The sequence below is a fragment of the Streptomyces diastaticus subsp. diastaticus genome, assembly GCF_011170125.1.
GTDB classification, from domain to species: Bacteria; Actinomycetota; Actinomycetes; order Streptomycetales; family Streptomycetaceae; genus Streptomyces; species Streptomyces diastaticus.
The window spans coordinates 571,503-1,310,000 of the sequence record NZ_BLLN01000003.1; the positions used below are offsets into that span (position 1 = coordinate 571,503).

A 738,498-nucleotide genomic window follows, 5' to 3' on the forward strand; every position below is an offset into this window, starting at 1 on the left:
TTCCGTGACGGTCTGGCCCACCCGGACGTGGAAGAGCCGCTGGTAGTTGGGGAGGGCGTCCAGGAAGAGGATGCGCTCGGTGAGCCTGTCCGCGTGCTTCATCTCGTCCATGGACTCGGCACGCGTGTACTTGGCCAGCTTGTACCAGCCGTTGTTGTCCTGGATCCGGTAGTGCAGCCAGTACTGGTTGATCGCCGTCAGCTCGGCGGTCAGCTGCTCGTTGAGAAACTCGATGACCTCGGGATCGCCCTGCATGGCAAGGGCTCCTTCCAGGGGGCGGACGGGCGGGAATGCGCGCATCCTCGCAAAGCCGTGCCCCCTGGTCCAGTAAGTGCAGGCTTAGTGGCAGATGCCCGAATCGGCCCCGCCCTGGTCATTTCCGGCCGCCCGGGTCTGTCAGGATGGAAGGCATGGGACAGCCGGAAAGCCGCGAGGCGCAGCAGCCACAGCTCCCTCCCGGCCAGCGGCTCCAGCGCGGCTGGCCGGTCACCCACTACGGGCCCGTGCCGCGCTTCCGCCCCGACCGCTGGGAGTTCCGGGTCTTCGGGGCCACCGCCGAGGAGGGCAAGCACACCTGGACGCACGAGGAGTTCACGGCCCTGCCGTACGCCACCGTCGTCGCCGACCTGCACTGCGTCACCAAGTTCAGCATGCTCGACGCCGAGTGGGGCGGGGTGCCGGCCCGTACGGTCGCCGAGGCCGCGCCCCCCGCCGACCACGTCACCCACGTCATGGTCTGGGCGGAGTACGGCTTCAGCTCCAACCTGCGGCTCGGCGACTTCCTCGACGAGCGGACCGTCTTCGCCACCCACAAGGACGGTGAACTCCTCACCGCCGAACACGGCTTCCCGCTCCGCCTGATCGTCCCCCACCTGTACGCCTGGAAAGGCCCCAAGTGGGTGCGGGGCATCGAGTACATGACCGCCGACCGGCGCGGCTTCTGGGAGGAGCGCGGCTACCACAACATCGGCGACCCCTGGCGCGAGCAGCGCTACTCCTACCAGGAGGAACCCGGGGACGGGCCGCAGTTCTGAGCACCGGGGGCGTCCGGCCGGTCGCGGGCGTCGCCCGGCGAGCGCCGCCAGGCTCTCCGCCCCGTCCGGGCGGGGGAGGCCCCGGCCGAGGCCCCCGGCGCGCCGGGAGCACCCACCGGCCACCGCGGGTGCCGCCCGGGAGATGTCAGAGCGACCGGGGGCCGCTCTGCGCCCCGTCCCGCAGCTCCTTGAGCCGGGCCACGTCGGCGGTGTGGCCCTCCTTGCCGCCCGGCGTCTCGATGACCAGCGGCACCCCGGCCACCGCCGGGTGGGCCAGCAGTTCGCCGAAGGGGTCCGCGCCGATCGAGCCCGCGCCGATGGAGGCGTGCCGGTCCTTGTGGGCGCCCGCGACGTCCTGGGAGTCGTTGGCGTGGATGAGTCGCAGCCGGCCCTCGCCGACCGTCGCCACCAGCGCGTCCAGGGTCTCCTTCACCCCGCCCGGCGCCGCCAGGTCGTGGCCGGCGGCGTGGATGTGGCAGGTGTCCAGGCAGACGCCGAGCTTCGGGTGGCGCTCCAGCACGTCGAAGTACGGGCCGAAGTCCTCGACCTCGGCGCAGAGCGAGGCGCCCTGCCCCGCCGTCGACTCCAGCAGCAGGTACGGGTCCTCGTCGTCCAGCTCGTCCAGGAGCGGCAGCATCAGCTCGCGAGCCTGCGCCAGCGCCGTCCGACGGGAGCGCCCGCCGGTCGCCGAGCCGGTGTGCACGACGACGCCGAGCGCGCCGATCTCCCGGCCCCGGCGCAGCGAGTGCCGCAGCGAGGCCACCGACTTCTCGGCGGTCGCCTCGGTGTGCGAGCCGAAGTTGATCAGATAGGGGGCGTGCACGTACGCCGGTACCGACCGCTCGGCGCACAGGCGGCGGAACTCCTCGTCCTGCCGCGGGTCGCCGACGGGTGTCGCCCAGCCGCGCGGATTGGCGACGAAGACCTGCACCGCCTCCGCGGCGAGTTCCTGGGCGTAGGCGAGGCCGGTCTTCGCGAGGCCGCCCGCCACGGGGACGTGGGCACCGATGCTGCTCCTGTTCACGGTGTCCAGGGTCGCACGGTCGCGCGCGGCCTCCGTGGCCCGGTCCGCCCCGGCCGCGGGCGCCGCGTGGGGTCAGCGGACGCGGATGCTGATCTCGGAGCCGCGCGGAGCGGTGTCGCCGCCGTCGACCGACTGGTACCAGACCGTGTCGCCGAAGAACCAGCGGGAGACGTCGACGCGGAACCCGGCGTCCTCCAGCGTCTTGCGGGCCGCCTCCTCGCTCTCGCCGGTCACGTCCGGGACCTCCACCAGGTCGGGGCCCTTGGAGAGGGTCAGCTCCACCTCGGCGCCCTCTGCCAGCTCCGCCCCGGGCTTCGGCGACTGGGCCGCCACGGCCCCCTTCTCGTGCTCGGAGAAGATCCGCTCGTCGGCGGTGCGCACCTTCAGCCCGGCCTCCTTCAGCTCCTCGGTGGCCTCCTCGACCGAGGAACCGGCCAGGTCCGGCACCTCCACCGGTGCGCCCTTGCTGACCACCAGCGCCACCGCCGAACCGCCGCGCCGCTCGGTCCCCGCGGCCGGGTCGGTGCGGATCACCTCGCCCTTGGCGACGGATTCGCTGAAGGCGCGGGTCACCATCCCCGGCGCCAGCCCGGCGTCCCGCAGCCGTGCCCGGGCCTTGTCCAGGGCCGTCCCCTCGACCCGGGGGACGGTCACCTTGCGCGGACCGAGCGACACCGTCAGCCGCACCGAGTCGTTCCCGCGCACCCGCTCGCCGGTGGCCGGGTCGGTCTTCGTCACCGTGCCCCGGTCGGCCGTGTCGCTGTAGGCCTTGTCGACGCCGCCCACCCTCAGCCCGGCGTCCGCCAGCCGCTGCCGCGCCTCGTCCTCGGTCTTGGCCAGCAGCGGCGGCACCCGCGTGAACTGCCCCGAGCTGATGTACCAGACCCCCGCGCCCACGCAGAGCACCAGCAGGACCGCGACCAGTGCCGCCAGTCCGCGCCGGTTCACGCCCCGGCGCCGGGGCGGGGCGGGAGGCTCCGGCGGGGGAGCGGTGAGCACGCTGGTGCGCTGCACCCCGTCGTCCTCGGCCGGCCCGGCCGGGGTGGCGAGGCGGGGGATGACGCTGGTGCGGTCCTCGGCGATGCTGCGGTCGCCCTCCAGCGCCGCCGGGGGCACCGCGTCCAGCGCCGCGTCGTCCAGCGCCGCCCGGGCGCCCTGGGCCAGCGCCAGCAGGGCCACCGCGTCCGCGGGCCGGTCGCCGGCGGCCCGCGCCGTCGCCGTCGCCACCAGGCGGTCCAGCTCCGGCCCCAGGTGCGGCACGGCCTCGGACGGCGGCGGCACGTCCTCGTTCAGGTGCCGGTACAGGACCTGCGCGGGGGAGTCCCCCGAGTGCGGGCGGCCACCGGTCAGCATCTCGTAGAGCACGACCCCGCAGGCGTACACGTCCACGCGGGCGTCGGCCTCGTCGTCCCGCTCGATCTGCTCGGGAGCCAGGTACGAGACGGTGCCCAGCACCGCGCCCGTGGTGTCGGTCACCGTGTCCACGGCCTTCACCAGGCCGAAGTCGGCGACCTTGACCCGCCCGTCGTCGCCTATGAGGACGTTCTCCGGCTTCATGTCCCGGTGCACGAACCCCGCCCGGTGGGCCGCGCCGAGCGCCGCGAGCACCGGCTCCAGCACGTCCAGCGCCGCCCTCGGCGTCAGTGCGCCGCGCTCGCGCAGCACGTCCCGCAGAGTGCAGCCCGGCACGTACTCCATCGCGAGATAGACGTACGCCCCCTCGGCGCCCTGGTCGAAGACGCCGACCACGTTGGGGTGCGAGAGGCGGGCGACCGAGCGGGCCTCACGGATGAAGCGCTCCACGAAGGAGGCGTCGGCGGCCAGCTCCGGGTGCATCACCTTGAGGGCCACCACCCGGTCCAGGCGGGTGTCCAGGGCCCGGTAGACCGTGGCCATGCCGCCGACGGCGATGAGCGCGTCGACGCGGTAGCGGCCGTCGAGCACCAGCCCCAGCGGGTCGGTGCCCGCGGGCCGGGGCGAAGTGTCGGGAAGCGGCGTATCCACGCCCCGGAGTCTACGAGCCACGCGGTCCCCACCGGGACTCCGGAACCCACCGCAGCCAAGCTGTGACGCCCTGGTCGCCGCCGCGTGGCCGCCCGGGGCCGGGCCCGGGCCGGTCAGAACGCGGGCCGCTCCGGATCGAGCCGTGCCACGCCCTCGACCGGCGAGGACGCCCGCGCGAAGTGCCGGCGCGGGATGCGCCCCGCCCGGTACGCCAGGCGGCCCGCCGCCACCGCGTGCCGCATCGCCGAGGCCATCAGCTCCGGCTCCTGCGCCCGGGTCACCGCCGAGGCGAGCATCACACCCGCGCACCCCAACTCCATCGCCAGCGCCGCGTCCGAGGCCGTCCCCGCGCCCGCGTCGAGGATCACCGGGACGCCGGCCCGCTCCACGATCAGCTCGAAGTTGTGCGGGTTGCGGATGCCGAGCCCCGAACCGATCGGCGAGCCCAGCGGCATCACCGCCGCACACCCCGCCTCCTCCAGGCGTCGCGCCACCACCGGGTCGTCGTTGGTGTACGGCAGCACGGTGAAGCCGTCGTCGACCAGCACCTCCGCCGCCTCCAGCGTCGCCACCGGGTCGGGCAGCAGGGTCCGCTCGTCGGCGACGACCTCCAGCTTCACCAGGTCCGTGCCGAGCGCCTCCCGGGCCAGCCGCGCGGTGAGTACCGCCTCACCGGCCGTGTAGCACCCGGCGGTGTTCGGCAGCACCTGGATCGCCAGGCGCTCCAGCACCGAGAGGACCGAACCGGCCACCCCCGGGTCCAGCCGCCGCATCGCCACCGTCGTCAGCACGGTGCCCGAGGCGGTCAGCGCCCGCTCCAGCACCTCCAGGCTCGGCGCCCCGCCGGTACCCATGATCAGCCGGGAGCCGAACTCGGTCCCTCCGATCGTGAACGTGTCGTCCGCCACGGTCAGCCTCCCTGCACCGCGGTGAGCACCTCGACGCGGTCCCCCTCGCCGAGTACGGTCGCGGCCCACGCGCCGCGCGGCACCACGGCCTCGTTGACGGCCGCCGCCACGCCGCGCGGCGCGGAGGTCAGCGTCGCCACCAGGGCCTCCAGCGTCGTCCCGGCGGCCAGCGCCCGCCGCTCGCCGTTGACGCGGACGGCGCACCCGGCCGCCTCGCTCCTCGTGTCCTCGGCCGTCATCGGGCCCCCTCCTGGACAGGCGCGGCCTCGAACCGCCGCGCGGTGAAGGCGTCCGCCGACCCGGGCAGTGCGCCCGTGGTCAGCACGTCCGCCATGACGTCTCCGGTCACCGGGGTGAGCAGCACCCCGTTCCGGTGGTGGCCGGTGGCCAGGTGCAGCCCCGGCAGCGCGGTCGGCCCCAGCAGGGGCGCGTTGTCCGGCGAACCGGGCCGCAGCCCCGCCCGGACCTCGGTGAACGGCAGCTCGGTCAGGCCCGGAACCAGCTCGTGGGCGTCCCGCAGCAGCTCGTAGACGCCGCCCGCGGTCACCGTGGTGTCCCAGCCCAGTTCCTCCGTGGTCGCCCCGACCACCAGCTCGCCGTTCTCCCTCGGCACCAGGTACACGTGGCTGCCCCGCACCACCGCCCGCACCGTCCGGCCCAGGAACGGCCCGCCGCGCCGGTACGCCTCGGGCACCGCCAGCCGGACCACCTGGCCCTTCACCGGCCGCACCGGCACCGCCACCTCCGGCGGCAGCCCGGCGAGCAGACCACTGCGGCTCCCCGCCGCCAGGACGGTCTGCCCGCCCGCCACCAGGGTGCTGTCGGCCAGCTCCACGCCCACCGCACGGTCACCACGCACCACCAGGCGCTCCGCGGTGCCCCGGCACCACGCCACCCCGGCCCGCTCGCAGGCCGTCACCAGCGCCGAGGCCAGGCGCCGCGGGTCGATCTGGTGGTCGCCGTCGACCCGCAGGCCACCCCGCACCCCGGGGGCCAGCATCGGCTCCAGCCGCCGGCACTCCCGGCCGGACAGCCACGCCGAGTCCAGCCCCGAACGGAGCTGAAGGGCGTGCAGTTCCCGCAGGTAGGCCCGGTCGTCGGCGTCCAGCGCCACCGCGAGCGTGCCGCAGCGCCGGTAGCCCAGCTCCTGGCCGCTCGCCTCGGACAGCTCCGCCGCGAACTCCGGGTACCGCTCGGCCGACGCCAGGTTCAGCGCGAGCAGACGCTCCTCGCCGAAGTGCAGCTCGGTGACGGCCGCCAGCATCCCCGCCGCGACGCTCGCCGCGCCGCCGCCCGGAGCCGGGTCGACCACGGTCACCGTCAGGCCGCGCCGGGCCGCCCGCCACGCCGTGACCAGCCCGATGATCCCGCCACCGGCCACCACGACGTCCCGCGCGCCGCCTGCCGCGAACGCCGCCGTCCGCACCTCCCCGGCAGCGGGTGCGGGCCCCACCGGAGCACCGGACGTGGCCGCGCCCGGCTCCTCGTGACTCCTGCTCCCCATGGGCGTCCAGCCCCTCCCTTCGCCGGCATGACCCGGATCAGGTTCGTACGGTCGGAGGCCGCAGCCTCCCTCTCAGCCCGGTCCGCCGGGCTCCCGCGATTGGTCCACGGCCACCCTAGACCCCTGCCCGTCCCGCCCCGCCGCCCGCCCGGAGATCCGATCTACAGTGGCCCGGTGAGCGAGACGCATCAGGAAGAGCCCGGCGTGGTGATCGCCGGCGCGGGCATGGCCGGAGTGCAGACGGCGGTGGCGCTGCGCGAACAGGGGTACGCGGGGCCGGTGACGCTGCTCGGCGCCGAACCCCACCCGCCGTACGACCGGCCGCCGCTCTCCAAGGCCGTCCTGCTCGGCACCGCCGAGGGGTCCGCCTTCGACGTGGACTTCCCCGAGCTCGGCGTCGAGTTGCGGCTCGGCGTCGCCGTCACCGGGGTCCGCCCCGCCGCGCACCTGGTCGACACCGACGCCGGCCCCGTCCCGTACACCGCCCTCGTCCTCGCCACCGGTGCCGAACCCCTCGCCCTCCCCGGCACCCGGGACCATCCCGCCGTCCACCTCCTGCGCACCCTCGACGACGCGACCCGGCTGCGGCCCGTCCTCGACGACCGGCGCACCGTCGTCGTGGTCGGCGCGGGCTGGATCGGCGCCGAGTTCGCCACCGCCGCGCGACAGGCCGGGTGCCACGTCACCGTCGTGGAGGCCGCCGGCCGGCCGCTCGCCGGAGCGCTGCCCGCCGAGGCCGCCGAGCCGATGGCCGCCTGGTACGCCGAAGCGGGCGTCGAACTGCGCACCGGAGTGGCCGTCTCCCGAGTCGAGGACCCCGGGGTGCGGCTCGCCGACGGCACCCTGCTGCCCGCCGACGCCGTGGTCGTCGGCATCGGGGCCCGGCCCGCCACCGGCTTCCTGGCGGGCTCCGGGATCGCCCTCGACGCGCACGGGGCCGTCCTGGCGGACGGCCTGCTGCGGGCCTCCGTCCCCGACGTGCACGCCGTCGGCGACTGCGTCTCCTTCCCCTCCGCCCGCTACGGGCGGCGCCTGCTCGTCCACCACTGGGACAACGCCCTCCAGGGCCCGCGCACCGTCGCCGCCTCCCTCACCGGGGAGGAGCCCGCGGTCTACGACCCCGTGCCCTACTTCTGGTCCGAGCAGTTCGGGCGGTTCGTCCAGTACGCCGGGCACCACGAGGCCGAGGACCGCCTCGTCCACCGCGGCGACCCCCACGGCCCCGCCTGGTCGATCTGCTGGGTCTCCCCCGGCGGGGTGCTGCGGGCCGTCCTCACCGTCGGGCGGCCCCGGGACCTCACCCAGGGCCGCAGACTCATCGCCTCCGGCGCGCCGGTCAGCCCCGGCCTCGTCGCCGACCCCGCCGTCCCCCTGAAGTCCGCCACGGCCTGACGGGGCCCCCTCGGGCCGGCACGCTCGGACGGAGGCCGGCCGCCACGGACGCCCCTGCGGAAGGAGACGGCCCCACGGCCGTCATGGCACTCTTGGGAGCGTGACCGAGATTGACGCAAAGATCGATGCTCTCGTCCCCGAGTGGCTCACCCTCCCCGACATCGCCGAACAGCTGGACGTAGAGGTGACCCGGGTCCGCCAGCTGGTGAAGGACGGCCAGCTGCTGGCCGTCCGCCGGGGCGAGAACCGCGTGCTGATGGTTCCCGCCGCCTTCATCGACGGCGACAAGGTGGTCAAGGGCCTCAGCGGACTGCTGACCCTGCTCAGGGACGACGGCTTCGCCGACGAGGAGATGCTGGAGTGGCTGTTCACTCCGGACGAGAGCCTGCCGGGCACCCCCGCCCAGGCGCTGAGTGAGAACCGCGGGACGGAGGTGAAGCGCCGCGCACAGGCGCTCGCCGTCTGACCCGGCCGCGCGCACCGGGCACACCGCGCGCACCGAGCACCGCTCACGACTCGTCCCGGGTGCGGGCCGCGCCGATCGCGGCCCGCACACCGCTGTCAGGGGGGACCCATGTCCGACACCGCCCGCGCCCGCCTCGCCGACGCCCGCCTCTACCTCTGCGTGGACGCCCGCAAGCGCCAGGGCGACCTTCCGGAGTTCCTGGACGCCGTGCTGGCCGGTGGCGTCGACATCGTGCAGCTCCGCGACAAGTCGCTGGAGGCGGCCGAGGAGCTGGAGCTGCTGGAGGTCTTCGCCGATGCCTGCCGCCGCCACGGCAGGCTGCTGGCGGTCAACGACCGCGCCGACGTGGCGCACGCCGCGAAGGCCGACGTGCTCCACCTCGGCCAGGGCGATCTGCCGGTCCCGGCGGCCCGGGCCGTGATCGGCGGTGCCCCGCTGGTGGGCCGTTCCACGCACAGCGAGGCGGAGGCCGAGGCGGCGGCCGCCCAGCCGGGCGTCGACTACTTCTGCACCGGCCCCTGCTGGCCCACCCCCACCAAGCCCGGCCGCCACGCCCCCGGCCTCGGCCTCGTCCGCCACACGGCGGCCCTCACCACCGACCGCCCCTGGTTCGCCATCGGCGGTATCGACGCCGACAACCTCGACCAGGTGACGGAGGCGGGTGCCCGCCGGGTCGTCGTGGTCCGCGCCCTGACCGAGGCCGACGACCCGAAGGCGGCCGCGGCCGCCTTCGCCCGCCGTCTGCGGTCCCTCCCAGGACCCGGAGCCCCGTAGCGTGTCCACGTCTGTCCAAGGCGTGGACAAGAATCGGTAGAAGCGGGCGAAACGACCGGGTTCGGCCCGCTCGCCCCCCGGCGCTGGTTAACCTGCCCGTATGGCCCTAGGTACCGCTTCCACCAGGACTGACCACGCCCCGACCGTGCGTGACCTGCTCGCCTCCGGCAAGACCTCGTACTCGTTCGAGTTCTGGGCGCCGAAGACCCCGAAGGGCGAGCGCAACCTCTGGGACGCCCTGCGCCGGGTGGAGGCGGTCGCGCCGAGCTTCGTCTCGGTGACGTACGGTGCGGGCGGCTCGACGAGGTCGGGCACCGTTCGCGCCACCCGGCAGATCGCCGACGACACCACGCTGACCCCGGTCGCCCACCTCACCGCGGTCAACCAGTCGGTCGCCGAGCTGCGCAACATCATCGGCCAGTACGCGGACGCCGGCATCCGCAACATGCTGGCCGTGCGCGGCGACCCGCCCGGCGACCCGATGGGGGAGTGGGTCCGCCACCCCGAGGGCGTGACGTACGCGGCCGAGCTGGTCCGGCTGATCAAGGAGTCCGGCGACTTCTGCGTGGGCGTCGCCGCCTTTCCCGAACGGCACCCCAGGTCCGAGGACTGGGACACGGACATCCGGTACTTCGTCGACAAGTGCCGTGCGGGCGCCGACTACGCCATCACCCAGATGTTCTTCGATCCCGAGGACTATCTGCGCCTGCGGGACAGGGTGGCCGCCGCCGGTTGCGCGACGCCGATCATCCCGGAGATCATGCCGGTCACCAGTCTCCGCCAGATCGAGCGGTTCGCCCAGCTGAGCAACGCGGTCTTCCCCCGGAAGCTGGAGGAGCGTATGCGCGCGTCGGCCGACGACCCGGCGGCGGTACGCTCCATGGGGATCGAGTTCGCCACGGAGTTCTGTGCGAGGCTGCTGGCCGAAGGTGTGCCGGGACTCCACTTCATCACCCTGAACAACTCCACGGCGACACTGGAGATCCACGAGAATCTGGGCCTGCAGGACGACAAGGGCTGATCCGCGGCCGCCGGTGAGGGCGACCGCGGGAGAGGGGCGTACATGGGCTGGACGGTCCTCTACCTCGCGTTCGGGATAGTGGCGCTGTGGCTCCTCGGCGAGGTACTGCTCCAGTACAAGGCGCGGCTGCGCTGGCGGCTGCTGGCCTTCGGCGGCTTCTCCCTCGTCGTCCTCGGCGTGCTGACCTCGCTGGTCGTGGTGATCGCGCTCGGTGCCATCGCCTTCGCGGTCGGGCAGACCTTCGTCACGCTCTCCTTCCGCCGGGGCTTCTCCACCGGCTGGGCGGTCGGCGGGCGTCCAGGCGAGTCCCGCCGCCGCCGCACCAAGCAGCGGGCGCGGCAGGAACCCACCCTGGAGGTCTCGGGCCTCCAGGAGGAGACCCCGGTCCCGGACACGCCGCCCGCCTCCGCGGAGCCGCCGCCGCTCTACGCGCCCCTCGAGCCGATGCCGGACGACACCGGGCAGTACGGCGTCCACGGCGACGACCCGGCCAGGCCCGCCCCCCACGCCTCCGGCTACGAAACCCCGTACGCCGCCCAGGAGTCGGGGTACGCCCCGCAGGACCCGTACGCCGCCGCCCAGTCCGGGTACGACTACGACTACGCGTCCCAGCAGCAGTACGGCTACGACACCGGCCACGGACAGGGCCAGTACACCGGCCACGCCGAGCCGTACGCGGCCGACGCCGGGTACCCGGCCCCCCGGAACGGCTACGACGACTGGAACGGGCAGCAGGCGCAGGACGCCTACGGCTACCCGCAGGACAACGCCTCCACCGGCGCCGGTTACACCGACACCCCGCCCGGCGGCGTCTGGGTCCCGCAGCAGCGCGACGGCGGCAACGGCTACGACGGGTACGGCGGCGGGCACGACGCCTCCGGCCACTCGCAGCAGCAGCCGGACGGCGCCTACGGGCAGCGGCAGGGCCACGCGCAGTGGCAGGGGTACGAGGGGCAGGAGCAGGAGCAGCCCCCGGCGCCGGAGCAGGGCACGCCCGACCACGGCGGCCGGCACCACCGCTACTGAGGCGCGGGGGCCGGCCCGTCCGGCTCAGGTCGACCCGGTGAACTCCGGCCCCTCGACGATGAGTCCGGCCACCAGGGCCCCCGACATGCCCGCGTGCGGCAGCCCGCCGCCCGGATGGGACCAGCCGCCGACCGTGAACAGGCCGGGCACACGCGTGGAGTTGGCCGGGTGGAGGAGTCCGCCTCCGCCGGCCGGCAGCGCGGGGGCGGGGACGGCGCCGCCCTGGGCGCCGGTGGCGCGGGCGATGTCCGCCGGGGAGACCGTGTGGCGCCAGCGCAGCCGCCCGGCGAGGCCGGGCACGGCCGCCTCGGCGCGAGCGGTGATCCGGTCCAGGTCCGCCTCGGCCGGCTCGGTGCCGGGTGCGACGGTCAGCCGTACCGTGACGGCCTCGTGGGCCGGGTCCGGGACCAGGCCGGGGTCGTCCGGGCGGTCCACCGTGAGGGTCGGGTCGGCCGCTACTCCGGGCGCGCCGCCGAAGACATGAGCGGCCTCGGCCTCCGGGGCGCGGCTGTGCACCACGGTGCGGTGGACGGTGCCCGGCGGCCGGGCACCGTCCAGGGCGAGCAGCACCAGCAGCCGTGAGGCGGTCGTCCCGCCCTCCCGCTGGGCCTGGACCTCCCCCGCGGCGCGGACGGGCGCGCCGAGCAGGGCGTCCAGCACGGCCGGCGGGACGCCCGCCACCACGTGGTCGGCGTCGACGCGGGTGCCGTCGGCGGTCACCAGGCCGGCGGCGCGCCCCTCCCGCGTTCGGATCGCGGTGACCTCGGAGCCGAAGACGAACCGCACCTTGCGCTCCAGGCACCGCTCATGGAGCGCGGCCGCCAGGGAGCGCAGCCCGCCGCGCACCGACCAGAGCCCGAAGGTCTGTTCCAGGTACGGCAGCACGGCCGCGCCCGCCGGGGCGGTCCGCGGGTCGAGCCCGGCCGCCAGCGCGTAGTGGCCGAGGAGCGCGGCGAGCCGGGGGTCGCGCAGCTCCCAGGCGCCGATCTCGGCGAGGGTGGTGGCGCGGCGCTCGCGCCGCAGCGGGCGGCGCCAGGGCTCCGCCGGATAGGGCTCGCGGTCGGCGAGGACCTGCCAGTTCGGCCAGAGGGTCTCCTCCAGCAGCGGGCGGCGGGCACGGTCCCAGGTGTCCCTGGCCCGGTTGAGGAAGGCCCCCCAGCGTTGCCCCGCGCCACCGCCGAGGGCCTCGTCCAGCGCGGCCGCCACCTGGGCCCGGGAGGTGTGCGGGAGGTCGGCGCGGACCCCGTCGGCGAAGAGGTGGCGCACGGCCGGGTCGGTCTCGGTGAGACCGACCCGGTCCTCCAGGGCCGCACGGCCGGTCTTCAGGAACAGGTCGCGCGGGACCGCCGGGAGGGTCAGCAGGCCGGGCCCGGTGTCGAAGGCGAAGCCGTCCCGCCGGTACTGGCCGAGGGAGCCGCCGTACGTGTCCGAGCGCTCGTGGACCTCCACCTCGTGCCCCGCCACGGCCAGCCGGGCCGCCGCCGCCATGGCCCCCACACCGGCGCCGATCACCGCGATTCTTGCCATGGGCCGAATTCTATGGGCCCTGGCCGCGCCCCCGGCCGGGCGGGCCGGGGTGGCCGCTGAGTACCCGTACTCAGGGGATCTGGGTGCGGGAGCGGAGGGAAACGGCGGTGGGCGGACGGAAGAGTGGGCCCCGCCGGGCGGGGCCGCGCGGCGACGTGTCCGTACCGCCGGCACGGGGCGGCGGAACGGGCGGGGCCGAACAGCCTCCCGAGGCCCCGCCCGGTGTCCGCGGGGCGGTCAGGCGCAGGAGGGGCCCAGCCCCGCGCCGCGCCCGCTGACCCGCCCCTGGAGCAGCAGCGAGAGCGCGCCGTGGACCTCGTCGATGGAGCGTTCGCGCTGGAAGGACTGCCAGTCCAGCGCGGCCACCAGCACCATCCCGACCAGCGCCGCCGCGGTGAGCGGGATGTCCACCTCGGGGCTCAGCTCGCCGGTCTCCACCGCCTCCCGCAGCACCTCCTCGACCACCGCGACGGCCTCCTGCCGGACCACCAGCAGGGTGTCCTGCCAGGCCCGGTTGGTGCGCCACAGCTCGGCGACGTACAGCTGGGTGAAGGCCGGGTAGCGGTCGATGAAGAGCAGACCGGCGCGGATCATCGCGTCCAGCGCGTCGACCCGGCTGCTGCCGCGCGCCGCGGTCTCCTCCGCCGCCGTGCGCAGCGAGGCCGTGAGCAGGCCCACGCCGTGCCGCAGCAACTCCTCGAACAGCACCGTCTTGCTGGCGAAGTTGTAGTACACCGTGCCCTTGGCGACCCCCGCCCGCTCGGCGATCTCGTCGACCGTGGTCGCGGAGAAGCCCTGCTCGGCGATGAGGGTGACGGCCGCCTCGTAGAGCTTCTGACGGGTCGCCCGGCGCCGTGTGCTGCTGTCCATGGCCCCGATTTTCGCAGGTGCGGCGGGTACCGCGCGCCCGGCGCTCACAGCGTGAGTTCCGGATGGAGGCGGTCCACGGTCCACACCTGCTTGCCGCGCGCCGCCAGCGCCGTGAGCGCCAGGGCGCCCGCGGTGAACGCGGCCAGCACCGCGCACGCCTGCCACACCGGACCGAGCGGGCCGCCGGTGATGAGCAGCCGCAGCGCCTCGACCACGTAGGTCATCGGCAGGAACGGGTGGATGGCGTTGAAGAAGCCGGGGCTCGTCTGCACCGGGTAGGTGCCGCCCGCCGAGGTGAGCTGGAGCATCAGCACGGCCAGCACGAGGATGCGGCCGGCCGCGCCGAAGCGGGCGTTGAGCCACTGCACGATCGCCGTGAAGCAGGCGCTGACCAGCACCAGGAAGCCGATCGTGCCGGCCGCCCTGGCCATCTCCAGCCCCAGTCCCCAGTGCAGCACCGACATCAGCGCGGCGACCTGGAGCACCCCGAGCCCGGCCACCGGCAGCCAGCCGGAGAGCGCGGTGCGCCAGGCGGAGGTGCCGACGGCGAGGGCCCGGCGGCTGAGCGGCGGGATGACCATGTACGCGACCATCGCGCCGACCCAGAGCGAGAGCGGGATGAAGTACGGGGCGAAGCCGGTGCCGTAGTTGGGCGCGGCGTGCATCGACTGGGAGGCGAGGCGGACCGGGTCGGCCATCACCTCGGTGCGGTCGTCGCGGTCCTTCTTGTCGTAGTCGGGGATCTTCTCGACGCCGTCGTGCAGTCCGCCCGCGAGTTCGCCCGAGCCGTCGGCGAGCCGGAACATGCCGCCGTTCAGGTTCCTGGCGCCGGTCTGGACGCGGCCGATGCCGGAGTCGAGGTCGAAGGCGCCGGTACGGGCGGTGCCGAGGCCGGTGTGGAGCGTCTTGGCGCCCGCCGCGACCTGCTGGGCGCCCTTGTCGAGCGCGTTGACCTTGGTGACGGCCTCCTTCAGGTCGTCGCCGAGGGTCGGGGCGCTCTCGGCGAGGGCGTCCGCCTGCTTCTGGAGGGTGGCGAGGTGGCCGTCGAGGGTGGCGAGGTCCGCGTCGCCGATCACCTTCTCCAGGTCGTCGGCGACCTTGGCGACGTCGGCCGCGGAGTCCTTCGCCTTCTGCAGGTCCGGGCAGGCGGGGTCGCCCGGCTCGCCGAGCGCCCCCTCGCAGCGGGCGGCGTGGACCTTGTCGAGCGCCTCGGAGGCCGCGTGCGCGCCGCGGGCGGCGACCGGGGCCGCCTTGACGAGTTCGGCCAGGTTGTCGCGGACCACCTTCGTGGAGTCGGCGACCAGCCGCGCGGTGTCCCCGATGAACTTGCCGTCCTCCTTCAGGTAGGGCTGGACCTTCTCGGAGGTGGAGTTGACCTTCGCGGCGAGGAGCCTGGTCCCCGCGGCGACCTGCGCGGAGCCCTTCTCCAGGTCGCCGGCGCCCTTGTCGAGCCGCTTGACGCCGGAGGCCAGCTTGGCGCTGCCGGTACGGGTGTCCTTCAGGCCGTCCACCAGGTCCTTGGAGCCGTCCTTGGCCTTGCCGATGCCCTTCTTCAACTCGTCGGCGCCGTCGGCCGCCTCGGCGGTGGCACCGTGGATGTCGGAGAAGGAGAGGAAGATCCGGTCCAGGAAGGAGCGGGACGCCTTGGCCGAGGCGGAGGTGCGGACCTCGGTGAAGACGGTCCGGGAGATCTGCCCGACGATGTAGTTGTTGGCGTCGTTGGTCTCCACCTCCAGCGCGCTGGTCCGCGGCCGGTCACCGGAGCTGGAGGCGATCCGCTCGCTGAAGTCCTCCGGCATGGTCAGCGACAGGTAGTACGTGCCGTCCTCGACACCGCGCCGCGCCTGCTCGGCACCGACCTCGTGCCACTGGAAGACCTCGCTCTCGTGCAGGCCCTCGGTGATGTCGTCCCCGGCCCGCAGCTCCTCCCCACCGGTCCTCGCGCCCCGGTCCTCGTTGACGAGGGCGACCGGTATGCGGTCGAGGCGGCCGTAGGGGTCCCAGAACGACCACAGGTACAGCGCGCCGTAGAGCAGCGGCAGCAGCAGGAGGGCCACCAGGGCGGCGGCGGGCAGGCGGCCCCTGCCGAAGCGCTTCAGCTCAAGCGCGGCCAGTTTCGGCGAGCGCATCCGCCGTCTCCTTCTCGTTCTCGTCGGTCGTGCCGGTCGTTGCGCCCCCCGGGGCGGGGGTGTCCTCGGCGGTACGGGCGGCGGTGGCGCGGCCGGTGCCGACGACGGCCAGCGGGACACCGCCGGGCAGCTCCCCGGGCGCCTCGCCGCAGACCGCCAGTACGGTCACCCCGCCGGCGGCCACGCTCGCCAGCAGCGCCCACATCTCCTCGCGCAGCGGCGCCGACAGCTTCAGGTCGGCGTCGTCCACGGCGAGCAGCCGGGGCCGCCCGATCAGCGCCAGCGCCACGCAGAGCCGTAGCCTCTCCAGCCTCTCCAGGTCGCGGACGGCCGTCCGCGACCCTTTCGGCAGGGCCGCCAGGTCGAGTCCGGCCGCCGCCAGCGCCTCGTCGTGGAGCCGGCGGGCGTCGGCGCGCCGCTGCCGGGGCGAGCGCAGGGCCGCCTTGAGGGCGGCGAGCGGCGCGATGCCGTAGCGGCGCTGGAGCAGCACCCGCTCGCGCAGGTGCTCGCCGACGGTCAGCGAGGGTTCGAGGTCGTCGACGCCGGGTACGTGGGCGAGCGCCGCCGTGCGCCGGACCGCCGAGGCCTTCTTGCGCAACCGGAGCCCGCCGACCTGGGCCTCGCCCTCGGTGAGCCTCATCCGGCCGGTGAGCGCCAGCAGCAGGCAGGTGCGGCCGGTACCGGAGGCACCGGTGAGGGCCACCACCGAACCGGCGGCGGCCTCGACGCGTACGTCCCGGAAGACCCAGCCGCGGGGCCCCTTCAGGCCGATCCCGTCGGCCTCGACGGAGGCGCCCTCACGGGATTCCGCCGGGGCCGGGGCACGGCCGGCCGGGGAGGCGTCCTTCGGCCGGGGGTCATCGGGGGTGCCGTCGGGCGCGGCGACCTCCGGCCCGTGTCCGGCGGGCGCCTGGGAGGCGGGGCCTCCGCCGGCGGCGGGTTCCGGGTGGTGCTCGGGTTCCGGTTCCGGCTGGTGGCGGGTCACGGACCGTCCCTCCTCCGTAGCTTTTGAACTGACTGGTCAGTTCAAAAGCTATGCCGGGCCACCGCCGCGCCGCAATCCGCCCCCGCTCCGCCACGGGCGGCGGCGGGCGGCCGTCGCCTGAAGTGTCCGCTCCCGAGGCGGTTTGCCCGTGGCGTACCTCACGGCCGCGCGCCCCCGCCCGCCCGGCGCGGCAGCCGGGGCGCCAGTCCCTCCCCGCCCGGCCGCGCGCGGCGCGTCCCGCACCCGCTGACCGGCCGCGCGAGGGCGTCCGCGCCCCGGGCCGGGCGGGGGCGCCGAGGCAATAGGGTGGGAGTTCACCGCACCCGATAGACGCCCGCCGCCTCCGAGCGGCGGTGCCGTGCCGAGGAGTCAATTGCCGTGTCGGACCCGATGCGCCCCCGCGCTTCTCTCCGTACCGCCGTGGTCTGGGAGGTCCTGAGGGACGCCCTCGACCGCCAGGTGAAGACCACGGGGAGGCGCTCGCTGGACGTCCTGGACTCCGGTGGTGGCAGTGGCAACTTCGCCGTGCCGGTGGCCCGCCTCGGCCACCGGGTCACCGTCGTCGACCCCAGCCCCGACGCCCTCTTCGCCCTGGAGCGCCGCGCCGCGGAGGCGGGCGTCGCCGACCTCGTCACCGGCGTGCAGGGCGACGCCCTCGGCCTCTTCGACGTGGTCGACCGCGGGGCCTACGACGCGGTCCTGCTGCACGGCGTGCTGGAGCACATGGACGACCCCGCCGAGGGCGTCACCAGCGTCGCCGCCGCGCTGCGCCCCGCCGGCACCCTCAGCCTGCTCGCCGCCGGGCTCGGCGGGGCCGTCCTCGCCCGCGCCCTGGCCGGCCACTTCACCGAGGCGCGCACCGCGCTCGGCGACCCGGCGGGCCGCTGGGGCGAGGCCGACCCGGTGCCGCACCGCTTCACCCCCGACCAGCTCACCGGCCTGGTCGAGGCGGCCGGGGTGCGGGTCGGCGCGGTCCACGGCGTCCGGGTCTTCGCCGACCTGGTTCCCGGCGTCCTGGTCGACACCGAGCCGGGCGCCCTCGACGCCCTGCTGAAGCTGGAGGCCGCCGCCGCCGAGGAACCCGCCTTCCACGCCGTCGCCACCCAGCTCCACGTCCTCGGGGAGAAGACGGCCCCCGCGGAGAGCGCCACCCAGGAGGACCAGTCCCTCCGCCCCGCCCGTACACCCCTGTGATCAGGGCACCCGGTCCGGACGGAGTACGGCACGGGAACCCGTTCGGGCGGTCGGCGCCGTATGATCGAGGGAGTCCGGCAAGGCATGGCAGACCGCTTCCTGGGGAATGGACGCTTCAGCGCATCGGTGTGTCGGCTCGAACCGGATGGCGAATTGGCGCAGAGGGGCGGGTTTCACGGGGGCGATTCCCTGCCTATCCTGAAAGGACCCCCCTGTCGCCTCGGCGACTGCACGATGAGGAGGACTCCGTGCCGCTCTCAGAGCACGAGCAGCGCATGCTCGAGCAGATGGAGCGAGCGTTGTACGCCGAAGATCCCAAGTTCGCGACAGCGCTTGAGGGAAGCAAGCTGCGTACGTACACCCGTCGCCGGGTGTACCAGGCAGTCGTGGGCTTCCTCGTGGGAATCGTGCTCCTCATGGCCGGGATGGTCGCGCAGCAGATCTGGATCAGCGTGGTGGGATTCCTCGTCATGCTGGGCTGCGCGGTACTCGCGGTCACCGGCTGGCGCAAGGCGCCGAAGCCGGGCGAGCAGCCGGCCCCTGGCTCCGCGGACCCCGCGGGCGCCGGCGCCAAGCGACGTCAGGGCAAGCAGGGCAGACAGCGCCGCTCCGTGATGAACCGCATCGAACAGCGCTGGCAGCAGCGCCGGGACGGACAAGGACAGTAGACGTGCGGGACCGGCCGTCCGGCCGGTCCTGAACAGTGACGGTGTGGGGCCCGCCTCCGGGAGGCGGGCCCCACACCGTTGTGTCGTACACGCACTCCGGCGGTGGCCGGGAGCACCGGGTCGGCGGGCGGGCCCGTCGGTACGGGACGGACCGGACCGCCCGGGCCCGGACGCACCCGGTCACGCACGGTCGGGCCGCAGGTGACGGGGGGCGGGCCCGTCGTGCGGACCCGCCCCCCTCGGCCCTGGCGCTCAGCCGCCCTGCGCGCCCCGACCCCTGAGCCGCGGCGGCCGGGGCAGTCGTGCCGACGCCCCACGGCCCCGTTCCCGCAGCCGCCCCCAGTGGTCGGCCGCGGCCCACCTCACCCGGACGGCGGAACGCGGCAGCAGCAGAGCGCGCAGCCGGGTACGGCGGGAGGCCCGCAGGCGCAGGGCGGCCCTGACCCGGCCGACGTCCTCGGCCAGCCCGGCCACCGGCGCCGGACGCGGCGCGTACAGCTCCTGCTCCACCGCTCCCGCCAGCCGGTGCACGGCCTCGGCGGCCTCCGCGCCCGGCTCGGCGAGCCGGACGAGGCGTTCGGCCGCCCGGCGCGGGGTCAGCGCCTCGTCCGGCCGGATGCCGTGGTCCCAGGCGGTGTCCGTCATCTCCCGCCAGGCCGCGAGCGCGGGGACCCCGCGGCCGTCCGTACCGCCGCCGGCCGGGGTGAGCCGCAGCGCACGGGCCCGTCGCCGCCACAGCATCGGGCCGAGCAGCGCGGCCGCCGGCAGCAGGACGCCGGCGGCCGCGCCGAGCAGGGTGCCCCACGGCGGACCGCCACCGCCCGCGGCCGCTCCCGCGTCCGGGGCGTCGGAGCCGCACTCGCCGAGTGCCCGCTCCGCGCGAGGGCAGTCCGGGTCGTCGCTCGGCCGGGCGGAGGGCGTGGCCGGCTCCGACTCCTCGGGCTGCTCCGGGTCGTCCACCTCGCTGTCGGGGACCTCGGGCCGGGTGTAGTCGGGCACCGAGCCCCGGTTCGGGGTCGGCTCGAACCGGGTCCAGCCGATGCCCTCGAAGAACAGCTCCGGCCAGGCGTGCGCGTCCCGCAGCCCCACCGACATCTCCCCGGAGCTCTTCGCCGTGCCCGGTGTGAAGCCCACCGCCACCCGCGAGGGCATGCCGAGGGTGCGGGCCATCGAGGCCATCGCGAAGGAGAAGTGCACGCAGAACCCCTCCTTGTCGCGGAGGAACCGCGCGACGGCCTGCGAGCCGCTGCCCGCCCGCACCTGGGTGTCGTACGTGAAGCCGCCCTCCTGGGCGAACCAGTCCTGGAGCCGCACCGCCCGCTCGTAGTCGTTCTCGGCGCCCCGCGTCACCTGGCGGGCGGTCTGCTCCACCACGGCCGGAAGGGAGTCGGGAACGGCGGAGAACTCGTCGGGGAGCGTCTGCGCGGCCGCCGAGGAGTCGGCGACGGAGAGCTGGGCGGCGCTGGGCCGCACCAGCAGGCTGTCCACCGAGTACTGGGCGCCCCGCGTGGTCTGGTCGCCGTCGCCGACCAGGGTGCGGCCGACCGGCTCGAACCGCCAGTCGCCCGGCACCTCGACCCGGGTCGCCGGGTACGGCATCGGCAGCCAGTCCTGGACGTACCAGTCGGCCGCCGAGACGTTGGTGGCGATCTCGGTGACCGGGACGGCGCCCGCCAGACCGGGCGGGGGCGGCAGCCGGCCGGGCACGTCGGTCACCCGGCGGCCGGCCGGCTTCCAGGAGGTCCCGTCGAACTGGTCCAGGGAGACGATCCGCAGGTACAGGTCGTCGGTCTCCGTGGCGTTGGTGCGGTACTTCAGCACCTCGCGGTTCTCCGGCTGGTTCAGGCTGTTCTGGAGCGAGACCAGCGGGTTCACGGCCGAGATCGTGCCCCCGCCGCCCCCTCCGCCACCGCGACCGGGGCCACCGCCGAGCAGCCCCGTGCCCAGTGAGGGCAGCGCCAGCGGCACCACCAGGGCCAGCCCCAGTGCCACCGCGCCGATCCGGCGGCCCGAACGCGCCGGCGCCCCCGGCGTGCCCGTGCTCCCGGCGGGGGAGGCGCCACCGTGCGCCGGGCCGCCGAAGACCCGGCCCCAGCGGGCCAGCCGCTCCCGGCTCTCCGCCAGGAGCAGCACCAGGTACCCGGCGCCGGCCAGCCCGAACCACAGCGCGCCCGCACCGCCCTCCGACAGCCCGGCCGCCACCGAGTACAGCGCCAGCAGCGGCAGCCCCGCCGGGGCGGCGAGCCGGTAGGTCACGGCGAACGCGTCGACCAGCAGGCCGACCGCCAGCACCCCGCCCACCAGCAGCAGGGCGATGCCGTCGGTCAGCGGCGCGGGGCTGGTGAACCGGCCCACGTCCTGCACCCCGCCGCTGATCAGCGTCGCCAGTTCGCGTATCGACCCGGGGGTCGGCAGGAAGCCGAGCAACGCCTCCTCACGGGCGAAGAGCAGGGTCAGCAGCAGCGTCCCGACGATGAACTGGGCGCCCACCGTCAGCGGCCGGGCGAGCGGCACCCGGCGCGCCGCCACGCCCGTGCCCGCCATCAGCCCCAGCAGCACCGCGGCCTGCACCAGCCAGGCAGAGCGGTCCACCAGCGGCAGCAGCGAGGCCGAGGCGAGCAGCGGCGCCGCCCACGCGGCCAGGACGATTCCGTTCCGTCCGCTCACGCGGCACCCCCCGAGGACGACGAAGTGGTACGCGGCCGGGCCGGCCCCGCCGGCCACGGCGCCCCGGCCCCGCCCCACAGGGGCGCCAGCGCGACCCCGGGCGGCACCGGGACCACGGTCCAGCCCGCCTCCCGCAGCAGCCGGGCCCGCGCGTCGAGGGCCTCCGTGCCGCCCTCGCCCGCCCAGACCCGGGAGTCCAGCAGGAAGGCCACCGCGGTCGAGCCGGGGCGCCTGACGCGGGCGGCCAGAGCGGTCTGCTCCTCGTCGAGGTCGCCGAGGAAGGCCACCAGCAGGGCCTCCCCGCTCTCCCCGATCACCTCGTGGGCCCGCGAGAGGCCGGCGCCGTCGGAGTGCCCGACCACCGCGAGCAGGTCCATCAGCAGGGCGGCCGTCTGCCCCGACCGGCCGCCCGACGCCGGCGGGGAGCCCTCCGCGGGGACCGCGTCGCCGGTGTCGGTCACCAGCCGGACGGTCACGTTCTGCTCCAGCAGGTGGAGCAGGGCCGAGGCCGCGCCCGACACCGCCCACTCGAAGGCGGAGCCGGGGCCGGAGCCGGCGTAACCGGCGGCCCGGGTGTCGAGCAGGACCGTGCAGCCCGCCCGGTGCGGCTGCTCCTCGCGGCGGACCATCAGCTCGCCGAGGCGGGCCGTGGAGCGCCAGTGCACCCGGCGCAGGTCGTCGCCGTGCCGGTAGCCGCGCGGGATCAGGTCGTCCTCACCGGCCAGCGCCAGCGTGTGCTGCCGCCCCTCACCGAAGCCGCGCGCCTCGCCCCCGGGCCGCAGCGGAGGGAGCCGTTCGACGCGCGGCACGACGGTCAGCGTGGACTGCCCGGAGAAGGCGCGGTTCAGCTCGCACATGCCGAACGGGTCGGTCAGCCGCAACTGGAGCGGGCCCAGCGGGTAGCGGCCCCGCAGGTCGGAGCGGACCCGGTAGGAGACCTCGCGACGGCCGCCCGGCTCCACCCGGTCCAGCAGGAAGCGCGGGCGCGGCCCGAGCACGTACGGCACCCGGTCCTGGAGCATCAGCAGGCCGGTCGGCAGGCGGGAGACGCTGTCGACCCGGAGCGTCACGCGGGCCTCGGAACCGGCCGGGACCTGCGCCGGGACGAGCTGCCGGCTGCCCTCGACCCGGTGCCGGGTCCGGTACAGGAACACGGCGCAGAGCAACGGCAGCAGGGCCAGCAGCAGACCGACCCGGAGCAGGTCGCCCTGGCCGAGCAGGTAGGCGCACAGGGCCGCGGCCAGCCCGGCGGCCAGGAACGAGCGGCCCCGGGTGGTGAGTCCGCCCAGTGCCCCGCGCAGCCCGCCCCGCTCCTGGTCCTGGCCCGCGTCGGGGTCGGGGCCGGGCATCACATGCCCCGTGGTGCGGAGAACGGGCGCCTGCCGTGCGGCACTGAACCGTTGGACGAGCCGGGCACCGGGGTGCCCTGGACGATCTCGTGGACCAGTTGTTCGGAGGTCCGGCGGGCCAGCTGGGCCTGGGCCGTCGGCAGCAGCCGGTGTGCGAGGACCGGCCCCGCCAGCGCCTGCACGTCGTCGGGGAGGGCGAACTCCCGGCCGGCCAGCGCGGCGGCGGCCTTGGCGGCGCGCACCAGGTGCAGGGTGGCGCGCGGCGAGGCGCCCAGCCGCAGCTCGGGGTGGCCGCGGGTGGCGCCGACCAGCGCGACGGCGTAGCGGCGTACGGCGTCCGAGACGTGGACGGCGCGGACCGTGTCGATCAGCTTGAGGATGTCGTGGGCGTGGGCGACCGGCTGGAGGTCGTCCAGCGGGGAGGTGGCGCCGTGCACGTCGAGCATGCGCAGTTCGGCGTCGGGGGAGGGGTAGCCGATGGAGACCCGGGCCATGAAGCGGTCGCGCTGCGCCTCGGGGAGAGGGTAGGTGCCCTCCATCTCGACCGGGTTCTGCGTGGCGACCACCATGAACGGGCCGGGCAGGGGGTAACTGTGGCCGTCGACCGTGACCTGGCGCTCCTCCATCGACTCCAGCAGCGCGGACTGGGTCTTGGGGGAGGCGCGGTTGATCTCATCGCCGATGACGATCTGCGCGAAGATCGCCCCGGGCTTGAACTCGAACTCCGCGTGCTGCTGGTCGTAGACGCTCACGCCGGTGATGTCCGAGGGCAGCAGGTCGGGGGTGAACTGGATGCGGCGGACCGAACAGTCCACCGATCTCGCCAGCGCCTTGGCCAGCATCGTCTTGCCGACGCCGGGCACGTCCTCGATGAGGAGGTGGCCCTCGGCCAGCAGGACGGTCAGGGAGAGCCGCACCACCTCCGGCTTGCCCTCGATCACCTCCTCGATGGACCTGCGCACCCGTTCCGCGGTCGCGGTCAGATCTGTGAGGCTCGCTCGCCCGTCATAGGTCGTCACCCGGCCCTCCTCGGCCCCTTGTCGGGCCGGTGCGCGACGGCGCGGCCGGACCCTCCCCGATCAGCGGGCAGTGCGTACGGCCGGGGGGCCGTCGCACGATGCCTCCTGCGCATTCTTGTTGCCGCCGAGGGCGTGTGTCACTCGCGCCGGGCGACCGGTGGCGGTTTGTGGCGGATTGCCGTGTTCGGCGAGGAGGGTACGGGCCGACGCGCCGTCAGGCCGGGTCGATCTCCGTGAGCGCGCCCGTCTTCACGTCGAAGACGAAACCGCGCACGTCGTCGGTGTGCAGGAGGAACGGCGAGGTCCGCACCCGCTGCATCGACTGGCGCACGTCCTGCTCGACGTCGCGGAAGGACTCCACCGCCCACGTCGGCCGCTGACCGACCTCCGCCTCCAGATCCTGGCGGAACTCCTCGGTCAGGCTCTCCAGGCCGCAGTTGGTGTGGTGGATGAGGACCACGCCGCGGGTCTCCAGCGCGCGCTGGCTGATGGTGAGCGAGCGGATCACGTCGTCGGTGACCACGCCGCCCGCGTTGCGGATGGTGTGACAGTCGCCGAGCTCCAGGCCGAGTGCGGCGTGCAGGTCGAGGCGGGCGTCCATGCACGCCACCACCGCCACCTTCAGCACCGGACGCGCGTCCATGCCCGGATCGGTGAACTTGGCCGCGTACCGGCCGTTGGCCTCGACGAGGCGGTCGGTGACATGGGGGCCGGCCTGGGAGGGGCGGCCTTCGGTGTGTGCGGGAGTCGACATGGATACGAAGGTAATGCGCACGGCCCCGCGCGAGGGGCGCGGAAGGGGGACAAGAGCCCCCACAGCCCCTCTTGTGAGGTAATCCACACGGCGCGGCCCGGCCGCTCCCACCGCCCCGGGTGACGCACGGAGCGGCTGATTGACCGCCGGGAACAGTGGACTAAAGTGACGCGAAGTGGCAGGGGCGACACGCCCTCGCCGCGCCGGGGAACCATCGAACGGCCCCCGCGAGAACCCACGCGTGCGGTGCGCGTACGGCGGCTCCCGGCCGCTCGCCGATGGGCGGCACCCGGGACCGGGGACGGAAACACCGGGCGGCGCCGCCCCCGGCGGACACCCGGTCCGGCCGTGCGGCCCCGCACCGGACCGAGAGGGCGCCATGCCGGTGCGCGACGCAGACGAGACGGACGGCGTGCCGAGCGCCGTCGGCCACCAGGCCCCGGCCCCCGAGGACGGCAACACCCGCCACGTCCCGGTGATGCTCCGCCGCTGCCTGGACCTCCTCGCCCCGGCCCTCGCCGAACCGGGCGCCGTCGTCGTCGACTGCACCCTCGGTCTCGGCGGCCACAGCGAGGCCCTGCTCGCCACCTTCCCGGCCGCCCGCCTCGTCGCCCTCGACCGCGACAAGGAGGCCCTGCGCCTCTCCGGGGAGCGCCTGGCGCCGTACGGCGACCGCGCCACCCTCGTCCACGCCGTCTACGACGAGCTGCCCGAGGTGCTGGAGCGGCTCGGCATCCCGCGCGTCCAGGGCATCCTCTTCGACCTCGGCGTCTCCTCCATGCAGCTGGACGAGGCCGACCGCGGCTTCGCCTACGCCCAGGACGCCCCGCTCGACATGCGGATGGACCAGACGACCGGCATCAGCGCCGCCGAGGTCCTCAACACCTACGCCCCCGGCGACCTGGTCCGCGTGCTGCGCGCCTACGGCGAGGAGAAGCAGGCCCGCCGCATCGTCTCCGCCGTCGTCGACGAGCGCGCCAAGGAGCCCTTCACCACCAGCGCCCGCCTGGTCGAGGTCATCCGCGAGGCCCTGCCGCAGGCCGCCAAGCGCACCGGCGGCAACCCGGCCAAGCGCACCTTCCAGGCGCTGCGCATCGAGGTCAACGGCGAACTCGCCGTGCTGGAACGGGCGATCCCCGCCGCCGTCGCCTCCCTCGCCGTCGGCGGGCGCCTCGCCGTCCTGTCGTACCACTCGCTGGAGGACCGACTGGTCAAGCAGGTGCTCGCGGCCGGGGCCGCCTCCACGGCGCCGCCCGGGCTGCCGGTGGTACCCGAGCGCTACCAGCCACGTCTCAAGCTCCTCACCCGTGGCGCGGAACTCCCCACCGAGGAGGAGGTCGCCGAGAACCGGCGCGCCGCCCCCGCCCGGCTGCGCGGCGCCCAGCGCATCCGCGAGGAGCACCAGGGGTGAGCCGCCAGGTGGGCGGGCCCGAACTGCGCGGCCGTGCCGCCCGGCTGGCGCGGCTGCTGCCCGCCGGCCCGGCGAACGCCGCCCGGGCCCCGTTCGTGCTGCTGGTCGTGGTCCTGCTCGGCGGCGGCCTGATCACCCTGCTGATGCTCAACTCCGCGCTCAACGAGGGCTCCTTCACCCTCAGCGAGCTCAAGCGGGAGACCACCGAGCTGACCGACGAGCAGCAGGCCCTCCAACACGACGTCGACGCCCACGCCCGGCCGGACGCGCTGCGCCGCCGGGCGGAGGCCCTCGGTATGGTTCCGGGCGGCATCCCGGTCTTCGTCGACCCGGACGGCACCGTCCGCGGCGTCCCGAGCCCCGCTCCCACCCCGGCCGTCGCCAAGCCGCCCCCGCCGGCCTCCCCGCCTTCGCCCTCACCGTCCGCCGAGGCACCCCCCTCACCCGGCGCGGCCCCGGCCCCCGGCTCCGGCGGCACCCCGGCGCCCGCGCCGAGCCCGGCCCCCTCGGACCGCCCCGCCCCCGCCTCCCCGACCCCCGGCAGGTGACGCCGTGTCCGACAGGCAACCCCCGCGCCGCCGCGTCCCCGGCCCCGCCCGCCCCTCCGGCGCCTCCGGCCGGTCAGGTTCCGGCTCGGGCCGCCCCGGCGGTCCGGCCCGTTCCGGCACCGGGAAGGGCACGGCCCGCAAGCCCGCCGCGCGCCGCGCGCCGCGCGCCGGTCAGGGCTCCGGCAGGCCCGCGCCCCGGCCCCGGACGCCCCGCCCCCCGGCCAGGGCCGCCAGGCTGCGGCTCGGCAGGCCCCGGCCGCGGCTGCGGCTGGTCGGGTTCGCGCTGACCCTGGTGATGGCCGTCTTCGTCGGACGGCTCCTGCAACTCCAGGCCGTCGACCCGCAGGCGTACGGCGCGGCCGCCGCCGCCAGCCGCTCCTACAGCGGGGTGCTGACCGCCGAACGCGGGCCGATCACCGACCGCAACGGCGTCGAACTCGCCTCCAGCGTCGACGCGTACGACGTCACCGCCGACCCCTCGATGTTCACCCCGGAGAGGACCGGCGAGAAGGACGCGCCCCTCCAGGCCGCACAGATCCTCGCGCCGATCCTCGGCGCCCAGGCCGAGGAGCTGACCGCCAAGCTCCGGCGCGACGACACCAGGTACGTCGTGCTGGCCAGGCGTCAGACGCCGCAGGTGTGGAAGCAGATCAGGGATCTCAAGAACAGCTTCGCCGAGGAGTTCCAGAGGAGCGGGCGCCGGGCCGGCGACCCGGACAGGAACAGCGTCCTCGCCGGGATCTTCCCCGGCGCCACCAGCAAGCGCGTCTACCCGGGCGGCGACCTCGCCGCCGGGATACTGGGCTGGGTCAACGCCGACGGCAAGGGCGCCGGCGGCATCGAGGCGCAGTGGGACAAGAAGCTGGCCGGCGAGGACGGCCGGATCAGCTACGCCCAGGCGGGCGGCCGCCAGGTGCCCACCGCCGGCAGCGAGGAGGACCCCGCGGTCCCCGGCTCCGGCCTGGAACTCACCATCGACCGCGACATCCAGTGGGCGGCCCAGAACGCCATCTCCGAACAGGTCGCCAAGTCCAAGGCCGCCCGCGGCTACGTCATCGTCCAGGACACCGCCAGCGGCGAGATCCTGGCGCTGGCCAACGCCCCCGGCTTCGACCCCAACGACCTCACCCGCGCCGCCGCGACCTCGATGGGCAACGCCGCCGTCCAGGACGCCTACGAGCCCGGCTCCACCGCCAAGGTCATGTCGATGGCGGCGGTGCTGGAGGAGAACGCCGCCACCCCCGGCACCCACGTCACCGTCCCCAACCGGCTGCACCGCGGCGACCGCCTCTTCCAGGACGACGTCGACCACCCGACCTGGTACCTCACGCTCAACGGCGTGCTCGCCAAGTCCAGCAACATCGGCACCATCCTCGCCGTCGAACAGCTCGGCAGGACCCAGCCGGAGGCCAACAAGGTGCTCCACTCCTACCTCAGGAAGTTCGGCATCGGCCGCCCCACCGGCCTGGGCTTCCCCGGCGAGACCCCCGGCATCCTCGCCCCGCCCCAGGACTGGTCGACCTCGCAGCAGTACACGATCCCCTTCGGCCAGGGCGTCTCCGTCAACGCCCTCCAGGCCGCCTCGGTCTACTCGACCATCGCCAACGGCGGGGTCCGCGTCGCCCCCACCCTGGTCCGCGGTACCCACGACGGCGAGGCGTTCACCCCCGCGCCCGAACCGGAGAAGACGCGGGTGGTCAGCGAGAAGACCGCCAAGACCCTCGCCCTCATGCTGGAGTCGGTCGTCGACGACGAGGAGGGCACCGGCATCAAGGCCCGCATCCCCGGCTACCGCGTCGCCGGCAAGACCGGCACCGCCAACCGCGTCGACCCCGAGACCGGCCGCTACAAGGGCTACACCTCGTCGTTCGCCGGCTTCGCCCCGTCCGACAAGCCCCGTGTCACCGTCTACTGCGCCATCCAGGACGCCACGAAGGGCAGCTACTTCGGCGGCCAGATCTGCGGCCCCGTCTACAAGCAGGTCATGGAATTCGCCCTCAAGAGCCTCCAGGTGCCGCCCAGCGGCGCCAAGCAGGCCCGACTGCCCGTCACGTTCACCCCCGAGGACTGATCAGGAACCCCGTGGATACGATCACCCCCGAACCGGGGAACCACCGCCCGGCAGGCGACGACGCCACCGGACCCGCCGCCCCCTCATTTCGCGACCGGAGGGGTGCGCCCGGTACGCTCACCGCCGTGCCACTCGCTGATCACTCCGAAACACCGCAGGCCGCACTGAAGGGTGCTCCCGTGACCTACCCGGGGCCTCCGCGCCCGCTCCAGGTTCCCACCACCACGCTGGAGGAACTGGCCGGTCAGCTCGGCGTCGACGCCCGTGCGGCGGAGGACCCCGCCGCCGTCACGCTCAGCGGCATCACCCACGACTCGCGCGCCGTGCGCCCAGGTGACGTCTACGCCGCCCTGCCCGGCGCCCGCGTCCACGGCGCCGACTTCGCCGCCCAGGCCGCGAGCCTCGGCGCCGCCGCCGTCCTCACCGACCCGGCCGGCGCGGGCCCGGCCCTCGCCACCGGCCTGCCGGTGCTCGTCGTCGGCGACCCGCGCGGCCGGATGGGCGAAGTCGCCGCCACGCTCTACGGGCACCCCGGCCGCGACCTGCTCCAGATCGGCATCACCGGCACCTCCGGCAAGACCACCACCGCCTACCTCATCGAGGGCGGCCTGCGCGCCGCCCAGGAGGCCGAGGCGAAGGAGACCGGCGAGGAGATCCCGCCGACCGGGCTCATCGGCACCGTGGAGATGCGCATCGGCGACGAGCGCATCAAGTCCGAGCGGACCACTCCCGAGGCCACCGACCTCCAGGCGCTCTTCGGCGTCATGCGCGAACGCGGCGTCCGCGCCGTCGCCATGGAGGTCTCCAGCCACGCCCTGGTCCTCGGCCGCGTCGACGCCTGCGTCTTCGACATCGCCGTCTTCAACAACCTCAGCCCGGAGCACATGGAGTTCCACTCCGACATGGAGGACTACTTCCGGGCCAAGGCGCAGCTCTTCACGGCGGCCCGCTCCAGGCAGGGCGTCGTCAACTACGACGACGAGTACGGCCGCCGCCTGCTCACCGAGTCCGAGGTGCCCGTCATCTCCTTCTCCGCCGAGGGCCACCCCGACGCCGACTGGCGCGCCGAGGACGTGGTGGTCGGCAGCCTCGACTCGACCTTCACGGCGGTCGGCCCGAGCGGTGAGCGGATCAGCGCCCGTTCGCCGCTGGCCGGGCCGTTCAACGTCGCCAACACCCTGGCCGCCGTGGTCTCCCTGGCCGCCGCGGGCATCGACCCGCAGACGGCCGCCGACGGCGTCGCCGCCGTCCCCGGCGTCCCCGGCCGCCTGGAGCGCGTCGACGCCGGACAGCCGTACCTCGCGGTCGTCGACTACGCCCACAAGACCGACGCCGTCGAATCGGTGCTGCGCGCCCTGCGCAAGGTCACCGAGGGACGGCTGTACATCGTGCTCGGCTGCGGCGGCGACCGCGACATCACCAAGCGCGGCCCGATGGGCGCCGCCGCCGCCCGCCTCGCCGACCTCGCCGTCCTCACCTCGGACAACCCGCGCTCCGAGGACCCCCTCGCGATCCTCTCCACCATGCTCGCCGGTGCCGCCGAGGTACCCATCCACGAGCGGGGCGACGTCATCATCGACGCCGACCGGGCCGGAGCCATCGCCGAGGCCGTCGTCCGCGCCGAGGCCGGGGACACCGTCCTGGTCGCCGGCAAGGGCCACGAACAGGGCCAGGACATCAACGGCGTGGTCCGCCCCTTCGACGACCGGCTGGTGCTGCGTGCCGCCATCGAGCGGGCCGAGGCCCGCCGGGCCGCCGCGGACCGGCCGGGTACCACCCAGCAGGCCGCCGCGGCGGCCGCTGACACACAGGCAGCCCCCCAGAAGAACGCGGGATGAACTTGTGATCGCCCTCTCCCTTGCCGAGATCAACAGCATCGTCGGCGGGCAACCCGCCGACATACCGGACCTGGACGCCCAGGTCACCGGACCGGTCGTGATCGACTCCCGGCTCGCCGCCCCAGGCAGCCTCTTCGCCGCGTTCGCCGGTGAAAGGGCCGACGGCCACGACTACGCGGCCACCGCCGTGGAGACCGGAGCCGTCGCCGTCCTCGCGACCCGGCCCGTCGGCGTGCCCGCCCTCGTCGTGGACGACGTGGAGCGCGCCCTCGGGGCGCTCGCGCGCGCCGTCGTGGAGCGCCTGGGCACGGCCGTCGTCGCCCTCACCGGCTCCGCCGGCAAGACGTCCACCAAGGACCTCGTCGCGCAACTGCTCCAGCGGATCGCGCCGACCGTGTGGACGCCCGGCTCCCTCAACAACGAGATCGGGCTGCCGCTCACCGCGCTGCGCGCCGACGCGGACACCCGTCACCTCGTCCTGGAGATGGGGGCCCGCGGCGTCGGGCACATCCGGTACCTCACCGGGCTGACCCCGCCGCGGATCGGTGTCGTCCTCAACGTCGGCAGCGCCCACATCGGCGAGTTCGGAGGCCGCGAGCAGATCGCCCTGGCCAAGGGCGAACTGGTCGAGTCGCTCCCCGAGGACGGCGTCGCGGTCCTCAACGCCGACGACTCCTACGTCCGTGACATGGCCTCACGTACGAAGGCACGGGTCGTCACCTTCGGCGAAGCGCCCGAAGCGGACATCCGCGCCGAGAATGTCCGTCTCACGGAGAACGGCCGCCCCGCCTTCACGCTGCACACACCCTCCGGGTGCGGCGACGTGACCATGCGCCTGTACGGTGAGCACCACGTGTCGAACGCGCTCGCCGCCGCCGCCGTCGCATCGGAACTGGGCATGCCCGTGGACGAGATCGCCCAAGCGCTCTCCGAGGCGGAGTCCCTGTCCCGCTGGCGGATGGAGGTCACCGAGCGCCCGGACGGTGTGACGATCGTCAACGACGCCTACAACGCGAACCCCGAATCCATGCGGGCCGCCCTGCGCGCGCTCGTGGCGATGGGCGGCGCCCGCCGCGGCGAGGGGGGCCGCACCTGGGCGGTGCTCGGACAGATGGCCGAGCTGGGGGACGAGGCGCTCACCGAACACGATGCCGTCGGGCGGCTCGCCGTCCGGCTGAACGTGAGCAAGCTCGTGGCAGTCGGCGGCACGGAAGCGGCCTGGCTGCGGATGGGCGCATACAACGAGGGTTCGTGGGGTGAGGAGTCGGTGCACGTGTCCGACGCACAGGCGGCGGTCGACCTGTTGCGCAGCGAGCTGCGCCCGGGAGACGTCGTACTCGTGAAGGCTTCCCGGTCCGTGGGACTGGAGAAGGTCGCCGCCGCTCTGCTGGCGGACGGTACGGGCGAGGGTGAGGTCGCCGCCCGATGATGAAGCAGATCCTGCTCTCCGGCGTCATTGGACTGTTCCTGACGCTGATCGGCACACCACTGCTGATCAAGCTGCTGGCCAAGAAAGGCTACGGCCAGTACATCCGCGACGACGGTCCGCGCGAGCACCACTCCAAGCGCGGGACGCCGACGATGGGCGGTATCGCCTTCATCCTCGCGACGATCATCGCGTACTTCCTGTCCAAGCTGATCACCGGTTACCAGGTGACCTTCTCGGGTCTCCTGGTCCTCGGGCTCATGGCCGGCATGGGCCTCGTCGGGTTCCTCGACGACTACATCAAGATCGTGAAGCGGCGTTCGCTGGGCCTGCGGGCCAAGGCGAAGATGGCCGGACAGCTCCTCGTCGGCATCGCCTTCGCCGTGCTGGCGCTGCAGTTCCCCGACAACCGGGACCAGACGCCGGCCTCCACCCGCCTGTCGTTCATCACCGACTTCGGCTGGAAGATCGGCCCGGTGCTCTTCGTCATCTGGGCGCTGTTCATGATCCTCGCCATGTCGAACGGCGTGAACCTCACCGACGGCCTCGACGGCCTCGCCACCGGCGCCTCCGTCATGGTCTTCGGCGCGTACACCTTCATCGGCGTCTGGCAGTTCCAGGAGTCCTGCGCCAACGCGGAGTTCCTCACCAACCCGGCGGCCTGCTTCGAGGTACGAGATCCACTCGACCTCGCCGTGGTGGCCTCCGCGCTGATGGGCGCCTGCTTCGGCTTCCTGTGGTGGAACACCTCGCCGGCCAAGATCTTCATGGGCGACACCGGCTCGCTCGCCCTCGGCGGCGCCCTCGCCGGCCTCGCCATCTGCTCCCGCACCGAGCTGCTGCTCGCCGTCCTCGGCGGCCTCTTCGTCCTCATCACCATGTCCGTGGTGATCCAGGTCGGCTCGTTCCGCCTCACCGGCAAGCGGGTGTTCCGGATGGCGCCACTGCAGCACCACTTCGAACTCAAGGGGTGGTCCGAAGTCCTTGTGGTGGTCCGCTTCTGGATCATCCAGGGCATGTGCGTCATCGTCGGCCTCGGCATCTTCTACGCGGGATGGGCAGCCACCAAGTGACCTGGAAGGACCAGCACATCACCGTGGCCGGCCTCGGGGTGAGCGGCATCAGCGCCGCTCGCGCCCTGGCCGGCCTCGGCGCGCACGTCACCGTCGTGGACGGTGGCGAGGGCGAGCAGCACATGGCGCGTGCCGCCCAACTCGCCGCCGCCTTCGACGCGGCGGACACCCCCGGCACCGTCGCGGTCCGCCTCGGCGACGCCGACACCCTCCCCGAGCCGACCGACCTGGTCGTCACCTCGCCCGGGTGGAAGCCCGACTCGCCGCTCTTCGCGGCCGCCGCGGAGGCGGGTGTCGAGGTCGTCGGCGACGTGGAGATCGCCTGGCGGCTGCGGCCCGAGGGCGCCGCGGAGTGGCTCTGCGTCACCGGCACCAACGGCAAGACCACCACCACCCGGATGCTGGCCGCCATCCTCACCGCCGCCGGGCTGCGCACCGCCGCCGTCGGCAACATCGGCACCCCGCTGATCGACGTGGTCCTCGCCGACGAGCCCTACGACGTCCTCGCCGTCGAACTCTCCAGCTACCAGCTGCACTGGGCCCCCTCCCCGCGCGCCCACTCCGCGGCCGTCCTCAACCTCGCCCCCGACCACCTCGACTGGCACGGCTCCATGGAGGCGTACGCCGCCGACAAGGGCCGCGTCTACGAGGGCAACCGGGTCGCCTGCGTCTACAACACCGCCGACCCCGCCACGGAGGCCCTGGTCCGCGCCGCCGACGTAGAGGAGGGCGCCCGGGCCGTCGGCTTCACCCTCGGCGCCCCCGGCCCCTCCGAACTGGGCGTCGTCGAAGGGCTCCTGGTGGACCGGGCCTTCGTCCCCGACCGGCACCGGCAGGCCCAGGAACTGGCCGAGGTGGCCGACGTCACCCCGCCGGCCCCCCACAACGTCGCCAACGCCCTCGCCGCCGCGGCGCTCGCCCGCGCCTACGGGGTGGACGCCACCGCGGTCCGCGACGGCCTGCGGGCCTTCGCCCCGGACCCGCACCGGATCGAGCGGGTCGCCGAGATCGACGGCGTCACCTACGTCGACGACTCCAAGGCCACCAACACCCACGCCGCCGAGGCCTCCCTCAACGCCTACCGGCCGATCGTCTGGATCGCCGGCGGCCTCGCCAAGGGAGCCACCTTCGACGACCTGGTCGCCTCCGCCGCCGGCCGGCTGCGCGGCGCCGTCCTCCTCGGGCGGGACCGCGCCCTGATCCGCGAGGCCCTCGCCCGACACGCCCCCGACGTCCCGGTCGTCGACCTGGACCGGACCGACACTGGGGCGATGTCCGCGGCGGTCGGCGCCGCCCGGGGCCTCGCCGAGGCGGGCGACACCGTGCTGCTGGCCCCGGCCTGTGCCTCGATGGACATGTTCACCAACTACAACCGGCGCGGCGAGGCGTTCGCCGAGGCCGTCCGGGCCCTGGCCGCGGACGCCTGAGGGACCGCACCCCGCCCCCGGCCCACCGCCGCCCGCCGGGCGCGGCGGGCCGGGGGCGGACGGCCGCCGTGCCGGGGAGGACTGGAGGGGACAGCGACCATGCCGGCCGACACCGACCGGAGCCGGCGCACCGCGCCGCGCCCGCGCACCACCGCGCCCCCCGCCGGGCGCCCCCTCGGCGCCCGCCTGCGCGACAACCCGGTCACCCGCTTCCGGCGCCGGGTGCAACGGGCCTGGGACCGTCCGCTGACCGCGTACTACGTCATCGCCGGCTCCAGCGTGCTCCTCATCGTGCTCGGCCTGATCATGGTGTACTCCTCCTCGATGGTGTACGCCATCAACAAGGGCCTGGGCAGCTCCTACTTCTTCTCCAAACAGCTCGTCGCCGCCCTCGTCGGCGGGGTGCTGCTGGTGATCGCGGCCCGGATGCCGGTCAAGCTCCACCGGGCGCTGGCCTACCCGATCATCGTCGGCTCGGTGGCGCTGATGGCCCTGGTCCAGGTGCCCGGCGTCGGCCAGGAGATCAACGGCAACACCAACTGGATCTCCCTCGGCGGCCCCTTCCAGATCCAGCCCAGCGAGTTCGGCAAGCTCGCCCTGGTGCTGTGGGGCGCCGACCTCCTCGCCCGCAAGCAGGAGCGGCGGCTGCTGACCCAGTGGAAGCACCTGCTGGTCCCGCTGGTGCCGGCCGCCTTCATGCTGCTCGGCCTCATCATGCTCGGCGGTGACATGGGGACCGCGGTGATCCTCACCGCGATCCTCTTCGGGCTGCTGTGGATCGCGGGCGCCCCCACCCGGCTGTTCGCCTCGGTCCTCGCCGTCGCCGCGGCCATCGGGGCCCTGCTGATCTGGACCAGTCCCAACCGGATGGCGCGGCTGAGCTGCCTGGGGGCCACCGACGCCGGGCCCGCCGACATCTGCCTCCAGCCCCTGCACGGCAGTTACGCCCTGGCGTCCGGCGGACTCTTCGGTTCCGGTCTCGGTGCGGGTGTGGAAAAATGGGGTCAACTGCCGGAAGCGCACACCGACTTCATCTTCGCCGTCACCGGGGAGGAACTCGGCCTCGCGGGGACACTGTCGGTACTCGCGCTCTTCGCGGCTCTAGGCTATGCGGGTATCCGCGTGGCCGGACGCACGGAGGACCCCTTCGTGAGGTACGCCGCGGGAGGTGTGATCACCTGGATCATGGCGCAGGCCGTGATCAACGTCGGTGCGGTGCTCGGCCTGCTGCCGATCGCCGGGGTCCCGCTCCCGCTGTTCTCCTACGGAGGGTCCGCCCTGCTGCCGGCCATGGCCGCCATCGGGCTGCTCATCGCGTTCGCGCGGGCGGACCCGGCCGCACGGGCGGCACTGGACACGAGGCTGCCCGGCAGGAAGCGGGCAGCGGTGAGATGGAACACGATGCGACGGCGCGCCCGCGGGCGCTCGTCCGGAGAGCGGTGAATTTCGGTGCATGTCGTACTCGCCGGTGGGGGGACCGCCGGTCATATCGAGCCGGCGCTCGCCCTCGCGGACGCCCTGCGCAGGCAGGACCCGACCGTGGGGATCACGGCGCTGGGCACGGAACGCGGCCTGGAGACCAGGCTCGTGCCGGAGCGCGGCTATGAACTGGCGCTGATCCCCGCCGTCCCCCTGCCCCGCAAGCCCACCCCCGAGCTGATCACCGTCCCGGGGCGGCTGCGCGGCACGATCAAGGCGGCCGAGCAGATCCTGGAGCGCACCAGGGCCGACGCGGTCGTCGGCTTCGGCGGCTACGTGGCCCTGCCCGGCTACCTGGCGGCCAAGCGCCTCGGGGTCCCGATCGTCGTCCACGAGGCCAACGCCCGCCCGGGCCTGGCCAACAAGATCGGCTCGCGGTACGCCCACGGCGTCGCCGTCTCCACCCCGGACAGCAAGCTGCGGGACGCCCGCTACATCGGCATCCCGCTGCGCCGCGCCATCGCCACCCTGGACCGCGCCCGGGTCCGCCCCGAGGCGCGTGCCGCCTTCGGCCTCGACCCGAACCTGCCGACGCTGCTGGTCTCCGGCGGCTCGCAGGGCGCCCGCCGCCTCAACGAGGTCGTCCAGCAGGCCGCCCCCTCGCTCCAGCGGGCGGGCATCCAGATCCTGCACGCGGTCGGCCCGAAGAACGAACTGCCGCACGTCGACAACATGCCCGGGATGCCGCCCTACATCCCGGTACCGTACGTGGACCGCATGGACCTCGCCTACGCGGCGGCGGACATGATGCTCTGCCGCGCCGGCGCGATGACCGTCGCCGAACTCTCCGCCGTCGGACTCCCGGCCGCCTACGTCCCGCTGCCCATCGGCAACGGCGAACAGCGGCTCAACGCCCAGCCGGTGGTCAAGGCCGGCGGCGGACTCCTCGTGGACGACGCGGAGCTGACGCCGGAGTGGGTCCAGCAGCATGTGCTGCCGGTCCTCGCGGACCCGCACCGGCTGTACGAGATGTCCCGCGCGGCCTCCGAGTTCGGCCGCCGGGACGCCGACGACCTGCTCGTCGGCATGGTGTACGAGGCGATCGCCGCACGGCGCGCCAACCACTGAGGGGGCGGCCCACGCCCCCCTATGACGCAGGAGGCGACAGGGAGCGTGGCCGCAACGACGACCGCCCGGCGCGGGCGGAACTCCGGGACCGAGGAGCCGCCCGCGCGGTCCGCGAAGGCGCAGGGGCCCGGCCCGCGCCGCGGACGCCTCCTCCTGCTTCTCGCGGCCGCCGCCGCCCTGTTGGGCGGGGCGGCCATCTGGGCTCTCTACGGCTCCTCGTGGCTGCGGGTCGAGTCCGTGACCGCCGAGGGGACCCGGGTGCTGACCCCGGCACAGGTCGAGAAGGCCGCAGCCGTGCCGAAGGGCGTCCCGCTGGCCTCCGTCGACACCGACGCCGTCGCCGCCCGGCTCCTCGCCGCACTGCCCCGCCTGCGCACGGCCGAGGTGGAACGCTCCTGGCCCCACGGAGTCGAGCTGCGGGTGAGCGAGCGACGGCCCGTTCTGATCATCGCGAAGAACGGACAATATGGTGAAGTGGACCGGGAAGGCGTGCGGTTCGCGACCGTGGGTACGCGGCCGAAGGGCGTGCCCCTGCTGAAGCTGGACGCCGCCCGCTCCCCGAGCCTGAAGCGCTTTCCCGCCGGCAGGCTCCGGGCCGAGGCGGTCACCGCGGCCGCCGACGTCCCCGCGGCGGTGCGGGGGGAGCTGAGGGCCGTACGGGTGCGTTCCTTCGACGCCATCTCGCTGGAGTTGAGCGGAAGGCGCACGGTTGTCTGGGGAAGCGGTGAGAAGGGTGATACGAAGGCGAAGGCGCTCGCCGCGCTCCTCAAGGCGGCGCCGAAGGCGCGTCACTTCGACGTGAGTGTGCCCACGGCCCCCGCCGCTTCAGGTGGTTGACGGGAGATCCGCAGGCCAGCACCCTGGTTGGCCCGTGCTACGGGTGATCACATAGGGTGAAAAGAAAAACGGGAGGTTCGGCGTGTTCGTTGAACGCGCGCCGCTTGTCGACTTAGTGTCCTGTCCGGAACAGTCCAGGAAACAGGCACACTGGTAACCCTGAACTTCAACGTTAGGGTTCGGGTCGGCGTTCGGACCGTCCCCATTCGACATCAGTCGTCCGCCGAGCGGCAGCGCCCGGCGGCGACACGTAATCGAGGCGAGAGGCCTTCGACGTGGCAGCACCGCAGAACTACCTCGCAGTCATCAAAGTCATCGGTGTCGGCGGCGGTGGTGTCAATGCCATCAACCGGATGATCGAGGTCGGTCTCAAGGGCGTCGAGTTCATCGCCATCAACACCGACGCCCAGGCGCTGTTGATGAGCGACGCCGACGTCAAGCTCGACGTCGGCCGGGAACTCACCCGCGGACTCGGCGCCGGAGCCAACCCGGCCGTCGGCCGCAAGGCGGCAGAGGACCACCGCGAGGAGATCGAAGAGGTCCTCAAGGGGGCCGACATGGTCTTCGTCACCGCCGGTGAAGGCGGCGGCACCGGCACCGGCGGCGCCCCCGTCGTGGCCAACATCGCGCGCTCGCTCGGCGCCCTCACGATCGGCGTGGTCACCCGCCCGTTCACCTTCGAGGGACGCCGTCGCGCCAATCAGGCGGAGGACGGCATCGCCGAACTCCGCGAAGAGGTCGACACCCTCATCGTGATCCCCAACGACCGCCTGCTGTCCATCTCGGACCGTCAGGTGAGCGTTCTCGACGCTTTCAAGTCCGCGGACCAGGTACTCCTCTCCGGTGTCCAGGGCATCACCGACCTCATCACCACCCCCGGCCTGATCAACCTCGACTTCGCCGACGTCAAGTCGGTCATGTCCGAGGCGGGTTCGGCCCTGATGGGGATCGGCTCGGCCCGCGGCGACGACCGGGCCGTGGCCGCCGCCGAGATGGCCATCTCCTCCCCGCTGCTGGAGGCGTCGATCGACGGCGCCCGCGGGGTCCTGCTCTCCATCTCGGGCGGTTCCGACCTCGGTCTCTTCGAGATCAACGAGGCCGCCCAACTGGTCAGTGAGGCCGCCCACCCGGAGGCCAACATCATCTTCGGCGCCGTCATCGACGACGCCCTCGGCGACGAGGTGCGGGTCACCGTCATCGCCGCGGGCTTCGACGGCGGTCAGCCGCCGGCCAAGCGGGACAACGTCCTCGGCTCCTCCTCCGCCAAGCGCGAGGAGCCGGCGCCCGCCGCCCGCCCGGCGAACGCCGAGCCTGCCCGCCCCGCCTTCGGCGGCCTGGGCAGCGTGACCCCGCGCGAGGAGGCGGCCCCGCAGCCGGCCGTCTCCGCCGAGCCCGAGCCCGCCCCGTCGACCGAGCTGCCCACCGCACCGGTGGCGCCGCCGCAGGTCCCCCCGGCCCGGTACGACAGCCAGGCCGAGGAACTGGACGTGCCGGACTTCCTCAAGTGATATCGCCGGTGCCCGGGTCCGCGCCCGGGGAGCACGGCACCGCGGGCGGCGCCCACTTCGCCTTCACCGACCGGTGGGGCGGAGTGAGCGCCGTTCCGTACGAGCAGCTGAACCTCGGCGGGGCCGTCGGTGACGACCCCGCCGCGGTGCGTGCCAACCGCGCCCGCGCGGCCGAGGCACTCGGCCTGGAGGCGGCCGGTGTCGTCTGGATGAACCAGGTGCACGGCCGGGACGTCGCCGTGGTCGACGGGGTCTGGGGTGAGCGGCCGGTCCCCGAGGTGGACGCCGTGGTCACCGCCCGGCGCGGCCTCGCCCTCGCCGTCCTCACCGCCGACTGCGTCCCCGTCCTGCTCGCCGACCCGGCCGCCGGGGTCTGCGCCGCCGCGCACGCCGGACGCCCCGGGATGGCCGCCGGCGTGGTGCCGGCCGCTGTCGAGGCCATGGTGCGGCTCGGCGCCGATCCCGCCCGGATCACCGCCCGCACCGGCCCCGCCGTCTGCGGCCGGTGCTACGAGGTGCCCGAGGCGCTGCGTGCCGAGGTGGCCGAGGCGGAACCGGCGGCGTACGCCGAGACGAACTGGGGAACGCCGGCGGTCGACGTGGTCGCCGGGGTGCACGCCCAGCTGGAGCGGCTCGGGGTGACGGACCGGCAGGCGTCGGACGTCTGCACCCTGGAGTCGCCGGACCACTTCTCGTACCGGCGCGAGGGGACCACGGGACGGCTCGCCGGTTATGTGTGGCTGGACCGATGAGCGTGGCGGGACTGGAAGAGATGACCGACCGTAAGACCGAACTCGCCGCCGGCCTGGAGCGGGTGGAGCAGCGGATCGCCGGGGCCTGCGCCGCGGCCGGCCGCGACCGCGACGAGGTGGCCCTCATCGTGGTCACCAAGACCTACCCGGCCTCCGACGTGCGGCTGCTGGCCGAACTCGGCGTCCGGCAGGTCGCCGAGAACCGGGACCAGGAGGCCGCGCCGAAGGCGGCCGCCTGCGCGGATCTCGACCTCACCTGGCACTTCGTGGGTCAGTTGCAGACCAACAAAGCACGGTCCGTGGCGGATTACGCCGATTTCGTGCACTCCGTCGACCGCGCGAGACTGGTGACCTCCCTCTCCTCGGCGGCCGGGCGCACCGGGCGTGAACTGGGCTGCCTGGTGCAGGTCGCCCTCGACGCGGAGGCCGGCGGCCGGGGTGACCGGGGTGGCGTGGCGCCGGACGGGGTCGAGGAGTTGGCCGGGCTGATCGACGCGGCGCCCGGGCTCAGGCTCGGAGGTGTGATGACCGTCGCACCTCTGTCCGGCGAGTACGCCGGGCGCCCGGCCGCGGCCTTCGCGCGACTGAGGGAAATCTCAACCTCCCTGCGGGCGGCCGGGCCTGCTGCCACCATGGTTTCCGCGGGGATGAGCGGGGACCTCGAACACGCCGTGGCCGCCGGGGCGACACATGTACGCGTCGGCAGTGCGGTACTCGGAGTCCGACCCGCGCTCGGGTAACGTCGCGATGCAAGTCGGACCACAGCAGAAAATATGGTCATTCCCGCAGTTCGGCGGGGTGACTTCGTGGATCGCGGGCACGTTTGGCGTCAGTTGATCCACCACAGAGCGGAGGACTCAGAGCATGGCCGGCGCGATGCGCAAGATGGCGGTCTACCTCGGCCTCGTGGAGGACGATGGGTACGACGGCCCGGGGTTCGACCCCGACGACGAGTTCGAGCCCGAGCCGGAGCCCGAGCGTGACCGGCGCCGGCACGCTCCGGCGCACCAGGAGCCTGCCGAGGAGCCGGTGCGCGCCCCCCAGCCGCCGGCGCAGCGCGAGCGCGAACCCGTTCCGCTGCCGGCGGAATCCGGACGACCCGCCCGAATCGCCCCCGTGGCATCCATCACACCTGAACGCCAGAGCCTGGAGAAGAACGCCCCGGTGATCATGCCCAAGGTTGTCTCCGAGCGTGAGCCCTACCGCATCACGACTCTGCACCCCCGGACCTACAACGAGGCCCGTACCATCGGGGAACACTTCCGCGAGGGCACTCCGGTGATCATGAATCTCACGGAGATGGACGACACCGACGCGAAGCGACTTGTCGACTTTGCTGCGGGTTTGGTCTTCGGTCTTCATGGAAGCATTGAGCGGGTGACGCAGAAGGTGTTCCTGTTGTCGCCTGCTAACGTCGATGTCACGGCGGAGGACAAGGCTCGCATCGCAGAGGGCGGGTTCTTCAACCAGAGCTGAGACGCCGGCGAGAAGACGGACGACATGAGTCAGGGGAGAGGGCAGCGCGACAATGGGCGTTTTCGGGGATGTGCTCTACATCGCGCTGATGTGTTTCCTCATCGTGCTGATCTTCCGGTTGGTCATGGACTACGTGTTCCAGTTCGCCCGCTCGTGGCAACCGGGCAAGGCGATGGTCGTGCTTCTGGAGGCGACCTACACTGTCACCGATCCACCGCTCAAGCTTCTGCGGCGGTTCATCCCGCCGCTCCGTCTCGGGGGCGTGGCGCTCGACCTGTCCTTCTTCGTACTGATGATCATCGTCTACATCCTGATCTCCGTCGTGAGCCGGCTGTGAGCGTGATGTCAGCTACGTTCTTGCCGAATGCCGACGACTACGTTGAGGTGAAGAGATGCCGTTGACCCCCGAGGACGTGCGGAACAAGCAGTTCACGACCGTCCGCCTCCGAGAAGGCTATGACGAGGACGAGGTCGATGCCTTCCTCGACGAGGTCGAGTCCGAACTGACGCGCCTGCTCCGTGAGAACGAGGACCTGCGCGCCAAACTCGCCGCCGCCACCCGGGCGGCCGCGCAGAACCAGCAGCAACAGGGGATGCGCAAGCAGCAGGAGCAGCAGGATCGTCCCGGCGCTCCGGTGCCCGCCGCCATATCGGGACCGCAGCCGGTGCCGCCCCAGCAGCAGCAACAGCAGCAGCACATGGGTGGCCCGCCGCAGCTCCCGGGCGGTGCCCCGCAGCTTCCGGCAGGCCCCGGCGGCCACGGCCACGGTCCCGGCCCGCAGGGCCAGCACGGCCCGGGCCCCCAGGGTCAGCACGGCCCCGGCCCGATGGGCCAGCAGGGTCCCGGCCCCATGGGCCAGCAGGGCCCCGGCGGCCCGATGGGTCAGCAGGGTCCCGGCGGTCCGATGGGCCAGGGCGGTCCGATGGGCGGCCCCATGGGCGGCCACGGCGGTCCGCAGCTGCCCCAGCCCGGACAGGGCCCCGGTGGCGACAGCGCCGCCCGGGTGCTCTCGCTCGCCCAGCAGACGGCCGACCAGGCCATCGCCGAGGCGCGTTCCGAGGCCAACAAGATCGTCGGTGAGGCGCGCAGCCGTGCCGAGGGTCTGGAGCGGGACGCCCGCGCCAAGGCCGACGCCCTGGAGCGGGACGCGCAGGAGAAGCACCGTGTCGCGATGGGCTCCCTGGAGTCCGCACGCGCCACGCTGGAGCGCAAGGTCGAGGACCTGCGCGGCTTCGAGCGCGAGTACCGCACCCGCCTGAAGTCGTACCTGGAGAGCCAGCTGCGTCAGCTGGAGACCCAGTCCGACGACTCGCTGGCGCCGCCGCGTACCCCCGCGGCCGCCTCGCTGCCGCCGGCCCCGCAGATGAGCGGGTCCATGGCGGGAGCCGGCGCGAACGGCATGGGCGGCCACCCGAACCAGTCGATGGGCGGCAACCAGCAGTCCGGCGGCCCCTCGTACGGCGGTGGGCAGCAGCAGATGTCCCCGGCCATGACCCAGCCGATGGCTCCGGTCCGGCCGCAGGCGCCCGCCCCGATGCAGCAGGCGCCGGCCCCGATGCGCGGCTTCCTCATCGACGAGGACGACAACTGACGGCGCCTTAGGGTGTCCTAGGCATTCAGACGCGGGCCCGGCCCCCTCGACGGGGGCCGGGCCCGCGTCGTCGTACCCGCTCCGGTGCGGGGGCCGAGCAGAACGAAGGAGCCGGGCGGTCCTCCGAGGAGGTCCGCCCGGCTCCAAGTCCGCGGGGCGTCCGTCAGACGCGCCGCAGCCGGAAGGTGAGGGTGAGCGTCTCGTCGGTGAACGGCTCGCCGTACGCCTCGTCACCCGTGCCGGTGGCGAAGTCGGTCGCGAGGACCTCGTCGGCGATGAGCCCGGCGTGCTCACCGAGGGCCTCCGCCACCGCCGGGTCGGTGGCGGACCAGCGCAGCGCGATCCGGTCGGCGACGTCCAGGCCGCTGTTCTTGCGGGCCTCCTGGATCAGCCGGATCGCGTCGCGGGCCAGGCCCGCCCTGCGCAGCTCCTCGGTGATCTCCAGATCGAGGGCGACGGTGGCGCCGGCGTCGGAGGCGACCGACCAGCCCTCACGTGGCGTCTCGGTGACGATGACCTCCTCCGGGGACAGCTCGATCACCTCCCCGTCGACGGTGACCGAGGCGGTCCCCTCGCGGAGCGCCAGCGAGAGCGCCGCGGCGTCCGCCTGGGCGACCGCCTTGGCGACCTCCTGGACACGCTTGCCGAACCGCTTGCCCAGCGCCCGGAAGTTGGCCTTGGCCGTGGTGTCGACCAGCGAGCCGCCGACCTCCGAGAGGGACTCGACCGAGGAGACGTTCAGCTCCTCGGTGATCTGCGCACGCAGCTCGGCGGGCAGTTCGGTGAAGCCGGTGGCGCCGACCAGCGCGCGGGAGAGCGGCTGACGGGTCTTCACGCCCGACTCGGCGCGGGTGGCCCGGCCCAGCTCCACGAGCCGGCGCACCAGCGCCATGTGGCGGGACAGCTCCGGGTCGACGGCGGCCGGGTCGGCCTCGGGCCAGGCGGCGAGGTGGACCGACTCGGGGGCGTCCGGGCTGACCGGCACCACCAGGTCCTGCCAGACCCGCTCGGTGATGAACGGCACCAGCGGCGCCATCAGCCGCGTCACCGTGTCCACCACGTCGTGCAGGGTGCGCAGCGCGGCCGGGTCGCCCTGCCAGAAGCGGCGGCGCGAACGGCGGACGTACCAGTTGGAGAGGTCGTCGACGAAGGCGGAGAGGAGCTTGCCGGCGCGCTGGGTGTCGTAGCCGTCCAGCGCCTCGGTGACGCCCTCCACCAGGGTGTTCAACTCGCCCAGCAGCCAGCGGTCCAGGACGCTGCGGCCGTCCGGGGCCGGGTCGGCGGCGGACGGTGCCCAGCCGGCCGTACGGGCGTAAAGGGCCTGGAAGGCGACGGTGTTCCAGTAGGTCAGCAGGGTCTTGCGGACGACCTCCTGGATGGTGCCGTGGCCGACCCGGCGGGCCGCCCACGGCGAGCCGCCGGCCGCCATGAACCAGCGGACGGCGTCGGCGCCGTGCTGGTCCATCAGCGGGATGGGCTGGAGGATGTTGCCCAGGTGCTTGGACATCTTCCGGCCGTCCTCGGCCAGGATGTGACCCAGGCAGACGACGTTCTCGTAGCTCGACCTGTCGAAGACCAGGGTGCCGACGGCCATCAGCGTGTAGAACCAGCCGCGGGTCTGGTCGATCGCCTCGGAGATGAACTGCGCCGGGTAGCGCTGCTCGAACAGCTCCTTGTTCCGGTGCGGGTACCCCCACTGCGCGAACGGCATCGAACCCGAGTCGTACCAGGCGTCGATGACCTCCGGGACGCGGTGCGCCTCCAGTTGGCAGTCGGCGTGGGTGCAGGTGAAGGTGATCTCGTCGATGTACGGGCGGTGCGGGTCCAGCTCCGACTGGTCGGTGCCGGTCAGCTCGCTCAGCTCGGCCAGCGAGCCGACGCAGGTCAGGTGGTTCTCCTCGCAGCGCCAGACGGGCAGCGGGGTGCCCCAGTAGCGGTTGCGGGAGAGCGCCCAGTCGATGTTGTTCTCGAGCCAGTCGCCGAAGCGGCCGTGCTTGACCGAGTCCGGGAACCAGTTGGTCCGCTCGTTCTCCGCGAGCAGCCGGTCCTTGACCGCGGTGGTGCGGATGTACCAGGACGGCTGCGCGTAGTAGAGCAGCGCGGTGTGGCAGCGCCAGCAGTGCGGGTAGCTGTGCTCGTACGGCACGTGGCGGAAGAGGAGGCCGCGGGCGTCCAGGTCGGAGGTGAGCGCCTCGTCGGCCTTCTTGAAGAAGACCCCGCCGACCAGCGGCAGCTCTTCCTCGAAGGTGCCGTCGGGGCGGACCGGGTTGACCACCGGCAGGCCGTAGGAGCGGCAGACCAGGAGGTCGTCCTCACCGAAGGCGGGGGACTGGTGGACCAGACCGGTGCCGTCCTCGGTGGTGACGTACTCGGCGTTGACGACGTAGTGCGCCTCGGCCGGGAACTCCACCAGCCCGAAGGGGCGCTGGTAGCTCCAGCGTTCCATCTCGCGGCCGGTGAACGACTCGCCGGTGGTCTCCCACCCCTCGCCGAGCGCCTTCTCCAGCAGCGGTTCGGCGACGACCAGCTTCTCGGTGCCGTCGGTGGCCACCACGTACCGGACGTCCGGGTGCGAGGCCACGGCGGTGTTGGAGACCAGGGTCCACGGCGTGGTCGTCCAGACCAGCAGGGAGGCTTGGCCGGCCAGCGGGCCGGAGGTGAGCGGGAAGCGCACGAAGACCGACGGGTCGACGACCGTCTCGTACCCCTGGGCCAGCTCGTGGTCGGAGAGGCCGGTGCCGCAGCGCGGGCACCACGGGGCGACGCGGTGGTCCTGGACCAGCAGGTCCTTCTCGAAGATCTGCTTCAGCGACCACCACACCGACTGGACGTACGAGGAGTCCATGGTGCGGTAGGCGTCGTCCATGTCGACCCAGTAGCCCATGCGCGTGGTCAGCTCGGCGAAGGCGTCGGTGTGCCGGGTCACCGACTCACGGCACTTGGCGTTGAACTCGGCGATGCCGAACGCCTCGATGTCCTTCTTGCCGTTGAAACCCAGCTCCTTCTCCACCGCCAGTTCGACGGGGAGGCCGTGGCAGTCCCAGCCGGCCTTGCGGCCCACGTGGTAGCCGCGCATGGTGCGGAAGCGGGGGAAGACGTCCTTGAAGACACGGGCCTCGATGTGGTGGGCGCCGGGCATGCCGTTGGCGGTCGGCGGGCCCTCGTAGAAGACCCACTCCGGGCGGCCCTCGGACTGCTCCAGGGTCTTGGCGAAGATCTTGTTCTCGCGCCAGAAGTCGAGCACGGCGTGCTCGAGGGCGGGGAGATCCACCTGGGCGGGTACCTGGCGGTACTGGGGCGGGTTCACCGGGGGTGTCATCGACGCGCTCCTCCAACGGACTGCTGCATTCCGTCGGAGGGACGACGCCCTTGCGGACCGCCGCGGTACCACCCTCCTTGGCCTGCGCCGTCACCGGGACGGCGCCGCCCACTCATTGGGGGCGCGATGCCGGTTCTACTCACCCAGCCCGGGCTTTCCTCCGGCGGCTCCGGGGTGATCTTCACGTCGGGCGGGCCCCCGGGCTTCCACCGTCCCCGGGTCGCTCACGGCCGCTGACGACGCTACTCGTCCCCATCGTCGCTTCTCGCTCCGGCCAGTGTACGGCGCCCGGACGGCCCGGCCGACCGGGTTTCGCCGGGGGCCACGGGGAGCCGTACGGGTCTCCGGGGGCATATTCGGCCGGTGCCGGGGGCACAAAGGAGTGCGGGCGCCGAACGGCGTCCGATGGGACGGGTGCAGGGCGGCGTGCCCCGTTGCCGTCCGCCGGAAGTCGATTTATCGTCCCAGCACGACGTGCGAGCAGGTCACACCGGGTGAAGGGGCCGTCTGGATGGCGACGGAGACGACGGTGCCGGAACGCGGCGCCGACCCGGCGCACGCCGGTGCGAACGCGGGCGAGGGCGCCGCGGGCAGGACCCCGGAGAGGACGGCCGTGTCCCCGGGCAGGAGGGCCGCCGCCCCGGCGTCGGCCGACGAGACGCAGGAGGCCGGCTCCGTGGTGGCGAAGAAGACGGGTACGGCACAGGAGGCCGGGCCGGGGGCGCAGGCGCACGCCGGGGCCGAGGCTCTGGCGGTCCGGCCCGGGGAGGACCCCTGGACCGAGGCCGAGGCCGAGGAGGCCCGCGCGGGCCTGCGCGCCGACGCCGAGCGCATCCGCGCCGAGATCGACGCGTCCGGTCAGGCTCTGGCCGGGCTGATGCGGGACAGTGGCGGCGGGGCCGGGGACGACGAGGCCGACACCGGTACCAAGAACATCACCCGCGAGCACGAGCTGTCGCTGGCCGCCAACGCCCGCGAGATGCTCCGCCAGACCGAGCAGGCCCTGGTCCGGCTCGACGAGGGCACCTACGGAAGCTGTGAGAACTGCGGCAATCCGATCGGCAAGGCCCGCCTCCAGGCGTTCCCGCGGGCCACGCTCTGCGTCGACTGCAAGCAGAAGCAGGAGCGCCGGGGCTGAGACGCCCCGGCCCGGCCCCGCCGCCGGGGGCGCACTCCGGCGGCGTACGCGCCCGGGCGCTGCTCCGGGGGCGTACACGCGTCCGGACGGGAGCCTCGGTGTCGTACCCTCGGGGCATCCATCCCATCGTCGAGGGACACACGTGGCAGAGGCGGAGCGCATCATCGGTATGCCCAGCACCCCTGAAGCGCGCGAGCCGGAGCCCGCCGAACCGCCGGAGCCGGCCGAGGACGGGCAGAGCGGGGCCACCCCCGCCGTCGCGCGCGGGCCGCGCCGGATCGCCGTGCTCTTCGCCGTCGCCGTCGTCGCCTACCTGCTGGACCTCGGCAGCAAGCTGCTGGTGGTGGCGGAGCTGGAGCACCACGCGCCGATCCAGGTGCTCGGCGACTGGTTCGAACTGCGGGTCATCCGCAACGCCGGCGCCGCCTTCGGCTTCGGGGAGGCGTTCACCGTCATCTTCACGGTGATCGCCGCCTCCGTGATCGTCGTCATCGCCCGGCTGGCCCGCAAGCTGTACAGCCTGCCCTGGGCCATCGCGCTCGGACTGCTGCTCGGCGGCGCCCTCGGCAACCTCACCGACCGCGTCTTCCGCGCCCCCGGCGTCTTCGAGGGTGCCGTCGTGGACTTCCTCGCGCCGAAGAACTTCGCGGTCTTCAACCTCGCCGACTCCGCCATCGTCTGCGGCGGCATCCTGATCGTGATCCTCTCCTTCCGCGGCCTCGACCCGGACGGCACCGTCCACAAGGACTGAGGGGACCCGGTCCGTCCCGCCGCCGTCGCGCCCTGTCCGACGGCGGCGTCCGGCGCGCCGCCGCCGTCCGGCATACTCGACGGGTGAGCACGATTCCCGAGATCCGCACCCTGCCCGTGCCGGACGGCCTGGAGGGCGAGCGCGTCGACGCCGCCATCTCCCGGATGTTCGGCTTCTCCCGCACCAAGGCCGCCGAGCTGGCCGCAGCAGGCAAGGTGCTGGTCGACGGCGCCGCGGTGGGGAAGTCGGAGCGCGTGCACGGCGGCGCCTGGCTGGAGGTCGAGATGCCGGCCGCCCCCGCCCCCGTGCAGGTCGTCGCCGAGCCCGTCCAGGGCATGGAGATCGTCCACGACGACGACGACATCGTCGTCATCGTCAAGCCGGTCGGCGTCGCCGCGCACCCCAGCCCCGGCTGGACCGGCACCACCGTCATCGGCGGCCTCGCCGCCGCCGGCTACCGCATCTCCACCTCCGGCGCCGCCGAGCGCCAGGGCATCGTCCACCGCCTCGACGTCGGCACCTCGGGGCTGATGGTGGTCGCCAAGTCCGAGCGGGCCTACACGCTGCTGAAGCAGCAGTTCCGCGAGCGGACCGTCGACAAGCGCTACCACGCGCTCGTCCAGGGCCACCCCGACCCGATGAGCGGCACCATCGACGCCCCCATCGGCCGCCACCCCCAGCACGACTACAAGTGGGCCGTCACCGCCGAGGGCAAGCCCTCGGTGACCCACTACGACCTGATCGAGGCGTACCGCGCCGCCTCCCTGCTCGACATCAAGCTGGAGACCGGCCGCACCCACCAGATCCGCGTCCACATGTCGGCCCACCGCCACCCCTGCGCCGGCGACCTCACCTACGGCGCCGACCCCACCCTCGCCAAGCGGCTCGGCCTGACCCGGCAGTGGCTGCACGCGGTACGGCTCGGCTTCGAGCACCCCGCCGACGGCGGCTGGGTGGAGTACGCCAGTGAGTACCCGGCCGACCTCCGGCACGCACTGGACACGGTGCGCGCGGAGAGCGGTGCCTGACCGCCCCCGCCTTGCGTCCGAAGGAGGTCCGCGCATGAGCCGGCCCGCCCCCTCCGGCGTGCGCGTCCGCACCGCCGAGGGCCCCGCCGACCGCGAGGCGTGCTTCGCGGTCCGCAAGGAGGTCTTCGTCGCCGAGCAGGGCGTCGACGAGGCCATCGAGTACGACACCTTCGACGCCACGGACAGCGACACCGTGCACGTCCTCGCCGAGGGCCCCGACGGACCGCTCGGCACCGGCCGGCTGCTGCACGGACCCGCGGCGGCCGGGGTGACCGGCGGCGACCCGGGCACGGGTTCCCTCGGGCGGCTCGCCGTCCGCCGGGCCGCGCGGGGACTCGGCGTCGGCGTGGCCCTGGTGCGGGGACTGGAGCGGGCGGCGGCGGGGCTCGGGCTGCGCGCGGTCGACCTGCACGCCCAGACCCACGCCCTCGGCTTCTACGAGCGGCTGGGATACCAGGCGTACGGACCGGAGTTCGAGGACGCGGGTATCCCGCACCGGGCGATGCGCCGGGAGCTGGAGGCGCCCGCTCCGCGGCTCTGACCAGCGGCGGACCCTCTCCGGGCAGGGGGTCGCGCGGTGCGGCGGGGCGGCGGCGTGGCAGAGTGGGGTCGTTTTCCTGACGTACCGACCTTGCCGGAGGCCACCCTGTGGACCAGTTGGCGCTGCTGCTCCTGCTCCTGCTCGGCGCCGTGATCACGGTGCCGCTGGGGGATCGGCTGGGGCTGCCCGCCCCCGTGCTGATGACCCTCGGCGGGATCGTCCTCGCGCTGCTGCCGTTCGTCCCCAACGTCAACGTGCCACCGCAGTACATCCTCCCGCTGGTCCTGCCACCCCTGCTGTACGCGGCGGTGCAACGGACCTCCTGGCGGCAGTTCACCGCCAACTACCGGCCCATCCTGCTGCTGGCCGTCGCGCTGGTCTTCGTCACCACCGCCGCCGTGGCGGGCGTCGCCAACGCCATTGTCCCGGGGCTGCCGCTGGCCGCCGCCGTGGCGCTCGGCGCGCTGGTCGCGCCGCCCGACCCGGTCGCCGCGACCGCCGTCGCCGGACAGCTCGGGCTGCCCCGGCGCCTGGTCTCCGTGCTGGAGGGCGAGGGGCTGTTCAACGACGTCACCGCCATCGTGCTCTACCACGTGGCCATCGCCGCGGCGATCACCGGGAGCTTCTCCTGGGGCGGGGCCGTCGCCCAGTTCTTCCTGTCGGCGGCCGTCGCCGTCGCGGTCGGCCTGGCACTCGGCTGGATCAGCAAGAAGGCCATGTCGATGCTGGGCGACGCCACGCTCCAGACCGGGCTCACCCTGCTCGTGCCGTTCGCCAGCTACATCCTCGCCGAGGAGCTGCACGGCTCCGGCGTCCTCGCCGTCCTCACCACCGCGCTCCTGCTGGCGGGGACCGCCCTCGACGCCGACGACGTGCTGGGGCGCATCACCGGGCAGACCTTCTGGCACGTGGTCGACACCCTCGTCACCGGCATCGCCTTCGGCCTCATCGGCCTGGAGCTGCACACGGTCATCCGGGCCGCCGAGGGCCGCGAGGGGCAGATGATCGGCTGGGGCGTGGTCATCGTCGCCGTCGTCGTCGGCGTGCGGCTGCTCTGGCTGCTGCCGACCACCTGGCTCGCCCAGAAGATGCACGGCCTGCGCGACGAGAACGAGGAGATCCCCACCTCCTGGCGCGAGACCGTCGTCATGTGGTGGTCGGGGATGCGCGGGGTGGCCTCCGTCGCGCTGGCCCTCGCCATCCCGCTCACCACCGACGACGGGAAGCCGTTCCCGGCCCGCGACGAGATCATCTTCATCGCCTTCTGCGTGATCATGGCGACCCTGCTGGTGCAGGGGCTGACCCTGCCGTGGCTGGTGCGCAGGCTCGGGGTCAAGGCCGACACCGACGCCGAGCACAAGCTGGAGCACGACCTGGCGGTCCGGGCCGCCAAGGCCGCCCGACGGCGGCTCAAGGAGATCGAGGCCACCGAGGAACTGCCCGAGGACATCAGCGAGCGGCTGCAACGCGGCGCCCTGGACATCGGGGTCCGGATCAGCCCGGACCTGCTCGACGAGGAGCGGCGCGAGTGGTGGGTGCAGCGCGCCGAGCGGGTGGCCGCGATGTCGCGGGTCCAGCGGGAGATGATGTCCGCCGCGCGGCACGAGGTGTTGTCGGCGCGCAACGAGCCCGGGGCCGACCCCGAGGTGGTCGACCGGGTGCTGCGGCAGCTCGACGTACGGAGCCTTCGCTGAGCCGGGCGGCCGGGCCGGGCCCGGCCCGGGCCTCGCGCCGGGTACGGCCCTGACCGGGCTGCCGTTGGGGGCCTCCAGCGCCGGCCGGGCGGGGCACGGCGGGCTGACGCGGGGACTCCGGCCTGCCGCTGACGGCTCGGCGTGCCCTGCCGGGGCGCGAGTCGCCGGCCGGGAGGGGGCGACCGGCCGTCGGGCGGGGCGCCGCCCGGTGGGGTCGGGGCCGGCGGGGTGGGAGGATGACGGGTATGGAGATTTTGCTGATCCACTCCGTGTACGGGGTGCGGCCTGCGCTGGAGCAGGCGGCTGAGCGGCTGCGGGAAGCCGGGCACCAGGTGCATGTGCCCGACCTGTTCGAGGGCCTGAGCCCCGCGGACATGGAGGAGGGGCTGGCGCTGCGGGACGAGATCGGTACGGACGAGCTGCTGAAGCGGGCCGTGCGGGCCGCGGCACCGCACTCGGACAAGGGCCTGGTCTACGCCGGGTTCTCGCTGGGCGGCGCCATCGCGCAGAACCTCGCCCTCGCCGACGAGAAGGCGCGCGGCCTGGTCCTGTTCTCCGGCACCTCCGACCTGGCGGACGACGCCGACGCCGAGGACCTGCCCGTCCAGTTGCACGTCACCGAGAACGACCCCTTCGAGCCGCACGACTGGCTCAACGCGTGGTACCTGCGGATGCGGCGGGCCGGAGCCGACGTGGAGGTCTACCGCTATCCGGGCGCCGGGCACCTGTACACCGACCCGGACCTTCCGGACCACGACCCCGAGGCGGCCGAGGCCACCTGGCGGACGGTCCAGGGGTTCCTCGACTCGCTCTGACCCCAGCCGGTCACGACCGTGTGCACCGTCCCTTCGCAGAGCCCGCCGGAGGATGGCAGATGGCGTCGGCGTCGCCCCGGTCGTCGCTGAGGTAGCGGCCCACGCACTCGTTCCCGCTGGTCCGGCCCTTCTCGGCGCAGAACCGCAGGGCCGCGCGGCCGTCCTCGAACGGGCCGGGGACGTAGAAGACCCAGTAGCCGGGGCGGAGCGAGGCGTAGTCGTCGCTGCGCAGGTAGCGCGCCTCGGGCACCTCGGCGCGTACGGCGGCCAGGCGGCGGTCGCGGGTGGCGGTGCCGGTGGAGACCGGTTCGGAGAAGAGCTGGGCGATCCACGAGCCGGCGGACGGGGGCCGGGAGGCGGCCGAGGGCGACGGGCCGGCTCCGGGGTCCTCGTCGGTCCCGCCGGTGCCGTCCTCCCCGTCGTCGTCGGGGTCCGTGCCGGTGCTGCGGCCCGCGTCGGGGGAGGGCTTGCCGGCTCCGTCGCCGGCCGGGTCCCCGGTGGCGGTCGGTGCGGGGCCCGGGCCGGGCTCGGCCAGGTCGTCGTTGCGCCAGGGGCCGAGGAGCAGGGCGGTGGCGGCGACCGCCACCGCGACCAGCGCCGCGGCGGCCGCGACCAGAGCCCCCGTGGGGCGGCGGGGCGGAACGACCGCGGTGGTGGGCGTGGGGTGCGGCGGCCGGTACGGCGCGGGCGCCGGGGCGCCCGGCGGGGGAGTGCCCGGGGCGCCGGCGGGTGCGGGCGGGGCCGGACGCGCACCGGAGACGGTCGGCTCGGCCCAGGAGGGCGCGTTGCCCGAGGCGGCCTCGGCGAGGAGGCGGTCCAGGGTGGCGGCGTCGGGGCGGGCCTCGGGGTCGCGGACCAGCAGAGCGCCGAGGACGGCGGCCAGCGGGCCGGAGCGGACCGGGGGCGGCACCGGCTCGTCGAGCACGGCGGCCAGGGTGGCGAGCGTGGTGGCCCGGCGCAGCGGGCTGTGCCCCTCCACGGCGACGTAGAGGACCAGGCCCAGGGACCACAGGTCGGAGGCGGGGGCGTCGCGGCCGCGGACGCGTTCGGGGGCGATGTACTCGGGTGAGCCGATGAGGTCGCCGGTGGCGGTCAGCGCGGTGGAGCCCTGGAGCGCGGCGATGCCGAAGTCGGTGAGGACGGCGCTGGGCGGCCCGGGCACGCCGGGGTCGGCGCGGAGCAGGATGTTGGCGGGCTTCACGTCCCGGTGCTGGATGCCCGCGGCGTGCGCGGCCCGCAGCGCGGCCAGGATCTGCCGGCCGAGCACGGCCGCCTCCCGGGGGAGGAGCGGGCCGCGCTGGAGCCGGTCGGCGAGGCTCTCGCCGGGGACCAGCTCCATCACGATCCACGGGTGCGTCCCCGCCCCGGCGTCCACGGTCTGGTGGACGGTGACGACGTGCGGGTGGCTGAGCCGGGCCAGCGCGCGGGCCTCGCGCAGCACGCGCTCGCGCAGGGTGGCGGCGGCCTCGGGTCCGGTGAGCGCCGGGTCGGGCGGCCGGACCTCCTTGAGGGCCACCTCGCGGTGGAGCACCTCGTCCCGGGCCCGCCAGACCGTCCCCATGCCGCCGCTGCCGAGCGGGCCCAGCAAGGTGAAACGGCCGCCGATCATCTCCCCCGGTGCACTCATGGGCACAGCGTATAGAGCACGGGGAACGGCGGTACCGGCCCCCTTACGGAACGTCACATTCCGTAAGGGGGCGGGAACCGGCGGGCCCGCCGGTCAGGCGACCGGTGCGTCCGCCCGCTCCACCCGCTGGGTGCCGCGCCGGGTGCGGTACGAGCGGAGCCAGGAGACGGTGGCGTCCTGGTCGGACCGGTCGGAGAGCAGGTAGTAGTCCATCTGGGAGCGTTCGGCCGTCACGTCGAGGACGCCGAACCCGTGCCCGTCCATGTCGAGCCACCTCACGTGCCGGTTGGCGGCCTTCACCGCGCCCTCCGCCACCGTGGAGAGGGTGCCCGGAGCGACGTGGAGCAGGTCGTCGAGGTTGTCGGAGGTGACCGAGGTGACGACGAACTCGGTGGCCGCCGACTCCGAGAGCGGGTACGTCGCCGCGGTCACCGGCACGTCGTTGGCCCACGCCATGTGGATGTCGCCGGTGAGGAAGACGGTGTCGCGGATGCCGGCGGCGCGCAGGTGCCGGATCAGTTCGGTGCGGTCGGCGGTGTAGCCGTCCCACTGGTCGACGTTGACGGCCAGGCCCTGGGAGGGCAGGCCGAGGAGTTCGGCGAGCGGCTTCAGCAGATGGGCCGGGACGGAGCCGAAGGCGACCGGCGAGATCATCACCGAGGTGCCGACCAGCTGCCAGGCGGCCCGCGAACCGGAGAGCCCTGCCTTCAGCCAGTCGAGCTGGGCGCGCCCGGTGATGGTGCGGTCCGGCGAGTCGACCGCGCCGTCGCCGAGGGAGACCTGCTCGGAACGGAAGGAACGCAGGTCCAGCAGGTGCAGGTCGGCGAGGTCGCCGAAGCGCAGCCGCCGGAAGACGGTGCCCTCGGTGGAGGCGCGGACCGGCATCCACTCGAAGTACGCCTGCCGGGCGGCCGCCGCCCGCGCACTCCACGCGCCCTCGGCGCCGGGCGTGTGGTTCTCCGCCCCGCCCGACCACGCGTCGTTGGCGAACTCGTGGTCGTCCCAGATGGCGATGACCGGGTGCCGGGCGTGCAGCGCGGCCAGGTCGGGGTCGGTCTTGTAGGTGGCGTGGCGCAGCCGGTAGTCGGCGAGGGTGGTGATCTCGTGCGCCGGGCGGTGCGGGCGGACGGGGCGCGCCGGGTAGACGCCGGTCGCGTACTCGTAGAGGTAGTCGCCCAGGTGCAGGACGGCGTCCAGGTCGCCGCGGGCCGCGAGGTGGCGGTAGGCGGAGAACCAGCCCGCCTCCCAGTTGGCGCAGGAGACGACACCGAACCGCAGCCCGGCGGGGGTGGCGCCGGCGGCGGGGGCGGTGCGGGTGCGGCCGGCCGGGGAGACGGCCGGGCCGGCGGTGAAGCGGAACCAGTAACCGGTGGCGGGGGCCAGGCCGCGCACGTCGGCCTTGACCGTGTGGTCGGTGGCGGCGCGGGCCGTGACGGTGCCGCGCGCCACGACCGAGGAGAAGGCGGCGTCGGCGGCGACCTCCCAGCCGACCTCGGTGTCCGGGCCCGCGCCGGAGCCGGGCCGCGCCTCCTCGGTCGGGGTGACCCGGGTCCACAGCAGGACGCCGTCGGGCAGCGGGTCGCCGGAGGCCACGCCGTGCAGGAACCGCGGGGTCGCCGCCGCGGTGGCGGTGGTGGCCGCGGCCAGCGGCAGCAGGGCGCCCGTGGCCGCCGCGGCCTTGACGACGGTGCGGCGGCTGGGGGCGCCGGGGGTCTGGTGGTGCTCGCTTCGACTGGTCACGGCTGAGTACCGTAGACGTGCTTCGCTGTCCCGTACACGCCAAGACCAGCCGCGTGGGGAGAGTTCGCCCGCTCGTCGGCCGGAAGTCGCCTGCGCGCCGGGGGCGGGCCCCGCCCCCGGCGCGCAGGCGGCCGGATCAGCCCTTCAGCGCCTTGTCGACGGCGGCGTTGAACTGCTCGGGGGTCTGCGGCGCGTTGTCGCTGCCCTCGGCGGTGATCTTCTTTCCGTCCATGACCAGCGACGGGGTGCCCTTGACGTCGTCCTTGTTGTCGTCGAAGACCTTCGACATCTCCAGCGCCCACTTGTCGTAGGTGCCGTCCTCCACGTCCTTCTTGAAGGCGCTGTTGCCCTTCAGCTCCGGCACCTGGTTGGCGATCTCCAGCAGCCGGCTGTCCTTGGCGAACTCGTCCTTCGACTCCTCGGGGTGGTTCTCCACCGAGAAGAGCGCGGCCTTGTACGCCATGAACGCCTCGTCGCTGACGTTCAGCGCGGCGCCCAGCGCGCTCAGGGCGTTCTTGGACCCCTCCCCGCCGAGACCCCGGTCGAGGAAGGAGGCGCCCACGAACTGGAGCTTGTACTTGCCGTCCTTGAGGTCCTGGTCGATGGTCTCGCCGATGTTCTGCTCGAAGGAGGCGCAGACGGGGCAGCGCGGGTCCTCGTAGATCTTCAGCGTCTTGGGGGCGTCGTCCTTGCCGATGACGACGGTGGTGCCCCGGGCGCCGGCGGTGTTGGCGGGCTTGACCAGCTTCTGGTCGGCCGCCTTCTCCCAGGGGCCCGGCTCGTTGGCCTTGACCACGGCGAAACCGACGCCGCCGGCTATCGCCAGGACACCGACGACCGAACCGGCGACGATCAACTGGCGCCGCATCTTGTCCCTCTTGGCCTGCTTCTCGCGCTCGATCCGCAGCCGCTCGCGCGCCGCGCTCTTCGCCGCCTGGCTGTTCCGCTTGCTCATGGGTGTGCTCTCCGTGTGGGACGTGGCTATGGGGGTGACCGGATCATGGCCGGTGGGAGCCCCGTCGCGCCATGGCCCGGAAGGGCCGGCGTCAGACGGGGAGGGGACCGGCCGGAGGGCCCCGGCGGCCCACGCAGTGCGCGATGAGCAGCGCCGGGCGTCCGGCCGGGCCCGTCTCGGGCCCCACCCGGCCGGAACCGGGCGCCGGCGGCGCCGGGACCCGCGCCACGGCCAGCCCGAGCGGGCGGAACGCCTGCGCGGCGGCGGCCCGCAGCACCTGGGCCAGGGCCCGCTCGCCGTACCGCAGCCAGGCGGCGGCCAGCAGGCCGACGCCGACGTGTGCCCCGAGCAGCAGCCAGGCCAGCTCGGGCCGGGGGTGTGCGGAGGGCGCCTCGGCGGGCGCTCCCAGCAGCCTGGCCAAGGGCGCGCCGAGGGCGCCGCCACCGCAGAGCAGGTCGACGCCGACGGTGCGCAGGGGGCCCGCGACCGGGCCGCCCGTCGTGCCGTAGCAGACGTGCTGGCCCGCGGTGAAGACGGTGTCGGCGGCCAGCTCCAGGGGCACCAGCAGGGCCGCGATCCGGCCGAACCCGCGCTCGCGGGACGCCAGGGACCAGGCCAGGGCGAAGACGGTCGCCCCCACCAGGGCCACGGTGACCAGCGGGAGCGGGGCTCCGGAGAGAAGGACGTGGGAGGTGGTGGACAGGGTGACCGCGAGCACGGTGAACAGCGCCGCGCGCACGAGGCGCGGCGCTGTCTGGGCTATCGGGGTGTCCACCTGGGGGTCGTTTCCGTCCGGAGGGGGCGCGCCGGGGCGCGCGGGTACTCAGGCCATTGTGCCGTCGAGTGTGCCACGGCCGCCGGTAAGGGGCGCCTAAACGTCCCTCGTTCCGGGGGCCGGGCCGGTTCCCGGCGGGGCTCTCCCCGGCCGTCCCTCCCGGGGGCCGTGCCGTACCCGGTGGCCTCGGGCGCCGGCCCGGCGGCCGTTCGGCCGCGGTCCCTCCCGACCGTGCGGCCGCCGATGGCCCCGGACGCCGGCCGGGCCGGGGTGTGGCTGGGCCGCGTCCCGGTCCGGCCGACCCTGACCGCGCCGGTCAGAGTCGGCCCAGCGCCTGCCGGGCGGCGGGGTCCCGGTGTCCGAGGCCGGCCGGGTCAGGCCGGGTTCCGCGGGCAAGGCGGCGAGGCCGCGGCCGGGGGCGGCGAGGGGGTGGACGGGGCCCCGGGGTGTCGGCGGCCCCACGTAGACTCCGGAGCCGAACCCGTATCCCGCCGACGCCCCGGAGGCCACGTGTCCGCCACGTCCAAGCCGCCCTTCACGCACCTGCACGTCCACACCCAGTACTCGCTGCTGGACGGTGCCGCGCGGCTCAAGGACATGTTCGACGCGTGCAACGAGATGGGCATGACGCACATCGCCATGTCCGACCACGGCAACCTCCACGGCGCCTACGACTTCTTCCACAGCGCCCAGAAGGCCGGGGTCATCCCGATCATCGGCATCGAGGCGTACGTGGCGCCCGAGTCGCGGCGGACCAAGCGGAAGATCCAGTGGGGCCAGCCGCACCAGAAGCGGGACGACGTCTCGGGTTCCGGTGGTTACACCCACAAGACGATCTGGGCGGCCGACTCCACCGGTCTGCACAACCTCTTCAGGCTCTCCTCCGACGCGTACTCCGAGGGCTGGCTCCAGAAGTGGCCCCGGATGGACAAGGAGTCGATCTCGCAGTGGTCGCAGGGGCTGATCGCCTCCACCGGCTGCCCCTCCGGCGAGGTGCAGACCCGGCTGCGGCTGGGGCAGGAGGAGGAGGCGCTGCGGGCCGCCGCCGAGTACCAGGAGATCTTCGGCAAGGACCGGTACTTCCTGGAGCTGATGGACCACGGCATCGAGATCGAGCGCCGGGTCCGCCAGGGCCTGCTGGACATCGGCAAGAAGCTCGGCATCCCCCCGCTGGTCACCAACGACTCGCACTACACGTACTCCCACGAGTCGGTCGCCCACGACGCCCTGCTCTGCATCCAGACCGGCAAGAACCTCTCCGACCCGGACCGCTTCCGCTTCGACGGCACGGGCTACTACCTGAAGTCGACGGAGGAGATGTACGCCATCGACTCCTCCGACGCCTGGCAGGAGGGGTGCCGCAACACGCTGCTGGTCGCCGAGCAGATCGACACCACCGGCATGTTCGAGAAGCGCGACCTGATGCCGAGGTTCGACATCCCGGACGGCTTCACCGAGGTCACCTGGTTCCAGGAGGAGGTCCGTCGCGGCATGGCGCGCCGCTTCCCGGCCGGCGTCCCCGAGGACCGCCAGCGGCAGGCCGAGTACGAGATGGACGTCATCATCCAGATGGGGTTCCCGGGGTACTTCCTCGTCGTCGCCGACTTCATCATGTGGGCCAAGAACAACGGCATCGCGGTCGGCCCCGGCCGAGGCTCCGCCGCAGGTTCGATCGTCGCGTACGCCATGGGCATCACCGACCTCGACCCGATCGAGCACGGCCTGATCTTCGAGCGCTTCCTCAACCCGGAGCGCGTCTCCATGCCCGACGTCGACATCGACTTCGACGAGCGCAGGCGCGTCGAGGTCATCCGGTACGTCACGGAGAAGTACGGCGCCGACAAGGTCGCCATGATCGGCACGTACGGCAAGATCAAGGCGAAGAACGCCATCAAGGACTCGGCCCGCGTCCTCGGGTACCCGTACGCGATGGGCGACCGGCTCACCAAGGCGATGCCCGCCGACGTCCTCGGCAAGGGCATCGACCTCGACGGCATCACCAACCCGAAGCACCCGCGCTACAGCGAGGCGGGCGAGATCCGGGGGATGTACGAGAACGAGCCGGACGTGAAGAAGGTCATCGACACCGCCAAGGGCGTCGAGGGCCTGGTCCGGCAGATGGGTGTGCACGCGGCCGGCGTGATCATGTCCAGCGAGCCGATCGTCGACCACGCCCCGCTGTGGACCCGGCACACCGACGGCGTCACCATCACGCAGTGGGACTACCCGCAGTGCGAGTCGCTCGGCCTGCTGAAGATGGACTTCCTCGGCCTGCGCAACCTCACCATCATGGACGACGCGCGGAAGATGGTGGAGGCCAACAAGGGCATCGACCTCGACCTGCTCGCCCTGCCGCTGGACGACCCGAAGACCTTCGAACTCCTCTGCCGCGGTGACACCCTGGGCGTCTTCCAGTTCGACGGCGGACCCATGCGGTCCCTGCTGCGGCTGATGAAGCCCGACAACTTCGAGGACATTTCCGCCGTCTCGGCCCTGTACCGGCCGGGCCCGATGGGCATGAACTCGCACACCAACTACGCCCTGCGCAAGAACGGCCAGCAGGAGATCACCCCGATCCACCCGGAGCTGGAGGAGCCTCTCAAGGAGGTCCTGGGGCTCACCTACGGCCTCATCGTGTACCAGGAGCAGGTGCAGAAGGCCGCGCAGATCGTCGCCGGGTACTCGCTCGGCGAGGCCGACATCCTGCGCCGCGTGATGGGCAAGAAGAAGCCCGAGGAGCTGGAGAAGAACTTCGTCCTCTTCCAGGCCGGCGCCCGCAAGAACGGCTTCTCCGACGAGGCGATCCAGGCCCTCTGGGACGTGCTGGTGCCCTTCGCCGGCTACGCCTTCAACAAGGCGCACTCCTCCGCGTACGGCCTGGTCACCTACTGGACCGCCTACCTCAAGGCCAACTACCCGGCCGAGTACATGGCGGCGCTGCTCACCTCGGTCAAGGACGACAAGGACAAGTCGGCCGTCTACCTGAACGAGTGCCGGCGCATGAAGATCAAGGTGCTGCCGCCGGACGTCAACGAGTCGGTGCACAACTTCGCCGCCCAGAGCGACGACGTGATCCTCTTCGGCCTCGAAGCGGTCCGCAACGTCGGCACCAACGTGGTCGAGTCGATCATCCGCGCCCGCAAGGCGAAGGGGAAGTTCTCCTCCTTCCCCGACTACCTCGACAAGATCGAGGCCCAGGCGTGCAACAAGCGGACCACCGAGTCGCTGATCAAGGCCGGCGCCTTCGACGCGCTCGGCCACACCCGCAAGGGCCTCACCGCGCACTACGAGCCGATGATCGACAACGTGGTCCAGGTCAAGCGCAAGGAGGCCGAGGGGCAGTTCGACCTCTTCGGCGGCATGGGTGACGAGAGCGCCGACGAACCCGGTTTCGGGCTCGACGTCGAGTTCACCGAAGAGGAGTGGGACAAGACCTACCTCCTCGCCCAGGAGCGCGAGATGCTCGGCCTCTACGTCTCCGACCACCCGCTCTTCGGTCTGGAGCACGTCCTCTCCGACAAGGCCGACGCCGGGATCGGGCAGCTCACCGGCGGCGACTTCGGGGACGGCGCGGTCGTCACGGTCGGCGGCATCATCTCCGGCCTCCAGCGCAAGATGACCAAGCAGGGCAACGCCTGGGCCATCGCCACCGTCGAGGACCTCGCCGGTTCCATCGAGTGCATGTTCTTCCCCGCCACCTACCAGCTCGTCTCCACCCAACTCGTCGAGGACGCCGTCGTCTTCGTCAAGGGGCGGCTGGACAAGCGGGAGGACATCCCGCGGCTGGTCGCGATGGAGCTCCAGGTCCCCGACCTGTCCAACGCGGGCACCAACGCCCCGGTGGTCATCACCATCCCCGCCGTCAAGGTGACCCCGCCGATGGTCAGCCGCCTCGGCGAGGTGCTCGACTCCCACCGCGGCAACTCCGAGGTGCGGATCAAGCTCCAGGGTCCGCGCAAGACCACCGTCCTCCGGCTCGACCGGCACCGGGTCCAGCCCGACCCCTCGCTCTTCGGTGACCTGAAGGTGCTCCTCGGCGCCTCCTGCCTGGCCGGCTGAGTCCGGGCGGCCAGGAGCCGCGGCACCACGAGAGGGGCACACCCGCCCGGCGGGTGTGCCCCTCTCCTGTGTCGTGCTCGTCAGCTCGGCCCCAGGGGCCGTGGCCGCCGGATCAGTTGTGGCCGAACTTGCGCTGGTGCTTGCGCGCCACGTCCGCAGGGCTGCCCTGCGCCGAGGACTGGATCGAGGAGATCGCCTCGGACGACTTCTCCTTCGTCTGCTGCGAAGCGGTGTCCGCCGCCTCGCGGGTCCTACTGCCGCCCTGCTTGCGATTCTTGTTCTTGGCCATGGGGATCTGCCTCCCGAAAAGGTGTGGGTCCGGGGCCGACTCCAGATTCACACGGCGCGACACTCTGCGCATCTCGGGCAATTACCGTCCGTGAGTGGGGCGGTGCTCCCACCCGGTCCCGATGCGCCACGCCGAAGATCGAGTTCGGGCCGTTAACGCTCACCGGGTCGGGCAGACTCGAAGGAAACCCGGCACCGGGCCCCCGCCCGCCCCGGGACCGACGGAATGAGGTGGTACGCGTGGACCGCTGCGTCGTCCTGGTGGACGCCGGATACTTGCTTGGCGCCGCCGCCAGCCTGCTCGCCGGGGACCCCTCCCGCTCCCGTATCGCCGTCGACCACGCCACCCTCGTCCGGCAACTGCGCGAGCGCGCCGAGGTCGAGACGGCCCAGCCGCTGCTGCGCATCTACTGGTTCGACGGCGCCCCCGACCGCGTCCCCCAGCCCGAGCACCGCCGGCTGCGCGTCATGCCCCGCGTCACCGTCCGCCTCGGCGCCCTGACCCGCAGTGACGGGCGGTGGGCCCAGAAGGGCGTGGACGCCGCCATGCACGCCGAACTCACCGAACTCGCCCGCAACAAGGCCTGCTCCGACATCGTCCTGGTCACCGGCGACGGCGACCTGCTGCCCGGTATGACCGCCGCGAAGGAGCACGGCGTCGCCGTCCACCTCTGGGCCGTGCAGGCGGCCGGTGGCGACTACAACCAGTCCGAGGACCTGGTGGCCGAGGCCGACGAGCGCCGCCTGCTCGACCGCGCCTGGATCACCCGCGCCATCCGCGCCCGCGACACCGCCGGGAGCTGCGCCCCCCAGCCCGCCCCCGGCCCCGAGATCGCCGCCATCCTCTCCGCGCCGCTGCCCGACACCGCCACCCGCCCCGCCCGCGACTCCGAGCCCGAGCAGCCCCCGGCCCCCGCCGGGACCAACGGCACCGCGCCGGCGAGCGCACCTCACCCCCGGGCCGTCCCCACCCCCAAGGACCTGGCCGCCCTGCGCGCCGCCGACCGGGCCGTCCCCGCCAGGGAGCAGCCCGCCACCGCCACCCTGCGCTGGTCCTCCGACAAGGGCCTCGTCGAACGCCCCGGTGCCGCCGACTCGCCCGACGACACCGTACTGCCCACCCTCGCCCAGCTCACCACCGCCGAGCAGCGGTGGGCCGACCGCGAGGAGGACATCACCACCGTCGGCGGCGACCCCTTCGAGGTCGGCCAGGTCTTCGCCCGCCGCTGGCTCGGCCGCCTCGGCGACCGTTCCCTGCTGCCGCGCCTCGCCGCCCTCTACCCGCGCATCCCGCACCGCGTCGACGGCGAGCTGCTGCGCTACGCGGCCCGGTTCGGGCTCCTCGCCCACAAGGACGACCAGATCGACGAACACGACCGGTACGCGATCCGGGCCGGGTTCTGGCGCGAGATCGACCTTCCCGCCAACGGCGAACCGGCCGCCCAGCAGCCCCTCGACCACGCCCGCCCGCCGACCTGACGGCACCGCCGCGCCGGTCAGCGCCGCGCACCGCCGCCGAGCCCCGTCCGGGGCCGCCGGACAGCGCTCGCCGCCCGACACGGCAGCCCGGACCCGGGCACAAAGCAGGCAACGCGACCCCGTAGGCTCGTCCCTCGTGAGCATGGACCGCACGGACTCCGCACCCGCCCCCGAGGGGGAAGCCGTCTGCGTCGTGCGGGACCTCGTGAAGACGTATCCGGCGACCCGGGGCAGACGCGGCGCCCCCGCGAACCCGGAGGTGCGCGCCACCGACCACATCGACCTCGACGTGCGGGGCGGTGAGATCTTCGGCCTGCTCGGGCCCAACGGCGCGGGCAAGTCCACCCTCGTCCGGCAGCTCACCGGGCTCATGCGCCCCGACTCCGGCACGGTCCGCATCCTCGGCCACGACGTCGTCCGCCACCCCGAGCGGGCCGCCCGGCTCCTCGCCTACCTCGGCCAGGAGTCCACCGCCCTGGACGAGCTGACCGTCGCCCTCGCCGCCGAGACCACCGCCCGGCTGCGCGGCCTCGACGCCGCCTCCGCCCGCGCCCAGCGTGACGCCGTCCTCGACGAACTCGGCCTCGGCCCGCTCGCCTCCCGGCCGCTGAAGAAGCTCTCCGGCGGACAGCGCCGGCTCGCCTGCTTCGCCACCGCCCTGGTCGGCAGCAGGCCCCTGCTGGTCCTGGACGAGCCCACCACCGGCATGGACCCGGTCGCCCGCCGCGCCGTCTGGGCCGCCGTCGACCGGCGCCGGGCCGAGGAGGGCACCACGGTGCTGCTCGTCACCCACAACGTCATCGAGGCCGAGACGGTCCTCGACCGGGTCGCCGTCCTCGAACAGGGCCGCGTCATCGCCTGCGACACCCCTTCCGGGCTCAAGAGCCGGGTCGCCCACGAGGTCCGGCTCGACCTGTTGTGGCGCGAGCGGCCGCCGCTCGACGTCCCCGAGGTGGCCGCCCTGCGGGACTCGGCCGCCGAGTCCGGCCGCCGCTGGGTGCTGCGCCTGGCGCCCGACGAGGCACGCGCCGCCGTGGCCGCTGTGACCGGCGGCTCGGCCTTCGCGGCACTGGACGACTTCACCCTGGCCACGCCGAGCCTGGAAGACGTCTACCTGGCACTCGGCGGCAGCGGAACGGGACTGGTGAAGACATGACAGGCGGCCCCGCGACCCCCACGACCGACCGCCGGGCCGCCGCGCCCGGCCGCGCCGCCCACGGAACGGGACCCGGCATGAGCACCACCGCCCCCACGGCCGCCCCCCGGGCCGTCGCCGCCCCCGCCACGCTCGCCCCCCGGGCCCGGCTGCTGCCCTCCCTCTCCGCCGTCTACCGGGCGCAGCTCTCCCGGGCCCGGGTCGCCCGCATTCCGCTGCTCTTCGTCGCGACCTTCCAGTCCGTCGGCATCATGATCCTCATGCGCGGCGTCGTCGACGGCGGCACCGAGGCGCACGCCGTCGTGGCCGGTTCCAGTGTCCTCGTCGTCGCCTTCGTCGCCCTCAACCTGCTCGCCCAGTACTTCGGGCAGCTGCGCGCCGGCGGCGGCCTCGACCACTACGCGACGCTGCCGGTGCCGCCCGCCGCCGTCGTCCTCGGAGCCGCCGGGGCGTATGCCTCCTTCACCGTGCCCGGGACCCTGGTCACCGCGCTGGTCGGCTGCGTCCTCTTCCAGTTGCCGCTGGCCCAGCTGTGGGTGCTGATCGCGGTCATCCCGCTCGCCGGCGCCGCCCTCTCCGGCCTCGGCGCCGCCCTCGGCCTGCTCGCCCCGCGCCCGGAGCTGGCCACCCTCCTCGGCCAGCTCGGCATGTCCGCCGCGCTGCTGCTCGGCGTGCTCCCGCCCGAGCGGCTGCCCGCCCTGCTGGTCCTCGCCCGCGACCTGCTGCCCTCCACCTACGGCGTGGAGGCCTTCGCGCGGACGTTCGCGCCGCACCCCGACTGGGCGGCGGTCCTCGTCGACCTCGGGGTCTGCGCGGGCGTCGGCGCGGTCTCGCTGACCCTCGCCACGTGGGCGTACCGCCGGGCCGCCGTCCGCTGAGCGCCCGCCGCCCCACGATCGGACCTCCCGGCCCGCGCCCGCCCGGCCGGGCCTGGCACGATGTCCGGGTGACCGCACCGCTGAACCAGCCCCCGCCGCCGCACGGACGCCCCGGGTACGACCCGTGGCAGCTCCCCGAGGGGGCGTACCCGGCCCACCCCGGTCCGGTCCGGGACGAACCGCTGAGCCATGAGATCCGCCGGGCCGCGCTGACCGCCCTCGCCGTGGCCCTCCTCGGTCTGCTGCTCGGCTTCCTCTGGTCCCGGCTGGCCCCGCACGTCCCGCTGGTCTCCGACGGCGAGGCCGTCTACCTCAGGGACACCGAGGGCGAGCAGGCCATCGGCGCCGACGGCACCTTCGCCCTCCTCGCACTCGCCTTCGGCGCGGTCAGCGGCGTCGCCGCCTTCCTCGTCCACCGCGCGGGCGGCATCCTCCTGGTCTGCGGCCTCGCCCTCGGCTCCCTCGGTGGTGCCGCCGTGGCCTGGCGGTTCGGCATGGCGCTCGGCCCGGACGGCGACGTCGCCGGCCACGCCCGGGACGCCGGGCAGGGAGTCCCCTTCGACGCCCCACTGGAACTGGGGGCCCTCGGCGTACTGGTCGCCTGGCCCCTCGCGGCCCTCCTGGTGCACCTGGGACTGACCGCGCTGTTCGGTCCCCGGGAGGAGCAGAAGGACGTCCACTGGCAGCAGGCCGAGGGCTGACCGGCTTCGCGCCCCTTGCCTCCGCCCGCCGCGGGCTGCCTGTCGCGATCACCGGTACCGGCGCCGGGGGCTCGGCGCACCCGGGCCGCCCGGTACGCCCACCGTCGTCTCGGCCGGGTGCCGCCGCGGGCGCACGGAGCGCCCCGGTCAGGCCGGCCGGGCGATCCGTGCCGTGACCGCGCCGGTCAGGCCGGCCAGGGTCCCCGGTGCCAGTTCCACCTCCAGGCCCCGGCGGCCCGCCGACACGCAGATCGTGGTGTGGTCGGTGGCTGAGGCGTCCAGCACGGTCGGCAGGGATCTGCGCTGGCCGAGGGGGGAGATGCCGCCGCGCACGTAGCCCGTGGCGCGTTCGGCGGCGGCCGGGTCGGCCATGGTGGCGCGTTTGCCGCCGGCGGCGGCGGCGAGGGCCTTCAGGTCGAGGGTGCCGGCGACGGGGACCACGGCGACGGTGAGGCGCCCGTCGACCTCGGCGAGGAGGGTCTTGAAGACGCGGTCGGGGGAGACGCCCAGGGCCTCGGCGGCCTCCTCTCCGTAGGAGGGGTGCGCCGGGTCGTGGGCGTAGGCGTGCGTGGTGTACGCGGCGCCGGCGGCCTTCAGGGCGACGGTGGCGGGGGTGCCACCGGACTGCTTCTTCTGCTTCCTGGCCATGAGGTGCCTGCTCCGGGCAATCAGTTGAGGCTGGTGGGCGAGCGGGTCAGCTCGGCGGCCGGGAGCGAGGGGAGATGCCGTATCACCGCGGTCTCGCGGCGCAGCAGCGCCAGTTCGTCGCGGAGCCGGGACGCCGTGTCGGGGGCCTGGAGCAGGCGCTGGCGGGTGGGGACGTCCAGGACCGTGGCGGCGGCGACCAGGTAGGAGACGACGGCGGGCTCGTCGGGCAGGTCGGCGTCGGCGGTGAGGGTCAGTTCGCGGGCTCCGGCCAGGCGTTTCTGGTACGACCGGAAGGCGCGCAGGACCCCCTCGGCGAGGGCGCCCGCCTCGTCGCCCGGGTCCTCGGGCAACGGCTCCGCCTCGGCGGTCAGGTAGGGCCCGGAGGTGTCGATGGAGTGGAGGCGGACGCGGGTGGTGCCGGTGGCGAGGACCTCGTAGCCGCCGTCCTCGCGTTCGCGGATGGTGGCGGCGTCGGCGATGCAGCCGACGGCGTGCAGGGAGCGGGCCGGGTCGTCCCCGAAGCCCGTCATGGGCCCGGCGTCCGGGCGCCCGGCGTCGTCGGGCATGCCCGGCTCGCTCGGCGCCACCTCGTGGCCGTCGCGGATGGCGACGACCACGAACTGGCAGGGCTCATCGGCCTCGGGGTCCTCCGGGAGGGAGTCCAGAAGGTCCCGCATCAGGGCGCGGTAGCGCGCCTCGAAGACATTGAGGGGCAGCACGAGCCCCGGGAAGAGGACCGTGTTCAACGGGAAGAGCGGCAGCCGGACGGTGGTCACGACGCGCAAGCCTAATGGTCCCCGGGCCCCTCGCGCCGCCGCGTCCCCCGCAACGGCAATGTCGCGGCCACTTCGATGCGGACCCCGTCGCGCGCCTGGAGGAACTGGCCGAGCGGATCGTCGCTGATCCGGTCCCACGGGAAGGAGGTGGCGCGGGTGCCGATCAGCCGGGCCTGTTCCAGCGCCTCGCCCCACCGTTCCAGGCGGATCAGCACGTAGAAGAGGACGTTGCGGACCTCGGCGGGCCACGGGTCGCCCGCCGGGTACTCGGCGGAGAGGCCGATGGCCGTGTCGGCGGCCGCGTCCAGCCGCTCGCGCAGAACGGGACCGCCCCGCCCGGGCGCGTCGGGGCCCGCGTGCAGCGCGCCGAACGCGGCCCGCACCGGCAGTCCCCGCACCAGGGAGCCGGGCAGCGCGTCCTCGGCGGCGCGCTCGGCGAAGGCGAACGACTCGCGGTGCGAGCCGAACCAGGCGGCCGACAGGTACTGGAGCGCCGCCACATGGCAGCCGTAGTGGTACGAGGAGCGGCGCACCGCCTGCTCCCAGCGCGCCTCGAACTCGGTGTGCGGGGCGCCGGTGCCGCGGGCGTGGTCGAGCGCGATCCGCCAGGGGACCGGGTCCGCGGGCTCGGCGCGGGCGGCGGCGGCGATGAGCGGGGTGACGTCGTGCAGGAGTTCGGCGCGGGCGGGCGACTCCCAGCCGCGCCGGACGGCGAGTTCGGCGCGGATCAGCGCCACGTCGGGGTCGTGCGGCGCCGCGTACTGCCAGGCGTCGAACCACTCGGGCCGGTTGCGGGCGAAGGCGGCGAGACGCTGCACCTGCCGGTCGCGGGTCTCCCAGGCGGCGGCCTCGCGGCTGGCGGCGAGGGCGGCGGCGGCCGGACGGTGGTCGCCGAGCCCGGCCGCCGCCAGCGCCGGAGTGAGCCGGTCGTCGGGCAGGTCGAGGTAGACCTCCTCGTCGGGAGGCAGCCCGGCGGCGAGGCGGGGCGTGTGGGTCACCATCCGGGCCGTCCGGATCAGCGCTTGCAGCAGGGCCATCGTGCCGACCATTGAAAACCGCAGGTCGGGCCTGGGCCAGAGAGTCCGGGTGACGCTTTCGTATCGGTCGAAGGGTTGCCTCGGCGATGGTCAAGAGAAGGTAAAGAAGGGTGGTGTGTGGCACGTCGGGGCGCGTCCGGCGCGCGCCGGACGCGCCGTGCCCCGCTTCCGGGCGTCAGCTCCGGCGCAGCAGCCGCGTCGCGCCCGCCGCCACCGTCGTGGCGAGGACCCAGCCCAGCAGGATCAGCAGGGCGGTGACCCACTGCCAGGGGCCGTCCAGTTGCCAGTAGCCGGTCTGGCCCAGGTCGATGACGGGCAGCAGCAGGTCGAGGGTGAAGAGGGAGGCGCTCCACGGCGGATGCTCGTCGTCCTTGATCGGAGCGGGGTCGACCTGGGCGAAGGCCAGCGCGCTGACCGCCCAGAGCACCGCCATCCACAGCGCCGCCCGTCCCGGCCGGTAGCCGTAGGCCACCGTCCAGTCCTGGAGGTATCCCCACGCCGTCCCCGTCAGCCCCAGCGTCTCGCGGCGCCGGCGCTGCTTGGCGAGGAGCACCTCGCGGGCGTCCGCGTCCTCCCCGCCGGCCCGCAGCACCGTCGCCAGCAGCTCGTACGGCTCCGGGTTGTACTCCGGGGTGGCCGCCTCCACCCAGGTCAGCCGCTCGGCGAGGGTGAAGCGGCCGCGCGGCACCAGGTTGTCGTAGGTGAAGCCGCCCATCGCCAGGCCGCCCAGCCCGGGCCAGCTCTGCGTCTGGTCCATCAGGTTGCCGACGCGGGCCCCCGAGAGCACCACCCGGCCCTGCGCCGGGCGCTCGCAGAGGAACCGCAGCTCCGGCGTCTGCATCCGGCGCATCGACAGCTCCTGGTACTCCTCCATCACGAACCGCGCCTGGTCGAGGTCGACGGCGTCGCCCACCCGCCCGTCGTCCAGCCGCACCCCGCCCCGGCACTCGAAGCGCTGCACCCGCGTGCCGCGCGCCGGGGTCGTCCCGCTGGTCAGCGCCGGGTTCCCGACGCCCGCCGGGGTCAGGTAGAGGGTGCGGCCCACGGTCAGCTGCGGGGCGTTGAGCGCGCGGCGGCCGTACGGGTTGGACAGGCGGCTGCCGCGCAGGCTCAGCGACACCCCGATCTGGGCGCCGCGCAGGCTCACCTCGCCGTGCGCCTCCATCATCTCGGCCTGGAAGTCCTGGCCGACCGAGAGTCCGTCGCCCAGCAGTGAGGTGCCGCGCCGGTCCCGGTGCACCACCGCCTGGTTCAGCAGCAGGTCGGTGCCGATCTGGGCGTCGGTCAGCCGCACCCCGCGGTGCACCCGGCAGCGGGGCAGGTGCAGGTCGCCCTCGGTGTGCAGGCGGGCCGCCTCCAGGCGGGGCAGCGAGCAGTCGACCATCCGCAGCGTGGTGAACCGCGTCTCCGGCAGCAGCACCTCCTTCTCGAACCGGCAGTCGATCAGCTCGACGTACGGCTCGACGGTGCCGCCCGCCAGGTCCAGCACGTCGGTGATCTGCACCCCGGCCAGCTTCAGCGAGGAGACCCGGCCGGGCAGCGGGTCGGGGCCGTGCAGCAGCAGCAGGCTGATCACGCGGGCGCGGACCGTGCGCTCCTCGCCCCACGGCAGCCCGCCGTGCGGATCGTCCAGCGCGGCCTCACCGGCCCGCAGGTCGTAGGTGCTGCCGTTGCGGAACGCCTGCCACATCCCGTACTCGGCGGCCGTCAGGCCCTGTGGCGGCTCACCGCCCTGTTCGGTGGACACGCGCCTGCCTCCCCGTGCTGTGCCGCGTACTCCTCGACGGGGCGGGCCCGCCCCGAGCGCGGCGCCGACGGGGACGGGGCCCGTGTGCCCACCGGGGCGGGCTCCCACCCCGGTGATGCCCGCTGAGTGACGAATTGAACGCCCATCGTCACGGAATGTGTCCGGCGGGCGTATCACACGGTGATACGGGGCGCCGGTGACCTGAGGCGGTCTGAGAGAATTGCCGTGTGATCTCTCGTATCGACCTGCGCGGCGAGGCCCTTCCCGAGGGCCCGGCCCTGCGCGCTCTGCTGCCCCGTGCCGACTTCGACGTGACGGCCGCCCTGGAGAAGGTGCGGCCGATCTGCGAGGACGTGCACCATCGCGGCGACGCGGCGCTGATCGAGTACGCCCAGCGGTTCGACCAGGTCACCCTGGAGCACGTCCGGGTCCCCGCCGAAGCCCTCACCGAGGCGCTCGCCGGGCTCACCGAGGAGGTCCGCGCGGCCCTGGAGGAGTCGATCCGGCGGGCCCGCACCGTCCACCGCGCCCAGCGCCGCACCCCGCACACCACCCAGGTCGTCCCCGGCGGCACCGTCACCGAGAAGTGGGTCCCCGTCGACCGCGTCGGGCTGTACGCTCCCGGCGGCCGCTCGGTCTACCCCTCGTCCGTGATCATGAACGCGGTCCCGGCGCAGGAGGCCGGCGTCCCCTCCGTCGCGCTCGCCTCGCCGCCGCAGGCCGAGTTCGGCGGCCTGCCGCACCCGACGATCCTCGCCGCCTGCGCCCTGCTCGGCATCGACGAGGTCTACGCCGCGGGCGGCGCCACCGCCGTCGCGATGTTCGCGTACGGCACCGAGTCCTGCCCCCCGGCCCGCATGGTCACCGGGCCGGGCAACATCTGGGTGGCCGCCGCCAAGCGCTACTTCACCGGCCTCATCGGCATCGACACCGAGGCCGGGCCGACCGAGATCGCCGTCCTCGCCGACGACACCGCCGACCCGGCGCACGTCGCCGCCGACCTGATCAGCCAGGCCGAGCACGACCCGCTGGCCGCCGCCGTCCTCGTCACCGACTCCGAGGCCCTCGCGGACGCCGTGGAGAAGGAACTGGCCGTCCAGGTCCCCGCGACCCGGCACGTCGAGGACCGCATCGCGCCCGCCCTCGCCGGACGCCAGTCCGCGCTGGTCCTCGTCGACGGCCTGGAGGACGGCCTCAAGGTGGTCGACGCCTACGGGGCCGAGCACCTCGAGGTCCAGACCGCCGACGCCGCCGCCGTCGCCGACCGGGTCCGCAACGCCGGCGCGGTCTTCGTCGGCCCCTGGGCGCCGGTCTCCCTCGGTGACTACTGCGCCGGCTCCAACCACGTGCTGCCCACCGGCGGCTGCGCCTGCCACTCCTCGGGCCTGTCCGTGCAGTCCTTCCTGCGCGGCATCCACGTCGTGGACTACAGCCGCGAGGCGCTGGCCGACGTCGCCCGGCACGTCGTCACCCTCGCCGAGGCCGAGGACCTGCCCGCGCACGGCGCGGCGGTGAAGGCCCGGTTCGACTGGAAGGTCCCCCAGCAGTGAGCACCGCCCTGACCCTGGACCAGCTCCCCGTCCGCGAGGAGCTGCGCGGCAAGTCCCCGTACGGCGCCCCCCAGCTCGACGTGCCGGTCCGGCTCAACACCAACGAGAACCCCTACCCGCTGCCCGAGCCGCTGGTGGCGCGGATCGCCGAGCGGGTCGCCGAGGCCGCCCGCGCCCTCAACCGCTACCCGGACCGCGACGCCGTCGAGCTGCGCACCGAGCTGGCCCGCTACCTCACCCGTACCGGCGGCCACCCGGTCGCCTTCGAGCAGGTCTGGGCGGCCAACGGCTCCAACGAGGTGCTCCAGCAGCTCCTCCAGGCGTTCGGCGGGCCCGGCCGCACCGCGCTGGGCTTCGAGCCCTCGTACTCGATGCACAGCCTCATCGCGCGCGGGACCAACACCGGCTGGGTCTCCGGGCCGCGTCGTGAGGACTTCACCATCGACGTGGAGGCGGCCCGGCGGGCCATCGCCGAGCACCGGCCCGACGTGGTCTTCATCACCTCGCCCAACAACCCGACCGGCACCGCCGTCGACCGCGAGACCGTCCTCGCGCTGCACGACGCGGCGCAGGCCGTGAAGCCGGCCATGGTCGTGGTGGACGAGGCGTACGTCGAGTTCAGCCACGGCGCCTCGCTGCTGCCGCTGCTGGCGGGCCGGCCGCACCTGGTGGTCTCCCGCACCATGTCGAAGGCGTTCGGCGCCGCCGGACTGCGCCTCGGCTACCTCGCCGCCGACCCGGCCGTGGTCGACGCCCTCCAGCTGGTCCGTCTGCCGTACCACCTCTCGGCCGTCAACCAGGCCACCGCGCTCGCCGCCCTGGAGTACACCGACACGCTGCTCGGCTACGTCGACCGGCTCAAGGCCGAACGCGACCGCGTCGTCGACGGGCTGCGCGCGCTGGGCCTCGAGGTCACCGACTCCGACGCCAACTTCGTCCAGTTCGGCCGTTTCGAGGGCCCCGGCGGCCAGCACGCCGTCTGGCAGGGCCTCCTCGACCACGGCGTCCTGGTCCGCGACAACGGCGTGCCCGGCCGGCTGCGTGTCAGTACCGGAACCCCCGAAGAGAACACCGCTTTCCTCGAAGCGGTGCGCGAGGTGGTCGCCGACCACCCCAAGAGCAAGGAGCAGTTGTCATGAGCCGCGTCGGGCGCGTGGAGCGCACCACCAAGGAGACCTCGGTCCTGGTCGAGATCGACCTCGACGGCACCGGGCAGGTCGATGTCGCCACCGGCGTCGGCTTCTACGACCACATGCTCGACCAAATCGGCCGCCACGGCCTCTTCGACCTGCGGGTCAAGACCGACGGCGACCTGCACATCGACACCCACCACACCATCGAGGACACCGCGCTGGCCCTCGGTGCCGCCTTCAGGCAGGCCCTCGGCGACAAGGTCGGCATCTACCGCTTCGGCAACTGCACCGTGCCGCTGGACGAATCCCTCGCCCAGGTCACCGTGGACCTCTCCGGCCGCCCGTACCTGGTGCACACCGAGCCGGAGAACATGGCGCCGATGATCGGCAGCTACGACACCACGATGACCCGGCACATCCTGGAGTCGTTCGTCGCCCAGGCGCAGATCGCCCTGCACGTCCACGTCCCGTACGGCCGCAACGCGCACCACATCGTGGAGTGCCAGTTCAAGGCGCTCGCCCGCGCCCTGCGGTACGCCTGCGAGCGCGACACCCGGGCGGCCGGAATCATTCCCTCCACGAAGGGTGCCCTGTAACCGTGAACGGTGTCTCCACCGCGCTGATCGTGCTCGGCCTGTTCTTCCTCGGCGGCGTCTACTCCTTCTACAAGCAGAAGCTGCCCACCGGCATCCTCGTGGTGCTCGGCATCGGCGCGGCCATGTCCCTCACCGCGGGCGTGCTGCGCCTGGACGTCTGGGGGTGATGTGATGACCGGCAAGAACGTCGTCGTCCTCGACTACGGCTTCGGCAACGTCCGCTCCGCCGAGCGGGCCCTCGCCCGGGCCGGCGCCGAGGTCGAGATCACCCGCGACTACGACCGAGCCATGAACGCCGACGGCCTCCTGGTCCCCGGCGTCGGTGCCTTCGCCTCCTGCATGGCGGGACTCAAGGAGGCCCGCGGCGACTGGATCATCGGCCGCCGGCTCTCCGGCGGCCGCCCCGTCATGGGCATCTGCGTGGGCATGCAGGTCCTCTTCGAGCGCGGCATCGAGCACGGCACCGAGGCCGAGGGCCTGGACGAGTGGCCCGGCACGGTCGGCCCGCTCAAGGCCGAGGTCGTCCCCCACATGGGGTGGAACACCGTACGGGCGCCCGCCGGCTCCCGCCTCTTCCAGGGCGTGGACCCCGACGAGCGCTTCTACTTCGTCCACTCCTACGCGGTGCACGACTGGAGCCTGGAGGTCACCAACCCGGCGATGCGCGCTCCGCACGTCACCTGGTCCACCTACGGCGAGCCGTTCGTCGCAGCCGTGGAGAACGGCGCCCTGTGGGCCACCCAGTTCCACCCCGAGAAGTCCGGCGACGCCGGAGCCCAGCTCCTCACCAACTGGATCGAGACCCTCTGATCATGGCCAAGCAGCTCGAACTCCTCCCCGCCGTCGACGTCCGCGACGGCCAGGCCGTCCGCCTGGTCCACGGTGAGTCCGGCACGGAGACCTCCTACGGCTCGCCGCTGGAGGCCGCCCTCGCCTGGCAGCGTTCCGGTGCCGAGTGGCTGCACCTCGTCGACCTCGACGCGGCCTTCGGCACCGGCGACAACCGGCAGCTCATCGCCGAGGTCGCCGGCGCCATGGACATCAAGGTGGAACTCTCCGGCGGCATCCGCGACGACGACACCCTCGCCGCCGCCCTCGCCACCGGCTGCACCCGGGTCAACCTCGGCACCGCCGCCCTGGAGACCCCCGAGTGGGTCGCCAAGGTCATCGCCGACCACGGCGACCGCGTCGCCGTCGGCCTCGACGTGCGCGGCACCACCCTGCGCGGCCGCGGCTGGACCCGCGACGGCGGCGACCTCTACGAGACGCTGGCCCGCCTCGACTCCGAGGGCTGCGCCCGGTACGTCGTCACCGACATCGCCAAGGACGGCACCCTCCAGGGCCCCAACCTGGAGCTGCTGAGGAACGTCTGCGCCGTTACCGACCGGCCCGTCGTCGCCTCCGGCGGCGTCTCCTCCCTGGACGACCTGCGCGCACTCGCCTCCCTGGTGGACGAGGGCGTCGAGGGCGCCATCGTCGGCAAGGCCCTCTACGCCGAGGCGTTCACCCTCGAAGAGGCCCTCAAGGCCGTGGCATGACCTTTGCGGAAGGCGGCCGGGAACCGATCCGCGAGACCGCCTCCGGCGACCCGTGCGAGCAGATCCCGACCGCCTTCCGCGCCGCCCTCGCCGCCCGAGGGGGTGCCCGGACGTACCTCTGGCGCGCCCGCGGCACCGAGACGGCGGGGCGTGCCCGTCACGCACTGTCCGACGCGGTCCGACCGACCGCGCCCATGATCACCGTCCCCGGCATCACCGGCCCCCGACCGGTCGTGGTGGCCGGGGCGTACCGAGGAGCTGCCCGATGACCCTCGCGGTCCGAGTCATCCCCTGCCTGGACGTGGACAGCGGCCGCGTCGTCAAGGGGGTCAACTTCCAGAACCTGCGGGACGCCGGCGACCCCGTCGAGATGGCCAAGGTCTACGACGCCGAAGGCGCCGACGAACTGACCTTCCTCGACATCACCGCCTCCTCCGGCAACCGCGAGACCACCTACGACGTGGTCCGCCGCACCGCCGAGCAGGTCTTCATCCCGCTCACCGTCGGCGGCGGCGTCCGCACCGCCGAGGACGTGGACAAGCTGCTGCGCGCCGGGGCCGACAAGGTGGGCGTCAACACCGCGGCCATCGCCCGCCCGGAGCTGATCCGCGAGATCGCCGAGCGCTTCGGCCGCCAGGTCCTCGTCCTGTCCGTCGACGCCCGCCGGGCAGAGGGCGGCGGTTTCGAGGTCACCACCCACGGCGGCCGCCGTGGCACCGGCGTCGACGCCGTCGAGTGGGCCCACCGGGCCGCCGAACTGGGGGCCGGGGAGATCCTGCTCAACTCCATGGACGCCGACGGCACCAAGGACGGCTACGACCTGGAGATGATCACCCAGGTCCGCCGCCACGTCACCGTGCCCGTCATCGCCTCGGGCGGCGCCGGCCGCGTCAGCGACTTCGCCCCCGCCGTCGAGGCCGGCGCCGACGCGGTCCTCGCCGCCTCGGTCTTCCACTTCGGCGAACTGCGCATCGGTGAGGTCAAGAGCGCCCTGAAGGACGCGGGCCGCCCGGTGCGCTGAGCACGCCCCACCCCCGGTTCTGGCGGAACGGGGGAGCGGGGGCCCTTGTGGGAGCGCTCCCAGCCGGCCGAGAATCACGTATGGCCACTGCGGCAGCGCCACGTCCGTACCGCCCGGCGGACCGGGAGGCGCTCATCGACATCTGCGTACGCACCGGCCACGAAGGCGGTGACGCGCGCCCCTACTACCCCGACCACGAACTGCTCCCCAGCATCTTCGCCGAGCCCTACGCCGTCCTCGAACCGGAGCTGGCCTTCGTGGTGGAGAACGGCGGCCGGGCCGTCGGCTACGTGCTGGGGACGGCGGACACGGCGGCCTTCGCCCGGCGCTTCCGCCAGGAGTGGCTGCCCCGGGTGGCCGCCCGCCACCCGGCGCCCGCCGGGCCCCCGGCGACCCCCGCCGAGGTGATGCGCGACCTGCTCCACCGCCCCGAGCGGATGGTCCTGGGGGAGCTGGACGCGTACCCCGCCCACCTCCACATCGACCTGCTCCCCGGCCACCAGCGCCAGGGCCACGGGCGGCGGCTGATGGCGGCGTACCTCGACGCCCTGCGGGCCCGCAGGGTGAGCGGTGTCCACCTGGGTATGGTCACCGCCAACACCCCGGCCCGCGCCTTCCACGACCGCCTGGGCTTCCACGAGATCCCGGTGGCGGACCCCGGGCCGCTCACCTACCTGGGCCTGCGGCTGGACCGACCCGGCCCGTCCGTCCGGTAGAAGGACGGGCCCGGGCCGGGTTCAGGAGGCGCCGTGCGCCTTCGCCACCGAGGTCACCAGCGCGGTCAGCGCCGGTACCGGGGTGCCCGAGCGGTCGGCCTGGCGGAGCAGGGCGCGGCCGATGGCCTCGATCTCCACCGGGCGGCCGGCGGCGGCGTCCCGCTGCATGGAGGAGCGCATCCCCTCCGGAGCGTTGTCGAACCTGTCCAGCAGCGCGGAGGCCTCCGTCGGCACGTCGACGGTGACTGCGAGCCGGGCCAACTCGTCCAGCACGGAGATGAGTTCCTCGCGGTGCTCGCTGCGTACGGTGCCGACCGGGGCGGCGTGCCGGGTGGTCAGCAGGGCGAACGGGGCGAGGAAGGTGAGCTTGCCCCAGAGCAGGGCCGTCTCGTCCTCGCGGACCAGGCCGCCCATGCCGGCGTCCTCCAGGAGCGCGCCGAGCGCCGCGACCCGGGCGGCCGGGGCGGCGGCACTGGCCAGCTCGATCCGGCAGAACGGGGTGGTGTGCTCGATGACGCCGGGCGCGGTCCGCGTCGACTCCGCCCAGATCACGGCGGGGACGACCTGCCCGGCCGGGTAGGTCTCCCGCAACAGGGCGACGTGCTCGAAGCCGTTGAGCAGCGGCAGGACCAGGCCGGAGCCGAGCGCCGCGGCCGGAACCCGCCGGAGCGCCTCGGCGAGGCCCGTCTCCTTGGTGGCGACCACACACAGGTCGACCGGCTCCGTCAGCTCCGTGACCGCCTCGACGGGCAGGGTGCCGTCCCCGAACTGGCCGCTGCGCAGGGTCAGCCCCTGCTCGTTCAGCGTCCGGGCGGTCTGCTCGCCCGCCACCACGATCACCCGGTGTCCCCGACGGGCCAGCAGTGAGGCCACCAGGCCGCCGATGCCGCCGGGGCCGAGGACGGCCACGGTCCACGGGGCGGGGTTCTGTTCCGTCGTCGCTCGCGTGTTCATGGGAGCAGGGTGCCAGAGGCCCCGCCCGCGCCCCTGCCGGGTCTCAGAAACCGAGCTCCTTGGTGGCCCGGGCCTTGGCGACGGCGTCCTCCTCGCCGTCCAGCGCCACCTCGGCGTGGGCCTGGCGGCCCATCGCGAAGAGGGTCAGCTCGCCCGGCTCACCGGTGACCGTGACCACCGGCGTCCCCCGGTGCGCCACCGCCGTCCGGCCGTCGGGGCGGCGCAGCACCAGCCCCACCGGCGCCTTGCGGCCCAGCCCCCGGGCCATCTTCTCCAGCCGGGACCAGAGCACGTCGGAGAAGACCGGGTCCAGCTCGCGGCCGGACCACTCGGGCTGGGCCCGGCGGACGTCCTCCGCGTGCACGTAGAACTCGACGGTGTTGGCCGCCTCGTCGACCTGCTTGAGACCGAAGGGCGAGAAGCGCGGCGGGCCGGTGCGGATGAGCTGGACCAGTTCGTCGTACGGCTTGGCGGTGAACTCGGCCTGGACCCGCTCCAGGCGGCCCGCCAGCGGCTTGACGAGCATGCCGCCCGCCGCGTCGGGGCGGCGCTCGCGGAGCACCACGTGGGCGGCGAGGTCCTTGGTCCGCCACCCCTCGCAGAGCGTCGGGGCGTCCGGGCCCGCGGACTCCAACAGATCGGCCAGGAGCAGGCGTTCACGCTTCGCATGAGTCGACATGGGCCAAGCCTACGGCCGCCCCCGCCGCCTGACCACGGCAGCCGCGCCCGCTCACCCGCATGGGCCCGGCACAATGGACGCCATGAGCAGCAGCACGCCCGGTCCCTCGGCCGGACTCGACCCGGCCCTCGCCTCCCGCCTGAAGCGCACCGCCGACGGCCTGGTCCCCGCCATCGCCCAGCAGTACGACACCGGGGAGGTGCTGATGATGGGCTGGATGGACGACGAGGCCCTGCACCGGACCCTCACCACCGGCCGTTGCACCTACTGGTCGCGCAGCCGGGGCGAGTACTGGGTCAAGGGGGACACCTCGGGCCACGTGCAGCACGTGAAGTCCGTGGCGCTCGACTGCGACGGGGACACCCTGCTGGTCAAGGTCGACCAGGTCGGCGCCGCCTGCCACACCGGGGCCCGGACCTGTTTCGACGAGGACGTGCTGCTCTGACCCCGGGCGGCAGGGCCCGGCGGGGCGGTCAGCGTGAGGTGTAGCGCAGCGTGATCGTCTCCCCGTCGCGCAGGACGAGGTCGTCGGCCTCGCCCGCCCACAGCCGCCCGTCCACCCAGGCCAGCGGCGCCCCGAAACGGGTGTCCTCGCGGGGGGCGCCCCACTCGGTGAGGAACTGGCCGAGAGTGAAGTCACGCCACTCGGCCGACTCCACGTGGACGGTGCCGGTCTCGTCGTGGGTGTGCAGCGGGCTGTAGAGCGGCTCGGGCCCGGAACGGTCGATGCCGATGTCGGCGGGGACCGTCACCTGCTCGCCGTCGGCGAACACCTCCAGGGTGGTGTGGATGTGCATGGCCAGCTGCTCCGTGTCGAGCATCGTCAGGCCGGCCTTCTCCACCTGGGCCGCCGTGTCCCTCGCCGCCGGCCACTCCACACCGCCCGCCGCGGCGGCGGCCGGACCCGCGGCCAGCGCCAGCGCCAGCGAGGCCGCGCAGAGCGTACGGCGTACCCCCGGCAGTGTGCGGCGGGCACGGGCGGCGGACGGGGTGGCCGGGCGGAGGGAGGAGCGCTGTGCGGTCATGGGTCATGTCCTAGCGGTCCGCGGGCCCGGAGGCGGTCCGCGACACGGAACGCGCCGTGACCGCTCGCCGTCTGCCCCTATCCTTCCGCGCATGGACCTCGACACGTTCCGCAAGCTCGCCCAGGACCGCCGGGTAGTCCCCGTCAGCCGCAAGCTCCTGGTGGACGGTGACACCCCGGTCGGCCTCTACCGCAAGCTCGCCGCCGAACGCCCCGGCACCTTCCTCCTGGAATCCGCCGAGAACGGCCGGAGCTGGTCGCGGTACTCCTTCGTCGGGGTCCGCAGCGCCGCCACCCTCACCACCCACGACGGACAGGCGCACTGGCTGGGCACCCCGCCCACCGGCGTGCCCACCGACGGTGACCCGCTGGCCGCGCTGCGCGCCACCGTCGAGACCCTGCACACCCCCGGCGAACTCGACGGGGACATGCCGCCGTTCACCGGCGGCATGGTGGGCTACCTCGGCTACGACGTCGTCCGCCGCCTGGAGAAGGTCGGCGACGGGGGCCGCGACGACCTGCGGCTGCCGGAGCTGACCATGCTCCTCACCTCCGACCTCGCCGTCCTCGACCACTGGGACGGCTCCGTCCTGCTGATCGCCAACGCCATCAACCACAACGACCTCGACACCGGCGTCGACGAGGCGTACGCCGACGCCGTCGCCCGGCTCGACGCGATGGAGGCCGACCTCACCCGGCCCGTGACGGCCCCGCCGCTGGCGCTGCCCGAGTCCGAGCTCCCCGTGTTCACCGGCGAGTGGGGCGGTGCGGCGTACCGGGCGGCCGTCGAGGACATCAAGGAGCGCATCCGCGCCGGGGACGCCTTCCAGGTCGTCCCCTCGCAGCGGTTCGAGACGCCCTGCACCGCCTCCGCGCTCGACGTGTACCGGGTGCTGCGCGCCACCAACCCCTCGCCGTACATGTACCTGTTCCGCCTCGACGGCTTCGACGTCGTCGGCTCCAGCCCGGAGGCGCTGGTCAAGGTCGAGGACGGCCGGGCGATGCTCCACCCCATCGCCGGGACCCGGCCGCGCGGCGCCACCCCGCAGGCGGACCAGGCACTCGCCGAGGAACTCCTCGCCGACCCCAAGGAGCGCGCCGAACACCTGATGCTGGTCGACCTCGGCCGCAACGACCTCGGCCGGGTCTGCACGCCCGGCAGCGTCGAGGTGGTCGACTTCATGTCCGTCGAGAAGTACTCGCACGTCATGCACATCGTCTCGACCGTCACCGGCGACGTCGCCCCCGGCCGCACCGCCTTCGACGTGCTCACCGCCTGCTTCCCCGCGGGCACCCTCTCCGGCGCGCCCAAGCCGCGCGCCCTCCAGATCATCGACGAGCTGGAGCCCACCCGGCGCGGCCTGTACGGCGGCTGCGTCGGCTACCTCGACTTCGCGGGGAACTCCGACACCGCCATCGCCATCCGCACCGCCCTGCTCCGCGACGGCACCGCCCACGTCCAGGCCGGGGCCGGGGTCGTCGCCGACTCCGACCCGGCCGCCGAGGACACCGAGTGCCGCAACAAGGCCGCCGCGGTGCTGCGCGCCGTGCACACCGCCAACCGGCTCGGCGGATGACGCCCCGCCCCCGCCCGGCCCGCCGGGAGCAGCCGTGAGGGATAGTGGAGGGGTGACTTCAGCCGTACCCCAGCCCCGAACCGAAGCCGCACCGTCCGGCGGGCCCGGCGGAGCCCGCCGCGGCGCCCGGCGCAGCCTCGCCCTGGCGCTGCTGCTCGGCGCCGTCGGCGCTGCGGTCTCCCTGCTCGCCACCCGCCAGACCTGGGCGCGCGGCAGCGTCGCGGTGGCCGGCGGCGAATTCCCGCTCACCGCCACCGGCAGCGACGTCACCGGCGTACCCGCCGCCCTCGCCGTCGTCGGCCTGGCCGCGCTCGTCGCCGTCTTCGCGGTCCGCCGCACCGGCCGCCACCTGGTCTCCGGCCTGCTCGCCCTCAGCGGCGCCGGCACCGTCGCCGCCGCGCTGCTGGGCGTCGGCGACAGCGCCGCCCTGGACGAGAAGGCCGCCGAGACCAGCGGCGACACCGCCGCCACCGTCACCGGCCTCACTCACACCGGCTGGCCCTACGCGGCCGTCCTCGGCGGTGCCCTGCTGCTCGCCGCGGGGCTGCTCGCCCTCTGGTTCGGCCGCCGCTGGCCCGCCATGTCCGGCCGCTACGAACGCGACGGCACCCCCCGCGCCCGCAAGGCCGGCCCGGCCGTCGACCCCGACCGGCCCGAGGACCTGTGGAAGGCCCTGGACCGCGGCGAGGACCCGACCCGGGAGAGTTGACCGGGCCGCGCCGTACCCCGAGCGCGCCCCACCCGCCGCCGTACGGAACAATGTGCGCCAGGACGGCGTCGTCACGAGGCGGCGCCGGGACCACCCCGTAACCCTTTACAGCAACCGAGGAGCAAGACATGTCGGGCAGCAGCCACGGCCACACTCTGGCCGCATGGACCGGCGTCATCATCTCCTTCATCGGCTTCTGCGTGGCCGGTGTCTTCATGGTGATGGCCAACACCGTCGGTTTCTGGGTCGGCATCGCCGTCGTCCTGGCCGGCGGCGCCGTCGGCGGCATCATGCACCTGATGGGCCTCGGGCAGAAGCGGATGAGCCGCGCCGCCGTCGAGCAGAAGACCGCCAACGCCGCCTGACCGGCCGCCGCACCCGACGCGGGGCCCCGCCGGTACGTCCGGCCGGGGCCCCGCGCGCGTTGTGGCCCGTAGGGCCTGTCCGGCGGATCTTCGTGGCACAGCCCGCGGCGTCCGGTGCGTGCTCTCGGCGTGCGCCCGGAGCTCCCTCGTACTGGACGTACTCGGGTGATGGGGGCGTGCGGCGGAAGTGCGCGCCAGGCGTCGCCGGCCCACGAAGATCCGCCGGACGGGTACTGGCCGGGCGCGGCCCGGCGGGCGTCCGGGCCGGCGCCGGGCGACAATGCCCCCGTGAGCGCTCCCGCCGACCCCTCCGCCCCGCCGACCACCGCCGAGGCCCCGCGGCGCCGCGGCCCCGCCCGCCGGCTCGCCGTACCCGCAGGCGTGCTGGCCGCCACCGTCGCGGCCTTCGCCTACGTCGGCACGGTCGACCCCAACGAACCCGGCCACTACCCGGCCTGCCCGCTGCTGGCCCACGCCGGGATCTGGTGCCCCGGCTGCGGCGGTCTGCGCAGCGCCCACGCGGTCTGGCACGGGGAGCTGGCCACGGCGCTCCATGCCAACGCGCTCGCCGTCGCGGGCTACGCGCTGTTCGCCGTCGGCTGGCTGGTGTGGGTGGTCTGCGCGGCCCGCGGGCGGCCCGTCCGCTTCTCGCCCTCGCGGGCCCACGCCTGGGCCGCCGGGGTGGTCCTCGCCTGCTTCAGCGTGGCCCGAAACATGCCTCAGGGCGGCTGGCTGCACCCCTGAACGCCGCTGTCCACCCCCGCTGAGCTGCGGCGGAGCCCGCCCGCGGGAAAGCGGCACTGTCCACGGGGTGGGACCGCCCCCCACCGGATGCGCCTCCACCGGCTCCCGGCCGCTACCATCGCAAGTGCCTCCCCCTCCGCGGCGTCATGACCGGACGCGTCCGGATCGGGGCGGGGGGTCACCGAGACCACCAGCACTACCGTCCGGGAAAGGGGGCCGCTCGCGTGAGTGTGCTCGACGAGATCATCGACGGAGTCCGTGCCGACCTCGCGGAGCGGCAGGCGCGCGTCAGCCTCGACGAGCTCAAGGAGCGCGCGGCCGCCGCCCCGCAGGTCCGCGACGGCTACGCCGCGCTGCGCGGCGACGGCGTCGGCGTCATCTGCGAGGTCAAGCGGTCCAGCCCCTCCAAGGGCGCGCTGGCCGCCATCGCCGACCCGGCCGGCCTCGCCGCCGACTACGAGGCGGGCGGCGCCTCCGTCATCTCCGTCCTCACCGAGCAGCGCCGTTTCGGCGGCTCGCTCGCCGACCTGGAGGCGGTCCGCGCCAAGGTCGACATCCCGGTCCTGCGCAAGGACTTCATCGTCACCGCCTACCAGCTCTGGGAGGCCCGCGCGTACGGCGCCGACCTCGCCCTGCTGATCGTCGCCGCCCTCGACCAGCCCGCGCTGGTCTCCCTCATCGAGCGCGCCGAGTCCATCGGGCTCACCCCGCTCGTCGAGGTGCACGACGAGGAGGAGGCCGAGCGCGCCCTGGAGGCCGGGGCCCGCGTCATCGGCGTCAACGCCCGCAACCTCAAGACGCTCAAGGTCGACCGCGACACCTTCGAGCGGGTCGCCCCGGAGATCCCGGCCGACCGGGTGCGGATCGCCGAGTCCGGCGTCCGCGGCCCGCACGACCTCATCGCCTACGCCAACGCCGGCGCCGACGCCGTGCTGGTCGGCGAGTCCCTGGTCACCGGCCGCGACCCGAAGGCCGCGGTGGCCGACCTGGTCGCCGCCGGCGCCCACCCGGCGCTGCGGCACGGACGGAGCTGACCCACCCATGCCCCTGGCCCGACCCCGGCGCGCGACGCCGGCCGCCTGCGGACCGCCGCGCCTGATGCGCGGCTGCCGTCCGAGAGGCTGCCGCGCGCCCGCCCGCCGGGTCCACGGGCGCCGGGTGCGGTACGTCATCGGGGACGAGCCCGGTCAGGTCAACGGCATGCGATGGTGCCGCTGAGCGACAGCTCAGCGACCGCCTCCCCCTCCCCGGCCCCGGCGCACCCGCGCGCCCCGGCCGCCGGCGCGCCCCGGCGCGTCCGGAGGCGGCCCCACGCATCCCACCGATCCGTCCGCCTCGCTCAGGAGTTCCGTCATGCCCAGCGAGTTCTTCCTTCCCGACCCCGAGGGGCTCAGCCCCGACGCCCGGGGCTACTTCGGCCCCTTCGGCGGCAAGTTCATCCCGGAGGCCCTGGTCGCCGCCGTGGACGAGGTCGCCGTCGAGTACGACAAGGCCAAGTCCGACCCGGCCTTCGCCGCCGAGCTGGACGGCCTGCTCGCCCACTACACCGGCCGCCCCAGCGCCCTCACCGAGGTGCGCCGCTTCGCCGAGCACGCCGGGGGCGCCCGGGTCTTCCTCAAGCGGGAGGACCTCAACCACACCGGCTCGCACAAGATCAACAACGTGCTGGGGCAGGCGCTGCTGACCCGGCGCATGGGCAAGACCCGGGTGATCGCCGAGACCGGCGCCGGACAGCACGGCGTGGCCACCGCCACCGCCTGCGCCCTCTTCGGCCTGGACTGCACCATCTACATGGGCGAGATCGACACCGAGCGCCAGGCCCTCAACGTCGCCCGGATGCGGATGCTCGGCGCCGAGGTCGTCGCCGTGAAGTCCGGCAGCCGCACCCTCAAGGACGCCATCAACGAGGCGTTCCGCGACTGGGTCGCCAACGTCGACTCCACCCACTACCTCTTCGGCACCGTCGCCGGCCCGCACCCCTTCCCCGCCATGGTCCGCGACTTCCACCGGGTCATCGGTGTCGAGGCCCGGCGCCAGGTCCTGGAGCGCGCCGGGCGGCTGCCCGACGCCGCCGTCGCCTGCGTCGGCGGCGGCTCCAACGCCATCGGCCTCTTCCACGCCTTCCTGCCCGACACCGGCGTCCGCCTGATCGGCTGCGAGCCCGCCGGGCACGGCGTGGAGAGCGGCGAGCACGCCGCCACCCTCACCGCCGGCGAGCCCGGCATCCTGCACGGCTCCCGCTCCTACGTCCTCCAGGACGAGGAGGGCCAGATCACCGAGCCCTACTCGATCTCGGCCGGGCTCGACTACCCGGGCATCGGCCCCGAGCACGCCCACCTCAAGGACACCGGGCGCGGCGAGTACCGGGCCGTCACCGACGCCGACGCCATGGCTGCGCTGCGGCTGCTGTCACGCACCGAGGGCATCATCCCGGCCATCGAGAGCGCCCACGCCCTCGCCGGGGCGCTCGACGTGGGCCGCGAGCTGGGCCCCGACGGTGTGATCGTCGTCAACCTCTCCGGACGCGGGGACAAGGACATGGACACCGCGGCCCGCTACTTCGGGCTGTACGACGTGGACGCCGAGGTCGCGGCCGACGAGGAGGGCACCAAGTGAGCGGGAACATCGAGCTGCTGGAAGACACCCTGGCCCGGACGCGCGAGGAGGGCCGCGCCGCCCTCATCGCCTACCTGCCCGCCGGGTTCCCCACCGTCGACGGCTCCATCGAGGCGATCAAGGCCGTCCTCGACGCGGGCGCCGACATCGTGGAGGTCGGGCTGCCGCACAGCGACCCGGTCCTCGACGGGCCCGTCATCCAGACCGCCGACGACATCGCCCTGCGCGGCGGCCTGAAGATCGCCGACGTGCTGCGCACCGTCCGCGAGGCCCACCAGGCCACCGGCAAGCCCGTCCTCGTCATGACGTACTGGAACCCGGTCGACCGCTACGGCGTCGACCGGTTCGCCCAGGAGCTGGCCGACGCGGGCGGCGCCGGGTGCATCCTGCCCGACCTGCCGGTGCAGGAGGCGGACCCGTGGCGCGAGCACGCCGCCAAGCACGGCCTCGCCACCGTCTTCGTCGTCGCCCCCAGCAGCCGCGACGCCCGGCTGGCCGAGATCACCGCCGCGGGCTCCGGTTTCGTCTACGCGGCCTCCCTGATGGGTGTCACCGGCACCCGCGACTCCGTCGGCGAGCAGGCCCGCGCCCTGGTGGAGCGGACCCGCGCCGCCGGGCCGCTGCCGGTCTGCGTCGGCATCGGCGTCTCCGACGCGGCCCAGGCCGCAGAGGTCGCCGAGTTCGCCGACGGCGTCATCGTCGGCTCCGCCTTCGTCAAGCGGCTGCTCGACGCCCCCGACGCGGCCGCCGGCCTCGACGCCGTCCGCGCCCTCACCGCCGAGCTGGCCGGAGGCGTCCGCCGCCGCACCGGCTGAACCGGGCATCCCGGGGGCGCGCCGGACCGTACGGCGTTCGCACGCCCGGCGCGTTCCCTCACCCGAAGGGGTGGACCTCGACCCGGACCGGCGCATACGCGCCGGTCCGGGTCGTTTGTCCGGACGTGAGTGAGAAGAACCGTGAGGGAAAGCGTGCCGCCCGCGAGCGGCTGAAGGCCGAGCGCGCCAAGGAAGAGGCGCGGAACAAGCGCCGCCGGGGGCTGGTGGTCGGCGGCGCGGTGGTGGGTGTGCTCGCCCTGGCCGCCGCCGTCGGCGTCATCGCGGCCAACGCGGGCAGGACCGAGAAGCAGGCGGGACCGGTCGTCGCCCCGAAGGGCGCCGCCGGCGAGGACGGCCTCGCCATCCCCGTCGGTGACGCCTCTGCCAAGTCCACCCTGGTCATCTGGGAGGACTTCCGCTGCCCGGCCTGCGCCAACTTCGAGAACACCTACCGTTCGACCATCCACGAGCTGACCGAGAAGGGGCTGCTGAAGGTCGAGTACCACCTCGCCACCCTGATCGACGGCAACATGCGCGGCGAGGGCTCGCACCGCGCCGCCAACGCCGCGGTCTGCGCGCAGGACGCCGGGAAGTTCCCCGAGTACCACGACGTCCTCTTCGCCAACCAGCCGCTGGAGACCGAGGACGACTTCGGCAGCAACGACCGGCTGCTGGAGCTGGCCGGGAAGGTCGACGGCCTGGTCACCCCCGCCTTCCGCTCCTGCGTCGAGGACGGTGAGCACGACGCGTGGGTGGCCGAGTCGGACAAGGCCTTCCAGAAGGGCAACTTCCCCGGCACCCCGACCGTGCTGCTCAACGGCGAGAGCGTCTTCGGAGACCAGAAGAACCCCCTCACCCCCGCCAAGCTCAGGCAACTGGTGGAGGAGGAGGCCGGGGCCTGACCCGGGGCCGGCAGCCGCCCCCGGCGCCGCACGGGGGAAGCGCCGGCCCCGTTATGGAGCCGTTGCCCGGCCGGGGACCCCGTCCCCGCGCCGGGCACGGTAGCGTCGGGTCTGCCATGGACCTTGCCTATATCCCCAGCCCCTCGCACGGTGTGCTCTACCTGGGCCCCGTACCGTTGCGCGGCTACGCGTTCTGCATCATCATCGGCGTCTTCGTGGCCGTCTGGTACGGCAACCGGAGGTGGGTCGCGCGGGGCGGCCGCTCCGGCACCGTCGCCGACATCGCCGTGTGGGCGGTGCCCTTCGGCCTCGTCGGCGGACGGCTCTACCACGTCATCACCGACTACCAGCTCTACTTCGGTGAGGGCCGCGACTGGGTGGACGCCTTCAAGATCTGGGAGGGCGGCCTCGGCATCTGGGGCGCCATCGCGCTCGGTGCCGTCGGCGCCTGGATCGGCTGCCGCCGCCGCGGCATCCCGCTCCCGGCCTACGCCGACGCCCTCGCCCCCGGCATCGCCCTCGCCCAGGCCATCGGCCGTTGGGGCAACTGGTTCAACCAGGAGCTCTACGGCCGCGCCACCGACCTGCCCTGGGCGGTGAAGATCACCAGCGTCGACGGCGGCCGGGTCCCCGGCACCTACCACCCGACCTTCCTCTACGAGTCGCTGTGGTGCGTCGGCGTCGCCCTCCTGGTGATCTGGGCCGACCGCCGCTTCAAGCTCGGCCACGGCCGAGCCTTCGCCCTGTACGTCGCCTCCTACTGCGCCGGGCGCGCCTGGATCGAGTACATGCGGGTCGACGAGGCCCACCACATCCTCGGCCTGCGGCTCAACGTCTGGACGGCGCTCATCGTCCTCGTCCTGGCCATCGCCTACATCGTGGTCTCGGCGCGGCTGCGCCCCGGCCGCGAGGAGATCGTCGAGCCGGCCGCGGCCGAGGACGACGGGATCACCGGCTCCGGCGACCAGGACGCCGACTCCGCCGGCACCGAGTCCGCCGACACCGCCGCGGCAGGCGCGGGCAGCGGCAAGGGCCCCCGCAAGAGTCCGGGGAAGACCGGCAAGGACTGACCCGGACCGACCTGCCGAAGGCCGCCGCCTCCCCCGAGGAAGCGGCGGCCTTCGCCGTCGCAGGGGCCCGCGCGGCTCAGCCCCGGCGCGCCCCCAGCGCCAGCGTGCGCCGGGCCGCCGCGACCACCGCCGCGTCCACGAACCGGCCGTCGGGGAGGGCCTGCGCCCCCGCCTCGGCGGCGGCCGCCGCGACGATCTCCTCGGCCGCGGCCACCTCGGCCGGCCGCGGCAGGTAGGCCCGTTCGATCACCGGGAGCTGGCGCGGGTGGATCGCCGCCCGCCCCAGGAAGCCCAGCGCCCGCCCCCGCGCGCAGGAGGCCGCGAGCCCCGCCTCGTCCCGGACGTCCGGGTGGACCGACTGCACCGGCGCGTCCAGTCCCGCCGCCCGGCACGCCACCACCACCCGGCCGCGCGCCCAGTCCAGCCCCGCCTCCTCCCGCATCCCGAGGTCGGCCCGCAGGTCGGCCTCGCCCAGCGCCAGCCCCCGCACCGCCGGATGGGACCGGGCCACCGCGTAGGCCCGCTCGACGCCGAGCGCCGACTCCAGGAGCGCCCACAGCGGCGGCACCCGGAGACCGGCGCCCGACCCGTCGGCCTCCCGGGGCAGCGCCGCCAGCTCCGCGTACGCCACCACGTCCTGCGGCGAGGCGACCTTCGGCAGCCGGAGCCCGCCCAGCCCCGGCAGCCCGGCCAGCGCCCGTGCGTCCGCCTGGCCCCAGGCGCCGGCCAGCGGGTTGACGCGGACGTGGACCGGCACCGGCTGCGGCGCCGAGAGCAGTTCGGCCGTGGCCCGGCGGGCGTACTCCTTGCGGCCGGGCGCGACGGCGTCCTCCAGGTCGACGAGGACCACGTCCGCGCCCGAGCAGAGCGCCTTCGCGACGGTGTCGGGCCGGTCCCCGGGCGCGTAGAGCCAGGTCAGCCAAGGTCCGGCCGGGCCGGCGCTCATACCGCGCCCGCCGCCCGCAGTGCCGCCACCTCGGCCGGGGCGTACCCGGCCTCGGTGAGCACCGCGTCGGTGTCGGCGCCGTGGGCCCGGCCGCTCCAGCGGATCGCGCCGGGGGTGCCGGTCAGCCGGAACAGCACGTTCTGCATCCGCAGCGGCCCGAGGTCGGGGTCGTCGACCTCGGCGAGGGTGCCGAGCGCCGCGTACTGCGGATCGGTCATCACCTCCCGCACGTCCTGCACGGGCGCCGCCGCCGCCTCCGCCTTGTCGAAGGCGGCCAGCACGTCCTCCCGGGGGTGCCGGGCGATCCAGGAGCCGACCGCCTCGTCCAGCTCGTCGGCGTGGGCCGCCCGGCCCGCGCCGTCCGCGAACCACGCCTCCTCGGCCAGCTCGGGCCGCCCGACCAGCGTCATCACCCGCTCGGCGACGGACTGGGCGGAGGTGGAGACGGCCACCCAGGAACCGTCGGCGGTCCGGTAGGTGTTGCGGGGCGCGTTGTTGACCGAGCGGTTGCCGGTGCGCGGCTGGACGTGGCCGAGCTGGTCGTACCAGAGAGGGTGCGGGCCGAGCGCGGTCAGGATCGGCTCGATGAGGGCGAGATCCACCACCTGGCCCTCACCGGTGCGGTCCCGGCCGGCGAGGGCCGCCATGACCGCGTAGGCGGTCGCGATGCCCGCGATCGAGTCGGCGAGGCCGAACGGCGGCAGCGTCGGCGGCCCGCCCGGCTCCCCGGTGATCGCCGCGAAACCGCTCATCGCCTCCGCCAGCGTCCCGAACCCCGGCCGGTGCGCGTACGGCCCGAACTGGCCGAAGGCCGTCACCCGGGCCAGCACCAGCCGCGGGTTGGCCGCGCTCAGCTCCTGCCAGCCCAGTCCCCAGCGCTCCAGGGTGCCCGGCCGGAAGTTCTCCACCACCACGTCGGCGCCGGACACCAGCCGCAGCAGCGCCTCGCGGCCGCCGCCGGTCGACAGGTCCAGGGTGAGGGTGCGCTTGTTGCGGCCGAGAAGCTTCCACCACAGGCCGTGGCCGTCCCTGGCGGGCCCGTGGCCCCGGGACGGGTCGGGACGGCGCGGATGCTCCACCTTCACCACGTCCGCCCCGAAGTCGCCGAGCAGGGTGGCGGCCAGCGGACCGGCGAAGAGCGTGGCGAGGTCCAGCACCCGCAGCCCGGTCAGCGGACCGTACGCCGTGCCGCCCGCCGGCCGTCCGTCCGCGTCCGGCGCGGTCGTCACGAGGCCACCGCCGCGCAGCGGGCGTCGATCTCGGCCCGGTACGGCGACGAGGCGCCCGCGCCGGGCCGCCCCGCCGACAGAGCGGCCGCCGCCGTGGCCCACTCCAGGGCCGGCGCCATCGGCCGGCCCTCGCCCACGGCCACCGTCAGCGCGGCCGCGAAGACGTCGTCTGCGCCCGCCGCGTCCACCACCCTCACCTCGGGCCCCGGCACCACCGTCGGCTCCCCGCCGCGCACCGCCCACAGGCAGCCCGCCGTCCCCAGCGTCACGACCGCCTCGGGGACCAGCTCCAGCAGCGCGCGCACCGACCGGTACGGCTCGGCGCGCCCGGACAGCGACGCCGCCCCGTCCTCGTCCACGACCAGCAGGCCGGTCGCCGCGAGCAGTTCGTCCGGCGGCGGGCACACCGGTGACGGCGCCAGCACCGTCCGCACCCCCCGCCCGCCCGCGGCCCGGGCGGCCGCGGCCACCCCGGGCAGCGGGGTGTCCGCCGACAGGAGCAGCACGTCGGCGGTGCCGATCAGCGCCGCGTCGGCCGGATGGGTGCCGGTCGGCGCCGCGTCCGCGCCCGGCACCACCACGGCGCGGGAGCCCGCCCGGTCCTGGGCGACCCGGGCGGTGCCGCTCGGCCCCGGAACCGTCCGCAGCAGCTCCACGCCGACGCCCTCACGCACCAGCCCGGCCCGCAGCCGCTCGCCGTACGCACCGGTGCCCACCGCCCCCACCAGCGACACCGCCGCTCCGGCCCGGGCCGCCGCCACCGCCTGCCGCGCGCCCCGGCCGCCCGGCGACCCGTCGGCGCGGGCGCCGGGCTCCTCCTGCACACTGCCGAACACCACGATGTGGGTCATACGGTTCTGGCCTCCTGGAGGGTGAGTGCCGCGAGGGTGTCGAAGCCGACGCCGTCGAACCCGGCGACGGCCGTGCTGAGCCGGTTCTTCAGGGGCGCCGTCCACCGTTCGCCCAGCGCGTCGGGGTGTCCGGCGAGCAGCCCGGCCACCGAACCGGCGGTGGCGCCGTTGGAATCGGTGTCCCAGCCGCCGGAGACCGCCCGGGTCACCGCCCCGGCGAACGCGCCGCCGGAGTGGGTGAGGGCCGCCGCGACCAGCGCCGCGTTCGGCACCACGTGCACCCAGTGGTACCTCCCGTACTCCTCGTGCAGCCGGTCCACCACCGTTGCGAAACCGGCCTCCGCGGAGGCCAGTTCGCGCCCGCGTCGCACCGCCCGGGCCAGCCGCGAGTCGGGCGGGACCACGCCGAGGCCCGCGTCGAGGCACCCGTGCACGTCGCTGCGGCCACCCGCCGCCTCGGCGATCACCGCCGCCGCGAACATCGCCCCGTAGACGCCGTTGCCCGTGTGGGTGAGGACCGCGTCGCGGTGCGCCTGCTCGGCCGCGGCCGCCGGGTCCCCCGGCCGGGTCCAGCCGTGCACGTCGGCCCGGATCAGCGCGCCGATCCACTCCCGGAAGGGGTTGCGCCGCCGGGCGGTCTCCGGCGGCTCCACCCCCGACAGCAGGTTGCGGTAGGCGACCCGCTCGGCGGTGAAGGTCCGCCCGGCCGGCAGCTCGTCCAGCCAGAGCCGCGCCAGGTCGCCGGTGGTGAACTCCCGTCCGTGGCGCCGGATCAGTTCCAGGGCCAGCAGGGAGTGGTCGAGGTCGTCGTCGGGCGGCATCCCGTCGATGTTCTCGGCCAGGGAGTTCTCCGCGCTGCGCCGGTTCCACGGGTGGGCGCGGGCCAGCTCGGACGGCAGCCCGCGCGCGGTGAAGTACCCGGTGAGCGGCCAGTTCCCGGTCGCCCGGGCCAGTTCCCGGATCGCCGCCAGCTCCAGCTTCTCCACCGGCTTGCCGAGCAGACACCCCGCGGCCCGGCCCAGCCACGCCGCGTGCAGCCGGTCGCCGAGGCCGGGAGCGAGGCGGTCAGGGCCCGGCGGCGCGGGCCAGAGCGGACAGGCCGCCCGGATCGCGGTGAAGCCGGTCGGCTCCCGGGTCTCGGTCGAGCGGGGCAACGCGTCGAGCTGGTCGAGGAGTTCCTCCGCGAGTTCCCGCAGCCTGGGCGAGGCGGGCACCGGCGAGGCGCCGCCGCGCCCGGGGGTCTCGGGCCCGCCGGCCGCCAGCCAGCGGGCCCGTGCCTCCGTGGTGTCGCGGCCCTCCTCGTCGCACTGGCGCAGCTCGTGCCCGATCAGGTCCTCCGGCTGCGTCCAGGTGACGCGCAGCGGCGCGTTCACGCGCCCGGCCCCGGGTCCGCGACCGGCCCGCCGGTCAGCGCGGCGAACGCCTCGGCGTGGGACCGGTGCCGGGCCCGGTCCCGGGCGAAGACCTCCCGCGCCACCTCGGCCAGCCGCAGGGCCGGGCCCTGAAGGTCGAGCCTGCTCGCCTGGGCGACCTGCTCGGCCCACTGCCCGGGCACCGATCCCGCGCCGCCGAGCGCGCCCGCCACGGCGCCGCCCATGGTGGCGATCGAGTCGCAGTCCCGCCCGTAGTTGACCGCGCCCAGCACGGTCCGCCGGTAGTCACCCTCGCCCACCACCAGCATCCCGAGCGCCACCGGCAGTTCCTCGATGGCGTGCAGCCGGGAGGGCCGGCGGGCGCCGAGGGAGGGGGCGCGGTAGTCGGGGCCGACCGTGTCGAAGGGGGCGACGGCTCGCCGCAGCGGTTCCAGCGCCGTCTCGAAGTCCCGGTGCTCCGCGGCCACTTCGCAGACCGCCTCGATCGCGGCGCGGGTGCCGTCCTTGGCCAGCGCAAGGCAGGTGCCGACCACCGAGGAGACGGTGGCGCCGGGCGCGCAGGCCGCCGCCACCGCCGCCGCGAACACCCCGGCCGCCTCCCGCCCGTACGAGGACTGGTGCGGTGCCGCCACCTCCAGCGCCTCCGCGTACGCGGCCTCGGGGCGGGCGGCGTTGACCAGGCCGACCGGCGCCATGTACATCGCGGCCCCGCAGTTGACGATGTTCCCCGCGCCCGCCTCGCGCGGGTCGACGTGCCCGTAGTGCACCCGGGCCACCAGCCACTTCTCGGCCAGGAAGACCCGCTGGAGCGGCAGCGCGGACGCCTCCAGCTCCGGGATCCACCGGGGCTCGCCGATCATCCGGGGCACCAGGTGCGTGGCGACGGCGTACGCGTCGAGGTGGTCGCGGACCTCCTCGTACACCTCGATCAGCAGACGGGTCATCAAGGTGTCGTCGGTGACGTGCCCGTCGCCCTTGTGGTACGGCGCGATGGGACGGGCGGTGCGCCACTGATCGTGCCAGGGTCCGACGATGCCGCCGACCCGGCCGCCGTGCCGCCGGCTGATCTGCTCGGGCGTCCAGCCTTCGACGGGGCCGCCCAGCGCGTCGCCGACGGCCGCGCCGACGAGGCTGCCCGTGATCCGGTCGTCCAGGGTCGATGTGAGCGTCATGCCCGAATCATCCCCCCGGAGTGCCTCCGTCCCCCGGTACGAGCCGCCCGGCGAGTTCCACCAGATCGGTCCCGGCCAGCCAGGGCAGCGCACACCCCGACAACGTCCGGCACGCCTGCCGCCAGCTCTCCGGCAGGGCCGAGGGGCCCGCGAGCGCGCCGGTGAGCGCGCCGGTCAGCGCGGGCGCCGAGTCGGCCACCCGGGACAGGCAGGCGGCCGCCGGGACCGCGACCGCCGGGGAGCCGTCCGCCGCCACCGCGAGGGCGAGCGCCACGGGCACCGTCTCGGCGGCGGCGATCCCGTAGCTGTAGACGTGGTCGACGATCCGGTGCTCCAGCAGCGGCACCAGCCCGAACGCGCCGCCGGTGTCGCGGGCCCGCCGGGCGAGGCCGAGCGCCTGCCGGGCATTGCGCCCGATCTCGGTGGCGGCGGGCAACTGGGCGAGGGCGAGCCGGGCCGCCTCCTGGGGCCCGGCGCCTGCGAGCGCACCCGCCAGCGCCGCCGCCATCGCCCGTGCCCCGTGCACGCCGTCACCGTCCTGGGTGTAGCGGGCGTCGAACTCGGCGAGGTCGGCGGCGGCCGCCGGATCACCCGGACGGGCCAGTGCGAGCACACAGGCCCGGACGCAGGCGGCGTCGTCGAAGTAGTGCGGGTTGTCGTGGCCGGTGGCGGGCGGGCCGAGGCCCGCCGCGAGGTTGCCGAGCCCCGCGCGGACCGAGATGCGGGCCCGCAGCGGCAGCACCGCCGACTCGACCTCGGGGGCGTCGGCGGACGCCTCGGCCACCTCGGCGGCCAGCCGCCGCCAGGCGGCGTCGACGGCGGCCCGCACCCCGCCGGCGAGGGCCGCCCCGGCCACCAGGTTCAGCGCGGTGAAGGCGGCCCACTCGGCGTCGTCGGAGGGGCCGAGCCGCAGCGGTTCGGGCGGCTGGTTGAGGGCGATCGGCACCGGCAGGGTCGTGGTCGCGTTCTCCTCGGCGAAGGTGTCCAGCTCCCGGGTGAGCCGCCGGGTCCAGCGTGGCATCCGGGCCGCCCGGTGCCGGGCGGCGGGCCAGCCCGCGGCGTCCCCCGCGGCGAGGCCCAGCAGCGTCGCCTCGACGCGGGCGGCCAGGTCGGGACCGGCGGCGGCAGGAGCCGGCAGGGGAGCGGCGGTGACGGCGGGCAGGGCTTCGCCGGGCTCGGGGGCGGGCCCCTCCAGCGGGCTCACGGCCGGGCTCCGGCCGGGGTGCGGCCGGCCGCCGGCTCTGGGGCGGGCCCGGTCGAAGCGCGCGCGCCGAGCCGCCGCAGCGCCCGGTCGGCGCGGCCCGCGAGCGCCTCCTCGGGCAGGTCGGGGCAGTGTCCGACGGGGGAGTGGCGGGCCGGTTCCTCCGGGTCGGGGGTGAGGAGGTCGGCGACGTCCAGGACGTGCAGGCCCGCCATGGACGGCAGGCAGGAGCCCCGTACCGGCCCGATCCGCGCGGCCCACTCGGCGGGGACCGCCGCCGCCCCGCCCAGCGCCCCGGCGAGTGCCCCGGCCACGGCGGCGGTGGTGTCGGCGTCACGGCCCATGTTGACGGCGGTCAGCACGGCGGCCGGGAAGACCCCGCGGGCGGCGGCCAGCGCCCCGAAGGCGAGGCCGACCGCCTCGGGGGCGAGGTCGGTCCACGGGTAGCCGCCGATCACCACGGCCGAGCGGACCGCCCGCTCGCCCCGGTCGGCGGCGGCCACCGCCCGCCTGAGCGAACGGGCCGTCCACGAGTCGTCGGGGACCACCGACAGGGCGGCGGTCACCACGCCGTCGGTGCTCGCGCCGCCCATCGCCGCCGCGACCCCGGCGGCGACGGCCTGGCCGCCGTAGATGCCCTCGCCCTCGTGGCTGACGCCGCCGTCGACGGCGACCAGCCGGGCCGCCTCCTCGGGCCGGCCCGCCGCGAAGACGCCGAACGGGGCCGCGCGCATCGCCAGGCCGTCGCTCCAGGCGTGCCGGTGCTGGGCGGTGATCGGGGCGGTCAGGCCGCGCCGCAGGTTCTCCAGGGTGCCGCGCTCGCTGAACCCGGCGCCCCGGAACGGCCCCTCGTCGAGGTCGGCGATCCACCGGTGCCAGGCCGCCTCCACCCGGGCGGTGGTCAGCCCCGAGCCGTACCGGGCGAGGAGCAGCCCGGAGAAGATCGCGTACTCGGTGTCGTCGGTCCCGGCCGGGTGCTCGGCGACGTATCCGGTGATGCGGCCCCAGCGGCGGCGGATCTCGGAGGGCTTCAGGTTCTCTGCCGGGGCGCCCAGCGCGTCGCCGACGGCCAGGCCGAGCAGGGCGCCCCGGCCCCGCTCGCGCAGGGCGGCGGGGAGCGGGAGGGTCGGGCGGGTCGGTGCCACCATCGCGGGCCTCTCTGGGACGGGCCGCGCGGACCGGGGACCGGGCCGGCGGGCATCGCGGGCTTCGTGGCCTGTCAGGGACGGCCGCCGCGCCCCGGGTCCTCGCCGGGAGGGCGGGCGTGGCGGCGGGTCCTGGGCGATGTGTGCCACGCGGGCCGCACCCCTGCCGCGCACGGCGCCTGTTTCTCACTCCTTCGGCACCTTCCCGGGGTGCGTACGGCCGCCCGCCGCCAGGTGGCCGGCTGGTCACCGTGCGTACGGAAGCGCAGGTAAGTACGGCCTTCCTTGCTGGCAGGCGGCGATTTTCGAGCGTACTTTCGATCATGTGAGGGCCGGGTGGCACCAGGGACGCCCGGCCGGCGAGAGAGGGGCTCACGGCAGTGGCGTTCATCGACAACGAGGCGGCGCTCCACGGGGCGCACCGGGACAACCACACCCATCGCGACGTCAACGGCGGCTGGCTGCGGCCCGCGGTGTTCGGCGCGATGGACGGCCTGGTCTCCAACCTCGCGCTGATCACGGGCGTGGCCGGCGGCTCGGTGGCGCAGCAGACGATCGTGCTGACCGGCCTGGCGGGGCTCGCCGCCGGCGCGTTCTCGATGGCCGCGGGGGAGTACACCTCGGTCGCCTCCCAGCGGGAGCTGGTCGAGGCGGAGGTCGCCGTGGAGCGCCGTGAGCTGCGCCGGCACCCCCGCGACGAGGAGGCGGAGCTGGCCGGGCTGTACGTCTCGCGCGGCGTCGAGCCGAAGCTCGCCCGCGAGGTGGCGCGGCAGCTCTCGGCCGACCCGGAGCAGGCGCTGGAGATCCACGCCCGCGAGGAACTGGGCGTCGACCCGGGTGACCTGCCCTCGCCGACGGTGGCCGCCGTCTCGTCGTTCGGGGCGTTCGCGGTGGGCGCGCTGCTGCCGGTGCTGCCGTACCTGCTGGGGACGGACGCGCTGTGGCCGTCCGTGGCGCTGGCGCTGGCCGGGCTGTTCGGCTGCGGGGCGCTGGTGGCCCGGGTGACGGCGCGCCCCTGGTGGTTCAGCGGGCTGCGCCAGCTGGCTCTCGGTGCCGCCGCCGCCGGTGTGACGTACCTCCTGGGCAGCCTTTTCGGCGCGAGCCTGGGGTGAGCCGGTATGCGGGAGCCCGCATAGTATTTCGTTACCCGGCGGTTTCAATTGTTTGACGACGGGGCATGAGCCGTACGCGCCGCGGGCAAGGAAGCCCCTCGCGTCCGGACCCGAGGTGTCGAACCGCCGCGCAGGTCCCTCCTGGTCACCCAGCTCCGCGGTGTCCGCATGATGGAACGGGTCATCCGTTTACCGAGATGCGTCTCATCATGTAACTTGCTGAAAATTTCGCAGAGGGCCAACGTCGTCCCTCGGCACCTTGCATATGCCACTGACGACGACGGGAGAGCCGATGCGTACGCCGCGCCAGCCGTCCCAGGCTTCCGTGAGCTCGGCCACCACCGAGTCCGCCTGGTCCCACATGGACGCCCGCCCTGCCCGGCAGGGCCTCTACGACCCGCGCCACGAGCACGACGCCTGCGGTGTCGGATTCGTGGCCACCCTCACGGGCGAGCCGAGCCACACGCTGGTCGACCAGGCACTCACCGTTCTGCGGAACCTGGAACACCGCGGTGCCACCGGCTCCGAGCCCGACTCCGGCGACGGCGCGGGCATCCTCACCCAGGTGCCCGACGCCTTCCTCCGCGAGACCGCCGGCTTCGCCCTCCCCGGGGCGGGCGCCTACGCCGTCGGCATCGCCTTCCTCCCCGAGGAGGGCGCCGAGGAGGCCGCCGCCCGCATCGACACCCTCGCCGCCGAGGAGGGCCTGACCGTCCTCGGCTGGCGCGAGGTCCCGGTCGCCCCCGCCCTGCTCGGCGCCACCGCCCGCGCCACCATGCCCGCCTTCCGGCAGCTCTTCGTCACCGCCGAGGACACCACGGGCCTCGCCCTGGACCGGCTCGCCTTCGTGCTGCGCAAGCGCGCCGAGCGCGAGGCCGGCGTCTACTTCCCCTCGCTCTCCTCGCGGACCCTCGTCTACAAGGGCATGCTGACCACCGGCCAGCTCGAGCCGTTCTTCCCCGACCTCTCCGACCACCGCTTCGCCAGCGCCATCGCCCTGGTCCACTCCCGCTTCTCCACCAACACCTTCCCGAGCTGGCCGCTGGCCCACCCGTACCGGTTCGTGGCCCACAACGGCGAGATCAACACCGTCAAGGGCAACCGCAACTGGATGCGCGCCCGCGAGTCCCAGCTCGCCTCGGAGCTGTTCGGCGGCGGCGACAAGGACCTCTCCCGGATCTTCCCCGTCTGCACCCCCGACGCCTCCGACTCCGCCTCCTTCGACGAGGTCCTCGAACTCCTCCACCTCGGCGGCCGCTCGCTCCCGCACAGCGTGCTGATGATGATTCCGGAAGCGTGGGAGAACCACGCCTCCATGGACGCCTCCCGGCGGGCGTTCTACCAGTACCACGCGGCCATGATGGAACCCTGGGACGGCCCGGCGTGCGTCACCTTCACCGACGGCACCCAGGTCGGCGCGGTCCTCGACCGCAACGGCCTGCGCCCGGGCCGCTACTGGGTCACCGACGACGGCCTCGTCGTCCTCGGCTCCGAGGTCGGCGTGCTCGACGTCGACCCCGCCAAGGTCGTCCGCAAGGGCCGCCTCCAGCCGGGCCGGATGTTCCTCGTCGACACCGCCGAGCACCGCATCATCGAGGACGACGAGATCAAGGGCTCCCTCGCCACCGAGCAGCCCTACCGGGAATGGGTCGAGACCGGCACCATCGAGCTGCACGACCTGCCCGAGCGCGAGCACATCGTCCACACCCACGCCTCGGTCACCCGCCGCCAGCAGACCTTCGGCTACACCGAGGAGGAGCTGCGCGTCATCCTCGCCCCGATGGCCAAGGCCGGCGCCGAGCCGATCGGCTCCATGGGCACCGACACGCCCATCGCCGCGCTCTCCAAGCGCCCCCGGCTCCTCTTCGACTACTTCACCCAGCTCTTCGCGCAGGTCACCAACCCGCCGCTGGACGCCATCCGCGAAGAGCTGGTCACCTCGCTGTACTCGACGCTCGGCCCGCAGGGCAACCTCCTGGAGCCCACCGCGGCCTCCTGCCGGGCCGTCACCCTGCCCTTCCCGGTCATCGACAACGACGAACTCGCCAAGCTCGTCCACATCAACGCCGACGGCGACATGCCCGGCATGAAGGCCGTCACCCTCTCCGGGCTCTACCGCGTCTCCGGCGGCGGCGAGGCCCTCGCCGAGCGCATCGAGGAGATCCGCGCCGAGGCCGACGCCGCCATCGAGGCCGGCGCCCGCCTCATCGTCCTGTCCGACCGGCATTCCGACGCCGAGCACGCGCCGATCCCCTCGCTGCTGCTCACCGCCGCCGTCCACCACCACCTCATCGGCACCAAGCAGCGCACCCAGGTCGGGCTGCTGGTGGAGGCCGGGGACGTCCGCGAGGTCCACCACGTCGCCCTGCTCATCGGCTACGGCGCCGCCGCCGTCAACCCGTACCTCGCCATGGAGTCCGTCGAGGACCTCGTCCGCGCGGGCACCTTCCTGCCCGGCGTCGAGGCCGGGACCGCCATCCGCAACCTCATCCACGCCCTCGGCAAGGGCGTGCTGAAGGTGATGTCCAAGATGGGCATCTCCACCGTCGCCTCCTACCGAGGCGCCCAGGTCTTCGAGGCGGTCGGCCTCCAGGAGGACTTCGTCCGCACCTACTTCTCCGGCACCACCTCCAAGATCGGCGGCGTCGGCATCGACGTCGTCGCCCGTGAGGTCGCCGCCCGCCACGCCAAGGCGTACCCCGCCACCGGCGTCGCCCGCGCCCACCGCGCGCTGGAGATCGGCGGCGAGTACCAGTGGCGCCGCGAGGGCGAACCGCACCTCTTCGACCCGGACACCGTCTTCCGCCTCCAGCACGCCACCCGCAACCGGCGCTACGACGTCTTCAAGCAGTACACCGACCGGGTGAACGAGCAGTCCGAGCGGCTCATGACGCTCCGCGGCCTCTTCGGCATCAAGAGCGACCGGCCCGCCGTCCCCGTCGAGGAGGTCGAGCCGGTCCCGGAGATCGTCAAGCGCTTCTCCACCGGCGCCATGTCGTACGGCTCCATCTCCCAGGAGGCGCACGAGACCCTCGCCATCGCCATGAACCAGCTCGGCGGCAAGTCCAACACCGGCGAGGGCGGCGAGGACGCCGAGCGGCTCCACGACCCGGCCCGCCGCTCCGCCATCAAGCAGGTCGCCTCCGGCCGCTTCGGCGTCACCAGCGAGTACCTGGTCAACGCCGACGACATCCAGATCAAGATGGCCCAGGGCGCCAAGCCCGGCGAGGGCGGCCAGCTCCCCGGCCACAAGGTCTACCCGTGGGTCGCCAGGACCCGGCACTCCACGCCCGGCGTCGGCCTCATCTCGCCGCCCCCGCACCACGACATCTACTCCATCGAGGACCTCGCCCAGCTCATCCACGACCTGAAGAACGCCAACCCGCAGGCCCGGATCCACGTGAAGCTGGTCTCCGAGGTCGGCGTCGGCACCGTCGCCGCCGGTGTCTCCAAGGCCCACGCCGACGTCGTCCTGGTCTCGGGCCACGACGGCGGCACCGGCGCCTCCCCGCTGACCTCCCTCAAGCACGCGGGCGGCCCCTGGGAACTGGGCCTGGCCGAGACGCAGCAGACGCTGCTCCTCAACGGCCTGCGCGACCGCATCGTCGTGCAGACCGACGGCCAGCTCAAGACCGGCCGGGACGTGGTCGTCGCCGCGCTGCTCGGCGCCGAGGAGTTCGGCTTCGCCACCGCGCCGCTGGTCGTCTCCGGCTGCGTCATGATGCGCGTCTGCCACCTGGACACGTGCCCGGTCGGCATCGCCACCCAGAACCCGGTGCTGCGCGAGCGGTTCTCCGGCAAGGCCGAGTTCATCGTCAACTTCTTCGAGTTCATCGCCGAAGAGGTCCGCGAACTCCTCGCCGGGCTGGGCTTCCGCTCCGTGGAGGAGGCCGTCGGCCACGCCGAACTCCTCGACACCGAGCGGGCCGTCGCCCACTGGAAGGCCGAGGGACTCGACCTGGCGCCGCTCTTCCACGTCCCCGACCTGCCCGACGGCGCCGTCCGCCACCGGATCACCGCCCAGGACCACGGCCTGGCGAAGGCGCTCGACAACGAGCTGATCAAGCTCGCCGCCGACGCCCTGTCCGCGCACACCGCCGAGGACGCCCGGCCGGTCCGCGCACGGGTCGCCATCCGCAACATCAACCGCACCGTCGGCACCATGCTCGGCCACGAGGTGACGAAGAAGTTCGGCGGCGCCGGCCTGCCCGACGACACCATCGACCTCACCTTCACCGGCTCCGCCGGCCAGTCCTTCGGCGCCTTCGTCCCGCGCGGCGTCACCCTGCGCCTGGAGGGCGACGCCAACGACTACGTCGGCAAGGGCCTCTCCGGCGGCCGCCTCGTGGTCCGCCCCGACCGCGCCGCCGACCACCTCGCCGAGTACTCGACCATCGCGGGCAACACCATCGGATACGGCGCCACCGGCGGCGAGATCTACCTGCGCGGCCGGACCGGCGAGCGGTTCTGTGTCCGCAACTCCGGCGCCACCGTCGTCTCCGAGGGAGTCGGCGACCACGGCTGCGAGTACATGACCGGCGGCCACGCCGTGATCCTCGGTGAGACCGGCCGCAACTTCGCGGCCGGCATGTCCGGCGGCATCGCCTACGTCATCGACCTCGACCCCGACCGGGTCAACGCCGGCAACGCCGCGGCCGTCGAGGCGCTAGACGACACCGACCGCCGGTGGCTGCACGACGTGGTGCGCCGCCACCGGGAGGAGACCGGCTCCACCGTCGCCGGGAAGCTCCTCGCCGACTGGGAGAACGCGCTGACCCGCTTCAGCAAGATCATCCCGACCACGTACAAGGCAGTGCTCGCCGCCAAGGACGCCGCCGAGCGGGCCGGTCTGACCGAGACCGAGACCACCGAGAAGATGATGGAGGCGGCGACCCATGGCTGACCCGAAGGGCTTTCTCACCACCGGCCGCGAGGTCGCGCGGTCCCGCCCCGTCGAGGAGCGGGTCCGCGACTTCAAGGAGGTTCACGTCCCCGGCTCCCTGCTGCCGATCATCTCCCAGCAGGCGTCCCGGTGCATGGACTGCGGCATCCCGTTCTGCCACAACGGCTGCCCGCTCGGGAACCTCATCCCCGAGTGGAACGACTACGCCTACCGCGAGGACTGGCAGGCCGCCGGCGAGCGGCTGCACGCGACCAACAACTTCCCGGAGTTCACCGGCCGCCTCTGCCCGGCCCCCTGCGAGTCGGCCTGCGTGCTCGGCATCAACCAGCCGCCCGTCACCATCAAGAACGTCGAAGTCTCGATCATCGACAAGGCGTGGGAGAGCGGCACCGTCCTCCCGCAGGCCCCCGAGCGCCTCTCCGGCAAGACCGTCGCCGTGATCGGCTCGGGCCCGGCCGGGCTCGCCGCCGCCCAGCAGCTCACCCGCGCCGGGCACACCGTCGCCGTCTACGAGCGCGCCGACCGTGTCGGAGGCCTCCTGCGGTACGGCATCCCCGAGTTCAAGATGGAGAAGCGGCACATCAACCGCCGCATAGAGCAGATGCGCGCGGAGGGCACCAAGTTCCGCACCGGCGTGGAGATCGGCCGCGACATGCCCGCCGACGCGCTGCGCCGCCGCTACGACGCCGTGGTCGTCGCCGCCGGCGCCACCACCGCCCGCGACCTGCCCGTCCCCGGCCGCGAACTGAACGGCATCCACCAGGCGATGGAGTACCTGCCGCTCTCCAACAAGGTGCAGGAGGGCGACTACGTCTCCCCTCCGATCACCGCCGAGGGCAAGCACGTCGTCGTCATCGGCGGCGGCGACACCGGTGCCGACTGCGTGGGCACCGCCCACCGCCAGGGCGCGGCCTCCGTCACCCAGCTGGAGATCATGCCCCGCCCGGGCGAGGAGCGGAACCCGAACCAGCCCTGGCCGACCTTCCCCATGCTCTACAAGGTCACCTCCGCCCACGAGGAGGGCGGCGAGCGGGTCTACTCCGTCTCCACCACCCACTTCGAGGGCGACGAGAAGGGCGACGTCCAGTGGCTCCACCTCGCCGAGGTCGAGTTCAAGGACGGCAAGCCGGCGCGGAAGCCCGGCACCGAGCGGAAGATCCCGGCCCAGCTGGTCACCCTCGCGATGGGCTTCACCGGCACCGACCAGGAGAACGGCCTCGTCTCCCAGTTCGGTCTGGAACTGGACGCGCGCGGCAACATCGCCCGCGACGACCACTACGAGACCAACGTCCCCGGGGTCTTCGTCGCCGGTGACGCCGGGCGCGGCCAGTCGCTGATCGTCTGGGCCATCGCCGAGGGCCGCTCCGCCGCCCGCGGCGTGGACCGTTTCCTCACCGGCGCCAGCACCTTGCACGCCCCCATCCGGCCGACCGACCGGTCCCTGACCGTCTGACCGGACCGGCCCCCCCCCGCCGCCGACCCGGCGAGGAGGGGCCGGTAGCCTCACCAGGCACCCTCAGCGGTGCCCCCACCTGTTCCGTACAAAGGCGTGCGGATCTGAACGCGGCGCCCGCCCGTCCCCGACCGGACACCTGGCGGGCGCCGCGTGTCTCCCCGGGCCCGGTTCATCCGGCGACGTGGAACCGCTCCCCGTAGATCTCCCAGCTCAGCGGCGTCGAGAGCGTCAGGTTGCCGTTCCGCAGGAAGACCCGCTGGGCGGTGTCGATGCGGGAGGTGTCCCGCTGGAACCGCTTGCCCTCGCGGATCACCGCACGCCGCGCGTCGAGGAACGCCTCCAGGTACGCCCGCTCGTCGCCGCCCGCCGCCTTCGTCTCCGCCTTCTTCAGAGCCGCCGCACGGACGCCGTAGAAACTGTCGGCGCCCTTGCCGGGACCGTGCAGCAGCATCGCGTCGTAGTAGACGAACTGGCCCAGCGTCCCCAGGCCGTCGATCTTCGCCATCCGCACCGCCGGCGCGAAGTACCGCTCGTCGCGCTCCCGCTCCTGTGCCGTCCGGAACGCCGGGACCTCCGCCTCCGCCTCCCACGCCTCGGTGAAGCCCTCCAGCCCCGCCAGGGAGTCCGAGCCGTCCACCTCGCGCAGCGCCGGCAGGTAGCGGGCGAGGCCGTTGTCCGGGTGGTCCTTCGTGTACCGCTCGACCAGGCCCAGCAGATCGTGGGTGCCGGTGCAGAAACCGGCGATGCCCGCCGTGTAGCCGCGCCCGTCCTCCAGGTCCTCGATGTAGCCGTAGAGGGTGCGCCACTTCAGCGTCGAGTTGTCGGCGCTCGCCACCAGCTGGAGGGCCAGCTCCTTCTTGCCGGGCGCGGCGAGGCCGGCGGGCATGGCGGCGATCCGCTCCTCCGTCTCACGGTCCGCCTCGTCGGCGTCGCCGTCCCCGGCCGCGCCGTCGTCCGCACCGCGCGCCGCGGCCGGCGCCGAGGGGCCCGACTCGCCGGGTACGCGGCCCGCGTCGGGGTCCGGGCTGAGGAGGAAGACCGCCGCCGTCGCCAGCGGGGCGAGAGCGAGCACCACACAACCAACACGCTTCATCCGCCCAAGCGTACGGACCCTCACCCGTCCGGCCGACCGCTCCCGGTGATCTTGACCGATCCGGTACGGCGCCCGCGGGCGCCCCGGCCGCGCCGGGCGCCGCTCGCGGCGTCCCGCCGGGAACGGGGCGCACCGTGTTAGGCTGGGAGACGTTGCAGTTGTGGTACCCATGATCCTTATGTGCGCCTGACGAGAACTCGCTCAGGCGCATTATTGTTTCCCGGCCCTCCGGCCTTGCCGGCTCTCCGGTGTGGGGCTCTTTTGTGACACTTCTTCCCGCGGACCCGCGGAAGGAACACCGGCCCCTCAACACCCCAGGGAGTGCATATGGCCACCGGAACCGTGAAGTGGTTCAACGCCGAAAAGGGCTTCGGCTTCATCGAGCAGGACGGCGGCGGCCCCGACGTCTTCGCCCACTACTCCAACATCGCCGGCCGGGGCTTCCGTGAGCTCCTGGAAGGCCAGAAGGTCACCTTCGACGTCACGCAGGGCCAGAAGGGCCTGCAGGCGGAGAACATCGTCGCCGGCTGATTCCAGCCCCGACGCGTACCTCCTGACCGGGGCCCGCACCACGCTCGGTGCGGGCCCCGGTTTGTGCTGTCCCCAGGAAGGCAGAGACCGCCCCATGACTCGATCCGAACGCCCCGACCGCCAGGCAGCGGGGAACCGCGCGGCCCAGGGGAACCCCCAGGCCCGCACCGGCCGCCGGCCCGGCCAGGACTCCGGCGGCAGCCGCCCCGGACGCTCCCGAGGGGGCCGACGGACCGGGCGCCCCGCCACCTCCCGCACCCCCGCCGCCCCGCAGGGCGGCGACTTCGCGCTGCCCGAGACGCGCACCCCGGCCCTCCCGGCCGTGGCCGCCTTCGCCGAGCTCGACCTGCCGCAGCCCCTGCTGGCCGCGCTGGCCGCCGAGGGCATGGCCGAACCGTTCCCCATCCAGGCCGCGACGCTCCCCAACTCGCTGGCCGGACGCGACATCCTCGGCCGGGGCCGCACCGGCTCCGGCAAGACCCTCGCCTTCGGCCTCGCCCTGCTCGCCCGCACCGCCGGACGCCGCGCCGAGGCGGGGGCGCCGCTCGCCCTGGTCCTCGTCCCCACCCGCGAACTGGCCCAGCAGGTCACCGACGCCCTCACGCCGTACGCCAAGGCCCTCGGCCTGCGCATGGCCACCGTCGTCGGCGGGCTCTCGCTCAACAAGCAGGCGAACGCGCTGCGCCGGGGCACCGAGGTCGTCGTCGCCACGCCGGGACGGCTCAAGGACCTCCTGGACCGCGGCGACTGCCGCCTCGACCAGGTCACCGTCAGCGTCCTCGACGAGGCCGACCAGATGACCGACATGGGCTTCATGCCGCAGGTCACCGCGCTCCTGGACCGCACCGACCCCGACGGGCAGCGGATGCTCTTCTCCGCCACCCTGGACCGCAACATCGACCGGCTGGTGCGCGGCTACCTCACCGACCCGGTGGTGCACTCCGTCGACCCCTCGGCGGGCGCCGTCACGACGATGGAGCACCACCTGCTCTACGTCGCCGACGACACCGACAAGAAGGCGGTCGCCCTGCGCATCGCCGCCCGCGACGGCCGCGTGATCATGTTCGTGGACACCAAGCGCTCCGCCGACCGGTTCGCCAAGCGGCTCCTCGCCAACGGAGTGCGCGCCTCCGCGCTGCACGGCGGGCGCTCCCAGCCGCAGCGCAACCGCACCCTGGAGCAGTTCAAGAACGGCCAGGTCACCGCTCTGGTCGCGACCAACGTGGCGGCCCGCGGCATCCACGTCGACGACCTCGACCTGGTCGTCAACGTCGACCCGCCCACCGACCACAAGGACTACCTGCACCGTGGCGGCCGCACCGCCCGCGCGGGGGAGTCCGGCAGCGTCGTCACGCTCGTCCTCCCCGAGGAGAAGCGCGAGATGACCCGCCTGATGTCGGCGGCCCGGATCACGCCGCAGACCGCCCGGGTCAAGTCCAGCGACGAGGAACTCGCCCGCCTCACCGGCGCCCGTGAGCCCTCCGGCGTGCCCGTGACCGTCGAGATCCCGCAGCAGCCCACCGGGCCCAAGGCCAAGTCCGGCGGCCGCTCCCGGCGAGGCCGCTCCGGCGGCCCCCGCTCGGCCACGGCCACCACGACCCGGGGTGCCCAGCCCGGCACGGCCGCCCGCACCGCGAGCACCGGCCGTACCGGCGGCGGCACCGCCCGTGCCGGGGGCGCGGCCCGGGGCGCGGGGCGCGCCGGCGGCGGCTCCGGGCGCGGCAACCCCGCCACCAGGGGCGCGGCCACCGGCGGGGGCGCCCGCCGGGCCAGGGGCGGCGGCCGAGGCTCCGGGGCCGCGGCCTGACCTGACGGGGGAGTGCCGCCGACGCCGCCGGGAGAACCGCCCGGCGGCCGGTCGGAGGCCACTTGCCGCGGCAGCGGCGGGGCCGGTGATCCGGCGCCGCTCGCCCTGCCGCGTGGGGCGTCGCCCGTGGCAGGGCGGCGCTCCGCGCGAGCGGTCAGGGCCTCGTACGGCGAAGTGGGCGCGCACGGGAACGCGCCCGGGGCGCGTGCGCGCGCCGGGCGGGCGCGGGACGGCACCGCCTCGCCCAGCCTCGCGCCGCCGCGCTGCCCCCGGGCCGAGGGGCACGGTGACACCCGCTGCTCCCGCTCGTCATCACCGGTTCGTCGCTCGCCGGGCGGGCCGTCCGCGGGTGCGGGGAACGTCCAGGTCCGCGAGCCGTGGCGGAGCGCCCCGTACCCGTGCTCGTACCCGTGCGCCGACCCTCCGGCAGCCGGGCCGCGCCCGGTCAGGTCAGCGGCAGCACCCCCTCCAGCCGTCGCCGTACCGCCGGGTCGGTGAGCTGCTCCACGGTTTCCTCGGCCCGCTCGCGGACCGCCGAGCCCTCCGGCTCGGTCGTCAGGAGCAGGGCCAGCGCCTCCTCCGCCCGGGTGCCGGCGCCCCGCCGGACCAGGCCCGCCGCCGCCTCGGCGACCGTCGCCGGATCCTCGTCGGCCAGCCGGGCCGCCAGCGCCTCGCGTACCTCGGTGGTGTCCGAGGCCAGGGCCGCCAGCGCGGTCACCGCCCACTCCCGCACCCGCGGCCACGCGTCCGCCGACAGTGCCGCGAGGACGCCCGTGCCGCGCGCGTCGCCGGCGGGGACCAGCCCGAACAAGGCCCTGGCCGCCGCCTCGCGCACCTCCGCGGCGGGATGTCCGGCCGCGGCGTACAGCTCGGGCAGCGCCCCGGGGTCACCGTGGTGGCCGAGGCCGGACACCACCGCCGCCAGCAACTGGGCGTCGACCGGCTCGCGCGCCAGCTCCCGCAGCAGCGGCACCACCCGGGGCGTCAGCCGGCCCACGCCGAGCCGCCCCAGCACCTCCACCGCGAACAGCGCCTCCGGCGAGCCGGGCGCCTCGCCGAGCCGTGCGGCCGCCGCCGAGAAGGTCTCCTCGTCGCCCCGCCCGCTCAGCACGCGCGCCGGCTCCCGCCAGTCGTCGTGCCACGGCTCCCCGCGCCCGAGCGCGCGGGCACTCAGCTCCTCGTAGGAGGCCGCCCGGCCCAGCTCCTCCTCCAGCACCGTGGCGACGGCCGCGTGCGAGGTGAACCGCTCCAGGCCCGCCCCCGGGTCGCCGTCCCGCAGCAGTACCACCGCCAGCAGCGTCGTCGAGCCGCGCCGCACCTCCCGGACGACCACCTCCACCTCGCCCGCCGGCTCCTCGTCCCCGCCGGCCGCCACCAGTTCCTCCCGCAGCCGGTCCGCGAGCCGCGCCGACCACCGCAGCGCCTCCTCCAGCGCCTGTTCCCGGCCCTGCGCCCCGTGCTCCAGCAGCACCCGGACCGTCTCCAGCGACCCCTGCCGGGCCGCCCGCACCAGCGGCGGATCGCCCCGGCCGGCCACCGGGCCGGCCCCCGCCTCCAGCAGCGCGGCCGCCGTGGCGGCGTGCCCGCCCTCGGCCGCCCGTACCAGCGCGGTGGGACCGGGCTCGTCGGCGCCGCCCGGGTCGGCACCCGCCGTGATCAGTGCCCGCACCACCTCGGTGCGGCCCCAGCAGGCGGCCCCGCACAGGGGCAGTTCGCCCTCGGCCGTGCGCCGGTCCGGGTCCGCGCCCGCCGCCAGCAGCAGTCGCACGAGCGGGGCGCGTCCGGCCACCGCCGCGCTGTGCAGCGCCGTACCGCCCCCGCCGTCGTCGGCCTCCGGGCTCACCCCGGCGCCGAGCAGCGCGGCCACCAGGTCCTCGTCGGCCTCGTACAGCGCCGAGAAGAGTTCCTCGGCGGCGCTGTTCGCCGTGTCCGTGCCGTGTTCCGCGTACGTCTCGCCCATGAGCCGACGATCCCCGCAGCGGGCTCGCGCCGCAACGCCAGTTCCGCGGTCGCGGCCGGTGCGGGCGGGGTGCCGTCCCACTCCTCGGGCAGCCCCTCCGGAGCGGCCCGGCCCGCGTAGGCTGATGGACCATGACCCCCAGCAACACCGGAACGGGCCGCTCCGGCGCGGGCGGCACGGCTGTCCTCGCCGAACTCCAGCGGCTTCGCGAGAGCATCGACAACATCGACGCCGCCGTCGTGCACATGCTCGCCGAGCGGTTCAAGTGCACCCAGCAGGTCGGCCACCTCAAGGCCGAGCACCAGCTCCCCCCGGCCGACCCGGAACGCGAGGCGCAGCAGATCGCCCGGCTGCGCACCCTCGCCGGGAGCGCCCACCTGGACCCGGCGTTCGCCGAGAAGCTGCTCAACTTCATCGTCGCCGAGGTCATCCGCCACCACGAGCGCATCGCGGACGAGGTGGTGGGCGGCGAGGAGGGCCCGGCCGAAGCGGCTCCGACGGCCGGCTGACCCACCCGGCCCCGGACACCGGCGAGGCCGGTCCCTGCAACGGGGACCGGCCTCGCCTCGGACGCGCCAGGGACGTCAGTGGCGGTCGTCGCCCTTCATGGAGTCACCGATGCCCTTGGCACGCTCGCGGAGCTGGTCCGCGGTGTCCTTGGCGTCGCCCTTGGCCTGGTCCGTCTTGCCCTCGGACTCGGAGCGGCGGTCGCCGGTGACCTTGCCGACGGCCTCCTTGGCCTTGCCCTTCATCTTGTCCATAGCGGACTCGCCCATGGCGGACTTCCTCTCGTCAAGCGGGACATTCCACCTCCAGGGTGCGGCCGCCCGGCCCGTGCCGCACGGCGAGCGGGCCGCCCGTGGGGCACCGCGGCTCCCGCCCGCACCGGGCGCGGCTCCCGGCGGCCCGCCACGCGGCGCCTATGCTCGGCCGCATGATGCGCGCGGTCGTCCTCGACGTCGGTGAGTGCCTGGTGGACGAGACCCGCCGGTGCGCGGCGTGGGCCGACCGGCTGGGCGTCCCCCCGCACACCTTCTCGGCCGTCCTCGGCGCCGTGCGCGCCGCCGGTGGCGGGTTCGAGGACGCCTGCGCGGTGGTCCGCCCCGGCTTCGACGCCTCGGCCGGCCGGGCGGCCCGCGCCGAGGCGGGCGCACCGCAGGACACGTACACCGAGGCGGACCTGTACGCCGACGTGCGCCCCGCGCTGGCCGCGCTGCGCGCCGACGGGCTGATGGTGGGCGTCGCGGACAACCTGACGGCGCACGGCGCGGACATGCTGCGCGGACTGCTCGCCGAGGAGATCGAGCTGGTCGCCGCGTCGGAGGAGTGGGGCGCGGCCAAGCCCGACCCGGCCTTCTTCCGGCGGCTGGCGGGAAGCCTGCCGTTCGCGCCGGGGGAGATCCTGTACGTCGGCGACCGGTGGCCGTACGACATCCGGCCCGCCGCCGAGGCCGGGCTGCGCACCGCGCTGGTGCGGCGCGGTCCGTGGGCGGTGCTCGACTGGGAGTCCGAGGAGGCCCGTACGCTGCCCGACTTCCGGATCGGCGGCCTGCTGGAGCTCTCCGGCCTGATCCTCAACGCCAACGCTGGGGGCGCCGGGACCTCCGCCCAGTCGTCAACCGAAGGTTGACGATTCCCTGCGCGTCAACTTAAGGTTGACGCATGTCGGAATTCAGCAGGCCCCCGCAGTCCGCACGCCTCGACGACCTCATCGAGGCCATCAAGAGCAGCCACACCGACCCCCTCGACCGGCTCTCCGGAGCCGTCGTCGTCGCCGAACACCTCGGCGACGTCGCCGACCACCTCATCGGCCACTTCGTCGACCAGGCCCGCCGCTCCGGCGCCTCCTGGACCGAGATCGGCACCGGACTCGGCGTCACCAAACAGGCCGCCCAGAAGCGATTCGTCCCCAAGGGCAGCGGCGACCTCGACCCCAAGGACGGCTTCAGCCGCTTCACCCCCCGCGCCCGCAACGCCGTCGTCGCCGCCCAGGAAGCCGCCCGCACCGCCGGCCAGCCCCACATCGGCCCCGGCCACCTCGCCCTCGGCCTCCTCGCCGACCCCGACTCCGTCGCCGCCCACCTCCTCGCCGGACAGGGCATCACCACCGAGGCCCTGCGCACCGCCGTCACCGCCGGCGAACAGCCGCCCGCCGACACCCTCCCCGACCTCATCCCCTACGACGCCGCCGCCCGCAAAGCCCTTGAACTCACCTTCCGCGTCGCCCTGCGCCTCGGCCACAACTACATCGGCACCGAACACCTCCTCCTCGCCCTCCTCGAACACGAGAACCTCACGGGAGGCGGCCCCCTCACCACCCTCGGCGCCGACCCCGAAGCCGCCGAGACCGAGATCGTCCGCGCCATCAGCGCCCTGCTCGACACCCCGGCCGACCAGCCCGGCTGACCCACGCCCCACCCACCGCACCACCCCACGCTCCCGGCGGAGCCACCCACCGGGGGCGCACCCCCGTCCCGGGCCGAACCCCCCTGTGCCCGCCCACCGCCATCGGGCAGCATGGCCCGCATGTCCCTCCTGACGCGCGACGAAGCGCAGACCCGATCCCAGCTCCTCGACGTCCACCGCTACGCCGTCGACCTGGACCTCACCACCGGCGACACCACCTTCGCCTCCCGCACCCGCGTCCACTTCACCGCGCGCGCCGCCGGGGACACCTTCATCGACCTGAACCCCCACCGCCTGCACACCGCCACGCTCGACGGGACCCCCCTCGACCCCGCCGCCCTCGACGGCACCCGCCTCCCCCTCACCGGCCTCACCCCCGGCCCCCACGAACTCACCGTCGAGGCCGACATGGCCTACTCCCGCACCGGCGAAGGCATGCACCGCTTCACCGACCCCGCCGACGGCGAGACGTACCTCTACACCCAGCTCTTCCTCGACGACGCCCGCCGCGTCTTCGCCGCCTTCGACCAGCCCGACCTCAAAGCCCACTTCGACCTCACCGTCACCGCCCCGCCCCACTGGACCGTCCTCGCCAACGGCACCACCACCGACCACGGCGACGGCCGCTGGAGCGCCGCCACCACCCCCCTCATCTCCCCCTACCTCGTCGCCGTCGCCGCCGGGCCCTGGCACACCGTCCGCACCGAACACCGCGGCCTGCCCTTCGGCCTCCACTGCCGCCGCTCCCTCGCCCCCCACCTCGACACCGACGCCACCGAACTCCTCGACACCACCACCGCCCTCTTCGACCGCTACCACGAGAAGTTCGACGAGCCCTACCCCTTCGACTCCTACGACCAGGCGTTCGTCCCCGAGTTCAACGCCGGCGCCATGGAGAACCCCGGCCTCGTCACCTTCCGCGACTCCTACGTCTTCCGCTCCGCCGTCACCGACGCTGAACGCTGCTCACGCGCCGTCACCATCGCCCACGAGATGGCCCACATGTGGTTCGGCGACCTCGTCACCCTCACCTGGTGGGACGACATCTGGCTCAACGAGTCCTTCGCCGAGTACATGGGCTACCAGACCGTCGCCGAAGCCACCCGCTGGACGCACGTCTGGACCGACTTCGCCGCCGGCCGCAAGGACTGGGGCTACGACGCCGACCAGCGCCCCACCACCCACCCCGTCGCCCCCGACCCCGAAGCCGTCCCCGACACCGCCTCCGCCCTCCTCAACTTCGACGGCATCTCCTACGCCAAGGGCGCCGCCGCCCTGCGCCAGCTCACCGCCTGGCTCGGCGAGAAGGACTTCCTCGCCGGCATCAACCGGCACTTCACCCGGCACCGCTTCGCCAACGCCACCCTCGCCGACTTCCTCGACAACCTCGCCTGGGCCACCGACCGCGACGTCCACACCTGGGCCGCCGCCTGGCTGCGCACCAGCGGCGTCGACACCCTCACCGCCCACGCCACCGACACCGAACACCCCACCGCCGACCCCGCCTGGCAGCTCACCGTCGACCGCGACGGCACCCGCCCCCACCGCATCACCGTCACCACCTGGGACCACACCCCCGAGACCGGCCCGCCCACCCGCCGCGACCACCTCGACCTCGACCTCCCCCAGCAACAGCCCCGCACCCTCCCCGGCCACCGCCCCGACCTCGTCGTCCTCAACGACCAGGACCTCACCTACGCCAAACTCCGCCTCGACCCCACCTCCTGGACCACCGCCCTCGCCACCCTCTCCACCCTCCCCGACCCCCTCACCCGCGCCGTCCTGTGGAACACCGCCCGCGACCTCGTCCGCGACGGCCGACTCGCCCCCGCCACCTACCTGGACGCCGCCCGCACCCACCTTCCGCACGAGAACGACCTCGCCCTCGTCACCGGCGTCCTCAACTTCGCCTCCCGCCACGTCGCCGGCCCCTACACCCACCCCGACGACCGGCCCGCCGCCCTCGCCACCCTCACCGCCCTCTGCCGCGACCTGCTGCGCCGCACCGAAGGACTCAGCACCGAGGACTGGACCCGGGGCCGGGGCGGCGCCCACCGCACCGACGCCCACCCCGGCCTGCGCCTCGTCGCCGTCCGCCACTTCATCGACAGCGCCACCCAGCCCGCCTCCCTCAGCGACTGGCTCGACGACGGCCTCGTCCCCGGCGGCCCCACCCTCGACCCCGCCCTGCGCTGGCGCATCCTGGGCCGCCTCGCCGTCCTCGGCGCCGTCGACGAAGCCGCCATCGCCGCCGAACTCGCCGCCGACCCCAGCGCAACCGGCCGGGAAGGCGCCGCCCGCTGCCGCGCCGCCCTCCCCGACCTCGACGCCAAACGCCGCGCCTGGGACGCCATGTTCGAGGACGACACCCTCTCCAACTACCTCTTCACCGCCACCGCCCAAGGCTTCTGGCAACCCGAACAGACCGCCCTCGTCCGCCCCTACGTCCACCGCTACTACCAGCAAGCCCCCGCCTTCGCCCGCCGCCGCGGCCCCGCCCTCGCCACCGCCGCCGGCGCCGCCGCCTTCCCCGCCTACGCCGTCGACGAGGAAGCCCTCGCCCTCGGCCGCGCCGCCCTCGCCACGGGCGACCTCGTCCCCGCCCTCCGCCGCCGCCTCGCCGACCAGATCGACGACCTCGCCCGCGCCCTGCGCGTACGCGACCGCCGGACCACGACCACCGGCTGAGCCCGCACCGGCCGGACCGGACACAGCACCACCCAGGAGGGCGGCGGGGGAGCGGACCCCGCCGCCCTCCTCCGTACCGCCACCCGCCCGTACCAGACCCGCCCCGCCGCCCGCCCGCCAACCCCGCCGGAATCCCCCTTTCGGACCCACTTCCCCGCCACCCCGCCCCCGGCCCCACACCCCCGCAACAAGCTGGAACTCCCTGCCCGCGCGCGCCTGAAGGACCCAGCAGAAACCATGAACACCCCGCCCCTCGCCGGAGGCACCGCCGGACCCGACGCGCTCGCGCCCCTCCTCGCCGCCGTCCTCGACGCCCTGCGCACCGGCGCCCTCGACCGCGGCGGCCCCCTCCCCGCAGGCGGCCCCACCACCACCGCCCGCCGCGTCCACACCGCCACCCGACCCCTCCTCCCCGACCACGGCACCGGCCCCGAAGCCGCCCTCGGCCCCCTCGTCCACGCCCTCACCCAGGGCGCCGCCGACCCCGCCGACCCTCTCTGCGCCGCCCACCTCCACGCCCCGCCCCTCGCCCTCGCCGCCGCCGCCGACCTCGCCGCCTCCGTCCTCAACCCCTCCCTCGACTCCTGGGACCAGGCCCCCGCCGCCTCCGCCCTCGAAGCCGAACTCACCCGCACCCTCGCCCGCGAGACCTACCCCGCCGCCGACCACCCCGACGCCCTCCTCACCACCGGCGGCACCGAGGCCAACCAACTCGCCCTCCTCCTCGCCCGCGAACGCCACCCCGCCGCCCCCCTCCACGTCGTCCACGGCGCCAACGCCCACCACAGCGTCCCCCGCGCCGCCTGGCTCCTCGGCCTGCCACCCACCCACACCGTCCCCACCCCCACCGGCACCCTCGACCCCGCCGCACTCCACCACACCCTCACCACCCTCACCGGCCACCCCGTCCTCGTCGCCGCCACCGCCGGAACCACCGACGCCGGACACATCGACCCCCTCCCCGCCCTCGCCGACGTCTGCGCCGCCCACGGAGCCGAACTCCACGTCGACGCCGCCTACGGCGGCCCCCTCCTCTTCAGCGACCGTCGCAAACACGCCCTCCACGGCCTCGACCGCGCCCACTCCGTCACCCTCGACCTGCACAAACTCGGCTGGCAGCCCGTCGCCGCCGGCATCCTCGCCGTCCACCGCACCGGACGCCTCGGCCCCCTCCAGCACACCGCCGACTACCTCAACTCCCACGACGACACCGAAGCCGGCCTCCCCGACCTCCTCGGCCGCAGCCTGCGCACCACCCGCCGCCCCGACGCCTTCAAAATGGCCGTCACCCTCCGCGCCCTCGGCCGCGACGGACTCGGCGCCCTCGTCGACCAGGTCTGCGACCTCGCCACCACCCTCGCCGACAAGATCCACGACCACCCCGACCTCACCCTGTACACACGGCCCGCCCTCAGCACCGTGCTGTTCCGCCCCACCGACGCCGACGACGACCAGGTCGCCGCCGTCCGCCGCGGCCTCCTCGACGACGGCCACGCCGTCCTCGGCCGCGCCCGCGCCAAGGGCCGCCTCTGGCTCAAAGCCACCCTCCTCAACCCGCACACCCGTCCCGGCGACCTCGACCGGATGCTGAAACTGGTGGAAGGACACACCCCCCGATGACCGCCCAGCACACCCCCGACCACGACCAGCCCCACGACCTGGTCGGGATCGGCATCGGCCCCTTCAACCTCTCCCTCGCCGCCCTCGCCCACGGCATCCCCGACACCCCCCGCACCGCCTTCTTCGAACAACGCCCCGCCTTCCACTGGCACCCCGGCATGCTCATCGACGGCGCCACCCTCCAGGTCCCCTTCCTCGCCGACCTCGTCACCCTCGCCGACCCGGCCAGCCCCTGGAGCTTCCTCAACTACCTCCGCCACCGCCGGCGCCTCTTCCCCTTCTACTTCGCCGAGCGCTTTCACATCCACCGCGCCGAGTACGACGCCTACTGCCGCTGGGTCGCCGACAACCTCCCCGGACTCCACTTCGGACACCAGGCCGACGCCGTCCGCTGGAACCCCGAACGCTCCCTCTTCGAAATCGACTACACCCAGACCGGAGCCGACGGCGAAGCCGAAGCCCTCGGCCGCGTCCACACCCGCAACCTCGTCCTCGGCGTAGGCACCGCCCCCCACATCCCCGAACCCCTCAAACCCCTCGCCGACGCACCCGCCACCCCCGTCCTCCACTCCGCCGACTACCTCCAGCACCGCGAAAGACTCCTCGCCGCCGACCACATCACCGTCATCGGCTCCGGCCAGTCCGGCGCCGAGATCTTCCTCGACCTCCTCCGCCACCGCCCCGAAGGCCACGAGAAGATCCACTGGCTCACCCGTACCGAGGCATTCACCCCCATGGAGTACTCCAAACTCGGCCTCGAACACTTCACCCCCGACTACACCCGCTACTTCCACTCCCTCCCCCAGACCACCCGAGACCAACTCCTGCCCCGCCAGTGGCAACTCCACAAAGGCATCGACACCGACACCATCGCCGCCATCCACGACGAGCTCTACCGCCGCACCCTCCACGTCGGCTGGCCCGACGCCACCCTCACCCCCGCCGTCGCCGTCCGCACCGCCGGACGCGTCGGCTCCACCCAGCTCGAACTCCACCTCGAACACCTCGCCCAGGGCACCCGCACCCGCCTCACCACCAGCGCCGTCGTCCTCGCCACCGGCTACCGCGAACGCCCCCTCGACCGCCTCCTCACCGCCCTCGAACCCCACCTCCGCCGCGACCAGGCCGGCCGCCTGAGCATCGACGACCGCTACCGCCTCCACCTCGACCCCGCCATCAGCCACACCGGCAGCGCCGTCTACGTCCAGAACGCCGAACGCCACACCCACGGCGTCGGCGCCCCCGACCTCGGCCTCGCCGCCTGGCGCTCCGCCACCATCCTCAACACCCTCACCGGCACCCAGCCCTACCCCCTCCCCGACCGCACCGCCTTCACCACCTTCGGCCTCACCCACCCCGCCCCCGCCCCCGACCACCACCCCCTCACCCCCCTCGCCGAACCCCGCTGAACCAGCACGGCGAAGAAACGCCAGGGCCGGGAGACACACCGCTCCCGGCCCCACGCCGACCCGACCCCGGATCAGAACACCGGCTCACCCTCCCGCGTCAGCCGCCACCCCACCGACGCGAACCGGGCCGGGTCCACCGTCCCCGTCTCCCGCACCCACTCGATGATCGTGTTCCGGATCTCCTCCGGGTCCGCCCACACCTGCTCCGCCGACGCCACGTGCGGGAACGCCCCGCCCCCACTCGCCCGGTAGTTGTTCACCGCCAGAACGAACCGCGCGTCCCCCGCCACCGGCTCCCCCTCGTAACTGAGCCCCACGATCCGCGACCCCACCGGCCGCGCCACATCCACCTCGTACGTCACCCCGGACAACGCGTCGTAGTTGTAGTCCGGAATTCCGTCCGCGTTGGTCAGCGCCGCCGGATCGACCGGAGCCCCCGGCGCCGTCCGCACGTAGTACCGCGCCGAGAACTCCAGATACTCCTTGAGCTGCGCGCCCGTCAGCACCCGCGCCTCCAGCGTGTTCTCGAACGGGTACAGCCCCGCCGCGTCCTTGATCGTCACCTCACCCGCCGGCATCCGCGCCGTCCGCGAGAAACACGAGGCCTGCGAGACCACCGGCAGCTCCGCGTACGCACCGCCCGCAAGACCCGCCCGCACCGTCTCCGTCTGCACATGGTTGATCAGATCGATGATCGGCACGTCCTTCACCGGACCCTCGGCCGCCGACATCTCCTCCACCGACGTCCCGATCACCTGGTTCACATAGGCGACCACCTTCTTGTGCTCCCCGGCCAGCAGCCGCACGATCCCCGGGTCCTCCTCCGCCGTGTTCGAGTTCCGCACCTCGGACGCCACCCGCTCCACCACCCAGCGGCCCCGCTCCCACACCACCTCGATGTCGAACAGCGTCAGCCGCTGCCCCCACTTCAACGGCTCCGAGAGCACCACCGGCCGCCCCGACTCCTTGTTCTCCACCACGTACTCGGCGATCTCCTGGTGCGCGTGACCCACCAGGATCGCGTCGATCCCCGGCACCTCCTCGGCCACCCGCGCCGCCGCGTTCTCCACGTACGGCAGCTGGTCACCCCACGAGGACGTACCACTCGTCCCCGAGTGCGCCGACACCAGCACCACGTCCGCGCCCATCGACCGCAGCTTCGGCACCCACTTCGCCGCCTGCTCCACCAGCCCCGGGAAGACCATCCGGCCCTGCACGTTCACCTTGTCCCAGATCGCCACCCCGGGGTTGGTCAGCCCCAGCACCGCCACCCGCACATCCCGCCCGAACGGCGTCCGCATCCGCTTGATCACGTACGGCGCGAACGCGGGCCGCAGCGACTTCGCGTCCAGCGCGTTGGCCCCCAGCAGCGGGAAACGGCACTGCTCCTCGAACTTCCGCAGCACCTCGATCCCGTAGTTGAACTCGTGGTTGCCGAGCGCCGCCGCGTCGTAGCCGATCGCGTTCATCGCCCGCGCCATCGGATGCACCGGGCCCCGGCGCTCCGTGATCGGGTCGACCTTCGCGTAGTAGTACGACAACTGGGTGCCCTGGATCGTGTCACCCGCGTCGATCAGCAGCGTGTTGCGGTGGCCGCGCTCCTCGCGGATCTCCTTGACCATCGTGGAGATCTTGGCCAGGCCGACATCGTTGTGGTCCGCGTCGTCGAACTCCGCGTCGGTGAAGTAGTCCCAGTTCAAAACGTTGCCGTGCAGGTCGGTCGTCCCCAGCACGGTGAACGCGTACCGCCGCTCACGACCGTGCCCCCCGTGGCCACGGCCCGGCCCCGGCCCGCCCGCCGCCGAGGCCGTACCCGCCCCCGCGCCGAGTGCCAGCCCCGCGCCCACCGCCGCCGAACCACCCACGAAACCCCTGCGGTTGACCGCCATCATCCACTCCTCCATCGCTGAGACAACGCGCGTAGATTCTGGCGCAGAGGCCCCCTCCGCAACACCCCTCCCAGGTTTCCGTCCGGTGACGCGGAGCCCATTCGTCCACACCTTCGCCCTTTCGCTCGAAAGGGGGTGCGGAACGTTCCGGGAACGCTCATCGGAGCGAGCCCGCGCACAATTCAACAGTTGTCAATACCCTTTCGCCGAAAGGTCGTTGGCCAGTCATGCGCGGCCAATCGTCTACCCGCCGGTAGGCCCTAGGGTCGAACCATGCGCCGAGCAAAAATCGTCTGCACCCTAGGACCGGCCACCGACTCGTACGGGCAGATCAAAGCCCTCGTCGAAGCCGGAATGGACATCGCCCGCCTCAACCTCAGCCACGGCCTCCACGCCGAACACGAAGAACGCTACGCACGCGTCCGCAAGGCCTCCGACGAGACCGGCCGCAGCGTCGGCGTCCTCGCCGACCTTCAAGGACCGAAGATCCGCCTCGGCCGCTTCACCGAAGGCCCTGTACTCCTCGAACGCGGCGACGACTTCACCATCACCGTCGAACCCGGCGCCGAAGGCGACCGCCACAGCTGCGGCACCACCTACCCCGGTCTCGCCGCCGACGTCACCCCCGGCGAACGCGTCCTCGTCGACGACGGCAAGGTCACCCTCGAGGTGACCGCCGTCGACGGCCCCCGCGTCCGCACCACCGTCGTCGAGGGCGGCATGGTCTCCGACCACAAGGGGCTCAACCTCCCCGGCGTCGCCGTCTCCGTCCCCGCCCTCTCCGACAAGGACATCGAGGACCTCCGCTGGGCCCTGCGCGCCGGTGTCGACGTCATCGCCCTCTCCTTCGTCCGCGGCGGAAGCGACATCGAGGACGTCCACCGCGTCATGGACGAGGAGGGCCGCCGCCTCCCCGTCATCGCCAAGATCGAGAAGCCCCAGGCCGTCGACAACATCGAATCCATCGTCGCCGCCTTCGACGGCATCATGGTCGCCCGCGGCGACCTCGGCGTGGAGATGCCCCTGGAGCAGGTGCCGATCGTCCAGAAGCGCGCGGTCAAACTCGCCAAGCGCAACGCCAAGCCGGTCATCGTCGCCACCCAGATGCTCGACTCGATGATCGACAACTCCCGGCCCACCCGGGCCGAGGCGTCCGACGTCGCCAACGCCGTCATCGACGGCACCGACGCCGTGATGCTCTCCGGCGAGACCAGCGTCGGCAAGCACCCGGTCGAGACCGTCCGCACCATGGGCCGCATCGTCGAGGCCGCCGAGAGCGACATCCTCGCCAAGGGCCTGCCGCCGCTCACCGAGCTCAACAAGCCACGCACCCAGGGCGGCGCCGTGGCCCGGGCCGCCGCCGAGATGGGCGACTTCCTCGGCGCCAAGTTCCTCGTCGCCTTCACCCAGAGCGGCGACACCGTCCGCCGTCTCTCCCGCTACCGCTCGCCGATCCCCCTCCTCGCCTTCACGCCGGACCCGGCCACCCGCTCCCAGCTCAACCTCACCTGGGGCGTCGAGACCTTCCTCGGGCCGCACGTCGACTCCACCGACGCGATGGTCGACCAGGTCGACGAGTACCTGCTGAAGGTGGGCCGCTGCCAGCGCGGTGACACGGTCGTCATCACCGCCGGCTCGCCCCCGGGCGTCTCCGGCTCCACCAACCTGGTCCGCGTCCACCACATCGGCGAGGACGACACCGCCCCGGCCGCCCGCCCCTGACCGGCCGGACCGCCACCGCACGGGCCGGGGTGCTGCGGACAGGTCAGTACTTCGGCCCCACGTGCGCGTCCATGAGGGCGACGGAGGGTCTGCGGGCCACGGAGATGTTGTACGGAACACCCCCGCGCGGACAGGACGTCCACGTGACGCCCACCTTGTCCAAGGTGTCCGTGAACAGTCCGCGGATGTCGCCCGAGGTGTTGGTGAACCAGTATCTCGGGTATTCGTAGCGCTTCCTCTCGCCGCCCACGGTACGGACGGTCCAGTTGGTGAGGCGGCAGCCGTCGGAGTGGATGAGTCCGCGAATGAGCTGCCACGGGTGGGCGTCGACCAACTCCCGCTGCCATGGCGCGAGAGCGATACTCCTCGAGTTCTTCGGGCCGGGCCCGTGCTGCGGAAAGAGACAGGGCAGATGGTTCGAATAGACCTTGACGTCCTGGCAGCCGGTCCTTCTGACCCGGTGCACGCTGTTGTCGGGGAGCACGGCGCGCATGACTGCCTCGCACTCGTCCTGGACGCCGGGCCAGGTGTCGTCGAGCGTGACCGACAGACTCGGGGAGCTGTGGGCGGTGGGGCGGACGATGTGTCCGTCGCCCAGATAGAGGCCGAGGAGCTGGACGTACGCGGGCGCGTCGAGCTCCCGCACGTCGCAGCGCGGGCAGAGCGGGGACCTCCGGCCCGGGCACTCGCCACGCTCGGCGCGCTCCTTGTGCTTCCAGTAGCCGACGGTTCCCTTCGCCACGCCGAGGCGGCGCGCGACTTCACTGTTGGGTATGCCCTCCCGCAGCAGCGACAGCGCTTTCTGACGGACTTCGAGGGAATGGAAGATCACGACTCCGACATTGGGGAAGGGATCTTCGAAAGAGAACAAAAAAATGGAACTCCACCCGAAGGTGAAATTCCATTCCTGTGTGCCGGGTGCGGGACTCGAACCCGCATGTCCTTTCGGACAGATGTGTTTGAGACATCCGCGTATACCTGTTCCGCCAACCCGGCGAGCGCACTACACGGACTATACCCGCCGTTGGTTCCCCTGCGCAGCTAGGTACCCTGAATCCAGCAGCACGCCCCCGCCCTGAGCCAAGGAGCACCCCCGTGAGCGTCCCCGAGCCCGAGTCCCAGCCCGTCTCAGACGGTGACGTGTCGCACGTCCCTCCGCTGACGACCCGCGTGGTGATCGCCGAGGACGAGGCGCTGATCCGGCTCGACCTGAAGGAGATGCTGGAGGAGGAGGGGTACTCCGTCGTCGGCGAGGCCGGTGACGGGGCCAAAGCGGTCGAGCTGGCCCGGGAGCACCGCCCCGACCTGGTCATCCTCGACGTGAAGATGCCGGTGCTGGACGGGATCTCGGCGGCCGAGAAGATCGCCGAGGAGTCCATCGCCCCGGTGCTGATGCTCACCGCCTTCTCCCAGCGCGACCTGGTCGAGCGGGCCCGGGACGCCGGAGCCATGGCGTACCTGGTGAAGCCGTTCAGCAAGAGCGACGTGGTGCCGGCGATCGAGATGGCCGTTTCGCGCTTCACCGAGCTGCGGACGCTGGAGAAAGAGGTCGCGGACCTCTCCCAGCGCCTGGAGACCCGCAAGCTGGTCGACCGCGCCAAGTCGATCCTCCAGACCCAGTACGGGCTGACGGAGCCGGCCGCGTTCCGCTGGATCCAGAAGACCTCGATGGACCGCCGCATGTCGATGCGGCAGGTCGCCGAGGCGGTCATCGAGGACGACGAGGAGAAGCGCGCCGCCAAGGGCTGAGCCCCGCGGCGGTTCGTACGCGAAGCGGGCCCGCGCCCCCCGAGGGTGCGGGCCCGCTTCGCGTGGGGCGGGGTCAGTCCTCGCCGAGGTAGGCCTTGCGGACCGACTCGTCGTGGAGGAGGTCGGCGCCCGTCCCGGAGAGGACGATCTTGCCGATCTCCATGACGTGGCCCTGGTCCGCCAGCGAGAGCGCCGCCTGGGCGTTCTGCTCGACCAGCAGGATGGTGGTGCCCTGGGCCTTCAGCTCCGCGATGGTCTCCATGATCTTCTGCATCATGATCGGGGAGAGGCCCATCGAGGGCTCGTCCAGCATCAGCAGCTTGGGCTGCGACATCAGGGCGCGGCCCATGGCGAGCATCTGCTGCTCACCGCCGGAGAGGGTGCCGGCGGCCTGCCGACGCCGTTCTCCGAGGATGGGGAAGCGCTCGTAGGAGCTCTGGATGTCGCGTTCGATGCCGTCGGCGTCCTTGCGGAGGAAGGCGCCGAGCTTCAGGTTCTCCTCGATCGTGAGGTTGGGGAAGATCCTGCGGCCCTCGGGGGAGTGGGCGAGGCCCTTGGCGACCACCTTGTGGGCGCCGGTGCCGGCGATCTCCTCGCCGTCGAAGACGATGGAGCCGGAGACCGGCTTGAGGAGCCCGGAGAGGGTGCGCAGGGTGGTGGTCTTCCCGGCGCCGTTGGTGCCGATCAGGGTGACGATCTCCCCGGCGTGGACGGAGAAGGAGATGCCCTTGACGGCCTCGATCTTGCCGTAGGCGACCTTGAGGTCCTTGACCTCCAGCAGGGCGGTCATGCGGTGTCCCCTTCTTCTTCCGTGCGGGGCGTGCTGGTGGTGCTGGTGGCGCCGTCGGCCGCCGGGGTGTCGGCGGCCTTGGCCTCGGCCGCGCGGACCTCGGCCACCTTCTCGTCGCCGGGGGCGCCTTCGAAGGGCGTACCGAGGTAGGCGGCGACGACGCGCTCGTCGGCCTGGACCACGTCGGGGGTGCCTTCGACGAGCTTCTCGCCGCGGACGAGGACGGCGACGCGGTCGCAGAGGTTGAAGATGAACCGCATGTCGTGCTCGATGACGAGGACGGCGATGCCCTGGTCGCGGATGGCGAAGACCAGTTCCTGGCAGGCCTGGGTCTCCTGGGGGTTCATGCCCGCGGTGGGCTCGTCCAGGAGGAGCAGGCCCGGCTTGCTGGCCAGGGCTCGGGCGATCTCCAGCTTGCGCTGTTCGCCGTAGGGGAGGTTGCGGGCGAGGTGGTCGCGCTTGTGGGCGAGGCCGGTGAACTCGAGGAGTTCCATCGCCGCTTCGTGGGACTCGCGTTCGGCCTTCTTGAAGCCGGGGCCGCGCAGGAGGGCCGACCAGAGGCCTTCCTTGGTGCGGGTGTGGCGGCCGACGAGGACGTTCTCCAGGACGGTCATGTTGGCGAAGAGCCGGATGTTCTGGAAGGTCCGCGCGATGCCGGCCTGGGTGACCAGGTGGGAGCGGGGCGGGAGGACCTTGTCCTTGTAGGAGACGGTGCCTTCGGTGGGGATGTAGAGCCCGGTGAGGCAGTTGAAGAAGGTGGTCTTGCCGGCGCCGTTGGGGCCGATGAGGCCGACGATCTCGCCCGCGTTCACCTGGAGGGAGACGTCGTTGACGGCGGTGAGGCCGCCGAATCGCATGATGACGCCGCTGGCGTCGAGGACCGGGGTGGTGACCGGTGCCGGGTCGGTGCTGGTGGTCATGGTGGGTTACCCCCCCGCCTTGCTGAGGCCGGTATCGACCTTGGGTGTGTCCAGTTGGCCGGTTTCCTTGAACTCGAGCTGCTTGCGCCGGTCGGCGACGAGGCCCTCGGGGCGGAAGCGCATCAGGAGGACGAGTGCGATACCGAAGAGCAGCAGCTGGTAGTCGGCCATGAACTGGAGCTTGGCCGGGATGAGGTAGAGGAGGGCGGCGCCGATGAGGGGGCCGCTGACCGTTCCCATGCCGCCGAGGATGACGGCGGCGAGGAGGAAGGCGGAGTTGGGCGGCACGGACTCGACGAACTTGTACTGGGCGGGGGTCACGGTGTAGGTGACGTGGGCCTGTACGGTGCCGGCGAGGCCGGCCAGGGTGGCGCCGAGGGCGAAGGCGAGGAGCTTGAGCCGGAAGGCGTTGATGCCCATGGCGCGGGCGGCGGTCTCGTCCTCGCGGATGGCGACCCAGGCGCGGCCGATGCGGGACTGGTCGCTGCGGCGGAAGACGAGGACGACGACGATGGTGAACAGGAGCATCAGCAGGTAGTAGTTGGAGAACCTGCCGAGTTCGATGCCGAGGACGGTGTGGCTCTCGCCGAAGTTGAAGCCGAACATCTCCAGGTCGGGGATGTTGGGGATGCCGTTGGGGCCGTTGGTGATGTCGGGTCCGCTGGTCCCGTCGAGGTTCTGCATGCCGATGCGGAAGATCTCGCCGAAGCCGAGGGTGACGATGGCGAGGTAGTCGCCGTGCAGCCGCAGGGTCGGGGCGCCGATGATGACGCCGAAGATCAGGGAGGCGAGGGCGCCGAGGAGGACGGCGGCCCAGAACGGCACGTGGATGTCGAAGGGGGAGCTGGGGGAGCCGGAGACCAGGGCCGCGGTGTAGGCACCGACGCCGAGGAAGGCGACGTAGCCGAGGTCGAGGAGGCCGGCGAGGCCGACGACGATGTTGAGGCCGAGGGCGACGGTGGCGAAGATGAGGATGTTGGTGCCGACGCTGGTGTAGGCGTCGCTGCTCTGGGTGAACGGGAAGGCGAAGGCCGACACGAAGGCGGCGGTGACCGTCACGTTCTTGTGCTTGACGGTGAGGTTGGTGAGGCGGCGGCTGAGGCCGGACTTGCCGAGGGCGGCGACGCCGAAGCCGATGAGGAGGAGGAAGCCGATGAAGTCCTCGGCGCCCTCGGTCCCGATGCCGTAGGTGAAGAGGAAGAGGCCGGCGCCGAAGGCGACGGCGATGAGGAGGATCTCGGCCCAGCCCGGGAGTTCCTTCGCCGGCCCGGGGGCCGGGGCCTTGTAGGGGGCGGTGAGCCGTGTCCAGAGGCCGGTCTCGTCGGTGACCGCCTCGTTGGGGAGGCGGAAGGCGGCGGACACGGTGAGGGAGGTGGCGACGGCGGCGATCCAGGCGCCGGGTTCGAGGTTGACCAGGCCGCCGAGTTCGACGCTGATGGCGGCGACGGTGAACCAGGTGGTGGCGAAGGTGCCGTACGCCATGAGGCGGACGGGGGCGTACTTGCCGCCGGGGGTGGCCCAGCGCAGGCCGGGGGTGCCGAGTCCGCCGAGGACGAGGACGGCGGTGAGCAGGGCGCCGGTGAGTGTGAGGAGCTGGAGGCCGCCGGGGTAGCCGGTGACGGTGAGGTTGCCGGGGAATTCGGCGGTCCAGGTCCAGGGCAGGAAGGTGCTGGCGAAGGAGAGGACGGCGCCGGCGAGGGTGGCGTAGCCCATGACCTTGGGGGCCTTGGGGGCGGGTGCCTGGGTTTCGGTGGTGGTGTGGGTGGTCATCTGTATCACGCCCGATCCGCGCCGCGGCTGCCGAGGATGCCCTGGGGCCTCAGGAGGAGGACCAGGATCAGCAGGACGAAGGCCCAGACGTCCTTCCAGGCTCCGCCGCCGAACATGCTCATGCCGGGCACGTTCTCCATGTAGGCGGTGGCGAGGGTTTCGGTGACGCCGAGGACGAGGCCGCCGATCATGGCGCCGTAGATGTTGCCGATGCCGCCGAGGACGGCGGCGGTGAAGGCCTTGAGGCCGGCGATGAAGCCCATGCGGAACTGGACTTCGCCGTACTTGAGGCCGTGGGCGACCGCGGCGATGGCGGCGAAGGAGGCGCCGATGCCGAAGGCGGTGACGATGATGCGGTCGGTGTTGATGCCCATGAGCTTGGCGGTGTCGGGGTCCTGCGAGGTGGCCTGCATGGCGCGGCCGGTGCGGGTCTTGGAGACGAAGATCCCGAGGGCGATCATGCAGGCGGGTGCGGCGATGAGGAGGAAGAGGTCGCCGCGGCTGATGGAGAAGGCGCCGAGGTCGATGCGTCCGCCCTCGAAGTGGGGGAAGCTGAGGGCGCCGTCCCTGGCCTTCGGGTAGAAGGACCAGACGAGCTGCTGGAGGACGAGCGAGAGGCCGATCGCGGTGATGAGCGGGGCGAGGCGGGGTCCGCCGCGCAGGGGCCGGTAGGCGAACCGTTCGGCGCCGATGGCGACGGTGACGGAGAAGACCATGCCGAGCAGGATCATGACGGGGAGGGCGACGAGGACGCCGGTGCCGTCGGGGAGCCAGAGCCAGGCGGTGAGGGCTCCGAAGCCTCCGATCATGAATATCTCGCCGTGGGCGAAGTTGATGAGCTGAACGATGCCATAGACCATCGTGTAACCGATTGCGATGAGTCCGTACAGCGCGCCGAGTAGCAGGCCGTTGGCAAGTTGCTGCGGCAGATCGTGCACCGCGGGGCCTCCGAGTGAGTGTGGTCAGATACGGCCGCGCGGGGGCGCTGGTGGCGCCCCCGCGCGGTTCAGGGATGTTCGTTCCGGGGCGGTGGGAAGGGGATCAGCCCTCGTACTCGCCGCTGTTGACCGGCTTGTGGGCCCCGTCGGTCACCTGGTAGAGCGAAAGCTGCTTGTTGGTGGTGTCGCCGTACTCGTCGAAGCCGACCTCGCCGGTGACGCCGCTGAACTTGACGGACTGCAGGGCCTCGGTGACCTGCTTGCGGGCGTCCTTGGCGTCGGTGGGGAGCTTGCCGTCGTTCTTCTCGGCGACGGCCTTGACGGCCTGGATGATGGACCAGGCGGAGTCGTAGGCGTAGCCGCCGTAGGCCTCCCAGGTGTTCTCGTATCCCTCGGCCTTGTAGTTCTTCATGAACTCCTTGGCGGTGTCGAGGGTGTCGAGGGGGGCGCCGACGGAGCTGGCGAAGTCGCCTTCGGCGTTCTTCTTGGCGAGCTTGATGTACTCGCCGCTGAAGAGGGCGTCGCCGCCGACGGTCGGGATCTTGGCGCCGGCGTTCTTGATCTGGCTGGCCAGGGGGGCGCCGGCGGGGTACTCGCCGCCGTAGTAGACGAAGTCGGCCTTGGACTTGGCGACCTTGCTGGCGACGGAGGAGAAGTCGCGGTCCTCGGGGTTGATGTGGTCGGAGCCGACCACCTTGCCGCCGAGCTTCTTGAACTCCGTGGTGAAGGTGCCGGCGAGGCCGGCGCCGTAGGTCTTCTTGTCGTCGATGACGAAGACCGTCTTGAGCTTCTCCTGCTCGTACATGTACTTCGCCGCGTACGGGCCCTGGATGGCGTCCGTGGTGGAGGTGCGGAAGTACGTGTCGTACATCCGGGTCTTCTTGCCGTCCTGCCAGTCCTTGCCCTGGGTGAGCTCGGGGTTGGTGTTGGCCGGGGAGACCTGCACCATGCCGGCGTCGGCGAAGACCTTCTGCATGGACTGGCCGACGTCGGAGTTGAGCGGGCCGACGGCGCCGATGACCTTGTCGTCGGCGATGAACTTGGTGGCGTTCTGCTGGCCGGTGGCGGCCTGGGCGGCGTCGTCGAGCGCCTGGAGCTTGAAGGTGACGCCTTCGACTTCGTTGTTCTTGTTGGCCGTCTTCACGGCGAGCTCGGCGGAGTTCTTGATGCCCTGGCCGAGCGCGGACAGATCGCCGGTCAGCGGCGCGTCGAGGCCGATGACGACGGTCTGCTTGCCACCGCCCCCGCCTCCTCCTCCGGCGCTGTCGTCGCGGGACCCGCAGGCGGACAGGGTCAGAGCCCCGGCGGTGACGGCGGTGGTGATGACGAGCAAGGAACGGTGGCGCACGATCAGTCCTCTCCCCTAACACGGCGTTTCCGTCGTGGAACGCCGGTCCTGCGCAGACCGAAGTGAATGGAAATCCGGTGGCGCGGTGACTGGCCGTGACTCTAAGCGCGCTGGTGGGCATGGTGGAGAGGTCAGGCCAATGATGTGACTCTCTTGTTATGACGAAGCCCGAATGCGGACTGGTCCGGGGCGGGCGGTAAAGGGAAAAAATACCCCGTTCTGTTTGTCCGGATGGTGAGAACGGGCTGAGTGGGCCGGGTGACGGGCTTGCAGGGGTGGGGAGTTGGGGCGGGAGGGCCGGTGGTGCTCCGCGAAAGGGGCGTTTCGGTGCCGTCCGGGCGGCCGGATTTCCGGGGCTTGTATTGCATGGAGGTTACCCAGTGTTACACCGGGGAAATGGATGCTCGCATTCCGGGTGGCTGTGTCGCAATTGCGCTCTTGCGCACCGATGGGAGCGCGCGGGGCTTTTCCGGTGGCGGAGAAATAGGGCAGGGGGGTGGAGAGGGGTCGATTGAGGTTTGCGGGAGCGGCGGGGCGGAGTGTCCGCCATCCGGAGAGGTGTAGTCGGAATCCGGTGTTCCGCGGGGCGGGGCCGGTCGGCGAGGTGTCCGGACGGGCGCCCCGCCGGTCTCGGGCGGAGCCCCGCTGCCGTGTTACGGGCAGCCCCCGCCCGGTGTGGCCGACGGCGGCGAGCAGGGAGGGAAGGGCCGCGCCCCGGCCTCGCCCGCGGTGCCGTGCTGTACCGGGTACGTCCGCACGGAGCCGGCCCCCGGCTCCGTGACCCCCTCGTCGCTGACCGAGGTGTCGGTCACGGTCGTCCAGCGAGGCCCCGAGGGGGCGCGGACGGCGAAGGAATTCCGGACGGACGGCCCGGCGATCCGGGATCCGGCCAGGTGCAAGGCGGTGCGGCTGCCGTACCCCGTGCCCGGCGCAGGACTCGTGCTCCGGCCTCCGACAGGCGGGCGAGCGGAATGTGTTCGCCGAGACGGCACTCGGGCGTGTGCCCTCGGCGACGGCGCGGGTGCCCGGCCGAGGGTGGCGAAGGAGGTCAGCGGACGGGCGCTGCGCAGGGCGCCGGGCCAGGTGCGGACGACGGTCTCCGGGACGGCGCCGACGCCCCGGCTCGGGGCGGTGTGCGGGTCGTACGGCGGCGTGGTCGCGCGGATGGCGGGCCACCGGGACTCGGGGCCGGGCGGGTCGCCCCAGCCCGACGGGTCGGAGTTGTCGCCGGAATGCGTGGGGACGGCCGGGGTGCCGTCCTCGCCGATCGCGTCGAGCAGGGCCTGGGCGAGGGTGACGGCGCCGCCGCACACCCAGCCGGGGCGGCTGGGGGAGGTGTGAGCGAGGAGGGTCTCGCCCGGCCGCACGCCCAGGTCGCGCAGGGCGGCGGCGAGGGTGTCGAGGGAGCCCGTGAGCGTGGGCCGGGAGTGTGCCCGGCGGCCGGGCGGGGGCCACCGGGCAGGGCGGCCCCCGCCGGGCGGCGGTTGTGGCTCAGCTCTGCGGGGCGGCCCCGCCCGCGTCGCGGAGCATGCAGGTCAGTCGGGCGGAGCAGAGGCGCTTGCCCTGGTCGTCGGTGATGGCGATCTCGTACGTGGCGGAGGAGCGGCCGCGGTGCACGGGGGTGGCGACGCCCGTGACCAGGCCGGAGCGGGCGCCGCGGTGGTGGGTGCAGTTCAGGTCGACGCCGACGGCGAGCTTGTGCGGACCGCCGTGGAGCATGGCGCCCACCGAGCCGAGGGTCTCGGCGAGGACGGCGGAGGCGCCGCCGTGGAGCAGGCCGTACGGCTGGGTGTTGCCCTCGACGGGCATGGTGCCGACGACGCGGTCGGCGCTCGCCTCCAGGATCTGGACGCCCATCCGGGTGCCGAGGTGTCCGGCGGAGAAGAGGGCGGCGAGGTCGACGCCGAGCGACGCGTACTCGTCGAGAACCTCCTGCGGGAACTTGACGGTCTGCTGTTCACCCATGGTCCGGCTCCGTTCACGAAAGCTGCTCTGAGCAAGCGCTCATTCACAGCTACCGTAGCCCGGGGAAGGCCGCCGCGGCAGGGGGTCCCGCCGAGCGGCCCGCCGGGGTGGGGCCGTCAGCTCGCGGCGGGCTCCAGCCGGATCACCACCGACTTGCTGGCCGGGGTGTTCGAGGTGTCCGCCGTGGAGTCGAGAGGCACCAGGACGTTGGTCTCCGGGTAGTAGGCGGCGGCGCAGCCGCGCGCCGTCGGGTAGTGCACGACCCGGAACCCGGGCGCGCGCCGTTCCACGCCGTCCTTCCACTCCCCGACCAGATCGGCGTACGCGCCGTCGGCGAAGCCCAGCTCGCGGGCGTCGTCCGGGTGCACCAGGACGACCCGGCGGCCACCCCGGATGCCGCGGTAGCGGTCGTCGAGTCCGTAGATCGTGGTGTTGTACTGGTCGTGCGAGCGCAGGGTCTGGAGCAGCAGGCGGCCCTCGGGGCGGTGCGGGTGCTCGACCGGGGCGGCGGTGAAGTGGGCCTTGCCGCTCGGGGTGGGGAAGCGGCGCTCGTCGCGCGGGGCGTGCGGCAGGGCGAAGCCGGCCGGGTCGGCGACCTTGGCGTTGAAATCCTCGAAGCCGGGGACGACACGGGCGATCCGGTCGCGGATCAGTGCGTAGTCCCCCTCGAACTCCTCCCACGGGGTGGCCGACTTCCCGCCGAGGACGGCGCGGGCGACACGGCAGACGATCGCGGTCTCGGAGAGCAGCGCGGGACCGGCCGGCTCCAGGCGGCCGCGCGAGGCGTGCACCATGCCCATCGAGTCCTCGACGGTGACGAACTGCTCGCCGCCGGCCTGGACGTCCCGCTCGGTGCGGCCGAGGGTCGGCAGGATCAGCGCGTGGGCGCCGGTGACCGCGTGCGACCTGTTGAGCTTGGTGGAGACGTGCACGGTCAGGCGGGCCTTGCGCATCGCCGCCTCGGTGACCTCCGTGTCGGGGGAGGCGGCGACGAAGTTGCCGCCCATCGCGAGGAAGACCTTGGCCTCGCCGTCGCGCAGCGCGCGGATCGCCCGGACCACGTCGAGGCCGTGGTGGCGGGGCGGAGTGAAGCCGAACTCGCGCTCCAGCGCGTCCAGGAAGGCCGGGGCGGGGCGCTCGAAGATGCCCATGGTCCGGTCGCCCTGGACGTTGGAGTGGCCGCGGACGGGGCACACCCCGGCGCCGGGGCGCCCTATGTTGCCGCGCAGCAGGAGGAAGTTGACCACTTCGCGGATGGTGGGGACGGAGTGCTTGTGCTGGGTGAGGCCCATCGCCCAGCAGACGACGGTCCGCTCGGAGGCCAGCACCATCCGCAGCGCCTCCTCGACCTCGGCACGCTCCAGCCCCGTCGCGGCGAGCGCCTCCTCCCAGTCGGCCTTCCCGGCCGCGGCGGCGAACTCCTCGTACCCCTGGGTGTGGGCGGCGACGAACTCCTCGTCGACGGCGCCCGGGGTGCCGAGGATGAGCGAGTTGAGCAGGCGGAACAGGGCCTGGTCGCCGCCGATGCGGATCTGGAGGAAGAGGTCGGTCAGCGCGGTGCCGCGGGCCATGCCCTTGACGGTCTGCGGGTTCTTGAACCGCTCCAGCCCCGCCTCGGGCAGCGGGTTGACCGTGATGATCTTCGCACCGCCCTGCTTGGCCTTCTCCAGCGCCGAGAGCATCCGGGGGTGGTTGGTGCCCGGGTTCTGCCCGGCGACGATGATCAGGTCGGCCCGGTACAGGTCCTCCAGCAGCACGCTGCCCTTGCCGACGCCGATCGTCTCGGTCAGCGCGGAGCCGGACGACTCGTGGCACATGTTCGAGCAGTCGGGGAGGTTGTTGGTGCCGAACTCGCGGGCGAAGAGCTGGTAGAGGAAGGCGGCCTCGTTGCTGGTGCGGCCCGAGGTGTAGAAGAGGGCCTCGTCGGGGGAGGAGAGGGCGGTCAGCTCGCCCGCGATCAGCTCGAAGGCCCGCTCCCAGCTGACCGGCGTGTAGTGGTCGGCGCCCTCGGCCAGGTGCATCGGCTCGGTGAGGCGGCCCTGCTGGCCGAGCCAGTAGCCGCTGCGCTCCGCGAGGTCGGCCACGGAGTGCTCGGCGAAGAAGGCGGGCGTGACCCGGCGCAGCGTCGCCTCCTCGGCGACGGCCTTCGCGCCGTTCTCGCAGAACTCCGCCGCGTGCCGCTTGTCCGGCTCGGGCCAGGCGCAGCCCGGGCAGTCGAAGCCGTCCTTCTGGTTGACCCGGAGCAGGGTCAGGGCGGTGCGGCGCACCCCCATCTGCCGGGCGGACATCCGCAGGGAGTGGGCGACCGCGGGCAGGCCGGCCGCGGCGTGCTGGACCTCCCCGACCTCGGGGGCGTCCTGGACGGGGTCACCGGTGGGCGGCTTGGCTGCCATGCTGCGCTCCCCTTCGAGTCTGGAACCGGGCCGGCGCGGGCCGGACCGGGCACGTTCTGTGCTGGACCGCCCCCGATCCTCCCACGCCGGTACGGCTGTCGGGAGGGCCGTGCCGTGGCGTTCCCGGGAGAGCGCCGGGCGGCGGCGCGGGGCCGGCTGTCACAGCGGCGTGGCAGGATCGAGGCGTGGCAGAGACAGCATCGAAGAAGAAGTCCGCAGTGGTCGCCGACCCGGCAGCCGACCGCCCCCGCCTCATGCTCATGGACGGGCACTCTTTGGCGTACCGGGCGTTCTTCGCGCTGCCCGCGGAGAACTTCACGACCGTGACCGGCCAGCCGACCAACGCGATCTACGGCTTCGCGTCCATGCTGGCGAACACCCTGCGTGACGAGCGGCCGACGCATTTCGCCGTCGCCTTCGACGTCTCCCGCAAGACCTGGCGGTCGCAGGAGTTCACCGACTACAAGGCGAACCGCTCCAAGACCCCCGACGAGTTCAAGGGGCAGGTCGAGCTGATCGGCGAGCTGCTCGACGCGATGCACGCCGAGCGCTTCGCGGTCGACGGCTTCGAGGCCGACGACGTCATCGCGACCCTCGCCACGCAGGCCGAGGCGGCCGGTTTCGAGGTCCTCATCGTCACCGGCGACCGTGACTCCTTCCAGCTGATCAGCGACCACACCACGGTGCTCTACCCGACCAAGGGCGTCTCCGAGCTGACCCGCTTCACGCCGGAGAAGGTCCAGGAGAAGTACGGGCTGACCCCCGCCCAGTACCCGGACTTCGCCGCCCTGCGCGGCGACCCCTCGGACAACCTGCCCGGCATCCCCGGCGTGGGCGAGAAGACCGCCGCGAAGTGGATCAACCAGTTCGGTTCCTTCGCCGAGCTGGTCGAGCGAGCCGACGAGGTCAAGGGCAAGGCCGGGCAGAACTTCCGCGACCACCTGGAGGCGGTCAAGCTCAACCGCCGCCTCACCGAGATGGTCCGCGACGTCGAGCTGGACCGCACCGTCACCGACCTGGAGCGGGTCCCCTACGACCGCAAGGCGCTCACCCTGGTCCTGGACACCCTGGAGATCCGCAACCCCTCGCTGCGTGAGCGGTTGCTCGCCGTCGATCCCGGCGCGGCCGAGGAGGAGCCCGTCACCGAGCCCGCCGTCGAGATCGACGGCACGGTCCTCGACGCGGGGGGGCTGGAGCCGTGGCTCGGCGAGCACGCCGCGGCGCTGACCGGCATGGCCACGGTCGACACGTGGAAGCTCGGCGAGGGCTCGGTCACCGAGATCGCGCTGGCCGCCCCGGGCGGGGCCGCCGCCTGGTTCGACCCGGCGCGGCTGGACGAGGCCGACGAGCGGGCCTTCGCCCAGTGGCTGGCCGCCGCCGACCGGCCGAAGGTCCTGCACAACGCCAAGGGCGTCATGCGGGTCTTCGCCGAGCACGGCTGGCGCGTCGAGGGCGTCACGATGGACACCGCCCTCGCCGCCTACCTGGTCAAGCCCGGCCGCCGCTCCTTCGCGCTGGACGCCCTCTCGCTGGAGTACCTGGGCCGCGAACTGGCCCCGGCCACCGCGGACGGGCAGCTGACCCTCGGCGCCGACGACGAGGCGGAGGCGCACGCCCTGATGGTGCAGGCCCGCACCGTCCTCGACCTGGGCGCCGCCTTCGGTGAGCGGCTGGAGCAGGTCGGCGCGACGGAGCTGCTGGCCGACATCGAGCTGCCCACCTCGATCCTGCTGGCCACCCTGGAGCGCTCCGGCATCGCCGCCGACCGCGCCCATCTGGAGGCGATGGAGCAGCAGTTCGCCGCCGCGGTCCAGCAGGCGGTGAAGGAGGCGCACGACGCGGTGGGCCGCGAGTTCAACCTCGGCTCGCCCAAGCAGCTCCAGGAAGTCCTCTTCGGCGAGCTGAACCTCCCCAAGACCAAGAAGACCAAGACCGGCTACACCACCGACGCCGACGCCCTCGCCTGGCTCGCCGCGCAGACCGACCACGAGCTGCCGGTGATCATGCTGCGCCACCGCGAGCAGGCCAAGCTCCGCGTCACCGTCGAGGGGCTGATCAAGTCGATCGCCGCCGACGGCCGGATCCACACCACGTTCAACCAGACCGTCGCGGCCACCGGCCGGCTCTCCTCCACCGACCCGAACCTCCAGAACATCCCCGTCCGCACCGACGAGGGGCGCGCCATCCGCCGCGGCTTCGTCGTCGGCGAGGGGTACGAGTCGCTGATGACGGCCGACTACAGCCAGATCGAGCTGCGCGTGATGGCCCACCTCTCCCAGGACGAGGGCCTCATCGAGGCGTTCACCTCCGGTGAGGACCTGCACACCACGGTCGCCTCGCAGGTCTTCGGCGTCGGGCGGGACGCGGTCGACGCCGAGATGCGCCGCAAGATCAAGGCCATGTCGTACGGCCTGGCGTACGGGCTCTCCGCCTTCGGCCTCTCCCAGCAGCTGAACATCGACGCGGGCGAGGCGCGCGCGCTGATGGACACCTACTTCGAGCGGTTCGGCGGCGTCCGCGACTACCTGCGGCACGCCGTCGACGAGGCCCGCGCCACCGGGTACACCGAGACGATGCTCGGTCGCCGCCGGTACCTCCCGGACCTCAACAGCGACAACCGCCAGCGCCGCGAGACCGCCGAGCGGATGGCGCTCAACGCCCCCATCCAGGGCACCGCCGCCGACATCGTCAAGATCGCCATGCTGCGGGTCCACCGCGCCCTCACCGAGGCGGAACTGAGCAGCCGTATGCTGCTCCAGGTGCACGACGAGATCGTCCTGGAGATCGCCCCCGGCGAGCGGGAGCGGGTCGAGGGGATCGTCCGCCGCGAGATGGCGGACGCGGTGCGCTTGCGCGCCCCGCTGGACGTCTCGGTCGGCGTGGGCCAGAACTGGGAGGCGGCCGCGCACTGACACCGGGCCGCCCGCCGGAAGGGTCTCGGGCGGTGGCCCGTCGGCGGTCGCCGGACGGACGGCGCGGGGCAACAGGGCGACGCGCAGGGGAAGTCAGGGGGCGCGGCCCGTCGGCGCGGGGAGCGTGGACGGGGGCGCCTGCCCCGAGGGCCGCGCCGAGGCTCCGTCCGCGTGGAGGATTCGTGCCGGTCCGCCCTCCGCGTACAACCCTCCTGTGTGCTGCTGTGTCGAACGGGTCGGCCGGTGCGTGAGCGACGCGCCGGCCACGCGCATGTGGCCAAGTGGTGAATACCGGTCAGCGACGGGTGCCCGTGCGCGGCAGGGTCCCGTAGGGTCGCCAGAGCCGTCCGACCGGGCGCCGGCGCTCACGGGGGACGGCTCGTCGACGCGGGAGGGGTTCCACACAATGGCGGCACTGTTCGGACGGCGGATGCGGCAGGGAGCGGCCAGTACGGCCGTCGCGGCGGCGGCGATGGCGGCACTCTCCGCCTCCGGAGCCCCCTCGGCCGGGAACGAGCGGCCGGCGGCCGCGGCCTCCGACCGGCCCGCGGCGGGCGCGCCCGGCTCCGAGGACCCGTCGGTCAGCGGCGACTCCCCGTACTACACCGAACTGCCGCCGCTGAAGGGGCCGGGGCGGAACGATCCGCCGGACGAGACGCCGGCCACCGGCTCCGCCGAGTCCGGGATACCCGCGACCGTCCTCGACGCCTACCGCAAGGCGGAGGCGTCCCTCGCCGCCAGCAACCCCCGCTGCCGCGTGCCGTGGGAACTCCTCGCCGCCATCGGCAAGGTGGAGTCCGGCCACGCCCGCGGCGGCCGCCTCGACAGCAACGGCACCACACCGTCCCCGATCCTCGGCCCGGTCCTCAACGGCGTCGGCTTCGCCAACATCTCCGACACCGACGGCGGCGCCTACGACGGCGACACCCTCCACGACCGCGCCGTCGGGCCCATGCAGTTCATCCCGCAGACCTGGGAGAGCTGGGGCCGCGACGGCAACGGCGACGGCCGGCGCGACCCGAACAACATCTACGACGCCGCCCTCGCCGCCGGCAGCTACCTCTGCGCCCACGACCGCGACCTGACCGTCGAGCGCGACCTGCACCAGGCGATCCTCGGGTACAACCGCTCGCAGGAGTACCTGCGGACCGTCCTGCGCTGGTACGACCACTACCGCGAGGGCGCCCACGAGGTCCCCGACGGCAGTCAGCCCTCCCCGCCCGCTCCCGGCGGGAACACCCCGTCGCCCGATCCGGTCCGCCCCGGCCGCCCGGGCACGCCGAGCCCCTCGCCCTCCACACCCGGCAAGCCGGACAAGCCCGGCAAGCCCACCGAGCCCGGTGACGGCGGCTCGTCCAAGCCCACCCCGCCGCCCACCACGCCCCCGCCGACCACGCCGCCTCCCACGACGCCGCCGCCCACCACGCCCGCGCCCGCCACCGGTCTCGTCGACCTCGGCGAGGGCACGCTCAGCGCCCCGGCGGGCGAGCGGTTCGCCGACCGCCCGGCCGTGCGGGCCGAGCGGGCCGGGCAGAAGCCGGCCGCCAAGGCCAAGGTCAGCTTCACCGTCGCCGGGAAGACCGGCACCACCTTCGAGGACGGCACCACCACCGCCGTCGTCACCACCGGGTCGGACGGCGTCGCCAAGGCGCCCGCCCTCCTGGCGGGCGGCACGCCCGGCGCCCTCACCGTCAAGGCCACCCTCCTCGACGCCCCCGAGCCCGTCTCCCTCGCCCTGCGCGGCGAGGTCACCGCGGCCCGCGCCGACAAGCTGGTCCGGACCGACGAGACGGAGCTGACCTGCGAGGCGGGTGCCACCTTCGAGGGCCGGATCGCCCTGACGGCCACCCGTGGGGGCCAGGCGGCCCCGGGCGTCGCCGCCACCGCCACCGTCCTCACCGGCGCCGACCCCGCCGACGGCGAGAAGGCCGCCGGCGAGGGCCCCTACTTCCTCACCCCCGGGGAGGAGCCCGCCGAGGAACGCCGGACCCGCGAACTCGCCCTCACCACCGACGACAAGGGCCGGCTCGTGCTCCCCGAACTCCACACCGACGACACCGCGGGCACCTTCCGCCTCCGTGTGGAGACGACGGGCGGCGCCGTCCTGGTCCTGGAACTGACGGTCACCGAAGCCGGCTGACCGACGCCCGCCACCGGGGCCCCGGCTTCGCGCCGCTCCCCGGTGGCGTGCCGCACCGCGGTACGCCACCACCCGAGGAACGCACGGAGACCAGTCCGCCGCCCGCACGCGCGGCCCCGCGACCCGGCGGCCCCGCGTCCGGCCACGCCTCGACGGAACGCCGCCACGGATCGGCGGGGCCCCGCGTGCCGCGTCGTCCCCGGGCCGGCCGCCGGGCCGACGACCGGAGCGGCCAGACGGGCGTCGGCATCGGCGGCCACCTCCGCGCACACCTCGTCCGCGAGCTACCCGGCGAGCGGGATGCCGCGCGCGAAGGCGTACGGCCGCCCGTACGCCGCGAGGTCCGGATCCAGCAGAGGAACGCCACCGCCGCTGTTCCGGGCGACCGGCGGCAGGGCGGACCTCCCGGGGGCCGCCGGCCAGGTGAACCGGGCGTTGCGGTGCTCGCCGAGCAGGGCCCGGCCGTTGCCGCACCCTCCGTCCGGGCCGGGCCGGGCCGGTGCGGGGGCGCCGAAGCTCCGGCTCGTCCCCGCAGACCCGCAGGGGGGACCGCGCACTCCGGAGCGCCCCTCCCCCTCCAGGAGCGGTACGCGCCGGCCTCTCCGGCGGGGCGCGTCCGGCCGGTCCGCACGGGCTGAACGGACCGGTGACCAGACGGAGCGGGCCCGGCGGGACAGGTCCCGCGGCGGGGACCCGCCGGGAGCCGGCGCGGGCGGGAGGGGTTCTTCGGACACGGCCGTGCGGCCGCTCCCGGCCCGCCGGGGCGGGAGCGGCCCGCCTCACCTCGTGTCCGGTCCCGGTCCCTCCCGCTCCGCCCGCGCCTTCGTGTGCCGTGTCGCCCGGGCCGCCGCCGGGTCCTCGGGCCACGGGTGCTTCGGATAGCGGCCGCGCAGTTCCGCGCGGACCGCGCGGTAGCCGTCCGCCCAGAAGGACGCCAGGTCGGAGGTGACCGCGGCCGGGCGGCCGGCGGGGGAGAGCAGGTGGACGAGGACGGGGACACCCGCGACCCGCGGCGTCCCGGTGAGGCCGAACAGCTCCTGGAGCTTGACCGCGAGCACCGGCCGCTCCGGGTCGGTGTAGTCCAGGCGGACACGGGAGCCGCTCGGCACCTCCAGCCGTTCCGGGGCCAGTTCGCCGAGCCGCGCCGCCTCACCCCCCGCCCACGGCAGCAGACGGCGCAGGCAGGCGCCCGCGTCGATCCGGGCCAGGTCGGCGCGGCGCCGCGCCCGCCCCAGCTCCGGCTCCAGCCACTCATCGGCGCGGGCCCGCAGCGCGGCGTCGGAGACGTCCGGCCAGGCGCCGCCCACCGCCCGGTGCAGGAAGGCGAGGCGCTGTCGCAGCTCGCAGGCGTCCCGCGTCCACCGCAGCAGCCCCAGCCCCTCCCGCGCCAGCCCTTCCAGCAGCGCCGCCCGGACCCGTCCGGCACCCGCCGAGCCGTCCAGCGGCCGTACCGCCAGTTCGACGGCGCCCAGCCGCTCCACCCGCCGGGCCACCACGTCGCCGTCGCGCCAGCCGGTCTCCTCCCCCTCGTGGTGCAGCGGAGCCGCCGCCCGTCGGGCCGTCGCCTCGTCCACCGGCGCGGCCAGCCGGACCCGCGCCCGCGCCCGGCCCACCGGCCGGTCCGCGACCGCCACCGCCAGCCAGGGGCTCTCCCGCAGGGCCGAGCCGGACGCCAGCTCGGCGCCGGTGCCGGAGACCATCAGATAGCCGTCGCCGCCCCGGGCCCGCGCCAGCCGCTCGGGGAAGGCCAGCGCCGCCACCAGCCCGGCCGCCGTGTCGTCGCCGGCGCCTTCCCGCGCGCCCGTGTGCGTGTTCCGTACGGCCGACGCCAGCCGCTTCGCCTCGCGCCGCCAGCGGCCCGCGTACGCGTCCTGGCCCCTGCGCGCCGTCCGCCAGGCGGCGGCGAGATCGTCGCCGTAGCCGCGCGGCGGCTCCTCGCTGAGCAGGGCGACGAGTTCCGCCGCCCGCGCGCCGCCCACCTCGGGCGCGGCGTCGAGCAGCGCCCGCGCCAGCCGGGGATGCACCCCCACACCGGAGAACCGCTCGCCCTGGGGTGTGAGGGCGCCGTCCGGGGTGAGGGCGCCGAGCCCGGTCAGCACCTCGCGGCCGGCGGCCATCGCCCCGGCGGGCGGCGGGTCGAGCAGGGACAGACCCGAGGCGTCCGGATCGCCCCAGCAGGCGGCCTGGAGGGCGAAGGCGGTCAGGTCGGCGACCTTGATCTCCGGCGGCGGGAACCGTGGCAGCCGGGCGTCCTCCGCCTCGGCCCAGCACCGGTACACCGCCCCCGGCGCCTCACGGCCGGCCCGTCCCGCGCGCTGCCGGCCCGAGGCCTGTGAGGCGCGCACCGTGACCAGCGAGCCGAGCCCCCGCGCGTGATCGGTACGCGGCTCGCGGGCCAGCCCCGAGTCGACCACCACCCGCACCCCGGGCACCGTGAGGCTCGACTCGGCGACCGAGGTGGCCAGCACCACTCGGCGCCCCGCCGACCCGGCCAGCACCGCGTCCTGCACGGCGGCGGGCGCCCGCCCGTGCACCTGGAGCACCTCCACGCCGGGCGGCGTCCCCAGCTCCCCGGCCACCCGGCCGATCTCCCCGACCCCGGGCAGGAAGCACAGCACGTCCCCGTCCCGCTCGGCCAGTGCCCGCCGCACGGTCGCCGCGACATGGGCCAGCAACGCCGGGTCGACCCGCGTCCCGTGCGGCGGCCGGACCGGCGCGGCCGGCGGTGCCCACACCGTCTCCACCGGGTGGCCGACCCCCTCCGCGGCCACCACCGGCGCTTCGCCCAGCAGCCGCGCCCACCCCTCGGCGTCGGTCGTCGCCGAGGCCGCCACCAGCCGCAACTCCGGCCGCAGCGCAGCCCGCACATCCAGCAGGAAGGCGGCGGCGGTGTCCGCGTCGAGGTGGCGCTCGTGGCACTCGTCGAGGATCACGACGTCGACGCCCGGCAGCTCCTGGTCCCGCTGGAGACGGCGGACCAGCACGCCGGTGGTCACCACCTCGACCCGGGTGCCCGGGGAGACCACCCGCTCCCCGCGCACCGTGTGCCCGACGCTGCGGCCCGGTTCCTCGCCGAGCAGCCACGCCATCCGCCGGGCCGCGGCCCGCGCGGCGATCCGGCGGGGCTCGGCCACCAGTACCCGGCGCGGCGGACCCTCCCCGAGCAGTCCGGCGAGGGCGAGCGGGACCAGTGTCGTCTTGCCGGTGCCGGGCGGCGCGCACAGCACCGCCGTACCCGGCCCGTCCAGCGCCTCGCGCAGCGCGGGCAGCACAAAGCGGACGGGGAGCCGGGCCAGGGCGTCGGTACGGATCATGCCCCCAGTCTCGTACGCCCGCGCGGGCGTACGAGACGGGTGGTCAGTCCCGGGCGCAGACGAAGATCGCGGTGCCCGGGAAGAGGTGGCCGCGCAGCGGGGACCAGCCGCCCCACTCCTGGGTGTTCCACTCCGGCCACTCCGGCTCGACCAGGTCCACCAGGCGCAGCCCGGCGCCGACCACGTCCCGCACCCGGTCGCCGAGGGTGCGGTGGTGCTCGACGTAGACGGCGCGGCCCTGCTCGTCCTGCTCGACGTAGGGGGTGCGGTCGAAGTAGGAGGCGGCGACGGTCAGGCCCGCCGGGCCGGGCTCGTCGGGGAAGGCCCAGCGGATCGGGTGGGTCACCGAGAAGACGAACCGCCCGCCGGGCCGCAGCACCCGGCGCACCTCGCGCAGCACCTCGACGGGCTCGGCGACGAAGGGCAGCGCGCCGTAGGCGGAGCAGGCCAGGTCAAAGGAGGCGTCGGCGAAGGGCAGCGCCCCGGCGTCGGCCTCGACCAGCGGCACCGCGCCGCCGATCCGCAGGGCGTGCTGGAGCTGGCGGTGGGAGAGGTCCAGGGCGACCGGGCGGGCACCCTCGGCGGCCAGCCAGCGGGAGCACTGGGCGGCGCCGGCGCCGATCTCCAGGACGTCCAGCCCCTTCAGGCTCCCCTCGGGGCCGAGCAGGCGGGCCTCTTCCTCGTCGAGTCCCTCGGGCCCCCAGACGAAGCGGTCGTCGCCGAGGAAGGCGCCGTGCTCGCGCTGGTACTCGTCGGCGTTGCCGTCCCACCAGCCGCGGCTGGCCCGGCTGCTCTCGGCGGGGGAGGCGGTGCGGCGGGTCGCCTCGGGTTCCGGGGCCTCGTCGGCGGCGGACCGGGGCGGTACGGGCTCTTGGATGATCGGCTCCCTCGTCGTACTCTCCGTATTTCCACCGGAGTCCCGCTCCGGTGGAAGGGCCGGGGCGGGGACGCGCCGTGTGGCCTCAGGCAACGGGAATTGTGCCGGGTTCGCGGCTTGTGCCCCGGGTGTGCGCCTTCGCGCATTGACCCTGTCCGGCTGCCCCCGTATGCTACAAGTTGCGCTGCGAGCCTGCGCTCCTCAGACCTAGCAGGATGTGCTCGCTTCTGTTGTGTGTCCCCTCGGTTGTACGAGGCGAGGACCCCCGGTCTTCCGGAGGTCGCGCCTCTGAAGGCTGTCCGACTGCTACAGGGTGAAACCGGCTCCGTGCGCGGCAGTACCTACGACTTCATGTCCGTACCGGAGCCCTTTCCCACATGACGAGCAGCACCGAGACCACCGCCACCACCCCGCAGGTTGCGGTCAACGACATCGGTAACGAGGAAGCCTTCCTCGCCGCGATCGACGAGACGATCAAGTACTTCAACGACGGCGACATCGTCGACGGCGTCATCGTGAAGGTCGACCGGGACGAGGTCCTGCTCGACATTGGTTACAAGACCGAAGGCGTGATCCCGAGCCGCGAGCTCTCGATCAAGCACGACGTCGACCCCAACGAGGTCGTCGCCGTCGGCGACGAGATCGAGGCCCTGGTCCTCCAGAAGGAGGACAAGGAAGGCCGTCTGATCCTGTCCAAGAAGCGCGCTCAGTACGAGCGTGCCTGGGGCACGATCGAGAAGATCAAGGAAGAGGACGGCATCGTCACCGGTACCGTCATCGAGGTCGTCAAGGGTGGTCTCATCCTCGACATCGGCCTCCGTGGCTTCCTGCCGGCCTCCCTCGTCGAGATGCGCCGCGTCCGCGACCTCCAGCCCTACGTGGGCAAGGAGCTCGAGGCGAAGATCATCGAGCTGGACAAGAACCGCAACAACGTGGTCCTGTCCCGCCGTGCCTGGCTCGAGCAGACCCAGTCCGAGGTCCGCCAGACCTTCCTCACGACCCTCCAGAAGGGTCAGGTCCGCTCCGGCGTCGTCTCCTCGATCGTCAACTTCGGTGCCTTCGTGGACCTGGGTGGCGTCGACGGTCTGGTCCACGTCTCCGAGCTGTCCTGGAAGCACATCGACCACCCGTCCGAGGTTGTCGAGGTCGGCCAGGAAGTCACCGTCGAGGTCCTCGACGTCGACATGGACCGCGAGCGTGTCTCCCTGTCGCTGAAGGCGACCCAGGAAGACCCGTGGCAGCAGTTCGCCCGGACGCACCAGATCGGCCAGGTCGTTCCCGGCAAGGTCACCAAGCTCGTTCCCTTCGGCGCGTTCGTCCGCGTCGACGAGGGCATCGAGGGTCTGGTCCACATCTCCGAGCTGGCCGAGCGCCACGTGGAGATCCCGGAGCAGGTCGTCCAGGTCAACGACGAGATCTTCGTCAAGGTCATCGACATCGACCTCGAGCGCCGCCGCATCAGCCTCTCGCTGAAGCAGGCCAACGAGGCCTTCGGCGCCGACCCGTCGGTCGTCGAGTTCGACCCGACCCTGTACGGCATGGCCGCGTCCTACGACGACCAGGGCAACTACATCTACCCCGAGGGCTTCGACCCCGAGACCAACGACTGGCTCGAGGGCTACGAGACCCAGCGCGAGGCGTGGGAGACCCAGTACGCCGAGGCGCAGCAGCGCTTCGAGCAGCACCAGGCCCAGGTCATCAAGTCCCGCGAGGCCGACGCCCAGGCTGCGGCCGAGGGCACCGACACCGCTGGTGCGGCTCCGGCCGCCTCCGGTGGCGCCGGTGGCGGCGGCGGTTCGTACTCCTCGGAGTCCGCGGACAACTCCGGCGCCCTGGCGTCGGACGAGGCCCTGGCCGCCCTGCGCGAGAAGCTGGCCGGCGGCCAGAGCTGAAGCACCACGCTCTGACCGGCTGACAAGCCCGCACGGAAGGCCCGCTCCCCTCGGGGGGAGCGGGCCTTCCGCCGTTTCCGGGCACGGGCGCGGCGGGACGGGAATGCCGGTGAGGCTCCTGCCAGCCGGCCACCGTGACCGAGGCGCGCACGGTCGTGGAGCGGTCGGCCTGGCCGGGCGGTACGGCGCGGCGAGCCGGTCGGGGGGACGCGGGCGCCGGCGGTGGCGGGGCGGGCCTGTCGCGAAGCCGTCGGTGTACGTGCCGTCGGCGGGGCGGGCACTGTCGCCGGGGTGCACGGCGAGCGCGGCCTTCAGCTCCTTGGCCGTGGCCACCTCGGTCACGGCGGCCGGTACCGGAAAGCGGGAGGACCGCCGAGGCGAGGACGGCGGCCGGCGGGGGACGGGCGGTTCACACGGAGGCACCCCCTCGGGCCTGTCGAGGAGCGGTACGGGCCGGCGGTCGCGCGTCGGCGCGGTGCCGCTGGAGCCGGGACGTGACCCTGTCAAGGTACGGACCAATGCCGGTGCGGGGGAGGCGTCTTCACCGGGCGGAAACGGCCACGGCCGGGAATGCCCGCGCCGCGCGGGGCGTTCTGTCCTACGGACACGAGGAGGAACGGTCACAGTGCAGCATCGAGACCCGCAGGATCTGTACGCATGGGAGTCGAAGGGCCTCGCGGCGGTGGACACCGCGCTGGCCCAGGAGTCGGCCGGGCTCGTCATGCTCTACCACTTCGACGGATACATCGACGCCGGGCAGACCGGGGAGCAGATCGTCGACGAGCTGCTGGACAACCTCCCGCACCAGCTCGTCGCCCGCTTCGACCACGACCGGCTCATCGACTACCGGGCGCGGCGCCCGCTGCTCACGTTCAAGCGCGACCGCTACACCGACTACGAGGTTCCCGGACTCGAACTCCACCTGGTGCAGGACGCCACCGGCGCCCCGTTCCTGGTGCTCTCCGGGCCCGAACCCGACGTGGAGTGGGAGCGGTTCGCCGCCGCCGTCCAGCAGATCGTCGAACGGCTCGGGGTGCGGCTGACCGTCAGCGTCCACGGCATCCCGATGGGCGTCCCGCACACCCGCCCGGTCGGCCTCACCCCGCACGGCAACCGCACCGACCTGGTTCCCGGCCACCCGACCCCGTTCGACCAGGCGCAGGTGCCCGGCAGCGTCGAGGCGCTCATCGAGTACCGCCTCATCCAGACCGGCCACGACGTCCTCGGCGTCGGCGCCCACGTCCCGCACTACATCGCCCGGTCCGCCTACCCGGACGCCGCGCTGACCGCGCTGGAGGCGATCACCTCCGCCACCGGCCTCGTGCTGCCCACCGTCGCGCACACCCTGCGCACCGAGGCGCAGCGGACCCAGACCGAGATCGAGCGGCAGGTCGGCGAGGGCGACGAGGAACTGGTCGCGCTGGTGCGAGGGCTGGAGCACCAGTACGACGCGGTGGCCGGGGCCGGAGCACGGGGCAACATGCTGGCCGAGCCCGCCGACCTGCCGTCCGCCGAGGAGATCGGGCGCGAGTTCGAGAAGTTCCTCGCGGAGCGCGAGGGGGAGTAGGCCGCGGTGCGGGGCCGGCCGGGCGTTAGGCTGCCTGCGCCCCGCCGCCGGTGCGGGGCAGTGTGAGCCGGAGGAGGCGCGGGCGTGCTGATCGTGGGGCTGACGGGCGGGATCGGGGCGGGGAAGAGCGAGGTGTCCCGGCTGCTGGTGGAGCACGGAGCGCTTCTGGTGGACGCGGACCGGATCGCCCGCGAGGTGGTGGAGCCCGGGACCCCGGGGCTCGCCGCCGTGGTCGAGGCGTTCGGTGAGTCGGTGCTCGCGGCCGACGGCTCGCTGGACCGCCCGAGACTCGGCGAGATCGTCTTCGCCGACCCCGAGCGGCGCGCCGTGCTGAACGGCATTGTCCACCCGCTGGTGGGAGCCCGGTCGGCCGAGCTCCAGCGGCAGGCCCCGAAGGACGGCGTGGTCGTGCACGACGTGCCGCTGCTCGCCGAGAACGGGCTCGCCGAACTCTACGACCTGGTGATCGTGGTGGACGTGGAGCCGAGAACGCAGGTGGAGCGGCTGACACGGTCGCGCGGCATGAGCGAGGAGGATGCCCGGGCGCGGATGGCCGCGCAGGCCGGGCGCGAGGAGCGGCTCGCCGTCGCCGACATCGTGATCGACAACGAGGTGTCGCTGGAGGAGTTGCGGGGGAGGGTCGCCGAGGTGTGGGCCGAACTGGAGGAGCGGGCCAAGGCCGGCCGCTGACCGCCCGCCTGGGTGGAACATTCCCGCATGTGAAGGCTGTTCGCGTACAGGGACCGCGTAGGGACGAGGAAAGGGGCCGGGGTGGCCGAGAGCAGTCCGGAGACGGACGTCATCGATTACCGGGCGGCTGAGCAGCTGCTCGCCGCCCGGGACCCCCGGGGCGCCGTCAAGCTGCTGGATTCGGTGATCGGCCGGCATCCCGAGCACACGGCGGCCCGGCTGCTGCGAGCGCGCGCGTTCTTCCTCTCGGCGCAGCTGCGGGCGGCCGAGCTGGAGTTCACCGTGGTGCTGGAGCGCGAGCCGGACAACGCCTTCGCCCACTTCGCCCTGGCCCGGACCTACGAACGGGCCAACCGCCCCGAGCAGGCCCGCCGCCACTTCCGCCTAGCCGCCGCCCTCGACCCGAAGCCCGAGTACCTGGCGGCGGCGCGCTTCGACGACTAGCGCCTGTCCGGCGGATCTTCGTGGCGCAGCCTGCGGCGAGAGTGCGTGCCAGGCGTCGCGGACCCACGAAGATCCGCCGGACAGGTCCTAGCGGGGGTCGTCGCCGCCCTGCGGGACCTGCGGTGCTCGCCGAGTACGGCGCGGACCTGCGGAAATGCGGTGGTGACCGGGAGCGGCTCTCCCGTAGGGTGCGGCGGCATGAAGCAGTATGTCCGGCCCGGGGGCCCTGTCCGCCCGGTCCGCGCCGACGAGTGGCGACAGGTCAAGGAGCTGCGGCTCTCGGCACTGAAGGACCCGGTGGCCCACCTCGCCTTCCTGGAGACGTACGAGCGGGCGGCCGCCGCGCCGGACTCCGTGTGGCGGGAACGCGCCGAGAGCGCGGCTGCCGGGACCCGGGTGCGCCAGTTCGTGACCGAGGGCCCGGACGGGACCTGGAGCGGCACGGTGACGGTGCGTCTGGAGGAGCCGGGCAGTGCCGACATGTTCGGCGGGACGGTTTCGCGGCGCCAGGCGCACCTCGTCGGGGTGTTCGTCCGCCCCGAGTGCCGTGGCAGCGGGGTCATCGACACGCTCTTCGACGCGGCCCTCACGTGGGCGTGGTCCCTCGCGGGGGTGTCCCGGGCGCGCCTGTACGTCCACGAGGACAACGCGCGAGCCGAGCGCTTCTACCGCCGGTTCGGGTTCGTGCCCTCCGGCCAGACCGTCCCGATGAAGGGCGACCCGGCCAAGGTGGAGCGCGAGATGGTCCTCGGGCCGCCCGGGGCGTCGCCCGGCCGCTCGTGAGCGCAGCCGTGGTCGCCTGACGGCGGCCGGGTCTCCGCTCCGCTCGCCGTGCCGGTCGCCGGCGGGATCAGCGGTGGCGGCCGGGTGTGGTGGCGGATGCGGCGGGTGACCACCGCGAGGTCCAGGACGGTGACCAGCCGGAGGATGGCGCAGAGTGCCGCCCAGCGCCGTTCGTCGACAGGGGGAAGGCGACCACCCGGCGGAGGTCCGGCGGACGCGAGGGTCCGGCGCACGCGGAGCGGACGCCTCGCGGTGGTCGGTTCGGTTCCCACGCGGCCTGCTCGCACCGCCCTCACCTCCGCTCTCTTGTCCGGTGGCGAACCCGCGGCGGGGAAGAGCGGGAACGGCTCAGTCGGCCGTGCCGCGCAGCCGCTCCATCTCACGGCGGTCCCGCTTGGTGGGCCGGCCCGCGCCCCGGTCGCGTACGCCGGCGGGGGCGACCGCCTCGCGGGGCGGCGGAGGCGGACTGTTGTCGACGTAGGCGGTGACGGCGACCGGGGCGCCGACGCGCTTGCGCAGGAGGGTGCTCACCTTCACCAGGCGGTCGCGCCCGCCCTGGCGCAGGGCGATCTCGTCGCCGACGCGGACCGGCTGCGCGGGCTTGGCGCGCTCGCCGTTGACCCGGACGTGCCCGGCGCGGCAGGCGGACGCCCCCGCCGACCGGGTCCTGACCAGCCGTACCGCCCAGATCCAGACGTCCACGCGTACCGAACCACCGCTCTGCGAAGCCTCCGTAGCCATGGGTCGAGCATAGAACGGGGGCTTCGGCGTGCCGTCCCGACGCCGTCCCGGACCTCTGCGGATAATGCGGGCTGTTCCGGGCGAAGCAGGCTGTCCCGTCCTCGCAGACGGGCGACCGAGGGGGTGGCATGGACCCGCAGCGCAGGGCCGACGCACTGACGGGCGGGCTCGGGGGAGACCTGGCGCGGCCGGCCGCCATCGACTCGGCGGCCTTCCCCGGCCGCCCCGGGGGCCCGGGGCGGCGCGCCGGTGACCTCGTCGCGGACCTGCTCCAGCGGGCCTCGGTCCCGCACAGCGCCCTGCCGGACACCGGCGCGGGCTACCGGGCCGCCGCCGACGGTCCCGCCTGCCGGGCCGCCCGTGAGGCGCCGCGCGACGGCTGGGGCGAGCCGGACCAGGAGGCCGCCACCGGTGGCCCGGTCCCGCCGGCCGACGACCTGGCCGAGGCCGCATGTGGCGTGGAGGGGCTGCTCCTCGGCGCCCAGGACTCCCGACGCGACCCGCACGCTTACGACGAGCGCGTCCTTTTCGGCGAACCGCGCGGCACCGTCCTCGCCCTCAGCCCCTTCGTCCGGCGGTTCGCCGACGAGCGGCGCCGGGCCGGGGAGGCGCGGTGAGCGGCCCCGCCCCCGCTGAGAGGACCGGCGCCGACGGGGACGCTCCCGGCGGGAGGCGGAGGTTCGTCTTCCCCGACGCGGTCACCGTGCTGGCCGCCGTCACCCTCGCCGTCTGGCTGCTGGCCTTTTTCATCCCCTCCGGCCAGTACGAGCGGGACGCGGACGGCGCGCCGGTCGAGGGGACGTACCACCGGACCGAGACCGGGCGGAGCCTCACCGACCGGTTCAACGACCTCTTCCTCGCGCCGGTCAACGGGCTCTACGGCATCCAGGACGCCGACACCGGAGAGGTGGGCCCCGACCTCAGCGGCGAGCTGTACGGCAGTGCCGGGGTCTTCCTCTTCGTCCTGGCCATCGGCGCCTTCATCACCGTCGTCTTCGCCACCGGTGCCCTCGACCGGGGCATCAGCCGCCTCGCCCACCGGTTGCGCCGCCGCGGGACGCTGCTGATCGCCGGGATCATGGCGGTCTTCTCGCTGCTGGGCACCGTCGAGGGCTGGGCCGAGGAGACCCTGGGCTTCTACGGCCTGATCGTCCCGCTGATGCTGGCCCTCGGCTACGACCGGATGGTGGCCACCGGAACCATCATCCTCGGCTCGGGCACCGGCGTGCTCTGCTCCACCGTCAACCCCTTCGCCACCGGCGTCGCCTCCTCCGCCGCCGGCATCTCGCTCGGCGACGGCATCGCGCTGCGCGCCGCGATGTGGGTGGTGCTCACCGCCGTCACCATCGCCTACGTCGCCCGGTACGCGAGCCGGGTGCGGCGCGACGCGTCCCGCTCGCTCAGCGGCTTCCTGCCCGGCGACCGCGAGCAGGCGGCCGAGGCGGCGGGGGAGCCGCCCGTGCTGACGGGGCCGCACCGGGCCGTGCTGGTCGTCGTCGGCCTGGTCTTCGCCTTCATGGTCTTCTCCGTCGTCCCCTGGTCCAGCGCGCTGACCGGCGACGCCGGCGCCGGGCCGTACGGCTTCGAACTGGGCTGGTCCTTCCCGCAGCTCGCGGCGCTCTTCCTGTGCGCCGCCGTGCTGGTGGGGCTGGTGGGACGGATGGGGGAGCAGCGGATCAGCGCCACTTTGGTCCGGGGCGCCGGGGACTTCATCTCCCCGGCACTGGTCATCGTGCTGGCCCGCGGGGTCACCGTGATCATGAACAACGCCCGGGTCACCGACACCGTGCTGCACTCGGTGGAGAGCGCGGTGCGCGGCACCTCCTCGGCGCTCTTCGCGATCATCGTCTTCGTCGTCAACCTCCCGCTCGCCTTCCTGATCCCCTCCAGCTCGGGCCACGCCACGCTCTCCATGCCGGTCCTCGCGCCCCTCGCCGACTTCGCCGGAGTCTCCCGGGCGGTCGTCGTCACCGCGTGGCAGTCGGCCAGCGGCTGGATGAACCTCTGGGTGCCGACCACCGCCGTCACCATCGGCGGAGTCGCGCTGGCCAAGGTCGGCTACCACCGCTACCTGCGGTTCGTCGCGCCGCTGCTCGCCGTTCTCGCCGTGCTGATCTGCACCTTCCTGGTGCTGGGGGCGGCACTCACCTGAGCCGCGCGGGCCCCCCGAGCCGATAGGTGAGGCGGTCCCGCCAGGTGTGCCCGTCGTGGACGATCAGGCGGACACCGGTGACGTGGCAGGCGACGGGCAGCGCCGGAGCCAGCCGCGCCCGGACGGCGCCGAACTCCTCGCCGTGGGCCACCGTGACATGCGGGTCCAGCCCCTCGGGCCCGAAGATCCCCCGGTACGGCACCGCCTCGGGCCAGCGCGCACGCACGGCGTCGGTCAGGGCGGCCAGCGGTCCGGGGGGTTCCGGGGCGAGGAACAGCACCCCCGGCTCCTCACGGAAAGCGGCGAACCGGAGCGTGAAGGGGGCGTGCGAGGCGAACAGGGCGCGCAGGGCCGTGTCCGCGCCATCGGGGTCCGCCGAGCCGGGGCGGACGCGGACGAGAGGCAGGAACGGGTAGAGCACCGTGGCGTGGGCGCGGATGCCGGTGGTCACCAGCGGGTCCAGCGCGGGGAGCGGGATGGTGAGCGCGGTGTCCCCGGCGCGGTCGCCCCAGCCGTCCTCCTCGGCGGGCCCGTCCTGGCGGGCGGAGAGCTGTTCGGTCACGGGGAGCCATGCTCGCATCCCCGCGCACACGGGCGGGGCGGGGTGGCCCGCGGTGACGGGCCCTCGTGCGGGTCAGCCCTCGCCGCTCCGGGGCGGCGGGAGGTGGCCGGCGCCGACCGTCCGCGACCAGGCGGGCGTGGTGCCGGTGAGCCGGCAGAGTGCCAGGTACAGCGGGATGGGCGGGGTGTAGGGCGCGTCGCCGTCGGGGCAGTGCAGCAGGATCGGGGCGGCGTCCGTCTCGGGAAGCAGCGCGCCCGGCGAGTAGTACGAGGGCATGGGCCACTCCAGCGCGACGTCCGACCCGGCCGGGACCACCCACCACCACAGCCCCTGGTCGGCGTAGACGCAGCCGACGCGCGGGAGGCGGGTCATGATCCGGTGCGAGAAGTCCTCCGGGATGCCGACCGCGTCGCAGCCCAGCTGGGTGCGCATGCCCGGCGGCAGCTCCAGACGCCGGGGCGGCGGGGGGACGCTCCGCCGGGACCGGGAGAGCCTCGTCAGCGTGTCCATGCTCAGCCGTCGCGATGTGAGTGTCCGCAAGTTCAGGCCCCGCTTCCCAGGTCGTGCGACGGTCGCGCCGGTAGTTCCGCCCAGACGGTCAGTCCCGTGCCGGTCTCCGCCTCCAGGGCTCCCCACGCGGTGGAGAGGGCGGCGACGAGCAGCAGGCCCCGGCCGTGCTCCTCGGCGGGTCTGCCCTCACCGGGGTGCGGCCCGGAGCCGGAGTGCCCCTCGTCCCGTACGGCTATCCGCAGGCACTCGCCCTCGCGCACACTGCGCAACTCGCAGGTGATGCGGCGGCTCGTGGTGTGCACGATCGCGTTGGTCACCAGCTCGGAGACGACCAGGTCGGCCGCCTCGCGAGTGTCGGCGCACACGGGCCAGCCCGCCAGTCGCTCGCGGGTCAGTCTGCGTGCCTCGGAGGCCGAACGCGGGTGGGCCGCCACGTCGAAGCTGCAACAGCGTTCGGTGGCGGCGCCGTGCGGGGGGCGGACGGCGGGAGCTAAGGGGGCGGGCGGAGTCACGACAGCCACTATCGCCGCGCCGCAGACACTTGGCAAGGGTCACTCTGAAAAGTGCACAGTGCAGTGTCCTCCGGTCGATGCGCATGGCACACTGCTCGCTAACAGCTCGTCAGTGGAGGTCGACGTGAGCGAACCGCGGTCCGCACCGACCGTCGGCCAGGTCGTGCTGGGCAGACGCCTGCAGGACCTGCACGAGGGCGCGGGACTGAAGAGGGAGGAGGCGGCGCGCGTACTGCGGGTCGCCCCCGCCACCGTGCGCCGGATGGAGACCGCCGAGGTCGCCCTCAAGATCCCCTACCTGCACCTCCTGCTGAAGGCCTACGGAGTCGGCGACGAGGAGGCGGACGCCTTCATCACCCTCGCCGAGGAGTCGAACCGCCCCGGCTGGTGGCAGCGCTACCACGACATCCTGCCCGGCTGGTTCAGCATGTACGTGAGCCTGGAGGGCGCCGCGACCCTCCTGCGCAGCTACGAACCGCACTTCGTCCCCGGGCTCCTGCAGACCGAGGACTACGCCCGGGCCGTCCTCCTGTCCGGGGCGGTCGGGCAGACCAGCCCCGACGACATCGAACGCCACGTCGCCCTGCGGATGCAGCGGCAGGAGCTGCTGGAGCGCGAGAACGCGCCCCGGCTCTGGGTGGTGATGGACGAGACGGCGCTGCGCAGGCCCGTCGCGGAACCATCCGTGATGCGGGCCCAGGTCGACAGACTGCTGGAAGTGGCCGAGCGGCCGCACGTCACCTTGCAGGTCGCCGAGTTCACGTCCGGCCCCCATCCGGGCACCTACGGGCCCTTCGTCCTCTTCCGGTTCGGCGAACCGGAACTTCCGGACATGGTCTACAGCGAGTACCTGACCGGCGCCGTCTATCTCGACGCCCGCGCCGAGGTGGTCACCTACCTGGAGGTCATGGACCGTATGGCGGCGCACGCCGCGACAGCACATCGCACCAAGGAAATCCTCAAGGATCTCCGCAAGGAGTACTAATGGACCGGTCCCCGATATACAGCGGCATGCCCGCCCGCGAACTCGGTACCTCCGGCTGGCGCAAGCCCTGGAGCGGCGGCAACGGCGGCAACTGCGTGGAGGCCATGCGGCTGGACGACGGGCGCGTCGCGGTGCGCCAGTCCGCCGACCCGGACGGGCCCGCGCTCATCTACACCCACGGTGAGATCAGCGCCTTCATCCAGGGCGCCAAGACCGGCAAGGCCGACTTCCTGATCTCCTGAGCCACCCGCCTCCCGCGCCCAACGGGCCCTCGTGCGCCACCCACCGTCGTGAACCGGCCAGGTGCCCGAGGGCCCTTGCCGTCCCCGGGCCGATCACGTGTACTCAGCTCCTGCGCAACGGACGGACCGGCCGCCGGGCCGCCTTGCGACCCTCCGAACCCTCGTCCTCAGGGAGCGCGCATGACCGGGCAGGAACCGACCTCCGTGTACATCGACACCACGAAGCCGCACCCGGCGCGCATGTACGACTGGTTCCTCGGCGGCAAGGACAACTACCCGGTCGACGAGGAGATGGCCCGCCAGCTCCTCACCCTCGACGCCCGCGGCCGCGACATGGCCAGAACCAACCGGGCGTTCATGCACCGCTCCACACGGTGGCTGGCCGGCCCCGGCGGTATGCGGCAGTACCTCGACATCGGCACCGGCATCCCCACCGAGCCCAACCTCCACCAGATCGCCCAGCAGACCGCCCCCGACTCGCGGGTCGTCTACACCGACAACGACCCGATCGTCCTGCGGCACGCCGAGGCCCTGCTCCGCTCCACCCCCGAGGGCGTCACCGAGTACCTCCAGGCCGACGCCAGGGAACCCCGGAGCATCGTCGAACAGGCCGCCGAGGTCCTCGACTTCTCCCGGCCGGTCGCCCTCTCCCTCAACGCCCTCCTGCACTTCGTCTCCGACGAGGACGGCGCCTACGAGCTGGTCCGCGACCTGGTGGCGCCACTCGCCCCCGGCAGCCACCTCGTCGTCTCGCACGTCGCCTCCGACTTCGACCCCGAGGGCGCCGAGAAGGCCCGACGGCTCTACGCCGAACGCGGCCTGACCCTGGCCCCGCGCACCCGCGAGCAGTTCGGCCGCTTCTTCGACGGCCTCGACCTGGTCGAGCCCGGTGTCGCGCTGGCCGCGGAGTGGCGCCCCGAACTGGGCGAGCGGGTCGAGGTGACCGGTGACGACCCGATCCCCGGCTGGGTCGCGGTGGCCCGCAAGCCCTGACCTCGGCGTACCGCCCCGCGCCGTACGCCATGGCGCGGTCGGGCTCCCCGCCATGGCCAAGCCGCCGCGAAGCGGGCGGGCGGCGCCGGGCGTGGTGCGCCACCGCCCCCCTCGGCGTGCAGCCCCGTCAGAGCGCGTCACCGCCGGCGCCTGGGCGGCCGACCGGTTGTCGCACGGGACGCCGGCGGTCCGGCGCCCCGAACCTGCCCGCCGGGTGGAGGGCCGCCACCGGCGGCACGACCCCGGACCGGTTCCCGGGCCCGTCACCAGGGCCGGCCGAGAGGGCGGAGAGGCCCCGGCCACCACCCCGCCGCCCACCGCCGCGACGGTGCGTGGTGAAGGCCCCCTTCGCGCCGGACGACTTCCCGGCGCACGGGTGACGGGGCCCTCGTCCGGACCGGCCTCCTCGCCGGCCCGGACGCCCGTGGCGAGGGCCGGGCGGGCCGCACCAGGGCCACCGGGGCAGGATGGGAAGGTGCGCTTCGAACCGATCAGCCGGGACCGCCTCGCCGACCTGCTCGCCGCCCGCGTGGACAGCCTGGCCCCCGCCGAGGGCGCCGGCCGCACCAGGGTCGGCCTCGACGCCGCGGCCGCCGCCGACCCCGGGCGGCTCGCCGCCGAACTCGCCGAGCGGCTGCGCGCCCGCGGCCGGCCCGTCCTCACCGTCGACACCCACGGCTTCCTGCGCCCCGCCTCGCTGCGCTACGAGTACGGGCACCACGACCCCGACAGCTACCGCGACAGCTGGTTCGACGAAGGCGCCCTGTGGCGCGAGGTCTTCGGCCCGCTGGAGGACGGCGGCAGCGGCACCGTCCTGCCCGACCTGTGGGACCCCGCCACCGACCGGGCCACCCGCAGCGCCCGCCGCGCCCTGCCCCCGGGCGGTGTCCTGCTGCTGCACGGGCCGATGCTGCTGGGCCGCTGGTTCCCCTTCGACCTCACCGTCCACCTGCACCTGACGCCCGCCGCCCTGCGCCGCCGGACCCCCGCCGGGGAGCAGTGGACCCTGCCCGCCCTCGCGCGCTACGCCGAGGAGGCCGAACCGGCGGCCGGCGCCGACGTCGTGGTCCGCCTGGACGATCCCGCGCGCCCGGCCTGGACCGGCTGACGGGCCGCCGGAGAACCCGCCTGCCGGGCCGGCCGGGCGCGCGGGGCGGGCGATCTCCTTGTGACACCGCCCCCGGCGCCCCAGACTGACCCCCATGACCCCGACCGCCGAACCGTCCACCGCCACACAGCGCCCCCGGCTCGACCACCTGGTCCTGTGGGTGGCCGACCCCGCCGCCTCGGCCGTCTTCTACGAGGACGCGCTCGCCGCCCAGCCGCTGCGCCTCGCCGAGTTCACCGCGGGCGAGGCCCCCTTCCCGTCGGTACGACTCAACGACGAGACCATCCTCGACCTGATGCCCCACACCATGGCCCCGCGCACCGAGGTGTTCCCCGGCGCCCGCACCGGCTCCGGCCACCCCCTGAACCACTTCTGCGTCGCCCTCACCGGCGCGGAGTTCGACGCGCTGGCGACCCGGCTGGAACGGCTCGGCGCACCCGTCTCCGGGACCGGCCGGGGCTCCTTCGGCGCGCGGGGCGCGGCGACCCGCAGCTTCTACTTCGGCGACCCGGACGGGAACGTGATCGAGGCCCGGCACTACGACGAGGAGCCGGGCGCCGGCGACTCCTCCGGGGCGGCCGGGGCCTGAACCTGCTGGGGCAGGCCGTCGCCCGGCTTCGGTGTACCCCGCCCGGCGGGGTACACCCGGGAAGCGGCGGGCGCGGCCTGCTTCCGGCCGCCGCCGGTCAGCGTCGTGTACATCATCAGGCCCGTCAGCGGCAGCAGCAGGGCGGCCGCGAACAGGTTGAGCACGCCGTACCCGGCTCCGGCCATCACCAGCCCGGCCGCGGCGCCGCCGATCCCGGCCGCCGCGTTCATGGTCAGGTCCGACAGGCCCTGGACCGCGGGGCGCGCCGCCTGCGGCACGGCGTCCGTCAGCAGTGCCGACCCCGCCACCAGCCCGGCCGACCAGCCGAGCCCCAGCACGAACAGCCCGGCCGCCGTCCGGCCGTGGCTCTCGCCCGCCGTCCCGGCGAGCAGCGCCGCGAGCCCCAGCAGGGCCACGCAGAGCCCGATCACCGGCAGCCGGCCCCGGTCCGCGAGCCGGCCCATCAGCGGCGAGAACGCGTACATCCCCGCGATGTGCCCGCTGATCACCAGGCCGATCAGTTCGATGCCGACGCCGTGGTGGCCGAGCGCCACCGGGGTCATCGACATCACCGACACCATCACGGTGTGGCTGACCGCGATGGCGGCCAGTGCCAGCCGGGCCCGGGGCGAGGCCCGTACGGCGGCCGCCGCCGCCCGGAAGGAGCGGCCCTTCGGTGCCGGGTCGGCGCCCGGGTCCAGCGCCCGCGCCGTCAGCAGGGGATCGGGTCGCAGCAGCACGGCCACCAGGAGGGCGGCGGCGAGGAAGACGACGCCCGCCCACACGAACGGGCCCGCCGCCTCCGGCACCCCCAGCCCCCGGACGCTGCGCCCGGCCGGAGCGGCCAGGTTGGGGCCGAGCACCGCCCCGATCGTCGTCGCCCAGACCACCAGCGAGATCGCCCTCGCCCGCCGGTCCGGCTCGGCGAGGTCGGCGGCGGTGAACCGGGACTGGAGGTTGGCGCAGGAAGAGGCGCCGAACGCCGCCATGCCCACCAGCAGCAGTACGAAGTGCTCCAGCACCGCGCCCGCCACCACCACCCCGGCGCCGGCCGCGCCGATCAGGTATCCCAGCACCAGCCCCGGTCTGCGGCCGCGCGCCGTCATCAGTGCGGCGAGCGGGACGGAGAGCAGGGCCGTGCCCGCCACCGTGGCGGTCGGCGCGAGCCCCGCCACCGCCTCCGTGCCGCCGACCTGGCGGGCCAGCAGCGGGGAGAGCGCCACCCCGACGGCGACCCCGAGTCCGCCGAGGATCTGCCCGGCCACCAGGACCCCGGTCACCCGGCGCCGCAGGGCTGCCAGTTCCTCGGGGCCCACCGGGTGAGCGGGGCGGGCGGCGGGCGTTGGGAGGGTCGGGCGCACGGGGCCGTCGGGTATGTCCACCGCAGCAGTGTGGCAGCGCGTCCGGCGGCAGGGAACCAGGCTTCGCGCGGGCTCAGAACAGCGGGGCCGGCAACACCCCTTCCAGAGCGAGCAGGCTGCGCTTGGTCTCCAGGCCGCCGCTGAAACCGCCGAGACCGCCGTCGCTCTCCACCACCCGGTGGCAGGGGACCACCACGGGCAGCGGATTGGCGCCCATCGCCATGCCGACGGCCTGCGCCCCGCCCGGCCGGCCGCAGCCCCGCGCCAGCTCGCCGTACCCGGTGACGCTGCCGTACGGCACCGAGGTGGCGAGCCGTCGCAGGGCCTCCTGGGTGAAACCCTCGGTGAGCGACCAGTCGAGGTCGAGGTGGAAGGCGCGGGTCCGGCCGGCGAAGTAGCCCGTCAGTTCCTCGCGCGGCGCCGCCAGCGAGGGCGCGTGCGGCGCCTCGACCGGAGCGGCGCCCAGGTGCGCGGTGAGGCGGTCGAGGGCGCGGCGCAGGGCCGCTCCCCGGGCGTGGAAGGCCACGTGGAGCAGGCCGCGGGCGGTCGCGGCGAGCAGGAGCGGGCCGACCGGGGTGTCGAGCACCGTCCAGTCGGCCCGCCGTGCGGGGATCTCCGGGCAGTCGTCGGTCACGGGCCCACCGTACGGGCGCCCACCGACAGCCCGGGGGCCCGGAGCGGACCGCCGGGGACCGCCCGGGTCAGCCGATCGCGTCCTTCACGACGTCGGGGAAGTTGGTGATGACGCCGTCGACCCCGGCGTCGTTCACCCGGCGTGCGGTGGCGGCGTCGTTGACGGTCCAGGTGTAGACCTCCAGCGGCTTGCCGTGCGGGCCCTTCAGGGCCTGGACGGCATCCACGTAGGAGGCGGTGACGGCCGAGTGGGTGGGGTTGATCTGGTCGGCGAAGGCGGCGTACGCGGGCAGCTCGGCCTGGGCCGGGGTGCCGAGGAACCCGGTCTTCACGTCGGGGCGCAACTGGTGGACGCGGCGGACCGCGTCGGCGCCGAAGCTCTGCACGACCAGGCGGTTCCGCACGTGGCTCCGGTCCAGCCAGCCGGCCCGGCGCAGCGCGGTCAGCGTCTCCCGTTCGATGCCCGGGTACAGCTCGGGCGCCTTCAGCTCCAGCAGGAGGTTCAGCCGCTGGCGGCTCATGCGCTCCAGGAACTGGTCCAGGGTGGGCACCTTGGCGCCCCTGTACCGCGGGCCGAACCAGCTGCCCGCGTCCAGCCGGGTGATCTCCCGGAAGGTGAAGTCCCTGACGTTCCACGGCGAGCGGTCCGGAAAGACCTCCTCGGCGTCGGTGGTGCGGGCGAGCGTCGTGTCGTGCACCACCACCAGGACACCGTCCTTGGTGCGCTGCACGTCGTTCTCGACCCAGCGCACACCCATTTCGCGGGCCTTGTCGATGCCCGCGAGCGTGTTCTCCGGGGCGTAGCCGGAGGCCCCGCGGTGCGCCACCAGCACGGGGCCGCCGCCGGGGCCGGCGACGGGGCGCACCGAGAGACGGGGGCTCGCCGAGGACCCGGAGGATGCCTGGGCGGTGGGGGCGGCGGCGGACGCGGCGCGAGCGGGGACCACGAGCGCGGTGCCTGCCAGCAGCAGAGCGGCCGTGAGGGAGAGGGGGCGAGCGAACACGGGGGGTCTCCTCACTCAAAGTGATCGTTGACCGCTCGAGAGTGACAGTCGGGGGCCAATTGCGGGCAGGTGCGGGATGGCCACACGTTGAACAAAGTGGTGCGTCTCGGTGCGGTGAGGCGATGAAGGTGTGTCGGAGGTGCGTTTCTTTGCCGCAAAATCGGTCGTACGTTCGCTGTGCGTCATACTCTCTGCCGCAAGTGCGCCACGGGTCGCTGCCTGGCGGTACGCGGGGGAACGCGTTCGGCCGGGGGGCTGTGCCGGACTGTCGGGGCCAGGGCGCATGATGGCGCGAACACTTCGCCGGGCAGCCGCCGCGCGAAGTGGTCAGGGACCGGAAGGATCTCCACAGGGGAGGAAAGGCAGACCGGTATGCAGGGGACGGTCGACGGATTCAGCTACGGCCTGGTGACGCCGGTGGCGGCGTACCTCATGGCCTGCCTGGGCGGGGCGCTCGGGCTCCGCTGCACCACGAGGTCGCTGCTGGTGACCCGGACCTGGCGGCCGGGATGGCTCGCGCTGGGGACCGGAGCCATCGGCTCCGGTATATGGACCATGCACTTCATCGCCATGATGGGCTTCTCCGTCACCGGGACCCCGGTCCGCTACGACGTGCCGACGACCTTCGCCAGTCTGGGTGTCGCCATCGTCATGGTCGGAGTAGGGATCTTCGTCGTGGGCTACCGAGGCGCCACCGGCTCCGCCCTGTTCACGGGCGGCACGGTCACCGGTCTGGGCATTGCCTCCATGCACTATCTCGGGATGGCTGGAATGCGTCTCAACGGTAGCCTGGAGTACTCCATTCCGCTCGTGACGCTCTCCGTCCTCATCGCCGTCGCCGCCGCCACGGCCTCCCTCTGGGCCGCCGTCCAGGTCCGCGGATTCCGCTGGAGCGTGGGCGCCTCCGTGCTCATGGGGCTCGGCGTGAGCGGTATGCACTACGTGGGGATGGCCGCCGCCTCCGTCCATCTTCACCCGGTCGCCGACTCCGGGGGTGACCCGCCCGGGCGACTGATCGCCCCGCTCATGATCGGCCCGCTGCTCTTCCTGCTCCTGGCCGGCGTCGTGGTGGTGCTGGACCCGCGCATGGTCAGCGGCGCGGTGGCGCCCGGCCCACCGCCGCCGCCCGGCTACCGCGTCCCCGTCCGCGACAGCTACCGCCTGCCGCCCACCGAGGACCGCCGCGCCGCGTCCCGCCCCCTTCCCGAACGCCCCGGCCACGGCTCCCGCGACCACCGGGCGGCCCGGCCCCCGGCCCGTCCGGCCATCCGGCGCCGAACCGGCCCGCACGCCGGGCAGCGGCGCTGACGCCGACGGTTGTCGGTGGCGGGTCGTACCGTGGATCCCATGCGGCCTGTATCGAAGATCGAACGCACGGTGGCGCCCTTCGAGGTCGTCAGTCCCTACCAGCCCAGCGGCGACCAGCCCGCGGCCATCGCCGACCTGGACCGCCGGGTCCGCGCAGGTGAGCGGGATGTCGTCCTGCTCGGCGCCACCGGTACCGGCAAGTCCGCCACCACGGCCTGGATGATCGAGAAGCTCCAGCGCCCCACCCTGGTGATGGCTCCCAACAAGACCCTGGCCGCCCAGCTCGCCAACGAGTTCCGCGAACTCCTCCCGAACAACGCGGTCGAGTACTTCGTCTCGTACTACGACTACTACCAGCCCGAGGCGTACGTCCCGCAGTCGGACACCTACATCGAGAAGGACTCCTCGATCAACGAGGAGGTCGAGCGGTTGCGGCACTCCGCGACCAACTCCCTGCTCACCCGCCGCGACGTCGTCGTGGTCGCCTCCGTCTCCTGCATCTACGGCCTCGGCACGCCCCAGGAGTACGTGGACCGGATGGTCCCCCTCAAGGTCGGCGAGGAGATCGACCGCGACGCCCTGCTGCGCCGCTTCGTGGAGATCCAGTACACCCGCAACGACCTCGCCTTCACCCGGGGCACCTTCCGCGTCCGCGGCGACACCATCGAGATCTTCCCGGTCTACGAGGAGCTAGCCGTCCGCATCGAGATGTTCGGCGACGAGATCGAGGCGCTCACCACCCTCCACCCGCTCACCGGCGAGATCATCAGCGACGAGCAGCAGCTCTACGTCTTCCCCGCCTCCCACTACGTCGCCGGCCCCGAGCGCATGGAACGCGCGGTCAACGACATCGAGCAGGAGCTCGGCGAGCGGCTCACCGTCCTGGAGAAGCAGGGCAAGCTGCTGGAGGCCCAGCGGCTGCGGATGCGCACCACCTACGACATCGAGATGCTCCGCCAGATCGGCTCGTGCTCCGGCGTGGAGAACTACTCGATGCACTTCGACGGCCGCGAGCCCGGCACCCCGCCGCACACCCTCCTCGACTACTTCCCCGAGGACTTCCTGCTGGTCATCGACGAGTCGCACGTCACCGTCCCGCAGATCGGCGCGATGCACGAGGGTGACGCCTCCCGCAAGCGGACCCTGGTCGACCACGGTTTCCGGCTGCCCTCCGCCCTGGACAACCGGCCACTGAAGTGGGAGGAGTTCCAGGAGCGGGTGGGCCAGACGGTCTACCTCTCCGCCACCCCGGGGAACTACGAGCTGTCCCGCTCCGACGGCTTCGTCGAGCAGATCATCCGCCCGACCGGCCTGGTCGACCCCGAGGTCGTGGTCAAGCCCACCGAGGGCCAGATCGACGACCTGGTGCACGAGATCCGCACCCGCACCGAGAAGGACGAGCGGGTCCTGGTCACCACCCTCACCAAGAAGATGGCCGAGGACCTCACCGACTACTTCCTCGAACTCGGCATCCAGGTCCGCTACCTCCACAGCGACGTCGACACCCTGCGCCGCGTCGAGCTCCTGCGCGAACTGCGGGCCGGCGAGTACGACGTCCTGGTCGGCATCAACCTCCTCCGCGAGGGCCTCGACCTGCCGGAGGTCTCCCTCGTCGCGATCCTCGACGCCGACAAGGAGGGGTTCCTGCGCTCGGGCACCTCCCTGATCCAGACCATCGGCCGCGCCGCGCGCAACGTCTCGGGCCAGGTGCACATGTACGCCGACCGGATCACCCCGGCGATGGAGAAGGCCATCGACGAGACCAACCGGCGGCGCGAGAAGCAGATCGCCTACAACACCGAGCACGGCATCGACCCGCAGCCGCTCCGCAAGAAGATCAACGACATCGTCGCCACCATCGCCCGCGAGGACGTCGACACCGAGGCCCTGCTCGGCACCGGCTACCGCCAGTCCAAGGACGGCAAGGCCAAGGCCCCGGTCCCGGACCTCGGGGGCGGGTACGAGGCCCCGAAGGCGGCCAAGGGCGGCAAGAAGGCCAGGAAGGACGCCGCCGTGCCCACCGACCGGCCGGCGGCCGAGCTGGCGGGGCAGATCGAGGAGATGACCAACCGGATGCGGGCCGCCGCCGCGGACCTCCAGTTCGAGGTCGCCGCCCGGCTGCGTGACGAGGTGGGCGAGATGAAGAAGGAACTGCGGCAGATGAAGGAGGCCGGCCTCGCCTGAGGCGGCCGGCGGACTGTGTTGCAAGAGCGACACAATGCGTGGCCGGGGGGTGCGGGGGCCGGACGTCCCCTGCGTAGGGTGCGACCTGGCGGCCGTCCGGACCGGCGGCCGGGGATTGCGTAGAAGAGGGGACACGCGTGACGGTCAACCTGAACAAGGGCCAGGGCATCAGCCTGGAGAAGAAGGACGGGGGAGTCCTCTCCGCGGTGCGCATGGGGCTCGGCTGGCAGGCGGCCCCCCGTCGCGGACTGTTCGGCAGCCGGACCCGGGAGATCGACCTCGACGCCTCCGCGGTGCTCTTCGCCGACAAGCAGCCGGTCGACGTGGTGTTCTTCCGCCACCTCGTCAGCGACGACGGCTCGGTGCGCCACACCGGTGACAACCTCGTCGGCGGCGCCGGACAGGGTGGCGACGACGAGTCGGTCCTGGTCGACCTCCAGCGGGTCCCGGTCCACATCGACCAGATCGTCTTCACGGTGAACTCCTTCACCGGGCAGACCTTCCAGGAGGTGCAGAACGCCTTCTGCCGCCTGGTGGACGAGACCAACGGCCAGGAGCTGGCCCGCTACACCCTCGACGGCGGCGGCCAGTACACCGCCCAGATCATGGCCAAGGTCCACCGGGCCGACGGCGGCTGGCGGATGACGGCCCTCGGCACCCCGGCCAACGGCCGGACCTTCCAGGACCTGATGCCGTCGATCCTCCCGCACCTCTGATCCCACCGCCGCAGGAGGCGGGCGGAGGCGGCGCCCAGCGAGGGCTCCGCCTCCGCCCGCCACCCGCACCGGCACCGGGCGCACGGAACGACCGAGGCACCACCGCACCGCGGCACCACAGACACCGCGGCACACACCGCACGCCGGGGACCGGTAACGCGCCCGGGGCACAGCAGGGGGACAGGGGACGATGACGGCTGAGCTGGTCCGAGGGCAGAACCAGGCCCTGGCGTGGACCCGGCTGGAGATCGGCGTCGAGGCCGACCGGGCGCTGACGCTGGGCGCGGTGCTCGTCGGCGCGGGGGACACCGCCCTCGGCGGCGCGGAGACGGTCGCCCTGCCCGGCGGCCCGGGCCTGCCCGGCGTCGGCGTACCCGGTCCGCCCGCCACCTCGCACCGCCTCGCCGTCGACCTCGACGCGCTGCCCGCCGACACCACCCGTCTCGATCTCTTCCTCACGCTGCCCGTGGACGCGGGTGCTCCCGCCCGGTTCGGCGCCTTCCCCGCTCCGAGAGCGCTCCTCGTGGGACCCGACGGAGCCGAGGCCGCGCGCTACGAGGTGACCGGCCTCGCCGACGAGACGGCGGTCGTCGCGGTCGAGCTCTACCGCAGGAGAGGCGCCTGGAAGATCCGCGCCGTCGGCCAGGGCTACCAGGGCGGCCTGCCCGCACTCCTCGCCGACCGGGGCATCGACCGCGAGAGTGCCCACCGCCTCGCCGCCACCGCCCGGAGCCTCTCCGCCGCGCCGGCACCCGCGCCGCCCCGCGAGACTCCGGCCCCCGCTCCGGCCGTGCAGGGCTCCGCCCCCGTGCCCTCGCAGGGCTCCGCCCGGGGCCCTGCCGCCTCCGCCGGGCCCGTGGACTACACCCACCCCCGCCGCCGTCCCACCGCCCCGGGGACCTGGCACCCGTACACGACCCCCGCGCGGCCCGCCCCGCCGCCGCCCGCCGGGGCCGCGGCCGAGCCGGTGGCGGGGGACGCCACCGGCTGGAGCATGGAGGAGCGGCTCCACAACCAGGTCTGGGGCATGTTCGAGGACCTGGCGCGCACCGTGGCGGCGTACCGCGGGGCCGTCGAGTTCGCCGAGGACCGCCGCGAGCGGGAGACCGACGCCGCCCTGGACGACCCCCGGGCCCGCGGCGGCCAGAGGGCGGCGGACGCCCGAGCGACGGCCTCCGAGCGGTACGGGACGCTCGTCGCCCGCGCCCAGGAGGCGCTCGACCGTGACCTCGCCCAGCTCACCGCGGAGTCCCGGGTGGTGGAGCCCGCACTGCCCATGGCCCTGGCGGGGTGGGACAGCCCCGTCTGGCACGCGTACCGGCCGCCGGAGCGGCCGCCGCTCGCGGTGCGCCTCGGTGAGCTGCGACTGCCCGAGGCACCGGAGCTGCGCGTCCCGATGCTGGTGCGGCTTCCGCTGGAGCGCGGGCTGTGGATCGACGCCGGGCGGCTCCAGGACGGCGAGGGGGAGTCCCGGCCGGCCGGGCTGCGGGCGCTCGCCGCCGAATCGGCCGCGCTGCTCACCCTGCGGTTGCTTGCGGTGCACCCGCCGGGCGCCCTCACCCCCCACCTGCTCGATCCGGCGGGCTCCGGCACGGCCGCCTTCGCCGGGCAGCGCGACGCCGGGCTGCTCGCACCCGCGCCGGCCGCGGGGGCGGCCGGGGTCGCCGAGGTGCTGGAGCGGCTCACCCGACGGGTCGACCTGGTGCAGATGGCGGTCCGCGGCGGCGCCCACGACGCGCTGCCGCCCGGCCTCGACACCGCCGGGCAACTCCTGGTGGTCCACGACTTCCCGCACGGTTTCGACGACCGGGCCGTCACCCGGCTGCGGTACCTCGCTGACGAGGGCCCGGCCGTCGGCGTCCACCTGCTGCTGGTCGCCGACCGCGAGGACGCCGCCGCGTACGGCCCGCTGCTGGACCCGCTCTGGCGCGGACTGCTGCGGATCACACCGCTGCCCGACGGGTGTCTGGCGGACCCGTGGGTGCGGCACGTCTGGACCTTCGAGCCCGCGGGTGTCCCGGCGGGCAGCCAGGTGCGCGAGGCGGTGACCGCCGCCACGGCGCGGGCCCGTCACGGGCGCCGCTGACACCGCTGGACCCCGTGGGGCCGCAGAGCCGTTGGTGACCTGCGGGTTTGATGATCGTTTAGACCTGTCTTTACCAACCGTTGGCAATTCGCGTAGGCTGCCCGTGCGGAGGGGAGTACTCCTGGCGCGGCGAGCCCGTCAATACGGATCGGTACGGATTTTCCGGCCCGATCCCGGGCCGTCGGTCCGATGACCGTGTGCCTCGCACGGTTCTCGGGTGGAAGAGACCTCCGGCAGCGATGACGCTGAGAGATGCCGTTACGTACTGCCGGAGGCGCAGTGGAAGTTTCTGTGGCCCTGTGGGTCTTCACCATCGTCGGTCTGCTCGTGCTGATCGGCGCGGACTTCTTCATCGGGCGCAAGCCCCATGACGTGTCCATCAAGGAAGCCGGGATCTGGACGATCGTCTGGATCGTCCTCGCCGCCCTGTTCGGGATGGGGCTGTTCCTCTTCGGAGGCGGGCAGCCGGCCGGTGAGTTCTTCGCCGGTTACATCACCGAGAAGTCGTTGAGCGTCGACAACCTCTTCGTCTTCGTGCTGATCATGGCGAAGTTCTCGGTCCCCTCGCAGTACCAGCAAAGGGTGCTGCTGATCGGTGTGCTGATCGCCCTGGTCCTGCGCGCGATCTTCATCGCGGCGGGCGCGGCGATCATCGCCAACTTCTCGTGGGTCTTCTACATCTTCGGCGCGTTCCTGATCTACACCGCCTGGAAGCTCATCCAGGAGGCCAGGGCCGACGAGGACGACGAGGACTGGGAGGAGAACCGCCTGCTGAAGGCGGCCGAGCGGCGCTTCGGCGTGGCCGACCGCTACCACGGCACCAAGCTGTTCATCCAGAAGAACGGCAAGAAGATCATGACGCCGATGCTGGTCGTCATGCTGGCGATCGGCACGACCGACGTCCTCTTCGCCCTCGACTCGATCCCGGCGATCTTCGGCCTGACCCAGGACCCGTACATCGTCTTCACCGCCAACGCCTTCGCGCTGATGGGCCTGCGGCAGCTGTACTTCCTCATCGGTGGTCTGCTCCGCAAGCTGGTCCACCTCAGCTACGGCCTGTCGGTGATCCTCGGGTTCATCGGTGTCAAGCTCGTGCTGCACGCGCTGCACGAGTCGGGCGTCCACGTCCCGGAGATCTCCATCCCGGTCTCGCTGGGCGTGATCTGCGGCGTCCTGGTGGTCACCACGATCACCAGCCTCAGGGCCTCGCGGAAGCAGGCCGAGGCCGCCAGGTCCGGTGCCGTCACCGGTTCCGGCGGCGAGGACGGCGGCCGCGAGGACGCCGGGAGCTGACGGGTGCGGCGGGCCCGGCGGGCCCGCCGTGATACATGTCGGCCCAGGCCGAATGAGCCCGCGTCCCCTCCGGGGGCGCGGGCGCACCCGTTTCCGGAGGACCGCCATGCCCCGCCCCGCCCACACCCTCGCCACCGCGCCGATCATGATCCTCAACGGCCCGAACCTGAACCTGCTGGGGCAGCGGGAGCCGGAGATCTACGGGAGAGAGACGCTCGCCGACGTGGAGCGGCTCTGCGCCGAGGAGGCGGCGGCGCTCGGCGGCACCGTCGACCTGCGGCAGTCCAACCACGAGGGCGTCCTGATCGACTGGATCCACGAGGCGCGCACCGGCGCGGCCGGCCTCGTCGTCAACCCCGCCGCCTACACCCACACCTCCGTGGCCCTGCTCGACGCGCTGAACACCTGCGACGGCCTGCCCGTGATCGAGGTGCACCTCTCCAACGTCCACCGGCGCGAGCAGTTCCGGCACCACAGCTACGTCTCGCTCCGCGCCGACGGCGTCATCGCCGGCTGCGGGGTGCAGGGGTACGGCTTCGCGGTGCGGCGGATCGCGGCGCTGCTGGCCGCCGGGGGCTGAGTCCGGCCCGCGCACGGCCGAGGGGCGGGCCCCGTCGCGGGCCCCGCCCCTCGGCCTCGTACGTCAGCCCGGCCCGACGGTCACCAGCCCCGCTCCCGCCAGAGGGGCAGCTGCGGGCGCTCGGCGCCGAGCGTGGTGTCGCCGCCGTGGCCCGGGTAGACCCAGGTCTCGTCCGGCAGCGGCGCGAAGAGCTTGGTCTCCACGTCGGCCAGCAGGCGGGCGAAGGCCTCCGGGTCCTGGTGGGTGTTGCCCACGCCGCCGGGGAAGCCCTAGGGTTCTCTGTCGTGAACACTAAGACGCTCGCCCGCCGTACCGTCGCTTTCCTCTACGCCCGGATCTCCGAGGACCCGCGCGACCGCCGACGGGGCGTCAACCGGCAGATGAACGACCTGCGGACCTTTGCCGAGGAGAATGAGTGGGAGGTCGGCGGGGAGTACGTCGAAAACGACGTCTCCGCCCACTCGGGTGAGGAACGCCCCGAGTACGACCGGCTGATGGCCGACGCTATCGAGGCCGCGCGCGAGCCGGGTGTCTGTGTCATCGTCGTCGGCTACCACCCATCACGCCTCTGGCGTCGCCGTGTCGAGCGCGCGCAGGCGATCGAGGACCTGCGACTGTCGGGGTGTTGGGTCGCCTTCGAGTCAGGCGGCTCGTTCAACATGGCGAAGGCGTCGGACAGGTCGCAGCTCGCGAACCTTGGCGAGTCCGACACCGCCGAGAGCGAAGTCAAGAGCGAACGAGTGGCTCGGGCCGCCCTCGAACGCGCTCAGGAGGGCCGGGCAAACGGCGCCGTGGCGTACGGGTGGAGGCGCCAGTACGAGTACGACGCCCGCGGCCAGGTCAGCGGATTCCACGACGTTGAAGACCCCGTACAGGCCGAGGTCGTCCGCGACATCGTCACCCGCCTGCTGGCCGGCGCCAGTGTCATCGGCATCACGGCTGACCTGAACGAGCGCGGAGTGCCGGCGCCCGGCGCAGGGATGACCCTCAAACGGCGGGCCGTCGGGCAGAACGCGGACGGGTCACTGTGGAACAAGACGAGCGTGAAGAAGCTCGCGCTGCGACCAGCGAACGTGGGCATCCGCGTGCACCAGGACGTGGAGTACAGGGCGGCGTGGCCGGCGCTCATCACGGACGAGCAGTACGCGCAGCTCCGCAACCTGTTCGCGGAACGGGCTGGGGTGCGGGCGCTGCCGGGAGCGCGGAAACATCTGCTGACGTGGGGCGAAATCGCCACGTGCGGGCCGTGCGGGGCGGTGCTCCGGGTCGCACGGAGGGGGAACGCGAAGCGCGGCAGGAAGCAGTTGACCTACATCTGCGATGCGAAGGGCTGCGTCGGCCGGAACGTGGACGCCCTCAACGGCTACGTGGCGCGCGTGGTTGTGGGGCTGCTGTCGCGGCCCGAGGCGGCCGACGTCTTCCGTGGGGACGACTCGGCGGCCCTGGCGGCTCTGGAGCGCGCGGAGGGGTTGAAGGCGCGCCAGGAGGCGGCGGCGGACGACTACGCGGACGGGGTCATTACCCGTGACCAACTGCGGCGTATTACGGGGAAGTTGGCGAAGCAGATCACGGACGCACAGGCCGAGGCGCGCCGGTTGCGGCCGGCCTTCGACCTCGACGCGTTCGACGGCCTCGTGGGGCCCCGGTCGGCGGAGACGTGGGAGGCGCTTGAGGTGCCGCAGCAGCGGCGGGTCCTGGACGGCCTGGGGCTGCGGTTGAAGGTGAACCCGGTGGCGCGACGCGGTCCGGGGTTCGATGAGTCCACCGTCGCTCTCCGATGGGCGCGAACGGAGGGCTGAGCCTGCCACAGGCGCGGACGTGGCCCCCGGGGTGTCCTGGGGGCCACGTTGTCGTTCTGGTCGGGGTCAGAGGGTTGCTCAGTCGTCGTGGTAACCGTGCTGGTCAACCTCGACCGGCTCGCCGGTGGCGACTTCGCGCAATTTCCCGTCTTGGCCGCGCTGGTAGTACCCGCGGCCTCCGGAGTCCTCGAAATGCGCTGCCCTGCTCGCTGGGGACCGGTCGTAACTCCGGATGCCGCGGGGCCGGGCGTAGCGCTGGAAGTCGGTGGTGGCGGTCCCGTCGTCACCTTCGGGGACGGCGAGTGGGCGTCGACCCTCGGCCCATGCCCACGCGATCGTTGCGTCCACCGTGCCCGTGCCGGTTAGGTCGATGCTCCCTGATCCCTGGTGGGGGAGCAGCAGGGCGTTCGGGTTCACGCCGAGTGCCGCAGCGAGGGCGGTCAGGTCATCGACATCGATACGCCGGACGTTCCTCGGCGGCTCGGCGCCGGCCTCGGGGGTTCGTCCGTTCTCGATCTTATTGAGGGCGTCGGCGCTGAGACTGTGCCCGCGCCGCTTGAGGTCGGCTGAGAGCGCGCGGAGGCTGAGCCCCCGCGCCTCGCGCAGCCTGCGGAGATTGTCCGCGACGGCCCGGGAGGTCGGGCCGAGATCCATGGGTCCTGTCGCCATAACCGCGACAGTAGCTGTCGAGATTTTCGAGACGCGTGTGCGTGTTGTTGCGACAGATCGAGATCGCCGGTAGTGTCGCGGTCGTTACGACACTTACCGGTCCTACCGAGTGAGGTGTCTCGATTACGTCGACAGGGGTCTCGGAAATGTCGCACCTCCCCACGCCTCAGGCACTCCGGTCCGGCGAGTGGATGACGCCCCGCCAGGTGTCGGCGGTGACCCACTACGCCCTCCAGACGCTCGCGAACAACCGCAACCTCGGGATCGGCCTGCCGTACGTCAAGCTCCCGACCGGCCGCATCTGGTACCGGCGCGTGGACGTCGATGCCCTGATCAGCGGGGCGGCCGCCGCGTGAACACCGACCCGGACGGCTGGTGCACACCGGCCGCAGGCCAGGACGTCGAGGCGTTCATCGCCGAGTTCGTCGCGTGTCGGCCCCCGCTCACCGGAGCGGAGATCGCCGAGCTGCGCACCGTCTTCCGTCCCGCCGTGGCCGAGGCCGCGCGCCGGGCGGTCCTTGAGGCGAGCACCGATGCTGCCTAACCGCCTCCAGACATGCGAAAGGCCCGGTTCCCTCTCACAGTCACCGGGCCTCTCCAAGCACTCAACAGGAGCGCCTTCTATGCGCCACACCCTAGCGGGCCCCGTGGCCCGCGCCAAGGAACCGGGCTGGTTTTGGGCCGCCGGTAGGAACACCGCTCGACCCGTCTGCGTAGGGCGAGGGTCGAGCGGCCTCCTCGTAACGGAGACCAGCATGCCGTACCCGATCGACGTTCGCCCCGCGGCCGAGGCGGGGGGCGCCCAGTGACGCCTTCGACCCGCAGTGTTGCCCGCTGGTGTGCTGCCCAGGGGTGGGCCGTTCACCCGCTCTCCCCGGGGACCAAGCTGCCGCCGGCGAACTGCCGCCGCTGCTCTCGGCCTACCCCGACACGCCCGAACCCGCAGTACATCGAGCATGAGACGACGGACTGCCGGTGCATCGAGACGGGGGGGCATTGCCACGGCGTGCGCGCTGCCACGACGGACCCGGCTCGTATCGACCGGTGGTGGTCGGCTAATCCCGGTTTCGGGGTCGGGGTCGCGTGTGGCGCGTCCGGTCTCGTGATCCTGGACGTGGACGACCACGCGAACGCGGACCGCCCGGCGAACGGGGAATACCTCCCCGGTGTCGAGCTGCACGACTCCACCGGGGAGGGGGCCTTCCGGAGCGGCTGGGACACAATCGCCGCCTTGTGCGAGGCGAGGAACGCGTCGCTCCCGTGGCTGGACCCGCCAACTCTTACCGTCCTCACCGCCGGCGGCGGGCTCCAGGCGTGGTTCCGCGTGACCGAACCAGAGCAATGGCGCCCCGGTGCCGGGCGCCTCGGGTGGCAACTGGACCTCCGGGCAGGCCGCTCGTACGGCATCGCTCCGGGCACCGTCATGGCCTCCGGGGCGTACCAAGCCCTCGGGGAATGCCGGACCGTGGCCCCCCTGCCCTCCTGGCTCGAAGCCGACCTCCGGCGCACCGGGCACTACCGGAAGCCGGAGCCTTCCCGCCAACGGCCGACCGCCCGGCAGCTCCTCGCCACCATCCAGCGGCCGAAGGGCGGGGCGTATGTGGAGGCAGCCGTCCGGGCCGAGGTCGAGCAGGTGGCTGGCGCCGCGACCGGCACCAGGAACGCCACCCTCTACAGCGCGGCCCGCGCCCTCGGTCGCTTTATCCCGACCGGGCAGCTCTCCGAGTCCGAAGTCGAAGCGTGCCTTTTGGCGGCCGGGGCGACGGCGGGTCTGTACGACGCGGAAATGCGTTCCGCCATTCGATCCGGCGTCCGCGCAGGGATCAACAAGGGGGCGGCGGCATGAGCGACAACACGACCGATGCTGAGCGCGGTCTCCGCCTCCTGGCCCTTCTGGACAGCCAGCCGCAGCCAGCCGAAGCCGAGGAGCCGGAGCCCCAGCCGGAGCCCGAGCCGGAGGAGATCCCGACGCAGCGAGCCGAGGAGGAGGCCCCCGCGCGGCGCCGCAAGGGCAAGGCGCAGGGTCGAGGCACCGTGCAAGGCTCGGTTGCTACGTCGGACGCGTTCATCGTGGAGCAGGTGGTAACCGACTGCCTGGAGGGCCGGTTCTGCTGGTCGCCGCACCTCGGTTGGATGCAGTGGAACGACAAGGTGTGGGTCTCAGCGGACGACACGACCGTCCGTGAGGACGTCAGGTTGTACCTCGCCGAGTGGGTCGTCGGGCAGCTCGCCAAGCCGACTGCCGGCGTCGGTCCCGACGACCTGGTACGCCTCCTCGGCAAGGGGCGGATCTCTGGACTCACCGATCTCTCCCGCGGATTGCTCCTCGTGAACGGCGACCAGTTCGACAAGGACCCGGACCTCCTCACCGTGGAAAACGGCGTGGTGGACCTCCGGAACAGCACCCTCCTGCCCCACGACCCGAACCGGTACCTCACCCGGTACGTGCCCACCCGGTTCGTCCCGAAGGCGAGCCACGCGGACATGGACATGGTGCTGTCGGCCGTCGCGCCGGACGTCGGCTCGTGGCTCCAGGTTCGCCTCGGGCAGGGCATCACGGGACACGTCCCCGACGACGACGTGATGCTCCTCCTCCACGGCGGCGGGAAGAACGGAAAGTCGAGCCTGGTCGACGGCTTGGCCCTTGCCCTCGGCGGCCGGACCGACACGGGCGCCATGACCTTCTTGGACGACAGCGTCCTGTCCGGGGACCGGGACGCCAAGGAGGAGCGTATGGCGCTCAAGGGCGCTCGCCTCGCCTTCGCCGAGGAGCTGCCCGAAGGCCGGCGCCTGAACGTGGTCCAGCTCAAGAAGGCAGTGGGCACGGCCCTTATGAAGGCCCGGCACCTATACCAGCGCGAGGTCCAGTGGGAGACCAGCCACACGCTGATCATCACCACGAACTACCGCCCCACCGTCTCCGAGACCGATCACGGTACGTGGCGCAGGCTCGCCCTCGTGCCGTTCCCCTACACCTTCGTCCGGGGTGAGCCTACGGAGGACTACGAGCGGAAGGGCGACAGCGGCCTGAAGCGCCGTCTGGGGGGACGGGAGCAGCGAGAGGCCATGCTCGCCTGGCTGATCGAAGGCGCGCGCCGCTGGTATACGGCCGACCGGACCATGCCCGAGCACCCGGCAGACGTCCGCGAGGCCACCCGGAAATGGCGAGCCGAGTCGGACGTAGTGATGCGGTACTGGGGCGAGCGCCTGGTGGCGGACCGCGACGCGCACGTCATGTCCAAGGAGCTGATGGAGGACCTGAACCGTTTCCTGGGCGAGCTCAAGCAGCAGTCGTGGAGCCAGAAGACGGCCGCAGACCGGTTCGGCTCCCACGAGGAGACCAAGGGCAACAAGGTCACCAAGGCCCTGATCCGGCGCCGCACGGGTCTGTCCCGTCCGACGTCGACGGACATCGGCGGGTGGAGCAGCGCCCGGCCTGAGCCACCCGCGCGTTACCACGCGTGGCAGGGTGTCCGGTTCGTCACGGACGCCGATCTAAATTCCTGATCAACCTCACACCTCCCGACCCCCGGCGGCCCGCTCGTCCGGGGGTCGGGTGTTTTCCGAGGCGGAGGAAACAGGTGGGGTGGCACGGGTGGCATGGCACCCTGGAAACTTCGGCCCCCCTATGCGTAAGGGGGAGTTTCCAAGCACCCGTGCCACCCGTGCCACCCCGCCTGAACTGGGGACCTTTCTCGGATGACCGGCCAGTCCTAGCCGCGTCTGGAGCCGAACGGGACGGAGGGCCGGCGTCCTCGCCGACACCTGGCCTGCCGCCAGTTGAGCAGCAGAACGCCCCGCCTCCCGAGCTACGGGGGAGCGGGGCGTCGTTTCTTGCTCGGGGCCTGTCAGTCGACGATGTCGAGCGTTACCCGGTGGTGCAGCGGGGGAGTGCGGATGCAGCGGAGGCTCGGCGCCACCGACAGCGCCGAGCCTCCGTTGTTCTGATCGATCAGTTCCCAGTGCCGTTCAGCGAAGTCGACCAGCGGAGGATCGTCGAACCGCCGGCGACCTTGACGGCCACCTCCACGACACGCCCGTCCGTGAGGGTCACGGTTCGAACCACCTGCGTTACGACCACGTCACCTGCTGTAAGGCCCAGGGCCGTTTTCTCGGCTTCCGTGGCGAGACGGGACGTCACCTCCTCCAGCACCTGGTCCTGAGCCGTCCCCAGACGCTCGGCGGCCAGCTCCCGCGATCCGCCGGTGGACACCGGCTCGCTCAGCTCAGGTGTCACCGCGATCACGTATGCGGGGTAGTACGAGCTGCTGAGGTGCACCGGTGCACCGTTACGACTGACCAGGCGCCGGCGTACATGGACCGGAGTGCCCGGTGTCACGTCGAGGCGAGGTGCGACCAGGTCGTCTGCCCCGATGGTGCCAACCTCCAGGATGTGAGAGGTCTCGCCGCCGCCCAGAGCTCGGCCCGTGGCCTCGTGCATCGCCACGCGGGCCCCGATGTTGCTGCTGCTCACCCCCGCGACAACCGTTCCTACGCCAGGCCTCGGCAAGGTGAGCCCCTCCATCTTCAGCCGCTTGAATGCGCGGTTCGCCGTGGTGTGGGCTACCCCGAACTTGTCGCACACCTGGCGCAGCGACGGCAACGTGTCGCCCGGTCGTAGCTCTCCGCTTTCGATCTGGCGCCGATAGTGCGCGGCGATCTCTGCGTAGCCGGGTGTCTCGGGCATATCACCCTCCTTGTCTCCTCGGTTTGAGCTGCACCTCCTTGTGCGGCGGTACACCACGAGGCTAGCTCACGAAGGACTTTAGCGCTACTGGTAGCGCTGAGGTGGGTTGGTGGTCTACATTGGTCGTGCACCACCCGGCGTATAGCTGTGGAGGTGAAGGGTCCCGGGACAGATCGGGGCGAGCGGCCGGGCCTTGTCGATCCCGGACGGTGGGTCACCAGACCTGCAACCGGCAGCACGCTGCCGTAACTGGTGACGGAGCCCCGATAGGAAAGGCCGCGTTCGCGCTGGTCAGACCGGTTCGATTCCGGTCCGGGGCACGGACGCCGTACGCACCGCGTACATGCGTCGCACAGCGCGGCCGGGAGCTACCACTCCCCGGCCGCGCTCGTACCACTGCACCAGGAGGAGACCCGTATGCGCATCACCCCTCGTTCCGCCGCTCGCCGTGTCGGCCGCGCCCTGCGCGTCGCCCGTGAAGCGGTCCGGTCGGTCGTCGCTCCCGGCGCCCTGGTCCAGGAGCAGCAGCCGGAGACCGCGCCGGACCCGGCGGACGTGTTCGGCCCGGACGAGATGCCGACGCCTGAGGAGATCGAGCGGGCCGTTGCCGACTACGCCGCGGCCTGCGAGGAGACCCGCGCTGCCGAGCGAGCCAAGCGCCGCGCGAAGAAGCTGGCCGGTCGCCTGCCCGCCGGGCGGTACGGCCGCTGGCAGGTTGCCCGGGTGCCCTCGTCCCGGCAGACGCCCGACCTGGAGGCCATCCGCGCCACGTACGCCCGGCTCGGCCTCGGCGACGTCCCCATGCGCGCCTGCGCCCCGTCCCTGCGGGTGACCGAGGCGGAGGCGAACGCGGAGGGCACCAGCACCACCAAGGTGCCCGCCGAGACGCCGCGGCTGGAGCTCGCCGCCGCCTGATGACCCGCCACACCGACCTGGCCGGCGCCCGCTTCGTCGGGGAGCTGGTCACGCTGGAGCCCGCCCGCCTCCCCATGGGGGAGCCGGTCCGGGTCACCCCGCTCCCGGGCGGCCGGTTCCACCTCGCGTGGGACCCCGCCCAGACCACCACCCACGTGCTGGAGACCGCGTGCCGCCTGGTCCTCGCCAGACAGCACCGGCCCCCGGCCTGACACACACGACGGCCCCCGGGGGCGCTACCACGCCGTAGTCCCGGGGGCCGTCATCGCATCCGATCTCCACCAGGAGGAATGCATGATCGACCGTATCAGCGTCGGCCCCCTCAGCACCGACCCGAGCGACTCGGACCCCCCCATGGACGAGGCCCTGCGCCGTGTCCGCCAGGGGCGGTGACCGCGATGACCGACGCCGAGCGCGAAGAGCTGAGCCGCAAGCTCGCCGAGCAGAACGAGCGCAGCCGGAACGGGAGCGGGAAGTGACCCGGTCGCGGCGGCCGCGGCCGTTCACGCTGCCCCTCGCCGCCGAGCTGCACTACGACCCGGACCGGCCCGCCGCGCCGCCCGTCCTCGCCCTGTGGGGCGGGGCGTTCGCCGTGGACCTGGACCTGACCCGCCCAGAGGAGATCGACCGGGCCGCCGCCGAGCTGGAGGCCCTGGCCGCTCGGCTCCGCTGGCTCCGGCAGCTCGCCGCGGCCACGTCCTCGTCCTGACCACTGTCCTCTCGCTGGCCCCGCCCACGGGCGGGGCCAGCGGCCTGACCACGAAGGGCTCCCTCATGACCAAGCACACCGCCGCCCAGCTCGCCGCGCTCCTCGCCGCGGTCGGCATCGGCTGCTCGCTCGCCACCACCCTCGCCGACGCCGACCTACACCCCCTGGTCGTCGTCGCCTGCACCGCCGCCGTGTTCTCCGCGGTCCTGAGCCTGGCACTCGACCTGGTCGCGCGACTGGCCACCCGCACCTTCCGCTGCCCGCGCTGCGCCTTCACCGTCCGCGCCCAGCACACCGACGCGGGCGAGTCCCGCCGGTGGCAGGAGATCGCCGCCGACCACCCCCGCCACCTTGGCGACTCCCGCGCCTGACCCACCAGCCCCGGATTTGTCGGCCCTGCCCACTCCGTCCGCTTCGGGACCGGCGGCCGTCGCTTCGGGGACGGCCGCCGCCACTTCGGGCGCGCCCTGCCCGCCACTTGCTCACCTTGTACCGGAGGACCACATGACCCTCGCGACCCTGCCCCTCGGGACGCGCCCGCCCCGCCCCGCTTCGGATACACCGCCTGCCGCTTCGGACGCGGCGCCCGGAACTTCGGAGACGGCTCCGGCCGCTTCGGACACGCCGCGCTCCGCCCGCCGGTGGAACCTCCCCGGTGGACTCACCCGGGCGCAGACGATCACCGCCGCGGCCATCGTCGGCGCCGCCCTGGCGCTCGCCGGGATCGGCCTCTACCTGTCCTTCGAGCACGTCGCCGTGTTCGCACACGAGCAGCTCGGGTTCGCCACGCTGGGCAAGGCCAGGCTGTTCACCGTCGGTGTCGACGTCGGCATTCTGGTCCTGATCGCCCTCGACCTGCTGATGGCGTGGCTGCGCCGGCCGATCGGCTGGGTGCGGTTCCCCGTGTGGCTGCTGACCGGCGCGACGATCGTCCTCAACGCCGCCTCCGCCGCCCCCACGGCGGGCGCCTGGACCACCGTTGACTACGTCGCGGCGTTCGCCCACGGCATCGTCCCGGTCCTGTTCATCGCCGTCGTGGAGATCGGCAAGACCGCCATTGACCGCGTGGTCCGCGAGGTCACACCGGCTCAGGGCGTGCCCCTGCACCGCTGGTTCCTCTCCCCCGCCCCGACGTTCGCTCTGTGGCGGCGTATGAAGCTCTGGGCGGTCGACAGCTACTCGGACGCGGTGAAGCTGGACAAGGAGCGACGCGTCTACCGCGTGATGCTGGAGCGCCAGCACGGCAGCGTCCGCAAGGCACCCTCCGACGCCCGGCTGCCCCTCACGATGGCCCGGTACGGCCTGTCCGTGGACGAAGCCCTTGCCCTGCCTCAGGAGGCCGAGGCCCGCGAACAGGCCCGCCTGGAGGCGGAAGAGGACGCCCGGGCGGCGGAGGAGGAGCGGCGGGCCGCCAGGGCCTCCAGGGCAGAGATCGCCCGCCTGCGGGCCGATGGAGACGTCCAGGCCGCCCGGGCAGACGTCGACGCGGCCACCAGCCGCGCGGAGGTCCTGGCGGGCGCCGCTGTCGCCGCCGCCGAACGGGCCGCGACCGCCGAGACGGAGGCCCTGGAGTCCGAGGCTGTTGCCCGGGCTGACGCCGACCGCGCGGCCGCTGAGCACCGCGCCGCCGAAGCCCGCCGACGCGCAGCCGAAGCCGACGAAGCCGCAGCCGAAGCCCGGGCCCGTGAAGCCGAAGCGGCCCTCATGGAAGCCGAAGACGCGGCCCGCACGGCAGCCGCTGAGGCCAGCACCGAGGAGGACCGGGCCCGGGCTGCGCAGGCGCGGCGGGACGCGGCCGAAGCCGATCAGGCCGCAGCCGAAGCCCGCCGCGACGCAGCCGAAGCGGAGCGCCGCGCGGTCGAAGCCGAGGATGAAATGAACCTCTCGACCCGGGACCGCAAGATCCGTCGAGTGGCCCGAATGATCCTCACCGAGGGCAGCGGCATCCCCGAGAGCATCCCGCTGGAAGCGGTCATGGCGGCCTGCTCCGTCGCCCAGGGGACGGCCTCCGAATACCGCACGGCCGCCACCGCCCTCCTGGCGGAGGGCTACGCCCCGGAGGCCAGGTGATGGCACGCACCCGCGCCCCCCGCCGTCGGCCCCCGGCGGTCATGACCCCGGGGCAGCTCGGCTTGTTCGGCAGCCCGGAGCCGTGGCAGCCCACCGGCTGTACCTGCTGGCCGGCCGACCTGCGTGGCTGCCACCACTGCCGGACCTGCGACACCTGCCAGGACTGCGGCCAGTGCGCCGGCCGAGGCTGCACCTGCACCTGCACCGACTGACCAACCGAGAACCACCAGGAGGAACACATGGACCGCCTTGACGAGATCCTCGCCCGGGCCGCGGAGCGCGAGAAGGAATTGGAGGAGATGCACGCCGACTACGAGGAGATCGACGCCCGCGAGTACGAGGAGTTCAACGCCGAGATGGACGCCCGCGATGAGGCCATCGGGCAGCCCCGCCGAGGCGACTGATCCCGGCCTCTGAACAACGCAGGCGTGCAACGCGCGCACCGCTGGAGGGCGGCGCCGGCCACACCGGTCGGCGCCGCCCTCCAGCACGTCCTGGAGCTGCTGCTGCCGTCCCCGCCCCGGCGGGTGCGGTTGTGGGACCGCCAGGCCCCCGCCCGACCCCTGCCAGGACGCGCACCGCCCTGGCCACGCCCTAGAGGAGTACTCATGAGTTCCACCGAGAAGTGGACCCCCGATCACCTGCTGTCCCCCGCGTCCCGTGCGATCCACCTGGAGCAGCGGCGGGCCCAGCTCTTGCCGATCGTCGACGACATTCGGCGCCTGGCCCGTGAAATGTCCGCGTTGGTCGGGGAAATGGACTCGATCGAGGGTGACCTGCCGGGCCAGGCCGCGCTGAGGGCCCGGCACGTGACGAAGCCGCTGTTCAAGGCCGCCGACGACGTCGAGGCCGCCGTCGGCGACCTGGTCGCCTTCAACCAGCGGTACCAGCGCTCCTACGAGGAGTTGCCGGAGAAGCGGGCGGAGAAGCGGGAGGCGAAGCACCGGCGGAAGTTGGAAAAGGCCGGCGGCTCCCGCCCGGAGATCGGGTCCGGGCCGACCAGCACCGCTCCGGCGAAGACCGACGCCAAGTTCGACGACATCTTCGACGGTCTGCGGCGGGGTGCCTGATGGCGGCTCAGACCAAGGCGGAGCGTCAGGCGGCCAACCGGCGGGCGCACTTCGAGAAGCGCCAGGCGGAACGCGCCGGGCGCGGGCCGCGCGGGCTGGCCGAGTCGTGGATGGAGAGGGCCAGGGCGGTCGCCGCGACGAGGGAGAAGGGCGGCGACGAGGAGGTCTGGAACGACCTGTCCCGCACCATCGCCAACTGGGTCACCCGCTACGAGCAGTGACCGCCCGCTCAATCAATCCACCGGTCAATCCGGGGCTGTGACCGTCTCGCGCATGCGTAATGCGGAGGCGCGGGCACACGGGCGCACGGACACGCGCGCGCGTACGCGAGACGGTCACAGCCTGTCAACCCCTTCTGGGAAGGAATCATGAGCGACGAGACCGACGACACCGGCCAGGTGCTCCCGTTCCGGCCGACGCGGGGCACACCACCGCCTCCTCCGCCGCCACCGCCACCGCCCCACCCGCCGATGCTCTCGGAGCCGCCCGCCAGCATGCCGGTGGTGATCGATGAGGATGAGCCCCCGCCGACCCTCGTCCTGCCGACGCTGTCCGTTCCCGAGCCCGCGGCTCCGCCGCCGCCGGTCCCGGCTTTACCCGCGCTCAGTACGCCGGAGCCTCCGGCCGTGCTGCGGTCGGAGGGGCACGGCGAGGTGGAGGCCGCGGGTGAGGGTGGCCGGGGGCGGGACGGCTTGGGCGGCGTGATGGTGGCCGCGATCGGAATCGCGGTCGCCGCACTGCGCGGGATGACGCAGTGGGCGGAGGACCGCCGCCAGCGATTCCAGGACCAGGCCCCGGTCCGCCTGGCCGCCGCGAAGGCCAAGGCCGAGCGGATCAAGGACCGTGCCGAGCACGATGCCGCCCTGGCGGCCATCGGCAACGACGCGGCGAAGGCCCGCGCCAAGGGCCGCGTGCAGTCGCCGACCGAGTTCGGACGCGACGCCACCAAGAACAAGGGCGGCAAGGGCTCGAAGGGGACGTTCGGCGAGAGCGGCTCCAGTGGGAGCGGCCGTGCCCCGAAGCCCGGCCAGGGCAAGGGCAAAGGCGGCTCGGGTGGCAAGGACACGACTGCCCACGGGTCGACCGGGGCGGGCGGGAAGCCCGGCGCCGGCGGCAAGGGCAAGGGCAGCGATAAGGGCCCGAAGGGGGCGGACGGGGCGGGGGGCAAGAGCCCGAGTCTGGAGCGGGCCCGGGGCCGCCAGGAGCGGGCCGCGGACAAGCAGCGGGCGAAGGACCAGCGGCGTGCGGATCGCGCGGCGGCCCAGCTGGAGGACTGGGGCAAGGGCCGGGATCGCCGCCACGGGTCGCAGGACGACCGGCAGGCGGTCAAGGACCGCATCCGTAACGGTCGCCTGGAGGCTAAGGCGGCCCGGAAGGACGCCGCCCGCGACGCCCGCCGGCAGGAGCGGGCCAAGCGCAAGGAGGAGAAGGCCGCGAGGGACCGTACGACACTCGGGCAGTCGCTCGGGCAGTCGATCACCGAGGAGGCGGAACGTCGGCTGAAGGACCGGCGTGACGCGCTGGACCCGCCGGTGCTGAGCCGGAACAGGAAGAACACCCCGGCCGAGGATGCCGAGTCCGGGCCGAAGGTCGACCTGACGAAGAAGCCGCGGGCGCCGAAGGGATCGTCGACGGCGCCACCGAAGGCCACGTCGCCGAAGCCGCCGCCGCCCGGATCGGAGACGGCGGCCGAGCCCCCGAAGCAGGAGGCCGGCGGGCCGACGGGGTCCGGGCCCGGGTCGAGGTCTCGCCGCAACCGCGAGCAGCAGCCGCCTCCCCGGCAGGAGCCGCGGGCGGACGGGGAAGAGTGGCTGCGGCCGCCGCCCGGGATGCGCGTGGAGTACACCGTCACGATCGACCGGCCCGACCGGGAGGCCCAGGCCCAGGCCAGGGCGAGGGCCAAGGCCGAGGAGGAGCTCCGGCGGAGGGCCAGGCTCGCCAACGTCGTCACCCCGAACCCGGGTCTCCCGCCCGGCCCCACCGCCGGTTCGGAGACGCCGCCGGGCTCCCCGACACCACCGCCATCGACATCGTCGAGCACCAGCTCGCCCGCACCGAAGACAGAGAGGAAGGCACCGATTCCGATGCCTGGAGGACCGCCTGCCCGCCCTGCCCCGCCGCCGTCGTCGGTGGGCGACACCCAGTTCACCGACTCCGACCTGACCGTGTACGACGTCATCGACGCGGACCAGGACATGGCGGAGGAGATCACGGCGGGCGCCGAGCACGCCCTCCTGGTCGCCGACCGGTGCCAGCGCCTCCAGGCCGCCCTGGAGGGCCTGCGCGCCTCCCTGATCGCCAAGAGCGTGCCGGGGGTGTTCGTCGGCTGGTGCACCCGGCTGATCGAACGGGCGGGGGTCGTGGAGGACAAGGCCGTCGCGGTCGCCCGGGGCCTGCCCCGCGCCTCGGAGGCCATCGCCCACGCGGGGGCCGTCGCCGCCGAGCACGACAAGCCGGTCGCCGACGTCGTCCGGGACATGGGCCACACCGCGCCCGCCGCCGCCTCGTACCACCAGGAGTAGCCATGGGAATGGATCTTGCCCGGGTGGGCAGCAAGGTCGCCGAGATCTTCGTCGACGGCGTCACCTACACCGTCGCCACGGCGAAACTGGGCCTGGCGTCGATGGCGATGCTCGCGCTCAGCGAGTCCGTGCGCGGCGCCTACACCTACGTCGAGGGATGCGCCCGGCAGGTCGACACCCTCGCCGACACCGCGTCCGCGATGTGGGTCGAGGGCGTGGTCGTCGACGCGCACCGGGACGCCGCCGCCGTGATGCGCGGCGTGCTCGCCGACGCCGAATCCCTGGCGAACGAGGCCGAGGGAATGGCCGGCGACTTCAAGGCCGCGAAGGCCGGGCACGAGGCCGACTACGGGCCGGTGCACGACGCAGTCGTGTCCAAGCCGGGCCAGATGGCGACCCGGGAGTACTACAGCAACCGCTGACCCCACCAACCCTCTGCGGGGCGGCCGGAGCCCACCGGGTTCCGGCCGCCCCGCCCTGTTTCGGAGGTAGTCCTCATGCTCGCTCGCGTGCGGGCGGTGGCCAGCCGGGCCACCGCCGGTCGTGCCGCCACCGTTGCCGGGGCCGCGGTCCTCACCGTGGGCCTGGGCGCCGACGCCGTCACCGTCCCCGGCGTCCTCGCCACGGTGACGACCGCCGGGATCGGCCTGGCGACCAACATCAAAATCCTGAAAGCCCCGCGCTCCGCGCGGGACACGGCCATCGGCGTCTACCTCGCCCCGCACACGGGCGCGTGCGTCCTCCTGGTCGCCGAGCGCCTGGCCCCGGACACCGGGACGTCCCTGCTCGTGCAGACGGGCGTCGTGGCCCTGTGGACCGCGGCCACCTGGTACCTGCGCCCCGGCCGCCTCGCCCGCCAGCTCGTCGACGAGGCCGTCGCCCAGGAGCTTGCCGCGCTCGACGCCGCTGCCGAGGCCGTCCTGGAAGAGACGGAGACGGAGGAGCCTCCGGCGCCCGTCTACGACACCCCGCAGGCCCAGTGGTGGGCCGAGAACATCGCCACCGAGGACGGCATCGCGCCCGGCACCGTGCTCCTGGAGCACCGGCAGGTGACCGAGGAGTGCCTCGCGCTCGTCATCGGGTCGGCGACGCGCGGGAAGGCCGTGCCGCTCGGCAAGGACTTCACCTCCGACCTGTCCGCGGTCCTGGACCTGCCGGAGGACCGGATCGAGGTCGGGCCCGTGCCCGGCCGCGGTGCCGGGGTCCGGCTCCTGGTCCTGGGCGTGCGCCCGCAGCCCGCCGAGCCGGAGCAGGCCGCCACCGACGACGACCAGGCGGTGTGGGCGGCCATCGCCGCCACCGCGATGCCCGGCGTCGAGCTGATCGAGACCACCACCTACACCATGCAGAAGGAACTGACGTGACCGAGACCGTAGTGGAGCACTTGCTGAGGACGCCGGCGGGCGGGGTGAAGCGGTACGACCACGCCGCGCTGTGCGACCTGCTCAAGGTCGAGGACTACAGCCGCGTCATCTTCGAGCAGGGGGCCGGACGCGAGGCGATCGTGCGGGTCTACCCCTCCAACCCGCTGATGAACATGAGGCCGGTCCGCCTCGATGACCTGGTCATGGACGCGCGGGGCCGCGTCGTGCTCGGCTCCTACTTCGACGGATCGCCGCTGAGGTTCCGGCTGTTCGACCCGAAGACGGGCAACGCGCAGCGCGGCGCGGTCTTCGGGACCACGGGCGCGGGCAAGTCCAGGCTGGCGCAGGCGATCCTGGTCGCCTGCAAACGGTCCGGGATCGTCGTCCACCTCGCCGACCTCAAGGAGGGCCAGTCGGTCCCCGAGGCCGTCGGGCAGGTCGCCACCCGGGTCACGACCCAGTACGAGACGATCCTCATGCTGCGCGGCCTGTTCGACGAGGCCAAGCGCCGCATGCGGTCGTACGCGGCGATGGGCCGGTCCGGGTTCGTCAAGGACCACCCCGACCCGCTCGTCTACGGCATCGTCGACGAGGCCAACCGGCTGCTGGAGAAGGACGCACCGTTCCGCGACGAGGCGGCCCGCCTCATCAAGGAACTCGGGCGGACCGGCCGGTCAGTGGGCGTCGGCATCATCATCCTCGCCCAGGCCGGACACCTCGACGAGCTCGGCGGCAGCGACACCCTCCGAGGCATGCTCAAGGAGGGCGAGGTCATCCTGCTGCGCTGGTCGTCGGCGATGATGCAGCAGCTCGTCTCCGACGGCCTCCTGCCCCAGGGAGAGGCGCTCCAGCCCATCCCGAAAATCGTCGGCCAGGTGCGGCGGGTCCTGCGGTACGGCGAGACGGCGCCCGATGACGAGGACGACGCCAACTCGCAGGGGATGCTCTACCACCTGACGTCCCGCCGCCCGACGAGCATGGCCCGGACGTACGTCGTGGGCAGCGTCGAGCCGTGCACCGGCTACGACCCGCTGATCCTCGACCTGTACGGCGAGGCGCCGCCCCCCGGCGAGCCGATCGACTTGGAGGCGTACGTGACCGCCAAGGAACGCAAGGCGGCCGCAAAGGGTGGGGGCCAAGGGGGCCTTGGCGAGTACGAGCCGTCCCCCGACACGGACGAGCCGAGCCCCGCGACGATGACGACCGCCCAGCGGATCCTCGCGGCGCTGCCGCCCTACGGGATGACCGAGGCCGCGCTCCAGGACGCCCTGGACGGCGACGGCGGACGGACGGTCCGGCGCGGCACCCTCCGCACCACCGTCAGCACCCTCCGGAAAGAGGGCGCCGTCGCCCGCCCCGACAGCACCGGGCTGATCGTCCCCACCCCGGCGACTTGACCCGCCAACACCGCACAGCAGCACCCCACAGGCCCGGAGCATCCCCCGCTCCGGGCCTGCCCCATACCCGCGCACCCCGAAGGGCCCGACGCCATGCAGCACCAGGAGCAGCACGACCAGGAGGCCGCCCGCCTCATCGCCGAGGCGTACACCGACGACGTCCCGGCCGTCACCCGCTACCGCGACACCACCCCGCCGACACCGACAGGAGCCGCGCCCGTGCCGCAGCCCGGAGCCCGCGCCCCCATGTCGCAGCGCGCCACGGACATCAGCGTCATGACGCTGTCCGCCGGCGTCGCCTCGCTCCCCCTCGGCGGCGGTGCCGCACTCGTCCTCTGGCAGCTCTCCAGCGTCAACCCGGCCGTCCTCGCACTCGCCGCCGCCGCCCCGGTCGGCCTGGCCGGCGCCCTCGGCATCGCCGCCCGCATGATCGGCCGCGCCGTACGGGACGGCGCGGCCGCGCTCCCCCCGAGCGAGGTCCACCATCACCACACCGGCCCGACCCTCGTACAAAACACCGCCTACGACCAGCGCACCACCCGAGGCGTCATCGCCCGCACCGGAGACACCCACCGCACCCGCTGAACGCCCCTTCACCAAGGCCCCGGCCGCCCCTTCCAACAGGGCGCGACCGGGGCCTTTCTGCGTTCACCCACCACCCGGCCGAATGTGGCACACTCCTCCGCCCTTGACACCAATGGCGCGGACGTCGCGCCGGGACGGAGCGCCGCCGTGAACACCGCCGCCCCCGCCGAGGAATGGCTGACCGCCGCACAGGTCGCCGCGCACTTCCAGGTCAACCCGCGCACCGTTTACCGGTGGGCAGCAGCCGACCCCAAGATGCGCGTCAAGCGCCTCGGGCCGGACGGCCGGACCCTGCGCATCCACGCCTCCGAACTGGAGCGAGGCGGGAACGGCCAGGGAACCCCGACCGCCTGACACGCACCACCCGAGGGCTGGTTGTGGGCCGCCTCGGGGATCGCAGTACGCCGACTGGTTGAGGGCCGGGCGATCACCGAGCACAGAGGTTCCGCACCATGCCTGTACTGGCGCCCCTCCCCGGCCCGCCTCCGGCCCCCCTTGGGGGTGTCCGCGGATGACCGGCGATGTCCTGGACAGGAAATCGCGCGCCGCGCTGCTCCTCGCCCGGGGGATGCCCACCGACCGGGTAGGCCGCGACGTCGGCGTGACCGGCCGCACCATCCGCCGATGGCAGGCAGACCCTGAGTTCGCGGAGCAGGTGGCCGAGTTCCGGCGCGCCGCCCTCTCCGAGACCGTCCGGACCCTGGAAACCGTGGCCCGCACTGCCGTGTCCGTCCTCGGCCGGGCGATGACCGACGAGGACGTGCCCGTATCGGTCCGCGTCCGGGCCGCCCTCGGCGTCCTCTCCACCCTCCCCACGATTTCCGCCCACGCCGAGCTGGAGGAGCGCCTGGCCGCCCTCGAGGCCGCAGCCGACGCCCGAGACGAGGCCCACCGGTGACCCACCGCCTGCACACCCGCGTCGGACGACTGGAGCAGCGCCGCGCCCGCGCGGCCGCACTCGGCGCCGAGGTCCTCGACCTCCTGGCCGAGTGGGAGCACCGCGACCCCGACGCCTTCACCGACGCACTCACCACCGGCCGCCTGGCCGCCCTACTCACACCCCCCGAGAGGAACGCCCCCCGATGACCTACTCCGACGTCGTGGCGCACGCCCGCGCCCTGTCCGCCCTCGACCCCGACTGGACACCGCCCGTGCAGATCCCGCCCGGCCGCACCCTCGACCTCACCGAGGCCCGCCGGCGCGCACATCCGGTTGGTTCGTCCAAGTTGGACGAACCAAATCCGCGCCACCGGGTCCTCAACGTCGGCGCGGTCCGGGCACAGCGTGAGGCCGAGGAAGCAGCCCGCCGGCCCCCGCTCGCCCCGGCCAGCAGCCTGCGGTTCGTCGCGTCCGGGTCGTGGCGCTGGTGCCACGTCCACCCCCGCCTGCCGGACGCCCGCGGCTGGACCCGCCTCGCCGCCGCCCTGGTCTCCGCGGGGCCGCTCCTGTCGCTGCGCGTCGACCAGGGCCCCGCCCTCGGCCACGGCGGGCACACCCGGTTCCAGGGCGGAGACGGCGGCGCGGTGTGGGCGTCCGTGGCCGTCGACCCGGAGGTGTGCGGGACCCCGCACCGCACGGCCCGCGTCATCGCGCACGAGCTGGCGCACGTCGCCGACGAGCTGGCGACGCTCGCCACCGTGACCGCCTCCGCCTGGTGGGCCTCGTTCTCCGACCCACACCGGACCGCGGCTGCCGAGGCGTTCGCCGTCGAGGCCGAGGAGTGGCTGACCCCGCGCACCACGGCGGCCGAGCTGCTCGACGCCGCACGCCGCCACCAGGCGGGCCGCCGTGGATGAACGCGCCTCTACCGTCCGCCTCGGCGTGGCCGTCCGTCACCGGGCCGCCCACGCCGCCGACCAGGCCCGCGCTGCCGGGACCTGTGGCCACCCCGGCGCCCGGTTCTGCACCACCCTGGCCCCCGAGGCCGGCGCCTGGTGCGTGGCGTGCGGCGCGGCCCACATCGGGGACTTGCTCACCACCCCGTGGTGCCTGTTCTGCGACGCGTACGCCCGCCCCGGCCTCACCGCCGCCCGCTCCGACCGCCTAGAGGTTCTGATCCGGGCGTGCGACCCGTGCCTGACCCGCGACACCACCCCCGAGGAGACCCCGTGACCCGCCGCCACCTCCAGCGCCTGGAGCGCCTGGAGCCCCGCATCGATGACCTGTCCGTGTGGCTGACCGAGCGGCGTGGCGACCAGCTCGCCGCGGTCATCACGCGATCCCTGGACGCGCTCCGCGACGAGACGACCTCGCTCCTTCGCACCGAGGGCCGGCCAGACCTTGCCGACCACATCACCCGCGAGTGGCCCGGGTGGGCCGCCCGCATCGTCCCCGAGCAGATCGCCGCCGTGACCGGCACCGACGTGGGAGAGAACCGACCGTGACCGCCAGCATTCCCACCCGCCTGGAGCGCCTGGAGCGCGACCGCTGCCCCGGGTGCGAGGACCCGCGGCCGCTCCCCGACCACCAGGCGTGCCTCGACCAGCCCATGCCGAACCGCGCTGAGGGCCGGGCGATCGTCTTTGCCCGCACCGAGCAGCTGCTGGCCGCCGTCTGGCCCCGAGCCATCGGCGGAGACGCTCGGGCCGCCGCCACCGCCGTGCGGCTCCTCGACCAGCAGGCGCGCGTCCTGCTGCCGACGCACGACCGGGATTCGGACCGTAGCGGCATCGTGCCGCTGGAGGAGCTGCTGCGCCTCGCCGACACCGACGACGAAGCAGACGCGTAGGGGCGGCCCCGAACTTCGTGCCTGTCGTCCCGTTTCGCGCATGTCGCACTCTGGCTCTTGATAATGTTCCTTCTCAAGAGCCAGAGTTGAGGGAGGACCACATGGGCGAATCCGCCCGTCAGTTGGCCGTTCCGCTGGACGAGGTCCTGGACGCGGAGCTGGTCGAGGACGACGGACCGGCCGGGACGGAGCTGGTGCGCACCGGGAAGGACCGGCACCTGTCCCCCGGGACGGTGGCCGCTATCGCCGCCTCGGTGCCGGACTCGACCCGCCGGGCGTACGGCGCGGACCGCGAGGCGTTCACCGCCTGGTGCGCCGAGGAGGACCGCACACCGCTTCCGGCGACGGCCGAGACCATGGCCGAGTACGTCAGGCATCTGACCGTCACGCCCCGGCCGCGCACGGGAAGGCCAGCCGCGCCGTCCACGATCGAGCGCGCCATGTCGGCCGTGACCACGTGGCACGAGGACGAGGGCAAGCCGCGGCCGTCCATGCGCGGGGCCCGCGCGGTGCTCAACGCCTACAAGGACCGCCTTGCCCGCAGCAGCGACCCGGCCGCGACCGCCCGCCAGGCGACCCCCGCCCAGCCGCAGCAGCTCCGCGCGATGCTCGCCGGGGTGGACCGGGCCACCCTCGCCGGGAAGCGGAACGCCGCCCTGGTCCTGGTCGGCTTCGCCACGGCCGCCCGCGTCTCCGAGCTGGTGGCCGCGAACCGCGTGGACGTGGTCGAGGCAGAGCACGGCTGGGACGTCCACCTGTACCGGGGGAAGGTCCGCAAGCACACAACCACGGCGCTCCTGTACGGCACGGACCCGGCCACGTGCCCCGTGCGGGCCCTGCGCGCGTACCTGGAGGCCCTGACAGCCGCCGGACGTACCGAGGGGCCGGTGTTCCTGCGCGTGGACCGGTGGGACCGCCTCGCCCCGCCCCTGACCCGGCACGGGCGGCCGATAGGGGACCCTGCCGGGCGGCTCACCGCCGAGGCCGCCGCCGACGTCGTGGAGCGCCTGGCCGTGGCCGCCGGACTCGCCGGCGCCTGGTCCGGTCACTCCCTGCGCAGAGGGTTCGCCACCGCCGCCCGCGCGGCCGGGCACGACCCGCTGGAGATCAGCCGTCAGGGCGGGTGGGCGGACGGCTCCCGCGTCCTGGCCCGGTACATGGCCGACGTGGACCGCGTGAAGAACAGTCCGCTGGTCGGGATCGGCCTGTGACCGGCCGCCCGACCGCTCACCACCAGGAGGAGCACATGCCCAAGCCGTTCACCGCCGTCGCCCCGGGCCGGGTCACCGCCGTGGTGGCCCTCTGTGCGGCCGTGGTCGCCGTGTCGTGGCTGCCGGTCGCCCCGGCCCTGTGGACCGCGCTGCGCACCGCGCACGGCATGGCCGCACCGGCGGCCGTCGTCCTGACCGTGACCCTGTGCCTGGCCCCCGTGGCGCCCCTCGGCGTCCTGGTCGCGCTGCGGGAGCACTCCGTACACCTCAGGGCCCGTACGGGGGCCGTGGACGCGCTGCTGATCGTGGCGCACCTCGTGTACGCGGCGGGCTTCCTGGCCGTCCTGGTGAAGCCGCACGGCGTCCTTGCCGCGTTGCTGCTCGCCGCGCCCCTCGCCCAGGAGGCCCTGACCGTGGGCGCGCTGCGTCTGCGCTTGCACACGTCCCTCGCGGGTTCCTGACTTGCGGGCCCGGCCACTCACCACCACATCACCAGGAGGAGACCGAGATGACGACCGAGGAACACGCCCGCTGGAACGCGCTGGAGGTCCGGGAGCCGGGCCAGGTGCCGGCCGTGACGCCGCTGGCGTGGCAGGTGGCCAAGCTGACCGACCACGCGGACCGGCTGATGAACAACGCGCTGCCCGACACGTTCCCGTACGAGGTGGAGCGCGGGACGGCCGGTGACGCCCTGGCCGTGCTCGCCCTGCGGGAGTCCATCCGCCGGGACGTCGAGCACGGACGCGGCACCCGGGTCCACGAGGCGCTGCTGCTGGGGGCGTCCTGGCGCGAGGTGGCCGCCGCGCTGAACGTCGAGACCGGCGAGGCCCGGGAGCTGCTGCGCACCTGGGCGCAGGGGCAGCGGAACCTCTGGCAGCGGAACGAGGCCGAGGGGCGCCGCCCGTTCGGGCTGGACGCCGACGCGTACGCGGCTGTGCTCGCCCTGGTCGAGTGGGACGACGAGGCGCCGGCCCCGGCCGCGGCCCGTGTCGAGGAGCGGCACCAGGACGACACGGAGCCGGTGAAGGAGTCCACCCGCCGCTACGCCGAGGAGCTGCGCGCCAACCCGGGGAAGGCATCGGCAGACGGACACACCGGGTGGGAGTGCAGCGCGGGCGCGTCCCTGATTGCTGAGGCGATGACCCCTGGCCCCGGTTCACTCGGCACCATGCACGGGGTCATCTACGTGTGCCCCGGCCACCAGGCCGACGCCGAGACCCTGATCAGCACCACCGGCTGCATCCCCGAGGTGCGGGACGCCCCGCCCAGGCACCGGTGGGACCCGTGGCCGTGCGGTCATGTCACCGCCTTCGGCCCCCAGAAGGGCCCCAAGTGGCTGACCGCACCACTCCCTGACGCTTCCTGACCGACCCATTCCCTACGCCAAGGGCCCGCGACCACTACGGTCGGCCGCGGGCCCTTCTCTATGCATTACCACCAGCGGGGCCCGCCGCCCGCTGACGGTTGAGCCAGCAGCGTTCCGCCTGCTCACCAGCCGCGGGCGCGCCACTCCGCGAGGTGAGGACGCTCGACGCCGAGGGTGGTGTCGTTGCCGTGACCGGGGTATACCCAGGTTTCATCCGGCAGGACGCCGAACAGCTTGGTCTCCAGGTCGCCCATCAAGGAGTCGAACTCCTCCGGAAGTGTTGTCCTGCCAGGACCGCCGGGGAAGAGGCAGTCCCCGGTGAAGAGGTGCGGGTGGCCGTGCGGGTCGTCGTAGACCAGGGCGACCGACCCCGGGGTGTGGCCGACCAGGTGGCGCACGGTCAGCTCGACCCGGCCGACCCGCACCGTGTCGCCGTCGTCCAGCAGCACGTCGGTGGGGACCGGGATGCCCTCGGCGTCGTACCGCCCGGCCTGCGTCCGGGCGCCGGTGGCGGCCACCACCTCCGCCAGCGCCTGCCAGTGGTCGCCGTGGCGGTGGGTGGTGACGACGGAGGCGACGGAGTCCCGGCCGATCAGCCGCAGCAGGGTCTGCGGCTCGGCGGCCGCGTCGATCAGGAGCTGCTCGCCGGTGGCCCGGCAGCGCAGCAGATAGGCGTTGTTGTCCATGGCGCCCACGGCCACCTTGGAGATCATCAGGTCGGTCAGTTCGTGCACGTCGGCGGGTCCGCCGACCTTCACCGCTCCGCTGTACGTCATGGCCGTCACCCTATCGACGCGCCGGCCGCCGGCCCGGGCTCCGCCGCCCTCACAGCGGCGGCAGCGCGGGCAGCGGGCCGCCGTCGGTCCTCAGGCCGGCGGGTGCCCGGCGCCCGGCGAGCCAGCCGAGCAGATCGGCGGGGGCGCCGGTGACGGTCAGCGGCTCCTCGCCGGGCGCCGGGGCGCGGCCACTGGTGAGGGCGGGGGAACCGGCCGGGCGCAGCAGCAGCGGCGGCACGTCCGGGTGGCCGGTGAAGCGGTCGGCGAGGAAGGCGTTCTCCGCGTCGGTGAACTCCGGCGAGAGGTCCTCCAGCTCGCGCCCCGCGCCGAGGTCGACCTGGTGCAGCTCCACCTCGACCAGCCGCCGGAAGGGGACACGGGCGAGCCGGTCGGTGACGCCGTTGCGCAGCTCCACCACGGCCTCCCAGTCGGTGACCTCCGACAGGGCGGTGGCCAGCCGGGCGGCGCTGAGCCGCACGTCCTCGGCGAGGGTCTCGGCGGGCCGGCCCGCGCCCGCCTCGATGTCGGCGTCACGGGCCTCGGCGCTGGCGTACATGGGGCGGCCCGCCACGACGTTGAGCAGGGCGTCGGCGTTGCGGGCGAGATGGCTGAGGAGGTGGCCCCGGGTCCAGCCGGGCAACCGCGAGGGCTCGGCCAGTGCCGCGTCGTCCAGCGTGCCCGCGACGGTGAGCAGCCGGGCCGTGGCCTCGTCCAGTGTTGTGAGATCGCGCACAGGATCAGTCATGGAACGACCCTAACGGCAGGGGGTCCGGCCACTCGTTCGGGTGAAGGAGGCGCCATCCTCCCGGGAATCGAATGTACGTGCTATACGCTCGGTCCCCGGAAGAGGCATCCTGGATGTGGCCGGGATGCCGTTCCCCGACGGCGGCCCACTGCCGCCCTCGGGCCGAAGCCCACCGCCCCCGACCGCTCATCCCCTCCACCGCTGCCGCGGCACTCCCGTACGTTGTTCCCGGGGGTTCCGCTCCCGCTTCACTCCAGAAAGGTGCGGACCGGCGTGGCCGACCGTCTCATCGTCCGTGGTGCCCGCGAGCACAATCTGAGGAATGTCTCGCTCGACCTCCCGCGTGACTCCCTCATCGTCTTCACCGGGCTCTCCGGATCGGGCAAGTCCTCGCTCGCGTTCGACACGATCTTCGCCGAGGGCCAGCGGCGGTACGTCGAGTCCCTCTCCTCGTACGCCCGCCAGTTCCTCGGCCAGATGGACAAGCCCGACGTCGACTTCATCGAGGGCCTGTCGCCCGCGGTCTCCATCGACCAGAAGTCCACCTCGCGCAACCCGCGCTCCACGGTCGGCACCATCACCGAGGTCTACGACTACCTCCGCCTGCTCTTCGCCCGGATCGGCAAGCCCCACTGCCCGGTCTGCTCCCGCCCGATCTCCCGCCAGTCACCGCAGGCCATCGTGGACAAGGTGCTGGGCCTGCCCGAGGGCAGCCGCTTCCAGGTGCTGTCGCCGCTGGTCCGCGAGCGCAAAGGCGAGTTCGTCGACCTCTTCGCCGACCTCCAGACCAAGGGGTACAGCCGCGCCCGCGTCGACGGCACCACGATCCAGCTCGCCGACCCGCCGAAGCTGAAGAAGCAGGAGAAGCACACCATCGAGGTGGTCGTCGACCGCCTCACGGTGAAGGAGAGCGCCAAGCGCCGCCTCACCGACTCCGTGGAGACCGCCCTCGGCCTCTCCGGCGGCATGGTCGTGCTCGACTTCGTCGACCTTCCCGAGGACGACCCCGAGCGCGAGCGGATGTACTCCGAGCACCTCTACTGCCCGTACGACGACCTCTCCTTCGAGGAGCTGGAGCCCCGCTCCTTCTCCTTCAACTCGCCCTTCGGCGCCTGCCCCGACTGCACCGGCATCGGCACCCGCATGGAGGTGGACCCGGAGCTGATCGTCCCGGACGAGGACAAGTCCCTGGACGAGGGCGCCATCCACCCCTGGTCGCACGGGCACACCAAGGAGTACTTCGGCCGGCTGGTCGGCGCCCTCGCCGACGCGCTGAACTTCCGCACCGACGTGCCCTTCGCCGCGCTCCCGCAGCGCGCGAGGAAGGCCCTGCTCCAGGGTCACAAGACCCAGATCGAGGTCCGCTACCGCAACCGCTACGGCCGCGAGCGGGTCTACACCACCGCCTTCGAGGGCGCCGTGCCGTACGTCAAGCGGCGCCACTCCGAGGCGGAGAGCGACTCCAGCCGGGAGCGGTTCGAGGGGTACATGCGAGAGGTCCCCTGCCCGACCTGTGAGGGCACCCGGCTCAAGCCGATCGTGCTGGCGGTCACGGTGATGGGGAAGTCCATCGCCGAGGTCTCCGCCATGTCGATCACCGACTGCGCCGACTTCCTGGACAAGCTCACCCTCTCCGGCCGCGACCTCAAGATCGCCGAGCGCGTCCTCAAGGAGGTCAACGAACGCCTCCGCTTCCTGGTCGACGTCGGCCTCGACTACCTCTCCCTCAACCGCCCGGCGGGCTCCCTCTCCGGCGGTGAGGCCCAGCGCATCCGGCTGGCCACCCAGATCGGCTCGGGCCTGGTCGGCGTGCTCTACGTCCTGGACGAGCCCTCCATCGGCCTCCACCAGCGCGACAACCACCGGCTGATCGAGACCCTGGTCCGCCTGCGCGACATGGGCAACACGCTGATCGTGGTGGAGCACGACGAGGACACCATCAAGGTCGCCGACTGGATCGTGGACATCGGCCCGGGCGCCGGTGAGCACGGCGGCAAGGTCGTCCACTCCGGCTCGCTGGACGAGCTGCTCGCCAACAAGGAGTCGATCACCGGCCAGTACCTCGCCGGCAAGCGCTCCATCCCGGTGCCGCAGATCCGCCGCCCGGTCGACCCGGCGCGGCAGCTGACGGTGATCGGCGCCAAGGAGAACAACCTCCGCGACATCGACGTCTCCTTCCCGCTCGGCGTCCTCACCGCCGTCACCGGCGTCTCCGGCTCCGGCAAGTCGACGCTGGTCAACGACATCCTCTACACCCACCTGGCCCGCGAGCTGAACGGCGCCAAGAGCGTCCCCGGCCGCCACACCCGGGTCGAGGGCGACGACCTCGTCGACAAGGTCGTGCACGTCGACCAGTCGCCGATCGGCCGCACCCCCCGCTCCAACCCGGCCACCTACACCGGAGTCTTCGACAACGTCCGCAAGCTCTTCGCCGAGACGATGGAGGCCAAGGTCCGCGGGTACCTCCCCGGCCGCTTCTCCTTCAACGTCAAGGGCGGCCGCTGCGAGAACTGCCACGGCGACGGCACCATCAAGATCGAGATGAACTTCCTGCCCGACGTGTACGTCCCGTGCGAGGTCTGCCACGGCGCGCGCTACAACCGGGAGACCCTGGAGGTCCACTACAAGGGCAAGTCCATCGCCGAGGTGCTGGACATGCCCATCGAGGAGGCCCTCGGCTTCTTCGAGGCCGTCCCCACCATCGCCCGCCACCTGCGCACGCTCAACGAGGTCGGCCTCGGGTACGTCCGCCTCGGACAGCCCGCGCCCACCCTCTCCGGCGGCGAGGCGCAGCGCGTCAAGCTCGCCGCGGAGCTCCAGAAGCGCTCCACCGGACGCACGGTCTACGTCCTGGACGAGCCCACCACCGGCCTGCACTTCGAGGACATCAGCAAGCTGATCACCGTCCTGTCCGGGCTGGTCGACAAGGGCAACTCGGTCATCGTCATCGAGCACAACCTCGACGTCGTCAAGACCGCCGACTGGGTCGTCGACATGGGTCCCGAGGGCGGTAACGGCGGCGGCCTCGTCGTGGCCGAGGGCACCCCCGAGGAAGTGGCCGGCGTCCCGGCGAGCCACACCGGCAAGTTCCTCCAGGACGTGCTCGGCGCCGACCGGATCAGCGAGGCCGCCGCCGCGCCCCGCTCCGGCGGCGCCCGCAAGACGGGGACCACCCGCAAGGCGGTCGCGGCCAAGAAGCCCGCCGCCAGGAAGACAGCGGCCGCCAAGGCCCCTGCGAAGAAGGCGAAGCGCACCGCCAAGTGACCGCCGGGTGACCGGAAACCGCCCGCCCGGCCCCGCCCCCGGACCGACCGCGCAACGCCGCCCGCCGCCTCCGCGTCCTCACCGGCGCAGGGGCGGCGGCGGCCTGCCCGGCCGCCCCTCGGGAAGCGGGGTGAACAGCCGCTGATGTGAGAATCATGATCGCCATGGGGAGTACCGCCCGCTCCCTGGCCAGTCGGGCCGGCGCCGCCGCGCGCCGGCCGTACTGGCAGCGGCCCAGCCCCGCCTACCTGGTCCGCCGCTGGCCCGACCTGACCGCCACCTGCGTGGCCACGGTCTTCTTCTGGCTCTCCCTGACCCCCTCGCTGGTGCCCCGGCCCTGGTACCTCCAAGGGCTGATCGGCGGCCTCAACGCGGCCATCGGCTACGCCCTGGGCGTCACCGTCAGCTGGCTCTTCCGGCTCCTGGTCGGCCGCCGGCCCCGCCCGGCCGTCCGCGCCCACGCCTGGCAGGCGTACTTCCTCCTCAGCCCGGTCTGCGCGGTCTGGCTGATCTCCGAGAGCGCCCACATGCAGCGCCAGCTGCGCGCCCTCCAGGGACTGCCGCCCTCGCTCACCTGGCACACGCCGATGATCGCCCTGATCACCGTCGCGCTCTGGGCTCTGCTGCTGCTCCTGGCCCGCGCCGTGCGCCTGGGCGCCAGCCGCCTCATCCGGCTGCTCGGGCGGCTGCTGCCGAGGCCCGCCGCGGTCGGCCTGGGGCTGCTCCTCTCCAGCCTGGCCGTCCTCTTCTGCGTCCAGGACCTCGTCTTCGAACGCGGGGTCGTCGACATCGCCGACCGCATCTCCAAGGCCACCGACGGCGGCACCAAGGAGGGCGTCACGCCGCCGGCCTCGCGCCTGGTCTCCGGCGGTCCCGGCTCGTACATCCGCTGGCGCGACCTGGGCTTCCAGGGGCGCAACTTCGCCGGCTCCGTCCTCACCAGCGAGCAGATCTCCGACTGGACCGGGCGGGACGCCGTGGATCCCGTCCGCGTCTACGCCGGCTCGGCCGCCCCGGAGGCCTTCGCCTACGACGAGGACCCCGTCGCCGCCCAGGTCGACCTGGCCATGAAGGAGCTGGAACGGACCGGCGCGTTCGACCGGGACGTCCTCGCCATCGCCGGGACCACCGGCACCGGATGGGTCAACGCCAACGTCGTGGAACCCCTCGAATACATGCACGACGGCAACACCGCCACCGTCGCCCTCCAGTACTCCTACCTGCCGAGCTGGCTCTCCTTCCTCGTCGACAAGGAGAAGGCCGCGCACGCCACCCGCGAACTGGTCGAGGCCGTCCGTGCCCGCTGGGCCGCGCTGCCCCCCGACGAGCGCCCCCGCCTCGTCGTCACCGGCGAGAGCCTCGGCGCGTACGCTGTCGAAGCCTCCTACGAGCGGCCCGGGGAACTGCTGGACAACGTCGACGGGGCCCTGCTGCTCGGGCCGCCGAACTTCTCGCCGCTCTCGGAGGAGATCCGCGCCCGCCGCGACCCGGCCAGCCCCGTCTGGCGGCCGCTCTACGAGGAGGGACGCAACTTCCGCTTCGCCCAGTTCCCCCGCCGGGACCTGGCCCGTCCCGACGCACCCTGGGAGGGGCCGCGCGTCGTCTACCTCCAGAACGCCTCCGACCCCGTCGTCTGGTGGTCCTACGACCTCCTCCTCAAGCGCCCCGAGTGGCTCGACGACCCGCTCGGCCCCGACATCACCCCCGAGATCAACTGGTTCCCCTTCGTCACCTTCTGGCAGACCAGCGTCGACATGGCCGTCAGCTACGGCGTCCAGGCACCGCACGGCCACCGGTACGGCGCCGGCCCGGTGGACGGCTGGGCCGCGGTGGCGCCCCGCGAGGGCTGGACCGATGCCGACACCCGCCGCCTGCACGACTTCATCGCCGCCCGCGACACCCCGTACTGACCGGGAGCGGGACCGCGACGGGCGGACGACGGGGGCGGGGCGGACGCGGCGGCGGGCCCCGGCTAGTGTCGGACGCGATCCCGAGCCGCCCACGGACCTCAGCGGAGGCACCATGTCCGCCCACCCCCTCTCCCGCCGCACCGTCCTGCGGGGCGCGGCCCTCGTCCCGGCCGCCGGGCTGGGCGCGGCGGCCTGCGCGGCACCGGACGACGGGCGGGCCGAGGGGCCCGCCGAGCCCGTCGAGCTGGGCGCCGCCGACGCCGTCGAGAAGGGCGGGGCGGAGATCTTCCGCGAGCACCACGTCGTCGTGAGCCGGTCCGAGGAGGGGGAGTACCGGGCGTTCAGTGCCGTCTGCACCCACCGGCAGTGCCCGCTGCACAAGATCAAGGGCACCGTCTCCACCTGCACCTGCCACGGCAGCCGGTTCGACGTCACCACCGGCGAGGTGCTCGAAGGACCCGCCGTCGCCCCGCTCACCGAACTCGACGTCTCCACCGACGGCGGGCGCCTGGTGGCACGGCCCAGGCCCGCCTGACCCCGCCCGCCGCGCGTCCCCGGAGCGTCACCGCGGGTCACGCCGGAGTGTCGGTGGCCGCCAGTAGGGTGTCTGACATGGCCGATCCCTCCAGCTACCGTCCGAAGCCGGGACAGATTCCCGATTCCCCGGGCGTCTACCGCTTCCGCGACGAACACCGGCGGGTGATCTACGTCGGAAAGGCGAAGAGCCTGCGCCAGCGCCTGTCCAGCTACTTCCAGGACCTGGCCGGCCTCCACCCGCGCACCCGCACCATGGTCACCACCGCCGCCTCGGTGGAGTGGACGGTGGTCTCCACCGAGGTCGAGGCGCTCCAGCTGGAGTACACCTGGATCAAGGAGTTCGACCCCCGGTTCAACGTCAAGTACCGCGACGACAAGAGCTACCCGTACCTCGCGGTGACGATGAACGAGGAGTTCCCCCGCGTCCAGGTCATGCGGGGCCAGAAGAAGAAGGGCGTGCGCTACTTCGGCCCGTACGGCCACGCCTGGGCCATCCGCGACACCGTCGACCTGCTGCTGCGGGTCTTCCCCGTCCGCACCTGCTCGGCGGGTGTCTTCAGGAACGCCGCCCGCACCGGCCGGCCCTGCCTCCTCGGCTACATCGGCAAGTGCGCCGCCCCCTGCGTCGGCCGCATCAGCCCCGAGGACCACCGTGACCTCGCCGAGGAGTTCTGCGACTTCATGGCCGGCCGCACCGGCGCCTACCTGCGCCGGCTGGAGCAGCAGATGCGGGAGGCCGCCGAGGAGATGGAGTACGAGCGGGCCGGGCGCCTGCGCGACGACATCGAGGCGCTGCGCCGCGCCATGGAGAAGTCCGCCGTCGTGCTCGCCGACGCCACCGACGCCGACCTCATCGCCGTCGCCGAGGACGAGCTGGAGGCGGCCGTCCAGATCTTCCACGTGCGCGGCGGCCGGGTCCGCGGCCAGCGCGGCTGGGTCACCGACAAGGTCGAGGCGGTCGACACCGCCGGCCTCGTCGGTCACGCCCTCCAGCAGCTCTACGGCGAGGAGCGCGGCGAGGGCGTCCCCAAGGAGGTCCTGGTCCCCGCCCTCCCCGACGACCTCGCCGCCGTCTCCCAGTGGCTCGGCGACCGGCGCGGCACCCAGGTCTCCCTGCGCGTCCCGCAGCGCGGCGACAAGAAGGCCCTGATGGAGACGGTCCAGCGGAACGCCCAGCAGTCCCTGGTCCTGCACAAGACCAAGCGCGCCTCCGACCTGACCACCCGCTCCCGCGCCCTGGAGGAGATCGCCGAGGCCCTGGAGCTGGACAGTGCCCCGCTGCGCGTCGAGTGCTACGACATCTCGCACTTCCAGGGCGACGACGTGGTGGCCTCCATGGTCGTCTTCGAGGACGGGCTGGCCCGCAAGAGCGAGTACCGCCGCTTCCAGATCAAGGGCCGGGCGGGCGACACCCAGCTCTGGCACGGCCAGGGCCAGGACGACGTCCGCTCCATGCACGAGGTGATCACCCGCCGCTTCCGCCGCTACCTCAGCGACCGGGAGCGCACCGGCGAGTGGACCGAGGAGCAGGACGCCACGGAGGGGGGCGAGGTCACCGCCTCCCTCACCGACGAGGACGGCCACCCCAGGCGGTTCGCCTACCCGCCGCAGCTCGTCGTGGTCGACGGCGGTCAGCCGCAGGTCGCCGCCGCCCAGCGTGCCCTGGACGAGCTGGGCATCGACGACATCGCCGTCTGCGGCCTCGCCAAGCGCCTGGAGGAGGTCTGGGTCCCCGGGCAGGACGACCCGGTCGTCCTGCCCCGCACCAGCGAGGGCCTCTACCTCCTCCAGCGCGTCCGCGACGAGGCCCACCGCTTCGCCATCAGCTACCAGCGGGCCAAGCGCTCCAAGCGCGTCCGCACCAGCCCCCTCGACGACGTCCCCGGTCTCGGTGAGACCCGCAAGCAGGCCCTGATCAAGCACTTCGGCTCCGTCCGCAGACTGCGTGCCGCCACCGTCGAGCAGATCTGCGAGGTCCCCGGCATAGGCCGCAAGACCGCCCTCGCCGTCGCAGCCACCCTGTCCCGGTCCGCCCCGACGGTCGCGGTCAACACCGCGACGGGCGAGATCGTGGGCGACGACGACACGGAACAGGGAGCGGCGGAAGCCGGGCAGGAGCCGGACTCCGGGGAGGGGACCGCACCCGGGGGGCCCGCCGGCGCGCCGACGGACACCCCGGCACCGGACGACGCGCACCGGGAGACGGACGGCGCGCCCGCCACCGGTACGGGCACTCGGCCCGGTCCGGACGCCACGAGGACGCCCGGACCCTCCGGCGAGGAACCGGGAGCCGTGGCGGCAGCCGCCTCCGGCGGGACAGGCGCCCCGAGCGGTGACCGTTGCGAAGGCACGGCTGAGGGCACCGGTGGAGCGGACACCGACCCCGGGACGCGCGGCGCGGACGGCCCGGCGGACGGGCCCTTCTCCGCGCCGGGTGACCCGGGTGCGGACGGGCCGCCGTCCGCGCCGGGGGCCGGAGGGGAGACCTCCCGCGCCGGGCGTGGCGGCGACGTGGCGCCGGGCCCGGGCGGACCGGACACCTCCGGGAGCTCCGGTGCACAGGCGGGGCCGTCCGCGCCCGTGAGCGGCGAGGAAGCGGCAGGTACCGGCGAAGTGGGCGACGGCGTGCGCCCCGCCACCGGGCCCGGCGGCGGGGCGGAGCCGGAGCAGACGCGCGACACGCCCGGCTGGACCCCCGCGCCAGGTTCCCTGGGCGAGTCCGGGCGGACGGGCGTGCCCTCGGCGTCCGGCGCCGCGCCGGAGCCGGGCGACCGCCGTGTTCCCGACGGCCCGCGGGCGGCGCCCCCGGGACCGTCGGGACCCGGCCGCCCGTCGGGTGTGCCCGGAGCGGACGGGGAGGCGGCGCAGCCGCTGCGTCCGGCGGCGTCGGCGCCCCAGCCGGGGGAGGCGGGGGAAGCACGGGCGCCGAAGGAGGGCGGCCCGCAGCCGCTCCAGGGGGCGGCTCCGCAGCCCGCCGAGGGGCAGCCGGGCCGCAGAGAGGACACCACCGCCCCGTCGGCGGGCAATTCCCCGGCACCGCACCGCGCGGCCGGTTCCCCGGACGGCGGTGCGGCGGGACAGACTGGAGAGCCGGGGGTGTCCGGTCCGGCCGAGCAGGACGGGCCGGGTGACCGGACAGCACCGGACGGCGTGCCTGACCAGGCACCGCCGCAGACCGCACCGAGGAACCGGGGGCAGCAGACATGACCGAGCGTGACGGAGAAGAGGCACAGGTGAGTACGGGCACGACCGGCGACACGGCGGAGGCCGGCGAGACGGCCATCCCCGAGCTGGTGATCATCTCCGGGATGTCCGGCGCCGGGCGCAGCACCGCGGCCAAATGCCTGGAGGACCTCGGCTGGTTCGTCGTCGACAACCTGCCGCCCGCCCTCATCCCCACCATGGTGGAGCTGGGCGCCCGTTCCCAGGGGAACGTCGCGCGGATCGCCGTCGTCGTCGACGTGCGCGGCCGCCGCTTCTTCGACAATCTGCGCGAGTCCCTCGCCGACCTCGACGTCAAGAACGTCACCCGGCGCATCGTCTTCCTGGAGTCCTCCGACGACGCGCTGGTGCGCCGTTTCGAGTCGGTGCGCCGCCCGCACCCCCTGCAGGGCGACGGCCGCATCGTCGACGGCATCGACGCCGAGCGCGACCTGCTGCGTGAACTGCGCGGCGACGCCGACCTCGTCATCGACACCTCCAGCCTCAACGTCCACGAGCTGCGCGCCAAGATGGACGCCCAGTTCGCGGGCGACGAGGAGCCCGAGCTGCGGGCCACCGTGATGTCCTTCGGATACAAGTACGGCCTGCCCGTCGACGCCGACCTCGTCGTCGACTGCCGCTTCCTGCCCAACCCGCACTGGGTCCCCGAGCTGCGGCCCTTCACCGGGCTGAACGAAGAGGTCTCGCAGTACGTGTTGAGCCGTCCGGGCGCCAAGGAGTTCCTGGACCAGTACACCGAGCTCCTCCAGTTGATCAACCGCGGCTACCGCCGGGAGGGCAAGCGGTACGTGACGATCGCGGTCGGGTGTACCGGCGGCAAGCACCGTTCCGTGGCCATGTCCGAGAAGCTCGCCTCCCGCCTCGCCTCCGAGGGCGTCGAGACGGTCGTCGTCCACCGAGACATGGGCCGGGAATGACCGGCCGCCCCTCGCGCCTGCGGCGGACGCGGAGGTCCACGCCGGCCACGACACCCCTCGGCTGGTCACCGCGTCCGCGCCCGCGCGGCCGCGGTGCCCAGCCCAAGGTCGTGGCCCTCGGCGGCGGGATGGGCCTGTCCGCCTCGCTGACCGCCCTGCGCCGCATCACCGGCGACCTCACCGCCGTCGTCACCGTGGCCGACGACGGCGGCTCCAGCGGCCGCCTCCGCGACGAGCTGGGCGTGCTGCCCCCGGGCGACCTGCGCAAGGCGCTGGCCGCGCTCTGCGGCGACGACGACTGGGGCCAGACCTGGGCCCGGGTGATCCAGCACCGCTTCCACTCCCGCGGCGACCTGCACGACCACGCCGTCGGCAATCTGCTGATCGTCGCCCTGTGGGAGCAGCTCGGCGACCACGTCCAGGCGCTCGACCTGGTCGGCACCCTGCTCGGCGCGCACGGCCGGGTACTGCCCATGTCCGCCGTACCCCTGGAACTGCAGGCGCTGGTGCGGGGCCACGACCCGGCCCGTCCGGACGACGTGGACACCGTCCGCGGCCAGGCGACCGTGGCCCTGACCCCCGGCGAGGTGCAGTCGGTGCACCTGGTGCCGCACGACCCGCCGGCCGTGCCCGAGGCGGTCGAGGCGGTCCTGGACGCGGACTGGGTGGTGCTCGGCCCGGGGTCCTGGTTCTCCTCGGTCATCCCCCACCTGCTGGTGCCCGAACTGCTCGACGCGCTGCTCTCCACCAAGGCCCGCCGGGTCCTCTCACTCAACCTCGCGCCGCAACCCGGAGAAACCGAAGGCTTCTCCCCGCAGCGTCATTTGGAGGTTTTGGCCCGACACGCCCCTAAACTCGCCCTGGACGTGGTGCTCGCCGACGAGGCGGCCGTGCCCGACCGTCTCTCGCTCGACGACGCCGCCCGGCGTCTGGGCGCGACGGTCGAGCTGGCGCCCGTGGCCCGCCCTGACGGCAGCCCCCGGCACGACCCGGAGCTGCTGGCGGCCGCGTACGACCGTATTTTCCGGATGCATGGAAGGATCGGCCCATGGCGATGACGGCAGCGGTGAAGGACGAGGTCTCCCGGCTTCCCGTCACCCGCACCTGTTGCAGGAAGGCGGAGGTATCCGCGGTCCTGCGGTTCGCGGGTGGGCTGCACCTGGTGAGCGGCCGCATCGTGATCGAGGCGGAGCTGGACACGGCGATGGCCGCCCGGCGCCTCAAGCGGGACATCCTGGAGATCTTCGGCCACAGTTCCGAACTGATCGTGATGGCCCCCGGCGGACTGCGCCGCGGTTCGCGCTACGTGGTGCGGGTGGTGGCCGGCGGTGACCAGCTCGCCCGGCAGACGGGGCTGGTCGACGGCCGCGGCCGCCCGATCAGAGGGCTGCCGCCGCAGGTCGTCTCCGGCGCCACCTGCGACGCCGAGGCGGCCTGGCGTGGCGCGTTCCTCGCCCACGGCTCGCTCACCGAGCCCGGCCGCTCCTCCTCCCTGGAGGTCACCTGCCCCGGCCCGGAGGCGGCCCTCGCCCTGGTCGGCGCGGCCCGCAGGCTCTCCATCGCCGGCAAGGCCCGCGAGGTGCGCGGCGTCGACCGGGTGGTGGTCCGCGACGGTGACGCGATCGGCGCGCTGCTGACCCGCCTCGGCGCCCACGAGTCGGTGCTCGCCTGGGAGGAGCGGCGGATGCGGCGCGAGGTGCGCGCCACCGCCAACCGCCTGGCCAACTTCGACGACGCCAACCTCCGCCGCTCGGCGCGGGCGGCCGTCGCCGCCGGGGCCCGCGTCCAGCGCGCCCTGGAGATCCTCGGCGAGGAGGTTCCCGAGCACCTGGCGGCCGCCGGCCGGCTGCGCATGGAGCACAAGCAGGCGTCGCTGGAGGAGCTGGGCGCGCTCGCCGATCCGCCGCTCACCAAGGACGCGGTGGCCGGGCGCATCCGGCGCCTGCTGGCCATGGCCGACAAGCGGGCCCAGGACCTGGGCATCGCCGGCACCGAGGCCGGCCTCAGTGAGGACCTCGCCGACCATCTCGTCGGCTGACGCGCCCCCGCGGTCAACCCGGCGGGCGCCACTCGCCCGTACGGATGACGTACCGCCCGGCCCCGCCCTCCCGGTCACGGGGGAGCGGGGCCGTTCCGGTCGCGGGCGGAGTCAACCGGGCGTACTCTGCGCCCGGTTGACGGAGAGTGACGGGACGGCGGTTTCCGGGCCGGGTGGAACAGCCGTACCGGCTACCGGACAGTAGTCCCGGGAGCGCCCCGGGCGGTCTCCGCCGATGTCACTCCGGGGACGACGGAGAGGTAGGGTCGGAGAAGGTCGGGGACATCCCATACAGCTCGCCGGCGTCGAAAACCGGCGTACCAACGAGGAGATCGGCTCGTGACGATCCGCGTAGGCATCAACGGCTTCGGCCGCATCGGTCGCAACTACTTCCGCGCCCTTCTGGACCAGGGCGCGGACATCGAGATCGTGGCTGTCAACGACCTGGGTGACACCGCGACCACCGCACACCTGCTGAAGTACGACACCATCCTCGGCAAGCTCTCCGAAGAGGTCTCGCACACCGAGGACACCATCACGGTCGGCGACAAGACCGTCAAGGTGCTCTCCGAGCGCGACCCCGCCGACATCCCGTGGGGGGACCTCGGCGTCGACATCGTCATCGAGTCGACCGGCATCTTCACCAAGAAGGCCGACGCCGAGAAGCACCTCACCGCCGGCGCCAAGAAGGTCATCATCTCGGCCCCGGCCAAGGATGAGGACATCACCATCGTGATGGGCGTCAACGAGGACAAGTACGACCCCGCCACCGACAACATCATCTCCAACGCCTCCTGCACCACCAACTGTGTGGCGCCGATGGCCAAGGTTCTGGACGAGAACTTCGGCATCGTCAAGGGCCTGATGACGACGGTGCACGCCTACACCAACGACCAGCGCATCCTGGACTTCCCGCACAAGGACCTGCGCCGCGCCCGCGCCGCCGCAGAGAACATCATCCCGACCACCACGGGCGCCGCCAAGGCCACCGCGCTGGTCCTGCCGCAGCTCAAGGGCAAGCTCGACGGCATCGCGATGCGCGTCCCGGTCCCCACCGGCTCCGTCACCGACCTGGTGGTCGAGCTCAAGCGCGAGGTCACCAGGGACGAGGTCAACGCCGCCTTCGAGAAGGCCGCCCAGCAGGGCCAGCTCGCCGGGAAGCTCGTCTACACGGCCGACCCGATCGTCTCCTCGGACATCGTCTCGACCCCGGCCTCCTGCACCTTCGACTCGCTGCTGACCATGGCCGAGGGCACCACGGCCAAGATCATCGGCTGGTACGACAACGAGTGGGGCTACTCCAACCGCCTCGTCGACCTCACCGTCTTCGTGGGCGAGCGGCTCTGACCGCACCTCGCACGGCAGGCAGCACCGCACGATGAGTGACAGGGTCCGGACCCGCGCGACGCAGCGCGGTCCGGGCCCTGTCGCACGCCGCACGCCGGCCCCCACGACCATGCAGCACGAGAGCAGAGCCACGAGCCCAGGAGAGCAGTCATGAAGACGATCGACCAACTTCTCGACGAGGGAGTGAACGGCAAGCGGGTCTTCGTCCGCGCCGACCTCAACGTCCCCCTCGCCGACGGGCAGATCACCGACGACGGCCGCATCCGCGCCGTCCTGCCGACCGTCCAGGCCCTCACCGGCGCCGGCGCCAAGGTGGTCGTCGCCTCCCACCTCGGCCGGCCCAAGGGAGCCCCCGACCCGGCCTTCTCGCTGCTGCCCGCGGCCGAGCGGCTCGGTGAACTCCTCGGCGAGCCCGTGGCGTTCGCCCAGGACACCGTCGGCCCCGCCGCCCACGCCGCCGTCGACGGGCTGGAGCCCGGCCAGGTCGCGGTCGTCGAGAACCTCCGCTTCAACCCGGGTGAGACCAGCAAGGACGACGCCGAGCGCGGCACCTTCGCCGACGCACTCGCCGCGCTGGCCGACGTGTACGTGGGCGACGGCTTCGGCGCCGTGCACCGCAAGCACGCCTCGGTCTACGACCTCCCGGCGCGCCTGCCGCACTACGCCGGCCACCTCATCGCCACCGAGGTCGGCGTCCTCAGGAAGCTGACCGACGACGTCCAGCGCCCCTACGCGGTGGTCCTCGGCGGCGCCAAGGTCTCCGACAAGCTCGGCGTCATCGACAACCTGCTGGAGAAGGCCGACCGCATCCTGATCGGCGGCGGCATGGTCTTCACCTTCCTCAAGGCCAAGGGGTACGAGGTCGGCGCCTCGATGCTCCAGGAGGACCAGATCCCGGTCGTCCAGGAGTACCTGAAGCGCGCCGGGGAGAAGGGCGTGGAGTTCGTCCTCCCGGTCGACGTGGTCGTCTCCGGCGGCTTCCCCGACCTGAAGGCGAAGGAGGCCACCCACCCGGACGTCGTCCCCGCGGACGCCATCCCGGCCGGCCAGATGGGGCTGGACATCGGCCCCGCCACCGCGGAGCTGTACGCCACCAAGCTCGCCGACGCCCGCACGATCTTCTGGAACGGCCCCATGGGGGTCTTCGAGCACCCCGACTACGCTGACGGCACCCGGGCAGTGGCCCAGGCCCTGCTCGACTCCCCGGCCTTCACGGTCGTCGGCGGCGGCGACTCCGCCGCGGCCGTCCGGCTGCTGGGCTTCGACGAAAACGCATACGGACACATCTCGACCGGCGGCGGCGCCAGCCTCGAATACCTCGAGGGCAAGACGCTCCCCGGCCTCGCCGCACTGGAGGACTGAACCACCGTGACTGACACTGCCCAGGGACGCACCCCGCTGATGGCGGGCAACTGGAAGATGAACCTCAACCACCTGGAGGCCATCGCCCACGTCCAGAAGCTGGCGTTCGCCCTGTCCGACAAGGACTACGACGCCGTCGAGGTCGCGGTCCTGCCGCCCTTCACGGACCTCAGGTCGGTCCAGACGCTGGTCGACGGCGACAAGCTCAAGATCAAGTACGGCGCCCAGGACATCTCGGCGCACGACTCCGGGGCCTACACCGGCGAGATCTCCGGCCCGATGCTGGCGAAGCTGAAGTGCTCCTACGTGGCGGTCGGCCACTCGGAGCGCCGCCAGTACCACGGCGAGAGCGACGAGCTGTGCAACGCCAAGGTCAGGGCCGCCTTCAAGTACGGCATCACCCCGATCCTCTGCGTCGGCGAGGGCCTCGACGTCCGCAAGGCCGGCGAGCAGGTCCCGCACACCCTCGCCCAGGTCGACGGCGGTCTGAGGGACGTCCCCGCCGAGCAGGCCGAGACGATCGTCATCGCCTATGAGCCGGTATGGGCCATCGGCACCGGTGAGGTCGCCACCCCGGAGGACGCCCAGGAGGTGTGCGGGGCGATCCGCGGCCGCCTGGCCGAGCTGTACTCGCAGGAGCTGGCCGACAAGGTCCGCATCCAGTACGGCGGTTCCGTCAAGGGTGGCAACGTCGCGGCGATCATGGCCCAGCCCGACGTGGACGGCGCCCTGGTCGGCGGTGCCGCGCTGGACACGGACGAGTTCGTCAAGATCGTCCGCTTCCGCGACCAGTGAGCCCGCGCTTCCGCGACCAGTGAGTATGCGGTAGAGCGGAATCGGCGTACCCTTGCGGGGGCCGGGGCACCTGACCCGGCCCCCGCAGTCCATCCAGTTCCGAGGAAGTTGGTCCAGCCGTGGTTATGGGGTTCTCGATCGCCCTGATCGTCTTCAGCCTGCTGCTGATGCTGCTGGTGCTGATGCACAAGGGGAAGGGCGGCGGCCTCTCCGACATGTTCGGTGGCGGCATGCAGTCCTCCGTGGGTGGCTCCTCGGTCGCCGAGCGGAACCTCGACCGGATCACGGTCGTCGTCAGCCTGCTCTGGTTCGCCTGCATCGTGGTGCTCGGCCTCCTGATGAAGCTGGACTGAGCCACCCGGCACCGCCGGCGCCGGTCCCGATCCGGTCGCGCGCTCTATCATGAGGCGTGCGCCCGGCGGGCACCGCGTCCGCGGAGCCCTCGAATCCGCCCCCTGGACGCCTGTCGCGGCATCCGTACACTGGTGCGCCCGCGGCGGAGCCGGTCACGCTTCGCGGCACCATCACGCAGGGAGTGACGACTGTGGCAAGTGGCAACGCGATCCGCGGCAGCCGGGTCGGAGCGGGGCCCATGGGGGAGGCCGAGCGGGGCGAGTCGGCACCGCGCCTGCGGCTCTCCTTCTGGTGCGCCAACGGACACGAGACCCAGCCGAGCTTCGCCAGTGACGCGCAGGTCCCCGAGACCTGGGACTGCCCGCGCTGCGGTTTCCCCGCCGGCCAGGACCGGGACGACCCCCCGGCCCCGCCGCGCACCGAACCGTACAAGACGCACCTCGCCTACGTCCGTGAGCGGCGCTCCGACGCCGACGGCGAGGCGATCCTCGCCGAGGCCCTGGCCAAGCTCCGCGGCGAGATCTGAACGGCGCGCCGCCCGGCCACCGGCTGTTGGCCCGGTGGCCGTCCTCTGGCCTCTCTGTGGCACCACCGCGGGCGTCCCGCCATCAATTAGGTTGGTGGGGCAGCGGGGCAAGCCGAGACGAGAGAAGGCGGAAAGTCACCGATGAACCCAGCAAGCCGAACCGAGCTGTCCCAGCGGCCGCAGTGGACCGCGCTCGCCGACCACCGCGCGGCGCTCGGCGAGGTGAGCCTGCGGCAGTTGTTCGCCGACGACCCGCGCCGCGGTGAGCGGTACACCCTCCAGGTCGGCGACCTGCACATCGACTACTCCAAGCAGCTCGTCACCGACGAGACGCTGACGCTGCTGCGGGAGCTGGCCGAGGCCACCGGCGTGGCCGGACTGCGCGACGCGATGTACCGCGGCGAGCGGATCAACACCACCGAGAACCGCGCGGTCCTGCACACCGCGCTGCGCGCGCCGCGCGGCGCCGTCATCGAGGACGGCGGCCCCGGCGGCCCGAACGTCGTCCCCGAGGTCCACGAAGTCCTCGACCGTATGGCCGGCTTCGCGGAGAAGGTGCGCTCCGGCGAGTGGACCGGCGCCACCGGCCGGCCGCTGCGCACCATCGTCAACATCGGCATCGGCGGCTCCGACCTCGGCCCCGCCATGGCCTACGAGGTGCTGCGCTCCTTCTCCGACCGCGACCTGACGGTGCGTTTCGTCTCCAACGTCGACGGCGCCGACCTCTACGAGTCGGTCCGCGACCTCGACCCGGCCGAGACGCTCTTCATCGTCGCCTCCAAGACCTTCACCACCATCGAGACCGTCACCAACGCCGAGGCCGCACGTCGTTGGCTCCTCGACGGTCTCGGCGCCGGGCCCGAGGCCGTGGCGCGGCACTTCGTCGCGCTCTCCACCAACGCCGAGAAGGTCGCCGAGTTCGGCATCGACCCGGCCAACATGTTCGAGTTCTGGGACTGGGTCGGCGGCCGTTACTCCTACGACTCGGCCATCGGCCTCTCCCTGATGGTCGCCATCGGCCCCGAGCGGTTCCGCGAGATGCTCGACGGCTTCCACCTGGTCGACGAGCACTTCCGCACCGCGCCCCCCGAGGCCAACGTGCCGCTGCTGCTGGGCCTCCTCGGCATCTGGTACGGCAACTTCCACGGCGCCCAGTCGCACGTGGTGCTGCCCTACTCGCACTACCTCTCCCGCTTCGCCGCCTACCTCCAGCAGCTCGACATGGAGTCCAACGGCAAGCGCGTCCAGCGCGACGGCGTCCCCGTCGCCTGGCAGACCGGGCCGGTCGTCTGGGGCACCCCCGGCACCAACGGCCAGCACGCCTACTACCAGCTGCTCCACCAGGGCACCAAGCTGATCCCCGCCGACTTCATCGGCTTCGCCCGGCCCGTCGACGCGCTGCCGCCCGGCCTCGCCGGCCAGCACGACCTGCTGATGGCCAACTTCTTCGCCCAGACGCAGGCACTCGCCTTCGGCAGGACCGCCGAGGAGGTCCGCGCCGAGGGCGTCCCGGAGGAACTGGTGCCGCACCGCACCTTCCCCGGCGACCGGCCCACCACCACCATCCTGGCCGACGAGCTGACCCCCTCGGTCCTCGGCCAGCTCGTCGCCCTCTACGAGCACAAGGTGTTCGTCCAGGGTGCCGTCTGGGGCATCGACTCCTTCGACCAGTGGGGCGTGGAGCTCGGCAAGGTGCTCGCCAAGGAGGTCGAACCGCTGCTGACCGCCAAGGAGGGTGAGCGCTCCACCGACTCCCTGGACACCTCCACCGCCGCCCTCGTCGCCCGCTACCGCGAGCTGCGCGGCCGCTGACCGGTACGGAACAGGGCCCGGCCTCCTGGTGGGAAGCCGGGCCCTGGCCCGTCGTGGCGGGAGCCGCGCTCAGGCGGACGCCTGCGGGTAGAGGTCCCGCGGCAGCTGCGAGGCGGCCGCCCCGTCCAGCAGCCACAGGGTCCGCGACCAGCCCGTCGCGCCGGCCGCCGGGGCCTGGATCTCCCCCGCGCCGGAGAGGGCGATGGCCGCGGCGTTCGCCTTGTCCTCACCCGCCGCCAGCAGCCACACCTCGCGGGCCGCCCGGATCGCCGGGAGCGTCAGGGTGACACGGGTCGGCGGCGGCTTGGGCGCGCCGTGCACCGCGACCACCGTCCGCTCCGTCTCCCGTACGGCCGGCAGCTCCGGGAAGAGCGAGGCCACATGGGTGTCCGGGCCGACGCCCAGCATCAGCACGTCGAAGTCGGGCACCGCGCCGTGGCCGTGGTGCGCCGCCGCGGCGGCCAGTTCGGCGGCGTACGCCTCGGCGGCGGCCTCCGGGTCGTCGCCCCACGGCCCGTCCGAGGCCGGCATCGGGTGGACGCGGTCCGGGTCGAGCGGGACGGCGTCGAGCAGGGCCTCGCGGGCCTGGGTGACGTTCCGCTCGGGGTCGCCCTCGGGCAGGAACCGCTCGTCGCCCCACCACAGGTCGACCCGGCGCCAGTCCACCGCCTCCCGCGCCGGGGAGGCGGCGAGCGCGGCGAGCAGGCCGTTGCCGTTGCGGCCGCCGGTGAGGACCAGCGAGGCGTGGCCACGGGCCGCCTGGGCGTCGACCACGTGCGTGATCAGCCGGGCGGCGGCCGCCTGAGCCATCAGCTCCTTGTCGCGGTGGACCACCAGTTGCGGGGTGCGGGTCACTTGGCGCCCTTCTTCGCTGCGGTGGCCTTGGTCGTCCGCTTCACCGGCGCGTCCTTGTGGCCCTCCGCCCGGTGCGGGGCGTCCGGGGCGTCCGCGACCCGCGGCACCTCGTGCTCGTCCAGACGCTCCACGCCGAACCGCAGGGCGGCCGCATAGGTGTCGTCCGGGTCGAGGCGGCGCAGCTCCTCGGCGATCAGCTCGGCGGTCTCGCGCCGCTTGAGGGCGACCGCCCGCTTCGGCTGGCCCTCGATGGAGAGTGTGGCCAGCGCCCCGTCGGCCCGGTCCAGGACGATCGGGCCGCAGTCGGTCTCCATCCGCACCCCGGTCAGCCCCGGGCCCGGCGACGCCTTGCGGGCCACCGGCACCTGGAGCCGCTCGGCGAGCCACATGGCCAGCAGCTCGCAGCTCGGGTTGAACTCCTCGCCCTCCACCTCCACCGACGTGACCTGGCAGACGACCTGGTCGAGCGCGGCGGCCAGCATCGAGCGCCACGGCGTGATCCGGGTCCAGGCCAGGTCGGTGTCGCCCGGGGTGTAGGAGGCGGCCCGCTCGGCCAGCTCCTTGATGGGCTGCTCACCGGCGTAGGTGTCGGTGACCCGGCGCTGGGCGAGGGCGCCCAGCGGGTCCTTCGCCGGGTCCAGCGGCCCGTTGACCGGCCACCAGACGACGACCGGGGCGTCCGGGAGCAGCAGCGGCAGCACCACGGACTGGGCGTGGTCGACGATCTCGCCGTAGAGGCGCAGGATGATCGTCTCGCCGGTGGAGGCGTCGGCGCCCACCCGGATCTCGGCGTCCAGCCGCGAGGTGGTGCGGTTGCGCGGGGAGCGCGAGACCCGCTTGATGACGACCAGGGTGCGCGAGGGGTGCTCCCGCGACGCCTCGTTGGCCGACTTCAGCGCGTCGTAGGCGTTCTCCTCGTCGGTGACGATGACCAGGGTCAGCACCATGCCGACGGCAGGGGTGCCGATCGCGCGGCGCCCCTGCACCAGCGCCTTGTTGATCTTGCTGGAGGTGGTGTCCGTCAGATCGATCTTCATGGCCGGCGCCAGCTCCGTCCGTCTCGTGCGAGCATCTCGTCCGCCTCCTTGGGGCCCCAGCTGCCGGCCGGGTACTGCGCCGGCTTGCCGTGGGTGTCCCAGTACTGCTCGATCGGGTCGAGGATGCGCCAGGACATCTCGACCTCCTCGGTACGCGGGAAGAGGTTGGCGTCGCCGAGCAGCACGTCGAGGATGAGCCGCTCGTACGCCTCGGGGCTGGACTCGGTGAAGGACTCGCCGTAGGCGAAGTCCATCGACACGTCCCGGACCTCCATGGAGGTGCCGGGCACCTTCGAACCGAACCGCACGGTCACGCCCTCGTCCGGCTGGACCCGGATGACCAGGGCGTTGTGGCCCAGTTCCTCGGTGGTCGTGGTGTCGAACGGGGAGTGCGGGGCGCGCTGGAAGACCACCGCGATCTCGGTGACCCGGCGGCCCAGCCGCTTGCCGGTCCGCAGGTAGAAGGGGACGCCCGCCCAGCGGCGGTTGTCGACCTTCAGCTTCACGGCGGCGTAGGTGTCGGTGGTGGAGCGGGGGTTGATCCCCTCCTCCTCCAGATAGCCGACGGCCTTCTCGCCGCCCTGCCAGCCGGCCGAGTACTGCGCGCGGACCGTGTCCTCGCCCAGGTCGTCGGGGAGCCGGACGGCGCCGAGGACCTTGGCCTTCTCCGCCACCAGCGCGTCGGCCTCGAAGGAGGCGGGCTCCTCCATGGCGGTCAGCGCCATCAGCTGGAGCAGGTGGTTCTGGATGACGTCGCGGGCGGCGCCGATGCCGTCGTAGTAGCCGGCCCGGCCGCCGATGCCGATGTCCTCCGCCATGGTGATCTGCACGTGGTCGACGTACGACCGGTTCCACAGCGGTTCGAACATGGTGTTGGCGAAACGGAGCGCCAGGATGTTCTGGACGGTCTCCTTGCCGAGGTAGTGGTCGATCCGGAACACCTGGTCCGGGGCGAACACCTCGTGCACGATCTCGTTCAGCTCGCGGGCCGAGGCCAGGTCGTGGCCGAACGGCTTCTCGATGACGGCGCGCCGCCAGGAGCCCTCGGGGGCGTCGGCCAGGCCGTGCTTCTTGAGCTGCTGGACGACCTTGGGGAAGAACTTCGGCGGGACGGAGAGGTAGAAAGCGAAGTTGCCGCCCGTGCCCTGCTCCTTGTCCAGCTCCTCCATGGTCGCCTTGAGGGTCTCGAACGACGCGTCCTCGTCGAAGGTGCCCTGGACGAACCGCATGCCCTGGGCCAGCTGCTGCCAGACCTCCTCGCGGAAGGGGGTACGGGCGTACTCCTTGACGGCGTCGTGGACGACCTCGGCGAAGTCCTGGTCCTGCCACTCGCGCCGGGCGAACCCGATGAGGGAGAAGCCTGGCGGCAGGAGGCCGCGGTTGGCCAGGTCGTAGACGGCGGGCATCAGCTTCTTGCGCGACAGGTCGCCGGTGACGCCGAAGATGACCAGGCCCGACGGCCCCGCGATACGCGGGAGCCGTCGGTCCGCGGCGTCACGAAGCGGGTTCGCTCCGTGCAGTGCGGTCAAGGGGATCAGCCCTCCGAGGAGGCGAGCCGGTCCAGCTCGGCCTTGGTCGAGGTGAGGAGGTCCTTCCAGGACGCCTCGAACTTGTCGACGCCCTCGTCCTCCAGGAGCTGCACGACCTCGTCGTACCCGATGCCCAGCCCGGCGATGGCGTCGAGCACGCCCTGCGCCGCCTCGTATGTACCGGAGACCGCGTCCCCGGCGATCTGGCCGTGGTCGGCGGCGGCCTCCAGGGTGGCCTCCGGCATGGTGTTGACGGTGCCCGGCGCGACCAGGTCGTCGACGTACATCGTGTCCTTGTACGCCGGGTCCTTCACGCCGGTCGACGCCCAGAGCGGGCGCTGCCGGTTGGCGTGGGCCTTCTCCAGCTCGGCCCAGCGGGCGGAGGCCGGGGTCGTGCCGTCGAGCGAGCCGAAGACCCGCTCGTACGCCTGGTAGGCGAGACGGGCGTTGGCCAGCGCGGCCCGGCCCTTCAGCGCCTTGGCCTCGTCGGTGCCGAGCGCGTCGAGCCGCTTGTCGACCTCGGTGTCGACGCGGGAGACGAAGAACGACGCCACCGAATGGATCTTCGAGAGGTCCAGGCCCGCGGCCTTCGCCTTCTCCAGACCGGCCAGGAAGGCGTCCATCACCTCGCGGTAGCGCTCCAGCGAGAAGATCAGCGTGACGTTGACGCTGATGCCCTTGCCGATCACCTCGGTGATGGCGGGCAGCCCGGCGCGGGTGGCGGGGATCTTCACCAGCGTGTTCGGCCGGTCCACCAGCCACGCCAGCTGCTTCGCCTCGGCGATGGTCGCCTTGGTGTTGTGCGCCAGCAGCGGGTCGACCTCGATCGACACCCGGCCGTCCTGGCCGTCGGTGGCGTCGAAGACCGGCCGCAGGATGTCGGCCGCGTCGCGGACGTCCGCGGTGGTGATCATGCGGACGGCCTCCTCGACGGAGACCTCCCGCGCGGCGAGGTCGGCGAGCTGGGACTCGTAGCCGTCGCCCTGCGAGATCGCCTTCTGGAAGATCGACGGGTTGGTGGTGACCCCGACGACGTGGTTCTCGTCGACGAGCTCGGCGAGGTTGCCGGACGTGATGCGCTTGCGCGACAGGTCGTCCAGCCAGATCGCCACGCCCTCGTCGGAGAGGCGCTTCAGTGCGTCTGCCATGGAAAAAACATCTCCTACAGCTACAGAGGTATGTGCCGTCGTCAGCGCTGAGCGGCGGCGAGGGATTCCCGGGCGGCCTCGGCCACCGCGTCCGCGGTGAAGCCGAACTCGCGGAACAGCACCTTCCCGTCCGCCGAGGCACCGAAGTGCTCCAGCGAGACGATCCGGCCCGCGTCGCCGACGAAGCGGTACCAGGTCAGGCCGATGCCGGCCTCGACCGCCACCCGTGCGCGCACGGCACGCGGCAGCACCGACTCGCGGTACGCCTCGTCCTGCTCCTCGAACCACTCGACGCACGGCACGGAGACCACCCGGGTGGGCACGCCGGCCGCCTGGAGCTGCTCGCGGGCCTCGACGGCGAGCTGCACCTCGGAACCGGTGCCGATCAGGATGACCTGCGGTTCCCCGCCCTCGGCCTCCGCGAGGACGTAGCCGCCGCGGGCCGCGTTCTCGTTCAGCTCGTAGGTCGGCACGCCCTGCCGGGTCAGCGCCAGGCCGTGCGGGGCGCCCTTGCCGTACACCTTGGTCCACCGGCGCATGATCTCCCGCCAGGCGACGACCGTCTCGTTGGCGTCGGCCGGGCGGACCAGGTTCAGGCCGGGGATGGCGCGCAGTGCGGCCAGGTGCTCCACCGGCTGGTGGGTCGGGCCGTCCTCGCCGAGGCCGATCGAGTCGTGCGTCCACACGTAGGTCACCGGCAGGTGCATCAGCGCGGAGAGGCGCACCGCGTTGCGCATGTAGTCGGAGAAGACCAGGAACGTACCGCCGTAGATACGGGTGTTGCCGTGGAGCTGGATGCCGTTCATCTCGGCGGCCATCGCGTGCTCGCGGATCCCGAAGTGGATGGTCCGGCCGTACGGGTCGGCCTCCGGCAGCGGGTTGCCCGCGGGCAGGAAGGACGAGGTCTTGTCGATCGTCGTGTTGTTCGAGCCGGCCAGGTCGGCGGAGCCGCCCCACAGCTCGGGCACGACCGCGCCGAGCGCCTGGAGGACCTTGCCGGAGGCGGCGCGGGTCGCGACGGCCTTGCCGGTCTCGAAGACCGGCAGCGCCTCCTGCCAGCCCTCGGGCAGCTCCCCGGCGGCGACACGGTCGAAGAGCGCGGCGTGCTCCGGGTTGGCGGTGCGCCAGGCGGCGTACTGCTTCTCCCACTCGGAGCGCAGCTCGCGGCCCCGGTCCAGGGCGCCACGGGTGTGGGCCAGCACCTCGTCGGAGACCTCGAAGCTCTTCTCCGGGTCGAAGCCGAGGACGCGCTTGGTGGCGGCCACCTCGTCCGCGCCGAGAGCCGAGCCGTGCGCGGCCTCGGTGTTCTGCGCGTTGGGGGCGGGCCAGGCGATGATCGAGCGCATCGCGATGAAGGAGGGGCGCTCCGTCTCCGCCTTCGCCGCCTCCAGCGCCTCGTGCAGCGCGACCGGGTCCAGGTCGCCGTTCTCCTTCGGCGCCACCCGCTGGACGTGCCAGCCGTACGCCTCGTACCGCTTGAGGGTGTCCTCGGAGACGGCCGTCTCGGTGTCGCCCTCGATCGAGATGTGGTTGTCGTCCCACAGCATGATCAGGTTGCCGAGCTTCTGGTGGCCGGCGGTGGAGGAGGCCTCGGCGGAGATGCCCTCCTGGAGACAGCCGTCTCCGGCGATGCAGTAGACGTGGTGGTCGAACGGCGAGGTGCCCGCGGCGGCCCGCGGGTCGAACAGACCGCGCTCGTACCGCGCGGCCATCGCCATGCCCACCGCGTTGGCCACACCCTGCCCGAGCGGGCCGGTGGTGGTCTCCACGCCGGTGGTGTGGCCGTACTCCGGATGCCCCGGGGTCTTCGAGCCGAAGGTGCGGAAGGCCTTCAGGTCGTCCAGCTCCAGGCCGAAGCCGGCCAGGTAGAGCTGGATGTAGAGGGTCAGGGACGAGTGGCCCACGGAGAGGACGAAGCGGTCGCGCCCCGTCCAGTTCGCGTCCGCCGGGTCGTGCCGCATCACCTTCTGGAAGAGGGTGTACGCGGCCGGCGCGAGGCTCATCGCCGTACCGGGATGGCCGTTGCCGACCTTCTGTACGGCGTCTGCGGCCAGGACGCGAACGGTGTCGACGGCCCGCTGGTCCTCTGCGGTCCACTCGAAGTCTGTGGTGGTCGGCTTGGTGCTCACCCTGGGTCAGGGCTCCTCTCCACATGTCGAACGCCGGTGACGTCGGGACACCGGACGCGGTCGAGCCTACCGGTGACGGAAGGTGCTGATCCTTCCGTTCGCCGCCGCCGTCCCCGCGCCCTCGGCACCAGCCTGCCGGGCCCCGCCGGAGCGCGCCTGCCGGGCGGCGCCGGCTCGCGCCCCGCCCGGGCGCGGACGGACACGTTCCGTCAACCGGGTGGCGCTCGCGGCCGCGTCCGGGCGCCCACCGGACACGCTCCGTGCACCGGGGGCGGGCGCCAACACGACGGACCCCCCGCGAGGGGCGGGGGACAGCAACGTCTAAAGTGACCGGGAAGGCGCGAGTCCTAACCGATCCTTTATGGCCGGTGACTTGCTGGAAATGTCTCTGTCAGGGGTGTGCGTGACGGCCGTTGAATCCCGTCCTGCGGGAGCGCTCGGGACCAGCCCAGGCCATCGGCCGTTCGGGGCCCGCGCCAAGGCATTCGTGGCGATGACCAAGCCGCGGATCATCGAACTGCTGCTCATCACCACGGTCCCGGTGATGTTCCTGGCCGAGCAGGGGGTGCCCTCGCTCACGCTGGTCCTGGTCACCTGCGTCGGCGGCTACCTCTCGGCGGGCGGTGCCAACGCCCTCAACATGTACATCGACCGGGACATCGACGCCCTGATGGAGCGGACCGCGCAACGTCCGCTGGTCACCGGCATGATCAGCCCGCGCGAGGGCCTGGTCTTCGGCCTCGCGCTCGCGGTGTTCTCCACCCTCTGGTTCGGGCTGCTGGTCAACTGGCTCTCCGCCTGGCTCTCGCTCGGCGCCCTCCTGTTCTACGTGGTCGTCTACACGATGATCCTGAAGCGGCGCACCGCGCAGAACATCGTCTGGGGCGGTATCGCCGGGTGCATGCCGGTCCTCATCGGCTGGTCGGCGGTGACCGGCACGGTCTCCTGGGCCGCCGTCATCCTCTTCCTCGTCATCTTCTTCTGGACGCCGCCGCACTACTGGCCGCTGTCGATGAAGGTCAAGGAGGACTACGCGCGGGTCGGCGTGCCGATGCTCCCGGTGATCGCCTCCAACCGCGTCGTCGCCAGGCAGATCGTGGTCTACAGCTGGGTCATGGTCGGCGTCTCGCTGCTGCTCCAGCCGCTCGGGTACACCGGCTGGTTCTACACGGCGGTAGCGCTGGTCACCGGCGGCTGGTGGCTCTGGGAGGCGCACGGCCTCCAGAACCGCGCCCGGCAGGGCACCACGGGCGCCAAGCTCAAGGAGATGCGCCTCTTCCACTGGTCCATCACCTACGTGTCGCTGCTCTTCGTGGCGGTCGCCGTGGACCCGTTCCTGCGCTGACCCGCCCGCGGGGCGGTACCCCCGCACCACTGACCGCCGACGGGCGGGGCGCGTGGCCAAGGCCACCCGCCCCGCCCGTCGCCCGTTGATCTACTGCTCGGTAGCATCTGGCCATGGCCAACACACAGCAGGACGCGACCAAGCCGAACGCCCGCGACGAGCGCCGCGCGGCCAGGGCCGCCAAGTCCATCACCGCCTTCGCCGAGGCCCACGGCGGCACCGAGGCCCAGATCGCCTCCCTCGGGGAGGAGGGCGCCCGCATCGTCCTCGTCTGCGGTGACGGCGCCTGGGGCGACGTCGTGGTGCCCAGTATGGAAGTGGCCCGGGCCGCCACCGAGAAGGCGGGTGTCACCGTCCACGACGAGTTCGCGGGCGAGTTCGCCGCCAAGGTCGTCACCGGCCCGTACGAGTGGGCCCGCATGGCCGGCATCCAGATCGGCGGCCCCGGCAGGCCGGGCCGCGCCGCCTGAGTCCGCCTGCGCGGGGCCGGGCCGAGGCGGAGGGCCGGCCGGGTGGCGACACCGGGTCGCTCCGGTTCGGCCCGGCCCCTACGAGGCGGCGCGGCCCGGAACCGCCTGTTCCGGCAGGCGGATTCCACCGTTCGGGTGGTGTGTGGGCGCGGAAGCCGCACCGCTCCGGTGAGCGAGTCCGGGCCGGGCCGGGCGGCGCTTCCGGTCGCCCGGCTCAGGGGTGACGCCCGGAGCCGGCTCCCGCCGTCAGCCACCGCGGCGGCGCCGCGCGCCGACGGGGGACCGTGACCGCCGCCCCGCTCCTGGTGGCCGGCACGCCGAGCCCGAGGGACCGGTACCGCCACGGGCTCGTGCGGGGCGAACCGGGTCTCGCGCCGGCTCCGGGGCCCGGCTGCGACACGGCAGCGCCCCCAGGGGCCCTCTTCTTCGACAGCCGCTCCGGCCTCGCCCGCCCCGGCTCGGGCGGACGTCCTGCCGCAGGCCCCGCACCGCGGAGCGCGAACGCGAGGCCGCCCTCACCTCCCGGCCCGGCCGGCACGCCCCGGGACGGCGGCGCCCCCGCTCCCTCGGCTGGGGAACGGGGGCGCCGCCGGGATGCCGGGGGACCCGGGGAGGGTCAGTGGGCCGCCGCGACGGGGGTCTCCGGCCGAGCCGGGACCTGCCCCGGTGCGGCGTACGGGCGTTCCCGCAGGGAGAGCAGGAGGCGCAGGACGCCGATCCACACCAGGCACGAGCCGAGCATGTGCAGGCCGACCAGGATCTCCGGCAGGTCGGTGAGGTACTGCACGTAGCCGATGAGGCCCTGGAGGAGCAGGATCGCGAAGAGTTCGCGGGTGCGGGCCAGCGGTCCGGGCGGGGCGTCGACCGCCTTGAGGACGAACCACAGGGCGAAGACCAGGGCCACCACGACCCAGGCGAGCACCGCGTGCAGCCGGCTGACCACCTCCCAGTCGACCGGCATCCGCGGGACGTCGCTGGAGTCGCCCGCGTGCGGCCCGGCGCCGGTCACCACGGTGCCGACGGCGATCAGCAGGGCCGTCACGGCGACCATCACCTGGACCAGCTGACGCAGCGGCCTGCCGACCAGTGGCCGGGGGGGCTCGTCGCCCTCCTTGGCCCGCTGCCACATCACGGTCGCCACCGCGAGCAGCGCGGTGGAGAGCAGGAAGTGCGCCGCGACGGTGTACGGGTTGAGGCCGACCAGGACGACGATGCCGCCGAGCACGGCGTTGCCCATGACCACCCAGAACTGCACCCAGCCCAGCCGTGTGAGGGCGCGGCGGCGAGGCTTGGCCGAGCGGGCGGCGATGATCGCCCAGCCGACCGCGGCGGACAGGACGTAGGTGAGCATCCGGTTGCCGAACTCGATGGCGCCGTGCAGCCCCATCTCGCGGGTGGAGGTCAGCGAGTCCTCGGTGCACTTGGGCCAGGTCGGGCAGCCGAGGCCCGAGCCGGTCAGGCGCACGGCGCCGCCGGTGACCACGATGACCACCGTCATGACCATGGCGGCGAGTGCCGCCCGGCGGACCGTCCCGGGGGACGGGGTCCACCGCGCGGCGATGAAGGCGAGCGGGTTGCGTGCGGCCTCGACGGCGTCGGCACGGGTCTTCTCAGGCACGGGGACATGCTAGGCCGAAGCTTGTGCACGGTTTCACTTGGGGTCCCCGGCGGGTCGCCGGGGACCCGGCCGCGCGGGCCGGGTCACTCCCAGCGGAAGAAGCGCCCCGCCGCCGCGAGCGCGGCCACCGCCCACACCGCGAGGATGCCGGTCTGGGCGAGGGGCAGTCCGGCCCCGTCCTGGAGGATCGCGCGCAGTCCCTCGGAGAGCGCAGAGATGGGCAGCCATCCGAGCGCCGCGCCGACCGCGTCCGGGAACTTCGACAGCGGCACGACGACCCCGCCGCCGACGAGCAGCAGCAGGAAGACCAGGTTGGCCGCGGCCAGCGTCGCCTCGGCCTTCAGCGTGCCCGCCATCAGCAGGCCGAGCCCGGAGAAGGCCGCCGTACCGAGCGCCAGCAGCAGGAGCACGGCGAGCGGGTTGCCGTGCGGGGACCAGCCCAGCGCCAGCGCGATCACCGCCAGCAGCACCACCTGGATCACCTCGGTGACCAGCACCGCCAAGGTCTTCGACGCCATCAGGGCCCAGCGGGGGAGCGGCGAGGCCCCCAGCCGCTTGAGGACGCCGTAGCGGCGCTCGAAGCCGGTGGCGATGGCCTGGCCGGTGAACGCGGTGGACATCACGGCGAGCGCGAGGACGCCGGGGGCGAGGAAGTCGACCGGCTCGTCGGCGCCGGTGTCGACGACGTCCACCGTGGAGAAGAGGACCAGCAGCAGCGACGGGATGATCACGGTGAGCAGCAGCTGCTCACCGTTGCGCAGCAGCAGCCTGGTCTCGAAGGCGGCCTGGGCGGCGATCATGCGGCCCACCGGCGCCGCCCCGGGCCTCGGGGCGTAGGTACCGGTCCTCATGCGCGCAGCTCCTTGCCGGTCAGTTCGAGGAAGACGTCCTCCAGGGTGTGGCGCTCCACCGAGAGCTGGTCGGGCATCACCCCGTGCTGGGCGCACCAGGAGGTGACGGTGGCCAGCAGCTGCGGGTCGACGGTGCCGGTCAGCCGGTACGAGCCGGGCACCAGCTCGACGGCGGCGGTGTCGGCGGGCAGCGCCTTCAGCAGCGAGGCCAGGTCCAGGCCGGAGCGGCCGGTGAAGCGCAGGGTGTTCTCGGCGCCGCCCCGGCACAGCTCCTCGGGGCTGCCCTGGGCGACGACGCGCCCGGCGTCGATGATCGCCACGTCGTCGGCGAGCTGCTCGGCCTCGTCCATCGCGTGGGTGGTCAGCACCACGCTGACGCCGTCGGCGCGCAGCTCGCGGACCAGCTCCCAGGTGGAGCGGCGGGCCTGCGGGTCGAGCCCGGCGGTCGGCTCGTCGAGGAAGACCAGTTCGGGGCGGCCCACCACGGCCATGGCGAGCGCGAGCCGCTGCTGCTGGCCGCCGGACAGGCGCCGGTAGGTGGTGCGGCCGCAGGAGCCGAGGCCGAGACGTTCGACCAGCGCGTCCACGTCCAGCGGGTGGGCGTGCAGCTTCGCCATGTGCCGCAGCATCTCGTCGGCGCGGGCGCCGGAGTAGACGCCGCCGGACTGGAGCATCACGCCGATCCGCGGGCGCAGCGCGGGCGCCTCGCGGACCGGGTCGAGGCCGAGTACACGGACGGTGCCGGCATCGGGCCTGCGGTAGCCCTCGCACGTCTCGACCGTGGTGGTCTTGCCCGCGCCGTTGGGGCCGAGGACGGCGGTGACGCCCGCCCGGGCGGTGAGGTCGAGGCCGTCGACGGCGGTCTTGGTGCCGTACCGCTTGATCAGGCCCCGCACCTGGAGAACGGGCTCCGGTGAGGCGGGCCGGGGAATCTCGCCCGGTGGGGTGCTGCGCATACCGGAGAGTCTAGGGACGGGCCCCCGCGCCCCGGTACGTGGGCCGCGGGGCCGCGTCCGCCGCCGGGCCGGCCCGGAGGCGGACGCGCCGGACGGTGACCGCGCGTGCCCTGCCGGTGTGGTTCCTTGTGACGGGTGGGACCGGTACCACAGCAAGAACGGTTAGGTAACCCTAAGTGATCGAAACCACTCAGTGGTCGCCACCTGCGCGGTTGTCGCTCTCGGTCGAATTACGCAACAATGGCGTTGTGAAAAAGGCTGGCGAGGCTCCGCAGGAGGAACTCGCGACCGGTGAGCGCTCCACCCGCAACCGTGTCGCGCGCTCCATCCTGGACCACGGCCCCTCCACGGTCGCCGCCCTGGCGAAGCGGCTCGGGCTCACCCAGGCCGCCGTCCGCAGGCACCTCGACGCGCTCGTCACCGACGGCGTCGTCGAATCCCGCGAACAGCGCGTCTACGGCGCCCGGACCAGGGGCAGGCCCGCCAAGGTCTTCGCCCTCACCGACTGCGGGCGGGACGCCTTCGACCAGTCCTACGACACGCTCGCCGCGGACGCGCTGCGCTGGATCGCCGAGACGGCCGGGCCCGAGGCGGTCGCCGCCTTCGCCCGGGCCAGGGTCGCCGCCCAGGCCGAGCAGTACCGCGCCGCCATGGGTGACGCGGACCCGGCGGACCGCGCCCACGCGCTGGCCAAGGCGCTGAGCGCCGACGGGTACCCTGCTACGGCGCGTAGCGCCCCCGAGCCGCAGCAGGGTGAGCAGCTCTGCCAGCACCACTGCCCGGTCGCGCACGTGGCCGAGCAGTTCCCACAGCTCTGCGAGGCGGAGACCGAGGTCTTCTCCCAGCTCCTGGGCACCCACGTCCAGCGCCTCGCGACCATCGCGCACGGAGACGGCGTCTGCACGACGTTCATCCCGCGCGCCACCCCGCAGACCACCGACACATCAGCAAGCACGGCCGGGAGGAACCCCGCATGACGCTCCCCACGGAGACTGCCCACCCCGAACTCGAGGGCCTGGGTACGTACGAGTACGGCTGGGCCGACTCCGACGCGGCCGGAGCCTCCGCCCGGCGTGGCATCGGCGAGGACGTCGTCCGCGACATCTCCTCCAAGAAGTCCGAGCCGGAGTGGATGACCAAGCTCCGCCTCAAGGGCCTGAAGCTCTTCGGCAAGAAGCCCATGCCGAACTGGGGCTCGGACCTCTCCGGCATCGACTTCGACAACATCAAGTACTTCGTGCGGTCCACCGAGAAGCAGGCCGAGTCCTGGGAGGACCTGCCGGAGGACATCAAGAACACGTACGACAAGCTCGGCATCCCCGAGGCGGAGAAGCAGCGCCTGGTCGCGGGCGTCGCCGCGCAGTACGAGTCGGAGGTCGTCTACCACCAGATCCGCGAGGACCTGGAGGAGCAGGGCGTCATCTTCCTCGACACCGACACCGCCCTGAAGGAGCACCCGGAGCTCTTCCAGGAGTACTTCGGCACCGTCATCCCGGCCGGCGACAACAAGTTCGCCGCGCTGAACACGGCCGTGTGGTCCGGCGGCTCCTTCATCTACGTGCCGAAGGGCGTGCACGTGGAGATCCCGCTCCAGGCCTACTTCCGGATCAACACGGAGAACATGGGCCAGTTCGAGCGGACGCTGATCATCGTCGACGAGGACGCCTACGTCCACTACGTCGAGGGCTGCACCGCGCCGATCTACAAGACGGACTCGCTGCACTCCGCGGTCGTCGAGATCATCGTCAAGAAGGGCGGCCGCTGCCGCTACACGACCATCCAGAACTGGTCGAACAACGTCTACAACCTGGTCACCAAGCGCGCCGTGGCGTACGAGGGCGCGACCATGGAGTGGGTCGACGGCAACATCGGCTCCAAGGTCACCATGAAGTACCCGGCCGTCTACCTGATGGGCGAGCACGCCAAGGGCGAGACGCTCTCCATCGCCTTCGCCGGCGAGGGCCAGCACCAGGACGCGGGCGCCAAGATGGTCCACATGGCCCCCAACACCTCCTCCAACATCGTCTCCAAGTCGGTGGCGCGAGGCGGCGGCCGCACCTCCTACCGCGGTCTCATCGAGATCGGTGAGGGCGCCCCGGGGGCGAAGTCGAACGTGCTGTGCGACGCACTGCTGGTCGACACCATCTCCCGCTCGGACACCTACCCCTACGTGGACGTCCGCGAGGACGACGTGTCCATGGGCCACGAGGCGACCGTCTCCAAGGTCTCCGAGGACCAGCTCTTCTACCTGATGAGCCGCGGCCTCACCGAGTTCGAGGCGATGGCGATGATCGTGCGCGGCTTCGTCGAGCCGATCGCCAAGGAGCTCCCCATGGAGTACGCGCTGGAACTCAACCGGCTGATCGAGCTCCAGATGGAAGGCGCCGTCGGCTGACGCCGAGCCCGTAGCACGAGGGGGCGCCTTCACGGCCCCGCACGGCGCCCGCGGGCGCCCGGCACGCACTCCCGCCCCACCGGGCGAAAGCCCGAGTACGTCCAGTACGAGAGCTTCCGCCCGGCGTGCCGAGAGCACGCACCGGCCACCGCGGAGACCGCACAGGACGGTGAAGGCACCCCCTGACGAAGTCCTCCGGCTCGGTTCGCTGAGTCCGACGCAGAGAGAGAGCACCACGACAGCCATGGCTGAGGCCCAGAACGCCCCCGTCCAGGGGGGCACCGTGCCGGCGGGTTCCACCACCGCCGGTCAGATCGCGGTGGCCGCCGAGTCGACCGTCGCCACGCGCATGAGCGCGCCCCCCTCGTACGACGTGGCCGACTTCCCGGTCCCGCACGGCCGCGAGGAGGAGTGGCGGTTCACGCCGCTGGAGCGGCTGCGCGGCCTGCACGACGGCACCGCCGTCGCCGACGGCGGCATCCGCGTCGAGATCTCCACCCCCGAGGGGGTCACCCAGGAGACCGTCGGCCGCGACGACGCCCGCGTCGGCCGGGCCGGCAAGCCCGTCGACCGCGTCGCCGCCCAGGCGTACAGCGCCTTCGAGAAGGCGTCGGTCATCACCGTGCCCAAGGAGGCGCGGCCCGAGGAGCCGATCCGGATCACCGTGCACGGCGAGGGCGGCACCGCCTACGCCCACCAGGTGATCGAACTCGGCGCCTTCGCCGAGGCCGTCGTGGTCGTCGACCACACCGGTGACGCGGTCCTCGCCGCGGGCGTCGACTACCTCATCGGCGACGGCGCCAAGCTCACCGTCGTCTCCGTCCAGGACTGGGACGACAACGCCGTCCACGTCGGCCAGCACAACGCGCTGATCGGCCGCGACGCCTCGTTCAAGTCCGTCGTCGTCACCTTCGGCGGCGACCTGGTCCGGCTGCACCCGCGCGTCAACTACGCCTCGACCGGCGGTTCGGCCGAACTGATCGGCCTGTACTTCACCGACCGGGGCCAGCACCAGGAGCACCGCCTCCTGGTCGACCACGACCAGCCGCACTGCACCTCGAACGTCGTCTACAAGGGCGCGCTCCAGGGCGACGACGCGCACGCCGTCTGGATCGGCGACGTCCTCATCGAGGCCGCCGCCGAGGGCACCGACACCTACGAGATGAACCGCAACCTCGTCCTCACCGACGGCGCGCGGGTGGACTCGGTGCCGAACCTCGAGATCGAGACCGGCGAGATCGTCGGCGCCGGCCACGCCTCGGCGACCGGCCGCTTCGACGACGAGCAGCTCTTCTACCTGATGGCCCGCGGCATCCCCGAGGCCGACGCCCGCCGCCTGGTGGTCCGCGGCTTCTTCGCCGAGCTGGTCCAGCAGATCGGGCTGCCCGACGTCGAGGAGCGGCTGCTCGCCAAGATCGAGGCCGAACTGGAGGCCGCGGTCTGATGGCCATCGCGTACGTGAGGGCCTGCGGCCTCAGCGAGCTGGAGGAGGACACCCCCAAGCGGGTGGAACTCGACGGCACGCCGGTCTCCGTGGTGCGCACGGAGGGCGAGGTGTTCGCGATCAACGACATCTGCTCGCACGCCAACGTCTCGCTCTCCGAGGGCGAGGTCGAGGACTGCCAGATCGAGTGCTGGCTCCACGGCTCCGCCTTCGACCTGCGCACCGGCAAGCCCTCCGGGCCGCCGGCCACGCGCCCCGTCCCCGTATACCCCGTAAAGATCGAAGGGGACGACGTGCTCGTCTCCCTCACCCAGGAGTCCTGAGGCACCATGGCAACGCTTGAAATCCGCGACCTGCACGTCACCGTCGAGGCCGACAACGCCACGAAGGAGATCCTCAAGGGCGTCGACCTGACCGTGAAGCAGGGCGAGACGCACGCCATCATGGGCCCGAACGGCTCGGGCAAGTCGACGCTCGCCTACTCGCTGGCAGGCCACCCCAAGTACACGATCACCGGCGGCACCGTCACCCTCGACGGCGAGGACGTCCTGGAGATGTCCGTCGACGAGCGGGCCCGCGCCGGCCTCTTCCTCGCCATGCAGTACCCGGTCGAGGTCCCCGGCGTCTCCGTCTCCAACTTCCTGCGCACCTCCGCCACCGCCGTCCGCGGCGAGGCCCCGAAGCTGCGCACCTGGGTGAAGGAGGTCAGGGAGGCCATGGAGAGTCTCCACATGGACCCCGCCTTCGCCGAGCGCAACGTCAACGAGGGCTTCTCCGGCGGTGAGAAGAAGCGCCACGAGATCCTTCAGCTCGAACTGCTCAAGCCGAAGGTCGCGATCCTCGACGAGACCGACTCCGGCCTCGACGTGGACGCCCTGCGCGTCGTCTCCGAGGGCGTCAACCGCGTCCGCGAGGGCGGCGAGGTCGGCACCCTGCTGATCACGCACTACACCCGCATCCTGCGGTACATCAAGCCCGACCACGTCCACGTCTTCGCGGGCGGCCGCATCGCCGAGTCCGGCGGCGCGGAGCTGGCCGACAAGCTGGAGGCGGAGGGCTACGAGTCCTACGTGAAGGGTGGCGCATCCGCGTGACTGTGGCCCATCAGGGGCTCTCCGGCCTCCTCGACACCGAGGCGATCCGCAAGGACTTCCCGATCCTGCACCGGGAGATCCACGACGGCAGGAAACTCGTCTACCTGGACAACGCGGCGACCTCCCAGACGCCCCGCCAGGTGCTCGACGTGCTCAGCGAGTACTACGAGCAGCACAACGCCAACGTCCATCGCGGCGTGCACGTGCTCGCCGAGGAGGCCACGGCGCTGTACGAGGGCTCCCGCGACAAGGTCGCCGCCTTCATCAACGCCCCGAGCCGCGACGAGGTGATCTTCACCAAGAACGCCTCCGAGTCGCTCAACCTCGTCGCGAACATGCTGGGCTGGGCCGACGAGCCCTACCGCGTCGACGCCGACACCGAGATCGTCATCACGGAGATGGAGCACCACTCCAACATCGTGCCGTGGCAGCTGCTCTCGCAGCGCACCGGCGCGAAGCTGAAGTGGTTCGGGCTGACCGACGACGGCCGCCTCGACCTCTCCGACATCGACGAGGTCATCACCGAGAAGACGAAGATCGTCTCCTTCACCCTCGTCTCCAACCTGCTGGGCACGCTCAACCCGGTCGAGAAGATCGTCCGGCGCGCCCAGCAGGTCGGCGCCCTGGTCCTCATCGACGCCTCGCAGGCCGCCCCGCACATGCCCCTGGACGTCCAGGCGCTCCAGGCCGACTTCGTGGCCTTCACCGGCCACAAGATGTGCGGGCCGACCGGCATCGGCGTCCTGTGGGGCCGCCAGGAGCTGCTGGAGGACCTGCCGCCGTTCCTCGGCGGCGGCGAGATGATCGAGACCGTCTCGATGCACTCCTCGACGTACGCTCCCGCGCCGTACAAGTTCGAGGCCGGCACGCCGCCGATCTCCCAGGCCATCGGCCTGGGCGCGGCGGTGGACTACCTCAGCTCCATCGGCATGGAGAAGATCGCCGCCCACGAGCACGCGATCACCGAGTACGCCGTCGAGCGCCTGCTCCAGGTCCCCGGCCTGCGCATCATCGGCCCGGCCTCGGCCGAGGACCGGGGTGCGGCGATCTCCTTCACGCTGGGCGACATCCATCCGCACGACGTCGGGCAGGTCCTCGACGAACAGGGCATCGCGGTCCGCGTGGGACACCACTGCGCGCGCCCGGTCTGCCTGCGGTACGGAATTCCCGCGACCACGCGGGCGTCGTTCTATCTGTACTCCACGCCCGCCGAGGTCGACGCCTTGGTGGACGGGCTGGAGCACGTACGGAACTTCTTCGGCTGAGGGACGGCTCGTGAAGCTGGATTCGATGTACCAGGACGTGATCCTGGACCACTACAAGAACCCGCACGGGCGGGGGCTGCGCGAGGGTGACGCCGAGGTGCACCACGTGAACCCGACGTGCGGCGACGAGATCACCCTGCGGGTCAGGTACGACGGCGAGCGCATCGCCGACGTCAGCTACGAGGGGCAGGGCTGTTCCATCAGCCAGGCCAGCGCCTCGGTGCTGAACGACCTGCTGGTCGGCAAAGACCTGGCCCAGGCGCGGAAGATCCAGGGCACCTTCCTGGAGCTGATGCAGTCCAAGGGCCAGATCGAGCCGGACGACGCCATGGAGGAGGTGCTGGAGGACGCCGTCGCGTTCGCCGGCGTCTCCAAGTACCCGGCACGCGTCAAGTGCGCGCTGCTGAGCTGGATGGCATGGAAGGACGCGACCGCCCAGGCCCTGGGCGAGGACGCGAGCGACACGACCGCGAGGAGGACGGCATGAGCGAGAACGCCGAGGCCACTCTGAAGCCCGCCTCCGAGGAGGAGGTCCGCGAGGCGCTGCTGGACGTCGTCGACCCCGAGCTGGGGATCGACGTCGTCAACCTGGGCCTGATCTACGGGGTGCACGTCGACGACGCGAACATCGCGACCATCGACATGACCCTGACCTCGGCGGCCTGCCCGCTGACCGACGTCATCGAGGACCAGGCCAAGTCGGCCACCGACGGGATCGTCAACGAGCTCCGGATCAACTGGGTCTGGATGCCGCCGTGGGGCCCCGACAAGATCACCGACGACGGGCGCGAGCAGCTCAGGGCACTGGGCTTCAACGTCTGAGTTCCGGGTGCGCCGCGGCGCACCCGGGGAAGGCGGGATCCACCGGTCACGGCCGGTGGACCCCGCCTTCTCGGCGTGCCGGACCTGCTCGGAACCCTCCGGCGGCACCTGCCGTCCGCGCCGCGCGCTCGGTTGGCCCGGGCGGGGTGAGGACGGTTAGGTTGCCCTCATGACCGACTCGACTGCTACTCGTACCACCGGCGCCGTCGCCGCCGGGCTGGCCACGCTCTCCGCCGACGGCACGGTGCTCGACACCTGGTTCCCGGCGCCCGAACTGACCGACGAGCCCGGTCCCGCCGGCACCGAACGGCTCACCGCGACGCAGGCCGCCGAGGCGCTCGGTGAGGCCGCCGCCCAGGTGCTGGGTGAGGACCCGCGCCGCGGGGTGGAGACCGTCGCGGTGCGTACGGTCATCACCTCCCTCGACGACAAGCCGGTCGACACCCACGACGTCTACCTGCGGCTCCACCTGCTCAGCCACCGCCTGGTCCGTCCGCACGGCCAGAACCTGGAGGGCATCTTCGCCCACCTCGCCAACGTCGCGTGGACCTCGCTCGGCCCCGTCCCGGTCGACTACCTGGAGCAGGCCCGGCTCAACGCCCGCGTCGCCGGGCTGCACCTCCAGGTCACCTCGGTGGACAAGTTCCCCCGGATGACCGACTACGTCGCCCCGAAGGGCGTCCGCATCGCCGACGCCGACCGCGTCCGGCTCGGCGCGCACCTCGCCGAGGGCACCACGGTGATGCACGAGGGCTTCGTCAACTTCAACGCGGGCACGCTCGGCACCTCCATGATCGAGGGCCGCGTCTCGGCCGGCGTGGTCGTCGGCGACGGCTCCGACATCGGCGGCGGCGCCTCCACCATGGGCACCCTCTCGGGCGGCGGCAACGTCGTCATCTCCATCGGCGAGCGCTGCCTCGTCGGCGCCGAGGCCGGCATCGGCATCGGCCTGGGCGACGAGTGCGTGGTCGAGGCAGGGCTCTACCTCACGGCGGGCACCCTGGTCACGCTCCCCGACGGCGAGGTCGTCAAGGCCCGCGAGCTGAGCGGCGCCTCGCACATCCTCTTCCGCCGCAACTCGGTCACCGGCGCCGTCGAGGGCCGCCCGAACAACGCGGTCTGGGGCGGGCTGAACGAGGTCCTGCACAGCCACAACTGACCCGGCGCGCCCGGTCCAGGAGTCAGCGGAACGGCCCGCCCCGGAACGCCGGGGCGGGCCGTCCGTCGTGCCCGGCTCAGGGGCGGAACCGCAGGACCTGCGGGTCGTGGTCGCTGTTCTGGTCGGCGAACTCGGCGTTGATGTGGACGCTGTCGTAGCGGAAGTGCCTGACGGCGGGGCTGACGAGGATCTGGTCGAGGACCTGGCTGTTGCCCTGGAAGACGTACGAGTAGCGCTCGGCGCGGGGCAGGGAGAGGACGGCGGGCCTCAGGACGCCGCCGGAGCCCAGCGCCTCGGTGGTGCCGGAGAACTCGAAGTCGTTGATGTCGCCCAGCACCAGGACCTTGGCCTCGCGGTCGGCCGACAGCAGCTTCTTCACGAAGGTGTTGACCGAGGCGGCCTGAGCGTGCCGCTGGGTCTCCGAGGAGCGGGTGGGCGGCTGGTGGTGGCCGGCCAGCGGCTCGTCGCCGCCCTTGGAGGCGAAGTGGTTGGCCACCAGGAAGACGCGCTCACCGCGGAAGGTGAACTCGCCCGCCAGCGGCTTGCGGCTGTTCCGCCAGGCCGGGTCGGCCGGGTCGACGCGGCCGGGGGAGTGGGTCAGGGCCGCGCCTCCTCGCTCGCGGACCACACCGGTCGCGGTGGTGGCGTCGCCGCCGGGCCGGTCGGTGAAGGAGACGCGGCCGGGGTTGAAGAGGAACGCCTGCCGGATGTTGCCGCCGGGCTCGCCGCCGTCGGCCTTGTCCACCGGGTCGATGCTCCGCCAGTCGTAGGCCGGGCCGCCGGCCGCCCTGACGGCCTCGGTGAAGCGGCGCAGTGTCTCCTCGGCGGAGACGGTGCCGTCGTCGGTGGGGCCGTTGTCGTCCTGGATCTCCTCCAGGGCCAGCACGTCGGGTGAGGCGAGGTTGGTGACCACGGCCTTCGCCAGCGCGTCGAACTTCTCCTGCGGGTCGCCCGGGTCGAGGTTCTCCACGTTGTACGTGGCCACCGCCAGCTCGCCCTTCGCCTGCGGCCTGGTCTTCTCGCGCTCCAGGCCGCGGCTTCGGACCTCGCCCAGTTCGCGGGCGGCCAGCGTGTACCCGCCGTACTGGTTGTAGTCGAGCGGACCCTCGGTGCGGCCGGTGAGGCGGTCGCCCACATCAGCCCGGGGGAAGGGGCTGTCGGCGAGCGGGGCGAGCTGCTGCACCTGGAGCCGCCCGGTGTTCTGCGCCGCGTAGGAGCCGTAGACGGTGCCACCGCGGGGGCTCGGCCGCTCACCCGGCTTCACGGTCACCCACAGCTCGGCGTACGGGTCGGTGGCGCCGACGACGCGGGAGGTGCCGATGCGGACGTTCATGCCCTCCAGCGACTCGTAGAAGTCCAGTGCGTACGAACGTGGGCGCAGCGTGAGGGAGTTGATGGACCCCCCGGCGTCCGGGCCGCCCTCCGGGGTGTAGCGCGGCGGGACGGTCCGGGCGTCGATCACCTGGGCGGGCGGCAGCGGGTTGCCGGAGGAGACGACGGTGACCGAGGGCCGGGAGAGCTGGGTGAGCGACTGGTTCCCGCCGGCGGCGCCGCCCGGGACGTACTCGGTGACCGTGCCGGTGACCTCGACGGCGTCGCCCGCCCGCACCGTCGGGGAGCTGTTGGTGAAGACGAAGAGGCCCTCGCTGGTGGCCGGGTCGCCGTCGGGGCGGGTGTCCTGGAACCAGAAGCCGCGCGAGCCGTACGTCCGGACGCCCGTGACGACCCCGGGCACCGCCTCCACCTGCTGTCCCGCCAGCGGCGAGAGGCGGGTGGTGCCCTGGATGTCGTGGATGCGCACGGCGGCGTCGGCGGCGGCCTGCGGTGAGGCCGCCACCAGCAGACCCGCGCCGAGCGCCGCCGCGCAGAGGGCGGCGACGGCGGGGGAGCGGCGCAGCAGCGCGGCGCGGGGCACGGGGCGGGCGGGAGAACCGGCCATGGAGGACTCCGAAAGTGGTGGAGAACGGGACGAGAGACAAGGCGCGGGAGCCGGTCCGCCGGGCGGGACCGGGCCCCGGACGCGGCTCTACGCGCGTCAATCTCTTGGAGGGCGGGGGGAGTTGTCAAGGGTCGGCGGATGTACGCCGGGTGACGCGGGCCGGAACCGGTCGGCATGCCCGCAAATCCGTCTACGCTGAACCGGCACCAGGACACGCCGCCGACCGAGGAGAACCCCCCGATGCCCGCACACCCCCCGGCCCTGCCCCCGGTCAGGCTCGCCTCCGAGGCGGAACTGGCGCGCGACGCGCTCGCCACCCCCCTGCTGGGCCGCGCCGTGCGGCTCGCCCGCTGGGCCGGGCCCGCGACCCGGGTCGGCGCGGGCGGCGAACTCCTCGACGCCCAACTGCCTGAGGCCGCCGAGGCGCTCGGTCTGCCCGCCGGGGACGAGGGCGAGGCCCAGGCGAGCGAGGCGTGGCGGGTCGCCGTGGACACCGGCCTGGTCACCGTCGAGGACCCGGTGGAGAACGAGGGGGGCGAGGAGTCCCCCGGCACCGCCGAGGCCGGGCCCGAACTGGCCCTGATCACCGGCGGCAGCCCGCAGGACGTGGTGGGCGTCTGGGAGGCGGCCCTGGAGACGGTCCTCGCCGACGCCGCCGTACCGGACCTGGAGGGACTGGCCGAAGCGTTGGAGGCGGGTGAGGAGTTCGACCTCGACACGCTCGGCTGGGACCGGGAGGGCGAGGAGGATCTGCTCGACGAGGCCCTCACCAACCTCTACATCCTGACGCTGACCGCCGGCGCCGAGGCCGGGACGCCCGTGCCGCTGCCCGCCCTCGCCGCCACCATGGTCGCCTCCGACGAGCCGGTGGGTGAACCCTCCGACGAGGTCCTGGAGTTCGTCTCCGACACCATGATGCGGCTGGACGACTACTTCCGGGCGCTGGAGCCGATCGGGCTGGTGGAGTTCTGGCCGGTCGACGAGGAGCTGATGGCCGACGCGGAGGAGGAGCCCGGCGCACCCGGGCCGGAGGAGGACATCAGCCGCTACGGCATGGTCCGTCTCACCCCCCTCGGCCGCCACGCGCTGCGCCTGAGGCTCTCCGAGGCGGGGTACGAGACCCCGGTCGTCGGCGAGCTGGCCGGCAAGGGCGCCGACGCCCTCCTCGACGGCATCTGCGACTACCCGCCGCAGGCCGTCCGCGACGAGCTGGCCGCCTGGCTGAGCGGACGCGAGGCCGCCCCGGCCGCCCGGGACCTGCTCGCCGCGGCCCGGGGCACCGACGAGGGCGGGCCGCTGCGCCGCCTGCGCTGCCAGGAGGCGCTCTCCCTGGTCGGGCCCGAGGCCGAGGGGGCGCTGCGAGAGGTGCTCGACGACCCGGAGCTGGGCGGGCTCGCCCGGGTGTGGCTGGCGGAGCGGGGCGCCGCCGACGTGCCGCCGCCCGCGCAGGAGCTGGTCTTCTGGCTGACGGTCGACACCATCGCGGCCCAACTGGCGGCCGAGGGCAACTCCGAGGAGCTGCGCGCCCTGGTGGAGGGCCTCGCCGGGCAGCACAGCGGCTTCTTCGAGGCGGCCTGGCGGGTCGACCACCCCGCCACCGCCGACGTGCTGGAGGCGATGGGGCGGCTCCACCCGGACCGTAAGGTGGCCAAGGACGCGCGCAAGGCCGCCTTCAAGGCACGGTCCCGGCACGGGGCGTGAGCGCGCCGCCGCGGACGGGCCGCGAGGCCATGGCTTCCGTCGGGGGACACGGCATCCCGCGGTGCTCGTGACGCGGCGGCGGCCCGGACCATCTGCCTGGTCCGGGCCGCCGCCGTCTTGTGCGCCCGGGTGCGTGCGTGCTGTCCTCCGCCCGTCCCGACGGCCGGGCGGAGGGGGGCGTCAGGCCGCTTCGACGATCTCGTCGCGCATGGCCGCCGCCCACTCGGTGACCAGTCGCTGGTACTCCGCGGCCTCGTCGGGAGAGAGGGAACCGCCCGCGCGCAGCCACAGGCCGCGGATCTGCTCGTTCAGCACGGCGGCCGTACGCCGTGCGGGGCCGGAATGAGGGTGGTTCATGGACATGTGAGCAAGCCTAGGGGAAAGAACTGACGTTCCGCCACGGAGCAGTCACTGATCGCACCGAGACACGGCTGTGACCTGGGGGTTCTTCGTGAGGATGCTGTGAGGATCACATTCGCGTACCCCGGAAGGCGGTGCGGTACCGGCTGAACCGCGTCTTTCCGGAAGCGTGTGGGGGCGCACGGGCGCACAGGGGCGCGAGGCCGGGTGAGGGGGCGGGAGTGGCCGGGGTGGCGCGTGGGCCGCCGAACGGCTGCGGCCCGGCATCCGGAGGTTACGCGGCCTCGGGCTCCCCGGAGCTGACGGCGGTCGCCCACTCCTCCACCAGCGCCTCGTACTCCGCGCGCTGGGCCGCCGTGAGCCGTCCGGCAGAGCGCAGCATGAGGGCGCGGATCTGCTCGTTGATGACGGACGGGGGGCGCACGCGGGCGGTTACGGGGATGGAGGACATGTGAACAGAGTAGGGGCTCTCTGTGTGCCCGCGCTGTGGATTCCCGGCCGCCGGATTGCCCCGCTCCTTCGGGAACCCGCCCTGACCTGCGCATATGAGTGAATTTCGGCCTCAGGGCGGCCGATTGTGACGTTCGACGCCTCACCGGCCCGGCGCGTTACCGCCACGCCCTGCGCCCCTTGGCGGAAAAGCGTCGGCCGGGGGCGGTCTCGGGAACGCGCGGACGGGGGCGGCACCGCCCACCGGCGGTGCCGCCCCTCCACGGGTGCCGAAGACGCGCGCTACAGCGCCTGCGCGCCGGGCTTCACCATGCCGCGCACCGTGCGGGACTTCACGAAGTCGCCGATGGCCGTCATCTCCCACTCGCCGGAGAACTGGCGGATCAGCTTGGCCATGAGCACCCCGGTCTGGGGCTCGGCCGAGGTGAGGTCGAAGCGGACCAGCTCCTCGTCGGTCGCCGCGTCCACCAGGCGGCAGTACGCCTTGGCGACCTCGGTGAACTTCTGGCCGGAGAAGGAGTTCACCGTGAAGACGAGGCCGCTGACGTCGGCCGGGAGGCCACCCAGGTCGACCACGATGACCTCGTCGTCGCCCCCGCCCTCGCCGGTGAGGTTGTCACCGGAGTGTTTGACGGCGCCGTTCAGGATCGACAGGCGGCCGAAGTAGCAACTGTCGAGCTGGTTGCGCTGCGGGCCGTAGGCGATGACCGAGGCGTCCAGGTCGATGTCCTTGCCGCGGAAGGCCGGCTCCCAGCCCAGGCCCATCTTGATCCGCGAGAGCAGCGGGCGGCCGGCCTTGACCAGCGAGACCGTCTGGTTCTTCTGGAGGCTGACCCGGCCCTTGTCCAGGTTGATCTTCCCGGAGCCGGGCGCCGGGGGAGCGGGGGCGGCTCGGGGCGCGGCCGGCGGCGGGGTCGCCATGGCGGCACGAGGGTCCGGAGCGGCCGGTGCGGCGGCGGGCGGCGCGGGTGCCGCGGCCGGCTCCTCCTCGACGCTCACCCCGAAGTCCGTGGCGATGCCGGCCAGTCCGTTCGCGTATCCCTGGCCGACGGCGCGGGCCTTCCACGCGCCGTTGCGGCGGTAGACCTCGACGACGACGAGGGCGGTCTCGGAACCGAGCTGCGGCGGGGTGAAGGTGGCGAGGGCCTGGCCGTCGGCACCGCGGATGGTGGCGGTGGGCTCGATGCCCTGGAAGGTCTGGCCCGCGGCGTCCGGGCTGGCCGTGACCACGATCTTCTCGATCTGGGCCGGGACCGAGGCCGTGTCGACCACGATCGCGTCGGGGACGGAGCCGCCGCCCGAGCGGTAGGTCACACCGGCGCCGGTGGGCTGGTTGTAGAAGATGAAGTCGTCGTCGGAGCGCACCTTGCCGTCGGCGGTGAGCAGCAGGCCCGAGACGTCCAGCCGCACCGGGGCGGAGACGTCCACCGTCACGCTGGTGGCGGTGAGCGGGATGTTCGAGCCGGGGGTCATAGCTGTCATGCCTGGAGGAACGAACGACCCCGCTTTGCCGTTCCCTTACCTACGCCGGAAGTCTCCGGTTCGCCCGGACGGCGGCGCCCCGCCCCGCGCCCCGCCCCTCACCGCCGCCTCCCGGGCCCTCGCCCCCGCGTGGCCGGGTTCCGCCGCGCCGGCGGGTAGGGCGGGGTGCGGACCGGGTCACGCCGAGCCGGTCCTCGGGGGGCCGCCTGCCTACCGCCCTGAGCGCGGCGACAGCGGTACGCCAGGTGCCGCGCCGGTCAGCGGGGCTGCCGGGTGGCGGCCGGGGGTGAGGCCCGGGGCGCCCGGTCGGCGCCGTGAGGCAGCGGGGCCGGGCCGGGGCCGGCGATCCGGGCGGCCCGCCGGTCACCGGTCGCCGGCCAGGCCGCTCTCGAAGGCGGCGATGACCGCCTGGGTGCGGTCCCGGGTGCCGGTCTTGGCGAGGACCGCCGCCACGTGCGACTTGACCGTGGCGGGACCGACCGTGAGGCGGGCGGCGATCTCCGCGTTGGTCAGGCCGGTGGCCATCAGGCGCAGCACCTCGCGTTCGCGGTCGGTGAGCCTGGTCAGCCACGGCGGCGCCGGGGACGGGCGGGGGCCGTGCGCCAGGGCCAGCGCGCGTACCGAGGCCGGGAACAGCAGGGTGTCCGAGTGGGCCACCACCCGGACCGCGTGCAGCAGGGTCTCGGCTTCGGAGCGCTTCAGCAGGAAGCCGGCGGCGCCCGCCCGCAGGGCCGCCAGGACGTGGTCGTCGTTCTCGAAGGTGGTCAGCACCAGGACGCGCGGCGCCCGTCCGGCGGTCGCCGCCGCCAGGACGCGCTCGGTCGCGCGGATGCCGTCGACCTCGGGCATCCGCACGTCCATCAGCACCACGTCGGGAGCGGTGGCCCGCACCACCGAGACGGCCTCCGCGCCGGTGGCCGCCTCACCCACCACCTCCAGGTCCGGCTCGGCACCCAGGATGGCGCGCAGCGCGGAGCGCACCATGCGCTCGTCATCGGCCAGCACCAGGCGGATCGTCACGGGGCCTCCTCTCCGGACGCGGGGCGGGGGACGGACCCAGGGTCCGGGCCGGAGCCGGTCGGCAGGGCGACGTCCAGGACCCAGTCGCCCCCGCGCGGTCGCGCCACGGCCGCCCCGCCGAGCAGCCGGGCCCGTTCGGCGATGCCCGCCAGACCCCGGCCGCCACCGGCGGGCGGACCCGGGAGGGCAGGCGTCAGCGGCTGGCTGACCCGTACCGCGAGGTGTGCTGCGGTCCTCTCGAACCGCAGCAGCACGGGTGCCCCGGGCGCGTGCTTCAGCGCGTTGGCCAGCCCTTCCTGGACGATCCGGTACGCCTCGCGGTCCACCGGCGGCGGCAGCGCGCGCGGCGGCGCCCCGCGCACCGTGACCGGGCAGCCCGCCGCCCGGGTGCGGGAGAGCAGCGCCGGCAGGCCGTCGGCGAGGCCCGGCGCCGGCCTGGCCGGGTCCGGGCCGCTCTCGCGCAACACGCCCAGCACGGCGTCGAGTTCGCCGACGGTGCGCCGGGCCGTCTCCTCGATCGCCGCCAGCGCCTCGCCGGCGAAGGCGCGGCCCTCGGCGGGCGGCCCGTCCAGCAGGCGGCGGGCCGCGGTGGCCTGGAGGGCGATCGCGCTCAGCGCGTGCCCCACCGAGTCGTGCACCTCGCGGGCGAGCCGGTTGCGCACCGCGAGCTCCGCCGCCCGCCGCTCGGCCCGCTCCACCCTTTCCCCGGGCGAGGGGCCGAGCAGCACGGGCGCCGCCCGCGCCAGCAGGGCGCCCACCCCGGCGGCCACCGCGGTCAGGGCGGCCAGCAGGGCCAGGCCCGCCGGCGGCGCCAGCAGCACGGCCGGGCCCGCCCCGGGCAGCGCGTAGGCGGCACCGGCCTCGGGGCGTACCAGGGGCAGGACCAGCAGCAGCACGGCGAACGGGGGCACCGCCAGGGTCGCCCCGGAGACCACGGCCCCCAGCCCCAGGTGCAGCACGTACCAGCAGGCCGTGCGGGTGCGGTCGGCCGGTCCGCGTGCCGGGCCCTCGGCCAGCGCGTCCGGTGCCACGCCCGCCAGCCCCCGCGCCAGCGCCACCGCCGCGGGACGCGTGGCGGGGACCAGCGCGGTGACCGCCACCAGCGGCAGCGCCAGCGTGACGGTGAGCGCCAGCGCGGGCGGGTCGGTGAAGAAGTCCGGTACACCGAGCAGCGCCAGCACCACCGTCCCCACGAAGAGGAAGTACGGCATCAGCAGGGCCCCGCCCAGCACCAGATGCACCCACCGCCGCGCCAGCCGCCCGGCGGCCCCGGACCTCACGCGGCTCCCCGGGTACCGGTCCGCCCGGCCCGCGCGCGCAGGGCGACGACCAGCCCGGCGCCGGCCAGCGCGCCCACCAGCGTCCGCACCAGATGGACCAGGAGGAGCAGGGGGGACGTCTCGTCGGCGGCAGCGCCCGAGACCATCGGCAGCAGCATCCACAGGGCCCAGCACAGCGTCGCCCCGGAGCCCAGCCACGTCGCGGCCAGCGGCACCCCGAGCGGCAGGCGGGGCGGGCGGCGCCAGGTCAGGCTCAGCGTCCCGGCCACCGCCAGCAGCAGGGCGCAGGCGTGGGTGGCCGCGACGACCCTGCTGTTGACGGAACCCGGCGCGTCGAGCCCCGCCGAGGCCCCGGCCGCCCAGGCCAGCTGGAGTGCCAGCGGGAAGGGCGTGAGCGCCAGTGTCCCGGCCGCGAGCCACTGCGGCGCCCGCTGCGAGCCACCGGGCCGGAGCCCGTCCAGCCGCGCGCGCACCACGTCGGGCCAGCGGCGCGCGACGTACCGGGCGAAGAGCGTGCCGAGCGCCAGGGCCTGGACGATGAAGCCGCCGTACACCACGGCGAACACCCAGTTGGCCAGGAAGGGTTCTGCCTCGCCGCCGCTCGCGCCGAGCAGGCCGGCGAGGAGTTGGGCCGGGTAGCCGAGGACGATGGGGAGCAGCAGGCCCGTGGCGATCCACGCCGGGACCAGGAGCAGCCACCAGGGTGCCCGCAGGCCCCAGGGCCGCACCAGCAGCAGGACCAGCACGATCACGGCGCCGTCCATCACCACCGTCCCGGCGTTGGCGAGCCGTAGCACCAAGGAGTGGTCGAGCAGGGGACTGCCCGGCGGGATGCCGACCGGACTGCCCGCCACCCAGGCGGTCTTCAGCGTGAGATACGGAAGGCAGGCGAGGACGGCGAGCCAGGCCGCGGCGCGGTCGGTGCGGCCCGGCACGGCCGGGACGCGGGGGCGGGAGGTGTCGTGAGTGCTGGTCATGGCTCCAGCGTCGTGGCGGGCGGCCGCCGCGACGTCCTCCACCGCGGTGAACCGGCTCCGCCGCACGGGGGAGAGGGGCGGCCGGGGGTCGGCCCGCGGGGTGAGAGGGGGATGCGCGCCGCGCCGCGGACGCCGTGAGGGCCCCGCCCCGGCAGCCCGGCCGCGGCGGGCGGCCCCGGGACACGGGTTCGTGGGCGCGCCACCCCGGACCGGGACGGACGGACCCCTCGTGAGCGGCGCGAGTTCACCGGCGGAGCCCCGGCGCCCGGCGCCCGCAGCCAGGCCGCCGGCGTCCCGCCCGACCGCGGCGCGGCCGGGCAGGTGCTCGGGCCGGAGCCGGCGAGGGCAGACCCCGGCAGCCGTCTTGACCGGGTGTGCGGCGGCGGGGCCCGGCCCGCCGCCGCGTGGAGGCCGCGGATCTCGTGGTCCGGGTCGCGGACCCGCGCCCGGCGCACCCGCGTGCGGTACTCCGCCTGCCGTGGAGCGCTCACGCCCGCCGGTGTGGCACGGGGCGCCGGTCGCCCGGCCGGCCGGGGACGGGCCGCGACCGGTCGGCTCCGGTGCCGGGCCCGCAGGCCACAGGTGCTCCTTCGGCCGCCGGCCGCCGGCCAGCGCCGGCGGACGCCCCGTCACCTCCACCACCGCCCCGAGCGGAGCCCTCGGGTGCAGACGCCCGTGCCCCGCGTCCTCCCCGACGCCTCGCGCCGCGCCCGTCGACTCACCCCGGCAGTCTCCCGCGCCCGGAGCCGCCCGGCCAGGGCCTTTCGGGAGAAGCCCCCTTGACCCCTGTGACCAGGCACGCATAACCTCCGACGCCCAAGAGCTCCGCCACGCAGGAGCTCCGCCCCCACCCTGACGAGACCGCACCCCCGATGTGACCGCGTGCCCGGTACGGACGGCGCCGTCGGTTGTGGCCCGTACCGAAGGAGCCCGCCGTGGCAGCAGCCGTGTGGAGTGTCGACCCCCGGACCGGCAGGGAGCGTGAGCAGGTCGCCGTGGAGGCGAGCGGGGCCGAGGTGGACCAGGCGGTGCGCGCGGCCCACGCCGCACGGAGCGCCCTCGCCGACCGGGAGGTACGCGCCGCGCTGCTGCGGGCGGCGGCGGACCGCCTCGACGGCGCCCGGGCCCACCTGGTGGAGGCCGCCGACGCCGAGACGGCGCTCGGACCGGTCCGGCTCGACGGCGAACTGACCCGGACGACCGGCCAGTTGCGGAGCTTCGCCGCCCTCGCCGAAGAGGGCGCGTTCCTCGACGCGCGGATCGACCACGCCGACCCGGCCGCCGTGCCACCCGTCCCGGACCTGCGGCGCATGCGGATACCGCTCGGTGTGGTCGCCGTCTACGCGGCGGGGAACTTCCCCTTCGCCTTCTCCGCGCCCGGCGGCGACACCGCCAGCGCGCTGGCGGCGGGCTGCCCCGTCGTGATCAAGGCCCACCCGGACCACCCGGCCACCTCCGAGCTGACTCTCGCGCTGCTGCGCCGGGCCGCCGCCGACACCGGCGTACCGCCGGAGTGCCTCGGGCTCGTGCACGGCTTCGACGCGGGCGTGGCCCTGATCGGCCACCCGCTCGTCACCGCCGCCGGCTTCACCGGGTCCGTACGGGGCGGGCGCGCCCTGTTCGACGCCGCGGCGGCCCGGCCCGTGCCCATCCCCTTCCACGGTGAACTGGGCAGCCTCAACCCGGTCCTCGTCACCCCGGGCGCGGCGGCCGAGCGGGCCGAGGAGGTCGCCCGGGGGCTGGCGGCCTCGGTGACGCTGGGGACGGGCCAGTTCTGCGTCAAGCCCGGGCTGGTGCTGGTCCCGGCGGGCGAGGCCGGCGACCGGCTGGTCACCGCGCTGACGGCGGCCGTCAGCGACACCGAGGCCGGGGTCCTCCTCGACACCCGCATCCGCGACGCCTTCCTCGCCGGGGTCGGCGAGCGGGCCGCGCTGGACGGGGTCGAGAGCCCGGTGACGCCGGGGGCGGCGGGGGAGCACACCGTGGCCGCGGGCTTTCTGACCGTCGCCGCCGGCCGGCTCGCCGCCCCGGGGCCGCACGACCTGCTCCTGGAGGAGTGCTTCGGGCCGGTCACCGTCCTCGCCCGCTACGCCGGCCCCGCCGAGGCCGGGGAGCTCCTCGCCCGGCTGCCCGGCAACCTCACCGCCACCCTCCACCTGTCCGGCGCCGAGGAGCGCGGCGAAGGCGGTGCGGCCGCGTTGCTGGAGCGGCTCACCCGGCTGGCCGGCCGGGTCGTCGTCGGCGGCTGGCCGACCGGGGTCGCGGTCGCCGACGCCCAGCACCACGGCGGCCCCTACCCGGCGGCGACCTCCACGGCCACCTCGGTCGGCACCGCCGCCGTGGAACGCTGGCTGCGCCCGGTCGCCTACCAGACGACGCCCCAGGCGCTGCTTCCGCCGGAACTGCGGGACGGCAACCCGCTGGGGCTGCCCCGGCACGTCGACGGCCGGGCCGAGAACGGCGCCTGAGGGAGGCGGGGCCCCAGCGGGACGCGGTGCGGAATGCACAGGTCCGGCCCCGTGTCGCCAGAGAGCGGAGGCGCCCTCCGTACCCTGGTGGGCGCACGCCCGGGAGCCTTCTCCCGCCACCCCCGACCCGCCCGGTCCGCCGGGCCGAGGAGTTGAACCGCAGCCATGCGCGTCGAGATCTGGTCCGACATCGCCTGCCCCTGGTGCTACGTGGGGAAGGCGCGGTTCGACAAGGCGCTCGCCGCCTTCCCGCACCGCGACCGGGTCGAGGTCGTGCACCGCTCCTACGAGCTGGACCCGGCCCGCGCCAAGGGCGACACCGAGCTGGTCCTGCCGATGCTCGCCCGGAAGTACGGCATGAGCGAGGCGCAGGCCGCCGAGGCCGAGCGGAACCTCGGGCAGAACGCCGCCGCCGAGGGCCTGCCCTACCTCACCGAGGGCCGCGACCACGGCAACACCTTCGACATGCACCGCCTGCTCCACCTCGCCAGGGCCCGGGGCCGCCAGGACGCCCTGCTCGCCGTGTTGTACCGCGCCAACTTCGCGGAGCGGGAAAGCGTCTTCGGCGACGACGAGCGGCTTGTCGCCCTCGCCGTCGAGGCCGGGCTGGCGGAGGCCGAGGCCCGCGAGGTCCTCGCCGACGAGCAGCGGTACGCCGCCGAGGTCCGCGCCGACGAGCGCGCCGCCACCGAACTGGGCGCCAACGGCGTGCCGTTCTTCGTCCTCGACCGGCGGTACGGCGTCTCCGGTGCCCAGCCCGCCGACGTCTTCACGCAGGCGCTCACCCAGGCGTGGGAGAGCCACGTCCCGGCCGCCGGGCTCGCCACCCCGGCCGGCGCCGAGGGCGGCGCGGCGTGCGGCCCCGACGGCTGCGAGGTCCCCGAGGGCTGAGAGCGGGACGCCGGCGCCCGGCCCGCCACCGGCTTCGGCGGGAGGCGGGCCGGAGCCGGGGCGCGGACGCTTCGGCGGCCACCGCACCATGGACGGCCGCCGCACGGCGGTGCACAGTGGCCGCATGGATCTCGCTCACAGCCTGGCCGAGGACGAGTTCGAGCCGGCCCTGACCCATCTCGCGACCGCCAGTGCCGGCCTGCTGCCGCTGAGCGCGGCCCGGGCGGTGCACGAGGCCGTCGACGCCTCCGCAGCGGGCGCCCCGCCCGACATGTTCGGCGCCATGGAGGCCGCCCGCGCCTCCTTCGCCCGGCTCGTGGGCGTCTCCGCCGAGCGGGTCGCCACCGGCTCGTCCGTCGCCACCTTCACCGGCCTGATCGCCTCCTCGCTGCCCGATGGCGCCGAGGTGCTGACCGCCGAGGGCGACTTCAGCTCGCTGGTCAACCCCTTCCACGTGCGGCCCGGCCTGACGGTGCGCACCGTGCCGCTGGAGCGGATCGCCGAACACGTCACCGAGGCCACCGCGCTGGTCGCGGTCAGCGCCGTGCAGTCCGCCGACGGCCGCCGCGCCGACCTCGCCGCCGTCCGCGAGGCGGCCCGCGCCCACGGCGCCCGCACCCTGATCGACGCCTCGCAGGCCGCCGGCTGGGACACCCTCGACGCCGACGCGTACGACTACACCGTCGCCGTCGGTTTCAAATGGCTGCTCTGCCCGAAGGGCACCGCCTTCCTCACCGTCCCCGCCGGCCTCGGCGCCCCGCCCCCGCTGCTCGCCGGCTGGGTCGCCGGCCGGCTCCCGTACGAGAGCTGCTACGGGCCCGTCACCGAACCGGCCCGCAGCGCGCGCCGCTACGACGAGAGCCCCGCGCTGTTCTCCTGGGCGGGCGCGCCGCAGGCCCTCGCCCTGCTGGAGCGGGTCGGGACCGAGGCGGTGGGCGCCCATGACGTCGCGCTCGCCGAGCGGTTCCGGGAGCGGCTGACCCGCGCAGGACACGCCCCCGTGCCGGCCCCCGGCTCGGCCATCGTCTCCGTGCCGGGGCTCGGCGAGCGCGCCAAGGCCCTCGGGGAGCGGGGGATCACGGTCTCCGACCGGGCCGGGATGCTCCGGGCCGCCTTCCACCTCTACAACACCGAGAGCGACGTGGACCGGCTGGCGGCGGCACTGGGCGGCTGAGGCCACGGGGGCAGGGCGGGCGCCGGGAGCGCGGGGGCGGACCTGCCGAGGCGTGGGGTCGTGGGTGCCGGGGGCGAGGCACGGGGGTCCCCTGACGTGGTGGGGCCGGGACCGGGGTACGGCGGCAGCGCGGGACCGTGCTGAGCCGGGGCGGCACGCCCCCTCGCCCGCGACGAGCCGCCAGGCGCCCCGGCCTCCTGGCAGCCCACCTCGCGCGCGTTCTCCGACCGCACCGTCACGACCGGCGCGGTACGGACCGTGCTCCGTGCCAGGGCCGCCCTGCCCGGGCCTTTCCCCAACGATGTACGGCGACGGCGCCCAGGACCACACCGACTACCCGGAGCTGACCGGCTGACCGGCGCGCTCGCGCGCGGTGCCGGCCGGCCGGAAAGACCCCGGGACGCAACCGGACCGGGAGCGGCCCGCCTGTGGCCGCCCCCGGTCCCGTGGCCCGGGCGCCGTGTGCGCCGGTGCGTGACGAGCCGCGGTCAGCGACTCATCCGGTCCGCCTGCTCCACTCGGGTGAAGCGGGCGTCACCGGTCTCACCTCACCGGAGTGAAGTCACGCGCCCCGATGAACTCCGGGCGCCGGACGGGCGCCGCGAAGGGCTCCTCAGCAGCGTTCTCGACGCTGTTGAAGACGATGAACACGTTGCTGCGCGGGTACGGGGTGATGTTGTCCCCGGAACCGTGCATGGCGTTGCAGTCGAACCAGGTGGCCGACCCGGCCTTGCCGGTGAACAGCCGGATGCCGTGCCGGTCGGCGAACTCGGTCAGCACCTCGTCGGAGGGGATGCCCGCGTCCTGCATCTGGAGCGACCGCTTGTAGTTGTCCTTCGGCGTGACGCCGTTGCACCCCACGTAGGTGCGGTGCGACCCCGGCATGATCATGAGGCCGCCGTTGGTGTCGTAGTTCTCGGTCAGCGCGATCGAGACGGACACCGCGCGCATCCTGGGCAGGCCGTCCTCGGCGTGCCAGGTCTCGAAGTCCGAGTGCCAGTAGAACCCGGAGGCCCCGAAGCCCGGCTTGACGTTGATCCGCGACTGGTGGACGTAGACGTCCGAGCCGAGGATCTGCCGGGCCCGGCCAAGGAGCCGCTCGTCGCGGACCAGCCCGGCGAAGACCTCACTGATCTTGTGGATCTCGAAGACCGAGCGGACCTTCTCCGACTTGGGCTCGACGACGGCGCGCTCGTCGGCCCGGATGAGCGGGTCGGCGACCAGCCGGTCCAGCTCGGCCCGGTAGACCCCGACTTCCTCAGGGGTGATCAGCTCCTCGATGGCGAGGAAGCCATTCTCGTCGTAAGACTGCAGGTCGGACCGCGTGATGGGTCCAGGGGCGTCCTGCGGGGACCACACCACGGGGTCCTTGCGCGGGATCGTCACCTCGGTTGCAGTCCGGCTCGGGTAGAGATCGGTGCGCTCCGACGCGACAGTCATGACTCAGTCCTCCTCGGTCAGCAGCGGGTAGACGCCGTTCTCGTCGTGGTCCTCCCGCCCGGTCACGGGAGGGTTGAAGACGCAGACGCAGCGAAAATCTGTCTTCGGCCTCAGGGTGTGCTTCTCGTGGCCATTCAGCAAGTACATCGTGCCGGGCTCGATCCAGTGGGTCTCGCCCGTCTCGCGGTTGGTCAGCTCGGCCTCACCCTCCACGCAGAGCACGGCCTCGATGTGGTTGGCGTACCACATGTCGGTCTCCGTGCCCGCGTAGAGGATGGTCTCGTGCAACGAGAAGCCGACCTTCTCCTTGGCGAGCACGATGCGCTTGCTCTCCCAGGTGCCGGACGCCGATTTGACGTGCCGGTCGGTGTTCTCGATGTCCTTGAACGATCGGACGATCACAGTGCGGTCGTGCCCCTTCTTCCGTCGGTGTGTGTCAGGCCGTCTCTCGGACGGCGCGGGCGAGGATGCGCAGACCCTCGTCCAGCTCGTCCGGGCTCACGGTGAGCGGCGGCAGCAGCTTGACCACTTCGCTCTCCGGCCCGGAAGTCTCGACCAGCAGGCCCAGCTCGAAGGCGCGCTTGGAGACGGCGCCGGCGCGGGTCTTGTCGGTGAACTCCATGCCCCAGACCAGGCCCCGGCCACGGATGGAGGCGATGGCCTCGCTGCCGTGCTCGTCGAGGATCGCGGTGAGCGCCTGCTCGACCTGTTCGCCCCGGGCCAGGGTCTGCTTCTCCATCTGGCCGTCGCTCCAGTACGCGTCGAGCGCGGCGGCGGCGGTGACGAAGGCCGGGTTGTTGCCCCGGAAGGTGCCGTTGTGCTCGCCCGGCTCCCAGATGTCCAGCTCCGGCTTGAACAGGCAGAGCGACATCGGCATGCCGTAGCCGCCGATGGACTTCGACAGGGTGACGATGTCCGGGGTGATGCCCGCCTCCTCGAAGGAGAAGAACGGGCCGGTGCGGCCGCAGCCCATCTGGATGTCGTCGACGATCAGCAGCATGTCGCGGCGCTTGCAGAGGTCGGCCAGGGCGCGCAGCCACTCGGGCCGGGCCACGTTGATGCCGCCCTCGCCCTGGATGGTCTCGACGATGACCGCGGCCGGGGTGTTGAGACCCGAGCCCTGGTCCTCCAGCAGCCGCTCGAACCACAGGAAGTCCTGCACGGTGCCGTCGAAGTAGTTGTCGAACGGCATCGGCGTGCCGTGCACCAGCGGGATGCCGGCGCCGGCGCGCTTGAAGGCGTTGCCGGTCACGGCGAGCGAGCCGAGCGACATGCCGTGGAAGGCGTTGGTGAAGGAGACGATCGACTCGCGGCCCTTGACCTTGCGGGCCAGCTTCAGCGCCGACTCGACGGCGTTGGTACCCGTCGGGCCGGGGAACATGACCTTGTACGGCAGGTCGCGCGGGCGCAGCAGCACGTTCTGGAAGGTCTCCAGGAACGCGCGCTTGGCGGTGGTGCCCATGTCCAGGCCGTGGGTGATGCCGTCGCGCTCGATGTAGTCGATCAGCGCGCGTTTCAGCACCGGGTTGTTGTGGCCGTAGTTGAGGGCGCCGGCGCCGGCGAAGAAGTCGAGGTAGGTGTGGCCGTCCTCGTCGTACAGGTAGCTGCCCTGGGCCCGGTCGAAGACGGCGGGCCAGCTGCGGCAGTAGCTCCGTACCTCCGACTCAAGGGTCTCGAAGACGCTCAGGGCGGGCGGGGTGATGGTCACGACTGCTCTCCTGGGAGATGGGGGGTGAAGCGGCGGAAGTCAGGGATACGTGCGGAAGGGCGACCGGGGGCTTGCTTCCCGGCCGGACCTGGGTTGCTGTGCGGCGTTCCGGTGTCAGTCGGCGAACGGTCCGATGCGGTACAGCACCTCGGGGTCGTGCCCCCCGTCGGGGAAGAGGCCGGCACCGAAGAGGACCTCGCGCTCCAGCTCGGCGCCGTGGCGCTTGGCGTAGGAGGTGAAGAGGCGTTCTGAGGGCGTGTTCCCCGGCGTGATGGTGGTCTCGATCCCGTCCAGCCGCCCCTTCTCACGGAGCCGGTCGGTGAGCCCGTCCAGCAGGGCGGCGGCGAGGCCGCGTCCGCGCTGCGAGGCGTCCACGGCGACCTGCCAGACGACGAGGGTGTGCGGGCGCTCGGGCCGGAAGTACCCGGTCACGAACCCGACCGGCTCGCCGCCGGCGTCGCGGGCCACCACGGAGGTGCCGGCGAAGTCGCGACACCACAGGAGGTAGCTGTAGGAGGAGTTGAGGTCGAGGGTGCGCGAGTCACGGGCGATACGCCAGATGGCTGCTCCGTCCTCGACGCCCGGGTGGTCCAGGCGCAAATCCTCGGGCATTTCCTTCAGGGTGGATCGGCCACGTGCAAGGTCGGCTTGTGCGGCGGTCATGCAAATTGAATTTACCCATCGAATCTGAAAAATGCATCGCGGGTCAGGGTTACATGGCAGCGCTTTCTGTGTTATCGGGCGCGAGGGCGCGCCTGCGCGAACAGGTGTCCGAAGATGGTGATTTGTACTGGATATAAGGCGCGAAACGGTCACCGTGTGGAGTCAGTCACAAGTGCGTAACGCATGTGAGCCGCGTCCGAATTACGCGGTTTCGGCGTCCGGAAAATCGATGCGTTTAGCTTCGGAGGAAGCGGGCAGACGAATAGGGGAAGGTGAGTGCGAAAGAATTCGGAATTCCCTGCAATAGGTCTGCTGATAAGAATATCGATCCGCGTCCGCGCCGAAGTCGGTGCGGACTTCGGCGTGTCCGGGAATCCGGAGAGACGGAACGGGCCGCCCCGCGCACGGCAGTCGCCGCGCACCGGACGGCCCGCCGGGCCGGTGCGGAGGGTCAGGCCGCGGGGTGCTCCCAGGCCGCGGTCGCCGCCCGCCGCGCGGCGTCCAGGTCGACCGGGCGGCCGGTGAGGTCGCTCAGCGCCGCGCCCAGCGCGGCCAGGCAGGAGTGGACCGTGCCGCCGGCCGCGGCCGTGCCGTAGTGGTTGACCCGGATCATCTCCTTGGCCAGCGCCCCGCCGCCGGCCACCAGCGGCAGCACCGGGTCCGCCGCCAGCGCCCGCGCCACCAGCTCCGAGGCGTCGACGCCCTCCGGCGCCCGCAGCGTGGTCGCCACCGGCGCCGCGTCCCGCGCCTCGCGGACGTAGGGCGCGAAACCGCCGCCGATCGCCGTCACGCCCGCCCGGGTGGCCGCCGCCGCCCGCGCGTGCCGGCCGATCACCGTCTCCAGGCCCTCGTCCTCGATCCGCTCCACGCACGCCTGGAGGGCCAGCATCTCCAGCTGGGCGGGGGCGTGCAGCAGGGCGGTGCGCCCGGCGTCGATCCACCGCTCCTTCCAGTCCAGCAGCGAGAGGTACGAACGGCGCGGCGCCCCCGGATTGGCCGCCATCCGCTGCCAGGCCCGCTCGCTGACCGAGACCGCCGAGACCCCGGCGGGGCCGCCCATCGCCTTCTGGGCTCCGACGACGCAGAGGTCCACCCCCCAGGCGTCCGGGAGGAGCGGCTCGGCACCGACCGACGCCACCGCGTCCACCATGAGGAGCGCGCCGTGCTCCCGCACCACCCGGCCGATCTCCGCCACCGGGTTGGTGTTCCCGGTCGCCGCCTCGGCGTGCACCAGCGAGACGAAGTCGATCTCGGGGTGCTCCGCCAGCGCCTCGGCCACCTGGGCGGCGCGGGCCGCGGCGTCGTACGGCACTGCCAGGTCGACGACCCGCGCCCCGCAGTCGCGCAGCCAGTCGCCGAAGGTCTGCCCGTACGGGCCGGTGATGACGTTGAGGGCGGTGGTGTCCGGGCCCGCCACGCCGCGGATGCACCCCTCCAGCGGCAGCAGCGCCTCGCCCTGGGCGATGACGACGTCCTGCGAGGTGGAGAGCAGTGCCGCGACGCGGCGCTCGATGTTCGCGAAATGCGCGGCGGTCAGCGGGGTCAGGTCCAGGAGGGGGTGCGTCACGGTGGTGCTCTCTTCGCCGGTCGATCGTCGGGCTGCCGGTCCGAGCGTACCCACCGGGTCCTACGCTGCCGTGCATGAGCGAAGACATGGTGCTGCACGTGAAGGGCCGGATACTGCTCTCCGCGCAGGAGGTCAGGGACGAACTCTGGGTGGTGGGTGGCCGGATCACCTTCACCCGGCCGCCGGGCGCCCGCGAGGCGCGCACCGTCGAGGGGTGGGCGCTGCCCGGCCTGGTCGACGCGCACTGCCACGTCGGCCTGGACCGGCACGGCCCGGTCGCGGCCGAGGTCGCGGAGCAGCAGGCGCTCACCGACCGGGAGGCCGGGGCACTGCTGCTGCGCGACGCGGGTTCCCCGAGCGACACCCGCTGGATGGACGAACGCGACGATCTGCCCCGGGTCGTCCGGGCCGGCCGCCACATCGCCCGCACCCGCCGCTACATCCGCAACTACGCCCACGAGATCGAGCCGGACGAACTGGTCGCCCACGTCGGCCGGGAGGCGCGGCGCGGCGACGGCTGGGTCAAGCTGGTCGGCGACTGGATCGACCGGGGCGTGGGGGACCTGACGCCCTGCTGGCCCCGTGAGGCGGTCGAGGCGGCCATCGCCGAGGCGCACCGGCTCGGCGCCCGGGTCACCGCGCACTGCTTCGCCGAGGACTCGCTGCGCGACCTGGTCGAGGCGGGCATCGACTGCGTCGAGCACGCCACCGGCCTGACCGAGGACACCATCCCGCTCTTCGCCGAACGCGGGGTCGCCATCGTGCCGACCCTGGTCAACATCGCCACCTTCCCCGACCTCGCGGCGGGCGGCGAGGCGAAGTTCCCCGACTGGTCGGCCCACATGCGACGGCTGTACGAGCGCCGGTACGACACGGTCCGCGCCGCCTGGGACGCCGGCATCCCCGTCTTCGTCGGCACCGACGCGGGCGGCAGCCTCCCGCACGGCCTGGTCGCCGCCGAGGTCGCCGAACTGGTGACCGCCGGCATCCCGCCGCTCGACGCGCTCTCCGCCACGGCGTGGGGTGCCCGCGAATGGCTCGGCCGCCCGGGACTGTCCGAGGGCGCCCCGGGCGACCTGGTGGTCTACGCGAGCGACCCGCGCGCCGACGTCCGGGTGCTGGCGGCGCCGCGCCGGGTGGTGATCGGCGGCAAGGTCGTCGCCTGAGCCCGCGTGAGGTGTTGACGGGCCGTTACCGGGGCCGGGGCGGCGTCGTTGTGCTCCGGCCCCGATGAAGGACCCGCGCCCGCGTACGCCCTCCGGGGGCCGCGAGGTGGCGTGGAGGGTGACGTCGAGGGAACGGCCGTGCCGGTCGGTTCGAACATCTGCGCCAAAACCCCCCTTTGGAGTGAACTCACTCCAGGTCGTCACCCATTCACCCACAGTGCGTAAAGATTCCGGCAACGACGTCGTCGGCGGCCGCCTGTCCCCAAGCGCGGCCCTCGACGGCTCCATGTCTCTGTGGGGGTTTCACCATCTTGAACAGCACCAACTTCCGCATGCCCGCCCGCCGTCTGGTGGCCGCCTCGGCGGCCGGACTGCTCGCCGCGGCACCGCTCGCCGTCGCCTCGGCCGGCACGGCCCACGCCACCGGCGACCACGGGCGGGCGGACGCGGTCGTCCTGCGCACCGGCCTCGACGTCTCGCTGCTCAACAAGACCGTCAACGTGCCGCTGAAGGTCGCGCTCAACGAGGTCCACGCGCCGCAGACCGCCGAGAAGACGGCGCTGGACGCCGAGCTCTCCGGCGTCAACGACGGTGAGCCGTTCAGCGTGCTCAGCGCCCAGGTCGCCGAGGCGAAGGCCACCGTCGACGCCCGCAAGGCGGAGGGGCACACCACGCTGGCCCACGCCAAGGTGCACCTGCCGGGCCTGCCCGCCCTGCCGCTGCTGGAGGTCGAGAAGGTCACCTCCACCGCGCTGTGCGAGGCCGGGAAGAAGCCGGTCGCCGAGGCGAACGTGCTCGGCCAGGTCGTCGTCCTCGGCAAGCGGGTCGGCCTCACCGCGGGCGGCACCACCGAGGTCAAGGTCCCCGGCGTCGGCGAGGTCACCCTCGACCTCTCCGAGCGGCACACCACCACCTCGACCGCCGCGGCCACCGCCCTGGAACTGAAGGTCTCCGTCAACCCGCTCAAGCTGGGCGTCGCGGAGGTCGACGGCACCGTCACCCTCGGCGGAGCCACCTGTGAGGCCCCGGCCGCCCCGGCGCCCGCGCCCGAGGAGGAGGAGCCCGCCGAGGAGCCCGCCGCCGAGGAGCAGGCCGACAAGCCGGCCGACGGCTCCCGCACCGAGCAGGTGAAGACCGACGACGGGATCAGCACCCAGACCGGCAAGGCCCCCGCCACCGAGAACCTCGCCGAGACCGGCGGCAGCTCCATGACGCCCTACCTCGCGGGCGGCGCCGTCCTCCTGCTCGCCGCGGGCGGTGGCGCCGTCGCCCTGACCCGCCGCAAGCGCGCCTGATCGGACCCCGCCGCACGGCTGCCCGGGGGTGCGCCGTGCGGCGGGGGAGGCCGGACGCGGGGAAGGGACGGCGTCCGGCCGTACGGACGGGCGGGAGCGGGGCGCGTGGGGCGCCCCGCTCCCGTACCGGAGGGGACGGCCGCGTGGGGCGGCCGTCCCCTTTCTCCGGTGCCGGACGGCTGTCGGTCGCGGCGGCGAACCGCGGGACGGAGGGTGCGGCCGGCGGTCACCCCGGCCCCCTCGGGCAGCACCCGACCGGCCCGGCTGAACACCTCTGCCCGTGCCGGGGAGGGCGGGAGCGGACAGGCCGAGACCGTGGGGAGGCGGCCGGCGTGGCCGCTCCCGCTCATCGCGTAGCGCCGCCCGACGACCGCACTTCGGTGCACCACGGTGACCGTACGAGTTCCGTACCCCCACCGCGGGTCCGGCACGTGGCGTCGTGTCCGGGGAGGAGACCTCAGCACCCGCCGGAAACGGCGCGCCCACCCCGCCCGCGGCCTCCGCGGCCACCGGCCGGCCGCGGCGGCGCCCGCCGACCGAGGCGAACACGCCGCCGGGCTCCGGCGGCGCGGCGATGCGTGACCACGGGCCCCCGGCTCGGTCCGGTGGAGTGTGGCTGTCGCGTGGACGAGCCCTTGTCGCGTCCCTGGCCGCCGATCCTCGGACGCGGCTCGGTCGGTCCGGACCTCCGTCGGCCCGTGCTCACGCGGCTCGGCCGGCACGGCCGCGTCGGGTTCGGCGGCGGTGACCACGACCCCTGCCCGGCGCGCCGACGGGTGGCTTCGCCCGTTCCGGCGCTCCGGAGCGGTGCGGACCGGCCGGCCGGGCCGGACCAGGAACGACGCGGAACTCCGCGGGGCGTCCCGGCCCGAACCGCTCCCGCGTCTCTGCCCCGGCCCCGCGACTGCCCGCACGCGCCGTGCGGGTTCTCGGCCTCGCGATCAGGCGGCGACTTCGTGGCCCGCGGTTCGCCCCGCACCCCGGACCGTGCCGCCCGGACCTCCGGGGCGGCGATCACCGCCGACCGTCCCGGCGCGGGGGAATCCGGGTGTTCCGCCCCAGTCGGCCTCAGCCCCGCCGGGCCAGCGCCAGGTCCAGCGCCTCCAGGAACGCCTCCGTCGTCCCGGCGTCCCGCACCGCCAGCCGGAGCCACCGCGGCCCCAGGCCCGGAAAGGTGTCGCCCCGGCGGACCGCGAAGCCGAGGGCGCGGAGTTCCTCGCGGACGGCAGCCGCACCCTCCACCGCCATCAGGACGAAGGGGGCCTCGGCCGGGCCCGCGACGCGTACGCCCGCGTCCGCCCGCTTCTCCAGGCCCGCCACCAGCAACTCCCGGTCGGCCGCGACCCGCCGGGCGGCCTCCTGGGCCTCCGCCAGCGCGGGCGGTGAGACACACGCCTCGGCGGCGGTCAGGGCCGGGGTGGAGACCGGCCACAGGGGCTGGGCCGAGGCGAGCCGCGTGATCAGTGCGGGGTCGGCGAGGACGTAGCCGATGCGCAGGCCCGCCAGGCCCCAGGTCTTGGTGAGGCTGCGCAGCACCACCAGGCCGGGGAGGTCGCACCGGCCCGCCAGGGCCTCCCGCTCGCCCGGCACCGCGTCCATGAACGCCTCGTCCACGACGAGTACGCGCCCCGGCCGGGCGAGTCCGGCCAGTACCCGTGCCGGGTGCAGCACGGAGGTGGGGTTGGTGGGGTTGCCGACGACCACCAGGTCGGCGTCGTCGGGGACGGCGGCCGCGTCCAGCCGGAAGCCGTCGGCCTCCCGCAGCAGCACCCGGCCCACCTGGTGCCCGGCGTCCCGCAGCGCCGCCTCGGGCTCGGTGAACTGCGGGTGCACCACGACGGGCCGGTGTACCCGCAGGGCCCGCGCCAGCAGGACGAACGCCTCCGCGGCGCCGGAGGTGAGCAGCACCCGCTCCGGCGCCACCGCGTGCCGCTCCGCGACCGCCGCCCGGGCCCTTCCCCCGTCCGGGTACGCGGCGAGGCCGGCCAGTGAGTCGGCGATCCGCTCCCGCAGCCAGCGCGGGGGCGTACCGGCGCGCACGTTCACCGCCAGGTCGGTCAGACCGGCGCCGCGCACCTCCGCGTCGCCGTGGTGCCGCAGATCGGGCTCGTCCATCGTCACTCCCCCTCCGGGGCGTCGCCCGCCGGGCCGCGCCGCGCCACCGCGCAGGTCGCCACCGCCGGACCGGGCCCGCCCGACTTCCGTTTCGGTACGAGCAGTTCGCCGCCGCCCGCCAGCGCCGCCGCCTCCGCGACCGAGGGCACCCCCAGCGCCGCCAGCGCGGTCGGCGAGGAGTGCGGCGTCGCCAGCGAGGCCAGCACCCCGGGCGCCCAGGACCGCAGCCCCACCCCCAGCAGCCGGGCCGCCTCGACGATGCCCGGCTCGGTGGCCTTCGCCTCGACGGTGGCCAGCTCCAGCAGCGGCCCGGCGTCCGGGCCCAGCTCCGCCAGCACCCCGCTCACCAGCGTGTACACCGCTTCGGCGGGCGCGTCGCGACAGGCGCCCACCCCCACCACCAGCCCGGCGGCGCCCCGGGAGCCGGTCACCGGGCAGCGCCCGGCCGGACGGCGCGGGCCACCAGCCGGGCCGCCGCCGACGGCAGCGCGGCCCAGTGGACGTGCAGGTAGGAGGCGTGCACGCCGCCCTGGACGAAGCCCTCGGTGCGGGGCGGTCCGGGCCGCACCACGCCCCATGCCGGGTCGGCGCCCGAGCCGGGCTCCAGGCTGGTGCGGTGGAACTCGTGGCCGGACACCCGCGTTCCGGCCGGGGCCAGCACGCTGTCGCCGACCGCCACCGCGTCCCGGTAGCCGAGCGTCAGCCGCTCCGTCATCCGCGCGGCGGCGTCCAGCACGCCGCACATCGGGGCGCCGTCCAGCTCCCGCGCCAGGTAGAGCAGGCCCGCGCACTCGGCGGCCACCGGAGCCCCGGCGGCGGCGAGCGCGGCCACCTCGGCGCGGAGCGCGGCGTTGGCCGACAGCTCGGGGGCGTACACCTCGGGGAAGCCGCCGCCGATCACCAGCGCGCCGGTGGACTCGGGGAGCCGTTCGTCGCGGAGCGGGTCGAAGGGGACCACCTCGGCGCCGGCCGCCGTCAGCAGTTCGGCGTGCTCGGCGTAGGAGAAGGTGAAGGCGGCGCCGCCCGCCACGGCCACCACCGGGCGCGGACCGGCGGGCGGGGGAGTACCGGCCCCGGCCAGTGCCCCGGCCGGGTCCCACGGCGCCTCGGTGAGCGGCGGCGCCGAGCGGGCCAGCGCCCACAAAGCGTCCAGGTCGCAGCCCGCGCGGATCTGCTCGGCCATGGCCGCCACCGCCGCCACCGCGTCCGGCTCGCGCTCCGCCACCGGGACCAGGCCCAGGTGGCGCGAGGGCGTCGCCGCCTGCGGGGTGCGGCGCAGCACGCCGAGCACGTCGACGCCCGCCTCGTCCAGGGCGTCCCGCAGCAACTCCTCGTGCCGGTCGGAGCCGACCTTGTTGAGGATGACCCCGCCGATCCGCACCTCGGGGTCCCAGGAGGCGAAGCCGTGCACCAGCGCCGCCACCGACCGGGACTGCGAGGAGCCGTCGACCACCAGCACCACCGGCGCCCGCAGCGCCTTCGCCAGTTGCGCGGTGGAGGCCAGGTCACCCTGGCCGGCCGCACCGTCGTACAGCCCCATCACGCCCTCGACCACGGCCAGGTCGGCCCCGGCCGCGCCGTGCGCGAAGAGCGGGCCGAGCAGCCCGGTGCCGCAGAGGCAGGCGTCCAGGTTGCGGCCCGGGCGGCCGGTGGCCAGCGCGTGGTAGCCCGGGTCGATGTAGTCGGGGCCCGCCTTGTGCGGCGAGACCGTGAGGCCCCGCCCGGTGAAGGCGGCCATCAGGCCGGTCGCCACCGTGGTCTTGCCGGAGCCCGACGACGGGGCCGCCACCACCAGGCGGGGGATACGGAGCGTACTCACCACTCGATGCCCCGCTGGCCCTTCTGGCCCGCGTCCATCGGGTGCTTCACCTTGGTCATCTCGGTCACCAGGTCGGCGAAGTCCACCAGCTCGGCGGGGGCGTTGCGGCCGGTGATCACCACGTGCTGGTTGCCGGGGCGGCTCCGCAGCACCTCGATGACCTCGGCGGTGTCGATCCACCCCCAGTGCAGCGGATAGGCGAACTCGTCCAGCACGTACAGCCGGTAGGTCTCGGCCGCCAGGTCGCGCTTGACCTGCTGCCAGCCCTCGCGGGCCTTGGCCTCGTTGTCCTGCTGGTCGTCGCGCTGGACCCAGGACCAGCCCTCGCCCATCTTGTGCCAGTCGACGCGGCCGCCCTCGCCGCTGGCGCCCAGCGTCCTCAGCGCGTTCTCCTCGCCGACCTTCCACTTCGCCGACTTGACGAACTGGAACACCCCGATCGGCCACCCCTGATTCCAGGCGCGCAGCGCCAGCCCGAAGGCCGCCGTCGACTTGCCCTTGCCGGGGCCGGTGTGGACCGCGACCAGCGGGCGGTTGCGGCGCTGACGTGTGGTGAGTCCGTCCTCGGGGACGACGGACGGCTGTCCCTGCGGCATTACGCGGCCCTCCTGGCACGGTGGTGATCGGTGACGTCCTTGACCAGGCCGGTGAGCGCGTCGGCCCGCAGCTCGTCCAAGGTGGCGGCGGTGCCCCGCAGTTCGCGGGCGAGTTCCCCGGCGAGTCCGAGGCGGACCGGGCCCGTCTCGCAGTCGACGACCACGCTCGCCGTCGCCTCGGCGGCGTGCAGCCGGGCCGCCCGGGCCGCCAGCGCCACCGGCTCCGGGCCGCCGGTGGCCCGGCCGTCGGTGACCACGACCAGCAGGGGGCGGCGCGTGGCATCCCGCAGCCGCTCCACCCGCAGCACGTCGTGGGCCTTCAGCAGCCCCGCCGCCAGCGGGGTCCGCCCGCCGGTCGGCAGCGACTGGAGCCGGGCGGCGGCCGCGTCCACCGAAGAGGTCGGCGGCAGCGCCACCTCGGCCGCACGGCCCCGGAAGGTCACCAGCCCCACCTTGTCGCGCCGCTGGTAGGCGTCGAGGAGCAGCGACAGCACCGCGCCCTTGACCGCGCCCATCCGCCTGCGCGCCGCCATCGACCCGGAGGCGTCCACCACGAAGAGGACGAGGTTGCCCTCGCGGCCCTCCCGGGTCGCCTGCCGCAGGTCGTCCCGGCGCACCACCAGGCCCCGCCCGGACCGGCCGCGCGCCCGCTGGTGCGGGGCGGCCGCCCGGACCGTCGCCGTCAGGTGCAGTGTGGTCAGCGCGCCCTCGGGACGGGTCGCCCCGGTGGTCCTGCCGCGCTCGGTCCGCGCCCGGGACCTGCGCCCCGCCGCGCCCGCGCCGAGCCCCGGCACGCTCAGCACCCTGGTGCGGAAGGGCTCGCCCGCCGCCACGGCCTGCTGCTCCGCCGAGGCGGGCCGGGGCGTGCCGCCACCGGAGTCGCCGGGTTCCGCGCCGGTCAGCGCCTCGGGGGCGTCCTCGGGCGCCGGGGCACCGGAGTCCTCGGTCCGCTGCGGCGGGAGGCCGCCCGCGCCGTCACCGGCACCGTCGCCGGGATCGGGTCGCCCGCCCCCGCCGCCGTCCGGGCCGGGCCCGTCGTCGCCACCGCCGTCCGGCTCCTCGGGCGCCTGCCCCCCGGGCGGCGTCGGCGGCTCGTCCTCGGGGTCGTCGGCGGCCGCGTCCCGCAGTACCTCGTCGAGCTTCTCCTCGTCCAGGCCCGGCGCGTCGAAGGGGTTGCGGCGGCGCCGGTGCGGCAGCGCCAGCAGCGCGGCCCGGCGTACGTCCTCCACCGCGACCCCGGTCCGGCCCGCCCAGGCGGCCAGCGCGGTCGCGGTACGGGCCATCACCAGGTCGCCGCGCATCCCGTCCACCTCGAACGCCGCGCAGACCGCCGCGATCCGGCGCAGCGCGCCGTCACCCAGCCGGACCTGGGGCAGCAGCGCCCGGGCGGCGGCCACCCGCTCGCGCAGTTCCGCCTCCTCGCCGGCCCAGCGCCCCGCGAAGGCGGCCGGGCCGTCCTCGAAGGCGAGCCGGCGGCGCACCACCTCGACGCGCTGGTCCGGCTCCCGGGAGGCGGCCACCTCGACGGTCAGCCCGAACCGGTCCAGGAGCTGCGGCCGCAGCTCGCCCTCCTCCGGGTTCATGGTGCCGACCAGCAGGAACCGGGCCGCGTGCCGTACCGAGACGCCCTCGCGCTCCACGTACGAGGCACCCATCGCCGCCGCGTCCAGCAGCAAATCGATCAGGTGGTCGTGGAGGAGGTTGACCTCGTCCACGTAGAGGATGCCCCGGTGCGCGTCGGCCAGCAGGCCCGGCTCGAACGCCTTGACGCCCTCGGCCAGGGCCCGTTCGATGTCGAGCGCGCCGACCAGCCGGTCCTCGGAGGCGCCGACCGGCAACTCCACCATCCTGGCCGGCCGCTCGCCGCCGGGCCCGTCCACCGGGTGCGGCCCGTCCGGGCAGCCGGGGTCGGGCGCCGCCGGATCGCAGGAGAACCGGCACCCCTCCACGGTCCGCACCGGCGGCAGCAGCGCGGCCAGCGCGCGCACCGCCGTCGACTTGGCGGTGCCCTTCTCCCCCCGGACGAGAACACCGCCGACGGCCGGGGAGACCGCGTTCAGCAGCAACGCCAGCCGCAGGTCGTCCTGACCGACGATCGCGGTGAACGGATAACGGGAACTGGTACTCATCGGGACTTCACTCCTTCACTCACCGGGACCCCGCACCGCACGGCGGCGGCGCGGGCACGGCGGACGGGGGACGCGGGGCCGGGACGTACGGACGGGCGGCTCACGGCGCGCCCGGCGGCAGGAACGGCAGGCCGGGAGGGGCGCCCCGCTCGATCAGGCGCAGCAGGGCATCGGTGTCGGCGTGCTCCTCGATCAGGTCGCCGAGCCGGTCGAGCTGCTCCTCGCGGAGCCGGCCGAAGGAGGTGTCGGGGGCGGGGACGAACCGGCGGCCCGCCGCCCGGGCCACCTCGGTGAGGAACGCCCTGCGGTAGCCGTCGCTCTCCAGCGAGCCGTGCCAGTGGGTGCCCCAGACCGCGCCCACCCGGCAGCCGTCCAGGGCCCGCCCGCCGGCGTCGGTGAAGACCGGCTCGCCGCCCAGCACCTCGGCGACGCCGTGGTGGATCTCGTACCCCTCGGCGGGCTCGCCCAACGCCGAACCGCTCGGCCGGGCCAGCGTCTTCTCCGCCGCGAACCGCACCCGGACCGGCAGCACGCCGAGCCCCTCGACGGTGCCCGCCCGGGACTCCACCTCGTCCTCGATCCGCTCCCCGAGCAGTTGGTAGCCGCCGCAGACGCCGAGCACCGGACGCCCCTCGGCGACCCGCCGCAGCAGCGCGTCGGCGAGACCCCGCTCGCGCAGCCAGGCCAGCGCGCGGACCGTGCCCCGGGTGCCGGGGACCACCACCAGGTCGGCGTCGGCCAGCTCCTCGGGCCGGTCCACGAACCGCACCACGACCCCCGGTTCCGCGGCCAGCGCGTCCACGTCGGTGAAGTTGGACATCAGCGGCACCGCGCAGACCGCGACCCGCAGCACGTCCTCACCGACCGGCGGCGCCACCACCGACTCGCGGACCGCGCCGCGCAGCGAGACGCGCAGCCCGTCCTCCTCGTCGATGCCGAGCCCCTCGGCGTACGGCAGGACACCGAAGGTGTGGCGGCCGGTGAGGCCGCGCAGCATGTCGATGCCGGGCTTCAGGAGTTCGGCGTCGCCGCGGAACTTGTTGACGACGTACCCGGCGACCAGCGCCTGGTCCTCGGGGGCCAGCAGCGCCGTGGTGCCGAAGAACGAGGCGAAGACGCCGCCCCGGTCGATGTCGCCGACGACCAGCACCGGCAGCCTCGCCGCCCGGGCCACGCCCATGTTGACGATGTCGGTCCGGCGCAGATTGATCTCGGCCGGACTGCCCGCACCCTCGCAGACCACCACGTCGTGGGTGGCACGCAGCCGCGCCAGGCAGTCCAGCACCGGCTCCAGCAGCGCCTCCCGGCGGCCGCCCGCCACCGCCCGGGCCGCTTCGCCGGGGGGCACCGAGCCGAAGAAGCCCCGGGCGCTCAGCTCCCCGACCGGCCTGCCGAGCAGCACCACCTGGCTGGAGCGGTCGCCACCGGGCTTGAGCAGTACCGGATTCATCAGCGCCGTCGGCTCGACGCGGGCCGCCTGCGCCTGCATCGCCTGGGCCCGGCCGATCTCCGCGCCCTCCCGCGTGACGAACGAGTTCAGGGACATGTTCTGCCCCTTGAACGGCGCCACCTTCATCCCGCGCCGCGCCAGCCACCGGCAGACGCCGGCCGTCAGCACGCTCTTCCCGGCGTCCGAGGTGGTCCCCGCGATCAGCAACCCGCCGCTCATGCCCCTGCCCCTCCCTGTCCTGTCGTCGCGCGCCGTGCGCGCCCGCGTATCGCTCCGGCCGCCAGCCGCGCGCCCGCCCCCGCGACCAGCGCCAGCGCGCCGACCCGCCGGGAGAGCCGGGCGGCCCGCTCGACGTCACCGGGCCGCACGGCGCGGCCCGCCGTGCCCAGCACCGGCCGGTGCTCGGTCCGCCCGCCGTAGGCGAGGGTGCCGCCGAGGCGTACGCCGAGCGCCCCGGCGAACGCCGCCTCGACCGGGCCCGCGTTGGGGCTGGGGTGGCGGTGCGCGTCGGCGCGCCAGGCGCGCAGGGCGCCGCGCGGGTCGGGCCCGGCGAGGACGGCGAGGGCCGCGGTCAGCCGGGCGCCCGGGTACCCGACGGCGTCGTCGAGCCGGGCCGAGGCCCACCCGAACCGGCGCAGCCGGGGGGACTTGTGGCCGACCATGGCGTCCAGCGTGTTGACGGCGCGGAAGCCGGCCAGACCCGGCACGCCGGCCACCGCGCCCCAGACCAGGGCGCCGACCACCGCGTCGGAGGTGTTCTCGGCGACCGACTCCACCACGGCCCGGGCCAGCGCGTCCGCGTCCAGCGCCTCGGGGTCGCGCCCGCAGAGCCGGGGCAGCAGCCGCCTGGCCCCGGCCACGTCACCGGCCTCCAGCGCGGCTCCGATCAGCCGGGCCTCACGCACCAGCGAGGTGCCGCCGACCACCGCCCAGGTGGTGGCGGCGGTCAGCGCGACGGCCGCGCGCGGGTGGGGGCGCACAGCGCGGGCGGCCAGTGCGGCTACCGCGGTGGCGCCCCCGGCGCACAGGGCGGTGTGCAGCGCGCCCCAGCCCCGGTGGTCGTGGAACAGGCGCCGCTCGACGGCGGAGGCGGCCCGGCCGAAGAGGGCCACGGGGTGGCCCCGGCGGGGATCGGCGAGGAGGGCGTCGGCCAGCAGCCCGGCGGTGGCGCCGTACGCGAAGACGCGGTCGGCCCGGTCCACGGGCTCAGCCCGTTCGGCGCTCGGCGTACCGGGGGAGTGGGCAAGGGGGCGGCGACGGGCAGCCACGCATGGCGGTGTGTCCTCACTCAGGGTCCGCGCCCTGGTTCGACGTGACCGGGGGCGAGAGTCTCCTGGCTTCCGGATCGGCGGCACCCCCTGGCCTTCCAGCCCTTTCGGGCCGTGGCGCTCGGCGGAGATGCCGCTCCCCGGTGACAGTGGCGGGACCGCGCCGGATTCGCACCGGCTTCCTCTGCTGCCTCCGTGTTTCGGCCCCGGCAGTCCACCACGGCCCCGGAACACCAGTCAACTCGCCGTTGACCTGCGAGGAAGAGTGTGTGGAGGCCCACAGCCGGGGTGTACGCACCCAGGACGGCGAAGGGCGGGCCGGACGCCGTGCGTCCGGCCCGCCCTTCGCCGGCGGGTGGTGGCCCTCAGACCACGATGACGTAGATCCCGTAGGCGACCGCCGCCGCGCAGAGCGCGAAGCAGAGGTAACCGCCGGCCTTGGCCGCGGCGCCGGACCCGCCCTGCGCGCCGCTCGCGCTCTTGGAGAGGCCCACGATGCCGAGGGTGAAGAAGCCGACGAGCGCGACGGTGACCACGAGGCTCACGCCGAAGACGGAGCCGAGAGCTGCCCAGTCGATGTCCATGGTGAGGAGTCCTTACGTACGCGAGGCCGGGTCAGACCCGCGCCGGCCGGGCGGGTTCCGCGGCGGCGGAGGGGTGGCCCGGCTGGGCCGGGATCGAGGGGAGCGGGGAGCCGCCCGCGGGACCGTCGTCGTCCCGGTCGCCGGAGGCCGGCACGGTGGCCCCGTCGGAGGCGACGGCCGCGCCGGTGGGCGGCGGGGCGACGGAGGCCATGGCCTGCGTGACGACGCCCGCGGGCTCGTCCTGGACCGGCTCGACGTCGTTGACGTTGTCGTGGGTGACGGGGGAGCGGCGCGAGCGGAGCCAGATCGCGAAGGACCCGCCGACCAGCAGGACCGCGGTGGCGGCGACGCCCCAGTCGCCCTGCTTGGTGAGGAGTTCGGCGGCCGCGCCGACGAGGGCGGCGGCCGGCAGGGTCAGACCCCAGGCCACGAACATCCGGGTGGCGGTCGACCAGCGGACCACGCCGCCCTTGCGGCCGAGGCCCGCGCCCATCACGGCGCCGGAGCAGGACTGGGTGGTGGAGAGGGAGAAACCCAGGTGGGAGGAGGCGAGGATGACCGTCGCGGCGCTGGTCTGGGCGGCGAAGCCCTGCGGCGGGGTGAGGTCGGTCAGGCCCTTGCCCATGGTCCGGATGATGCGCCAGCCGCCCAGGTAGGTGCCGAGCGCGATGGCGACACCGGCGGAGACGATGACCCACAGCGGGGGGTTGGAGCCGGGCGCGAGGACACCGCCGGTGACCAGGGCGAGGGTGATGACACCCATCGTCTTCTGGGCGTCGTTGGTGCCGTGCGCCAGCGAGACCAGGCCGGCCGAGGCGATCTGCCCGGCGCGGTAGCCCTTGGCGGTGGACTTCTCGTCCACGTTCCGGTTGATCCGGAAGGTGAGCCGGGTGGCGAGCATCGCGGCGAGGCCGGCGACGATCGGCGCGGCGAGGGCGGGCAGCAGCACCTTGGTGACGACGGTGCCGCCGTTGACGGAGGACCAGCCCGCGGACATCACCGCGGCGCCGATGAGGCCGCCGAACAGTGCGTGCGAGGAGCTCGACGGCAGGCCGACGAGCCAGGTCAGAAGATTCCACAGAATGGCGCCTACGAGGGCGGCGAAGATGACCTCCGTCTTCAGCCCGTCCTCGTTGATGAGTCCGCCGGAGATCGTCTTGGCGACCTCCACGGAGAGGAACGCGCCGACGAGGTTGAGGACGGCGGACATCGCCACCGCGGCCTTGGGCCTCATCGCGCCGGTCGAGATGGTGGTGGCCATCGCGTTGGCTGTGTCGTGGAAACCGTTCGTGAAGTCGAACACGAGAGCGGTCACGATCACGATCCCGAGGAGAAGCGTGATGTGTTCCATTTACCCGGACTTCTGTGGGACGTCGTTGGCTCGTTGAACGTAGGGGCGTTGAGTGAACGGAAGATGAACTGGGGCGGGCAAGGTGGTGACCCGAAACGGAGTCCCCCCGGCCGCCCCGCTCCCGGCCCCGCCCCAGCCCCTTGGGAGAGCGGCCCGGAGCACCCCCGCCGGCCCGGAACCAGAGGTTGCGGCCCGGCGCCCGCGGCTCTGGATGTGAGGTAGGTCGCACCGGGCCCGGGAGACGCGGGGCGCCGGAGCGGAACCGGTCGCGCGCGCCCGGCGCACACGCCGCCGATGGCAGGATGCCCCGCCATGGAGAAGAACTTCGCGCACCCCGGCCGCGCCTGGCGGCTCCTGGAGGACCGGACGGTCGCCCGCGCCTGGCACGACCTGCTGGAGACGGCCCGGGCCACCCTCCGTGACGGACTGGTGGCCGGCACCTCCGGCAACGTCTCGGTCCGCGTCACCCCCGACCGCCCGGCCGTCGCCACGGACGACCTCGTCCTGATCACCCCCACCGGCGTCCCCTACGACCGGCTCGGCCCCGAGGACGCCGTCGCCGTCACCCTCGACGGCCGGCAGGTGCTCGGCACGCTGGAACCCACCAGCGAACTCCCCCTCCACCTCGCCGTGCACCGCTCCGGCACCGCCCGCGCCGTCGTCCACACCCACGCGCCGCACGCCACCGCCGTCTCCACGCTCGTCGACACGCTGCCGCCCGTCCACTACATGGCGGCCGCGCTCGGCGGCCCCGTCCGCACCGCCCCCTACGCGCTCTACGGCACCGAGGAACTCGCCGGCCACCTCCTCGAGGCCCTCCGGGACCGCACCGCCTGCCTGCTGCGCAACCACGGCACCGTCACCACCGGCGACACCCTCGCCCAGGCCCTGGACCGCACCGTGCAGCTCGAGTGGATGTGCCGCGTGTGGCTGCTCGCCCGTTCCGTCCCCGGTCACACCCCCTCCCTCCTCGACGCGGACCAGCTGGCCGCCGCCGCCGACCGGCTGCGCGGCTACGGCCAGCCGGGCGGGTGACCCGCGGCCGGGCGCGTCACCCGCCGGGCCGCGTCCACTGGCCGCCGGACGCCGCGTGCCCGCACACTGGAGCGGTGCGTATCGCCCGAACGACGGCACTGGCCGTCACCGCCGCAGTCGGAGCCGGGGCCGCCGCAGTGGCGGCCGGCCGGTACGCCAGCGATGCCGCCCTGCGGCTCCCGGCCGGGCACCGGCTGCCCACCGAGCCCAGACTGACGGTCCACCGGGCCGAGGCCGGGCGGATCACCCTCACCCGCGACCTCGCCGCCCTGCGTCCGGGCCGCTACGGCCTCGCGGGCCGGGACTTCCACGCGGCCGTCGGGCCGGTGCTCGACCGGACCGAGGGCGACGTCGCCGCCGACACCGTCGTCCGGCGCCTGGAGCGCGTCTTCCACGGCGCCCCCGACACCGGCGACCGGGCCTGGCTGACCCCGCAGCTCTACAGCGGCGACCCCGCCACCGCCCTCGGCCTGTCCTACGCCGAGGTCGAGATCCCCGGCGAACTGGGCGTGCTGCCGGGCTGGGTGGTCCCCGGCGACCGCCGCACCTGGGTCCTGGCCGTCCACGGTCTGGCCGGCACCATGGAGCACCCCATGGTCGTCATGGAGCAGCTGCACCGCCTCGGCCTGCCGGTACTCTCCCTGGCCTACCGCGGTGACAAGGGGGCTCCCCGCTCCCCGGACGGCCTCAACCACCTCGGCGACACCGAGTGGCGGGACGTCGACGCGGCGCTGCGTTTCGCCGTCGCCAACGGGGCCACGCGCGTCATCCTGTACGGCTGGTCGACGGGCGCCACCATGGCCCTGTTCGCCGCCGCCCGCTCCTCGCTGCGCGACCGCGTCGGCGGGCTGGTCCTGGACTCCCCGGTCCTCGGCCGCGAGGAGACCGTCCGCGCCCTGGCCGCCGCCAAGCACGTGCCGCGCGCCTTCCTGCCGCTCGCCGTGCGCGCCGCCGAGGGCCGCACCGGGCTCAGCGACGACCGCCTCCCGCACGTCGGAGGGCCTGAGGGCATCCGCGTCCCCACCCTGCTCGTGCACGGGCCGGACGACGAGACCGCCCCCTGGGAGTACTCGCTCGCGCTGGCCCGCAGCCGCCGCGACCTCATCACCCTGCACACGGTGCCGGACGCCCCGCACGCCGCCATGTGGAACGCCGACCCCACCGGCTACGACGAGGCCCTGCGCCGCTTCCTGACCCCCCTGCTCTGACCCCGGCCGAGTCCGCGCGCGTCGGCGCGCGTCGGCGCGCGCTCCGGAGCCACCGGTGATCACCACCCCATAACAAATCGATCGCTCATTGCATATGCAACGAGCGAAGACGTTGCGGTAAGCGGCCGAATCAGTCAGGACAAGACGGGACAAACGCCGCGCCGTATCCCAACGCTCCGTATATATGGGGCATTACGGAATACATTTGCCCTCGTCGTCGGTGTGCGCTGTGAGGATCGCCACGGCTCGACGAGGCTGTTATGGTGCCTGGCGTTTGCGGGCACAAAGGATGCCCCTGTTTCGTGAACGTCTCCGGCGCCGGCGATGAGGCCGCCCGGGGACCCAAGGAGGAGCCCCGCCGGCACACCCGGCGTGAGGCGCGCACGCAGCTGCCCCCGGGCGACCCGCCGGGCGCTGCGCCCTGCCGCGCGGCTCCACGAATCTAGGGAGGTGGTGCGTGTGGACGGACTGGAAACAGCCGGGTTCAGCGCCGTGGTCGTGGTCGGATTGCTGGTTCTCTTCTACGGAGGGACCTTCCTGATCTCGACCCGCATCGGCAAGAAGAACGAGAACGCCGACGGCTACATGACCGGCGGCAACAACATCGGGTTCGGCGTCTCCGCCGCCAGCATGACCGCGACATGGATCTGGGCGTCCTCGATGTACGCCTCGGCCACGTCCGGATACACCTACGGCATCTCGGGCCCCATCCACTACGGGCTCTGGGGCGCCCTGATGATCCTGTTCATCTACCCCTTCGGCAAGCGCATCCGCGCCGTCGCCCCGAAGGCCCACACGCTCGCCGAGGTGATGTACGCCCGGCACGGCCGCTCCAGCCAGCTGATGCTCGCCGGGTCCAACATCGTCGGCAGCGTGATCAGCCTGATGTCCAACTTCATCGCCGGCGGCGTGCTGATCTCCCTGCTCTCCCCGTTCACCTTCATCCAGGGCGTCTTCGCCGTGGCGGCGGGCGTGCTGCTGTACACCCTGTGGTCCGGCTTCCGGGCCTCCGTGCTGACCGACTTCGTCCAGGTGGTCGCGATGCTCGGCGCGGTGGCGGTGATCGTGCCGTTCATCTTCTTCGCGGCCGGTTTCCCGGCCGCGTTCGAGATCGGGGCGCAGAACCTGACGCCGCAGCAGGGCGACTTCTTCTCCAGTGAGGCGTTCATGGGGCAGGGCGCCCCCTACATCGCCGCCGTCCTGGCCTACGCCATCGGCAACCAGACCATCGCCCAGCGGCTCTTCGCCGTGAAGCAGAGCCTGATCAAGCCGGTCTTCGTCACCGCGACCGTCGGTTACGGCGCCATGGTCATCGGTGTCGGAATGCTCGGCGTGCTCGCCCTCTACCTGGGCTTCGAGCCGACCGGCGGCGACCTCAACAACCTCATCCCCGAGATGGCGGCCACCTACCTGCCGCCCGTGCTGCTGGCGCTCTTCTTCATCATGATCGTCGGCGCGCTCTCCTCGACCGCCGACTCCGACCTCTCGGCCCTCTCCTCGATCATGATGGCCGACGTCTACGGCCAGAACGTGGCCGGCAAGAAGAAGGCCGACCCCCGGACGATGCTGCTGATCGGGCGCCTCACGATGGTGGTGGCCACCGCGATGGCCGTCGCCTTCGCCAGCCTCCAGCTGAGCATCCTCGACCTGCTGGTCTTCGTCGGCGCGCTGTGGGGCGCCCTCGTCTTCCCGGTGCTGGCCAGCTTCTACTGGGAGAAGGTCACCAACAAGGCGTTCACCGTCTCGGTGCTCGCGGCGCTCGCGGCGTTCCTGCCGGTCCGCTTCGGCTGGCTGCCCCTGGACGGCTTCCTCGGCATCGTCGTGGACGTGGTCTCGGTGGTCGGCATCGGTGTCGTGCTCGGCCTCATGGTCTTCGGCTTCCTCGGTCTCAAGGCGGCCAAGATCGCCGGGGTGCTGGCCGTGCTCGTCTCCGCGCCGTTCGCCATCGGCTCCCTCCACGAGTACGCGACGCTCTGCGGCTCGCTCGTCGCGTACTCCGTGAGCACCGTGCTCTGCTGGGCGATGTCCGTCCGCCGGCAGGACGGCTTCGACTTCGCCCTCATCGCGCAGCGCACCGGCGACTTCGACGACGGCTCGGCCCGGCGGACCGACGAGGGGACGGGCGCCGCCGTCGTCCCGCCCCGTACGCCCGGGGCGGGGGAGGACGACCGCGCCCCCGAGGCCCCCGCGAACGCCAAGTGACCCTGGAGGAGGCACGATGACCACCATCGCCCTGACCGTGTACATCCTGATGTGGCCCGTCGGCGTGGCAGCCGTCCTGTGCGTGATCAGCCGTGGGTTCTTCCGGGAGTGGGCCGAGGCCCGCCGCAAGGGCGAGCCCATGATCTGACCACCACGACCGCCGGGGCCGGGGCCCGGCGCGCCGCAGGCCCGGCGCGCCGGGCCCCGCGCCGCAGGGGCCCGGCCCCCCCGGAGCAGGGGCCGGACCCTCCCGGGCGCCCCCAGGGCCGGGGAGGGGAACGTCCTCCCGCCGGCGTCGCGGGCCAGGAGTCCGGCGCTCCGTGCGGCGCCCGACCGGCGTACTTCCGGCCCCGCCTCTTCACCCCGCGCGTGGACAGCCCGGGTCGGGACAAAGCGGCCGGAACATTTCGTTCCGAGGGGCCCATAGCAGTCCCGGTACCGCTTCCGTTTGGGAATTCCGTACTTCACCCGGAAGACTGCCCCCGTGACGTCCCGTATCCCGCGCGACTCCAGGCTCCGCATCGTCCGCCCACGACCCCTTGCCGCGACTCCGGCCGCGGTCGCCGAACGGCGGGCCCGCAGGCCCGCGCCCCGTCCGCCCGAGGGCACGCCGCCCCGGGCCCGGCTCGCCGCCATGGCGAGGGAGGGCCTGGCCGACGCCGTCCGGGTCGCCCGCTGGGCCGAGACGGCACTGCCCCGAGGCGGCCCCGCCGCCCAGCCGGCCGCACCCGCCGAGGGGGAGGGGACCCTCTCCGAGGCGACCGCCGCCCGTGCCGCGGGCGAACTGGGGCTGACCCCGGCCAAAGTCCGCGCCGACTGGGACACCGCCCGCCTCGCCGGACTGGTCGAGGTGCACGGCGGCGTGGCGCGCCCCGGATGGCGGCTGCGCGCCTGGGACCGGGACGACTCCGCCGTACTGCGCGGCTGGGTCGCGCTCTTCGACGCCTGGTCGCTGGTCCACCCCGGCCCCGACGAGCTGACCCCCGCCGCGGGCGCCGAGGTGATCGAGGCCGTCCCCCAACTGCTGACCCTGCTCCAGCTCTCCGACGGGCCCGTCCCCGTCACCCAGCTCCTCGACCTCCTCGAACAGCGGGTGGAGGAACTCCGCACCCAGCGCTGCGAGATCCCGTACGGCCCCCGGACCGAACCGGCCGCCGAACCGGGTGAGGACGTCCCGCTGGCCACCCTGCTCGACTGGGCGCTGCACGGCCTCGCCGCCGTCGGCGCGCTCACCTACGCCGGCGGACACGCCACGCTCACCCCGCTCGGGAGCTGGTCCGTGTGGGTGCGGCTGGAGCAGATCTGCGTGGCCGCCCAGAGTCCGGCCGGCAACATCGAGCAGCCCGCCGAGGAGATGCTGCGCGGCTGCGCCCGGCTGCGCCCGCAGTCGGCCCGCTCGGAGTACCGCGCCTGGCTCGCCGCCCGCCCCGTCGGCAGCGCCGTCGCCGAGCTGCTGGAGGCGGCCCGGGGCGACGACGCCATGGTGCGCAGCCTCGCCTTCGAGGCGCTCAGAGTCGTCGGCGCCCCCGCCGAGGCCGAGGTCCGCGCCGCCGCCGAGGACGTCTCGCTGCGCCCCTACGCCCTGCTCTGGCTCGCCGAGCACGACGGCACCGACCCGGAGGACGCGCCGCTGGTCCTCAGCCGGCAGGAGGCCACCTGGCTGTGGGTGGACACGGCCGCCGCCGTCGCCGACCACGGCGAGGCCCCGCTCCTCGTGCGGCACCTGGAGTCCGCCGTCCAGCCGACGGTGCCCGCCCTGCTCGCCGACGTCCGCGCGGTCGGCCACCCCCGCACCGTCCAGGTCCTGGTGGCGCTGGCCGCCGCCCACCCGGACCCGGCGCTCGCCAAGGCCGTGCGCCGGGCCGCGTTCCAGGTCCACACCGGCGGCGCCTGACCGGGCCGGGCCCGCCCGCGCGTCAGGCGGGCAGCTGGGGACCGTACGTGCCGAAGCTCCAGACGTTGCCCTCGGCGTCCCGCGCCATGTAGTCGCGGGAGCCGTACTCCTGGTCGGCCGGCGGGGCGAGGATCTCGACGCCGTCGTGGGCGGCGGCGCGGGCGTGGTGGGCGTCGACGTCGGTGACGACGACGTACACGCCGACCGGCCCGCCCCGGGCCATCGCCCGGTCGTAGGCGCTGCCCGTGCCCTTCGGGCCGATCATCACCGCGCCGTTGCCGAGTGACAGCTCGGCGTGGGCGATCTGGCCGTCGGCCGTCTCGTGCACGGCGGCCGGGGTGAAGCCGAACGCCTCGGTCAGGGTCCGCACGGCAGCCCGTGCGTCCGCGTAGAGGACCGTCGGGAAGACGGTGGGGGGTCCGCTCGCCGTCGCGGCCATGGCACTCACTCCTCGGGGTCGGCGATGGGGGGCGCGAAGTGATTCCGCTCACCGGCGGGAGGGTGTGCGGACGCGCCCGCACCGGGCTCCAGGGCCGCTCGCGTGCGCCGGCCCGCCCCCGTGCCGAGTATCCGCCGGCCGGTGCTCCCGCGCTCTTGGGCGCGGGCGTCCCGCGGGGGCGAAAAGCGGTTGACCGCCGCCGTTAGAATCGCCGTATGGCCATTCTCCGCACGCATTAGACGGCGTCGACCGCCCCGCACCAGTCCGCCGTCCGATCCATTCCCGCCCAGGAGTCTGTCCGTGATCACCGCCTCCGGTGTCGAGCTGCGCGCCGGCGCCCGCATCCTCATCGAGTCCGCCACCTTCCGCATCGCCAAGGGCGACCGCATCGGCCTGGTCGGCCGCAACGGCGCGGGGAAGACCACCCTCACCAAGTGCCTCGCGGGGCAGGGCCAGCCCGCCGCCGGCACCATCACCTCCTCCGGCGAGGTCGGCTACCTCCCGCAGGACCCGCGCACCGGCGACCTCGACGTCCTCGCCCGCGACCGCATCCTCTCCGCCCGGGGCCTGGACACCCTGCTCAAGAAGATGCGGGAGAACGAGCAGCGGATGGCCACCGGCCAGGGCGCGACCCGCGAGAAGGCGATGCGCAAGTACGAGCGGCTGGAGACGGAGTTCCTGACCAAGGGCGGGTACGCCGCCGAGGCCGAGGCCGCCACCATCGCCGCCGCGCTCAACCTCCCCGACCGGGTGCTCGGCCAGCCCCTGCACACGCTCTCCGGCGGTCAGCGGCGCCGGATCGAGCTGGCCCGCATCCTCTTCTCCGACGCCGACGTGCTGCTCCTGGACGAGCCCACCAACCACCTCGACGCGGACTCCATCGCCTGGCTGCGCGACTACCTGAAGACCTACCGCGGCGGCTTCATCGTGATCTCCCACGATGTCGAACTGGTCGAGACGGTGGTCAACAAGGTCTTCTACCTGGACGCCAACCGCGCCCAGATCGACATCTACAACATGGGCTGGAAGCTCTACCAGCAGCAGCGCGAGGCCGACGAGAAGCGCCGCCGCCGCGAGCGGCAGAACGCCGAGAAGAAGGCCGCGACCCTCAACGCCCAGGCCGACAAGATGCGGGCCAAGGCCACCAAGACGGTCGCCGCGCAGAACATGGCCCGCCGCGCCGAGCGGCTGCTCTCCGGCCTGGAGGCCGAACGGGTCAGCGACAAGGTCGCCAAGCTGCGCTTCCCCGAGCCCGCCCCCTGCGGCAAGACCCCGCTCACCGCCGAGGGGCTCTCCAAGTCGTACGGCTCGCTGGAGATCTTCACCGACGTCAGCCTCGCCATCGACAAGGGCTCCCGGGTCGTCATCCTCGGCCTCAACGGCGCGGGCAAGACCACCCTGCTGCGCCTCCTCGCGGGCACCGAGAAGCCCGACACCGGCAGCGTCGTCGAGGGCCACGGGCTGAAGCTCGGCTACTACGCCCAGGAGCACGAGACGCTCGACCCCGACCGCACCGTCCTGGAGAACATGCGCTCGGCCGCGCCCGACCTGGACCTGGTCGAGGTCCGCAAGACGCTCGGCTCGTTCCTCTTCTCCGGCGACGACGTCGACAAGCCGGCCGGGGTGCTCTCCGGCGGTGAGAAGACCCGGCTGGCGCTCGCCACCCTGGTCGTCTCCTCGGCCAACGTGCTGCTCCTGGACGAGCCCACCAACAACCTCGACCCGGCCAGCCGCGAGGAGATCCTCGGCGCGCTCAAGACGTACAAGGGCGCCGTCGTCCTCGTCACCCACGACGAGGGCGCCGTCGACGCGCTCCAGCCCGAGCGGATCATCCTGCTCCCCGACGGGATCGAGGACCTCTGGGGCGCCGACTACCTCGACCTGGTCACCCTGGCCTGACCACCCCGGGCACCGCGTCGCCGGAAGCATGCCGAGAGCCGTCCGTCCCGTCCGGGCCGGGCGGCTCCCGCGTTCCGGCCGTCCGTGAGGGGCGCGTCACGGGCGCGTTCCCCCGAGTGCGGGAACCTCGCTCGGAGATCGTCCTCGAATGGATCATTCGGCCCAGTCCTGATCCGTCATCTGCGTGAGCGGCTCTCACCCCCGTGCTCCGAAGCCGTCCACAGGCGCCGCGGCGACCGGCCCGCCGTCCCGTACAGCCCTTGTGCCGCCTGGGCTGTGTCCCGGTGCCGGGCTGACCAGCCGGTTCCCGCCGGAACCCGTTCGGCGGTACGGCGCGCGTACCGTGCGGAATGCTTGATTCCAAGGGGTCTGGCCCATTTCCCTGGCAAAACCCGCTCTCGCCGACCTTGCCGAATGGGTGGCCAGGAAGGCGGGGAGGGGTGATCATGAGAGACAAGAGCGCACTTCGCATGAGGAGGCACGGGTGGCCGAGACTCTGAAGAAGGGCAGCCGGGTGACCGGCGCGGCGCGCGACAAGCTCGCCGCCGACCTGAAGAGGAAGTACGACGACGGCGCGAGCATTCGTGCGCTGGCGGAGGAAACCGGACGTTCCTACGGGTTCGTCCACCGGATGCTCAGCGAATCCGGTGTCACACTGCGCGGACGTGGCGGCGCGACCAGAGGCAAGAAGGCCTCGGCGGACTGACCCCGCCCCGCACACAGCAGCTGTACCAGCACCAGTGCCCCTCGGTGGCGCTGCCTCACGACCGCGGCGCTTCGGCTCGCGACCGCCGGAGCCCCGCCCGCGCCTGCGTACCACCCGGTCGGTCCTTCAGTCGGCCGGGTGGTTACTGTGCAGTCACTTACGGGCGCTTCCGCGCGCCCGCACCGACCGCACGGAGGCAGGCCATGGCCGCGACCGATTCCGCAACCCCGCTGCTCGACCAGGACGGCGTACGCCTGACCGTGGACGGGGCGACCGCCACGGTCACGCTGACCAACCCGGCCAAGCGCAACGCGCAGAGCCCGGCACTGTGGCGCGGCCTCGTCGAGGCCGGCCGGCTGCTGCCCGGCTCCGTGCGGGTCGCCGTGCTCCGGGGCGAGGGCAGGTCCTTCTCGGCGGGGCTGGACCGGCAGGCGTTCACGCCGGAAGGGTTCGACGGCGAGCCGTCCTTCCTCGACATGGGCAAGGGCCCGGCCGAGGAGCTGGACGCGATCATCGCCTCGTACCAGGAGGCGTTCACCTGGTGGCGGCGGAGTGACCTGATCACCATCGCCGCCGTGCAGGGCCACGCGATCGGCGCCGGCTTCCAGCTGGCGCTCGCCTGCGACCTGCGGGTGGTCGCCGAGGACGTGCAGTTCGCCATGCGCGAGACCAGCCTCGGCCTGGTCCCCGACCTGACCGGCACCCAGCCGCTGGTCCACCTGGTGGGCTACGCCCGCGCCCTGGAGATCTGCGCCACCGGCCGCTTCGTCCACGCCGAGGAGGCGGAGCGCACCGGCCTCGCCAACCTCGTCGTCCCCGCCGAGCAGCTCGACGCCGCCGTCGCCGACCTCGCCGCCGCGCTGCTCGCCGCTCCCCGCGACGCCGTCGTGGAGACCAAGGCCCTGCTCCAGGGCGCCGTCGGCCGTGGCCTCGACGAGCAGCGCGCCGCCGAGCGCGCCGCCCAGGGCCGCCGTCTGCGTGACCTGGTGGGCCAGGGGGACTGACGGCTCCGCCGCCCCCGCGGGTTCCTCGAACCGTCGGCTTCGCCACCCGCCGGCGGCGTGCCTTGCGCGCGTTCACCGCCGGGGCCGGACGTGGCCCCGAGCGCCCCGGGCGTTCCGGTGCGCCGCCCCCGGCCGGCCCGCCCGGAGGGCCGGGGTGTCCCGCCGGACGGCGGCCTCCCGTACCGCCCGGCGCGTCCGCGCCCGGGTGATCCGGTCGGCCGGGCTTCCCGGCGGGCCCGGCCTCCCGCCGCCGGGCGCGGGGCCCGTCGTGCCGGGGAAGCGGGTCCCGGGGCGCCCCGGCCCGCGTGCCCGGACGCCTGTCCAGGGCCTCCCGCCCCGTTCAGTCCACCGCCGTCACCAGCACCGCCACCGTGGGGTGGTCCGGCAGGGTCCCGGCGACGGCCCGGCGGACCGCGCGGGCCACATCCAGCGGCCGGTGGCCGGCCGACACCGCCAGTTCCACGCGGACATGGCCGGGGCGGTGAGGCCCGGTGGGCTGGTCCAGCCGCACCGCGCCGCCCCGGCCGCCGAACGCGCCGCCGAGCCGGGCCACCCCCGGTACCGCGAGGGCCGTCGAGGCGACCCGCGCCTCGGGGGAGTCCTCGCGCGCGGGGCCGCTCTCGGGGGGCGTGCCGGAGGGGCGGGCGGTGGCCGGCGGTTCGTCCTCGGCAGGCTCGCCGGGCCGCTCCACCCCGGCGACCCGCAGGTCCACCTCGGTGACCTGCAGGCCCAGCCGGCCGGCTGCCGCCTCGGCGAGCGCCGCGCGGAGCCGGTCGGCCAGCGCGGGGAAGGGCTCCAGGCGGGTCGCCGTGAACTCCGCGCCGATCCGCAGCGGCCCCGGCCACAGCGCACTCGGCGGCGGGGGCACCGCCGGCTCCTCGGTGGGCGCGCCGTCCACCGGGGAGATCCGCAGCGGCCCCAGCCGTACCCCGGGCACCTCGTCCGCCGAACGGCGCAGAACGGTGCGGGCCGCCGCCTCGGTCAGCCACGCGCCGTCCGGCGCCTCTCCCATCGGCAACAGCCTGCCCAGGCCCAGTTGATGCCGTACCGCTTCCGTCCACCCGTCCGTACTCATGCCCCCAGACTGCCGCATCCAAGGCGCGAAACGGGGCAACCCGGCATAACGTGGGCGCCACGAGTGGATCACCGTGCGGAAGGAAGTGCCGCGATGACCGAGCCCACACAGCGCGAGGGCCAGGGGGAGCAGGGAGCCCGCCGGAGCCACGGCGGCCCGGGGACCCGGGGGAAGACCACCATCGCCGACGGCGTGGTGGAGAAGATCGCGGGCCTCGCGGCCCGGGACGTCGGCGGCGTGCACGCCATGGGCAGCGGGATCTCCCGGACCTTCGGCGCGATGCGCGACCGGGTGCCGGGCGGCGGCAAGTCCGTCACCCGCGGCGTCAGCGCCGAGGTCGGCGAGGTGCAGACCGCCCTCGACCTGGAGATCGTCGTCGAGTACGGCGTGTCGATCGCCGACGTGGCCCGCTCGGTGCGGGAGAACGTGGTGAACGCGGTCGAGCGGATGACGGGCCTGGAGGTCGTCGAGGTCAACATCGCCGTCAGCGACGTCAAGCTGCCGGACGAGGACGACGACGACAGCGACGGCGGCGACGGCCGCAACCTCCAGTGACCCGTCCGCCCAGGCGCCCGAGCCCGGGCCGCACCGGCCGGCCCGGGCCGGCCAGAAGGAGTACGAGATGAACATGGCCCTGATCGGCCTGGTGGCCGGCCTGGCGCTGGGCTTCGCCGGTTACTTCGGGGGGTTCGGCGCCTTCGTCCTGGTGGCGGCGCTCGGCGCGGTCGGTTTCGTCGCGGGCAGGTTCGCCGACGGAGACCTGGAACCGGGCGACTTCTTCCGCTCACGCGGACGTGACACCGGGCGCCGGTGACGCCTGTGACCAGCGGACCGGTCGCTCCGGCGGAACGCGGCGAGACGCACATCGCGGACCAGGTCGTCGCCAAGATCGCCGGGCAGGCCGCGCGGGAGGCTCTGCGCGGCAACCAGCGGGACGCGGACCCGCCCCGCGCCACTGTCAGCATCCACCAGGACCGTGCCCGGGTCCGGGTCAGCGTCGAACTGGGCTACCCCACGGACATCGGCCGCCAGTGCGGGGCCGTACGCCGCCGGGTCACCGAACGCGTCGAGGGGCTCACCGGCATGACGGTGCCCGAGGTCGCCGTCCAGGTCGAGAAGTTGCACGCCGCGACGGGCCGGATGCAAGGGAGGGCCCGATGAGCGAGACCCCCGGACCGGACGGCGCCACCCGTTCCGGCAGCGGCGGCGTGCTGGAGAAGGACCCGCGGGTACGGGACGCCACCCCGCCGGAGCGCGGGCCGGAACTGGCGCCCGGCGGACGCGCCCACCGCTTCTGGTCCGCGCGCCGGATTCCCGCCGCCCTCACCGCCCTGGTGCTCCTCGGCGCCAGCGGCCTCCTGCTGTACGACGTGGTGGCGGTCCGGGCCGGTCACCCGGCGATGGCCTGGCGCCGCACCCTCGCCCGGGAGCTGGCCGAACGCCCGCTGGACGACATCTGGACGCTGGTGGGGGCGGGCGTCGCCACCGCGCTCGGCCTGTGGCTGCTCTTCCTCGCCCTCACCCCCGGACGCCGCCGCCTGCTGCAGATGCGCCGCGTCCACCCGGACGTCCGCGCCGTGCTGCACCGCAAGGCCGCCGCGCTGGCCCTGCGGGACCGGGCGATGCAGGTGCCCGGCGTGCGGAGCGCCAAGGTGCGGCTCAAGCGGCGCAAGGCCAAGGTGCGTGCCGTCGCGCACTTCCGCGACGTGGACGAGGTCCGCACCGACCTGCGGTCCGCCTTCGGCGACGCGGTCGAGGAACTCGGTCTCGCCCGCCCGCCCAAGGTGTCGGTCAAAGTCGTCCGTCCCCAGCGAAAGGGGTGACCAGCGTGCGAACCAAGGTCAACCGTCTCCTGCTCGCCCTGGCCGGCCTGCTGCTGATCGTCGCGGGCGGCGCCACCCTCGCGGTCGGCCTCGGGGTGAAGCCGCCGTCCTGGTGGATCTACGACGGCCGTCACGAGGTGCTGCTCACCGAGGCCAACCGCACCCGCTGGCGAGGAGAGGGCTGGTGGTGGCCGGTGGTGATCGCCGCCCTCGCGGTCATCCTGCTGCTCGCCCTGTGGTGGCTCTCGGCCGAACTGCGCCGCCACCGCCTGACCGCGCTCTCCGTCGACACCGGTGACGGCGACGGGGCCGAGGTGCGGGGCCGCGCGGTGGAGGACGCCCTCGGCGACGAGGCCGAGCGGCTGCCCGGCGTCGACCGGGCCAGGGTGCTGCTACGCGGCCGCCGCAGCTCCCCCGAGGTGCGGGCCGGCCTGCGGCTGGAGCCGAACGCCGGTCCGCGCGAGACGCTGGAGCGGCTGGTCGGCCAAGGGCTGCGGGACGCCCGGGGCGCCCTCGGCCGCGACGAGCTGCCCGCCGAGGTGGTCCTCAAGGCGGCCCGCCACAAGGCGGAACGGGTCTCCTGAGCAGGCGTCCGGAGGAGGAAGGGGGCCCGGCGACGCGCCGGGCCCCCTTCGGGTGCGACCGGCGGGCGCTCAGAAGCCGTGCCGGACGCCGCCGTCGACCGGGACCATGACGCCGGTGAGGTAGGAGGCGGCGGGGGAGAGGAGGAAGGCGGCCGTGCGGCCGAACTCCTCCGGGCGGCCGTACCGCCTCAGCGGGATGGACGCCTCGGCGGCGGCGCGGGCGGCGGCCGGGTCCTCGGCGAAGCCGTCGATCTCCCGGATGCGGTCGGTGTCGATCTTCCCGGGCAGCACGCCCACCACCCGGATGCCGCGCGGGCCGACCTCGTTGGCCAGCGACTTGGCGAATCCGGCGAGGCCCGGGCGCAGGCCGTTGGAGACGGTCAGGCCGGTGATCGGCTCGTGGACGGAGCCGGAGAGCACGAAGCCGATGACGCCGCCCTCGCCCAACTCCGCCGCGGCGGCCCTGGCGAGACGCACCGCGCCGAGGAAGACCGAGGCGAAACCGGCCTCCCACTGCTCGTCGGTGGTGGAGGCGGCGGAGCCGGGCGGCGGCCCGCCGACGCTGACGAGGACGCCGTCGAGGCGGCCGAAGTGCTCCTTGGCGGCGGCGAGCAGGCGCTCGGCGGCCCGCGGGTCGGCGTTGTCGGCGCCGACGCCGACGGCGTTCGGGCCGATCGCCTCGGCGGCCTGCTCGGCGGTGCCCTGGTCGCGGCCGCTGACGACGACCTTCGCGCCGTCGGCGGCGAGGGCGCGGGCGGTGGCGTTGCCGAGGCCCCGGGTGGCGCCGGTGACGACGTAGACGCGGTCCTTCAGTCCAAGATCCATGGCGCACATCCTGCCGTGCCGGTACGGGCGGGGGCGAGGGAGGGGGCGCGAACGCCGGTCGCGGTCAGCCGCCGACGGCGGCGGGCTCCGGCTCGGGGCTGCCGCCGTCGCCGCCCGCACCGCTCTCGGCCTCCTTCGCCGCGGCCTCGCGCCGGTCGCGGGCGTCACGGCGGACCAGGATCACCCAGCCGACCGGTACCGCCGCGGCGAAGAGCCACCACTGCACGGCGTACGCCATGTGCGGGCCGATGCCCCCGTAGTCCGGGCCCTTGACCAGCTCGGGGCCGTCGGCGCCCGGGTCGGGGGAGACCTGCTCGACGTAGCCGGCGAGGACCGGCACGCCGAGGGCGTCGGCCTGCTGGCCGCTGCTGATCAGCATGATCTGCCGGTCGGGCAGGCCCTTGAGGTCCTTGATGCCGCTGGCGGCGGTGGTCTCGTCCGGCATCAGCCGGCCGGCGAGGGTGATCTCGCCGGAGGGCGGGGCGGGGATGTCCGGCAGCGAGGTCTGCGGACCGTCGGAGGGCACCCAGCCGCGGTTGACCAGCAGCACCGTGCCGTCGCCCAGCCTGAAGGGGGTGAGGACGTGCACGCCGACCTTGTCGTCGGAGTTGGTGCGGCGGCGCACCACGACCTCGTGCTCCGGGTCGAAAGTGCCCTCGGCGGTGACCTGCCGCCACCGGTCGCCCTCGGCCACCGAACCGCCGGGTCCGGTCAGCTCCCGCACCGGCACGGGGTCGGCCTTGACCGACCGCTCGATGCGCGCGTTCTGCTCGACGCGGTGCTCGTGGCGGTGCAGTTGCCAGAAACCCAGCTCGATCATGACGGGGATCAGGAGCAGGAAGACCAGCGTCACGATCACCCACTGCCGGGACAACAGGAAGCGGTACACGCCTCGACGGTACCTGGCGGCCCCGGAGCCCCTCAGCCCGGGCCCGCCCCTTTCGTCCCGCGTCCGCCCGCCGGATCAGCCGCCCGGGGCGGGCGCCACGTCCTGGAGCAACTGGCCGAAGGCCGCCTCGTCCACCACCGGCGTGCCGAACTGGCGGGCCTTGACCGTCTTGGACGTCCCCGAGTCCGGATCGTTGGTCACCAGCAGGCTGGTCAGCCGGGAGAGGCTGGTCGCCACGTGCAGCCCCGCCTCGGTGGCCCGGTCCTCCAGCAGATCCCGCTCAGTCGAGGTGTCCCCGGAGAAGGCGATCCGCATCCCCTGCACCAGCCGTCCGCCCGGCTCGTACCGTCCCGGGTTCGGGTAGGGGCAGGCGGGGCGCTTGCGGGCCGGGCGCCAGGAGGCCGGCCCGCCGTAGGAGGGCTGGCGGCCGATCCTCGGGGTGGCGGGCGGCTCGGACCACTCGGTGAGCGGGCGGCACTCCAGCAACGGGAGCCGCACCCCGCCCCCGGCCGCCGCCGCCAGGCTCGGGCGGAACGCCTCGGCGAGCACCCGGGCGTCGTCCAGCGCGTGGTGGGCGCGCTCCTGGACGACCCCGAAGTGCGCGGCGAGCGACTCCAGCTTGTGGTTGGGCAGCGGCAGCCGCAGCTCCTTGGAGAGGGCGATGGTGCACAGCCGCTGCCGCACCGGCGCGATCCGCTCGGCCCGGGCGTACTCGCGCGCCAGCATCGACCAGTCGAACGCGGCGTTGTGGGCGACCAGGACCCGGTCGGCGAGGCGCGCCGACAGCTCGTCCGAGATGTCCTTGAAGAGCGGCGCGTCCTTCAGGACACCGCTCGTCAGCCCGTGGATCCAGACCGGGCCCGGGTCGCGCTCCGGGTTGACCAGCGTGTACCAGTGGTCCTCCACCCGGCCCAGCGCGTCGAGTTGGTAGACACCGGCCGAGACGATGCGGTCGTCCCTGGCCAGACCGGTGGTCTCGACGTCGACCACGGCATAACCCGTCGGGTAGGTGGCCGGCCAGGCGGATGCGGGCGTGTGGTCTTCGAGCATGGTCGTAGAGAATACGGGGTGCGTGCGACAAGACGGACGGGGCGGTTGCCCCCTGCTCCCCGGGCCGGCTGACGGGGCGCACCGCGCGCCGGAACTGGCGGGGCGTCAGACGGCGTGCGCCCGGGCGTGTACTTGGTGGAATCCGCCAACGCGGGCGTGCTCACCTCCGGTGAGAGTTGTCGGGCCGGACCCCTCCCGCCAGGGGCCGCCCCGCCTTACCGTGCGGTCATGCCGAACCTGCCCGACGTGGTGCTCTGGTCCATACCCGCCTTCGTCCTGCTCACCGTCGTCGAGATCGTGACCGTACGCCTCCATCCCGACGAGGAGCAGGCCGGGTACGAGACCAAGGACGCCGCCACCAGCGTCACCATGGGGATCGGCAGCCTCGGCTTCGACTTCCTCTGGAAGATCCCGATCGTCGCCGTCCACACCCTGGCCTACGAGCTGACCCCGCTGCGCGTCCCCGTCCTCTGGTGGACGGTGCCGCTGATCCTGCTCGCCCAGGACTTCCTCTACTACTGGTCGCACCGGGGCCACCACGTCGTCCGCGTCCTGTGGGCCTGCCACGTCGTGCACCACTCCAGCCGCCGGTTCAACCTCACCACCGCGCTCCGCCAGCCCTGGACCAGCCTCACCTCCTGGCCCTTCTACCTGCCGCTGGTCCTCGCCGGCGTCCACCCGGCGGTGCTCGCCTTCTGCTCCTCGGTCAACCTCGTCTACCAGTTCGGCGTCCACACCGAGCGGATCGGCCGCCTGCCGCGCCCGGTCGAGTTCCTCTTCAACACCCCCTCCCACCACCGGGTCCACCACGCCTCCCAGGGCGGCTACCTGGACCGCAACTTCGGCGGCATCCTCATCGTCTGGGACCGCCTCTTCGGCTCCTTCGCCGCCGAGACCGTCCGCCCCGTCTACGGCCTCACCAAGAACATCGAGACCTACAACCCGCTGCGCGTCGCCACCCACGAGTACGCCGCCATCGCCCGGGACATCCGCGCCGCCACCACCTGGCGCGAACGGGCGGGCCGCGTCTTCCGGGGCCCCGGCTGGTCCCCCGACCCGCCCGCCACCGTCCCCGCCCCGGCCGCCACCGTCACCCCGGAGACCACCCGATGAGCACCGCCTCCCCGCTGACCCCGCGCCGGGCCCTCGCCGCGCGCCTGCTGCTCGCCGCCTTCGCCGTGGTCGTCGCCCTGGACCTCGGCGGCCTGCTCGCCGGGTACCCGGAGCTGCACCTGGCGGTCAAGCCGCTGCTGCTCTCCGTCCTCGCCGCCTGGGTCGCCGTACGCGGCGGGCCGCCGGCGCTGATCGCCGCCGCCCTCTTCGGCTGGGGCGGCGACACGCTGCTCCGCTTCGAGGACGACACCGCCTTCCTCCTCGGCATGGGCTCCTTCGCCGTCGGCCACCTCTGCTACCTCCGCCTCTTCGCCCGGTACGGCACCGTGCCGCGCCGCGCGCTGCCGCTCGGCGCGGCCTACGCCGCCGCCCTCGTCCTGCTCGTGGCGCTGCTCTGGCCCGACCTGCCCGCCGGGCTCAGGCTGCCGGTCGCCGGGTACAGCCTGCTGCTCACCACGATGGCCTTCGGGGCGCTGCGGCTCGGCGCCGCCACCGCCGCCGGCGGGCTGCTCTTCCTGCTGTCGGACGCCCTGATCGCCATGAACATCGCCGAGTGGCACACCCCCGCGCCACACGACTTCTGGGTGATGTCGACCTACCTGGCCGCGCAGTACCTGCTGGTCACGGGGGTGCTCCGGGCAGCCGGGGCGCCGGGCGCCGCGGCGGCACCGGACGAGCCCCGCCCGGCGGTGGGCGCCTGAGGGGTCACCAGCGGATCGGTACGGGCAGCGCGGTGAGCAGCGCCGACACCGCCACCACCAGGCCGAGCGACGCCACCTCCGCGCGGCCCGGGGCGAACACCGCCCCCGGGTCCCCGGCGGCGACCGCGCGGCGCCGGGCCCGCAGTGCCAGCGCCGCGACGACCGCCAGCAGCAGCAGCTTGGCCAGCAGCGTCCGCCCGTAGCCGGTCGTGGCGAGCTGCTCCAGCACGGTGTCCGGCGGCATCCGGCGCAGCGTCGAGACGGTCCCGGTCACGGTGACCGCCGCGAACAGCCAGGCGGCGGCGCGGGCGTAGCGGGCCAGCAGCGCCGCCCCTTGTTCCCGCAGGCCGTGGCCCTGCCAGAGCCGCAGCACGCGCAGCACCTGGAGCAGGCCGCCGGCCCACAGCGCGCCGCACGTCAGGTGGACCAGGGTCAGCGCCGAGCCGATCAGCGGCGTCTCGATCTCGGGATGGGCGCGCACCGCCTCGGCCACCACCAGCACGGCCAGCGGCAGCGCGGCGAAACCGGGCCGCCGGGAGCGCGCCAGCAGCCAGGCCACGGCGAAGGCGTTGATCTCCAGCAGGGCCAGCACCCCGTCCCCGGTGCCGTACAGCTCGCCGAAACGCAACTCGGACCAGCCGCGGGGCGGAACGTTGCCGTTGGCGACGATCGCGGAGAGGGCGACCGCCGCGACCAGGCCGCAGCAGGCGGCCGCCGCCGACCAGGCGCGCGGCAGCAGCCCGGCCGGGGCCCCGCGCACCGCCGGGACCATCCGCGCCACCCACAGCTCGCCCGCCTGGACGCAGAGAGCGGCGAAGAGCACCGTCCGCAGCACCCCGACCGGCCGCGCCGCCGGGGAGACGGCCTCGCCGGTGCCGTCCAGCGCCAGGCCGGGGCCGAGCAGCGGGACGAGCGCGCCGAGCGTCAGCAGGCCCACCACGGCCAGGGCACGCACGGCGCCCCCGGCCGAGGGCGCCGCGACCACCTGGGCGGGCCGGACGGCCCGCGGCGCGGTCGCCGGGGCGTCCTCGACGGGACGGGACGTGCCGAGGGGGCCGTCGGCGGGCGGTCGTATGTGGCTCATTACAGGATCTTCACCGTCCGTGCGCGGGGACGGCAAGTCCCGGCGGTCAACGGGAGGACCCCCGTCCGGCTCCGCCCGCCGCCCCCTCCCAGCACGGGGCGTCCGCGCCCCACGTGCCGGACGCCCGGGACCAGTCGCGCGGGCCGCCCTCGAACTCCACGGGGGAGGCCACGTACCGCAGACTCCCCCGGCCGGTGACCGTCTCGCGCAGCCGCGGCGGCTCCTCGGCGCCGGCGGGCGCCGGTACCGGCCGCGCGTGCAGCAGGGCGTGCGCGGTGCGGGCCAGGCTCAGCCGCAGGCACGTGCCCTCGCCGGTGCGGTGGCGGTGCGTCAGCGCGCGCAGCACGGCCGCCGCCAGGAGGTAGCCGGTGCCGTGGTCGAGGGCCTGCGCGGGCAGGGCGCCGGGCGGCCCGTCGGCCGCGGCCGGGCCCCGCTCGGCCACCGCGACGCCGCTCGCCGCCTGTACCAGGCTGTCGAAGCCCCGCCGCCCGGCCCACGGCCCCGACCAGCCCCACGCCGAGAGCCGGGCCACCACCAGACCGGGCCTGCGCGCCGCCAGCTCCTCGGGCGCCATGCCGGGCAGTGCCTCCAGGGCGCCCGGCCGGTACCCGGTGACCACCACGTCCGCCGTCTCCAGCAGGCGGCCGAGGACCGCGCGGCCGTCGGCGGTGGCGAGGTCGAGCCGGGCCGAGCGCTTGCCCATCCCCGTGTCGTCCAGCGCGTCCTGGCTCTCCGGGAGCCACGGCGCGTCGATCCGCAGCACGTCGGCGCCGAGCAGCGCCAGGGTGCGGGTGGCGACGGGCCCGGCGAGGACCCGGGTCAGGTCCAGGACGCGCAACCCGGCCGCCGGGTACCGGCCGGACGGTGGCAGTGGCGCGCCGCCCGGTGCGACCGGCCGGCGCGCGACCAGGGGTTCCGCTGCCGCCGCCACGCCCTGCGGGTGGCGCGCCCAGGCGTCGCGGTCCCGGACCGCGACGGCGAGACCGCCCGCCGCGTGCACCGCCTCCTCGGTGGCGGCGGCGCCGCGCCCGGCCAGTACGCCCGCCAGCTCACCGGGCCCGGCGTCCGTGGGCAGGGCGAGGACGCCGAGGAGGCGGGCGCGGTGGTGCGGGTAGTTGGCGTGAGTGCGGACCCAGCCGTCGGCGGCCCGCCAGAACCCGGAGAGCGGTGCGAAGGTGACGGGCGCGCGGCCCGCCGACCGGACCAGCCGGTCACTGCGGAAGGCGTCGGCCACCGCCCGGTCGGCCACCCGCACCCGGGGCACCGGCCCGCCGTCGCGGGCGGCCGCCAGCTCCGCGGCCGCCAGGGCGCAGACGGCCACCGCGGCGCGCGCCAGCCCGGCGGCGGGCAGCGCGGCCCGGTCCAGCACGGTCGGCGCGCGGTCCACCGTGATCCGCCCCACCAGCTCCGGGGCGCCGCCGAGCGCCGCCCACCACTCCCGTGCCGTCTCCTCCGTCATACGGGCCATCCTGCCGCGTGACGGGGGAGTGGCGCGCGAAAGGCCCGGGCGCGGGGCGGGACGTCGGCGTCGTCGCCGTCGTCCCGCGCCCAGCGCCCGGGCCCGATGAATGAGCGCCGGGTCTCGGCCCGGCGCCCGGCTCAGCGCTTGGTGACCGCGTCCAGCGCGTCGGCCATGCCCGCGCCGTAGAAGCCGGCGCCGGACTTGCCGCCCTCGCAGACGGCGTCCTCGACGCCGTCACCGTCGAGGTCGTACGGCTTCGGGCAGGCCATGGTGTCGGCCTGGGCCTTCAGCAGGGCCTTGACCTGGAAGGCGGGGGCCTTCGGGTGGGTCGACTTGATCAGCGCGGCGACGCCCGCGACGTGCGGGCCCGCCATCGAGGTGCCCGCCATGTAGCCGTAGCCGCCGCCCGGCAGGGTGCCGAGGATGCGGCCGTCGACCGCCGGGGCCTCGGGAGCCTGGAAGCGGGTCGAGTCACCACCGGGGGCGGCGATGTCGATGACGCCCTTGCCGTAGTTGGAGTAGGACGACTTGAGGTTCTTCGCCCCGGTGGCGGCGACCGTCACGACGCCCGGCAGCTGGGCCGGGATGTCGAGGCAGGTCTTCGTGTCGATCTCACGGTCGACGGGGGTCGAGTCGTTGGGGCTGCTGTCGTCGGGCAGTGTGCGGGCGGCCAGGTCCAGGTCGGAGTTGCCCGCCGAGGCGACGTTGACCGCGCCCTTCAGCTCCGCGTAGGCGGTGGCCCGGCCGACCGCGTGGACCAGGGCCTTCTGGTCCGGGTCGTTGGTGCAGTTGAACATCCACGGGTCGGTGTAATAGCTGTTGTTGGTGACGTCCACCCCGTGGTCGGCCGCCCACATGAAGCCGCAGACGACGGCCTCGGTGTAGAAGAACCCGTCCGGCTGCGACACCTTGATCCCGGAGACCTTCACGCCCGGCGCCACGCCGGTCATGCCGATCCCGTTCTTGGCCGCGGCGATCTCGCCGGCCACGTGCGTGCCGTGCGCGCTCTCGCCCTCCTGCGGGCGCCAGGCGCCGTCGGTGGTGTCCGGCACGCCGCCCACGCAGCTGACCGAGGCCGCGCGGTCGAAGTTGGGGGCCAGGTCGGGGTGGGTGTCGTCCACGCCGGTGTCGATGACCGCGACGGTCACCTTGTCCGAACCCAGCGACTTCTTGTGCGCCTTGTCGGCCTTGATGGCCGGCAGGTCCCACTGGAGCCCCTGCAACGGGTCCTCGTCGCCGTCGGCCTTGGCGGCGGCCGCGTCCAACTGCTTCTCGCTCAGCTCCACCGGGGCACCGATGTCGTCGGTGGTCTGCGCGGCGAGCGGCGTGGTCCGGGTCGCACCGGCGCTCTGCACGCCGGGCACCTTGCGTATCTTCTCGGCGAAGTCGGCCCGCGCCGAGTGCACCACGATGACGCCGATCTTGTGGTACGCCTTGACGACGGTGCCGCCGGCCTTGGTTATCGCTCTCTCGGCGAGGGCCGAGGCGAGCTTGCCCGGCAGGATGTTCACCACGTAGCTGGTCTGCTCGCCGTCGGCGGCGCCCGCGGTGGTGGCCGTCGTGGCGGCCGGAGCGGCCTCGGCCGCGGTGGCCGTCGTGACGGGGACCAGGATGAGGGACGAGGCCACGGCCAGTCCCATCGGGAGGGCGAACGCGCGGCGCGCGCGTGCGGAGGAAGCGGTCATGAGGCTCTCCGAATTCTGTAAGGAGTGCGCACCACCCGGCCGCCCAGGACGCGTGGACCCCCCGGCCGACCGGAGTCGTGCGGAGGACCCGGCGTGCGTGCACCGTGGACCGACCGCCCGGCAACGAGGAGTGCCTGGGCAGGTACATGACGCGTGTGCAGAGTGCAGCCAATCACCAAGGCGCGCGGCCAGCAATGGTCTTCGGGGAAGAAATCAACTTCGCCGTGAACCACTTCGGCCCGGCCCCCGTGACGTTGAGCAGGGAGACAAGACCCAGGGGCACTCCCGGCGGCCCGTACCGCGGCCTCGCGGAACACCCCTGGTCCGCCCCCTTACGGATCACGCCCCGGCCACCTAGCATCGGCGACCGTCGCGTGATCCACGTCACTGTGAGGTTCGCGCACCACCATGCCCACCCCCGCTGAACAACCCGTTCCGTCCGGCACGACCGGGCTGCCGGGCCCCTCGGTCCCGACAGAACCGACCGGCCCGGTGGACCTGTCAACGACCACCGCACCCGCACCGCGAGGAGATTCCGTGGCTACCGAAGCCTCTCCCCCGTCGAAGGGCGAAGCGCCCGACAAGCCCCCTGCCATGCCCTCGACGGCGGCGTTCGTGGAGGCGCAGGAAAGCCCGGAGTTCGGCGAACTCCGCCGTGCCCACCGCTCCTTCGCCTTCCCCCTGACGATCGCCTTCGTCCTGTGGTACCTGCTCTACGTGCTGCTCTCGAACTACGCGGGCGGTTTCATGGGGACCGAGCTCTTCGGCAACGTCAACGTGGCCCTCGTCCTCGGACTCGGCCAGTTCGCCACCACCTTCCTCATCGCCTGGTGGTACTCCCAGCACGCCGCGAAGAAGCTCGACCCCCGCGCCGAGGCGATCAAGGCCCGTCTGGAGGGCGACGCATGAGCACCACGACCGCGCTCGCGGCAGGAGCGGCCCATCTCGCCGCCAACGAGGCAAGCCAGCACCGCCCCCTGATCATCACCCTCTTCGGCCTCTTCGTCGTCGCGACCCTCGTCATCACCGTGTGGGCCGGCCGCCAGACCAAGAACGCCGCCGACTTCTACGCCGGCGGCCGCCAGTTCACCGGCTTCCAGAACGGCCTCGCCGTCTCCGGCGACTACATGTCGGCCGCCTCGTTCCTCGGTATCGCCGGCGCCATCGCCCTCTTCGGCTACGACGGCTTCCTCTACTCCATCGGCTTCCTCGTCGCCTGGCTGGTGGCACTGCTGCTGGTCGCCGAACCGCTGCGCAACTCCGGCCGCTACACGATGGGCGACGTCCTCGCCTACCGCATGCGCCAGCGCCCGGTCCGCACCGCCGCAGGCACCTCGACCATCGTCGTCTCGATCTTCTACCTGCTCGCCCAGATGGCCGGCGCCGGCGTCCTCGTCTCGCTGCTCCTCGGCATCACCAGCGACAGCGGGAAGATCCTCATCGTCGCCCTGGTCGGCGTCCTGATGATCGTCTACGTGACGATCGGCGGCATGAAGGGCACCACCTGGGTGCAGATGGTCAAGGCCGTCCTGCTCATCTTCGGCACCCTGCTCATCACCTTCCTGGTGCTGCTGAAGTTCAACTTCAACATCTCCGACCTGCTCGGCACCGCCGCCGAGAACAGCGGCCACGGCGCGGCGTTCCTGGAGCCCGGTCTCAAGTACGGCCTCACGCCCACCTCGAAGCTGGACTTCCTCTCGCTCGGCATCGCCCTCGTCCTCGGCACCGCCGGCCTGCCGCACATCCTGATCCGCTTCTACACGGTGCCGACCGCCAAGGCCGCCCGTAAGTCGGTCAACTGGGCCATCGGCATCATCGGCGCCTTCTACCTGATGACCATCGCCCTCGGCTTCGGTGCCGCGGCGCTCATCTCACCCGAGGAGATCACCGGCTCCAACAAGGCGGGCAACACGGCGGCGCCCCTGCTGGCCCTGCACATCGGCGGCGTCGACTCCACGTGGGGCGCGATCCTGCTCGCCACCATCTCCGCGGTCGCCTTCGCCACCATCCTCGCGGTGGTCGCCGGGCTCACCCTCGCCTCGTCCTCGTCGTTCGCCCACGACATCTACGCCAACGTCATCCGCAAGGGCGAGGCCACCGAGAAGGAGGAGGTCCGCGCCGCGCGCTGGGCCACCGTCGCCATCGGCATCGTCTCCATCGCCCTCGGCGCCCTCGCCCGCGACCTCAACGTCGCCGGACTGGTCGCCCTCGCCTTCGCCGTCGCCGCCTCGGCCAACCTCCCGACGATCCTCTACAGCCTCTTCTGGAAGCGCTTCACCACCCAGGGCGCGCTGTGGTCGATCTACGGCGGCCTCGCCGCCTCGGTGCTGCTGGTCCTCTTCTCGCCGGTCGTCTCCGGCAAGGAGACCTCGATGTTCCCGGCCGTCGACTTCGCCTGGTTCCCGCTGGAGAACCCGGGGCTCATCTCCATCCCGCTGGGCTTCCTGCTCGGCTGGCTCGGCACCGTCCTGTCGAAGGAGACCCCCGACAAGGAGAAGTACGCCGAACTGGAGGTCCGCTCGCTGACCGGCACCGGCGCGCACTGAGCCGCCCCGGCGCGCCCGCCGGCCCCACGGCCGGTGACAGGCGCCGGGACCCGGCACCCCGGGCGGCCGGGTCGTGGAGATCCCCACGACCCGGCCGCCCCGCGCGTGCCCCCTTCTCGTGCGATCCGGGCCTCTGCCGTTCCCCGCCGCCTCGCGTACGCTCGCCAGGGAGAAACGCAACGACGATCACGGGAGCTGGCGCGGCACATGCTCATCGACACCTACGGCCGAGTCGCCACCGACCTGCGCGTCTCCCTCACCGACCGCTGCAACCTCCGGTGCACCTACTGCATGCCGGAGGAGGGGCTGAGCTGGCTCGCCAAGCCGGACCTCCTCACCGACGAGGAGATCGTGCGGCTGGTCCGCGTCGCGGTCACCACCCTCGGCGTCACCGAGGTCCGCTTCACCGGCGGCGAGCCCCTGCTCCGCCCCGGCCTGACCGGCATCGTCCAGGAGTGCGCGGCCCTGGCCCCGAGGCCGCAGCTCTCCCTCACCACCAACGGCATCGGTCTCGCCCGTACCGCCGGCGCGCTGAAGGAGGCCGGACTCGACCGGGTCAACGTCTCGCTGGACACCCTGCGGCCCGAGGTCTTCAAGACCCTCACCCGGCGCGACCGCCACAAGGACGTCCTCGCCGGACTCGCGGCCGCCCACGAGGCGGGCCTGACCCCGGTCAAGGTCAACTCCGTCCTCATGCCGGGCCACAACGCCGACGAGGCCCCCGACCTGCTCGCCTGGGCCGTGGAGCACGGCTACGAACTGCGTTTCATCGAGCAGATGCCGCTCGACGCCCAGCACGGCTGGAAGCGGGAGGGCATGATCACCGCCGGCGACATCCTCGCCTCGCTGCGCACCCGCTTCAGCCTCACCGAGGAGGGCGCCGGCGAGCGCGGCTCCGCCCCCGCCGAACGCTGGCTGGTCGACGGCGGCCCGTACCGCGTCGGCGTCATCGCTTCCGTCACCCGCCCGTTCTGCGCCGCCTGCGACCGCACCCGGCTCACCGCCGACGGCCAGATCCGCACCTGCCTCTTCGCCTCCGAGGAGACCGACCTGCGGGCCGCCCTGCGCTCCGGCGCGCCCGACGAGGAGATCGCCCGGATCTGGCGGCAGGCCATGTGGGGCAAGAAGGCCGGCTCCGGCCTCGACGACCCTTCCTTCCTCCAGCCCCAGCGCCCCATGTCCGCCATCGGCGGCTGACCCGGGCCCGTACCGGCGTACGGGCGGCTCAGCGCTCCTCCTCCGGCGCCTCCCAGTCGGCGAGCGGCACCACGTCCTTGAGGAAGCCGCGCATCCCCAGGAACTGGGAGAGGTGCTCGCGGTGCTCCTCGCAGGCCAGCCAGGTCTTGCGCCGCCGGGGAGTGTGCAGTTTCGGGTTGTTCCAGGCCAGCACCCAGACGGCCGGTGCCCGGCACCCCTTCGCGGAACAGATCACGGCGTCGGGCTGCCGGGCGCCGCCGAGGGGCCCGGGAAGGTCGGGGAGGTTCACCCCGCGACCCTAACGCGCTGACTCCCGGAGGGGGTCCCCGGACCGGGCGGCGGGCCGAGGGCCGCTCGCCGCCCCGCCGGGTCTCCACGACAACGGGGCTGACAGGACGCCGTACGTCGCGCGGCACACACGGGCCGCGGCGGGGGAAAGGGGAGCAGAAGAGAAAACGACGCCGGGCAGCCACGGGGGGAGCTGCCCGGCGTCGGTCCGTCGCTCCGACGGGGGATGCGGAGCGCTTTCGAAGTATGTCACGGGGTACCCGTCGTGGTGCACCGGAACAACACGATTGATCTGAGCTTTTCTTGAGGTTTCCCGGGCGTGGTCCGGGAGTTGCGGAAACACCCCTGCTCAGAGCAGGTGGCCGCTCCCAGGGTGGGCCCCGGCGGTCTCAGGCGGAGGACGCCGTGCCCTCGCTCCGCGCCCCGTCGGACTCCCGTGTGGCCGTCCGCGGCAACGCGTACGCCCCCGAGGGCAGCGCCTTCAGGCCGGAGGGGACGTGCGCGTCGGGCAGTCCCGGGGCGTTCTCCCGCCCGGCGTTGGCGATCACCACCGCCACGTAGGGGAGGAGGACGCCGAGGACGAGGGCGCCGATCGCCACGTACCGCTCGACGTTCCACAGGGCCGCCGCCGCGATCACCGAGAGGGTGCGCACCAGCATCGCGACGACATAGCGCCGCTGGCGCCCCCGTACGTCGTCCGCGAGGGACTGCCGGGCCCCGGTGATCCGGAAGACCTCGGCCCCGCGCCGCTTCCGCATCCGCTCCGCCACCCTTCCTCGGCCTCTCGGGCCCCGGGAGAAACCAGGTCCGTCGTCACCGGGCCGACGACCGTCCCGGCGGCCTTCAGATTACGCCCGCCCGCCCGCACGGGCACCGGCGGGTGGCCTTGCGGGACCGGGGCGAAGTGCCCGACATGCGCCGAACGCCCCGCGGGCGGAGACTGAGGCGACAGTACGCCTCCCCTAGGAGGAGACATGAGCTGGTTGTGGGCCATCATCGTCGGCCTGATCCTGGGTCTGCTCGCCAAAGCGATCCTGCCCGGGAAGCAGCAGATCCCCATCTGGCTGACGGTGATCTGCGGAATCATCGGCAGCATCATCGGCAACTCCGTGGCGAGCGGGATCGGCGTCGAGGACACCAAGGGCATCGACTGGATCAGGCACGTGCTCCAGCTCGCCGGTGCCGTCCTCATCGTCTGGATCGGCGACATCCTCTGGGCCAGGATCAAGGGCCGGTCACGGGCCTGACCCGGCGGACGGAACGCCGCTGCCCCGGCCCCCTTCCGAGGGGACCGGGGCAGCACGCGTACGCGCCGGGACCTCAGCCGATCTCGACGGCGGCCAGGTTCTTCTTGCCGCGCCGCAGCACCAGCCACCGGCCGTGCAGCAGGTCCTCGGGGCCCGGGACGGCGTCCTCGGCGGTCACCTTGGCGTTGTTCACGTAGGCGCCGCCCTCCTTCACCGTCCGGCGGGCCGCCGACTTGCTCGCCACCAGGCCGGTCTCGGCGAGCAGGTCGACCACCGGGGCGAAGCCGTCGGCCCGTACGTGCGGCAGCTCGTGCAGGGCCGCCTCCAGCGTCGCCGCGTCCAGCTCCGCCAGCTCGCCCTGGCCGAACAGCGCCTTGGACGCCGCGATCACGGCCCGGCACTCGTCCTCCCCGTGGACCAGCGTGGTCAGCTCCTCGGCCAGCGCCCGCTGCGCCGCGCGGGCCTGCGGCCGCTCCTCGGTGACCTTCTCCAGCTCCTCCAGCTCCGCGCGGTCGCGGAACGACAGGATGCGCAGGTACCGCGAGACGTCGCGGTCGTCGGTGTTGAGCCAGAACTGGTAGAAGGCGTACGGCGTGGTCATCGAGGCGTTCAGCCAGATGGCGCCGCCCTCCGACTTGCCGAACTTGGTGCCGTCCGCCTTGGTCATCAGCGGCGTCGCCAGCGCGTGGACCCGCGCGTCCGGCTCCAGGCGGTGGATCAGGTCGATCCCGGCCGTGAGGTTGCCCCACTGGTCGCTGCCGCCCTGCTGGAGGGTGCAGCCGTAGTTCCGGTAGAGCTGGAGGAAGTCCATGCCCTGGAGGAGCTGGTAGCTGAACTCGGTGTAGCTGATGCCCTCCTGGGACTCCAGGCGGCGGGCCACCGACTCCTTGGTGAGCATCTTGTTGACCCGGAAGTGCTTGCCGATGTCCCGGAGGAACTCGATGGCCGAGAGGTTCGCCGTCCAGTCGAGGTTGTTGACCATCCGGGCGGCGTTGGGCCGGTCCTGGCCGAAGTCGAGGAAGGGCTCGATCTGGTCGCGCAGCCGGTGCACCCACTCCGCGACGGTCTCGGGGGAGTTCAGCGTGCGCTCGGCGGTCGGGCGCGGGTCGCCGATCTGGCCCGTCGCGCCGCCGACCAGCGCCAGCGGCCTGAGCCCGGCCTGCTGGAGCCGCCGCATGGTCAGCACCTGCACCAGGTGACCGACGTGCAGGCTGGCCGCCGTCGGGTCGAACCCGCAATAGAAGGTGACGGGCCCGTCCGCGAGAGCCTTGCGCAGAGCGTCTTCGTCGGTGGACTGGGCGAACAGCCCGCGCCACTTCAGCTCGTCGACGATGTCCGTCACGATCCACTGTCTCCTTGAACGATGGTGAAGGGGGACCACACCCCCTCGGCCAGTGTATGGGCGGCACGAAGCGCGACCGGCCCCGCCGGGCCGGACTGTAGGGACCCGACAGAGCCGCCCCCCGGCCCCTGTCGGTGACCGATTCTTCGGTTCACACCGCGTAGCGATAGGTTTTCGGCTGTAGTCGCGCCCGCACAACCGCTATCGAAAGGGTGATCCGTTGAGCCGCTCGGTTCTCGTCACCGGAGGCAACCGGGGCATCGGCCTCGCCATCGCCCAGGCCTTCGCCGACGCAGGCGACAACGTCGCCGTCACCTACCGCTCCGGTGAGCCGCCCGCCGGCTTCCTCGCCGTCAGGTGTGACATCACCGACGCCGAGCAGGTGGAGCAGGCCTACAAGGAGATCGAGGAGAAGCAGGGGCCCGTGGAGGTGCTGGTGGCCAACGCCGGCGTCACCAAGGACCAGCTGCTGATGCGGATGACCGAGGAGGACTTCACCTCCGTCCTCGACACCAACCTCACCGGCACCTTCCGCGTGGTCAAGCGGGCCAACCGGGCCATGCTCCGAGCCCGCAAGGGCCGTGTCGTGCTGATCTCCTCCGTCGTGGGCCTCGTCGGCTCCGCCGGCCAGGCCAACTACGCCGCCTCCAAGGCCGGACTGGTCGGCTTCGCCCGGTCGCTCGCCCGGGAGCTGGGCTCGCGCAACATCACCTTCAACGTCGTCGCCCCGGGCTTCGTCGACACGGACATGACCAAGGTCCTCACCGACGAGCAGCGCGCCGGAATCGTCGGACAGGTCCCGCTGGGCCGCTACGCGCAGCCCGCGGAGATCGCCGCCGCCGTCCGGTTCCTCGCCTCCGACGACGCCGCGTACATCACTGGAGCCGTCATCCCCGTTGACGGCGGATTGGGCATGGGTCACTGATCGCCATGAGTGGACTTCTCGCAGGCAAGCGCATCATCGTCACCGGCGTCATCACCCAGGCGTCGATCGCCTTCCACGTCGCCCGCCTCGCCCAGGACGAGGGCGCCGACGTCGTCCTCACCGGCTTCGGCCGGCTCTCCCTGGTGGAGCGGATCGCCAAGCGCCTCCCCAAGCCCGTCCCGGTCATCGAGCTGGACGTGCAGAACGAGGAGCAGCTCGCCTCCCTCGCGGAGAAGGTCGCCGAGCACTACGGCGACGACGCCGGGGTCGACGGCGTCGTGCACTCCATCGGCTTCGCCCCGCAGGACGCCCTGGGCGGCAACTTCCTCAACACCCCCTGGGAGTCGGTCGGCACCGCCGTCCACGTCTCGGCGTACTCCCTGAAGTCGCTCACCATGGCGGTGCTGCCGCTGCTGGAGAAGCGCGGCGGCTCGGTCGTCGGCCTCACCTTCGACGCCACCCTCGCCTGGCCGAAGTACGACTGGATGGGCGTCGCCAAGGCGGCCCTGGAGTCCACCAGCCGCTACCTCGCCCGCGACCTCGGCCCGAAGAACATCCGCTGCAACCTCGTCTCCGCCGGACCGCTCGGCTCCATGGCCGCCAAGTCCATCCCCGGCTTCGAGGACCTCGCCACCGTCTGGGACGAGCGCTCCCCGCTCACCTGGGAGCTGAGCGACCCCGAGCCCGCCGCCCGCGGTGTCGTGGCGCTGCTCTCCGACTGGTTCCCGAAGACCACCGGCGAGATCGTCCACGTCGACGGCGGCCTGCACGCCATCGGCGCCTGACCTCGGCGTACGCGCCTTCCCGACGCCCCGTCCCCGCCTCCCGCGGGCGGCGGGGCGTCACCCGTCCGGGTGAGCCGTCGGGCGGTGCGGGCGGCCGGGCCGCAGGGTGGAGCACGAGTAACCCCTTGTGGTGCGGCAGCGCCCCGGCCCCGCGGGCCCCGGGCGCGGTACGGCCGAGGAGGTCCCTCTCGTGCACGCGTCCTTGCCCCCGTCCCGCTCCGCCTCTCCCCGGCGGGCCGCCGCCCGCCGCCCCCGCGCGGCGGCGGCCGCGGTCGCGCTGCTCCTGCCGCTGCTGACGGCCTTCCCCGCGCAGGCGGCCGAGGACGACCCGCCGCCGCGCCCGTTCGGCGCCGACTGCCGGCTCACCACCGAGGGCTCGGAGGTCGTCGGGTACTGCCACAACCCGTATCCCGAGCCCGACCGGGTGCGCCTGCATCTGCGGTGCGGGGCGTGGTGGGACCTGGACACGGACGGTCCGGCCCGCGAGGTCGGCCCCGCCCGGTCGGTCGAGCTGACCGGACGCTGCTGGCAGACGGTCGGCTCCGCCTGGATCAGCCACGCCCGCTGAGCCGCGGGGCTCAGCGCTGCCAGAGCCGGCCCGGCCGGCACATCAGCGGGTAGGTGGCGGCCTCGGCCCCGGCCCGTTCGGCGTCCCCCTCGCGGATGGCGTCCACCAGCCGGTCGTGGTCCATGTGGTTCTCCGGCTGGAGCTCGTCGCCGATGTCGCCGCGCAGCCAGTGCCGCAGCACCTCGCCGAGATCGGCGTAGAGCGCGGTCAGCACGTCGTTGTGGGAGGCCGAGACCACCGCGAGGTGGAAGGTGGCGTCGGCCTGGACGAAGCGTTCCGCCTCGCCCGACTCCCAGGCGTCCTCCCGGCGGTCCAGCAGCGCGTCGAGCTGCTTGAGGTCCTTCTCCGTACGGCGGGCGGCGGCCAGTTCGGCGCCGGTCGACTCCAGGGTGGCCCGCAGCTCGGCGATGTGCCGGGGATCGGCGTCGGCGAACCGGCGGTGCATCACCCCGGCGAGTTCGCTGGCGGCGACCACGTAGGTGCCCGAGCCCTGCCGGATGTCGAGCAGGCCGTTGTGGGCGAGGGCGCGTACCGCCTCGCGCACCGTGTTCCGGGCCACGCCGAGCTGCTCGACCAGCTCCGGCTCGGTGGGGATGCGTGTGCCGACGGGCCACTCGCCGGAGGTGATCTGCTGGCGCAGCTCGGCGATGACCTGCTCGGACAGGGCCGAGCGGCGGGGCGATGTCAGCGTCATGTCGGACCTTCGTGCGGTCGGGCCCCGGCGCCGGGGAGGGTGGTCCGGCGCCGGGTGCGGCGGGGTGGGGCGGGGTGGGGCGGGAAGGAGGGACCGAGGACTGCGGGGCGGTGGACACAGACCGTACCGAAAGGCCTCCGCGGACCGGGCCGAGCGGACGGCGCGGGTGTCTCATCGCACCGTCCGACGATTGGACAACCAATCATCCCATGAATCTATGATGGTGCTCATGGCACGTGAAGGCACCGACACCGAGACGAGGTCCGCCCCCGCCCAGCGGCCCGCACCCACCGAGCAGCCCCACGCCACCGCCGGGCACTCCGCGGTCCGCACCTGGGCCGTGCGGCTCATGCCGTTCGCCGTCGTGCTCGCCGCGCTCAACCTCCGCCCCGCCATCACCAGCCTCGGTGCCCTCCTGGAGGAGGTCCGGGACGGACTGGGCATGAGTGGCAGCGTCGCCGGGCTGCTGACCTCCGTGCCCCCGCTCTGCTTCGCCCTCTTCGGCGTCATGGCGCCCCGGCTGGCCCGCCGCTTCGGCCCGCCCGCCGTGGTCTGCGCCGGGATGGCCGCCATCGCGGTCGGCCTGCTGGTCCGCCCCTTCACCGGTGCCACCCCGGCGTTCCTGCTCTTCAGCGCCCTGGCCCTGATGGGCATCGCGGTCAGCAACGTCCTCATGCCGGTCATCGTCAAGCGCTGGTTCCCCGACCGGGTCGGCACCATGACCGGCCTGTACTCCATGGCGCTGGCCGTCGGCACCTCCGCCGCGGCCGCCCTCACCGTGCCGCTGACCCGCGCGCTCGGCGACGACTGGCGCTTCGGCCTGCTGGTCTGGGCCGCCCTCGGCGTCGCCGCCGTGCTGCCCTGGCTGCTCTTCGTCCGTGAGCGGCAGGACCAGGACGCACCCCCCCACACCGCGGCGGCGCCGGCCGCCAAGCTCAGCATGGTCCGCAGTCCCACCGCCTGGGCGCTGGCCGTCTTCTTCGGTCTCCAGGCCACCGGCGCCTACATCACCATGGGGTGGATGGCGCAGATCTTCCGCGACGCCGGCGTCGCCGCGGGCACCGCCGGCATCCTGCTCGCCGTGACCATGGCCATGGGCATCCCGCTCGCCTTCGTCATCCCCCGCGTCGCGACCCGCCTGCCCCGCCAGGGCCCGGTCGTGGTCGTCCTCGCCACCTGCGGCCTGATGGGCTACGCCGGGCTCTACCTCTGGCCGGTCGGCGGTGCCTGGCTCTGGGCCGTCCTGCTCGGCGTCTCCAACTGCGCCTTCCCGCTCGCCCTCACCATGATCGGTATGCGCGCCAGGACCGGCCCCGGGGTCGCCTCGCTCTCCGCCTTCGCCCAGAGCACCGGCTACCTCATCTCCATCCCCGGCCCGCTCCTGGTCGGCGTCCTCTACCAGCACAGCGGCGGCTGGGGCCTGCCCATCGCCCTGATGGCCGCCCTGATGGTGCCGCAGATCGTCGCCGGCGTCCTCGCGGGCAAGAACCGCGTCATCGAGGACGAGGCCGCCGCGCGGGCCTGACCCGGGTCCACCGGGGCCGGGCGGCGGTGCGACACTGGAGCCATGGGCGTACTGGAACCGAACCCTCCGAACGGGCAGCGCAAGTTTCTCGGCCTGCTCAGCCTGATACTCGGCATCAGCGTGATCATCGGCGTCATCGCCGTCATCGCCTCCCCCTGAGGCGCCGGGCTGAGGCGCCGGGGCCACCGGATCGCCCCGTCCCCGGCGGGGGTGGGGCCGGCCCCACCGTCCCCTAGGGGGCGGGCGTCAGGGGCGACTGGGTGGAACGCCTGATGGGCCCGGCGCCCTCGCCCGCGTACGTTCGAAGCGTGCGGCCGCACCGGGGCCCGCAGCCCGCCCGCCGGCGCCGCACACCGTCATGTACGCGTGCGACCGCTGCCAGGAGGCGCCATGCAGGCCCCGACGACCGAGCCCCTCGGGACCCCCGCCCCGTCCTCCGCCCACGCCGGTCTGCCCTGGTGGGCCCTGGTCCTGCCCGTGCTCACCTTCGCCGCGCTGCTGCTGCTCGCCTTCGGGCCCACCGCCGCCTCCGCGAGCGGCGACCCGGTCCTGCCGCAGTTGCTGGAGCGGGTCCAGCAGACCCTCGGCCACCACCCCGGCTGATCTTGGGGAACACCGGTCCCCGAAGGGGGAGCGAGGGGCCAACTCCCTGCGCCCCACCCCGCGTTTCATGCGAAGCTGGGCATCATGAGTGCCGCTGAGTCGTCCACCGGGACCACCCCCGGACCGTCCCCCGTCCGCACCATCGCCGTCGTCCGCCACGCCAAGGCCGAATGGTCCGACAGCAGCGACCACGAGCGCCCACTGACCGACCGGGGCCGCCTCGACGCCCCCGCCGTCGGCAGCCGGCTCGCCGCCACCGGCCTCCCCTTCGGCCTGGCCCTCTGCTCCACCGCCACCCGCACCCGCGAGACCTGGCGGCTCGCCGTCGCCGAACTGCCCCGGCGCCCCAGGACCGCCTACGAGGAGCGGGTCTACGAGGCGTCGCCCGGCGAGCTGATCGCCGTGCTCAACGAGGTCGACGACGAGGTCCGCAACCTCGTGCTGGTCGGCCACAACCCGGGTGTCCAGGGCATCACCGAGGTCCTCGCGGGCAGCGCCGAGCCGGAGGCCGCCGCGCTGATCGGCCGCCGCGGCTTCCCCACCGCCGCCCTCGCCCTGCTGACCTTCACCGGACCCTGGAAGAGCCTGGAGCCCGGCTCGGCGACCCTCACCGAGTTCTGGACCCCGCACCCGGGCTGACCCGCCCGGCACGGACCCCGGCGCACACCACGGGCCGGCCCCCGGTGCGGGGACCGGCCCGTGGTGCGGACACGTCGGCGCGGGGCGCGGTCAGGAGTCGAGGGCGTCGGCCGCCTCGACCTCCTCGCGGGTGATGCCCAGCAGGTAGAGCACGGTGTCCAGGAACGGCACGTTGACCGCGGTGTGGGCGGCCTCGCGGACCACCGGCTTGGCGTTGAAGGCCACGCCGAGCCCCGCGGCGTTCAGCATGTCGAGGTCGTTGGCGCCGTCCCCGATCGCCACCGTCTGGTTGAGCGGGAGCCCCGCCTCGGCCGCGAACCGGCGCAGCAGCCGCGCCTTGCCCGCCCGGTCCACGATCTCCCCGATGACCCGGCCGGTCAGCTTCCCGTCGACGATCTCCAAGGTGTTGGCCTGCGCGAAGTCCAGCCCGAGCCGCTCCCTGAGGTCGTCGGTCACCTGGGTGAACCCGCCCGAGACCACCCCGACCTGGTAGCCGAGTCGCTTGAGCGTCCTGATCAGCGTGCGCGCGCCGGGGGTCAGCCGCACCTCGCCGCGCACCTTCTCGACCACCGACGCGTCGAGCCCCGCCAGCAGCGCCACCCGGGCGTGCAGCGACTGCTCGAAATCCAGCTCGCCGCGCATCGCCGCCGCCGTCACCTCGGCCACCTGCTCCTCGCACCCCGCGTGGGCCGCGAACAGCTCGATGACCTCGTCCTGGATCAGTGTCGAGTCGACGTCCATCACCACCAGCCGCTGCGCCCGCCGCCCGAGACCGGAGGCCATCACGGCGACGTCCACGCCGAGCGCCGCCGCCTGGGTCGCCAACGCGGTCCGCAGGGTCTCGGTCTCGGTGCCGGAGACGGCGAACTCCACCGCCGTCACCGGGTACTTGGCAAGCCGGAAGATCCGGTCGATGTTGCCGCCGGTCCCGGTGATCCGGGCCGCTATGGCGGCGGTCGACTCGGAGGTCAGCGGGTTGCCGAGGACGGTGACGTGGGAGCGGCCGAGACCGCGCGGGAGGTTGTCGCCGATCCCGGAGATGATCTCGGCCTGGAGCTTCAACGACTCGGCCCAGCCGTGCACGGTCGCCCGCAGCTCTCCCTCGCTCACCCCCGCCGGTTCCGTCACCAGGGCGCACAGCACGATGCGCCCCCGGGTCACGACCTGCTCGATGTCGACCACGTCGACGGAGAAGGCCGCGAGGGTGTCGAACAGGCCCGCGGTGATCCCCGGGCGGTCCTTGCCGAAGATCTTGACGAGCAGAGTGGGGACGTCGGCGGCCGGTGCGCCGGTGGTCTCTGGGGGCTGCGATGCGCTCATGGTGCGTCCCACCGTATCGGGCCCGGCCGCGGGGCGATCCTCCCGGCCGAAGGGTGGACAGCCCTCCCCGGGCGGGCGGCGTACGGTGCCCGGCGACGGTCGCGGGGCGGCCGGAAACCGCCGTCGCGAGGTGGGCCCGATGCTCCGCTTCGGGCCCCTTTGCCCGGCGCGGGGGAGACGAACGCGGGCCCGGCCACGAGGTCTTCACGGTGGCCCGGCTTTCGGTTCGGGGGCCCGGCCTGGAATAGTTCCCCCTCGATGTTCGACATCCCTAGACTCCCCGGCCACGGGGGCCAATCGGGGGACAACTCAGTGGGGCTGGAGTGCCGGAACTCGTACTGGAAGTGAACGGACGGACCTGGACGCTCGACGCGTCCCGGCCATACACCCTCGGACGTGATCCGCAAGGGGATATCGCACTCGACGACGCCAGGGTCTCCTGGCGGCACGCGTCGATCAGCTGGAGGGGCGGCAGCTGGGTCATCGAGGACCACGGCTCCACCAACGGCACCTTCGTCGAAGGCCGCCGCGTCCAGCAGCAGGAGATCGGTCCCGGCTCGGCCGTCAACCTCGGCAACGCCACCGACGGACCGCGCCTGAACCTCAGCGGCGCCGCCCAGGCCGCCGCGCAGCAGCACGCGCCCGCGCAGCAGCAGGCGGGCGGCTGGGCCGCCCAGGCCCCGGCGCCCGAGCAGCAGCCCGCGCCCGGGCAGTACGCGCAGGACCCCTACGCCCAGCAGCAGTGGCAGCAGCCGCAGCAGCAGGTGCCGCCGCAGGGGCACGCCCCGCACGCGGCGCAGGGGCAGGTCCCGCAGCAGGGCGGGCAGGGTGCCGAGCCGGTCTACGGGGACCGCAGCCCGACCACGTTCCACCAGGTCGCCCTCGGCCGCAGGATGCGGATCGGCCGTGCGCTGGAGAACGAGCTGGTCGTCTCCGACCTCCAGGTCTCGCGGTTGCACGCGGAGTTCACCGCGACGCCCGACGGCCGGTTCGAGCTGCGCGACCTCGGCTCGCACAACGGCACGTACCTCAACGGCCAGCCGATCCCGAAGTCGGGCACCGTGCTGATCGGGCCGAACGACATCGTCGGTGTCGGCCACTCGACGTTCCGGCTGGTGGGGGACCGGCTGGAGGAGTTCGTCGACACCGGTGAGGTGTCCTTCTCCGCCCGCCACCTCACGGTCACCGTCGACGGCGGCAAGCAGATCCTCAAGGACGTCACCTTCGGCGTCCCGGAGAAGTCGGTCATCGCGGTGATCGGCCCGTCCGGCTCCGGCAAGTCGACGCTGCTCAAGGCGCTCACCGGCTACCGCCCCGCCGACCAGGGCGACGTCCTCTACGACAACCGGAACCTCTACAAGCAGTTCGCCGAGCTGCGGCAGCGCATCGGTCTGGTCCCGCAGGACGACATCCTGCACAAGGAGCTGACCGTCAAGAAGGCCCTCAAGTACGCGGCGAAGCTCCGCTTCCCCGCGGACACCACGGAGGCCGAGCGGCAGTCCCGGATCGACGAGGTCCTCGGCGAGCTGAAGCTCGACATCCACAAGGAGAAGAAGGTCACCTCCCTCTCCGGCGGCCAGCGCAAGCGCGTCTCGGTCGCCCTGGAGCTGCTGACCAAGCCCTCGCTGATCTTCCTCGACGAGCCTACGTCCGGTCTCGACCCGGGCATGGACCGCGACGTCATGCAGCTCCTGCGGGGCCTGGCCGACGACGGCCGGACCGTTCTGGTGGTCACCCACTCGGTGGCCGAGCTGGCGCTCTGCGACAAGCTGCTGGTGATGGCGCCGGGCGGCTCCGTGGCGTACTTCGGGCCGCCCGAGGAGGCACTGAACTTCTTCGGCTACCAGACCTGGGCCGACGTCTTCTCCGCCTTCGAGAACTACCGGGACTACGACTGGGCGGGCCGCTGGAAGGGCTCGCAGCACTACCAGATGTACGCGGCGGACATCGACGCCGTCGCCTCGCAGCCCAGCGACACCCCCTCGGCCGAGGCGATCCGCCCGCCCAAGCCGCAGGCATGGGGCTCGCAGCTGATGACGCTGATCCGCAGATACGCCTCGGTGATCGCCTCCGACAAGGGGTTCATGGGGCTGATGCTGGCCCTGCCGGCCGTGCTCGGTGTGGTCTCCACGGTGATCCCGGCCGACTTCGGCCTGGCCCCGCCGACCCCGCCGGCGCTCTTCAACAGCACCGCCGGGACGATCATGCTCATCCTCATGGTCGGCATGTGCTTCTCCGGCGCCGCCAACTCGGTCCGCGAGCTGATCAAGGAACGCGTCATCTACGAACGGGAACGGGCCACCGGCCTCTCCCGCTCGGCGTACCTGATGTCGAAGGTCATCGTCCTCGGCGTGATCACCGCCGTGCAGGGTGTCATCATCTGCGCCATCGGCTTCATCCCGCGCGAGCTGCCCGAAGAGGGCCTGATGATGCCCCCGGCCGTCGAGCTGTGCCTGGTCGTCATCGCCCTCGGCTTCACCTCGATGATGTTCGGCCTGGTCATCTCCTCGCTGGTGAAGACCTCCGAGAAGACCATGCCGCTGCTGGTGATGTTCGCGATCGTCCAGGTCGTCTTCACCGGCGTGCTCTTCAAGGTCTTCGGCTCACCGGGCCTGGAGCAGGTCGCCTGGCTGATGCCCTCGCGCTGGGCGATGTCCGGCGCGGCCTCGACCCTGGACCTGGCCCACCTCATGCCGCCGTGGGACCGCGAGAACCCGACCGACCTCGACCCGCTCTGGGACGCCACGGTCGCCCAGTGGGGGATCAACGTCGCCGTGCTGCTGGTGATGGCCGCGGTCTGCGGCTTCGCCGTGGCCCGGCTGCTGCGCCGCCACGAACCCGAGGTCATGCGCAAGTGACGCGGGAACGCGGGCGGGCCGGGCCGCGCGGGCGGACCGGCCCCTGACGCGCAGTGAGGGCGGCACCCGTTTCGGGTGCCGCCCTCACTGCTGTCCTCGTGTGCGGAACACACCTCCGCGAGAGGCCCGGATCAGTACGCGCTGTCGACGTTGTCGATGGTGCCGTACCGGTCGGCCGCGTAGTTGGCGGCGGCGGTGATGTTGGCGACCGGGTCGTACAGGTCGTGCTTGGTGCCCGCGACGTGGTAGGCGTCGAAGGTCGGCTGGATGACCTGGAGCAGACCCTTGGACGGGACGCCGTTGATGGCGTTGATGTCCCAGTTGTTGATGGCCTGCGGGTCACCCGAGGACTCACGCATGATGTTGCGGTGCAGACCCTCGTAGGAGCCGGGGATGCCCTTGTCCTGCATGATGTCGAGGGCCTCACGGATCCAGCCGTCGAGGTTGTTGGCGTAGGCCGGCGTCGAGCGCTCGGCGGAGCGGCTGGCCGACTCCTCGGCCTTGCGCTCGTTGGCGGCCTTCTTCTCGGCCTCGGCCTTCTTGACGGCCTCGGCCTTCTTGGCCTCGGCGGCGGCGGACTTCGCGCCCTGGTAGGCGATGACCTGCTGCTGGGCGAGGTGGTCGCTCAGCTCGGAGCTCTGCTCCCACTGCTTGGCGGTCGACCACGCGGGGGCCACGGCCGAGTGGGAGGCGGCGACAGGCTCGATCTCGGTCGAGGACGAGCCCGGAACGAGGGAGACCGTCAGGGCGGCGACGCCCGCGGTGGCGACACCGGCGATGGAGATCTTCTGGTTTCGGGTCAGCGTGTTCAGACCGAGAATGCGGGACTGCGTCATGGGGAAGGACCTCTTCGTGTAGCGGAGGTCGCTCTCGGCTCGGCGGGGACAGTTGCGATGTTCCGGCACTAACGCTGCGGGGCGGTTGGCCCGTCGCAGCGCCGAGCGACGTGAGCCATTGTTAGCGGCCGCAAAAATGCGTGGCAATCATGTGACGTACGAAGCTGGGTAGTGGACGCGGGACGGGAAGTCTCCCCGCCTGTCCCTTTTACGCCCCGCCAAACCCGGCGTTTCGGTCCACTAAGCCGCTTCGTACGTGACCTGGGCCCTATGCCGGGCCTCACAAGGCGCCCCCCTCGATCTCGCCCTCCGTTGCCGCTGCAACGCTTTCTGTGACCGTTTTCGAGGGGTTTCGCGGAAGTGGGCGGTTTCGCCGGGTCCGGGCCGCCGTGCCCGGGAGCGCCATCGCCGCGGCGGTCCGCGTCCGGGCCCCGGACCCCGCCGCACCGGGCACCAGGACGCGCGTGCCCGGGCCTCGCGCGGGTCATGCGTCCAGCGGGGATGCGACAGCTCACCCCGGCCGGACGGGTGGCCGATGCGCCCGGGGGCCTTTCCGCCGGGGAGGGGGCATGGCGCAGGGGGGGCGAAGGGCTGTGGCGAGGCGAGGGGGCCACGGCCGAGGGAGGGACCGCCCTGTCGCGTCACCCCTGCCGCGCGTGCGGGCCCGGCCGGCTCCCCGACGTGCCGGAGAGCGCCCCGACCCGGGGCCGGGCAGCCCCGCCGGGCCCCGCCCGGCCTGCGGGGGACCGGCCGCCGAGCAGCGCCCGGGCCCGCGTCCCGAGGGCCGCCCTGTCTCCCGCCCAGCCCCTGCCACCGCCCGGCCCCCGCTCCAGCACGGTCGCCCTGGCGGCCGGCATCGACCCGCAGGTCGGCCCAGCCCCGACCGGCCGCCCCGGGCCCCCTCACTCCCTCCGCGTCAGCAGATGCACGTCCCCGAACTCGTGCCACAGCAGCCCCGCGCCCACCGCGGCCTCGTACCCGCGCTCCACGGCGGCCGCACCCGCGACGGCCTCCAGCATCAGCAGGTGGGAAGCCTCCGGCTCGTGCAGGCCGGTCAGCAGACCGTCCACACAGCGCACCCCGCGCTCGGGCGTCACCACCAGGCCGGTCCAGCCGGAGGCGGCCCGCACCCGGCCGTCCGGGCCGGCCGCCGACTCCAGCGCCCGTACCGCCGTCGTGCCCACCGCGATCACCCGCCCGCCCCCGGCGCGTACCGCGTTGACCAGCCACGCCGCGTGCGGCGACACCGAGAACGGCTCCGGGTAGGGAGGCTCGTGAGCCTCGGACGAGGCGACGCCCGTGTGGAGCGTCACCGGAGCGAACTGCACGCCGGCCCGGACCAGCTCCGTGACCGTCCGCGCCGTGAAGGGACGGCCCGCGCTCGGCATCTCCGCCGACCCGCCGCGGTCCTCCCCGGCCGCCGAGAACACCGTCCGGTACGCGGACAGGGGCTGGTCCCGCGCCGTGTACGCGTACCGGATCGGCCGCGCGTGCCGGTGCAGCCACGCCACCACCGCCGAACCCGCCCTGTCGGCGGCCGGTGCCCCGAACCCCTCCGCCCGCGCCCACCACAGCCGCCCGGCCCCCGGCGTCAGCGGCTCCACCAGCTCCAGCCGCGCCCCGTCCGCCAGCGCCACCACGGCCCCGGCCGGGCCGCCGGAACGTGGCCTCGTGGTCCCGCGCCCGTCCGGGGAACGCAGTTCGACGGCCCAGCGCTCACCGGGTCCCGGCCCGTCCGCACGCGTGGAGAAGTGGACCACCACCGCCGTGCCGCCCAGCCGCCCGTCCGCCGCCGCGGGCAGCGTCGCCGAGGTGTTGACCACCAGCAGGTCCCCGGCCCGCAGCAGCCCCGGCAGCTCCGTGAACCACCCCACCCGCGGGAGCCGCTCCCCGGCCGAGACCAGCAGCCGCACCCCGTCCCGCCCTCGCCCCGGCTCCCGCTCCTCCACCGGCACGCGCGCCGACAACTCCTCGGGGACCCGGCCCACCACCGCCCGGGCGCTCACCGGCCGGCCGCGGCCGGGGCCGCCTCCAGCAGTGCCGACGCCGTGTACCGCCCGCTCGCCGGCCGCTCGTCCAGCAGCCGCAGGAAGGCCGGGACGACCGACTCCGGCTCCGGCCGCGCCGCCTCGTCCGGGTCGTCCGGCACGGCCGTCCGGTACAGCTCCGTCCGCAGGTCACCGGGGTCCACCGCCCACACGCGCAGCCCCGGCTCCTCCACCCCCAGTACCGCCGACCAGTGGTCGAGCGCCGCCTTCGACGCCCCGTAGCCGCCCCACGTCGGGTACGCCTCCACCGCCGCGTCCGAACTCACCGAGACCACCGCGCCCGCCGGGGCCGACCGCAGCAGCGGCAGCGTCTCCCGCAGCAGCCCGTGCGCGGCGACCACATTGGTCTCCAGCGCCTCCCGCAGCCCCGCGGTCCCCAGCCCGGCCAGCCCCGCCAGCGGGCTCGCCCCCAGCGCACTGGCGTTGTTGACCAGCAGGTCCACCCCGCCGAGTGCCCGTGCGGCGGCCACCGCCTCGCCGCGGTGCCCGGCGTCGGTCACGTCTCCGGCCACCGTCCGCACCACGGCCCCGCGTTCCTCGGCGGCCTGCCCGGCCTCCGCCAGCGCCCCGGCGCCCCGCGCCGTCAGCACCAGCGACCAGCCCCGTTCGGCCAGCGCCAGGGCCAGCGCCCGCCCCAGCCCCTTCGAACCCCCTGTGATGACCGCCACCGGCATGTTCGTCCCCTTGTGTCTGGCGTCGATGCCCTCTGGACGGGGCGCCGGCTGCGCACCGGCACCGGCGGCGCCGCGTCAGCGGCCCCTCACGGACCGTCACCGCCACCGGCCCGCCCACAGTAGGAACGTGACCCCCGTCACCGCCTCCGCCACCCGCACCACGACCCCAGGGCACTTCGCCCTAGGGCACGCCCCTCCCCGGCCTAGGCCCACGGCCCCGGCCGCCCCGGCCGCCGGACCGATACACCCGCCACCGGCCGCCGGTAGCGTGACCGCATGACCGACCCCACGAGCCCCGCCAGGACCGGCGGCCGGCCGCCCGGCGCCGGGCTCCTCGCGGTGAGCTCCGCGCTGCTCGCGATGAGCCGCCCCCTGGAGGTCCGCGACGTCCTCAAGACGATCGTCGCCTCCGCCCGCGAACTGCTCGACGCCGAGTACGCCGCCCTGGGCGTCCCGGACGATCACGGCGGCTTCGCCCAGTTCGTCGTCGACGGCGTCAGCGACGCCCAGTGGAAGGCGATCGGGCCGCTCCCGCGCCAGCACGGCATCCTCGCCGCGATGCTCCACGACGATCACCCGCAGCGCCTCGCCGACGTCCGCGAGGACCCCCGCTTCGGCGGCTGGCCGGACGCCCACCCCGAGATGTCCGACTTCCTCGGCCTGCCCATTCGCGACGGCGACCGCACCATCGGCGCCCTCTACCTCGCCAACAAGCGCTGCCCCAAGCCCGAGGGCGGCTGCGGCTTCACCGAGGCCGACGAGGAACTCCTGTCGATCCTCGCCCAGCACGCCGCCATCGCCCTCACCAACGCCCGCCTCTACGAACGCAGCCGCGAGCTGACCATCGCCGAGGAACGCTCCCGCCTCGCCCACGAACTCCACGACGCCGTCAGCCAGAAGCTGTTCTCCCTGCGCCTCACCGCCCAGGCCGCCACCGCGCTGGTCGACCGCGACCCGGTCCGCGCCAAGGAGGAGCTGCACCAGGTCGCCGCGCTCGCCGCCGAGGCCGCCGAGGAACTCCGCGCCGCCGTCGTGGAACTGCGCCCCGCGGCCTTGGACGAGGACGGCCTCGTCGCCACCCTGCGCACCCAGGTGCAGGTCCTCGACCGGGCCCACGCCGCCCGCGTCACCTTCACCGCGACCGGCGTCCGCGCGCTCCCCGCCGCCCAGGAGGAGGCCCTTCTGCGGGTGGCCCAGGAGGCGCTGCACAACGCGCTCCGCCACTCCGGCGGCCGCCACGTGGAGGTGGCCCTGGAGAAGAAGGGGAGCGGTGCCGTGCTGACCGTGCGCGACGACGGCAGCGGGTTCGACCCCGAGGCCACCCGGGAAGCCGGACGACATCTGGGCCTGGTCTCCATGCGGGACCGGGCCGGCGGCGTGGGCGGCCGCCTCACCGTGCACGCGGAGCCCGGCAGGGGCACCACGATCGAGATGGAGGTACCCGGTGGCTGACACCGAGCGCGAGGAACGGCACCACCACGTCATCCGGGTCCTCCTCGTCGACGACCACCAGGTGGTCCGCCGCGGCCTGCGCACCTTCCTGGAGGTGCAGGACGACATCGAGGTGGTCGGCGAGGCCGGGGACGGCGCCGAAGGCGTGGCCCGCGCCGAGGAACTCCAGCCCGACGTCGTCCTGATGGACGTCAAGATGCCCGGCATGGACGGCGTCGAGGCCCTGCGCCGCCTGCGCGAACTGGCCAACCCGGCCCGCGTCCTGGTCGTCACCAGCTTCACCGAACAGCGCACCGTGGTCCCCGCCCTGCGCGCCGGGGCCGGGGGATACGTCTACAAGGACGTCGACCCCGAGGCGCTGGCCCGCGCCATCCGCTCCGTCCACGCGGGCCACGTCCTTCTCCAGCCCGAGGTCGCCGGCGCCCTCCTCAGCCAGGAGGAGAACGGCCAGAGCCAGGGCCGCGGCGGTTCCCTGACCGAACGCGAACGCGAGGTGCTCGGCCTGATCGCCGACGGCCGCTCCAACCGCGAGATCGCCCGAGCCCTCGTCCTCTCCGAGAAGACGGTGAAGACCCACGTCTCGAACATCCTGATGAAACTCGACCTCGCCGACCGCACCCAGGCCGCCCTGTGGGCCGTACGCCACGGGATGGCGCGCTGACGACCTGCGGGAACGCCGTACGCGGGGGCGGAGGACCGGCGTAGTTCCCGACCGGGAGGAGATTTATACTGTCGGGTGGATGTCACCCGGACGGCGTATCCGGGTGGGGCGCTCCCCGTTCTCCAGGACATGCCGCGGCGGCCGGCCGCGGCACCTGTCCCCTTGTACGAGGAGTACGCAGTGAAGAAGTTCCAGAAGGTCGCCGCCGTCACCATGGTCGCCGGCGGCATCCTCGCCGCCGGCGCGGGCGCGGCCTCCGCCACCGGCGGTGCCCAGGCGGACGGCGCCGCCGTCCACTCCCCGGGCGTCGGTTCGGGCAACGTCGTCCAGGTCCCCGTGCAGGTCCCGGTCAACGTGGTCGGCAACACCGTGAACGTCGTCGGGCTCCTCAACCCCGCCTTCGGCAACCTCGGCCTCAACGGCTGACCCGTACCGCCCTGCCGCGACGGCCCCTCGGCTCCCCCCGGGGGGCCGTCGCCCTGCCCGCACCGGCCGCGACCGGTCAGCCCTCCGTCGCCGCTCCGTACGCCGCCACCTTCGCCCGCCGCGCGGTCCGCTCCACCGGCCGCAGCGCCTCGGCCCGCGCCGCCATCTCCGCCGCGCTCACCGCCCCGCCGTGCCCACTGCTCCCGGCCAGCTCCACCAGCAGCGCCACCCGGTCGGCCAGCTCCAGCACCCGCACCGCCCGCTGCGGATACCCCGGTGCCAGCGCGTCCCTCGCCCCGGCGTGCGCCCGCGCCCGGTAGGCGTCCAGCGCCGCGTCCGCCACCGGACCCGAACCGGCCACATCCAGGCGTGACAGCACCTCGGTGGCCTCCCTCAGCGCCTGCGCCAGCTCCCGCTCCGCCTCCCCGAGCGAGGGCACGTCCGCCGGCGGCGCCTCCCGCACGGGCAGGCAGTGCCACACCACCTCCACGTGCATGTCCCCCTCGGGCCCCACCGCGGCCACCTCCGGTACGAGGCCGAGTCCGGCGCCCACCGTCACCACGGCCTCCTCGGCCTCCATCGCCCGCTCGTTGAACTCCGGGGGGCCGCTCAGCCCCAGCGGATGGCCCGGCACCGGCAGCGCCACCCGGAATCCGGAGGCCCCGAGCGACCGCAGCCGCCCCAGCGCCAGGGTCAGCCCGGCCGGCTCCGGCCAGTCCGGCAACCCGACGACGCGATGGCGCGCGTCCTCCCCGACGATGGCCGACGCGGCGTCATCCGGGGACACCAATCCGGCAAGAAGGGCATTTCCCCATGCCGCCAACAGTCCTGAGCGCGGTTCCGTGAGCATCCCCCCACCCTAAGGACAGGAGGGGGGGACGGCACCGCTCGCCGGGTGGCGTAGGTTTGTACGGGGGCCCGCGTCCCGGATGTCCGGCCGGCGCGAGCTGAACACGAGACTGCAATGGGAGACAACGCGCTCATGAGCGATGTGCTGGAGCTGGTGGACGTATCCGTGGTCCGCGAGGGCCGGGCTCTGGTGGACCAGGTCTCCTGGTCGGTGAAGGAGGGGGAGCGCTGGGTCATCCTCGGACCCAACGGCGCCGGCAAGACCACCTTGCTCAACCTCGCCTCCAGCTACCTCTTCCCGAGCGCCGGCACCGTGTCGATCCTCGGCGAGCAACTCGGCAAGCCCGGCACGGACGTCTTCGAACTCCGCCCGCGCATCGGGGTCGCCGGCATCGCCCTGGCCGAAAAGCTCCCCAAGCGCCAGACGGTCCTCCAGACCGTGCTCACCGCGGCCTACGGCATGACCGCCGCCTGGCACGAGAACTACGAGGACGTCGACCGCGACCGCGCCCTCGCCTTCCTCGACCGCCTCGGCATGAACGAGCACCTGGACCGCAGGTTCGGCACCCTCTCCGAGGGCGAGCGCAAGCGCACCCTGATCGCCCGCGCTCTGATGACCGACCCCGAACTCCTCCTCCTCGACGAGCCGGCCGCCGGCCTGGACCTCGGCGGCCGCGAGGACCTGGTCCGCCGCCTCGGCCGGCTGGCCCGGGACCCGATCGCCCCCTCGATGATCATGGTGACCCACCACGTCGAGGAGATCGCCCCCGGCTTCACCCACGTCCTCATGATCCGGCAGGGCCAGGTGCTCGCCGCCGGTCCGCTGGAGCTGGAGCTGACCTCGCGCAACCTCTCCCGCTGCTTCGGCCTGCCCCTCGTGGTCGAGCAGCAGGACGACCGCTGGACCGCCCGCGGTCTCCCGATGCGCTGACCCTCCCGGCCACGACAGGGGCCCGAAAGGCCCCTGTCCCCGGGCGGCCCGCGCCCCTACCATGAACGCGTGGACATCGACGCGTGGGTGTGGTGGCTTGTCGGCGCGGTCGCCCTCGGTATTCCGCTCGTGATGACGGCCATGCCGGAGTTCGGCATGTTCGCCGTCGGAGCGGTCGCCGCGGCGATCACGGCGGGGCTCGGCGGCGGCATCGTCGCCCAGGTACTGGTCTTCGTGGTGGTCTCGGTGGCACTGATCGCCGTAGTCCGCCCCATCGCGGCGCGCAACCGCGCCCACTCACCGGGCACCGTCACCGGCGTCGACGCCCTCAAGGGCAGACAGGCCGTCGTGGTCGAACGCGTCGACGGCTCCGGCGGCCGCATCAAACTCGCCGGCGAGATCTGGTCGGCCCGCTCCCTCGACGCCGACCAGAGCTACGAACCCGGCCGCGAGGTCGACGTCGTGGAGATCGAGGGCGCCACGGCGGTCGTCATGTGACCGGATCGGTCCCACGCACCGCCGAGGTCTGACAGACTCGGCCACCAAGATCCTCCCGCACGTCCGGCGGGAGGGGCGACAGCAGCCCGCGAAGGCACGGAAGGCACGGGGAGCCGCGATGGAACCGATCATCATCGTCCTGATCATTCTGGTGGTGCTCGTCTTCATCGCCCTGATCAAGACGATCCAGGTCATCCCGCAGGCCAGCGCCGCCATCGTCGAGCGCTTCGGCCGCTACACCCGCACGCTCAACGCGGGCCTCAACATCGTCGTCCCGTTCATCGACACGATCCGCAACCGCATCGACCTCCGCGAGCAGGTCGTGCCGTTCCCCCCGCAGCCGGTCATCACCCAGGACAACCTGGTCGTCAACATCGACACCGTCATCTACTACCAGGTGACCGACGCCAGGGCCGCCACCTACGAGGTGGCCAGCTACATTCAGGCCATCGAGCAGCTCACCGTCACCACGCTCCGGAACATCATCGGCGGCATGGACCTGGAGCGGACGCTGACCTCCCGCGAGGAGATCAACGCGGCGCTGCGCGGCGTCCTCGACGAGGCCACCGGCAAGTGGGGCATCCGCGTCAACCGCGTCGAGCTGAAGGCGATCGAGCCGCCCACCTCCATCCAGGACTCGATGGAGAAGCAGATGCGCGCCGACCGCGACAAGCGCGCCGCGATCCTCCAGGCCGAAGGTGTCCGCCAGTCCGAGATCCTGCGGGCCGAGGGTGAGAAGCAGTCGGCGATCCTCCGCGCCGAGGGTGAGGCGCGCGCCGCCGCCCTCCGCGCGGAAGGCGAGGCGCAGGCCATCCGTACGGTCTTCGAGTCCATCCACGCGGGCGACCCGGACCAGAAGCTCCTCTCGTACCAGTACCTCCAGATGCTGCCGAAGATCGCCGAGGGCGACGCCAACAAGCTCTGGATCGTGCCCAGCGAGATCGGCGACGCCCTCAAGGGCCTGGGCGGCGCCTTCGGCAACCTCGGCGGACTGGGCGGCGCCCCGGCCCCGGCGGCGCCCCAGGCACCGGGCCGCGAGCGCATGGAGAAGCCCACCATCGACTGATCCCGGCGGCCCCGCCCACGACGGAGGGCCGCTCCCCGGCAACAGGGGAGCGGCCCTCCGGTCGTACCGGCGAGATCAGGCGGCCGGGAGCGCCAGCCACTCCGGCAGGTCCTCGGTGCCGCCCCGGCCGAGCGACAGCAGCATCGCGTCCGACGGCGTCGGCTCGAACGGCTGCCGCAGCAGCGGCATCCCGGCCTCCTCCGGCGTCCGGTCGGCCTTGCGATGGTTGTCGGCGGCGCAGCACGCCACGGTGTTCAGCCACGTATCCGCCCCGCCCTGCGACCTCGGCACCACGTGGTCCACCGTCGTGCCGCGCCCGCCGCAGTACGCGCACCGGTGCTGGTCGCGCACGAGCACCCCGCGCCGTGACCACGGAGCCCGTCTTCGGAACGGCACCCGTACGTACCGGCAGAGCCTGATCACCCGGGGCACCGGTACGTCCACCAGAGCGGCCCGCACACGCTGATCCGGGTGGACCATCTCCACCACGGCCTTGTCCTGGAGGACCAGCACCACGGCCCGGTTCCACGTCACCGTCGACAGCGGCTCGAAACTCGCGTTCAGCACCAGTGTGTCCCGCATGGCCGGCCCACCTCCCGTGTGGCACCCGCCCCTTGGCGGGCCGCTACAACTCTGGCCGGGCGCGGCGCGGCGGACAACGCAATATCGGGGCCCGGCGCACCGGGCGGCCGTGCGCACGGCGACCACCCGACGCGGGAAAGCTGCCCGCCCGCGGCCACATTCAGACCACGGGCGGGCAGCAATCGGGGAAACACCTCCGCACGGACGCGGAGCCGGGCGGGCGGCTCAGCCCTCGGCGGGTACCTCGTACTCGCCGATGAGCTGGGCGCGGCCCAGCGTGTGGAACCGCAGGTTGAAGCCGACCACCGCCGGCGAGGCGTCCGCGTCGGCGCCCAGCCGCTCGGTGTCCACCGCGTACACCGTGAAGACGTAGCGGTGCGAGCCGTCACCGGGCGGCGGCGCGGCGCCGACGAACTCCCGCGTCCCGTAGTCGTTCCGCGCGTGCACGGCGCCCGCCGGCAGCCCTTCGAAGCCGGGCGATCCCGCACCCGCGGGCAGCTCCGTCACCGAGGCGGGGATGTCGAAGAGCACCCAGTGCCAGAAGCCGCTGCCGGTGGGCGCGTCCGGGTCGAAGCAGGTCACCGCGAAACTCTTCGTCCCGGCCGGGAAACCCTCCCAGCGCAACTGCGGGGACCGGTTGCCGACCGCCTGCACCTGCGCGTCGTCCAGCGTCGCGCCCGGCTTCACCTCGTCGCTCACCACGGTGAACGACGCCACCTCGGGCAGGAAGTCGTGGGGGAGCGGGGGCCTCGGGTCACTCACGTGCGTACCTCCAAGTAGGGCTGTCGGTCCTGTCTGCCGCCGAGCCTAGAACCAGTTGCGCCGGCTTCCGACCTCCGACAGCCACTGGTTGAGATATCCCGCCCAGTCGGTGTTCTGGAAGTTGTGCAGCCCCACCTGGAAGGAGCGGAAGGTGTCGCTGCTCTCGCTGAAGAGGCCGCCCTTCTTGTCCATCTCCAGGACGACGTCCATGGCGCGGTCGTCGGCGACGAAGCTGAGTTCCACCTGGTTCAGTCCGCGGTACTGCGACGGCGGGTGGAACTCGATCTCCTGGTAGAAGGGGAGCCGCTGGCGCGTCCCCCTGATGTGCCCCTGCTCCATGTCGGCGTTCTTGAAACGGAAGCCGAGCTGACCGAAGGCGTCGATGATGGCCTGCTGGGCCGGCAACGGGTGCACGTTCACCGGGTCGAGGTCACCGGAGTCCACCGCGCGGGCGATGGCCAGCTCCGTGGTCACGCCGATGTTCATGCCCGGCAGCTGGTGCCCGGAGAAGACGGTGATCGGGGTCTCCCAGGGGATCTCCAGCCCGAACGGCACGGTGTGCACCGCCCCGGGCTCGAGCTGGAACTCCCCGCCGAGCCGCATCCTGGCGAACTCGATGTCCCGCTTGTACTCCTGGTCCCCGCTCTCCACCTCGACCCGCGCCTGCAGGCCCACCGAGAGCCCCTCGATCCGCTGGTCGACGGAGCCGCCCTGGATGTGCACCTGGCCCTGGACGACACCGCCCGGCACGACGTTCACCTCCGTCAGCACCGTCTCCACGGAGGCGCCCCCCGCGCCCAGACTCGCCAGCAGCCGCTTGAAAGCCATGTCGTGCTCCTCCCCCAGGCCCCGCCTGTGGTGTCGTCTTCTTCCTGCCGGACAGCACGCTATCCGCGTCCGCCCGGTTCCGTACGCGCCCCGAACGGCCTCGCCCGCACGCCACACGGCGCGCGCGGACCACACTGGACTACGCTCGGACGCCATGATCGCGGCCCCTGACCGTACGCCCCTCAGCCGGTCCTTCTTCGACCGGCCCGTCCAGGAAGTGGCCCCCGACCTCCTGGGCCGCATCCTCGTCCGCAACACCGAGGACGGCCCCGTCGAACTCCGCCTCACAGAGGTGGAGGCGTACGCGGGTCCCACCGATCCCGGCTCGCACGCCTACCGGGGCCGCACCGCCCGCAACGACGTGATGTTCGGCCCGCCCGGCCACGCGTACGTCTACTTCACCTACGGGATGTGGCACTGCGTCAACCTGGTGTGCGGCCAGGACGGCGACCCGGGCGCCGTCCTGCTCCGCGCCGGAGAGGTGGTACGTGGTGCGGAACTGGCCAGGCCGCGCCGGCCGGCCGCCCGGCACGACCGCGAACTGGCCAAGGGCCCCGCCCGGCTCTGCACGGCCCTGGACATCGACCGGGCCCTGGACGGCGCGGACGCCTGCGGGCCGCCCTCGGCACCCCTACGCGTCCTGACCGGCAGTCCGGTCCCCGCGGACCAGGTACGCACCGGTCCCCGCACGGGGGTGGCCGGGGAAGGCGGCGTCAGGCCCTGGCGCTACTGGCAGGCGGATGACCGCACGGTCAGCCCCTACCGGGCCCATACGCCCCGGCGCCGACCACGGGCTTGACTCTGCTGCGGCAGGGGTCTAACGTGGCCCGAGCCGCTGAACACGGTTCTGCAATTCTGCGGGCTCAGGCGGCACCCAACTACTCCAGCAGGATCCCTTCGCAGGGCTTCTTTCGGCATGTTCCGAATTGAACTCGAATACCTCGATTATGAGGTGCGAAGAGAATCCGCTAACGTAGTGCCCAGCCGAAAGGCAAAGGCCCTCCAACGGCCACCGGAGATGGAATCCGAACCGGAAACGGAACGGAAAAGGATCTGGTAGGGTTGGAAACACGAAATACCGAAGGGAAGCGCCCGGAGGAAAGCCCGAGAGGGTGAGTACGAAGGAAGCGTCCGTTCCTTGAGAACTCAACAGCGTGCTAAAAGTCAACGCCAGATATGTTGATACCCCGACCATCCAGGTTTCTGGCTGGTTGAGGTTCCTTTGAAATACAACAGCGAGGACGCTGTGTACGGCAGGGACTATTCCTCCTTGTCGTACCGCTCTTGTGCTTGTTGACCGGATTACCGGTACACATTCACGGAGAGTTTGATCCTGGCTCAGGACGAACGCTGGCGGCGTGCTTAACACATGCAAGTCGAACGATGAAGCCCTTCGGGGTGGATTAGTGGCGAACGGGTGAGTAACACGTGGGCAATCTGCCCTGCACTCTGGGACAAGCCCTGGAAACGGGGTCTAATACCGGATATGACCGTCCATCGCATGGTGGATGGTGTAAAGCTCCGGCGGTGCAGGATGAGCCCGCGGCCTATCAGCTAGTTGGTGAGGTAGTGGCTCACCAAGGCGACGACGGGTAGCCGGCCTGAGAGGGCGACCGGCCACACTGGGACTGAGACACGGCCCAGACTCCTACGGGAGGCAGCAGTGGGGAATATTGCACAATGGGCGAAAGCCTGATGCAGCGACGCCGCGTGAGGGATGACGGCCTTCGGGTTGTAAACCTCTTTCAGCAGGGAAGAAGCGAAAGTGACGGTACCTGCAGAAGAAGCGCCGGCTAACTACGTGCCAGCAGCCGCGGTAATACGTAGGGCGCAAGCGTTGTCCGGAATTATTGGGCGTAAAGAGCTCGTAGGCGGCTTGTCACGTCGGTTGTGAAAGCCCGGGGCTTAACCCCGGGTCTGCAGTCGATACGGGCAGGCTAGAGTTCGGTAGGGGAGATCGGAATTCCTGGTGTAGCGGTGAAATGCGCAGATATCAGGAGGAACACCGGTGGCGAAGGCGGATCTCTGGGCCGATACTGACGCTGAGGAGCGAAAGCGTGGGGAGCGAACAGGATTAGATACCCTGGTAGTCCACGCCGTAAACGGTGGGCACTAGGTGTGGGCAACATTCCACGTTGTCCGTGCCGCAGCTAACGCATTAAGTGCCCCGCCTGGGGAGTACGGCCGCAAGGCTAAAACTCAAAGGAATTGACGGGGGCCCGCACAAGCGGCGGAGCATGTGGCTTAATTCGACGCAACGCGAAGAACCTTACCAAGGCTTGACATACACCGGAAAGCATCAGAGATGGTGCCCCCCTTGTGGTCGGTGTACAGGTGGTGCATGGCTGTCGTCAGCTCGTGTCGTGAGATGTTGGGTTAAGTCCCGCAACGAGCGCAACCCTTGTCCCGTGTTGCCAGCAGGCCCTTGTGGTGCTGGGGACTCACGGGAGACCGCCGGGGTCAACTCGGAGGAAGGTGGGGACGACGTCAAGTCATCATGCCCCTTATGTCTTGGGCTGCACACGTGCTACAATGGCCGGTACAATGAGCTGCGATACCGTGAGGTGGAGCGAATCTCAAAAAGCCGGTCTCAGTTCGGATTGGGGTCTGCAACTCGACCCCATGAAGTCGGAGTCGCTAGTAATCGCAGATCAGCATTGCTGCGGTGAATACGTTCCCGGGCCTTGTACACACCGCCCGTCACGTCACGAAAGTCGGTAACACCCGAAGCCGGTGGCCCAACCCCCTTGTGGGGAGGGAGCTGTCGAAGGTGGGACTGGCGATTGGGACGAAGTCGTAACAAGGTAGCCGTACCGGAAGGTGCGGCTGGATCACCTCCTTTCTAAGGAGCACTTCTTGGCTGCCAGCTTTCGGGTTGGTGGTCCAGGGGCCAGTTCATCAGCGAACGTCTGGTGCTGGTTGCTCATGGGTGGAACGTTGACTATTCGGCACTGTTCGTCTGCTTGGTTTTGTGAGTACTGCTTCGGCGTGGAAAACGGATCGGGGGTCGAGGGGTGTCGGGCACGCTGTTGGGTGTCTGAGGGAGCGGCCATGTTGTGGCTGTTTCTTCGGTTGCCGGCCCCAGTGAACTCGGGATGTTTGGTCTCGGGGTGGTGGGTGGTTGGTCGTTGTTTGAGAACTGCACAGTGGACGCGAGCATCTGTGGCCAAGTTTTTAAGGGCGCACGGTGGATGCCTTGGCACCAGGAACCGATGAAGGACGTGGGAGGCCACGATAGTCCCCGGGGAGTCGTCAACCAGGCTTTGATCCGGGGGTTTCCGAATGGGGAAACCCGGCAGTCGTCATGGGCTGTCACCCGCTGCTGAACTCATAGGCAGTGTGGAGGGAACGCGGGGAAGTGAAACATCTCAGTACCCGCAGGAAGAGAAAACAACCGTGATTCCGGGAGTAGTGGCGAGCGAAACTGGATGAGGCTAAACCGTATGTGTGTGAGACCCGGCAGGGGTTGCGCATGCGGGGTTGTGGGATCTCTCTTCCACGGTCTGCCGGCCGTGGGACGAGTCATAAACCGTTGATGTAGGCGAAGGACATGCGAAAGGTCCGGCGTAGAGGGTAAGACCCCCGTAGTCGAAACGTCAGCGGCTCGTTTGAGAGACACCCAAGTAGCACGGGGCCCGAGAAATCCCGTGTGAATCTGGCGGGACCACCCGCTAAGCCTAAATATTCCCTGGTGACCGATAGCGGATAGTACCGTGAGGGAATGGTGAAAAGTACCGCGGGAGCGGAGTGAAATAGTACCTGAAACCGTGTGCCTACAAGCCGTGGGAGCGTCGCGCATCGAGTTTGCTCGGTGCGTCGTGACTGCGTGCCTTTTGAAGAATGAGCCTGCGAGTTAGCGGTGTGTAGCGAGGTTAACCCGTGTGGGGAAGCCGTAGCGAAAGCGAGTCCTAAGAGGGCGTTTGAGTTGCACGCTCTAGACCCGAAGCGGAGTGATCTAGCCATGGGCAGGTTGAAGCGGCTGTAAGAGGTCGTGGAGGACCGAACCCACCAGGGTTGAAAACCTGGGGGATGACCTGTGGTTAGGGGTGAAAGGCCAATCAAACTCCGTGATAGCTGGTTCTCCCCGAAATGCATTTAGGTGCAGCGTCGTGTGTTTCTTGCCGGAGGTAGAGCACTGGATAGGCGATGGGCCCTACCGGGTTACTGACCTTAGCCAAACTCCGAATGCCGGTAAGTGAGAGCGCGGCAGTGAGACTGTGGGGGATAAGCTCCATGGTCGAGAGGGAAACAGCCCAGAGCATCGACTAAGGCCCCTAAGCGTACGCTAAGTGGGAAAGGATGTGGAGTCGCAGAGACAACCAGGAGGTTGGCTTAGAAGCAGCCACCCTTGAAAGAGTGCGTAATAGCTCACTGGTCTAGTGATTCCGCGCCGACAATGTAGCGGGGCTCAAGCGTACCGCCGAAGTCGTGTCATTGCAGCAATACTCCCAACGGAGGCTGTGATGGGTAGGGGAGCGTCGTGTGCCGGGTGAAGCAGCCGTGGAAACGAGTTGTGGACGGTTCACGAGTGAGAATGCAGGCATGAGTAGCGATTCACACGTGAGAAACGTGTGCGCCGATTGACTAAGGGTTCCTGGGTCAAGCTGATCTGCCCAGGGTAAGTCGGGACCTAAGGCGAGGCCGACAGGCGTAGTCGATGGATAACCGGTTGATATTCCGGTACCCGCTGTGAAGCGTCAAACATTGAATCCAGTGATGCTAAGCCCGTGAAGCCGTTCCGGACCCTTCGGGGAATGGAAAGTGGTGGAGCCGGTGACCCGAGCTGGTAGTAGGTGAGTGATGGGGTGACGCAGGAAGGTAGTCCATCCCGGGCGGTGGTTGTCCCGGGGTAAGGGTGTAGGACGTCAGGTAGGTAAATCCGCCTGGCAATAGTCTGAGACCTGATGCCGAGCCGATTGTGGTGAAGTGGATGATCCTATGCTGTCGAGAAAAGCCTCTAGCGAGTTTCATGGCGGCCCGTACCCTAAACCGACTCAGGTGGTCAGGTAGAGAATACCGAGGCGTTCGGGTGAACTATGGTTAAGGAACTCGGCAAAATGCCCCCGTAACTTCGGGAGAAGGGGGGCCATGTCTGGTGATGAGTCTTGCACTCTGAGCTGGGTGTGGCCGCAGAGACCAGCGAGAAGCGACTGTTTACTAAAAACACAGGTCCGTGCGAAGCCGTAAGGCGATGTATACGGACTGACGCCTGCCCGGTGCTGGAACGTTAAGGGGACCGGTTAGTCACATTTCGGTGTGGCGAAGCTGAGAACTTAAGCGCCAGTAAACGGCGGTGGTAACTATAACCATCCTAAGGTAGCGAAATTCCTTGTCGGGTAAGTTCCGACCTGCACGAATGGCGTAACGACTTCTCGACTGTCTCAACCATAGGCCCGGTGAAATTGCATTACGAGTAAAGATGCTCGTTTCGCGCAGCAGGACGGAAAGACCCCGGGACCTTTACTACAGTTTGATATTGGTGTTCGGTTCGGCTTGTGTAGGATAGGTGGGAGACTGTGAAGCATGCACGCCAGTGTGTGTGGAGTCGTCGTTGAAATACCACTCTGGTCGTGCTGGATGTCTAACCTGGGTCCGTGATCCGGATCAGGGACAGTGTCTGATGGGTAGTTTAACTGGGGCGGTTGCCTCCTAAAGTGTAACGGAGGCGCCCAAAGGTTCCCTCAGCCTGGTTGGTAATCAGGTGTTGAGTGTAAGTGCACAAGGGAGCTTGACTGTGAGACCGACGGGTCGAGCAGGGACGAAAGTCGGGACTAGTGATCCGGCGGTGGCTTGTGGAAGCGCCGTCGCTCAACGGATAAAAGGTACCCCGGGGATAACAGGCTGATCTTCCCCAAGAGTCCATATCGACGGGATGGTTTGGCACCTCGATGTCGGCTCGTCGCATCCTGGGGCTGGAGTCGGTCCCAAGGGTTGGGCTGTTCGCCCATTAAAGCGGTACGCGAGCTGGGTTTAGAACGTCGTGAGACAGTTCGGTCCCTATCCGCTGTGCGCGTAGGAATATTGAGAAGGGCTGTCCCTAGTACGAGAGGACCGGGACGGACGAACCTCTGGTGTGCCAGTTGTTCTGCCAAGGGCATGGCTGGTTGGCTACGTTCGGGAGGGATAACCGCTGAAAGCATCTAAGCGGGAAGCCTGCTTCGAGATGAGTGTTCCCACCTCCTTGAGAGGGTAAGGCTCCCAGTAGACGACTGGGTTGATAGGCCGGATATGGAAGCCCTGTAAGGGGTGGAGTTGACCGGTACTAATAGGCCGAGGGCTTGTCCTCAGTTGCTCGCGTCCACTGTGTTTGTTCTCAGGCAACGAACAGTTGTGTCGGCTGAACGGCTGCACTAATCAATTGAATAGTGTGCTTGTTCGCTGCCCTGTTCGTTCCTCGCTTCGGCGAGGATCTGAAAGGGTTTCGGTGGTCATAGCGTGAGGGAAACGCCCGGTTACATTCCGAACCCGGAAGCTAAGCCTTACAGCGCCGATGGTACTGCAGGGGGGACCCTGTGGGAGAGTAGGTCACCGCCGAACAATCTTTGAGGACCTGTGGTCCCAGCGTTCATGCTGGGACCACAGGTCCTTTTTTGTTTCCCGATGCGCGCCGGAACACCGGTCGCGCGAGAATGACTTGCGGTACCGAAGACAGGAGTCACGGATGTCCACCAACTCTTCCGACGACCGGCCGGAGCGCGACCAGCGTCGGCAAGGAGGCGGCGACCGGGGCGGGTACCGCGGCGGGCCGCGTCGCGACAACGACCGGGCCGGCTCGGGCAGGCGCGACGACCGTGGCAGCGACCGGGGTGGTTTCCGTCGCGAGGACCGGGGCGGGGACCGGCGTGACGATCGTCGGGACGGCGACCGTGGCGGCTTCCGGCGTGACGATCGTGGGAGCGACCGCCCGGCGTTCCGACGTGACGACCGGCGGGATGACCGTGGCGGGTTCCGCCGCGATGACCGGCGTGACGACCGTGGTGGGTTCCGGCGTGATGACCGGGACGACCGGGGTGGGCGTCCGCCGTTCCGTCGTGAGGACCGTGGCGACGGGCCGCGTCGGGACGACCGTGACCGTGGTGAGCGTGGCGGCTTCCGGCGTGACGACCGTGGTGACCGTCCGGCCTTCCGTCGTGACGACCGCCGTGACGACCGTGGCGGGTTCCGTCGTGACGACCGTGGCAGCGACCGGGGTGGGTTCCGGCGTGATGACCGTCGGGACGGCGACCGAGGTGGCTTCCGGCGGGACGATCGTGGGAGCGACCGCCCGGCGTTCCGCCGTGACGACCGGCGGGATGACCGTGGCGGGTTCCGCCGCGATGACCGGCGTGACGACCGTGGTGGGTTCCGGCGTGATGACCGGGACGACCGGGGTGGGCGTCCGCCGTTCCGTCGTGAGGACCGTGGCGACGGGCCGCGTCGGGACGACCGTGACCGTGGTGAGCGTGGCGGCTTCCGTCGTGACGACCGCCGTGACGACCGTGGTGACCGTCCGGCCTTCCGTCGTGACGACCGCCGTGACGACCGTGGTGACCGTCCGGCCTTCCGTCGTGACGACCGCCGTGACGACCGTGGTGACCGTCCGGCCTTCCGTCGTGACGACCGCCGTGACGACCGTGGCGGGTTCCGTCGCGATGACCGGGGTGGGGACCGGCGTGACGACCGTCGGGACGGCGACCGTGGCGGCTTCCGGCGTGACGATCGTGGGAGCGACCGCCCGGCGTTCCGACGTGACGACCGGCGTGACGACCGCGGCGGCTTCCGCCGCGATGACCGGCGTGACGACCGTGGCGGCGACCGGGGTGGCTTCCGGCGCGACGACCGGGGCGGGGACCGGCGTGGAGGCGGTTACCAGGGCCGGGGTGACCGTGACGGCGGGCGTCCCGGGTTCCGGCGCGACGACCGGGACAACCGGGGTGGCTACCGGGGTCGCGACGACCGTGGCGGCTACCGGGGACGCGAGGACGACCGTGAGCGCGAGCCGATCAAGCGGCTGCCGATTCCCGAGGACGTCACGGGCGACGAGATCGACAAGGACGTCCGGCAGGAACTGCTGAGCCTGCCGAAGACGCTTGCCGACGACGTCGCCCGCAACCTGGTGATGGTCGCGCGCCTCATCGACGAGGAGCCCGAGGAGGCGTACGCCTACTCGCGGATCGCCCTGCGGCTCGCCTCGCGTGTCGCCGCCGTCCGGGAGGCCGCAGGGTTCGCGGCCTACGCCAACCAGAAGTACTCCGAGGCACTCGCCGAGTTCCGGGCGGCCCGCCGGATGACGGGCAGTGCGGAACTGTGGCCGGTCATGGCCGACTGCGAGCGCGGTATGGGCCGCCCCGAACGGGCGCTGGCGATGGCCGGTGAGCCCGAGGTGCGCCGTCTCGACAAGGCGGGCCAGGTGGAGATGCGCCTGGTCGCCGCCGGCGCCCGTCGGGACATGGACCAGCTGGACGCTGCGATCGTGACGCTCCAGAGCCCCGAACTCGCCTCGAACTCCGTCCAGCCGTGGACGGCGCGCCTGCGTTACGCCTACGCGGACGCTCTGCTCGCCGCTGACCGTGAGGACGAGGCACGCGAGTGGTTCGCCAAAGCTGCCGATTCCGACAAGGACGGTGCCACGGACGCCTCCGACCGGCTCGCGGAGCTGGACGGGGTGGAGTTCGTGGACGCCCTCGAGGAGACCGACGACTCGGGCGAGGGCGAGAGCAGCGGGGACGTCGAGACCGGCACCGCCGTCTCCGACGCCGAAGGTGACCAGGTGACCGGGACCGGGACCGGGACCGGGACCGGGATCGAGGCCGAGAACGCCGGCGCGGAGACGGACGAGCCCGCCGGCCCGTCCGAGACCGGCGAGCCGCGTGAGAACGGCTCCGGCCAGGGCTGATCCGGCGCGGGGAGAATCGAAGAGAAAGTCGAACGGGCGGGAACTCCGGGAGGAGTCCCGCCCGTTCGGCACATACACAGTCTGTGACGAGAAGGTCGCGCACCGTCCGTGCGAAGTCGGAGCGACAGCTAAGGGAGGAGGGTGCGGAAGACGAGACCTGTGGCGGGTTTCGGTCCGAAGGAAGTGGACTTGCGAGGCATCATGACGCCCTGCCTGGCCAGGTCGCGGACCACTTCCTCCTGCACGGGATGCATCAGCACGGCCGTTCCTCCGTTACGTTCCGCCTGCTCGACGGCGGCAGCGGTGTCGTGGATGTAGGCGATGTGCTGGGGCGAGTCCGGGATCTGCCACAGGTGGTCGATGAGTGTGGAATGCAGCACGGTCGCGTCGAGGGTGCGCCAGAGCTCCGGTCGGTCGCCGGGGACGGTCCGGTCGAGGAGGGCCTGGTCCGGTCGGTCGACCAGATGGAAGCCGTCCCCGGCGACGACGAACGCCGTGCCCTTCGCCGAGGCCGTCGAGAGAGCTTCCATGGCCGCGGCCAAGGGGCCCTCGACACGGCGGACGCGGAAGGAGCCGGCGAGCGCGGAGAGCGCCGACAAGGGCGAGAGGTGATGCAGGAGACGATGGATGGCGCGCACCTGCAGAGGGTGCCGCGCGGTGTCGACCAGCAGGACCAGCGCGTAGTCCCACGGGCTGGGGGACGGGTGCTCCGCACGGATACGCAGCGAGGTGGCCCAGCGGTGGTGGCCGTCGGCGATGAGTGCCTGGTGCCCACCCAGGTCCTGCTGGACGGCGGCGATCTCCAACGGGTCCGTCACCGACCACAGGCGATGGCAGAAGCCGTCCTCCGTGGTCGTCGAGAGAAGAGGAGGGTGCTCGACGGTCCGGTCGATGATGCCCCCCGTGCCGCCGGAGCCGTGCTCGCTGCGGTAACTGAGCAGCAGCGGCTCGAGGTTGGCGGCGGTCGCCCGAAGAAGTGCCGCACGTTCCTCGACGATGTGCGGCATGACGTCCTCGTGCGGCAGCACGACGCCCTCCGCCGGGGTCGACAGGCGGAGAGCGCCGATGACGCCACGCTGGAGGAGATCGCCCTTGCGCTGCTCGTAGACGTACAGAGCGGGCTTCTCGTCCCGGGCGAGAACGCCCGAGGTCAGCCACTCGGCGAGCGTGTCCGCGGCGCGGCGGTCAGCGCCCTCACGGGTGTCGGCCTGCGGAAGGATCAGGCGGACGATGTTGTGGGGATCGGCCGACTCCAGGTGGAGAAGGCCGTCCGGGCGGACCACGACGTCGTACGGAGGCGAGGTCACCGCGGCGAGGCTGTCCACCCGGTCCAGGCGGTAGCGGGTGCCCTGGAAGGGCTCCAGATGCAGTCCGTGAGGGGTGGGCCCGGCAGTGGTCATTGGTGCATGTTATGCGCCTGCTCGGCATGCGCGATGATCGGGGGGAAACCGAGGACGAAGGAGCGGACGCGCGATGAGCGACACCCCCCGCACAGCACCACTGGGTGCCGCACGGCCCCTGAGCGAGCAGTACGACACGGCCCTTCTGGACCTGGACGGGGTGGTGTACGCCGGAGGGGACGCCATCGCGTACGCGGTCGACTCCCTGGCGGCGGCCAGGGAGACCGGGATGAAGCTGGCCTACGTGACCAACAACGCCCTCCGCACGCCGGAGACGGTGGCCCGGCATCTCACCGATCTCGGCATCCCGACGGAGGCCGGCGAGGTCGTCAACTCCGCGCAGGCGGTGGCGCGGCTCATCGCCGACCAGGTGCCGACGGGAGCAAGGGTCCTGGTCGTCGGCGGGGAAGGGCTGCGGGTGGCTCTGCGGGAGCGCGGGCTGGTCCCGGTCGAGTCGGCGGACGAGGATCCTGCGGCGGTCGCGCAGGGGTACGGCGGTCCGGACATGCCCTGGGGCCGGCTGGCGGAGGCGGCGTACGCCGTGGCCAGGGGAGTGCCCTGGTTCGCGTCGAACACGGACCTGACCATTCCCAGCGGGCGCGGTGTCGCGCCGGGTAACGGTGCCGCCGTCGAGGTGGTACGGATCGCGACCGGCGCCGACCCACAGGTGGCGGGCAAGCCGTTGCCGCCCATGCACCGGGAGACGGTGCTGCGGACGGGGGCGGACCGGCCGCTGGTCGTGGGCGACCGGCTGGACACGGACATCGAGGGAGCCTTCAACGGCGGGGTGGACTCGCTCCTGGTGCTGACCGGGGTCACCGGTCCGGCCGAACTGCTCGCGGCCGCTCCGGCGCACCGGCCCACGTTCGTCGACGCTGACCTGCGGGGGCTGCTCACGGGGCAGCCGGCTGTGGAGGCGCAGGAGCAGGGCTTCCGGTGCGGCGACGTCCACGCCCGGGTGGTCGCGGGCGAGATCGTCGTCGAGGGGGACGGCAACCCCCTCGACGGCCTGAGGGCCCTCTGCGGGGCCGTCTGGAGTGCGGCCGGCGCCGGCCGCACCGAACTGGACACGAGGAAGGCGCTGGCGCGGTTGGGGTGGTGAAGCCGAAGGGGCGGGCAGCCCGGTCGGGGGCGCGGCCATGACGCGGTGTGTCTCACGGCCATCGTGACGCGCGGAGAGGGAGGCACGGCAGCTGACCCGGCTCCCGAGTCGGTCCGGCTCCGGCGTCGGTCCACCTCCCGTGCCCGGTCGCGTGCGCGTTGACGCCCGTGCGTGCTCGTCGGCCTCGCTCTCGGCCCCGGTCCGGTAGGGCTGCCGGGCGGTGGCGTACGGCAGCCCAGTGGTCCGGCGCCTTCGCCGCGCCGGCCTGCGCCGCCCTCCCGGCGCAGATCAGAGGAGTTTGCGCAGGGTCAGGAGGTCGCGGAAGCCCGCGTCGAGGGTGAGGCGGCGGGTGGCCCAGGCGTGGGCGAAGTCCAGTTCACCGGCGACCAGGGCGACCAGGTCGTCGCTGGACATCGTCAGCCGGATGGCGGTCTTCTGCCGATGGGTGTCCGAGCGGCCCGGCCTCGGGTGCGGGCCGGCCAGGGTGTCGGTCACCTCGATGCCGCCGGCGCGGAGCCGGCCCGTGAACGTGACGTCGAGGTCCTTGAGGTGACAGCTCACCGAGCGGTCGAGGGCCGCAGCGGAGCGGACCTCGGGGGGAGCGGCGGCCAGCCGCCCGGAGAGCGTGTCCAGTGCCGCGCGGCACTCCTGCGTCGTCGCCATCGGCGCTGACGTTACCGCAGGGTGACGCGGTAGCGTCGGGGCATGGACGACGGCACGGACGAGCAGGCGCCGGCGCACGGCGGCAGCCCCGCCGGACAGGGCGCCGAGGAGCCCGGCGGCACCGCGGGGACACCCGGGGAGGGGGCGCCGGGCCCGGCCGCTCCCGCGCCGCTCGGGCCGGTGCGGGGGGAGACCGGAGAGCGACGGGTGGACGCGGCGCTGGGGCGGCTGGGGGACGTCGACCACCTCGCGACCGAGGGCCACCTCACCGTGTACGAGGATGTACACCAGGGACTGCGGGCGGCGCTGGACGCGCTCGACGCACCCCCGGGGCCCTCGGCGCCCCCGTCCGCCCGGCCTGACGGCTCCGCGGGCCGCGCCCACTGATTCCGTACGACCTCAGGAGCTGAACCGACCGTGGCAGGAGTGGCCCGTCGCCGCCTCGACGCCGAGCTGGTGCGCCGTAGACTCGCGCGTTCCCGTGAGCACGCCAGCCAGCTCATCGCCGCCGGGCGGGTGACCGTCGGGGGCACCACCGCGACGAAGCCCGCCACGCAGGTCGCGACCTCGGCGGCCGTCGTGGTCGCCGACGACGGGCACGACCCCGACTACGTGTCGCGCGGTGGCCACAAGCTCGCCGGTGCCTTCGAGGCGTTCGTTCCCCTCGGTCTCACCGTGCGGGGGCGCAGGGCGCTCGACGCGGGAGCGTCCACCGGGGGATTCACCGATGTGCTGCTGCGGGCGGGTGCCGCGCGGGTGGTCGCCGTGGACGTCGGGTACGGCCAGCTCGCCTGGTCCCTGCGGAGCGACGAGCGGGTGGTGGTCAAGGACCGCACCAACGTGCGTGAGCTGACCCTGGAGGCGATCGACGGGGAGCCGGCCGACCTGGTGGTGGGCGACCTGTCGTTCATCCCGCTGGGCCTGGTCCTCCCCGCCCTCGTCGCGTGCAGCGGCCCCGACGCCGATCTGGTGCTGATGGTGAAGCCGCAGTTCGAGGTGGGTAGGGAGCGGCTGGGCAGTGGTGGCGTCGTGCGCAGCACCCAGTTGCGGGCGGAGGCGGTGCGTACCGTCGCCGGGCAGGCCGCCGAGCTCGGGCTCGGGGTGCTCGGCGTGACCGCCAGCCCGTTGCCGGGTCCGTCCGGGAACGTCGAGTACTTTCTGTGGCTGCGGGCCGGGGCGCCCGCGCTCGATCCGGCAGATGTCGACCGCGCAGTGAGGGAGGGGCCGAGGTGACCGAGGAGGACACGGCGGGAACAGGGGGCGCCGAAGAGCCGGCCGGTCCGGGCGGAACGGGTGCGGGGGAGAAGCGGACGGTCTTCCTCCTCGCGCACACCGGCCGCCCGGCGGCGATCCGCAGCGCGGAGCTGGTGGTCCAGGGGCTGCTGCGGTCCGGTCTGGGGGTGCGCGTCCTGCGCGCGGAGGCGGCCGACCTGCCGCTCCCCCCCGAGGTGCAGCTCATCGATGAGGCCACGCCCGCGGCGCTCGACGGCTGCGAGCTGCTGATCGTGCTCGGCGGGGACGGGACCCTGCTGCGCGGCGCGGAGTTCGCCCGCGCCTCCGGAGTGCCCATGCTCGGCGTCAACCTCGGCCGGGTCGGTTTCCTCGCCGAGGCCGAGCGGGACGACCTGGACCGGGTGGTCGACCGGGTGGTGAGCCGTTCCTACGAGGTGGAGGAGCGGATGACGGTCGATGTGGTCGTGCACAACAACGGCACCGTCGTCCACACCGACTGGGCGCTGAACGAGGCCGCCGTGCAGAAGGTGTCGCCCGAGCGCATCCTCGAAGTGGTCCTGGAGATCGACGGCCGTCCCGTCACCGGGTTCGGCTGCGACGGCATCGTCTGCGCCACTCCCACCGGTTCGACGGCGTACGCCTTCTCGGCCGGCGGGCCCGTGGTGTGGCCGGAGGTCGAGGCGCTCCTGATGGTGCCGATCAGCGCCCACGCGCTGTTCGCCAAGCCGCTCGTGACGTCACCCGATTCGGTACTCGCTGTCGAGGTGCAGCACAACACCCCGCACGGCGTGCTGTGGTGCGACGGCCGCCGCACCGTGGAGCTGCCTCCCGGCGCCCGGGTCGAGGTCCGGCGGGGCGCGGTCCCGGTGCGGCTGGCCAGGCTGCACCACGCCTCGTTCACCGACCGGCTGGTGGCGAAGTTCGCCCTGCCGGTCTCCGGCTGGCGGGGAGCGCCGCGCTGAGCCCGCGCGTCTGCCGGGGCCGTTCATGGGACCTTCGCAGGCGGTTCGGGGGGCACGCGGGCGGGGGCGGCGTCGCACGGGGGCGCGGAAACCTCGTATGGTCGTGAGCGTGTTGGAGGAGATGCGGATACGGTCGCTCGGAGTCATCGACGACGCCGTCGTCGAGTTGTCGCCCGGGTTCACCGCCGTGACCGGCGAGACCGGCGCGGGCAAGACCATGGTCGTCACGAGCCTGGGGCTGCTGCTGGGGGGACGCGCCGACGCGGCACTCGTCCGCGTCGGCGCCAGGTCCGCGGTGGTCGAGGGGCGGCTCGCGCTGCCCCCCGGCGCGCCGGTGCTCGCGCGCGCCGAGGAGGCGGGCGCCGAGCTGGACGACGACGCGCTGCTGATCAGCCGGACCGTCTCCGCCGAGGGGCGGTCACGCGCCCACCTCGGTGGCCGGTCGGTGCCGGTCGGACTGCTCGCCGAACTCGCCGACGAACTGGTGGCCGTCCACGGCCAGACCGACCAGCAGGGCCTGCTGAAGCCGGGGCGCCAGCGGCAGGCCCTCGACCGGTACGCCGGCGAGGCGGTCTCCGTGCCGCTGGCCGCGTACGGCGAGGCGTACCGGCGGCTGCGGAGCGTCGTCGGCGAGCTGGACGAGATCACCACGCGGGCCCGGGAACGGGCCCAGGAGGCCGACCTGCTGCGGTTCGGCCTGGAGGAGATCTCGGCCGTGGAGCCGCTCCCCGGCGAGGACGCGGAACTGGCCGCCGAGGCCGAGCGGCTGGGCCACGCCGAGGCGCTGGCGGCGGCCGCCGCCACCGGCCACACCGCCCTGGCCGGCAACCCGGAGGACCTGGAGAGCGCCGACGCGAGCACCCTCGTCGCCGGGGCGCAGCGGGCTCTGGAAGCGGTACGGGCCCACGACCCTCGGCTCGCGACGATGTCCGACCGGCTCGGCGAGGTGGCCATCCTCCTCGGGGACGTGGCCGGGGAACTGGCGGGCTACGCGGACAACCTGGACGCCGACCCGCTGAGGCTCGCCACCGTCGAGGAGCGCCGTGCCGCCCTCACCCAGCTGACCAGGAAGTACGGCGAGGACATCGACGCCGTCCTCGCCTGGGCCGAGCAGAGCGCCGCCCGCCTCGCCGAGCTGGACAACGACGACGACCGGATCGCCGAGCTGACCGCCGAGCGCGACGCGGTACGCACCGAACTGGGCGAGCTGGCCCGGCGGCTGACCCGAGCCCGGCGGGACTCCGCCGAGCGCTTCGCCGAGGACGTCACCACCGAACTCGCCTCCCTCGCGATGCCGCACGCCCGGGTCAGCTTCGACATCCGGGACACCGAGGTGGCCCCGGACGGCGACGGCATCGAGGTGGACGGCCGTTTCCTCGCCTACGGGCCGATCGGCGTCGACGAGGTCGAGTTGCTGCTCGCCCCGCATCCCGGGGCGCCGCCGAGGCCCATCGCCAAGGGCGCCTCCGGAGGTGAGCTGTCCCGGGTGATGCTCGCGGTGGAGGTGGTCTTCGCCGGGTCGGACCCGGTGCCCACCTACCTCTTCGACGAGGTCGACGCCGGGGTCGGTGGCAAGGCCGCGGTGGAGGTCGGGCGCAGGCTCGCGCGGCTCGCGCGGTCCGCCCAGGTGGTGGTGGTGACCCACCTGCCGCAGGTCGCGGCCTTCGCCGACCGGCAGTTGCTGGTGGAGAAGACCAACGACGGCTCGGTCACGCGCAGCGGCGTGAAAGTGCTGGAGGGCGAGGAGCGGGTCCGGGAACTCTCCCGGATGCTGGCCGGCCAGGAGGACTCGCAGTCGGCGCGGGCCCACGCCGAGGAACTGCTCGCGGCCGCCCACGGCGAGGGACGCCTGTAGCCGCCCCGGCAGGCAGCGGCGACGGCTCGTCCGCAGGGCGGAGGCCCGGACTCCCGGTGGACGGAGGTCCGGGCCTTCCGCGGCCAGTGCCTTACAGGGCGGGGGCCGGGCTCCGGGCCGTGCCCGGCGGGTGCGCGGGACTCGGGAGCGTGGCGAAGTCGCGGGTCCTCGTGGCGGACGACGACCGCCGGTCCGGCGGGACGCCCGCCTGGCGGCCCTGAGCGACGCCCGTTCGCCTTCACGTCCCGCCTGGCCGAGTGGCCCACCGGTGGGGGGCCGCTCGGCGGCTCCCGGCTCCCACAACCTCGTCGCCGTGCTGGACGGCGGCACCGTCGGCATGGCCGCGTCGCTGCCCGGGACGGGGACGTACGACGAGCCGAGGTCGGTGTGGATCGGCCCGCTCGCCCGGGGCGGGGCGTGAGCGGGACCTGCTGGACGGGTGGTGCCGAGGGTTCACCCGTACCGGTGATCTCGCCACGGCATGCCCGCGTCAGCGGCCCGCCCGGGCGGGCCCCACCCGGTTTCCGGTGCCGGAACACCCGTACGGACTGGCATTCTTGACGGGGTGTGGGACGACAGGACCGCACGCGTCCCCCGTCCGCCGAAACCGGGAGTACCGGCCACGTGAGCAGCCAGTCGTCAGCCCTCGGACAGCAGCCGCTGCGTACCGTCCAGGTGCTCGGCGGGGGCAGCGCGGGCAGCAGCGCGCATGTGCGTTCGCTCGCCGCGGGGCTGACGGCACGCGGTGTGCGGGTGGCGGTGTGCGCGCCGCCCGCCGTCGACCGGATCCATGACTTCGGGGCCGTCGGCGCGCAGCACGTCCCGGTCGACCGGAGCAGCGACCCGGCGGCGCTGGCCGCGTTGCGCGGGGCGTGCGCCGACGCGGACCTGGTCCACGCGCACGGTCTGCACGCCGGGATGCGCGCCGCTCTCGCCCTCAGCGGTCTGCGTACCCCGCTCGTCGTCACCTGGCACACGCGGGCCCATGCCGAGGGGGCCCGCGCTCCGTTGCTGCGGTTGCTGGAGAAGCGGGTGGCCAGGGCGGCCTCGGTGGTGCTGGCGCCCTCCTCGGACCTGGTGCTGCGTGCCCGCAGGCGAGGGGCGCGCGACGCCCGTTACGCGCCCACCGCGTTCCCCGCGCCCCCGGCCGGCCACGGCGCCCCGGCCGACACGGAGGCACGCCGGAACAAGACGAGGGCGGAACTGGGCGCGGTCGACCGGCCCCTGCTCGTCGCGGTCGGGGCACTGGAGCGGCACCGGGGGTACGGCACCCTCCTGGACGCGGCACGGGAGTGGGACCGGGCCGAGCCGTCGCCGCTCCTGGTGATCGCGGGGGAGGGGCCCGAGCGCGGCGGCCTCCAGGAGCGCGTCCGGCAGGAGGACCTGCCCGTACGCCTCCTCGGCAGGCGGCACGACGCGGCCCAGCTGATCGCCGCCGCCGACCTCGCGGTGCTGCCGAGCCGCTGGGAAGCCCGGTCGGTCCTGGCGCAGCAGGCCCTGGTGGCCGGTGTGCCGCTGGTCGCCAGCCGGGTCGGCGGCATTCCCGAACTGGTCGGGGACGGCGCGGCGCTGGTGCCGTACGGCGATCCCGTCGCGCTCGCCGCGACCGTGCTCCGGCTGCTGGCCGACGTACCCGGGCGGCGTGCGCTGGCCCGGCGGGGCCTGCGGCAGGCGGCGACCTGGCCGACCGAGGACGCCACGGTCGCCCAGGCGCTGAGCGTCTACGACGAACTGACCTCCCCGCGTACCGGCCTCTGAGGCCGGTACGCCGGAGGGCGGCGGGTGGACCGTGTCCCGGAACGGCGGGGCGGACCCGGTGAGGCCGAGGCCGAGCACGGCCGGGGCCTGGCCCGCCTCCTCGGCGGACCGTGGTTCCCCCTGTCGGCGGACACGTTCCGTACCCGACGGCCGGCGCCCGTGGTGGGACCGGCCCGGCCGGTCTGGAGAGGGTTCACCGTGCAGTCGCCGGGGCTGCCGGCCGGGAACCACGGCGTCACGGGCCACGTCCTGGGCGAGCCGTGGCGACTGCGTGACCGCGGACGTGTCCGTCCCCGACGAGGCCGTCCTCGCCGGGGTGGTGCGAGTCGCCGGCGGCCCGATCCGGAGCGGCGGACCGCCCGCCCGGCCCGCCTGTCCGCCCACTGCGGCCGCGACGCCGGGGGCGACAGTGGTCGTCCGGGCGCGGCCGTGTGGGCCCGGGCGACCGCGGCGTGCCTCCGTCGCCACGGGGACCACCACCGGGTTCGTACGGATGACGGCGGGGCGTCCCGGCCACCGCCCGGGGTCCGCGGCGGGATCACGGCCCGGCGGCCTCAGGGCACGTGTCTGCGGGCGCGGAGGGCCAGGCTCAGGGCGAGGACGGTGTGCGGGTCGTCGAGGTCGGTGCCGAGGAGTTCGGCGATGCGGGCCAGGCGGTTGTAGAGGGTCTGGCGGTTGAGGTGGAGTTCTCGAGCCGTCTCCGCCTTGCGGCCGGCGTGGGCCAGATAGGCGGTGAGAGTCGGCAGCAGAGGCGGCTTCGCCCGGCGGTCGTGGTCGAGGAGCGGGCCGAGGGCGCGATCCACGAAGGCCGCGAGGTCGGGGTGGTCGCGCAGCCGCCACAGCAGCAGGTCGATGTCGAGGCGCCGGGCGTCGTACCAGGGCTGGTCGGGCAGCCCCCGCGCGGCCGTCGCCGTCTGGGCCGCGTGCCGCAGCCCGGCCGCCGCCGCGGCCCAGCCCCCGGCGCCGCCCACCACCACGACGGGCCCGGGCCGTCCCGCCGCGCCCTCGGCCGGGGAGACGGCGAGGCCCGTACGCTCCAGCCCGGCCCGCAGGGCAGCGGCCACGCGGTCCGACACGGCGGCGCGTTCGCCCTCGGCGCGCAGCCCGGCCAGCACCGGCACCCGGCCCTCGACGGGGCGTACCCCGAGCAGCGCGGGCACGCCCACGGCGGCCAGTTCCTCGGCGACGGCCCGGACCAGAGCCGCCCAGCCGCCGCCCGGGGTGAGCCCCTCCGGCGGGTCGGCGAGCCGCATCACCACCGGCAGCATCGGCCCCTCACCCGGCCGGAACCCCAGAACCCGGGCCTGGGCGGGCGCGTCCTCGGGCGCGATCCGGCCCTCCGCCAGGTCGTGGAGGAAATCCCCGCGCCCCCGGGCGGCCAGCTCCTCCTCCTGCCGGGCCTGCATGAGGACGACTGCCAGGATGCCCGAGGCCCGTTCGGCGGCGAGCCGGTGCACGGGCAGCAGCCGGCCGCCCACCGGCAGCAGCACGAGCCGGGCGCGGACCGTCCCGGTCGCGCCCGGTGCCGCCGATCCGCCCGGCACCTCCACCACGACCGCTCCCGACGGTGCCGGGTCCCGGTCGGTGGTGCGGCCGGCCCGCAGCCCCTCCCACACCTGGAGCGGGTCCGGGCGGCCGGCGCCGGGCGGCGCGGCCGCGTAGAGGAGGCGGCCGTCGGCCGTCTCCAGGAAGACCGGCTCGGCGGCGAACTCGGCGAGGGTGCGGAGCACCCGGGGCACGCCGCCGCCGTCGAGGAGCGCGCGGGTGCAGCGACGGTCGATCTCCTCGGCCTGCCGGAGCAGGGCGTAGTGGCCGTTGACGATCTCCGTGTGCACCTGCTCGGTGACGGACACGAAGGGCACCTCGCGGTGGAGCTGCACCAGCGGAAGTCCGGCCGAGCGGGCGGTGTCGACCAGGGCGGCGGGCAGCCGCGGCAGGCGTGGGCCCAGCTCGACCACGAGGGCCGCGATGTCCCGCTCGGCGAGTCCGCGCACGAAGGCCCGCTGGTCGGCGGAGCGGGTGCCGATGCCGAGTCCGGTGGTGAGCAGCAACTCGCCGCCCTTGAGGAGTGCGGGCAGGTTCGGCGCCTCTCCCGCGTGCACCCACCGCACCGGCCGGTCCAGCTGGTCCTCGCCGGTCACCACCTCCGGGAGACCGCCACGCAGCCCCGGCAGTTCCAGCGCTCGGCGCACGGTGATTCCGCCCTGGTTCTCCATGGATGCGGACGCTACTGCCCATCCGGCGGGAACGGCGCCCCGCCCTCCGCTCCGGACGGCCGCTCGACTCCGCCGGGGCGGGGGAGGGGGAGGCCCGGGACGGGCGTGACCAGCAGCCGGTGCGGGGCGCCCGTCCCCCGCCGCCCCGGGGGCCGGATGCCGCCGATCGCGGGCGCCGGGTGTACGCGGGCACATCGACGGGGTCGGACCACGCGCCGGATTCACCCGCAGGTGTACCCCGGGCCCGGCCTGTCGAGCCCTTTCTGGCCCGCTTCCCGCCCGTCCCGCCCGGGCGCCGGGAAGTTCCCTGTCCGTCCCAGGAGGGGCCCAGGGCTCCGGGCCGGCGCCGGAGGCCGAACGAGCCCGGGCCCACGCTCGTGAACGCCGACGGCGCTCTTCGCTCCACGGGGACGCAGGCTTCCCCCGCCGGGCAGTGAGCGGTGGGGGAAGCCGGCAGGCCGCCTCCGGCCCACAGCCGGCCGAGGCAGGCGGGCGGACGTCCCCGGGCCGCAGGCGCCGGGTCCGGGCGCTCACCCAGGAGGGCCGCCACGCGTCGGGTCTGCGCCCGGTACCCGGGCCGGGCACCCGGCCGCCCCGGTCGCACCAGGAGAGGTGCGGCCGGGGCGGTGTCGGGTCAGGCCCTGGGCTCAGCCCCCGTACGCGCCCGAGGCGGTGAGGCGCAGGGCGGTGTCGATGAGGGGGACGTGGGAGAACGCCTGCGGGAAGTTGCCCACCTGGCGCTGGCCGACCGGGTCCCACTCCTCGGCGAGGAGGCCGAGGTCGTTGCGGAGGGCGAGGAGCTTCTCGAAGAGCTTGCGGGCCTCGTCCACGCGGCCGATCATCGCCAGGTCGTCGGCGAGCCAGAAGGAGCAGGCCAGGAAGGCGCCCTCCTCGCCTTCCAGACCGTCCACGCACTCCCCCTCCTCCGAGCTGGTCGGGTAGCGGAGCACGAAGCCGTCCGGGGTGGACAGCTCCCGCTGGATGGCCTCGATGGTGCCGATGACCCGCTTGTCGTCCGGCGGCAGGAAGCCGACCTGCGGGATGAGCAGGAGGGAGGCGTCCAGCTCCTTGGAGCCGTAGGACTGGGTGAAGGTGTTCCGCTCGGGGTCGTAGCCCTTCTCGCAGACGTCCCGGTGGATGGTGTCGCGCAGCTCGCGCCACCGCTCCAGCGGACCGTCGGCGTCGCCCGCCTCGATGAGGCGGATGGTGCGGTCGACGGCGACCCAGGCCATCACCTTGGAGTGGACGAAGTGGCGGCGCGGGCCGCGCACCTCCCAGATGCCCTCGTCCGGCTCCTGCCAGTGCGTCTCCAGGTACTGGATCAGCTTGAGCTGGAGCAGCGAGGCGTAGTCGTTGCGGGCCAGACCCGTCATGTGGGCCAGGTGCAGGGCCTCGGTGACCTCGCCGTACACGTCGAGCTGGAGCTGGTCGGCGGCGCCGTTGCCGACCCGGACCGGCGTGGAGTTCTCGTAGCCGGGGAGCCAGTCCAGCTCGGACTCGCCGAGTTCCCGCTCGCCGGCGATGCCGTACATGATCTGGAGGTTCTCCGGGTCGCCGGCGACCGCGCGCAGCAGCCACTCGCGCCAGGCGCGGGCCTCGTCGCGGTAGCCGGTGCGCAGCAGCGAGGAGAGGGTGATCGCCGCGTCGCGCAGCCAGGTGAAGCGGTAGTCCCAGTTGCGGACGCCACCGATCTCCTCGGGCAGCGAGGTGGTCGGCGCGGCGACGATGCCTCCGGTCGGGGCGTACGTCAGCGCCTTCAGCGTGATCAGGGAGCGGACCACGGCCTCGCGGTACGGACCGTGGTAGGTGCACTGGGCGACCCAGTCGCGCCAGAACTCCTCGGTGTTGCTGAGGGCCACCTCCGGCTCCGGGAGGGCCGGCTGGCTGTGGTGCGAGGGCTCCCAGGAGATGGTGAAGGCGACGCGCTCACCGGGGGAGACGGTGAAGTCCGAGTACGTCGTCAGGTCCTCGCCGTGCGTCTCGGCGGTGGAGTCGAACCACACGGAGTCCGGCCCCGCGACCGCCACCAGGCGCTCGCCGACCCGGTGCACCCACGGCACGACCCGGCCGTACGAGAAGCGCATGCGCAGGGCCGAGCGCATCTGGACGTGCCCGCTGAGGCCCTCCACGATGCGCACGACCTGCGGGGCGCCGTCGCGCGGGGGCATGAAATCGGTCACGCGGACAGAACCGCGCGGTGTGTCCCACTCCGACTCCAGGACCAGGGAGTCTCCGCGATAGCGGCGCCGGACGGCGGCGGGGGGCTCCTGATCGTCGGAGTGGGCGGGGCCCAGTCTCCAGAAGCCGTGCTCCTCCGTGCCGAGCAGTCCGGCGAAGATCGCCGGGGAGTCGAAGCGGGGCAGGCACAGCCAGTCGACTGTGCCGTCCCGGCAGACCAGGGCGGCGGTCTGCATGTCTCCGATGAGTGCGTAGTCCTCGATGCGCCCGGCCACGTGCATCTCCAGTCGAACGGCCATGTCGCCCCCTCGGCGGGGGCGCTTGCTCTGCGGTCAGAAAAAAATGGTGCCGAGCTGTCCTCAGCAGGCGACGGACCTGGTCATACCGTGTGCCGTCCCACCCTGTCGGCCCGCCACCACCCTTGTGGGGCGCCACGCGCCCGACTCTGCTCGGCGGCGAATGTCCGAGCAGGATACGACGCACACCCAAGATCCGCCCGCCGGACGGGACAACCCGAGAAGTCCGTACGGACGATCGAGGAATGAGCCGTTCCGACGACGGTAACCCGGCTCCGCCCGTGCGCGCGCCCCCATCGTCACCACCCGTCGGAACTCGCCCCCGGACAGGGTGCCGGCACCGTCCGTACATGGAACTGAGCACTCCGGAACGCCTCACCCACCGTCGCGGGAGGTGACCAACGGTGGCCGGAAGAAGTCTCCCCCGGTCGCTGTTACGCTGGTAGCCCGTGGAGACGGTGGGCATCTCCGAGCGATCCGAGACCCCCGCAACCGCAGCGACGGCACCCGGGCACACCCCTCGGACCGGACGCCTCAGCACTTCGACTCGCGACCACGGGAGCCCCCTCTTGGCCATGCCAACTCGATCCTCGACATCCTCGACGACCAAGCACATCTTCGTCACCGGGGGTGTCGCCTCCTCGCTTGGCAAGGGCCTGACCGCCTCCAGCCTGGGTGCGCTGCTCAAGGCGCGGGGTCTGCGGGTCACGATGCAGAAGCTCGACCCCTACCTGAACGTCGATCCCGGAACGATGAACCCGTTCCAGCACGGCGAGGTCTTCGTCACCAACGACGGCGCCGAGACCGACCTCGACATCGGCCACTACGAGCGTTTCCTCGACGTCGACCTCGACGGCTCGGCCAACGTCACCACCGGCCAGGTCTACTCCACGGTCATCGCCAAGGAGCGGCGCGGCGAGTACCTCGGCGACACCGTGCAGGTCATCCCGCACATCACCAACGAGATCAAGCACCGCATCCGGCGGATGGCCACCGACGACGTCGACGTGGTCATCACCGAGGTCGGCGGCACCGTCGGCGACATCGAGTCGCTGCCCTTCCTGGAGACCGTCCGCCAGGTCCGCCACGAGGTCGGCCGGGACAACGTCTTCGTCGTGCACATCTCGCTGCTGCCCTACATCGGCCCCTCCGGTGAGCTGAAGACCAAGCCGACCCAGCACTCCGTCGCCGCCCTGCGCAACATCGGCATCCAGCCGGACGCGATCGTGCTCCGCGCCGACCGCGAGGTCCCGGCGTCGATCAAGCGCAAGGTCTCCCTCATGTGCGACGTCGACGACAACGCCGTGGTCGCCTGCGTCGACGCCAAGTCGATCTACGACATCCCGAAGGTGCTGCACACCGAGGGCCTGGACGCCTACGTCGTCCGCAAGCTCGACCTGCCCTTCCGGGACGTCGACTGGACCACCTGGGACGACCTGCTGGACCGCGTCCACAACCCCGACCACGAGGTCACCGTCGCCCTGGTCGGCAAGTACATCGACCTGCCCGACGCCTACCTCTCGGTGACCGAGGCGCTGCGCGCCGGCGGCTTCGCCAACCGGGCCCGCGTCAAGGTCAAGTGGGTCACCTCCGACGACTGCCACACCGAGGCCGGCGCCCGCGAGCACCTCGGCGACGCCGACGCGATCTGCATTCCCGGCGGCTTCGGCGACCGGGGCGTCAACGGCAAGGTCGGCGCCATCGCCTACGCCCGCGAGCACGGCATCCCGCTGCTGGGCCTGTGCCTGGGGCTCCAGTGCATCGTCATCGAGGCCGCCCGCAACCTGGCCGGCATCAACGACGCCAACTCCACCGAGTTCGACCCGGCCACCGCCCACCCGGTCATCTCCACCATGGCCGAGCAGCTCGACATCGTCGCCGGTGAGGGCGACATGGGCGGCACCATGCGGCTCGGCATGTACCCGGCGAAGCTCGCCGAGGGCTCCCTGGTCCGCGAGGCCTACGACGGCAAGGAGTACGTCGAGGAGCGCCACCGCCACCGCTACGAGGTCAACAACGCCTACCGCGCGGAACTGGAGAAGAAGGCGCAGCTCCAGTTCTCCGGCCTCTCCCCGGACGGCAAGCTCGTCGAGTACGTCGAGTACCCGCGCGAGGTGCACCCCTTCCTGGTCGCCACCCAGGCCCACCCGGAGCTGCGCTCCCGGCCGACCCGGCCCCACCCGCTCTTCGCCGGGCTGGTCAAGGCCGCCGTCGCCCGAAAGGTGGGCGGCGCAGAGCAGGCGTAGGCGCGCCGCGGGGGAGCGCTAACGTTGCCGGGGCACGGACCGACGCGGTCCGTGCCCCGGCGCGCTGCCGCACCACGCGCCGACCGACCGGACGACGCGCGAACGGAACACGGCACATGGGCACCTCCTCCCACCCCACCGACAGCACCGCGCCGCCTCGCGAGGGGCGCCTCACCGACACCGCCGCACACTGGCCCGTCACCGAGAGCGTCACCCCCTTCCGGGGCGCCAAGACCGCGATGCGCACCGACACCGTCCGGATGCCGGACGGCTCCACCGCCGACCGCGACTACCAGGTCCACCCGGGCTCCGTCGCCATCCTCGCCCTCGACGAGGAGGACCGGGTGGTGGTCCTGCGCCAGTACCGTCACGCGGTGCGGCAGAAGCTCTGGGAGATCCCGGCCGGCCTCCTCGACGTGCCCGGCGAGAACCCGCTGCACGCCGCCCAGCGCGAGCTGTACGAGGAGGCGTACCTGAAGGCCGAGGACTGGCGGGTGCTCACCGACTTCTACCCGACGCCCGGCGGCTGCGACGAGGCGGTGCGGATCTTCCTGGCCCGCGAGCTCTCCCCGGCCGGCGGCGAGCGGTACGCGGCCTCGGACGAGGAGGCCGACATGGAGGTGGCCACCGTCGCCGTGCCCGACCTGGTCCGCGGCGCGCTCGCGGGGGAGCTGCACAACGCCTGCCTGACCCTCGCCGCCTTCGCGCTGACCGCCGCCCGCGCCACCGAGGGCGGACTGGAGTCGCTGCGGCCCGCCGAGGCCGAGTGGCCCGCCCGGCCCTTCGAGGTCTGAGCCCGGCGCCCCCTTCGGGTGGCGGCCGCGTATCCCCGCCGGCCGGGGGTGCGCGGCCGGCATCGCGGGGGCGTGCTTGCCGCTCCGCCGCGCCTCCTTGGGCGGGAGCGTCGCCGGCCCCGCACCCGGTGCGACGATCCGTTGATCCGATCGGGCGACAATCCCGCCACGCCCGCACCGGCTGACTGCGGAGCGTGAACTAGGCTCGTCGACGCCCCGTCAGGTCCCCGGCAGGGCACGTGTGCGCAGCGAACGGGAGTGTGGCCCGTGACGGACCAGGTCGTCGGCACCAGCGGCTCCGAGGCACCGGGCGCGAGCCCGGCGCCCGGCGCGGCCCGCCCAGCCTTCTTCGGGCGCGGCAGAGAGCTGAGGGAACTGCGCGCCGAGATCGACCGGGCCGGCCTCGACACCATCGCGGGCCGGGGCGCCCCGCGCCCCAGGGTCCTGCTCATCGCCGGGGCCCCCGGCTCCGGCCGCAGCACGCTGGCCGAACACCTCGCCGCCTCCCTCGCCGACCGTTACCCGGACGGCGTCCTGCGCGCCCGCCTCACCGCCGTCGACGGCACCGCCCTGACCGAGGGGGAGGCGGCCCGGCTGCTGCTCGACGGGCTCGGCGCCCGGACCGTCCCCGGCGCCGGGGACGACGACCTCACCCACGCCCTGCGGAAGGAACTCACCGGGCGCCGCCTGCTGGTCCTGCTGGACGACGCCGCCTCCGCAGAGCAGGTCGACCCGCTCATGCCCGAGGGTGAGGGCACCGCCGACCTGCTGTTCGTCGCCGTCTCCCGGGGTCCGCTCACCGGCCTCAACGGGGTCCGCCCCTGCGCGCTCGGCGGCCTCGACGTGCCCGACGCCCTCGCCCTGCTGGAGAGCTGGGCGGGCGAGGTGCGGCTGACCGTCGACCCGCGGGCCGCCGAGGCCCTGGTCGAGCGGTGCGGCGCGCAGCCCGCCGCCCTGGTGCTGGCCGGGGGGTACCTCGCGGCCCACCCCAAGACCTCCGTGGCCGACCTCGCCCACCGGCTGGAGCAGGCCACCGCCGACGGCCCGGGCGGACCGGGCGAACTGCCCCGGACGGCCCGGCTGAGCCACGACGCCCTGCCCGCGGCCGCCGCCCGCACCCTGCGGCTGCTCTCCTTCGCGCCCGCCGGACAGGTCGACGCGCACACCGCCTCCGCGCTGGCCGGAGCTTCGCTCCCGACGGTCCGCACCACCCTGCGCGAGCTGGCCGACCTCGGTTTCCTGCGCCCCGAACCCGGCCTGGCGCCGGGCGATGAGCCGCGCTGGACCGTTCCCACCTGCCTCCAGCCGGTCCTGCGCGACCTCGCCGACGACCACGACCGGCCCGCCGAACTCCAGCTGGCCCGCGCCCGGATGCTGGAGCGCACCGTCCGGCTGCTGCACTCCTGCCGCGCCGTGACCGACCCCGAGGGCAGTCCGGCCCGGGTGGCGCTGGCGGCCCTCCCGCGTGCCCTGCGCTTCGACACCGCCGAGGCGGCCGCCGCCTGGCTGGAGCGCTCGCGTGCCGCGCTGCTCGCCTCGGCGCGCCTCGCCGTCGCCGACGGAGAGCTGGACACCCTGGCGCGCCGCCTGCTCGCCGCCGTCGTCCGGGCGATGATCGCCCACCGCGGCGAGGCCGGTGCGGCCCCCGACCTGTATCCGGTGCACGGCCTGGTGCTGGACGTGGCCGAGCGCCGCCGGCTGCCCCGCGAGAAGGCGGCGGCGCTGCTGAACCTCGCCGACCTCGACGCCTCCACCGGCCGCACCCGGCAGGCGCTGAGCCGCTACCGGGCGGCGCTGGACGCGGCCCGCGCCGCCCACGACGCGGTGGCCGCCGGGCGGGCGATGGAGTCCGTGGCCGGCTCGTACCAGTCCCTGGAGGACTGGCCGCGCGCCGCCGACTGGTACGGCCGGGCCCTCACCGAGCGGCTGGCCCGCGGCGAGCACGCCGACGCCGCCCGGCTCTACGGCCGGCTCGGCACCGTCCACACCTACGCCGGGCAGTACGGCGAGGCGCTGCGGCAGTGGCGGGCGGCGGTCGCCGCGTACCGCAGGTGCGGCGATGTGGCCGGCCGCGCGCGGGCGTTGAGCGAGCAGGCCCGGGTCCAGGAGTACGCCGGGCGCCCCCAGGAGTCGCTGCGCACCTGTCAGGAGGCGGTCCAGTGGGCCCGCGAGGCGGGCGACGACCGGCTGCTGGCGGCGCTGCGGCTGCGACTGGCGGACACCTTGGAGCGGCTCGGCGACCCGGCCGCGGCCAAGCTGCACCGCGCCGCCGCCGAACAGCTCCTGGCCCCGGACGCGGCGGCCGGGGCGGAGTCCGGCGGAGGCCAGGAGCGGCCGGACCGCCAGGACGGCGAGGGCGGCCCGGACGGGGCCGAGGCCGGGTGGAGGACCGGGCGGACGCCGGAGTCCGCCGGGCCGCAGGTGCCCGGGGTGCCGGGTGCCCCGGGGGGAGCCGGTGGGGCCGAGGGCGCGCGCGAGCCGGTGCGGACGGGAGAGGCCCCGCCTGCCCCAGGAGAACGGGCACCCCAGGGAGCGGGAGCCATTCGCCTGCGAAATCCGTAGCGTCGCGCGTGAAAGTTGTTGCCTTCCAAGGCTAGACAGCGAGAAATCCTTCTTTTTAGACTGGCTGCGCCGCGTTGATCCGCGGTGTCTTCCGGTGCGCTCCGTCGTGGCCGGGAATCCCCTCCTGTCCCCGCCAGAGCCAAGGACCGTGATCGACGATGAAGGTCGGCATCCCCAGCGAAGTCAAGAACAACGAGTTCCGGGTGGCCATCACGCCGGCCGGCGTGCACGAACTGGTCCGCCACGGCCACGAGGTCCACGTCCAGCAGGGCGCCGGACTCGGCTCGTCCATCACCGACGCCGAGTACGTGGCGGCGGGCGCCACCGTCGTGGCCACCGCCGACGAGGTCTGGGCCGCGGCCGACCTGCTGCTCAAGGTCAAGGAGCCGGTCGAGGAGGAGTACCACCGGCTCCGCAAGGACCAGATCCTCTTCACCTACCTCCACCTGGCGGCCTCGCGTCCCTGCACCGACGCCCTTCTCGCCTCGGGCACCACGGCCATCGCCTACGAGACGGTCGAGACGGCCGACCGCCGCCTGCCGCTGCTCGCCCCGATGTCCGAGGTCGCGGGCCGCCTCGCCCCGCAGGTCGGCGCCTACCACCTGATGCGCGCCGGCGGCGGCCGCGGTGTCCTGCCAGGTGGCGTTCCGGGCGTCGCCGCGGGCAGGGCCGTCGTCATCGGCGGTGGCGTATCCGGCTGGAACGCCACCCAGATCGCGGTCGGCATGGGCTTCCACGTGACGCTGCTGGACAAGGACATCGACAAGCTCAAGGAGGCCGACAGGGTCTTCGGCACCAAGGTGCAGACCGTGGTCTCCAACTCCTTCGAGCTGGAACGCGCCTGCCTGGAGGCCGACCTCGTCGTCGGTGCCGTCCTGATCCCCGGCGCCAAGGCTCCCAAGCTGGTCACCAACGAGCTGGTCTCCCGGATGAAGCCCGGAAGTGTCCTTGTCGACATCGCCATCGACCAGGGCGGCTGCTTCGAGGACTCGCACCCGACCACCCACGCCGAGCCGTCCTTCCGGGTCCACGACTCGGTCTTCTACTGCGTCGCCAACATGCCCGGCGCCGTCCCGAACACCTCCACCCACGCGCTGACCAACGCCACGCTCCCGTACATCCTGGAGCTGGCCGACCGTGGCTGGGCCGAGGCGCTGCGCCGGGACCCGGCCCTCGCCAAGGGGCTCAACACCCATGACGGCAAGGTCGTGTACCGCGAGGTGGCCGAGGCGCACGGCCTCGAGCACACCCGGCTCGCGTCCCTTCTCGGCTGATCGCAGGGGCCGCGCACCCGTCAATACGCGTCGTCAATCTCACGCCCGCGGGCGGACCTTGTGGGCAGGGTCCGCCCGCGGGCGTGCTGCGGCGGCACCCACGGCCGTCCGCACGCCGGGTCAACTCGCGGTGAACGTAACCCTTTGCCCGTTTCGCCCGCCCGGGGAAATGTCCCGCTCGCCCCCTGTGCGACACGTGCGCGCCCTTGACAGCGAGGTGTTCGGTTGCCGACACATCCGGCCGGGTCCGGTGGATTGTGTTGCTGCGAAGCGGTGACACGCCATAGAGTCGCCAACCGTCGGCATGGTGCCACGCTGACCTATCTAGAAGTTTCCTGGTCACCAAGGAGGTAAGACGACTTGTGAATGAGTCGACATTTACTCCCAGGGGTGCCCGGCCAGGAATGCCTACGAGGCGATCGGACCCCGCGGAGCCGGAGGCTGTCGGCTCCATAGCTGTCCGCACCTTCGCAGCCCGACAGGCCCCCCAGACGACGCAGACAGCACACCAGAGCATGGATGGCCATCACGTGAACGCCATGGCCGGCGACCGGAGCGGCGATGACGCGTCCCGCTTCGCCGCGGACGCAGAACTGCCCGAGGGCCACTTCTACGACCCGGACGCCGAATACGAGCCCGATCCCGAGTACGCGGCCACGCTCGCCCCGGACGCCGCCCGCCAGCGCCGCGAGCGCATCGGCCCGACCGGGCGCCCGCTGCCGTACTTCCCCATTCCCGGGCCGCTGAACGACCACGGCCCCGCGAAGATCATCGCGATGTGCAACCAGAAGGGCGGCGTCGGCAAGACCACGTCGACCATCAACCTCGGAGCCGCGCTCGCGGAGTACGGCCGCCGGGTCCTGCTGGTCGACTTCGACCCGCAGGGAGCCCTCTCGGTCGGTCTCGGTGTCAACCCGATGGAGCTGGACCTCACCGTCTACAACCTGCTCATGGAGCGGGGCATGGCCGCCGACGAGGTGCTGCTGAAGACCGCGGTCCCCAACATGGACCTGCTGCCCAGCAACATCGACCTGTCGGCCGCCGAGGTCCAGCTGGTCTCCGAGGTCGCGCGCGAGTCGACGCTCCAGCGGGCGCTGAAGCCGCTGCTCGCCGACTACGACTACATCGTCATCGACTGCCAGCCCTCGCTCGGCCTGCTCACGGTGAACGCGCTGACCGCCGCGCACAAGGTGATCGTGCCGCTGGAGTGCGAGTTCTTCGCGCTGCGCGGTGTGGCGCTGCTCACCGAGACCATCGAGAAGGTCCAGGAGCGGCTCAACCCGGAGCTGGAGCTCGACGGCATCCTCGCCACGATGTACGACTCGCGCACCGTCCACAGCCGCGAGGTTCTCGCCCGCGTCGTGGAGGCGTTCGACGACAACGTGTACCACACGGTGATCGGCCGGACCGTCCGCTTCCCCGAGACCACGGTCGCCGGTGAGCCCATCACGACCTACGCCTCCAACTCGGTCGGTGCCGCCGCCTACCGCCAGCTCGCCAGGGAGGTGCTCGCCCGGTGTCACGCCGAGTGAGTCTGCCGGGGGCCGACGAACTGTTCCGCACCACGGGGGGCACGGCACTCCAGGCGTCCACTCCCCGCCGTCAGGGTGAGCCCCGGGTGCCCTCCCCGGCGGGGGAGAGCGATCCGGCGGGCGAGGAGACCGGCACCCCCCGCGGTGACGAGCCGGCCGAGCACGGCGCCTCCGCGCCCCCGGCCGGAGGCCCCCGGGAGCGCGAACACCGGCCCCGCGGCCCCGAGGGCGACGCCCCGGTGCCCGGCCGCCGCACCCCGCCGCAGGACGGCCAGGCGGCCGCCCAGCCCGCGCCCCAGCGGCGCCGGGGCGCACGGAACGCCGCCCGCAGGCCCAGCGGCCGCGAACGGCACGACGAGAAGATCACCGTCTACGTCTCCGCCGAGGAGCTGATGGACCTGGAGCACGCCCGGCTGGTGCTGCGCGGCGAGCACGGACTCGCCGTCGACCGCGGCCGGATCGTCCGGGAGGCCGTCGCCGTGGTCCTCGCCGACCTGGAGGCCCGGGGCGAGGCCAGCATCCTCGTCCGCCGCCTGCGCGGCCGCTGACCGACCGCGTCCGGCCGGCCCGCACCGTGGACGCCCGTGGGCCGGCGCGTGCCCGGCGCGGCCGGAGCCGTCCGGCGGGCCCGGCGGGTAGCCTGCCCGCGCGTGCGGGACCCCGCCCGCACCTCCGCGCCCTCCTGGACCACCCATGCCGCCCACCCCTGACGCCGCCCCGCCGCCCCGCCCCCGCCGCCCGCTCGGGCCGCGCGGGGCCGGGCCGCGGGCGGGGTCCGGGGAGCCCGAGGCCGTGACGGTGCCCGGCGCCGTGCCGGTCGCCGCCGGACCGGCCGGGACCGGGGTCCCGGTGGCCGAGGAGGGCGCCGCACCCGCCGGGGACGAGCCGGGCTCCGAGGGCCGGTTCACCGTCCGTCTCGCCAACTTCGAAGGCCCCTTCGACCTGCTCCTCCAGCTCATCTCCAGGCACAGGCTCGACGTCACCGAGGTCGCCCTCTCCCGGGTCACCGACGACTTCATGGCCCACATCCGGGCGAAGGGCGCCGACTGGGACCTCGACCAGACCACCGAGTTCCTGGTGGTCGCGGCCACCCTGCTCGACCTCAAGGCGGCCCGGCTGCTGCCCGCCGCCGAGGTCGAGGACGAGCAGGACCTCGCCCTCCTGGAGGCCCGCGACCTGCTCTTCGCCCGGCTGCTCCAGTACCGCGCGTACAAGCGGATCGCCGAGATCTTCGAGGAGCGGCTGGCCGAGGAGGCGCGCCGCCACCCGCGCGCCGTCGGACTGGAGCCGCACCACGCCGCGCTGCTGCCGGAGGTGGTCATCAAGACCGGCCCCGAGGGTTTCGCGGAGCTGGCGGTCAAGGCGATGCAGCCGCGCCCCGAGCCGCAGGTCCACGTCGAGCACATCCACGCCCCGCTCGTCTCCGTGCAGGAGCAGGCCGAGGTGGTGGTGGCCCGGTTGCGCGCGGCGGGCCGGGCCGCCTTCGCCGAGCTGGTCGCCGACGCCGAGGGGACGCTGACCGTGGTGGCCCGCTTCCTGGCGCTGCTGGAGCTGTACCGGGAGAAGGCCGTCACGCTCGACCAGGACGAGCCGCTGGGGGAGCTGCTGGTCTCCTGGAGCGGGGGCGGCGAGGCGGCGCCCCATGTCACCGACGAGTTCGACCGGCCGTCCGAGCCGCCCGCCGCACCGAACGAGGAGGACGCGTGAGCGAGGAGCAGGCGGCGCGGTCCGGCGCCGCCGCACTGGAGCTGAAGCCCGCCCTGGAGGCGGTGCTGATGGTGGTCGACGAGCCGGCCACCGTCGACCACCTGGCCAAGGTCACCGGCCGCCACCGGCGGGCCGTCGCCGAGGCGCTGGCCGAGCTGGCCGAGGAGTACACGCGCCAGGGGCGCGGTTTCGAGCTGCGGACGGTGGCGGGCGGCTGGCGCTTCTACACCCGGCCCGCCTACGCGGCGGCGGTCGAGGCGTACGCGCTCGACGGGCAGCAGGCCCGGCTGACCCAGGCCGCCTTGGAGACTCTGGCGGTCGTCGCCTACCGTCAGCCGGTGAGCCGTTCACGGGTCTCCGCGGTCCGCGGCGTGAACTGCGACGGGGTCATGCGCACCCTCCTCCAGCGAGGCCTGGTCGAGGAGGCGGGCGCGGAACCCGAAACAGGTGCGATCCTGTACACGACGACCACTTACTTCCTGGAGCGGATGGGCCTGCGGGGTCTGGACGAGCTCCCCGAGCTGGCGCCCTTCCTCCCCGAGGCGGACGCCATCGAGGCCGAGACGCAGGAAGCCCTGCCCTCGTTCGATCCGGACGCTCCGGAACCGGGCGAAGGCTCCATGACGACGACGGAACGACTGACGGAACTCTGATGACAAGCAGCGGCAGGAACAGCGGACGAGGCAACCAGAAGGGAGCGGGCAGCGGGCGCGGCGGCAATCAGCAGAAGCGCCCGGGCCGCCCCCGCCCCGAGGAGCGCCGCTACGAGGTCGGTGGTTCCGGCGGCGAGGGCGGCGGCGCCCGCAAGGGCCGCGGCGACACCGCACGCGGCGGCGCCAAGGGCGGTCCGAAGCAGGGCCAGCAGCAGCGCGGGCGGAACCGCACCGCCCCGGCGCGCTCCCGCGAGTACGACGCCCGGGCCGAGGAGCGCAACCGCGACCGGTACAACGAGAAGAAGACCCCGCCCCGCCAGGCGGCCCCGGGCAACGAGGGCGAGCGCCTGCAGAAGGTGCTGGCCCGCGCCGGCTACGGCTCGCGCCGGGCCTGCGAGGAGCTGATCGAGGACGCCCGCGTCGAGGTCAACGGCGAGATCGTGCTGGAGCAGGGGCTGCGGGTCGACCCGGAGCACGACGAGATCAAGGTCGACGGTCTCACCGTCGCCACGCAGTCGTACCAGTTCTTCTCGCTCAACAAGCCCGCCGGTGTCGTCTCCACCATGGAGGACCCCGACGGCCGGCAGTGCCTCGGCGACTACGTCACCAACCGGGAGACCCGCCTCTTCCACGTGGGGCGGCTCGACACCGAGACCGAGGGCGTCATCCTCCTCACCAACCACGGCGAGCTGGCACACCGGCTGACCCACCCCAAGTACGGCGTGAAGAAGACGTACCTGGCGCACATCGTCGGGCCCATCCCGCGCGACCTGGGCAAGCGGCTCAAGGACGGCGTCCAGCTGGAGGACGGCTACGCCCGCGCCGACCACTTCCGGGTGGTCGAGCAGACCGGCAAGAACTACCTGGTCGAGGTGACCCTGCACGAGGGCCGCAAGCACATCGTCCGCCGGATGCTGGCCGAGGCCGGCTTCCCGGTCGACAAGCTGGTGCGGGTCGCCTTCGGCCCGATCACCCTCGGCGACCAGAAGTCCGGCTGGCTGCGGCGGCTGAGCAACACCGAGGTCGGGATGCTGATGAAGGAGGTCGAGCTCTAGGGCTCGTCCCTGGCCGGCGCGGCCGGCCCCGTGCCCGACGGCCGGTTCCCCCAGGGGGAGCCGGCCGTCGGCCGTTTCCGGAGGAGGGAGCCCGGCCGGACCGGAAGCCTTCCCTCCGGCGCCCGCGTCTTTTATGGTCGCTCTGACCATAAAGAAGGGCGGGGCGCGTGACGTACGACAAGCACCGGTACGAGCCGTTCGCGGTCGCCGTCGATCTCGCCGTCTTCACCGTGCGCGAGGGTGTCCTGGAGGTCGTCCTCGTCGAGCGCGGCGAGGAGCCCTTCCGCGGCCGCCTGGCCCTGCCCGGCGGTTTCCTGCGGCCCCGCGAGTCCGCCGCCGAGGCCGCCCGGCGCGAACTGGCCGAGGAGACGGGGGTGGCCGGCGGCTTCCGCCTCGAAGAGGTCGGCGCCTACAGCGAGCCGGACCGCGACCCCCGTATGCGGGTCGTCTCCCTCGCCCACACCGCCCTCGTCCCCCACCTCCCCGAACCCCGCGCGGGCACCGACGCCGCCCGCGCTCTGCGGCTGCCGTACGCCGAGGCCGGGCCGCTCGCCTTCGACCACGACCGCATCCTCGCCGACGCCCGCCGCCACGTCGGCGCCCTGCTGGAGACCACCCCGGCCGCCACCGCTTTCTGCCCGCCCGCCTTCACCCTCGGCGAGCTGCGCCAGGTCTACGAGGCCGTGTGGGGCACCGCCCTCGACCCCGCCAACTTCCGCCGCAAGGTCCTCGGCACCCCGGGCTTCACCGTCCCCGCGCCCGGCGCGGCCCGGCTCACCGGCGGGCGCGGCAAACCCGCCGCCCTCCACCGCGCCGGGACCGCCACCCGGCTCCACCCGCCCCTGACCCACCCCGAAGGACCCCGCTCATGAACCGACCGGCCACCGGCGCCCTGCTCGGCCTCGCCCTCGGCGACGCCCTGGGCTTCCCCACCGAGTTCAACGACGTCCCCGCGATCCTCGCCAAGTGCGGGCCCTGGCGCGAGATGGCCCTGCCCCGGCCCGCGTACATCACCGACGACACCCAGATGACGCTGGCCGTCGCCCGCGCCCTGCGCGACACCCTCGACGGCGGGCCGCTCGACGCCGCCCGCCTCGAAGGACCGCTGCGCGCGGAGTTCACCGCCTGGTACCGCTCGCCCGAGAACGACCGCGCCCCCGGCCGCACCTGCCTCACCGCCTGCGCCCTGCTGGAGCGGCCCGGCCTGCCCTGGACCGAGGCGAGCCGGACCGGGTCCAAGGGGTGCGGGGCCAACATGCGGGTCGCCCCGGTCGCTCTCGTCCCCGGGCTCACCGCCGACACCCGCGCCGGCGCCGCCCAGTTCCAGTCCGCGCTGACCCACGGCCACCCCACGGCTCTGGCCGCCAGTGACCTCACCGCGCACACCGTCCGCCTCCTCGTCGACGGCGCCGACCCCGCCGCCCTGGTCGGCCTGCTCCGCTCGTACGCCCTCGACCAGCGCACCCGCTACCACCACCAGTGGCTCGGCGACCTCTGGCAGCGGGCGCAGGACCCCGACCCCGTCCACTTCATCGCGCGCGGCTGGGACGACTGCCTCGCCGCCCTCGACCGGCTCCGGGCCGCGCTCGACACCCCCTCGCCCGAGACCGACCCCTGCCTGACCACCGGCGAGGGGTGGATCGCCGAGGAGGCCCTCGCCACCGCCCTCCAGTGCTACCTGCTCTTCCCCGACGAGCCCCTGCTTGCCCTGCGCCGGGGCGCCTGCACCGCCGGCGACTCCGACTCGATCGCCTGCCTCGCCGGCGCCTTCGCCGGGGCCCGCCTCGGCGCGGCCGCCTGGCCCGCCGACTGGACCGGCCACGTGGAACACCGCGACGAACTGCTGGCGCTGGGCGCCCTCTGGGACGGTGCCCGGTGACGGTGACCGGGCCCGAAGCGCTCCGTACGGCGGGCCTGCCGCTCACCGACCTCGCCCCGCTCCCCGCCGACCAGCCGGACCCGCTGGTCTTCGCCACGGTCTCCGGCGCCCACCTGTACGGCTACCAGGGCGTACGCCCGCCGCCGTCCACCGGCACCCCCGCCTTCCCCGGTCCGCATGCCGGGAGGGTACGCGGGCGAGCCCCCGCGCGCGGCTACGCTGAGCGGCGACCTCCGCACGCGCACCCTCCCGCAAGGACACCCCGTGAGAACCGCCCTCGTCATCGGTACCGGCCTGATCGGCACCTCCATCGCGCTGACCCTCGCCGAGCGGGGCGTCGCCGTGCATCTCGAGGACGCGGACCCGGGCCAGGCCAGGACCGCGGCCGGGCTGGGTGCCGGGAGCGCCGAGGAGCCGCCCGGGCCGGTCGACCTCGCGGTGGTCGCCGTCCCGCCCGCGCACGTCGCCGCCACCCTCGCCGACACCATGCGGCGCGGCCGGGCCCGCGCCTGCCTCGACGTGGCCAGCGTCAAGGGCGGCCCCCGCCGTGAGCTGGCCGCCCTCGGTCTGGACCTCTCCGGCTACCTGGGCAGCCACCCCATGTCGGGGCGCGAGCGGTCCGGCCCGCTCGCCGCCACCGCCGACCTCTTCGAGGGGCGGCCCTGGGTCCTCACCCCCACCCCCGAGACCGACACCGAGGTGCTCAACCTCGCCCTCGAACTGGTCTCGCTGTGCCGAGCCGTCCCCGTCGTCATGGACGCCGACGCCCACGACCGCGCCGTCGCCCTCGTCTCCCACATGCCGCACCTGGTCTCCGGCCTGGTCGCGGCCCGGCTGGAGCACGCCGACGACAGCGCGGTCCGCCTCTGCGGGCAGGGCATCCGCGACGTCACCCGCATCGCCGCCTCCGACCCGCGGATGTGGATCGACATCCTTTCCGCCAACCCGGGCCCGGTCGCCGACCTGCTCGGCGCGCTCGCCGAGGATCTGGAGGCCACCGTCGCCGCGCTGCGGGCGCTGGAGTCCGGCGACGCCGAGCGGCGCCGAGCCGGTGCCGAGGGCGTCGAGCGGCTGCTGCGCCGGGGCAACGCCGGGCAGATCCGGGTCCCGGGCAAGCACGGCGCCGCCCCCCGCGCCTACGAGACGGTCGCCGTCCTCATCTCCGACCAGCCAGGCGAGCTGGCCCGGATCTTCGCCGACGCCGGACGGGCCGGCGTCAACATCGAGGACGTCCGCATCGAGCACGCCACCGGGCAGCAGGCCGGCCTGGTGCAGCTCATGGTGGAGCCGGCCGCCGTGGGCCCGCTGCGGCTCGGCCTCGCGGAGCGCGGCTGGTCCCTGCGCGCCTGACCACCCGCGCGCCGTGCACCCGTCCGGGTGACCGGGCCCCCGCCGCCCCAGCGGACGGGAGGGGGTCCGGGACCCAGTAACCTGGGAGCATCGTGCAGCCATCCGTATCAGGAGACAGCGTGGAAACCGCCCCCCGGACCGTTCCGGCAGTCATCGTCGCCATCGACGGTCCCTCCGGTACGGGCAAGTCGAGCACCTCCAAGGCCGTCGCGGCCGCGCTGGGGCTCCGCTACCTCGACACCGGGGCCCAGTACCGGGCGATCACCTGGTGGATGGTGGAGAACGGCATCGACACCTCCGACCCCGAGGCGATCGCCGACGCGGCCGCCAAGCCGGAGATCGTCTCCGGCACCGACCCGCTGGCACCGGCCATCACGGTCGACGGCGTCGACGTCTCCGGCCCGATCCGCACCCAGGAGGTCACCGCCAAGGTCTCCGCCGTCTCCGCGGTGCCCCGGGTGCGCACCCTGATCACCGAGCTCCAGCGGACCATCGCCGCCGGGGCCGAGGGCGGCATCCTCGTCGAGGGCCGCGACATCGGCACGACCGTGCTCCCCGACGCCGACCTCAAGGTCTTCCTGACCGCCTCGCCCGAGGCCCGCGCGGCCCGCCGCAGCGGCGAGCTGAAGGGCAAGGAGGCCACCGACCTGGCCGCCACCCGCGAGGCGCTGCTGCGGCGCGACGCGGCCGACTCCGGCCGCAAGACCTCGCCGCTCGCCAAGGCGGCCGACGCGGTCGAGGTCGACACCAGCGATCTCACCCTCCAGCAGGTCATCGAGTGCGTCGTCACCCTCGTCGAGGAGAAGCGAGCGGTCCGGTGACGGCCGACACCCTCCCCTCGGAGCGCGGCGCCGCCGTCGGCCGGGGCATCGGCATCGGCCTGATGTACGGGTTGTGGCGGCCCCGCGTGCTGGGCGCCTGGCGGGTGCCGTCGGCCGGGCCGGTGATCCTCGCGGTCAACCACAGCCACATGATCGACGGCCCCATGCTCATGGGGACGGCACCGCGGCCGGTGCACTTCCTGATCAAGAAGGAAGCCTTCGTCGGCCCGCTCGACCCGTTCCTGAAGGGGATCGGACAGCTCAAGGTCGACCGGGACACCACCGACCGCGCCGCCGTCACCGACGCGCTCGGTGTCCTCAAGGCCGGCGGCGTCCTCGGGATCTTTCCCGAGGGAACCCGGGGCGAGGGCGACTTCGCCTCGCTCCGCGCGGGCCTCGCCTACTTCGCCGTCCGCAGCGGCGCCCAGGTCGTCCCGGTGGCCGTGCTCGGCGGGGCCGACCGGCCCGGCCGGCTGGTCAAGGCGCTGCCCCCGCTGCGCTCCCGGGTCGACGTGGTCTTCGGTGACGCGTTCGAGGCGGGCGACGGCAGCGGGCGCCGCACCCGCAAGGCGCTCGACGAGGCGACGGTCCGCATCCAGGGTGAACTGCGGGCGCACCTGAACAACGCCAGGCGTCTGACCGGACGCTAGGTAAGACTTGGAGCAGTGGTCCGCCCCCGGCGGCCCATCGACGACGCGGTCGGCGCGACGAAGCGGCCGGCGCAGTACAGAGGAACGGACTTCATGAACGACCACCACATCTCCGACGACGAGCACGGAGAGCTTGGCGAAGCCGAGTACGCGCAGTTCATGGAGCTGGCCGCGGAAGAGGGCTTCGACATCGACCTCGTCGAGGACGCCATCGAGGAGGCCGGTCACGGCCCCCTCCCGGTGCTCGCCGTCGTCGGCCGCCCCAACGTCGGCAAGTCGACGCTGGTCAACCGGATCATCGGCCGCCGCGAAGCCGTCGTCGAGGACAAGCCGGGCGTCACCCGCGACCGCGTCACCTACGAGGCCGAGTGGGCCGGGCGCCGCTTCAAGCTGGTCGACACCGGCGGCTGGGAGCAGGACGTCCTCGGTATCGACGCCTCCGTCGCCGCCCAGGCGGAGTACGCCATCGAGGCCGCCGACGCGGTGGTCTTCGTGGTCGACGCCGTCGTCGGGGCCACCGACACCGACGCGGCCGTGGTGCGGCTGCTGCGCAAGGCCGGCAAGCCCGTCGTGCTCTGCGCCAACAAGGTCGACGGGCCCTCCGCCGAGGCCGACGCCGCCATGCTCTGGTCGCTGGGCCTCGGCGAGCCGCACCCCGTCTCGGCGCTGCACGGCCGCGGCACCGGCGACATGCTGGACGCCGTCGTCGACGCGCTGCCCGACGCGCCCGCCCAGACCTTCGGCGGCGCCGCCCCCGGCGGCCCCCGCCGCATCGCGCTCATCGGCCGTCCCAACGTCGGCAAGTCCTCGCTGCTCAACAAGGTCGCCCGCGAGGACCGGGTGGTCGTCAACGAACTGGCCGGCACCACCCGCGACCCGGTCGACGAGCTGATCGAACTCGGCGGCGTCACCTGGAAGTTCGTGGACACCGCGGGTATCCGCAAGCGGGTCCACCTCCAGCAGGGCGCCGACTACTACGCCTCGCTGCGCACGGCCGCCGCCGTGGAGAAGGCCGAGGTCGCCGTCATCCTGATCGACGCGGGCGAGCCCATCAGCGTCCAGGACCAGCGGATCGTCACCATGGCCGTCGACGCGGGCCGGGCCGTCGTCGTCGCCTACAACAAGTGGGACACCCTCGACGAGGAGCGCCGCTACTACCTGGAGCGGGAGATCGAGACGGAGCTCGCGCAGATCTCCTGGGCCCCCCGGGTCAACGTCTCCGCCACCACCGGCCGCCACATGGAGCGCCTGGTCCCCGCCATCGAGACGGCTCTGGCCGGCTGGGAGACCCGGGTGCCCACCGGGCGGCTCAACTCCTTCCTCGGCGAGCTGGTCTCCGCCCACCCGCACCCGGTGCGCGGCGGCAAGCAGCCCCGCATCCTCTTCGGCACCCAGGCGGGCACCAAGCCGCCCCGGTTCGTCCTCTTCGCCTCCGGCTTCATCGAGCACGGCTACCGCCGGTTCGTCGAGCGCCGCCTGCGCGAGGAGTTCGGCTTCGAGGGCACCCCGGTCAAGATCTCCGTCCGGGTCCGGGAGAAGCGCGGCCGCAAGAAGTAGCCGTACGCACGGTCCGCCCGGGCCGGTGGACAGGTGAGGGGCCCGCCGTCACGGCGGGCCCCTCGTCCGTTCGGTGCCGCCCCGGCGTGCCTACTGGCGCTCCCAGCGCGGCGGCACCGGCGGCAGCGCCGGAGCCGCGTGCCGGCGGGACGGCGGCGTCCAGCTCCCGGTGGTCCGCTCCTCCGGCCGCGGATACGCGTCCGGGGACGGGCGGCGGAAGCCGTGCTGCGCCCCGAACGCGTCGAACCGGAGATCCTCCTCGCCACTGCGGTCCCCGGGCAGGGCGCGGAACGAGCGGCGGTACTCCGCGCACAGCGCGTCGAAGATCGGCGTGGGTGAGCGGCCGTCGGTCAGATCCTGCGCGGGGCGCATGGACGGGATGGACGACGGCGGCAGCGGCCGGGAGCGGCGGGAGGGGTCGTAAGCGTGCACACACGTCCAAACGACCCGGCGGCCCAGGGGATGCGGGCGCGGCCCGGGCTTCGCCGTGGGCGGAAGGCGGGCCGCGCCGCCGGGCGGGGAGAGCGGCGGGCCCCCAAGCGGGTGTCTTCCCAGTCCTGTGCGGTGTCCGCGGTGTCCGGTGTGTGCTCTCGGCACGCCTGGCACAAGCTCTCGTACCGGACGTACTCGGGCTTTCGCCCGGTGCGGCGAGCGTGCGTGCCGGGCGCCGTGGGCGGCGTGCGGGACCTCGAGGACATCCCCGGGTGAACTCAGGTGCCGGCGAGCGGCATCGCCGCGGCGACCAGACGGCCCTGCGCCGCCGCGCGGTCCAGCGCGTCCCGCAGCAGGTCCTCACGGGGCTGCTGGCCGATGGAGCCGGCGGGGGCCGCGTAGACCATCACGGTCTGGCTCTTGTTGGCCGCCGCGCGCCAGCTGTCGGCGACCTGGAGGGGCTGGTGGGCCTGCCACCAGGCGACCGGCGTGCCGCCCTGCGCCCCCGGCTGGAGGACCGCGTGCAGCTGGCCCACGGCGAGCAGCACCGACCAGCCGTGCAGTACCGGCGGGACCTGCTCCACCGTCGGACAGGGGACGAAGCCCTGCTCCGCGAGGAGGTCCAGGAAGGCGTCCTCGGTGCCGCCCGAGCCCGGGCGGACGATCGGCCCGGTCGGCTCCACCACCAGGGCGGGGTGCAGCTCACCGTCGATCAGGACGAGCCCGCTGGTCACGCCGAGGACGGCCTGCTCCGGGGCGGGGTCGGCGCCGGAGCCGTCGGCGTTGATGGAGCGGACCGCCCCCTGGAGCTGCTCCTCGGCGACCTTGACGATCTGCGAGGGCAGGCAGGTGGCGTGGGCGAAGGCCAGGACGGCTGTTTCGTCGCCGACGAACAGGACGGTGCTGGTGCGTTCCTGTTCCGAGTCGCCCGGGGTGCGGCACGACGTGCAGTCGTAGTGGCCCGGGGTGTTCTCTCCGGCGAGCAGCCGTTCGGCTTCTGCGTCGCCGATCTCGGCGCGTACGTCATCGCTGACGTCGAGCATGCGCGGCACGGGTGGCTCCTCGGAATTCGGTGCGTGAGCGAGTCCGGCGGGTCACCGGCTCAACGAGGACAACGGGTGACCCGGGGTGCAAGTCACGCGCCGGTTCGTACGGAAAACGCTTTCACGGAACACCCGTTCGCGCCGGGGTGGTGGCGCGGAGCGCGGGCGCACGGCGTGGCTCGCGCGCGCCGTTCGGCCCGCGCCCTGGCGTGGCGCGATGCCGTACGTGCTCACCGCCGTCGCCGCCCTCGTCCTGCTCGCCCCCGCCCAGCACGGCGCGGCGCCCCCCGTTATGTTCTTCGCGGTCCTGCAAGAGGGCCGCTGGCCTCTGGGCCCGGCATGACTGTGTCCCCCTGTCGAAGGAATGACCTGGGGGGTGGTGTCACCGGGTCCGGGGGTGTTCGTCGGAGACGCTGATCAGAGGTCCGGCCACCGTCCGGTCCGGTGCAATGCCGGGCAGTTCGCGGGCGGCAGGTCTGCATAACGTGGATGCGCGAGCACGACACCCGAGCCGAGGCCGGCACCGTCAACCCCCCTGGAAGGGGCACGATGTTCGAGATCGAAGACGTGGGCGTGTTCCTCGGCCTGGACGTCGGCAAGAGCAACCATCACGGCCACGGGCTCACCCCGGCGGGCAAGAAGGTCTTCGACAAGCCGCTGCCCAACAGCGAGCCGAAACTGCGGGCCGTCTTCGACAAGCTGACCGCGAAGTTCGGCACCGTGTTGGTGATCGTGGACCAGCCCGCCTCCATCGGCGCCCTGCCGTTGACCGTCGCCCGCGACGCGGGCTGCCGCGTCGCCTACCTGCCCGGCCTGGCCATGCGCCGCATCGCCGACCTCTACCCCGGAGAGGCCAAGACCGACGCCAAGGACGCGGCCGTCATCGCGGACGCCGCACGGACGATGCCGCACACCCTGCGCTCCCTGGAACTGACCGACGAGATCACCGCCGAGCTGACCGTCCTGGTCGGCTTCGACCAGGACCTCGCCGCCGAGGCCACCCGCACCAGCAACCGGATACGCGGCCTGCTCACCCAGTTCCACCCCAGCCTGGAACGCGTCCTCGGACCACGTCTGGACCACCAGGCAATCACCTGGCTCCTGGAGCGCTATGGCTCCCCGGCCGCCCTGCGCAAGGCCGGCCGCCGCCGGCTCGTGGAACTGATCCGCCCGAAGGCCCCACGCATGGCCGCCCGACTGATCGATGACGTCTTCGACGCGCTCGACGAGCAGACCGTCGTCGTCCCGGGCACCGGCACCCTGGACATCGTCGTCCCCTCCCTGGCCGCTTCCCTGACCGCCGTGCACACCCAGCGCAGGGCGATGGAAGCCCAGATCAACACGCTGCTGGAGGCCCACCCTCTTTCCCCGGTCCTGACCTCGATGCCCGGCGTCGGCGTCAGGACCGCCGCCGTCCTGCTGGTCACCGTCGGCGACGGCACCAGCTACCCCACCGCTGCCCACCTGGCCTCCTACGCTGGCCTCGCCCCCACCACGAAGCAGTCGGGAACCTCCATCCACGGCGAACACGCACCCCGAGGCGGCAACCGGCAACTCAAACGGGCGATGTTCCTGTCCGCCTTCGCCTGCATGAACGCCGATCCCGCCTCCCGTGCCTACTACGACAAGCAACGAGCCCGCGGCAAGACCCATACCCAGGCCCTCCTCCGCCTCGCCCGCCAACGCGTCAGCGTCCTGTTCGCCATGCTCCGCGACGGCACCTTCTACCAATCCAGGACACCGAACGACGTCGAGCTCGCCGCATAACCGCAGCAACCCTGAACCACCCCAAACCTGACAGGGACGCCTTGACGAAGGACATAGAGGCACCCCCCCCGGCGCCCCGGGCTGCCGCTCGGCGCCCCGGCCGTGGGGGTGCGTCGCCGACTGCGAGCCGGGCGGCCGGTGGGACGCCGACACCGGCAACGGCTACCACGGCGGCCTCCAGTTCGCCGCGGCCACCCGGCGGGAGTTCGGCGGTGCCCGGTACGCCCCGAGCGCCGACCGGGCCACCCCCGACGATCGCGGTGGCCCGGGGCGTCCTGCGGGTGCGGGGCTGGGAGGCATGGCCGCACTGCGCGGAGCGGTACGGGCCGACCGGGCGCACACCGTCGAACCGGGGGCACCCTGACCTCGGTGGCCGCCCGGTTCCGGGTGCCGGGCGGTGCGGAGGCGCTGTACCGGCTGGACGAGGCGACCGTCGGGTCCGGACCGGCTCGCCGTCGGCATGTCGCCGGCCCTGCCGCCCGGCTCCGGCCCGGGCCGCGCCGAGGGCGCCGCGGGGCCGGGGCAGGGCGTGTGGTCCGGGGCCGGGGGCTCGGGCGGGCCCCCGCCGGCCCGCCGCTCGGGGCCCTCGACGAGGCGGCGCACGCCGGAGGCTGATGGAGCGTTGGGGCGAACGGTTCCCGACATCAGGTCTCAATACGGCATCCGTTGTGGCACAAGATGATGATGAGGCCAACCCATTCCGCACCCGCCCGGTCCTCCTTCCTGGACAGGCCGACACGACGCCGTGTGCGGGGAAGGACGGGACGGCACCGCCCATGCGCATCTCTTTCCTCATCCACAACGCCTACGGCCTCGGCGGCACCATCCGCGCCACCCACAACCTCGCAGCCGGCCTCGCCGCCCAGCACGAGGTCGAGATCGTCTCGGTCTTCCGCCACCGCGAGCGTCCGTTCCTCGGCCACGACCCGCGGGTGACGCTGCGCCACCTGGTCGACCTGCGCCCCGGCACCGCCGCCTACGAGGGAGACCATCCCGAACACGCCCTCGCCGCCGAGGACTTCCCCCGCGAGGACCCGCAGTACCCGGCGTACAGCGTGCTCACCGACCGGCGCATCAGCGACCACCTCGCCGCGAGCGGGGCCGACGTCGTCGTCGCCACCAGGCCGGGACTGACCTTCCACCTCGCCCGGCAGGGCGCCCGCGGCGCCGTCTGCGTCGGCCAGGAGCACCTCGGCCTCGACGCCCACCCCGCCGCGCTGCGCCGCCGCCTCCGCTCGGTGTACCCGTGCCTGGACGCGCTCACCACGCCCACCGAGGCCGACGCGCGGGCCCACCACGACCGGCTGCGGCTGCCCGGCGTCCGCGTCGAGGCGCTCCCCAACGCCGTCCCGGCCCCCGTCGGGCCGTCCGCCGACCCCGCCGCCCGGCGCATCGTGGCCGCCGGCCGCCTGGTCCCCGTCAAGCGGTACGACCTGCTGATCCGGGCCTTCGCCCGGGTCCACGGACTCCACCCCGACTGGAGCCTGGACATCTGCGGAGCCGGGCAGGAGCGCGCCGCCCTCGCCGCGCTGGCCGAACGGCTCGGCCTCGCCGGCGCCGTCCGCCTGCGCGGTGCCGTCCACCCGGTCGAGGAGATCTGGGCCGAGGGCTCCGTCGCCGCCGTCAGCTCCCGCCGGGAAGCCTTCGGCATGGCGATGGTCGAGGCGATGCGGTGCGGGGTGCCCGTGGTCGCCGCCGACTGCCCGCACGGGCCGCGTGAGATCCTCACCGACGGTGTCGACGGCCGACTCGTCACCCCCGCAGACCCCGACGCGCTCGCCGACGGACTGCTCCACCTGGTCCGCGACGAGCCGCTCCGGCGCTCCATGGGCGAGGCGGCCCGGGACAGCGCCGCGCGCTACGACCCGGCCGCCGTCGCCGAAAGCTGCTCCGGCCTCTTCACCTCCCTCGTCGGCCGGCACGGGCGCACCGGCGCCGCCGCCCGCCTGCGCGGCTCCGCCCACCGCGCGCGGGGCGCCGTGCTCAGCGCCGCCTTCGCCCTGCGCGACACCGGCCGGGCCCTCGGCCGCACCGCGCGCCCCGCAGCCCCGGGCGGCGCCACATGACCGCGCTGCTGCCCCGCTCGGCGCCCGGCGGCGGACCCCGCCCGGCCGACGGGCCGCCGCGCGCCGACTGCGTGGCCGACACCGCGGGCGGGCTCACCTTCGACCTGCCCGGCCTCGGTGGCCGGGCCACCGCCGGGGCCGCCCTGCTGCTGCGTCCGCGCGAGCGGGGGACGGGCGCCGTTCCGCTGCCGCTCACCCCGGTCGGCGGTGGCCGGCTGCGCGCCGCCCTGCCCCGGACCGTGCCGCTGCCCGAGGGCCACTGGGACGCCTGGCTCCGGCTGCCGGGCACCGCCGACCGGCGGCTGGCGCCCGGCGCCCACCACCTGGGCCCGCTCACCGCGGCCCGGGCGGCCGACGCGGCGGCGGGCCGGGTCGTCGCCCGGTTGCCGTACGCCACCCGCGGCGGGCGCCTCAGCCTCCGCAGCTGGCTGCGGGCCCCCCACGCCGAGGCCCTGGAACTGAGCGCGGGCCCCGGTCGGCTCACCGTCACCGGCCGCCTCTACGGCGCGGCCGTGACCGCGCACGCCTACGGGGAGATACGCGCCGCCGACCATGCCGGACCGGCCTGCCGCGTGCCGGTCGCCCCGGTCCCCGAACCACCCCACTCCCTCGCCGAGGGCACCGGCTTCACCCTGACCCTGCCCCACACCGACCTCGCCCCCGAGGGCCACCCCCGCGCCTGGGCGGTCTGGCTCCGCCCGGCGGGTGAGACGGGACCCGAGGCCCGCCTCGCCCGGCTGCTGGGCCCCGGAGGCGTCACCGCGGCCCCCCGGCCCCACCGCGTCTTCACCCTCCCCGGACCCCGCGGCCCCCTGCGCGCCGCCCCCGTCTACACCCCCACCCACGACCTCACCCTGCGCCTGACCCGGGCCTTCCCGCCCCCGCGACGGGCGTGAGGGGTTCCGCCGGTCGTCAGCCGACGACCGGCGAGCCCCCTCCGGGGCCGTTGCGGAGAGCGTTCACCCGGGGAACGACGCGGACACCTCCGGTCCGCGATCCCTGCCAGACTCACGCCATGCCGGCCACCTCCGCGCGTCTCCTGCGCCTCCTCTCCCTGCTCCAGGCCCACCAGGGCTGGACCGGTCCGCGACTGGCCGACCGGCTGGGGGTCACCACGCGCACCGTCCGCCGCGACGTCGAACGTCTCCGCGAGCTGGGCTATCCCGTCGACGCCGCGCCCGGCACCACCGGCGGCTACCGGCTCGGCGCGGGCGCCGAACTCCCCCCGCTGCTCCTCGACGACGACGAGGCGGTCGCCGTCGTGGTCGGGCTGCGGACCGCGACGGGCGGCGGTGTCGAGGGGCTCGGGGAATCCTCGGTGCGCGCTCTGGCCAAGCTGGAGCAGGTGCTGCCCGGCCGGCTGCGGCGCCGGGTCGGCGCCCTCCACGCGTACACCGTCCCGCTGCTGCGCGCACCCGGCGGGCCGGGTGTCGAGCCCGGGGTGCTGACCGAGCTGGCCGCGGTGTGCCGGGACGGCGAGCGGCTGCGGTTCGCCTACCACGACCACGCGGGCGCCGGGTCCCGGCGCACCGTGGAGCCGCACCGCCTGGTCTGCACCGAGCACCGCTGGTACCTGGTCGCCTGGGACCTGGACCGGGAAGACTGGCGCACCTTCCGGGCCGACCGGATCACCCCCCGGCCGCCGCACGGACCGCGCTTCACCCCGCGCGAGGGCCCGGCGGAGGATCTGGCGGCGTACGTCTCCGAGGGGCTGTCCACGCGGGTCTACCCCGACCGGGTGGTGCTGCGCCTGCTGGTGCCGGTGGAGGAGGCGGCACGGCGGGTCTCCCCGTCGGACGGCACGCTGACGGCGGAGAGCGGGCGGAGCTGCCTGCTGACCGCGGGCGCCACCGGCCTCGACGTCCTGGTGATCCACATCCTGCTGCTGGGCCTGGAGTTCGAGGTGGTCGAGGGGCCCGGAGTCGAGGAGCGCCTGCGGGCCGCCCACGGTCTGCTCGGCCGGGCGCTGGAGCGCGGCGGACGGATCGGAGAGGAGAGCGCGGCAGCCTTCCCGGAACGGGAATGGCGGCGGTCCGTGAATTCCCCGTCCGCGGCGTCGTCGGCCTGCGCGGCAGGTGTGCCGGAGGGGGGAATGAGAGGTGGGCCGGGCATCGGAATGGGGAATTCCAAGCGGCAGGCGAATAACCCTCCGTAAACCGGCGCGAGAAGAAAGTCGGGCGAGGAACGGCCGTACGGGTGAACGAGTTCCCCGCGAACGCGTGTCGCGGTCCTGTGACAGAAGCGTGACCCCCGGGGAACCGAAGGGGCTACCGTGGCGCCATGGCTTCTCTCCCGACCCCGCCCCCCGAACCCCAGGACGACCCCGCCGCCTACGTCGGCCTGACCGCCGAGGAGGCCGAACGGCAGGCCGGGGAACGCGGCTGGAGCACCGTGCGGAGGCTTCAGCCCGGCGCCATGATCACCATGGAGTTCCTCGCCGGCCGGATCAACTTCGAGGTCGCCGACGGCCGCGTCACCCGCGGCTGGAAGGGCTGACGCCCGCGACGAGCGGTCCGGCGACGGGCCCGGCCCTCGTCCCGTGCGGGGGCCGGGCCCGTCGCGGTCCCTGGAGGCGTGGCCGCTCAGCCGCCCGCGACCGGCCGTGGCGACGGTCCGCCGCGCTGGCCCCGCTCGCCCGAGTGCGGCGGGCGGCGAGTGACCGAGGGCTGCGCCGTCCGCTCGGCCCGGCCCGTGTGCGGGCGCTGCGCCGGATGCGGCCGGCCGCCGGCCGGGCGTACCTGCACCGACGGCTCCGCCACCAGCCGCTCGGCCGGGGCGGAGGGCACCGGGGGCGGGGGCGGTGTGGTCTGCGCGGGTGCGCCCGCCACCGGCACCGCCCCACCCGGACGGGGCATGGGCAGCCGGTCGCCCCACCGGGCCCAGAGCAGGTCGCGGGCGCCCAGGACGCGGGCCTCCGCCCTGTTGATCAGCGGCTCGAACCAGGGCAGCGCGAGCAGGATCAGCAGCCCCGCCGCCCAGCCCAGCAGCACGTCGCTCAGCCAGTGCGTACCGAGGTAGACCGTGGTCAGGCCGACACCGAGGGAGACCACCGCGGACAGCGTCGACAGGTGGCGCCTGGCCCGGGGCGTGGCGGCCAGGTAGGCGAGGATGCCCCAGGTCACCACGGCGTTGGCGGTGTGGCCGGAGGGGAATATGTCCCCGCCCTGCCACATCTCGTTGGCCCCGATCTCGGTGGCGTAGTGCGGGCCGAGGCGGCCCATGCCGATCTTGGCGGCGCCCACCGTGACGTTCAGCAGCAGCAGCGAGGCGCCGAGCGCCAGCAGCGGCCGCAGCGTGTGCTGCCGCCAGGAGCGCCAGCCCAGCCAGGCCGCGACCATCACCGCGGTCGGGCCGCGCTGCCCGAGCACCACGTAGTAGTCGAGGTACGGGTGGATCTCGGGCCACTGCTGGTAGGGCCGGAAGAACATGAGCTGCCAGTCGAGCCGGACCAGCCAGCTCGTGGTGACCACGGCCACGACGATGGTGGCGTAGAACGCCAGCGTCGCGCCGAACAGCGCGATCCTGTGCCGGCTCATGCGCGGCACATGGAGCTGCTCCGGCCGCTGCTGCTCACGGTCCAGCCGGGCGAACAGCCGGTCCAGACGGGTGAGGTTCGGTTCGGTACCCACTCAATCGACGTTACAGGGAGTGAGTGGCCGACTCGCTCCCATCTTCGGCTTTGTGATGACCATGTGATGTGGCGCAGCTCTCAGTGCGTTCTTTATTCCGGCATTACAGGGGTGGCGGCGAGAGGCATTGCGGACGGCTTCGCGGTAATGGCCCGGCCGGTAATTCTTCCACTTTTCCATTCTTTCTCCGAAGGGAGTCCGGATACGTTCCGGACGCCGCCCGGCCGGCGCCGGAGGGCTCGGCGGCGCAGGTCAGGGCGGCCCCGAACCGTTCAGCCAGAGGCCCGCGTACCCGGCCGACAGCAGACCGGCACCCGCCAGCAGCAGCCCCCGGCGGGCCGCGCTCCAGCGGGCCAGGGCCACCGCGAGCGGCAGGAGCAGCGGGAAGGCCGGCAGCAGCAGGCGTGGCTTGGAGCCGAAGTACCCGGAGGCGCAGACCGCCAGCGCCACCACGGTCCCCGCGTAGACCAGCAGGACCACCGGCTGCCGCTGCCGCACGCACCGCACGCAGAGCCAGGCCAGAAGCGCCAGGACCGCCGTCAGCCCCAGGCCGCCCCAGAACCCCGGGCCGGCCAGCAGGGAGCCGATGAAGCGGGCGAAGGCCAGCCCGCCGTCGAAGCCGTTGCCCCAGCCCTCCTGCACCCGGAGGTAGCCGAGGAGCGGGTCCCCGGCCCGCAGCCCCGCCCAGACCACGTACGCGCCCGCGCCGAGCGGGGACAGCAGCGCGCCGGCCGCCATCGCCGGGGTCAGCCGCCGCTCGCGGCGCGCCGTGAGGGCCACGCCCACCAGGACCGCCGCCGTCACCGCCATCCCGACCGGCCGGGTCAGCCCGGCCAGCGAGGCGAGCAGTCCCGCCGCGACCCACCGCTCCCGCAGCAACGCGTACAGCGCCCACGCGGCCAGCGCGGTGAACAGCGACTCGCTGTACGCCATCGACTGCACGATCCCGACCGGGAGCACCGCCCACAGGGCCACGGCCGTCACCCCGGCCGCGCCCCCGTACAGCCGCTCGGCGACGGCGAAGACGCCCCAGGCCGCCGCGAGGGAGGCGACGGCGCTCACCACCAGCCCCACGTCCGGCGCCGCCAGCGGCGTCAGCCACGACCCCAGCCGCTCCAGCCACGGCAGCAGCGGGAAGAAGGCCAGGTTCGAGTGGACGGCGCCGTCGGGCAGGACCACCTCCCAGCCGTACCCCTGCTCGGCGACCCGCGCGTACCAGAGCGAGTCCCAGCGGCGGGAGAGCAGCCGGTGGGCGTCGTTGCCCGCGAGGGAGCTCCACAGGGCGAGGACGGCCAGCCCGGTCACCCGCACCGCCGCGTACACCGCGAGGGCCGGTCCGGCGCGGCGCAGGCCCGGCGGGCCGGGCGGCGCCGGTGCCCGAGGTGCGCAGAGAGGGCGGATTTGATCAGAAGCGGTCACCGGGCGATTATCCGTACGGAGACCGAGCCGCTGGGGGTGGGGCCTGTGAGCGCGTGCGCGGCGCACGTGGCGTACACCACATTCCGAGGTCGCAACGGTGGGAGCCGGGCCACCCTGTGGCGAGGCGCACTCACGTACGCTGTCGGCTCACTCGTTCGTCGTCGTGGCCCGGGCCGGGAGCCCGCATCCCGCCGAAGTGAGGCGCGCGAGGCTCACTGGGAGGTACGTGCATGACCGGGACGCCCCACGCTGCCCAGCCGGAGGGCTCCGAGGCCCCGGCCCGCCGCTGGATGATCCTCGTCGTGCTCTGCGCCAGCCTGCTGCTGGTCGCCGTGGACGCCACCGTGCTCCACGTGGCCATCCCCGCGGTCAGCGAGGACCTGCGCCCCGGCCAGGTCCAGCTGCTCTGGATCGTCGACAGCTACCCGCTGGTCTGCGCCTCGCTGCTGATCCTCTTCGGCACCCTCGGCGACCGGGTCGGCCGCCGCCGCATCCTCCTGCTCGGCTACGCCCTCTTCGGCATCGCCTCCGCGCTCGCCGCCGCCGCCGAGTCGGCCCAGCTCCTCATCGCGGCCCGGGCGCTGCTCGGTGTCGGCGGCGCCATGATCATGCCCGCCACCCTGTCGATCCTGCGCCAGGTCTTCCCCGACCGGCGTGAGCGGGCCCTGGCCATCGGGGTGTGGAGCGCGGTGGCCGGTATCGGCGCGGCCGGCGGCCCGCTCATCGGCGGCTTCCTGCTGGAGCACTTCTGGTGGGGCTCGGTCTTCCTCATCAACATCCCGCTGATGCTCGTCTCGTTGCCCGTCGGCCGGTGGCTGCTGCCCGAGTCGACCGGCGACGGCCAGGGCCCCTGGGACGCCGTCGGCGCCCTGCTGGCCGCCTCGGGGCTCTTCGGCCTCGTCCTCGGCGTCAAGCAGGCGGGCAGCGGCGAGGTCTCCGTCCTCGGCACCCTCGTCCCGCTGGTCGCCGGCGCCGTCCTGCTGGTCGTCTTCGTCCGGCGGCAGCGGGGCCGCGAACACCCGCTGGTCGACCTCGCGCTCTTCGCCCGGCCCGCCTTCGGCACCTCGGTGGGGTGCATCGTCCTCGCCATGCTCGCCCTGGTCGGCCTGGAACTGATCGCCGCCCAGTACCTCCAGCTCGTCCTCGGCCTCTCCCCGCTGGAGACCGGCCTGCGGCTGCTGCCGCTGACCTTCGCGGCGATGGCGGCCGGGCTCGCGGGCTCCCGGCTGCTCGCCCGGTTCGGGCCGCGCGCCATGGTCGGCACCGGGTTCACGCTCACCGCCGTCGCCGTCCTCGTCCTCACCGGCATGGGCGACCACGACAACCCGCCCCTGCTGATCGGCGGCTTCGTCCTGCTGGGCCTCGGCCTCCAGACGACCCTCTTCAGCTCGTACGAGTCGATGCTCAGCGAGGCACCGAAGGAGGAGGCAGGCGGGGCCGCCGCGATCGGCGAGACCTCCTACCAGCTCGGTGGGGGGATCGGCATAGCCCTGCTCGGCAGCGTCATGAACGCCGCCTACGGCCCGGGCCTGCGGCACGTGCCCGGTGTCCCGGAGACCGCCGCGGCCGACGCCCGCCACTCGCTGGGCGAGGCGTACGACGTGGCGCGGGAACTCGGCGGGCCGGCGGGGGCGGCGCTGCGGACCGCCGCCAAGGGCGCCTTCGTGCACGGGCTGCACGTCACCCTGGTGGTCAGCGCCGGCCTGCTGCTGGTCGGCGCGGTGGCCGCGCTGCGGCTGCCCAGGTCGATGGACCCCGCTCCGGCGGGACCCGGTGCCCCGGACCCCGGCGCGCCCGGTGGTTCCACGCGCCCGGCGCCCGGCTCCGGCGGACACGGGACTCCCGGCGGCTCACCGCGCACGACCGCGCCCCGGCCGCGCTCGGGGCGGGATTCCGGCCGGGCCGCGCCCGGCGGGGAGCGGGGCGCCGCCGACGGACGGAACGCGCGGGACTCCGCGCTGCGCCGATGAGCGGGGACGGTCAGCTCTGGTTGAAGAAGCCGTTGTCCGTGCGGTGGGCGGTGCCGCCGTCGACGATCTGGGTGTCCGGCGGCGAGAGCAGGAAGACCCGGGTGGCGATCCGCTCGATGGAGCCGCGCAGACCGAAGATGAGCCCGGCCGCGAAGTCCACGACGCGCTTGGCGTCGCCGGGTTCCATGGCGGTCAGGTTGATGATGACGGGTACGCCGTCCCGGAACAGCTCGCCGATCCGCCGGGCGTCCCGGAAGCTCTCCGGCGTGACCGTGCCGATCCGGCGGCCCTGTTCGTGGGCGGACTCCGAGGCGACCTGGACCCGCGGGTCCGTCACCCAGGCGTCGCCGGGCTCCGGGCCCTCGGCAGCCTCGTCGGCATAGCCGTCGTAGTAGCGCTCGTCGTTGTCGTCGACGAGGCCAAGCCAGGCACTCGCCTTGCGCACCGATCCCATGGACGCCTCCTCTCGCAGCGGTTTCCCTGTTTTCCGCTCCCCTATCGTCGTCCATCATGCTGACAACGCGCCAAGGGGATAGGCGGCGCGCGGGGCTTTCGTGACGGTACTGGTGCACGCTATGACCGCATTCCCCAACGGCCTTGCGGTATCACTGTGCTGACAGCGAGTGAAAATACGACGATCGGCGCGCGTCGCGCCGTCCGGGTGACGGACCGCGGCGACCGGGTGACGTAGCGGGGGTGTGTGGCCTCCGCCGCCGTGCGCCGGCGTCCTCGGGGGAAGGCAGCGGATGTTCGGAATGGTCCGGCCGTGTACGCACCGGCTGGGGGAGCGGCTGACCGCTCAATGGATGGCTCACCTGTGCGGACTCTGTCTCGCGCTGCGCGGGCAGGCGGGTCAGTCGGCCCGCGTGGTCACCAACTACGACGGCCTCGTCATCTCGGTGCTGACGGAGGCTCAGGCCGGCGCGGAGCGGGCCGGCAGGCGTCGCGCGGGGCCGTGCCCGCTGCGCGGTATGCGCACCGCGTCGGTGGCTCAGGGTGACGGGGCGCGGCTCGCGGCGGCCGTCTCCCTCATCCTCGCCTCGGCGAAAACCCGTGACCATGTCACAGACCGGGACGGCATCCTGGCACGCCGTCCGGTGGCGGCGGTCGCCCGCCGCATGGCGGGCGTATGGGACGAAAAGGGCGCCCGGGCGGGGGCAGGCGTGGGGTTCGACACGGCGCTCCTGGTCGGCGCGGTGGAACGGCAGCCGGAGGTGGAGGCGCTCGCCGGACCCGGCACGCCCCTGCTGACGGTGACCGAGCCGACCGAGACGGCGACCGCGGCGGCCTTCGCGCACACCGCGCACCTGGCGGGCATCCCGGCCAACGCCGCGCCCCTGGCCGAGGCGGGCCGCCTCTTCGGGCGCCTCGCCCACCTGCTGGACGCCGTCGAGGACCAGGAGGAGGACGCCGCGAGCGGGGCGTGGAACCCGCTCACCGCCACCGGCACCCCGCGGGCCGAGGCGCGCCGGCTCGCCGCCGACGCGTTGCACGGCATCCGCCTCGCCCTGGACGAGACCGAGTTCGCCGACGGCCGGCTCGCCCACGTCCTGCTCGTCCACGAACTGGGCCGCTCGGTGGAGCGGGCTTTCGGTGAGGACCGCCACCGCCACGGTGGTGAGGCGTACGGCCCGCCGCCGGGCAACCCGTACGCCCCTGGGGCGCCGCCGCGTCCCGCAGGCCCCGGCGACATCCCGCCCCCGCCGCCGCCCCGGGGGCCGCGAGGGCTGATACCCGGCTGCCTGGTCTTCGCCGGCCTCGCCTGCACCTGCCAGATGTGCTGCGGGACGTACGAGGGGCCGTGGAGCCGTCAGCGCCGGGACGGGCTGTGCAAGAGCTGCGGCGACTGCTGTGACTGCTGCAACTGCTGTAGCGACGGGTGCAGTTGCTGCGAGGGATGCAGTTGCTGCGACGGCTGCTGCTGCGACTGACGCGTCCCGGCACGGACGCGCCGCCCGGTGGCGTGCGGCCGAAGTGCGGCCGTGCTTCTCGCGTGGCGGGCCGCTCCGGGCGGGGCGGCGCGGGACTCCTTCGGGGCCCGGTCACCCCCCCCGCCGCCTCTCCAGGGCGCGCGCGTACGTGCCGTCCTCGATGAGGCGGTTGGCCACGGCCCGGGACGCCGGGGCGAGCGGGGGAGCCCTTCTTGAAGGCGAGGCCCACGTCCGGTCGCCGGAACCCGCCCAGGAACCTCAGCCCGGGCTGCTGCTCCACGGCGTGCCGCAAGCCGATGACGGTGCTCGTCACGATGTCGCCGCGGCCCTGCGGGAGCGAGCCCCGCAGGGCGCCCTGTTCGGCGTGGGTCCGCACCTCGTACGGCTTCCCGCCCGCTCGGCGCAGCGGGGGCGGTTCTCCTCCAGGGCGACCTCGGAGGTGGTGCCGGTGGCGACGTGCGGGCCGCGGGGCCGGCTGAGGGCGGTGACCTTCTCCGGGGTGCTGTCCTCGCGGACGGCGAAGCCCTGCCCGTCGTTGGTGTGGGAGACGAAGTCCGGGGCGACGCGGCGTTCGCCGGTGACGCCGGCATCACCGGTGCCGGCCCGGTGCCTGCCGCTGCCCAGGGCCGGGAGGGCCTCCTCGAAGCCGGCCACCTCCCGCCCGGCCTCCGAGCCGAGGGCTCCGGCGGCGGCGTCGGCGACGCCGGCGGCGGCTCCGCCCTGGTCCCGCGCCTGACGCCCGACGCGCTCGGCCCGTTCGTCGACCGGGGGGTGCCGCTCCTCCAGGAGCATGGCGCCTTCCGCGCCGAGTACGCCGGCACCGCCCTGCGGGACCACCTCGGTCCGGCCGGGCCGCGGCCGGCGGCGGGCTGTGGCCGAGACCGGCGAGGAGTGGGAGCGTGCCGGGGGAGGGGAGGCCCCCGGGGCGGGAGCGGCCGCCGAAGCGCGGCCCGCCGCCGCCCGGCCTGGCTGACCGCTCCCGCGGGCCGCTCCCCGTCACCGGTGTCCACTGGCTGGACGATTTTCCGGAAGGACGACTTCCGGCCATCCCGGGGCGGTGGGAGCCCGCCGGGGCCGGGGCACGGTGACCGCCACCGCCACCGAGGGGCCCCTCCTCGACGGGATGGCCGCCGACCGGCATCGCCCGCATCGGTGCCGAGCCGGGGTTGCCCGAGCGGGCCCCCGTCGGGCAGGCCGGGCGCCGGTTCGCGGTGTTCCGGCGCGGCGACGCCGGGGCGGTCCGGGCGCACGGTCCGGTGCCCGGGAGGCGGCGCGCGCAGACCCCGGACAGCCCGTCGGCCGAGAACCCGGCCGCCCGGACCACGGGGAAGCGCACCGCGCAGCCGGACACCCGGACGGTGCCGGTGGCGAACGCCGAGGGGCGCCACCCGGGGGCTCGGCGCCCGTCGGCGAGCCGCCTCCCGCTCCGGGGCGAGCGGCGGTGACCTCGCAGGTCGCGGTGGAGGCGGGCGGCAGATCGTGTGCCCTTCCCGTGGACGCCGCCGAGTGCCGGAGCGGGAGCCGGGGCCGAGGGCGGGCGCCGGGTCCGCCGCCCGCGCACCCCGGAGCTGGCCGCCGGGCGGCGCGGTCGCCGGCGGCCTCGGCCGGGCAGGGGCGCCGCCGCGCGCCGTCCCGCCGCGCCTCCCGCGCCCCTTCCCGCCGCCGGGCGGCCTTCGGCGGCGCCCGTCCGGGCGGGGGAGCGGAACCGCGCGGAGGGCGGAGGCGTCCCACTTCTCAGTGCCGGCCCCGGGAGAACCGACTCCCGGGGCCATGCGCGCGGCACAGTGCGGGAGGCCGAAAGACGCCCTTGTGCGGCGTGAGCGCTCCCCGAATACTCCCGTCCAGCGCTTGTCAGGGGCACGTCGCATCCGGAATTCGGACGCTCCCCCGACTGCGCCTCACCGGGCCCCGACCCCACGCGGCCCTCGGTTCCTTTCGGGAGGAAACACCAGTGAGGATCAAGCGCACCACCCCCCGCAACAGCGTCGCGAGACGCACCCGCCTCGTCGCCCTCGCCGCCGGTCTCGCCGCCGTCGGCGCGCTCGCGGCCCCCACGGCTCACGCCGGTGAGAGCGGGACGTACAGCTCGGCGCAGCTCACCAGTGCCGCCGAGGCGGTGCTCGACACCGACGTCGCCGGCACCGCCTGGTACGTCGACAAGGCGGCCGGGAAGGTCGTCGTCACCGCGGACTCCACCGTCTCCAAGGCGGAGATCGCCAAGATCCAGAAGGCGGCGGGCGGTGAGGCCGGCGCCCTGGAGATCAACCGCACCGAGGGCACCTTCAGCCCGCTGCTCTCCGGCGGCGACGCGATCTACAGCAACAGCTCGCGCTGCTCCCTCGGCTTCAACGTGCGCAGCGGCAGCACGTACTACGCGCTGACCGCCGGGCACTGCACCAGCGGCACCAGCACCTGGTACACCAACTCCGCGCGGACCACCGCGTTCGGCACGGTCGCCGGGACCAGCTTCCCGAACAACGACTACGGCCTCATCCGCTACACCAACTCCTCCGTGCCGGTCTCCGGCACCGTGGGCAACGTCGACATCACCCGGGCCGCCAACCCGTCCGTCGGCCAGTCGGTGACCCGCCGCGGCTCCACCACCGGCATCCACAGCGGCACGGTCACCGGCCTCAACGCCACCGTGAACTACGGCAGCGGCCAGGTCGTCTACGGCATGATCCAGACCAACGTCTGCGCCGAGCCCGGCGACTCCGGCGGCCCCCTCTACTCCGGGTCGACCGCCCTCGGTCTGACCTCCGGCGGCAGCGGCAACTGCTCCTCGGGCGGCACGACCTTCTTCCAGCCGGTCGTCGAGGCCCTGAACGCCTACGGCGTCAGCGTCTTCTAGTCCCCGCTCCTCCCCGGACCCGCCAGGGTCCCCCGCACCTCGGGCCCGTACGGAGCGCGGACGCGCGTTCCGTACGGGACGGCCCCCGGGCGAACCGGTCGCGAACGGTTCCCCGGGGGCGGCCCCCGTTCACGCGGCCCCTCCCCGCCGGACCGCCGGACGCGCTACCGTCGAAAGTGACGTGCATCACTTTCCTACGGGATCCTGGGGGCCGTCATGATCGAGGAGCTGGTGACCGCGGCCGCGGCCACGGCGTCCGCCGGAGCGCTGTACCTGTTGGCGGCGGCCCGGGTGGTGAAACAGTACGAGCGCGGGGTCGTCTTCCGCCTGGGGCGGCTGCTGCCGGAAGTGCGCAGGCCGGGCTTCACCCTGGTGGTGCCGATGGTCGACCGCCTGCACAAGGTGAGTCTCCAGATCATCACGCTGCCCATCCCGGCGCAGGAGGGCATCACCCGCGACAACGTCACCGTGCGGGTCGACGCCGTCGTCTACTTCAAGGTGGTCAGTCCCTCCGACGCGCTGGTCCGCGTCGAGGACTACCGCTTCGCCGTCTCCCAGATGGCGCAGACCTCCCTGCGTTCCATCATCGGCAAGAGCGAACTGGACGACCTCCTCTCCAACCGCGAGAAACTCAACCAGGGCCTGGAGCTGATGATCGACAACCCGGCCGTCGAGTGGGGTGTCACCATCGACCGGGTCGAGATCAAGGACGTCTCCCTGCCGGAGACGATGAAGCGCTCCATGGCGCGGCAGGCGGAGGCCGACCGGGAGCGCCGGGCCCGGGTCATCAACGCCGACGCCGAACTCCAGGCGTCGAAGAAGCTCGCGGGTGCCGCCCAGGTGATGTCCGAGCAGCCGGCCGCGCTCCAGCTCCGGCTGCTCCAGACCGTGGTGGCGGTCGCCGCCGAGAAGAACTCCACCCTTGTCCTGCCGTTCCCGGTCGAGCTGCTGCGGTTCCTGGAACGGGCCGCGCCGCTTCCGGGCGCGCAGGTCGCCGGCGGCTCCCCGGAGCCCAGCGGGCAGGGGGCCACGCCCGCCCCCGCCGGGGAGGCGGTCGGCCCCGAGGCCGCCGCGCAGGCGCGGGAGCTCTCCGGGGAGTTCCCGCCCGGAGTGCCCGAGGACGTGGTGCGCCGGCTGCTGGAAGGGCTCGGGGAGAAGGGGGTCCCCGGTCTGGTGGGGGAGCGGGCGGTCTCCGAGGGTGAGCCCGAGGCGCCCGGCCCCCTCGCCGAGCCGGACCAGAACGGTGGTGTGGAGGCGGACAGGGGCAGGGGTGCGGATGCGGACGCCGGTGACGGCGGGCCCGGGGAGTCCTCGGGCGAGGGAGGGGCGCCGCGGGGCTGAAAGCGTTCGCAGGGCGGGACGGGTCGTCCCTGAGCGGACGAACGCGGCACTGAGAGGTGAAGGGCCGGCCGGGATCTCCCGGCCGGCCCTTCGTGCGCCCGGCCCCCGGGCCCCGGCGCCCCGGGTGGCGGGCGGGGCGGCGGTGCGACCGCCTCGGCCGTACCGGACGCGAAGGGAGTTGGGGAGGTTCGGTGAGCGGGGTGCGGCCAGGGTGTGACCGGGGTGCGGGCGGGGTGGGAACGCCTGATTCCGGTGGGGTGGATATGAGACAGGACTAGTCCTCGCCCCGGGTGGTGGTGCGACTGCGGAGGGTGCGGAAGCGCAGGTGCGAGCTGGGATGACGGGGCGCGGGGGAGGGCGCGGTGAGGTGTGGCGGAATCGTACGGGAGGCCGGAAGTCGACCTTGTGTCCCGGCTCACGGCCTCGCAATAGTTGCTGCCACGCAGGGCCCGGAAGCGTTCGGGCCGGTCACCGCCGGCCCCCTCGTCCTCCGGGTCCGTTCCTTCCGGCTGCCCGGCCGACCCCCACATGCGGTCCGGCGGCCGAACCCCCCACAGGAGGACGTGACGTGAACCACCGACGCATACCCAAGCGGCGGGTCGCCGTGACCGGTGCCGGCATCGCCGCGCTGGTCGCCGCCGGGCTGACCTTCCAGACGGCCAACGCCAGTGAGCCGCAGAGCGCCGAGCCGCGCACCCTCTCGGTCGCCTCCGCGGACAAGCTCGCCTCCACCCTCGTCGACGACCTCGGCAAGGCGGCCGCCGGGACGTACTACGACGCGAAGGCGAAGAACCTGGTGGTGAACGTCCTCGACGAGGGCGCCGCCACCGAGGTCGAGGCGTCCGGCGCCAAGGCCAGAATCGTCGAGCACTCCCTCACCGCGCTGAACGACGCCCGTGCCACCCTCAAGGACCGGGCCGCCATCGCGGGCACCTCGTGGGCGATCGACCCGACCAGCAACAAGGTCGTCGTCACCGCCGACCGCACGGTCGAGGGCAAGGACCTCGCGAAGCTCACCAAGGTCGTGGACGCTCTCGGCTCCAAGGCCGAACTCAAGCACACCAAGGGTGAGTTCAAGCGGTTCATCGCGGGTGGCGACGCCATCCACGGCAACGGCGGCCGCTGCTCCCTCGGCTTCAACGTGGTGAAGGGCGGCGAGCCGTACTTCCTCACCGCCGGCCACTGCACCGAGGGGATCTCCAGCTGGTCCGAGACCTCGGGCGGCGCCGAGATCGGCACCACGGTCGAGTCCGACTTCCCCGGCGACGACTACGGCCTGGTCAAGTACACCGGCTCCACCGCGCACCCCAGCGAGGTGAACCTGTACGACGGCAGCACCCAGGCCATCAGCGGCGCGGGCGACGCCACCGTCGGCCAGTCGGTGACCCGCTCCGGCTCCACCACGCAGGTCCACACCGGCGAGGTGACGGCGCTCGACGCCACTGTGAACTACGGCGGCGGCGACGTCGTCGAGGGCCTGATCCAGACCACCGTCTGCGCCGAGCCCGGCGACAGCGGCGGTTCGCTCTTCGACGGCTCCACGGCGCTGGGCCTCACCTCCGGCGGCAGCGGTGACTGCTCCTCGGGCGGCGAGACCTTCTTCCAGCCGGTGCCCGAGGCGCTCTCCGCCTACGGCGTCGAGATCGGCTGACACCCCGCTGAACCGAACCCCGGCCGGAGTCCCAGCCCGGCCGGGGTTTCGCGTGTCCGCGCCCGCCCGCGCCGTCGCGAGGGCGGGTTCACCGGGGCAGGCCCCGTGACCGCTCCCGGCTGCCGCCGTACAGGCCGGCGGCCAGGGTCACCAGGATGCCGCCCACCGCCCACGCCGCCAGCACCAGCAGGGGCCCGGTGAGCGCCCGTCCGTCGAAGTACGCGATCGAACGCGCTCCCCAGGTGCCGGCGCCGGGCTGGAGGGCCGGGCCGATCGCCTCCCAGAACGGCGGCAGCATCGGCAGCGGGAAGGCGCCGCCCGCGCTCGGGTTGCCGCCGACCACCACGATCAGCACGGCCACGCCGATGCCGGCGAGGCCGGTCCACGCCTCCAGGGCCAGAGTGAGGGCTCCGACCGAGAAGACCACCAGGGAGCCCAGCCCCCACATGCCCCACAGGCTGCCCGGCAGGGCGCCGAGGACCGGCCCGACCACCACCGCCCCGCCGAACCCGCCCGCGACCGAGTACAACGCCATGCAGGCGAGCCGGATCACCGCGCGCCGGCCGTTGGCCGGGCGTTCGCCCGCGCTGAGGGCCAGCAGGGAGGCGGTCAGGTAACCGCCCACGGACCAGCCGACGGCCAGGTAGAAGGACGAGAGGCCGTTGAAGTCCTCGCGGGAGGCGGGGGCGACGTCCACCGTCCGCACCTGGCGGCCCTCGGCCGCCTCCGTCTCGGTGACGATCCGCTCCAGCGACGTGGCCAGCACGGTGCCGCCGCCGGAGGCGACCAGCAGCCGGTCGGTGGAGCCCCGGGGGTCCACCACCAGGGCCCCGTCGATCTTCCGCTCCATGATCTGGTGGCGGGCCTCGGCCTCGTCGGCGACCTTCCGCGCGTCCAGCGGGTCCCCGGACAGCGCGTTCAGCCGGGAGACCAGCTCCTCGCCCTGCCCGGCGGGTCCCGGTACGGCCACCCCGAAAGGGACGTGGTGCGGCTTCGGGTCGTGCAGCGCGCCCACGTAGCTGGCGATGAACAGGATCTGGAGAGCGAGGGCGCCGATGACGAGCAGCGCGGTGCGCAGGGTGACCGCGTCCCGCAGTTCGGCACCGAAGCCCCGGGGTGCGGCGGGTCCGGCGGAGTGCGACATCCCCCCACGCTGTCGCCGCCCGTCCGGCCGCGCAGTCGGGGCCGGTCCGAATGGCTGACCGGGCGGGGGCCGTCCGGGGTGTGAGAAGAAGCGCAGGTCGCGACGGGCCGAGGGCGGGGCGGAGCAGGGGGCGTACGGTTATCGTACGAGTGTTCGAAAGCTGGTCTATGGTGGAAGGCGGGGGTGAGTGGAAGCCGAGATTCCGGAGGTGTGCGCGGTGGGGTTCACGCATCTGCACACCGTCTCGGGCTACTCCCTGCGGTACGGCGCCTCGCACCCCGAGCGGCTCGCCGAGCGTGCCGCCGAACGCGGCATGGACGCCGTCGCCCTCACCGACCGGGACACCCTCGCCGGAGCCGTCCGCTTCGCCAAGGCGTGCGCCACCGCCGGGGTGCGGCCCCTGTTCGGCGTCGAACTCGCCGTCGGTGAGCGCCCCCGCCCGCAGGGCCGGGTCCCGGTGCGCGGCGGCGCCTTCATCGACGAGTCCGCCGCCCGCGTCACCTACCTCGCCCGGGACGGCGCCACCGGCTGGGCCACCCTCTGCCGCCTGGTCACCGCCGCCCACGCGGCCGGCGCCGACCAGCCCCTGCTGCCCTGGCGGGACAACCACGGCGAGGGCGTCACCGTCCTGCTCGGCCCCGCCTCCGACGTCGGCCGCGCCCTCGCCGCCGGGCGCCCCGACCGGGCCGCGCGGCTCCTCGCCCCCTGGCGCGAGGTGTACGGCGACGCGCTGCGTCTGGAAGCCGTCCACCACGGGCTGAGCGGTACCGGCCCCGGCTCGCTCCGCCTCGCCGCCCGCACCGTCGGCTTCGCCGCCGACCAGGGCGTCCCCGCCGTCCTCACCAACGCCGTCCGCTACGCCGACCCCGGCTCCGGCCCGGCCGCCGACGTCCTGGACGCCGCTCGCCGGCTGGTTCCGGTCGACCCGCGCCGGGGTCTGGACAGCGGCGAGCGATGGCTGAAGGACGCCGCCGCCATGGCCCGCACCGCCGAGCGGATCGCCGAGGCCGCCGGGCTCGGCCCCGAGGGCGCCGCCCGGCTCCTCGCCGAGACCCGCCGCGCCGCCGACGCCTGCCTCGTCGACCCCGAGGACGACCTCGGCATCGGCGCGGTCCGCTTCCCCGAGGCCGCCCTGGTCGGCGCGGGGCGCCGCACCGCGCAGCGGGTGCTCGCCTCCCGGGCCGCCGCCGGCATGGTCCGCCTCGGCCACGACCGGAAGGCCGCGTACTGGGACCGGCTCCACCACGAGCTGGACATCATCGCCCACCACGGCTTCGCCACGTACTTCCTCACCGTCGCCCAGGTCGTCGACGACGTCCGCGGTCTCGGGGTGCGGGTCGCCGCCCGCGGCTCCGGCGCCGGCTCCCTCGTCAACCACCTGATCGGCATCGCCCACGCCGACCCCGTCGAGCACGGGCTGCTCATGGAGCGGTTCCTCTCCAAACGCCGGGCCGTGCTGCCCGACATCGACATCGACGTGGAGTCCGCCCGCCGCCTGGAGGTCTACCGGGCGATCCTCGGCCGCTTCGGCGCCGAGCGGGTCGCCACCGTCGCCATGCCCGAGACCTACCGGGTCCGGCACGCCGTCCGCGACGTGGGCGCCGCGCTGTCCATGGACCCCGCCGACATCGACCGGATCGCCAAGGCGTTCCCGCACATCCGGGCCCGCGACGCCCGCGCGGCCCTCGCCGAACTGCCCGAACTCAAGCAGGTCAACGAGGAGTTCGGCGGTCGCGACCGGCTCTGGCAACTGGTCGAGGAGCTGGACGCGCTGCCGCGCGGTGTCGCCATGCACCCGTGCGGCGTCCTGCTCTCCGACGCCTCCCTCACCGCCCGCACCCCCGTCGTCCCCACCAGCGGCGAGCAACTGCCGATGTCCCAGTTCGACAAGGAGGACGTGGAGGACCTCGGCCTGCTCAAACTCGACGTGCTCGGCGTCCGCATGCAGTCCGCGATGGCCCACGCCACCGCCGAGGTCGAACGCGCCACCGGCGAACCCCTCGACCTCGACCGAGAGGCCGACCCCGCCCGCGCCGACCCGGCCGCCTACGAACTGGTCCGCTCCGCCGAGACGCTCGGCTGCTTCCAGATCGAGTCGCCGGGCCAGCGCGACCTGGTCGGACGGCTCCAGCCGGACAGCTTCCACGACCTGGTCGTGGACATCTCGCTGTTCCGCCCCGGCCCGGTCGCCGCCGACATGGTCCGGCCCTTCATCGAGGCCCGGCACGGCCGCGCCCCCGTCCGCCACCCCCACCCCGACCTGGAGGACGCCCTGCGCGACACCTACGGCGTCGTCGTCTTCCACGAGCAGATCATCGAGATCGTCTCCGTCCTCACCGGCTGCGGCCGCGACCGCGCCGACCAGGTGCGCCGCGCCCTCTCCGATCCCGACGCCCAGGGCCGGCTACGGGTCTGGTTCGCCCAGCACGCCGCGGCCCGCGGCTACACCGCCGAGGTGATCGCCCGTACCTGGGAGATCGTCGAGGCGTTCGGCAGCTACGGCTTCTGCAAGGCGCACGCCGTCGCCTTCGCCGTCCCCACCTACCAGTCGGCCTGGCTCAAAGCCCACCACCCCGCCGCCTTCTACGCCGGGCTGCTCACCCACGACCCGGGCATGTACCCCAAGCGGCTGCTGCTCGCCGACGCCCGCCGGCGCGGGGTGCCGGTGCTGCCGCTCGACGTGAACCGGTCCGGCACCACCCACCGGATCGAACTGGTGTCCGGGGACGGGAAGCGGCCCGGCCGGTGGGGCGTCCGCCTCGCCCTCAGCGACGTGCACGGCATCAGCGAGGCCGAGGCCGCCCGGATCGAGGAGCACGCCCCCTACACCTCCCTCCTCGACTTCTGGCAGCGCGCCCGGCCGGGCCGCCCGGTCGCCGAACGGCTCGCCCAGGTCGGGGCGCTCGACGCGTTCGGCGCCAACCGCCGCGACCTCCTGCTCCACCTCACCGAACTCCACCGGGGCCGCCCGCGCGGCGCCGCCGCCCAGCCGACCCTGCTCGGCGCCGACTCCGCGCCCGGCGCCCGCCGCGTCCCCTCCGCCGGGCTGCCCGACCTCGACGAGACCGAACGGCTCAGCGCCGAACTGGGCGTCCTCGGCATGGACGCCTCCCGCAACCTCATGGACGACCACCGCGACTTCCTCGAAGAGCTGCGGGTCACCTCCGCCCGGTCGCTGCGCGGCGCCTCGCACGGCAGCACCGTGCTGGTCGCCGGGGCCAAGGTCGCCACCCAGACACCGCCGGTCCGCTCCGGACGCCGGGTCGTCTTCACCACCCTCGACGACTCCACCGGGCTGGTCGACCTCGCCTTCTTCGACGACAGCCACGAGGCGTGCGCCCACACCGTCTTCCACTCCTGGCTGCTGCTGGTCCGCGGCACCGTGCAACGCCGGGGCGCGCGCAGCCTCAGCGTGGTCGGCTCCGCCGCCTGGAACCTCGCCGACCTCATCGAACTCCGCCGCGACCAGGGGCTGGAGGCGGTCGCCGCCCACCTCGCCGCCGACCCGGACCAGGTCCCCGAGACCGCGCCCGGCCGCCGCATCCGGATGAGCACCGGCTACGAGATGAACGCCTGGGCCGACCTCCGCCCGGCCGGCCCGGGCCCCGACGCCACCGGGACACCGCCCGCCCCCGCCGGGATCACCCGCCCCGAGACCGCCGGGAACGGGCGGCTGTGGCACCGCAGCCAGGGGAGCGCCGGATGATCCTCTGCATCAGGTTCCGTCTGGGCGCGGAGCGCGAAGCCCTCCTGCCGGAGCTGGCCCGGCTCGCCGAGGACGTCAGCCCCGTCGTCCAGGCCGTACCGCCCGATACCCTCCTCGTCGACGTGCGCGGCGCGCTGCGCTACTTCGGGCAGGACGCCGAGCGCCTCGCCTCCGTCCTCAGGGTCCGCGCCCTCGCCCACACCGGCACCGCCTGCGCCATCGGCGTCGCCGCCAACCCGCTGCTGGCCCGGATGGCCGCCCGGCAGGCCGAGTCCGGCACCACCCTGCTGGTCCCCGACACCCCCGAGGCCGTCGCCGGCTTCCTCCACCCGCGCCCGGTCGTCGCCCTGCCCGGCGTGGGCCCCGGTACCGCTCGTACCCTCTGCGCCTACGGCCTGGACACCGTCGGCCGGCTCGCCGCCGCCCCGCTCGGCACCCTCCAGCGGCTCACCACCGCCCGCACCGGGCGCGAGCTGTACGAGAAGGCGCGCGGGATCGACCGGACGCCGGTCGTCCGGAACGCCGCCGCGCAGTCGCTCGCCGCCGAACGGGTCTTCGGCCGCGACGAGCTGGACCGCGGCACCCAGCGCCGCGCCCTGCTCTCACTCACCACCGAGCTGGGGCTCCGGATGCGCGGCACGGACCAGGTGACCCGGGGGCTGGCCCTGACCGTCCGGTACGCCGACCGGTCCACGACCACCCGCAGCCGCACGCTCCCCGAGCCGACCGCGCACACCGCCGCCCTCACCTCCGCCGCCTACGCCCTGCACGACGCGCTCGCCCTCCAGCGGGCCCGGGTGCGGGCCGTCGCGCTGCGCGCCGAGGGACTCGCCCCGGCCGGTCGCGCCGCCCACCAGCTCACCTTCGACCCCACCGACGACAAACTCCGCCGCCTGGAGGCCGCCGCGGACCGGGCGCGGGCCAGGTTCGGCCCCGGCGCGGTCCTCCCGGGGACCCTCGCGGCCTGACGGCGCGGCCGCCGGCCGTACTCGACGCGCCCCAGTTTTTACCGGCCCGTAACTTCCCCCGGAGGGCTACCCCTGCGTAACTTGACGGGAGCACGACAGCCGGTGATCCGGATCACAGGGCCATCCCGGCGCGAACCCCCACCGAGTCGCAAGGAGTCCGTCCGATGCTGCCCTGGAAGAGATGGCTGCGCCCCGTCGCCGCCCTCGCCCTCACCGCCGCCGCGGTGCTCACCCCCGCCGCCACCGCCTCCGCCGCCCCCGCCGCGGTCAGCAGTGGCTGGAACGACTACAACTGCAAGCCGTCCGCCGCGCACCCCCGTCCGGTCGTCCTGGTCCACGGCACCTTCGCCAACTCCGTCGACAACTGGCTGGTCCTCGCGCCCTACCTGGTCAACCGCGGCTACTGCGTCTTCTCCCTCGACTACGGGCAACTGCCCGGTGTGCCCCTCGTCCACGGCCTCGGCCCGATCGACAAGTCGGCCGAGCAGCTCCGTGACTTCGTCGACAAGGTGCTCGCCGCCACCGGCGCCCCCGAGGCCGATCTGGTCGGCCACTCCCAGGGCGGCATGATGCCCCGCCACTACCTGAAGTTCCTCGGCGGCGCCGACAAGGTCAACGCCCTGGTCGGTATCGCCCCCGACAACCACGGCACCACCCTGCTCGGGCTCACCAAGCTCCTGCCGCACTTCCCGGGCGTCGAGAAGTTCCTGAACGACAAGACCCCCGCGCTCGCCGACCAGATCGTCGGCTCCCCCTTCCTCACCCGGCTCAACGAGGGGGGCGACACGGTGCCAGGCGTCCGGTACACCGTCATCGCCACCCGCTACGACCAGGTCGTCACGCCCTACCGGAGCCAGTACCTGGACGGGCCGGACGTCCGCAACGTGCTGCTCCAGGACCTGTGCCCGGTCGACCTCTCCGAGCACGTCGCCATCGGCACCATCGACCGGATCGCCTTCCACGAGGTGGCGAACGCCCTCGACCCGGCCCACGCCACCCCCACCACCTGCGGCTCCGTCGTCGACTGAGCCGCGCCCCGCGCACCGGCGAAGGGCCGCCACCGCTCCCCGGCCAGGGGGACGGCGACGGCCCTTCGGCCCGTCAGGGCAGGTGGGGGCGGCGGAACGCGCGGGGGCGTCAGTGACGGGAGCCGACCGCGCGGCGGCGGGCGGAGGCGAACAGGAAGGCGGCGCCGAGGGCGAGCACGCCCGCCCCACCGATCGCCACGTACGGGGTGGCGCTGTCGCCGCCGGTCTCCGCGAGGTCCTCGCCGCCCGCGGGCTTCTCCTCGACGGCGGTCCCGGCCGCGCCCTTCGCCTCGGGGGCGTTGCCCCGCCGACGGCCTCGTGGCCCTCGCCGTGCGCGGCGTTCGCCGCCCTCTCCCGGGCGGTGTCCCCGCCGTGGCCCTCGTGGGCGACGGCGGACCTCTCCGCGCCCGCCTCGATCTGCCGCTCGGACGGCCGTCCGGGACGACCTCGCGGTGACGGCCCGCCACGTTCGGGAGGTTGACCTCGTTCCAGTCGTAGAACGCCTGGGCGCCACTGGCGGCGACGGCGGCCTCGCAGGCGTCGGACGACGGGCGCTCCGGACCCTCCGCGTAACAGGCCGAGACCCGGCTGACCGGGTCCGTCATGGTGCCGTGCGCGCCGGCCGGGGAGGCGCCGAGCACGGTCAGCGCCAGCGGGGCGGCGAGCAGGGCGGCGGTCCTGGCGGCGGTGCGGCGAACGGTCATGGGCGGGCTCCTCGCGAGGTCGTCGGCCGGGTGCGGCGCGGGTCCCCCGGAACTCGGCCGCCACCGGGAAACTAGCCTCCCGACCAGCCCGTTCCACCGGGAAGTACGCCCGGGGGCCGATCTTCATGGTGCTCTTGAGATCGCCCTGAGCGGCCCATCGGACGACGGCCCCGCCCCACCTCTCGACGGCCCGTCAGCTCCGTCAGCCGTCCCGCTCGCGCCAGCTCCTCCAGCGTGTCCAGCGCCGCCCGCGCCGCCGCGGCCGCCACCGGATCGGTCCGCTCCAGCCCGCTCGCCGCGAACTCGTCCTCGTCCAGCCGCAGCACCTCGCTCCCGTCGGCCGGGACCCACAGGTCCAGGTCGAGGTCGTCCACCACCAGCACGCCGCCGGACAGCTCCGCCGGACGGGTCACGTCGCAGTACCAGCCCTTCAGGGCGCCCGCGCCGTCCCGCACCTCCTTCACCGCGAACCAGCGGCCGCGCCAGAAGTGCTCGGTGAACACGTCGCCCGGCTCGAAACGCACGAAGCCGAAGTCGCGCACCCCGGCCCCCGCCCACGGCGCCCGCACGGTGATCCGCTCCCCGTCGTCGGCGAGCAGCCGCGCCGGGTACGTGATCTTCGTCCGGCCGTGCTTGACCAGCCGTACGCCCACCTCGCCGGTGCCCGGCACGTCAGCCCAGCTCGCGGAGATGCCGCACCTCCGTCGCGCAGATCTCGTAACCGAACCTGCGGTTGACGGCGAGCATCGGGGCGTTGCCCGCGTCGTTCCCGGTGAACGCCTCCCGCAGGCCGGCCGCCCGGGCCTTGTGCAGCGTGGCGGTCTTCGCCAGGCTCGCCAGCCCGCGTCCCCGGTACTCCCGCAGCGTCCCGGTCATCGCCGACGACATCCGGCTCACCCCGTCGGTCGCCACCGCGCTGAACGCGACCGGCCGCCCGTCCACCACGGCGAGCGTGGCCAGCTCCCGTGACTGGCAGGGGTGGCCCCAGGTCGTCTCCAGCCAGTCGGTGTAGTCGTCCAGTTCGGCGCCGACGTCGCTGGGCTCGTCGGCGGTCACCGCCGCGTCCAGCTCGAAGACCGGGCGCGGATCGTCCTCGAACACGGTGCAGGGCACCAGCTCCACCCTGGGCGGCACCTCGGGCAGCGGCGGCAGCGGTGCCGTCAGGTCCAGCCGCAGGAAGTGCGCCGAGCGGCGCGGGGCGTAGCCGCGGCGCCCGGCGTAGGCGAGGCTTCTCCCGTCCCCCAGCACCCAGCTGTACGCGCGCGCGGCCCCCAGCCCCCGCAAACGCGCCTCGGCCGCCTCCACCAGCGCGGTGCCGACGCCCCGGCCGCGCCGGTCCGGACGGACGTAGGTGTTGACGTAGGCGTTGCCCGGCGTCGGGCTCTCGTGGGCCAGCCCCGTCTGGCAGCGGCCGACGACCTCGCCGTCCGCCTCGGCCACCAGCACCCGGTGGCGGGCGGCCTCGGGGGTGTGCTCCGCCTCCCACACCTGGGCCTCGGCGGTGGTCAGCAGCGGGGGGATCGCCTCTCGCAGGACCCGGACGACGGCCTCGGCGTCGTCGGGCCGGAAATCTCTCACAGTCACTGTCACGGCGGTGACGCTAGGCGCTCCCGCCCCCTGAGGTCGCGTCAATTTCCGTACGCCCGGCCTCCCCCCGTCCCGGCTCCCGCAGACAGCCGTTCCCGCCCGGGCCCGCCGCCACCGGCCCGGCCGCCGCCGCCCGCGCCGTCCCGCGGACAGCCGCCGGTACGGGACAATCGCCGCGTGACAGCCGACGACATCAGCATCGAGATCGACCCGCGCGACCCCACCGCTCCCTACGAGCAGGTACGGGCCCGCCTCTCCGAACTGGCCCGCTCCGGCGCCCTGCCCGTCGGGCACCGGCTGCCGACCGTGCGCGGCCTCGCCGAACGCCTCGGCATCGCCGCCAACACCGCGGCCAAGGCGTACCGGGCCCTGGAGGCCGACGGGGTGATCGAGACCCGGGGCCGCAACGGCACCTTCGTGGCCGCCGCCGGGGAGGCCGCCGACAAGGAGGCCGCCGCGGCCGCCGCCACCTACGCGCAGCGGGCGCGCCGGCTCGGGCTGGACGCCGAGACCGCCCGCGCCGTCGCCGAGGAGGCGCTGCGGGCCGCCTACCGCACCCGCTGACGGACCGGGGCCGCCCGTTTTTCGCCGGGGCGTCAGGGGTGGCGGCCCGACCTCACAGGTAGAGCCCCGAGTCGGCCACCGCGCGCTGGTCGGGCAGGTCGGTCGGCCCGGTGCCGCGCCGCAGCGCGTACAGCTCGGCGAGGGTGGCTCCCTCCCGGCCGACGCCCTCGGAGCTGCCGAGCCAGGCCACCGCCTCGTCCCGGGTCAGCGCGCCCACCTCGATCCGGGCCAGGCAGCGGCCGGGCCGCACCACGGCGGGGTGCAGCCGCTCCAGCGGCTCGTTGGTGGTGACCCCGACCAGCACGTTGCGGCCCTGGCCGAGCAGGCCGTCGGTGAGGTTGAGCAGCCGGGACAGCGCCTGGCCCGTCGAGCTCTTGGCCTCTCCCCTGATCAGCTCGTCGCAGTCCTCCAGGAGCAGCAGCCGCCAGCGGGACTCGCCCTCGTCGTCCTCCTCGCCGATGGCGATGTCCATCAGGTAGCCGACGTCGGAGAAGAGCCGTTCCGGGTCGAGGACGCAGTCGACCTGGCACCAGTCGCGCCAGGCCCGGGCCAGGGTGCGCAGCGCCGAGGTCTTGCCGGTGCCGGGCGGGCCGTGCAGCAGGAGCAGCCGGCCCGTCACCTCGTCCGGCGTGGTCTTCATCAGGCCGTCCATCGCCCCGGCCACCGGCGCCGTGTAGTTGCCCCGTACCTCCTCCCAGCTGCCGGCGCTGATCTGCCGGGTGGTGCGGTCCGGGCCGCAGCGGGGCGAGAAGTGCCAGAACCCCATCGACACGTCCTCCGGGCGCGGGTCCGGTTCGTCCGCCGCGCCCTGAAGCGTCCTGGTGAGCAGCGACTCGGCCAGCTCGGCGCTGGTCGCGGTGACGGTCAGCTCGCAGCCCCGGGACCACCGGGAGACCAGCAGTGTCCAGCCGTCGCCCTCGGCCAGCACGCGGCCCCGGTCCCCGTCGGTGACGGTGCGGACCACCGTGGCGCCCTCTGGCAGCTCCGGGGCGCCGGGCCGCAGCTTCTCCACCGTGCCGCTGTGCGCGTACGGCTGCTCCCCGGTGGCGAACCGGGAGAGGAACAGGGCGTCCACCACGTCGGCCGGGGAGCAGTCGCCGTCGAGGTTGAGGCGGGTCTCCAGCAGCCCGGCCGGCGGGGCGGAGGGCGCGTCCGGCCCGGGGGCGGGGGTGCGGGCGGGTCTCGTCGTCTCGATCGGGGTCTCCTGGTGCTCGGCCATGTCCGCCATGGTCGGGGAGCGGAGCCCCCCGACGCACGCGGTTTTCGCCCGCGCCCCGCCCCACTTGAGCCGCGACGGCGTGTCGCGGCCCCCTTCCGGGGCGGAACCGGTGCCACCGCCCCGGGCGCTGCCTACTCTGGGAACGATGCGGGACCACGGGGGGCGGCGCGGGCGGGCCGGCCGGGGGCGGGCGGCCCTCGTCGCCGGCGCGTCCGCCCTCGCCCTCACGCTGCTCACCGCCTGCTCCGGCGGCCCGCCCGGCGAGCCCGCCCCGCCCGCCGAGGTCGGCTGGGGCTTCACCCACACCCGGTACAGCGCCGACCAGGGCGAGGACCGGGCGGTGCGCCGGGCCCGTGCCACCCTGGAGGGGACCGGCCTGCCGCAGGTCCAGCACCTGATGGGCTGGGGCGCCGACAACCCCGAACCCCGCCCGGGCGCATACGACTTCGCCGCCATGGATCGCCGGATCGCGCTGGCCGGGAAGACCGGCGCCACCCCCGTCGTCACCCTGTGCTGCGCGCCCGACTGGATGAAGGGCGGCACCGCCGGCCGGACCGACTGGAGCGTCGGCTCCCTGGAACGCGCCCCCGACCCGGAGCACTACGCCGACTTCGCCCGGCTCGCCGCGACCACCGCGCGCCGCTACCCCCAGGTCCGCCACTACCTCGTCTGGAACGAGTTCAAGGGATTCTGGAACGAGACCGAGGGCCGCTGGGACCACGAGGGCTACACCGAGCTGTACAACCAGGTCCGCCGCGCCCTCAAGGAGGTCGACCCGGCCATCCGCGTCGGCGGCCCCTACCTCGTCATGGACAGCTTCCCGCCCGGCCGCGCCGACGGTGCCTCCCGCGAGGTGCGCGGCGCCTGGGGCGCGCTGGACCGGCGGACCGTCGACGCCTTCCGGTACTGGAACCGGCACAAGGACGGGGCCGACTTCGTGGTGGTCGACGGTTCCAGCTACACCGTCGACGGCGAGCTGGTCCCGGACGCCTTCGCGGCCACCGCCAAGTTCACCGACGTCGGCCGCTGGCTCCGCGCGGAGACCGGCGGCCGGCTCCCGCTGTGGTGGGCCGAGTACTACGTCGAGCCCGGGGACGCCGACGACCGGCGCGCCGACTGGCCCGAATCCCGCCGCCGCGCCGCCCACGCCGCCGGCCTCGTGGCACTCGCCAAGGGCGGCGCCACCACCGCCTTCTACTGGAACCCCGAGCGCCCCGCCGCCCCCTGCCCCGGCTGCCTCTGGCGTCCCACCCACCTGCCCGACGGCGGCACCCCGCTCCCGATGCTCGACCTCTTCACCCGCTTCCAGCGGGAGTTCGGCCCCGGCACCCGTTTCGCCTCCGTCCCCGGCGACACCGCCTCCGGCCTCTCCGTCCTCGCCGACGACCGCGCCGTCCTCGCCGTCAACCACCGCGCCACCGCACGGACGGTACGGATCGACGGAGCGCGGGTGCGGCTGGAGGCGTACGAGGTGCGGTGGCTGGGGCGGACGGGGCGGTAGGGGGGGCGGCGGGCGCCGGGGGACCCGAACGGGTTCCGGACCTGGGCGGCTTCCCGCGCCCTCGGCCGTTCGCGGACGTCGGACAGGACGGGGCGGTGCCGGCCCGCTCCTTCGCCCTGCCGCGGCCGGCCGGCACGGTGACCTCGCGGGCACGACGACACCTCTCGTCGCGACGGGGGCCCGCGGGGCTCGGTCCGGCCGGTGGTGCCCGCGCCTCGCGGCGGGGGCCGGCGGCGCGGCGGTGACGGGGGAGAGCATCCCGCCGTCGTTCACCGGCATCGGCCACGGCGGGCGGTCCACGCCTCAGCCCCTCACGTCCGCACAGGGCGGGGCAGGGCGGCGGGCCGGCGCGGAACCCGCGGCGGGCCGGCCCGCCGGTCACGCGCTGCGCGTCCGGAGGGTGGGGACAGGTGTACCGGTGCCGGCTCCCCGGCGACCACCGGCCCCACGTGCTGGAGCGTGCCGGCGCGCTCGTGGAGGTGGCCCGGACGAGCACCGCGCCACGCCGCGACGCCGTGCGGGGCGGCCGGCCAGGCAGTCCCGAGCCTCCTCGGTCCCTTCGAAGACGTCCGCCACCCCCGGGGCCCCTCGTCCACCGGCAGGCTCCCTTTGTCCCGGGCGGGCCGCCGACCGGCTCGGCGGCCGACGAGGGACCCGGCGGCCGTCCGGGAAGGGAGCCCCCGGCGGGCCGCCGTCCCGCCCTCGTAGGATGCGCCCATGGCACTGGACCAGGCACTCGTGGACGCCGCACGCGATCAGCTCGACCGGCGGTGGCCCGCCGACGAGGACGGGGGCGCGGCGGCCGTGCGCCTCGCCGACGGGCGCGTCCTCACCAGCGTGGGGCTCGACAACCTGAACATGAGCGTGGCGCTCTGCCACGAGACGGGCGCGCTGATCCAGGCGTACACCCTCGACGTCCCCGTCACGGCCACCGTCTGTCTCTGCCGTGACCGGGAGCGGAACCGCCTCCTCGTCCTGCCGCCCTGCGGCATCTGCCAGGAGCGGCTGGCCCTGTGGGGCCCGCGGGTCGAGGCGGCCGTGCCCGACGCCACCGCCCCCGGCGGCTGGCGCGCCGCCACCCTCGCCGAACTCAACCCCCTCTACTGGGGAACGAGCTTCACCGAGGACGGTGACTGGCCCACCCAGGCCGCCCACAGCGCGTGACGTGACGCGGGCCGTCCCACGGCCCGCCCGGGCCCGCGGGCGTTCAGGCCAGCGTCCAGAAGCGGTGGACCAGTGACGCCAGGACCACCACCAGCAGCGGCACCGCGAACCAGAACAGGCCCCGGACCGCCGGGGAGGCCGGGCTGCCGGGAGCGGCGCGGACTCGGAGCACCTCGCGGACCGCCAGCAGGAGGACGAGCAGCCCGGCCGACAAAGCACCCAGGACGGACCACGGTGTCCAGGTGACCATCGGGCCCGGCGGGCCGGGTGCGGCCGCCTCCACCGGGCCGGGCGGCGGGTCGCGCAGCTCGTACACGCTCGCGTCGGCGTCGCGTACCACCGCGACCAGGTCGTCGCGGGCGTCCAGGGCGGCGAGGAGCCGACGCTCCCAGCTCGTCGGGTAGCCGGCGTCCAGCTCCAGGTGGGCCGACTGGCCGCGGCCCACGATCAGGTACGAGCGGGGGCCCGCCTCACGCAGGGCGTCGGCCAGCGGGGCGACCAGGACCGGGTCACGGGGCGCCGCGGCCGGGACGTACCGGACGCGTTCCATCGCCCGGGAGCCCCAGGGCAGGGCCGGGGTCACGCTCTCCTCGGGGTCCTCGCTGAGCCAGAGCAGGCGTGCGGTCGGTTCTGCGTGCGCGTACACCCACTCCATCGCGGCGACCTCGCCGGGCCGTACCCGTTCGAACGCCTCGTTGCCCCACCGGGCCACCAGGAAGCCGCCGACCAGGACCAGCCCGGCCAGCAGGGCCGCGAGCGGTGCCGGCGAGACTTGGTCCCAGGCCCGCTCCTCGGCGCTCTTCCCGGCGCGCGGGAAGAAGGCGAGCGCCGCCAGCAGGGCCGCGCCGGGCAGGGCGAAGAGGAAGACCCGCAGCGCCATCTCCCCGCCGTACGCCTGGAGGGCGAACCCGGCGGCCGGGACGAACGCCAGGACCGGCAGGGCCCGTTCCCGGTATCCGGCGACCCTTCTGCGCCACCAGCCCCAGCAGGCCAGCCCCATCACCAGCCCGGCCAGCCCCACCCGGGTGTACAGCACCAGTTGGTGCGTGGCGGAGCCGCCCTCGATGCGGCCGGTGACCGAGGAGGTGACGTTCTCCCCCAGCCCGCCGATGCCGCCGAAGAGTTCGTCGAAGTGGCCCGACCAGTACGGCTCGGCGAGGAAGCAGACCCACCCCACCGCCACCACCCCGACGAGCAGCGGCAGGCCCCGCAGGGCGCACCGGCCGAGCACCACCAGTACCGCCACCACCCCCAGCATCACGAAGGGCGTCAGCTGGTGGGAGGGGACGACGGCCGCGAACAGGGCCAGGACCACGGTGAGCAGGACCGTCCGCTGCCCGGGCGTCGTGGCCCCCACCGCCGCCTCACCCGGCACCACCCCGCCGGGCGGCGGCCTGCCGGGCCCCCGGAACCACCGCAACAGCACGGCCGCGAAGGCCAGGTACAGCAGGTAGGTGAAGCTCTGGGGCGAGAAGTAGTCCTGCCCCACCCAGCCGCTCAGCGCGAAGAACCACACCCCGCACCAGCGTGCCCGCCACCCCGCCCGCACCGAACGCGCCAGCAGCGCCATGGGGAGCAGCGCCAGCAGGTTGACCGCCAGAGGCCACCAGCGCACCACCTCCGCCAGCTCCGCCGGGTCGCTCACCCCGCACGCCCGCAGGACGAAGGCGGCGACCGCGAAGAACCCGGGCCAGCTCCACCGCGCGTCCAGCGCCGGGGCCGACCCACCGGTCCGGTCCAGGTACTCCAGGAAACCGAGGTGCTGCCAGGCGGTGGCGAACCGGGGCTGCTCCTCGACCACGGCCGGCAGCGCGTGCAGCGACGCGACCGTCGCCACCAGGACCAGCCCGAGCAGAAGAGGCTGCGGGCGGGAGGCCCACAGCAGCGCCCCGAACGCGCCCACCAGCAGCGCGGCCCCGGCGAAGAGGGGCCACGGCAGGATTCCGGCCAGGCCGAGGCCGCCCATGGCGTCCAGCGCGGACTCGTCCAGGGCCGGGACCGGCAGCCAGTACAGCGCCAGCCCCGCCGCCAGCAGCAGCGCGGGCGCCACCGTCCGCAGGGACGGGCGCCGCCGGGCCGGCCCACCGGGCGTCTCCCCCTCCGCCGTGGGCGGCACCTCGGGCGCCGCCTTCGCCCAGGACGGCCGGTGCTCCGCCGCCGCCTCCGCCTCCTCCGCCGCCGGTCCGCCGGTCACCGTCCGCCTCCGCCCGCCGGGGCCGCGCCCTTTGGCGCCGCCCGTACCACCGGGGCCAGCCGCACCGCCGCGACCAGCGCGACCACCGCCAGCCCCGCCACCTCCGCGATTCCGGCCCCCACCAGCCCCAGCCGGGGCAGGAGCAGCAGGGTCAGCCCGAGCATCACCCCGCAGAACAGACCCTGGAGCCAGGCCAGCCCCGAGGTACGGCTGCGGGCCCGCAGCACACTGAAGTACACCTCGGTCACCACCCGCAGCAGCGCCCCCACCGCGTACCAGCGCAGCAGCCCGGTCGCCGCCTCCGTGTACTCGGCGCCGAAGACCCCCAGCACGTACGGCGCGCCGAGGAACAGCACCGCGCAGACCGGCACCATGATGCGGGCCATCCGCAGCAGCGCCGCGCGGGTGTTGCGGCCCAGCCGCGCCGGGTCGTGGGCGCCCTCCACGGTCAGTGAGGCACCCATGTTGACCGCCAGCAGGTTGACGGTGCCGGCGATGGTGACGGTGACGTAGAAGTACGCGTTGTCCGCTGGGGAGACCTGGGCGGCGACGATGACCGGCACCAGGTACACCACCGCCAGCGAGAAGAGCGCGCCCGTGCAGTCGCCCGCCAGGAAGCGGCCCAGCTCGCGCAGGGCCGGCGGCCGGGCGGCGCCCGCGGTCTCCCGCTCGTGGCGCGGCACCAGACGGCGCAGCACCAGCCACCCCAGAGGGACCACCGACACCGCGATGGCCACCGCCCAGGAGACGAAGACCCCCGCCACCGGCACCGCCCCGGCCAGTGCCACCAGCAGCACCAGCTTCACCAGCGAGAAGGCGGTGTTGCCGACCGGTACCCAGACGGCGCGGCGCAGCCCCGTCAGCACCCCGTCCTGGAGGGTGAGCACCGACCAGGCCACCACCGCCAGCAGGAAGCCGGCCGCGGGCAGCGGTCCGTGGAGGAAGGAGTAGGCCGGGCCCCACAGGCCGAGGGTGAGCAGGAAGCCCCCGGCCGCCGCCGCGACGAGCAGCGCGCTGCCCGCGTAGGCGCGCCGGACCAGGGCGCCGGTCGCCGCCCCCGAGACCGGGACGAACCGTGCCAGCGCCCCCGTCAGGGTGACCGCGGTCAGCCCCGCCAGCAGCTTCATCGCCGCGATGGCGGCCGAACCGTGGCCGACCGCCTCCTCGGAGTAGTAGCGGGCGGCCGCCACCCAGAACCCCAGCCCCAGCACGGCGGAGACACCGGTGTTGACCATCAGGGCGTACGCGTTGCGCAGCAGCGGGGCCCGCCCCGGCGCGTCGGCCGGGGCGGGCCGGGCCCGCGCGGCGCGGGCGGTGCCGGTGTCAGTCACGGGAGAGGAGCGCCTTTCCCCGGGCTGCCCTCCGGGCCCGCCGCACCATCGCGTACCCCCGGGTCAGCGCCCGGTCCGGGGCGTACGCCCGGGTCAGCGCGCGGCACTCCAGGAGCCGCCCGAACTGCTCGGGTCCCGTCGAGCGGCGCACCGTCACCCGCCGCAGCGCGTACGGGCCCTGGACGCGGCGGGCCGGGCCGTTGCCGACCGCCAGCGCCTGGGCGTACCCGGCCGCCCGTACCGCCTGGCGCACCCGCCGGTCGGAGTAGCCGTACGGGTAGGCGAACGAGGCGGGCGGCGTGCCGAGTTCGGCGCTCACCAGCTCCCGGCACCGGGCCAGCTCGACGCCGAGACGGGCGGGTGACACCTGGTCGAGCTGCGGGTGGGTGTGGCTGTGGCCGCCGATCTCCACCCCGGCGGCCGCCAGTTCCCGCACCTGCCCCCAGCCGAGCATCCGGTCGGGGGCGCCGCCCGCCGCGCCCGGACCGCGCAGCCAGCCGGTGGTGACGAACACCGTGGCGGTCAGCGCCAGTCCGGCCAGGACCGGGAGGGCGTGCCGGTGGACCCCCTCGTAGCCGTCGTCGAAGGTGATGAGGACGGGCCGGGCCGGCAGCGGGCGGCCGGCCCGCCAGCGGGCGGCGAGCTGGGCGGTGGTGAGCGGGGTGCAGCCGTACGCCGTCACCATCGCCATCTGCCCGGCGAACGCCTCCGGGGTCACCGACAGCGCACGGGTCGCTGCCGCGGGGGAGCGGGAGACCGCGTGGTACATCAGGATCGGCACCGGGGGATCGGCCGCCCGTCCCGCCGGGCCGGCCGCTTCCGCGGCAGGGCCGGGCGCCGCCCTTCCGCCCACGGTGCCGCCGCCCGGTGGGCACCGGCTCAACAGGTCGCCGCTCATGACCCGGCCTCCGGGGTGGCGCCGGTGGGCCGCGCCGCCGCGCCGGTCCCGGGGACCCGGGGGACGGTGAAGCGCGGCGCGACGGCGCGGCGGGCCCGCCAGGAGCCGGCCAGGTAGCCGCCGGCCGCCGCGGCCGTCCCCACGAGGACCGCTCCGGCCCGCGCGGCCCCGCCCGGCCGGCCCCGCAGGGCGTCGGCCAGGCCACGGGCCACGGCGGCGGGCAGGACGCGGGTGGTGTGGCGGCGCTCGGAGGAGAGTCCGGCCCCGGCGCCGACGCTGCGCGCCACCAGTGCCTTGGAGAGGCCCTCGGCCCAGGTGCGGGAGCGGAAGTAGGCGAACCGCTCCCGTGCCCGCGGCACCCGGTGGTGGATGACGGCCCGGTCGTCGACGAGCAGGACCGCGTCCGGCCGGACCCGGGTGAGCCGGACGCAGAACTCCGTCTCCTCCCCGCCGAGCGGCTGCCGCCCGCCGTCCCGGCCGATGCCGAGTGCGAAACCCCCGGCGAGGCCGAAGGCGGAGCGGCGGAACGAGGCGTTCCCGCCCAGCACGTTGCGCACCCGCGCCCGCCCGGACGGATGCCCCCGGTAGGTGCAGCCGACCACCCAGTCGAACTCCTCGGGGAACCACCCCGGCCGCCGCCCCGACTCCCACCGCGGCTCGGTCCGCCCGCCCACGGCGAGGACCCCGGGGTCGGCGTACCCGGCGGCGAGGTGGCGCAGCCAGTCGGGATCCGCGACGGCGTCGTCGTCGAGGAAGGCGACCCACTCGCCCCGGGCCGCGCCGACGCCGGTGTTGCGCCCGGCGGAGAGGCCGCGCGGCCCGGCGTTGGGCATCACCCGCACCTGCGGCGGGCCGTCCGCGAACCGGTGCTCCAGACGCTCCAGCAGCACCGGGTGGTGGTCGACCACCAGCAGGATCTCCAGCGGCGGCAGTGACTGGGCGCCCAGGGAGGCGACCGCGTCCAGAATGTCCTGCCAGCGTTCCTCGGTGTGGACGCAGACGATCACCGAGAACCCCCTCGGGGAGCCCTCGGCCACCGGTTCCGGAAGGCCGGGGGCGCCGGTCACGAGTTCCCCCCGAGCGGCGCGACCGCGGGGCGGCGTGTGCCGCGCGCCCGGCTGCCCCGGCCGGAGCGCTCGCGCAGGATCACCCGCAGCACCCGCAGCCCGTCGCGGACGGCGCGCAGGTTGCTGGCGCCGTGGATGCGCAGGTACTCGTGGCTGGGTATCTCCTGGACCCGCAGTCCGGCCCTGACCACCCGGATGTTCATCAGGGTCTCCACCTCGAACCCGGTGCAGTCCAGGTCGATGCGGTCCAGGCAGTGGCGCCAGAAGGCGTTGTATCCGTAGCAGAGGTCGGTGTAGCGGGCGCCGAACTTGGCGTTGACCACCGCGCACAGGACGCGGTTGCCGAGCTTGCGGACGGGCGTCATGTCGTCGGTGCCGCCGCCGTTGGCGAAGCGGGAGCCCTTGGCGAAGTCGGCGCCGGAGACCAGCGCGGAGACGTAGCTGACGATCTCGGCGCCGTCGGCGGAACCGTCCGCGTCGACCATGACGATGATCTCCCCGGTGCAGGCGGCGAAGCCCGCGATGAGGGCGTCGCCCTTGCCTCTGCCGCGCTGGCGGACCACCTTCACCTCCGGCCGGAGCTTCCGGGCGACCTCCACCGTGCCGTCGGTGGAATTCCCGTCGACCAGTACCACCTCGTGTATCCAATCGGGCAGCGTCCTGAAAACGTACGGCAGGTTCTCCGCCTCGTTCATGGCCGGAATGACCACGCTCACCGGCGGGGTGATCGCGAGATGTGAGGAGATGCGCCGGTAGGAATCCGGGACGCGGGTGGTGGCGCTGTGCTCCGAGTTCCCGTTCGCCGACGGTGCGGGCAGCGGGTTCCGGCCAGGTACTGCCGGCTGAAGAAAAGTCACGGGTCCGTTCCCTCTCGTCCGGTGGGCCGCCCGGTCGGGCGGCCCGGCACTGTGTCCGGTGCGAAAGGGGGCGTCGGCCCACGTCGGCCGTGCCCGTGGCGGACCACGGACAGGGTGCGTGAGCTGGTGGTTCCGGCCGCGCGGCCCGTGGCGGAGCCCGTCGCCGGGACCCGCCGCGGCACCCCCCTGCCGCGCTCCGCCCCGGTCCCGCGCGGACGCCGGCCCTCCCCAGGGCCCGCGGCCGCAGACCGGCGCGGTGGTGCTTGTCCTTCGGTCTTCCACCTGTACCGACGCGTCCGCCGGCCTTTCCGTACGCGCGCCACTTTATGGCAGGTACCAGGATCAGATTCTGCTTCTCGGTATTCAGCCGCAGGATTTCGCGAGAATGACGCATTCTCTACGCGGGTGCCTTCCCGGTGCCGCGGCGGAGGGAATTCATCAACCGCCCGTCCGGAGCCGGCCCACCCGTTTCAGCAGTGCGTCGGCCGGCCCGAAAAGCTCCGGCCGCCCCTGCACGGTGTTGCGCAGCGCGCGGGCGGGCGCCCGCCGCATCCGGTGGCCGAGCGCCACCGGGTGCCGCCGCGTCACCCACCCCTCCGACACGGTCAGTTCCCGCGTCTTCAGGGAGTCCTTGTACTCCTTGCGCCCCCGCCCGAGGTCGAGCAGCGCCATCCCGTCCTGTGCCGCGCCCCGCGCCATCGCCAGGTGCAGCACGAGTCCGGGGGAGTACTTCGCGTACGCCGGGTCGTACGCGGGGAACCAGCAGGCCAGTACCGCCGCCGAGCGGAGCCCGAAGTGGGCGGCGACCGGGCGCTGTCCGGCGTACAGGACGGAGAGCAGGCCGCGCACCGGCCCCGGAGCGGTGTGGAACAGATGCTCCACCAGGCGTGTGACCCACGGCTTCGCGAAGCGGTCGCCGCGACCGGTGCGCCGGTACTGCGCCGACTTCCAGGCCATCAGCCGCCGCAGGACCTCGGGATCGCGCTCGTCGTGGACGTAGCGCAGCGGGCCGTAATCGCGGGTCAGGCGGCGCTCCTTGGCCAGGGTGGTACGGGTGAACTTCGGCGAGCGCTCCCGCAGGCCCGCGAGGTAGTCGTCCCAGCCGCCCGCCACGTCCATCACCGGCGAGCCGAACCGGGTCACGGCCCGGCCGGCGAGGAGCGGCTGGTCCGCCGCCAGGTGGTCGAACTCCCAGAGGGCCAGTCCAGAGCCGCGGAGCAGCTCCGTGGCGTCGCCGGTGAAGCCCGGCCGGTGGACCAGCCCCTGGCAGTCCGAGAGGCCGAGGCCGACGGCGCGGCCGACCCCCGCGGCGGTGCGCTGGTGCGGGAAGAAGGCTGCCGGGACCCCGTCCTCGCGGACCACGGCGATCCGCACGTCGCGGCGGCAGGCGCCCACGGCGAGGGTGAACTCCGGTGCGAGGAAGGGGCTGTGGAGCTGTGGTGCCTCGGCGGCCGGGACCGTGGTCTGGAGCGTGGACCAGGCGGCCCGGTCGGCCGCGGTCAGCTCGCCCGGGCGGTGCACGGTGATGTCCACGTCAGCCGACCCGCTCTCGCCTGCCGGCGCGCCGTACGAGACGCCCGGCGAGCGCGCCGGTCAGGATCAGGCAGCCGGTGGCGCCCACCGCGACCACTCCGTTCCGCGCCGACCAGGCGCCGAGCATCAACAGGGTCTGCGCGGCAAGGGTGTTGGCCGCGAGTGCCGCGCCGAGGGCGGCGACGCCCCGGCTCCACGGGTCGAGTCCGGCCAGCGCGAGCGCGACGGCGCCGCCGGGTGCGGCGGCCAGGAAGACGAGGGTGAGCGCGGCGTGCCAGGGGGCCCCGGGCCCGGTCAGGGCGAGCAGGGTGCCGACCGCCGCGAGAGAGCACCACGCGGCGGCCAGTGCCGGTGCTTTCGCCCCGTCCCCCGGTGAGCCGCGATGTCGTGTCGTGAGAGAAGACGATGGCTTCATGCCGATGGTCTGCATTGGCGACTTTGCCCCCCAGCGCGCCGGATGCCGGACTTCAATGTGGCGCAGTGCCGCCGGGTCGTCAAGATGCGGAGAGAGTGTGCAGATATCCGACGGCCTCGCGCCCATCCGAGGGCACGCGTTCACGAACGAGTGGTGCGCACAAGGGGAATGACCAGCCGTCACGTTCCGGCGCGGCCTGTTGCGTTCGCAAAGAGTGCAGCGCAGACGCATCTCTCCGCGCGTAGATGTTTTGGCATGAACACTTCCGGGGGCCCTTCGGTTCGTGCTACCAAGTGCACGCCGACCCCCCACACATGGAGACATTATGAAGCTGCGCAGAACCGCGACACTCGTGACCTCGTTCCTCGCCGCCGCCGCTCTCACCTTCACCGGGGCCGGCGCGGCGGCTGCCGCCGACACCCAGGCGGCCGGCGGCTACGTCGCCCTCGGCGACTCCTACTCCTCCGGGGTCGGCGCCGGTTCCTACGACAGCGGCAGCGGTGACTGCCGGCGCACCCCGAAGGCGTACCCCGCCCTGTGGGCCGCCGCCAACTCGCCCGCCAGTTTCGACTTCGTGGCCTGCTCGGGGGCGAAGACCGGCGACGTCCTCGCCAACCAGCTCGGCCCGCTCAACTCCTCCACCGGCCTCGTCTCCCTCACCATCGGCGGCAACGACGCCGGGTTCGCGGACGTCATGACCACCTGCGTCCTCAAGTCCGAGGCGACCTGCGTCGCCCGCGTCAACGAGGCCAAGGCGTTCGTCGAGAGCTCGCTGCCCGCCAAGCTCGACTCGGTCTACTCGCAGATCCGCTCGAAGGCCCCCTCGGCCAACGTCGTCGTCCTCGGCTACCCGCGCTTCTACAAGCTGAACGGCTCCTGCGTCGCCGGGCTGACCGAGGGCGAGCGCACCGCCATCAACGGCGCCGCCGACCTCCTCAACTCCGTCATCTCCAAGCGTGCCGCCGACCACGGCTACGCCTACGGGGACATCGCCGCCGCCTTCACCGGCCACGAGATCTGCTCCGGCGACTCCTGGCTGCACAGCGTCAAGTGGACCGGCATCAACGACTCCTACCACCCGACGGCCGCCGGCCAGTCCGGCGGCTACCTGCCGGTGCTGAACTCCCGGGCCTGACCCGCCACGCGTGATCCGCGCGGGACGCGAGGACCGGTCCCGCGCCCGGGGCCCCGCCCCACCGAGGTCCCCCCCCCGCCGAGGAGGTCCCGCCACGAGGCGGGGCCTCCTCGGCGGCCCTTCCCGGTCCGGCACCCGGCCTCCGCGGTGGGCTCCGGCTGCCGGGCCCCGGGCCTCAGTCCGCCAGCAGGTGTCCCAGCCCCGTCGCCACCAGCACCACCACGGCCACCAGCGCCACCAGCGCCGGGGCCGTTCGGCCGAGCGCCGCCCGGGCCCCATCGGACCGCCGGCCGGCGGCGCCGCCCCCCTCCCCGTCCCGGGGCACGCCCCGGCCCACGCCCCCCGGACGCCCCGCCCCGCCGGGCCGGCCGCGGGCCGCTCCGCCCCGCCGGGGCCTCCGCGCCGCCGGCACCCCGCCGCTCCGCGTCCGCCCCCCGCACGCCACCCGGCGCAACAGCCGCTCGGCCTCCGCCGGGCCCAGCCGGTCGTCCGGGTGCTTGCGCAGCAGCCCCTCGATCACCGGCCGCAGCGGCCCCGCGCTGCCCGGCGCCGGAAGCGCGTCGTCCACCGCCGCGCCGAGCGTCGCCAGGGCCGTCTCCCGGCGGAACGGGGTGCGCCCCTCCACCGCGGCGAAGAGCAGTACGCCCAGCGCCCAGAGGTCCGAGGCCGGGCCGGGGTCGCCCTCCAGCGCCCGTTCCGGGGCCAGGTACTCCGGCGAGCCGACCACCTCACCGGCGTCCGTCAGCTCCTCCCCGCCCTCCACCAGGGAGCTGCCGAAGTCGGTGAGGACCACCCGTCCGTCGTGGGCGAGCAGGACGTTGGCCGGCTTCACGTCCCGGTGCAGCACGCCCGCGCAGTGTGCCGCCCGCAGTGCCGAGAGCACCTGGGCGCCCACCGACGCGGCCCGCTCCGGCGCCAGCGGGCCCCCCGCCTCCAGCACGTCCTGGAGGGTCGGCCCGCGGACCAGCTCCATCACGATCCACGGCCGCCCGTCCTGACGGACCACGTCGAACACCTCGGCCACGCCCGGGTGCTCGACCCGCCCGGCCGCCCGCGCCTCCCGCTCCAGCCGTGCGTGGAGCCGGGCCACGTCCTCCTCGGGCAGGCCGAAGGGCACACTCACCTCCTTCACGGCCACCTCGCGGCGCAGCGTCTCGTCCCGCGCCCGCCACACCGCCCCCATCCCGCCCCGGCCCAGCTCCCCGAGGAGCCGGTACCGCCCGGCCAGCAACCGGCCGCCCGTGCCCGGTCGCGCACCGTGTCCCTCGCCGCCCGCTCTGCCCGGCCTGCCCGACGTACCCGACGTGTTCATGAACCCTCCGTGGGGGAGCGCCATTTCTCACACAAGTACCCCGTCAGGGCGTATCCGGAGCGCCGCCGAGCCGGTGATTCGACGGCGCCCGGGCCGCCGCCCGGGGGTGCCCCGGGCCGCTCCCGGGGCCCGCGCCCCGCCTCACACAGCGTCACGGCGGGCTGTTGCGACATGTCCCGGACAGGCGTGGGTACCCGTCAACAACCTTGCGGGCAGGGCCGATCCCGCGCCCGGGATACCGGCGTCGACCCCAGGGACGATAGGGTTGCCCTGCCCGGGGCCGGGTGCCCTCGTACGGGTGGGGAGTGACATGGAACAGATAACTGTGCGCAGCAGGCCGCGAGTGCCTGCGATCACGTGCGGGAGCAGCGCGACCAGTTCGCGGCTCGACCGCCATCTCTCGGTGCTGGGCGGCCCCGCCGTCCCGCGGCGCGAGACGGTCGAGGCGACGACACTGATGCGTGAGCTCACCTCACGGAACGCCGCGCACGATCGCACCGGCAGGGGTGCGCGGGTCAGTCGGGTATCACTGTTCGCACCGCTCAGGCGGCTGCGCAGGTCGCTGTTCGGCGGCCACTGACCCCGGGCCGGCCGTAACACTCCGGCCGGCCTCCCCCTCCCCCCTGTTCCAGACACCGTCCGGTACGGGGCGCAGACCATGTGCCACCACTCCCCGGCACTGCGGGCGCCCCGCCCGGCGGTCTCTTCCTCGCGGACCGCCGCTCACCAGAGAGCGGACTGCCCCTCGGGGCCCGCCTCGCGGACCGCCAGCGCCGGACCGGGCCGCCGCGCGGCCGCCGGGACCGGCAGCACCCCCGCCGCCCGCAGCTCCGCCTCCCCGAGCACCGGCCCCGCCGCCGGCGGGCGCCCCGCCTCCGCCTCGCCCAGCAGCGCCAGCACCGTGATCAGCTCCAGCAGTTCCCGGGTCCGCTCCTGCGGCCACTCCCGGGGCGCCAGCCCCTCCAGCGTGCCCGCCGCCCCCACCGCCGTACGCCGGGCCACCCAGTCGGCCAGCACCCGCACCCCGGCGCAGGTGAACTCCCACGCCTCGCGGGGCACCGGCGCGATGCGCCCGCCGCCGACCAGCAGGCTCTCGCTCTCCCGGTCGTACGCCACCGGGTACGGCTCCTGCCCGCCCGCGCCCGCCGCCGGGGCCAGCGGTGCCCGGACGTACGGCCGCCGCCCGCCCGGCAGCCGGGGGCGCCCGCCGTCGAGTGGGGCCAGCAGGCCGAGGACGGCCCGGCCCCAGGCGACGCCCGCCTCCCACTCCTCGGGGCGCGCGGGCAGCGGGATCTCGCAGCCGCCGGGGCCGGGGACGGCGGCGCACACGATCCACGCGAAGACGTCCTCGGCCTCCACCGCCTGCCCCAGCTCTCCGGCCAGGTAGGGCACCAGGCCGGGGGCGAGGTTGGGGTCGGCGGCGTCGGGGTCGCGGTGCAGGGGGCGCACCGGCCGGGCCCTGCCGTGCGGATTGCGGCCGGTCGGCAGCAGGGCGGTGGCGAGCAGCGCGGGGCCGCCGGGGCCCGGCTCCAGCAGGTAGCGGGAGGCAGGGCCGTGAGCCCGCCACAGTTCGGGCCTGGCCGTGTCCAGGAGCCGGTGGTCGGGCAGCAGCCACCGGGTGTCGAAGGGCCCGTCGAGGACGCGGACCGGTTCGGGGCACGGACCCGGTGCACGGGCGAGGCGGCCCGTCGGGGTGACGCGGCCCGGCAGCGGGGCGACCGAGGAACGGGTGGTGCGGGCGCGGGTCGGTCCGAACAGCGCCTCCCGCCGCTCGCCCTCCGCCTCGGCCAGCGCCCGCCAGCGCCGCCGCAGTGTCTCCGGCTCGGCGGCCAGCGGCCAGGTGCGGCCCGGCCGCCAGGGCGCCACCGACCAGGGCATCAACTCCGCCAGCCGCACACCCCGCCGGCCCGCTCCGCCGCCCCCTCGCTCGCTCACCCCCGCATCGTACAAACCGCCCGCGCGCCGCCGCCCGTCCGAGGCCTCAGGGACCGGTGAGGACCGCCAGGCGCTGAGTCGCGCGGGTCATCGCCACATAGCGGTCGACGGCGCCCGCCACGCCTTCGCCGAACCTCTCCGGGTCGACCAGGACCACGAGGTCGAACTCGAGCCCCTTCGCCAGTTCGGGGGTGAGCGAGCGGACCCGGGGGGTCGCCTCGAAGGAAGGGTCGCCGATGACGCAGGCGACGCCCTCGGCGTGCTCGGCGAGCCAGGCGTCGAGGAGGGCGTCCCGGTCCGCGACCGGCCCGTGGTGGACGGGCACCCCGGTACCGCGCACGGAGGCGGGCACGTTGGCGTCGGGCAGCGCGGCGCGGATGACCCGCTCGGCCTCGGTCATCACCTCGACGGGGGTGCGGTAGTTGACGCCGAGGGAGGCCACCGTGATCCGGTCGAGCCCCGCCCGCGCCAGCCGCTCGGGCCAGGGCTGGGCGAAGCCGTGCCGGGCCTGGGCCCGGTCGCCGACGACGGTGAAGCTCCGCGTGGGGCAGCGTGAGCGGAGCATCTGCCATTCGGCGTCGGTCAGCTCCTGCGCCTCGTCCACGATGATGTGCGCGAACGGGCCGTCGAGTGGCTCCGCGCCGGCTTCCGGCCGGGCACCCTCGTCCGTCAGGGCGCTCCGCAGGTCGTCGTGGAGGAGCATCGTCACCGCGCCCTCCCCGTCGTCGTCGGCCCGTACGAGGGTGTCGACGACGGCGGCGCGCCGCTCCCGCTCGGCGGCGACGGCGGCGTCCTGCCGGAGCTTGCGCACGGAGGCCCCCGGATCGCCGAGCCGCTGCCGGGCCGCGTCCAGGAGCGGCAGGTCGGAGAGGGTCCAGGCGTGCGGCTCGGGGCGTCGCAGCGCACGGATCTCCTCGCGGCTCAGGTGAGGGGCGCACCGGTGCAGGTAGGCGGGGACCGACCAGAGGTCTCCCACCAGATCCGGCGCCTCGATGACCGGCCAGGCACGGTTGAGGGTGCCCATCAGTTCCCGGTTGCGCAGCAGCGAGCGGCGGAGCAGCGCGGGCGGGGCGCCGCTCTCGTCCTGGTCCGTGAGGATGGCGAGGAGTTCGTCGCGGATCTGGCCCCGTGCCTCGTTGTGCGGGGTGCCGGGCTCCACCGCGTCGAAGGCGGCGGCCCAGCCGGCGGCGCTCAGCCACAGTGTGGACCAGTGCGTGACGACCTCCATGCCTTCGGACGGCGGCTCCTCGTACAGGGCGACGGCCGGCTCGATCGCCCGCACCATCGCGGCGGAGGACTTCAGCCGGGCCACCTCCGGGTCGGTCTCGGGCCGTGCGTCCGCGCCCTCGGGGACCAGGTCGCGCAGGGTGCAGGTGCGCACGCCCTCCTCGCCGAGGCCGGGCAGCACGTCGGCGACGTAACTCAGGTAGGGCTGGTGCGGGCCGACGACGAGCACGCCGCCGCGGCGGCGGCCCAGGCGCGGGTCGGCGTACAGGAGGTGGGCGGCGCGGTGCAGGGCGACCACGGTCTTGCCGGTGCCCGGGCCGCCGTCCACCACGAGGGTGCCCCGGGAGCCCGCGCGGATGATCGCGTCCTGGTCGGCCTGGATGGTGGCGAGCACGTCACGCATCCGGTCCGAACGGTGGGCACCGAGGGAGGCGACGAAGGCCGACTGGTCGTCCAGCGCCGCGTGCCCCTCCAGCCCGTCGGCGGTGAAGACCTCGTCCCAGTAGTCGCTGATCCGGCCGCCGCTCCACCGGTACCTGCGGCGGCTGGCCAGGCCCATCGGCTGGGCGTGGGTGGCTGCGAAGAAGGGCTCGGCGGCGGGGGAGCGCCAGTCGGTCAGCAGGCGGTTCCCGTCACCGTCGGTCAGGCCGATCCGGCCGATGTACACGGGCTCGGGGTCGTCCTCGCGGACGAAGTGGCCGAGGCACAGGTCGAGGCCGAAGCGGTTCAGGGTCCGCAGGCGAGCGGTGAGGCGGTGGACCTCCGTGTCCCGGTCCATCGCGGCGCGGCCGGCCCCGCCGGGGGAGCGGAGGGCGGTGTGGAGGCTCGCCGTCAGCTCGGCGGCCGAGCGTGCGAGGGCGGCCGAGACGGCCGCGAAGTGCCGCTCGTCGCGGGCGGTCAGCGCCGGGTCGGCCTTGGCGGCGAGGCGGTCGGGGAGGGCGAACGCCGTGGCGGCGGCCGGGGAGGCGGCGGGAGGACCGGACAAAGGGGTGGGCACTGCGTGCATCACTCGTTTCGGCGGGAACGGGAACGGCCCGTGATTCTGCCCCGCACAGGGGGCCTTGCCGCAAGGGCCCCTGTGCGCTATAGGTTGAGAGTGGCAAGGAGCGTGGACACGCTCCTTGCCTTTCTTTTCGCCCTCCCGCGCGGGCGCCTTGGGCCGGGCCTCTTCGGAGTCCCGCACGTCGAAGCCCCCTACGCGTCCAGCGTCACCGTGAACGAGAACCGGTCCCCCCGGTAGCGGATGCGGGTCACGTCGAGGGTGCGGCCCTCCCCGTCCACGGTGATCCCGGTGTAGTGCAGGATCGGGCTGAGCAGCGGCACGTCGAGCAGCCGGGCCGTCTCCGGGTCGGCGAGGCGGGCCTCGACGGTGTCGGTGATGCGGGCGATGTCCAGGCCGACGGTGTCCCGCAGCACCTTGGTCATCGGCTGGTTCTCCAGGTCGCCCGGGTCGATCCGGGCCGCGATCTCCGGCGGCAGGTAGTTGCGGGCGTGGTTGGTGGGTTCGCCGGTCTCCTCGTCGTGGCGCAGCCGGTGGTAGGCGGTCACCTCGGTGCGGCCGGGGAAGTGCTCGGCGAGGTCCGGGGGGACCGGCGCCGGGCCGTGGCCGAGCAGGCGGGTGCGCATGCCGGACTGCTGGGCGACGATCGCGTCCACCGAGCCGAGCAGGCGGACCGGGGCGCCCTGGCGGGCGCTGGGTTCGATGAAGGTGCCGCGCCTGCGGTGGCGGCTGATGAGCCCCTCGTCCTCCAGCTCCTTCAGGGCCTGCCGCATCGTCAGGACGCTGACGCCGTAGTGCGCGGCGAGCTGTTCCTCGGTGGGCAGCCGCAACGGGCCGCCGGGGGAGCGGCCGAGTATGGAGGCCCGCAGGGACTGCGAGACCTGGTACCAGAGCGGCAGTTTCCGGTTCAGGACGATGGAGTCCGGTGCGAATGCGGTCACGGCTTCTCCGGGAGGACGGGGCGGGCGGGCCCGGCCGCCGGTGCGGGGCGGCCGGGTCACCGGTGGTTCAGGGGATCATCCCGCAGTTCCCCAGTGCCGCTGAAGGCCCTGCCACACCTCGTCGTAGCCGCGCTGCCGGTGGGCTGCGCCGGCCGCCTGCGCGGTCGGCAGGATGGGCCAGCGCGTCTCGAACATGAACGCCAGACCGTCGTCGATCCTCTGCGGCCTCAGCTCGGCCGCCGACGCCCTCTCGAAGGTGTCCCGGTCGGGGCCGTGCGCGGACATCATCGGGTGCAGCGAGCCGCCGCCGGGGACGAAACCGCCCGCACCGCCGCGCTTGGCGTCGTAGGCGCCGTCGATCAGGCCCATGTACTCGCTCATCACGTTGCGGTGGAAGTAGGGCGGACGGAAGGTGTCCTCGCCGACCAGCCAGCGCGGCACGAAGGCGACGAAGTCGACCCCGGCCAGCCCCGGCGTGTCCGAGGGCGAGGTGAGCACGGTGAAGATTGACGGGTCGGGGTGGTCGTAGCTGATCGAGCCGATGACGTTGAACCGGCGTAGGTCGTAGACGTACGGGACGTGGTTGCCGTGCCAGGCGACGACGTCCAGCGGGGAGTGGCCGTAGGTGGCCCGCCAGAGGTTGCCGCAGTACTTGTTGACGACCTCGACGGCTCCCTCCACCTCCTCGAAGGCGGCGACCGGGGCGCGGAAGTCGCGCGGGTTGGCCAGGCCGTTGGCGCCGATCGGGCCGAGGTCGGGGAGCTGGAAGGGGCGGCCGAAGTTCTCGCAGACATAGCCGCGGGCCGAGGTGCCCGTCAGCTCCACGCGGAACCGGACGCCGCGCGGGATCAGCGCGATCTCGCCCGGCCCCGCCGACAGCACGCCGAACTCGGTGCGCAGCCGCAGGGTGCCCTCCTGCGGGACGATCAGCAGCTCGCCGTCGGCGTCGGAGAAGACCCGTTCCATCGAGGTGACGGCGGCGTACAGGTGGACGGCCATGCCCTCGCGGCGGGCCGGGTCGCCGTTGCCGCCGAGGGTCCACAGGCCGGCCAGGAAGTCGGTGCCGGGGGCCGGGTCGGGCAACGGGTCCCAGCGCATCCGGTTGGGGTCGGGGGCGGCGGCGGTGAACGGACCGCCGTGCAGCGTGCCGTTCTCCGCGCGGACGAAGGCGGGGTGGGCGGCGGAGGGACGGATGCGGTAGAGCCACGAGCGGCGGTTCTGGGCGCGGGGCTCGGTGAAGGCGGTGCCGCTGAGTTGCTCTGCGTAGAGACCGAGCGGGGCGCGCTGCGGGGAGTTGCGGCCCTCGGGGAGGGCGCCGGGGACCGCCTCGGAGCTGTGTTCGTTGCCGAAGCCGGCCAGGTACGCCGGGGTGGCCGGTCCGTGTCCGTCGACGCTCATCCGGTGACTCCCTCGTCCGCTGATTCCTCTGCGTCACCATAGGATTGCGTGGCTCCGGTGACAAGCGTGCCGGTGAGGCGGCGGGGCGTCGGATTCCGCTCCACCGCCGGGCGACGGGCCCGCGGGCCGCCGGAACGGCTCCGTGCGCGGGGGGCGCACAAGAACTGTCAGAGACTGAACATCGCTCCACTCTCCCGGGGCATGTCGTGGACCCGCAGGTCCCTCGCCGTCCTCGCCGTCGGGGCCTGTCCGGGGAGCCACCCCTGGGACCGGGCCCCCTGGCCGCCCTCCAGGTCTGCGCCGTCGTCACCGGCCACGTCCTCGGGGTCGTCGCCGAGCACGACCGGGCCGTCCCCCTCCAGCCGCCCGAACACGCCGTCACCGGCCAACTCCCGCTCTTCGCCCACATGCTCGTCCACACCCTGGGCGGGCTCGGCCTGCTCGTCACCTGAGCCTCCGCGCCGGCCCGGCCCCTCCCGACGCTCGCGCGGGCGGTCGCCGGGAGGGCACCATGGACCCGTGCAGCACCTCACCTCCCTGCGCCGCGCTCCCGTCCAGCAGCGCAGCGCCGAACGGCTCGTCCGTATCCTCGACGCCTGCGCCGACCTCCTCGACGAGGTCGGCTACGAACAACTCACCACGCGCGCCGTCGCCGACCGCGCCCAGGTGCCCATCGGCTCCGTCTACCGGTTCTTCGACAACAAGCGCGCCCTGGCCGACGCCCTCGCCCACCGCAACCTCGACCGGTACGCCGACCGCATCGCCCGTCGCGTCGGCGAGGTCGAGGGCGGTGACTGGCGCGGCGCCGTCGACGCCTGCCTGGACGAGTACCTGACCATGAAACGGACCGTCCCCGGCTTCACCCTCATCGACTTCGGCGTCCCCGCGCCCCCCACCGCCGACGAACCCCACGCCAACCACCAGGTCGCCGACCGGGTCGCGGTGCTGCTCGCCGCCCACCTCGAACGGCCGCTGGACGAGGCCCTGCGCCGTGCCGTCCTGGTCGGCGTGGAGGCCACCGACTCCCTGCTGCACCTGGCCTTCCGCACCGACCCGGCGGGCGACCCGGCCCTGGTCGCCGAGACCCGCACCCTGCTGCACGCCTACTTCGCCCGCGCCTTCGACCGGCCGCCCGGGGGCCAGGGCGGCTGAACCGCGACCCTGGTGCCCGCCGAGGCGGGGGCGTTAGGTTGGCCGCCGCCCACCCGCCCACCCGCCCTCACCCACCAGCCGGGAGAACTCGACGTGGTCCGTGCCGCCTTCCTGCCCGCCACCGGCTCCGCCCTCACCACCGGTGAGATCGTCCTGCCCGACCCCGGCCCCGGCCAGGTGCGGATCAGGCTCGCCGCCGCCGGGGTCTGCCACTCCGACCTGTCCCTGACCGACGGCACCATGGCGGTCCCCGTCCCGGCCGTCCTCGGCCACGAGGGCGCCGGAACGGTCGTCTCCGTCGGCGAGGGCGTCACCTCGGTCGCCCCCGGGGACGGCGTCGTCCTCAACTGGGCGCCCTCCTGCGGAGACTGCGCCGCCTGCCGCCGGGGCGAGGTGTGGCTGTGCCGCAACGCCCTCGCCGGAGCAGCCCGGGCCCACGCCCACACGTCCGACGGCACCGTCCTGCACCCCGGCCTGAACGTCGCGGCCTTCGCCGAGGAGACCGTCGTCGAGGAGAACTGCGTCCTGCCCGTCCCCGACGGCGTACCGCTGACCGAGGCCGCCCTCCTCGGCTGCGCCGTCCTGACCGGCTACGGCGCCGTCCACCACAACGCCCGCGTCCGGCAAGGCGAGTCCGTCGTGGTCCTCGGCGTCGGCGGAGTGGGGCTGGCCGCCCTCCAGGCCGCCCGGATCGCCGGGGCCGGCACGGTGATCGCCGTGGACGTCTCCGAGGCCAAGCGGGAGCTGGCCCACCGGGCCGGCGCCACCGAGTTCGTCGTCGCCTCCGACACCACCGCCAAGGAGATCCGTGCCCTGACCGGCGGTGAGGGCGCCGACGTGGCGATCGAGTGCGTGGGGCGCGCCGCCACCATCAGGACGGCCTGGGAGTCGACCCGGCGCGGCGGCCGCGCCACCGTCGTCGGCATCGGCGGCACCGACCAGCAGGTCACCTTCAACGCCCTGGAGCTCTTCCACTGGGGCCGCACCCTCTCCGGCTGCGTCTACGGCGACTCCGACCCCGTCCGCGACCTGCCGGTGCTGGCCGAGCACATCCGCGCCGGGCGGCTCGACCTCGCCTCGATGGTGACCGACCGCATCGGGCTCGACGACATCCCCGCGGCCTTCGAGCGGATGATCGCCGGCCGGGGCGGCAGGGCCCTGGTGGAGTTCCCGCAGGCCGGCTGAGCGGACGGCGGGATCGGTGCCCGCGGTGCGGCGGCGGGCACCGGCCGTCCCCCTGCCGGCCCCGTGCGCTAAGCGCTTGCTCAGCGGCAAGGGTATGGTGTGGCACCGGTACGGAGGGAAGGGCAGGCATGAGCGCGGTGGAGCAGGGGCCCGAGGGGCCGGACGAGGCGGTTCCGGGCGCGGGCGGCGACGGGACCGCGACCGGCGAGACGGACGACGCGGCCTGGGCCGAGGTGACCCCGGACGCCGCGCGCAGGCTGCTGGTCGCCGCCGTCGACGCCTTCGCCGAACGCGGCTACCACGCCACCACCACCCGCGACATCGCCGGACGCGCGGGCATGAGCCCCGCCGCCCTGTACATCCACTACAAGACCAAGGAAGAACTGCTCCACCGCATCAGCCGCATCGGCCACGACCGGGCGCTGAAGATCATGCGGGACGCCGCCGACAGCGAGGGCACCGCGGCCGAGCGCCTGGACCGAGCCGTCCGTTCCTTCGTCGGCTGGCACGCACTGCGCCACACCACGGCCCGCGTCGTCCAGTACGAACTCGACGCGCTCGGGCCCGAGCACCGCGCCGAGATCATCGAACTGCGCCGGGGGACCGACGCGGCCGTCCGCGAGATGATCTCCGACGGGGTGCGGGACGGCGAGTTCGAGGTCCCCGACATCCCCGGCACCACGCTGGCGGTGCTCTCCCTCTGCATCGACGTGGCGCGCTGGTTCAAGGTCGGCGGCACCCGCACCCCGGAGGAGATCGGCGCGCTCCACGCCGGCCTGGTCCTGCGCATGGTCGGCGCCCGCGAGGCGTGAACGCCCGTACGGCCCGGGCGCGGACGCCGCGGGCCGTGGACGGGCGGGCCGGCGGGCGCCGGCCCCGTGCTGGTCAGAGGTGGTAGCGGACGACCGCCTCGGCGACGCAGACCGGCTTGTCGCCGCCCTCGCGCTCCACCGTGAAGACGGTGGTGACCTGGACCCCGCCGGCGACCTCGGCGACGTCGGTGACCTGCGCGGTGGCGCGCAGCAGTGAGCCGACCGGGACCGGCGCGGGGAAGCGGACCTTGTTGACGCCGTAGTTGACCCCCATCCGCACGCCTTCCACGGCGATCAGCTGCGGGCCGAAGACGGGCAGCAGTGACAACGTCAGGTACCCGTGCGCGATGGTGGTGCCGAACGGGCCCTCCTTCGCCTTCTCGGGATCGACGTGGATCCACTGGTGGTCGCCGGTCGCCTCGGCGAACTGGTCGATCCGCTGCTGTGTGATCTCCAGCCAGTCGGTGCGGCCCAGCCGCTCACCGACGGCCGCGCGCAGTTCGTCGACCGATGCGAAGATCCTCGGTTCTGCCATGTCCCGACCTCTCTCATCAACATGTCTAAGCGCTTGCTCAGCATGTCCCGGCCGCTCCGGGCTGTCAATGAACCCCCGGCGCCCCGGCCCGTACCCAGCGCTGGGCCCGCGCTTGGGTCCTCGGTCCACCCGCGCCGCGTAGGGTCGGGCGGGTGCCGCAGATTCCGCAGAAGATCCACGAGCTCACCGTCGGCCAGCTCTCCGCCCGTAGCGGGGCCGCCGTCTCCGCGCTGCACTTCTACGAGGCCAAGGGGCTCATCTCCAGCCGCCGCACCTCGGGCAACCAGCGCCGCTACCACCGCGACACCCTGCGCCGGGTGGCCTTCGTCCGCGCCGCCCAGCGTGTCGGCATCCCGCTGGCCACCATCCGCGACGCCCTCGCCGAACTCCCCGAGGAGCGCACCCCGACCCACGAGGACTGGGCCCGCCTCTCGCACGTCTGGCGCGCCGAACTCGACGAGCGCATCAACCAGTTGCACCGCCTGCGCGACCACCTCACCGACTGCATCGGCTGCGGCTGCCTCTCCCTGGAGACCTGCGTCCTGTCCAACCCGGACGACACGGTGGGCGCGTCGCTGACGGGGTCGCGGCTGATGGGGGCGCGGCGCAGGGAGTAGGAGAGGTTCAGGGCGGGGAGCGCCGGGTCCGGTGGAAGACCACGGCCACCCCGGCCGCGGCGACGACCAGCAGGGCCCCGTCCAGGGGGAACGGCACCGTCAGGCCGAAGGAGTCGGCGAGCAGGCCGCCGGCGAGGGCGCCCACCGTGCCGCTGCCGAAGAGGACGACGCGGTGGGCGCCGCCACGACAACTCCGTCTCTCCCGGACGGACAGGACACGTCCGCCCGGGGGCGGGGGACCCGGGCCAGGAGGGCGTTCTGCCGCTGGGCAAGGGGGCGCGGGCTCCATGTCCCCGCACCAGGTGGCGTGTTCGACGGGGCGCACGCCCCGAGGCGTACCCCCAGCCACCCGGTGGCGCGCGGGGTGGCGCGGGTACGTAAGGGGCAGGTCGCCGATCCTGAGGGAGGGAGAGCCGTATGGCAGTGGCCGTCTGCTCGTTGAAGTGGGAAGCCGCCCGGACCGGGAACCAGCGCGTCGTCTACGACAGTGACGGGTACCACCTGGTGCGTTTTCCGTACGAGGAGAGCGAGGAGTCGTACGACCCGTGGGGGATGCACGACCCGGGGAAGAAGTACCCCGACCCGGAGTCGGGGCTGATCGTGCCGAGCCACGACGGGTGGGGGACGCTCTCGGCGCTGGTGTTCTGGGCGCCGGACAGCCGGCCGGTGGAGTACCGGGCCCGGTTCGTGCGGGATCCGCTCGGCGCCTCCACCGGGTACGACTCGACGGCGACGACGGACTCCGCGCCGACCGGGGGCAACCAGTTCCGGACGTACATGTGGCAGATCTTCGTCCGGAAGGACACCCCGCTCGGCCTGAAGGTCACCGCCCGGGCCAAGGGTGACGTGCCGGTGCCCGCGGCGCTGACGCTCGCCGAGTTCAAACTGGCCGTCCACACGGACGTCGCCGTGCCGGACTGACCCCGCCCGTCGCCGTGGGCGCGGCCCCGGCCGCCCTCGGGGCGCGGCTGGGGCCGAGTCGGGATCAGGCCGCCAGGAGGGGAGTGGCGACCTGGGCCAGGGCCCGGGGGGTGAGCAGTTCGCGCGGCACACTGATCCCGCACCGGACGCAGTGCGGTTCGGGTCCCTCGCCCCAGGCGAGGTGGGCCGTGGCGCAGACGGGGCAGCCGGTGCCCGGTTCCCGGTCGAGGGCGTCGAGGAGGCGGCGCAGTACCTCGGCGAGCGGAAGGCTGGGGTGCAGGCCCGGGTTGTCGCACCAGGCGAGGGCGTAGCCGCTGCCGGTGCGGCGCTGCCAGGTGTCGACCCCGGCCGGGCGGCGCAGCCCGTCGTGCTTCTCGCGGCGCCTGCGGGCGGCGAAGCGCTCCTCGTGGGCCAGCCACAGGGCGCGCGCCTCCTCCAGTTCGGCGAGGGCCGCCACCAGCCGGGCCGGGTCGGGGGAGCGGTCCTCGGGGCCGAAGCGGTGCCGGGAGCACAGGTGGTCCCAGGTCGCCCGGTGGCCGTAGGGGGCGAATCGTTCGAGGCACTTGCGCAGGGAGTAGCGGCGCAGAGCCAGGTCGCAGCGGGGGTCGCGGACCTGTCTCGCCAGACTCCGGAAACCAGCCATGGTGGTGCACCTCCGTGATCGGAACGCCGGCTCCACCCCGGCCGCCGCCGTCCGGGGGCCGCCACGGAAGGGGTCCCGGACGGAGTGCGGTCGGAGCGAGGTCGTTACAGGGACGTATGCGCCGTCGAAGCGGCTCCATTCATGCCGAGTCCGTTCATTCCGCTTCCGTCGCGCGGGCTGTCCGCGCCGCCGGTTCACGGGCGTGGGAGGCCGGCGCGTGTGACGCGTGGTCACCTGCGAGGCGGCGTACCGGCGGTGTCCTCCGGCTCGCCGTCGTCGGGAGGACCAGGTGTGCGACGGCTCGTCCCCGGACACGCCCCACCTGCCCACTGGCCGGCCGGGCGGTGGCCGTCACGGGCACGGCGGTGCTCACGCCTCGCGACGCGGGCGACCAGTGGTGTGCCGACGGCATCGTGCAGCGGGCCGTGGGCGGCCTCACCCACGAGGACATCCGGTGGCGGAACCGCCCGGCCTGCCGGCGGATGGCGGAGTTCCCGGGCCACGGCTGACCGGCGCCGATGGTGAGGACGGCGACGCCCCCGGCACCAGGTGTGCCGGGGGCGCCGCCGCGGTGCCCGCCTCAGCGGTACAGCAGGTACTCCCGCCGGGTGCGCCGGAACGCCGACAGTTCGGCACGCCAGCCCGCCACCACCTCGTCCGTGGTCGCCCCCGCGTCGATCATGGTGCGCACCCGGGTGGAGCCGGTGAGCTTGTCGATCCAGTGGTCCTCGCGCCAGGCGAAGCCCGGCCAGACCTGGCGCGCCGTCACCAGCAGCCCGATCCCGGTGCGGACGGGGTCGAAGACCTCCCGGTCGTGGACGTGCACCTGCACCCCGCCGACGGTCACCCCCGCGAACTTGGAGAAGGACGGCGCGAAGTACGCCTCGCGGAAGCGGACGCCCTTCAGCCGCAGCCCGTTGGCGGCGGCCGCCCAGGCGTGGTCGACGCCCTCGGCGCCGATCAGCTCGAACGGGCGCGTGGTGCCGCGCCCCTCGGAGAGGTTGGTGCCCTCGAAGAGGCAGGTGCCCGCGTACACGACGGCTGTCTCGGGGGTCGGCATGTTGGGGCTGGGCGGCACCCACGGCAGGCCCGAGGCGTCGTAGAAGTCGTCCCGGCGCCACCCGGTCATGCGCACCGTCTCCAGCTCGACGGGACGGGCCAGGAACTCCCCGTTGAACAGCCCCGCCAGTTCGGCCACGGTCATCCCGTGCGCCTGCGAGATCGGCTCGCGCCCGACGAAGGTGGCGAACTCCTTGTGCAGCACCGGGCCGAGCGCCTCGCGGCCGGTGAGCGGATTGGGGCGGTCCAGCACCACGAACCGCTTGCCCGCGAGCGAGGCCGCCTCCATGCAGTCGTAGAGGGTCCAGATGTACGTGTAGAAGCGGGCGCCCGCGTCCTGGATGTCGAAGACGACCGTGTCGACGCCCGACTCGGTGAAGATGTCGGCCAGTTCCCGCCCCGAGGTCAGGTACGTGTCGTAGACCGGCAGACCCGTCGCCGGGTCGTCGTAGCGGCCCTCGGAGCCGCCGGCCTGCGCGGTGCCCCGGAAGCCGTGCTCGGGACCGAAGACCGCGCGCAGGTCGACCCGGCGGTCGGCGTGCATCACGTCGACGATGTGCCGCACGTCCCGGGTGACGCCGGTCGGGTTGGTGACCACGCCGACCTTCTGCCCCGCCAGCACCCGGTAGCCGCCGTCGGCCAACTGCTCGAAGCCGGTGCGCAGCCCGCGCCCGCCCCGGCCCGGCGGACCGCCGTGGGCCGGGGCCGGGGCCGCGGCGGTGGCCGTCAGGGCTCCGGCGGCCGTGGTGGCGGCGAGCAGACTGCGTCTGGACAGGGTCATGCGGGGACCTCCGTGGTACCGACGGCTGTCATGTGCACGCACGCTAACGCGCCGAGCGCCCCCAGGGAACGAACCCGCGCCGGACGATCGTATTCCGCTTGGTCGCGGCGGCCTCAGCCGTCCCCCGGCGTTCCGTCTGCCGTGAAGGCGCCCGCGGCCGCCGCGCGCGCCGCCGCCCTGGCCGAGCGGCGGGCCAGGTGCGGATCGGAGGCGTCGCCGAGCAGCAGGAGCTGGTGGTAGAGCGGAGCGGTGGCCGCGACGAGCAGCGGCCGGGCCGCTGTCCCGGGGGGCAGCTCGCCGCGCCCCACGGCCCGCTCCACGACCACCTCGCACCGCGCGTACCGGTCGTCCCACAGGCGCCGCTGCGCCTCGGCGGCCTGCGGCGAGCGGAACGAGGCGGCGATCAGGGCGGGGACGACAGGCGGCCGCGCGGTCAGGGCGTCGTGGATCTCGTCGTTCAGCCCGGTCAGGTCCTCCTCCAGCGAGCCGGTGTCCGGAGCCGCCCAGTCGTCCGCGCCCGCCGCGTCGAGCACGTCGGCGAGCAGGCCGCCGACATCCCGCCAGCGCCGGTACACCGTGGTGCGGTGCACTCCCGCGCGGCCCGCGACCGCCTCCACGGTCAGCCCGTCGTACCCGTGGTCACCCAGCTCCGCGAGGACCGCGTCCAGCACCTGGCGGCGCGTGCGGGCCGTGCGGCCGCCGGGGCGCGGGCGGGGGTCCGGCGGCCGGGCCGTCTTCGGGCCGGGTGTCTCGGAAGTCATCGTCGCGTCTCCCCCTCGCCGATATCCGTTGCGCGGGCGTCGCCGCTGTGGCAGCATCCTAATGCATCAGTTGTCGCACTAGTGGAGTGGTCGATGTTCCTGCGAAGCGTTCCCCCGGCCGTCCGGTCCCCGTGGGCCGCCCCGTCCTCGAACGTTTCGGAGAACCCCCGTGCCCGTACAGATCACCGCGCTCGACGTCAGCAAGTCCTTCGACGGCCGTCCCGTCCTCGACTCGGTCACCTGCTCCCTCGGCGCGGGTGAGCGCACCGGGATCATCGGCGAGAACGGCTCCGGCAAGAGCACCCTGCTGCGCCTCCTCGCCGGTGAGGAGCGTCCCGACCGGGGCGAGACCGTCGTCCAGGCGTCCGGCGGTGTCGGCCATCTCGCCCAGGAGGAGCGGCTGCCCGGGTCGATGACCGTCCAGCAGGTCCTCGACAGGGGCCTCACCGAACTGCGCGCCGTCGAACGCCGCCTGCGAAGCCTGGAGGCGGCCATGGCCGCGGGCGACGAGTCGGGCATGGCCGAGTACGGCGACCTGCTGACCGTCTTCGAACTGCGTGGCGGCTACGACGCCGACGCCCGGGCCGAGCGAGCCCTGCGCGGCCTCGGCCTGCGCCTGGTCGACCGCGACCGCGCCGTCGGCACCCTCTCCGGCGGTGAGCAGGTCAGGCTGCGGCTGGCCGCCCTGCTGGCGGGCGCGCCGGAGATCCTGCTCCTCGACGAGCCCACCAACCACCTCGACGCCGCCGCCCTGCACTGGCTGGAGGAGCACCTGCGCACCCGGCGCGGCACCCTGGTCGCCGTCTCCCACGACCGGGACTTCCTCGACCGCGTCGCCACCAGCCTGCTGGAGGTGGACGCCGACCGGCGCCGCGTCGTCCGCTTCGGCGGCGGCTACGCGGGCCACCTCGCCGAGAAGGCCGCCGGCCGGCGCCGCTGGGCCCAGGAGTACGACCGGTGGCGCGCCGAGACCGACCGGCTCCGCGAGGCCGCCTCGACCACCGCCCGCCGGGTCGCTCCCGGCCGCCCCGCGCAGGACGGCAACAAGATGGCCTACGACCGGGCGGGCGGCCGCGTGCAGCAGTCCCTGGCGGGCCGGGTGCGCAACGCCGAGGAACGGCTGCGCCGCCTGCTCGCCGACCCGGTCCCGCCGCCGCCCGAGCCGCTGCGCTTCACCCCGGCCCTGCCCACCGGCCGCCTGGAGGGCACCCTGCTGGCGGCAGCCGGTGTCGCGGTCCGGGGCCGGCTCGGCCGCACGGACCTCGCCCTGAAGGCCGGCGAGCGCCTGCTGGTCACCGGGGCCAACGGCGCGGGCAAGTCCACCCTGCTCCAGGCCCTGGCCGGGGAGCTGGCCCCCGACTCCGGGACCGTCACCAGGCGCGGCCGCCTCGGCCACCTGGCCCAGGAGTCGAGGCCGGGCCGGCCGGACGAGACCGTCCTGGCCGCCTTCGCCCGAGACCGGCCCGGCGACCGGGCCGACCACGCCGCGCACCTGCTCTCCCTCGGGCTCTTCGCCCGTGAGCACTTCGCGGTGCCCGTCGGCCGCCTCTCCACCGGGCAGCGCCGCCGCCTCGCCCTGGCCCGGCTGCTCGGCCGGCCCGCGGACGTCCTGCTGCTCGACGAGCCGACCAACCACCTCTCGCCCGCCCTGGCCGAGGAGGTGGAGGCCGCGCTGGACGGTTACGGGGGCGCCCTCGTCGTCGTCAGCCACGACCGCCGCCTGTGCCGGCGCTGGCGCGGCGACCGCCTGACCCTCAGCGCGCCCCCGCCGGCCGCGTCCGCGCGCTGATCTCCCGCCGACTCCGGCCCCGCGGCCACCGGAACCCGAACCACCCTCACGAAGGGACCCCGCCCATGCCCCCGCTCCCGGCCCCCGCCGACCCGACCGTGCTGCACCCGATGGCCGGCCAGCCGCGCGTGGTGCAGCTGAAGCCGCTCATCACCTCCCCGCTGATCGAGGCCGGCGCGTTCTCCTACTACGACGACCCCCACGAGCCGACCGCCTTCGAGACCCGCAACGTCCTGTACCACTACGGCCCCGAGAAGCTCGTGATCGGGAAGTTCTGCGCGCTGGCCCAGGGCGTGCGGTTCCTCATGAACGGCGCCAACCACCGTATGGACGGCCCTTCCACCTTCCCGTTCCCGATGCTGGGCGGCTCCTGGACCGACCACCGCGACCTCCTCGCCGACCTGCCCGCGCGCGGCGACACCGTGCTCGGCAACGACGTCTGGACCGGCTACGGGGTGACCGTGATGCCCGGTGTCCGCATCGGCCACGGAGCGATCATCGCCGCCGGCTCCGTGGTCACCGGCGACATCCCCGACTACGCCGTCGCCGGAGGCAACCCCGCCCGCGTCATCCGCCACCGCTACGACGCGCGTGACACCGCCCGGCTCCTCGCGCTCGCCTGGTGGGACTGGCCCCTCGACCACCTCACCGCCCACCTCCGCACGATCATGTCCGGCACGGTCGACGCCTTGGAGGAGGCGGCACCCGGTGCCGGTCCGGCCGGCGCTTGAGGCGGAACGCCCCGGGGGCCACGCTCTCCGGGCCGGGCAGGCGCCGTTGACAGCCCGGCCGGCGTTCGAGCCCCCACCGGCGCCCGGGCACCAAAGGCCCGGGCGCCGCTCCGCCCGTGCGGGCGACCCCCGTTCCCGGGCTCTGGCGAGACCCGGGCGCCCCTTCCCAAGCACATACCGACTGGTTAGTCTGCCAAGGGCCAGGCCAGTCGCAGGCAGATCGCCGAATGGGAGCCACGTGGACACTTCCGCCGTGCAGGGAACGGGAATAGTCGTCACCGGAGCCGCGGGCGGCATCGGCGCCGCCCTCGCCGAGCGCTTCGTCCGCGAGGGCGCCCGCGTCGTCGTCAACGACCTCGACGAGGCCCGTACGAGGGAGGCCGCCGAGCGGACCGGCGCCACCCCGGTCTGGGGCGACGCCTCCACCGTGGTCGAGGCCGCCCGCGACGCCCTCGGCGGCACCGTCGACACCTGGTGCGCCAACGCGGGTCTGACCTCGCCGGGCGCCGAGGACGCCGAGGAGGAGATCTGGGCCGCCGCCTGGGACGTCAACGTCATGGCCCACGTCCGCGCCGCCCGCGCCCTGCTCCCCGGCTGGCTGGAGCGCGGCCACGGCCGCTTCGTCTCCACCGTGTCCGCCGCGGGGCTGCTCACCATGATCGGCGCCGCCCCCTACAGCGTCTCCAAGCACGGCGCCCACGCCTTCGCCGAATGGCTCTCGCTGACCTACCGCCACCGCGGCCTCAAGGTCCACGCCATCTGCCCGCAGGGCGTGCGCACCGACATGCTCACCGCCGCCGGGTCGGCCGGAGAACTGGTCCTCGCTCCTTCGGCCATCGACCCCGAGGACGTCGCCGACGCACTGCTCGCGGGCATCGCCGAGGACCGCTTCCTGATCCTTCCGCACCCCGAGGTCGCCGGGTACTACGCGGCCCGCGCCAAGGACCCCGAACGCTGGCTCGGCTCCATGAACCACCTGCAGCAGACCTGGGAAGGAGCCGGCCGATGACGACCGCCCCCCGCCGCGGCTACGACGCCAGACCGTGGCTCGCGCTCCTCGACGACGCCCAGAGGGCTCCTGTCGCGCCCCCGCCCACGGTCGTCCACGCCTTCCGCGCCGGCGCCGCCCGCCATCCGGAGCGCACCGCTCTCGCCTACTTCGACGGCCGGACCGACTTCCGCGAGGCCGACCTGCTCAGCGACTCCGTCGCCGGACACCTCGCCGCCCACGGCATCGGCCCCGGCGACCGCGTCGCCGTCATGCTCCAGAACGGCCCGCACTTCGTCCTCGCCGTCCTCGGCGTCTGGAAGGCCGGCGGCGTCGTCGTCCCGGTCAACCCGATGTACAGGACCGGCGAGGTCGCCCACCTTCTCGCCGACGCCGAGGTCAGCGGCCTGGTCTGCGCCGACCGCGCCTGGGAGGCGTACCTGCGCGAGACCGCCGCCGGGACCGCCGTACGCCTGGTCCTCACCGCCGACGAGCGGCAGCTCCAGAGCCGCGACGACGACCGGGTCCTCACCTTCGAGCCGGTACCGGCGCCCGCCGACACCGAGGACCTGCTGGCCGTCGCCCGCGCCGGGCACCGCGCCCCCGAGGGGCGCGAGCGCACCGCCGAGGACATCGCCCTCATCAGCTACACCTCCGGCACCAGCGGCACCCCCAAGGGCGCCACCAACACCCACGGCAACATCACCTACAACGCCGAGCGCCAGCGCACCGGCTCCCGCATCCCCGAGGGCTCCACCTACTTCGCCCTCGCCCCCCTCTTCCACATCACCGGGATGGTCGCCCAGTTCGCCGCCTGCGTCCTGAACGGCGGCACTCTCGCCCTCGCCCACCGCTTCGAGCCCGGCGCCGTCCTCGACGCCTTCGCCGAGCACCGGCCCGCCTACACCGTCGGTCCCGCCACCGCCTTCATGGCGCTCGCCGCGCACCCGGCCGCCACCCGGGACCACTTCTCGTCCTTCGTCCTCATCTCCAGTGGCGGCGCCCCGCTGCCACCCGCCCTCGTCGAGAAGTTCCGCGCCGGCTTCGGCCCCTACCTGCACAACGGCTACGGCCTCACCGAGTGCACCGCCCCCTGCGCGTCCGTCCCACCCGGCCGCGAGGCCCCCGTCGACCCGGCCTCCGGCACCCTCGCCGTCGGCGTACCCGGCCCCGACTCGGTGGTGCGCGTCCTCGACCCCGAGGGCCACGAGGTGCCCTTCGGGGAGCAGGGCGAGATCGCGGTGCGCGGCCCCCAGGTCGTCCCCGGCTACTGGCGCCGCCCGGAAGCCACCGCCGAGACCTTCCCCGGCGGTGAACTGCGTACCGGTGACATCGGCTTCATGGACCGCGACGGCTGGCTGTACGTGGTCGACCGCAAGAAGGACATGATCAACGCCTCCGGTTTCAAGGTCTGGCCGCGTGAGGTCGAGGACGTCCTCCACACCCACCCGGCCGTCCGCGAGGCCGCCGTCGTCGGTGTCCCCGACGCGTACCGGGGCGAGACCGTCCGCGCCTACGTCAGCCTGCGCGCCGCCGTCGCCCCCGCCGACCTGGTCGCCCACTGCAAGGAGCGGCTCGCCGCGTACAAGTATCCGCGCGAGGTCCGGGTCCTGCCCGAGCTGCCGAAGACCTCCAGTGGGAAGATCCTCCGGCGGGAACTGCGCGCACCGAGCGGCGCCGGTTCCGGCGGTACCGAGACGGAAGGCCGCGCGTAGGCGCGGCCGGCAGAGAGGAAGGTGGCGGCGCAGTGCCCAAGAACACGCCCGGAAACCCGGAGGGCGACGGCACGCCCGTACCCCGGCGGCTGCTGGCCGCCGCCACCCGCCTCTTCGCCGACCAGGGGTACGACCGCACCTCCGTGCAGGAGATCGTCGAGGCGGCCGGCGTCACCAAGGGCGCCCTCTACCACTACTTCGGCTCCAAGGAGGACCTCCTCCAGGAGGTCTACGCGCGGCTCCTGAGACTCCAGCAGGAGCGCCTCGACATGTACGCCGGCTCCCAGGAGCCCGTCGAGGAGCGGCTGCGCGCGGCCGCCGCCGACGTCGTCGTCACCACCATCGAGAACCTCGACGACGCGTCCATCTTCTTCCGCTCCATGCACCAGCTCAGCCCGGAGAAGAACAAGCAGGTCCGGGCCGAACGGCGGCGCTACCACGAACGGTTCCGCGCACTGGTCGAGGAGGGGCAGCGCTCCGGGGTCTTCACCCGCGACATCCCCGCCGACCTGGTGGTCGACTACCACTTCGGCTCCGTCCACCACCTGTCCACGTGGTACCGCCCCGACGGGCCGCTCACCCCGCAGCAGGTCGCCAGCCACCTCGCCGACCTGCTGCTGCGCGCCCTCACCCACCCGGGCACCTGAGCCCCCGCCACGGCCACGCGCAGGCCCCCGCCCGGTCCCCGGGCGGGGGCCTGCGCCGTCGTGGAGGTCAGCGGTGGCGCTTCAGCTCCCGGCGGGCCAGCGAGCGCTGGTGCACCTCGTCGGGGCCGTCGGCCAGCCGCAGGGTGCGGGCCGCCGCCCACAGCTCGGCCAGCGGGAAGTCCTGGCTCACCCCGCCCGCACCGTGCAGCTGCACCGCCCGGTCGATGATGTCCACCACCGCGCGCGGCGTCGCGATCTTGATGGCCTGGATCTCGGTGTGCGCGCCCCGGTTGCCGACGGTGTCCATGAGCCAGGCCGTCTTCAGCACCAGCAGCCGCAACTGCTCCACGCTCACCCGGGCGTCCGCGATCCAGTTGTGCACCACGCCCTGCGCCGCCAGCGGCTTGCCGAACGCCTCCCGCGCCACCGCCCGGCGGCACATCAGCTCGATCGCCCGCTCGGCCATGCCGATCAGCCGCATGCAGTGGTGGATGCGGCCGGGCCCGAGCCGGGCCTGCGCGATCGCGAAGCCGCCGCCCTCCTCCCCGACCAGGTTGGCCGCCGGGACCCGGACCCGGTCGAAGACGACCTCGGCGTGGCCGCCGTGGTAGTGGTCCTCGTAGCCGTAGACCCGCATCGCCCGCTTCACCGTCACGCCGGGGGTGTCGCGCGGGACCAGGATCATCGACTGCTGGCGGCGGAGGTCGGCGCCGTCGGGGTCGGTCTTGCCCATCACGATGAAGATCCCGCAGTCGGGGTTCATCGCCCCGGAGATGTACCACTTGCGGCCGGTGACCACGTACGCGTCGCCGTCCCGCTCGATCCGGGTGGTGATGTTGGTGGCGTCCGAGGAGGCCACCTCCGGCTCCGTCATCGCGAAGGCCGAACGGATCTCCCCGGCGAGCAGCGGCTCCAGCCACTCCTTGCGCTGCGCCTCGTCGGCGAACTCGGCCAGCAGCTCCATGTTGCCGGTGTCCGGCGCCGCGCAGTTCAGCGCGGTCGGCGCCAGCTGCGGGGAGCGGCCGGTGATCTCGGCGAGCGGCGCGTACTGGAGGTTGGTGAGCCCGGCGCCGTACCGGCGGTCGGGGAGGAAGAGGTTCCACAGGCCCTGCCGCTTCGCCTCCGCCTTCAGCTCGCCGACCACCGGCGGCTCGTCCCACGGGGAGGCGAGCCGGTTCCGCTGCTCGTCGGCGACGGCCTCGGCCGGGTAGACGTGCTCGTCCATGAAGGCGAGCAGCTTCGTGCGGAGTTCCTCGGTGCGCGCGTCGTACGCGAAGTCCATGGTCAGCCTTCCTGGAGGGTGGTGAGACCGTGCTCGATGAAGACGGGGACGAGTTCCCCGATGCGGTCGAAGCCCGCGCCGACGGTCTGGCCGAGCGTCCAGCGGTAGTGGATGCCTTCGAGGATCACGGCGAGCTTGAACCAGGCGAAGGCCGTGTACCAGGAGACCGCCGAGGTGTCCCGGCCGGACCGCTCGGCGTACCGGGCGACCAGTTCGGCGGGGGAGGGGTGGCCCGGTGCCCCGGCGGTGGTGCCGATGGGCGAGCCAGGCAGCCGGAGCGGCGTGCTGTACATGACCAGCAGACCCAGGTCGGTCAGCGGGTCGCCGAGCGTGGACATCTCCCAGTCGAGGACGGCCCGGACGCGGTCGTCCGGGCCGATCAGGGCGTTGTCGAGGCGGAAGTCGCCGTGCACCACGGTGGCCGGGCCCGAGTCCGGCAGCGCCTCGCCGAGGGCGGCGTGCAGCGCGTCGATGCCGGGCAGCTCGCGGTCGCGGGAGGCGTCGAGCTGCTTGCCCCAGCGGCGCAGCTGCCGGCCGAGGAAGCCCTCGGGCCGTCCGAAGCCGGCGAGGCCCACCGTGGCCGGGTCGACGGCGTGCAGGTCGACCAGGGTGTCGACCAGTCCGAGGACCGCCTCCCGGGTCCGCCGCTCACCGAGCGCCGCCAGCTCCTCGGCGGTGCGGTAAGGGGTGCCCTCGACGAACTCCATGACGTAGAACGGCGCCCCCAGGACCTCGCTGTCCTCGCAGAGCAGCACCGTCCCCGGGACCGGGACCGGGGTGTCGCGCAGCGCGCTGATCACCCGGTGCTCCCGCGCCATGTCGTGGGCGGTGGCCAGCACGTGGCCGAGCGGGGGCCGGCGCACCACCCACCGCGAGGCGCCGTCGGTGACCGCGTAGGTGAGGTTGGAGCGGCCGCCCTCGATGAGTCCGGCGGTCAGCGGCCCGGTGACCAGCCCGGGCCGCTCCGCGTCGAGGTGCTCGCGCAGCCGGAGCAGGTCCAGGCCACGCGGGGAGGGGTGCTCGCCGTCCTCCTGCGGGGCGGGAATGTCCGGTCGCTCTGGGCTCATCGTGGCTCCTGGGTGCTGCGGTACGGCAGGGTCGCCCCTCATGATGCCGACCAGTCGGTATGCCGTCCAGGGGTGGAGCCCCACGTGACCCGGATCGCCTCCCCGCCCGCCTCCCCGCCCGGTTGCGGCCCGCCTCCCGGGCCCCGAGCCTCGGAAGGAGGGGGGCACGTCCCAGCGGTCCGGGAGGCAGCAGATGCAGGGGATCAGCTACCGCACCTTCGGCGGCCCGGAGGTCCTGGAGTACGGCGACCTGCCCGAACCGAAACTGGCGCCCGACGCCGTCCTGGTCAAGGTGGTCGCCACCGCCGTCAACCCGGTCGACCTCGCCTGCCGCTCCGGCCTGCTCGCCCCGCTCCTCGACACCTCCTTCCCGGTGATCCCCGGGTGGGACGTCTCCGGCGTCGTCGTGCAGCGCGGCTGGTCGGTCGACGAGTACGCGGTCGGCGACGAGGTCATCGGCTACGTCCGCAAGGACTGGCTCAGCCAGGGCACCTGCGCCCAGTACGTGGCCTGCCCGGTCCGCACCCTCGCCCACAAGCCGCGCAACCTCGGCTTCCAGGCCGCCTCCGGGCTGCCGCTGGCCGGGCTCACGGCCCTCCAGGCGCTGCGCCGGTGGCTGGGGCTGCGGCGCGGCGAGACCCTGCTGGTGCACGGGGCGGCCGGCGCGGTCGGCTCGATGGCGGTCCGCATCGGTGTCGACCTCGGCGCCCGCGTCCTCGGCGCCTCCCGGGCCGACGCCGCCGAGCGGGTCCGCGCGCTGGGCGCCGAACCGGTGGCCTACGAGGAGGGCTTCGCCGCGGCCGTGAGGGAGCTGGCGCCGGAGGGGGTGGACGCGGCGCTGGACACGGTCGGCGGGCAGGCGCTGGCCGACACCCCGCCGCTGCTCGCGGAAGGCGGCCGGCTCGCCTCGGTCGCCGACGGCGAGGTGCTCTCGCTGGGCGGCCTCTACGTCTTCGTCCGCCCCGACCCGCGCGACCTCGCCGACCTGGCGGGCCTTGCCGAGGCCGGGGTGGTCGGCGTCACCGTGGCCCGCACCTTCCCCCTGGAGCGGGCCGCCGAGGCCCACCGGGCCGCCGCCGAGCACCCCGGCTCGCAGGGCAGGACCGTGGTCGCCGTCGACTGGGAGTGACCTCCTCACGCGTCAGGCGGGGGAGGCCACCAGCACCCCGGCCGACACCGCCAGCCCGACCGCGCAGCACACCGCGCCCACCGCGACCGGCGCGGGCAGCGGTACGGGCCGGGCCGGGGCGAGGGCGCGGACCCGCCGGTGCGCCAGGGCGACGAAGCCGAGCCACAGCAGGAAGCACGCGGCCAGCGACAGCACGCTCGCGGCGCCGCCGGAGCGGTGCACGGCGGCCCGGGTGGCGAGCACCGCGACGACCGTGAAGGAGAGGGTGGTCCGTCGCCAGGCGAGCCGGGTCCGCTCCGGCTGGAGCCCCGGGTCGCGCACGGCCCGCGTACTCACCCGGCCCAGCCGAAGACCACGACCACCACCATGACCAGCGCCACCACCGCCACCAGCAGGCTCAGGACCGCCGGGAAGCGAGAGACGGGCAGATCCTCACCGCGCCGCATGGCCCGTTCGCACCGCACCCAGTGGTGGACGGCGCGCAGCGCGCAGAGCACGCCGGAGGCGAGCAGCCCGAGGGCCAGGGTGATCCGCCAGGCCGCCGGGAGGCCGGGCAGGAACTGGTCCACGGCGAACCCGCCCGCGATCAGCGCCAGCGCGGTCCGCAGCCAGGCGAGGAAGGTCCGCTCGTTGGCGAGGGAGAAGCGGTAGTCCGGGGTGTCGCCCTCCTCGGCGATCCGGGTCGGCGACCACCACAGCCTGAGGTCGGACCAGGGGCTCACCGGCCCTCCCGCTCCCGGGCCGCCAGCAGCTGCCAGGCGGCGAGCCCGTCGGGCACCCACGGCCACTTCGGGAGCCGGGCGGCCAGCTCCTCGTCGGTGAGGAAGGCGTGCCAGGCCACCTCGGAGACCTGCGGCCGCACCGGCGGCTCGCACCGCACCTCGTAGACCCGCGACCACCACGAGCCGTGGCCTTCCGGGTCGTCGTGGAGGAAGGAGAAGAGCGGTGTGGGGGCGGGGAGGCCGTCGACGCCCAGCTCCTCCTCGGCCTCCCGCAGCGCCGCCGCGTCGTACTCCTCCCCGGCCCCGACGACGCCGCCGACGAAGAGGTCGTAGCGGGAGGGATACAGCAGTTTGGTGGCGGTGCGGCGGTGGACGAAGGTGTGTCCCCCGGCGTCGCGGACGCGGACGAAGACGCACCGGTGCCGCAGCCCCCGGGCGTAGACCTCGCCGCGCCGGGCGGTCCCGGTGACCCGGTCCTCGGCGTCCACCACGTCCAGCAGTTCCTCGGCGGGGTTCTCGGACGGCTCAGTCTCCATACGGACCATGTAACACCCCGCCCCCGGCCCGGGCGGGTCAGGGGGCGGGGTGTCGTCCGGGTGGCGGGTCACTGGCCCATGACGTACTTCACCGTCGGCCCGGTGGTCCAGCCGCCGTCCACGGCCAGTTCGGCGCCGGTGACGTAGGAGGAGGTGCCGGAGAGGAGGAAGACCACCGCCCCGGCGATCTCCCCGGCCTCGCCCACCCGGCCCATCGGGGTGTTGGGGTAGTGGCCCTCGCCCGGCCGGATGCCGGTCTCCGCGGTCATCGGCGTGTACGTCATGCCCGGATGCACGGAGTTGACCCGGATGCGGTCGGTGCCCAGCTCCACGGCGGCGAGCTTGCTGAGACCGCGCACGCCCCACTTGGAGGCGCCGTAGGAGGAGGTGAGCGCCAGGCCCATCAGTCCGGCGGCCGAGGAGATGTTGACGATCGAGCCGCCGCCCGCCTCCCTCATCGCCGGGACGACGGTCTTCATGCCGATGAAGACACCGGTCAGGTTGACGTCGACGACCCTGCGGAACCGCTCGACGCTCTCCGTCTCCAGGAGCATCCCGGTGGAGACCCCCGCGTTGTTCACCAGCCCGTCGACCGAGCCGAACTCCGCGCGGGCGTACGCCACCACGCGCTGCCAGTCCTCCTCACGGGTCACGTCGAGGTGCTGGTACCGGGCGGCGTCGCCCAGTTCGCGGGCGGTGGCCGCGCCCTCTTCGTCCAGCACGTCGGCGAGGACGACGCGGGCTCCGGCCGCGACCGCCTGCCGGGCCGTCTCGGCCCCGAGGCCACGGGCCCCGCCGGTGATGATGACGGTCTTGCCGCTGAGGTCGTTCATGGCGCTGTCCTTCCGTCCGCGGGTGCCGTCGCCCGCAGCAGTGATGCGGTGGTCTCGACGAGGTCGGCCAGGAACAGCCGCTCGCCGGTCAGAGGGGTGGCATCCGCCAGGTACTGCCGGGCCCGGTCGGCCAGAGCCGCGCCCACCAGGGTCAGCGCGAGGTCCAGCCGCTCCAGCCGCAGCGGCTCCGGGAGCGAGGTCAGGCATTCCTCGATCCGGCCGATCACCTCCCAGTAGCGGGTGCCGGCGAGCGTCGGGTGCGGGACGCGGCGGCGGACCCCGCTCTCGTGGCTGAGCTGGGCCGAGACGCGCAGCCCGCGCCGGCCGCGTCCGGTGGCCAGCTCGCTCGCCTCGGCGGCGATCAGCGCGCCCAGCAGCGCGCGGAGCAGGTCCGGTGACGGGTCGCCCTCAGGCGCCCGGGTGTCGCCGTTCAGCCCGCGCGCGGACAGCTCCGCCGCCAGCACGGCCTCCGTACGCCGCTGCCGCTCGGCCATGACCGCGTCCAGCAGCCCGGCCCGGGAACCGAAGTGGTACTGGACCGCCGACGGGTTCGCCTGTCCGGCCAGCCGTGTGATGTCGCGGAGCTGCGCGCCGTCCACCCCCTGCGCGGCGAAGACCTCCTCGGCCGCCCGCACCAGTTTCTCCCGCGTCCCGCTCGCATCCCTGACCATGGGCCCAGCGTAATGCCGCGCATTATTAATGTCCAGCATTAGCTTCGGTGGGGGCCCGGCGGCACGGGTCCGGGCGGAGGCCGCCCCGGGTGTTGACGCCCGCACCGGCGCCGCACAAGATCTGACCCACCGGTAACCCCAGGGAACGAGGACGTGGACATGGCCTACGACGCAGACGTGATCGTGATCGGCGCGGGGCTCGCCGGGCTCGCCGCCACGGCCGAACTCGTCGACGCGGGACGCAAGGTGATCCTGCTGGACCAGGAGCCCGAGCAGTCCGTCGGCGGCCAGGCGCACTGGTCCTTCGGCGGCCTCTTCTTCGTCGACTCCCCCGAACAGCGCCGCCTGCGCATCAAGGACAGCCACGCCCTCGCCCTCCAGGACTGGATGGGCACCGCCGGTTTCGACCGCGAGGAGGACCACTGGCCGCGCCGCTGGGCCGAGGCGTACGTCGACTTCGCCTCCGGCGAGAAGCGGGCCTGGCTGCACGGGCAGGGCGTCCGGTTCTTCCCCGTCGTCGGCTGGGCCGAACGCGGCGGCTACGACGCGGGCGGGCACGGCAACTCCGTCCCGCGTTTCCACATCACCTGGGGCACCGGGCCCGGCCTGGTCGCGCCCTTCGAACGCCGGGTCCGCGAGGGCGTCGCGCGCGGCCTGGTCGAACTGCGGTTCCGGCACCGGGTCACCGGGCTCGGCCGCAGTGCGGGCAGCGTCGACACCGTCACCGGCGAGGTGCTGGAACCCTCCGGCGCCGACCGGGGGCGGGCCAGCAGCCGCGAGGTCGCCGGGGCCTTCGAGCTGCGCGCCCAGGCCGTGATCGTCACATCCGGCGGCATCGGCGGCAACCACGACCTGGTCCGCCGCAACTGGCCCGAGCGGCTCGGCACCCCGCCGAGGAAGCTGCTCTCCGGTGTCCCCGCGCACGTCGACGGGCTGATGCTGGACGTGGCGGCCGAGGCCGGCGGCAACCTCATCAACGGCGACCGCATGTGGCACTACACCGAGGGCATCGAGAACTGGAACCCGATCTGGGCCCGGCACGGCATCCGCATCCTGCCCGGTCCCTCCTCGGTCTGGCTCGACGCCACCGGCAACCGGCTGCCCGTCCCGCTCTTCCCCGGCTTCGACACCCTCGGCACCCTCGAGCACATCATGCGGACCGGGCACGAGCACACCTGGTTCGTCCTCAACCAGCGGATCATCGGCAAGGAGTTCACCCTCTCCGGCTCCGAGCAGAACCCCGACCTCACCGGCCGCTCGGTACGCGGCGTCCTCCAGCGGGCCCGTGCCGACGTGCCCGCCCCCGTCAAGGCGTTCATGGACCAGGGCGCCGACTTCGTGGTCGAGCGGGAACTGCCCGCCCTGGTCCGCGGGATGAACGCGCTCACCGACGAGCCCCTCATCGACGAGGCCGCCCTGCACCGCACCCTGACCGCCCGCGACCGCGAGATCACCAACCCGTTCACCAAGGACTCGCAGATCACGGCCATCCGCGGCGCCCGCGCCTACCTCGGTGACCGGCTCATCCGCGCCGCCGCACCGCACGCGATCCTCGACCCCGCGGCCGGCCCGCTCGTCGCCGTACGCCTCAACATCCTCACCCGCAAGTCCCTCGGCGGCCTCCAGACCGACCTCTCCTCCCGCGTCCTCACCGAGGCGGGGGAGCCCCTCCCGGGGGTCTACGCGGCCGGCGAGGCCGCGGGCTTCGGCGGCGGCGGGGTCCACGGCTACCGCTCCCTGGAGGGCACCTTCCTGGGCGGCTGCCTCTTCTCCGGCCGCACCGCCGGCCGGGCCGCCGCCAAGGCGCTGGCCTGACCCCGGGGCCCGTCCCGGCGCATTGCCCGGCTGCCCGCCCGGCCGGGCCGGTGCGCGGGGACGGGGTCCGCGCGTCGCGGGCCCGCTCCCGCGGGGCGGGGCCATCGAGCGCCGGCCGGGCGCGGCGCACCGGCCGGGACGGCTGTACGGGCGGACGGGCCCGCGCGTCGGCGAACCCCGGCCCGTCCGGTGTTGAGGGGCGACGCTCGCCCCCCTCGGTCCGGCCGTCGCTCGAAGGACTCGGTGACGTGCGTTGCCGCCCCGCCGGCCCGGTGCCCGAGGGGGACAGTGGCCCGGCCCCGGGGCTGGGGGGCGGGCATCGGCGGCGCCGAGGCGGCCCCCCAGCCCGTCCGGCGCTTGGGGACGGCCGGGCGGCGGAGCGGCCGGCCGCGCCCCGGCGAACCTCGCCGCGCGGCCGCGGTCCCTGCCACGAGAAGGGGCAACTGGCCCGCGAGGCACAGGCGTTGCCCCGCTCTGGGCCCGGGTGGGCCTTGACGCGGCGGGCCCCGCAGGCTTGACTGCGCGTGATCAGTCGCTCGCACGTCGTGTCGTGAAGGACCCTCGCGGTGCCCCCACCCCCGCCCCCGTTCGGCCGTGCCCGCAAACGGGCCGGCAACCACCTCGACCCCGCACTCGGCGACGCCGAGCTGATCGCCGCCCGCGCAGCCCTCACCCAGGGCCGCTGGACAGCCGTCCGCGAACTCCTCGCCACCACCGGCGCCGACTGGGATCTGCGCGGCCACCGCCTCACCGTGCTCGCCGGCACACCGGGCGCCGCCGCCTGGGGTGAGGAGTGGCGGATCGCCGAGCCCGACAGCGTCGACGCCGCCGCCCTCATCGCCTCCGCGACCGTCGTCCGCGCCCTCGGAGACCGCCGGTACTACCCCGAGGCCACCGCCGCCTGCCATCACGCCGCCGTCCTCGCCCCCGAGGACCCCACCCCCTGGCTGGCCCTGCTGCTGCTCGCCCGCAGACGGGGCACCGAGGACGAGGTGGTGCGCCTCTTCGACGCGGTGCGCGTACGCCACCAGGACCACCACATGGCACACCACCTGATGGTCGCCCGGCTGGCCGAGCGGCATCCCGAGGACGGCCGTGACCCGCTCCACGAGGTCTACGACTTCGCCGCCTGGTCCGCCGAACACGCCTCCCCGGACTCCCCGCTCGCCGTCCTGCCGGTGGTCGCCCACGCCGAGCGCTACCGGGTGCTGGCCGCCGCCGGGAGCGAACCCCCGGACCCCGCCGCTTCGGGCCACTGGCGCTCGCGCCGTGCCCGGCAGGTGCTGCGCACCGCCTTCGACTGGTGGCTGGAGTGGGAGCAGCGCCTGGACCGGAGCCGGATCCGCACCGATCTCAACTACCTGGCCCACGCCAAGTTCTGCGAGGGCCGCCCCGCCGAGGCCGCCGCCCTCTTCCACCGCATCGGCCCGCACGCCACCCGCGCCCCGTGGGCCTACCCCGACCGCGACCCGTACGACGCCTTCCACGCCGCCCGCAGCGCGGCCCTGGGCACCGCCTGAGCCGTCGGCGGGCCCGGCCGCGCCGCCGTACCGTCCACCCCGAGAGGACCCGAACCGATGACCGCCGAGTCCCCCTCGCCCGAGGGAATCCGCACCTACAAGGGCGAGGAGCGCGCCCTGCGGGCCGACCGCCTGGGCACCACCGGGCTGCTGCTGTCCGTCCTCGCCGCCAGCGCCCCGCTCATGGTGGTCGCGGGTGTCATGCCTACGACATTCGGGGTGATGGGGATCACCGGGCAGCCTCTGCTCTTCGTGATCCTCGGAGTCGTCCTCGCCCTCTTCTCCCTCGGCTACGCCGAGATGAGCCGCCATGTCCACAACGCGGGCGCCTTCTACGCGTACATCTCGCGCGGACTCGGCGGGACCGTGGGCGCCGGGGCCTCGCTGGTCGCGCTCGTGGCGTACAGCGCGATGCAGGTCGGCATCTACGGGATCTTCGGCTTCGAGGTCTCCGTGATCTGCTCGACCTACCTCGGGCTGGACATCGCCTGGTGGGTCTTCGCCCTCGCCTCGGTGGCCGCCGTCGCCGTCCTCGCCTGGCTGAAGATCGACCTCAACGCCCGGGTCCTCGGCGTGCTGCTGCTGATCGAGTGCGTCCTCGTCGTCATCTTCGACGTCGCCGCCATCGCCGAGCCCGGCCCCGAGGGCCTGTCGCTGCACGCCTTCAACCCGGAGACCCTGACCGGCGCCGGGCTCGGCACCGCGCTCTGCTTCTGCATCGCCGCCTTCGTCGGCTTCGAACAGGCCCCGGTCTACGCCGAGGAGACCCGGCGTCCGCACATCGTCGTCGCCCGGGTGATGTTCCTCGCCATCGGCTTCGCCGCCCTCTTCTTCATGATCAGTTCCTGGGCGCTCACCGTGGCCTCCGGCCCCTCCGGCATCGTCGGCGACGCCCGCGAGCAGAGCGCCGGACTCCTCTTCCACCTCACCGAGTCGCGGCTCGGCGGCACCTTCACCGACGTGCTGCACATCCTCTTCGTCACCGGGATGTTCGCGGCGATGCTCAGCTTCCACAACGTCGTCGCCCGCTACGCCTTCGCGATGGGCCGCGAGGGCCTGCTGCCCTCCGCCTTCGGCCGCACCAACCCCGGCAGCGGTGCCCCCGGCACGGGCTCGCTGCTCCAGACCGGGATCTCGGTGCTGCTGGTCGCCGCCTTCGCCCTCACCGACGGCGAGCCCGCCGGGGACCCGACCGCGCCCGTCCTCAGGATGTTCACCTGGATGGGCAACGTCGGCGCGCTCGGCATCATCCTGCTGATGGCGGCCGCCTCCCTCGCCGTCATCGTCTTCTTCGCCCGCCGCGGCGCCGTCCGCGCCCAGCTCTGGCGGCTGGCCGCCTCCGGCGTCGCCGGGCTCGCCCTGCTGACCATCGCCGGATACACCGTCAAGGACTTCTCCGTGCTGGTCGGCGCCGAGTCCGGCTCCGCGCTGAGCTGGGTGCTGCCCGGCGTGATCGGCCTCGCCGCCGTCGCCGGGGTCGCCTACGGCCTGATCCTCAAGCGGACCCGCCCCGAGGTGCACGCCCGCATCGGCCAGGGCAACGAGGCCTTCCGGCTGGAGAAGGCGGCGGGCGCGGGCGACCGGCCCGCAGCCGACCGCACCCCCACCGGCTGACCACGGCCGCACGGAACGCCGAAGGGGCGGGGCCCGCGGTCCGTACCGCGGGCCCCGCCCCTTCCCGCGCGCCGCGCCGGAGCGCGTACTCCGGCGCGGCGCCGCCCCGGTGCTACAACACCAGCGAGAGCAGCAGGACGAAGACGAGCGAGACGACGGAGATGATCGTCTCCATCACCGACCAGGTCTTGACCGTCTGGCCGACGTTCAGCCCGAAGTACTCCTTGACCAGCCAGAAGCCGGCGTCGTTGACGTGGCTGAAGAAGAGCGAACCCGCGCCGATCGCCAGCACCAGCAGCGCCAGGTGCGAGGCCGACATGTCGGCCGCCAGCGGGGCCACCAGACCGGCCGCCGAGATGGTCGCCACCGTCGCCGAACCGGTCGCCAGCCGGATCGCCACCGCGATCAGCCAGGCGAGCAGCAGGGTCGGGATGGCCCAGCTCTCGGAGAGGTCCAGGATCATCTGGCCGATGCCGACGTCGATCAGGGTCTGCTTGAAGCCACCGCCGGCGCCGACGATGAGCAGCACGCCCGCGATCGGGGCGAGCGACTTCTCCACCGTGGCGGAGAGGCGGCCCTTGGTGAACCCGGCGGCGCGGCCGAGGGTGAACATGCCCACGATCACCGCGGCGAGCAGCGCGATCATCGGCGAGCCGATGACGTCGAAGACCCGCTGGACGCCCGCCTCGGGGTCGTCCACCACGATGTCGACGAGGGCCTTGGCGAGCATCAGCACCACCGGCAGCAGCACGGTGGCCAGCGTCGCGCCGAAGCTCGGCCGGCGGTCGGCCTCCTCGGTGGCGCGCTGCGGGATCATCTTCTCGGGGGCGGGCACGTCCACCCAGCGCGCGGCGTACTTGCCGAAGACGGGACCGGCGATGATCACGGTGGGTATCGCGACGAGGACGCCGAGCGCCAGGGTGATGCCGAGGTTGGCGCCGATCGCGTCGATGGCGACGAGCGGGCCGGGGTGCGGCGGGATCAGGCCGTGCATGACCGACAGCCCCGCCAGCGCGGGGACGCCGATCTTCATCAGCGAGTAGTTGCCGCGCTTGGCCACCATCAGGACGACCGGGATCAGCAGCACGATGCCGACCTCGAAGAAGAGCGGCAGACCGATGACGGAGGCGATGAGGACCATGGCCCACGGCATCGCCCGGCCGCCGGCCCTGGCGAGGATCGTGTCGACGATCTGGTCGGCGCCGCCCGAGTCGGCGAGGAGTTTGCCGAGGATCGCGCCGAGCGCGATCAGTACACCCACGCCCGCCACGGTCGACCCGAGTCCGGCGGTGAAGCTGGTGATGGCCTTGTCCAGCGGCGCACCGGCGAAGGCGCCGAGGGCCAGCGAACCGATGGTCAGCGCCAGGAAGGCGTGGACCTTGAACTTCGTGATGAGCAGAACGATGACGGCGATACCGGCGAGAACGGCGATCCCCAACTGGGCGTTGCCCGCGGAGGTGATCGGTTCCGCCGCGTCCGCTGCCAGCATCTCGACGCTGAGACGGGTCACGGGATTCTTCCCTCGTGTGAAGAGTGGGTGGGGGAGGGGGTGGAGCGGGTGGGGCGAAGGGGGCCGTACGGGGTGTCCACCCGCGCGGCCCCCCGGGTTCCGGGCCAGGACCGGCCGGGGTCAGGAGGCTTCGGCGCGGCCCCGGTCGTAGGCGGCCAGCGCCTCGCAGGCACGGTCGGCGATCTCCTCGGGCGTGCCGGCGACGTCGACGGCGATCCCGGCCTCGTCGGCCTGGAGCGGCTGGAGCGTCGCGAACTGGGAGTCGAGCAGGGCCGTCGGCATGAAGTGCCCCTTGCGCTCGGCCATCCGTTCCTCGATCAGCGACCGGTCCCCGGTGAGGTGGACGAAGATCACGCCCGGCCCGGAGGCGCGCAGCCGGTCCCGGTAGGAGCGCTTGAGGGCGGAGCTGCTGACGACGCCTCCGAGCCCGGCCCGGCTGTGGGCCCAGGCGCCGATGGCGTCCAGCCACGGCCAGCGGTCGCCGTCGTCCAGCGGCGTGCCGGCCGACATCTTGGCGATGTTGGCCGGCGGGTGGAAGTCGTCGCCCTCGGCGTACGGGACGCCGAGCCGTTCGGCGAGCAGGGGGCCGATCGTGGTCTTGCCGGTTCCTGCGACGCCCATGACCACGACGACGTGGGGGGTGTTCATTGCTGCCTCGCTCGCTGTCCTCTTCGACATCGTTCGCCTGTCGGGCCCCGGAGGGTCACGACACTGAAACCCATTAGGTACGACTAATTCAAGAGCCTGTGACGTAAAAGTCTGACTTTTTGTTCCCGCTGGCAGCCTCGTAGGGTGATCGCCATGACCACACAGGGCGGGGGACTCCACGCGCGGGTGCTCGACCGGCTCGGCCCCGCGATCACCGAGGGCCAGTACCCGGCGGGCAGCGTGCTGCGCACCGACGAACTGGCCCAGCGGTACGAGGTCTCCCGGTCGGTCATGCGCGAGGCGGTCCGCGTCCTGGAGTCGATGCACCTCGTCGCCTCCCGGCGCCGGGTCGGCGTCACCGTGCTCCCGGCCGAGGAGTGGAACGTCTACGATCCGCAGGTCATCCGCTGGCGGCTGGCCGGAGCCGACCGCCCCCGCCAGCTCCGTTCACTGACCGTGCTCCGCTCCGCCGTCGAGCCGGTCGCCGCCGGACTCGCGGCCCGCCACGCCAGCTCCGCCCAGTGCGCCGAGCTGACCGAGAACGCCCTCGGCATGGTCGCCCACTCCCGGGGCCACCAGCTGGAGGGCTACCTGCGCCACGACATCGCCTTCCACCGCGTCGTGCTGCGCGCCTCGGGCAACGAGATGTTCGCCCGCCTCGGCGACGTGGTCGCCGAGGTCCTCTCGGGCCGCACCCACCACCAGGTGATGTTCCACGACCCCGACCCGGCCGCCGTCACCCTGCACGTCCGCCTCGCCGAGGCCGTCCGCGAACGTGACGCCGAGCGCGCGGAGGCCCTCACCCGGGAGATCACCGTCGGCGCCCTCCAGGAGCTCGACATCCTGGACCCGCCTCCGGCACCGGCCGAACGCTGAGAGCGGTCCGGCCGGCGGACCCGCCCCGCGCCGGCGGACCGCTCAGTCGCGTACGTCCCCGTCCACGTACCGCCACGCCCCGCCGTCCTCGCCGCGGGTGAAACGGCTGTGCTCCGCCAGCACCCCGCTCTCGCCCCCGGCCGTCCAGTGGGCGCGGAAGGTCACCGTTCCCGTCGCGTGGAACGCGCTCCCCTCGGACGTCCCGGTGATCTCCAGCCCGATCCAGCGCATCCCCTGGTCGAGGTGCAGCACGGCGGGGCGGGTCCGGGGGTGCCAGGTGCGCAGCAGGTAGGCGGCGTCACCGACCGCGAACGCCGTGTACCGCGAGCGCATCAACTGCTCCGCCGTCGCCGCCTCGGCCGCCCCCGAATGGAACCGCCCGCAGCACGCGCCGTACGCCTGCCCGGTGCCGCAGGGGCAGGCGTCGGCGGACCGCGGGCCCTGAGCGGTGGTGCGGCGGAAAGCGGTGGGGCGGGGGCGGGCGGCGCGACGAGACATGGGCCCCATTCTCCACCCCGGCCCCCGGCCGGCGAACTCCTCGCCCCCTGCCCCGGAAACGCGAGAACCCCAGCCGGAGCTGGGGTTCTCCCTGGTGTCCGAGGGGGGACTTGAACCCCCACGCCCGATAAAGGGCACTAGCACCTCAAGCTAGCGCGTCTGCCATTCCGCCACCCGGACAAGGTGTCTGTCGTCCGCCGGGGCTTCCCTGCGGCGACGTGGAAAACCATAGCAAACATCTGGGGGTCCCCGATCACCCCCGGGGGCCGTCCGCCCCCGGGAAGGGCGGCACCCGGGGGAGCGCTCCGTGTGTGACGGGCGTGTGCCGGCCGGGACCCGGTCTTGGGCGCGGGGCCCGCCCGGGGCGAGGATGAGGGGAACCAAGACGGCGACGAGCCAAGGAGCAGCGTGAGCGAGCCGAAGACGGACCACGGGATGGGGAGCCTGCGCGGCGAGGACGAGGTGGTCGACCTCTGCCGCGACCTCATCCGGATCGACACCAGCAACTACGGCGACCACTCCGGCCCCGGCGAGCGGCGGGCCGCCGAGTACGTGGCGGAGAAGCTCGCCGAGGTCGGGCTGGAGCCGGAGATCTTCGAGTCCCACCCGGGCCGCGCCTCCACCGTGGTCCGGATCGAGGGCGAGGACCGCTCCCGCCCGGGTCTGCTCATCCACGGCCACACCGACGTGGTACCCGCCAACGCCGCGGACTGGACGCACGACCCGTTCTCCGGCGAGATCGCCGACGGCTGCGTCTGGGGCCGGGGGGCCGTCGACATGAAGGACATGGACGCGATGACCCTCGCGGTCGTCCGCGACCGGATGCGCTCCGGGCGCAAGCCGCCGCGCGACCTCGTCCTCGCCTTCCTCGCCGACGAGGAGGCCGGCGGCACCTGGGGCGCCCGGCACCTCGTCGACAACCACCCCGGCCTCTTCGAAGGCGTCACCGAGGCGATCGGCGAGGTCGGGGGCTTCTCCTTCACCGTCAACGAGAAGCTCCGCCTCTACCTGGTGGAGACCGCCCAGAAGGGCATGCACTGGATGAAGCTGACCGTGGACGGCACCGCCGGACACGGCTCGATGATCCACCGCGACAACGCCATCACCGAACTCTCCGAGGCCGTCGGCCGCCTGGGCCGCCACGAGTTCCCCATCCGCGTCACCAAGACGCTGCGGCACTTCCTGGACGAACTCTCCGACGCGCTCGGCACCGAGCTGGACCCGGAGAACATGGACGAGACGCTCGCCAAGCTGGGCGGCATCGCCAAGCTCATCGGCGCCTCGTTGAAGAACACCGCCAACCCCACCCAGCTCGGCGCCGGTTACAAGGTCAACGTCATCCCCGGCCAGGCCACCGCCCACGTCGACGGCCGCTTCCTGCCCGGGTACGAGGAGGAGTTCCTCGCCGACCTCGACCGCATCCTCGGCCCGCGGGTGCGTCGCGAGGACGTGCACGCCGACAAGGCGCTGGAGACCACCTTCGACGGCGCCCTGGTCGACGCCATGCAGACCGCGCTCTCCGCCGAGGACCCCATCGCCCGCGCCGTGCCCTACATGCTCTCCGCCGGTACCGACGCCAAGTCCTTCGACGACCTCGGCATCCGCTGCTTCGGCTTCTCCCCGCTCCAGCTCCCACCGGAGCTCGACTTCGCCGGGATGTTCCACGGCGTGGACGAGCGGGTCCCGGTCGACGGACTGAAGTTCGGGGTCCGGGTGCTCGACCGGTTCCTCGACGCCTCCTGACACCCCTATCGGGTGAGCCCGGCAGCACCTGGGCGTTGGCCCGGTTGCCGCAGCGGGGGCGCGGGCAGTCTCACCGGCGCCGCACCCCCGCCGACGGGCGTCTTGCCGTAATCGGCCGGACGTACGTATGCGACTGGGAAGAGTGAACGTCGGATGCCGCGCGTACCCCCTCCTTGGATCCTTCGTTACACGTGGTGCGGTCCGCGGCTGGGATCGCATTGCCAACAAGGAGGAATCATGATCAAGAAGGTCGTCGCCGCTGCGGCAGCCACGGGTGGCCTCGTTCTCGCCGGCGCGGGCATGGCCGTCGCCGACGCCGGTGCCCAGGGCGCCGCTGTCGGTTCCCCCGGCGTCCTGTCCGGCAACGTGGTCCAGGTTCCGGTCCACGTGCCGGTCAACGTCTGCGGCAACACCGTCTCCGTGATCGGGCTGCTGAACCCCGCCTTCGGCAACACCTGCGTCAACGCCTGACGTTGCGCCTCGCCCCGCCTCACGTGGGGCTGAAGTCCGCCGGCCTCGGAGCGCGCGCCATGCGCTCCGGGGCCGTCGGCATCTACGGGCGCCACCCGCTCGGGTGGCGCACACTCCGGAAGGTCAAAGGCAGGGAACAACCTATGCGACAGGTCATGCGCAAGGGCCTGATCACGGTGGCCGCGGCCACCGGCGTCATCGCCGTCACCGGCGGTTACGCACAAGCCGACGCGGGCGCGGGCAGCGCCGCCACCAACTCGCCGGGCGTGCTCTCGGGCAACTCCGTCTCCGTCCCGGTCCACGTGCCGGTCAACGTCTGCGGCAACAGCGTGGACGTGGTGGGTGTCCTCAACCCCGCCTTCGGCAACGGCTGCGCCAACGTCGGCGGGGAGCAGCACACGACCGGCGCCGAGCAGCGCGCCGTCCAGCCGGCCGAGGAGAGCTCGACCCGGTCCGGCGGTGCCGGGGACGCGCCCTCGGGCGCGACCGCCGAGGCCGTCGCCGCCGGCTCGCCGGGCATCCTCTCCGGCAACGTGGTCCAGGCGCCGGTCGACGTGCCGGTCAACGTCTGCGGCAACTCCGTCTCCGTGGTCGGGCTGCTGAACCCCGCCTTCGGCAACAACTGCGCCAACGCGGCGCCGGAGCCCCAGAAGCCCCCGGTCACCCCCGAGAACCCGGAGGAGCCCGGGGAGCCCGAGAAGCCGCCGGTCACCCCCGAGAAGCCCGAGGAGCCGCCGGCCACGCCGGAGAAGCCCCACAAGCCGCCGGTCACCCCTGAGGCGCCGGAGGAGCTGGCCGAGACCGGCAACTCCGTGCCGGTCGGGCTCGGCGGAGCCGCTGCCGCCGGGCTGCTGCTCGGCGGGGCGATCCTCTACCGCAAGGCCCGCCAGGCGGCCTGACCCGGCCCGGGCACCCGCCCGGCCGGTGCCAGGACCGTCCGGCACACGACGGAGGGCGGCGACCGCGTGTCGCCGCCCTTCGGCGTACCCGGCCTCATCCGGTACTCACCAGGTGGCCCGTAGCTGGCGGATGATCCGCCGCCGCAGCCGCACCCGCCGGCTGCCGTCCGGGAGCAGCACCAGCCGGTCCAGCTCCCAGTGGCCGTACTCGGCGTGGTCGGTGAGCAGGCGGGTCGTATCGGTGCGAGTGATCCCTCTGGGGACATACACGTCAGTGAATTCGTATTCCGGCATCGCATCTATTGTGCGGGAGCGGCCCCGGTACGGATAGCGTCAGCACCATGTCTGATGCTGAGCAGCCCACGGCTGCCGAGGTACGGGCCGCCGCCGAGGCGGTCAAGACCGCGCTCGACCGCCACCTGGCCGCGGTGGAGCGCAGGACCGGTGAGGACGACCCTGCCGTCCACGCCGCCTTCAACGACCTGGCCGCCGCCGCCGAGGAGTACGACGAACTGCTCTACGAGCGCTACGACGAGGTCACCCCCTTCGACATCCCGGACGCGGACGACGGCCTGCCGCCGTACACCGGGCCCGACGAGCCCAGCGCCCTGAGCGTGCTGATCCGCCGCGACTACGCGGTCGCCGAACCGCGGCGGCTGCTCTCCCAGGCGCAGCGCATCGCCGACCACGAGCGGGGCGGGGCGGCACCGCCCGGCTCCGGCGCGGGCGCCCAGGGCGTGGTCGGCGACAGCGTCCACGCCGCCCTCGGCGTCCTGTTCGGCGAGTACGAGGCGGACGAGGTCGCCTCCCGGCACATGGAGTTCGGACTGGAGGAGGGCGACTCCACCCTGTGGGTGGTGGCGGCCGAGGAGCCGCCCGAGCCCGGGGAATGGCTCGACGCGCCGTTCGAGGACGCCGATCCCGGCCTCGTCGTCTGCCGGTTCGACATGAGTGCCGTCTTCGACGAGGACCCGGACGACCACGACGACCGGGAACTCGACGGCGTCATGGACCTCGACGAGGACGCCGCCGAGGGGCTGGGCGGCCACCAGGAGCACCGGGGCCGCGTCTGACCCGTCCGGGCGCCGGGAGGGCCGGGTCCCGCGGGACCCGGCCCTCCCGGCGCCCCAGCCGTACCGGAGACCGCGGCGGCGACGGGGAACGGCGGTACGTGGGCGCGGTACCGGGCGGTTCCCGGCGGATCCGCGAGCCGAACCCGAGGAAGCCGGGGGACCGGAGCTCCCCGAGCGACGGTCCCCCGGCCCACACGGACCACCCGCCCGGCCACTTCGGCCGTGCGGCGGAGGTGCGGGTGGTCCCGGACTCCCACGCCCGGGGCCGCCCGGTCCTGGTCCTGGAGGCGGACGAGGCGGTCTCCTGGCCTCCACGGAGATACCGGAAGGGCGACGAACTCGCGCTCGACGACTGGTCCGCGGACGCCGCCGAGACCGGCGAGGCCACGGCAGGCCGCCTCTGGCAGCACGTGCGCCGGAGCGCCCCGCGAACCGGTCCGACCGGTTCCCCATCGGCTGCGACCGAACGCCGCGCCCCTCCACGCCGCCGCGGGAGCCGTCGGGTACGCCACCAGCCGGCCCCCGGCGTCGTCCCGGCCCCCGCGCGTCCGCCACGGCCTGGTGCCCTGGGTGCCTGCGGGCGTCCGCCGGCGGGACAAGCGCCCCGCAGGCGCTCAGGCGGACGCCGGGAGCTGCGGCGCGAGCAGGAGGGGAAGGCGGGTGGTGCGGGGCTTGGCGGGGCGTTCGGCCACCGCGGCGGCCAGCGCCGGACCCACCCCCTGGACGACCGAGAGATGGCGGCCGGCGCGGGTGAAGGCCGTGTAGACCCAGTCGCGGGTCAGGCCCGCTCCCGCGTCGCCCGGGACGACCACGACGGCGGCCGGGGCGCGCAGGGCCACCGCCTGGTGGGCGGTGACGGCCCAGCCGTGGCGCAGGGTGCCCGCCACCCGGTCACGGGCGACCAGGACCTCGCCACCCGCGCAACGCAGCCGTAGGCCCTCCTGCTCGGCGCCGGTCACCCGGCCGAGCTCGGTGCGGCCCGGCACCGGGCTGTACGCCACCCGGTCGCCCGGGTCGAAACCGGCGAACCTGCCGGGGCCGGGGTTGCACTTCTCCTTCAGGGCGGCGTTGAGCACCCGCGTACCCGCCGCTCCGCCGTGGCCCGGCGTCACGACCAGCGTCTGCTCGGGGGGCACCTGGAAGGCGCGCGGCACGGACTCCGTGACCAGCTGCACCGTGCGGTGCACCGCCTCGGCGGCCTCGCGTACCGGCACGATCGCCACCTCGTGGCCGGGGGCGTCCACCGCCGTCAGCTCACCGGCACCCACGCCGGAGGCCAGTTCGCCCACCGGGCCCGGGTCCGGGGTCCGGGAGACGACGACCGGGCAGGCCCGCGAGGCCAGCAGGTCACCGAAGACCCGGCCGGGGCCGGCCGACCCGAGGACGCCCGGGTCGCCGCTGAGCACCAGCCGCGCCCCGTCGGGCAGCGCCTCGACCAGCATCGCGGCACTCTCCACGTCCAGCTGGGGGGCGTCGAGGACCACCAGCAGGTCCAGCGCGAGCGAGCCGTCGGCGTCCCGCCCCGGCCCCTCGGCGCCGGAGAGCAGCCCGGCCACGGTGACCGCCCGCACCTCGCCGGAGAGCGTCGCCGCGAGCCGCGCCCGGCTGTCCGGGCCGTGGACCGCGCCCCACGCCCGCAGGCCGAGGGAGGCGGCGGCGGTGAGCAGCGCGGCCGGTTCGGCGCGCGCCGCCTCGCCGCCCGAGTGCAGGACGAGCCCGTGCCCGGCCGCGGCCCGGACCAGCTCGGCCGCCGACCCCCGTCCCTCGCCGCCGGCGCTCTGCCACTCGTCGAGGCCGGGTCCGGCCGCCGGCCGGGTGTTGACCAGCCCGGCCAGGCCGTCGGCGAGGCTCTCCTCGGCCAGGGCGTACCGCTCCAGGCCGATCAGGACCCGCACCGGGGTGCCGGCCGGTTCCTCCGCCTCGTCCGGGCCGCCGGGCCCGGACGCCGGAGCCTGGGCGGCGGGGGCGCCGGTCTCCAGCGGGTCCTGGAAGACCAGGACGTCGCCTTCGGCGACCGCCGCGCGCAGGGTGCCCTCCGGGTCCGGGACGGCGCGCTGCCCCAGAGCCGCGCGCAGGGCGTCGGCCTCCAGGGCGGTGTGCCCGGCGAGGGCGGCCTGTTCGAGCAGCCAGCCGATGACCGCCCGGCCGCGTCGCGCGTCGTCCGGCCTCGCCTCCGCGCCGAGCAGGGCGCGGGCGAACCCGTCGGCCTGCTCCGGGCGTACGCCCCGGGCGCGCAGCAGCTGCCACGGGTCCTCGCGCAGCATCGCGGCTCCACCGTCCCCGAGGGCCTCGGCCACGGCGGAGCCGAGCGAGGCCGGGGCGCCGCCGTCGGCGAGCACCGCCGCCACCTCGTCCACGGCGCGGTCGGAGGGCCCGGTGGGGGCGGCCGGGGCGGCGGGCGCGGGGCGGGCCGGTTCCGGAGCGGGCCTGCGCGGCGCGGCCGGTGCGGTCTCGGGGACGAACGCGGTGGGCGCGGCGCCGCCCTCCACCGCCTTGACGGCGGCGAGCAGGTCGGCGGCGACCCCCTGGAGCTTGCCGCCCGCCTCCACCGGCGCCTCGCGCCCGGCCTTCCGCTCCTCGATGCGCCGCCGCAGCTCTCGCTGGGCCGCCAGCTCGGCCTCCGCCCCGGAGGGTGCGGGCGCGGCACCGGCGCCCTCGGCGGCGTCGGCGGACGCTTCCGCGTCGGCCTCGGTGCCGGTCGCCCCGCCCTCGCCCGGTGCCTCCTCGGCGCCGTGCTCCGGGGGCGTGGCGTCCTCGGCGGCCGCCGCCTGGGGGGCGGGCGCGTCCTCGTCGGCGGGCGCGGCGGCGGGGTCCGTACTCACAGCGTGCTCCAGTCCTGGTCGGGATAGCGGTGCACGGGCGCCGACACGTCGTCGAGCGCCTGGCAGATCTCGTCCGGAAGCGTAAGGGCTTCCGCCGACAGGGCCGCCGCGAGCTGCTCGGAGGTGCGCGGTCCGACGAGGGGGGCGCAGACGCCGGGCCGGTCGCGGACCCAGGCCAGCGCCACCTGGAGCGGGGTGGTGGCGAGGCCGTCGGCGGCGGTGGTGAGGGCGTCGACGACGCGGTCGCCCGCGTCGTCGAGGTAGGGGGCGACGAACCCGGCCAGGTGCTCACTGGCGCCGCGCGAGCCCGGCGGGCCCGGGAAGGCGGCGTGCCGGTACTTGCCGGTGAGCACACCCCGGCCGAGCGGTGAGGAGGGGAGCAGCCCGACACCCAGGTCGAGGGCGGCGGGCAGCACCTCGCGCTCCACGCCGCGCTGGAGCAGCGAGTACTCCATCTGCGTGCTCGCCAGTCTGGTGCGGCCGGCCGGCAGGGCCAGTTGCCAGGTGGCGGCCTTGGCCAGCTGCCAGCCGGAGAAGTTGGAGACCCCCGCGTACCGTGCCCGGCCCGTGGTGACGGCGATGTCGAGTGCCTGGAGGGTCTCCTCCAGCGGGGTCAGGGGATCGAAGGCGTGCACCTGCCACAGGTCGACGTGGTCGGTGCCCAGCCGGTGCAGCGAGGCGTCCAGCGCGCCCAGGAGATGGCCCCGGGAGCCGTCGAACCGCCGCTCCGGGTCCGGGACGCTGCCCGCCTTGGTGGCGATGACCAGGTCCTCCCGGGGGACCAGCCGGTCGACGATCCGGCCGAGGAGGTACTCCGCCTCGCCGTCCGCGTACACGTCGGCGGTGTCGACGAGGGTGCCGCCGGCTTCCCAGAAGGTCTTCACCAGATCGGCGGCGTCGTGCTCGTCGGTGCCCCGGCCCCAGGTCAGGGTGCCCAGGCCGATGCGGGACACGCGCAGACCGGTGCGGCCCAGATGCCTCTGCTCCATGGTCGCCGAGAGTACTGGGCGCACCCCTGTTCGTGGTGGTGCGCGGACACGGCCCGCCACGTGACGGGGGCGACGCGCCCGGGCATACCGTCCGCACGGGTGGGAGCGCTAGAGTCCCCGGAACGGGACGTTACCGATGGGTAAGGGGATTTGCGCATGCAGCTCGGCATCAACCTCGGCTACTGGGGCGCCGGAATGGACGCGGACAACCTGGCGGTCGCCAAGGAGGCCGACCGGCTGGGCTACTCGGTCTGCTGGGCCGCCGAGGCGTACGGTTCGGACGGCCCCACCGTGCTCGCCTGGGTCGCCGCCCAGACCGAGCGGATCGACATCGGCTCCGCGATCATGCAGATCCCGGCGCGTCAGCCCACCATGACCGCGATGACCGCGGCCACTCTCGACTCGCTCTCCGGCGGCCGCTTCCGTCTGGGGCTCGGCGTCTCGGGCCCGCAGGTCTCCGAGGGCTGGTACGGCGTCAAGTTCGACAAGCCGCTGGCCCGCACCCGCGAGTACGTCGACATCGTGCGACAGGCCATGAGCCGCGAGCGGGTCTCCTACGAGGGCGACCACTGGACCCTGCCGCTGCCCGGCGGCCCCGGCAAGCCGCTGAAGCTCACCGTCCACCCCGAGCGCGAGCGCATCCCGCTGTACATCGCCGCGATCGGCCCGAAGAACCTCGAGCAGACCGGCGAGATCGCCGACGGCGCCCTGCTGATCTTCCCCGCCGCCGAGCACCTGGAGGAGACGGCCGTCCGCCACCTGCGCGCGGGCCGCGAGAAGGCCGGGCTGACCATGGAGGGCTTCGACGTCGTCCCCACCGTCCCGATCGCCGTCGGCGAGGACGTGCGGGGACTCGCCGACTTCTTCCGCCCCTACACCGCGCTGTACGTCGGCGGCATGGGCAGCCGCAAGCAGAACTTCTACAACCAGCTCGCGCAGCGCATGGGGTACGAGAAGGAGGCCGCCGAGATCCAGGACAAGTACCTCTCCGGCGACAAGGAGGGGGCCGCCGCGGCCGTCCCGCACCAGCTCATCGACTCCACCACCCTGCTCGGCAGCGTCGACCGGATCGCCGACCGGATGCGGGCCTACGCCGCCGCGGGCGTCACCACCCTGACGCTCTCCCCGGCCGGCTTCACCCTCGACGAGCGGCTCGCGGCGCTGCGCGCCGGTACCGAGGCGCTGGAGCGCGCGGGCCTCGCCTGACCTGACCCGCCCCGCGACGAGGCCCCGCCGGCGCGCAGCCGGCGGGGCCTTCCAGGTCTGCGGCCGTGGTGGGGGCTCGGGGGTCCTCCCCGCCACGGCCGTCACCAGGACAACGCCCGACCGCCCCCCGGGTTACGCCCACCGGCGCGCGACCGCGCCCGCGCGCCCTCACCCGTTCGGCCGAGCCCCGCGGCCGGTGGCGTTGCCGGGCCCCCGGGGGCGACCGTTGACTGGCCTTCTGCGGACTACTGTCCCGCCACGCACGGAGGTTTGCGGATGCTCTCGGCCCGGAGTCTCTTCCAGGAGATCCTCGACAACGACGACGCGTACCGGCTCTTCTGCTCCGTCGCCGCCAGCGGCGAGGCCCAGGGGGGCTGGGAGAACGCCCGGATCGCCGCCCTCGTCCCCGAGTCGCAGCGGGCCCTGGCCCCGAAGATCGCCCGGCACGGCGCCGACGAGGACAAGCACGGCCGGATCTTCCACGCTCTGCTGAGGAAGCGCGGCCTCGAAGCCTGCGAGGTCCCCGAGGACACCGACTACACGATGCTCCTGGAACGCCACGGCATCGGCCTCGCCCACGCCCGCCTCAAGGCCGACGTCCCGCTCAGCGAGCAGGACGTCATCACCTACCTCGCGCACAGCCGCGTCACCGAGCAGCGCGCCTCCGAACAGATGCGGATGCTGCTGCGGCACTTCGGCGACCACCCGGAGATCGGCCGCGCGGTCCGGATGATCTCCGACGACGAGGACAACCACCTCGCCTACTGCCACGAGGAACTGCTGCGGCTGGCCCGCGCCGGACACGGCCGCGCCATCCACCGCGCCCTGCACACCTGCGTACGCGCCGAACTCGCCGTCTACCGCGACGTCAGCCTCGCCGTGATGGCCCGGATGGGCGAGGTGCTGGGCTGGTCCAAGGCCCGGAACGCGCTGCTCGCCACGGGCATCCGCGCCGCCTACCGGTACGAGCGGGCCCTCGGCTGGCGGCGGATGGTCTCCCTCGCCCCGCCCGAGCGGCGCGACCCGCTCGGCGGACCCGCCGCCTCCGCGCCGGAGTTCGCCTGAACGGGCCCCTCAGAGCCAGCCACGCCGCTTGAACTGGCGGTGCAGGGCGACCACGACGCCCCCCATCACCAGGATCACCACCGGGTAGCTGCCCGGCCAGTCCAGTTCGGGCATGGCCTCGAAGTTCATCCCGTAGATCCCCGCGATCATCGTGGGCACCGCGGCCATCGCGGCCCACGCGGAGATCTTCCGCATGTCGTCGTTCTGCCGGACCCCCATCTGGGCGAGGTGCGCCGAGAGGATGTCCGAGACCAGCCGGTCCAGGCTCTCCACCGACTCGTTGACCCGCAGCAGGTGGTCACTCACGTCCCGGAAGAAGGGCTGGGAGGCGTCGTGCACGAACGGCACCCCGTGGCCGAACGGGCCGGCTCCGGCCAGCCGTCCCAACGGCGCCGTCAGCGGGCCCGTCGCCCGGCGGAACTCCACGATCTGCCGCTTGAAGGTGTAGATCCGTTCGGCGGTGTCGCGGCTGCCCGAGGAGTCCGGTGAGAAGACCTCCGCCTCCAGTTCCTCCAGGTCCGTCTGGAGTTCGGCCGCCACCTCCAGGTAGTGGTCGACCACGGCGTCGGCGACGCCGTGGAGCACCGCGGTGGGGCCGTGCGCCAGCATCTCCGGCTCGCGCTCCAGGCGGGCCCGCACCTGGTCCGGCGCGGACCCCTCCCCGTGCCGCACCGTCAGCACGAAGTGGTCGCCGACGAAGACCATCACCTCGCCGAGGGAGACCCGGTCGCTCGCGGGCTCGTACCGCACCGGCTTCACCACCATGAACAGCGAGTCGTCGTACACCTCCAGCTTCGGCCGCTGGTGCGCCTTGAGGGCGTCCTCCACCGCCAGCGGGTGCAGCCCGAACTCCTCGCTGATCCGCCCGAACTCCTCCTCGCTCGGGTCCCGCACGCTCAGCCACACGAAGGCGTCGTCCCAGGCCCGGGCCTTCGCCAGCGCCTCGGTGAACTCGCCGGCCCGCTCGGTGCGGCGGCCGGCCCGGTAGATGCCACAGTCCACGATCACCGGGTCAGTCTTCCCCGGCCCGGCCGGTCCTCACCTGCCATTTCCCCGCCACCGCCGGGGAGGGGGACGCAGCGCATACCCTGGCAGGCATGCCCACCCTGATCCTCGTCCGGCACGGACGCTCCACCGCCAACACCGCGGGAATCCTCGCCGGGCGCACCCCGGGTGTCCGCCTCGACGACCACGGCCGTGCCCAGGCCGAGGCGCTGCCCGCCCGGCTGGCCGCCGTCCCGCTGGCCGCCGCCGTCAGCAGCCCGCTGGAGCGCTGCCGGGAGACCCTCGCCCCGCTGCTGGCCGCCCGCCCCGGGCTGCCGGTCCACCTGGAGGAGCGGGTCAACGAGTGCGACTACGGCGACTGGTCGGGCCGCAAGCTCTCCGAGCTGAGCGGTGAGCCGCTGATGGAGGTCGTCCAGCAGCACCCCTCGGCCGCCGCCTTCCCCGGCGGCGAGTCGATGCGACACATGCACCACCGCGCCGCCGAGGCGGTCCGGGAGTGGAACGCCCGCGTCACCGCCGAGCACGGCGAGGACGCCGCCTACCTGCTCTGCACCCACGGCGACATCATCAAGTCCCTGGTGGCCGACGCGCTCGGCCTCCACCTCGACCTCTTCCAGCGCGTCTCGGTCCAGCCCTGCTCGGTCACCGCCATCCGCTTCACCCGGCTGCGCCCCTTCCTCGTGCGCCTCGGCGACACCGGGGACCTGGACTCCCTGGCACCCCGCCCCGCCGGCGACGAGGAGGCCGGCCGGGCCACGGTCGGGGGCGGTACGGGCGCACCGTGATCGCCCGCCGCAGTAGGGTGAAACCGAGACGGGGGCACCAGCCCTGACGCACACCCGGACCACGGCGTCCGGGCAGGAGCCGCCCCGGTCCCACCGCCCCTCGCCGCCGACCTTCTGGAGATGCAGGACGTGTCCCGTCAGGTGTTCCTCTTCGACCCGCCCGAGCGCTTCGTCGCCGGGACGGTCGGTCTGCCCGGACGCAGGACCTTCTTCCTCCAGGCGTCCTCGCAAGGCCGGGTCACCAGCGTGGCCCTGGAGAAGACCCAGGTCGCCGCGCTCGCCGAGCGCATGAACGAACTGCTGGACGAGGTCGTCCGCCGCAGCGGCGGCAATGCCGCGGTGCCCGCCGTGGTCCCGGCCGAGGTCGCCGACAGCGCGCCCCTCGACAACCCGGTCGAGGAGGAGTTCCGGGTCGGCACGATGGCGCTGGCCTGGGACGGCGAGGACCAGCGGATGATCGTCGAGGCGCAGGCGCTGGTCGAGCTGGAGGGCGACTCCGACGAGGACCTGGCCGCCGCCGAGGAGCGCCTCCTCCAGGACGAGGAGAACGGCCCCCCGATGCTCCGGGTCCGCCTCTCCGGTGCGCAGGCCCGGGCCTTCGCCAAGCGCGCCCTGGACGTCGTCAACGCCGGCCGGCCGCCCTGCCCGCTGTGCAGCCTGCCGCTCGACCCGGAAGGACACGTATGCCCGCGCCAGAACGGGTACCGCCGGGACCTGTGACCACCGCCGCCTCCGGCTCCGAGCTGTCCGGCTCCGCCCCCGCCGGCTCCGTCACCGCCCTGCTCAGCGAGGGCGAGCTGACCGTGCTCGGCCGCATCCCCGCGGCGTCCAACGCCGTGCTGCACTGCGCCGTCGTCCACCAGGGCCGCCGGGCCGCCTGCGTCTACAAGCCGGTCGCGGGGGAGCAGCCGCTCTGGGACTTCCCCGACGGGACCCTCGCCCAGCGGGAGGTCGCCGCCCACGAGGTGTGCGCCGCCCTCGGCTGGGAGCTGGTCCCGCCCACCGTGCTGCGCGAGGGGCCGTACGGGCCCGGCATGGTGCAACTCTGGATCGACCAGCCCGAGGACGCGCCCGAGGAGCCCGGCGCCGGCGCAGGGACCGCCGCACCCGGCGCCGCCGGCGCCCCCGGCCTGGTCCCCGTCGGCCGTCTGCTGGCCCTCGCCGACGCCGAGCGGCCCGCGCCCGCCGGGTGGCGCGCCATCGGGCTCGCCGAGGTGCCGGGCGGCGGCACCGCGCTGCTGGTCCACGCCGACGACGCGCGGCTGCGCCGCCTCGCCGTGCTGGACGCGGTCATCAACAACAGCGACCGCAAGGGCGGCCACCTGCTCACCACCGCCGACGGCCGTCTTTACGGCATCGACCACGGGGTCACCTTCCACACCGACGACAAGCTGCGCACCCTGCTCTGGGGCTGGGCCGGGGAACCGCTCCCCGACGAGGCCCTCACCGCGCTGGGCCGGCTGGCCGCCGCCCTCGGTGAGGACGAGCCGCTCACCACCCGTCTGGCCGCCCTGGTCACCCCCGCCGAACTGGCGGCGCTGCGCGACCGGGTGGCCGCCCTGCTGGCCTCCGGCACCCACCCCGTGCCCAGCGGCGAATGGCCCGCGATCCCCTGGCCGCCCGTCTGACCCTCGCGCCCCGACCGGCACGGGAGCGCCGGACGCGCAAGAGTGCCCTCCCGGCCAATCAGCCCCTATCCGGTTCGTATCCGGATGCCACGTCCGGTTAGGCTCGGTGCCATGCATGCCTGGCCCGCTTCCGAGGTCCCCGCCCTGCCCGGCAAGGGTCGCGACCTGAGGATCCACGACACCGTGACCGGGGGGCCGAAGACCCTCACCCCCGGCCCCGTCGCCCGTCTCTACGTCTGCGGCATCACGCCGTACGACGCGACCCACATGGGTCACGCGGCGACCTACAACGCGTTCGACCTCGTCCAGCGCGTGTGGCTCGACACCAAGCGTCAGGTGCACTACGTCCAGAACGTCACGGACGTGGACGACCCGCTCCTCGAGCGCGCCGTGCGCGACGGCGTGGAGTGGACCGGCCTGGCCGAGCGCGAGACGGCCCTCTTCCGCGAGGACATGACCGCGCTCAGGATGATCCCGCCCCGCGACTACATCGGCGCCGTCGAGGCCATACCCCGCATCATCCCGCTGGTCGAGCGGCTGCGGGACGCGGGCGCCGCCTACGAGCTCGAAGGCGACCTCTACTTCTCCGTCGAGTCCGACCCGCACTTCGGCGAGGTCTCCCACCTCGACGCCGCCGCGATGCGCCTGCTCTCCGCCGAGCGGGGCGGCGACCCCGAGCGGCCCGGCAAGAAGAACCCGCTCGACCCGATGCTGTGGATGGCGGCCCGCGAGGGCGAACCCAGCTGGGACGGCGGCAGCCTCGGCCAGGGCCGGCCCGGCTGGCACATCGAGTGCGTCGCCATCGCCCTGGACCACCTCGGCATGGGATTCGACCTCCAGGGCGGCGGCTCGGACCTAATCTTCCCGCACCACGAGATGGGCGCCTCGCACGCCCACGCCGCCACCGGCGAGCACCCCTTCGCACAGGCCTACGCGCACGCGGGGATGGTCGCGCTGGACGGCGAGAAGATGTCCAAGTCCAAGGGGAACCTGGTCTTCGTCTCCGCGGTGCGCCGCGCCGGCGTCGACCCGGCCGCCATCCGCCTCGCCCTCCACGCCCACCACTACCGGGCCGACTGGGAGTGGACCGACGCCACCCTCCAGGAGGCCGTGGCGCGCCTCGCCCGCTGGCGTGCGGCCGTCTCCCGCCCCGACGGACCGGACGCCTCCGCCGTCGTCGAACAGGTACGCGCGGCCCTCGCCGACGACCTGGACGCGCCCGCCGCCCTGCGCGCCGTGGACGCCTGGGCCCGCCTCCAGGAGGCCGGGGGCGGTACCGACGAGGGCGCCCCGGGCGTCGTCTCCCGCACCGTGGACGCCCTGCTCGGCGTGGCACTCTGAACCCACCAGGCGGCACGAAGGGCCTCGCCACGGTGAAGTGGCGGGGCCTTCCGCGCGTTCCCGGCGGCTCGTCCGCCGAGGAGAGGCGCGACGGCCCGGTCGGGAAGGACGGGACGAACGGCCGGGAGACGGCCGCCGTGCCGTCCGGCTCATGGCGGCGACATGCCGGGGCCGGGCCGGAAGCCCGCCCCCTTCCCCACGTTCCCGAGGCGGGAGTGCCGGCGGGCCTGCCGGCGGAGGCGGGCACCGGGCCGTGACCGGGAGACGGCGCGTGCCCTGGCCCGGAGTGGTGGAGTGAGGCCGGCCTCCGGGCCGTCGCCCTCGTGCGCGGCCGACGGCCACCGGCAGGCAGGCAGGCTGCCGACCGGGCCGGGGACGCCTCGCGAGGAGGCCGGCGCCGCTGGACTTCGCGGCAGCCCGCGGCCGGCCTGCCGGGGGCGGGCCAGGGCGCGGCCGTCCGCCGGGTCGCCGACGAACCTTCCGCGACAGGAGTGGTGGACGTTCCCCACCGAGCCGTGCTGACCGATCGGGCAGCACGAAGGACCCCGCCACGGTGATCGTGGCGGGGCCCTCCCTGGTGGCTCGTGGCCGGCGGCGCGGGTCCGGTCAGTCGCCGGAACCCGGTCGGGAGTCTCCGTCCGGACCGTCGTCGCCCTTGCTCCCGGGGGTATCGCCGTCCGCCCGGCCGTCCTCGGGGCCGTCCTCCGCGGGGCGCGGCGCCTCCCGGCCCTCGGGGGCGGTGCCCGGGAGCGGGCCGGTGCGCTTGGGGTGCGGCGGCCGGGTGCGGTCGGGGCCCTCACGCAGGAACGGACCCTCACCCTCGGCGGCCCGCCCGCCGTCGGTGGCGTGGCCGCCGGGACCGCCGCCGTCGCGGCGCCGCAGGTACCGCTCGAACTCCCGGGCGATGGCCTCGCCCGACGCCTCGGGCAGCTCCGCGGTGTCCCGCGCCTCCTCCAGCGACTGGACGTACTCGGCCACCTCGCTGTCCTCGGCGGCCAGCTGGTCCACCCCGAGCTGCCAGGCCCGCGCGTCCTCCGCCAGGTCGCCCAGCGGGATGCGCAGGTCCAGTACGTCCTCCAGGCGGTTCAGCAGGGCGAGCGTCGCCTTCGGGTTGGGCGGCTGCGAGACGTAGTGCGGGACCGCCGCCCACAGGCTCACCGCGGGTACCCCGGCGTGCGTGCACGCCTCCTGGAGGATGCCGACGATGCCGGTGGGGCCCTCGTAGCGGCTCTCCTCCAGGTTCATCGTGCGGGCCAGGTCCGGGTCGGAGGTGACGCCGCTGACCGGGACCGGGCGCGTGTGCGGGGTGTCGCCCAGCAGGGCGCCGAGGACGACGACCAGTTCGACGCCGAGCTCGTGGGCGAAGCCCAGCAGTTCGTTGCAGAACGAGCGCCAGCGCATGCTGGGTTCGATGCCGCGGACCAGGACCAGGTCACGGGGCTTCTCGCCGCCGATCCGGATCACCGACAGCCGGGTCGTCGGCCAGGTCACCTTGCGCACCCCGCCGTCCATCCACACCGTGGGGCGGTTGACCTGGAAGTCGTAGTAGTCCTCGGCGTCCAGCGCCGCGAACACCTCGCCCTTCCACTCCTGCTCCAGGTGCGCGACCGCGGTGGAGGCGGCGTCGCCGGCGTCGTTCCAGCCTTCGAACGCGGCCACCATGACCGGGTCGACCAGCTCGGGTACCCCCTCGAGCTCGATCACCCAGTGCCTCCTTCCGACGTGCCCTCGCGTACCGGCCCAACCTTACGGCGTCCGCGGGGCCCTTCCGCAGCCCCCTTGTGGGGCCGCGACGCTCGGAAGACTGCCCAGGTCCGGGCCCGCGCACTCCCCCCGTACGGGGCCGGGCGGCCCGCGGGCGGCGGACCCCGGGCCGGTCCGGCGCACTCCCGGAGCGCCGGTGGGCGCCTCCCGGCGCACCACCGGCGCGACCTCCTCGGCGGACCGCTCCGGCCGGTCCGGCTGTCCCGCCCGCTCCACGCCGAAGCCGTGGGCCGCCACCGGCCGAAGCCCGTGGCCGTGGACCGCGCGCCACCCGAGGAGCCTGTCGATGGTCCGCTCGGCGGAGCCGACGCGCTGCGGCCCGTCCGCCAGCGCCTCCTCGACGGTGCGGAAGGGTGAGTCGGGCCGGGCCACCCCAGCACGGGTCTGGGAGCCCCACCGGGTCTGGACGTCGTGGACGCCCCGGCACGGACCCCCGCCGCGTCCGTGCCGGCGATCAGCGGGCCGCCGGAGCCCGCTCCCCGTGGGAGCCCGCCGGGTCGTGGCCGTACGCCTCGATCCGCTCGCGGTACCGGCGGATCAGGGCCGCGTACGCCCTTCTCGGCGGAGGGCGTCGGCGGTGAAGAGCGGATCACCGTGGAGCGCGGCCACGCGGGGACGGGGGACGGTGGCCGAGCCGTGCCGGACCCGGGGCGGTGCGGCGGAGGGCCGCGGCACCGTCGCCACGTCGTTCAGCGGGGCGCGGGACTCGCCCGGCCGGCCGACGTGCTCCCCCGGCCGGAGCCGGCGCGACAGCGCGTCCTCCTCCCGCTGGAGGCCCCACGCCGTTCCGCCTCCGGGCCGAAGTGGGCGAGGTGGGTGCGCGTCCGCGCCCTTGCCGACGGCCGGTGCGCGATCCGGAGCCGGAGAGCTGGTCGAGGGTGGCGGGGCCCTCCGCGACCCGGACCGGGTCCAGGGCGGAGAGGGCGGTGACCCCGGCCGGCGGGCGGACGGGGCAGGTTCGGGCGGGCGAGCGCGCCGACGGGGACGGGGGGGAGAGGAACGGTCCGGTGGGCCGTTCACCGTCCGCGAACGCGTCCACGCCGAGGCGTCCGGCCCGTCCGGCTGGGCCCGGCACGTCGCCGAAGCGGTCGGCGGGCGCGGAGGCGTGCCCGGTGGCCGGGTGCCGGCCGTGGCCGATGAGGGAGAGCACCCGCAGTCCCAGTGTGCCCAACCGGCGCCCGGGTGCCGCGGTGGTGCGGCGGACGAAGCACCCGCCACACCACCGCGCCCGCGCCGGGCCGCCGTCAGCTCCGGCGGTCCGCCAGCAGCTTGGCCACGTCGTCGCGGACCTCGGGGGTGTCGAGCCCGCGCACGGTGAGCGTGGTGCGGCGGCGCAGCACGTCCTCGGCCGTCTCGGCCCACTCGCGGTCGCGGGCGTAGACGACCTGCGCCCGGATCTCCGGGGCGTCCGGGTGGACGCGCTCGGCCAGCGACGGGTCCTCGTTGGCCAGTCGGGCGATGTCGAAGGCGAGCGAACCGTAGTGGGTCGCCAGGTGGCGGGCGGTGTCGGGGGCCATCCGGGGCCCGGGTGCGGGCCCGTCGACCAGCAGCCGGTGCGCGACCGCCTGCGGGTTGGCGATGCCCGGCAGGGGCATCCGGGGCAGGCTGCGCATCGGCTCCATGTCGTCGGTCAGCGGGCGGCCCGGGAGCTTGGCCAGCTTGTCGATGACGGTGCGGCCGATGTGCCGGAAGGTGGTCCACTTGCCGCCGGCCACCGAGAGCATTCCGCCGGGACCCTCGCTGACCACCGTCTCCCGCTTGGCCTTGGAGGTGTCGCCGGGCCCGCCGGGCAGCACCCGCAGACCGGCGAACGAGTAGGTGATGAGGTCCCGGGAGAGCTGCTGGTCACGGACGGAGAAGGCGGCCTCGTCGAGGATCTGCGTGACGTCCTGGTCGGTGACCGAGACGTCGCGCGGGTCGCCCTCGTACTCCTCGTCGGTGGTGCCGAGCAGGAGCATGTCCTCCCAGGGCAGCGCGAAGGTGATGCGGTACTTGTCGATCGGGGTGGCGAGCGCGGCCTTCCAGGGGGAGGTGCGGCGCAGCACCAGGTGGGCGCCCTTGGAGAGGCGGACCGAGGGGGCGGCCGCCTTGTCCTCCATGGCGCGCAGGTGGTCGGTCCAGGGGCCGGTGGCGTTGAGGACGAGGCGGGCGTCGACGCCGAACTCGGTGCCGTCCAGGCGGTCCCGCAGCTCGGCGCCGGTGACCCGGCCGCGGGTGAAGCGCAGGCCGGTGACCTCGGCGTGGTTCAGCACCTCGGTGCCCGCGTCGACGGCCGCGCGGACCGTCATCAGCGCCATCCGGGCGTCGTTCATCTGGTCGTCGCCGTAGACGGCGACCGCGCGCAGCCCGTCGGTGCGCAGCTCCGGCACGTCGCGGCGGGCCCGCTCGGGGCTGATCACGTGGCCGACGCCGTCGCCGAAGGCGGAGAGCGCGGAGTACGCGAAGACACCCGCGCCCAGCTTGGCGGCGCCGTGCGGGCCGCCCTTGTAGACGGGCAGGTAGAAGGTGAGCGGGCGGGCCAGGTGCGGGGCGACCTGCTTGGAGACGGCGCGCCGCTCGAAGTGGTTCTCCGCGACCAGTTTGACCGCGCCGGTCTGGAGGTAGCGCAGGCCGCCGTGGAGCAGCTTGGAGGAGGCCGACGAGGTGGCTCCGGCGAAGTCCCCCGCGTCGACCAGGGCGACCCTGAGGCCGGACTGCGCGGCGTGCCAGGCGGTGGAGATGCCCAGGATGCCGCCGCCGATCACCAGGAGGTCGTAGGTCGCCCGGGACAGCTGGTCCCGGGTCTCGGCCCGGCCCGGGTTGGGGCCGGCTGCCGGGTGCGTCCCGAGGGCCGGGACGCTGTGCGGGGTGGTCATGACGTGCTCCTCATCGGTGTGTCCGGGGGGCCGCGCGTGGGGCGGCCCCCCGGGGTGGTGCGTCAGTTCTCTTCGTCGTCGAGCCAGTCGAAGGTGCGCTCGACGGCCTTGAGCCACTTGCGGTACTCGTGGTCGCGGACCTCGGGGTCCATGTCCGGGGTCCACTCGGCCGCCCGGCGCCAGTTGGCGCGCAGGGTGTCGGTGTCGGGCCAGAAGCCGACCGCGAGGCCGGCCGCGTAGGCGGCGCCCAGGCACGTGGTCTCGGCCACCATCGGGCGGACCACCGGGGCGTCGACGAAGTTGGCCATGGTCTGCATGAGCAGGTTGTTGGAGGTCATGCCGCCGTCGACCTTGAGCGAGGTCAGCTCGACGCCGGAGTCCTTGGTCATGGCGTCGGTGATCTCGCGGGTCTGCCAGGCGGTCGCCTCCAGCACGGCCCGGGCGATGTGCGCCTTGGTCACGTACCGGGTCAGGCCCGCGATGACGCCGCGGGCGTCCGGCCGCCAGTAGGGGGCGAAGAGACCCGAGAAGGCGGGGACGAAGTAGGCGCCGCCGTTGTCCTCGACCGAGGAGGCCAGCGTCTCGATCTCGGCGGCGGAGTTGATCAGCCCCATCTGGTCGCGCATCCACTGGACGAGCGAGCCGGTGACGGCGATCGACCCTTCCAGGGCGTAGACCGGGTCCTGGTCGCCGATGCGGTAGCCGACGGTGGTCAGCAGCCCCGAGTAGGAGTTGATGATCTTCTCGCCGGTGTTCATCAGCATGAACGTGCCGGTGCCGTACGTCGACTTGGCCTCGCCCTCGGCGAAACAGGTCTGGCCGAAGAGGGCCGCCTGCTGGTCGCCGAGCGCGGAGGCGACGGGGATGCCGCCGAGCAGCTCGCCGAGGCGGCCGCCGCTGACCTCGCCGTAGACCTCGGCGGAGGAGCGGATCTCGGGCAGCACCTCGGTGGGCACGCCGATCGACGAGCAGATCCGCTCGTCCCACTCCATGCGGTGCAGGTTCATCAGCATGGTGCGCGAGGCGTTGGTGACGTCGGTGACGTGGACGCCGCCCTCGGTACCGCCGGTGAGGTTCCAGATGACCCAGGAGTCCATGGTGCCGAAGAGGATGTCCCCGGCCTCGGCGCGCTCGCGCAGCCCCTCGACGTTGTCGAGCAGCCAGCGGGCCTTGGGCCCGGCGAAGTACGAGGCGAGCGGCAGGCCGGTCTCGCGGCGGAAGCGGTCCTTGCCGACGTTGCGGCCGAGATCGCGGCAGAGCGCGTCGGTGCGGGTGTCCTGCCAGACGATGGCGTTGTGGACCGGCTCTCCGGTGTGCCGGTCCCACAGCAGCGTCGTCTCACGCTGGTTGGTGATGCCGATGGCCTTGATGTCCTCGCGGGTGATCTCGGCCTTGGCGACGGCTCCGGCGACCACCTCCTGGACGTTGGTCCAGATCTCGGCGGCGTCGTGCTCGACCCAGCCCGGCTTGGGGAAGATCTGCTCGTGTTCCTTCTGGTCCACGGCGACGATCCGGCCGTCCCGGTCGAAGATGATGCAGCGGCTCGACGTGGTCCCCTGGTCGATCGCGGCGATGAAGGGGCCTGCGGTGTGTGCGTCGGTCACGGTGTGCTCCTGCTCAGCGAAGTGCGGTGGCGGGTCGGTGCGGGTGGCCCGGGCGGGGTACGGCCGCCCGGGCCCGCCGGTCAGGCGAACCCCAGTTGGTAGATGCCGCCGGCGAGGGCGCCGCCGAGCAGCGGTCCCGCCACCGGAATCCAGGCATACTCCCAGGCGGAGCCGCCCTTGTTCGGCAGCGGCAGCACCGCGTGCACCAGCCGGGGGCCGAGGTCGCGGACCGGGTTGATCGCGTACCCCGTGGGGCCGCCGAGAGACAGGCCGATGCCGACCACGACCAGAGCGGTGATGAGCGCGCCGAGGACGCCGAGGCCGTTGCCCTCGTCGTTGAGCCCCTGGGTCAGGATCGCCAGCACCAGCACGGTGGTGGCGATGATCTCGGTGCTGAGGTTCTGCACGGTGTCGCGGATCTGCGCGGTGGTGGAGAAGACGCCGAGGACCGGGCCGGGCGCGTCCTTCGGGGCGGCGGCCGCCTCCGCGAGCACGGCCTCGTCCTTGAGGTGCGCCTGGAAGTGGCCGTAGTACGCCAGCCAGACGAGGGCGGCGCCGATCATCGCGCCCAGCAGCTGAGAACCCAGGTAGAGGGGGACGTCCGACCACGCGGTGCCGCCCTCTATCGCCAGGCCTATGGTCACGGCCGGGTTCAGGTGGGCGCCGGAGACCCCGGAGGAGAGGTAGGCACCGGTGAGGACGGCGAAGCCCCAGCCGAAGGACACCGTGAGCCAGCCGGCGTCCTTCGCCTTGGAACCCTTGAGCGTGACGGCGGCGCAGACGCCGACGCCGAGCAGGATGAGTACGGCGGTACCGATCGTCTCGCCGATGAAGATGTTGGAGCTGGACACCCGCGACTCCTTCGTCCTTCGTCCAGATGGACACCGCGCGTGCCGCTCCGCCGGGTCCCGCCGGCCGGACACGTCCGCGGTGCGGGGGCGTGTTCTGGTCGGCTCACTCCACACCGTAACGCGTATTCGTCGTTAGGTGTTCGACAATGCCGACCGTGGAACGGCAGTGTTCCGCCCGCGTGCGCACTCAGTCAAGGTCCTGTGCCGCAAAGCTCCCCAGGATTCGGGCGCCGGAACCGCGCGGGCGGGCAGCGGGTGTGACGTGCGCCTCGTCACGGGCGCGACAAAAAGCCCGGCCGGGGCGGGAACGCCGCGCATCGGCCGGGAAGGTGTGGAAAAGGGGCAAAGGCGGAAGGCGCTGGCGCCGCCCGGCCGGTGGGGCCCGCCGGGTCAGAACCGCCCGGCGCCCAGATCCCGCGAGACGGCCCGGGCGCAGTCGCGCACCGCCGTCACCAGCTCGGTGCGCAGCGTGCCGTCCGGGCAGAGCCGCTCCACGGGGCCCGTGACGCCGACCGCTCCCACCGGCATCCGGCGCCGGTCGTGGATGGGTGCCGCCAGCGAGGCCACGCCCTCCCAGGTCTCCTCCTGGTCGCTGGCCCACCCGCGCGCCCGGGTCAGGTCCAGCGCCTCCTCGAAGGCGGTGGGCTCGGTGACGGTGCGGCCGGTGAGCGGTCCGCGCTCGCACTCCAGGACCTCGCTGTGGGCCACCGGGTCGAAGGCGCAGAGCACCTTGCCGAGGGCCGTGGAGTGCAGCGGGTGCATGGCGCCCACCTCCAGGACCTGCCGCGAGTCGTCCGGCCGGAAGACGTGGTGCACGATCAGTACGCCCTGCTGGTGCAGCACCCCGAGGTAGACCGCCTCGCCGCTGGAGCGGGCCAGGTCGTCCGTCCAGACCAGCGCGCGGGCCCGCAGCTCGTGCACGTCCAGGTAGCTGTTGCCCAGGCGCAGCAGCTCCGCGCCGAGCTGGTAGCGGCCCGAGGCCGGTTCCTGCTCGACGAAGCCCTCCGCCTGGAGGGTGCGCAGGATGCCGTGGGCCGTGCCCTTGGCGAGGCCGAGCGTCGAGGCGATGTCGGAGAGCCCGAGCCGCCGCTCACCCCCCGCCAGCAGCCGCAGCATCGCCGCGGCCCGCTCCAGCGACTGGATGTTCCGTGCCATCCGTGGTCCCTTCCTGAGGCCGTGTGCCGATGCGGCCATTCGACAATGCTGAACACTAGCGGCCTTGGCCGACCGTGAGCCAACGTGCGGACCCCTTGCCTCCGGCGAGTTTTCGCCACACCGCGGCCCACACCCGACACGCCCGTCCCCGTCCCGGCCGGGGGCCATCTTCACCCCGGTGCCGGTACGGTCCCGCATCGCCTCCGGAGCCGCGCCCCGTCCCCGCCTTCCCCGTACCGGGCTTGCGCCGACCGCCTCCGCCGCCCCCTCGGGCCGGGGCGGGCCGCAGGTCCGCACCGTGGACGGCCGCGCCGCGAGGCGGCCCCTGGGGCTACGCTGACCGCGTGCGCCTTCGGCACCGGAGGCGCAAAGCCGACAGCCGTCGCACTCCAGGGAGCACTCTCATGGCCTCGTCGCCGACCCATCGGACCGCACTGACCGCCGCCGCCCGCGCGGACGCCCTCCGTGAAGCACTGGCCACCCGGGTGGTGGTCGCGGACGGGGCGATGGGCACGATGCTCCAGGCACAGGACCCGACGCTCGACGACTTCCAGCAGCTCGAAGGCTGCAACGAGATCCTCAACCTCACCCGGCCGGACATCGTCACCTCGGTGCACGACGCCTACTTCGCCGTCGGTGTCGACTGCGTGGAGACCAACACCTTCGGTGCCAACCACGCGGCACTGGGGGAGTACGACATCCCCGAGCGGGTGTACGAGCTGTCCGAGGCCGGAGCCCGGGTCGCCCGCGAGAGCGCGGACCGCTTCACCACCGAGACGGGGCAGCAGCGCTGGGTGCTCGGTTCGATGGGCCCGGGCACCAAGCTGCCGACGCTCGGCCACGCCCCGTACGCCACCCTGCGCGACGCCTACCAGCGCAACGCCGAGGGGATGATCGCGGGCGGCGCCGACGCGCTGCTGATCGAGACCACCCAGGACCTCCTCCAGACCAAGGCGTCGGTCATCGGCGCCCGCCGCGCCCTGGCGGCGACCGGAGCGGACCTGCCGGTCATCGTCTCGGTGACCGTCGAGACCACCGGGACCATGCTGCTCGGCTCGGAGATCGGGGCGGCGCTGACCGCCCTGGAGCCGCTGGGTATCGACATGATCGGCCTGAACTGCGCGACGGGCCCCGCCGAGATGAGCGAGCACCTGCGCCACCTGGCCCGCCACTCGCGCGTGCCGATCTCCTGCATGCCCAACGCCGGCCTGCCCGTCCTCGGCAAGGACGGCGCGCACTACCCGCTGACGGCCGGCGAGCTGGCCGACGCCCAGGAGGGCTTCGTCCGGGACTACGGCCTGTCCCTGGTCGGCGGCTGCTGCGGCACCACCCCCGAGCACCTGCGCCAGGTCGTCGAACGGGTGCGGGGCGCGGTGCCCGGCGAGCGGACCCCGCGCCCGGAGCCGGGCGCCGCCTCGCTCTACCAGTCGGTCCCGTTCCGCCAGGACACCTCGTACCTGGCGATCGGGGAGCGGACCAACGCCAACGGCTCGAAGAAGTTCCGCACGGCGATGCTGGAGGGCCGCTGGGACGACTGTGTGGAGATGGCCCGCGACCAGATCCGCGAGGGCGCCCACCTCCTCGACCTCTGCGTCGACTACGTGGGGCGGGACGGGGCCGCCGACATGCGGGAGCTGGCGGGGCGGTTCGCCACCGCCTCCACCCTGCCGATCGTCCTGGACTCCACCGAGGTGGACGTGTTGCGCGCCGGGCTGGAGAAGCTGGGCGGACGGGCGGTCATCAACTCCGTCAACTACGAGGACGGCGACGGGCCCGACTCGCGGTTCGCCAAGGTCACCGCGCTGGCGCAGGAGCACGGCGCGGCACTGATGGCGCTGACCATCGACGAGGAGGGCCAGGCCCGCACCGCAGAGCACAAGGTGGCGGTGGCCGAGCGGCTGATCGAGGACCTGACCGCCAACTGGGGCATCCGCGAGTCGGACATCCTCATCGACACCCTGACCTTCACCATCTGCACCGGCCAGGAGGAGTCCCGCAGGGACGGCCTGCACACCATCGAGGCGATCCGCGAACTCAAGCGCCGCCGCCCCGACGTGCAGACCACCCTCGGCCTGTCCAACATCTCCTTCGGGCTCAACCCGGCCGCCCGCATCGTCCTCAACTCCGTCTTCCTCGACGAGTGCGTCAAGGCCGGGCTCGACTCGGCGATCGTGCACGCCTCCAAGATCCTGCCGATCGCGCGGCTGGAGGAGGAGCACGTCCAGGTCGCCCTCGACCTCATCCACGACCGCCGCGCCGAGGGCTACGACCCGCTCCAGACGTTCCTGGACCTGTTCGAGGGCGTCGACACCAAGTCCATGAAGGCCGGCAAGGCAGAGGAACTCCTCGCCCTGCCCCTGGAGGAGCGGCTCAAGCGCCGCATCATCGACGGCGAGAAGAACGGCCTGCACGAGGACCTCGACGAGGCGCTGACCGAACGCCCGGCCCTGGACATCGTCAACGACACCCTGCTGGACGGCATGAAGGTGGTCGGCGAGCTGTTCGGCTCCGGCCAGATGCAGCTGCCCTTCGTCCTGCAGTCCGCCGAGGTCATGAAGGAGGCGGTCGCCCACCTGGAGCCGCACATGGAGAAGGCCGAGGGCGACGAGGACGGCAAGGGCACCATCGTGCTCGCCACCGTCCGCGGCGACGTCCACGACATCGGCAAGAACCTCGTCGACATCATCCTCTCCAACAACGGCTACAACGTCGTCAACCTCGGCATCAAACAGCCCGTCTCCGCCATCGTGGAGGCCGCCGAGGAACACCGCGCCGACGTCATCGGCATGTCCGGACTCCTCGTCAAGTCCACCGTGATCATGAAGGAGAACCTGGAGGAGCTGAACCAGCGCGGCCTGGCCTCCGGCTACCCGGTGATCCTCGGCGGCGCCGCCCTCACCCGCGCCTACGTCGAGCAGGACCTCCACGAGATCTACGAGGGCGAGGTCCGCTACGCCCGCGACGCCTTCGAGGGCCTGCGCCTGATGGACGCCCTCATCGCGGTCAAGCGCGGCGTCCCCGGCGCCACCCTGCCCGAGCTGAGGCAGCGGCGGGTCCCCGCCTCGGCCTCCGCCGCGGTGGCCGAGGAGCAGGAGGAGGGCCCGGCCCGCTCCGACACCGCCACCGACAACCCGGTGCCCACCCCGCCGTTCTGGGGCACCCGCGTCGCCAAGGGCATCCCGCTCAAGGACTACGCCTCCTGGCTCGACGAGGGCGCCCTCTTCAAGGGCCAGTGGGGCCTGAAGCAGAACCGCGCCGGTGACGGCCCCAGCTACGAGGAACTGGTCGAGACCGAGGGCCGCCCCCGGCTGCGCGGCTGGCTCGACGAACTGCACACCAAGAACCTGCTCGAAGCCGCCGTGATCCACGGCTACTTCCCGTGTGTCAGCAAGGGCGACGACCTGATCGTCCTGGACGACGCGGGCAACGAGCGGACCCGCTTCACCTTCCCCCGCCAGCGCCGCGGGCGGCGGCTGTGCCTCGCCGACTTCTTCCGCCCGGAGGAGTCCGGTGAGACCGACGTCGTCGGCTTCCAGGTCGTCACCGTCGGCTCCCGCATCGGCGAGGCCACCGCGGAGCTGTTCGCCGCCAACTCCTACCGCGACTACCTCGAACTCCACGGCCTGTCCGTCCAGCTCGCCGAGGCCCTCGCCGAGTACTGGCACGCCCGCGTCCGAGCCGAGCTCGGCTTCGGGGAGCAGGACCCGGTCGAGGTGGAGGACATGTTCGCCCTGAAGTACCGCGGCGCCCGCTTCTCGCTCGGCTACGGAGCCTGCCCGAACCTGGAGGACCGGGCGAAGATCGCCGATCTGCTCCAGCCCGAGCGGATCGGCGTGCACCTCTCGGAGGAGTTCCAGCTCCACCCCGAGCAGTCCACCGACGCCATCGTCATCCACCACCCCGAGGCCAAGTACTTCAACGCGCGCTGACGCGCCCCCGGCGCGGACGGCCCGCCCTGAGGCGGCCGGGCGCCGGGAGCCGTACACTGGTCGGCCCTGTTCAGGCCGGGTGGGAGCCGCCCGTCGCGACGCCTCCGGGCGCCCGGCGGACGGCCCCCACCCGGCCTTCGAGTCCCTTAGGAGGTACGCAGGTGACCAGTACGGTTCCCCGCAGCGGTACCCGTTCGGCCGAAGGCTCCACGTTGCAGGCCGTCCTCCTGGACATGGACGGCACTCTGGTGGACACCGAGGGCTTCTGGTGGGAGGCGGAGGTCGAGGTCTTCGCCTCCCTCGGGCACCGGCTGGAGGAGTCCTGGCGGCACGTCGTGGTCGGCGGGCCGATGAGCCGCAGCGCCGGCTTCCTCATCGACGCCACCGGCGCCGACATCACGCTGGAGGAGGTGAGCCTGCTGCTCAACGACCGTTTCGAGCGCCGGCTCGGCTCGACCCTGCCGCTCATGCCCGGAGCCGCCCGCCTGCTGAAGGCCCTGGCCCACCACGGGATCCCGGCCGCCCTCGTCTCCGCCTCGCACCGGCGCATCATCGACCGCGTCCTCACCTCGATCGGCCACGAGCACTTCGCGCTCACCGTGGCCGGCGACGAGGTCGAGCGGACCAAGCCGCACCCCGACCCGTACCTGCTCGCCGCGCGCGGTCTGGGTGTCGACCCGACCCGTTGCGCCGTGGTGGAGGACACCGAGACCGGTGTGACCGCGGGGGAGGCGGCGGGCTGCCGGGTCATCGCCGTGCCCTCGGTCGCCCCCGTACGGGCGGCGCGCGGCCGACGGATCGTCACCACCCTCGAAGAGATCGACATGCCCTTTCTGCGCGGCATGATGACGGGAATCCACTGACCGGAAACCGCTGTCCGTGGAAAAGGCCGACCGCCTGAGAAAGGGTTTCCGGCGTGAATTCACCGATGGCGGAGGCGAATTCACGCCGGTGCCCCACGGCCGGTCACTCTCCGTATCCCTGCCGGTGAGGAACGGCACCCGGCGTCCCGGCGCGCGCGCGGACGCCGGGTCCGGTCTCGCCCGATTCGGGTGATCTTTCTCACGTGTGCCGCTGTCGACGCCGTGGAGAACCTGTGTGGACGTCCGTTTTCTTCCAGGTCGCGGGTGGCCCATGTGTCCCGATTGGTGGACCCGTGCGGAAAAGCTTCCCCACGGTGGAATTCGGTGCGTCCGCGCCCGGTTCCGCAGCGTGATTGTCCCCAACTCCGGCCGCATTCTGAGGTACTGGCTCGGGCGGACTAATGTCGTCGCGAGAACCTCGCCATACCCCCTCGCGCCGCCTCCCGGCCCCACCCCTCAGCCGCGGACAGGCGTGAGATCTACCGCTGTGGAGAACTGCGCGCATGAACCGCAAGACTTTGGTGCTGCCGGCCGTCGTCGGCCTGCTCGCCCCCGTACTCGCCGCCTGCGGCGGATCGGACGGCGCGGACCAGGGCGGCGACGCCATCGTCGTCGGCACCACCGACCGGTTCGCCGCCTCCCAGGACGCCAAGGCCCCGCTCGACCCGGCCTCCGCCTACGACGCCGGCGCCTGGAACGTGCTCCGCCAGACCATCCAGACCCTGGTGACCCTGCCCCGGGGCGGCGGCGAGCCGGTGCCCGAGGCGGCCGAGAGCTGCTCCTTCACCGACGCGGGGAACGAGCGGTACAGCTGCAAGCTCCGCGAGGGGCTGACCTTCGCCAACGGCGACGAGCTGACCGCCGAGGACGTCAAGTACTCGATCGACCGCATCATGCGGATCAAGGACGGCAACGGCCCGGTCGGTCTGCTCACCAACATCGACACCGTCGAGACCCGGGGCGAGCGGGAGGTCGTCTTCCACCTCCACAACCCCGACGCGACCTTCCCCTACAAGCTCGCCACCCCGGCGGCCGGCATCGTCAACGAGGCCGACTACCCGGCCGACAAGCTCCGTGAGGGCTTCGACGTGTCCGGCTCGGGTCCGTACACCGTCCAGACCGAGGTCGAGGACAACCAGGTCGTCAAGCTCAACTTCAGCGCCAACTCCAGCTACAAGGGGAGCCTGAAGCTGAAGAACGAGAAGGTCGTGATGCGCTCCTTCGCCGACCCCGACACCATGGGGACGGCGCTGGAGAAGGGCGAGGTCGACCTGATGACCCGGACGATCTCGCCGCAGCAGATCAAGAAGTACACCGGCGACCAGGTCGAGAAGATCCGCCTCGTCGAGATGCCCGGTCTGGAGATCCGCTACCTGGCCTTCAACACCGACGACCCCAAGGCCGACAAGGCGATACGCCAGGCCATGGGCTACCTCGTCGACCGGGGCGCCCTCACCTCGAAGGTCTACGGCACCGCCGCCGAGCCGCTCTACTCGCTGGTGCCCACCACCATCACCGGGCACACCAACTCGTTCTTCAACCAGTACGGCGAGCAGCCCGACCCGGCCAAGGCCAAGGCCGCCCTCCAGCAGGCGGGCATCGACACACCGGTCGAGCTGACGCTGAACTACACCACGGACCACTACGGCCAGGGCACCGAGGGTGAGTTCAAGGAGATCAGCCGCCAGCTCAACGCCAGCGGCCTCTTCAAGACCGACGTCAAGGGCACCGGCTGGGACAAGTACCGCGCCGCGCAGGTCAAGGGCGACTACCCGGTCTTCGGCATGGGCTGGTTCCCCGACTTCCCGGACGCGGACAACTTCCTCGCGCCCTTCCTCGACAAGGACAACTTCCTGTCCTCGCCGTACAACAACAAGAACATCCAGAACAAGCTGATCCCCGCCTCGCGCCGGGAGGCCGACCGCTCCGCCGCCGCCGACCCGATCAAGCAGATGCAGGACATCGTCGCCCAGGACGTCCCGGTCCTCCCGCTGTGGCAGGGCAAGCAGTACGTCGCCGCCCGCGACGACATCATCGGCGTCGAGTGGGCCCTCGACTCCTCCTCCAACGTCCAGCTCTGGGAGCTGGACCGCGGCGTCAGCGGCTGACCCGGCGTGACCGCACGCACGACGGTGGCCGCCCGCCCCTCACCCGGGGGCGGGCGGCCGCCGTCGTGCACGCGGGACGGGGGAGCTACTGCCCGGCCGCGCCCGGCCGCACCAGCCCGCTCTCGTAGGCGTACACGGCCGCCTGGACCCGGTCGCGCAGGCCCAGCTTGTTCAGTACGTGCCCCACATGGGTCTTGACGGTCGTCTCGCTGACGAACAGGTCCGCCGCGATCTCCGCGTTCGACAGCCCCCGCGCCACCAGCTTCAGCACCTCCACCTCGCGGTCGGTGAGGGTGTGCAGCGTGTCCGGCGCCGGTTCGTCGCCGGTCGGCAGGTGCTCCGCGTACTTGTCGAGCAGACGGCGCGTCACACTCGGGGCCAGCATCGCCTCCCCGGAGGCCACCACCCGGATCGCCTGCACCAGTTCCTGGGCCGGGGCGTCCTTCAGCAGGAATCCGCTGGCCCCCGCCCGCAGCGCCTCCACCACGTACTCGTCGAGGTCGAAGGTGGTCAGGACCAGCACCTTGGCCGGGCCGTCCCGCTCCGGTCCGGTGATCTGCCGGGTCGCCTCGACCCCGTCCATCCGGGGCATCCGGATGTCCATGAGCACCACGTCGGGCTGGAGGGCCCGCACCTGGTCGAGGGCCTGGAGCCCGTCACCGGCCTCCCCGACGACCGCGACATCCTGCTCGGCCTCCAGAATCATCCGGAACCCCGTGCGCAACAGTGGCTGGTCGTCCACCAGCAGGACGCGAATGGCCACGTCTTCTCCCCTCCGGTCAGTACGGGCTCATTCTGCCCTGCTCGGCCTCCCTGGACCCGGGCAGGCGCACCCGCAAGGGATACGGCGGGGGAGTCCCGCCGAATTCGGGACAGACCGCCTGGTGGTCGCACCAGCCGCACAGCTTGGAGGGCCTCGGCCGCCAGTCGCCCGTCCGGGTCGCCTCCTGGATCGCCTCCCAGAGCGCCAGCAGTCTGCGCTCCACGCGCTCCAGGTCCGCCATCACCGGGTCGTAGGTCCGCACCTCGCCGCTGCCCAGGTAGACCAGCTGGAGCCGGCGGGGCAGTACCCCCTTCAGCCGCCACACCACCAGGGCGTAGAACGTCATCTGGAAGAGGGCGCCCTCGGCGTACTGCGGGCGCGGAGCCTTGCCCGTCTTGTAGTCCACGATGCGTACCTCGCCGGTGGGCGCCACGTCGACCCGGTCGATGATGCCGCGCAACCGCAGCCCCGACTCCAGCTCCGCCTCGACGAACAGCTCCCGCTCGGCCGGCTCCAGCCGCGTCGGGTCCTCCAGCGTGAACCACCGCTCCACCAGCCGCCCGGCCTCGCCGAGCCACCGCTCCAGCCGCTCACCGGGGGTGCCCTCGCCCTCCTCGCCGGCGAACAGCCCGGCCAGCTCCGGCCGCTCGGCCAGCAGCCGCTCCCACTCGCCCGGCAGCAGTTCCCTGGCGCGCGGCGCCGTACGCTCGGCGGCCGGGGCGTCGAACAGCCGCTCCAGCACCGCGTGCACCAGCGTGCCGCGGGTGGCCGCCTGACTGGGCTTCTCCGGCAACCGGTCGATCACCCGGAAGCGGTACAGCAGCGGGCACTGCATGAAGTCACTCGCGCGCGAGGGCGACAGCGACACCGGCGGCCGCCGCTCCGGCCCCGCCGCGGCCACCTCACCCGCCGCGGGCCCGGCCTGCCGTGCGCCGGTCACCGGCGGCTCGACGCCCGTCCCGCCCGCCGTACCCGCCGGTTCCGCGTCCGTCCTCGTCTCCATGACCCCCGACCCTACGGCCCCCGGCGGACGGCCGGGACCGGGCAGCGCCCGGCCGCCCGCCAGGAGAGCCGCAGCCCGCGGCCGCCCGGCCTCCGCTTACCATCGACGCCAGACCCTCCCGCCCCGCACGACCGGAAGCATCAGGCCGCCGTGCAGGGGAAGACCGGGAGAGACGAACCGCACAAGGGGACCGAGGGAGCACCGTGGAAGAAAGCGGCGGCCAGAAGCGCCGGCCCGAAGGCGACGGCCGCCCGGGCGACCCCGCACCCGACAAGGCCGCCCCCGCCCGGCCCCGGGAACCGGGCGGGGGCCTGCTCATGGGCCGGTTCTTCGGCGTACCGATCTACGTCGCCCCGAGCTGGTTCGTGGTCGCCGCCCTCATCACCTGGGTGTTCGGCGGCCAGCTCGACCGGGTCCTGCCCGAGCTGGGCGGCGTCCGCTACCTCGTCTCGCTCTTCTTCGCCGTCGCCTTCTACGCCTCGGTCCTCGTCCACGAGCTGGCCCACACCGTCGTCGCCCTGCGCCAGAAGCTGCCCGTACGCCGCATCCAGCTCCAGTTCTTCGGCGGTGTCTCCGAGATCGAGAAGGAGAGCGAGACCCCCGGCCGGGAGTTCCTCCTCGCCTTCGTCGGCCCGCTGCTCTCCCTCGCCCTCGGCGGCGCCTTCTACCTCGCCCTCGACCTGGTCGAGCCCGGCACCGTGCCCGGCGTCCTGGTCGCCGGGCTCACCATCTCCAACCTCCTGGTGGCCGTCTTCAACCTGCTGCCCGGCCTGCCCCTGGACGGCGGCCGGATGCTGCGCGCCGTCGTCTGGAAGCTCACCGGCAGGCCCATGAGCGGCACCGTCGCCGCCGCCTGGGTCGGCCGCGCCCTCGCCGTCGCCGTCCTCATCGGCCTCCCGCTGCTCACCCACACCGGCACTCTCGGCGGCTCCGGCCAGGAGGCCGACGGCATGGACACGGTGATGGACGCCCTCCTCGCCGCCATCCTGGCCGCCATCATCTGGACCGGCGCCGGGAACAGCCTGCGCGTCGCCCGCCTGCGCGAACACCTGCCCGAGCTGCGGGCCCGCACCCTGACCCGCCGGGCCGTCCCCGTCGAGGAGGCCACCCCGCTCTCCGAGGCCCTGCGCCGGGCCAACGAGGCCGGGGCACGCGCCCTGGTCGTCGTCGACCCGCACGGCGACCCGGTCTCCCTGGTCCGCGAGGCCGCCATCGTCGGCGTCCCGGAGCACCGCAGGCCGTGGGTGGCGGTCGGCGGTCTCGCCCAGGAGATCACCGAGGGCATGCGCGTCCCGGCCGAGCTGGCCGGCGAGGAACTGCTGGAACTGCTCCGCGCCCACCCCGCCACCGAGTACCTGGTGGTCGAGGAGGACGGTGCGATCTACGGCGTGCTGGCCGCCTCCGACGTCGAGCGCGCCTTCGTCAAGGCGATGGCCCGGCCGAACTGAGGGCCCCCGGGCGCCGTCCGGCCCGCCGGGCTTCGCGGGCCCGCGGTCCGGGGCCCCGCCCCGGGCCCGGTAGGCTGGTCACATGTCCGAACCGACCGGTGCCGCCCGCCGTCGCGGGCCCTTCGAAGTCGGGGACCAGGTCCAGCTCACCGACCCCAAGGGACGCCACTACACCTTCACGCTCGAAGCAGGGAAGAACTTCCACACCCACAAGGGTTCCTTCCCCCACGACGAGCTGATCGGTGCTCCCGAGGGCAGCGTTGTCCGCACCACGGGAAACGTCGCCTACCTCGCTCTGCGCCCCCTGCTCCCCGACTACGTCCTGTCCATGCCCCGCGGCGCCGCCGTGGTCTACCCGAAGGACGCGGGCCAGATCCTCGCCTTCGCCGACATCTTCGCCGGCGCCCGCGTCGTCGAGGCCGGCGTCGGCTCCGGCTCCCTCAGCAGCTTCCTGCTGCGCGCCATCGGCGACCAGGGCATGCTCCACAGTTACGAGCGCCGCGCCGACTTCGCCGACATCGCCCGGCAGAACGTCGAGCGCTACTTCGGCGGACCGCACCCCGCCTGGCAGCTCACCGTGGGCGACCTCCAGGACAACCTCTGCGACACCGACGTCGACCGGGTCATCCTCGACATGCTCGCCCCCTGGGAGTGCCTGGAGGCCGTCTCCAAGGCCCTGGTCCCCGGCGGCATCCTCTGCTGCTACGTGGCGACCACCACCCAGCTGGCGCGCACCGTCGAGTCCATCCGGGAGATCGGCTGCTTCAACGAGCCGACCGCCTGGGAGTCGATGATCCGCAACTGGCACATCGAGGGCCTGGCCGTCCGCCCGGACCACCGGATGATCGGCCACACCGGCTTCCTCCTCACCGCCCGCCGCCTCGCCGACGGGGTCGAGCCCCCGATGCGCAGGCGCCGCCCCGCCAAGGGCGCCTACGGCGAGGACTACTCCGGCCCCAACGCCGACGGAGGCACCCCCACCGCGCGCTGACCCGCCGCCCCACCCGTACACCGCCGCCCGGTACGCACCCCGCGTACCGGGCGGCGGTGTCACGCGTACGGGTGAGGGCCGGGCCGTGCCCGGGACCGCCTCGCGCTCACCCGGACGGCCCCGCCCGACGACCCGACGCCGCGTCACTCCTACGGCCCTGCCGCACCCGTGGTGACCCCGCCGTTCCCCGGGCGTGTGACGTGTGGCACCATGCCGACAACCCCACCGGCACAGCCCTCACGGGAGATCCTCCTAGTGCAGCACCCCGCCGTTCCGGAACTGGCCCATACGCGCGCCCGCCCCCTCCACTGGGTGGCCACGGCCGCCGCCGTCTCCGCCGTCGTCGCCCTGACCGGCCTGCTCCAGCCCGGTCCGGCCACCGCGCAGCCCGCCGCCCAGGCCGCGCCCGCCGACCCCGGTCCCGCCAAGGAGCACCGCCCCGCGCCGCCGCCAGAGGCCCCCGGTACCGAGGGCGCCGAGTTCCCCCTCGACTGCGGCCCCGCCGACGCGGTGGTCCAGGACGAGGCAGAGGGTGACCTCGACGGCGACCACGCCCCCGAGACCGTCGCCGTGGTGCACTGCGACGCGGGGTCCGGCACCCCGCCGCGCGCCGTCTACGTCCTCACCGCGAGCCAGGACCCGAAGGGGCCGCCCCGGGTGGTCGCCACGCTCCTGGACCCGCTCGAACAGCGCGGCATAGAGTCCTTCGCCGTCCGCGACGGCGTGGTCCGCGCCACCCTGCTCGGCTACTCCTCGGTCGACATACCCCGCTGCTGCCCTGACACCCAGGAGGACGTCACCTGGCACTGGAGCGGCAAGGCCTTCCTGCGCTCCGACCCCGCCCGGTCCGCCGGCGCCTGATCCCGCACACGCGAAGGGCCCGCCTCCACCGGCCGGTGGAGGCGGGCCCGTTCAGGTACCGGTACCGGTGGGCTACGACGCCCCGGGCCCGTAGACCTCCACCCGGTCGCTCACCCGGCGGACGTGGATGCAGTCACCCGGACACTCCTTGGCCGAGTCGGCCACGTCGCGCAGCAGCGGCAGCGGCACCGGGGTGGTCGCCCCGGGCTGCTGGAGCAGTTCGTCGTCGGCGCTCTTCACGTACGCCAGGCCGTCGATGTCCAGTTCGAACACCTCGGGCGCGTACTGCACACAGATGCCGTCACCGGTACAAAGGTCCTGGTCGATCCAGACCTCCAGCGCCTCGCCGCCGCCGGGCCCGGCCTCCTCCTGCACCGTCATCTCTCCTGCCGTTTCCCGGCGCCGGACCCGTCCCGGTCGGGACAAGTCGGGATGGCGCCGACGGGTGTTGAACACCCCGACGATACAACCGGCGGCTTCCCCGGGCCCGAGGGTGGGTATGGCCTTGACGTGAGGGAGAGCGCAAGGGTGAAGATCGGACACGCCCCCGAGTCTTTGTGATCTAGGGGTTTCAACCGACACCCGCCCAGGTAGGGTCTGGAAGCGTCCAGCTCCCCTTGGAGGAGGTGAGGACCGTGGCAGCCCACGACGACGACACCAACCGCGGCATCCGCCCGGGACGCGGGTCCGAAGACCCGGCCGGGCAGATCGCCTATCTCGAGCAGGAAATCGCCGTCCTGCGCCGCAAGCTCGCCGACTCTCCGCGCCATACGAGGATTCTCGAAGAGCGGATCGTCGAGCTGCAGACCAATCTGGCCGGCGTGTCCGCGCAGAACGAGCGGCTCTCCGGCACCCTCCGCGAGGCCCGCGACCAGATCGTGGCCCTCAAGGAAGAAGTCGACCGGCTCGCGCAGCCGCCGGCCGGCTTCGGTGTCTTCCTCACGGCGAATGAGGACGGCACCGTCGACATCTTCACCGGCGGCCGCAAGCTCCGGGTCAACGTCAGCCCCGGCGTGGAACCCGAAGAGTTGCGGCGCGGCCAGGAGGTGATGCTCAACGAGGCGCTCAACGTGGTCGAGGCCATGACCTTCGAGCGCGTCGGCGAGATCGTCACCCTCAAGGAGATCCTGGAGGACGGCGACCGCGCCCTGGTCCTCGGCCACACCGACGAGGAGCGCGTGGTCCGGCTCGCCGAACCGCTCGTGGGCGTCACCATCCGCCCGGGCGACGCCCTCCTGCTCGAACCCCGCTCGGGGTACGTGTACGAGGTCATCCCCAAGAGCGAGGTCGAGGAGCTGGTCCTCGAAGAGGTGCCGGACATCGACTACACCCGGATCGGTGGTCTCGGCGGCCAGATCGAGACGATCCAGGACGCGGTCGAGCTCCCCTACCTCTACCCGGACCTCTTCAAGGAGCACGAGCTGCGCCCGCCCAAGGGCGTCCTGCTCTACGGCCCGCCCGGCTGCGGCAAGACGCTCATCGCCAAGGCCGTGGCCAACTCCCTCGCCAAGAAGGTGGCGGAGGCGACCGGGCAGCCCGCGGGGAAGAGCTTCTTCCTCAACATCAAGGGCCCCGAGCTCCTCAACAAGTACGTCGGTGAGACCGAGCGGCACATCCGCCTGGTCTTCCAGCGGGCCCGTGAGAAGGCCAGCGAGGGCACGCCCGTCATCGTCTTCTTCGACGAGATGGAATCGCTCTTCCGCACCCGCGGCTCCGGCGTCAGCTCCGATGTCGAGAACACCATCGTCCCCCAGCTCCTCGCCGAGATCGACGGCGTCGAGGGCCTGGAGAACGTCATCGTCATCGGCGCCTCCAACCGCGAGGACATGATCGACCCGGCGATCCTGCGCCCCGGCCGTCTCGATGTGAAGATCAAGATCGAGCGTCCGGACGCCGAGGCCGCCAAGGACATCTTCGCCAAGTACCTCCGCTCCAGCCTGCCGCTGCACACCGACGACCTCGCCGAGCACGGCGGCGACCGGGAAGCCACCGTCCACGGGATGATCCAGACCGTGGTCGAGCAGATGTACGCCGAGTCCGAGGAGAACCGCTTCCTCGAGGTGACGTACGCCAACGGCGACAAGGAAGTCCTGTACTTCAAGGACTTCAACTCCGGCGCCATGATCGAGAACATCGTCGGCCGTGCCAAGAAGATGGCGATCAAGGAGTTCCTGGAGCAGCAGCAGAAGGGCCTTCGCGTCTCCCACCTCATCCAGGCCTGCGTGGACGAGTTCAAGGAGAACGAGGACCTGCCGAACACCACCAACCCGGACGACTGGGCCCGCATCTCCGGCAAGAAGGGCGAGCGGATCGTCTACATCCGCACGCTCGTCACCGGCAAGCAGGGCGCGGACACCGGGCGCTCCATCGACACGGTGGCCAACACCGGGCAGTACCTGTAAAGGCTCCCCGAGCACCACGGGCCGGCTGCGGACGTCCATCCGGGCGTCCGCAGCCGGCTGCTTTCCCCGCCGCCCCGGCGGCACACCCCGAGCAAACCCCGCAATCACTCCCCACCAGCGCAAAGGCGTTCTAGGCTCGTCGGTACCACCGAGGTCGCGCGGCGCGGGGACGGCACCGCACGCGCACCCGCGAGTACCCGCGGAACTTGAGCGCCGTCCCCGCCGGGGGGCGCCGCAGGGCAAGGAGGGCCGCATGACCGTACGGCGAGTAATGGGCATCGAGACGGAGTACGGGATCTCCGTCCCCGGCCATCCCAACGCCAATGCCATGCTCACCTCGTCCCAGATCGTCAACGCCTACGCGGCGGCGATGCACCGGGCGCGCCGCGCCCGCTGGGACTTCGAGGAGGAGAACCCGCTGCGTGACGCGCGAGGCTTCGACCTCGCCCGGGACAACGCCGACGCGAGCCAGCTCACCGACGAGGACATCGGCCTGGCCAACGTCATCCTCACCAACGGCGCACGGCTCTACGTCGACCACGCGCACCCCGAGTACAGCTCGCCCGAGCTGACCAACCCGCTGGACGCCGTCCTGTGGGACAAGGCGGGGGAGCGCATCATGGCGGAGGCCGCCGAGCGCGCCGCCGCCCTGCCGGGCGCCCAGCCGATCCACCTGTACAAGAACAACACCGACAACAAGGGCGCCTCGTACGGCACGCACGAGAACTACCTGATGAGGCGGGACACCCCGTTCGCGGACATCGTGCGTCACCTGACGCCGTTCTTCGTCTCCCGCCAGGTCGTCACCGGCGCCGGCCGCGTCGGCCTCGGCCAGGACGGTTCCGACCACGGCTTCCAGCTCAGCCAGCGCGCCGACTACTTCGAGGTCGAGGTCGGCCTGGAGACGACACTCAAGCGGCCCATCGTCAACACCCGTGACGAGCCGCACGCCGACGCCGAGCGCTGGCGCCGCCTCCATGTGATCATCGGCGACGCCAACCTCTCGGAGATCTCCACCTACCTCAAGCTCGGCACCACCGCTCTGGTGCTGTCGATGATCGAGGACGGCTTCATCGCCGTGGACCTCGCCGTCGACCAGCCGGTCCGCACCCTGCACAAGGTCTCCCACGATCCGGGCCTCAAGCAGCTCATCACCCTGCGCAGCGGCCGCACCCTCACCGCCGTCCAGCTCCAGATGGAGTACTACGAGCTGGCCCGCAAGTACGTCGAGGAGCGGTACGGCGCCGACGCCGACGAGCAGACCCGGGACGTGCTGGCCCGCTGGGAGGACGTGCTGGGCAAACTGGAGAGCGACCCGATGAGCCTCGCCGACCAGCTCGACTGGGTGGCGAAGCGCCAGCTCATGGAGGGGTACCGGCGCCGCGACCAGCTCAGCTGGGACGCCCCGAGGCTCCACCTCGTCGACCTCCAGTACGCGGACGTACGCCCCGACAAGGGCCTCTACAACCGCCTGGTCGCGCGGGGGCGGATGCAGCGGCTGCTGAACGAGGCCGATGTCACCGGGGCGCGGATCAAGCCCCCGGAGGACACCCGGGCCTACTTCCGCGGACGCTGCCTGGAGCAGTACGCCGACGACGTGGCGGCGGCCTCCTGGGACTCGGTCATCTTCGACCTGCCGGGACGCGATTCGCTCCAGCGGGTGCCCACCCTGGAGCCGCTGCGCGGCACCCGGGAGCACGTCGGCCCGCTCCTGGACCGGTGCCGTACGGCACAGGAATTGGTTCAGGCCCTCTCGGGCGGCTGAAACCGGTGCTGACCGGGCATGATCCACCCGAGACCTCACGGTCCCGGGCCGGCCGGCCTTGAGGACGAGCCGGATCGAGGCCCGACTTGTAGGGTCTGATCAAGTACATCGAGTACATCGAACCGAGCGGGGTGAGGTACGGATGGCGGCCAAGGACAGCGACGGCGGACAGCAGAAGGCGAACCGCCCGACGGAATCGACCGAGGAGCACACCGAGGACGCACAGGTCTCGGAGGAGCTCAAGGAGCGCCAGGAGGCGCTGAGCGACGACGTGGACTCCGTCCTCGACGAGATCGACGACGTCCTGGAGGAGAACGCCGAGGACTTCGTCCGCGGATTCGTGCAGAAGGGTGGCGAGTAGCCGCCCCGGGGGAGTCCGACATCCCCTGGGCTCCGGCCCACCGGCGCGCGGGCGGCGTCCTGGACGCCGCCCGCTGCTGGTCAACGCCCTGGCCACGGCCGGGCACGGTGTGCGGGCGGGCGGCTCACACGAGGCGTCCGTCTTCTCCCGTATCCCAGGTGGATCACCGCCCCCGGGCGGGTAGGGTCCCTGGCGTAACGTGCTTCACCTGCTATCCGGCCACCGCACGTCGGGCACTTCCCGGCGCTCGGGTCAGGCCGCCGCCTATCCGGAAGGAAACGTGTGGAAGCCATCACTCGTAGCACCGGGCGTCTGCCGGCTGCCTTCCTGACGCCCGGGTCCTCGTCGTTCGTGGACTTCCTGTCGGAGCATCAGCCCGAGATGCTGCCGGGCAACCGCCGGCTCCCGCCCGTGCAGGGCGCGGTGCAGGCCCCGCACGGCACCACCATCGTGGCGAGCACCTTCCCCGGCGGGGTCGTCCTCGCCGGCGACCGGCGCGCCACCATGGGGAACGTCATCGCCCAGCGCGACATCGAGAAGGTCTTCCCGGCCGACGAGCACTCGGCCGTGGGCATCGCCGGGACCGCCGGTCTCGCGGTGGAGATGGTCAAGCTCTTCCAGCTGGAGCTGGAGCACTTCGAGAAGGTGGAAGGCGCTCAGCTCTCCCTGGAGGGCAAGGCCAACCGCCTCTCCACGATGATCCGCTCCAACCTCGGCATGGCCATGCAGGGGCTCGCGGTCGTCCCTCTCTTCGTCGGGTTCGACGTGGACCGCGAGCGCGGCCGCATCTTCTCCTACGACGTCACCGGCGGCCGCTCGGAGGAGCACGGCTTCGCGGCGACGGGCTCCGGCTCGACCTTCGCCCGCGGCTCCATGAAGAAGCTCTACCGGGACGACCTGACGGAGGAACAGGCCACCACACTCGTGGTCCAGGCGCTCTACGACGCGGCGGACGACGACTCGGCGACCGGCGGCCCGGACGTCGCCCGGCGGATCTACCCGATCGTCACCGTGATCACGGACGACGGCTTCCGGCGGCTGACGGAGGAGCAGACCTCCGACATCGCGCGGGCGGTGCTGGACCGGCGCATGGAGCAGCCCGACGGGCCCCGTGCGTCACTGCTGTAGGCCGCGGCCCGTGCCGCCTGGATTGTTTGGGTCACCGACAGAAAGGGACGGATAGCCGGTGTCGACGCCGTTCTATGTCTCACCACAGCAGGCCATGGCCGACCGGGCGGAATACGCCCGCAAAGGCATCGCCCGCGGACGGAGCCTCGTGGTGCTCCAGTACACCGACGGCATCGTGTTCGTCGGTGAGAATCCGTCCCGCGCACTGCACAAGTTCAGCGAGATCTACGACCGGATCGGATTCGCCGCCGCCGGTAAGTACAACGAATACGAGAATCTGCGGATCGGGGGCGTGCGCTATGCCGATCTGCGCGGATACACCTACGACCGCGACGACGTGACGGCGCGTGGCCTGGCCAATGTGTACGCCCAGACCCTCGGCACCATCTTCTCCAGCAACGGCGAGAAGCCGTACGAGGTGGAGCTGGTCGTCGCCGAGGTCGGCGAGGACGCCTCGGGCGACCAGATCTACCGCCTGCCGCACGACGGCTCGATCGTCGACGAACACGGCTCGGTCGCGGTCGGCGGCAACGCCGAGCAGATCAGCGCCTACCTGGACCAGCGCCACGAGGACGCGATGACGCTCGCCCAGGCGCTGCGTCTGGCGGTCGGCGCCCTCTCCCGCGACACCAACGGCAGCGAGCGCGAGATCCCCGCCGAGCGGCTGGAGGTCGCGGTGCTCGACCGCACCAGGCCGCAGCGGCGCAAGTTCAAGCGTGTCGCCGGCACCCGGCTCGCCCGGCTCCTGGAAGAGGGCGCGGGCGGGACGGCGGCCGCCTCCTCTTCGGCGGCCGAGGAGGACGAGGAGCTGGACCTGCCCGACCTGCCGGGCGACGACGGCCCCTCGGGCTCCGGCTCGCAGAGCTGACCGGTTCCGGCCGCTTCGGCCGGAACCGGCGCGGTGCCCCGCACCGCCCCACCGGCGCGGTGCGGGGCACCGTCATCTCCGGGCGGGTACGGGACCGGTGGAGCCGCGCACGGTCAGGCTGACCGGCAGTTCCGCGTCGGCCGGTGAACCGCCGTCCACCGCGGTGAGCAGCGCCGTCATCCCGCGAGCGCCGAACTCCTCCGCCGGCAGCGTGACCGTGGTCAGCTCCGGCTCGACGGCCGTGGCCAGAGTCAGGTCGTCGAACCCGGAGACGGACAGTTCCTCGGGGACCCGCAGGCCCAGCCTGCGCGCGGCCTTGCACGCCCCCGCGGCCAGCAGGTCGTCGTCGCAGACCAGCGCGGTCGGGCGCGGCCCGGGAGCCGTGAGCAGGGCGGTCGCGGCGGCCTGCGCCTGGGCCACACCGAGCGCGCACCGGTGAGTCTCCAGCCGGGCGCCGGGCACGGCGGCCACCGAGCCGGCCAGGGCGGCGGCGCGTACCTCGAAGGTCCAGGAGTCGACGTCGGCGGCGAGGTGGGCGAGGCGGCGGTGGCCGAGGCCCAGCAGGTGCCCGGCGGCCTGGCGCATGCCGTCGGCGATGGCGAGGTTGACGGTGGCGGTGCCCGGCCCGGTGGCCGGGTCGCTGTCGAGCATCACCAGCGGCAGGGTGCCCGCCCCGATTCCGCTGAGCGCCTGGGCCGCCATCGAGGAGGCGAGGACGCCGTCGAGGGCGGCGGGCGCCGAGGCGAAGGGATCGGTGGCCGGTCCGGTGCCCTCCGGCGAGGGGTAGAGGAGGACGCCGAAGCCGTGCGCGGCGGCGACGGCGGCGGCCCCCTCGTGGACGCGGGCGAAGAACTCGTTGGTGAGTGTGGGCACCACCAGCAGTGCTGTGCGGGTCCGCCCGGTCCGGAGGTCGCGGGCGGCGAGATTCGGCCGGTAGCCGAGCGTCCGGGCCGCCTCGCGGACCCGCTCGGCGGTGGCCGCCGAGACCCGGCCCGGCCACTTGCCGCCGAGGACCAGGGAGACGGCGGCCTGCGAGACCCCGGCGGCGCGGGCGACGTCCTTGCTGGTGGGCCGGGATGCGGCGGACAAAGCGGCGGGTCCTCTCGGCGGGGTCTGGACGGGGGCGAATCCGGTGCGGGCGGTGCGCGGACACCGGGGCGGCGCGGGCGCACGCCGCGGCGAGGACCGGCCGGGACCGTCCCGTCCCTCCCCGCCACCTGGACCCCGGCTGCCCGCACATGGTACGTATGACGCCGACGTTATACGTAACACTTCAGGTGAGGGGCTGCCGATGGCGGCGGGATACGGGGAACTGCTGCGCGCGCGGCACGCGGCGCGGCTGCTCTGCGGCACTCTGGTCGGCCGCCTCCCCAGCGCGACCGGGCACATCGCGATCGTGCTCTTCGTCCGCTCCGAGGGCGGCGGCTACGCCCTGGCCGGCGCCCTCGCGGCGGTCTACGGCCTGGCCACCGCGGTCGGCCAGCCGCTGCTCGGCCGCGCCGTCGACCTGTACGGCCAGCCGCGCGTCATGCTGCCCGCCGCCGTCCTCTCCGGCATCGGCATGACGGCCCTCGCCGTCGTCGGCACCGACCCGCTGCTGCCCGCCTACGCGGCCGTGGTGGTGGCCGGGATGTGCACCCCGCCGCTGGAGGGCGGGCTGCGGGCGCTGTGGCCCGGCGTGCTGGGGCGCGAGGACCGGGTGCACGCGGCGTACGCGCTGGACGCGGTCGCGCAGGAGGTGATGTTCACGGCCGGACCGCTGCTCGTCACGGTCTTCGTCGCCTGGTGGTCGCCGGGCGCCGCCCTCCTGGTGATCAACGTTCTCGGGGTGCTCGGCGCGCTCTCGGTCGTCGTCTCCGAGCCCTCCCGGCGCTGGCGCTCCGCGCCCCGTGAGGCGCACTGGCTCGGTGCCCTGCGTTCGCCCGGGCTGCTGGCCCTGCTCGGCTCCTTCCTCTTCGTCGGCGTCGCGCTCGGCTCGATCACGGTGGCCGCCGTCGCCTACGCCGACGACCACGGGCGGGAGTCGGTCTACGGCTGGCTGATGGCCGCGCTCGGCCTCGGCGCCCTGATCGGCGGGGCGGTCTACGGCGCGCGCCGGTGGGCCGGCGAGCCCGAGCGGCGGTTGCGCGTCCTGGTGGGTCTGCTGGCCCTCGGCTACCTGCCGCTCTCCCTCACCCCCGGGGTGGCCGCCATGACCGGCCTGGCCGTGGTCTCCGGGGTCTTCCTGGCGCCCGCGCTCGCCTGCGCCTTCGTGGTGGTGGACCGGCACGCGCCGCCAGGGACCGTGACCGAGGCGTTCTCCTGGCTGGTCACCGTCTTCGGCGTCGGTGCCGCGCTGGGCACCGGGGTAGCGGGGCCGGCCGTCGAATGGGGCGGCACCGCGCCCGGGTTCCGGGTGGCCGGGGCGGGGGGAGCGGCCGCCCTGCTGGTGCTGCTGGCGACCGCGCGGGTGCTGAACGGGCGCGGCCGGCGCGGCGTTCCGGTGGTCTCTTCCGAAAATGATCGAAACGGGGCTGTCGAACCCGGTTTCAGCGCGGGACATCAGGCGTAATGTTCAGTCATGGACCGCCGCATTTTCGGGCTGGAGAACGAGTACGGCGTCACGTGCACGTTCAGGGGACAGCGCCGTCTGTCGCCTGACGAGGTGGCGCGCTACCTCTTCCGCCGCGTTGTGTCATGGGGCCGCAGCAGCAATGTGTTCCTGCGGAACGGCGCCCGCTTGTATCTCGATGTGGGTTCGCACCCGGAATACGCCACACCGGAATGCGACGACATCACCGAACTGGTGACCCACGACAAGTCCGGCGAACGCATCCTCGAGGGGTTGCTCGTCGACGCCGAACGCCGCCTGCACGAGGAGGGAATCGCGGGCGACGTCTATCTCTTCAAGAACAACACCGACTCCGCAGGGAACTCCTACGGCTGCCACGAGAACTACCTCGTGGCCCGGCACGGGGAGTTCTCGCGCCTCGCGGACATCCTCATCCCCTTCCTCGTCACCCGGCAGCTCATCTGCGGGGCCGGCAAGGTGCTCCAGACCCCCAGGGGCGCGGTGTACTGCGTCAGCCAGCGTGCCGAGCACATCTGGGAGGGCGTCAGCTCCGCGACGACCCGCTCCCGCCCGATCATCAACACCCGCGACGAACCGCACGCCGACGCCGAGCGCTACCGCCGCCTGCACGTCATCGTCGGCGACTCGAACATGTCCGAGACCACCATGCTCCTCAAGGTCGGCGCCACCGACCTGGTGCTCCGCATGATCGAGGCCGGCACGGTGATGCGCGACCTCACCCTGGAGAACCCGATCCGGGCCATCCGCGAGGTGAGCCACGACACCACCGGCCGCCGCAAGGTCCGCCTGGCCAGCGGCCGCGAGGCCTCCGCCCTGGAGGTCCAGCGGGAGTACTACGAGAAGGCCGTGGACTTCGTGGACCGCCGCGGCATCCGCGCCGGCACCATCGCGCAGGTCCTGGAGCTGTGGGGCCGCACGCTCGACGCGATCGAGGAGGAGGACCTCGACAGGGTCGCCACCGAGATCGACTGGGTCATGAAGTACAAGCTCCTGGAGCGGTACCGGGCCAAGCACAACATGACCATGTCCCACCCCCGGGTGGCCCAGATAGACCTCGCCTACCACGACATCCACCGCAGGCGCGGCCTCTACTACCTCCTGGAGAAGAACGGCCAGGCCGCCCGCGTCTGCAACGACCTGAAGATCTTCGAAGGCAAGTCCGTCCCCCCGCAGACCACCCGGGCCCGGCTGCGCGGCGACTTCATCCGCAGGGCGCAGGAGCAGCGCCGCGACTTCACCGTCGACTGGGTCCACCTCAAACTCAACGACCAGGCGCAGCGCACAGTGCTCTGCAAGGACCCCTTCCGGTCGGTCGACGACCGGGTGGAGAAGCTCATCGCCGGTATGTGACAGCGCCGGGATGTGACACACCGCTCCTCCACCGCCGTGGACCGGCGATGACCAGGGCCCCTCGTCCGTGTGACGAGGGGCCCGTTCCATGCCGTACGGGAACAGTGGGGTGGCTGGGCCGTAGAGTGGCGGGACTGACGTGTTTCCCAGTCCGCCAACCCCCCCCGAGGTCCTCTGTGCGACGCCGATTTGCCGCCTTGTTCATCGTTCCGGCTCTGCTGCTGACCGCCTGCGGGGGTGAGGAGGCCGAGAAGAAGGACGACGCGGCGGCCTCCGAGAAGCCCGCGGAGGCCCCCAAGGCCCCGAAGCCGGTCGAGTCGGCCGACCCCATGCCCGAGGTCTCCGGCGAGCCGGGCAAGAAGGCCACCATCAAGCTGCCCAAGGGCGACCCGAGCGACAAGTTCGTGGTCCACCCGCTCTCCACCGGCGACGGCCCCGAGGTCAAGAAGGACGACCTGGTGATGGCCAACTTCACCGGCAAGGTCTGGAAGGGCGGCAAGGACCTCGGCTCCAGCTACGACAAGGGCGGCGCGCCCCAGATGATCACCGCGGGCGCGGAGACGATCATCCCGGCGTTCAGCCAGTCGGTGCTCGGCCAGAAGGTCGGCAGCCGTGTCCTGGTCGTCGCACCCCCGGCCGCAGCCTTCGGCGAGGCCGGCCAGGAGCAGCTCGGCGTCACGGGCAAGGACACCCTGGTCTTCGCCCTGGACATCAAGGACGTCGTGCCGAACATGGCCGAGGGCGAGCAGGCGGAGATCCCCTCCGACCTGCCCCAGGTCAAGGCCGACAAGCCGGAGCCGGCCACCATCTCGGTGCCGAAGAACGCCCCCCCGAAGAAGCTGACCAGCAAGACCCTCATCAAGGGCGACGGCCAGGAGATCAAGAAGGGCCAGACGGTGTACATGCAGTACAGCGGCGCGGCCTGGAAGCCGAACGAGGGCAAGGAGAAGGCCAAGCTCTTCGACTCCTCCTGGAACACCGGCTCGCCCTTCGCCACCCAGATCGGCGTCGGCCAGGTCGTCGAGGGCTGGGACAAGGGCCTCGTCGGCACCCACGTCGGCGACCGCGTGATGCTGGTGATCCCGCCGGAGCAGGGCTACAAGGACCAGGACAAGGGCGAGGACCTGCCCGCCAACTCCACCATGGTCTTCGTCGTGGACGTGCTCGCCGCGATGTGACGCCGTCGCCGGGGGCGGGGTGTGCGTGGCCCCGCCCCGCGGTGGCAGACTGTCCCGGTTGCCCGAAAGCACAGAAGCAGGAGCCTTACGTGAGCATCGACAAGCCCGAGGTCGACTTCCCCGGTGGCGAGCCCCCGGCGGACCTGGAGATCAAGGACATCTGGGAGGGCGACGGCCCGGTCGCCAAGGCCGGCGACACCGTCCAGGTCCACTACGTGGGTGTGGCCTTCTCCACCGGTGAGGAGTTCGACGCGAGCTGGAACCGCGGCACCCCGCTCGGCTTCCAGCTGGGCGCCGGACAGGTCATCGCCGGCTGGGACCAGGGCGTGCAGGGCATGAAGGTCGGCGGCCGCCGCCAGCTGACCATCCCCGCCCACCTCGCCTACGGCGACCGTGGCGCGGGCGGCGGGCGGATCGCCCCCGGCGAGACGCTGATCTTCGTCTGCGACCTGGTCGCGGTCTGATCCCAAGCGGTCAACTCCAGGGCCCATGCCGTCAGGCATGGGCCCTCCGCTTTGGCCGCGACACCCCGGGGCGGTACGGTCGTCCGTCGAGACCACCAGAAAGGGCGTCGATGGCGATCGCCAAGGCCGAGCGGCTGATGAACCTGGCACTGTGTCTGCTCGGGACCCGGCGCCCGTTGTCCAAACGAGAGCTCCGGGGCTCCATCGAGGCGTACCTGGAAGCGGGCAACGACGACTCCTTCAACCGCATGTTCGAGCGGGACAAGGACGACCTGCGCGAGCTCGGCCTCGTCATCGAGACCGTGGACAACCTCGACGGCGAGGTCGGCTACCTCGCCCGTCGCGACTCCAACCGCCTCCCGCCGCTCACCCTGGACGCCGAGGAGGCGGCGGCGCTCGGTCTCGCCGCCAAGGTCTGGCAGCAGGCCCGGCTGGCGGGCGCGGCCAGCGGCGCGCTGCACAAGCTGCGCGCGGCCGGGCTGCCCGACGACGCCGACCCCTTCGCCGGGCACTCCGCCCTCGAACCGCACATCCCGGTCCACGAGTCCGCCTTCGAGCCGCTGATGCTGGCCTGCCGCGACCGCCGCCCGGTCGTCTTCGACTACCGCAAGGCCAACGCGGTGCAGCCCGCCCCGCGCCAGGTCGAGCCCTGGGCGCTGGAGTGCTGGCGCGGCCACTGGTACCTGGCCGGATTCGACCGGGACCGCGGCGCCGAGCGCGTCTTCCGGCTCTCCCGCATCACCGGCAGGGTCCGCACCCGCGCCGGCGGCTTCACCGCCGACGTGCCCGACGTCGTCACCGTCCGCGAGACCGTCGCGAGCTGGGCCGGGGAGAGCGCCGAGGGCACCGCCGTGATCCGGCTGCGGGCCGGCGCCGGATACCCGTTGCGCGCCAAGGCCCGCTCGGTACGGCCCGTCGGCGACGGCTGGGACGAGCTGGAGATCCCGTACGGTCACGGACTGGACGCCTCGCTCGTCGAGTACGGGCCTGACGTGGTGGTGCGGGAACCGGCCGAACTGCGGGCCGACGTGATCGACCGGCTCCGTGCCGTCGCGAAGGACTGAGGGAGTAATCATGGCGGCCCAGGCCAATGCCATCGACCGGACGCGGCGGATGCTGTCGCTCGTCACCTACCTGCGCGAACGCCCCGGCGCCCACGTCGCGGACGTGGCGCGGGCCTTCGGCGTCAGCGAGGCGGAGCTGATCTCCGACCTCGACGTGCTGCCGCTCTGCGGCACCAGTTTCCGCGGCGGTGACCTGCTCGACATCGACACCGACGGCGACCGCATCTGGTGGCACAACCCGGACGACGTCGCGGCCCCCCTCCGGCTCGCCGCCGACGAGGCGACCGCGCTGCTGGTGGCCGCCCGCGCCGTCTCCACCCTGCCGGGCCTGCGCGAGGGCGACCGGCAGGCCCTGCTGCGCGTGACCGCCAAGCTGGAGGCCGCCGCCGGCGAGGCCGCCGCCTCCAGCTCCCGTCTCTCGGTCACCTTCGAGGCCGAGGGCGGCGTCTTCGCCGACGTGGACCGGGCCATCTCCGAGCGGCGCCGGCTGTGGCTGCGCTACTACTCGCCGGCCCGCGACGAGCTGACCGAGCGCGAGGTCGACCCGATCCGCCTCTTCACCGTCGGCCACACCTACATGGAGGCGTGGTGCCGCCTCTCCGAGGACCGGCGCACCTTCCGCCTCGACCGGGTCGCCGAGATCCGCGTCCTCGACGAGGCGTCCGCCCCGCCCGAGATCGAGGTCCGCGACCTCTCCGCAGGCCTGGTCCAGCCCTCCGCCGACGACCCCGAGGTCGTCATCGAGGTCGGCCCGGGGGGCCGCTGGGTCGCCGAGTACTACCCGCACGACAGCGCCGAGGAACTTCCCGACGGCGGGCTGCGCATCACCCTGCGCACGCCCGACCCGGCCTCGCTGCGGCGCCTCGCGCTGCGGCTCGGCCGCGACGGGCGGATCGCCGCTCCCGCCGCCCTCGCCGACAGCGCCCGCGAGGCCGCCCGCGACGCGCTCGCCGCCTACGAGGCCCAGCCGTGAACGGGGTCCTCTTCAAGGCCGCCTGCCCGGACTGCCGCTCCCGCTTCGAGCTGGCCGCCGGGGCGCTGCGGCTGGCCATCGGCGGCAGCCGCCGCACCACCTTCTACTCCTTCACCTGCCCGGCCTGCGACCGCGCCGTCCGCAAGCCGGCGGGGGAGCGGATCGTGGAACTGCTGACCCGCGGCGGCGTGCGGACCCTGCGGCTGACCGCCGGGGCGCCGCAGCCACCCGGCGCGGGCACCTCCGGGGCGCACCCGGCGGGCACGGGACTGACGCCGGTGAGGAACTGACGGGGATGACGGACATGGTCTGGCCGATGGTGGCGGTGGTGCTCGGGTTCGCCGGCCTGGCGGTCCTCGGGGTGCTCGCGGTACGCGTCTTCCTGGAGGTGCGCCGCCTCGCCCGCCAGGTCGCGGAGACCTCCGCACGGATCAACACCGCCGCCGAGGAACTGGAACGGGCCGCGACGCACCTGCCGCCGCACCCCTGATCAGGTCTTTTCCCAGGCCTGACGCCCCCTGCTGCGGCAAGCGGGCCAGGAGTACCCTGAGGTGTCGGCGGCCGGGACCGAGGCACTCGGCCGCGACCTGGTGTCTGCACGGGCATTGCCCCGCGTTTACCCACGCGGGTTACGATCGCTGCGCGCGACGGCCGGACCCCGTCCAGCCGTGTGCGGCAGTTCCACCCCCCAGCCGCCTCGGTGAGAAGGAATCGCAATGATCGGCAACCTGAAGCCCCTAGAGATCCTCCTGATCGTCGTCGTCATCCTGCTTCTCTTCGGAGCCAAGAAGCTGCCCGACATGGCGCGTTCCCTCGGCAAGTCCGCCCGCATCCTCAAGAGCGAGGCGAAGGCGATGAAGAAGGACGGCGGCGAGCAGAACGCCCAGTCCGACGCCGCCGCCCCGGACGCCCAGACCCCGCAGTCGACGACGGCCCGCACCATCCAGGCGGCTCCGGGCGACGTCTCCAGCTCGCGCCCGGTCAACGAGCAGAACCACACCCCGCAGAGCTGACTCCACCATCACGGCGGTCCGCAGGGGCCGTCTGTTCGTAACGAGACGAGGGACGTGGGTTGCTCGGGTCTGCCCGCAAGCCGAAGCAGGAGAAGGACACCGAGGGGCGGATGCCTCTCGCCGAACACCTGCGCGAGCTGCGTAACCGTCTGCTGAAGTCCGTACTGGCGGTCGTCGTCATCACGATCGCCGCCGCGTTCTTCTACACCGAACTGATCGAGTTCCTGCTGCGGCCGGTCCAGGAGTCGGTGGGCTGCCTCGACGGATCGCCGACCCAGGACAACGGCAATCCGTGCGCCGACATGACCTTCAACGGCCTGGTCGCGCCCTTCACCATCGCGCTGAAGGTCTCCCTGGTCGCCGGCGTGGTCATCGCGAGCCCCTTCTGGCTCTACCAGCTCTGGGCCTTCCTCGCCCCGGGCCTGCACCGCAACGAGAAGAAGTACGCCCTCTCGTTCGTCGGCATCGGCGTCCCGCTCTTCGTCGGCGGCGCCGTCCTCGCGTACAAGATCCTGCCGCAGACGGCGACGATCCTGCTCGACTTCACCCCCGAGAACGTCGTCAACCTCCTCCCGGTCGACGACTACCTCGACCTGGTGATGCGGATGGTGATCGTCTTCGGTATCGCCTTCGAGCTGCCGCTGATCCTCGTCCTCCTCAACATCACCGGTGTGCTCTCCGCCAAGCGCCTGGGCTCCTGGTGGCGCGGGATGGTCCTGGGCATCACCATCTTCGCCGCCGTCGCCACCCCCACCGGCGACCCGTCCAGCATGCTGATGCTGGCAGCCCCCATCTGCCTGCTGTACTTCCTCGCCCTCGGCATCTGCCTCCTCAACGACCGCAGGCGGCGCCGTGCGAACCCCGACGCCGAACTCGGCGACGACGAGGCGTCCGAGATCGACCTGACCCCCGAGCCGATCCACTCCGTCGAGCCGGCCGGCGCCCCGCCCGTCCTGCCCGAGCAGACGAACCGCGGCGAACAGGGACGTGACGGCGGTCGCAAGGAACTCGGCGGTTACGACGACGCGACCTGAACCTTGTAGGGTCCCGCCGTGACCAGCGAGATCATCCTCTTCGTCAACCCCACGGCGGGCCGCGGACGCGGCGCCCGGGCGGCCCTGCCCGCCTCCCGGGTCCTGCGGAACGCCGGGTACCGGGTCAGGACGGTCCTCGGCGCCGACGCCGACGACGCCGCCGCGCGGCTGCGTGCCGCCCTCGCCGAGGGGCCCGCCGCGGTACTGGCGGTCGGCGGTGACGGGCTCGCGGGGCTGGCGCTCCAGGCGCTGGCCGGCACCGGCACCCCGCTCGGCCTGATCGCGGTCGGCACGGGGAACGACTTCGCCCGCACCCTCGGTCTTCCGGTCCGCGACCCGGCGGCCGCCGCCCGGCTGGCGGTGAGCCTCCTCCAGGGGCCCGGCCCGCGCCCTCTCGACCTCGGCCAGGTGGGCGAGCGCTGGTTCGGCACCGTCCTCGCCTGCGGCTTCGACTCCCGGGTCAACGACCGCGGCAACCGCATGAGGCTGCCGGCGGGCCGCTTCAAGTACGACCTCGCGATCGTCGCCGAGCTGGCCGCCTTCCGCCCCGTCCCGTTCAAGCTGACCCTGGACGACGGGCCGGTGATGGCTCTGGACGCCACCCTCATAGCCGTCGGCAACGGCACCTCGTACGGTGGTGGCCTGCGGATGTGCGCCGAGGCGCGGCTCGACGACGGCCTCTTCGACGTGGCCGTGGTGGGCGGGGTGAGCCGCGCCGAACTGGTCCGGGTCTTCCCCCGGGTCTACCGGGGTACCCATCTCAGCCACCCGGCCGTCACCGTGCACCGCGCCCGCACGGTCACCGTCGAGGCGCCGGACACCACCGGCTACGCCGACGGCGAGCCGCTGGGCGTCCTGCCGCTGACCGCCCGCTGCGTCCCCGGGGCCGTCCTGATGCTCGCTCCGTGAGGCGGACCGGACGCCGCGGGCGGTGGTGATTATCGATCGTCCGGTGTCGGAGCCTGCGGGTAGGCTCGCATCACGATGACAGAGGACCTCTCCCCGGCCGAGCGGTACGCGGCGGCGCGGCAGCGCGCCGTCGAGGAGGCGACCGCGCTCGCCTCCTTCCGCGAGATGTACGACTTCGGCCTCGACACCTTCCAGCTCGACGCCTGCCGCTCCCTGGAGGAGGGCAAGGGCGTCCTGGTGGCCGCACCCACCGGTTCCGGCAAGACGATCGTCGGCGAGTTCGCCGTCCACCTGGCGCTCGGCCAGTCCAAGAAGTGCTTCTACACCACACCGATCAAGGCGCTCTCCAACCAGAAGTACGCCGACCTCGCCAAGCGGTACGGCGCGGACAAGGTCGGTCTGCTCACCGGTGACAACAGCGTCAACCCGGACGCCCCCGTCGTGGTCATGACCACCGAGGTCCTGAGGAACATGCTGTACGCGGGTTCCCGGACGCTCATGGGCCTCGGTTACGTGGTGATGGACGAGGTGCACTACCTCTCCGACCGCTTCCGGGGCGCCGTCTGGGAAGAGGTGATCATCCACCTGCCCCCGTCGGTGACGCTCGTCTCCCTCTCGGCCACCGTCTCCAACGCCGAGGAGTTCGGCGACTGGCTCGACACCGTCCGCGGCGACACCGACGTGATCGTCTCCGAGCACCGCCCCGTCCCGCTCTTCCAGCACGTGCTGGCCGGGCGCCGGATGTACGACCTCTTCGAGGAGGGCGAGGGCGCCAAGAAGGCGGTCAACCCGGACCTGCTGCGGATGGCCCGGCTGGAGTCCAGCCGCCCCACCGGCCCGAAGGACCGCCGCCGCGGACGGAACATGCGCGAGGCCGACCGGGAGCGCGAGCGCCGCCAGCGCTCCCGCACCTGGACGCCGAGCAGGCCCGAGGTGATCGAGCGGCTCGACGCGGAGAACCTCCTGCCCGCCATCACCTTCATCTTCAGCCGGGCCGGCTGCGAGGCCGCCGTCCAGCAGTGCCTCTACGCCGGCCTGCGGCTCAACGACGAGGCGGCCCGCTCGGCCGTCCGCGAGATCGTCGAGGAGCGCACCGCAGCCATCCCCGACGAGGACCTGCACGTCCTCGGGTACTTCGAATGGCTGGAGGGGCTGGAGCGCGGCATCGCCGCCCACCACGCCGGGATGCTCCCCACCTTCAAGGAGGTGGTCGAGGAGCTGTTCCTGCGCGGCCTGGTCAAGGCCGTCTTCGCCACCGAGACGCTCGCCCTCGGCATCAACATGCCGGCCCGCTCGGTCGTCCTGGAGAAGCTCGTCAAGTGGAACGGCGAGCAGCACGCCGACATCACCCCCGGCGAGTACACGCAGCTCACCGGCCGGGCAGGGCGGCGCGGCATCGACGTCGAGGGCCACGCCGTGGTCCTGTGGCAGCGGGCCATGAACCCGGAGCACCTGGCAGGGCTCGCGGGCACCCGGACTTACCCGCTCCGTTCCAGCTTCAAGCCGTCGTACAACATGGCGGTGAACCTGGTGCACCAGTTCGGGCGGCACCGCTCGCGCGAGCTGCTGGAGACCTCCTTCGCCCAGTTCCAGGCCGACCGCTCGGTGGTCGGCATCTCCCGACAGGTCCAGCGGAACGAGGAGGGCCTGGAGGGGTACGCCGCCTCGATGACCTGCCACCTCGGTGACTTCGAGGAGTACGGCCGGCTGCGCCGGGAACTGAAGGACCGCGAGACTGAGCTGGCCCGCCAGGGCGCCGGCCAGCGCCGTGCCGAGGCCGCCGGGGCCCTGGAGAAGCTCCGGCCCGGCGACATCATCCACGTCCCCACCGGCAAGTACGCGGGGCTCGCCCTGGTCCTCGACCCGGGCCTGCCCGCCGGCCGGAGCAACGGCCACCGCGGCTTCGACCACCACGACGGGCCGCGCCCGCTGGTGCTCACCGCGGAGCGGCAGGTCAAGCGGCTGGCCGCGATGGACTTCCCGGTCCCCGTGGAGGCCCTGGACCGGATGCGCGTCCCCAAATCCTTCAACGCCCGGTCGCCGCAGTCCCGCCGCGACCTGGCCTCCGCCCTGCGCACCCGCGCCGGGCACCTGGAGCCCAAGCGCCACCGCAAGGGCCGCGCGGCGGCCGCCGACGACCGGGAGATCGCCCGGCTGCGCACCGCCATCCGCGCCCACCCCTGCCACGGCTGCGACCAGCGGGAGGACCACGCGCGGTGGGCCGAGCGCTACCACCGCCTGAAGCGGGACACCCGGCAGCTGGAGCGCCGGATCGAGGGCCGCACCAACACCATCGCCCGCACCTTCGACCGCATCGTCAACCTCCTCACCGAACTCGGCTACCTCCGGGGGAACGAGGTCACGGAGGACGGGCAGCGGCTGAGCCGCCTCTACGGTGAGCTGGATCTGCTCGCCTCCGAGTGTCTGCGGGAGGGAGTCTGGGAGGGGCTCGGCCCGGCCGAGCTGGCCGCCTGCGTCTCCGCCCTGGTATTCGAGGCGCGGCAGGCGGACGACGCGGTGGTGCCGAAGCTGCCCTCGGGCGCGGCCAAGGCGGCACTGGGCGAGATGGTCCGCATCTGGGGCAGGCTCGACGCCCTGGAGGAGCAGCACGGCATCAGCCAGACCGAGGGCGTGGGCCAGCGCGAGCCGGATCTCGGCTTCGCCTGGGCCGCCTACATGTGGGCCTCCGGGAAGGGACTGGACGCGGTGTTGCGGGAGGCGGAGATGCCGGCCGGTGACTTCGTCCGCTGGTGCAAGCAGGTCATCGACGTGCTCGGCCAGATCGCGGCCGCCGCCCCCGAGGGCTCGACCGTCACGCGCAGCGCCCGCAAGGCCGTGGACGCGGTGCGCCGGGGGGTCGTCGCGTACTCCTCGGTGGGCTGATCCCGGTCACCGCCGCGCCGCCCGTGCCGCCGTCCCCCGACCGGGGACGGCGGCACGGGCGGCGCGGGTGTTTTCGGAGTTCCGCGCGACTTCGAAGCCCCCTGGGCGGCTCTGAAGGGGCGCGGAGCGGGGGCGAGCCGGGGCGCTGGTTTTCGGTTCCGGCCAACTCCCTTACAGGCTAAGGCGCTTGATGATCTCCTCGTGGCCGGGCGTGGCAGAATGCGCCGCGAGCCGCCGGTGACCGGCGGTGCGCCGCCGGGAGGGGAGTGCGCGTGATGACCGCAGGCACCGGAGCCGCCGAGCAGGGCCGGCGGGGGGAGGCCCCCGTCGTCGTACCGGGCCCCAAGGGCGTCCCGCTGCTGGGGAGTCTGCCGGAGTTCGGCAAGGACCCGCTCGCCTTCTTCGAGCGGCTGCGCGATCACGGGGACGTGGTGAGCTGGAACTTCGCGGGCAAGCCCAGCCTCTTCGTCGCCGACCCGGAGCTCGTCGGGGAGCTGCTGCGCGAGGTGGAGTCCACCTTCGACCAGCCGGACCTCGGCGTCGCCTTCCGTGCCGTCCTCGGCAACGGCGTCACCGTGGCGCGTGGCCGGGACTGGCGCCGCAAGCGCTCCCTGGTCCAGCCCTCCGTCCGCCCCAAGCAGGTCAAGTCCTACGCGGCCACCATGGCCTCCTGCGCCGTGGACACCGCCGACGGCTGGCGTGACGGGCAGCGGATCGACATCAAGCGCGAGATGGCGGCGCTCACCCAGCGGATCGCGGTGCGCACCATCTTCGGGACCGACGCGCAGGGCGACGTGGAGGCGATCGGCCGGGCCATGGACATCGCCCAGCGGGAGATCGGAGCGGAGTTCAGCGGGATCGGCGCGGTCCTGCCGGACTGGGTGCCGACCCCGGGGCGCCGCCGGGTGAAGCGGGCCGCCGCCGTCATCGACCGGGAGGTGGGCCGGGTCGTCGCCGCCCACCGCGAGGACGGCGAACGGCCGGACCTGCTCAGCCGCCTTCTCGCCGCGCAGGACGAGACCGGCACCCGCCTCTCCGAGGAGGAGATCCGCGACGAGACGGTCACGCTGTACATCGGCGGCCACGAGACGACCAGCAGCACGCTGGTGTGGGCCTGGTACCTGCTCGCCCGCGAGCCGCGCGTGCGGGCCGCCCTCGCCGGGGAACTGGACCGGGTGCTCGGCGACCGGGAGCCGGGTTTCGACGACTTCGCCCGCCTGCCGTACGCCCAGGCGGTCGTCCAGGAGACACTGCGCCTCTACCCGATCCTGTGGCTGCTGACCGGTATCGCCAAGGAGGGCGCGTCCCTCGGCGGGCTGCCCGTCGCACCGGGCACCCGGGTGTGGACCAGCCAGTGGGCGGTCCACCGCGACCCGCGCTGGTACGGCGACGCCGAGGTGTTCCGGCCGGAGCGGTGGCTTGAGGGCGCCGACGAGTCGGTCCCCGAGTACGCCTGGTTCCCGTTCGGCGGCGGCCCCCGGGTCTGCGTCGGCGCCCGGTTCGCCACCGTGGAGGCGGTGCTGATCCTCGCGGTGCTGGGCCGGCGGTACTCCCTCGACGTGGACCCCGGCGAGATCCGGCCGATGACGACACTCACCCTTCAGCCCGACCGCGCCATGCTGGCCACCGTCCGCGTCCGGGGGGACGCGGCCTGAGCCGCGTGCGGGAGGGCCGGCGCGAAGGGCCGCACCCCTCGGGGGTGCGGCCCTTTCGCGTACCCGCCCTGCCACTCGTCCGAGTGAAGCCGAAAGGCTGTGCGTCATACGGGGGTTGAAGGACGAAGGTATTTTGCCGCCGGCCGCCGGGCCGGACGCCGGACGGCCGGGGCGACGGCGCCGGGATGTCGTACGAGGTCACGGCGGCGGGTGGGGACGTGTGATCCGGGTGCCCCGACCGGGAGGGGCCGATTCCCGCCCAGAGCGTCACTCTGCGTGCGCGGGCGGAGGCGTAGGGTGCGAAAGGGGTCGAGTGTAGGGCCTGCCAAGGGTCGATGTGCGGCCTTGGGGAATATGCCGCACGGCGGTTTCCGCCGGCACTAAGCTCGCCCGCAGCGCACCGAGTTGAGAACTTCGTGCGCCTTCATCCCCATCTCCCCAATGGTTCGCACAACTCCCGAGCCGATTGTTCTGAGGGCAATACATGGTGAGTGTCCAATCGCCTCCCGGTGGCCGAGAGACGTCATTCGCACGGGTGCTGCTCCTGCCGGCCGTGCTGATGGCGGCCGCCACCGGAGCCGCCGCGGCCCTGGTCGCCGAGCCCGCCCGGATACCGGTCGCCGTCACCGGAGCCGCCGCCACCCTCGTGGTGATCGCCGTCGCGGCCGAAGCGGTCCGTCGCGGCCGTGCCGCCGCCGCCCAACGCCTGGCGCACGCCCGCGAGATCGCCCAGCTGGAGCAGCGGCTCGCCGCACACGACGACGACATCCTGCATCTTGCCCAGGAGCTCATGCCGGCCTGCGTCCGGCGGCTCCAGGTGCACGACGAGTCCCCCTCCGAGGTCATGCGCACCATGATCGACGGCAGCGAGGTCCACCGCGGACTGCCGCACCCTCAGCGGGTACTGCTGCGCAACGTGCTGCGCATCGTCGACCGTGAGGAGGCCCTGCGCGACTCCGCGCAGCGCGCCTTCGTCAACGTCGCACGCCGCGTGCAGACCATCGTGCACAAGCAGTCCGCCGACCTGCGCGACATGGAAGAGGACCACGGCCGTACGCCGGAGGTCTTCGACGACCTGCTGCGGATCGACCACGGCACGGCCCTCATCGGCCGTCTCGCCGACAGCATCGCCGTCCTCGGCGGCGCCCGGCCGAGCCGTAAGTGGCCCAAGCCCGTACCGCTCTTCAGCGTCCTGCGCGGCGCCATGTCGCGGATCATGGACTTCCCCCGCATCGACCTGCACTCGGTCGCCAAGGTCAACGTCGACGGCATCTCCGTCGAACCGCTCATCCACGCCTGTGCCGAGCTGTTCGACAACGCCACCCGCTACTCGCCGCCGCACACCCGCGTCCACGTCACCGCCCACGAGGTCCAGACCGGCGTCGCCATCGAGATCGAGGACGCGGGCATCAGCCTCAACGACGTCGTCCGTGAGCGCGTCGAACGCAAGCTGGAGGAGGCCAAGGCCGGCATCGACGTGGACGACCTCGGTGAGACGCCCCGCCTCGGCCTCGCCGTCGTCGGCCGCCTGGCGCGGATGTACGACATGCAGATCGCGCTCCGCCAGTCCGCCTACGGCGGCGTCCGCGCGGTCCTCATCGTCCCGCGCGACATGCTCACCGACGAGCCCGCCCCCGCCGTCGCCCACGGCATCGGCGCCGCGGCCGTGCAGCGCATCGACGACGACGGCAACCTCATCGCCGACGAGCGGCCCTACCGCAGGCGCCGGCCCACCTCCGGCCCGCCGCTGCACTCCTCCCGCTCGATGTCCCCGCCGCCCGAGGACGACGTACCCGTCGTCACCGAGTGGACCCCCGAGGGACTGCCGCAGCGGCGCAGCCGCCTCCGCGGCGGCTTCCCGCACAGCGTCCCGGCGCCGGCGCCCGCCGCCGACGACTGGAGCCACCCGGCTCCCGCGCCCCAGAAGAAGAAGGAGGAGCCCCAGCCCGGCATCTGGCTGGAGGCGTTCACGAAGGCAGCCAACGGTGTGGACGTCGACTCCGGTGCCGCCGCCGGGGACAGCCGCCCGCCCTCCCACGGACACCAGGACAACGAAGGGGACCGGACGTGATCCAGCAACGTGCCAACTTTGACTGGATGCTCAAGGAACTGGACGAGGGCGTCCCCGGCGTCCAGCAGATCGTGGTGCTCTCCGCCGACGGCCTGCGGATCGCCCGCTACGGCGGCGACCCGGACGGTGCCGACCGCATCGCCGCCGCCTGCGCCGGACTCCAGAGCCTGGCGGCGGCGGTCGCCACCGAGATCCCGGACTCCGACGGGCGGATGCGGATGGTCGTCATCGAGATCGACGGCGGCTTCTTCTACCTGATGGCCGCCGGCGCCGGCGCCTACCTCGCGGTGCTCACCGACGAGACCGTCGACGCCGGACTCATCGGCAACCGTATGCGCGACCTGGTCATCCGTATCGGCTCCCACCTCACCAGCCCACCGCGCCACGGCGGGTCGACCGGATGACCCCTCCCCAGCGCGAGCGCGGGAAACAGGAACCGGAAGGCTCCAACCCCGAGCGGCTGTACGTCCTCACCGGTGGCACCGACGGTGCCGAGCGCGCTCCGATCGATCTGGTCACGCTCATCGTGGCCAGGTCGGGGCCGCCGCCTCCGACCGCCCAGCCCGAACAGGCGGCCGTCCTGCGGCTGTGCCGCAGGCCGCTCTCCGTGGCCGAACTCTCCGCCTACCTGGCCCTGCCCTTCAGTGTGGTGACGATCCTGCTCACCGATCTGCTCTCCGCCGAGCTGATCGAGTCCCGGGCGCCGATCACCCGCGCGACGCTCCCGGACCGTTCCCTTCTCGAAGCGGTGATGCATGGACTTCAAAAGCTCTGACACGATCACAGGACCCCGGAGCGAGGACGTCCTGCCCGACACGGCCACCGCCGCCGTCAAGATCGTGATCGTCGGAGGATTCGGCGTCGGGAAGACCACCATGGTCGGTTCGGTCAGCGAGATCCGTCCGCTGACCACCGAGGAGACCATGACGCAGGCGGGTGTCGGCGTCGACGACAACCGGGGCGTCGAGTCGAAGACCGCGACCACCGTCGCGATGGACTTCGGCCGCATCTCCATCACCGACCAGCTCGTCCTCTACCTGTTCGGCACCCCAGGACAGGAGCGGTTCTGGTTCCTGTGGAACGGCCTGTTCGAAGGCGCGCTCGGCGCGGTCGTCCTCGTCGACACCCGGCGGCTCGAGGTGAGCTTCGACGTCATCGGGCGGCTGGAGGAACGCGGTGTCCCCTTCGTCGTCGCGATCAACAGCTTCCCCGAGGCGCCCCGACACAACCTCGACGACCTGCGCCGCGCCCTCGACCTGCCCGAGTACGTCCCCCTCTTCGACTGCGACGCCCGCTACCGCGAGTCCAGCCGGGACGCACTGATGACCCTCATGCGCCACCTGCACGAGATGACCCCGGCCCACGCCTGACCGCCCGCCGCCCGGCCCGGAAGCCTCCGGCCGGGCGGCGCGGGCCCCCGTACCCGGCTGAGGCCGTCGCACCGCCGTGCCGCCCGCCGCCCCGCCCGACCCTTCATCGGAGCATCCACCGTGACGACCCCCTCGACCCCTCACCCCCTGCCCGGAACCCCCGACGGGCCCCCTCCCGGGTGCCCGGCCCACGGCGCCGGCCCGGCCGGACCGCTCGGAGCCGGCGGGCTGCGCCGTCTCTACGGGCCCGAGGCCGAGCGCGACGCCCCCGCGCTCTTCGAGAAGCTCCGGGCCGAGCACGGCCCGGTCGCCCCCGCCCTGCTCCACGACGACGTGCCGGTCTGGGTGGTCCTCGGCCACAGCGAGAACCTCCACATGTTGCGGACCCACTCCGTCTACACCCGCAACTCCCGGCGCTGGCGGCTGATCCAGGACGGCACGATCGCCCCCGACCACCCGCTCACGCCCCTCTTCGCGTGGCAGCCGATCTGCTCCTTCGCCGAGGGCGCCGAGCGGGAGCGGCTGCGCGGCGCGGTCAACAAAGCGATGAGGAAGATCGACCAACGCGGGGTGCGCCGCGCCATCAACCGGCACAGCAACCGCCTGGTCAACGAGTTCGGGCGGGACGGCCGCGCCGACCTGGTCAGCCAGTTCACCGACCACCTGCCGATGCTGGTGATGCTCGACGTCCTCGGCCTGCCCGAGGAGTACAACGAGGAGATGGTCGACGCCGCCCGCGACATGCTCCAGGGCACCGAGACCGCCAACGCCTCCAACGCCGCCATCATGGGCATCCTGGAGCGCCACGTCGCCCGCCGCCGGGCCAAGCCCGACGACGACTTCGCCAGCAGCCTCATCGAGGACGAGGCACGCCTCACCGACGACGAGGTGGCGCAGCACCTGCGCCTGGTCCTCATCGCCGCGTACGAGGCGACCTCCAACCTCACGGCCAACGTCCTCCGGATGGTCCTCACCGACCCGCGCTTCCGCGCCCAGCTCAACGGCGGGCAGATGACCGTGCCGGAGGCGGTGGAGCAGACCCTCTGGGACCAGCCGCCGTTCAGCGCCATGCTCGGCTACTTCGCGGTCCAGGACGCCGAGCTGGGCGGCCAGCGGATCAGGAAGGGCGACGCGCTGCTGCTCAACATCGCGGCGGCCAACGTCGACCCGGTGGTCCGCCCGGACCTGGAGGCCGGTATGCAGGGCAACCGGGCCCATCTCGCCTTCGGCGGGGGTGTCTACGAGTGTCCGGGCGACGACCTCGGTCGGGCCATCGCCGACACCGGTGTGGACGCCCTGCTGATGCGGCTGCCCGATGTGGAACTCGCCGTCCCCGAGACGGAGCTGCACTGGACCAACTCGCTGATCAGCAGTCACCTGAAGGAACTGCCGGTGGTCTTCAGCCCCCGCCGGCCGGTGGCGCTCAGCGGCGTCCCCGGCAAGGCCGCCGCCGGCTCCGACTGGGAGATCACCTCGCCCGTCCCCGGCACCGCGGCGGCGGGGACGGCCACGCCGCGGGCCACGCCGCCCGCCGCCGGCCCGGCCGGACCGGCGCCCACGGTGCCGGCGCAGCGCGGTGGCTGGCGCCGACTCCTGGAGTGGGTGCGCGGGGACTGACCGGGCCGGGCAGCGCCCGACGGCGGGTGGCGCGCCGGATGTGTCCGGCGCGCCACCCGCCGATCTCCTGCCCGGCCACGCGCCCCGGTCAGGCCGGCCAAGGCCCGGAACCGTCCGCAGGCTCCGGCCCGCCGTGCGCCCACCGGTCGTACGCCGTCCACGCGGTCAGCTTGCGGGTGCTGGTGAAGCGACGCTCCTCGCCGGTCAGAGGATCGGTGAACTCAAGGACGCGGGAGAGGAGTTGCAGGGGCCGGCGGAAGTCGTCCGGCGCGGGGTCGGTGACGTCCGGGTAGACGGGGTCGCCGAGGATCGGCAGGCCCAGCGAGTTCAGGTGGACCCGCAGCTGGTGGGTGCGGCCGGTGCGGGGCAGCAGGCGGTAGCGGCCCAGGCCGCCTCGGTGGCCGAGCAGTTCGACGCGGGTCTCGGCATTGGGCTCCCCCGGGACCTCGCGGGCGGCGATCACCCCGCGTTCCTTGACGACACGGCTGCGGACGGTGCGGGGCAGCGCCACCGCGGGGTCGTACCCGGCCACCGCCTCGTACTCCTTGTGGACCAGGCGGTCGCTGAAGAGCCGCTGGTAGGCGGCGCGTTCGGTGGGGCGGACGGTGAAGAGGACCAGTCCCGCGGTGAGGCGGTCCAGGCGGTGGGCGGGGCTCAGCTCCGGCAGCCGCAGGCGGGTGCGCAGCAGTGCCAGCGCGGTCTGGGTGACGTGGCGGCCGCGGGGTGTGGTGGCGAGGAAGTGCGGCTTGTCGACCACCACGAGGTGCTCGTCGCGGTGGAGCACCACCGGCGGGTACGGCGCCGGGACCTCCTCGGCCGGCCGGCGGTGGAACCAGACCTGCCCGCCGGGCGGGTACGGCGCGTCGGCGGCGACCGGCCGCCCGTCGGCGGTGACCACCCCGCCCTCGGCGAACAACGCGTCGACCTCGGCCGCCGGTACCGGCAGCCGCTCCACCAGATGGTCCCGGACCGTCGCCCACGGCCCGTCCGGCGGCAGGCGCACCCGGACGGGGCCGATGCCGTCGCGCTGCGGCAGCGGGGCGGGGGTACGGCGGGATCTTCGGCTCATCCGGCCAGCCTACGAGGCCCGGGGGCGGCGCGCGGAAGGGCGGAGGGCGCCCGCGGGCCCCCTCCGCCCTCGGCCGGTCAGGACTCAGCCGGCCTTCGGCATCAGCACGGTGTCGACGATGTAGACGGTGGCGTTGGCGGTCGGCACGTTGCCGCAGACGACCTCGGAGTCGTCGTTGACGGTGTAGTCCGTGCCGGAGCCCATGGTGGTGAGCTTGCTCTTCTCCAGCGTCTCGAAGGAGCCGTCCTCCAGCTGCTTCGGGGTCAGCTTCTGGCCGACCACGTGGTAGGTGAGGACCTTGGTCAGCTCCTCCTTGTCGGCGAGGAGCTTGTCGAGGTCGGCCTTGGGAATCTTGGCGAAGGCGTCGTTGGCCGGCGCGAAGACCGTGATGTCCTCGGCGTTGTTCAGGGTGTCGACCAGACCGGCCTTCCTGACCGCGGTGACCAGTGTGGACAGCTCGGGGTTGTGCGACGCGGCGGTGGCGACCGGGTCCTTGGCCATGCCGTCGAAGCTGCCCGCGCCCTCCTTCGGCACCGAGGAGCACGCCGGGCCGAACGGCTCGGCCGGGACCTGCGCCTTGTCCGCGCCCTCGGAGCCCGTGGACTTCTCCGGACTCTCCTGCGAGGCGGCCGACGACGGCGACTCGGCCGCCTTGTCGCCGCTCTCGCCGGAGCAGGCCGCGAGACTCACGGGCAGGACCACGGCGGCGGCGACGGCGACGGCGGTACGGCGGACACGGGTGGTGAACATGGGGGAGCTCCTTGTCGGTGAACCGCTGGGCGGCTCTCGTGTACTGCGGATCTGTGCACCGCGGATACGGGCGGACCCGGTCAGAACGGGTCTCCGGGGGCCCGGGGAAGGTCCTCACAGGTCCCGGAAGGCGGTCGGTCGCTCAGTCCACGCTGACCACCACCGAATGGAGGCCGGTCGCGCCGTCGGGCACGGTGCCCTGACGGCGGGAGGTCTGCCGGGCGCCGGTGGCGTCGGTGGCCCGCACCTCGAGGGTGTGGCTGCCCCGGGTCGCGGGCCAGTCCCAGACCCACTGGCGCCAGGTGTCGGGACTGGCCTGGGCGGCGAGACGCGCCTCCTGCCACGGGCCGCCGTCCACGCGCGTCTCGACCCGGCGGATGCCGCGGTGCTGCGCCCACGCCACCCCGGCGACCCGCACGGTGCCCGCGCGGAGCCGGGCGAAGGCGCGCGGTGTGTCGATCCGCGCCTGGGTCTTGACGGGCGCCTCGCGGGCCCAGTTGCGCTCGACCCAGTACGGGTCGAAGGCGTCGAAGGTGGTCAGCTCCAGCTCCTGGAGCCACTTGCAGGCGGAGACGTAGCCGTACAGGCCCGGCACCACCATGCGGAGCGGGAAGCCGTGCCGGAAGGGAAGCGGTTCACCGTTCATGCCGACCGCGAGCATCGCGTCCCGGCCGTCCATGACGGTGTCGACCGGGGTACCGATGGTCATGCCGTCGACCGACCGGGAGACGAGTTGGCCGGCGGGGCCGCCCCGGGACGGCGGCCGGACCCCGGCCTCCTCCAGCAGCGGACCCAGCGGTACGCCGAGCCAGCGGGCGCTGCTCACGTACGGGCCGCCGACCTCGTTGGAGACACAGGTCAGGGTGATGTCCCGCTCGATCAGGTCGCGGCGCAGCAAGGTGGGGAGGTCCAGCTCCAGCGGGCGGCGGACCCCCTCGCCGTGCACCTTGAGCCGCCAGCTCCCGACGTCCACGCGCGGGACGACCAGGGCGGTGTCGACGCGGTAGAAGTCGCGGTTCGGGGTGGTGAAGGGGCTCAGGCCGGCCACCCGGGGGCGGGCCCGGGCCGGGACCGGCCGGGCGGGCGAGGCCGGCCTCGGCAGTCGTACCCCGGCCCGGGACGCCTCCGCGTCGGCGGCGCCCGAGCCCCCGAGCCGGCGCCCGGCGAACCCGGCCCCGGCCGACACCGCCGCCGACGCCCCGGCCGCCAGGACGAAGCCGCGCCGGTCGAGGGCGGCCCGGCCGCCCGGAGGTTCCGTCGTGCCCGCACCCGACGGGGTGAGGCGGCCGGCGAGCAGCCACAGCACACCGGCGCCCGCCACCGCGCCACCCGCCGAGGGGAGCGCGTCGAGCCATCCGGCACCGGGCCGGCTGAGCGCCGCCACGGTGCCGAGGAGGCCGAACAGCAGGACTCCCGCGACTCCCGCGGGGCGGTGACGGCGGGCCACCAGCCCGACGGCGGCGGCGAAGAGAGCCAGCAGGACGAGGATGCCGCCGAGCAGCACCAGCTTGTCGTCGTCGCCGAAGGCGCGGATCGCCCAGTCCTTGACCTCCACCGGCGTCCGGTCGACCACGGCGCCGCCGACGGCGGTGACGGGGCTCGACTCGGGGCGTACGGCCGCCGAGAGGAGTTCGCCCGCGCAGAGGGCCGCGAACGCGGCGAGCACCCCGGACAGGGCGGCGAGCGCGGCCCGGGCCGGCCGGGTGCGCCTGAGCGGTGCGGTGCTCGTCTCCTGGTTCACATCGGGTATTCGGCGCCCCGGCTGCCAGGGATTGGTCTGTCACCCGACGGAGTGAGGACTTTCTTCCCGTGACCGCCGCGACCTGCTGCTTCCTCAGGTCGTGGCGTGCCTCGCGGAGCTGACGGCGCGGAGAGTCGGAACCGCCCCCGTCCACCGGGACAGCGGGTGGACGGGGGCGGCGGCGGAGGCTGCCGACGGGTCAGGCCGGCAGGTCGAGCAGGCCGATCGGGTCGGAGGACGGCCGGCGGGAGCCGCCCGGCGGTTCGACGGTGATGCCGACACCGGACGCCTCGCCGACGCCGCCCTCCAGGCGGACGGCCTCGACGCCGTCGCCCCGGGAGGGCGGCATCACTCCGGCGGAGCGCATGGTGCCGCCGTCGTCGAACCAGAGCTGGTAGACCTTCCCCGCGGGCGGCGCGGGCAGGCCGGCCGCGAGCAGCACCGCCTCGTCCAGCGAGGCCGAGACGACGACCGTGGCGCGGCTGCCGGAGTCCAGCCGGGCCGACTGCGAGCGGGCGTCGGGCGCGGCCAGCACCCGGGCCACCGAGGCGGCCTGGCGCTCCGCCGCCTCGGCCCGCTGCCGCGCCTGCTCGGCCTCCTGGTGCTGCCAGACGGCGACACCGCCGAGCCCGGCCGCGACGGCGAGGCAGGCGGCGAGCGCCAGGCCGGTGAACCGGCGGGCCCGGCCGGGCCGTCGCGCGGAGTCCACGGCGGTCGTGCGAGGCGGCTCCTGGCGCACCTCGCCGATGCGGCGCATCACCCGGTCCTTCATCTCCGGCGGCGCGTCGGCGGTCTCGGCGAGCCCCAGCCGGGCCGCCGTGGCGGTGAGCTCGGCGACCTCGGTGGTGCAGGCCGGGCAGTCCGCGAGGTGACGGTCGAAAGCGGCCCGCTCCTCGTCGTCCAGGGCGTGCAGCGCGTAGGCGCCGGTCAGCGTGTGGAGTTCGGCGGTGGTCATACGCTCACCCCCAGGCAGTCGCGCAGCCGGATCAGGCCGTCGCGCAGGCGGGTCTTCACGGTGCCGAGCGGCACCGTGAGCAGTTCGGCGACCTCGCGGTAGGCGAGGCCGCGGTAGTACGCGAGGCTGACCGACTCGCGCTGGAGCTCGGTGAGGGCGCGCAGGCAGCGGCGCACCTGCTCACGCTCCAGCCGGGTCTCGACCTGCTCGGCGACCTCGTCGAAGGCGGGGGTGCGGTCGAGCAGGGCGGCCCGCTCCTCGCGGTCGGCGGCGGCCTGCGCGGAGCGGACCCGGTCGACGGCGCGGCGGTGCGCCAGCGTCAGAACCCACGTCATCACGGATCCCTTGGCGGGCCGGTAGCGCGCGGCGGTGCGCCACACCTCGACCAGCACCTCCTGGGCGACCTCCTCCGACTGGGCCGGGTCGCGCAGCACCCGGCGGACCAGACCGAGGACCGGTCCCGCCACCGCTTCGTACACGGTGGTGAAGGCGTCCCGGTCGCCGACGGCGACCTGGCCCATCAACGCCTCCAGGTCGGGCGCCGCCGAGGGGGGCGGGCCGATGTGGACGGGTTCCTTCACGCGTACTCCTTCGCCGGGTCCGGGCGCAGCAGGGCCACTGCTCGAGGAATTCGGGGCGGAGGGCGAGGCGGATGGGCCGCGACAGGAGGTTTTGCCGTTCTGTGACCTTCGGGCCCGGTGCGCCGTCCGCCCGCCCGGATCAGGAGCGGCGGGCGGTGGACACGGCGGCGACCCGGACCCGGGACGCGGCCGTGTCCGGCCCGGGGCGGGCCCGGCCCGCGCGGCTCTCCGGCCGGCTCCGGAGCTACGCGGGACGCAGGGCCCGGGGTACGGACGGCTCTGGTGCCCGTACCCCGGGAGTGCGAGGCCGCCCGCCGAGGGGCGGCGTGGGGTCAGGCCGCGGGGACGGCCTGCTCCTGCTCGGCCTCGACCTGGGCGTTCCAGTCGCGCTTGGACGCCTGCCAGCCGTCCTCGTCGTGGCCGAGGCGCCAGTAGCCGGAGATGGAGAGCTGGTCGCGTGTGATGCCGCGCTCCATCCGCAGGTGGCGGCGGAGCTCCTTGACGAAGCCGGCCTCGCCGTGGACGAAGGCGTGCACCTCGCCCTCGGGGAACTCCAGGGTGCGCACGGCCTCGGTGAGCAGGGAGCCGACCGGAGCGTCGCCCCGGTGCAGCCAGACCACGTTGTCGCCCTGCGGTCCGCTGATCCGCTGCTCCTCCTCGGGCCCGGCGATCTCGACGAAGGCGCGGACCTGCGCGCCTTCGCCGAGCGCCTCCAGGGCGGCGGCGATGGCCGGCAGGGCGCTCTCGTCACCGGCCAGCAGGTGCCAGTCGGCCTGGCCGCCCGGGGCGTAGGCGCCGCCGGGGCCGAGCAGGCGGATCTCGTCGCCGGGAACGGCGGCCGAGGCCCACGGCCCGGCCAGTCCCTTGTCGCCGTGGACGACGAAGTCGACCGTGATCTCCCGGGCCTCGGCGTCCCAGCGGCGGACGGTGTAGGTCCGGGTCACCGGCCACCGGTCGCGCGGCAGTTGCGCGCGGATCGCCGCGATGTCGAAGGGCTCCGGGTAGGTCACGCCCTCGGGCGGGAAGAGCACCTTGACGTAGTGGTCGGTGAACTCCCCGGCCGAGAAGTGCGCCAGGCCCTCACCGCCGAGCACGATCCGCTGCATGTGCGGGGTGAGCCGTTCGGTCCGCACCACCCGCGCGAGATGGGTCTGCGGAGCCTTGCGAGCCGGACGGTCCGCCATGAGGGGCCTCCCTGATCAGGTGCGGTTAGGTGAGCCTAAGCTAACACCTGGGCGGGGGCGGGTGGAGAGGGCGCGTCCGGCGTCCGGCCCGAGCTCAGCCACGCAGCACCGCGAGCAGCCGCTCCAGCGAGCCGCCCAGGTTCCACCGCTCCGACAGGGCGGCCAGGGCCTCGGGGTGGCGCGGGGCGCGCGGCAGGGCGGGGTCGAAGGGGGGCAGCTCGACGTCGGTGGCGACACGCACCACCTTCGGTGCGACGGCCAGGTAGGGGCGGGCCTCCAGCAGCCTCCGGCGCTGGGCGGGCGTCACCTTGGAGCGCGGGTCCTCGGCGGCCGCGACGATTCCGGCCACGTCGCCGTAGGTGGCGAGCAGCTTGGCCGCCGTCTTCTCGCCGACGCCGGGGACGCCGGGCAGGCCGTCGCTGGGATCGCCGCGCAGCAGGGCCAGCTCCGCGTAGCCGGGCCCGTCGACGCCGTACTTCTCGCGGAGCAGATCCTCGTCGGTGTGCTGGAGGGTGCCGACGCCCTTGAGGGGGTAGAGGACGCGCACGCCGCGGGCGTCGTCCACCAGTTGGTACAGGTCGCGGTCGCCGGTGACGATGTCGACCGGGCCGTCCGCCGCGGTGGCCAGGGTGCCGATGACGTCGTCCGCCTCGTAACCGGCGGCCCCGGCGCGGGCGATGCCCAGCGCGTCGAGCACCGCCTCGATCACCGGCACCTGCGGCGAGAGCGTGTCCGGGGTCTCCTCCACGTCCGGGCCCTCGGTGCTCTCCTCCGCCACCCGGTGCGCCTTGTACGTCGGGATCAGCTCGACCCGCCAGGCCGGGCGCCAGTCGGCGTCCATGCAGGCGACCAGAGTGTCCGGACGGTGGTCCTGGACCAGGCGGGCGATGAAGTCGAGCAGGCCCCGCACGGCGTTGACCGGAGTGCCGTCGGGCGCCCGGACCGTGTCGGGGACGCCGAAGTAGGCCCGGAAGTACAGGGACGCGGTGTCCAGGAGCATGAGGCGCGGTGTTGGCTGAGTCACCTCGGCATCATCGCGTACCCGGGGGGCGGATGCGGCGGACGGGCGGGGCGCGGCCCACGGGTCCGCCGGGGCGTTGAGTGGCCAAAAGGGGACCTTCCGCACCCTGACCATGTCACGTAGAGTAGTCAAAGTGCGCCTGCGTGCGAGTTTCGTGCACAGAAAGTGAGCCGCCTCACTCCCTTGTTTGATTCTTTTGAGTCCGGGCAGGCGCGCAGGCGGAGCAGACCCGGGCGCGGCGCCTTCGCGCCATTTTCCCGGGGCGCGGGCGGAACCGTGCCGCTCCACGGCCCGCCGGCGGGGGAGGCGGGCCGTCGTCGTGACAAACCGAGAGGTGTATGTGTCCAGGCTGCAAGCCGAGCATCTGTACAAAGTGTTCGGAAGACGACCCGATGAAGCGGTGCAACGACTGGAGAAGGGAGCCGACCGGGACGAGCTGCGTGCCGAGGGCACCACGGCCGCGGTGATCGACGCCTCCTTCTCCGTCGAGCCTGGCCAGATCTTCGTCGTCATGGGGCTCTCCGGCTCCGGCAAGTCGACGCTGCTGCGTATGCTGAACGGGCTCCTCGAGCCCACCGCCGGGCACGTCCGCTTCGACGGCCAGGACCTGACCGAACTGGCCCCCGCCGACCTGCGCGCCGTCCGCTCGCAGAAGATCAGCATGGTCTTCCAGCACTTCGCGCTCTTCCCGCACCGCAGCGTGCTGGAGAACGCCGCGTACGGCCTGGAGGTCCAGGGCGTGCCGCGTGCCGAGCGGGAGCGCCGCGGGCTGGAGGCGCTGGAGCTCGCCGGGCTCGCCGGCTGGGAGAAGTCCTGGCCCGACGAGCTGTCCGGCGGTATGCAGCAGCGGGTGGGCCTCGCCCGCGCGCTGGCCACCGACGCCGACCTGCTGCTGATGGACGAGTCGTTCAGCGCGCTCGACCCGCTGATCCGCCGCGACATGCAGGACCAGCTCCTGGAGCTCCAGAAGCGGCTGAAGAAGACCATCGTCTTCATCACCCACGACCTCAACGAGGCGATGCGCCTCGGGGACCGCATCGCCGTCATGCGGGACGGCCGCATCGTCCAGATCGGCAGCTCCGAGGACATCCTCGTGACCCCGGCCAACGACTATGTCGCCTCCTTCACCCAGGACGTCGACCGCTCCCGCGTGCTGACCGCCGCGGCGATCATGGCCGACGCGGGCACCGTGACGGACGCCCCCGCCGCCACCGGCGGGAAGAGCCTCGGTGGCAGCGGCACCCGATCCGAGCGGGAGATCCTCGACGCCGCCCCCGCGGTGGTCGCTGAGGACACGCCCATCATCGAGCTGTTCACCCCCTGCGCCACCAGCGCCGAGCCGGTCGCGGTGACCGACGCCGGCGGCAAGCTGGTCGGTGTCGTCCCCCGTGAACGACTGCTCGCCGTGCTCGGCGAGCCGATGTCCCCCTCGGCGCCGCGTGACGCCGCCGACGAGGACGAGGGCAAGGTGAGCGCCCATGCCTAGGCTGCCCTTCGGCGAGTGGGTCGACTCCGGTGTCGACTGGCTCCAGAACAACCTCTCCTGGCTCTTCGACGCCATCAGCGCCGTCGTCAAGGGCCTGGACACCGGCATCAACGCGGTTCTCACCGCCCCCGAGCCGCTGCTGCTCGCGGGGATCTTCGCCGTCATCGCCTGGTGGCTGCGCGGCCTGCTGGCCGGCGCCCTGAGCTTCGTCGGATTCGGCCTCATCATCTCGATGGAGCTGTGGGACGACGCGATGGCGACGCTGTCGCTGGTGCTGGTCGCCACCCTGGTCGCGATCGTGGTCTCCGTGCCGCTGGGCATATGGGCGGCCCGCTCCCGCACGGTGAGCGCCGCGCTGCGACCGGTCCTGGACTTCATGCAGACCATGCCCGGCATGGTCTACCTGCTGCCGGCCGTCATCTTCTTCGGCCTCGGCGCCGCCCCCGGCATCGTCGCCACCATCATCTTCGCGATGCCTCCGGGCGTCCGGATGACCGAGCTGGGCATCCGGCAGGTCGACGGAGAGCTGGTGGAAGCGGCCGAAGCCTTCGGCACGACGCCACGCAACACCCTGCTGCGGGTGCAGCTCCCGCTGGCGCTCTCCACGATCATGGCCGGTGTCAACCAGGTCATCATGCTGGGCCTGTCGATGGTCGTCATCGCGGGCATGGTCGGCGCGGCCGGCCTCGGCAGCTCGGTCTACGAGGGCATCAGCCAGCTGAACATCGGCCTCGGCTTCGAAGCCGGTGTCTCCATCGTCATCCTCGCGATCTACCTGGACCGCCTCACCAGCGGCCTGGGCCAGCAGGTCTCGCCGGTCGGCCGCCGCGCCATAGCCAAGGCCCGCGCCACGGCCGCCGGCAGCAAGAAGATCTGGAGCTACCGCCCCCAGACCGCCGTCGCCATGATCGGCGTCGTCGTGCTCGCGCTGGTCGCCGGCGGCATGGGCGCCCTCGGCTCCTCGGACGACGAGGCCCGCGCCGACGCCGGGAACGTGGGCCAGGGCCGTGAGATCAACATCGGTTACATCCCTTGGGACGAGGGCATCGCTTCCACGTATCTGTGGAAGGAGATGCTGGAGCAGCGCGGTTTCAAGGTCAACGCTCAGCAGTACGAGGCCGGTGCCCTGTACACGGGTATGGCCAGCGGTGAGATCGATTTCGAGACGGATTCGTGGCTTCCGACCACGCATGAGTCGTACTGGAAGAAGTACGGCGACAAGTTGGAGGACATGGGTTCGTGGTACGGCCCGACGTCTCTTGAGGTCGCGGTTCCCTCGTATGTGAAGGGGATCGAGTCGATGGAGGATCTGAAGGGTCAGGCGGACAAGTTCAAGGGCCGGATCGTCGGTATCGAGCCGGGTGCCGGTGAGATGCAGCTCCTGAAGAGCAAGGTGCTGAAGGAGTACGGCCTGGACAAGGAGTTCAAGGTCGTCGACGGTTCGACGCCGGCGATGCTGGCGGAGCTGAAGCGTGCCTATGCGAAGAAGGAGCCGGTCGCGGTCACTCTGTGGTCGCCGCACTGGGCGTACAACGAGTTCGACCTGACGAAGCTCAAGGACCCGGAGGGTGCCTGGGGCGAGGGGGACGAGATCCACACGCTGGCGCGTAAGGGTTTCTCGTCGGACTTCCCCGAGGTGGGTAAGTGGCTCAAGGACTTCAAGATGTCCGAGGAGCAGCTGACCAGCCTGGAGGCGGAGATCCAGGGTGCGGACAAGGGCAAGGAGCAGGACGCCGTCCGCGCCTGGCTGAAGGACCAGCCCAAGGCCCTCGACACCTGGGCCCCCGTCTCCGCCGACGGCGACAAGAAGAAGGACATCGCCGCCGAGGCCGAGCGCACCATGGAGGTCGCCTGGTTCCCGTGGGAGGAGGACATCGCCGCCACGTACCTGTGGAAGCACGTCCTCGAGGAGCGCGGCTACAAGATGAACCTGCGCCAGTTCGAGGTCGGGCCGATGTACGCGGCGATGTCGCGCGGCCAGATCGACGTGCAGTTCGACGCCTGGCTGCCGAACACCCAGAAGAAGTACTGGGACAAGTACCAGGACGAACTGGTCGACCTCGGTGACTGGTACGGCCCCACCTCGTTAGAGCTGGCCGTCCCCGACTACGTGAAGGACGTCAAGTCCCTCGCCGACCTCAAGGGCAAGGGCGAGCAGTTCGACGGCCGCATCGTGGGTATCGAGGCCGGTACCGAGACGATGGACATCCTGAAGAACAAGGTCGTCCCCGGATACGGTCTGAGCGACGAGTACAAGGTCGTCGACAGCTCCACCCCCGGCATGCTCGCCGAGCTGAAGCGCGCGTACGCCAAGAAGGAGCCGATCGCGGTCATGCTCTGGACGCCCCACTGGGCGTACAACGAGTACAAGCTGAACAAGCTGGAGGACCCGAAGAAGCTCTTCGGCGAGGGCGACCGGCTGCGGACCGTGGCGCACAAGTCGTTCACCGAGAACTACCCGGTGGCCTCCGACTGGTTCCGCGACTTCAAGCTCAGCGAGGAGCAGCTCGCCGGGCTGGAGAACGAGATCCAGAAGCGCGGCACGGGCAAGGAGGAGCAGGCCGTCGACGCCTGGCTCAAGAAGCACCCGGAGCTGGTCGACGAGCTCGCACCCGTGTGAGCCGGCCGTACGCCGCGTGAGAGCGTCCGCGCCCCGGCGCCGGACGACTCGACGTGAGCGGACCGTCACCTGACGGCGCGCCTCCGGCGCGTCCGGCGAAGGGGCGGACCCCACCGTGAAGTGGGGTCCGCCCCTTCGCCATGCGCCCCCGTGCGCCCGGCGATCCCGCCGGTCACGGCTTTCCACTCGCCACGGACCGGGTCCGTCGGGCAGGGTTACCAGGAGGGGATGCCTCCGGACGCCCGTCCGGAGGAACCACTGACCGCCGGGCTTTGCGTAGGGTGCCGGAACACCCACGGGAGCCGAGGAACACGAGGGGGCGCCGCAGCGATGGACGAGAAAGTGACCCTGCGGGTCGGGCCGGCCGTCCGGCGGCGGCGCCGTGCCCTGGAGCTGACACTGGCGGCCGTCGCGGAGCGCAGTGGCCTCTCCGTGCCCTTCCTCAGCCAGGTGGAGAACCAGCGGGCCCGCCCCAGCCTGCGCTCGCTGGAGGCCGTCGCCGACGCGCTGGAGACCACCGCCGTCGAGCTGATGGACTCCGTCGACCCCGCCCACACCGTGGAGGTGGTCCGCGCGGACCCCGAGGACAGGGGCGGCAAGGAGATCCGCACCCTCGTCCCCGGGCACCACCAGCTGGAGGCGCTGGAATTCACCGGCGACCACGACGAGGGCCGCGAGCAGCTCCACCGCAACGACGAACTGCTCTACGTGGTCGAGGGCACCGTCGAGGTCGAGGCCGAGGGCCGGGCCCACCGCCTCGGCCGGGGCGACACCCTCTACCTCACCGGCGGGGTCCGCCACCGCTGGCGCGCCACCGGGCCCGACACGCGCATCCTCCTCGTCACCGTCGCCGATCACGTCGACACCGAGGCCGACACCCGCGACTGACCGCGTCCCGCCCCGGCCTTCCCCGCGCGCTCAGGCGGGGGGCGCCGGCAGCCGGCCGGAGACCAGGCGGCGGACGGTGCCGGTGCCCGCCACCAGCCAGGCCGTCACCAGCAGCCCGTACAGCCCGGCCGCCCCGAGCGCGAACGCGCCGAGGCCGGTCTGCCGGGCCAGCCCCGTCAGGCCGGTCACGCAGGTGCCCACGGGGAAGGTGAACCCCCACCAGGTCAGCGAGAAGCCCATGCCGCGCCGTAGCGCGCGCACCACCAGCGCCCCGGCCAGCCCCAGCCACAGCGCCGCGAACCCCATCACCGGCACCCCGAACAGCACCGCCAGCACCGTGAAACCCCGCGCGTACGGCTCGGGCACGACGCCCGGCGCCGCCTCGGCGAGCTGGTGGACGGCGGTGGTGGACTGCCCGAGCGGGCCGAGTACCAGGAAGAGGGTGGGTGTCAGCGCCGGCGCGGGCGGGCCGCCGGTCAGCAGGCGGCCCAGGATCAGCGGCAGCATCACCAGCGCCCCGAGCAGGCTCAGCCCGAAGAGGCCGTAACAGCCGTACAGCAGCGTGCGGCGGAGTTGGCCGGACGCCAGGTGCGGCACCAGCAGCGGCCCCAGCGCCGCCGAGACCATCGGGGCCACCACCGGCAGCAGCCAGACCGGGGAGGCCGTCGCCATCGCGGGCCGGTGCCGGACCACCATGAGGTACGGCACGGCGACCGCGGCCAGGACGCCAGTCACCGTCCCCGCCGTGAACAGCACCAGGTCGACGGCGACGGCCGCCCGCAGGCCGATCCAGTCGACACCCACCACCAGCGTCGCCCCGCCGACCGCCAGCAGCGCCATCGCCAGGCAGCCGTAGAACGGGGCCATCGCGGCGTCCATCAGGTGCGCGCGGGCCTGATCCCGGTGGCGCGCCCAGTGCAGCGTGCGGGCGGCGAGCAGCACCAGCAGCAGGAGTGCGGAGAGCGCCCACACCACCGTGAGCACCGTCCGCAGCCCCGGCGGCTGCCAGGGCAGCCCCGCCCCGGCGGTCGCCACGATGGCGGTACCCATCACCGAGGCGTACCAGTTCGGGCCCAGATGGCGCAGGGCGGGCAGGCGGCGCACCGGGGCGGGGCCGGAGGCGACGGCGGGCGGGACGGGGGAACGCGTGGTGAGGGCAACCATCCCCTCACTCTGCCCTTCCACCGGCCGGGCCCACCAGCCTGCCGCCGGTCATGGGCTCATAACCTGGCCCTATGAGCACCGACGAGCCCGCCGTCCCGGAACCCGCCGTACCGGAGTCCGCCGATGCGGCCCCGGCCGTTGTGGCCCCGGCCGATCCGGGCCTGGCCCGCCGAATGCCTCCCTTGGGCTCGCTCCAGCTACTGCTGGCGGTGGCCCGCCTCGGCAGCCTGGGCCGGGCCGCCGAGGAACTCGGCATCAGCCAGCCGGCCGCCAGCGGGCGAGTCCGGGTGATGGAGCGCGACCTGGGCCTCGCCCTGGTCGACCGTTCACCGCGTGGCTCCCGGCTCACCCCGGCCGGGGCCCTCGTCACCGACTGGGCGGGACGCGTGGTGGAGGCGTCGGCCGCCTTCGACGCCGGCGTCCAGGCGCTGCGCGACCGGCGGGACGCGAGGCTGCGGGTCGCCGCCAGTCTGACCATCGCCGAGTACCTGCTGCCCGGCTGGCTCATCGGGCTGCGCGCGCTGCGGCCGGCCACCGCCGTCTCGCTGCGCGCCGGGAACTCCGAGGCGGTCGCCGCGCTGCTGCTGGACGGCGAGGCCGACCTCGGGTTCGTGGAGGGGCCCGCGGTGCCCGCCGGGCTCGACGCCGTGACCGTCGCCCGGGACCGGCTGGTCGTCGTCACCGCCCCGGGCCACCCCTGGACGCGCCGGGCCGCCCCCTTGGACGCGGCCCAGCTCGCGGGCCGGCCGCTGATCCTCCGGGAGGAGGGCTCCGGGACGCGCCAGGTGCTGTCCCGGGCGGTCGGCGGACTGACGGCACCGCTGCTGGAGCTCTCCTCGACCACCGCTCTGAAGGCCGCCGTAGCCAGTGGCGCGGGCCCGGCCGTCCTCAGCGAGCTGGCGGTCGGCGACGAACTGGCCGCCGGGCGCCTGGTCAGGATCCCCGTCGAGGGCGTCCGGCTCACCCGCGACCTGCGCGCCGTCTGGCCCACCGGGCACCCTCCCGTCGGCCCCGCCCGGGATCTGCTGGGGCTGACGCGGGGCGGGCGGGGCTGAAGCCCGGTCAGCCGGACCACCGCCGGCCCCTCGTGGCGGCCGCCTCCACCAGGGCGCGCATCACCCGGGTGTCCTCGCCCATCTCCGGATGCCACTGGACCCCGAGCACCCAGGGCTCGCCGGCCGTCTCGATGGCCTCCACCGTGCCGTCGTCGGCCTGCGCCGAGACGGACAGGCCCCGGCCCAGCTCGTCCACGCACTGGTGGTGGTAGGCGGGGACCACCGACTCCTCCGGCACGGCCGCCGCGTACCGGCTGCCCGGGACCGGTTTGACCGGGTGGGAGCCGAATACCCCGGTGCCGCCCGTGTGCCCGTCGAGATGCTGGACGAGCGTGCCGCCGAGGGCGACGTTGAGCAGTTGCATGCCCCGGCAGATCCCGAGCAGCGGGGTGCCGAGCGAGAGCGCCGCGTCGATCAGCGCCAGCTCCCACGCGTCCCGGGCCGGAGCCGGGGGGCCGGTACGCGGGTCGCGCTCCGCACCGTAGCGGGCCGGCTCCACGTCGGGGCCGCCCGCGATCACGAGGCCGTCGACACGGGCCACCACGGCGCCGGCCCGCTCCGGCGCGTCGGGCGGCAGCATCGCGACGAGGCCGCCCGCCGCCCGGACCAGTGCGGCGTACCCGGCGGGCAGCAGCGCGGCCGGCATCGTCCACACCCCCCAGCCGGCCTCGTCCTCCAGGTAGGTGCTGACGCCGATCAGCGGTGGGACGTCCATGGACCGTACTCCTCACGCGCGGGGGTGGTGCCGGACAACAGGCCGCCCGGACGGGCCGGACGGCCGGGGCCTCAGCCCCGGTCGAGTGCGGCCTCGGCGGCGGCCAGGGCCGCGAACTCCTCCTCGGGGGCCTTCGCCACCGGATGGTGGCGGCTGGGGAGGCCGAAGCAGGCTACCGCCACTCCGTGGACGACCAGCGCGATCACGTCGGCGGCCACGTCGACCAGGAAGGCCGCCACCAGCGCCGCGCAGGCCGGCGTCAGCGCCACCGAGGAGGTCACGACGCCGCCCGTGTGCGGTGGGGCCGGTGCGGTTCCGGCTCCCGGCGGCGCGGCACGACGGGGAGAGCGACAGCAGGGCGTAGCTGATGGCGTCGCCGAGGACGGCGACGTCGAGCATCCGCGCCCCGTCGCCGGTGGCGGCGTCGAGGCCGGAGCCGATGGCGTCCCGGAGCAGCCGCCCCGGACAGGGGGCTTGGCGGCGGCTGGTCAGGAGGGAGGAAAGCGGGGCAGGTCTCCGGGCCGGGAGCGGAGAGCGGGCGGGTGCCTGCACAGATCAACGAGAGGAACGAGGCGAGGAGTCCGGCCGGGCCCGCGTAGGTGACGGTCCGGACCAGGACGGTCGGCTCGCCGCCCGGCTGGAGCGCCCCCACCAGCGGGTCACCCGCGTCCTGGAGGGCCGCGGTGCCGCGCGAACCGGTCGAGGGGAAGAAGGTGAGCGGCACCAGCACCGCCAGGGCCGCCGTCGAGTACCGGGTTCGCGGGTCATGCGCGACTCCCACGGACCCGGTGGAGGCGCAAAGGAGTGAGGCCATACCTTTGCGTCGCCCGTGCCCGGGGAGCAAGACCCGTGGCCGCACGGGGTCCGGTCCTCGGGCGAGACCCCCGCGGGCCGGGGTCGGGACCGTTCAGGTCAGGAAGCCCCGCAGCAGGGCCGCCGTGCCCGCGCAGTGTTCGCGCATGATCTCCCGGGCCGCGTCCGGCCGGCCGTCGAGCACCGCCTCCACCACCGCCGCGTGCTGCCGCTGGGAGTGCTCCAGGTTCCGCACCAGGAGGGGGATGCCGTCGAGGAGGCCGTTGACCTCGGCGCGGACCGCCGCGTACCGGGCCGTCAGGGAGGGGGAGCCGGCGAGTTCGGTGAGGGTGAGGTGGAACAGGGTGTCCTGGCGCCGGTAGTCGTCGAACGGGGTGTCACCGGTGCGCTCCAGGGCCTCCCGCAGCCGCCGCGCGCCCCCGGCGTCGAGCCCGTGCGCCGCGCACAGCTCGGCCGCGCCCACCTCCAGAACCTCCCGGAACCGCAGCGTGTCCTCCAGCTCGGCCACCTCCGTGCGTCCGCGCACCGGACCCTCCCCGGCGCCGGGCGCGCGGACGAACGTACCGCCGTACCTGCCCCGCCGCGGCTCCACGAGCCCCTGGTCCTGGAGGGCCTTCAGGACCTCGCGCAGCGTCCCCCGGCTCACCGCGAGCCGCTCGGCGAGATTCCGCTCCGAGGGCAGCCGCCCGCCCGCCGGCACCAGACCGAGCCGGATCACCTGGAGGAGCTGCTCCAGCGCCTCCTCGAAGCCGTTGCCCGCCCGCACCGGGCGCAGGACGGCGGCGAGGCGGTCGTCGCGCGCCCCCGGCGCGCGCTCCCCGTCGGCGCCTCGCGGCGACGCGCTGGCGTCCGTCATCCGGCGGTATCCCCTTCCCAATCAATGGTCGCTCCCCATACCTTATGGCCCTCGGTGGCGAAGGAGGAATTCCCGTGGTACACCGCACACCCCCGCTCTCCGTCGAGGAGCTGCGCGGCCTGGTCGGCGCCGGAGAGATCGACACGGTGGTCCTGGCCTTCCCCGACATGCAGGGACGCCTCCAGGGCAAGCGGTTCGCCGCCCCCTTCTTCCTCGACGAGGTCCTCCAGCACGGCACCGAGGGGTGCAACTACCTCCTCGCGGTCGACGTCGAGATGAACACCGTCGACGGCTACGCGATGGCCTCCTGGGACCGGGGCTACGGCGACTTCGCCCTGCACGCCGACCCGGCCACCCTGCGCCGCGTCCCCTGGAACGACGGCACCGCGCTGCTCATGGCCGACCTCGCCTGGACCGACGGCTCACCCGTGCTCGCCGCCCCGCGGCAGATCCTGCGCCGCCAGCTCGACCGGCTCGCCGAACGCGGACTCACCGCCCAGGTCGGCACCGAGCTGGAGTTCATCGTCTTCCAGGACAGCTACGAGAGCGCCTGGGACCGCAGCTACCAGGACCTCACCCCCGCCAACCGCTACAACATCGACTACTCCGTCCTCGGCACCGGCCGAGTCGAGCCGCTGCTGCGCCGCATCCGCAACGAGATGGCCGTCGCCGGCCTCACCGTCGAGTCGGCCAAGGGCGAGTGCAATCCCGGCCAGCACGAGATCGTCTTCCGCTACGACGACGCACTCACCACCTGCGACCAGCACGCCGTCTACAAGACCGGCGCCAAGGAGATCGCCTCCCAGGAAGGCGTCTCCCTCACCTTCATGGCCAAGTACGACGCCCGCGAGGGCAACTCCTGCCACATCCACCTCTCCCTCACCGACCAGGACGGCACCCCCGTCCCACCCGGCGACGGCCCCGACGGCATGTCCGGGCCGATGCGCCACTTCCTCGCCGGACAGCTCGCCGCCCTCGGCGACTTCACCCTCCTCTACGCCCCCAACATCAACTCCTACAAGCGGTTCCGGCCCGGTTCCTTCGCCCCCACCGCCGTCGCCTGGGGCCACGACAACCGCACCTGCGCGCTGCGCGTCGTCGGCCACGGCCCCGCCACCCGCTTCGAGAACCGCCTGCCCGGCGGCGACGTCAACCCCTACCTCGCCGTCGCCGGCATGGTCGCCGCCGGGCTGCACGGCCTCGATCACCGCCTCGAACTCCCCGACGCGTGCACCGGCAACGCCTACACCGCCGGCCACGACAGCGTCCCCACCACCCTGCGCGAGGCCGCCGACCGCTGGGAGCACAGCCCGATCGCCCGCGCCGCCTTCGGCGACGAGGTGGTCGCGCACTACCTGAACATGGCCCGCGTCGAACTGGACGCCTTCGACGCCGCCGTCACCGACTGGGAGCTGCGCCGCTCCTTCGAACGCATGTGAGGCACCGCATGTCCGACCCCGCCCCCGCCCACGGCCCGGCGGAACTCCCCGTCCTGAACCCGGCCACCGGGGAACTCCTCACCACCGTCCCCGCCGCCACCCCCGGCGACATCGACGCCGCCGTCCGCCGCGCCACGGCCGCCCAGCGCGGCTGGGCCGCCCTCGCGCCCGCCGACCGCGCCCGGCTGCTGCGCCGGTTCGCCGCCGCCGTCGACAGCCACGCCGAGGAACTCGCCCTCCTGGAGGTGCGCGAGGCCGGGCACCCGGTCGGCAACGCCCGGTGGGAGGCGTCCAACGTCCGCGACCTCCTCGACTACGCGGCCGGGGGCGTCGAACGCCTCACCGGACGCCAGATCCCCGTCGCGGGCGGCGTCGACGTCACCTTCCTCGAACCGCTCGGCGTGGTCGGCGTCATCGCCCCCTGGAACTTCCCCATGCCGGTCGCGGCCTGGGGCACCGCCCCGGCGCTCGCCGCGGGCAACGCCGTGATCCTCAAACCGGCCGAGACGACTCCGCTGACCGCGCTGCGGCTCGCCGAGATCGCCCTCGACGCCGGGCTGCCCGAGCATCTCTTCCAGGTGCTGCCCGGCACCGGACCGGTCGCCGGGGAGGCGCTGGTCGACCACCCCGGCGTCGCCAAGATCGTCTTCACCGGCTCCACCCGCACCGGGAAACGCCTCATGGCCCGCTGCGCCGACCAGGTCAAACGACTCACCCTCGAACTCGGCGGTAAGAGCCCCAACATCGTCTTCGCCGACGCCGACCTCGAACAGGCCGCCGCGCGCACCCCGATGTCCTTCCTCGACAACTCCGGCCAGGACTGCTGCGCCCGCACCCGCATCCTCGTCCAGGAGAGCGTCCTCGACCGCTTCCTCGACCTGCTCGCCCCCGCGCTGGCCGCCGTCACCGTCGGCGACCCGGCCGACGAGGCCACCGACATGGGCCCGCTCATCTCCCGGACCCAGCTGGACCGGGTCCGCGGCCACGTGCCGGACGGCGCCCCCGGCCTGCGCGGCACCGCCCCCGACGGGCCCGGCTTCTGGTTCCCGCCGACCGTGCTGACCCAGGCCGGCGAGCGCGACGCGGTCGCCGTCGAGGAGGTTTTCGGGCCCGTCGCGGTCGTCCTGCCCTTCCGCGACGAGGAGGACGCCGTCCGCCTCGCCAACGACACGCGGTACGGGCTCGCCGCCTCCCTGTGGACCCGCGACGTCGGCCGAGCCCTGCGCGTCTCCCGCGCCGTGCGGGCCGGCAACCTCTCCGTCAACTCGCACTCCGCCGTCCGGCACGCCACCCCCTTCGGCGGCTACGGCCACTCCGGACTCGGCCGCGAACTCGGCCCCGACGCCCTCACCGCCTTCACCGAGACCAAGAACGTCTTCCTCAGCACGGAAGGTCCCGCCCAGTGACCCAGCCCAGCCCCCCGCGCCCCGACGCCGCCGAGCAGCCCCTCTGCCGCCGCCTGGTCGGCCGTACCGCCGTCGTCACCGGAGCGGGCAGCGGCATCGGCCTCGCCACCGCCCGCCGGTTCGCCGCCGAGGGCGCCCACGTGGTCTGCGGCGACATCGACGAGGCCGCCGGACAGGCCGCCGCCGAAGCCACCGGGGGCCTCTTCGTCCGCGTCGACGTCACCGACCCCGACCAGGTCGACGCCCTCTTCCGGGCCGCCCACGCCACGTACGGATCGGTCGACGTCGCCTTCAACAACGCCGGGATCTCCCCGCCCGAGGACGCCTCCATCCTGGAGACCGGCCTGGAGGCGTGGAGGCGGGTCCAGGAGGTCAATCTCACCTCCGTCTACCTCTGCTGCAAGGCCGCGCTGCCGTACATGAGGCGCCAGCGCCGGGGGTCGATCATCAACACCGCCTCCTTCGTCGCCGTCATGGGCGCCGCCACCTCGCAGATCTCCTACACCGCGTCCAAGGGCGGCGTCCTCGCCATGTCCCGCGAACTCGGCGTGCAGTTCGCCCGCGAGGGCGTCCGCGTCAACGCCCTGTGCCCCGGCCCGGTCAACACTCCGCTCCTGCGGGAGCTGTTCGCCGAGGACCCTGAGCGCGCCGCCCGCCGACTCGTCCACATCCCCGCCGGGCGGTTCGCCGAGGCCGACGAGATCGCCGCCGCCGTCGCCTTCCTCGCCAGCGACGACGCCTCCTTCGTCAACGCCACCGACTTCCTCGTCGACGGCGGTATCGCCGGGGCCTACGTGACACCGCTGTAGCCCCCCACCCTCCTCGGGCGGGCACGTGCCCGGGCCCGCCGGAGAAGCTCTAGGGTGTCGGGCATGAACACGCCGACGCCCCCACCCGGCTGGTACGTGGACCCGGCCGCGCCGCCGCCCGCCGTCGAACGCTGGTGGGACGGCACCGGTTGGACCGCACACACCCGGCCACCGGCCGCGGAGGACGCCCCTGGCCCGGCCGCCCCGCCGCCCGGCGCGCCCTCCGTGGCGGGAGCGGGCGGCGGTTTCGGCCCGCCGCCCGGCGCCCCCGCCCCGCGAGGAGCCTTCGGCCCCGGCGGCTTCCGGCCGCCCGCCCCGGCCCCCGGCCCCGCCCCCCGGCGCGGCACGACCGCCGTGCTGGTGGCCGCCGCCGTGGTGGTGGCCGCCTGTGCCGTCGGCGGTGTCGTCCTGCTGGGCGGCGGCACACCGGACGACGCGAGGCCCCCGGCCAGCCCCTCCACCTCCGCCTCCGAGGCGGCGGTGACCGCCACGCCCACCCCGGAGGAGGAGCAGACCCGGGACCCCGACCCCCGGGTGCTCACCGACGATCTCAACGGCATCACCCTGCCGGTGCCCGAGGGCTGGGTGAAGTCCGACCGCCTCACCGTCGGCGACGTGGCGATGGTGACCGACCCGTCCTACGACTGCCCCGGCGGCTCCGGCTCCGGTTTCTGCTTCCACGGCCGCATCATCTCGGCCACCGTCACCGGCAGCGACGAGACCGACCCCAGAGCCGTCGCCGAGGCCGACATCGCCGACGCCGTCGACGACCTGTACGACCGCGACGTCCTCGACCGCCGCCCCTACGAGGGCGTCACCGCCGAACGGAAGGCCGCCGCCGGGCAGGTCGCGGTGGCGGGCCGCGCCGGGTACTACGTGCGGTGGCGGGTCACCACCGGAGCCGGGGAGGGCGGCTGGGTGCAGTCGCTGGCCTTCCGCTCCTCGGCCGGCAGCGAGGCGATGGTCGTCGTCCGCTTCGCCTTCGACGCCGGCTCCGAGGGACCGCCACTCAGCCTGATGGACACCGTCGTCAAGGGGATCGAGCCGCTCGGCGGCTCCGGCGGCTCCGGCGGCGTCGGGGAAGGGCTCACCCCCGCGCCGGGCGGCTGACCGCGTTCCGCCGCCCGGCGGCTTCCGCCCGGGTCACAGGAACGTCTGTCCCTCGCCCCGGTAGGTCGGCACCGTGTCCACCACGGCGTCGCCGGCGACCAGGTGCAGGGCGGCGAACCGCTCGCACAGCTCACCGGCCTTCGCGTGCCGGAACCACACCTTGTCGCCGATCAGCAGGTCGTCGGCGGGCGGCCCGAGCAGCGGCGTCTGCACCTCGCCCGCCCCTTCCCGCGGGTCGTACCGCAGTCCCTCGGGCAGGTACGGCACCGGCGAGCGGTCCGGCCCGGCCGCGCCGGAGGCCGGGTAGCCGCCGCCGAGCACCGTCACCACGCCCACGCCGGGCCGGCGCACCACCGGCTGCGCGAAGAGCGCCGCCGGACGGCCGGTGAACGAGGTGTAGTTGTCGAACAGGCGCGGCACGAACAGCCCCGAACCGGCCGCCACCTCCGTCACCGACGGCTCGGCCACGGTGTGCTGCACGCTGCCCGTACCGCCGCCGTTGACGAACTCCAGCTCCGGCACGACCTCACGCACCGCCCGCACCACCGCCGCCCGGCGCGCCGCCAGCTCCCGGCGCGCCGTCCGCTGCATCAGCCGGATCGCCCGGGACCGCAGCGGACTGCCCGCCACATCGTCACCGACACCCGCCACATGGCCCTCGTACGCCATCAGTCCCACCACCCGGAAACCCGGCCTGCGCGCCACCAGCCGGGCCAGGTCGGCCATCTCGGCGGGCGAGCGCAGCGGTGAGCGGCGCGCCCCGACGCGTACCCGGCCGCCCAGCAGAAGCAGTGACGTGTCCAGCTCCAGGCAGACCCGGATCTCCTCCGTGCCCCCTCCGCGCGCGTCCTGGATCAGCCGCAACTGCGCCGGGTCGTCGACCATGACCGTGACGGCCGCCGCCAGCTTCGGATCGGCCGCCAGTTCCGCGTACCCGTCCCGGTCCGCCGACGGGTAGGCCAGCAGCACGTCCTCCACCCCGGACCGGGCCAGCCACAACGACTCCGCCAGCGTGTACGACATCACCCCGGCGAACCCGTCGCGGGCCAGCACCCGCTCCAGCAGCGCGCGACAGCGGACCGACTTGCTGGCCACCCGGACCGGCTTGCCCGCCGCCCTGCGTACGAGGTCGTCGGCGTTGGCGTCGAAGGCGTCCAGGTCCACCAGGGCCAGCGGTGCGTCGAGATGAGCCGTCGCCCGGTCGTACCGGGCGCGGGCGGAGGCGAGGGGCGTCATGCCCGCAGCCTGCCAGAGAGCCCTACTCAGGGGTAGGGGGTGACCAGGGATCCCCCCGCGTCACCGGCCCCCTCCGGGGCCGCCCGGGATCATCCGGGCAGAACCGGCCGCACGGCACCGGGCGTTCCCTCTCCGGCCGCGCCAACCCGTAGAGTGACGCGCACGGAGGGCGCGCGAGGGCCCCTGCCGGGCCGCGTGAGGGAAAACGGGGGGCGCATGAGTACGCAGGCACGCCGCCCGGCCGTACCACCGAGGCCGGTCCGCCGCCCGCAGGAGGCCACCGGAGCCGTCGCCGACGACAGCGCCCCGCCGCCGCGCCCCACCACCCCGCCCCGGCCCGCCACCCCGCCGAGACCCGCCGCGCCCCCGGCCGCCCGGCCCGTCGGCCCGCCCCCCGCCGAGGACGGCGCCGCACCGCCGAAGGACCCGGCCCGCCGCATCTTCCCGGCATTCCCCGCACCCCGCACCACCCCGCCCGCCCCGGCTCCGCCCGAGCCGGGCGCCGCCCGCGGCCGCCGAGGCACGGGCGCCGTCGACCTCGCCCCGCGCCCCGGTGCCGGGGCCCCGTTCGCCGCCGCCCCGAGGGGACCCGGGCAGGACCAGGCCACCACGCGGCTGCGCCCCGTGCCCCGCTCACCGCGGCGCACCGCGGCCGCCGCCGTCTGCCTCGTCCTCGGCCTCGGCCTGGTCGCGGGCGGCGCCACCGGGACCTGGCTCACCGGCGACTCCCCGGACGCCGCCGCCGACAGCTTCACCGCGGGTGCCGCCCTCTGGCACGAGGCCCCCGTCGACCGCCTCTTCCCGCCGACGGTCAGGGGGAGGAAGGCGGGGCCCGGCGGCGCCGACCGCGCCTGGACCCGGATCGCGGTCGCCCCCGACAGCGGCTGCGCCAAGGCATTCGACCCGCTCCTCGCCTCCGTCCTCGAACCGGCCGGCTGCGCCCGCCTGCTGCGCGCCACCTACACCGACGCGACCCGCAGCGAGGTCGTCACCGTCGGACTCCTCTTCACCCGCGCCGACCGGCAGGCCATGACCGATCTGCGCACCCGCTTCCGCACCGAGAAGCTCGGCCAGCGGCGCGACCTGATGCCCCGCCCGTACCCGGCGGAGGACACCCCCGCCGAGGGGTTCGGCGACGCCCAGCGCGCCTCCTGGTCGCTCTCGGTCCTGGACGACCTGCCGGCCGTCGTCTACGCGGTCAGCGGCTTCGCCGACGGCCGGGAGATCACCGAACCCCAGTCCGCCGCCTCGGCCACCGCCGACGGCGCCACCAGCGCACCCGCCCAGGCGGGCCTCGGCCACACCGCGCTCGCCCACACCGAGCGTGCCGCCGCCCGCCTGCGCGCGCTCTCCCAGCCCGCCACCGAGGAGCCGTGACCGTGCCCGCAGCCCGCCGCGCCCTCCTCGCCCCGGCCCTCGCCGCCTGCCTCGTGCTGCTGCCGACGGCCGCGCACGCCGACGGCATCCGCGCCCAGCAGTGGGGCCTGGAGGCACTGCACGCCGAGGACGCCTGGCGCACCACCAAGGGCAAGGGGGTCACCGTCGCCGTCCTGGACACCGGCGTCGACGCCGATCACCCGGACCTGGAGCGCAACGTCCTGCCCGGCAAGGACCTCATAGGGTTCGGCGCCGGTCCCGGTGACCGGAGCTGGGCCCGCCACGGCACCGCCATGGCCTCGGTCATCGCCGGTCACGGCCACGGACCCGACGACGGCGACGGCGTCCTGGGCGTCGCCCCCGAGGCCAGGATCCTCCCGGTCCGGGTGATCCTGGAGGACGGCGACCCCGGCCGCAAGAAGGCCCGCTCCACCCGCGGCGGCGCTCTCGCCGAGGGCATCCGCTGGGCCGCCGACCAGGGCGCCGACGTCATCAACCTCTCCCTCGGCGACGACAGCGAGTCCGCCCACCCCGAGGCCGCCGAGGACGCCGCCGTGCAGTACGCCCTGAAGAAGGGCGCCGTCGTCGTCGCCTCCGCCGGCAACGGCGGCGAGAAGGGCGACCACGTCTCCTACCCGGCGGCCTACCCGGGCGTCATCGCCGTCACCGCCGTCGACCGGTTCGGCGAACGCGCCGCCTTCTCCACCCGCCGCTGGTACGCCACGGTCAGCGCCCCCGGCGACGACATCGTCCTCGCCGACCCCGACCGCCGCTACTACGAGGGCTGGGGCACCAGCGCCGCCGCGGCCGCCGTCTCCGGGGCCGTCGCCCTGGTCCGCGCCGCCCACCCGCACCTCACCCCCGCCCAGGTCAGGCGGCTGCTGGAGGACACCGCCCGGGACAGCCCCGGTGGCGGTCGCGACGACTCCCGGGGGCGGGGCCTGGTCGACGTGGCCGCCGCCGTGGCGGCCGGAGGGCGGCTCGGCCCCGACGAGCTGAAGCCCGCCGCCCACTCCGCCACCCACTTCGGCCCCGGTCCCGGCCCGCACGGCACCGGCTCCGGCGCCGGCTGGGCCGGGCCCGCCGCGGGCGGCCTCGGAGTGCTGCTGCTGGCCGCCGCCGTCCTGCTCTGGCGCGGCCGCGCGCCGCTGCGCTGAGCCACCCGGCACCGGCCCGCCCCGCACCGGCCCGCCGGCACCGGGTCGATAGGCTCGCCGCGTGGCGAACAAGAACATTCCCGACTCCCCCTTCTCCGACGACGACGGCACCGCCGACCCGGCGCTGAGCGCCGCGCTGGCAGCCTGGGCCGAGGACCGCTCCCGGCACCGGCCGGTGCTGGAAGCCCTGCGCTCCACCCGGCTGCTCGTCCCGGTCGTCGCCGTCCTCGGCGAGAGCGAGGTGGACGAGAACGGGCTGCGCCGCGAGAAGACCAGCGACATGGCCGTCCCCACCCTCAAGGCCGGCGAGCGCACCGCGCTGCCCGCCTTCACCTCCACGGAGGCCCTCGCCCGCTGGGACCCCGGCGCCCGCCCGGTCGCCGTCGCCCTCCACCAGGCCCTGGAGGCGGCCGCGCACGAACGCGCCGACACCGTCGTCCTCGACCTCGCCGGGCCCGTGCCGTACGAGCTGACCGGTCCGGCACTGCGGGCGCTCGCGGAGGGTCGCACCGACCCCGACCCGCTCGCCGACCCGGCCGTCACCGGGGCCGTCCGCGCGGTGCTGGCCGCCGAGCCGGAGGTGGTCCGCGCCCATCTGGCCCGCTCGACCGGGGCCACCGACGGGGTGCTCGCCGTCGTGCTGTCCCGCGGCGCCGACCCCGCCGCCACGCTGGACCGGGTCGCCCGGGCGCTGGCCGGCGCCGAGCCGCTCCGCGCCCGCCTGGTCCGCGGCCTCGACCTGGCCGTCCTGCCCGCCACGGCCGACGGACCGGCCGAAGAACCCGTCTACCAGCGCTGACCGGGCGCCGCCCGCGTACGGGGCCGCTCCGGGGGAGCGGGCCCGGCGCCGACAGGCAGGGTGGGGGAACCGGGGGCACAATCAGCGATGGAACCGGAACGCATCATCCCGAACCGGAAGTGACGCGAGGTGTGCCCATGTCTACGCGTGCGCTCATATCGGAGTTCACCGGCACCGCGCTGCTGGTGTTCTTCGCCGTCGGAGCGGCGGTCCTGGCCGGGGACTTCATCGGTACCGTCGGTATCGCCCTGGCCTTCGGCTTCGTCCTGCTCGCCCTCTCCTACGCGCTCGGCCCCGTCTCCGGCTGCCACGTGAACCCGGCGGTCACCCTGGGGATGCTCGCCGCCCGCCGGATCGATCCGCGGACCGCCGTCGGCTACTGGGTGGCGCAGGTGCTGGGCTGTATCGTCGGCGCGGCCGTGCTGTTCCTGCTGGCCAAGCAGGTGCCGGGACTCCAGACCCACGCGCAGTTCGGCACCAACGGCTTCGCCGACCGCTCGGCGGTCGAGCTGGGGACGGGCGGCGCCTTCCTCGCCGAGGTGGTGCTGACCTTCCTGTTCGTCTTCGTCTACCTCTCGGTCACCCACCGGGTCGCCGTGGTCGGCTTCGACGGCCTGCCGATCGGACTGGCCCTCGCCGCGGTCCACATCGTCGGCATCCCGCTGACCGGCACCTCGGTCAATCCGGCGCGCAGCCTGGGCCCCGCCCTGTTCGCGGGCGGCGCGGCCATCACGCAGCTCTGGCTCTTCATCCTGGCGCCCCTGATCGGCGGCGGCCTCGCCGCGCTGGCGCAGCGCTTCACCCACCCGCCGGGCGGTCGCCTCAGGGAGGCCGACCGGGTCGTCTGACCGTGGGCCGCCTACCACGCGTGCGGGCGCGCGGCGAGGGGCGGGCCCCCTTGGGTGCCCGCCCCTCGCCGCGCCGCCGTCCGGCTTCTCGGGTCAGCCGAAGACCGGCCCGGTGTACTTCTCGCCCGGCCCCTTGCCCGGCTCGTCCGGAACCGCGGACGCCTCGCGGAAGGCGAGCTGGAGGGACTTCAGGCCGTCGCGCAGCGGAGCCGCGTGGAAGGAGCTGATCTCGGTGGCCCCCGCGTCCAGCAGCCCGGCCAGGGCGTGGATGAGCTTGCGTGCCTCGTCGAGGTCCTTGTGGTCCTCGCCGCCCTCGGCCAGCCCCAGGTTGACGGCGGCGGCACTCATCAGGTGCACGCCCACCGTGGTGATGACCTCGACCGCGGGGACGTCGGCGATGTCGCGGGTCATCTCGTCGAAGCCGGGGCCCTCGCCCGCGGGGGTGGCGTCGCTCATGGCAGCTTGTCTTCTTCCCTTGTTCTCTGGGGGTGTCCCGCACGGCGTGGCCTGGCGGAACCCACTCCGGTACGCCGTCGGAGGCGACCGGCGCGGACCAGCCTAGGGGGTGGTCGCCGCCCCCCGGCGGGCCGGGCGGCGGGCGGTGCGGACGCTGGTATGCTTGGGAGTCGACCGGCCGGGCACCTGTGTCCGGCCACAAGTGGAGGCTCCGATCTCCCACCTGGCCGTCCTCCGGGACGGCGGGTCACCGGTCAGGCGGCCGCGCCACGAGTGCGGCAGGCCCGATGTGCGCCCCGCGTCCACGCGGCGGTGCTCCGGTAGTCCAGGAGCCCCGCGTGTGATCGTCCGGGGCATTTTTCGCGTTCCGGCTCGGTTGGTCCGATTGAGACAGACGTAACGCGGCAGCCCGCCAGGCTGTCGTGTGGTGCTACCGAGGAGGATCCATCAGCGCCGAGCCCCGCATCAACGACCGGATTCGCGTTCCCGAGGTCCGACTTGTCGGTCCCAGCGGCGAGCAGGTCGGCATTGTGCCGCTTGCCAAGGCCCTGGAGCTTGCGCAGGAGTACGACCTCGACCTCGTCGAGGTCGCGGCGACCGCCCGTCCGCCCGTGTGCAAGCTCATGGACTACGGAAAGTTCAAGTACGAGTCGGCCATGAAGGCCCGTGAGGCGCGCAAGAACCAGGCGCACACGGTCATCAAGGAGATGAAGCTCCGGCCGAAGATCGACCCGCACGACTATGACACCAAGAAGGGTCATGTCGTCCGGTTCCTCAAGCAGGGCGACAAGGTCAAGATCACGATCATGTTCCGCGGCCGTGAGCAGTCCCGGCCGGAGCTCGGCTTCCGGCTGCTCCAGCGGCTGGCGGAGGACGTCCAGGACCTCGGGTTCATCGAGTCGAACCCGAAGCAGGACGGTCGCAACATGATCATGGTCCTCGGTCCGCACAAGAAGAAGACCGAGGCAATGGCCGAGGCGCGCGAGGCGCAGGCCGCCCGCAAGGCCGAGCGCCAGGGCCGCAGTGCCCAGGACGACGCCGAGGACGCCGAAGGCGCCGAAGGTGCCGAGCAGGCCCCTGCCGAGGCATGATCCGGGACGCGAGTCCCGCGATCGTCAACCGACACATATGACGTTCCGGACCGCCCGTTCGCGAGAACGGGCCCCAGGACGCCACTGACGAGGAGAGAACGGCGCTATGCCGAAGAACAAGTCGCACAGCGGTGCCAGCAAGCGCTTCAAGATCACCGGCTCCGGCAAGGTGCTCCGTGAGCGCGCCGGCAAGCGCCACCTGCTCGAGCACAAGTCGTCCCGTGTGACGCGTCGCCTCACCGGCAACGCCGAGATGGCCCCGGGCGACGCCAAGAAGATCAAGAAGCTTCTCGGCAAGTGACGTCGCGGCCTCCGCCACCACGGAGGCCGGACGCCGAGACCGGGACCCATTCGAACCGGGCCGCGTGAACACCACCGCGGCCCCGCTACAAGGAGTCAACAAGTGGCACGCGTCAAGCGGGCAGTCAACGCCCACAAGAAGCGCCGGGCGATCCTCGAGCAGGCCAGCGGCTACCGCGGGCAGCGCTCGCGCCTGTACCGCAAGGCGAAGGAGCAGGTCACCCACTCCCTCGTCTACAACTACAACGACCGCAAGAAGCGCAAGGGCGACTTCCGCCAGCTGTGGATCCAGCGGATCAACGCCGCGGCCCGCGCCAACGGCGTCACCTACAACCGCTTCATCCAGGGTCTGAAGGCCGCCAACATCGAGGTCGACCGCAAGATCCTCGCCGACCTCGCCGTCAACGACGCCCCGGCCTTCGCCGCGCTCGTCGAGGCCGCCCAGAAGGCGCTGCCGAGCGACGTCAACGCCCCGAAGACCGCCGCCTGATCTCCTTCGCGGGAACAGGCACCCCGTCTTCACCCGGACCCGCAGGCGCCAGCCGCCTGCGGGTCCGATGCGTCCTCCCGCACGTACTCCCACACGAAGGTGGACCCCGAACCATGGGCACCCCCGAGCTGATCTCCCTGCGCTCCACGCGGGTCACGGCCGCCAAGCGGCTGGCCCGCCGCAACGTCCGCGGCAAGGAGCGCAGATTCCTCGCCGAGGGGCCCCAGGCCGTCCGGGAGGCGCTCGGCCACCGCAGCGGCGACGAGCCGACCCTGGTGGAGCTGTTCACCACCGTGGAGGCCGCCGACCGGTACGCGGAGATCACCGCCGCCGCCCGCGCCGAGGGCGCCCGGGTCCACCTCGCGGACGAGTCGACCATCGCGGAGATCGCCACCACCGTCACCCCGCAGGGGCTGGTCGGCGTCTGCCGCTTCCTCGACACCCCCTTCGCCCGGATCATCGCCGCCCGCCCCCGGCTCGTCGCCGTCCTCTCCAACGTCCGCGACCCCGGCAACGCCGGTACGGTGCTGCGCTGTGCGGACGCGGCCGGGGCCGACGCCGTGGTGCTGACCGACGCCTCGGTGGACGTCTACAACCCGAAGGCCGTCCGCGCCTCCGTCGGCTCCCTCTTCCACCTGCCGGTCGCCGTCGGCGTCCCCGTGGAGACCGCCGTCGCCGGCCTCCGTGACGTGGGCGTACGCGTCCTCGCCGCCGACGGCGCGGGTGAGGACGACCTCGACACCGAACTCGACCGCGGCACCATGGGCGGCCCCACCGCCTGGATCTTCGGCAACGAGGCCTGGGGGCTCCCCGAGGAGACGAGGGCGCTCGCCGACGCCGTCGTCCGCGTCCCCATCCACGGCCGGGCCGAGTCGCTCAACCTCGCGACCGCCGCCGCCGTCTGCCTCTACGGCTCGGCGCGCGCCCAGCGCCACGGCTGAAGGAGATCCGGGCGGACACCACCGGGAGCGGCGCATGAGCGACACGCTGGCGGAGGGCGGCTGGGCCCTGGCCGCCGGGAGCCTGACCGTCCTGCTCGCCCTGTTGCTCAGGGGGAGAGCCACCCGCCCGTGGTGGCGTGCCAGGGCCGAACGCGCAGCCCTGGCCCGCCGCCCCCGGGAACTGGGCCGCGCCGCCGACATGGCGATCGCCACGGCCCGCCGGGCCGCGGGCCCCGGCGAACCCGCGCTGGTGCGCGTCGCCGCCGTCCGCGAGGTGGCCGTCAGCCACTTCGGGCACCGCCACGTCAGCCACCCCGAGGCCGCCGCCGCGCTGCGGGCCCGTTACGAGCGGTCCGGATGCGCCCGGGACTGCTTCACCGACGCCTACGACACGACCTGACCGGGCGGGCCGTACCCACGCGCACCGCGCGCCCCGATGTGCGCTGAACTGCGCCCCTGGTGCGCCCCTGCGCGGAGTGGATGTCCCGGTGGGGGACAGTAGAGTGGCCAACTCGGGGGCCCACACCACGGGTTCGACTTCGCCGAGCAGTGCGTGGGGCCAAGGCGGCCGGGCGGCCCGAGCAGCCCGAGAGGTGGGACACGGGGATGGCAGCCGGTTCGAGTGGACCGCCCGCGCCGCGCGGCACGACGCGCGAACACGGCACCGGCGGACCGGCGCTCGCGCCCGACGACCTGCCCGACGGCCTGGTCGTGGCCGACCACCACGGCCGCGTCGTCTGTTTCAACCGCGTCGCCGCCCGCATCTGCGCCGTCCGCGCCGAGGACGCCCTCGGCCTTCCGCTGGAGAGGGCCCTGCCACTGGAGGACCTGAAGGGCCGGCGCTGGTGGGAGCTGACCGACCCCTTCGGCGGCCTCGCCATCCGGCACGGCCAGCCCGAGCGGAACCTGCTGCTGCCCGGCGGCCGCGAGGTCCTGGTCAGCGCCCGCTATGTGCGCGAGCAGCCGCTCGGCCCGGTGCGCAGCGTCGTCGTCAGCCTCCGCGACACCGAGGCCCGGCGGCGTACCGAACGCAGCCACGCCGAACTGATCGCCACCGTCGCCCACGAACTGCGCTCGCCGCTGACCAGCGTCAAGGGGTTCACCGCCACCCTGCTGGCCAAGTGGGACCGGTTCACCGACGACCAGAAGCGGCTCATGCTGGAGACCGTCGACGCCGACGCGGGACGGGTGACCCGGCTCATCGCCGAACTGCTCGACATCTCCCGCATCGACTCCGGGCGGCTGGAGGTCCGCCGTCAGCCGGTCGACCTCGCCGCCGCCGTCGGCCGCCACGTCCAGGCCCTGGTCGCCGCGGGCCAGCCGCCGGAGCGCTTCCTCGTCCGGCTGCACCGGCCGCTGCCCGCCCTGTGGGCCGACCCCGACAAGATCGACCAGATCCTCAGCAACCTCCTGGAAAACGCCGTGCGCCACGGCGAGGGTACTGTCACCATCGACGTGGCACCCGCGCCCCTGAAGAGCGACACCGAAGGAACGGCCGTCACCGTGAGCGACGAAGGACCCGGCATCCCCGAGGAATCGGTGAACCGCGTCTTCACCCGCTTCTGGCGCGGCAGCAAGCGCGGCGGCACCGGCCTCGGCCTGTACATCGTCAAGGGCATCGTCGAGGCCCACGGCGGAACCATCAGCGTGGAGCGCGCCCGCGGCGGCGGCGCCCGGTTCCGATTTACGTTGCCCGTGGCGGCCCCGGCCTATCTGGCCTGACCCGCCCCGGGCGCCCCGCGGTCCCGCCTCCGCGCCGGCCGAGCCCCCGAGGGCGCCCCGGGTCCGGGGGAAGGACCTCCAGCTCACCCCCGTTAGACTCGGTCTCCGGCACATTTTTGCGCCCTTGGCCTCTGCGGGGACCCACAGCCAGGCCCCACCATCCGGTACCCGCGCCCGCGACACGTACCGGGTGCGGGGCGGAGCAATCGGAAGCACGGGAAGAGATGTCGGCACCGAACAAGTCGTACGACCCAGTAGAGGTCGAGGCACTGAAACCGGAAAACATCGAGCGCATGCGGGACGAGGCGCTCGCCGCCTTCGCCGCCGCGGCGGACCTCGACGCCCTCGCGCAGGCCAAGACCGCGCACGCCGGCGGCACGTCGCCGTTGTCGCTGGCCAACCGGGAGATCGGCGCCCTGCCCCCGCAGGCCAAGGCTGAGGCGGGCAAGCGCGTCGGCATGGCCCGCGGCCAGGTCAACAAGGCCCTCGCGGCACGGCAGGCCGTCCTGGAGGCCGAGCGGGACGAGCGGGTCCTGGTCGAGGAGGCGGTGGACGTCACCCTGCCGTACGACCGCGTGCCGGCCGGCGCCCGCCACCCGCTGACCACCATGATGGAGCGGGTCGCCGACGTCTTCGTCGGCATGGGGTACGAGATCGCCGAGGGACCCGAGGCCGAGGCCGAGTGGTTCAACTTCGACGCGCTCAACTTCACCCCGGACCACCCGGCCCGGCAGATGCAGGACACCTTCTTCGTCCGGGGCGAGGGCCAGGAGCCCGGCTCCCGCGAGGACGAGTCCGGCATCGTGCTGCGCACCCACACCTCGCCCGTGCAGGCCCGCACCCTGCTCGACCGCGAGCCGCCCGTGTACGTCGTCTGCCCCGGCCGGGTCTACCGGACCGACGAGCTGGACGCCACGCACACCCCGGTCTTCCACCAGATCGAGCTGCTCGCCGTCGACGAGGGCCTGACCATGGCCGACCTCAAGGGCACCCTCGACCACATGGTCCAGGCGCTCTTCGGCCCGGACATGAAGACCCGGCTGCGCCCCAACTTCTTCCCCTTCACCGAGCCGTCCGCCGAGATGGACATGGTCTGCTACGTCTGCCGCGGCGCCTCCGTCGGCAACCCGGAGCGGCCCTGCCGCACCTGCGGCAGCGAGGGCTGGATCGAGCTGGGCGGCTGCGGCATGGTCAACCCGAAGGTCCTGGTGGCCTGCGGCGTCGACCCCGAGAAGTACAGCGGATTCGCCTTCGGGTTCGGCATCGAACGGATGCTGATGTTCCGCCACAACGTCGAAGACATGCGAGACATGGTCGAGGGTGACATCCGGTTCACCCGGCCGTTCGGGATGGAGATCTGATGCGGGTCCCGCTTTCCTGGCTGCGGGAGTACGTCGACCTCCCCACCACCGAGACCGGCCGCGACGTGCAGGCCAAACTGGTCGCCGCCGGCCTGGAGGTCGAGACGGTCGAGCAGCTCGGCGCCGGCCTCACCGGCCCCCTCGTCGTCGGCGAGGTACTGACCATCGAGGAGCTGGAGGGGTTCAAGAAGCCCATCCGCTTCTGCACCGTCGACGTCGGCACCGCCAACGGCACCGGCCTGCCGCAGGAGATCGTCTGCGGCGCCCGGAACTTCGCCGTCGGCGACAAGGTCGTCGTCGTGCTGCCCGGCGCCGTCCTCCCCGGCGACTTCGCCATCGCCGCCCGCAAGACCTACGGCAAGGTCTCGCACGGCATGATCTGCTCCAGCGACGAGCTGGGCATGGGCTCCGACGGCGACGGCATCATCGTGCTGCCCCCGGAGTACGAGCCCGGCACGGACGCCATCGAGCTGCTGGAGCTGGTCGACGAGGTCCTCGACATCGCCGTCACCCCCGACCGGGGCTACTGCCTGTCGATGCGCGGCGTCGCCCGCGAGACCGCCACCGCCTACGGCCTGCCGCTGCGCGACCCGGCCCTCCTCGACGTCCCCGGCCCCAACACCGAGGGCCACCCCGTCGAGGTCGCCGACCCCTTCGGCTGCGACCGCTTCACCGCCCGCACGGTCAGCGGCCTCAACCCCGAGGCCCGCTCGCCGGTCTGGCTGCGCCGCCGCCTCCAGAAGGCCGGTATGCGGCCGATCTCGCTCGCCGTCGACATCACCAACTACGTGATGCTCGAACTGGGCCAGCCGCTGCACGCCTACGACCGCTCCCGCGTCCAGGGTGCCCTCGGCGTCCGCCGCGCCGAGCCCGGCGAGAAGCTCACCACCCTCGACGGCGTCCGCCGCACCCTCGACCCCGAGGACCTCGTCATCACCGACGAGCGCGGCGTCATCGGCCTCGCCGGGGTCATGGGCGGCGCCGACACCGAGATCGCCGACGCGGTCCCGGACCAGGAGACCGGCCGTGTCACGGGCACCACCGAGGTGGTGATCGAGGCCGCGCACTTCGACCCGATCGCCATCGCGCGCGCCGCCCGCCGCCACAAGCTGCCCTCCGAGGCGTCCAAGCGCTTCGAGCGCGGCGTCGACCCGCTGGCCGCCCCCGCCGCCGCCCAGCGCACCGTCGACCTGCTGGTGCTGCTCGCGGGCGGCACCGCCGGAGCCGGGGTCACCGAGGTCATCTCACCCTCGGCCCCGCACACCGTGGCGATGCCCGCCGGCCACCCCGCCGAGGTGGCCGGGGTCGCCTACGACCGGGAGACCGTCGTCCGCCGCCTCCAGCAGGTCGGCTGCGACGTCTACGGCCAGGACGACCTGGTCGTCACCGTCCCCTCCTGGCGCCCCGACCTGCGCGCCCCCAACGACCTCGCCGAGGAGGTCATCCGGCTGGAGGGGTACGAGAACCTGCCCTCCACCCTGCCGAAGCCGCCCGCCGGCCGCGGTCTCACCGGCCGCCAGCGGCTGCACCGCCGCATCGGCCGCGCGCTGGCCGGCGCGGGCTACACCGAGGCGCTGAACTACCCGTTCATCTCCGAGCAGGTCCTCGACCAGCTCGCTCTGGCCGCCGACGACCCGGCCCGCCGCGTCGTCACCCTGGTCAACCCGCTCTCCGACGAGGAGCCGGCACTGCGCACCACGCTGCTGCCCGGCCTCCTCGGCGCGCTCCGCCGCAACGACGGCCGGGGCAGCCACGACCTGGCCCTCTTCGAGACCGGCCTGGTCTTCCACCCGAGCGCGGACCAGGCGGCCGCGGGTGAGCGGCTCCCGGTCGACCACCGGCCCACCGACGAGCAGCTCGCCGCGGTCACCGCCGCCCTGCCCGTCCAGCCCCGGCACGCCGCCGTCGTCCTCGCGGGCGCCCGCGAGCAGGCCGGCTGGTGGGGCAAGGGACGCCCGGCCGACTGGGCCGACGCGATCGAGGCGGCCCGCCTGATCGCCCACGAGTCCGGTGCCGAACTCCTCGTACGCGCCGGCCAGTACGGCCCGTGGCACCCCGGCCGCTGCGCCGAACTGGCCGTCGTCGTCGACGGCGAGGAGCGCGTCGTCGGCCACGCCGGGGAGCTGCACCCGCGCGTCCTGAAGACGCTCGGCCTGCCCGCGCGCACCTGCGCCATGGAGATCGACCTGGACGCCGTCGAGGCGGCGGGTACCTCCGCCGTCGAGGCGCCGCGTATCGCCACCTTCCCGGTCGCCACCCAGGACGTCGCCCTCGTCGTCGACGCCGGCGTCCCGGCCGCCGACGTGGAGGCCGTCCTCCGCGAGGGCGCGGGCGAACTCCTGGAGTCCGTCCGCCTGTTCGACGTCTTCACCGGCGAGCAGCTCGGCGAGGGGCGCAAGTCGCTCGCCTACGCGCTGCGTTTCCGCGCCCCGGACCGGACACTGACCGTCGAGGAGGCCAGCGCCGCCCGCGACGCGGCCGTCGCCCTCGCGGCCGAACGCACCGGCGCCGTTCTGCGCGGAGCCTGACACAGCGGGGTGCGCCGGTCGCACCGCCGAGGGTGAGGGGCCCGTCCAGCCTGGGCGGGCCCCTCACTCGTTCGGGTGGGAACGAGTTCCACCCCGGCCGCGTCGCCACCATCGCCGGACACAATCAGTCCGGCCGCAAGGGGTGGGCCCCACCGGGTACGGTGCGCGGTGCACCGGCTCCCCGACCCCCGGCCACCCCTCAGGGAGGCCGTCGGATGTTCCGTACCAAGCCTGGCAGCCGCGCCGCGCGGTCCCGAGCGGCCGGCGGAACCCGGCCGCCCCGGCACCACCCCCTCGTCTCGCTCGCCCCCGCCCTGCTCTGGGGCGCCGCCGTCCTGGGCTACAAGTACGCCTGCCCGCTCGCGCGACGCGACGACCTGCCGACCCGGATCGGCACCAGCGCCGTCCTCCTCGTGGCCGGAGCTCTGCTCATCCTGCTCATCCGCCGCAGCCTGCTGCGCGAACTGCGGCGGATCGACGAGGTCGCCGGGGCCGCCCAAGGCGTGGTGCTCCGCCCGCTCCCCGCCCGCCTGGACGGCCTGGCCCTCGCCGCCCGTCGCTTCTCGGCCCACCCGGCCGCCACCGTCGGTGGCGACCTCTACGAGGCGGTCGCCACCGATCACGGCGTCCGTGTCGTCATCGGCGACGTACGCGGCTCGGGGCTGAACGCCCTCGGCACCGTCGCCACCGTGCTCGGCAGCTTCCGTGAGGCGGCCCACGACGAACCGGCCCTCGGCGGCGTCCTGCGGCGCCTGGACCGGACTCTCACCCGCGAACTGGTCCGCCGCGCCCGGCTGGAGCACCCGGCCGACCCCGAGAACCCTCTCGTCGAGGAGTTCGTGACCCTGCTCCTGCTGGAGATCCGCCGCGACGGCACCCTCCTCACCGTCAACTGCGGCCACCCTTGGCCCCACCTGCTCTCCGCCGACGCCGAACCCCTCTGCCGCGCCGACCCGCTGCCGCCGCTGGGGCCCTTTCCGCTCCCCGCCGACCTGCCGCTCCGCCACTGCGGCCGTCTGCTCCCCGGCCAGGCCCTGGTCCTGCACACCGACGGGATCGAGGACGCCCGCGACCCGTCCGGCCGGTTCTTCCCGCTCGTGGACACCCTCCGCCGTGTCGCGAGCGGCCCGTTCACCGCCCAGACGGCCGCCTCCGACATCCGCTCGGCTCTGGTCGCCCACAGCCAGGGCCCACCCGGCGACGACGCGGCGGTCCTGGTGCTGCACGCGGAACGCGCTCGCACGGTGCCGCCGCAGGGCGGTGGCCGGGAACGCCGGCCGGCGCCGGCACCTTCGGCGCAGTGACACCCGGCTCCGGCGATGTCACCGGAAACAGGGTCAGCACGGTCCGGGGAGTGCGCAACTCGGCGCTGGTGTGACGAACTGAGGAGTTCTGCCCATGGCGACAACTCCCCACGGTGACGGCCCGGTTCCCGGCGAGACGCGTGGGCCGCGTGCCCTCGATCCGCTGGACACGGCCATCGCCCGCCAGACGCCCCCGGTACGCAAGAACATCGCCCGGGCCCGTCGGCGGAACCCGGACGCGAACCCGGCCGAGGTGATCCGCGGGCTGGAGCGGAGGTACGTCGGCTCCCTGACGGGGACGGGTGCCGTGGTCCGGGGCACCGCGGCCGCGCCCGGAGTCGGCACGGGAGCGGCCCGGGCGCTGTCGACGGGTGAGGCGCTCTCCTCCTTGGAGCTGAGCGCCGTCTTCGCCCTCTCGCCGGCCGAGGTGCACGGAGTCCCCGTGGACGAGATCGAGCGCCGTCGCACGCTCGTGAGGGGCCTCATGCTCGGCGGGTCCGGCTCCGCCACCGTCGCCAAGGTCGCCGAGCGGGCGGGGCGGCACTGGGGGCGCCAGGTGGTCGCCAAGGTGTCCGTCGAGACCTTGCGGCAGATCAACAAGGTGCTGGGAGGGACTTCGTCACGAAGTACGGGACCCAGCAGGGCATCGTCGTCCTCGGCCCGGTGGCCCCGTTCGGCATCGGCGCGGTGATCGGCGGTGGCGCCAACGCCGCCCTCGCCGCACTGGCGGTGCGCGCGGGCCGCCGCACCTTCGGCCCCGCCCCGGCCACGTGGCCGCCGGCCCTGGGGGACGTCCTCGGCTGATCACCGTTCCCGTCCGGCAGAGGCCCGGGGGCCGCCGGCCGGTGTGCGGGTGGCGCCGCGGGCCGCGAGGCGGCGTCCCGTCGTCCGGCGGAGCGGTGAGTGCGCACCGCTCCGTGCGCGTGCCTGCCCGGCGGGCGACCAGGCGGTGGCCGGGGTGGCCTCGGCAGGCCGGGAGGCCGCGCGCCGAGGGCCATGGCCGGGAGGGTCCTCACCCCGGCTGGGCTTGCCGTGACCGTTGCTCGGCGGCGTCGAGCGCCGGGGCGAGTGGGGCGATCGTGGCGCGGAGCAGGTCGGGGAGGGAGCCCGACGGGACGACCAGCCCCCCGTTCCCGGAGGAGGTCTCGCTCACTGCGCCGAGCCACTGGTGCAGCGCGATGCGTACGGCGGCCGCCACACTCGCCGCCAGGACACGGGCGGTGGGCGCGGCGGTGTCGCCCAGGCGCAGGCCGATCGCTTCGGCGAGGGGGTGCTCGATCTCCGTCACCGCCTCCAGGAAGGCGTCGCGCAGGGGCGGGGTCGCGGTGATCAGGAGCCGTTCGGTGTCGCCGGGCTCGGTGTACCGCGCCAGGACCGCGTCCGTCAGGGCGTCCGCGAGGCGGGCCCCGGCGGGCGCGGCGGCGACCTCCGCCGCGATCCGGGCCTCCCGTTCGGCCGTGATGGCGGCGACGATCGCCTGTTCACGGCTGGAGAAGTAGTTGTTGTAGGTCCTGGGGGAGACCCCGGCGGCCTCCGCGATGTCGTCCACCCGGACGTTGTCGGGTCCCCGCTCCAGGGCCAGCTTCAGGGCCGCTTCGCGCAACGCCACCCTGGTCGCCCGCTTCTTCTGCTCACGCAGTCCGGTCCGCCTCGTCGTCACGCCCGCAGTCTCCCAGCTCAGGTACGGGGACGCAAAAATACGTGAGCGCAAACTTGCGCGCACGCAAGATGGGGGTTATTCTCGAATCCCGACAGAGAGGTCATATCCGTGCGTGCCAAAGGCATCTGTTACGACACCGGCTTCGTCCACCCCGGGAGCAACTCGCGGGCGTCGTACGATCCGGACCTGGTCAGAAGAGAGCTGGCCGTCATCCGCGACGACCTCCACTGCGACGCGGTCCACCTCACCGGTGGTGACCCGGAGCGCCTGGAGCTGGCTGCCCGGCACGCGGCCGACCTGGGGCTGGAGGTGTGGTTCTCGCCCTACCCGCTGGAGTTGACCACCGAAGAGATGCTGCGCCTGTTCGCCGACTGTGCCGAGCGGGCCGAGCGCCTGCGGGAGGGTGGCGCCGAGGTCGTGTTCGTCACGGGCGTCGAACTGAGCGTCATGAACCAGGGCTTCCTCGACGGCACCGGTACGGAGGAGCGTCTGGCCTGGCTGCTGGCCGATCCGGCGTCGAGGCCCGAGCGGATGGCCACGGCGAGCGCCCGGGTCAACGCCTTCCTCCGTGACGCGGTGACGGTCGTCCGCGAACGCTTCCACGGCAAGGTCACCTACGCCGCCATCCAGTTCGAGGGCGTCGACTGGGGCCCGTTCGACTTCGTGACCTACGAACTCATCCGTTCCGCCGAGGTCGCCGACCGCTTCCGGGCGGGGGTGCGCAGCCTCACGGCCCAGCCGAAGCCGGTCGCCGTCACGGGCTTCGGCACCGCCACCTGGCGAGGGGCGGCGGACGTGGCACCGCGCAGCATGGAAGTGCTGGAGAACGACCCGGCGACCGGCGCACCGCTGCGGCTGACCCGCGTCTGCGAGCGCGACGAGGAAGGTCAAGCAGCCTACCTGCGGGAGCTGTTGGAGATATTCGACAGCGAGGGCGTGGACAGCGCCTTCGTCTTCCTCTTCGCCCTCCACAACCTGCCGCACCGCCCCGACGGAGACCCGCGCGACGACCTCGATCTGGCCAGCCTCGGCATCGTCAAAGTCCTCGAAGGGGGCCGTGGCGTCACCTACCCCGACATGCCCTGGGAGCCGAAGGCGGCGTTCGCGGCGGTGGCCGGTCACTATCGGACCGAGTGAGTGGGTGAGCCGGTGATTCGGTGGTGGGTGGCCCGGCAGGGCGGGGCCGGCCCGTACCAGGCCGTCGGCGTCGCCCGGTCTTGCCGCAGCAGTGCTCGTGGAGCGTGCGAAACGCGAAGAGCCGCCCCCTCGCGATGGAAGGAGCGGCCTCGGTGCCTCGCGGGCCCGGGCGATCAGGCCCGGGGTGGCCGGGCCTCGTACGGGCCCGGCCAGGTCACTGGTACGCGTAGAACCCCGAGCCGGTCTTGCGGCCCAGGCGGCCCGCGTCGACCATGCGCTGGAGCAGCGGGGGAGCGGCGTACAGGGGCTCCTTGTACTCGGCGTACATCGAGTCGGCGACCGAGGCGACCGTGTCGAGGCCGATGAGGTCGGAGAGCTTGAGCGGGCCCATGGGGTGGGCGCAGCCCAGTTCCATGCCGTTGTCGATGTCCTCGCGGCTGGCGATGCCGGACTCGAACATGCGGATGGCGGAGAGGAGGTAGGGGATCAGCAGCGCGTTGACGACGAAGCCGGAGCGGTCCTGGGCGCGGATCGCGTGCTTGCCGAGGATCTTCTCCACGACGGCCTGGGCGCGGCTGATGGTGCCCTCGGAGGTGGTCAGCGCCGGGATCAGCTCGACCAGACTCTGGATGGGCGCCGGGTTGAAGAAGTGGATACCGATGACCTGGTCCGGGCGGGAGGTCGCCACGGCCAGCTTGACCAGCGGGATGGAGGAGGTGTTGGAGGCCAGGATGGCGTCCTCCCGGGTCACGACCTGGTCCAGGACCTGGAAGATCTCCGTCTTGACCTGCTCGTTCTCCACCACGGCCTCGATCACGAGGTCGCGGTCGGCGAACTCCCCGAGGTCGGTGGTGAAGGTCAGCCGCTCCAGCGTCTCGGTCAGCTCGTCCTCAGTGATCTTTCCGCGCGCCGCTGCCTTGGTGAGGGAGTTCTGGAGGCGGGTCCGGCCGATCTCCAGGGCCTCGCCGGTGGTTTCGGCGACCATCACGTCGAGTCCGGCGCGGGCGAACACCTCGGCGATGCCCGCTCCCATCTGGCCGCAGCCGACTACGCCGACGCGTGCGATATCCGCCATCGAGTCCGTCCTCGTGTCTCTCGCTGATCTTCGGACCGGCTACGTCCAGGGTGTGGACGTGCGCCTGAACGCTGAACGTTACTCCGGATGAGTGCTCGCCTGCCGAGGCGGGGCCTACGCACCGGACCATGAACACCCCCGTAAAGGAGCAAGAGGATGGAAAAGGTGCCGAACGGTCAAAAGTGGCATCCGGTGCCCAGGGGTGAGGTTCGGCCCGGTCTCGGCCGGGTGTGTCGATCGGCTGGTTCCGTGCGAGGGGGCCAGCCGGGTTGTGAGTATTCGCACGCCGTGCGTCGCCGCGCGGCCTCCGGGCGCATCCCGGACGGAGGTGGGTGCGCCGCCCGAGTGCGGCTTTCCGCGACCATGGGGCCCCCGCGCAAGGTAGGGAGAGGCCCGGGTGCCTCGGCGTCGACCGGAAAGGGACAGCCGCGGACGCTCAGTCGCGGGCGCGTTGGGTGACGGCGATGCAGATCAGTACGCCCGCCGCCGCCAGTGGGGCCGCCCAGGTCAGTTCCTCGCCGAGCAGCCCGTACGACCAGGCCAGCGTCATCAGAGGCTGGGCCAGCTGGAGCTGGCTGGCCCGGGCCACGCCGATCCCGGCCATGCCCCGGTACCAGACGTACAGCCCGAGGAAGGTCGATCCGGCGGCGACCCAGGCCAGGCCCACCGCGCCGTGCGCGCTCCAGTGGACCGGCTCCAGCGCGAGGGCGACCGCCGACCCGGCGACCGTGACGGGCAGGCAGAGCACCAGTGCCCAGCCGACCACCTGCCAGCCCGGCATCCGGGAGGCGAGCCGGCCGCCCTCCGTGTAGCCGGCGGCGCAGACCAGCAACGCGCCGAACAGGTACAGGTCGCCGACGGACAGAGCGCCGCCGCTCTGCTGCCAGGTGAAGGCGGCCACCACCGCCGCACCCGCCACGGCGGCCGCCCAGAAGGGGCGTGAGGGGCGGCGGCCGGTGCGCAGCGCCGCGAAGAGGGCCGTGGTGAGCGGCAGCAGGCCCACCACCACGGCCGCGTGCGCGGTCGACGAGGTGCCCAGCGCCAGCGTCGTCAGCAGCGGGAAGCCGATCACCACGCCTCCGCCGACAACCGCGAGTCCGGCCCAGTGCCGCCGGTCCGGCAGGGGTACTCGCCACATCAGCAGGAACGCCCCGGCGACGGCGGCGGCCAGTACGCCCCGCAGGGCCACCAGCGACCACGGGCCGAAGCTCTCCAGCCCCCAGACCGTGGAGGGGAAAGTCAGCGAGAAGCAGAAGACGCCCGACAGGGCGAGGGCGGTGCCGGCGCCGGTCCCGGCGCCTCGGCCCGCCGGCCGAGCTGAAGAGGGGGCGTGCGGGGGAGTGACCGCTTTCGCGGTGCGGCCGGTAGCGCTACTCTGTGCTCTCATGGCTGAGCGTAGCAGTGTGGCGGAGTTGGCGGGCATCCTGCGCAAGGAGATACACCGCTACTCTCCGGGCGAGCGTCTTCCGTCGAGCAGGGAGCTGGTCGAGCGGCACCGGGTCAGCCCGGTCACCGTCTCCCGGGCCCTCGCCCAGCTCGCCGCCGAGGGCGCCGTCGTCACCCGGCCCGGCGCCGGCGCCTACCGGGCAGAGCCGCGCGGCGGAGCCGTCCCGGCGCCCGGGGACACCTCCTGGCAGGAGGTCGCCCTGTCGGCCCAGACCGGCGCCGGACCCGTACCCCGCTCGGTCGACGCCTCCGGCGTCCTCGCCACGCTGGCCGCACCGCCTCCGGGCGTCGTCGAGTTCAGCGGTGGCTACCTCCACCCCTCGCTCCAGCCCGAACGGGTGCTGGCCACCGCCCTCGCCCGTGCCGGACGCCGGCCGGGGGCGTGGAACCGGCCGCCCACCGACGGGCTTCCCGAGCTGCGGGCCTGGTTCGCCCGGGAGATCGCCGGGGCCGGCGGGGAGAGCGGCCCGACCGGCGCGGACGTACTGATCACGGCGGGCGGTCAGTCGGCACTGACCACGGCTCTGCGGGCGCTGGCTCCGCCGGGCGCCCCCGTCCTCGTGGAGTCGCCGACCTACCCGGGCATGCTCGCCGTCGCCCGGGCGGCCGGGCAGCGCCCGGTCCCCGTGCCCGTCGACGCGGACGGCCTGCGGCCCGAGCTGTTCGCGGCGGCGCTGCGGGCCACCGGCGCCCGCGTCCTCGTCTGCCAGCCGCTCTTCCAGAATCCGACCGGCGCCGTGCTGGCGCGGGAACGGCGCCGCGAAGTGGTGCGCGTCGCCCGCGAGGCGGGGGCGTTCGTCATCGAGGACGACTTCGCTCGGAGCCTGGCCCACGAGGACGCCGGGCCGCTGCCGCCACCGCTCGCCGCCGACGACCCGGACGGCGTCGTGGTCCATCTCCGTTCCCTCACCAAGATCACCTCGCCGAGCCTGCGGGTCGGCGCGCTCGCCGCCCGGGGGCCGGTGATGGAGCGGCTGCGCGCCATCCATGTGGTCGACCAGTTCTTCGTCCCGCGTCCTCTCCAGGAGGCCGCCCTCGAACTGGTCGGCTCCCCGGCCTGGCCCCGCCACCTGCGCGCCGTCGCCGCCGCGCTGCGGCCGCGCCGCGACCACCTGGCCGCCGGACTGCGCCGCTGGGTGCCGGCCCTTTCACCCGTCGCCGTCCCGCGTGGCGGTTTCCACCTCTGGGTCCGCGCCCCCGAGGGCACCGACGAGGCCGTCCTGGTCGGGGCGGCGTTGCGGGCCGGTGTCGCGGTCACCCCCGGCAGGCCGTACTTCTGCGCCGAGCCGCCCGCCGTCCATCTGCGTCTGGGATTCGCCGCCACCGCCGGTACGGCGGAGATCACCGAAGGGGTCCGCCGCCTCCGTACCGCCTGCGCCCAGGCGCTGCCCCGCGGCACCGGGGAAGGGGAGCCGGTGTCCGCGTGATTCGGCTGCGCGCTCCCCCTCCCGCCTGCCAACCTCGCCCTGTGATCGACACCCAGGAACTTCTCGACGCCACCGCCCGCCACCCGCTGCCCCCGGAGTACGTCTGCTCCGCCGACCCCGGCCGCTTCGACGCGGACCTCGTCCACCACTGGCTCTCCACCGACGCCTACTGGGCGTTGGGCCGCACCCGCGAGGCCCAGGCGCAGATGCTCGACGGCTCGCTCGTCTACGGGGCGTACGAGAAGGAGTCCGGCGCGCAGGTGGGATGCGCGCGGGTCGTCACCGACCTGGCCGCCTTCGCCTACCTCTGCGACGTCTACATCGCGCCGGGCGCCCGGGGGCGTGGGCTCGGCACCTCCTTCGTGGCCGCTGTTCTCGCCGACGTGGCCGGGCGGGCGCCGCACGGTGTGCGCCGCGTCCTGCTCGCCACCGACGACGCACACGGGGTCTACGCCAAGCTGGGCTTCACCCCGCTGCCGCACCCCGAGCAGTGGATGGTCCTCGGCAACTCCTGACCCGGCGTGCGGCGGCGGCCCGTGAGGCGGTCTTGAGCCCCAACTCCCCCTGGCGTAGGCCCTCTTGACCGGAGGAGCGATTGCCCCGACGATCGCCGCATGCATGTTCGGGTGACGCTCGTCACAGCCCCGCTCGGTGCCACGGGCCTCGCCGAGCGGTTCGCCGACGACCGCCCGCTGGACCAGGCCGCCTGGCACGCCGTGCAACTCGCCGCCCACGCCCTGGTCCCGCTCAGCGCCGCCGGCCTCCGCTACTGCTCCCCGACCCACCGCAGCCGGGCCACCGGGGACGCTCTGGGCTTCGCGCCGCTCGTCCAGCCGGCCCTCAGCGACTGGGACATGGGGACCTGGCGAGGACTGACACTCGCGGAGGCGGCCGCGCACGACCCGCGCGCCGTCGACGCCTGGTTCCGCGACCCGCGTGCCGCGCCGTACGGCGGGGAGAGCCTGCTCGACTTCGTCACCCGGGTCGGCGGCTGGCTCGACACCCGCCCCTTCGAGGACGGCGGCGTCCTGGTCGCCGTCGCCGAGCCGGCCGTCGTCCGCGCCCTGCTCGTGTACGCCCTGAAGGCGCCCCCGGCGACCTACTGGAGCCTCGACCCCGGCCCCTTGTCCACCGCCACCCTCACCGGCCACCCCGGCCGATGGATCCTGTGCCTGGAGCCCCCGCGCTGAGCGGATGTCCCCGCTACCCTCGCCGGGTGATCATCTGGCTGAACGGCTCCTACGGCGCGGGCAAGACCACCACCGCCCGCGAACTGGCCGCGCTCCTGCCCGACGCCCGGGTCTTCGACAGCGAGACGGTGGGGGCCCTGCTCCGGCCGGTCCTCGCCGGTGTGCCGGTGGGCAACTTCCAGGACTGGCCGCCGTGGCGCGGCGTGGTCGTCGCCACCGCCACCCAGGTCCTTTGGTACACCGGCGGCACCCTGCTCGTTCCGCAGACCGTGCTCAGTGAGGAGTACTGGGTGGAGCTGTCGGCGGGCTTCGCCGAGCAGGGCGTACCGGTCCGGCACGTCCTGCTCCACTGCGACCCCGACACCCTCACCCGGCGCATCCGCACCGACACCGCGCCCGAGAGCGCCACCGCCGGGCCCTGGCGCCTGCGCCACCGCGAGCCCTACCGCGAAGCCCTGCCTTGGCTGCGCCGCGCCGCCGAGGTGGTCGACACCACGGACCTGACCCCGGCTCAGACGGCGGCGGTGATCGCGGCGGGCCGGGAAGCCTGACGGCGGACGCCTCCTCCCGCGCCGGCCGCCCCGGCAGGTACCAGCAGGCCGCCCCGGTCGGCAGGGACAGGCCCGCGATCCCCGCGCTCCAGCCGAAGGCGGCCGGGACGGCGGCGCCCGGTCCCCCGCCCGCCCTGTTGTACGGGATGAGCGGGAGAGCCGGCCCCACCGCGCCGACGGTCAGCGCGGCCTGGAGGAGGCCGGCGCGACACCCCTGTTCTCGCGCCGGGTGGCGGTGAGGACCGTCGGACTGACCGGGACGACCGCCAGGCCCCCCCCCGATGCCGAGCGGGGTCATCGGCTCCGGCACCCCGGCGGTGCGACCGCTGCCCTCGTGCAGCCGGGTGAGCCAGGGAACCGCCGGCGGAACGACGGTGAGCCCCGGTGACGGCGCGGAGGCGGTGGCCGAAGCCCGCCGGGCAGCGGTCCAGGAGCTGGGTGGTGACCGGGTTGCGCAGGCCGAACGCGGGATCAGGAGCCCGGTGCCGAGCGGGCTGAGACCGAGGACGGCGTCGAGGTGCTGGACCGCGAGGAAGACGAACGAGGTCAGCACGGAGGCCAGGGGCACGAGCCCGATGGCCGCGAAGCGCCGTCCGGCACATCAGCGTCCTCCGCGGCCTGGGCGGCATCCTCAGCGAGGCGATGTACGACGAGGGCGCCCCCCCTCGCACGCGGCCTGCGCCGCCATGCGCCTGGGCGCCGTCGCGATGCTCACGGCCGCCCGGGAGACGGGGGGCCGGCCCCGCCTCACGCCGGCGAACTGTCCGACCTGCTCACGGGCGGCGCCTGGATCCGCGAGCACGTCACCTTTCGGCCGGAGGCGGGCCCACGGGCGCTGGAACGGATGGCGGCGAGGAGCACGACAGGACCCGCCGGCCGCTCCTGCACCCGCTCCCGTAAACGGCTTGGCTCCCGTGGCCCGCCGATGGTGGAGTCCCGCCATGGACATCCCGCCGCGCACCGACGCCCCCGCCGCCCCGAGCCCCGGCGAACTGCGGACCTACCACGACCTGCGCATGCGGCGCGAGGCCCGTCCGGACGGTCCCGGCGCCGTGGTCGAGCGGGTCGGCGAGAGCCTGCGCCAGACCGGCGGGCCCGACGGGTGGGACGGTGTGGTCTGGTCCGGGCTGGACGTCTGCGGGGCCGATGCCGTCATCGCCGCGCACGTGGCCCACTTCGCGGCGCTGGGACGGTCTTTCGAGTGGAAGCTGTACGGGCACGACCGGCTGCGGCCCGCCGGGGGCCGGCCCGGCGAGGATGCCGAGGGGCTCGCGGTCCGGCTGCGCGCGGCGGGCTTCGTGGCCGAGCCGGCGGAGAGCCTGATGGTGGCCGAGGCCGGCCGACTGGAGCACCGGGTCCCGCTGCCCGAGGGGACGCGGCTGCACCGTCTGACCCGTCCCGAGGAGGCCGACCTGGTCGCCGAGGTCCACCAGGCCGCCTTCGGCGACGACCGTGCCCGGACCCGCGCCTGGGTGCGCGACCTGCTCACCGACCGCGCCGACAGCAGCGCCGTCCTGGTCGTCCTCGACGGCGACCGGCCGCTGAGCGCGGGCCGGCTGGAGTGGGACGAGGGCAGGGAGTTCGCGGGACTGTGGGGCGGCGGGACCGTCCCGGCCGCCCGTGGCCTCGGCCTGTACCGGGCCCTGGTCGCCGAGCGCGCCCGGATCGCCGCCGCACAGGGGGTGCGCTGGGTCCAGGTGGACGCGACCGACCGCAGCAGGCCCGTCCTGGACCGTCTCGGCTTCGGCACGCTCACCACCACGACCCCGTACGTGTGGACGCCGCCCGCCGGCCGACCACCGGCCGTGCGCGGTGGCGGGCGCACGGGGCCGCGCCTAGCGTGAGGCCGGCGGACCGCGGCAGCCCACGCGGCCGCCGGCGAAGGAGTCCGCGGCCCGGGAAAGGACCTCCGATGAGCAGAGCCGCCGCCGAGCGCGGCGCCCCCGGACGGAGAGGCCGGTGAACCTCACCGTCTTCGGCGCCACCGGCCGCGCCGGACGCGCCCTGCTCACCGCCGCGGGCGCCGCCGGCCTCGCCACCACCGCCCACGTCCGCGACCCGGCCCGCCTCGCCGGAGCCCCCGCCGGGCGGATCGTCACCGGGTCGGTCTTCGAACGGGACACCGTGCTGGACGCCCTCGACGGAGCCGACGCCGTGGTCGTCGCCTTCGGCCTGCGCCGCCGCGAGCGCCGCACCCCGCTCTACGCCCAGGGCACCCGCCACGTCGTCGACGCCATGCACCTGCTCGGCGTCCACCGCCTCCTGGTCGTCTCCGAGGCCGCCTACGGTGACCATGTGCAGGGCGCCGTCCAGCGCGGGCTCGCCAAGCTGTACGGCACCGTCGCCGCCCCGGCCGTGCGCGGCCGCCGGGAGCAGGACGCCGTGGTCACCGCCAGCGGCCTCGACTGGACCGTGGTCCGGCCCACCGTGCTCACCGAGGGACCTCCGCGCGGGTACCGCCCGCCCGCCACCGCCCCGCGCCGGGCCGACACCTACCGCCTCACCTACGCCGACCTGGCCGAGCTGATCCTCCAGGCGCTGCCCGACCCCGCCACGTACCGCCGCAGCCTCTACCCCTGAGGAGGGCGGAGGGCCCCTTCGAGAGGAAGGGGCCGACGAGATATCTTGATGTCGAGCAATGTTGCAGACGTGGAGCGGAGCACCGGTGACTGACTCGACCATCATCTATACGCACACCGACGAGGCCCCGGCCCTGGCGACGTATTCGTTCCTGCCGGTCGTGGAGGCCTACGCCTCGACGGCGGGGGTCACGGTGGAGCGCCGTGACATCTCCCTGGCGGGACGGATCATCGCGAGCTTCCCCGAGCGTCTCGACGAGGGCCAGCGCATCGAGGACGCCCTCGCCGAGCTCGGCGAACTCGCCAGGACGCCGCAGGCCAACATCATCAAGCTGCCGAACATCTCGGCGTCCATCCCCCAGCTCAAGGCGGCCATCGCCGAGCTCCAGGGCCAGGGCTACGCGCTTCCGGACTACCCGGACGACCCGAAGACGGACGAGGAGAAGGACGTCCGCGCCCGCTACGACAAGGTCAAGGGCAGCGCCGTCAACCCCGTCCTGCGCGAGGGCAACTCCGACCGCCGCGCCCCGGCCTCGGTGAAGAACTACGCCAAGGCCCACCCGCACCGCATGGGCACCTGGACGGCCGACTCCAAGACGAACGTCGCCACCATGGGCGTCGACGACTTCCGGTCCACCGAGAAGTCCACGGTGATCGCCGAGGACGGCGCCCTGCGCATCGAGCTGGTCGGTGACGACGGCTCCACCACCGTGCTGCGCGAGTCCGTACCGGTCCTGGCCGGCGAGGTCGTCGACGCCTCCGTGCTGCGCGTCGCCGCCCTGCGCGAGTTCCTGACCGCGCAGATCGCCAAGGCCAAGGCCGAGGACGTGCTCTTCTCCGTCCACCTCAAGGCGACGATGATGAAGGTCTCCGACCCGATCATCTTCGGCCACGTGGTCCGCGCCTTCTTCCCGAAGACCTTCGCCCAGTACGGCCCGGCGCTCGCCGCCGCCGGCCTCAGCCCCAACGACGGCCTCGGCGGCATCTACAAGGGTCTCGAGACGCTGCCCGAGGGGGCCGAGATCAAGGCGTCCTTCGACGCGGAGCTGGCCGAGGGCCCCGCGCTCGCCATGGTCGACTCCGACCGCGGCATCTCCAACCTGCACGTCCCGAGCGACGTCATCGTGGACGCCTCCATGCCCGCGATGATCCGCACCTCCGGCCACATGTGGGGCCCGGACGGCGAGGAGGCCGACACCCTGGCCGTCCTCCCGGACAGCAGCTACGCCGGTGTCTACCAGGCCGTCATCGAGGACTGCCGTGCCAACGGCGCCTACGACCCCTCCACCATGGGCTCCGTTCCGAACGTCGGCCTCATGGCGCAGAAGGCCGAGGAGTACGGCAGCCACGACAAGACCTTCGAGGTGCCCACCACCGGCACCGTCCGCGTCGTCGACACCAGGAGCGGCGAGGCCGTCCTGGAGCAGACCGTCGGTGCCGGCGACATCTTCCGGATGTGCCAGACCAAGGACGCGCCCATCAAGGACTGGGTGAAGCTCGCCGTCACCCGCGCCCGCGCCACCGGTGACCCGGCCGTCTTCTGGCTGGACGAGGGCCGCGCCCACGACGCGCGCCTCATCGAGAAGGTCCGGGCGTACCTGCCGGAGCACGACACCGAGGGTCTGGAGATCAAGATCCTCTCGCCGGTCGAGGCGACCCGCTTCTCCCTGGAGCGCATCCGCCGCGGCGAGGACACCATCTCCGTCACCGGCAACGTGCTGCGCGACTACCTGACCGACCTCTTCCCCATCCTGGAGCTGGGCACCAGCGCCAAGATGCTGTCGGTCGTCCCGCTGATGAACGGCGGCGGCCTCTTCGAGACCGGCGCCGGCGGCTCCGCCCCGAAGCACGTCCAGCAGCTCGTCAAGGAGGACTACCTCCGCTGGGACAGCCTCGGTGAGTTCCTCGCCCTGGCCGTCAGCTTCGAGCACCTCGCGCAGACCACGGGCAACGCCCGCGCCCAGGTGCTGGCCGACACCCTGGACCGTGCCACCGGCACCTTCCTCAACGAGGACAAGTCGCCCAGCCGCAAGCTCGGCGGCATCGACAACCGTGGCAGCCACTTCTACCTCGCCCTGTACTGGGCGCGGGAGCTGGCGCGGCAGACCGACGACGCCCAGCTCGCCGAGGCGTTCGCGCCGCTGGCCGCGACCCTCGCCGAGCAGGAGGAGACGATCGTCGGTGAGCTGGCGGCCGTCCAGGGCAAGCCGGTCGACATCGGCGGCTACTACCAGCCCGACCCGGCCAAGGCCGAGGCCGTGATGCGCCCGTCGAAGACGCTGAACCAGGCCATCGCCACCCTGGCCTGACCCCGTACGGTCTCCGGACCGCACAGGAACGCCGCCCCGCCCCGGACCTGGTGTCCGGGGCGGGGCGGCGTTCCTGGCGACCGGAAGGGCGGGCTCGCGCCGAGGGCGCGGCCCCTCCGGACCGCGCCCTCGCGCCTCACCCGCGTGGGGCGCTCAGTCCTCCGCGCCCGCCGCCTTCTCCGCTCGGGCCGCGTCGCGCTCCTTGAGGCGGGCCGCCTCCTTGCGGACCTCGGCCTGGGTGGCGCGTTCCTTCTCCAGCCACTCGGGGCGCTCGTCCTTCAGCGCGTCGATCTGCTCGCTGGTGAGCGCCTCGGTGACGCCCCCGCGAGCCAGCCCCGCGATGGAGACGCCCAGCTTCGCGGCGACCACCGGCCGCGGGTGGGGGCCGTCGCGGCGCAGGTCGCGGAGCCACTGGGGCGGGTCGGCCTGGAGGGCGTTGAGCTCGGCCCGGGAGACGGGTCCCTCCTGGAACTCACTGGGGGTGGCCGGGAGGTACACACCCAGTTTCTTGGCCGCGGTCGCGGGCTTCATGGTCTGGGTGCTCTGGTGCGAGGTCATGCCGACCAGGGTATCCAGCATGTGCGCCCGCTTCGAACCGGCCGGTAGCCTGGCCCGGTGACAAGCTCCGAAGACCGGCCCGCCGCCGACGCGTCCCCGTCCTTCCGGCTCGCGTTCGTCCCCGGCGTGACGCCCGGCAAGTGGGTGCGGGTCTGGCAGGAGCGGCTGCCCGGCATCCCGCTCACCCTGGTGCAGGTCGCGGCCCCCGAGGCGCCGGCGACGCTGCGCGAGGGCGGGGCCGACGCCGGACTGGTCCGGCTGCCGGTCGACGGCCCCGGCCTCAGCGCCATCCCCCTCTACACGGAGACGACGGTGGTCGTCGTCCCCAAGGACCACCTGCTCACGGCGCTGGACGAGGTGCCCGTCGAGGAACTGGCCGAGGAACTCGTCCTCCACCCGCTCGACGACCCGCTCGACTGGGAGCACCCCCCGGGCCTGCCCGCGCTCGAACGCCCCGCCACGACGGCCGACGCGATCGAACTGGTGGCGGCCGGGGTCGGACTGGTGGCCGTGCCGCAGTCGCTGGCCCGGCTGCACCACCGCCGCGACCTCACCTACCTGCCGCTGCTCGACGTGCCCGCCTCGCGCGTCGCCCTCTCCTGGCCCGAGGAGCACACCACCGACCTCGTCGACGCCTTCATCGGCATCGTCCGCGGCCGCACCGTCAACAGCACCCGGGGCCGCCTCCCGCCCCCGGCCCAGCCGAAGGGCAAGGCCAAGGCGGCCGACGCGAAGCCGGCCCCGCGCAAGGCGGCGGCCAAGTCCGCCCCGGGCGGGAAGAACGCGCGAGGCACCGCGGGCCGACCGAAGGGCGGCAAGGGCACCCCCGGGGCCAAGGGCGCCAAGCGGGGGAAGCCGCGCCGCAGGTCGTAGCGGCGTAGCGGTAGCGGCCCGGCGAGACACCGGCCTGCCGCGCGCCTGGGCGATGCCACCGACCGCCAAGAGCGCCCAGGCCCCCGACACCGGCCGCCCGCCTGACGGGCGGTACCGCCCTCGCCCGTCGGCCACCCCGTGCCGTCGGCCGTCTACGGCCCGTCAGCCGGTGCCGCCCCGCAGCCGCAGCAGGTACGCCGCGGTGAGTGAGACGGCGCGGTCCTCGTTGCGCGCCAGTTCCGCGAGCGCCCTGGAGGCCGCCTGACCCGGCACGTCCGCCAGCGCCTGGGTCAGGCGGCCGCGGGCGGCGGCCGGGGTGGTGGGCTCCGTGATCCGGGCGGTCACGGCGGCGGTGATCCGGTCCGCCGTCGTCCTGTCGGCCGCCAGCGCGCCCAGGGCGTCGGCCGCGTCCGTGTCCCGGCGGCCCGCCACGACCATGTCGATCAGGACGGGTACCGCGCCGGTGGCGCCGCGCGTCGCGAGGGAGAGCGCCGCGTGCGCCCGCACCACGGCGTCCGGGTGCCCCAGTGCCTCGTGGAGCCGCCCGGCCGCACCCTCGTCGGGCAGTTCGGCGAGGGCCCGTGCGGCCCGTTCCCGGACCGCGGCCACCGGGGAGTCCAGTGCCTGGGCCAGCAGCTCCTCGGCGCCCCCGGCCGACCGGGCCAGAGACCAGCGCAGGGCGCCGGCGACGTTCGTGTCCGGCTCGTTCAGCACCGCCTCGACCAGGGCTTCCACGGGTACCGGGACCTCGTCGGCCGAGGAGAGGGCCGCTCGCTGGCGTGCGTCGGCGCTCCGGGACCCCAGGGCGTGCAGCAGCGCGACCACCTGGAGGGCGTCCTCCCAGTCGGCCGGGTCCGCCGCGTCGATCCGGCGCAGCCGCGTCAGCAGCTCCGTCTGGGCCGCGATGCGCGCCCGGGTCTGACGGATGAGGTCGCCGACCAGCGCCGAGGGTGTGAAGCCGGGGTCGTCGAGTGCCCGGCCGATCTCCCGCAGCGACAGCCCCAGCGACCGCAGGCTCTCGACGTGCAGGATGCGCCGGATGTCCGCGCCGGAGTACTCGCGGTAGCCCGAGCCCGTGCGGCCCGAGGGCCGCACCAGGCCGAGTGACTCGTAGTGCCGGAGCATGCGGGCGCTGACCCCGGAGCGACGCGCCACCTCACCGATCAGCACGGGCTCATGCTCCCTCCCCGCGGGCCCCGCCGAGCGCCACGACGCGCTTGGCCTCCTCGATCGCGCCCGCGAACCCCGAGTCGGGGTCGCGCAGCAGCTGTTCGGTGGCGAGCGCGTGCGCGCGCACCTCCGGACCGGTGCCCCCGGCCGCCGCCCGCAGGGCGGGCACGGTCACCTCCCCCAGCGCGACCAGGGCCCGGCTGAGACTGCGCCGCGTCTCCTGACCGCCCCGCCCGAGCTGCGTCACCAGCACCTCGGCCAACGCGGGCCTCTCCTCCTCCGGCGCCAGCACGACCGCCGCCCGCCAGGCACTGCGCGCCACCTCCTCGTCGGCGTCGCTCAGCAGCGCGGGGGTGATCGCCGGGTACGCCCGTACGTCCCCGATCTTGGAGAGGGTGTGGAGCGCCTGGCTCCGGGCCTGCGCCCGCTCCGCGCGGACCTCGCCGAGCAGCGCGGGAAGCGTCAGACCGACCGGGTGGCGGGTGAGCGCCCAGGTGAGCATGTCGCGGACGAAGAACTCCGGTTCGGTCGCGCACCGCTCGACGAGCTTGGGGACGTAACGCGGGTCCGGCGCCGAACCGACCGCCAGCGCGGCCCGCAGCCGCGCGGACGCCCGCTCGTCCTCCAGCCCGTCGAGCCCTCGCGCCACATCGCTGTCCTGTCCCGTGACCGTCATCGAGACCACCTCCTCGCCCCGCAGTGAAGACCTTGTCACGGTGTCAAGGTCAAGTGCGGCCGGGCGGGGCTCAGCCTGTCACCAGGCGGCCGGCCAGGGAGAGGAACTGGAGGGCCGCGCCGTCGGCGTGCGGGACGAGGAGAGACCGAAGTTCCCGGGCGGCGGCTTCGACGAGGTGGCCGTCCCGGTCGGCGTGCAGGGTCTTCAGGGCGAAGGCGACGTGGGTGCAGCCCCCGGTGACGCGGATGCGGTGGGCGTCGCGGTGGTTCCGGTGCCGGGTCAGGACGCCGGCGGCATCGGCGGGCTCCCTCGGCCCAGGAGCGCCGCCGGAGAACCTCGCCCCCCGTGCGTCCGCGGGCGCCACGATTCCTCGTTGCATAAACGTGCATCTGTGCGTATAGTCATGCCACCTAGAAGGAGGGTTCCATGACGGTACGCGCGGCAGTGGCGGGCGCGAGTGGGTACGCGGGTGGCGAGGTGCTGCGGCTGCTGCTCCAGCACCCCGGGGTCGAGATCGGCGCGCTGACCGCGGGCTCCAACGCGGGACAGCGGCTCGGTGCGCTCCAGCCGCACCTGCTGCCGCTCGCCGACCGGGTGCTGGCGGCCACCACCGCCGAGGTGCTGGCCGGGCACGACGTCGTCTTCCTGGCGCTGCCGCACGGCCAGTCGGCCGCCGTCGCCGAGCAGCTCGGCGACGGCGTGCTGGTGGTGGACATGGGGGCCGACTTCCGGCTCGCGGACGCCGCCGACTGGGAGCGTTTCTACGGCTCGCCGCACGCCGGGACCTGGCCCTACGGCCTCCCCGAACTGCCGGGCGCCCGCGCCGGGCTGGCGGGGGCCAGGCGCGTCGCCGTGCCCGGTTGCTACCCGACGGCGGTGTCGCTGGCGCTCGCCCCGGCGTACGCCGCCCGCCTCGCCGAGCCGGAGGCCGTGGTCGTCGCCGCCTCCGGGACCTCCGGCGCGGGCAAGGCGGCCAAGCCGCACCTGCTGGGCAGCGAGGTGATGGGTTCCATGTCGCCGTACGGCGTGGGCGGCCTGCACCGGCACACTCCCGAGATGATCCAGAACCTGAGCGCCGCCGCCGGGGAGCGGGTCACCGTCTCCTTCACCCCGACGCTGGCCCCCATGCCGCGCGGCATCCTCGCCACCTCCAGCGCCAAGGCCCGCCCCGGCGTCGACGCCGAGCGCCTGCGCGAGGTCTACGAGAAGGCGTACGCGGACGAGCCCTTCGTCCACCTGCTGCCGGAAGGGCAGTGGCCCGCGACCGGAGCCGTGCACGGCTCCAACACCGCGCAGCTCCAGGTGGCGTACGACGAGGCCGCCGGGCGGATTGTGGTGATCAGCGCCATCGACAACCTGACCAAGGGCACCGCGGGCGGCGCCGTGCAGAGCATGAACCTCGCCCTCGGACTCCCGGAGACCAGCGGACTGCCCGCCACCGGTATCGCCCCCTGACCGGGGCCCGGGCGGCGGAGCCGGGCGCACACCCCGTACGGGCGGCGCCCTGAACCACGCCCCGGGCCCACGCGGGCGCCGGGGCGGAAGAGGCCGGAAGGCCGGAAGGAGAAGACCGTGAGCGTCACGGCAGCACAGGGATTCACCGCGGCGGGCATCGCCGCGGGCATCAAGGCGAACGGCAATCCGGACCTGGCCCTCGTGGTCAACACCGGTCCCCGCCGATCCGCTGCGGGCGTCTTCACCGCCAACCGCGTCAAGGCCGCGCCGGTCCTCTGGTCCCAGCAGGTCGTCAAGGACGGGCAGGTGGCCGCGGTCGTCCTCAACTCCGGCGGCGCCAACGCCTGCACGGGCCCCCGGGGCTTCCAGGACACCCACGCCACCGCCGAGAAGGTGGCCGAGGTCCTCGGTGAGGGCGCCGGCGACATCGCGGTCGCCTCCACCGGCCTCATCGGCGAACTGCTGCCGATGGACAAGCTGCTGCCCGGCGTCGAGACCGCGGCCGCCGCGCTCAGCGCGCACGGCGGGGAGAAGGCCGCCATCGCCATCAAGACCACCGACACCGTCCACAAGACGGCCGTCGCCACCGGGGACGGCTGGACCGTCGGCGGCATGGCCAAGGGCGCCGGCATGCTCGCCCCCTCCCTCGCCACCATGCTGGTCGTCCTCACCACCGACGCCGACCTCGACAGCGACAGCCTCGACCGGGCGCTGCGCGGCGCCACCCGCACCACCTTCGACCGGATCGACTCCGACGCCTGCATGTCGACCAACGACACCGTGCTGCTGCTGGCCTCCGGCGCCTCCGGCAGGGTCCCGGGCGAGGCGGAGTTCGCCGAGGCCGTCCGCACCGTCTGCGACGACCTGGCCCGCCAGCTCATCGGCGACGCCGAGGGCGCCAGCAAGGACATCCGCATCGAGGTGACCGGCGCCGCCAGCGAGGAGGACGCCGTGCAGGTCGGCCGGACCATCGCCCGCAACAACCTGCTCAAGTGCGCCGTGCACGGCGAGGACGCCAACTGGGGCCGGGTGCTCTCCGCCATCGGCACCACCGACGCCGTCTTCGAACCCGACCGGCTCGACGTCGCCATCAACGGCGTCTGGGTCTGCAAGGACGGCGGCGTCGGCGAGGACCGCTCGCTGGTCGACATGCGCTACCGCGAGGTCACCATCACCGCCGACCTGCACGCGGGCGACGCCTCCGCGGTCATCTGGACCAACGACCTCACCGCCGACTACGTCCACGAGAACAGCGCGTACTCCTCCTGACCCGGCCGGTGCCCGGACCGCCCGGCCCGCGCACCGCCAGGAGACCGCCCGGCCCGACCCGGCCGCCCAGGCCCGAAGGACGCCCGCACCCATGAGCACCCGTAAACACACCGCGCTGCCCAAGGCGCAGATCCTCGTCGAGGCGCTGCCCTGGCTCACCCGCCACCACGGCAAGACCGTCGTCGTCAAGTTCGGCGGCAACGCCATGATCAACGAGGAGTTGAAGGCCGCCTTCGCCCAGGACATCGTCTTCCTGCGCCACGCCGGGCTCAAGCCCGTCGTCGTGCACGGCGGCGGCCCGCAGATCAGCGCCCAGCTCGACCGGCAGGGCCTGGTCAGCGAGTTCAAGGCCGGCCTGCGCGTCACCACCCCGGAGGCGATGGACGTCGTACGGATGGTCCTCGCCGGGCAGGTCCAGCGGGAACTGGTCGGCCTGCTCAACCGGCACGGCCCGCTCGCCGTCGGCCTCACCGGTGAGGACGCCCACACCATCACCGCCACCAAGCACCAGCCGCGCATCGAGGGCGAACTGGTCGACATCGGCCGGGTCGGCCAGATCACCGAGATCGACACCGGCGCCATCGAGGCCCTGCTGGCGAACGGCCGCATCCCCGTCGTCTCCTCCATCGCCCGCAGCGCCGACGACGACCACGTCTACAACGTCAACGCCGACACCGCCGCCGCCGCCCTGGCCGCCGCACTGAACGCCGAGACGCTCATGGTCCTCACCGACGTCGAGGGGCTCTACGAGGACTGGCCGCGCAGCGACGAGGTGATCAGCCGCCTCACCGCCACCGAGCTGGAGAAGCTCCTGCCCGACCTGGCCAGCGGCATGGTCCCCAAGATGGAGGGCTGCCTGCACGCCGTACGCAACGGCGTCACCACCGCCCGCGTCATCGACGGGCGCGTCCAGCACTCCATCCTGCTGGAGATCTTCACCGACGAAGGCATCGGCACCATGGTCGTCCCGGACCCGGAGGAACTCACGTGACCGCCACCCCGCCCGCCCACGCCGCCGAGTCCGGCGGCAACGCCGCGCTCACCTCGCGGTGGCAGGACGCCCTGATGGAGAACTACGGCACCCCGCGCCTGCCCCTGGTCCGCGGCGAAGGCGCCGTCCTCACCGACGCCGACGGCGCCACTTACCTCGACCTGGTCGGCGGCATCGCCGTCAACGCCCTCGGCCACGGCCACCCGGCCGTCGTCGAGGCGGTCAGCCGGCAGATCGCCTCGCTGGGCCACGTCTCCAACCTCTTCACCGCCGAGCCGCCCGTCGCCCTCGCCGAGGAACTCCTGCGCCTCCTCGGCCGCCCCGGCCGCGTCTTCTTCGCCAACTCCGGCGCCGAGGCCAACGAGGCCGCCTTCAAGATCGGGCGGCTCACCGGCCGCACCCACATGGTCGCCACCGAAGGCGGCTTCCACGGCCGCACCATGGGCGCGCTCGCGCTGACCGGCCAGCCCGCCAAGCAGGCGCCGTTCCTGCCGCTGCCCGGCGAGGTCACCCACGTGCCGTACGGGGACGCCGAGGCGCTGCGCGCCGCCGTCACCGAGGAGACCGCCGCCGTCTTCCTGGAGCCGATCCAGGGCGAGAACGGGGTGGTCGTCCCGCCCGCCGGCTACCTCCGGGCCGCCCGCGAGATCACCCGCGCCACCGGCACCCTCCTCGTCCTGGACGAGGTGCAGACCGGGATCGGCCGCACCGGCCACTGGTTCGAGCACCAGGCGCACGAGGGCGTCGACCCCGACGTCGTCACCCTCGCCAAGGGACTCGGCGGCGGCCTGCCGATCGGCGCCACCGTCGCCTTCGGCCCCGCCGCCGACCTGCTGCGGCCCGGCCAGCACGGCACCACCTTCGGCGGCAACCCCGTCGCCTGCGCCGCCGGGCTCGCCGTCCTCACCACCATCGCCGCCGACGGCCTCCTCGACCAGGTGAAGCGGGTCGGCGAGCGGCTGCGGAACGGAATCGAGGGGCTCGGCCACCCGCTGGTCCACCAGGTACGCGGTGCGGGCCTGCTGCTGGGTATCGTGCTCAACGAGCCGCTCGCACCCACCGTCCAGCAGGCGGCTCAGGACGCCGGCCTGCTGGTCAACGCGCCCGCCCCCGACGTCGTACGGCTGATGCCGCCGCTGGTGTTCACCGACGAGGAGGCGGACACCTTCCTGCGGGCCCTGCCCGGCGTCCTCGACACCGCGCGGAAGACCGCGGGGACGACCGCCCAGGGGGATCGATGAGCCGCAGAACGGGACGACGACGATGAGCCAGGCGCACGAGAACGAGAGCGCCCAGGCGGTGCCGCAGACGCGCACCGCCCGCCACCGCCGGATCGTGGACATCCTCAACCGGCAACCGGTGCGCTCACAGAGCCAGTTGGCCAAGCTCCTCGCCGACGACGGGCTGAGCGTCACGCAGGCCACCCTCTCCCGGGACCTCGACGAGCTGAACGCCGTCAAGATCCGCAACGCCGAGGGTGACCTCATCTACGCCGTGCCCAGCGAAGGGGGCTTCCGCACGCCGCGCGCCCCGCTGGGGGAGTCCGCCAAGGAGGAGCGGATGCGGCGGCTCTCCGGCGAACTGCTGATCTCCGCCGAGGCCTCGGCCAACCTGGTGGTGCTGCGGACACCGCCCGGCGCCGCCCAGTTCCTCGCCTCCGCCATCGACCAGGCGGAACTCCACGACGTCCTCGGCACCATCGCGGGTGACGACACGCTGATGCTGATCAGCCGCGCCCCCGAAGGCGGCCAGGCCCTCGCCGAGCACCTGCTGCGGCTCGCCCAGAACGACCACTGAACCCCGCCGGCCGCCCTGCCCCGCGTGTGAGGGGCGGCCGGGCGGGTACACCGGCGGTCGACCGGGCCGTACCCCACCGGAGGTAGCGGCGGGGTGTCCGGTTCGCCCGCGCGGCCGAGGACGGGACGGGCCCCGCGCCCTACGCTGGTACGCATGCCGTCCACCGCACGGAGCCGCCTGTGGCCGCCCCGGGGCCGCGCCGCCGACGCCGCTCTGGCCGGCGGCCTCTTCCTCGTGGTCGGCCTCGGCACCCTGCGGTCGCTGATCGGCGCCCGCGAAGAGCCCTGGGCGGTCACCGCCGCCAACTGGCTGCTGATCGCGGTGGCCTGCGGCGCGCTGTACTTCAGCTCCCGGCGTCCGGTGCCCGCCGCCTCCGCCGCCGCCCTCGCCACAGCGGTCTACTACGTCACCAGCGCCTACGACGGACCGCTGCTCCTCGCCGTGGTGGTGGCCCTCTTCACGGTGGCCGCCGCCGGGCGGCTGCACGCCGCCGTGGTCATCGCCGCGCTCTGCCTCATCGGCACCGCGCTGGGCACCCTTCAGGGCAACGGCGACGTCAACCACGTGGCGCTGTTCATGCTCACCGGCTGGTTCGTCGCCATGATCACCCTCGGCGGGCTCCGCCACAGCCACCTCGTCCGTGCCCGGGAGACCGAGGAGCGCGCCGCCACCCAGGAGCGGCTGCGCATCGCCCGGGAACTCCACGACGTGGTCGGTCACCACCTCTCCCTCATCAACGTCCAGTCCGCCGCCGCCCTGCGCCGCCTCACCAAGGACCCGGCCGCCGGAGCCGGTCAGGCGGCAGAGGCGCTCGGCGCCGTCAAGGCCGCCAGCCACGAGGCGCTGCGCGAACTGCGCGCCACGCTCGGGGTGCTGCGCGACGCCGGGGAGGAGGCACCGACCGCGCCCGCGCCGGGCCTCGCCCGGATCGGCGAACTCACCGGCGCCGCCCGCGCCACCGGTCTCACCGTCACCGTCCACCGCACCGGGGGACCCGGCCGGCTGCCGGTCGAGGCCGACCTCGCCGCGTACCGCATCGTGCAGGAGTCGCTGACCAACGTCGCCCGGCACGCCCGGGCCACCCGCGCCGACATCCGGCTCGACGGTGACGGCCACCGGCTGACGGTCAGCGTCACCGACGACGGGCGTGGTCCCGTCACCGACCCCGCCGGGACCGGCCCGACCGGCTCGGGCGTCACCGGGATGCGCGAGCGGGCCCGCGCCCTCGGCGGCGACCTCACCGCCGGACCCGCCCCGGGCGGCGGCTTCGCCGTCCACGCCACCCTGCCCCTCGCCCCGTTCGCAGCCCAGGAGGAACCCCGCCGATGATCACGGTGCTCATCGCCGACGACCAGCGGCTGGTCCGGGCCGGGTTCCGGTCGATCCTGGAGGACGAGGAGGACATCGAGGTGGTCGGGGAGGCCGCCGACGGCGAGCAGGCCGTCGCCGCCGCCCGCGCCCTGCGGCCCGACGTGGTCCTCATGGACATCCGGATGCCCGGCACCGACGGCCTGGAGGCGGCCCGCCGCATCACCGCGGACCCATGCCTGGAGACCGTCCGCGTCGTCATCCTCACCACCTTCGACCTGGACGAGTACGTCTACCGGGCGCTGCGCGAGGGCGTCACCGGCTTCCTCGTCAAGGACACCGAACCCGAGGAACTGGCCCACGCCCTCCGCGTCGCCGCCCGCGGCGACGCGCTGATCAGCCCCTCGGTCACCCGCCGCCTCATCGCCGAGTTCGCCGGCCGCGCCGCCCCGCCCCCGCCGGACCCCCGGCTGAACGCCCTCACCGACCGCGAACGCGAGGTGCTCCGCCTGGTCGCCGCCGGCCTCACCAACGACCGCATCGCCGCCACCCTCGTCGTCAGCCCCGCCACGGCGAAGACCCACGTCAGCCGCGTCCTGACCAAGCTCGGCGTCCGGGACCGTTCCCAGCTCGTCGTGCTCGCCTACGAGTCGGGGCTGGTGTCGCCGGGGTGGCTCGGCGGCTGACCGCGCACCCCAGGAGTACGCCGCGCACCGCCGGGGACGCCCGGGGGAGTAGCCGGCCGGCGACCCGGGGCGGACGCGCGGCGGGTGACCCTCGGCCCAGGCTCGGCGGCATGACACCACGCACCTCGACACCGGGCAGGGCACCGGCCGCCGCGACGGGCTTCCTCGTCGGCGGCGCCGCCGGATTCCTGCTCACCGAAGCAGTCGCCGTCCTGGTCGGCCTGGCCCTCGGCGAACCCCTCGACGTCGGCGGCGGCGGTCCCCTGCGGGCCGTCCTCGTGGCCGCCGTGCTGCTCTGCGCCCTCGCCGGAGCCCTGGTGGGTCTCCGCCGCGCCGGCCGCCCCGGACCGCGCCCGGAAGGGGGCCGCTGAGATGGCACGCACCGAAGCCGTCCCGGCCTCCTCCGCCGCGACCCCGCCCCCCGGCCGCCTCGGCCGGATCGCCGCCGGGTCGATGCGGCACCGCGGGACCGCCCTGCTGCTCTGGCTGGTCCTGGTCGCCGCCCTCACCGCCGGGGCCCAGGCGGCCGGGGACGGCTACCGCAACGACCACTCGCTGCCCGGCACCGACTCCCAGGCCGCCGCCGACCTCCTCGCCGCACACGGGGCCGGGCCGGAGGACCGCACCGTCCGCGTCCTGCTGAAGAACGCGGACGGACTCGACGCCGGCCAGGACCGGATCACCGGCCTCCTCGACCAGGTGAAGGGTCTGCCCTCGGTCGACTCCGTGCGGGGCCCCTGGTCGCAGGGGGGTGCCGTCTCGCGGGACGGCACGATCGGCTACGCCACCGTCGCTCTCGACGACGGGGACGGCCCGCTCCCCGCCGAGGACCTGACCCGGCTGCTGGAGACCGTGCGGGAGGCCGGCGGCGACGGGCTGGTGACCGCCGTCGGGGGCGAGGCCACCCGGGGAGCCGAGGAGTCGGGCGGCGGAGCCGCCGAGGGCGCGGGGATGCTCGCCGCCCTCGTCATCCTGGTCCTCTTCCTCGGCTCGCTGGTCGCGGCCGCCGTCCCCCTGGTCACCGCCGTCCTCGCGGTCGGCGGCGCGCTCGGACTGATCGGGCTCGCCGCGCACCTCTTCACCGTCGCCGACTTCACCCCGCCGGTGATGATGCTGGTCGGCCTCGGCGTGGGCGTCGACTACGCCCTGCTGATCTTCCACCGCCACCGCACCGAACTGCTGGCCGGAGCCGACCGGCACCACGCCGCCGTACGGGCCATGGAGGTGGCCGGGCGGACCGTCCTCTTCGCCGGCGGCACCGTCATCATCGCCCTGCTCGGCCTGGTCGTCCTCGGCCTCGGCGCCCTCCAGGGCGTCGCCCTCGCGGTCGCGCTGACCGTCCTGGTCACCATGGCCGCCTCGGTCACCCTGCTGCCCGCCCTGCTCGCCCTCGCCGGAGCCCGGATCGAGCGGCGGATCCGCGCCCGGGAGGCGAAGCGGCGCGCCAGGCGCGGGGAGGCCGGCGCCGGCCTGGCGGACGGCGGGCGCCGGGCCGCCCTCGCCACGGCCGTCGGGCGCCGACCGCTGTCCGTGCTGCTCGCCGGGGCCGCCGTGCTGGTGGCGCTCTCGGCACCGGTGCTCGGGATGCGGCTCGGCTTCGCCGACGCCGGGACCGACCCGGCCGGGTCGAGCAGCCGCACCGCGTACGACCTGACGGCCGAAGGGTTCGGCCCCGGCTTCAACGGGCCGCTGGTGGTCGTCGCCGAGGGCGGCGACGCCACGTCGGGAAGGCGACTGGCCACGGCGCTCGGCGAGGCGGAGGGCGTGGCGGCGGTCCAGGGCCCGTTCCCCGCCGGGGACGGGGGGATCGCCACCGTGCTGGCCTTCCCGGAGACAGGGCCGCAGGACGAGGCCACCGCCCAACTGGTGCGTGAGCTGCGCGCCGACGTGCTGGCGCCGCTCACCGAGGAGACGGGGGAGCGCTACCGGGTGGGCGGGCCGACCGCCGCCGCGCTGGACTTCGCCGACTCCGTCTCCGGGCGGATGCCGCTCTTCGTCGCCGTGGTGGTGGGGCTCTCCACCCTGCTGCTGCTCGTGGTCTTCCGTTCCCTGCTGGTGCCGCTGAAGGCGGCGGTGCTCAACCTGCTCTCCATCTCCGCGGCGCTCGGCGTCGTCACGCTGGTCTTCCAGAACGGCTGGTTCGGGGTGACCGGCGGGCCGGTGGAGGCGTTCGTCCCGGTGATGGTCTTCGCCATCGTCTTCGGCCTCTCCATGGACTACGAGGTCTTCCTCGTCTCCCGGATGCGCGAGGTGTGGCTGCGTGCCGGCGACGCGCGGCAGGCGGTGGGTGAGGGGCTGGCCGCCACCGGCAAGGTGATCACGGCGGCCGCCGCCATCATGATCGTGGTCTTCGCCGCCTTCGTACTGAGTCCGGGGCGGATGCTCCAGCAGTTCGGGCTGGCGCTGGCGGTGGCGGTGCTGCTCGACGCGGTGGTGATCCGCTGCCTGATCGTCCCGGCGGTGATGCGGCTGCTGGGCGCCCGCGCCTGGTGGCTGCCCGGGCCGCTCGCCCGGGTCCTGCCCCGGTCCGGGACACGGGGCGGCTGAGCGCGGCGGGCCCGCGCCCCCGGGGGGGCGTGGGCCCGCGTACGTGTACCGAGCGGTCTCAGGCCGCCGGCGCGGTCCCGCCGGTGGAGGCGGCCGCCTCCAGGGCGTCGGCGCGGCGGGCCCGGTGGGCCATCCAGGCGGCGACCAGGGCGCCGGAGACGTTGTGCCAGACGGAGAAGACGGCGGCGGGCAGGGCGGCCATCGGGGAGAAGTGGGCGGTGGCCAGGGAGGCGGCGAGGCCGGAGTTCTGCATGCCGACCTCGAAGGACATGGCGCGGCTGGCGGGGGCGCCGAGGCCGAAGAGGCGGCCCGCGCCGTAACCGAGGGCGAGCCCCAGCCCGTTGTGGAGGACCACCGCGAGGATCACGGTGAGCGCCGCCGACTTGATGGCGTCGGCGCTGCCGGAGACCACCGCCGCCACGATGGCCGCGACGGCGACGGAGGAGAGCCACGGCATGGCGGGCAGCACCCGGTCGACGTGCCGTCCGGCGGCCAGACGGACCAGGACACCGGCGATCACCGGGAGCAGCACGGTCTTCAGGATGTCGCCGACCATGGCGCCCGCGTCCACCGGCAGGTACTCCCCGGCCAGCAGCAGCGTCAGCGGCGGGGTGATGAGCGGGGCCAGCACGGTCGAGACGGTGGCGACCGAGACGGAGAGCGCCACGTCGCCCCGGGCGAGGTAGGTGACGACGTTGGAGGCGGTGCCGCTGGGGGCGCAGCCGACCAGGATCACGCCGGCCGCAAGTGCGGGCGGCAGGGAGAGCGCGTGGGCCACGAGCCAGCCGAGCCCGGGCATGATCACGTAGTGCGCGACCAGGCCGAGCACCACCGCCCACGGCCGCTTCACCACGCCCTGGAAGTCCAGCGGCGTCATCGTCAGGCCCATGCAGAACATGACGCAGCCCAGCAGATAGGGCACGCCGCCGGTCCACCCGGCGAAGAGAGACGGGCCGGCGAGGCCGAGAGCGCCCGCGGCGAGGACGAGGAGCGGGAAGAGCGTGACCGCGCGGCGGGCCGCGCGGTCCCTGGCGCCGTCGGCGCCGCTGTGGGGGGTCATCTGTCCGGACTGCACGCCCGCGATGCAACGCCCGGTGGGCGGGCACCGCAAACCCGTCTCGTCATGTGGTCACTACATCTGTCCGGCCGTCTCGCCCGTCCCGTCCCCGGCCGGACCGGTGCGCGGCGGCAGGGGCAGCGGCAGCCCCGGCAGCCCGTCCATGCTGGCGCGGATGTGCTCCTTCTTGGCGAAGTAGGCGTCGAGCGAGGCGTCGTCCTCCCGGGCGAACCGCTTGGCGTGCAGGTCGCGGTCCGACTCGTACGCCATGAAGGGCACCGCGTAGCCGCAGGAGTCGCGGACCCTCTCGGCGCGCACGACGATCACCGCGCGCAGCCCGTGCGGGACCGGGTCGACGCCGGAGAAGCGGGCCACCAGTTCCTCGAAGCGCGGGTCGTCCCGGAAGACCGGCTCGCCCCGGCCGTGCACCCGCACGATGGTGGGCGGGCCCTGGAAGGCGCACCACATCAGGGTGATCCGGCCGTTCTCGCGGAGGTGGGCGACGGTCTCGGAGTGGCTGCCGGCGAAGTCCAGGTAGGCCACGGTGTGCGGATCGAGCACGGTGAACGAGCCGGTGACGCCCTTGGGGGAGAGGTTGACCGTGCCGTCCTCGGCGAGCGGGGCGGTAGCCGTGAAGAACACCGGCTGGGCCTCGATGAAGGTGCGGAGGCGGCCTTCGATACGTGCGTATTCCTTACCCATGCGGATCATTATTCGCCTGTCCGTGCGATCGGGGGCAGGGTTTTCCCGTCACGGGGCGGACGCTTTGACGAAACATGCAGCCCGGTGCATAGTTATGCCTGACGGTGTGCATCGTAGGGGGAGCCTCGCCCGGCGGCCCGCGCCACCGGAGCACACCACCCGTCCCGTGCGAGGAAGCGAGTACAGCAGTGAGCAGCAACAACGGTGACGTCCGCCTCTGGGGCGGCCGGTTCGCGGACGGCCCCGCCGAGGCACTGGCCAAGCTGTCGGCCTCGGTCCACTTCGACTGGCGGCTCGCCCCGTACGACATCGCGGGCTCCCGCGCCCACGCGCGCGTGCTGCGCACCGCGGGGCTGCTCACCGAGGACGAGCTGACCCGGATGCTGGCCGGCCTGGACCGGCTGGAGGCGGACGTCGCCGACGGCTCCTTCACCGGCACCATCGCCGACGAGGACGTGCACACCGCGCTGGAGCGCGGCCTGCTGGAGCGCCTCGGCCCCGACCTGGGCGGCAAGCTCCGCGCCGGCCGCTCCCGCAACGACCAGGTCGCCACCCTCTTCCGGATGTACCTGCGCGACCACGCCCGGGTCATCGGCGGACTGCTCGCCGAACTCCAGGACGCGCTGGTCGGCCTCGCCGAGGCCCACCCGGACGTGGCCATGCCCGGCCGCACCCACCTTCAGCACGCCCAGCCGGTGCTCTTCGCCCACCACGTCCTCGCCCACGTCCAGGCGCTCTCCCGGGACGCCGAGCGGCTGCGGCAGTGGGACACCCGCACCGCCGTCTCGCCGTACGGCTCCGGCGCGCTGGCCGGTTCCTCGCTCGGGCTCGACCCGCAGGCGGTCGCCAAGGACCTCGGCTTCGAACGGGGCTCCTCGGGCAACTCCATCGACGGCACCGCCGCCCGCGACTTCGTCGCCGAGTTCGCCTTCATCACCGCGATGGCGGGGGTCAATCTCTCCCGGATCGCCGAGGAGGTCATCCTCTGGAACACGAAGGAGTTCTCCTTCGTCACCCTGCACGACGCCTTCTCCACCGGCTCCTCGATCATGCCGCAGAAGAAGAACCCGGACATCGCCGAGCTGGCCCGGGGCAAGTCCGGTCGCCTCATCGGCAACCTCACCGGCCTGCTCGCCACCCTCAAGGCGCTCCCGCTGGCGTACAACCGGGACCTCCAGGAGGACAAGGAGCCGGTCTTCGACTCCGTCGACCAGTTGGAGATCCTGCTTCCGGCCTTCACCGGCATGATGGCCACGCTCACCGTGCACCGGGAGCGGATGGAGGAGCTGGCGCCCGCCGGTTTCTCCCTCGCCACCGACATCGCCGAGTGGCTGGTCCGCCAAGGCGTGCCGTTCCGCGTCGCCCACGAGGTGGCGGGCGAGTGCGTCAAGGTCTGCGAGGCCGAGGGGATCGAGCTGGACCAGCTCACCGACGAGCAGTTCGGCGAGATCTCCGCACACCTCACCCCCGAGGTCCGCACCGTCCTGGACGTCCCCGGGGCCCTCGCCTCCCGCAGCGGACGCGGCGGCACCGCGCCCTCCGCCGTCGCCGCCCAGCTGGTCGAGGTCAAGGCCGACCTGGTCGTCCAGCACGCCTGGGCCGAGGCGAAGCAGCCCGCCGGCAAGTGATCCGGCGGGCTCCGCGCCCGTCGGAGGGGACCCCGTACCGCCGCGCCGGTGCGGGGTCCTCGCGTGCGCAAAGGAGCGTGCCGCCGCCGAACCGGCCGGCTGGGGCCTCCCGGCGCGCGGGCGCCGGTCCGCGGAGACGCGATGCGCGGGGTGCGGCGCACGGCCCCATCCGTCGGCGGTCCGCCAGGAGCTCCCGGCCGTCCGGGCCGCGGCCTCACGCCTTTCCGGCCCACCGCTCCAGCCGCTCGAAGTCCGCCTCCCGCAGGCCCACGGTCCGGTCGATCTGCAGCAGCAGCGCGGGCGCCGGGTGGTGGCGCCGGGCCCACAGCTCGTCGGCCTCCGTGAGGTCGTCGTCCACCCACGCGAACCGGCGGCCGTCGGCGTAGGCGAGCAGGCGGCGCGTCTTCCAGAACGTGCCCGCCGGTCCCGGCACGGCCGGGGCGGGGAATTCGACGTACGGCAGCGGCGGCAGGCCGAGGACCGGGGCGATCCAGGCGTTGGCCTCGTCCTCCCAGGTCGTCGCCCACACCAGTTCGTACCGGTGCCGGAGCGCGCGCAGCCGCGTGCCGTGGGCCGGGTCGAGCAGAACCGTCAGCGGCTCCGGCCAGCTCCAGCCCGCCGGGCGCATCAGGTGCGGGTGGAAGCCGTCCGGCGGCGCGGGCGCGCCGAGGGCGCCGTACGGGTTGAGGGGCCCGTCCACGTCCAGGAAGAGCAGCGGCTTCATCATCCCAGGGTGCCTGCTCGGCCGGGGGGAGTCGCGGTGCGGGTGCCCGCGTCTCTCCGCGCGGCGTGTCACGCCGGCCCGCAGTTGATACGGAAGTATCCCGCGTGAGACGAACCTGTCTCATCTGGGTTAGTGTTGTCCCATGTCAGTCGATCGTGACCAGATGCTCCGCGCCGCCGCCGCGCTCCTCGCCCGCAACCCCGGCGCCACCATGGACGAGGTGGCCCGTGCCGTCGGCGTCGGCCGGGCGACCCTGCACCGGCACTTCGCCGGCCGGGACGCCCTGGTGCGGGCCCTGGAGGAGCAGGGCATCGCGGAGTTCGGCGCCGCCATGGACGCCGCCCGCCTCGACGAGGGCAGCTCCGAGGAGGCCCTGCGCCGCCTCGTGGCCGCCCTGGAGCCCGGCGCCCAGCTCTACGGCTTCCTGGTCAACGAGGCCCAGCTCTTCCAGGAGGACGTCAACGAGGGCTGGGACCGGCTCGACGCCCGGATCGCCGCCTTCTTCCGGCGGGGCCAGGAGCGCGGCGAGTTCCGCATCGACCTGCCCGCCGCCTGGCTGACCGAGGCGCTCTACGGACTCCTGGGCGCGGCGGTCTTCGCCGTGCAGCAGGGCCGCGTCGCCGCCAACGACTTCACCTACCTGATGGCCGAGCTGATGCTCGGCGGAGCGCGCCGGAGCGTGACCCGATGACCGCCTCCCACTCCACCCGGGCCGCCGACCAGGAGCTGAGCCGGTCCGGTCGCTGGATCGCCCTCGCCGTCCTCGTGCTGGCCGTCCTGCTGGTGGCCGTCGACGCCACCGTGCTGGGCCTCGCGACGCCGTTCCTCAGCGAGGACCTGAGGCCGACCGGCACCCAGCTGCTGTGGATCGGCGACGTCTACTCCTTCGTCATCGCCGGCCTGCTGGTCTCGATGGGCAGCCTCGGCGACCGCATCGGCCGCAAGAAGATGCTCCTCACCGGCGCCACCGCGTTCGGCCTGGTGTCGGTCCTCAACGCCTACGCCACCTCGCCCGAGCTGATGATCGTGGCCCGTGCCCTGCTCGGTGTCGCCGGGGCCACCCTGATGCCGTCCACGCTGGCGCTGATCCGCAACATCTTCCACGACGCCCGCGAGCGCAGCGTCGCCATCGGCATCTGGGGCGCGGCGGCCTCGGCGGGCGCCGCCGTCGGCCCGGTCGTCGGCGGGTTCCTGCTGGAGCACTTCTGGTGGGGCTCGGTCTTCCTCATCAACCTGCCCGTCATGGCCGTGCTGGTGATCGTCGGCCTCAAGCTGCTCCCCGAGTCGAAGAACCCCGCGCCCGGCCCCTGGGACCTGCCCAGCGTCGGCCTCTCCCTGGTCGGCATCATCGCCGTGGTCTACGCGATCAAGGAAGGCGCCGTGCACGGCGCCTCGTGGGACGTCGGGGCGGCCGCCCTCCTGGGGCTCGCCGCGCTGGCCTGGTTCGTCCGCCGCCAGCTCACCCTGACGTCCCCGCTGCTGGACATGCACCTCTTCCGCAACCGGGGCTTCTCCGCCGCCGTCCTCGCCGACCTCCTGACCATCCTGGGCCTGGCCGGTCTGGTCTTCTTCCTCTCCCAGTACCTCCAGCTCGTCCAGGGCAGGCGACCGCTGGAGGCCGGGCTCGCCGAACTCCCGGCCGCCGTCGGCGCCGTCATCGCCGGTCTGCTCGCGGGCCGGGCCGCCCGCCGCTTCTCGGTCCGCGCGGTGGTCTCCGGCGGGCTCGCCTCGATCGGCCTGGCACTGGGGGCGATCACCCTGGTCGGCCAGGACACCGCCTACCCGCTGCTCGGCGCGATCCTGCTGGTGGTCGGCGTCGGTGCCGGGCTCGCCTTCACCGTGACCGCAGACGTGATCCTCTCCACCGTGCCGAAGGAGCAGGCCGGTGCGGCCTCCGCCGTCTCGGAGACCGCCTACGAACTGGGCGCCGCCCTCGGCATCGCCCTGCTCGGCTCCATCGTCACGGGCGTCTACCGCGGCTTCGCGACCCCGGCGGGGACGCCGGGCCCCGTGGCCGACGCCGCCCACGAGTCCCTCGGCGGCGCCGTCGAGGCCGCCTCGGAGCTGCCGGCGCGGACCGGGGCCGAGCTGGTGGCCGCCGCGCAGCGCGCCTTCGTCGACGGCCTGCACACCGCCTCCTCGGTCGGTGCGCTGGTGCTGGTCGCCACCGCCGTGGCCGCCTGGTTCCTGCTCCGGGGCCAGCGTCTGGAGGGCGGGGCGGCCACCGCTCACCCCTGACCGGGCCGCGCCGCATACGCGTGAGAGGGCCCCGCTGCCGCAGCGGGGCCCTCTCGTCGTGCGGTGGGTGGCCGGCCGGCTCCCCGGCGGTGGCCGGCCCGGTGCGCCGCCTGCCGGCGGGTCAGGCCGCCTTCGCCTTGGTGGCGTACATGTCCACGTACTCCTGGCCGGAGAGCCGCATGACCTCGGTCATCACCGAGTCGGTGACGGCGCGCAGGACGTAGCGGTCGCGGTCCATGCCGTCGTAGCGGGAGAACTCCATCGGCTCGCCGAAGCGGACGGTGACCTTGCCGGGGCGCGGCATGCCCTTGCCGCCCGGCTGGATCTTGTCCGTGCCGATCACGGCGAACGGCACCACGGGGGCGCCGGTCATCAGGGTGAGGCGCGCGATGCCGGTGCGGCCCCGGTAGAGGCGGCCGTCGGGGGAGCGGGTGCCCTCCGGGTAGATCGAGAAGACCTTGCCCTCCTCCAGCACCCGACGGCCCGTCATCAGCGCCGCCACCCCGCCGCGTCCGCCGTCCCGGTCCACCGGGATCATCCCCGCGCCCCGGAAGAACCAGGCCATCGCCCGGCCCTTGAGGCCCTTGCCCGTCACGTACTCGTCCTTGCCGATGAAGAAGACCGGCCGCTCGCAGCAGACCGGCATGATCAGCGAGTCGATGAAGGTGAGGTGGTTTCCGGCCAGAATGACCGGGCCGGTCCCGGGGACGTTCTCCGCCCCCTCCACCTGCGGCCGGAACATCAGGCGCAGGACGGGACCGAGGGTGGCCCTCATGAACGCGAGGCTGGACAAGTGGCCCTCCGATGGCTGGGGTTGGCTGGCAGGTCGGCGCGAACCCCCGCCGTCACCCGGGGGCGGCGGGGCCCGGCGCGGCGGGCCGGGCGGTCACCCGGCACGGAACCACGCAGGTGAGGACGATACTCGCGGTTCGCCGCGGTGCGCACATCGGGTTGATGAACCGGATACGCAGTGTTGACCTGTGTTGGTCCGCCGTTCGGCCCAAGGTCTCCCGCGGGCAAGGGGCGCGCCCCTACGATCGAGCCGCTTTGACAGGTTCGGGACACCCACGGAAACGGAGTCGCTCCATGCCGAAGTCCTCCTCCGGACAGCCCCCCGCCGGCGGCGCCCCGCGCCGCGCCCTGCTCGGTGCCACCGTCGCCTCCGCCGCGGGACTCGCCCTCGGCCTGCCGCAGACCGCGGGGACCGCCGAGGCGGCCGGGAGGAAGCGCCCCGGCTCCTTCCGCGACCTGCCGTACCCGACCGTCATCGCCCACCGCGGAGCCAGCGGATACCGGCCCGAACACACCCTCGGCGCCTACCAGCTCGCCCTGGACATGGGCGCCCACATCGTCGAGCAGGACCTGGTGCCCACCAAGGACGGCCATCTCGTATGCCGTCACGAGAACGACATCACCGGTACCACCGACGTCGCCGACCACCCCGAGTTCGCCGGCCGCAAGGCCACCAAGTCGATCGACGGGGTGGAGCTGACCGGCTGGTTCACCGAGGACTTCACCCTGGCGGAGCTGAAGACGCTGCGCGCCACCGAGCGCATCCCCGGCACCCGGCAGCACAGCACCCTCTACGACGGCCGCTGGGACATCCCCACCTTCGAGGAGGTGCTGCGCTGGGCCGGCCGGCAGGGCAAGGAGCGCGGCGCGCCGGTCTGGCTGCACGTGGAGACCAAGCACCCCACCTACTTCCGCTCGCTCGGCCTCGGAGTGGAGGAGCCGCTGGCCGAGCTGCTGCGCGAGTACCGACGCGACCGCGCCACCTCGCCGCTCTTCGTCCAGTCCTTCGAGCCGACCAGCATCCAGAGACTCCACCGGCTGGTCGGAACCCCCGGCGTCGTCCTGCTCTCCGGCCCCGCCACCCGCCCCTGGGACTTCGTCGAGTCCGGCGACCCGCGCACCGTCGCCGACCTCATCACCCCCGCCGGACTGAAGGAGATCGCCCGGTACGCCAAGGGCATCGGCCCCACCCTGGACCTGGTCATCCCGCGCCGCCCCGACGGCACCCTCGGCAAGCCGTCCACCCTGGTCGCCGACGCGCACGCCAAGGGACTCGTCCTGCACCCGTACACGATGCGCAACGAGAACCAGTTCCTGCCCGCCGAATTCCGCCGCGGCACCGACCCGAACGCCTACGGCGACGCCTTCGGCGCCTTCCGCGCCTACCTGGACACCGGGATCGACGGGATCTTCTCCGACCAGTGCGACACCGCGCTGCTCGCCGCCGCCGAGCACCGACGGCGCTGATCCGCCCGCTCCGCGCCACCCCGGTCACCCACGCGCCCCCCTGTGCGTCACCGGCGTACGCGGGGTGTCACCGGTCGGGGTGACAGGCGGCCGTCCGGGGCAACCCGCCGGTCGGCCGCCTCGTCCCGCGAAGCATGACGAAGACCGAACGCGCCGGGTGGCTGACCCGCGACGCCTACGCCGCGCTGCGGCCGCCCCTGGCCCGCGCGGCGGCCGCCGAGGCCGCCCTGAGCGGGCTGGACGCCGCCGACCTCGAACAAGCCGCGTGGCTGCGCCTGCTGGAGCGGGCCCGGGTGCAGGGGCCGCCCGCCGACCCCCGGCCCGGTCTGCTCGCCGCCGTACGCAGCGAGGCGCGGGCGGCGCGGGAGCCGGCCCGGCGCGAGACGGCCCGACTGCGCCGGCCCCGGCCGCTGGCCACCGGGCCCGCCGGGTGCCCCGAGCGCCGGGTCCTGACGCAGGAGGCCGCCGCCGAGGTCCGCCGGGCGGTGGCCGCGCTCACCCCGCGCTGCCGCGGCCTGCTCGCCGCCCTGCTCTCGGGACGGGACCTCACGTACCGCGAGATCGCGGGAACGTTGGGTATCTCACAGGGGAGCGTGGGACCGGAACGTTCCCGTTGCCTGGGATGCCTGCGCAGAATGCTCGCGACGGAGGTTGGAGCTCCTGACCCCGGGGGAATGGAGCGGTAGACAACCGGCGTATCAGGTGAGCGAGAGGCATGCACACATGGGCATGAGTGTGATCGTCGCTGCGGCGCAGGAGAGCGACGCCGAGCAGATCTTCCGGCTTCAGTACCTGTGCTTCCAGAGCGAGGCCGAGCGGTACGGCAACTACCGCATCGAGGCGCTGGTGGAGTCCCTCGACTCGGTGCGGGCCTCGGTGGAGCGGGACTGCGTCTTCGTGGCCCGCCTCGGCGACGAGGTGGTCGGCGCCGTCACCGGCACGGTCGGCGAGGACGGCACGGCGCGGATCGGCAAGCTCTGCGTCCATCCCCGCCTCCAGCGGCACGGGCTCGGCGCGCGGCTGCTGCTCGCGGTGGAGCGGGCCCTGACCACCGAGCGGGGGGCCAGCCGCCTCAGGCTGCACACCGGCCACCGCAGCGACCTCAACCTCCGGCTGTACCGGCGCGCCGGGTACGCGGCCGTCGGGGACACCACGGTCGACGGCGTCCAGCAGATCGTGCTGGAGAAGGCCGCCCCCACCGGGCAGGAGTACGCCGCCAGCGCCTGAGCGCCGCCGGGTGCCCCGGACACGCGGACGGCCCGCCTCCGGTGAGGAGACGGGCCGTCCGGCCGGTGCCGAGGCGGTGTCAGGCGCGCGGGCGCCGCAGCCACAGGATGCCGGTGACGGGCAGGAGCACGGGGATGAAGAGGTAGCCCCGGCCGAACTCCGACCAGACCGTGGAGTCCGGGAAGGCCGAGGGCTCGACGAGCGTCCAGACCCCGACCAGCAGCACGCCGGCCAGTTCGACCGCGCAGCAGACCAGCGCCGCCACCCGGGCACGCTCGCCGCCGCGGACCAGGGTGTAGGTGATGAAGGCGTACACCACGGCGGCCACCGCCGAGAGCGTGTACGCCAGCGGGGCCCGGCCGAACTCGGTGGCGATCTGGAAGGCCGAGCGCGAGACGGCGCCGACCACCATCACCCCGTAGACCCAGACGAGCAGGGTGCCGGGGCCCTCGACCAGCTTGCGGCGGGCCGGGGCCCGCTCCTCCTGACCCGTGCCGTCCTTTCGGACGTGCTCGGTCCCGGTCATCCTCAGCCTCCCCAGATGTCGTAGAGCCGTACCTGGAGCACGGCGAGGACCACTCCGCCGGCCAGCACCGTCATCGAGCCCCAGCGGGTCCGCTCGGCCAGCGACATGAACCCGGCGGCGGGAACACAGGCGGCCGCGCCCAGCAGGTACGAGACGAAGAGCACGGTGCCCTGCTCCGGCGACGCGCCACGGGCCAGCTGCACCACACCGACGACCAGCTGGGCGAGAGCCAGCAGCGACACCACGGCCATCCCGATGAAGTGCCAGTCCTTGGTCGGTTGGTGGCGGGCGAAGGCCACTCCGCACCAGGCGGCGAGGAGCAGCGCGCACACCGCCGTCGCGATCGTCAGGGCATCCAGCATGCGGCGAACCCTATTACGGGCCATTTCACCCGCCGTCGGCGGCCCACCCCCGGGCGGCCCCGGGAGCCGGGTGCCCGGTCGTACAGTCGGGCAGCATGAAGATCGAAGCCGATGCCCTGCTGTTCGACAACGACGGAACCCTCGTCTCCTCGGTGGACTCCGCGCTGCGGTGCTGGACCCGCTGGGCCGAGGAGGCGGGGCTGAGCGCCGCCGACTTCGCCGGGGTCCCGATGCACGGCAGGCCGTCCGCCGAGATCGTCGCCGACCTCGTACCGGCCGCCGGGGTGGCCGCCGCCGTCGCCCGCATCGAGGAGCTGGAGGTCGAGGCCGTCACCGAGGGCGTGGAGCCGGTGCCCGGCGCCCTCGACCTGCTCGGCTCGCTCGCCGCCGGCCGCTGGGCCGTGGTCACCTCCGCCAGCCGCCGCCTCGCCGGGGCCCGGCTGGCCGCCGTCGGCATCCGCCCCGCGACCGTGATCGCCGCCGACGACATCACCCGCGGCAAGCCGGATCCCGAGCCGTTCCTGCTGGCCGCCGCCCGGCTCGGCGTCGCGCCCGAGCGGTGCGTGGTCTTCGAGGACGCCCCCGCCGGGCTCGCCTCCGGGCGGGCGGCGGGCATGTGGACCGTGGCCTTGACCACATCGCATCCCGCGCCCGAGCTGACGGCCGACGCCGTGGTGGCCGACCTGACGGCCGTGTCTGTGCAGGTCAGCGGCGATGCGCTGGAAGTCCGGATAGCGGACTGACGGACTCCGCTCCTCTGTCCGGCCGGTGTCCACGGCTGTCCGCCATGCGGACAGCCGGGCCCGTGCCGGTCCGCTCGTCTGCTTTACTGGGCCGCATGACCACGACGAGCAACCGCGTACCCGCGACCGAGGCGATCACCACGCCCGGTGCTCGTTGTCTGCGCAACGGCCGAATGCGCGCCTTCTGAGGGCCCCTGCCGCATCTCCTCGCGCCCCGAAGCGAGACGGCTGAGGCGCCACGCCCGTCCCGGGCCCCGTAGCGGGCCGGACACCGCATGCGCCCACCCCCACCCGGACACGGTTCCCCGCGGCCCGCGCCGCGCCCCGACCGTGCCGCGTTCCCCACGAATGCCCCCGCGTCCGGCGTACGCGCCGCCGCGCACTCGACAGTGATGGATGCCCTGTGATCACCACATCGGGACTGACCAAGACCTACCGCACCCGTGGCCGCGAGGTCACCGCCGTCGACGACGTCGACCTCACGGTGCGCGAGGGCGAGGTGTACGGCGTCATCGGCCAGAGCGGCGCCGGGAAGTCCTCCCTCATCCGCTGCGTCAACCTCCTGGAGCGCCCCACGTCCGGGACGGTCACGGTCGACGGCACCGACCTCACCGCCCTCGCCGGGCGCGGCAACCGGGCCGGCCGCGAGCTGCGCCGGGCCCGCAGCCGGATCGGCATGGTCTTCCAGCACTTCAACCTGCTGTCGACCCGCACCGTGCAGGACAACGTCGAGCTGCCGCTGGAGATCCTCGGCCACTCCGGTGCCGCCCGCTCCCGCAAGGCGCTCGAACTCCTCGAGCTGGTCGGCCTCGCCGACAAGGCCAGGGCGTACCCGGCTCAGCTCTCCGGCGGCCAGAAGCAGCGCGTCGGCATCGCCCGGGCGCTCGCCGGGGACCCCAAGGTCCTCCTCTCCGACGAGGCCACCAGTGCCCTCGACCCGGAGACCACCCGCTCCATCCTCCAGCTCCTGCGCGACCTCGGGCAGCAGCTCGGGCTCACCGTGCTGCTGATCACCCACGAGATGGACGTGGTCAAGTCCATCTGCGACTCGGCGGCGCTGATGGAGCGGGGCCGGATCATCGAGTCCGGCACCGTCCCCGAACTGCTCGCCACCCCCGGCTCGCGGCTCGCCTCCGCCCTCTTCCCGGTGAGCGGCGAGACCGGCGACGCCGAGCGGACCGTCCTCGACGTCACCTTCCTCGGTGAGTCGACCTCCCGGCCGGTCATCTCGCAGCTCTCCCGTACGTACAACATCGACATCTCGATCCTCGGTGCCGCCATGGACACCGTGGCCGGACGCCAGGTCGGCCGGATGCGGATCGAACTGCCCGGCCGCTACGAGGACAACGTCGTGCCGATCGGCTTCCTGCGGGAGCAGGGTCTGCACGTCGAGAACGCGGCGGACGCGGCGGACGCGGCGGACGCGGTCCCGTCGGCCGCCGAGGCCGCCCCCGTACTGGTCAAGGAAGGTGCCAAGTGACCTGGTCCGACATGCAGCCCCTGCTGGAGCAGGCGAGCTGGGACACGCTGTACATGGTCGGCTGGTCCACCGCCATCGCCGTCCTGCTCGGCCTGCCGCTGGGCATTCTGCTGGTCCTCACCGACCGGGGCGGACTCCTCCAGAACTCGGTGGCCAACAAGGTCATCGGGCAGGTCGTGAACATCGCCCGCTCGATGCCGTTCATCATCCTGATGGTCGCGCTGATGGGCTTCACCCGCTGGCTCACCGGCACCACCATCGGCCGCGAGGCGGCCATCGTGCCGCTGGCCATCGGCGCCATCCCGTTCTTCGCCCGGCTGGTGGAGACCGCCGTGCGCGAGGTCGACTCCGGCCTGGTCGAGGCGGTCCAGTCGATGGGCGGCTCGACCTGGACCGTGGTCCGCAAGGTCCTGGTCCCCGAGTCGCTGCCCTCGATGATCGCCGGGGTCACCACCACGGTCGTCACCCTCATCGGCTACTCGGCGATGGCCGGCACCGTCGGCGCCGGCGGCCTCGGAGACATCGCCATCCGCTACGGCTACCAGCGGTTCGAGTCCGGCCTGATGTGGATCACCGTCGCCGTCCTGGCCGTCGTCATCTCCCTCATCCAGTTCGCGGGCGACTTCGCCGCGCGCGGCCTGCACCGCCGAGGCGGCCGCTCCGGCGCCGCCCCCCGGCTCCGGTTCCTCCGCGACCGCGCCCCGGGCGCCACCCCGCGGTCCGGCACCGGAGCGGAGCTCACCAAGACTTCCTGACCCATCGCGGTACCCCGTCCCCGGCCCGTGACCCCTTGTTCTAAGGGCGAGGCCCACACCTGGAAAGAGGCACTTGTCGTGCGTAAGAACCTGAAGATCACCACCGCTCTCCTCGCCACCGGCGCCCTCGCCCTCGGCCTCTCCGCCTGCGGCGGCTCGCAGTCCGACTCGGCGGGCGGCGACAAGAACGGTCCGCTGACCGTCGCCGCCAGCCCGACGCCGCACGCCGTCATCCTCGACTACGTCAGGAAGAACCTGGCCAAGGACGCCGGGCTCGACCTGGACGTCAAGGAGTTCACGGACTATGTCCTGCCGAACACCGCCACCGAGGACGGCTCCGTCGACGCCAACTTCTTCCAGCACCAGCCCTACCTGGACGACTTCCAGAAGAAGAACGGCACCCACCTCAAGTCGGTGGCCCCGGTCCACCTGGAGCCGCTCGGCCTCTACTCGAACAAGATCAAGAGCGCCGGCGACCTCCAGAAGGGCGCCACGGTCGCCCTGCCCAACGACACCACCAACGAGGCGCGCGCCCTTCAGCTTCTCGCCGACGAGGGCGTCATCGAGCTGAAGAAGGGCGCGGGCGAGGCCGCGACCCCGAAGGACATCGCGAAGAACCCGAAGGAGCTCCAGTTCAAGGAGCTGGAGGCCGCGCAGGTGCCGCGCTCCCTGGACGACGTGGACGCCGCGATCGTCAACGGCAACTACGCCGTCGAGGCCGGCCTCAGCCCCAAGGACGACTCGCTGCTCCTGGAGAAGGCCGAGGGCAACCCGTACACCAACCTCCTGGTGGTCAAGGAGGGCGAGGAGAACGACCCGCGCGTCAAGAAGCTCGTCAAGCTGCTCAGCTCGCCCGAGGTGAAGAAGTTCATCGAGGACGAGTTCAAGGGCTCCGTCATCCCGGCCTCCTGAGCCAGGCAGCGGTCACGAGAGAGCGAGACAGCACCATGCGCAAGACCCTGCTCACCGCCGCGGCGGGCGCCCTCACCCTGGGCCTGGCCCTCACCGCGTGCGGCTCGGGCGCGGGCTCGGACGACGCGTCCGGCGCCGAAGGCCCCCTGGTCGTCGGTGCCACCCCCACCCCGGCCGGGGAGATCCTCGAGTACGTGAGGAAGAACCTCGCCGAGGACGCCGGGCTCGACCTGGACGTCAAGGAGTTCACGGACTACGTCCTGCCGAACACCGCCCTCCAGGAAGGGACCCTCGACGCCAACCTGTACCAGCACAAGCCCTACCTGGACGAGTTCAACCAGTCCAAGGGCACCGAACTGGTCGCGCTCGACGAGGTCTACCTGCCGCCGACCGGCGTCTACTCCGAGAAGGTGAAGGACGTCGCCGACCTGCGGCAGGGCGCCACCGTGGCCGTGCCCAACGACGTCACCAACGAGGGCCGCGCCCTCAACCTCCTCGCCGCACAGGGGCTCATCGAGCTGAAGAAGGGCGCCGGCGCCGACGCCAGTCCGTCCGACATCGCGAGGAACCCCAAGAAGATCACGATCAAGGAGCTGGACCCCGCCCAGCTCCCGCGGTCCCTCAGCGACGTCGACGCCGCCGCCATCAACAACAACTTCGCCCTCGACGCGGGCCTCAGCCCCCGGGAGGACGCCATCCTCCTGGAGAAGGCCGAGGGCAACCCGTACAACAACGTCCTCGCCGTCAAGAAGGGCAACGAGGACGATCCGCGGGTCGAGAAGCTCGCGCGGCTCCTCACCTCGCCCGAGGTGAAGAAGTTCATCGAGGACACCTACGAGGGCTCCGTCATCCCGGCCACCACCGGCTGACGCGCCCTCACCGCCCGGCCGCGCCACCGCAGTCGGCCCCCCTGGCCGGGGGGACCGACCCGGTGGTGCGGCCGGGCGCGGTGATGCTGCATGCTGGGACCCGGCCAGGCCCAAGGTTACGGAGAGCGGCGCATGACAACCACCTTCCCGGACATCTCCCTCAGCACCGAACGGCTGGTGCTGCGCCCCCTGGAAGTGGCGGACATCCCCCCGTTCACCGAGATGATGAACGACGAACTGGTCACCGCCTGGACCACCGCCCCGTACCCCTACACCGAGGGCGACGCCCACGACTGGATCACCCGCGCCGCCCCCGCCGAACGCCTGCGCGGCCGCGGTATCGTCCTCGCCGTCACCGAGTTCCTCACCCAGCGCCTGGTCGGCACCGTCCACCTGCGCCACGTCGACCGCCGCGTCCGCTCCGCCGAACTCTCCTGCGTCGTCGCCCCCTGGGCCCGCGGCGAGGGGTACGCCTGCGAGGCCGTCGTCGCCCTCGCCCAGTGGCTCTTCGCCGACCAGCGCTTCGAACGCCTGGAGATGCGCACCGCCGCAGGGAACACCGCGGCACAGCAGGTCGCGCAGAAGACCGGCTGCATCAGCGAGGGAGTGCTGCGGGGCGCCCGGATAGCGCGGACCCGTACCGAGGACGGCAGCTGGGCGGAGTTCCGCACCGACCTGATCGTCTGGAGCCTGCTCCCCGAGGACCTGGAAGGCGTCGGCGAGCAACTCGCCGAGTCCGGCGGCTACCCGGCGTACTCCGACTGGAACTGAGCCCCGGCCGCCACCGCCGCCCCTGCCTCCGCCGTCGTCGGCCACCCGGTACCCTGCACCCTCGGCCCGCCGGGCGGCACCACCTCCGCCCACCCTCACCAGCGCCTCGGCGCAGACCACAGGAGACAGACGACGATGGCCGACCGGGTCACGGTGATCGGCTGGGACGGCACCCCCCTGACCGAGGCGGCCCGCTCCGCCCTCGCCGCCGCCACCCTGGTGGCCGGTGCCGCCCACCACCTCGCCCTGCCCGACGTCCCCGCCCGCGCCGAACAGGTGCGCCTGGGCTCCGTCCACCTCGCCGCACGGCGGATCGCCGCCCACCGCGGCACCGCCGTCGTCCTCGCCGACGGCGACCCCGGCTTCTTCGGTGTGGTCCGCGCCCTGCGCGCCCCCGAACACGGTCTGGAGGTCGAGGTCGTCCCCGCGGTCTCCCTGGTCGCCACCGCCTTCGCCCGCGCCGGGATGCCCTGGGACGACGCCGAGATCGTCGTCGCCCACCGGCGCACCCTGCGCCGCGCTGTCAACGTCTGCCGCGCCCACACCAAGGTCGCCGTCCTCACCTCGCCCGGCGCCGGGCCCGCCGAACTGGGGCTGCTGCTCGGCGACATCCACCGCACCTTCGTCATCTGCGAGGAACTGGGCACCGACCGCGAGCAGGTCACCGTCGTCACCTCCGACAGGGCCCCCGACCACGGCTGGCGCGACCCCAACATCGTCCTGGTCGTCGGGGGCACCGCCGCCCACACCCCGGAGGGCGGCTGGCGCGCGGGCCGCGACCTCACCCGCAACCGGCGCGGCTGGGCCCTGCCCGGCCCCGGACCGCACGGCCACGAGGGCGAGGGGCAGCGGCTGCGCGCCTGCCAGTTGGCGCTGCTCGGGCCACGCCCCGGCGACCTGGTCTGGGACATCGGCTGCGGGTCGGGAGCGCTCGCCGTCGACGCGGCCCTGTTCGGGGCCGCCGTCATCGCGGTCGACGCCGACCGCGCCGCCTGCGAGCGCACCGCCGAGGCCGCGCGGCGCGACGGGGTGCAGCTCCAGACCGTCCACGGCAGCGCGCCGCACGTCCTGGAGGACCTGCCGGAGCCCGACGTGGTCCGGGTCGGCGGAGGCGGTCCCGCGGTGGTCTCCGCCGTCGCCGACCGGCGCCCGGCCCGCCTCGTCACCCACGCCTCCACCAGGGACGACGCGGAACTCATCGGCCGCGACCTGACCGCCCACGGCTACCAGGTCGCGTGTTCCCTGCTCCAGTCCGTCGAGCTGTCCACCGACACCTGGGCCGAGCGTGAGCGCACCGTCGTCTTCCTGCTCTCCGGCGAGCTCCCCGACCGCGCCCCGTGACGGGCCCCGTACACGACGCGCGGTAGGCTGGCGGATCGTTGTACCGCACGTGGGCCCGTGGCGCTTCCTCCGGTGATGTCCGGACAAGGGGCACCGGAGGCCCGGTCCGTCGCGGTAGGACTGGCCGGGGGGCGCGCGACGTGGCGCACTCCGCAGCGGGCCACGGCGCCGACCGCCGCCGGAAAGGCGGACGGCAGCCGCCGCCCGTCCGGTACGTGCCGCGTGGCACGGCCGCTCGTTGACACGACGGGCGGACGGTGCCTCGGGGCCGCGTCCGCCGGGGCAGGGCCGTCAGGAGAGTTACGCACATGGGCGAGGGGTACGCATGACCGACACCGGCCAGATTCCGGGTGAGGATTTCCCGGGCAACGCGGGTGCGGTGCCGCAGCAGGGCTCCGTCTCCGGGACCACGCAGGCTCCCCGGCGAGGCGAGGACGAACTCCTCATGCCCGCCGCTCAGGGAGCCTGGGGCGAGTACCCGGCACCCGACTGGTCCACCGGCCGGCTCCCGGCCGACAACGAACAGCAGTACGCCACCGGGCAGTACGCCACGGGCCACGAGCAGCCGTACGCCCCGGTCGAGGGGCAGCCCTACGCCCCCGCCGAAGGGCAGCCGTACGCCGCCGAGCCGCAGCCCGGGTACTCCGACGCCCAGGCTCCCGAGATGGGCGCCCACGAGCGCGCGGGCCGGGACAGCGGCGCCGTCGACGTCTCCGCCGTCCGCGCCGCGGAGGCCGCCTCGGCCCCGCCGCCCCGCCGCCCCCTGCACATGGGCCCGCCCGTTCCCGGCGGCACCAGCGGCAGCCAGGTCCGCTCCCTCGCCGACCGGGGCCCCGCCGCCCATCCGGCCCCCGCCCGGCACCCGGGGCCGCCCACGGCCGGCCCCGAGTACCTGGACCAGCCCGACCCGGCCACCCTGCCCGGCCCCCAGCTCGGAGCGCTGCCCGAGGCCGAGCCGTCCTGGTCCGGCGGCCAGGAAGCCTCCTGGAACACCGGCCAGCACACCTCCTACGGCGACGCGGCCCCCGTCGGCCCGGCGTACGTCCCCGACCACTCCGGCCACACGCCCCTGCCCGGGCAGCCGGAGACCCCGGCCCACGACGCCGGGGCCCAGCCCTTCCCGGAGGCGCCCGCCGACCCGGCCGACGCCACCCACCAGGACGCCTCCGGCGGGCCCGAGCACTCGCCCGCCCCCGGCCTTCCCGAGGCTGAGGGGGCCGCCGCGCCGACCGGGGCGGCGGACGCGCCCGCCGGCCCGGCGGAGCCCGGCGAGCAGGTCCCCGCCGCCGTACCGGCCGGGGGCTCCGTGGACCTCCCCGGGCAGCGGAGCGGTACGACGACGGCCGTCGGGACGGAGGAGGCCGACGCCCCGCAGGCGGCGGCCGTGGAGAACTCCGTGGCCGAGCAGGTGCGGCCCGTCGCCGACGCCTCGCCGGAGCAGTTCGCCGCCGTCCCCGGCGCCGTTCCGGCCGACGGCCGGCCGGCGCCCACCGCTCCCGTGCCCGAGTGGGGCACGCCGCCGGCCGGAGTGCCGGTGCAGGACCCCGCCGAGGCCCCCGCCCCCGGGACCCCGGCCGCGCCCGACCCGGCCCGCCAGCCGGAGGAGGCGCCCGCCGGAGCGGCCGCGGAACAGCCCGCTGCCGAGGCGCCGACGCCCCGGCCCGCTGCGGCCGAGGACGGTGCCGAGAGCCAGGACGGCGTGGCCACGGCCTCCGCCCCCGAGGACTCCCAGCAGACCGCCGAGGCCACCGAGGCCCCGCCCGCCGAGGCGCAGGCACCCGCCGGGACCGAGGCGCCCGAGGAGGGGACGGTCCCCCCGGCGCCGGAGGCGCGGCGCGCCGCTCCTCAGGCCGCCGCCGGGGAGACCGCCGCCCCCGGGACCGCCGCGTCCGAGGCCGTGGCCCCCGAGGCGGAACCCGTCGCGGCCGAGCCCGGTACGGACGGTGAGGACGCGGCCGACCAGGCCGTCCCCGCCGAGGAGGCGTCCGGCGAGACGGCGGGCCCGGCCCCGCAGGAGGCGCGGCGTCCGGCCGCCGCCGGGTACGCCGAGGCGGAGCGCGACGCGGTGCTGCGCGTGATGCGCGAGCGGCGTGACATCCGCAACGGCTTCCGCTCCGACCCCGTCCCGCACGATGTGCTGCTGCGGGTCCTGGAGGCCGCGCACACCGCGCCCAGCGTGGGCCACTCCCAGCCCTGGGACTTCGTCGTCATCCGCTCCGCCGACACCCGGCGGGCCATGCACGAACTGGCGGAGCGCCAGCGCGAGGCGTACGCCACCTCGCTGCCCAAGGGCCGTGCCAAGCAGTTCAAGGAACTGAAGATCGAGGCCATCCTCGACACCCCGGTCAACATCGTCGTCACCGCCGACCCGACCCGGGGCGGCCGCCACACCCTCGGCCGGCACACCCAGCCGCAGATGGCCCCGTACTCCTCGGCGCTCGCCGTCGAGAACCTCTGGCTCGCCGCCCGCGCCGAGGGGCTCGGCGTCGGCTGGGTCAGCTTCTTCGACGAGCGGGAGATGGTCCGCGAACTGGGCCTCCCCGAGCACCTGGAGGTCGTCGCCTACCTGTGCGTCGGCTACGTCGACGAGTTCCCCGAGGAGCCCGAACTGATGCAGGCCGGCTGGTCCAAGCGGCGTCCCCTGTCCTGGGTCGTCCACGAGGAGACGTACGGCCGCCGCGCGCTGCCCGGCGAGGAGCCGCACGACCTGCTCGCCGAGACCGTCGCCAACATCCGCCCGCTGGACGCCAAGGCGCTCGGCGACGCATGGGAGCGGCAGAAGCGGATGACCAAGCCCGCCGGCGCCCTCGGCATGCTGGAGATCATCTCCGCCCAGCTCAGCGGCCTCTCCCGGAAGTGCCCGCCGCCCGTTCCCGAACCCGCGGCCGTCGCGGTCTTCGCCGGGGACCACGGCGTCCACGCGCAGGGCGTCACCCCGTGGCCGCAGGAGGTCACGGGCCAGATGGTGGCCAACTTCCTCGGCGGCGGCGCGGTCTGCAACGCCTTCGCCGCCCAGGTCGGTGCCGAGGTCTGCGTGGTCGACGTGGGCGTCGCCACCGAGCTGCCCGCCACCCCCGGCCTGCTGCCCCGCAAGGTCCGCCCCGGCACCGCCGACATGACCGCCGGCCCCGCCCTCACCCGCGAGGAGGTCAAGGCGGCGATCGAGGTCGGCATCGAGACCGCCCGCGACCTCGTCGCCGCCGGGAACAAGGCGCTGCTCACCGGCGAGATGGGCATCGCCAACACCACCGCCTCGGCCGCCCTCATCTCCGTCTACACCGGCGCCGACCCGGTCGAGGTCACCGGGCGCGGCACCGGCATCAACGACGAGACGCTGGCCCGCAAGACCGACGTGGTGCGCCGCGCCCTGGAACTGCACCGCCCCGACCCGGCCGACCCGATCGGCGTGCTCGCCGCCGTCGGCGGCCTGGAGCACGCCGCGATGGCCGGGCTGCTGCTGGGCGGCGCCAGTCTGCGCACCCCCGTCATCCTCGACGGGGTCAGCGCCGGAGCCGCCGCCCTGGTCGCCCGCGCCATCGCCCCCGAGGTGCTGGCCGCCTGCGTCGCGGGCCACCGCAGCGCCGAACCGGGCCACGTGGCCGCCCTCAACAAGCTGGGCCTGCGCCCCCTGGTCGACCTCGACCTGCGCCTCGGCGAGGGCACCGGCGCCCTGCTCGCCCTGCCGATCGTGCAGAGCGCCGCCCGCGCCATGCACGAGGTCGCCACCTTCGACTCGGCCGGCGTCACCGAGAAGTGAGCCGTGCGGCCGCCCGCGCCCCGCCGGGCCGGGCGGCCGCCGCCCCCTCCCACCAGGGCCGGGGCCCGCCCGCCGCCGTCCCCGCCGTATCGTGGGGGCCGACAGCGCCCCGCGCGGGCCCGCGTGTCGCCCGCCGCTCCACCGTCGCAGCGGCCCTCCTCCCGCCTGCCCCTCCCCAGGAGCCGCACCGCCATGGCCCATTCCGCCGACCACCCCGCCTATCCCGTCGGACTCCGTCTGTCCGGACGGCGCGTCGTCGTCCTCGGCGGCGGCCAGGTGGCCCAGCGGCGGCTTCCCGGACTCGTCGCGGCCGGCGCCGACGTCCTGCTCGTCTCGCCCTCGGCCACCGCCTCCGTCGAGGCCATGGCGGATGCGGGCGAGATCATTTGGGAACGCCGCGGCTACCGCCCGGGAGACCTCTCCGACGCCTGGTACGCCCTCATCGCCACCAGCGACCCCGAGGCCAACACCGCCGCCTCCGCCGAAGGCGAGGCCCACCGAGTCTGGTGCGTCCGCGCGGACGACGCCGAGGCCGCCACCGCCTGGACCCCCGCCACCGGCCGCAGCGCCGGCGTCACCGTCGCCGTGCTCACCCGCGACACCGACCGCCGCGACCCGCGCTACACCGCCGCCGTCCGCGACGCCGTCGTCGACGGGCTGAGCGACGGCACCCTGCTCGCCGCCCGCCGCCCCTCCCGCGCCGAGTCCACCGCGCCGCGCGTCGCCCTGGTCGGCGGCGGCCCCGGCGATCCCGACCTGATCACCGTGCGCGGCCGTCGCCTGCTCGCCGAGGCCGACGTGGTCATCGCCGACCGGCTCGGCCCCCGCGACCTGCTCGCCGAACTGCCCCCGCACGTCGAGGTGATCGACGCCGCGAAGATCCCCTACGGCCGGTTCATGGCGCAGGAGGCGATCAACACCGCCCTCGTGGAGCACGCCAGGGCCGGCAAGTACGTCGTGCGGCTCAAGGGCGGCGACCCCTTCGTTTTCGGGCGCGGCATGGAGGAGGTGGAGGCGCTGGCCGAGGCGGGCATCGCCTGCACCGTGGTGCCCGGCATCTCCAGCTCCGTCAGCGTCCCCTCGGCCGCCGGCATCCCGGTCACCCACCGGGGTGTCGCCCACGAGTTCACCGTCGTCAGCGGCCACGTCGCACCCGACGACCCGCGCTCGCTGGTCGACTGGGCCGCGCTCGCCAGGCTGCGCGGCACCCTTGTCGTGCTGATGGGCGTGGACAAGATAGGCGCCATCGCGGAGGCCCTCGTCGCCCACGGACGCGACCCGGGCACCCGGGTCGCCCTCGTCCAGGAGGGCACCACGGCCGCCCAGCGGCGCGTCGACGCGACCCTCGCCACCGTCGCGGAGACCGTCCGCGCCGAGGAGGTGCGGCCGCCCGCCGTCATCGTCATCGGTGAGGTCGTGGGCGTCGGCCCGACCGCCTGACGCGACCGCCACCGAACCGGAGCCCGCACCCCATGGCCGTACCCCAGCCCGTCAGCGACCCCGCCGACCCGCGCCTGCACGACTACACCGACCTCACCGACGTCGCGCTGCGCCGCCGTCGCGAACCGGCCGAGGGCCTCTTCATCGCCGAGGGCGAGAAGGTCATCCGCCGTGCCCTCGAGGCCGGTTACACCCTTCGCTCCCTGCTGCTCTCCGAGAAGTGGCTCGGGGTCATGGCCGACGTCGTCGAGGCCGCCGACGCCCCGGTCCTCCTGGTCACCCCCGCCTTCGCCGAGCAGGTCACCGGGTACCACGTGCACCGTGGCGCTCTGGCCGCCGTGCAGCGCAAGCCACTGCCCGAGCCCGCCCGGATCCTCGCCGAGGTCCGTCGCGAGGACGGCCCCGAGGGCATCGGCGGCCACCCCGGCGCGGACGGTTCCGCGCCGCGCGGTGCGCCGTCGCAGGCGGGCGGGGTGCGACGCTCAAGGGTCGCCGTGCTGGAGAACCTGGTGGACCACGCGAACGTGGGCAGCGCCTTCCGCAACGCCGCCGCTCTGGGCATCGACGCGATCCTCGCGACGCCGCGATGCGCCGACCCGCTCTACCGCCGTGCCGTCAAGACCAGTATGGGGAACGTCTTCCACGTGCCCTGGACCCGCACGGCCGGGATGCCGGAAACGCTCGACATGCTGAGAGCCCATGGGTACACGACGGTCGCTCTCACCCTCTCGGACGACGCGGTCACCCTCGACGAGCTGGTCGCGCGGGACCTGCCGGCTCTGGCTCTGGTGTTCGGTACCGAGGGCGCGGGAGTGGACCCGCGCACGGCACGCCAGGCCGACCTTCGGGTCAGGATCCCGATGGAGGCCGGTGTGGACTCCCTGAACGTCGCGGCGGCGACCGCGGTGACGTTCTACGCGACGCGGTAGGGAGCCCGTGGGCGTGCGTGGCCGGTCCGGCCCGCACCGCTCGTCGTCAAGGGCGCCGCTGACACGGAAGGGCCCTCCGAGTCGGCCCCTCGTCCGTGCCGGGCGAGGCGAGTCACGTCCCTGCCGAGGCGGGTCGGGCCGGTGAGCCGCACAGGGCGGCGGACCGCGGTGTTCGGCTGCCCGGGCCGGCCGGCTCCTGCCCGAGCGTACGGCGACGGCCTCGGGCGGGAGGCCGGCGCCGTGTCGGTAGGTCCCCCTCGGGATCGTCGGCCCCGCCGGTGTCCTGGCCGAGGTCCCGGGAGGGGCGCGACGGCGCCGGGGACCGTGCGGAGCCGCCGATCGCGGCGGCGGGGGACCGGCTCGACGCCGCAACCGATGCCGAGGTGACGGCTCGCCCGCCGTCGTGAACCACTCGCGGGCGGCCCCCGGCAGCTCCGCGTCCGCAGGTTGCTCAGGGGTTCGCGGGCCGCTCCCGGGACCTCACGCGCGCACTCAGGAGCGGACGGCCGTCCTCGGCGGCTTCGCGTGCCGTGTCACGGAAGGCGGCGCCGCCTTCCGTGACACGGCACGCGCTGGGCGGGGGGCGCCGTCCTCCGGCCGACTGGCCCGCCGGCGCCGGCCCCCTCGCACGTCGCGGCTTCTCCCACGCGGCGCGCCGAGGTACCGGAACGCCGCCCCGGCCCCGACGCCCCCGCGACGCGCGGGAACGGCTGGGCCCGGAGCGGCGTGCGCCGGTGCGGCAGGGTCAGGACGCCGCGCTGCCGGCCAGGGCCGCCTCCTCCCGCTGCTCCTCGGCCTCCGCCCGCGCCGCCGGGCCGGGCGCACCCGCCCGGGGCACCTCCGCCGGGATGCCCTTGCCCTGCCGGGCGCGGTGCGCGAGCCAGAGGTCGGCGAGCAGGTTGAGGACCAGGCCGGCGCCACCCCAGGCCGCGACGGTCAGCAGGTTCCCGCCGATCCCGGTGCCGTCGAAGTAGACGAGGGAGCGGGCGATGTCCACGGCGGCGGGCAGCGGCAGCACGTCCTGGAGGAGGCGGAAGACCTCCGGGACCATGGAGATCGGCAGTCCGCCGCCGGAGGCCGGGACGCCCAGCAGCATCAGCACGACCATGACGGGGACGATCGCCGCCAGCCCGACCGTCCGGGTGAAGGCGCCCGCGGCCAGCGCCACACAGAAGATGGTGGCCGCACCGGCACCGATCAGCACGGCGGCGTGTCCGTTCACCGCACCGATCAGCACGTCGAAGAGGAACCAGAGCCACACCGCCATGCCGGCCGCCCAGCCCGCCAGCAGCGGGAGGAACTGGCGGAACCGGCGCAGTTCCGGGGCGCCCCCGCGCAGCACGGCCATGATCAGGAACCCGGCCATGATCCAGGACATCGCCACGTAGAGGCTGTTGGAGCCCATCGTGTCGTCCTCGGTCAGCGGCCGTACGTCCTTCGTCTCCAGCGCCACGCCCTGCCCCTCGGCGACCTGCTGGAAGACGGTGCGCAGGATCGTCTGCTGGCTGGGCCCGGCGGCCGAGGCGGTGAGCAGCTCGGCGCCGCCTGAGGGAGCGGCCGGCAGCACGTACGCGCCCGCCACCCGCTGGTCGGTGAGCTGGGCCCTGGCCTCCTGCACGGAGTCGACGGGCCGCAGGTCGAACATGGCGCCGAGGCTGGGTTCCAGGCCCGCGACGGCCTGTCGCGCCTGCTCCTGGGTGGTCCCCACCACGGCGACCGGCATGTCCCGTACCTCGGGCTTGTGCATCGAGGCGCCCATCAGCCCGACCACCGCGACCAGGATCGACAGCGGGAAGAGCACGGCGGCGACGTACCGGGTGCGCGGGGCCCGCACGGGGCCGCCGGCCAGCGCGGGCAGCGGCTCCCCGGGGCCGGTGACGGCGGGAGCCGCCGGTATGGCGTGTCCGGAGCGGCGCTCCTTGAGCAGGCAGAGGGCGAACGCGGCGACCGCCCACACGGCGAGCGTCAGCAGGTGGGAACCGAGGCCGCGCCCGTCGAAGTACAGCAGCGAGCGCAGCGCTCCGCCCGCCGCGGGCAGCGGCAGCACCCCGTGCAGGAACTGGAAGAAGCCCGGCATGGTGTGGATCGACAGCGACAGCCCCGAGGAGGGCATCCCGAAGACGACCCAGAGCAACATGCCGAACAGGACCGCCAGCGGGCCCACCAGCTTGGTGAAGAGCAACTGGGCCAGCGCGACGGCGCCGGTGGCCAGGACGCCCACGCCGAGGAAGTGGAGGTAGTGGCCGTCGACGGCGCCGACCACCGGCCCCAGGATGGTCCAGATGACCGTGCTGGTCACCGCCGACCAGCCCAGCGCGAGCGGCAGGAAGCGCCGCAGCCGCAGCAGGTACGGCAGCGACATCGTCATGAGACTCAGCGGGACGTACCCGGCCAGCATCATGCCCATGCCGGCGAACAGCACCGCCGTGCCGGACATGTCGCCGTCGGCGAGCGGCGCGACGTCCTTCACCGTGGTCCGCCAGTCGTTCTCCACCGCCACCGGAGCCAGGAGCTGCTGGACGGTGCCGGCCTGGGAGGCTCCCGCGGCGTTGGCCGTGTAGATCGTCGCCGTACCGCCGGCCCCGGTGGGCGGCAGCAGGGCGCCGGCCACGTCCCGGTCCTTCAGGAGGCCGACCGCCGCGCCCTCGGTGGCGACCAGCCGCGCCTCCACGCCGCCGCCGGACGCCTCCTCCAGCCCTTCGGCCAACTGCTCGGCGACGGGACCGGCGCCCACCACGGCGACGGGCAGATCACGCGGCGTGGGGGAGTGCATGGTGCCCATGTACGTCGCGTACATCATCGTCACCATCAGGAACGGCATGGCGAAGAGCGCGACGTAGCGCGCGATCCGGGCCCTGCGGTCCTCCTGGGGTGGGCCCGCGGGCGCTTCTTCGACCGCTGTTCCGCCGTCCGGCGGGGCGCTGGTGGACGGATCCACGTACGGCTCCTAGCTGTGAGGTTCGAGGGGAGGTGCGACGGACCTGGCACGCCACGCCGCATCGAGTGGGGGGCCGTCGGACCCGGACCACCTTACGCCACCTGACTTACAAACGCGGGATGGGCTAGGTTGGCCTCCGTCCCCACGCCCTGCCAGGGCGTCCGCCACCTGGGAGAACGCGACCACCGATGGCCAGATCAGAGAGGTCCCGCACGGCGCTGCTCGACGCGGCGGAACGACTGTTCGCGGAGGGAGGGATCGCGCAGACCTCCGACCGCAGGATCGCCGAGGCGGCGGGCAACACCAACCACTCGGCCGTCGGTTACTACTTCGGCGGACGCGAGGGTCTCCTGCGGACCCTGCTGACCCGGCACATCACCGGCCTGGAACCGGCCCGCCGGGAGATGTCCGCCGCCTCCGGCTCCCTCCTCGGGGACGTCCGCAGCCTCGTCGTCCCCGCCACCGACGCGCTGGTCGAACTCGCCGAACAGGCGGGGGAGGGCCGGCCGACCTGGCGGGCACGGTTCGTCCGCGCCGCCCTGCACGACCCGCAGGCCGCGGAGATCCTGCGCGGCCTGGGCGGCGAGGCGCCCGTCGCGGCCCAGGTCGTCCACTCGATCGTGGCCCGCCTCGACCACCTCCCCGCCAACATCGTGCGGGGGAGGGCCGCGCTGATGACCCACATCATCACCTCGACCTGCGCCGAGAACGAGGAGCGCGCCGCCCGCGGTGCCACCGACCCCCGATGGCGCGCCACCGGCGACTTCCTCTCCGACGCCATCACCGGCATGCTCCTGGCGCCCGTCAGCCAGGGCAGCCGCGACCTTCCCTGACCGGGCCGCAGCCGGAGACCGGCACATGCGGGCGGGGGCGAGGCCGCTCCGTCACCGGCGCCACCGGGACGGTGCCCCGACGCGCTGCCGCACGCACACCCGGCCGCGCCGCGGACCCGCCGCCCGCCGACGGCCCCGGAGCGCGCCCACGTCAACGGGCCGACGCGCTCCCCGCACTCACGGCAACGCGGTACCCGCCGCCCGTGGGGCTCTCCATCCCGCTGACCGGGCCCTGACACCCCTGCGCCGCGGCGATGCCCAGTGCCACCAGCAACGTGACCACCACGAACACCACCAGCCGCTGCCGCAACAGCCGCGGGTTGGCGGGGCGCCGTCCGGTGCCGGTGTTCCGGGGCGGGGCACCCCGCTGCCCGCTCCGCGGGCGCTGACCGGCAGGCCGCCGCCCCCCGGTTCTCGGGTTCTGGCCGGCCCCGGGACGGGAGACGGAGTTCGGGTTCCGCGCCGGCTCGGAGCCGGTCCGCCGGCCGCCCGTACGCGGGCCCTGCGGCTGCCCGCCCGTACGGGGCCCCCGCGCCCGCACTCCCGACGGGCGCGCCGTCGTCCCGGAATGCTGATGGCGCTGGGTGCGCTGCCCCTCGGGCGGCACGGTCATCCGCCCGGTCGGCCGGTCCTGTTCGCCACGCGGCCCCGGCGTAGGGGCGTCACCGGGCCCCTGTGCCTCGCGGGCGGCGATCTCCTTGAGCCGCAGCGACAGCTCCAGCGTGCTCGGCCGCTCCTCGGGCACCTTGGCCAGGCAGGCCAGCAGCAGCGGCGCCAGCGCGTCCGGCACCCCCGCGAGGTGCGGCTCCTCGTGCACCACGCGGTACAGCATCACCTCGGAGCTGCCGTGGCCGAACGGTGAGTCGGCCATCGCCGCGTAGGCCAGCGTCGCCCCCAGGGAGAAGACGTCGGTGGCGGGGGTGACGGCCGCGCCGCGCACCTGTTCCGGGGCGAGGAAGCCGGGCGAGCCCACGGCCGTCCCCACGTGGGTCAGCGTCGAGGCCCCCGTCGCCCAGGCGATGCCGAAGTCGATGATGCGGGGGCCCTTGGGGGAGAGCAGGATGTTGGACGGCTTCAGGTCCCGGTGGACCACCCCGGCCTCGTGGACCGCGACCAGCCCCTCGGAGAGCGCCGCCCCGACCGAGGCGACGTCGGCCGCCGGCAGTGCCCCCTCGTCGGCCACCTTGTCGTGCAGCGAGGGCCCGGGCACGTACTGGGTGGCGAACCACGGCCGGTCGGCCTCCAGGTCCGCGGCGACCAGCCGCGCCGTGCAGCCGCCCCGGATACGCCGGGCGGCGGACACCTCCCGGGCGAACCGCGACCGGAACTCCTGGTCCTCCGCCAGGTCGGGACGGATCACCTTCAGCGCCACCCGCTGGCCGCGCCGGTCGGAGCCCAGATAGACCACGCCCATCCCGCCCGCGCCGAGCCGCCGGTGAAGCCTGAACGAGCCGACGACACGCGGGTCCTCGCGTCGGAGCCGCATCATCGCCATGTCCATCTCCGCTGCCCGGTCCCTGTGACGAGCCACAGCTTACGGTTCCCCGGGCCCCGGCGCTCTCAGGCCGCGCCCTTGCCCGCGCGTCGATTCCGCGTGCGGCAGGCGCGAACTGAGCGCCGGTCACCAGCCGTTCGCCCGATGGCTTGTTGACGCGGAGTCTGCTCCAACAGGCGGTTCCGGCCATCCCCCTGACGGCTCGTCGGAAGGGAGTGGACCGCTCCCGGCCACTCCCGCACGGCGCCGCGCGGGCCCTCGGCCGGACACCCACGCGACCCCCGGGGCCACGCTCCGTGCTCCTCACCCGCCTCCCGCGCGTGAGCGAAGTCACCGCCGGCGCCACCGCTCCCCCTCGGGGAGATCCCCGTACGTCCGGGCGGCGACCTGCAACCACAGGAGTACGCCGCCGCACACGCCCTCATCCTGCGGGAGGCCCGCACATCGGTACGCCGGCATGACGTTCCGCGTCCGCTCCGCGCCTAGATTTCTTCTCAGGCGGCGGACCCGGGCCGCGCATCACGGCCCGGGCCTGCCGCCGTCCGGAACGAACAGGAGAGGACCATGGCTGAAGCGCTGCGCACCCGAGGACGCCGGACCCTGGCGGCGTTCCCGGCTCCGCGCCCGTTCGGCCCGCGGCGCCGCGACCGGCGGCACCCGTTGGTCGCCACCGCGATGGTCCTTCCCCTGGCCGCCCTTCTCGTCGTCGTCTTCGGCGGCTGGGAAGCGGTGGTGGCACAGGCGTCGTCCGTAGGTGTGATGCTGGGGCGCTGACGCGCCCCGGTCCGGGAGAGCGGCCCGGGACCCCGTGGGGACGGGGGTACGACGGACGACAGGACGCCCGCGCGGTCAGCCGCGCGGGCGTCTTCGTGCCCCCGGCCCGGCCCTCGGCGCCGGCCTTCTCGCCCGGGGCCCGCACCTGCCGCACCCCGGCGGGCACCGGGGCCGGGAGCGGGGCAAGCTGGCCCCATGCGCCGCGAGGACCTGCACGCCATCCTGACCGACCATGCCGCCGACCGAGCCCACCCCGTAGCCCCGCCCGACCCCTGCTCCTGCCCCGTCCGCGTGCTCGCCGACCGGCCGGACGGCACGGTGGTGCGCCACGGCCACGTGGTGGTGAAGGCCCACGCCCCGGACGCGGACGCCGCCCTGCACGCCCGCCTCGCCGCGGCCGCCTCGCCCCGACTGGCCGGCGTCGTGCTGCGCCCCCTGGCCGGCGCCCCCGCGCAGGCGGCCGGCCGCCTGCTGACCTGCTGGCCGTACGGCACCCCGGTCGACCCGGCGGCACCGGGCGCCGCCCCCTGGGAGGAGACCGCCGTCCTGCTGGCCCGTCTCCACCGGGTGCCCCCCGCCGTCCTCGGCGCGACCCCGCCCCCGGCCCGCGGCCCCGAGAAAGCGGCGCGTGCCCTCGCCCGGCTGCGGGACTCCCCGCTCCGCGGCCCCGCCCGGGCGGCCGTCCTCGCCGCGGGAGCCGGGGCCTCGGCGCCGCGGGCGCGGACCGGCCCGGCCGTCTGCCACGGCGACCTCCACCTCGGCCAGCTCGTCCGCGACCCGCAACCCGGGCGCGGCTGGGTGCTGATCGACGTGGACGACATGGGGCTCGGCGACCCGCTCTGGGACCTGGCCCGCCCGGCGGCCTGGTTCGCCTGCGGCCTGATGGCCCCCGAGGAATGGGTGCGCTTCCTGACCGCGTACCGGGAGGCAGGCGGTACGGCGGCGGGCCCGCCGGGGGAGGAGTGGCGTGAACTGGACGGGCCCGCCCGGGCCCTGACGGCTCAGATCGCGGCGCAGGCCCTGGTCAAGGCGGAGCGGGCCGGACGGCCGCTCGACGAGGACGAGTCGGCCTTCGTGGACGCCTGCGCCAGGATGGCCCCGCTGCCTCCCGGACGGGCCGTGGACGCCGCGACGTAGGGTGCGAGGGGTCGCGCCGGGGCAGTATCCCGGCGCAGGTCCCGTCCACAGGCGAGGAGTTGAGCCGAACGATGCACTGTCCCAAGTGCCACGCCCCGATGCACACCTACAACCGCAACGGCGTCCAGATCGAGCAGTGCGGAGGATGCCGGGGGATATTCCTGGACTACGGGGAGCTGGAGGCGCTGACCCGCCTGGAGTCCCAGTGGTCCCAGCAGGCCCCGCCGCCCGCCGCCCCGCCCGCCCCGCAGGCGTACCCGGCGCCGCCCGCCCCGGCCTGGGGAGCCCCGCACCACGGCGGCCACCACTACGGCCACCGCCGCGGCTTCGGCCGCATGCTCTTCTCCTCCTGACCCCCTTGCTTCCGGCCGTGCCGGGCGTGCCTCCACGTCGGAGGGGCGCGCCCGGCACGGCCACCGGAGACGGGGGAGGGCGCGACGACGACGCGGAAGACCCCGGCCGCCTGAGGCGACCGGGGTCTTCGGTGGTGCGCGATACTGGGATTGAACCAGTGACCTCTTCCGTGTCAGGGAAGCGCTCTCCCGCTGAGCTAATCGCGCGGGACCGACCACGACCGGGGACCGGCCGGAGTACGGGGGTGCGGTACTGCGTGCGCGATACTGGGATTGAACCAGTGACCTCTTCCGTGTCAGGGAAGCGCTCTCCCGCTGAGCTAATCGCGCGGGCGGAACCCTGGGGTTCCGAGTGGACGATACTGGGATTGAACCAGTGACCTCTTCCGTGTCAGGGAAGCGCTCTCCCGCTGAGCTAATCGTCCTTGGAGGTGGAGACGGGATTTGAACCCGTGTAGACGGCTTTGCAGGCCGTTGCCTCGCCTCTCGGCCACTCCACCACCGCGAGGGGTCGGGAAGATCCCCCACGTGGAGCGGACGACCAGGTTCGAACTGGCGACCTCAACCTTGGCAAGGTTGCGCTCTACCAACTGAGCTACGTCCGCTTGTCCTTCCCGGGGCGCTTGCGCGTCCCGGCGACGTGTTGAACTCTAGCGGATTCCTGGGCCAGTACAAAAACGCGTTTGCGCAGCGTGCTGGGGTGACCTCGGCGAGCGGCCGCCGGGGACCGGCCGACCTAGACTCGCGCACGTGCACAACCCCGCTTCCCCGCTTCCCCCGCTCGCCCGTTTCGGTGAGCTCCTCGCCACCGGTCTGCGTGACGTCACCCACGACCCCGAGGCGCTCGGCTCGGAGGGCTTCTGGGCCGTCGTCGCCGACTTCGAAGGCGGTCTGACCTGCGCACGCTTCGACCAGGTCGGCCGTGAGCCGGTGCCCGTGCCGCGCCCCGGGGCCTGGCGCGGGCCCGCCCGCGACACCTGGGAGTCCTCCCTCGGGCACGGCGCGTACACGGACGGGGTGCGGCGGATCAGGGCCGCCGTCGCGCGGGGGGAGGTGTACCAGGCGAACCTGTGCCGGGTACTCTCCGCGCCGCTGCCGGAGGGCCCGGCCGCCGACGTCGACGCCCTCACCGCGCTGCTGGCCCGGGGCAACCCCGCACCGTACGCCGGCACGGTCCGCCTGCCCGGCCACGGCATCGGGGTGGCCACCGCCTCGCCCGAGCTGTTCCTGCGGCGGCGCGGCCCGGTCGTCGAGTCGGGGCCGATCAAGGGGACCGGCGCCACCGAGGCGGACCTGCTGGAGAAGGACTACGCCGAGAACGTCATGATCGTCGACCTGGTCCGCAACGACCTGGGCCGCGCCGCCGCCACCGGTTCCGTCCAGGTGCCCGAGCTGTGCGTGGTCGAGAAGCACCCCGGCCTGGTCCACCTGGTCTCCTCGGTGCGGGCCACCCTGGCGGCGGGCGCCGGCTGGCCCGAACTGTTCGGTGCCGCCTTCCCGCCCGGCTCCGTCACCGGGGCGCCGAAGTCGAGCGCGCTGCGGATCATCCGGGAACTGGAACCCGTCCCGCGGGGCCCGTACTGCGGCGCGGTCGGCTGGGTCGACGCCGACCGGGGCACGGCGGAGCTGGCGGTGGGTATCCGCACCTTCTGGACGGAAGTCGCGGACGATGGCGGCGTGGCGCTGAAATTCGGCACCGGAGCGGGTATCACCTGGGGTTCGGACCCCGAGCGCGAGTGGCGGGAGACCGAGCTGAAGGCGTCCCGGCTGCTGGCGATAGCGTCTGCGGGACACGAGGCGAGTGGAGGAACCCTTTCGTGAAGATCTGGCTCGACGGCGCCCTGCGGGACGCCGCTACCGCGCAGGTGTCGGTACTGGACCACGGGCTGACCGTCGGCGACGGCGTCTTCGAGACGCTCAAGACCGTCGACGGCCGCCCGTTCGCCCTCAGCCGCCACCTGGACCGCCTGTCCCGCTCGGCGCGCGGCCTCGGCCTGCCCGAACCCGACCTGGACGAGGTGCGCCACGCCTGCGCCGCCGTCCTGGCGGCCGAGCCGATGGCGCTGGGCCGGCTGCGGATCACCTACACCGGGGGCCTGTCCCCGCTCGGCTCCGACCGGGGCGAGGAGGCGCCCACCCTCGTCGTCGCCCTCGGCGAGGCCCACCCGCGCCCCGAGACCACCGCCGTCATCACCGTCGACTGGCCCCGCAACGAACGCGGCGCGCTGGCCGGCCTCAAGACCACCTCGTACGCGGAGAACGTGGTCGCGCTCGCCCGCGCCCGTGAACAGGGCGCCACCGAGGCGTTGTTCGCGAACACCGTGGGTGCGCTCTGCGAGGGCACCGGCTCCAACGTCTTCGTCGTCCTCGACGGCGAGCTCCACACCCCGCCGGTCTCCTCCGGCTGTCTCGCCGGGATCACCCGCGCGCTGGCGGCCGAGTGGGCCGGGGCGCGGGAGACGGAACTGCCCATGGACGCGCTGGACCGGGCCGAGGAGATCTTCCTGACCTCCTCCCTCCGTGACGTGCAGGGCGTCCACCGGGTCGACGGCCGCACCCTGGCCGCCGCACCCGGGCCCGTCACCACCAAGGCCATGCGGATCTTCGCCGAGCGGTCCGCCGCCGACATGGACCCCTGATCCCCGGGAGGAGCGGCCGCCGGACGGGGCCGAATTGTTGGTGACAGGTGGTGTCCGGCAGGGGTAGAACCAGACGGATGACCACCACCCTGCGGCCCGTGGCGCCGCTACAACGTGAGCCCGACGGCACGGTCCGCCTCCGCCCGTACGAGATCTGCGTCAACGGGCGGCCGGTCGGGAGCCTGCGCATCGGGACCGCCCCCGGCTTCGGCCCCACCGCCGGCCTTCTGGACGGGCTGACCGTCGCGGAGGCCGACCGGGGCCGGGGCCGGGCGACGGTGGCGCTGCTCGCCGCCGAGGAGGAGCTGCGCGGCTGGGGCTGCACCGTCGCACGGTGCACGGTGCCCGCCGACGCCCGCCCCGCACAGCGCCTCGCCACCGCCCTCGGCTGGACCGAGGGCGGCCGGAACATGGTGAAGCACCTGCCGGCGGTCCCGCCGCCGCTCCCTGCGGGCGTCACCGCGCGTCCCATGACCGCCGAGGAGTACACGGCCTGGGAGGCGGCCTCGCGGACCGAGTACGCCCGGGAATGGTCCACCCGGGGCCTCAGCGCCGAGCAGGCCCGCCGCAAGTCCGAGGCCAGCCACCGGGACAACCTTCCCGAGGGACTGGCCACCCCGGGTGTCTTCTTCGGCGTGGTGGAGGCCGACGGCGCGACCGCCGGACACCTCTGGATCTCCTCCGGCCAGGCGGAGCCCGGTGCCCCCGGCTCGTTCGTCTTCGACGTCGAGGTGCGCCCGGAGTTCCGGGGGCGCGGGCTCGGACGGGCGCTCATGCTGCTCGCCGAGCGCACCGCCCTCGCCTCGGGCCACCGGCTCATCGGCCTGCACGTCTTCGCCGGCAACACCCCTGCCCGGCGGCTCTACGACTCCCTCGGCTACACCGCCACCCGGCAGCACTGGACCAAGCAGCTCTGAGGCGGCCTTGGGCAGGTCCGAGGCGGCCGGGTCAGCCCGCCAGCAGCCGGTCCGCGATCTCCTCGACCCGCGTCCGCAGCCCTTCCTGGCTCTTGCCGCCGTCCAGCCGCTCCCCGCCGATCACGTAGGTGGGCGTGCCGGTGACCTTGAGCGCCTTCCCCTCGGCCTGGTCGGCGTCGACGATCAGGATGTGCCGCCCGTCGACCAGCGCGGTGTCGAACTCCTCCGCGTCCAGCCCCAGCTCCCCGGCGACCGCCACCAGGAGCGGCTCACCGGCCCGGTCCAGCTCCTCGGCCCGGTCCAGCACCGCGCGGACGTACTCCCAGCCCTTGCCCTGCGCCAGTGCCTCCTCGGCGGCCTGGGCGGCGGCGAAGGCGTGCTTGTGCTTCTCCAGGGGGAAGTGCCGCAGCCGGATGTCGAGGCGCTCGCCGTACCGCTCGCGCAGGGCGTCGAGGTCGCCGAGGGCCGTACGGCAGTCGGGGCACTGGAGCTCGCACCAGACGTCGAGGACGACGGGGGAGGGGGCAGGGGAAGACGAGTCGTTCATGGCCGACAGTCTTCCAGCAGGCCGACGGCCCGCCGAATCCGCGGCGGCCGCCGGGCCCTGGGGAGGAGGGTGCCCCGGAGATCTCCCGGAGATCGGACGGAGGGGGCCGCGGGGCGTGGCGATCCGCACCCCGGTCGGTGCAGGATGGAAGGAGCCCCATCTCACCTGCCTGGAGGACCGGATGCTTGCCGAGACCGTGTGTTCAGCCGTGGCCGCGGCCGGCCTGGGCATCGCCGCCGTGACCGCCTACCGCAAACGGTTCCTCACCGCGACGCGGATCGCCGCCTACGCCCTGGTCCCCGCCGGGCTGGTGCTGACCGGTGCGGTCGCCTGGGTGGCCAGGACCGCTTTCAGCCCGACCGCGTGGGCCGGGTTCGCGGTCCTCGGGCTCGCCTGGGTGCTCTTCATGACGACCCGCGCCGTCGAACGCCGCCGTGGGACCCGCAAGGAGCGGGCGGCCGGATCGCCGGAGACGGTGGCCGGCCACGCGCGGCCCGCCGTCGGCGGCAGCACCGGCGCCGGGCGGGCGGCCCCGGCCCCCGCCCAGGACAAGAAGCAGTCCGGCGGCGACGACGACTTCTCCGACATCGAGGCCATCCTCAAGAAGCACGGCATCTGAGCGGGCTCGTCGCGCGAGGCCCTTCCGGCGCGCGCCCGGGGATGGCGTACGCCCCCGGGCGCGCGGCTGCGGAGAATGCGCCTTGGCGCGCTCGTGGCGCGCTCACGGGAACCGGTGAACCTGGTGCTCCGTCCCTGGCAGACGGCATTTCCGGGCTCTTCGGGCGGGTCATGATCTCCGCGAGATGCTCGACACCACGCCGCCCGAACACGCCCCCGCACGCCCCGACGCCGAGCGCCGCGGCTGCCTCTTCGCCCTCTCCCAGCCGCCCCTGATGATCTTCCTTCTGGTGATCGGCTGCCTGCTGATGCTCGGGGCGGTGCATGACCTGTTCCTGTTGTGAGACGGGCGCCCGCCCCGGCGTTCAGTCCGCCGCCGCCCGGCGCCGCGCCCGGTAGGCGGCCACGTGCAGCCGGTTGCCGCAGGTGCGCCCCGAGCAGTAGCGCCGCGAGCGGTTGCGGGAGAGGTCCACGAAGGCGTTGGCGCAGTCCGGTGCCTCGCACCGGCGCAGCCGCTCGCACTCCCCGGCGACCACGAAGAAGGCCAGCGCCATCCCGCCGTCGGCCGCGAGGTGGTCGGCGACCGAGGCACCCGGCGCGAAGTAGTGCACGTGCCAGTCGAAGCCGTCGTGGTCGGTGAGCCGTGGCGTGGTCCCCGCCGCCGCCACCAGCTCGTTGATCACCAGAGCCCTGTCCCCCGGGCGGCCGGGGGCGAAGACCGCCTCGAACCGCTCCCGCACCCGGCGCACGGCGGCCAGGTCGGCGTCGCCGAGCCGGCCCACGTCGCTCACCCCGTGCGCGTCGACGAAGGCGCGCAGCGCGGCCACGTCCGCCAGCCCGTCGGTGCCCCCGTCGCCGGGGGCGGTGTTCACCAGGCCGACCACGGCGTCCAGCGCGCATCGGGTGTCGTGGGTGATCAGCACGGGTCGCTCCCTGGCCTGGAGGTCGGGCCGGTGCCCGCCGGTGCTGGCCGATCGTAGACGAGCCCTCCCCGGCGCGTCGGGGCACGAGTGGCGCGCGGCCTGGCGGGGACGCACGAGAGCCGCCTCCCGCGCTGGACGCGCGGTGGCGGCACTCGTACTCCGTGAGCGGTTGTCGGACCCCGGGCCGCCTCCCCGAGTCGGGCGGCCGGGCGGAGCTGTCACGCTGCCTGGAGAGCTCAGCTCTCGGCGAGGATGTGCGACAGCTCCGTGTCGAGATCGAAGTGACGGTGCTCGGTACCCGGGGGCACCGCCGCGTCCGTGCGCTTCAGGAAGGATTCCAGCGCCCGCGCCGGGGCTTCGAGCAGAGCCTCACCTTCGGGGGAGCTCAGGGCGATGCAGACGACGCCCTGACCGTGGCTGCGGGACGGCCAGACGCGGACGTCGCCGGTGCCGGTGGGCCGGTGCAGGCCCTCGGCGAGGAGATCGCGGGCGAACACCCACTCGACCGTCTCCTCGGCTCCGGTGTGGAAGGTGGCGTGCACGGCATAGGGATCGGCCGTGTCATACCGCAGTCCTGCGGGAACAGGCAGTGAGGACTCGCTCGACACAACGAGGCGCAGGTGCAGCTCGCAGCTGACCGTGGTGTTCATAAGCGCCAGGGCCTTTCGCTCAGTGTGCGCTCGGGGATTCGCACGTCGGCGAAATCGACATGCCACCTACGGTGCCGTTGTAAACCCCTCTGGGCATTTTGCGAAGCTTGGGATACCTCGTACGGCCGAGTATTCGGCACGGGTGCGGCCATTCCGGCGAGGCGGGCGCGTCGGGTACGTTTGTCCTCATGAATACGGGGAGTGACGACGCCGGTTCCACCGCAGTGGTGGAGGACGGCGCGGCGAAGAAGCCCGGGCGGGCGCTCGGATCGCGGGCGCCGCGGTTCGTCCGGCGCAGCCGCGCCCTGCACCTGAGCTGGCAGGTGGGCGTCTTCGTGGTGGGTCTGGCCGTCGTCGTGGCGGGTGTGCTGATGCTGGCCCTGCCCGGTCCGGGGTGGCTGGTGATCTTCGCCGGCATGGCCATCTGGTCCACCGAGTTCGTCTGGGCGCAACTGGTGCTGCGCTGGACGCGCCGGAAGGTCACCGAGGCGGCGCAGCGGGCCCTCGATCCGAAGGTCCGCCGCCGGAACCTCATCCTGACCTCGGTCGCCGTGGTGATCGGCGCCGCCCTGTGCGCGCTCTACCTCTGGCGCTTCGGGCTGACGCCGCCCTGGCGGATCACCTGGTGACGCCGGCCGGCGGCGGCCGCTCGGCCGGTGCGGGCGAGGGTGTCGGGGGCACCCGCTGACATGCGGTAATGTTCTCCCTGCGCCCGGGCGATTAGCTCAGTGGGAGAGCGCTTCGTTCACACCGAAGAGGTCACTGGTTCGAACCCAGTATCGCCCACCCGGGACTGCGGCCCGAAGGCTTCCGGCCTTCGGGCCGTTGCCGTGTCCGGTGTCCGGGCTCCTCCTCCCCGGTGTGACTCCGGGTGACCGCCGGGCCTGTGCGGTCGTCTGCGGGAAATGCCCGGAACAAAGCTTCGGCCGCCATGCGCGGTGTACGCCACGCGGGTCGTCCGGGTGACGTTTCCTCAGTTCCTCACGGAGTGCGTGAATTCACGTACGGAAATACGGACCCGTCCTTTCTTCTTTTCGTACTCCCCGCTTTTCGGTCCTGAATGCGAAATGCGTCCCGTGCGGTGGGCGGCTGACGGGGTGTTCGTCGACTCGGCGTCAGGGGGCGCGCTCCGGCGGGCGGGTGGGGCGCGTCGCCGCGTGGCCGTCCCGCTCGCGGGGCAGCCTTGCCGGCATGGACCTGAACCACTACCGCTTCCGCAGTCGCTGGGTCCTCCCGGCGGCCCCCGACGCCGTCTACCAGGTGCTGGAGGACGTCCCCGGCTACCCCCTCTGGTGGCGCGAGGTGCGTGAAGTGGTGCGTACCTCCGAGACGGAAGGCCTGCTCCGCTTCCGCTCGCTGCTCCCGTACGACCTGCGCGTCACCGCCCGCCTCCGGCGGCAGGACCCGGCCGCCCGCCTGCTCGAAGCGGCCCTCGACGGCGACCTGGTGGGGAGCCTGGTGTGGCGGGTCGGCGCCGCCTGTGGCGGCGCGCGGGTCGACTTCGACCAGGAGGTCCGGGTGACCTCCCGGACGATGCGCCTGCTGGCGGTTCCCGGCCGTCCCCTCTTCCGTGCCAACCACGCCCTGATGATGCGGTCCGGGCGCGCGGGGCTGGTGCGGCTGCTCGCCGGTGCGAAGCCGGTTTGAACCCCGGGCCCCGGGACCTGTAATGTTCCCTCTGCGCCCGGGCGATTAGCTCAGTGGGAGAGCGCTTCGTTCACACCGAAGAGGTCACTGGTTCGAACCCAGTATCGCCCACCCCGGGAGAGCCGGTCCGTCGACGACGGACCGGCTTTTCGCTGTCCCGGGCGGGTCTTCGCAGCTCCTGGCTCAGACGGCGGCCGCCGCCCGCGGACGCAGCGGCCACCCGCCGGCCGTGCCCTCCCGCACCGCCGGCCCCGGCCCGTGCCGTACCTGCGCCGCGTGCCAGTCCTCCTGGAGCGCGTGGAGTTCGCCCGGCGTCAGCCGCTCCAGCCGGGGCGCGAAGACCCGCGCCAGCGACCGCACCACCTCGATCGCGACCCGCGCCTGATCAGCCGCGTCGTGCGGCTCGGGCGCGGGTACGCCGTAGCGGACGCAGAGGGCGTCCAGGTGCCGTGAGCCCTTGCGGTACCGGTCCAGCTCGGTGTCGAGGACACGTGGGTCGAGCACGCTCAGCGGCACCCCGGACAGGTAGGCGCCGAGCGACGAGGCGCGGTGGCGCCGCAGTTCGCGGTCGAGCAGGGTCAGGGCGGCGGGCGCGTCGTCCACCACCAGCGGGCGGCCCGCCGCCGCGTGCCCGGCGAGCGCCCGGCCGACCTCCTCCATCACCGGCGCCGGCCAGCGGCCCGTGCGCACGACCTGATCATGCGTCAGGCCGAGCCGGGCGGCTTGCTCCTCGGTCATCGCCACCCCGGGGCTGACCAGCCAGCGCAGCGTCCTCGGGCGGGCTCCCGCCAGGTCCTGGACGACGAGGGCGGCCGTCACCAGCCGGTCTGCCTCGGTGTCCGGCCCTGTCGCCCTGAGGCTCAGCGCGGCCAACGGGCCTTCGTACCAGTGCGTCATGACGAACCAGCTCCTCCCACCCGCGCGGGCGGCGTCCCGCCCGGGGAGGTGATACCCGTCCGCCGGCGCCGGTACGCGGCGTGCGCGGGGCTCAGCCGGTCGGCGGGCGGTGCGCCCACAGGTCGCGCAGGGTGCCGATCTCGGCACCGTGGTGGGCGGTCTCCCGGGTGATGTGCAGGACCAGGGCCGCCATGGGCGCCTCGGCGAACGGGCCCTCGGAGGGCCCGGGGGGCTGCTCCAGTTCGTCGAGGCCGAGCCCGCGCACCCCGGCCACCCACTCCGCGTACCGGGCGTCGAGCTGGTGGAGGGCCTCCTCGGCGGTGCCCGCGTACGCGAAGCTGCCGTAGTCCGTCTCCGGGCCGCCGAAGTGGGCGGCGAGGCGGGTGCCGAGCACCCCGGCGATCAGGTGGCCCGGCCGCCGGGCGGTCGTGGTGACCGGCGGCGGGGCGGGCTCGGGAAAGGCGTGGTCGATGGTCCAGCCGCCGGAGCCGGCCGCCGCCGGCCAGGGGCCGGTCCCCGCCGGACGGATGTTCCAGCACCCCTCGGCCGGCTCCCAGAAGCACTCGGCGTCGGTGAGCCCGGCGGGGCGGGGGCGGAGCAGGTGGGTCCGGTGCCAGTCGAGCTGATCGACGAGGAGGCCGTTGCAGTCCGTGGTCACGCGGGAACGGTAGGCGACTTTCCGGAGGGCGGGGCGGGCGGACGCGTCGGCGGAACCCTTTCGCGCCACCCCTTCCCGGCTCGGTACCATCGCTCCGTGCGTGCATGCCAGATCCGGCGCACGCTCCCCACCTCAGTCAGGAGAGACCGGTGTCAGACGTCCGTGTGATCATCCAACGCGATTCCGAGCGGGAAGAACGCGTGGTGACGACGGGCACTACGGCCGCCGACCTCTTCGCCGGCGAGCGCACCGTGATCGCCGCCCGGGTGGACGGCGAGCTGCGGGACCTCGCGTACGCCCCGGGCGACGGCGAGAGCGTCGAGCCCGTCGACATCTCGTCCGAGGACGGGCTGAACATCCTGCGCCACTCCACCGCCCACGTGATGGCCCAGGCCGTGCAGGAGCTCTTCCCCGAGGCGAAGCTCGGCATCGGCCCGCCGGTCAAGGGCGGCTTCTACTACGACTTCGACGTCGCCGAGCCCTTCACCCCGGAGGACCTCAAGCGCGTCGAGAAGAAGATGCAGGAGATCCAGAAGCGCGGCCAGCGCTTCTCCCGCCGGGTCACCACCGACGAGGACGCCCGCGTCGAGCTGGCCGACGAGCCGTACAAGCTGGAGCTGATCGGCCTCAAGGGCAACGCCGCGCAGGCCGCCGACGGTGCCGACGCGGAGGTGGGCGGCGGCGAGCTGACCATCTACGACAACCTCGACGCCAAGACCGGCGAACTGTGCTGGAAGGACCTCTGCCGAGGCCCCCACCTGCCCACCACCCGGAACATCCCCGCCTTCAAGCTGATGCGCTCCGCCGCCGCCTACTGGCGCGGCAGCGAGAAGAACCCGCAGCTCCAGCGGATCTACGGCACCGCCTGGCCCTCCAAGGAGGAGCTGAAGGCGCACCTGGAGTTCCTCGCCGAGGCCGAGAAGCGCGACCACCGCAAGCTCGGCACCGAGCTGGACCTCTTCTCCTTCCCCGACGAACTGGGCCCCGGCCTCGCCGTCTTCCACCCCAAGGGCGGGGTGGTCCGCAAGGAGATGGAGACCTACTCGCGCAGGCGCCACGAGGACGCCGGGTACGAGTTCGTCAACACCCCCCACATCTCGAAGGAACAGCTCTTCGAGACCTCCGGGCACCTGCCGAACTACGCCGAGGGCATGTTCCCGCCCATCGAGTTCGACGGGCAGAACTACCGCCTCAAGGCGATGAACTGCCCCATGCACAACCTGATCTTCAAGGGCCGGGGCCGCTCCTACCGCGAGCTGCCGCTGCGCCTCTTCGAGTTCGGCACGGTCTACCGGTACGAGAAGTCCGGTGTGGTGCACGGCCTGACCCGCTCGCGCGGCTTCACCCAGGACGACTCGCACATCTACTGCACCAAGGAGCAGATGCCCCAGGAACTGGACTCCCTGCTCACCTTCGTGCTGGACCTGCTGCGGGACTACGGGCTGAACCAGTTCGAGCTGGAGCTGTCCACCCGCGACCCCGAGTCGGACAAGTTCATCGGCGAGGACGCGGAGTGGGAGGAGGCCACCGAGGCGCTGCGCCAGGCCGCCGAGAAGCAGGGCCTCCCGCTCGTCCCCGACCCGGGCGGCGCCGCGTACTACGGCCCGAAGATCTCCGTGCAGGCGAGGGACGCGATCGGCCGCTCCTGGCAGATGTCGACCATCCAGGTCGACTTCCAGCAGCCGAAGCGGTTCGGCCTGGAGTACACGGCGGCGGACGGCTCGCGTCAGCAGCCGGTCATGATCCACCGGGCGCTCTTCGGCTCCATCGAGCGGTTCTTCGCCGTGCTGCTGGAGCACTACGCGGGCGCGTTCCCGGCGTGGCTGGCCCCCGTCCAGGCGGTCGGCATCCCGATCGGCGACGCGCACGTCTCCTACCTCCAGGAGTTCGCCGCCGACGCCAAGGCGCGCGGGCTGCGGGTGGAGGTCGACGCCTCCTCCGACCGGATGCAGAAGAAGATCCGCAACCACCAGAAGGCCAAGGTGCCGTTCATGATCATCGTCGGGGACGAGGACATGAACGCCGGCACGGTCTCCTTCCGGTACCGCGACGGCTCCCAGGAGAACGGCATCGCCCGCGAGGACGCCATCGCCAAGCTCCTCGACGTGGTCGAGCGGCGCGTCCAGGTCTGAGGCCGGTCACACGTACGCGCGGGCGGCCCCGGTGAGTTCAGCTCGCCGGGGGCCGCCCCGTGTTCTCGCCCTCCTCGGCGAAGACCTGGAGCAGCCAGGAGGCGAAGGAACCGGTGACCGCGCCCAGGAGGGCGAGGCCGCCGGCCATCAGGGCCACCATCACGGTCCGGCCGAGGAAGGTGACCGGCACCGCGTCGCCGTACCCGACGGTGGCCAGGGTGGCGCAGACGCACCACACGGCGTCGCCGAAGGTGCGGATCGTGGAGTCCTCCGCCGAGCGTTCCGCCGCGTAGACGGCGAGCGCCCCCGCGAAGCCGAGCAGCAGCGCCGCGAGGCCCGCGTAGCTCATCACCCGGGCGTACAGGTTCAGGCGAGGGCGCCGGTGCCTGCGGCGGACCGCCTCGTAGACGGGGACCACCCGCAGGGGGCGCAGCAGCGGCAGCAGCAGGACCGCCGTGTCCAGACCGTGGCGCACCCAGAACCGCGGGCCCTCCCCGCTGAGCCGCCAGCGCACCGCGTAGTCGGCGGCGAAGAGCAGCCAGCAGCCCAGCAGCAGGGCGACGCACAGGTCGTGGACCGCGGGTGGCAGCCCGGTCCCCAGCACACGCAGGGCGTACGCGGCGAGGAAGACCAGGGAGGCGGTGGCCAGCGGCAGCTCGGTGCGGTTCTCCCAGCGGTGCAGGCGCCGCTGGTCGGCGGCGGGCCGGGACGGGCGGGTGCGCATGGGGCCCAGCATCGCGGCCCGGGCCCGGCCACCGCCCCGGCGACACGCTCCCGGCGGCGGAGGTCATATGCTGCAAGGCATGACGACTGAGCCGGAGCAGCAGTTCGGAGTGGGGACGCCCGACGCGTTCCAGCGCCTGTGGACACCCCACCGGATGGCGTACATCCAAGGGGAGAACAAGCCGACCGGGCCCGGTGCCGGGGACGGCTGTCCGTTCTGCGTGGTCCCGGCCAAGTCCGACGAGGACGGGCTGATCGTCCGGCGCGGGACGCACGCCTACGCGGTGCTCAACCTCTACCCGTACAACGGCGGCCACCTGCTGGTCGTGCCGTACCGGCACGTCGCCGACTACACCGAGCTGGACGCCGCGGAGACCGCCGAGGTCGCCGAGCTGACCAAGCAGGCGATGACGGCGCTTCGCTCCGCCTCCGGCGCGCACGGCTTCAACATCGGGCTCAACCAGGGGTCGGCCGCGGGCGCGGGCATCGCCGCCCACCTCCACCAGCACATCGTGCCGAGGTGGGGCGGCGACACCAACTTCATGCCGGTGATCGGCGACACCAAGGTGCTGCCGCAGCTCCTCGGCGACACCCGGGCCATGCTCGCCGCGGCCTGGCCCGAGGGCGACGGGGCCGAGCTGACGGACACGGACGCGGGCTGAGCACCCGGGGCCGGACGCCGCAAGCGGCGCCCGGCCCCGGGGCGCTCACGCGTCGTACAGGTCGGCCTTCTTCGGAGCCGCGTCCTGTACGGCGCCGCTCAGCCCCGCCGCGCGGCCGGCGAAGCGGCTGGTGTCCACGCCGTTCTCCTCCAGGACTCCCAGCGCCGCCTTGTGCACCACCCGCAGCACCGGCGCCGCCGCCCGCAGCGCGTCGTCGGCCATGAAGCGGTTGGCCCACGGCCGCCCCGCCCACACGTGCCGCAGCCCGAACGGCTCGGGCAGCGACAGCTTCCCGCCGAGGTGGTCCAGGACCGCCGGGTACGGCGTGAGCGGCGCCCGGACCAGCAGCCGGACCACCTCGGTGGCGTCGACCAGCGGAAGCTTGTGCGTCTTGGTCTCCCAGAACTTGATCGGCTTCGCCGTGGTCCGCTCGCGCGCCGCCGGGCCACCGTTGAACAGCGAGTGCACCGGGCCGAGCGCGTGGCCGGTGACCTCGATGCGCAGTGTGTGGTGGAGCACGGTCACCGTGATCAGCATGGTCAGTACCAGCTGACCGTCCCAGAGGACGAACTGCACCCCGAGGTAGTGCCGGTTTCCGTTGCTGAACTGCTGCTCGTTGCAGATCCGCTGGATCTCGTGCGGCTTGACCTGGAACGCCTCGACCGTCTCGCCCTCGGGGCGCGAGACACTGCCCGCGTTCTCCCCGACCGGCGAGACGATCCAGTGCTTCACCGACGGCTTGGGGAAGCCACCGGTGTGCAGCGGGCCGCGCTCCAGCATCTGGAGCTGGTCGTGGATGGCCCGGACCACGTCCCAGGAGCGGAAGGGGTTGATCTCCTTGCCCGGGTCGACCGGTTCCAGGTCCTCCGCCAGCTGCCAGCTGCCCCACCGGGTGCCCATGCCGAGGATGCCCTTGGGACCGGCGTAGAAGACCGAGTTGCTCTGCTGTTCGGCGGCGAGCTTGGCGAGGCTGACCCGCAGCTGCTCGGCGGCGGCGTCGTCCGGGTTGGCCGGGACCGCCTCGGGGATCTTCGCGCCGAAGCCGCCGCCCGCCAGCAGGCTGCTCCAGTGCGCCCGCAGGTCCTGTGCGGTCCGCTCGGCGATCTGCTTGGCCACGAACCAGCCGAGCACCGGGGCGAGGACGCAGCCGCGGATGTACCACGGCAGGACGCCCTCGGTCGGCAGCCCGATCAGCAGCACCACCGAGGCGACCGCGCCCACCACCATCAACAGCGAGCCGAGGGCGGTGGTGCCCTTGCCGACCCACTTGCCGGACATCGCCCGGAGCTGGAAGGCGAGCACCCACAGCGCCGCTCCGGGCAAAAACAGCAGGCCGCACACGAGCGCCACCAGCGTCAGCCGACGGTCGCGCTGCTTGCGCAGCCGGCTCGCCGCCAGACAGTGCTCGACCACCACCTGCGGCTCCATACCGAACGCCTGGATCAGCGGGGACCGGCCGGCACCCAGCATCCGCACCACCACGGCCTGGGAGAACGCCTCACCGAGCAGCGGCGCGAAAAGCTTCAGCCTGCCGGGCTTCACCCCGGTCTTGTACCACTCGCCGTCAGCCTCGGTGATCTTCTCCAGCGGGTCGTCGCGGTACGCCACCGAGGCCAGGGCGTGGGTGGCGGCCGTGCCGCCCGCGCCCCCGGTCACGGGGACCTGCGCCCCGGGGCTGAAATCGAAGAAATCGTCCGCCATGCCGCCCCCATCGCCGCGCTGCCGGAGCGCTGTCGTCGCGTCGCCTTCCGGACCCGACCGCCGTGCCCGGCCCTCTTGCTGATCCGCAGTCAGGGTATCGGTGCGCGGGGGCGCGCGGCAGGGGACGAGGAAGGTACGGGGGAGCGCACCCGTGCCAGGGCGGTCCGCGCGGGTGGGCGGCGCGCGTCGGGCCGGGTGCCCCGGGGGCGGGGCGACCGGCGCGTGACTACGATGGGCCAGCCGATGCCCGGCCCGGACACCGGCCCCCACCGACCCTCGGGAAGGCCATGCTGAACAAGTACGCGCGAGCGTTCTTCACGCGCGTCCTCACACCGTTCGCCGCGTTTCTGCTCCGCCGGGGGGTCAGCCCCGACGCGGTCACCCTCATCGGGACGGCCGGAGTGGTGGCGGGTGCGCTGGTCTTCTTCCCCCGGGGAGAGTTCTTCTGGGGCACGATCGTCATCACCCTCTTCGTCTTCTCCGACCTGGTCGACGGCAACATGGCCCGCCAGGCCGGGATCTCCAGCCGCTGGGGCGCGTTCCTCGACTCGACCCTCGACCGGGTCGCCGACGGCGCGATCTTCGGCGGCTTCGCCCTCTGGTACGCGGGCGGCGGCGACGACACCCTGCTCTGCGCGGTGGCCCTCTTCTGCCTGACCGCCGGGCAGGTCGTCTCCTACACCAAGGCGCGCGGCGAGGCCATCGGCCTGCCGGTCGCCGTCAACGGCCTGGTGGAGCGCGCCGAGCGACTGGTGATCTCGCTGGTCGCGGCCGGCCTGGCCGGACTGCACAACTTCGGCGTCCCCGGCATCCAGGTCCTGCTGCCGATCGCGCTGTGGCTGGTCGCCGTCGGCAGCCTGGTCACCCTGGTCCAGCGGGTGGTCACGGTCCGCCGCGAGGCCTTCGAGGCGGACGGCCCGGCGGGGCAGGGGGCCGTCTCGTGAACGAACGGCTCTCCGACGCGCTGTACGGCCTCGGCTGGAGCACCGTCAAGAGGCTCCCCGAGCCCGTCGCCGTCCGCCTCGGCCGGACCATCGCGGACTCGGTGTGGAAGCGTCGCGGCAAGGGCGTCCTGAGGCTGGAGGCCAACCTCGCCAGGGTCGTCCCCGACGCCGGCCCCGAGCGGCTGTCCGAGCTGTCCCGGGCCGGGATGCGCTCGTACCTGCGGTACTGGATGGAGTCCTTCCGGCTGCCCGCCTGGAGCGACGCGCGGATCAGGGACGGGTTCGAGCCGGACGGCCTGCACCACCTCACCGACGGCCTCGCCGCCGGGAAGGGCGTCATCCTCGCCCTGCCCCACCTGGGCAACTGGGACCTTGCCGGGGCCTGGGTGACCCGCGACCTCGGGGTGCCCTTCACCACCGTCGCCGAGCGGCTCAGACCCGAGACCCTCTACGACCGGTTCGTCGCCTACCGCGAGGGTCTCGGGATGGAGGTGCTGCCGCACACCGGTGGCTCCGCCTTCGGCACCCTCGCCCGCCGGCTGCGCGCCGGCGGCCTGGTCTGCCTCGTCGCCGACCGCGACCTCTCCGCCTCCGGTGTCGAGGTGGAGTTCTTCGGCGACACCGCCCGGATGCCCGCCGGGCCCGCGATACTCGCCCAGCAGACCGGCGCGCCGCTGCTGCCCGTGACCCTGTGGTTCGACAGCACCCCCGTCATGAAGGGCCGTGTCCACCCGCCCGTCGAGGTGCCCGGAGCAGGTGACCGGGCCGGGAGGACGTCCCTCATGACACAGGCCCTCGCGGACGCCTTCGCCGAGGGCATCGCCGACCACCCCGAGGACTGGCACATGCTCCAGCGCCTCTGGCTGGACGACCTGGAACCACGGGAGAGCACTTGAGGATCGGCATCGTCTGCCCGTACGCCTGGGACGTCCCCGGCGGGGTCCAGTTCCACATCCGCGACCTGGCCGAACACCTGATCCGGCTCGGCCACGAGGTCTCCGTCCTCGCCCCGTCCGACGACGAGACCCCGCTGCCGCCCTACGTGGTCTCGGCCGGACGCGCCGTGCCCGTGCCGTACAACGGCTCCGTGGCCCGGCTGAACTTCGGCTTCCTCTCCGCCGCCCGGGTGCGCCGCTGGCTGCACGACGGCACCTTCGACGTCATCCACATCCACGAGCCCGCCTCGCCCTCGCTGGGCCTGCTGAGCTGCTGGGCCGCCTCCGGGCCGATCGTGGCCACCTTCCACACCTCCAACCCGCGCTCGCGGGCGATGATCGCCGCCTACCCGATCCTCCAGCCCGCGCTGGAGAAGATCAGCGCGCGCATCGCGGTCAGCGAGTACGCCCGGCGCACGCTGGTGGAACACCTCGGCGGGGACGCCGTGGTCATTCCCAACGGCGTCGACGTCGGCTTCTTCGCACGGGCCGAGCCCCGGCCCGAGTGGCAGGGCTCCACCCTCGGCTTCATCGGCCGTATCGACGAGCCCCGCAAGGGCCTGCCCGTCCTCATGAAGGCGCTGCCCGCCATCCTCGCCGCCCGTCCCGAGGCCCGGCTCCTCGTCGCGGGCCGGGGCGACGAGGAGGAGGCCGTCGCCGGGCTCCCCGCCGAGCTGCGGGAGAGGGTCGAGTTCCTCGGCATGGTCAGCGACGAGGACAAGGCGCGCCTGCTGCGCAGCGTCGACGTGTACGTGGCGCCCAACACCGGGGGCGAGAGCTTCGGCATCATCCTGGTCGAGGCGATGTCCGCCGGGGCCCCCGTCCTCGCCAGCGACCTCGACGCCTTCTCGCAGGTCCTCGACCACGGCGGGGCCGGCGAACTGTTCACCAACGAGGACGCCGACGCGCTGGCCGCCGGGGCGATCCGCCTGCTCGGGGACGCCGAACGCCGCGAGCGGCTGCGCGAGCACGGCTCACGGCACGTCAAGCGCTTCGACTGGACCACTGTCGGCTCCGACATCCTCGCCGTCTACGAGACGGTCACCGACGGCGCCGCCTCGGTCGCCACCGACGAACGCGTCGGTCTGCGCGCCCGCCTGGGGTTCGCCCGCGACTGACGTCCGCGCCACGAGGGGGCGGGGCCCGCCCGAGGGCTCCCCCTCCCGGGGCGTCACCCTGTCCGCTCCCGGCCGCGTAGCCTTGCCGCCCGTGACCTCCACACTGATCTGGATCGCGGTGGCGCTGCTCGCCATCGGTGTCTACCTGAGCTGGACCGCAGGCCGCCTCGACCGGCTGCACGCCCGCATCGACGCCGCCCGCGCCGCCCTCGACGCCCAACTCCTGCGCCGGGCCTCCGTCGCCCAGGAACTCGCCACCGCCGGGGTTCTCGACCCGGCCGCCTCCATCGTGCTCTACGAGGCCGCGCACGCCGCCCGGCAGGCCGACGAGGAGGCCCGCGAGGTGGCCGAGAGCGAGCTGAGCCAGGCCCTGCGCGCCGTCTTCGGCGACGCCTCGCAGGTCGGCGCCGTCCGCGCGGCACCGGGCGGCACCGAGGCCGCCGACGAACTCGCCGCCGCCGTACGCCGGGTGCCGATGGCCCGCCGCTTCCACAACGACGCCGTGCGCGCCGCCCGCGCCCTGCGCCGCCACCGCACGGTGCGCTGGCTGCGGCTGGCCGGGCACGCGCCGTTCCCGCTCGCCTTCGAGATGGACGACGAACCACCCGCCGCCCTGGCCGGCCGCTGAGTGTCTGGAGCGGGAGGGCCGGGGCGTGCCCGCGCCAGAACGATCCACCGCCTGTTCATTGGCCCTTGTCCCGAAGTGCCCCCCCGGAGTTGGCTTCACGGTGCAGCAACCCGCCCCGTAGCCCCGTGAGGTAGCCCGTGTCCAGCACGCCCCCCGCCCCCACCACCGCCGCCCCCGCCACCGGCACCGCCCGCGTCAAGCGCGGCATGGCCGAGCAGCTCAAGGGCGGCGTGATCATGGACGTGGTCACGCCGGAGCAGGCGAAGATCGCCGAGGACGCCGGCGCCGTCGCCGTCATGGCGCTGGAGCGGGTCCCCGCCGACATCCGCAAGGACGGCGGGGTGGCCCGCATGTCCGACCCGGAGATGATCGAGTCCATCATCGAGGCCGTCTCCATCCCGGTGATGGCCAAGTCCCGCATCGGCCACTTCGTGGAGGCCCAGGTCCTCCAGTCGCTCGGCGTCGACTACATCGACGAGTCCGAGGTCCTCACCCCCGCCGACGAGGCCAACCACTCCGACAAGTGGTCCTTCACCACCCCCTTCGTCTGTGGCGCCACCAACCTCGGCGAGGCCCTGCGCCGCATCGCCGAAGGGGCCGCGATGATCCGCTCCAAGGGCGAGGCCGGCACCGGCAACGTCGTCGAGGCGGTTCGCCACCTCCGCCAGATCAAGGCCGAGATCGGCCGCCTCGCCGCCTGCGACCAGCACGAGCTGTACGCCGCCGCCAAGGAGCTGCGCGCCCCCTACGAACTGGTCGCCGAGACCGCCGCGCTCGGCCGCCTGCCCGTGGTGCTCTTCTCCGCGGGCGGGGTCGCCACCCCGGCCGACGCCGCGCTCATGCGCCAGCTCGGCGCGGAGGGCGTCTTCGTCGGCTCGGGGATCTTCAAGTCCGGCGACCCGGCCAGGCGGGCCGCCGCGATCGTCCGCGCCACGACCTTCTTCGACGACCCGAAGGCCGTCGCGGACGCCTCCCGCAACCTCGGCGAGGCCATGGTCGGCATCAACTGCGACACGCTCCCGGAGACCGAGCGCTACGCCAACCGCGGCTGGTGACCGATGGCCGCCGCACCTCTCGTCGGCGTCCTCGCCCTCCAGGGTGACGTCCCGGAGCACCTGAGGGCCCTCACCGCCTCCGGTGCCCGGGCCACCGCGGTGCGGCGGCCCGGGGAACTGGCCGCTCTCGACGGGCTGGTCCTGCCCGGCGGCGAGTCGACCACCATCTCCAGGCTCGCGGCGCTCTTCGGCCTCACCGAGCCGCTGCGGGCCCGTATCGCCGAGGGGCTGCCGGTCTACGGCACCTGCGCCGGGATGATCCTGCTCGCCGACAGGATCCTCGACCCGCGGGCCGGCCAGGAGACCTTCGGAGGGATCGACATGACGGTGCGCCGCAACGCCTTCGGGCGGCAGAACGAGTCGTTCGAGGCGTCCGTGCCGGTCACCGGCGTCGACGGCCCGCCCGTCGACGGGGTGTTCATCCGCGCGCCCTGGGTGGAGTCCGCCGGCTCCGCCACCGAGGTGCTCGCCACCTACGGCGGCCACCCGGTCGCCGTCCGGCAGGGCAACGCGCTGGCGACCTCCTTCCACCCCGAACTGACCGGCGACCACCGGCTGCACGGCCACTTCACCGAACTGGTCCGCGCCGCCGCCTGACCCCGCACGCCGCCGCCCGCCTCGCTGCCGTACCCTCGCCACCCGGAACAGCGGCGACGGGCGGCCCCGCCGTCCCGGTAGGATCGCTCGAGTTCGTTCAGTACATGTGGTGACGCGAAGGAGACAGGCAGATGTCCGGCCACTCTAAATGGGCTACGACGAAGCACAAGAAGGCCGTGATCGACGCCAAGCGCGGCAAACTCTTCGCGAAGCTGATCAAGAACATCGAGGTGGCGGCCCGGATGGGCGGCGCCGACGTGGAAGGCAACCCGACCCTCTTCGACGCCATCCAGAAGGCCAAGAAGCAGTCGGTGCCGAACAAGAACATCGACTCGGCCGTCAAGCGCGGCGCCGGCCTGGAGGCCGGTGGCGCCGACTACGAGACGATCATGTACGAGGGTTACGGCCCCAACGGTGTCGCGGTGCTCATCGAGTGCCTCACCGACAACCGCAACCGCGCCGCCTCCGACGTGCGCGTGGCCATGACCCGCAACGGCGGCTCGATGGCCGATCCCGGCTCGGTCTCCTACCTCTTCAACCGCAAGGGCGTCGTCATCGTCCCCAAGGACGGGCTGTCCGAGGACGACGTCCTCGGAGCCGTCCTGGACGCGGGTGCCGAGGAGGTCAACGACCTCGGTGAGTCCTTCGAGGTGCTCAGCGAGGCCACCGACCTGGTCGCCGTCCGCACCGCCCTCCAGGAAGCCGGGATCGACTACGACTCGGCCGACGCCAACTTCGTCCCCACCATGCAGGTCGAGCTGGACGAGGAGGGCGCGCGCAAGATCTTCAAGCTGATCGACGCGCTGGAGGACAGCGACGACGTGCAGAACGTCTTCGCCAACTTCGACGTCTCCGACGAGGTCATGGCCTCCGTCGACGCCTGACTCCGGCAGCCGCCACGCGGCCCGGGTCCCCTCCGTGCCGGAGGGGACCCGGGCCGCACCGGCTTCCGCGCGCCACCGCGGCACACCGTCCCCGGGGTTCGGGAATTGTCGGCGGTGGCCGATAGCCTGCCGGTACGGGCGCGAACACCAGGTCGAACACCGGCCGGAGGCCGCCGGCCGGACAGGGCGGGCGGAAGGGGAGGGACGATGCGGGTACTGGGCGTGGACCCGGGGCTGACCCGGTGCGGCATCGGCGTCGTCGACGGCGTCGCGGGCCGCCCGCTGACGATGGTCGGCGTCGGAGTGATCCGCACCCCCGCCCACGCCGACACCCCTGACCGGCTGGTCGCCGTGGAAGCGGGCATCGAGGAGTGGCTGGACGAGCACCGGCCCGAACGGGTCGCCGTCGAGCGCGTGTTCAGCCAGCACAACGTCCGCACCGTGATGGGCACCGCCCAGGCCAGCGCCGTCGCCATGCTCTGCGCGGCCCGCCGGGGCCTGCCCGTCGCCCTGCACACCCCGAGCGAGGTCAAGGCCGCCGTCACCGGGTCGGGCCGCGCGGAGAAGGACCAGGTCGGCGCCATGGTCACCCGCCTGCTGCGGCTCGACGCGCCCCCCAGGCCCGCCGACGCCGCCGACGCCCTCGCCCTCGCCATCTGCCACATCTGGCGCGCCCCCGCGCAGAACCGCCTCCAGCAGGCAGTCGCCGCCCACCGCGCCGCCCCCGCCGCGCGCCGCACCACTTCCGGTCGGCGCCCCCAGAAAGGCCGCCCCGCATGATCGCCTCAGTCAGCGGCACCGTCGCCGCCCTCGCCCCGGACAGCGCGGTCGTGGAGGTCGGTGGTATCGGCATGGCCGTCCAGTGCACCCCGGACACCCTCTCCGGCCTCCGGGTCGGTGAGCAGGCCCGCCTCGCCACCAGCCTCGTCGTCCGCGAGGACTCCCTGACCCTCTACGGGTTCGCCGACGACGACGAACGGCAGACCTTCGCACTCCTCCAGACCGCCAGCGGCGTCGGCCCGCGCCTGGCCCAGGCGATGCTCGCCGTCCACCAGCCGGACGCGCTGCGGCGGGCGGTGGCCACCGGCGACGAGAAGGCGCTGACCGCCGTCCCCGGCATCGGCAAGAAGGGCGCCCAGAAACTCCTGCTCGAACTGAAGGACCGGCTCGGCGCCCCACGTGGCGCCACCCAGGCCGCCCGCCCCGCCGCGGCGAGCGGCCCCGCCCCCTGGTCCGAGCAACTGCACACCGCCCTCGTCGGCCTCGGCTACGCCCCGCGTGAGGCCGACGACGCCGTCCAGGCCGTCACCCCGCAGGCCGAGGCGGCCCTCGCCGAGGGCGGCCGGCCCGCCGTCCCGCAGCTCCTGCGCGCCGCCCTGCAGAGTCTCAACCGCGCCCGCTGACCCCGGCGGCCGTCGTGCCGCCCCGCACCCCACCGGCCAGGACCCGAGGAAGATCCGAGGCGAGAGCAGTGAACCCGTACGAGACCGAGCCCGCCCACCACGGCGCCGACGAGGACGGCCACCGGCTGGTGGGCTCCGTCGCCGACGGCGAGGACACCGCTGTCGAGGCCGCCCTGCGCCCCAAGGAACTCGACGAGTTCATCGGGCAGGAGAAGGTCCGCGCCCAGCTCGACCTGGTGCTCAAGGCCGCCCGCGCGCGGGGTGCCACCGCCGACCACGTCCTGCTCTCGGGTGCCCCGGGCCTCGGCAAGACCACCCTCTCCATGATCATCGCCGCGGAGATGGAAGCCCCCATCCGGATCACCTCCGGCCCCGCCATCCAGCACGCCGGCGACCTGGCCGCCATCCTCTCCTCCCTCCAGGAGGGCGAGGTGCTCTTCCTCGACGAGATCCACCGGATGTCCCGGCCCGCCGAGGAGATGCTGTACATGGCGATGGAGGACTTCCGGGTCGACGTCATCGTCGGCAAGGGCCCCGGCGCCACCGCCATCCCGCTGGAACTCCCGCCGTTCACCCTGGTCGGCGCCACCACCCGGGCCGGTCTGCTGCCGCCCCCGCTGCGCGACCGGTTCGGCTTCACCGGGCACATGGAGTTCTACGGCCCGGCCGAACTGGAGCGCGTCGTCCACCGTTCCGCCCGCCTCCTCGACGTCGGGATCGACACCGAGGGCGCCGCCGAGATCGCCGGCCGCTCCCGGGGCACCCCGCGGATCGCCAACCGCCTGCTGCGCCGGGTCCGCGACTACGCCCAGGTCAAGGCGGACGGCGCCGTCGACCGGGAGATCGCCGCCGCGGCCCTCGCGGTCTACGAGGTCGACGACCGCGGCCTGGACCGGCTCGACCGCTCGGTGCTGGAGGCGCTGCTGAAGCTCTTCGGCGGGGGACCGGTCGGGCTCTCGACCCTGTCCGTCGCGGTGGGGGAGGAGCGTGAGACCGTCGAGGAGGTGGCCGAGCCCTTCCTCGTCCGGGAGGGACTGCTCGCCCGTACCCCCAGGGGCCGGGTGGCCACCCCCGCCGCCTGGGCCCACCTCGGGCTCACCCCGCCCCGGCAGGTACCGGGCGGACCGGGGCAAGGCGACCTCTTCGCGGGGTGACGGCGAGCGGAGATCGCCCCACCCGGAACCGGGGTGCCATGCTGAGCGTTGTTCCATCCGTGCGGACTCGCCTAGACTCCGCCGATGCCGTCCCTTGCGGACGGCCGCCCACCCCCATCGATAGGCCGCGACATCGCGCGGTCGTGCGAAGGAAAACCCCCCGTGGACATCGTGACCTTGCTCCCCTTCGTCGTGCTCATCGGCGCCATGTTCCTGATGACCCGCTCGGCGAAGAAGAAGCAGCAGCAGGCCGTCAACATGCGCAACTCGATGACGCCCGGCAGCGGCATCCGGACGATCGGCGGCATGTACGCCACCGTCAAGGAGGTCCACGACGAATCCGTCCTCCTTGAGGTGGCCCCCGGCGTGCACGCGATCTACGCGAAGAACGCCATCGGCGCCGTTCTCGACGACGAGGAGTACAACCGGATCATCCACGGGGTCGAGGGTGACCAGGGCGACGCCCCGGTGGTCCCCGACGACGCCTCCTCCCTGACCAAGGACGACGAAGACGGCGACGCCGGCCGCATCGACCTCGGCAAGAAGGCCGATGACGCCGATCAGGACGCCGCCGAGGCGACGCCGAAGAAGACCGACGGCGAGTCCGACTCGAAGTAGTCACACCCGGGGACCGGTCCACGGCACACGCCGACCGGTCCCCCGGGTGTGTCTGCTTCGCGTCGGCCCTCCACAACTTCATGGCCGCCCGCCGACACCCGTGCCGGGCGGTTGGACAGGGAGAAACGACAAGGTGGCATCACCTAAGAAGGGTCGAAAGCAGCCCGGCCAAGGCCGACCGGGCCGTGCCCTGGCTCTGATCCTTATCGTGTTGGTGGCGCTCACGGGAGGCATGTTCCTCTCCGGGCACTCGACCCCGCGCCTCGGTATCGACCTCGCCGGCGGCACGAGCATCACGCTCCAGGCCAGGAGCGAGCCGGGCCAGGAAAGCGCGGTCAACCAGACCAACATGAACACGGCCGTCGGCATCATCGAGCGCCGTGTCAACGGCCTCGGTGTCTCCGAGGCCGAGGTTCAGACCCAGGGCAACGACCACATCATCGTGAACATCCCCAAGGGGACGAACGAGAAGCAGGCCCGCGAGCAGGTCGGCACGACCGCACAGCTCTACTTCCGCCCCGTGCTGCAGCTCGCCTCCGGCGAGCCGGCCCCCGAGGGCTCCGCGACCCCGTCGGCGAGCGGCTCGCCCGACGAGGCCGAGAAGGGTGACGGCGGCGAGGCCGGCGGCGACAAAGCGACCGAGGGCGGTGACGAGGCCACCGACGGCGGGTCCGGTGAGCCCGAGGCCACCCCCACCACCCAGGGCCGCGCCGCCTCCGGCGCGCTGAAGGCCGACGCCACGCCCTCCCCGTCCGGACCGGCCGAGGACGACGCGGACCCGACGCCCTCCCCCTCCGCCTCCGCGGCGGAGCCCAGTGAAGCGCTCCAGAAGAAGTTCGAGGCGCTGACCTGCACCGACACCGAGGAGCGCACGGAGGCGAGCGAGGGCACCAAGCCCGCCGAACCGATCGTCGCCTGTGGCACGAACGCGCAGGGCCAGTGGGAGAAGTACATCCTCGGCCCCTCCGCGGTGGCGGGCACCGAGGTCGACGACGCCACCGCCGCCATCGACCAGCAGGGCGCGCAGGGCTGGCTGGTGAACATGGAGTTCACCGACAAAGGCAAGAAGCAGTTCGCCGACGTCACCTCGGACATCTCCGCCAAGCCCTCCCCGCAGAACCAGTTCGCCATCGTCCTCGACGGTGACGTGGTCTCCGCCCCGTACGTCCGTGAGCCCCTGACCGGCGGCACGGCCCAGATCTCCGGTTCCTTCACCCAGGAGTCCGCGCAGGACCTGGCCAACATGCTGTCCTACGGCGCCCTGCCGCTCTCCTTCGTCGAGGAGTCCGTCACCTCGGTGACCGCCGCTCTCGGCGGCGAGCAGCTGGAGGCCGGACTCATCGCGGGCGCCATCGGCCTGCTCCTGGTCGTCGTCTACCTCGTGGTCTACTACCGGGGCCTGTCGCTGATCGCCATCATCAGCCTTCTCATGTCGGCGGCGCTGACCTACACGATCATGGTCCTGCTCGGCCCGGCCATCGGCTTCGCGCTCAACCTGCCGGCCGTCTGCGGCGCCATCGTCGCCATCGGCATCACCGCCGACTCGTTCATCGTCTTCTTCGAACGGGTCCGCGACGAGATCCGCGAGGGGCGCTCGCTCCAGCCCGCCGTGGCCCGCGGCTGGCCCCGTGCCCGGCGCACCATCCTCGTCTCCGACTTCGTGTCGTTCCTGTCGGCGGCCGTGCTGTTCGTGGTCACCGTCGGCAAGGTGCAGGGCTTCGCGTTCACGCTGGGCCTCACCACCCTGCTCGACGTGGTCGTGGTGTTCTTCTTCACCAGGCCGCTGCTGACCATCCTGGCGCGCAAGAAGTTCTTCGCGAGCGGGCATCCCTGGTCCGGCCTCGACCCGAAGCGGCTCGGCGTCAAACCGCCGCTGCGCCGCTCCCGCCGTACCGTCCCCGCCGACCCGAAGGAGGCGTGAGATGTCCCGACTCGGAAATCTCGGCGCCAAGCTCTACCGCGGCGAGGTCGGCTACGACTTCGTCGGCAAGCGCAAGTTCTGGTACGCGGTCTCGATCCTGATCACCATCACGGCCATCGCCGGTCTCGCGGTGCGCGGGCTCAGCATGGGCATCGAGTTCCAGGGCGGGGCCGTCTTCACCACTCCGAAGACGAGTGTCTCGGCCCCGCGGGCGGAGAACATCGCGGAGGAGGCGGCCGGACACGACGCCCTCGTCCAGGAACTCGGCAACGGCGGTCTGCGCATCCAGATCAGCAACGTCGACACCGCGAAGTCCGACGCGATCAAGGAGACGCTCTCGCGCGAGCTGGACGTCGCCGCCGACGACATCAACGCCGACCTGGTCGGCCCCAGCTGGGGCTCCCAGATCGCCAACAAGGCGTGGACCGGCCTCGGGATCTTCATGATCCTCGTGGTCATCTACCTGGCCATCGCCTTCGAGTGGCGGATGGCCCTGGCCGCGCTGGTCGCGCTGATCCACGACATCACCATCACCGTGGGGGTCTACGCCCTCGTCGGTTTCGAGGTCACGGTCGGTACGGTGATCGGTCTGCTGACCATCCTCGGCTACTCGCTGTACGACACGGTGGTGGTCTTCGACAGTCTCAAGGAGAGTTCGAAGGACGCCACCAAGCAGACCCGCTGGACCTACAGCGAGATCGCCAACCGCTCCATCAACGCGACCCTGGTGCGCTCCATCAACACCACGGCGGTCGCGCTGATGCCGGTCGGCGCCCTGCTCTTCATCGGCGGTGGCTTCCTCGGCGCGGGCATGCTCAACGACATCTCCCTGTCGCTGTTCGTCGGCCTCGCGGCCGGCGCGTACTCGTCGATCTTCATCGCCACGCCGCTCGTCGCGGACTTCAAGGAGACCGACCCGCAGATGAAGGCCCTCAGGAAGCGGGTGCTCGCCAAGCGCGCCCAGGGCGGCGACCAGGGTGAGCCGCAGCCGGCCGGGGCCACGGCCGCCGGTGCCGCCGGCCGCGACGACCACGACGACCACCACGACGACGACGGCGACGGTGCCGGGGCGGGCTCCCTGGTGGGTCCGCGCCGTACCCAGCCCACCTCCCGCGGCCGGGGCCGCGGCCGACCCTCCGGAAAGCGCCGATGACCGACATCCAGGAGCTCCTGCTCAGCCGCATCCGGGACGTGCCGGACCACCCGAAGCCCGGCGTCGTCTTCAAGGACATCACGCCGCTCCTCGCCGACCCGGCAGCCTTCGCGGCCCTCACCGAGGCGCTTGCGGAGATCTCCCTGCGCCACGGCGCGACCCGAGTCGTGGGACTGGAGGCGCGCGGCTTCATCCTGGCCGCCCCCGTCGCCATCCGCGCGGGTCTCGGCTTCGTCCCCGTCCGCAAGGCCGGCAAGCTCCCCGGAGCCACCCTGCGCCAGGCATACGACCTGGAGTACGGCACGGCCGAGATCGAGGTGCACGCCGAGGACCTCACCCCCGAGGACCGGGTCATGGTCATCGACGACGTACTGGCCACCGGCGGCACCGCCGCAGCCTCCCTGGAACTGGTCCGCCGGGCCGGGGCCCAGGTCGCGGGCGTCGCGGTGCTCATGGAGCTCGGCTTCCTCGACGGGCGTGCCAAGCTCACCCAGGAGCTGGGCGGCGCCCCCCTGGAGGCCCTGCTCACGGTCTGAGCCGCCACTGAGGCCGAAGGCCCCGGCAGTGCCTGCCGGGGCCTTCGCCGTGTGCGCGGCCCGCCGTACCGCCGCCACGGGGGCGCACGCCCCCCGCTCGCATTCCATACCGTCCGCCGTCATCCGCTCCGGAGCGGAGCCGGTGGTCCGATCTCGCTACCATGGCAGTCCGGACCGTGATCGTGATCCGGAGCCCTGCCCGAGGAGCGCTCTTGCCTGACGAGGCCCAGCCACTCTCCTCCGGACCCCGTCCGGGGGACCCCGAAGCCGCCGCCCAGGGCCAGCAGGCCCAGGGCGCCGCGGCCCCCTCCGGCGAACCCGGACCCGAGAGCCCGAAGCCGGAGCCGGGGCCCGCGGCCGGGCCGGCGCGGGCCCCGGCCTCCGCGCCGGCGGGCCGCCCGGGGGGACAGCAGCCCGCCCGGTCCGGCTCCTCCAACCGCGTACGGGCCCGTCTGGCCCGGCTCGGGGTCCAGCGCTCCCACCCGTACAACCCGGTGCTCGAACCGTTGCTGCGGATCGTGCGGAGCAACGACCCCAAGATCGAGACCGCGACACTGCGGCAGCTCGAAAAGGCGTACCAGGTCGCGGAGCGGTGGCACCGGGGGCAGAAGCGCAAGAGCGGCGACCCGTACATCACCCATCCGCTGGCGGTCACCACCATCCTCGCGGAGCTGGGCATGGACCCGGCGACGCTGATGGCGGGGCTGCTGCACGACACGGTCGAGGACACCGAGTACGGCCTCGACGCACTGCGGCGTGACTTCGGTGACCAGGTCGCGCTTCTGGTCGACGGCGTCACCAAGCTCGACAAGGTGAAGTTCGGCGAGGCCGCACAGGCGGAGACGGTCCGCAAGATGGTCGTCGCCATGGCCAAGGACCCGCGCGTCCTGGTCATCAAGCTCGCCGACCGCCTGCACAACATGCGCACGATGCGCTACCTCAAGCGGGAGAAGCAGGAGAAGAAGGCCCGCGAGACGCTGGAGATCTACGCCCCGCTCGCCCACCGGCTGGGCATGAACACCATCAAGTGGGAGCTGGAGGACCTCGCCTTCGCGATCCTCTACCCCAAGATGTACGACGAGATCGTCCGGCTGGTCGCCGAGCGGGCGCCCAAGCGCGACGAGTACCTCGCCATCGTCACCGACGAGGTCCAGGCGGACCTCAGGGCCGCCCGCATCAAGGCGACCGTCACCGGCCGTCCCAAGCACTACTACAGCGTGTACCAGAAGATGATCGTCCGCGGCCGGGACTTCGCGGAGATCTACGACCTGGTCGGCATCCGTGTCCTCGTCGACACCGTCCGCGACTGCTACGCGGCGCTCGGCACCGTCCACGCCCGGTGGAACCCGGTGCCCGGACGGTTCAAGGACTACATCGCGATGCCGAAGTTCAACATGTACCAGTCGCTGCACACGACGGTCATCGGCCCCGGCGGCAAGCCCGTCGAACTCCAGATCCGCACCTTCGACATGCACCGGCGCGCCGAGTACGGCATCGCCGCCCACTGGAAGTACAAGCAGGAGGCGGTCGCCGGCGCCTCCAAGGTGCGCACCGACGTGCCGCGGAGGACCGGCAAGGAAGACGCCGTCAACGACATGGCGTGGCTGCGCCAGCTCCTCGACTGGCAGAAGGAGACCGAGGACCCCGGCGAGTTCCTGGAGTCCCTGCGCTTCGACCTCTCGCGCAACGAGGTCTTCGTTTTCACGCCCAAGGGCGACGTGATAGCGCTCCCGGCCGGCGCCACCCCGGTGGACTTCGCCTACGCCGTCCACACCGAGGTCGGCCATCGCACCATCGGCGCCCGCGTCAACGGCCGCCTGGTCCCGCTGGAGTCCACCCTGGACAACGGTGACCTGGTCGAGGTCTTCACCTCGAAGGCGTCCGGCGCCGGGCCCTCCCGGGACTGGCTGGGCTTCGTCAAGTCGCCCCGGGCCCGCAACAAGATCCGCGGCTGGTTCTCCAAGGAGCGCCGAGACGAGGCGATCGAGCAGGGCAAGGACGCCATCGTCCGCGCCATGCGCAAGCAGAACCTGCCCATCCAGCGCATCCTGACCGGTGACTCCCTGGTCACGCTCGCCCACGAGATGCGGTACACCGACATCTCCTCGCTCTACGCGGCGATCGGCGAGGGCCACGTCGCCGCCCAGGGCGTCGTGCAGAAGCTCGTGCAGTCCCTCGGCGGCGAGGAGGCCGCCAGCGAGGACATCGCCGAGTCGGCGCCGCCCTCCCGCAGCCGCCGCAAGCGCCGCTCCAACGCCGACCCGGGCGTGGTCGTCAAGGGAGTGGACGACGTCTGGGTCAAGCTGGCCCGCTGCTGCACCCCCGTCCCCGGCGACCCGATCATCGGCTTCGTCACCCGGGGCAACGGCGTCTCGGTCCACCGCGCCGACTGCGTCAACGTGGACGAGCTGTCCAAGCAGCCCGAAAGGATGCTCGAAGTCGAGTGGGCGCCGACCCAGTCCTCGGTCTTCCTGGTCGCCATCCAGGTCGAGGCGCTGGACCGCTCCAGGCTGCTCTCGGACGTCACGCGGGTCCTCTCCGACCAGCACGTGAACATCCTGTCGGCCGCCGTGCAGACCTCCCGCGACCGGGTCGCCACCTCGCGCTTCACCTTCGAGATGGGCGACCCCAAGCACCTCGGCCACGTCCTCAAGGCGGTCCGGGGCGTGGAGGGCGTCTACGACGTCTACCGGGTCACCTCCGCCCGCAGGCCCTGACCTCCCCACCCTGACGGCGGGGCGGGACCGCCTCCTCCCGTACGGGGGAGGGGGCCCGCCCGGCCGTCAAGGGCCGCCGCGAGCCGGCGGCGCAGCGGGGGGCGGCTCCTCGTAGCGGGCCGCCGCGTCCGCCGCCAGTCGCTCCATCACCTCGGCCGCGTCCGCGAGCTGACCGTCGGTCATGTCCTGGAGAGTGGCCCGGAAGGTGTCCCGCATCCCCTGGTCGATCCGGTCCACCACCTGCCGGCCGTGGGCCGTGGTGGAGAGCAGGTGCGTCCGGTGGTCGAGGGCGTCCGGCACCCGCCGTACCAGCCCCGCCGCCTCCAGCCGCGCCACCTGCCGGGTGACGTGCGGCGAGCGGACCAGCAGCCGGGCCGCCACGTCGGTGACCCGCAGCGGCTCCGGCGAGGCGTACAGCACCCGCAGCAGCGCGATCTCGGGGCGCTCCACCGTCACCCCCACCGAGGCCGTCAGCTCCTCGTGCACCCGGCTGCGACCGAGCGCGTACGACAGTGAGGTGACTGCCCTGACCAGGCGGTCCAGGGGCGCGTCCGGGGAGTGCGGCATGGCACCATCCTGCCCCATGATCACCGGCCGGGGCAGCCCGGTGCCACGGGCGCGTCGGTGCACGCCCGGGCCGGGCGTGCGCTCCCCGGCGGACGCGCGGAAGGGCCCCACCGCCAGGGGTGGAGCCCCTCCGCACACGCGTCGTGACGCGGCGTCAGCCGCTGAACTCCTCCAGGCCCTTGCGCGCCTGGTCCAGCAGGGCCTGGCGGCCCTCCAGCTCGCGCCGGAGCTTGTCGGCCCTGGCCGTGGAACCGGCCGCCTCGGCCCGCTCGATCTGCCCCCGGAGCTTGTCGACCGCGTCCTGGAGCACCCCGGTCAGCCCGGCCGCACGCGCCCGCGCCTCCGGGTTGGTGCGGCGCCACTCGGCCTCCTCGGCCTCCTGGATCGCCCGCTCCACGGCGTGCATCCGGCCTTCGACCTTCGGGCGGGCGTCGCGCGGGACGTGACCGACCGCCTCCCAGCGCTCGTTGACCGCGCGGAAGGCGGCACGGGCCGCCTTCAGGTCGGTCACCGGCACCAGCTTCTCGGCCTCCTCCGCGAGCCCCTCCTTGACCTTGAGGTTCTCGGCCTGCTCGGCGTCCCGCTCGGCGAAGACCTCGCCACGGGCGGCGAAGAACACGTCCTGCGCACCGCGGAATCGGCTCCACAGGGCGTCCTCGTGCTCGCGCTGCGCGCGGCCGGCCGCCTTCCACTGCGCCATCAGGTCGCGGTAGCGGGCCGCCGTGGGACCCCAGTCCGTCGACTTCGCCAGCGACTCCGCCTCGGTTGCCAGCCGCTCCTTGACCTTGCGGGCCTCCTCGCGCTGCGCGTCGAGCTGCGCGAAGTGGGCCTTGCGGCGCTTGGAGAACGCCGAGCGGGCGTGTGAGAAGCGGTGCCACAGCTCGTCGTCGGTCTTCCGGTCCAGCCGCGGCAGACCCTTCCAGGTGTCCACCAGCGCGCGCAGCCGCTCACCGGCGGGCCGCCACTGCTCGGACCCGGCCAGCTCCTCGGCCTCGGCGACCAGCTTCTCCTTGGCGGCCCGCGCCTCCTCGGACTGCTTCGCCTTGCGCGCCTTGCGCTCCTCGCGGCGCTCCTCGACGGTCCGCACCAGCCGGTCCAGGCGCTTCGACAGCGCGTCCAGGTCCCCCACGGCGTGCGCCTGGTCCACCTGCTCGCGCAGATGGGCGATGGCCGCCTCGGCGTCCTTGGCGGCCAGGTCGGTGGTGCGCACCCGGCGCTCGAGAAGGCCGATTTCGACGACCAGGCCCTCGTACTTGCGCTCGAAGTAGGCCAGGGCCTCCTCGGGCGATCCGGCCTGCCACGACCCGACGACTCGTTCGCCGTCCGCCGTCCGCACGTACACGGTCCCCGTCTCGTCGACGCGGCCCCACGGGTCGCTGCTCACAGCGCCTCCTCCACATGATGCCCGGACAGGCCCTGGGGCCCCGGCATCGTCCACAATCTCGTCACGGTCAACATAGGCGACCGGCGGGGCGGCTGTCCGCATCCCGCACGACCGAACTTCCGGCCCTCGCCGGGTCAGGAATGGGTCAGGACTTCTTCACCGTGGCCTTGTCGATCACGACGGTCGCGTTGGGGGCGCCGTCACCCATGCCGGTCTGCTCGCCGGCGCCGGCGATCTTCTGGAGGACCTTCATGCCCTCCTTGCTCACCGTGCCGAACGGCGTGTAGTCGGGCGGTAGCTGGCTGTCCTGGTAGACGAGGAAGAACTGGCTGCCGCCGGAGTCGCGGTTGCTGTCGTCCTGGGCGTTGTAGCGGTTGGCCATCGCCACCGTGCCGGCCGGGTAGACGCCGCCCTTGAGCTTCTTCGACTTCAGGTTCTCGTCCGGGATGGTGTAGCCCGGGTCGCCCTGGCCGGTGCCCTTCGGGTCGCCGCACTGCAGGACGTAGATGCCCGCGCTGGTCAGGCGGTGGCACTTGGTGTGGTCGAAGTAGCCCGCGCCCGCGAGGAAGTCGAAGGAGTTGACCGTGTGCGGGGCGTTCTTCGCGTCCAGCTCCAGCGGGATGTCCCCGCAGGTGGTGGCGAGGGTCATGGTGTAGTCGGCGTCGGTGTCGACGGTGAGCTTCGGCTCCTTGTCGAAGGTCATCTCCTCGACCTCGCCCGGCGCCGGCTTCTCGCAGGGGTCGGCCGCCCTGGACGGTTCCGGTGTCTCCTGGGCCTTCGCGGCCTGCCCCTTCTCGTCGCCGCCGAGACCGCCCACCGCGTACACGGCCGCACCACCCGCGAGCACCACGGCGAGGGCCGAGGCGATGACCGCCGTACGCGTCCTCGCCCGGCGGCGGGCCGCCTCGCGCCGCTCCTGCTGGCGCAGGTACTTCTTGCGGGCGGCCTCACGCCGCCGCTGCTCGCTGCTGACCACCGGGTTGTCTCCTCGTCACGTCGTAGGGGCCGACCGCTTCGGTGTGCCCCGTACCGTATACGGGTTGGCTGTGGGAACGGCACCGCCGGTAGGCTGCGGACCTGCTGCGATTCTCCGCGGTCCGCGCCGTGGGACGACAGAAGCGACGACAGTGAGGACGAACGTGCTGATTGCCGGGTTCCCCGCAGGCGCCTGGGGCACCAACTGTTATGTGATCGCGCCCGCCGCCGGCGAGGAGTGCGTGATCGTGGACCCCGGCCACCGGGCCGCCCAGGGCGTCGAGGACGTGCTGGCCAAGCACCGGCTCAAGCCGGTCGCCGTCCTCCTCACCCACGGCCACATCGACCACGTCGCCTCCGTCGTCCCGGTCTGCGGCGCGCACGACGTGCCCGCCTGGATCCACCCCGAGGACCGCTACATGATGAGCGATCCGGAGAAGGGCGTCGGCCGCTCCATCGGTATGCCGCTCATGGGCGAGCTGGCCGTCGGCGAGCCCGACGACGTCCACGAGCTGACCGACGGCGCCCGGGTCGACCTGGCCGGACTGTCGTTCACCGTCGACCACGCCCCCGGGCATACCAAGGGGTCGGTGACCTTCAGGCTGCCGCAGGCGGGGGACGTGCCGCAGGTGCTCCTCTCCGGCGACCTGCTGTTCGCCGGCTCCATCGGCCGGACCGACCTCCCCGGCGGCGACCTCGGCGACATGTACGCCTCGCTGGCCCGGGTGTGCCTGCCGCTGGACGACTCCACCGTCGTGCTGCCCGGCCACAACGAGCACACCACCATCGGCCGCGAACGCGCCGCCAACCCGTTCCTGCGGCAGGTCGCCCAGGGCCTCACCGAGGGACCCGGTGGTCCCGCGGGCGACCGACGACGTCTGTAGACAAAAGAGAGAACCGTGAGCACCTTCAAGGCCCCCAAGGGCACGTACGACCTGCTGCCCCCGGACTCCGCGACCTACCTCGCGGTCCGCGAGGCGATCTCGGCCCCGCTGCGCAACTCCGGCTACGGCTACATCGAGACCCCCGGCTTCGAGGACGTCGCCCTCTTCGCCCGCGGCGTCGGCGAGTCCACCGACATCGTCACCAAGGAGATGTACGCCTTCGAGACCAAGGGCGGCGACCAGCTCGCGCTGCGCCCCGAGGGCACCGCCTCGGTGCTGCGCGCCGCCCTGGAGGCCAACCTCCACAAGGCCGGCAGCCTCCCGGTGAAGCTCTGGTACTCCGGCTCCTACTACCGCTACGAGCGCCCGCAGAAGGGCCGTTACCGCCACTTCTCGCAGGTCGGCGCCGAGGCGATCGGCGCCGAGGACCCGGCGCTCGACGCCGAGCTGATCATCCTGGCCGACCAGGCGTACCGCTCGCTGGGGCTGCGCGAGTTCCGCATCCTGCTCAACTCGCTCGGCGACCAGGAGTGCCGACCGGTCTACCGCGCCGCGCTCCAGGAGTTCCTGCGCGGCCTCGACCTCGACGAGGAGACCCGCCGCCGGATCGACATCAACCCGCTGCGCGTCCTCGACGACAAGCGGGCCGACGTCCAGAAGCAGCTCACCGGCGCGCCCGTCCTGCGCGACCACCTCTGCGACGCCTGCAAGGCGTACCACGAGGAGGTGCGTTCCCTGCTCACCGCCGCCGGGGTGGTCTTCGAGGACGACGAGCGGCTGGTGCGCGGCCTCGACTACTACACCCGCACCACCTTCGAGTTCGTCCACGACGGCCTCGGCTCGCAGTCGGCGGTCGGCGGCGGCGGCCGGTACGACGGCCTCTCCGAGATGATCGGCGGCCCCGCCCTGCCCTCGGTCGGCTGGGCGCTCGGCGTCGACCGCACCGTGCTGGCGCTGCGCGCCGAGGGCGTCGAGCTGGATCTGCCCTCGCCGACCAGCGTCTTCGCCGTGCCGCTGGGCGAGGAGGCCCGCCGGGCGCTGTTCGGGATCGTCGCCCGGCTGCGCCAGGACGGCGTCGCCGCCGACTTCGCCTACGGCGGCAAGGGGCTCAAGGCCGCGATGAAGGCCGCCAACCGCTCGGGCGCCCGCTACACCCTGGTCGCGGGGGAGCGGGACCTCGCCGAGGGCGTCGTGCAGCTCAAGGAGATGGAGACCGGCGAGCAGACCGCCGTCCCGCTCGACTCCGTCGTCGCCGAGGTGGCCGCCCGTCTGGCCTGACCACGGCTCCGCCCGGCGGGCCCGCGCACCCTCCACCGGGGCGCGGGCCCGGCGGCGTTCTCCGCCCGGACCGCATCCTCTCGCCCGCTCGCCCGTTCTTCCTTATGTCCGTCCGACGGCGCTCCGCGGGGCCGTTGGGGCACAATGACCGCAGCCGCGCGGACCCCGGTGCCCGGCCCGCCGGGCCGACCGGCCCCTGGGCGGAGCGGAGGGCGGACGGCAGACTGGCGGCCGAGAAGACGACCGGCAGACCTACGACGACACTGGCGGAACGACGAGATGACCCACTCCACAGCCGCAACCGACGGTGCCGCCCCCGGGCGCGAGGACAGCCACCCCACCCGGACGCGGGCGGGCACCAGCCGGGCCTTCGCCTGGATGCTGGTGATCACCGGCGCGGCCGGGCTGCTCGCCGCCTGGGTCATCACCATCGACAAGTTCAAGCTGCTCGAGGACCCGGACTTCGTCCCGGGATGCAGCCTCAACCCGGTCGTGGCCTGCGGCAACATCATGCAGAGCGAGCAGGCGTCGGCCTTCGGCTTCCCCAACCCGATGCTGGGCCTCGCCGCCTACGCCGTGGTGATCGCCGTCGGCGTCAGCCTGCTCTCCGGGGCCCGCTTCCCCCGCTGGTACTGGCTGACCTTCAACGCCGGGACGCTCTTCGGCGTCGGCTTCTGCACCTGGCTCCAGTACCAGTCGCTGTACAACATCAACTCCCTCTGCCTGTGGTGCTGCCTCGCCTGGGTCGCCACGACCGTCATGTTCTGGTACGTCACGGTCCACAACGTCCGTGAGGGCTTCCTGCCCGCGCCTCGCGGCCTGCGCGCCTTCGTCGGAGAGTTCGCCTGGGTGCTGCCCGTCCTGCACGTCGGCGTCATCGGCATGCTGGTCCTCACCCGCTGGTGGGAGTTCTGGACCAGCTGACCCCCCCCGGGGGCCCCTCCCGGCGGCCCCGGGCCGGCTGTCGGTGCGGTGAATTAGGGTTCCCGTGTGGAACCCGACCTCTTCACCGCAGCAGCCGAAGACCGCCAGGAGAAGGACCCGTCCAGCAGCCCCCTGGCCGTCCGGATGCGCCCGCGCACCCTGGACGAGGTGGTCGGCCAGCAGCACCTGCTCAAGCCCGGATCGCCGCTGCGCCGCCTCGTCGGCGAGGGCGGCGGCGGCCCGGCGGGCCCCTCCTCGGTCTTCCTCTGGGGCCCGCCCGGCATCGGCAAGACGACGCTGGCGTACGTGGTCAGCAAGGCCACCAACAAGCGGTTCGTGGAGCTCTCCGCGATCACCGCCGGGGTCAAGGAGGTGCGCGCCGTCATCGACGGTGCGCGCCGCGCCTCCGGCGGCTTCGGCAAGGAGACCGTCCTCTTCCTCGACGAGATCCACCGCTTCTCCAAGGCGCAGCAGGACTCCCTGCTGCCCGCCGTGGAGAACCGCTGGGTCACCCTGATCGCCGCCACCACCGAGAACCCGTACTTCTCGGTGATCTCCCCGCTGCTCTCCCGCTCCCTGCTGCTCACCCTCGAGCCGCTGACCGACGACGACCTGCGCGGCCTCGTCCGCCGCGCCCTCACCGACGAGCGGGGCCTGGCCGGCTCCGTCACCCTCGCCGAGGACGCCGAGGCCCACCTGCTGCGGGTCGCCGGGGGTGACGCCCGCCGCGCGCTGACCGCCCTGGAGGCGGGGGCCGGGGCCGCGCTCGACAAGGGCGAGGCGCAGATCACCCTCACCACCCTGGAAGAGTCGGTGGACCGGGCCGCCGTGGCCTACGACCGTGCGGGCGACCAGCACTACGACGTGGCGAGCGCCCTCATCAAGTCCATCCGCGGCTCGGACGTGGACGCCGCCCTGCACTATCTGGCCCGGATGATCGACGCCGGGGAGGACCCCCGTTTCATCGCCCGCCGCCTGATGATCTCGGCCAGCGAGGACATCGGCCTCGCCGACCCGACGGCCCTGCCCACCGCCGTCGCCGCCGCCCAGGCCGTCGCCATGATCGGCTTCCCGGAGGCGGCGCTGACCCTGAGCCACGCCACCATCGCGCTCGCGCTGGCCCCCAAGTCCAACGCCGCCACCACCGCGATCGGCGCCGCCCTGGAGGACGTCCGCAAGGGCCACGCCGGGCCCGTCCCCACCCACCTGCGCGACGGCCACTACAAGGGCGCGGCCAAGCTCGGCCACGCCCAGGGGTACATCTACCCGCACGACGTCCCCGGTGCCATCGCCGCCCAGCAGTACGCCCCGGACGCCCTGGCCGGCAAGCGGTACTACCAGCCCACCCGGTACGGCGCCGAGGCCCGCTACGCCGACGTGGTCGAGAAGGTCCGCGAGCGCCTCGCCGAGCCCGGCCGCGAGGGCTGAGCCCGGCCGGACCGCGGGCGGGAGCACTCCCGGTGAGCCGGTACACTCGACTCGCAGTGCTGCGTCCCACGTCCGGCTCCGTCCGGCACCACCAGAGTGGGACATCCAGCCGGAAGCCCCCACCGCCTCGCGGTGGTGAGCGGGTCTTCCAGGAGCGTCGCGCACCGTCGAAGGTGTCGCGGGCAGCCCACCACCCCCCAGCGGCGGTCGGTGGGCCACTCGCGTGCTGCACGTTAGTGCCCAGACCAGGGAGCGGCTGCCCGGTGGAACCGTGTCACCACACGGAACCGCGGGGTTTCCCCGGCTGCGGATGCGACCTCCCCTAACCCTGGTGAGCCACCCACGAAAGATGAGAGAAGGTCCGGTTCATGCCGAACCAGTCCCGTCCCAAGGTCAAGAAGTCGCGTGCTCTCGGTATCGCGCTGACCCCGAAGGCCGTCAAGTACTTCGAGGCCCGCCCCTACCCGCCGGGTGAGCACGGCCGCGGCCGCAAGCAGAACTCGGACTACAAGGTCCGTCTGCTCGAGAAGCAGCGCCTGCGCGCCCAGTACGACATCAGCGAGCGTCAGATGGCCCGTGCCTACGACCGCGCTCGCAAGGCCGAGGGCAAGACCGGCGAAGCGCTGGTCATCGAGCTGGAGCGTCGTCTCGACGCCCTGGTGCTGCGTTCGGGCATCGCCCGCACCATCTACCAGGCCCGTCAGATGGTCGTCCACGGCCACATCGAGGTCAACGGCCACAAGGTCGACAAGCCGTCGTACCGCGTGCGTCCCGACGACGTCGTCATGGTCCGCGAGCGCAGCCGCGAGAAGCACCCCTTCCAGGTCGCCCGCGAGGGTGGCTACGACACGGAGGGCGAGACCCCGCGCTACCTCCAGGTCAACCTGAAGGCCCTGGCCTTCCGTCTGGACCGGGACCCGAACCGCAAGGAGATCCCGGTCATCTGCGACGAGCAGCTCGTCGTCGAGTACTACGCCCGCTGATCACCCGCTGATCCGGCAGAGCACTCAGCCCGCCCCCTCTCCCGTCCGGAGAGGGGGCGGGTTCGTCGCTTGTCGAACCGGTCCCGCGCCGCGCGCGGGGCCAGGAAACCGGTTCGGGAGGCCGGTGGCCGCGCGATAGGCTCGACAGGCGGCCGGCCGGTGCCGAAGGCCCCTCGCGGGGGACGCCGGCCCGGTCCTCCCGGAGGCGTCCGCGCCCCGGGGCCCCGCGCCACGCGTGGGTGCACAACCCGACGAACCTGACGAATCAGACCCGAGAGAGAGCGGTGCGCAGTGTCCGGTGGAGAGGTGGCCGGGATCCTGGTGGCCGTCTTCTGGGCGATTCTGGTCTCCTTCCTCGCCGTGGCCCTGGTGAGGCTCGCCCAGACGCTCAAGGCGACGACCAAGCTGGTGGCGGACGTCACCGAGCAGGCGGTACCCCTGCTGGCCGACGCCTCGGCGACGGTCCGCTCGGCCCAGAGCCAGCTCGACAGAGTCGACGCCATCGCCTCCGACGTCCAGGAGGTCACCTCCAACGCCTCCGCGCTCTCCACGACGGTCGCCTCCACCTTCGGCGGCCCCCTGGTGAAGGTGGCCGCCTTCGGCTACGGCGTCCGGCAGGCGATCAGCCGCCGGACCCGGGACGAGGACGACCGGCGCACGACCGCCAAGCCCTCCCGCCGCACCGTGATCGTGGGGCGCGCCGTGCCGCCCGCGCGCGGGGCGTGGCGGAGGCGGAAGGACTGACCAGCGATGTTCCGCCGTACGTTCTGGTTCACCGCGGGCGCAGCCGCCGGCGTGTGGGCCAGCCACAAGGTCAACCAGAAGCTCCAGCGGCTCACCCCTGAGAGCCTCGCCGCGCAGGCCGCCGACAAGGCGCTCGACGCCGGCCACCGGATCAAGGACTTCGCCCTCGACGTCCGCGCGGGAATGCTCCAGCGCGAGGCGGAGCTGGACGATGTACTGGGCCTGAACGCGCCTCCTGAGGGGCCCGACGGGCTGCCCGCCGCGCGCCGCCCGGCGCTGGAGGGCGAGCGGTACCCCGTCGCGTACCGCGCCCGGCAGAAGTACCCCGAGAAGTACCCGAAGCACCCGAACAACCGGAATGAGGACCACTGATGGAGTCGGCTGAGATCCGCCGCCGCTGGCTGCGCTTCTTCGAGGAGCGCGGGCACACCGTCGTCCCTTCGGCGTCGCTGATCGCGGACGACCCCACCCTGCTGCTCGTCCCCGCGGGCATGGTCCCCTTCAAGCCGTACTTCCTCGGTGAGGCCGCCCCGCCCGCCCCGCGCGCCACCAGCGTGCAGAAGTGCGTGCGCACCCCGGACATCGAAGAGGTCGGCAAGACCACCCGGCACGGCACGTTCTTCCAGATGTGCGGCAACTTCTCCTTCGGGGACTACTTCAAGGAAGGGGCCATCACCTACGCCTGGGAGCTGCTCACCAGCCCGCAGGAGCAGGGCGGTTACGGCCTCGACCCCGAGCGCCTGTGGATCACCGTCTACCTCGACGACGACGAGGCCGAGACGATCTGGCGGGAGAAGATCGGTGTCCCCGCCGAGCGCATCCAGCGTCTGGGCAAGAAGGACAACTTCTGGTCCATGGGTGTCCCCGGCCCCTGCGGCCCCTGCTCCGAGATCAACTACGACCGCGGCCCCGAGTTCGGCGTCGAGGGCGGCCCGGCCGTCAACGACGAGCGGTACGTGGAGATCTGGAACCTGGTCTTCATGCAGTACGAGCGGGGCGCCGGCGAGGACAAGGAGGACTTCCCGATCCTCGGCGACCTGCCGAGCAAGAACATCGACACCGGCCTCGGCCTCGAACGGCTCGCCATGATCCTCCAGGACGTGCGCAACCTCTACGAGATCGACACCTCGCGCGTCGTCATCGACAAGGCCACCGAGCTGACCGGCGTCCGCTACGGCACCGAACAGGCCTCCGACGTGTCGCTGCGCGTGGTCACCGACCACATGCGCACCTCCGTCATGCTCATCGGCGACGGCGTCACCCCGGGCAACGAGGGCCGCGGCTACGTGCTGCGCCGCATCATGCGCCGCGCCATCCGCAACATGCGCCTGCTCGGTGCCACCGGCCCGGTCGTCTCCGAGCTGGTCGACACGGTCATCGACTCGATGGGCCAGCAGTACCCGGAACTGGTCACCGAGCGCAAGCGCATCCTCACCGTCGCCCTCGCCGAGGAGGCCGCCTTCCTGAAAGCCCTCAAGGGCGGCACCAACATCCTCGACACGGCCGTCACCGAGACCAAGGCCGCCGGCTCGACCGTGCTCTCCGGGGACAAGGCGTTCCTCCTCCACGACACGTGGGGCTTCCCGATCGACCTGACCCTGGAGATGGCCGCCGAGCAGGGGCTGACCGTCGACGAGCCGGGCTTCCGGCGCCTGATGAAGGAGCAGCGGGAGCGCGCCAAGGCCGACGCCCGCGCCAAGAAGACCGGCCACGCCGACCTCTCCGCCTACCGCGAGGTCGCCGACGCCGCCGGCGCCACCGACTTCACCGGCTACCTCGCCACCGAGGGCGAGTCCACCGTGGTCGGCCTGCTGGTCGACGGCGTCTCCTCGCCCGCCGCCACCGAGGGCGACGAGGTCGAGATCGTCCTGGACCGCACCCCGTTCTACGCCGAGGGCGGCGGCCAGATCGCCGACACCGGCCGCATCCGCTTCGACAACGGCGCCGTCGTCGAGGTCCGCGACGTGCAGAAGCCGGTCCCCGGCGTCCACGTCCACAAGGGTGTCGTGCAGGTCGGCGAGGTGACCGTGGGCTCCCCGGCCTACGCCGCCATCGACGTCGGCCGCCGCCGGGCCATCGCCCGCGCCCACTCGGCCACCCACCTCACCCACCAGGCGCTGCGCGACGCGCTCGGCCCGACGGCCGCCCAGGCCGGCTCGGAGAACCAGCCCGGGCGCTTCCGCTTCGACTTCGGCTCCCCGGCCGCCGTGCCCGGGGCCGTCCTCACCGACGTCGAGCAGAAGATCAACGAGGTGCTCGCCCGCGACCTGGACGTCCAGGCCGAGGTCATGAGCATCGACGACGCCAAGAAGCAGGGCGCCATCGCCGAGTTCGGCGAGAAGTACGGCGAGCGCGTCCGGGTCGTCACCATCGGCGACTTCTCCAAGGAGCTGTGCGGCGGCACCCACGTCCACAACACCGCCCAGCTCGGCCTGGTCAAGCTGCTCGGCGAGTCCTCGATCGGCTCGGGCGTGCGCCGGATCGAGGCCCTGGTCGGCGTCGACGCGTACCACTTCCTGGCCAAGGAGCACACGGTCGTCGCCCAGCTCCAGGAGCTGGTCAAGGGCCGTCCCGAGGAGCTGCCCGAGAAGGTCTCCGCCATGCTCGGCAAGCTCAAGGAGGCCGAGAAGGAGATCGAGCGGTTCCGCGCGGAGAAGGTCCTCCAGGCCGCCGCCGGGCTCGCCGCGGGCGCCCAGGACGTCCGGGGCACCGCTCTGGTCACCGGCCGGGTGCCCGACGGCACGGGCGCCGACGACCTGCGCAAGCTCGTCCTCGACGTGCGCGGCCGTATCCCCTCCGACCGGCCGGCCGTGGTCGCCCTGTTCACCGTGGCGGGTGACCGGCCGCTGACCGTGGTCGCCACCAACGAGGCCGCCCGCGAGCGCGGCCTCAAGGCCGGTGACCTGGTGCGCACCGCCGCCAAGACGCTCGGCGGAGGCGGTGGCGGCAAGCCCGACGTCGCCCAGGGCGGCGGGCAGAACCCGCAGGCCATCGACGAGGCCGTCAGCGCCGTCGAACGCCAGGTCGCCGAGAGCGCGCGATGAGCGGAACGCTGCGCCGGGGCCGCCGCCTGGCCGTGGACGTCGGGGACGCCCGGATCGGGGTCGCCTCGTGCGACCCCGACGGGATCCTCGCCACGCCGGTGGAGACCGTGCCGGGACGCGACGTCCCGGCCGCCCACCGGCGGCTCGCCGCCCTTGTCGAGGAGTACGAGCCGATCGAGGTCGTCGTCGGGCTCCCGCGCTCCCTCAAGGGCGGCGAGGGCCCGGCGGCGGTCAAGGTCCGCGCCTTCGCCCAGGAACTCGCCCGGACCGTCGCGCCCGTGCCGGTGCGTCTGGTCGACGAGCGGATGTCCACGGTGACGGCGGCTCAGGGGATGCGGGCCTCCGGGGTCCGCGCCAAGAAGGGGCGCGCCGTCATCGACCAGGCGGCCGCCGTGGTGATCCTCCAGAGCGCCCTGGAGTCCGAACGGGCGTCAGGTGACGCCCCTGGTGAGGGCGTCGAAGTGGTCATCTGATCGCGATACGGTAACGTGCCGCGCGATGCGCCGGTGTGTTCGAACTGCTGACGCACACGGTAGAAGAGACGGCGCGGAGGCCGCCCCCACGCGGCGGTTTCCCCCGTCCCGCGCTCTAGGGGACCGATGACTGAGTATGGCCGGGGCCAAGGCTCCGATCCGTGGCAGGAGGACCCGCTCTCCTCGCCGGCCTACGGGCAGGCGGCGCAGGGCGGGTACGGCGACGGATGGAGTGGACAGCAGCCTGGTGGCTATCCGCCCCCGCAGCCCGGTTACGACGGGCAGCCGCACCAGCAGTACCCGCGGGACGGGGCTCAGCAGGGCTACCCGCAGCAGCAGTACCCGCAGCAGGGCCTCCCGGGCCAGCAGCAGTACGACCCGCACCAGCAGCACGGCTACCAGCAGCAGGGCTACCAGCAGCAGAACTATCCGCAGCACAGCCAGCAGGACCAGCAGACCCAGTACGCCGGCTCCGACGGCTACGGCCAGCAGTACACCGGCGGCTGGGACACCGGGCAGGTCCCCCCGTACGACCCCGCGGCCGGCGACCCCTACCAGCAGCAGGTCCCCAGCCACCCCGGCCACGACGGCTACGCCGACGGGCAGCACGACCCGTACCGCACCGAGGACGCCTACCCGCCGCCCCGCCCACCGGGCCGCCGCGAGAGCCCGCAGCCCGACAGCGAGTGGGAGGAGCCCGCGGAGGAGACCCACCCCTTCTTCACCGGCGCCGACGACACGCCGGACGTGGACGAGGGCCGCGGCGCCCGGCGCGGGCGGGGGCGCAGGAACGAGCGTCACCACGAGGGCGACCGGGACACGGACGACGAGTACGACGACGGGCACGAGGACGAGCCGGAGCCCGGCGGGCGGCGCGGCGGGCGCGGTGGCGGCAGGCAGCGCGGCCGGGGGACCAAAGGCAAGAGCCGCAACGGCGTCGCCTGCCTCGTCGTCTCGCTGGTGCTGGTCGGCGGCGGCAGCGCGGTCGCGTACTACGGCTACCAGTTCTACCAGGACCGCTTCGGCCCGGCCGAGGACTACGCGGGCGAGGGCTCGGGCCAGGTCGTCGTCGAGGTCCCGCAGGGCGCCGTCGGATGGGACATCGCCAACCTGCTGAAGAAGCACGACGTCGTCAAGAGCGGTTCCGCCTTCGTCAACGCGCAGAACGCCCACCCCAAGGGCAAGTCCCTCCAGCCCGGTTTCTACACGCTGCGCAAGCAGATGTCCGGCAAGGCCGCCGTCGCTCTGATGCTCAGTCCCAAGAGCCGCAACACCCTGATCATCCCCGAGGGCCGCCGCAACGCCTGGGTCTACGAGCAGATCGACAAGCGGCTCGGCGTCAAGGCCGGCACCACCGAGGACGTGGCGCTCAAGGAGTCCAAGTCCCTGGGCCTGCCCAAGTGGGCCAACAACCGCAAGGACATCAAGGACCCGCTGGAAGGCTTCCTCTTCCCCTCCAGCTACCCGCTGGGCAAGTCGATGGAGCCGGCCGACGTCCTCAAGAAGATGGTCGCGCAGGCCAAGCAGGAGTACGCCCGGTACGACCTGGTGGGCTCGGCCGAGAAACTCGGTCTGGAGGACCCGCTCCAGGTGGTCACGGTCGCGAGCCTGGTCCAGGCCGAGGGCATGACCCACGACGACTTCCGGAAGATGGCCGCCGTCGTCTACAACCGGCTCCAGCCGGACAACACGGTGACCAACCAGAAGCTGGAGTTCGACTCCACGTACAACTACCTGAAGGGCGAGAGCGAGATCGACATCTCGATCGCCAAGATCCGTAACGATCCCGACCCGTACAACACCTACTACCACAAGCTCCTGCCGCCGGGCCCGATCGGGAACCCGGGCTCGGACGCCATGAAGGCGGCCACCGCCCCGGACACCGACGACTGGATGTTCTTCATCTCCATCGACGGCAAGACGACCAAGTTCACCAAGACCCTGGCCGACCACGAGGCCCTGGTGAAGGAGTTCAATGAAAGCCGCAAGGGCCAGTGAGCACGGGGGCCGCCGGGCCGCCGTCCTCGGCAAGCCCGTCGACCACTCGCTCTCCCCGGTCCTGCACCGCGCCGCCTACGCGGAACTGGGCCTCGACGGGTGGTCGTACGACCGGTTCGAGACCGACGAGGCGCGGCTTCCCGGATTCGTCGCCGGGCTCGGCCCCGAGTGGGCCGGACTGTCGCTGACCATGCCGCTGAAGCGGGCCGCGCTCGCCCTGTGCGAGACGGTCTCCCCGGTGGCGCGCTCCGTCGAGGCGGTCAACACGCTGGTCCGCGGCACCGACGGCGGCTGGCACGGCGACAACACCGACGTGCCCGGCCTGGTGGCCGCCCTGCGGGAGCGAGGCGTCGAGAAGGCGCCCGAGGCCGCCGTCCTCGGCGCCGGTGCCACCGCCTCCTCCGCGCTGGCCGCCCTCGCCTCGATCGGCGCCGACCGGACCGAGGTGTACGTCCGCAGTGAGGCGCGCGCCGAGGAGATGCGCGAATGGGGTCGGCGCCTCGGCGTCGAGGTCCTCGCCCGGCCCTGGGAGCGGGCCGCCGAGGCGCTTCGCCGGCCGCTGGTGATCGCCACCACACCGGCCGGGGCCGCCGACGCGCTCGCAGCGGACGTCCCCGACCTGCCCGGCACCCTCTTCGACGTGCTCTACGAGCCGTGGCCCACGCCGCTCGCGGCCCGCTGGGCCGAGCGTGGCGGCGCCCTCCTCGGCGGCCTCGACCTCCTGGTCCACCAGGCCGTCCTCCAGGTCGAGCAGATGACCGGCCTGGCGCCCGCGCCGCTCTCGGCCATGCGTGCGGCGGGCACCGCCGCCCTGGGGGAGGCCCGCACGTCCCGTGCGGCGCCCGGCACGCACGCTCCCCGCGTCGGCCGACGGCCCGCGTAGCTCCGCCACGAGGACTCGCGTCCGGTACACCGGGAGCGCGCCCCCGCCCGCTGACCCGAGGGTGTTCCACCCGTTGGACCGCTTGCCGCACCGGCCCGCCCGGCGTGGGAGGATCGGGTGCGGCGGGCAGGGGACGCGCACCCGGCCGCGCCGCCGAGACCGGGCGCGAGCAGGAGGAGCACCGTTGAGCAGGCTGCGTTGGCTGACCGCGGGGGAGTCGCACGGACCCGCACTGGTGGCCACCCTGGAGGGACTTCCCGCCGGGGTGCCGATCACCACGGAGATGGTCGCCGACCATCTGGCCCGGCGGCGGCTCGGCTACGGTCGTGGCGCCCGGATGAAGTTCGAGCGCGACGAGGTCACCTTCCTCGGCGGGGTCCGCCACGGACTGACCCTCGGCTCCCCGGTGGCCGTCATGGTCGGCAACACCGAGTGGCCCAAGTGGGAGCAGGTCATGGCGGCCGACCCGGTCGACCCCGAGGAACTGGCCGCGCTCGCGCGCAACGCCCCGCTCACCCGTCCGAGGCCCGGCCACGCCGACCTCGCCGGGATGCAGAAGTACGGCTTCGACGAGGCGCGCCCGATCCTGGAGCGCGCCTCCGCGCGGGAGACCGCGGCCCGGGTCGCGCTCGGTGCCGTCGCCCGCTCGTACCTGTCGGAGACGGCCGGGATCGAGATCGTCTCGCACGTCGTGGAGCTGGCAGCGGCCAGGGCGCCGTACGGCACGCTCCCGGTCCCCGGCGACGTGGAGCGGCTCGACGCCGACCCCGTGCGCTGCCTGGACCCGGAGGCGTCCGCGGCGATGGTCGCGGAGATCGACCAGGCCCACAAGGACGGCGACACCCTCGGCGGTGTGGTCGAGGTCGTCGCCCACGGCGTGCCGGTCGGGCTCGGCTCGCACGTCCACTGGGACCGGCGGCTCGACGCACGGCTGGCCGGTGCCCTCATGGGCATCCAGGCGATCAAGGGCGTCGAGGTCGGCGACGGCTTCGACCTGGCCCGCGTCCCCGGTTCGCAGGCGCACGACGAGATCGTCGTCACCGACGACGGCATCCGGCGTGCCTCGGGCCGCTCCGGCGGCACCGAGGGCGGCCTGACCACCGGTGAGGTGCTGCGGGTGCGGGCCGCCATGAAGCCCATCGCCACCGTGCCCCGCGCGCTCGGCACGGTCGACGTCGCCACCGGTGAGCCCGCCAAGGCCCACCACCAGCGCTCCGACGTCTGCGCCGTCCCGGCCGCCGGCATCGTCGCCGAGGCGATGGTCGCCCTCGTCCTCGCCGACGCCGTCGCGGAGAAGTTCGGCGGCGACAGCGTCGACGAGACCCGCCGCAACATCGCCGGCTACCTCGACCACCTCCCCGTCCGGTGAGCGCCGGAACCCCGGCCGACGCCGGCCCCTGCCTGGTCCTCGTCGGCCCCATGGGCGTCGGCAAGTCCACCGTCGGCGCGCTGCTCGCCGAGCGGCTCGGACACGTCTACCGCGACACCGACGCCGACATCGTCGCCGCCGAGGGCCGCGAGATCGCCGAGATCTTCGTCGACGACGGCGAACCGCACTTCCGCGAGCTGGAGCGCCGTGCCGTCGCCGAAGCCCTCGCGGCCCACCCGGGCGTCCTGGCGCTCGGCGGTGGCGCCGTCCTCGACCCGTCGACCCGCGCCCTGCTCGCCGGGCACCCGGTCGTCTACCTGTCGATGCAGGTGGACGAGGCGGTGCGGCGCACCGGCCTGGCCACCGCCCGCCCGCTGCTCGCCGTCAACCCGCGACGGCAGTGGCGCGAGCTGATGGAGGCCCGCCGCCACCTCTACACCGAGGTCGCCCGCGCCGAGGTCCCCACCGACCACCGCACCCCCGAAGAGGTCGCCGAAGCGGTCCTCGACGCACTGGAGTTGAAGCACGCATGACCCTGCGTATCCCGGTCGGCGCCACCGCAGGCACCGACCCGTACGAGGTACTGATCGGCCGCCGGCTCCTCGGTGAGCTGCCCGGTCTCATCGGCGAGCAGGCCCGCCGGGTCGCCGTCATCCACCCCGAGGCGCTGGCCGAGACCGGTGAGGCACTCCGCGCCGACCTCGCCGACCAGGGGTACGAGGCCATCGCCGTCCAGGTGCCCAACGCCGAGGAGGCCAAGACCGCCGAGGTCGCCGCCTACTGCTGGAAGGCGCTCGGCCAGTCCGGCTTCACCCGCACCGACGTCATCGTCGGTGTCGGCGGCGGCGCCACCACCGACCTCGCCGGGTTCGTCGCGGCGAGCTGGCTGCGCGGGGTGCGCTGGGTCGCCGTCCCCACCACCGTGCTGGCCATGGTCGACGCGGCCGTCGGCGGCAAGACCGGCATCAACACCGCCGAGGGCAAGAACCTCGTCGGCGCCTTCCACCCGCCGGCCGGGGTCCTCTGCGACCTGGCCGCGCTGGAGTCGCTGCCGGTCCACGACTACGTCAGCGGCCTCGCCGAGATCATCAAGGCCGGTTTCATCGCCGACCCGGTCATCCTCGACCTCATCGAGTCCGACCCGGCCGCCGCCCGCACCCCCGCCGGGCCGCACACCGCCGAACTCATCGAGCGCTCCATCCGCGTCAAGGCCGACGTGGTCTCCGAGGACCTCAAGGAGTCCGGCCGCCGCGAGATCCTCAACTACGGCCACACCCTGGGCCATGCCATCGAGAAGAACGAGCGGTACGAGTGGCGGCACGGCGCGGCCGTCGCCGTCGGTATGCTCTACGCCGCCGAGCTGGGCCGCCTCGCCGGACGGCTCGACGACGCCACCGCCGACCGGCACCGCTCCGTGCTGGAGGCGGTCGGCCTGCCGCTGACCTACCGATACGACCAGTGGCCCAAGCTGGTCGAGAACATGAAGGTCGACAAGAAGTCCCGCGGTGACACACTGCGCTTCATCGTCCTCGACGGCCTGGCCCGCCCGACCGTCCTGGAGGGCCCCGACCCGGCCGTCATGCTCGGGGCGTACGGCGAGGTCGCGGACTGAACCGGGCGGCCGCCCGAGCGGCCGCCGGACAGCGCCCCGCCGCGGCCGCGGCGCACCCCGCTCCGGCCGCGGCGGCGCCCCCGGGGGCGGTGGTGAGGTCGCCGTCGCGAGACCGGGCACGCGTTGACCTGCCCGGGCGTTCACACAACACCGGCCGGGGACGGTACCGTTCGGTAGCGCGTCGGCGGCCGGGGCTTCCCGGTGGCGCCGCGCACCCACGCCAGTTGCCTGACGAGACGGAGTGGCACCGGATGCAGCACGCAGGGGGGCCTCCGCTGCCGCCTTATCCCCAGCCCGCCACGGCGAGCGCCGACTGGCCGCAGGGCAGCCCGCCCCCGCACCCGGCGCCGCCGCCACGGCCGCCGCAGCCCGCCCAGCCCCCGGGTTTCGTCGGGGGAGTCCCCTCCGGACGCACCCCGCACCCGGGGCAGGGCGCCCCTACCGTGCCCGTCCCGCCGGCCTCCGTGCCGCCGGAGGGCACCGGGCACGTGCAGCTCCCGCCGGGCGGGCCGGTGGCGATGCCCAGCCCGCCGCCCGGCGCCGGACAGGCGGACACCGGCAGCACCACCCTCGCGGTACTCCTCATAGGCCCGGCCGGAGCCGGGAAGACCACCGTCGCCCGCCTCTGGGCCGAACAGCGCCGGGTGCCCACCGCCCACATCAGCCTGGACGACGTCCGCGAGTGGGTCCGCTCCGGCTTCGCCGACCCGCAGGCCGGATGGAACGACCACTCCGAGGCGCAGTACCGCCTCGCCCGCCGCACCTGCGGCTTCTCCGCCCGCAACTTCCTCGCCAACGGCATCTCCTGCATCCTCGACGACGCCGTCTTCCCCGACCGGCCGGTGATCGGCCTCGGCGGCTGGAAGCGCCACGTCGGCCCGGGCCTGCTGCCGGTCGTCCTGCTGCCCGGCCTGGAGATCGTCCTGGAGCGCAACGCCGCCCGTCACGGCAACCGCCGCCTCTCCGACGAGGAGGTGGCCCGCATCCACGGCCGGATGGCCGGCTGGTACGGCTCCGGGCTGCCGATCATCGACAACTCGCACCTCGACGCCGCTCAGACCGCCCGCGCCCTCGACGACGTCCTCGCCCGCGCCATCGCCAGCCCGCCCCAGTGGTGACCACCCCCGCCGCCCGCGCCCCGGCGCCCGGTCGGACGCGCTGAACCAGCCGGTGCGCCGCGCCGCTCGTAGGCTCGGAACATGTCCGAGGCCCCGCACGCGTACGACGTGTACCAAGCCCGCAGGCAGCGGCTGCGGGAGCGCTGCGCGGCGGCCGGTGACGCCGCCGCCGTGGTCTCCCGCCCGGCCAACATCCGCTACCTGACCGGCACCGCCCCCGAACGGGCCGCCCTGCTGCTCACCACCCACGATCCGGGCGCCGACGTGCTGCTCTGCGCCGTCCGGCCCGGCGCGCGGCCCGAGGAGGGCAGAGCGGACGAGGCACTCAGGCTCGAACTGCTGGACGGCCCCGGGGCCGATCCGGCCGTGGCCGCGGCCACCCTCGCGCTGCGCCGGGGCGGCCGGCCGGTCGCCGTCGAGGAGCACGACCTCACGGTGGCGCGGCACCGCGCGATGGCCTCGGCCGCCCCCGGCCTCGCCCTCACCGACCTGGGCGGCGCCGTCGAGCAGCTGCGGTACGTCAAGGACGAGGACGAGATCTCCTGCCTGCGGATCGCCGCCGAGATCACCGACCAGGCGCTGGGCGAACTCCTGGAATCCATCCTGGTCGGCCGCACCGAGCGGCACCTCGCGCTGGAGCTGGAGCGCCGCCTGATCGACCACGGCGCCGACGGACCGGCCTTCGCCAGCTCGGTGGGGACCGGCCCCAACGCGGGCCTCGCCCGTCACCAGCCCACCGACCGCCGGGTCGAGGAGGGCGACTTCCTCACCGTGAGTCTCGGCGCGGTCTACCGCGGCTACCGCTGCGCGATCGGCCGTACCTTCGTCATCGGCACCACCCCGGCCGACTGGCAGGTGGAGTTGTACGACCTGGTCTTCGCCGCCCAGCGGGCCGGGCGGGAGGCGCTCGCACCCGGCGCCGCCTGCCGTGACGTCGACCGGGCCGCCCGCCAGGTGCTCACCGGCGCGGGGTACACCGAGGGGCTGGCGCCGGTCACCGGGCACGGGGTCGGCCTGGAAAACGTGGAGGACCCGCAGATCGCCCCTGCGGCCATGGGTAAACTGGACGCTCGTGTGCCGGTCACCGTCGAACCGGGAGTCCACCTCCCGGGCCGGGGCGGAGTCCGGATCGACGACACGCTCGTCGTCCGCCCCGGGGCGGACGGCGGACCTGAGCTACTCACCATCACGACCAAGGAGCTGCTCGCGCTCTAGCCCCGGCCTGTGCGTGCACCCGAGGTCCCACCAGCTCCCCGCCGATCGTCAGACCGGAGGGGAGACACCCATTCGTCCAGGAGATTCCGCAAACGTGGCTTCCACGAACGACCTCAAGAACGGCTTGGTACTGAAGCTCGAGGGGGGCCAGCTCTGGTCCGTGGTCGAGTTCCAGCACGTCAAGCCCGGCAAGGGCCCTGCCTTCGTGCGCACCAAGCTGAAGAACGTGCTGTCCGGAAAGATCGTCGACAAGACCTTCAACGCCGGCGTGAAGGTCGAGACGGCCACCGTCGACAAGCGCGACATGCAGTTCTCGTACATGGACGGCGACTACTTCGTCTTCATGGACATGGAGACCTACGAGCAGCTGCACGTCGACCGCAAGGTCGTCGGTGACGCCGCCAACTTCCTCATCGAGGGCTTCGAGGCGACCGTCGCCCAGTACGAGGGCGAGGTGCTCTTCGTGGAGCTGCCGGCCGCCGTCGAGCTGGTCGTCAAGGAGACCGAGCCGGGCGTCCAGGGCGACCGCTCCACCGGCGGCACCAAGCCGGCCACCCTGGAGACGGGCTACCAGATCAACGTCCCGCTCTTCATCACCACCGGTGAGAAGATCAAGGTCGACACCCGTTCGAGCGACTACCTCGGCCGGGTGAACGGCTAACCGTGGCTGCTCGCAATACGGCCCGCAAGCGCGCCTTCCAGATCCTCTTCGAGGCCGATCAGCGCGGCGCCGACGTGCTGACCGTCCTCGCCGACTGGATTCGGCACGCACGCTCCGACACCCGGCAGCCGCCGGTCAGCGAGTACACGATGGAACTCGTCGAGGGATACGCCGAGCACGAGCGGCGCATCGACGAACTCATCTCGCAGTACGCCGTCGACTGGACGCTCGACCGGATGCCCGTCGTCGACCGCAACATCCTGCGGCTCGGCGCCTACGAGCTGATCTGGGTCGACACCACCCCGGACGCCGTCGTGCTGGACGAGGCCGTCCAGCTGGCCAAGGAGTTCTCCACGGACGACTCCCCGGCCTTCGTCAACGGCCTGCTCGCCCGGTTCAAGGAGCTGAAGCCGGGTCTGCGCCGCGTCTGATCCGCCGCGCACCGCGGGAGCCCGTGGCCATCACGGCCGCGGGCTCCCGCCACGTCCGGGACCGGGCTGCCCCGGACGCACCTGAGGGCGGTCCCGGCAGACCTCCGGGACCGCCCTCAGGCGGATGTCGTCACTGGCGTGGTGCGGGTCAGCTCTCCTCGTGGGCGACCGCGCGGCGGGCGTCGGAGTCGAGGACACCCCAGCTGATCAGCTGCTCGGTGAGGACCGAGGGCGACTGGTCGTAGATGACGGCGAGGGTGCGCAGGTCGTCCTGGCGGATGGAGAGGACCTTGCCGTTGTAGTCCCCGCGCTGCGACTGGATGGTCGCGGCGTACCGCTGGAGGGGGCCCGCCTTCTCCGGCGGGACGTTGGCCAGGCGCTCCAGCTGGAGGACGAGCTTCGGCGGGGGCTCGGCCGCGCCGCCGGGGGTCGTGCCCGGCAGCAGCTCCTGCACGGGGACGCCGTAGAAGTCCGCGAGCTCGGCGAGCCGCTGCACGGTGACGGCGCGGTCCCCGCGCTCGTACGAACCGACCACGACCGCCTTCCAGCGGCCCTGGGACTTCTCCTCGACGCCGTGGAGGGAAAGGCCCTGCTGCGTGCGGATGGCGCGGAGCTTGGCCCCGAGCTGTTTTGCGTATTCGCTGGACATGTGGCTCCCCGGACGAAGACTGGTAACTCACTGTGAGGTTACGCAGCGTTACTTGGCCGCGTCAAGCCGAACGAGGGTGCCGGGAGGGCCGCGAGCGCTCCCCTGGGCGCCTCGGCCCCCAGGAGGCGCCGCCCCAGGGGCGCGCCGAACCCGGCCGGGGCCGTTGGGCCGGGCGGGGTCGGGAGGGGGTGGTCAGGCCCCTGCCGGCCACTGGTACGGTGGACGACGCACATCCCGACGTCCTTTAAGAACCGTCCTGTGAGGCGGAGAAGGAGGTCCGTTCCCCGTGAACGCCACCACCCCCGGGAACGCCGGGCCCCACGAGGCCCGCCCCGTTCTCGAAGGCCCCGACATCGGCCGGGTCCTCACCCGCATCTCCCACGAGATCGTCGAGCGCGCCAAGGGCGCCGACGACGTGGTCCTCCTCGGCATCCCCACCCGCGGCGTCCACCTCGCCGGGCGGCTGGCGGCCAAGCTCGCCGAGATCACCTCGCGCCCCGTCCCGGTCGGTTCGCTGGACATCACCATGTACCGCGACGACCTGCGGCTGAAGCCGGCGCGGGCCATCGGCCGCACCGAGATCCCCGCCGACGGGATCGACGGGCGCCTGGTCGTCCTCGTCGACGACGTGCTCTTCTCCGGTCGCACCATCCGTGCCGCCCTCGACGCCCTCGGCGACATCGGCCGGCCCCGTGCCGTGCAGCTCGCCGTCCTCGTCGACCGCGGCCACCGCGAGCTGCCGATCCGCGCCGACTACGTCGGCAAGAACCTCCCCACGTCGCTGCGGGAGACGGTCAAGGTGCAGCTCACCGAGGAGGACGGCCGCGACGCGGTCCTGCTCGGCGCGGGCTCCCCGGCCCCCGCCCCGGCAGGCGGCAACTAGCACCCCCTCCCGCGGTCCGCCGCCGAGCACGCCCCCGCGCGTGCCGGCTGCCGGGCCTGGGTGTCCCCGCATGCCCGAAACCTCCCGAACGCACGGAGCCCACCGATGATGCGCCACCTCATCTCGGCCGCCGACCTCACCCGCGACGACGCCGTCCTCATCCTCGACACCGCCGAGGAGATGGCCCGGGTAGCCGACCGGCCGATCAAGAAACTGCCCACGCTGCGCGGCCGGACCGTCGTCAACCTCTTCTTCGAGGACTCGACGCGGACCCGGATCTCCTTCGAGGCCGCGGAGAAGCGCCTCTCCGCCGACGTCATCAACTTCACCGCCAAGGGATCCTCGGTCTCCAAGGGCGAGTCGCTGAAGGACACCGCCCAGACCCTGGAGGCGATGGGCGTCGACGCCGTCGTCATCCGGCACGGCGCCTCCGGCGCGCCCTTCCGGCTCGCCACCTCCGGCTGGATCGACGCCGCGGTCATCAACGCCGGGGACGGCACCCACCAGCACCCCACCCAGGCCCTGCTGGACGCCTTCACCCTGCGCCGCCGCCTGGTCGGCCCCGACGCCGGCCTCGGCCAGGACCTGGCCGGCCGCCGGGTCACCGTCGTCGGCGACATCCTGCACAGCCGGGTCGCCCGCTCCAACGTCGACCTGCTGCACACCCTCGGCGCCCACGTCACCCTGGTCGCCCCGCCCACCCTGGTGCCGGTCGGCGTCGAGAACTGGCCCTGCGAGGTCTCGTACAGCCTCGACAAGGTGCTCGACCGCTCGGACGCCGTGATGATGCTCCGCGTGCAGCGCGAGCGGATGAACGCCGCGTACTTCCCGACCGAGCGCGAGTACGCCCGCCGGTACGGGCTCGACGGGGAGCGGATGGCGAAGATGCCCGGCGACGCCGTCGTCATGCACCCCGGCCCGATGGTCCGCGGCATGGAGATCACCGCCGAGGTCGCCGACTCCCCGCGCTGCACCGCCGTCGAGCAGGTCACCAACGGCGTCTCCGTGCGGATGGCCGTGCTCTACCTGCTGCTGGGCGGGAACGAGCCCGCCGTCGCCCAGAACCGTCCCGCCCCCGCCACCGAGGAGAACCACGCATCATGACCGCCCACACCAAGACGCTGATCCGCGGGGCGCGCCTGCTCGGCGGCGAGCCCGGGGACGTCCTCGTCGACGGCGAGACGATCGCCGCCGTCGGCACCGGCCTGGACGCCGCGGGCGCCCGGGTGGTCGACGCCGAGGGCCTGGTCCTCCTCCCCGGCCTCGTCGACCTCCACACCCACCTGCGCGAGCCCGGCCGCGAGGACTCCGAGACCGTCCTCACCGGAACCCGCGCCGCCGCCGCGGGCGGCTACACCGCCGTGCACGCCATGGCCAACACCTTTCCCGTCGCCGACACCGCCGGCGTGGTCGAGCAGGTCTGGCGGCTCGGCAAGGAGTCCGGCTACTGCGACGTGCAGCCCGTCGGCGCCGTCACCGTCGGCCTGGAGGGCAAGCACCTCGCCGAGCTGGGCGCCATGCACGACTCGGCCGCCGGCGTCCGGGTCTTCTCCGACGACGGCAAGTGCGTCGACGACGCGGTGATCATGCGCCGGGCCCTGGAGTACGTGAAGGCGTTCGACGGCGTCGTCGCCCAGCACGCCCAGGAGCCCCGGCTCACCGAGGGCGCCCAGATGAACGAGGGCACCGTCTCCGCCGAACTCGGCCTCGGCGGCTGGCCCGCCGTCGCCGAGGAGTCGATCATCGCCCGGGACGTGCTGCTCGCCGCCCACGTCGGCTCGCGCGTGCACATCTGCCACCTCTCCACCGCCGGCTCCGTGGAGATCGTCCGCTGGGCCAAGTCCAAGGGGTGGAACGTCACCGCCGAGGTCACCCCGCACCACCTGCTCCTCACCGACGAGCTGGTGCGCACCTACAACCCGGTCTACAAGGTCAACCCGCCGCTGCGCACCGAGGCCGACGTGCTGGCGCTGCGCGCCGCACTGGCCGACGGCACCATCGACTGCGTCGCCACCGACCACGCCCCGCACCCCCACGAGGACAAGGACTGCGAGTGGCCGGCCGCGGCCATGGGCATGGTCGGCCTGGAGACCGCGCTCTCCGTGGTCCAGCAGACGATGGTCGACACCGGCCTGCTCGACTGGGCCGGCGTCGCCGACCGGATGTCCTTCCGCCCGGCCGCCATCTCCCGCCTCGCCGGTCAGGGCCGCCCGGTCGCCGAGGGCGAGCCCGCCAACCTGACCCTGGTCGATCCGGCATACCGTGGAGACGTGGACCCCGCGGGCTTCGCCTCCCGCAGCCGCAACACCCCCTACGAGGGCCGCGAGCTGCCGGGACGCGTCACCCACACCTTCCTGCGGGGCCGGGCAACGGTAGTGGACGGGAAGCTGGCGTGACACCTGCACTGATGACTCTGGCCGCCGAGCAGAAGTCGGCGGAGGTGACGGACTGGGCCGCGCGCGTCGGCTGGCTCGTCGGCCTCGCCCTCTTCGTCGCACTCGTCTACTGGCTGATGCGCGAAGGCTGGAAGTGGCGCGGCACCCTCCAGTCCGGCCTGCCCGAGCTGCACACCACCCCCGAGAAGCCCGCCGCGGCCACCCTCACCCTCAGCGGCCGCTACCACGGCTCCACCACCGCAGGGCAGTGGCTGGACCGCATCGTCGCCCGGGGCCTGGGCACCCGCAGCCGCGTGGAACTGACCCTGCACCCCGAGGGCCTGGACGTGGTCCGCCCCGGCGCCGCCGGCTTCTTCGTCCCCGCCGACGCGATCCTCGGCGCCCGCCTCGACAAGGGCATCGCCGGCAAGGTCCTGCCCGAGGGCGGCCTGCTGGTCGTCACCTGGACCCACGGGGACCAGGTGATCGACTCCGGCTTCCGCTCCGACCGCGCCGCCGAGCACCCCGCCTGGGTCAAGGCCCTCGGCACCCTGGAGGCCGAGGACGCCGCCGCCGCGTCCGCCGCCCCCCTCCCGCACCACGACCGCACGACGGAAGGCACCGCACGATGACGACCTCCACCCGGGGAGCCGGCCAGACTCCCGCCGTACTCGTCCTGGAGGACGGCCGCGCCTTCCGCGGCCGCGCCTACGGGGCCGTGGGGGAGACCTTCGGTGAGGCGGTGTTCTCCACCGGCATGACCGGCTACCAGGAGACCCTGACCGACCCCTCCTACCACCGGCAGGTCGTCGTCATGACGGCCCCGCACGTCGGCAACACCGGCGTCAACGACGAGGACCCCGAGTCCCGCAGGATCTGGGTCTCCGGCTACGTCGTCCGCGACCCCGCCCGCCGCCCGTCCAACTGGCGCTCCCAGCGCTCCCTCGACGAGGAGCTGGAGCGGCAGGGCGTCGTCGGCATCGCCGGCGTCGACACCCGCGCCCTCACCCGCCACCTGCGCGAGCGCGGTGCCATGCGGGTCGGCATCTTCTCCGGCGAACAGCTCGCCGACGAGGCCGCCCTGCTGGAGCGGGTCCGGCAGGCCCCCGAGATGAAGGGCGCCGACCTCTCCGCCGAGGTCGCCACCGAGCAGGCGTACGTGGTCCCGGCGATCGGTGAGAAGAAGTACACCGTCGCCGCCGTCGACCTCGGCATCAAGGGGATGACCCCGCACCGGATGGCCGAGCGCGGCATCGAGGTGCACGTGCTGCCCGCCACCGCCACCGCCGAGGACATCTGGGCGGTCGGTCCCGACGGCGTCTTCTTCTCCAACGGCCCCGGCGACCCCGCCACCGCCGACCACCCGGTCGCGCTGATGCGGGCCGTCCTGGAGCGCGGCACCCCGCTGTTCGGCATCTGCTTCGGCAACCAGATCCTCGGCCGCGCCCTCGGCTTCGGCACCTTCAAGCTGAAGTACGGCCACCGGGGCATCAACCAGCCCGTCCAGGACCGCACCACCGGCAAGGTCGAGGTCACCGCGCACAACCACGGCTTCGCCGTCGACGCGCCGCTCGACAAGGTCTCCGAGACCCCGTACGGCCGCGCCGAGGTCTCCCACGTCTGCCTCAACGACAACGTGGTGGAGGGCCTGCGGCTGCTCGACCGGCCCGCCTTCTCCGTCCAGTACCACCCCGAAGCAGCGGCCGGCCCGCACGACGCCGCCTACCTCTTCGACCGTTTCGTCACCCTGATGGAGGGCCAGCGTGCCTAAGCGCTCCGACATCCACTCCGTCCTGGTCATCGGCTCCGGCCCGATCGTCATCGGCCAGGCCGCCGAGTTCGACTACTCCGGCACCCAGGCGTGCCGCGTGCTCAAGGCCGAGGGCCTGCGCGTCATCCTGGTGAACTCCAACCCGGCGACGATCATGACCGACCCGGAGATCGCCGACGCCACCTACGTCGAGCCGATCACCCCCGAGTACGTCGAGAAGATCATCGCCAAGGAGCGCCCCGACGCCCTCCTGCCCACGCTCGGCGGCCAGACCGCGCTCAACACCGCGATCTCCCTGCACGGCGCCGGCGTCCTCGACGAGTACGGCGTCGAGCTGATCGGCGCCAACGTCGAGGCGATCAACAAGGGCGAGGACCGCGACCTCTTCAAGGACGTGGTCGAGGCCGTCCGCGCCAAGATCGGCCACGGCGAGTCCGCCCGCTCGGTCATCTGCCACTCCATGGACGACGTCCTCGCCGGTGTCGAGGAGCTGGGCGGCTACCCGGTCGTCGTCCGCCCCTCCTTCACCATGGGCGGCGCCGGCTCCGGCTTCGCCCACGACGAGGAGGAACTGCGCCGCATCGCCGGACAGGGCCTGACCCTCTCGCCCACCACCGAGGTGCTGCTCGAAGAATCGATCCTCGGGTGGAAGGAGTACGAGCTGGAGCTGATGCGCGACCGCAACGACAACGTCGTGGTCGTCTGCTCCATCGAGAACTTCGACCCGATGGGCGTGCACACCGGCGACTCCATCACCGTCGCCCCCGCCATGACCCTCACCGACCGCGAGTACCAGCGGCTGCGCGACATCGGCATCGCCATCATCCGCGAGGTCGGCGTCGACACCGGCGGCTGCAACATCCAGTTCGCGGTCAACCCCGACGACGGCCGGATCATCGTCATCGAGATGAACCCGCGCGTCTCCCGCTCCTCGGCGCTCGCCTCCAAGGCGACCGGCTTCCCGATCGCCAAGATCGCCGCCAAGCTCGCCGTCGGCTACACCCTCGACGAGATCCCCAACGACATCACCGAGCAGACCCCGGCCTCCTTCGAGCCGACCCTCGACTACGTCGTCGTCAAGGCACCCCGATTCGCCTTCGAGAAGTTCCCCTCCGCCGACTCCGGCCTGACCACCACCATGAAGTCGGTGGGCGAGGCCATGGCCATCGGCCGGAACTTCACCGAGGCCCTCCAGAAGGCGCTGCGCTCGCTGGAGAGGAAGGGCAGCCAGTTCGCCTTCACCGGCCCCACCGGTGACAAGGAGGCGCTGCTGCGCGAGGCGGTCCGCCCCACCGACGGCCGGATCAACACCGTCATGGAGGCGATCCGGGCCGGCGCCACCCAGGAGGAGGTCTTCGCCGCGACGAAGATCGACCCCTGGTTCACCGACCAGCTCTTCCTCATCAAGGAGACCGCCGACGAGCTGGCCGAGGCCCGCGAACTCACCGCCGGCCTGCTCGCCCACGCCAAGCGCCACGGCTTCTCCGACAGCCAGATCGCCGCCCTGCGCGGCCTTCGCGAGGACGTCGTCCGCGAGGTCCGGCACGCCCTCGGCATCCGCCCGGTCTACAAGACGGTCGACACCTGCGCCGCCGAGTTCGCCGCCAGGACCCCGTACTTCTACTCCTCGTACGACGAGGAGAGCGAGGTCGCGCCGCGTGAGAAGCCCGCCGTGATCATCCTCGGCTCCGGACCGAACCGCATCGGCCAGGGCATCGAGTTCGACTACTCCTGCGTCCACGCCTCCTTCGCGCTCTCCGACGCCGGGTACGAGACCGTCATGGTCAACTGCAACCCCGAGACCGTCTCCACCGACTACGACACCTCCGACCGGCTCTACTTCGAGCCGCTCACCCTGGAGGACGTCCTGGAGATCGTCCACGCCGAACAGCAGGCGGGCCCCGTCGCCGGCGTCATCGTCCAGCTCGGCGGCCAGACCCCGCTCGGCCTCGCCCAGGCACTGAAGGACAACGGCGTCCCCGTCGTCGGCACCCCGCCCGAGGCGATCCACGCCGCCGAGGACCGTGGTGCCTTCGGCCGGGTCCTCGCCGAGGCCGGGCTGCCCGCCCCCAAGCACGGCACCGCCACCACCTTCGACGAGGCCAAGACCATCGCCGACGAGATCGGCTACCCGGTCCTGGTCCGCCCGAGCTACGTCCTGGGCGGCCGCGGCATGGAGATCGTCTACGACGAGGCACGGCTCTCGGCGTACATCGAGGAGTCCACCGAGATCAGCCACTCGCGGCCGGTCCTGGTCGACCGCTTCCTCGACGACGCCGTGGAGATCGACGTCGACGCCCTGTACGACGGCACCGAGCTCTACCTCGGCGGCGTCATGGAGCACATCGAGGAAGCCGGCATCCACTCCGGCGACTCGGCCTGCGCCCTGCCCCCGATCACCCTCGGCGGCTACGACATCAAGCGGCTGCGCGCCTCGACGGCGGCCATCGCCCAGGGCGTCGGCGTGCGCGGCCTGATCAACATCCAGTTCGCCCTCTCCGGCGACATCCTCTACGTGCTGGAGGCCAACCCGCGCGCCTCGCGGACCGTGCCCTTCACCTCGAAGGCGACCGCGGTACCGCTGGCCAAGGCCGCCGCGCGCATCTCGCTGGGCGCCACCGTCGCCGAGCTGCGCGCCGAGGGCCTGCTCCCCGCGACGGGGGACGGCGGCACCCTCCCGGCCGACGCGCCGATCTCCGTCAAGGAGGCCGTCCTGCCGTGGAGCCGCTTCCGCGACATCCACGGCCGCGGGGTGGACACCGTCCTCGGCCCGGAGATGCGCTCCACGGGCGAGGTCATGGGCATCGACGCCGCGTTCGGCACGGCGTACGCCAAGTCCCAGGCCGGGGCGTACGGCCCGCTGCCCACCAAGGGCCGTGCCTTCATCTCGGTCGCCAACCGGGACAAGCGGTCGATGATCTTCCCCGCCCGGGAACTCGTCGCCCACGGCTTCGAGCTCCTCGCCACCTCCGGCACCGCCGAGGTGCTGGGCCGCAACGGCATCAAGGCCACCGTGGTCCGCAAGCAGTCCGAGGGCGAGGGCCCAGCCGGCGAGAAGACCATCGTCCAGCTCATCCACGACGGCGAGGTCGACCTCATCGTCAACACCCCGTACGGCACCGGCGGCCGCCTCGACGGTTACGACATCCGCACCGCGGCCGTCGCCCGGGCCGTGCCCTGCCTGACCACGGTCCAGGCGCTGGCCGCCGCCGTCCAGGGCATCGACGCCCTGCACCACGGCGACGTGGGCGTCCGCTCCCTCCAGGAACACGCCGAGCGGCTCACCGCCGCCCGCTGACCGCCCCGAGGGGGACACCGGAAACGGTGTCCCCCTCTTCATGAGGCCCGGCCGGACTCCCGGCCCGGCCTCCCGCCGTCGCGCCCCGCCGCCCGCCTCCCCGACGAGGAACTCACCGATGTACCCGCTCTTCTTCCGCCTGTTCTTCCGGCGCCTGGACGCCGAGCGCGCCCACCACCTCGCCTTCCGCTGGATCCGCCTCGCCGCCCGGGTCCCGGTGCTGCGCACCTTCGTCGCCGCCTACTTCGCCCCCCGCCACCGGGAGCTGCGGACCGAGGCGCTCGGCCTGCGCATGCACGGCCCCTTCGGCCTCGCGGCCGGTTTCGACAAGAACGCGGTCGGCATCGACGGCATGGCCATGCTCGGCTTCGACCACGTCGAGATCGGCACGGTCACCGGGCAGGCCCAGCCCGGAAACCCGCCCAAGCGCCTCTTCCGCCTGGTCGAGGACCGCGCCCTGATCAACCGCATGGGCTTCAACAACGAAGGCTCCGCCGCCGTCGCCGCCCGCCTCACCGCGCGCCGCCCCGTCTTCCGCACCACCGTCGGCGTCAACATCGGCAAGACCAAGGCCGTCCCCGAGGCCGAGGCCGTCACCGACTACGTCACCTCCACCGAGCGGCTCGCCGCCCACGCCGACTACCTCGTCGTCAACGTCTCCTCGCCCAACACCCCGGGCCTGCGCGACCTCCAGGCCGTCAGCCACCTGCGTCCGCTGCTCACCGCCGTCCGGGAGGCCGCCGACCGGGCGGTCCCCGGCCGCCGCGTCCCGCTGCTGGTCAAGATCGCCCCCGACCTCGCCGACGAGGACATCGACGCCGTCGCCGACCTCGCCGTCGAACTCGGACTCGACGGCATCATCGCCACCAACACCACCATCGCCCGCGACGGCCTCGGGCTCACCGCCGGCCCCGCGTCGGCAGCCGAGACCGGCGGCCTCTCCGGCGCCCCCCTGAAGGCCCGCTCCCTGGAGGTGCTGCGCCGCCTGTACGCCCGCGTCGGCGACCGCCTCACCCTGGTGGGCGTCGGGGGAGTGGAGACGGCCGAGGACGCCTGGCGGCGCATCCTCGCCGGCGCCACCCTGGTACAGGGCTACAGCGCCTTCATCTACACGGGCCCCGGCTACGCCCGCGCCGTCCACCGCGGCCTGGCCCGGCTCCTCGCCGCCAGCCCCCACGCCACCCTCGCCGAGGCCGTCGGCGCCGACACCCGGAAGGACGCCGCCGCATGACGACGCCCCCGCACGCCGCCCCCGCCCCCTTCGGCGCCCGGCTGCGCCGCGCCATGGACACCTACGGGCCGCTCTGCGTCGGCATCGACCCGCATCCCTCGCTCCTCGCCGACTGGGGACTCGGGGACGACGTCGCGGGGCTGACCGCCTTCACCCGGGCGAGCGTCGACGCGCTCGCCGGGCGCGTCGCCTCCGTGAAGCCGCAGAGCGCCTTCTTCGAGCGGTTCGGCTCGCGCGGCCTCGCCGTCCTGGAGGGAGCCGTCGCCGAACTGCGTGCCGCCGGGACTCTGGTGATCATGGACGCCAAGCGCGGCGACATCGGGTCGACCATGACCGCCTACGCCCAGACCTACCTCAGCCCGGACGCCCCCCTCTTCAGCGACGCCCTCACCGTCTCGCCCTACCTCGGCTACGGCTCCCTCGCCCCGGCCGTGGAGCTGGCCCGGCGGAACGGCGGCGGTCTCTTCGTCCTCGCCCTCACCTCCAACGCGGAGGGCGCCGAGGTCCAGCACGCCGTCCGCCCCGACGGCCGTACCGTCGGCGCCACGATGCTGGCCCACCTCGCCCGCGACAACGAGGGCGCCACCCCGATGGGGTCCTTCGGCGCCGTGGTCGGTGCGACGCTGGGTGACCTCTCCTCGTACGACCTCCGGATCGGCGGCCCCCTGCTGGCCCCCGGCATCGGGGCGCAGGGGGCCACCGCGGCCGACCTCCCCAAGGTCTTCGGCCCGGCCGCCTCCCTCGTGGTGCCGAACGTCAGCCGGGGCGTGCTGCGCCACGGCCCGGACGTCGCCGCCCTGCGCGGTGCCGCCGAACGCTTCGCCGACGAGATCCGCGCCGCGGTCGGGTGAGGCGGCCGTACGGGACCGTCCGGCCGGCCACGGTCCCGTACACACGGCCGCGGGGGTGCGTACGGCGTCCGGATGAGGCGTCCGGAACACGCGCCACCCGCCCGGGAACTGCAACGTTCAACCAAAAAACGCGCCCCAGGCGCCCCGCGCGAGGGTTCCGCATCGCTTCGGCCCGTGCCCGTCGACGGCCTGTTGACGCCTTGTCGACGAGGCGCGGCCCCGTTCACCCCTCAAATCTCGGGTCTTATGTCCTGAATGTCGCTTACCTGAGACCGCTTGACGATCCTGACCAGGACTTTTCGACTGTTCTCGCTGACTCTGGACGCCATGGCCGCTAGTCTCCACCGAGAGCGACGGAGCAAGCGCGTTGCTCCGTTCAGCCCCGGTGGGGGACCGATCGGTCCTGCGCCGGATTCACATCCGACAGTTCGACATCCGAGGTGACGTAGGCGTGGCTCTTCCGCCCCTTACCCCTGAACAGCGCGCAGCCGCGCTCGAAAAGGCCGCCGCGGCTCGCCGGGAGCGGGCCGAGGTCAAGAATCGACTCAAGCACTCCGGCGCCTCCCTGCACGAGGTCATCAAGCAGGGCCAGGAGAACGACGTCATCGGCAAGATGAAGGTCTCCGCCCTCCTCGAATCGCTCCCGGGCGTGGGCAAGGTCCGGGCCAAGCAGATCATGGAGCGGCTCGGCATCTCCGAGAGCCGTCGCGTGCGCGGTCTCGGCTCCAACCAGATCGCCTCCCTGGAGCGGGAGTTCGGCGGCTCCCCGGCCTGACGCGAGCCTGCCTCCCGGTCCCGGCCGGGAAGCTGGAATAATCGCCCCATGGCTGCAACACCCCGGGGGACGTCCCCCGTACCCCCGGACGCACGTCCGCGACTGACCGTGCTCTCCGGCCCCTCCGGGGTCGGCAAGAGCACGGTCGTCGCCCATATGCGCAAGGAGCACCCCGAGGTCTGGCTCTCGGTCTCCGCCACCACGCGCAAGCCCCGTCCGGGTGAGAAGCACGGAGTCCAGTACTTCTTCGTCTCCGACGAGGAGTTCGACAAGCTGGTCGCCAACGGTGAGCTGCTCGAATGGGCCGAGTTCGCCGGGAACCGCTACGGCACGCCCCGGCGCGCCGTGCTGGACCGCCTGGAGGCCGGTGAGCCGGTCCTGCTGGAGATCGACCTCCAGGGCGCCCGGCAGGTCAAGGAGTCGATGGCCGACGCGCAGCTGGTCTTCCTCGCCCCGCCGAGCTGGGAGGAGCTGGTCCGACGCCTCACCGGGCGCGGCACCGAGTCGGCCGAGGTGATCGAGCGCCGCCTGGCGGCCGCCAGGATCGAGCTGGCCGCCGAGGCGGAGTTCGACACCACCCTGGTCAACACCTCCGTCGAGGCGGTGGCCGTCGAGCTGCTAGCCTTGATGGAGGTTCTCTGATCCATCGTGTGATTCATTGTGATCCACTGCCCCACCGTCCGTGCGGCCCCTGATCCCGGCACCCCCGCCCCGCGGGAACTCCGGAGACCGGGCCACGACGGCGGGCAGTCCCCCAGAAGTTTCTTCGGAAGGCTAGAGAGTGTCCTCTCCCATCACCACGCCCGAGGGCATCATCAACCCGCCGATCGACGAGCTGCTTGAGGCCACGGACTCCAAGTACAGCCTCGTGATCTACGCGGCCAAGCGCGCCCGTCAGATCAACGCCTACTACTCGCAGCTCGGCGAGGGCCTGCTGGAGTACGTCGGTCCGCTGGTGGACACCCACGTGCACGAGAAGCCCCTGTCGATCGCGCTCCGCGAGATCAACGCGGGCCTGCTGACCTCCGAGGCCGTCGAGGGCCCCGCCCAGTAACACCTGGCCGGTCAGCGACCGCACACGCGCCTTCCACGGGCCCGGCAGCACCGCTGCCGGGCCCGTGGTGTGTCATAGGGTGCCAGGCGGCCCTGCACCCAGGGCCGGGCCCGGAACCCCAGCGGGTGCCCGGAGCCGAGACCGACAGGCGAGGAGACGTGGTGGCGGACGACGTGGCGGCAGCGGCCGGGGAGCCGGGCGGCGGGCGGAACGGGCTGAGGGTCGTCCTCGGAGTCACCGGAGGAATCGCCGCCTACAAGGCGTGCGAGCTGCTGCGGAGGTTCACCGAGGCCGGTCACACCGTCCGGGTGGTGCCCACCGCCTCCGCGCTCCGCTTCGTCGGCGCCCCGACCTGGTCCGCCCTCTCCGGGCAGCCCGTCTCCACCGAGGTGTGGGACGACGTCCACGAGGTGCCGCACGTGCGTATCGGCCAGCAGGCCGACCTCGTCGTCGTCGCCCCGGCCACCGCCGACGTGCTCGCCAAGGCCGCCCACGGCCTCGCGGACGACCTGCTCACCAACACCCTGCTGACCGCCCGCTGTCCCGTGGTCTTCGCCCCCGCCATGCACACCGAGATGTGGGAGCATCCCGCGACCCGGGAGAACGTCGCCACCCTGCGCCGCCGCGGCGCCGTGGTGATCGAACCGGCCGTGGGCCGCCTCACCGGGGCCGACAGCGGCAAGGGCCGGCTGCCCGACCCGGGCGGGATCTACGAGCTGTGCCTGCGGGTCGGCGAGCGGGGCACGGCCGACCGCGACCTGGCCGGGCGCCACGTGGTCGTCAGCGCCGGCGGTACCCGCGAGCCGCTCGACCCGGTCCGCTTCCTCGGCAACCGCTCCTCCGGCAAGCAGGGATACGCCCTCGCCCGCACCGCGGCCGCCCGCGGCGCCCGGGTGACGCTGCTCTCCGCCAACGCCGCGCTGCCCGACCCGGCCGGGGTCGACGTCGTCCACGTCACCACCGCGCGGGAGCTGCGCGACGCGGCCCGGCAGGTGGCGGGCACGGCCGACGTCATCGCCATGGCGGCGGCCGTGGCCGATTTCCGCCCCGCCGCGTACGCCACGGGAAAGATCAAGAAGCGGGAGGGCGAGGAGCCCGAGCCGGTCGCCCTCGTGCGCAACCCGGACATCCTCGCCGAGCTGGCCGCCGACCGGGCCCGCCCCGGCCAGCTCATCGTCGGTTTCGCGGCCGAGACCGACGACGTCCTCGCCAACGGCCGGGCCAAGCTCCGCCGCAAGGGGTGTGACCTGCTGGTCGTCAACGAGGTCGGTGAGCACAAGACCTTCGGCGCCGAGGAGAGCGAGGCCGTGGTGCTCGCCGCGGACGGCAGCGAGACCCCCGTCCCGTACGGTCGTAAGGAGAAGCTGGCCGACACGGTGTGGGACCTGGTGGCCAACCGCCTGGGATGAGTGCCAAGATCCCCCCACCGGGTCTGCCGAACCCGGTGAAAAGCGTACGAAAGATCACCCGCCAGGGCGGAATTCCGTACGTGTCAAGGCCGTGCCGCTGGTCACAGAGCTCCCAAGAGGCGAGACAACTGGTCCAGCGACGCGAAGTGACCGATAAACTGCCGACGGACCGTGCCGGGCGCAGCTCCCGGACGGTCCGGCCATGATCAGCCAGCAGCCGCTGCAACCACAGGGAGCGATGTGTCCCGCCGTCTCTTCACCTCGGAGTCCGTGACCGAGGGTCACCCCGACAAGATCGCTGACCAGATCAGCGACACGATCCTCGACGCGCTGCTGCGGGAGGACCCTTCCTCCCGCGTCGCCGTGGAGACGTTGATCACCACCGGCCTCGTGCACGTCGCCGGTGAGGTCACGACCAAGGCGTACGCGCCGATCGCGCAGCTCGTGCGCGAGAAGATCCTGGAGATCGGCTACGACTCCTCCAAGAAGGGCTTCGACGGCGCCTCCTGCGGTGTCTCCGTCTCCATCGGCTCCCAGTCGCCCGACATCGCGCAGGGTGTCGACACCGCCTACGAGCAGCGGGTCGGTGGCGCCGCCGAAGGTGAGGAAGGCGACGAGCTGGACCGGCAGGGCGCGGGCGACCAGGGCCTGATGTTCGGCTACGCCTGCGACGAGACGCCCGAGCTGATGCCGCTGCCGATCCACCTGGCGCACCGGCTCTCCCGCCGCCTCTCCGAGGTCCGCAAGAACGGCACCATCCCCTACCTGCGCCCCGACGGGAAGACCCAGGTCACCATCGAGTACGACGGCGACAAGGCCGCCCGCCTCGACACGGTCGTCGTCTCCTCGCAGCACGCCTCCGACATCGACCTGGACTCCCTGCTCGCACCCGACATCCGCGAGTTCGTCGTCGAGCCGGAGCTGAAGGCGCTCCTGGACGACGGGATCAAGCTGGACACCGAGGGCTACCGGCTGCTGGTGAACCCCACCGGCCGCTTCGAGATCGGCGGCCCGATGGGCGACGCCGGCCTCACCGGCCGCAAGATCATCATCGACACCTACGGCGGCATGGCCCGCCACGGCGGCGGCGCCTTCTCGGGCAAGGACCCGTCCAAGGTCGACCGTTCGGCCGCCTACGCCATGCGCTGGGTCGCCAAGAACGTCGTCGCCGCCGGCCTCGCCTCGCGCTGCGAGGTCCAGGTCGCCTACGCCATCGGCAAGGCCGAGCCGGTCGGCCTCTTCGTGGAGACCTTCGGGACCGCCACCGTCGACCCCGAGAAGATCGAGAGCGCCATCAGCGAGGTCTTCGACCTCCGCCCGGCCGCGATCATCCGTGACCTCGACCTCCTCCGCCCCATCTACGCCAAGACGGCCGCCTACGGCCACTTCGGCCGTGCCCTCCCCGATTTCACCTGGGAGCAGCCGAGCCGGGTGGAGGAACTGCGGAAGGCCGCGGGGGTCTGATCCCCACCGACCCGTCGGCCGAGGCCCGGCACCCTTCGGGGGAGCCGGGCCTCGGGCTGTGCGAGCCCACTCCGCCGAGAGCCCCCGGGCGCTGTCCCAGGGGTCTGGTAGGAATGCAGGCGTGAGCAGCGAGGATGAGGGGGCCGGGGAGCGGTCCGGGGGGGAGCCGGAGCAGCTGGCGCTGGTCCGGGAGATGGCGCGGCAGGCCAAGGCGCCGAAGGCCAAGCCGCGGACCTGGCGCGGGGCCGATGTCGCGGAGCACCTGCCGGTGGCGCGGGTCGTGGTGGACAAGGGCGTGCTGCACCTCGACCGGTACTTCGACTACGCGGTGCCCAAGGAGCTGGACGCCGAGGCACAGCCCGGGGTGCGGGTACGGGTACGGTTCTCCGCCGGGGCCGGGCGGGTGCACGCGGGGCGGCGCGAGGGCGGCGGGCTGATCAGCGGGTTCATCGTCGACCGGCTCGCCGAGTCGGACTACGACGGGCCGCTGGCCGCGCTCGCCCAGGTGGTCTCGCCCGAGCCGGTACTCACCCCCGAACTGCTCGCACTGGCCCGCGCGGTGGCCGACCGGTACGCGGGCAGCCTCGCCGACGTCCTCCAGCTCGCCGTGCCGCCGAGGAACGCCAAGGCGGAGGCGGCGGCCTCGCCCGGCTCCCTGCCGTCGCCGGGCGTGCCGGAGGCTGCGACCTGGGAACGGTACGGCCCGGCCGGGCCCGGGCTGCTCGCGGAGCTGGCCCGGGGCGGGGCACCCAGGGCGGTGTGGACGGCGTTGCCCGGGCCGCAGTGGGCCGAGGAGCTGGCCAGGGCGGTGGTCGCGACGCTGGCCTCGGGCCGGGGAGCGCTCGTCGTCCTGCCCGACGGGCGGCACGCCGCCCGGGTGGACGCGGCGCTCACCGCGCTGGTCGGCAAGGGCCACCACACGCTCCTGACGGCCGACGCCGGCCCGCAGAAGCGGTACCGCCAGTGGCTCGCCGTGCACCGGGGCTCCGTGCGGGCGGTGGTCGGCACGCGCGCGGCCATGTTCGCGCCCGTCCGCGACCTCGGCCTGGTCGCCCTCTGGGACGACGGCAACGAGAACCACAGCGAGCAGCACGCCCCCCGACCGCACGCCCGGGAAGTGCTGATGCTGAGGGCCGCGCGGGAGAACTGCGCGGTCCTGCTCGGTTCGGTGAGCTGCACCGTCGAGGCGGCCCAGCTCGTCGACAGCGGCTGGGCGGTGCCCGTCGCCGCCGACCGGGCGGTCACCCGGGCCGCCGCTCCCCGGGTCCGCACCATCGCCGACCACGACCTCGCCCGCGACGAGGCGGCCCGCACCGCCCGGCTGCCCTCGCTCGCCTGGCAGGCGCTGCGCGACGGGCTGCGCGAGGGACCGGTACTCGTCCAGGTGCCCCGCCGCGGTTACGTGCCCCGGCTCGCCTGCGAGCGATGCCGGGAGCCCGCGCGCTGCCGGCACTGCGCGGGGCCCCTCCAGGCGGCCGAGTCCGCGGTGCTGCACTGTGCCTGGTGCGGGCGTCCCGAGGCCGACTGGCACTGCGAGGAGTGCGGCGGGTTCCGGTTGCGGGCCCAGGTCACCGGGGCCCGGCGGACCGCCGAGGAACTGGGGCGGGCCTTCCCGTCGGTCCCGGTGCGCACCTCCGGTCGCGAACAGGTGCTGGACACCGTGGACGGCGCGCCCGCGCTGGTCGTCTCCACCCCCGGCGCCGAACCGGTCGCCGAGGGCGGCTACGCGGCGGCGGTCCTGCTCGACGGCTGGGCCCTGCTCAACCGTCCCGACCTGCGCGCCGGCGAGACGGCCCTGTGGCGGTGGATGTCCGCCTCGGCCCTGGTGCGCGGCCAGTCGGCGGGCGGCACGGTGGTGATCGTCGCCGAGCCGACGCTCGCCCCCGTCCAGGCACTGGTCCGCTGGGACCCGGTCGGCTTCGCCCTGCGTGAGTACGCCGAACGGGCCGAACTGGGCTTCCCGCCGGTCTCCCGGATGGCGGCGGTGGCGGGACCGCAGGCAGCGGTGGGCGAGTTCCTCGACGCCGTCGAACTCCCGGCGGACGCGGAGATCCTCGGCCCGGTGCCGTTGCGCGAGCCCGCCGACCGGGCGCGGGGCCGGGTGGAGGAGGGACCTCGGACACGGGCCCTGGTGCGGGTGCCGCCGGGCAGCGGGACGGCGCTCGCGCACGCGCTGAAGACGGCGCAGGCGGCGCGGATGGCTCGCGGGGGGAGGGTGCCGGTGCGGGTACGGGTTGATCCGTTGGACATCGGGTGAGGGACGGCGCGGGTCGCGGCCGGCCGCGGAAGCGGAGGCGGCCGGGGCCGTGAAGCAGGCGGGGAACGGCTGGTGGGGGCGGCGCCGCCGGCCGGGGGCGCGCTCCTGGCGTGGGGAGTGGACCCGTGAGGTGTCCGCTGGTCCCGTACAGGGGACGAGGGCTCCCAGGACGGAGCAGCCCGGTCTCGCCGGAGGAGCGGGCGCGAGCAAGGGGTGCGCCCGCCCCGGCCGGGGGCGCGGGGCCGGGGCGGGCGGGCCCGCGCACGGGAGCCCCGGGGCGTCCGTGCCCGGCGGCGGCACGCGTCGGACGCGAGCGGCAGCCGGGCTCCGCCCCGGCTGAGCACCACCCGCCCGCCCGCGCTCCCCGCCCCCGGCACACCGCTGCCCCCGCCTGTCGGGACGGGGGCAGCGAGACAGGGGGCCGGTCAGCCGTGGCGGGGGCCCGGCAGGGCGTTGGGCCGGGTGGCGTCGCGGGCGACCGGGGTGGCGGTGGGCTGGGTGGGCATCGAGCGGGCCGCGGGGACCGTGGGGAGGCCGGTGTCGAGGGGGACGGGGCGGGAGCCGGTGGAGCCGGAGGTCTCGCCGGCGCGCTCCGCCTCGGCCGCGGCCTGCACGGTGGCGCGGCGGGCGCCGTAGCGGCGGTGGACCGCCTGCTTGGTCACCCCGAGGGCGGAGCCGACGGCGTCCCAGGAGAAGCCGAGGGAGCGGTCGAAGTCCACGGCGGCGGTGACCAGGGTCTCGACGCTGTCCCGCAGCTCCTGCGCCAGTCGCACGGTGGGCGCGGGGGCCCGGCCGTAGACGACGAAGCCGGTGGCGGGGCCGGTGCGGCGGGGGCGGTAGACGTTGCCCAGCTGGGCGGTGAGGGTGCGGAGCGCGTCCACCTGACGGCGGACCCGCTCGATGTCCCGCACCAGCAGGTGCAGGCTGGCCCGTGCCTGTGCGTCGTGGGTTGCGTGGTCGGCCATGAACAAGCCTCTCGAACGGGCGGTGTGATGGGGGGAGACGGGCCGCTGGAGCGAAGGCCCGTGGAGGTCAACTCGCCTTGACCAACGCCCGTCGCCCTCAGTGGTCACGCTCCAGGGGCGTATGCGTCGAGGCGCGGGGCGCGCGACACCGCGTACGCCCCCGAGGGAGCAGGGGAGTTGTGGGCGTGTCCGGGAGGGGAGGCGGAGATCGGCGAGCGGGGACGGGGCAGGTGGTAGGGGCCCGCCCCGGCCGCCCCGGCGGGCGGAGGAGGGGGACGGGAGTTGACGCCCGGGTGCGCCACCGTGCCGGCCGGGTGGCGTGCTCCGCCCCGCCCGCCGGAGGCGCCCCGGGCGGGCGTCCCGGCCGTTGCGCGGCCTAGACTGGCGCGGCTCCCCCGCCAGGTGCTCCGGCGCCGCGGTGGCCCGGCCCGGACGGCCCGGCGCCGCCGGCGGGACGCCGTGGCTCCGCCCGTACGACATAGCGAGGTATCCCCACCGTGAGGCTCGTCTTCGCCGGCACCCCCGAGGTCGCCGTTCCCGCTCTGGACGCCTTGATCGCCTCGGAGCGGCACGAGGTGGTCGCCGTCGTCACCCGGCCCGACGCGCCGGCCGGGCGCGGTCGACGGCTGGTCGCCAGCCCGGTCGCGGAGCGCGCGCAGGAGGCGGGCATCGAGGTGCTGAAGCCGAACCGGCCGCGGGACGAGGAGTTCCTCACCCGGTTGCGGGAGATCGGCCCCGACTGCTGCCCGGTGGTGGCCTACGGCGCGCTGCTCCCCAAGGCGGCTCTCGACATCCCGGCACGCGGCTGGGTGAACCTGCACTTCTCGCTGCTCCCCGCCTGGCGCGGCGCGGCCCCCGTCCAGCACGCGATCCTCGCGGGCGACGGGATCACCGGTGCCTCCACCTTCCTCATCGAGGAGGGTCTGGACTCCGGCCCGGTCTACGGCACTGTCACCGAGGAGGTCCGGTCCACCGACACCAGCGGTGACCTGCTGACCCGCCTCGCCCTCGCCGGCTCCGGCCTGCTCGCCGCGACCATGGACGGCATCGAGGACGGCACGCTGCAGGCCGTGCCGCAGCCCGCCGACGGCGTCAGCCTCGCCCCCAAGCTGACCGTCGAGGACGCCCAGGTCGACTGGGCCGCGCCCGCGCTGCGGGTCGACCGGGTGGTGCGCGGCTGCACGCCGGCCCCCGGCGCGTGGACCGTCTTCCGGGGCGAACGGCTCAAGCTCGTCGCCGTCCGCCCGCTGCCCGGCGAGGAGGGCCTGGCCCCCGGCGACCTGGCCGTGGGCAAGAACCACGTGCACGCCGGTACCGGTTCGCACGCCGTCGAACTGCTCTGGGTCCAGCCGCAGGGCAAGAAGCCGATGCGCGCCGCCGACTGGGCCCGCGGCGTGCGGATCGCCCCGGGCGAGCGGCTCGGCGCGGCCGACGTACGCTGAAGGGGACAGCACCGCGCCCGTCGCGGCCCCGCCGGGCAGGCGGCCGGCCGCACCGGGCGCGGCGGCGTGCCGGTCCGTGCGGCGGAGCGGTGAGCCAGTGACCTTGCGACAGCGGAGCACCTTTGACCGACCAGCCGTCCCGGCGTCCCCGTAAGACCGGCAAGCCCTACCGCCGCCCCAAGAAGGACCCGGTGCGCATCCTCGCCTTCGAGGCGCTGCGTGCCGTGGACGAGCGGGACGCCTACGCCAACCTGGTGCTGCCCGCCCTGCTCCGCAAGGCGCGCGAGGACCACCCCGGCACCTTCGAGGCCCGGGACGCCGCCCTCGCCACCGAACTCGTCTACGGCACCCTGCGCCGCCAGGGCACCTACGACGCGATCATCGCGGCCTGCGTCGACCGGCCGCTGCGCGAGGTCGACCCGCCGGTCCTCGACGTGCTCTCGCTCGGCGCCCACCAGCTCCTCGGCACCCGCATCCCGAGTCACGCCGCCGTCTCCGCCACCGTGGAGCTGGCCCGCGTCGTGCTCGGTGACGGCCGTGCCAAGTTCGTCAACGCGGTGCTGCGCAGGATCACCGCCGACGACCTCGACGGCTGGCTGGAGCGGGTCGCGCCGCCCTACGACGAGGACCCCGAGGACCACCTCGCCGTCGTCCACTCCCATCCGCGCTGGGTCGTCTCCGCCCTGTGGGACTCCCTCGGCGGCCCCCGCGCCGGGATCGAGGACCTGCTGGAGGCCGACAACGAGCGGCCCGAGGTCACCCTCGTCGCCCGCCCCGGCCGCGCCACCGCCGGCTCCCTGCTCGACGGCCTCGGCCCGGACCGCGCCCTGCCGGGCCGCTGGTCGCCGTATGCCGTCCGGCTCACCGAGGGCGGTGAGCCCGGAGCCATCGACGCCGTCCGCGAGGGCGACGCCGGGGTGCAGGACGAGGGCAGTCAACTGGTGGCGCTGGCCCTCGCCGACGCTCCGCTGGAGGGTTCCGACAGCCGCTGGCTCGACGCCTGCGCCGGCCCGGGCGGCAAGGCCGCGCTCCTCGCGGGGCTCGCCGCCCAGCGGGGCGCGAGCCTGCTCGCCTCCGAGAAGCAGCCGCACCGCGCCGGGCTGGTCGCCAAGGCGCTCGACGGCACGCCCGGCCCGTACCAGGTGATCGCCGCCGACGGGACCCGCCCGCCGTGGCGCGCCGGCGCCTTCGACCGCGTCCTGGTCGACGTGCCCTGCACCGGACTGGGCGCGCTGCGCCGCCGCCCCGAGGCGCGCTGGCGCCGCCGGCCCGGGGACCTCGACGGGTTCGCGCCGCTGCAGCGGGCCCTGCTGCGGACCGCGCTGGAATCGGTGCGGGTCGGCGGCGTCGTCGCCTACGCGACCTGCTCCCCGCACCTGGCCGAGACCCGCGCGGTCGTCGACGACGTCCTCAAGCGCGACGGCCGGGCCGAACTGATCGACGCCCGCCCGCTGATGCCCGGCGTCCCCGCGCTCGGCGAGGGCCCCGACGTGCAGCTCTGGCCGCATCTGCACGGCACGGACGCGATGTACCTGGCGCTGGTGCGGCGGACCGGCTGAGCCCGCCGCCCGCGCCCGTGCGTCCCGGGCGCGGGGCAACACGCCGTCGCCGCAGGCCCGTTGGTCTCCGGGCGCGCCCGGGGCCGGTGTGACATGCTGCCGCCCGGAGCAGGGAGACGACCACGGTGCCACGGGAAGGGCGGACGCGTGCGCGACAGCCACAGCGGTATCGGCAGTGACAGTGAGGGCGACTGGGAGCTGTCCCAGGCCTACGAAAGCAGCTCCGGCGAGGTGCGGTGGGAGCGGCTCGGGGACCCGGCCGCGCCCCCGGTCGTCCTGTTGCACGGGACGCCCTTCTCCTCGTACGTCTGGCGCCGGGCCGCCCGCGAACTGGCACGCGACCACCGGGTGTACGTCTGGGACATGCCGGGGTACGGCACCTCCGCCAAGTTCGACGGGCAGGACGTCTCGCTGGCCGCCCAGGGGCGGGTCTTCGCCGAGCTGCTGGCCCACTGGGACCTGGCCGAGCCGTCCGTCGTCGCCCACGACTTCGGCGGTGCCGTCGCCCTGCGCGCCCACCTCCTGCACGGTGCGGCCTACCGGCGGCTCGCCCTGGTCGACCCCGTCGCCCTCGCCCCGTGGGGCTCGCCGTTCTTCCGCCTGGTCGGCGAGCACCACCGGGTGTTCGAGCAGCTTCCGCCGCACCTGCACCGCGCCCTCGTCCGCGAGTACATCGCCTCGGCCAGCAGCCCCGGGCTCGACCCCGCCGTCCTCGACCGGCTCGTCGAGCCCTGGCTGGGGGAGGCCGGGCAGCCCGCCTTCTACCGGCAGATCGCCCAGGCCGACCAGGCGTACACCGACGAGATCCAGGGCCGCTACGGCTCCGTCGAGCCGCCCTTGACGGTGTGCTGGGGCGAGGACGACCAGTGGATCCCGGTGGCGAAGGCGCACGAACTGGTCTCGCTCGTGCCGGGCGCCGAGCTGGTACTGGTCCCCGGCGCCGGGCACCTGGTGCAGGAGGACGCGCCCGGCGCCCTCGGTGCCGCGCTGGCCCGCTTCCTCGGAGCGGCGGGCACAGGACGCTGACCGGCGCCCCGCCCGCCGTCGAAACGGTGGCGGGACCGGCCGCGCGCTGCCAGGATGCCCGGCATGACCGCCGAACCCCGCAAGCGCGCCGACAAGTTCCTGCCCGCCGGGGAGGACCCGCGCGAGAACGGCCCGGCGCTCGGCGACGAGGTCGCCACGCTGATGGAGTACCTGCGCTGCCAGCGGCTCACGCTGGAGCTGAAGTGCGCGGGGCTCGACGCCGAGCAGCTCGCCCGGCGCTCCGTCGCACCGTCCACCATGTCGCTGCTGGGGCTGGTGCGGCACATGGCCGACGTGGAGCGCGCCTGGTTCCGGGGGCGGATGGCCGGGCTGTCGGCGCCGCCGTACTTCCGGCTGCCGGAGGACCCGGACGGCGACTGGGACGGGGCACGGCCCGATCCCGCCCTGGTCGAGGAGGCGTGGCGGCTGCTCGGAGCCGAGCAGGAGTTCGGGGACGAGTTCGTGGCACGGGCGCCCTCCCTCGACATCCTCGGCGAGGTGCACGGCGAGCCCGTCTCGCTCCGCGAGGTCCTGGTCCACCTCGTGGAGGAGTACGCCCGCCACAACGGCCACGCCGACCTCCTGCGCGAGCGGATCGACGGCAGGGTGGGACAGTGACAGGAGGGCGGGAGGCCCGTACGGCGGGAAAGCGGCGGAAGAAGAAGTTCCGGCCTCCGGAGGCCGGAACCGGCCGCGAGCATGGCAGTCTTGGGGCATGGCAGCGCAGATCAACCCCAGCATCCTCTCCGCCGACTTCGCCCGCCTCGCCGACGAGGCCCGGGCCGTCGACGGCGCCGACTGGCTCCACGTCGACGTCATGGACAACCACTTCGTGCCCAACCTGACGCTCGGCGTGCCCGTGGTCGAGTCGCTGGCCCGGGCCACGGAGACCCCGCTGGACTGCCACCTCATGATCGAGGACCCCGACCGCTGGGCACCGCGGTACGTCGAGGCGGGTGCCGGGTCGGTCACCTTCCACGTGGAGGCCGCCGCCGCGCCGGTGCGCCTCGCGCGGGAGATCCGTGCCAAGGGCGCCCGCGCCGCCATGGCGCTGAAGCCCGCCACGGCGATCGAGCCGTACGAGGACCTGCTGCCGGAGCTCGACATGGTGCTGATCATGACGGTCGAGCCGGGCTTCGGCGGTCAGTCGTTCCTCGACCTCACGCTGCCGAAGATCCGCCGCACCCGCGAGCTGATCGGCCGGCACGGCCTGGACCTGTGGCTCCAGGTGGACGGAGGTGTCTCGGCCGGCACCATCGAGCGGTGCGCCGACGCCGGGGCCGACGTCTTCGTCGCGGGCTCGGCGGTCTACGGCGCCGAGGACCCGGCCGAGGCCGTCCGCTCGCTGCGGGACAGCGCCCGCAAGGCCACCGCCGCGGCCTCCTGGGCGTGCGGCCACTGAACACGAGGCGCCATCCCGGGCCACCCCGGGGTCACCGCACGACGAACAACCGCCCCGAGGGCCGATGGGGCGCCGCCGGATCTGCGAGGATGAACGGCGGAGCCACTTGTGAACAGCAGTGAGGAGATTGCCGTGTCCGGCATGTCGGCGGGTCGCCCTGCCCTGCGGATGGGACCCGCGGAGCTGGTGCAGGCGGCGGCCATGGCCCGCCGTTTCTATCTGGAGGGCAAGTCCAAGATCCAGATCGCCGAGGAGTTCGGCGTCAGCCGCTTCAAGGTGGCCCGGGTCCTGGAGACCGCTCTCGAACGTGACCTCGTCCGCATCGAGATCCGCGTCCCCGCGGAACTCGACGCGGAACGCTCCGACGCCCTGCGGGCGCGCTTCGGACTGCGCCACGCCGTGGTCGTGGAGTCGCCCGCCGAGGAGGAGGAGTCGCCCGATCCCGAGAGCCTCGGCGAGGTCGCCGCGGACCTGCTCGGCGAACTCGTCGACGAGGGCGATGTGCTCGGCCTCGCCTGGGGCCGCTCCACCATTCACATGGCCGCGGCCCTCGACAAGCTGCCGCCGTGCACCGTGGTGCAGTTGACCGGGGTGTACGACGCGGGCACCGCCGAACGCGGATCGGTCGAGGCGGTCCGGCGGGCGGCCCAGGTCGCGGGCGGCGAGGCGCACCCCATCTACGCGCCGATGCTGCTGCCCGACCCGGCGACCGCCGCGGCGCTGCGCAACCAGACCGGGATCGCCCGGGCCTTCGAGTACTTCGACAAGGTGACGGTCGCGGCCGTTTCCATCGGCTCCTGGGAGCCGGGGATCTCGACCGTGCACGACATGCTCAGCGAGGAGGAGCGGGCCCACTACGCCTCGCTCGGCGTCGCCGCTGAGACGTCGGCACACCTCTTCGACGCCGAGGGGCGGCGGGTCGGGCGTGACCTGGGGGAGCGGTGCATCACGGTCGAGGCGGACCGGCTGCGCCGGATCCCCGAGGTCGTGGCGATCGCCGGGGGTGGGCGGAAGGCGCCGGCCATTGACGCCGTCCTGCGGTCCGGGCTGGTGACCAGTCTGGTCACCGACACCGCTGCGGCCGATCAGCTTCTGGCGGCCGCGCCGCCGCCCCGGCCCGCTCTCGACCGGGCTGATCCGGATGAGCCCGGGGACGCCTGAGCCCCTTTTGGCCTCAAGCGCCGGCCAGGCTGGAAGTTGGCCGGACGGGCTAAGAGCTGGCCGGACGGTCTGGGTGCAGGCCCCGGCTAGCTCTTCTGTTGCGTGGTGATGCGGAAGACCGGGTGGTCCGGGCAGGCAGCCAGGAGGTCGGCGTCGGGCGACTGGGCGGTGACGCCCTGGAAGTAGCCGTTCACCTCCCACCCCCAGCGGGCGAGGTAGGTGCGGAGGATCTCGGCCTTGAGGGCGTTGTCGGGCAGCTCCTCGGCGTGGAAGGCGCGGGTGCGGCGGCCCAGTCGTAGTTCGCCGCCGCCCGCCGCGCGCATGTTCCGTACCCACTGGGAGTGGCCGCGGGCCGAGACCAGGTACTCCGCGCCCTCGTGGGTGTGCGGGTTGACCGGGATGCGCTGCGGGGTGCCGCTGCGGCGGCCGACCACCGTCAGTTCGGCGGAGCCGAGGAGGCTGACACCGAGGCGGGCGAGCCGGCCGACGAGGGAGTTGAGGCGGACGGCGAAGGGCGTGGCCTGGCGGTAGTACGGCGTGGACATGGGTTCCCCCTGGGGTTCAGAGAGCGGTGCTCTCGCTTGAGAGCAGTGTGCACGTAGGGGGAGCGCTGAAGCAAGAGCGGTGCTCTCTTTGTTGAGCGGTGCACTCGATGTCTGGCAGACTCCCGGCATGAGCACTGTTCGAGGGGCCAGGGAGCGCGCCCGCGCCGAAGTGACCGCCGCCATCAAGGACGAGGCCCGGCGCCGGCTCGTCACCGAGGGGGCCGCCCGGCTCTCGCTGCGGGCGGTCGCCCGTGAGCTGGGCATGGTCTCCTCCGCCCTGTACCGCTACTTCCCGAGCCGCGACGAACTGCTGACGGCGCTCATCGTCGACGCCTACGACGCGGTGGGTGAGGCCGCCGAGCAGGCCGCCGCCAGGGCGGAGGAGGGGACGGAGTGGACCGGCCGCTGGGTCGAGGCCGCCGCCGCCGTCCGGGCCTGGGCGCTGGCCCACCCGCACGAGTACGCCCTGATCTACGGTTCCCCGGTGCCCGGCTACACCGCCCCCGGCGACACCGTGCCCCCGGCCGCCCGGGTCGCCTCCGTGCTGATCGGGATCGTCCGCGAGGCGCACCGGGCGGGTGCCGTGACGCCGCCGCCGCTCGGCGACGAGGCGGGGCCGGAGGCGGAGCGGCTGGCGGGCGACCTGGCCGAGCTGACCGGTGACCTGCCGCCCGCCGTGGTCGCCGCCCTCGTCGCCGCCTGGGCCCAGCTCTTCGGACTGATCTCCTTCGAACTCTTCGGGCACTTCCATCGCTTGGTGGAGGACCGGGAGCGGTTCTTCACCCACAGTCTGCGCGCGCTGGCCCGCTCCGTCGGGCTGCCGGACGGTGCTGCCCCGGTGTGACAGCATCACCGCCATGTCTGTGCGTTCCCGCCACCTCCGGGCTCTTTTCCGCGTTTCCCTGACGGCGCTGCTCTGCGCCCTTTTGGCCCTCCTGACGGGCTGTTCGGCCGAGCGGGGCGGCACGTCCTCCGGCGGCGGGCCGGTGCCCGCCTGGGCCGAGGGCATGGACACGGTCCGCGAGGAGCGGCTGCCCGCCGAGGCCCGCGACACCCTGCGGCTCATCGACCAGGGCGGCCCCTTCCCGTACGCCAAGGACGGCTCCGTCTTCGGCAACTACGAGAAGCTGCTGCCGGAGCGGAAGCGGGGGCACTACCGCGAGTACACCGTGAAGACCCCCGGTTCGCGAGACCGGGGCGCCCGCCGCCTGGTGACCGGGCGCGAGGACGAGATCTACTGGACCGAGGACCACTACGCCTCCTTCCGCGCGGTGCTGCGATGAGCGCGGCGCGGAAGGGGAGCGGCCGAGAGGGGACCGTACGCACATGAGCGACGACGACAGCCGCACCGGCCCGACCGCACGCCCCGCCGACCCGGTGGCCCGAGCCGCGGCGGCCGCCCAGGAGGCCGGGCAGCCCTGTGCCGTTCTCGACCTGGCCGGGGTGACGGACAAGGCGGGCTTCCTGGACGCCTGCGCCGGACAGCTGGGCCTGCCCGGCTGGTTCGGCCGGAACTGGGACGCCCTGGCCGACCTGCTCGGCGACCCCGACAGCCTGCCGCTCGCCGACGGGGGCGTGCTGGTCGTGCGCGGGTGGGGGGAGCTGGCTGCCGCGAGTCCGGGGGAGTGGGAGACGGCCCGCGCCGTTCTCGGTGACAGTGCGGCCGACGCGCGGGAGAGCGGCGTGGGGGTCACCGCGTTGCTGGCACTGGAGGGCGACGGCTGAGCGGGCCTCGCCGTCAGCCGGAGTCCGCCGCCAGTTCCTCCTCCAGCCAGGTCCTGCCCCGGGTCCGTGCTGTCAGCCGGACCGCGCCGAGCCGTGGGGCGAGCCGTTCCGCCTCGGCGTCGACCGCTGCCCGGGCGTCCGCGCCGACGTCCTCCAGGTAGCGGCAGACCAGCGCGCCGTCCCGGTCCTGCGCCCAGCCGCCGACGATCCGGCCGCACCACCATACGGAGGGGCCGATGTTGCCCGCCCGGTCGTAGAGGCGGTCCCGGTGCGGGCCCAGGTACCAGGCGCGGGAGTGCCATCCCATGGGGGTCGGGTCGAGCGCGGGCAGCAGCGCCGCCCAGGGCTCGGGGCCGGGGACCGGGTCGAGGTCGTCGGCCAGGACCAGCCCGGTCGTGCCGTCGTCCAGCTCCACCTCGGCCGGGGCCACCTCCTTCAGCGCCCGCGTGGTCTGCGTCTTGGTCCACCCCGCCCACCAGCGCAGATCCTCCGCCGTGCCGGGCCCGTACGCCCGCAGCCAGAGCCGGGCCAGCTCCGCGCGGGCCGCCTCGGTCTCCCAGGGGGCGAGTCCGTCGGGCAGCCAGGCGGAGAGCGGGGACCAGCGGTACTGGTGCGAGGTCCACGAGCCGCGCGGCCGGCCGCGTACCGCCTTGCCCTCGGCCGCGAGCAGAAGCAGCAGGCGGGCCGCCACGCTCTGGCCGCGCGCGTGCGGGGAGGCGCCGCCGATCCGCACCTGCGCGGCGAGCCGGGCGTCGTCGGCGGCCAGCTCGGCGGCGGTGGCCTCGCCCCGGGCGGCCAGGGAGGCGAGTGCCGCCTCCTCCGCGCCGGCCAGCCACCCGGCGGCGGCGCCGTCGGGGGCCAGCTCCGAGGCGGCGACGAAACCCTCCAGCTTGCGGCGTTCACGGGCCGCCACCTCGCGGGAGCAGGCGGCCTGGAGGACGGCGGCCGTCTCCGCCGGCGCCACGAAGACGGTTCTGCGCATCGCCAGCAGCCTGACCAGCGCCCGGTCCTCGTACAGGGCGTGCTCCACCGATGCCGCGTCCGCCTGCTCGTCCCGGGTGCGGGCCCAGGCGGCGACGTGGACCGAGGACGGGTCGGTGGAGTGCAGCGCGACCACCGCGCGCGCCGCCCCGGCCGGGCCGTCGGCCCGCGCGGACGGCGCGAGCGCGTGCCGCACCCCCAGCCGCGCGCGCCGCTGCCCGTCCGTCATCCGATACGCCATCCGTGCCTCCGGGGTGAGAACCGCGCGCCGAGTGCCATGGAGCCTAAGCTGTCCGTCCCTCGCATGACGGGAGTGCGCCGTGCTGGCGCGCGGGCCCCAGGTCACCGGGGGCGCGCGGACGGGCCGGGGCGCCCCGCGGCGGGTAAAGTGGCTGAGTAAGGCGGGTCACCCGCCCGCGCACACGACGCCCCGGGGCGCTTGGGAGAAAGACACGAGCGCGGGGGCGTTTCGCTGTGTCTTCGTGGGAGTGACCTGCTCCGGTTTGCGTGGGAATGTGAGACTCATGCGTTTTCTTGAGCCCGGTACCGGTCGCCACACCTCGATACCCCCGGTCGCGTACGACCTGACCTATGACGACGTCTTCATGGTGCCGCGTCGCTCCGCAGTCGGCTCCCGCCAGGCCGTCGACCTCTCCTCGCCCGACGGGTCGGGGACCACCATCCCGCTCGTGGTGGCCAACATGACCGCCATCGCCGGACGCCGCATGGCCGAGACCACCGCCCGGCGCGGCGGCCTCACCGTCATCCCGCAGGACATCCCGATCGAGGTCGTCACCGAGGTCACCCGGTGGGTGAAGCAGCGCCACCTGGTGCTGGACACGCCGATCGTGCTCGCCCCCACCCAGACCGTCGGGGACGCCCTGTCGCTGCTGCCCAAGCGCGCGCACAACGCCGGTGTCGTCGTCGACGAGGACCACCGGCCGGTGGGCGTCGTCACCGACCAGGACCTGACCGACGTCGACCGCTTCACGCAGCTCGCCGACGTGATGTCCCGCGACCTGCTCCTGCTCGACGCCGACATCGCCCCCGGCGACGCCTTCGACACCCTCGACGGCGCCAACCGCCGCTACGCCCCCGCCGTCGGCGCCGACGGCCGCCTGGCCGGCATCCTCACCCGCACCGGCGCCCTGAGGGCCACGCTCTACCAGCCCAACGTCGACGCCCAGGGCCGGCTGCGGATCGCCGCCGCCGTCGGGATCAACGGCGACGTGGCCGGCAAGGCCCGCCAACTGCTGGACGCCGGGGTCGACACGCTCGTCGTGGACACCGCCCATGGCCACCAGGAGTCGATGATCAAGGCGGTCCGCGCGGTCCGAGCCCTCGACCCGCAGGTGCCGATCGTGGCGGGCAACATCGTCGCCGCCGAGGGCGTCCGCGACCTCGTCGAGGCCGGCGCCGACATCATCAAGGTCGGTGTCGGACCGGGCGCCATGTGCACCACGCGCATGATGACCGGCGTCGGCCGCCCCCAGTTCTCCGCCGTCCTGGAGTGCGCCGCCGAGGCCCGCGCCCTCGGCAAGCACGTGTGGGCCGACGGCGGCGTCCGGCACCCGCGTGACGTGGCGATGGCGGTGGCCGCCGGCGCCTCCAACGTCATGATCGGCTCCTGGTTCGCCGGCACCTACGAGTCGCCCGGCGACCTCCAGCAGTCCGCCGACGGCCGCCTCTACAAGGAGTCGTACGGCATGGCCTCGGCCCGCGCCGTGCGCAACCGCACCAGCGAGGAATCGGCGTACGACCGCGCCCGCAAGGCGCTCTTCGAGGAGGGCATCTCCACCTCGCGGATGTTCCTCGACCCGCACCGGCCGGGCGTCGAGGACCTGATCGACTCGATCATCGCGGGCGTCCGCTCCTCCTGCACCTACGCCGGGGCCGCCAGCCTCGCCGAGTTCGCCGAGCGGGCCGTCGTCGGCGTCCAGAGCGCCGCCGGCTACGCCGAGGGCAAGCCGCTGCACGCCAGCTGGAACTGACCCGGCCGTACCCCCGCCCGCGGGCCGGGCCCCCACCGGGGCCCGGCCCGCGGGCGTACACCGCCGAGGAGCGGCCGTGTTCTACTGCACGATGTGCGACTGAACGACCTCGACGAACGCATCGTCCACGCCCTCGCCGACGACGCCCGCCGTTCCTATGCCGACATCGGTACCCTCGTCGGCCTCTCCGCCCCCGCCGTCAAACGCCGCGTCGACCGGCTCCGCGCCGAGGGCGCCATCACCGGGTTCACCGTGCGGGTCGACCCCGCCGCGCTCGGCTGGCGCACCGAGGGGTACATCGAGATCTACTGCCGTCCGCACACCTCGCCCCAGGACATCCGGCGCGGCCTGGAACGCTATCCGGAGGTGGCCGCGGCCTCCACCGTCACCGGCGAGGCCGACGCCCTCGCGCAGATCTTCGCCGCCGACATGCGCCACTTCGAGGACGTCCTCGAACGCATCGCGGGCGAGCCCTACGTGGAGCGCACCAAGTCCGTCCTGGTCCTCTCCCCGCTGCTGCGCCGCACCCACGTCACCAGCACCACCGGGTGACCGCGCTCACCCCCTGACCAGTGCGAACGCGCCCTCGGACGGGACCGGGAAGCCGCACGCAACAGATCGCCACAGACGCCTGAGCCGACGCAACGAATCGCCGCCGGATGCGCAAGGAACGCGTCTTGTGACCGCTGTGCGCGCCCACGTACGGTCGTTTCCGTTCCCCGCCGCACCACCGCCCGAGGTCAGCCATGCCGTCGTTGCGCACCGCCCTGCTCCAGAGTGCCCCGGCTCCCGCCGACGCCCTGGACCGCCTCGACGAAGCGGCCCGCGCGGCCGCCGCCGACGGGGCCCGGCTGCTGGTCACCTCCGAGCTGTACCTCACCGGCTACGTGCCCGAGGCCGGTTTCGACGCCCTCGCGGAGCCCGCCGGCGGCCCCTCGGCCCGCGCCGTCGCCGCCCTCGCCGCCCGCCACCACCTCGCCGTCGTCCACAGCTACGCCGAACGCGGCGCCGACGGCCGCCTCTACAACGCCGCCGCCCTCACCGGTCCCGACGGCCGCCCGCTCGCCCACTACCGCAAGACCCACCTGTACGGCGACCACGAACACCGCTGGTTCACCCCGGGCGACGAGCCCGTCGTCCAGGCCCGCCTCGACGGCCTCACCATCGGCCTGCTGGTCTGCTACGACGTCGAGTTCCCGGAGGCCGTCCGCGCCCACGCGCTGGCCGGCACCGACCTGCTCTGCGTCCCCACCGCCCTCGCCGAGCCCTTCACCGTCGTCCCCGACACCCTCGTGCCCGCCCGCGCGGTGGAGAGCCAGCTCTACGTCGCGTACGCCAACCGCACCGGTACCGAGGGCCCGTACACCTTCGCCGGGCGAAGCTGCCTCGCCGCCCCCGACGGCACCGTGCCGGTACGCGGCGGGCGGGACGAGGCGCTGCTGCTCGCCGACGCCGACCCCGCGCTGCTGGGCGCCTCCCGCGCCGACAGCCCGTACCTGCGCGACCGCCGGCCCGAACTCTACGGCTGAGCCCGCGCCCGTCCGCCACCCCTGACGCCCGTCCCCGCAAGGAGCCCGACCCATGACGTCCACGGTGCCCCCCGCAGGCCGCCCGGCCGCCGGACTGCCGCCGATCACCATGGTCGGCCCCGACTTCCCCTTCCCGTACGACGACTACCTCGGCCACGCCGCCGGGCTCGGGCAGGTCCCGGCCACCGCCCACGGCACCGAGGTCGCGGTGATCGGCGGCGGCCTCTCCGGCATCGTCACCGCGTACGAACTGATGAAGATGGGGCTCAAGCCCGTCGTCCACGAGGCCGACCAGATCGGCGGGCGGCTGCGGACCGTCGGGTTCGACGGCTGCGACCCGGGGCTGCGCGCCGAGATGGGCGCGATGCGCTTCCCGCCCTCCTCGACCTCGCTCCAGCACTACATCGACCTGGTCGGTCTGGAGACGCGGCCGTTCCCCAACCCGCTCTCCCCGGCGACGCCGTCCACCGTGGTCGACCTCAAGGGCGAGAGCCACTACGCCCGCACCCTGGACGACCTGCCGCAGGTCTACCGCGACGTGGCCGACGCCTGGCAGCGGTGCCTGGACGAGAACGCCGAGTTCGCCGGCATGAACGAGGCGCTGCGCACCCGCGACATCCCGCGCGTCCGGGAGATCTGGGCCCGGCTGGTCGAACGGCTCGACGACCAGACCTTCTACGGCTTCCTCTGCGGCTCCGAGGCGTTCCGCTCCTTCAAGCACCGGGAGATCTTCGGCCAGGTCGGTTTCGGCACCGGAGGCTGGGACACCGACTTCCCCAACTCCATCCTGGAGATCCTGCGGGTCGTCTACACCGAGGCCGACGACCACCACCGCGGCATCGTCGGCGGCAGCCAGCAGTTGCCGCTGCGGCTCTGGGAGCGCGCCCCGGGCAAGCTCGTCCACTGGGCGCAGGGCACCTCGCTGGCCTCGCTGCACGAGGGTGGCGCCCCGCGCGGCGCGGTCACCCGGCTGCACCGGACGGCGGGCGGCGGCGTCACCGTCACGGAGGCGTCCGGCGCGATCCGCACCTACCCGGCGGTGGTCTTCACCGGCCAGTCCTGGCTGCTGCTGTCCAAGATCGCCTGCGACGAGTCGCTCTTCCCCATGGACCACTGGACAGCCATGGAGCGCACCCACTACATGGAGTCGAGCAAGCTCTTCGTCCCCGTCGACCGGCCCTTCTGGCTCGACCAGGACCCGGCCACCGGCCGCGACAGGATGTCGATGACGCTGACCGACCGCATGACCCGCGGCACCTACCTGCTGGACGACGGACCGGACAGGCCCGCCGTCATCTGCCTCTCCTACACCTGGTGCGACGACAGCCTGAAGTGGCTGCCGCTCTCCCCGACGGAGCGCATGGAGGTCATGCTCGCCTCCCTCGGCGAGATCTACCCGGACGTCGACATCCGCCGCCACATCATCGGCAGTCCCGTCACCGTCTCCTGGGAGAACGAGCCCTGGTTCATGGGCGCCTTCAAGGCCAACCTGCCGGGCCACTACCGCTACCAGCGGCGGCTGTTCACCCACTTCATGCAGGACCGGCTGCCCGCCGACCGGCGCGGCATCTTCCTCGCCGGTGACGACATCTCCTGGACGGCGGGCTGGGCCGAGGGCGCCGTCCAGACCGCGCTGAACGCCGTCTGGGGCGTCATGCGGCACTTCGGTGGCGCCACCGACCCGTCCAACCCCGGTCCGGGCGACCGCTTCGACGAGCTCGCGCCGGTGGAACTCCCCGAGGACTGAGAAGCCGCCGGGGCGCCCCGGCGGCGTCTCAGAACCGCAGCGGCGTCAGCATCATGCGCGCCACCAGTCCCACCGAGGTGTCCAGGCGGCGGACGAACTCCTCGCCCAGTTCCTCCACCCCGCGCACCACCCACAGGGTCCGGGCCGTGGCCCAGGCGGCGTCCCTGGCCCGGTCCAGGCTCCAGGCCCCGGCCAGGTGGGTCAGCGGGTCGGCCAGTTCCAGCAGGTCGGGCCCGGGCATCAGCTCCTCCCTGACCTGCTCCTCCAGCGACCGCAGCACCTCGCCGACCGCGTCGAACTCGTCCTCCAGGGCCGCCGGACGACAGCCGAGCACCCGGCAGGCGTCCACCACCGCCAGCGGCAGGTCGTGCCCGACGTGCGCGTGGACACCGGCCAGCGCGAACTGCATCGGGCGTACGCCGGGATGCCGCCGCTGGGTGAGCAGCGGCCGCCAGCACGCCGGTACCCGCTCGCCGGCCGCGTCCGCCGCCACCGCGTCCAGATAGCGTCCGGCGAAGAGCGTGACGAGCGTCGAGGCGGCGCGTACGTCGGGGAACCGGCCGGCGCCGATCCGCCGGGCCAGCTCCTCGGTGACCGTCAGGTAGACCGAGTTGAACACCCCGACACCGTCCCGCGGCGGACAGCCGGCACCGACCCCGCGCATCCGCGCCACCGCCGCGTCCACGGTGCTCACGCCGGCCGCCGTCCCACCCGTCCGTCTCATGACGGCAGGGTGCCAGCCCCCGCCCGCGTCACGGGCGGCGCGCCCGGCAACGTCCCCGGAACGAGGGACCGCACGGGCCGGCGGGGGCCCAGGCTGCACCGGCCTGTTCCACCTCGGCCCCCGCCGCCCTCACCGGCACGCGCGTGCGGAGCCCCGGGGGCGTCCCGGAAGACCGTCCCCGGCGGCACCCTGGGGCGAGGCGGCGTCGCGCAGCGCGGTGAGCAGCCCCGTCAGGGCCGGCGTCCGGGGAGCACCCGAGCGGACGGCCGCCTGGATGGTGCGGGTCGGTTCCGGCCCCCGCACCGGGCGGATCGTCACTCCTGGGTGGGGGACGGCGAGGCCGAGCCGGGGGATGAGGGCGACGCCGAGGCCGGCCGCCACGAAGCCCTGGGCCGTCGTGTAGTCCTGGCACTCGACCGCCACCTCGGGGGTGAACCCGGCCGCCGCACAGCCGTGCAGGACCGCGTGCAGGCAGGGGCCGGGCGGCTCGCTGCCGACCCAGGGCTCCTTCGCGAGGTCGGCCAGTTCCACAACCTGCCGGCCGGCCAGCGGGTGGCCGGGGGCGAGAGCCACGCGGTAGGGGTCGTCGAGCAGGTGGACCAGATCCACGCCCGGCGGCGCGGGGGCGTCCGGCCGGACGACGAGTCCGAGGCCGGCCCGCCCCTCCGCCACCTCCGCCAGCGGGTCGTCGGGCTCGCTGAGCCGCAACTCCACGCCGATCCCCGGGTGATCTCGCCGGAAACGGGCCAGCGCGGGCGCCAGTAGTCCTGGTCCGGCGGTCGCGAAGTACCGCACCGCCAGCCGTCCGGTCCGGCCCGCCCGCAGATCGGCCAGGGCCGCCTCGGCGACGGCGACCTGACCGCCGATCAGCGCGGCGTGCTCGGCCAGCAGGGTCCCGGCCTCGGTCGGCCGCACGCCCCGGCCGGCCCGTTCCAGCAGGGGCGTGCCCGCCTGTGCCTCCAGGGCCGCCACCTGCTGGCTCACCGCCGACGGGGTGTAGCCGAGCCGCTCGGCCGCCGCCGTCACCGAGCCGCTGGTCACCACGGCCCGCAGCACCTGCATTCTCCGCACATCCAGCATGTAGGGCAGCTTAACGGTGTGTGCAAAACCTTTCGCTTGTCCTGTCGGGTCGACTGCGGAACCGTGAGGACGACCGGACAGGACGGACCGGGTGCGGCACGGCCCACCCGGCGGAGAAGGGTGGCGTGATGCGGGACACGAGCGGCGGCGGGGTGCGGGCGACGGGCCGGGTGGTGGTGCTCGCGCTGCTCTGGGGGTCGACCTTCCTCTGGATCGACCTCGCCCTGGACGGGTTCAGCCCCGTCCAGATCACCTTCGTCCGCTGCGCCCTCGGCGCCGCCCTGCTGCTCGTGCTGGCCCGGCGGGCCGGGGTGCGCCTGCCGCGCGGACGGAGGATGGCCGGGCGGCTGCTCGTCGCCGCCCTGCTCTGCAACACCCTGCCGTTCGCCCTGTTCAGCCTCGGTCAGCAGTCCGTGGACTCCGGTGTCGCGGGCGTCCTCAACGCCACCACCCCGCTCTGGTCCCTGCTGGTCGGCCTGGCGGCGGGGGACCGGCGCGCCCTCGGCGCCCGCCCTCTGGCCGGACTGGCCGCCGGGTTCGCCGGGACGGTGGTGATCTTCGCCCCGTGGCAGTCGGGCGCCCTCGCGGGATGGGGTGCCCTCGCCCTGCTCGGGGCGGGTGCGAGTTACGCCCTGGCCTTCGCCTGGATGGGGCGGGTGCTCGCCGGGCAGGGGGTGCCGGCCATCGGCCTGTCGGCGGCGCAGCTCTCGGTGGCCACGCTCCTCGCCGCACTGCTGCTGCCGTGGGGCGGGCCCCCGCCGACGGCGCCCGGCCCGGTGCCCGTCCTGGCACTGGTGGTGCTCGGGCTCTTCGCCACCGGGGTCACCTTCCACCTCACCTTCCGGACCATCGTCGCCGAGGGGCCGACCCAGGCGGCGGCTGTCGGCTACCTGCTCCCGGTGGTCTCGGTGCTGCTCGGCGCCGTGGTCCTCGGTGAGCGGGTCGGCTGGCGGGTGGTCGCCGGGACGGCCGTCGTGCTGGGCGGGGTGGTCCTCACCCGGTGGGGGGCCCGTTCGCGGGTCCCGGCCGGGAAGGCGGGGGAGTGCCCCGAGCCGCTGCCCGCCCGCTGAACGCGCCGGAGCCCGGCACCCGTGGGGGAGGGGCCGGGCTCCGGCGCGTGCGGGCGGCCGAGGTCACCCGCCGTCCGTCTTTTTGTCCTCGCCGGAGAGCGGGTCCTTCTCGTCGTACGCCGAGGTGCCGGCGTCGAGGAGCGGGGCCTCCCCCTTCAGGTGGGCGGGGGCGAAGGCCCGCAGGACGTGGTAGCCGGTGATGACCACCAGGGTGCCGAGCGCGATGCCGCCCAGTTCGAAGTTGTCGGTGATCTTCAGGCTGACTCCGCCGACGCCGATGATGATGCCCGCGGCGGCCGGGACCAGGTTGAGCGGGTTGCGCAGGTCGACCTTGGCGTTGGTCCAGATCTGCGCGCCGAGCAGGCCGATCATGCCGTACAGGATGACGGTGATGCCGCCGAGGACGCCGCCGGGGATGGCGGCGACGACGGCGCCGAACTTGGGGCAGAGGCCGAACAGCAGGGCGAAGCAGGCGGCGGCCCAGTAGGCGGCGGTGGAGTAGACGCGGGTGGCCGCCATGACGCCGATGTTCTCGGAGTACGTGGTGTTGGGCGGGCCGCCGACGGCGGTGGAGAGCACCGAGGCGGCGCCGTCGGCCGCGATGGCGGTGCCCAGCTTGTCGTCGAGGTCGTCGCCGGTCATCTCGCCGACCGCCTTGACGTGCCCGGCGTTCTCCGCGATGAGCGCGATGACCACGGGGAGCGCCACCAGGATCGCCGACCATTCGAAGCTCGGCGCGTGGAAGGAGGGCAGGCCGATCCAGTCCGCCTTCGCGACGCCCGACAGGTCCAGTCGCCAGTGGTCGACCGCCTCGGCTCCGCCGGCCGGGCTGTGGATCCTGCCGAGGACGAGGTCGAGCACCCAGGAGAGCAGGTAGCCGAAGACCAGACCGAGGAAGATGGCGATACGCGAGAGGAAGCCGCGCAGGCAGACCACGGCCAGGCCGGTGAAGAGCATCACCAGCAGCGCCGTCCACTGGTCCTGCGGCCAGTAGGTGGTCGCGGTCACCGGGGCGAGGTTGAAACCGATCAGCATGACGACGGCGCCGGTCACCACCGGCGGCATCGCCGCGTGGATGACGCGGGCGCCGAATCTGCGGACGACCAGGCCGGCGAGGAAGAGGACCACCGCCACGACCAGCACGGCACCGGTGACGGTGGCGCTGTCGCCGCCGCTCGCCCGGATCGCCGCCGCCACCCCGACGAACGACAGGGAGCAGCCCAGATAGCTGGGCACCCTCCCGCGCGTGGACAGCAGGAAGATCATGGTGGCGACACCCGACATCATGATCGCGAGGTTGGGGTCGAGCCCCATCAGGACGGGTGCCACGAACGAGGCGCCGAACATGGCCACGACGTGCTGGGCGCCGAGCCCCGCCGTCCGGGGCCAGCTCAGCCGCTCGTCGGGGCGTACCACGGCCCCCGGGGCGGGTGTCCGTCCGTCGCCGTGCAAGGTCCAGCGCACGCCGAGGCCCATGGTCGCTCCTTGTTGATCGCGAGAAGTCCGCTGAGATGGCCGAAACCCGAGGGAAACGCAGCGGGGGCGTCGCACCGTTCCGGCCCACCGGCGTGGGTGCCGGAGAAAATATCAGCCACATGGTAATGCCGCCCGGACCTCTCTCCGCGCCAGGACGGGCCGGACCGCCGTGTCACGCGGCCGGGGTGGCCGCTCATGCGCGCTGAGCGGTTGCTTAGAGTGGTGGGTGCAGACCCCGGCCGGCGGCCGTCCGGAGCCCGGCCCACCCTCGCGGGTGAGTCACTTTTCGGACATCCGTCGGCGGCCCGGTCCCCGCCCACCGGACAGGACCGCCCGCACCGGGACGCTCCCTCACCTTCCGCGCCCACCTCAGGAGACCGCCCGTGACCGCCGCCCCGCTCGCCGACGCGCCGACCGCCGCCGAGGCTTCCGGCGTCCTCGTCCCCGTCGAGGTCCACTTCGACGACCTGGACGCCCTCGGCCTCCTCCACAACGCCCGCTACCCGCTCCTCGTCGAGCGGGCCTGGGGCGCGCACTGGGCCGAGCGCGGTCACGCCTACGCCGGGGACTGGCACGCCGCGGGCGACGCCTGCAACGCGGTCAAGGAGTTCCGCATCTCCTACGAACTCCCGGTCACCCGTTCCGGCGGCCACGCCGTGCACCTCTGGCTGGAGCGCCTAGGCCGGACCGGGCTGACCTACGGCTTCCGGCTCTGCTCCGCCGACGGCCTCACCACGCACGCGCGCGGCCACCGGGTCCTGGTCCGGCTGGACCCCGACACGATGCGTCCCGCGCCGTGGACCGAGGAGTTCAGGAACGCGGCGCGTCCGCTGCTGCGGGGCTGACCGCGCCCTCGGCCACCGGAGCCCCACGGCCGGTCCGGAGCACCCCCGCGCCCACCACCAGGCCGAAGGCGAGCACCGTCACCAGCCCGAACGACACCACCAGCGAGGAGAGGTCGGCCACCCCGCCGATCGCCGAGGGCGCGATCAGCCCGGAGGTGTACGTGATGGTGGCGACGCCCGCGATGGCCTGCGCCGGGCGCGGGCCGCTGCGGGCCGCCGCCGCGAAGGCCAGCGGCACCACCACGGCCACGCCGAGGCCGATCAGCCCGAACCCGGCCAGCGCCGCCACCGTGCCGGTCGAGGCCACCACGAGGACCCCGCCCGCGGTGGCCAGCACGCCGCCCACACGGACCGTCCCCACCGGTCCGAACCGGTCCACGACGCGGTCGCCGCTGAGCCGCGCCACCGCCATGGTCAGTGCGAACGCCGTGGTGGAGGCGGCCGCGACACCGTGCGAGCCGCCGAGCACGTCCCGCAGGTAGACGCCGGACCAGTCCATCGCCGCGCCCTCCGCGAAGACCGCGCAGAAGCCGACGGCGCCGATCAGCAGCGCGGACCTCGGCGGCAGCGCGAACCGCGGCGGCGGCGTCTCGTCGGGCTCGCTGCGGACGTCCGGCACCCCCTGGCACACCGCGACCGCGAGCGCCGTCAGCACCAGGGCGGCGCCGGCGTGGTGCAGCCGGGCGTCCACGTGCAGGTGGGCGGCGAGCGTCCCGGCCGCCGAGCCGAGCAGCGCGCCCACGCTCCACATACCGTGCAGCCCCGACATCACCGACCGGCCGATCCGGTTCTCGACCTCCACGCCCAGCGCGTTCATCGTCACGTCCGACATCCCGGCGCTGGCCCCGTAGACGAAGAGGGCCAGGCAGAGCGTGAGAAGGCTCGGGGCGAGTGAGGGCAGAGCCAGGGAGAGGGTCCACATGGCGACCAGGGCGCGCAGCGCCGCCCGGGAGCCGAACCGGTGGCTCACCGACCCGGCCAGCGGCATCGCCAGCGCGGCGCCGACGGCGGGGAAGGCGAGCGCCAGGCCCAGCTGTCCCGCGCTGAGCTGGGCGTGTTCCTGGATCCACGGCACCCGGGTCGCGAAGCTCCCCGTCACCGCGCCGTGCGCGCAGAAGACGGCGGCGACGGCGTACCGGGCCCGCCGCACACCGCCGTCCTTCACCGGTGTGTCCGCGTCCGCTGTCATCGGGTTCCCCTCCTGGATGGAACGGCACGGACCCGCCCCGGACGGACCGGTCGCCCTGCCGGGCGGTAAACTATCAGGAACCCTGCCTGATAGATAAGTTGTTTCTGGAAGGATCGCGGCATGCCCGCCTCACCGCGCACCGCCCGGGTCATCAACGACCGGCTCGCCCTGGACCATCTGCTGCGCGAGGGCCCGCTGACCGCGGCCCGCCTCAAGGAACTGACCGGCCTCTCCCGGCCGACCGTCGCGGATCTGGTCGAGCGCCTCACCGAGGCCGGGCTGATCCGGGTCGTGGGGGAGAGCGGCGCCGACCGGCGCGGGCCCAACGCCCGCCTCTACGGGCTGGTCGCCGAGCGCGCCCACCTCGCCGCCCTCGACGTACGGACCAGCGGCCTCGCCCTCGTCGTCACCGACCTCCTCGGCACCCCGCTCGCCGAAGCCCGGCTGCCCATCGACGGCGGCCTCGGGACGGTGCCCGCCGTGGAACGCGCGGTCGGCCTCCTCGACACAGCGCTCGCCGAGGCCCGCGTCGAGGCGCTGCACAGCGTCTGCGTCGGCGCGCCCGGCCTGGTCGACCCGGCCACCGGCGAACTGCGCGACTCCACCGGGCTGCCGGGCTGGCACCGGCGCCTGGTCCGCGCCCTCCAGGGCCACCGCTCCGCCCGCGTCCTGGTCGAGAACGAGACCAACCTCGCCGCCGTCGCCGAACGCCGCCACGGCGCGGCCCAGGACCACGACACCTTCGTGCTGCTCTGGCTCGGCCACGGCGTGGGCGCCGCCGTGGTCCTCGACGGGGTGCTGCGTCGCGGGGCCGGGGGAGGCGCGGGCGAGATCGGCTTCCTGCCCGTCCCGCTGACCTCCTCGCTGCCCAGCGCCACCGACTGCGGCGGTGGCTTCCACTCCCTGGCCGGAGCCTCGGCCGTGCACGACCTGGCCCGCCACCACGGTCTGCCCGTCGCCGGGGCGCGCGAGGACGCCGACGGCCGCGACGAGCCCGTCTCCGCGACAGCCGTCCGCGCCGCACTGGAGGCGGGCGCCGCCGGAGAGCTCTTCCTCGACGCCCTGGCCGACCGGGTCGCCCTCGGCGTCGCCGCCGTCGCCGCCGTACTGGACCCCGGCTGCGTCGTCCTCGCCGGGGAGACCGGCGAGGCCGGCGGGGAGGCCCTGGCCGCCCGTGTCGGCAAACGCCTCGCCACCCTCTCCCCGCTGCGCACCGACGTCCGGGCGACCCGTCTCGGCGGCAGGGCCGTCCTGGCCGGCGCCCTCCTGGCGGCCCAGGAGGAGGCGCGGGAGGCCGTCTTCTCGCCGGAGGCGACGTAGGCGGCCGCGTCCGGTCCCCGACCGGACCGTCCCGCACGCCGATCCGCCGGACAGCCGGTCAGGTGGCTGACCACGCCGGACTCCGCGAGCCCCCCGGACCCCTCCGGCTCAGCCTCTCCCGCCCCGGCCGGCGTTCAGCCCGGCCGGGCTGAACGCCGGGAAGCGGCGCCCGGGCGGCCAGGGCCGCCGAGCGCCGCGGACCACCCCGGCCCGGCACCGGCGTTCGCGGCCGGCCGTGACGGCCACCGGCACCGAGGCGTCGGCCGGCGGCCCCGCCCCCCTCGGCCGGCGGCCCCGCCCCCCTCGGCCGGCGGCCCCGCCCTGGCGTGCGGCCCCGCCCTGGCGTGCGGCCCCGCCCCGGCCGGCGGCCCGGCGCCGACCGCCCCGGCCACGCCGGAGAGCCCCAGCCCTCAGGCCCCCCGCTCCGACAGGAACTCCTCGAAGGTGACCGAGCCCCGCACCCCGCCGGGGGCCAGGTGCTTCCCCGACCGGAACGCCCCGTACGTGCGCCCGGCCAACGGCACCTCCACCATCCGCCGCTCCTTGCCGGAGGCGGCCACCCATGCCTCGGCCAGTGACCGCAGGTCGCGCACCTCCGGGCCGCCCATGTCGGGCACCCGCCCCGCGGGTGACCCGAGCGCCAGTCCGGCGAGGCGTCCCGCCACCTCCTCGACGGCCACGGGCTGGTCCTGGAGCCCCTTGGGCAGCAGCATCACCGGCGGCCGCCCCAGTGCCCGCAGCACGGAGCGCACCAGGTCGTGGAACTGGGTGGCCCGCAGCACGGTCCACCCGATGCCGGACTCCTCGACCATCCGCTCGACCTTGTGCTTGACCCGGTAGTACGGGTACGGCACCTGGTCCACCCCCACGATCGAGATGTACACCAGGTGCTCCACACCGGCCCGGCGCGCGGCGGACAGCAGGTTCCCCGCCGCCTCGTCGTCGCCGCCCATGGGGGAGGAGGCGACGTGCACGACCGTCCCGACCCCGGCCAGGGCCGCGTCCAGGCCCTGCCCCTTGCGCAGGTCGACCGGATGGTGCGGATCGCGCCGGCTCAGCACCCGTACGTCCTGCCCCTCCTCGCGCAGCCGCGCCACCAGCGGCCGCCCCAGGGTCCCCGTCCCGCCCGTGACCATCATCGTCGTCATGGCTGCCAGCCTGGCAGCAGCGGGGCGGGGCCGCGCGCCGGCCGGGGCTCCTGTGAGTCGGACCACAGGCGGACGACGGCCCTTGACCGGCGTGGCACACTGGCGGGAGTAGTCAAGCAGCGCACTCCGGGGTCGGTGTAATTCCGAACCGGCGGTAACAGTCCGCGACCCGTCCGCATCCAGTGGGCGGTTGACCAGGTGGAATTCCTGGACCGACGGTGAAAGTCCGGATGGGAGGCAGTGCGCGGCGGGCGAGGACGTGCCGCCGTGGTGCCGTTTCCGCGGGAGAGATCCCACGGGACGGTTCCTTCCGGTGTCGTGCGTGCCGTCGTCCGTCTCGCTGTCCTCGTGACAGGCCCCGGAGTCCGTGCCCGAAAGAGGCAGGAGGACCCGGGTGGCCGGCCCCCAGGTGAACGAGCGGGAGCGCGCCGCGATGAGCCGCGCCCTCCGACTGGCCGCGCGCGGCCTCGGCACCACCAGCCCCAACCCCGTCGTCGGCTGCGTCGTCCTCGACGCCCGTGGCGAGCGGGCGGGCGAAGGCTGGCACCGCCAGGCGGGTGGCCCGCACGCCGAGGTGCACGCCCTGCGGGAGGCGGGGGGCCGGGCGCGGGGCGGCACCGCCCTCGTCACCCTGGAGCCCTGCAACCACACCGGCCGCACCGCCCCGTGCGCCCGGGCCCTCGTCGAGGCCGGGGTGCGCCGTGTCGTGTACGCGGTCGCCGACCCCGACCCGCGGGCCGAGGGAGGCGCCGCCACGCTGCGAGCCGCGGGCGTCGAGACCGCCGCGGGCCTCCTCGGCGAGGAGGCCGAGCGGGTCAACGCCGCCTGGCTCACCTCGGTGCGGCGCGGCCGCCCGCACATCACCTGGAAGTACGCGGCCACCCTCGACGGCCGCACCGCCGCCGCCGACGGCACCAGCCGCTGGATCACCTCCGCCGAGGCCCGTGCCGACGTCCACCGGCTGCGCGCCGAGGCCGACGCGGTCCTGGTCGGCTCCGGCACCGCCCGGGCCGACGACCCGCACCTCGCCGCCCGGCTCCCGGCCCCCGCGCCGGACGCCCCCGCGCCCGTACAACCGCTGCGCGTCGTCCTCGACACCACCGCCACCGCCGTACGCCCCGGCGCCCGCGTCCTCGACGGCGCCGCCCCCACCCTGGTCGCGGTGGCCGGGGACGCCGACGCCGGACACCTCGAGGACCACCCGCACGCCAAGGTGCTGCGCCTGCCCCGCGCCGGCGGCGGGCTCGACCTCACCGCGCTGCTCGACGCCCTGCACGCCCGCGAGGTCCGTTCCGTGCTGCTGGAGGGCGGCGCCCGGCTCGCCGGCGCCTTCGTCGCCGCGCGGGCCGTCGACCGGGTCGTCGGCTACCTGGCGCCCGCGCTGCTGGGCGCCGGGCCGCAGGCACTGACGGACGGCGGAATCTCCACCATCGCCGACGCGTTGCGACTCGACATCACCGACGCCCGCCGCATCGGACCCGACCTGCGGATCACCGCCGTCCCCGCCACCCCCCTCACGAAGGAGCACTGAGTGTTCACCGGAATCGTCGAAGAGCTCGGGGAAGTCACCGCCGTGCGGGATCTCGGTGACGCCGCCCGTTTCCGGCTGCGCGGCCCGGTCGTCACCGAAGGGGCGCGGCACGGTGACTCCATCGCCGTCAACGGCGTCTGCCTGACCGTGGTCGACCACGACGGTGACTCCTTCACCGCCGACGTCATGGCCGAGACACTCGCCCGTTCCAGCCTCGGCGCGCTCGCCCCGGGCTCCCGCGTCAACCTCGAACGCCCCACGGCCGTCGGCGGCCGCCTCGGCGGTCACCTCGTCCAGGGCCACGTCGACGGCGTCGGCACCCTCACCGCCCGCGAGCCCTCCGAGCACTGGGAACTGGTCACCGTCTCCCTCCCCGCCCCCCTCGCGCGGTACGTCGTGGAGAAGGGCTCCATCACCGTGGACGGCGTGAGCCTGACCGTGGTCGAGGCGGGCGAGGAGCACTTCACCATCAGCCTCATCCCGACCACCCTCGCCCTGACCACCCTCGGGCTCAAGCAGCCCGGCGACCCGGTCAACCTGGAGGTCGACGTGATCGCCAAGTACGTCGAGCGGTTGCTCGGCGACCGCGCCGCGCCCGCCGCGCCCCCCGCGAGCGCCGAGGAGGCCCGGTGAGCGCCTTCGACTGGCTCAACTCCGAGGCGTTCACCGCCTTCGGCCAGCACGTCATCTGGTCCGACATGGCCGGCAACACGATCGGTCTGGCCGCCCTCGCGCTCGGCTGGCGCCGCTCCATATGGACCTGGCCGGCCCAGTTCCTCTCCGGCCTGATCCTGGTCGGCGCCTACGCCTCGGCCCAGCTCAGCGGCGGCGTCGGCAAGCAGCTCCTGGTCATCGGCGTCGCCCTGTGGGGCTGGCGGCAGTGGACCCGGGGCAGGCAGCAGGCCCAGGACGGCTCCATCGCGGTCCGCTTCGCCACCTGGCGCGAGCGCGGCCTGCTGCTCGCCGGGACGGCCGCCGGCACCCTCGCCGTCGGCCTCCTCTTCAGCGCCGTGCCGGCCCTCTCCTGGAACCCCTGGCCGGACGCGTACATCTTCGTCGGCACCCTCGCCGCGATGGTCGCGCAGGCCCGCGGGCTGGTGGAGTTCTGGTTCGCCTGGCTCCTCGTCGACATCGTCGGCGTCCCCCTCGCCTTCAGCAGCGGCCTGGCCTTCTCCGGCCTGGTCTACGTGATCTACCTCGCCCTCGTCCTGTGGGGCATGCGCGACTGGTGGCAGCGCTCCCGCGCCGCCACCGCCGCGCTGGAAGGAGCACCGGCATGAGTGCTGGCCACGACAGCTACGACCCCGCCGCGCCCGGTGAGGGACGGCTCCTGCTCGACCCGGTGGAGCAGGCCGTCGCCGACATCGCCGCCGGACGGCCCGTCGTCGTGGTGGACGACGAGGACCGGGAGAACGAGGGCGACCTCGTCCTCGCCGCCGAGAAGGCCACCCCCGAGGTCGTCGCCTTCATGATGAGCGAGTGCCGCGGGCTGATCTGCGCCCCCCTGGAGGGCCCCGACCTGGACCGCCTCGACCTGCCCCAGATGGTCGCCACCAACACCGAGTCCATGCAGACGGCCTTCACCGTCTCGGTCGACGGCTGTGGCGCCCACGGCGTCACCACCGGTATCTCCGCGGCCGACCGCGCCACCACCCTGCGGCTGCTCGCCCACACCGCGACCACCCCCGGCGATCTGGTCCGCCCGGGCCACGTCTTCCCGCTGCGCGCCAAGCCCGGCGGTGTCCTGGTCCGGCCCGGCCACACCGAGGCCGCCGTCGACCTCGCCCGGCTCGCCGGACTGCGACCCGCCGGCGCCATCGTGGAGATCGCGGGCGAGGACGGCACCATGCTGCGCCTGCCCGAGCTGGTGCCCTTCGCCCGTAAGCACGGACTGTCGATCATCTCCATCGAGGACCTGATCGCCTACCGGCGCAGCAGCGAGCCGACCGTCCGCCGCGAGGCCACCGTCCACCTGCCGACCGCCTCCGGCGACTTCACCGCCCACGGATACCGCTCCACCGTGGACGGCGTCGAGCACGTCGCGCTCGTCCACGGCGACCTCGGCGACGGCGAGGACATCCTGGTGCGGCTCCACTCCGAGTGCCTGACCGGGGACATCTTCCACTCCCAGCGCTGCGACTGCGGCCCCCAGCTCCAGCAGTCCATGGACCGTGTCGTCGAGGACGGCCGGGGCGTCGTCGTCTACCTCCGCGGCCACGAGGGACGCGGCATCGGCCTGCTCTCCAAGCTCCGCGCCTACGAACTCCAGGAGCTGGGCCGCGACACCCTGGACGCCAACACCGAGCTGGGCCTGCCCGCCGACGCCCGCGACTACGCGGCCGGCGCGCAGATCCTCACCGACCTCGGCGTCCGGAGCCTGCGCCTGCTCACCAACAACCCGGACAAGTCCGACGCGCTGGCCCGGCACGGCCTGCGGATCACCGGCCGCGAACCGCTGCCGGTCCAGGCGGGCGAGCACAACCTGCGCTACCTGCGTACCAAGCGCGACCGCATGGGCCACGACCTGCCCTGGCTGGAGGGCCGTCCGCCGGCCCCCACCGGCTCCTGCGGCAGCCAGTAGACGCACGCGCCTCCCGAACACGTGCACCCGGCGCACGTCACCCAAGACACCCACCACGATCCATCCACTGCGACCGCGAGGAGAAGCGAGTGAGCGGCAAGGGCGCCCCCGAACTGAGTGTGAAGAACTGCCAGGACCTGCGGGTCGCGGTGATCGCCGCGCAGTGGCACGAGCAGGTCATGGACGGGCTGGTCGACGGCGCCCTGCGCGCCCTGGGCGAACTGGGTATCAGCGAGCCCACCCTGCTGCGCGTCCCCGGCAGCTTCGAACTCCCCGTCGTCGCCAAGGTGTTGGCCTCCCGGGGGTACGACGCGATCGTCGCCCTCGGCGTCGTCGTCCGCGGCGGCACCCCCCACTTCGAGTACGTGTGCCAGGGCGTCACCCAGGGCCTCACCCAGGTCTCGGTGGACACCGGCGTCCCCGTCGGCTTCGGCGTGCTCACCTGCGACACCGAGGAGCAGGCGCTCGACCGGGCCGGCATCGAGGGCTCCCGCGAGGACAAGGGCCACGAGGCGGTCACCGCCGCCGTGGCCACCGCGGCCGCGCTGCGGACCGTCGCCGAACCCTGGCGCTGACCGGTCCCAGGAAGCGCGTAGGGTGGGGGACACCATGTCCAAGAAGACGTTCGAGGAGCTCTTCACCGAGCTCCAGCAGAAGGCCGCGCACGGCGACCCCGGCACCTCCCGCACCGCCGAACTGGTGGACAAGGGAGTCCATGCCATCGGCAAGAAGGTCGTCGAAGAGGCCGCCGAGGTGTGGATGGCCGCCGAGTACGAGGGCAAGGAAGCCGCCGCCGAGGAGATCTCCCAGCTCCTGTACCACGTACAGGTGATGATGGTCGCCCGCGGCATCTCCCTCGACGACGTGTACGCCCATCTCTGAGCGCCCCACCCCGCGCTCCCGCACCACCTCCCCGTACCGCACTCTCCCGCACGAAGGGCCCGACCTCATGCTGCGCATCGCCGTCCCCAACAAGGGTTCCCTCTCCGGACCTGCGTCGGCGATCCTCCATGAGGCCGGCTACCAGCAGCGCAAGGAGTCCAAGGAACTCGTCCTGGTCGACCCGGTCAACGAGGTCGAGTTCTTCTACCTGCGCCCGCGCGACATCGCCATCTACGTCTCCACCGGCCGCCTCGACATCGGCATCACCGGCCGCGACCTGCTGGTGGACTCCGGCGCCGACGCGGAGGAAATCCTTCCGCTCGGCTTCGCCCGGTCCACCTTCCGCTTCGCCGCCCGTCCCGGGACCGCCGAGAGCGCCGAGGACCTCAAGGGCAGCGTCGTCGCCACCTCCTACGAGGGCATCGTCGCCCGGCACCTGGCCGAGCGCGGCGTCGACGCCTCCGTCGTCCACCTGGACGGAGCCGTGGAGACCGCCATCGAACTGGGCGTCGCGCAGGTCATCGCCGACGTGGTGGAGACCGGCACCTCGCTGCGCAACGCGGGCCTGGAGGTCTTCGGCGAGCCGATCATGCACTCCGAGGCGGTCGTCATCCGACGCACCGGCGCCGGCGCCGAGGACGCCGCCGAGCCGAAGGTGCAGCAGTTCCTCCGCCGCCTCCAGGGTGTCCTGGTCGCCCGGGCCTACGTGATGATGGACTACGACTGCCGCGCCGAGCACCTGGAGCGGGCCGTCGCCCTCACCCCCGGTCTGGAGTCGCCCACCGTCTCCCCGCTGCACAACGAGGGCTGGGTCGCGGTCCGCGCGATGGTCCCCGCCAAGGACGCCCAGCGGATCATGGACGACCTCTACGCCCTGGGCGCCCGCGCCATCCTCACCACCGCCATCCACGCCTGCCGGCTCTGAGCAGCCCCGGCACGACGGACCCCCGGAGCCAGCCATGAGCACCGAGCACGGCACCCCCGAACTCCCCGCGCTGCCGGTCGTCTTCCGGCCCGCGAAGACCAGGGCGGTGCTGATCGTCGCCGCGGTCGCGCTGTTCGTCGTGGTCAGCGCCGTCGCGCTGCTCCTGGACAGTCTCAGCCCGGCCGAGAAGACCAGCTTCGTCTTCACCGCCGCCCTGCTCGCGGGCATCCTGGTCCTGCTGGCCAGGCCCCGCGTGCGGGCCGACGAGGACGGGCTGACCGTCGTCAACATCACCCGGGTCCGGCGACTGGCGTGGGCGGAGATCGTCCGGGTCAACCTGCGCTCCGGGGACGCCTGGGTCTTCCTCGACCTGAGCGACGGCACCAGCATGCCCGCTCTCGGCATCCAGCCGGGCAACGGCCGGGCCGCCGCCGTCCGCGACGCCCGCGTCCTGCGGGCACTGGTCGACCGCCACTCCTCCGAGCTGCCCTCCGGCGGCTGAGAGTTTCCCGCCGCCGTCCGCCCGCCGCCGCTCTCAGAGCGGCGGCGGGTTCCGCGGACCGCGCCCCGACAGCACCTCGCCGTACGCCTGCATCAGGTCCGGCAGCCGGAGCGTCGACAGGTCCTCCCGGCCGGGGGACCGCGGGAAGCCGGTCAGCCGCAGGTCCCGGTAGGCGCAGCTCTTCTCGTACAGGGTGCGCAGGAAGCGGCCGTTGCCCAGCTCGTCGATCCAGCCCTGCTCCACCACGTGCCCGCTGATGGAACGCAGCTCCTCCAGCGCCTCCTCGTCCCAGCCGTCGCCGTTCTCCGCGGCCAGCACCCCGCCGATGGCGGTCAGTTCGGACGGCCGGTACGAGGGGAAGTCGACGCGGGTGGTGAAACGCGAGCCGAGTCCCGGGTTGGCGGTCAGCAACTGGTCCATGCCCTCCGGGTACCCGGCCAGGATCACCACCAGGCGGTCCCGGTTGTCCTCGGCCCGCTTCAGCAGCACCTGGAGCGCCTCGTCGCCGTAGGCGTCGCCGCGCCCGTAGGCCCCGTTGGAGAGGCTGTACGCCTCGTCGACGAAGAGCACCCCGCCGAGCGCCGAGTCGATCAGCTCGTTGGCCTTCACGGCGGTCTGGCCCAGGTACTCGCCGACCAGGTCGGAGCGCTGCGCCTCCACCAGGTGGTCCCCGCCGAGCAGCCCCAGCGCGTAGAAGACCCGGCCCAGGATGCGGGCCACCGTGGTCTTGCCGGTGCCGGAGGGGCCGGAGAAGACGAAATGGCGCTTCGGGGGCCGTACCGGCAACCCCTGCCCGGCCCGCAGCCGGGCCATGCTGAGCTGTGCCGACAAGGCTTTGACCTGACGTTTCACCGGCTCCAGCCCCACCATCCGCTCCAGCTCGGCGAGCGCCTGCTCGAGCGCCACCGGGTCGGCCGAGCCGGTCGGCAGCCACCCGCCGGCAGGCCGGGCGGAGGCCGGCTTCTCCCGCGCGGTCTCCGGCGGGACCGGGAGGGACACCGGGTCCGGGACGGCCTCCGTCCGCAGCTCGCGGCCGCCCGGCTCCGTGCCGGGGACCGGCTCCGCCTGCTCGGGGGCCTCCGTGTTCTGCGCCACCGCCACGGTGGAGAGGTCCACCGCGTCGGCCAGGTCGGCGTACCCGTCGCCCTCGGTGATGGCCGCCAGCCGGGCGGCGGTGTCCATGAAGGCGGGGTCCACCCGGTGCACGGCCCGGTACAGCGGCAGGGCGGCCGCCGACCGCCCGGTGCCCTCGTGGGCGCGGGCCAGCCAGTACCGCAGCTCCTTGCGCTGCGGCTGCTCGCTGCGGCAGCGCATCAGCGCAGCCGAGAGCAGCGGCTCGGCGTGCCCGAACATCTCCAGCCGGACCCGCGCCATGCCGCCGAACAGCCCCGCCTCGATGCCCAGCAGCGGATCCTCGCGCAACGGGTCGGTGTGCCGTACCAGTTGCTCCCAGTCCTTGACCAGGTAGGCCCGGCAGGCGTGCAGGAAGCGCACCTGCGGGTCGGCCTCGACCGGCGTCAGCCCCGCCAGTGCCCGGTCCAGCTCGGGCACGTGGCGCCCGTCGAGCCAGTGCGAGGCGTGCGCGAGTAGCAGGTCCCGGCCGCTCTCCAGTACGGGCTGTACCCACCAGCCGAGCCAGTACCAGGAGTTGAGGGTGCGGCGGTGGCGGGCGCGCTGCTCGCCGAAGCGGTCGCGATGCTCGTACATGTGCAGCAGCGCGGTGGTGGTGTCGATGCGCAGGGCGTGCAGCCCCAGCCAGCCGTCCGCCATCCGGGGGTCCAGCCGGACCGCCTCCCGGAACTCCTCCTCGGCCTGCGGGTACGCGCCCATCGTGTAGGCGTCGACCCCCCGCAGCCAGGCGAGGTCGGCCGGGGCCCGAGAGCCCTGCGTGCCGAAGTCCATCACGTCCCCCACAAACTGCCCCCTGGTGTCCCGCCGGCCTCGGCGGACGACTGCTGCTCCAGCCAACCACCTTCCCGCGCACGGTCGTTGTCCGCCGGGCGGCGAGCCGCCCGAGGTCGCACCGAGGGGCATCGTACCCGTGGGAGAGGGGTGGCCGAAGGGGAAGCGGCCGGGCCCGGGGCGCGGGGCGGCGGGGCCCGGCGGCCTCCGAGGTGACACCGGGTGATCAGGTGCTTGCGCAAAGCGGTACGAAGTGGCGGCGCGGGCAGAACGAAGCCCCCGGTCACGGGGGAACAACCGGGGGCTTCGTGTCGGTGGGAGCGGTCGCGCGCGACCGCTCCCACAGAACGTATGACCTGCACGGGGCCCTGGTCAAGCGGTCGCGCGCTCTTGCTGACGGCCTCTCAGCCGAGATCGGCGCAGCGCGGACGCGCCGTCACCCACGGTCACCGGCACGGCGGTCGAGGTGACCGCGGCCGGGGCCGGAAAGAAGTGCCGGTTCCGCCGCGCCGTGCCGCACCAGGGTGTCGGCGAAGGGCCGCGAGGGGTCCGAGGCGAAGTGCCGCCGCTCGGCCGGCATCCACCCGCGCCAGAAGGCTGCCTGCTCCGGCCCGTCCCGCCGCTCACCGCGCAGGTGGGCGGTGAGCGCGGGTACGTCCATCCACAGCAGCCGGGCCAGCACCGGCCGCACCGCGCGGCGGCCGGCGCCGACCCCCTCGATCAGGACGACCGGGGCCGCGGGCAGGGGCCTGGCCGGACCGAACGCGCGGCGCCGCCAGTCGTAGGGCCGGTACCGCGCCTCCTCGTCCCGGCTGAACGGCGCGAGGACCTGCGTGCGCAGCCGGGCCGTCCAGGCGAACAGCTCCTCGTGGCTGGCGAGGTCGTCCAGGTGGAGCACGGGCGCCCCACCGAGCGCCTCGGCCAGCCGTCCGGCGAAGGTGGTCTTCCCGGACCCGGCGTGCCCGTCCACGGCGACGAGCCGGACCGGACCGAGGGAGGGCGGCGCGGCCCGCAGCTCGGCGGCGAGGCGGGGGAGCGGGCCGGCCGGGCCGGACTGGTGGGCGGGGTCCTGTCGCACCGCGCCAGCGTACGGGGGCCGGATCCGGCGGGACGGTGCGGGTGGTGCGGTACGGCCGGGCGCCCGCGCCGCCGCCCGGGTGGGGCGCGGGCGCGGGTCCGCGCGGCGCGGCGCCGACGCCAGTGGTTCAGGCCAATATTGGTCCGTCCCTGGCAGCCGGGAACACTGGCAGAAGGGCTGGGGCACCGGCCATAGTGGGCACTTGTCGTGCACCTGCCGTGCCTCTCGTGCTGATCCGACGTCGACTGGGGGAACCTCCCATGACCCGATCCGAACTCCCCCGCAGGGCCCTGCTGACGGCCGCCGCCGCCGTGGCCGCCACCGCGGCGGCCGGTCCCGCCGCCGCGGGCGGCCCGCTGCCGCGCCCCTCGGCCGCCGGGCGGCAGGAGCCCGCCACCATCGACAACCGGTTCTGGAGCACCGCCTCGGACTGGCTCCAGGGCCGCGCCTCCGGCGTCCGCGTCGTCGCCGGGTCCCGCCCCGGTGTCCGCATCGCCGCGCCCGCCGGGGTCACCGAGTACACCGACCCGCACACCGGCACCACCGCCGCCTGGGAGTACGCCACCTGGACCTCCCCGCTGCACCGCAGCAAGGTCCCCGCCACGGAGCTGATCGCCTCCTGGAACGCCCGTACGCCGGCCGGGACCTGGCTCCAGACCGAGGTGGAGGGGGTCTACGCGGACGGCGGACGCACCCCCTGGTACGTGCTGGGCCGGTGGGCCTCGGGCGACCAGGACATCCGGCGGACCTCCGTCGACGGCCAGGGCGACGACCGCAGCAGCGTGTGGACCGACACCGTCTCGGTGGACGACGCCGCCTCCGGTACCCGGATCGTCGCGTACCGCCTGCGCCTGACGCTCTACCGCACCCCGGGCAGCGGCGCCACGCCCACCGTCTGGCGCGCCGGGGCGATGACCTCCGACGTCCCCGACCGCTTCACCGCCCCGGCGGCCCGCCCCGGCCGCGCCCGGGAACTGGCGGTGCCCCGCTACTCGCAGAACACCCACGTCGGTCAGTACCCGGAGTACGACAACGGCGGCGAGGCGTGGTGCAGCCCCACCTCCTCGCAGATGATCATCGAGTACTGGGGCCGTCACCCCACCGCCGAGGACCTGGCCTGGGTCAACCCCGACTACGAGGATCCCCAGGTCTGCCACGCTGCCCGCTTCACGTACGACCACCAGTACGAGGGTTGCGGCAACTGGCCCTTCAACGCCGCCTACGCGGCCACCTACGACGATCTGCGCGCCGTCGTCACCCGCCTCGGCTCCCTCACCGACCTGCACCGGCTGGTCACCGCCGGCATCCCCGTCATCACCTCGCAGTCCTTCCTCGCCGAGGAGCTGACCGGCGCCGGCTACGGCACCTCCGGGCACCTGATGACGGTCGTGGGCTTCACCGAGGACGGCGACATCATCGCCAACGACCCCGCCTCCCCGAGCAACGAGGCGGTCCGCCGGGTCTACGACCGGTCGCAATGGTCGGACATCTGGCTGAGGACCAAGCGGTACGGCGCCGACGGCCGGGTCCTCTCGGGGACCGGCGGCGTCTGCTACCTCTACTTCCCCGCCGACGCGAGCGCCGCCCAGCGCGCCGCACTCGCCTCGGTCGGTATCCGCTGACACCGGACAGGATGCCGGAGGGGGCGCGGGCGACCAGGCCCGCGCCCCCTCGGTGCTCGCCGGGCGGCGGTCAGTCGATCGCGTGGATCAGCTCACCGTCGTCGGTGTCCCCGCTCAGCTCCCAGAAGAAGGTGCCGGCCAGGCCCTCGCGCTCCTTGAAGGCCATCTTGCCGGCGATGGTCTCGGGCGTGTCGTAGCTCCACCACTCGCCGTCGCAGAGCGCGTAGGCCGTCCCGCCGGCCTCGCCGGTCGCCGGGCACCTCTCCTTGAGCACCTTGTAGTCCTCGATGCCCTGCTCGTGGACACCGGCGGCGGGTCCGCTCGCGCTGCCGCCCGGCGCCGCCTCGCTGACCCCGGTCCACCCCCGGCCGTAGAAGCCGAGGCCCAGCAGCAGCTTGGACGCCGGGACGCCGGCCTCCTTCAGCTTGGCGATGGTCGCCTCCGTGGTGAAGGAGGCGTCCGGGATGGCCTCGTACGCCGTCAGGGGCGAGTGCGGGGCGGTCGGGCCCTGGGCGTCCCACGCGCCGTAGTAGTCGTAGGTCATCGGGTTGTACCAGTCGACGTACTGGGCGGCTCCGGCGTAGTCGGTGGCGTCCAGTTTGCCGCCCTCGGAGGCGTCGGCCGGGATCGCGGCGGTGACCAGGTAGTCGTCACCGAACTCGGCGCGCAGCGCGGAGACCACCTCGCCGAACGCCTCGGGGCCGCTCTCGTCGCAGGTCAGCCCGCAGGCGTTCGGATACTCCCAGTCGACGTCGATGCCGTCGAAGACGTCGGCCCAACGCGGGTCCTCGACCAGGTCGTGGCAGGACTCGGCGAAGGCGGCCGGGTCCTTGGCCGCCTCGGTGAACCCGCCGGACCAGGTCCAGCCGCCGAACGACCAGAGGACCTTGAGGTCCGGGTGCAGCTCCTTGAGCTTCAGCAACTGGTTGAAGTTGCCGCGCAGCGGCTGGTCCCAGGCGTCAGCCTCGCCGTCCACCGACTCCTCGGCGGTGTACGCCTTCTCGGTCGCCGCGAAGCCGTCCCCGAGGGCGCACTTGCCGCCCTGGACGTTGCCGAAGGAGTAGTTGATGTGGGTGAGCTTGTCGGCGGAGCCCGACGTCTCGATGTTCTTGACGTGGTAGTTCCGGTCGTACACCCCCCACTCGGTGAAGTAGCCGATCACCTTGGAGCCGGCCTGGGCCTCGGCTTCGGCGGATGCCTCGACGGTGGGGGAGGGCGCGGGCTCGGCGGAGGCGGTGGCGGCACCGGCGAGCAGGCCGGCGCCGAGGACGGCGGAGGTGGCGGCGGCCAGCAGGGCCGTCAGGCGGGAGCGTGGACGGGTTCCGGGCATCGTGTCTCCTCGTGGGGGAGGCGGACGGGGCGGCGGGCCCGGTGCGCGGATTGTCATGTTCGCGACGCTTGGCCCGCCGTTGCCGGAACCTTAGGAGGACTAGACCAGTTGGTCAATGGTTCGTACCAATACGCCGCAGTGACCCCCACGAGCGGTCCTGGCCGCCACCCCGTGACGGCGGGGCCCTGATCGGGCATACTCGACGCGCCACAGCCGCTGGTCAGGCCCGGTGCGCGCCCCTCGGGGAAGCGGGACAGGGGCCGACGGTCCGCGACCCGGACCGCCGGCCGGCTGCGGCAGCGAGACCGGCGACGGCGCCACACCCCGTGCGCGGACGCCGGCATGCCCTGACACGGAGGAGAGCGCCCGCCATGAACGACCGCGCCCCGCAGGCGGTGGACCGTCAACTGCCCACCGAGGAGGCCCGGGACCTGATCTCGCTCGTCCGCGAGCTGGTCCGCCGCGACATCGCCCCTGCCGCCGCCGACGAGGAGGAGGCCGGCCGCTTTCCCCGCTCCGTCTTCACCCGCCTCTCCGAGGCGGGACTTCTCGGGCTGCCCTACCCGGTCGAGTACGGCGGCGGGGCCCAGCCCTACGAGGTCTACCTCCAGGTCCTGGAGGAGCTGGCCGCGGCCCGGCTCACCGTCGGCCTCGGCGTCAGCGTGCACACCCTCGCCTGCCACGGCCTCGCCGCCTTCGGCACCGAGGAACAGCGCGCCGCCCACCTGCCCGCCATGACCGGTGGCGGCCTCCTCGGCGCCTACGGCCTCTCGGAGCCGGCCGCCGGCTCGGACGCGGCCTCCCTGCGCACCCGGGCCCGCCGCGAGGGGGACGGCTGGGTGCTCGACGGCACCAAGGCCTGGATCACCCACGGCGGGATCGCCGACTTCTACACCGTGATGGCCCGCACCGGCGAGGCCGGCCCGCGCGGCATCACCGCCTTCCTCGTCCCGGGCGACGCCCCGGGACTGAGCGCGGCCGCGCCCGAGCGCAAGATGGGCCTGAAGGGCTCACCCACCGCCCAGATACACCTGGACGGCGTCCGGGTCGGCGACGACCGCCGCCTCGGCGAGGAGGGGCAGGGTTTCGCCGTCGCGCTGGCCGCTCTGGACTCCGGGCGCCTCGGCATCGCCGCCTGCGCGACCGGCGTGGCCCAGGCCGCGCTCGACGCCGCGGTGGAGTACGCCTCCGGGCGCCGTCAGTTCGGCCGGCCGATCGCCGACTTCCAGGGCTTGCGGTTCCTCCTCGCCGACATGGCCACCCAGGTGGAGGCCGGACGGGCGCTCTACCTCGCGGCGGCCCGGCTGCGCGACGCGGGGCTGCCCTTCTCCCGGCAGGCCGCCATGGCCAAGCTGTTCTGCACGGACACGGCCATGAAGGTCACCACCGACGCGGTCCAGGTGCTCGGCGGGTACGGCTACACGGCCGACTTCCCCGTCGAGCGGCTGATGCGGGAGGCCAAGGTGCTCCAGATCGTCGAGGGCACCAACCAGATCCAGCGCATGGTCATCGCCCGTCACCTGGCCGGGCCGGAGAGCCGCTGAACCGGAAGACCGGGGCCGCCGCCAGCCGGGACCACTCCGGGTCGCGGCGGCCCGGCAGGGTCCGTCCGTGGCGGGCCCACTGCTGGACCACCGCGCGGTAGATGGGCGGGTCGGCCGCAGGGGGAATCGGTTCTTCCGGGCTGGGCGGCGGCACGGGGAGCCCGTGCCGGCGCCGTCCGTTCACGGAGGGCGAAGAGGTCATGCCAGGCGAACGCCGTGCCCCGCCAAGGGGTCACGGGTGCGCCGCCGTCCGGGGCCGCCCGCCCCTCGTCGCCGCCCCGCGCGAGTGGTGGGCCCGGCGGGCGGCGCGTACGCCGCCGCGCGGGAGCGGCCGGTGGGTCAGGCGGCCTGGCCGCCCACCCGCTGGAGGCCGATCGGCCGGGAGCCGGGGCCGCCCACGTGGGAGAACGGCTGCGTCCGCCAGTCCAGTGTCTGCGGCAGCGTCAGCAGTACGGCGGCCTCCTGGGCGTGACGGCCCGTCTCCTCGCCGGCCGGGAGCGCCTGGCCGGCCGGGCGCCCCGTGCCGGAGCAGACCGTGAGCCCGAACGGATCCCACGGGGTGGCGCACAGGGCGTGCTGGGGCAGCGTCTCCTCGTCGGCGAGGAGGGCGATGGGCTGCGCGCAGTCGGGGCACACGACGCGGAACATCCCGAAGGTCTCGTACGTGTCGAGCTCCTCCTCGGACTCCTCGACCGGGTCGGGCACCAGCTCGACGGCGGGCTGCTGCCTGCTGCGGGCAGCACGATGGGAACGCTTGGAACTCTGCATGGGTTTCTCCCCCTCGGGTGGGCCGACAAGGCGACTGCGGCCTCGACCACAGCAAGCACTTCCCTGGGAGATCGACGGGTAATCACTTCGCAGGCCAGGACACGGCCGCACGGATGTGGCCTTGGTCACATGCCGGGCGCACTTCGCCGTGAACGGCGTAACGTTCGCGCCCCTGTCCGCGCGCGAGCACCCGTCGCACGCCGGGAAGGCGCGGGCCTCTGCTCCGGGCCGCCGTCCGCCCACTGGTCCTCGTATGCGGTCCGCCGCCGGCGCCCTGTAGGTTCTTGCGCCATGGAGGACCTGGACCGTCAGATCGTGCAGTTGCTCGTCACTGACGGGCGGATGAGCTACACCGACCTGGGCAAGGCCACGGGCCTGTCCACCTCCGCCGTGCACCAGCGGGTGCGCAGGCTGGAGCAGCGCGGGGTGATCCGGGGCTATGCCGCCGTGGTCGACCCGGAGGCGGTGGGGCTGCCGCTGACCGCCTTCATCTCGGTCAAGCCCTTCGACCCCAGCGCCCCTGACGACATCGCCGAACGCCTCGCGGGCGTCCCGGAGATCGAGGCGTGCCACAGCGTCGCGGGCGACGAGAACTACATCCTCAAGGTCCGCGTCACCGCCCCCGTCGCCCTGGAGGACCTCCTCTCCCGGGTCCGCTCCCTGGCCGGCGTCTCGACCCGCACCACCGTCGTCCTCTCCACCCCCTACGAGGCGCGCCCGCCGCAGCTCTGACCGCCCCGCCCGTGGGCGCGCGAAGGAGCGGACCGGACGCACGTCCCGGCGCACCACGGCGCGCGGGAGGCGCCCCCGCGCGCCGTGCCGGCCCCCCGAGGGGCGAGACTGTCCCCCATGAGTGACAGCACCGCCCCGCCCCGCCCCGGACCCGCCGCCACCCGCACCGTGCTGCTGCGCGGCGGCGAGGTGCACAGCCCCGCGGACCCGTTCGCCACCGCGATGGTCGTCGAGCGCGGACAGGTCGCCTGGGTCGGTTCGGAGGGCGCCGCCGACGCCTTCGCCGACGGTGTGGACGAGGTCGTGCACCTGGACGGCGCCCTGGTCACCCCGGCCTTCACCGACGCCCACGTCCACCTCACCAGCACCGGCCTCGCCCGCACCGGCCTCGACCTCTCCGGCACCCGCACCGTCGAGCAGGCCCTCGACCTGGTCCGCGCCCACGCCGAGGCCCGCCCCCACGACCGGGTGCTGCTCGGCCACGGCTGGGACGCCGCCCGCTGGCCCGGCCAGTTCCCGCCCGGCCGCGCCCAGCTCGACGAGGCGACCGGCGGGCGCCCCCTGTACCTCTCCCGGATCGACGTCCACTCGGCGGTCGTCAGCAGCGCCCTGTTGGACCTGGTGCCCGGTGTCACCGAGCGCGCCGGGTACCGCCCGGACGCGCCCCTCACCGGCGACGCCCACCACGCCGTACGCGCCGCCGCGCTCGGCGCCGTGACGCCCGCCCAGCGGGCCGAGGCCCAGCGCGCCGCCCTGCGGGAGGCCGCCTCGCTGGGGGTCGGCTCCGTCCACGAGTGCGCGGGCCCCGAGATCAGCGGTGAGGACGACTTCACCGGCCTGCTGCGGCTCGCCGCCGAGGAGCCGGGGCCGCGCGTCACCGGCTACTGGGGTGAACCGGTCACCGGCCCCTTGGGCGCCGCCCGCATCCGCGACCTCGGCGCCCACGGCGCCGCCGGGGACCTCTTCGTGGACGGCGCCCTCGGCTCCCACACCGCCTGCCTGCACGCCCCCTACGCGGACGCCGGCCACACCGGGACCGCCCACCTCGACGCCGCCGCCGTCGCCGCGCACGTCGTCGCCTGTACCGAGGCCGGTCTTCAGGCCGGGTTCCACGCCATCGGGGACGCCGCGCTGACCGCCGTCGTCGAGGGCGTCCGCGCCGCCGCCGAGAAGACCGGACTCGCCCGGGTGCGCTCTGCCCGGCACCGCGTCGAGCACGCGGAGATGCTGACCGGGGAGACCCTGGCCGCCCTCGCGGAACTGGGCATGACCGCCTCCGTGCAGCCCGCCTTCGACGCCCTGTGGGGCGGCGAGGACGGCATGTACGCCCAGCGGCTCGGCGCCTCACGCGCGCGCACCCTCAACCCGTTCGCCGCGATGCTCCGCGGCGGCATCCCGCTGGCCTTCGGCTCCGACAGCCCCGTCACCCCCGTCGCCCCCTGGGAGGGCGTCCGGGCCGCCGCCTTCCACCACACCCCCGAGCACCGCGTCTCCGTCCGCGCCGCCTTCACCGCCCACACCCGGGGCGGCTGGCGGGCGATCGGCCGCGACGACGCGGGCGTCCTCGTCCCCGGCGCCCCCGCCGACTACGCGCTCTGGCGCACCGAGGAACTCCTGGTCCAGGCGCCGGACGACCGGGTCGCCCGCTGGTCGACCGACCCGCGCTCCGGCACCCCCGGGCTGCCCGACCTCACCCCCGGCGCCGACCTGCCGGTCTGCCTGCGGACCGTGGTGGGCGGCGAGACGGTGTACGTGCGCCCACCCGAGTGATCTGGCGGCGCGGCGCGCTCCCGGCGACTCGCCGTCCTTGCCCGGGCCCGCCGCGGGCACCCCGGGCCTGACCTGGACCTTCCCGAAGACGCCCCAGGTGACACGGGTGTTGACAGAACCGCGAGGCGGACGGGTAGGTTCGGCCGGGTCCACCACTGGACGCCCGACCGGGGAACCCCCGAACCGTCGCCGTACGCCACTGGGTCAGGGGCGGTACGCCACCAGGCGCACCGCCACTGGGAGCCAGGCCCAGCGCTCGCGCCGCGGGGACGAGGGACGTTCCGGCCGGCCGGCGGGTGCGACCCGGGTGGGGCCCGGAGGTTCAGTAGACAACGGTTCTCGGTCGACCCGCAGCCAGCGGTTCCCGGGCCGGCCCGAAGGACACCGGGCCCCCATTCCGCGCCGTCACCGGCACCGGAGCGTGTCCGGCCGCACACGCGGCACACCCGGTGGCCGGTCCGCCTCCGTCCCCGGCACCCTGACCATTAAGGTGGTTCCCTGTGCACGGACAGGTAAGGGGCAAAGGTGAACGACGGCGGTGACAGGGCTTCTTCGGCCCCGCGCGAGGAGTACGGTCCGCTCGGAACCACGCTGGTGATCATTCCGACCTACAACGAGGCCGACAACCTCGCGCCCGTCGTCGCCCGGGTCCGCGAAGCCGTCCCCGAGGCCCACGTCCTCGTCGCGGACGACAACAGCCCCGACGGCACCGGCAAGATCGCCGACGAACTCGCCGCCGACGACGAGCGGGTCCACGTCCTGCACCGGGCCGGCAAGGAAGGGCTCGGTGCCGCCTACCTCGCCGGGTTCCGCTGGGGCCTGGAGCACGACTTCGGCGTCCTGGTCGAGATGGACGCCGACGGCTCCCACCAGCCCGAGGAACTGCCGCGCCTGCTCACCGCCCTCAAGGGCGCCGACCTGGTCCTCGGCTCGCGCTGGGTGCCCGGCGGGCGGGTCGTCAACTGGCCGCGCAGCCGCCAGCTCCTCTCGCGCGGCGGCAGCACCTACTCGCGCCTGCTGCTGGACGTGCCGCTGCGCGACATCACCGGCGGGTACCGCGCCTTCCGCCGCGAGACCCTGGAGAGGCTCGGCCTGACCGAGGTCGCCTCGCAGGGGTACTGCTTCCAGGTCGACCTCGCCCGCCGAGCCGTCCAGGCCGGCTGCTCCGTGGTGGAGGTGCCCATCACCTTCGTGGAGCGCGAACACGGCGACAGCAAGATGAGCCGCGACATCGTCGTGGAAGCCCTCTGGCGCGTCACCGCCTGGGGCGTCGGCGGCCGCGTCAACAAGGTTCTCGGGCGTACGCCGGACTGACCGGCGCGCGCCTGCCGCGGCCGCGCACCGGGCACGGCCGACAGGTCTTGATCGTCCCGCCGCCACGTCCCTGGCACCGGCCAGGCACACTGGAGTCATGACGACTGGCGCACCGCCTCCCGCCCCCAACGCTCCGCGCTCCCGCCTGAGAACCTTTTTGCCGCTCGCCCTGGTGGTGTGGCTGGTCCTGGAGGTCTGGCTGCTCACCCGCGTCGCCGAGGCGACCAGCGGGTTCATCGTGTTCCTGCTGCTCCTGGCCGGTGTCGTGGCCGGCTCCGCGGTGATCAAGAGGGCCGGCCGACGAGCCCTGCGGAAGTTCCAGGAGACCGTCGCCCAGCAGCAGCGGGGCGTCACGCCCGAGACCGACCGCAGCGGCGGCAACGCCTTCCTGCTGATCGCCGGGCTGCTGCTCATCCTGCCGGGGCTGGTCTCCGACCTTCTCGGCCTGATCCTGCTGCTGCCCCCGGTCCGCACCGCGCTGGCCCGCCGCGCCGAACGTTCACTGGAACGGCGGATGGCCGCGGCCGGCCCCGGTTCCTTCGGCGGCGCCTTCCAGCAGGCCAGGATGCGTGCCCCCGACGGCAAGGTCGTCCAGGGTGAGGTCGTCCGCGACGACGAGCCGCCGCGGCCCGGCCACGACGACGACCCCCGCCCGCCACTCACCCCCTGAGACGCTTCCTGCCCCCGCCCGGGTCCGCCCGGCGGGGGCACCGCACCGCACGGGCCGGGCCGGTGCTCCGGGCGTGGAGAAGCCCGTGGGCCGTGCCACCCGGTGGAGGGGTCGCACGGCCCACGGGCCGAAACGGTGCGTCAGGCGCTCCGGAAGTGCCTCAGGCGGACTTCCGGCTGTCCCGCGGGTGCACCGCGATGTTCATGGCGCCGGAACGGAGGACCGCCAGCCGCTCGGCCAGCACCTCTTCCAGCTCCTCCCGCGTGCGCCGCTCCATCAGCATGTCCCAGTGCGTACGTGCGGGCTTGCCCTTCTTCTCCTCGGGTCCGTCGCCGTCCACCAGAAGTGCCTGGGCGCCGCAGACCTTGCACTCCCACTCCGGCGGAATCTCGGCCTCAACCGAGAACGGCATCTCGAATCGATGTCCGTTCTGGCATGCGTACTCCACGGCCTGGCGCGGGGCCAGGTCGATGCCGCGGTCGGTCTCGTAGCTCGTCACCACGAGGCGCGTGCCGCGAAGAGCTCGCTCACTCATGAATCGTGCCTCCCGGGCTTGTCGCCCACAGGACAGGTGTCGCTGTCGTCGTCATCCGGTCAACGTCCGGTCGGCGGTAAAGATTCCCGTCAGGGTCATGCGTCGCCGTCGTAGCCGCCCCTTGTTGTACCCACCATCGCCCGGTTTGTCACGTCTGGCCGGGGATGTGCGACCTCACCGCGCGCACTTCACACGCAGTAACGGTACGCCTGGCGAGCCAAACGCGTACACTACCGCCGTTTCGCCGTCCGCGCTAAATCCGGCCCGGCGCGGCATTGCCCGCGTCCAGGACGGCTCTGCGTACGGGTACCCGGGCCAGCAGCGCGAAACCGATCACGAAGAAGAGGACCAGCGAGAGGATCGCGTCCCGGTAGCTGCCCGTGAGCTGGTAGGTGAGGCCGAACAGCAGCGGACCCAGCCAGCTCATGCCCCGGTCACTCATCTCGAACGCCGCGAAGTACTCGGCCTCCTTTCCCGCGGGCACCAGGTGGGAGAAGAGCGAACGCGACAGCGCCTGGGTGCCGCCCAGAACCGTGCCGATGAAGGCCGCCAGCACGAAGAACCAGACCGGCGACCCGGCGGGCAGGAAGTACCCGGCGGCCAGGATCAGGGTCCAGACCACCAGCGAGCCCAGGATCGTGCGCTGCGCGCCGTGCCGGTCGGCCAGTCGCCCCATGCCCAGTGCCCCGGCCACCGCGAGGACCTGCACCAGCAGCACCGCCACGATCAGCGTGGACTGGTCCAGGCCCAGTTCCTCCGAGCCGAAGACCGACGCCTGGCTGATCACGGTCTGCACGCCGTCGTTGTACATCAGGTACGCCAGCAGGAACCCCAGGGTCAGCGGATGGCGGCGCATGTCCTTGACGGTCGCCGTGAGCCGGCCCCAGCCGCCGCGCCGGGCCGCCACCGCCCTGGGGCTCACCCGGCGGTCGCGCAGCCGGCGCAGCGGGACCAGCGTGAACGCGCCCCACCAGACGCCCGCCGAGGCGAGGCAGATCCGCACCGCCGTCCCCTCGCTCAGCCCGAAGGACTCGTGCGCGGTGTACAGCACCAGGTCGGCCAGCAGGACCAGGGCGCCCGCCGCGTAGCCGAACGCCCATCCCTTCGAGGAGACGGCGTCGCGCTCCTCGGGTGCGGCGATCTGGGGCAGATAGGAGTTGTAGAGGACCATCGAGACGGCGAGTGAGGCGTTGGCGACCACCAGCAGCAGGCCGCCGAGGAGGTACCGGTCGCCGTCGAGGAAGAACATGCCGGCCGTGGCGGCCGCGCCCAGGTAGGCGGAGAGGGCCAGCAGCGGCTTCTTGCGGCCGGTGCGGTCCGCGGCGGCGCCCGCCACCGGCATCACCGCGATCGCCAGGATCACCGACAGGGAGACCGCGTACGCGAAGAAGGAGCCCGCGGCGACCGGTATGCCGAGCGGATGGACGTATCCCTCGGCGTCGGCGGCCGTCCTGGCGACCGTGGTGAGGTACGGGCCGAGGAAGACGGTGAGGACGCTGGTGGAGTAGACCGAGCAGGCCCAGTCGTAGGCGTACCAGCCGCGCTGCTCGCGGCGTCTGGCGTCGGCCCGGCCCGACTCCTCGGCAGGTACGGTCCCGCTGCTCATCGTCTTCCCCCTCGCTCCGGGCCGCCGCGTGGGCCGGACGGGCTCAGGCCCACTGCCCCCGGTCGCGCAGCACATCGCGCAGTGTGCCGATGTGATCGGTCATGATGCCATCGACGCCGAGCTCCAGGAGGGCGGCCATCCGCCCGGGATCGTTGACGGTCCACACGTGCACCTGGAGCCCCCGCGCGTGGGCCGCGCGCACGAAGCGGCCGTCCACCACCGGGACGCCGTACTGCGCCTCGGGGACCTGCACGCAGACCGCGGAGCCACGCACCGCCGCCGGCAGTCCCCAGGAGCGCAGCCGCAGGCCGAGCACGCCGCGTACCCCGTAGGAGGTGGCCAGGCGCGGGCCGCCGAGTCGCCGGGCGCGGGCCACCCGGCTCTCCGAGAAGGAGCCGACGCAGACCCGTTCCCAGGCGTCCGCCCGCTCGATCAGCTCCAGCAGCGGGCGCAGCGCGGGCTCCGCCTTCACGTCGACGTTCCAGCGCGCCCCGGGGAAACGTTCCAGCAGCTCGTCGAAGCGCGGAACCGGCTCGCGGCCCGCCACCCTGGCCCGCGCCACCTCGCTCCAGGGCAGGTCGGCGATGCGGCCGGCGCGGTCCGTGACCCGGTCCAGCGTCGCGTCGTGGAAGGCGGCGAGCACCCCGTCCGCGGTGAGGTGGACGTCGGTCTCCAGGTACCGGTAGCCCGCCGCGACGGCCTCGGAGAAGGCCGCGGTGGTGTTCTCCCGGCCGCCGGCCGCCCCGCCACGGTGGGCGAAGGGCAGCGGGCCGGGGTGGTCCAGGTACGGATGGCGGGCCGGGGGCCTCGAAGCGGTCACGGAGGCAGTATCGCCCCGTCGGCCGCGGCGGCCGGGCGCGGGGCCGCGGTGGCCGGGACCGCGAAGAGCCTCAGGAACCACTGGGCCAGCGGCCCGATGGACAGGGCGTACACCACCGTGCCCACGCCGACGGTGCCGCCGAGGGCGAAGCCGGTCACCACCACCAGCACCTCGATGCCGGTGCGGACCAGCCGCACGGAGCCGCCGGTGACCTGGTGCAGGCCGGTCATCAGGCCGTCGCGCGGACCGGGACCGAACCGGGCGGCGATGTACAGGCCGGTCGCTGCTCCGTTCAGGACGACGCCGGTGACCATCAGCGTCACCCGGACGGCGAGGTGCCCGGTGGAGGGGAGGAGGGCCAGTGTCGCGTCCAGCGCGACACCGACCACGAAGACGTTGCAGACCGTGCCGAGGCCGGGCCGCTGGCGCAGGGGTATCCACAGCAGCAGCACCGCCGCGCCGACCACGATCGACACCACCCCCATCGACAGCCCGCTCAGCTCCGACAGGCCCTGCTGGAACACCCCCCACGGCTCCAGTCCGAGCCCGCCCCGCACCAGCAGGGCGACGCTCACCCCGTACAGCACGAGGCCGGTGGACAACTGGACGAGGCGGCGGGGGAGCCGGCGCTCGTGCAGGCGTGGCGTGAGGAACACCGCGACCTCCTGGCTGGTGACAGTGGACTGACACGTGTCACTGTGTGGCGTGCGAACAACGGCCGGACAGGGCCAATTCGGGGAAGGTGGACCGACTTCATGACCCAGTGGACCTCGGTGACCGGTGCGGCACAACTCGCCCGCCTGCTCGCCTCGCAGTCCTGGCAGACCCGTACCGGCCCCGGCGGACGCCGTCCTCCGGCCTACCGCGCCCTCGCCGACGGCGTCCGGCTGCTCGTCCTGGAGGGCCGCGTCCCCGTCGCCGCCCGCCTGCCCGCCGAACGCGAGCTGGCTCTCGCCCTCGCTGTCAGCCGCACCACCGTGGCCGCCGCCTACGAGGCGCTGCGCGGCGAGGGGTTCCTCGCCTCCCGGCGCGGCGCCGGGAGCTGGACGGCCGTCCCGGCGGGCAACCCGCTGCCCGCCCGCGGCCTCGAACCGCTGCCCCCCGAAGCCCTCGGCGCCCTCATCGACCTCGGCTGCGCCTCGCTGCCCGCCCCCGAACCGTGGCTGACCCGCGCCGTCACCGGTGCGCTGGAGTCCCTGCCGCCGTACGCCATGACACACGGCGACTACCCGGCCGGCCTGCCCGACCTGCGGGCCACGCTCGCCGAGCGGTACACGCGGCTGGGCATCCCGACCATGCCCGAGCAGATCATGGTCACCACCGGGGCGATGGGCGCCATCGACGCCATCTGCCACCTCTTCGCCCCGCAGGGCGAGCGCATCGCGGTCGAGTCGCCCAGCTACGCCAACATCCTCCAGCTCATGCGGGAGGCCGGCGCCCGGCTGGTCCCGGTCGCCATGGCCGACCGGCTGCGCGGCTGGGACCTGGACCGCTGGCGCCAGGTGCTGCGGGACGCCGCTCCCCGGCTCGGCTACGTCGTCGCCGACTTCCACAATCCCACCGGTGCCCTCGCCGACGAGGAGCAGCGCCGCGCCCTGGTGGAGGCCGCCCGGTCGGCGGGGACCGTGCTCGTCGTCGACGAGACCATGACCGAACTCGCCCTCGACCCGGAACTCGCCCCCGCCCCCGACGGCACCTCCGCCCTGCCCCGCCGGGTCTGCGCCTTCGACCCGGCGGGCTCCACCGTGATCACGGTCGGCTCCGCGAGCAAGGCCTTCTGGGCCGGGATGCGGATCGGCTGGGTACGGGCGGCTCCCGACGTGATCCGCCGCCTGGTCTCCGCCCGCGCCTACGCCGACCTCGGCACCCCCGTCCTCGAACAGCTCGCCGTGCACTGGCTGCTCTCCGGCGGCGGCTGGGAGGAGGCCGTGCGGCTCCGCCGCGATCAGGCGCGCGAGAACCGCGACACCCTGGTCGCCGCCGTCCGCCGGGAACTGCCCGACTGGAGTTTCGAGGTGCCGCGCGGCGGCCTCACCCTCTGGGTGCGCACCGGGGGCCTCTCCGGTTCCCGCATCGCCGCCCTCGGCGAACAGGTCGGCATCCGCGTCCCCTCCGGCCCGCGCTTCGGCGTCGACGGGGCCTTCGAGGGGTACGTCCGGCTGCCGTTCACCGTCGGGGGGGCGGTGGCCGACGAGGCGGCGGTGCGGCTCGCGGCCGCCGCCCAACTGGTCCGCGAGGGGGTGCGCGGCGGCGCTGAGTCCCCGCGCAGCGTGGTCGCCTGAGAAACGGCCGCGCCCCGCGGGGCGCGCGGGGCGCGGGGCGCGCGGATCAGCTGTCGGCGCCCGCCGGGACGGCGGGGGGCGCGGCGGGCGCCGGGGGGACCGTGAGCGGCTGGGGGCGCGGCGGCAGCAGCTCCAGCACGGCACGCCGGTCGGCCTCGGCCGTCCCCTCGTCGTACGGGTCGGGCGCGGCCGGCACCTGGAGGCGCTGGACGGGGCCGTCGCCGAGCCGGACCCAGCCCCGGCCGGGCGGGGCCGCGGCGGGCGTCGAGGTGTTGGGCGGGGCGCCGAGCACCAGGGCGACCTGGGCGGCGGAGGCGCGTCCCAGCACGACGCGGGCCCGGGTGTGGCGGCGTACCGGTTCGGCCAGGGCCTCGGTGGAGTCGAACTGCTCGGCCACCACCACGGTGACCTGGGCGGCGCGGCCGTGCCGCAACGGGACCTGGAGCAGACTCTGCGGGTCGGGCCTGCCCCCGGCCCCGGCCAGGTGCGCGAGGGCGGCGGGGCGGTCGACCAGGATCCACAGTGGGCGCCGGGTGTCCGGAGGCGGCGGATGGCCTTCCTGGCGGGCCCGGTTGGCGGCGATGAGCCGGCGTTCCGTCTCGTGGCAGGCCCATTCCAGGCCGGTGAGGGCGCCGTCGAGGTCGCACTCGACGGCGAGGACGCCCTCGCGGCCGGTCAGACAGGCGTACTCGCCGGTGCCGCCGCCGTCCACCACCAGTACGTCCCCCTGGCGCAGCGCCTGGAGGGCGAGGGAGCGCAGCAGTGAGGTGGTGCCGCTGCCGGGGTGGCCGACCGCCAGCAGATGCGGCTCGGTGGCGCGGGCACCGGTGCGCCACAGGACGGGGGGCTCGTCCCGGGGCTCGCCGTCGGGACCGGTGACGGGCAGGGTGCGGGCGGTGTCGGCGGCGTCGGTGAAGCCGAGCAGGTGCTCGCCGGGGGTGGTGGCGAAGGGCTGGGCGGTGAGGTCCGAGGGCAGGGGGGCGACGGCGGCGACGGTGAGTTCGTTGCCCTGTTCGTTCCAGTCGAAGCGGTACTCGCGGCCGCGGCCGAGCTTGGCGGCGAGGACCTGTTCGACGCGGAGCCGGGACTCGGGCTCGGCGTCGGGGAAGTAGCCGGGATAGCGCAGTAGCAGCCGGTCCGGGTGGCCGCTCCCGTCGAAGCTGTGCGAGGCGACGGCCTTCTCCCAGTCGCCGCCGTAGCTGTAGAGGGGCGCGGGGTCCTCCGGGACGGAGAAGTAGGGGACGAGCGACTCGTGGAGCGAGGCGAGCCGCCGCGTCCGCGCGTCGTCCAGGCCGGCGGGCGCGGCGGGCTTGCGGTCCCGGCCGGTCCAGGCGGCCGTGGCGAGCAGGGCGGCCAGCGCGAGCGGCAGTCCGTACCGGACGAGGGAGAGGACCAGCAGGACCGCGGCGATCAGGAAGAGCAGCGGGCCGCGCCGGTCCTTCGGGGTGTCGGCCCACTTGCGCCGTCCGGCGGCCGCCAGGCGGCGCAGGCCACGGGTGATCGTGATCAGCGGATGGAGGACGTCCGTGGCGTTGTCCGCCGCCGACCGGGCCAGCTCACGGCTCCGGACGATCGGGGCGGTGCCGCCGCGCAGGATGCTGGGGAGTGGGCGCCGGGCCACGTCTTGACTCCTGGGGGTGCGGGTGCGGGGAGCGGACGGTCAGAACTTGATCCCGCCCAGCAGCCCGGCGAGGCTCGCGCCGCCCGCCGTGATGCTGGGGGCGATGGCGGTACCCGCCAGGTAGAAGCCGAAGAGCGCGCAGACCACGGCGTGGGACGCCTTGAGGCCGTCCTTCCGGAAGAACAGGAAGACGATGATGCCGAGGAGGACGACGCCGGACATGGACAGGATCATGAGAGTTCTCCTGGTGGGTGGGGACGATCACCATCAGTTGTTCCAGGCTCACAGCATGTATCTGTACGACAAAAGGTGCAAATGGGGTAACCGGGGGTGTTTTCACTCGGCTGGTACGTCCCTGGAGGTGCCCGGCACCGGACGGTGGCAGCCTCGGCCCGTGCGCCCCTGGCCGTCCGGGCCCTCGCCCCGGGGCGTGCCCTGACGCCCCGGCGGTGGCAGTACCCTGGCGATTCACCCGGACGGCCCCCCGCCGTCCCGCCGGCCGGGCGCCCGCCCGGCCCGCGCAGCCACCCACCCCCGCACGAGAACGAAAAGGGCGTACCGCCGATGAGTGAGGCACCCGACCCCGAGGTCGTCGAGCTGGCCACCAAGATCTTCGACCTGGCGCGCGAGGGGCAGCACGCCCGGCTGGCCGCCTACGTCGACGCCGGCGTTCCCGTCAACCTCACCAACGACCAGGGCCACACCCTCGTCATGCTCGCCGCCTACCACGGCCACGCGGACGCCGTCCGCGTGCTGCTGGAGCGCGGCGCCGACCCCGACCGGGCCAACGACCGGGGCCAGACCCCGCTCGCGGGAGCCGTCTTCAAGGGCGAGGACGCGGTCGTCACCGCCCTCCTCGACGGCGGCGCCGATCCGGCCGCCGGTACCCCCTCCGCGGTGGACACGGCCCGCATGTTCGGCAAGGACGACCTGCTCGCCCGGTTCACCGCCGCCCAGGACGGTCCTGGCGCGGCCTGAACCGCGCCGACCGGGGACGCCCGTTAAATCTGGTCGCGGCGCCGCGAGCCGCTGAGCCATCATGACGTCGTGATTCACGAACGCGCGAGCTGGGCAGGAGCCGCATCATCGCGCGCACCGTGAACCGGCCCTCCCCGCGCCCCGTGGCCCGGGGACACCCTTGGGGCCATGGACGAGAGGCAGAGACGATGGACATCAGCACCCGACAGCGGACGAGCGTGAAGAACGTCAAGACCGGTTGCGGCGCGGCCAGGTAGTGCACCGTCCCCGGTTGCGTCGACAGCTTGATGTGAGGCTCATCCATGTGTGATTCCGTCGATCCGGTCATAGCGCCCAGCGGCACCCTCCTCGGCCTGCTCCAGCGGGGCAGGGGGGACGGCACGCTGCACGCCCTGACCGCCCCCCGTTCCGAGGCGCTCGCCGCCCTCGACCAGTGCGTCCTGCGCGACCCCCGCCACGACTGGCGGGTGGAGAACCGCTCCCTCTACTACGCCCGGCTCTACCTCGACCTGGACGGCTCCCTGGACGCCGTCGAGGCGCACCTCTTCGCGCCCGAGGACCACGCCGCCCCGGGCGAGGAACGCACCGGCCTGGCCGTCAGCGTCCTCGGCCACCTCGCCTCCTACGGTCGCGAGGACGCCCTGGCGCTCCTGCGCCGGTACGCGGCCCACGGCGCCAACTGGCCCTGGGCCCTGGACGAACTGGCCGTACGCGACGACGACGCCGCCCTCGCCGCGCTGGCCGCCCCCGTCCTCGCCCGGTTCCCCGCCACCGCCGAGGGCGAGGCGGAACTGGCCGCCGCGGCCGGCGACAGCTACGAACCGAGGCCCTGGCACCTCTGGGCCGAGGACCCCGACCCGGCGGTCGGCCCGCGCGTCAAGGCGGCCCTGGAGCGGTCCTCCTTCGGCCTGTGGCAGCGCCAGCTCACCGCCCCCGACCGCCCGCAGTGGAGCGTGGACGGAGTCCTGAGCTGGGCCCAGGAGGGCCACGACCGCGGCAACGACCGCCACGTGCCCGCCGCCCGGTGCCTGGCCACCGTCGCCACCGCCGCCGACCGGCCGGCGCTGCTGGCCGCCGCCCGCGGCGGACTCGACGGGGCGCGCGCCGCCGCCCTCAGCCACCTCGCGCGCACCGGCGACCCGGCGGCGCTCGACCTCATCGAGGCCGCCGTCGCCGACGGCTCGCCCGTGGTCCGCGAGGCCGCCGTCGAGTCGCTGGGGCGGATGGAGGGCGACACGGTCCTCGCCCGTGCCCGTCGCTGGGCCCCGCGCCCCGACGCCCTCGGCTCCGCCGCCGGACGACTCCTCGCCTGCCGGGGCCGGACCGGCGACGGCCCCCTGGTCCTCGCCGCGCTGCGCGAAGCGGTGCGCGGCCACGGCCCCGACGGGCCCGCCCTGTGGTGCCTGGTGGACGGCGCCGGGCGCCTCGGCATCGCGCAGGCCGCGCCGGTCCTGCGCCACCTCTACCGCGAGACGGCCTCCTCCCACCTGCGCGGCCGCACCGCCCAGGCGCTGGCCGCCACCGACGCCTCCTTCGCCAGCGGCTTCGCCGTCGAATGCCTCTGGGACTGCGAGGAGACCACCCGCGAGGTAGGCGCCCGCCACGCCGCCACCGGCGACCAGCGCGTCGTCGGCCGCCTCCGCCGCCTGGCCGCCGACCCGGCCGAGGAGGCGGAGGTCCAGACCGCGGTCCGCAGCCGCATCGGGCCGGACACGGCGGCGATCTGACGAGCCGCCGGGGCAGGGGGACCCCGGCGGTCGCACGGCACCGCGGCCCGGGCCCGCGGAGCACCGTCGCCGGCCGCGTGGGCCAGAGACGAGGCGGCCCGGCACGGGCGGGGCACGGCGCACCGAGACCCGACGCCGCACCGGCGGCGGCGCGAGCGACGCCGACGCGGCGACAGGCCATGTCACGTCCTTTTCTGGCACCTTGAGGACGTGGCCGGACCGGGCGACGAGGGAAGGCGCGGAGAGGGCACGGCCACCGCGCCCCACGGGCCCTTCGGCCGGCCCGGGCCCCGCGGCACCCCGCCCCCGCCCCGGCGGCCGCCCGCACCCGTCTCCTCGACGGTACGTTTCGCCCGATGTCGGAGCGAGGATCTAGGCTGTCCCCCGTGACTTCGCCCGCCTCCACGGAACCCGCTCCGTCCCAGCTCAGCGCGGGGCCGCGCCCGGCGCCGGGCCCGGCCGCCGACGAGGGCCTGGCGCGGCGGCTGCGGGCGCTGGCCTGCACGGCGCCGCTGCACGACCTGGACACCCGCAAGGCCAACCTGGCGGGGGAGTACGCGGGGTACGCGATGGCCGAGGTGGCCCTGGCCGCCATCGACCTGGTCACGCTCCACATGGACTTCGACACCGGCGCCGACCACGAGCAGATAGTGGCCAGGCTGCTGCCCCGCATCGCCGCCCAGGCCCCGGCCCGCCCCGCCGCCGAGCACGAGCGGGTCGCCCGCTGGGTCCTGGAGAACCTCGTCAACGTCGGCAGCGTCGACCGCGGTTTCCGCGCCGTGTACGGCACGTTCGCGCCCGACGGGAGCTACGTCCGCCGCGACTACGACTTCAAACTGGTGGAGGAGGTCCCCGGCCGCGGCGGCAGCGTCTACCTCCGCACCACCGACGAGGCGGTCAACGTCCTGGTCGGCGCCCTCGACACGGACGTCACCAGCGCCCAGATCGCCGCCGAGGTCAAGCTGGAGGTGCTCATCAACCGGGGCCGCCTCGCCGACGCCCAACTCGCCGCCGAACAGGCCCGGTACCGCACCGTCCAGTACTCCGAGACGCTCCGCCGCGCCCTCGACGCCACCCGGCGCAACGTCCGAGCCGTCGACTGGCTCGGCGCCGTCCCCGACATGATCGCCGAGGCGCTCGACCACGTGGCCGACCGCTACCGCCACGAGAACGCCATCCTCACCAACATCCGCAAGGCCCGTGACGAGTCCGAGGACCCCGAGCAGAAACGGCGCGCCGCCGAACTGGTCGACATCGTCAAGGACTGCATCCGCCGGCACACCCAGCTCCAGGCCCGGCTCCTCGAAGCGGGCCCGCTCTTCCGCGCCGAGCAGGACCGCCAGGCGTTCGCCGCCCCCGCCGCCCGGACCGGCGTCGACCTCTACGGCCAGCTCCTCGCACCGCTGCTGCCGCTCCCCGTCGAGCAGGCCTCGCGCGCCACCGACGCCTGGTTCGCCCACGGCACCGGCCTGCGCACCCCCGCCTCGGTCCGCGTCGGCGACCTGGTCGACCTGCTGCTCACCCCGCCGGTCGAACGCGCCCACCTCGGCGCCGAGATGCCCGAGCCGGACCTGATCGCCACCCCGGACGACAGCCGCTTCAGCGAGGAGCAGCTCGCCACCGCCCGCGACCTCCTCGACCTCGAGTGGGACGCGCCCCGCCGCCTCTCCGGACTGCTGGCCGAGGCCCGCCGCCGCGACGACGACCCCTACGGCCTGCCGTACCTGGTGGCCCTCATCGCGGTGCACGCGGCCTCCCCGCCGGTCGGCACCGCCTACCGCCAGGGCGAGCGGCGCCTGCTGTTCGCCGTGGACGACGGCACCGAACTCGACGACCCCCACTTCGGCGGCGCCGACCTGATCGTCGGCAGCGCCCTCCTCGACGCCGCGGGCATGGCCGCCGACCGCACGGAGTCGGCGTGACCGCCGCCCGCCGCGCCCCGTCCCCCCGCCTCCCGGCCCCGTACCGCCGCCCGGGCACGTCCCACCACCAGGAGCACCACCCGTGACCGAGCAGAGCACCGAGCCCGTCCGGGAGAACGCCGGCGCCCCGGCGCCGCACGCCCCCGCCGTCACCCCCGCCGACGCCGCCGACGCCGCCCGGCTGGTCTCCTTCGGCCTCCAGCCCCGGCTCCAGCCCGCCCGGGACGCCGAGTACGGAGAACTCCTGCGCCGGTACCGCGAGGACCCGCCCTTCGCCCGGCTCGCCGACGCCGTCGCCACCGGACTCGGCCTGATCGTCCTGGAGGTCTCCGACCGGGCCGGGATGGCCGTGACCGCCGCCGAGGACTCCGTCTTCGCGGTCCGCATGGGCGACTACGCCCGGCGCGCCTCCACCGACTCCGCCGACCGTTTCCTGCACGGCCTGGCCCATCTCGCGCTGGCCGCCATGGCGTTCCCCCGGCCCGAGGACCTCGCCGACGACGGCTACATCGGCCGCGTCACCGTCAACGGCGTGGACGCCTTCGTCCGCCACGCCTGCCGCAAGCTGGAGGAGCACGCCGAGGAGCGGGGCGACAACACCGACCCGGTCTCCGAAGCCCCCGGCCTGGAGGCGGCCTGGCGCGTCTGGGCCCGGCGCAGCTCCACCGGCGCCACCAAGGACGCCCGCCGGCTCGCCGGTTCCACCACCGGCATCGTCGGCAAGGCCGCCGCCTTCCTCACCGAGTCCGGCTTCCTCCAGCGCACCGGCGACGAGGCCGGCGGTACGTACCGCACCACCGCCCGCTACCAGCTCCAGGTCCGCGACCTCGCCGGCGGCGCCGCCATGAGCGAACTGATCGCCCTCGGCATCGTCCCCGTCAGCGACGGCACCGCCACCCTGCTCCCGCCCGACGAGGGCGACGACCTCGACCTGGTCGCCGACGCCGGACTGCCCTTCTCCTGACCGGCCCGGCCGCCCGCCCACCGCCTGCCCCCGCCGTCCGGCCGCCGCCGGACCGTACCGATCGCAACGAGAGTCCGCCGCCATGTACGAGCTGTCCCGGGTCCGTCTCTACTCCATCGGACCCGCAGGCGCCCGGTACGCCGACACCGTCCTGGACCTGCGCGGAGTCGGCAGGGCCGTACCCGAACCGGCCCCCGCGCAGGCGGAGTTCTTCGAGGAGGAGCCGGTCGGGCCGCCCCGCAGGCCCGCACCCGCCGGCGTCCTCTTCCTGGAGAACGGCGGTGGGAAGTCGGTGCTGCTCAAGCTGATCTTCTCGGTGATGCTGCCGGGCCACCGCAACACCCTCGGCGGTGCCAGCTCCGGCGTGCTCCGCAAGTTCCTGCTCGCCGACGACTGCGGCCACGTCGCCCTGGAGTGGCAGCACACCCTCACCGGCGAGACCGTCGTCGTCGGCAAGGTCAGCGAATGGCGCGGCCGCCAGGTCTCCCACGACCCGCGCAAGTTCGCCGAAGCCTGGTACTCCTTCCGCCCCGGGCCCGGCCTCAGCCTCGACTCGCTGCCCGTCGCCGAGTCCACCACCGTCCCCGCACCCGTCGAAGGCGCCTCCGGGGCACGCGGCAGGCGCCGCACCATGAAGGGGTTCCGCGACGCCCTCACCGACGCCGGGAAGTTCTACCTCCACCTCGACGTGCACTGGGAGGAGACCCACGAGCGCTGGACCGAGCACCTCGGCGAACTCGGCCTCGACCCCGAACTCTTCCGCTACCAGCGGGAGATGAACGCCGACGAGGGCGAGGCGGCCGGCCTCTTCGCGGTCAAGAAGGACTCCGACTTCACCGACCTGCTGCTGCGCGCCGTCACCGACACCCGCGACACCGACGGCCTGGCCGACCTCGTCCACGGCTTCGGCCACAAACTCGGCCGCCGCGCCGAGCTCATCGCCGAACGCGACTTCACCGCCGGCTCCGTCGACCTCCTCGGCCGCATCGTGGAGACCACCGCCGAACGCGACCGCAGCCGCGACATCCACGCCGCCGCCGAACGCCGCACCCGCACCCTCGCCCGGGGTCTCGCTGTCCGCGCCCGTCACGAACGCGCCCGCACCGGTGACCTCGCCCAGCAGGTCACCACCGCCGCCCACCGCGTCACCGAGGCCGACGGGGCCCGCTCCCACCGCGCCCTGACCGCCGCCGAACTCGCCTACCGGCACGCCTCGCTCGCCCTCACCGTCGCCGAGAAGGCCGCCGCCGCCCAGCGCCGCGAACTGGCCGACGCCCGCACCCTGCACGCCGCCTGGCAGGCCGCCGAGGCCGTACTGCGCCACCGCGCCGCCGCCGACCGGTCCACCCGCGTCGCCGACGCCATCCGCGAGGCCGAACGCGACGCGGCCCCGGCCCTCGCCGCCCGCTCCCAGGCCGCCACCGCGCTCGTCCGCGCCCTCGACGCCGCCGCCCGCGAGGGCGAGGAGGTCGCCACCGAACTGGAGGAGCGCGCCGCCCACCTCCAGGAGGAGGGCGAGGCCGCCCACCGCGACGCCACCGCCGCCGCCACCGAGGCCCAGCGCGCCCGCAGCGAGACCGGCCACCTGCGCCAGCGCCTCGCCGAGGTCGAGCAGGAGACCGAGGAGGCCGTACGCGCCGGCTGGCTGGAGGCCGGCGCGGCCGACGCCGACCCCGCCCGGGCCGCCCTCGCCGCCACCGACGCCGAGCAGGAGGCGGCCGCAGCCTGGGAGAGCGCCCGTGAACGCGCCCACCGCGCCGCCGACCACGCCAAGGAGTGCGCCGCCGACGAGGCCCGCGCCGACCTGGCCGCCGCCCGCGCCCACGACGCCGCCGACGCCGCCGTCCGCGCCCACGACGCCGAGCAGCGGACCGCCGCCGTCCTCGCCGCCGAACCGCGGCTCGCCGAACTCCTCGGCCTGCCCGCGCCCGACGGCGACGAGGGCCCGCTCACCGCCGGTGAACTCGACCGCTCCGCCGACCGCCTCGCCGCCCTGCTGGACGAGGGCGTCACCGCCGCCGAACGCCAGCTCTTCGACCTGCGCACCGCCGCCGCCGACGACACCCGCATCCTCGGCGCCCTCGGCGACGGCGGGCTGCTGCCGCCCGGCCCCGACGTCCTCGCCACCGTCGAGTACCTCGGCGAACAGGGCATCCCGGCCCTGCCCGGCTGGCGCTACCTCGCCCAGGCCGTCGACCCGGCCGAGCACGCCGCCGTCCTCGCCGCCCGGCCCGAACTGGTCGACGGCGTCGTCATCACCGACCCCGACACCCACAGCCGCGCCCGCGCCGTGCTCTCCGACGCCGCCCTGCTGCCCCGCTCCGCCGTCGCCGTCGGCACCTCCGCCGCCCTCCTGGCCCCCGCGCGGACGGCCGGCGACGCCGAGGAACAGGGCGTCTTCCTCGTGCCGCCGAACCCGGCCATGCACGACGAGTACGCCGCCGACGAGGAACGCCAGACCCTGCGCGCCCGCGCCGCCGCCCGCGACGAGGAGATCCGCGCCCTGGCCGCCCGCCTCGCCAAGGACCGGGAGCTGGCCGCCCGGCTCACCTCCTGGCGGACCGGCTGCCCGGCGGGGCACCTCGCCCAGCTCCGCGCCACCGCCGACCACGCCCAGGAGCACGCGGACACCGCCGCCCACACCCTCCAGCGGGCCCGGGCCGCCCGCGCCGAGGCCGACGAGGCGGCCACCGAGGCCGCCCGCGTCCGCGACGACAGCCAGGAACGCGCCCAGCGGGCCCGCCGAGCCGCCGACGCCCTCGCCGGTCTCGCCCACCGCCTGCGCGAACGCCCCCGCTGGCAGGCCGCCCTGCGTGAACTGGCCGAGACCGCCGCCACCAGCGAGGAGCGCGCCCAGACCTGCCTGGACCGGGCCCGCGCCGCCGACGAGGACCGCCGCGCCGCCCAGCGTGCCGCCGACGACGCCCGCCGTACCGCCCGCGCCCTGCGCGCCGAACGCGCCGAGATCGCCGGAGTCCCCGACGACGCCCAACTCCCCGCCGCCCCCGACACCCCGCGCGTCTCACTGCCCGCGCTGCGCGAGGCGTACCGCTCCGCCTCCCAGCTGTACGAGAAGGTCGGCGTCGGCGCCGACCTCAGGGCGGAGCAGGCCCGCGCGGAGAGCGACGAGTCGGCGGCCCGCGCCGAACTCGACCGGCTCAGCAACAAGGTCCGCAACCGCGCCGCGCAGCTCCTGGAGGACCCCGACGGCGCCGACGGGCCCTCCCGGCAGGCCGCAGCCGCCCGCGCCGAGGCCCTCGTCCAGATGCTGGAGACCCGCTCGGCCGCCGCCAGCGAACAGCTCGGCCGGCTGCGTGGCGAGGCCGAACGGCACGCCCCCGAGGAGGGCGAGGCCCACACCGAGCTGCCGCCTGAGCAGGTGCCGGCCGACGTCGAGGCCGCCCAGCGGCTGTTGCGCGCCGCCACCGCCGAACTCGCCACGCGCACCGACGAACTGGCCGCCGCCCGCGAGGCACACGGCGAGCTCCTGCACGCCCACCGCGCCGCCGAGGAGGCCACCGCCGGCTTCGAGGAGACCGCCGCGCTCCTGCGCGACCTGCTCCGCGACCCGCAGGACGCCCGGGACACCGACGAGGAGCGCGGTGCCCAGCCCCCGGAGCAGTACCCGGGCAGCCTCGACGAGGCCCGCCGCGTCGCCGCCGAGGCCCGCCGCTCCCTGCGCGGCTGCGCCGCCGACCTCACCGCCGCCGAATCCGCGCTCCGCGAGACCAGCGACATCCTGGTCCGGCACGCCAACTCCACCCGCTACGAGCAGGTCCGCACCCCTGCCCGGGCCCAGATCCGCGAACTGCCCGCCGCCGCGCTGCCCGAGCACGCGGCCAAGTGGGCCGAGGCGTTCGCGCCCAGGCTGCGGGTCCTCACCGACGAACTCGACCAGCTCGAACGCAACCGCGACTCGATCGTGGACCGCCTCCGCGGACTGGTCGAGTCCTCCCTCGCCACCCTCCGCTCCGCCCAGCGCCTGTCCCGGCTGCCCGAAGGGCTGGGGGAGTGGTCGGGCCAGGAGTTCCTGCGCGTCCGCTTCGAGGAGCCCGACCAGACCACGCTGGTGGAGCGGCTCGGCGAGGTCATCGACGAGGCCACCAGCACCGCCGTCCGCAAGAACGCCGACCTGCGCCGCGACGGCATGTCGCTGCTGCTGCGCGGCGTCCACGCCGCCCTCCAGCCGCGCGGCGTCTCCGTCGAGATCCTCAAGCCCGACGCCGTGCTGCGCGCCGAGCGCGTCCCCGTCGGGCAGATGGGCGACGTCTTCTCCGGCGGCCAGCTCCTCACCGCCGCCATCGCGCTCTACTGCACGATGGCCGCCCTCCGCAGCAACGACCGGGGCCGTGACAAGCACCGTCACGCCGGCACGCTCTTCCTCGACAACCCCATCGGCCGTGCCAACGCCACCTACCTGCTGGAGCTCCAGCGTGCCGTCGCCGACGCCCTCGGCGTCCAGCTCCTGTACACCACCGGCCTCTTCGACACGACCGCGCTCGCCGAGTTCCCGCTCGTCATCCGGCTCCGCAACGACGCCGACCTCCGCGCCGGGCTGAAGTACATCAGCGTCGAGGAGCACCTGCGTCCCGGTCTGCCCCAGCAGGACCCGCAGGAGGAGACGGTGCACGGGGAGATCACGGCCACCCGGATGTTCCGCAAGCCCCAGTCCGACGAGGAGTGAGGCGCCGGCCGGGCCTCACACCACGCCACGCGGGGCGGTGGGCGCGGCGGGGCGGGTGGGCGAAGCGGTTCGCCGGTCCCGCCCTTGCCGCCTCTCCACGCCGACGGGGCCGCTGGACCGGCGGGGAAGGCCGCGGGCGGTCACCGGGAGGGTGAGGGCCGCGGGCGATCAGGCCGATGCCGGCCCCCGACGGCCGCGGTGGTGTTCGCGGCGGCCGACCTCGTAGCCGCCTCCCGCCTCGGCCGAGACCGAGGGGGGACCAGACCGGGCCGGACGACGACGAACGTGTTGTCGAGGTGTCCAGGTCGCCGACCAGCAGAAGCGACGCGTCCTCGGACGGGGCCTCGACGTGGTCGCCGTGCGCGCTCTCGGCGCGGTAGTACGGGAGCCCTCATCGCCCTGTTCCCGTTCCACCGGCCGGCATGGTGGCGGACACGGGACATCGAGGGCTGACCCGCCCGGCAGGTCAGGCCCCGCCGGGTGCGTGGGCAGAGGCTTCTGACGCTCGCCCCGTGCCAACCGCGCCCCGCGTCCCCAAGCCAGCACACCGGCCTTGCCCGCGCAGGGCCGTCCCGCCGGGCCGGCGGGCGACGGCCGGCCCGGCGTCGCCGACCCGGCCACGACACACGACCTCGGCAGGGAGCCGGCGGTTGCCGCCCCCACCGTCGCCGGCGCGCGGGGGAGCGGTGGCGGCCTCGACGGGCCGGCCGCGATCCGCGCACGTCGCTCCGCCGGCCGCCGGCCGCCGAACGGTCCGGCGCCGGGCCGCGCCAGGCGTTCGGGCACGAGGTTCAGCGGCGCGCCGGGCGGCACGATCCGGCCGAACCGAGGGGACGACCCACGTGGGGCCCGCACGCTGCCCTCGCTGTCCCCCACGGTGACCACGACCGCCTCATGGACCTCCGCCGGGCCGCCTCCGGCCGGCCGGTTCCCGGCCTCCCGAGGGTGGCCGGCCGAGCCTCCACGCGTCGCTCGCCGGCACCTCGCGAGGCCGACCGCGGCGGGACAGGTGGTGATCCGGCCGCCGTGCGGTGCCGCTCAGGAAGAGTGGGTCAACTCCCGGCTCCGCTCCGAGCCTTGAGTGCCGGAGCGTTCCGCCGTGCCGATCCGGCGGGCCGCGGCCCTCACGCCGGAGCCGCCTCCGGACCGGGCACAGGCGCCGCGGTCCACCCCGGGGGCGTCACCCGCCGGCTCGCCCCCGCGCTCTGGACCCTTGCCCGCGCGCTCCGGTGCCGGGACCGGGTCACCGCCGTCCCGCCCGCGCCGCTCCCCGTCGGAGGCCGCGGACCGCGTGCCCGCCGACGGGTCGGGTATCCGGACGCCGGAGCGGGCCGCCCGCCGGGCCGCGCGGCGCTCCCGGCGGCGTTCGCGGCGCAGCTCCCGGGCCGTGCTGCCCGGTGCCGAGACCACGCCGTGCCGCTGGTTCCACACCTGGCGGGTGACCCAGACGTCCAGCACCGCCCAGGTCGCCGCGATGGTGCTGGCCACGCCGCTGAGCACCATCGGGAAGGCCAGCCAGGACTCCGCCAGCGTGGCCAGGAAGGCGACCATCGCCTGTATCAGCGTCAGCGCCACGATGAGCACCGCGCGCACCGCCGCCGTACGCACCGGATCGGGCATCCGGGGGCGCACCGCGGGCTCCTCCACCCACAGCGGCGGCCGGTCCGGCTGTCCGCTCCCCTCCGCCCGGCGCGGTCCGGGCACCCGCCCGCCCGGCTCGCCCCGCTCCGCCGAAGTCCTCCGACGCTCCGCCGTCGCCATCAGTCCGTCACTCCCCGCCTGCCTTGCCGTCAGCCGACCGGCGTCGGGCCGAACCCGCGCCGTCATCAGTCTGGCTGCCCGCCTTCGTCCGCTTTACGCCGCCGCCGTCGAGATCCGGCGGCCGCCGGTCCGCGCCGGCGCACCCCTCCCGTACCAACTCCGCACACCGCGTACACGACTCGTACAGAAGGACGCGCGGAGCACTCCGATGATTCCCGATCCGGCGGGTGAGATGTCGGAAGTGACCAGGGAGATGCCCGGAATCGGCCGGTCCGGGCGGCGGCCGGCCCGTGTCCGGGGGACTCACCCGACCGTCGGAGAACGGCCCACCGGTCACGCCGACGTCGCCGAACGGCGGGAACCGGCCGCCGCCGCCCGGTCCCGGGCGGAAAACCTCCCCGACGCCTCTTCGATCACCCCTGTGTCAGTAGTAGGCTCGCGCCGCTTGTTGACGCACGGATGTGCACCCCGGACACCAGCGGGGGACGGACTGGGGGAGGCCATGCGCTTTCGCGGCAGGACGATCCGGCGGAAGATCGTGGCGCTGCTGCTCGTGCCGCTGGTCTCCCTCACCGCGATCTGGGGATTCGCCACCGTGCTGACCGGGCGGGAGGCCGCCGAGATCCTCGAGATCGGCGAGGCCGACGACCGGGTCGGGCGACCCGTCGAGGAAGCCGCCCGGGTACTCCAGGACGAACGGCGCAGAACCCTCGTCCACCTCGCCGACCCGCGCGCCTCGGCCGCCCTCGGCGATCTGCGCCGCGCCCGGACCGTCACCGACCGGGCACTGGCCCGCGTCCGGGCCGGAGCCGAGGACGCCGACGCGACCGGAGGGCTCAGCGCCGACTCCCGGCGGCGGCTCACCGCCCTCCTCGAGTCCTTCGAGGGGATCACCACCCTGCGCCGTTCCGTCGAGGACAACACGGTCACCCGCACCGCCGCCCTCGACCTCTACAACCGCCTCGTGGACCCCTGCTTCGTCTTCCTGACCCACCTGCCGGCCCTCAAGGACGTCGCACTCGACAAGCAGAACCGCGCCCTGGTCAACGTCGCCCGCGCCCGCGACCTGCTCTCCCGCGAGGACGCCCTGGTCGCCTCCGCACTCGTCGGCGAACGCCTCGACAAGGCCGACCTCCGCCAGGTGTCGGACCTCCTGGCCCAGCGCACCCTCCTCTACGAGATCAGCCTCCCGCTCCTCCCGGACGACGAACGCGCCCGCTACGAGCGGTACTGGCAGGGCCCCGAGACCGCACCCCTGCGCGACCTGGAGACCTCCGTCGCCGCCGCCGCGCCCGGGCCGCCGCACGGCGTGACCGCCAAGAGCTGGGACACGGCCGCGGTGAAGGTCCTCGACGGCCTCGCCGAGCGCGGCAGCGCAGCGGCCGACCGCTACGAGGAACGCGTGCGGCCCGTCGCCGTCGGCATCCTGGTCCAGGCCGGAGCCACCGCCGTCCTCGGCTTCGCCGCCCTCCTGCTCTCGCTCTACCTCTCCGTCCGCATCGGCCGCAGCCTCATCCGCGCCCTCTCCCGGCTGCGCCACCAGGCCCACGAGGCCTCCGGCGTGCGCCTGCCGTCGGTGCAGCGCCGGCTGGCCGCGGGTGAGCAGGTCGACGTCGACACCGAGGCGCCCCGGCTGGAGTACGACAAGAACGAGATCGGCCAGGTCGGGCAAGCCCTCAACACCCTCCAGCGCGCCGCCGTCGAAGGCGCCGTCAAGCAGGCCCAGATGCGGCGCGGGGTCTCGGAGGTCTTCGTCAACCTCGCCCGCCGCAGCCAGGTCCTCCTGCACAAGCAGCTCACCCTGCTGGACACCATGGAGCGGCGCACCGAGGACTCCGAGGAACTGGCCGACCTCTTCCGCCTGGACCACCTCACCACCCGCATGCGCCGCCACGCCGAGGGCCTGGTGATCCTCTCCGGCGCCGCGCCCTCCCGGCAGTGGCGGCGCCCGGTCCAGCTCATGGACGTCGTCCGCGCCTCCGTCGCCGAGGTCGAGGACTACGAGCGCATCGAGGTCCGCCGGCTGCCGAAGATCGCGGTGACCGGCCCCGCCGTCGCCGACCTCACCCACCTCACGGCGGAACTCCTGGAGAACGCCACCGTCTTCTCACCCCCGCACACCGCGGTCCAGGTGCACGGCGAGTCCGTCGCCAACGGCTTCACCCTGGAGATCCACGACCGGGGTCTCGGTATGGCCCCGGACGTCCTCCTCGACGCCAACCTCCGCCTCGCCGAGACCCCCGACTTCGAACTCTCCGACACCGACAGGCTGGGCCTGTTCGTGGTGAGCCGCCTCGCGCAGCGCCAGAACATCCGGGTCTCCCTCCAGAAGTCGCCGTACGGGGGCACGACCGCCGTCGTCTTCATCCCGGACGCCCTGCTCATCGAGACCGACGGCGAACCGTCCGGCTCCACCGACGGCCGCGGCCTGGCCCTCGACGGCCTCGGCAACGGTGCGCGGGGCCCCGGCCGCCCCGCCCTGACCCGTATCCCCACCTCCCGTCCGCCCGCGAACCGGCCCTTCCCCGACGGACCGGTCGAGCTGGAGGCCCCGGCCGGCACTCCGGGCCTGGACGACGAGGACTTCCCCGGCGCCCTCCGCGACGAGGACAGCGAACCGGGCGTCTTCCGGCCCCGGCGTCCGCTGGCCCCCGCGGCCGACCCCCGCGACCAGCATCAGCAGGCCGACGACGACGGGGCTCGGGACGCCCGGCCGGGCGGACCGTCACCCTCCGGTACGGGCCCCGCGCCGCTGCCCCGCCGCCGCACCCCGAAGCTGGTCAGCTCGCACGGCCGCACCGTCGCCCACGGCACGCGCGAAGAAGCGGCACAGGACCCGGAGAACCGGGGCGGCCCGCACGGAGAGGCCGCCTCCCGGGCGCCCGGGGCCGGTCCGGCGGCGCTGCCGCGCAGGGTCCGGCAGGCCAGTCTCGCCCCCCAGCTCAAGGACACCCGCGGGAGCGCCGCGGACGACCGCGGCCAGGACGCCGCCCCCGACACCGAACGCGACGCCGAACAGGTCCGCAGCCGCATGGCCTCGCTCCAGCGGGGCTGGCAGCGCGGCCGCGACGAGAACGCGGGCCCCACAGCACCACGAACGACACCCGAGGGAGACGGTCGATGACCGCATCGAAGACCGCCGCGCACACCACCGGTTCCGGGGAGCTGAACTGGCTCCTCGACGACCTGGTCAACAGGGTCGCGGGCATCCGCAAGGTCCTGGTCCTGTCCGGCGACGGGCTGCCCACCGGGGTCTCCCAGGATCTGACCCGCGAGGACAGCGAACACCTGGCCGCCGTCGCCTCCGGCTTCCACAGCCTGGCCAAGGGCGTCGGCCGGCACTTCGACGCGGGCCGGGTCCGGCAGACCGTCGTCGAACTCGACGAGGCGTTCCTCTTCGTCACCGCCGCCGGCGACGGAAGCTGCCTCGCCGTCCTCGCCGACTCCGACTCCGACGTGGGCCTCGTCGCGTACGAGATGACGTTGCTGGTCAAGCGGGTCGGCGTGCATCTGGGCAGCGCGCCGCGCACGGATCTGCCCGCGGGCGGGTAGTGAACCGGTCATGAGCGAAGACGGGAACGGGGCGCACCGCTGGTTCGACGACGACGCCGGACCGGTGGTCCGCCCGTACGCCATGACCCGGGGCCGGACCACCGGCGCCGGCCAGCACCGCCTGGACCTCATCGCGCTCGTCGTCGCGGAGCCGCGCGCCGACGACCCGGAGGGGAACCGCACTCTGTCGCCCGAGCACGTCGACATCGTGGCGCTGTGCCGTACGGCGCCCCAGTCGGTGGCGGAACTCGCCGCCGAGCTGGACCTGCCGGTCGGTGTCGTCCGGGTCCTGATCGGTGACCTCGTGGAGGAGGAGTTCGTGCACGTGAACCGGCCGGTGCCGCCGGCGGAACTGCCCGACGAAAGCATTCTGCGCGAGGTGATCAGCGGGCTGCGCGCCCTCTGACCCCCGGTCGGCGGACGACCCTGCCACCGGAGCACGGCGCGCCGCCCGCCCCCCTTCCCCGGGGTGCGGGCGGCGCCCCCTCCGCCGCCGGACGCCGGCGCACCGTCGGCCCCACCCCCGAGAGATCAGCGAAAGCAGGAGACGAGACCCCATGAAGTCCGGGCGTTCACCGCGGGAGAAGGCCCCCGTCGAGCCGGTCACCCTGAAGATCCTGGTGGCCGGGGGGTTCGGCGTCGGCAAGACCACCCTGGTGGCGGCGGTCAGCGAGATCAGGCCGCTGCGGACCGAGGAGACCCTGAGTGAGGCGGGCCGCCCCGTCGACGACACCGGCGGGGTGGAGGCCAAGCACACCACCACGGTCGCCATGGACTTCGGCCGCATCACGCTCCGCGAGGACCTCACGCTCTACCTCTTCGGAACCCCCGGGCAGGACCGGTTCTGGTTCCTCTGGGACGAGTTGGCGCAGGGGGCCCTCGGCGCCGTCGTCCTCGCCGACACCCGCCGCCTCCAGGACAGCTTCGCCGCCGTCGACTACTTCGAGCGCCGCGGCATCCCCTTCGTCGTCGGCGTCAACTGCTTCGACGAGGCCGACCCCTACCCGGCCGAGGACATCCGCACCGCTCTCGACCTGGACGCGGGCGTTCCCCTGGTCCTCTGCGACGCCCGCGAGCGTGCTTCCGCCAAGGGCGTCCTCATCGAGGTCGTCGAACACGCCGTGGCTCGCGCCGCCGCACCCCGGAAGAGCGCGCCGCACTGACCGGGCACACCGCCGGCGGACGCGCCCCGCACCCTCGCCGACCGGGGTGCGGGCCGCGTGCCGGGGAAGTGTTCTCCCGCCCCGGCGAGCCGTCAGGACGCGGTGCCGTCACCTCCGCCGGTCAGCCGTTCTCCGCGAGCCACTTCCGGGCCGTCTCGGCCAGCTCGTGGTCCCGCCCCGCCAGCATCGTCCGGATCATCTGCGCGTCGCCGCGCAACGACCAGGCGGGGTGCCCGAAGGTCGCCGGGTTGTTCCCCTCTATGAGGAAGTGCGCGGGCCAGGCCGTGCCGTACCCGATCAGCGGCAGCGCCGCCAGGTACCGCTTGCGCCCGCGGGCCAGCCCGTAGGCGCTGAGCGCCAGCCCGGTCAGGGTCCCGGTGAGGTGCACCCACCGCGTCGCCGCCTTGGAGTGCATCGCCACGTAGTAGGGCCAGAATTCCTCGTACGTCTCAAAGGTCCGTCGGTCCATGCGGGCACCGTAGCCGCCGCTCCGCCGCCCGGACCAGGTCCGCGACCGGCCGGACGGCGGCGACGGGCGCTCAGTGGCGGTGGCCGCCGGGCAGCGAACGGCGCTCCACCGGGAAGTCGAAGTAGGTGTCGGGGAAGAGCTCCGGCCGGTGGGTGAAGTGCCACCACTCCTCGGGGAGGTTGGTGAACCCCTCGCCCGCCAGTGCCGACCTCAGCAGGTCGCGGTGGGCCCGCTGGGCGCCGGTGACCCGGGGATCGTCGGTGTGCGAGAGCGTGTCGAAGCAGTCGAACCCGGTGCCCATGTCCACCGAGTTGTCCGGGAACCGCTGGTCGCGAGGGGCGAAGCAGGGCCTCAGAGGCTCACCGGGGAGGTAGGGCCGGGTGGGCTTCGCGGGCAGCTTCACCAGCGTCAGGTCCACCGTGGAGCCCCGGCTGTGGCCGGACTTCTCCGCGATGTAGCCGTCCTCGAAGAGCCGGGACTTCTCCACCCGCGGGTAGAACTCCGCCTTCATCCGCTCGTCCGCCACGTCCTCGGCCCAGCGGACGAAGTGGTCGACCGCCCGCTGGGGCCGGTAGCAGTCGTAGACCTTGAGCGAGTAGCCCTCGCGCAGCAGCCCGCGCTGGGCCCGCTTCAGCGCCTCGGCCGTCGGCCTGGTGACGAGGCACATCGGCGCGCGGTAGCCGTCGACCGGCTCGCCGACGAAGTTGTGCGGCGTCGTGTAGCGGATCTCCTGGAGGATCGTCGGCGCCACGTCGGAGAGGGCCACGAAGCCGCGCGGCGCCTTCGGCCCGCCGGACGGCGGGGCGTCCGCGACCGGCGCGGCGGTCGCGGGCGAGGCCGTCGCGGCGGCGGTCAGGGCGAGCGCGGCGGCCGCGAGCGCCGCGCCGAACGCGCGCCGGGCACGGGAGGGGCGCCTGCCCGGGGAGGTACGGCCGTAGGAATCGATTCCTGTCATGCGCCTTTCATCTATCAGCTCCTCCCGTCGTGAGGGAAGAGCGACCCGCCGCCCCCGCGCACCGCCACCCCGCCCGCACGCCGCCGGGGGAAGGGCGCCCGCCGCCACCCCGCACCCGGATCGGCCCGTCGGCGCCCGGCCGCTCCGCTACAGTCCCCGCGTGCCTCCCACCACGCCCAGCCCCACACCCACGCCCGTCCCCACCTCACAGCCGCCCGTGCCCGGCTCGCACTGCTCGGCCTGCGGCGCGCCCTGCCCGGACCCCCGGGCCGACCGCCGGGTCTGCCCGGCCTGCGGGACGACCGCCTACCGCAACCCCCTGCCGGTCGCCGTCGCCCTTCTGCCCGTACGCGACGGCGAGGGCCCGGCGCTGCTCACCGTCGTCCGAGCCATCGCACCGGCGCGCGGCACCACGGTCCTGCCCGGCGGCTTCATCGACGGCGACGAGGACTGGCGCCACGCCGTCGTCCGCGAACTGCGCGAGGAGACCGGCGTCCTCGCCGGCCCCGCCGACGTCACCCTGGCCGACGCGATGAGCTCCGGCGACGGCCACCTCCTCCTCTTCGGCCTCCTCCCCGAGCGCCCCGCCGCGAGCCTGCCCGCCTTCACGCCCACCACCGAGACCACCGCCACCCGCCTCCTGCGCGCCCCCGCCGAACTCGGCTTCCCCCTGCACACCCGGGCCGCGGCGGCCTGGTTCGCCGGACGGTACGGGTGAGGCCCGCCGCCCGGCCGGAACCCGCTTGCCGCAGCCGCCCCCGCTGCCGGCGGTGAGCCCATGACACACCCGTTCCCGGCCTTCCTCCCCGGCCTGGAACTCTCCCGTCTCCTCCACGAGGAGGCCGTCCGCCCACTGCGCGACGAGGTCCACCCGGGCCTGCGGCACACGGCCTCCGGGGGTCGGCGACGGCCCGGAGGCGCTGGGCCCCGACACGCCCCGCTCCGCCGATCACCAGTGGGGTCCACGGCTCCAGCTCTTCCGCACCCCGAGGACGCCGCCCGCCACACCGCCGCCCTCCACGAGCTGCCGCGAAAGCGGCTGCCGAAGGAGGTGGAGGCCGGCCGGCCCACCGCGCCCTCCCCCACCGGCAGCACGGACCTCCTGACGCGGCCGGGCGCCCGTACCCACTGAACCGGTGGCGCGCGTTCCCGGCCCGACCGGCGCTCGTGGCGTCGGTGACGCCCGCTCAGGGAGCACCCGGCCTCCCCGGCGCGAGACGCCGCCTCACCCGACTCCCCGCACCCGGGCCGTACCCCTCACCTCCTCCCCACGCCCCTCCTCCCGCACCACGACCCGCCCCTCCTCCCACCGGGAGACCATTCGTTCCAGCACCCCGGACTCCCGCACCACCATCCCGGCGCCGCCACGCCCGGGCGCGGGCGCCCACACCTCCCACTCGACCTCCCCGTCCGCCCCGCGCACCGGCACCACCGCCCCGGCCCGCGCGAACACCGGCAAGCGGTCCGCCGCGACCTCCACCGGCACGGCGGCACCCCCCTGGTACGCCCGCCCGGTGGCCGTGTCGTACCACCGCCCGGCCGGCAACCGCACCGCCGACGGCCCGCCCCCGGGCTCCAGCACCGGTACGACCAGGAACGCGTCCCCCAGCAGGAAGGCGTCCCCGCCCTCCCGCAGCTCCCGGTCCTCCGGGGTGTCCCACCACACCGGCCTCACCGCGGGCACTCCGGTCAGCCCGGCGGACGCGCCGAGCGCCGCGTGGTACGGCAGCAACCGCCGCCGCTCGGCCAGCGCCACCCGGGCCGGCTCCGCCAGACCGGGCCGCGCCCCGCACCCGTCGGGCCCCGCCCCCGCACGGAACACCGGGAGATACGCCCCCCGTTGCCACCACCGCGCCCACACCGCCGCCGGCGCCCTCTCCCCCGGGCCGTCGCTCCCGGCCCCGGCCGGCGCCGCCCCGCACACCCCGAGCGCCGTCACCCGGGCCAGCGCCGCACGCATCGCCGTCCAGCCGTCAGTGGCGGCCGCCCCCTGCCGGGGGCACCCGCGTACGCGGCCGGGCGGGCCGGCCGCCGCTCCCGCCCACCCCGGTCACGGAGACCGGCGCGACCTCGGGCGTCCCCGCCACCGCCGTCCACGAGGCGAGCGCCCGCGCGGGTGTGCCCACCGCCATCCAGTGGCGCGGCGGCCCGCCCGCGTCCCGCAACTCGGCCCGGCCCGGCCGGTCGTGCCCCGACCCGGCGCCCTCGGAGCCCTCCGCCAGGCACACCGCCGCGGTGTCCGTCCCGTCGGGAACCACCAGATGGGTCCCCGCGTCCGCCACCACCCAGTGCACCGGGGACCCCGGGCCGCCTGGCAGCGGATGTGTCCCGGTGCCCAGCCGCAGCCCCGCCCCGTGCCCGCCCGGACCGTGGAAGCGCGCGTCCGCGCAGACCTCCGAGCGCCGCGCCCACCGCGCGGGCCCGCCGCCGTCCCGCTCCCACCAGCGTGGCGGCAGGTCCCGGCGGAGCAGCACGCCGCCCGGCGTACACAGCTCGACCGTCCCGGTGGGCGAGACGGTGAGGGTCAGCCGCTCCGACACCACCCGCCAGCCGCCCGCCGTGTGCGGTTCCAGCCGGGCCCGCACGTCCGGCTGGAGCCGTTCCCCGCGGACCAGCGCGGAGGGCGTCGGCTCCGCCCCGTCCCAGCCGCAGAACACCGCCCCGGCCGTCGTCACCAGCACCCGCAGCGCCGACCGCTCGAACCGCACCACGCCACCCCCCGGCCCGGGTTCCGCACCCAGCGCGTGCCCTGGCACCCGGGCCCGCTCCCCGGGGGCCGCGTGGCCACGCCCCGGCCACCGGGGGCGCAACTGCCCGAGCCCTGTCACCGCTGCCACCGAACGTACGAGGTCACGACCGTCCATGCCGGTCAGCCTGCCATCCGTGATCGCCCCGGAGGGCATCGTTCAGCCGCCGTTCACCCAGTGACCGGCCACACCGCCGACCGGGCAGGTGTGTGGCCGCCACCCTGGTGCGGAGATCGATCACGTGGCATCGTCGGCCCCACCGCACCGCCCTCGCGTACCGTCGGCCGCCCACCCGGCGGCGCGGGCGCGGGCACCGAGTACGCACCGCACGGGAGCCGCCCCATGTCGACCGCCGCACCCCAGCCCCAGCCGCTCTGGCAGCCCAGCGAGGAGCGCGTCGCGCAAGCCGCGGTGACCCGTTTCCAGAGCTGGGCGGCCGAGCGCCACGGCGCGCCCGCCGAAGGCGGCTACCCGGCCCTGCACCGCTGGTCCGTCGAGGAGCTCGACACGTTCTGGCAGGCCGTCACCGAATGGTTCGACGTGCGCTTCGACACCCCGGCCGAGCGGGTGCTGGGGGAGCGGTCCATGCCGGGCGCCCAGTGGTTCCCCGGCGCCACCCTGAACTACGCCGAGCACGCGCTGCGCGCCGCCGCCGGCCGGCCCGACGCCCCCGCCCTCCTGCACGTGGACGAGACCGGCACCGTCGACCCGGTCCCGTGGGCCGAGCTGCGCCGCCAGGTCGGCTCGCTCGCCGCCGAGCTGCGCGCCCTCGACGTGCGGCCCGGCGACCGGGTCAGCGGCTACCTGCCCAACATTCCCCAGGCCGTCGTCGCCCTGCTCGCCTCCGCGGCCGTCGGAGCCGTCTGGACCTCCTGCGCCCCCGACTTCGGCGCCCGCAGCGTCCTCGACCGCTTCCAGCAGGTCGAACCCGTGGTGCTGTTCACGGTCGACGGCTACCGCTACGGCGGCAAGGAGCACGACCGCCGCGACACCGTCGCCGAACTCCGCGCGGCCCTGCCCTCCCTGCGCGCCGTCGTCCACGTCCCGCTGCTCGGCACGCCCGCTCCCGAGGGCGCCCGCGACTGGGCCGACCTGGTCGCAGCGGACACCGAGCCGGTCTTCACCCCGGTCCCGTTCGACCACCCGCTGTGGGTCCTCTACTCCTCCGGTACGACCGGCCTGCCCAAGGCCATCGTCCAGTCGCAGGGCGGCATCCTCGTCGAACACCTCAAGCAGCTCGGCCTCCACTGCGACCTGGGCCCCGAGGACCGCTTCTTCTGGTACACCTCCACCGGCTGGATGATGTGGAACTTCCTCGTCTCCGGCCTCCTCACCGGCACCACCGTCGTCCTCTACGACGGCAGCCCGGGTCACCCGGACACCGGCGCCCAGTGGCGCGTGGCCGAACGCACCGGCACCACCCTCTACGGCACCTCCGCGGCGTACGTCATGGCCTGCCGCAAGGCCGGTGTCCACCCCGCCCGCGACCACGACCTCTCCCGCGTCCAGTGCGTCGCCACCACCGGTTCCCCTCTGCCCCCGGACGGTTTCCGCTGGCTCCACGACGAGTTCGCCGAGGCCGGGTCCGACCTGTGGATCGCCTCCGTCAGCGGCGGCACCGACGTGTGCAGCTGCTTCGCGGGTGCCGTGCCCACCCTGCCCGTACACATCGGCGAACTCCAGGCCCCCGGCCTCGGCACCGACCTCCAGGCCTGGGACCCCGCCGGACGGCCGCTGACCGAGGAGGTCGGCGAACTGGTCGTCACCAACCCCATGCCGTCCATGCCGGTCCGCTTCTGGAACGACCCCGACGGCAGCCGCTACCACGACAGCTACTTCGACACCTACGAGGGCGTCTGGCGGCACGGCGACTGGATCACCGTCACCGACCGCGGCTCCGTCGTCATCCACGGCCGCTCCGACTCCACCCTGAACCGCCAGGGCGTCCGCATGGGCTCGGCCGACATCTACGAGGTCGTGGAGCGGCTCCCGGAGATCCGCGAATCCCTGGTCATCGGCGTCGAACAGCCCGACGGCGGCTACTGGATGCCGCTCTTCGTCCACCTCGTCGACGGCGCCACCCTCGACGACTCCCTGCGCGAGTCCGTCAAGAAGGCGATCCGCCACAGCCTCTCCCCGCGCCACGTCCCGGACGAGATCATCGAGGTCCCCGGCGTCCCCCACACCCTCACCGGCAAACGCATCGAGGTGCCCGTCAAACGCCTGATGCAGGGCACCCCCCTGGAGAAGGCCGTCAACCCGGGCTCCGTCGACCGCCTGGACCTCCTCCAGCACTACGCCGACCTGGCCCGCGACCGCGGCTGAACCCCGTCCCGCCCCCGCTCGGCCCTCACTGTCAGTGAGGGTGATTACGGTGAGTGAGCAAGTTCGTACCGCTCACTCACCAGGGGGACCCCGCATGACCACCACCCAGCCGAGCCCGCGCCAGCTGCTGCGCCGCGAGATCACCGGCACCCTCGGACTGATCGCCTCGGCCGCCGACTTCGCGGCCATGCGCCGCTACCGCACCTTCCCCTTCGACGACCACACCACCTACCTCCGGCAGGCCGAGGACCTGCTGTGCTCCCGCGCCGCCCAGGGCCGCACCACCTCGGTGGTCCTCTTCGACCCCGACGAGTTCGCCCGCTTCTGCGCCCAGGAAGGACGCGACCCGAACACCGCCGACAGCCGTGCGCGCTACACCGCGGAGGCGGCCGCCCTCGGCCCCTGCCTCCTCCACGAGGGCGAGCCCCTCCCCGAACTGCTCCAGAGCCTCCTCGCGGAATCCCTCCGCCAGGCCACCTGGGAGTACGCCACCGACCTCCTGGAGGACCTGGGAGCCTGCCCACGCTGCTCCACCCCCCTCGCCCACCACGCCCAGAACCAAGCCGGACACCTCCTGCGGGCGGTCCTCGACACCACGGCCCCGGGCCACCACCAGCTCGTCTGCTCCCTCACCACCGCCGGCCGCACTCTGCTCGCGGCCCTGCACGCCGACACCCGTACCGCCGGCGAGGCCTTCATCGACCACGAGGAGTCCGTCGACTTCACCGTCCTGCTCGCCTGCGCCCTCGCCCTGCCCGCACCGGCGGGACTCGTCATGCGCAGCCGGGTCGAGGGACAGCCCGAGGAGGTCCGCGGCTGGCGGCTGCGCGCGGGCCGAGCCCAGCCGCTGACCGCCGCCGAGGTCTTCGACGCCTACTGCACCGACGCGGTCACCGGCGAACCGGTCGCCCCCGAACCGGGCGTCGAGTACCGCGCGGGCACCCCGCTCGACGACGACCACGGCCGGAGCCCCTGCCACTGACGACGGCAGGGGCGTCCTCCCGGCCGGAGGACGCCCCTGCCGCGAACCCGGGGCGGCCACCCCGGCCCCGGGATCACTCGCCGGAGAGCACCGCCCGCGCCGCCGCCCGCGCCTCGTCCGCGGACTCGGTGGCCCGCGCCGCGGCGGCGGCCCGCTCGCACTGCGCCAGCGTGTACTTGGCCAGCGCCGCCCGCACGTACGGGATCGAGGCCGCGCCCATCGACAAGGAGGTGACCCCCAGACCGGTCAGTACACAGGCCAGCAGCGGGTCGGAGGCGGCCTCGCCGCACACCCCGCAGCTCTTCCCCTCGGCCCGCCCCGCCTCGGCCGCCAGCGCGACCAGGTCGAGCAGCGCCGGCTGCCACGGGTCCTGGAGCCGCGACACCGCTCCCACCTGCCGGTCGGCGGCGAAGGTGTACTGCGCCAGGTCGTTGGTGCCCAGCGACAGGAACTCCACCTCCTGGAGCACGGACCGCGCCCGCAGCGCAGCCGAGGGGATCTCCACCATCGCCCCGAACTTGGCGTGCAGCCCGGCCGCCCGGCACGCGTCGGCGAACGCCCTGGCGTCCGCCCGGTCGGCGACCATCGGCGCCATGACCTCCAGGTGCACCGGCAGCCCCTCGGCCGCCCGCGCCAGCGCGGTCAACTGCGTCCGCAGCACGTCCGGATGGTCGAGCAGACTGCGCAGTCCCCGCACCCCTAGCGCCGGATTCGGCTCGTCGGCCGGCGTCAGGAAGTCCAGCGGCTTGTCCGCCCCGGCGTCCAGCACCCGCACCACGACCCGCCCTTGCGGGAACGCCTCCAGCACCTGCCGGTACGCGGCCGTCTGCTTCTCCTCCGACGGCGCCCGGGTGCCGTCGTCCAGGAAGAGGAACTCGGTCCGGAACAGCCCGACCCCCTCCGCCCCCGCCTCGACCGCCGCCGCCACGTCACCGGGACCTCCGATGTTGGCCAGCAGCGGCACGGTGTGGCCGTCCGAGGTCGCGCCCGGACCGCTCGCCGCAGACAGCGCCGCCCTGCGGGCCGCCGCGTCCGCCTCCAGCGCCGCCCGCTTCTCGGCGCTCGGGTCCACGAAGACCTCGCCGGAACTGCCGTCGATCGCGATCTCGGTCCCTTCGCCCAGCTCCCCGGCGCCCGGCAGTGCCACGATCGCCGGGACGCCGAGCGCCCGCGCCAGAATCGCGCTGTGGCTGGTCGGCCCGCCCTCCTCGGTCACGAAACCGAGGACCAGCGTCGGATCGAGCAGCGCGGTGTCCGCCGGTGCCAGATCCCGCGCGATCAGGATGTACGGCTCGTCGCTGTCCGGCACCCCCGGCATCGGCACGCCCAGCAGCCGCGCCACGATCCGGTTCCGCACGTCGTCCAGGTCCGCGACCCGGCCCGCCAGATACTCACCGGCCCCCGCCAGCAGTGCCCGGTACGAGGCGAAGGCGTCGTAGACGGCACGTTCGGCGGTGCTGCCCACCGCGATCCGCCGCTCCACGTCGGCGATCAGCTCCGGGTCCTGCGCCATCATGGCCTGGGCCTCCAGCACGCCCTGGGCCTCGCCGCCCGCCAGGTTGCCGCGCGCCGTCAGATCGGCGGCGACCGCCTCCACGGCCCGCCGCGCCCGGGCCTGCTCGCGCTCCGCCTCCCCGGCGGGGATCTGCTTGGCCGGCGGCTCCAGCACCGCCGTCCCCATGTGCCGTACCTCGCCGATCGCCACTCCGTGGCTCACGCCGACGCCTCGCAGCGTTGTCTCCATCTCACCGTCTCCGCTCGTGCGGCGTGCCCGCCGCGTTGGATGTGGTCGCCCGCCGGACACCGGCGCCGGGAGCGGTCAGTTCCAGCTGAACAGCGGCCGGCCCGCCTGTACGTCCCCATCCTCGCGAACACCGGACAGCTGGTCGGCGACCGCCTCCAGCGCCACCACCGGGCAGACCGGCGACTTCCCGGCGCCCTCCACGGCGGAGGGGTCCCAGCGCACCACGGGCTGGCCCTGCGCCACGGTGTCGCCCTTGCGTACCAGCAACTCGAACCCCTCACCGTTGAGCTGCACGGTGTCGATGCCGAGGTGGGTGAGCACCCCGCGCCCCGTCTCGTCCACCACGACGAACGCGTGCGGGTGCAGGGAGACCACGACGCCGGCGACCGGGGAGACCGCCTCCGAGGGCTC

At 73.9% G+C, this 738,498-nt stretch carries 656 protein-coding genes, 9 tRNA genes, 3 rRNA genes, 14 pseudogenes and 3 riboswitches (2 of these 685 running past the window's edge); of the genes and pseudogenes, 446 read left to right on the forward strand and 236 right to left on the reverse strand.

Going from position 1 to position 738,498, the window contains the following annotated elements; all coding sequences use genetic code 11:
* Nucleotides 1-255 carry the 5' portion of a bacterioferritin gene (gene bfr, locus Sdia_RS10950; protein WP_100453059.1) on the reverse strand. 225 nt of this gene lie to the left of the window's left edge, so only the first 255 of its 480 coding nucleotides appear in the window; the start codon lies at nt 253-255; its stop codon lies beyond the left edge, outside the window.
* A 155-nt stretch (nt 256-410) separates the two neighbouring features.
* Between bfr and Sdia_RS10955 the strand changes: the two genes are divergently transcribed.
* The gene (locus tag Sdia_RS10955) at nt 411-1,034 is read left to right on the forward strand and encodes a sulfite oxidase-like oxidoreductase (protein WP_100453060.1); all 624 of its coding nucleotides are present in this window, start codon (nt 411-413) and stop codon (nt 1,032-1,034) included.
* A gap of 145 nt (nt 1,035-1,179) precedes the next feature.
* Here Sdia_RS10955 and Sdia_RS10960 read toward each other — a convergent pair whose 3' ends face one another.
* The 5 genes from Sdia_RS10960 to thiO form a co-directional block, all read right to left on the reverse strand.
* Complete coding sequence (locus Sdia_RS10960; RefSeq protein WP_100453061.1) at nt 1,180-2,058, reverse strand: deoxyribonuclease IV; 879 nt, start codon at nt 2,056-2,058, stop codon at nt 1,180-1,182.
* A 72-nt stretch (nt 2,059-2,130) separates the two neighbouring features.
* Entirely contained in the window at nt 2,131-4,002 is a 1,872-nt protein-coding gene (gene pknB / locus Sdia_RS10965; protein ID WP_100453062.1) for a Stk1 family PASTA domain-containing Ser/Thr kinase, read from the reverse strand.
* Nucleotides 4,003-4,175: 173 nt separating this feature from the next.
* Nucleotides 4,176-4,970, reverse strand: a complete 795-nt coding sequence (locus Sdia_RS10970) for a thiazole synthase (protein WP_164382375.1) — start codon at nt 4,968-4,970, stop codon at nt 4,176-4,178.
* Between the two features lie 2 nt (nt 4,971-4,972).
* Nucleotides 4,973-5,209, reverse strand: coding sequence for a sulfur carrier protein ThiS (thiS, locus tag Sdia_RS10975; protein WP_100453064.1), 237 nt, complete (start codon nt 5,207-5,209; stop codon nt 4,973-4,975).
* Nucleotides 5,206-6,474 (reverse strand): glycine oxidase ThiO, encoded by a 1,269-nt coding sequence (thiO, locus tag Sdia_RS10980; protein ID WP_229830571.1) that lies wholly within the window; start codon nt 6,472-6,474, stop codon nt 5,206-5,208. Before thiO ends, thiS begins: the two co-directional genes overlap by 4 nt.
* Nucleotides 6,472-6,581, reverse strand: a riboswitch (TPP riboswitch). (Overlaps the previous gene by 3 nt.)
* A gap of 97 nt (nt 6,582-6,678) precedes the next feature.
* Here thiO and Sdia_RS10985 point away from each other — a divergent pair.
* The 5 genes from Sdia_RS10985 (at nt 6,679) to Sdia_RS11005 (ending at nt 11,153) form a co-directional block, all read left to right on the forward strand.
* Nucleotides 6,679-7,866, forward strand: a complete 1,188-nt coding sequence (locus tag Sdia_RS10985; protein ID WP_189500030.1) for an NAD(P)/FAD-dependent oxidoreductase — start codon at nt 6,679-6,681, stop codon at nt 7,864-7,866.
* A 100-nt stretch (nt 7,867-7,966) separates the two neighbouring features.
* Nucleotides 7,967-8,332, forward strand: a complete 366-nt coding sequence (locus tag Sdia_RS10990; protein ID WP_189399739.1) for an Rv2175c family DNA-binding protein — start codon at nt 7,967-7,969, stop codon at nt 8,330-8,332.
* A gap of 108 nt (nt 8,333-8,440) precedes the next feature.
* Nucleotides 8,441-9,106 carry a thiamine phosphate synthase gene (gene thiE / locus Sdia_RS10995; RefSeq protein ID WP_100453067.1) on the forward strand — a complete coding sequence of 222 codons (666 nt, stop codon included), beginning with the start codon at nt 8,441-8,443 and terminating at the stop codon, nt 9,104-9,106.
* A gap of 100 nt (nt 9,107-9,206) precedes the next feature.
* Nucleotides 9,207-10,127, forward strand: a complete 921-nt coding sequence (metF, locus tag Sdia_RS11000) for a methylenetetrahydrofolate reductase [NAD(P)H] (RefSeq protein ID WP_100453068.1) — start codon at nt 9,207-9,209, stop codon at nt 10,125-10,127.
* A gap of 42 nt (nt 10,128-10,169) precedes the next feature.
* Entirely contained in the window at nt 10,170-11,153 is a 984-nt protein-coding gene (locus Sdia_RS11005) for a hypothetical protein (protein WP_189499966.1), read from the forward strand.
* Nucleotides 11,154-11,177: 24 nt separating this feature from the next.
* On the opposite strand, the gene Sdia_RS11010 is transcribed toward Sdia_RS11005, so the two are convergent.
* The 4 genes from Sdia_RS11010 to Sdia_RS11025 all read right to left on the reverse strand — a co-directional run bounded on the left by Sdia_RS11010 (nt 11,178) and on the right by Sdia_RS11025 (nt 16,664).
* Nucleotides 11,178-12,680, reverse strand: coding sequence for a phytoene desaturase family protein (locus Sdia_RS11010; RefSeq protein ID WP_191835342.1), 1,503 nt, complete (start codon nt 12,678-12,680; stop codon nt 11,178-11,180).
* Between the two features lie 237 nt (nt 12,681-12,917).
* Nucleotides 12,918-13,550 carry a TetR/AcrR family transcriptional regulator gene (locus Sdia_RS11015; protein ID WP_189499967.1) on the reverse strand — a complete coding sequence of 211 codons (633 nt, stop codon included), beginning with the start codon at nt 13,548-13,550 and terminating at the stop codon, nt 12,918-12,920.
* A gap of 44 nt (nt 13,551-13,594) precedes the next feature.
* Nucleotides 13,595-15,679 carry a YhgE/Pip family protein gene (locus Sdia_RS11020; RefSeq protein WP_100453072.1) on the reverse strand — a complete coding sequence of 695 codons (2,085 nt, stop codon included), beginning with the start codon at nt 15,677-15,679 and terminating at the stop codon, nt 13,595-13,597.
* Nucleotides 15,651-16,664: an ATP-binding cassette domain-containing protein gene (locus tag Sdia_RS11025; RefSeq protein WP_189399745.1), complete on the reverse strand. Its 1,014-nt coding sequence runs from the start codon at nt 16,662-16,664 to the stop codon at nt 15,651-15,653. The genes Sdia_RS11020 and Sdia_RS11025 overlap by 29 nt, the downstream gene beginning before the upstream one ends.
* A 378-nt stretch (nt 16,665-17,042) precedes the next feature.
* On the opposite strand from Sdia_RS11025, the gene Sdia_RS11030 reads away from it, so the two are divergent.
* Both Sdia_RS11030 and Sdia_RS11035 read left to right on the forward strand, forming a co-directional pair.
* Nucleotides 17,043-17,858: a methyltransferase gene (locus tag Sdia_RS11030; protein WP_100453074.1), complete on the forward strand. Its 816-nt coding sequence runs from the start codon at nt 17,043-17,045 to the stop codon at nt 17,856-17,858.
* Between the two features lie 248 nt (nt 17,859-18,106).
* Nucleotides 18,107-18,526, forward strand: coding sequence for an SCO2097 family morphological protein (locus tag Sdia_RS11035; RefSeq protein WP_100453075.1), 420 nt, complete (start codon nt 18,107-18,109; stop codon nt 18,524-18,526).
* A gap of 252 nt (nt 18,527-18,778) precedes the next feature.
* On the opposite strand, the gene Sdia_RS11040 is transcribed toward Sdia_RS11035, so the two are convergent.
* The 4 genes from Sdia_RS11040 to Sdia_RS11055 form a co-directional block, all read right to left on the reverse strand.
* Nucleotides 18,779-21,193 (reverse strand): transglutaminase TgpA family protein, encoded by a 2,415-nt coding sequence (locus Sdia_RS11040; RefSeq protein ID WP_229830577.1) that lies wholly within the window; start codon nt 21,191-21,193, stop codon nt 18,779-18,781.
* On the reverse strand, nt 21,190-22,542 hold the full coding sequence (locus tag Sdia_RS11045) for a DUF58 domain-containing protein (RefSeq protein ID WP_100453077.1): 1,353 nt from the start codon (nt 22,540-22,542) through the stop codon (nt 21,190-21,192). The genes Sdia_RS11040 and Sdia_RS11045 overlap by 4 nt, the downstream gene beginning before the upstream one ends.
* A complete protein-coding gene (locus tag Sdia_RS11050; protein ID WP_100453078.1) occupies nt 22,542-23,561 on the reverse strand; it encodes an AAA family ATPase in 1,020 nt (339 codons plus the stop codon). Before Sdia_RS11050 ends, Sdia_RS11045 begins: the two co-directional genes overlap by 1 nt.
* A gap of 214 nt (nt 23,562-23,775) precedes the next feature.
* A complete protein-coding gene (locus Sdia_RS11055) occupies nt 23,776-24,315 on the reverse strand; it encodes a beta-class carbonic anhydrase (RefSeq protein ID WP_100453079.1) in 540 nt (179 codons plus the stop codon).
* 379 nt (nt 24,316-24,694) lie between these two features.
* On the opposite strand from Sdia_RS11055, the gene rsmH reads away from it, so the two are divergent.
* The 16 genes from rsmH to Sdia_RS11135 all read left to right on the forward strand — a co-directional run bounded on the left by rsmH (nt 24,695) and on the right by Sdia_RS11135 (nt 42,821).
* Nucleotides 24,695-25,726, forward strand: coding sequence for a 16S rRNA (cytosine(1402)-N(4))-methyltransferase RsmH (gene rsmH, locus Sdia_RS11060; protein WP_100453080.1), 1,032 nt, complete (start codon nt 24,695-24,697; stop codon nt 25,724-25,726).
* Entirely contained in the window at nt 25,723-26,274 is a 552-nt protein-coding gene (ftsL, locus tag Sdia_RS11065; RefSeq protein ID WP_100453081.1) for a cell division protein FtsL, read from the forward strand. The genes rsmH and ftsL overlap by 4 nt, the downstream gene beginning before the upstream one ends.
* Nucleotides 26,275-26,278: 4 nt before the next feature.
* On the forward strand, nt 26,279-28,345 hold the full coding sequence (locus tag Sdia_RS11070) for a peptidoglycan D,D-transpeptidase FtsI family protein (RefSeq protein WP_189499968.1): 2,067 nt from the start codon (nt 26,279-26,281) through the stop codon (nt 28,343-28,345).
* An 11-nt stretch (nt 28,346-28,356) separates the two neighbouring features.
* Entirely contained in the window at nt 28,357-30,183 is a 1,827-nt protein-coding gene (locus Sdia_RS11075; protein WP_100453083.1) for a UDP-N-acetylmuramoyl-L-alanyl-D-glutamate--2,6-diaminopimelate ligase, read from the forward strand.
* A gap of 4 nt (nt 30,184-30,187) precedes the next feature.
* Entirely contained in the window at nt 30,188-31,612 is a 1,425-nt protein-coding gene (locus tag Sdia_RS11080; protein ID WP_115068609.1) for a UDP-N-acetylmuramoyl-tripeptide--D-alanyl-D-alanine ligase, read from the forward strand.
* Nucleotides 31,609-32,682 (forward strand): phospho-N-acetylmuramoyl-pentapeptide-transferase, encoded by a 1,074-nt coding sequence (gene mraY / locus Sdia_RS11085; RefSeq protein ID WP_100453085.1) that lies wholly within the window; start codon nt 31,609-31,611, stop codon nt 32,680-32,682. Before Sdia_RS11080 ends, mraY begins: the two co-directional genes overlap by 4 nt.
* Nucleotides 32,664-34,109 (forward strand): UDP-N-acetylmuramoyl-L-alanine--D-glutamate ligase, encoded by a 1,446-nt coding sequence (murD, locus tag Sdia_RS11090; RefSeq protein WP_115068608.1) that lies wholly within the window; start codon nt 32,664-32,666, stop codon nt 34,107-34,109. The genes mraY and murD overlap by 19 nt, the downstream gene beginning before the upstream one ends.
* Before the next feature lie 99 nt (nt 34,110-34,208).
* Nucleotides 34,209-35,552, forward strand: a complete 1,344-nt coding sequence (gene ftsW / locus Sdia_RS11095) for a putative lipid II flippase FtsW (RefSeq protein ID WP_100453087.1) — start codon at nt 34,209-34,211, stop codon at nt 35,550-35,552.
* 6 nt (nt 35,553-35,558) lie between these two features.
* On the forward strand, nt 35,559-36,656 hold the full coding sequence (gene murG / locus Sdia_RS11100) for an undecaprenyldiphospho-muramoylpentapeptide beta-N-acetylglucosaminyltransferase (protein WP_100453088.1): 1,098 nt from the start codon (nt 35,559-35,561) through the stop codon (nt 36,654-36,656).
* Nucleotides 36,657-36,701: 45 nt separating this feature from the next.
* A complete protein-coding gene (locus Sdia_RS11105; protein WP_189499969.1) occupies nt 36,702-37,493 on the forward strand; it encodes a cell division protein FtsQ/DivIB in 792 nt (263 codons plus the stop codon).
* A 275-nt stretch (nt 37,494-37,768) separates the two neighbouring features.
* Nucleotides 37,769-39,001 carry a cell division protein FtsZ gene (gene ftsZ / locus Sdia_RS11110; protein WP_100453090.1) on the forward strand — a complete coding sequence of 411 codons (1,233 nt, stop codon included), beginning with the start codon at nt 37,769-37,771 and terminating at the stop codon, nt 38,999-39,001.
* Nucleotides 39,002-39,009: 8 nt separating this feature from the next.
* The gene (pgeF, locus tag Sdia_RS11115; RefSeq protein WP_229830579.1) at nt 39,010-39,753 is read left to right on the forward strand and encodes a peptidoglycan editing factor PgeF; all 744 of its coding nucleotides are present in this window, start codon (nt 39,010-39,012) and stop codon (nt 39,751-39,753) included.
* Nucleotides 39,754-39,773: 20 nt separating this feature from the next.
* The gene (locus Sdia_RS11120) at nt 39,774-40,493 is read left to right on the forward strand and encodes a YggS family pyridoxal phosphate-dependent enzyme (protein WP_124287075.1); all 720 of its coding nucleotides are present in this window, start codon (nt 39,774-39,776) and stop codon (nt 40,491-40,493) included.
* Nucleotides 40,494-40,617: 124 nt separating this feature from the next.
* Entirely contained in the window at nt 40,618-41,229 is a 612-nt protein-coding gene (locus Sdia_RS11125; protein ID WP_115068607.1) for a cell division protein SepF, read from the forward strand.
* A gap of 52 nt (nt 41,230-41,281) precedes the next feature.
* Nucleotides 41,282-41,566 carry a YggT family protein gene (locus Sdia_RS11130; RefSeq protein ID WP_100453092.1) on the forward strand — a complete coding sequence of 95 codons (285 nt, stop codon included), beginning with the start codon at nt 41,282-41,284 and terminating at the stop codon, nt 41,564-41,566.
* A 55-nt stretch (nt 41,567-41,621) separates the two neighbouring features.
* A complete protein-coding gene (locus Sdia_RS11135) occupies nt 41,622-42,821 on the forward strand; it encodes a DivIVA domain-containing protein (RefSeq protein WP_100453093.1) in 1,200 nt (399 codons plus the stop codon).
* 163 nt (nt 42,822-42,984) lie between these two features.
* On the opposite strand, the gene ileS is transcribed toward Sdia_RS11135, so the two are convergent.
* Complete coding sequence (ileS, locus tag Sdia_RS11140) at nt 42,985-46,128, reverse strand: isoleucine--tRNA ligase (protein ID WP_189500031.1); 3,144 nt, start codon at nt 46,126-46,128, stop codon at nt 42,985-42,987.
* Nucleotides 46,129-46,651: 523 nt separating this feature from the next.
* Here ileS and Sdia_RS11145 point away from each other — a divergent pair.
* The 6 genes from Sdia_RS11145 to Sdia_RS11170 all read left to right on the forward strand — a co-directional run bounded on the left by Sdia_RS11145 (nt 46,652) and on the right by Sdia_RS11170 (nt 52,107).
* Entirely contained in the window at nt 46,652-47,278 is a 627-nt protein-coding gene (locus tag Sdia_RS11145) for a TraR/DksA family transcriptional regulator (RefSeq protein ID WP_207205713.1), read from the forward strand.
* A gap of 142 nt (nt 47,279-47,420) precedes the next feature.
* The gene (lspA, locus tag Sdia_RS11150; protein WP_100453094.1) at nt 47,421-48,029 is read left to right on the forward strand and encodes a signal peptidase II; all 609 of its coding nucleotides are present in this window, start codon (nt 47,421-47,423) and stop codon (nt 48,027-48,029) included.
* Between the two features lie 83 nt (nt 48,030-48,112).
* A complete protein-coding gene (locus Sdia_RS11155; protein WP_100453095.1) occupies nt 48,113-49,057 on the forward strand; it encodes an RluA family pseudouridine synthase in 945 nt (314 codons plus the stop codon).
* 34 nt (nt 49,058-49,091) lie between these two features.
* On the forward strand, nt 49,092-49,598 hold the full coding sequence (locus Sdia_RS11160) for a GNAT family N-acetyltransferase (RefSeq protein WP_100453096.1): 507 nt from the start codon (nt 49,092-49,094) through the stop codon (nt 49,596-49,598).
* Nucleotides 49,599-49,705: 107 nt separating this feature from the next.
* Entirely contained in the window at nt 49,706-51,292 is a 1,587-nt protein-coding gene (locus Sdia_RS11165) for a Na+/H+ antiporter (protein ID WP_100453097.1), read from the forward strand.
* 245 nt (nt 51,293-51,537) lie between these two features.
* On the forward strand, nt 51,538-52,107 hold the full coding sequence (locus Sdia_RS11170; protein ID WP_100453098.1) for a dienelactone hydrolase family protein: 570 nt from the start codon (nt 51,538-51,540) through the stop codon (nt 52,105-52,107).
* Nucleotides 52,108-52,117: 10 nt separating this feature from the next.
* Here the strand turns inward: Sdia_RS11170 and Sdia_RS11175 are convergent, their stop codons facing one another.
* The 4 genes from Sdia_RS11175 to Sdia_RS11190 all read right to left on the reverse strand — a co-directional run bounded on the left by Sdia_RS11175 (nt 52,118) and on the right by Sdia_RS11190 (nt 57,204).
* Nucleotides 52,118-53,734, reverse strand: a complete 1,617-nt coding sequence (locus tag Sdia_RS11175; protein WP_189499970.1) for a serine/threonine-protein kinase — start codon at nt 53,732-53,734, stop codon at nt 52,118-52,120.
* 93 nt (nt 53,735-53,827) lie between these two features.
* Nucleotides 53,828-55,474, reverse strand: a complete 1,647-nt coding sequence (locus Sdia_RS11180; RefSeq protein ID WP_100453100.1) for an alkaline phosphatase D family protein — start codon at nt 55,472-55,474, stop codon at nt 53,828-53,830.
* 136 nt (nt 55,475-55,610) lie between these two features.
* Nucleotides 55,611-56,429 (reverse strand): thioredoxin domain-containing protein, encoded by an 819-nt coding sequence (locus tag Sdia_RS11185; RefSeq protein ID WP_100453101.1) that lies wholly within the window; start codon nt 56,427-56,429, stop codon nt 55,611-55,613.
* Nucleotides 56,430-56,520: 91 nt separating this feature from the next.
* Entirely contained in the window at nt 56,521-57,204 is a 684-nt protein-coding gene (locus Sdia_RS11190; RefSeq protein WP_100453102.1) for a hypothetical protein, read from the reverse strand.
* A 510-nt stretch (nt 57,205-57,714) separates the two neighbouring features.
* On the opposite strand from Sdia_RS11190, the gene dnaE reads away from it, so the two are divergent.
* Entirely contained in the window at nt 57,715-61,263 is a 3,549-nt protein-coding gene (gene dnaE, locus Sdia_RS11195) for a DNA polymerase III subunit alpha (protein ID WP_189499971.1), read from the forward strand.
* Nucleotides 61,264-61,375: 112 nt separating this feature from the next.
* On the opposite strand, the gene Sdia_RS11200 is transcribed toward dnaE, so the two are convergent.
* Nucleotides 61,376-61,552 carry a hypothetical protein gene (locus Sdia_RS11200; RefSeq protein WP_164494909.1) on the reverse strand — a complete coding sequence of 59 codons (177 nt, stop codon included), beginning with the start codon at nt 61,550-61,552 and terminating at the stop codon, nt 61,376-61,378.
* A 239-nt stretch (nt 61,553-61,791) separates the two neighbouring features.
* Between Sdia_RS11200 and Sdia_RS11205 the strand changes: the two genes are divergently transcribed.
* The 4 genes from Sdia_RS11205 (at nt 61,792) to Sdia_RS11220 (ending at nt 65,765) form a co-directional block, all read left to right on the forward strand.
* A complete protein-coding gene (locus tag Sdia_RS11205; RefSeq protein WP_189499972.1) occupies nt 61,792-63,030 on the forward strand; it encodes an NYN domain-containing protein in 1,239 nt (412 codons plus the stop codon).
* A gap of 142 nt (nt 63,031-63,172) precedes the next feature.
* Nucleotides 63,173-64,186 carry an ABC transporter ATP-binding protein gene (locus tag Sdia_RS11210; protein WP_100453105.1) on the forward strand — a complete coding sequence of 338 codons (1,014 nt, stop codon included), beginning with the start codon at nt 63,173-63,175 and terminating at the stop codon, nt 64,184-64,186.
* 77 nt (nt 64,187-64,263) lie between these two features.
* On the forward strand, nt 64,264-65,064 hold the full coding sequence (locus Sdia_RS11215; protein WP_100453380.1) for an ABC transporter permease: 801 nt from the start codon (nt 64,264-64,266) through the stop codon (nt 65,062-65,064).
* A 68-nt stretch (nt 65,065-65,132) separates the two neighbouring features.
* Nucleotides 65,133-65,765: an AAA family ATPase gene (locus Sdia_RS11220; protein WP_100453381.1), complete on the forward strand. Its 633-nt coding sequence runs from the start codon at nt 65,133-65,135 to the stop codon at nt 65,763-65,765.
* Nucleotides 65,766-65,912: 147 nt separating this feature from the next.
* On the opposite strand, the gene ybaK is transcribed toward Sdia_RS11220, so the two are convergent.
* The 4 genes from ybaK to Sdia_RS11240 all read right to left on the reverse strand — a co-directional run bounded on the left by ybaK (nt 65,913) and on the right by Sdia_RS11240 (nt 69,973).
* Nucleotides 65,913-66,413, reverse strand: coding sequence for a Cys-tRNA(Pro) deacylase (gene ybaK, locus Sdia_RS11225; protein WP_100453106.1), 501 nt, complete (start codon nt 66,411-66,413; stop codon nt 65,913-65,915).
* Between the two features lie 20 nt (nt 66,414-66,433).
* A complete protein-coding gene (locus Sdia_RS11230) occupies nt 66,434-67,189 on the reverse strand; it encodes an LON peptidase substrate-binding domain-containing protein (RefSeq protein ID WP_100453382.1) in 756 nt (251 codons plus the stop codon).
* Between the two features lie 11 nt (nt 67,190-67,200).
* Complete coding sequence (locus tag Sdia_RS11235; protein ID WP_100453107.1) at nt 67,201-68,238, reverse strand: hypothetical protein; 1,038 nt, start codon at nt 68,236-68,238, stop codon at nt 67,201-67,203.
* 163 nt (nt 68,239-68,401) lie between these two features.
* A complete protein-coding gene (locus tag Sdia_RS11240) occupies nt 68,402-69,973 on the reverse strand; it encodes an oxidoreductase (RefSeq protein WP_100453108.1) in 1,572 nt (523 codons plus the stop codon).
* A 227-nt stretch (nt 69,974-70,200) separates the two neighbouring features.
* Here Sdia_RS11240 and hisD point away from each other — a divergent pair, with 227 nt between their 5' ends.
* From hisD to Sdia_RS11285, 9 genes are all read left to right on the forward strand, one after another.
* Entirely contained in the window at nt 70,201-71,523 is a 1,323-nt protein-coding gene (gene hisD, locus Sdia_RS11245; RefSeq protein ID WP_100453109.1) for a histidinol dehydrogenase, read from the forward strand.
* Entirely contained in the window at nt 71,520-72,662 is a 1,143-nt protein-coding gene (locus tag Sdia_RS11250; RefSeq protein WP_100453110.1) for a histidinol-phosphate transaminase, read from the forward strand. The genes hisD and Sdia_RS11250 overlap by 4 nt, the downstream gene beginning before the upstream one ends.
* On the forward strand, nt 72,659-73,252 hold the full coding sequence (gene hisB, locus Sdia_RS11255; RefSeq protein WP_100453111.1) for an imidazoleglycerol-phosphate dehydratase HisB: 594 nt from the start codon (nt 72,659-72,661) through the stop codon (nt 73,250-73,252). The genes Sdia_RS11250 and hisB overlap by 4 nt, the downstream gene beginning before the upstream one ends.
* 2 nt (nt 73,253-73,254) lie before the next feature.
* The gene (locus Sdia_RS11260) at nt 73,255-73,419 is read left to right on the forward strand and encodes a CG2302 family histidine operon protein (protein ID WP_008414072.1); all 165 of its coding nucleotides are present in this window, start codon (nt 73,255-73,257) and stop codon (nt 73,417-73,419) included.
* A gap of 4 nt (nt 73,420-73,423) precedes the next feature.
* Nucleotides 73,424-74,062, forward strand: coding sequence for an imidazole glycerol phosphate synthase subunit HisH (gene hisH, locus Sdia_RS11265; RefSeq protein ID WP_100453112.1), 639 nt, complete (start codon nt 73,424-73,426; stop codon nt 74,060-74,062).
* 2 nt (nt 74,063-74,064) lie between these two features.
* Nucleotides 74,065-74,790 carry a bifunctional 1-(5-phosphoribosyl)-5-((5-phosphoribosylamino)methylideneamino)imidazole-4-carboxamide isomerase/phosphoribosylanthranilate isomerase PriA gene (gene priA, locus Sdia_RS11270; RefSeq protein WP_100453113.1) on the forward strand — a complete coding sequence of 242 codons (726 nt, stop codon included), beginning with the start codon at nt 74,065-74,067 and terminating at the stop codon, nt 74,788-74,790.
* Nucleotides 74,787-75,059 carry a hypothetical protein gene (locus Sdia_RS11275; protein WP_100453114.1) on the forward strand — a complete coding sequence of 91 codons (273 nt, stop codon included), beginning with the start codon at nt 74,787-74,789 and terminating at the stop codon, nt 75,057-75,059. Before priA ends, Sdia_RS11275 begins: the two co-directional genes overlap by 4 nt.
* A complete protein-coding gene (gene hisF / locus Sdia_RS11280; RefSeq protein ID WP_100453115.1) occupies nt 75,056-75,811 on the forward strand; it encodes an imidazole glycerol phosphate synthase subunit HisF in 756 nt (251 codons plus the stop codon). Before Sdia_RS11275 ends, hisF begins: the two co-directional genes overlap by 4 nt.
* Before the next feature lie 80 nt (nt 75,812-75,891).
* Entirely contained in the window at nt 75,892-76,527 is a 636-nt protein-coding gene (locus Sdia_RS11285) for a GNAT family N-acetyltransferase (protein ID WP_115068601.1), read from the forward strand.
* Between the two features lie 21 nt (nt 76,528-76,548).
* Here the strand turns inward: Sdia_RS11285 and Sdia_RS11290 are convergent, their stop codons facing one another.
* Together Sdia_RS11290 and Sdia_RS11295 are read right to left on the reverse strand one after the other, a co-directional pair.
* On the reverse strand, nt 76,549-77,481 hold the full coding sequence (locus tag Sdia_RS11290; RefSeq protein WP_100453117.1) for a ketopantoate reductase family protein: 933 nt from the start codon (nt 77,479-77,481) through the stop codon (nt 76,549-76,551).
* Between the two features lie 43 nt (nt 77,482-77,524).
* On the reverse strand, nt 77,525-78,160 hold the full coding sequence (locus Sdia_RS11295; protein WP_100453118.1) for a TIGR03085 family metal-binding protein: 636 nt from the start codon (nt 78,158-78,160) through the stop codon (nt 77,525-77,527).
* An 82-nt stretch (nt 78,161-78,242) separates the two neighbouring features.
* Between Sdia_RS11295 and hisI the strand changes: the two genes are divergently transcribed.
* Nucleotides 78,243-78,605 carry a phosphoribosyl-AMP cyclohydrolase gene (hisI, locus tag Sdia_RS11300; RefSeq protein WP_100453119.1) on the forward strand — a complete coding sequence of 121 codons (363 nt, stop codon included), beginning with the start codon at nt 78,243-78,245 and terminating at the stop codon, nt 78,603-78,605.
* A 28-nt stretch (nt 78,606-78,633) separates the two neighbouring features.
* Here the strand turns inward: hisI and Sdia_RS11305 are convergent, their stop codons facing one another.
* Entirely contained in the window at nt 78,634-79,185 is a 552-nt protein-coding gene (locus Sdia_RS11305; RefSeq protein WP_100453120.1) for a hypothetical protein, read from the reverse strand.
* A 91-nt stretch (nt 79,186-79,276) separates the two neighbouring features.
* Here Sdia_RS11305 and Sdia_RS11310 point away from each other — a divergent pair, with 91 nt between their 5' ends.
* The 10 genes from Sdia_RS11310 to lgt all read left to right on the forward strand — a co-directional run bounded on the left by Sdia_RS11310 (nt 79,277) and on the right by lgt (nt 87,982).
* Nucleotides 79,277-80,761, forward strand: coding sequence for an anthranilate synthase component I (locus Sdia_RS11310; RefSeq protein ID WP_100453121.1), 1,485 nt, complete (start codon nt 79,277-79,279; stop codon nt 80,759-80,761).
* Between the two features lie 52 nt (nt 80,762-80,813).
* On the forward strand, nt 80,814-81,470 hold the full coding sequence (locus Sdia_RS11315; RefSeq protein ID WP_100453122.1) for a TIGR02234 family membrane protein: 657 nt from the start codon (nt 80,814-80,816) through the stop codon (nt 81,468-81,470).
* 128 nt (nt 81,471-81,598) lie between these two features.
* Complete coding sequence (locus tag Sdia_RS11320; RefSeq protein WP_100453123.1) at nt 81,599-81,835, forward strand: HGxxPAAW family protein; 237 nt, start codon at nt 81,599-81,601, stop codon at nt 81,833-81,835.
* A 288-nt stretch (nt 81,836-82,123) separates the two neighbouring features.
* Complete coding sequence (locus tag Sdia_RS11325; RefSeq protein WP_189499973.1) at nt 82,124-82,579, forward strand: DUF2752 domain-containing protein; 456 nt, start codon at nt 82,124-82,126, stop codon at nt 82,577-82,579.
* A gap of 224 nt (nt 82,580-82,803) precedes the next feature.
* Nucleotides 82,804-83,613 carry an indole-3-glycerol phosphate synthase TrpC gene (gene trpC, locus Sdia_RS11330; protein ID WP_181844019.1) on the forward strand — a complete coding sequence of 270 codons (810 nt, stop codon included), beginning with the start codon at nt 82,804-82,806 and terminating at the stop codon, nt 83,611-83,613.
* A gap of 7 nt (nt 83,614-83,620) precedes the next feature.
* Entirely contained in the window at nt 83,621-83,797 is a 177-nt protein-coding gene (gene trpM, locus Sdia_RS30725) for a tryptophan biosynthesis modulator TrpM (RefSeq protein ID WP_087776441.1), read from the forward strand.
* A 135-nt stretch (nt 83,798-83,932) separates the two neighbouring features.
* A complete protein-coding gene (gene trpB / locus Sdia_RS11335) occupies nt 83,933-85,195 on the forward strand; it encodes a tryptophan synthase subunit beta (protein WP_100453125.1) in 1,263 nt (420 codons plus the stop codon).
* Nucleotides 85,192-86,010, forward strand: coding sequence for a tryptophan synthase subunit alpha (trpA, locus tag Sdia_RS11340; protein WP_100453126.1), 819 nt, complete (start codon nt 85,192-85,194; stop codon nt 86,008-86,010). Before trpB ends, trpA begins: the two co-directional genes overlap by 4 nt.
* Before the next feature lie 125 nt (nt 86,011-86,135).
* Complete coding sequence (locus Sdia_RS11345) at nt 86,136-86,912, forward strand: DsbA family protein (protein ID WP_100453127.1); 777 nt, start codon at nt 86,136-86,138, stop codon at nt 86,910-86,912.
* Between the two features lie 116 nt (nt 86,913-87,028).
* Nucleotides 87,029-87,982: a prolipoprotein diacylglyceryl transferase gene (gene lgt, locus Sdia_RS11350; RefSeq protein ID WP_189399759.1), complete on the forward strand. Its 954-nt coding sequence runs from the start codon at nt 87,029-87,031 to the stop codon at nt 87,980-87,982.
* Nucleotides 87,983-88,058: 76 nt separating this feature from the next.
* On the opposite strand, the gene Sdia_RS11355 is transcribed toward lgt, so the two are convergent.
* From Sdia_RS11355 to Sdia_RS11385, 7 genes are read right to left on the reverse strand one after another with little or no spacing between them, the layout of a single operon-like run.
* Nucleotides 88,059-88,928, reverse strand: a complete 870-nt coding sequence (locus Sdia_RS11355) for an HpcH/HpaI aldolase/citrate lyase family protein (protein WP_185392912.1) — start codon at nt 88,926-88,928, stop codon at nt 88,059-88,061.
* A complete protein-coding gene (locus Sdia_RS11360) occupies nt 88,925-90,157 on the reverse strand; it encodes a CaiB/BaiF CoA transferase family protein (protein ID WP_189499974.1) in 1,233 nt (410 codons plus the stop codon). The genes Sdia_RS11355 and Sdia_RS11360 overlap by 4 nt, the downstream gene beginning before the upstream one ends.
* On the reverse strand, nt 90,154-91,008 hold the full coding sequence (locus Sdia_RS11365) for a PfkB family carbohydrate kinase (protein WP_115068597.1): 855 nt from the start codon (nt 91,006-91,008) through the stop codon (nt 90,154-90,156). Before Sdia_RS11365 ends, Sdia_RS11360 begins: the two co-directional genes overlap by 4 nt.
* Nucleotides 91,005-92,381 carry an ADP-ribosylglycohydrolase family protein gene (locus Sdia_RS11370; protein WP_185392910.1) on the reverse strand — a complete coding sequence of 459 codons (1,377 nt, stop codon included), beginning with the start codon at nt 92,379-92,381 and terminating at the stop codon, nt 91,005-91,007. Before Sdia_RS11370 ends, Sdia_RS11365 begins: the two co-directional genes overlap by 4 nt.
* On the reverse strand, nt 92,378-93,553 hold the full coding sequence (locus Sdia_RS11375) for an ADP-ribosylglycohydrolase family protein (protein WP_189499975.1): 1,176 nt from the start codon (nt 93,551-93,553) through the stop codon (nt 92,378-92,380). The genes Sdia_RS11370 and Sdia_RS11375 overlap by 4 nt, the downstream gene beginning before the upstream one ends.
* A 7-nt stretch (nt 93,554-93,560) precedes the next feature.
* Nucleotides 93,561-94,757 (reverse strand): ADP-ribosylglycohydrolase family protein, encoded by a 1,197-nt coding sequence (locus tag Sdia_RS11380; protein WP_115068595.1) that lies wholly within the window; start codon nt 94,755-94,757, stop codon nt 93,561-93,563.
* Nucleotides 94,754-95,902: an ADP-ribosylglycohydrolase family protein gene (locus Sdia_RS11385; protein ID WP_207205715.1), complete on the reverse strand. Its 1,149-nt coding sequence runs from the start codon at nt 95,900-95,902 to the stop codon at nt 94,754-94,756. The genes Sdia_RS11380 and Sdia_RS11385 overlap by 4 nt, the downstream gene beginning before the upstream one ends.
* A gap of 377 nt (nt 95,903-96,279) precedes the next feature.
* Between Sdia_RS11385 and Sdia_RS11390 the strand changes: the two genes are divergently transcribed.
* The 3 genes from Sdia_RS11390 to Sdia_RS11400 all read left to right on the forward strand — a co-directional run bounded on the left by Sdia_RS11390 (nt 96,280) and on the right by Sdia_RS11400 (nt 103,367).
* Nucleotides 96,280-97,011 (forward strand): VIT1/CCC1 transporter family protein, encoded by a 732-nt coding sequence (locus Sdia_RS11390; RefSeq protein ID WP_100453134.1) that lies wholly within the window; start codon nt 96,280-96,282, stop codon nt 97,009-97,011.
* Between the two features lie 292 nt (nt 97,012-97,303).
* Nucleotides 97,304-101,914 (forward strand): glutamate synthase large subunit, encoded by a 4,611-nt coding sequence (gltB, locus tag Sdia_RS11395; RefSeq protein ID WP_189499976.1) that lies wholly within the window; start codon nt 97,304-97,306, stop codon nt 101,912-101,914.
* Nucleotides 101,907-103,367: a glutamate synthase subunit beta gene (locus Sdia_RS11400; RefSeq protein ID WP_189499977.1), complete on the forward strand. Its 1,461-nt coding sequence runs from the start codon at nt 101,907-101,909 to the stop codon at nt 103,365-103,367. Before gltB ends, Sdia_RS11400 begins: the two co-directional genes overlap by 8 nt.
* Before the next feature lie 172 nt (nt 103,368-103,539).
* On the opposite strand, the gene Sdia_RS11405 is transcribed toward Sdia_RS11400, so the two are convergent.
* Nucleotides 103,540-104,463 (reverse strand): chitosanase, encoded by a 924-nt coding sequence (locus Sdia_RS11405; protein WP_189399767.1) that lies wholly within the window; start codon nt 104,461-104,463, stop codon nt 103,540-103,542.
* A gap of 327 nt (nt 104,464-104,790) precedes the next feature.
* Here Sdia_RS11405 and Sdia_RS11410 point away from each other — a divergent pair, with 327 nt between their 5' ends.
* Complete coding sequence (locus tag Sdia_RS11410; protein WP_003947520.1) at nt 104,791-104,994, forward strand: cold-shock protein; 204 nt, start codon at nt 104,791-104,793, stop codon at nt 104,992-104,994.
* Nucleotides 104,995-105,088: 94 nt separating this feature from the next.
* Complete coding sequence (locus Sdia_RS11415; protein WP_100453138.1) at nt 105,089-106,801, forward strand: DEAD/DEAH box helicase; 1,713 nt, start codon at nt 105,089-105,091, stop codon at nt 106,799-106,801.
* 445 nt (nt 106,802-107,246) lie between these two features.
* Here Sdia_RS11415 and Sdia_RS11420 read toward each other — a convergent pair whose 3' ends face one another.
* Nucleotides 107,247-108,761 carry an ankyrin repeat domain-containing protein gene (locus tag Sdia_RS11420; protein ID WP_189399769.1) on the reverse strand — a complete coding sequence of 505 codons (1,515 nt, stop codon included), beginning with the start codon at nt 108,759-108,761 and terminating at the stop codon, nt 107,247-107,249.
* A 131-nt stretch (nt 108,762-108,892) separates the two neighbouring features.
* Here Sdia_RS11420 and Sdia_RS11425 point away from each other — a divergent pair, with 131 nt between their 5' ends.
* Nucleotides 108,893-109,270 carry a chorismate mutase gene (locus tag Sdia_RS11425; protein ID WP_100453140.1) on the forward strand — a complete coding sequence of 126 codons (378 nt, stop codon included), beginning with the start codon at nt 108,893-108,895 and terminating at the stop codon, nt 109,268-109,270.
* A gap of 75 nt (nt 109,271-109,345) precedes the next feature.
* Here the strand turns inward: Sdia_RS11425 and Sdia_RS11430 are convergent, their stop codons facing one another.
* Nucleotides 109,346-109,537 (reverse strand): CsbD family protein, encoded by a 192-nt coding sequence (locus Sdia_RS11430; RefSeq protein WP_100453141.1) that lies wholly within the window; start codon nt 109,535-109,537, stop codon nt 109,346-109,348.
* 158 nt (nt 109,538-109,695) lie between these two features.
* Between Sdia_RS11430 and Sdia_RS11435 the strand changes: the two genes are divergently transcribed.
* From Sdia_RS11435 to Sdia_RS11455, 5 genes are all read left to right on the forward strand, one after another.
* Nucleotides 109,696-110,391, forward strand: a complete 696-nt coding sequence (locus Sdia_RS11435; RefSeq protein ID WP_100453385.1) for an HAD family hydrolase — start codon at nt 109,696-109,698, stop codon at nt 110,389-110,391.
* A gap of 32 nt (nt 110,392-110,423) precedes the next feature.
* The gene (locus Sdia_RS11440; RefSeq protein WP_189499978.1) at nt 110,424-111,167 is read left to right on the forward strand and encodes a Clp protease N-terminal domain-containing protein; all 744 of its coding nucleotides are present in this window, start codon (nt 110,424-110,426) and stop codon (nt 111,165-111,167) included.
* 120 nt (nt 111,168-111,287) lie between these two features.
* A complete protein-coding gene (pepN, locus tag Sdia_RS11445; protein ID WP_185392906.1) occupies nt 111,288-113,855 on the forward strand; it encodes an aminopeptidase N in 2,568 nt (855 codons plus the stop codon).
* Between the two features lie 237 nt (nt 113,856-114,092).
* Nucleotides 114,093-115,475 (forward strand): pyridoxal phosphate-dependent decarboxylase family protein, encoded by a 1,383-nt coding sequence (locus Sdia_RS11450; RefSeq protein WP_100453144.1) that lies wholly within the window; start codon nt 114,093-114,095, stop codon nt 115,473-115,475.
* On the forward strand, nt 115,472-116,884 hold the full coding sequence (locus Sdia_RS11455) for a lysine N(6)-hydroxylase/L-ornithine N(5)-oxygenase family protein (protein WP_189499979.1): 1,413 nt from the start codon (nt 115,472-115,474) through the stop codon (nt 116,882-116,884). Before Sdia_RS11450 ends, Sdia_RS11455 begins: the two co-directional genes overlap by 4 nt.
* Nucleotides 116,885-116,955: 71 nt before the next feature.
* Here Sdia_RS11455 and Sdia_RS11460 read toward each other — a convergent pair whose 3' ends face one another.
* Entirely contained in the window at nt 116,956-118,773 is a 1,818-nt protein-coding gene (locus Sdia_RS11460; RefSeq protein WP_189500033.1) for a bifunctional metallophosphatase/5'-nucleotidase, read from the reverse strand.
* 273 nt (nt 118,774-119,046) lie between these two features.
* Between Sdia_RS11460 and pyk the strand changes: the two genes are divergently transcribed.
* On the forward strand, nt 119,047-120,495 hold the full coding sequence (gene pyk / locus Sdia_RS11465) for a pyruvate kinase (RefSeq protein ID WP_115068584.1): 1,449 nt from the start codon (nt 119,047-119,049) through the stop codon (nt 120,493-120,495).
* A 43-nt stretch (nt 120,496-120,538) separates the two neighbouring features.
* On the opposite strand, the gene Sdia_RS11470 is transcribed toward pyk, so the two are convergent.
* Together Sdia_RS11470 and Sdia_RS11475 are read right to left on the reverse strand one after the other, a co-directional pair.
* The gene (locus Sdia_RS11470; protein WP_189499980.1) at nt 120,539-121,327 is read right to left on the reverse strand and encodes a helix-turn-helix domain-containing protein; all 789 of its coding nucleotides are present in this window, start codon (nt 121,325-121,327) and stop codon (nt 120,539-120,541) included.
* A gap of 80 nt (nt 121,328-121,407) precedes the next feature.
* Nucleotides 121,408-121,491: transfer RNA gene (locus Sdia_RS11475), tRNA-Leu, on the reverse strand.
* A 99-nt stretch (nt 121,492-121,590) separates the two neighbouring features.
* On the opposite strand from Sdia_RS11475, the gene Sdia_RS11480 reads away from it, so the two are divergent.
* A complete protein-coding gene (locus Sdia_RS11480) occupies nt 121,591-122,244 on the forward strand; it encodes an ANTAR domain-containing response regulator (protein ID WP_100453148.1) in 654 nt (217 codons plus the stop codon).
* Between the two features lie 73 nt (nt 122,245-122,317).
* Here Sdia_RS11480 and Sdia_RS11485 read toward each other — a convergent pair whose 3' ends face one another.
* The 8 genes and pseudogenes from Sdia_RS11485 to Sdia_RS11520 form a co-directional block, all read right to left on the reverse strand.
* A complete protein-coding gene (locus Sdia_RS11485) occupies nt 122,318-123,034 on the reverse strand; it encodes an ABC transporter ATP-binding protein (RefSeq protein ID WP_100453149.1) in 717 nt (238 codons plus the stop codon).
* On the reverse strand, nt 123,031-123,954 hold the full coding sequence (locus Sdia_RS11490) for an ABC transporter ATP-binding protein (protein WP_189499981.1): 924 nt from the start codon (nt 123,952-123,954) through the stop codon (nt 123,031-123,033). Before Sdia_RS11490 ends, Sdia_RS11485 begins: the two co-directional genes overlap by 4 nt.
* Nucleotides 123,955-123,960: 6 nt before the next feature.
* Nucleotides 123,961-125,724: a branched-chain amino acid ABC transporter permease gene (locus Sdia_RS11495; RefSeq protein WP_115068582.1), complete on the reverse strand. Its 1,764-nt coding sequence runs from the start codon at nt 125,722-125,724 to the stop codon at nt 123,961-123,963.
* Between the two features lie 5 nt (nt 125,725-125,729).
* Nucleotides 125,730-126,662: a branched-chain amino acid ABC transporter permease gene (locus Sdia_RS11500; protein WP_100453151.1), complete on the reverse strand. Its 933-nt coding sequence runs from the start codon at nt 126,660-126,662 to the stop codon at nt 125,730-125,732.
* 103 nt (nt 126,663-126,765) lie between these two features.
* A complete protein-coding gene (locus Sdia_RS11505; RefSeq protein WP_100453152.1) occupies nt 126,766-128,010 on the reverse strand; it encodes a branched-chain amino acid ABC transporter substrate-binding protein in 1,245 nt (414 codons plus the stop codon).
* Nucleotides 128,011-128,652: 642 nt separating this feature from the next.
* Nucleotides 128,653-129,392: pseudogene (locus Sdia_RS29750) on the reverse strand (AAC(3) family N-acetyltransferase); the annotation flags it as partial.
* A 109-nt stretch (nt 129,393-129,501) separates the two neighbouring features.
* Entirely contained in the window at nt 129,502-129,975 is a 474-nt protein-coding gene (locus Sdia_RS11515; protein ID WP_008414302.1) for a PaaI family thioesterase, read from the reverse strand.
* Nucleotides 129,976-130,091: 116 nt separating this feature from the next.
* Nucleotides 130,092-132,368 carry an FdhF/YdeP family oxidoreductase gene (locus tag Sdia_RS11520; RefSeq protein WP_185392903.1) on the reverse strand — a complete coding sequence of 759 codons (2,277 nt, stop codon included), beginning with the start codon at nt 132,366-132,368 and terminating at the stop codon, nt 130,092-130,094.
* Between the two features lie 185 nt (nt 132,369-132,553).
* On the opposite strand from Sdia_RS11520, the gene polA reads away from it, so the two are divergent.
* Both polA and Sdia_RS11530 read left to right on the forward strand, forming a co-directional pair.
* Complete coding sequence (gene polA / locus Sdia_RS11525) at nt 132,554-135,280, forward strand: DNA polymerase I (RefSeq protein ID WP_370464540.1); 2,727 nt, start codon at nt 132,554-132,556, stop codon at nt 135,278-135,280.
* A gap of 406 nt (nt 135,281-135,686) precedes the next feature.
* On the forward strand, nt 135,687-137,420 hold the full coding sequence (locus Sdia_RS11530) for a lytic transglycosylase domain-containing protein (RefSeq protein WP_185392902.1): 1,734 nt from the start codon (nt 135,687-135,689) through the stop codon (nt 137,418-137,420).
* A gap of 779 nt (nt 137,421-138,199) precedes the next feature.
* On the opposite strand, the gene hrpB is transcribed toward Sdia_RS11530, so the two are convergent.
* Both hrpB and Sdia_RS11540 read right to left on the reverse strand, forming a co-directional pair.
* Nucleotides 138,200-140,734, reverse strand: a complete 2,535-nt coding sequence (gene hrpB / locus Sdia_RS11535) for an ATP-dependent helicase HrpB (RefSeq protein ID WP_100453156.1) — start codon at nt 140,732-140,734, stop codon at nt 138,200-138,202.
* A 43-nt stretch (nt 140,735-140,777) separates the two neighbouring features.
* Nucleotides 140,778-141,704 carry a class I SAM-dependent methyltransferase gene (locus Sdia_RS11540; RefSeq protein ID WP_100453157.1) on the reverse strand — a complete coding sequence of 309 codons (927 nt, stop codon included), beginning with the start codon at nt 141,702-141,704 and terminating at the stop codon, nt 140,778-140,780.
* Nucleotides 141,705-141,988: 284 nt separating this feature from the next.
* On the opposite strand from Sdia_RS11540, the gene rpsA reads away from it, so the two are divergent.
* The 5 genes from rpsA to Sdia_RS11565 all read left to right on the forward strand — a co-directional run bounded on the left by rpsA (nt 141,989) and on the right by Sdia_RS11565 (nt 146,987).
* On the forward strand, nt 141,989-143,503 hold the full coding sequence (rpsA, locus tag Sdia_RS11545; RefSeq protein ID WP_100453158.1) for a 30S ribosomal protein S1: 1,515 nt from the start codon (nt 141,989-141,991) through the stop codon (nt 143,501-143,503).
* A 625-nt stretch (nt 143,504-144,128) separates the two neighbouring features.
* Nucleotides 144,129-145,070 (forward strand): PAC2 family protein, encoded by a 942-nt coding sequence (locus tag Sdia_RS11550; RefSeq protein ID WP_115068577.1) that lies wholly within the window; start codon nt 144,129-144,131, stop codon nt 145,068-145,070.
* A gap of 84 nt (nt 145,071-145,154) precedes the next feature.
* Entirely contained in the window at nt 145,155-145,760 is a 606-nt protein-coding gene (coaE, locus tag Sdia_RS11555; RefSeq protein WP_100453160.1) for a dephospho-CoA kinase, read from the forward strand.
* Between the two features lie 81 nt (nt 145,761-145,841).
* The gene (locus tag Sdia_RS11560; protein ID WP_100453161.1) at nt 145,842-146,204 is read left to right on the forward strand and encodes a tetratricopeptide repeat protein; all 363 of its coding nucleotides are present in this window, start codon (nt 145,842-145,844) and stop codon (nt 146,202-146,204) included.
* A 198-nt stretch (nt 146,205-146,402) separates the two neighbouring features.
* Entirely contained in the window at nt 146,403-146,987 is a 585-nt protein-coding gene (locus tag Sdia_RS11565) for a GNAT family N-acetyltransferase (protein WP_100453162.1), read from the forward strand.
* On the opposite strand, the gene Sdia_RS29755 is transcribed toward Sdia_RS11565, so the two are convergent.
* Together Sdia_RS29755 and Sdia_RS11570 are read right to left on the reverse strand one after the other, a co-directional pair.
* Nucleotides 146,870-147,370, reverse strand: coding sequence for a DUF6343 family protein (locus Sdia_RS29755; RefSeq protein ID WP_308435890.1), 501 nt, complete (start codon nt 147,368-147,370; stop codon nt 146,870-146,872). The genes Sdia_RS11565 and Sdia_RS29755 overlap by 118 nt on opposite strands.
* Nucleotides 147,336-147,728: an RNA-binding S4 domain-containing protein gene (locus Sdia_RS11570; RefSeq protein WP_100453163.1), complete on the reverse strand. Its 393-nt coding sequence runs from the start codon at nt 147,726-147,728 to the stop codon at nt 147,336-147,338. Before Sdia_RS11570 ends, Sdia_RS29755 begins: the two co-directional genes overlap by 35 nt.
* A gap of 128 nt (nt 147,729-147,856) precedes the next feature.
* Between Sdia_RS11570 and Sdia_RS11575 the strand changes: the two genes are divergently transcribed.
* Complete coding sequence (locus Sdia_RS11575; protein WP_100453164.1) at nt 147,857-148,345, forward strand: hypothetical protein; 489 nt, start codon at nt 147,857-147,859, stop codon at nt 148,343-148,345.
* Complete coding sequence (locus Sdia_RS11580) at nt 148,342-149,880, forward strand: YfcC family protein (RefSeq protein WP_185392901.1); 1,539 nt, start codon at nt 148,342-148,344, stop codon at nt 149,878-149,880. The genes Sdia_RS11575 and Sdia_RS11580 overlap by 4 nt, the downstream gene beginning before the upstream one ends.
* Here Sdia_RS11580 and Sdia_RS11585 read toward each other — a convergent pair.
* The 3 genes from Sdia_RS11585 to Sdia_RS11595 form a co-directional block, all read right to left on the reverse strand.
* Nucleotides 149,873-150,442: a 2'-5' RNA ligase family protein gene (locus Sdia_RS11585; RefSeq protein WP_181844015.1), complete on the reverse strand. Its 570-nt coding sequence runs from the start codon at nt 150,440-150,442 to the stop codon at nt 149,873-149,875. The genes Sdia_RS11580 and Sdia_RS11585 overlap by 8 nt on opposite strands.
* 72 nt (nt 150,443-150,514) lie before the next feature.
* Nucleotides 150,515-150,952 carry a hypothetical protein gene (locus Sdia_RS11590; RefSeq protein ID WP_100453166.1) on the reverse strand — a complete coding sequence of 146 codons (438 nt, stop codon included), beginning with the start codon at nt 150,950-150,952 and terminating at the stop codon, nt 150,515-150,517.
* Nucleotides 150,953-150,984: 32 nt separating this feature from the next.
* On the reverse strand, nt 150,985-151,464 hold the full coding sequence (locus tag Sdia_RS11595; protein WP_229830586.1) for an ATP-binding protein: 480 nt from the start codon (nt 151,462-151,464) through the stop codon (nt 150,985-150,987).
* 124 nt (nt 151,465-151,588) lie between these two features.
* Between Sdia_RS11595 and Sdia_RS11600 the strand changes: the two genes are divergently transcribed.
* From Sdia_RS11600 to Sdia_RS11620, 5 genes are all read left to right on the forward strand, one after another.
* On the forward strand, nt 151,589-152,449 hold the full coding sequence (locus Sdia_RS11600) for a Sco1979 family transcriptional regulator (RefSeq protein ID WP_189499982.1): 861 nt from the start codon (nt 151,589-151,591) through the stop codon (nt 152,447-152,449).
* Nucleotides 152,449-152,691, forward strand: coding sequence for a DUF397 domain-containing protein (locus tag Sdia_RS11605; protein WP_003947485.1), 243 nt, complete (start codon nt 152,449-152,451; stop codon nt 152,689-152,691). The genes Sdia_RS11600 and Sdia_RS11605 overlap by 1 nt, the downstream gene beginning before the upstream one ends.
* Nucleotides 152,692-152,871: 180 nt before the next feature.
* Nucleotides 152,872-153,684 (forward strand): SAM-dependent methyltransferase, encoded by an 813-nt coding sequence (locus Sdia_RS11610; protein WP_100453169.1) that lies wholly within the window; start codon nt 152,872-152,874, stop codon nt 153,682-153,684.
* A 475-nt stretch (nt 153,685-154,159) separates the two neighbouring features.
* On the forward strand, nt 154,160-154,792 hold the full coding sequence (locus Sdia_RS11615; protein ID WP_100453170.1) for a nucleoside/nucleotide kinase family protein: 633 nt from the start codon (nt 154,160-154,162) through the stop codon (nt 154,790-154,792).
* 94 nt (nt 154,793-154,886) lie between these two features.
* A complete protein-coding gene (locus Sdia_RS11620) occupies nt 154,887-155,381 on the forward strand; it encodes a VOC family protein (protein WP_100453171.1) in 495 nt (164 codons plus the stop codon).
* On the opposite strand, the gene Sdia_RS11625 is transcribed toward Sdia_RS11620, so the two are convergent.
* The 3 genes from Sdia_RS11625 to Sdia_RS11635 all read right to left on the reverse strand — a co-directional run bounded on the left by Sdia_RS11625 (nt 155,330) and on the right by Sdia_RS11635 (nt 158,379).
* Entirely contained in the window at nt 155,330-156,742 is a 1,413-nt protein-coding gene (locus Sdia_RS11625; RefSeq protein ID WP_371874263.1) for an MFS transporter, read from the reverse strand. The genes Sdia_RS11620 and Sdia_RS11625 overlap by 52 nt on opposite strands.
* A 73-nt stretch (nt 156,743-156,815) precedes the next feature.
* Nucleotides 156,816-157,376, reverse strand: a complete 561-nt coding sequence (locus Sdia_RS11630; RefSeq protein WP_115068575.1) for a methylated-DNA--[protein]-cysteine S-methyltransferase — start codon at nt 157,374-157,376, stop codon at nt 156,816-156,818.
* 67 nt (nt 157,377-157,443) lie between these two features.
* Nucleotides 157,444-158,379, reverse strand: coding sequence for a glycerophosphodiester phosphodiesterase (locus tag Sdia_RS11635; RefSeq protein WP_115068574.1), 936 nt, complete (start codon nt 158,377-158,379; stop codon nt 157,444-157,446).
* 372 nt (nt 158,380-158,751) lie between these two features.
* Between Sdia_RS11635 and Sdia_RS11640 the strand changes: the two genes are divergently transcribed.
* The 6 genes from Sdia_RS11640 (at nt 158,752) to aroQ (ending at nt 166,546) form a co-directional block, all read left to right on the forward strand.
* Complete coding sequence (locus Sdia_RS11640; RefSeq protein WP_100453174.1) at nt 158,752-159,687, forward strand: MHYT domain-containing protein; 936 nt, start codon at nt 158,752-158,754, stop codon at nt 159,685-159,687.
* Nucleotides 159,688-159,726: 39 nt separating this feature from the next.
* Nucleotides 159,727-161,871, forward strand: coding sequence for an excinuclease ABC subunit UvrB (gene uvrB, locus Sdia_RS11645; protein ID WP_100453175.1), 2,145 nt, complete (start codon nt 159,727-159,729; stop codon nt 161,869-161,871).
* A 137-nt stretch (nt 161,872-162,008) separates the two neighbouring features.
* A complete protein-coding gene (locus Sdia_RS11650) occupies nt 162,009-162,587 on the forward strand; it encodes a TerD family protein (protein ID WP_100453176.1) in 579 nt (192 codons plus the stop codon).
* Between the two features lie 190 nt (nt 162,588-162,777).
* On the forward strand, nt 162,778-164,673 hold the full coding sequence (locus Sdia_RS11655) for a TerD family protein (protein ID WP_189499983.1): 1,896 nt from the start codon (nt 162,778-162,780) through the stop codon (nt 164,671-164,673).
* A 279-nt stretch (nt 164,674-164,952) separates the two neighbouring features.
* Complete coding sequence (locus Sdia_RS11660) at nt 164,953-165,966, forward strand: TerC family protein (protein ID WP_100453178.1); 1,014 nt, start codon at nt 164,953-164,955, stop codon at nt 165,964-165,966.
* A gap of 106 nt (nt 165,967-166,072) precedes the next feature.
* On the forward strand, nt 166,073-166,546 hold the full coding sequence (gene aroQ, locus Sdia_RS11665; protein ID WP_100453179.1) for a type II 3-dehydroquinate dehydratase: 474 nt from the start codon (nt 166,073-166,075) through the stop codon (nt 166,544-166,546).
* An 80-nt stretch (nt 166,547-166,626) separates the two neighbouring features.
* On the opposite strand, the pseudogene Sdia_RS11670 reads toward aroQ, so the two are convergent.
* Nucleotides 166,627-166,812, reverse strand: a pseudogene (locus Sdia_RS11670) (MBL fold metallo-hydrolase); the annotation flags it as partial.
* Nucleotides 166,813-166,830: 18 nt separating this feature from the next.
* On the opposite strand from Sdia_RS11670, the gene Sdia_RS11675 reads away from it, so the two are divergent.
* Complete coding sequence (locus Sdia_RS11675; RefSeq protein ID WP_189499984.1) at nt 166,831-168,345, forward strand: recombinase family protein; 1,515 nt, start codon at nt 166,831-166,833, stop codon at nt 168,343-168,345.
* 78 nt (nt 168,346-168,423) lie between these two features.
* On the opposite strand, the gene Sdia_RS11680 is transcribed toward Sdia_RS11675, so the two are convergent.
* Complete coding sequence (locus tag Sdia_RS11680; protein WP_223123483.1) at nt 168,424-169,014, reverse strand: helix-turn-helix domain-containing protein; 591 nt, start codon at nt 169,012-169,014, stop codon at nt 168,424-168,426.
* A 215-nt stretch (nt 169,015-169,229) separates the two neighbouring features.
* On the opposite strand from Sdia_RS11680, the gene Sdia_RS11685 reads away from it, so the two are divergent.
* From Sdia_RS11685 to Sdia_RS11700, 4 genes are all read left to right on the forward strand, one after another.
* Entirely contained in the window at nt 169,230-169,370 is a 141-nt protein-coding gene (locus tag Sdia_RS11685; RefSeq protein WP_189499986.1) for a hypothetical protein, read from the forward strand.
* Nucleotides 169,367-169,558 carry a hypothetical protein gene (locus Sdia_RS11690; RefSeq protein ID WP_117350429.1) on the forward strand — a complete coding sequence of 64 codons (192 nt, stop codon included), beginning with the start codon at nt 169,367-169,369 and terminating at the stop codon, nt 169,556-169,558. Before Sdia_RS11685 ends, Sdia_RS11690 begins: the two co-directional genes overlap by 4 nt.
* 261 nt (nt 169,559-169,819) lie before the next feature.
* Nucleotides 169,820-170,860 (forward strand): bifunctional DNA primase/polymerase, encoded by a 1,041-nt coding sequence (locus Sdia_RS11695; RefSeq protein ID WP_189499987.1) that lies wholly within the window; start codon nt 169,820-169,822, stop codon nt 170,858-170,860.
* Complete coding sequence (locus Sdia_RS11700) at nt 170,857-172,521, forward strand: DNA primase family protein (RefSeq protein ID WP_189499988.1); 1,665 nt, start codon at nt 170,857-170,859, stop codon at nt 172,519-172,521. Before Sdia_RS11695 ends, Sdia_RS11700 begins: the two co-directional genes overlap by 4 nt.
* A 445-nt stretch (nt 172,522-172,966) precedes the next feature.
* On the opposite strand, the gene Sdia_RS11705 is transcribed toward Sdia_RS11700, so the two are convergent.
* Nucleotides 172,967-173,701: a GntR family transcriptional regulator gene (locus tag Sdia_RS11705; RefSeq protein WP_189499989.1), complete on the reverse strand. Its 735-nt coding sequence runs from the start codon at nt 173,699-173,701 to the stop codon at nt 172,967-172,969.
* A 417-nt stretch (nt 173,702-174,118) separates the two neighbouring features.
* Between Sdia_RS11705 and Sdia_RS11710 the strand changes: the two genes are divergently transcribed.
* The 24 genes from Sdia_RS11710 (at nt 174,119) to Sdia_RS11825 (ending at nt 189,638) form a co-directional block, all read left to right on the forward strand.
* Nucleotides 174,119-174,616, forward strand: coding sequence for a hypothetical protein (locus tag Sdia_RS11710; protein ID WP_189499990.1), 498 nt, complete (start codon nt 174,119-174,121; stop codon nt 174,614-174,616).
* Complete coding sequence (locus Sdia_RS11715) at nt 174,616-174,828, forward strand: hypothetical protein (protein ID WP_189499991.1); 213 nt, start codon at nt 174,616-174,618, stop codon at nt 174,826-174,828. Before Sdia_RS11710 ends, Sdia_RS11715 begins: the two co-directional genes overlap by 1 nt.
* 263 nt (nt 174,829-175,091) lie before the next feature.
* Entirely contained in the window at nt 175,092-175,325 is a 234-nt protein-coding gene (locus Sdia_RS11720; RefSeq protein WP_189499992.1) for a hypothetical protein, read from the forward strand.
* Nucleotides 175,326-175,390: 65 nt separating this feature from the next.
* Nucleotides 175,391-175,696: a hypothetical protein gene (locus Sdia_RS11725; RefSeq protein ID WP_189499993.1), complete on the forward strand. Its 306-nt coding sequence runs from the start codon at nt 175,391-175,393 to the stop codon at nt 175,694-175,696.
* Nucleotides 175,697-175,829: 133 nt separating this feature from the next.
* Nucleotides 175,830-177,395: a DUF2637 domain-containing protein gene (locus Sdia_RS11730; protein WP_189499994.1), complete on the forward strand. Its 1,566-nt coding sequence runs from the start codon at nt 175,830-175,832 to the stop codon at nt 177,393-177,395.
* Complete coding sequence (locus tag Sdia_RS11735) at nt 177,395-177,607, forward strand: hypothetical protein (protein ID WP_189499995.1); 213 nt, start codon at nt 177,395-177,397, stop codon at nt 177,605-177,607. The genes Sdia_RS11730 and Sdia_RS11735 overlap by 1 nt, the downstream gene beginning before the upstream one ends.
* A 27-nt stretch (nt 177,608-177,634) precedes the next feature.
* Nucleotides 177,635-177,799, forward strand: a complete 165-nt coding sequence (locus Sdia_RS11740; RefSeq protein WP_189499996.1) for a hypothetical protein — start codon at nt 177,635-177,637, stop codon at nt 177,797-177,799.
* A 204-nt stretch (nt 177,800-178,003) separates the two neighbouring features.
* On the forward strand, nt 178,004-178,465 hold the full coding sequence (locus tag Sdia_RS11745) for a hypothetical protein (protein WP_189499997.1): 462 nt from the start codon (nt 178,004-178,006) through the stop codon (nt 178,463-178,465).
* Entirely contained in the window at nt 178,465-178,686 is a 222-nt protein-coding gene (locus Sdia_RS11750) for a hypothetical protein (RefSeq protein WP_189499998.1), read from the forward strand. The genes Sdia_RS11745 and Sdia_RS11750 overlap by 1 nt, the downstream gene beginning before the upstream one ends.
* A 147-nt stretch (nt 178,687-178,833) precedes the next feature.
* Nucleotides 178,834-180,987, forward strand: coding sequence for a hypothetical protein (locus Sdia_RS11755; RefSeq protein ID WP_191835343.1), 2,154 nt, complete (start codon nt 178,834-178,836; stop codon nt 180,985-180,987).
* 2 nt (nt 180,988-180,989) lie between these two features.
* Nucleotides 180,990-181,409, forward strand: coding sequence for a hypothetical protein (locus Sdia_RS11760; RefSeq protein ID WP_189500000.1), 420 nt, complete (start codon nt 180,990-180,992; stop codon nt 181,407-181,409).
* A 75-nt stretch (nt 181,410-181,484) separates the two neighbouring features.
* Nucleotides 181,485-182,351 (forward strand): hypothetical protein, encoded by an 867-nt coding sequence (locus Sdia_RS11765; RefSeq protein ID WP_189500001.1) that lies wholly within the window; start codon nt 181,485-181,487, stop codon nt 182,349-182,351.
* Nucleotides 182,348-183,748, forward strand: coding sequence for an ATP-binding protein (locus Sdia_RS11770; RefSeq protein ID WP_229830600.1), 1,401 nt, complete (start codon nt 182,348-182,350; stop codon nt 183,746-183,748). The genes Sdia_RS11765 and Sdia_RS11770 overlap by 4 nt, the downstream gene beginning before the upstream one ends.
* A gap of 93 nt (nt 183,749-183,841) precedes the next feature.
* Nucleotides 183,842-184,333 carry a hypothetical protein gene (locus tag Sdia_RS11775; RefSeq protein ID WP_117350441.1) on the forward strand — a complete coding sequence of 164 codons (492 nt, stop codon included), beginning with the start codon at nt 183,842-183,844 and terminating at the stop codon, nt 184,331-184,333.
* 147 nt (nt 184,334-184,480) lie between these two features.
* On the forward strand, nt 184,481-184,687 hold the full coding sequence (locus tag Sdia_RS11780; protein WP_189500002.1) for a helix-turn-helix domain-containing protein: 207 nt from the start codon (nt 184,481-184,483) through the stop codon (nt 184,685-184,687).
* A 157-nt stretch (nt 184,688-184,844) separates the two neighbouring features.
* Nucleotides 184,845-185,231 carry a helix-turn-helix domain-containing protein gene (locus tag Sdia_RS11785; RefSeq protein ID WP_189500003.1) on the forward strand — a complete coding sequence of 129 codons (387 nt, stop codon included), beginning with the start codon at nt 184,845-184,847 and terminating at the stop codon, nt 185,229-185,231.
* Nucleotides 185,228-185,419, forward strand: a complete 192-nt coding sequence (locus Sdia_RS11790) for a hypothetical protein (protein ID WP_189500004.1) — start codon at nt 185,228-185,230, stop codon at nt 185,417-185,419. The genes Sdia_RS11785 and Sdia_RS11790 overlap by 4 nt, the downstream gene beginning before the upstream one ends.
* Nucleotides 185,416-186,129 (forward strand): hypothetical protein, encoded by a 714-nt coding sequence (locus Sdia_RS11795; RefSeq protein ID WP_189500005.1) that lies wholly within the window; start codon nt 185,416-185,418, stop codon nt 186,127-186,129. Before Sdia_RS11790 ends, Sdia_RS11795 begins: the two co-directional genes overlap by 4 nt.
* 25 nt (nt 186,130-186,154) lie before the next feature.
* A complete protein-coding gene (locus Sdia_RS11800) occupies nt 186,155-186,445 on the forward strand; it encodes a hypothetical protein (protein WP_189500006.1) in 291 nt (96 codons plus the stop codon).
* The gene (locus tag Sdia_RS11805) at nt 186,442-186,717 is read left to right on the forward strand and encodes a hypothetical protein (RefSeq protein ID WP_189500007.1); all 276 of its coding nucleotides are present in this window, start codon (nt 186,442-186,444) and stop codon (nt 186,715-186,717) included. Before Sdia_RS11800 ends, Sdia_RS11805 begins: the two co-directional genes overlap by 4 nt.
* Complete coding sequence (locus Sdia_RS11810; protein ID WP_189500008.1) at nt 186,714-187,061, forward strand: hypothetical protein; 348 nt, start codon at nt 186,714-186,716, stop codon at nt 187,059-187,061. Before Sdia_RS11805 ends, Sdia_RS11810 begins: the two co-directional genes overlap by 4 nt.
* A 101-nt stretch (nt 187,062-187,162) precedes the next feature.
* Nucleotides 187,163-188,272 (forward strand): tyrosine-type recombinase/integrase, encoded by a 1,110-nt coding sequence (locus Sdia_RS11815; RefSeq protein WP_189500009.1) that lies wholly within the window; start codon nt 187,163-187,165, stop codon nt 188,270-188,272.
* A 35-nt stretch (nt 188,273-188,307) separates the two neighbouring features.
* Nucleotides 188,308-188,733, forward strand: a complete 426-nt coding sequence (locus Sdia_RS11820; protein ID WP_189500010.1) for a hypothetical protein — start codon at nt 188,308-188,310, stop codon at nt 188,731-188,733.
* Between the two features lie 47 nt (nt 188,734-188,780).
* Nucleotides 188,781-189,638, forward strand: coding sequence for a hypothetical protein (locus tag Sdia_RS11825; RefSeq protein WP_189500011.1), 858 nt, complete (start codon nt 188,781-188,783; stop codon nt 189,636-189,638).
* Nucleotides 189,639-189,760: 122 nt separating this feature from the next.
* Here the strand turns inward: Sdia_RS11825 and Sdia_RS11830 are convergent, their stop codons facing one another.
* Together Sdia_RS11830 and Sdia_RS11835 are read right to left on the reverse strand one after the other, a co-directional pair.
* On the reverse strand, nt 189,761-190,414 hold the full coding sequence (locus tag Sdia_RS11830; RefSeq protein ID WP_189500012.1) for an MBL fold metallo-hydrolase: 654 nt from the start codon (nt 190,412-190,414) through the stop codon (nt 189,761-189,763).
* Nucleotides 190,415-190,463: 49 nt separating this feature from the next.
* The gene (locus Sdia_RS11835; protein WP_100453181.1) at nt 190,464-191,159 is read right to left on the reverse strand and encodes a maleylpyruvate isomerase family mycothiol-dependent enzyme; all 696 of its coding nucleotides are present in this window, start codon (nt 191,157-191,159) and stop codon (nt 190,464-190,466) included.
* A gap of 273 nt (nt 191,160-191,432) precedes the next feature.
* Between Sdia_RS11835 and uvrA the strand changes: the two genes are divergently transcribed.
* From uvrA to pgi, 13 genes and pseudogenes are all read left to right on the forward strand, one after another.
* Nucleotides 191,433-194,423: an excinuclease ABC subunit UvrA gene (uvrA, locus tag Sdia_RS11840; protein ID WP_189401105.1), complete on the forward strand. Its 2,991-nt coding sequence runs from the start codon at nt 191,433-191,435 to the stop codon at nt 194,421-194,423.
* A gap of 155 nt (nt 194,424-194,578) precedes the next feature.
* Complete coding sequence (locus Sdia_RS11845) at nt 194,579-196,333, forward strand: alpha/beta hydrolase (RefSeq protein ID WP_100453183.1); 1,755 nt, start codon at nt 194,579-194,581, stop codon at nt 196,331-196,333.
* A 112-nt stretch (nt 196,334-196,445) separates the two neighbouring features.
* Nucleotides 196,446-196,868 carry a Rieske (2Fe-2S) protein gene (locus Sdia_RS11850; protein WP_100453184.1) on the forward strand — a complete coding sequence of 141 codons (423 nt, stop codon included), beginning with the start codon at nt 196,446-196,448 and terminating at the stop codon, nt 196,866-196,868.
* A 77-nt stretch (nt 196,869-196,945) separates the two neighbouring features.
* Nucleotides 196,946-199,039 (forward strand): annotated as a pseudogene (uvrC, locus tag Sdia_RS11855) (excinuclease ABC subunit UvrC); the annotation flags it as partial.
* Between the two features lie 1,034 nt (nt 199,040-200,073).
* Complete coding sequence (gene rapZ / locus Sdia_RS11860) at nt 200,074-201,009, forward strand: RNase adapter RapZ (protein ID WP_189500013.1); 936 nt, start codon at nt 200,074-200,076, stop codon at nt 201,007-201,009.
* Nucleotides 201,006-202,067, forward strand: coding sequence for a gluconeogenesis factor YvcK family protein (locus tag Sdia_RS11865; protein WP_100453186.1), 1,062 nt, complete (start codon nt 201,006-201,008; stop codon nt 202,065-202,067). The genes rapZ and Sdia_RS11865 overlap by 4 nt, the downstream gene beginning before the upstream one ends.
* Complete coding sequence (gene whiA, locus Sdia_RS11870) at nt 202,058-203,047, forward strand: DNA-binding protein WhiA (RefSeq protein ID WP_023419981.1); 990 nt, start codon at nt 202,058-202,060, stop codon at nt 203,045-203,047. Before Sdia_RS11865 ends, whiA begins: the two co-directional genes overlap by 10 nt.
* Before the next feature lie 339 nt (nt 203,048-203,386).
* Nucleotides 203,387-204,394 carry a type I glyceraldehyde-3-phosphate dehydrogenase gene (gap, locus tag Sdia_RS11875; protein ID WP_100453187.1) on the forward strand — a complete coding sequence of 336 codons (1,008 nt, stop codon included), beginning with the start codon at nt 203,387-203,389 and terminating at the stop codon, nt 204,392-204,394.
* Nucleotides 204,395-204,544: 150 nt separating this feature from the next.
* Nucleotides 204,545-205,756 carry a phosphoglycerate kinase gene (locus tag Sdia_RS11880; protein ID WP_115068569.1) on the forward strand — a complete coding sequence of 404 codons (1,212 nt, stop codon included), beginning with the start codon at nt 204,545-204,547 and terminating at the stop codon, nt 205,754-205,756.
* 39 nt (nt 205,757-205,795) lie between these two features.
* Nucleotides 205,796-206,551: a triose-phosphate isomerase gene (gene tpiA, locus Sdia_RS11885; protein ID WP_189500035.1), complete on the forward strand. Its 756-nt coding sequence runs from the start codon at nt 205,796-205,798 to the stop codon at nt 206,549-206,551.
* Nucleotides 206,552-206,676: 125 nt separating this feature from the next.
* Nucleotides 206,677-206,904, forward strand: a complete 228-nt coding sequence (gene secG / locus Sdia_RS11890; RefSeq protein ID WP_008406068.1) for a preprotein translocase subunit SecG — start codon at nt 206,677-206,679, stop codon at nt 206,902-206,904.
* Between the two features lie 191 nt (nt 206,905-207,095).
* A complete protein-coding gene (locus tag Sdia_RS11895) occupies nt 207,096-207,431 on the forward strand; it encodes an RNA polymerase-binding protein RbpA (protein WP_100453190.1) in 336 nt (111 codons plus the stop codon).
* Between the two features lie 141 nt (nt 207,432-207,572).
* Nucleotides 207,573-209,243 carry a glucose-6-phosphate isomerase gene (gene pgi / locus Sdia_RS11900; RefSeq protein WP_189500014.1) on the forward strand — a complete coding sequence of 557 codons (1,671 nt, stop codon included), beginning with the start codon at nt 207,573-207,575 and terminating at the stop codon, nt 209,241-209,243.
* Nucleotides 209,244-209,312: 69 nt separating this feature from the next.
* On the opposite strand, the gene pgl is transcribed toward pgi, so the two are convergent.
* From pgl to tkt, 5 genes are read right to left on the reverse strand one after another with little or no spacing between them, the layout of a single operon-like run.
* Nucleotides 209,313-210,098, reverse strand: coding sequence for a 6-phosphogluconolactonase (pgl, locus tag Sdia_RS11905; RefSeq protein WP_100453192.1), 786 nt, complete (start codon nt 210,096-210,098; stop codon nt 209,313-209,315).
* Nucleotides 210,095-211,135 carry a glucose-6-phosphate dehydrogenase assembly protein OpcA gene (gene opcA / locus Sdia_RS11910; RefSeq protein ID WP_189500015.1) on the reverse strand — a complete coding sequence of 347 codons (1,041 nt, stop codon included), beginning with the start codon at nt 211,133-211,135 and terminating at the stop codon, nt 210,095-210,097. The genes pgl and opcA overlap by 4 nt, the downstream gene beginning before the upstream one ends.
* Nucleotides 211,132-212,664 (reverse strand): glucose-6-phosphate dehydrogenase, encoded by a 1,533-nt coding sequence (gene zwf, locus Sdia_RS11915; protein ID WP_100453194.1) that lies wholly within the window; start codon nt 212,662-212,664, stop codon nt 211,132-211,134. The genes opcA and zwf overlap by 4 nt, the downstream gene beginning before the upstream one ends.
* Before the next feature lie 5 nt (nt 212,665-212,669).
* Nucleotides 212,670-213,812: a transaldolase gene (gene tal / locus Sdia_RS11920; protein WP_124287049.1), complete on the reverse strand. Its 1,143-nt coding sequence runs from the start codon at nt 213,810-213,812 to the stop codon at nt 212,670-212,672.
* Nucleotides 213,813-213,853: 41 nt separating this feature from the next.
* Complete coding sequence (gene tkt / locus Sdia_RS11925) at nt 213,854-215,941, reverse strand: transketolase (protein ID WP_115068566.1); 2,088 nt, start codon at nt 215,939-215,941, stop codon at nt 213,854-213,856.
* Between the two features lie 403 nt (nt 215,942-216,344).
* On the opposite strand from tkt, the gene Sdia_RS11930 reads away from it, so the two are divergent.
* Together Sdia_RS11930 and Sdia_RS11935 are read left to right on the forward strand one after the other, a co-directional pair.
* Entirely contained in the window at nt 216,345-217,286 is a 942-nt protein-coding gene (locus Sdia_RS11930; protein ID WP_164381995.1) for a heme o synthase, read from the forward strand.
* A 113-nt stretch (nt 217,287-217,399) separates the two neighbouring features.
* The gene (locus tag Sdia_RS11935) at nt 217,400-217,756 is read left to right on the forward strand and encodes a hypothetical protein (RefSeq protein ID WP_100453198.1); all 357 of its coding nucleotides are present in this window, start codon (nt 217,400-217,402) and stop codon (nt 217,754-217,756) included.
* A 616-nt stretch (nt 217,757-218,372) separates the two neighbouring features.
* Here the strand turns inward: Sdia_RS11935 and Sdia_RS11940 are convergent.
* The 3 genes from Sdia_RS11940 to Sdia_RS11950 all read right to left on the reverse strand — a co-directional run bounded on the left by Sdia_RS11940 (nt 218,373) and on the right by Sdia_RS11950 (nt 221,181).
* Nucleotides 218,373-219,374: a COX15/CtaA family protein gene (locus tag Sdia_RS11940; protein WP_100453199.1), complete on the reverse strand. Its 1,002-nt coding sequence runs from the start codon at nt 219,372-219,374 to the stop codon at nt 218,373-218,375.
* Between the two features lie 83 nt (nt 219,375-219,457).
* Nucleotides 219,458-220,225, reverse strand: a complete 768-nt coding sequence (locus Sdia_RS11945) for an ABC transporter permease (RefSeq protein WP_185392895.1) — start codon at nt 220,223-220,225, stop codon at nt 219,458-219,460.
* A complete protein-coding gene (locus Sdia_RS11950) occupies nt 220,222-221,181 on the reverse strand; it encodes an ABC transporter ATP-binding protein (RefSeq protein WP_115068563.1) in 960 nt (319 codons plus the stop codon). Before Sdia_RS11950 ends, Sdia_RS11945 begins: the two co-directional genes overlap by 4 nt.
* 248 nt (nt 221,182-221,429) lie before the next feature.
* Here Sdia_RS11950 and Sdia_RS11955 point away from each other — a divergent pair, with 248 nt between their 5' ends.
* The 9 genes from Sdia_RS11955 (at nt 221,430) to dapD (ending at nt 229,360) form a co-directional block, all read left to right on the forward strand.
* On the forward strand, nt 221,430-222,158 hold the full coding sequence (locus Sdia_RS11955; RefSeq protein WP_189500016.1) for a helix-turn-helix transcriptional regulator: 729 nt from the start codon (nt 221,430-221,432) through the stop codon (nt 222,156-222,158).
* Nucleotides 222,155-223,576 (forward strand): Fe-S cluster assembly protein SufB, encoded by a 1,422-nt coding sequence (sufB, locus tag Sdia_RS11960; RefSeq protein WP_100453203.1) that lies wholly within the window; start codon nt 222,155-222,157, stop codon nt 223,574-223,576. Before Sdia_RS11955 ends, sufB begins: the two co-directional genes overlap by 4 nt.
* Before the next feature lie 244 nt (nt 223,577-223,820).
* Complete coding sequence (gene sufD, locus Sdia_RS11965; protein WP_100453204.1) at nt 223,821-225,020, forward strand: Fe-S cluster assembly protein SufD; 1,200 nt, start codon at nt 223,821-223,823, stop codon at nt 225,018-225,020.
* Nucleotides 225,021-225,025: 5 nt separating this feature from the next.
* Nucleotides 225,026-225,343: a non-heme iron oxygenase ferredoxin subunit gene (locus Sdia_RS11970; RefSeq protein WP_100453390.1), complete on the forward strand. Its 318-nt coding sequence runs from the start codon at nt 225,026-225,028 to the stop codon at nt 225,341-225,343.
* 6 nt (nt 225,344-225,349) lie between these two features.
* On the forward strand, nt 225,350-226,114 hold the full coding sequence (gene sufC, locus Sdia_RS11975) for a Fe-S cluster assembly ATPase SufC (RefSeq protein WP_100453205.1): 765 nt from the start codon (nt 225,350-225,352) through the stop codon (nt 226,112-226,114).
* Nucleotides 226,111-227,379, forward strand: a complete 1,269-nt coding sequence (locus Sdia_RS11980) for a cysteine desulfurase (RefSeq protein WP_100453206.1) — start codon at nt 226,111-226,113, stop codon at nt 227,377-227,379. The genes sufC and Sdia_RS11980 overlap by 4 nt, the downstream gene beginning before the upstream one ends.
* Before the next feature lie 10 nt (nt 227,380-227,389).
* Entirely contained in the window at nt 227,390-227,866 is a 477-nt protein-coding gene (gene sufU / locus Sdia_RS11985; protein WP_100453207.1) for a Fe-S cluster assembly sulfur transfer protein SufU, read from the forward strand.
* Complete coding sequence (locus Sdia_RS11990; protein ID WP_100453208.1) at nt 227,863-228,201, forward strand: metal-sulfur cluster assembly factor; 339 nt, start codon at nt 227,863-227,865, stop codon at nt 228,199-228,201. The genes sufU and Sdia_RS11990 overlap by 4 nt, the downstream gene beginning before the upstream one ends.
* Before the next feature lie 169 nt (nt 228,202-228,370).
* Nucleotides 228,371-229,360 carry a 2,3,4,5-tetrahydropyridine-2,6-dicarboxylate N-succinyltransferase gene (gene dapD / locus Sdia_RS11995; protein WP_100453209.1) on the forward strand — a complete coding sequence of 330 codons (990 nt, stop codon included), beginning with the start codon at nt 228,371-228,373 and terminating at the stop codon, nt 229,358-229,360.
* A 76-nt stretch (nt 229,361-229,436) separates the two neighbouring features.
* On the opposite strand, the gene Sdia_RS12000 is transcribed toward dapD, so the two are convergent.
* Nucleotides 229,437-231,299 carry a DUF8508 domain-containing protein gene (locus Sdia_RS12000; RefSeq protein WP_189500017.1) on the reverse strand — a complete coding sequence of 621 codons (1,863 nt, stop codon included), beginning with the start codon at nt 231,297-231,299 and terminating at the stop codon, nt 229,437-229,439.
* 240 nt (nt 231,300-231,539) lie between these two features.
* Here Sdia_RS12000 and Sdia_RS12005 point away from each other — a divergent pair, with 240 nt between their 5' ends.
* A complete protein-coding gene (locus Sdia_RS12005; protein ID WP_189500018.1) occupies nt 231,540-233,000 on the forward strand; it encodes a hypothetical protein in 1,461 nt (486 codons plus the stop codon).
* Nucleotides 233,001-233,180: 180 nt separating this feature from the next.
* On the opposite strand, the gene Sdia_RS12010 is transcribed toward Sdia_RS12005, so the two are convergent.
* The 6 genes from Sdia_RS12010 to Sdia_RS12035 all read right to left on the reverse strand — a co-directional run bounded on the left by Sdia_RS12010 (nt 233,181) and on the right by Sdia_RS12035 (nt 238,569).
* Nucleotides 233,181-233,363, reverse strand: coding sequence for a hypothetical protein (locus Sdia_RS12010; protein WP_100453212.1), 183 nt, complete (start codon nt 233,361-233,363; stop codon nt 233,181-233,183).
* A gap of 271 nt (nt 233,364-233,634) precedes the next feature.
* The gene (locus tag Sdia_RS12015; RefSeq protein WP_164494908.1) at nt 233,635-233,811 is read right to left on the reverse strand and encodes a hypothetical protein; all 177 of its coding nucleotides are present in this window, start codon (nt 233,809-233,811) and stop codon (nt 233,635-233,637) included.
* Between the two features lie 281 nt (nt 233,812-234,092).
* Nucleotides 234,093-235,283 carry a TerD family protein gene (locus Sdia_RS12020; protein ID WP_115068560.1) on the reverse strand — a complete coding sequence of 397 codons (1,191 nt, stop codon included), beginning with the start codon at nt 235,281-235,283 and terminating at the stop codon, nt 234,093-234,095.
* Between the two features lie 372 nt (nt 235,284-235,655).
* Nucleotides 235,656-236,312: a response regulator transcription factor gene (locus tag Sdia_RS12025; protein WP_115068559.1), complete on the reverse strand. Its 657-nt coding sequence runs from the start codon at nt 236,310-236,312 to the stop codon at nt 235,656-235,658.
* The gene (locus Sdia_RS12030; RefSeq protein WP_100453391.1) at nt 236,309-237,523 is read right to left on the reverse strand and encodes a sensor histidine kinase; all 1,215 of its coding nucleotides are present in this window, start codon (nt 237,521-237,523) and stop codon (nt 236,309-236,311) included. Before Sdia_RS12030 ends, Sdia_RS12025 begins: the two co-directional genes overlap by 4 nt.
* A gap of 65 nt (nt 237,524-237,588) precedes the next feature.
* Nucleotides 237,589-238,569 carry a histidine kinase gene (locus tag Sdia_RS12035; protein WP_229830604.1) on the reverse strand — a complete coding sequence of 327 codons (981 nt, stop codon included), beginning with the start codon at nt 238,567-238,569 and terminating at the stop codon, nt 237,589-237,591.
* A gap of 935 nt (nt 238,570-239,504) precedes the next feature.
* Here Sdia_RS12035 and Sdia_RS12040 point away from each other — a divergent pair.
* The 3 genes from Sdia_RS12040 (at nt 239,505) to Sdia_RS12050 (ending at nt 243,102) form a co-directional block, all read left to right on the forward strand.
* A complete protein-coding gene (locus tag Sdia_RS12040; protein WP_124287044.1) occupies nt 239,505-241,037 on the forward strand; it encodes an aldehyde dehydrogenase family protein in 1,533 nt (510 codons plus the stop codon).
* Nucleotides 241,038-241,202: 165 nt separating this feature from the next.
* Complete coding sequence (locus Sdia_RS12045; protein ID WP_100453217.1) at nt 241,203-241,928, forward strand: DsbA family oxidoreductase; 726 nt, start codon at nt 241,203-241,205, stop codon at nt 241,926-241,928.
* Between the two features lie 124 nt (nt 241,929-242,052).
* On the forward strand, nt 242,053-243,102 hold the full coding sequence (locus Sdia_RS12050) for an aminotransferase class V-fold PLP-dependent enzyme (RefSeq protein ID WP_100453392.1): 1,050 nt from the start codon (nt 242,053-242,055) through the stop codon (nt 243,100-243,102).
* 543 nt (nt 243,103-243,645) lie between these two features.
* On the opposite strand, the gene thpD is transcribed toward Sdia_RS12050, so the two are convergent.
* The 5 genes from thpD to Sdia_RS12075 form a co-directional block, all read right to left on the reverse strand.
* Nucleotides 243,646-244,542, reverse strand: coding sequence for an ectoine hydroxylase (gene thpD, locus Sdia_RS12055; RefSeq protein ID WP_100453218.1), 897 nt, complete (start codon nt 244,540-244,542; stop codon nt 243,646-243,648).
* 3 nt (nt 244,543-244,545) lie between these two features.
* Nucleotides 244,546-244,944 carry an ectoine synthase gene (locus tag Sdia_RS12060; RefSeq protein ID WP_003947422.1) on the reverse strand — a complete coding sequence of 133 codons (399 nt, stop codon included), beginning with the start codon at nt 244,942-244,944 and terminating at the stop codon, nt 244,546-244,548.
* A gap of 34 nt (nt 244,945-244,978) precedes the next feature.
* Nucleotides 244,979-246,250 (reverse strand): diaminobutyrate--2-oxoglutarate transaminase, encoded by a 1,272-nt coding sequence (gene ectB / locus Sdia_RS12065; RefSeq protein ID WP_100453219.1) that lies wholly within the window; start codon nt 246,248-246,250, stop codon nt 244,979-244,981.
* 114 nt (nt 246,251-246,364) lie between these two features.
* On the reverse strand, nt 246,365-246,913 hold the full coding sequence (gene ectA, locus Sdia_RS12070) for a diaminobutyrate acetyltransferase (RefSeq protein WP_185392892.1): 549 nt from the start codon (nt 246,911-246,913) through the stop codon (nt 246,365-246,367).
* Nucleotides 246,914-247,364: 451 nt separating this feature from the next.
* Entirely contained in the window at nt 247,365-248,480 is a 1,116-nt protein-coding gene (locus Sdia_RS12075; protein WP_100453221.1) for a pyridoxal-phosphate-dependent aminotransferase family protein, read from the reverse strand.
* Between the two features lie 74 nt (nt 248,481-248,554).
* On the opposite strand from Sdia_RS12075, the gene Sdia_RS12080 reads away from it, so the two are divergent.
* Both Sdia_RS12080 and Sdia_RS12085 read left to right on the forward strand, forming a co-directional pair.
* The gene (locus Sdia_RS12080; protein WP_100453222.1) at nt 248,555-249,646 is read left to right on the forward strand and encodes an amidohydrolase family protein; all 1,092 of its coding nucleotides are present in this window, start codon (nt 248,555-248,557) and stop codon (nt 249,644-249,646) included.
* Nucleotides 249,647-249,957: 311 nt separating this feature from the next.
* A complete protein-coding gene (locus tag Sdia_RS12085) occupies nt 249,958-250,941 on the forward strand; it encodes an SCO1860 family LAETG-anchored protein (protein ID WP_115068557.1) in 984 nt (327 codons plus the stop codon).
* Nucleotides 250,942-252,009: 1,068 nt separating this feature from the next.
* Here the strand turns inward: Sdia_RS12085 and cobC are convergent.
* The 9 genes from cobC to Sdia_RS12130 form a co-directional block, all read right to left on the reverse strand.
* Nucleotides 252,010-253,056: an Rv2231c family histidinol phosphate aminotransferase CobC gene (cobC, locus tag Sdia_RS12090; protein WP_100453224.1), complete on the reverse strand. Its 1,047-nt coding sequence runs from the start codon at nt 253,054-253,056 to the stop codon at nt 252,010-252,012.
* A gap of 2 nt (nt 253,057-253,058) precedes the next feature.
* Nucleotides 253,059-253,487 carry a cobalamin biosynthesis protein gene (locus Sdia_RS12095; protein WP_100453225.1) on the reverse strand — a complete coding sequence of 143 codons (429 nt, stop codon included), beginning with the start codon at nt 253,485-253,487 and terminating at the stop codon, nt 253,059-253,061.
* Nucleotides 253,484-254,878 (reverse strand): cobyrinic acid a,c-diamide synthase CobB, encoded by a 1,395-nt coding sequence (locus Sdia_RS12100; protein WP_124287042.1) that lies wholly within the window; start codon nt 254,876-254,878, stop codon nt 253,484-253,486. Before Sdia_RS12100 ends, Sdia_RS12095 begins: the two co-directional genes overlap by 4 nt.
* The gene (gene cobO / locus Sdia_RS12105; RefSeq protein WP_124287041.1) at nt 254,872-255,471 is read right to left on the reverse strand and encodes a cob(I)yrinic acid a,c-diamide adenosyltransferase; all 600 of its coding nucleotides are present in this window, start codon (nt 255,469-255,471) and stop codon (nt 254,872-254,874) included. Before cobO ends, Sdia_RS12100 begins: the two co-directional genes overlap by 7 nt.
* A complete protein-coding gene (locus Sdia_RS12110) occupies nt 255,471-257,600 on the reverse strand; it encodes a putative cobaltochelatase (RefSeq protein WP_189500019.1) in 2,130 nt (709 codons plus the stop codon). The genes cobO and Sdia_RS12110 overlap by 1 nt, the downstream gene beginning before the upstream one ends.
* A 100-nt stretch (nt 257,601-257,700) precedes the next feature.
* Complete coding sequence (locus tag Sdia_RS12115; protein WP_100453229.1) at nt 257,701-259,269, reverse strand: cobyric acid synthase; 1,569 nt, start codon at nt 259,267-259,269, stop codon at nt 257,701-257,703.
* Entirely contained in the window at nt 259,266-260,252 is a 987-nt protein-coding gene (locus tag Sdia_RS12120; protein WP_100453230.1) for a cobalamin biosynthesis protein, read from the reverse strand. Before Sdia_RS12120 ends, Sdia_RS12115 begins: the two co-directional genes overlap by 4 nt.
* Nucleotides 260,253-260,377: 125 nt before the next feature.
* A riboswitch (cobalamin riboswitch) is annotated at nt 260,378-260,502 on the reverse strand.
* Between the two features lie 181 nt (nt 260,503-260,683).
* Nucleotides 260,684-260,902, reverse strand: a complete 219-nt coding sequence (locus Sdia_RS12125; RefSeq protein WP_115068554.1) for a hypothetical protein — start codon at nt 260,900-260,902, stop codon at nt 260,684-260,686.
* Between the two features lie 31 nt (nt 260,903-260,933).
* Entirely contained in the window at nt 260,934-262,253 is a 1,320-nt protein-coding gene (locus Sdia_RS12130) for an inorganic phosphate transporter (protein WP_100453232.1), read from the reverse strand.
* Between the two features lie 312 nt (nt 262,254-262,565).
* Between Sdia_RS12130 and Sdia_RS12135 the strand changes: the two genes are divergently transcribed.
* The 5 genes from Sdia_RS12135 (at nt 262,566) to Sdia_RS12150 (ending at nt 268,592) form a co-directional block, all read left to right on the forward strand.
* Nucleotides 262,566-263,288: a class II aldolase/adducin family protein gene (locus tag Sdia_RS12135; RefSeq protein ID WP_124287039.1), complete on the forward strand. Its 723-nt coding sequence runs from the start codon at nt 262,566-262,568 to the stop codon at nt 263,286-263,288.
* A 74-nt stretch (nt 263,289-263,362) separates the two neighbouring features.
* Nucleotides 263,363-264,496 carry an alpha/beta hydrolase gene (locus Sdia_RS12140; RefSeq protein ID WP_100453234.1) on the forward strand — a complete coding sequence of 378 codons (1,134 nt, stop codon included), beginning with the start codon at nt 263,363-263,365 and terminating at the stop codon, nt 264,494-264,496.
* A gap of 459 nt (nt 264,497-264,955) precedes the next feature.
* Nucleotides 264,956-266,698: a sodium:solute symporter family protein gene (locus Sdia_RS12145; protein ID WP_223123484.1), complete on the forward strand. Its 1,743-nt coding sequence runs from the start codon at nt 264,956-264,958 to the stop codon at nt 266,696-266,698.
* Between the two features lie 16 nt (nt 266,699-266,714).
* Nucleotides 266,715-266,846 (forward strand): putative transporter small subunit, encoded by a 132-nt coding sequence (locus Sdia_RS29760; RefSeq protein WP_216631601.1) that lies wholly within the window; start codon nt 266,715-266,717, stop codon nt 266,844-266,846.
* A gap of 336 nt (nt 266,847-267,182) precedes the next feature.
* Nucleotides 267,183-268,592, forward strand: a complete 1,410-nt coding sequence (locus tag Sdia_RS12150; RefSeq protein ID WP_181844013.1) for a hypothetical protein — start codon at nt 267,183-267,185, stop codon at nt 268,590-268,592.
* Between the two features lie 22 nt (nt 268,593-268,614).
* Here the strand turns inward: Sdia_RS12150 and Sdia_RS12155 are convergent, their stop codons facing one another.
* A complete protein-coding gene (locus Sdia_RS12155) occupies nt 268,615-269,031 on the reverse strand; it encodes a VOC family protein (RefSeq protein WP_185392889.1) in 417 nt (138 codons plus the stop codon).
* A 300-nt stretch (nt 269,032-269,331) separates the two neighbouring features.
* On the opposite strand from Sdia_RS12155, the gene Sdia_RS12160 reads away from it, so the two are divergent.
* From Sdia_RS12160 to Sdia_RS12170, 3 genes are all read left to right on the forward strand, one after another.
* A complete protein-coding gene (locus Sdia_RS12160) occupies nt 269,332-270,930 on the forward strand; it encodes an ABC-F family ATP-binding cassette domain-containing protein (RefSeq protein WP_100453237.1) in 1,599 nt (532 codons plus the stop codon).
* A 484-nt stretch (nt 270,931-271,414) separates the two neighbouring features.
* Nucleotides 271,415-271,636, forward strand: a complete 222-nt coding sequence (locus Sdia_RS12165) for a helix-turn-helix domain-containing protein (protein ID WP_181844012.1) — start codon at nt 271,415-271,417, stop codon at nt 271,634-271,636.
* A gap of 203 nt (nt 271,637-271,839) precedes the next feature.
* Nucleotides 271,840-272,640, forward strand: coding sequence for an enoyl-CoA hydratase/isomerase family protein (locus Sdia_RS12170; protein WP_100453239.1), 801 nt, complete (start codon nt 271,840-271,842; stop codon nt 272,638-272,640).
* A 340-nt stretch (nt 272,641-272,980) separates the two neighbouring features.
* Here Sdia_RS12170 and Sdia_RS12175 read toward each other — a convergent pair whose 3' ends face one another.
* Entirely contained in the window at nt 272,981-273,715 is a 735-nt protein-coding gene (locus Sdia_RS12175; RefSeq protein ID WP_189500021.1) for a nucleopolyhedrovirus P10 family protein, read from the reverse strand.
* A 93-nt stretch (nt 273,716-273,808) separates the two neighbouring features.
* On the opposite strand from Sdia_RS12175, the gene Sdia_RS12180 reads away from it, so the two are divergent.
* The 5 genes from Sdia_RS12180 to amaP all read left to right on the forward strand — a co-directional run bounded on the left by Sdia_RS12180 (nt 273,809) and on the right by amaP (nt 276,122).
* On the forward strand, nt 273,809-274,270 hold the full coding sequence (locus Sdia_RS12180) for an Asp23/Gls24 family envelope stress response protein (RefSeq protein ID WP_189500022.1): 462 nt from the start codon (nt 273,809-273,811) through the stop codon (nt 274,268-274,270).
* A 67-nt stretch (nt 274,271-274,337) separates the two neighbouring features.
* A complete protein-coding gene (locus Sdia_RS12185; protein ID WP_100453242.1) occupies nt 274,338-274,529 on the forward strand; it encodes a hypothetical protein in 192 nt (63 codons plus the stop codon).
* Nucleotides 274,526-274,876, forward strand: coding sequence for an Asp23/Gls24 family envelope stress response protein (locus Sdia_RS12190; RefSeq protein WP_189500023.1), 351 nt, complete (start codon nt 274,526-274,528; stop codon nt 274,874-274,876). The genes Sdia_RS12185 and Sdia_RS12190 overlap by 4 nt, the downstream gene beginning before the upstream one ends.
* Nucleotides 274,873-275,538, forward strand: coding sequence for a DUF6286 domain-containing protein (locus Sdia_RS12195; protein WP_164379627.1), 666 nt, complete (start codon nt 274,873-274,875; stop codon nt 275,536-275,538). Before Sdia_RS12190 ends, Sdia_RS12195 begins: the two co-directional genes overlap by 4 nt.
* Nucleotides 275,535-276,122, forward strand: a complete 588-nt coding sequence (amaP, locus tag Sdia_RS12200; protein ID WP_124287037.1) for an alkaline shock response membrane anchor protein AmaP — start codon at nt 275,535-275,537, stop codon at nt 276,120-276,122. Before Sdia_RS12195 ends, amaP begins: the two co-directional genes overlap by 4 nt.
* A gap of 69 nt (nt 276,123-276,191) precedes the next feature.
* On the opposite strand, the gene Sdia_RS12205 is transcribed toward amaP, so the two are convergent.
* The 3 genes from Sdia_RS12205 to Sdia_RS12215 all read right to left on the reverse strand — a co-directional run bounded on the left by Sdia_RS12205 (nt 276,192) and on the right by Sdia_RS12215 (nt 278,886).
* On the reverse strand, nt 276,192-276,947 hold the full coding sequence (locus Sdia_RS12205; RefSeq protein WP_100453246.1) for an SDR family oxidoreductase: 756 nt from the start codon (nt 276,945-276,947) through the stop codon (nt 276,192-276,194).
* Nucleotides 276,948-277,011: 64 nt separating this feature from the next.
* On the reverse strand, nt 277,012-277,836 hold the full coding sequence (locus Sdia_RS12210) for an SURF1 family cytochrome oxidase biogenesis protein (RefSeq protein WP_115068550.1): 825 nt from the start codon (nt 277,834-277,836) through the stop codon (nt 277,012-277,014).
* A 75-nt stretch (nt 277,837-277,911) separates the two neighbouring features.
* The gene (locus tag Sdia_RS12215) at nt 277,912-278,886 is read right to left on the reverse strand and encodes a DEDDh family exonuclease (protein WP_100453248.1); all 975 of its coding nucleotides are present in this window, start codon (nt 278,884-278,886) and stop codon (nt 277,912-277,914) included.
* 228 nt (nt 278,887-279,114) lie between these two features.
* Here Sdia_RS12215 and Sdia_RS12220 point away from each other — a divergent pair, with 228 nt between their 5' ends.
* Together Sdia_RS12220 and Sdia_RS12225 are read left to right on the forward strand one after the other, a co-directional pair.
* Nucleotides 279,115-279,999, forward strand: a complete 885-nt coding sequence (locus Sdia_RS12220) for a sterol desaturase family protein (RefSeq protein ID WP_100453249.1) — start codon at nt 279,115-279,117, stop codon at nt 279,997-279,999.
* On the forward strand, nt 279,996-280,700 hold the full coding sequence (locus Sdia_RS12225) for a lysoplasmalogenase (RefSeq protein WP_100453250.1): 705 nt from the start codon (nt 279,996-279,998) through the stop codon (nt 280,698-280,700). Before Sdia_RS12220 ends, Sdia_RS12225 begins: the two co-directional genes overlap by 4 nt.
* Nucleotides 280,701-280,704: 4 nt before the next feature.
* Here Sdia_RS12225 and Sdia_RS12230 read toward each other — a convergent pair whose 3' ends face one another.
* The 3 genes from Sdia_RS12230 to Sdia_RS12240 form a co-directional block, all read right to left on the reverse strand.
* Nucleotides 280,705-281,784 (reverse strand): CopD family protein, encoded by a 1,080-nt coding sequence (locus tag Sdia_RS12230; protein ID WP_100453251.1) that lies wholly within the window; start codon nt 281,782-281,784, stop codon nt 280,705-280,707.
* A 46-nt stretch (nt 281,785-281,830) separates the two neighbouring features.
* Nucleotides 281,831-283,243 carry a CoA transferase gene (locus Sdia_RS12235; RefSeq protein ID WP_100453252.1) on the reverse strand — a complete coding sequence of 471 codons (1,413 nt, stop codon included), beginning with the start codon at nt 283,241-283,243 and terminating at the stop codon, nt 281,831-281,833.
* 140 nt (nt 283,244-283,383) lie between these two features.
* On the reverse strand, nt 283,384-284,931 hold the full coding sequence (locus Sdia_RS12240; RefSeq protein ID WP_100453253.1) for a S8 family peptidase: 1,548 nt from the start codon (nt 284,929-284,931) through the stop codon (nt 283,384-283,386).
* 594 nt (nt 284,932-285,525) lie between these two features.
* On the opposite strand from Sdia_RS12240, the gene Sdia_RS12245 reads away from it, so the two are divergent.
* From Sdia_RS12245 to moaA, 3 genes are all read left to right on the forward strand, one after another.
* On the forward strand, nt 285,526-285,840 hold the full coding sequence (locus Sdia_RS12245) for a DUF485 domain-containing protein (protein ID WP_100453254.1): 315 nt from the start codon (nt 285,526-285,528) through the stop codon (nt 285,838-285,840).
* Nucleotides 285,837-287,477 carry a monocarboxylic acid transporter gene (locus tag Sdia_RS12250; RefSeq protein WP_189500024.1) on the forward strand — a complete coding sequence of 547 codons (1,641 nt, stop codon included), beginning with the start codon at nt 285,837-285,839 and terminating at the stop codon, nt 287,475-287,477. Before Sdia_RS12245 ends, Sdia_RS12250 begins: the two co-directional genes overlap by 4 nt.
* A gap of 207 nt (nt 287,478-287,684) precedes the next feature.
* Nucleotides 287,685-288,674: a GTP 3',8-cyclase MoaA gene (gene moaA, locus Sdia_RS12255; RefSeq protein WP_216631600.1), complete on the forward strand. Its 990-nt coding sequence runs from the start codon at nt 287,685-287,687 to the stop codon at nt 288,672-288,674.
* 28 nt (nt 288,675-288,702) lie between these two features.
* Here moaA and Sdia_RS12260 read toward each other — a convergent pair whose 3' ends face one another.
* Nucleotides 288,703-288,963, reverse strand: a complete 261-nt coding sequence (locus tag Sdia_RS12260; RefSeq protein WP_100453256.1) for a hypothetical protein — start codon at nt 288,961-288,963, stop codon at nt 288,703-288,705.
* 388 nt (nt 288,964-289,351) lie between these two features.
* Complete coding sequence (locus tag Sdia_RS12265; RefSeq protein WP_229830607.1) at nt 289,352-289,720, reverse strand: DUF3099 domain-containing protein; 369 nt, start codon at nt 289,718-289,720, stop codon at nt 289,352-289,354.
* A 216-nt stretch (nt 289,721-289,936) separates the two neighbouring features.
* Here Sdia_RS12265 and Sdia_RS12270 point away from each other — a divergent pair, with 216 nt between their 5' ends.
* Nucleotides 289,937-290,209 carry a GlsB/YeaQ/YmgE family stress response membrane protein gene (locus Sdia_RS12270; RefSeq protein ID WP_100453258.1) on the forward strand — a complete coding sequence of 91 codons (273 nt, stop codon included), beginning with the start codon at nt 289,937-289,939 and terminating at the stop codon, nt 290,207-290,209.
* Between the two features lie 73 nt (nt 290,210-290,282).
* On the opposite strand, the gene tyrS is transcribed toward Sdia_RS12270, so the two are convergent.
* Nucleotides 290,283-291,551: a tyrosine--tRNA ligase gene (gene tyrS / locus Sdia_RS12275; protein WP_100453259.1), complete on the reverse strand. Its 1,269-nt coding sequence runs from the start codon at nt 291,549-291,551 to the stop codon at nt 290,283-290,285.
* A 220-nt stretch (nt 291,552-291,771) separates the two neighbouring features.
* Here tyrS and fabG point away from each other — a divergent pair, with 220 nt between their 5' ends.
* The 3 genes from fabG to Sdia_RS12290 all read left to right on the forward strand — a co-directional run bounded on the left by fabG (nt 291,772) and on the right by Sdia_RS12290 (nt 293,829).
* Nucleotides 291,772-292,476 (forward strand): 3-oxoacyl-[acyl-carrier-protein] reductase, encoded by a 705-nt coding sequence (fabG, locus tag Sdia_RS12280; protein ID WP_100453260.1) that lies wholly within the window; start codon nt 291,772-291,774, stop codon nt 292,474-292,476.
* Between the two features lie 5 nt (nt 292,477-292,481).
* The gene (gene fabI, locus Sdia_RS12285) at nt 292,482-293,261 is read left to right on the forward strand and encodes an enoyl-ACP reductase FabI (protein WP_100453261.1); all 780 of its coding nucleotides are present in this window, start codon (nt 292,482-292,484) and stop codon (nt 293,259-293,261) included.
* Between the two features lie 190 nt (nt 293,262-293,451).
* Nucleotides 293,452-293,829 carry a hypothetical protein gene (locus tag Sdia_RS12290; protein ID WP_229830610.1) on the forward strand — a complete coding sequence of 126 codons (378 nt, stop codon included), beginning with the start codon at nt 293,452-293,454 and terminating at the stop codon, nt 293,827-293,829.
* 10 nt (nt 293,830-293,839) lie between these two features.
* Here the strand turns inward: Sdia_RS12290 and Sdia_RS12295 are convergent, their stop codons facing one another.
* Entirely contained in the window at nt 293,840-294,523 is a 684-nt protein-coding gene (locus tag Sdia_RS12295; RefSeq protein WP_100453262.1) for a FadR/GntR family transcriptional regulator, read from the reverse strand.
* Between the two features lie 220 nt (nt 294,524-294,743).
* Between Sdia_RS12295 and Sdia_RS12300 the strand changes: the two genes are divergently transcribed.
* The 4 genes from Sdia_RS12300 to Sdia_RS12310 all read left to right on the forward strand — a co-directional run bounded on the left by Sdia_RS12300 (nt 294,744) and on the right by Sdia_RS12310 (nt 297,290).
* Complete coding sequence (locus tag Sdia_RS12300) at nt 294,744-296,048, forward strand: CynX/NimT family MFS transporter (RefSeq protein WP_115068545.1); 1,305 nt, start codon at nt 294,744-294,746, stop codon at nt 296,046-296,048.
* Nucleotides 296,049-296,090: 42 nt separating this feature from the next.
* Nucleotides 296,091-296,207, forward strand: a complete 117-nt coding sequence (locus Sdia_RS30050; RefSeq protein ID WP_258057159.1) for an SGM_5486 family transporter-associated protein — start codon at nt 296,091-296,093, stop codon at nt 296,205-296,207.
* Nucleotides 296,208-296,438: 231 nt separating this feature from the next.
* A complete protein-coding gene (locus Sdia_RS12305) occupies nt 296,439-296,651 on the forward strand; it encodes a hypothetical protein (protein ID WP_100453264.1) in 213 nt (70 codons plus the stop codon).
* An 84-nt stretch (nt 296,652-296,735) separates the two neighbouring features.
* Nucleotides 296,736-297,290 carry a SixA phosphatase family protein gene (locus Sdia_RS12310; RefSeq protein ID WP_100453265.1) on the forward strand — a complete coding sequence of 185 codons (555 nt, stop codon included), beginning with the start codon at nt 296,736-296,738 and terminating at the stop codon, nt 297,288-297,290.
* A gap of 90 nt (nt 297,291-297,380) precedes the next feature.
* Here the strand turns inward: Sdia_RS12310 and serB are convergent, their stop codons facing one another.
* Nucleotides 297,381-298,610: a phosphoserine phosphatase SerB gene (serB, locus tag Sdia_RS12315; RefSeq protein WP_115068544.1), complete on the reverse strand. Its 1,230-nt coding sequence runs from the start codon at nt 298,608-298,610 to the stop codon at nt 297,381-297,383.
* Between the two features lie 323 nt (nt 298,611-298,933).
* Between serB and Sdia_RS12320 the strand changes: the two genes are divergently transcribed.
* Nucleotides 298,934-301,468 (forward strand): ABC transporter ATP-binding protein/permease, encoded by a 2,535-nt coding sequence (locus Sdia_RS12320; RefSeq protein ID WP_115068543.1) that lies wholly within the window; start codon nt 298,934-298,936, stop codon nt 301,466-301,468.
* A 131-nt stretch (nt 301,469-301,599) separates the two neighbouring features.
* Here the strand turns inward: Sdia_RS12320 and Sdia_RS12325 are convergent, their stop codons facing one another.
* The 3 genes from Sdia_RS12325 to Sdia_RS12335 form a co-directional block, all read right to left on the reverse strand.
* Nucleotides 301,600-302,304, reverse strand: coding sequence for a transglycosylase SLT domain-containing protein (locus Sdia_RS12325; RefSeq protein WP_100453268.1), 705 nt, complete (start codon nt 302,302-302,304; stop codon nt 301,600-301,602).
* 902 nt (nt 302,305-303,206) lie between these two features.
* Nucleotides 303,207-304,310 (reverse strand): S-adenosylmethionine:tRNA ribosyltransferase-isomerase, encoded by a 1,104-nt coding sequence (locus Sdia_RS12330; RefSeq protein WP_100453269.1) that lies wholly within the window; start codon nt 304,308-304,310, stop codon nt 303,207-303,209.
* On the reverse strand, nt 304,307-305,026 hold the full coding sequence (locus tag Sdia_RS12335; RefSeq protein ID WP_100453270.1) for an SDR family NAD(P)-dependent oxidoreductase: 720 nt from the start codon (nt 305,024-305,026) through the stop codon (nt 304,307-304,309). The genes Sdia_RS12330 and Sdia_RS12335 overlap by 4 nt, the downstream gene beginning before the upstream one ends.
* Before the next feature lie 276 nt (nt 305,027-305,302).
* On the opposite strand from Sdia_RS12335, the gene Sdia_RS12340 reads away from it, so the two are divergent.
* The 3 genes from Sdia_RS12340 (at nt 305,303) to Sdia_RS12350 (ending at nt 307,565) form a co-directional block, all read left to right on the forward strand.
* Nucleotides 305,303-306,478, forward strand: a complete 1,176-nt coding sequence (locus Sdia_RS12340; protein WP_100453271.1) for a GAF domain-containing sensor histidine kinase — start codon at nt 305,303-305,305, stop codon at nt 306,476-306,478.
* Nucleotides 306,471-307,139 carry a response regulator gene (locus Sdia_RS12345; protein ID WP_100453272.1) on the forward strand — a complete coding sequence of 223 codons (669 nt, stop codon included), beginning with the start codon at nt 306,471-306,473 and terminating at the stop codon, nt 307,137-307,139. Before Sdia_RS12340 ends, Sdia_RS12345 begins: the two co-directional genes overlap by 8 nt.
* Before the next feature lie 213 nt (nt 307,140-307,352).
* Nucleotides 307,353-307,565: a chaplin family protein gene (locus Sdia_RS12350; RefSeq protein WP_239106307.1), complete on the forward strand. Its 213-nt coding sequence runs from the start codon at nt 307,353-307,355 to the stop codon at nt 307,563-307,565.
* A 76-nt stretch (nt 307,566-307,641) separates the two neighbouring features.
* On the opposite strand, the gene Sdia_RS12355 is transcribed toward Sdia_RS12350, so the two are convergent.
* Nucleotides 307,642-308,415: an Rv1486c family protein gene (locus Sdia_RS12355; RefSeq protein WP_100453274.1), complete on the reverse strand. Its 774-nt coding sequence runs from the start codon at nt 308,413-308,415 to the stop codon at nt 307,642-307,644.
* Nucleotides 308,416-308,547: 132 nt separating this feature from the next.
* Between Sdia_RS12355 and Sdia_RS12360 the strand changes: the two genes are divergently transcribed.
* The 3 genes from Sdia_RS12360 to Sdia_RS12370 all read left to right on the forward strand — a co-directional run bounded on the left by Sdia_RS12360 (nt 308,548) and on the right by Sdia_RS12370 (nt 310,909).
* On the forward strand, nt 308,548-309,345 hold the full coding sequence (locus tag Sdia_RS12360; protein WP_100453396.1) for an ABC transporter ATP-binding protein: 798 nt from the start codon (nt 308,548-308,550) through the stop codon (nt 309,343-309,345).
* 69 nt (nt 309,346-309,414) lie between these two features.
* Nucleotides 309,415-309,843, forward strand: a complete 429-nt coding sequence (locus Sdia_RS12365) for an NfeD family protein (protein WP_100453275.1) — start codon at nt 309,415-309,417, stop codon at nt 309,841-309,843.
* 118 nt (nt 309,844-309,961) lie between these two features.
* The gene (locus Sdia_RS12370) at nt 309,962-310,909 is read left to right on the forward strand and encodes an SPFH domain-containing protein (protein WP_008410203.1); all 948 of its coding nucleotides are present in this window, start codon (nt 309,962-309,964) and stop codon (nt 310,907-310,909) included.
* Nucleotides 310,910-310,984: 75 nt separating this feature from the next.
* Here the strand turns inward: Sdia_RS12370 and Sdia_RS12375 are convergent, their stop codons facing one another.
* From Sdia_RS12375 to Sdia_RS12385, 3 genes are all read right to left on the reverse strand, one after another.
* A complete protein-coding gene (locus Sdia_RS12375; RefSeq protein WP_100453276.1) occupies nt 310,985-311,491 on the reverse strand; it encodes an HNH endonuclease in 507 nt (168 codons plus the stop codon).
* Nucleotides 311,492-311,716: 225 nt separating this feature from the next.
* Complete coding sequence (locus Sdia_RS12380) at nt 311,717-312,253, reverse strand: YbhB/YbcL family Raf kinase inhibitor-like protein (protein WP_100453277.1); 537 nt, start codon at nt 312,251-312,253, stop codon at nt 311,717-311,719.
* 45 nt (nt 312,254-312,298) lie between these two features.
* Nucleotides 312,299-313,081, reverse strand: a complete 783-nt coding sequence (locus tag Sdia_RS12385) for a sporulation protein (RefSeq protein ID WP_189500025.1) — start codon at nt 313,079-313,081, stop codon at nt 312,299-312,301.
* Between the two features lie 154 nt (nt 313,082-313,235).
* Between Sdia_RS12385 and Sdia_RS12390 the strand changes: the two genes are divergently transcribed.
* The 6 genes from Sdia_RS12390 (at nt 313,236) to Sdia_RS12415 (ending at nt 321,956) form a co-directional block, all read left to right on the forward strand.
* Complete coding sequence (locus Sdia_RS12390; RefSeq protein ID WP_100453279.1) at nt 313,236-313,880, forward strand: DNA-3-methyladenine glycosylase; 645 nt, start codon at nt 313,236-313,238, stop codon at nt 313,878-313,880.
* Nucleotides 313,881-314,396: 516 nt separating this feature from the next.
* A 16S ribosomal RNA gene (locus Sdia_RS12395) occupies nt 314,397-315,923 on the forward strand.
* Between the two features lie 322 nt (nt 315,924-316,245).
* Nucleotides 316,246-319,367 (forward strand): 23S ribosomal RNA (locus Sdia_RS12400).
* A gap of 134 nt (nt 319,368-319,501) precedes the next feature.
* Nucleotides 319,502-319,618 (forward strand): 5S ribosomal RNA (gene rrf, locus Sdia_RS12405).
* The 16S, 23S and 5S rRNA genes sit together here, the layout of an rRNA operon.
* Nucleotides 319,619-319,923: 305 nt before the next feature.
* Nucleotides 319,924-321,135 (forward strand): hypothetical protein, encoded by a 1,212-nt coding sequence (locus tag Sdia_RS12410; RefSeq protein WP_223123492.1) that lies wholly within the window; start codon nt 319,924-319,926, stop codon nt 321,133-321,135.
* Nucleotides 321,072-321,956, forward strand: coding sequence for a hypothetical protein (locus Sdia_RS12415; RefSeq protein WP_189501080.1), 885 nt, complete (start codon nt 321,072-321,074; stop codon nt 321,954-321,956). The genes Sdia_RS12410 and Sdia_RS12415 overlap by 64 nt, the downstream gene beginning before the upstream one ends.
* A gap of 128 nt (nt 321,957-322,084) precedes the next feature.
* Here Sdia_RS12415 and Sdia_RS12420 read toward each other — a convergent pair whose 3' ends face one another.
* Nucleotides 322,085-323,356: a DUF1015 family protein gene (locus tag Sdia_RS12420; RefSeq protein WP_100458145.1), complete on the reverse strand. Its 1,272-nt coding sequence runs from the start codon at nt 323,354-323,356 to the stop codon at nt 322,085-322,087.
* 73 nt (nt 323,357-323,429) lie between these two features.
* Here Sdia_RS12420 and Sdia_RS12425 point away from each other — a divergent pair, with 73 nt between their 5' ends.
* Nucleotides 323,430-324,458, forward strand: a complete 1,029-nt coding sequence (locus Sdia_RS12425) for an HAD hydrolase-like protein (protein ID WP_115068540.1) — start codon at nt 323,430-323,432, stop codon at nt 324,456-324,458.
* A gap of 288 nt (nt 324,459-324,746) precedes the next feature.
* Here Sdia_RS12425 and Sdia_RS12430 read toward each other — a convergent pair whose 3' ends face one another.
* Nucleotides 324,747-325,121, reverse strand: coding sequence for a sterol-binding protein (locus tag Sdia_RS12430; protein ID WP_185392885.1), 375 nt, complete (start codon nt 325,119-325,121; stop codon nt 324,747-324,749).
* A 42-nt stretch (nt 325,122-325,163) separates the two neighbouring features.
* Here Sdia_RS12430 and Sdia_RS12435 point away from each other — a divergent pair, with 42 nt between their 5' ends.
* From Sdia_RS12435 to Sdia_RS12455, 6 genes are all read left to right on the forward strand, one after another.
* Nucleotides 325,164-325,508, forward strand: coding sequence for a hypothetical protein (locus Sdia_RS12435; protein WP_100458148.1), 345 nt, complete (start codon nt 325,164-325,166; stop codon nt 325,506-325,508).
* Between the two features lie 30 nt (nt 325,509-325,538).
* Nucleotides 325,539-326,354 carry a TlyA family RNA methyltransferase gene (locus tag Sdia_RS12440; protein ID WP_100458149.1) on the forward strand — a complete coding sequence of 272 codons (816 nt, stop codon included), beginning with the start codon at nt 325,539-325,541 and terminating at the stop codon, nt 326,352-326,354.
* Nucleotides 326,351-327,316 carry an NAD kinase gene (locus Sdia_RS12445; protein WP_100458150.1) on the forward strand — a complete coding sequence of 322 codons (966 nt, stop codon included), beginning with the start codon at nt 326,351-326,353 and terminating at the stop codon, nt 327,314-327,316. Before Sdia_RS12440 ends, Sdia_RS12445 begins: the two co-directional genes overlap by 4 nt.
* Nucleotides 327,317-327,413: 97 nt before the next feature.
* Nucleotides 327,414-329,171: a DNA repair protein RecN gene (gene recN / locus Sdia_RS12450; protein WP_185392884.1), complete on the forward strand. Its 1,758-nt coding sequence runs from the start codon at nt 327,414-327,416 to the stop codon at nt 329,169-329,171.
* Nucleotides 329,172-329,439: 268 nt separating this feature from the next.
* Nucleotides 329,440-329,592 (forward strand): hypothetical protein, encoded by a 153-nt coding sequence (locus Sdia_RS29765; protein ID WP_161499835.1) that lies wholly within the window; start codon nt 329,440-329,442, stop codon nt 329,590-329,592.
* A 203-nt stretch (nt 329,593-329,795) separates the two neighbouring features.
* A complete protein-coding gene (locus Sdia_RS12455; RefSeq protein ID WP_229831680.1) occupies nt 329,796-330,929 on the forward strand; it encodes a glycosyltransferase family 4 protein in 1,134 nt (377 codons plus the stop codon).
* Between the two features lie 554 nt (nt 330,930-331,483).
* On the opposite strand, the gene Sdia_RS12460 is transcribed toward Sdia_RS12455, so the two are convergent.
* Nucleotides 331,484-333,145 (reverse strand): PucR family transcriptional regulator, encoded by a 1,662-nt coding sequence (locus Sdia_RS12460; RefSeq protein ID WP_100458152.1) that lies wholly within the window; start codon nt 333,143-333,145, stop codon nt 331,484-331,486.
* Nucleotides 333,146-333,792: 647 nt separating this feature from the next.
* Nucleotides 333,793-335,622: a glycoside hydrolase family 15 protein gene (locus Sdia_RS12465; protein WP_100458153.1), complete on the reverse strand. Its 1,830-nt coding sequence runs from the start codon at nt 335,620-335,622 to the stop codon at nt 333,793-333,795.
* Between the two features lie 572 nt (nt 335,623-336,194).
* Between Sdia_RS12465 and pyrG the strand changes: the two genes are divergently transcribed.
* From pyrG to der, 15 genes are all read left to right on the forward strand, one after another.
* Entirely contained in the window at nt 336,195-337,865 is a 1,671-nt protein-coding gene (gene pyrG, locus Sdia_RS12470; RefSeq protein ID WP_100458154.1) for a CTP synthase, read from the forward strand.
* A gap of 116 nt (nt 337,866-337,981) precedes the next feature.
* The gene (locus tag Sdia_RS12475) at nt 337,982-338,659 is read left to right on the forward strand and encodes an NUDIX domain-containing protein (protein ID WP_100458155.1); all 678 of its coding nucleotides are present in this window, start codon (nt 337,982-337,984) and stop codon (nt 338,657-338,659) included.
* Between the two features lie 267 nt (nt 338,660-338,926).
* Nucleotides 338,927-341,221 (forward strand): tetratricopeptide repeat protein, encoded by a 2,295-nt coding sequence (locus Sdia_RS12480; protein WP_100458156.1) that lies wholly within the window; start codon nt 338,927-338,929, stop codon nt 341,219-341,221.
* Nucleotides 341,222-341,379: 158 nt separating this feature from the next.
* Nucleotides 341,380-342,495, forward strand: a complete 1,116-nt coding sequence (gene ald / locus Sdia_RS12485) for an alanine dehydrogenase (protein ID WP_100458157.1) — start codon at nt 341,380-341,382, stop codon at nt 342,493-342,495.
* Nucleotides 342,496-342,899: 404 nt separating this feature from the next.
* Entirely contained in the window at nt 342,900-344,027 is a 1,128-nt protein-coding gene (locus Sdia_RS12490) for a ParA family protein (protein ID WP_100458158.1), read from the forward strand.
* On the forward strand, nt 344,012-344,575 hold the full coding sequence (locus Sdia_RS12495; protein WP_185392882.1) for a hypothetical protein: 564 nt from the start codon (nt 344,012-344,014) through the stop codon (nt 344,573-344,575). Before Sdia_RS12490 ends, Sdia_RS12495 begins: the two co-directional genes overlap by 16 nt.
* Nucleotides 344,576-344,819: 244 nt before the next feature.
* Nucleotides 344,820-345,734: a segregation and condensation protein A gene (locus tag Sdia_RS12500; RefSeq protein ID WP_370464579.1), complete on the forward strand. Its 915-nt coding sequence runs from the start codon at nt 344,820-344,822 to the stop codon at nt 345,732-345,734.
* Nucleotides 345,731-346,387: an SMC-Scp complex subunit ScpB gene (gene scpB, locus Sdia_RS12505; RefSeq protein ID WP_100458161.1), complete on the forward strand. Its 657-nt coding sequence runs from the start codon at nt 345,731-345,733 to the stop codon at nt 346,385-346,387. The genes Sdia_RS12500 and scpB overlap by 4 nt, the downstream gene beginning before the upstream one ends.
* Complete coding sequence (locus Sdia_RS12510; protein WP_100458162.1) at nt 346,387-347,442, forward strand: pseudouridine synthase; 1,056 nt, start codon at nt 346,387-346,389, stop codon at nt 347,440-347,442. The genes scpB and Sdia_RS12510 overlap by 1 nt, the downstream gene beginning before the upstream one ends.
* 167 nt (nt 347,443-347,609) lie before the next feature.
* A complete protein-coding gene (locus tag Sdia_RS12515; protein ID WP_100458163.1) occupies nt 347,610-348,314 on the forward strand; it encodes an NUDIX hydrolase in 705 nt (234 codons plus the stop codon).
* Nucleotides 348,311-349,321 carry an ADP-ribosylglycohydrolase family protein gene (locus Sdia_RS12520; RefSeq protein WP_189501078.1) on the forward strand — a complete coding sequence of 337 codons (1,011 nt, stop codon included), beginning with the start codon at nt 348,311-348,313 and terminating at the stop codon, nt 349,319-349,321. The genes Sdia_RS12515 and Sdia_RS12520 overlap by 4 nt, the downstream gene beginning before the upstream one ends.
* Nucleotides 349,322-349,585: 264 nt before the next feature.
* Nucleotides 349,586-350,671: a prephenate dehydrogenase gene (locus Sdia_RS12525; RefSeq protein WP_100458165.1), complete on the forward strand. Its 1,086-nt coding sequence runs from the start codon at nt 349,586-349,588 to the stop codon at nt 350,669-350,671.
* A gap of 119 nt (nt 350,672-350,790) precedes the next feature.
* Nucleotides 350,791-351,492, forward strand: coding sequence for a (d)CMP kinase (cmk, locus tag Sdia_RS12530; RefSeq protein ID WP_189400977.1), 702 nt, complete (start codon nt 350,791-350,793; stop codon nt 351,490-351,492).
* Nucleotides 351,489-352,142 carry a lysophospholipid acyltransferase family protein gene (locus tag Sdia_RS12535; protein WP_115068530.1) on the forward strand — a complete coding sequence of 218 codons (654 nt, stop codon included), beginning with the start codon at nt 351,489-351,491 and terminating at the stop codon, nt 352,140-352,142. The genes cmk and Sdia_RS12535 overlap by 4 nt, the downstream gene beginning before the upstream one ends.
* A gap of 93 nt (nt 352,143-352,235) precedes the next feature.
* Nucleotides 352,236-353,699: a ribosome biogenesis GTPase Der gene (gene der / locus Sdia_RS12540; RefSeq protein WP_100458182.1), complete on the forward strand. Its 1,464-nt coding sequence runs from the start codon at nt 352,236-352,238 to the stop codon at nt 353,697-353,699.
* 90 nt (nt 353,700-353,789) lie between these two features.
* Here the strand turns inward: der and Sdia_RS12545 are convergent, their stop codons facing one another.
* Nucleotides 353,790-354,131 (reverse strand): hypothetical protein, encoded by a 342-nt coding sequence (locus tag Sdia_RS12545; RefSeq protein ID WP_100458168.1) that lies wholly within the window; start codon nt 354,129-354,131, stop codon nt 353,790-353,792.
* 278 nt (nt 354,132-354,409) lie between these two features.
* Nucleotides 354,410-355,183: a DUF8842 C-terminal domain-containing protein gene (locus Sdia_RS12550; protein WP_100458169.1), complete on the reverse strand. Its 774-nt coding sequence runs from the start codon at nt 355,181-355,183 to the stop codon at nt 354,410-354,412.
* A 208-nt stretch (nt 355,184-355,391) separates the two neighbouring features.
* Between Sdia_RS12550 and Sdia_RS30055 the strand changes: the two genes are divergently transcribed.
* The 7 genes and pseudogenes from Sdia_RS30055 (at nt 355,392) to Sdia_RS12580 (ending at nt 361,503) form a co-directional block, all read left to right on the forward strand.
* Nucleotides 355,392-355,517, forward strand: coding sequence for a hypothetical protein (locus tag Sdia_RS30055; protein ID WP_262417689.1), 126 nt, complete (start codon nt 355,392-355,394; stop codon nt 355,515-355,517).
* Nucleotides 355,518-355,723: 206 nt separating this feature from the next.
* A complete protein-coding gene (locus Sdia_RS12555; RefSeq protein WP_115069674.1) occupies nt 355,724-356,941 on the forward strand; it encodes an IS110 family RNA-guided transposase in 1,218 nt (405 codons plus the stop codon).
* 160 nt (nt 356,942-357,101) lie between these two features.
* Nucleotides 357,102-357,305 (forward strand): annotated as a pseudogene (locus tag Sdia_RS30060) (transglycosylase family protein); the annotation flags it as partial.
* 412 nt (nt 357,306-357,717) lie between these two features.
* Complete coding sequence (locus Sdia_RS12565; protein ID WP_189500566.1) at nt 357,718-359,007, forward strand: glycosyltransferase; 1,290 nt, start codon at nt 357,718-357,720, stop codon at nt 359,005-359,007.
* Nucleotides 359,004-359,903, forward strand: a complete 900-nt coding sequence (locus Sdia_RS12570) for a hypothetical protein (RefSeq protein ID WP_100458171.1) — start codon at nt 359,004-359,006, stop codon at nt 359,901-359,903. The genes Sdia_RS12565 and Sdia_RS12570 overlap by 4 nt, the downstream gene beginning before the upstream one ends.
* Nucleotides 359,904-360,022: 119 nt before the next feature.
* Nucleotides 360,023-360,991 (forward strand): annotated as a pseudogene (locus Sdia_RS12575) (helix-turn-helix transcriptional regulator); the annotation flags it as partial.
* 296 nt (nt 360,992-361,287) lie between these two features.
* Nucleotides 361,288-361,503, forward strand: coding sequence for an I78 family peptidase inhibitor (locus tag Sdia_RS12580; protein WP_100458173.1), 216 nt, complete (start codon nt 361,288-361,290; stop codon nt 361,501-361,503).
* An 86-nt stretch (nt 361,504-361,589) separates the two neighbouring features.
* Here Sdia_RS12580 and Sdia_RS12585 read toward each other — a convergent pair whose 3' ends face one another.
* Together Sdia_RS12585 and Sdia_RS12590 are read right to left on the reverse strand one after the other, a co-directional pair.
* The gene (locus Sdia_RS12585) at nt 361,590-362,636 is read right to left on the reverse strand and encodes a phosphatase PAP2 family protein (RefSeq protein WP_115068526.1); all 1,047 of its coding nucleotides are present in this window, start codon (nt 362,634-362,636) and stop codon (nt 361,590-361,592) included.
* Between the two features lie 252 nt (nt 362,637-362,888).
* On the reverse strand, nt 362,889-364,055 hold the full coding sequence (locus tag Sdia_RS12590) for a glycosyltransferase family 39 protein (RefSeq protein ID WP_229831620.1): 1,167 nt from the start codon (nt 364,053-364,055) through the stop codon (nt 362,889-362,891).
* Nucleotides 364,056-364,285: 230 nt separating this feature from the next.
* Between Sdia_RS12590 and Sdia_RS12595 the strand changes: the two genes are divergently transcribed.
* On the forward strand, nt 364,286-366,025 hold the full coding sequence (locus tag Sdia_RS12595) for an MFS transporter (protein ID WP_100458176.1): 1,740 nt from the start codon (nt 364,286-364,288) through the stop codon (nt 366,023-366,025).
* 10 nt (nt 366,026-366,035) lie between these two features.
* Here Sdia_RS12595 and Sdia_RS12600 read toward each other — a convergent pair whose 3' ends face one another.
* Nucleotides 366,036-366,479 carry a cell division protein SepF gene (locus tag Sdia_RS12600; protein WP_100458177.1) on the reverse strand — a complete coding sequence of 148 codons (444 nt, stop codon included), beginning with the start codon at nt 366,477-366,479 and terminating at the stop codon, nt 366,036-366,038.
* A 292-nt stretch (nt 366,480-366,771) separates the two neighbouring features.
* Between Sdia_RS12600 and Sdia_RS12605 the strand changes: the two genes are divergently transcribed.
* Complete coding sequence (locus tag Sdia_RS12605) at nt 366,772-367,956, forward strand: DUF5685 family protein (protein WP_164495109.1); 1,185 nt, start codon at nt 366,772-366,774, stop codon at nt 367,954-367,956.
* Nucleotides 367,957-368,265: 309 nt separating this feature from the next.
* Here the strand turns inward: Sdia_RS12605 and Sdia_RS12610 are convergent, their stop codons facing one another.
* The gene (locus Sdia_RS12610) at nt 368,266-368,748 is read right to left on the reverse strand and encodes a type 2 periplasmic-binding domain-containing protein (protein WP_189500564.1); all 483 of its coding nucleotides are present in this window, start codon (nt 368,746-368,748) and stop codon (nt 368,266-368,268) included.
* Nucleotides 368,749-369,907: 1,159 nt separating this feature from the next.
* Between Sdia_RS12610 and Sdia_RS12615 the strand changes: the two genes are divergently transcribed.
* The 3 genes from Sdia_RS12615 to Sdia_RS12625 all read left to right on the forward strand — a co-directional run bounded on the left by Sdia_RS12615 (nt 369,908) and on the right by Sdia_RS12625 (nt 373,799).
* Entirely contained in the window at nt 369,908-370,807 is a 900-nt protein-coding gene (locus Sdia_RS12615) for a S1 family peptidase (protein ID WP_100456104.1), read from the forward strand.
* 216 nt (nt 370,808-371,023) lie between these two features.
* On the forward strand, nt 371,024-372,148 hold the full coding sequence (locus tag Sdia_RS12620; RefSeq protein WP_100456103.1) for a slipin family protein: 1,125 nt from the start codon (nt 371,024-371,026) through the stop codon (nt 372,146-372,148).
* 568 nt (nt 372,149-372,716) lie between these two features.
* Nucleotides 372,717-373,799, forward strand: coding sequence for a S1 family peptidase (locus tag Sdia_RS12625; RefSeq protein ID WP_115068523.1), 1,083 nt, complete (start codon nt 372,717-372,719; stop codon nt 373,797-373,799).
* A gap of 88 nt (nt 373,800-373,887) precedes the next feature.
* Here the strand turns inward: Sdia_RS12625 and Sdia_RS12630 are convergent, their stop codons facing one another.
* On the reverse strand, nt 373,888-374,943 hold the full coding sequence (locus Sdia_RS12630) for a DUF3533 domain-containing protein (RefSeq protein WP_124288448.1): 1,056 nt from the start codon (nt 374,941-374,943) through the stop codon (nt 373,888-373,890).
* A gap of 187 nt (nt 374,944-375,130) precedes the next feature.
* On the opposite strand from Sdia_RS12630, the gene Sdia_RS12635 reads away from it, so the two are divergent.
* The 3 genes from Sdia_RS12635 to Sdia_RS12645 all read left to right on the forward strand — a co-directional run bounded on the left by Sdia_RS12635 (nt 375,131) and on the right by Sdia_RS12645 (nt 380,645).
* On the forward strand, nt 375,131-378,649 hold the full coding sequence (locus Sdia_RS12635; RefSeq protein ID WP_185392877.1) for a DNA polymerase III subunit alpha: 3,519 nt from the start codon (nt 375,131-375,133) through the stop codon (nt 378,647-378,649).
* Nucleotides 378,646-379,617 (forward strand): DNA polymerase Y family protein, encoded by a 972-nt coding sequence (locus tag Sdia_RS12640; RefSeq protein ID WP_100456099.1) that lies wholly within the window; start codon nt 378,646-378,648, stop codon nt 379,615-379,617. The genes Sdia_RS12635 and Sdia_RS12640 overlap by 4 nt, the downstream gene beginning before the upstream one ends.
* A 164-nt stretch (nt 379,618-379,781) precedes the next feature.
* Nucleotides 379,782-380,645: an esterase/lipase family protein gene (locus tag Sdia_RS12645; RefSeq protein WP_100456098.1), complete on the forward strand. Its 864-nt coding sequence runs from the start codon at nt 379,782-379,784 to the stop codon at nt 380,643-380,645.
* 109 nt (nt 380,646-380,754) lie between these two features.
* On the opposite strand, the gene Sdia_RS30540 is transcribed toward Sdia_RS12645, so the two are convergent.
* The 4 genes and pseudogenes from Sdia_RS30540 to Sdia_RS12660 all read right to left on the reverse strand — a co-directional run bounded on the left by Sdia_RS30540 (nt 380,755) and on the right by Sdia_RS12660 (nt 382,939).
* Nucleotides 380,755-381,159 (reverse strand): LAETG motif-containing sortase-dependent surface protein, encoded by a 405-nt coding sequence (locus Sdia_RS30540; RefSeq protein WP_409373642.1) that lies wholly within the window; start codon nt 381,157-381,159, stop codon nt 380,755-380,757.
* Nucleotides 381,122-381,349 (reverse strand): annotated as a pseudogene (locus tag Sdia_RS30885) (lytic polysaccharide monooxygenase); the annotation flags it as partial. The gene Sdia_RS30540 and the pseudogene Sdia_RS30885, both read right to left, overlap by 38 nt.
* 185 nt (nt 381,350-381,534) lie before the next feature.
* Nucleotides 381,535-382,041 (reverse strand): annotated as a pseudogene (locus Sdia_RS12655) (ribonuclease FAU-1 family protein); the annotation flags it as partial.
* The gene (locus Sdia_RS12660) at nt 382,022-382,939 is read right to left on the reverse strand and encodes a GNAT family N-acetyltransferase (protein WP_189500563.1); all 918 of its coding nucleotides are present in this window, start codon (nt 382,937-382,939) and stop codon (nt 382,022-382,024) included. The pseudogene Sdia_RS12655 and the gene Sdia_RS12660, both read right to left, overlap by 20 nt.
* A gap of 174 nt (nt 382,940-383,113) precedes the next feature.
* On the opposite strand from Sdia_RS12660, the gene Sdia_RS12665 reads away from it, so the two are divergent.
* Nucleotides 383,114-383,500 carry a GntR family transcriptional regulator gene (locus tag Sdia_RS12665; RefSeq protein ID WP_100456095.1) on the forward strand — a complete coding sequence of 129 codons (387 nt, stop codon included), beginning with the start codon at nt 383,114-383,116 and terminating at the stop codon, nt 383,498-383,500.
* 52 nt (nt 383,501-383,552) lie between these two features.
* On the opposite strand, the gene Sdia_RS12670 is transcribed toward Sdia_RS12665, so the two are convergent.
* On the reverse strand, nt 383,553-384,728 hold the full coding sequence (locus Sdia_RS12670; protein WP_100456094.1) for a DUF5925 domain-containing protein: 1,176 nt from the start codon (nt 384,726-384,728) through the stop codon (nt 383,553-383,555).
* A gap of 136 nt (nt 384,729-384,864) precedes the next feature.
* Here Sdia_RS12670 and Sdia_RS12675 point away from each other — a divergent pair, with 136 nt between their 5' ends.
* Nucleotides 384,865-386,220, forward strand: coding sequence for a GH39 family glycosyl hydrolase (locus tag Sdia_RS12675; RefSeq protein ID WP_124288451.1), 1,356 nt, complete (start codon nt 384,865-384,867; stop codon nt 386,218-386,220).
* 717 nt (nt 386,221-386,937) lie between these two features.
* Complete coding sequence (locus Sdia_RS12680; protein ID WP_115068517.1) at nt 386,938-387,384, forward strand: cytidine deaminase; 447 nt, start codon at nt 386,938-386,940, stop codon at nt 387,382-387,384.
* Between the two features lie 43 nt (nt 387,385-387,427).
* Here the strand turns inward: Sdia_RS12680 and Sdia_RS30730 are convergent.
* The 6 genes and pseudogenes from Sdia_RS30730 to Sdia_RS12715 all read right to left on the reverse strand — a co-directional run bounded on the left by Sdia_RS30730 (nt 387,428) and on the right by Sdia_RS12715 (nt 395,679).
* A pseudogene (locus tag Sdia_RS30730) lies at nt 387,428-390,813 on the reverse strand (lipopolysaccharide biosynthesis protein).
* An 88-nt stretch (nt 390,814-390,901) separates the two neighbouring features.
* The gene (locus Sdia_RS12695) at nt 390,902-391,807 is read right to left on the reverse strand and encodes a polysaccharide deacetylase family protein (protein ID WP_100456091.1); all 906 of its coding nucleotides are present in this window, start codon (nt 391,805-391,807) and stop codon (nt 390,902-390,904) included.
* Entirely contained in the window at nt 391,804-392,874 is a 1,071-nt protein-coding gene (locus Sdia_RS12700) for a glycosyltransferase family 2 protein (RefSeq protein ID WP_229831619.1), read from the reverse strand. Before Sdia_RS12700 ends, Sdia_RS12695 begins: the two co-directional genes overlap by 4 nt.
* On the reverse strand, nt 392,871-393,692 hold the full coding sequence (locus Sdia_RS12705; protein WP_207206453.1) for a glycosyltransferase family 2 protein: 822 nt from the start codon (nt 393,690-393,692) through the stop codon (nt 392,871-392,873). The genes Sdia_RS12700 and Sdia_RS12705 overlap by 4 nt, the downstream gene beginning before the upstream one ends.
* A 477-nt stretch (nt 393,693-394,169) precedes the next feature.
* Nucleotides 394,170-395,264 (reverse strand): GNAT family N-acetyltransferase, encoded by a 1,095-nt coding sequence (locus tag Sdia_RS12710; protein WP_100456089.1) that lies wholly within the window; start codon nt 395,262-395,264, stop codon nt 394,170-394,172.
* Between the two features lies 1 nt (nt 395,265).
* Nucleotides 395,266-395,679, reverse strand: coding sequence for a hypothetical protein (locus Sdia_RS12715; protein WP_229831618.1), 414 nt, complete (start codon nt 395,677-395,679; stop codon nt 395,266-395,268).
* Between the two features lie 325 nt (nt 395,680-396,004).
* Here Sdia_RS12715 and Sdia_RS12720 point away from each other — a divergent pair, with 325 nt between their 5' ends.
* Nucleotides 396,005-396,814 carry an SGNH/GDSL hydrolase family protein gene (locus Sdia_RS12720; protein ID WP_115068512.1) on the forward strand — a complete coding sequence of 270 codons (810 nt, stop codon included), beginning with the start codon at nt 396,005-396,007 and terminating at the stop codon, nt 396,812-396,814.
* 175 nt (nt 396,815-396,989) lie between these two features.
* Here Sdia_RS12720 and Sdia_RS12725 read toward each other — a convergent pair whose 3' ends face one another.
* Entirely contained in the window at nt 396,990-398,126 is a 1,137-nt protein-coding gene (locus tag Sdia_RS12725) for a serine/threonine-protein kinase (protein ID WP_100456086.1), read from the reverse strand.
* A gap of 310 nt (nt 398,127-398,436) precedes the next feature.
* Here Sdia_RS12725 and Sdia_RS30080 point away from each other — a divergent pair, with 310 nt between their 5' ends.
* Nucleotides 398,437-398,706 carry a hypothetical protein gene (locus Sdia_RS30080; protein WP_100456085.1) on the forward strand — a complete coding sequence of 90 codons (270 nt, stop codon included), beginning with the start codon at nt 398,437-398,439 and terminating at the stop codon, nt 398,704-398,706.
* Between the two features lie 143 nt (nt 398,707-398,849).
* Here Sdia_RS30080 and Sdia_RS12730 read toward each other — a convergent pair whose 3' ends face one another.
* The 4 genes from Sdia_RS12730 to hmgA all read right to left on the reverse strand — a co-directional run bounded on the left by Sdia_RS12730 (nt 398,850) and on the right by hmgA (nt 404,627).
* On the reverse strand, nt 398,850-400,004 hold the full coding sequence (locus Sdia_RS12730; protein WP_100456124.1) for a type ISP restriction/modification enzyme: 1,155 nt from the start codon (nt 400,002-400,004) through the stop codon (nt 398,850-398,852).
* 103 nt (nt 400,005-400,107) lie between these two features.
* Nucleotides 400,108-402,294, reverse strand: coding sequence for an RNA polymerase recycling motor ATPase HelR (gene helR / locus Sdia_RS12735; RefSeq protein ID WP_100456084.1), 2,187 nt, complete (start codon nt 402,292-402,294; stop codon nt 400,108-400,110).
* 188 nt (nt 402,295-402,482) lie between these two features.
* Nucleotides 402,483-403,229 (reverse strand): GntR family transcriptional regulator, encoded by a 747-nt coding sequence (locus Sdia_RS12740; RefSeq protein WP_100456083.1) that lies wholly within the window; start codon nt 403,227-403,229, stop codon nt 402,483-402,485.
* 75 nt (nt 403,230-403,304) lie between these two features.
* The gene (gene hmgA, locus Sdia_RS12745) at nt 403,305-404,627 is read right to left on the reverse strand and encodes a homogentisate 1,2-dioxygenase (RefSeq protein WP_189500562.1); all 1,323 of its coding nucleotides are present in this window, start codon (nt 404,625-404,627) and stop codon (nt 403,305-403,307) included.
* Between the two features lie 254 nt (nt 404,628-404,881).
* Between hmgA and Sdia_RS12750 the strand changes: the two are divergent.
* From Sdia_RS12750 to Sdia_RS12765, 4 genes and pseudogenes are all read left to right on the forward strand, one after another.
* Nucleotides 404,882-405,079, forward strand: a pseudogene (locus Sdia_RS12750) (hypothetical protein); the annotation flags it as partial.
* Nucleotides 405,080-405,146: 67 nt separating this feature from the next.
* On the forward strand, nt 405,147-405,779 hold the full coding sequence (locus tag Sdia_RS12755) for a TetR/AcrR family transcriptional regulator (protein ID WP_100456081.1): 633 nt from the start codon (nt 405,147-405,149) through the stop codon (nt 405,777-405,779).
* 93 nt (nt 405,780-405,872) lie between these two features.
* Nucleotides 405,873-406,964: a zinc-binding dehydrogenase gene (locus Sdia_RS12760; protein WP_100456080.1), complete on the forward strand. Its 1,092-nt coding sequence runs from the start codon at nt 405,873-405,875 to the stop codon at nt 406,962-406,964.
* Nucleotides 406,965-407,092: 128 nt separating this feature from the next.
* Complete coding sequence (locus tag Sdia_RS12765) at nt 407,093-407,776, forward strand: TetR/AcrR family transcriptional regulator (RefSeq protein WP_100456079.1); 684 nt, start codon at nt 407,093-407,095, stop codon at nt 407,774-407,776.
* Nucleotides 407,777-407,849: 73 nt separating this feature from the next.
* Here Sdia_RS12765 and Sdia_RS12770 read toward each other — a convergent pair whose 3' ends face one another.
* Entirely contained in the window at nt 407,850-408,311 is a 462-nt protein-coding gene (locus Sdia_RS12770; RefSeq protein ID WP_100456078.1) for a MaoC family dehydratase, read from the reverse strand.
* 152 nt (nt 408,312-408,463) lie between these two features.
* Here Sdia_RS12770 and soxR point away from each other — a divergent pair, with 152 nt between their 5' ends.
* Nucleotides 408,464-408,928 carry a redox-sensitive transcriptional activator SoxR gene (soxR, locus tag Sdia_RS12775; RefSeq protein ID WP_100456077.1) on the forward strand — a complete coding sequence of 155 codons (465 nt, stop codon included), beginning with the start codon at nt 408,464-408,466 and terminating at the stop codon, nt 408,926-408,928.
* Between the two features lie 7 nt (nt 408,929-408,935).
* Here soxR and Sdia_RS12780 read toward each other — a convergent pair whose 3' ends face one another.
* Nucleotides 408,936-409,073: a hypothetical protein gene (locus Sdia_RS12780; RefSeq protein WP_161499809.1), complete on the reverse strand. Its 138-nt coding sequence runs from the start codon at nt 409,071-409,073 to the stop codon at nt 408,936-408,938.
* Nucleotides 409,074-409,345: 272 nt separating this feature from the next.
* Between Sdia_RS12780 and Sdia_RS12785 the strand changes: the two genes are divergently transcribed.
* On the forward strand, nt 409,346-409,849 hold the full coding sequence (locus tag Sdia_RS12785; protein ID WP_100456076.1) for a hypothetical protein: 504 nt from the start codon (nt 409,346-409,348) through the stop codon (nt 409,847-409,849).
* A 64-nt stretch (nt 409,850-409,913) separates the two neighbouring features.
* Here the strand turns inward: Sdia_RS12785 and Sdia_RS12790 are convergent, their stop codons facing one another.
* On the reverse strand, nt 409,914-410,492 hold the full coding sequence (locus Sdia_RS12790) for a hypothetical protein (protein WP_124288454.1): 579 nt from the start codon (nt 410,490-410,492) through the stop codon (nt 409,914-409,916).
* Between the two features lie 365 nt (nt 410,493-410,857).
* On the opposite strand from Sdia_RS12790, the gene Sdia_RS12795 reads away from it, so the two are divergent.
* Nucleotides 410,858-411,001: a hypothetical protein gene (locus tag Sdia_RS12795; RefSeq protein WP_164356851.1), complete on the forward strand. Its 144-nt coding sequence runs from the start codon at nt 410,858-410,860 to the stop codon at nt 410,999-411,001.
* A 71-nt stretch (nt 411,002-411,072) separates the two neighbouring features.
* Here Sdia_RS12795 and Sdia_RS12800 read toward each other — a convergent pair whose 3' ends face one another.
* Both Sdia_RS12800 and Sdia_RS12805 read right to left on the reverse strand, forming a co-directional pair.
* The gene (locus Sdia_RS12800; protein WP_100456073.1) at nt 411,073-412,332 is read right to left on the reverse strand and encodes an exo-beta-N-acetylmuramidase NamZ family protein; all 1,260 of its coding nucleotides are present in this window, start codon (nt 412,330-412,332) and stop codon (nt 411,073-411,075) included.
* 113 nt (nt 412,333-412,445) lie between these two features.
* On the reverse strand, nt 412,446-413,093 hold the full coding sequence (locus Sdia_RS12805; protein WP_100456072.1) for a TetR/AcrR family transcriptional regulator: 648 nt from the start codon (nt 413,091-413,093) through the stop codon (nt 412,446-412,448).
* Between the two features lie 169 nt (nt 413,094-413,262).
* Here Sdia_RS12805 and abc-f point away from each other — a divergent pair, with 169 nt between their 5' ends.
* The 5 genes from abc-f to Sdia_RS12830 all read left to right on the forward strand — a co-directional run bounded on the left by abc-f (nt 413,263) and on the right by Sdia_RS12830 (nt 418,963).
* Nucleotides 413,263-414,882: a ribosomal protection-like ABC-F family protein gene (gene abc-f / locus Sdia_RS12810; RefSeq protein ID WP_189500561.1), complete on the forward strand. Its 1,620-nt coding sequence runs from the start codon at nt 413,263-413,265 to the stop codon at nt 414,880-414,882.
* Nucleotides 414,883-414,947: 65 nt separating this feature from the next.
* Nucleotides 414,948-415,613, forward strand: coding sequence for a CatB-related O-acetyltransferase (locus tag Sdia_RS12815; RefSeq protein WP_100456123.1), 666 nt, complete (start codon nt 414,948-414,950; stop codon nt 415,611-415,613).
* A gap of 238 nt (nt 415,614-415,851) precedes the next feature.
* Nucleotides 415,852-416,622: an SDR family oxidoreductase gene (locus Sdia_RS12820; RefSeq protein WP_100456070.1), complete on the forward strand. Its 771-nt coding sequence runs from the start codon at nt 415,852-415,854 to the stop codon at nt 416,620-416,622.
* The gene (locus tag Sdia_RS12825; RefSeq protein WP_189500560.1) at nt 416,619-418,316 is read left to right on the forward strand and encodes a class I adenylate-forming enzyme family protein; all 1,698 of its coding nucleotides are present in this window, start codon (nt 416,619-416,621) and stop codon (nt 418,314-418,316) included. The genes Sdia_RS12820 and Sdia_RS12825 overlap by 4 nt, the downstream gene beginning before the upstream one ends.
* A 32-nt stretch (nt 418,317-418,348) precedes the next feature.
* On the forward strand, nt 418,349-418,963 hold the full coding sequence (locus Sdia_RS12830; protein WP_100456068.1) for a TetR/AcrR family transcriptional regulator: 615 nt from the start codon (nt 418,349-418,351) through the stop codon (nt 418,961-418,963).
* Nucleotides 418,964-419,030: 67 nt separating this feature from the next.
* On the opposite strand, the gene Sdia_RS12835 is transcribed toward Sdia_RS12830, so the two are convergent.
* Nucleotides 419,031-420,245: an acyl-CoA dehydrogenase family protein gene (locus tag Sdia_RS12835; protein WP_100456067.1), complete on the reverse strand. Its 1,215-nt coding sequence runs from the start codon at nt 420,243-420,245 to the stop codon at nt 419,031-419,033.
* Nucleotides 420,246-420,247: 2 nt separating this feature from the next.
* Complete coding sequence (locus Sdia_RS12840) at nt 420,248-421,312, reverse strand: phosphotransferase family protein (RefSeq protein WP_115068505.1); 1,065 nt, start codon at nt 421,310-421,312, stop codon at nt 420,248-420,250.
* Nucleotides 421,313-421,505: 193 nt separating this feature from the next.
* Here Sdia_RS12840 and Sdia_RS12845 point away from each other — a divergent pair, with 193 nt between their 5' ends.
* Nucleotides 421,506-422,441: an NADP-dependent oxidoreductase gene (locus Sdia_RS12845; protein ID WP_100456065.1), complete on the forward strand. Its 936-nt coding sequence runs from the start codon at nt 421,506-421,508 to the stop codon at nt 422,439-422,441.
* A gap of 12 nt (nt 422,442-422,453) precedes the next feature.
* Here Sdia_RS12845 and Sdia_RS12850 read toward each other — a convergent pair whose 3' ends face one another.
* The 5 genes from Sdia_RS12850 to Sdia_RS12870 all read right to left on the reverse strand — a co-directional run bounded on the left by Sdia_RS12850 (nt 422,454) and on the right by Sdia_RS12870 (nt 425,203).
* Nucleotides 422,454-422,777 carry a DUF202 domain-containing protein gene (locus Sdia_RS12850; RefSeq protein ID WP_100456064.1) on the reverse strand — a complete coding sequence of 108 codons (324 nt, stop codon included), beginning with the start codon at nt 422,775-422,777 and terminating at the stop codon, nt 422,454-422,456.
* The gene (locus Sdia_RS12855; protein ID WP_189500559.1) at nt 422,774-423,163 is read right to left on the reverse strand and encodes a YidH family protein; all 390 of its coding nucleotides are present in this window, start codon (nt 423,161-423,163) and stop codon (nt 422,774-422,776) included. Before Sdia_RS12855 ends, Sdia_RS12850 begins: the two co-directional genes overlap by 4 nt.
* Entirely contained in the window at nt 423,160-423,699 is a 540-nt protein-coding gene (locus Sdia_RS12860) for an NUDIX domain-containing protein (RefSeq protein ID WP_189500558.1), read from the reverse strand. Before Sdia_RS12860 ends, Sdia_RS12855 begins: the two co-directional genes overlap by 4 nt.
* A 68-nt stretch (nt 423,700-423,767) precedes the next feature.
* Entirely contained in the window at nt 423,768-424,532 is a 765-nt protein-coding gene (locus Sdia_RS12865; protein WP_100456061.1) for an SDR family oxidoreductase, read from the reverse strand.
* Nucleotides 424,529-425,203 carry a TetR/AcrR family transcriptional regulator gene (locus tag Sdia_RS12870; RefSeq protein WP_100456060.1) on the reverse strand — a complete coding sequence of 225 codons (675 nt, stop codon included), beginning with the start codon at nt 425,201-425,203 and terminating at the stop codon, nt 424,529-424,531. Before Sdia_RS12870 ends, Sdia_RS12865 begins: the two co-directional genes overlap by 4 nt.
* Nucleotides 425,204-425,362: 159 nt before the next feature.
* Here Sdia_RS12870 and Sdia_RS12875 point away from each other — a divergent pair, with 159 nt between their 5' ends.
* The 3 genes from Sdia_RS12875 (at nt 425,363) to Sdia_RS12885 (ending at nt 430,152) form a co-directional block, all read left to right on the forward strand.
* Nucleotides 425,363-427,018: an FAD-binding dehydrogenase gene (locus tag Sdia_RS12875; protein WP_189500557.1), complete on the forward strand. Its 1,656-nt coding sequence runs from the start codon at nt 425,363-425,365 to the stop codon at nt 427,016-427,018.
* A gap of 566 nt (nt 427,019-427,584) precedes the next feature.
* Complete coding sequence (locus tag Sdia_RS12880; RefSeq protein ID WP_100456059.1) at nt 427,585-428,538, forward strand: hypothetical protein; 954 nt, start codon at nt 427,585-427,587, stop codon at nt 428,536-428,538.
* A gap of 57 nt (nt 428,539-428,595) precedes the next feature.
* Entirely contained in the window at nt 428,596-430,152 is a 1,557-nt protein-coding gene (locus Sdia_RS12885; RefSeq protein WP_191835344.1) for an APC family permease, read from the forward strand.
* A 112-nt stretch (nt 430,153-430,264) separates the two neighbouring features.
* On the opposite strand, the gene Sdia_RS12890 is transcribed toward Sdia_RS12885, so the two are convergent.
* Both Sdia_RS12890 and Sdia_RS12895 read right to left on the reverse strand, forming a co-directional pair.
* Nucleotides 430,265-431,662 (reverse strand): GntT/GntP/DsdX family permease, encoded by a 1,398-nt coding sequence (locus Sdia_RS12890; protein WP_100456057.1) that lies wholly within the window; start codon nt 431,660-431,662, stop codon nt 430,265-430,267.
* Between the two features lie 120 nt (nt 431,663-431,782).
* On the reverse strand, nt 431,783-432,310 hold the full coding sequence (locus Sdia_RS12895; protein ID WP_115068504.1) for a gluconokinase: 528 nt from the start codon (nt 432,308-432,310) through the stop codon (nt 431,783-431,785).
* A 153-nt stretch (nt 432,311-432,463) separates the two neighbouring features.
* Here Sdia_RS12895 and Sdia_RS12900 point away from each other — a divergent pair, with 153 nt between their 5' ends.
* Entirely contained in the window at nt 432,464-433,186 is a 723-nt protein-coding gene (locus Sdia_RS12900) for a FadR/GntR family transcriptional regulator (RefSeq protein ID WP_115068503.1), read from the forward strand.
* A gap of 42 nt (nt 433,187-433,228) precedes the next feature.
* On the opposite strand, the gene Sdia_RS12905 is transcribed toward Sdia_RS12900, so the two are convergent.
* Complete coding sequence (locus Sdia_RS12905; protein ID WP_189500556.1) at nt 433,229-433,684, reverse strand: YchJ family protein; 456 nt, start codon at nt 433,682-433,684, stop codon at nt 433,229-433,231.
* 92 nt (nt 433,685-433,776) lie between these two features.
* Nucleotides 433,777-433,864: transfer RNA gene (locus Sdia_RS12910), tRNA-Leu, on the reverse strand.
* 255 nt (nt 433,865-434,119) lie between these two features.
* On the opposite strand from Sdia_RS12910, the gene Sdia_RS12915 reads away from it, so the two are divergent.
* From Sdia_RS12915 to Sdia_RS30545, 3 genes are all read left to right on the forward strand, one after another.
* Nucleotides 434,120-435,427, forward strand: coding sequence for a M20/M25/M40 family metallo-hydrolase (locus Sdia_RS12915; RefSeq protein ID WP_100456120.1), 1,308 nt, complete (start codon nt 434,120-434,122; stop codon nt 435,425-435,427).
* Nucleotides 435,428-435,664: 237 nt separating this feature from the next.
* The gene (chpH, locus tag Sdia_RS12920; protein ID WP_030696532.1) at nt 435,665-435,898 is read left to right on the forward strand and encodes a chaplin ChpH; all 234 of its coding nucleotides are present in this window, start codon (nt 435,665-435,667) and stop codon (nt 435,896-435,898) included.
* Between the two features lie 143 nt (nt 435,899-436,041).
* A complete protein-coding gene (locus Sdia_RS30545; RefSeq protein ID WP_100456054.1) occupies nt 436,042-436,797 on the forward strand; it encodes a chaplin in 756 nt (251 codons plus the stop codon).
* 105 nt (nt 436,798-436,902) lie between these two features.
* Here Sdia_RS30545 and Sdia_RS12930 read toward each other — a convergent pair whose 3' ends face one another.
* The gene (locus Sdia_RS12930) at nt 436,903-437,091 is read right to left on the reverse strand and encodes a DUF5703 family protein (protein ID WP_003947232.1); all 189 of its coding nucleotides are present in this window, start codon (nt 437,089-437,091) and stop codon (nt 436,903-436,905) included.
* 47 nt (nt 437,092-437,138) lie between these two features.
* Here Sdia_RS12930 and Sdia_RS12935 point away from each other — a divergent pair, with 47 nt between their 5' ends.
* Nucleotides 437,139-437,870, forward strand: a complete 732-nt coding sequence (locus tag Sdia_RS12935) for a hypothetical protein (RefSeq protein WP_100456053.1) — start codon at nt 437,139-437,141, stop codon at nt 437,868-437,870.
* A gap of 614 nt (nt 437,871-438,484) precedes the next feature.
* Here the strand turns inward: Sdia_RS12935 and Sdia_RS12940 are convergent.
* Together Sdia_RS12940 and Sdia_RS12945 are read right to left on the reverse strand one after the other, a co-directional pair.
* Nucleotides 438,485-440,692, reverse strand: coding sequence for a helix-hairpin-helix domain-containing protein (locus Sdia_RS12940; RefSeq protein ID WP_189400921.1), 2,208 nt, complete (start codon nt 440,690-440,692; stop codon nt 438,485-438,487).
* Nucleotides 440,689-441,681, reverse strand: coding sequence for an aldo/keto reductase (locus Sdia_RS12945; RefSeq protein ID WP_115068500.1), 993 nt, complete (start codon nt 441,679-441,681; stop codon nt 440,689-440,691). The genes Sdia_RS12940 and Sdia_RS12945 overlap by 4 nt, the downstream gene beginning before the upstream one ends.
* 156 nt (nt 441,682-441,837) lie before the next feature.
* Here Sdia_RS12945 and Sdia_RS12950 point away from each other — a divergent pair, with 156 nt between their 5' ends.
* Both Sdia_RS12950 and Sdia_RS12955 read left to right on the forward strand, forming a co-directional pair.
* Nucleotides 441,838-442,887, forward strand: a complete 1,050-nt coding sequence (locus Sdia_RS12950) for an LLM class F420-dependent oxidoreductase (protein WP_115068499.1) — start codon at nt 441,838-441,840, stop codon at nt 442,885-442,887.
* Nucleotides 442,888-443,163: 276 nt separating this feature from the next.
* Nucleotides 443,164-443,952, forward strand: coding sequence for a hypothetical protein (locus Sdia_RS12955; protein WP_100456049.1), 789 nt, complete (start codon nt 443,164-443,166; stop codon nt 443,950-443,952).
* Nucleotides 443,953-443,961: 9 nt separating this feature from the next.
* On the opposite strand, the gene Sdia_RS12960 is transcribed toward Sdia_RS12955, so the two are convergent.
* Nucleotides 443,962-444,960 carry a magnesium and cobalt transport protein CorA gene (locus Sdia_RS12960; RefSeq protein ID WP_100456048.1) on the reverse strand — a complete coding sequence of 333 codons (999 nt, stop codon included), beginning with the start codon at nt 444,958-444,960 and terminating at the stop codon, nt 443,962-443,964.
* Nucleotides 444,961-445,049: 89 nt separating this feature from the next.
* Between Sdia_RS12960 and Sdia_RS12965 the strand changes: the two genes are divergently transcribed.
* The 4 genes from Sdia_RS12965 (at nt 445,050) to mshC (ending at nt 448,711) form a co-directional block, all read left to right on the forward strand.
* Complete coding sequence (locus Sdia_RS12965; protein ID WP_115068498.1) at nt 445,050-445,742, forward strand: MSMEG_4193 family putative phosphomutase; 693 nt, start codon at nt 445,050-445,052, stop codon at nt 445,740-445,742.
* Between the two features lie 129 nt (nt 445,743-445,871).
* The gene (locus tag Sdia_RS12970) at nt 445,872-446,462 is read left to right on the forward strand and encodes a DUF3090 domain-containing protein (protein ID WP_107488282.1); all 591 of its coding nucleotides are present in this window, start codon (nt 445,872-445,874) and stop codon (nt 446,460-446,462) included.
* Nucleotides 446,426-447,370: an SCO1664 family protein gene (locus Sdia_RS12975; RefSeq protein ID WP_115068497.1), complete on the forward strand. Its 945-nt coding sequence runs from the start codon at nt 446,426-446,428 to the stop codon at nt 447,368-447,370. Before Sdia_RS12970 ends, Sdia_RS12975 begins: the two co-directional genes overlap by 37 nt.
* Before the next feature lie 111 nt (nt 447,371-447,481).
* Nucleotides 447,482-448,711 (forward strand): cysteine--1-D-myo-inosityl 2-amino-2-deoxy-alpha-D-glucopyranoside ligase, encoded by a 1,230-nt coding sequence (gene mshC / locus Sdia_RS12980; RefSeq protein ID WP_115068496.1) that lies wholly within the window; start codon nt 447,482-447,484, stop codon nt 448,709-448,711.
* A gap of 606 nt (nt 448,712-449,317) precedes the next feature.
* Here mshC and Sdia_RS12985 read toward each other — a convergent pair.
* The 5 genes from Sdia_RS12985 to Sdia_RS13005 form a co-directional block, all read right to left on the reverse strand.
* A complete protein-coding gene (locus tag Sdia_RS12985) occupies nt 449,318-450,415 on the reverse strand; it encodes a PAC2 family protein (protein ID WP_115068495.1) in 1,098 nt (365 codons plus the stop codon).
* 1,304 nt (nt 450,416-451,719) lie between these two features.
* The gene (locus Sdia_RS12990) at nt 451,720-453,330 is read right to left on the reverse strand and encodes a glycerol-3-phosphate dehydrogenase/oxidase (protein WP_115068494.1); all 1,611 of its coding nucleotides are present in this window, start codon (nt 453,328-453,330) and stop codon (nt 451,720-451,722) included.
* A 62-nt stretch (nt 453,331-453,392) separates the two neighbouring features.
* Nucleotides 453,393-454,934 (reverse strand): glycerol kinase GlpK, encoded by a 1,542-nt coding sequence (glpK, locus tag Sdia_RS12995; protein ID WP_100456042.1) that lies wholly within the window; start codon nt 454,932-454,934, stop codon nt 453,393-453,395.
* Between the two features lie 80 nt (nt 454,935-455,014).
* The gene (locus tag Sdia_RS13000) at nt 455,015-455,785 is read right to left on the reverse strand and encodes an MIP/aquaporin family protein (protein WP_100456041.1); all 771 of its coding nucleotides are present in this window, start codon (nt 455,783-455,785) and stop codon (nt 455,015-455,017) included.
* 390 nt (nt 455,786-456,175) lie between these two features.
* Nucleotides 456,176-456,940 (reverse strand): IclR family transcriptional regulator, encoded by a 765-nt coding sequence (locus Sdia_RS13005; protein ID WP_100456040.1) that lies wholly within the window; start codon nt 456,938-456,940, stop codon nt 456,176-456,178.
* A gap of 404 nt (nt 456,941-457,344) precedes the next feature.
* On the opposite strand from Sdia_RS13005, the gene metH reads away from it, so the two are divergent.
* The 3 genes from metH (at nt 457,345) to Sdia_RS13020 (ending at nt 463,840) form a co-directional block, all read left to right on the forward strand.
* A complete protein-coding gene (gene metH, locus Sdia_RS13010) occupies nt 457,345-460,869 on the forward strand; it encodes a methionine synthase (protein WP_100456039.1) in 3,525 nt (1,174 codons plus the stop codon).
* A gap of 161 nt (nt 460,870-461,030) precedes the next feature.
* Nucleotides 461,031-461,732: an HAD family hydrolase gene (locus Sdia_RS13015; protein WP_100456038.1), complete on the forward strand. Its 702-nt coding sequence runs from the start codon at nt 461,031-461,033 to the stop codon at nt 461,730-461,732.
* A 503-nt stretch (nt 461,733-462,235) separates the two neighbouring features.
* Nucleotides 462,236-463,840 carry an ABC transporter substrate-binding protein gene (locus Sdia_RS13020; RefSeq protein ID WP_100456037.1) on the forward strand — a complete coding sequence of 535 codons (1,605 nt, stop codon included), beginning with the start codon at nt 462,236-462,238 and terminating at the stop codon, nt 463,838-463,840.
* A gap of 85 nt (nt 463,841-463,925) precedes the next feature.
* Here Sdia_RS13020 and Sdia_RS13025 read toward each other — a convergent pair whose 3' ends face one another.
* A complete protein-coding gene (locus Sdia_RS13025) occupies nt 463,926-464,603 on the reverse strand; it encodes a response regulator (protein ID WP_100456036.1) in 678 nt (225 codons plus the stop codon).
* Nucleotides 464,604-464,619: 16 nt separating this feature from the next.
* Nucleotides 464,620-465,606 (reverse strand): RecB family exonuclease, encoded by a 987-nt coding sequence (locus tag Sdia_RS13030; RefSeq protein WP_115068491.1) that lies wholly within the window; start codon nt 465,604-465,606, stop codon nt 464,620-464,622.
* A 203-nt stretch (nt 465,607-465,809) separates the two neighbouring features.
* Between Sdia_RS13030 and Sdia_RS13035 the strand changes: the two genes are divergently transcribed.
* The 3 genes from Sdia_RS13035 to Sdia_RS13045 all read left to right on the forward strand — a co-directional run bounded on the left by Sdia_RS13035 (nt 465,810) and on the right by Sdia_RS13045 (nt 468,906).
* Nucleotides 465,810-467,054 (forward strand): site-2 protease family protein, encoded by a 1,245-nt coding sequence (locus Sdia_RS13035; RefSeq protein WP_100456034.1) that lies wholly within the window; start codon nt 465,810-465,812, stop codon nt 467,052-467,054.
* Nucleotides 467,055-467,136: 82 nt separating this feature from the next.
* Nucleotides 467,137-468,045 (forward strand): tRNA (adenine-N1)-methyltransferase, encoded by a 909-nt coding sequence (locus tag Sdia_RS13040; protein ID WP_124288466.1) that lies wholly within the window; start codon nt 467,137-467,139, stop codon nt 468,043-468,045.
* A gap of 255 nt (nt 468,046-468,300) precedes the next feature.
* Nucleotides 468,301-468,906 (forward strand): hypothetical protein, encoded by a 606-nt coding sequence (locus tag Sdia_RS13045; protein ID WP_100456032.1) that lies wholly within the window; start codon nt 468,301-468,303, stop codon nt 468,904-468,906.
* 72 nt (nt 468,907-468,978) lie between these two features.
* Here Sdia_RS13045 and Sdia_RS13050 read toward each other — a convergent pair whose 3' ends face one another.
* Nucleotides 468,979-469,287, reverse strand: a complete 309-nt coding sequence (locus tag Sdia_RS13050) for a ferredoxin (RefSeq protein WP_100456118.1) — start codon at nt 469,285-469,287, stop codon at nt 468,979-468,981.
* Between the two features lie 254 nt (nt 469,288-469,541).
* Here Sdia_RS13050 and arc point away from each other — a divergent pair, with 254 nt between their 5' ends.
* From arc to prcA, 5 genes are all read left to right on the forward strand, one after another.
* Nucleotides 469,542-471,308 (forward strand): proteasome ATPase, encoded by a 1,767-nt coding sequence (gene arc / locus Sdia_RS13055; RefSeq protein WP_100456031.1) that lies wholly within the window; start codon nt 469,542-469,544, stop codon nt 471,306-471,308.
* 253 nt (nt 471,309-471,561) lie between these two features.
* The gene (dop, locus tag Sdia_RS13060) at nt 471,562-473,073 is read left to right on the forward strand and encodes a depupylase/deamidase Dop (RefSeq protein WP_100456030.1); all 1,512 of its coding nucleotides are present in this window, start codon (nt 471,562-471,564) and stop codon (nt 473,071-473,073) included.
* 142 nt (nt 473,074-473,215) lie between these two features.
* Nucleotides 473,216-473,434, forward strand: coding sequence for a ubiquitin-like protein Pup (locus Sdia_RS13065; RefSeq protein ID WP_100456029.1), 219 nt, complete (start codon nt 473,216-473,218; stop codon nt 473,432-473,434).
* Between the two features lie 282 nt (nt 473,435-473,716).
* Nucleotides 473,717-474,562 (forward strand): proteasome subunit beta, encoded by an 846-nt coding sequence (gene prcB, locus Sdia_RS13070; protein ID WP_100456028.1) that lies wholly within the window; start codon nt 473,717-473,719, stop codon nt 474,560-474,562.
* Between the two features lie 58 nt (nt 474,563-474,620).
* Nucleotides 474,621-475,430: a proteasome subunit alpha gene (prcA, locus tag Sdia_RS13075; RefSeq protein ID WP_100456027.1), complete on the forward strand. Its 810-nt coding sequence runs from the start codon at nt 474,621-474,623 to the stop codon at nt 475,428-475,430.
* Between the two features lie 72 nt (nt 475,431-475,502).
* Here the strand turns inward: prcA and Sdia_RS13080 are convergent, their stop codons facing one another.
* A complete protein-coding gene (locus tag Sdia_RS13080) occupies nt 475,503-476,519 on the reverse strand; it encodes a LacI family DNA-binding transcriptional regulator (protein WP_100456026.1) in 1,017 nt (338 codons plus the stop codon).
* Between the two features lie 202 nt (nt 476,520-476,721).
* On the opposite strand from Sdia_RS13080, the gene Sdia_RS13085 reads away from it, so the two are divergent.
* The 18 genes and pseudogenes from Sdia_RS13085 to Sdia_RS13170 all read left to right on the forward strand — a co-directional run bounded on the left by Sdia_RS13085 (nt 476,722) and on the right by Sdia_RS13170 (nt 495,583).
* The gene (locus tag Sdia_RS13085; protein ID WP_100456025.1) at nt 476,722-477,981 is read left to right on the forward strand and encodes an MFS transporter; all 1,260 of its coding nucleotides are present in this window, start codon (nt 476,722-476,724) and stop codon (nt 477,979-477,981) included.
* Between the two features lie 9 nt (nt 477,982-477,990).
* Nucleotides 477,991-479,352: a Pup--protein ligase gene (gene pafA, locus Sdia_RS13090; protein WP_100456024.1), complete on the forward strand. Its 1,362-nt coding sequence runs from the start codon at nt 477,991-477,993 to the stop codon at nt 479,350-479,352.
* Between the two features lie 197 nt (nt 479,353-479,549).
* The gene (locus Sdia_RS13095; protein ID WP_229831616.1) at nt 479,550-480,530 is read left to right on the forward strand and encodes an FKBP-type peptidyl-prolyl cis-trans isomerase; all 981 of its coding nucleotides are present in this window, start codon (nt 479,550-479,552) and stop codon (nt 480,528-480,530) included.
* An 89-nt stretch (nt 480,531-480,619) separates the two neighbouring features.
* On the forward strand, nt 480,620-480,994 hold the full coding sequence (locus Sdia_RS13100) for an FKBP-type peptidyl-prolyl cis-trans isomerase (RefSeq protein WP_003947197.1): 375 nt from the start codon (nt 480,620-480,622) through the stop codon (nt 480,992-480,994).
* A 110-nt stretch (nt 480,995-481,104) separates the two neighbouring features.
* Nucleotides 481,105-482,058: a helix-turn-helix transcriptional regulator gene (locus tag Sdia_RS13105; protein ID WP_100456022.1), complete on the forward strand. Its 954-nt coding sequence runs from the start codon at nt 481,105-481,107 to the stop codon at nt 482,056-482,058.
* A 10-nt stretch (nt 482,059-482,068) separates the two neighbouring features.
* Complete coding sequence (locus Sdia_RS13110; protein ID WP_100456021.1) at nt 482,069-483,031, forward strand: helix-turn-helix transcriptional regulator; 963 nt, start codon at nt 482,069-482,071, stop codon at nt 483,029-483,031.
* Nucleotides 483,028-483,237: pseudogene (locus tag Sdia_RS13115) on the forward strand (hypothetical protein); the annotation flags it as partial. The gene Sdia_RS13110 and the pseudogene Sdia_RS13115, both read left to right, overlap by 4 nt.
* A gap of 98 nt (nt 483,238-483,335) precedes the next feature.
* On the forward strand, nt 483,336-483,521 hold the full coding sequence (locus tag Sdia_RS13120) for a hypothetical protein (protein ID WP_100456117.1): 186 nt from the start codon (nt 483,336-483,338) through the stop codon (nt 483,519-483,521).
* A 226-nt stretch (nt 483,522-483,747) separates the two neighbouring features.
* On the forward strand, nt 483,748-484,044 hold the full coding sequence (tatA, locus tag Sdia_RS13125; RefSeq protein WP_100456020.1) for a Sec-independent protein translocase subunit TatA: 297 nt from the start codon (nt 483,748-483,750) through the stop codon (nt 484,042-484,044).
* Between the two features lie 59 nt (nt 484,045-484,103).
* Complete coding sequence (gene tatC, locus Sdia_RS13130; RefSeq protein ID WP_100456019.1) at nt 484,104-485,078, forward strand: twin-arginine translocase subunit TatC; 975 nt, start codon at nt 484,104-484,106, stop codon at nt 485,076-485,078.
* An 18-nt stretch (nt 485,079-485,096) separates the two neighbouring features.
* A complete protein-coding gene (locus tag Sdia_RS13135) occupies nt 485,097-485,987 on the forward strand; it encodes a YegS/Rv2252/BmrU family lipid kinase (protein WP_100456018.1) in 891 nt (296 codons plus the stop codon).
* A 75-nt stretch (nt 485,988-486,062) separates the two neighbouring features.
* Nucleotides 486,063-488,870, forward strand: a complete 2,808-nt coding sequence (locus Sdia_RS13140; protein ID WP_100456017.1) for a DEAD/DEAH box helicase — start codon at nt 486,063-486,065, stop codon at nt 488,868-488,870.
* A gap of 275 nt (nt 488,871-489,145) precedes the next feature.
* The gene (locus Sdia_RS13145; RefSeq protein WP_100456016.1) at nt 489,146-490,525 is read left to right on the forward strand and encodes a cytochrome P450; all 1,380 of its coding nucleotides are present in this window, start codon (nt 489,146-489,148) and stop codon (nt 490,523-490,525) included.
* 484 nt (nt 490,526-491,009) lie between these two features.
* Nucleotides 491,010-492,596 (forward strand): sensor histidine kinase, encoded by a 1,587-nt coding sequence (locus Sdia_RS13150; RefSeq protein WP_189500555.1) that lies wholly within the window; start codon nt 491,010-491,012, stop codon nt 492,594-492,596.
* Nucleotides 492,593-493,000 carry a roadblock/LC7 domain-containing protein gene (locus Sdia_RS13155; RefSeq protein ID WP_115068490.1) on the forward strand — a complete coding sequence of 136 codons (408 nt, stop codon included), beginning with the start codon at nt 492,593-492,595 and terminating at the stop codon, nt 492,998-493,000. Before Sdia_RS13150 ends, Sdia_RS13155 begins: the two co-directional genes overlap by 4 nt.
* Entirely contained in the window at nt 492,997-493,371 is a 375-nt protein-coding gene (locus Sdia_RS13160; protein ID WP_100456013.1) for a DUF742 domain-containing protein, read from the forward strand. The genes Sdia_RS13155 and Sdia_RS13160 overlap by 4 nt, the downstream gene beginning before the upstream one ends.
* Nucleotides 493,352-493,966, forward strand: a complete 615-nt coding sequence (locus Sdia_RS13165) for a GTP-binding protein (protein ID WP_100456012.1) — start codon at nt 493,352-493,354, stop codon at nt 493,964-493,966. Before Sdia_RS13160 ends, Sdia_RS13165 begins: the two co-directional genes overlap by 20 nt.
* Before the next feature lie 120 nt (nt 493,967-494,086).
* A complete protein-coding gene (locus Sdia_RS13170; RefSeq protein WP_185392866.1) occupies nt 494,087-495,583 on the forward strand; it encodes a cytochrome P450 in 1,497 nt (498 codons plus the stop codon).
* Between the two features lie 88 nt (nt 495,584-495,671).
* Here the strand turns inward: Sdia_RS13170 and Sdia_RS13175 are convergent, their stop codons facing one another.
* The 7 genes from Sdia_RS13175 to Sdia_RS13205 form a co-directional block, all read right to left on the reverse strand.
* The gene (locus Sdia_RS13175; protein WP_100456010.1) at nt 495,672-496,652 is read right to left on the reverse strand and encodes a pseudouridine synthase; all 981 of its coding nucleotides are present in this window, start codon (nt 496,650-496,652) and stop codon (nt 495,672-495,674) included.
* An 84-nt stretch (nt 496,653-496,736) separates the two neighbouring features.
* A complete protein-coding gene (locus Sdia_RS13180) occupies nt 496,737-497,402 on the reverse strand; it encodes a fasciclin domain-containing protein (RefSeq protein ID WP_100456009.1) in 666 nt (221 codons plus the stop codon).
* Between the two features lie 142 nt (nt 497,403-497,544).
* Complete coding sequence (locus Sdia_RS13185; protein ID WP_189401702.1) at nt 497,545-499,143, reverse strand: molybdopterin-dependent oxidoreductase; 1,599 nt, start codon at nt 499,141-499,143, stop codon at nt 497,545-497,547.
* 199 nt (nt 499,144-499,342) lie between these two features.
* On the reverse strand, nt 499,343-500,098 hold the full coding sequence (locus Sdia_RS13190) for an anti-sigma factor (protein ID WP_100456007.1): 756 nt from the start codon (nt 500,096-500,098) through the stop codon (nt 499,343-499,345).
* Entirely contained in the window at nt 500,095-500,679 is a 585-nt protein-coding gene (locus Sdia_RS13195) for a sigma-70 family RNA polymerase sigma factor (protein WP_100456006.1), read from the reverse strand. Before Sdia_RS13195 ends, Sdia_RS13190 begins: the two co-directional genes overlap by 4 nt.
* A 332-nt stretch (nt 500,680-501,011) precedes the next feature.
* The gene (locus Sdia_RS13200) at nt 501,012-501,863 is read right to left on the reverse strand and encodes a siderophore-interacting protein (RefSeq protein ID WP_115068486.1); all 852 of its coding nucleotides are present in this window, start codon (nt 501,861-501,863) and stop codon (nt 501,012-501,014) included.
* 94 nt (nt 501,864-501,957) lie between these two features.
* Nucleotides 501,958-502,863, reverse strand: a complete 906-nt coding sequence (locus Sdia_RS13205) for a 5'-3' exonuclease (RefSeq protein ID WP_100456004.1) — start codon at nt 502,861-502,863, stop codon at nt 501,958-501,960.
* A 361-nt stretch (nt 502,864-503,224) separates the two neighbouring features.
* Between Sdia_RS13205 and Sdia_RS13210 the strand changes: the two genes are divergently transcribed.
* From Sdia_RS13210 to Sdia_RS13220, 3 genes are all read left to right on the forward strand, one after another.
* Nucleotides 503,225-504,370: a quaternary amine ABC transporter ATP-binding protein gene (locus Sdia_RS13210; RefSeq protein ID WP_185392862.1), complete on the forward strand. Its 1,146-nt coding sequence runs from the start codon at nt 503,225-503,227 to the stop codon at nt 504,368-504,370.
* Nucleotides 504,363-506,990, forward strand: a complete 2,628-nt coding sequence (locus tag Sdia_RS13215; RefSeq protein WP_191835345.1) for an ABC transporter permease/substrate binding protein — start codon at nt 504,363-504,365, stop codon at nt 506,988-506,990. Before Sdia_RS13210 ends, Sdia_RS13215 begins: the two co-directional genes overlap by 8 nt.
* Nucleotides 506,991-507,320: 330 nt before the next feature.
* Nucleotides 507,321-507,878, forward strand: a complete 558-nt coding sequence (locus tag Sdia_RS13220) for a helix-turn-helix domain-containing protein (protein WP_100456001.1) — start codon at nt 507,321-507,323, stop codon at nt 507,876-507,878.
* A 30-nt stretch (nt 507,879-507,908) separates the two neighbouring features.
* On the opposite strand, the gene Sdia_RS13225 is transcribed toward Sdia_RS13220, so the two are convergent.
* Complete coding sequence (locus Sdia_RS13225; RefSeq protein WP_100456000.1) at nt 507,909-509,042, reverse strand: TDT family transporter; 1,134 nt, start codon at nt 509,040-509,042, stop codon at nt 507,909-507,911.
* A 71-nt stretch (nt 509,043-509,113) separates the two neighbouring features.
* Here Sdia_RS13225 and Sdia_RS13230 point away from each other — a divergent pair, with 71 nt between their 5' ends.
* Complete coding sequence (locus tag Sdia_RS13230; protein WP_100455999.1) at nt 509,114-510,097, forward strand: LysR family transcriptional regulator; 984 nt, start codon at nt 509,114-509,116, stop codon at nt 510,095-510,097.
* 7 nt (nt 510,098-510,104) lie between these two features.
* Here the strand turns inward: Sdia_RS13230 and Sdia_RS13235 are convergent, their stop codons facing one another.
* From Sdia_RS13235 to Sdia_RS13245, 3 genes and pseudogenes are all read right to left on the reverse strand, one after another.
* Entirely contained in the window at nt 510,105-510,812 is a 708-nt protein-coding gene (locus Sdia_RS13235; protein WP_185392860.1) for a gamma-glutamyl-gamma-aminobutyrate hydrolase family protein, read from the reverse strand.
* A 71-nt stretch (nt 510,813-510,883) separates the two neighbouring features.
* Nucleotides 510,884-511,566 (reverse strand): annotated as a pseudogene (locus Sdia_RS13240) (APC family permease); the annotation flags it as partial.
* A gap of 153 nt (nt 511,567-511,719) precedes the next feature.
* Nucleotides 511,720-512,481 carry a FadR/GntR family transcriptional regulator gene (locus tag Sdia_RS13245; protein ID WP_185392859.1) on the reverse strand — a complete coding sequence of 254 codons (762 nt, stop codon included), beginning with the start codon at nt 512,479-512,481 and terminating at the stop codon, nt 511,720-511,722.
* A gap of 74 nt (nt 512,482-512,555) precedes the next feature.
* Between Sdia_RS13245 and Sdia_RS13250 the strand changes: the two genes are divergently transcribed.
* The 4 genes from Sdia_RS13250 (at nt 512,556) to Sdia_RS13265 (ending at nt 517,245) form a co-directional block, all read left to right on the forward strand.
* The gene (locus tag Sdia_RS13250) at nt 512,556-513,920 is read left to right on the forward strand and encodes a glutamine synthetase family protein (protein WP_124288475.1); all 1,365 of its coding nucleotides are present in this window, start codon (nt 512,556-512,558) and stop codon (nt 513,918-513,920) included.
* Between the two features lie 8 nt (nt 513,921-513,928).
* Complete coding sequence (locus Sdia_RS13255) at nt 513,929-515,326, forward strand: aldehyde dehydrogenase family protein (protein ID WP_100455993.1); 1,398 nt, start codon at nt 513,929-513,931, stop codon at nt 515,324-515,326.
* Entirely contained in the window at nt 515,323-516,135 is an 813-nt protein-coding gene (locus tag Sdia_RS13260; protein WP_100455992.1) for a 3-oxoacyl-ACP reductase, read from the forward strand. Before Sdia_RS13255 ends, Sdia_RS13260 begins: the two co-directional genes overlap by 4 nt.
* Before the next feature lie 63 nt (nt 516,136-516,198).
* The gene (locus Sdia_RS13265) at nt 516,199-517,245 is read left to right on the forward strand and encodes a DUF2510 domain-containing protein (protein WP_185392856.1); all 1,047 of its coding nucleotides are present in this window, start codon (nt 516,199-516,201) and stop codon (nt 517,243-517,245) included.
* Nucleotides 517,246-517,278: 33 nt separating this feature from the next.
* On the opposite strand, the gene Sdia_RS13270 is transcribed toward Sdia_RS13265, so the two are convergent.
* Entirely contained in the window at nt 517,279-518,481 is a 1,203-nt protein-coding gene (locus tag Sdia_RS13270) for an alanine racemase (RefSeq protein ID WP_100455991.1), read from the reverse strand.
* A 216-nt stretch (nt 518,482-518,697) separates the two neighbouring features.
* On the opposite strand from Sdia_RS13270, the gene Sdia_RS13275 reads away from it, so the two are divergent.
* From Sdia_RS13275 to Sdia_RS13290, 4 genes are all read left to right on the forward strand, one after another.
* Entirely contained in the window at nt 518,698-519,858 is a 1,161-nt protein-coding gene (locus tag Sdia_RS13275; RefSeq protein ID WP_100455990.1) for a hypothetical protein, read from the forward strand.
* Nucleotides 519,855-521,015: a type VII secretion-associated serine protease mycosin gene (mycP, locus tag Sdia_RS13280; RefSeq protein WP_100455989.1), complete on the forward strand. Its 1,161-nt coding sequence runs from the start codon at nt 519,855-519,857 to the stop codon at nt 521,013-521,015. Before Sdia_RS13275 ends, mycP begins: the two co-directional genes overlap by 4 nt.
* Nucleotides 521,016-521,076: 61 nt before the next feature.
* Nucleotides 521,077-521,814 (forward strand): SseB family protein, encoded by a 738-nt coding sequence (locus Sdia_RS13285; RefSeq protein WP_189500393.1) that lies wholly within the window; start codon nt 521,077-521,079, stop codon nt 521,812-521,814.
* 137 nt (nt 521,815-521,951) lie between these two features.
* Nucleotides 521,952-522,662: an aquaporin gene (locus Sdia_RS13290; RefSeq protein WP_100455987.1), complete on the forward strand. Its 711-nt coding sequence runs from the start codon at nt 521,952-521,954 to the stop codon at nt 522,660-522,662.
* A gap of 93 nt (nt 522,663-522,755) precedes the next feature.
* On the opposite strand, the gene Sdia_RS13295 is transcribed toward Sdia_RS13290, so the two are convergent.
* The gene (locus tag Sdia_RS13295; protein WP_100455986.1) at nt 522,756-523,118 is read right to left on the reverse strand and encodes a DUF1844 domain-containing protein; all 363 of its coding nucleotides are present in this window, start codon (nt 523,116-523,118) and stop codon (nt 522,756-522,758) included.
* Nucleotides 523,119-523,540: 422 nt separating this feature from the next.
* Between Sdia_RS13295 and infC the strand changes: the two genes are divergently transcribed.
* The 11 genes from infC to Sdia_RS30095 all read left to right on the forward strand — a co-directional run bounded on the left by infC (nt 523,541) and on the right by Sdia_RS30095 (nt 533,659).
* Nucleotides 523,541-524,209, forward strand: a complete 669-nt coding sequence (infC, locus tag Sdia_RS13300) for a translation initiation factor IF-3 (RefSeq protein ID WP_100455985.1) — start codon at nt 523,541-523,543, stop codon at nt 524,207-524,209.
* A 106-nt stretch (nt 524,210-524,315) separates the two neighbouring features.
* Nucleotides 524,316-524,510, forward strand: a complete 195-nt coding sequence (gene rpmI, locus Sdia_RS13305; protein WP_019065473.1) for a 50S ribosomal protein L35 — start codon at nt 524,316-524,318, stop codon at nt 524,508-524,510.
* A gap of 102 nt (nt 524,511-524,612) precedes the next feature.
* Nucleotides 524,613-524,999 (forward strand): 50S ribosomal protein L20, encoded by a 387-nt coding sequence (gene rplT, locus Sdia_RS13310; RefSeq protein WP_003947155.1) that lies wholly within the window; start codon nt 524,613-524,615, stop codon nt 524,997-524,999.
* Between the two features lie 113 nt (nt 525,000-525,112).
* Nucleotides 525,113-525,940, forward strand: a complete 828-nt coding sequence (locus tag Sdia_RS13315) for a TrmH family RNA methyltransferase (RefSeq protein ID WP_100455984.1) — start codon at nt 525,113-525,115, stop codon at nt 525,938-525,940.
* Between the two features lie 34 nt (nt 525,941-525,974).
* A complete protein-coding gene (locus tag Sdia_RS13320; RefSeq protein WP_100455983.1) occupies nt 525,975-526,340 on the forward strand; it encodes a hypothetical protein in 366 nt (121 codons plus the stop codon).
* A 206-nt stretch (nt 526,341-526,546) separates the two neighbouring features.
* Nucleotides 526,547-527,662: a sensor histidine kinase gene (locus Sdia_RS13325; RefSeq protein WP_100455982.1), complete on the forward strand. Its 1,116-nt coding sequence runs from the start codon at nt 526,547-526,549 to the stop codon at nt 527,660-527,662.
* A 224-nt stretch (nt 527,663-527,886) separates the two neighbouring features.
* On the forward strand, nt 527,887-529,023 hold the full coding sequence (pheS, locus tag Sdia_RS13330) for a phenylalanine--tRNA ligase subunit alpha (RefSeq protein ID WP_100455981.1): 1,137 nt from the start codon (nt 527,887-527,889) through the stop codon (nt 529,021-529,023).
* Nucleotides 529,023-531,551 carry a phenylalanine--tRNA ligase subunit beta gene (pheT, locus tag Sdia_RS13335; RefSeq protein ID WP_100455980.1) on the forward strand — a complete coding sequence of 843 codons (2,529 nt, stop codon included), beginning with the start codon at nt 529,023-529,025 and terminating at the stop codon, nt 531,549-531,551. Before pheS ends, pheT begins: the two co-directional genes overlap by 1 nt.
* Nucleotides 531,552-531,766: 215 nt before the next feature.
* Nucleotides 531,767-532,855, forward strand: a complete 1,089-nt coding sequence (locus Sdia_RS13340) for a PP2C family protein-serine/threonine phosphatase (RefSeq protein ID WP_115068477.1) — start codon at nt 531,767-531,769, stop codon at nt 532,853-532,855.
* A gap of 94 nt (nt 532,856-532,949) precedes the next feature.
* A complete protein-coding gene (locus Sdia_RS13345; protein ID WP_229831486.1) occupies nt 532,950-533,546 on the forward strand; it encodes a hypothetical protein in 597 nt (198 codons plus the stop codon).
* Nucleotides 533,519-533,659: a hypothetical protein gene (locus Sdia_RS30095; protein WP_229831484.1), complete on the forward strand. Its 141-nt coding sequence runs from the start codon at nt 533,519-533,521 to the stop codon at nt 533,657-533,659. Before Sdia_RS13345 ends, Sdia_RS30095 begins: the two co-directional genes overlap by 28 nt.
* Nucleotides 533,660-533,867: 208 nt before the next feature.
* Here Sdia_RS30095 and Sdia_RS13350 read toward each other — a convergent pair whose 3' ends face one another.
* A complete protein-coding gene (locus tag Sdia_RS13350) occupies nt 533,868-534,515 on the reverse strand; it encodes a TetR/AcrR family transcriptional regulator (RefSeq protein ID WP_100455978.1) in 648 nt (215 codons plus the stop codon).
* A gap of 108 nt (nt 534,516-534,623) precedes the next feature.
* Between Sdia_RS13350 and Sdia_RS13355 the strand changes: the two genes are divergently transcribed.
* Complete coding sequence (locus Sdia_RS13355) at nt 534,624-535,652, forward strand: glycoside hydrolase family 113 protein (RefSeq protein WP_115068475.1); 1,029 nt, start codon at nt 534,624-534,626, stop codon at nt 535,650-535,652.
* A gap of 214 nt (nt 535,653-535,866) precedes the next feature.
* On the opposite strand, the gene Sdia_RS13360 is transcribed toward Sdia_RS13355, so the two are convergent.
* Both Sdia_RS13360 and Sdia_RS13365 read right to left on the reverse strand, forming a co-directional pair.
* Nucleotides 535,867-536,727, reverse strand: a complete 861-nt coding sequence (locus Sdia_RS13360) for a 3-hydroxybutyryl-CoA dehydrogenase (protein ID WP_100455976.1) — start codon at nt 536,725-536,727, stop codon at nt 535,867-535,869.
* 436 nt (nt 536,728-537,163) lie between these two features.
* Nucleotides 537,164-538,114, reverse strand: coding sequence for a DMT family transporter (locus Sdia_RS13365; protein ID WP_100455975.1), 951 nt, complete (start codon nt 538,112-538,114; stop codon nt 537,164-537,166).
* Between Sdia_RS13365 and Sdia_RS13370 the strand changes: the two genes are divergently transcribed.
* The 7 genes from Sdia_RS13370 (at nt 538,113) to Sdia_RS13400 (ending at nt 546,229) form a co-directional block, all read left to right on the forward strand.
* Nucleotides 538,113-539,600, forward strand: a complete 1,488-nt coding sequence (locus Sdia_RS13370; RefSeq protein WP_185392852.1) for an aminotransferase-like domain-containing protein — start codon at nt 538,113-538,115, stop codon at nt 539,598-539,600. The two genes, Sdia_RS13365 and Sdia_RS13370, sit on opposite strands and share 2 nt — an antisense overlap.
* 41 nt (nt 539,601-539,641) lie before the next feature.
* On the forward strand, nt 539,642-540,115 hold the full coding sequence (locus Sdia_RS13375) for a GNAT family N-acetyltransferase (RefSeq protein ID WP_100455973.1): 474 nt from the start codon (nt 539,642-539,644) through the stop codon (nt 540,113-540,115).
* Nucleotides 540,116-540,214: 99 nt separating this feature from the next.
* A complete protein-coding gene (locus Sdia_RS13380; protein ID WP_100455972.1) occupies nt 540,215-540,790 on the forward strand; it encodes a histidine phosphatase family protein in 576 nt (191 codons plus the stop codon).
* Nucleotides 540,791-540,816: 26 nt separating this feature from the next.
* Entirely contained in the window at nt 540,817-541,341 is a 525-nt protein-coding gene (locus Sdia_RS13385) for a P-loop nucleotide/nucleoside kinase family protein (RefSeq protein ID WP_189500392.1), read from the forward strand.
* Nucleotides 541,342-542,282: 941 nt separating this feature from the next.
* The gene (locus Sdia_RS13390; RefSeq protein WP_100455970.1) at nt 542,283-543,185 is read left to right on the forward strand and encodes a GNAT family N-acetyltransferase; all 903 of its coding nucleotides are present in this window, start codon (nt 542,283-542,285) and stop codon (nt 543,183-543,185) included.
* A 115-nt stretch (nt 543,186-543,300) separates the two neighbouring features.
* Nucleotides 543,301-543,921: an NAD(P)-dependent oxidoreductase gene (locus tag Sdia_RS13395; RefSeq protein WP_100455969.1), complete on the forward strand. Its 621-nt coding sequence runs from the start codon at nt 543,301-543,303 to the stop codon at nt 543,919-543,921.
* A gap of 85 nt (nt 543,922-544,006) precedes the next feature.
* On the forward strand, nt 544,007-546,229 hold the full coding sequence (locus Sdia_RS13400) for an NADP-dependent isocitrate dehydrogenase (RefSeq protein ID WP_100455968.1): 2,223 nt from the start codon (nt 544,007-544,009) through the stop codon (nt 546,227-546,229).
* 153 nt (nt 546,230-546,382) lie between these two features.
* Here Sdia_RS13400 and Sdia_RS13405 read toward each other — a convergent pair whose 3' ends face one another.
* Nucleotides 546,383-546,808 carry a DUF5997 family protein gene (locus Sdia_RS13405; RefSeq protein WP_100455967.1) on the reverse strand — a complete coding sequence of 142 codons (426 nt, stop codon included), beginning with the start codon at nt 546,806-546,808 and terminating at the stop codon, nt 546,383-546,385.
* Nucleotides 546,809-546,844: 36 nt separating this feature from the next.
* Here Sdia_RS13405 and Sdia_RS13410 point away from each other — a divergent pair, with 36 nt between their 5' ends.
* On the forward strand, nt 546,845-547,660 hold the full coding sequence (locus Sdia_RS13410) for a LysR family substrate-binding domain-containing protein (protein WP_185392850.1): 816 nt from the start codon (nt 546,845-546,847) through the stop codon (nt 547,658-547,660).
* A 162-nt stretch (nt 547,661-547,822) separates the two neighbouring features.
* On the opposite strand, the gene Sdia_RS13415 is transcribed toward Sdia_RS13410, so the two are convergent.
* From Sdia_RS13415 to Sdia_RS13425, 3 genes are all read right to left on the reverse strand, one after another.
* Nucleotides 547,823-548,830, reverse strand: a complete 1,008-nt coding sequence (locus Sdia_RS13415; RefSeq protein WP_189500391.1) for a MerR family transcriptional regulator — start codon at nt 548,828-548,830, stop codon at nt 547,823-547,825.
* Nucleotides 548,831-548,834: 4 nt separating this feature from the next.
* Complete coding sequence (locus Sdia_RS13420; protein WP_185393721.1) at nt 548,835-549,506, reverse strand: HEAT repeat domain-containing protein; 672 nt, start codon at nt 549,504-549,506, stop codon at nt 548,835-548,837.
* A 70-nt stretch (nt 549,507-549,576) separates the two neighbouring features.
* Entirely contained in the window at nt 549,577-549,870 is a 294-nt protein-coding gene (locus Sdia_RS13425; RefSeq protein WP_181844006.1) for a hypothetical protein, read from the reverse strand.
* Between the two features lie 62 nt (nt 549,871-549,932).
* Between Sdia_RS13425 and argC the strand changes: the two genes are divergently transcribed.
* From argC to Sdia_RS13470, 9 genes are all read left to right on the forward strand, one after another.
* Complete coding sequence (gene argC, locus Sdia_RS13430) at nt 549,933-550,961, forward strand: N-acetyl-gamma-glutamyl-phosphate reductase (protein WP_189400615.1); 1,029 nt, start codon at nt 549,933-549,935, stop codon at nt 550,959-550,961.
* 117 nt (nt 550,962-551,078) lie between these two features.
* The gene (gene argJ / locus Sdia_RS13435) at nt 551,079-552,230 is read left to right on the forward strand and encodes a bifunctional glutamate N-acetyltransferase/amino-acid acetyltransferase ArgJ (protein WP_100455962.1); all 1,152 of its coding nucleotides are present in this window, start codon (nt 551,079-551,081) and stop codon (nt 552,228-552,230) included.
* Between the two features lie 91 nt (nt 552,231-552,321).
* Nucleotides 552,322-553,221, forward strand: a complete 900-nt coding sequence (gene argB, locus Sdia_RS13440) for an acetylglutamate kinase (protein ID WP_100455961.1) — start codon at nt 552,322-552,324, stop codon at nt 553,219-553,221.
* Nucleotides 553,218-554,462, forward strand: a complete 1,245-nt coding sequence (locus Sdia_RS13445; protein WP_115068461.1) for an acetylornithine transaminase — start codon at nt 553,218-553,220, stop codon at nt 554,460-554,462. Before argB ends, Sdia_RS13445 begins: the two co-directional genes overlap by 4 nt.
* A gap of 22 nt (nt 554,463-554,484) precedes the next feature.
* The gene (locus Sdia_RS13450; RefSeq protein ID WP_003947119.1) at nt 554,485-555,018 is read left to right on the forward strand and encodes an arginine repressor; all 534 of its coding nucleotides are present in this window, start codon (nt 554,485-554,487) and stop codon (nt 555,016-555,018) included.
* A 153-nt stretch (nt 555,019-555,171) separates the two neighbouring features.
* Complete coding sequence (locus Sdia_RS13455; protein WP_189500390.1) at nt 555,172-556,347, forward strand: sensor histidine kinase; 1,176 nt, start codon at nt 555,172-555,174, stop codon at nt 556,345-556,347.
* A complete protein-coding gene (locus tag Sdia_RS13460; protein ID WP_100455958.1) occupies nt 556,344-557,012 on the forward strand; it encodes a response regulator in 669 nt (222 codons plus the stop codon). Before Sdia_RS13455 ends, Sdia_RS13460 begins: the two co-directional genes overlap by 4 nt.
* A gap of 110 nt (nt 557,013-557,122) precedes the next feature.
* Entirely contained in the window at nt 557,123-557,383 is a 261-nt protein-coding gene (locus Sdia_RS13465) for a hypothetical protein (protein WP_100455957.1), read from the forward strand.
* 1 nt (nt 557,384) lies between these two features.
* Entirely contained in the window at nt 557,385-559,559 is a 2,175-nt protein-coding gene (locus tag Sdia_RS13470; protein ID WP_189500389.1) for an MMPL family transporter, read from the forward strand.
* Between the two features lie 58 nt (nt 559,560-559,617).
* Here the strand turns inward: Sdia_RS13470 and Sdia_RS13475 are convergent, their stop codons facing one another.
* Nucleotides 559,618-560,619 (reverse strand): bile acid:sodium symporter family protein, encoded by a 1,002-nt coding sequence (locus Sdia_RS13475; protein ID WP_115068458.1) that lies wholly within the window; start codon nt 560,617-560,619, stop codon nt 559,618-559,620.
* A 72-nt stretch (nt 560,620-560,691) separates the two neighbouring features.
* Nucleotides 560,692-561,318: a pyridoxamine 5'-phosphate oxidase family protein gene (locus Sdia_RS13480; protein WP_100456115.1), complete on the reverse strand. Its 627-nt coding sequence runs from the start codon at nt 561,316-561,318 to the stop codon at nt 560,692-560,694.
* Nucleotides 561,319-561,506: 188 nt separating this feature from the next.
* Between Sdia_RS13480 and argH the strand changes: the two genes are divergently transcribed.
* Nucleotides 561,507-562,946 (forward strand): argininosuccinate lyase, encoded by a 1,440-nt coding sequence (gene argH / locus Sdia_RS13485; protein WP_100455954.1) that lies wholly within the window; start codon nt 561,507-561,509, stop codon nt 562,944-562,946.
* A gap of 214 nt (nt 562,947-563,160) precedes the next feature.
* Here argH and Sdia_RS13490 read toward each other — a convergent pair whose 3' ends face one another.
* A complete protein-coding gene (locus tag Sdia_RS13490) occupies nt 563,161-563,670 on the reverse strand; it encodes an HAD domain-containing protein (protein WP_189500388.1) in 510 nt (169 codons plus the stop codon).
* Between the two features lie 142 nt (nt 563,671-563,812).
* On the opposite strand from Sdia_RS13490, the gene Sdia_RS13495 reads away from it, so the two are divergent.
* Together Sdia_RS13495 and Sdia_RS13500 are read left to right on the forward strand one after the other, a co-directional pair.
* Entirely contained in the window at nt 563,813-564,361 is a 549-nt protein-coding gene (locus tag Sdia_RS13495) for a TetR/AcrR family transcriptional regulator (protein WP_100455953.1), read from the forward strand.
* A complete protein-coding gene (locus tag Sdia_RS13500) occupies nt 564,358-565,908 on the forward strand; it encodes an MFS transporter (protein ID WP_100455952.1) in 1,551 nt (516 codons plus the stop codon). Before Sdia_RS13495 ends, Sdia_RS13500 begins: the two co-directional genes overlap by 4 nt.
* A 121-nt stretch (nt 565,909-566,029) precedes the next feature.
* Here Sdia_RS13500 and Sdia_RS13505 read toward each other — a convergent pair whose 3' ends face one another.
* Nucleotides 566,030-566,683, reverse strand: coding sequence for a lysophospholipid acyltransferase family protein (locus Sdia_RS13505; RefSeq protein ID WP_370464573.1), 654 nt, complete (start codon nt 566,681-566,683; stop codon nt 566,030-566,032).
* A 311-nt stretch (nt 566,684-566,994) separates the two neighbouring features.
* On the opposite strand from Sdia_RS13505, the gene Sdia_RS13510 reads away from it, so the two are divergent.
* The 3 genes from Sdia_RS13510 to Sdia_RS13520 all read left to right on the forward strand — a co-directional run bounded on the left by Sdia_RS13510 (nt 566,995) and on the right by Sdia_RS13520 (nt 569,394).
* The gene (locus Sdia_RS13510) at nt 566,995-568,167 is read left to right on the forward strand and encodes a glycerophosphodiester phosphodiesterase (protein WP_115068455.1); all 1,173 of its coding nucleotides are present in this window, start codon (nt 566,995-566,997) and stop codon (nt 568,165-568,167) included.
* Between the two features lie 134 nt (nt 568,168-568,301).
* A complete protein-coding gene (locus Sdia_RS13515) occupies nt 568,302-568,853 on the forward strand; it encodes an RNA polymerase sigma factor (RefSeq protein WP_100455949.1) in 552 nt (183 codons plus the stop codon).
* Between the two features lie 37 nt (nt 568,854-568,890).
* Complete coding sequence (locus Sdia_RS13520) at nt 568,891-569,394, forward strand: GNAT family N-acetyltransferase (RefSeq protein ID WP_100455948.1); 504 nt, start codon at nt 568,891-568,893, stop codon at nt 569,392-569,394.
* Between the two features lie 79 nt (nt 569,395-569,473).
* On the opposite strand, the gene Sdia_RS13525 is transcribed toward Sdia_RS13520, so the two are convergent.
* Nucleotides 569,474-569,920, reverse strand: a complete 447-nt coding sequence (locus Sdia_RS13525) for a hypothetical protein (RefSeq protein WP_189400624.1) — start codon at nt 569,918-569,920, stop codon at nt 569,474-569,476.
* 2 nt (nt 569,921-569,922) lie between these two features.
* A complete protein-coding gene (locus Sdia_RS13530; RefSeq protein ID WP_100455946.1) occupies nt 569,923-570,282 on the reverse strand; it encodes a hypothetical protein in 360 nt (119 codons plus the stop codon).
* Between the two features lie 95 nt (nt 570,283-570,377).
* Here Sdia_RS13530 and Sdia_RS13535 point away from each other — a divergent pair, with 95 nt between their 5' ends.
* The 10 genes from Sdia_RS13535 (at nt 570,378) to Sdia_RS13580 (ending at nt 583,279) form a co-directional block, all read left to right on the forward strand.
* Nucleotides 570,378-571,025, forward strand: coding sequence for an HAD-IA family hydrolase (locus tag Sdia_RS13535; protein WP_100455945.1), 648 nt, complete (start codon nt 570,378-570,380; stop codon nt 571,023-571,025).
* Nucleotides 571,026-571,428: 403 nt separating this feature from the next.
* On the forward strand, nt 571,429-572,505 hold the full coding sequence (locus tag Sdia_RS13540; RefSeq protein WP_189500387.1) for a methionine ABC transporter ATP-binding protein: 1,077 nt from the start codon (nt 571,429-571,431) through the stop codon (nt 572,503-572,505).
* Nucleotides 572,502-573,260, forward strand: a complete 759-nt coding sequence (locus Sdia_RS13545) for a methionine ABC transporter permease (RefSeq protein WP_100455943.1) — start codon at nt 572,502-572,504, stop codon at nt 573,258-573,260. Before Sdia_RS13540 ends, Sdia_RS13545 begins: the two co-directional genes overlap by 4 nt.
* A 78-nt stretch (nt 573,261-573,338) precedes the next feature.
* Complete coding sequence (locus Sdia_RS13550) at nt 573,339-574,172, forward strand: MetQ/NlpA family ABC transporter substrate-binding protein (protein WP_115068454.1); 834 nt, start codon at nt 573,339-573,341, stop codon at nt 574,170-574,172.
* A gap of 35 nt (nt 574,173-574,207) precedes the next feature.
* On the forward strand, nt 574,208-575,041 hold the full coding sequence (locus tag Sdia_RS13555) for a MetQ/NlpA family ABC transporter substrate-binding protein (RefSeq protein WP_115068453.1): 834 nt from the start codon (nt 574,208-574,210) through the stop codon (nt 575,039-575,041).
* A gap of 132 nt (nt 575,042-575,173) precedes the next feature.
* Complete coding sequence (locus Sdia_RS13560) at nt 575,174-575,812, forward strand: GNAT family N-acetyltransferase (RefSeq protein ID WP_100455940.1); 639 nt, start codon at nt 575,174-575,176, stop codon at nt 575,810-575,812.
* A gap of 135 nt (nt 575,813-575,947) precedes the next feature.
* Nucleotides 575,948-577,153, forward strand: coding sequence for a precorrin-6y C5,15-methyltransferase (decarboxylating) subunit CbiE (gene cbiE, locus Sdia_RS13565; RefSeq protein WP_100455939.1), 1,206 nt, complete (start codon nt 575,948-575,950; stop codon nt 577,151-577,153).
* Nucleotides 577,154-577,478: 325 nt separating this feature from the next.
* Entirely contained in the window at nt 577,479-580,910 is a 3,432-nt protein-coding gene (cobT, locus tag Sdia_RS13570; protein WP_189500386.1) for a nicotinate-nucleotide--dimethylbenzimidazole phosphoribosyltransferase, read from the forward strand.
* A 192-nt stretch (nt 580,911-581,102) separates the two neighbouring features.
* Entirely contained in the window at nt 581,103-582,350 is a 1,248-nt protein-coding gene (cobA, locus tag Sdia_RS13575; protein ID WP_100455937.1) for a uroporphyrinogen-III C-methyltransferase, read from the forward strand.
* 32 nt (nt 582,351-582,382) lie between these two features.
* On the forward strand, nt 582,383-583,279 hold the full coding sequence (locus Sdia_RS13580; RefSeq protein WP_100455936.1) for a TrmH family RNA methyltransferase: 897 nt from the start codon (nt 582,383-582,385) through the stop codon (nt 583,277-583,279).
* Between the two features lie 745 nt (nt 583,280-584,024).
* On the opposite strand, the gene Sdia_RS13585 is transcribed toward Sdia_RS13580, so the two are convergent.
* On the reverse strand, nt 584,025-586,217 hold the full coding sequence (locus tag Sdia_RS13585) for an ABC transporter permease (protein WP_185392842.1): 2,193 nt from the start codon (nt 586,215-586,217) through the stop codon (nt 584,025-584,027).
* A gap of 188 nt (nt 586,218-586,405) precedes the next feature.
* Between Sdia_RS13585 and Sdia_RS13590 the strand changes: the two genes are divergently transcribed.
* Complete coding sequence (locus tag Sdia_RS13590) at nt 586,406-587,050, forward strand: TetR/AcrR family transcriptional regulator (protein ID WP_100455934.1); 645 nt, start codon at nt 586,406-586,408, stop codon at nt 587,048-587,050.
* A 151-nt stretch (nt 587,051-587,201) separates the two neighbouring features.
* Here the strand turns inward: Sdia_RS13590 and Sdia_RS13595 are convergent, their stop codons facing one another.
* A complete protein-coding gene (locus tag Sdia_RS13595) occupies nt 587,202-588,551 on the reverse strand; it encodes a serine/threonine-protein kinase (RefSeq protein ID WP_229831503.1) in 1,350 nt (449 codons plus the stop codon).
* A 558-nt stretch (nt 588,552-589,109) separates the two neighbouring features.
* On the opposite strand from Sdia_RS13595, the gene Sdia_RS13600 reads away from it, so the two are divergent.
* The 3 genes from Sdia_RS13600 (at nt 589,110) to Sdia_RS13610 (ending at nt 590,809) form a co-directional block, all read left to right on the forward strand.
* Nucleotides 589,110-589,319: a hypothetical protein gene (locus Sdia_RS13600; protein WP_100455932.1), complete on the forward strand. Its 210-nt coding sequence runs from the start codon at nt 589,110-589,112 to the stop codon at nt 589,317-589,319.
* A gap of 195 nt (nt 589,320-589,514) precedes the next feature.
* Complete coding sequence (locus Sdia_RS13605; RefSeq protein ID WP_100455931.1) at nt 589,515-590,456, forward strand: phosphotransferase family protein; 942 nt, start codon at nt 589,515-589,517, stop codon at nt 590,454-590,456.
* A 71-nt stretch (nt 590,457-590,527) separates the two neighbouring features.
* Nucleotides 590,528-590,809: a TFIIB-type zinc ribbon-containing protein gene (locus Sdia_RS13610; RefSeq protein ID WP_100455930.1), complete on the forward strand. Its 282-nt coding sequence runs from the start codon at nt 590,528-590,530 to the stop codon at nt 590,807-590,809.
* Nucleotides 590,810-590,941: 132 nt separating this feature from the next.
* Here Sdia_RS13610 and Sdia_RS13615 read toward each other — a convergent pair.
* The 5 genes from Sdia_RS13615 to Sdia_RS13635 form a co-directional block, all read right to left on the reverse strand.
* Nucleotides 590,942-591,016 (reverse strand) — tRNA-Val (locus tag Sdia_RS13615).
* Between the two features lie 51 nt (nt 591,017-591,067).
* Nucleotides 591,068-591,139, reverse strand: a tRNA-Val gene (locus tag Sdia_RS13620).
* Between the two features lie 23 nt (nt 591,140-591,162).
* Nucleotides 591,163-591,234 (reverse strand) — tRNA-Val (locus Sdia_RS13625).
* A gap of 1 nt (nt 591,235) precedes the next feature.
* Nucleotides 591,236-591,309: transfer RNA gene (locus Sdia_RS13630), tRNA-Cys, on the reverse strand.
* Between the two features lie 29 nt (nt 591,310-591,338).
* Nucleotides 591,339-591,414 (reverse strand) — tRNA-Gly (locus Sdia_RS13635).
* A 145-nt stretch (nt 591,415-591,559) separates the two neighbouring features.
* Here Sdia_RS13635 and Sdia_RS13640 point away from each other — a divergent pair.
* The 3 genes from Sdia_RS13640 (at nt 591,560) to Sdia_RS13650 (ending at nt 594,365) form a co-directional block, all read left to right on the forward strand.
* Nucleotides 591,560-592,630 carry a chorismate-binding protein gene (locus Sdia_RS13640; protein ID WP_100455929.1) on the forward strand — a complete coding sequence of 357 codons (1,071 nt, stop codon included), beginning with the start codon at nt 591,560-591,562 and terminating at the stop codon, nt 592,628-592,630.
* Entirely contained in the window at nt 592,627-593,448 is an 822-nt protein-coding gene (locus tag Sdia_RS13645; protein WP_100455928.1) for an aminotransferase class IV, read from the forward strand. Before Sdia_RS13640 ends, Sdia_RS13645 begins: the two co-directional genes overlap by 4 nt.
* Before the next feature lie 77 nt (nt 593,449-593,525).
* Complete coding sequence (locus tag Sdia_RS13650; protein WP_189500385.1) at nt 593,526-594,365, forward strand: GNAT family N-acetyltransferase; 840 nt, start codon at nt 593,526-593,528, stop codon at nt 594,363-594,365.
* Nucleotides 594,366-594,396: 31 nt separating this feature from the next.
* Here Sdia_RS13650 and Sdia_RS13655 read toward each other — a convergent pair whose 3' ends face one another.
* Entirely contained in the window at nt 594,397-594,912 is a 516-nt protein-coding gene (locus Sdia_RS13655) for a DsbA family protein (protein WP_100455926.1), read from the reverse strand.
* A gap of 181 nt (nt 594,913-595,093) precedes the next feature.
* On the opposite strand from Sdia_RS13655, the gene Sdia_RS13660 reads away from it, so the two are divergent.
* Both Sdia_RS13660 and Sdia_RS13665 read left to right on the forward strand, forming a co-directional pair.
* Nucleotides 595,094-595,531, forward strand: coding sequence for a hypothetical protein (locus Sdia_RS13660; RefSeq protein WP_100456113.1), 438 nt, complete (start codon nt 595,094-595,096; stop codon nt 595,529-595,531).
* Nucleotides 595,532-595,715: 184 nt separating this feature from the next.
* A complete protein-coding gene (locus Sdia_RS13665) occupies nt 595,716-595,874 on the forward strand; it encodes a hypothetical protein (RefSeq protein WP_023420323.1) in 159 nt (52 codons plus the stop codon).
* A gap of 21 nt (nt 595,875-595,895) precedes the next feature.
* On the opposite strand, the gene Sdia_RS13670 is transcribed toward Sdia_RS13665, so the two are convergent.
* Together Sdia_RS13670 and Sdia_RS13675 are read right to left on the reverse strand one after the other, a co-directional pair.
* The gene (locus tag Sdia_RS13670) at nt 595,896-596,453 is read right to left on the reverse strand and encodes a CGNR zinc finger domain-containing protein (RefSeq protein ID WP_100455925.1); all 558 of its coding nucleotides are present in this window, start codon (nt 596,451-596,453) and stop codon (nt 595,896-595,898) included.
* A 236-nt stretch (nt 596,454-596,689) separates the two neighbouring features.
* Nucleotides 596,690-597,103, reverse strand: a complete 414-nt coding sequence (locus Sdia_RS13675; protein ID WP_003959770.1) for an SsgA family sporulation/cell division regulator — start codon at nt 597,101-597,103, stop codon at nt 596,690-596,692.
* A 188-nt stretch (nt 597,104-597,291) separates the two neighbouring features.
* Here Sdia_RS13675 and Sdia_RS13680 point away from each other — a divergent pair, with 188 nt between their 5' ends.
* The 4 genes from Sdia_RS13680 to Sdia_RS13695 all read left to right on the forward strand — a co-directional run bounded on the left by Sdia_RS13680 (nt 597,292) and on the right by Sdia_RS13695 (nt 598,861).
* Nucleotides 597,292-597,732 carry a TIGR02611 family protein gene (locus tag Sdia_RS13680; protein ID WP_100455924.1) on the forward strand — a complete coding sequence of 147 codons (441 nt, stop codon included), beginning with the start codon at nt 597,292-597,294 and terminating at the stop codon, nt 597,730-597,732.
* Nucleotides 597,733-597,817: 85 nt separating this feature from the next.
* Nucleotides 597,818-597,889 (forward strand) — tRNA-Val (locus Sdia_RS13685).
* A gap of 405 nt (nt 597,890-598,294) precedes the next feature.
* Nucleotides 598,295-598,750, forward strand: coding sequence for an SRPBCC family protein (locus tag Sdia_RS13690; protein ID WP_100455923.1), 456 nt, complete (start codon nt 598,295-598,297; stop codon nt 598,748-598,750).
* 39 nt (nt 598,751-598,789) lie between these two features.
* Nucleotides 598,790-598,861, forward strand: a tRNA-Val gene (locus tag Sdia_RS13695).
* 72 nt (nt 598,862-598,933) lie between these two features.
* Here the strand turns inward: Sdia_RS13695 and Sdia_RS13700 are convergent.
* Together Sdia_RS13700 and Sdia_RS13705 are read right to left on the reverse strand one after the other, a co-directional pair.
* Nucleotides 598,934-599,647 carry a 3'-5' exonuclease family protein gene (locus tag Sdia_RS13700; protein ID WP_100455922.1) on the reverse strand — a complete coding sequence of 238 codons (714 nt, stop codon included), beginning with the start codon at nt 599,645-599,647 and terminating at the stop codon, nt 598,934-598,936.
* A 91-nt stretch (nt 599,648-599,738) separates the two neighbouring features.
* Nucleotides 599,739-600,305 (reverse strand): DinB family protein, encoded by a 567-nt coding sequence (locus Sdia_RS13705; protein ID WP_189500384.1) that lies wholly within the window; start codon nt 600,303-600,305, stop codon nt 599,739-599,741.
* Between the two features lie 164 nt (nt 600,306-600,469).
* On the opposite strand from Sdia_RS13705, the gene thrS reads away from it, so the two are divergent.
* Nucleotides 600,470-602,437: a threonine--tRNA ligase gene (gene thrS, locus Sdia_RS13710; protein ID WP_181844031.1), complete on the forward strand. Its 1,968-nt coding sequence runs from the start codon at nt 600,470-600,472 to the stop codon at nt 602,435-602,437.
* A 37-nt stretch (nt 602,438-602,474) separates the two neighbouring features.
* Here thrS and Sdia_RS13715 read toward each other — a convergent pair whose 3' ends face one another.
* Nucleotides 602,475-603,161, reverse strand: a complete 687-nt coding sequence (locus Sdia_RS13715) for a potassium channel family protein (RefSeq protein ID WP_229831481.1) — start codon at nt 603,159-603,161, stop codon at nt 602,475-602,477.
* Nucleotides 603,162-603,228: 67 nt separating this feature from the next.
* Between Sdia_RS13715 and Sdia_RS13720 the strand changes: the two genes are divergently transcribed.
* Complete coding sequence (locus Sdia_RS13720; RefSeq protein ID WP_100455919.1) at nt 603,229-603,822, forward strand: HIT family protein; 594 nt, start codon at nt 603,229-603,231, stop codon at nt 603,820-603,822.
* A 45-nt stretch (nt 603,823-603,867) separates the two neighbouring features.
* On the opposite strand, the gene Sdia_RS13725 is transcribed toward Sdia_RS13720, so the two are convergent.
* Entirely contained in the window at nt 603,868-605,523 is a 1,656-nt protein-coding gene (locus Sdia_RS13725; RefSeq protein WP_100455918.1) for an AbeC-like domain-containing protein, read from the reverse strand.
* A gap of 287 nt (nt 605,524-605,810) precedes the next feature.
* On the opposite strand from Sdia_RS13725, the gene pgsA reads away from it, so the two are divergent.
* The 15 genes from pgsA to Sdia_RS13800 all read left to right on the forward strand — a co-directional run bounded on the left by pgsA (nt 605,811) and on the right by Sdia_RS13800 (nt 621,186).
* On the forward strand, nt 605,811-606,467 hold the full coding sequence (pgsA, locus tag Sdia_RS13730; protein ID WP_100455917.1) for a phosphatidylinositol phosphate synthase: 657 nt from the start codon (nt 605,811-605,813) through the stop codon (nt 606,465-606,467).
* Nucleotides 606,464-607,363, forward strand: coding sequence for a phosphatidylinositol mannoside acyltransferase (locus tag Sdia_RS13735; RefSeq protein WP_100455916.1), 900 nt, complete (start codon nt 606,464-606,466; stop codon nt 607,361-607,363). The genes pgsA and Sdia_RS13735 overlap by 4 nt, the downstream gene beginning before the upstream one ends.
* Entirely contained in the window at nt 607,360-608,520 is a 1,161-nt protein-coding gene (locus Sdia_RS13740) for a glycosyltransferase family 4 protein (protein WP_115068444.1), read from the forward strand. The genes Sdia_RS13735 and Sdia_RS13740 overlap by 4 nt, the downstream gene beginning before the upstream one ends.
* A gap of 91 nt (nt 608,521-608,611) precedes the next feature.
* Nucleotides 608,612-609,148 carry a LemA family protein gene (locus Sdia_RS13745; RefSeq protein WP_189500383.1) on the forward strand — a complete coding sequence of 179 codons (537 nt, stop codon included), beginning with the start codon at nt 608,612-608,614 and terminating at the stop codon, nt 609,146-609,148.
* 137 nt (nt 609,149-609,285) lie between these two features.
* Nucleotides 609,286-610,203, forward strand: a complete 918-nt coding sequence (gene pdxS / locus Sdia_RS13750) for a pyridoxal 5'-phosphate synthase lyase subunit PdxS (RefSeq protein WP_100455913.1) — start codon at nt 609,286-609,288, stop codon at nt 610,201-610,203.
* Between the two features lie 3 nt (nt 610,204-610,206).
* Nucleotides 610,207-610,800, forward strand: a complete 594-nt coding sequence (gene pdxT / locus Sdia_RS13755) for a pyridoxal 5'-phosphate synthase glutaminase subunit PdxT (protein WP_124288491.1) — start codon at nt 610,207-610,209, stop codon at nt 610,798-610,800.
* A gap of 131 nt (nt 610,801-610,931) precedes the next feature.
* Nucleotides 610,932-611,684 carry a YebC/PmpR family DNA-binding transcriptional regulator gene (locus Sdia_RS13760; RefSeq protein WP_100455911.1) on the forward strand — a complete coding sequence of 251 codons (753 nt, stop codon included), beginning with the start codon at nt 610,932-610,934 and terminating at the stop codon, nt 611,682-611,684.
* A gap of 207 nt (nt 611,685-611,891) precedes the next feature.
* The gene (ruvC, locus tag Sdia_RS13765) at nt 611,892-612,464 is read left to right on the forward strand and encodes a crossover junction endodeoxyribonuclease RuvC (protein ID WP_100455910.1); all 573 of its coding nucleotides are present in this window, start codon (nt 611,892-611,894) and stop codon (nt 612,462-612,464) included.
* Nucleotides 612,461-613,087 carry a Holliday junction branch migration protein RuvA gene (ruvA, locus tag Sdia_RS13770; RefSeq protein WP_115068443.1) on the forward strand — a complete coding sequence of 209 codons (627 nt, stop codon included), beginning with the start codon at nt 612,461-612,463 and terminating at the stop codon, nt 613,085-613,087. Before ruvC ends, ruvA begins: the two co-directional genes overlap by 4 nt.
* A 68-nt stretch (nt 613,088-613,155) precedes the next feature.
* Nucleotides 613,156-614,241 carry a Holliday junction branch migration DNA helicase RuvB gene (gene ruvB, locus Sdia_RS13775; protein ID WP_100455908.1) on the forward strand — a complete coding sequence of 362 codons (1,086 nt, stop codon included), beginning with the start codon at nt 613,156-613,158 and terminating at the stop codon, nt 614,239-614,241.
* A gap of 162 nt (nt 614,242-614,403) precedes the next feature.
* Nucleotides 614,404-614,859 (forward strand): preprotein translocase subunit YajC, encoded by a 456-nt coding sequence (yajC, locus tag Sdia_RS13780; RefSeq protein ID WP_100455907.1) that lies wholly within the window; start codon nt 614,404-614,406, stop codon nt 614,857-614,859.
* A gap of 133 nt (nt 614,860-614,992) precedes the next feature.
* A complete protein-coding gene (secD, locus tag Sdia_RS13785; protein WP_100455906.1) occupies nt 614,993-616,780 on the forward strand; it encodes a protein translocase subunit SecD in 1,788 nt (595 codons plus the stop codon).
* A 1-nt stretch (nt 616,781) separates the two neighbouring features.
* Complete coding sequence (gene secF / locus Sdia_RS13790; protein WP_185392838.1) at nt 616,782-617,933, forward strand: protein translocase subunit SecF; 1,152 nt, start codon at nt 616,782-616,784, stop codon at nt 617,931-617,933.
* Nucleotides 617,930-618,469, forward strand: a complete 540-nt coding sequence (locus tag Sdia_RS13795; RefSeq protein WP_100455904.1) for an adenine phosphoribosyltransferase — start codon at nt 617,930-617,932, stop codon at nt 618,467-618,469. The genes secF and Sdia_RS13795 overlap by 4 nt, the downstream gene beginning before the upstream one ends.
* A 212-nt stretch (nt 618,470-618,681) precedes the next feature.
* Nucleotides 618,682-621,186 (forward strand): RelA/SpoT family protein, encoded by a 2,505-nt coding sequence (locus Sdia_RS13800; RefSeq protein WP_100455903.1) that lies wholly within the window; start codon nt 618,682-618,684, stop codon nt 621,184-621,186.
* A gap of 66 nt (nt 621,187-621,252) precedes the next feature.
* On the opposite strand, the gene Sdia_RS13805 is transcribed toward Sdia_RS13800, so the two are convergent.
* The 3 genes from Sdia_RS13805 to Sdia_RS13815 form a co-directional block, all read right to left on the reverse strand.
* Nucleotides 621,253-621,753, reverse strand: a complete 501-nt coding sequence (locus tag Sdia_RS13805; protein WP_115068711.1) for a MarR family winged helix-turn-helix transcriptional regulator — start codon at nt 621,751-621,753, stop codon at nt 621,253-621,255.
* Between the two features lie 154 nt (nt 621,754-621,907).
* A complete protein-coding gene (locus Sdia_RS13810; protein ID WP_100455901.1) occupies nt 621,908-623,137 on the reverse strand; it encodes a DUF349 domain-containing protein in 1,230 nt (409 codons plus the stop codon).
* Between the two features lie 145 nt (nt 623,138-623,282).
* The gene (locus Sdia_RS13815; RefSeq protein ID WP_100455900.1) at nt 623,283-624,113 is read right to left on the reverse strand and encodes a peptidylprolyl isomerase; all 831 of its coding nucleotides are present in this window, start codon (nt 624,111-624,113) and stop codon (nt 623,283-623,285) included.
* A 163-nt stretch (nt 624,114-624,276) separates the two neighbouring features.
* Here Sdia_RS13815 and Sdia_RS13820 point away from each other — a divergent pair, with 163 nt between their 5' ends.
* The 18 genes from Sdia_RS13820 to nusB all read left to right on the forward strand — a co-directional run bounded on the left by Sdia_RS13820 (nt 624,277) and on the right by nusB (nt 643,157).
* Nucleotides 624,277-624,996, forward strand: a complete 720-nt coding sequence (locus Sdia_RS13820) for an MBL fold metallo-hydrolase (protein ID WP_100455899.1) — start codon at nt 624,277-624,279, stop codon at nt 624,994-624,996.
* Between the two features lie 15 nt (nt 624,997-625,011).
* Nucleotides 625,012-626,274 carry a histidine--tRNA ligase gene (gene hisS / locus Sdia_RS13825; protein WP_100455898.1) on the forward strand — a complete coding sequence of 421 codons (1,263 nt, stop codon included), beginning with the start codon at nt 625,012-625,014 and terminating at the stop codon, nt 626,272-626,274.
* 279 nt (nt 626,275-626,553) lie between these two features.
* The gene (locus Sdia_RS13830) at nt 626,554-627,198 is read left to right on the forward strand and encodes a vitamin K epoxide reductase family protein (protein ID WP_100455897.1); all 645 of its coding nucleotides are present in this window, start codon (nt 626,554-626,556) and stop codon (nt 627,196-627,198) included.
* 66 nt (nt 627,199-627,264) lie between these two features.
* Nucleotides 627,265-628,626: a replication-associated recombination protein A gene (locus Sdia_RS13835; protein WP_100455896.1), complete on the forward strand. Its 1,362-nt coding sequence runs from the start codon at nt 627,265-627,267 to the stop codon at nt 628,624-628,626.
* Between the two features lie 368 nt (nt 628,627-628,994).
* The gene (gene rpsD, locus Sdia_RS13840; protein WP_003947046.1) at nt 628,995-629,609 is read left to right on the forward strand and encodes a 30S ribosomal protein S4; all 615 of its coding nucleotides are present in this window, start codon (nt 628,995-628,997) and stop codon (nt 629,607-629,609) included.
* 291 nt (nt 629,610-629,900) lie between these two features.
* The gene (locus Sdia_RS13845; protein ID WP_100455895.1) at nt 629,901-630,353 is read left to right on the forward strand and encodes a DUF948 domain-containing protein; all 453 of its coding nucleotides are present in this window, start codon (nt 629,901-629,903) and stop codon (nt 630,351-630,353) included.
* Between the two features lie 6 nt (nt 630,354-630,359).
* A complete protein-coding gene (locus Sdia_RS13850) occupies nt 630,360-630,725 on the forward strand; it encodes a hypothetical protein (protein WP_115068440.1) in 366 nt (121 codons plus the stop codon).
* Nucleotides 630,725-633,397 (forward strand): alanine--tRNA ligase, encoded by a 2,673-nt coding sequence (alaS, locus tag Sdia_RS13855; RefSeq protein WP_189500382.1) that lies wholly within the window; start codon nt 630,725-630,727, stop codon nt 633,395-633,397. Before Sdia_RS13850 ends, alaS begins: the two co-directional genes overlap by 1 nt.
* A complete protein-coding gene (ruvX, locus tag Sdia_RS13860) occupies nt 633,394-633,870 on the forward strand; it encodes a Holliday junction resolvase RuvX (RefSeq protein ID WP_100455892.1) in 477 nt (158 codons plus the stop codon). The genes alaS and ruvX overlap by 4 nt, the downstream gene beginning before the upstream one ends.
* Nucleotides 633,871-633,996: 126 nt before the next feature.
* On the forward strand, nt 633,997-635,868 hold the full coding sequence (mltG, locus tag Sdia_RS13865) for an endolytic transglycosylase MltG (protein WP_189500381.1): 1,872 nt from the start codon (nt 633,997-633,999) through the stop codon (nt 635,866-635,868).
* Entirely contained in the window at nt 635,846-636,751 is a 906-nt protein-coding gene (locus tag Sdia_RS13870; protein ID WP_100455890.1) for a shikimate dehydrogenase, read from the forward strand. The genes mltG and Sdia_RS13870 overlap by 23 nt, the downstream gene beginning before the upstream one ends.
* 184 nt (nt 636,752-636,935) lie before the next feature.
* On the forward strand, nt 636,936-638,120 hold the full coding sequence (gene aroC, locus Sdia_RS13875; RefSeq protein ID WP_100455889.1) for a chorismate synthase: 1,185 nt from the start codon (nt 636,936-636,938) through the stop codon (nt 638,118-638,120).
* A 50-nt stretch (nt 638,121-638,170) separates the two neighbouring features.
* Nucleotides 638,171-638,653, forward strand: coding sequence for a shikimate kinase (locus Sdia_RS13880; protein ID WP_100456110.1), 483 nt, complete (start codon nt 638,171-638,173; stop codon nt 638,651-638,653).
* Nucleotides 638,650-639,732, forward strand: a complete 1,083-nt coding sequence (gene aroB / locus Sdia_RS13885) for a 3-dehydroquinate synthase (protein WP_100455888.1) — start codon at nt 638,650-638,652, stop codon at nt 639,730-639,732. The genes Sdia_RS13880 and aroB overlap by 4 nt, the downstream gene beginning before the upstream one ends.
* Nucleotides 639,733-639,983: 251 nt before the next feature.
* Nucleotides 639,984-640,850, forward strand: a complete 867-nt coding sequence (locus tag Sdia_RS13890) for an AAA family ATPase (RefSeq protein ID WP_100455887.1) — start codon at nt 639,984-639,986, stop codon at nt 640,848-640,850.
* Between the two features lie 81 nt (nt 640,851-640,931).
* On the forward strand, nt 640,932-642,065 hold the full coding sequence (locus Sdia_RS13895; RefSeq protein ID WP_100455886.1) for an aminopeptidase P family protein: 1,134 nt from the start codon (nt 640,932-640,934) through the stop codon (nt 642,063-642,065).
* Between the two features lie 94 nt (nt 642,066-642,159).
* Nucleotides 642,160-642,726 (forward strand): elongation factor P, encoded by a 567-nt coding sequence (efp, locus tag Sdia_RS13900; protein ID WP_100455885.1) that lies wholly within the window; start codon nt 642,160-642,162, stop codon nt 642,724-642,726.
* Between the two features lie 2 nt (nt 642,727-642,728).
* Nucleotides 642,729-643,157, forward strand: a complete 429-nt coding sequence (gene nusB / locus Sdia_RS13905) for a transcription antitermination factor NusB (RefSeq protein WP_100455884.1) — start codon at nt 642,729-642,731, stop codon at nt 643,155-643,157.
* A gap of 148 nt (nt 643,158-643,305) precedes the next feature.
* Here the strand turns inward: nusB and bldD are convergent, their stop codons facing one another.
* Complete coding sequence (bldD, locus tag Sdia_RS13910; protein WP_100455883.1) at nt 643,306-643,806, reverse strand: transcriptional regulator BldD; 501 nt, start codon at nt 643,804-643,806, stop codon at nt 643,306-643,308.
* A 286-nt stretch (nt 643,807-644,092) separates the two neighbouring features.
* Here bldD and pyrR point away from each other — a divergent pair, with 286 nt between their 5' ends.
* From pyrR to Sdia_RS13980, 14 genes are all read left to right on the forward strand, one after another.
* Nucleotides 644,093-644,689 carry a bifunctional pyr operon transcriptional regulator/uracil phosphoribosyltransferase PyrR gene (pyrR, locus tag Sdia_RS13915; protein ID WP_115068438.1) on the forward strand — a complete coding sequence of 199 codons (597 nt, stop codon included), beginning with the start codon at nt 644,093-644,095 and terminating at the stop codon, nt 644,687-644,689.
* 105 nt (nt 644,690-644,794) lie between these two features.
* Nucleotides 644,795-645,793: an aspartate carbamoyltransferase catalytic subunit gene (locus Sdia_RS13920; RefSeq protein ID WP_100455881.1), complete on the forward strand. Its 999-nt coding sequence runs from the start codon at nt 644,795-644,797 to the stop codon at nt 645,791-645,793.
* Nucleotides 645,790-647,085 (forward strand): dihydroorotase, encoded by a 1,296-nt coding sequence (locus Sdia_RS13925; RefSeq protein WP_100455880.1) that lies wholly within the window; start codon nt 645,790-645,792, stop codon nt 647,083-647,085. The genes Sdia_RS13920 and Sdia_RS13925 overlap by 4 nt, the downstream gene beginning before the upstream one ends.
* 11 nt (nt 647,086-647,096) lie before the next feature.
* Entirely contained in the window at nt 647,097-647,696 is a 600-nt protein-coding gene (locus tag Sdia_RS13930) for a PH-like domain-containing protein (protein WP_100455879.1), read from the forward strand.
* Entirely contained in the window at nt 647,693-648,835 is a 1,143-nt protein-coding gene (carA, locus tag Sdia_RS13935; protein ID WP_115068437.1) for a glutamine-hydrolyzing carbamoyl-phosphate synthase small subunit, read from the forward strand. The genes Sdia_RS13930 and carA overlap by 4 nt, the downstream gene beginning before the upstream one ends.
* Nucleotides 648,828-652,133 (forward strand): carbamoyl-phosphate synthase large subunit, encoded by a 3,306-nt coding sequence (carB, locus tag Sdia_RS13940; RefSeq protein ID WP_100455877.1) that lies wholly within the window; start codon nt 648,828-648,830, stop codon nt 652,131-652,133. Before carA ends, carB begins: the two co-directional genes overlap by 8 nt.
* A 118-nt stretch (nt 652,134-652,251) precedes the next feature.
* Nucleotides 652,252-653,364, forward strand: coding sequence for a quinone-dependent dihydroorotate dehydrogenase (locus Sdia_RS13945; RefSeq protein ID WP_100455876.1), 1,113 nt, complete (start codon nt 652,252-652,254; stop codon nt 653,362-653,364).
* Nucleotides 653,361-654,215 (forward strand): orotidine-5'-phosphate decarboxylase, encoded by an 855-nt coding sequence (pyrF, locus tag Sdia_RS13950; RefSeq protein WP_185392835.1) that lies wholly within the window; start codon nt 653,361-653,363, stop codon nt 654,213-654,215. Before Sdia_RS13945 ends, pyrF begins: the two co-directional genes overlap by 4 nt.
* 451 nt (nt 654,216-654,666) lie before the next feature.
* Nucleotides 654,667-654,990 carry an integration host factor gene (locus Sdia_RS13955; protein WP_003970367.1) on the forward strand — a complete coding sequence of 108 codons (324 nt, stop codon included), beginning with the start codon at nt 654,667-654,669 and terminating at the stop codon, nt 654,988-654,990.
* A gap of 48 nt (nt 654,991-655,038) precedes the next feature.
* Complete coding sequence (gmk, locus tag Sdia_RS13960; protein WP_100455874.1) at nt 655,039-655,632, forward strand: guanylate kinase; 594 nt, start codon at nt 655,039-655,041, stop codon at nt 655,630-655,632.
* Between the two features lie 139 nt (nt 655,633-655,771).
* Complete coding sequence (gene rpoZ, locus Sdia_RS13965) at nt 655,772-656,044, forward strand: DNA-directed RNA polymerase subunit omega (RefSeq protein WP_023420371.1); 273 nt, start codon at nt 655,772-655,774, stop codon at nt 656,042-656,044.
* Between the two features lie 161 nt (nt 656,045-656,205).
* Nucleotides 656,206-657,453, forward strand: coding sequence for a bifunctional phosphopantothenoylcysteine decarboxylase/phosphopantothenate--cysteine ligase CoaBC (gene coaBC / locus Sdia_RS13970; protein WP_100455873.1), 1,248 nt, complete (start codon nt 656,206-656,208; stop codon nt 657,451-657,453).
* 240 nt (nt 657,454-657,693) lie between these two features.
* Nucleotides 657,694-658,917 (forward strand): methionine adenosyltransferase, encoded by a 1,224-nt coding sequence (gene metK, locus Sdia_RS13975; protein WP_189500380.1) that lies wholly within the window; start codon nt 657,694-657,696, stop codon nt 658,915-658,917.
* Nucleotides 658,918-659,038: 121 nt separating this feature from the next.
* Nucleotides 659,039-661,174, forward strand: a complete 2,136-nt coding sequence (locus tag Sdia_RS13980; RefSeq protein WP_189500379.1) for a primosomal protein N' — start codon at nt 659,039-659,041, stop codon at nt 661,172-661,174.
* A 425-nt stretch (nt 661,175-661,599) separates the two neighbouring features.
* Here Sdia_RS13980 and Sdia_RS13985 read toward each other — a convergent pair whose 3' ends face one another.
* On the reverse strand, nt 661,600-662,139 hold the full coding sequence (locus Sdia_RS13985) for a hypothetical protein (RefSeq protein WP_100455866.1): 540 nt from the start codon (nt 662,137-662,139) through the stop codon (nt 661,600-661,602).
* A gap of 497 nt (nt 662,140-662,636) precedes the next feature.
* On the opposite strand from Sdia_RS13985, the gene fmt reads away from it, so the two are divergent.
* The 6 genes from fmt to Sdia_RS14015 all read left to right on the forward strand — a co-directional run bounded on the left by fmt (nt 662,637) and on the right by Sdia_RS14015 (nt 668,729).
* Nucleotides 662,637-663,581: a methionyl-tRNA formyltransferase gene (gene fmt / locus Sdia_RS13990; RefSeq protein WP_185392831.1), complete on the forward strand. Its 945-nt coding sequence runs from the start codon at nt 662,637-662,639 to the stop codon at nt 663,579-663,581.
* Nucleotides 663,582-663,703: 122 nt separating this feature from the next.
* Complete coding sequence (locus Sdia_RS13995) at nt 663,704-665,140, forward strand: RsmB/NOP family class I SAM-dependent RNA methyltransferase (protein WP_100455864.1); 1,437 nt, start codon at nt 663,704-663,706, stop codon at nt 665,138-665,140.
* A 168-nt stretch (nt 665,141-665,308) separates the two neighbouring features.
* Complete coding sequence (locus Sdia_RS14000) at nt 665,309-666,166, forward strand: alpha/beta fold hydrolase (protein WP_371874264.1); 858 nt, start codon at nt 665,309-665,311, stop codon at nt 666,164-666,166.
* Between the two features lie 63 nt (nt 666,167-666,229).
* Nucleotides 666,230-666,784: a DinB family protein gene (locus tag Sdia_RS14005; RefSeq protein WP_185392829.1), complete on the forward strand. Its 555-nt coding sequence runs from the start codon at nt 666,230-666,232 to the stop codon at nt 666,782-666,784.
* A gap of 97 nt (nt 666,785-666,881) precedes the next feature.
* A complete protein-coding gene (gene rpe / locus Sdia_RS14010) occupies nt 666,882-667,568 on the forward strand; it encodes a ribulose-phosphate 3-epimerase (RefSeq protein ID WP_100455862.1) in 687 nt (228 codons plus the stop codon).
* 108 nt (nt 667,569-667,676) lie between these two features.
* Nucleotides 667,677-668,729, forward strand: coding sequence for a sugar-binding transcriptional regulator (locus Sdia_RS14015; RefSeq protein WP_100455861.1), 1,053 nt, complete (start codon nt 667,677-667,679; stop codon nt 668,727-668,729).
* Between the two features lie 86 nt (nt 668,730-668,815).
* On the opposite strand, the gene Sdia_RS14020 is transcribed toward Sdia_RS14015, so the two are convergent.
* Nucleotides 668,816-669,274 (reverse strand): nitroreductase family deazaflavin-dependent oxidoreductase, encoded by a 459-nt coding sequence (locus tag Sdia_RS14020; RefSeq protein WP_100455860.1) that lies wholly within the window; start codon nt 669,272-669,274, stop codon nt 668,816-668,818.
* A gap of 127 nt (nt 669,275-669,401) precedes the next feature.
* Between Sdia_RS14020 and Sdia_RS14025 the strand changes: the two genes are divergently transcribed.
* Genes Sdia_RS14025 through Sdia_RS14035 form a run of 3 tightly spaced genes read left to right on the forward strand, consistent with a single transcriptional unit; the run spans nt 669,402 to nt 670,999 of the window.
* Nucleotides 669,402-670,118, forward strand: coding sequence for a TetR/AcrR family transcriptional regulator (locus Sdia_RS14025; RefSeq protein WP_189500377.1), 717 nt, complete (start codon nt 669,402-669,404; stop codon nt 670,116-670,118).
* A 13-nt stretch (nt 670,119-670,131) separates the two neighbouring features.
* Nucleotides 670,132-670,557 carry a guanyl-specific ribonuclease gene (locus Sdia_RS14030; RefSeq protein WP_100456108.1) on the forward strand — a complete coding sequence of 142 codons (426 nt, stop codon included), beginning with the start codon at nt 670,132-670,134 and terminating at the stop codon, nt 670,555-670,557.
* A 43-nt stretch (nt 670,558-670,600) separates the two neighbouring features.
* The gene (locus Sdia_RS14035; protein ID WP_100455858.1) at nt 670,601-670,999 is read left to right on the forward strand and encodes a barstar family protein; all 399 of its coding nucleotides are present in this window, start codon (nt 670,601-670,603) and stop codon (nt 670,997-670,999) included.
* Between the two features lie 13 nt (nt 671,000-671,012).
* Here Sdia_RS14035 and Sdia_RS14040 read toward each other — a convergent pair whose 3' ends face one another.
* Nucleotides 671,013-672,209, reverse strand: coding sequence for a winged helix DNA-binding domain-containing protein (locus Sdia_RS14040; protein WP_115068434.1), 1,197 nt, complete (start codon nt 672,207-672,209; stop codon nt 671,013-671,015).
* Between the two features lie 295 nt (nt 672,210-672,504).
* On the opposite strand from Sdia_RS14040, the gene Sdia_RS14045 reads away from it, so the two are divergent.
* The 4 genes from Sdia_RS14045 to Sdia_RS14060 all read left to right on the forward strand — a co-directional run bounded on the left by Sdia_RS14045 (nt 672,505) and on the right by Sdia_RS14060 (nt 677,247).
* On the forward strand, nt 672,505-673,971 hold the full coding sequence (locus tag Sdia_RS14045; RefSeq protein WP_115068433.1) for a GuaB1 family IMP dehydrogenase-related protein: 1,467 nt from the start codon (nt 672,505-672,507) through the stop codon (nt 673,969-673,971).
* A 93-nt stretch (nt 673,972-674,064) separates the two neighbouring features.
* Entirely contained in the window at nt 674,065-674,523 is a 459-nt protein-coding gene (locus Sdia_RS14050; protein WP_100455855.1) for an Lrp/AsnC family transcriptional regulator, read from the forward strand.
* 194 nt (nt 674,524-674,717) lie between these two features.
* The gene (locus tag Sdia_RS14055; RefSeq protein ID WP_164378306.1) at nt 674,718-675,500 is read left to right on the forward strand and encodes a carbon-nitrogen hydrolase family protein; all 783 of its coding nucleotides are present in this window, start codon (nt 674,718-674,720) and stop codon (nt 675,498-675,500) included.
* 52 nt (nt 675,501-675,552) lie between these two features.
* A complete protein-coding gene (locus Sdia_RS14060; RefSeq protein ID WP_100455853.1) occupies nt 675,553-677,247 on the forward strand; it encodes a flavin monoamine oxidase family protein in 1,695 nt (564 codons plus the stop codon).
* A gap of 28 nt (nt 677,248-677,275) precedes the next feature.
* On the opposite strand, the gene Sdia_RS14065 is transcribed toward Sdia_RS14060, so the two are convergent.
* Both Sdia_RS14065 and Sdia_RS14070 read right to left on the reverse strand, forming a co-directional pair.
* Nucleotides 677,276-677,971: a DUF5995 family protein gene (locus Sdia_RS14065; protein ID WP_189400649.1), complete on the reverse strand. Its 696-nt coding sequence runs from the start codon at nt 677,969-677,971 to the stop codon at nt 677,276-677,278.
* A gap of 129 nt (nt 677,972-678,100) precedes the next feature.
* Nucleotides 678,101-679,033, reverse strand: a complete 933-nt coding sequence (locus tag Sdia_RS14070; protein WP_229831490.1) for a LysR family transcriptional regulator — start codon at nt 679,031-679,033, stop codon at nt 678,101-678,103.
* A gap of 146 nt (nt 679,034-679,179) precedes the next feature.
* Here Sdia_RS14070 and Sdia_RS14075 point away from each other — a divergent pair, with 146 nt between their 5' ends.
* A complete protein-coding gene (locus Sdia_RS14075) occupies nt 679,180-680,121 on the forward strand; it encodes a DMT family transporter (protein WP_100455850.1) in 942 nt (313 codons plus the stop codon).
* 63 nt (nt 680,122-680,184) lie between these two features.
* On the opposite strand, the gene Sdia_RS14080 is transcribed toward Sdia_RS14075, so the two are convergent.
* Nucleotides 680,185-681,597: a uracil-xanthine permease family protein gene (locus Sdia_RS14080; protein ID WP_100455849.1), complete on the reverse strand. Its 1,413-nt coding sequence runs from the start codon at nt 681,595-681,597 to the stop codon at nt 680,185-680,187.
* Between the two features lie 383 nt (nt 681,598-681,980).
* Between Sdia_RS14080 and Sdia_RS14085 the strand changes: the two genes are divergently transcribed.
* A complete protein-coding gene (locus Sdia_RS14085) occupies nt 681,981-682,442 on the forward strand; it encodes an acyl-CoA thioesterase (protein WP_100455848.1) in 462 nt (153 codons plus the stop codon).
* On the opposite strand, the gene Sdia_RS14090 is transcribed toward Sdia_RS14085, so the two are convergent.
* Complete coding sequence (locus Sdia_RS14090; protein WP_100455847.1) at nt 682,408-683,631, reverse strand: MFS transporter; 1,224 nt, start codon at nt 683,629-683,631, stop codon at nt 682,408-682,410. The genes Sdia_RS14085 and Sdia_RS14090 overlap by 35 nt on opposite strands.
* Nucleotides 683,632-683,751: 120 nt before the next feature.
* Here Sdia_RS14090 and Sdia_RS14095 point away from each other — a divergent pair, with 120 nt between their 5' ends.
* A complete protein-coding gene (locus Sdia_RS14095) occupies nt 683,752-684,951 on the forward strand; it encodes an ROK family transcriptional regulator (RefSeq protein WP_164378311.1) in 1,200 nt (399 codons plus the stop codon).
* A 410-nt stretch (nt 684,952-685,361) separates the two neighbouring features.
* On the opposite strand, the gene Sdia_RS14100 is transcribed toward Sdia_RS14095, so the two are convergent.
* Nucleotides 685,362-686,099: an SDR family oxidoreductase gene (locus Sdia_RS14100; protein WP_100455845.1), complete on the reverse strand. Its 738-nt coding sequence runs from the start codon at nt 686,097-686,099 to the stop codon at nt 685,362-685,364.
* A 117-nt stretch (nt 686,100-686,216) separates the two neighbouring features.
* Nucleotides 686,217-686,347, forward strand: a riboswitch (FMN riboswitch).
* 146 nt (nt 686,348-686,493) lie between these two features.
* Between Sdia_RS14100 and ribD the strand changes: the two genes are divergently transcribed.
* The 8 genes from ribD to Sdia_RS14140 all read left to right on the forward strand — a co-directional run bounded on the left by ribD (nt 686,494) and on the right by Sdia_RS14140 (nt 692,520).
* On the forward strand, nt 686,494-687,630 hold the full coding sequence (gene ribD, locus Sdia_RS14105; RefSeq protein WP_100455844.1) for a bifunctional diaminohydroxyphosphoribosylaminopyrimidine deaminase/5-amino-6-(5-phosphoribosylamino)uracil reductase RibD: 1,137 nt from the start codon (nt 686,494-686,496) through the stop codon (nt 687,628-687,630).
* Nucleotides 687,631-688,263, forward strand: coding sequence for a riboflavin synthase (locus Sdia_RS14110; RefSeq protein ID WP_100455843.1), 633 nt, complete (start codon nt 687,631-687,633; stop codon nt 688,261-688,263).
* Nucleotides 688,260-688,910: a nicotinamide mononucleotide transporter family protein gene (locus Sdia_RS14115; protein WP_100455842.1), complete on the forward strand. Its 651-nt coding sequence runs from the start codon at nt 688,260-688,262 to the stop codon at nt 688,908-688,910. The genes Sdia_RS14110 and Sdia_RS14115 overlap by 4 nt, the downstream gene beginning before the upstream one ends.
* On the forward strand, nt 688,907-690,211 hold the full coding sequence (locus Sdia_RS14120; RefSeq protein WP_100455841.1) for a bifunctional 3,4-dihydroxy-2-butanone-4-phosphate synthase/GTP cyclohydrolase II: 1,305 nt from the start codon (nt 688,907-688,909) through the stop codon (nt 690,209-690,211). Before Sdia_RS14115 ends, Sdia_RS14120 begins: the two co-directional genes overlap by 4 nt.
* 89 nt (nt 690,212-690,300) lie before the next feature.
* Nucleotides 690,301-690,786, forward strand: coding sequence for a 6,7-dimethyl-8-ribityllumazine synthase (gene ribH / locus Sdia_RS14125; RefSeq protein ID WP_100455840.1), 486 nt, complete (start codon nt 690,301-690,303; stop codon nt 690,784-690,786).
* A 34-nt stretch (nt 690,787-690,820) separates the two neighbouring features.
* Entirely contained in the window at nt 690,821-691,093 is a 273-nt protein-coding gene (locus Sdia_RS14130; protein WP_100456107.1) for a phosphoribosyl-ATP diphosphatase, read from the forward strand.
* A gap of 67 nt (nt 691,094-691,160) precedes the next feature.
* A complete protein-coding gene (gene hisG / locus Sdia_RS14135) occupies nt 691,161-692,018 on the forward strand; it encodes an ATP phosphoribosyltransferase (protein WP_100455839.1) in 858 nt (285 codons plus the stop codon).
* A 34-nt stretch (nt 692,019-692,052) separates the two neighbouring features.
* Entirely contained in the window at nt 692,053-692,520 is a 468-nt protein-coding gene (locus Sdia_RS14140; RefSeq protein WP_100455838.1) for a PH domain-containing protein, read from the forward strand.
* Nucleotides 692,521-692,553: 33 nt separating this feature from the next.
* On the opposite strand, the gene Sdia_RS14145 is transcribed toward Sdia_RS14140, so the two are convergent.
* Entirely contained in the window at nt 692,554-694,422 is a 1,869-nt protein-coding gene (locus Sdia_RS14145) for an AAA family ATPase (protein ID WP_124288502.1), read from the reverse strand.
* Nucleotides 694,423-694,858: 436 nt separating this feature from the next.
* Nucleotides 694,859-695,500 carry a uridine kinase family protein gene (locus Sdia_RS14150; protein WP_189500376.1) on the reverse strand — a complete coding sequence of 214 codons (642 nt, stop codon included), beginning with the start codon at nt 695,498-695,500 and terminating at the stop codon, nt 694,859-694,861.
* A gap of 260 nt (nt 695,501-695,760) precedes the next feature.
* On the opposite strand from Sdia_RS14150, the gene Sdia_RS14155 reads away from it, so the two are divergent.
* On the forward strand, nt 695,761-697,122 hold the full coding sequence (locus Sdia_RS14155) for a C39 family peptidase (RefSeq protein WP_100455835.1): 1,362 nt from the start codon (nt 695,761-695,763) through the stop codon (nt 697,120-697,122).
* Nucleotides 697,123-697,192: 70 nt separating this feature from the next.
* Here the strand turns inward: Sdia_RS14155 and Sdia_RS14160 are convergent, their stop codons facing one another.
* Complete coding sequence (locus Sdia_RS14160; protein WP_100455834.1) at nt 697,193-698,452, reverse strand: glycoside hydrolase family 18 protein; 1,260 nt, start codon at nt 698,450-698,452, stop codon at nt 697,193-697,195.
* 371 nt (nt 698,453-698,823) lie between these two features.
* On the opposite strand from Sdia_RS14160, the gene Sdia_RS14165 reads away from it, so the two are divergent.
* Nucleotides 698,824-699,996 carry an acyl-CoA dehydrogenase family protein gene (locus tag Sdia_RS14165; RefSeq protein ID WP_100455833.1) on the forward strand — a complete coding sequence of 391 codons (1,173 nt, stop codon included), beginning with the start codon at nt 698,824-698,826 and terminating at the stop codon, nt 699,994-699,996.
* A 339-nt stretch (nt 699,997-700,335) separates the two neighbouring features.
* Here the strand turns inward: Sdia_RS14165 and Sdia_RS14170 are convergent, their stop codons facing one another.
* Nucleotides 700,336-700,764, reverse strand: a complete 429-nt coding sequence (locus tag Sdia_RS14170) for a hypothetical protein (protein WP_189400658.1) — start codon at nt 700,762-700,764, stop codon at nt 700,336-700,338.
* 291 nt (nt 700,765-701,055) lie between these two features.
* Here Sdia_RS14170 and Sdia_RS14175 point away from each other — a divergent pair, with 291 nt between their 5' ends.
* The 4 genes from Sdia_RS14175 (at nt 701,056) to fxsA (ending at nt 705,250) form a co-directional block, all read left to right on the forward strand.
* Complete coding sequence (locus Sdia_RS14175) at nt 701,056-701,496, forward strand: Lrp/AsnC family transcriptional regulator (RefSeq protein WP_100455830.1); 441 nt, start codon at nt 701,056-701,058, stop codon at nt 701,494-701,496.
* 117 nt (nt 701,497-701,613) lie between these two features.
* Complete coding sequence (locus tag Sdia_RS14180) at nt 701,614-703,266, forward strand: amidohydrolase (protein ID WP_115068425.1); 1,653 nt, start codon at nt 701,614-701,616, stop codon at nt 703,264-703,266.
* A gap of 525 nt (nt 703,267-703,791) precedes the next feature.
* Entirely contained in the window at nt 703,792-704,580 is a 789-nt protein-coding gene (locus Sdia_RS14185; protein WP_100455828.1) for a polyprenol monophosphomannose synthase, read from the forward strand.
* 97 nt (nt 704,581-704,677) lie between these two features.
* Nucleotides 704,678-705,250 (forward strand): FxsA family membrane protein, encoded by a 573-nt coding sequence (fxsA, locus tag Sdia_RS14190; protein ID WP_164495111.1) that lies wholly within the window; start codon nt 704,678-704,680, stop codon nt 705,248-705,250.
* Nucleotides 705,251-705,410: 160 nt separating this feature from the next.
* On the opposite strand, the gene Sdia_RS14195 is transcribed toward fxsA, so the two are convergent.
* The 4 genes from Sdia_RS14195 to yczE all read right to left on the reverse strand — a co-directional run bounded on the left by Sdia_RS14195 (nt 705,411) and on the right by yczE (nt 708,867).
* Complete coding sequence (locus Sdia_RS14195) at nt 705,411-705,785, reverse strand: RNA polymerase-binding protein RbpA (protein WP_003946969.1); 375 nt, start codon at nt 705,783-705,785, stop codon at nt 705,411-705,413.
* A gap of 253 nt (nt 705,786-706,038) precedes the next feature.
* Nucleotides 706,039-707,391 (reverse strand): MFS transporter, encoded by a 1,353-nt coding sequence (locus Sdia_RS14200; protein ID WP_115068424.1) that lies wholly within the window; start codon nt 707,389-707,391, stop codon nt 706,039-706,041.
* 43 nt (nt 707,392-707,434) lie between these two features.
* Nucleotides 707,435-708,211, reverse strand: coding sequence for a glycerophosphodiester phosphodiesterase family protein (locus tag Sdia_RS14205; protein WP_100455826.1), 777 nt, complete (start codon nt 708,209-708,211; stop codon nt 707,435-707,437).
* Nucleotides 708,208-708,867: a membrane protein YczE gene (gene yczE, locus Sdia_RS14210; protein ID WP_100455825.1), complete on the reverse strand. Its 660-nt coding sequence runs from the start codon at nt 708,865-708,867 to the stop codon at nt 708,208-708,210. Before yczE ends, Sdia_RS14205 begins: the two co-directional genes overlap by 4 nt.
* A 99-nt stretch (nt 708,868-708,966) precedes the next feature.
* Between yczE and Sdia_RS14215 the strand changes: the two genes are divergently transcribed.
* Nucleotides 708,967-710,493, forward strand: a complete 1,527-nt coding sequence (locus tag Sdia_RS14215; RefSeq protein WP_100455824.1) for an SCO1417 family PLP biosynthesis transcription factor — start codon at nt 708,967-708,969, stop codon at nt 710,491-710,493.
* Between the two features lie 46 nt (nt 710,494-710,539).
* Here the strand turns inward: Sdia_RS14215 and Sdia_RS14220 are convergent.
* Nucleotides 710,540-712,114 (reverse strand): annotated as a pseudogene (locus tag Sdia_RS14220) (hypothetical protein); the annotation flags it as partial.
* A gap of 39 nt (nt 712,115-712,153) precedes the next feature.
* The gene (locus Sdia_RS14225; RefSeq protein WP_003946963.1) at nt 712,154-712,348 is read right to left on the reverse strand and encodes a hypothetical protein; all 195 of its coding nucleotides are present in this window, start codon (nt 712,346-712,348) and stop codon (nt 712,154-712,156) included.
* 330 nt (nt 712,349-712,678) lie between these two features.
* Between Sdia_RS14225 and Sdia_RS14230 the strand changes: the two genes are divergently transcribed.
* From Sdia_RS14230 to Sdia_RS14250, 5 genes are all read left to right on the forward strand, one after another.
* Entirely contained in the window at nt 712,679-713,092 is a 414-nt protein-coding gene (locus Sdia_RS14230) for an ankyrin repeat domain-containing protein (protein ID WP_164379884.1), read from the forward strand.
* Nucleotides 713,093-713,394: 302 nt separating this feature from the next.
* Entirely contained in the window at nt 713,395-714,819 is a 1,425-nt protein-coding gene (locus Sdia_RS14235) for a HEAT repeat domain-containing protein (protein WP_189500375.1), read from the forward strand.
* Nucleotides 714,820-715,205: 386 nt separating this feature from the next.
* Nucleotides 715,206-716,741 carry a hypothetical protein gene (locus tag Sdia_RS14240; protein WP_100455821.1) on the forward strand — a complete coding sequence of 512 codons (1,536 nt, stop codon included), beginning with the start codon at nt 715,206-715,208 and terminating at the stop codon, nt 716,739-716,741.
* An 82-nt stretch (nt 716,742-716,823) separates the two neighbouring features.
* Complete coding sequence (locus tag Sdia_RS14245; protein WP_100455820.1) at nt 716,824-717,705, forward strand: hypothetical protein; 882 nt, start codon at nt 716,824-716,826, stop codon at nt 717,703-717,705.
* Nucleotides 717,706-717,787: 82 nt separating this feature from the next.
* Nucleotides 717,788-722,389: a hypothetical protein gene (locus tag Sdia_RS14250; RefSeq protein WP_189500374.1), complete on the forward strand. Its 4,602-nt coding sequence runs from the start codon at nt 717,788-717,790 to the stop codon at nt 722,387-722,389.
* 1,311 nt (nt 722,390-723,700) lie between these two features.
* Here the strand turns inward: Sdia_RS14250 and Sdia_RS30100 are convergent.
* A pseudogene (locus tag Sdia_RS30100) lies at nt 723,701-724,150 on the reverse strand (hypothetical protein); the annotation flags it as partial.
* A 502-nt stretch (nt 724,151-724,652) separates the two neighbouring features.
* Between Sdia_RS30100 and Sdia_RS14260 the strand changes: the two are divergent.
* From Sdia_RS14260 to Sdia_RS14275, 4 genes are all read left to right on the forward strand, one after another.
* Entirely contained in the window at nt 724,653-727,274 is a 2,622-nt protein-coding gene (locus Sdia_RS14260) for a sensor histidine kinase (RefSeq protein ID WP_189500373.1), read from the forward strand.
* Entirely contained in the window at nt 727,271-727,702 is a 432-nt protein-coding gene (locus Sdia_RS14265; RefSeq protein ID WP_003946949.1) for a roadblock/LC7 domain-containing protein, read from the forward strand. The genes Sdia_RS14260 and Sdia_RS14265 overlap by 4 nt, the downstream gene beginning before the upstream one ends.
* Nucleotides 727,703-727,712: 10 nt before the next feature.
* A complete protein-coding gene (locus tag Sdia_RS14270; protein ID WP_100455817.1) occupies nt 727,713-728,108 on the forward strand; it encodes a DUF742 domain-containing protein in 396 nt (131 codons plus the stop codon).
* Nucleotides 728,109-728,259: 151 nt separating this feature from the next.
* Nucleotides 728,260-728,865 carry a GTP-binding protein gene (locus Sdia_RS14275; protein ID WP_100455816.1) on the forward strand — a complete coding sequence of 202 codons (606 nt, stop codon included), beginning with the start codon at nt 728,260-728,262 and terminating at the stop codon, nt 728,863-728,865.
* A gap of 121 nt (nt 728,866-728,986) precedes the next feature.
* On the opposite strand, the gene Sdia_RS14280 is transcribed toward Sdia_RS14275, so the two are convergent.
* Nucleotides 728,987-729,334: an Mpo1-like protein gene (locus Sdia_RS14280; protein WP_100455815.1), complete on the reverse strand. Its 348-nt coding sequence runs from the start codon at nt 729,332-729,334 to the stop codon at nt 728,987-728,989.
* Between the two features lie 70 nt (nt 729,335-729,404).
* Nucleotides 729,405-730,289, reverse strand: coding sequence for a M15 family metallopeptidase (locus Sdia_RS14285; RefSeq protein ID WP_100455814.1), 885 nt, complete (start codon nt 730,287-730,289; stop codon nt 729,405-729,407).
* A 160-nt stretch (nt 730,290-730,449) separates the two neighbouring features.
* Between Sdia_RS14285 and Sdia_RS14290 the strand changes: the two genes are divergently transcribed.
* On the forward strand, nt 730,450-731,007 hold the full coding sequence (locus Sdia_RS14290) for an NUDIX domain-containing protein (RefSeq protein WP_100455813.1): 558 nt from the start codon (nt 730,450-730,452) through the stop codon (nt 731,005-731,007).
* Nucleotides 731,008-731,514: 507 nt separating this feature from the next.
* On the opposite strand, the pseudogene Sdia_RS30890 reads toward Sdia_RS14290, so the two are convergent.
* Nucleotides 731,515-733,153: pseudogene (locus tag Sdia_RS30890) on the reverse strand (glycoside hydrolase family 31 family protein).
* Nucleotides 733,154-733,378: 225 nt separating this feature from the next.
* Here Sdia_RS30890 and Sdia_RS14300 point away from each other — a divergent pair.
* Nucleotides 733,379-735,361: an acetoacetate--CoA ligase gene (locus tag Sdia_RS14300; RefSeq protein WP_100455812.1), complete on the forward strand. Its 1,983-nt coding sequence runs from the start codon at nt 733,379-733,381 to the stop codon at nt 735,359-735,361.
* Between the two features lie 94 nt (nt 735,362-735,455).
* A complete protein-coding gene (locus Sdia_RS14305; protein WP_189500372.1) occupies nt 735,456-736,343 on the forward strand; it encodes a DUF8829 domain-containing protein in 888 nt (295 codons plus the stop codon).
* 73 nt (nt 736,344-736,416) lie between these two features.
* On the opposite strand, the gene ptsP is transcribed toward Sdia_RS14305, so the two are convergent.
* Nucleotides 736,417-738,087 carry a phosphoenolpyruvate--protein phosphotransferase gene (ptsP, locus tag Sdia_RS14310; RefSeq protein WP_100455810.1) on the reverse strand — a complete coding sequence of 557 codons (1,671 nt, stop codon included), beginning with the start codon at nt 738,085-738,087 and terminating at the stop codon, nt 736,417-736,419.
* 75 nt (nt 738,088-738,162) lie between these two features.
* Nucleotides 738,163-738,498, reverse strand: the 3' portion of a protein-coding gene (locus tag Sdia_RS14315; protein WP_100455809.1) for a PTS sugar transporter subunit IIA. 114 nt of this gene lie beyond the right edge of the window; 336 of the gene's 450 nt are visible here — the last part of the coding sequence; its start codon lies off the right edge, out of view; the stop codon is at nt 738,163-738,165.

What these genes read in the sequence shown, in the direction of transcription:
- Sdia_RS10955 (WP_100453060.1), top strand. Translation starts at nt 411, where the DNA reads ATGGGACAGCCGGAAAGCCGCGAGGCGCAGCAGCCACAGCTCCCTCCC.
- thiS (WP_100453064.1), bottom strand. Translation starts at nt 5,209, where the DNA reads ATGACGGCCGAGGACACGAGGAGCGAGGCGGCCGGGTGCGCCGTCCGC.
- thiO (WP_229830571.1), bottom strand. Translation starts at nt 6,474, where the DNA reads ATGGGGAGCAGGAGTCACGAGGAGCCGGGCGCGGCCACGTCCGGTGCT.
- thiE (WP_100453067.1), top strand. Translation starts at nt 8,441, where the DNA reads ATGTCCGACACCGCCCGCGCCCGCCTCGCCGACGCCCGCCTCTACCTC.
- metF (WP_100453068.1), top strand. Translation starts at nt 9,207, where the DNA reads ATGGCCCTAGGTACCGCTTCCACCAGGACTGACCACGCCCCGACCGTG.
- Sdia_RS11005 (WP_189499966.1), top strand. Translation starts at nt 10,170, where the DNA reads ATGGGCTGGACGGTCCTCTACCTCGCGTTCGGGATAGTGGCGCTGTGG.
- Sdia_RS11010 (WP_191835342.1), bottom strand. Translation starts at nt 12,680, where the DNA reads ATGGCAAGAATCGCGGTGATCGGCGCCGGTGTGGGGGCCATGGCGGCG.
- Sdia_RS11015 (WP_189499967.1), bottom strand. Translation starts at nt 13,550, where the DNA reads ATGGACAGCAGCACACGGCGCCGGGCGACCCGTCAGAAGCTCTACGAG.
- Sdia_RS11020 (WP_100453072.1), bottom strand. Translation starts at nt 15,679, where the DNA reads ATGCGCTCGCCGAAACTGGCCGCGCTTGAGCTGAAGCGCTTCGGCAGG.
- Sdia_RS11045 (WP_100453077.1), bottom strand. Translation starts at nt 22,542, where the DNA reads ATGCCCGGCCCCGACCCCGACGCGGGCCAGGACCAGGAGCGGGGCGGG.
- Sdia_RS11055 (WP_100453079.1), bottom strand. Translation starts at nt 24,315, where the DNA reads ATGTCGACTCCCGCACACACCGAAGGCCGCCCCTCCCAGGCCGGCCCC.
- rsmH (WP_100453080.1), top strand. Translation starts at nt 24,695, where the DNA reads ATGCCGGTGCGCGACGCAGACGAGACGGACGGCGTGCCGAGCGCCGTC.
- mraY (WP_100453085.1), top strand. Translation starts at nt 31,609, where the DNA reads ATGATGAAGCAGATCCTGCTCTCCGGCGTCATTGGACTGTTCCTGACG.
- murD (WP_115068608.1), top strand. Translation starts at nt 32,664, where the DNA reads ATGGGCAGCCACCAAGTGACCTGGAAGGACCAGCACATCACCGTGGCC.
- ftsW (WP_100453087.1), top strand. Translation starts at nt 34,209, where the DNA reads ATGCCGGCCGACACCGACCGGAGCCGGCGCACCGCGCCGCGCCCGCGC.
- Sdia_RS11120 (WP_124287075.1), top strand. Translation starts at nt 39,774, where the DNA reads ATGACCGACCGTAAGACCGAACTCGCCGCCGGCCTGGAGCGGGTGGAG.
- Sdia_RS11125 (WP_115068607.1), top strand. Translation starts at nt 40,618, where the DNA reads ATGGCCGGCGCGATGCGCAAGATGGCGGTCTACCTCGGCCTCGTGGAG.
- Sdia_RS11130 (WP_100453092.1), top strand. Translation starts at nt 41,282, where the DNA reads ATGGGCGTTTTCGGGGATGTGCTCTACATCGCGCTGATGTGTTTCCTC.
- Sdia_RS11135 (WP_100453093.1), top strand. Translation starts at nt 41,622, where the DNA reads ATGCCGTTGACCCCCGAGGACGTGCGGAACAAGCAGTTCACGACCGTC.
- Sdia_RS11145 (WP_207205713.1), top strand. Translation starts at nt 46,652, where the DNA reads ATGGCGACGGAGACGACGGTGCCGGAACGCGGCGCCGACCCGGCGCAC.
- Sdia_RS11160 (WP_100453096.1), top strand. Translation starts at nt 49,092, where the DNA reads ATGAGCCGGCCCGCCCCCTCCGGCGTGCGCGTCCGCACCGCCGAGGGC.
- Sdia_RS11170 (WP_100453098.1), top strand. Translation starts at nt 51,538, where the DNA reads ATGGAGATTTTGCTGATCCACTCCGTGTACGGGGTGCGGCCTGCGCTG.
- Sdia_RS11175 (WP_189499970.1), bottom strand. Translation starts at nt 53,734, where the DNA reads ATGAGTGCACCGGGGGAGATGATCGGCGGCCGTTTCACCTTGCTGGGC.
- Sdia_RS11185 (WP_100453101.1), bottom strand. Translation starts at nt 56,429, where the DNA reads ATGAGCAAGCGGAACAGCCAGGCGGCGAAGAGCGCGGCGCGCGAGCGG.
- Sdia_RS11200 (WP_164494909.1), bottom strand. Translation starts at nt 61,552, where the DNA reads ATGGCCAAGAACAAGAATCGCAAGCAGGGCGGCAGTAGGACCCGCGAG.
- Sdia_RS11210 (WP_100453105.1), top strand. Translation starts at nt 63,173, where the DNA reads ATGGACCGCACGGACTCCGCACCCGCCCCCGAGGGGGAAGCCGTCTGC.
- Sdia_RS11215 (WP_100453380.1), top strand. Translation starts at nt 64,264, where the DNA reads ATGAGCACCACCGCCCCCACGGCCGCCCCCCGGGCCGTCGCCGCCCCC.
- ybaK (WP_100453106.1), bottom strand. Translation starts at nt 66,413, where the DNA reads ATGGCCAGGAAGCAGAAGAAGCAGTCCGGTGGCACCCCCGCCACCGTC.
- Sdia_RS11235 (WP_100453107.1), bottom strand. Translation starts at nt 68,238, where the DNA reads ATGGTCGGCACGATGGCCCTGCTGCAAGCGCTGATCCGGACGGCCCGG.
- hisB (WP_100453111.1), top strand. Translation starts at nt 72,659, where the DNA reads ATGAGCCGCGTCGGGCGCGTGGAGCGCACCACCAAGGAGACCTCGGTC.
- hisH (WP_100453112.1), top strand. Translation starts at nt 73,424, where the DNA reads ATGACCGGCAAGAACGTCGTCGTCCTCGACTACGGCTTCGGCAACGTC.
- priA (WP_100453113.1), top strand. Translation starts at nt 74,065, where the DNA reads ATGGCCAAGCAGCTCGAACTCCTCCCCGCCGTCGACGTCCGCGACGGC.
- Sdia_RS11275 (WP_100453114.1), top strand. Translation starts at nt 74,787, where the DNA reads ATGACCTTTGCGGAAGGCGGCCGGGAACCGATCCGCGAGACCGCCTCC.
- hisF (WP_100453115.1), top strand. Translation starts at nt 75,056, where the DNA reads ATGACCCTCGCGGTCCGAGTCATCCCCTGCCTGGACGTGGACAGCGGC.
- Sdia_RS11285 (WP_115068601.1), top strand. Translation starts at nt 75,892, where the DNA reads ATGGCCACTGCGGCAGCGCCACGTCCGTACCGCCCGGCGGACCGGGAG.
- Sdia_RS11290 (WP_100453117.1), bottom strand. Translation starts at nt 77,481, where the DNA reads ATGAACACGCGAGCGACGACGGAACAGAACCCCGCCCCGTGGACCGTG.
- Sdia_RS11295 (WP_100453118.1), bottom strand. Translation starts at nt 78,160, where the DNA reads ATGTCGACTCATGCGAAGCGTGAACGCCTGCTCCTGGCCGATCTGTTG.
- hisI (WP_100453119.1), top strand. Translation starts at nt 78,243, where the DNA reads ATGAGCAGCAGCACGCCCGGTCCCTCGGCCGGACTCGACCCGGCCCTC.
- Sdia_RS11305 (WP_100453120.1), bottom strand. Translation starts at nt 79,185, where the DNA reads ATGACCGCACAGCGCTCCTCCCTCCGCCCGGCCACCCCGTCCGCCGCC.
- Sdia_RS11310 (WP_100453121.1), top strand. Translation starts at nt 79,277, where the DNA reads ATGGACCTCGACACGTTCCGCAAGCTCGCCCAGGACCGCCGGGTAGTC.
- Sdia_RS11320 (WP_100453123.1), top strand. Translation starts at nt 81,599, where the DNA reads ATGTCGGGCAGCAGCCACGGCCACACTCTGGCCGCATGGACCGGCGTC.
- trpM (WP_087776441.1), top strand. Translation starts at nt 83,621, where the DNA reads ATGCCCCTGGCCCGACCCCGGCGCGCGACGCCGGCCGCCTGCGGACCG.
- trpB (WP_100453125.1), top strand. Translation starts at nt 83,933, where the DNA reads ATGCCCAGCGAGTTCTTCCTTCCCGACCCCGAGGGGCTCAGCCCCGAC.
- lgt (WP_189399759.1), top strand. Translation starts at nt 87,029, where the DNA reads ATGGACCTTGCCTATATCCCCAGCCCCTCGCACGGTGTGCTCTACCTG.
- Sdia_RS11355 (WP_185392912.1), bottom strand. Translation starts at nt 88,928, where the DNA reads ATGAGCGCCGGCCCGGCCGGACCTTGGCTGACCTGGCTCTACGCGCCC.
- Sdia_RS11365 (WP_115068597.1), bottom strand. Translation starts at nt 91,008, where the DNA reads ATGACCCACATCGTGGTGTTCGGCAGTGTGCAGGAGGAGCCCGGCGCC.
- Sdia_RS11375 (WP_189499975.1), bottom strand. Translation starts at nt 93,553, where the DNA reads ATGACGCTCACATCGACCCTGGACGACCGGATCACGGGCAGCCTCGTC.
- Sdia_RS11385 (WP_207205715.1), bottom strand. Translation starts at nt 95,902, where the DNA reads ATGGTGGCACCGACCCGCCCGACCCTCCCGCTCCCCGCCGCCCTGCGC.
- gltB (WP_189499976.1), top strand. Translation starts at nt 97,304, where the DNA reads ATGCGTACGCCGCGCCAGCCGTCCCAGGCTTCCGTGAGCTCGGCCACC.
- Sdia_RS11400 (WP_189499977.1), top strand. Translation starts at nt 101,907, where the DNA reads ATGGCTGACCCGAAGGGCTTTCTCACCACCGGCCGCGAGGTCGCGCGG.
- Sdia_RS11405 (WP_189399767.1), bottom strand. Translation starts at nt 104,463, where the DNA reads ATGAAGCGTGTTGGTTGTGTGGTGCTCGCTCTCGCCCCGCTGGCGACG.
- Sdia_RS11410 (WP_003947520.1), top strand. Translation starts at nt 104,791, where the DNA reads ATGGCCACCGGAACCGTGAAGTGGTTCAACGCCGAAAAGGGCTTCGGC.
- Sdia_RS11415 (WP_100453138.1), top strand. Translation starts at nt 105,089, where the DNA reads ATGACTCGATCCGAACGCCCCGACCGCCAGGCAGCGGGGAACCGCGCG.
- Sdia_RS11420 (WP_189399769.1), bottom strand. Translation starts at nt 108,761, where the DNA reads ATGGGCGAGACGTACGCGGAACACGGCACGGACACGGCGAACAGCGCC.
- Sdia_RS11425 (WP_100453140.1), top strand. Translation starts at nt 108,893, where the DNA reads ATGACCCCCAGCAACACCGGAACGGGCCGCTCCGGCGCGGGCGGCACG.
- Sdia_RS11430 (WP_100453141.1), bottom strand. Translation starts at nt 109,537, where the DNA reads ATGGGCGAGTCCGCTATGGACAAGATGAAGGGCAAGGCCAAGGAGGCC.
- Sdia_RS11435 (WP_100453385.1), top strand. Translation starts at nt 109,696, where the DNA reads ATGATGCGCGCGGTCGTCCTCGACGTCGGTGAGTGCCTGGTGGACGAG.
- Sdia_RS11440 (WP_189499978.1), top strand. Translation starts at nt 110,424, where the DNA reads ATGTCGGAATTCAGCAGGCCCCCGCAGTCCGCACGCCTCGACGACCTC.
- pepN (WP_185392906.1), top strand. Translation starts at nt 111,288, where the DNA reads ATGTCCCTCCTGACGCGCGACGAAGCGCAGACCCGATCCCAGCTCCTC.
- Sdia_RS11450 (WP_100453144.1), top strand. Translation starts at nt 114,093, where the DNA reads ATGAACACCCCGCCCCTCGCCGGAGGCACCGCCGGACCCGACGCGCTC.
- Sdia_RS11455 (WP_189499979.1), top strand. Translation starts at nt 115,472, where the DNA reads ATGACCGCCCAGCACACCCCCGACCACGACCAGCCCCACGACCTGGTC.
- Sdia_RS11460 (WP_189500033.1), bottom strand. Translation starts at nt 118,773, where the DNA reads ATGGCGGTCAACCGCAGGGGTTTCGTGGGTGGTTCGGCGGCGGTGGGC.
- pyk (WP_115068584.1), top strand. Translation starts at nt 119,047, where the DNA reads ATGCGCCGAGCAAAAATCGTCTGCACCCTAGGACCGGCCACCGACTCG.
- Sdia_RS11485 (WP_100453149.1), bottom strand. Translation starts at nt 123,034, where the DNA reads ATGACCGCCCTGCTGGAGGTCAAGGACCTCAAGGTCGCCTACGGCAAG.
- Sdia_RS11490 (WP_189499981.1), bottom strand. Translation starts at nt 123,954, where the DNA reads ATGACCACCAGCACCGACCCGGCACCGGTCACCACCCCGGTCCTCGAC.
- Sdia_RS11495 (WP_115068582.1), bottom strand. Translation starts at nt 125,724, where the DNA reads ATGACCACCCACACCACCACCGAAACCCAGGCACCCGCCCCCAAGGCC.
- Sdia_RS11515 (WP_008414302.1), bottom strand. Translation starts at nt 129,975, where the DNA reads ATGGGTGAACAGCAGACCGTCAAGTTCCCGCAGGAGGTTCTCGACGAG.
- Sdia_RS11520 (WP_185392903.1), bottom strand. Translation starts at nt 132,368, where the DNA reads ATGGCAGCCAAGCCGCCCACCGGTGACCCCGTCCAGGACGCCCCCGAG.
- Sdia_RS11530 (WP_185392902.1), top strand. Translation starts at nt 135,687, where the DNA reads ATGGCGGCACTGTTCGGACGGCGGATGCGGCAGGGAGCGGCCAGTACG.
- hrpB (WP_100453156.1), bottom strand. Translation starts at nt 140,734, where the DNA reads ATGATCCGTACCGACGCCCTGGCCCGGCTCCCCGTCCGCTTTGTGCTG.
- rpsA (WP_100453158.1), top strand. Translation starts at nt 141,989, where the DNA reads ATGACGAGCAGCACCGAGACCACCGCCACCACCCCGCAGGTTGCGGTC.
- Sdia_RS11565 (WP_100453162.1), top strand. Translation starts at nt 146,403, where the DNA reads ATGAAGCAGTATGTCCGGCCCGGGGGCCCTGTCCGCCCGGTCCGCGCC.
- Sdia_RS11570 (WP_100453163.1), bottom strand. Translation starts at nt 147,728, where the DNA reads ATGGCTACGGAGGCTTCGCAGAGCGGTGGTTCGGTACGCGTGGACGTC.
- Sdia_RS11575 (WP_100453164.1), top strand. Translation starts at nt 147,857, where the DNA reads ATGGACCCGCAGCGCAGGGCCGACGCACTGACGGGCGGGCTCGGGGGA.
- Sdia_RS11590 (WP_100453166.1), bottom strand. Translation starts at nt 150,952, where the DNA reads ATGGACACGCTGACGAGGCTCTCCCGGTCCCGGCGGAGCGTCCCCCCG.
- Sdia_RS11605 (WP_003947485.1), top strand. Translation starts at nt 152,449, where the DNA reads ATGGACCGGTCCCCGATATACAGCGGCATGCCCGCCCGCGAACTCGGT.
- Sdia_RS11610 (WP_100453169.1), top strand. Translation starts at nt 152,872, where the DNA reads ATGACCGGGCAGGAACCGACCTCCGTGTACATCGACACCACGAAGCCG.
- Sdia_RS11620 (WP_100453171.1), top strand. Translation starts at nt 154,887, where the DNA reads ATGACCCCGACCGCCGAACCGTCCACCGCCACACAGCGCCCCCGGCTC.
- Sdia_RS11640 (WP_100453174.1), top strand. Translation starts at nt 158,752, where the DNA reads ATGCAGGGGACGGTCGACGGATTCAGCTACGGCCTGGTGACGCCGGTG.
- uvrB (WP_100453175.1), top strand. Translation starts at nt 159,727, where the DNA reads ATGCGGCCTGTATCGAAGATCGAACGCACGGTGGCGCCCTTCGAGGTC.
- Sdia_RS11655 (WP_189499983.1), top strand. Translation starts at nt 162,778, where the DNA reads ATGACGGCTGAGCTGGTCCGAGGGCAGAACCAGGCCCTGGCGTGGACC.
- aroQ (WP_100453179.1), top strand. Translation starts at nt 166,073, where the DNA reads ATGCCCCGCCCCGCCCACACCCTCGCCACCGCGCCGATCATGATCCTC.
- Sdia_RS11680 (WP_223123483.1), bottom strand. Translation starts at nt 169,014, where the DNA reads ATGGCGACAGGACCCATGGATCTCGGCCCGACCTCCCGGGCCGTCGCG.
- Sdia_RS11700 (WP_189499988.1), top strand. Translation starts at nt 170,857, where the DNA reads ATGAGCGACAACACGACCGATGCTGAGCGCGGTCTCCGCCTCCTGGCC.
- Sdia_RS11705 (WP_189499989.1), bottom strand. Translation starts at nt 173,701, where the DNA reads ATGCCCGAGACACCCGGCTACGCAGAGATCGCCGCGCACTATCGGCGC.
- Sdia_RS11710 (WP_189499990.1), top strand. Translation starts at nt 174,119, where the DNA reads ATGCGCATCACCCCTCGTTCCGCCGCTCGCCGTGTCGGCCGCGCCCTG.
- Sdia_RS11715 (WP_189499991.1), top strand. Translation starts at nt 174,616, where the DNA reads ATGACCCGCCACACCGACCTGGCCGGCGCCCGCTTCGTCGGGGAGCTG.
- Sdia_RS11725 (WP_189499993.1), top strand. Translation starts at nt 175,391, where the DNA reads ATGACCAAGCACACCGCCGCCCAGCTCGCCGCGCTCCTCGCCGCGGTC.
- Sdia_RS11730 (WP_189499994.1), top strand. Translation starts at nt 175,830, where the DNA reads ATGACCCTCGCGACCCTGCCCCTCGGGACGCGCCCGCCCCGCCCCGCT.
- Sdia_RS11735 (WP_189499995.1), top strand. Translation starts at nt 177,395, where the DNA reads ATGGCACGCACCCGCGCCCCCCGCCGTCGGCCCCCGGCGGTCATGACC.
- Sdia_RS11740 (WP_189499996.1), top strand. Translation starts at nt 177,635, where the DNA reads ATGGACCGCCTTGACGAGATCCTCGCCCGGGCCGCGGAGCGCGAGAAG.
- Sdia_RS11745 (WP_189499997.1), top strand. Translation starts at nt 178,004, where the DNA reads ATGAGTTCCACCGAGAAGTGGACCCCCGATCACCTGCTGTCCCCCGCG.
- Sdia_RS11750 (WP_189499998.1), top strand. Translation starts at nt 178,465, where the DNA reads ATGGCGGCTCAGACCAAGGCGGAGCGTCAGGCGGCCAACCGGCGGGCG.
- Sdia_RS11755 (WP_191835343.1), top strand. Translation starts at nt 178,834, where the DNA reads ATGAGCGACGAGACCGACGACACCGGCCAGGTGCTCCCGTTCCGGCCG.
- Sdia_RS11760 (WP_189500000.1), top strand. Translation starts at nt 180,990, where the DNA reads ATGGGAATGGATCTTGCCCGGGTGGGCAGCAAGGTCGCCGAGATCTTC.
- Sdia_RS11765 (WP_189500001.1), top strand. Translation starts at nt 181,485, where the DNA reads ATGCTCGCTCGCGTGCGGGCGGTGGCCAGCCGGGCCACCGCCGGTCGT.
- Sdia_RS11775 (WP_117350441.1), top strand. Translation starts at nt 183,842, where the DNA reads ATGCAGCACCAGGAGCAGCACGACCAGGAGGCCGCCCGCCTCATCGCC.
- Sdia_RS11785 (WP_189500003.1), top strand. Translation starts at nt 184,845, where the DNA reads ATGACCGGCGATGTCCTGGACAGGAAATCGCGCGCCGCGCTGCTCCTC.
- Sdia_RS11795 (WP_189500005.1), top strand. Translation starts at nt 185,416, where the DNA reads ATGACCTACTCCGACGTCGTGGCGCACGCCCGCGCCCTGTCCGCCCTC.
- Sdia_RS11815 (WP_189500009.1), top strand. Translation starts at nt 187,163, where the DNA reads ATGGGCGAATCCGCCCGTCAGTTGGCCGTTCCGCTGGACGAGGTCCTG.
- Sdia_RS11820 (WP_189500010.1), top strand. Translation starts at nt 188,308, where the DNA reads ATGCCCAAGCCGTTCACCGCCGTCGCCCCGGGCCGGGTCACCGCCGTG.
- Sdia_RS11825 (WP_189500011.1), top strand. Translation starts at nt 188,781, where the DNA reads ATGACGACCGAGGAACACGCCCGCTGGAACGCGCTGGAGGTCCGGGAG.
- Sdia_RS11830 (WP_189500012.1), bottom strand. Translation starts at nt 190,414, where the DNA reads ATGACGTACAGCGGAGCGGTGAAGGTCGGCGGACCCGCCGACGTGCAC.
- Sdia_RS11835 (WP_100453181.1), bottom strand. Translation starts at nt 191,159, where the DNA reads ATGACTGATCCTGTGCGCGATCTCACAACACTGGACGAGGCCACGGCC.
- Sdia_RS11845 (WP_100453183.1), top strand. Translation starts at nt 194,579, where the DNA reads ATGATCGCCATGGGGAGTACCGCCCGCTCCCTGGCCAGTCGGGCCGGC.
- Sdia_RS11850 (WP_100453184.1), top strand. Translation starts at nt 196,446, where the DNA reads ATGTCCGCCCACCCCCTCTCCCGCCGCACCGTCCTGCGGGGCGCGGCC.
- rapZ (WP_189500013.1), top strand. Translation starts at nt 200,074, where the DNA reads ATGACCGAGCGTGACGGAGAAGAGGCACAGGTGAGTACGGGCACGACC.
- Sdia_RS11865 (WP_100453186.1), top strand. Translation starts at nt 201,006, where the DNA reads ATGACCGGCCGCCCCTCGCGCCTGCGGCGGACGCGGAGGTCCACGCCG.
- whiA (WP_023419981.1), top strand. Translation starts at nt 202,058, where the DNA reads ATGGCGATGACGGCAGCGGTGAAGGACGAGGTCTCCCGGCTTCCCGTC.
- Sdia_RS11880 (WP_115068569.1), top strand. Translation starts at nt 204,545, where the DNA reads ATGAAGACGATCGACCAACTTCTCGACGAGGGAGTGAACGGCAAGCGG.
- tpiA (WP_189500035.1), top strand. Translation starts at nt 205,796, where the DNA reads ATGGCGGGCAACTGGAAGATGAACCTCAACCACCTGGAGGCCATCGCC.
- secG (WP_008406068.1), top strand. Translation starts at nt 206,677, where the DNA reads ATGGGGTTCTCGATCGCCCTGATCGTCTTCAGCCTGCTGCTGATGCTG.
- pgi (WP_189500014.1), top strand. Translation starts at nt 207,573, where the DNA reads ATGAACCCAGCAAGCCGAACCGAGCTGTCCCAGCGGCCGCAGTGGACC.
- opcA (WP_189500015.1), bottom strand. Translation starts at nt 211,135, where the DNA reads ATGAAGATCGATCTGACGGACACCACCTCCAGCAAGATCAACAAGGCG.
- tal (WP_124287049.1), bottom strand. Translation starts at nt 213,812, where the DNA reads ATGGCAGACGCACTGAAGCGCCTCTCCGACGAGGGCGTGGCGATCTGG.
- Sdia_RS11935 (WP_100453198.1), top strand. Translation starts at nt 217,400, where the DNA reads ATGGCCAACACACAGCAGGACGCGACCAAGCCGAACGCCCGCGACGAG.
- Sdia_RS11945 (WP_185392895.1), bottom strand. Translation starts at nt 220,225, where the DNA reads ATGAGGACCGGTACCTACGCCCCGAGGCCCGGGGCGGCGCCGGTGGGC.
- Sdia_RS11950 (WP_115068563.1), bottom strand. Translation starts at nt 221,181, where the DNA reads ATGCGCAGCACCCCACCGGGCGAGATTCCCCGGCCCGCCTCACCGGAG.
- sufB (WP_100453203.1), top strand. Translation starts at nt 222,155, where the DNA reads ATGACGCTCCCCACGGAGACTGCCCACCCCGAACTCGAGGGCCTGGGT.
- sufD (WP_100453204.1), top strand. Translation starts at nt 223,821, where the DNA reads ATGGCTGAGGCCCAGAACGCCCCCGTCCAGGGGGGCACCGTGCCGGCG.
- sufC (WP_100453205.1), top strand. Translation starts at nt 225,350, where the DNA reads ATGGCAACGCTTGAAATCCGCGACCTGCACGTCACCGTCGAGGCCGAC.
- Sdia_RS11990 (WP_100453208.1), top strand. Translation starts at nt 227,863, where the DNA reads ATGAGCGAGAACGCCGAGGCCACTCTGAAGCCCGCCTCCGAGGAGGAG.
- dapD (WP_100453209.1), top strand. Translation starts at nt 228,371, where the DNA reads ATGACCGACTCGACTGCTACTCGTACCACCGGCGCCGTCGCCGCCGGG.
- Sdia_RS12000 (WP_189500017.1), bottom strand. Translation starts at nt 231,299, where the DNA reads ATGGCCGGTTCTCCCGCCCGCCCCGTGCCCCGCGCCGCGCTGCTGCGC.
- Sdia_RS12005 (WP_189500018.1), top strand. Translation starts at nt 231,540, where the DNA reads ATGCCCGCACACCCCCCGGCCCTGCCCCCGGTCAGGCTCGCCTCCGAG.
- Sdia_RS12010 (WP_100453212.1), bottom strand. Translation starts at nt 233,363, where the DNA reads ATGTCCATGAACCACCCTCATTCCGGCCCCGCACGGCGTACGGCCGCC.
- Sdia_RS12015 (WP_164494908.1), bottom strand. Translation starts at nt 233,811, where the DNA reads ATGTCCTCCATCCCCGTAACCGCCCGCGTGCGCCCCCCGTCCGTCATC.
- Sdia_RS12020 (WP_115068560.1), bottom strand. Translation starts at nt 235,283, where the DNA reads ATGACCCCCGGCTCGAACATCCCGCTCACCGCCACCAGCGTGACGGTG.
- Sdia_RS12030 (WP_100453391.1), bottom strand. Translation starts at nt 237,523, where the DNA reads ATGCCGTACTTCCTCTTCGTGGGGACGGTGGTGCTGGCGCTGCTCGGT.
- Sdia_RS12035 (WP_229830604.1), bottom strand. Translation starts at nt 238,569, where the DNA reads ATGACCAGCACTCACGACACCTCCCGCCCCCGCGTCCCGGCCGTGCCG.
- Sdia_RS12045 (WP_100453217.1), top strand. Translation starts at nt 241,203, where the DNA reads ATGCGCGTCGAGATCTGGTCCGACATCGCCTGCCCCTGGTGCTACGTG.
- Sdia_RS12050 (WP_100453392.1), top strand. Translation starts at nt 242,053, where the DNA reads ATGGATCTCGCTCACAGCCTGGCCGAGGACGAGTTCGAGCCGGCCCTG.
- thpD (WP_100453218.1), bottom strand. Translation starts at nt 244,542, where the DNA reads ATGACTGTCGCGTCGGAGCGCACCGATCTCTACCCGAGCCGGACTGCA.
- ectA (WP_185392892.1), bottom strand. Translation starts at nt 246,913, where the DNA reads ATGACCGCCGCACAAGCCGACCTTGCACGTGGCCGATCCACCCTGAAG.
- Sdia_RS12080 (WP_100453222.1), top strand. Translation starts at nt 248,555, where the DNA reads ATGAGCGAAGACATGGTGCTGCACGTGAAGGGCCGGATACTGCTCTCC.
- cobC (WP_100453224.1), bottom strand. Translation starts at nt 253,056, where the DNA reads ATGGACGAGCCCGATCTGCGGCACCACGGCGACGCGGAGGTGCGCGGC.
- cobO (WP_124287041.1), bottom strand. Translation starts at nt 255,471, where the DNA reads ATGCCGCAGGGACAGCCGTCCGTCGTCCCCGAGGACGGACTCACCACA.
- Sdia_RS12110 (WP_189500019.1), bottom strand. Translation starts at nt 257,600, where the DNA reads ATGAGTACCAGTTCCCGTTATCCGTTCACCGCGATCGTCGGTCAGGAC.
- Sdia_RS12115 (WP_100453229.1), bottom strand. Translation starts at nt 259,269, where the DNA reads ATGAGCGGCGGGTTGCTGATCGCGGGGACCACCTCGGACGCCGGGAAG.
- Sdia_RS12125 (WP_115068554.1), bottom strand. Translation starts at nt 260,902, where the DNA reads ATGGACATCGACTGGGCAGCTCTCGGCTCCGTCTTCGGCGTGAGCCTC.
- Sdia_RS12130 (WP_100453232.1), bottom strand. Translation starts at nt 262,253, where the DNA reads ATGGAACACATCACGCTTCTCCTCGGGATCGTGATCGTGACCGCTCTC.
- Sdia_RS12135 (WP_124287039.1), top strand. Translation starts at nt 262,566, where the DNA reads ATGGAGAAGAACTTCGCGCACCCCGGCCGCGCCTGGCGGCTCCTGGAG.
- Sdia_RS29760 (WP_216631601.1), top strand. Translation starts at nt 266,715, where the DNA reads ATGACCACCATCGCCCTGACCGTGTACATCCTGATGTGGCCCGTCGGC.
- Sdia_RS12155 (WP_185392889.1), bottom strand. Translation starts at nt 269,031, where the DNA reads ATGGCCGCGACGGCGAGCGGACCCCCCACCGTCTTCCCGACGGTCCTC.
- Sdia_RS12170 (WP_100453239.1), top strand. Translation starts at nt 271,840, where the DNA reads ATGGCCGCGACCGATTCCGCAACCCCGCTGCTCGACCAGGACGGCGTA.
- Sdia_RS12175 (WP_189500021.1), bottom strand. Translation starts at nt 273,715, where the DNA reads ATGAGTACGGACGGGTGGACGGAAGCGGTACGGCATCAACTGGGCCTG.
- Sdia_RS12180 (WP_189500022.1), top strand. Translation starts at nt 273,809, where the DNA reads ATGACCGAGCCCACACAGCGCGAGGGCCAGGGGGAGCAGGGAGCCCGC.
- Sdia_RS12185 (WP_100453242.1), top strand. Translation starts at nt 274,338, where the DNA reads ATGAACATGGCCCTGATCGGCCTGGTGGCCGGCCTGGCGCTGGGCTTC.
- Sdia_RS12195 (WP_164379627.1), top strand. Translation starts at nt 274,873, where the DNA reads ATGAGCGAGACCCCCGGACCGGACGGCGCCACCCGTTCCGGCAGCGGC.
- Sdia_RS12205 (WP_100453246.1), bottom strand. Translation starts at nt 276,947, where the DNA reads ATGGATCTTGGACTGAAGGACCGCGTCTACGTCGTCACCGGCGCCACC.
- Sdia_RS12215 (WP_100453248.1), bottom strand. Translation starts at nt 278,886, where the DNA reads ATGCTCGAAGACCACACGCCCGCATCCGCCTGGCCGGCCACCTACCCG.
- Sdia_RS12220 (WP_100453249.1), top strand. Translation starts at nt 279,115, where the DNA reads ATGCCGAACCTGCCCGACGTGGTGCTCTGGTCCATACCCGCCTTCGTC.
- Sdia_RS12225 (WP_100453250.1), top strand. Translation starts at nt 279,996, where the DNA reads ATGAGCACCGCCTCCCCGCTGACCCCGCGCCGGGCCCTCGCCGCGCGC.
- Sdia_RS12230 (WP_100453251.1), bottom strand. Translation starts at nt 281,784, where the DNA reads ATGAGCCACATACGACCGCCCGCCGACGGCCCCCTCGGCACGTCCCGT.
- Sdia_RS12235 (WP_100453252.1), bottom strand. Translation starts at nt 283,243, where the DNA reads ATGACGGAGGAGACGGCACGGGAGTGGTGGGCGGCGCTCGGCGGCGCC.
- Sdia_RS12240 (WP_100453253.1), bottom strand. Translation starts at nt 284,931, where the DNA reads ATGACCGCTTCCTCCGCACGCGCGCGCCGCGCGTTCGCCCTCCCGATG.
- Sdia_RS12245 (WP_100453254.1), top strand. Translation starts at nt 285,526, where the DNA reads ATGCCCTCGACGGCGGCGTTCGTGGAGGCGCAGGAAAGCCCGGAGTTC.
- Sdia_RS12250 (WP_189500024.1), top strand. Translation starts at nt 285,837, where the DNA reads ATGAGCACCACGACCGCGCTCGCGGCAGGAGCGGCCCATCTCGCCGCC.
- moaA (WP_216631600.1), top strand. Translation starts at nt 287,685, where the DNA reads ATGCTCATCGACACCTACGGCCGAGTCGCCACCGACCTGCGCGTCTCC.
- Sdia_RS12265 (WP_229830607.1), bottom strand. Translation starts at nt 289,720, where the DNA reads ATGCGGAAGCGGCGCGGGGCCGAGGTCTTCCGGATCACCGGGGCCCGG.
- Sdia_RS12270 (WP_100453258.1), top strand. Translation starts at nt 289,937, where the DNA reads ATGAGCTGGTTGTGGGCCATCATCGTCGGCCTGATCCTGGGTCTGCTC.
- fabI (WP_100453261.1), top strand. Translation starts at nt 292,482, where the DNA reads ATGAGTGGACTTCTCGCAGGCAAGCGCATCATCGTCACCGGCGTCATC.
- Sdia_RS12295 (WP_100453262.1), bottom strand. Translation starts at nt 294,523, where the DNA reads ATGACGCTGACATCGCCCCGCCGCTCGGCCCTGTCCGAGCAGGTCATC.
- Sdia_RS12300 (WP_115068545.1), top strand. Translation starts at nt 294,744, where the DNA reads ATGGTGCTCATGGCACGTGAAGGCACCGACACCGAGACGAGGTCCGCC.
- Sdia_RS30050 (WP_258057159.1), top strand. Translation starts at nt 296,091, where the DNA reads ATGGGCGTACTGGAACCGAACCCTCCGAACGGGCAGCGCAAGTTTCTC.
- Sdia_RS12305 (WP_100453264.1), top strand. Translation starts at nt 296,439, where the DNA reads ATGCAGGCCCCGACGACCGAGCCCCTCGGGACCCCCGCCCCGTCCTCC.
- Sdia_RS12310 (WP_100453265.1), top strand. Translation starts at nt 296,736, where the DNA reads ATGAGTGCCGCTGAGTCGTCCACCGGGACCACCCCCGGACCGTCCCCC.
- serB (WP_115068544.1), bottom strand. Translation starts at nt 298,610, where the DNA reads ATGAGCGCATCGCAGCCCCCAGAGACCACCGGCGCACCGGCCGCCGAC.
- Sdia_RS12325 (WP_100453268.1), bottom strand. Translation starts at nt 302,304, where the DNA reads ATGACGCAGTCCCGCATTCTCGGTCTGAACACGCTGACCCGAAACCAG.
- Sdia_RS12335 (WP_100453270.1), bottom strand. Translation starts at nt 305,026, where the DNA reads ATGCCGGTGGCGGTCATCACAGGGGGTTCGAAGGGGCTGGGGCGGGCG.
- Sdia_RS12340 (WP_100453271.1), top strand. Translation starts at nt 305,303, where the DNA reads ATGACCGACCCCACGAGCCCCGCCAGGACCGGCGGCCGGCCGCCCGGC.
- Sdia_RS12350 (WP_239106307.1), top strand. Translation starts at nt 307,353, where the DNA reads ATGGTCGCCGGCGGCATCCTCGCCGCCGGCGCGGGCGCGGCCTCCGCC.
- Sdia_RS12355 (WP_100453274.1), bottom strand. Translation starts at nt 308,415, where the DNA reads ATGCTCACGGAACCGCGCTCAGGACTGTTGGCGGCATGGGGAAATGCC.
- Sdia_RS12360 (WP_100453396.1), top strand. Translation starts at nt 308,548, where the DNA reads ATGAGCGATGTGCTGGAGCTGGTGGACGTATCCGTGGTCCGCGAGGGC.
- Sdia_RS12370 (WP_008410203.1), top strand. Translation starts at nt 309,962, where the DNA reads ATGGAACCGATCATCATCGTCCTGATCATTCTGGTGGTGCTCGTCTTC.
- Sdia_RS12375 (WP_100453276.1), bottom strand. Translation starts at nt 311,491, where the DNA reads ATGCGGGACACACTGGTGCTGAACGCGAGTTTCGAGCCGCTGTCGACG.
- Sdia_RS12385 (WP_189500025.1), bottom strand. Translation starts at nt 313,081, where the DNA reads ATGGCTTTCAAGCGGCTGCTGGCGAGTCTGGGCGCGGGGGGCGCCTCC.
- Sdia_RS12390 (WP_100453279.1), top strand. Translation starts at nt 313,236, where the DNA reads ATGATCGCGGCCCCTGACCGTACGCCCCTCAGCCGGTCCTTCTTCGAC.
- Sdia_RS12420 (WP_100458145.1), bottom strand. Translation starts at nt 323,356, where the DNA reads ATGACCACTGCCGGGCCCACCCCTCACGGACTGCATCTGGAGCCCTTC.
- Sdia_RS12425 (WP_115068540.1), top strand. Translation starts at nt 323,430, where the DNA reads ATGAGCGACACCCCCCGCACAGCACCACTGGGTGCCGCACGGCCCCTG.
- Sdia_RS12430 (WP_185392885.1), bottom strand. Translation starts at nt 325,121, where the DNA reads ATGGCGACGACGCAGGAGTGCCGCGCGGCACTGGACACGCTCTCCGGG.
- Sdia_RS12435 (WP_100458148.1), top strand. Translation starts at nt 325,164, where the DNA reads ATGGACGACGGCACGGACGAGCAGGCGCCGGCGCACGGCGGCAGCCCC.
- recN (WP_185392884.1), top strand. Translation starts at nt 327,414, where the DNA reads ATGGTCGTGAGCGTGTTGGAGGAGATGCGGATACGGTCGCTCGGAGTC.
- Sdia_RS12460 (WP_100458152.1), bottom strand. Translation starts at nt 333,145, where the DNA reads ATGGAGAACCAGGGCGGAATCACCGTGCGCCGAGCGCTGGAACTGCCG.
- Sdia_RS12465 (WP_100458153.1), bottom strand. Translation starts at nt 335,622, where the DNA reads ATGGCCGTTCGACTGGAGATGCACGTGGCCGGGCGCATCGAGGACTAC.
- pyrG (WP_100458154.1), top strand. Translation starts at nt 336,195, where the DNA reads ATGCCAACTCGATCCTCGACATCCTCGACGACCAAGCACATCTTCGTC.
- Sdia_RS12475 (WP_100458155.1), top strand. Translation starts at nt 337,982, where the DNA reads ATGGGCACCTCCTCCCACCCCACCGACAGCACCGCGCCGCCTCGCGAG.
- ald (WP_100458157.1), top strand. Translation starts at nt 341,380, where the DNA reads ATGAAGGTCGGCATCCCCAGCGAAGTCAAGAACAACGAGTTCCGGGTG.
- Sdia_RS12490 (WP_100458158.1), top strand. Translation starts at nt 342,900, where the DNA reads ATGCCTACGAGGCGATCGGACCCCGCGGAGCCGGAGGCTGTCGGCTCC.
- Sdia_RS12510 (WP_100458162.1), top strand. Translation starts at nt 346,387, where the DNA reads ATGACAAGCAGCGGCAGGAACAGCGGACGAGGCAACCAGAAGGGAGCG.
- Sdia_RS12520 (WP_189501078.1), top strand. Translation starts at nt 348,311, where the DNA reads ATGAACCGACCGGCCACCGGCGCCCTGCTCGGCCTCGCCCTCGGCGAC.
- der (WP_100458182.1), top strand. Translation starts at nt 352,236, where the DNA reads ATGAACGACCACCACATCTCCGACGACGAGCACGGAGAGCTTGGCGAA.
- Sdia_RS30055 (WP_262417689.1), top strand. Translation starts at nt 355,392, where the DNA reads ATGCCGTACGTGCTCACCGCCGTCGCCGCCCTCGTCCTGCTCGCCCCC.
- Sdia_RS12555 (WP_115069674.1), top strand. Translation starts at nt 355,724, where the DNA reads ATGTTCGAGATCGAAGACGTGGGCGTGTTCCTCGGCCTGGACGTCGGC.
- Sdia_RS12565 (WP_189500566.1), top strand. Translation starts at nt 357,718, where the DNA reads ATGCGCATCTCTTTCCTCATCCACAACGCCTACGGCCTCGGCGGCACC.
- Sdia_RS12570 (WP_100458171.1), top strand. Translation starts at nt 359,004, where the DNA reads ATGACCGCGCTGCTGCCCCGCTCGGCGCCCGGCGGCGGACCCCGCCCG.
- Sdia_RS12580 (WP_100458173.1), top strand. Translation starts at nt 361,288, where the DNA reads ATGGCTTCTCTCCCGACCCCGCCCCCCGAACCCCAGGACGACCCCGCC.
- Sdia_RS12595 (WP_100458176.1), top strand. Translation starts at nt 364,286, where the DNA reads ATGACCGGGACGCCCCACGCTGCCCAGCCGGAGGGCTCCGAGGCCCCG.
- Sdia_RS12600 (WP_100458177.1), bottom strand. Translation starts at nt 366,479, where the DNA reads ATGGGATCGGTGCGCAAGGCGAGTGCCTGGCTTGGCCTCGTCGACGAC.
- Sdia_RS12605 (WP_164495109.1), top strand. Translation starts at nt 366,772, where the DNA reads ATGTTCGGAATGGTCCGGCCGTGTACGCACCGGCTGGGGGAGCGGCTG.
- Sdia_RS12610 (WP_189500564.1), bottom strand. Translation starts at nt 368,748, where the DNA reads ATGCTCCTGGAGGAGCGGCACCCCCCGGTCGACGAACGGGCCGAGCGC.
- Sdia_RS12620 (WP_100456103.1), top strand. Translation starts at nt 371,024, where the DNA reads ATGATCGAGGAGCTGGTGACCGCGGCCGCGGCCACGGCGTCCGCCGGA.
- Sdia_RS12630 (WP_124288448.1), bottom strand. Translation starts at nt 374,943, where the DNA reads ATGTCGCACTCCGCCGGACCCGCCGCACCCCGGGGCTTCGGTGCCGAA.
- Sdia_RS12640 (WP_100456099.1), top strand. Translation starts at nt 378,646, where the DNA reads ATGATCCTCTGCATCAGGTTCCGTCTGGGCGCGGAGCGCGAAGCCCTC.
- Sdia_RS12645 (WP_100456098.1), top strand. Translation starts at nt 379,782, where the DNA reads ATGCTGCCCTGGAAGAGATGGCTGCGCCCCGTCGCCGCCCTCGCCCTC.
- Sdia_RS12670 (WP_100456094.1), bottom strand. Translation starts at nt 384,728, where the DNA reads ATGGCGGACATGGCCGAGCACCAGGAGACCCCGATCGAGACGACGAGA.
- Sdia_RS12675 (WP_124288451.1), top strand. Translation starts at nt 384,865, where the DNA reads ATGCGGGACCACGGGGGGCGGCGCGGGCGGGCCGGCCGGGGGCGGGCG.
- Sdia_RS12680 (WP_115068517.1), top strand. Translation starts at nt 386,938, where the DNA reads ATGGCACTGGACCAGGCACTCGTGGACGCCGCACGCGATCAGCTCGAC.
- Sdia_RS12695 (WP_100456091.1), bottom strand. Translation starts at nt 391,807, where the DNA reads ATGAGCGGCGACCTGTTGAGCCGGTGCCCACCGGGCGGCGGCACCGTG.
- Sdia_RS12715 (WP_229831618.1), bottom strand. Translation starts at nt 395,679, where the DNA reads ATGAAGCCATCGTCTTCTCTCACGACACGACATCGCGGCTCACCGGGG.
- Sdia_RS12720 (WP_115068512.1), top strand. Translation starts at nt 396,005, where the DNA reads ATGAAGCTGCGCAGAACCGCGACACTCGTGACCTCGTTCCTCGCCGCC.
- Sdia_RS12725 (WP_100456086.1), bottom strand. Translation starts at nt 398,126, where the DNA reads ATGAACACGTCGGGTACGTCGGGCAGGCCGGGCAGAGCGGGCGGCGAG.
- Sdia_RS30080 (WP_100456085.1), top strand. Translation starts at nt 398,437, where the DNA reads ATGGAACAGATAACTGTGCGCAGCAGGCCGCGAGTGCCTGCGATCACG.
- Sdia_RS12730 (WP_100456124.1), bottom strand. Translation starts at nt 400,004, where the DNA reads ATGCCCTGGTCGGTGGCGCCCTGGCGGCCGGGCCGCACCTGGCCGCTG.
- helR (WP_100456084.1), bottom strand. Translation starts at nt 402,294, where the DNA reads ATGCACGCAGTGCCCACCCCTTTGTCCGGTCCTCCCGCCGCCTCCCCG.
- hmgA (WP_189500562.1), bottom strand. Translation starts at nt 404,627, where the DNA reads ATGAGCGTCGACGGACACGGACCGGCCACCCCGGCGTACCTGGCCGGC.
- Sdia_RS12765 (WP_100456079.1), top strand. Translation starts at nt 407,093, where the DNA reads ATGAGCGCGGTGGAGCAGGGGCCCGAGGGGCCGGACGAGGCGGTTCCG.
- Sdia_RS12770 (WP_100456078.1), bottom strand. Translation starts at nt 408,311, where the DNA reads ATGGCAGAACCGAGGATCTTCGCATCGGTCGACGAACTGCGCGCGGCC.
- Sdia_RS12785 (WP_100456076.1), top strand. Translation starts at nt 409,346, where the DNA reads ATGGCAGTGGCCGTCTGCTCGTTGAAGTGGGAAGCCGCCCGGACCGGG.
- Sdia_RS12790 (WP_124288454.1), bottom strand. Translation starts at nt 410,492, where the DNA reads ATGGCTGGTTTCCGGAGTCTGGCGAGACAGGTCCGCGACCCCCGCTGC.
- Sdia_RS12800 (WP_100456073.1), bottom strand. Translation starts at nt 412,332, where the DNA reads ATGACCCTGTCCAGACGCAGTCTGCTCGCCGCCACCACGGCCGCCGGA.
- Sdia_RS12805 (WP_100456072.1), bottom strand. Translation starts at nt 413,093, where the DNA reads ATGACTTCCGAGACACCCGGCCCGAAGACGGCCCGGCCGCCGGACCCC.
- Sdia_RS12815 (WP_100456123.1), top strand. Translation starts at nt 414,948, where the DNA reads ATGCCCCCGCTCCCGGCCCCCGCCGACCCGACCGTGCTGCACCCGATG.
- Sdia_RS12825 (WP_189500560.1), top strand. Translation starts at nt 416,619, where the DNA reads ATGACGACCGCCCCCCGCCGCGGCTACGACGCCAGACCGTGGCTCGCG.
- Sdia_RS12835 (WP_100456067.1), bottom strand. Translation starts at nt 420,245, where the DNA reads ATGGACTTCGCGTACGACGCGCGCACCGAGGAACTCCGCACGAAGCTG.
- Sdia_RS12840 (WP_115068505.1), bottom strand. Translation starts at nt 421,312, where the DNA reads ATGAGCCCAGAGCGACCGGACATTCCCGCCCCGCAGGAGGACGGCGAG.
- Sdia_RS12845 (WP_100456065.1), top strand. Translation starts at nt 421,506, where the DNA reads ATGCAGGGGATCAGCTACCGCACCTTCGGCGGCCCGGAGGTCCTGGAG.
- Sdia_RS12860 (WP_189500558.1), bottom strand. Translation starts at nt 423,699, where the DNA reads ATGGAGACTGAGCCGTCCGAGAACCCCGCCGAGGAACTGCTGGACGTG.
- Sdia_RS12865 (WP_100456061.1), bottom strand. Translation starts at nt 424,532, where the DNA reads ATGAACGACCTCAGCGGCAAGACCGTCATCATCACCGGCGGGGCCCGT.
- Sdia_RS12870 (WP_100456060.1), bottom strand. Translation starts at nt 425,203, where the DNA reads ATGGTCAGGGATGCGAGCGGGACGCGGGAGAAACTGGTGCGGGCGGCC.
- Sdia_RS12875 (WP_189500557.1), top strand. Translation starts at nt 425,363, where the DNA reads ATGGCCTACGACGCAGACGTGATCGTGATCGGCGCGGGGCTCGCCGGG.
- Sdia_RS12885 (WP_191835344.1), top strand. Translation starts at nt 428,596, where the DNA reads ATGACCGCCGAGTCCCCCTCGCCCGAGGGAATCCGCACCTACAAGGGC.
- Sdia_RS12895 (WP_115068504.1), bottom strand. Translation starts at nt 432,310, where the DNA reads ATGAACACCCCCCACGTCGTCGTGGTCATGGGCGTCGCAGGAACCGGC.
- Sdia_RS12900 (WP_115068503.1), top strand. Translation starts at nt 432,464, where the DNA reads ATGACCACACAGGGCGGGGGACTCCACGCGCGGGTGCTCGACCGGCTC.
- Sdia_RS12905 (WP_189500556.1), bottom strand. Translation starts at nt 433,684, where the DNA reads ATGTCTCGTCGCGCCGCCCGCCCCCGCCCCACCGCTTTCCGCCGCACC.
- Sdia_RS12915 (WP_100456120.1), top strand. Translation starts at nt 434,120, where the DNA reads ATGGGGAGCCTGCGCGGCGAGGACGAGGTGGTCGACCTCTGCCGCGAC.
- chpH (WP_030696532.1), top strand. Translation starts at nt 435,665, where the DNA reads ATGATCAAGAAGGTCGTCGCCGCTGCGGCAGCCACGGGTGGCCTCGTT.
- Sdia_RS30545 (WP_100456054.1), top strand. Translation starts at nt 436,042, where the DNA reads ATGCGACAGGTCATGCGCAAGGGCCTGATCACGGTGGCCGCGGCCACC.
- Sdia_RS12930 (WP_003947232.1), bottom strand. Translation starts at nt 437,091, where the DNA reads ATGCCGGAATACGAATTCACTGACGTGTATGTCCCCAGAGGGATCACT.
- Sdia_RS12935 (WP_100456053.1), top strand. Translation starts at nt 437,139, where the DNA reads ATGTCTGATGCTGAGCAGCCCACGGCTGCCGAGGTACGGGCCGCCGCC.
- Sdia_RS12945 (WP_115068500.1), bottom strand. Translation starts at nt 441,681, where the DNA reads ATGGAGCAGAGGCATCTGGGCCGCACCGGTCTGCGCGTGTCCCGCATC.
- Sdia_RS12950 (WP_115068499.1), top strand. Translation starts at nt 441,838, where the DNA reads ATGCAGCTCGGCATCAACCTCGGCTACTGGGGCGCCGGAATGGACGCG.
- Sdia_RS12955 (WP_100456049.1), top strand. Translation starts at nt 443,164, where the DNA reads ATGCTCTCGGCCCGGAGTCTCTTCCAGGAGATCCTCGACAACGACGAC.
- Sdia_RS12965 (WP_115068498.1), top strand. Translation starts at nt 445,050, where the DNA reads ATGCCCACCCTGATCCTCGTCCGGCACGGACGCTCCACCGCCAACACC.
- Sdia_RS12975 (WP_115068497.1), top strand. Translation starts at nt 446,426, where the DNA reads ATGCCCGCGCCAGAACGGGTACCGCCGGGACCTGTGACCACCGCCGCC.
- mshC (WP_115068496.1), top strand. Translation starts at nt 447,482, where the DNA reads ATGCATGCCTGGCCCGCTTCCGAGGTCCCCGCCCTGCCCGGCAAGGGT.
- Sdia_RS12990 (WP_115068494.1), bottom strand. Translation starts at nt 453,330, where the DNA reads ATGACCACCCCGCACAGCGTCCCGGCCCTCGGGACGCACCCGGCAGCC.
- Sdia_RS13005 (WP_100456040.1), bottom strand. Translation starts at nt 456,940, where the DNA reads ATGGCACGGAACATCCAGTCGCTGGAGCGGGCCGCGGCGATGCTGCGG.
- metH (WP_100456039.1), top strand. Translation starts at nt 457,345, where the DNA reads ATGGCCTCGTCGCCGACCCATCGGACCGCACTGACCGCCGCCGCCCGC.
- Sdia_RS13020 (WP_100456037.1), top strand. Translation starts at nt 462,236, where the DNA reads ATGAACCGCAAGACTTTGGTGCTGCCGGCCGTCGTCGGCCTGCTCGCC.
- Sdia_RS13030 (WP_115068491.1), bottom strand. Translation starts at nt 465,606, where the DNA reads ATGGAGACGAGGACGGACGCGGAACCGGCGGGTACGGCGGGCGGGACG.
- Sdia_RS13040 (WP_124288466.1), top strand. Translation starts at nt 467,137, where the DNA reads ATGTCCGAACCGACCGGTGCCGCCCGCCGTCGCGGGCCCTTCGAAGTC.
- Sdia_RS13050 (WP_100456118.1), bottom strand. Translation starts at nt 469,287, where the DNA reads ATGACGGTGCAGGAGGAGGCCGGGCCCGGCGGCGGCGAGGCGCTGGAG.
- dop (WP_100456030.1), top strand. Translation starts at nt 471,562, where the DNA reads ATGACCGTACGGCGAGTAATGGGCATCGAGACGGAGTACGGGATCTCC.
- Sdia_RS13065 (WP_100456029.1), top strand. Translation starts at nt 473,216, where the DNA reads ATGGCGGCCAAGGACAGCGACGGCGGACAGCAGAAGGCGAACCGCCCG.
- Sdia_RS13085 (WP_100456025.1), top strand. Translation starts at nt 476,722, where the DNA reads ATGGCGGCGGGATACGGGGAACTGCTGCGCGCGCGGCACGCGGCGCGG.
- pafA (WP_100456024.1), top strand. Translation starts at nt 477,991, where the DNA reads ATGGACCGCCGCATTTTCGGGCTGGAGAACGAGTACGGCGTCACGTGC.
- Sdia_RS13105 (WP_100456022.1), top strand. Translation starts at nt 481,105, where the DNA reads ATGGCGATCGCCAAGGCCGAGCGGCTGATGAACCTGGCACTGTGTCTG.
- Sdia_RS13110 (WP_100456021.1), top strand. Translation starts at nt 482,069, where the DNA reads ATGGCGGCCCAGGCCAATGCCATCGACCGGACGCGGCGGATGCTGTCG.
- Sdia_RS13120 (WP_100456117.1), top strand. Translation starts at nt 483,336, where the DNA reads ATGGTCTGGCCGATGGTGGCGGTGGTGCTCGGGTTCGCCGGCCTGGCG.
- tatA (WP_100456020.1), top strand. Translation starts at nt 483,748, where the DNA reads ATGATCGGCAACCTGAAGCCCCTAGAGATCCTCCTGATCGTCGTCGTC.
- Sdia_RS13140 (WP_100456017.1), top strand. Translation starts at nt 486,063, where the DNA reads ATGACAGAGGACCTCTCCCCGGCCGAGCGGTACGCGGCGGCGCGGCAG.
- Sdia_RS13145 (WP_100456016.1), top strand. Translation starts at nt 489,146, where the DNA reads ATGACCGCAGGCACCGGAGCCGCCGAGCAGGGCCGGCGGGGGGAGGCC.
- Sdia_RS13150 (WP_189500555.1), top strand. Translation starts at nt 491,010, where the DNA reads ATGGTGAGTGTCCAATCGCCTCCCGGTGGCCGAGAGACGTCATTCGCA.
- Sdia_RS13160 (WP_100456013.1), top strand. Translation starts at nt 492,997, where the DNA reads ATGACCCCTCCCCAGCGCGAGCGCGGGAAACAGGAACCGGAAGGCTCC.
- Sdia_RS13165 (WP_100456012.1), top strand. Translation starts at nt 493,352, where the DNA reads ATGGACTTCAAAAGCTCTGACACGATCACAGGACCCCGGAGCGAGGAC.
- Sdia_RS13175 (WP_100456010.1), bottom strand. Translation starts at nt 496,652, where the DNA reads ATGAGCCGAAGATCCCGCCGTACCCCCGCCCCGCTGCCGCAGCGCGAC.
- Sdia_RS13180 (WP_100456009.1), bottom strand. Translation starts at nt 497,402, where the DNA reads ATGTTCACCACCCGTGTCCGCCGTACCGCCGTCGCCGTCGCCGCCGCC.
- Sdia_RS13190 (WP_100456007.1), bottom strand. Translation starts at nt 500,098, where the DNA reads ATGACCACCGCCGAACTCCACACGCTGACCGGCGCCTACGCGCTGCAC.
- Sdia_RS13200 (WP_115068486.1), bottom strand. Translation starts at nt 501,863, where the DNA reads ATGGCGGACCGTCCGGCTCGCAAGGCTCCGCAGACCCATCTCGCGCGG.
- Sdia_RS13205 (WP_100456004.1), bottom strand. Translation starts at nt 502,863, where the DNA reads ATGCTCCTGGACACCGCGTCCCTGTACTTCCGGGCCTACTTCGGCGTC.
- Sdia_RS13215 (WP_191835345.1), top strand. Translation starts at nt 504,363, where the DNA reads ATGCCTAGGCTGCCCTTCGGCGAGTGGGTCGACTCCGGTGTCGACTGG.
- Sdia_RS13220 (WP_100456001.1), top strand. Translation starts at nt 507,321, where the DNA reads ATGGACGAGAAAGTGACCCTGCGGGTCGGGCCGGCCGTCCGGCGGCGG.
- Sdia_RS13225 (WP_100456000.1), bottom strand. Translation starts at nt 509,042, where the DNA reads ATGGTTGCCCTCACCACGCGTTCCCCCGTCCCGCCCGCCGTCGCCTCC.
- Sdia_RS13230 (WP_100455999.1), top strand. Translation starts at nt 509,114, where the DNA reads ATGAGCACCGACGAGCCCGCCGTCCCGGAACCCGCCGTACCGGAGTCC.
- Sdia_RS13235 (WP_185392860.1), bottom strand. Translation starts at nt 510,812, where the DNA reads ATGGACGTCCCACCGCTGATCGGCGTCAGCACCTACCTGGAGGACGAG.
- Sdia_RS13245 (WP_185392859.1), bottom strand. Translation starts at nt 512,481, where the DNA reads ATGACGGACGCCAGCGCGTCGCCGCGAGGCGCCGACGGGGAGCGCGCG.
- Sdia_RS13255 (WP_100455993.1), top strand. Translation starts at nt 513,929, where the DNA reads ATGTCCGACCCCGCCCCCGCCCACGGCCCGGCGGAACTCCCCGTCCTG.
- Sdia_RS13265 (WP_185392856.1), top strand. Translation starts at nt 516,199, where the DNA reads ATGAACACGCCGACGCCCCCACCCGGCTGGTACGTGGACCCGGCCGCG.
- Sdia_RS13270 (WP_100455991.1), bottom strand. Translation starts at nt 518,481, where the DNA reads ATGACGCCCCTCGCCTCCGCCCGCGCCCGGTACGACCGGGCGACGGCT.
- Sdia_RS13275 (WP_100455990.1), top strand. Translation starts at nt 518,698, where the DNA reads ATGAGTACGCAGGCACGCCGCCCGGCCGTACCACCGAGGCCGGTCCGC.
- Sdia_RS13290 (WP_100455987.1), top strand. Translation starts at nt 521,952, where the DNA reads ATGTCTACGCGTGCGCTCATATCGGAGTTCACCGGCACCGCGCTGCTG.
- Sdia_RS13295 (WP_100455986.1), bottom strand. Translation starts at nt 523,118, where the DNA reads ATGAGCGACGCCACCCCCGCGGGCGAGGGCCCCGGCTTCGACGAGATG.
- rpmI (WP_019065473.1), top strand. Translation starts at nt 524,316, where the DNA reads ATGCCGAAGAACAAGTCGCACAGCGGTGCCAGCAAGCGCTTCAAGATC.
- Sdia_RS13315 (WP_100455984.1), top strand. Translation starts at nt 525,113, where the DNA reads ATGGGCACCCCCGAGCTGATCTCCCTGCGCTCCACGCGGGTCACGGCC.
- Sdia_RS13320 (WP_100455983.1), top strand. Translation starts at nt 525,975, where the DNA reads ATGAGCGACACGCTGGCGGAGGGCGGCTGGGCCCTGGCCGCCGGGAGC.
- Sdia_RS13325 (WP_100455982.1), top strand. Translation starts at nt 526,547, where the DNA reads ATGGCAGCCGGTTCGAGTGGACCGCCCGCGCCGCGCGGCACGACGCGC.
- pheS (WP_100455981.1), top strand. Translation starts at nt 527,887, where the DNA reads ATGTCGGCACCGAACAAGTCGTACGACCCAGTAGAGGTCGAGGCACTG.
- pheT (WP_100455980.1), top strand. Translation starts at nt 529,023, where the DNA reads ATGCGGGTCCCGCTTTCCTGGCTGCGGGAGTACGTCGACCTCCCCACC.
- Sdia_RS13340 (WP_115068477.1), top strand. Translation starts at nt 531,767, where the DNA reads ATGTTCCGTACCAAGCCTGGCAGCCGCGCCGCGCGGTCCCGAGCGGCC.
- Sdia_RS13345 (WP_229831486.1), top strand. Translation starts at nt 532,950, where the DNA reads ATGGCGACAACTCCCCACGGTGACGGCCCGGTTCCCGGCGAGACGCGT.
- Sdia_RS13360 (WP_100455976.1), bottom strand. Translation starts at nt 536,727, where the DNA reads ATGGCGGATATCGCACGCGTCGGCGTAGTCGGCTGCGGCCAGATGGGA.
- Sdia_RS13370 (WP_185392852.1), top strand. Translation starts at nt 538,113, where the DNA reads ATGGCTGAGCGTAGCAGTGTGGCGGAGTTGGCGGGCATCCTGCGCAAG.
- Sdia_RS13365 (WP_100455975.1), bottom strand. Translation starts at nt 538,114, where the DNA reads ATGAGAGCACAGAGTAGCGCTACCGGCCGCACCGCGAAAGCGGTCACT.
- Sdia_RS13380 (WP_100455972.1), top strand. Translation starts at nt 540,215, where the DNA reads ATGCATGTTCGGGTGACGCTCGTCACAGCCCCGCTCGGTGCCACGGGC.
- Sdia_RS13390 (WP_100455970.1), top strand. Translation starts at nt 542,283, where the DNA reads ATGGACATCCCGCCGCGCACCGACGCCCCCGCCGCCCCGAGCCCCGGC.
- Sdia_RS13405 (WP_100455967.1), bottom strand. Translation starts at nt 546,808, where the DNA reads ATGCTGGATACCCTGGTCGGCATGACCTCGCACCAGAGCACCCAGACC.
- Sdia_RS13420 (WP_185393721.1), bottom strand. Translation starts at nt 549,506, where the DNA reads ATGACGGTCACGGGACAGGACAGCGATGTGGCGCGAGGGCTCGACGGG.
- argC (WP_189400615.1), top strand. Translation starts at nt 549,933, where the DNA reads ATGACGGTACGCGCGGCAGTGGCGGGCGCGAGTGGGTACGCGGGTGGC.
- argB (WP_100455961.1), top strand. Translation starts at nt 552,322, where the DNA reads ATGAGCACCCGTAAACACACCGCGCTGCCCAAGGCGCAGATCCTCGTC.
- Sdia_RS13450 (WP_003947119.1), top strand. Translation starts at nt 554,485, where the DNA reads ATGAGCCAGGCGCACGAGAACGAGAGCGCCCAGGCGGTGCCGCAGACG.
- Sdia_RS13455 (WP_189500390.1), top strand. Translation starts at nt 555,172, where the DNA reads ATGCCGTCCACCGCACGGAGCCGCCTGTGGCCGCCCCGGGGCCGCGCC.
- Sdia_RS13460 (WP_100455958.1), top strand. Translation starts at nt 556,344, where the DNA reads ATGATCACGGTGCTCATCGCCGACGACCAGCGGCTGGTCCGGGCCGGG.
- Sdia_RS13465 (WP_100455957.1), top strand. Translation starts at nt 557,123, where the DNA reads ATGACACCACGCACCTCGACACCGGGCAGGGCACCGGCCGCCGCGACG.
- Sdia_RS13470 (WP_189500389.1), top strand. Translation starts at nt 557,385, where the DNA reads ATGGCACGCACCGAAGCCGTCCCGGCCTCCTCCGCCGCGACCCCGCCC.
- Sdia_RS13475 (WP_115068458.1), bottom strand. Translation starts at nt 560,619, where the DNA reads ATGACCCCCCACAGCGGCGCCGACGGCGCCAGGGACCGCGCGGCCCGC.
- Sdia_RS13480 (WP_100456115.1), bottom strand. Translation starts at nt 561,318, where the DNA reads ATGGGTAAGGAATACGCACGTATCGAAGGCCGCCTCCGCACCTTCATC.
- Sdia_RS13490 (WP_189500388.1), bottom strand. Translation starts at nt 563,670, where the DNA reads ATGAAGCCGCTGCTCTTCCTGGACGTGGACGGGCCCCTCAACCCGTAC.
- Sdia_RS13495 (WP_100455953.1), top strand. Translation starts at nt 563,813, where the DNA reads ATGTCAGTCGATCGTGACCAGATGCTCCGCGCCGCCGCCGCGCTCCTC.
- Sdia_RS13500 (WP_100455952.1), top strand. Translation starts at nt 564,358, where the DNA reads ATGACCGCCTCCCACTCCACCCGGGCCGCCGACCAGGAGCTGAGCCGG.
- Sdia_RS13505 (WP_370464573.1), bottom strand. Translation starts at nt 566,683, where the DNA reads ATGAGGGCCACCCTCGGTCCCGTCCTGCGCCTGATGTTCCGGCCGCAG.
- Sdia_RS13510 (WP_115068455.1), top strand. Translation starts at nt 566,995, where the DNA reads ATGCCGAAGTCCTCCTCCGGACAGCCCCCCGCCGGCGGCGCCCCGCGC.
- Sdia_RS13515 (WP_100455949.1), top strand. Translation starts at nt 568,302, where the DNA reads ATGACGAAGACCGAACGCGCCGGGTGGCTGACCCGCGACGCCTACGCC.
- Sdia_RS13520 (WP_100455948.1), top strand. Translation starts at nt 568,891, where the DNA reads ATGGGCATGAGTGTGATCGTCGCTGCGGCGCAGGAGAGCGACGCCGAG.
- Sdia_RS13525 (WP_189400624.1), bottom strand. Translation starts at nt 569,920, where the DNA reads ATGACCGGGACCGAGCACGTCCGAAAGGACGGCACGGGTCAGGAGGAG.
- Sdia_RS13530 (WP_100455946.1), bottom strand. Translation starts at nt 570,282, where the DNA reads ATGCTGGATGCCCTGACGATCGCGACGGCGGTGTGCGCGCTGCTCCTC.
- Sdia_RS13535 (WP_100455945.1), top strand. Translation starts at nt 570,378, where the DNA reads ATGAAGATCGAAGCCGATGCCCTGCTGTTCGACAACGACGGAACCCTC.
- Sdia_RS13555 (WP_115068453.1), top strand. Translation starts at nt 574,208, where the DNA reads ATGCGCAAGACCCTGCTCACCGCCGCGGCGGGCGCCCTCACCCTGGGC.
- Sdia_RS13560 (WP_100455940.1), top strand. Translation starts at nt 575,174, where the DNA reads ATGACAACCACCTTCCCGGACATCTCCCTCAGCACCGAACGGCTGGTG.
- cbiE (WP_100455939.1), top strand. Translation starts at nt 575,948, where the DNA reads ATGGCCGACCGGGTCACGGTGATCGGCTGGGACGGCACCCCCCTGACC.
- cobT (WP_189500386.1), top strand. Translation starts at nt 577,479, where the DNA reads ATGACCGACACCGGCCAGATTCCGGGTGAGGATTTCCCGGGCAACGCG.
- cobA (WP_100455937.1), top strand. Translation starts at nt 581,103, where the DNA reads ATGGCCCATTCCGCCGACCACCCCGCCTATCCCGTCGGACTCCGTCTG.
- Sdia_RS13580 (WP_100455936.1), top strand. Translation starts at nt 582,383, where the DNA reads ATGGCCGTACCCCAGCCCGTCAGCGACCCCGCCGACCCGCGCCTGCAC.
- Sdia_RS13590 (WP_100455934.1), top strand. Translation starts at nt 586,406, where the DNA reads ATGGCCAGATCAGAGAGGTCCCGCACGGCGCTGCTCGACGCGGCGGAA.
- Sdia_RS13595 (WP_229831503.1), bottom strand. Translation starts at nt 588,551, where the DNA reads ATGGACATGGCGATGATGCGGCTCCGACGCGAGGACCCGCGTGTCGTC.
- Sdia_RS13600 (WP_100455932.1), top strand. Translation starts at nt 589,110, where the DNA reads ATGGCTGAAGCGCTGCGCACCCGAGGACGCCGGACCCTGGCGGCGTTC.
- Sdia_RS13605 (WP_100455931.1), top strand. Translation starts at nt 589,515, where the DNA reads ATGCGCCGCGAGGACCTGCACGCCATCCTGACCGACCATGCCGCCGAC.
- Sdia_RS13610 (WP_100455930.1), top strand. Translation starts at nt 590,528, where the DNA reads ATGCACTGTCCCAAGTGCCACGCCCCGATGCACACCTACAACCGCAAC.
- Sdia_RS13650 (WP_189500385.1), top strand. Translation starts at nt 593,526, where the DNA reads ATGACCACCACCCTGCGGCCCGTGGCGCCGCTACAACGTGAGCCCGAC.
- Sdia_RS13655 (WP_100455926.1), bottom strand. Translation starts at nt 594,912, where the DNA reads ATGAACGACTCGTCTTCCCCTGCCCCCTCCCCCGTCGTCCTCGACGTC.
- Sdia_RS13660 (WP_100456113.1), top strand. Translation starts at nt 595,094, where the DNA reads ATGCTTGCCGAGACCGTGTGTTCAGCCGTGGCCGCGGCCGGCCTGGGC.
- Sdia_RS13665 (WP_023420323.1), top strand. Translation starts at nt 595,716, where the DNA reads ATGCTCGACACCACGCCGCCCGAACACGCCCCCGCACGCCCCGACGCC.
- Sdia_RS13675 (WP_003959770.1), bottom strand. Translation starts at nt 597,103, where the DNA reads ATGAACACCACGGTCAGCTGCGAGCTGCACCTGCGCCTCGTTGTGTCG.
- Sdia_RS13680 (WP_100455924.1), top strand. Translation starts at nt 597,292, where the DNA reads ATGAATACGGGGAGTGACGACGCCGGTTCCACCGCAGTGGTGGAGGAC.
- Sdia_RS13690 (WP_100455923.1), top strand. Translation starts at nt 598,295, where the DNA reads ATGGACCTGAACCACTACCGCTTCCGCAGTCGCTGGGTCCTCCCGGCG.
- Sdia_RS13700 (WP_100455922.1), bottom strand. Translation starts at nt 599,647, where the DNA reads ATGACGCACTGGTACGAAGGCCCGTTGGCCGCGCTGAGCCTCAGGGCG.
- Sdia_RS13715 (WP_229831481.1), bottom strand. Translation starts at nt 603,161, where the DNA reads ATGCGCACCCGCCCGTCCCGGCCCGCCGCCGACCAGCGGCGCCTGCAC.
- Sdia_RS13720 (WP_100455919.1), top strand. Translation starts at nt 603,229, where the DNA reads ATGCTGCAAGGCATGACGACTGAGCCGGAGCAGCAGTTCGGAGTGGGG.
- Sdia_RS13725 (WP_100455918.1), bottom strand. Translation starts at nt 605,523, where the DNA reads ATGGCGGACGATTTCTTCGATTTCAGCCCCGGGGCGCAGGTCCCCGTG.
- pgsA (WP_100455917.1), top strand. Translation starts at nt 605,811, where the DNA reads ATGCTGAACAAGTACGCGCGAGCGTTCTTCACGCGCGTCCTCACACCG.
- pdxT (WP_124288491.1), top strand. Translation starts at nt 610,207, where the DNA reads ATGGCCGCCGCACCTCTCGTCGGCGTCCTCGCCCTCCAGGGTGACGTC.
- Sdia_RS13760 (WP_100455911.1), top strand. Translation starts at nt 610,932, where the DNA reads ATGTCCGGCCACTCTAAATGGGCTACGACGAAGCACAAGAAGGCCGTG.
- ruvC (WP_100455910.1), top strand. Translation starts at nt 611,892, where the DNA reads ATGCGGGTACTGGGCGTGGACCCGGGGCTGACCCGGTGCGGCATCGGC.
- ruvA (WP_115068443.1), top strand. Translation starts at nt 612,461, where the DNA reads ATGATCGCCTCAGTCAGCGGCACCGTCGCCGCCCTCGCCCCGGACAGC.
- secF (WP_185392838.1), top strand. Translation starts at nt 616,782, where the DNA reads ATGTCCCGACTCGGAAATCTCGGCGCCAAGCTCTACCGCGGCGAGGTC.
- Sdia_RS13795 (WP_100455904.1), top strand. Translation starts at nt 617,930, where the DNA reads ATGACCGACATCCAGGAGCTCCTGCTCAGCCGCATCCGGGACGTGCCG.
- Sdia_RS13805 (WP_115068711.1), bottom strand. Translation starts at nt 621,753, where the DNA reads ATGCCGCACTCCCCGGACGCGCCCCTGGACCGCCTGGTCAGGGCAGTC.
- Sdia_RS13830 (WP_100455897.1), top strand. Translation starts at nt 626,554, where the DNA reads ATGACCCACTCCACAGCCGCAACCGACGGTGCCGCCCCCGGGCGCGAG.
- rpsD (WP_003947046.1), top strand. Translation starts at nt 628,995, where the DNA reads ATGCCGAACCAGTCCCGTCCCAAGGTCAAGAAGTCGCGTGCTCTCGGT.
- Sdia_RS13850 (WP_115068440.1), top strand. Translation starts at nt 630,360, where the DNA reads ATGTTCCGCCGTACGTTCTGGTTCACCGCGGGCGCAGCCGCCGGCGTG.
- alaS (WP_189500382.1), top strand. Translation starts at nt 630,725, where the DNA reads ATGGAGTCGGCTGAGATCCGCCGCCGCTGGCTGCGCTTCTTCGAGGAG.
- ruvX (WP_100455892.1), top strand. Translation starts at nt 633,394, where the DNA reads ATGAGCGGAACGCTGCGCCGGGGCCGCCGCCTGGCCGTGGACGTCGGG.
- mltG (WP_189500381.1), top strand. Translation starts at nt 633,997, where the DNA reads ATGACTGAGTATGGCCGGGGCCAAGGCTCCGATCCGTGGCAGGAGGAC.
- Sdia_RS13870 (WP_100455890.1), top strand. Translation starts at nt 635,846, where the DNA reads ATGAAAGCCGCAAGGGCCAGTGAGCACGGGGGCCGCCGGGCCGCCGTC.
- Sdia_RS13880 (WP_100456110.1), top strand. Translation starts at nt 638,171, where the DNA reads ATGGGCGTCGGCAAGTCCACCGTCGGCGCGCTGCTCGCCGAGCGGCTC.
- aroB (WP_100455888.1), top strand. Translation starts at nt 638,650, where the DNA reads ATGACCCTGCGTATCCCGGTCGGCGCCACCGCAGGCACCGACCCGTAC.
- Sdia_RS13890 (WP_100455887.1), top strand. Translation starts at nt 639,984, where the DNA reads ATGCAGCACGCAGGGGGGCCTCCGCTGCCGCCTTATCCCCAGCCCGCC.
- Sdia_RS13895 (WP_100455886.1), top strand. Translation starts at nt 640,932, where the DNA reads ATGTCCGAGGCCCCGCACGCGTACGACGTGTACCAAGCCCGCAGGCAG.
- bldD (WP_100455883.1), bottom strand. Translation starts at nt 643,806, where the DNA reads ATGTCCAGCGAATACGCAAAACAGCTCGGGGCCAAGCTCCGCGCCATC.
- Sdia_RS13920 (WP_100455881.1), top strand. Translation starts at nt 644,795, where the DNA reads ATGATGCGCCACCTCATCTCGGCCGCCGACCTCACCCGCGACGACGCC.
- Sdia_RS13925 (WP_100455880.1), top strand. Translation starts at nt 645,790, where the DNA reads ATGACCGCCCACACCAAGACGCTGATCCGCGGGGCGCGCCTGCTCGGC.
- Sdia_RS13930 (WP_100455879.1), top strand. Translation starts at nt 647,097, where the DNA reads ATGACTCTGGCCGCCGAGCAGAAGTCGGCGGAGGTGACGGACTGGGCC.
- carA (WP_115068437.1), top strand. Translation starts at nt 647,693, where the DNA reads ATGACGACCTCCACCCGGGGAGCCGGCCAGACTCCCGCCGTACTCGTC.
- Sdia_RS13945 (WP_100455876.1), top strand. Translation starts at nt 652,252, where the DNA reads ATGTACCCGCTCTTCTTCCGCCTGTTCTTCCGGCGCCTGGACGCCGAG.
- pyrF (WP_185392835.1), top strand. Translation starts at nt 653,361, where the DNA reads ATGACGACGCCCCCGCACGCCGCCCCCGCCCCCTTCGGCGCCCGGCTG.
- gmk (WP_100455874.1), top strand. Translation starts at nt 655,039, where the DNA reads ATGGCTGCAACACCCCGGGGGACGTCCCCCGTACCCCCGGACGCACGT.
- Sdia_RS13985 (WP_100455866.1), bottom strand. Translation starts at nt 662,139, where the DNA reads ATGGCCGACCACGCAACCCACGACGCACAGGCACGGGCCAGCCTGCAC.
- Sdia_RS14005 (WP_185392829.1), top strand. Translation starts at nt 666,230, where the DNA reads ATGACCGCCGAACCCCGCAAGCGCGCCGACAAGTTCCTGCCCGCCGGG.
- rpe (WP_100455862.1), top strand. Translation starts at nt 666,882, where the DNA reads ATGGCAGCGCAGATCAACCCCAGCATCCTCTCCGCCGACTTCGCCCGC.
- Sdia_RS14020 (WP_100455860.1), bottom strand. Translation starts at nt 669,274, where the DNA reads ATGTCCACGCCGTACTACCGCCAGGCCACGCCCTTCGCCGTCCGCCTC.
- Sdia_RS14025 (WP_189500377.1), top strand. Translation starts at nt 669,402, where the DNA reads ATGAGCACTGTTCGAGGGGCCAGGGAGCGCGCCCGCGCCGAAGTGACC.
- Sdia_RS14030 (WP_100456108.1), top strand. Translation starts at nt 670,132, where the DNA reads ATGTCTGTGCGTTCCCGCCACCTCCGGGCTCTTTTCCGCGTTTCCCTG.
- Sdia_RS14035 (WP_100455858.1), top strand. Translation starts at nt 670,601, where the DNA reads ATGAGCGACGACGACAGCCGCACCGGCCCGACCGCACGCCCCGCCGAC.
- Sdia_RS14040 (WP_115068434.1), bottom strand. Translation starts at nt 672,209, where the DNA reads ATGACGGACGGGCAGCGGCGCGCGCGGCTGGGGGTGCGGCACGCGCTC.
- Sdia_RS14045 (WP_115068433.1), top strand. Translation starts at nt 672,505, where the DNA reads ATGCGTTTTCTTGAGCCCGGTACCGGTCGCCACACCTCGATACCCCCG.
- Sdia_RS14055 (WP_164378306.1), top strand. Translation starts at nt 674,718, where the DNA reads ATGCCGTCGTTGCGCACCGCCCTGCTCCAGAGTGCCCCGGCTCCCGCC.
- Sdia_RS14060 (WP_100455853.1), top strand. Translation starts at nt 675,553, where the DNA reads ATGACGTCCACGGTGCCCCCCGCAGGCCGCCCGGCCGCCGGACTGCCG.
- Sdia_RS14065 (WP_189400649.1), bottom strand. Translation starts at nt 677,971, where the DNA reads ATGAGACGGACGGGTGGGACGGCGGCCGGCGTGAGCACCGTGGACGCG.
- Sdia_RS14070 (WP_229831490.1), bottom strand. Translation starts at nt 679,033, where the DNA reads ATGCAGGTGCTGCGGGCCGTGGTGACCAGCGGCTCGGTGACGGCGGCG.
- Sdia_RS14075 (WP_100455850.1), top strand. Translation starts at nt 679,180, where the DNA reads ATGCGGGACACGAGCGGCGGCGGGGTGCGGGCGACGGGCCGGGTGGTG.
- Sdia_RS14080 (WP_100455849.1), bottom strand. Translation starts at nt 681,597, where the DNA reads ATGGGCCTCGGCGTGCGCTGGACCTTGCACGGCGACGGACGGACACCC.
- Sdia_RS14090 (WP_100455847.1), bottom strand. Translation starts at nt 683,631, where the DNA reads ATGACAGCGGACGCGGACACACCGGTGAAGGACGGCGGTGTGCGGCGG.
- Sdia_RS14095 (WP_164378311.1), top strand. Translation starts at nt 683,752, where the DNA reads ATGCCCGCCTCACCGCGCACCGCCCGGGTCATCAACGACCGGCTCGCC.
- Sdia_RS14100 (WP_100455845.1), bottom strand. Translation starts at nt 686,099, where the DNA reads ATGACGACGATGATGGTCACGGGCGGGACGGGGACCCTGGGGCGGCCG.
- Sdia_RS14120 (WP_100455841.1), top strand. Translation starts at nt 688,907, where the DNA reads ATGAGTGCTGGCCACGACAGCTACGACCCCGCCGCGCCCGGTGAGGGA.
- Sdia_RS14130 (WP_100456107.1), top strand. Translation starts at nt 690,821, where the DNA reads ATGTCCAAGAAGACGTTCGAGGAGCTCTTCACCGAGCTCCAGCAGAAG.
- hisG (WP_100455839.1), top strand. Translation starts at nt 691,161, where the DNA reads ATGCTGCGCATCGCCGTCCCCAACAAGGGTTCCCTCTCCGGACCTGCG.
- Sdia_RS14140 (WP_100455838.1), top strand. Translation starts at nt 692,053, where the DNA reads ATGAGCACCGAGCACGGCACCCCCGAACTCCCCGCGCTGCCGGTCGTC.
- Sdia_RS14145 (WP_124288502.1), bottom strand. Translation starts at nt 694,422, where the DNA reads ATGGACTTCGGCACGCAGGGCTCTCGGGCCCCGGCCGACCTCGCCTGG.
- Sdia_RS14155 (WP_100455835.1), top strand. Translation starts at nt 695,761, where the DNA reads ATGACCCGATCCGAACTCCCCCGCAGGGCCCTGCTGACGGCCGCCGCC.
- Sdia_RS14160 (WP_100455834.1), bottom strand. Translation starts at nt 698,452, where the DNA reads ATGCCCGGAACCCGTCCACGCTCCCGCCTGACGGCCCTGCTGGCCGCC.
- Sdia_RS14165 (WP_100455833.1), top strand. Translation starts at nt 698,824, where the DNA reads ATGAACGACCGCGCCCCGCAGGCGGTGGACCGTCAACTGCCCACCGAG.
- Sdia_RS14170 (WP_189400658.1), bottom strand. Translation starts at nt 700,764, where the DNA reads ATGCAGAGTTCCAAGCGTTCCCATCGTGCTGCCCGCAGCAGGCAGCAG.
- Sdia_RS14175 (WP_100455830.1), top strand. Translation starts at nt 701,056, where the DNA reads ATGGAGGACCTGGACCGTCAGATCGTGCAGTTGCTCGTCACTGACGGG.
- Sdia_RS14180 (WP_115068425.1), top strand. Translation starts at nt 701,614, where the DNA reads ATGAGTGACAGCACCGCCCCGCCCCGCCCCGGACCCGCCGCCACCCGC.
- fxsA (WP_164495111.1), top strand. Translation starts at nt 704,678, where the DNA reads ATGACGACTGGCGCACCGCCTCCCGCCCCCAACGCTCCGCGCTCCCGC.
- Sdia_RS14195 (WP_003946969.1), bottom strand. Translation starts at nt 705,785, where the DNA reads ATGAGTGAGCGAGCTCTTCGCGGCACGCGCCTCGTGGTGACGAGCTAC.
- Sdia_RS14200 (WP_115068424.1), bottom strand. Translation starts at nt 707,391, where the DNA reads ATGAGCAGCGGGACCGTACCTGCCGAGGAGTCGGGCCGGGCCGACGCC.
- Sdia_RS14215 (WP_100455824.1), top strand. Translation starts at nt 708,967, where the DNA reads ATGACCCAGTGGACCTCGGTGACCGGTGCGGCACAACTCGCCCGCCTG.
- Sdia_RS14225 (WP_003946963.1), bottom strand. Translation starts at nt 712,348, where the DNA reads ATGATCCTGTCCATGTCCGGCGTCGTCCTCCTCGGCATCATCGTCTTC.
- Sdia_RS14230 (WP_164379884.1), top strand. Translation starts at nt 712,679, where the DNA reads ATGAGTGAGGCACCCGACCCCGAGGTCGTCGAGCTGGCCACCAAGATC.
- Sdia_RS14235 (WP_189500375.1), top strand. Translation starts at nt 713,395, where the DNA reads ATGTGTGATTCCGTCGATCCGGTCATAGCGCCCAGCGGCACCCTCCTC.
- Sdia_RS14250 (WP_189500374.1), top strand. Translation starts at nt 717,788, where the DNA reads ATGTACGAGCTGTCCCGGGTCCGTCTCTACTCCATCGGACCCGCAGGC.
- Sdia_RS14260 (WP_189500373.1), top strand. Translation starts at nt 724,653, where the DNA reads ATGCGCTTTCGCGGCAGGACGATCCGGCGGAAGATCGTGGCGCTGCTG.
- Sdia_RS14265 (WP_003946949.1), top strand. Translation starts at nt 727,271, where the DNA reads ATGACCGCATCGAAGACCGCCGCGCACACCACCGGTTCCGGGGAGCTG.
- Sdia_RS14270 (WP_100455817.1), top strand. Translation starts at nt 727,713, where the DNA reads ATGAGCGAAGACGGGAACGGGGCGCACCGCTGGTTCGACGACGACGCC.
- Sdia_RS14275 (WP_100455816.1), top strand. Translation starts at nt 728,260, where the DNA reads ATGAAGTCCGGGCGTTCACCGCGGGAGAAGGCCCCCGTCGAGCCGGTC.
- Sdia_RS14280 (WP_100455815.1), bottom strand. Translation starts at nt 729,334, where the DNA reads ATGGACCGACGGACCTTTGAGACGTACGAGGAATTCTGGCCCTACTAC.
- Sdia_RS14285 (WP_100455814.1), bottom strand. Translation starts at nt 730,289, where the DNA reads ATGACAGGAATCGATTCCTACGGCCGTACCTCCCCGGGCAGGCGCCCC.
- Sdia_RS14300 (WP_100455812.1), top strand. Translation starts at nt 733,379, where the DNA reads ATGTCGACCGCCGCACCCCAGCCCCAGCCGCTCTGGCAGCCCAGCGAG.
- Sdia_RS14305 (WP_189500372.1), top strand. Translation starts at nt 735,456, where the DNA reads ATGACCACCACCCAGCCGAGCCCGCGCCAGCTGCTGCGCCGCGAGATC.
- ptsP (WP_100455810.1), bottom strand. Translation starts at nt 738,087, where the DNA reads ATGGAGACAACGCTGCGAGGCGTCGGCGTGAGCCACGGAGTGGCGATC.